This is a genomic window from Acinetobacter sp. BIGb0196, assembly GCF_011759595.1.
Taxonomy (GTDB): Bacteria; Pseudomonadota; Gammaproteobacteria; order Pseudomonadales; family Moraxellaceae; genus Acinetobacter; species Acinetobacter guillouiae.
On record NZ_JAAOZA010000001.1, the window covers coordinates 1,268,772 to 2,191,517 of the forward strand.

Sequence of the window (922,746 nt, forward strand, 5' to 3'; positions counted from 1 at the left end):
AATACGAAGCTTATCGAAATTATGACTGTTGGATGAAAACAGGTGATATTTGTCGGTTGCAAGGTCCTCCGTTATTCGATTATGTTTATTGTTCGGGAGGGGTAGGCCCCTTTGCTTACGCAGAGATTACTAACCTACATAATGGTAAGGTATTTCAAGTAGGTGCATCATCAAGGCCAGATGTAAAAGGTGCTAAAGCGATAGGTAAGAATGCTGTGATGGTACTTGATGGAACTAAAAAACTAGGTGCTTCTGATCTTACAAAATTAAAAGGTAAGTTTTCGGCTAGTTGTATGGCAGGCTATATTTTTAATAAACCAGAAGGTAGAGGGGACGATCAAAGTACAGATAGTTTCCTTTCAGGACTAGCAGGAAGTGCGAGTGGTGGTATATGGGGAGTCCGTGCAGGTTTAGTATTACCTATTGATACAAGTTCTACATCGGTTAGTGAAAAAGTTAAAGCTTATTTTACCTCTAAAACGATGAAAGGTTTTGAAATTGGGGTTGGTACACCAGGAGCTGATTTTAATGTTGGATATGGTGTTGAAGCTCAAGGTCGTTCACTTACAGAGAAAATTAGGGATTAAATATGAAATTTAGCAGTTTAAGTTTTTTAATATGTTTTATGATCACTTTAATGGGATGCAATAGTAATAAGATTTATGATGAACCATCAGATAAATACCCGTTTGATAAAAAAATGAAAACTGTTTTAGGTGAAAAATTAGAAGTTGTTAATTCATTGAATAGAGCAGAAGTTCAGTTAGCGTATGTCGAGTTACCTGCAAACTCTATAAAAACTAAGAAAATAATAGACTTATTGGAAAAAGATGGCTGGATACTTAAAGGGCGAGGAATAAGTGTCGATACATATTGTTTAGGTTCAAAAAATAGCATCAATATAGCTAGTCCAATATCATTTAATGCGACAGATTTTAAAGGAAATAAGGTTAGAGTTACAAAAACGGATGTAGACATAATTTCTTTTAGTTATAACAAATGGGGAGAAGAACTTTGTGAATAATTATTTTCAGTCTAAATTTATATATTTTTTTTAAAGAATGAATTAAAAAATGCTTCTGCCACTTACGGCAGAAGTATTACTTTTATTGTGTATTTGTTTTCACAAAATTCTGCCCAATCAGCCATTAGACTCTTACGCTTATTCCAAATAAGCTCCACGTAAATAAGCTACTTCAACTTCATCAGGCAGTTTATGTGCATGGACATGTTCACAGACTTTGCGAGGGTAGTCAGTTTGGTCTGCAGACCAGTCACGAAATGTTGATCTAAAACCATGTGTAGTAATCACTCGATTTTGCATAGGATCAATATAGCCTAAGCCATTTTCTTTTAGCTTCTGTTCAGGCATACGCTTAATCAAAGCAGTTAAGGACATGTCTGAAAGCATGCCATTAGTACGAGGCGCAGGGAAAATATAGCCTTGTGATTGTGTATAAGTCTGAATAGATTTCAATAACTCAATTGCTAGTTCTGAAAGTGGAACACGATGTTCTTTGTTTGCTTTCATCCGTTCTTTCGGAATAATCCAAACTCCAGATTCAAAGTCTCGATTTATTACTAAGTTGCTTCAAGATTTTATTTGAATGGAAAAATTTTAGTGAAATACTTTTTTTCTTATAAATTTTAATGACCATCTTAATTAATTTATTTTTTATCTCTTAGAATAAATTTTCTTAGCAAAGAAAAATGAGTAAATAAAAGTAAAAATAAAAGTAATGTACTAATAAATGTATCATTCAGGTTGTTAGGAACAAGAATGTACCTAAAAATTAATCCATAAATACAAAGAGTACAAACTAATAAGAGTAAAGATTTTATGAACTTTGGAAAAAATATATTAAGATTTTTCTTTTCTTTATCTAATTTATTAGCAAAAAACCCCCATCCAATTCCGCATGCAACACAGACTATGAAAAATATAGGCAAAGAACCAAATGCAGGAGATTCAAATTCAATCCATCTAAGAATAGACATAAATATTGCCATAGATAAGCCCCAGCCAAGACCTCCATATAAAAAAATCCATTTAAAATTTTTAGACATTCTTTCTACCTGTTTTTTGAATTTTTTTTAAAATTTGTGTATAAGAAATTTAGCATTTCTAGTAGATAGTTCCATTTCTTTAAAAATATCTACTTCGAAATATAATTTGCATATAACAATTAGAAGTAAACCAAATAAAACCAATAAAGAGTCGAGATCTTTACCATAGTTAAAACCATAAACCTGAAAACATAATTGAATAATTAAGAAGAAGCTAAAGAAAATAACCCTTCTTTTTGTAGATTTTCTTTTAGAATTTTCATAAGTCTTAATTGCTCCTAGGAATCATATATTAATATACGTTCCATTTAATGTTGCTAAATATAATGTGATTTTCTATATGAATTATCAATAAGTGAGAAATTTACTACTCACTATATAGAAAAATAAATATTAATTTAACAAAGGTACTAATTGAATTTAAAATAATTGTTATGTTATAACATTTCAAAATATCAATGACAAGAATTTTCCATGAGTAAGAATAGAATAATCTCAATTGCAATTAGTTTGAGCCTGATTAGCCAGTCTATTGTTGCAAATATTGGATCTTTACCTACGATTACAGTGACTGCCACACAACCATCAAGTAGCTTTCCAGGTCAGTTTCAGCCGTCCTATGGTGGTGAAAGAGGAATACCTCCCGGTGTGATTTACTCAACATACTCAACACCTACTTCACTTGGTAAAGTGAGCTCAATTCATGCTGAACTTAAAGATGCTGAAGATATAGAATGTAAAACAACATCTAATCCTATTGAAATTGCTCATGGTGCAAAAATGCAGAAGGAAGTGGACTTTACTACTCCCGGAGAAATGCCATTGGAATTTATTCGTTATTATAATTCTGCTTCTGGGCCTAATGGGCCAGCAAATTTCTCGAATAAAAGATTGATTCAGACAAAATGGCAGCATAATTTCGACTATATGCTGGTAAGAGATGATAAAAATAACTATGTAAGGCTGTTGCCTGATGGAACGAAGGAACGTGTAGATGATGCGAAGTGGGTTTTATATGGATCAGGTATCTATACAGTTTTACTCCCTGATGGTGGTGCAGAGGCATACGATATTGTTGGAAAGCTTTTAAGAAAGTTAAATGCACATCGTGTTGGATGGACAATTACCTATGATGAATACGATTTTGAGCAGATACGAAAAGTAACGCATACAAATGGAAAATCTATAGAAATCCAGTCTAGAGATCCAGTATTTCAGTCAAATATCACACGAGTTACTGATCCAGCAGGAAATCACTACCACTATAATTATGAAAACACTTCAGGAGCTTCCAACCTTATCGGAGTTACCTATCCTGATGGTTCCACACGTAGTTATGATTATGGAGGCCATAGATGGACCTACTTAACTGCAATTTTAGTCAATGGAAAACGGCTTACGAGTTATCTTTATGATGCGCAGAATAGAGCTATTCAAAGTGGTCGTAGTGATGGTACGCAAACTGACAAAGTCAGTTATGGAGAGAATTACTCTATTGTTACTAATGCAGCAGGTGCAGTGAGTAAATATACCTATACAGGAACGGACAAGACTAAGCTGAGCAGTATTGAACGAAGTGGTGTTAGTAACTGTCCAAATGCGAGTGCTCTGACAACATATGATAATAAAGGGTTGATTAATTCTCGTATAGACTGGAATGGCGTGAAAACAGAATATCTACGCGATAGTTCAGGACGAGTCACTCAGGAAATCCGTGGTATTCGGAATGGCGATTATAGTACTGCTTTGATAATTAAATATGCTTGGTCTTATGACACAGAGCTTCCATCCAAAGTAGAATATTTTTCTGGTGTAGGCTCTATCAGTAAGCCTTGGAAAACTGAGAGTTATACATATGATGACAAGAATAACCGTCTGAGAAGCTTCACTGTCTGTGATGCGAACAATTGTCGTAAACAAGAATATAATTATAGCCTCCATAATAATGGAACTCCGAAAACTATTACAATTAGTAGTAATAGGCAGGTTTTTACTTATAACTATGATTCTTTAGGCAATTTGACTCAGTTAAAAAATCCACTAGGACAAACTACAACATACAGTGATTATGATGGACTTGGTAATCCTGGAACAATAATCCAGCCGAATGGTCAGACCACACGATATAGCTATGACAGCCGTAGTAGGGTGATTAATGAAACAATAGAAATCGCACCTATCATATTTACTTCCACAAGTTATAAGTATGGGCCCTTTGGAATTACAGAGGTCAGTTCATCGAATGGTTTGAAAGAAATAACTAGCTACAATGATAATGGAACGATTGCCAGTATTTCTCATAGTAATAATGATCAAGCAGTAAGTCAGCAAACTTACAGTTATTCCAATTTGGGCGTATTACAAAAAGTAGAATATAGGGAGGGTGGGAATATTCGTTATTCATGGATGAATGAACATAATCAATTGGGTTGGATTACAGCTAATCGTGGTAATAATGGTCAGAACATTCGTCAAGAATATGATGCAAAAGGCAATGTTATAAAACAAATAGATTCACTAAATCACATCAAAACTTACAGTTATGATGCATTGGGACGACCTCTTCAGGAAACTCATTCAAATGGCTCAAATATTGTGTATGGTTGGGATGTTTTCGGCAATCTAACGTCTATTACCGATGCTTCAGGGAATAAAACAACATATACATATAATGGTTTTGGACAGGTGCTTACTGAAAACAGTCCGTCAAGGGGATTAACCAGCTATACCTATGACAATGTTGGTAATCTTGCAACGGTAACATATGCAGATAACAAAGTTACTCGTTATAGTTATGATGCCTTGAATCGAAGAACTAAAGCAGTAGGTAGTAACCAGACACTGGCATGGAATTATGATAACTGTACTAATGGTATTGGCCGATTGTGTGCTGTATCAGATGGCACATCTGGTACAGGATATGGTTATACGAAAGATGGAAAAATATCAGTTCAAATTACAAAAATCGAAGGAATAAGCTATCCGACACATTTGAGTTATGACAATAGTGGTCGACTGATTGGTGAAAGCCAAGGCAATAATGATGATTATAAAACGATCTATGAATATGACGGATTAAATCGTGTAAATGCTGTTAAATTCAAAATAGGATCAAATATTCAATCCATTATTAGAAATATTAGTTATGAGCCTTATGGAGGGGTTAAAAACTGGACATATGGAAATGGGCTTGTACGTCAGTCTAGCTATGACACGGATTATCGTTTAATAGGAATCACAACTTCGGGAATTCAAAATTTAACACATAACTATAACGCAAATAATTGGATTACGCTGATTAGTAATAGCGTTGAGACGAGTAAAACATCTTCATTTGAATATGATTCATTAGGGCAGCTGATACGTGCTGCCTCACCGCAGTACACTGAGAGTTGGGGAGTGAATACCAATTCTAATCGGACCAATAGGACTGGCAATACGAATGCTGTATCTGCATATAACATTGGAGCTGGAAATAGATTACTCAATATCACAGGTATAGAGGCTAAAAACTTCTATTATGACGCAGTGGGAAATCAAATCCAAAAATCAGGTTATGGCGGTACACAAGACTACACTTATGATGCATTTAACCGGTTGAAGTCAGTGAAGCTAGGTGGTGTAACCACTACATATGATTATGGAGCATTTAATCTTCGGAGTCGGAAAGTCAGTAGCAATGGCAATATTAACTATGTTTATGCACCAGATGGACGATTATTAGCAGAAAGCCCAATGGGCGCAATTCAGAATGGTGGATTAGGAACTATCTACATTTGGTTGGGTGGGCAGCCAGTGGGATTAATTCGTAATAATCAGGCGTATTACATCCACAATGATCATTTACAACGCCCAGAAGTTATAACCGATTCGAATAAAGCGGTAGTGTGGAAGGCGAATACGAGTAGTTACGATAGTGCTGTAATTCAAAGTAGTATTGGGCCTTTTAACTTGGGGTTTCCTGGGCAGTATTACGATTCAGAAAGTGGTTTGTGGTATAACTGGAATCGCTATTATGACCCAACAACAGGAAGATATACTCAAAGTGATCCAATTGGACTAGCTGGTGGTTTAAATACTTATGCTTATGTCGAAAATAACCCTGTAAATTTTATTGATCCTTATGGATTATGGGCATTAAGTGTAGAAGCATATTATGGATATGGTGCTGGGGCGAGTATTAGTTATAAGGATGGGACCTTGGAAATTCTTGGAAGAGTTGGGGTTGGAGCAGGGATTGGAATAGGACTTGACCCAAGAGGGGGGCCATCACGACACTCTGAAAAGTGTGGCTATGGACCTATAGCTCGAACAAGCCTAAAAGCAGATGTTGGTGTAGGTTTAGGTCCAATTGGAGCCAGTACTGGTATCACAGCTGCGACAGGTAATGGATTTAAACAAAAAACGGGCGGGGGATATGTCGATGTGAATAAACCAAGCTTCAATATTGATCCTACTGTTTCTGGAAATACTCCATGGAAATTTGGAGTTGCTATAGGTGGTTCCTATGGTGCTGATTTCGGGGGATTTTATAATAGGAAGTAATATGAAAAAAATAGTAGCAATAATAGTTTTTATAATCTTATTATCGATTGTAACAACTTTTGTCCAGAATAAGATTCATGGAAAAAAAAATGAACAATATATTGAAACTGTTTTTCAAAAAGATAATCAGTTACAACGTAAATTTGGTCATATTCAGAAATATAAAATTTGGAAAGTAGGTAGATATTTTGGTGCTCCGGAAGGTCCAGATTATGATTTCTATACGATTCATTTAACAGGTGATAAATACTCAGGGGTAATAATTTTGGATTTATACAAAGATAAAAATGGAGAGATAGAAAAATATAAACTAAGTATAGAGGAGTAGAATACTAGATTTAATAAAATGCTCTTCGATTAAACTTAGCTTAATTGCTAGAAATGTTAGTCCATTTAAGTTTAGGAAAATGCAAAAATTATGATGTGTTAGATAAAGTAAATACCCTTTTGAATACGTTAGTCTTTACTAACACAAACTATATCAGACAGTTACCTATTGAAATTTGTGTCTGTAAGCTTAAATTTATGCTAGATTCTTTCAACTTAAATTTGTTTTCCATCTAGTCTATAAATTATTTTGTGTGAGTCTTTTAAAGCTGATTATTGGAATGAATTTGAGAACTCTCCAGCTATCAGAGGGCTGGAGGCTTAGTTTTATACAGTTTATGCTCATTTTGAGCTACAAAACTGAGCCCAATCAGCCATTAACGTTTTACGCTTTTCTAAATATGCTCCGCGTAAATAAGCAGCTTCTACTTCATCAGGAAGTTTGTGGGCTAGAACATGCTCACAGACTTCTCTAGGGTAATCCGTCTTATCGGCTGACCAGTCACGAAATGTAGACCGAAAGCCGTGTGTGGTAATTACTCGATTTTGTTTCGGGTCAATATAGCCTAAGCTATTTTCCTTAAGTTTTTGTTCATGCATACGCTTAATCAAAGCAATTAAGGACATGTCTGAAAGCATGCTACCAGTACGAGGTGCAGGGAAAATATAGGTTTGAGATTCAATATCAGTCCGAATTGATTTTAATAATTCAATTGCTTGTTCTGAAAGAGGAACACGATGTTCTTTATCCGCTTTCATACGCTCTTTAGGGATAATCCAAACTTTAGATACAAAATCAATTTCTTGCCAAGTTGCACCAAAGATTTCACCAGAGCGACAAGCCGTTAAAATTGCAAATTCAAGTGCCTTTGGTGAAATACCATCTTTCTGACGTAGATGTTGAACAAATTCTGCTACTTGATCATAAGGTAAGGAAGGATGAGGGCGTGATACTTGTTTTAAATTACCTAATATAGGTTCAAGATTACCTTTCCATTCAGCAGGGTTATCACCTTCAAAATATTCCATGGCTTTGGCATAATCAAAAATAGTTTCAATACGGCCTCGAAGTCGTTTAGCCGTTTCATTTTTCTCAGCCCAAATGGGTTCCAAAACTTTGGCAACATCCACTTTAGTAATTGAACTAATCACACGGTCACCTAAAGTTGGATAAATATAAGTTTCTAATGTAGTGGACCATTGAGCTATATGCTTTTGATTTTTTAATTCACGTGATTTATTGGCAATCACAATTTTGGCACATTCACGGAAAGTACAATCACGGAGCTTTTGAATACGTAAAGCTTGTAGCTTTTCTTGTTTTTGCTGAATAGGATCAATCCCATTTCGGATTTGAGCTTTCATTTCTTGAGCTTTTGTTCTTGCTTCAGCTAGGGATACCTCAGGGTATGAGCCTAAACCAATATCACGGCGACGGACTCGTTGTTTACCATCTTCATCAAAACGTTGACCTACAACCACACGTAAAATCCAAGCACGAGAGTCATTCACAATACGCAGGTGTAAGCCATCAACACCGCCTACAGCGTGCCTGCCATTTCCTTTGATTTTTGCTACACTGAGCGCAGAGAGTTCTTTGGCTTTCTTAGGCATAAGCTTTTTCCTGTCCCACATAATAACCCACATAGAATATTGGAAATGATCGGATTAGGCAAGACGTGGTTGGAGTGTTATTTTATTAAGTTGTTGAAAAATAAATTCATGTTGGATTGGTTTAGACGGTGTGATACAGGTGTTATACGGACACCGCTTCCGCCAAATATCTTAAAGGGAATCAAATGAATAGTTTGATTCCCTTTTTCTTTGGCACAATTTTGGAACTATTCGAAATTGTAGCTGATGACTATTCAAGTCCATTGACGACGCTACGCAACATTTGGCTGCTATTGTATTGATCGCGATCTCAGCGAATAGCGGCATCCAGAGCCGTTCCAAACTGGACAAAATATTTTTCCATAGATTTTAGCTGCAGGCTTATTCATATAAGAATCATATTGCTGAATAAGCCTAGAGATAGGTTTGTGCAACAAAACCGTTTCTAAGCAAAATGCTGCTTTAAAAAGGGTATTACGCATTCTGAATATTGTTCAGGGAAATCTCGGTAAATATAAGTATGTTCTGCATCCGCGAAGATTTTAATTTCTACTTTTGTTACATGGTCGAGCCCTACTTTAAGCCGGTGGCCAAACTCGGGTGGGGTATAAATATCTTTTTCTCCATACATTAATAAGATGGGTGGTTGATATTTTACCTGTGTAGATTTTGCTAACGGATTGAGTTCCTGATTAAGCTTAGGTAGCAGTGTATTTGATACCTTGAGCATTGCATGAGCGACTGGATAATGTTTCCAAAACTCTGGTAATGTCGGAAATGCGCCTTCAAATACTGCAATTTTATATGGGTGTCCATCTTTTGCTAATGAGCATAGTCCCCAAGCTGCACCAAATGACGCACCAATTAAACCTACATTTAATTCGGGTGTTCGCTTTTGAGCATATATCCCTGCATGATATACATCATTGGGATAGTCAAATGAGAATCCTTCACTTTCTCCAAAACCATTAGCATCATAAATAAGTACGTTATAGCCATTTTTTAAAAATAGATCTGCATGTCCGTAACGGAGCCAAAATGCTTTAGCCGCTTTTCCCATTGGATGAGCAAGTACTAAAGTTGCTTTTGCCGCTGGTGCACTTTTCCAATAACCAGCGAGTGTTTGCTGGTCAGTTAAGGGAATAGTGACAGCCTCCCAGTCTTCTTTAGAAATAGCTTGAGGCCAAATCCAAGGTACTTCGAATCTTCCAAAAAATGGCTTTCGTAGAATTTGGTGAGCAATTTTTTTCATTTTGGTTATCCAATATTTTTCAAAGTTTATAATATCTAATAAAGTTCCTTTTTGGAACTTGTATTTCAAAATGTATTACTTATTGATTTTCTTTATGGAAATTGGGTATAGCTCATATTTTAATCATCTTAATGATACATCGGAAAAACATGACGAATACGTTGAAATCAAGAAATGGAATAGATCAATTATCATTTATTTTTTAATTACATATAGAGCTCAATACCCATAATTCGAGTTAATAAGCCAAATTACTGAAAAAAGATCCTGCAACAAAAAATTGTCGTGTTTTAAAGTCCAAGTAGTGTTTCTGGCATATTGTTGTTTTACCTTTATGCAGATTAATAAAGGCAAAATCATCATTTGCGGTGTGAACCAGTAAATTATGTTTTTGTTAGTGCTAGTATCCGAGACTACAACCAGAATATACAATACGACAAGGTTGTAAATTTTCACTTAAACAAAACACTAATGCACCTTTTTTAGCCCCATCCTCTGAAAAATCAAGTAAAATTTTTGATTTTTGACCATCATTAATTGGATCAGCTATAGCAACACAGCGATTAGAATATGTTTTAGATACTTCACATTTTTGTCCGCCATCCTGTTGACACGCTTTTAATGCTTTTGTTTGTGCCTCATCTTTAGATTTAAAATTTCTTGTAAAACCAATTGGACGCCCTTTTAAGCCTTTACTTTTATCTTCTGCAATTGCACCCCATAATGTTTCAATCATAGGGTACAAAGTTGGATTTTGATTCGTATATCCACCACTTCCTCCACCTGGAATAGGTGCGCAACCTTGAGCACCTTGCCCACCTATTGGATAATAGCCTGAAGGACAATTCCCTTCAGCATGTGCATTCTCAATAGTTAAATAAATGATAAGAATAAAGAAAATGGATAAATAAAAAAACTGATTATTTGTCAATATCATTCAATAAACTCCTTTAAAATCATGGCTTAATAATAAGGAAAGCTATGAATTATTTTAAATAAATTCTTTATTCTAAAAACTAGCATTTTTTCAAAAACAAAGGAAATGATTCTTTCAGAATACTATTATATTTTCGCAGTATTCTTTTCACTTGATTCCAAAAATTTTCGATTCCATTAATATGATTTTTCCCATTTGCAAAGCGATTAGAACAATTAATTCTATGATGGCAGAACCCCGCATCATCTAGAGCATTGTAACTACGCTATTGATCAGTATAGACGATGCTATCAGGTGTTATTTTCTTTGCAATTACAGACATTAAGGTACTTGATTTAGTATCTCGAATAACAGCGGTATAGGCCACGCCATTACACTTTAATAATCCAAAAACTATCATTTTATTCGTGGCACCACGACAAGGCTTACCCTTAGAAGTGCAGCCAAAATAGCTTTCATCTAACTTAATCTCACCATCAAATATTTCGAGAGCTTTTATCTCTAAATAATAAGTAATAATTTTACGAATTTTAGTAATGAACAGCGTAGCCGAATTATGATGAATTTCTAATAAATCAGCAGCTGCTCTTGCAGTCAGATCGAGCACGAAAATACTCGAAATTTTAATTGAGTTTTCTTGTTTAATTTACAATTGGTTCGCTTTATTTTCATAGATTAGCACCTTGTTAATCTAGTATAGCTTCTAATTTTTTATACCCAACGAAATTTTAATAGGGAACTAAATTGCCTAAAACTAATTGATTGTATATAAAACAAAGTTGTTGCTCTCCTTATTTAAAGAGAAAAGAAAATATAAAAATAAAAGGTGTAAATATATTTAAAAGATAAATAATTTAATATGATAGGAACGTAAAATCACCCACTATGAATCAAGGTGGCTTAGTAAAGAATTTTGAAGCATTATCAGCCCTCCTTTTTCAAAGGAGGGTGTTTTATGAATTTTTATCCAATAATTTAGCTTAATTAACTGGCAATACTCACTAGTAGATGCTTTCTTATCAGTTCAAGTTCACTACTATGGGGAGTTTAATTTCAAATCATTCAATACGCTGTATTTTACGAGGAGCTGTTTCTTTAATAAAGAAACTGATGACTACACCAATACTTGTACCGACTAAGCTCAAATAAAAAATATTTTGAATACCATAACGTTCTGCGACTATTCCCGATAGGACTGGCGCAATACCTCCACCAAATATTTCTCCAGCACCGACGACTAAGCCGATTGAAGATGCAACTAAACCCGCGGGCGCAGATTCTGCCGCAATCGGTCCAGAAAGAAGTGCAATCAATCCTAAACTGAAAAAGGACAAGATAAATAATAAACTGAATAGACCAAGTAACGAAGGTGCTGCATTTGAGAATAAAAGAATAAAGATGGTTGAGCCAATGAAACTTAAGATTGATGCTGCACGACGGCCAATCCAGTCAGAGAATGATGGGATCAAGAATTGTCCTAAAAAGCCACCAAAACCAATTGCAGATACAATGATTCCCATGTCCTGTACATTCAATTTAAGGTGATTCTCTAGGTAAAGTGGTAACATTGCACTGATGACAAATACACAAGACATTGTGCAAAATAATCCAATCATACTGAGTAAAATATTACGGTTTTTTAATACAGCAATCCAATTCACTTTTTCTTGATTCTGAGTTTGTTTCTCTAAAATAAGTAATTGTCCACCTTGCGTTTGTTCAGGTTCACGTAAAACAAAAAAGAGAAATACTGCAAGAATAAAACCAGGAATAGCCACGACCCAGAAAACTTCACGCCATGAAGGAAGAACAAGCATTAATTGCGTCGCAATAATGGGTCCTAATCCTAAACCAAATAAAGCAAATCCACTCTGTTGTAGTCCTTGTAACATTCCTCTACGTGATGGTTTTGCTGCTACAGCAGTTGCTGCAAAACTGGTCGGACAAAAGGCACCCTCTGAAACACCCATGAGCGCACGTATAAGAATCAAACTAGTTAGCCCCATGGCAGCACCAGAAAAGCCAGATGCGAGTGAGAAAACAACCAAAGAAAGAATGAGGATTTTACGATGACCAATTTTATCTGAAAGCCGACCAGCAAAGATTGCGAAAACACCCCAAGTAACACCTAGAGCACCAAAAATTAAACCGACATCTTGATAGTTTAAAGAAAGATCTTTCATGATGGACGGAAGAAGAGGGGCAATGATCCAGCGATCTAATCCGACTAAACCAAATCCGAGTGTGAGTAAAAGTACGATCTTCCATTCGTAAGACGTGTCCCATTGTTTTTGCATTTTGTATTCCTTGTCATTCGCGAAGTGTTTAACTCGCGATTCCTGCGAGTTGACAAAAAGTATAATTTGCTTTTTTGGACTTTTTTGTTCGATTAGACCGAACAGTCTTGTCGATAAAACGTCCATTGTTATCGACTGTGGTATGACTTAATTTTTAATTGTGTCATGAGGACGATTGAGGAAATAGGATGAATACATATACAACAAAATTCGGAAGTATAGATAATTTCGAAAAAGGTTCAATTGAAATGATTCAAGGCAAACCATCACATTATGTATTTTCTAATGTGTTTGAAGTTGCGAGTCTAGCGGAGCCTTATGAAAAAACGGTTGTAGGGATTAATCAAAAATATGTGATCGAATCAATTCGTGCAGAAGGTACTTCAGAGTGGTTCTGTTGTGCACACGATGAATTTGTCATTTCAATGGATTGTGAGGTTCGTGTTGAATTTTTAAAACTGGAACAAGCAATAGATACTTCAATCGAAGGGACTCAGGCTGCAGGTGATCAACCGAAAGGTAAACCCATGGGTTATGTGGTGCTAAAAAAAGGCCATCAAGCCATTCTGCCTGTCGGCACAGCCTATCGTTTCAATAGTCAAAAGCCAGCAACGCTGATTTTACACACAATTAAAGGACCACTTTCTGTCGAGAAATGGTCAGAAATTTGTTTGAAGTAATAGGAGATTAGGGATGAACTCTGCACAAAATACATTTGCAAGTGAGCAAGTTGAAATCATTGGGAAAAATGAAACTACAGGGTATATCACATTTAAACTTGGCAATTTCATGCTTAGTCGTGATGAGTATTTTGCCAAGATTACATGGACTGCAAAAGGGAGTGAGCACTCACACTTAATGTCTGTCGATGCATTTTTAAGAGCAGTTATGCGTGATGTTGCTTGGGGGTTCTTCTACGGTTGGGTCAACTTCGATCATGTGATTGGAACTCAAAATCACTACGGTAGCGTCGATATGTATGCCGGTACATTTAATGGTGTACTCAATGCTGCTGGTGTGGACTACGTTGAAAATTTTGAAACACCAAAAATCATGGCAACATTTAAAGCCATTTTACATGATTGGGTAAATGCAGATTTTGATCCATTTGCAGCACCGGAAGAAACTGGTAGCGCGTTCGGTCGAAAAAATGGTGAAAATATTGAAGCGATTGATCGTTATCGTATTGCAACCAAGCGCATGCCAGGTATGACAGGAGATTCGCCATTACGTGATGATTTACCAGTCAATCGCCAGTTTGCAGATGTAGATCAAGACGAGCCTTTAGTGCATTGTGAGCCTGGATTTGAAGGCGAACTCAGCGCATTTAATTTGTTTAAATATATGTCTCGTTCAGATGTGACGTGGAATCCGTCAGTGACTTCAGTTTGTAAGGCGAGCTTATTCTGTCCAACCACAGAAGAATATATTTTACCGATTTTCCATGGCAATGACCGTGTGGAATGGTTTATGCAAATTTCTGATGAAATTACATGGGATATTGCTGATAAAAATGATGGAAAACCTTTTGCACGTATTCTCATGAAAGCAGGTGATATCTGTGCAATGCCTGCCAATATTCGTCATCAAGGCTATTCAACTAAACGTTCGATGCTTTTAGTTTGGGAAAATGCAACACCTGATTTACCAGAAAAATATGCATCTGGTGAGTTACCACCTTATCCAGTGTCATTCTAAGCACATGTTCTCGGGCTAAGTTGAACTGTGAAGTAGGTTTAGCCCTATTCAAAAGGTTTTTAAATATGAATACGCAATTACGTGTTGATGGGACAGTTGTACCTGAACAAAAGGTATTGGATCTGATGAAAGTAAATACACAACTTTTTATCAATGGTGAATTTGTTCCTGCCAAAAATGGTGGAACGATTGATGTACTCAATCCAGCAACAGGTGAAGTAATTACCAAAATTGCTGCAGCAGAAGCAGAAGATGTGGATGTTGCAGTGCAAGCCGCACAAAAAGCTTTTCCTGCATGGGCGGAAACACCAGCAGCAGAACGCGGTCGTTTATTATTGAGATTGGCTGATTTGATTGAAGAAAATTCAGAAGAATTGGCTCAGCTTGAATCTTTGGATACTGGGCATCCAATCAAGGATTCACGCCGTTTAGATGTACCGCGTACAGCAGCATGTTTCCGTTATTTTGGTGGTATTGCCGACAAGATTGAAGGCAATGTGATTCCCGTTGAACAAGGTTTTTTAAACTATACCACACGTGAGCCGATTGGCGTGGTTGGTCAAATTGTGCCATGGAACTTCCCACTGATGTTTACCAGTTGGAAACTTGGTCCAGCACTTGCAGCAGGTAATGTTGTGGTGATGAAGCCTTCAGAAATTACACCATTATCCACCCTTAAAATCGCTGAATTGATTAAAAAAGCCGGCTTTCCTGATGGGGTGGTGAATATTGTTCCTGGTTATGGTCATACCGCAGGTCAACGCTTAGCTGATCATCCTGATATTGGAAAAATCTCTTTTACAGGTTCAACACAAACAGGGCGCAGTATTGTCAATGCCTCTTCAGGCAACTTGAAACGTGTACAGCTTGAACTGGGTGGTAAAGGGGCAAATATTGTTTTTGAAGATGCCAATCTTGATGCCGCTGTAAATGGTGCGGCTTGGGCAATTTTCCATAATCAGGGACAAGCATGTATTGCGGGTTCGCGTTTGGTATTACATGAAGAAATTGCAGATCAATTTTTAGAGAAGTTCGTTGCTTTAGCACAATCTATTCGTTTAGGTGATCCTTTAGATCCGAATACAGAAATGGGGCCTTTAACATCAGAATTACATCGTGACAAAGTTTTGGCATACGCCAAAATTGCAGTGGAGCAAGGTGGGAAAATTTTGCTCGGTGGTACTGCGCCGCAAGATGCTCGTTTGAAAAATGGATATTTCGTCATGCCAACTATCGTTGAAGCAAAAGTAGATGATCGTGTTGCGCAAGAAGAAGTTTTCGGTCCTTTTGTTACTGTTATTCGTTTTAAGGATGATGCCGAAGCATTACAAATCGCCAATGGGACTGAATACGGCTTGGGAAGTGGTTTATGGACAAACAATCTACAACGTGCACATTTATTTGCTAAGAAAATCAAAGCTGGCATGTGCTGGATCAATAGCTATAAACGTGTCAATCCAGGTAGCCCATTTGGTGGTGTAGGCAAGTCAGGTTATGGGCGTGAAATGGGCTTTGAGGCGATCCATGACTATACCGAAGTTAAATCGGTATGGGTCAATGTTGATGCCATAATACCGCCGCACTTTCAACGAGGGGAATGAAATGCAAAATTTTCATTATAAAGCACTCCCAATCAATGTTTATTTTGGAAATGCAGAATCGCAAAAGACCAAAAGTATTTTAGTGGACAATGGCTTTTCTTCAGTTCTGGTGATTACAACACCAGAACAAGAAGAAACAGGCTTAATGATGGCAAAGCAGTTGGGTGAATTGGCTGTGGGTGTTTACCCACATGCAGTGATGCATGTTCCAACCGGTGTTGCTGATGAAGCGATTCAGTTTGCAACCAAAAAGAATATTGACTGTTGTTTGGCTTTGGGTGGTGGTTCGACGATTGGACTTGCTAAGGCGATCGCATTAAAAACTGGAATTCCAATTGTCGCTATTCCAACGACTTATGCAGGTAGTGAGATGACCACAGTCTATGGTTTGACTGAAAATAATCTCAAAAAAACAGGCAAAGATATCAAAGTACTTCCTAAAGTCGTGATTTATGACCCTGAATTAAGTCTGACTTTACCTGCTGGTATTTCCGCAAGTTCAGGAATGAATGCAATGGCACATGCGGTTGAGGCACTGTATGCACAGGATAAAAATCCGATTATTAGCATGATGGCAATTGAGTCGATTAAGTCACTTAGTCAGGCTTTGCCAAAAATTGTGAAAAACTCACAAGATATCGAAGCGCGTAAGCAAGCCACTTATGGTGCTTGGCTTGCTGGGATTTGTTTGGGTTCAGTTGGCATGGCAATTCATCACAAACTTTGTCATACCTTGGGTGGAACTTATAATCTACCCCATGCACAGGCACATGCTATTACTTTGGCATATTCAGCACATTATAACCGCAATGCAGATATCCAAGCCATGGATCAACTTGCTCAGGCACTCGGTGGGCAAAGTCATGAACAAGTTGGACAACTGATTTATAAACTTAATCAACAACTGGGTATTCCATTGGCTTTAAAAGATATTGGGTTACCAGAAGACGGTCCAAGCGAAGTGGCTCGCATTACCTGTGAAAGTCCATATTACAATCCGAGAAGTTATGAAAGAGATGAATTGGAAACACTTCTTCAACGGGCTTATCTCGGTTTAGAGCCGAGATAATTTGCTTGATCAAAATGGAGTTTTGATATGCATGACGTCACGATGAGTGCAATAAATAGTTTTGAACAGATTCAAAATCCACGTTCTAAAATGTTAATCCAAAAATTAGTTAAAGCGATTCATCAATATATCAATGAGGTGGAATTAACCCAATCAGAGTGGGAAGTGGCAATAGATTTCTTGACGCGAACAGGGCAACTTTGTCATGACCAGCGTCAAGAATATATTTTACTTTCAGATGTACTTGGCGTATCTATGTTGGTGGATGAAATTAACCATAGCAAAAATCTAGCACAAACACCGAGTACTGTTTTTGGTCCATTTTTTATTGCCAATATGCCGATCCGCAACTATGCAGAAAGTATTAGTGAGGAAAATATTGGTGATGAAATTCCCCTGCTGGTTAAAGGGAAAATTTTAAATCAGCAGGGTGAAGCAATCGTGGGTGCCAAAATAGAAGTATGGCAAACAGCAGAAAATGGCATGTATTCGGGGCAAGATCCTCTGCAAGCAATCTCCAACTTACGTGGTGCATTTATCAGTCAGATGCAGGGTGAATATGCATTTAAATCTATTTTACCAGTCAGTTATCAGATTCCTTCTGATGGAACAGTAGGTGAACTTTTAAATTATTCCAAACGTCATTTTTGGCGGCCTGCACATATTCATTTCATGATCACAGCTGAAGGGTATCAACCTTTGGTCACTCACTTATTTATTCAGGATGATGAATATTTGAATGCTGATGCCGTATTTGGCGTCAAAGATCGGTTAATTGTTGGTTTTCAGCAACAGTGTTCCAGCGTGGAAGATCAGACTCAATTTACCTTCAATCAAAACTATAACTTAATCGAATATGACTTTGTTCTCAGTCAAGGGGAATGATGATGTCGACACGAATCAAGCTTTGTGAGGTCGATGATTTTTCAGATCAACAGGTCTTAAAAGTCAATCATCCGTTAAAAATAGACAAAAGCATTGTGATTATTCGCAAAGATGGGAAGTTTTACAGTTATGAAAATGTTTGCCCTCATTTTTTAGTACAGCTTGATTATCGTTCAGGGCAATTTTCAATTTACCAAAATCAAGTGATCATGTGCGCACACCATTCAGCACTTTTTAATATAGAAACAGGTTTATGTATCGATGGACCATGTAAAGGTCAAAGTTTAATTAAAGTTGAAAATGAACAAATTAATCAAGATATCTATTTTAAATAATTGTTCTGAATTCGTGAACACTGAAGTTGATCAAAGATGATTTTTTAAGCGATGGAACTAGATTAATTTAGACATGTTTAGGATGACATTTATTTTAACTAAATTAAGGAAAATTCAATGGTTATGAAGAAACTTATACTCGCATTATTTATACCGACAATACTTGTTTCGTCTTTGGCGTTTGCAGCTGACACTAAAAAGCCCAATGTTTTGGTGATTGTGGCTGACGATCTTGGGTTTTCTGATACAGAACCTTTTGGTGGTGAGATTTCTACCCCGAATATTAAAAAATTGGCTAAAGAAGGTGCTATTTTAACTAATTTTCATACGGGTCCTACTTGCTCAGTGACACGTTCAATGTTGTTGACAGGTAACGATAGTCACCAAGCTGGCTTTGGTACGATGGCAGAATATTTACAACCAGAACAGAAAGGTAAATCAGGTTATGAAGGTCGTTTGAATAATCGTGTTATTACCCTAGCTGAAATTTTAAAAACGCAGGGATATGTATCATTCGTTACAGGTAAATGGCATTTGGGTGCAACGGAAGATAGCCATGCAAAAGCGCGTGGCTTCGATCGCTCATTTACACTCATGCCAGGAGGTGCTGCACATATGGATGCTAGCCAAATGTTCCCTGGAAATTATAAAGCACGATATTTTGAAGATGGTCAGGAGGCAACTTTACCAAAAGAATTTTATTCAAGTGACTTCTTTACCAGTAAAATGATTTCCTATATGGAAAATGACCGTAAAAAAGGTCAACCATTCTTTGGATATTTGGCTTTTACTGCACCACACTGGCCTTTACAAGCACCAGATCAATATTTAAAGAAATATGATGGATACTACAAAGATGGCTATGAAAAAATTCGTCAAACACGCTTAGAGCGTATGATCAAATTAGGCATTATGCCAAAAGGAACCAAGGTTAATAACCCGTTGGCAGATGCATTCCCAGCTTGGGATAAGTTAACCGAGGTACAGAAACAAGATCAAGTGAAGACCATGCAAATTTATGCAGCGATGATTGATAACATGGATCACAATATTGGTCGTGTGATTGATTATCTCAAACGTAGTGGTGAACTTGATAATACTTTGATTTTATTTATGTCTGATAATGGCGCAGAGTCTGCCACACCAGAATCATTAGGCACCACTGAAGACAAAAATGGTATTCGTGAATGGGTAGATACCACATTTGATAACAGCCCAGAAAATATGGGTAAAAAAGGTTCTTATGTAACACTTGGGCCTCAATGGGCGCAGGTTGCATCAACGCCACTGCCTTATTTCAAAAGTATTCTGTCAAATGGTGGAATTCATGTTCCAGCCATTATTCGCTATCCAAGCGAAATTAAATCTGGACAGATTCAACCTGAAACGATTCATGTGATCGACTTTGTCCCAACAATACTTGAGCTGACAGGTGCTCAAAGACCTGAAAGTTATAAAGGTAACCCATTATTAAAAATGGAAGGTCGTTCATTCTTATCTGCATTTAAGGGAAGAGCATTACCAGAACGTGCATTAGGGTGGGAATTTAATACACGCAGAGCTTTGTATAAGGGCGATTGGGCTGTTCAATATCAAGCACCACCTTATGGCACTGGTGAATGGGAACTTTATAATCGAAAAATTGATCCATCATTCTTGAAGAATTTGTCATCTCAAAATCCAACAAAATTGCAAGAGTTAGCAAAAGATTGGGCGGATTACGCACAGCGTGTTGGTGTGGTGGAGGCTCCTGTTCGTTATAAATATGGTCAAATGAACTGCTTCTACGATAAGTGTATTCAACCTGAGTTCTTAAAAAAATTATCTAAGCAATAACCCATATAGAAACCAAAAGTAGTTTTTTATTGAATCAAGGTACGAGCTTATCAATGTTGATTGATCATCTACTGGTGATGGGCTCATCTTGTATTCACTAGAAAATATCATTTTGCTGGTTGTCTAAGAGATGTTGGCATGAAGAGTTTTCATAGTGTAGTGCTGTTGGGGAGTATTTTTCTAGCAGCCTGTGGTGCTCCTCCAAAGCAGGAACACGTAAAAACTTCACCGAAGTTAGGAAGTTTAGCTCAATGTAAACAATATTTGGGACTTCCTCATGATTGGCGAAAAGACCCTCAGGCAGGTATGGTCAAAATTCATGGTGGAACGTTCAATATTGGGAACAATAAAAGCTACCCAGAAGAGCAAGCACTTTATAAAAGTGAGCGTACAGTCAGTGACTTCTGGATCGATGCGACAGAAGTTACTAATGCACAGTTTCAAAGTTTTGTAAACGAAACAGGTTATGTGACTGAAGCGGAAAAGCAGGGTGAAGCAGCTGTATTTTATCAACCGACACAGCCAGTATCAGAATTGGCATGGTGGAGTTTAGTCAAAGGAGCAAACTGGAAGCAGCCTTGGGGAGAAAATGTCGAACGGAAAACTCAGGCAAATGAACCTGTCCGGATGATTACACTGAAAGATGCGTTAGCTTATGCAAACTGGTTAGGTCGAGATTTACCAACTGAAGAGCAATGGGAATATGCAGCTAAAGGTTTTAGTAAAATAAATGAAACTCATGCCGATAGCGAACATGTTGATGCGAATATTTGGCAAGGAGAGTTTCCATATCAAAATGAAAATAAAGACGGTTTTACTGATGTTGCACCTGTAGGATGTTTCAAAGCCAATGGTTTTGGTTTATTCGACATGATTGGAAATGTTTGGGAATACACAAATAGTCCATTTAAAGGGACGCATGATGATCACATGGGCATGCAACAACTTAATACGAATCAAGCCCAAACATTTAATCGTTACACCATCAAAGGAGGATCATTCCTTTGTGCAGTGAACTATTGTCAGCGATATCGAGCTTCAGCCAGACACCCGCAAGAAATTGATTTAGGTATAAGTCATGTGGGATTTAGAACGGTAAAAAACATACTATAAATTAATGGATTAATGATGAAAAAAACACTTTATATTGTGCCATTGGCTTGTGCCATGGCTGCAACGGGTAACTATGTCTTTGCAAAAGATGTCAATATTGATGTAACCCTGAAAAACTTATACGCAAATCGTGATCCTGATGAACAGACTAAACCAATTACTGGAAGCTGGAGTCAAAGTGTTATTGCACGTGGTAATACTCAATATGCATTATCAGATGACACAAAGTTGCTTTTTACTGGATCGGTACAATATGCGAGACGTTTGAGCGAAGATAAGCATTTAAATGACATGATTTTACCTTTTGATGTAAATACACAAAAACAGGCTTCAAGCTATAATAAAGTAGCTGGGTCAATGGGTGTACAGCATAAAAATCACAAAGTCACTTGGGGAGAACAATGGGTAGATACGCCACTGGCGACTACAGATTATAGTCGGCAACTGATCACTATTTATCAAGGTCTATTATATTCTGGTCAATTGAATGAACAGTTAAATGTGGATATTGGCTATTTAGATAAATATTCACCACGAAATGAAGAAGATTTTAGAAAAATTTCTGTCAACAAAAAAGAATCTGATGGATTGGCTTATATTGATTTAAAGCACAAAGCTTTCGATAATAAATTACAGACTCAGATTTTTGTGAGTGAATTAGACGACTTATACAATCAATACTCTATAGGACTGAACTATAAAAATAGTATTGAACAATTTAGATTCAATACTAAATTTAGATATTATTATACAGAAGAAACAGGTGTTGAACTGCTTGGTGATATTGATAACCAATATATTGGGCTACTTCACGAGATTAGTTACGGGCCAAATACTATTGGTTTGGGCATCCAAAAAATTGAAGGAGATAGTAATTTTCCAATGTTAGATGGTGCCGTTCCTGTCCTCAGTTATATTAACTGGACACAAGGTACATTCAATAAGGCAAATGAACTTTCATATCATGTTACCTTTAATCATGATGCAAGTTGGGCATTACCAGGTTTAAATCTTTTACTCCGTTATGTAGATGGCCAAAACTATATGATCAATGGTCAAAAAGGATTTGATGAAAGTGAATTTGATATCATTATGAATTATCGTATAAATGAAGGACGATTTAAAGGACTTGGTTTTCAGTGGCTAAACTTAAATTATAAAAATGATCTTAAAGGTGATTACATTGAGAATAGATTCTTTACCACTTATACGATGAATTTTTAAAGATTTTAGAATCAAGAGGGGATTTTTCCCCCTTTGATTTATTTTATAGGCGTTGGTTGATAAGCAAAAAGAACAACACTATCTTTGGTTTTTTTCCATATCGACAGTGTGCGATTTTTTAATTTAACAGGTTTACCTTGTAAAAGCAGTTCAGCTTCAAATATTGCAAAAGTTAAAAGGTTATCTGAAAACTCGACAATATTTTCAATATTATAATCAATTGTTTTATAAATATAATACTGACTTTCTAATTTTTGCATATAGCTAGAAAGATGATCTATTTTAGCACTACTATGCACATAGATCAGTTCTGGATCACATAAGCTTTCAAATTTTTTATAATCTTTTTGTGTTAAGGCTTGAAAGCGTTCTTTCTCAGCCATTTTTACAAGGTGAATATAATCCATAAAATAAAATCCGAGGTTTAAATCATTTATTCTATTTCAAATTGGAGGAGGAATTTGTTTCTAAAATGGAAACAATCAGTTTGTATAATTAAAAGAATAGACAATTTCTTTATTCAATATAATAAATATAAGCCTATAAATGATAAGTAAGTCCTATGATAGACAAAAGTGTGGCATCCTTAGCCGAGATGCTCTCTCAAATCCAAGATAGATCGACCATTATGATTGGTGGCTTTGGAACAGCAGGACAACCCGCAGAGCTGATCGATGGGCTGATTGAACTTGGCGTTAAAGATCTGGTGATTGTCAATAACAATGCAGGCAATGGCGATTATGGTCTGGCTAAACTGCTTAAATCAGGTGCAGTCCGTAAAATCATTTGTTCTTTCCCACGTCAGTCTGACTCTTGGGTATTTGATGAACTCTACCATGCGGGCAAGATCGAACTTGAACTGGTTCCACAAGGTAATCTCGCGTGTCGTATTCAAGCCGCAGGAATGGGTTTAGGTGCAGTGTTTACCCCAACAGGTTTTGGCACCTTATTGGCAGACGGCAAAGAAACTCGTCATATCGATGGCAAAGACTACGTGCTTGAATATCCGATTAAAGCAGACTTCGCACTGATTAAAGCACATCAAGGCGACCGTTGGGGCAACTTGGTTTATAACAAATCAGCACGTAACTTTGGTCCAATCATGGCGATGGCTGCAGATGTCACCATTGCACAGGTTTCAGAGGTGGTTGAATTAGGTCAACTCGATCCTGAGCATATTATTACCCCAGGAATTTTTGTTCAGCATGTGGTTGCAGTTGATGCAGCCAATGGTAATGGAGAATAACAATGAGCTACCAAAAACTAAGCCGTGACCAAATTGCTGAACGTGTTGCCCAAGATATTCCTGATGGGGCTTATGTCAATTTAGGTATTGGTTTACCGACCAAGATTTCAAAATATTTGCCAACAGACAAAGATGTATTCCTACATTCTGAAAATGGTTTATTGGCTTTTGGTCCTCCACCTGCTAAAGGTGAAGAAGATCCTGAGCTGATTAATGCTGGCAAAGAATATGTCACCATGCTAACGGGTGGCTCGTTTTTCCATCATGGTGATTCTTTTGCCATGATGCGTGGTGGACATCTGGATATTGCTGTATTGGGTGCATTCCAAGTGGCGGCTAATGGTGATCTTGCCAATTGGCATACCGGTGCGCCAGATGCAATTCCTGCGGTGGGTGGTGCAATGGATTTGGCTGTAGGGGCCAAGAAAGTCTTTATCACCACAGATCATGTGACCAAGCAAGGTGAACCCAAGATTGTAGAAGAGCTGAGCTATCCAGTAACAGGCAAACATTGTGTTGATCGTATTTATACCGACCTATGCGTGATTGATGTGACCACAGATGGCTTAAAAGTGCTTGAAAAAGTTGCAGGTCTGAGCTTTGAAGAATTACAGGCTTTGACGGGTGCTCAGTTAATTGATGCGACACAGGGATAATAAATCCCTCCCTACCTCCCTTTAAGAAAGGGAGGAGTTCTTCTCTTTCATAAAGATAAGAGAGAAAGTCTCTCTTTAAAAAGGTGAGAAGCACTGCTTCGCAAGGGGGGATTCAATATAAAAGGAAAGACACATGAAAAACGCTTACATCATAGATGCCATCCGTACCCCATTTGGTCGTTATGCTGGTGGTCTTGCGCCAATACGTGCAGATGACCTCGGTGCAATTCCAATTCAAGCATTGATACAACGTAATCCAACGGTAGATTGGCAGCAAGTCGATGATGTGATCTATGGCTGTGCCAATCAAGCCGGTGAAGACAATCGTAATGTTGGGCGTATGTCAGCATTATTGGCAGGTGTGCCATACCAAGTGCCAGCAACCACTGTGAACCGTCTATGTGGATCGTCACTGGATGCGATTGCCATGGCAGCTCGCGCCATTAAAGCCAATGAAGCAGATTTAATCATTGCCGGTGGCGTAGAAAGCATGAGCCGTGCGCCCTATGTGATGGGTAAGTCGGACAGTGCTTTTGGACGCAGTCAAAAGATTGAAGACACCACCATGGGCTGGCGTTTTATCAATCCAAAACTCAAAGAATTGTATGGTGTGGACAGCATGCCACAAACCGCTGAAAACGTGGCAGAACAATTCAATATTAACCGTGGGGATCAAGATCAGTTTGCGCTAAACAGCCAACAACGTACTGCGGCAGCACAAGCTCAAGGCTTTTTCAAAAATGAGATTGTGCCTGTCACTATTCCACAGCGTAAAGGCGATGCTTTGCTTGTGGATACCGATGAACATCCACGTGCATCAACCACTTTAGCCGCACTGACAAAACTCAAAGGTGTGGTCAAAGCTGATGGTACGGTCACGGCGGGCAATGCCTCTGGGATTAATGATGGTGCAGCGGCGTTATTGATTGCTTCAGATGAAGCTGTAGAAAAATACCAATTAAAACCACGTGGCAAAATTATTGCAGCAACCACGGTGGGTGTTGAACCAAGAATTATGGGCTTTGCACCCGCGCCTGCAATCAAGAAACTGCTTAAACAAGCTGATCTTAGTTTAGCGCAAATGGATGTGATTGAACTGAATGAAGCTTTTGCTGCCCAAGCTTTGGCGGTAACCCGTGATTTAGGTTTGGCAGATGATGATGCACGCGTCAATCCCAATGGTGGGGCGATTGCTTTAGGTCATCCTTTGGGTGCATCAGGTGCCAGACTGGTGACCACAGCCTTAAATCAACTTGAACAGATCAAAGGTAAATATGCCCTATGTTCAATGTGTATTGGGGTAGGGCAAGGTATTGCCTTGATTATTCAAATAACTTAACTTTATCAGATAAGTGATTATGTTGTATTAATTCAATATCCCAATCAGGAATTGTATCTAGACGAGCAATTAAAAAGTCTAAAAGTTTACGAATTTTTGAAAGATTTTTTGAATTCGCAGGAAAGACGGCTCGTAAGCTATAATTTAATAATGGAAAGTCAGATAGGATGGCGGTAAGTTGGTTGTTCATTAAGTATTTATGGGCAACTAACGTAGGTAGACATACTATCCCCCCTTCACTTAACGCAAAATCACGCAATAAATGAACTGATGAAGATACGATCTGTATATTTATTTCCATCTCTTTAAATTCATTATCATTTAAATATTGAATTCTATTTCGAGTAGGGTAGCCAGAGTAATATCCAATTTGAATTTCTTTTAACTGTTCAGGAACTAGAATATGTTTAATATTCTGGAGATACTTAGGCGAGCAACATAAGACACGATTGACATTAAATAGTTTACGTTCAATTAAGCTTTCACCTGTTGGAGGAAACATTTGAAAAACAATGTCAAAACCTTCTGCAATAGGATCAATAATTCGATCATTGACGACAATATCGATATCTAGATCAGGGTACTCTTTTAAAAAAGTAGCTAAAAAATGACCAAAATAATCTATGGCAAAACCAGGTGCCATATGGATTCTCAGACGACCTTGCATTTTTGAAGTAGCATGTGCCATTTCATCAGCTAGTATTTCAAAACTTTTTATAAGCGATGCGCACTCCCTATAATATTTTTCACCAATATCTGAAAGCCTTACGGAGCGGGTGCTACGGTGAAAAAGTGGCGCTTTAATAAAATTTTCTAGTTGTTGAATTCGATTGCTAATTACTGATCGAGTTACTCCTAATTGTTCTGCAGCTTTAATAAAGCTGCCACTCTCAGCTACTCTTACAAATGCTTCCATGCATTGTAATTTATCCATTTCAGCGTTCCTCTAATAATTTCTTAATTTTGCTGGTAAAATTAAAATTTCTTAATTCCATAATAGCATTTGTTAGACTAAAATTTAGTTTGGAGTTTATTTACAAGTATAGGCGAAATCAGCAATATAATTTTAAGATGAACAAGCCTGTACCAAAAAAGCTATCTCACAATTAATTAATCTTCTTACAACCACGCTTTTGATCAATCGCAGACATCTCTCGAACTGGTTGGACTCAAACAACCTATGATATACTGGATCAAAAGATAAACACACAAAATCAAAACTACTTAGACAAAGATTAATATTTAAAGTTTTATCAATTTTTTGAGACGATGGTAAAGCCTCATACCCCGATATAAATCTCACTTGCAATGGGAGCTTTAGAAAATATGCTGAAAGTTGTTTATATATAGCCGAAATTGATAAAATGAATTTGGTTTAGCGCTTAAATTATTTTGTGTAAGTTACCTTTTTATAAAGGATTAGTGGACGTGATAGCTATTTTAAATTATCTAAATTAGGCTCAAGATTACCTTTCAATTGAGTCTTAATCTTGTAATTTCATACAGTTTCCTCTGTAGCATAATTTTTAAGTTAGAAATGACAATAACCATAATTATATGTTTTCAATAATTTTAAGTTGTTATATGAGCATTTTGGTGAAAATTTGTTTAAATTAAAGCAACTATTAGTAGACTAAAATAATATAAGTATCTGATTAGTATTAAATAATAAATATGGCATTGAGTTTGCAGAAAGCAGATCATTTTCTAGGAAATGCATATGAATATACTCACACCATCTATCTTGAAATCTTCAATATTTGTTCTGAGTGCTCTAACTAGTGCCATCGCAATTGCAAATGAAACACCACAAAAAAGTAATGAGGATATTGATGCTGTTACTTTAGCGTCAGTGGTCGTAACGGGAAGTCGCCGCGCTGTTAAAAGCCCGTTGGATACACCAGCACCTGTCGATATTTTGTCTGAAGAACAGTTGAAAAATACTGGAACGTCTGATTTATCTAAAGCACTAACAATTTTAGCACCGTCATTTACATTCCCTTTAGAACCAGCGGGTGCATTTGCTGCGCAAATACCAGCAGGAGCATCATTACGCGGTTTAGCCTCTGATCAGGTTTTAGTCTTGATTAATGGTAAGCGTCGCCATACAGGTGCAATATTTACTCGACAAAATTTAGCGAATGGTCGTGGTGCGGCATCTGTAGATTTAAGTTTAATTCCATTAAATGCAATTAAACGAGTTGAAATTTTGAGAGATGGTGCTGCTGCGCAGTATGGTTCAGATGCAATAGCAGGTGTGATTAATATCATACTCAAAGATGATGATGACCATGGTGCAGCCTCTTATCGTTTTGGGCAGTTTTCATCAGGTGAAGGCGAACAACATAAGTTATCATTATGGAAAGGATTTTCTTTGCCGAATGATGGAAGCTTAACCTTCGCCATTGAATATGGCAGTCAAGATTATGCGAATAATACCAACCCAGATAACCGTAGATTCTATCCACAAAGTTATCCTAATGCGGAATATTTAGAAGCAAACTCACCATATCGTAATTGGCGTTTTGGTTCACCAAAGGTAAATGACCAAGTCAATTCAGTGTTAAATGGCGAATTACCACTTACCGATACGATTAAATTGTATGGTTTTGCAACTTATGGTTATAAAGAAAGCGTTGGGCAAAACTTTTATCAGCCACCTTCAACCAATACAACTTTAAATCAAAACCCATATTATTTAGCACGTTATCCACATGGAAGAATCACGACATCAGTATATTCATTGTATGACCATGCAATTACAGCAGGGTTGAAAGACAATGATTTTCTGGATGGAAAATTAGATTTCTCAGTGAATTATGGTCGTAATAAAGCAGCTCAACTTTACACTAATGGGATAAATCCAAGTTACGGTTATGACTCTCCATCTGAGTATAAAGTTGGCGAAAATATTAATGAACAAAGTAATGTGAACTTGGATTATCAAAAACAAATTGCTTTAGCATTTTTAAATGAGCCAATCACTTTTGCAACAGGTATAGCCTACCGTAAAGAACAATACCAACAAATTGCAGGTGACCGAATTTCCTATACACGTGGTCCATACTTTAATCCTAGTCCAGTCATTGGCGTGGGTGTACCAGAGATTTATTCAGGTATTACTGACCAAGATGAACGTAAGATATCAAGAAATGTATTTGGTGGATATGTTGATGTAGAAGCAAAAATCCTTCCTAAATTAGTTGCTGGGGCAGCTTTTAGAGCTGAAAATTATTCAGATTTTGGTAGTACTGCCAATGGGAAGTTGTCTTTAAAATATGATATTGACCCTAAAATTGCTGTGCGTAGTACTTATAGTACAGGTTATCGTGCACCCTCAATTACTCAGTTGGGTTTTTCTGCGTATAGTCGTCAAACTGTTTTACAAGCAAATGGTGAATATCAAGACGTTTCACAACGAACATTATTGCCCGGAAGTGAAGCCGCTTTACTTTTAGGTGGTAAGGCTTTAGACCCAGAAAAGTCAAAAAATGCGTCTATTGGATTTGTGTTTAAACCCACACAAAATTTATCTGCGACTTTAGATCTATATCAAATTGATATAAAAGACAGGATTTTATTATCAGATAATATTACTGGAAATGTAATTAAAAATGCCTTTGCAGGTACCCCTTATGTCGAGATTAATAATGTCGCATTTTTTAATAACTTATTGGATACCCGAACTCGTGGTTTAGAAATTACTTCAAATTATCTGATGGATTTGGAGAAATATGGCAAGTTAAAGCTGAATTTAGGCTTTAGTACAAATCAAAACAAAATTACCAAGACACGTAATGCAATTACAGCCAAAGGTGAAATAATTCCATTTGAATCAATTGCGGGGCGTAGTACGCAAGGAATTATTGAATCAGCATCACCTAAAAATAAGCTCACTTTAGGCGCAGATTGGCGTATTCACAATTGGGATGTGACAGCACAACTTCGTCGTTATGGCGAATGGAGCACAGTTGATAGCACACGTCCAGCATTTGACCAAAATTTCTCAGAGCAATGGGTTGCAGATTTAAATATTGGTTTTAAACCAGATATTTTAAAAGGTTTACGTTTAGATATTGGTGCTTATAACTTATTCAACTCATTTCCAGATCATGCAAAAAATACCAGTATTGGTGGGGTAGTGAAATATAGTTTTAATGCACCTGAAGGGGGAAATGGAACATTCTTGTATAGCAAATTAACCTATGATTTCTAGGGAGATGTTCAATGAAAATGCGTATTTTAAATGCTGTTTTAGCATTGAGTTTACTTGTTTCACCTTTAACACAGGCAAAAACGTACCCAGAGAACTTGGTTGGGGATAGTTATTTATCCGATTTTTATGAGTGGGATCAAGAAATTCCTAAAGTATCAGGTACTTTACTTAAAATAGAGGATTTAACCCCCTCTTATATTGGTCAATCAAAAGCATCAGCTCAATATCGAATTTTATATTCATCGACTAGGGGTATAGATTCGAGTAAAGCATCTATTGTTTCGGGGGCATTATTCATTCCTCAAGGGACGCCACCCAAAGGTGGATGGCCACTTTTAGTTTGGGGCCATGGAACTGTTGGTTTAGCTGATACATGTGCACCTTCTTGGGCAGGTCGTTTATATATCGGTGTTGAACATTTAGACAAATGGCTTGACGAAGGGTTTGCAGTGGTTGCAACAGATTATGAAGGCTTAGGAACGCAAGGCGCACATTGGCTAATTAACAATCCAATGTTAGCCTATAACATGCTCGATAGTGCTACGGCAGTAATTCAAGCAAACTTAAAAATTGCGAATAAAGTGATTTTGTCAGGAGAATCACAAGGTGGGGCAGGTGCATTTGCTGCAGCTGCATATGCACCACAATATGCGCCAAAGCTCAATATTAAAGGTACGGTTGCAACGGGGGTTATTTATCGAGATCGAAATGCAAATAAACAAGAGATCATTCGTTCTAATCCACATGAAGTTGTTACAGCAATTGCTTTACCGATGTATAGCTTCATCGCAGCACAAAGTTATAATCCAAAGTTGAAAACAGAGGATGTCTTTACTGAAAAAGCGTTGCCTTTCGTGGAGCGAGCAAGAAATACATGTATTATCACTTTACAACGTGATGTGACGAGTGCAGGTCTGACTTTTGCCAATGTATTAAAGGAAAAACCAAACGAGACTTATACTAAAACTATTGAAGAAATGCAGGAAAAATTTGGCTATTTTCCAACATTAAAAATTAACCATCCTGTATTTATTGCAACAGGTGCAAATGACAAAACACCCGATGTGAGAGGTCAGCTTAAATTAATGAAAGACAGTTGTCAGGCTGGTACAATTATTGAAGGGCATATTTATGCAGGTTATGGGCATAGTGATGCTGTGCCTATCTCCATGAAAGATGCTGTTCCTTTTGCAAAAAAAGTTTTAGCAGATCAGAAGATTAAGCCGATTTGTCAGCCTATTCTGGAGTAATTTTTGAATTAATATATGCTTTTTTAAAAAGCGTGACTTGTTCATAAAGGAAATAGTATTTAGCTCTTAAATGCTATTTTTTTTGTTGATTTATTGTATTTAATTTTCATCTAACTAGTAATTAATGTTTTGATTAAAAGGTATAATAATAGTACATTTAGAGAAAATGAACTAAAGAAAAACACTAGCTGGAGCTACTCTTAGTTGTTTGATGGAAGCACCAAAATTAGATCTAAAAATAAATAAATTTATTGCTTTAATAATTTGTTTTTTAATAATAATTTGGTGTTTGTTGTATGGATATTATTTATAATGTTTTTATTGTTAATTATTGAGCGAGAGAATTTAACTAAAGAAGCAAAGTTTATGCTGTTTTTTGATATATCTGCTGGTGTTCGTTTACTTTTATATAAATCTAAGAGAAAAAATATACTTAGCTAAACTGTATTGTATTGAATCTGATGTATACTGAAATTTTTTAAAAAAAAATTTAGCTTTTAGAAAGTATAAGATTTAGAAATGAGAAACTTAAAACGTATTTATCCAAAAAGTATGATTTTTTAATTGCTAAGGATGTAATTAAAATGACTAAGACTCTAAAGCTTTCTATGAAGACTACTTAGGAGTTTATATTGAGTTTAATTACGAGAATAATTATTTTAGCCAGATATAAAAGGTGTGAGGTCTAATCTTGTGAATAAAATAATGTCTAGCCCTAAGAAAGATGCATTGTCTAAGAGTTGTTTAAGAGATTTTTCAGTACATTTTAGACGGCCTTATGAAATTGGAAGACCGGTAGATGAATATAATGGTGAATTTGGTTTTGATTGGGTTCGAGATGAATATATATACCCTATTTTGACAATAAAAGAAATAAAAGACCCTGTTATTTATGCATATAGTCATGATTTTACATTTTCATTATTGAAAGATAACTATGTTCGAAGTGTAAATAAAGAAATTAGTTATCCTAACTATTTTCCCTCTTGGTTATCAATTTTTGCTTCTGGTTGTAAAGGTGTTTTGGGTAGTGAAGAAATAAATGCTCAAGGTGCAGTTCTTGATTTAGAAATACATCAAGATGTAATTGATGCATATTACCAAGATAAACTTACAGTCAATGGTACAGTTCTGATCTTTGAAGCATCTAATACCTCAATAAAAATTTCAACATTTAATAATAATCAACAGACAGATTATATTGAAGAACCTTTAAGTCGATTTATTGACTCAGAGCGTGTTAAGGTGAATTTAGGTACCAAAACTAGATATGCTTATAAAAAGAAAAAGGCAATAACAGTTCATTGTTTAGGAGATGTTTTAAAGCAAAATGAAAGTATTACTGTTATAGCAAAATGTGGCGAAAACAAAAAGGAAGTTGGCATAATTTATCTTTCCAGAAATGATCAAGTAATCACAAAAGGATTAGTGATTGTTGATGTAAAAGTAAATGGGGAAATACTTAAAAGACCTGAAAATTACGAAAAAGCTTTAAAGTATAATATTTTTAATCAGTGCCTTATGGTTGTTCAAGTCCTTAAGACTGATATTTTTGATCTAGATAGATTGTCGAAAACAGATGCTGAGGTAGGTGCTTTTGTAAAAAAATGGTGGACCAAAGAAATATCAGAAGCCTATGGTAAAAAATTTCTTGAGGTTTGTTCAAATACTCTAGAGCAAGAAAGTCAAAATAGCATAAGAAATAAAACGATTAACGTGGAAGAAGATTTGTCTCAAGAATTTCAACGCGAGTTAATTGATCTATATGATAGGAAGAGAAAAGTAGAAGACAAGTTACTATCAATATATTCAGAAGTTGAGCAAAAGAATTATATTTTCTTTGCACCGATTTGTGTAAGTGAAACTCCAAAAACTGAAAATGTATATGATCCAATTTCAAAGAAAGAAATTAGCCAACCAGTGTGGATGAATGTTTTAGGTAGTGCTAGTTATAAACCTAAATCAAAATTTTTGACTCCGAGAGTTAAAAAGATAGATATGAACTCTAAAGAAGCATTTAATGAGCTTAAATGGGCGAATACAGTTGCTGTATTTAAGGATGCAATGGCGACCAAAGAAGGATTCCTAAAAACATTTTCTCATGAACTTTGCCATACATTTGGCTTGTTACATACATTTAATGTTCATGGGAACAAATTCAGATACCAGCAAGGCTATACAGATAATATTATGGACTACAGCTATACTGATGATGGTGAAACTTCAAAATTTAATAAAAGACAACTTGTGTTTAGAAAAGATCAAGTTGATGAAATGTATACAATAAATAGCAAGGAAAAAATACTTGGTGATCATAATCATTAATGAAATTTTACGTTCGAATCTTTGAGATATATCCTTGTGGTTAACGTAGAGCAGGACGGATTAAAGAGCTTACCAGATCTGCACAGTTTGCACTTTTATATGATGTGGAGGGAATCAAACATCAGTTGGGTATTTCTGTACGGGTATGTGATGAAACATGTATCAAATAAAACAGCTCGGTCAACGTAAAGTGTCTCAATAAGAAGCCGCTACTTATTTCGATGCAATGCTTAATAACAGCAGTTTCTGTATTAAAGAACAAGATGAACATTTTATTATTCAATTCTATCGACAAGTAGCTAGTACAGCTGATGCCAATAAAACTGAACTGAATGGAAAAGAAGCTGTAATTGGAGGTAAAGTTTAGCAATGTTATAAAGGTCATAGTATGTTGACCACTATAGATTTACCTGTCATATCGTATGTTGGATAAGCATCTTCACAAAAGCCATTTTTAGCTATTTTGCAGGTAATGAATGAGGTTATTGCAAAATGCTTATAAAAGAGTTACCTACTTTTTCTGATGATACCCATGAATCCTTTACAGTTATGTTGATAGATATACCACCCATTATAATTCTGGCTGACTAAAATATCATTTTCATGTCACTTTAAAGTTTGGCAAATTATTTTATTGTAAAAGTCAACAAACTTAATCTGAGAGAAACTCATGAAAAATGTACTTAGTCGAAGTGTAACAGCTTTAATCTGTATGGGTGCTTTAATGACCACAGTTCAAACATGGGCACATGAGGATGAAGATAAAGTATTGACTAGAACAGTCGATGAACAGCCAAAAGACAAAAAAACAAAAGAAATGTGAAAAAAATTGTAAACCAAACAATGATCCTAAAACTCAAACAAATAACTCAACGCAACATCAGCATGGAAACGCTTCAGAAATGTCACAAATGGATCATTCAAAAATGACCAATATGCCTTCTTCGATGAAGGATATGGATCATTCAAATATGGAAATGCCAAACAAAACAAATAAGTAATTCTTTGAGAAAAATCATGAGTCTTTTTGACTCAACACATTTCAGTGTGATCTCAAAAAGCTCATCAAAAGATGAGCTTTTTTAAAACATAAAATTTGTTATGAACTATGCTTATTTTAAAAATGTCATCGCTTAGACATGATATTTGAGTATATTAGAAGAAATTTTCACAAAATAAATGTGTATGCCTGTTCAAGAAACGACTTCTCCACGTATTCCCAAATATATTGCTATTCGAGATGCTATTGCCCATGAGATTGAGTCAGGGCAATGGAGTGCCAATACCAAACTGGCTTCAGAGCGTGTGTTGATGGAACAATTTGCTACCACACGTGTCGCTGTTCGAGAAGCATTATTGGCTTTGGAAATGGATGGTCTTATTTATCGTTTAGATCGCCGTGGTTGGTTTGTTCGTGCGCCACGAATTATTTACCGTCCGCAATCGACCAAAAGTTTTAACCAATATGTGACTGAGCAAAGTGGTGTACCAAGTACGGAATTGATTTCTGCGGAATTGGTGCAAGCGACCTCTTGGGATGCAGCACATTTAAAAATTTCGGTGGGTGATGATATTTATTCGATGTGGCGACGTCGTAGTATCAATGGTCGTCTTGCGGTAGTTGAACATTTACGTATCAATGCAAGTTTATTTCCTCAATTCTTAGAACAACAATTAGAAGGTTCTATTACGACTTTGATGGCAGAGCACTATCAACGGCAATTGACCCGAGCGCATATTAATCTCTACCCAACAGTTTTGTCAGAACAACAAGCCAAAGCTTTGCATGTCAATGTTGGTAGTATGGGGTTATATATTTGCCGTACCAACTGCGATCAAAATGGAGTAATTACCGATGTTGACCAAGAATATTGGTTACATGATGTACTCGATTTGCATTTTGAAGCGTCATGATAAAGAATTAAAAATAATTAATCTGGTTTAAACCAGATTAATTAAATTGTCATAAACTTTTGTTGAAATACAGGCTATCAAGAAGCAGCATTCGTTAGGAATGTCATAATGAGCCCGTATCTAAAACAGCAGCAAAAAAAGCTCCTCGCCATGGGCACAAGTATTTTATTTGCTTGTGTCAGCACGGCATGCACCACGTCTTCAACCTCGAATGATGCTGAGCAAATCACGGTCTATACCGCGGTAGAAGCGGATCAATTAAAGCGTTATCAATGGGAATTACGCAAAGCACATCCTGAATTAAAAGTAAAATGGGTGCGTGATTCGACAGGTGTGATCACCGCAAAATTATTAGCAGAACAAAAGAATCCACAAGCCGATGTGGTGATGGGACTTGCTTTGACCAGTTTATTGGTCATGGAAAAAAAAGACTTATTGCAACCGTATCGCCCGAAGCATGTCGAACAACTTAAAACTGATTTTTATAGCCAAAAAGACATTCCAACATGGACTGGCATGACCGCTTGGGAGTCGGCTGTTTGTGTCAATACTTTTGAATTGGAAAAGAAAAAACTACCGATTCCGCAAACATGGCAAGACCTGACTAAACCAATTTATAAAGGGTTAATCGTGATGCCAAATCCGGCATCGAGTGGTACAGGCTATTTGGATGTGACTGCATGGATGCAAATTTTTGGTGAAAAGCAAGCTTGGCAATATATGCAGGCACTCGATAAAAATATTTCTCAATATGTACATTCAGGCTCGAAGCCTTGCAAGATGGCGGCTCAGGGTGAAACGGTCATTGGAATTTCGTTTGGTTATCCAGGCTTTAAGTTGAAATCGCGTGGTGCGCCTTTAGAAATTGTCTATCCAAAAGAGGGTCTAGGTTGGGAAATGGAAGCCTCAGCCATTGTCAAAGGTACGAAAAAACTCAGCAGCGCAGAAAAGTTTATTGATTGGAGCATTAGCCAAGCTGCCAATGAAGCTTATGCACAAAATTTTTCAATGGTGGCACATCAAAATGTTCACAGCAAAAACCAAGACTTCCCAAAAAATCTTGCGCAGCAATTGGTGAAGAATGATTTTTATTGGGCAGCTGAACAGCGTGAATCAATTCTAAAACAATGGTCAGCAAAATTTGAAAAGTAATTGAATCATGTACACACAACAAGCTATTCAGAATCAGTTATTCAAAATTAACGATTAAAAACTAGGTGCAGTATGCAAATTCCATCGCATTTACAAAATAGTAGGACAGGGCAAGCCATGCCAAATTCGGCAGGGCATCTGCTCTCAACTTTAAGAACGTTTAAAATGGCAGAATCAAAAACAGTGCTTGAAGTGATGGATATTCAAAAATCTTTTGGTTCAAGCCGTGTCTTGGAACACATTAACCTTGACTTGAAAGCCGGTGAATTTGTTAGCTTTTTAGGTCCATCAGGTTGTGGTAAAACAACATTGTTACGCATCATTGCTGGGCTTGAACAGCCTGATTATGGCAAAGTGATTAAACAACAAATTGATATTACCCATTTTAATACTGCAAAACGTAAATGCGGCATTGTTTTCCAAAACTATGCACTCTTTCCAAACTTAACTGTGGCGGAAAATATTGCATTTGGTTTGCATAAAAAACACTGGTCAGCGCAAGAGATTCAATTTCGTATCAATGAATTATTAAACTTAATTGAATTGCCCAATATTGCAGAAAAATATCCCAATCAATTGTCAGGCGGTCAGCAACAGCGTGTGGCTTTAGCCCGTGCGATTGCGCCCAATCCTGATGTTTTGTTGTTGGATGAACCGTTGTCAGCTTTGGATGCGTTGGTACGTTTAAACCTCCGCCAAAAAATTCGTACCATTCAATGCCAATTAAATTTGCCTGCGATCATGGTTACGCATGATCAGGAAGAGGCGTTAAGTATTTCTGACCGTGTGGCAGTGATGAATAAAGGTGTGATTGAACAACTCGATACGCCACATAATATTTATTACAAACCGCAAACTCGTTTTGTAGCACAGTTTATTGGTTCGATGAATTTTATACAGACAGTAGCGGTCGATACGCATCGTTTAAAAATGAATGAGCAATCTTTTATTGAATTTCCACATTTAAACTTTGCCCAAGATGAACATTATGAAATCGCTTTTCGACCTGAAAATGTCAAATTAGTTGCTGGAAATGAACCTTCTACTGAATATTTAAATTTAGCTGTACATATTGTCAATACTGAGTTTTTAGGTGCAAAACGTAGTTTATTCTGCGTGGTGCAAAACCAAGATCAGGCAGATGACAATATGTTGCAAGTTGATGTGGATCATCAACATATGGCGGTGGTGCAAGATGGAATGTATCTGCAAGTTCCGATTCGTGACTTACATGTGTTTGATTCACGAGGGCATGCGAGATGTTAAATCAGTCTGCTGCAGATGCTTTATTAAGTAGTCAAACAGCACATCGTTTTCGTTATTCATTGCGTTCAAGTGCGGTGTTGTTTGTCGCAGCAATTCTATTCACCATGAGTTTGATTGCACCCTTAATCGTATTGATGCAAAGCGCATTTTTAAATGAACAGCATCAATTTGTCGGGTTGGATAACTTTACAGCTTATTTTTCCAATCCGGCCTTAATCTCATCGATTTTTAATTCGATGTGGATCGCCATTACAGCCATGTTGATTACGGTGAGCTTGGCAAGTGTTTATGCTTTTGCATTGATCAATTGCAATATTCGAGGCAAAGCTTTCTTTAAAACCGTGGCATTTTTACCGATTCTTGCACCTTCACTTTTGCCTTCATTGGCTTTGGTGTATTTGTTTGGTCAGCAAGGTGTTTTTAAGAGCATGCTGGGCGAGGTGGAAATTTATGGTCCACTAGGCATTTTGATCAGTTATTGCTTTTGGCTATTTCCTGCCATGGTCATGTTGATGATGGGGGCATTTCGCCATATTGATCAACATTTGATTGAGGCTTCTCATGCCTTAGGAAAAAATACACTACAAACCCATTGGGCTGTGACTTTTCCTGCGATTCGTTATGGTTTAGTCAGTGCCTGTCTGGTAGCATTTACTTATGTCATCACAGATTTCGGGATTCCCAAAGTGATTGGCGGGTCATTCAATATGATGGCGTTGGATGTGTATAAGCAGATCATTGGTCAACAAAATATGAACATGGGTGCCGTCATTTCGATTTTGTTGCTCTGTCCTGCGGTGTTGGCATTCATTTTTGATCGATACCAAAATCGCCATCAGGAACGCTATCAAAATTTCCAAATTCAGCCTTATCGTTTGCGTGCCAATCCTCGAATTGAAAAAGCATTAACTGTATTTTGTGGGATGATTTCAGGCGGTATTTTACTGATTATTGTGACTGCGATTCTCGCATCATTCATTCGCTATTGGCCCTATGATTTGTCAATGACCTTAAATCATTATCGTTTTGAATATGTGGATGGTGGTGGTTGGGCAAGTTATTTTAACTCAATCAAATTGGCATTGTTCAGTACAGTTTTCGGTACGATGATAATTTTCATCATTGCCTTATTTAGTACCCGTTTTAAAGCACATCCTTTACTTAAAAATTATGTAAAAGTCTTGGTGTTATTGCCTTTGGCTGTGCCGGGCTTGGTGTTGGGTATTGCTTATATCTTGTTCTTTAATGCACCGCAAAATCCTGTGTCTTTCGTTTACGGTACGATGACGCTGTTGGTGATTTCAACCATTATTCATTATTACACTGTGCCACATTTGACCTTAACGCATGCGATTCAACAGATCCCAAATCAACTTGATCATGCTGCACAAAGTTTAGGATCTTCACATTGGACAATGTTCCGCAAAGTATATTTGCCTTTAACCTTTCCTGCGCTGTGTGATGTGTTGGTGTATTTATTTGTCAATGCCATGACTACTGTTTCAGCTGCGATTTTCCTTTATTCACCTGATACCAATTTGGCATCGGTGGCAGTGCTGAATATGGATGATGCAGGTGATACCGTGGCAGCTGTGGCGATGAGTATTTTGATTTTACTCACCTCATGTGCAGTCAAGTTGGTGCATTGGTTATTCACTCGGAAAATGATGACGTCAACACAACGTTGGCGTGAGCAAACACATTCATAACAAATTGATGTTTCAGTCAATCTTTTTAATTAACTAAACCATTTGAATTGAACGCTTTCTTTTAGGTGCAGGGGATTTTGCGTGCTAAAAAAAGTAGATAAGGTGGAAAAGACAATGAATACAGCACAATTTGACTTAATTATTGTCGGTGCAGGCATTTTAGGATTATCGGCTGCGATCCAAGCGGCAGAGCAAGGTTTAAAGGTACAAGTCTTTGAAAAATATGCACAACCTATAGGTGCGACTCGCCGTAACTTTGGCATGGTTGGGACTTCGACGCTAAGCCGTCCTGATGCGAAATGGCGTGAATATGCTTTGGCAACCCGTGAATTTTATCAACGGATTCAGGCACAAACCGATATTTCATTTCAACAGCGAAATGGCTTGTATCTTGCGAATACTGAACTTGAATGGCAAGTATTAAACGAGTTTGCTCAAGCCGCAGCTGATTATCAGATTCCTGTAAGTCTATTGTCTAAGCAGCAACTGTTTGATCAATATACTTATTTAAACCCAAAAACTGCGCTACGTGGCGGTATGGTGTTTCATGAAGATTATTCAGTTGAGCCACATTTGGTGGGACTGCGTTTGTTGCAATATGCCGAAAAACTTGGTGTACACATTCATTGCAATGCCTCTGTGGTACTGACGCAATTTAACCAAGGTATGGCGCATATTCGCTTGGCATCAGGTCAAACATTTACCGCAAATAAAGTCATGATTTGTCATGGTGAAGAGACACAATTGTTGTATCCCGAGCTCTTACAACAAAAAGGTTTATTGCGTTGTACTTTGCAAATGGCATTAACCAAACCGCTAAAAGTCAATCTCAAAGCTTCGATTTATTCAGGATTGTCGATCTCTCGTTATCCCGCTTTTGAGATTTGCCCAAGTCATCAAGATTTACGCAATGAATCGCAAATCGGTTTAGTTGAAAAATACGGTATTCATATCCTGATTAAACAAAATGAATTCGGACAAATTATTTTGGGCGATAGCCATGAATATTATCCGATTGAAGACCTACCACAATTTAATCAACGTGAAGAAATTAACCAATTCATTTTGCAATATTGCAAAGAAAATATTGGCTTAGAACTACCTGAAATTGAATCTCGTTGGAACGGTTATTACCTGACTCATCCTACGGAATTGGCTTGTGTGATGGAAGCTGAAACCAATATTTTCCTTGTCAGTGCGATTGCAGGCAAAGGCATGACCACAGGCGCAGGATTTATGAAAGAAATGTTAGAAAATTATATTTTGTAATCTGGTTTAAACCAGATTTGTTTATGCTGTATGAAATTGATCAAAGGTTAGGCGAAATGAACGCACAAATTGAACTTGCAAACACAATTGAAAACGATGTTGAAAATAAATACTTACTGTTGACACCGGGACCATTGTCTACCTCGAAAAGTGTGCGTCGTGTGATGCAACGTGATTGGTGTACTTGGGACAAAGAATATAACGCATTGGTTCAGGAGATCCGCAGACGTTTGGTGGCGTTGGCCACTGCAAAACCTGAACAATATAGTGCTGTGTTGATGCAAGGCAGTGGGAGTTTCTCTGTAGAAGCCGTGTTAGGTTCGGCGATTCCAAAGGATGGTAAAATTTTAATTATCAATAACGGGGCATATGGCGCACGCATGGTGCAAATGGCTCGGTGTTTGAAAATTGACGTGGTGGAATTACGCTACCCTGAAATGCAAATCCCTCAACTGGCTGATATCGAAAAAGCACTTGAAGATGACAGCATCACTCATGTGTCATGTGTCCATTGCGAAACCACCACTGGTTTATTAAATCCAATTCAAGCGATTGGACGCATTGTCAAAGCCAAAAACAAAGTGTGGATTGTCGATGCGATGAGTTCTTTTGGTGGCGTGCCAATGGACATTGCAGAGCTTGAAATTGATTTCTTGATTTCAAGTGCCAATAAATGCATCCAAGGTGTACCAGGCTTTGGTTTTATTTTGGCAAAACGTGAGCAATTACAAGCGTGTAAAGGTTTGGCTTGTTCAGTCAGTTTAGACCTATATGACCAATGGAACACCATGGAACAGCATAATGGTAAATGGCGTTTTACTTCACCCACTCATGTGGTGCGTGCTTTTTATCAAGCACTTTTAGAATTAGAACAAGAAGGTGGAGTAACCGCTCGTTATCAGCGTTATTTCAATAATCAACAACGTTTAGCCGCAGGTATGCAAGCGCTTGGTTTTGAAATGGTCTTAGATCAAGACGCACCACAATCTCCAATTATCACTACATTTTTATATCCAAATGAAGCCGATTTTAGCTTCCAAGCCTTGTATGAAAATCTGAAACAAGCAGGGTTTGTAATCTATCCGGGCAAAGTCACCGACTTAAATTGCTTCCGTATCGGCAATATCGGAGAGATTTATTTGGATGATATTGAACGACTTTTAACAGCGATTGAGCACTATCGAATTTGATTGGAATTCAAAACTCCTTTTCTTGCGCCATTTATGGCTCAGGGCGGAGGTTAGGATGGGGAGATTATAGATCCTCTCCCTAGCTCTCTCCTTTGAAAGGAGCGGGCGCTTCCATTAGAAATTAAATATTACGCAAAACTCAACTTACGCAAGATAGCTATTTTTAACTTTGAGAAATGAATAGGACAAACTTATGAACACTTCAACTTCAGCATTACAAGCCGTGGTTTTTGATTGGGCAGGTACAACAGTAGATTTTGGTTCACGTGCACCAATTTTAGCATTTATGGCCTTATTTTCAGATAATAAAGTTGAAATTTCAATTGAAGAAGCACGTGCGCCAATGGGTTTGGAAAAACGCGATCACATTGCGGCAGTTTTGAAAATGCCACGTGTTGCAGATGCGTGGAAACAGGCACATGGTGCAGAAGTGACTGTGGCGGATATTGACCGTTTATATCAGGAATTTATTCCATACCAATTGAAAAGCATCCCGAGCTGCTCAAAATTGATTCCGGGGGCATTAGAGGCATTTGCTGACATTCGTGCCCGTGGTGCAAAAATTGGCAGTAATACTGGTTATGCTTCGATGATGATTGGTCAATTGGTGCAAGATGTAGCTGATCAAGGTTATGTGCCTGACTGTACTATTACAGCCAGTGATGTGAAACATGGTCGTCCATATCCTGAAATGTTGTGGAAAAACTTAATCGAACTTGATGTGTTTGATGTTAAAAATGTGGTGAAAGTGGATGACACAGTGGTCGGCATCGAAGAAGGTTTAAACGCTGGTTGTTGGACTGTGGGTTTGGCCGTCAGTGGGAATGAAGTGGGGCTAAGCTTCGAAGAGTGGTCTGCACTATCAGCGTCTGAACAACTAGGCTTAAAAGAAAAAGCATACGCAAAAATGAATGCTTCAGGTGCACATTATGTAATTGATAGTATTGCTGACTTACCTGCGGTATTGGATGCGATCGAACAGCGTTTAGCAAATGGTGAAAAACCTTAACAGATGATGAATACCAGTCTTTATGACTGGTATTCTTTTAGAGCTGAAATATCAATTATTTTTTTAATTTCCTCATGCTGCATGAAAATGATGAATCCATGAGAAATTGTTTAATTAACTTGAGTGTTTGCTTGGTTGTTTGTGGTAGACCAAGCTATGAGTTAAATCGATTTTATAAGGAAGCGAGTACGGTTTTCCAAAATTATTCTTATAAAACTTATGTTGCCTAATAGCTTCCATTCAATGTTTTGCAATTTAAGTTACCCCCCTTTCATGAGGGACGAAGGGAGGTTTTATACAGTTACATCAATCAACTTCGCATCCAGTGATTGACTGCAATTCGTCAAAGCTTAAACCGTCTACATTTTCAATGACTTTCACACCTTCCTCAGCCTCACCAATAAATAATGATGACTATTCGCATGTATCTGTTTAGGTGGTATTTAGCCAGCGGGACGATTTTCTTGGCTTCACACAGCATCTCTAAAGTCGTATCTCAGCTTTTTCAGCAAAATGAACTGATCAGTTACTTTTTGTTCGGCTCATATCCTAAACAACAAAGCCGCCAACAGCTGCTTAATAAAATTCAGAAATATTTTAAATATTATCAATAGGTTTTCTTAAATATGAGAAAGCTGCAAAACCTATTCCTTATGGATTGAGAAATCGACGATCTGCTTGGGTAAGTAAACGACTTACAATATTTACACAGTCAAGCGATTAAACGTGATAGATCATGAAAATGTTTCAGCTACTGAGCAAGCTAAAAACTGGAAAAATAATTCAATACACTTTTAGAAAGACCGAAAAGAAGAAATTCAGCAACTGTCAAAACTAAAAGATATAAGGACACTGCGTAATTTAGTCAAACAAATGCAGTCACTTCATTTATGCAATCAATCAGAATAAATGTGCCTACAGAATTTTGAATATATCTATCACCAAGGAGGGTAAATAGGATTGAGTAAATAAGGCTTTTAGATGACAGCTTTATTTATGAGGAGCACTATGCAAAAAAACAAAAAATGCATGGTTATAGAGGATTTATAACGTGAATGATGCTTATTTCTAAAGAAAAGAAATCAACATAGCAGGGAAATATATGAAACAGACTTTACTCACCGCTAGTATTGTGGCTTTGGCCACATTGGCTATGCCAGTTTTTGCTTCTGGTTTACAGAGCGTTAGCAGCAACTATGTGGCTTCTGATTATGCAAAAACCAAATATCCAGTTGTATTTAACCATGGGATGTTTGGTTTTACTCGACTCGGTCCGACAGCTTTTGGGATGGATTATTTTTATCAGGTTCTTCCAGATTTGGCACGTAATGGTGCGACGGTTTATGCGACACAGGTTTCTCCACTAGAATCCACCGAAGTTCGTGGCGAGCAGTTGCTACAACAAGTAGATGAAGTTTTGGCACTCTCAGGAAAGTCAAAAGTTAATCTGATTGGTCATAGTCATGGTGGACCGACCATTCGTTATATTGAAGCAATTGCACCTGAGAAAGTCGCTTCACTCACTGCTGTTGCTGGAACGTTTAAAGGGTCCAAAGTGGGAGATGATATGTTGGATAATCCTGCTGAGAAATTTTTATTTACCGTCTTAGGACAATATATCGTTGCTCCAGTGGAGTTACTTCTACAAGGTAATCCTGATTTGCCGATTAGTCTGGATCGCTCATTGAAATCATTAAGTGAAAAGGGTTCTGCAGAATTCAATGCAAGATTCCCAACTGCAGCAATCCCATCTGATTGTGGCAATGGTCAGAAGATTACCAGTAATGGGGTTTATCATTACTCGTGGACAGGTAAAGCTCAAGCAACCAATCTACTTGATGTCATTGACGTTGCCATTTCCACCATGGCACCGAGATCTTATAAAAATAATGACAATGATGGTTTGGTTAACCGTTGCAATGCACATTTCGGACAAGTGATTAGAGACGACTATAATCAAACACACCTAGATGAAATTAATCAGATTTTAGGGTTAAAAGCATGGTTTGGACCAGATCCTGTGTCACTTTATCGTCAACAGGTCAATCGTCTAAAACTTGAAGGCTTATAAGTGAATATTATAAGCAATAGACCCAAATATTTTCAAAACTAACACTAAGCGCATCATAAGGGAGTCTGAATATTCAGGCTTCTTTTGTTTAGAACACAATGATTGGCTTTAGGTTTAATCTTTTCTAAAAATTTAGATTTTTTTTATCTATGAATAGAAAGCTGATAAAGATTTATTAGAGATCTTTGTAAAAGGGGAAGATGACATCCATGTCGATCATTACACTTGTCTTTAAGACCAGTTTTATGCTGATATCCTTATACAGATCATAACGAAATCATGCAGATATAGACTTTATAAAAAATCCACCTTTCCTGTTTTTACATCATAAATACCACCTGCAATGCCAATTTCACCTTCTTCAACCATCTTTTTCAGTACTGGGCTATTTCTTAAGATATAGGCAATATTATTTTGTACATTTGCAATGGTCACCGCCTGAATGAAATTACTGGTGAGTTGGTAATCGGTCATTTCTTTATGCACATTTTCTGCCGCCTGCATAATCGGTTTAAGAAAGTATTGTACATGTGGGGTTTCGCTGAGTTGAGTAATATCCTTTTTTTGTTCATACATCTGACAAGCTGCTGTCACTGCACCACAATCTGTATGACCCAATACTAAAATTAATTTGGAACCCTTACTCTTACAGGCGAATTCTAGAGAGCCTAATACTTTTTCGCCCGCTATATTTCCAGCGATCCGTAAACTAAATAAGTCACCAATACCGACATCAAAAATCCGTTCTGTTGGTGCACGTGAATCCATACAGCCTAGAACGGCTGCAAATGGATGCTGTCCAGATTGTGCAGTGACTTGAATTTGACGAGCAATATTATGATAAATCCGTTCATGGTTAACGAACCGCTGATTGCCTTCTTTGAGTAGCTGAAACACTTGTGCAGGCGTAAGTTGTCGTTGAATTTCCTGAGTACTGACATCAATATCCAGTTCTTCTTCTTTAATTTCAGGATAATGTATTTTAAAGCCAATTAGTTTTACATCGATGCCATTTTCTGCAGCTGTTTCATCCCTAAAATCTTTAATCACTTGATATACATCCGGATCAATATAATAGGTATTCGACGCATCGATCACTACAGTATCGCCACTGACTATTTTCTCTAAGGCAGAAACTAATGCGGAACGATTTAAAAAGCTAATATTGGGTGCCAGTTCAATACGGGTAATATTTCCATGCAAATGTGCTTCATGGATGATACGAACACCACGGAATAAATTATTTTTTAATACAATGATAAAACTAATCAACAGCCCTAACAAAATACCGATAAGTAGATCCGTCGCGATAATTGCAACAACCGTTACAATGAAGGGTAGAAATTGCTTCCATCCTTGACCATAGATCCGTTTAAAAAGTGAAGGGCTGGCTAATTTCACACCAGTTAAAATTAAAATGGCGGCAAGGGAAGATAATGGAACAACATTGATTAATGGTGTCAGAAATAAAACCGCAATAATCAATAAAATACCGTGAAAAATTGCAGAGAATTTAGTCTTTGCACCACTTGCTGCATTGACTGAACTTCGAACAATCACTGAGGTAATCGGCATACCTCCAATTAAACCAGACATGGTATTTCCGATACCTTGGGCGACCAACTCTTTGTTTGGCGGAGAGGCACGCTTTTGCGGATCCATTTTGTCCGCAGCTTCTAGATTTAATAGTGTTTCAAGCGAGGCGACGATCGCCAGCGTAATGGCACCTGTATAAATTATAGGATTATTCCATTGAGTGAAGTCAGGGAAACTGATAATTGATTCAACACCTGAAAAAATATTGGGAAGATTGACCAGATGTTCAGTGCCGACTGCGAGGCTGGAATGGGTACTGATAAAAAAATAGTTTAAGAGTCCCGCAAAAATGACCGCAATAAGTGCAGAGGGTACAACCATTTTTTTTAAAGGTGTTTTATCCCACAATAAAATAATGAATATACTTGAGATACCAATGATTGCCGCACCATAATCAAGATGCTGTAATAGGCCTGTCCCTTCGGACCAACGTTGTTGAAGAATTTCGGTTTTAATCCCAAAGAGCAGAGGAAGTTGATTGATAATCAAGATTAATCCGATGGCAACAAGAAGCCCCATAATCACATTGGTTGGGATAAAATTTGAATAGGTCCCCAACCGAAATAACCCGAAAAATAATTGGATGAGGCCGGCTAAAACTAAACAAAATAAAAAAGCTTGGTAGTTGCCTTCAAGCTTATCTAGCTGTGTTAAAACAATAGCGGTAAGCCCAGCAGCGGGACCTGACACACTGATATGAGAACCACTCAAATAACCGATAACGATTCCACCAATGACACCCGCAATAATACCGGAAATCAAGGGTGCACCTGAGGCACTGGCTATACCTAAACAGAGCGGTAGAGCAACTAAAAAAACAACTAAACCTGAGAGCAAATCATTTGTATAAAACTTTCTTCTGGGAACCAATTCCTGTTGCATAAATATTCTCGGCAAATTTATAAGTTTGATATGCATCTGGATACAGCCTATTTCATGCTGTACACCAAACTTGCCTAAGTTAGATGAGAATGTGTCCGTAAACTTTAATAAAGACCAAATGACAACAGATTATGAAAGAAACTCTATATCAGCTTTACAAATGATAAATTTTTCTGAATATTAAAGAAATTCTTAAATATTTATTCGAACAATTTGGTTAAATTATAAGTATTTTAATACGTTAATTTTAATTTGATTTTTAGGTTTTTGGCTAAAAAGTGCTGATGAAGTCTGTATAACTTATGGCTTGAGCAATAAGGAATGGTGATGTATTTGTTTTTTAATAGGTAAGTTTTACTTGCGAGCCGTGAGATCTTTTTCCAAAAAATTATTCAGATGTAAAACTTATATTGTTTTTATATTGGGTTTTGTAGGGTTTATGAAATATTTTAGAAAATATGTTTTTTCACGTGAATTTAGTTGTTTATTTGAGTGTATAAAAATGAGTATTGCGGTGTTTTAACTACACAATGCTTGCGGATATATTTACTTTATCTACTCATCTGTTGGCGCTATATCATGTGAAAAAACATGTTATATTTCATTTGTATCTGAAATGGATTTTCAAATAAAACGGTTTGTTGAGTACATCTCGCTTAGTAGGGTGCAGGAGCTGATACAATTTCATTAAAAAATACTTTTTACCTTCACGACTATTTTTAATATTATTCGCAACGTTGATTTTGAAAACTTTTGCGCTATAAATGTCAAAAAATATAAATGGATGGATTACTAGATGGATAATTATTTAAGGGACTAAATTGAAGACGACATTCGTTTTTTAAAGCTAATCAAGCATATTAACAAGTCAGATATTTATAAATTATAAGTATTTTTAATAGCTTAGTGTTTATTGATGTGATTCTGAAATTGTGTATAAAACAATGCGGATAATTGATCAATAAATATTTGTAATGGGGGTATTTATGGTCGTTTTATCCTATTTAAAAAACCAAAACAAACATTTCAACGCCATAAAAAACCAACAAATAACGATTGCAGCTAAAGCAAACATTGTTATCTGTATCGTATTTTGCCTATTTTGGACAATATATTTTAGCTTTGCTGAGATGTGGTTCATTGTTTGTATTGATATTTTTTTTACAGCAATGTCTATCTTCAGCTTATTTTTGATTTATATACATCGGATTTCAGCGGGCATATTGGTTTCACAAATTGTCCTCTTTGTTTTTCCTGTGGTTTTTTGCTTAATATTTGATGTCGCTACAATAGACCACCCCAGAGTTGCGCATTTATTTCTTCCAGCAGGAGCCATATTGGGATATTTGAATTATCGAAGAGATCCCAATGCGTTACAACTGATTTTAATTATCTTATCCATTGCCGCTTTTATCTTTTTTAGCGGGAGTGCGTTTACTTTAGATGGAGCAATACCTTTAGCTGAAAGCATTCGAGCTTATGGTGGTTGGATTGCAATATCCGTTGCCACTTTAATGATTTGTATCTCAATTTTTGTGATGCAATTGGAGTTGCAAATTGAAAACAAGTTGGTGCAGGATCTACGTTTAGCGCTTTCAAAACAACAGTTTGAGCTCTTTTATCAACCTCAAGTAAATTCTTCTGAAAAAATTATAGGCGCTGAAATTTTGTTACGTTGGTGTCACCCGACACTTGGCTATATCCCTGCGAAAGATTTTATTCCTGTAGCGGAAACTTTGGAGTTAATGCCTAAAATTGGAGATTGGATACTGATTCAGGCAAGTAAAGTATTACAAGACTGGCGTAGAAATGAATCTACAAAAGATCTTACACTTTCAGTCAATATAAGTGCTGATCATTTCATGCAAGAGAATTTTGAGCAAATCGTTACTTCCATGCTGCAGAAAAATGCAGTGTTTCCATCCCAACTTATATTAGAAATAACTGAAAGGGTTGCGTTAAATAATATTGAAAGTGTTATAGAAAAAATGGGTTTTCTACATAAAAATGGCATTCAGCTTTCTTTAGATGATTTTGGTACTGGCTATTCATCATTAAGCTATTTGCAGAAAATGCCCATTAGCCAAATCAAAATTGATCAAAGTTTTGTACAAGCGGCTTTAGAAGATGAGCGGTGTAATAAATTGGTATATGGGATTGTTAAAATTGGCCTTGATTTAAACCTGCGTGTTTTAGCAGAGGGGATTGAGACCGCCGAGCAATTTAATCGCTTTCAAGAAAATGGCTGTACTGAATTTCAAGGCTACCTATGGGGATGTCCTATGCCTTTAACAGATTTTATGAACAAAATAGCTAAGGAAAATCATTAAAGTTTTCAAAAATAGTCATAGAAGTAAGAAGAAATGATTGTATAACCTTTGTGAAATTTTTCTGATTACAAATTTATGTTTAAAAGTTTATTAAAATAAAAATATATAGCAGACTAGAGTAATGTATATAAAAATATAGTTAATTTTATCAATATATTTATTTTAATTTTTGTTTAAAAATAAGGCTAACAGATTGTGGAAGTATTGTGAATAATTGTAAATTTTGTTTATATTTGCGTGTTTTTTTAATTGCTAATGCTGTTTATAATGATTATTGTTAAAAATGAAAGAATCAAATGTTTTTACTTTTTTTTATTAATTTATTCTATTTCATGTTTCATTTCCGCAGCAGAATTACAAAAAAAATCAGGTATTGTTGATTTAACACCAGAAATTATTCGTCAAGATCAACGCATCAATGAATTAGAAAAAAAGTTAACTGATGAAAATATACTTTTATCGCCACAACAAAAAGTTGAGAAACTGAGTCGTGATCTTGTCATTGTTTCTGAAGCACCTTGTTTTGAAATAAAACAACTTAATTTCGTTATAAATGATCCATTATTGAATAAAAATCAAAATATTTTCAATAGTTTGCTCTATAATCTGAATCAGCCTAATTTTGTTGTCGGACAATGTATTGGCACTCAAAGCCTACAGAATCTAGTCAAATATGCGCAAAATGAACTGATCAAACAAGGATTGATTACGACTCAAATTGTAGTCAACCCACAAGACTTGACTCAAGGTCGTCTAGTTTTAAATATTCATGTTGGTCGAATTCATCAAATACTTTCAAAAGATAAATCAGTAAATAAGGTAGAGATCTTCACTGCATTACCGATAAAAAATCATGAAATCTTAAATCTTAAAAAAATTGATCAAGGTTTAGAAAATCTAAAACGAACTTCAAATCGCGATGTGGATATCAAAATAGAACCCGCTATAGCTCAAGATGGTAAAGAGCTTGTTGGCTATAGTGACCTTATTGTGACTTCAAGACCTTATAAAAAATTAGGAATAAGCTTAAATATTGATAATTCAGGATCAAAAAGTACTGGTGAATATATTGGAAGTTTAGGGATTAGCTTCAACAATCCATTGAATTTAAATGATTCACTGAATATCAATTTAAGCCATTCACTCGATGATTGGAAAAAAGATTTTAATCAAAGTTTTTATATCAATTATTCATTCCCATTTCGGAACTATGAATTATCTGCGACTCATAATGAATATAAATATGAGCAAAAGGTTGCAGGGTTTGATGCTCCAATTTTATATAGTGGAAAAACTAAACAAAGTAATTTAACACTTACACGTATGATCAGCCGGGGTTCACATCATAAAACCAGTATTTATACCAAGGGTTATCATAAAGAAAATCAAAATTTTATTGAGAATATAGAAGTTGGTGTACAGCGTAGAGAAACTACGGGATGGAATGCTGGTCTCCAACATCGACAATATATTGGCAATGCATTACTAGATTTGAATCTTGATTATCGACGTGGCACTGGGGCATTGAATGCTCAATCTGCACCAGAAGAAAGAATTGTTGATATTTTTGGCCAACCTTTACCTGTCGAAGGGTATGCACGTGCTCCGCTTTGGAGTGCTGATATTCGCTACTCCCAGCCTTTTACAATTCTGAATCAACCTGTCCAATACCGCTTAAATTGGCGTGGACAATTTGCACCCAAAATTTTAGTTTCTCAAGATCGTTTTTATATTGGTGGGCGCTACAGTGTTCGAGGCTTTGATGGAGAGCTCATGCTGTCAGGGGATAATGGTCATTATTTACAACAAGAGTTGAGTTGGAACTCTCCTATCCCCGCGACTCAGTTTTATGCAGCTATCGATCAAGGATGGGTCAATGGACGGAATAGTTATTCTGGACAACGTCATCTAATTGGAAGTGTATTTGGTACACGCAGTTATTTTAAAGGTATCTATCTAGATACCTTTGTGGGGCATGGTATTGAGGCACCTAAGGTCATTAAAAAAGAATGGGTTACTGGCTTTAGTTTAAATTTTTCATATTAATCAAAAACTTTTTGGAACATTAGAAATGAATAAAAATCGTTATCGTATTATTTTTAGCAAAGCAAAAAATATGTTTATTGCGGTTGCAGAGAATATCAAAAGCCAGAGTAAAGCTACAGGTCAAAGTACGCACTCAATGCCCATAACTGAGTCTATAGATTCAAAATCATTTCATCAGTTGTGGCAAGTTAAAAGTATTGTCGCATCGATGAGCTTATTTATAGCATTTTCACCTGTTTATGCACAAATGCAGGCAGATCCAAATGCTGCAGCTTCACAAAGAGCCATCATTGGGGTGGGACAGAATCAGCAAGGTCAAAACGTACCTGTAGTGAATATTCAGACACCTAAAAATGGTGTATCGCATAACGTCTATAACCAATTTGATGTATTGCAACCCGGTGTCGTTTTAAACAACAGCCGTAATGGTGCAGGTTCAGTGATTGTAGGGCAAGTGGGCGCAAACCCTTATCTTCAAACTGGAGAAGCACGCGTCATTTTAAATGAAGTAAATTCTGCTGCAGCTTCTCGCTTTGAAGGGAATCTTGAGGTCGCTGGACAACGAGCAGATGTAATTATTGCCAATCCATCAGGAATTAATATTCAAGGTGGTGGTTTTATTAATGCCAATAAGGTCATTTTTACCACTGGTAAAACACAGCTAAATCCTGATGGAAGTATTAAACAGTTTGTAGTTGATCAAGGAAAAATTAATGTTGGCTCAAATGGAAACAACTTAGGGCTGGGCGGTAATAACAATAATGCTGATTATGTCGATATTTATGCCAAAGCAGTTGAACTGAATGCCCAAGTTCATGCCAATCAAGCCTTACAAGTGGTTACGGGCTCAAATACGATTAGTGATGACTTAAGTTCAATTACGCCCAATCAAGACAATAGCACTACTCCAACATTTGCACTGGATGTGAAAGCACTTGGTGGAATGTATGCCAATAATATCTTTATTATCGGTACGGATAAAGGTTTAGGGGTGAGTAATGCCGGGACTATTCAATCCCCACAAACTTTAGTCATCACCAGTGCGGGTAAAATTGAAAATACGGGTGCAATACAAAATACCAATCCACAGGATAGTTTATTGAGCATCAATACTGGTGATGGCGCTGATATAGTTAGTAGCGGCTCTTTGATTACCAATGGGAATTTATTCTTGGAATCTGGTCAGAACATCACTTTGGATAAAGCTCGCTTGGAAAAGCATGGTGCTGATAACCAAAATATTATTTCTGTGAGTGCTAAGGGTGATGTGAGTTTACAGAACAGTACTAATGTTCAAAACTTTGGTGAAGGAGGAAATTTATATATTGATGCGAGTAATATCAATCTTGGTAATGATATTAATATTGGAGTAAATGGTTCGATTTTTCTTGATGCAAAACAAAATTTGAATGCAACTGCAGTTAGAAACATTTCAAGTATCTATGATATTAACCTCTCTGGAGGCGATTTATTAACACTCAACAATACACATGTTTGGGCAAATTCTGGAAATATAAATTTAGGTACGACTAAGCAAAACTCTAATATAGTAATAAATTCAACTAGCTTAAACGCCGAAAAAGATTTGAATATTTATGGAGCTGGTGCTGTTTCTATCAATCAGATAGGTTTAGATAACGTTGGTGCAACTACTAAAACTAAGAATTTTAATATAAGTGCTCAAGGTGATTTATTCTGGCAAAATGCAGGTATTTACTTGCCTGTTTTTACAGGGAAATTAGATTTAAGGTCAAATAGCAAGCTAGATATTTCGGGAACTCAATTCATTACAAAGGAGGGGATTAATCTATTCGGAAAAGAGTTGATCATAAACAGTCAACTCAAATCAAACAAAGGTATTAACTTAACCTCATCTGAAAAAGATTTAAATCTGAATCAGGGAACAAATCTATCGGCAGTTACAGATATCAATGTTTCATCGTTAAACGGGGGCTTAAATACAAATAATTTAAAAGCGATCTCAGATTCTGGTCATGTAACATTCATGGCGAATACAGACATCAATCTTTCAGCTAATCAAAATCAACCATTATCAGTAGATTCAACTCGAATTGATGCTCGAAATGGAATAACAATAGCAAGTGTTGGTCATGGAAATGTAAATGTTAATTCAGCAACCTTAAGCTCAAATGATGGAGGTGTTAAAGTACAGAGTGAAGGAACCAGCCTGATTAAAGATACACAAATTAATGCCAAAGCAAATGTCGAGTTATTTGCCAAAGGAAATCTAGTATTAAACGGTGTAAACACAACATCCCAACAACATACAGCATTAAATTCTAAAAATAATATTTTTCTTAATAGCCAAGTTGGCGATAATGATATAGCAATATATGGTGAAGATAAAAGTAGTCAACTCACATCTAGTGGAGTTCTTTCTATAACCAGTGAAAAAAATATAAACGTTCAAAATTTAAAAGCTATTGCAGGAGCAATATTAGTTGAAGCTGGTGAATCTTTCAATACGCCTAAGTCTGTGGAATTGAACGCAAAAGGCAATGCTTTGTTGAAATATGACTCAAAACTGAGTAATACAGATGGCAATTTAACGATACAGACAAATAATGCCTTAACTTTAGATCCGAGAGTACATAAATTAAATACAACGGGTGACATTGATCTCGTTTCTAAAAATGGTGCATTGACCTTAATAGGTTACAGTGGTGCGCATGGTAATGGTTCTGAAGAGGTTATTAAATTAATTACTACTAATGGTGGGATTAATTTAGAAGGAAATAGTATCGAATTACAGGGAACTCAATTGGAGGCACAAAAAAATATCAAAATAACTTCTAGTAATGGTGATATTCTAATTAATGGTATAAAAAATAATATATCTAATATTATCTCTTTAAAACGACTAGATAAGTTTAACTCAGATCTTAATGAGTTTAAGTTAAATTTAGAAAAAGAAACATTAAATATTAAGAATAAACCGAATTACAACGCGTATGAACAAGAAAGAATTAATATATTGGGTTTTCGAACTACTGCATTACAAAATGCGAGTGTAATTGGACAAAATCAATTTATGTCAATGATGCATGAGGCTGATAGACGATTTAAATTGCTCGAAGATAAATATCCTGAAATAAATGGACCAAGTAATAAGCTCAAAATTTTAATCGATGAAACACAAAATAATATCAATTATTTTAATAACTCAGTTAAGGGTTATGAACATTCAACTTCATCATTATTAAGTCATTCTGGTAATATAGATATTATATCTTCAAAAGGGGTTTCGGTATCTGGATCAAATTTGATTTCACAATTAGGACAAGCGAATATCGAAGCTAAGGGGCCACTTGAACAGAATTATACAAGTATAACTCAGGGGCAAAATAATAAGCCCAGAACTATGTATGCAAGCATTATTGTTGATGGAACTCAAGACTTTTATGATAAAGGAGGTGAGAATGATGCAAATTACAGTATGCGAACAATCATAAATCCCTCACTAATTAAGGCAAAAAATGGAGTTAATCTTCGAACAGTAGGAATGACAGTTGATGATAATTTAGTTTTACAAGCCACTGGAATTGTTTCACAAGATGGTGATGTGAATATTCACTCTTTTAAGAATATCCTTTTTGATGCTGCTATTGAACAAAGCTATGATCGAGCAACAAAAATTGAAAAGAAAAGATCTTGGGGGGGGCTTAAAAAGAAAACAATTACAACTAGAACTGAAAATAATGATATAGATGCGGCGTCTGTTGATATAGAAGCTAAAAATATTTCTGTTGAAAGTAAAGAAACAGGTAATCCGAAAAACAGTATCGATATTTATTCAGGAAATTTCAAAGCAAATGGTGGGAACATATCGATACGTTCAGGTGGAAATATTAATTTTTATACTGTAGAAGAGACTACTAGTAGTAAAACAGATATTACTAAAAAATCATCTTTTGCTGGAATAAAATATAATAACTCAAAAACAAGTGCAACACGTAATCAAATTTCTGAAATACCGGCTACATTAAAGGCAGATTATATTGGCACAAAATCAGGCTTCGATACACGATTGGTTGGTACGGAGTTTGAGTATTTGAAAGGTGCTGAGATTGAGTCAGGAGGTACCATATTTATTCAACCCGCCATTACCAATATTACTGAAACGCTGAAGAAGGAGAAGAATTCTGTAGTCTGGCAGTCGATGCAAGATAAAGGTTCAATTACTGAAACTGCACAATTACCAAGTTTTAATGGACCTACCCCTCCTGTTTTTAACGCTGCAGGTGGATTAGAGGTTCAAATACCAATTGGTGAAAAAGATCAGAATAAAGTACAAATTAAAGATGAAATTTTAAAACTTGCGAACCAACCCGGTAATCAATATCTCAAAGACTTGGTTAACCGCAATGATGTAGATTGGAATTCTATTATTCTTGCTCAAAAGGATTGGGATTATAAGTCTCAAGGTTTGACGGGAGCTGGTGCTGCAATTATTGTTATTATTGTGACAATTTTAACTTATGGTGCAGGAACTGCAGCAGTGGGAGCGACAACTACTGCGGCAGCAGGAGGTGGGACTGTAACTACATTTGGTGGAATGACTTTAGCAACCACTACAGTTTCTGGAGTAACAACTTACACAGCTGCCGGAACGATGGTTAATGCAGCTTTGACATCACTTGCAACTCAATCTTCCGTAAGCTTAGTGAATAATGGGGGGAATATTAGCCAGACACTTAAAGAATTAGGTTCTAAAGAGTACGTTAAAAGTTTAGCAACATCGGTTATCACTGCTGGTGTTTTAGAAAAGGTAAGCACTACACTAAACTTGCCAATTGATAGTACAAAATTTAATGATCGACTTTATGTTGGATTGGTAAATAATACTAGCTCTGCATTAATAAATACTGCAATAAATGGTGGTAGTTTAAGTGATAATCTTGATGCAGCCTTATTAGCTGGATTTGCTAATGTTTTACAGGCAGAGTTGTCACAAAATATAGGTTTAGAATTAGATGTAAAAGATCCCTCAAATTTTGAATATCTTTTGCATAAAATTGCTCATATTGCGGCAGGTTGTGCAGCTGGAGCACTTCAAAAACAATGTGAGGCTGGAGCAATTGGAGCTGGAGTAGGTGAGGTTGTTGCAGGAATGATAGAGCAACCAAGTAAAGATGCTTCATTAACTGAAATCAAAAAATATCAAGAAAAGGTTATCAATACATCTAAATTAATATCAGGAACTATAGCAGGTGTAGTTGGATATGATGTGGGGTATGCAGCTTCCTCAGCATCTTTAGCTGTGAGTAATAACTATTTAACTGCGAAAAATTATAGAGATTTAAAAGCAAATTATGACAGTTGTATTAGTAGCGGTGGTAGTGCAGGCAAGTGTAGTGGGGATATGTGGGCTATTGCGAGTAATATAAGTAAAGTAAATGATGATCGTTTGAGAACAGATTGTGCGATTGCAGACAGTACCGCATGTATTAATGGAATGAAAGACCTTTTTGAGGGAGAAAGAACTCGAAATGAGCTTAATAGATTAAATAAAATCTTTTATAACTCTGAATATAGTAGATTTAATACATGGGCTAAGTTTAATGGTTTTACTCAAGCAGATAAAAATATTCGAAATCTTGGGAGTCTATATGCTAGCTTTGAAAAAATTGAATATTGGCAAAAAACCAACTGTAGCAATATTGGTTTATCAACAGCAGATTGCCAAAAAAAATATACAGCTTATTTGGAAGCAGATCGAGCTACACATGCCCAAATTGCAGCAGGATTGGATAAAGTTAAATCCATGGCAATTATCGGCAATGGTGTTACCGTTGGTAGTGCCGTAATAACTTTAATTACTGGAACAAGCTTGAGTAGTGATGATCCTAGCCGTTTAATTGCTTTAGCTGAAATTGCATCAGTAGGATTTAGCCGCTATATTCCTCAAGTTGGCTCTATGGTGCATGTAACTCAACCTAAATCTGCTGGTTCTAGATATACAGCAAAACTACTTGATAATAATAAAGATCAAGCTCTTGATCCAAATTCTATTAGAAATGCAATTGCTTTGCATCCTACTTGGTTGAGTGGAAACAAAGATAAAATCAACTCAAATACTATTTCGATTGCAGTTGCTAAAGTTCAGACGTCAAAAGGGACTGAAAATATTCTTGCGGTAAGTGGTAAGTCTTGGAGTGGAAATGCTCCCACAACTGTAAATATTAATGGAAATACATATAAAGTTATTGTTAGTGATACTCAAAGTGTAAAGTCAATCCAAATGGGAGTTAACGATCAAGGGCGACCAATATCTAATTATAATCATGCAGAAATGAAACTCTTCAGCTATATTAAAGATAGTTATTCTGCAACACCAACCAAAGTAACTATGGCAATTCAGAATACTGCTAATACTGAAAAAAATCCTGCTGGATTATGCACTGGCTGTGTATTTACTAGTTCAACTGGTTTTACAAAGGATTTACCTTTTGTAAATTTAACTATATTTCATGGTTCTACAAAGAAATAGTTAAATGGTAGGATAAATTTGTTTTGAAAATAGATGGTTCAAATATGATAAATTTTGTACAAGAGTTAGTATTGTGTAGGGTAGAAGGTACTCAACTTCCTTTTTTTCCTGAAAAAGTTAAAGGCTACACAGAGCAAGAAATAGCTGAAATTGCAAAGAACTGCAATTTAGATGTCCATGGGCAATTTAGGGACTTTTTATTGCAAATGGGGAAATGTTCTGGAGGATTACTTTGGGGGGATGACTTTCCAATGTATAGTCACAGATGGGAACCAATGAGTTTTAAAAATTTTCAAGTTAATGAGAGAAATGATGAAAATTATATGTCGTGTCCTGGTAGTGAAGATCCTATAGAAAATAAAATGTTTTATCTTTATTCAGAAAATGAGTTAACTTTTTTTTATTATTTATTTACGAATAATAAAGATGATTATATTTGGGGGTATTATGAAGACGAAAATAGGTGTGTGGAGAAAACTAAATCGACACTTATTGATCAATTAAAGTACTACGTCAGAACTTCAACAAAAAATGCAAGATTTATTGATTTTACCTCAAATGAAGATGAAATTAACCAAAATATAATGGGTAGGCTATTATAGTATTATTTTTATCAAACTAATCTGTACAACGCTTCAAAAATAATCTATCTATTTAGATACTATCATCGATTTTTAATTAAAAATCAATGATAGTATTCAATTTACCATGTTGAATTTTAATTATGCCCCATTTTATTAATTACACGGATTGGGACAGTATATCCTTGACCACTATCAGGTCTTGGTTCTAAGAACGCTTGAATTGGCAGATCAGTAATAGCGTTAGCTCGCCATAATCCCACGCCATTTACAAGTTCAGTCACAGGTTTCTTTGTTTCCAAATCATTAATCCAAAATACACAACCTTCTTGTTTATTTGGATTTAATTCATAACCGACTTGGTATCTTTTATTTGGTTCAATATGGACTTTGACTAAATTGGTATAGTTATAAGAACCTTGACCACACCAAATTTGTAAATCATGTTCACCAGCGTGCAGAATTAAAGGCTCTTTGAGCTGATGATAGCCATTCTCTACCTTCTTTTTATCTACTGCAAAGACAAAGGCAATCGTGTCTGCTAAATATTTACGATCATAGAGATCACCAATGATGGTTGCTGTTTGTGATGATGCTTGAGGCGAAGAATAGTATTCAATAGCTGGTGTATTCTTGGATGTACTGATACAACCAGTAAAAATGATTGGTACACTTAGAATTGAGATTTTAAAAAATAGATGCATATTCAATCCCTCTATTTATTAATAATGACTGGCATATAAATTTGTTGAGGTTGATTTGCTACTGTATGAGCAAATTGCTTTTCTGTTATCACCTCACCCGTTGTTAAATTTTCAATCCAAAACTGAATGCCTTGTTTATGGCTGTTTTTATCTGCTTGATTGGTTTTGATTTGATATTTTTGCCCTGTTTGAGCAGTAAAATTGAGCTCACCTGAAGAAAATAATTGCTGAGCATCAGAGGTGAAGCGAACGGTTATCTGTGTAGGGAGAATGGAATAGATTTTATTCCAGTCTTTTGATTGGTTTAATGTGGCTTTGCCATTGATTTGATTAATATAAATACGAGCTTTTATGAACTTTAAAGGGGTGCTCGTTTCTTGGAAACCTTGAATTGTTGCGAGTTGTGCTGAATCAATATTTTGAGGCGTTTGATAAAGCAGCTCTTTTGGGATTTCTGCAAGTGCAAATGGTGAAGAGCATAAAGCAACAAATAAGGTTATTTTGATCAATTGATTATGCATAAAATAAACCTCTAAAATGAGAAAACTATTTTTAGAATTTTACTAAGTATTCTGACTTAGCAATTTATTATAAAGAGGGTTGGTTCAAGATGCTAAACCTATAATTATTTTAATGGCTTTTTTTGAAACTTCATTATACCTATAGATAGAACACATTAAAATTTGGGATAAAAAATCCACTCAAGATAAACTATAAAAATTATTCAAATCCCTAAAATAACTCAAAACAGTGCCTTACTAAACTAGCTTACAATTTTAACCACAAGCGTGTCGTAAAATGCTAAGTCAGTGTCGTCTTATGTAAAGTGAGCTGCATCTGCTGTGTTGTAGTTTTAATCATGATTTTTAAATATTGATAAAAATACGGCATGGATAGGGAAATAGCATTGAATAAAGCAATACGGTTTTATGAAACAGGAACACCAGATGTTTTGCAATATGAAGACATCGATGTTGGTGAACCAGCAGCAGAGCAAGTGCGTCTGCGTCATGTGGCAGTTGGATTAAATTATGCTGACACTTATTTTCGTGACGGCACATATAAGATTCCACTGCCAAACGGGATGGGCGTAGAAGCATCTGGTGTAGTCGAAGCCGTAGGTGAGGGTGTAGCTCACATTCAAGTGGGTGATCGAGTCACTTATACCGGTTTTTTAAATACGTTAGGTGCTTATAGCACTGCACGTTTAATCTCAGCTGATGTATTAATCAAACTACCTGAAGAAATTTCTTGTGAAACAGCCGCAGCAATGACCATGCGGGGATTAACCTCTGCTTATTTAATGCGTCGTATTTATGACTTTAAAAAAGGGGACACCATTTTATTACATGCTGCCGCTGGTGGTGTGGGCTTGATTGTTTCTCAATGGGCAAAGTTACTCGGTTTAACTGTGATTGGTACAACCTCTTCAGAAGAAAAAGCACAAATTGCCCGTGCACATGGCTGTGACCACGTCATTAATTATAGCTATGAAAATGTTGCAGAACGAGTACGAGAATTAACCGATGGGGTCGGTGTGAATGTGGTCTTTGATAGTGTCGGTAAAGACACGTTTATGGCATCGCTTGATTCATTAAAACGCCGTGGTTTATTGGTTTGTGTGGGGACTGCTTCTGGTGCAATTCCAGAATTTAACCCCGTCTTGTTGGCAATGAAAGGCTCTCTATATATAACTCGTCCAGCACTGGCAGATTTCATTGCTGATCCTATAGAAAAACAAGAACTTGCCAATGAGTTATTTGACCACGTCCGACATGGACGCATCAAAATTGAAATCAATCAGCGCTATGAACTCAAGGATGCAGTTCAAGCTCACCGTGATCTAGAAGCACGTAAAACCACAGGATCATCAATTTTTGTCATTTGAAGGGATATCTTATGCAAGTTGAACAATTAAGTTGCAATATCGGTGCAGAATTGTTGGGGGTCAATCTGGAAGATGCCATTGACGATGATGGGTTATTTACTGAAATTCGTCAGAATTTGTTAAAGCATCGGGTTTTATTTTTAAGAGATCAAAACCTAAGCCGAGCAGAACATGTAGCATTTGCTGAGCGCTTTGGACAACTAGAAAGTCATCCAGCTGTTGGAAGTCATCCAGAGCATCCTGGACTGGTACAAATTTATAAAAGCCCAGAGAGCCCAATTGATCGTTATGAAAATGCTTGGCATAGCGATGCAAGCTGGCGCAAAGTTCCGCCAATGGGTTGTGTGCTACGTTGTATTGAATGTCCGACAGTGGGTGGAGATACCATGTGGACCAATATGGTGATGGCCTATGAAAATTTACCCATAGAAATCAAAACAAAAATTGCAAATTTACGTGCTTATCACAGTATTGAAGCCAGTTTTGGCGCAATGATGCCGATTGAAAAGCGTTTGGCATTAAAAGAACAGTTCCCCGATGCAGAACATCCTGTGGTACGTACTCATCCTGAAACGGGTGAAAAGATTCTTTATGTCAACGCATTTACCACTCATTTTAGTAATTACCATACCAAAGAACACGTACGTTTTGGACAAGATGCCAATCCCGGTGCAACCGATTTACTGCGTTATTTAATTACCCAAGCCTATATTCCTGAGTACCAAGTTCGTTGGAGTTGGAAGCCGAATAGTATCGCAATTTGGGACAACCGCAGTACACAACATTATGCCGTAATGGACTATCCACCATGTCATCGAAAAATGGAACGGGCAGGCATTATTGGTGATGCAACTTACTAAGCTGAGCAGTTAACGATTTAATCCAAACCCTAATTTTAAAATACATATGGAGATGTTTATGCAATTCTTTGATGACTCATTGCACCCTGAAAACATGGACAAAGTGGTGATTACGGTAGCGCCTTATGGGCCTGAATGGATGCCTGAGGATTTTCCTGAAGATATTCCTGTAACCATGCAAGAACAAATTCAAAAAGCGGTAGAGTGCTATGAAGCAGGTGCTTCAGTCCTCCATTTGCATGTCCGAGAGCTGGATGGGAAAGGCTCGAAACGTCTGTCTAAGTTTAATGAACTCATTGCCGGTGTGCGCGAAGCGGTGCCTGATATGATCATTCAAGTGGGTGGATCAATTTCTTTTGCCCCAGAAAGTGAAGGTGAAGCTGCAATTTGGTTAAGCGATGATACGCGGCATATGTTGGCCGAATTAATGCCAAAACCAGACCAAGTAACCGTAGCGATCAATACCACTCAAATGAATATTATGGAGTTGCTCTATCCTGAATATTTAGAAGGCACTTCTTTGGCACATCCAGCAATTCAGGCAGCTTATGCAGAAATGACAGTACCTGCAGGTCCAGCTTGGGTTGCAGAGCATTTAAAGCGTTTAACTGAAAATGGCATTCAACCGCATTTCCAATTAACTGGGATGCATGGTTTAGAAACGCTGGAACGTATGGTGCGTAAAGGGCTGTATAAAGGTCCGTTGAATCTAACCTGGATTGGAATTGGTGGTGGTTTTGATGGGCCAAATCCTTTTAACTTCTTTAACTTTATTCATCGCGTACCTGATGGTTGTACTTTAACTTCAGAGTCTTTACTTAAAAATGTTTTGCCGTTTAACACCATGTCAATGGCGATGGGCTTACATGCACGCGTCGGAAATGAAGACACCATTATTGATCATCAAGGTCAGCGTTTTTCTTCAGTACAGCAGATTCAACAGACCGTGCGTATTGCCCATGAATTAGGTCGTGAAGTTGCATCAGGTAAAGAAGCACGTGAAATTTATCGTATTGGCGTGCAATACGACACGATTGAAGAAACTTTGTTGGAAAATGGTATGGCGCCCAATCGTAAAGCAGGTCAAAAGGGTGTTCCACAGCGTAAATAATGATTTGAGCCAAAAGGATTTTTGATTCAAACAGTGAGAAAAAGATGATTACGTTACTGTGAAGTCGCGTAGTCATCAAAAATGAATGAGAAATTATAAAAACACAAGGAGAACGTATGGATGCGCATCAATATTCAAGTCCTGCGGACGGTGTAGATACTTCGGTTGGCATTCCACGTAAATATGCATGGTTGGTTTTTGCACTGACATTTGGTTTGTTGATTTCTGACTATATGTCACGGCAAGTCTTAAATGCAGTATTCCCACTGATCAAAAGTGAATGGGCTTTGACAGACAGCCAACTTGGATTATTAAGTGGAATTGTGGCCTTGATGGTGGGTTTATTAACCTTACCTTTGTCGATCTTGGCAGATCGTTTTGGCAAAGTAAAAAGCTTAACTTTGATGGCCGTGTTATGGAGTATGGCAACCTTAGGCTGTGCAATTGCTGAAAGTTATCAACATATGTTTATTGCCCGATTTATGGTGGGTGTTGGCGAAGCTGCCTATGGCAGTGTCGGGATTGCTGTTGTTGTATCGGTTTTTCCTCGTGATATGCGTGCAACTTTAGCAAGTGCTTTTATGGCAGGTGGTGTGTTTGGCTCATTCTTAGGCATGGCTTTAGGCGGTGTAATGGCTGAACATTTTGGCTGGCGTTGGGCATTTGGTGGAATGGCAGTCTTTGGGCTGATTCTGGCATTTTTATATCCTATTGTGGTTAAAGAAAACAAGATAGGAACCGTTCAAGGCAAAATTAAGACCCAACAGAAACAGGAGAAGTCGAGAAGTCCTTTACGATCAATTTATTCAAGTCGGTCTGTGATCGCCACTTATATTGGCAGTGGCTTGCAATTGTTTGTGGGTGGCACGGTCATCGTTTGGCTTCCCAGTTATCTCAATCGATATTACGGATTGGGGACAGATAAAGCGGGGCTGGTCGCGGCAATGGTTGTACTCAGTAGTGCAGTTGGCATGATTTTATGTGGGATGTTATGTGATCGTTTAGGACGAGATCGACCAGACCGAAAAGTCAGTTTAGCGATTGCATTTTGTTTGATCGGTTGTGTGTTGTTATCCATTGCTTTTGCCATGTCTGTCGGAAATGCTCAATTGATCATGATTTGTATTGGGATGTTTATCGCATTGGGTACCAATGGACCATCCAGCGCAATGGTTGCCAACCTAACACATCATTCTGTACATAGCACAGCATTTGCAACATTAACTTTGGCAAATAATTTTCTCGGCTTGGCTTTAGGACCTTTAGTAATTGGAAAGCTATCTGACGTGATTGGTTTACACCATGCTTTTCAATTGATGCCTCTGATGAGCATTGTGGCTGCTGCCGTATTCTTCTATGCAAAACGCCATTATGCCCATGATATTAAAAAATTTAATGCACAAGCAGCACGACAAGGTCAAACAGTACAAGCACAGTCATGCAATATGGGTAATCAGTAATGACGCGTAAAATGAATATTGAAGTTTTTTTTGATTTTATCTGTCCTTGGTGTTTGATTGGAAAACGTCATTTACAGACTGCGATTCAAAAATTAAAACAAAGTGATCCAGATGTTGTGGTCAATATCCAGTGGCGTGGTGTACAGCTTTTACCCCATATTCCACTGGTGGGTGTTCCTTTTGATGCCTTTTATTTACAACGATTAGGCAGTTCAACAGCCGTTCGAATGCGTCAAACTCAAGTTCGTCAAGCCGCGAAAGCGGTCAATGTCGATATTGATTTTGATCGGATTCGTCGTATGCCAAACACAGCTATGGCACATCATTTTTTTGCAAATATTTCAAAAGTATATCATTCAGATCAAAGTGAGCGATTTTTAGATGCGCTATTCACAGCCTATTTTCATCATTCGGAAAATATAGGCGAGTTAGCAACATTGCAGAAAATAGCCATGTATTGCGGTTTTGCGGATGAGGTGGTTGAAGGTATTTTAGCAAAACCATTCGTTCCTTTTATCTCAGCAGATACAGGGGGTAAAGGGGTACCATATTTTGTTTTTGATGGAAGTTTTGCAATGGCAGGAGCGCAACCTGCAAGTGCACTTTATCAAGCAATGCTGGAAACGCTTCAAACACAAGGACAAATGGTATGAGCTTGCGTTTTCAAGTTCCTCAAGAAAAAATCCCAACTTTAGGCAATCGATCCTTTTTGATGATCGGTGACCGATCTCTAATTTTATTTAATATTGCTGAACAATTTTATGCGATTAATGACAGTTGCCCGCATCAGGGTGCCTCATTACTCAATGGGAAATTAGAAGGCAAGGTAATTCAATGTTGTGCACATGGTTTACGTTTTGACTTGTCAAATGGTTATTTACTCAATTCAACACAGCTACAAGTTCAATCATATCCAGTAGAAGTGATTGGAGAAAATGTTTTTATTGGTTTGGATTGTGGAGTAGCACTAGATGAGTAAATTAGATTCTATGGCTTGGCAGCCACGGCTAAGTGCGTTTATGCCCGGATTTATTGTTAGTACTGTGGTTGCCGCTGCGGCCTGCTTTTTATCTGAGCATTATGGTGCACCAGTAATGTTATTCGCTTTATTGCTCGGGATGGGTGTGAACTTTCTTGCAACAGAAGGAAAGTGTAAAGCGGGTATCGAATTTACTGCGCGAGAAGTACTGCGTTTTGGGATCGCCTTACTCGGAATGCGCATTACCCTTGAGCAAATGACTGCGCTAGGTTGGCAGCCCATTGTTTTGGTCATTTCATTGGTCGTCATTACCATTCTTGCTTCAGTCATCGCAGCAAAAGTGCTCGGGTTTAATAAATTTTTCGGTATGCTGACTGGTGGCGCGACAGCGATCTGTGGAGCTTCCGCAGCATTGGCCTTGTCTGCAGCTTTACCCAGTCATCCACAAAAAGAAAAAGCAACCTTATTCACCGTCATTGGAGTATCTGCACTTTCAACTTTAGCAATGATTGTTTATCCCATGATTGCGCAATGGTTGGAATTGAAACCACAACATGCAGGGATTTTTTTAGGTGCAACCATCCATGATGTCGCCCAAGTGGTGGGGGCAGGTTATAGCATGTCTACAGAAACAGGCGATACTGCAACAGTGGTGAAATTGATGCGAGTTGCCATGCTTCTACCTGTGATCATCTGTGCAGCCATGATTACCCGTATGCAAGGCGTACCCTCTACGGGCAAAAGACCGCCATTATTGCCTTGGTTTGCAGTAGGATTTTTAATTCTTGCCTGTATAAATAGTACTGGATGGGTACCTACAGTTGTTCAAACTGGAATGAATGAATTATCTCGTTGGTGTCTGATTATTTCGATTAGTGCGCTAGGGATGAAAACACAATTAAAAGAGTTAGCAACGGTGGGTATTAAACCGATCCTGCTGATGATTGGAGAAAGCGTTTTTCTGGTATTGTTGGTACTCAGCCAGATGCATTGGTTATTTTAGTCGAGCTTTGATTTAACAAAAGTTTTGCAAGGTACAACGTTAAAGTTGATTTACGCAAAACTTTTGTTTTAAGTGGCTTTTCTTATTATTGTTTTGATGTTAATACCAAGTTAGTCGTACCTTGATTGAATTTATATCGTATTTTCATCAATGATCTCAGCCTTATTGTGGGTACGCCAAGCATTGGGTGTTATACCAAATTGACCGATAAACCATCGTGTAAAAGAGCTTGGCATAGAGTAACCAAGAATATCTGAAACTTGAGCCAGTGAATAATTGATATTTCTTAAATAGCGAAATACCAAATTTCTGCGGACATCATTCATTAATTCACTAAAATTTGTATGTGCAGCTTCTAGACGCCGTTGCAGCGTTCTGACATTGACTTCATGGGTCTGCGCGACTTGATCAATTGTGGCACGTCCCATCGGTAAAAGCAGATAGATACTTTTACGGATATCAAAAATAAGTGATGATTCATTGTCTTTTTGTAAGATGTCGATATCGAGATAGCGCTGTGCATGGTTTGCCATTGCTGTATTTGCTTGAGGATTGATTTTATCAAGCTCTGATGATGAGCAGACAATACCATTAAACTCGCTACCAAATTCAAGTGAACTTCCAAAAACACGTTGATGCACTGTTAAGTCTTTTGGTGAATCGTGGGTAAAATGAATACTTAATGGGTGCCATTTTTGAGCTAATAATGCAGCACAAAAACGATGGGTAATCCCCAAAGCCAATTCAATCGCTTGACGACTATACTTTGCTGAAGCAGAAATCACTTCTACCCGAATAATCACGGTTTTTCCAACTTCTTCTATATATATTTCAAGCGCGTTATTGATGATATTTCGGTATCTTACAATTGTTTTTAAGGCATCACGTAACGTCTGTTGATAGCTTAATAATAGGCTTAGCTCACCAAAATCAGCAATTTGACGTTGTTCGGCCATATGTAGACCAAACACTTCACAACCACTGATTTGAGCAGATTGCTCTAATAGTGTCATGACTTTGTCGACGGAAATACGTTGTTTTGAATCATTTAATTGAGCAGAATAAATTCCAGCATCAGATAATAAATGGTATGGATTAAGGTCTAATTGTCGGCTTACATCCAGATAATTCTTGAGTACCGCTGTATGTGCAAGAGGAACCAATTTACACTCTCCTTGTCTTTTCATTAACCGTCCTGGTCAATACATCACTGTTTGAAGACTTTACCAATACGCATTTATAAAAAGTTTTTGCGTATGTGTAATCTCAATAATTTTATCAAAATTTTTTAAAAAGCATCTCAATTCATTACACATTGAGATGATTGAAATAGAGTATCAAATTTGTTTAACAAAGAGGAGTGTTTTAAAAGGACTGCACTTTATTGAGTAAAGAACAGCCTTTTAAAACGTATTAATGTGCGACACAACTTAGGGATATTGCTTACACATTAATTCTTTTAGATGGGGCATTGCGACTCATATCGGATTGTAGATATTTAGTACACAATATTTTTAAAATTAAATGGTCGGTAGATATAGGGCTACAATCAATCCATTTAATTAAAAACGATAGCCTACCCCAAGATATGTGACCAAAGGATCTAAATCAATTTTTGTCGTGGACTTGATCAATTGGGTACCTGTCGATGTATCTGTGACAGTCACAGTTGCTACATTATTAAAGTTTGGCATATAACTTAAAGATCCAGTGGTAAACCAACGATCGGTTAAATCAAAGGTAAATCCTGCTGTGAGTACTGGTGCAAAGGCATCACTGGTTTTAACTTTAACTTTTGGTGTCGCTGTTGAACTGCCTTGACCACCGTGCAATGCTTCACCCGCTCGATCATTGAGGATATTATCAATCATATAACCTGCTTGAATAAGGTCTTGTTCTACACCGCCATTGAGCTTTAACTTATTAAAATGACCATATACAACACCCGCGCCAACAAAAGGTCGGAACTTATCTTGTCCTGAAGCGCCAAAATGATATTTAACTGTTGCTGCAGGCGTCCATGCAGTTACTTCTGCAACTTTGCCATGTGCATCAAGATCGGTAATTAAGGTATCTTTTAGCAGTTTTAAACCATTTAAATAGGTCGGTGGTGTGCCTTTTCCGGGAGTATTGGCAGTGGAAAGTGCCGAAGCTCTAATTTCTCCTACGCCATCAATATCAATTTTTGGTGGGATACCACCGACTAATTCAAGAGATACATGATCATTTACAAAGTAGCTTAGAGTTAAACCCAATGTATCGGTATCCGCGACTTCCATTCCACCTTGAGCGGTATAATCAGAAATACCTGTGATATCCGATCTGGCTCCGGTGGTCAGACTTGCTGGAACTTTATAATTGGGGTCTGCTTTACCATTTTTGATAAATGTATTTAATAAAAGCCCACCCATTCCCTTAATTTCAGATGCATTGGTTTCGTAGTTGGCAATATCACTTCCCCATAATGATGATCCAACGCCATAGCTGCCACCTTCTACAACACTGGTTGTTACATGTGTTGAATTGGCTTTGCCTTGAGGCATGACATGCATCCAGCCTGCACTGACAGCCCAGCGTTTAGAGGTTGTAGAATCCGCATAACATAAATGAGTTGTTAATAGACATGCCAATGGCACAGCTATTCTACAAATTTGATTCATTTTAATTTCCTTGTAGTTCACTTTTTTTGGGTTTCAGCGGATCCTTTCTGAAACACGGCCCCATTATTAAAGTTGGCATTGGTTAAAGCAATCTCACTCATTTCATTAATAATATTCAGATTTTTAATGAATAAATAAGTGAATTTTAAAATAAAACAATTAAATCAATCTCTTATAATTTTATAAGCCCATGCTCGAATGCTTTATTGGAGCAGTCATTTGTCATCAAATGAAAAGCAGTTGTCATCAAATGTACATCACCAAGATCAACTAAACCGTATTGTGAATAAGCAATTTATAGAATTCATCTTCATTCATTTGGCGAAAACTTAAGGTAGATCAATGGAAAAAATACAGACAAAGGCAACTGTTTTAATTGTTCCTGGTTTACGTGACCATGTTGCTGAACATTGGCAAACCTTATTGGAGCAAAGGCTGGTCAAGGTACGATCTGTCCCTGCATTAGAAACAGACAAACTCAACTGCATAAAAAGAGTTAAAGCGATTCAAACGCAACTTGAAGAAATTGATGGTGCTGTGATTTTAGTTGCACATAGCGCAGGGGTATTAATGACCGTTCACTGGGCAGCTCTGTATCAACACAATATTCAAGGGGCTTTGTTGGTGACACCACCCGATTTATCAGCCAAATGGCCTGAAAACTATCTAAGTTCTGCAACGCTAAAACGGCAAGGATGGGATCCTTTACCCAACAAGGTTTTGCCTTTTCCGAGCATTGTTGTTGCAAGTACCAACGATCATTTAGCCAGTTACCAGGCCGTTCGGACTATGGCAAAAACATGGGGCAGTCAATTGGTGAGTTTAGGTGAAGTGGGGCATTTTAATCCTGCTGCTGGATATGGGTATTGGGCACAAGCTGAACAATTTATTCAACAATTAGACCAAGTGGATGATTCGATATGTATCGCTTAGTTCTTAGAACTTTATAGCGGAATTTATTTAGAAGTGACTTCGTTCAATTTACACGCCGTTTTAAGACAGCATTGCTCATTGGTTAGCAGTATAGGTAACAGATTAAACAATTAAAAAAAACATGCATATTTCAAAATAGTCAATATGGCTATTTATGGAGTTAAATCGAATTAAATCATATCGATATGGAGATCGAATGATGCAAAATGTGATATGTAGCAATAACCCGAAACACCCGATTATTTTCACTCAAAAGCTGGGTGTCTGTTTAGTGCTGTGCTTAAGTATTTCAAAAGTGTCCGCAACAAGTGCTGAGATCAATGAGGATTGGAAATTTGAAATCAGTACGATGCTCAGTCTAGGTGCAAATTGGAGTACTCAAGATGCTTCAAATCAGTTGGTGTATAAACCTGATGCAAATCATATCGGAAAGGACGGTTTAAGCGTTGACGTGAATGGTGACGATGGGCATGTGAACTTCAGTCAAAACGATAATATTTCCCAAATTATAAAAGGGTTGACTGAGTTTCGTTTAAAAGGACAACAACAGGGTGCAGTAATCAGCACTAAATATTGGTATGACCATGCTTATGAAACTGGTCGTGGAGATTTAAAAGCCTTTGATGATTCTGCGTGGCCTAGATTAGCCAAATTTAAGGGCATTGATCTTTGGGATGCCTATATCTGGAAAAATTTTGCTTTAGAAAATGGTCAAAATGCCAATCTAAAATTAGGCAAACATACCTTAAATTGGGGGAAATCGCAGTTTTTCCAAAATGGTATAAATTCAGTCAGTGCCTTAGATTATGCTGCAATTAATCGGCCGGGAGGAGAGGCAAAAGAGCGAATAATTCCTGTCGAAATGTTTTCATTTGAGGCTGGAATAACGCCAAATCTTAAACTGGACGGTTTTTATCAGTTTAAGTTTAGACCTTCTGTTGTGGATGGCTGTGGGACGTTTTTTGCAATTTCGGACTTTGTTCCAGAAAATTGTGGACCCATTATTTTGACCGTTACACCAGGGGATAAGTTGTCTGAAAGTGCTTTAGATGCACAGACTTATATTCCACGTGCAGAAAGTCGATATGCCAAGAATAGAGGGCAATATGGTTTTGCTTTAAAGCAAACTTTACCTCGTTGGAATAATGCTGAACTTGGCGCATATTTTGCGAACTATCACAGTCGCAATGCTAATTTTGATGGTACAGCGGTAACTGCACCAGGGTCTGCATATTTTAATACTGCTCGTTTTTTTTCAATTTATCCAGAAAATATTAAAATGTATGGATTAAGCCTAGCTGGAAAAGTGGGGACAACTGCTGTTTTTAGCGAATTAACGCATAAACCCAATCAGCCCTTGCAATTAAATGGAACAGATATTGTCTATGCTCAAGTTTTAGACAAAGATACGCCCCTTACACCGCCTGGAGTTGCGGCTGAATTTGAGCAATATTTGCAAGGTTATGTAAGAACGCCTGTAACCCAATTTTCACTGGGTGCGAGTGATCGGTTAAACAATATATTGGGTGCAAATGCATTGAATTGGGCGGCAGAGTTTGCAGTGAATCATATTGCAGATATTGGTAATCATCGTTTTGGACGGGTCGGTGCATTTGGACGGAGTGAGCTTTCATCTGGTGCTTATAATCCTGAAACAGGTGAATATAAATGTACGCCTTATGGGACCGCACATCTTGCAAATGATGTGATTGATCGTATGAATGAGCGCTTTTGTAATCGGGATGGTTTTTTTACGCAATGGTCATATGGCTATCGTTTACGAGGAGCTTTAAATTATCAAGATATTTTACCTGCGACCGTCATCACCCCAAGTGTAATCTTTCGCCATGATATAGCTGGATTTAGCCAAAACTTTCAAGAAGGTCAAATGAGTATTGCAGCCACTATTTCAGTGAATTATCAGCAAAAGTATATAGCTGAACTTGCATATACCAATTTTTTTGGTTCGAATGATTTTAGTACCCTCGATGACCGAGATTTTGCTTCGTTGGTATTAAAAGCTAATTTTTAACATTGAGAAATTGGATGCCATGTTTATTGGAAGGTTTGGCATCCAACATAAAGCGTATCTTGTTAATAATAAATATTTAATTCATTTATACAGAAAATGCTTATACAGCTTTGTCAAAAACTAACTTTTCTGTTGTTTATGGTATTTAATTATTCAATCTGATCAATATTGATGTTATTGGAGCTGCTAAGGAGATTGACGGGCATAGGCTTTATTATCACTATAAATATGACCTGTTAAATTGATCAAAAATTGCATTTGCTATTTAGTGATGAATTACATGAAATATGCATTAAATTATAATAATAAGAACACTATTACAAGTTTGTTTCTAAAAGATAATATAAATTTAAATATTTGTTTTTAGGGAATATTTTTAATAAATTATGTATTTAATTATAATTAAAATAAGTGTAAAAGTTTGCAAAACATGGTGAGTAATGATAAAAAATGTGCATTATCTGAATAGCTTAATGGGTTCCTACAGATATATTGAAGAATAGAAATATGAATGTTGGATATAAATAAATAATGAAAATTTATGAAATGGTGTTTCATAAAGGTATAGATGAAAGCACTCATTTTTTTTATAGTGAAAATAGCTATGCTTCACGCCAGCATTTTATCGAATTAATACGTTTAGATATTGACACTGAACTGAGTAATTTTAAGATGACATGTCTAAGTGATGATCAATATGATTTAAAAGCATTGTTTGAAGAAGTTCATAAAGAAAGCCATTTCCATGTAGATAAAATGGAAGCTGAATTTATTCGTGATGCAATCGCTACATTTGACCAATGCATTTGTTTAAGAGTTAAAGAACGAGATGTTCTTAAACCGAGTGGAAATACCTTTCATATTTAGTCGTCATCCAAATTGTATACAGAGATTCACGATTTTCGGTCGACATGTTAAAGTGTCATATCGTATCCCATTCTTCACCCCAGAACGAATGGGATTTTTTTATTTTTGATGAGTGCGTGTTTTATAACACTTTTAAAAAGACTAAGCGTTATTGATATAAAAAATGTTTAACTATTTAAAAAAAGATCAAGTTTTTCATAAAACTTTGGCTTAGATGCAACACCAATATTGATGCGAGTCCAGTGGTTATATTTTTTCCCATCTAAACTAAAAATATAACCAGGTGCGAACACAAGTTGATTTTCAATAGACTTCTTCATAATGTTATGTGAAAAATCTAGATTTTCAAAAGTAGTCCAATAATATAAGGAATCTTGAGCTTCGTGAAAAACCATTCCTCCTAATTTTTTAATATTATCCAATGCAATTGAACTACTGAACCTTAAACTTTCCTTAAAAAAATTAAGATGCTGGTCATAAAACTTACTTTGTAAAATAGTGCAAATAAATTGTTCAGCATACTCTGAACTATTAACATGTAAAATTGCTTTAAAATCTGAGAGCTTATCGATCAAATGATATTCTCCAACGATAAAACCGACGCGAATTGAAGGACTAATAATCTTGGAAAATCCTCCAATATAAAGATGATTTGAAAAATCACTATGAGAGCTTAATCGATGTTTAATATCCGTATATTCAGAAAACACATCATTCTCTATGATTAAACAATTATTTTCTTTGCATAAGTTATTGATTATTTTTATTTTATCTACACTGATGTGGGTGCCTGTCGGATTGTGTGAAATACTTTGGGTAAAAAAAAGTTTAGGTTTTATTGTCTGCAAATATTCCGAGAGAATTTCGCAATCTGGTCCATCGATCAATCTGGGAATTTCAATGATTTTACATTTTGTTAGCTGTAGTTTTTTTAATAATGGATAATAAATCGGAGAATCTACTAAAACGATTGTATCCGATTCTACAAAATATCGAATAATCAGATCAATTGCATCATTTACACCGCTGGTCAGTAAAATATTATCAGGAATGACCTTGATATTAAGCTGGCTTAGTCGTAAGGAAAGTGTTTCTCTTAAAGCTTCATGCCCATATTTAGAGCCATAACGTAATCGTTTCGAAGTGTTTTCCTGAAGTGATTTTTGCAGAAGTTTATTTAAAGGTAATCCTTCAAACCAAGAAGAATCTGGAAAACCATCACCGACATTTATCACGCCATTAAAGGTTTCTAATTGACGACGCATTAACCATAGCTCATCTATATTTTGCATTTCGATCGTTGATTTTTTAAACATGGGCAATTCTTTTTGTTCCATGACAAAAAAACCGGATGCAGGTTTGGAATAGATGAGGTTTTCATCTACTAGGCGCTCTAAGGCATATATTATGGTATTTTTCGAAACATTATATTGAATACATAGTTTTCGAATTGAAGGGATTTTTTCATTTTTCTTATATAACTGTGATTTTATTTGATGTTTTAAAATCTGATAGATTTGATCAAAAAGAGGTGCTGAATTGGAGTCCATCATCTTTTTAAATTTTCCTAAAAAACTGTCCGTGAAAACTGTACCTTGAGAGAAATCATTTGAGCATTTAAATTGCGACTATGAACATAACGAGCATAGGACGACAGCAAATATGAATTCTAAATTACCTGATTTTCGTAAATTAACGGTATCAGAACGACTCCATGAGATTGCAAAAATAGCAGGTTTAAATGAACAACAACAACAATTATTGCAGAAAGATGGCGCATTAAATGGCGAATTAGCCAATGGCATGATTGAAAATGTTATTGGTAAATTTGAATTACCCTTTGGTATTGCAACAAACTTTAAAATTAATGGTAAAGATCACTTAATTCCTATGGTTGTTGAAGAACCGTCTATCGTTGCCGCGGCATCTTATATGGCGAAGCTCGTTCGTGAAAATGGAGGTTTTACAACCTCTAGCACAGAACCCCTCATGCGCGCACAAGTACAAATTTTGGGTATCGAGTCTGCAGAAAAAGTAAAAGAAATTTTGTTAGCGCATAAAGATGACATTATTCAACTTGCAAATAGTAAAGACAAATTTCTAATTGGTTTGGGCGGTGGTTGTAAAGATATTGAAGTTCATTTGTTTGAATCCAGCAAAGTTGGTCCTATGGCAGTCATGCATCTCATTGTGAATGTCTGTGATGCAATGGGTGCAAATACTGTGAATACAATGGCGGAGACAGTGACACCATTGGTTGAAAAGCTCACTGGTGGTCAAGTTCGTTTACGTATTTTATCGAATCTCGCAGATTTACGTTTAGTGAGGGCTGAGCTGACTGTACGTCCAGATCAACTTGAGCAAGCAACATTGTCGGGTCATGAGGTCATTGATCGTATGTTAGAGGCTTACGAATTTGCTGTTATTGATCCCTATCGTGCTGCAACACATAACAAGGGGATTATGAATGGTATTGACCCTGTGATTGTCGCTACTGGAAATGATTGGCGAGCAATTGAAGCTGGAGCACATGTCTATGCAGTTAAAAATGGGCACTATGGGTCATTAAGTACGTGGGAGAAAGATGCTCAAGGTCATTTGGTTGGCCGTATAGAATTACCTATGGCTGTGGGCTTGGTCGGAGGAGCAACCAAAACCCATCCTTTGGCACAACTCGCAATACAGATGCTCAATATTGAATCTGCAAGTGAACTTGGGGAAGTCATTGCTGCAGTGGGCTTAGCACAAAATATGGCAGCAATGCGAGCATTGGCAACGGAAGGTATTCAAAGAGGCCATATGGCATTACATGCACGGAACATTGCTGTGGTTGCTGGCGCTCAAGTGCACGAAGTTGATTTTGTTGTGCAAAAAATGGTTGCAGAACAAGATGTAAGGAATGATAGAGCACTAGAGTTGCTTTCAGCGTTACGCAGTTAATTATTTATGTTTCTAGACGTTAGAAACTATTGGAGTAAATAGCAATGGATAGTGCTATGCAACAAGATAACAAAAATTCAGTGAAGGATACTCATCACTGTCAATTGGGAGTATCCCATGAAGATAATGATGAGTTGGTCGAAGTATGGGGAGACACGGTAAGTTTTCACGCGCTATTAAAGTCTATTTTAATCGGTGCTGTTTTAAGTATCAGCTGTTTCTATCTCTCTAAATGGCTATTGGGGCAATGGGTTGAAGATAAAAATCTTGCCCATGCCTATAGCATGTTGTGTGGATTATTAGGATGTATTCTCTCTGGCTTTATTTGCTCTATTTTATTTAAACCAAAGCGTGAGATTTTAGAATCGAACAATGAATCAATGGAATGGTTTGAAACACTGATAAAACAATGGGAAATGGAAGAAAAATCGATAGGTTCTGTTCATGATTTACCTGAAAAAATTGTTCAAGAACTCAAGGAACTCAATTTGTACGATGCATTTGTTGAGCATGCACGACAAAGCAAGCCAAGTGAAGGTAAATAAAAATGGAATTATTATTTGATCAAGTGTTTGTAGCTTTTGGTTTCGGGTTATTTGGTGCGGTTTTATTTGCAGCAATTGGCTTAATTTCAGGAACAGATGAAACAGCAACCATTGCTCCATTAACATTGTTAATCATTTTACTTGGCGCTCCTCCCGTTGGTGTCTTTACTTTCTGGATGGCGGCAGTGGTTGCTAAACATATGACCCATGCTATTCCAACCGCATTATTGGGGATCCCTGGTGATACTTTGGCTGCACCGCTCATGGCAGAATGTGAAGCTATGCGTAGACTTGGTGCACCACATATTGCATTGCGTAAAATGATTTCTGGTGCAATTGTATCTGCCTTTATCGCTGTACCTTGTGCTGTATTATTTGCTTCATTATTAGCACCATTTGGAGAGCTAATTAAATCTTTTGCCCCTTGGATTTTTGCAATAGCAGCCATCTTAATTACTTATTTTTCACCCGGTAAATTGGCATCAACATTACTGCTTATTCCTTTTGTTGTTCTCATCATAGCACTACAAAGTTTTACCGCAATTTTCGAAACAAAATTAGCGATTAGTTACTTTTTAGGGATTGCTGTTGGACCACTGATTGCTGATTTATTTATGGTGAGTTCGCCTTTAGGTCGGAAAAAAATGCGCCGTGAATCAGTTAATCAACTTATGATTGCCCCTGAAGTTAAGAGTTGGTCGGGTTATTTTCCAAATCCATTTAAAGTCTTAGACAAACAACAATTAAAATGGACTGCGGCAACATCGGTAATTTCAAGTGCAACCTTTGTTTTTAGCCCTGTAGCTATGACGGTGGCACTTGGTGAAGTTGTATCTTCTCGCTTTAAGCAAGTCTATCAACGTTTAACCACCACACTCAGCGCAAAAAATGGTGTTACAGAATCTACCTACATTGCTGAGGCACTCATTCCTTTAATCGCTTTTGGCCTACCATTAAGCCCTGTTGCGGCTGGGCCAGCTGCGCCATTATTCAATGCACCGCCTGTATTTACAGTAGGTGAAAATGGGGCACAAGGACACAATCTACATCACTTATTAAGCCAATGGGAGTTTTTGGGTTACGGCCTACTTGCAGTTTTTATCGCTTCTATTGTGTCTTATCCATTTGCGATGAATTATGCCCGTCGCGCAGCATTATTCGTGACGAAATACATTAGTCATGAGGCAATTATTGCAACATTTGTGGGGCTTATTTTAGTGATTAGCTTATGGGAGGGGGCTCTTCTCGGAGTATTGGTCATTATCACAGTGGGCTTAGTCGGTGGTTTATTATCAAAGCATTTTGGCTTTAATACAGGATGCCAGTTCATGGGCTATTACATGGCGATTCTTTCAGTTCCACCATTGATTGCTTTGGTGGGCTAAGTATGAATGACTCAATTAAAATTGTAGAAGTGGGTGCACGTGATGGATTACAGAATGAAAAATCTGTAATTCAGTTTAACCAACGCTTGGAATTTTTGAATTTACTGGTCCGTAGTGGCTTTAAAGCGATTGAAGTAGGATCTTGTGTTTCACCACGTTGGGTACCGCAAATGGATAGGAGTGCAGATTTATATGCTGCACTTGAAAAGCCTGAGCAGGTGGATTTCAGTTTATTGGTTCCCAATATGCAAGGATTGGAAGCTGCGATTCAAGTGGGATGTAAAGAGATCGCTATTTTTACTGCTGCATCTGAATCATTTGTTCAAAAAAATATAAATTGTTCAATTCAAGAAAGTTTGCATCGTTTTGAACCCATTTTTGAAATGGCAAAGCATCATGAGATTAAAGTACGTGGCTATGTTTCTTGTGTCGTGGATTGCCCTTATGAAGGTGCCATCGCTCCAAAGAAAGTCGCCAGTATTGCAAAACAACTGTTTGACTTTGGTTGTTATGAAATTTCATTAGGAGAAACGATTGGTACTGCAAGTCCAATACGTGTCCGGAAACTGTTGCAACATTGTTTAGATGTTTTACCTGCTGGCAGGGTGGCAGGGCATTTTCATGACACTTATGGTATGGCCTTAGCCAATATTTCAGAATCATTAAATTGGGGACTTAGAATTTTTGATTCTTCGATTGCTGGATTAGGGGGATGCCCTTATGCAAAAGGGGCTTCAGGAAATGTATCTACAGAAGATGTGGTGTATTTATTGGAACAATCGGGCTTTAAAACAGGAATTGATATTTCTGAAATGTTAAAAGCAAGTAATTATATTACTTCTGTACTTCAACGAGACAATAAATCACATTTTGTAAAGGCATATACAGCGAAAATGTTAAGCTAAAATGTATTGTATAACAATGTGTTGCTTTTATTCTCAATAGATTGAGTAAAGGCTGATTAAGTCACTACAGACCAAGTTGCAATGGGCGTAATTGATCAGAGATTGTCGTTACATTTCGAGTCAAAGGGATCGCTATCAAACGATGAAGTGCTACAGGGAAAAGCAGGCATAAAACTACATCTAACCGTGTAGTTGTTTACCGCTAAATTTAATTAAAAACAAAGGCATAGATTAGAACTTTTATCATTAAATGATAGGGGCCAGTTTTTTGCATGCCTAAAAAGTCAAAGGGATCATGGAATGAAACAAACAATGAAGATGTTATTTAGCAGTGCGGGATTGATTTTTATGCTTACACAAAGCCATGCCGCACATGTTCTAGATTTACAAGGTGATTATTTATTGGGAGATTGGAATGGCAGCAGAAAGAGTTTAGCAGAGCAAGGTGTTAAGTTTGATGCCAACATTACTGTAGACACTGCCTATTTGGCACAAGGTGGATATAACGACCAGCAAGATCCAACCTATACCAGTCAATTATGGCTAGGATATTCTTTAGATTTGGAAAAATTATTGGGTTGGGAGGGAGTTTCACTACGGACGATTGTGACTGCACGACAAGGTCAAAGTGTTTCAGTTCAACAACTATCGGATCCACTTGCTCCTCAGCTGGGGAATGTTCAGGCAAGTTATGGGCGAGGGAATCAAGAAAGTCGTTTAAGTGAGTTGTCTATCGAAAAACAATTTAAAGATCAATCAATCAGTGTCCGTTTAGGTCGATTTGGTATGGGAACCTATTTCAATGTAATGTCTTGTGATTTTCAAAATACCTCTTTCTGTACAGCACAAATGGGTAAATGGCAGAGCGGTTCATGGTACAACATACCTGTTAGCCAATGGGCGGGTATGTTGAAATATCAAATTAATCCTGAGATCTATGCTCAAGCTGCCATTTTTGAATTTAATCCAACCAATATTAAAGAAAATCAAGGCTGGAATTTAAGCACCTCAAATGCAGATGGAATAACAGCACCAATCGAACTGGTTTGGCAACCGAAAAATGCTGTAAATAATTTAGCAGGAAGCTACCGCATAGGTATGATGTATAACACTGCAGATAATATTCAAAATCAAAAAGATATTGTGACAGGTGAAGCTCAAGATCATACCTATGGAATGTGGTTTGTGGCAGAACAGCAGCTCACCCGTCAAGGATCCGATAAACAAGGTTTACATGGGTTTATGAATTTAAGTTTTCATGATGATACGACCAATAAAATTGATAATATGCAGCAAGTGGGACTAAAATATATCGGGTTATTGGAAAACCGAGAGAACGATATTTTAGGGCTTGGTTTAAATCGTATTCATGTCAGTGATCGTTATCGTGAACATAGCAATAGAATAAATAAACCAGCAGAATATAATATTGAATTAAATTATTCATACTACCCAACAAAATGGGCAATGCTTCGTCCAAATATTCAATATGTAATCAATCCAGGCGCTACAAATTATGTTGATAATGCTTTGGTTTTAGGATTGACGACTAGAATAATCTTTTAAATGGCTTTCAAATTTATCTAAGCATTACTGATCTTTGCCGTATAGGATGAAGTCATCTTTAAAAATAGCTTTTAATCGCCATAGTTTTAAAAGCTATTTTTTTGCATATCACTTTTTTGTTTAACTTTTTGTTTTATCTTAAATTTAAAAAGAACCCTTTCATTGTGTAAACTTATTTTAAATTATGAGATATCTTTTTGAGTATTTAAAATGATTTAATTTTTATTAAATTTTTTTAATGAAAATAAAATTAACTTATACTTTTTGTTCTCTTAATTTATCAAGTGAAATGTATTTTTTGGTGTTTTAAATATAATAATAATTTAATTCCACAATTCCAATAAAATTTTGAATTAATACAAGTAATTAAGTTGGTTTTGTGCTGCTTATTAGTTGATTTATTGAACACTTATTCATCACATGTGGTTATGTAAATACTTTCACACTTCTTGTGTAAAAGTTTACGAATAATACAAATCATGGGAATTAATATGAATATTTTTACAAAACTAACACTAACTGCATTATTAAGCACGGCTTATATCGCGACTGCACAAGCAGCTGTTACTGGTCAAGTTGATGTCAAGCTGAATGTTTCGACAGGTTGTACTGTTGAGGGTTCTACTGTTACTGGAAATATGAACCAATTTGGTACATTAGATTTCGGTAAAACTTCTGGTCAGTGGTCAAACGTTTTGACTGGACAAGTTGCTTCTTCAGCGACAGGTGGTCATCTCGCTGTAGAATGTGACGGTGCAAACCCTGTTGACTTTACTGTTGCAATTGACGGTGGTCAACGCGCTGATCGTAGTCTTAAACATACAACTGCTGCCGACCTAGTAAACTATAATGTTTACCGTGATGCAGCACGTACCAATCCATATGTGATTAATACAGCTCAGACTTTCACTGCTGCGGCAGGTGTAGCTCAAGAAGTTCCAATCTTTGGTGCAATTGCTGCAAACAACGGCACTGCAAAAGCACAGGGTGATTATACAGACACTTTATTGGTGACTGTTAATTTCTAATCAGTATACGTAACAGTGAACAGGTTTGTTGTTGAACAGGCCTGTTTTTAGGAGGAACGTATGCACCTGTTACTTAAACAAAGCGTTGGATTGCTACTTTGTAGCATTGTATCGTCACTCACCAGTGCTGGGCAGTTGGGCGCTAAGTTAAATATTCAACTTGAACTAGAGCCATCCTGCAAGATCAACAATGAGACCGTGAACAACGGAACAAATGGCTTGAATTTTGGACAGCTGGATTTCGGAGAAACCACAGCTGCATTTAATCAGGTGATAGAGACCAGTTTAAGTCAGGGTTCTACATCAGGTTTGACCATTCAATGCCCTGGCAATGCCCCAATAAAAGTTACCTTTGGTGCGGGGCAAAATGACAGCAAGGTTCCAGCACCTTTTGGTGCAAATTATTTTCGTGCAATCAGTAATGGCACAGATTTCCTTGCCTACAACATCTTATATGGAACTGCTCGCGAAGCGTTAAGGCCTAATCAAATCATTACTTTGACCAACAATGGTCAGCCGCAAACGCTTAATCTCATGGGGCAAACTGTTAATAATGGTCGGTCAGTCTCGCTTGGACAATATACCGACACTATTCCAATTACCATTGAATTTTAAAGAACAAAATCATGAAAAAAATAGGTTTAAGTGTTCTGCTGATTTCGATTGTTCAAAGTGGGTTTGCTGTTGATCCTGTAACTTCGGCAAGTTTTAAAGTTCAGGCGACCATTGAAAATGGGTGCAAACTCAGCAATGTCGAACAGTTACTTGATTTTGGTCGTCATCCTGTTGTGGCGCAGGGGCAGTTAAAAGGATCCGTCATCAATACTGCGCAAAGCTGGAATATCCAATGTACTGCACGGCTACCGGTAAAGGTGATGTTGAATGGTGGTGATCACTTTTCAAATAACTTTCGGCGGATGAAACATGCCCAGCAGAATGAATTTGTACCTTATCAGCTTTATCAGGACAGTAGTTTGCAAGGTGAATATGCCAGTGGCAGTACTTACTCACTGACACCAACCACTACTTTGAATACCGTGCTGGGTTTTGCAGTCTACGGTGTTGCAGACTTGAATAATAACAATCAACCACGATCAGCAGGCCTTTATAAAGATACGGTCGCAATAACGATTACATGGTGATTCTATGAGCTTAAATAAAATGAAAATATGGTCAGGCAGGACTTTCTCTGCGGCCGCGATATTGATGGTCACTTCACCGGTATTCGCACAAGCCACTTTTTTAATCTGGCCAATCTATCCAAAAATTGAAGAAAACGAAAAAGCCACTGCAGTATGGCTACAAAATACTGGTAACTCTGATGCCATGGTACAGATTCGGGTATTTAAATGGGATCAGAATAATCAGCAAGATGCTTATGTGGAACAAACCGAGGTTATTCCGAGTCCACCCGTGGCGAAGATCAAGGCAGGTGAAAAGCATATGTTGCGTTTGACCCGCTCGGCTGCTGTACCTGATGCCAAAGAACTTGCCTATCGAATTATTGTCGATGAATTACCCATCAAGGTGAATCCAGAAAATGAAAAAGAAACATCCACGGTCAGCTTTCAGATGCGTTATTCCATTCCCTTGTTTGCCTATGGCAAAGGACTTGGCAGTGGTTTAACTGAAGTTTCACAAAAAACCAATACGAAAAACCCTTTGGCGAAACCGATATTAAGTTGGTGGGTCAAGAATAATGAACAGGGCAAACCTGAACTTTATATTAAAAATACTGGTTCAAAATTTTCACGACTTTCGGGAATTAAATTAACCCCAACTTCAGAGCAAATGGCTTTTGGAAAAACTGCCTTTGGTTATGTGTTGGCAAACAGCACCATGAAGTTTGATCTGGACAACAAGTTACTTAACAACCTAAGTGGTCAAACCAGTTTGTACGGGGTTGACAGTTCAGGAGTGAAACAGGAATTGGTTGAGATTAAAAAAGAAGGAGGGGGGTAAATGGGTTATTTATCAGGGTTACATACCCCTTCTTTTTTATGCAAAAGCCTGACATTGATATTGGTCGCGAATATCCCATTGCTGAGCTGTAACGTGTATGCAAATGGTTTACCCCCGCCACCACGAGATGTTTCAGAAGTAAATAGCTTATTTAAGCTTTATCTGGACTTGGTGATCAATCAATATTCGACACGACAGGTGATACCGGTCATTGTCAAAGGCGATCATTACTTTATTCAGCAATCGAAACTGGATGAGTTACAGATTAAGCTGCCTGCGGATGCACTTCAGCAACAGTCAGAAAAAAACCTGACGGATCTAGATGTATTTACTTTAGGCTTTTCGGGCAAGGCCTTGGATTGGGTCAGCCTCAATCAGATTCCCGAATTGAAGTATGAGTACAATTCAGCGCAACAGTATTTTAGTCTAGATCTTCCTGCTAGCTGGATGCCAGTGCAGATACGCGGCTTGGATTCTTGGTATCAACCTGAAACAGCGCAGTCGGGTATTGGTCTATTAAATAACTATGACTTTTATACTTATCGGCCAGAGAATGGTGGCTATAGCAGCACACTCTTTACAGAGCAACGCTTTTTCTCGCCTTATGGCGTACTGAGAAATTCAGGGGTTTATAGCAAGACTGATTTTAAATCTGAGGGGATTTCAAACGACTCAAATCAAGATAATGATGGCTACCGCCGCTATGACACCACTTGGCAATATGATGACCCTGTCAGGGTAGTTTCATTTTTAGCGGGTGATGTGATTACGGGAAGTAAAAACGCCTGGGGAAGTTCAGTGCGTTTAGGTGGATTGCAGTTACAACGTAATTTTGGCACTCGTCCAGATTTGATTACCTATCCTTTACCTCAGTTTAAAGGACAAGCGGCCTTACCGAGTACCGTAGATTTATTAATCAATGGACAGAAAGCCAATTCAACCGATGTGCAATCTGGTCCTTTTATTCTAAATAATGTTCCGTTTATCAATGGTAAAGGCGAAGCGGTAATTGTCACCACAGATAGTGTTGGCCGTCAGGTGGCAACCTCAGTGCCGTTTTATATTTCGAATACTTTGCTTAAACCAGGGTTATTGGATTATTCCGTGTCTATGGGACAAATCCGCGAAGACTATGGGATTAAGAACTTTGAATATGGCAAATTTGCCAGTTCAGCGGATGCGCGTTACGGGATTAACGACTGGTTCACGGCTGAAGGACGGGTTGAACTCTCCGATTCAATTCAGTTGGCTGGATTGGGTTCAGTGCTTAAGCTGAATCGGTTTGGGGTGTTAAGTGGTTCGGCAACCCAAAGCTGGGCAGATGGAGAGCTTAATCAGTTAAATAATAACTTGAACGGAAATAAAAACCTCAAGGGAAATCAATACACGCTAGGTTATAGCTATAACCAACAACGCTTTGGATTTAGTCTCAATCATACCCAACGCGATCAGGATTATTATGATCTTTCACGTTTGCAATATACAGATTTGATTTCAGCCAACAGTCATAAAAGTTTGGTTGCCAATACTTATTTTGCCACAGAAAAGTCGGGTACTTTTGGGGTGGCCTATATCCGAACCAAGAGCCGAGACATTGAAAATAAACTGATGAACCTGTCTTGGGCACCGGTGTTACCGTCCTATCTGCGTGGTGCGACAGTGTCGTTAAGTGCCAATCGGGATTTTGTAGAAAAAGAGTGGAGTGCAGCATTTCAGTTATCGGTTCCATTTTCCAAGAGCAGATCCACTGCCAATCTAGGTTATAGCCAACAATCCAGTGGTGATTATGCTTATATCAACTATAACCGCAGTGTGCCATTGGACGGTGGTGTTGGTGTTGATTTAACTCGACGTTTTAATGAAAACAGCGATGACTACAATCAAGCACGCGTGAGCTACCGTAACCAATATTTTAATACCGATGTCGGCATGTCGGGTAGCCATGATTACAACTATTGGTTTGGACTTTCCGGTTCAGTGGTGTTGATGTCAGGCAATGTCTTTGCTGCCAACCGATTGGGTGAGTCGTTTGCTTTGATTGATACCAACAAAATTGCAGATGTTCCTGTGCATTATGAAAACAGTTTGGTGGGGCGGAGCAACGCCAAGGGTTATGTTTTTGTACCATCGGTGACCCCATATTACGCGGCTAAATACAGTATTAACCCGATCGATTTACCTTCCAACTTTAATGCAACCCAAGTTGAAAATCGGATTGCGGCAAAACGAGGTTCAGGTGTGGTGATTGGCTTCCCAATCAAACAGTCTTATGCGGCGAATGTGTATTTAGTGCAAAGCAATGGGCAAGCGATTCCAGTGGGTGCGGTGGTACATCGTGCGGATCAAGAATCGAGTTATGTAGGGATGGACGGGATTGCTTATCTTGAAGATCTAGGTGCAGAGAATAGCATTCGGGTGCAACTGCCAGATCAGAGCATATGTGAAGCAAACTTTTCGTTGGATTTAAAACAAGCGCAACAACAGATTGCAGTGATTAAGTCGGTTGTTTGTCGTGAGGTGGCTAAACCATGATTACTTTAAAAAAAATAATACCTACAGGTCTATTATTCTCTGGATTAATATTGATTGCTGCTCAAAGTCAGGCAGATTGTAACGTTAACTCAAGTGGCAATGTGTCCATTGGTAAGGTTCCTTCCATTACTCTGGCAGAAAATGGAGTTCAATCTTCGCAATTCAGTGCAGGTTTATCCTGTAGTGGATTTAGTTTGGCTGCTTTAAATACCACTTATCTGAAATATCGGGTCGATCAGATGCCAATAAACTATATCAATAGTGTCACTGGTGAACGCCTTACGGTGAATTATTTGGATACCAATAGTAATCCAATTAATGTGGGGCAAGAAAGAGATATGAGTAGCTTTACAATTATCAATTTCTTTACGGGGCCTAATGGTGCGTTACCATTTTATGCAAAGATTAATTCTGGACAAGCTGTATCGCCTGGGATTTACCGAGCTGAAACACCATTTAAAGTCAAATGGTATTATTCTGTGCCTGCAATTGCTGTAGCTGGAATAGGATTTTATTTTTCAAGCCCTGGTTTTAATCGTGGATTTTTGGGACTCGGGTTTGATTGGGGAAGTGGTAGTGATTCTTCTCTAAATTTGAGTATTGAAGTTTTACCAGACTGCCGTATTGCGACCAATGATGTGAATTTTGGAACAGCAGCCTTTGCAGATGCCTTTACACCAGTGAAAACCTCGATGGGAATACGCTGTTCAGTCAAGACACCTTATAAAGTGAGCCTGAATGATGGTCTTTATCCACAAAATGGCAATCAACGTGCAATGAAGTCAGAAACGGGGAATAACTATATGAGTTATGAAATTTATAAAAACTCAACTACGGAACGCTGGGGAAGAAATAACGAGCAGTGGTTGAGCGATGTTGCGACTACAAATCCTGGTATTTATGATGCGAAAACTCAGCAGGGTTATGCTTTCACAACAAAAATTCTGGATACAAATTCACTGAGTCTGCCTGCTGGTAAATATAGTGATACTGTAACTGTACAGGTCGAATTTTAAGAGATACTCACAATAACATCATGATTTTTTATCATGATGTTAATTATAAAAAAGAATACATATAATTAAATTATTAATTTACACTATTAAAAACACCTAAGCTATATTCTTTTATTTATTTAAGTGGTTTTTTATATTAAGCACCAGTGAAATAAACAATTATTTTTTGAAAAAAATTCTTACATCATATTGTTTATTTTGTCGCTAATTTCTTGTATTTGTTTGTTAAATAATTTTTTCGTATTTCGTGTGTTTAAATTAATCCTGCTATTTTTTTATAATGATTCTGATTTTATGTTTTTAAATCATTAATAGTGTTTAAAACACCAATATAATTTTCAACAGATGTTTTTTTTATTAGTATAAGATTATAATAATTGTTTTAATTATAAGAGGGTTATTTGTTGTGCGAGTCTATGCATATTTTAGAGTTGATGATTTGTCTATAAAAGACAGTAATTATGTCTCCTATATTTCAAACGCTGGTTATGAAATACCAAATAAACGAGTGATCTTTGAAGAGGTGGAAGCCGGTATATCATTAAAATATAGAAATAAATTTATTAATTTAGTCAATTATGCGATGGAAAGCGGTGATTTATTGTTAATCAATGGAATTGATTCATTAGGTGGTAACTTTAATGAAGTATCTTCAAGTGTAAATTTGATTTTTAAAAAAAAAATTCGATTAATCTGTTTAGATTTTTCTAAAAATGAAATTGTGGGAGATCTTAAGAAATTATTTATGCATTTTTTAAAGTTATGTTCTGATTTTGAAGAGAAATCTAGTTTTTCTAAAAAGAGCATTATGAATAAAGCAAAAAAGCGTGTAGGTCGTCCCGAGATTTTAACTGATAAGCAAAAGAAAGAAGCCTTGGATAAGTTTAAAAAAGGCCATACTGTTTATTCAATTGCTAAGCATTACTCAGTTACTCGAACAGTCATCCAACGCTTAATTTTAAAATCTTCTGACGTCATTAATAGTGATGAAAAGTAAATGAGGAGTATAAAACTTCAAAAAAATCATATAAGTAGGTTTGCGATTGCGCAGAAAAGATCTGATTTTAACAAAACAATTATTGTCCAATTGGTTTATGTGTTACGACAAGTAAATCCCAAAAAAGCAAAAAATTTGATGAGTCATTATAGTATTGAAATAAAGTCGATAAATGGTTTGATCAACTATAGGATTCAAGGGATTAAACATGAGGGAAAAATGATTATCTTTTTATATGGTTCTGATTTATATTTTTTGGATCTAAATAAATCATTGTTTGATTATGAGTCTTGATTTGTTTTTGGTGTGATAAAGTATATATTTATAGTTGTTTTATTCGGTTTTAAAAATAAAATTTAAGATTTTCTTTGATATCGTATTTGGTTTTTTGTCATTAATGTATTTTAAAATTTATTTTGAATAAATCAATTTTTAACCAATTTTTTATAATGTGAGGGTTTTATTTTATGGATTTTAAATATTTAAATTGAGTGTTTGTGTTTTTTAAATTAATTTTTTATTTAACGTTGCATGAGAGGAGGGTGCTTAATTTGTATTTTAAATTTGGTAAATTATGTTTAATGGATTAAAAAATTGTTAAATTTAAAATATTTTTATTAAAATAATATTTGTACGTGATTTTGGAAAATTATAAGTTCGATTTAAAATTTAAATGTCAAAATATTTGGGAAGTATCCAAAATAGGGTTGAATACTTCCCAACATAGTCAGAACCGTTTTATCAATAAACAGTCTAAATTTGAACCATCTTAATTTGAATAGTCTTAGTTTAAAGTCGGCATTGAAAATTGTTTGTTTTCTCGAATGTTGGCAGAAGGCCAGCGTTGAGTAATAGTTTTTCGACGTGTATAAAAACGTACACCATCTGGACCATACGCATACAAATCACCAAAGAGTGAACGTTTCCAACCACCAAAACTATGATAAGCGACAGGTACAGGCAAAGGAACATTGATACCCACCATACCTACTTTAATATGATCAGAAAAATAACGTGCTGCTTCTCCATCACGAGTATAGATGCATGTTCCATTACCATACTCGTGGTTATCAATCAGATCCATGGCTTGTTGCATGGTCTCTACCCGCATAATTTGTAAGACAGGGCCAAAAATTTCCTGTTGGTAGCTATGCATATTCGGGGTAACTTGATCAATTAAAGTAGGCCCCACAAAAAAGCCATTTTGGAAATCGTCAACGCTTGCTTGTCTGCCATCCACAACGATTTTTGCACCTTGTTGCTCTGCACTGTCAATAAAACCAATCACTTTGGCTTTATGTTCTGCCGTAATCACAGGTCCAAAATCATTATTTTTATCGGCAAAATGTCCGAATTTTAATTTACTGATTTCATTTTGAAGTTTAGCAATGACGGTATCTGCAATTTCGTCACCGACTGCAACCGCAACAGAAAGTGCCATACACCGTTCACCTGAGGAACCAAAAGCAGCGCCAAGGAGGGAATTCACCACATTATCAACATCTGCATCGGGCATGATAATGGCGTGATTTTTTGCCCCACCTAAAGCTTGGCAACGTTTGCCCGCAGCTGTGGCCGTTTTATAAATATATTCAGCAATTGGTGTTGAGCCTACAAAACTAACCGCTTGAATACGCTGATCATTTAAAAGTGTATCTACTGCAACTTTATCGCCATTGACCAGATTAAAGACACCATCAGGAAGTCCTGCTTCTTTTAATAATTGAGCAATATATAATGTTGAAGATGGATCACGCTCAGAAGGTTTTAAAATAAAGCAGTTGCCACAGACAATTGCCATTGGGAACATCCAAAGTGGTACCATCACAGGAAAGTTAAATGGGGTAATCCCTGCAACGACACCTAAAGGTTGAAATTCACTCCAAGAGTCAATATTCGGTCCAACATTTTTGGAGAATTCACCTTTTAAAAATTCGGGTGCACCGCAAGCATATTCAACATTTTCAATCCCGCGCTGTAATTCCCCAGCTGCATCATGGCAAATTTTACCGTGTTCTAAACCAATCAGCTCACAGATTTTATCGGCATTTTTTTCCAGCAACTCTTTAAACTTAAACATGACTCGCGCACGTTTGATCACTGGCGTATCACGCCATGCCGGAAAGGCATTTTCTGCTGCTGCTATTGCATCAAGTACCGTTTTTTGGCTGGCAATGGCCACTTGAGAATTTGATTCACCTGTTGCTGGATTAAATACTTTTTGGCTACGACTCGCTTCTGTTGAAAGTTGTCCATTAATAAAATGCCCGATTGTATTCATTGAGATCTCCTGATTTATTTTGGTTAAAAATTAAGACCATAATTGCTGATAAAGTTTTACGATTTCTTCTTTCGTTGGAAGACGAGAGTTATTACTTGGTGAGCCTGAAGCAAGTGCTTGTTCTGCCATAGTATTTACGACTTCGTCAAAATATTGCTTATCTGCTCCAAAAGCTTCTAAAGTTGGCACTTGAAGGGATGTATTAATGTCTTTTAATGCTTCAATTAACTTGGCATTGGCAGATTCAATAGAATCATTTTGCTGCGCTGCACCAATAGCCTTGGCACAGTCTGCATATTTTTTCGGCTCAGCCGGTATTGAATACTCAATAATCATGGGCAATAACATGGCATTTGATAAGCCATGTGGGACATGGAAAAACGCACCAATAGGGCGACTCATGCCATGAACTAAGGCAACAGATGCATTATTAAAAGCCACACCAGCCAATGTTGCACCCAGCATTAATGCTTCTCGGGCAACTTCATCATTTGGATCAAAATAGACTTTTTTAAGATTTGGGCCAATTAAGCGCATTGCCTCTAATGCTTGAGTATCACTATATAGATTGGCTTTTTTGCTGGTATAGGCTTCAATCGCATGGGTTAAAGCATCTATACCTGTATCTGCTGTGGTACGGGCAGGTAAACTTAACGTTAGTTCATAATCTACAATCGCAGCAATGGGCATAAAACCAGCACCGACACAGAGCATTTTTTCATTACTTTCATCATCAGTAATGATCGTGAATTTGGTTGCTTCAGAACCTGTGCCTGCTGTTGTTGGAACGGCAATAATTGGTAAGCCCTGTTCATTGACTTGTCTAGGGAACTTATAATCTCGGATTTTTCCACCATAGCGACCTAAGATGCCAATGGCTTTTGCACTGTCAATTGGACTGCCACCACCCACAGCGATAATTGAATCATATTGATGTGCTTGAATAAACTGAACCCCAGCTTCAATAGAACTTGAGGTGGGTTCTGGAATTGTTTGGTCAAAAAAGTCTGCTTCAATATTTTCACTTTTAAGAATCTTTTGAATATCGGCGATATAGCCTAACTTGACCATCATTTGATCAGTGATGATCAGTGGTTTATTACAGCCTAAGCTTTTTAAAATATAAGGAATTTTCTCTCGGGCATTTTTTCCGACTTCAAGAAATCTGGGCAACAAAATCGTGTGTGACATAAGCGAACTCCATTTTAGTTTCATTCCATTTACATGCATTTTGTATTTGAAAAAGACCAAGTTGCATGCTGTAAATTGGCTTTATAATATTTGTATATTGATATGTATCGTATCAATATAAAATTATATGTAAACAGGTTTTTTATGAATTTTATTTAAATATAATTATTTAGTGATAAATAACAGTAGTTTAGTCTATTTTTCAAAGTGAAAAAGAATTTTGTCTAGATTCATCATTAAAAATTAGCTATACATATATAACGATACATTATGTATCAATATAATTAAATAAATGGAGTTTAGAATGATAGGACTATTTGGAATAGTAGTGTCCTTGGTATTGCTGATGTATTTAGCTTACAAAGGTTTTAGTGTCATTATTTTGGCGCCTGTACTTGCACTGTTTGCGGTCATTTGGAGTGGAATGACGCATGAATTATTAGGGTTTTATTCGCAAGTATTTATGAGTGGTCTAGGTGGGTACATCATTAAATATTTTCCACTTTTTCTGTTAGGCGCTGTCTTTGGCAAACTCATGGATGACAGTGGATCAGCTCGCACAATCGCAATTTTTTTTGTTGAACGCTTAGGGCATCAGCGTGCGATGTTATCGATTGTGATTTCCTGTGCAATCTTAACCTATGGCGGTGTCTCGCTTTTTGTAGTGGGTTTTGCTGTATTTCCAATTGCTTCAGCATTATTTAAAGAATTGGCTATTCCTAAACGACTCATTCCTGCGGCAATTATGTTGGGTGCATTAACCTTTACAATGACCGCATTGCCTGGTACGCCTGCGATTCAAAACGCAATTCCAATGCCATATTTTAAAACAGATCTATATGCTGCACCTGTGCTTGGCATCATTGCCTCTTTTTTTATGTTAATCACGGGGATGTGGTGGCTGAATAGAAGAGTCGAGCATTCGATAAAACAAGGCGAAGGCTATGGCAATCATATTGAACAGCATAAAGAAATTTTAACGCATTTAGATCCTAGTTTACTGATTGCAATGATCCCGATTGTATTGGTAATTTTATCGAATTTAATATTATCTAAAGTGATTTTTCCAAGTATGGATACTTCATATTTGGCCACGGCTCAATTTGGTCACACCAATCTAAATTCTGTGATTGGTTTATGGTCGATCATTACAGCATTGGTGATCGCATGTATTGCCATTATTGTGCTCAATTGGAAACGGATTAACGATATTCGAGACAGTATTCAAAATGGTGTTTCTTCTTCATTTTTACCTATTTTTAATACCGCCTCAGAAGTCGGATATGGGTCAGTTATTGCATCTTTAGCGGGTTTTGTCATTTTAAAAGATTTTTTAGTTAGTTTAGCGCCGAGTAATCCACTGGTTTCTGAAGCAATTTTGGTCAATGTACTGGCTGGGATCACAGGTTCTGCGTCTGGAGGTTTGAGTATCGCATTAAATACGATGGGTGAAACCTATATGAATCTAGCACAAGATTTTGGCATTTCACCTGAATTAATGCACAGAGTTGCTTCTATGGCTTCTGGATCTTTAGATTCTCTTCCACATAACGGCGCTGTAATTACCATTATTGCACTTTGTGGTCTCACGCATAAACAGTCTTATTACGATATGTTTGTGGTCGCAGTTATTTTTCCACTACTTGCGCTGATCGGAGTGATTACGCTGGGTACTTATTTTGGATCATTTTAAGGCTTGAGTTTTTAAAGCTAGAGACTTGGGTCTTCTAAGTCGCTAGCTTTTATTATTTAATCGATTGAATTTTTTATATAGATGTTTAAATCATTGGCTGCATCTCTTAATGCATCTTGATAGCTGATTAAGTCATCTAAGGATTTTCGAATACTTGGCGCATGGGTATATAAGCAAGCAATGATTTCACCATTGGGATGGAATATGGGTACTGAACAGGCCACCATCCCTGCGATAAACTCTTCATTATCGGTGCCTAAATTTGTCACGCCAATACGCTGAATTTCAGATTCCAGCAAATTAAGATCTGTAATGGTATTTTTGGTGTACTGGGTGATTGGAATATTTTTTAAAATATTTTTCCTTTTTTCTGCGGATAAATGACTTAAAAAAAGTTTGCCACTCGATGTACACCAGACAGGCACTGTTGAACCGACGGGTAAATATACCTGTAATGGCCAGTTTGTCTGTATACGGTCTACATACAACATATGATTATCTTGTAGGATCGCTATACCACAGGTTTCACCAATCTTATTTGATAGTTTTTCTAAAATAGAAAACCGTTCAATTCTAAATTTTTCATTTTCCCAAACATTAAATAGTAATTGTTTGACTCTTCCACCCACCAACAAGCCACCATGTAAATCTACTTTGACATAACCTTCTTTTTCTAATAGTTGGATGAGTCGATGAATACTGGGTTTGGGAATATCAAGTGCTAAAGAGAGATCAAGTGGGGAAGGGGGATGTTTTGCTTCACCAATCGCTTCTAAAATTTCAAGTACTCGTGTGATCGATGAACCTTTATTTCGTTTTGTATCTTGTGTCATAAAATTTTCCAAAAGACCCTGCTTCATTTATACCCACTTGAGCTTATGGATATTAACATTTGAATGTTATAGATATGAAATGTCAACAGATCCTAAATAAGCCTTTAAAATACTAACGTGATTTATTCCAACTCAAAATTTTAAATAATCCAAACATCACAATAATCCAGATTGGAATCAAAATGACCGATTCTTTAAAGTTTTGCACCCACATGATATATAGGATCATACTGATAAAAACTAAAACAATATAATTACTTACAGGTGAAAACAATGAGGGGAATTTTACCCTTGTCCCTTCCAGCTTTTTAGCACGTTTAAATTTTAAATGGGTAAAACTAATCAGTGCCCAGTTTAAAACCAGAGCAGCAACAGCCAAATACATCAGATGACTTAGAGCTTCTTCAGGCACAAAATAATTTAGTAACACGCAACCAAAAATCAGTATAGAAGAGAAGATCACCGCAGTGATTGGTACACCTTGTTTGCTGACTTTTGCAAACATCTTCGGTGCATTGCCTTGTACTGCAAGCCCATACAGCATACGACTATTGGCATACATACCACTGTTATATACCGAAAGCGCGGCAGTTAGAATAATAAAATTGAGTAAATGTGCTGCCCAACCTAAGCCCAGTTGGCTGAAAATCATTACAAAGGGACTTTTATCTAAACCGCCAAGATCAAGTTGATTCCATGGAATTAAGGACATGATGATGGCAAGAGAAGCCACATAAAAAACCAAAATACGGAAAATCACGCGATTGACTGCTTGCGGTATGCTTTTTTCAGGGTTTTCTGCTTCGGCAGCCGTCATCCCAATCAATTCAATGCCGCCAAATGCAAACATTAAAAAGGCCAGCATATAAAATAACCCTGAAAAACCATGTGGGAAAAATCCGCCATGTTGCCAGAGGTTTGCCACAGTTGCAGTTGAATCCGCACCTGCTGTGAGCAAAAGATATAAACCAAACACAATCATCGAAATCACAGCAACAACTTTGATAATGGCTAACCAAAATTCAGATTCACCATAAAATTTAACATTGCCTAGATTAAAACCAGTCACGATGACAAAGAAAAATAAAGCGGAGACCCAAGCGGGAATATGCGGCCACCAATAATGCACATATTTAGCCACCGCTGTAAGTTCAGTCATGGCGACTAAAATATACATTACCCAGTAATTCCAGCCAGATAAAAAGCCAGGAAATTTTCCCCAATATTTTTGTGAAAAATAACTGAATGAACCTGCAACAGGTTCTTCTACAATCATTTCACCCATTTGGCGCATGATTAAAAAGGCAATCAAACCGACGATGGCATAGCCTAAAATAATCGAAGGACCAGCAGATTGGATGACTTGTGCAGAACCTAAAAATAATCCTGTACCCACAGCGCCACCCATAGCGATCAATTGGATATGACGATTTTTAAGTCCACGTTTTAATTGGGAAGATGAGCGATTCAAAATATGCTGTGCTGAATAAAAGAAGCCATTGTAATAGATTGGCTATAGATAACCTAGTTTGAAAACGATGTTGTTGAGGCAATTTTAAAAGATATTGAACACTGGGATATTAGAATGCTTCCATCTATTAAAATATGATCATATTGAGTGAATCACATTACTATTGAAAGAGCCTTCTCACTTTGGGAGAAGGCTAGGATGAGGGGTATCTATACTTCTAAAAAAGACTTATAAAACAAGCTTATTCAGATTTTTCTAATGTACGCAGTGGATGCATGCCCTCAACCATACCCATAAATGGTGGGTAAATTGAGTAACCAACCAAGGCTTGAAGTTCAGGTGAAATCGACCTTACCGTATCTTTGGAAAGTTCAAGCAAATAGTTTTCTTGCTGTCGGACATAGGCTTCACAGTACTGATGAGTAATCGCAAAGCGTGAGGATTTCGAATGATTTTGACCGCCACCATGCCAAGTCGTACCGAGAAAAAAGATCACCGAACCTGCAGGCATCACTGCGGGTATCGCTTCTGATCTTTGTGCAAAACGATCATCTCCCCAACGGTGACTGCCAGGAATAATGACTGTTGCACCATTGTCTTCGGTAAAATCATCAATTGCCCAGATGGTTGCAGCACCAAGTGGCTGACGAGGGCGGGGGAGGCGGTAAAAAGCATCATCATAATGCAGACTTTGAGCGATTTCACCTGAAAGTATATTGATGATTTGACTCTGAGAGAGCAGGAAGTTGGGTTGGAACAGACGATCCATAAGACCAAGAATGTGAGGATGTACCGCAAGTTGATCAGTGATTCGCGTTTTTGAGAGAACATTATAGACACGCTGGGTTTGCTGACCTTCAAACGGGTTGCGTCCAGTTTGGTCGAGAAGAGTAAGGCCTTCTTGCTTAATCTGCTTGCAGGTTTCTTTGCTGATCAGGTTGTTGATGATGACATAACCATCACGCATTAAGGTTTGGAAATCTCGTTGGATTTCTGGCGTATTTCGCTCAGGCCCTGGTTGTAATTGTCGATGGGTCTTTGCGTGATCTTTTTTATTATATTGACGAATATCTAATTTAGACATTGAAAGCTCCTTGATTTAACGTGCTGGGCAGAACGAAACGCTTAGTTCATATTGTTTCCTGCCTTGGTTTTTTTACTTGTTTCTCCAGATGACAGTGGGCTGAGTTGTAGGGTATTGCTTGTCAGATTCCAGAGTTGTTCGAATAGTTCCACATTTGAGGGCCTTTCTTTGGCAAGGATGGCTTGATCAATCGCCAGACGCAGACCTCCCATCAGCATTGCCACCGTTGTATTTGGATTAAGATCTGGACTGATTATCCCCAACTTCTGCCCTTGAGCAATGTTACGTGCACCAGCTTCTAATAATGCCTCCATATGAGCACGTTCGATATCAAGCACCTCAGGTTCACGGGCAAGTCGCCCAGCAATCAAAGGTGCCAGAGGATGATTATAGAAATAGTCAATGATTGCTTTGGTACGGGTTTTTTCGCGTTCTCTCCATTCAATATTTGTTGGAATGCTGTCACCCAAAGCAAGCGCTCTCAATGGTTCATAGAATTGATCCACAACAGCGGCAATCAGACCTGTTTTTGAGCCAAAGTGATGATAGGTTAGCCCAGCTGATGTATTTGCTCTTTTGGCTATGGCACTGATCTCCATATGTCCATTGTTTGCAATCAATTCCTGTTCTGCTGCAGTGATCAAGCGTTGGTAAGTCGCCATCTTTTTTTCGGTCATGATTTTATTCTTAGAAAAACTGAATTGAATTCAATTTATTTTTTATTGGCGAAATTGTCAACAGTATTGCGCCAAGATCAGTTAGAGAAATGGCGTTACAATAAGATCGAAAGCAAGCTTGAGTCTGAGCAAATGGCAGCATTGTCAGTGAGAAATAATTGGAAAAAGCAAATATAAGAGAGTAAAAATGTGGCAGAGATTTTTAATTGATCTTTTTAAAATGAATAGTTTATTTTTGCTTTAATGCTTGCCGCTTTTATTGTACGGCTTGCTTACGAAATTGAATCGGCGTTACACCACTCCATTTTCTAAATGCGCGAGCAAAATTAGCGGGTTGAATATATCCAAGATAATTGGCGATATCTTGTATTTCCATATTGCTGTTCAGTAAAAGTTTTTCAGCCTCTTTATATTTGACTTCGTCTAACAGAAGCAGGTAAGACGAATTTATTTCGTTGAGATGTCTTCTCAATGTACGACTCGACATATGTAAACGTTCGGCAACGTTATCTAAAGAAGGGTAGCCTTTTTGAGGAACAAGCACCAATTCTGTTTTTACACGTAAGCAAATATCTTGAATTTGTTCAGAAAAACGAATTTGTTCTGTTTCACATTGTGCCAATGCCTGTTGAAATGCCATCGGATCTGCCATTTGTGGGGAGAGCTTGAGCAGTGATAAGTTGTATCGGATTTGATTTTTATTTTGATTAAAAAGAATCAAGGGAAGTTGCTGTTGAAATTTCTGATGGTAGCGTGGTTCTGGCCAGTCGACTCTTAACTCAACTTGAGAAAAATCTTTTTCTATTAATGATCTACCTGTCTGAATAATTCCGATCATTAAACATTCATAAAAAAACCGTCTTAAAATTTCAGTTTGCTCTTTATCGTTACTGATCACAGGGTGCGTTTCTTGAATATCAATGACAGATAAATTTTCTTCCTCGTAAAAATCAATTCGATAATCTTTTAAGCGCATATTAAAAAATTGCACTGCAAGCTCAATCGCATGACGCAAAGAGGGGCTACTCATTAACGCATATCCCATTGGGCCGTGAGCGGTTAAACGCAGTTTTAAGCCATACTCATATCCAAGTCCAAAGTCCTGAGCCAAGGTTAAACTTATCCAGGCTAATTTCGACCATTGTAAAGGCGTAATACGTGCATCTAGTTGGTTAAGCAGTGTTAAAGGAATTTTACTCTTTTGCAAAATATCAGGAGCGGAAAAGCCCTTTTCGACCATGATTTCTAATAATAAATGAACATAAGAAATTGGAATACTGGCTTTTGATAACCCATACGGATCTTTCATTTTTGTTCTATGTGTTGGCCGAAAATGATTAGCATTATGTCTTAACTCCATCTCACGCTCAAGTTTTAGCTACGTGATACTAAGATTATTCTATTGATCTGAGTATTTGCGATGAGCTTACCTCGTCCCCTTAAAAATTCACCAGTGGTGATTACTGGCGCATCTTCAGGTATTGGTGAAGAACTTGCTAAACAGTTTGCTGAACGTGGTTATCCGCTTATTTTGGTTGCACGACGTGTAGATAAGCTTGAGCTTCTCGCTACCCATTTACGTCAGAAATATCAGGTAGACGTGAGTTTACGCCCATGTGACCTCGCGAACCGTGAGGCAAGAACCCAGTTCCGTCTGGAATTGGAAAAGATGGATGTGGCTATTTTATGCAATAACGCTGGTTTTGCCACTTTTGGCCGATTACATGAGTTGGATGCTGACCGAGAGCGGGAAGAGACGGAAGTTAATGCTGTTGCGGTACAGGATCTTACTTTAGCTGTATTGCCTAAAATGATGCAACGTAAAACGGGTGCAATTTTGATTGTGGGTTCGACATCAGGCCATCAACCAACACCAGCCAATGCAACCTATGCTGCAAGTAAAGCTTTCGCGAACTCCTTTGCTGAATCTCTACATAGTGAGCTGAGTGGTACTGGTGTGACATGTACCTTATTAGCACCTGGGCCGACGATCACTGGTTTTAATGAAGTGGCGGGGATTACAAAAATTGATGGTGTAGGTGGAAGTTTTGTTTGGGTAACCGCAGAACGGGTAGCCAAAGAGGCGATACAAGGAATGAATTGTAACCGCCGTATTGTGATCCCAGGTTTTATTGCACAGGCTCAAACACTGGGTGGACGCTATACCCCACGCGTTATTTTATTACCCATATTAAAACAAGTATTTTCGAGATTAAAAGCATGAGACAGCTGATCAATGATTTACGCATCCCCATTGGTTTAGCAAACCTTGGCAATAAGCTTTACCACAATGCTCAATATTTAACGGCTGTGGTAGAGGTCAATGAAAAAGCAATGGCACGCTGGTTACCTGCTGGAATGAAACTGGTAAAACCTGCCAGAGCCGATTTGTTCTGTGCTTATTTCCCTGAAAATGTCTATACAGGGGCATATCATGAGGCGGGTTTGTTTGTACATATACAGGTGGGCAATAAAACAGGTATTTTTTGTCCATGGATGATTCTGGATGATGATCGGGCCATGATCATTGGGCGTGAATTGCTGGGCTATCCCAAAAAAATGGGAGAGATCAGTTGGGATAATGATGGTACTCGTATTCTAAGCAAAGCATCACGTCGTGGCACTGTGTTAGTTGAAATGGACGCCAAACTTGGAGAGGTCATTCATGATGCACCGCCAATTCTAGGTTTACCACATCGTAATATCACAGGAGGATTAGGTTTGAGCTTACCACGGGAAGTTCGATTTACCCCTAAAGAACATCCTGTCGAGGTTCGCCGTGTGGAGATGAAACTACGCTTTACAGGTACGGTGAACGACCCTTTACATGACATGGGACTCGGCAAAGTGGTTGACGCACGACTGCATCGCGTGGACTTATCTGGTGGCTTGATTCCGCCAATTCAGATTCCGCGTTTACGGACTCCTTTATTCTTAATACGTCAATTTAATCCACGTGTTTTATAAATAGGGAGCATGGCGATGAATATGTTTACTAGCCCTTCCTCAAGCAAAGCCATTCAATATAGACACGTTTCTGCATCGATAGATATTCCAGTCAGAAGTATGGATTTTACTTTTCCAGATGAAATTCCTGAATTTTGGTTTAGCAATAATCCATTACTTACCCTGTTATTGACTGCATTATCTAGTGCTTTTCCTGATGGAGAGCGGCAGTTTATTCATAGTGTGCGTCATTATCAGAATAAGATTAAAGATCCGATTCTGCTTCAGCAAGTTCGCGCTTTTATTGGGCAGGAAGCACACCATGGTAAAGAGCATGATGTATTGAATGGGGTCATGCTGAAAAAGGGCTATCCAGTCGACCGAATTTATAAACGATTTAAAAAGATGAATCGTTTGATGCAGACACAGTTTTCTCCAGCACATCAATTGGCATGCACAGTTTGTATGGAACACCTGACTGCGATTTTATCTGATTATTTCATCAGTACCGCCCCTGAAGATCTCGCATTATTCAATGTACATTTAAGAAAAATATGGGTATGGCATGCGATTGAAGAAACTGAACATAAGGCGGTGGCATTTGATGTTTATCAATCCTTAGTGAATCGGCCTTATTTTCTACGCCTAGTCATGCTTGAAACTACACTCTCTTTTGTTTTGGTCACAGGGCGTGGAACGATAGAGCTTTTGCGTCATTCAGGAATGCAACGAGATTTAAAAGGGTTATATCAGGGGCTAGGTTATTTGTTTGGTCGCAAAGGCTTAGTGAGGAATATTAGCAAAGCTTATCTCGACTTCTTCTCAACCGATTTTCATCCTTGGCAGCATGACAATAGAAACATGATGCGCCTATTAAAAAATCAATATTTCAATGAGTAGTAACTGAAATAAACAAGAAATTGAAATTTACAGCGTACTCATTCATCCAATTATTTTAGGAATTCATCCAATGGCACAACGTATACTCGCAAAATCTCCGTTAAAGCAACCATTAACCTTGGCCTGCGGTATAACGATACCAAACCGTATTGCAAAATCGGCCATGAGTGAGCAATTGGCGGATCGACATGGTTCACCAACCATAGACTTACAACAACTCTATGCTGTATGGGCAAGAGGAGGAACTGGGTTATTAATCACAGGGAATGTCATGATTGATTCTCGTGCATTTGTTGAGCCACGCAATGTCGTTTTGCAAGATGAACAATTCTTACAGGCAAATAAGTTATGGGCCCAAGCTGCACAAGCAAATGGCAGCAAGATTATTATGCAAATTAACCATCCTGGTCGTGTTGCTGTACTTCCATTATTAAAAAAGCCAATCGCGCCATCAGCAGTTGGGCTAGATCTGCCTGCAATGAATATTATTCGTATTCCGCGTGCGATGACTGAGGCAGAGATTTTGGAGCAAATTAAACGTTTTGCGACCACGGCTGCATTGGCTGTGAAAGCTGGGTTTGATGGTGTACAGGTACATGCCGCACATGGTTATTTGTTATCACAATTTTTATCTCCATTGGCAAATACACGTACAGATCAATGGGGCGGGAATCCTGAAAATCGACAACGGATTTTGATTGAAACGGTGCGTGCAGTGCGTCAGGCCATCGGCAAAAATAAGATCCTAAGTGTCAAACTAAATTCTGCTGACTTTCAAAAGGGCGGATTAAGTCAGCACGAATCTCTTCAAATTGCCTTAGCTCTAGAAGCTGAGGGTATCGATTTATTAGAGGTTTCAGGGGGCAATTATGAATCTCCTGCACAGTTGGGATATGCACCTGATCGACAGGCTCAGCGTGATGGCTATTTCCTTGATTATGCGACTGCACTTCGTGAACATAGCAAACTGCCATTAATGCTGACAGGCGGACTGCGTGATGTCGATTTGATGAACCGGATTGTTGCTGATGGTACTGTTGATTTAATTGGTTTGGCTCGTCCTTTTGCTTTGCAACCAGATTTAGCCAAACAACTTTTAGCTGGAAAATCACTACTTGATCCTGCAAAAATTCCTGCTGTTGGATACAAACCTGTCGACGCCTATCTACAACTGGCTTGGCATGCTGCCCAATTTCGTCGGATCAGCAGTGGTCAGCAACCCAAGGCAATTAAGGGATTATTCCGTACGTTGATCGCCTTTGGCCCTCGCATGGGTTTTAACATTTTGACACAGGACTAATCGTTAGACGATTTGCGATACAAGGAGTTTTATCATGAGTGGTTTAATCAAAGAAACCCATACGATTGTTCCAAGACGTCCAGTATTTGATTTTGCTGAAACTCCCAGTCATTGGATTTATGATGATCCGATGGCGACGCAAATGCTGAATTTAATTAACCCAATTACACCAGCACCAGAACGTTGGTTTTGTCAGACTTTTAGAGACGCATTACCGTTTGTTCAAGATGAGCAATTAAAGGCTGTAGCCATGGCCTTTATTAAACAAGAGGGTGCTCACAGCTATGGACATACCTTAGGTACGCGACATATAGAAGCTTTAGGAATTGATTTAAGTCGTTATACCGAAATGATGAACTGGATATTTAATGACATGATTGGTCCTAAACCATTCGGTTATGAGTTAAAACATCCACGCTTAAAATCAACTTGGTTGACGACACGATTGGCTATGGTTGCAGCAGCAGAGCATCTTACAGGTGTATTGGGTCATTGGGTTTTAAATGCTGAGGGCTTACAAACTGCACCTGTAAATTTACAAATGTTACGTTTATTACAATGGCATGGCGCTGAAGAGGTTGAACATCGTGAAGTGGCAGATGCCATGTTTAGGCACTTGAGCAATAATATTTTGTTGCGAACAGGTGCGGCTGTTTTTACCTTGCCATTATTTATTGTATTGGCTTATATTGCTGTCGAAAACTTGGTCCAACAAGACCCGCAATTACCGCATCGTTTTCGTTTTAAGGATTATTTTCGAGCAGCTCGACAAGACCGAGTCCCTAGAGCTGGTTATATGATACGTGCCTGTATACGTTATTTTAATCCCAAGCATAGCCCACTCAATGAAGGCTCAACAGAGCAAGCGTTGGCATATTTAAACAATATGCCTAAGTTTAAATGATTCTTTGCAATTCAATATCAAGATACCCATTATGTAGCAGTAAAATATCCTCATAATGGGTAATGCTTATATAACTATGATTTTTTAATTTCTGATGCATTAAGCTTTTAAAATTATGGATTTATTTTTTTCACTTGACCTGTAATCTGTTTTCTATCTATAAAATATTTAATTAATGACAATTTTGTAATAAAAATGCTTTATCGAACATTTACCAATATCTTGTTTCATTTTTGTATAAATGTAATTGTAAATTTAAAAAACTACTATATAAAATTAATCATTAATTTTTAAAATGAGTAGGATTGTGAAAATTCACACAGATATGGAATCGCTTTAGTATTATTTTAAATGAATTTCTTGGAATCTATTTTATCTTTGTAGAGCAGTAACTTACTTGGTTGAGTTTTTAAATATCATGAATATTGTTTACAGAAAGTTGTAATGGGAAAGAAGCTGTTTTTTGTTTGGCTATTGATGTTTCAATTTGCATTTCAGAATGTCTGGTATGTGGTTGAATCTTTATGCCTTAATGAAATTTCGACTCAATCCCATATAAAACAAAATATTGATGATAAAGAATCACTTATTGCCATAAGTGATGTTGAAAGAAATATTGAAAAAATAAGATATAACAATGAAATAAATCAGTTTTGTCAAAATATTTGTTTAAATGATAAATGTAATTTCATATCGAACTTTGCTGATTTAAAAATAGAACGCTATTTTGAAAATACATTTAATCTATTTTTTAATCTTCTGACTTTTCAGAGATACAGGTGGTTGAATTTATATCAATCCCCTGAATTAAATAATTTATTTCCTCCTCCTAAATTCAATTAGCTATACGGTGGTTAGCTAAAGCAGCTCCCACCATTTTATATTTTTGTATATGCTGAGGAGTATTTAAATGTTTAGTCAAAAAAAATCTATATGTTATTTTGTGGAATCATCGTATGTAAATTTTACGTTTAAAATAAGTACTTTGTATTCTTTAAAATTGATTAAAGGTCATGCGAAATTTTATTCGAGAAAATATGGTTTATTTTGTTGTGGGAGAAAATAATATGAGTATTATATTTTCCTCCAGAATAAGGACCATGGGTTCAAGAGTTATTGGTTTTGTATTGGCAATAATTATTGCTTTTAGTTTTGGTCTATGGCACGACACTTTTCCATTGATTGAGCATCTTTTATGGTTGCTCGGTTGGTTTTTAGTAGGAATTGGTGCGATGGGACGGATATGGTGCAGTATCTATATTTTAGGTCATAAAAACGCGAAGTTAGTTATGGATGGTCCATATTCCATATGTCGAAATCCACTCTATTTCTTTAGTTTTTTAGCTGCACTGGGGATTATGTTTTTAACTGAAACCTTGTTCTTTCCTTTGGCTTTTAGTTTGTTTTTTTTAGTTTATTATTACTTTGTCATACGTCAAGAAGAGCGTTTTTTGAGGAAAAAATTTGATCAATTGTATTTGAATTATACTCAAACTACACCACGCTTTTGGCCGAGTTTTAAAAATTATTCTGAACCGCAATATTGCCAAGTGTCATCCAAACATTTTAGGGTGTTCTTAGCTCAGGTGATCTGGTTTTTCTGGGTTGCTGCGTTTGTACAATTGTTTGAAGAGCTTCGATTGTTAGGGGTTTTTCCTATTTATTTTAATATGTTTTAGTCCGCTTTTATTAACTTGAATTGAGGCTTAGAGTATCTAGTAAAAGTCATATTATTGGGTACTCTAAAAGGATTTAATTTTAAGACTTATCTAGTCACAATAAAGGAAGTTATATTAATGTTGAAGTGATTGTCGAATAGTCACTTCAATTGTGAATTAGATAAGGCTCCTCTATAATTAAATTTTTGCGTGTAGAAAATAGAGAAGTATGTCATCACAATCTCAAGTCGCTTCTACTCAGGTGACAAAAAGGCAAACCAAGCCAGCAGAAGTCCGAATTGATGAGCTGATGAATGCTGCACAAACGCTTTTCTTAGAAAAAGGTGTAGAAGCTACCACCATTAGCGAAATTATTGCCAGTGTGGGCGTTGCTAAAGGGACCTTTTATCATTACTTTGAATCGAAACAGCATATTGTTGAAGCATTAAAAAAACGTTATATCGATTTTTTTATCGCGGCCTTAGACACCGCAGTTGCAACATGTGATGCTGAAGATTGGGTCAGTCAATTTAAGGTTTGGATCTCTGCCAATATACAAACCTATCTCGAAAGCTATGCTATACATGATATTGTTTTTGGTGCACATCACCATGAACGAAAAAATAATGAAAAAAATATGATATTGGAACAACTGCTGCAAATCTTAAATGGAGGGCAGCAGGCGGGTATTTGGCATTTAGAACAGCCAAGATTAACCGCTTTGTTGATTTATTCAGGTGTGCATGGGGTTGCAGATGAAGCAATTGCCAATCAACTACAAGATAGCACAGATTTTTCTCAGCAAATTGCAATGCAATATTTAAAAATGCTCCATCATGATGGCTGACTTTCAGCATTATCTTGAATCGTATAAATCGCTTCTCGTCTGATATTCTTTTATTATCAATTTTAATTAGAACCCTAAACGATGCATTTTAAAGTCAACCATTCTTCTTAAGTTGTGATCAGTGATGATCTTTAAAAGCGCTTTCAAGATTGTCTATAAAAAATGAAAAGTTTGGGGTTTAAGTAGACTTTTATACATTGACCGACCGTCGGTCAATTTATAATATAATGATTCTCATTTAAATGATCTAGGTGATGTATGAATGCATCTCGCCAGCCGATTTACCTTATTTTTGCACTTTATATCAGTACCTTTCTGTGTTTGGTGGATCTCAGCAGTGTCAATCTTGCACTTGGAAGCATTCAAAATGAATTTGATAGTGATATGGCGGATCTGCAGTGGGTGATTGATAGCTATGCTTTAAGTCTATCGAGTTTAATGTTAGCGGTGGGGGCATTAAGCCAGCGTATAGGGCGTAAAAAGTTATGGTTACTGGGTGTGATCATTTTTATCGTGGGTTCATTGATTTGTGCGATGGCAAGCAATTTTAGTTTGTTGATTATTGGACGAATGATTCAGGGGGTGGCTGGTGCAGTTTTAATCCCTTTGGCATTGGCGATTATGGTGCATCATTTTCATCAACCGCAAGACAAAGCGCGTGAAATCGGTCGCTGGAGTTCTTTTAGTGCGTTTTCATTAATTGTTGGTCCGCTGATGGGTGGATTATTGGTACATCATTTTGGTTGGCAAAGTATTTTCTGGCTCAATCTTCCTGTTGGGATTCTAACGATTTACTTGGGTTATTATGGTATTGAGGCGGATCAGAAATCGGTGCCTGTACCTTTTGATTATTTAGGTTTGCTCTACAGTGCTGTAGCGATTGTCACATTAACGTATAGCATTATCGCATTACAACATGTGCATTTAGCACATTGGTTTATGCTGAGTATTTTCTTGTTTATCTTGGCAAGTATGGCGTTTGTATGGCAACAAAAACATGCCACTCATCCATTGATCCCCAATCATTTATTTAAAAATAAACGTTTTTTAGCCTATAACGCGATTTCTTTTATTTTAGGATTTGCAGGATATAGTTCGTTATTTATATTTGCTTTGTTTTATCAAAATCAGATTGAGTTAACTGCAGCACAGGCAGGCTGGTTGATTGCACCACAGTTTTTAACACAGGCGTTTGTTTCAATTGCCTTTTCCAAATTACACCAGCGTTTTACCGTAGCGACCTTATTAACACTGGGCTTGGCAATTGCAGGCACTGCATTGTTGGCTATGATGAGTTTTCAAACCGATTCATCTTTTGCGCTATTTATCTTTTGTAGTGGACTTATGGGAATTGGTATGGGATTGATCGTTCCGGGTTCAAGTACATTGATCATGGGCAGTGTACAAGTACAAGATGCAAACTTTGCCGCAGCCATTTTAAATACACTACGCCAATTGGGAATGACAATTGGGATTGCAGTATTAGGTACAGCAATGACCGTTGTAACCACCTTATCTCAACAGCAGGGCAACAGCTTACAATCTGCTGAACTGATGGCTTTCCATGTCACGGTCATGTTGATGGGTGGACTCTTTCTACTGTCTATTTTGTTTATGTTATATAGCCAGAAACAAGCCTCAATTTAGATTTTCTCACTGTTACTTTGCAGGGAGCAACTGCATTGACACGAATAGAGCTAAATAAAACAAGAGCACTGATTGACTCAGTTCTCTTGTTTTATCAGTCCTTTTTAAGACTGTAAATCAATATAAAAGCCCCTCATCTTAGCCTTCTCCCAGTGGGAGAAGGGACTTTCAATACCAATACGATTTACGCCATATAATCATTTTTTGATTTATGAAAGATCTATTGTTTATGCAAAATGAATTAAAACTTTGCAACCTAGGCTGGGCAGTGTAAGTACCTTTTCTTCATTGAATCCAACAAGGCGTAGCTATCGTGGCGTATAGGAGTATCTCTTGCTCAACATTAGCAAAAACAAAGTACTGCTTTGTTTGTAGTGCAAAGATAAGATAGTATAAGAGTGAGACATTCGGCTTCTTTCATTAGTCCTTTTTAAAACCTAAATCAACATAAAAGCCCCTCATCCTAGCCTTCTCCCAGTGGGAGAAGGGACATTTCAATCCAATATGATTCACTCCATATAATCATATTTTGATTTATGAAAGATCTATTGCTTACACAAATGAATTAAAAATTTTCACTGTAATAGGTGGCTTTGCAAGCTCCTACCATCAGATGAATTAACTTTTATAGAATAAATTTACTTAAGTTGCTCTAAATTGATTAAGGCATTGCCAAAATATTTAAATGCATCAAGCGCTCCTTGAATAACTTCATCTTTCTGGCTAGGGCTGAGTTCGGCTTGATCTAAAGCTTGAACAAATCGTTTCCAAACCTTCGCTCGACCTTCAGGATAAGCTGCCAAATTGCGCGCACCATTCTCAGCACTTAAACCTAAACGTTGCTGCGCTTGTTTAAATAAAAATGCCGCGCCTAAAGTTGATCCTTCTGAAACGTAAATCCAGCCTAAAGCAGCAGGGAAAGTCACATTTAAGCTTTCTAAAGTTTGGCCTTGGGGTTGAATGCCTAAATCTTGTAGATCTAACAGTGCTTGTGCAGAACGACCACGGATATCAAGGTCGGTAATATGTAAAGCCACTTGATCTTGTTGAAATAAATGTTCGATTTCCAATTGAAAATAATACTGTGACAAGGTGAATAAGGCATATTTTTCTAAACTAGAAAATACGTCTGCCTTTGCCATCAGTGTATGCATTCTTTCATGCTCATCTGCAGTCTGTAATTTGAGCTGCATAGCCAAACTGAGTTCTTGTTGCGTATTGGGTTCAGTGATCAGTGCTTGATTCATGTAATTCTCTTATGTAAAAAAGTCTATGAAAAAATGGGTTATATGAGAGATGACGAATGAACTGGATAAAAAGCGCAACAGAGCCTACAAAAAAAGATCTTTAGGATAGCATTTACAAACCACAAAATGTAAACGATAATTATTATTGTTTAGAATTTTTAATTTAATTTAATTTTATGATCCCAATTCTCCCCACACCATCGCGACAGCAAATACTGCAAGAGATGTATTTGGATCACCATGATTGGCTGAAACAATGGCTGAACTCGCGTGTCAGATATCCTTTTACTGCCGCAGATCTGGTTCAAGATACTTTTGTCAAATTGCTGCAAAGCAAACAGCTTTTTTCTATTCAGGAACCGCGTGCATATCTGGTCAATGTCGCAAAACATGTGCTGATTGATAAGCATCGTCGTTATATTTTAGAGCAGAATTATTTAGAAACACTCAAACAGCATGCAGATGATCAAGATCTTTTAATCACTTCAAATCAAATTGAAGAGGCTGTACTTATTTTAGATTTTCTTACCATTGCTTTACAGGATACAACAGCACTAACTCGAAAAGCATTTATCATGTATTACTTTGAAGGCTATAGTCAGAGTGAAATTGCCACTGAAATTGGTAAATCATTACGCACGACACAGCTCTATTTAGCCGAATGTTTACAGTTATGTTATGAGGCGAAAAACAATTTGCTTGAGCTAGGGCTAGATGAACGCTAAACAGCTACAGAAAGAGATGGCTTTATGGATTGTTCGTTTAAATACCGATGATTTGCATGAGCGTCAACAAGCCCAAATTGAGTTTGAAGCATGGCGAAGCAAATATCCTGAGCATCACGATCAACTCGATCAGATGTTTAATTTTTCTGAAACGATGCAGCAGTTTTCGACAACGCATGGCATATCCAGTCAAAATGTTCACAACTCAATGAAAGTCAGTCAGCAAAGTAAAAAACATATTTTACAACTGTTTAGCAAAGTCTTGCTGTTTTGTGTGAGTATCGGTGGCGTTGTCTATTTCACTGCTCATTCAACAATGATGTCTTACTACACGGCTGATTATAAAACTGAGATTGGGCAAATGCATTCGATCACCTTGGAAGATGGTTCCAAAGTGACTTTAGCTGCAAAATCTGCCATTAAACTTGATTTTACTGCTGAAAAAAGACAAATCAATTTAGTCCAAGGGGATATTTATATTGATGTTGCCAAAGACCCACAACGACCTCTGATCGTTCATACAGCCCAAGCGGATTTTAAAGCGCTCGGTACACGATTTATAGTTTATCAGTACGCCAATAGCAGTGTGTTGAATATTTTGCATTCAAAGGTTGAAACCCGTTCATTGGCTCAAAATTCTCAAGTAAAAGTAGTCAAGCAAGGCGAAAAAATTAGCGCTGACTCACTTGGTTTAAGTCCGATTTCTGAGTTAGATATTGCATCGACCGAGTTTGCTTGGGATAAACATCAGATATTGGCAGATCAACTTCCTTTAGCTGATTTACTGACCAACTTAGGGCGTTATCATCATCAATATTTAATATTTAATCATTCGACCTTAAAAGATTATAAAGTCAGTGGTGTGATTAATGCGCAACAGGATTTAGATCAAACGCTACGATTGTTGGTAACTCAATACCCGATTAAAATAACTAAGCTTGGCGATCATGTGATTTATATTACTTCAAAATAACAGAAATGTTATTTTGGATGGGGTGAATATCTTGTTAAATGTGGTTTATTTATGTTTGGTCACATTTTTATATGTTGAAAATACTGTTTTAAACTAAAATAATGACTTAAAATTTACCATTTTATTTATTTATAATATTGAATTTTAATAATAAAATTAATACATGATTTTATGTAATGTATTTGTATGAATAAAAGTCAACTTAGAAACTATTGTGGTGTGGATGTATTTTTGTCAGCATAAGGTTTTATTTTAAATTAACTGAAATTTAAAATAAAAATAAGTGGTGAGTGGCTAAATTTTTAAATCAGCATAGGCTTAAAATAAGCAGAAACATAGTTTACCCATATTTAATTGCATTTATTTATATTGGGATTTTTTTTCTTATAATGTGAATAAGATTATATTTATCGCATGTTTTTGATTCAAACTTTATAAAGGGGTAATTCAATGCAGAAACTGACTTTAGCAATATTGAGTACTTTGGCTTTCACTTTGTCATGCACAAGTGTATTTGCTGTAGATGGCACCATTACAGTAAATGGTGTGGTGACGGATCAAACTTGTACATTAAAAGCTGGCCGACCTTTTACTACTGGCTTGAAAGATCTAACGGTTAGTATGTTTTCAATACCTAAATCATGGTTTACTACAAATCCAACATCAACGGGGTACGCCATGCTTCTGTTCTTAACAAATGCTGATGGTACAGCTAACTGTGATGTAGCAACAACTCAAGCCTTTAAAGGAGTCCATCTCAGTGTAAGTTCACCAACAACTGATTTAGATGCCACAAATAAAACTTTATTGGTGAATAGAGCCATAGGTGCTCCTACTAAAAATCCTGTGTTCATTGCAATGTATGCAAACAACGGTAAAACTGTGAATTTTTCTGAACCTTGGGGAACTCAAGCGAAAAGTTTAATCTATAATTTTAATGGTGAGACATATCTAGTATACGGTGTAGCATATGTTTCCAAGACAGGAATTGTCGATGCTCAGAATTACACGGCAAAGATAAATTATACCATGCACTATAATTAAATTTTTTATGTTGGTTTTAGTTGGGAAGTATAGGTTTACTGGTGCCTTAGAGCGTAAAATTTTAAAAACTGCAATTCATTGCAGTTTTTTGCTTCATCATTTATTAGGATTTTATAAAAATAAATCTCTATCCTTAAAGGATTTGTACAGTCTCATTCTAGATTGAAAAGTTAAATGAATTTGTAAGGGTGATGTCTCACTTTTTGTAGAGGGATGCCAAACCTTGCGCTGCTAAATCTGTAGCGGTGCCTCTCCTTAGTTATTACATTCTTACGCTGTTACATTCTTGCGCTAAAAACAAAGCAGTGCTTTGTTTTTGCTCAAGCACTTTTTCTGTTGCCGCATGTTAAAAACAATCTGTATGACGATATGAGGTAAAAAGTAAAAGAAGTTTAATTTATATTGTGTTAAATTTTCTTTATCGTTTTTAAGATATTGTTTTTAAATAATTAAATTTTAATTATTACTTTTAGTAAAGTATTTTAATGAGAAAAAATCAATGTAAAAGTGTGATGTATAAAGCATTATATGCAAGGTATTGTTAACCAGTTTTATTTTAATCTGTGAGTCATTCCGAAATAAAAGCAGCGTTTAAACTAAAAAATAACCAGAGTCGCATCTGTTTAGCATGACTCCTTTATTTCAATTTTTTTTAAACGGTAAAGGGATAACAGTCATCACACGAACACATTCATTATTAAAATTTACGAGATTGATTTCATGAAAAAACTCACTTTAACTGCATTCAGTGCTTTGGCTTTAAGCTTGACGAGTAGCAGCGTATTTGCTGTAGATGGAACAATCACCGTCAATGGTGTGGTGACGGACCAAACTTGTACATTACAAGGTTATAACAATGCAACGGGACTTCAAGATATAACGGTTAAGATACTCACTGTGCCTAAATCATCATTTTCGCCTACAGATCCATCATCTTCAGTACAGAACACTTTTACTCTACAATTAACAAATGCTAGCGGTACGGGTAAATGTGATGCTGCCACAAGTAAAGCCCTTCAAGGGATCCATCTAAGTGCAATTTCAGCAACTGACTTAGATGCAGCCGATAAAACATTATTGATCAATAAATCCCTAGATGCTTCTACCACCAACCCTGTTTTTTTTCGAATATTCAATTACGCTGGTGTTCTTGTAGATTTTTCTGCGCCTTGGGGAACTCAGGCGAGAAGTCCAGTGACTCCAGACATTACTGGTTATAAAAGATTTATAAGTTATACTGCACAGTATTTTACCAAGACTGGAGTTGTTGATGCTCAAAATGCGCATGCAATAGTCAATTATACCATGCACTATAATTAATTTTGGGTATGTGGATTTTAGCTGCTAAGCATAGATTTACTGGTGCTTTAGAAAGTTAAAATTTAAAAAAACTGCAATTCATTGCAGTTTTTTTGTCATTCGGCTTGTTGCATAAGTCTTTTTTAAAAGCATAGATCGATATAAAAATTCCTCTCATCCCCACTTTCTCACAAAGAGAGAAAGCACTTTGAATAGCAATATGATTTACGCCACACGATCATTTTTGATTGATGAACGAAATCGATTGAATATCATTTTATAAAAAATCATAAATAGTTTAATGAATATTCAGTCAATGATGTTGAGGGGTAACACTTTGGATACGTATGGAATATCTCAATAATAAAGCTGGATGATAAGGTCATTTATATGATTGAAAAATGATACAGCATATTATTTTAGTCAGGTTAAATTTGGACAGGCAAAATGATTTTATTTATATTTAATCATATTTCGATATGCTGTAAATGGCGTTTAAAATTAAGATAAAATTTAAATTTTGATCATTTGTTTTATTTATAATTATGAATTATAAAAATAAAATTTATACATGATTTTATGTAATGTATTTATATGATAAAAAGTAAACTTAAAAATATTGTGATATGGGGATATTTTTTTCAGCATGGAGTTTTATTTTAAATTGTCGGAAATTTAAAATAAAAATAATTATTTAAATAGGCGAAACCTTGAAATAGGCTGAGGCTAAAGTTAGCGATGAAAATGTTTTTTATATATTTAGATGCATCTATTTATGTGAATATTACTTTGCCTCCTAATATAAGCAACAACATCATTATATTGTAAGATTTATTAAAACTTCATGGGGGATTCAATGAATAAATTTACTTTACCTGTATTGGGTGCTTTGGTTTTAACTTTGACATGTAGCAGCGTATTTGCTGTAGATGGGAGCATCAGAGTCAATGGTGTTGTGACTGACCAAACCTGTACCTTACAAGCTGGCTCTAGTGAGGTAAGTGGTTTGAAAGATCTAACAATTAGCTTGCCCACTGTGCCTAAATCAAGATTTAGACCTGGAGTTTCACAAATAAGAATGGGCGTACTGTTGTACTTAAAAAATGCTACGGGTACAGGTACTTGTGATACAGCAACAACGAAAGCCTTTCAAGGGATACATCTCAGTACAATTTCACCACCAGATGACTTAGATGCAACGGATAAAACTTTATTGGTGAATAAAGCTACAGATGCTCCTACTAAAAATCCTGTTTTTATTCAAATAAGTACTGGACATCAGACCGTTGTGGATCTTTCTTTGCCTTGGGGATCTCAGTCGAAAAGTGACGTTTTGGGCGTGGAAAATCGTTTCGTATTTTACCAAGTAGCATATATTTCTAAAACAGGAATTGTAGATGCTCAAAATGTACAAGTAAAAATTAATTATACATTGCACTATAATTAATTTTTGGTATGTGGACTTTAGCTGGTAAGCATAGGTTTGCTGATGATTGAGAAAATTAAAATTTAAAAAAACTGCAATTCATTGCGGTTTTTTGTTTTATCGCTAGGCTTGTTTCATCAGCCCTTTAGCCCTTTTTAAAAGCATAGATCAATATAAAAATTCCTCTCATCTTCGCTTTCTCACAAAGAGAAGGCACTTTGAATAGCAATATGATTTACGACACACGATTATTTTTGATTGATGAAAGAAATCGATTGAATATCATTTTATAAAAAATCATAAGTGTTTTAATGAATATTCAATCAATGATGTTGATGGGTAATACTTTGGATACGTATAGAAGATCTTAATAAGGAAGCTGGATGATGAGGTCATTTATATGATTGAAAAATGATAAAGCATATTATTTTAGTCGGGTTAAATTTGGACAGGAAAAAATGATTTTATTTATATTTAATCATATTTCGATATGCTGTAAATGGTGTTTAAAACTCAAATAAAATTTAAATTTTGATCATTTGTTTTATTTATTATATTGATTTTTAATAATAAAATTTACACATGATTTTATGTAATGTATTTGTATGATAAAAAGTAAACTTAAAAATATTGTGATATGCGGATATTTTTGTCAGCATGGAGTTTTATTTTAAATTGTCGGAAATTTAAAATAAAAACATCTATTAAAATAGACTCTAGCTTGAAATAAGCAGAGGTTTAGAGTTAACAGCAACAGCGTTTATATATTTAGATCTATCTATTTTCGTTGAAATTAACATGTCTCCTAATGTGAATCACAGCATCGTTAAATTATCGCATTTATTAAAGCTTTATAAGGCTGGTTCAATGAATAAACTGACTTTACCCACATTCAGCACTTTGCTTTTAACTTTGGTATGTACCAGCGTTTTTGCTGTAGATGGCACCATTACAGTCAATGGAGTTATCACTGATGGAACATGTATATTACAAGGTAGTAGTGGTGTAAGCGGTAATAAAGATCTAACGGTTACCATGCCCACTGTATCTAAATCAAATATTGGTGGAGCGTCAACGAAAATTGTGATGGAGTTAAGAAATGCTGATGGTACAGCTAACTGTGATGCCATAACAAGTAATGCCTTGCAAGGTATACATCTCAGTGCTTCACCAACTGACTTGGCTTCATATGATAAGACTTTATTACTCAATAAAGCTACGGGGGTAGGCGGTGCGTCTACTGCCAACCCTATTTTTATGCGAATAGAGACTGATAAGGGGGTTGGTCTTGCTAGGCGGGTAGATTTTTCTGCACCTTGGGGAACACAGGCGAAAAGTTATGTTAATCAGTTTCGTGGCCGTACATGGATTACTTACTATGTAGTATATTTTACCTGGAATTGGATTGTTGACGCTCAAAACGTCACAGCAACTATAAATTATACATTGCACTATAATTAAATTTTCCTCTGTTGTTTTTGGTTGGGAAGCATGCGTTTACTGAAGATTGAGCAATTTAAAATGATTAAAACATTATAAAGGGGTTATTCAATGAATAAACTGACTTTAGCCACATTTAGTACTTTGGTTTTCACTTTGCCATGCACAAATGTATTTGCAGTAGATGGCACCATTACGGTTAATGGTGTTATCACTGATGGAACCTGTACATTAAAAGGTGATGGTGGTTATATAACTGGTTTGAAAGATATCGTATATCCATTAGGTATTGTACCTAAATCGTGGTTTACGCCTACACTTCCAGTGCCAATGCGTTATGGACTTACTCTACAGTTAACCAATGCAACAGGTACAGCTCACTGTGATGTGGCAACAAGTAAAGCATTAAAAGGAATACATCTGAGTACAATTTCACCAGATGATTTGGATGAGACGGATAAGACTTTACTCGTGAATAAAGCCAAAGGTGCGGGTGGTGCTTCTGCTAAAAATCCTGTTTTTATTCAAATGCAGACTGAAAACAGTAGACCTGTAGATTTTTCTGCGGCTTGGGGAACTCAGGAGAAAAGCTTAGTGCGTATCCGTGCTGATGGTGAAACATATGTATATTACATAGTCGCGGTTGCTTCCAAAACGGGGATTGTCGATGCTCAAAATTTCACGACAACGATCAATTATACCTTGCACTATAATTAAATTTTGTGTGTTGATTTTATTGATGAAGTTTAGGTTTATTGAGGGTTGAGAAAATTAAAACTTATTCAAATCTTATGAGATGTATTGAATGCAGAAACTGACTTTAGCCACATTGAGTGCTTTGGCTTTAAGCTTGACTTGTAGCAGCGTATTTGCGGTAGATGGAACAATCACCGTCAATGGTGTGGTGACGGACCAAACATGTACATTAAAGGGTGATGGTGGTTTTGCAACTGGCTTAAAAGATATAACCGTTGACTTGGGTACTATGCCTAAATCAAAGTTTACACCTACACTTCCAGACCCAAGGAAGCATGGATTTACTCTGTACCTCACAAATGCTGCAGGTACTGGTGCCTGTGATGTAGCAACAACGAAAGCCTTTCAAGGGATCCATCTCAGTGCAATTTCAGCAAATGATTTGGATGCCACAGATAAGACTTTATTGGTTAACAAAGCTATAGACGCTTCTACAATCAATCCTATTTTTATTCAAATTTCTAGCATTAATGGGGTAGTAGATTTTTCCGCACCTTGGGGAGTTCAAGCAAAAAGTCCAATTTATACGCTTGGAGATGAAACGTATCTACAATACGATGCAGTGCCTGCTTCCAAGACTGGAATTGTCGATGCTCAGAATTACACCGCAACGATAAATTATACAATGCACTATAATTAATCTTTTGTATCTGTTGGCTTAAGTAGATAATCATATATTCGTTAATGCTTTAGAAAATTAAAATTTAAAAAAACTGCAATTGATTGCGGTTTTTTCGTTTCTGCTTCGTCATATAACTTAGAACACATGAAAACACAGATTATTTTAACTGAGTGAAGTTAATGATTATCATTTAACCTTGGGTGGGTAGAGAATGTCTCAATCTTTATATCAGAATGCAATAAAGCCTGTTGCGTTGGCTGTTGCAATCGCACTCTCTATGAGTGCAATCAGTATACAAACGCATGCAAATAATGCTTCGCCTGTTGGCTTTTATCAAGTGCAAAGCGGTTCATTAACCCAAGCTTTAAATAGCTTGGCACAGCAAGCCAATGTATCCTTGTTATTAGATCCTGCAAAAACCAATCGTTATCGGGTAAAGACGATGAAGGGTAAATATACCCTAGATCAAGCTTTTGCATTATTGGTGCAAAATACCCCATTCCAGATTCAAAAAACTTCTGCAGGTTATCTACTCATTGAAAAGTCTACTGCGGCACAAACGTCTGTAGTCAATACAGAAAACACTGCAACAGGAAAAACAGCAACGGGGAAAACAGCAACATCATCCACAAATGCAGAAAACCAAATTTATCAGATGACCCCGATTGTGGTCGAAGCAATAAAAAAAGACACCATACAATTTGGTCAGAGCGTGCTCAATCAAAAGGCGATTGATCGTTATCAGGCCAATAATGTTGCGCAATTGCTCGATCATATGCCCAGTGTAGGTTCTGCAGGATCTCCACGTCCAGGAGGGCAAACGATTAATATCTTGGGGATGGGTGGGGTAGCCGATGTACCAATCACCTTAGACGATTCTGTTAAAACGTTTGATAAATATCGACAAGGTTCAGTCTTTATTGAACCTGAGATTTTAAAGAAAATCACCGTGGATAAAGGGCCACATAACGTCGAAGTCGGTAATGGTGGTTTTGGTGGTAAAGTTACACTGGAAACTAAAGATGCGACAGATTTGCTTGATGAGGGTAAAAATATTGGCGCATTCTTAAAATATTCACGTTTTTCCAACAACAGTCAAAATACCTATACGGGTGCAGTATATGGTAAAGCCGACAATGGGCTGGTCGATGGTCTGTTTTACTATACAAACCGAGACAGCGGAAATGTAAAGCGACCTGATGGCAGTGAGTTTTTATATTCTGGACAAGAGCAAGAAACCTATTTAGCCAAACTGAACTTTTATCCTGCCGATGGTCATAAAATTTCTTTAAATGCCATGCGCAGTGGGCATGAAGGTTGGGAACCTTTTGCTGCCATGCGTGATCAAGATGCCGTGCCGACTGAAGCTGATATTGCCAAATATGGTTATGATGAGGCTTGGAAACGCCGTTTGGTCGACCGTGATCAGGAAGATACCAGTTATTCTGCAAGTTATGAATTCAATCCTGATGCTAACCCATATCTAAACTTAAAAGCTGTCGCATCCTATTCCAAGACCTATCAGCATGATTTACGCTTGCCAAGTGTGACGGGTTCAGCGGCACTGTTAGGCAATGAAAGCTGGGTAACCTATACCAATACTGCATTAAAAATGAGTAATATCAGTGATATTGATACAAAACTGGGGACGCATAAATTAAAGGTTGGCGCGCAATACCAGAAAATGGAACAAAACTCGCTGATTTATGACAAAAATAATGTGAAAAAGCCTGACTATAATTTTGGTTATTATGAACCGAACTATATGCCTGCTGGTGATCAGCAAATGCTGAGTGCATTTATTGAAGATCAGTATCAGATTAATAATCTCATCATTACCCCATCGCTACGTTATGATCATATTGAAAATAACGGTAAGCCAAATCGTGCATCACGATTTAATGATCCGGCTGCTGGACATGATTATTCCAGTAAAACCTATACAGGCTGGTCTCCTCGTTTAGCGATATCTTGGAAACAGACCGACTACATGACATGGTTTGCTAACGTGAGTAAAACTTGGCGTGCGCCTCGTGTAGATGAACAATATTATGTGCAATCCGCAGCAACCACTGTTCCATCGACCAGTCGTTATTTAGTTCCTGAAAAAATGTTGGCGATTCGTGTCGGAAATGAAATGAATTTTGACGATGTGTTTAGCAATGAAGATCATCTGCAAGTGCGTTTAACTTATCATCATAATCGTGGGGGCGATGAGATATTCCGCAATCGCTCAACATTTTGTCAAGCACAAGCAGAAAACAATGCCAACAACGGATCAGGCAGCGTAGCAGACTGTAAAGGTAATTATGATCATGGTTTTTATCGTAATGTGACTGATTACACCATCAAAGCCTATGAAGCCGAAGCTTTCTATAATCAGCCGACTTGGTTTGCAGGTTTAACCTATTCCTATATTCGCGGGCAACGTGATAATTCCCCTGTAAATCCGTGGTTTGATCAAAAAACATGGATGACCAATATTCCACCGAAAAAAGCCACAGCGACTTTAGGGGTGAATGTGCCTGAGCATCACTTAACCATGGGATGGAGAGGGATATTTGTTGCTGCACAAGATCGAAGCCTTTCAGATAATGATAAATCGATCGCTGCATCTTCATTTTCATTACCTAAAACCAAGGGCTATTCACTGCATAGCGTTTATGCCGACTGGCAGCCAATTGGTGTAAAAGGCCCGACGCTGAATTTCTCGATTGATAATTTATTTAATCGTGATTACAAAATGTATTTGGGTGAGTATATGACAGGTACAGGTCGAGATTATAAAGTGAGTATTTCGCAGAAATTCTAATGTTTCTGTATCCAATATTCGAAGTGGTAGAGTGAGATTGCGAGAAGTCAATTTGATTTAAGGAGTAAGTTTATACAGATTTACTTCATATAAATTAAATCGCTTTTTACATTATTTAATTATACAAGGTGTAGGGGTTGCATGGCGACAGGGATGTCGCCCGTTATATGTGAAAACGCGAGGGTATAATACGTACCCCGCGCTTAACAAAAAAACTCTTTATCGTTAGAAACAGCAATCGATTCTAGCCATTGAACAAACTCAAGCTCACGTTCATTCAGTTGAACAGATTTTGGATAGACCAGAAAATAAGAATACTCTTCAAGTGTTTCTTCAAATAATTGAATCAACTCTCCAGATTGTAAAAATGGTCTTTGTAGAAATGGACAACCAAGCATCACGCCTTGATGATTACGTACACTATTTAATCTGACATTGGTATCATCAATATAAATATTATGCTGACCTAAGATCGGCGTATTAAATTTTTTTTGAAACCACTCTGTCCAACTTGAATTACTTTCCTCATGTAGTAAGGTTACATTTCTCAGCTGTTCAAGCGATTCAAAAGGGCCATATTTTTCGAAGTATTCAGCAGAACAAATCGGGGTTAAGTTACCAGGAACCAATTTAACCGTTTCACAGTCTGGCCAATCATTTTTACCCCAAACAATTGCAAATTTTATATGATCTCTTTGAAAATCTGGTGGTAATAGATTGTGAATAAGATGAATTTCAATAAGTGGGTGCGTTTTCCAAAAAAACTCTAACTGTTTAGTCAGCCACATACTTGAAATAAAAGGGCGTAAACTGAGATTAATTCGCATTTTTCCACGCGGTGTGCGTGATTCAACCAGTGCATGACTGATCTCTTGAAATGGCTTTTCCAGTTTAAAAAAAAGTAGTTCTCCTTCCTGAGTGAGAATCAAGGTTCTATTTTTACGAAAAAATAATTTATAACCTAGATATTCTTCTAATATTTTAATTTGATGGCTAATCGCCGATGGTGAAACTAATAAATCCTCAGAAGCCTTAGTAAAATTTAGACGTTGGGCTGAAACGATAAACGTTTTTAGCGCGTTTAATAAAGGTAATTGCATCCTGCTCACCTCTAATGATTAAAATAAAAAGTTTTTAATCACCTCAACAAATCAATAAATGATCACCTTATCGTGTTGAATACCTATTTGTTTCCTAATATGTCAGATTCAACAATGATCAAGAAATATGATTGTAACCAAACTTTGTAAGTTTAGACAGTTTCAATCTATATCTAAAAATTTTAATTAAAAATGATTCAAGCTATAAATTCTGAAAACATAATAAGATAGAGCTTATTTTCGTTTTTACTATGAATTTTTTTCAATTTACTTTGAGAATAACTACATTTTTAGAGTGGTCACTGAGTGACATACTCATTATTGCAAAGGAATTTGCATTTGCCATGAATTTGGTTAGCTTAAGGAAAACGCTTATGGATAATATAACTGAAAAAAATATCAGAAAAGATGTGAATGTCGATACAGGACAGAATGGCTCGATTATCGATGAAAGTCCAATGCTAAAGTTTCATTGGAAACTTTTATTTCAATCCGCTGGTGGTCCATTTTTGGATGGTTGGTTATTAAGTATTATTGGTATTGCCTTAGTCGGCATGCAAACGGATTTAAAATTAACCAGTTTTGATTTAAGTCTCACCGGGGCTTCGGCTCTGATTGGGATTTTCTTTGGTGGATTATTTTTTGGTCGAATCACAGATATTGTAGGACGGCAATTAATGTATACCCTAGACTTAATTGCGCTTGTTGTATTTTCTGTATTATGTGCTTTTGTTGACAGTGCTTGGCAAATTATATTACTTCGATTCATTATTGGGGTGGCAATAGGTGCAGATTATCCAATTGCAACTTCTTTGTTGGCGGAGTGGTTACCTGTTAAAAAACGTGCTGCGATGCTTGGTTTGTTAGTTGTCGCATGGTTTGTGGGAGCGACTGTAGCGACATTTTTAGGTTTTGGGATGGCTGAGTATTTAGGTGATGGGTCTTGGCGCTGGATGCTCGCCACCGCAGCAGTACCCGGCATTATTATTCTGTTAATGCGAATTGGTACACCAGAATCTCCACGATGGTTGTTATCTAAAGGACGTATTGATGAAGCAAAACGGGTGGTTAAGCGAGTATATGGACCTGAAGCAACGATTGATTCTATTGTTGCAGATGAAGCAAAAATTCAGTTAAAAGCTGGCTTTGGCACATTACTCAAAGGAATTTATTTCAAAAGAATAATTTTTTGTGGAGTATTTTATTTATGTGCTGTGACGCCACTTTTTGCGATTTATACTTTTGGTCCAGTGATTCTAAATGCATTCGGTATACATAGTGGTAATATTTCTAATGTGGGTTATGCGCTGATTAGTTTAGTTTTCTTAATTGGTTGTATACCAGCATTGAGAATGACAGAAACATTTGGACGGCGTCCGTTATTATTGTGGTCATATCCAAACGAGTTATTTCCAACCGATATTCGGGCAACGGCGATGGGTGTGGTGACTGCAATTAGTCGAATAGGTGCTGCAGTTGGAACGTTTTTAATGCCACTGTCGATTGAGCAGTTTGGTGTCGGCCAAACCATGTATTTTATGGCAATTTTGACTGCTATTGGTTTTGTTGTCTCATTCTTACTCGCACCTGAAACAAAAGGAAAATCGTTAGTTGAAGCAAGCTCTTAATCTATAGTTTTTATTTAAAATGCCTAAAAAGCACTCATTTTATGGAGTGCTTTTTTTAGTGTGCGGATCAAGTTTTTTACTTCAAATTTTTCTCAAGTATTCGTCAGTTTTACTCAATTTTCATCACTGTGATTTTCACGCATCATCAAGCTATGGAAGCAAGATTGGTAATGGAGTAGGAAATGAAACAGTTTAAAGAATCACCAATTGATATTGATACTTTTGATCAAAGTTATTTTAATCAAGAATCCGATGTGGTGTATGCCTTACCACCAGAAAGTTTTACTTCGGAAGCATTTTTTCAATTTGAACTGAATGCGGTGTGGAAACGTGATTGGATTTGTGTTGGGCATGTCAGTACGATTGAAAATGTAGGGGATTTTTTTACCTTTGAAATTGGTGATGAATCATTATTTGCGATTCGTACTCGTGATGGTTCAGTGAATGTTCTATCCAATGTCTGCCGTCATCGCAATATGTTGTTGCTTGAAAAATCTGGGAATACCCGCCGTATTCGTTGTCCTTTACATGCCTGGATTTATAACATGGAAGGCGAGTTGGTTTCAGCGCCTGGCTTGACGGATGCAGCAAATGAAGAATTTGATCCTAAGAAAGTATGTCTACCAAAATTAAAATCTGAAATTTGGGAAGGTTTTATTTTTATTAATTTTGATGAAAATGCAACGCCAATTTCTAATCGGTTAGGCAAATTAGCGGTTCAACTTAAAAATTATGATATGGCGAACTTAAAAAGTGCTGAACCGTTAAAGTTAGAAAGTTTTGACTGGAATTGGAAAATTTTCAATGATGAATGTTATCACTGCAGTTATTTACATGCTTCATCTTGGGGAAGTATGTATGCAACGCGTCCAGAACTCGTGGATGAAGATGTAGAGTTTAATGACTTAGAAAATGGCATCGTTTCTTATAATTTAATCAGTGAGCATATAGATGCTGCACCTACTCATACTGGAAAAATTTTACAGCCACATATTGAGACGTTAACAGAACAAGAACGTACTCAATTGACTTATGTAACGATAGCGCCAAATTTATTATTGGTGGCAATGCCTGATAAAGTTAAATATTTCCTATGGTTATCTAAATCAGCAGGCGTGTCGACTTATGGTGTTTCATGGATGTATCCAAAAACCACATTAGCGCTTGAAACTTTCCGTGAAAATTATGACAAAGAACATGATGATTTATTTCCTGTCATGGTAGAGGACTTATTTGCGTGGAAACGTTCTTTTATGGGAATGAAATCATCTACAGCGACACGTGGTCGTTTAACCAACAACGAAAAAGTCATAAAGCGTTTACAAAACTGGTTGATTGATAAATATCGTCTAGAAGATCGTCTTGCAAAAAATCAGTCAGCCAATTTTCTTGAAGTTGTGAATTCATAAGTCGGTTTTTCAAGGAAGAATAAGATGACGCATGAAGCAATAATGAAATTAAAGGTTATTGATAAACAACAACTTTCACCGAGAGTTGTCGGTTTGATATTGGGCTATGAAAATGCAGTTCAGATGTTGCCAGAGTGGGATGCTGGTGCACATATTCAATTAACCTTAAATACGTCAGAGGAGGTGTGTTTTCGTCAATATTCTTTGTGTGGTTTGCGACATGATCTTCAAACTTGGCAAATAGCAATTTTAAAAGAACAAGCTGGTCGTGGAGGTTCTCAATTTATCCATGAACAGCTTCAAGTGGGTGATGTATTGGATGTAGGTGAACCTAAAAATCATTTTTCATTTAAAAAAGATCCACATTGTATTTTTATTGCAGGTGGTATTGGGATCACTCCGATTATTGCGATGGTCCGTGAAGCGGTACAACAAAATTTAGATTGGCATTTAATTTATTTAGCTCAACAGGATTCAGATTTTATTTTTAAACAAGAATTATCTCAGTTAGATCAATCAGACCGAATATATTTTCATTGCTCAGATGAAAAAGGCTTTTTTGATTTAGAACAATATCTAAATCAATTTGATGCCAAAACAACAGTCTATAGCTGTGGCCCTCAGGGTTTATTAGATGCATTAGAAAAATTACAGCAAAAAAGTCAATGGAAATTAGTGATCGAAAGATTTGCAGTAGAGGTTTCTGATGAATTGAAAACAGGTAAAAGTTTCGATATCACGCTACAAAAATCAGGTAAACGCATTCATGTTTTAGAAACAGAAACGATTTTAGATGCACTTAAACGAGAGGGCGTGAAAGTGATTTGTTCTTGTCAATCTGGTACATGCGGTACCTGTGAAACCGTTGTGATATCTGGGATTCCTGAACATCGTGATTTTGTTTTATCAGAAGAAGAACGTGAATTAAATGAAACAATGATGATCTGTGTTTCTCGTGCAATTTCATCAGAATTGGTTTTAGATTTATAAGGAAATTTACATGAATAAGGTTGTTGTTACTGGTGGCTCTGGTCGAGTTGGGCTTTATGTGGTTAGACAACTCATGAAAACAATGCATGTGGTGGTTGCTGATTTAGTTGCACCCCAAAATATAGAAGTTGAATTTATTCAAACCAACGTCATGCATTTAGATGAAGTTCGTCATGCATTAAAAGGGGCAGATGCAGTCATACATTTAGCGGCATTAGATTTTGATTGGAAAGCTGCATCTGAAAAATATATTGATGTCAACGTGCGTGGAACTTGGCATGTATTACAAGTAAGTCAGGAGCAAAATATTGAAAAAGTTGTACTTTGTTCAAGTGTCTCAGCATCTGGTCTATCTGAGATGCGTCCAGACTGGATCCCTCAGTCCTTGCCAGTAGATGAGTTACATCTAAATAAACCTGTCAAAGCCTATAGCGTAAGTAAAATTTTAATGGAACAAATGGCGAAAAGTTTTGTGGATGGTTATCCCAATATGAACGTCATTTGTCTCCGTCCTCTTGCCGTCGTACTCAATGAAACCTTGGCTGAATATATTGATTTTGTTGATGCTGAAGATCGCCATTGGTTGTTTTATTACGTTACAGCAGAAGATGTTGCAACAGCATTTGAAGCTGCTGTAAATATTAAAGGTTTACGTTTTGGTACATTTTATTTAAGTGCGAATGATACGTCACATCCAGAAGATACTTTCACATGGTATCAAAATAAAATTGGAAAATTACCAGAAATTAAAAATCCAAAACTTTATCAAAATTATCCACGTGCATCGATTTTTAGTAATCGGCAGGCAAAAGACATTTTGGGATGGAAGCCTACTTCAGATTTTAATCAATTACGTGAATTAAATAAAAAATAATCTTGGAAATTGTATAAGGAGTTTGAACATGGAAGGTATTAAAGTTGGTCAAATGGAATGGACTGGTGATAATCCGTTTATTTATCTTAAAACCAGTGAAGAACAAAATTGGAGTTCTTTAACTTTATATTTTCGTATTGCCAGTTCAGTACATGGTTCAGGTAAAGCCATCTTAGTGCTTGAGCAACCCTATGAAAGTAATCCAGAACATCAAAATCGCTTTATGTTGACGAATAATCTACCTTTGGCAAAATATTTAGTATCTGATTTTGTTCGTCATTTTGGGCTGTTTCGAAAAGCTATCGCTTTAGATGAAATGAAGTATATCGATCATGTCGATTTTTCAACAGAAAATCGTTTTCCTGAACAAGTCGTTGAATCCGCATATGTAAAATCGATGGATTTACAAGTAGATATGGTTTGGAATAATTTGCAAAATGCAATTTGTGTGGATTTGCCCGCACACTTAACTCAAACCTTAAAACACGAAATGATGTGTGTATTTCATCCCGCATTAACTGCACAAGTTTTAATCAATGGACAGGCTTTGGCAGGGCAAACCATTGAAAGAGATTTTAATGGTACACGTGCTCAATCTGCGAGCTTGGCAAATAGTGAAACTTGGATTCGAGTAAAAGACTAAATAAAAAATATAATATCGGGAGTGCCAAGGATGTCAAATTTTGAAACAAGCGAAATCTATCAAAAAATTAGTACAGTTGAACCAATGTGGAATAAGTTGGTGCGTTTAAAAGATATTTATCCAGAGCAAAAAAAGTTACTGTTACATGCAGGACCTTCTTTTCAAAATTTTCAAGAAATTCCTGAAGCGGTACGAAATTCTTTAGCTATAGCTATTCTTTTTGAGGGCTGGGCTAAAAATAAAGAAGAAGCTTTGATTTTACTTGAACAAGATCAGGTCAAGATTTCACCCGCGCAAGATTTTGATGCGGTCGTACCATTGGCGGGTGTCATTTCACCGTCTATGTATCTGTTACAAATTGAAAATGTACAAAATGCTCAGGATAAAACCTATGCTGTTCTGAATGAGGGAATGCAATGGTGTACCCGTTTAGGGATCTTTGATGAAAAAGTCATTGAACATTTAAATTGGTTACATGGTGAATTTTCAGAATGGTTAACAAAAATAATTTCTTATAATCCAATTCTACTCAGTCCTATTTTACAAAAATCATTAAAGCAGGGCGATGATGGTCATGGTCGGACTTATGCAGGGTCTGGATTAATTGCGGATACAATTCTCGATATTGCAGATAAAAATCAAATTCAAACATCGCAAAAAATATATGATTTTTTATATGGATCTGTCGCGTTTGCACTTAATTTTTGGATGGCTGCCGCGTTATTGATCTTAAAAACAGGACAACTGAGTAAGGATAAGCAACTCATTGTAAAAGCGGGGGGGAATGGGATTCGGTTTGGTTATGCACTGTCTAATCAACCCAAACGATGGATCTGTGTGACTGCACCAGATATTAAAGGAAACAAGGAGGAGATTTATTCTAAACAACAAGCACTTGGAACTCTAGGAGATAGTGCCGTTGTTGATATTTTAGGTTTAGGTGGACAGGCTTTAGATATCGCAAAAATTTCAGCAGAAAATCTTATTGCATTTTTACCCAATGATTTTGCAACACGAATGTATGCGTTTACTTTGATGCCTATCGATTTTTTAGGGCAACGTTTTGGATTGGTGGATTTAGATAAAATTCAGCAAAATAAAAAAGCACCATTGATCTTACTGGGTATGATTTCCAAAAATGGTTTATATGGTCGAATTGGAGGAGGGGTCGCAACACTGACAGAAGACATGTTCAATCACTTGGAGATTTCGGATGTCTAAACAATGGATTAATAAGTCGATTATACAATTATGCCAAGCCATAGAATGCAATGAGGTCGATCTCGAAACCGTCGTCGATGCATTTTATCAACGTATAAATGATCGTGATAAAAATGTACAAGCGTGGCAATTGTTAATTTCGAAAGAAGAATATTTAAAGAAATATTATCTTCATAAACAGTTCTATAAAAATTCTGTATTAAAGGGATTGCCTTTTGCAGTCAAGGATGTGATTGACACTGCTGGTATTGAAACTTGCATGGGTTCAAATATCTATGCTCATCGTGTTCCAACCATGGATGCCGCAGTGGTTACTGCGATTAAACAGGCGGGTGGAATTTTGATCGGTAAAACAGTCACAACTGAATTTGCATTTTTTAAAGCAGGGAAAACTTGCAATCCACATGATAGAGAACGCACACCAGGAGGTTCTTCAAGTGGTTCAGCAGCTGCGGTTGCTGATTATATGGTTCCATTTGCACTGGGAACACAAACAGCGGCTTCTGTTATCCGACCTGCATCCTATTGTGGTTGTTTGGCTTATGTGGCCAGCCACAATGAATTTTCACTTCGGAATATTCAACCTTTAGCTCAATCTTTAGATCGTTTGGGAATGTTTGCACATCATTTTTCCGATATTTCTTTTATGCGAAAAATAATGCAATTGAGGTCACCTGAAAATGTCGAATTTCCAGCCATTCAAAATTTAAAAATTGCTGTGTTTTTATCTGAAAGACTAGGTGAAATAGATTGCGCAATGCAGCAGGCATTTTCAGAATTCATAGCGCGACTAAAACAAAATTCAATTCAGTTGTTTGATGTTCCTGATGAAATTGATGTCAAAGCTTTGGAACAGCATCATATTCAAATTATGGCTTATGAAGTGGCAAGAAATTTACAGTTTGAATATCAAACGGGAATGTTAGATTCATTTTTAACTGAACTGATAGAACAAGGTTTAGCACTTACATATTTTGATTATGTACAACATTTACAAGCAGTTGAAAAGATTAAAACACAATATCAAGAGTGGATGGATGTACATCAAATTATGCTCACCATCGCCCCCGCTGCATCAGGCGTAGCACCATTAGGATTAGAGAAAACAGGGCAGCCATTTATGAGTCGTCCGTGGCAAGTGATGGGATTACCTGTAACAACATTTCCAATCGCGTATCAGCAAAAATTACCGCTTGGTGTGCAATTGATTGGGCATTTTCAGCAAGATGATGAGTTACTTGAAATCAGTCAATTACTGCAAAGTTTGGTGGAATTCGCTTGAAAATTGGAGTGATGGATATGAAGTTTCAATTAGATCATTGCATGATTAGAGTGAGGGATTTAGAAAAATCATTATATTTTTACCGTGATATTTTGGGAATGGTAGTTTTACGTCAGCAAGAATACCCTGACGGAAAATTTACCAATGTCTTTTTAAAATTTGAAAATGGTTCAGCTATTGAGTTGACTTATAACTGGGAGCGTCAAATAAATTATGAACTTGGAGATGCATGGGGACATTTTGCTTTACAAGTTGAAAATGTTGAGAGTGCAGTAAATTATTTAAAAAATCAAGGTGTTATTATAAAAGTTCCAGCAAAAAAAATGAATTATGGGAATCGAATGTTGGCTTTTATTTTAGATCCAGATGGGTATTCAATTGAACTCATTGAAGCATTGAGTAAATGAGCAATTGAGCTTTAATTAAAAACATATCATATACAAGGATGTATGCAAATGGCTTTATTTAAATATAGCGTTATAGGGATTATATTGTCTTTAAATTTTAGTGAACAACTTTTCGCAAAAGATTTAGAGTTTGGTAATCCTGAAGGTGAGTATGGGGAATTAGTCGTTTCTGGTTTTCTTCGTGCTAAATATCAAGATAAAAGTTGGACTAAAAATGATCGTAAACTGGTATTTGATGCAGCAAGGCTAAATTTAGATTATCAAAAAGATAAAGTTTTTGCGCGTGCAGAATATCGTTGTTATCAATTTGATAAACTCTGTGATTTTTCAGCTTTGGTTGATGGTTATGTCGGTTATAAGATCACTGAAAAAGACAATATTAAATTAGGTGTACAAACAATTCCTTTTGGTCCAACCCGTTTTTGGGAAACAAGTTATTATGGCGGTATAAATACCCAGTACGGTTTGGAGGATGTCCATAATCTGGGTGTAAATTATCAATTTGAACCGATTAAAAACACCACAATAGATCTTGGCTTTTATCCAACTGATGCTGGAAACTATCGTGGTTCAACGAAAGATGCAGCGCGTTATACAACGAATTTCGTGAAGTCTGATGATGCTAAGAATACTTATTTACAAGAAAAAAATATGTGGATTGGCCGTATTCGACAGCAACTTCATTTTTCAGATCTGCCTGATTTAAATGCTTCTGTTGGTACTTCATATTGGTATTCTAATATTGAAAATAAATCTAATCAGCAAACAGGGCAGAGAAATGCGTGGTCTGCATTTGGGACAATGGAATATAACAATCTTAATTTGATTCTTGTGATGGGTCAAAATAATGTGAAAAATAAGGATAGTATAAATCCATATAGTTCATTGGCTGGATCATTTGATGGTAATTATTGGTTGGCAAATAAGGGAGATTTTTATACAGCAGATGTAAGTTATACCTTTAAAAATGTTGGAAAATTAGATTCGATAACGCCTTATGCGATGCATAGTAGTTATATTAAAGATCAACCTACATTTAAGAATTCTATTCGAAATACAGTAGGCGTTACTTTCAGCCACAAAAGTATAATGTTACAAGCTGAATATATTGTGAGTAAGAATGATCTTTTTGTCGGAGGCGATGAATACGCTTTAGCACAAGGTTCGTCACCCAAAACAAAAAAATTATTAAATTTCCAATTATTTTATCATTTTTAAATACTTAGGCATGATGTAAACATCACCGAGTTAGATAAACTATCAAGTGATTGATAGTTTATCTTGTATAGAACTTATAAAAATAATCTATAAATTATAAGGATTTATTTAAATTCATATTCATTATCTGCTTTCTTCTTTAAAATTATTCCACATATAAATTAAATGTTTATCTTTTGATTGATGTGAAGATGTTTCTACAAATTTTTTATAAAGCAAAAATTTCATCACTTATTTACCTGCCCATATTACTGATCTCGAAGCAATATATATCCATTTGGTTATGAATTCTCATCTAAAGATGATTGGACTTTGGCATCTATTCATTCAAAAAATACCTTCAGGCTAAACAGATAAATCACTGTTTATAAATGATCACCAGAGGATTGGTGTATTAGGATCTGTATAAAAGGGACGATGATGAATACAAATAAAAACAGTTCACAGAACATAAATCAGGCTGGATCCACCATCGCACAAGCTGTAGAGGATCATGCATTGGTCAGTGTGCCCATGGCAGAACGCCAGAGTGGTTTTAAATTGGCGATGAGTCCAATGGGTGTTGCAACAGCACTGGTCATTTTTGCCGTTGGTGGATTTACAGTGTTACTCTCAGGCTTTTGGATTGGGCTACTGGCAGGATTTATTGCAACCATTGTTGGTTATAGCATGGGTTATTATCTTGGGAAAATGACCTTTCAGACGGGTATGTCGAGTACGGTCACATCACGGTTTTTCGGATTTGGTGTCAAAGGCTCATCACTGGGCGCAGCTATTTTTGCCTTTATGATTCTGGGTTTTCTGGCATTGGAAAGCGCCTTGCTGTATGAAGGAACGCTGTTGATGTTTAACTTGCAGGACACCATGCTGGTCAAAATATCCCTGTATGGTGTACTGACCCTTGCATGGATTTTATTGGCGATATTTGGTCTGCAACTTGCGTTAAGGGTTTCAAAATACATGATTGTGGTTACGCTGGTGGTCACCTTCTATATGATTTATCACCTTTATGGTGTACGTGGTATGGACCCGATGCTGGTTTTTAATTCTACTGGTTCAGTTACTGGTGGATTTTGGCCAAAACTCAGCACGGCACTGGTTTTGATGGGGGCAACTGCGGGAACAATTGCACTGGTCACGATAGATTTTGCCAGATATTGCCGCAATACTCAGGATGTTAAAGTTCTGGCGATGGCTGGTCCGCTTATGCAAAACCTGATCATGATTGTATTGGGTGGGCTAGTGGTGATTGGTGGTATACCCGAAGTGGCTGAATATCTGATGCATCGTCAAGCAGGCCTATCACCACAACAGGCATCGGAAGCTGCTGCGGGATTTGCCATGACGAATACAGGTGCATTTTTTGTGGTACTTGCAGGTTGGGTTGGATTTATTACCATTTATGCGGCTCAGGCTAAAGCACAAGCAATCAATGCTTATTCAGGTTCACTTGCATTGGTTAATCTGCTGGATGCACTGACTGGTAAAAAACCGGGACGAGCCTTTATGGTGGTACTTGGTAATATTTTTGCACTGATGATGATTAGTGCTGGGATTCTGGGACAATTTGTCGCTTGGCTCTCCTATCTGGGGTGTATGACTATGGGCTTGTGTGGCGTTATGCTTATCGACTATTACTATGTGAGGAAAGGGCAGTTTTCATTACAGACTGCAAAGGTTGAAAGCTGTAATTGGGCGGGTGTGATTACTTTGATTATTACTTCGGGTATTGGGATTGTGCTGATCGCAAGCAAAGTGTTTGAACTGGGTTTCTTTGTGACATTGGGTTTATCTTTCTTGCTTTATCCTGCACTTAGAAAATTGATGCCAGAAGGAACCGCAACCCATTTTGTTGAGGCTGATGTTGCACTGGATGCAGCGGATTGACACTCAAATTTTGTGCTTTTGAATTCTAGATGGTTATCCTATCGTGGGGCGACAGGGATGTCGCCGTTGGGCGGGGGTACAGGACGTACCCCTCGCCTAACATGAGCAAAAACAAAGCACTGCTTTGTTTGCTGCGCAAGGTTTGGCATCGCCTACGCAAACTTATTGAAACTTTCAAAGTAAAATGTGGCAATGAAAGCTTTAACAAAGCTCATACTGATTCATTTTGGATTTTTAAATCCTTCCCTTGCAAAGTTAATACTTTTCATTTCTTTTTAAAGGCGCTCGTTTTCCATTACTAACATTCATTGTGTTTTGAGTCGCTCAGCTACTTTCTCAAAGTAAGTGATCTATAGTTGTCGTGGTGTAAGTGGAGATTTTCGAATATTGAGCCAATAATTTTATTCAACTAACAGGTATTCGCACTCAAAAGCCATGTTGTTATGAACACGGCTTTTTTTAATGCTTAAGCAGTTTTTATTCATAATAAAAAGGTTATATATGTGAGCTAAATACATGATTGGACGTATATAAATAACCTTGTTAACCTCATTTTATGCTTAAAGATTAAGCAATTATAAAATAAAGCGAATATAAGGATATGGGACATGAATAGTAAATTAGATACTGAAAGTGTTGCAGTGAATAAGGACTATATTCCATTTACAGGACAGGAGTATTTAGACAGTCTCAATGATGGGCGCGAAGTTTGGATTTATGGTGAACGGGTAGAAAATATTACCGAGCATCCCGCATTTCGTAATTCAGCACGTATGATTGCCAGAATGTATGATGCCTTACATGCACCTGAAACCAAAGATATTTTAACCACACCAACAGAGTGGGGTGGTTTTACTCACCGCTTTTTCCGTGTTGCCCATAATGTTGAAGAGCAAGTGGCTTCTCGTGATGCGATCGCGGCATGGCAACGTATTTCATGGGGATGGATGGGGAGGTCGCCTGATTATAAAGGCTGTTTTATTGGAACACTGGGGGTAAATGCACCGTTTTATAAGGGCTTTGAAGAAAATGCACGTCGTTGGTATCGAAAAGCACAAGAAAAAACTTGGTTTATTAATCATGCATTGATGAACCCACCTGTAGACCGTGGTCTTGGCGCAGACGCAGGTAAAGATGTCTTTATTCGAGTGGTCAAAGAGGATGAGCAAGGCATTTATGTGTCTGGTGCCAAAGTTGTTGCAACTGGCTCGGCTTTAACCCATTTTACATTTATTGCACATGTTGGGCAGGTGATGTTTCAAGATCCAGCATTTGCCCCAGTATTTATCGTGCCGACCAATGCGCCTGGGGTGAAACTACTTTGCCGTACTTCAAATGAGTATCGTGCAGCGGTACTTGGTAGCCCTTTTGATTATCCATTGTCAAGCCGCCTTGATGAAAATGATGCCATTCTGGTACTGGATAATGTCTTTATCCCATGGGAAGACGTCTTTATTTATAACAATTTACAACAAGCAAATGCTTATAACACCGAAGCAGGTTACTTAGAACGGGCATCTTTACATGGGTGTACGCGTTTTGCGGTCAAACTTGATTTTTTAGTCGGTACTTTAGCAAAAGCACTCGAAATTACAGGGGCAGACAAATTTCATGGTGTGATGTCCCAGATGGGCGAAGTGATTGCATGGCGTAACACTTTTTGGGCGCTGTCAGATGCGATGGCAAAAAGTGCTGAGCCATGGAATGGCATGATTCGTCCAGATCCGCATCATGCGGGGGCATATCGAGTCATCAGTCAATTGGCGATGCCAAAAATCAAAAATATCATTGAACAGGTTGTGGCAAGTGGTTTGATCTACCTTAATTCACATGTAGATGATTTTAAAAATCCACACATTCAGGGTTATCTCGCTACTTATCTTCGCGGATCAAATGGTAAGGATGCGATTGAACGAGTCAAAGTCATGAAAATGCTCTGGGATGCGATTGGTACTGAATTTGGTGCTCGGCATGAGCTGTATGAAATTAATTATCTTGGCAGTAATGATGTGACCCGTCAGACCAATCTGTTTGCTGCACAGTCTAGAGGGATGCTCGACTTTTGTAAGGATTTTGCCCAGAAAGCCATGGATGAATATGACCTCAATGGTTGGACGGTCCCCGATCTGATCAACCCAGATGATGTCAGTATCCTGAACAGAAAATAATTCAAACCACTGCTCAATATAAGGATATAGAAAATGACAGTTGCGAATTTACGGATAACAACACCGGGTGAAATGGTGAAGATCATGCAAGCAAACCAGACCAACGTGGATTTTACATCATATGAATTTCGCAATGCGATGGGGAAATTTGCAACAGGTGTGGTGGTGATTTCCTCATGCCATGATGGACAAATCCATGCCATGACAGCAAATGCGTTTATGTCAGGTTCACTGGAACCGGCCATGGTGCTGGTTTCCGTAGGCAATAGCGCAGCATCACATGAAAAAATCATCCTAGGCGAGCATTTTGGTATCAGTATTTTGCATGAAGATCAGATACAGGTGAGTAACCATTTTGCTGGGAAGCACGATAAACATTTTAAACCTGAATTTGAATATATCGCGGGTTTTCCTGTGATCAAAAATGCTGCTGTTCAGGTCGTGAGCAAACTACAGTTTAGCTATCCATGCGGCGATCATACCTTATTTGTTGGACTGGTCACGCATTTACAGCAACAACATGGGCTAAAACCACTGGTATTTCACAATGGGAAATACGCTCAGATTGCAGGCTGAAAGTAAAAGGAATTGAAATATGGTGAAACCCATTGAAATTGCTCAGGTGACGTATGCCGTACCAGATTTGGCTGTAATGGAAAAGTTTATGACTGACTTTGGTCTGACCTGTGTCAATAAAACCGATGAGGTGTTGTATATGCGGGGCAGTGGCGAGCAACACCATATACATGTGAGCTATCGTGCTGAAAAGCAGCATTTTATTGGTGCTTCCATAGAAGTGTCATGTCTACAAGACTTAAATGAATTGGCAAAACTTGAGGGTTCTTCAGCGGTACAAGCTTCTTCTGAACAAGGTGGCGGCTATGAAGTGGTGATGATCATGCCAGACGGTTTTCAAATCAAAGCCATTTGGGGGCGTGACAAACATGCAGATATCACAGAGCGTAAGGCTTTTGACTTAAACAATGCCACATCTAAACCACGTTTGAATGAATCTATACGGGTAAAGTGCAAACCCTGTCAGGCGATTAAACTTGGACATTTTGTACTGCATGTCAGTAATCATGATGCATCGGTGCAATGGCTTGAGCAACGCTTTGATTTACTTCCTTCAGACTATTTTGTACCGCCTGGTGAAGAAGGGCCGATTGTGGGAACGTTCCTGCGCTTCAATCAAGGTGCAGAAAAAGTAGATCATCACTCGATTTTGATTTTGCAGTCGGACTGGGTGGGTGTGCATCACTGTTCTTTTGAAGTTATTGATCTGGATGCGGTGATGACCGCACATGATTATCTTGTCACGCAAGGCTATCAACTGGATTGTGGTGTTGGACGGCATATGCTTGGCAGCCAGATTTTTGATTACTGGAAGGACCCCTTTGGTTTTAGGGTTGAGCACTATACAGATGGCGACATGCTTGATCAGCATGCACAGCCGATGAAATTCAACGGTACTGCAACTGAAACCACACAGTGGGGCATGGCACCAGAATTGGAATTTTTCCAGTAGGAGATCTCATGACATACATGTTAAAGGCTCCGACCCGCGAAAAACTGATGCGGGTGGGTACGGCAAATATTGCCAACGTTTTACTGAAGCACGGTTTTAATAACGTCATCATGCACGGTATTTCTCCAATCAGTACCACTCAGGAGCAATTGGTGGGACCTGCTTATACCTTGCGCTTTATTCCAGCACGTGAAGATTTGAGCAAGATGAGCAATTACAGTCGTGAAGACAATCTGCATCGTCGCGCCATTGAGGAATGTCCTAAAGGATCTGTACTGGTTATTGATGCATTTGGTTGTACTCGTGCTTCCAGTATGGGAGACATGATGGCAGCACGACTTAAATACCGAGGTGTTGCTGGTGTAGTCACCGATGGTGGCTATCGTGATTCTCCCGCAATTTATGCGGCGGGTTTGCCTTGCTTTCAGAAGCACAATGCACCGCCAGCAACGCCGATTGCAATGCATCCGATCGCTTTGAATGAACCGATTGGATGTGCTGGTGTAGCGATCTATCCCGGTGATGTTGTGGTGGGGGATGGAGATGGTGTGGTGGTCATTCCACAGGCACTGGCGGATCAGGTTGCAAATGAAGCACTGGATGCTTGTGAATATGAAGCTTTTGCAGCGCTGCATATTCGACAGGGAAGATCCATTTTTGGACTTTTTCCAGCCACAGCGGAAAGCCGTCTGGAATACAGTATCTGGAAATCTGAGCAAAAACAGGAGCAACAAGGATGAATATCAATGCTGAAACATTTAAAAGTTTGGAAGTGCTATTCAATACCACTGAACTCAGTGACGATGAATGGATTAATTTCCCTGAGTATGGGTTTCGTCAGTATTTCCTTTGGAAAAATGTAGACACTGGCGCGACGATTGCGTTGCTTGAATTCCAAAAAGGTGGCTGTATCCCGATCAAGCATACTCATGCATCCAATCAGTTTATGTTTTGCCTTGAGGGTGAGTACGAATATATAGATGTGGAATTGAAGCTGAAATCTGGCTGCTTTTATATGAACCCGAAAGACCATCCGCATGGCCCCACCTTAGCACATCAGTTTAGTCGGCTCATCGAGATTTATGATGGCCCGCATTATTACGAAAAGCCTGCATATCACACAGATGAAAGTATCGGTGATTTTGTAAAGAAAGAAAATCAAGAGAATAGGTTAGAACAATGATGAATATTGCACAAAAAAAATATGCAGAAGATGCACTGTTTGATACACAACAGGTGTTAAAAACTTTTGGTTTGGATCAACTGCATGCAGGTTCCTTTGGTGTAAAACAAGGATGGTCTACGCTAGAAGGGCGTGAACTCATTCATGCAATTTGTCCTGCTGATAATGAAACAGTGGGGCAAATTGCAGCATCTACCGCAGAAGATTATGAGGAAATTATACAGGCAGCAGTGGCGTATCAGAAAACATGGCGCATGGTTCCAGCACCGCGCCGTGGTGAATTGGTACAGCGTATTGGTCAATTGGTACAGGAAAACATGGAGGCGTTGGTAGGTATAGTTGCACTAGATACGGGTAAATCCGTAATGGAAGCCAAAGGTGAGCTCAAAGAAGTGGTCGAGATGGCAACCCTTGCGACAGGGCAATCCCGCATGATGTATGGCTTCACCTTACAGTCACAACGGGTGAAACACCGGATGTATGATCAGTGGTTACCACTGGGTGTGGTCGGGGTGATCAGCGCCTATAACTTCCCCGCAGCTGTTTGGGCGCAGAATGCTTTCCTTTCAGCTATTGGTGGCAATACGGTGATATGGAAACCCAGCCCAAAAGTGCCGCTGACCGCAATAGCTTTACAGAAATTGGCCAATCAAGCCATGCAGGAAATGAATTTGGAAGGGGTTTTTTCTTTGTTTATTCCAGCGGATAGCGCTGTAGCTGAATTGATGATCCGAGATCTACGTATCAACATGGTGTCATTTACAGGTTCTACAGGTGTAGGAAAAAAAGTCGCAAGTATTGTGAGTGAAACATTGGGGCGTAAATATATGCTCGAGTGCTCAGGTAATAATGGCTGTATTGTCGATGAAACGGCCGATTTACAACTTGCAGCACGTGCCATTACTTTTGGGGCGATGGGAACCACAGGCCAGCGTTGTACCAGTACTCGTCGCCTGATTGTGCATCGCAGTGTCATGCATGAACTGATTGAATTGCTTAAACAGGCGTTTGACCAGATCCGTATTGGTGACCCACGTGAACAAGAGACCATCATCGGTCCACTGATTGATGCAGCTGCTGTAGCGCAATATCAGGCAACGATTCAGCGTGCTCAGGAACTTGGCGCTAAAGTGGTTTATGGTGGTCAGCGCATTGACCGTCCGGGGCTTTATGTTGAGGCATGTCTGATTATGGATGTCGAACCTGAATGGGACTGTGTACAGCATGAAACTTTTGCACCGATTGTATTTGTGATGCCATATGACGACCTTGAACAAGCCATTGCTATTCATAACAACGTTGCGCAGGGACTTGCTTCAGGTATTCACAGTTCAAACCTCAGCAATATCGAACTGTTCTTGTCGGCGGCAGGAAGTGATTGCGGTATTGTTCGGGTCAATATGGGAACAACCGGGGCAGATGTTGGCGCGGCATTTGGTGGTGAAAAGGAAACGGGTGGTGGACGTACCGCAGGATCAGACTCATGGAAAGGCTATGTGCGTCGCCAAAGCGTATGCATTAACTGGAGTCGTGAAAGTGCTTGGGATTCACACATTCATCTTTCATCAGAAAAAGTGGGCTAGGAATATTGAATTAAAAATATTGAGTTAGAAATATTGTGTCAGGAATATAAGGAAAACAACATGTTAAAAGAAAGGATTATTTCTCCAACAGTTAAAGAGCCAGCACCGGGCTTGTGGTCAAACTGCCTGAAAGTGGGCAATCAGGTATTTATATCTGGAATGACCGCACGGCAGCCAGATGGTGAAACCGTGCTGGGTGATGAATATGAACAGTCGCAAGTGATTTTTCAGAAAATTAAGGATTTAATTGAAGCCGCTGGAGGCACGATGAGCAATATTGTCAAAATGACCATCTTTGTCACCAATATCGCCAATAACACCGCCGTCTGGAAAGCCCGTAAGGAATTTTTTGAAGGCGATTTTCCGGCTTGTACGCTTGTGGAAGTAAAGGCACTGGCCAAAGCAGAAATCCTACTGGAAATTGAAGCGACTGCAATTCTGGGTTAATCCCTTGATTGGGGCAGTAACTGCTGCCCCGATGATTTTATAAATTAAAAAAATGAGGAATATCAGAATGTCAGTAGAAACACTTTTCCCAGTTAAAGCACCTGTCCTTATACCGATCGTCAATCAATCCAAAAAATTTCCAGTCAACCGCATCTTTTGTATGGGACGCAACTATATGGCTCATGCTGCCGAGATGGGTGTCAGTGTAGAGAAGTCTACACAATCACCTTTTTATTTTTTAAAAGATGCGGCAACTTATGTTGCATCTGGTAGTGAGATTCCCTATCCACTCAAAACTCAGAATTATCATCATGAAATTGAACTGGTACTAGCGATTGGTAAATCTGGGGTAAATATTCAGGCTGATCAGGCTTTTGATCATATTTATGGTTATGCCTGTGGTCTGGATATGACACGTCGTGATGTACAGCTTATTGCACGTGATCAGGGCAAACCATGGGATTTGGGGAAAAATTTTGAACAATCCGCAGTGTTATCCGATATTGTTCCAGCTTCGGATGTAAACGTGGATGTAAATGCGGTAAATATTGAATTAAGGGTAAATGGTCAAACGACTCAGCATTCAAACACCCAGCATTTGATCTGGAATATTGCTGAGATGATTGAGGATCTCTCCACTTATTATACGTTGCAAGCAGGAGATTTGATTTTTACCGGTACGCCAGAAGGTGTCGGGCCTGTAGTGGTGGGAGATCTGCTAGAAGGTTATATTGAGGGAATTGCAGAGATTAAGCTGCAAATTCGCTAAGATAAAAAATTCGTTAAGATAAAAATCCAGAATTTAGACGATGGATTCTGGTTTTTATTTGATTTGAATAGATAGGAATAATCAAGCCATCACCAATGGAATGACTTGATTATCGACTTAGAAAACGTAACGAGCGGCAATAAATGGAGCACTATGCAGCGCATTTCTATAGGGATCTTTTCGGTTATCAACCTGATACTTGTTACGGAAATATTCATAACCAAAACCAAGTTTTAGGCCGTCTTTAGCGCCAACATCGTACATATAGTTCATCTGAAATAGGGTTGCAGGTTTGGCATCCTCGTTAAAATAGCCCGGACCCGTACTGCCAATAAAGTCAACAAACCCGTCGACAAAACCTTTGTCATGTAAGGGGAAACCAAAGTTGGCCCATAGTGCATAGGTTGGATCGAAATTGAACCGGCCACCAGCCAAATTGTTATTTGCACTTTCATAATACCAGTCTGCACCGACTTCAAAATAACCTTTGGGAACATTGAAATCCATGCTTAAACCCGCTCGGGCTTTAGTTGGGTTAGGTTCCATTGCTGAGTTTTTTAGCCCTTTATCTGCCCTTAAAGTCAGGTTGATATCACGGAGAAGCTTGTTTTCAATTTTATTGTCAAAAATTGAATTATAGGAAAAGTAACGACGATAGAACGCATAGTATTCAGTCGCGCCACCATCACCATTCGCTTTAGGGTCTTTGTCATTGGATAGAAAAACGTTAGCAACCAATACATTGCGTCCAAACTTGTCACCACTTAAATGAGTAAAATTTAGAATGGTTTTGGATACCTGATCAGGGTTAGCAGGCTCTCGGTATTGATTACTCCATGAAACATTTACCTGATTACTTTGCCAGAACTCTGCATGGATGGTTAGACTGAAACAGCTTAGGGTCATGCCATATAAAATATGCTTGGCGATATTATGCTTTAAATATTGAAAATACATAGATACGTCCTTGATCTTTATATCTGACTTTTAATTTTGACTGAATCTATTTATGCGTCTATTTATATTTAAAGATTGATTTATAATAAAATGGTTATGGTTTTAATTGGATTGTGAATAGAAATTATATATAGTGAGATTAATCTAAGATAAATGGATTTTATATTAGGGAATAATATTATGGCAAAGATCGACCATTATTTACGTTCAAACCTTAAATTAAGACATTTGCAATTATTGGTGACACTGGATGAAATGCGACATATCGGAAAGGTTGCAAATTATTTAAATGTTACTCAGCCCGCAATTTCAAAAACGTTGGCAGACTTTGAAGAAGGGTTAAATATCAAACTCTTTGATCGCACCACAAGAGGGATGTTACCGACAGAAGCAGGTGTATGTCTGGTGAAATATGCTAAAAAAATTCTAAATGAAATCGCTTCTGCACGAGATGATCTGGTGGCAATCAGTGAAGGACGAGCCACTCGAATAGCGATAGGGTTGCTGCCAGCGGTTTCACTGTCTATTCTTCCGAACTTTATCGCAAGAGTGGAAAATGAAATGGTTTCCACAAGTATCAACGCACGAGAAGGTAGCTCAGACGTCTTGATTTCATTGCTTCGTACAGGTGAACTGGATGTCATGATCGGAAATCTGGCTGCTAAGCCACTGGGCATAGAATTTAGAACCAAGCATTTGTATAAAGATCCCATTGTGGTGGTGGTCAAAAAAGGGCATCCACTGGTGACCAAGCAGGATCTGGTCTGGACAGATCTGTCAGAATTTCCAATGGTGCTTCCACCTGAATTTGCCACGACTCGAATTGTGATCGAAGAATTCTTACTGTGTCATCAGGTCAATTTATCTAAACGTTATGTGGAGTCTTTATCCACACTGACCAATATCGGGGTGCTTCTGGCAACAGAATCGATTGGTTTTTTATCTTTTCAACTTGCCGATTATTTTAAAAAAGCCAATCTTGTAGATATTTTACCTTTGAAGATGAAAAATATTTATATTGATATAGGTTTAGTTTGGTATACGGAAAGAAAATTAACTCCAACGCAATTGAATATTATTTCAATGCTTGAGGACACTGTTTGTATCAGTAACTTAAAACAATATAAGTGCACTATTTTATGAGTTAATTTAAATTATAAATCACATTATTTTTTAGTGTTTAATCATTCTACTATTCCAGAAAATATTTTCTTGATGATGACTTATTCAGATTCAGCACAAAATAATAGGACGGAGTATAAGTTTCTTTGGCTTTATGAGATTAAAATTTTATCTGACGATTTTTTTATAACTTACTTTCTCGCAATCAGTACATCAACCGGCGCAACCGGGAATTGCACATTCTCGATCGTTTCAATGTGCTGACAACCCAGTTGCTTTAAGCTGCGATAAATGTCGTCCTTTTGTGGAACGTAATTGCCTTGCATACGAATATTCAGATAATAGCTCTGAATATCTGCATCATATTGAGATGGGTCAATTTCGGCATGACAACAAATTAATACGCCATTGGGTGATAGAGCTGCAAGCAGTTTTTCTAAAATTAAAGCGTAATCATTGACAAAATGCAGTACAGATGAGCACCAAATAATATCGTATTGGGGTTGAGATTTTAAAGTTTGAAAGTCTAAGCTTTGCATGTCCGCGGCTAAACAATGCAAGCGTTGATGTGCTGGATGGTTTGCTAAAGTGGGACGAATTGCCTCGATGACATGCGGAAGCTCTAAAAGAGTACATTCAAGTTGAGTAAACTTTTCAGCCAAATGCATTGCGATCCGTCCAGCGCCAGCACCGATATCAAGAAAATGTCTTGCTGTTTTAAATTCACGGACTACGTCAGAAAGCACATCTGCAATGTGAACTGTAACAGCGTTTTGTTCTTGGGCAATTTGTATTTGAGCCGCTTGTGCCCAAGCAGATCCGATTGTTTCTGGTGTTTGAGATTGGGCTTGGAAATCACGAGAGAAAGATACAGAAAGTTGTCCAGCAACAGACTGAATCACTTGCTGCCGATATAACAGAGCATCAGCACAATATTGATCTGATATCGGATCAAAGTAGTCTTTAAGTGCTGGTTTAATACGATAAAGCATAGCCTGTCTGGTTGGGTCAAACTGGGTATCTAACAGCTGTAAACTTGCCAAGAGCTGTAACAGATAATCGGTATTTTGCGGATGCAAAGCATGTTTCTTTGCTAGGACTGTGGCATCTACAAATTGAAATAATGATGCAAAGAGTTTATTTTCAATTGAAAAATCTAAGGCTTGCGCCTGTATTTGTGACAGGTAAATTTGCCAAATGGAATGTAAAGGATGAGGTTGAGTCAGTATTTGTACGGCTTGATTTAGAGAAAGATTCATTAAAAGCACCTTTTAAAATTACACAGGGAATGCCGATAACATTTGGTCTAGACATTCGATCCAAAGATACGATATGATGACTCAATAAATGAGAATGATTATTATTTCTTATATTAAAATTATAGAAAATACTATGCGGAATGAAGTTTTCGGCTAGATGGAGTATTGAGTGATGACACAATTACATCATCGTGTACGGGTTGATGTAGAGCGTTCGGTTCAAGAGATTTCATCACGGCAACAACGTATTGGCTTGCCTGAAGATTTTGGTTATTGCTATGCAGACACTTTACAGATTGAAGCTGGCTTGCTGCTTAACCAATTACACTATTGTCCTCAATATGCATTAGAAGAAGAAACCCAAGCAACACACTCAAAACCCGTGATGGTATTGACCGTTGGCTTACAAGGGTGCTCAAAATATCAGAGTAAGAATACAGAACAGCTCAGTTTTAAAACTGACCATATCAGTATCAATACTTTTCCATCTATTGAAGGAATACGTCATTATCAAAAACAGCAGACGGTTTCTCAACTTCGCTTGATTATGACTTCGGAATTTTTGAGTAAATATTTAAGTTCACAACAGCTCAAGACCTTATTTTTCCCAAATCATATCCATCCAATCGCTTTTCAGCCTGTTTCAATGACCACTAAAGTCCATGCTTGCGCATTGGCACATTCACTCGTTCAGCGCAACTACCAACCACAACATAGCTTACAACAACATATTCATGCACTGAGTTTGTTATCAGAACAGTTGCCGTTAATTGCGCCTGATGAATCAGCAGTCTCATCTGCAAACTTGAGTATGCAGGATGTGCAAAATTTGGAAAAAGCCAAAGCTTTAATGATCAATCAATTAGATCAAGCATTGACGATGCAGTATATCGCCAGTGTGATCGGTATGAATGTATATAAATTCAAAGCCTGTTTTATCAAGCTGTATGGGGTAAATCCGACTGAATATTTATTGCAGTTGAGGATGCAAAAAGCCCATAGCTTACTTGAGTCAGGTTTACACGTGGCTCAAGTAGCGTGGCAGGTGGGCTATCAATATCCCAATAATTTTACAGTTGCGTTTACTCGTTATTATGGCAAATCACCCAAAGCATTATTTGCAAAAAATAAATCTAAATGACATGAGGAATACGTAATGAAAAAAATATCGCTTAACTTACAGGATGACATTGCCGACACGCTATTAATTACCTTATATGCCAAATCCGTTGAAACGCAGAAAAAAAATCCCTTAATCAATGATCAAACAGCCTGTGAGTTGGTGGAAAAAATTGATTATGATTTTTCAAAATATAAAAACAAGAAGGCCACGTCTGTTGGTGTTGCATTGCGTTCAACGCATTTTGATCAGAAAGTTAAAGACTTTATTCAACTTCATCATTATCTTAATCATCAGCCGATTATTGTATTTGTAGGCTGTGGTTTAGATAGCCGTATACAACGTATCGGTAAAAGTGCTGAACATGCTGAGTTTTATCAATTGGATATTGCAGAAGTGATTGAACAACGTCAGCAATTGATACCAGCGCATAAAAATGAACACTTTATTGCAAGTTCAATGTTATCGACCACATGGATGGATCAATTAAAAGAAACGCATCCCAATGGTCATTTTATGTTTGTGATCGAAGGGGTATTGATGTACTTCAATCAAGCACAAAATCAACAGGTGTTAACAGCTTTAGCTGAACGTTTTTCAGGTGCTGAACTGCATTTTGACATGCTCAATGCTTGGATGAGTACTAAGTCTGCTTTACACGACACTGTGAGTAAAACCAAAGCCACATTTAAGTTTGGTTTGGATGATGAAAAAGACATTGAAACATGGCATCCCAAACTTAAACATGTGCGGACTTATTTGTTTAATCAATTTAAAGGTTGGCATCGAATGGGGTTAATGTTAACGACATTGATGTCAATTGTGCCAAAACTCAAAACTTCTTCACGTATTGTCATGTTTAAAATTAGCTAGCGTTTTTTTAAATGTTACTTGATTGAGCCATATATAAAATTTAAAAATATTAACGTTAAACGATATATGGCTTGGTTTTTAGTTGGATTGTTAACAGATAATCTCCAAGCCTTTAAGCCACCAGTCTCCCTTATTGAAATAAAATACTGATCAAAACCAGCGTGAGTAATAGGATATAACCACGCTCATGCATTTGATTAGACAATTTTCCGGTCCATTGTATTGCCAATTTCATGCCTAAAAAGCCGCCTATAATCAATGCAATTAAAGCAGGGTAATAAAAATAACCAACAAAATGCGTTCCTAAATGTTGTGGTTGGATAATTTGCCCAATGATCAAGGTGATACAACCGGCTATGGCAACAGGCATACTCAAAGGATTTGCAAGGGCAACGGCTGAAGACATATCCAAACCACAGCGACGGAACAGAGGAACAGTCATCACACTGCCTCCGACACCCAACGCTGATGCAATCCCGCCGATAAAGATGCCGCCTAGACCTTGTTCTGTTTTGGTGAGTAATCTTATTGCTTGTGGATTTGAATGCGGCTGTTTGAATTGACGAAGCAGACAATCAAAAATTGTAAAACACAAATAGAGCGCAAAAGACCATTTTAATACATGTGATGAAATATTTAGGGCAAGTAAAGTGCCTAAAATTGCGCCAGCAGCAATCCAATATGCGATTGGGAAGAGGTACTGCTTGTGTATTTTTCGCTGTTTATATTGTTGATAAGTTGCCAAACCAGAGTTGATCACCATCAACAATAATGAGCTTGCAACCGCACTTTTAAAAGCTAAATCATAGGCCGTAGAATGAATTGGATATTGCATACGAATTGTCGAATAAACCAAAGGAACAACAACAAAGCCACCAGCAAAACCAAATAATATGGTGAGTATGCCACTGACGAATCCTGCAACCAATAAAATAAGATAGAGTTCCATACACAGAGATCTTTCAAAATAAATACCAGTTTAAGGATTTCTCGATTGGTAAAATTTGTTATATTCCGCATTTAATTACTCAAATCAGACATGGATATGAAACAAATCTCGATTCATAGTGTTGAGCATTTAAAACATAAAATGATTGCGATAGAAACGCAGTACGCTGAGTATTATGTGTTGAAGATGCACAGCCATAAACGAGCACAATTACTCTATGCTGCTCAGGGTGTGATGCATGTAGAAACACCACAAGGAAACTGGATCATTCCTCCAGAAAGGGCAGTTTGGATTCCACCAAAAGTTCCGCATCAATTGACTTTGTTTAATGTTAAAACCTGTAGTTTGTATATTCTTCCTGAATACGTCCCGAGGCAGATTGAATGTTGCGAAGTGCTGTCAATATCGCCTTTGCTTCGACAATTACTTTTAAAAGCACCAGCATTAAATGAACCGCTTTCTAGACATGATGAGCTGATTCAAGAATTGATTTTAACTGAGCTAGCCATTTCTGAAAAAATTGAACTGCATTTACCTTTGCCGGAAAATAAAGCCATTTTAGAAATTTGCCAAAAGTTCTTAAAGCAGCCCAATATTCATTTATCACCCGAAGAAATTGCGACACAACTTTATATCAGCGAGCGGCATTTTAGTCGGCTGTTTAAAAGTGAAGTCGGGATGTCTTTTTCAAAATGGCGACAATATGCTTGTGTACTGTTAAGTCTGGAAAAATTGATCCAAAATCAGCCAATACAGCACATTGCTTATGATTTTGGCTTTAAAAATCCTGCCGCGTTCACCACCATGTTTCACCGAGTTCTAGGTTTAAGCCCAACTCAATATATGAGTCATCTGCAAAATAAAACATCTAAATAAACACTATTATTAATTTTTGACCGATCGTTATAAAATAATAAGCCTAACTTATCAATGATGTGATTGATACAGTCTAATCATTAGAAAAATCATGTTTTATTTAAAGCGTGCTTCTTTTCAAACTTATATCATTAAAAGGAAAGCGTAAAAAATAGTGATAAATATAAATGAAAATGATTATAATTATGCTTCAAGTTTTTAGGTCATTGTTTAATGCAATTTAATAAATCCTCCCTCGCATTTTCAGTTTTTGCCATCATGCTATCCACCGCTCATGCTGAGTCAGAATCAGATATAACGCAAAATGCTGTAAGCAATAAATTGCCAACGATTACCGTACAAGCAGACAGTGATAAAAAAGCCTATGCAGCAAAAACAGCAAGTGCGGTATTGCGATCTAAAGCGCCTTTATTTGAAACAGCTCAGTCGATTAGTGCGATCACCAATCAGCAAATTGAACAAAAGCAAGCAAAAACAGTAGCCGAAGCTTTAGAAGGTGTGGCAGGTGTGACCTCTGGTCAATATGGACGAAGAGGCTGGGATGATTTTATTATTCGTGGACAAATATCCAGTTCACAAACTTATATTGATGGGTTGCGTATTCAAGCATCAGATAATGTTTTAAGAGCGGAAGATATTTCTGGCTTAGAGTCTATTGAAGTGGTCAAAGGCCCAACCTCAGTTGGTTTTGGTTTGGCGCTGCCAGGCGGTTTAGTCAATTTAACCACCAAACGACCGCAAGCAGAAACCGCTTACAAAGGCACATTAAGTTATGGAAGCTATGGTTTAAAAGAAGGTACATTTGACCTGAACTATGCACCTGACAATCGTGCAAAAGGCGCTTTTCGTATTGTAGGACGGATCTCTGATCAAGATGACCCGACTGACCATGTTTATTTTAAAAACCAATATATCGCTCCATCTTACAATTTTGATTTAGGCGATAAAGATGATTTATCTGTCATTGCCAGCTATCAACATCGTGAATACATCCGTCAACAGGGTATTCCTTATAGCAAAGGCAATTATAAAAAATACCCTTCAAGTCTATTCTTTGGCGAACCTGATCATGGTTATGATGTCGATGTTTATCGTCTAGGTGCAAATTATGCGCACTACTTTGACAATGCTTGGGTGTTTAAACAAAACTTTGCAGTCACCAAAACTGATACCCAAGGCAATCCGATATTAGCATCAGGTAACAATCCTCTACCAGACATTAAACGTGCTGTAAATAATCAAGACAAACAAGATACTAACTACACCTTGGACAATAACTTACAACGTAATTTTGATTTTGGAAAGATCAACTATGATGTGATGGTCGGTGTCGATATGATGCGAGAGCGTAGTGATTATTATCGTAGAACTGATACCATCAATTCTTTTAATGCCGACCGTCCAGTTTATGGGATCACCAGTACCAAACTGGGGGCACCAACGCAACAACTAACCTATAGCCAATATACTGGTTTATATCTACGCAATACACTTAAAGTAGATGATCACTGGATTATCGGATTGTCTGGTCGACATGATTGGACTCAGGTTGAAATTGACGATGTATTAAAAAATAGCAGCAGCAAAAACTCAGACAATGCATTTACGGGCAGTGGATCGGTGATGTATCGTATCAACGATATGTTTGCACCATATATCAGTTATTCGACCTCGTTTATGCCTGTAACAGATGCCGGTGAAAATGGTCAATTGCTGAATCCTGAAGAGGGTAAACAGGCCGAAGTTGGGGTCAAGTTACAAGCACTGGATCAGCGTCTACAAGGCTATATTGCCTATTATGATCTGACCCGTAAAAATGTAACTGAAGCAGATATTTCTGGAAACTTTTCAATCCAAACAGGCGAACAAGTCACCAAAGGTTTTGAAGCAGAAATTGCTGCGGCATTAACCGATCAATGGAATGCCACAGCAACCTATAGCTATATCCCAACAGCAAAAGTCACTGAAAGTGTGATTGCCAGTGATATTGGCAAACGTACCAATCATGTACCTAAAAATGCCAGTTCGTTATCTACCCAGTACTATTTTAGCCCAGATAAATTAGGTTGGAATATTGGTGCGGGGATTCGTTATCAAGGTTCTCGAACAGCACAACGTAGTACAGATTTTGTCTACTTACCAAGTTATGCCTTATTTGATGTAAATGCGGGTTATGAAGCCAAAAATTGGGGTGCGGGTTTAACGATTAAAAACTTATTTGATAGAGAGTATCTGGCAGGGACCACACCAAATGCACAATTGGTTAATTGGGGGGATCCAATGATGGTTCGTCTGAATGTGAAATTTAAATATTAACAGCTGTTCGCTTTAGATATTATTATTTTCGCTATTTGAATTTAATGCTAAGGCGGAAGTTTTATGGGTATTGGAGATGACAATACCCATTTTTTTCAGTATAAAAAAGTTGGAATTAAAGATACTCAGATTTATTAAAATATTGGCTAATCGAGCGAAAACCTTAAGACATTCAGTTTAGAACAACACTATGGCTAATTTCTACCATCGTGATAAAAATCATTGATCCTATAGAGAAGTGATCAAAAAAAGTTCGAATTAAGAGGCAGTGAATGATGTCGATTATGCAGAGATCTGCTTGAAAAGCATTTTATGATTACAGCAATTCGATTTAAAACATTCTATAATTCAGGCCTATTTATTTTGCTGTATTTATCTAAATTTTTTTATGTCTCAGCTTTCCCAATACTTTGCTCAAAACCAATTTTGTTGTTTGGTGGAATATTTGCCTTCAAAGCAAGAGGTATTGCCTGTAGCAACACAACTGGCGGGCTTTCCTGTATGTATGACTTTGTCAGATCGAGTACGTTCAGATGAAGATATTGCACCATTAATCGCCGCACAATCTTATCCACAGCAGATTGAAAAAGTATTGCACTATGCAGGTAAAGGCCGAGATATTCATGATTTCAATCTGTTTTTAACGCAAGCCAAACAACACGGACAGCAAAATTTATTGTTACTGACTGGCGATAAGTTAAAACAACATCATGATGGACAAGGTAGCCACGCTCGAACACGCTATTTAGAATCGGTGAATGCGGTCATCGCTGCCAAACAACAGGGCGGCTTTCATATTGGCGTTGCTTTGAATCCGTTTAAATATAGCCAAGCAGAAAAACAAGCGCAGTATTTAAAATTACATAAAAAACTACAAGCAGGCGCTGATTATATTATTACCCAGTTGGGCTTTGACCTCGTGGCACTTAAACAAGCGCATGAGTTTTTAATTGAAGAAAACTATACACAAAAAATTCTTGCTTGTGTGATGCCGCTGACTTTAGCACGAGCGAAATTTATGCTGAAACATAACGTTGCAGGTATTGTGATTACACCACATATGCTTGAAGTGTTGGCTCAAGAACATGATTCTGATCAAACTGAAAATACTTATTTACGTTGTGCTTTGCAAATTTTGATTTGTCAGCATATTGGTTATGCTGGTGTGCATCTTTCTGCGTGCCATAAAGCCGATGAGCAAGCGATTTTAACTAGTTATATTGAACAGTATCGACATCTTGATCTTAAACAATGTCAACAATTATGGACTCAATTATGGCAGCTTAAAACGGGCAATGAATTACGCCCAGCTGCTGTAGAAAAGTCTAAGCTGCGTAATTTGCATCAGAAAGTGAAATATCAATTTTTAGATACCATTCACAGTACCATGTTTAATTCTAGTTTGGTCAAAGGACTGGGTGCTTATATTTTTAGTGCGGGTTTTTGGAATAAAGCCCTTGCAGCAAAATTACTTTTACAAGCGGAATATTTGAGTAAGCACTTTATTGTCGGGTGTGAGAGCTGTGGTCAGTGTAGGCTGGCTGAAACCTTATATATTTGCCCTGAAACTTGCCCTAAAGGTTTAGCAAATGGGCCATGCGGTGGCACACATTTAGACCGTTGTGAATTTGGGGATCGAGAGTGTATACACTCTGTCAAAGCTCGATTGGCTGAAGAGGTCGATCAAATTCAGATATTAAAAAAACAGCTGATTCCAACTGTACCGATAGAAGTACGTGGAACCAGCTCTTGGAAAAACTGGTATGTGAAGCAGTGATAAAGGGACGAGTCTGAATAAATTAATTTTCCTCGTCCATCGCATTGGTATAAAACTTTTCACCTAATTTGATTCGGTCACGACCGTTTTTCATACGCCAGCGATTGGTATCTCGCAGTGAATAAACACAGCCACAGTATTCTTGTTGGTAAAATTCTTCACGTTTGCTGATCTCGATCATACGATGTGCACCGCCACTTTTACGCCAGTTATAATCCCAATATTCAATTTGTGGATAATGTGCGGCAGCTCGGATTCCACAGCCGTTAATTTGTTGCATATCTTTCCAACGCGATATGCCCAATGAGCTGCTGATTAAACTAAATCCATGTTCGTGTGCGTAGAGTGCGGTTCTCTCAAAACGCATATCGAAACACATGGTACAGCGGATGCCTTTTTCAGGCTCATTTTCCATACCTTTGGCACGTTCAAACCAATTGTCTGTATCGTAGTCACAGTCAATAAATGGAATATTATGCTTCTCAGCAAAGCGAATATTTTCTTCTTTGCGAATTAAATATTCTTTGACTGGATGAATATTTGGATTATAGAAAAAAATTGAAAAGTCGATGCCTGATTCAATTAAGGTTTCCATGACTTCACCTGAGCACGGCGCGCAACATGAATGCAGCAACAATTTGTCGTGGCCTTGGGGGAGTGTGAGCTTTTGGCGTTCCAGAGTCATGTTAAACAATATAAAAAATGAATAATCTTCTATTCTAGAAGTTTTAACGTCTTGTGGTGCTTAAATTCACTGAAATGTTTTCAGTCTAAGCTGAAAGTTTTTAAGGATGATATTTTAAATCACCAGATTTAGTTCATTCAAAAATGGAGTGATTTAATTGTATGGATGAGTAAGAGCATCTTCAATATTTTGCGTATCATTTAAAAATGAATAAAAATAACAAAATTAAAATTTAAGTGAAAATAATTAAACATAAACATCATCAATCCGTTATGCTATAGCCAGATCACCTTTAACATATTAATTTGGTAATGACGGAATGTTAGAACTTCGACATCTAAAAACACTTACTGCTTTACGTGAACATGGTTCATTGGTTGCAGCAGCAGGAGATTTGTGTTTAACGCCTTCTGCTTTATCACACCAGCTTCGAGAGTTAGATCAATGGTTTGGTGTCGAAGTGGTGAATCGCCGCTCACGCCCTGTGAGTTTTTCTAATGTTGGTCAACGATTACTGAAACTTGCTGATGATATTTTGCCACAAGTGCAAATTGCCCAGTCTGATATTACCCGTATTGTGCATGGGCAAACGGGACGAATCGTTTTCTCTTCTGAATGCCACAGTTGTTTTGATTGGCTTATGCCATTGCTGAATCAGTATCGTCAGCAATACCCAGATGTAGATTTGGATTTTGCCTCAGGATTTGAAGCCAATCCGCATGAGTTATTACAAACCGGTGAATTTGATTTGTTAATTACAGCAGATCCAATTGCGCTAAAAGGGGTAGAGTATTTTCCAATTTTTGAATATGAATCGCGATTGGTGCTCTCAATCACGCATCCTTTAGCACGAATGAAAGAAATTACGGTGCAAGAGTTGGCGGAAGAAACCTTGGTGACCTATCCAGTGGATAAGCATCGGCTGGATATCATGTCTAGATTATTTATTCCTGCCAATATTCAGCCAAAACATATTCGCACCACAGACTTAACCCAAATGTTGATTCAACTTGTGGCAAGTGGTCATGGTATCGCAGCACTGCCTGATTGGGTGGTTAATGAATATGAGCAAAAGGGCTGGGTGGTTTCTCGCCGTTTAGATTGTGTTGCGCCTGAAGGTTTACGTCGAACCTTATATGCAGGTTATCGTGTAGAAGAAAAAGAAAAAGATTATTTTGATGGCTTTCTTAAGCAATTGGATAAATTCTCGAAAAAAAGAGCAACGTATTACTAAAATGCATTATTAATGAGTCATCCTGTAGCACCTACTTGCTAAGTACGATGAATCATTTTAACACGCGCTGACTCAGGTTGATTTTGGCCTGAATCAGTGCGTGTTTTTTATCGAGTGTTTCCGCTATATCCCTGAATTATCTTCTTAAGCAGAATATGAGCAAAAACAAAGCATGGCTTTGTTTGCAGCGTAAGGTTCGCAATGCCCTAAGTCAACCTATCGACGAGCCTAAATATTTTTTGTGCTGCGTTGTTTCGATGACAGGTTTCTTTTCGAAAAGGATTTTATTAGAGATGGATTTCTTTTAGAGACCGTTTTATTTAGAACGGGTTTTTATTTAGCACATCGCCATTTTTTAGATCATTCATAACTCATTTTTGCTTTCTATGTCCTGAAATGCACTCTTATCGCACAAAATTAGTATTACTAAAGCCTAAAATCGTAATACCAAATTGGCACATCCTTTGCATCAAATAAAATTATAAAAAGTGATCTAGGGTTCCGATACTTGTCTAAAAGAGTATGTCTGGACCGAGAGTTCGCGGTTCGAAAGAACTACACGGAGGGATAAAAGCCCGGGAGGAAGTCAATAAACTATCCGAACAGGAGTGGCTATGCATACGACAAATTATCATGATCAACAGGTCATTTGGTCTGAAAAATTACCCGGTGGGCATCACTGGTCAGGTCGCATTCCCAAAGGAAGCGTACTTCAATTTAAAGCTTTATCTGCCGATGCCAATGTCTCTTTATTTTGTGTGAATGCCCATGATCGACTTGAGCGTTTTAATATGCCTGATAGTTTAAAAGGGCAACATACTGCTTTTTTAACCCAAGGTCATGTGTTGTATTCCGATTTGGGGCGGGTTATGGCCTCAATTATTTATGATGATCATGGCTGGAATGACGCTTTGTGTGGTCCAAGTCGTCCAGAACAAATCCAAGCTATTTTTGGAATAAAGACATTCCAAGATGCCCGAAATCAAATGATTCAAAATGGTTTAGATGGTTTGCTGGTTGAAATGAGTAAATATTCACTTGGGCAAATTGATCTCAGCGCAACAGTGAATTTATTTTCAAAAGTGACCCCAGATGATGCGGGTGCATTGTCTTATATTGGCTCAGACAATACTGGGCAAATCATTGAACTGCGTTTTGAAATGGATTGTTTTGTATTCTTATCGGCTGCACCGCATGGTTTAGATCATTCAGCGCAATATGCCCCCGCTGATATAGAAATGGGTCTTTTTACCGCATTGCCCTTAACGGAAAACGATATTTGTCGAGACTCATGTCCGCAAAATCAACGTGCATTTGACAATAACCAGCGTTATTACGCGCTGAGTTCATCTCACAACACACGCATTTAAGGACAATCATCATGAGCATTTTAACTTCAATCGAAAAGCCTATTTTAGATCAAGCCTTGTTAAATGAAGTTTGTCCTGCGGGTGAAGCATGGATGGGCGAAGTAAAAAAAGGCCAATATTTCCGTATTGTTGATTTAGAAGGCAATCAAGCCGTCGATACCTTATTTATCTCAGCAGAAAACCCAGCAGAACGTTATAGCGCAACAGATACTTTGGCCATTAATCAGCATGTTTACCTTGAAAAAGGGACAACCTTATACAGTAATTTAGGCCGCCCAATTGCAGTGATTGTCGATGATAACTGCGGTCGTCATGACACCTTAGGCGGTGCCTGTTCATGTGAAAGTAATACGGTTCGCTATGCACATAACACCTATCCGATGCACAGTTGCCGTAATAATTTTATGTATGCATTAGCCAAGCATCCGATTGCACAAAAACATCAGTTAAACGTTCGGCACATCGGCCCCAATATTAATTTCTTTATGAATGTGCCTGTCAGCTCGGATGGCCATTTAACCTTTGCTGATGGTATTTCTGCTGCTGGCAAATATGTGGAAATTCAAGCTGAGATGGATTTAATCGTACTGATTTCAAATTGTCCGCAATTAAATAACCCATGTAATGGCTATAACCCAACGAAAATTCAATTGCTGGTACACAATGGTATGGGAGCATAAATATGTTTAAAAAAGTTCTTATTGCCAATCGTGGTGCAATCGCTTGTCGTGTGATTCGTACACTAAAAAAACTTGGCATTGCTTCTGTTGCTGTCTATTCAGAAGCTGATCAGGATTCTTTACATGTGACTTTAGCCGACGAGGCATTTTGTATTGGTGCTGCACCAGCACAACAAAGTTATTTAAATATTGAAAAAATTCTTGAAATTGCCAAGCAAACTGGCGCTGAAGCAATCCATCCGGGTTATGGTTTTTTGTCTGAAAACGCAGAGTTTTGTGACCTATGTGAAAATCAGGGCATTACCTTTATTGGGCCAACCTCAAGCCAAATGCTGGACTTTGGTCTAAAACATACGGCCCGCGAACTGGCGATTAAAAGCCAAGTACCACTGTTGCCGGGAAGTTCTTTGCTTTCAGGCGAACCAGAAGCAATCACCGAAGCTGCACGTATTGGCTATCCTGTGATGTTAAAAAGTACTGCGGGTGGTGGTGGTATCGGTATGCGTTTGGTTTGGGATGAAGCGGAACTCAAAGACGCTTATCAAACCGTTTCGTATTTGGCCCAAGCCAACTTTAAAGATGCAGGCTTGTACTTAGAAAAATTTGTGCAGCATGCTCGACATATTGAAGTACAAATTTTTGGTGATGGAAAAGGGCAGGTATTGGCTTTAGGAGAACGCGACTGTTCTGTACAACGTCGTAATCAAAAAGTCATAGAAGAAACACCCGCACCTCATTTAACCGATGAGCAACGTGACTATATTCAAACTGTCGCAATTCAACTTATGCAATCTGTGAATTATCGTTCAGCAGGTACGGTTGAGTTTGTGATGGATACTGAAACCGAGCAATTCTATTTCTTAGAGGTGAATACGCGTCTACAAGTTGAGCATGGCGTAACGGAACAAGTCTATGCTGTAGATCTGGTTGAATGGATGGTGACTTTAGCCAGTGGCGATTGGTCAGCACCCACTGAAAAATTAGCGTCAAAAGGACATTCGATTCAAGTTCGTTTATATGCGGAAGACCCGATTAAACAATTTCAACCCAGCGCAGGCTTACTGACCTATGTGCAATTTGATCAAAATGCACGGGTCGAAACATGGGTCGAAACCGGTTCAAATGTATCTTCATTTTATGATCCTATGCTTGCCAAAATCATTGTGACGGCGTCTGATCGAGGTGCAGCGATTCAAGCCATGCTATCTAGTCTGGCAGATACACAGATTGCAGGAATCGAAACCAATCTGGAATACCTACAAAATATTATTGCGGGTGAGGTGTTTAATTCAGGGACACAAACCACACGCTTCTTAAACAGCTTTGTATGGAAAACCCAAAAAATAGAGGTTTTACAATCGGGTATTCAAACCGCAATTCAGGATATTACTGGTCGTTTAGGGTACTGGGATGTGGGTGTTCCACCATCGGGTGCAATTGATCCTTTAAGTTTAAATGTCGCCAACCAACTTTTAGGCAATCCTTATAATACTTCTGGATTGGAATGTACCTTACAAGGGCCAAGTTTAAAGTTTCATTGTGATAGTCAAATTGTGATTACCGGTGGTGACATGCCATCTAAACTGGATGGCATACTGGTTCCAATGTGGCAAACCGTAAATGTTAAAAAAGGTCAGGTGTTAAAGTGTGGAACAATGAGCACTGGATGCCGAAGCTATATTGGGATCAAAGGTGGCTTTCATGTTCCCGAATATCTAGGTTCAAAAGCAACTTTTACACTGGGACAGTTTGGTGGGCATGCAGGGCGTAATTTATTAATAGGGGATATGCTTGCGATTACTGAATATTCATCTGATCAAAGCAAAAGTTTAGCCGCAGATCAAATCCCTAAATTTGTGCGTCATTGGGAAATTGCGGTGATGTATGGTCCGCATGGCGCACCAGATTTCTTTACCAAAGACGATATTGATAGATTCTTTAACAACCAGTTTGAGATTCACTATAATTCGAGTCGTACCGGTATTCGCTTGATTGGCCCAAAACCTGAGTGGGCACGTGAAGATGGCGGTGAAGCAGGTCTACATCCGTCAAATATTCATGACAATGCTTATGCAATTGGTGCGATTGATTTTACAGGCGACATGCCGATCATCTTAGGGCCTGATGGTCCAAGCTTAGGTGGCTTCGTTTGTCCAGCAGTGGTGATTCATTCTGAACTTTGGAAAATTGGTCAACTTAAAGCAGGTGATAAAGTTAAATTTATTCCTGTCAGTTATGCGCAAGCAAAAGCCTTGGATCACACATATCATCAAAGCCTTATCGCTTCTGACACAGATGAAGTGAATTTTAATCCTGTATTCCACGCGGAAAATGACACATTAGAAAATGCTGTTTTAGCCACACGCGTAGGACAAGCACATTTACCGAGTGTGACTTACCGACCTGCGGGGAATAGCTATTTATTAGTTGAATATGGTGATTTGGTTTTAGACTTGAATCTACGGTTCCGTATTCATGCTTTGATGCAATGGGTAAAAGAGCAGAATATCCACGGAATTATTGATCTGACTCCGGGGATTCGTTCATTACAAATTCATTTTGATTCAATTCAAATCGATCAACTTGAGCTATTAGAAAAACTTCAACGAGCGGAAGCGGAACTGCCCGATATTCACAATATGCAAGTGCCTTCACGGACGGTGTATTTACCACTGGCATGGGAAGATTCACAAACCCAATTGGCGACTGAGCGCTATACACAAATCGTCCGTCCTGATGCACCGTGGTGCCCTGATAATATTGAGTTTATTCGTCGTATCAATGGCCTAGCATCAAAGCAAGCGGTAAAAGATGTGGTCTATAGTGCCAATTATCTGGTCATGGGATTGGGTGATGTCTATTTAGGTGCGCCCGTTGCCACACCACTTGATCCGCGTCAGCGTTTGGTCACAACAAAATATAACCCTGCAAGAACTTGGACACCAGAAAATGCTGTTGGTATCGGTGGGGCATATATGTGTGTTTATGGTATGGAAGGTCCCGGGGGCTATCAATTTGTGGGACGTACCACACAAATGTGGAGCCGTTATCGTAAAAATGCCAATTTTGAAGCTGGCAAGCCGTGGTTATTACGCTTCTTTGATCAGGTTAAATTCTATGAGGTTTCAGAAGTAGAATTGCTACAAATGCGTGAAGATTTTAAAGCAGGGCGTTTGCAACTGCGTATTGAAGATGGTGTGCTTAATCTTAAAGAATACAATGATTTCCTTGCTGCAAATCAAGACAGTATTCATGCTTTTAAACAGACGCAACAAGCCAACTTTGAAGCAGAGCGCCGTCGTTGGCATGCTGCAGGTTTACAAGAATATGTATCAGAAGGTTTAGATACTGTAGAGGATGGCGAAGCAGTCAGTATCCCCGAAGGTGGTTGTGCAGTTGAATCACATATGCCGGGTTCGATTTGGAAAATCGAATGTGCTTCTGGAGATATTGTTGAAGAAGGTGCAACCCTTGCGGTGATTGAAGCGATGAAAATTGAAATTCCGATTGTTGCACCTGAACGGATGAAGGTGGAAGCCATCACCATTGAAAAAGGTCAGACGGTTAAGACTGGACAGGTGTTGTTTACCTTAGCACCTGTAGCCTGATAAAAATCAACACAGGAGCATCAGTGATGATGCTCCTTTTCTATTTCAAACATAGATTTAATTTTTTCTATTTGCTTTACAGCCATAATCCTATCAAGTGTCATAAGTTAGAAAGACTTAGCCGATTAAAATTAAAATAAAAGAGGCTTTACTGTTAAACCTATATAACGCTTCGCGCTATGCTTGTGCATTTAATTTATTTTTGCCCAAAAATCATCCATAAATACATGCTAAAACCAGCAAAAACTTGGTTAAAAACTGGCACATTTTCTGCATTGTTATATCAGTAATACAAAAACCTAATTTGGTAATACTGAGATGGAGTTGTGCTATGAATCAGATCAAAACAGCAGTCAAAAAAACACATCCGCTTAAAGCATTTTTTATAGATTTATTCAGTGTACGTGCAGGCGTATATATCAAACAAAACACTTCTGTCAACAAGGTAAAAGGATAAGTTTGTGGCTAAACAAAAGTTGGCTCGAATCAGCATTACTGTACCTGAAGCAACGCTAAATGCACTCGATCAGAAAATTGTTGATCAGCACTACGAAAGTCGTTCTCAAGCGATTGTTGACATGATCAATAAACACCTGATTGCGGAACAGGCTCAAGCAAATGAAGTCATGGTCGGCACTTTGACCATCCTTTATGATGCAGGACAAATGCCACTTCGAAATCAACTGATTGATTTACAACAACAGTTTTTAACACAAGTGATCAGTTCACTGCATATTCAACTTGATCAACAAAAAATCTTACAAGTCATGCTGATGCAAGGGGCAAGTTCTGAGCTTCGGCATATTAGCCAACAATTTACAGCACTCAAGGGTGTGATCAAAGGGCATCTGGAGCTGATGGATGCTGTGATGCCACCAATTCTGCAAAATGATTAAATCGGGAGTAGGGGGATGCCAAGATCAGGTCTGCAATGTGATGCAACAGGAACGTCTATTGAAGTTGAGGTTTGGGATATTCCATTGGCAAATTTTGCGGCAATCGTTGCAGAGCCGTTGGAAATCGGTAATTTACAACTTAAAGATGGCAGGCGTGCATATATACAGTCGCTAAATCAAACCAATACACAATTTAAAGGCGAGAAAACCGGGGGAGTTTCTGTATGATCCATAAATCTTTATTATCAGTATCACTATTATCTGCGATATTGTTCGCTGGTTGTGACAACACAGCAAAAATTCCACAAGCGAAAGAAGGTACTCAAGCTTCAACAAATGCTAAACCAATCACCATTGGCTATAGTGATTGGCCTGGTTTTGTGGCGTGGCAGGTTGCGATTGAAAAAGGCTGGCTAAAAGAAGCTGGTCTCAATGTTGAGTTTAAATGGTTTGATTATTCAGCATCACTCTCAGCCTTTTCAGCCAATCAATTAGATGCAGTATTTGTCACCAATGGCGATAACTTGGTGACGGCATCAGGTGGTACCCAAGGCATGATGATTATGGCAACGGACTACTCTGCGGGCAATGATGTGATTATTGCCAAAGATGGGATCAATAGTATTCATGATTTAAAAGGTAAATCTGTTGGTGTTGAAAAAGGTCTGGTCGATCACTTGCTCCTTGCAACAGCAATGTCAGATCAAAAAATCCCAATCAATGAAATCAAATTGGTCAATTCTGCCACCAATCAATTACCACAAGTTCTATCCAGCCCCGATGTTTCAGCGATTGCGGTATGGCAACCTGTTGCCAGTCAGGCATTAAAAGCGGTAGCTGGATCAAAAATCATTTATACCTCGAAGGATAAACCAGGATTAATTTATGACACCCTGACCGTAAATATGAGTCATTTAACTGCACATAAAGATGAATGGAAAAAGATCCTTCAAGTGTGGGACAAGACGGTGAAATACATCAATGATCCTGCGACACATGCAGATGCTGTAAAAATTATGGCAATTCGTTCTGGGGTCGATCCAAAACAATACGAAACAATGGTGAATGGTACCCATTTACTTGATTTAGAAGCCAATCAAAAAGTCTTTAGCAAAGGCAATGGTTTTGATTCGATCTATGGCTCGTCTTATCACGTCAATAAATTCAACGTGGAAAATGGCATCTATAAAACCGAACAAAATGTCGATGGTCTGATTTATCCAACATTGTTACAAGAGTTGAAATAACGTTTTTTAAAAGAGTTAGATAGTTTGAAAAATAGCCTAAGCATGTCTCGGGCTATTTTATTTTAGGTGCAAAAATATTATATAGAGCTTAATCACATTAAAATATGATTATCCATTGATTATATTTCTGTGCTTTTTGAAAAAAGATGAATAATTAAAATTCCAATAATCATAAATACCAAACCGATGATTGCAGCTAAATCTAAGTGTTGTTTGTAGTAAAAGAAGCCGACTAAAGACACTAAAATAATACCTGCACCCGACCAAAGCGCATAAGTAATACCAACAGGAATCGTTTTCATGGTCAGTGATAAAAAATAAATGGCAACCGCATATCCGATCACGGTGATGATCGATGCAGACAACTGACTAAAACCATCAGATGCTTTCATGGCAGAAGTCGCGATAACTTCTGCCACAATGGCAATGATTAAATATAAAAAAGACATTGCTTGGAAATATTCCTTATAAGGCTATTTTTGCATGATGGAAAAGGTGATTTTCTTCATGATCAAACCAACTTTGGCTAGCAGTTGAAGTGCCCGTGAGTGTTGTAAAGCAAAAATCTGCTTGAAATACATCGAGTGTGAAATATAAACGGCACTGTTCACCATCGATAATTCGCTGTTGAACCAGTGTGTTGTGATCAAGCTGTTGGAAATTTTCAAGATCAATCTTGCTTCCAACTTTGTTGGTGACGGTACTAAGTTCGATGATCTGTTGATCAAAACTGATCGAAACCTCATAGTCTTGGATTGCTTCTAGATTGATCTGTTGCTGAGAAATAGAATCTGTTAACGTCTCAGCGGATTTAAAAGCCTGTTGTATATCGGGATGTCGAGACTTGGCAAAGGCAATAAAATGATCACAAAGGATCAAGCCGCCATCCGCAGGATAACTGGTATTTAACTCAGTATTTTCAATTTTAAATAAACGTAAGCCAAGATAAATGCCATGAGTCGCTTGTTGACGCCAATCCTCAACATAAGCATGGCTCGGTGAAAACTCGAGTATGGCATTGCCAATCGAATACAATTTAGCAGGTTCGGGCCATTGCACATGATTTTGATAATTACTGCTGAGATGCCATGAAAGTAATTGATTTTGAGCATTCCAAAGAGTATCGCCAACCCAACCTTGTCGTTCTAAAACGGGGGTTGATCGAGGGTCTTTTAAGCGTAAATCAATGGTAAATGTCTTGGATTGAAACCAATAGACGAGGGTATTTTCATCGGTTAAACCATTGGCAAAGGTAATGCTCTTACGGCGAAAAGCACCCAATAAATATTGCGGCAATAAGCAGGTTGAGTCATCCGTTGGTTTAAGTTGTGTACAGAGGTCTAATAAGTTCATTTCGACTCCTCATTTTGGCTTAAACCAAATGAATAAAGCGGGCGGGCATTTTCAAGTTGAATTTCGCCCCGTGCCACTTTTTCTTTGAGATACTGAAAGGTTTGTGCGGTTTGATTAAAAAGATGTTCACCACCTTTTAAAGGCGCATATTGTGCAGGCTGGTCTTTGATTAAAGGCTGAATTACATAGTCATAATCACAAGAGAAGAAAAACGGGAATGAATAGCGTTCTTCAGCCACTTTTTTTACACGATGTTTGGTTGCTAAATATCGGCCATTGGATAAAATTTCCATCATATCGCCAATATTCATGACCAATGCATTTTCAAGTAGGGGGATATCAATCCATTGCCCCGTTTTATCAAGCACTTGTAATCCGGGCGCTGTGGGTAAGAGCAAAGTAAAACATTCATAATCGGTATGCGCACCGATACCTTCTTTATCCTGAATTTCAGGATGGTAAGGATAATGAATCAGGCGCAGTTGGCTGGGAGCTTTGGAAATATGTGCATCAAAATAATGCTCATCTAGACCGAGTGCCAATGCAAAACTTTGGAAAATTTCATGCCCAATCGCTTTGATATGCTGATAATAGGCAGAGACTTGCTGCTTAAATATCGGGTCATCAGGCCACTGTGTTGGGCCAACCAAGGGGCGACGATCTGCTTGGCTCTGGTGATCATAATTGACATCATAGGCCTCTTTGAGATCATAACTTGTTTCAACAAAGCGTTCTTCACCGATCGGCACATAACCACTATGATTTTCTGATAAGCCAATATAATGCTGCATCTTAATGGCAGTATCTTGGGCAAAGTATTGCTGGGCAGTGTGATAAAGCTTTTGAAATAACTCAGGTTTAAATTGTTCTCCTGTTAAATATAAGAAACCAACATCTTTACATGCCTGATCTAAAGCGTGTGCGACCGTGAGTCGATCTTGAAGCTCAGGGCTGGAGAGTAAAGAAATGTCCACCAGCGGTAAAACATATGTGTTTGACATGAATATCACCAAGGTTGGCCGTCCAACAAAGAATTTAGCGATTTGGGTCGTCCCAAATGCTCTAAAAATCCGTCTGCTTATTGACCTGTACTGACTTGGGTCATACGCGGTATTTTGGGTAAGTCTTGTAGTGATGGATCTAGCTCATCTTCCTGAGCATGGACCAACTGATCCACTCGCGCTCTTAAATGTTGAAAAGCGGGTGTTGCCATAAGATCTAATGAACGTGGGCGCGGTAAATCTACTTCAATAATTTCTTTAATTTCACCGGGATTGGCTTTTAACGCAACAATACGATCAGCCAATAAAATGGCTTCATCCATATCATGCGTGACAAAAATAATTGTGATATCAATGTTTTGCCATAAATCCATTAAGTGTTTTTGCATCTTTTGGCGAGTATGCGGATCAAGTGCACCAAAAGGTTCATCCATCAATAAGATTTTTGGTTCATTGACCAAAGCTCGTGCTATGGCAACACGCTGTTTCATTCCACCAGAAAGTTGATGTGGATATTGGTTTTCGTATTTGTCTAAGCCAATAATATTGATCCATTCCCGTGCATTGGCTTCCGCAGTCATTTGGCTGGCACCTTTCATTCGTGGGCCGAACATGACATTTTCTTTAACCGTTTTCCAAGGAAATAGGGTATATCCCTGAAATACCATGCCACGTTCAGGGCTTGGGCCTGTAATAGCTTCGCCATCGACCAAGATCTCACCACTATGATATGGATCTAAACCTGCAATCACTCGGCTTAAGGTTGATTTTCCGCAGCCTGATGGACCGATCACACAAATAAATTCACGCTTATGGATTTTAAGATCCAGTTGATTTAAAACGGTTCGTTCAGTTTTACCATGTTTAAATACTTGACTGAGTCGTTTGGCCTCTAAGATGACAGGGCGTGCATAAATTTTTTGAAAATATTCAGCTGAATTAAAAGTTGAGTCATTCATTATTTTGCCCCTGCTTTCCATGCGAACATACGCTCGCCCAATTTCATTAATAACACATCACAAACCAGCCCAATCACGCCGATAATCAAGATCGCGGCATAGACATTCTCAAAGTTTTGATAGCGTGCTTGTTGAGTAATAAACCATGTAATACCTGAGGTCGTACCAATCAATTCAGACACAATCAAATAGGTCCACGCCCAACCCAGCAAGACACGTAAATCACGGTAAATATCTGGAAAAGCCGCAGGAATTACTACATTGAATAGGCTTTTAAGCTTATTGGTTCCAAGGGTATAGCCGGCTTCAATTAAGCCTTTATCGACCATACGGGTTGTATTGGCGATAATTAGGATTTGTTGAAATAGCGTTCCAATTACAATAATCGCAATCTTAGGCGCATCATTGATTCCGAGAATGGCAACAGCAAGCGCGCCAAATGCAGGTGCAGGTAAATAACGGAAAAACTCAACAAAAGGTTCTGTAAGCAGCGATATTTTTTGTGAGAAACCACAGAGGATCCCCAGCGGAATACCAAAAATTGAAGAGATTAAAAAAGCAGAAAAAACGATTTTAATACTGTGCCATAAGCTTTGATGAAACCATGGTGTATCTGGTTGTTCTGGCGGTGTGGTAAATGCAGTGACCAAGGCTTTAGCCACTTCATGTGGTGCAGGTAAGTAAATGGGATTAACTAAAATACCTTGTGGTGGTGCAGAATGGTGATCGACCGCATTTTGTGCCTCACTATAGAACACACTTTTTTCAACACGGCTGCCAACTTGAAAATACGAGACACTACCAGAATTTGTAATTTGCACTTGAGGGTGCCAAATAAAAGGTAAATAACTGACCGCACACCAGAGCAAAATAGGGATCAAAAAAGAACATAAGCTGAGTAATAGCTTGTTCTTTTGACCAATTTCCTTTGCGACATAACCCATATTTACCGCCCTCATTTTAGCTTGAGTATTACGATTATTGAAAAACGTAATATTTATTAAGCAAAATAAGTGCCATGAATAAACAGGAGGAATTGGATTGATCTGAGTATTTCAACAACTCGTGAATACGAGGTGATCAATGATCTTTATAAGTGACTGATAAAGCGCTCAGTAGGGGGCTCAATAAAAGGGCAAGATAATCAAGAAACGGATAAAGCAGGAATAACGAAAAAGGAATAATCAAACAAGAGATCATGGGCGGTGAGTATTTGATTAAAAAGCTTAATACTTATGACAAGGATCTAAACTCAATCGATAGCGTGATCAATTGAAAATTAAATCGTCGTTGTATCGAGGGGAATACAACGACATTTTAATCACGAAATACATATCAAATCATAAACTTCAGTTGAATATTTAAGCAAATCCAATTTTATCAGGTTGGCATCAGCTTAAAGTGGAAGAGGTTCTAAACCTTTAACAATATCACTAAATTCAGAACCATTTAACCAAAATGATTTCTTTAAAAATAATGTGGTCATGATACTTTCAGCGATATCGCTATTGGTATTTTCACAAAATAAACCATACTGGCTGCCTAACACATTATTGTCTTCAATCAAACGAATATAGTAAGCATGTTGTTCGTCTGCATAACCAAGAATTGCATCACGTTGAGTCGCCATTTTTATGTCTCCACATAGAAAATCAATCAATTAAGTGCTTAAGTGGGATCAGAGAACTTATTCAAAAATATCAATAAATTAACAAGATGTCTGTATTCTAAATTATTGATTTATGATAAGTATATTGATTATCTTTGTCGTCCTTGTTCAAATAGATGTATCAAAACTGATCGATAGAGTTATTGTTATTCAAAAAAAACTTGCCGTCAACTTGAATTTGTAACTTTTTCAAGCTATATTGATTTTACAGGCTTTTATGAAGCATATAGGATAAATAATGTCTAAGAAAGTAGAATTTGAACACGGAGGTGCGAGAGCCAATGCTGGGCGTAAGGCACAGTTTAGTGAGCCGACCAAAGTTATCCGTGTCCCAGAGTCACAAGTAGATTTTATCAAAAACTGGTTACTGAAAAATTTCAAAAACGGCCAGCTCAGTGATTTAAGCTCTAGTATCAATATCCAGACCATTCAGCCTAAAAATGATAAGGTCTATCAGATCCCACTTGCGACAGAACGAGTCGCTGCTGGCGTGCCATTTTCTGTTCAAGATAGCATAGAACAATCTTTGGATATGAACGAATATTTAATTCGAAATGAGAGTTCTACCTTTATTGTTAAAGCAAATTCGCTTTCAATGTTGGATGTCGGTATAGATATTGAAGATCCTTTGATTGTAGATCGTAGTATTTCTGCAAAATCTGGTGATATTGTGATTGCCCGTATTGATAATGATTTCACGGTGAAGCGCCTGATGATTGATAAACAGTTTGATCCACCGAAAGTTTGGTTAAAAGCTGAGAATCCAGAATTTAAAAATATTTATATTGAAGAAGGGCAAGAATTTGAAATCTGGGGTGTGGTAACCTATAACTTAAAACGGATGCGTTGATTGAAACAATCTATTCGGATAACGCTGAAAGTCTTTTGTATTTTAAAGCAACATTCTTGTTGCTTTTTTTTAAGATACATTTAAGGGATTTAATCCAATATCCAAATTTTAATGGGTAGGTCTATGTTTATGATATCGAATTATTTTGAATAAAAGATTCATTTTATCAAGAGTCTTTTTAGTTTTATGTCAAAAATATGCCCATGTTATGTTTAGTATGTAAAGGATAGGATAAAAACCCTACCGTTTACATTGGTCATCAAAAGCCTTTAAAAAACCAACCTAAACATAACAAGGATTCGGCATATTTTTTGCTGTTATTAAATCAACTAATTAATAGAATGGTAAAACAATGAGCTATCGAATTTTTCCTTGTGTTACTCAGCAAGATGCTGAAATTGTCGTTTTATCTTCAGGTTTAGGCGGGCACGCCTCATTTTGGCAACCACAAATTGAAACATTAACCCAATATTTTCAAGTGCTTGTTTATGATCAAGAAGGTTGTCATGCGAATTCTGATGCATTGCCAACATCATACTCAATCAAAAATATGGCGAAACAAATTCTCGATATTCTGCAACAACAACAGATCAAACAATGCCATTTTATTGGACATGCTTTGGGCGCGGTCATCGGGGCAGAATTGGCGGTCTTGGTTCAGAACACAGATATATCATTAACCAGTCTTACTTTTATTAATGCTTGGGATGCACTTGATCCGCATACACAAAAGTGTTTTCAGGCACGTATTACTTTATTAGAAAATGTAGGTGTTGAAGCTTATATACGGGTACAAGCTTTATTCCTATATCCGCCTGCCTATATTTCAAAACATATTCAAAAAATTCAGGATATTGAAAATTCTGGATTCGATGATTTCCCACCCATCAACAATGTATTGGTACGTATGAATGCATTGATGAATTTTAAAATTTTACCTGAACATGTCGCAGCTTTGGCAAAAACGGATGTGTATTATATTGCCAACAAAGATGATTTTTTAGTGCCTTATCAAAAGAGTATCGATCTTAAAAAAGCATTGGGGCATGGCGTATTAACACTGTTGGAAACAGGAGCACATGCATCCTCTGTAACAGAAAGTAAGACAGTCAATCAGATTTTAATTCAAAATTTAGTAGAAGAGGTTTTATGACTAGAACCTAAATATGAATATAAATCAATTGTGCTTAGCAGCCAGAACTATAATGGCTAGTTAGATAAAATAATCAGCACTGAGCAGATTTATGATGTAGTAAAAATGGGGCCTACTTCTGCCAATCGTTGTCCTGCACGATTTATATTTTTGACGACATCTGAGGCCAAAGTAGGATAAAAGCCAGCGCTTTCTTTAGGAAATGAAATATAGAAAAAAACATGATGGCTGCAAATATGATTATTAATATTGGTTATGGTGGTCATAAAAAATATATGCAAGATAGCTTCGATTAGCTGTTGAGGGTGCTTGTAAAATATTATAAATATTGATTTTGTTATGGTTTTAATTGCGGTTTTAATTTTGATTTTTAATAGGTTATTTATTTTATTAAAATACTGGTTGATTAAACGAAAATTGTTATGCTATCGAACCGCATTTTTATGCGGTTTTTTATTTTTTGTTAAATCCGATTTAGAAATTTCAATGATCTAAAATGATGCATTTATGCACTATTTTAGTTTAATTTTTTACTTAAGAAATTCATAAATTTTACCAAAAGGTAAAATAAAAAATAATAATTAAAATTTTAACAATAAAAACAATACATTAAATTTAGTGGCATGCACTATGCATTATTAATAATTATAAGTTGAGTGAAGTTTTAAATTTTTGATCAGATGTTTTTTAGAATATTTTTTGTCCAGTGAGGTTTAGCTATGAAAATTGGTGTGTTTTGTCCGATTGGAAATAATGGCTGGTTGCTTTCAGAAAATGCACCGCAATATAAGCCAACATTTGAGTTAAATAAACAGATTGTACAGCGTGCAGAACATTATGGTTTTGATTTTGCATTGTCCATGATTAAACTGCGTGGTTTTGGTGGTAAAACTGAATTTTGGGATTATAACTTAGAAACGTTTACATTAATGGCAGGTTTGGCCGCAGTCACCAGTAAAATTAAAATTTTTGCGACAGCCGCGACTTTGGTGATGCCGCCAGCCATCGTGGCACGTATGGCGTCAACGATTGATTCAATTTCAAATGGACGTTTTGGGCTAAATGTTGTGACGGGATGGCAACCACCAGAATATACCCAAATGGGACTATGGCCAGGGAATGATTATTTCTCTAAACGTTATGATTATTTATCTGAATATGTCGAAATTTTACGTGAGCTTTGGGCAACTGGAGCATCTGATTTTAAAGGCGAGTTCTTCCAAATGGAGGATTGCCAAGTAAAGCCAATGCCACAAGCAGATATGAAAATTATTTGTGCAGGCCAGTCTGATGCGGGCTTAGCGTTCTCTGCAAAATATGCAGATTATAATTTTGTCTTTGGTAAAGGGTTAAATACACCAACCGCCTACGCTGAAATCAATGACCGTTTAAAAGTACATACCGACCAAACTGGAAGAGATGTACAAACTTATGTTTTGTTTATGGTGATTGCCGCAGAGACAGATCAACACGCCATGGCGAAATGGGAGAACTATAACCAAGGCGCAGATCTAGAGGCGATTAATTGGTTAATGAACCAAGGTGGCAAAGATCAAACATCGGGTACAGATACCAATATTCGTCAAATGGCTTCAAGTGTTTCACCCGTCAATATCAATATGGGAACAATTGTCGGTTCTTATGAAAATGTGGCCAAGATGCTGGATCAAATTTCTACAATTCAAGGTACTGAAGGGATTCTTTTAACTTTTGATGATTTTATACAAGGGGTTGAGGATTTTGGACAACGTATTCAGCCCTTGATGACTTGCCGTCAGGAGGTTGTTGCAAGCTATCAATCAGCTCAACCCATTTTGGAGAAAAGCGCATGAGTATGATGAATGACGCTAAAGCTGTAGAACATCTGGTCTGTACAGATTTTACCGCACATGCAGGAACGGGCAGAGTTTTAAAAGCAGAACCAGAATCAATTCAGCTTGCACCAGAACAAACGGCGCTTATTGTGATTGATATGCAAAATGCCTATACCTCAATTGGTGGTTATTTAGATTTGGCTGGTTTTGATGTTTCAGCCACTCAACCTGTGGTTGCCAATATTAAAAAAAGCATTGATGCAGCACATACCGTGGGCATCCAAGTAATCTATTTCCAAAACGGATGGGATCAGCAATATGTAGAAGCAGGTGGTCTGGGTTCTCCTAACTTTCATAAATCCAATGCCTTAAAAACCATGCGTAAAAATCCTGACTTACAAGGCAAATTATTGGCAAAAGGAGGTTGGGATTTTGCATTAATTGATGAGTTAAGGCCTCAAGCTCAAGACATTGTGATCGAGAAACCACGCTATAGCGGCTTTTTTAATACAGCGCTGGACAGCATTTTACGTGCCCGTGGTATTCGAAATTTAGTTTTCGTGGGTATTGCCACCAATGTTTGTGTGGAATCAACCCTCAGAGATGGTTTTTTCTTGGAATACTTTGGTGTGGCGCTTAAAGATGCATGTTATCAAGCGGGTCCTCAAACAGCGCAAGAGGCAGCCTTATATAACATTCAAACTTTTTTTGGATGGGTGTCTGACACGGCGTCATTTGTAAAGGCTTTTAATACTCAACAGGCACAGCCAAATTCTGTGACTTTCAGTCAATCGGCTTAGTGGTTTTAAACTGGTTATTTGTCTTTTGCCATATCTAGTATTGAAGTCTATGGCGAAGATGCTTTAAGGAAAAATAAAGGAATTTAAAATGTCGAAACAAGTTGTGATCCCAACAGGTACAGCTAAGCCCCTAGCACCTTATGTGCCAGCAACCAAGGCAGACAATATTGTTTATGTCTCAGGTACGTTGGCTTTTGATGAAAATAATGATGTGGTCTGTGTCGGTGATGCCGCAGGGCAAACCCGGCATATTTTAGAAACCATTAAAAGCGTCATCGAAACTGCAGGTGGGACGATGGATGATGTTACGTTTAATTCAATATTCGTCAAAGATTGGGCGGATTATGCCGCAGTAAATGTGGTCTATGCTGAATATTTTCCCAATGATAAACCCGCTCGATATTGTGTACAAGTCGGACTGGTTAAACCTGAAGCCTTAGTAGAAATAGCATCTGTCGCACATGTGGGATAGAGCATGTCTAGATTTGTCTATGCGTTTTAATCATTTTTTTCAAAAATAATTTTAACCTCGATGAACATTTGCGCATTGGGGTGGGAGCGTCATGATGCAAATGATCAAACAGAAAAGTGCACTTGCTGGTGAAATAATTGAGTTTAACAAGCCGTGTGAAGCCAATGTCCATTTAGAAATCGATCAAGCTATTTTTAGACAAGGTATGTCTAATCTGGGGGCAGCGGTCAATGTGATCACCACCAAAGGTGATGCAGGGCAGGCAGGTTTTACCGCATCCGCAGTGTGTAGTGTAACGGATTCACCTCCAACCTTATTGGTATGTCTCAATCGGGCTGCATCGGTATATCACGTTTTTTCTGAAAATAAAGTTTTATGTGTCAATACATTGGGTTCAAATCAAGCCGAATTGTCGAATCTCTTTGGTGGCAAAACACCGATGCAACAGAGATTTGCACAAGCTGAATGGAGTGAACTGGTGACAGGTTCTCCCGTGTTAGATAACGCCCTAATTTCATTTGATTGTGAAGTGGTATCCAGTCAAGTGGTCGGCAGTCATGATGTATTGTTTTGTCAGGTCAAAGCAATTCGTCACAACCCAAGTTTAAATGCGCTTCTATATTTCAAACGCAGTTACTGTGAACCTCAAAATGTATGTTGATCTCTCAATATGGGGACTTAGAAAATGGCGATAAAAGAACCATGGTTTACATCATTTAAACCATACACAGGAAATTTAGATCAAACCCCTGTGCAAATTGATGAATATTTACCTGCTGGAAAAAGTATTGTTTTGGGCTTGCAACATGCTTTTGCAATGTTTGGTGCAACGGTTCTTGCCCCTTTGCTAATGGGCTTTGATCCCAATTTAACCATATTTATCACGGGTATTGGCACGATTCTATTCTTCTTGATGACAGGTGGAAGAATGCCAAGTTATCTTGGATCTAGTTTTGCATTTATTGGTGCTGTCGCTGCTGCAACAGGCTATGCTGGAGTGGGATCAAACCCGAATATTGCCTTGGCTTTGGGGGGGACCATCGCTTGTGGCTTAGTGTATGCCGCGATTGGTTTAATTGTCATGAAGACTGGAACAGGTTGGATTGAAAAGTTGATGCCACCGATTGTTACGGGTGCAATCGTGATGATCATTGGACTAAATTTGGCACCCGTCACCATTAAAAGTGTTTCAGCAAATTCATTTGATACTTGGATGGCAATTCTAACCATTCTGTGTATCAGTGCGATTGCTGTATTTACCCGAGGCATGATGCGTCGCTTATTATTGTTGTTGGGTTTGGTCTGTGCATATGTCTTATATTTTATCCTTGCCAATGTAATGGGCTTTGGCAAAGCTATCGATTTTGCAGTCATTAGCAATGCTGCATGGTTAGGCCTACCACATTTTGTTGCACCTACGTTTAATGCCAATGCCATGCTGTTAATTGCGCCCGTGGCAATAATTCTGGTCGCTGAAAATTTAGGTCACTTTAAAGCAGTATCTGCAATGACAGGCCGTGATTTATCACCTTATATGGGACGTGCTTTTTTTGCCGATGGTGTATGTACCAGTTTATCAGCTTCTGTTGGTGGGACAGGCATGACCACCTATGCTGAAAATATTGGGGTTATGGCCGTCACTAAAATTTATTCAACGACTGTCTTTGTGATTGCTGGGATCTTTGCCATTTTGTTGGGCTTATCACCTAAATTTGGAGCTGTAATTAGTACTATTCCTGTTGCGCTTTTAGGTGGTGCTTCAATTGTGGTGTTTGGTTTAATCACAGTGGCTGGTGCAAAGATTTGGATTGATAACAAAATTGATTTCACTAAAAACAGTAGCTTAATTATCGCTGCGGTCAGCTTGATCATGGGAGCAGGTAATTTTAGTGTACATATTGGTTCATTTGATCTTGGTGGAATCGGTACAGCAACTTTGGCCGCAATTTTATTAAATCTATTTTTAAATCGTGGAGAAAAACAGCCTGATGAGATCAAGCTAGAATCAAGTGATGCTGAAAAGTCCTTATCGCAGTCTTCTTGAGGCAAAGGGATAAGATTGTGACTTCAAATGATTAAACAGCAGATTTTACCGTGAAAAGCGTGGCATTTATTGGTTGTGGGGAATGGGATTGCGTATGACATCTCATTGAGCAAAATTTTGTACACGAGTGAAATATGGAATCGTGATTTTGCAAAGGTCAATCACATGCACAAAAAATTGGGACGCTAGCAGTGAGTTTGTAAGAAGCGCTACAAGCAGAGGTGATTTTTCCTTGTTTGGCTATAAGTACGAAAACAGCATATAGGGGATGAATTCAAGCTTTAATATTGCAATTTTAAAGCGATTGTTGGGGAAATTCTTATCCATATTCATGGGTGAAATTTATACAGATATTACGGGTTTTTATGGTGATGCCCTATGCGACAAATTTTGTCGCATAGGGCATTTTTCTATCTAGCATTTAATTCTCCAATAAATATAATAGAATCTGTAAGCACGATGAGATTTAAAATATGAAAGACTGGATTAAGATACGAGAAATTTTAAAAAACATTCAAAATCGACAAAATAAAAATCAGGCTATTTACTTAGTCGGTATGGTCGACTTAAACGAACTGGATATTTCATGGTTGATTGATGAAGACTACATTGAAATTGATGATGCTATTTCTTACTTGGACAATAGAGATATTGTTTTCATTAAGGATTTAACTTTTAAGGGTAAAAAATTACTCTATCAGCTCAGTATTTAAATCTATTTTTTATAACAACGAATGAGGGCGTTTTATAACAATAATGAAGAATTAAAATAAATAATAATTTAATTTTTTAATTTAATAAAAATAAATAAAAGATAAAACTTTATTATAACAATTTAATAAGTATAAGTAATAATAAAAAATATGATAATTAATAATTTTAATCCAAATCAATATTCAATTATTGGTTTGGATTTTTTATATTCTGTAACTCCAAAATTGATGCTTTAGTTGCCATTCACGAATTAAAACTTGTTAATTTGTTGAACTCTCGTTAAAAGTAATGATGTTTTATACATTGGCAATAAAAAGGATTTTAGGATGAAACGTCCAAAGCATATTGATAAGGCTGAATGGGAAGCACGTTGTCAGTTGGCAGCACTTTATCGTTTAATTGCACACTATAGAATGACCGATTTGATTGATACCCATATCAGTTTACGTGTCCCGCATGAGCCTGATCATTTTCTGATTAACCGCTATGGTGTGACATTTGATCAGATGAAAGCATCAGATTTGGTGAAGATTGATCATGAAGGGAATATTGTGGCCGATTATGACCAAGGGAAAATGGTCAATGTCGCAGGCTTCGTCATTCATTCTGCCTTACACCATGCCAAAGATGATATTCACTGTGTTATTCATACCCATACGGCAGACGGGATTGCGGTGTCTGCACAAGAAAAAGGTTTATTGCCTTTGTCGCAACATGCACTGAAATTTTATAATAATATTGCTTATCATGAATATGAGGGCATTGCGTTTTCCACCGCAGAGCGAGAGCGTTTGGTTGAGGATTTGGGCAATTACCGTTGCATGATTTTACGTAATCATGGTTTGCTCGCCACTGGTAATAGTATCGCAAGAGCATTTCACGAAATTTACTTTTTAGAACGGGCTTGTCAAGTTCAGATCAAAGCCATGAGTAGCTCGAAACTGCATTATCCGAGTAAGCAAATATGTGAATATACGGTCAAGCAATTTGAAAGTGATGCTGCTGAACCAATTATTCAGGCCGCTTGGAATGCTGCTCTATCATTGATTAAAGATCAGAAAAAAAATTATTGTGCTTAAACACTGCTGCTAACTTATTCAACAAGCTCGACATAAAAAAACCTCCATATATTACATACGGAGGTTTTTTATTGCATACGGATTAGCTGTTTAAATCAAACCAAATAAACTGGCTATCTTCATGTGCAGTGAGTGTTGAATCTTCGTCAAATAAATAAGCATCACCTGCTTTAACGACTTGACCGGCAATATCAATTTCACCGTCGATCACATGTACATAGTTAAATTTTTGGGTTGCTTTCACTTCAAGTGTGTGACCTTTTTCCAAATATGCCGCTTTAATTTCAGCATCTTGACGAATATGCATCGGGGCATTGTCATTTGGCCCCACAATCAATTGCCATTCATTAGGTGATTTTTTAGGATCACGTTCAATTTGTTGATAATTTGGTTCAGCATCTTGAACATTTGGAATCACCCAAATTTGTAACATATGAACGGCTTCATCACCTTGGTTGATTTCACTGTGTTGTACACCTGTACCCGCACTCATCAATTGCCATTCACCGGCATGGATATGACGTTCATTTCCCATGCTGTCTTTGTGTGAAATGGTACCTTTGAGCACACAGGTCAAAATTTCCATATTGTCATGTGGATGAGTACCGAAACCTTTATGTGCTGCAATGGTATCATCATTGATTACACGTAAAGAACCAACACCCATATATTTAGGATCGTACCAACTACCAAAAGAGAAACTATGTTTGGTGTCTAACCAACCCATTTTTACGTGACCACGGTTTTCGCTGTGATGTAAAAAAGTATTCATCTCAAGTCTCCAATTCTTTATTTTTTAACATGAGTGAATATTAATATTTAAGTAATTGGGATGAAATAGCAAAATAGCAACATATTGTTTTGTTTTTAGAACGATCAGTTTTTTATCTTTTGCAATAAAAAAACCAGTGTATGCACACTGGTTTTCATTTCATCAAGTATAAGATTATTCTAAGAATTTAACTGTTACACCCGATTTAACTTTTTTACCTAAGTCATTGGCATCCCAGTTGGTCAAACGAATACAACCATGTGAAGCTGTTTTCGAAATAGCAGATGGGTTTGGCGTACCATGAATACCAAATGATTTCTTACTCAAGCCAATCCAGATATTCCCTACAGGGGCATTTGGACCAGGTGGTAATGATAATGGTTTTAAGTTTTTGCCTTGTACAAAGTTACTTGGCGAGTAACTATACCAAGGGTTGCGTGCAACACCGGTAACTTTATACGTTCCTGTTGGCGATGGTGTATCAGAACTACCAATCGTGGCAGGGAATGAGCCGACCATTTGGTTTTGCGCATTAAATAAATACAATTGTTTCGCGCCTTTATGCGCCACAATTAAATGGATATTTTCAGGCAATTCGTTACGGATATTGGTGACAACGATCTTTTCACCAACTTTGTTAAATGTTGCTTTAGGATTAAGTTTCTTTAAGAACTCTTCATCCATATGGAATTTTTCACCCAGCATTTCGGTGACACGGGTGTAATACAAACCTGGCATTTTTGCTTGTAAAGCATAATCACGTGGAATTGATTTTGCATAAGGACCTTTTAGATCTTCAGCAGTTATCGTGTATTCTACAAAAGCAGGTTTATTGCCTTGTTGAGAAATTAATGCATCCCAAGTTTCTTTGGTCAGCTCACCCGTTGGTTTAATGCCATTCATTTGTTGGAATGAAGCAATGGCTTTCAGCGTATTCATACCGCTTGAACCATCAATTGCACCAGGTGAAGCATGTGCATTATTTAACATGACATGGGCACGAGCATAGACAGGGAATTGACCCTTGCCAATATTTTCGTACCATTCTGCATTGTTGATTCCATCTAAAGTCCAAGATGCTTTAGGCGCGTTGGGATTGCTTGCCGTTTTTGCAGTCGTGGTCTGTGGAGCCGATGGGGCAATAGCAGTACCTGAGTTTTTATCCTCAGTTTTTTCTAAATTTTGTAGCGTGTTTGCAGCTTTGTCTAAGTCTTGTTGCTCTTGCTGGCTTATCTGTGTTTCTACACTTGAAGCAGAACTGTCAATAGCAAGTGGATCAATAGGATCTTCAACGGGAGCAGCAACTTTTTTAGGCGTTAGAGGTTGCTCAGCTGTAGATGCAGCAAAAGCTGTACCTGTTAATAAACAGCTTAAACTCAAAGCAAGAATTGAGCGAACGAACATGTAGATCAACCTTAAGAATTATTCATAATTTATGACTAAAAATCTGGGTAAGTATTGCAGAAATTATAAGGTGTTGCAGTATTTGTTTTGTGTTAATCATTTTTTTCTATAGACATTTTCTCAGTCAGCTGGTTTTGTTTTATTTTCGTATACCAAATGAAATTTAAATCAAAGTCATCAAACTAAAACTTTATTGAGAAAAATTTTCTAGAAATGGTTATGTAGCAGGCCTTTTTGCTATGATGGGGCGAATTTAATTTTTGATTGGGAAAGTAAATGACGACCTTAAAAAATGATCGTTTTCTACGTGCCTTATTGCGTGAGCCTGTAGATACGACTCCGGTTTGGATGATGCGTCAGGCTGGGCGTTATTTACCAGAATATCGTGAAACACGTGCGAAAGCAGGTGATTTTCTTTCTCTTTGTAAAAATACAGAATTTGCTTGTGAAGTGACTTTACAGCCTTTGCGCCGTTATGAGCTTGATGCCGCAATTCTATTTTCAGACATTTTGACTGTTCCCGATGCTTTAGGTTTAGGGCTTTATTTTGAAACAGGTGAAGGCCCTAAATTCCATAAAACAGTTCGTACTGAACAGGATGTGGCAAATTTACCCAAATTCGATGCCAAATCTGATCTGGCTTATGTCATGAATGCGGTTTCAACCATTCGTTCAGCTTTGGGTGGTCAAGTGCCTTTAATTGGTTTTTCGGGTAGTCCGTGGACCTTGGCAACCTACATGGTGGAAGGTGGTTCAAGTAAAGATTTCCGTTTTACCAAACAGATGATGTATGCACAACCTGAAGTTTTACATGCTTTATTAGATCGTTTAGCCGATGCTGTAATTGACTATTTAAATGCTCAAATTGAGGCTGGTGCTCAAGCTGTACAAATTTTTGATAGCTGGGGTGGTGCATTAGCGCATCGTGAATATCTAGAATTTTCACTCAAATATATGCAGAAAATTGTTGCAGGATTAAAACGAGAGCATGAAGGGCGTAAAGTACCTGTGATCTTATTTACCAAAGGCGGTGGTCAATGGTTAGAGCCAATGATTGCTACAGGTGCAGATGCATTTGGTTTAGATTGGACAACCCCATTAAACGTGGCTCGCCAAACAGTCAATGGACGAGCAGCGCTACAAGGAAATCTAGATCCTGCAACATTGTATGGTTCAGCTGATTCTATTGAGAAAGCAACCAAAGCCATGTTGGATGATGCTTATGCCAATGGTGAGAAAACAGGTTATATCGCCAACTTAGGTCATGGTATTACACAATGGGTTGATCCTGAAAAACCAAAAGCATTTATTGACACTGTACACCAATACAGTGCCAAATATTTAGGTTAACTTATTGTTGTAAATGCATTTATGATCTATTTTAAATCATTATATGAATTTTTATTTAAGGCAGCATCGGCTGCCTTATTTGGTATTTTATTGCTGATTGCATTTGTCATTACGGCAAGCATGGGCAGCCATGAATTTTATGGTTTGTTTCGTTATGACTATTTATTGTTATATGCGTTGATCATTCAAGCCTGTTTATTGTATTTAAAATTAGAATCCTGGGCAGAAGCGAAAGTTATTGCTTTATTTCATATCATGGCCATGGCTATGGAAATATTTTTAACACACCCGCAAATTGCCTCTTGGCAATATCCGCAACCTGCCGTTTTTAAACTTTTGACTGTGCCTTTATTTGCAGGATTTATGTATTCGGCAGTCGGTAGTTTTTTTGCACGTTCACTGCGTTTGTATCAGGTTTCTTTTTTAAATTTGCCTAGTTTTGCCAATATGTTGAGTCTGGCAGTATTGTCATATATCAATTTTATGAGCAAATTCTTTATTCCAGATTTTCGTAATGTATTGTTCATTTGGAGTGTGGTAATTTTTTGGAAAACAAAAATTCGCTTTAAATTACAACAGCATGAATTTCAGCTTCCGATGTTACCGGTATTAGTTGTTTTGGCATTTATAATTTGGGTTGCTGAAAATATTAGTACTTTTAATAAAATTTGGTTGTACCCGAGTCAGGTGGATGCATGGCATATGGTGGGGTGGGGTAAGCTTGGCTCGTGGTATTTACTGTTACTTTTGAGTCTGGTTTTAGTACTTGAAATTCTCGGAGATCGCAATAAAAAGGGTGAATGGTCACTAAAAAAGTACAATAAATAATTTCGTAATTGTCATATTTAGATTTGCTTATCTAAATTTATGTGATAAATCTAAATAGGTGTAATCAAACTTACACATTAAGGAAAATAACAATTTACATATGTTGAATTAAAACAATGCATATGAAAATTCTGGAGAATTATATGTTAAAAAAAATCGCTTTGGCTGCTGTATTGGCTGCGGGTTCAAGTGTTGCTATGGCTGATCCAGATGTGGGTTGTGGTTTAGGATCGCAAGTTTGGGCTGGTCAATCTGGAAAAATACCTAAGATTTTAGCGGCAACCACCAATGGTCTTTTAACTAACCAATTATTAGGTATTACGTTTGGTACTTTAGGTTGTAATGGCAATGGTAAAGTGACTGCGCAAGTTGTGACCTTTACCAATGAAAACTCAGAAGCACTTGCACGTGATATGGCTGTAGGACAAGGTGAAAGTCTTAACGTACTTGCTTCATTGTTAAACGTTAAAGATGCAGATAAAGCACGTTTTAATGCTGTAGCTAAGTCAAACTTTGCAAGTATTTATTCAGCAGAAAATCAAAATTCTCTACAAGTATTAGCTTCACTTCAACAAGTGATGGCAAAAGACGAAGTATTAAAAGCTTACGTTTAATTGCGTCAAAAACCCTGCCTTGTTGCAGGGTTTTTTTATTTAAATTTTATCAAACACATATTATTGAAAAATGAATCAAGCATGAGTGAACATTGGGCGAACTTTTGTATTGAGCCGACATTTTTTAATTGCGCAGTTTTATAATATATCTATATAAATTGATGATTGAATGAAATATTTAGCACTTAGTTTAAGCTTACTCAGTTCATTGTTTACCGTTCATTTGCATGCGGAATCACTTTTAGAGAATCAGCAGGCATTAGAAAACGCATTAAAACTAGCACAACAAAAACAATTAGCCAGTCATATTACATGGAAACGTTTACTTTATGCAGAAGATGCCTCTGCTAAAGACTTAAATCACAAAAATGCAGGTCACAAAAACACAAATCAAAGCGAAGTCAGTTATTCAGGTTATTTCTTTGCTCAAGATGGTCGACAGAACATCCAAAATGAAATGAATGCAGATATCACTGCACTATTTCAAGTCGCCGATGACAATCAATCCATTCGTTGTAAATTTCCTGCACGTAGTCAATGGCTGATGCAACAACTGAATATTTCACAACAACAATTACCCGTTGTGTCCTGTACTGAGTTTGATCAATGGTATGCACAAATCAAACCCTACCAAGTGACCTTAATTTATGCGACTGATTTTATGGGCAATCCAAGCTCAATGTTTGGACACACCTTGCTTCGTCTCGATCCTAAGGATCAAAAGCAGCTCAACTTAGTCTCTTATGCTGTCAATTATGCAGCCACAGTAAACAGCGATGACAATTGGTCTTATGCATGGAAAGGGTTGGTTGGGAAATATCCTGGCGAATATTCTTTAATGCCGTATTATCGCAAAGTGAAAGAATATGGTGATTTTGAAAGCCGTGATCTTTGGGAATATGAACTGAATTTAAATCCTGAAGAGACCGCATTTTTGGTAAAACATATTTGGGAAATGCAAAAAGTCAGTTTTCCTTATTATTTTGTCAACGATAATTGTGCCTATCGTTTATTGGGTTTGATTGATTTAGTCCGTCCCACATCGAATTTACGTAAGCAATTTACTTATGCAGCGATCCCGATTGAAACCATTAAAGCCGTAGAACAACAGGGATTAGTACGAGAAGCGGTATATCGTCCAGCATTAGAAACACAATTAAATTCGCAAGCCAAACAACATGGTCATGCTTTGGCAAAAAAAGCCCATGCAATTGCGGTACTAGAACCACAACAGATGCAAGCGGCTATCGCTGATTATGATGATCAAGATCGTGCAAAAATATTAGAAATGGCCTATGACGATTTATATTTACAATTCGTTGCTCGTCAGGTCGATGCAAGCTTTACTCAACCGCGTTTTAGACAACTGCTAGGCTTACGTAGTCAAATCCCTATAGAGAAACAACGTTTAGCACCTGTGCGTCCCAAAGTTGATCCAGTCAATGGACATGATTCACGTAAGTGGTCCGTAGAAGCGGGTGAGGTTCAGGGTGAAAAATTTGTACAAATTGATCATCGTCAGGCCTATCACGAACTAAAAGATCCACAGGGCGGCTTCCGTACAGGCACACAATTGTTGTTTCTGGATGGTGCAGCACAATGGCGAGATGATCGACTTAAACTCGAACATCTCGACTTATTAACAGTAAACTCTTATAACCCCATTACCCCGTTTAAAATGCCAATAACATGGGGTTTTACTTTGGGCTGGCAGCAAGAAGCCATTCAAAATGGACAATTTACTGACCAGCAACAACATGGCGTGGTCAGTGCAAAAGCCCAATCTGGTTATACCCTTGCAGATGATGATCGTAAGCATCTCTGTTATGCGGAATTGCAAACACAGCTTCAAGCAGGTACATCATTGGATAAAGGCTGGCGTGTTGGACTAGGACCAACATTGGGCTGTCAAAATGTATGGTCAGATCGCTTAAACAGTGTTGTTCAAGTTGAATTACCCTATTGGCAAGATTCAAGTGAGTGGAATTTACGTATCCAGAGCACACTGCAATATTCGCTCAATCGTCAAAATTCATTAAACGTCAATTGGGAATACCAACAACAAAACCAACTTGATTGGCAGAAAATAGGTTTAGGCTTTGTACATTATTTTTAAAGATAGATCTGGCAAATCGGATTTTAGAATGTTATTTCGAGAGTAGAGCTTTGAGAATGACATGTTGAGATAGGTATTAATCGATCGCAAGCCAAGGATGTTTATACAAGTAGATTATTGATCCTCATACTTAGAATCTGCTGCCAATTGTTTAGAAAAGGGCTTTTGGTTTTTATAAAGAAATCACCTTGGTATAGTTGCTTGACTGTATCAAGATAACCGGCATCGACAGCATCTTCCAACTCTTTAAAATCCGCATGAATTTCTGCCTGTATTTGATAGGTTCTTGCACAGATTAATTCGCCCACCTTATTTTTTAAATAAGAAATCTCAGATTTAAGCGTATTTAAACTGATCTGTTCATCGCCATAGAGATAAATATGTAACTGCTCTAAAGTTAAACCCATAGGATTTAGAATCAAAATACAGATGATTTCAAATTGTCGTGGCGTTAAAAGGATCGACTGATCATTGATCATTATTTTCTGTGGTACTGAAAACGCATGGATGGTTAAACGATTAAAGGGCTGTGTATATAATTTTTGTGCAATGATCTCGGCGCATTGTGTAACAGCCAATTGTCCAAAAATATTTGCTTGATTTAAGCTGTGAAATAAAACCACTTCACCACAGGCTTCCCCTGATGTTAAATCAAGAATAGGCGCACTATAAATATAGTGTTCTGGCTTTGTTTCTAAATCCTGATCTTGTTGGAATCCTGCGAATTGATCTGTATTCACTGAACACCACAGTAGATTTTGTTGCATATCTCTGATTTGTATAACAACAGCAGCGAGCAGCGCCGTATTGAGTAAATCCTGCTGACATTGAATCAGTGCGGATTGTAATGCTTGCTGGGAACGTGAGTTTGCTTGGGCAGGGGTTAAATTTTCCTTTTTGCTTGTTGGTTTTTTAGCAGGTGGTTTTGAGTCCATCGCATAATCCATTTATGCATATATACTAAATAATATCTTAAATTAAATAAACAAATAACAAAGTAAATAAAATATATAAATTTCATTATTTTTCTTTTAATTATTCAATTTTCAATAACTTTTTCCGATTCTCTATGATGTGGGCTATTCAACTTTTCTCCTACCTTTGTTTGATAGATTCATTTAAAAGCAGTTTTTAACAACTGACAAGACGTGATGTTCATGGGATTGAACAAAAAACATTGACGTCATCCAAGGAAAGGCACTTTTTTTGCTTATACAAAAGAAGGCAAATTAAAAAGGAACGATGATGGACGCTCGAAATGAACAATCAACTATCGTAAAAACAGAAGATTCCAAAGAATATTTTGCTCAACGAGAATTAAAAAAAGGTGCTGTTGGCTGGTTACTCTTGGTCGGTTTAGGGATTGCCTATGTGATTTCAGGTGACTTTGCTGGATGGAACTTTGGTATCGCACAAGGTGGTTGGGGCGGTATGTTTGTCGCAGTGATTTTTGCTGCGATTATGTATTTATGTATATGCCTTTCGATGTCAGAAATGTCGACCATGCTTCCTACAGCAGGTGGTGGATACAGTTTTGCTCGTATGGCCTTTGGACCATTTGGCGGTTACTTAACAGGAACAGCGATTCTGATCGAATACGCCATCGCTCCAGCAGCAATCGCGACCTTTATTGGTGCATATTGTGAATCCTTGTTTGGAGTGGGTGGATGGTTAATTTATTTAATCTGTTATTTGGTTTTTATGGGGATTCATTTAAAAGGCGCAGGTGAAGCACTTAAAATCATGTTTGTGATTACTGCAATCGCAGTGGTTGCAGTGGTGGTATTCCTTGTCGCGATGATTCCTCACTTTAACAGTGCCAATCTATTCGATATTGCAGTTGACTCATCTAAAGCCGGTGCGAGTAGCTTTTTACCCCAAGGTTATATAGGAATCTGGGCAGCAGTACCGTATGCAATCTGGTTTTTCCTTGCTGTAGAAGGTGTTCCTTTAGCTGCTGAAGAGGCTAAGGATCCGGCTCAATCATTACCACGCGGTTTGATTGGTGCAATGCTGATCTTGGCTGCTTTTGCTATCTTGATTTTAATATTGAGTGCAGGTGCAGCAGGTGCAAGTGTCCTTAAAGATTCAGGTGCACCTTTGGTGGATGCGCTGGTTAAAGTATATGGGCACGGCATGTTGGCGAACTTTGTAAACTTTGTTGGCTTAGCTGGTTTAATCGCGAGTTTCTTCTCGATTATCTATGCCTATTCGCGGCAAATTTTTGCACTTTCTCGTGCGGGTTATTTACCTACGTCTTTATCATTGACCAACAAAAATAAATCGCCATATTTAGCCGTGATTATTCCGGGGATTATTGGCTTCTTATTGTCATTGACCAAACAGGGTGATTTACTGATTTTGATTGCGGTATTTGGTGCGACGATTTCTTATGTTTTAATGATGATGGCGCATATCAAATTACGTATTTCACAACCTGATGTATATCGTCCATATCGAACACCTGGTGGTATTTTTACTTCCAGTATTGCGTTGATCTTATCAATTGTCGCCGTGGTTGCGGGTTTCCTTGTCGATCCTAAAGTCTGGTTTATCGCTTTGGGTATCTATGTGGTCTTCATTGTCTATTTTCTTGTTTATAGTCGTCATCATCTGATTTCAGGCACACCAGAAGAAGAATTTGCCAGCATTAAGGCAGCAGAACAGGAATTATAATTATGAGTTATCGTTATAGCGTTGCTCAGCAACAATATATTTTCCAAGATTTAAAAACCTTAATGGCTAAGGCTACTCCATTACGTTCTGGTGATGAGTTGGCAGGTGTTGCTGCCAGTAATGCAACGGAACGTGTGGCAGCACAGATGGCTTTGGCAGAAGTCCCGTTAAAAACTTTTTTAAATGAGACGGTTATCGACTATGACAAAGACGATATTACGCGTTTAATTATTGATGAGCATCGTGCTGATTTGTTTGCGCCAATTGCGCACTTTACTGTGGGTGATTTTCGCAATTGGTTGTTGAGTGAAGATGCAACTTCTGAAAAATTGGCCAATTTAGCCATGGGTTTAACGCCAGAGATGGTTGCTGCTGTGAGTAAAATTATGCGTAATCAGGATTTAATTTTGGTTGCAAGTAAATGTGAAGTGGTGACGCAATTTCGCAATACGATTGGTTTAAAAGGTCATTTATCAACCCGCTTACAACCAAATCATCCAACCGATGATGTATTGGGTATTTCGGCCAGCCTATTGGATGGCTTGATGTATGGTAATGGTGATGCTGTGATAGGAATTAATCCTGCCACAGACAACTTACATAATTTGTCAGAGTTATTGAAGTTACTCGACCATATTATTCAAGAATATGAAATTCCTACGCAATCTTGTGTGTTAACCCATATCAGTTCTGGGATTCAACTTGCAGAACGTAATATTCCAATTGATTTAATGTTCCAATCCATTGCGGGTACGCAATTGGCCAATGAAGGCTTTGGTGTTACCTTGGATTTACTTCAGGAAGGTTATGAGGCGACTTTAGCACTCAACCGAGGAACAATCGGTAAAAATGTCATGTATTTTGAGACTGGACAGGGCAGTGCCTTATCCAGTAATGCGCATCATGGTGTGGACCAGCAAACTATTGAAGCACGAGCTTATGCCGTGGCACGTAAATACAATCCATTATTGGTCAATACTGTGGTTGGGTTTATCGGTCCAGAGTATTTGTATGACGGGAAGCAGATTATTCGTGCAGGGTTGGAAGATCACTTCTGTGGCAAATTACTCGGTGTACCTATGGGTTGTGATATTTGTTATACCAACCATGCTGATGCAGATCAAAATGACATGGATGTGTTACTCACGCTATTTGGTGCTGCGGGAATTAACTTTATCATGGGAATTCCAGGTTCGGATGATGTGATGTTGAATTATCAAACCACATCATTCCATGATGCTTTATATTTACGCCAGTTAATGGGATTAAAACCTGCCCCTGAGTTCTCGGCTTGGTTAGATCAGCAAGGAATTTTGCACCAAGAACAACGGCAAATTCATTGGCCAAGCAGTATGCCAAAAAACTTTGCTAAATTATTATCATAAAAAGGAGAGTAAACCATGAAACTCTCAAAACTTGAAACTTTTCCAAATGGCTTTCATGAAGATCCTTGGCATAAGTTAAAACAATATACTGATGCTCGTATTGCGATGGGAAGAGTAGGATGTAGCATTCCAACTCAAGAACTGCTTAAGTTTCAACTCTCTCATGCACAGGCCAAAGATGCTGTTTTTCACCAATTAGATACTGAAAATATGCAAGCTCGGCTTAGAGATTTAAAATTTGAAAGTCTCATTGTGGAAAGTAAAGCAACCGACAAAGAAGTATATTTAAAGCGTCCTGATTTGGGCCGTGAGTTATCGGAACAGGCTCAAACTCAACTCACGACTTATGTCCAACAGCACCCACAGCAATATGATGTATGTATCGTGGTTGGTGATGGCTTATCTGCACGTGCAATAGAAGAGAATGCCATTGCCTATATCAATTCCTTACGTGAACATATTGATGCTGAAGGCTGGAAACTGGCGCCAATTGTACTTGCTACAGGGAGTCGTGTGGCATTAGGCGATGAAGTGGCGGAAAGTTTTAATGCACCCTTATTGATTATGTTGATTGGCGAACGGCCGGGTCTAAGCTCACCTGACAGTATGGGGGTGTATTACACTTGGAAAGCGCGAAAAGGCAGTATGGATTCAAGCCGAAACTGTATTTCCAATGTACGACCTGCAGGGCTGAGTATTCAAATTGCCACACAGCGTTTAATGGCGTTGATGCGGAATTCATTTAAATTACAACTTTCAGGGGTCGATTTAAAAGATGACCACGTTGTTCCATTACAAAGCGATGAGCATCATAAAAAATTATTATTCTAATGGCTAAATTTTTTATATCTTGAACAAAGCAGTGCCTTGATGTTTAAGGCACTGCTTTGTAAATACTAGAGTATTTGTTCAAGCTTAAGTGTTGTGAAAACCTTTAATTTTAAAAAATAAATCAAAAACTAAATGTACTTCTCTGAAATATCTTACATTTAATTTCTGTTATGACTCGGCGTTTTTTATTGAATATGCTTGATGCGGCATTTCAGCAAAGTCTATTTTGAACTGAAAAAGACATTTGGACGATCCACTTTTTACACAGTTTAGATCATGCTGTTGATGGTATCGCAAACATATATCGACATACTTTGAGAAACTTATTCGATCGAACTATCAGAAAAAGGGATGCAATGACATGTAAATGAGTCGAAATGACCTATGGAATTATACCCAGTTAAGTAAAATTCTAATAAGCGCACCAGCTAAATTAAAAAAATGATAATCAGCCAGAGGCAGGATCAACCATGGGCATTTTAAAAAAATTTATTAAATCGAGTGTGTATCATGAGCCATTACCTATTCGCCGTGATGTCAGATTTAATTTACCCGCAGAGCGAATCGCAGATTGGCATACCGCCGCAGGTCCAATTTTTACCGCATTGCTAAATACGTTTTCTATTGTCTTGCCTATTGGCGAACGCTTCTTTATTGATGCGGTAAGGGCACATCGTGATTTAGTCCAAGACCCAGAATTACAAAAAGCGGTGACGGCTTTTATTGGTCAAGAAGCAATGCATGGACGTGAGCATGAAGAATATAACCAAGCCTTATTTGCACGCTCACCGATTGCACCAAAATTTGAAGCATTGGTTTTAGAGATTTTTGGTCTGCTTAAACAGCATTTACCTGCATATTTTTGGCTCAGTGGAACAATTGCATTAGAACATTTTACCGCTTTATTGGCAGACTCGGTATTACGAACACCTGAATTATTTGAAGGCGCTGAAGAACATTATGCCAATATCTGGCGTTGGCATGCTTTTGAAGAAACAGAACATAAAGCTGTTGCTTTTGATGTATGGAATACCGCAATGGGGCATGGTCCTTATGCCTATGCTGTTCGTAGTTTTGGATTGGTGGTCGCAACGATTGTGTTCTGGGGCTTAGTGATTCCTGTATTCTTGACCATTGTTAAAGGAGAAGGGAAGTTAAGTGATTTATCCAGCTGGAAAAAGACCTATCATTATACCTTTGGCGGCATTGGTGTATTGAGAAAGCAATTGGGAAATTATATCGATTATTTCCGTCCAAACTTCCATCCATGGGACCATGAGAATCGTCAATACATGCAACAAATGGAACAATTGATTTATCAATTGGCTGAAAAAAAATAATCAAATATCATATTTAAAGGATTGGCTGTGTGTTTGTGATATATCGCACAGCACATGATTTTGAACAGCTTATCGAGTAGATCATCATGGTGATTTACTCGACTAGCTTTAAATCTGTATGAATTAGAAAACTTGAGAAAAATGATTCAACTCAATCATTGATACAAACTATTTAAATAATGTGCCTGCTTGAGAAAGGATCTTTTTGCCTTTTTGAGTGACTTCTAATGTGACATCTGCTGTTTCATTTGAACCTAAAACATTACGATAAACTACATATTGATATGTACCACTGTTAAAAATGTAGTGGTGATCGCTGCCTGAACCATCCATTTCAACACGACCTTGATTTAAAATCAGATCAGGTTTTGTCGCTTGGGACTGTTTTGTTCCCCAAGATGCATAACGGTATTTACCATTGGGCATAGCATCTATACGCACTTGAAATTTGGCTGTTTTAAACTGTAATTCAGGTGTTTTAAAATTTTTAAGTGATGAATGTAATTGATTTTTCTGTTGTGAAATCAATTGCGCTTTATATTTTTGTTCAGCATCACTACTGTAGTTGATGGCTTTAATTTTATGACCATCTAACCATATTGTGCCGCCATTGAGCATCACACCACGCCAACCCATACTTTCCCATTGTGATGGTTTTGAGTTGGCGATCTCTTGAATAAGTTGAGTATCAAACACTTGGTTAAAGCGTTGTTTCATCTGGGGTGCATTGGCAATACTTGGGATGGGTTCTTCACGATGTAAGGGATAGGTAATGTTGTTTGAAATCGCGGTGATATTTTTATTTTTAAATAATTTAATGACACTTTGCACATCTTTTAATTCGTTGGCATTTAGATTGTCGGCAAAGGCGCTAGTGGCAGTTAACGCTGAAATCAAGATCAGTAAATTTTTCATTTAAAATATGGTATAAGGCTGAGATAATTTAAATCATATAGTTTTAAGTGGACAATAAGCGAATGTTTTACAAATATAAGCTATAGGAAAGCAAAAAAATCACAAGTTTTACTGATTCAAACTTCAACCACAACAAAATATTTTTTAACTGCTTCAATCACTTCAAATGTACCGATAAATGAAGGTGGGATAATTCCTGCTTCACCAGCTTTAATTTCTACAAATGATGATGTGTTTTTATCATGCAAACGTACAGTACCTTCAATTAGCTGAAAAAATTCCTGTTTATTGTCTGCAAATTGAATATCCCATGCACCGACCTCGCATTGCCAAATACCACAATTCATATTGGGATGTTCATACAAACTTTGCGTGAGTCGTTTGGGATTTCCTTTAACCAATCGCTCTGCACGAGGATAATCGATAGTGGTTTCACTGTGCGTTAAACCATGACCTGCCAACCAAATTAAAGACATTGTAAAACCCTATCGTAAAATAAAGCCTCAATAAAATGAGGCTTTGCTATTTATATTGCTTTTTGAATGATTAGTCTTAATGCGCTTCAGGCACGGCAGATAAAAACTCACGACGTGCTTCTTTATCTGTTTTAAAATCACCGACAAATGACACGGTACGTGTGGTCGATTCTTGTTTGCTGACACCACGCATCATCATACACATGTGAGCTGAATCAATCACCACCGCAACACCACGTGCTTGAGTAACTTCAGCCACTGCATCTGCAATTTGCTTGGTCAACTGTTCTTGAATCTGTAAACGGCGCGCAAACATTTCTGTGATACGGGCAAATTTAGACAGTCCTAAAACATTGCCAGAAGGGAGATAGGCAATATGTACACGACCATGAAAAGGCAATAAATGATGCTCACATAACGAATAAAATTCGATATTCTTTACCAAGACCATTTCATCATTATCAGAAGGGAAGACCGCATTATTGGTCACTTCTTCCAGCGTTTTGCTATAGCCAGACGTCAAGTACGAAAAAGCTTTAGCCGCACGCATAGGCGTATCTTTCAGACCAGGACGGTCTAAGTCCTCGCCAACGGCAGTTAAAATATTCGCGTAGGATTGCTGCATAGACATAAAACGTGTTCACTTATACGGTTTGAACAAGGACGGCATTGTATCAGAAAAATGAATAATATTTTCTAATTACAAGATAAACCGACACTTAAGAGAGTTTTGATCATTTAAAACAAACGATCATGGATTTCCATTTGATTTTGGATTTCTTTCAGCACGTTTCAGTAAAACCAAAACTGCGCCTGTGCCACCTTGTTTTTCAGGAGCACTGACAAAAGCTAAAACATCACGATGTTGACGAAGCCAGCCATTCACATAAGTTTTGAGTATGGCTTCTGGACCTTTGCCATGGACAATTTTAATGACATTTTGGTTTTCATCTTTTGCCATTTGAATGATTTGCAATACAGCAGAGCGTGCTTCTTCAACAGTACAACCATGTAAATCAACAGCTTCAAACCAGCGTAGATTACCAGCTTTTAAGTCTTCAAAAACTTTATGTTGTAGTGTTGCGATGCGATAGCTTAAAGCCGCCTGACTTGCAACAGGATTTAAGATCGCTTGAGTATCTGACAATTCTGCATCATTAATTTCAAATGCACCTTCAGCCGCCGCGCGTTTGGCAAGGGTTTTTGCATCTGGTTTTTTGCGCAATTCACTACGCTCGATTTTGGCAATATTGCCGTTATCGAGTTTGGTTACACCGCCGAGTGCGGTTTTAAACAAATCAGCATCATCTAACTCTTTAGGTGCTGTTACTTGTGCATTCTTACTTTCAGGTTGCACTGCAACTTTTGAAGAATGCGGAGGAGTGATTTGTTTTTTGAATTGTTTTAATAAATCAAGCTGTGATTTAGAGAATGTGGAATCAGATTTACTCATAATTGCAAAAAACAGTAAATGGACGGTATTAGGCGCTCAGTATAGTCTGAATCTTGTCAAATTTGAACTGAATTGAATTCACACCGTTATATCTGCGTTGATCGTGACTTGAATGTTGGGAATTTCAAAATTTAAAGGGGGGAGTGGGGAAAGATAAAAACAGGGTGAGCGAACTCACCCTTTGACTTTTAATTACACTATTTCAGGCAGACCAAACAACGCATTAAATGCATGATCAGGGCGTGGTTGCTTCATAAAGCTTTCACCCACAAGGAATGAATGAATATCATGCTCTTGCATCATGCGCACATCATCTGGCGTTGCAATACCACTTTCAGTGATCAGTAAACGTGATGGTGGAAGTAACTTCTTCAAACGCAATGAGGTATTTAAATCGACATCAAAGGTTTTTAAATTACGGTTATTCACACCCAGTAAACAACGCTCTGAAAGTTGCAATGCACGTTCCAGTTCAGCTTCATCATGAACTTCAACCAAAACATCAAGGTTCTGCTCAAATGCGGTCTTTGACATTTCTTCAAGTTGTTGATCTGACAAACAAGCCACAATCAATAAAATACAGTCGGCATGTAAAGCACGTGCTTCGATAACGCCGTATGGATTAATCAAAAAATCTTTACGTAGTGCAGGTAATTCACAGTGACTACGGGCGATCTGAATATTTTCATCAGCGCCTTGAAAGAAATCTAAATCTGTTAAAACAGATAAGCAGGCTGCACCGGCTTGCTGGTATTGTTGAGCAATTTCAGCAGGGTTAAAGTTTTCACGAATCACCCCTTTTGATGGCGAGGCTTTTTTAATTTCAGCAATTACACCTGGGCGTTTGCTGTATAAAGATTTTGCAAAACCACGCACAGGCGTTGCAGCTTGGGCAAGCGCTTCAACATCGTTTAAACTACGTTGTTTTAAACGTTGAGCAAATTCTTCGTATTTACGATCAACAATTTTACCCAACATTGTATTGGCAATATCCACCATGATAACGTCCTCTAATCCTTAAGCTTCATACTCTTTGAGTGTTTTGGTAAATTCAGACAAAATGCCCATTTTTTCTAAAGCTTGCCCACCATAGATAATATCATGTGCTAAAGCGACACCTTGTTTATAACTCTTGGTCAGACCTGAAACATAGATACCAGCACCTGCATTTAATGCCAGCATACTGGCTGCTTTTTCACCTTTTGCTGATTTCTTCTTACCGAGTGCATCTTTGATTAATGCTAGGCTCTCAGCAGCACTATCAACAGAAAGACCAGTTAAGGTTTGAGATTCAATATCTACATCTTCTGGTTGAATCATCCATTCCGTGATTTCACCATTTTTTAATTCAGCAACATAAGTTGAGGAAGCCAAACTGATTTCATCTAAGCCATCTTTAGAATGAACCACCATGACATGTTCAGCCCCCAGTTGTTTTAAAACTTCGGCCAATGGTCGACACAATTCTGTAGAAAATACACCAATCACATAGCGACGTACCCCAGCCGGATTCGTAAGCGGGCCAAGGAGATTGAAAATACTACGGAAGCCCAATTCTTTACGAGGAGCAGCCGCATATTTCATTGCTTTGTGATGATTTGGGGCAAATAAGAAGCCAACCCCCATTTCACGGATGCATCGTTCTGTCTGGTGCATATTTAAATCAAGGTTAATCCCAGCCTGTTCTAAAAGATCAGACGAGCCTGATTTAGAAGAAACACCACGATTTCCATGTTTTGCAATAGTTGCACCTGCTGCCGCAATAACAAATGAAGAGGCAGTAGATACGTTAAATAGGTTTTGTCCATCACCACCCGTGCCAACAATATCAATTAAATGCGGGATATCACCCACATCAATTTTAATTGCAAACTCACGCATTACACGTGCGGCAGCGGTGATTTCGTCAATACTTTCACCTTTTAAACGAAGTCCCATCATAAATGCACCAATTTGGGCATCTGTGGCTTCACCACGCATGATGGTACGCATCACTTCTTCCATTTGAGGTTGAGTGAGTTCGATATTTTTAGTGATGTTATTTAAAGCTTGTTGAATATTCATTATCTTGTACTACGCATATTAAGCATAAATTTCTAAAAAGTTTTTAAAGATCTGATGACCATGTTGACTCAGAATGGATTCTGGATGGAACTGCACGCCTTCAATTGGCAATGTCTTATGTTTGACACCCATGATTTCTTCGATACAACCATCTGCTTCATTGGTCCAGCAAGTGACTTCCAGACATTCAGGCACACTGGCTTGATCAATCACGAGTGAATGATAACGTGTTGCTGAAAATGGAGAAGGTAAGTTGCTGAAGATCCCTTGGTCACTATGATACATGTCAGATAAACGACCATGCATCACCGTTTTGGCACGCACAATTTCACCGCCAAAAGCCTGACCAATTGCTTGGTGACCTAGGCACACACCGAGTGTTGGAATTTTTCCTGCAAAATGCTGAATTGCAGGGATAGAGATTCCTGCTTCAGAGGGTGAGCAAGGACCAGGACCAATCACTAAGTACTTTGGTTGCCATCGTTCGATATCCTCTAAGGTCACGGCATCATTGCGAACAACTTTAACGTCTTGGTTTAACTCGCCAAAATATTGGACAATGTTATACGTAAAGCTATCGTAATTATCGATCATTAGAAGCATATTGATATTAACCTATAGAAATTTATCAATTTATTTTGTTTGGTGGTTTTGGATACCCGTTAGGTTCCCCATTTTGAAAAAACTACCTAGTTACAGCACAAAATAAAAAAAGCCTGCTAGGTGCAGGCTATGATATCAGATTCTTGTTTAAATTCTTCCACTTTTTGCTTTACATAGGATCACACTAGAACACATCTTTTTCTGAAATTCGATTCGGTTGTTTGATATTTTCTTTTTTAATTTCAGAGTAAAATTTTTTCTGACCATATCCGCCCAGTCTTCAATATATTGACCACACATTTTTTCAAGTGATTTGCAGTTATTTCGGTTAAGAATCATTGGCTTTTATCTTGCTTGGACAAGCTACAGCATATCGGGTGTGCTTAATTGCTACAGATCAAATGGGGGAAGATTAACCTAATATTAATAAGCAACGGCAGTTGGCTTTAGGTGTTGAATCTTATAAATGGCAAATTGTGAAGGATGATCGTGTGCGTTTAGATCACCAACATAAGCATGATAAAAGCTTCCGTTGGGATGCACCGCCTAGTGGTGGACATCTTGGTGAAGCTATTTGCTGTCGGTGTGTAGTGTTGCCAAATTATGATGATATTTGGGTAGATTAACTGTATATTTTGTAAGGTCAATTTTGAATTTTACATAAAAAAGTTTAACTATGAATATTTACAAAAATCTTTTAGTTTCATCGACTATTTTTATTTCAATTTCTTGTTTTGCGATACCCGACTTTAAAGAAAAAGATATACAAACTAGAACGGAACCGCAACTTGATAAATTTCTAGGCAGGAAAATGGACTTTTCAAACGGCTTATTGTTTAAAGATGAAGTACTTTCTAATATTGAATTGGGCGATGACAGTAAAAGAGTTGTATTGAACAAAGATAAAATGGATGTAACTTTTTTTACAGATCCTAAAGATAATTTTAACAAAATCAAGGCGAATATTGGCTTAGATTTCTATGTTAATGATATTAAACAACCTGGTGAATATAACTTAAATTTACATTGCCCTGTAATTCAAGAAAAGTATATAGAAGATAAACTTTTACATAATGAACAGGTAAAAAATCATGAAAAAATATTAACGTATAATTTAATTTTTAACATCCTAGAGAGCAAAGTTGTGGATCAGGGTTCTTTCTCTTTCAGTTTTAGTCCTAATGATGTTAGCCTACTTAAAATAGAAGAGACAGACACTGATAAAGAGCAATTAAGATTGGAGCATACTTCACCAAATAAAGAACTTTTAAGTGTACTAGCTCAAACCAGATCTGACAGTTACCCATTTTTTAGTGTGCCTGTCAGGTTAAATTTGAGCTAAATTCTTCTCAGCCCAAATTCGCTTCCCATCAAGTAATGTTTCCAGTGGTGTGCGACCACAGCACATTTTTCCCTGATGAGTTCGTTCAGTATTATAGAATTTTTGCCAAACGTCTAGATCAGCTTGTAATTCCTCTAATGTATTATAAAGCTTCTTCCTAAATGTAATTTGATAAAACTCCTGCAAGATCGTCTTATGGAAACGCTCGCATATTCCATTCGTTTATGGGGATGCTGCTTTTGTTTTGGTGTGATCAATATCATTGATGGCTAAATATAGCTCATAATCATGTTGTTCAACCTTACCGCAATATTCAGTACCTCTATCTGTCAGGATACGCAGCATTGGTAGATCCTGCGACTGATAAAATGGTAGTACACGATCATTTAACAGATCTGCCGCTGTAATCGGTGTTTTCGTTGTATAGAGCTTGCAATGAACGACTTTGCTGTAGGTGTCGATGAAAGTTTGTTGATAGATTCGACCGACACCTTTCAGATTGCCAACGTAAAATGTATCTTGGGCTCCAAGATATCCTGGATGGTGTGTTTCTATTTCGCCACAAGCAACATCATCTTCATGTTTACGCTCAAGTGCAGCAATCTGATGATCATTTAACTCAAAGCCATCTTGTGCCACTTTGGCTTCTAAGGCTTTCAATCGCTTTTTAAAATTCTCTAAATCGTGGCGGAGCCAAATAGATCGAACCCCGCTACCTGAAATGAATACACCATTTTTACGTAACTCATTACTACTGCGGTGTTGACCATAAGCTGGATATTGGATTGCGAAATCAATAACGGCTTGTTCTGTGGCATCGTCTACACGATTCTTAAGATTCGGTACTCTTCGGGATTTATTGATGAGTGAATCAACATCACCTGATTCAACGAGTTCCTGATAACGGTAAAAGGTATCTCTAGAGACACCCATGACTTTACAAGCTCTGGATACATTCTGAAGTTCTTCAGCTAAATTGAGTAAGCCTACTTTGTGTTTGATGATTTGATTGTTAGTATGCAACATAAGAAAGTTACCTTTGTTTGATTAAGATTCGACACCTTTATCAAAACGGGTAACTTTCTCTTTTTCAAGATCAATGTCTGATCAGATCGGAACTAATACAGATTAACATAAAGGTGCTGTTCGTTTCTTTGTAATTCTTCATTGGATGGAGAGGTGTGAAATTAATTGCTGTACTTCTATTTACTATTACGAACAGCCTTAGAGAGGGCAAGGTATTCTGTGTAGTTAAGTGTAGGGGCTAAAAAACCAGTTTTAAATTCTACATGCCATGCTTTGTATTTGTAACCTATAGGCTTCCATGGTGATGAGGTATTAGACCAATATTCACCATCTCCCAAACTAACCAACCAAAAGTGGGTTAGTGTGATTAACAGGTATTCACAATCTAAGTATCAGATGTATATCTTATATTCATAGCTACACTAAAAGTGTAGTTACAAGGGGTTGCATGATCGTCAGATCCTTAGTAATTTCAGTTGTGGTGATTTCCACCATACCTGGTTCTCAGAATCTGAGTACCACCTTTAATTTAATCAAATTGAATTGGCAGTCTTAATCTGGCAACAACTGCCTTGCCATTTACTTTCGGAATATCAAACTGCCAACGTTTAACCGCTGTAAGCGCCAACCAACTAAATTCATCATTATTCCCAGATACAATTTTAGGTAAAATCACCATACCATCCTGATCTAAATAAAATTCTAACATTACTTTTGATTTTTGTGATTTATCAGAACCTATAGGCATTTCAGGGTGTGGTGCATATAATGGTTTAGGTACCGAATCTAAATCTTTCAACTCATAGATTTTTGTTTTTCCACGCTCTAAATTAGCCAATATTTGAGTTGTTGAGTGGCTATTTGATGTATCTCTATTAAACTGATTAAAATTCTGTTCTTTTGTGATCACTGACCAACTATGTTTACCATCTTTTTTTGCAGGATAAAATTTCCATGACTGTAAAGAAGCCTTCGCAGCTAAGCCAAATGATGGCTCACTGGCTGAAAGCACATTGGCTTGACGCACATTTCCATCAGGATCTATAACTACATACACCTTAGCTTTACCAGTAGTTTTCGATTTAAGTAGCTCATAGGGATAAACTAAAGGGGCTGCTATACGAATCTGCGGTGCGACATCATACTGTAAATCTGCTGGAAGGTTTTTTGATGCAGCAGGGATTCTAAAAGGATCAACACCATTACTTAAACCAGCTGACACAGAAAATTCAATGGGTATTTTCACAAAGCCGCTTTGTGGCTTACCATTAATTTTTTCCGGTTCAAACAGTGCCCCCATGACAGCTTGAACAGCGGCACGTTCTAAATCGGGGTGTGGTGAATCCAGTACCTCAACTTCGCTAACTCTGCCTGTTTCAGTAATTAATACTTTAAGCAGCACTTTACCCCTATTACCGAAATCGCTAAGATTTTTAGGGTAGGTGATTTTTGGTCTTTTTATGTACTTTATAGGGGTATTATTAGTGGATAAGGTTTGCATTACCCCAACATCTGGCAATGACTCTGTACTAGTAGTATTTGGTATTACTTCAGCCCAACCTTCTATCGTCAACAGCAATAGTCCCAATAAATAAATTCTTTTTATTACCATCTTGATATCATCCATTTTTGTTTGAAGTTAAACTTAAAATTATTAATGCATTTAATCTCATTGGATCAATAAAATTCACAGGATTATTCCCCAAATAGAAGTTTTATACATTTTCAAATTAATTTCATTTTACTACATCCATGGTCAATTTGATAAAAACAACGGGTCAGTTGCATAAAAATATCTAAGTAGCAAGCTCAACACTTGCTACTAGATCATTTAAGTTTCTAAAGAGTGATTCAGGCAGTACAATGATCAACGATTATTGTTTAAATATGGTTACTTTTAAATTCCATCAAATAAAACATTTAATCAAATCTAAAATAAAATGCAACAAAAACGCAACTTTTTGTTATAAGTATTTGATATTTATATTTAATAAAGGAGGTTGATGCGCCTTTTTTTGATATATTAGCCTTCATAAAATAAGCAATTTTATATATCGTTAAAATCCTAATACAGAAATATACGATACGCAAAAGCATATGGAATTATAAAGAAACAGTTGATGTTTTAAGAATGATAATTAAGTAACTACTATGTACAATAAGTGGAGTGCTTTGAATGATGTGAAGAATAAGGCTTTTAAATAAGGATTTTAAATAGGGCTTTATTTCTAGGAATAATTTTGGAATAAAAAACCACCAAAAAACAGACAGTATTAGTCAATACTTTAATGTAATAAAAAATAGTAGTTCACCACTGCTTTTGTTTTAAAATAAAGTCGCTATTGATGTTTTGCTATCTATTACATTGAATAACCCTAAATGGCTTTCTTTAAATGATTTTTTCTAAATCACTTTGTCTATATAATCAAAGCTAATTAAAGATGGGATAAAACAAATGAAGAAAATAATCTGTATTCTGATTCTTAGTTGTAGCGCACTTTCAAGCTTCAGTCATGCCTGTGATCCGACTTCATTAGACTGGGAGAAATTTTATAAAATCTATGATTCAAATAAAAATGGTACTTTTGAACTTAATGAATTTTTAAAGGTTAAAGATTTTGAACCATATCCTTGGCCAGATGATAGACGGTTTCAAGGCAAAGATAAAAACATTAAATTATTTAAATATTTAGATGAAAATCAAGATGGAAAACTTGTAGAAGATGAATTTGTCAAAATTTACGGTTTATTACCTAATCCTTGTGCTAATTGGCCTGATAAAGCTTGGTGGAAATTTTGGTAAGTGATTCAAAATATATATCCTAAGGTGCGTCAGAATAAGACGTTTTGTTTTTCTTCATCACGCATTTCAAAGAAATATTCATGAGCGTTTTCTTTATCAACATTCAACCAATCTTTGCGGTATTCTTCTGGTATGACTATGATTGAGCGCTTTTCATCGTCAGGCGCGTGAAATTGCTTCATGAAAGGGTGGTTGTCAGAATTGATCGTAAGCATTGAGAATGATCTGACTTTTGAATCTTTAATTACAGCATCATCGTAGATTGCAGTAACAGTAAACTGATCAACTTCGACATCAAGTTAGGCGAGGGCATCTCTGGTGGGAATTTCATAGTTTGAACACATTTGCGTTCATTCTTAATTTTCATTTTATCTTCTCTACATTTGTTATTATTTTAATCGAATCCATATAAGTATGAACGTATGCATATTGAAAGCAAACCTTGTCTCCATTTTTAATTATTTCGTTATTTTTAATTTTATTATGAAGATCAAATTGTGGAAAAATATTAAATGCCTCAACTTTATTTTCATCATTTTTAAAAGCAAAGTAGTCTTCCTTAAATCGAGCATTTATGGTTTTTACACCTAAAAAAGTACCGCATATATTTATTTTACTCTCTGAATTTATCGTGGAATTGATTCTAGATCTTATAGAAAAACTGTCATATAACCAAAAAACAAGTATTCCAATAACAAGCAAAACAATAAATTTCATTTTAAATTTACCAACTATCAACGATATCAGACCAGTCTTGAATCATTTTTCTTCTCTCATCTAAATTTTGAGCATGGTTATATGTACAGCGGACAATGTTTTTATCAATATGGGCGAGTTGCATTTCAATCCATTCTGAACTGTAATTTTTTTCATGCAAAATCGTGGATGCTGTGGCGCGGAAGTCATGAGTAGTGCAATTTAGGCCCATTGTTTTTAATGCCTGGTCAATTGTGCTTTTGTTCATTACTTTAGACTTATTAAAAACCGAACAAAACACATATTCATCATTAGATTGGATTTTTTGGTTTTTAAGGATTTCAACCATTTGCTTACTCAATGGAACCAAGTGTTGACGGTTCATTTTATTATTTCGCTCACCGACAAGAAGTTGATCTCTAGATGCAGGTGGGATAACTATTAAATCTTTTTCAAAATCTACCCAATCCAATGCTAGGTCTAGTTAGATTGGCAACAAACTATCAATTTAGAAGTTGCATCATTGGGGCTTGAAAGTCAGGGTATATTGTGGCATATTTCTGTTATAGTGCGCGAAGTTATAGTAATTCACTAGATATTAAGCTCACTTTTTAGTGAGCTTTTTTGTTGGTCAAATCTTTTATGATTAACGAATATTTAGTCAATTTATTAGATGAATATTCACAAACTTTAAACTCAATTACTAACAATATTTATATTTTTTAATTTATTGAATCACATAAGAATAGATAGAGATGATTACAGATATATTTAGTAAAACTCTTGGCGGGTTAAGAAAAGATTATTTCATTAGAAATCTTATAATTGGTATTGTTGCTGCTGTACTAGCTTGGTTGATGATAGATACATTAGAGGCTAGAGCAACCACACCAAAACCATTCTGGAATTTAGTTATTATAAAAGGATTTTTTATATTTAATGGGCTGTTATACCCCTATGCAAAATATTTATATGATTATGTATGGGAGGTTATTACTGGAGATGCAGTTTACGTTTATTCTATTAATATCATTACAATATGGTTCAAGCTAATTGCAAGATTAATGTGCTTCTTTTTTGCATGGATATTAGCTCCAGTTGGACTACTTATTTTATATTTTAAGAATAGTTAATTTTTTAATTAAGCCACTTTTGAGAGTTTTTTAATACTTAAAGATTTTTAGTTTAGTTAATTAGCGAATACCCGAATCCTAGCAATCAGGCAGAATGCAACCCCTGAAATAAATCCGCAAAGTAGGGAGAAGATGATCCCGTAAAGGTCAGGCATTCGTTCGGGTCCACCATTCAACAGATAAATGTAGGCATAGAATGTAACTGGTGCAAGTAGAGTGCACCAAAGGCACAATCGTGCAGAAGATAAAGCGTTTATATTGCGAAGGAAGATAGCCATCGGTAAAACCAGTGTAAAGGTGATAGTGTATGTAAAGGGAAGCCCAAGCATAAGACAGAGAAAAAACATTGCAAAGGCGCCACCAAGATCTCCTTGGAAAAGCATAACTGTACCGTATGCCATTCCAATGACTAAAGGAACAACCAAAGGGGAGATAGACACCCCCTGTTTCAGGCTTCCTTCATGCTGAAGTTTAGAATTTTTATAATGCATATTCATCAATCGAATGCTTGTAAGATTAGCTTGTCAATTGTGTCACTTTAGCATTGCAAAAGGTTTTACAGAAGACTTTCAATTAGATCAATAAATTATTGAGATTTAGTAGCCGCCTCACAGTTGAGGCTTTTTTAATACTTAGAGGAAAGCTATGACAGACACAGTACAGGCTAGAAAAGACTTAGAGCTTTGCAGTGTTAAGTGATTGATTAAACCTAGGCAAGTCTTGATTTAATATCAAAGTTTGCTTTATAAACAGATTTACATATTTTGAGTTAGGGAGGCTATTGATTGTATGAAATATATATTTTTCTTAGCAATAATAGTGTCACTACTTATAATTATCTACAAACCTAGTATCCCTTCAGAGAGTAAAGAGAGTAAAGAGAGTAAAGAGAGTAAAGAGAGTAAAGAATTTCATAGATTAGGGTCAGTACTAACGGAATGTCAGGGCATAGACCCACCCAAAGAGGTGGATAAGAAAAAGTATTACGATTATTGTAAATGCGTTAAGAATCCTGTTGATGCACGTAACAAGGAAGAAAAAGAGAAGAGTTGTATTGAAGATTTAAGAAACCCGAATTAATCGGGATTTTCGTTTTATATTCAGAATTTTTATATAAAAATTACAAGTATAGAGTAAAAAGCATGCCCATTACACGACAATAAAGCTAACGGATATGAGGGGGGCGTTCGATCCGAATTTTTCGTCAGGATTAAATCAAATTATATTAATTTGGGCTTGAACAATAATTTTACTCATTTTATTTAATCTAAACTTCCTTTGGAAGGGTTTTTAATTAATTGATTTAAATAAAGATTATGAAAAGTTTTAGCGAATGTAGAATGTTAAATCTAGCCATACTTATTTGATTGCATAATTTTAAGAATTAATCACCACCTTCGGGTGGTTTTTTATGTCTATAAAAGAGTTGAGAATATCAAATGGCTTTAGGTTCTAATGATTTTCACTTAAAACTTTTAGACTAATATAACTGGCTTGTAATAGGGAATGAATGGTGCAATTTACCGACTATGGCAGCCTTAGGTGTTGGCTTAAGTATTTAAGGATTAGGTAAGCAGTACACTTATATACAAACCGTTCAGCGCAAATAAACATAGCCACAAAATTTTAACTAAGCAATGGCAGGCATCCACCAAGTTGCACTAGCAACCAATTCTAATTTAACCACAGCTGTTTATTTATGCACATGCCTTAATGCAGTTGGCAAAGAAATGGAGGGATAACGCAAGAACAGGCGTTAGATCTTACAAAAACAGTAGCTCAAGCGATTTAAATTGGTGACGGATCAGCCAAAACAGTAGATGGTGCGGTTATCCAATTTATTCAGGCAATGCAAGGTGATGTACTTCTTGGTGAAGAATTCAATAGCATCATGGCGGGGAGTTACAATCTAGCTGAAGCTTTAGCTAGAGGAATAAGTGTAACTTTGGAAATACTATAGAAACTTCGCCATATTGAGACGATTCAGTTTTAAAAATTACTAAGCATTATTTAATAAGTGATCATCTTGAAAACCATTTAAGCTTCTTTTATGTAGGAATAATTTGTCTGTTCATTCAAAGTAATATTCGTATTTTTTAAGTGTTTATATATGGTGGATTACTTTTAATTTAAAAGTTGAGTAAAGTTTGAATTAATATTTATATTTTGAATAAAATGGTTAATTATTTTTTAATAGGGTTGTTGAATAATCGCTTGACACTATTTTTAAATTGAGTTTATATGTTTTATTCGAATGCTTAATGATTTTATTAAGTGTTTTATAAGAAAATTGATGTAATTTTATTATGAATAGTATTTTTAAATAAATACTTTTTTGAATATAAGTATAGGAATGTCATTATGAAGTTATTTAGTAAATCTATTTTAGTCGCTTTTTTAGGAATCGGATTAGTTGCTTGTGGTGGGGGGAGTGATAATAACTCGAACTCAAACAATGATTCTAACACAAATTCGAACAATGGTTCTAATACCAACAATAATTCTACAGGGTCGATTGTTGAGAAGCTTGATACATCAAAAGCATATAGAATTATTTATTCTTTTCCTGAATCAAGTGGCTCATCCAATATTACTGCGGTTAAACAAAATGATATTGGTATTATTACTGAGTTTGGTGCATATAAATTATCTGGAACTATTGTTGGTAAAGAAATTTCAGGTAATAAAAATTATGCCATAGCTCGAATAGCTGGAGGTAATATAGATTATGCGGCGGATGGGAAAACTCAAACGACAGATGTTTCTAAATATGCGAATGGATCATATTATTATTTTGTATCTTCACCACTAACGCAAAAACTTGAATCTTCCTCAATTAAAAGAGTGAATTGTACAGATATAAATGCGACCCAAGCAAAAATAACAAATGATAAAAGTAATAACTACTTTGTTTCTCCGACTATACATAATGGAAGTGTTACATTAAACCCAGATGGAGCAATAGGTATTTCATTTACAGCTAAAATAGGAAGTGATGAAACTTCATATAACTCATCAATGAATTGGGTTGAAAATTTTAACGCTTATAACTCCTTTAACTTATTAGGAATAGAAAATCAACAAGGTCAATCAAGTAATATAGGTACATTTAATATTTCTAATAACGGTAAAAATAGCGTTGTAGCAGGCTCTATTTATAAAATTAAACTTAAAGATGGTTCAATCTATGAAGGAGCTATGTCGATGATATGTAATTACTAACGAATAGTTCTTAGCTCATTTATGAAAAGGCAAAGAGAAATAACGCTTTGCCTTCTTATTTAGGGTAATGTTCTTATTTATAATCTTGATTTTTATGTAATTTTAAAGATTTGGTGATAAATGGTGGTTGAGTTGATCTCTCTTGTGTTCTCGTTGCAAATAATTTTTACAAAATCTCTATCTAGCACTATCTCAAATAAAGCTAAAAATTTTTTAACTTTCTGGTAAGCCTTCCAATTTTTAATTCTTGCATAACATCATTAAATAGGTTCCTCTGATTAAAGCACTATTAAGAATTATCCTTTTCTCTTATCTATCGTTGATAAAATAAATTTCTTCTGTTGAAAATGCTTACACTACCTCTTACTTGCGTGCTTTAGGCAAACCTACAGCAGGGTACAAGGTAAGGGTAGATATCAAAACTCATCAATGTTTTTATTAAAACGAAAATGCCAAAACGATTGCCCACTTGGTTTGTCACCTTTAAAACAAAGCTCATCGCTATTTATCATCAATGTGGTAAAACGTTCATTCTCATTCAGTTCACTTAACACAACAATTTTGAACCCATGTTAACGAAATTGTTGCTGTTGAAGCTCTGGTTTATTCTTTAGACATTTTAGAGCACTGGATATTACTTATTTAATAAGCAGGGTAAGCCAATACACGCTAAAAACATCTATTGGATGCATGAGAATATAAGATTAATTGATCAAGTTAAAATAGATTTATTCATGTTATCGATATTAATATACAAATGTTATTAATATTTTTAAATAAAACATTTAGTTTTATTAAATTTGATTGGCATTATTTCTATGCTGAAATATCACTGATCTAACCTTGTTTTAAATTAATTTATTGAAATTTAAAGATATATATTACTTTTAATGTTTGGTTTTAGTTTTGTTTGATATTTTTTTTAATAACTATTCTTGTATTTTATACGCTTAATAGTATATTAAATTTGTACAATTTTTTTACAGCAAATATAGTGTTTTGTATTTTATTTTTCTATAAAAATGATAAACTGTTCACATTCTATGCGAGGCCATGGGGGCTAAATGAAAGAAGAAATAAAAATCGCTATATTCGGTTTGAGTTTAAATGTGCTCGATGCAATTAAGCAGAAAATACGATCTATGTATGATGACTCACTTCAAGTAAGTTGGGCGAATATTGCTGACCCTCATTTAGATATTCTTCTTGTAAATGATATGTTTTTTAGTTCGCCTACAATTCAAAATTTGGTTGGTGTAAAAAAAGTCCCTTATTTGCGTCTGGTCAATAAGAATGAAAAATCAGGGCAAATAGAAGGAGATAAATTATATTTACCTTTTTCTCCCTCAGATGAAATTCGAAAATGGTTTAAAGATCGCTATTTACATGTACCTGTCAGTGATAAAACCGTCAATATTGTCAATCAGATTTCTAAAAAAGCCGATTTAACCAAGGTGGTTCCTGAGCTTTTTAATGAACGAAATGGCAACGTTCAAGTATTCGACTCAAAAGGCAACATCGCATTAGTTAATATTCGCACACAGCAAGTTTGGATAGACCCGTTACGAAAAGTGCAGGGAACGGATGTTTCTTTAAATTTTACTTATGCAACTATGCAAATGGCACAGTCTGTCAGCACTTTTCAAGGTATAGAACTTAGATCTTGGGTGTGGAATTTATTGTGGTATTCAGATGATGTCAATATTCCAATCAGTTCTAACGATTGCTATAAACTGCTAGATTGGCCGCAACCGAATCATCAAAATGAACGGCAAATGGTTTTTAAAATTGCAGCGTGTTTTGAATTGGGAGCAAGTGTTTCCCAAGTGGCTCAGAAAACAGGTTATAGCAAAGAACAAGTCGCTAAATTTGTTTCAATTGGCATGTTGACCAATTCACTGAAAAAAATAGCGATTGAAGATGCAAAATTGCTCACTGAGGAAAAACAATCTTCAGGCATTTTACGTGGGTTTTTTGGTAAGTTAAGGAAAAAATTAGGGCTTTAAGTTTGTGAAAAACATGCGAATCAAATAAGGCTTGTAAAAATTAACCCTTAAATCAAGTTTGTTTAAACTGACACGATAAATAAATGCATAGTCAGTTTATATGATGCAGTGATAAGTTTAAAAATAGGTGATGATGTGATCTTACAAAAGTATAAAATTGTTTTTGGCGGTAAAATGGGCGCTGGTAAAACAGAAGCAATCAAATCATTATCTGAAATTTCAGTCTTATCTACAGAAGCACAAAATACAGATGAGCAAGCACACAGTAAAGCTTTGACCACTGTCGGGATTGACTATGGTGAAATTAAATTAGATGAAGGCGTTATTGTTGGATTATATGGAACACCAGGGCAGGATCGCTTTGATTTTGTTTGGTCAGTGATATGTAAAGGTGCAATCGGAGCGGTCGTATTGATTGACCATACGCAAAAAGATGCACTTGAAGATTTAAAATTTTACTTTCAAAGTTTTAAAGAACATCTCAATAATATTGTGGTTGGTGTGACCCATATAGATGAAAATCCGCAGCATCTATTAAAACCTTATAAAGATTGGATGCAATTAAATCAATTGACCATGCCAATTTTTGCGGTGGATGCCAGAAAAAAAGATGATGTATTGGTCATGGTTGAAGCACTTATTGCAAGAGCAGAAGTTGAATTTGGCTAATTGTCGATATAGTAGATCATAAATTATAAAATCCCGTTGTTGTAACGAGGGTTGTACAGAACAATGTTAAAGGCGTATACAGACTGAATACGCCTTATTTTAATGCTTTTGAAATAAAAAATTGCCATCATCTTAAAAAATAGCCGATAAAAAGTGTTGTTCGCGTAATATAAGCACCAAGATAAAACATTTTATTCAGTTTGCACAAAAATAGTGCGTTAAAATTGTGCGTAATAATTTTAAAATGAGAAGTGTGTTTGAATATGGTGCAATTCTATTTGCACTCAGTATAATAGATGGAATTTAATCGTTGCTAAGCTTATTTTCTGATAAGAAATTCAATATTTTAGCAATTATTTTAAAAGTTGGTATGCTACTTGCTATATAAATACCAACTACTAACACGCACTTCACAAGTGCAACAAAAATTCATTGGAGCAAAATGAGCATGGCGAACAAGGTCCTTCAACTCATACAAGAAAGTGGCGCAAAATGGGTCGATTTTCGCTTTACTGATACTAAGGGTAAAGAGCAGCACGTAAGCTACCCATCAGACACTATCGATGAAGATACTTTTGAAGATGGTAAAATGTTTGATGGTTCTTCAATTGCTGGTTGGAAAGGCATTGAAGCATCTGACATGATTTTACGTCCAGATCCTGAAACTGCTTTCCTTGACCCGTTCTTTGCTGAAGCAACCATCGTCGTTACTTGTGATGTTATTGAACCATCTACTGGTCAAGGTTATGACCGTGATCCACGTTCGATTGCTCGTCGTGCGGAAGAATACCTAAAATCAACAGGTATTGGTGATACTGCATTCTTTGGTCCAGAACCAGAATTCTTCGTTTTTGATGAAGTTAAATGGGACATCGATATGTCTGGCGCTCGCCATACATTAATCGCTGAAGAAGCTGCTTGGTCTACAGGTAAAGACTACGAAGCAGGTAACTCTGGTCACCGTCCTCGTGTTAAAGGTGGTTATTTCCCAGTTCCTCCAGTAGATTCTTCACAAGATATGCGTGCTGAAATGTGTGCACGTATCGAAGACATCATGGGCCCTGGTCGTGTAGAAGTGCACCATCATGAAGTTGCATCTTGCCAATTAGAAATTGGTGTAAGCTTCAATACGATGGTTCGTAAAGCTGACGAAGTTCAACAGTTCAAATATGCTGTATGGAACGTTGCGCATCAATATGCGAAAACAGCGACGTTTATGCCTAAGCCTATGGTTGGTGATAACGGTTCAGGTATGCATGTTCACATGTCTATCTCTAAAGATGGCAAGAACTTGTTTGCTGGTGATGAATACGCTGGTCTTTCAGAAATGGCGCTTTACTTCATCGGTGGTATCATCAAGCATGCGCGTGCATTGAATGCGATCACAAACCCTTCTACTAACTCGTATAAGCGTTTGGTTCCTCATTTCGAAGCGCCAATTATGCTTGCTTATTCTGCACGTAACCGTTCTGCTTCTATTCGTATCCCATACGTTTCTAGCCCTAAAGGTAAACGTATTGAAGCGCGTTTCCCTGATCCAATGATGAACCCATACTTAGGTTTTGCGGCATTATTGATGGCTGGTCTTGATGGTATTCAAAACAAGATCCACCCAGGTGAAGCAGCTGATAAAAACTTATATGATCTTCCTCCTGAAGAAGAAGCTAAAATCCCAACAGTTGCGCATAGCCTAGATATGGCACTTGAAGCACTTGAAGCGGATCATGAGTTCCTTCTTAAAGGTGGTGTATTCACAAAAGAAATGTTGGATGCATACATCGAGCTTAAAACTGAAGATGTACGTCGTTTAAATACGACGACTCACCCAGTTGAATTTGATATGTACTATAGCTTGTAATTCGTTTTCGAATTTAAGTGATGAAAAACCTGCCTTGTGCAGGTTTTTTTATGCATGAAAATTAGAAATTCAGCATTTTAATTTTAAAATTATGAGAGGGGAGAATTGTCGGTAATGGTGTGTTTAGATTTTGAAGATCCTAAGTTTAATGGTAAAAAGCCAGTTAGATAACTGGCAATGAATAAAGTTTAAAAATATGCTTAATGTGAACCCGTGATATTCTGTTGATATTTCACCATATATTGTTCACGAATTTCATTGCGCTCATCAGATGTTGATGCTTTTTGCATTTTTTTACGCATTTCGTTGCGTTCAGCGGTGCTCATTTGCTGCCAGACTTCACGCATTTTTTGCTTTTCTTGTTCAGGAAGCTGAGTAAACCAATCCATGCGTTGTTGCAGTGCTGCACTTTGATCAGTCGGAATTTCTTTTAAATTTTGATAGCGTTTAATTAGTGCTTTTTGTTCGTCCTCAGAAAGGGCATCCCATGTTTCATTGACTTGACTGTTCGCATCTTTAGAAAAAATCCAAAAACGTTCAAATCCAGCAAAACTTGTTTGTAGAAAACCAATAGCACAAAATGCCAAAGCTAATTTTCTAGCTGCCATGAGAATTTTTATCCTCACCAAATACAGACAACATATCTAAATCTTCCATCATTTGAGGTGAAAGTTTAGGGCTAATCACCACTTGTTGTGGAGTTTGCGATTCTGGTGATACATCAAAAACATTTGGAATCACAACAAAACCAGTAATTGCCGCTGCAAGCGCAAAACCAGTCATTTTCCAGTGACCAAAACGTGAGGTTTGTTTATCTTGGATATGATCAAGCACATTGTTCATCACCACTGCTTTATTGCGGTGATGACGTGCAGCTTCATCCAGTTTTGCCGTCACTTGTTTGGTGAAATCATCATTATTCATGTGATGAACCTCCATACGGATTTAAATGTGAGAGCGAAGTTCTTAGTCCTTGAATAGCTCTGTGATAATGGGTTTTTACACTACCTTCTGTACAGTTCATAATAGATGCAGTGGTTTGAGTATCAAATCCTTCCCAAGCGCGTAACATAAATGCTTGTTGCTGGCGTACAGGGAGGCGGCTAATGGCTTCTTGAATTTCCTCAACGGTGACATCTTGATCTAGAAATTGAAGTGGATTAGGTGTGGATTCATCCACAATTTCCATGGCCTCTTCATCATCAGAATCTAAATCAATTTTTCGAAATAACGAAAATGGAGAAGCGCGTCGTGCTTCTTTGCGTCGCCAATCTTGTAATTTGTTATTTAAAATTGTATAGAACAGCGGATACCATTCTTCAGTGGATTTATCAGCATAAGATTTATGTAAGGAAATAAATGCTTCCTGTACCAAATCCATCGCAATCCCATTGTGACCTTGGGTTGCATTTTCCATCATCACTAGGGCACGACCCGTCACGTCCTGCATGAAAAAACGCAGGCGCTGCTCGCTCGTACTCGTTTGAGCACTTGCTGTTTCAGACTGTGACTTCTTTGGTGCTAAGTCCATAGAGATGGAAAATCCCGTCATGGGTACCCACCATTATTTTAAATTCATATCTCTATAACGTTAAAAAAATGGTTTGGGTTGACATGTAAATCAATTATTTTTTTCAGTTTAAATGATTTTTTCCAATAACGGGCAATATTTAAAATAAATTAACCTTATAGTCGTTGTCTAACCATTTCAAAGAAACAAATCGAGCCTGCAACTGCAACATTGAGGGATTCTTGACCACCAGGTTGCGGAATAGATACCGCTTCTGCGCGTTTAAGGGCAAAATCTGAAACGCCTTGACCTTCGTTACCTAGAATCCAAACACATTGTTTGCGCAGGTTTTTAGTGTAAAGGCTTTCTGCCTGATGCGAACTGGTGACATACACAGGAATTTTAAATTGCTTGAGTAGGTCTTCAAGGATCACGTTTTCATATGTGTGTAATGAAAAATGCGCCCCCATACCGGCACGTAATACTCGTGGTGACCATAATGATGCAGAACCTTTGGTACAGACAATTTGTTCAATACCCGCGGCGGCGGCTGATCTGAGTAATGTGCCAACATTGCCCGGATCTTGGACATTTTCAAGAATTAGCGTGTCTTCAGTAAAATTCAGTGCCTGAGTTGAACTTGGTAAATCCACAATGGCTAGACATGCAAGGCTGGTCCCAAGGGTACTTAAATCTTTGTATAAAGATTCACCCACCACAAACACGATACCTTGATATTGGTCAAGGATACTGCCTAAATCTTCATGATCTAAGGCATGTTCAGTGGTGAAAATTGAATTGATTTTTCGACCTTTTTCTAACCATGCAAGCGTAAGATGGGTTCCCTCAAGTACAGTTTGTCCCTGTTTTTTACGGTAAGTGTTTTGTTCAATTAAACCTCTGAGGTGTTTAATTTTGGGATTGTCTTTTGATTCAAGGAAAATTGTAGGCATGGGAGAGTACGTCCAAAAAATTAAGTAGGGTCTGTGATCATTCTATAAAGAAATTGCAACAGACCCTAGCTGGCGTTACTCCCTAAATAGAGAGTAAGAAAAGAGAGAAGAATTAGTTGTGGTAGCTGGTAACAAGCTCAACTTCATTCTTAGAACCAATGATAACAGGAACACGTTGATGTAACTCAGTCGGTTGAATCTCTAGAATACGTGTACGACCTGTAGTCGATGCGCCGCCAGCTTGTTCCATTAACATACTCATTGGGTTGGCTTCATACATTAAACGTAGACGACCTGCTTTTTTAGGATCTTTAGTATCGTATGGATATAAGAAAATACCGCTACGACATAAAATACGATGAATATCACCCACCATACACGCCACCCAACGCATATTGAAATCTTTTTCACGTATAGATGTTTTACCCGCTTGTAGTTCATCGATATAACGTTTTACAGGCGCTTCCCAATGACGTTGGTTTGATGAGTTAATCGCAAACTCTTTGGTATCCGCAGCAACTTGAATATTTTCAGAAGTGAGCAAGAATTGCTTTTCTTCAGGGTCGTAAGTGAAAAATACAACACCCGCGCCAACGGTCAAAGCCATCATTGTCGATGGGCCATAAAGCACATAACCTGCTGAAACTTGTTGAATACCTGCTTGCATGAAGTCTTCAGCTTGCGTTACGGCATTTTGAGCAGGAAGGATAGAAAAAATTGTTCCTACACACATATTAATGTCAATATTGCTTGAACCATCTAATGGATCAAATAAAACCAAATATTTGCCATTTTCTTGAGCTGGGGTAAATTCATCTAATTCTTCAGATGCGAGTCCACCTACATTTGGATTGGCTTTTAAAGCATCAATCAAATAGTCATTTGAAATCACATCAAGTTTTTTTTGCTCTTCACCTTGTACATTTTCATGTTGTGCACTTCCCAAGACACCAGCTAAAGCACCTTTCTGTAAAGCCTGATCAATGGTTTTGCAGGTATTTGCAATTGTTTCAATTACATTGGCAAGTTCAGATGTTAAGTTCCCTTGTTGTTGTTCTAAATATTGGGATAGGGTGCGATATGACATATCAGAGGTGCTCCAAAAGCGATAAATTTTTACAAACCAAATAATGGAGGCTATTTTAGATGAGTTCAGCACAAAATAGAAATTATCCTGTGTTATTTGTCGTGAAATTACCCTTGAAAGTATTTTAGAAAGTGTTATGTTGAATATACGTACAATAGCGTAAAGGAGCACTGACATGACAACGACAAAGTTTGAAGCGACTCCGACTCCAAATGAAAGCATTGATTTAAAAGATATTAGTGCTGAAAAAGTGAAAGAAGCATGGAAGAATTACGAAGCTAAGCCTGAATTCAAAGAATTCAATAAGCATGACATGATTGAATCTATGCAAAGCCCCAAGCCAGATGAGTCAAAGGCTTAATCAATAAAAAGCGTTCATTACTATATGAGCGCTTTTTTCTATTCATATATTTTATATTAACCCCGAACAATAACGCTTCATGATAGAAATTGATCACAAAACAGACATTATCATTCCGTTTAATAAAATTGGTGAAGCGGAGTGGGATGTTAAAACTCGCCTAATTTTAGAATCTCTAGCTGATTTCAATGATGATGAGATTGCACCTGCAATTGATGATGAGCAAATTTTAAAACTTGAACAGCGTTTAAATTGTCACTTACCTGAATCTTTAAAGATCTTCTATCAACACTTTGGGATTGCTGATATTGGTGAACAATTACAGCAGTTTGATGATATTGGCTACTTAAAAGATATTTGGGCAAATGCACCGCAATATGCGCCTGAATTTAGTCAGACCGATTTAGCAGTTTTACCTCATCTGATTACATTTAGTGATTATCTTGGTAATGGCAATATGTTTTGCTTTCATGATATCAGCAAAGAAATCTATTACTTTGATCATGACGACACGCCTTATTTAAGTAAAATATTGGACTGTGTGGATGACTATATTAAAGGTTGTCTGATTTTAGTGCAGTCTGAGTTTTTTGCTGAAGCACATCCAGATGAAGTGGATGAATGGGTAGAGGAAAGGTTTATTGCGTTATTTAATGAGCAAATACTCAAGAAATGGCGTTATTAATATAAATTACCATTGAACATTCTAAGCAGTTTCTTATTTTACTTTACTAAATCAAGACTTTATCTTGAAATGGAAAAGCGCTGAATGAGAAGAATTTCTGGTAAAAATGCCCAATTGAATTGGGCATTTTTTATGGTCTATTTTAATAATGCAACTTTGGCATTATTTTAAAAGAGGAGGAACGGCTTCGTAGTTGATTTCAACACGGCGGTTTTCTTTCCAAGCAGCTTCATCATGACCAGCATTGATTGGCATTTCTTTACCGTAGCTTACCGCTTCTAATTGGTTTGCTTTAACACCATTGGTGATCAGGTAGCTTTCAACGGCTTTAGCACGACGCTCACCTAAAGCCATGTTGTACTCACGCGTACCACGTTCATCTGTATGACCTGTTAATGCCACTTTAGAGTTGGCATTGGCAATCAAGAACTGCGCATGTGCTTGTAGTGTTTGGTAGTCATCATTGGAAAGATCACTACTGTCATAATCAAAATGTACCACACGTTTTGCTAAAAATGCTTTATTGGCTTCAGTCACGCCTTTAGATGAAGCACCATTTAAGTTTTGTGCATTTAAAGCAGCATCTTCACTTAAACCACTGGTATTTACTGTCGTCGCACTATTTGGATTGGTTCCTGATTCTACAGTGGCAGCAGGTTTACGGCTTGCACAACCTGTCATCACCAAGCTTGCTGCTAATAAGGGTAAAGCTAGATATTGAATTGACTTCATGTTGATCTCCGGTATTTCAATTTTAAATAAGTGATTTACATCTTGATTAAATTATTTAGGGGCCCAAGCCGGTTCACGTACTTCACCTTGTTCACTTGGTAAGTTCATGCGGAAGCGACCATCTGTAGACATGATTGCCAATAAGCCACGATTACCCTCACGTGTTGCATAAACTACCATTTGCCCATTTGGAGAAAAGCTTGGTGATTCATCTAAACTTGTTGGTGTCAAAATATTGGTGATACCTGTAGAAATTTCCTGAATGGCAACTTTGTAGTTACTACCAGAAGGGCGGTGTACCAATGCCACATATTTACCATCGGCACTTAATGTACCGCGTGCATTAAATGCACCACGGAAAGTTAAACGTTTGGTCGAGCCGTCATCAAAACTATAACGGTAAATTTGTGCTGATCCACCACGGTCAGATGTGAAAATAAACGATTTTCCATCTGGAGCATAACGTGCTTCTGTGTCAATTGCGCTATCGTTGGTCATGCGCTTCACTTGACGTGAATCTAAATCCATTTGATAAACTTCAGGATTTCCATGCATTGACGCAGTAAACAGCATTGATTTCCCATCAGGAGAGAAACTTGGTGCACCGTTTAAACCGCGAAATGCAGCGAGTTTTTCACGTGCACCTGTGGCTAAATCTTGGATATAAATAGCAGGGCGCTTGGTTTCAAATGAAACATATGCAATTTTTTTCGCATCTGGCGTCCAAGCAGGTGAGAGAATAGGATCTCTTGAACTTAATACCGTTTTAGGTTGCTCACCATCGGTATCTGCAATTTGTAAGGTATAACGAGTCTCTGGTGTTGCAGGGTTACGTAACACATAAGCAATACGTCCTGTGAAGTCGCCTTGAATCCCTGTAAGCGCTTGATAAATTGCGTCACTGATCATATGTGCTGCAGAACGTACACGTGATGCTGGAATCGAGAGCAATTCATTTAATAGGAATTTCTGCTTTTCAACATCATAGAGTTGGTAATGTACTGCCAGTGAACCATCTGCATTGGTTTTAGAGTCACCTAAAACCACATAAGGAACCCCAGCTGCTTTCCATGCTTCTGCATTTATATTGTTTATGTTTGCAGTTGCAGGAAGATTTTTTGATGAACTGGTAAAGCGCCCAGAGCGATTTAAATCTTGTTCAACAATAGGGTAGATAGATTGATCATTACTAAATGGAATGATGGCAATTTTAGGTGCAGATTCAGGTGCTTTGGCAATTTCTAATTGCAATTGTGCATATGATGTGGTGATCAATGCTGGACTAAATGCAACAATAATTGCGAATCCTAATAGATGTTTAGGCATGATTTTCATTGGACTTCATGTACTCAAATATCAATTTTTAACTATGCTTAGCTTTGTAGCACAAAGACATGATTTTAATCTATATAAAGCATGTAATTGTGAACAAAAGATTATCATTGAACAGATTTACTAAAAAAATTAAATTCAAATTTATTACACCAATGAATTTCGGCTTGATCTTTGGGCGTTGTAAATGGCGCAGTTTTAAAAATTACTTTTTTATAGATTTGAGAACAATGTCGTTGTTGCTGCCATTAAAATATATTATTTCGTGTTCAATAGACACTTATTCAACACGGAATTTGATGCGAATCACTTTTAATAATTGATTGAGCGATGACTGTTTAGACATTTCAAAAGGTGCTGTTTGCTGAATCGCCGTTTTGATTGCGTTTGAAAACGTTTCGCTGTCCTGTTCTGTGATTAAAATATCTTTTACATTCCCACTGTCATCTAAGTAAATAATAACATCGGCATTTTCTTGGATGATTGTTAAATTTCTCAACTTTTTAACAATACGATTGACTCTAGCGGTATTTATCTGCTGAGCCATTTGACTTTGTAGAAGTAATGCTTCCGTTGTTGGTACAGACGGTTTTTTTTCGTATGACGCAGAAGGTGGGTGTTGTTACGTATTTACTTCAAGTATTTTTTCTTGCTCGATATTTTTTGCAAATAATAACGCGGTTGGAAAAAATAATGAAATTGCTACAAATATGGGGTTAACTCGCATTTGATTTTTCCGAGTGATTGTTCTTGCATTAAATTACACCCTGCCTTGGCAGGGTGTAATTTTAAGATTATTTCACAGTAAAATTTGCACTAAAACTTCGTGCTTCACGTCGTGCATCTGGATCAGATGGCATCGGGAAAGGTGCAGCATTGCGAACTGCTTGTTCCACACTTGCTTTTACATCTGGGTCTGATGCATTGACAATGATCGAGACCACAGAACCGCTATCCGTTAGTGTGACACGAGCTGTTGCCTTTTGACCTGTTGAGCCAGCAGGCATACGCCAAGCATTCCGAACTTTACTTTCAAAGTCCTTTTTCGCTGAAGATGCAACTTTTCTCGCTTCTGCCTTTTTATTTGCAGCAGCTTCTTTGGCTTTTTCAGCAGCAGAGGCTTTTTCTTCATCTAATTCGCGTGCTAGATCAGCTTTACGTTTTGCGTCCGCATCCGCTTTAGCTTTTGCAGCAGCATCCGCTTTAGCTTTTGCAGCAGCATCCGCTTTAGCTTTTGCAGCAGCATCCGCTTTGGCTTTTGCAGCAGCATTCGCATTGGCTTTTGCAGCAACATCCGCTTTGGCTTTTGCATTAGCATCCGTTTTGGCTTTTTCAGCAGCGTCCGCTTTGGCTTTTGCATTAGCATCCGCTTTAGCCTTTGCAGCAGCATCTGCTTTAGCTTTTGCATTAGCATCCGCTTTAGCCTTTGCAGCAGCATCTGCCTTGGCTTTTGCAGCAGCATCCGCCTTGGCTTTTGCAGCAGCATCGGCTTTGGCCTGTTGGGCCTTATCTGCGGCTTCTTTTCTGACTTTTTCTGCAGCTTCTGCTTTGCTTTTTGCTTCGGCATTGAGTCTTGCGAGTCTAGCTTTTTCCGCAGCATCTGCTTTGGCTTTTTGAAGCGCCTCTTGCTTGGCCTTAGCTGCTGCATCTGCTTTAGATCTTGCTTCAGCTTCAGCCTTAGCTTTCTCAGCAGCATTTTTAGCCTGCTTTACTTTTTCAGCTGCCTCTTGTTTGGCTTTTTCCGCAGCATCTGCTTTAGCTTGAGAAAGTTTTAAGGCTTTTTCTTGTGCTGATTTAGCCGCTGCCATAGCCAATTGCTGTTCTAATGCGGCTGCCTTGGCCTGTTCGGCAGCTTTTTGTGCATCTATCGCCTTGGTATCTGGTGTGTTATTTGCTTCAGTTGGAATTTCTGGTGCAGTTTGATCGGGTTCCGCTGTTTGCTGAGTATTTTCTGCAACCTTGCTATCTGCCGTTTCAGTGGCATCAGTTTCTACTAAAGGCTTGGGTTCAGGCGGTGGTAAATCTTCAGGTTTAATTAAAACGGTTTTAATTTGCTTGGGTGGCTCAGGTGGTTGACTTAAACCGAGAAAAAGTAAGCCAGTAATCGCCACCACATGAATACCTAGGGTAAATCCAAGTGCAATCGCTTTTTCTTTAGATTGTGGCTTTTGAATATTTTTCATAACTTACTTTACAGACTCTGTCAGTAAACCCACTTGGCTTAAACCAGCATCTTGCAGTGTAGACATGAGTTTCATGACTTCACCATAAGGGCGTGATTCACTACCATTGATCAAGACACTCAATTGCTTGTTATTTGCTTGAGCCTGTTGCTGATTTTCTGTAAGTACTGTTTTTAACTCATCTAAAGTTAAAACCTCATTTTTATGGTTTTTGTCTTCAAGTTTAATCGTACCATCTGCTTCTAAAGTCACGATGGCTGGTCGGTCTTCAGATTGAATCGGATTATTGTTTGCTTGAGGTAGATCAACTTTAACACCCGTGGTAATCATGGGTGCTGTCACCATAAAAATAACCAATAAAACCAACATGACGTCGATATAGGGAACGACATTCATATCACTTTTTAAAGGCTTTTTGACGCGCTCAAAACGTCCAGAACGTTGGATTGTCATTATTCATCTTCCTGTGTAGTTCCCACAGACTGACGTTGTAATAGCGCCACCATTTCTTCTGCAAATAATGCACGATCTGAATAAATTTCTTCGCCTTTTGCAGTGTAATGGTTAAATGCTAGTACTGCTGGTATTGCAGCAAATAAACCAATCGCAGTTGCAATCAATGCTTCAGCAATACCTGGTGCAACAGTGGCTAAGGTAACTTGTTCAACCTGAGCTAAGCCAATGAATGCACTCATAATGCCCCAAACAGTACCAAATAAACCAATATAAGGTGCGACAGAACCGATACTGGCGAGAGAGCTTAAGCCTTGCTCTAAACGGCCTTGATCACGACTGAGTCCTACACGCAAGATACGTTCAGTGCCTTCAATCATCGATGCAGTTTCTGCATGGCGTTTTTTAAGTTTTAAAAACTCACTTAAACCTTGATAGAAAATATCTTCTAAACCGCTTCGCTTAGAATTAAGCTGAGCATTGTTATATAAGGTATTGAGTTCAGCACCAGACCAGAAGATTTTTTGGAAGTGCTCATCGCCTTGATGTGCTTTCTTATAGCCCATATGCAACTTGGCAATCAAATACCAACTAAAAACAGATGCGAGTACTAAGATTAGCATCACCAATTGAACCACAGGGCTCGCTTGTAAAATTAAATCAGAGATGTGTAAAGAAGATTCTAGTTGTGTTGCCATAGTTACATGTGCCAAAAGTATTTTTTATTCGTGAGCTAATTCTCGAAGAATTAAATCACGGATTTCGTCAGGAATTCTACGAGGTTTCATATCTGTACTTAAACATGCCAATTCCACCTCGCCAGAAGCAAGCATGATTTCACCACGATATATATTCTGTTGCAACACAAATGACGAAGCTTTACATGAAACTACACTTGCTGTAACAGTAATAAGATCGTCCATGAGTATAGGGCGAGAATATTTCAATGCAATTTTATGCACGACAAAATTGTAATCTTTTTGATGCCAATAGTGGTCAATACCGGATGCACGTAGCCATTCTGTCCGTGCACGTTCCATAAAGCGGATATGATTGGCATGGTATACGATACCGCCAGCATCTGTATCTTCGATATATACACGGATTTGGAATTCGAATTTATTACTCATGTTGCTATGCATTCCTGTGTTGTTTATTGCATATCTATCAATTGCTTGCCAGTATTTACTTGCGCTGATTCAATTTCAAATCATTCAGTTGAAAAAACAAGAGCTTTATCTTGCTGATCTGATTGCTTGATTGAATTTTACAATATTTATAAGGGAACCTATCAACTACGCCAAAAGCATCTATGAGATGTTTTGAGAGAAACGGAAATCTACATGAACAGCGGACTGGTTGCCTAAACAGTACGTGTATATAAGCTTCAGTGGCTATATTGTAGAAAAGTAAATTGATTTGCCCACTTATAAATTTGCACAAGAGTTTAACTCTGACTTTGGCGCGAATTTTAGCACAAGGCATGCTTTCTCAAATGGCACAAGATTACAATCCGAATGAGGAGAGAAGGGTGAAGGAGATTAGCTTAGAGATTCTGTAAATTAAGTGGTATCACTGAGTGTAGTATTACCCTCACGACCATACTCAAAAGTTAAATTACAAAATATCGCGCAATGGTAAAGCAGCTGATACAGAAAGATTGATTGAAGCATGGACTTCTGAGTGAGGGTTAATTCAGATAACATTAATATTTCAAATGGATAAAATATTCAATAAATATTAGAGTGGTTATAGCATTATTTGGAGAATTATTTTGGACTTAATTCATTGTTTACAGAGAATAGATCAATATTCTTCTGAGGAAATATTGTTTGTGGAAGAACCTTGGGCAATTGAAGCGAATATCCAAATTATTCCAGATGACCAGAGTCAAACAGTGCTAGATATTAATGGGAAAAAATATACTTATTTTTTAGAAATTTTTATTATTAATGAGTTGTTAGAAGAGTTTGCTGTAAAAAACATGACTTTTGAAGAAAAGTGCCTACGTATTATTGAATATGCCATAAATGATGCTTAAAGATATAAGTGTATATACGGTTTAGAAACTATATTGTAGAAAAAGCAGATTGATTTGTCCCACTTAATAGATTTGCACAAAAATTTAATACTGACTTTGGCGCAAATTTTAGCAAAAGGTATGCTTTCTCAAATGGCGTAAGATTACAATCCGAATAAGGAGAGAACAGCTAACGACGATTAGATGGGGGATTAGGTAAATGAAGAGGCATTACTGAGTACTGCATTATCCCTCACTGCCATACTCAAAAGTTAAATTACTGAATATCACGCAATGATAAAGTAGCTGATGCATAAAGATTGAGTGAAGCAAGGGGCTCTGAGTGAGGACGGTCACTTAGAAGTCCCAGTTTTTATGCGATGTAAACATTTTTGCTATTGCTAACATTCCAAAAACAACAACGACTGCTTCAACACCAGTTGTTTGATGTGTCTCATTTACTAAAATCGCATATGTAGCTAAAAATAATGTAATTGCATATATTAAAAAATCTATTATATTTGCCATTTTAGACATCACTTATTAATATAAGTTAACAATATCATACAAATTCTAAGAGCAAAAATATGAAATTTAAAATTCTATTACTTTTATTGTTAAGTTCTTCTGTTTTCGCGAATGAAGCTGATGAATGCAAAATTGTTGAAAATACAGCAGACATGCTCATTCAATTGCGCCAAGGCGAGATTGATTTAAGAAAAGTATTTGATGATTCAAAATATAGGTTAAGCGAACATCAAGCTCAGCTATTAGAGGCTATGATTGCTGATGCGTTATCTAAGCCCGTGTATGTAACAATTCCAGAACAGCAGAAGGTCATAGATGAGTTTGTCACAGACTGGAAAGAATCGTGCTTAAAATCAGATAACAGTAAATAACTCATCCCAACTAAAATAATTCTGAGTAAATTTACCTAAGTTCATTTCATCATTGTCATGTTGTTTTTGAGTATGATTATGTTAATTTTTTGAAAACAATTATTAATATTCCTTATAACCTTACAAAGAGAGAAATATACATGTTTAGAAGAATAGTAATTTTCCAATCGTCAGCCCCTTTTTTACATTAAAGATTTCTACATAGATCAGCAATTAAGCCGATTTTTTTGCAAAGTCTACTTATTAAGGATCTCATACAAGTCGACCCATAGTAGACCAAAAATAGACTGCTAAATATTCCTTATTAAAGTTAAATTTACATAACTTATTGAATATATGTATTTAATGTTTTGTCTTTTAATTCTTATTATTGCTTGATATTGTTAGATTTTATGTAAGTATTGGAATTCGAATTTATTACTCATGTTGCTATGCATTCCTGTGTTGTTTATTGCATATCTATCAATAAGGAAAATAGCGATATTCCAATGATTAATTAAAGCTCGTTTGTAAGAAGATCAACTCTTGGTATGATCAATTTAGTTGTCGGCTTATTCAACAGAAGATTATGTTGAATAAGCCGTTTAAATAACTTTGTACAACAAAGCATCTTAAATTCTAAAAAGTAGGTGGCATATACGTTAAAGTACGACCAAGAATCCACAATAAGAATAAAACCAAGGGTAAATGGAAGACAAGCTGAGTAACTGTAAATCCAATAACATCTTTGGCTTTTAACTTTAAAATTCCCAGCATGGGTAACATAAAGAAAGGATTAATTAAATTGGGTAAAGCTTCTGCTGCATTATAAATCTGAACAGACCAGCCTAAATGTACTTTTAAATCGTGTGCAGCCTGCATGACATAAGGTGCTTCAATAATCCACTTACCACCCCCAGATGGAATGAAAAAGCCTAAAATAGCCGAATATAACCCCATAACAATTGCGAAAGTTTCTTTGGATGCAATCGATACAAAAAATTCAGCAATATAATGAGATAGAGATAAATCCTGTGCGTTCATTGCACTTGTCATGATAAAAGCAATACTTCCATAGAGTGGAAATTGGATCAGTACGCCAGAAACCGCAGGGACTGCCTTAGAAACTGCATTTAAAAAATTTCGAGGAGTTCCGTGTAAAGCAATACCGAGCATTAAGAAGATAAAGTTGTAAGTGTTTAAACTGGAAATCGCAATAATAGGATTACTTTTTGTAAATTCATTAAACATCCAGATTAGGCCTAAAACCACAATTAAAATGCTAAGAATAGGGGAGTTTTCCAGCCAATCACCTGGGCGTTTTTTACTTTGAACTTCGGTCTTTTCATCTTCAAAATGAATATCAAATTCATCAATGGTTTTTATACTATTGCCTTTAGGTGCAGACCAGAATGCAATGGCAATTGATACAATAATCAATACGGCAGTCATAATCATAGACTGTGGTAAAAAGATCGTTTCAGTAAAAGGAATAATACCAGTTAAATTATAAAGTGGTTCTGGTAAGCTCGCTTTGTTTGCCTGTAACTGGGCAGCGGAAGAACTAATACCCAATGCCCAAGTTGCTCCCATACCAATAATAGCGGCTGCGGCAGCTGCACGATAATCCATATTCAGCTCTTTACGCTTGGATAGTGCAATCACCAAAAGGGCAGTTAAAACTGTACTCATGGCCCAGTTAATCAGTGAAATCAACAGACTAACAGTCGCTACAAAAACAATAGCATTTCTTCCAGATGTTGGAATCTGAGCCATTTTTTGAATCAGCATTTCGACGGGTTTGGATACTGAAACCACATAACCAACGACAATCAACATACACATTTGCATCGTAAATGGAATCAAACTCCAGAAACCATTGCCAAATGAAATTGCGACCTCCTGAACAGGTGCTCCTATTCCAATCGCAGCTATGGCGACAATGATGACGCCTAACAGGGCAAAGATATAGGAATCAGGAAACCATTTTTCTGACCAATCACTGACTTTTATTGCAAATTTTTGTAATATATTCTGAGTGTTATCCATATTTAAATATCCTATTTATTCGATTATGAAACCAGTACATCCATGTTAAAATATTGATTTTCGGGCGATAACGATCAACATCAGCAAGTTTGAATATTTGTATAAAAGACTCTCGAATGAGCTTTAGGTATATGCGCTGTTGAATTTTTTTTCTAAACTCACATTCCATGCAAGTTCACTCAATTTGATTCCTTTTTGGTTTGCTCAGTCAAAATTATCAACTGTCCTTTTATTAAGTTATTAACATTGAATTGGCTTTTTTATAAGTTTAAAGTTTTAAACGTACAATAAGAAAAACTCATTAATCAAAAGAGTATTTCAATCTGCATTTGCAGCGTGAAATAAAAGATGGCAATTGAATATCCGCTCTATATTTCATAACTTCAACACTCGACGAAACCCGTTCATTCCAAAATTATTTTTTTGTAATTGTTTAAATAAGCAGCATAGCTATATGATGCTTTGGTGTTTTTATCTTTGAACTACCTTACTAACAGCCAATTGAGTGTAGGAATTTTTATTAAGTGCTGAGTAAAAAGGATGTATCGAAGAAGATTTTATAAAATAATAAAATTAAATATTAACAAATGCTTATTTGTTTTGAATAGCAAATTTTTAATAAGATCAATGCAATTAAATAAGCCTTTTAAAACCAACAAAAGTTTTTATTAAGTTTTAATTAAAATAATATGTAATATCTCTTTACTATGACTACCATCTTTTGTATTCTTTTTATTGCAAATGATAATTCTTATCATTCATATTTGGGTGTTTTATTTATTTTCAACTGTTTATGTCGTCCATCTACTGGAATTCTATCTATGAGTAAATTTAACCTTCGTCCTATTTCAATTGCACTTTTAGGAATTACAACAACTTCAGCGTTTGCAAATAGCAAGACAGAATCTGCTACACAACAACTTTCAACAATTGTTGTTTCTGCAGCGGGTTATGAGCAAAAACTAAAAGATGCACCGGCAAGTATTACTGTGATCACAGCACAAGATCTAAAAGATAAACGTATAAACTCAATTGCAGATGCTTTAGTTGATGTTGAGGGGGTTGATATTAGCCCAGGCGCTGGGAAAACTGGCGGGTTAAATATACGTATCCGTGGGATGGATTCTGAGTATTCCCTTGTTTTGATAGATGGTCGTCGTCAGAACAGTACTGGGGATATCGCACCAAATGGTTTTGGGGAGTCAAATAATAGTTTTATTCCTCCAGTTTCAGCAATTGAACGAATTGAAGTGATTCGAGGACCTGCTTCTACATTGTACGGTTCTGATGCTATTGGTGGTGTTGTCAATATTATTACAAAGAAAGTTTCAAATGAATGGACAGGCTCCATCACATTAGAAGGGACTTTACTTCCAAACAGTTCAGATTTTGGTAATCAACGTGCTACAGATGGGTTTATTACTGGCCCAATTATTCAGGATTTATTGGGAGTGCAGCTTCGCGCACGAAAGGCTCAACGGAGTCAATCTAATGTGGGATATCTTGATGTAAATGATAATTCAGTAGAGCTAAACAGGGGTGATAATCCAACCAAATCAGATTTAGAAACAATTGGTGCTCGTTTAACATTTACCCCAACAAAGCAACATGACCTCTCGTTAGAATATGAAAAAACTGAACAATGGTACGATAATACTAAGAGTCAACTTGGTACCCTTGGTGCAAATGGTGGTTATGATAAAACAAAAGAGTTTAATCGAGATCGGCTAGTGCTTGCACATACATGGCGCAATAAAATAGGGACCTTGGAATCAAGTATAAGTAATACTCAAACTGAAACCATTGGTCGACTTATTCCATCGCGTGCTCAAGCAGGTTCAAGTGTGATTACCCCACGTCTTTTAGAAAGTGAGGATACGATTTTTGATACTAAATTGGCGACTCAATATTTTAAAGGGCACAATATTACCCTTGGTGGGCAATGGTGGGATGCAAGTATTAAAGATGGATTAAGGGTAAATAAAGAGGTTTCATTTCAGCAACTGGGGCTTTTTGCTGAAGACACATGGGCACTTACTCCTGATCTAGCTTTAACCATGGGTTTACGTTTTGACAATCATGATACATTTGGTAGTTTTTGGACACCTAGAGCATATTTAGTTTGGAATGCAAATGACAATTGGACGTTTAAAGGTGGTTATAGTGAGGGCTATAAAGCGCCACGCTTAGAGCGCCTGACCAATGGAATTTATAATGTTGGTGGACAGGGGCGGACTCCTCTTTTTGGTAGTCCAAATTTAAAACCTGAAACAAGTAATAACTTTGAACTGGGTACTTATTTTAATAACGGTTCTAATTTTGATGCTAACATCACAGCATTTTTTAGTCAGATTCAAGATAAAATAGTCAATGGACCAGTGGAGAGAACCTGTGATGCCAAGGACGCTAAGGTAAAAGCAGATTGTGAAAAATTCATGGCTAGTCTTGGTACACCATGGTTAATGCAATCTGGAGATACTGACAAACGCGCTTGGAATGTTACTCGTCCTATCAATGCTCGAGAAGCAGAAATCTATGGTGTTGAAACCGGCTTAAATTGGGAGTTTGTACCGACTTGGAAATTTGGTTTGAATTATACATGGACAGTGGCAGAAATTAAGGACAAAAAGAATGGTAATCCGCCTTTAAACGATACACCTAAACATATTGTTAATGCATCATTAAAATGGCAAGCGGATGATAAAATTCAATTATGGGCGCGAGGCGAATACCGGAGTGAACGTGCGCGTTTCACACCAGACTACTATAATAGTCTACCTGTAGTTAACCAAGAAGTTTATGATGCATTAGGTGATTTTAAAGCATATGGTTTGATGCATATGGGATCAAATTTTAATGTCAATAATCAGTGGGATATTGCTGTTGGTTTATATAATATTTTTGATAAAAACTTTGTTGATTATCAGAAAGTAGGCGCAGACTATTATAATCGGTATAAAAATACTCAAGAGGGACGCCGTGTTCAATTGAGCACAACGTTTAAATTCTAATAAAACCCTTCTTCGATTAGCACTATAAAAGCCCTATTTGTATAGGGCTTTTATATATAAAATCATAAGAGACTCAAGGGAATATTCAATATTCCCTTGAGTTGATTATTTTGGTTCAGGTGGTGTCATCCCAAACTGTAAATAGGCTTGGTTGGTTGCAATACGTCCACGAGCGGTACGCATAGCATAACCTTGCTGAATCAAATAGGGTTCAATCACATCTTCTAGCGTGCCTGAATCTTCAGCCATTGCTGCAGCTAGAGCTTCAACACCAGCAGGGCCGCCATCAAAACGTTCTAATAACATCGATAAATAACGACGGTCTAACGTATCTAAACCATCTTTATCAACATTTAACATATCTAATGCACGTTGCGCCATGTGTTGAGTGACTTCACCCGTGCCTTTAACTTGTGCATAGTCACGGACACGACGTAACAAACGGTTAGCAATACGGGGAGTACCACGTGCACGACGAGCAATTTCTTTTGCACCATCTGCTGTTGTGGGAACATTCATTAATGATGCTGAACGTGCAACAATATGAGTCAAATCTTCGACTGAATAAAACTCTAAACGTTGCACAATTCCAAAGCGATCACGCAAAGGTGAGGTGAGTAGACCTGCACGCGTTGTTGCAGCAACCAAAGTAAATGGTGGTAAATCTAATTTTATCGAACGTGCACCAGGGCCCTCACCAATCATGATATCGAGTTGGTAATCTTCCATCGCGGGATAAAGAATTTCTTCAATCACTGGAGAGAGGCGATGAATTTCATCGATAAATAGCACATCACCTTCTTCCAGATTGGTCAGCATTGCAGCCAAATCACCTGCACGTTCCAGTACTGGACCAGAGGTAGATTTAAGGTTCCCCCCCATTTCACGGGCAATAATATTGGCCAATGTGGTTTTACCTAAACCGGGTGGGCCAAAGATCAAGGTATGATCAAGTGCTTCACCACGACCACGAGCAGCACCAATGAAGATTTCCATTTGCTCTCGTACGACAGGTTGGCCTATATAATCATCCAAAGAGGTTGGACGAATGGCACGATCAAAATGATCTTCGGGTTTTTCAGCCCCACTGATTAAACGGTCTTGCATGAGTGTCTTAATCTGTCTTATTTATTCATGGATTTAAGTGCAGCACGGATAATGTCGCTTGCTTCAGTATAGTCTGCTTTCACGGCATTAATCAGTTTTTGTGCTTCTAAAGGTTTATAACCTAAAGATTGCAATGCCGCTTCAGCTTCTGCAACAGCAGAATTACCCGTAAATTGTATTTGAGTTGAAGTCGAATTACTCGGTGTGGTACCTGTAGCAAAGGCTTTAAAGCGATCACGAAGTTCAATCATTAAACGTTCGGCTGTTTTTGCACCAACGCCAGGGACTTTAACTAAAGTTTTGACATCACCATTCTCAACAGTATGTACCAACATTTCGACACTGAGTGTAGATAGAATACCTAAAGCCATTTTAGGACCGACACCATTCACTTTTAGCAGTGTACGAAAGATGGTTTTTTCTTGGGCGTTAGAGAAGCCATAAAGTAATTGAGCATCTTCACGGACGGCTAAATGTGTCCATAAGGTAACTTTTTGACCTTTTTGTAATTGGCAAAATGTTGAGAGTGGCGTGTCGATCTCATAACCCACGCCATTTACATTTAAAAGTACGGTAGGTGCTTCTAAAGCTAAGACTTCACCAATAAGACATCCGATCATTGAGTTTGTTCACTTATTTGTTAATGGTTGAATAGTAGATGCCATTTGCTCTAAACGCAAAATTGCTTTAAGAATTTCTTTGCGATTTCGGGCAGATTTTATCCAAGCAGGTAAACGATTAAAATAGGTTTTATTGGTATTTAAATAAGTTCTTTGTCTAAGGTTTGCAGAAATATAATCTTTTAAACAGTTAATATGTTCTTGATTATAGGCGAAAACAAGTCCATTTCTTGTTGCTACACATAGTGTTAGGCAATAACCAAAATAAGGATCTGTATTGAAGCCGCGATTAAATTGTTTGCGTATATCAAATTGGTTAGGATAGATCCGTTTGGAAATTGGGCAAAAGTTGCAATTCAATTCAATAAACTGAGGAACAAAACTCTTTTTTGCATAGTATTGATGAAACTGAAATTTTCCACGTTTACAACGACAAGTTTCTTCAATATCTAAATAAACTCCAGAGAAATAGCCTAAGTTATTTTCCTGTTTGGCTTTTTGGTCAAATGATTTACAACAATTTTGGCAACTAAAAAAGGGTTGCTCGAAATCAATATCATCAATTTTTTTCGTATAGACGGTGGCATTTTTTAAACAAAATGGACATTCTACTAAAATAGGTTGCCGAGAAAATCTATTCAATGTGATTCCATCATCTACAAACCGTTTCATCAAAAGAATCCTACTTTATTACCTTGGAGTTCTTGCGCTAAGTTATAGGCTTGATGGTCTGAAAATTTACTCACAATATCTAAGACTTGCATAATATTGTCATAGTGATGATCACTAAAGCGTGCACCAAAGCGTTCTAAAATAGACAGTAAACGACCATCTTTAAAACTTAATGTTTTATTCGGTGTCGTAAGGGGAATAAAGGCATCTAAAATATGCTGTAAACTCTGATGGGCAATAATTTCCAAACCTGATTTTTGCGGGTGTTCAAATATTTTTTCACGGGCAAGGTTTTTTGCTCGATCAATCCCAATCTCAATATCCTCAGCACAGTATTGCAGTAACGAACCTTTTAGCTGTCCTGACAAAATTTGATAATGTTGTTTTGCGAAAGCAGTGGTTACTTCATCTACCAGCCGTTTCATGACACGACCGCGTAAGGCTGCAATTTTTTGTTGCCAAGTCATATACGGCATACTAAGTTCAGCGGGAACGCCATAATCTCCTAACAAATCAAGAAAAATAGGTTCAACTTCTTCATAGCTGAGCATATTGAGAATAATACCGTCTTCTAAATCAATTAAGGCATAACAAATGTCATCAGCAGCTTCTAGTAAATACGTCAGCGGATGACGACACCAATGATACTCACCCAATTGAATTAAACCGAGTTGATCTGCAATCTGTTTAAGAATTTCTTTTTCAGCTTGATAACAGCCAAATTTAGCCCGTTTGCTTGCAGGAGTATTCCCTTGAGATTCGATGGTCTTAGAGAGCCAAGGATACTTTAAGTAAGCTCCTAACGTTGCGTAAGTAAGACGCATCCCTCCATCATGAGGATGATAGTCAATTTTAGTAAGCAGTCTTAAACCTTGGGCATTACCTTCGAACTGTCGTACATCTGCTTGTTGTTCAGGGCTCAGATCTTGTAAAAAATTTGTATGTGCAGCGTCATCAAACCATTCACGAATCGCATATTCACCAGCATGTCCAAAGGGTGGGTTACCGATATCATGTGCTAAACATGCAGCTTGAATAATTGCCCCTACATCCGCTGGGGAGATCCAAACGGGGAGTTCATTTTTGATTTTTTCAGCAGCGAGCATTCCCAAAGAACGGCCAATACATGACACCTCTAAAGAGTGCGTGAGCCGTGTATGAATACCATCATGTTGGGTCAGTGGATGAACTTGAGTTTTACGATTGAGTTGTCTAAAACTTTGCGAAAATATAATGCGGTCATAATCTTTATGAAATGGACTTCGTGCCTGTTCTGTACTTTGCTTTTTACTACCTAAACGAACTGTTGAAAGGAGTTCTAACCAACGCATTTGAGTCATTTATCATTATTCATTCTTTCGTTAATCGTATGATGCCAAATTTATTGAAAATGTACTAGGGGCGGGCGACATAAGTTGTCTTGGTAATGATTTATTCTTATATGAACACTAACAGGGAAATCAAATCAATTTAGCTATGATTTGACTATGGTTTAGAATTTTCAAAAATAAATGTTAGAGTTTCGCTTTATAAATGATAAAGAATAGGCTTTATATAAGATGAGTTTAAAAGATCAATTCGTTAGTTTTGTGCTTATTTTATGCTTACCAATAATTTATACTCATGGTGAAAACTATCCTATTATTGATCCTTCAAAAGAAATTTCTATTACAGAAAATGCATTAGGGCTACGCTCATTTGAAGAACGTACAATAATTGATTATACGTTTTATCCTCACAAGCAAACTGGGCAAAATCAGGTATTTAATGCAGATGAGATGAAACAGATAGAGTTAGAAAATTTCGAGCTCCAGAATATAGTTAAAACCTTGTATCCTTTCGATATTGTACAAATGAATGACTCACAATTTTCACATTCGAATACAAAATTATTTACCGCTGTTGAATATAAATACTATGAAAAATGTAATTGTATTGATGGTAAAAAACTCATTGAGAAAAATATCGTCGTTTTCCCCCGTAAAGCTATTCAATTCAAAAATATAAATAAGGAAAAGCGTTTTTTACTTCCAGTCGAAATATTCGAAATGCATGGGGCTGGACGAGAAATACGTATTACAGATCCTAAATTGGAACTTTATTTATTTAAGCAATTGGAAACTGGCAAATATCAATTGGTTACTCGCACACCAATAAATTATGAAGGTATCGATTCTTATGAAGGCTTTGAAACCTCCCTAAGTAAGTTGAGTGTTCCTGAAATTGCTTCAAATATTAGGCTAATTGGCGCAGATAGAAAGGGAAGTTTTTTCAGGTTATATGGTATAGCAAATGGAGCAAAGTACTCTGATTGGTATGTCTTAAGTTTGAAAGAGGATGAGTTTCTACGAAGCTATTTAGTCTCAAATGCGAGTGAGGATACAACAGAAATGTTTTATACACCTAAAGCACACAAGTTTGATTCAAAACTTTCTTTTATACCCGTAAAAGGACAGTCATATTATCCAATACAGATTCAATATAAAGGTAATAAATTTTATTTTTCTAATTATAAATTGGAAGATAAAAACCAAATCAATAGGGTGGAATTTGATCCAAGCTTGGGGCTTTATAGCTATGATTCACCGACTATGCAACGTATGTTGTCAAAGTAACGCAAAATAATGAAGGGTATTCAGTGAACAATAAATTTATATTGCTATTCATAATTTTTTTGTCAGGATGTAACCAAGTTGATAAAAATCTATCCAATCAAAACAAAGAAATTGAAACACAGAAAAAGATTGAAGTGAGTAAAGCTGAAATCGAAGAAAGCATTCCTGCCAAGCCTGAACCAGTAGATCAAGCTTTAGCGACTTTTGCCTTTCAAGAAACGCCAGATGGTCATCTGACAAATAATTGTATTTGGACAGATGATCCAAATGCGCAAAATAAACAGTATTGGAGCATCTTACCAAGCAGTATGTTGAATGGAAAAGCTAAATTTACAATAGAGGATCTTACGCCTAGCAAGGTGAAAATTGGGCAACCAATTAAAAACTGCAATGAAGCTTATAAAAATGACACGGCAAACTATGCGTATGCGATCAATAAAAGTGGTGATTTGGTCAATGCGGTTGCTCTCAAACTCGATCGAATGACTCAAAATGCGGATCATACGTATACAATTGATCTGAATAAAAACTCGCATCCTGAAAAAATCTATGTGTGCTATAACATGGAAAGTTTAGATGTATTTTTCATTGACTCTGCATCTCAAAACCCAAATTTAGAACATATCAATGTCCGATTATCCTATGATATTGATGGTGAAATCGATCCCGAGATTTCTTGTGGAAAAGTCTTTTATCAAAAAAGCGGAATCATTGCGAAAGAAGATCCTAAAACGGGTGAGTTTCATTATACAGCTCAATAATTCAATTGTTACGAATCATGTTTAAAGACGAAAGTCAAAGTAAATCGGATATTTAAAACCAAGATTTCAGCGTTTTTTAAGTGGGATATGACTAGCTGAAATCTTGCTTTCACAGTAGAATATGCGCTCTCTTCAAGTCACATTGAGGTAGGTTGCCAAAACCTGCCCGTGGAGCCAAAAACAGCATGTTTATCGTTGCCGGTGCACCTGCACACTCTTCTTTTAAGCAAACACAACTATTAACACGCCTTGCGTCGATCAGTTCTGTTCAATCAATAGAAAGCCAATGGGTTTACCTTTTCGACCAAACGCTCAACGAGCAACAACAGCAATCTGCTTTACAGCTTTTAAACGATGGCGCATCGTTTGAAGTTCGTCAGGCTACAAGTGACGAAGTCCAGATTTTAGTCACGCCACGTGTCGGTACAATTTCACCGTGGTCATCTAAGGCAACCGATATTTTTGCCAACTGTAATACACCTGTACACCGCTTAGAACGCGGTGTTTTGTTTACTTTAAAGGGAATTTCTGAAATTTCTGATGAAGTAAAACAAATTTTACATGACCGTATGACAGAAAGCGTTTTCAATAAAATTGATGACGCAACAGCTTTATTCTCTGAAACTGAGCCTAAACCTTTAAACTCAATTGATATTTTGGGGCAAGGTAAAGATGCACTGGTTAAAGCAAACTCTGAGTTTGGCTTTGCATTGTCAGATGAAGAAATTGACTATTTAACCGCAGCATTTAATAAGATGGGGCGTAACCCACATGACATCGAGTTGATGATGTTTGCTCAAGCAAACTCAGAACATTGTCGTCATAAAATTTTTGGTTCAGAGTGGACAATTGATGGTGAAAAACAACCATTATCATTGTTCCAAATGATTAAAAATACCTATAAAGAATCACCTACAGATGTTTTGTCAGCATATAAAGATAATGCTTCTGTAATTGTTGGTTTTGACACACAGCGTTTCTATCCGAAAAAAGATGAAGCCACGGGTCACCATATTTATAAATATAAGAGCCAAGCTGCCCACATTCTTATGAAAGTGGAAACCCACAACCATCCAACCGCAATTGCTCCATTTGCAGGTGCTGCGACAGGTTCTGGTGGTGAAATTCGTGATGAAGGTGCAACAGGCCGTGGTGGTAAACCAAAAGCAGGTTTAACGGGCTTTACGGTTTCTAACCTTAATATTCCAGGTTTTGAACAGCCTTGGGAAGAAAACTACGGTAAACCATCTCGTATGGCATCACCACTTCAGATCATGATTGATGGTCCTTTAGGCGGTGCAGCATTTAACAACGAGTTTGGTCGTCCTGCGTTAAATGGTTACTTCCGTACTTTTGAGCAAAATGTTAATGGCGAAGTAAAAGGTTTCCATAAACCGATTATGATTGCGGGTGGTTACGGGAATATTCGTCCTGACCATGTTGAAAAAGATGCAATTCAGCCCGGCGATTTACTGATTGTACTGGGTGGTCCTGCGATGCTCATTGGTTTGGGCGGTGGTGCAGCTTCTTCTGTAGATAGCGGTAAATTAGGTGAAAACCTAGATTTTGCTTCTGTACAACGTGAAAACCCAGAAATGGAGCGTCGTTGTCAGGAAGTGATTGATGCATGTTGGAGAATGGAAGACTTTAACCCGATCGTATCTGTACATGATGTGGGTGCGGGTGGTGTTTCCAATGCAATGCCTGAACTTGTGAATGATCACGAATTGGGTGCAACTCTTGATCTTCGTAAAATCCCATCGCTTGAACCAGGCATGTCGCCAATGGAAATCTGGTCAAATGAAGCGCAAGAACGTTATGTACTTGCCATCAAGCCAGAATCGTTAGAGTTATTTGAATCGATTTGTGCACGTGAACGTTGCCCATTTGCTGTATTGGGTGAAGCGACTGAAGCACGTCAATTGACTGTAAACGATCCATTGTTTGAAAACAAAGCAGTGGATATGCCAATGCAAGTCATGCTTGGTGGCACGCCACGTATGAGTCGTACATACGAAACGATTCAACGTAAAGGTGATGAGTTTGATGCATCTAAAGTCGATTTAAAAGATGCAATCTTCCGTGTATTGAAAAACCCGACAGTGGCTTCAAAAGCATTCCTAATCACCATTGGTGACCGTTCAATCACGGGTATGGTATCGCGTGATCAGATGGTGGGCCGCTGGCAAGTGCCAGTTGCGGATGCTGCGGTAACCACAACAAGCTTACAAGGCTATACCGGTGAAGCAATGGCAATGGGTGAGCGTCCTCCTGTTGCATTGTTAAATCCTGCTGCTTCGGCACGTTTGGCCGTGGCTGAGTCCATCACCAATATCATGTGTGCCAATATTGAACAGATCAGTGATATTAAACTGTCTGCTAACTGGATGGCGGCCGCAGGTCAAAAAGGTGAAGATCAAGCATTATTCGAAGGTGTAAAAGCCATCGGTATGGAAATGTGTCCAGCATTGGGTATTGCAATTCCAGTGGGTAAAGACTCATTGTCAATGCGTACAACTTGGAATGACGAAGGCGAAGATAAATCTGTGACTTCACCAATGTCTGGTGTCATCACTGCATTTGCACCTGTGTTGGATGTTCGTAAAACATTGACACCTGAATTGAAAAATGAAGATTCAGTTCTAGTACGTATTGATTTATCTAAAGGTCAGTTCCGTTTAGGCGGTTCGATCCTTGCACAAGTGTATAAGGCAATTGGTTCTGTTACACCTGATGTTGATAACTTTGATGAGTTCAAAGCATTCTTTGCATTGGTTCAAGATTGGAATAATCGCGGTTTGATCATGGCGTATCATGACATCGGTGATGGTGGCTTATTGGCAACTGTTGCTGAAATGATGTTTGCTTCACGCTTAGGTGTAGCACTTGAAGATCAATCTACTGAAAGCTTATTTGCCGAAGAAATTGGTGCAGTATTGCAAATTTCTAAAGCAGACTGGGCAAGTTTGACAGATGAAGTTGCAACTTCAAGTTTAAAAGACGCGATTCGCGTTGTTGGTACTGTCAATGATTTTGATAAATTGTCAGTGAACAGTTTGGTACTTGATCGTGCTGAATTGCAACAAGCTTGGACTGAAGTGTCTCATCAAATTCAACGTTTACGTGATAACGTAGAAACCGCTGATTCAGAATTTGCATTAATTGGTGATAAAAACCATAAAGGTATAATTGCATTACCAACTTTTGATTTAAATGAGCCTGTTGAAGCACCATATATCAATGAACGCCGTCCAAACATGATGATTTTACGTGAACAAGGCGTGAATGGTCATGTTGAAATGGCTGCGGCATTCGATAAAGTGGGTTTTAATACTGTGGATGTTCACATGAGTGATTTACTTTCAGGTCGTGTAGATTTAGACGACTTTGAAGGGCTGGTTGCTTGTGGTGGTTTCTCTTATGGCGATGTTTTAGGTGCTGGTGGTGGTTGGGCCAAGTCTGTACTGTTTAATCCTAAACTTCGTGATCAATTTGAGAAATTCTTTAACCGTGACAATACTTTCTCTGTAGGTATTTGTAATGGTTGTCAAATGTTGGCTCAGCTTGCACCACTTATTCCAGGCGCAGACAACTGGCCACGTTTCCGCCGTAATACTTCAGAAGTATTTGAAGCACGTGTTGTGAATGTGAAAGTTGAGAAATCTCCATCGATTCTTTTAGGAGGTATGGAAGGCTCTATTTTACCAATCGCTGTTGCACATGGTGAAGGTCGTGCAGAAACTTCTGCTGAAAACTTTGCTGCGTTAAATGCGGGTAATCAAGTGATTTTACGTTATGTAGACAGCTTGGGTAATGCGACTCAACAATACCCATTGAACCCGAATGGCTCTCCTGAAGCGATTTCTGGGGTGACTTCAAAAGATGGTCGTGCAACGATTATGATGCCACATCCTGAACGTAATTTCCGTGCAATTCAGCACTCTTGGAAGCCTGAGGAATGGACTGAAGATGGTGCATGGTTACGTATGTTCCGTAATGCGCGTAAGTTTATTGGTTAATTAGATCTAGACCGATGGATTGTAAAAGCCCCGTAAGGGGCTTTTTTAATCTATGATGATTGAAAATATTGCATATTTACTAAAAATGAAAAAAGACTGTTGGATGTGACAAGAGTTATTTTGGATAAGTTTATCAATCGCTATCATGATTATTATGGCTTTTGGGGCATAAGCGTACTGTATACCCATGCAAGGCATTTAAATACATCGAGTTTTACTTTTAAATTGTTGAATCAACACCATGACATTAACGGTATTTTTTTAGAGAAAGTCCATCAAAAATTCTCTAAATATTTAGTTCATTATTTAAGTATCCATCATAAATTTCTGACTGATTTAAGTGTAGCCATGGTTAAAATTGACTTCGATCGCGATCATCTTTTAAAGGCCTCGACGTTATATGGGGATTATTTTTGTGTGCAAGTCGAGTTGATAGATCAAAAAGGTCAGCGTTTTTTTGCTGAGTCGGATGGTTATTGTTTTCCTCATATTGAATGGGTTCAACAAAGAAAATTGATTGACTCATTGTCATTAGAACAAAAAAAATTTTACTGGGAAGCCTCGAATGAACATCAATGAAGGTATTGGAAAATTGTTACACTTTTAGGGTTGGTTTATTTTTTGCATGTTATACATTGTCTATTAAAAGACCAATGTTTTGCCCCAAAAATGTTCCATGATGTAGCAAGAATGAGGTGATAAAATGATAAGAACAGTCAATTATTCAACAGCAGATAAGGTCATCCTTCGCCAAAAAGGCTGGAAATGGTTTAGTGTTATTTTAGTTGTACAAATGCTGATTATTCTCAGTGCATATTTAATTGCATAGCTAAAGAAGCGAGTACATTCTCTGATTGATAATTTTAGATGCTAATAACAAAAGCCACTTTATTGTGGTTTTTGTGTATTAAAGATATTTCATGAATCAAAAAATGATCATGTGAAGTGAATTATATTGGAATTGAAAGTTCCTTCTCCCTATGGGAGAAGGTTAGGATGAGGGTGCTTTTATGTTGATTTATGGTTTTAAAAAGGACTTATGAAAGAAGTCTATTATGAATTTTTATAATTTTTTTTCATAAAAATAAATGACCTAATCGTGACTTTAGAGTCCTTATAAAACTTATTGCTTTCGCAAACGACTGCTGGAAAATAACCTATGAAACAGTTTCAGAATATAAATAAAATAAGTTTACTAATAGTCGGTTTGATTTTTACACAATTGGTAAATGCTCAGAATATTCAGATAGACACGCTTATCGATACTAAAGCGATCAATTGTTATGCACTTTTTCAACATCCTGAAAGTAAAATAGCTGTACTTTTACAAGATTTTAGCCGTGATGGGCAGAAAAATGTAAAGCTGAATAAATCTAAACAGACGATGATTGTTGGTAATAATACATATTATGGTGTGCAAGGTTATCGCTATTATAAAACTGCACATACTGAACAGGATGACTTAGCAGTAGATAGTAATGTTTTTGGATCACAACTGATCAAAATTGCATTACAAAAATATAAATCGGGTAAAACTCAATCCAATGGTTACTATTTTGTATTTAAGGGTACACCGACAACGGTGCTCTATCATTTACGTAAGGTTGTGGGTGATGATTGGAATATTGAGAATGCTTTAGATGAAACACCACAAGGAAACTCAAAATTGAGCTGTGGCTATACAAGGTAAATGAATGAATAGATTTATATTTCTAATACCAATACTGATTTCTTTAAGTAGCTGTTATCCGATATATAAAAGACAGAAGCCTCAAGTCACTGTGACTGTTGTAAATGAGCAGGGAGTAGCAATTTCTGATGTAAAAGTCGTGTTAGTAACGGCAGTACATCCTGCAAAAATAGATGACCAGTATGATGAAAAGTTCACAAATAAATTGGGGATAGTGAATTTTGAAAAGCTGGCTCAATGGAAAGTTGAAAGCTTAATGATTCATGGGGTGCAAGTGTACGATTGGAATTTATGCCTTGCAAAAGATGGTTATATCACCCAAGAGTTTGTCGAAGTAGGTAAAAAAGTGCAGATTAAAATCATTTTAAAGAAGGGTAAAACGCCATTAAAACAGTACCCTTATCAATGCTAAAAGGTTAATTATTCTGCATATCATATATTCAATCTTTTGAGCGATTGGTGGAATTGAATGCAGTCTAAAAGGGAGGTGATCTCAGTCAAGCATGTACAAAAAAACCACCCGAAGGTGGTTTTTCTGATCTTAAAAATTAATGTGTGGCATCAAAATTATAAGATTTTTGTTTTTCAGTATCGAATTTGCCTTCCCATTTACTAATCACGAGAACAGCAAGTGCGTTACCAATCACATTCAATACAGTACGAGCCATATCTAAAATACGGTCAATACCCGCAATAAATGCTAAGCCTTCTAGTGGGATCCCCACGCTGCCTAAAGTTGCCAATAGGACTACGAAAGACACACCAGGAACACCTGCGATACCCTTAGAGGTAATCATCAGGGTCAAGACCAAAACAAGCTGTTGAGTGATGGTTAAATCAATACCGTAAAGTTGCGCAATAAATATGGCAGCAATACTTTGATAGAGTGTTGAACCATCTAAGTTAAATGAATAACCGATAGGAACAACAAAACTGGTAATTGATTTAGGTGCACCATAAGCTTCCATTTTTTCCATCATACGTGGTAAAACGGTTTCAGAGCTTGCAGTGGAGTAGGCCAGAATAAGTTCATCTTTTAAGATTTTGATAATTGTCCAGATACTGAAACCACAGAATCTAGCCACAAAACCAAGCACAATAAAGATAAAGAACAAAATTGCCCCATAAACTAAAACTGCTAGTTTAATTAACGGTAATAATGAACTAAAACCAAAGTTTGCAACAGTCGCTGCAATCAAGCCGAATACACCAAACGGTGCAAACATCATGATCATGTGCGTTACTTTGAACATTGTTTCAGAAACAGCTTTTAACACGTCAATTAACGGTTGCTTGGTTTCTTTAGACAATGAACCTAGACCAATACCGAAAATGACTGCAAAGAAAATAATCGGCAACATGTGCCCATCACCCATTGCAGCAAAAATATTCGGTGGGATAAGTGAAAGAACTGTATTCACTAAGCCATGAGCTTCATGGCTGACTTCCTGCGTCGTTTCTTTATATTGCGAAATATCAGAGGTTGTCAGTGTAGACATATCAATGCCTGCACCAGGTTGGAATACATTGGCAGCAACTAAGCCTACAATAATTGCAACTGTCGTAATAATCTCAAAATAAACAATGGTTTTAAAACCAAGTTTACCGACACTTTTACTGTCACCCGCATTGGCAATTCCTAAAATCAGCATGGAAAGCACAAGTGGAATTACAATCATTTTGATCAGATTGATGAAAATCTTACCCAATGGTTGTAAAAAGTTTGCAATGATGTCACCGCGAATTTCAGGTGCGTTGTGCAAAAAAGCACCAACAAGAATACCTAAGAAGAGCGCAATAACAATTTGCCAAGCGAGGCTAATTTTCATTTTCTTCATACTGAGCCCTTAAAATTCAGATTTTGGCGAAAAGGAAAACTCTATCAAAAAAACACAAAAGAAATCCCGCTAAAGCATGTGGGTGCCTTAGGGTGGGAGATTCTGAGTATTCAGAGTATTTCGAAAATGGCCTATTCTGACGCTATTTGCGTCAGCAGTACTAACTTTTTTATCAAAAATTCGTTCAAATGATTAAAAATAGTTCAGTTTGATTAAAATATTCGATTTTATTGTTAATTTTAATTCATTATATAAATTAAATTTCACACAATTATTCTTATTTTTTATGTGTTTTGGTCAGGCGTATATATGCCCATATCATCAAAACTCCTGTTAAGCACACGAGATAAATTAACTTAGGAATAACCACCTGAATCGGTACACCCATTTGATTTAACTGAATAAATAAGTTAATTCCTTGAGTAGACGGGAAGAGGTGAGCAAAATACTGCATCCAAGTCGGCATTGCTTGCAGGGGCCAAGCTGCACCTGAGAGTAAAAATAATGGAATTGAGGTGAAAACGATCAGATGTCCAGCACGTTCTGAAATATCTAGATAGCTGGCTAAAAGCATTGCCATTGTAATCACGCAACTAATAAAAATCGGAACAGAAAACAGCATGCCCCAGAAATTGCCACCTCTTGGGTAGTCATTGATCCAGTAAGTGAAACCAAATAGATAATAGCAGCCGAGGCAGCCAATCGTGAGTGCTGCTAGATAGATTCCAAAAAATTCAGCGGTTGTGGCTCGCCATCGTTGCTCACGATACCCAGCAATCAACATGCACAAGCCCAGAACAATAGTCTGATGGATAATCAGCGGTGCAATTGCAGGAAAGATATAACTGCCATATCCTGAAAGCGTGTTAAACAACGGAATTTGATGGATTGGAAGGGCGACTTGGAAATGTGAAATTTTGCCAAACCTTTCGGCTTGTTCTGCCACTGCATTTTCAATTGCAGTGGCTAAGCCTAAACCAATCTGTTTGGTTTTAAGAAAATAAGCACTGCTTAAATATAAACCAATACCACCAGCTTCACCTCGAACCACACTATTGGATAGGTTCTCAGGTAATAATAAAATACCATCGGCTTTTTGCTCTTGAACCATACGTTTTGCTTGTTCAAAATTTCCAGTAATTTCAGTAATTTTTACATTGGGACTTTTGGCAACTTCAGTAATGATGGTATTGCTCAGATAGCTTTGTTCTTCATCTACAATAATAATCGGTAAGCTTTCAGCCGTTTGCGCTTTATAGGCTGTGGGATAAAAAATGCTATAAAAAAATACTGAAAGCACCATGGTGGTCAAAATAGACGAGTTTTTCCCAATATTTTTAAAAGTGTCTACATAGTATCGAGCGAGTTCTTTAAAGAATTTAATCATGTTTTGCTCCCTTTAAATTTTTATTGAGGAGTAAACTTGATAATGCAAAATAGAAAATACAATATGCGGCAAGGATAGCTAAAGGAACCATCGAAATAAAACTAGGACTGCCAACAACCCATTGTTCAGTTTGTAATTTCGCATAAGGTGTATAAGGAATAATGTTGGCCCAAAATTTGGTAAAAATTGGTGCATTATTTAAGGGAAGCGTTACGCCTGCAAAACTCAGCGAGGAGCCACCATAGACTGCAATAAATCCAAAAGTTTTAGATAAATTTCTAGTTGCGAGAACGACTGTACTACTGATCAGTGCATAGGCTGAATAAAGTAAGAATTGTCCAAGTAAAATCATCCATAGGCTGCCAGCAATGAACCAACCTCGGATCACCACCAGCCAAAACAACCATGCCCAAGTCCAAAAACAGAAAATTAACACATAGACCATATTTTTTGCCAAAAGCGCACTCAATACAGACTTGCCTTGGACCCATTGATTTAAGGTACCGTATTTCAATTCTTGACCCACAGCAAAGGCTACACAACAACACAGCAATAAGTGCAAAATTGCTGGAATCATAAAGGGTTCTAAATAGAACTCATAACTGAGATTCGGATTGAATAGGGGAGAAATTTTTATATTTGCTGTGGAAAGTTCAGCATAAGGAATTTTATTTTCAAAATATGAATTCTTTGCAAAATCAGCAATCGCTTCAACCGTAGAGAGAAGCATCGCTGAAGAGATCCCATTGCCAATACTAAAATAGGACTGATTAAAAGCAATACTGATCTGTGCATCTTGTGCTTGAACCATACGTTGTTCAGCACCTGCTGGAATATGCACATATCCCCAAATCTTGGTCTGATTGAGCAGATGTTCAACTTCATTGGGATTGTCTGATACAGTGTAGATTGAAAGCGTGTGATTATGACTAAGATAATTTTCTATATTGCGACTGAGTTCACTTTGATCTTGATCAATAATTGCAATCGGTAAATGTTCAGCTTTTCCTGCATAAAACATACTACTGAATAAAATAATCACAAAGAGCGGGGCAAGTGTGACTAAGCATAAATCCCATTTATGCTTGAGCAAATATTGAAGCTCTCTTAACATGCCCGTCCACATGCTTATTGGCTCTCTTTTAATTTAAAGATCACACTCATGCCTACTTTTAATTCAGGCACGGCTTCAGCGGGTGTAAGCTTGACTTTAAAACTACGAATATCATATCCACCTGTCTGACGTGTGGTTTTAATAGTTGCAAACTCACCCTCAGCATCTATATTTTTGATGTTAAATGACACTGTTTTATTAAGTGCGGGTATAAAACCATCTAAGCTTTTTGCTTGATAAACTTGGGTGTATTGATCTTCACGGACATTTAAGCTGACCCAATTTTCTTCATCTTGAATAATACTTACAACAGGAACACCAATAGCCACCAGTTCTGAGGGTTTACCATAAGTTTTAGATACTGTGCCGTTTACAAGAGAATATAGTTTGGTTTCTGCCTCTAAAGCATTGGCTTCCGCAACAGCGGCTTTTGCAATCTCGACTTGTGCATCAGCCCCAGATTTTTGTTCAGCGGTACTGCCACGCTTTGCACGTGCATATTGCTGATAAGCGGCTTCACTCATTTGAGTGGCTGATTGTGCAGCGGCATGCATTTCATCACGGCGTTGACGTGAAATTACCCCTTGTGCAAAGAGGTTAGCACCACGTTGATAGGTCATTTTTGCAAGATTTTCTTGCGCTTTTACACTTTGCCAATTGGCATATAAGGTATCAATGTTTTCTTGTTGAGAACCTCTGTCTGCCGTCGATTGTAAGGCTAAGGCGGATTGTAAACTTGCCAGCGCTTGTTGTTTTTTGGCAGCAATTTCTGGACTACTTAGAGTAACTAACAGTTGTCCTTTTTCAATTTTTTGACCATCGCTGACAAAGATGCCTTCTATCCGACTTGGAACTTTAGTGCTGACATGTAATGTTTCAGCCTCAACACGTCCTTGAACATCTACTGTTTTAGGTTGATAACTTTTCCATAGACCAAACGCAATCAATCCCAATAATAGAATTAAAATTATTGCGCCGATGACCAAAATTGTTTTCTTTTTAGAAGGTTTTTGATCAGCGTTGATGTTTGTCGCAGCTCTTTGTTCCTGTGCTGAGTCTCTGATTGGTGTGTCTTTTTCAGATTCAATTTGATTGGCTGTAGGTTGTTGCGCTACAGCTGCATCAGATAAAGCAGTCGGATCTGTATTATTGTGTGTATTCATTTCTGGATGAACTAAATTTTCATTTGATGAAATATCTGAGTTTGCATCAGCTTGCGAAGTTGAAGATGAATCATTTTGTCCATTGTGATGGTCATGCTGTTTTGTCATTTTATGCTCCATCTTAACGAATATAATCTGTATTAGTTTGATTGACGTAGTCTTTAAATTGTTCAATAGAACCATGGCTTTGTAGCAAAGTTGCTAGAGAGAGTACGTATTTATAGGCATTGAGTGCTTTTTCTGTTTTGAGTAGGCTGAGTTGATTCTGTGCATCGATGACTTGAGTGGCGGTGCCCATATCTTCTTTAAATGATAATTGTTGGATTCTTAAATTCTCTAACACTGCTTGTTCATTTTGTTGCAGTAATTGATTGGACTGCTGTGCTGTGGCGAGTTCACTATAGGATTTGTAGATAATATTCTCAATCTCTTGTTGGGTGCGCGCTGTCATAAGCTCTGTTGCATATCTTTGTAATTCAGCGGCTTGGACATTTTTGTTTTTATCAATCCCTGAAAATAGGTTGTAGCGAGCAGCAACACCCACAATCCAGTTTTGGTTTTGATCTAAACTATATTCCCCAAACGCAAAAAGGGTTGGTTTTTTTGCGGCGCTCTGTATTTTGACATTCTGATTGGCAAGCTGAGTATCCATTTGCATTTTTCGAACCAGGCTTGAAGTTTCAGGATAAGAAGCAAGGAGTTGGTTGAGTGATTGGTTTTGCTGACGATTGACAAATAAGGGTGTCGTCAGTTGATCAATTTTGGATTTATGCAATAAATTTTGAAGTTGGAACTGACTGGCTTGTAAATTTGCCGAAGCATTTTGTTCTGAACGCTGGGCATTATTGCGTGCAACTTCAAATTGCATGCGCTGTCCCTTGCTAATAAATCCCTGTTTTTCAAGTTTGAGTGAATTGTCATAGTGTTGTTGCATTGCACTTAGATTGAATTGACTGGCATTGAACAGCTGTTGTTGTAATTGCACATTAAAATATGCCTGAATCACTTCAAAACGTTGTGTGTCTTGCTGTTGTTTAGCATCGAGTTGACTACGTTCAACTTTTAAATTGGCAATCTGCTTTGTTGTCGTGGTAATCCCGCCAGTATAAATTGGCATCATCACAGAAACAGTAGGACGAACAACTTCATCTTCAAGGACAACATTGGCTGTATCTGGAATTAAGCCAATACCACTATGAATTCCTTGGTTTAGCCCTTGTTTTAAAGGATCTGTCACATTTGAGGGAATGTTCTGTTCAGATTGCCATTGATCAACACGATCATTAACGCCTTGTGAAAGCGTTTGTTCCAGATTATTTTTGACCCCATTCAGCGGAATATCTGTTTCAGTATGAAACTTATAGGCACGTACATTTAAATCGATGCGGGGCAGGCCTATATTTTTGACGGCCTCTGCTTGAAGTTTAGATGCTTGATTGAGTGCTTGATTGGCATGGGTGGTATAAGAATTTTCAAGTAAATATTGTTCTGCTTGTACATAGCTTAGATTTTCAGCAAAGGTGACAGATACAAAGGCCGTATTTAAGGCTGCAAAACTGCTTACTTGTATCAATTTTGATAATGCTTTAAGTGAATAGCAAGTTTTAAATTTCATCTGAAAAATCATCAGCATTTGTTTAAATTTGAGACTATTCTAACCTTGAATGACTAGAATAAATAATCTAAATGTATACTTTAATATGTGTGGTTTTTGTAGTTTCGATAATTAGTATAAACACGATTAAATTATAATCAAAAATATGATAATTCAATTAAAAAATTGAATCTCAAAATAGATCTATGGAGAATAAAAATGGCAAGAATTACCGTTGAGTCCGTGGTCACAGCACCAATCGAATTGGTTTGGGATATTTATAATAATCCAGAGGATATACAGCAATGGAATACCGCTTCAGCGGATTGGCACACGGTCAATTCTAAAAATGATTTACGTGTAGGTGGACAATTCTCAAATCGTATGGAAGCCAAAGATGGCAGTATGGGCTTTGATTTTGCGGGTACATATACTGAAATTATTCCCCATAAAAAAATTGCCTATTCTTTTGGCGAGCGAAATGCTGAAGTTCACTTTGAACAAAAAAATGATGCTGTTGTGGTGAGGATTAGTTTTGATCCTGAAACGATATATCCGATTGAGCAACAGCAAGCAGGTTGGCAAGCAATTTTAGATAATTTTGCACGCTATGTAGAAAATAAAGTTTAGTTCTGCACAAACGTACAATACAAAACATTTCCACAGACTTACTTTGATCTTCTGAAATTCGTTTAGATCAAAGTTGAGTGTTGTTGTGGAAATCTTTCTTTATACCTTGAGTGTGATGTATAGCCCCGGTCCTGTAAATTTCATTGGATTGAATTCAGGACTGCTTGGGCAGCTTAAACAATCCATCGGTTTTTTCATTGGGGTGGGTTGTGCAATGTTATTTCTATTTCTGACTTTGGGCTATGTTGGTGAGGCTGTTATTCCTCACCACTGGCTACACTATATTTCTTTGGTCGGGGCGGTGTATACCTTTTATATGGCTGTTAAAATGTTGACAGCCTATTTAGAAAGTATTGAAAAAGCCGAACATCAACTGACCTTCTTAAATGGTTTCTTAATTCAATTGTTTAATCCTAAAGGGATTCTGGTGATTTTACCCGTCACGACAATTATGTATCCTGCGGCTAAAATTACAGGCGTAATGATTTTTATTGTATCTTTGATCATTTCAATGGGTGCTGCTGGAGCGCCATTTGTATATGCTTTGGCGGGCAAGTTTTTAGGGGATAAAATTTCTGATCCTAAATGGTTTAATTATTTAAATAAAATTATGGCAATCATGCTGATTGTTACAGGACTTGGAATGCTACGCGATTTTATTGTAGGAATGAATTTGCTGTGATTAACCACTAGCTTGAACTGAATCTGTGTGTATTTACGCCTAAGGCAAATGATTGATCTTTTTCCAATGGGCAGGGCTGAGCCCAAACGCTTGTTTAAAATGTCGGGTCATATGGCTTTGATCATAAAACCCTGCATCTGTTGCAGCCGCAACCAAAGAAGCCCCTTTGATTAAATTGATTTTAACTTTTTCCAGCCTACGCATGGTTAAATAACGATGTGGGCTGGTTCCAAACAATAAGCGGAAGTCGCGCGATAAACTCCAACGGTCGCGTCCAATATTTTTTTCTAAATCATCTAAGCTGATATTTCGTTCAGATACAGCATGAATAAATTCTCGAGCTTGTTCTGCTGCACGATAATCAAAACTCAGCCGTTGTGATAATGGTTGAACAGAAATTTCATTTAAAGCCATGGCTAGATCATACAGCGCATCTTCTTCTTCCAATACTTCCATATGATTTTCGATGCTTTGTAGAAAAGTATTAGTGGCTTTAAATAATCGAGGATCTGTGCTGATCCCGTGTTCGATAAAAGGTAGTGGTTTACCATTTAAAATAGATTGAATTTTTGCAGGTTCTATATACACCATACGATAGCGGAAACCGTCTTGTGTACCTGATTCACCATCATGTTTTTCATCAGGATGCAGCACCATGGTCATACCTTGCTGGCTATGTTGCATGACACCTTGATAATGAAAACTTTGAACGCCTGAAAGTGTACGACCAATGGCATAGGTATCATGCCGATGCGGTTCATAGGCATGATCATTAAAAAATGCTTCGATACGTTCAAATCGATCTGTTTCCGATGCTGTGCGAATCCAATCCTGATGATTTGATGTTGGCATTGAACATCTACCAATGAATAAAGTTTAAGCTGGATAAATTATAACTGAGTTAAGCTGATAAATTGAGTTTTATCCGTATATGAATATGAGCAACGGATGCTCTAGCCTTGTGCAGTCAGCTAGAAAAGCATGTTGGCAATAAGTCATTGTTTCAGGCTGATGATTAAAATATCCGTGAGCAGTCTAGCTATAATATTTTGCTTCTCTCAATATCGATAGTTAATTGAATTATCAACTCTAAATCTCTAAACATATTGAAATATTGACTGACAAAGCTACTGCATGAAAGGTCGATTTGTGGTTAAATGCGCCTATTTCATTCGTTTCACTTTTAAAAAGGGAAAAATCATGCGCGCGTACAATTTCTGTGCTGGTCCTGCTGCATTACCTACTGCCGTTTTAGAAAAAGCTCAGGCTGAGTTATTGGATTGGCACGGTAAAGGCTTATCCATCATGGAAATGAGCCATCGTAGCAAAGACTATGTGGCTGTCGCTGAAAAAGCAGAAGCAGATTTACGTAAATTGATGAACATTCCAGAGAACTATAAAGTATTGTTCTTACAAGGTGGTGCATCACTTCAGTTTTCTGCAATTCCACTCAATTTATTGGGTAAAAATTCTAAAGCTGATTATATCCATACTGGGATTTGGTCAGAAAAAGCCACTAAAGAAGCGCAACGTTATGGCGATATCAATATCGTTGAAGCGGCAACAAGCATAAATGGAAAGCTTGCAATTTCTGAGCAAAGTACATGGAACTTGTCAGACGATGCGGCTTATGTCCATTATGCTGAAAATGAAACAATTGGCGGTATTCAATTTGCCAATATTCCAGAAACAGATAAACCATTAGTTTCTGATTTTTCATCAAGTATTTTATCTGCACCATTAGACGTATCTAAGTTTGGTTTGATCTATGCTGGAGCACAAAAGAATATTGGCCCAGCAGGTTTAACCCTTGTAATCGTGCGTGATGATTTATTGGATCAAGCAAAACCTGAAATTCCAAGCTTGTTAAAATATGGTTCACAAGCGAAGAATGATTCTATGGTGAATACGCCAGCAACTTATGCTTGGTATTTGTCTGGTTTGGTTTTTGAATGGTTACTTGAGCAGGGCGGTGTAGACGCAATGTATAAAACCAACCTTGAAAAATCTAAATTGCTATATGGTTATATTGATTCTAGTGATTTTTATAATAACCCGATCGCACTTCCAAACCGTTCAATCATGAATGTACCGTTTACTTTAGCAGATGAAGCACTGGATAAATTATTCTTGAAAGAAGCTGAAGAAAATCATTTGCTCAATCTTGCTGGTCATCGTTCAGTGGGTGGTATGCGAGCAAGTATTTATAACGCTGTACCTTTGGAAGGCGTACAAGCACTTGTCAACTTTATGGATGACTTTGCTCAACGTAACGGCTAATCTCACTTCAAAACATTTAAATGATTTGTTGTAGTTGAACAGGACCTTAATTTTTTCCTTGATTGAATAAACAGGGGAAGGGAAATTAGGGACTGTAGACATAAAAAAATCCCTCCAGAGTGAGGGATTTTTTTATGTGAGATAAATGTCGTAAAACATTAAGTCGTCGGGAATATGCCTAATATATGGATCATCATTGCAGCTAAAAACATACCTAGAACAAAAAAGCAGCAGGCTCCTTTATCCAAGCGTAAGTGAAAACCACTAACTTGATTGATTAGACTAGTCGATTGTTCAGGTATAATTTTCATTACTGAGCCTAGATTTTTAAATTATTGTTTAAATCCTATTGGTTCGTCGTATTTTTAACATAATTGACTGGTTAAATAAAGTGCTAAATTACATTATTAATATGTTGCGGCTTTTATTATCTCTCGATCCATAAAAATATTATGAATTTATAATCATGATTTTGTGGATACATTGTGGATAACTTGACTGTTTTTTAGTCTTTATATGGAAAATAATCCGATTTAAGTATAAAAATGAAATCTATTTTTTAACAAGATCATGATATTTATTGGTTTAATTTTTATACTTAAGCTGCTGTTTTTAAATTTATTTTTGAATTCGTTTTCTTGGGATTTTTCAAATAGGGGAATGTATTTATTATTTAAATAAACAGGCGATATTCTTCAACTTAAATAGTTTTAAAAAGGCCTGATTATTTAATTTTTAATTTAAACTGTGGATAACTAGTAAATTTGAATTCAAAAAGATAAAAAGTGTGAGGTTCTATTTAGATATAATAGAAATGTTACAAAACATGTAATAAAAAAGCATGATGGGTTTTCCATCATGCTGATTATGTGTTTTTTGAATCAAGCAGCAGAATAAATGTTTGCTTGAATCCAGATATTACCGCGAATATATTGTCCAATTTCAAAATTTTTGAAAGCAGGATCCTTGGTTGCGATACGGACTAAGATTGCGGGTTGGTTCTCTTCAAGAATTAAAGTCACATCATAAAGGGTATAGTCTTGTTGCATAAACTGCATTTGAGTTTTACCGACCACTTTACCTTGAAACCAAGCCTCATCCTCTTGCCCTAGGGTTTCTCCATAGAGGTATGCCACCATTTTAGAAAAATCAACAGTAACAGGCGCTTTATCATCTTCTGACTTCGCTTCCCATGCATCAATTTGCTCTTGAAGGTTTTCAGGTGCAATACCATTATTTTGTGAAAGAATATCGTTTAACGCACGATGGTGTTTGATTGAAGCAGGATCATCAACAATGATTTGTTCATGGTCAGAAACTTTTTCAAGTTCATAGGCCCATGCATTCAGTTGAACTTTATATTGTTGATCTTGCAAATATTGATGGCCGTTTACACTGTACAAACTGTCAAATGCATAAACTACACTATTTGTTCCTACTTTTAAGCTAAGTACTGCTTGAGTATTGGTTTTACAGGTAATAATACGGTCAATAGAAGCATTTAATTGATAGGGACTTTCAAAACTTGGGAAAGCCGTTTTTACAGCTTTAGGTTTGTTATTCTCAACATCAATCACTTGACAGAGCTGTACAGAAGAACCGCTTGGACCTTGGATTAACCAAGTTGATACATCCATATCGCATTCTTTTGAACAAAGCCCCATGGGCATCACTGGTGCATCCAAAGCCAAACCTAACCATTTGGGCACTTCGGACGTTGGATTTTCAGTCAATAGACTCCAATGTTCGACATGGCTACCAAAATTCTGATCTTCTATGATAATTGTTTCAGGTCTGTTTTGATTGTTCATTTTCACGATTTTAAATGCCTCTCTTATGCTATTAAATCGAGGATGATTGCTAGATTTCAAGTCCTGAAATGTAAAATCATAAGAAAAACCTGAATATTAAACTCAATTGCCATAAACCACGCCCTAAATTGTACTTTTAATCACCAAAAGCGAGATGCAAAGTTTGATTGGATCTCGAAGTTGTTAAAGATTTTCGCGATAAATAAAAGAATATGCATAGGACAGCGAAGCGGCATTTTGTTAAAATGTTGAAAAATCTTTATCAGAGATGTTGTGTGCTGCCATTTAAACTTTGGGTCGATGCAGATGCTTTACCTAAAATTCTTCGTGAAGTGATCTTACGTGCATCAGACCGTTATCAATTGGAAGTTACTTTTGTTGCAAACCAGCCTGTAGGTATTACGCCGTCTGTACGGATCAACTCAATTCAAGCAATGTCGGGTGCAGATCAAGCTGACCAAGAAATTGTTGATCGTATGGGGGAGAATGATATTGTGATTACTCAGGATATCCCTTTAGCGGCACAGGTTATTGAAAAGGGTGGTGTGGCAATTCACCCACGTGGAGAGGTGTACACTTCAGCCAATGTCAAAGCTCGCTTACATTTGCGTGATTTTATGGATACTTTGCGCGGTGCAGGTGTACAAACAGGTGGACCACCACCGATTTCTGAGCGTGATAAACGTGAATTTTCGAGTAGCCTAGACCAAACCATTCTCAAGCAGAAACGTAAGACTTCGATATAAGTTTAACTCATGCTTTGAATAATCATCTGCGACTGATTTTTTCGACCTTTTGAATGACTCGACCTTGCTTTTCAATAGATCTTCACATTGCTTGATTAAGATTTAAGTGAATTTGCAAAGATCAATGTAGAAATTCATTTTTAAACCCAGCACATTTTAATTCACATCCAGCAGTCATTTAGGAATCTTTATGCCCTCCAAATCCAACCTGATGACGACCTATATTTTATTGGTCTTCATTTGGGCAAGTACGCCTTTGGCAATTGTATGGAGTGTGGCAGATTTACATATGATGTGGGCTTTGGTTTTGCGGTTTTTTATCGCTTTGCCGATTGCTTTAATTCTATTGCTGATTTTAAAGGTTAAATTACCGCGCAATAAAATTGCTTTACATAGTTATTTAGCAGGCTCATTTAGTCTGATTGGTTCGCAAATTTTTACCTATGCTGCAACCAGTTATTTAAGTTCAGGTATTATTGCTTTGATGTTTGGATTAGCTCCAATTATGGCAGGGCTTATTGGTCGTTTTGTTTTTGGTCAAAGATTACTGGGGATTCAATGGCTTGGGATGCTAGTTGCTGTTGTTGGCCTCGCCATTATTTGTACCAGTAGCGGGGCAAGTCAACATGTGCATCCTGTTGGAATCTTGTTGATGTTGATGAGTGTATTTACCTATGCTTTTTCCATCTTTTGGGTAAAAAAAGTAAATGCAGATGTCGTTCCAATGGCGCAAGCAACAGGTTCAATCTTGGTTTCTACCTTGGCTGCAATGTGTATTATTCCTTTTATTTGGCAGTATGCACCTACGCATATTCCCGAAACAAAATCATTATTAGCATTGATTTATACCGTATTGATGGCTTCATTACTGGCGATGTTTTGTTATTTTAAATTGGTGCAAAATATTAAAGCCACGACTTTGTCATTGACGACTGTGATGACCCCGATGATTGCCATGTTTTTAGGCGCGATGCTCAATAATGAAAAACCAACAATGAGTGTGTTTATTGGTGCGGCGGTTTTGATCTTTGGACTAATTTTATACTTCTATAAAGATTTTAAAGCACGTCAATTGCTGGCTAAAAAGATTGAAAATTAGCATCGAATTTTGCTTTTTTCCTTTAGATTTTATGCTGAGTGATTAACCTTAAACTAAGTTTGGATTGATGCTTTTTAAATAAGATATGTTTTTAATTTTTATACAAAGTTAATCATGATACTTACAAAATGATGAAAGCCAATATGAGTCATTTTAAATAAAGCACTTTGTATAAAATAGTATATTTACTTCACCATTTTAGATAAAAGCAATCATGATAATAATTGAAGATATTGAGATAAAAGAATAAAGATAAATGGCATAGGATAAAAATAATAATCAAAATGAGTTGAAGAGAAATGACGAAGCAGATCCGCTTTAACGCCTTTGAAATGAATTGTATTGCACATCAATCTCCTGGTTTATGGCGTCATCCTTCAGATCGCTCGACAGAATATAAAGATATTGAGTATTGGACTGACCTTGCTAAAATCTTGGAAAAGGGCGTGTTTGATGGCATTTTTATTGCGGATGTACTCGGGATATATGATGTTTACCACCACAGTGCAGAACATGCATTAACAGGTGCAGTACAAGTCCCGGTCAATGATCCTTTGCAAATTGTTCCAGCGATGGCTGCGGTAACACGGCATTTAGGTTTCGGTGTAACTACATCTATCTCTTTTGAACATCCTTATCCTTTTGCACGAAGAATCAGTACATTAGATCATCTTACCAAAGGTCGGGTGGGATGGAATATTGTCACCTCCTATTTGGAAAGTGGTTCTAAAAACTTAGGACTAAATACGCAATTAAATCATGATGATCGCTATGACATTGCCGATGAGTATTTAGAAGTGCTATATAAGTTGTGGGAAGGGTCTTGGGAAAGCGATGCTGTTTTAAGAGATAAGCAGGCTGGGATCTTTGCAGATCATACAAAAGTTCATCCTATTTCACATGAGGGGAAATACTTTAAAGTTCCTGGTATTCATATTTGTGAGCCTTCACCACAACGCACACCTGTGCTATACCAAGCTGGTGCTTCAGCTCGAGGGCAAAAATTTGCAAGCCAAAATGCCGAATGTATTTTTATTGCGCCACCGTCAAAAATAGCAGCCAAGAAAATTGTTCAAAGTATTCGTGAAAAATTAAAGCAGGAAGGGCGAGATCCTTATGCTGTTAAAATTTATAGCTTATTGTCAATTGTAACCGATGAAACGGATCAAAAGGCACAGGCGAAATTTAAAGAATATCAATCTTATGGAAGCTATGATGGTGCATTGACCTTGGTGTCTGGTTGGTCTGGTGTGGATTTTTCACAGTATCAACCGCATGATAAAGTTGAGTATATTGAAACTAATGCGATTCAATCGATGTTAGATGCTTATGTCAATGCAGATCCTAACCGTATTTGGACAATTGAAGAAATTGCCCATTGGAATAGTGTGGGGGGGAATGGTCCTGTATTGGTCGGTTCAGCACAAACGGTTGCAGATGAGTTACAACAATGGGTAGAAGATACCGATGTTGATGGTTTTAATTTAGCCTATATTCTTGCTCATCAAACTTTTATTGATATTGTAGATTTTATTGTACCTGAGTTACAACGTCGTGGTGTTTATCAAACAGAATATCGTCAGGGGACTCTACGAGAAAAACTATTTCAACAAGGTGCTTATTTGCCAGAGAATCATCGAGGCGCACAATATCGTAAAGAGAATACGGATAGATTGGCACAAGCAAGTTAGTCTAAATCCAATTTTAAATATGCATTTTAAATAATTATTTATTGTATATTGATTGAGCTCATTAGTTAGAGCCCAGCCCACATAATGTGGGCTTTTTTATGATTTTAATAGTTATGAATTTTAATGATAAATTTATGATTTTGTTTTGAATAATAAATGCATTTATTCGTATAAATAGTATAAAAAAATAGTGCTAGTTTAAATCTATGCTTATTTAAAAGAGTAACAACAATGACGGATTTAAACCAAAAAAACTTTTCTTCTCAGACAGCGGTTCCTTTGCAATTTTTTGAATTGAATCATGATGCACACGTTATTCAATCGGATGCGGAAGCCATTCAAGTGGCGAAAAATTTGGCCAAAGAGTTTGCCAAAGAAGCATCACAACGTGATTATGAACGTCGTTTGCCGCTTGAGGAGATACAGCTCTATTCACAAAGTGGTTTATGGGGGATTAATATTCCTCAGGCCTTTGGTGGGGCTGAAGTGAAATATCGTACTTTAGCGGAAGTGGTGAAGATCATTTCTAGTGTAGACCCTTCACTTGGACAAATTGCTCAAAATCATTGGGCTTTTATTGAGCATCTCCGTTTAGATGCCAGTCCTGAGCAGCAACAATTTTTCTTTGCTGAAATTTTAAAAGGTCGGCGTCTGGGCAATGCGTTTTCAGAAAAAGGTAGCAAGACCGTTGCTGACTTAGAAACCAAAATACATAAAACAGCCCAAGGTTATGAAATTAATGGTCAAAAATTCTTTGCTACTGGGGCTTTATTGGCACATTGGGTACCTGTCGTAGCAGTTAATGAAGAGGGGCTGCCTGTGGTTGCCTTAACGCCACGAACCAGTACAGGTCTGGAAATTGTTAATGATTGGTCTGGATTTGGACAAAGAACCACAGCGAGTGGAACTGTGTTATTGAAACAAGTTCAAGTCGATGAAAAATATATTGTGCCGATTCACAAAGCCTTTGAAAGACCTACAGCAGCAGGTGCTATTTCTCAATTTATTCAAGCCGCAGTAGATGCTGGTATTGCTCGTGGTGCAATTGATGAAACGATTCAATATGTACGCTTACATTCACGCCCTTGGATTGACTCAGGTTTAGAGAAAGCCAGCGATGATCCGTATACCATTGCAAGTATAGGGGAGTTAAAAATCAAATTACGTGCAGCCGAAGCTGTTTTAGACTTGGCTGGTGATGCAATTGATCAAGCAATTGCCAATCCATCTGAAGAGAATGCTAATCAGGCGGCATTACTGGTTGCAGAAGCCAAGGTATTAACAACTGAAATTGCCATCCTAGCTTCAAATAGATTATTTGAATTATCAGGTACTCGTTCAACATTGTCTGAATTAAATTTAGATCGCCATTGGCGTAATGCACGTACTCATACTTTGCATGATCCTGTACGTTGGAAATTTAATTTAGTCGGTAATTATTATCTCAATAACATTCACTTACCACGCCATGCGTGGAGTTAAGAATATAAATAACCAACAGATGGAGAGAAAAAATGGGTAACTTAGATATTCAAAACCGTTTTATTGAGGATTTATCAATCTCAGCAGACTATGAGAAGGTTGCGTCAAAGTATCGTGCAATTTTTGAAAAGATTTCACAAGGTGTCGTTGAGCGCGAGCAACAGCGTATATTACCGTATGAGCAAATAGACTGGTTAAAACATGCAGGTTTTGGTGCATTACGTGTGCCAGTCAAGTTTGGTGGAGATGGGGTGTCTTTACCTCAGTTATTTCAATTGCTCACTGAACTTGCAAAGGCCGATTCAAATATTGTGCAAGCATTGCGGGGGCATTTCGCTTTTGTTGAAGATCGATTAAATGCACATAAGTTTAAGAACCAAGAATTATGGTTTAAACGTTTTGTTCAAGGTGATTTGGTGGGAAATGCATGGACTGAAATCGGTCATGTGAAAATTGGTGATGTGATTACCCGTGTGACTCAAAATAATAATCAATTGTTGGTCAATGGGAAGAAGTACTATTCAACAGGTACAATCTTTGCGGATTGGGTTGATTTATTTGCCTATGATGAACGTACTGATCAGCATGTTATTGCTGCGATTTCTCGACATGCTTCTGGGGTTGAAGTACAGGATGATTGGGATGGTTTCGGTCAAAAAACTACGGGGAGTGGCACTTTAACGTTAAGCAATGTTGCAATCGAAGCAGACCATATTTTGCCTTTTGAGCAACGTTTTAAATATCAAACTGCATTCTACCAAGTGATTCATTTGGCGACCTTATCGGGGATTGCACAGTCAGCAGTTGCAACATTTATTCATGAAGTACAAAAGCGTGATCGTATTTTTAGTCATGGCAATGCTGATTTAGTACGTAATGATCCACAGATTTTACAAGTGATTGGTAAAGCTTCCGCACAAGCCTATGCAAGTGAAAGTATTACCACTCAAACAGCAGAAGCTTTGCAGCGTGCATATATCAGTCACTTTAGTGAATCCGAAGTAAAAAATATTCAAGCAAATAATGATGCTGAATTAGAGGCAGCACAAGGGCAGGTGGTTATTTCTGATTTAGTCTTGGAGTTAACCAGTAAGTTATTTAATGCGCTTGGCGCATCTGCAAGTACCACCACAAAACAACTTGATCGCTTCTGGCGCAATGCGCGGGTCGTATCTTCACATAATCCAGTCGTATATAAGGAAAAAGTGATTGGTGATTGGGAAGTCAATCGTGAACCATTGCCTTTTGTTTGGCAAATTGGAACAAGTCCAAAAGTTGGCGCTGCCTAGAATTTAAATTTTAACCACCTTTAGTCCAAGGCTTGCTTATGCAAGCTTTTGATTTTTATAAAGACCATAAAAAAAATAATTATTGTACTCATGAGTATACAAAATGGCAGATTTGGTACTATGAGGAGAAAACAAAGTTAAGTAGATTAGTACAGCAAAAAACAAATACAACGAGGAAATCATGTCGCTTAAAGGAAAAACACTTTTTATTACCGGTGCAAGCCGAGGAATAGGGCGAGAGATTGCACTAAAAGCTGCACAAGATGGTGCGAACATTGTGATTGCTGCAAAATCTACACAAGAGCATGCTAAATTAGGAGGCTCGATTTTTACTGTTGCTCAAGAAGTTGAGGCGGCAGGTGGTCAAGCTTTAGCACTTCAACTGGATGTACGTGATCAAGATGCGGTTGCGCTTGCCATGAAACAAGCAGCAGCGCATTTCGGTGGAATTGATATTTTAATTAACAATGCTGGTGCGATTAAACTGTCTGGCGTGGAGACGCTTGACCCAAACCGTTTCGATTTAATGTATCAGATTAATACACGTGCTGTGATGGTATGTAGTCAAGCTGCGTTACCGTACTTAAAAAACAGTGACAATCCGCATATTTTAAATCTTTCACCGCCGTTAAACTTGGATGAAAAATGGTTTGCCAGCTATGCACCTTATACCATTACTAAATATGGTATGAGTATGCTGACTTTAGGGATGAATCAAGAGTTTGCCAGTTATGGAGTGAGTGTAAACTCACTATGGCCGAGAACGATTATTGCCACAGCTGCAATTGAGTTTTCTTTAGGCGGTAAGCAATTATTTAGCAGAGCTCGTAAACCGAACATTATGGCAGACGCTGCTTATCGTATTTTAAACAGTGAGCAACGTGCTTTAACAGGACGTTTGTTGATTGATGAAGAAATCCTACGAGAGTCGGGTATTACAAATTTTTCTGAATATCGCTATGCTGATTCTGAGGATGAGTTGATGGTTGATTTGTTTGTTAAAGAATAATTGCTGAACGGATCGCGCCAATAATTCGTACCGATTTTAAAATCCTGGTTTGATTGTTTAAAATCGGTACATTAAAACATTGGAAATTTTTATAAAAAAGCAGAAGATATAATATTGAATCTAAAAAATGAGTGAGATGTAATTTCGTGTATGAGTTAGATTGTAAGTTGCTCAGTATTTTTTACTATATCTACAAGTTTAAAAGTGTTTCTGTTGCCGCAGATCATTTAGCGATGAGCCAACCTACAGTAAGCAATATTCTGAACAAAATTCGTGTTCATTATAACGATCCGTTATTTTTACGGATTGGTAATGAAATGGTGCCTACAGAATTATCTAAACAACTTTATCCTTTGATCAGTGAAGCACTGAGTAAAGTTGAAATTATTAATAATTTTAGTGTGGATTTTGATGAAACAGCATCACAGCAACAATTTACAGTTGCGATGACGGATGTTTCTCACTTAGTTTTATTGCCTAAAATCTCTCAATATCTCAAAGCACATGCACCGCATGTCAAATTAAATGTTCGCGCCATCACCTCTGAAACCAGTTATCAGATGGCAAATGGTGAAATTGATTTGGCGATTGGTTTTTTACCACAATTAGAAAATGGTTTCTATCAACAAAAATTATTCGAACAATTTTATGTGGTGATTGCATCTAAAGACCATCCACGATTAACTCAACAAAGCATGACCGTTGAGCAGTACTTGAGTGAATCACACATCGATATTGATGCGGGTGTGGGGCATTATCACATCGCCAATGAGCTGTTAAATTTGGATTTAAAACGTAATGTATTGATGCGTATTCCGAGTTATCTTGGTGTTGGCTTAGTGGTGCAAGATACTGACTCGATTGCAACCGTTCCTTATTATTTGAGCGAAGTCTTGTTGTCACGAGGAAACTTACAAATTTTTCCAGCACCAATTTCGTTTCCGACTTACTCGATTAAGCAGTATTGGCATATGTCATGTCACCATAAAACCAGCCATCAGTGGTTAAGACATATGTGTTATGAGATTTTTAGTCAGGTGAACTCAATGCCTTTACCCAGTCAGTTATTAAGCCATGGCGATCAGCCTGAAGTTTAAGGGGTTCTATAATCAATACATCCAGAATGATTGGTATCAACAGCTTGGTAAAATATTATTGATGAAAAAGATTAATATTTTTGATTTAGAAAAATTTAAACGAGATCTATATGCAGGTCAGCAGTTGAATGGGCGTGTGTATAAACAATATGCACAGGATATTGAAGAATATCTTTTGCAATTAGATCATTTTCCCCATCAAGTCTTTCAAGTTTATCTTGATGTATTGAACTCAAGTTATATGACGCAAGTGCATGGCGTCTATCATTTTTTTAAACAGTTATATTTTGACTTTGAAAAGCTATCACCAGTTCAACGGTACCAACTTAAAAGTGTAATTAATCGTTGTTTAGAACGACCTCTAGATAATAATTTAGAACTATGGCTTTTAGAAATAAATCAAAATAAATTTTAAAAGGACTTTTTAAAGCTAAATAGCTTAAGAACAGTTATCCTTTTAAGATTAATTCGCTTGATGCTCTGAATCGGTTAGCTTATCAGGTGTCATCAATGCTTGATTGACATAGAGTTTGATCAAGCGTTCACGAGAGCCAATAGACTTTTGATAGTGCGTAGAATTTAACAATAATGATGCGCCATAAGTCACTGTCCAGATATAAGACAAGTAATCACGGATTGACATACTACTGTTTAAGGCTTTGAGATGTGCTCCGAAAAGATCTTTAATTTCTAAAATACGTTGCTCACGTATGCTATAAAGTTCTTCGAATAAGTCTTTGAGTTTACGTTCGTTATTGGTTAGACGTTCTTCAATCACATGCAGTAAAATTGTTCGATTCGAATTTAACATGTTATATAACATGTATTCAGATACATAGATTTTAATATCGTGATGATAGGCTTTAGAAATATCTAAAAGTCGTTTTTCATTCAAAATAATCAGTTCAAGATACAGTTGGTTTTTACTTTTAAAATGTTTATAGATCGTTCCTTTTGCGATATCAAGTTCAGCAGCAAGCTCACTTAACGTAATATCCTGATTATTATCAAGCAATAAGGTTTCTGCCATTGCTAAAATTTTCTCTTTGCGAAGAAGAAAATTCTGTTGGCGCACTGAACTCATTCTATTGATCCAAAACCGCTGATGAAGAACTGGACTCAGAGTATATCAGCTATTTTGCTGATTCAATAAAACTATAGTCCATCATATTCAATAAAATATTTATTTTTTTAATGTATTTAATAATTTAGCTTTTATATAAGTAAATTAGGAGAGATAAAATTTCAACAAACAATTTATAAAACTAAACTTAAGTATGGTCATACGATGAATATAAAGAAACTGTAAGAGATGTACCGTTTAAAAACATATTTAGTCAGCAACGACTTTACAAAAAAACCTGATCATTTGATCAGGTTTTTCTTTCTAATAAAGCTCTTAGAAATTAATCCGCGCGGCGCCAAATGGTACCTTGACGTGTATCTTCCAGTACTACACCTTGAGCAAGCAAAGACTGACGGATTTCATCTGCACGGGCAAAGTCTTTATTTTTCTTGGCATCTACACGTTGTTGAATGAAATCTTCAATATCAGCTTCGGATAAGCCAAGTGCTTCTTGACCAATGTCTGATTTTAAAAAGTCATCTACATTGTATTGAACCAAGCCAAGGATATTGGTCAAGTGGCGTAACGTAGAATAATAAAGCGTAGATTGCACTGCATTATCTTCTTTAACAGCACGATTCAATTCTTTAATAATTTCGAATAAAACTGCAATTGCTTCAGATGTATTGAAGTCATCACGCATTGCTGAATTAAAGCGCTCGACGAGCGTTTCATCTAACAGGTCTGTGGTTTTATCGCCATAGACTTGTTGATATGCTTTAAATGCATGATAAAAACGAGAAAGCGTAGTTTTTGCTTCTTTTAGTGCAAAGTCCGAGAAGTTTACAGGGCTACGATAGTGTGATGACACAATAAAATAACGAATCACTTCAGGATGAAATTTCTCCATCACATCACGAATGGTAAAGAAGTTGCCTAAAGATTTAGACATTTTTTCACCATCGACATTGATAAAGCCAACATGCATCCAGTAGTTTACATATTGTTCATCTGTTGCTGCTTCTGATTGCGCAATTTCATTTTCATGATGTGGGAATAAAAGATCTGAACCGCCACCATGAATATCGAAATGATTGCCTAAGCAGCAAGTTGACATTGCTGAGCATTCAATATGCCAACCTGGACGGCCATTGCCCCAAGGTGAAGCCCATGATGGCTCATTTTCTTTAGCATGTTTCCATAGCACAAAGTCAAATGGATGTTTCTTCTCAACTTCAACATCAACACGTTCAGAAGCGCCAGCTTGCATATCGTCAAGTTTACGTCCTGAAAGTCGGCCATAGTTCTTAAATTTTTCAACTTCAAAATAGACATCGCCATTTGCAGAAGGGTAAGCCGTGCCTTTATTGACAAGGTTACCAATCATATTCTGCATTTGATCGATGTAATCTGTTGCGCGTGGTGCCTCATCAGGTGCTAAGCATCCTAGGTTTTCGGCATCGTCATTCATCGCCTTGATAAAACGATCGGTCAAAGCTGTAATGCTTTCGCTATTTTCATTGGCACGCGCAATAATTTTGTCATCGATATCTGTGATGTTACGAACGTATTTAACATTCCAACCTTGGCTACGTAAAAAACGAATAATGTAGTCAAAAGCAACCATCACCCGAGCATGGCCTATATGACAGTAATCATAAACTGTCATACCGCACACATACATGTCGATATGTCCTTCTTTACGGGGAACAAATTCAACTTTTTTTCGTTGCTCAGAGTTGTAAAGAACAAATGGTTGCATAGGTTTTCTAAAGGCTTCAATAAAATGATGATTAATCTTAACCTAAGCTCCATATTTCATAAAGTTTTATACGTTATTTTTCTAAGAAAATGAAATTTATACATTTAGGAAAGCAGCCTATTGTATTGCTATGCTAAAATAGCAAAAATATTCCATTCGATATTCAAAACTCTTTATTAGAGTTAAGGTTAGCCCATTTTGAATCCTGAAAATAAATCAAATCAAGTTGATTTTCAAAAAGTTGCACTTGAAACTTTACGCATTGAAGAACATGCCATAGAGATTTTAGCGACTCAAATTGATGAACGCTTTACGCGCGCATGTGAAATTATTTTACAATGCCAAGGTCGTTTAGTGATTACGGGTATGGGGAAATCTGGGCATATTGGGCGGAAAATGGCAGCAACTTTCGCATCAACAGGGACACCATCATTCTTTATGCATCCTGGTGAAGCAGGGCATGGCGATTTGGGTATGTTGGTCAAAGGTGACGTGTTGATTGCAATTTCAAACTCTGGAAAGAGTGATGAGATTATGATGTTGATGCCACTGATTAAGTATTTGGAAGTGCCTTTGATCACCATCAGCGGTGATGACAAAGGACCTATGCCACAAAATGCAGATGTTGCGTTGACACTTGGAAATATCAAAGAAGCATGTCCATTAGGTTTGGCACCAACCTCTAGTACTACTGCAACATTGGTATTGGGCGATGCACTGGCTGTGGCATTATTAGATGCACGTGGTTTTACTGCAGATGATTTTGCAATGTCACATCCTGCGGGTGCGTTGGGTAAACGATTGTTGTTACATGTTAAACATTTGATGCGTACAGGCACTGATTTACCTAAAGTATTTCCTGATACACCAATGAATAAAGTTTTGTACGAAATTTCTAACAAGCGTTTAGGTTTAACCACTGTTGTCGATGAAAATGATACTTTATTGGGCATATTTACCGATGGTGATTTACGTCGTTTAATTGATAGACAGCAAGGTTTTGATGTGAACTTGCCTGTTTCCGCGGTCATGGTTCAAAACCCTTCAACCATTTCTAAAGAAGCACGTGCAGTTGAAGCTCTAGAAAAAATGAATGAAAAGAAAATTAGTCAATTTATTGTCGTCGATGATGCCAATAAAGTGATTGGTGTAATTAGTATGCATGACCTGATTCAAGCTGGAGTAAATTAATCAATGGCTTCTTATGTTTTACTGGAACAAGCGCGTCATATTGAAGCATTGGTTTTAGATGTAGATGGTATTTTGAGTGATGGTTTTGTGACGTTGACCAATACAGGGGATGAAATTAAATCCTTTGATATTCGTGACGGATTGGGCATGAAACTGGTGCAAAAATCTGGGATTAAAGTCATCATTATCACAGGACGTAAAAGCAATATTGTTGAAAAACGTATGGCTGATCTGGGGGTGGATTTGGTCTTTCAAGGTCGTGAAGACAAAGGGACTGCACTTAAAGAAGCTTGTGCTCAATTCAATTTAGATCCTGAAGACTGTTTATATATGGGCGATGATTGGCCAGATCTTTCTGCCTTTGCAATTGCAGGAATGAAAGTCACTGTACCCAATGGGCATGTTGAAGTGCGTCGTCGAGCAGATTTAGTCACTCAGGCGATGGGTGGGCGTGGAGCTGTGCGTGAAGTCTGTGATATGTTGCTGATGGCAAAAGGCACTTACCAAGAATTACTTGAAAAATATACAGCTATACCGCATTAATAGCGTAAATTCAGATTGATCAAATGTTGAATGTAATTTATGGATACTAAGGTTTTATATGTGACTGCAGTTGTCATCGCGGCAATCAGTGGTGGCTATTACTATTACAGTGGAAAAGGCAAAAAGTTGGATGCGAATTCAGCAAAAAGCATGACGTATACTGCTGAGGGTATCCAGTTGGTTCAAACAGATGAAAAGGGTAATCTTTATGTTCGTGCTCAAGTGGATCGTTTAGAGCAGGATTTACAAAGAAAAACTTCAACATTGAGTAATCTCAATGCTTCGATGTTTCATCAAAATAAAGTAGATTCAACTTTTTTTGCAAAAGAAGCACGAGGATTTAATGACAATGAAAAAGTCGTTTTATCTGGACAAGTTAAAGCGACCAAGATTGGTGAACGAGGGACCATGGAATTTCAAACAGACGAGTTAACGGGTTACCCTAAAATACGTCAGTTTGAAACGACTCACCAAGTGACTGTTAATGCACCTGATGCAGAATTTATTAGTCAGGGTTTAAAAGCTGATTTAAACCAAGGTCAATATGAATTTGCACATATTCGAGGAAAGTATGTACCTAACTAAGCCTTTTTCAATGAAACAATCTTTCCTAATAAAAGCGATCTGCACTGCCGGTTTAATGGGCTTGTCTGCAGTAGCATTTGCATTACCGTCAGATCGTAATCAGCCAATTTCATTGGTTGCAGATAAAGCAACCTATAATGAAGCTGCGGGTGTAACGACATATACCGGTAATGTCATCATTGAGCAAGGTACTATGAAGCTTCAAGCTGCTTCAATTGTGGCTCAATTGAATAAAAATAAGCAAATTAGTACCATTACTGCCACTGGGGGCCCAGCAAAGTTTCAACAACAAGTTGATACGGCTAAGGGTGTTGCTCGTGGAGAAGCGCAAAAAATTATTTATAATGCTGAAACAGGTATTATTAATCTGATTGGTAATGCTTATTTATATCAAGATGGAGCAAGTATTCGCAGTAGTTCATTAAAATATAGTATGAACAAAGGTGATATTGAGGCTTCGGGTAGTTCAAATAGCACAGGTTCTGCGAAAGGACGTGTACAAATTATTATTCCGCCAAATAGCACCAAGTCTTTCCCTGGAGCGCGTGATTAATGACAGCATCGAATCAGCCTCAAGTACTTTGTATCAAACATTTAGCAAAAGTTTATAGTAAACGCTGGGTGGTCAAAGACGTTTCATTTAGTATGCAAAGTGGACAGATTGTGGGTTTGCTTGGGCCGAATGGTGCGGGTAAAACCACCAGCTTCTATATGGTCGTTGGTTTGGTGCGAATGGATAAAGGCGAAATTCATCTTGATAATGAAGATATTTCTGATTTAGCTATGCATCAGCGTGCACGTAAAGGGATTGGTTATCTTCCACAGGAAGCTTCAATTTTCAGGAAGCTAACCATTGCTGAAAATATCATGGCTATCCTTGAAACACGTAAAGATTTAAATAAACAGCAGCGCCAACAACGGCTCAAAGAATTATTGGAAGATTTTAAAATCACCCATATTAAAGATTCTCTTGGAATGAGTGTGTCAGGTGGTGAGCGCCGCCGTGCAGAGATCGCACGCGCACTTGCAGCAGATCCAAAATTTATGCTTTTGGATGAACCTTTTGCAGGTGTCGATCCAATCTCGGTAGGTGATATTAAAGATATTATTCGCCAGTTAAAAGATCGTGGGATCGGGGTTTTGATTACCGACCATAATGTTCGTGAAACCTTAGCGATTTGTGAGCATGCTTATATTGTGAGTGAAGGTGCTGTGATTGCGGAAGGTACGCCAGAAGAAGTGTTGGCAGATGAAACTGTGCGCCAAGTGTATTTGGGTGATGATTTTACTGTCTAACGACTCAGCGTTTTTAAAAAGATGAAGGACTTCCTTCATCTTTTTTTTTGCTTTTTGTGAGGTATATTTAAAAAAAAACCAGTTTTTATTCAATATTTCATTAATTATTATTTCATTAAAATTTAACAACATAGTTTTAATGTGATGGTTGTCACAGATAAAGAAATGTGTTACATGTTTTGTTTAAATTTTAATCTAAGCTAAATTCTTAAGTTTCTATAATACCCATAAAATTTAAATGGGAATTTCATATTTTTAAACGCTATGAGTTGTATAAAAATAACAGGCTATTTTTTTTAAAGTAGACAAAATTATTAATAAAATTTAAATAAATTTATAAAAGTGATTGTTGGTAATTTCAGTAATGAATATAAAGTGATAATTAAATTTAATCTCAATAAATTAGCAAAATAAACAAGTAAGATTTTAATTAAATGATAATTGCATCACAATGTAATGGTTTTAAAAAAGTTCAATCATTTAGCTATTATAGACAAGCACAGTTTTTTATATGTATATGTGATTTTAATATTAAAAATATACACTTGTGAAATTTATCTCACTTATTTATCTTTTTTGCATAACAGTAAATTATAAGACGGAAAAAATATTATGAAAAACATCACTATTTATGAAAAAGGAACAGCTAAAGTTCTTACTCAAGATTTAGTTAATAAACACTACTCAGTGTATAAAGTAAATCTTGATAGCGCAGAAATAGCCAAGATTGTAAAAGTTAATAATAATTTGGAGGTTTATTTACAAAATGGAGAAAAAGTTGTTATTGATGATTTCTTTATTGGTGAAAAACCAAAAGAATTTACAATAGAAACTTCAGATGGAAAGCATTATTTACTTAACTTTCTTGAGTTTGATGCGAGTGGTACAGTAACTAAAATCGATTATTTAGGGATTGCAGATTTTCAAGAATATCTAGTTGGTGAACATTCTCCTGTACCAGCATGGGCTTGGGTTGCAGCTGCAGCTGGGGTGATTGGTATTGCAGCAGCGTCAGGAGGAAGTGGTGGTTCAAACCATTCGGGAAGCGGTGATAAAACTGGACCAAAACTTACCTATGATATTTTAGATAATCAGAAAATTAAAATCACTGCAGATGAAGCAAGTAAAATTACAATAGTTGATGCGAGTGGTAAAGCAATTGGGTCAGGGCAATTAAATCAAGCAGGTGCGCTTGAAATTAATTTAACGAGACCTTTGGTTGATAATGAAAAAATTACAATAACAGCAACAGATAATGCGGGAAATAAAACAACTGAAACAATAAATGTTGGCGATGTTACAAAACCTGACGTCGAAATAAATATTGTTGATAATGATACTATTCAGGTCACTTCAAATGAACAAGGTAGTAAAGTTATAATTAAAAATGAAGCAGGACAAACAATTGCTGAAGGCGTAATTGGTGCTGATGGAAAATTAACAGTTGATTTAACTACACCTTTAAATGACGGTAGTAAGATTATTGTTGATGTTATTGATGCTGCAGGTAATCAAACAGAAAAAGTAATTACAGTAGGTGATGTAACACCGCCAATTATTACTACAACTATTCAAGATGCGACCCATATTCAAGTTACTTCAAATGAAGCGGGTCAAGTTAAAATCACGGATAGTAACGGTAATGTAATTGGTACGGGTACAATTACAGGTAATAACACGGTTGATAATGTTCAATTAACACGACCACTCACTGATGGTGAAAAAGTTACGGTTACAGTGACAGATGGTGCGGGTAATCCAAAAGCGATAGAAGTTACAGCAGGTGACGTCACAAATCCACAATTCCAATCTTCGCATGTGGATAGTACAGGAACACAACTAACTCTTACCTACAGTGAAGCACTCGATCCATTACATCCACCAGTTGCAGGTGACTTTGCAGTGATCGCAAATGGTCAGGTTGTACCTGTAACAGGTGTTACGGTGAATGGCTCTAGTGTGGTGTTAACCTTGGGTACACCAGTAACAACAGGTCAAGCGGTTACAGTGGGTTATACCGATCCAACTGCTGATAACGATGCCAATGCGATCCAAGATACAGCAGGCAATGATGCAGCAACCCTTCCGGCAACAGTGGTGGACAATGGTTCGACTGTACCTGGTGGCGATACTACAGCGCCTACATTTGTCAGTGCAGCGCTAGATACAGCAGGCACATCGTTGACGTTGACCTATAGCGAAGCGCTAGACGGCACCAACTTACCACCATTGAACAGTTTCGTGGTGACCGCAGATGGTCAGGTGATTCCAGTGACAGGTGTTACGGTCAATGGTTCTAACATCGTGTTAACCTTGGGTACACCAGTAACAACAGGTCAAGCGGTTGAAGTGGGTTATACCGATCCAACTGCTGATAACGATGCCAATGCGATCCAAGATACAGCAGGCAATGATGCAGCAACCCTTCCGGCAACAGTGGTGGACAATGGTTCGACTGTACCTGGTGGCGATACTACAGCGCCTACATTTGTCAGTGCAGCGCTAGATACAGCAGGCACATCGTTGACGTTGACCTATAGCGAAGCGCTAGACGGCACCAACTTACCACCATTGAACAGTTTCGTTGTGACCGCAGATGGTCAGGTGGTTCCAGTGACCGGTGTTACGGTCAATGGTTCTAACATCGTGTTAACCTTGGGCACAGCAGTGGCAGCGGGTCAAGCGGTTGAAGTGGGTTATACCGATCCAACTGCTGATAACGATGCCAATGCGATCCAAGATACAGCAGGCAATGATGCAGCAACCCTTCCGGCAACAGTGGTGGACAATGGTTCGACTGTACCTGGTGGCGATACTACAGCGCCTACATTTGTCAGTGCAGCACTAGATACAGCAGGCACATCGTTGACGTTGACCTATAGCGAAGCGCTAGACGGCACCAACTTACCACCATTGAACAGTTTCGTTGTGACCGCAGATGGTCAGGTGGTTCCAGTGACCGGTGTTACGGTCAATGGTTCTAACATCGTGTTAACCTTGGGTACACCAGTAACAACAGGTCAAGCGGTTGAAGTGGGTTATACCGATCCAACTGCTGATAACGATGCCAATGCGATCCAAGATACAGCAGGCAATGATGCAGCAACCCTTCCGGCAACAGTGGTGGACAATGGTTCGACTGTACCTGGTGGCGATACTACAGCGCCTACATTTGTCAGTGCAGCGCTAGATACAGCAGGCACATCGTTGACGTTGACCTATAGCGAAGCGCTAGACGGCACCAACTTACCACCATTGAACAGTTTCGTTGTGACCGCAGATGGTCAGGTGATTCCAGTGACCGGTGTTACGGTCAATGGTTCTAACATCGTGTTAACCTTGGGCACAGCAGTGGCAGCGGGTCAAGCGGTTGAAGTGGGTTATACCGATCCAACTGCTGATAACGATGCCAATGCGATCCAAGATACAGCAGGCAATGATGCAGCAACCCTTCCGGCAACAGTGGTGGACAATGGTTCGACTGTACCTGGTGGCGATACTACAGCGCCTACATTTGTCAGTGCAGCGCTAGATACAGCAGGCACATCGTTGACGTTGACCTATAGCGAAGCGCTAGACGGCACCAACTTACCACCATTGAACAGTTTCGTTGTGACCGCAGATGGTCAGGTGGTTCCAGTGACCGGTGTTACGGTGAATGGCTCTAGTGTGGTGTTAACCTTGGGCACAGCAGTGGCAGCGGGTCAAGCGGTTGAAGTGGGTTATACCGATCCAACTGCTGATAACGATGCCAATGCGATCCAAGATACAGCAGGCAATGATGCAGCAACCCTTCCGGCAACAGTGGTGGACAATGGTTCGACTGTACCTGGTGGCGATACTACAGCGCCTACATTTGTCAGTGCAGCGCTAGATACAGCAGGCACATCGTTGACGTTGACCTATAGCGAAGCGCTAGACGGCACCAACTTACCACCATTGAACAGTTTCGTGGTGACCGCAGATGGTCAGGTGATTCCAGTGACCGGTGTTACGGTCAATGGTTCTAACATCGTGTTAACCTTGGGCACAGCAGTGGCAGCGGGTCAAGCGGTTGAAGTGGGTTATACCGATCCAACTGCTGATAACGATGCCAATGCGATCCAAGATACAGCAGGCAATGATGCAGCAACCCTTCCGGCAACAGTGGTGGACAATGGTTCGACTGTACCTGGTGGCGATACTACAGCGCCTACATTTGTCAGTGCGGCACTAGATACAGCAGGCACATCGTTGACGTTGACCTATAGCGAAGCGCTAGACGGCACCAACTTACCACCATTGAACAGTTTCGTTGTGACCGCAGATGGTCAGGTGGTTCCAGTGACCGGTGTTACGGTCAATGGTTCTAACATCGTGTTAACCTTGGGTACACCAGTAACAACAGGTCAAGCGGTTGAAGTGGGTTATACCGATCCAACTGCTGATAACGATGCCAATGCGATCCAAGATACAGCAGGCAATGATGCAGCAACCCTTCCGGCAACAGTGGTGGACAATGGTTCGACTGTACCTGGTGGCGATACTACAGCGCCTACATTTGTCAGTGCAGCGCTAGATACAGCAGGCACATCGTTGACGTTGACCTATAGCGAAGCGCTAGACGGCACCAACTTACCACCATTGAACAGTTTCGTTGTGACCGCAGATGGTCAGGTGATTCCAGTGACAGGTGTTACGGTCAATGGTTCTAACATCGTGTTAACCTTGGGCACAGCAGTGGCAGCGGGTCAAGCGGTTGAAGTGGGTTATACCGATCCAACTGCTGATAACGATGCCAATGCGATCCAAGATACAGCAGGCAATGATGCAGCAACCCTTCCGGCAACAGTGGTAGACAATGGTTCGACTGTACCTGGTGGCGATACTACAGCGCCTACATTTGTCAGTGCAGCGCTAGATACAGCAGGCACATCGTTGACGTTGACCTATAGCGAAGCGCTAGACGGCACCAACTTACCACCATTGAACAGTTTCGTTGTGACCGCAGATGGTCAGGTGGTTCCAGTGACCGGTGTTACGGTCAATGGTTCTAACATCGTGTTAACCTTGGGCACAGCAGTGGCAGCGGGTCAAGCGGTTGAAGTGGGTTATACCGATCCAACTGCTGATAACGATGCCAATGCGATCCAAGATACAGCAGGCAATGATGCAGCAACCCTTCCGGCAACAGTGGTGGACAATGGTTCGACTGTACCTGGTGGCGATACTACAGCGCCTACATTTGTCAGTGCAGCACTAGATACAGCAGGCACATCGTTGACGTTGACCTATAGCGAAGCGCTAGACGGCACCAACTTACCACCATTGAACAGTTTCGTTGTGACCGCAGATGGTCAGGTGGTTCCAGTGACCGGTGTTACGGTCAATGGTTCTAACATCGTGTTAACCTTGGGTACACCAGTAACAACAGGTCAAGCGGTTGAAGTGGGTTATACCGATCCAACTGCTGATAACGATGCCAATGCGATCCAAGATACAGCAGGCAATGATGCAGCAACCCTTCCGGCAACAGTGGTGGACAATGGTTCGACTGTACCTGGTGGCGATACTACAGCGCCTACATTTGTCAGTGCAGCGCTAGATACAGCAGGCACATCGTTGACGTTGACCTATAGCGAAGCGCTAGACGGCACCAACTTACCACCATTGAACAGTTTCGTTGTGACCGCAGATGGTCAGGTGATTCCAGTGACCGGTGTTACGGTCAATGGTTCTAACATCGTGTTAACCTTGGGCACAGCAGTGGCAGCGGGTCAAGCGGTTGAAGTGGGTTATACCGATCCAACTGCTGATAACGATGCCAATGCGATCCAAGATACAGCAGGCAATGATGCAGCAACCCTTCCGGCAACAGTGGTGGACAATGGTTCGACTGTACCTGGTGGCGATACTACAGCGCCTACATTTGTCAGTGCAGCGCTAGATACAGCAGGCACATCGTTGACGTTGACCTATAGCGAAGCGCTAGACGGCACCAACTTACCACCATTGAACAGTTTCGTTGTGACCGCAGATGGTCAGGTGGTTCCAGTGACCGGTGTTACGGTCAATGGTTCTAACATCGTGTTAACCTTGGGCACAGCAGTGGCAGCGGGTCAAGCGGTTGAAGTGGGTTATACCGATCCAACTGCTGATAACGATGCCAATGCGATCCAAGATACAGCAGGCAATGATGCAGCAACCCTTCCGGCAACAGTGGTGGACAATGGTTCGACTGTACCTGGTGGCGATACTACAGCGCCTACATTTGTCAGTGCAGCGCTAGATACAGCAGGCACATCGTTGACGTTGACCTATAGCGAAGCGCTAGACGGCACCAACTTACCACCATTGAACAGTTTCGTTGTGACCGCAGATGGTCAGGTGATTCCAGTGACCGGTGTTACGGTCAATGGTTCTAACATCGTGTTAACCTTGGGCACAGCAGTGGCAGCGGGTCAAGCGGTTGAAGTGGGTTATACCGATCCAACTGCTGATAACGATGCCAATGCGATCCAAGATACAGCAGGCAATGATGCAGCAACCCTTCCGGCAACAGTGGTGGACAATGGTTCGACTGTACCTGGTGGCGATACTACAGCGCCTACATTTGTCAGTGCAGCGCTAGATACAGCAGGCACATCGTTGACGTTGACCTATAGCGAAGCGCTAGACGGCACCAACTTACCACCATTGAACAGTTTCGTGGTGACCGCAGATGGTCAGGTGGTTCCAGTGACCGGTGTTACGGTCAATGGTTCTAACATCGTGTTAACCTTGGGCACAGCAGTGGCAGCGGGTCAAGCGGTTGAAGTGGGTTATACCGATCCAACTGCTGATAACGATGCCAATGCGATCCAAGATACAGCAGGCAATGATGCAGCAACCCTTCCGGCAACAGTGGTGGACAATGGTTCGACTGTACCTGGTGGCGATACTACAGCGCCTACATTTGTCAGTGCAGCGCTAGATACAGCAGGCACATCGTTGACGTTGACCTATAGCGAAGCGCTAGACGGCACCAACTTACCACCATTGAACAGTTTCGTTGTGACCGCAGATGGTCAGGTGGTTCCAGTGACAGGTGTTACGGTCAATGGTTCTAACATCGTGTTAACCTTGGGCACAGCAGTGGCAGCGGGTCAAGCGGTTGAAGTGGGTTATACCGATCCAACTGCTGATAACGATGCCAATGCGATCCAAGATACAGCAGGCAATGATGCAGCAACCCTTCCGGCAACAGTGGTGGACAATGGTTCGACTGTACCTGGTGGCGATACTACAGCGCCTACATTTGTCAGTGCAGCGCTAGATACAGCAGGCACATCGTTGACGTTGACCTATAGCGAAGCGCTAGACGGCACCAACTTACCACCATTGAACAGTTTCGTTGTGACCGCAGATGGTCAGGTGATTCCAGTGACAGGTGTTACGGTCAATGGTTCTAACATCGTGTTAACCTTGGGCACAGCAGTGGCAGCGGGTCAAGCGGTTGAAGTGGGTTATACCGATCCAACTGCTGATAACGATGCCAATGCGATCCAAGATACAGCAGGCAATGATGCAGCAACCCTTCCGGCAACAGTGGTGGACAATGGTTCGACTGTACCTGGTGGCGATACTACAGCGCCTACATTTGTCAGTGCAGCACTAGATACAGCAGGCACATCGTTGACGTTGACCTATAGCGAAGCGCTAGACGGCACCAACTTACCACCATTGAACAGTTTCGTTGTGACCGCAGATGGTCAGGTGGTTCCAGTGACCGGTGTTACGGTCAATGGTTCTAACATCGTGTTAACCTTGGGTACACCAGTAACAACAGGTCAAGCGGTTGAAGTGGGTTATACCGATCCAACTGCTGATAACGATGCCAATGCGATCCAAGATACAGCAGGCAATGATGCAGCAACCCTTCCGGCAACAGTGGTGGACAATGGTTCGACTGTACCTGGTGGCGATACTACAGCGCCTACATTTGTCAGTGCAGCGCTAGATACAGCAGGCACATCGTTGACGTTGACCTATAGCGAAGCGCTAGACGGCACCAACTTACCACCATTGAACAGTTTCGTTGTGACCGCAGATGGTCAGGTGATTCCAGTGACCGGTGTTACGGTCAATGGTTCTAACATCGTGTTAACCTTGGGCACAGCAGTGGCAGCGGGTCAAGCGGTTGAAGTGGGTTATACCGATCCAACTGCTGATAACGATGCCAATGCGATCCAAGATACAGCAGGCAATGATGCAGCAACCCTTCCGGCAACAGTGGTGGACAATGGTTCGACTGTACCTGGTGGCGATACTACAGCGCCTACATTTGTCAGTGCAGCGCTAGATACAGCAGGCACATCGTTGACGTTGACCTATAGCGAAGCGCTAGACGGCACCAACTTACCACCATTGAACAGTTTCGTTGTGACCGCAGATGGTCAGGTGGTTCCAGTGACCGGTGTTACGGTCAATGGTTCTAACATCGTGTTAACCTTGGGCACAGCAGTGGCAGCGGGTCAAGCGGTTGAAGTGGGTTATACCGATCCAACTACTGATAACGATGCCAATGCGATCCAAGATACAGCAGGCAATGATGCAGCAACCCTTCCGGCAACAGTGGTGGACAATGGTTCGACTGTACCTGGTGGCGATACTACAGCGCCTACATTTGTCAGTGCAGCACTAGATACAGCAGGCACATCGTTGACGTTGACCTATAGCGAAGCGCTAGACGGCACCAACTTACCACCATTGAACAGTTTCGTTGTGACCGCAGATGGTCAGGTGGTTCCAGTGACCGGTGTTACGGTCAATGGTTCTAACATCGTGTTAACCTTGGGCACAGCAGTGGCAGCGGGTCAAGCGGTTGAAGTGGGTTATACCGATCCAACTACTGATAACGATGCCAATGCGATCCAAGATACAGCAGGCAATGATGCAGCAACCCTTCCGGCAACAGTGGTGGACAATGGTTCGACTGTACCTGGTGGCGATACTACAGCGCCTACATTTGTCAGTGCAGCACTAGATACAGCAGGCACATCGTTGACGTTGACCTATAGCGAAGCGCTAGACGGCACCAACTTACCACCATTGAACAGTTTCGTTGTGACCGCAGATGGTCAGGTGGTTCCAGTGACCGGTGTTACGGTCAATGGTTCTAACATCGTGTTAACCTTGGGCACAGCAGTGGCAGCGGGTCAAGCGGTTGAAGTGGGTTATACCGATCCAACTGCTGATAACGATGCCAATGCGATCCAAGATACAGCAGGCAATGATGCAGCAACCCTTCCGGCAACAGTGGTGGACAATGGTTCGACTGTACCTGGTGGCGATACTACAGCGCCTACATTTGTCAGTGCAGCGCTAGATACAGCAGGCACATCGTTGACGTTGACCTATAGCGAAGCGCTAGACGGCACCAACTTACCACCATTGAACAGTTTCGTTGTGACCGCAGATGGTCAGGTGATTCCAGTGACCGGTGTTACGGTCAATGGTTCTAACATCGTGTTAACCTTGGGCACAGCAGTGGCAGCGGGTCAAGCGGTTGAAGTGGGTTATACCGATCCAACTGCTGATAACGATGCCAATGCGATCCAAGATACAGCAGGCAATGATGCAGCAACCCTTCCGGCAACAGTGGTGGACAATGGTTCGATTGTTCTTCCACCACTTAATGCTGTAAATGATGAATTTGCATTAGATCTAGGTCAGGAAACTCGTCTAGATCGTACAGAAGTTGTAGGTTCAGATATCGCAGTTGTTGATATCTTGGGGAATAATGCTACTGGTTTAAATTTTTCAATTCCACAAACGACAGGCAATGCTGGTAAGGGGGCGACAGGTAATATTTCTGTCACAGTTTCGCAACAAGATCTGATTTCGGTTGGTGAGGCTGTTCAGATTGTTATTTATCAGCAAACTACCAATGGACCGGTGGAGGTTGCACGTGGTACGAGTCAAGGTGGTATTGTCACTGTGGGTGGTATTGGAATCATTGGTGTCGTGAATAGTAACGACTCAATTAAGCTTGATTTCACTAATTTACCTGAAGGTAATTATACGGTTGCAGTTCAGGCTGATGATAGTGCTCTAACAACTTTACTCAAAGACGTTGCTATTACTGACCTTGGTGGCGAAGGAGAAATTCTGGGTGCTTCAAATGCGGCAGCTATCGGGGCAGCAATTAATACAGTACTTGGCCCATTAGGTGCTCCAGTTCTCGCTTTAGTCAATACAATTTTAATTCCTGTAAATACACTCGGTTTACCGCTTTCGAGTGTCGTTAACCAACTATTAAATGTATTGCCAATTAGCGTAATTGATTACATTGTTGATGCGGCTGTTGCACCTTTATTATCAAACTTATTAACGATTTACGAAAAAACAAATATTAGTGTAACTGGAACTGAAGAGGTTTTTGCGAACTTTGCAGTGACAGGTAATGTTTTTGCTGATAATGGAAATGGTCAAGATGTAATTGGTGGTGGTTCGATCACTGAAATAGATGGTGCGTCTGTTGCACAAGGTAGTGTTACGATTCAAGGAGAGTATGGAAGCCTTGAAATTAACACACTAACTGGAGTCTTTACTTATACTGTGACAACTGGAGAATCGGCTCTTGGAAAAACTGAAATATTTGATTATAAACTGTCTAATGGAGCAACATCTGATACGGCTCAAATCATTATTAATATTGCAGGAACACCAGCAGATCCAGGTGAATTAACACCGCCAGATTATGTTGATCAAGTTGTTGCCCGTGATGACCTTGCAACTGTTAAAAATTATCATGAATCCGTGGGTGATGATATTGGAGTACAAGGTCGAGCTTCACAATTACTGGGCGTAAATTTACTCGGACTAAATATCTCTTTAGGTAATACAGTACCATTTAATTTTGAAGTTGAAGAAAATAGTACTTCAAGTGTTAATGTTAGTGTGGGCGGCAGTTTTGTTAATGCTGCGCTTGGAGGGATTGTTGGTACTTTATTAGGGACATCAGGTAAGTCCTTTAATGCAGTCCTAGAACGCCAATACCTAGATGAAAATGGTGTAGCGCAAAAAGAATATTTCATCGTTCAAGATGCTGTCAAATTGACTGCAACAGGTCTATTAGGGGCTGTATTTACTTATTCTGGCCAAATTAATCTAGATAATTTACCATCAGGTGTTTATACCATCGCACTGCAAGAGAATCCAACCAATAGCGGTTTATTGCAGCAGATATTAAATCTGTTGGATTCAACCCTATCTGCTCAGTTATTTGGTGGTGTTGAATTAACCATGCAAGACCAAACCAATAAATATTTGGGTTCAAGTACCATAGAAGGAAATGTAATTTCAAGTGTTGATGGAGCGGATGAGGTAAATACAACAACATTTGTTACTAAAGTAGCCAATGAGGTGGGTGATCCTACAGTCACATTATCAGGTGCAAACACGGTTGTGGTTGGTGCTTACGGAACACTTTATATTTCTCCAAACGGACATTATAAATATGTGAGTAATGGTAATGCTGCAGATATTGGTAAGGTAGATACATTTACCTACACAATCAGGGATTTTAATGGTAGTGAAGCAACAGCGAATTTGAATATTCGTATCGATGGTGATAACTCTGGTGTAGTTTGGGATAATATAAATCCTCAAAATGATGTATCTCTTCCAGCTCCAATTATTTTAGACAATGCTGAGCATGTCGCTATTGGTGCTGTAACGAATGTTCATCAATCCAGTACTTCGAATCAAGGGGATCTTAAAATTGCAGCAGGTCTAATCGGAGGAGGGAATGGTACTTACACTCCAACAACATTTAGTATAGCAAATACGGATTCTGCACATGTTGTAGTTAAAGTGAATTTACCTCTACTTTCACTTTCTGTAGCTCCAACGATTGTACTTACAATCAAAGATCAAAATGGTATTACGGTTGGTACAAAAACAGAAAAACCACTTCTTGCAATCGGTTCAGTAACTGTAGACATGCCTAATTTAGGACCAGGAACTTACACAATTACGGCATCTGCAACGGGTAATACTGGTTTTGGATATGATGCTGCAGTGACCTTAACACAAGACATTACCCATTATAATGAAATTGCCCCAGTAACTGCTGCTGCAATTACTGGCAATATGTTGACAGATGATATCTATAATTCATCTTATGCTAAATTCAGTATTGATACCGGTAATGGGCAGTTTGTAGAGGTGGGTTATAATGGTGTGACGGTGCAAGGTGAGCATGGCAGTCTGTTCGTGAAAAGTGATGGAAGCTATGTTTATACACCGAGTGCTGACGTAATTGGTCGTCAAGAAGTATTTGATTATAAACTCTCTGTTTTTGGTCAAGATCATACAGCATCTCTTACAGTAACTGTTGATGCAATAACCACTGGTGATGCTCTACGCAATACACTGATTAGTGGTGAACTGAATGATACCTTTACTGGTAATGGTGGTTCAGATGTGCTTGTATATCATGTATTAGAAAGTGCAAGTGCTAGTGGTGGAAATGGCGTCGATCATTGGTCAGACTTCCATTCTGGAAATGTGAACACTGATACGAATGCAGACATAATTGATATTTCTGATTTACTGATTGGTTTTAACAGTGCAAATATCACAGCTGATTTAACAGCATCGGCAAACTATTTGAAAAATTATCTTGGTGTAAGAGTTGATGGTAATAATGTCACACTTACCTTAGATCGTGATGGTGCAGGAACTACGTACACCGGCAAAACTGATTTACTCCAATTAGATAATTTGGCGCAATCAGGTGCTGCATTTAACGGCAAAACTGAAGATGATATCTTGAAACTCTTGCTTCAAAATCATCAGCTTGTCCTATAATTTAGTCAGTGAATTGAAAACCCTAAGTTCGCTTAGGGTTTTTTATTGTCCAATGTATTTTAAAAGCACGTTATAATGGCAATATATTGAGTTTGAATGTTTTATTTTCATTATGGTTTATACACTTGTATCCGAAACGATTTTTGAGGAAGATATTAAAAAGAGTCGATTTCAAGCCATTTCAGCGCCTGTTGAAAATGAACAGCAAGTTAAAATGTTTCTGGAAAAAAATTTAGATCTAACAACAACACATCAATGCTGGGCATGGAAAATAGGTCATAATGTTCGTTTTAATGACGATGGTGAACCTTCAGGTACAGCTGGTCGCCCGATCCTTGCGACCATTGAGGGCAATGATTTAACCAATGCAATTGTATTGGTTAATCGCTGGTATGGTGGCATCAAGTTGGGTACAGGTGGTTTAGTTCGTGCCTATGGTGGCTGTGCAGGGCAATGTCTGCTTTTGGCTGAAAAAATAGAACTAATTGAAAAGAAGAAAATTTATTTTCAATGCCAATTTAGCGAATGGTCAATTTTTCAGTATGAATTAAATACCCAAGGTATTGAATATACAGAACAATATACTGCTAATGGGGTTGGAGTTGAGGCATTATTACAAATACATCAAATTGATCCACTTAAGTTAAAAATTCAAGATGTAACGCGTGGGCGTGAGCAACTTAAATTGTTGGAAGACGCTGATGATTGAACAAGACCCATTATTGAAATATCGTGAACAACATAAGCATCGCTTAAATTATATGCCGTGGCTGTATTATTCGCTTAAACCGAAAAATCGAGTTTGGGCGGAGCAGTGGCAGCAGCAGTATCAAGCATATTTGATGGCAATGGAAACTGTTGAAATAGGTCAAAATTGTTTTATTTCACCATTAGCTCATATTTTTGCTGAGCCTGGTCGGAAAATTGTCATTGGGGATAATACTTTTATTGCGGCGGATTGTACCTTGCATGGACCGTTAGAGATTGGTAATGAAGTCGCGATCAACCATCATTGTATTTTGGATGGGGGTAAAGTCGGTATTAAATTGCATGATCAAGTTCGTATAGCCGCCTATTGTCATCTTTATGCTTTTGATCATGGGATGGATTTGAGTATTCCTGTTTATCAACAAGCTGTGACTTCCAAAGGCATTGAAATTGGTCAGGATGTTTGGTTGGGCGCGCATGTTGGTGTGAAAGATGGTGTAAAAATTGCTTCACATGCGGTGATTGGAATGAATAGTATGGTTACTAAAAATGTAGCTGAACGAGAAATTGTGGCAGGGAACCCAGCGCGTTTTATTCGTTATCGTGAATGAACGCACAGTTTGTACAAATACATAATTAAATTATGGGATTAATTACATAAAGTTGTCCAAACTTATAAAAACTTATGCTAATTTAAAACAATAATATAGACCCAAAGCTGTAAAGCTAAAGCGAGGTTAAAATGAACAGAGTAGTGGCTTGTATTGACTCTTCTCCGTGCATCAATGCATTGGCAGAAGCAGCCGCATGGATTGCTCAAAAAACTGGTCGTGAACTGGTTTTATTGCAAGTATTGGATTATTACCCTGCAAGTTATCATTTAGGGGAAATTAGTGGGGTAATTGGCTTTGAAAGTAATGCGATGTTACTTAAAGAGCTGGCTGAACTTGAACAAAAGCAAAGTGAGTTAGCACTGGATTACAGTAATAATTTACTCAAGCATATTTCTGAAATGATTCAAGAAAAATACAATATCACACCGATTCAAATTCAAGCCAAAGGTGATTTTCTCGAACAAAGCTTCAATGAATTGACTGAAGATGATATCGCTGTCATCGGTCGAGTGGGTGAGCGTTCAGCTGAGAAGAATAAAATACTGGGCAGTAATGTTGAAAACTTTATTCGTGGAACGAAAAGTACCGTATTAACCGTTGGGCAAACATTTAAACCACCTACACGGTTTATTTTTGCTTATGAGCTTTCAGAAACATGTCAAAAAATGCTAAAACGTGTTGAAAAAAGTGATTTGCTTAAACTTTTGCAATGCCATTTACTCTATGTCGGTGATCATCCTGAGATTCTCAATGAGCCTGCGCAACGTTTAAAAGATGCGGGTTTGGATGTGGTGGTAGAGTACCGTTATGGTGATGTTGCTGAAAATATTTTGGATTATCAAGATCAGCATCAAATTCAATTGATTGTTTTAGGTGCATTTAGCCATAGTAAAATTCATCAGTTCTTTTTGGGTAGTGTAACGACCACTATTTTTAGAAATGCTGCAGTTCCATTGTTGGTCGCAAAATAACTTTGATTTGAAGTTAAAAGACAACGCGTCTGAGCAATCGAGATTGAGTCAAATGACCGATCAAACAGAAGAGATTAAATGCCACAAATAATATGATTTGTGGCATTTTTTTTGATTAAAAAATTTGATAAAAATATTGCATTTTGAAATGCAAGCGCTTTTTCATGAACCATGAATTTAACTGGTTGAAAATTAATCGACAATTAAAAGTATTTTATTTTCATGGGTTTATTAACGCATTATTGAGTTATCCACAATTCTACAAACAAGTTCAGGGGATAACTCTAAGGAGAATGATTGAAGCTAAGCTGGAGTTGTTAAAATTTTAGCTATAAAAAACTGCTATCTAAATAGCAGCTTTAAAAATTAAATCAGCATGCTTTATTTTACAATCGCAATGGCAAAACCATCATGCCCTTTGCTACCTACAGTTTGCAAAGCCGTACATGACAGAATTTTAGGATGGTTTTGCATGGCTTTATACATGTCACGGATCCCTTCAATACTTGGTTTGACATTGTCTGGGTCAAGAATGTCACCAGCACGAATCACGTTGTCCAAAACAATCACTGTACCTGAATGTGACAGACTTAAGCTTAATTCTAAATATTCAGGATAGCTTTGTTTATCAGCATCGACAAAAATAAAGTCAAAAGGTTCTGTAGCTTCAGGCAACGCTTTTAAAATATCGGCTGCACGACCACACTTTAATTCAACGGTTTGTTTGAGCTTGGCCTGATCTATATTTTCTTGACCTAAAGCAGCATGCGTATCACGACCTTCAATCGTTAAAATATAGCCATCATCAGGTAAGGCACGGGCTAACCACATAGTGCTATAAGCTGCAAAAGTACCTAATTCTAAAACACGTTTGCATTTGTTCATTTGAATCAACATTTGCAATAACATGCCCTGATTTGCGGCAACAGCAAGGTGGTCTGGAAATCCTTTATCCTCAGTGTTTTTTAATGTTTGTATGAGGATTGGATCTTCAGGAATTAAATGTGATTCGATATAGGCATCGATGTCTGACCACATTTGTTGCATGTTATACCACCTAATTGGAGTCACTTCATTTATGTAATGTGCATTTTAATCTTTTAATCGAAGAGTGCAATTTTAATAGAAACTTTTGAGTTAAATTTAATCAACTGGAAAAAATTATAAATATATAGAGCGATACGTTCAGGTTTTATTGTTTTAAAGAAGCCTGATCAACTTCTATAAAACATGGTGATGAAACTGATTTATGCGGCGAATAATGGGCTAAATCCTATTTTTCTTAATAAACGGCGATACATACTTGAACTGCGGTCAGCAGGGAAGTGCGCCTCAATGGATAAATCTAAAGGTAGATATTCTGGTTTTTGAGTCTCAACGATCAAACGGTCTTCTTCAAAGATTTTAAGGTTGTATTCATAAGCATCTTCTATTGGTAAATCTTGATCATAGTTACGACAAATTGGGGCAAATAATCGAGTACTACGTGCTGTTATGGGCGAGGCAGCATTCATAATGACCTGTTTCGCTTGATTGGGGAAATGAATGGTTAATGTTGCGGTAAAAGGCAAATGAATTTCAAAATGGCGTAACCATTGAAAATCCGCTTGTCCTAATTGATCTAGACCAATCGGGTAACGACCTACGCTACTGATATAATCAGCACTAAAACCATAGTCTGTTTCTTGCGTGGTGTAATCAGGCACTTCAGTATTTTCTGGGTCACCAAAAGTTTCTGGATGTACCCATGCAAAATGAGCAACATCGATAAAGCCTTCCAATTGTCGACCAGCAAAGCATTTTAAATCAACTTGAGGGCAAATCAGTTGTTGGTACGTGGTCTCATCCCAATGCGGCATGTTTGGGATATTGGGTATATCTTGCTTTTTTGCTAAAAGTGAACACCAGATTAACCCATAACGTTCAACTGCAGCATAGGTTTTTAGGTGGAAGCGGTCCGAAATTTTATGATTGGGATGCGCAGGGATACGATTACATTTTCCATTTTCACCAAAGCGTAAACCATGATAACGGCAAACGATACCTTGGCCATCATTTGTTCCGATACTTAAAGGAACACCGCGATGTGGACAGGCATCTTTGGCAACAATAATTTCAGAATTTATTTTATAAATGACCAATGGCATATCCAGCAACATGGTTCCTAGAGGCTGCTCAGTAATGTCTCTTGCTAATGCAATTGGATACCAATATTGGGCTAAGAGCTGCCAGTCATGTTCTGAGAAGGTCATATGAACGGGAAGGTCAGGATTGAAGCTGCTAGACGTTTTGCTATTCATATTCAAATCTTTTATGGAGTGCTCATTTGAATATAAAACAATGCCGTGTTCTTTGAAATTTCAATTATTGTGTTGAATGATTAAGAAAAATAGAACACTTGATTGAATAGTGAGCATGTTAAGCGGTGGATCTTTTGTATTGGCTTAGCTGTAATAATCTTTTAACATTTTTCCAAAATTTAATAAAAATGAGCTGACTACAATAAGTGCGATGGAGAAACTGCTGCAAAAGAAAATTATTTTTTGATAATTTAACCTGCAACTATTCATTAAAGGTAAATAGTAGACTTGATACATTGAACGTAAGGTTTGCATGGTTAATATAAATAAACTGATGAAGCTAAAACTAATGACAATATTTTGGATCAGATTGTATTGACTAGTTTGTGCCAATAAAAAGTAAATGATCCAACAACTCATATAGATAATGAACGTAATCATGCTGGCCGAGGCCACCATCTTTAGAAAAGTTTCATGCCATTCTTTACGATTTAATCTGATCATTTAAATTGCTCTTTTTTATTTATTTTAAGGGTTTTTAGATGGAAAAATAAGGCTATCACGACGTAACGTGTCGTTTGAAATGGGTAAACCTTAATACAACTTTTGTGACATACACATGAAATATTACAATTTGAATTGTAATATCCTCAAATTTAAAAAATAGAACACAGTTGATTACATATTGAATTTAAAAGATTTTTAATAAAATCAAATGTGAATTATCAAATATCATAAAAGCGTCATAAAGCTGTAACTTATTTGTCATATTTTAAAATCAAAATGCAGTTATCCGAAAAGTACGACACAACAAGAAGTGGTGTACTTCAAAATTGCAGTTTATTTAAGAGAGAAAAGAATGCGCATTAATCACATCGCACTTGCATTAGCAGTTTCAGGGGCAGCAGTAGCAGCAAACGCTCGTGATACCATCCAAATCGCTGGTTCTTCTACTGTACTTCCTTATGCGAGTATTGTTGCTGAAGAATTTGGTAATACTTTCCCTCAATTTAAAGCACCTGTAGTTGGCTCAGGCGGTAGTTCTGCTGGTCTTAAACAGTTCTGTTCAGGTGTGGGCGATAACACAATTGATATCGCAAATGCTTCACGTAAAATTAAAGATACTGAAATCGCAGCGTGTAAAAAAGCTGGCGTAAATAAAGTCCAAGAAATAAAAATCGGTTATGACGGTATCGTTTTTGCTTCAAATGCAAGCAAAGCAGCTTATAAATTACGTCCACAACACGTATTTGCAGCCCTAGCAGCTGAATTACCATCAAATGGTAAATTGGTACCAAACCCATATACACGTTGGAACCAAATTGACAAGTCTCTTCCAAATGAGCCAATTACTTTAGTTGTTCCTGCTTCTAACCACGGTACACGTGAAGTGTTCCAAGAAAAAATGGTTGAAGCGGGTTGTGAAAGTTATGATTACTTTAAAAAGTTAGACAAAGATGCTCAGAAAAAAGCATGTTCTAGCTTCCGTAAAGACGGTAAAGTAATTGAAATTGCAGGTGATTATACTGAAACTCTAGCGCGTTTAAAAACATCTCCAAGTGCGGTAGGTGTATTTGGCTTAGGTTTCTATGATCAAAATAAAGATAAATTACGTGTTGCTACAGTGAACAATGTTGTTCCTTCTGAGCAAACTGTTTTAAATGGTACTTACCCTGTATCTCGTCCTTTATACTTCTATGTAAAAGGTGAACACTTACAGTCAATCAAAGGCTTAAAAGAATATACTGAATACTTCCTTAACAAGAAGGTATCTGGTAAAGGTTCTAAGTTAGATAAAGCTGGTTTGATTTCATTGTCAGACGCTGAACGTGCAAAAGTATTGGCTGGTTTTAAAGCTGGTAAATAATAAAACCGCAATAATGGAGCTGATGGTGGGTGACTACCATCGGCTTTCCTTGCTAAGTAGAGTTTTTTCAAATTATTGAAATTGAAAAAACGGTGGAGAATACATGAATCTGCTACTCATTGGCGTGTTATTGGCTTTAATCGCTATCGCATATCAAATCGGGCTACGAAAAAGCCGAAGCCTAGCAGGTAAGGGAAATAACACTGCAATTTTACATTCACGTCCTGGCTATTATGGCTCTTTGGTGGCGTTGTGGTGTGGAATTCCAGCTTTTTTAATTTTGATAGTTTGGAACTTGGTAGAACCAAGTGTTTTACAACATCTAATTTTAAAAAATGTTCCAGCAAATATTGCTTCAACGCTAGATACAGCTGGGGTAGATGTACTGGTGGATCGTATTAAAGCAATTGCCTCTGGCTTTGGTGTGACAGATACGCCAGCAGCTTATGAGGTTGCAGCTGCAGAACAACTCTCAAAATTTGAAAGAATTGGCTCGTTTGCAAAGTTTGCTGTAGTAACGTGTGCTGCGATCCTTGGATTGATTTGGGCAAGAAAAAGAATTAGTCAACAATTTCGTGCACGTAACGAAGTTGAAAAAACCATTAACGTTGTTTTGATCCTGTGTTCAGGTGTTGCGATTCTCACGACTGTGGGTATTGTGATGTCGATGTTCAGTGAAGCGATGCACTTTTTCCAGTTTGTCAGTCCAATCGACTTCTTCTTTGGTACAGAGTGGAATCCTGGCTTTAGTACTTCAGGTAATGCTGAAGGAAGTTATGGTTTATTACCATTACTGTGGGGAACACTCATGGTCAGTGGTATTGCACTACTGGTTGCTGTTCCACTGGGTTTAATGATTGCAATTTATCTTGCTGAATATGCATCACCTCGATTCCGTTCATGGGCAAAGCCAACAATTGAAGTTTTGGCGGGTATTCCAACCATTGTTTATGGTGTTTTTGCCATGATGGTGATTGGTCCAATCTTCAAATCTATTGGCGACTCTATTGGCGTTGAGGTTAATGCGACCAGTGCTTTAACAGCAGGTTTTGCAATGGGTATTATGATTATCCCATTTGTATCTTCTTTGTCAGATGACATTATCACTCAAGTGCCACGTGCCTTACGTGATGGTTCTTTAGGTTTAGGTGCGACCAAATCTGAAACTATTCGTCAAGTGGTTCTTCCAGCGGCCTTACCAGGTATTACGGGTGCATTCTTACTTGCAGTATCTCGCGCAGTCGGTGAAACCATGATTGTGGTACTCGCTGCTGGTAATAGTCCACTGTTACATATCAATCCACTAGAAGCTGTCTCAACAGTCACTGTAACGATTGTAAAACAATTAACAGGCGATACAGACTTTGCAAGTCCGCAGGCATTGGTTGCCTTTGCACTGGGTTTAACTTTATTTACCATTACATTGTGTTTAAACATTGTCGCACTTTATATTGTGCGTAAATATCGTGAGCAATACGAATGAGTACATCAAATACATCTCCTGTGGATCAAAATGTATTTGATCCTCAAGCTGCCGCTGAGTTGCGAGAGAAACGTAAAGCTAGAATCGCCAGCTCATTGTCAAAACGTCATCGTAAAGAAAAGACCTTCCGTTTTGCTGGCTTTTCAGCAGTGATTATTGGTTTGGCATTTGTTGCAATTTTATTTGGAAGTATCTTATACAAAGGGTTGCCAGCATTTTGGCAAGCAAGTATGACTGTACCTGTGTATTTTGATCCAAGTATGATTGATGCAGGACCAAAACCAACACAAAAAGTAGGTGAATCTCCTGCTGTATTTCAAGAACGTTATGTCGACTGGCAAACTAAAATGGGTATGGTTGATTGGGATGCATTGATTGTAAATGCAATCATTTCAAAAGACCCAGCACTTGAAAGTCGTCGTGATGATCTTTCTGGCATCTATACCAGTTCAGAGGCATATCGTATCCGTGATATGGTCTTTAAAGATCCAGCATTGATTGGTAAAACAGTAGAGCTCAATTTCCTTGCTGATGCCAACATTGATGTGTGGTTAGCTGGTCATATTGATCGTTCATTGCCTGATGAGCAACAACAACTTAGTCCAGAAGTACGTCAACTTTCTGATGACTTAGCTGCGAAAGGGATTATTAACCGTACTTTTAACACGCAAATGTTCACCAACCCAGATTCACGCAGCTCACCAGCAACAGCAGGTTTGGCTGGTGCATTTATGGGTTCATTGTTCATGATGCTAATTGTGATCGCGATTTCTATTCCATTGGGTGTAGCAAGTGCGATTTATCTAGAAGAGTTTGCACCGAAAAACTTTATTACTGACATCATTGAAGTCAATATCAATAACCTTGCAGCAGTTCCATCGATTGTATTTGGTCTGTTAGGTGCTGCCATCTTTATTGGTTGGATGCATTTACCTATATCCGCACCTTTGGTTGGTGGTTTGGTCTTAAGTTTAATGACTTTGCCTACAGTGATTATTACCACACGTGCTTCATTGAAAGCAGTACCACCATCAATTCGCCAAGCGGCGTTAGGTATTGGTGCTTCTCGTTTACAAACAGTATTCCACCATGTATTGCCTTTGGCTCTACCGGGGATTATGACAGGTGCGATTATTGGTATTGCTCATGCATTGGGTGAAACTGCACCATTACTATTAATTGGTATGAGCGCTTTCGTTGCAAATATTCCAGTATCTCCATTAGATCAATCTACGGCTTTACCTGTTCAAGTTTACTTATGGCAAGGTAATGAATTACGTAACTTCTTCGAAGGGCGTACGGCTGCAGCCATCATTGTGTTATTGGCACTTATGGTCGGTCTAAACAGCTTTGCAATTTGGTTACGTAAGAAATTTGAAGTTCGCTGGTAAAAGAGGGCAGAATAGAGATGAATACTGTAGAAACTAAAAATTCCTTAAGACAGGATACAACCGTGAATTCTGAACAATCTCAATTTACATCGACTGATAGTAAGCAAAAGCAAGCAAGCACTTCTTTTGTCTCCCAGTTTGAGTCTTCGACACCGAAGAAAGAAAAAAATACAACTGTGAAACTTAGTGCTGAAGATGTGCATGTTTACTATGGTGACGCAGAAGCGATTAAAGGTATTGATCTTCAAGTTTATGAAAATGAAGTGATTGCATTTATTGGACCATCAGGTTGTGGTAAATCAACATTTCTACGTACCTTGAACCGTATGAACGATACGATTGATACTTGCCGTGTAACAGGTAAAGTGCGTTTAGACAACCAAGACATTTATGATCCAAATCTAGATGTTGTGTTGCTCCGTGCTCAAGTTGGAATGGTATTTCAAAAACCAAACCCGTTCCCTAAATCAATTTTTGATAATGTTGCTTATGGTCCTAAACTGCATGGTTTAGCCAAAGATAAGTATGATTTAGAAGAGATTGTTGAAAATAGTTTGCGTAAAGCAGGTTTGTGGGATGAAGTAAAAGATCGTTTAAGTCAGCCAGGTACAGGACTTTCAGGTGGTCAGCAACAACGTTTGTGTATTGCACGTACGATTGCGGTAAGCCCTGAAGTGATTTTAATGGATGAACCATGTTCTGCGCTCGATCCAATTGCAACAGCAAAAGTTGAGGAGTTAATCTCTGAGCTTTCTACGCAATATACAATCGCAATTGTAACTCACTCCATGCAACAAGCAGCGCGTGTCTCTGATCGTACAGCATACTTTCATTTAGGTGACTTAATCGAAGTTAACTCTACAGAGAAAGTCTTTACTCAACCAGATCACCAATTGACTGAAGCTTATATTACCGGCCGTTTCGGTTAAGTAGAATATTGATCAAGATAAGTTTAGATGTGAAATTAAAGGGCCGAAAGGCTCTTTTTTTATAGATAAAGTATATAAACCTCTGTGGCAATGAATCAAATTGACAAGAATGGTAGATCAAAAAACAATTAAAAATTTAAGCTTCAAAATAATGAATTGATTGTCTAAGTCTATTCTTTGATAAGTCTTGAAATAGGGATGTAATGCAGTTTTAATGAAGTCTTGTAAGTGAGGTATTGTTGACTAAGTTTATTTTGTTCTAGTAAAACCCACCTAATATGAATGGGTGAGGCTAAATGATTTAAGAGGCTGGAATAGATGAGCTATGTGTTCATGCTTTTATATACGTGATACGAAATAAATGCTTAATTGTTTGAACTTATAATCGCGGAACATTAGACAAATGCTTTTTAAGAAACACACCATTTTAAGCTTTGTGTATTAAACATATTTTTCAGTTAGTTCTTCATTTTATATGTAAATAGCTGTTGATTGTTATTTCTAATTTTCTGATCTATTCATAGTTGCTTTATATAAAAAAGGAGCTCAAAAGCTCCTTCTTATTACAAATATTGCTTATAGGATGTTTTAATCCATTGGATCTTCACGATGTTGTTCAACTGCTTTAGCATCATAGTGCGCTTTACTCGGATGAGCGAATGCAGTAGCCAGTTTGTCTTTGTCTAAAGCATTGTCCCAACGTGCCACAACAATCGTCGCACACGCATTACCGACTAAATTGGTCAGTGCACGACACTCAGACATAAAGCGGTCAATACCTAGAATTAAAGCCATACCTGCAACAGGAACTGCTGGAACAACAGATAATGTTGCAGCTAAGGTAATAAATCCAGCACCTGTAACACCAGCAGCACCTTTAGAGCTCAGCATTGCAACGAGCAATAATAAGATTTGGTCTTGAATACTCAAATCGATATTACATGCTTGTGCAATAAAGAGCGCCGCCATCGTCATATAGATGTTGGTACCATCGAGGTTAAATGAATAACCAGTAGGAATAACCAAGCCAACTACAGATTTTTCGCAGCCTGCTTTTTCCATTTTACGCATCAATGATGGAAGTGCGGCTTCAGATGAACTGGTCCCTAAAACTAACCATAATTCATCTTTGATATAGCGAATCAGATCTGTAATTCTAAATCCATTATAGCGCGCCACTGCACCCAAAATAACCAGAATAAAGAGTAAAGCAGTGATATAGAATGTCATAATTAAAAGTAAAAGATTTCCAATACTTTCAATACCATACTTACCAATTGTAAATGCCATTGCACCAAAAGCACCAATCGGAGCAAATTTCATCAGCATTCCAACTAAATGAAATACGGGTGCTGTAAGATTGTTTAAGAAGTCTACAATCGGTTGACCTTTTTCGCCTACCGCAGCCAAGGATAAACCAAATAATACGGCAACAAATAGAACTTGTAGAATGTCGCCACTTGTTAATGGACTAACGATGGTTGTTGGAAGAATATTCAGTAAGAAGTCGACAATAGAAGCGTCATGTGCTTTCTCAGCATACTCAACAACTTTCTCTGATTTCAATGATGTAGGGTCAATATTTAAACCTTGTCCTGGTTTAATAATATTGGCAACAATCATCCCGACGATTAATGCGAGTGTAGAGAAGGTGAGGAAATAAAGCATTGCTTTACCCGTTACTCGTCCTACAGTTCCCATATGTTTCATGCCTGATATTCCAGTGACAACCGTCAAGAAAATAACAGGCGCAATAATCATTTTGACCAGTTTAATAAATGCATCACCTAATGGTTTTAAACTTGCACCAATATCTGGCCAAAAGTGTCCAAGAAGGATACCAAGTACAATGGCAAAAATAACCTGAACATAGAGGATTTGATAAAACTTTTGTTTTTTAGGGGGTAGGTGTTCATCGTGTGAGGAGATATCCATACTCAATCCTTATCCTTGATGTTGATAAAATTAAACATTTTTTAAAAAAATGACACATAAATGTTCATAAATTTACAAAATGTAATTATTCTTTTTAACGTGTTGATTTTAAATAGTTTAATCAAAATAACAAATATGTTATTTAGATAAAAAGAGTTGGTAAATAACCTATTATAAATTTTAAAAATGTGTGATATATGTTTATTTGTATTATCTGTTTGATATAAACATGTCTATGTTTTTTTATGTGAATTTGTCATAAGAAAAGCCAGCAAAAGTTCTACTAAGTGGCATTTGCGTTATTTTCGAGGTAAAGTCACTGAATATGCTGAAATCAGCAAGGCTTAACTTAGATGTAAAAACTATTAATAAAATCTTAATTTATTCAAAACGCGTATCTTTACTCGAATTTTCATTCGTTTTTAACTATAAAAAAAAGCTATGTATTGTATAACTAAAATTTAATTATTGTTGTTTGTTAAAAGTGTGTAGACAAAGCTTTTTATCATGCATAAAGACTAAGTGGACTGAGCTTTGTCGAATTTTTCAAAAAGTGTATTGAAATTTAGCTGATCCGTCCGCATCTTATTAGAAAAGCATTTCCTTAGATATTAGAGATTATAAATTCTATGTTATTTCATTTACCCAAAGTACCCGCAGAAATTCGTATCAGTCATTTAAATGCCCGAATAAATGAGCAAAGAAAAAGAATTGCTCAATCTACTGCATCGAAATTGGAATTGTTTCAACTGACTCAACAGTTTGTAAAAGAAGCTCGTGTACGTAAAAAAAATAATCAAAAAATCTATGTCTTAGATTTTAAAGGAGATGTACAGGCTTCAGCTGTAGAAAACTTAAGAGAAGAAATTACATTAATTCTTGCGACAGCAAAAGCAGGCCGTGATCGTGTCATTGTTCGTTTAGAAAGCCCTGGTGGTATGGTGCATGGTTATGGTCTTGCAGCTGCACAATTGGTTCGTTTACGTGATGCAGGCTTTAATCTGACGATTTGTGTGGATAAAGTGGCTGCGAGTGGCGGTTATATGATGGCATGTATCGCAAGTGAAATCGTCTCTGCACCATTTGCTGTGGTCGGTTCGATTGGTGTTGTTGCCCAAGTCCCTAATTTTAATCGACTGTTAAAAGAACATCATGTTGATTTTGAGCTATATACCGCAGGTCAGTTTAAGCGTACTGTGACGATGTTTGGTGAAAACACCCCAGAAGGTAAAGCAAAATTTGAAGAAGAGTTACAACAAACGCATCAACTATTTAAGCATTTTGTTGAAAAATATCGCCCGCAACTCAATGTCGAAAAAGTTGCAACAGGTGAACACTGGTATGGTGAAGATGCGCGCAATTTAAATTTAGTGGATAAATTGCAAACTTCAGATGAATATTTGCTGAGCTTATTGCCACAACATGACGTATATGTGATTCAAACACGTCGTAAGCCAACACTTGGCGAGAAGTTAGGTTTACAAGCTGCACAAATGGCAGATGCCTTAATTCCATCCGTTGTGAATAAATTGATGAGTGAGATCACGAAGCTAAATTCCTCTTTACCGATGTTTAAAGATGATAAATTCTAAGTTTTAATTGAACATTTACAACCTAAAGAGTAATTGGTGAAAGCTGATTACTCTTTTTTTATAGAAAAGTCTTTTCTTTATTCGCAAAAATGCTCAGAAAAAATGACCTCATGTGGTCATGACAAGTCTGCAAAAAATGATTAGCATGCTAGGGATCATAAAATCAAAAACTCAGATTGAAAGGAATACAAGACATGTTGGCATATGATGCAGATTTAGAACTTTTTCGTGATAACTTTAAACGTTTTATGAGTGAACACGTTGCTCCATTTTATGAGCAATGGGAAAAAGAAGGTTTAATGCCACGTTCAGTATGGTCATTATTGGGTGAAAATGGCTATCTTTGTGTTGATGTACCTGAAGTGTATGGTGGTTACGGCGTTCCAACTGAATATTCATTGATGTTGGTTGAAGAGTCTGCACGTGCAGGCTATGGTGCATTGTCTACCGCGATTTCATGCCATTCAGAAATTGCAGCGCCTTATATTTTGCATATTGCCAACGAAGAACAAAAACAATACTGGTTACCTAAAATGGTGTCAGGTGAAGTGGTGGGCGCAATTGGGATGACGGAACCGGGTGCAGGTTCAGACCTACAGGGCATGCGTAGTAGTGCGATTTTAAATGGTGATCATTATGTTTTGAATGGTTCTAAAACATTTATTTCAAATGGTCAACATGCAGATTTAGTGGTATTGGCAGCAAAAACTGACCCACAAGCGCGTGCAAAAGGTGTGTCACTTTTATTGGTTGATACACATCTAGATGGATTTAAAAAGGGCACCAACCTCGATAAAATTGGTTTGCATTCTCAAGATACCTCAGAACTGTTCTTTGATAATGTTAAAGTTCCAGCAAATCAATTGTTAGGTAGTGCAGGGCAAGGTTTTGCCTATTTGATGCAAGAGTTACCTCGTGAACGTACTGCAATTGCAGCAACGGCACTTGGTGCAATTCGTGGTGCAATCGATATCACTACTCAGTATGTACAGGAACGTCAAGCGTTTGGTCAGAAAATTGGCAGCTTCCAAAATACTCGTTTTGTTTTGGCTCAAGCAAAAATTGATGAGTTGGCAACAGCAGCATTCTATAACCAAAATCTAGCTTTGTATAAACAAAGTAAATTGGATGTTGAAACAGCAGCAGCTTTAAAAAGTTTTAGTACGGATATGCAGATGAAAATCATCGACAGCTTGCTACAACTGTTTGGTGGTTATGGCTATATGACGGAATATCCAATTTCTCGTTTCTTTGTAGATGCACGTATTCAACGTATTTATGGTGGAACAAATGAAATCATGAAAGAGATCGTGGCACGTGGCATCATTGGTCGATAATGCATAAATAAATAGCAACGATAAAGTATTCAAATAAAAAACCTTCTTTATTTAAAGAAGGTTTTTTATTATCAAGGTTCAGGGATTAAGCACTTAATACATTTAAACATTCATTAATAAAGATAGGCAGTTCAAAAGTCGAGCGTGAAGAAATATATAAATTGTTGTCGTTTACCACTTCGCGATCAAAAACCACAGCGCCAGCGTCTTTAAGTTCTTTGAGGATATCTTCAATCGAAGTTAAGCGCCGTCCAATTGCAATTTGTGCATCGATAAGCAAATGGCTACTGTAACAACATAAAAAAATAGGTTTTTGTGCGTTGGCAAAATTACGTAAAAAATCAATAAATCGTTCATCTTCTTTAAGATGATAAGGGGAATATCCACCAGGAATCATTAGCGCATCAAAATCCCGAACAGAGATTTCATCAATGCCTAAATCTATACTGACCGAGGATTTTCTTTGTTTACTATAAACAATATTCCCCGCAGACTTTTCAATATTGCGCACAGAATGGCTTGCAGCTCGAAAAGCTTCAACGGGATGATGATATTCCGCATCTTCGAAATCATGGGTAATGAGAACAGCGATTTTTTTATTCATATTCTATGTCTCGAAATGCGCTTATGCTTTTTATCATAGAGCGCAATGCTTAAAATTCTATAGCTGCTTTGTAATTCATTTTGTGGTCAGAAAAGTTATAAAGTGATGACATTTTATTCAATATATAAGTTGAAAGTGAAACATTGAAAAATGCACTATTGCCCAACAAATTAAACTGAACTATTGTTATACTGTCAGTGGTCTAAAACATAGACTTCTCGTAATTCTCGACTTTAAAGGGCGACATAACAATGATCAACGATGATCAAAAAACGACTTCTCTAGATCTTGCTCAAATCCGTGAAGATATTGACTCTGTAGATCAGCAAATCCAACAACTTATCAATCGCCGGGCAAAACTGGCGGAATCAGTTGCTAAAGCAAAATTTGCAGCAGAAGAGAATCCGTTATTTTATCGTCCTGAACGTGAAGCACAGGTTTTACGTCAAGTTATGGAGCGCAATGAGGGGCCATTGTCAGATCAAACCATGGCACGTTTATTCCGTGAAATTATGTCTGCATGTTTGGCACTTGAAGCACCACAAAGTATTGCATTTTTAGGTCCAGTCGGCACTTATACTCATTCTGCTGTATTAAAACATTTTGGTCAGGATGCTGTGGTTCGCCCATTACCAACGATCGATGAAGTGTTCCGTGAGGTTGAAGCGGGTAGTGCACATTATGGTTTAGTTCCAGTCGAGAACTCATCTGAAGGTGTGGTCAACCATACTTTAGATTGTTTTAAAGCATCGCATTTAAATGTGATTGGTGAAGTTGAATTGCGTATTCATCACCAATTCCTGATTTCTTCAAATACTCGTAAAGACAGTATTAAACAAATTTATGCACATCAACAAACACTTGCGCAATGTCGTAAGTGGTTGGATGCACATTATCCGGGTGTAGAACGTGTAGCTTTAAGCTCAAATGCAGAGGCTGCTCGCCGTATTCGCAATGAATGGCATTCAGCAGCAATTGCATCTGATGTGGCTGCAAGTATTTACGACTTAGAAGTTCTCCACGGCAATATTGAAGATAATCCTGAAAATACGACACGATTCTTGGTCATTGGTCGTGAAAAGGTACCACAAAGTGGTAATGATAAAACCTCATTACTGATTTCAGCACATGACCGTGCAGGGGCTTTATTGGAAATTCTTGCACCATTTGCAAAACACAATATTAGTTTGACCAGTATTGAAACGCGTCCTGCATTACCTGAAAAATGGGCGTATGTATTCTTCATTGATCTTGAAGGTCATGTGGAACAGGACAATGTTAAAGCGGCGATTGAAGATATTCGCCCACTGGTTAAAGAAGTACGTGTACTGGGTTCATATCCGATTGCTGTGCTTTGATGTCGTTGTGAAATAGGTAGTTCAAAATCGTTATGTCACAACCTTTATTTAAAAAAGTTGCTTTTATTGGACTTGGACTGATTGGTTCAAGTCTAGCCCGTGTGATTGCAGCCGAACATCTTGCTGAAAATGTTGTTGCGTCAACACGCTCAAAAAAAACGCTGGAAGATGCCAAAGCTTTAGGAATTATTTCTGCGGGTTTTAGTGATCCTGTCGAAGCTGTAAAAGATGCAGATTTAATCGTTCTGGCTTTGCCCGTTCGCGCGACACAGAAAGTGCTTGAAACGATTCAAGCTTATGTTTCTGAAAACGCCATTATTACCGATGTCGGAAGTACCAAAGGGAATGTGGTGGCAGCAGCACATGCTGTCTATGGTGAAAATCTTCCTGTAGGTTTTGTGCCTGGTCATCCAATTGCTGGTGCAGAACATACAGGTGTCCATGCTGGTAAAGTTGACTTGTTTGTGAATCATAAAGTGATTCTAACGCCGTTGCCGAGCAGTGCTGATTGGGCAGTTGAAAAACTGATTCAGCTTTGGCAGGCTGCAAAAGCAGAAGTCATTTGTATGGATGTGGATAAACATGATGAAGTGTTGGCACATACCAGTCATTTACCGCATCTGATGGCATTTAATCTGGTCGAACAGCTTGCAAATCGTGAAGATAACTTAGATATTTTTCGTTATGCCGCTGGAGGTTTTCGTGACTTCTCACGTATTGCTGCCAGTGATCCGCAGATGTGGCATGATATATTTTTTGCCAATAAAACAGCCATATTGAAAGCAGTTGATGGTTTTGAAACGCAACTTGCGACATTACGTCAACTGATTGAAGATGAGAATTCACAAGCCCTGATGGGATTGCTAGGACATGCACAAGCGGCACGACAGCATTTCAATCATATGCTCGCCAATAAACCTTTGATGGAGAAAAATAAGGTGACACAACAATTTACCATTTTGCCGGGTGAGAAGACATTTAAAGGTAAATTTACCGTGCCGGGTGACAAGTCAGTGTCACATCGTTCCATCATGTTTGGTGCAATCGCTGAAGGTACAACCCACGTTACAGGTTTCCTTGAAGGTGAAGATGCCTTAGCAACACTTCAAGCATTTCGCGATATGGGGGTCAGTATTGAAGGCCCTAAAAATGGTGAAGTGACCATTCATGGTGTGGGTATTCATGGTTTAAAAGCGCCAAAAACGGCACTGTACATGGGTAACTCTGGTACGTCGATGCGTTTGCTTTCAGGCATGCTTTCAGCACAACAGTTTGACTCTGTGATGACGGGTGATGCGTCTTTGTCTAAGCGTCCAATGGAGCGTATTGCAAAACCTTTACGTGAAATGGGTGCGCAAATTCAAACCACGGGTGAACGTGGTACTCCGCCTGTTTCAATCACTGGCGCTCAAGCATTGAAAGGCATTCACTACGATTTGCCAATGGCATCTGCGCAAGTCAAATCTGGGATTTTATTGGCAGGTTTATGGGCAGAGGGTGAAACCTCTGTGACTGAACCTGAACCAACCCGTGACCATACTGAGCGTATGTTACGTGCTTTTGGTTATGCTGTGGAAACGGAAGGTAATCGTATTTCACTACACGGTGGTGGTAAGTTGGTTGGGACAGAGATTCAAGTACCTTCTGATATTTCTTCTGCTGCATTCTTTATGGTGGGTGCTGCCATTACTGAAGGTTCAGATATTACCCTTGAAGCTGTTGGGATTAATCCAACTCGTACAGGTGTAATCGAAATCCTTAAGCAAATGGGTGCAGACTTAACTGTTGAAAATGAACGAATTGCAGGCGGTGAGCCGATTGCTGATATCCGTATCCGTGGTACCCGTACATTGAAAGGCATTCATATGCCAGAAGATCAAGTACCGTTGGCAATTGATGAGTTTCCATCTTTGTTTATTGCTGCTGCATGTGCTGAAGGGCAAACGGTGTTGACAGGAGCTGCTGAATTACGGGTTAAAGAGTCTGATCGTATTCAAGTGATGGCAGATGGTTTAAAAACCATGGGGATTGATTGTACGCCAACTGATGATGGCATCATCATTGAAGGAAAAGGTAAATCGGGCGACTGGTCTGCTATTTTTTCTGGCGGTGAAATTGAATCGCACCATGACCATCGTATTGCAATGAGTTTTTCGATGGCGGGTTTACGTAACTCTGGCGAGATTAAGATTATCGGTACTGAAACTGTAGCAACAAGTTTCCCAACATTTACTGAACTCACTAATCAGGCGGGGTTTCAGATTCAAGTCAGCGAATAAATCAGTCCTTGTCTAATATTTGTATAATTAATTAAAAACAGCCAAGCAAATGCTTGGCTGTTTTGTTTATATTGCTTATTCTAAAACCATACAACTATAAAGCCTTTTGGATGAAGCAATGAGAACATTACAATTTACAGCAAACTGTGAGAATCATAGTAACAGTCACAATCATGGTGAAAATGTATGTTATGTCACTCAGGAATACGTGACGACTTTGTTGTTAAAACAACTGTCTCAATATGGCTTTAAAGCGGAAACAACACACTCCGATGAAGACCTTGCTGTCAGCGTAGAAAATCATCCAATTGGTTTGGGAGTTAATTGTCATTTAAATGATCAGGGCTTATTAACTTGTGAAATTTCAGCCCATGCTGATGAAGAACAAGCGTGGTTTAAGAAGATTGCAACCCAGAGCATGATTAAGCAATTGGCAAATGCTGTAGAAAATACATTAAAAGAAGATGATGCGTTTAGTGGATTTGAATGGAAAGTATAAGCAGGGCCTAGGGGATAGCTATGCAATTACAAACATTTATTAATAAATTTTCAGTAGATCAGGCGGGAAACACAGTAAGCCCTGAAACTGTAAAAAAATATCAAGCGTATTTACCTGAAGCGCTCTTAGAGCTTTGGCAAAATCATGGTTTTGGCTTCTATGGTAACGGTTTGTTACAGATCATTAACCCTGAGCTTTATCAAGATGTGCTTTGGTCATGGTTAATGAAAGATCAACCTGATATGACTCGGTTACCCATTGCTATTTCAGCATTTGGTTTGGTGTTTTATTATCGTTTATTAAGCGAAGATGGCGATGAGGATGTATCCTTTATCGACCCGCACAACTCGGATATTGGGGTAACAGCTTGGTCATTAACAGATTTTTTTAATGACTGGATTTGTGGTGATGAGATCATTGAGCAATTTTTAGAAAAATCAGCCTTAGCAAAGGCACAAACTCAATATGATAAATTATCTGATAATCAAATGTATTGTTATCTTCCTGCACTGAGATTGGGTGGGCGTGCCAGTGATCTCAATTTAGATAAAGGTGATGCAGCCACACATTTAGATTTTTTATATCAACTTGCTGTGAATAACTGATTTAAAAATCATTCAAAATAGATGTTTAGAAATGACAGTTTGATTGAGATAAAACTGTCATGTCTATTATGAATTAAATTATGCTATTACTCGACACGTAACCATGTTTGGCTACGACCTACCGCTGAAATACCTAAATATCCACGGAGAAATAGTTTCTTGCCATTTGGGCTGACTTTACCTTTTAATCGATAGATTTTACCTGAAACTGGGTCAATAATTTTCCCATCAGTATAACTCACATGATCATCTGTCTTTAGCCCAGAGATTACCTGTAAGCCAATAATTGGCTTGTTGGTATAAGGTGCAGGGCAATTGGTGCAAAATTCTTTTGGGGTGTAGCCTGGGCGTGGTGTTGCTTTTAATGCTGTACCCGCATAGGTACCGTTACTTTGTTTTTCAATTTTAACCAGTCCCTTTGCTTCACCAGTTTTGTCATCGATATAACGCCAGGTTCCCACGATATCTTCCGCAAAAGCTGTCGATGTTAAAAATGCGATACATGCTGTCCCCAATAAAACTCTCATCATTTCCCTTATTCCTTAAGTGGGTATTTTCTACTTTAAAAATCATACTTATTTAAGGCGTTGATTATATAATGAATAGTTGGGTCATTTATTTACATAATGTGCCAATAAGTATGAAATTTAAAATGAATTGGCACATAAAGATAAGCAATTGATGAGCTTGTAAACTGGATTTAGCATAGCTGAAGCTTATGTGATGACACTCACCTTAAAAATATCATTGATTGCTTCAAAGTGAATTTCACAATCTAAGAATTTTTGAATCATTTCAGCTTGTGTTGTGGTGTGTTCACTGACAACTTGAGCAGTAAACTCACCACCTTTACCTAAAGCTAAAGGTAATAAAAGTTGGTCTGCTAGATATTCGTCAGCCACAGCATCGCAAGCTAAAAAGGATTTAACTTCTTTGGCTAAATCATGCGCTACTTTTTCTGCACTTTTCTTCATTTCACCTAACACAGAAAATACTTGTTGATGGTGTTCGTAATTTAACACCACAAAAGCTGTATTCCCTTGGCTAATCCCTTGAAAGTTTAGTCTGTTACGTTGGCTTAAGCTCAATTTGTTATGTAATACTTCCAGTTCACGATCAGCAATATTCTGTTGAATATTTAAGGCAGCTGCATAGCCATGTATTTCCAGTAATTTGCCTTTATTTAATACTGAATATTCAAGCTTATCTATCCAAGGATAAGTTGTAATATTGATTTGACCCGCACCAATTGGAAAGAAACCAGCACGTTCGCATTCAAAGTCGACTTTTATTCCAAGTTTATGAATAGCAGGTAGAAAGCAAGACTCTATGAAATCTGCAGTCGGTGCCATTGGATTATGTGTTCCGCCGTGGATACTGATTTGACTGATTTCATTTTGCATCATCAGTGCAGGCAGTAGTGTTTGTAAAACCAATACTGTGCTACCGGCTGAACCAATATGAAAATCATATTTACCCGCCTGAACTTGTTGGGGCTGGAAATATAATTTTTGTGAATGTAGTTCAGCACCTTCCACAATGGCATTGCTAATGCGTTGAGATGCTTGTACACAGACTAAATGCTGTCGCATTAAGCCCGGCTTTTTACGGCCTGCACGGATATTCACAAGCTCAAATGGAATACCCGTTAACATAGACAGTGAAAGGGCAGTTCTTAAAATTTGCCCTCCACCTTCGCCTAGTGAGCCATCAATTTGGATAGCTTTATTTTTTACTAATGTGTTCATTTTGTTCTTCATCATTTCTTTCTAAATCATTCGGTTTTCGAACATGTTTTAAAAACCGTAATTCACTTACACCATATTGTTGATAATTATCTTGTGCCTCTGCTAATGAGATTGCATTTGCACCACTTTTTGAATTTGGATGAATATTTTGTACAGGATCATCTTCCCAAAAACAAACTGGACAAATCTCAAAGTCAAAATTACCCGAAGGTTGATCTCTCGTGTAATGATGACAACAAGAACAAGGGTAATTCATTAAAAATTCCTAAAAGGGGTGAACATACTGTCAGTGCATGGTGATGCTCAGTGCATTGTAACTTTGCTTTCACAAAGGTTTGCCTTGTACGTAGTGATGGGTTGATTTGTGCTTAAAGTTTTAAGCTAACCCGCTCGCTCATCAAGCCACTACACCTTATTTTCAATCCTGTGTTGTGGAGGTGGGGGATCTTGCACTCGCCCAGTATGTTCGGGTTTTCTCAAATGACGAATCACTTGAGAAAAGGTAAAATATATTGTCAGTACGTGGTAATGCTGTGTAAATAGTCACTCTGATTCACAAAGGTTTAAGTGATGAAAGGTGATGGATTTGATTGATGCGTTTCCGCTCTAAATCCGCTTCGCTGTCATTACCCAAAAATGATGCTGACTTTTATTTCAATCTATACAGCCTTAGATCTTGTACTCGCCCAATATATTTCGAGATCTGATAGGGTAAGCCCTATCAAAGCTTTTAAATGATGGCTTTAAACGTCAAGTAAATCAACTTGCCAATTGGTGGCTTGTATCAATACATTCAAGTCGCGTAATTTGGCACTGATATCATCGGATTGTTTTTGCAAGGATGATACTGGAATGACCTTATGCCATTTGATTTCACGTGTACTATAGCGGTCAGGCTCACGTTGTGTGTTGCTGATGGCTGAGGTTAAAATTTTATGGCGCTCTACAAGCTCATCACGTTGAGTAAGTAAAGCCAATAATGAACGACCATCCGTTAATTTTGCCAAAGCATTGGTTTGATGAATGGCATAAACAAGTTTTTGAGATTCTTGAGTTAATGCAAATACTTGCTTTAATAACTCATTTGGATCCTCGGATGGCTCATCACCGTCTTGTACTAATACGTTCGCATTGATACGTTGTTTTAATGAAGCGAGTTTCTTTTGTTGATCGCTTCGTAATAAGAGTGCTTCTGCAAGTTTCATTTTATTTTCCTTATCGCTTTTAATAGTCAATAAATATTTAACACAACGATTTCATATAAAGTTTGCTGGGGTAGTGTATCAACTGGGATTGATTCGGCAAATTCTATAACGTCTTCTAAAGTTTGATTTTCATGCCAAGTGGTCATGAAATTATAATCATCGTCTTCAGGTAGATCATAATTACAAAATTCTAAATAAGAATAATCCAATGCATCATCCCAAATTGAACATTCATGGCCCCAAGCTAAAGCCCAATAGCATTGTTTAGATTTTACAATCCAATCACTGCATTGATTGCGCCAATCATTGGTTACATTGTTGTTGTGTATTGCTAGCACAACAATGTATGGCTCTTGTGGTAATTCAAGATGGATTGCTTGATTAGCCAAAAGATCGTAATGACTGATCTTGACTTGTTTAGAGCGATACATTGGTATTACTCATTTTGATTAATCCAAGTGTGATTAAGTACCCAGTCGTTAATACAGAAAAATGGTAGATTACGTACTGGGTAAATTTCATGCCATTCATGTTGATTAAAATCATTTTCAAAAAAACGTTGTATTTCTTGTTTCAAAGTGTTCAGAAAAAAATACTTATTCAATTTAAGAGTATGCACAAAAGACTTTGCAATAAATCGAATAATTAATTGATCCTCTATAATCGAGTTTTCTGCAACAATTTTAACAACATGACCTTCTTCATCTATCTCAATAGAGGCTGGCAGAATATTTTGTTGAATATTCCACCCCCAATTCACCAAATCTTGAAACGGATCATAAACATCTGATAAATCTATTGAGATTTCTAGTTGATCATATTTGAAAATTAAAGCAGCCCAGCCATGATCAAACATTTTTAATTCAATAGAAATAAATGAGTGATTTAATCTCCCTAATTTATGCATCAACTAACCCTTTACACAAACAACCTGACTTAAGGTATAAACCACTTCCACCAAATCGCTTTGTGCTTTCATCACATCTTCAATAGGCTTATAGGCAGAAGGGATTTCATCAATTACAGCGGCATCCTTACGGCATTCAACACCTTTGGTTTGTTCAATCTGATCTTCCACAGTAAACAACTTTTTTGCAGCAGTACGGCTATGTACACGACCAGCCCCATGCGAACATGAACAGAAAGACTCCTGATTTCCCCTACCTTTGACAATAAATGACTTGGCACCCATTGAACCTGGAATAATTCCATACTCACCCAAACGGGCACGTACAGCACCTTTACGTGTTACCAGCACTTCTTGACCAAAGTGTTCTTCTTTATCCACATAATTATGGTGGCAATTAACGGCTTCAACTTTGGCATTAAATGGTTTGTTGATGATGATTCGTAAAGCCTGAACCGCAGCTTCCATCATTAACTCACGGTTTTTCATGGCAAATCGTTGTGCCCAACCCACTGCAAACAAATAATCATCAAAGTGTTCAGTCCCTTCCACTAAATAAGCTAAATCTTTATCAGGCAGATTAATAAAGTGCTTTTGCATATCTTTACGTGCAAGCTCAATAAAGTGGTTACCAATCGCATTTCCAACACCACGAGAACCTGAGTGCAACATAATCCATACTTGTTGATGCTCATCTAAACAGACTTCAACAAAATGGTTTCCTGTTCCCAAAGTACCCAACTGTTTATGGTTGTTGGTATTTTTCAAACGGGGATGCTTGGCACAGATATATTCAAAATCAGTCACCAACTCAGCCCAAGCCTGATCAACACGTGCAGTAGGTGTATCCCATGAACCTTGGTCACGACGACCACGACCTTTGGTCATACCATGCGGAATTAAACGTTCAAGTTCGGTACGCAGAGCGTATAAGTTATCTGGTAAATCTGATGCGCTTAGCGAAGTACGTGCAGCCATCATTCCACAGCCAATATCTACACCGACCGCAGCAGGGATGATTGCACCTTTGGTTGGAATTACACTTCCAATTGTTGCTCCGATTCCTACATGTACATCTGGCATTACTGCCATCCATTTATAAATAAAAGGCATTTGTGCTGTTTTTAATAATTGGTCTTTCGATTTCTCATCAACAGGGACACCTTTGGTCCACATTTTTATAGGAACACCTTTAGCATCCTGAATTACGTTATAAGTACGTTCCTGTGCTAAGGAAGTTTGTTTTTCGATTTGTTCTGTGACTAACATCGTCATTGCTTTGATCCTTTTCAAAACCTGCCTGCCAAGCGGTTGCAGGCAGGTGATATTTATATACATCTCATGATGTATGCTTTGTATATTGCAGAGAGTGTGCCAACTTTGTCTTTTAATTGATTTTTATTTTATAAGATATTGATTTTTAATAAATAGATAGATTTACATTTTATTTTAAATGTACGTTTTAAAAAAATATTCAAATTTAAATATTATTTTAGATAGTAATTTATCTATTTTTATATTTTAAATAAAATATAAAACAACCAATGCCTAAACATAATAAGAAAAGGAGGCTAAAACCAATTGAAAAGATGAGGCTTATTTTAGAGCCTTGTAAATATGCAAATAGAGTGATTGAAAATATTAGGCTATAAATACTACTAAGGAAATATCTTCCACAATGTGGTGCAAATTTAGTTGTAAAATAGCCGAGCCAAATAGCTATTGGAAAAATTGATATAATTGAAAAATAATAAATTTTTGAGCAGGTTGGGATATTTTCTTGCTGGAAACCGCAACCCAAAGTGAGTGAAAGCAAAAAAATGACGTAGAAGAAAAATAAGAATACAAAAATTACTAAAGGAAATAAGAGGAAAGCAAACCAAGTACGCATTGTTATTATTCAGGATATTTATCATGTTACAGATTATAGTATGAAATCTAGCTTGGGAGAATTTCTTTTCCCAAGCTGAGTTTGATGAAATTTGTGAATCTTAATTTTTGTTCATATCCCATACCGTATTATCATCAGTTGGTTGATAATTTTCTTCGATATGGATTTTTAACCTCAGTGCGAGAGGATCATCTTCTAGGATTTGACTATGCCCATGTAAAAGTTTCAGTTCACTTTTTTTACGACTTTTACTTGGCGGTTTTTCATGATAGTTCTGGCACTTCTTATACCAGTGGTTAGTTTCTAAATAGTACTTTTTGACTCTTAGTTTCTCTAAAGCAAGATCAAGATTGTTATCGTCAACAATAACTTGTATAGACATGATTTGCGTTTTACAGACTGACACCTGTCTTTGGTTTTAAGTTGAGACTCCAAGCTAGCAAATTTTTTGTTGATTCACAAGCATCGCTTTTAAACATGATGAGTTTAAAAAGAAAAGCATTCACAAACATTAAGATCAGATTTTGTGAGTAACACGTTAGAAGGGCCTAACCCCTGCACTAAGGCGTTACCATGAAATCCAATCTATATTCGTGACTGCTTATCGTGTAAATCTATTTATTATAATGAGAGTACATCAACAAAAGGCTGAAGACAGTCGTGGCTCTACCAACTGAGCTACTGTATTTTGTCATACAGGGTGGTATCGAAGCACCGACAAACGCGTAATGTAGTCCTCAAAGCATTTGATCTATTTTCATTATTGCTTATACAAAATCAAAAAAGTTGGTGTTGGATATGTGCAGTACCCTAAATACTGTGCGTGAGATCGCGATGTAATCCAACAGGCATTTGATCGTTTAAACATAGGTCACAAACCCATCAACAAATTTGATTATAAGACAAACAATTCACCGCTTTTGCTTTAAGCGACTGTATGTATATACAGCAGAGGAATCTAACCTCTGATCTGTGAATTCTAATGTAGTCCTATGCGTATTTGATGGACTGATGCCCCAATATATTTTCATATACTGCCCTACAAGTGAATCAACAAGTTTTTCAAAGACGTTCGTGCCTTACCACTTGGCGACCATCATCGAAATGATGGGGTGGATTCGAACCACCGATGACGTCAATTTTAAGATGTAGTCCTTGAAGCATTTGATTCTTTTACTGCTTCGCATAAACAAAATGTTAAAGACGTTTCGTTGCTCTATCCAACTGAGCTACTTTTCAAACTTGGAAAAGCGTGAAAAGGGTGGATTTGAACCACCGACCTACGCATTAAAGATGTAGTCCTTAACGCATTTTATGCGATGTATTTTGCCAACAAAGGTGTCGATAAAACATCAATTATTCAAAGTAATGTAGTTCTATCTGCATTTGGCAATTTCTTACTTAGCACAACAATTAAATATAGAAACAGCATAATCTTGAAATGTAGTTCCTATGGCATTTGTGCTTTTTATCTAACCCAGTCTTATCAAGTGTGGACATTGTTAAATGTAAACACTTGAAGAGACTCGATCAAATTTGTTTATACATTCAGCTTGCATAAAGCTGAGTTTGTGTAATATCTATTTTTTCAATTTCGTTTACCCAATGATCTGCATGCATTTCATTTTTGGCAAAACTTTCAATCAGTTGAAATACCGTATCGGAAAATCCACCGACATTCATCACATCGCTATGTTCAGGCATTTGCGTAGTGGTATAGGGTTGCAGATCAACACACACCAGTTTTGCATCAGGGTTATGCTGTTTTAGCTGTTTCCAATAATGCATCATCCCAGTTTTTCGGTGTGATCTTGGAACTTGATCTGCCCATGATTCATTATCAGAGAAGTAAATTACCATATCGACTTTGGCATTTTCTTTCACTAACAGTTCCAAAGGCTTAGAGCAATCAGTTCCACCACCACACATGCTGGCAAATTTTTTAGCCAAAGCAAAAATATCAATTTCTGAATTTTGCTGTTTTCCAAAATTTTTTCGTTTTAAATATTCCTGTACTTTGCTGAAATTGGATAATTGACGAACTTCAGTATCAAACGGCATCAAACGAATATTTGGATTTACATATTTAAATGCACTAGCAAATAATGCAGCAGCATCTACGCAACGTAACAGAGAGGTTGCACCCTGACGATAACCTGTCACAGAACTTGACATCGAACCGGAAACATCAATCGCAATCACCACATTTCCTTCAAGTTTCGGTACATTGGCGATGGCACGCTGCATAGCAAACTTTAGCGCATTGGCAATTTCATGTGGCATATCCTCTGCAAGTGCTGACCAAGCCATCATCAATTGATATGGAAATACTCGACTTTTGGCTATGGCTTGCTCATCCATCAATTTATCGGCAATGATTTTTGTCATTCCTTTGATTTTAAAAACATCATGGCGTAAGAAGGTATTTAAGTTCATACGTAGCATTTGCCAAGAACCATTTTTTGCAATTTCGGCCCATTGTTTCGCATTCAAATTTAAATTGGTTAGAAGCTGCATCGGCACTTTAGGTACTTGTGTTGCTGTTCCCAATCGAAACTCTTCCAATGCTTGCACTTGAGTCGGTAGTTGGATAAGTTGGTATTCTTTTCCTAGGACATAGGCAAAAAAAGCATCGTGTTGAACTGTCTTTGGTTTTGGATGAGTCATTTTTAACACATCGGCAAGTGAAGGGCTGTTTCCAATATTGGCCGCAATCAATTGTTGATCGGATGCTGAAAGAATCCATTCATTGACCATACGTTTCGGTAATGAACCTAATGACTTACGACCAATCATTCCAGAGCGCATGATTTGAACAAAATTTCTCAACTGTTTTCCATTATCAATAATCAAAGGAAAAACTTGCTTAAATAATTCTGCATCAAGTTCAGAAAGTAAAGCCAATAACACTACAGGTGTATCTTTCATATGTGCCTTTTGGCGTGCATAAATTGCAGTTTTAGCCACAAATTCAGGCTCTACTTCAAGCGCTAGGTTTAGAATATTATCAAGTTGCACTTGTGCATTTTGATAAAAGGTCTGATTCAGTGTACCTGTTGCAGCAAGCTGCGCTAATGCGGCACGAGATTTTAATTTATATGCGCGACCACCAGCTTCGTTGTATTCAATGGTTTTTGGTTTTGCCTGTTGTTTAGAGGCAAAAATTGTCTTGTTCGCCATGACAGCATCCTCAAGTGATTTTTTAATTTCTTGAGATAGATATTGCAGAGAGTGTGCCAAGTTTTGTTTTGGAATGAAATTTTATTTTTAAGTGGCTGATTTTATGAGTTTAAAAATTTTAAAAGCTCAGTGGTTATGTGTTTTTAAATTTAAAAGGTATGAAATAAAATATCTTTATTTATAGATTTTTATCTTTATTTCTATTTTTAAAATAAAAAATCAATGAGCCTAATGGTGTGCAAATAAAAAAGGACACTAAATCCAGCTAAAAGCAAAGTTAGTTGGGGTACAGTCAACCTATTAAAAAACTCAGACACAAAAAGATGTTTTTTTTAATTCATATTTTTAATTAAATTAATTGCATGGCGGAATAAACTATTTGAATATAAAAAGCTTACACTGCCACACCTTTTGAAGATGAGGCCAAACCTTGCGCTGCAAACAAAGCTGAGCTTTGTTTTGCTCATGTTGGGCGAGGGATAGATCCTGTACCCCCACATTCCTACACACAATGGGCGATATCCATGTCGCCACACGATAAAACGATCATCTATGATTCAACAATATTGCATAGCGTTAAATTGAAGTTGGGACAATTACTTTTCCCAAGGTTTCCCAGTACGAAGCTGTGTTAATCCGCCGTGCATATTTAATTCATACTGATCAAAATCATTAGCAATATAAAAATTGCCATGATAGTACTGGGCAATTTCATCACTAATGGTTTGCACACCTTGTGCATCGTGGTAACGGGCACTGAGATGCGTTGCAATTAAATTAGGTAGTTGAATCGATTCGGCAAACTCAGCGACCATTTTCGCAGAACTGTGCATTGGGCCTGCGCCTACTTTGTCTAATATCGATTGAGTATAGGTTGTTTCATGAATCAGCAGTGCTGCATCCTGACAAGCGTTCGATAGTAATTCTGGCTGATCGTTATCTCCACCGACAATGGCATAAACACTTTGAGTGTTTTGAATGAGAACATCTTGACTTAAGACGGACTGCCCATTCCACTCAATATTTTGACCTTGTTGTAGATCACCCCATAGTTTACCTTTTGGAATTTTGAGTTGATTTAAAACGTCAACATTGAGTTTGCGCTGAGTTTGTGTCGCTTTAAAACCATAAGCATAACTTGTCACACGGTGGTGTAAGTGATGAACGTCAATGGAAATATGCTCATCCAATTGAAAGGGATTCGTCAAAGTATTTACATCGATAAAATGTATTGGATAAGGCAGGAAAAGTTCAGTGAATTGACAGGTTACTTCAAACCATTGCTGAATTTCTTTGGGTGCAATCAGCGTGATCGGATCTTTGCGTGCATTCATACCAGCACTTGCCAGTAAACCCATCAAGCCATAACAATGATCGCCGTGTACATGCGTAATGCAAATGGCTTTTAAATGTTGTAAAGAGAGTTTTGCTTGTTGAATACGATGCTGTGTACCTTCGCCTGCATCAACCAATATCCAGTCTTTGCTTTTGCAATAATGAATCGCTAAACCTGACACATTGCGTGTTAATGTGGGCACACCAGAGGATGTCCCTAAGAATGTAAACTGTAACATGAGGAATTAAAACCTATTGAATATTTAAAATGTTTTCTATGATTGTTTTTACAACAAAGCAGGGTGGATTCCATCAAAAAAGTGTCGAATCAGACGTTGATGGGAGAAGTGAGTAAAAGCTTTGTACATCAATAGTATAGTCGCATTATATTCAAAAGAGAAACTGAGATTTTTAAAATATTAAAAAATGACGGTATAAACAGTATTTGATTTTTGACAAAATAAAACTATGCTTTAAGCAAGATATATAAAATTTTATAGATTTATAGAAATATGCAAAAATTTAAAAAAACAGTCGTGATTGGTTTTGTGGGTTCAACTTTAGATCAAGGGAAAAAACTTGATCGCTGGCAACGCTGGCGTCCCACCATGAGTTTGTTGATGCATGAAGATTTAGTGGTTGATGAGCTGGTTTTATTACATGATCGCCGAAATGTCAGCTTAATTGATCATTTGCGACAAGATGCTTTAGAAATTTCACCGCAAACCCAAATTACTGGCCATAAGATGAATATCCGTGATCCCTGGGATTTTTCGGATATGTATGGTGCATTATATGACTTTGTAAAATCATATTCTTTTGATACTGAGAACAATCATTATCTATTACATATCACCACAGGTACGCATGTTGCGCAAATATGTTGGTATTTATTAATTGATGCGCATTATTTACCAGCCAAACTCATTCAAAGTGCACCTACAGGTAAACAACAACCTGAGGGTGAATATCGTATTATAGATTTAGATTTATCTCGATATGCAGCATTAACCCAGCGGTTTGAACATGAACAATCTGAAAATTGGCAGCAGTTAAAAGCCAATATTGCCACGAAGAACCAAAACTTTAATCAAATGATTCAAGAAGTAGAACTGGTTGCAACACGCTCAAGTGCGCCAATTTTGATTATGGGTGCAACAGGGGTCGGTAAGTCGCATTTAGCTAAGCAAATTTATCAATTGAAAAAGGAAAAATTTCATCTTTCTGGGCGCTTTATTGATGTGAACTGCGCAACGCTGGTTGGTGATAGTGCGATGTCGACATTATTTGGTCATAGTAAAGGTGCATTTACAGGTGCTATTGCAGCACGTACTGGTTATTTAAAAAGTGCGGATAATGGCATTTTATTTCTCGATGAAATCGGCGAGCTAGGGTTGGATGAGCAAGCCATGTTGCTCAAGGCCTTGGAGGATAAGTCATTCTTTCCTGTAGGAAGTGATAAAGAGGTTCAGGCTGACTTTCAGTTGATTGCTGGAACCAATCGAGATTTACGTGAGGAAGTCCGTGCAGGGCGGTTCCGTGAAGATCTATGGGCTCGCTTAAATACATGGACCTTCTTTTTACCGAGCTTAAAAGATCGTGTGGAAGATATTGAACCGAACATCACCTTTGAGTTACAGCGTTTTGCTGTTGCGCATCAACGGCAGTTACGTTTTCATACCGATGCCTTAGAAAAATATTTAAAATTTGCGCAATCTTTAGACGCCAGTTGGCAAGGGAATTTTCGTGATTTAACTGCAAGCGTGACACGTATGGCGACTTTAGCCAATGGTGAGCGTATTGGTTTACATGAAGTAAATGCTGAGATTGGCCGACTACAACAAATTTGGAATATTGCTGAAAATAAAGAGGCTTTAACCCAATCGTCACTGATGAAAATTTTAAGTGCTGAACAAGTGGCGCAGATTGATGAATTTGATCGTATTCAATTGCAGGGGGTGATTGATGTTTGCCAAAAATCGAAATCCATGGCCGATGCTGGACGGCGTTTATTTTCTGTATCTCGCGAGCAAAGACAAACCACCAACGACAGCGATCGCGTGAAAAAGTATTTGGCGAAATTTGGTTTGAGTTGGGATGATGTGAACGGATAAATAAAGTGAATCACTCACCTTATTTATCCTAAATTTTTTAAATTCAGATTTATGGCACAAGAAGAAAACGCGAAATTGCGATTCTTAACTGCTTTAAATAACCTGTAAAGAAATGGTTTGCACCTGGCAATACGGTGATCAAATGACGTTGTGGTTTCGCCCATTCAAGCAAATCAGAGAGTTTAGTCGTCGGATCTGCTTCACCGTGTACAAACAGGATATCGCCTTTAATTGCTGGGGTAACATAATGACGTAGACCATCTACAGTGGATGTTGGTAAACCACATAAGATCACTTGTTGCGGTTTAATTTCATCAGGGAGCGCATGATATGCTTTTGCCATTACATGTGCACCAAAACTAAAACCGCCAACATAGAAAGGTAGACTTTTGTGTAATTGTCTAACGTGTCTAATGACCTCTAGAATATCTTCAGTTTCAGCAAAGCCTTCATCATGGATTCCATCGCTTTGTCCAGAACCACGAAAACTTGGGCGATAGACCACACAACCCTGTTCAGAGAGGATTTGTGCAAGTAAAGCAGGAACTTTATGTTGAGGTGTACCACCTTGCAGTGGGTGAGGATGACAAACGACAGCAAAACCTTTTACTTCGCCCACAGGATAGTCAACAAAAACTTCAATTTTGCCAACCGAACCTTGAATGAACAGTTGTTCGGACATAATTTAAACGATCATAAGCAGGGAAGTGCGATAGTTTACCGATTCTGTTCACAGAAAACATGAATTGGAATTAAAATATCCCGACTGTTATAGTTTGATTAGTTATTTTTTGATCAGGAAGACCATGCTCGCCTTAATTTCCCCTGCTAAGACGCTCGATTACCAGTCAGCACTCCCGACCGATACACACACTCTACCAAGACTGCTGGATCAATCTCAACAGCTTATAGACCTAAGTCGTAAACTCTCCGCTTCAGATATTGCCAGTTTGATGAGTGTCAGTGAAAAAATTGCCAATCTCAATGCGGAGCGTTTTCGTGACTGGAATGCTGACTTTAGTTTTGCCAACGCGCGACAAGCAATTTTTGCATTTAAAGGCGATGTTTATACAGGTCTGGATGCTTATAGTTTGTCGCAAGACGATCTCAATTTTGCGCAAGATCATTTACGCAGCTTATCTGGTCTATATGGCTTATTACGTCCTCTTGATTTAATGATGCCGTATCGATTGGAAATGGGAATAAAACTTGCCAATACCCGTGGTCATAATCTTTATGAATTTTGGGGGGATCGAATTACCGATTTGATCAATCAGGATTTACAACAAAGCGGCTCAACGTTATTGGTCAATATTGCTTCTGATGAATACTATAAATCGGTCAAGGAAGCAAAAATTCAGGCTGATATTATTAAACCAGTATTCTTAGATCAGAAGAATGGTAAATATAAAGTGATTAGCTTCTATGCTAAAAAAGCGCGTGGCTTAATGGCTCGATACATCATTCAAAATCAATTGGAAAAAATGGATGATCTTAAATCCTTTAATACCGATGGTTATTATTTTGATGCCGAGAGTTCATTGAAAGGTGAACTGGTATTTAAGCGTGATGAGCAAGTTGCTTAAGTATTTCAAGCGTTTAATGTATTGAAAGAGAGTTGGCTTGCTTAAGCCAGCTCTTTTTCAAAAATAATGAATTCATGACCAAGCGAATTTACCGCTTTGATTTGAACAAAATCAAACCCATCTAGCTTTAATCTCTCAGCAGAAATTATTTCCCCTGAAATTAGCTCAATTTCACCGTCTTGATTGAGAAAATCATCTAGTTCTTCATCATAATCTATATTGTGATAGACACTAAAAATGATCTCGAATTCATCCTGATTGTCCTGATCTTTATAAAAATGGATTAACGGTCTTTCGGTGATTTGTTCATGTGTAAACTCATCACAGAACATGGGATCATAGCCATGTTGCGTACCATCAAAAAGTAAAATTTCTTCATTGCTTTCTACATCTACCGCGTAGATGAGTTCTGGTGCAAAGTCTGTCCCACAAATGAGCTGATATTCTTCAAAAATCTCTCCATAATATTTGATTTTAAATCTTTTATTTTGTGTGGAGGACTGTATTTGACCTCGCCATTCAATATCAATGAGATCTTGAAAATAGCCAGCGTGTTTATAACAAGCAAATTTGTCTAAATGAGAAGGGGCTAAAAATTTTGATTTATTGATCATGGGATAACAACCAAAAATGTTGTATTAATATATAAAGTCTTAGATGTTCTATAAATATGATCATAGCTAAAACAGAAGATTACCTCAAACCATTCAATCAGTATTGGGGTGAATTTGCGAATCAGATAGAAATCGAAACAGAGCAGTATATTTTTTTACAGCAGTTGCTTGTTGCTGCTTATACTGAGCCACAACGTCATTATCATACGGTTCAACATATTGTCGAATGCCTTGAGTTATTTCACCAAGTAAAAGCGCAATTGAATGATCCTGTTGCTGTTGAGTTGGCAATTTGGTTTCATGATGCCGTTTATAATCCACAAGCAAAAGATAATGAACAACAAAGTGCTCAATTAATGCACAAGCATTGTGTGGGTATTTTAACGCAATCGGTCTTAGACAAAGTTTCTCAATGGATCATTGCAACACAAGAGCATCAACCGTCTAAACAGCATGATTTAAATTATTTACTTGATATCGATTTAGCAATTTTGGCTAGCCCCTCTGAACGTTTTGCAGAATATGAACAGCAAATTCAACAAGAATACGCGTGGGTTGATGCTGAAATCTATAAAGTCAAAAGAGCAGAAGTTTTACAGCATTTTTATCAAATGCAACCTTTATATCAAACTGAATATTTTAGAAAACATTTTGAGCAAAATGCAAAAGTAAATTTGTCAGAATTTTAAAGGTGAATCTAGATCAGCATAGAAATCGTTATTATTCGGTCTTTTAGGGATTTGCTGATTTCATTTTTATAGTTAAATCTCATATCATTAAGTATTTACTACATTATTAAACCTTACATAAAATTTTACATCAAACCCTATTTATATTTAGGAAAATATTTTGAACATTGTCAATATTTTGAGTTTATCAGGGCTTGTTTTCTTAAGCGCTTGTTCTCAACAAAATTCTCAGAATGCAGCTCCAGCGGAGTCTACGAAAAAAGCAGCGATTGCAGCAGATAATAATGACAAAGTTGATCGTGCAAAAGCTGATTCAGGAAAGTCAAGCAGTGAAGTTGAAGTCGAAATTCCTACGACTGTTACTGAAGCAAAAATAGAGCATAAATCTAAAGCGTTAAATTATCCTGATGAGCTTATACAGCAGGTAAAAGATGCACAGAAACATTGTAAGCAAGCTGTAGCGGTTGATATGAAAGATGTTGTTACGGTTGTGGATTTAATTGGGGATGATCAGCCAGAATATATTTATGAACCTGACTCAATTCGGTGTGTTGAAGATGGTGTATTTAGAGGACATGGTGGAGATCAGTTGGTGATCTACCAATCTAAAGATCATAAAACCATACAAGAAATTTTTAACAGTGCAGTATTTGCTTATCAGATTATCAATAATCAAGCCAAAGCTATCGTTCAAGTCGAAGTTGGTGGGGGATATTGTGGGCAAAACATGGCAGAAATTAGCCGTGCAGAAGCAATCAATTGTAAGCGTAATCTGGAATGGGATGAGAGCCTAAAACAGCTGAAGATGGGTAAGATGTATGTTGATGAACCGAAGGCTAATGCTGAATAAGTGCTATTCATATAAATAGCACTCTAAGCAGTCAGTTATGCACGAATAATCATACAGGTCGCTGTTGCATGTGCATATAATTTGCCATCTTCATCAACCAGTTTCCCTTCAGAAATGGCAAGGCTTTTACTTAAATTAATCAACTGTCCAATAGCAAATAATTGCTTATTCTGAGGTACAGGGCGGCACATTTTTACATTTAAATCGATGGTGCCATAACCTACGCCTGCTTCTAGGGTGGTATGTACAGCACAGCCAGTTGCTGAATCTAAAACTGTTGCTGCAAAACCGCCATGTACGCCACCTAAAGGATTTAAATGACGCTGATCCGCTTTGACTTTAAAACTTGCATGACCATGCGAAATTTCATGTAAATCCATCGGGATGGTTTCACTAATCGATGCTCTAGGAATTTGTCCATCAACCATTGCTTGTAGAAATTCAAGCCCTGTCATTTCTTTTGGGTGTTTTATATATTTATCCTTTATATGGGGTTCTAAAATAGAACTTAAAATAAAATATGATGTTGAGGGATTTACTGTCAAACTGTTTATTGAATTTGAACGATTGAGTTTTATTTTGGGGTATTTGAAATAAACAATGAGTTTTTTATAGATGACTAAATTTCAGAAATTTCATACAAGAAATCAGAAACACTTAATGCCAATATTTCATGATGATCCTGTGATTCAACAATATCAACCATGAGATCATCAAGTCCTGTGTGATCTTTGATTGAAACGCCTTGGATTTCTAAAAACGTTAACATTGTTGCAAGTCCAGTACGTTTATTGCCATCGACAAAGGCATGTCCTTTAGCGATAGCAATTCCATACCAAGCTGCAATCTCAAATAAATCTTTAACATCATTGTAATACATTTGTTGATCTATACGGCTGAGTACACCTTCAAGTTTAGCGTAGTCACAACCTGCACGGCCTACTCCTGTTTCCTTCAAGATTTCATCATGAACAGCAATAACAAAAGTAGATGTGATTAGACTCATTTGTAAGCAAGCTCGTTAAGTTCATCTTTATGTTGATGAATTACGCGTTTAACGCTATGCATCACAATACGCTTAGTCGCTTCATCGTTACTGAATTGCATAGATAAAACTTGACCTGCTATAGTTGGGCGAGCTTTTCGATTTTCAATTTTAAAATCTTTAAGTCGCTTAACCATATTGCACCTCACACTATTTATTTAATATTCATAATATAACATACGGTTTAGATTATAAAAAAACTAGAAGAAGAAAATTATAAATTCAAACACTTAGTGCATATGAAGTTTTTAATGTTCAAAATCGTAGAATTTTTCAATATGGTTGGATTGATGAATGATTTTTAAATCAATTCTTTCACCCGTTGCCCACGTGGCAATCGATGCTTGTAAGTCGACATCAATAATATCGAGCTCTTTACATAAGGTTTGATCACTTTCAATCACAATGAATTGAGGTGATTGTGTCTTTAGACACTTTGCAATATACCGTTGAATATTTTGGAGCTGATAAACATCTATAATTTTATAACGCATACTTTTCCAAATATTATATTTAAATTGTTGTATTGACTAATTTAGAGTGAATCATTTCGCTTTTCAATTAAAAAACATGGGTATGATAAAAAATATCTGTTCCACTATAATTTCACTACATCATTGTAGTATCTTTATGGAAAATTTATAAAACAAGGAAATCATTATGAAAGGGCAATGTGTTTGTGGGGCAACAACTTTTACGGTTGAATTAAAAAATCATGATGTTCATGCGTGTCATTGTTCAATTTGCAGAAGACAAACGAGCGGTGTAATTATGACGATTGATGTCGAACAGGGCAGTTTACAGTTTACTCAAGATGAGCACTTAAGTATTTATAATTCTTCTGATTGGGGCGAGCGAGGCTTTTGTAACTGCTGTGGCACAAATTTATTTTGGCGGACTAAAGACCAGAGTTATTGCAATATCAATGCATTTGCATTGGATCAACAGCCTCAAGATATAAAATTCGATATGGAAATTTTTATAGACAATAAACCTGAGTTTTATGCTTTTAACAATGACACAAAAAAACTAACCGAAGCAGATGTAATCGCGCTTTTTGCAGGAACCACTGATTTATAAATAAGTTATTCACTGATTCTGATAAGACCTTAGGTTTTTATAAAACCAATAATTCCATGCCAGCCAATTTAAAATTGACTGGCATTTTTACGTGCTTGGACGCTGAGTTTAAGGTTTATAAAGCCCAAGCTCAGTCAAATGTAATCTTAAAATCCGTCTAAGTTCCAATACTGCTTCAGGTGTCTCTTGGATTGAATGGCCACCTTTGATAATTTTCTCAGATACTGCGCCGTCTAAATGTGAGCTGGTATATGGAACGATTCCATCCGTCATCACGTTAGGATCAGTGCTATTGGTGATATTCCCCATAATTGAATGATAGATCATGTCTTTCTTTGGCATAACGTTTTCAGTCAATTTGGTGAAGTTTGAGCTATGGCTTAAGTCACTTGGACCATTTTGAATCAGTCCATGCCCAACATCTTTTAAAAAGTTTTTTGCATTTAAATCACGATCATCTATAGAGTCAGCTAAAGCTCCCAAGAAGGCGCCTGGCAGCTTAATAATTCGACGAGCAGCCAAAGTGAACCAGCGATCAGCAAATGCAGTACCGCGATGTGGTGCTGAAATAAAAATAGCACGATCAAAATTAGGCACAGATTGAATGGTCAAACGAGATTTGAACATTGGATCATCTTTAAATTTATCAAATTTACGATTGTTCAACATCTTTAAGGCTGGTTGTGTTAGATTGGCATCACTGACTAATAAGCGCGCAATAATCCCGCCCATACTATGCCCAATCAACACGGCATCTTTAGCAGAAGCCGAATTTTGATTAATTGAAGCAAAACCTTGATTAATGATAGCATTGATCTGAAAACGGCTTTCTAATATTGGCATATTGGTTGAATAAAAAACCTGCCAAACTTGATAGTGCTCACGCAATACATTGTCGCCCATAATATCATTGGTTAAACGAATCCAAGCTTCAGGGCTACTGGCTAAACCGTGTACCAAAACAATCACTTTTTTATTCGGGTTGTACGGTTCAAGCATATATAAATGAGGCATGGTCAGGCTTTGATCACGATCGATTAAGCTAAGATAAGCCGCAATACCTAAGTTATTTTGAGCCAGCCATAGACCATAGGGAGCTGAAAAGTTTGCAGCAAGCGGGTATTGTTTGCCACCAATTTTTAAATTTTCAATGCTATAAGGATCATAAACATTCAGTTGAAAGTTTGGGTTGTGTAAGATGTTTTGTAGTGATTCATTTGCATTTTCAGGTTGTGCTGCAATACTAACCGATAAATAACGTGGTTGATGAATATTGGGATTCATGCCATTTTTGTATTTATAATCAAATGGATTCACAATATATTTGTTTTCTTCAGGTGCTGTCGTGTTGGGTAAAATTGCGACAAATTCTGCACCGAAACCGTCTCTACGGTTGATCGAACGTAAACCTGAAAAGTTTAAATTATAGCTTGAAACAAGATCCTCAAGTTCAATCTGAGCCAGTGCAGGGTAACCATTAAAGTTAATGCGATAAGTGCTTTTGCCAACTTTAATTTGTTTTGCTACTTTTTGGTTTTTATTTCTTACGGCATATGTCGAAATCAGTTTAGCTAAGGCTTGATTATAAAAGTCACGTATCTGAACTTGTCGGTTATTAAAAATACGGTCTTGAGGTTGGCGTTCAGTTTTAAATAAATAGGCATAACTATAGCGGATGCTGTTATCTAACATCACCATTTGCTGATCTAAACATTGCTCATAGTTTTTCTGCGAGGCTTGTTGTTTGTCAGTGGATTGATGTTTAGAAAAAAGACTGACTTTACAATCTGATGAGTCGCCAAGATTGATTGCTTTGGTTAAGTAAATTTCACTTGCGGTCGAAAGCAGTTGTTCATCTTGAATCTGTGGGATTTCAGCTAAATCTGCCACACATTTTTCGGGTTCATCTGTACAAGATTTGGCTTCTCGTCCAGTCATCGACAAGACATTTAAGCTGGCTTCACTCATTTTTGAACGGGTCAAAATGCTGTCACGTTCATTGGTAATGGTTACATTCACCTTTTGATTTTTTACACTGACAACTTGGCATCCAGATAAAATCAATGGGCTCATTGCTAAAGCACAAAGCAAAATATTGTTTTTTGAGTATTGCATAATCATTAACTAGATCAATCTTTGTTTGAATCATACGTTAGTTTTATTCAATTTATAAACAAAAAAATAGACTGAATGTTCAGCCTATTTTTTCAAAAATTTATAAATTTATTTTGCTAGAGCTGGGTTTTTCAAAACCTGCCAAACGTTGTAACGACCTTGCTTTTCAATTTCTTGAATTAAGCGATCTGCAACTTCAGCTTCTTCTGGGTATTTCACTTTATAGTTTTTCAAGGTTTGGATCGCATTTTTCTTTTGCTCCATACCAATAAAGTTGTTTGCAGAAGATAAATAGGCTTCTTGAACACCTTGTTTGATAGCTTTATCTAAATATGGAATCGCTTCTTTTTGACCACCACCCTCAGATAAAGAGAAACCAAACCACAAGTTTGCTTCAGCATCATCTTTGTTGATTTTGAGAATACGTTGAGCATACTCTAATGACTTGGTGGTATAAGAAGAACCTAGGTCAAGGTTACGTCCCAAAACACTGGCTTTAAATGCACGAATCAAAATATCAAAAGAAGCATTTGGTGCTGCAGCTAATTGGTCAAGCTGAGTAGAGACTTCTTTCAACTTACCTTCAAAGCCTTTACGTTCTTTACGATCACTAAATTGTGGTGGGTAATGACGTGCTTTGCCTTCAACCATTTGTAAGAAATCATCAATTGCAGTGATGTCAATTTCATTGTTTCCAGCAAGTACTGCATATTTCATAGCACGTTGTGAGCTATTTACAGTAGGTACAATCAATTTATTGGTATCTAAAATGATTTTTTGGCTTGGATTTGCAGGATCAGTAACTTCGAGTTTGTTTACAGGTTGAGCCGATGCTTTTTTTAACTCTAATTCAAAAACAGGCGGTTGCGAGTAATCGAAAGGGTTTAATGCATAGAACGGAGGAGACAATTCAGGCTCAGTGTAAATAAACGGCTCGTTTGCATCTATTTTATTTTGTTGCTTGGTGGGTGTTGTTGAACACGCAGTAAGTAATGATGTTGCGAGCAATGCATATGCCAAAGGCTTAATCGTCATGTGTTTCTTCCATTAATTTATATTAAAAAACGTGCATGCGCATCAGTCTATGAAAAGACGTCTGAACATGCAACTTGATTTGGTTCGTATTATTAAAAATTATACATTACAGTCTATTGACACTTCATTTTGTGAAGTATTAAGCAACCTTATGCTTTCGATGAGTGGTTTTGTGCTGCACATTCACGTCTAACTTCTTCTATAATTTTGATTTCATCATCACTCAAAGGCTGTTCAATATTGTGCTGTAAATTGAACGTTGGGTCTAAAAGTGATAAACGCTGGCACAAACTATTGATGCGTTTTTCATTTTGTTCCAAACGATCTAACAGAACACGCATGCCGTCCAGCATAGGGTCGGATTGTTCTGGTACGGCTGCATAGGCTTGAAATTCTGTGTTTTCAATGCCACTGCTCATTTCTTCTGGACAACTTGGTTCTGGTGTAGTGACGATTTCTTTATCTTTGCTAATAAAGCGAGCAGGGTTGCCTACCGCAGTGACGCCATCAGGTACAGCTTTAGTTACAACAGCATTTGAGCCTACTTTGGCATTTTTACCGACCACAAAAGGACCTAGGATTTTTGCACCAGCACCTACTACAACACCATCTGCTAAAGTCGGATGACGTTTACCTTTATTCCATGTCGTGCCGCCTAAAGTCACCCCATGATACAACGTGACATCATCACCAATTTCTGCTGTCTCACCAATCACCACACCCATGCCATGATCGATAAAAAAGCGTTTACCTATTTTAGCGCCAGGGTGAATCTCAATACCTGTTGCAAAACGACTAAAAGAAGACAAAATGCGCGCTGAAGTTTTACAATCTTTTTCCCATAATTCATGGGCAACACGATGCATCATTAATGCATGTATCCCAGGATATGTGGTTAAAACTTCAAATGTATTACGCGCAGCAGGATCTCGCGCAAATACAGCTTGGATATCTTCTTTAAGCTGTTTTAGCATTAGTTTTGATCCTCATCTTTTGACTTTTTCCATGTACCATTATTCAAGGCTTGAACTCGGCTAAAAATGCCTCTTAATAAATGATATTCCATCTTATCTAATTGTATACGCCCAAATAATCGACGCAAGCGTAAAGGCAGTAAACGCGGGTTTTTAGGGTCTAAAAATTCGATATCAGCCAACATTTTTTCAATATGCGGATAAAATTGTTCCATTTGCTCATGTGTGACCAAAGGTTCATCCCAATGCATATCTTCTGAATCTGTTACCCGCATCACCGCTTCAGTATCCAGTTTCTTGTCAGCTAATTCCAATGTTGCCATACGCATTTCATAGCACAGTACCTGAATTGCTTGAGCAACATTTAACACACCATAATCACTATTTACTGGGACTGTGACATGAAAGTTTGCCAGCGCAAGTTCTTCATTGGTTAAACCACGATCTTCACGACCGAAGACAATAGCGATTTCTTGTTGGTGTTGGATAACAGCCTGCATTGATTTTTGCGCCGCAGGGCGTGCATCAAGCAAAGGCCACGGAATGGTGCGACTACGTGCACTGGTTCCAAATACGATATGACAATCTTTAATGGCATTTTCTAAGCTGTCGACAATTTCAATTTGCTCGATCAGATCTGCTGCGCCAGCCGCTAACGCATCTATATCAGGGTGAGGGTAGGTTTTAGGCGCAACGAGCACAAGTTTGGTTAAGCCCATTGTTTTCATAGCACGTAGAGCACTTCCGATATTGGCAGGAAGCGTCGTATTGACCATGACAATACGTACATGACTTAAATGCTGTGAAATCACAGCATTGTCGAAAATATCCATGAATATTCCAAAATATTAAGCTTTAAATTCAAATAGGGAGGTTAGGAGAATTGGCCTGCATCTGCCATATAGTCATCCATTGCATCATCCATACTCATATTTTCTGGCGGTGGTGCAACTTGAGTCGGTTGGGCAAGTCCACGATGATCCACGGCTTTTGCCGCTTTAGATTTGACTTGGTATTCAATATGAATAGATTCTTTACCAAAGTAATCACGTAATTTAGAAAGTAACTCATCCAATGGGGCAACTTTCCATTGTTGCCCTAAATGTAACTCAGCCGTGGCATAGTCGTAATCTAACTGAATCTGCATTGGAATGTGTTGACACATATCGACATTACAGAAAGGCAGTAAGATCTTTTGAATATCCGAGGCTAAAGTTTTCGTCATCACTTCTGTATTCAGTGTTATGGCAATGCTATTGGCACGCTTTTGTCGAATTTCATTGAGGGTGAATGCTTTGGTCAAACGGCCCATAGGACGGTCAAAACCTTCACGTTCATAAATTTCACCTTCAATCACCACCACTTTTTCATTTTGAATGATGTCTTTAAAGCGTTGGAAGCGTTCATGATTCGCAGAGACTTCGATACGTGCTGTACCGTCATCAAGGGTAATCATCATCCGATTCGGGAAATTGGCAATATCGACCACTAAACCTGCGAAAACAGTAGTCACACCACGACGAGTAGGGGTTAATTCATTAATTTTATTTGGAATAAAGGATTTTAATTCTGCACGATAGACATCAATTGGATGACCTGTCAGATATAAACCCAATGTATCTTTTTCGCCTTTTAGACGCACTTCATCAGACCACGGTTTTACAGGCTTAGCCGGCTTACGTTGAACCTCTTCAACTTCACCAAATAAGTCCATAATGCCCGTTTCACGATTAGAACGTGCCTGTTCAGCGGCTTGGACAGCTTCTGGAAGTTGAGCCATTAAACTTGAGCGTTCAATTCCCAAACAGTCCAGTGCACCAGCGCGAATCAATGCTTCCAATGTTCTTTTATTGATTTTTTTCAAATCTACACGGTGGCAGAAATCAAATAAATCTTTAAAAGGACCATCTTGCTCACGTGAATCAATCACGGATTGCATGGCCTGTTCGCCGACACCTTTAATTGCACCTAAACCATAAATAATGGTGTTTACATCACTGGCATAGAATTGGTAGAACGACATATTTACCGATGGAGGCAATACCACTAAGTTGTTGATTCGGCAGTCATCAATTAAAAATACAATGTTATCTGTATTTTGCATTTCCGAAGACATGACCGCAGCCATAAATTCAGAAGGGTAATGTGCTTTTAACCAAGCCGTTTGATAGGCAACTAAAGCATAAGCGGCGGCATGTGATTTGTTAAAACCATAGCCTGCGAATTTTTCCATATAGTCAAAGATATGGTTGGCTGTACCTTCATCAATATCTTTTTTCGCAGCACCTTCAATAAAGGTGGCACGTTGCTTGACCATTTCCTCGACTTTCTTTTTACCCATCGCACGACGAAGTAAATCTGCACCACCCAGTGTATAGCCTGCACAGAACTGTGCGGCTTGCATCACCTGTTCCTGATATACCATGATCCCATAAGTGGGTTCGAGTACACTTTCTAACAGCGGATGTAAGTATTCAAACTCACCACCATGCATACGATGGATAAAGTCGGGGATAAGGTCCATTGGACCCGGTCGATATAAGGATACGAAGGCAATAATTTCTTCAAATTTACTTGGGCGTGCTTCTTTAAGCATTTTTTTCATGCCCACGGATTCAAACTGGAATACCGCGGTAGTATTTGCGTCAGCAAATACTGCATAGGATTTAGGATCGTCCAAAGGAATGTTTGAAATATTTAACGGCTTATCAGATTGAATACGCTTATTAATATTTTGAATCGCATCTTCAATTACAGTAAGGTTACGTAAGCCCAAGAAGTCGAATTTTACTAAGCCCGCAGCTTCTACATCATCTTTATCGAATTGGGCAACCCGTCCTGTGCCATCAGCTTCACACAAAATTGCCGAATAATCGGTGATTTTGGTTGGTGCGATGACTACACCACCTGCGTGTTTACCTGTATTACGGGTAATGCCTTCAAGCTTGAGCGCCATTTCCCAGATTTCAGCAGCATCATCATAATCTGGGTTGGATGGATTGGTCACAATATCTTTAAGTTGTGGTTCAGCCTCAATAGATTCTTCTAAGGTGAGACCTAAAGGTTTAGTCGGAATCATTTTAGAAATACGATCTGCCAAACCGTAAGATTTACCTAAAACCCGTGCTACATCTCGAATCGCACCTTTAGCAGCCATCGTACCAAACGTTGCAATCTGAGAAACTGCATCACGACCATAATGGCGTGCCACATAATCGATGACCTTATCACGCCCAGCGATACAGAAATCGATATCAAAGTCGGGCATGGATACACGTTCTGGGTTTAAGAAACGTTCGAAGAGTAGGTCATAACGCAGCGGATCTAAGTCGGTAATTTTTAAACTATAAGCGACGAGTGAGCCTGCACCTGAACCACGGCCAGGACCTACAGGAACCCCATTGTTTTTAGACCATTGAATAAAGTCCATGACGATGAGGAAGTAACCGGGGAAATCCATTTTATTGATAATGCCAAGCTCATAGGCCAGACGTTCATCATAAGGCTTGCGAATTTCAGCCCAATCTTCGTCACGTGTTTCAACAGGGTAAAGGAAGTCTAAGCGTTCTTCTAAACCAATTTCAGAGAGATGCTCAAAGTAAGAATGGATGGTATGACCTTCCGGAATTGGATAGTCTGGTAGGTCATGGAATCCTAAACGGAGTGAAACTGTACAACGCTTTGCAATTTGTAAGGTATTTTCTATGGCACTTGGAATATCTGCAAACAGCTGAATCATTTCAGCAGAGGTTTTAAAATATTGCTCAGGGCTGTAATGCTTAGGACGTTTACTATCGCCTAGAACATAACCATCTGCGATACAAACGCGTGCTTCATGTGCTTCATAATCTTCTGGTCTAACAAAATGCACATCATTATGTGCCACAACACCAATATTATATTTTGCAGCGAGTTTAACCGCTTCTTCATTGAAGCTTTCTTCTAATGGGCGACCTGTACGCGTCAGCGCTAAATAAACACGATTGCCAAATTTTTCGATCCATTGTTCTAACAGCGGTTCGGCTTTTTCAGGATAAGCGGCACAGAGCATTTCTCCGACATCACTATGTAGACCCAAAAGTACAATAAGGTCTTGAGACTGTTCAAGCACCCATTCTTTTTGTACACATGGAATCGACAGTTGTTGCCCTTCAATAAAGCCGCGAGAGACAATTTCAGTCAGACCACGCCAGCCTTTATTGGTCATTGCCAGTAAGGTTGCTTTATGGTTTGCATCGTTTAATCGAATTACACTGCCGAAAATAGGTTTAATCCCTTTCCCCAGCGATTTGTTATAAAACTTAACAGCTGCATGCAGGTTGGATAGGTCTGTAATGGCTAAAGCAGGCATTTCATCAGATGCGGCAGCTTTAATCAGATCAGGTATACGTACGATCGATTCTGTAATCGAGAATTCGGTATGAATACCAAGATGAACAAACTGCATAGACCTATCCTATATGAAACTGTCGGCTATTTTATCACGCTTAAACTGTGATGTGCTGAAATAAAATGTTCTGGATGAATTATTGCTTTGTGTTTAAGTATTTGAAATATATTTAAATATACTGAATTTTTTAATTTTGGCTTTTAGTTGCATGATTAACCAGCAGTCAGCTTGAGTTGTGTGTTGATGGTCTTTTTTACATAGAAACGAATAATTTAAGCTTTATTTGAATGATATGGGTTGAAAGAAACAGGGTAATCCATTCAAGCTATTGTTATCAAATGAGACAAAGATACAGTGAGATTTTATCGGGTGATAAATGGGTTTAGCATGAATGAGCTTATTGGACGTTTTGATATCGCTATTTGCTTAGCTTACTTATTCTTATCGCATATGATCTAACTGATAAATAATAAAAGCCCTGACTATTATTCAGTTAGGGCTTTGTATATCTAAAAAAGTCGGACTTATAAAGCCTTTAAACGTTCTGAACCAATCCAATGTTTAGAAAATTGATATGCTGCACGCCCTGAGCGTTGACCACGAGCTTGACACCATCTTAATGCTTCAGCACGTACATCATCAACAAAGGGCATGTCTGCTTTTGTTAAATAGTGCTCCACAATTTCTAAATAAAGATTTTGATCCATCGGATAAAACGACAACCACATACCGAAACGATCTGATAAAGAAATCTTTTCTTCGATGGCTTCTTGTGGGTGCAACTCTTTATATTGCGGCACATCGACTTTGGTTACAGGCGTGTTTTCATGCATAAATTCAGGTAATAAATGACGACGGTTACTGGTCGCGTAAATCACAAAATTACTTGAGCCAGATTGTAGCGAGCCATCTAAGACACTTTTTAAACTACGATAATTTTCATCTTCAGCATTAAATGCCAAGTCATCACAATAAACGATGAACTTTTCTGGACGATCTTTAATAATTTTTTGAATTTCTGGCAAGTCTGACAAATCATCTCGTTCAATTTCAATTAAACGTAAGCCTTGTTCTGCATACTGGGTAAGTAAAGAACGGACAATGGATGATTTTCCTGTACCGCGTGAGCCAGTCAGTAAAATATCGTTGGCAGGTAAGCCGTGTAGAAATTGTTCAGTATTTTGTAAAATTTTAGCTTTCTGACGTTCAATCCCTTTAAGATCATCCAAATGCATTGCTTTCGGGTTATAAATCGCTTTGAGTTGTTTATCGTGCCACCTAAAAGCCACTGCTTCAAAGTCGGTATCCTTTTTTGTTTCAGGAAGGACTTGATGTAACTGATCAAGAACAGTGGATAATTTTTGGATGATATTGTCAGGTAAGTCGAAAGTTGCCATATCCGTTCGCTATTTTCAGAAATTACAATGTGTGGTTGATATTAGCACAGTAATTTTATTGAGCTAATCTCAATAGGCGATAATTGGAATCTAAAGCAAGAATTAAATGACTTATGGTAATTGATTATCTGGTTATTTTTCAGCATAGTTTATCGACAGGTATCTAAAAGTGTCGGATTAAAAATCAAAGGAATATTAGAAATGTTATTAGAACTTACTCAAGATTTAAATCCGCATCAGGCTTATCGTATTAAAAAACTAAAAAGAAAACTGAAACATGCGGAAAACTATGAAGAGTGGAAATCTATAGCGTTAAAACTGGATGAAGAAACGGGGGCACAGGAGTGGAAGCTGGATAATACCTCTCCATATTTTGATGCTGAAATTATTTCCCATCGGTTAAATTTATTGCGTCGTTATCGTCTGCAAAATCGCACCCAAGATTTGATGTATATCCTAAGAGAAGGATTTAGTCACGATGTTGCCAACATCGGGCATCCGATGCTATTTGCACATACCTATGTTGGAACTAAAAAAATAATTGAAGATTATATCGATGAAGTCAGTAATAGTTTGGCATTCATCGCTTCAGAAAGTTGCCAAGCCTTGTGTCATGAAAGCAAAAGGAAGTTTTTCGAAAACTGTGAAAAGGCCTATGGTCAGCCCGCACTGATGTTTTCAGGTGGGGCAACCTTAGGTTTATTCCATAGCGGTGTTTGTAAGGCATTAATGGAACAAGACTTAATGCCAAAAGTACTTTCTGGTTCAAGTGCTGGGGCAATCATGACGGCGATGCTGGGGGTAAATGAACCAGGTGAGATTCCAAACTTGCTGAGTGGTGACCAATTTTATAGTGAAGCCTTTCACTTTCGTAGCTTAAAAGAATTAATCAAAGGCAATGGTGGTTTTGCAGATGTCCGATATCTTAAAAAGTTTTTGGTCGAAAATTTAGGTGATGTAACGTTTCAGGAGGCGTTTGAAAAATCAGGCTTGGATATCAATGTCACCGTCGCGCCTTATGATGTTTCCCAAGAAGATGTACGAATCATGAATAAATATACCTCACCAGATTTATTGGTCTGGAGTGCAGTATTGGCATCATGTGCTGTACCGGTTTTATTTCCACCTGTGCGTTTGATCAGTAAACGTTACGATGGTGTACATACCCCTTATTTGGCAAATACGCGTTGGGTGGATGGCAGTGTCCGCAATGATTTCCCCCAAGAGCGCATGTCACGTCTTTATAATTTGAATTACACCATTGCCAGTCAGGTTAATCCACATATTGTACCGTTTATGCAGAATGATGAAGAACGTTATCGTAGAGATTTACTGAGTTGGCCTGAACGTATTGTGCGTAGTCAAGGACGCATGGCTGCAATGGGGATCATGGATTTTGCCAGAGGTCGTATGGGACGAGTTCCTTCTATGCGTCGTTTACTCGATCACGGTTACGGTATTATTGACCAGCGCTACTATGGTGATGTCAATATTATTGGGGAGTATAGTCTGCGCCATTATAGCTATATGTTACAGAACCCACGCCCATATCTATTCAAGCTGTTGCAACGAGAAGGTGAGCGTGCAACTTGGCCAAAAATTTCAAGCATAGAAACACATGCGCGTATTGGTAAAACAATCCAACATTGTCTAGAAGTTTTGAATCATCCAATGACGAAAGATATACCCGCAGAACAATTGACCGAAGTATGAGCCAAAGCAGAATTCTTCCAGTTGCATATAATTCAATCCAAAGTCAAAAATTTGGTCGCCGTGTTTATCAAATTCAACAGGGACAGCAATGGTTTTGGTTGAAATTACAGCTCAAAAATTCAAATCGCTGTTATCAACAGCACTTTTTCAATGAACTGAACTGTTATAGCGAGTTGAATGCATTGGAGACTGAAGCTCAACCTGTATTGTTAAATTTTTCAATATTTGATCCATTTCAGCAATTTAAAATTGAAGAAGAGGTCATTGATCAGACTTTATGGGTGGAAGATGCCCCAAAGCTTTTTCAGGATCTGCCTGATCGACTTAGCTTGGCTGAAATTGGTAAGCGATTAGTACTCAGCTTAGATGTGCTTGAACATTTGCATGACTATGGTTATCTGCATGGCGATATCAAAGTTGAGCACTTTCGAGTTAAGGATGAGAAAAGTTATTTGATTGACTTTGAACAGGCTGTAAACATCGCTCAAGAGGCAAATTTAACAAATATCGCAACACATACCGCAACACCTCGGTATATGGCACCAGAATTGTTTCATGGTCAACCAAAATCATTTCAATCCGATATTTATGCGTTGGGAATCGTTTGGTTGGAGTGGTTGACACAACAGCGCTTATCGGCGAAAAGCTATCAAGATTGGGCATTTTTGCATTGTCAGCAGTTAAATGTGGTGTTACCACAGCAATTTAAAATTTTTGAAATGGTTTTAACAGAGATGTTAATGAAAAAAATAGGGCAACGTTGCTCAAATATTTATCAAATAAAACAAGTATTAAGCCAAATTGTTTAAACAAAAAGCAGTATTTGCAACATTTGTTTTTTATTTAAACAAACGAGTGTCTTTTTCGAAAAAAGGGCTTGTCATAATAAAACGATCTCTATAATATACACAGCCATTGGGGACGTGGCGAAATTGGTAGACGCACTGGATTTAGGTTCCAGCGCCGCAAGGTGTGAGAGTTCGAGTCTCTCCGTCCCCACCAAGCAATTCATTTTGTGGTACTAAAACAAAATGAAGGGTTATAGAGGATTGGTGTAATGGTAGCATGACGGTCTCCAAAACCGTTCGTCAAGGTTCGAATCCTTGATCCTCTGCCAAGTTATTTAAAAAGACTACAGCGTTAGTTTTTATTCGGGGACGTGGCGAAATTGGTAGACGCACTGGATTTAGGTTCCAGCGCCGCAAGGTGTGAGAGTTCGAGTCTCTCCGTCCCCACCAAATTTAAAAAAGCATGATGAAAATCATGCTTTTTTTATGCTTAAATTTTTATTCTAACTATGCTGTATCTTGATTAAAGGTTTTTTAGAATTAGAATTTTATCCAGATCAATAAAAAGACCTAAACGTAATCGTTTAGGTCTTTTCAAAGAGAAACTTCATTTAGACACTTACTAAGCCTTTAAGTGATCCTCAAACTCTTCACCGAGCTGCATTGCTAAGTTATTACCAGATAAATCACAAGTGACTAAACCATATTCTTTTTTAAAGCTGAAAGTAAATCCTTTTCCATCAGCTAAATTTTTTACTGAATAGCCTAATTTTTCTAACCAAATACGAAAAGCGATTAAATTCTTTGCCTTTACAACCTTTTTCACAGAAGATCTCCTTAATTCCTGCCTATAAATTTAATAGGGGTGATCATTAAATTTTTAAAGGGGAAATTTGATGAAACTTATTTTTTATATCAATATTTGAGCAATTTGAGAAATGACGCTTTTGTATCAATGCGTATTTTTTTGCTATCAATATGGATGAAATGTGAATTTACTTAAAAATTTTGAAATAAAACAACCAATTAATTAAATATGAAAACTGTGCTTGTAATATTTTGATGCAAAGATATCGTTTTAAAAAAGCAGAATTTTTCTCATTTTTACTTTGGCTAAATGTAAGTAAATTTAACAGAAGTATAGGTTATTATGCCTGTATGGGATGATGTTGATCTAAGAAATCTAAAATATCGCCAAACAGTTGTGTCTGATCTTTGCCTAAAGTCATGAGATGCCCTGTATTGCGATAACTTTTAATCTGTTTTTTTGTAGAATTCACATGATTATAAATGGTTTGTGCACTGGATTGATAATGTGCATCATCTAACTCGCCATACAATAAAAAAATAGGTGCGCGAATTAAAGAAACATTGCTTATGGTTGCGGCAACAAACTGATGAAATGCATGTAGTTGTATTGCTGCTTTATTTTCTAAGTTTCTTAAGTCTAGCTCTACATTGCTATTCTGAAATTGATGGAGATATTCAGCATAGTGCTTTAGTCGCTTAAAAAGATCATTTACACTTCGATCCTGTGGCGCAGACATGCTAATACATGCATCAATTGGAAAGTGCTCAGTGAGTTTTAACGATAAAATTGCACCTAAAGAAACCCCAATGACAGCAATATGCTTATAACCCTGATTTTCTAAGAGTTGATAAGCATTATATGTATCTTGCCACCAATCATCTGTAGTGTAATTGAGAAACTCATCAATCGTTAAACCATGCCCGGCGTAGCTAGGTGCATAGCAAGTGTAACCATGTTTATGCAGAAATTTTGCTAAGGCCTTCATATCTTGAACGGTGCTGGTATAGGCATGTAATAACAGTACCGCCCGCTGAGAGGCTTTTAAAAACAGAGGCTTAGGCTGGCGCAGTTTTAACATTGTGGGGACAATAATCGTGATTGCTTAAAAATGATCTTTCAATGCACGAATACGCGCAAATTCTTCAGCACTTTCGACACGTAAAAAAGGATTGGTTTCAAGCTCAAGTTCAATGGTGCTGGGCAAGGTGATTTTCCCATGTTCACGGAGCTGTTTGATTTCTTCGGCACGTTGTTGTATTGCTCGGTTCTCTGGCTCGATATGCAAAGCAAATTGTGCATTAGAAAGCGTATATTCATGGGTGCAGTAAACTTTGGTTCTTGGTGGTAAAGCAGCGAGACGATTGAGAGAGTGATAAAACTGCTCTGCAGTTCCTTCAAACATACGTCCACACCCCATAGCAAAAAGGGTATCACCACAGAAAACACTGTCTAATGCATCAATAAAATAAACGACATGCCCTAGGGTGTGACCTGGCACAGCGATAATGTCGATGTTTAATCCATGAAATTCAAATTGATCATCGTGTTGCAGCGGGTAGGTAATAAAAGGAATGTGACTCAGTTCAGCGCGTGGCCCATAAACAGGAATATTATGATCTGCGATTAATTCTGGAACACCACCAATATGGTCTTTATGCCAGTGTGTGAGCCAAATTTGTTTTAAATTCAGCTGATGTTCAAGGCAATAATCTTCAACGAGTGATGCTTCAGTGGGGTCAATTGCAACGACATCATGGCTTTGACTGTCTTCGATCAGCCAAATATAGTTTTGTAATTGATTTTTTACATCTATGACGTGAATTTTAAATTGCATCGTTGAATTCCATGAATATGCTGACACAAATTTAATCGCAAAATCAGCTATAGACAAGTTAGAAAGCAGATTACAGTCTTTTTTATGTGAAAACATATGTAATTCGATAGTGCGGCATGTTTTTTGCTTGAACAAACAAGACATATGGTAGGTTATTCTTTTAGAGAATAGCATATAGACCAATATGCTATTCTCAATAAAACTTAACAGGCCATTCCTTGGTTGATTTCTAATTTGCTCAGTTTGCCATTTTTAAAACTAAAATCGACATAACTGCGATAGCCTGTTTCAAATTCAGCAGGATTTTTTAAAAACTCTTTGGCTTCCGATGCCGTTAAAATTAAAACACTGGTGCCTGTTTTGGCGCTGTTTGGGAAGTCTTTTTTAAATTGATTCATGCTATACAGATTAGTGATGGGTTTATTGTTAATCAGGATTGTATCCGTGATCGCTGGCGCATTTGACCAAGAAAGCCAAACTCGTCCTTTGGTTGTGCCAAGTTGTTGAAAATTATTTTTGCCTTTATAGAAAGTCTCAGACTTAATCTGTGGATTGTCTTCACTATAAATTTCAAACATCAGTTTTTTCCCTGATGCAGTAGAGGTTGAGTATTCATAGTTACCACTACATTCTGAAAATGCTTTTGTAGTTTTTTGAGAGGTGTTTCCGAGCAACTTTTCAATTTGCGTTGCACTTAGCGCTTGGTTGAGCTCTACACCATTGACTTTTACTGTGGTGGTGTAATTGTCTGAAGCTTGCGCAAAACTACAAATAGGTAGCATAAGGAGTAGTGAGGCGATTGTTTGAGTAAAATTATTCATTTCAAATATTTCTTAAGTTTTCTATAACATAATTAGTTCTGACTGATTGATCAAGAGCAGATGATCAAATGAGTGGAATTAAAGTGGATAGGACTAAGCAAGTATAGAATCAAGTACGGATCTATAAATTTTATAAGTATTTATATCTGTAGCTAACTAAAGAAATAAAAAATACCCTCAACAAGGAGGGTATGATTTTAGAAAAAAGAACAGCTGGAAATGGCAAGCAAGGATTATCGAAGCTTTGATAACCAATTTCCAAGACTCTGTACAATTTGTACAAGGATCAATAAGACAATCACGGTGAGATAAACCACACTTTGATCGAAACGTTGATAACCATAAGAAATTGCTAAATCACCAATACCGCCAGCGCCTACAGCACCCGCCATTGCTGTTGCACCAATCAAGCTAATGGTTGCTGTGGTAAGGCTCAAAATGAGTGAGCTACGGGATTCAGGGATAATAAACTTAAAAATAATCTGCCAAGGCGATGCACCCATTGCTTGTGCAGACTCAATGATCCCTTCATTCACTTCAAGCAATGATGTTTCTACAAGACGACCAATATAAGGACCAACATAAATGGTCAACGGTACAATCGCTGCCCAAGTACCGATTGTTGTACCCACGATCGCTTTGGTCAGTGGAAAAACCGCAATCAATAGAATAATAAAGGGGAGCGAGCGTAGTGCATTGACGATAGGATTTAAAATCTGATAGACAGCACGATTGGGTAAAATGCCAGTAGGGCGAGTGACCAGCAAGGTAATTGCTTGAATAAAGCCCCAAATGGTACCAAACAGCATTGCAAAAATGACCATTTGAATGGTTTCTTGCATCGCTGTAACAAATTGGTCAATGCTTAAAGAGCTTTTCCAAAATGGTGCAGTAAGCGTAGTGAGCCATTGTACAATGAGTTCTCTCATAGTCTAACTCCTGACTGTTCCACCTTGACCCCATTTTTTTCAAAGAAATCTATGGTTTGGCGAATGCTTTCAGCATCTCCCAAAAGTTGTATAAACATTTGACCGATGACTGAGCCATTAATTTCAGTCATATTGGCAAATAAAATATTTAAGCTGACATCAAATTGCTTAATTGCTGCTTGTACCACAGTCTCTTGCGCTGAAGTACCCAAAAATTGCAGGCTATAAATACTTTTATGATTTTGATTTTCGAGATTGTTTAAGATATTAACAGGGAGCTGTTGCTGTAAAACAGTTTGAATAAAATTTTTCGTCGTCGGGTGTTGCGGTTGACTAAAAATTTCTAAGGTAGAGCCAGTTTCAATCACTTTGCCTTGTTCCATGACCGCAACATAATCACAAACAGATTCAATCACATCCATTTCATGCGTAACCATGACAATGGTAATCCCTTGCTCTTGATTAATCTTTTTAAGCAAAGCGAGAACAGATTTCGTGGTTTGTGGATCAAGTGCAGAGGTTGCCTCATCACAAAGTAAAATTTTGGGGTGGTTGGCCAAGGCGCGTGCAATACCGACACGTTGCTTTTGTCCTCCCGAGAGTTCATCTGGAAAAGCATCTTTTTTGTGCTTTAGATCAATAAACTCAAGTAACTCATTTAAACGTTTTTCACGTTGGTCTTTACTGACACCCAGCAACTTTAACGGCATTTCAATATTGTCAGCTACAGTTTTGGTTTGTAGCAAATTGAAATGCTGAAAAATCATGCCTATATTTGCACGTTCTTGACGTAATGCACGTGCATCAAGTGCCGTAAAGTCTTTTTGATTAATGATGACTTGTCCTTGGTTGGGACGCTCAAGCAAGTTAATCAAACGGATTAAGGTACTTTTACCTGCACCACTATAGCCGATAATGCCAAAAATACTGCCCGCTGGAATCTCAAGATTAATCTGATCCAGTGCACGTATGGTTTGACCTTTCAACTCATAGTGTTTTGAAATGTTTTTAAATTCAATCATATCGTCAAAAACTATAGCAAAAAGAAAAAACAGGCAAATTCACTTTGCCTGTTTTATGAGGGCCTGTAGACCTTTCATAAAAGAATGGTCAATAGACCTGATCCATTATAAAACTATTTTGATTCTGTAAGATAGCTTACAGGTTTATTCACATCAACTTTAGTTCCACCGAAGTGTTCTTGAACATATTTACCTACAGCCGGAACATGATATAACTCACCCACTTTTTTCAAAAGGGCATCGTCTTTACGTGCATCTGCAACAGCAAGTACGTTGACATTCATTTTGGTTGTTTGGTCAACTGGCTCATAATAAACCGAATCTTTAAGCACGTTTAAACCGCCTTCCATTGCCAAAGTATTACCTAAAACAATTGCATCAACTTCATCTTTAGCACGTACCGCAGTCGCCATTTGAATAGGTTTGATAACAATTTTCTTTGCATTTTCAGTAATATCAGCAGGCGTGCCTTTAACTAAATCAAAGCCATCTTTCAATTTGATGAGACCAGCAGATTGTAAAAGTAACAATGCACGTGATTCATTTGCGCCATCATTTGGAATAGCAATGGTTGCACCATTGGCAAATTCTTCAACTTTTTTAACTTTACTAGAATAAATACCCATTGGCTCTAAATATGTTGTAGAGATTGGTGCAATTTTTTCTTTGTTTGATTGATTGAAAGCAACAAGATATGCATAAGATTGAAATGCATTGATATCGACTTCTTTGTTTGCCACAGCAGTATTCATTGCAACATAGTCAGTGAAGTTTTTAACTTCTAATTTAATTCCAGCTTGCTTTGTTTCTGGTAATGTTGCGATATAGCGCCAAATATCTGCATCTGAACCTGTAGAAGCCATGGTAACGACTTTTTCTTTACCTGCATCTGCTTGAGCAGCATCATTTTTTGGAGCTTCTTGTTTTCCACAAGCAGAAAGAGTAAGCACAGACGCGCTAAGTAAAACGCCAAACAGCTTTTTCATGAATAAATCCTAAGTAGCAAATGCAGTAGAATTTTGTCCTTTGCATTCTCGATCATTTAAATCGAATTTTTAACATTTTGAAAATAAATAATGCGGTGACGTACTTGTCTGATTGCGCTATCTATATTCTTTACATTTGAGGATTAGCAGTATGTTTTAAAAGAATTTTAATTGTTTAAAACAGACTCTAAAGATTTGTTTATCATATCAATAAATGAAAATTATACATAGTGGCTACGTGTTGATATTGGGTAGCGATGTCGTTGCATGAATATCAATGTTTTTATTAATTTAATAAAGAAAACAAATGCTTTTGTTGAATGCTAAACGATAAATGATTAAATTTTATACTTATTCATAATATATAAATTTTTTAGGATTTATTATCTTTTTTTTAAATAAGTAAAATAAACTTAGATCTGCATCTATAGCAGTGCTCTGATAAGCGTTATTTCAAATTGTTAGGCGAAATAGGGTGATTTTATTCAAACAGTGATTGACATTGACACTACTGTCATACTTTAGCATGAAGATCTTATATACATCAAAGAGATCAATAAATGAAATTAATCATCTTTCTTTTAAGCAGTTTGTTATTGCTAAATACTGCATATGCTCAAAATAATGTTTATATCATTCATGGCTATGGTGCAAAGGTGGCTGATCATTGGTTTGATTATATTGAGGAAAATTTACAAGATAAAAATACTAAAGTTGTAAAGATCGCGTTACCGAATTCAAGCAATCCAAATCTTTTACAGTGGAAGCAAACCTTAAAAAATAATATTGCTCAAATTGATCAGCATACATTTTTTGTTGCGCACAGTTTAGGATGTATTACGCTGCTTGATTTCCTGTCTGAATTGGATTTTCAACAGATAGGTGGTGTTGTCTGTGTATCTGGATTTTTGAATAAATTGGCAGTATTACCTCAACTGGATTCATATATCGCTGAGACGAATAAGGATTTTTCTTTTAAAAATAAAATATTAAATCGAAGAATGTTTATATCGAGTAATGATCAATATGTTCCAGCTGATTTAAGTATCTCGCTGGCAGAAAAATTAGAGTTTCCTTATGAAATTATTCCCAATGCTGGACATTTTTTAGCGAGTGATGGATATCGGGAATTTCCTCAATTATTAGATTGGCTTCAAATGGTCATTGGTGGTGTTGAGGAAGTAGGTGATTCAAATGATTCAGCGCAAAATCAATCAAGGTAATTAATCTTATATTTATTATTCTGGAAGAGCATTACTCACTAAAAATTTACCAAATAAAAAACCCGCCTAGGCGGGTTTTACAACTCAATCGAGTTTAAGCATTTTCACGAGCAATCGCACGGTAACCAATATCTTTGCGGTATTGGACACCATCAAAAGTCACTTTTTGGCAAAGTTCCAAGGCTTTTGCTTGCGCTTCACCAATTGTGTTGCCTAACGCTGTAACGCAAAGTACACGACCGCCAGCAGTCACTACATCACCATTGGCATTATTTGCTGTACCTGCATGGAAAACTTTAGCATCTGTCATTTGGGTATCTAAACCATAAATGACATCATCTTTGCTCGAAGTTTCAGGATAGCCTTTAGATGCAAGCACAATACCAACAGTTTTACGCTCATCCCATTCAGCTTCAGTAGGTAAGTTACCAGCAATACCAGCTTCTACTAAATCAACCAAAGAAGATTTTAAGCGCATCATGATCGGTTGAGTTTCAGGGTCACCAAAACGGCAGTTAAATTCAATGACACGAGGTTGCCCTTGCTCATCAATCATCAAGCCAGCATACAAGAAACCTGTATAAGTATGACCATCAGCTTTCATACCATCTACGGTTGGACGCATGACTTCTTTCATGACTCTGTCAAAAACATCTGCAGTCACAACTGGGGCAGGGGAATATGCACCCATACCACCCGTATTTGGACCTTGGTCAGCTTCAAAAATACGTTTATGGTCTTGTGAAGTTGCCATAGGTAGGATGTTGTCACCATCAATCATACAAATGAACGATGCTTCCTCACCATCAAGGAATTCTTCAATAACAACACGCGAACCTGCATCACCAAATTTATTGCCTGCAAGCATGTCATCAATTGCATCAAATGCTTCTTGATTGGTCATCGCAACAATGACGCCTTTACCCGCAGCAAGGCCATCTGCCTTAATTACGATTGGTGCGCCATTTTTTTCTACAAATACTTTGGCTGCATCCACTTCAGTGAATACATCATAGAATGCTGTAGGAATGTTATGACGTTTTAAAAAGTGTTTGGCAAAAGCTTTAGAGCCTTCAAGTTGTGCAGCAAATTGGGTTGGTCCCCAAATTTTAAGGCCAGCTGCTCGTCCTGCATCCACCACACCATTTACAAGCGGTGCTTCAGGACCAACAATAATGAGGTCAACGGCATTATTTTTTGCAAAGTCGATAATGGCAGGGTTGTTGAGAATATCTAAAGCAACATTTTCACATTTATGTTCAGTTGCTGTACCCGCGTTTCCTGGTGCAACAAAAACTTTAGTGACTTGATCGTCTTGCGCAATTTTCCATGCTAATGCATGTTCACGACCACCACTACCCAAAACTAATATGTTCATCTTATGGATCCTTTTTTAATCCCTCCCAACCTCCCTTTATACAGGAAGGGGTATCACGAATTTAAAGAGTCCTGTAGTTCGTGACAAGTCCCTCTTATGAAAAGAGGGACTTAGGGGGATTTTTAAATAATGATTTATTGTGAATTAGTGACGGAAATGACGCATACCCGTGAAGACCATTGCAATACCAGCTTCATCCGCTGCTGCAATTGTTTCTTCATCACGCATTGAACCACCCGGTTGAATAATACATTTGATACCAGCTTTTGCAGCGTTATCAATACCATCACGGAATGGGAAGAATGCATCAGATGCCATAACAGCACCTTCAACCACTAAACCTGCATGTTCAGCTTTGATCGCTGCGATACGTGCAGAGTTTACACGGCTCATTTGACCAGCACCGACACCAATGGTTTGACGGCCTTTAGCATAAACAATAGCATTGGATTTAACGTATTTGGCAACTTTCCAAGCAAAGATTAAATCATCAATTTCTGCTTCAGTAGGGGCACGCTTAGTCACTACTTTAAGATCATCTTTGGTGATCATGCCGAGGTCTTGGTCTTGAACCAATAAACCGCCATTGACACGTTTATAATCGTATTGTGAAGCACGTTCATCAATTTTAGGAAGTTCGCCACATACCAGAACACGAACGTTTTTCTTTGCGCCAGTCACTTCAAGTACACCATCGGCAATACTTGGTGCAATAATCACTTCAACAAATTGACGGTCAACAATTGCTTGAGCTGTAGCAACATCTAACTCACGGTTAAATGCAATGATGCCACCAAATGCTGATTCTGGGTCAGTTGCATAAGCAAGATCGTATGCAGCCTTAAGACCATCTAACGATACTGCAACACCACATGGATTTGCATGTTTAACGATGACACACGCTGGTTTTGCAAATGATTTGACACATTCAAGTGCTGCATCTGTATCCGCGATATTGTTATAAGAAAGTTCTTTACCTTGTAACTGCTTAGCAGTTGAAACCGATGCTTCAGTTGCAGTCGATTCTACATAGAAAGCAGCGGATTGATGTGGATTTTCACCATAACGAAGATCTTGTACTTTATTTAACTGGGTATTGAAAGTACGGGCAAATTTGTCAGCTTGACCTTCTTCTTTACCAACACGTGCACCGAGGTAAGAAGCAATCATGCCGTCATACTGGGCAGTATGTTCAAATGCTTTAACCGCTAAATCGAAACGAGTCGCATAAGATAAAGCACCATCCGCTTTAAGTTCTGCAATTACAGTTGCATAATCAGTCGCGTTTACGATGATCCCCACAGAAGCATGGTTTTTCGCAGCTGCACGAACCATTGTTGGGCCACCAATGTCAATATTTTCAATTGCATCTGCAAGCGAGCAGTCTGGTTTAGCAACAGTAGCAGCAAAAGGATAAAGGTTTACGACAACAAGATCGATTGCATCGATGTTGTGTTCAGCCATGACAGCTTCGTCTAGACCACGACGAGCCAAAATGCCTCCATGAATTTTAGGATGCAGTGTTTTTACACGACCATCCATCATTTCTGGGAAGCCTGTGTGCTCTGAAACTTCAACTACAGCCACATTGTTGTCTTTAAGCAACTTATATGTACCGCCAGTAGATAAAATTTCCACCCCAAGAGCAACAAGGTTCTGGGCAAATTCAACGATCCCGGTTTTATCAGAAACAGAGATTAAAGCGCGTTTAATAGTCATGATCTTCGTCAACAGTTTTTAAGTCTAGAGATTGAACAGGTAGGCAAAATATAGGTAAAAAAAATGCCCACGCAAGCCGTGAGCATTTTATCATTTATTCACTCATTAAACCGTGAGCTTTTAACTTTTTGCGTAAAGTGCCACGGTTCAGTCCGAGAATCTCAGCAGCGCGAGTCTGATTCCCGCGTGTGTATTCTAAGACAACAGATAAAAGAGGTTTCTCCATTTCTGCTAGCACCATGTCGTACACTTGTGATGGTTGCTCACCTTGCAATTGTGCAAAATAGTGACGAACTGCGCGATCTACGTGAATACGAAGAGCGACGTCAGATTGTGCAGTAAAAATAGGAGATTTGCTATTCATGCGAGTTAATCCGAAAATCAAAATATTACTTGGGTAAAGTAATATATAAATGTGGTCTAAAAAAATCTGAGCTCCGTTTTAGATCCTAAAACGGTTGGCTCTAAAACAAGAACAATTAGCTTGCCACAAATCGTCGAGTTGAGTGAAAAATAAGCGTAACAATAGATTAATATTTGTTACAACACTCTTTTAAACAAAAAAATGTTCTACTTGCGCGATATTGGATATAAAGCACATAACAAAACAGTATTTTTTTTGAAAAAATGCGAGGAGTTTGCAGGACAAAGCTTTCGTGGCGCGTATGATACCATTGTCTAAGAAAAAATGAGCAAGAAAACTACATTTTTTTTCATTTTTTTATAATTTTTTTTAATTTTAAGGGTGAATAATGTCTAATTGGTACTGATCAAAACTTTTTCTTGGCTCTGTAACAACAAATTTAAAAGGATATGGGCTATTTTTAGGAATACGCTTAATTCCAACTAAACTTTCAATCAGATATTGCTCAGGTGTAATCACATGTGTAGCAATGACCTTATTTTGAGCTTTTAAGGTGACTCTTATTAGGGGTAATTCTAAGCTTTTAGAATATTGGTTATTGAGTTGACCTGAAAATTGCGTCTCGTCTCTACCAAGTGCTTTAACTTTAAGATGACTAATCACAATTTGTTTATAGCGTTGATCAACAGTATCGCACTGTAAGACGGCACAGGTTTGGGTAAAAACAGTATTTAAAAATGGATAACGATCAGTTAGGTTTGGATTAAACCAAAGGATTTGAAATAATAAAATGCTGAGTAGGGCAAGGTTGATCAAGCTCCACGCCAGATAATAAAACGTACTTTTGGGTTTTATTAAATGTTGCCCGTGGTTATTTAAACCTTGTGATAGGTTTAAGCTTGGAATGTTATTGACCGGTTCATTGTTGAAATAATTCAAATTGTTTAAGTATGTTCTTAAATCAATATTGGAGTTTTCAATTTTACGATTAAAAATATCTAAGACATTGGTTTCGATTTGTCGTTTCGTCGTAATGAGGTTTTGTGCCTGATTTTGCACAACAGTATCAGGATCGATCTTGGGTTGAGCAGGTTGACTGTTTTGTAGATGGATTAATGCATTAAAATTATGTGAACATTTCGGACAACAAACCATACCCTGCGCAACAGTGAGTTGCGTAACTGATACTTTATAAACTGAAGCACAATTTGGGCATCGGGTTTGTTTTTCGGTCATAAATATTTATATTTTCATAGATTAAACAGCCTTACGCGACCCAGAAATTCTGCACCAGGTTTCTTCACGTTTCTCGACTTCTACTATATCAAAAAATTCAGAATAAATACTAGAAACATCAGTAACTTGCTCTTCAATTACGCCAGCAAGTGCGAACTCTCCCTCAGATTTAATCAAAGTTGAGAATTCTTTAGCAAGTGACATAAGTGGACCTGCAAGAATATTTGCAACTAAAATATCAGCCTGTTGGTTTTTAAATTCTGCATTGAACTCTTCAGGTAATCCAACATAAAGATTTTCAAGAACGCCATTCAGCTCAGCATTTTGTTTGGTTGCTAAGACGGCTTGAGGGTCAATATCTGTTGCATAGACTTTCTTTGCACCTAAAAGCAGTGCTGCAACACCGAGGATGCCTGAACCACAACCATAATCAATCACCACTTTATCTTTAACATCAGTTTTGCCTAACCATTGTAGACAAAGGAAAGTAGATGCATGGTTACCCGTACCAAATGCTAAGCCTGGATCAAGTTTGATATTGACTGCATCCGCTTCTGGTGGCTCTATCCATTCAGGTACGATCCAATACTTTTCACCAATTTGAATTGGTTCATAGTAATCCATCCAAGAACGTTCCCATACTTGGTCTTCAAGAAATTCACTGCGCATCGGTTCAGTTGGGAGTTGGGTGCGAATAAATGTTTCTAGTGCTGTTACATCAATGTCTTCGCCTTCTTCTTGCGCATAAATTCCTGTAACAATCACTTTATTCCACAGCGGAGTTTCACCTGGGAGTGGTTCAAGCAAGTCTTGGTTTTCAGCATCATCTAATGTCACGCTGACTGCGCCTAAAGAACTTAACAATGTTTCAGTAAATTCAACTTGAGCTTGTTCTACAGTAATATGAATTTGTAACCACTTCACGGCAAAGACCTAAATCGTTTTCTTAAAGGCAGTATTGTAGCCGAAACTGGGAAGTTACGCTTATATTCAGTGGGAAAATAAAAAATGGATGCTTAAGCATCCATTTTAGTTGAGGCACATGATGGCTTTATATCGCAGGTTCAGTTTCAGTTGTAGCATGTCTTGAAATTAAGGCACCAAAAATAGCAGCGAAAATATACATAAAGATTGAGTAAACCGCTGCAGGCATCGCGACTGTAGAATTTGCGATGACAGTTAAAGCAATTGTCATGGCTAAGGTACTATTATGAATGCCGATCTCAAATGCACATGCACGTGCTTGAGCACTATTAATACCGAGTAATCTTGGAACGAAGTAGCCAATAACCAGACTGCAAATACAGAAAATCACCGTGGCTAGGCCAACTTGAGTCAGGTACTCCATGATATGTGCACGTTCTTTGGTGATTGCCCCAATAATAATGAGAATCAAAAATACCACTGAGAAAATTCGTAAAGGTTTACTTAATTTTTCAGTAAAGTGTGGTGCATAATGTCGAATGAGCATGCCGATACACACAGGAATTAAAATAATTGCAAAGACTTGCAGTATCTTACTGAACTGCATGGTGATTTGTTGCCCATCATTCATAAAGTATTGAATCGAAAAGTTTACGATTAAAGGCAAGGTAAAGGCAGCAATGACCGAGTTAATTGCAGTTAAGGTAATATTAAGTGCAATATCCCCTTTAAATAAATAACTAAATAGATTGGCGGTACTTCCTCCAGGTGAGGCTGCAAGTAACATTAAACCAACGGCAAGCAAAGGTGGGAGTGCAAGCACTTTACAAATGATAAAAGCGATACCGACCAAAAGTACCAACTGACAGAATAACGCAATCAATACGGCTTTAGGGTGTTTAGAAACTCGCGCAAAATCTTTTGGAGTAAGTTCTAAACCTAGTCCAATCATAATAATGGCGAGGGCGAGGGGAAGCATTATGGTAATTATCCCTGAATCCATAGTTTCATCCTTTTTGTTGTTTTGACATCAATTCAATATGTGAATATTCCGTACTCGATTTGAGTGTAATCGAAAGGTATCGAATTGAAAAATGAAATCTATGACTCAGAAATCTTCTTGGAAATATGTGTTTTAAATATATAGCATTAGGCCGAATAACAATTGATTCATCGTAGATGTAAAACTATATGGATACTGATATTAATCAAGTCTACACAGACTTGAAATAAAAAAGGTGCTCCATTTTTCAATGGAACACCTTTTTGCTCAGACATGCTATTTATAAAAGCAGGAATTTATAAAAGCATATGCCTATGCTTAACGCAGATTATTGCGCTTGGATCGGATCTTCGCTTGGAGCGGCTTGACTCGGTTGCTCCATGGCAGGTTGTTCTGCTTGTGATGCATCATTTGTTGCTGGTGCATCTGCACTCGCTGGAGCAGATTGTTCTACAGCTGGGCGGTTTTCAATGGCTGGTTCAGGCGCTGCAGCAGCGGCGGTTGGGTTGCCACCTGCCGGTGCTGGGAAGCTAAATTGTAATTTACCATTTTCATTTGGTTCACATGTACCATTAAAAGTTACACCTTTATTGGCGTAGGTGACCCAGTCACCTTGTTTTTTCTTGGCACATACCTGAATTTGCTTTTTCACTTCGGCTTTGCTGGTGTTTTCATCAGCAGCATGGGCAAAACTAAATGCAGCACAACTGAGTAAAGATGCTGTAATTACTTTAGACATGGTATTTTTCATCATGATATTCCTTTTATATAAAGTCTCGAAAAAAATAATTTGTCCGTGTATTGTCTATCGTATCGTGAGTTTTTGATAAGTTAAATTCTATTTGTAGGGCAGTCATGAAACGAAGTGTCAATTTATGTTGCCTATGTATAAGAGATGTTTAATCGTTCATACGCATGATTGATGGAAATAATATTTGTAAAACTGCCTAAAACTAGAAGTAAAATTTTGCTATAATTTCCTGTCATTCTTTTATCTCTCATTTATCACTATGCATTATCCTAAAGTTTACGATGTCATTGTTATCGGTGGCGGTCACGCAGGTACGGAAGCGGCACTCGCTGCGGCGCGTATGGGTCGACAGACTCTGCTTTTGACTCATAACATTGAGACTTTAGGGCAGATGAGCTGTAACCCAGCCATTGGTGGTATTGGTAAATCTCACCTTGTTCGCGAAATTGATGCCTTAGGTGGTGCAATGGCATTGGCTGCGGATAAGGGCGGTATTCAATTTCGTATTTTGAACTCGCGTAAAGGCGCAGCTGTACGTGCAACTCGTGCACAAGCTGACCGTATCCGTTATAAAGCCGCGATTCGTCATACACTTGAAAATCAAGCCAATTTAGATATTTTTCAACAATCTGCAGATGACTTAATTGTTGAAGGCGATACTGTTAAAGGTGTAGTGACCCAAATGGGTATTCGCTTTGATGCGAAAACTGTGGTGTTAACCACAGGTACATTCTTAGGTGGCGTGATTCACGTTGGTCTAAATAATTCGTCAGGTGGACGAGCAGGCGATCCACCATCAATTTCGTTAGCAGCTCGTTTACGTGAATTAAATCTACCAGTAGGTCGTTTAAAAACTGGGACACCACCACGTATTGATGCGCGTTCTGTCGATTTTTCTGTGATGATTCCGCAACCGGGTGATTTCCCATCACCAACCATGTCATTTATGGGTGATGCTTCGATGCATCCTGAGCAAGTAAATTGCTATATCACGCATACCAATGCGCGGACTCATGAGATTATTCGTGGTGGTTTAGACCGTTCGCCGATGTATACCGGGGTGATTGAAGGTGTAGGCCCACGTTATTGCCCATCGATTGAAGATAAAATTCATAAATTTGCCGATAAAGATTCGCATCAGGTATTCCTTGAGCCAGAAGGCTTGGATACACACGAGCTTTATCCAAACGGTATTTCAACATCTTTACCATTTGATGTGCAGTTTGAGTTGGTACGCTCAATCCGTGGTATGGAGAATGCGCACATTCTTCGCCCAGGCTATGCAATTGAATATGATTATTTCAACCCGCAGTCTTTGAAATTCTCACTTGAAACCAAATCGATTAATAACTTGTATTTTGCAGGTCAAATTAACGGTACAACAGGTTATGAAGAAGCTGGTGCACAAGGTTTATTGGCGGGCTTAAATGCTGCACGCCGTGCATGGGATCAAGAGCAATGGACGCCTAAACGTGATGAAGCGTATATGGGTGTTTTGGTTGATGATTTGATTACCTTAGGTACCAAAGAACCGTACCGTATGTTTACCTCTCGTGCGGAATATCGTTTGATGCTTCGTGAAGATAATGCTGATCAACGTTTAACTGCAATTGGCCGTGAAATGGGCTTGGTTGATGATGAGCGTTGGGCTTCTTATTGTGAAAAAATGGAAGCAGTTGAAAAAGAAACAGGTCGTTTACAACACCTTTGGGCTGCACCGAACAATCCAATGGGTAAAAAATTCGTTGAATTGACCGGTGCTGATCTCTCTAAAGAATGTTCTGCAATCGATTTACTTAAACGCCCAAACATCAACTTTTCACAAATTGCTGAATTAACTGGTTCTGAAGTATCTGCATTTGTTGGTGAGCAGATTGAAATTTCTGTGAAATACGAAGGTTATATCAATCGTCAGCAAGAAGATGTTGCGCAAATGAAGCGTTTGGAAGATACCAAAATTCCTGCTGATTTTGATTATGATATCGTTTCAGGACTTTCTCGTGAAATCACCATGAAACTGAAAAATGTATTACCTGAAACATTGGCACAAGCCAGCCGTATTCCGGGTGTAACACCTGCTGCTGTTCAATTGGTGATGATTACAATTCGTAAAAATAACCAAGCGAGAAAATCAGCTTAAGATGTTGAATTGTAAGAAACCCGCTATATGCGGGTTTTTTATTGTCTCTAGCTTGTCTTTTCTTGCTTATCTTTGTTAAGGCTAAATTTACGATTTATTATTAAAAGCAAATTTTAAATACACAGATCCAATCTAACTTTATAAAAATAACTCCTAAACAGAATTGATGAAAAACAAAGCAGTTTTAATTATTTTTCAGTTTGCAAAATCATCGCTATAGTCAATTTACATTCAAAAGAGAGGTGAACACCATGACAATGAAATCAATCCGCTACAATAGTGCTGAACTTGCGTGCTGTAACATGTGATGTTTAACATACTCCAATAAATCCCATGTCTTGTGGACATGTAAAAATGTGACATGGGTTTTATATCAGCGCAAAAACAATAAAATTTAAAAACAACAATCAAAACAATAAATCAAAGAGCCGAAAGGCTCTTTTTATTTTGATTGTTTTCGCTTGGATGAAGTCGATAGATTATTCAATTTCATGTACCGCATTAAATACTTCAACAGGCTCAATTCGGACAATCTTTTTACCAAAACTTCTTAACCACCATACCAGTTGTGAGGTAAATGGAACCACAGCACTGACTTGATACAGTTCTTCATTCAGTTGTTCAACTTTTTGCTCTTTACTGAGTTGGCTCTCCGTAAAGTATTGTGCATCATCTTCGTGCATAACTAATTTTAATTCAACATTTTCGGTCGGTCGAGAAAAGTCGACTCTAAAGCCCAGCGCACCAGAATCGATATATTCATCAATATCGAATTTGACTGGGTGTAAAGCACGTAAATCTAAAACAGTTGCAGATTTAAAACGGTGTAATGCAAAGGTTTGAACTTCTGTCTTGTCATGACGCGTACAAATCAAATAGATAATTGCACCTTTTTGAACCAAACCTAAAGGATTTAGAGTATAGGTTTTCTCTTCACCCTGATAACCACGTGCACGATAGACACATTCAATTTGTTTATCTTGTAGTAGTCCTTCATAAATGGCTTGCTGTGCATGTCTTTCCACCAGAGGAGGGATTACTGGTTGGCTTGCAGGCACAATTCGAACACGGTTAATCCATTGGCGAACATTGTTCTGCGTAGAAAGGCTACGCCGTGCCAAATCGAACCAAGGGTTCATTTCATCAATTAAACTCGGTGGAAGCAGGTGTTTTAAATGTTCTTCAACCATCATAAACGTGACTGCTTGCGAGCTGGTCATATGCGGCAGACTTTGAATCGGGGCATCTGAACGCCAACGCCAGCCTTGCGGTACGGTTTTGTTACTCTCGATAGGAAAGCGTTGAGCAATCTGATTTAGATCACGTTGAATCGTGCGTAAGCTGATTTCGATCCCTTCACGTTCTAAAACTTCTTGTAATTCACGTGTGCCCATCCACTTCCCAGTAGAGAGTCGGGACAGGATTTGCCATTGGCGATAGAGGCTATTGGAAGTTTCTTTTTCTTGTGCAGACATGGTTTGGTATCAATGGAATCGTGAATGTTTAAGGGAAATAAATCAGCTACACAATAGAAAATTAAAACTGATTCTGCAAGTTATATCCTGTGAGTAGTTGCTTAGGTGTTGAAAATATTAGCTAAAAAATTTTGAAACAAGTTCGATCAAAACTCACATTGAGTGCAATAGTAAACAATGAATTAATAAAACTGAGCCAGAAAGATTTAATTGTACAGGTGAAGAATACAGGATATGGCGATTTAATAATATTTTGGCATTGATATTGCATTATTAAAGAAGCCATTAGAGAAGATAAAAAGAGGTTTGTATGCTAAAAGAAACCATAGATACAAATTCAAGCAATGAGAATTATGCAGATCGCTTTGCTTTGCCAATTGCTGAGGCAGAAGAAAAAACTGAAACGACGAATCAACAACAGATAGGAAATATTCAACAGGCCATTAATCTAAATATCGATGCACAACAAGCCTCACATCATTTACTTAAACAGATGAATTCGGTTTTTTTTAATGAAATGACGGATGATCACGTTCTTTCGCCCGAAACTGCTGAAAAAATTGAAGATTGGTTATCTCAACACAGCATTTACCAACTTGAAAAACTGAATGAAACAGCCAAAGCACATTTTTTATATCAAGGAATTACTTTTGCGGTTTATGGTGAAACATCGGGAATTGATCGAACCATACCGTTTGATTTAATTCCGCGTGTGATTGCCAAGCAACAGTGGAACAAGATTGCAGCAGGCTGTACACAGCGTATTCAAGCGTTAAATTTATTTTTAGCTGATATCTATAATCAACAAAATATTTTAAAAGAAGGTTTAATCCCAGCAGTACAAGTGCTATCGCATGAAGCTTATCAACCGGTGATGATGAATCATCGCTTAAATGGAAATATTTACAGTCAAATTAGTGGAATTGACATTGTACGGGACTGCAAAGGTGAATTTTTTGTCTTAGAAGATAATCTACGTACGCCTTCAGGTGTGTCCTATATGCTTGAAAGCCGTAAGATGAGTCAAAAACTCATGCCTGAGTTATGTAATCAACACGTTGCCAATATTGAGTTGTATCCACAATTGTTGCGTGATGTTTTGGCTGAAAATTCAAAAGTGGATTGCCCCACAATCGTGGTTTTAACACCAGGACGTTATAACAGTGCTTATTATGAACATTCATTTTTAGCAAGGGAAATGGGTGTGCCTTTGGTGACATCACGTGATCTTTTTGTTGAAAACGACAAGGTTTATGTGAAAACTATCCGTGGACGTCAACAGGTTGATGTAATTTATAGGCGTTTGGATGATGGTTTTTTAGACCCATTAAGCTTTAGACCTGATAGCACTTTAGGTGTTGCAGGGCTAATATCTGCTTATTTAAGTGGAAATGTGGTGATTGCCAATGCACCTGGTACAGGCGTTGCAGATGATAAGTCGATTTATCCCTATGTGGATCAAATGATTGCTTATTATTTAAATGAAAAACCAATTTTGTCCAATGTACCGACGTATCAATGCCGTGAAGCTGAAGCTTTGGATTATGTTTTGGCAAATCTGGATCAATTGGTGGTAAAAGAGGCTCAAGGTTCAGGTGGTTATGGGATGCTCATCGGTCCTAAAGCAACTGAACAAGAAATTGACCTATTTAAAATGAAGTTAATGGCTTCACCCTCTGCGTATATCGCTCAACCCACCTTAAATTTATCTGTTGCACCAACACTAACTTCCCAAGGAATTGCTGAACGTCATATTGATTTACGACCATTTATTCTCAGCTCACCAGAACGCATAGAAATTGTTCCAGGTGGCTTGACTCGTGTTGCGATGCAACAAGGTTCATTGGTGGTCAACTCATCACAAGGTGGTGGAATTAAGGATACATGGGTAATTGATGAATATTCAATTTAGCCCCACCTTCAAATAATCCCAGCCAAAGGAGAGCAAACATGATTTTACTCAGTACCAATGCACAGAATATATTTTGGTTAGGACGCTATTTAACCCGTATTCAATATTTATGTAGCCAATTTCCATTTAAAACCAATGAATTGGCTTTAGACTATGCACATGCTTTTTGTTTACCCGCATTTGATGCAAGTTCTTTAAATGAATTGATTTTAGATAATGAGCAACCTGCATCATTTCATCAGCATTTTTTATGTGCCAAAAATAATATTCATGATTTACGTGGGGTGATTTCAGCACAGTCCTTTGCCGAATTAAATCAGTTATTACAACAGGCAGAGCAAAATGCTGGTTTTATTTGTGATGTTTGTGAAGAATGTAATGATGTATTAGAAGCAGAAGATGATGAATTGTTGTTTCTATTTTTTAGCTTAGGGCAAAAAATGGAACAATTTGATCGTCAATTGCGTCTGAATCAAGATAAATCAGTGACTTTGACACAATTGAATCATTTGATTGATCGTTTAGATCAACATGGTATGTGTAGTTTGCCTGAAGTTTGGGAAGAACTAAAAAACCAACCAGACCGTATGAATTATTATCATTTTAGTGACCATATTGACTCATTATTTGAATTGGATCGCTTATGAAACTGATGATTAATCACCAAACGCATTACCAATATTCTGAATGGGCAAAAAATAGTATTCAGTATATCAAGATGACACCACAGTCTAATTTGCATCAACAGGTGACGGGTTGGCATGTCAGTGTTCCCGGTGAAAAACACATTAAAAAAGATGCTTTTGATAATGTTTGGTTGACCAGTTCGCAAATTGAGCCTTATCAACAAATGTCCATTATGGCGCAGGGGATTGTCGATATTAATGTAGACAATCAATTTGGTATCGAAGATCAGGTATCGCCTGTAGTTTTTTTACAGCCAACCACTGCAACCTTGTGCAATACAGAAATGATTGCTTTTGCTGAACAGTATATAACGCATAAGCGTTGGGCGAATTTCCAAAAATTAGCAGAAGCTTTGTTGCAACATATGCCTTATATCAGCGCAAGTACCACAGTAACACATACCGCAATGGAGTCTTTTTCAGCACGGCAAGGGGTATGTCAAGATCATAGTCATGTCTTGATTGCGATGGCGAAAGCATTGGGGGTACCAGCTCGCTACGTTTCTGGTTACTTATATGTAAATAATCAATCGCATTTGGCAAGTCATGCTTGGACAGAGATATTTTTAGACGGTAAATGGCATGTTATTGATGTCAGTAATCAATTATTCCGCCCAGAATCACATGTCTATGTGGCGATTGGACGCGACTATTGGGATGTTGCACCCGTTCGTGGAGTAAGAGAGCAAGGTGGCACTGAAACCATGTATTCTATTGTTCAAGTGCTTGCATGTTAATGGTGGCAATGGTAAATAGTGTGAATAATTGCAGAATGTGATTAATCTCAAATTTAGTTGTATAGGTAGTTTCATGACGTATTGCTGTGCTTTAAGACTCAAACAAGGTTTAGTATTTATTAGTGATACTCGAACCAATGCTGGAGTCGATCACATTTCTGTATATCGAAAACTTTATACGTTTGGGGTAAAAGGCGAACGCTTTATTTGTATTCAAACTTCTGGCAACCTTGCAACGACACAAGCGGTGATTGGGCATTTAGAAAATCATTTGGCACTTAAGCAAGAACCCAATTTGTATAGTGTGAATACGATGTTCGAGGTTGCAGGATTGGTTGGGCAAACCCTACGCAAAGTCATTGCAGATGTCACTGAAGATACTCAAGAGCAAAGTAATTATTATTGTAGTTTATTGGTTGGTGGCCAGATCAGTGGGGAGGAAATGCAGCTTTATAATATTTATCCGCAAGGTAATTTTATTTCTGCAACCAGTGATACGCCTTATTTCCAGATTGGTGAAAGTAAATATGGTAAACCAATTTTAGATCGTGCCTTAAGTTATGATATGCCTTTAGATGAAGCGTTACGTTGTAGTTTAATTTCATTTGATTCGACTTTACGTTCAAATGTATCTGTTGGTATGCCATTAGATGCGATGATTTATCTTAAAGACAGCCTAGAGGTGCCAAAAGGCAAGCGAATTAACGACAGTGATCCTTATTTTCAACACATCAGCAAACAATGGTCTGAAACTTTAAAGAAAGGTTTGCAAGATTTACCTAAACCGACCAATGATTATTTTGAATAGTACTCTATGTGCTTTTAAAGCGAGTTTAATCTCGCTTTTTTTATATTAAAAATTATAAAGAGGTCGCATAAATTCAATTCTATGTTTCTTTTATTCTAAAATTTATATCGAGACAATTGACTAGGTGGATCATGATTTACTTTGTGTTTTTAATGATAAATATATATTAAATCACTGTTTTAAATTAAAAAAATTAAAGAGCACGGTTGCTATGTATGTACTGTAAAGCAATCCGAATAAAAAAATGATAAACAATTAAATAATAAAATGTTAAGACTTGTATGATCGCAAATAATTGTTTATAAATAATGAAAGTTAAAAATAGAAGAATTACATGACTTTTCAATTATGCTACGCAAGTAAAACAACTTCACCCCATCACCAAATACTCAATGATTTAAGAGATATTTTAGGTGAAGCGAGAGATTTTAATATACTTCATCAAGTTCAAGGCGTTCTGTATTTTGCAGATGAGCATTTTTTTCAATGCCTAGAAGGTGAGGAAGTGATTATCTTACATGTATTGGAAAAACTACATAAAGATCCAAGACATCATCAGATCAAGCTGTTTAGAGCAGGCCATGTTGAGCAAGGGCATTTTTCACAGTGGTCTATGAAATACGTGAGACGAAATGGCAAAATTCAACAATACTTCGAGAGTAAGGGCTATAACCATTTTCGCCCATTAAGTTTAGATGAACAGGATATCCCGACATTACTTAAACTACTCTATGAGATTGAACAGCCAGAAGAATTTGTCTGAAATCTGAAAACTCTTAAAAAATCCAAGCGATGGCTTGGATTTTCATCTTGAATCGAGAACGCGTGTTTAAAGTTTTTTACGGATAGGGCGAGCACTCATACGACAGAGTAACTCATAACCGATCGTACCATTGGCAGCAGCCACATCATCAACCAAACGATCTTTGCCCCACAGTTCAACGACTGTACCTAGCGGTGCATCTAAACCAGTGATATCAATTGCGATCATATCCATTGCGACACGACCAATGATCGCTGTCATTTGACCATTGATGCTGACATAGTTTTGTTGAGGAAAAGCACGCGGATAACCATCCCCATAGCCTATTGAAACAATGGCGATATCCATTTCATTTTTGGAGAAAAATGTAGAGCCATAGCCTACAGATTCACCTGCTTGAATATGATTGAGTGCAATGATTTCAGCGGTAAAGCTCATGACAGGTTTGATGTCTAGTTCAGCAACGCTTCGATCTGCAAAGGGAGACGCGCCGTAAAGCATAATACCTGGACGTACAAAATCAAAATTCAGTTCAGGCCATTTAAAAATAGCAGCAGAATTGCAGCATGAAGCTAAGATCGGTTCACAAGCAGCTTTTACCTGTAAGAATTGATCTTTCTGTTGTTCATTTAACGGGTGATGATCCGCATCCGCATTGGCAAAATGCATGGTCAGCACACAGGTAAAGCCTTCTGCTTTGAGTGATTGAATCACTTCAATAATTTCAGCCACCTTAAAACCCAATCGGTTCATACCGCTATTGAGTTTTACCCAGACTTTTAAACCTTTGTCGATATATTGTTTTTTATGTGCACGTAACCAAGCCAATTGTGGTTGATGATGTACAACGATTTCAAGGTTGTTTTCAAGAACACTAATCATTTCATCAGCGCTGAAAATACCTTCGATGAGAGTAATCGGTTGTTGATAGCCTAATGCTCGAATCTCTAAGGCTTCAGCAAGGCAGGCGACACCAAAGGCATCAGTCGCATTTAAGGCGGCTAAACAGTCCTTGACGCCATGTCCATATGCATTGGCTTTAACCATACTGACAATTTTAGCGCTTGGTGCAAGTTGTTTGACTCGGTTTAAATTATATTGCAGTGCTTCACTGTCAATATAAACTGTTGCTTGACGCACCCTAGTTACTCCTGAGGAATGGCAAAGATTGAATAATGCTAAATCGCATAAATAGAGATAAAAGCCTAACTTTAAAAAAAGTGCAGCTTTAAAACGCTAAATATTGTAGTCCTATCAGCTTTAAATAAACATAAACATTTGTGTTTTGAATGGTTTATTGATTTTGTATCGATAAAATTTTTGCTAAGCGCTTTGCACATAATTTGTAAAGATATTGCACTTTATTTTTTAAATAAAATCGTACATTTTATATTTAAATTTAAGGATTTATTTCGGAGGGTATATGGGAACATGGTCACATGAACCATTTGGAAATGATACTGCAAGTGATTGGGCCTATGAGTTTGAAGAGCAAGATGGGCATGTTGTCATTGAACAAGCTTTTGATGAAATGATTGATATGGCAACCGAAGAGTTTATCGATGCCGATATTGGTTGTATTGCGCATGCTGCAGCAGATGTTTTAGCTAAATCATTTGGTGAAGGGATTGAAGAAAATGAATATTATCCTGAACCTGTAGAAAAATGGCTTGAACAGAATAAAAACAATGTCAATTATGCGCTTATTCCAAAAGCCTTGACTGCATTATTACTATTGACCAGTGAAAACTCTGAATTGGATGAGCTTTGGCAAGATTCAGATGATTATGATGAATGGACTAAGAATATTGAAACGTTGAGAGAGACTTTAAGTTCCAAGATTTGAAGATTAAAATCTCATCTCAACAGCAGTGTTAAATGATGCTAAATCTATTGATCAGCATTATTCTTCATCTTGATATTGCGCATAATACTCAGGCGATAGATTACTAAAGCGCGTGTATTGACCTTCAAAGGCTAAACGCACAGTCCCGATCGGGCCATTACGTTGTTTACCAATGATAATTTCAGCTGTACCTGCTTCTTTTGACTCTTTGTTATAAACCTCATCACGGTAAATAAACATAATTAAATCGGCATCCTGCTCGATTGCACCTGATTCACGTAAGTCGGACATTACCGGACGTTTATTTGGGCGGTTTTCCAGAGAACGGTTAAGCTGTGATAGTGCAATAACAGGGCACATCATTTCCTTGGCAAGGGCTTTTAAGCTTCGTGAAATTTCACCAATCTCACCGACACGGTTATCACCCATGCCTGGCACTTTCATCAATTGTAGATAATCGATCATGATACAACCCAGCTTGCCACCATGTTGTTTGGCAATACGTCGTGCACGTGCCCGAAGTTCCGTTGGTGGCAGTGCAGATGAATCATCAATATAAAGATGTTTTTCTTGTAGCTGTAAAATGGTTCCTGTGACTTTAGACCATTCATCGCCGTCAAGCTTACCTGAACGTAAATGCCCTTGATGGACTTTACCGTATGCTGAAATGAGACGCATGGCGATAGAATCTGCTGGCATCTCCATAGAGAAAACCAGTGCTGGAAGATCACAGTTAAATAACACACTTTCTACAAGGTTCATGGCAAAGGTTGTTTTACCCATCGACGGACGTGCAGCAACAATGATCATATCACCAGCTTGCATACCAGAGGTTTTATTGTCTAACTCCATAAAACCTGTGGTTAAACCAGTGATATTGCCTTCCATTTGAGAAAGTTCATTTAACTTGTCAAAAACATCTGCAACAACTGAGGTAATGGCTTTTGGCCCTTGTGCTTTGGCATTATTATTATGTTGTTCTGCAATAGAGAAAATATTGGTTTCAGCAAGATCTAGAATTTCACTCACTTCACGACCTTTGGTGTCATAAGCATTTTGCAGGATTTCATTGCCTACTTTAATCATGCTTCTTAACGTTGAAAATTCTTTGATTTTGCCCGCATAGGTTTCTAGGTTATAGAAACTTGAAGGTGAATCTGACATCAATTGCATTAAATATTCTTCACCACCAATTGCATCAAGCAAGTTTTGCTTAATCAGCCAATCGTTGACTAAAACTGCATCATATGGAGAGTTTTCTTGTGCCAGTTTTTCGATTGCACGGAAGATATATTTGTGACGTGTTGCATAAAAATCAGTTTCATTCAAAGTATCACTGACTTGTTCAAAAGACTCAGCAACCGTCATCAATGCAGCCAGTACAGCTTGTTCAATTGCCAAGTTATGAGGAGGCGTACGAAACTCTTTTAACTGAGCATTGTCTTTGTTTTTTGCATCAGTGCTGAAGGGATTCTGTTGAGCTGTGGCAGTTGCCTGAGACATATAAAACCTTGATTTTTAAATCGTGCAAAAACATTATTTACGTAATGTACGTGTGTACTGAAGTACTCACTTATCTTAATGCAAAATACTAAAAGTATCTAACAGTAATACCAATAAGTAGGGGAATGAATCAACTAGAAACAATTTCAGCTGATCCGAGGTAAAATTTAAAGATAAAAAAAGAGCATACAAAAGTATGCTCTTTTTTTCTGCAAGAAATTACTCAGATACGATAGTAACGAGAACTTCAGCAGTAACATCATGATGCAATTGGATTGCGATGTTAAATTCGCCAGTGTGACGAAGTGCACCGTTCGGTAAACGAACTTCAGCACGGTCAACAACAAGACCAGCATTTGTTAACGCGTCAGCGATATCACGAGTACCGATTGAACCGAATAATTTACCTTCATCACCAGCTTTCGCAGTGATAACGATGTTTACTTCGTTCAATTGGTCAGCACGTGCTTGAGCAGCAGCTAAAACTTCAGCTTCACCTTTCTCAAGTTCTGCACGACGAGCTTCAAATGCAGCAGTATTCGCTTCAGTCGCTGCAACTGCTTTACCTTGAGGGATAAGGTAGTTACGGCCGTAACCAGCTTTAACTGAAACTTTATCGCCTAATTTACCAAGGTTTTTAATGCGTTGTAATAAAATAATATCCACGGCTCAACCTCACTTATGATTGTCAGTGTAAGGAATCAACGCTAAGTAGCGAGCTTGTTTGATAGCAAGCGCTAATTGACGTTGGTAACGAGCTTTAGTACCTGTAATACGGCTAGGAACAATCTTGCCGTTTTCAGTGATGTACTGTTTTAAAGTGTCGATATCTTTGTAGTCGATGTACGTAACGTTCTCAGCTGTAAAGCGGCAGAACTTGCGACGACGGTAAAAACGTGCCATTGATGTTCTCCTTATGCTTCAACAGAATCTTGAGCTTGTTGTGCTTCTTCACGTTGAGCTTTACGCGCACGTTTTTCTTCAGCACTCTTAGCGAGTAAAGATTCTTCAGTGATTGCGTTTTCACGACGGATAATCACGTTACGAAGGATTGCATCGTTATAACGGAACAATTCTTCTAATTCATTAAGCGTAGTTTGGTTACATTCAATGTTCATTAAAATGTAATGCGCTTTATGGATTTTGTTAATTGGGTAAGCCAATTGGCGACGGCCCCAATCTTCAAGACGGTGAATTTGACCTTCAGCATCTTTGATGTGAGAAATGTAGCGTTCTACCATTCCCACAACTTGATCGCTTTGGTCTGGGTGTACCAGAATTACGATTTCGTAGTGACGCATTGTCAGCTCCTTACGGTTTATACAGCCCCAACCTTAAAAAGATTGAAGCAAGGAGTCACAATCAGCATAAACTTTAAACAACAGTTTAAAAGTCAATAGATTGTGCCGCAAAAATTGCGAGCGCCTATTATAGGAAAGTTTGTGCGCAAACACAATTTAATATTCAAATATTTATTGGAATAACCACTAAAATTTTACAGACCCGAGATTGAATTTCATCTTGTACCTATTTAGATTGAAAATGAATAAAAATATGGATCGCTAAAATGACAAACTACAGCGCTGAAAAACTGGAAACCATTGAATCTTATATCGAAAACCCTACACAAGACTTCTACTTTGATGTTTTTGATGGTCGTTATGACATTGTCATGGTGGTGGATTGGAGAGAGGAGGATGATGTAATTATTGGCTATTGTGAAAATATTTTAGAAACTGGACGATTGTCTGCTGAACTTGAAGATGCTGATAATCAACAAGGTTTTAGCATCACAATTCATTATGGTGAAAAATCATTGTTGATTCCTTATCAAGGAGAAGGCGCTGATCGTGATACCACACTACGGGCACTCAATGAAATTTTACAACCTGAGTATGAAATCCGTTTCTGTAAAGCTTCTGATGGTTCCGACACATTAGAATTTATTCCACTTCCGAAAAAATTATGGCATCAACTGGGTATGAAATATGCAGGAAAAATGGATGCGTTATTTGCTCGGTTTGAGCATGATTCAGTTTTTTTTGGAAGTTAATTGGGTCACTCAATTAGATGTTAAATTGAATAAAAACGTGAATTTATTGATTAGATTAATTCATGATTTATTTTGTGGTAATAAAAACACCACAAAACCCTTAAAGTTTGGATCAGTATCAAATTTAAGTTGCTGATCCCATTTACCATGTTGTACCAAGCCAATTTTATAAGGCAGTTTCAATGTTGAAGCCTTGGTTAAATAAGTCTGATAATTTGGAATAGTCGTAGTGCCTTGATAGGTTTGAATCACCATTTCATCAATATTTTCTCTAAATAGCCTAAGTGTAACTGGATCACGCAGATTGGCCCAATCCATCAAACTGGTGATGCTGAGTTGATAATGCTGTGGTAACTGCTTTCTAAGCTGTTGTAGAAATAAGCCATACGCTTTTAAATTTTTAGTTGGTGCATCAAAGTCGATTTGAATACCTTGAATGTGATTGCCTGCGCTTTCCCACTGTCGGACGCGTTGTAAAATTTTTTCTATTTCAGCGCCTTGCCAATTTAAATGATGATTTCGAAAAACTAACCATACTTTTTGATGTGGAATTTTAACCACAGAAATGCCTTGTTGGATCAAGATAGATTGGTTGGAATTTTTATCCAGCCTAACTTCACCTTGTAAAATATAGATTTCCTTAGCTTTACTTAAATAAGGCGCAGACTTGATATTTCCCCAAATCCAAAAGGCATCATAGTCATTTGCATTGACCTGATCTGAGGCTGTTGCGGATTGACTCGGTTGACATGCCATTAATCCTAAACAACATTGGATTGTCAGTAGAACCGAGAAAATCTGTTTAAGCATGAATCAACTACCAATAATATTTTAAAGATTTTGCCCATGTGGTATTTGGATAGTCACGTTTAATTTGTGCGTACCATTGTTTGCGTGTGGATTTTGTGGCCTCTTTTCCACCACAGACATTTATACTACTCGGCGAATAACACATAACAGCGCGATAAAGCGCATAAGCTTGTAATTCACTTTTAGAATTCGATTTAATAATTTCTTTATAGACCTCACCACGACTAAAAGTTTCACCTGTAAAGGCATTTTTCGGCTGGCTAAAACTTGGACCATAGTAATAGTCACCATAAAAATTTTCTAAAGCAGTGCCTTGATTACGCATATATTCGCCTAGGCATAAACGATAAGTTAAATTTTTTGGATTTTTTTCTAAGCCAGCTGTTAAGGTGCTTAATTTAGGGCATTTGAGCGTTGGTGTAATTTCATGACCATTCCAAACAAAAACTTCGAAGTGGGGTTCTGACTTATAAGCTTTAATTTTGCTGTTGTATGCTTTGTATTCTGAGGCATCTTGAGGTAACCATGTGGTATAGGCTTTATTGAATACCGCATAGTTTTGATTCATAAAGCTTTTATCTAATAATGTATATAAAGCCAGATTCTTTTTATCAGCTGAACTGTCTTTGGCAGTGATGATACTTTCTAAAGCTTTGACATCGGCAATTTGAGTAATGAATGCTTTCTGTAAGGTGGCTTGTTTGATTTTTGAATGATTTCCTAAAAAGGCATTTTGGTTATTGGTGTTTTTATAGTGAATCGCTAGGGCGACTTCTGCCAAAGCTTTTTGATAAGGATTAGCAGAAATTGCGAGTAAATGGTCCCAATATTGTTCAACCAGATTTTTATCGCTACTTTTTTCAAGAATGACCCCTTTAAGCGTATATTGGCTGAGTTCTAAATAATTTTGAATGGAATTGGGTTTTTGTTTCGGTAAATAATTTAACGCATCTTGTGGTTTTTTCTGAATAAAATATAAATGAACGGCTTGTAAATAACGGAACAACTCAGGTTGCTCCTTAAATACAGGTTTTTGTGCATTTAACTCGGACCAGCTAATTGGCCGGTACTGCGTAGAATCACTCTGACGCATATACATCAGATCATAGATGGCTAAAAAGAAAGGATCGTTGAGTGTTTTTGCGTTGAAGTTTTCTAAACCAAATACCTTGCGATCTATTTCGGCCGCCAATGTGGACATATCGAGATTGTAATAATCTGATCTGGGGTGATCCATCTGCCAAATCATCTCTTTGACTAGCGCATCTTGTTGATTGGCAATCCAGTAGCCTCGGCGTAAAAAGCCTCTAGCACTGGCTACGTATTGACCTTTAGGGTAAAGCTTAAAATAATCAGTAATGCGATTAAAAAAAGTTTTAAGAAGTGCTTGATCAACTTTCTGAGTATCTAAATCACCGTAAGTTCCTAATGACTGGCTATACAGCTCATTTAATGATGTGCGGATGAGCATGTATTGAGCGGTTTCTTTTAACCAAGGGTCATCAACTTGGCTTAGTGCTGTAAATATTTTAGTTGCTGAGGAATAGTTAGCTTTGTAAAATAAAATGATCCCATTTAAATAAGAAGCATACTGTTGAGCGGATTGTGTCCATTGTGCATTGACCTGAATCAATGGAATAGTTTGTTGACAATTTTTGATCTGATTTCGTTGTTCTAACAAGCTGCTTTTTTCGTTTTGAGATATTTTCTTGTGATTTGAAACTTGTTGAAGAAAAACTTCAGCACCAGATTTGAGCGTTATACAGCGCTCATCATAGACGTGATCATTTGCATCATAAAAAGCACGTTTGTTTGGAATCTTATTTTCAGATGCTTGAGTTAGTTCGGTTGGGTAAAAAGGGACTAAGCCACTAGACGTATCCCATAAACTCATTTTATCAACTTCAAATGCTTTGATACTTGCTAAACCTTTGTCACTTAGCAGTAGCATCATGTTGGTTCTATTGTCATTGGCTGGATAGAGTATGGGGAGGTTTAATATACGATATTGATTGTTGTTTAGGTCAAAAGTTGGTGATGCGATTTCTTCTGCAGCGCCAGCAAAGCTAGAAGTAGGGTGAACTACCAAAGGTAAACCGACAAGAAAGACATATTGCAGTGTTTTATTTTTAAAAAGCATAAAGTGCCTATCGTTATAATAAAAATTTTAATATTTTAATTTTATTTATGCAGATAAAAAAAAGATAGAGAGAACTCTATCTTTTTTTAAAACAGTGGCAAATGAGGTGCAGGGGAGACATAACTAAAACTAAAGCTCACACTGAGCGCTGTAATTAGAATGACGGAATACAAAAAATATTTTTTTGCCCAGACCTGATCATTTTCAGCTTTAAATCCAATAATCGATAAATATACCCAATAGGCACATAAAGCATTAAAGGTAATAAGGAAGAAAATGTTGGTATAGCCAAAACAATACAATCCGTTTAAAACTGCAGCAAACAGAATAACGTAAATTAAACTTTCAACTTTCGTGCGAAAAATTGAACGGGCTACAGGTAAAATTGGAATATTTGCATTTTTATAATCATCAAATCGATAGATTGCAATTCCCCAAGAATGTGGCATTTGCCAGAGTGCATAAGCTAAAAAAATCAGCAAAGCGGCAACATCAAATCCGTTGGAAACAGCAGTATATCCAATTACAGGAGGGCTTGCGCCAGAAATACTTCCAATCACAGTTTGGTGAATGGTAGTACGTTTACTCCAAAGACTATAAAAAATCACATACACAACAAAGCCAAGTACAGCAAAGCCAAATGCGTAGGCGTTGACAAAAAACCACAACAAAGCAAAGCCAATTAAACCGAGCACAGCAGAAAAAATTAAAGCAACTGTTGGGCTAATAGTTTTTTTGACGAGCGCACGATTCATTGTACGTTGCATTTTTTGGTCAATGTCTTGGTCAATGACATTATTCACCACACAGCCAGAGGCAACGACAAGCGTAGTGCCGAGTAATGTGATGAGAAGTAAAAGGAAATCTACAGAACCTTGAGCGGCTAAGAAAAAGCCGCCCAAAGTGGTAACGAAGTTACCAAAGAGAATTCCTGGCTTAGTCAGGAATAGATATTTTTTCAACATGACACCCTAGAGCATCATGTTTGAATGTAAGTAGTTCATGATCCATACAGAACCAATTAATAGAACTGCAATCGTCAGAATCGTATAGATGAATGCAATCACATTCCAGCGTTGTTCAGAAGATGAATTCATGTGCAAGAAGAAAACTAATTGTACAAGAACCTGAGCAATCGCAGTGATCGCAATCGTTGCAACAACTGCACCACCAGTCATTCCTTTCATCACCATCCCGAAAGGGATGATGGTCAATACGACAGAAAGAATGAAGCCGATAGAGTATTGTTTGATGTTTCCGTGCGAAGCACCAGCAGCATTATGATCATGACTCATTATAAAGCTCCCAGTAAATAAACTACGCTGAATACACAGATCCAAACGATGTCAAGGAAGTGCCAGAACAAACTTAGGCAAGCAAGACGACGTGTATTTGGAACAGTCAAACCATTTTTCTTGATTTGAACCATTAACACGATCATCCAGACCAAACCAGATGTTACGTGGATACCATGCGTACCTACAAGGGTAAAGAACGCAGATAAAAACGCACTGTGGGTAGGACCATGACCAGCGTGAACTAAATGATTAAATTCATAAAGTTCCATACCGATGAATGTTGCACCAAAGAGCCAAGTGATAATTAACCACATAAGCACTTGGTTGACATTTTTCTTGTAAGAAGCAAGTACCGCAAAACCGAAAGTCACAGAAGAAATCAAGAGAGCAAAGGTTTCAACAAGTACGAAACCTAAAGACTCACCAAATAACTCTTTTGGACTTGGAGTACCAGGCGGAATATGACTGCTTAATACAGCGAACGCGATGAAGAGTGTACCGAATAAAATCAAGTCACTCATCAAGTATGTCCAGAAACCAAAGACGGTGATGTCTGTATCATCGTGATGATGATGTTCATCGTGTCCGTGGTTGTCGTGATGAAGTACTTCAGCCATATCCTTAGTCCTTCTTCAAGTGTTTTTCAAGTAAAGCATAACGCTCGTTTTCGATACGTTCTACTTCAGCAGCTGGTACGTAGTAGTCCACTTTTTTAGTGAATGAACTTACGATGAAGCTGATAACAGCACCAAGGAAAGTTGCAACGACTAACCACCAGATATGCCAGATTAAAGCGAAGCCCATTGCTGTAATGAACAAGGCAATAACAAAACCAGCAGCACGGTCAGTTGGCATATGAATATCTTCATATTTCTCAGGACGTGCATACGCTACACCATTCTCTTTGTCATTCCAGAAAGTATCAATACCATTGATTTTTGGAATTTCAGCAAAGTTATAGAACGGAGCAGGGGATGAAGTAGACCATTCAAGTACACGACCATCCCATGGATCGCCTGTGTTGTCCATGTTGTCGTGACGTTGTAAGAAACCAACAATAACTTGCATTAAGAAACAAGCAATACCGATTGCTACAAGCACAGCACCAAACAAAGCAATTGCTAAGTATGGGTCCCATTCAGGGTTGTCATATGTATTCAAACGACGTGTCATACCCATGAAACCAAGGATATAAAGTGGCATGAATGCAAAATAGAAACCAAAGAACCAGAACCAGAACGATGCTTTACCCCAAGTTTCATTTAATTTCCAACCAAACATTTTTGGCCAGTAGAAAGTGATACCTGCGAACATACCGAATACAACACCACCAATAATTACGTTATGGAAGTGAGCGATCAAGAATAAAGAGTTGTGTACCAAGAAGTCAGCTGGTGGAACAGCCATCAATACACCCGTTAAACCACCGATACCGAAAGTCACAAGGAAGCCAAGTGTCCAGTACATTGGTGATGTAAAGGTAATACGACCCTTATACATAGTGAATAACCATGAGAAGATTTTCACACCAGTAGGAATCGCAATAATCATGGTCATGATACCGAAGAAAGCGTTAACGTTGGCACCAGCACCCATGGTAAAGAAGTGGTGTAACCATACCACGAAAGCAAGTACTGTAATCGCAATCGTTGCATACACCATAGACTTGTAACCGAACAACGTTTTACGAGAGAACGTTGAAACGATTTCAGAGTAAAGACCAAAAGCAGGTAATACTAAGATATATACTTCTGGGTGACCCCATGTCCAAATCAAGTTCACATAAAGCATTGGGCTACCGCCAAGCTCATTGGTGAAGAAGTGGAAACCGAAGTAACGGTCTAGCGTTAACATTGCAATTGTTGCAGTCAATACTGGGAAAGATGCAATGATCAATACTGCTGTACAAAGTGCAGTCCAAGTAAAGATCGGCATGTCCATAAGTTTCATACCAGGCGCACGCATTTTGATGATGGTAACAAAGAAGTTAACACCCGTTAAAAGCGTACCTAGACCAGAAACCTGGAGTGCCCAGATATAGTAGTCAACACCAACACCAGGAGAATATTGAATGCCAGAAAGAGGTGGATAAGCCATCCAACCTGTTGCAGCAAACTCACCTAATACTAATGAAACCATCATCAAACCAGCAGCACCAGCAAATAACCAGAAGCTCACAGAGTTTAATAATGGGAATGCAACGTCACGCGCACCAATTTGAAGAGGTACAGTGATGTTCATCATACCAACAACAAGACCCATTGCTACGAAGAAGATCATGATTACACCATGTGCGGTGAAGATCTGATCGTAATGGTCTGGATGTAAGTAACCTTCACCGCCACCTTTTGCAAGGAACAGTTGAAGACGCATCATGATTGCATCTGCGAAGCCACGAAGTAGCATCACAACAGACACAAGGATATACATAATACCAATTTTTTTATGGTCTACAGATTTAAACCATACATTCCAGAGGTAACCCCATTTTTTGAAATAGGTGATACCGCCGAAAACTGCAATTGCACCAAGAGCCATAATGACCATTGTTACAAGTACAATCGGCTCTTTAGGGATTGCATCCCAATTGAGTTTACCTAATAACAAAGACATGTCTTATTCCCCTACAGAAGCAGTTGCATGTTCAGCACCTGCATGTTCAGCGCCTGCATGGTCTGCACCATGGTAGTTGCTCATGTAAGTGTTGATAATGCTTTTGAACAAGTCAGGCGTAACTGAAGAATAATAAGTCACAGGATGAGGCTTAGTAGGGAATGGACCTTTACGTTCAGCTTCGTGTGCAGCTTTAAGTTCTTCTGGAGTATGCGCATTGTTCAGCATTGCTTCAATTTGGTGTTTAGAACGATCACCATCTTTGAGCGTAGCAAATTCAGTCGCATCAAGCGTGGTTTTTTGGATCGCTTCAGGATTAATTGAAGTACCTTTACCTGCTTTAATAGCGTCTACCCAAGTGTTGAAGTCAGCATCTGAAACAGCATGAGCTCTGAAACGCATTTGCGTAAAGCCATAGCCGCTATAATTTGCTGAGAATCCACGGTAGCCATCTACTGGACTTGGATGTTCTGCAAGCATATGTAACTTAGTTTGCATACCTGCCATTGCATAAACCTGACCTGCTAACTTAGGAATGAAGAACGAGTTCATTGTAAAGTTAGAAGTGATTTGAAATTCAATTGGTTTATTGACTGGGAAACGAACTTCGTTAATTGTAGCTATTTGTTGTTCAGGATAGATAAATACCCATTTAAATTGTTCAGCGACTGCTTGAATTTTTAAATGTTCTTCCATCTGACCTTGAGTATTCGTTAATGGTCTGTAAGGGTCATATTTGTGTGAACCCCACCATGTTAAATACGCAAGAATAGCAATAATAATACACGGGATACCCCATACTACAATTTCAATCGCAGTAGAGTGTGCCCATGTAGGTTTATAGTCTGCATCTTTATTTGACGCGCGATATTTCCAACCAAACCACAATGCCATCAAGATCGAAGGAATTACGACCAATAGCATTAAGTAGATCGCAGTCATCATCAGGCTACTTTGACCTTCAGCGACTGGACCTTTAGAGTTTAGAAGTACTATATCACCACCACACCCAGTTAAGAGTGCGGCGATCGCAGATAAAGACAATACAGCTAAAGTCGTTTGTCTCATTTTACAACCTCGGTGAAGAGTCCCATTCCCTATATAAATATGGGATAGCGATTAAAGTGCCGCATGATTGAAAATGACTATTATTTCTAAATAGAAAACATTCTCAATGATCTGACACCGCTACGTTGTAGGGCATTATGCCTCATATCGTCAAACTTAGCTATACATAGAGGTTGAATATATTGATGTAAAAATACCTGATATTTTTAGTCGGAATTATAAAGAAAACAAAAACATAAATTATTATTTTGTGCTTGGCGAGCGATAAAAAATGGCGGTATAACCGCCATTTGAATTATTCAGAAAGATCAATAACTTTGGTTTTAGAAATACGATCATGTAATGCATAATTCTCTTTAGAGAAAAACATGAACAAATCAACAATGAAAATGATGGCAATCAGAGGTAATACACTCATAACTTGAGACAGGATAAGAAATAAGAATGAACGAACGAAAAATCCTCTTAGCGACCCTGGCAATTGATTGGTATTGACATCAACAATTTGCAGTTTGAATATTTTTTTACCAATAGATTGTCCAAATTTGGTAATCATAAAGCATTGAGTGATCAAGAGAATAAGTACAAAGATCATCAGAGCAATATTCAGGTAGGCCGGCATACTTTGACTGATCATTTCCGCAATTTTAACTTGGTTATCTACTGAGAAACCATCTGAAGCAACTTTGATTGCATCTTCAGGCATAAAATAAGCAATAGCGATGAATTGGGGTAAAAACAAAAGGGCGAAGTCGATAAGTTTAGCTGAAATTCGTTTACCTACAGGTGCCGCTTTAATGATTTTTTTTGTACTTTTTTCAATTTTTATATTGGTGATAGTAGGATTTTCTTGACGATCAATTTGTTCGTTGTTTGATGACATTGGTGTGACATAACCAATAGGCTCATAAACAAGTTTACCTTGTGTAAGTTCACCAAGCGCTTTCCATTCCGTTAATCCTTGATGCCAAGCTAAATCTGTTAAAAGCACTTGCTGGCTTGCAAGCATTTGATTCAGTTGTTCAATTGAATACGGACCAGCTTGTTGGTTATTTCTCGCCAAGTAAATTTGCATAAAACTCAATTCTCAAAATAAATCTAAAAGTACAAAATTGGTAGATGAAAATGAACATAACCGCAACTTTGTTCACCTACTTTTTTAAACCACTATGTATACTAGATTTTTGAATGTATTAACATTAAATTTACACGAAATCTTAAAATATCAAGAAAAATTAACCTATTTAGCAGCAGACCGGTGACTGTGAAACTTGGTTTAACATTCAAACACAGATGTGAAAACTTAATACAGAAACTATATAAAATGTTTGTATCTACGTTAAAAACTAGCAATCTTAAATCTGATATTTAATAGAATATTAAAATCAAAGTTTTAAAAAATATACATAAAAAAGACCCTGCTAGAGGGTCTTTTTAAACAGCTTTGATTAAGATTGTTTAATCTTTTCTTCTGCAAGGAAGAACCAAGTATCTAAAACTGAGTCTGGGTTTAATGAAACAGATTCAATACCTTGTTCCATTAACCATTTTGCAAGATCAGGGTGATCAGAAGGACCTTGACCACAGATACCTACATATTTACCCGCTTTACGGCAAGCATGAATTGCCATAGAAAGTAATGCTTTTACTGCTGGATCACGTTCGTCAAACAAGTGAGAAACGATACCAGAGTCACGGTCTAAACCAAGTGTTAGCTGAGTTAAGTCATTTGAACCGATAGAGAAACCATCGAAGTGTTCAAGGAATTGTTCAGCAAGTAATGCGTTTGTTGGTAACTCACACATCATGATCACTTTAAGACCGTTTTCACCACGTCTAAGACCATTCTGAGCCAATAACTCAATAACACGTTTCGCTTCAGATACTGTACGTACAAATGGAATCATGATTTGAATGTTGGTTAAACCCATTTCATCACGTGCTTTTTTCAATGCACGGCATTCGAGTTCGAAGCAGTCACGGAAGTTATCAGATACATAACGGCTCGCACCACGGAAACCAAGCATTGGGTTTTCTTCTTCAGGCTCGTAAAGCTTACCACCAATCAAGTTCGCATATTCATTTGACTTAAAGTCAGACATACGAACAATCACTGGTTTGTCAGCAAATGCAGCTGCAAGGGTAGAAATACCTTCAACCAATTTTTCAACATAGAACTCAATCGGTGATGCATAACCTGCAGTACGTGCCAGAACTGCCGCACGTGTTTCGCGTGGTAGGCTGTCTATGTTTAACAAAGCTTTTGGATGCACACCAATCATACGGTTGATGATGAATTCTAAACGTGCAAGACCGATCCCTTCGTTTGGAATTTGAGCAAAGTCAAATGCACGGTCAGGGTTACCTACGTTCATCATAATTTTGAACGGAAGTTTTGGCATAGATTCGATCGAGTTACGTTGAATTTCGAAATCTAACGCACCTTCATAAATAAAGCCTGTATCACCTTCAGCACAAGAAACAGTGACTTCTTGACCATCAACAAGCACTTCTGTTGCATTACCACAACCTACGATGGCAGGAACACCAAGTTCACGGGCAATAATTGCCGCATGACAAGTACGACCACCACGGTTAGTTACAATTGCAGCCGCACGTTTCATCACTGGTTCCCAATCTGGGTCAGTCATGTCTGATACAAGAACATCACCTTCTTGTACTTTGTCCATTTCTTTAATCGAAGTAACGATACGAACTTTACCAGAACCAATACGTTGACCAATTGAACGACCTTCACAAAGAACTGTACCTTTTTGTTTAAGGAGGTAACGTTCCATTGTGCCGACATTCTCACGGCTTTTTACAGTTTCAGGGCGTGCTTGAACGATATAGATTTGACCATCATCACCGTCTTTTGCCCATTCGATATCCATCGGCGCTTGATAATGTTCTTCAATGATCAAGGCTTGTTTAGCAAGTTCTTGAAGCTCTAAATCATTTAAAGCAAATTGCTGACGATCTGTTTTTTCAACATCAACAACCACAACAGATTTACCCGCAGCACCTTCTTCACCATAAATCATTTTTTGGTGTTTAGAACCAAGATTACGGCGAATAACGGCATGTTTGCCATTTCTTAGAAGTGGCTTAGAAACATAGAATTCATCTGGGTTTACTGCACCTTGTACAACCATTTCCCCCAAACCGTAAGAAGCAGTAATAAATACTGCTTCACGGAAACCAGATTCTGTATCAAGTGTAAACATTACACCTGCAGCACCCGTTTCAGAGCGAACCATACGCTGAATACCAGCAGAAAGCGCAACAATATCATGTGCAAAATTTTGGTGTACACGGTAAGCAATGGCACGGTCATTATAAAGTGAAGCAAAAACTTCTTTAATTGCGATAAGAACGTTGTCGATCCCACGAATGTTTAAGAAAGTTTCTTGTTGACCCGCAAATGAAGCATCTGGTAAGTCTTCAGCAGTTGCAGAAGAACGTACCGCAACAGCGATGTCAGGATTACCGTTAGAGAGGGCAGCAAATGCTTCGCGAACTTCAGTCTCTAGACCTGTAGTAAGTGGAGTTTCTACAATCCATTGACGGATTTTTGCACCAGTTTCTGCCAGTGCGATTACATCATCAACATTTAATGCTGCAAGTTCTGCATTGATTTTAGCATTTAGGCCACTTTGCTCTAGGAATTCGCGATATGCATCAGCAGTCGTTGCAAATCCACCTGGAACTGATACACCAGCATTTGCTAAATGACTGATCATTTCCCCAAGTGAAGAGTTTTTACCACCCACGATCTCAACGTCGTGTTTACCTAGTTTTTCCAGACCGATTACGCGTGCTTCCAAAGTTGTTACTCCACTTATGCAGTATTAATCACTATCTTGGCATGAAATTATAACAAAAAACTTAGCATTTTGATTCAACTAAGTGATAGTCATGTAAGATGGGCTTACTATAAAGATTATACATCGCTAAGACAAATGTTTGAGGAGATTTTTAATGTCAGAAAGTAACCAAATAAAGCGGAGCGTATTTTTTATTTCTGATGGTACAGCGATTACGGCTGAAACCCTTGGGCATTCATTATTAGCGCAATTTCCTCATGTAAAGTTTGATATCCATATTATTCCCTATATTACCTCTGAAGAAGCTGCAATGAATGTGGTCGAAGAAATCAATAAAAGGGCGGATAAAGATGGTCAACAACCCTTGGTATTCGATACTTTGGTTGACCCTTATGTTCGTGACATTATTAATACTGCAAATGCAGTAAATCTTGATGTTTTTGAAGGGCTTATTAGTAAGTTGTCGGACGTTTTAGGTACACCGCCTACAACTTTAGTCGGACAAACCCATGCTGTGACGGATTCTGAGTCGTATAAAGCACGTATTGATGCTGTTCATTTTGCTTTGGATAACGATGATGGAGCACGTACCCGCCATTATGACAAAGCAGATTTAATCCTGATCGGCGTATCGCGTTCTGGTAAAACCCCAACTTCAATTTATTTATCTTTGCAGTTTGGTATTCGAGTTGCAAACTACCCATTAACCGAAGAAGATTTAGACGATAATCGTTTACCTGCAGTACTGAAAGAACATAAAAATAAACTATTTGGTTTGATGATTGATGCTGAACGTCTCGTTGCCATTCGTTCTGAACGTAAAGCCAATAGTCGTTATGCGAGCTTTTCGCAGTGTCAGATGGAGCTACGTGCTGTTGAAGGGATCTATATTTCTGAAGGGATTAAATATTTAAATGTTTCAGAGATGTCGATTGAAGAAATTTCAACACGTGTTTTACAAATGACAGGGCTTAAACGTCGTATTGGATAATCCATCCTTATAATTTTTGATGTGTGATGTAGTGTAAGAACAGTATTGAGCTGAATCAAGATTTGGCTCTTTTTCTTTTATGTTTATTATTTTTTATAGTGTGATTTGTTATATGAATAAGATATTAAAAGTAAGTTCATTTTTCATGCTTGTAAGTGTACAAGGTATATTTGCACAACAAACCAATGCTGAATCATTGAGCAACTTTGAAAATGGTTTGGTTGAAAAATACTATCAAAAAACCTGTTCAGGGCGTGGTGAATGTGATCAGTACAATGAAAAAATTTCCAGTGAAATTGAAAATAAAAAAAAATGATTCATCGAGTTTTGCATATTCGTTTGCAAAACTCACTGAAAAAAATATGCTGGATATCCATTACAGTCCTGATCGAAAAATCAAATTTTATACGATGGACGTTTCTGCTGGGGGAACGATGAGAGAACCATATAGTTTAATTCAAGTGAAGCCAAGCAATGGTTTGGCGTCCCAAGAGTTAGCTCAAGTGGGATTTATCGATAAAATTGCGCAAGTCAAAATTAAAAATCAGGACGTTTATTTAGTCACCAGTCTATTTGTTAATAGTACTTGTTCAAGGGGCTATCGCATTCACTCCTTTGTGTTGAATAACGGCAAATTTGTCGCGCAACCCATTTTTGAAACCAAAACTCAAAAACTTGATTCAATTGGTGTTGAAAATGATTGTCAGGAATGGGAACGTTCTGCAGAAGATTTTATCCGTATCTCAAAAGACTTAAAAAATATCGATATATTAGTGGTGAATGCTTCAGGAAAACTGACCAATAACTATTTACGTTATCAAAAGACTCCACAGGGTTATCGTTACAGCGGTGTGGTCAAATAATTCAAAGAATAGTGAATTTAACAAGTTTAAGAGGCCTAGAAGCCTCTTAAACTCGAATCTTCTCAATCTATTATTCGTAAGTGGTAATAATCACATCCACTAAATGCTCAATTCCTTCCATACTTTGTACGGCATTTTCAGTAATTTTAACGACTGGCCAAGTGATCAATTTACAGTTTTTACGTTGTAGCGCTGTATAGTAGGTGTCGGATTTTAAAAACACTTTACTCTTTAACGCAGAGTTCGGCATCAACTGACGTTTTAACCATTGTTCCTGAACTTGCGACTCTAGATAACGAATCGCTAACATCGATTTAACACGATGATTAAACAAACGACGGTTTTTGATAATCAAAGGGTGCGAAATTAACTTTTGAACCCCTTTTTCAGTTTGCGGTAAAATAAAAGCGGGTGTAATTTGAAACACTTTTACAAATTCAGCACTGTTTAAAACGTGGCCAAGATGGGTGACTGTAAGTTGGTTTGCACCAATAATTGCCACGTTTAAACCAGTAAAATCGGTGAGTTTAATCTCAGCAGATGCAATAATTTTACCTTTATAATGTTTAAAAAATTCAGGCTGATTTTGAAAAAAACCTTCATTTTGACTCTTTTTCCTATCGAGCATATTATTTCCTTTTTATACTAATTGGTCGCAGTGGGTTCTGACGTTAATTGATATATCCAACTTGGGACTTTAGGTAAAGACTTTTCAGGAATCTTGTCAGTCACGCTAACCATGGCATCAATCGGGATATGGAACCATTTTTTATTGCGATCTACTACATTTTGCCATGAAATTGAATGATTTGAAACCACGGGTTACGGCGTCCTTCCACTGTTCTTCCGCCAATTTTCGAAAATTTATTCATTGCTGCATATAATTTTTCTTCAGGAAGTCCGAGCTTAATGACATTGTCACGCATTTTATTGATCAAGGGTAAGTAAGCCAAAATACCCAGCATCAAACGTGGGTCGACTACTCGTGCAGCCATTTGGGCAAGCTCAATGACGCTTTTATTGATCCCTTGTGCTTCCATTACACTGAAACCCACACCTAAATGCCGTGCTTCATCACCATTAATCAGTTCAAAGGCTTGGTGGCAAACAGGATCATCTACAGTATCCAATAAAAAGGTACATAAAGCGCCATCCAAAGCCACTTCAAGCATGGGAATCACTGCGCCTAAAATATAAAAAGGCATTTCATCGGCATAGGTATCTAGCCATTCAATAATTAAACGTAAATTTTTATTTGGTTTAGGGATATCACCATCTAACATTCCCCAACGTTTCATGAGCGCCATTTCTGCATTGGCATGGCGTTGCTCTTCGGCATGGAAGATGGCGTACATCTCCCGTAAAGTTGCTGTTGGCGCTTTTTTTGACATTGCCGAAAATGCACGGGCACCTACATGCTCAATCCACATCAGATCTGCCATAAAGTCTTTAAGTTTTGGCCATTGTTCGGCTGTAACCAGCTCTCGACCTGGTGCATCCCAATCAATATCGGATAAAGTCCATTGTGTGTTTTTGACTTTATCTAACATTTTTTCTAAGTCAATTGAAGCCATAGCAAATCTATCAAAAATAAGGATTTCATTGCATTTTATTTAATATTTCTGTGAATCAATTGGCAAAGATATTCATTGTGGAATGATGAAAAATATCAACCCAGTAATGGTTTGATTTTGAATGTGAAAATTTAGCTAAGTGATTGAGATAAAAAGAAAGACTTGTCATAAAAGGACAAGTCTTATCATTTGGAGCAATAGATTGTTTAACAATTAAAATTTATCTTCTGGTGTTTCAAGTTCTTTAACTTCAACTTGTTGAACAGGGTGGGGCTGAGGCAATTCAGGCTGTGAATTCGTTCTGAGATATTCCAAGTCTCGTATATTCTTTTGTACAGCAACAGCACCAAAGAGGCTAAGTAAAAAAGCCATGATATAAAAACCTTTCTCACTGAGTGCCATCGTCGCATTCCATAAACCCAATGCGAGCAGAACGATACAGATCACCACTGAAGCCCAGCATAGTCCATAATAAATTGCTGTGACTGGCTGACCTTCAAGTTTATCCCGAACAACTTTTTGTAGTGAAACAGCAGAAAATAGACCATAAAGGATCAGGATTAAATAATAGCCTTTTTCATTCAATAGAATTTGTGCATTGAATAAACCGACACAGTAGGCTGCCGCACCAGCAAGTAAAGCCACCCAACTGACTGCAATAAAAGCAGGGGTGGGTTTATTGATATATTGGTTCATTGTTGTTCCTTATTACTATTTTACTGATTTTTATATGTTCTATTATGCTGATTTGAAATGAGATGGCAAATCTTTTCAATTTATGAGAGCTAATTCAAATAGAGTTTAAGTGTGGGAAATAATAAATAGTATTTTAAATCAATTGGATATTTCAGCTACAGGACAGTTAAATCAAAAAAAAACCAAAATGAAATTTATCATTTCATTTTGGTAAAGAGGAAAACATCATTGATTTGTATTATTTTTTTAAATCCATCAATAAACTAAAGTTGTCTAGGCGCTTCTGTGTATCATAAATATCGCAAGTGAAAATAAATTCATCTACCTGATATTTTTCTAAAAGTTGCTTTAAACCGTTCTTCACTGTGTCTGGTGAGCCAATTTGCGCCATACCTAAGAAGTTTTGTACGGACATTTTCTCTGATGCAGACCATCGGCCTTCCATTGTTGCTACAGGCGGTTTCAGTTTTAAACTTTGTCCTGTCAGTAATGCAAGAATACGTTGATACACACTTGTGGCTAGATACTCTGCTTCCTCATCGGTTTGGGCGACCACAGTAGGAACTCCCATAGATACAAACGGTTTATCTAAATAGGCGGATGGTTCAAAATTGTCACGATAGAGCTGAATGGCTTGTCCTAACATTCTCGGTGCAAAATGTGAGGCAAATGAATAAGGAAGCCCCAATTTAGCCGCCAGTTGTGCGCTAAAAAGACTCGATCCTAAAAGCCATACAGGCACATGCGTACCTTGTCCTGGTGTTGCTTTAATTCTTTGCTGAGGCACTGCATCGGCGAAATAGCTTAAAATTTCTAAAACATCTTGTGGAAATTGCTCTTCAGTTTCTTGACGGCCACGTCTTAATGCACGCATGGTGGTTGGATCTGTTCCGGGCGCACGACCTAAGCCGAGTTCAATACGATTTGGATAGAGTGTTGCCAAGGTACCAAACTGTTCAGCAACCACTAAAGGTGCATGGTTGGGTAACATAATCCCTCCCGAGCCCACTTTAATATTTTTTGTATTGGCTAAGATGTAACCCAGCAATACAGCAGTTGCGGAGCTGGCGATACCGTCCATATTATGATGTTCAGCTAACCAAAGGCGATCAAAGCCTAACTGTTCTGCATGCTGAGCAAGTTGCAATGCATGCTTAAGAGAAAACTCAACTGTTTGATCTTCTCGAACAGGTGCGAGTTCTAGGATAGAGAACTTCGTATTCTTTAATGCGGTATCTGTTAAAGACGACATTTTTAAACTCGAAAATAATATATATCGAAATAATACGATATAAGTGTGCAAATGTATATCGAAAATTGTCGATATTTGGTGGTTTTGATGTTGATTTTATTGTCCAAAAACAAATTAAGCACCCGAAGGTGCTTGATTTAAATGATTGGATATTAATTTTGCAATGAAATTAATTTTTCCAGTTATTCCAACGGTTTTTGTTTTTGTAGTGACCATAATGATTGCCATTGTCTTTACGATAGCCACGGTCATTGTAGCGATAATCAACATTACGGTAACCGCCACGATCATATCGATCATTATAACGTCCATAACGGTTGTCATAGCGGTCATCATAACGACGGTCGTTACTGACTTTTTGACCTAATGCCGAACCACCTGCAGCACCAAGACCTGCGCCAATATAGCCACCAGTTGAAGTACCCGTCACATTACGACCTACGGTATAACCACCAGCACTACCTAAAGCACCACCGATGATCGCACCATTACGGTCACGTTTATTTGATGAAGCGCCTGCGCCAACACCACCACCGATTGCAGAACCAATCATAGCGCCTGTTGAACCACCCATTTGTTGGCCAATCGCAGCACCCACCACACCACCAAGTGCAGATGTTAATGCTGTATTGGTTGAGTTGCCTGCATGTGCAGTCGTCATCATTGTTGCTGCAATTACAGTTGCACCAAGGATTGCTTGTAATTTCATTTTAAACTCCTGATCGAAGCTTCTTCGAATTCTTTAACTTGAGGCTAGAATAACGAAACATTTAGCAATAATTATGGATTTGAATGTAAGCAATTTCTGTGTTTTGTGTGTGGATTGTATATTTGGCTGATTAATTTATTCATGATTAGTTTGTATTGAGCTTATGAGGGGAATATTGTTGTCGTAACAATCATGATGATATTTTAATATTAAAATATCTGTTGAGATGCAGCTCTACCAATGTATAGCTAGAACATATAGTCAACCTGTTAAAAAACTTATATACAAGAATATAATTTCTCTTAATTAGCATTTTTAATTAAATCAATTGTATGGAAAAATAAATTGTTTGATGATAAAAAGCTTGCAATGCCACACCTTACATTCAAAGTTTAAATACCCCCACCCAACATGGCGACATCCATGTCGCCCCACGGTAGGATAACCATCTAGGATTCACAAATACAAAAACTTATTCATAGCCAAAACTTCTCGATTTCATACAAAAAACATTAGCTTCGTTGATGATCAATGACTGGATGAAAATCATTTGTATAAATAATTAGGGGGTTTGACTATAAAGAAACGTGATATTGATATGTGAATAAATATGAAGAATCGCTCGGGCTAAAGACAAATGATAGAAACTGAACGCTTAATTTTAAAACCATTTATGGAAAAAGATTTATTGGAAATCTCTGCTTTATTTCAGGATGAAGATTTTATGGCTTTTTCTCCCAATGGGGTTTTAACGACTGAGTCTGCCATAGGGCGATTTTGGGAGATTGAGAAACATTATAAAGAATATGGCTATGCAAAAATGGCGATTTTCTTAAAAGCAACTCAGCAAATTATTGGATATTGTGGTTTTGAAAAATGCGTATTGAATGGTAATCAAACCGTTGAATTAGGATTTCGTTTGCTAAAACAAGAAAGGCGAAAGGGCTATATAAAAGAAGCTGCAATCAAATTATGTGAAGATATTCAAGCTAGAGGTTTTCAATCGGTCATCGCGTTTTCTGAATTAAATAATGCTGCTGCACATCAACTTTTGTTTAAACTTGGATTTATACAAAGGCATGCTTCTCATTTTTTTAATATGCAGGTGATTTTTTTCGAAAAAATCTTTTAAGAAAAATGAGAAGAGTAATGTGAAAAACAAAAAAGCACCCGAAGGTGCTTGATATCGTTCAAGGATCAATTAGTGATGACGACGGTGTTTTTTGTAGTACTTTTTATTGTACTTACGTTGATCTGCATGGCGGTCTTGAGAAACTTTTTTACCAAGAACTGAACCACCCGCTGCACCAGCAGCAGCACCAATATAACCACCTGTGGTACCACCCATATTTTTACCTACGGTATAGCCACCAACACCACCTAAACCACCACCAATTGCAGCCGCAGTACGGTCTTTTCTATTGGTTGATGCAGCAGCACCACCTGCACCGCCCACTGCTGAACCAATCATTGCGCCAGTGTTACCACCGATTTGTTTACCTACAGCAGTACCAACGACACTACCTAAAGCAGAGGTTGCTGCGATACGTGTTGAGTTATCAGCATGAGCACTTACTGTAAATATTGAAGTTACTGCCAATACAGTACTAAATATGATCGTATTAAATTTCATGTGTTGCTCCATGTCCTTATCTGGACAGTTCTATCTCTATTCGATGTGGCAAATGTAACAAAAATTTTTCCAAAAAATGTGGAGAGGGATCTGAAAATTGATAGCGTTTGGTATCTGAATGTATGTTTTCTATTAAAAGTGATTTTAAAACACCCATATTAGTCAACAATTAGCATGAATAATGGAGAATAAAAGCATCTAATCAAAAATCATGCGGATCATCTTGCTATAAATTCTATAGCTTATCTTGATGGCGCTTATATAAATGTGTCATTTAAATGGCAGAATCGGTAAACTAGGCACAATTTTAGAATTTTCTTACCAATTTTAAATGGGCTGTTATAAAGCTCGATGTTTTTTGGTAAGGCTTAGCTTGAGAATGTATTTAAAATGAAAGAATCGTTACGTTTACGATTAGACCAACTTTGTGATCGACATGAAGAGTTAGAAGCATTATTGGCAGATGTCGAAGTCATTTCAGACAATAAGCGTTTTCGTAATTTGTCCCGTGAGCATAATGATTTATCAGAAATTACCGATGTTTGGAAAAAGTACAAGCAAGCTGAAGAAGATATTGAAACAGCAGAAGTAATGTTAACTGATCCAGATTTTAAGGATATGGCTGTTGAGGAAATCAAAGAGAACAAAGCTTTAATTGAACAACTTGAAGCTGAGTTGAATATTCTCATGATTCCTAAAGACCCAAATGATGCCAACTCGGCATATTTGGAAATCCGCGCTGGTACAGGTGGTGATGAAGCGGCGATTTTCTCGGGTGACTTATTCCGTATGTATAGTAAATACGCTGAAACTCAAAACTGGCGTATTGAGATCTTATCTGAAAATGAAGGTGAGCATGGCGGATATAAAGAGATTATCTGTCTAGTGAATGGTGAAGGTGTTTACGGTCGCTTGAAGTTTGAAAGCGGGGCGCATCGTGTACAACGTGTTCCAGCCACTGAGTCACAAGGTCGTGTGCATACTTCGGCATGTACTGTGGCAATTCTTCCAGAAGTTGATGTAGACACCACAGTAGAGATTAATGCTGCGGATCTACGTATTGATACTTACCGTGCTTCTGGTGCGGGTGGTCAGCACATTAACAAAACTGATTCTGCTGTACGTATTACCCATCTTCCAACAGGTACTGTTGTGGAATGTCAGGATGAACGTTCACAGCATAAAAACAAAGCAAAAGCGATGGCGTTACTGGCTTCACGTTTAGAGAATGCGAAACGTGCTGCAGCCGATGCAGCAACATCTGAAATGCGCCGTGATTTGGTAGGTTCAGGGGATCGTTCGGAACGTATCCGCACATATAACTATCCACAAGGTCGTATGACAGATCACCGTATTAATTTAACTTTATATAAGTTAGATGCAGTAATGGAAGGTGATTTGACTGAGCTACTTGACAGCTTACATCGCGAATATCAAGCAGATCAGTTGGCGATGCTTGCACAACAAAATGGTGGTTAATGAATATTGCACAGGCTTTGGCCTTACGTGGAGAAGCTGAAAGTTATGAGCGTCAAGAAAATGCTTGGTTACTTGAGCATATTTTAAAAATTGATGCTTTTGATTTGTCACTTAAATCTACGCAAGAATTAACTGCTGAGCAAGAACAGCAATATGTTGAGGGTCTAGCGCGGATTGCTGCGGGTGAACCCTTGGCTTATGTAACTGGCTCACAACCATTTTGGACTTTGGATTTAACCGTTACCAGAGACACTTTAGTCCCTCGTCCAGATACTGAGGTATTGGTTGAAACGGTTTTAAATCTTGATTTGCCTGAAGATACTCGTATGGTTGATTTAGGTACGGGTACAGGTGCGATCGCATTATCGCTGGCAAGTGAGCGTCCAAATTGGTCTATTATTGCCACAGATATTTATGAACCGACTTTAGAAGTTGCTTTACATAATGCTGAAAAGCATGACTTGGGGCAGGTCAAGTTTTTTCTAGGAAGTTGGTTTAAAGCTTTGAATCGTCAATTTTTTGATGTGATAGTTTCTAATCCACCTTATATTGATGCTGATGATGAGCATATGCCGCATCTTGCTTCTGAGCCTGAACGAGCTTTGGTTGCTGAGCAGCATGGTTTGGCGGATATTGAACATATTGTTCAGCAAGGTAAAAAATGGTTGGCGACTCAAGGTTGGATCGTACTTGAGCATGGTTATGATCAAGCTGAAGCGGTACAAAACATTTTTAAAGGTGCTGGTTTTAAACAGGTCAGAACTGTTAAAGACTATGGCGGTAATGATCGTGTCACACTAGGTCAGTGGCCAAATTAGTTTTGCATTGCTATATCTAAAAAGACTTTGTTCGATGGCGGTGGTTGCGCTTATCCAACAAAGTCTTTTTTATTGGCGAATAAATAGTATTAAAAGAATTTGACCGATTCAAAATTTTAAAGATTGGGTTGAAATATAGCCTTTAGAAAAACCAGCTAAGTCAAATTACTTTTCACCAATTGAATCGGCTCTAAGAGTTTTTCACCCAGAGAGCTGTGCATTTCTCTTTCAATTAAACGAGTAATTGAATCTAAAGGTAAATCATTTTCTTGTAGGCCAAATGGTTCTTCAAGCTGAGCACTCAAAGCATCTAGTCCCAAAAATAAATAAGCAATTAAACTGACGATGACGGGTGTCCAAATCCCTAAACTTGCTTCTAAACTAAACGGCAAAATCAAACAAAAGCAATATACTGTGCGATGTAATAAGACTGAATAAGAATAAGGCAATGGGGTGGTTAGAATGCGATCACAGCCAGCCTGAATATTACCCATTGCAACAATATGATGATTTAAACCTTGATAGATAATGTCAGAAATTTCACCTGATTTAAGTGATTGCACTAAAGATTTTTGGATTTCTTCTAAAACAAATTGTGCAGCATTCAGGTGGTTTGCCAGTTGGCTAAAGCTTAATTCATCTAAATCAACTTTATTTTTATAAAATTCAATGGACTGATTTTGATTACGTAAACGATTTCTTAATAAACGGGTAAATAGCATCACACGATACATTAAAACTTTACGCTGGTTTTCTTGCAAAACATGTGTGTCACGAGAAAGATGGCGTGAGGTTGCAATCAAAGCACCCCAGAGTTTACGACCCTCCCACCAACGATCATAACATGCAGTATTTCTAAAGCTTAAGAAAATAGAAAGGATAATCCCGAACACGGTAAACCCAATTGCAGGTACAGCAGGAATTGTAAAATAGTGATGTGATGATAGGTAAACCAGAACTGTCGAGATCAGCACAACAAAAGTTAATGCGGGTAAGACTTTGGGAAGAATGGTGCCGTGCCAAGCAAAGAGAAGTGCGAAGCTGTTACTTTTATCACGAATGATCATACTGTCTACCTTACTATTACTGTGACAGTGTTTCATAGAGAAAAGCAGAAATGCAAGTTGCAAATAAGCAATTTAAAAAATACGGCTGATCAAAAGCCGTATTTTGAGCGGTTTATGTTCTCCAACGTAAAAACCAGTTTTCAATCAATTTCATCAGATTGTCAGTGAGTTTACCAAGGACAGCCAGCAAGATAATCGCAATAATCACAATATCGGGCCGTGAGGTTTCTCGACCATCACTGAGTAGATAACCGATACCTTGTGTTGCTGCAATCAGTTCTGCTGCAATCATAAACATCCACGCTAGGCTTAAACTGTTTCTGAGTCCAACGAGAATTCCAGGAGATGCAGCAGGCAGAACAATTTGGAAGATACTTTGTAGATAGGTCAGACGGTATACTTTTGCCACTTCTAACAACTTTGAATCAACACCATGTATGGCAGATACGCTATTGGTATAGGTGGGAAAGAATGCACCAATCGCGATTAAGGTAATTTTTGAGGCTTCATCAATGCCTAACCACAAAAGCAATAACGGAATCCAAGCAAGGCTTGGAATAGACTTGATCGCTGAAAATGTGGGTTCTAAAAAATCTTCAATGTGTTTGTTTAAACCCACTGCAATTGCAAAAATGAGTCCCAATAGGCTACCAATAAAAAATCCTAAAAATACACGCCAAGTACTGGTATAGATATGGGTAAATAAATCACCTGCGGCAAGCTCCTTGAATGAGTCAACTAAGCTACTTGGGGCAGGGAGCAGATAAGACTCAATCCATCCAAAACGAACTAAATACTCACATAATAAAATGAGCAACAACGGAATCGTAATTCCTTTTACCCATTTTAAAACATTGGCCTTAAAGGCAGGTTTGTTAAAACCCGCCTGCGTTATACGTACATTTGATTCGCTTTGCGTCGATTGAGCATGTGTAGACTTTGTCATTACTTCTCAGCAACCTTGCCAATGACCTTTTGCGCATATTTGCTGTCAAATAGTTGATCCACAACTTGATTTACATTGGTGCCTTTTCGAACCAGTTCTTCTTCAGTCAAAATAGTCCCTGCTTTCTTTAGCGCATTAAGATGTTTCGCGGTTGGAATGTTTTGATCTAGATTGGTTCGGCTCAATTGCAACTTCGCCACTTCAAGTGGTAACTTTGCTTCACGTGCTAATAATTCTGCAAGTTTATCTGGATTGGCTTTTGCCCATTTACGTGCTTGTTCATAAGCTTTAATTACAGCCTCAACTGCTTCTGGACTTTGAGTGCTAAATTGATCTTTTACACTTAACACACTGTAACTATTAAAAGCGATATTGCGATAGAGCAGTTTTGCACCTGATTGCAATTGTGCAGATGCCATCAGTGGGTCAAGCCCAGCCCAAGCATCTACCTGACCACGTTCTAAAGCTGTTTTTCCATCTGGATGTTGTAGATGTACCAATTGTACATCGCGTTTATTTAAGCCAACGGTTTCAAGTGCTTGAAGCGTAAATAAGAATGGGTCTGTCCCTTTGGTTGCAGCAATTTTTTTCCCTTTGAGATCTTTTAAGGATTTGATTGCTGAGTTTTTTGCAACGACTAATGCAGTCCATTCTGGCTGGCTTTGGATATAAACCGTTTTAATCGGACTGCCATTGGCACGACTTAATACTGCTGCTAAACCTGCGGTAGAGGCGAAATCGATACTGCCACTGTTTAAATATTCAAGTGAACGGTTACTGCCTTGGCTAAACACCCATTTGACCTCTGTTTTGGGTAATGCTTTTTCTAACAGCTTTTGTTCTTTAACCACTAAACTTGTTGGGGCGTAATAGGCATAGTCTAATTTCAATGTTGTTGGGATGGCTGCAAAAGAAGACATTGCGGTTAAGCTTAAGGCTAAGGTGGAAACTAAGCGCGTCATTTTTTTGCTAAAAACTTTCATACATACCCCATAAAATTCAAAGAGAAACACAGAGCTAGATATGTATATTTTTTAGGGTGAAAGTACAAAAAAGAAAAACAGATATTCACTTCTTAAAATATGAAATGTAAAAAATATTGGTTTAACTATATGAATAATTTTATGTTTTTAAAGTATGCATATTTGCTTGTTGAATAGCTGATTATTGAAATGAGTTATAAAAAAATATTCTAATTAAATTTTAGTCATTAGACATAAAAAATGCCTCTATACAGAGGCATTTTTGGATTGGGCAAATTAAACTGGATAATCTTCCAGACTGTCTGCAATTTCAACTTGGTCTAATGCATTGGTTTCAAGTGCCAGACAAAGCGCAACAATTTTTGCAGTATCAGCAATGTTTTCTTTTTTCATTGCTAAGCCTGATTGAATTGCATCTAATCGCTCTTGGTGAATATCAAGCGCTTGTGCGACTTCTGCAGCATCATTGGTTTTGAAAAAATCATTCATGGCATGTTCAAAGTCATGATCTGAAGCTTTTAAAATACCTTCGATAAGCTCATCTAAATGTTCAGTTTGAGCCGAAAGGGAATGGATAAAGTTTTGAACTAGATTTTGCTCTAGTACATCAATCATCTTAATCATGTTAGTGACCTAAAAGTGATTAAAGGGGAGGAGGGTACCACAGGAAATAAGCAGAAAACCTGCTTTAAATTGGGTAATAAATATACCATTATTGATTAATTTGCAACCTTATTCAGATAAGCTGTAAATATCGAGCTTGCATTTATATTGATATGTTTTTTATTATAATTTTGATTTTAAATAAATTTCCCTAAAGACTGAGATTTTGTTTAACGATGTTATCAAGGTTGTTTGGGTTCTCTATAAGCACCTGGACTTACCCCAGTCCACTTTTTAAATGCGCGATGAAATGCACTGGCATCCTGAAAGTTCAACAGCTCACTGATGTCTTGTAAGGTATGTGAGGTTTTGCCAAGTAGTTCAATCGCCATATCTCGCCGTATATCATTTTTGAGTTGTTGGTAACTGCTGCCTTCATTTTTTAAACGGCGTTGTATAGTGGCTTCTGAAATATTGAGCTGTGCTGATAGTTCACCGAGTTCTAACCATTCAGCAGGAGCAATAGAAAGTAATTGCTTACGAATCATTGAACTTAAAGCCAAAGGATTTTTAAATCTTAATAGTAGATTTTCAGGGGTATTTTTAATAAAACCATACCAAGACTTTTGATCGCGTTTGATTTGAATGTTTAAGTAGTTTGCATCGAATTGCAGATAATTTTCATCTGTTTGGTAAGTAATATTTTCACAGAATCGCACGCGATAATCGCTGTCATCTTCAGGGGGCGTGCATTTTAATTGTAATTGATTGAGTAAAATTCTTTGATCTGCTAACCAACAGATCAAACTGTGAATCAACATAATATAAGTGGCATAGCAGAACATACGCTTGGTTTGTAATTTGTCTGTAATGACAATGTATGCATAATTTTCATCTATAATTAGCTTGCTGGAGAAGTCATCCAAGACAAAATTAAAATATTGCAAAATTTGTTCAATTGCTGTGTGTAGCGTATCCGATTGCATGACCATTTTAGACAATAATTTATAACAACCGCGTCGCATCTGATGCGAGTCCATGCCAAAGAACTCATCATTCATATGGTCTGCTATTTTAGTCCACAGTTTTGCATAAGCTGAAACAGCAATACGTGATTTGGCTGCATGAAATATTTCCAGTGGTATTTCTGCATCATGCAAAATCTGCTGTATATCATAGCCCTTATCTTGGGCACGGCTCAGCGCTTCATGTACCAGCGCAATTGAAATTGTGCCTTTGCTTTCACTGAATTGTTGATTGTTCACAGTGTATTCCATTATCTTGTGATACGTGTTTTGTGACTAAAGTTTTCCAAAAAGATGTTTAAATTGTCCAAATACATCATACAGGATGCAACTTTTGGAAATTGTACTCAAGCTTGACTATGTTTACTCTGCATCTTAAGTCCAAAGTGGGTTTAATTCATCATTTAAACTACTCAATTCAAACAATGAACTAGGAAAATAAAATGAAAATTGAAGGAAAAGTTTTTGTTGTGACTGGTGGTGCATCTGGATTAGGTGCCGCGACAGCCACACATTTGATTGGTCAAGGTGCGAAAGTGATCATGGTGGATATGAATCACCAGCTTGGCGAAGAAATGCAGAAGCGCTTAGGTGAAAAGTCCAAATTTGTTCAACTTGATGTGACCGATGAAGTTGCTGTTGAACAATTCTTTAAAAATGTGGAGCAGGATTATGCTCAATTAAATGGCTTAATTAATTGTGCAGGGATTGGCCCATCCGCCAAAGTACTAGGTAAAAATGGCATCCATGCTTTAGACGCATTTCAAAAAGTATTGAATATTAATGTCGCAGGAACATTTAACATGCTACGTTTAGCCGCAGATGTCATTTCTCGTTATGCGTTACCAGCAGGTGAAGAAGATCGTGGTGTGATTATTAACACTGCTTCAGTGGCTGCGTTTGATGGCCAAATTGGTCAATCCGCTTATGCTGCATCTAAAGGTGCTGTTGTTGCAATGACATTACCTTTGGCGCGAGAACTTGCGCAACATGCCATCCGTGTGATGACCATTGCGCCAGGGATTATGGAAACCCCAATGTTGAAATCATTACCACAAAATGTTCAAGATGCGCTGGGTGAAATGGTGCCTTTTCCTAAACGCCTTGCGAAGCCTGAAGAGTTTGCACAGCTTGTTGGTCATATTTGTGAAAATAGCTATTTAAATGGTGAAACAATTCGATTAGACGGCGCAATCCGTATGCAGCCAAAGTAATCTGGTCTAATCCATCTGCTTATTTCTAACTCTGTTTTAACGCAAGCAATAGCAAATTTTTAAAAAATTGAATACTGCCTGACATGATCTAAACCATCATGTTAGGCAGACTTTAGCCTAAATTTATACAAACAACGAGATTTTGATTGGTCGCTGATCATGATTGCAGTGATTTAAAATTTAAAAGTGCTGAGAGGGATGCTCAAATGATTCTCAATGATGAACAAAAAATGGTTCAGGAAATGATGCGAAATTATTCGCAGAATAAACTTAAACCCACAGCTGCTGAACGTGATAAAACTGCAAAATTTCCTCAGCAAGAACTCAATGAGTTGGGTGAACTGGGTGCATTAGGCATTACTGTGTCTGATCAATGGGGTGGAGCAGGTTTGGACTATATCTCCTTGGTGACGGCAATTGAAGAAATTGCTGCAGGAGATGGTGCAATTTCAACCATTGTCAGCGTACAAAATTCTTTGCCTTGTGGAATTATCCAAAAATATGGGACAGACCGACAAAAACAAGACTACTTAATGCCATTGGCAACAGGTCAATGGCTTGGCTGTTTCTGTTTAACGGAACCACAGGCGGGTTCAGACGCAGGTGCTTTGCTATGTAAAGCAGAACGTGATGGCGATTCGTGGGTGATTAATGGAACCAAACAATTCATTACTTCTGGACAGCACGCACAAGTGGCGATTGTGTTTGCAGTTACGGATAAATCCGCAGCAAAGAAAGGTATTTCTTGTTTTATCGTTCCAACCAATACAGAAGGTTATATCGTTTCTCGGATTGAAGACAAAATGGGACAACATTGCTCAGATACTGCAACAATTGTTTTTGAGAATTGTCGGATTCCTGCTGAGAACATATTAGGAAATGAGGGTGAAGGCTATAAAATCGCCTTGTCGAATTTAGAGTCAGGTCGCATTGGTATCGCCGCTCAATGTGTGGGAATGGCAAGAGCAGCGTTGGATGCTGCGGTTGAATATGCCAATCAGCGTAAAGCTTTCGGAGTGGAGTTGGTACAACATCAGGCTGTGGCATTTCGCTTAGCCGATATGGCCACTCAAATCGAAGCAGCACGGCAGTTGATTTACCATGCCGCAAGTTTAAAAGATGCAGGTTTAGCTTGTTTAAAAGAAGCATCGATGGCGAAGTTATTTGCATCTGAAATTGCTGAAAAAGTCTGTTCAGATGCGATACAAATTCATGGTGGTTATGGCTATGTTGCTGATTTTCCAGTAGAGCGAATCTATCGAGATGTTCGAGTCAGCCAGATTTATGAAGGCGCTTCCGATATTCAACGTTTAGTTATCGCAAGATCGGTGATTCAGTAAGTTCAATTGTAGATTAGCGTATCAAAACTCTATCTCAAGACCAGCTTCGCACTGGTCTTTTTTATTTTAAAGCCTTACACCATGACAGGAAAAGCAGATGTTCAAAAACCGCAATATAATTGAGGTATTTGGAAATTGTGCGTGATTTCTAATCATGGTTATCTATAAGCATAGGAACACATGTTGAATGATTCAACATTTTTAGAAAAGCTAGAAAGCAAAATATGGAACTGCACATCGAGATGATTTGTGCTGAAAATACAAGGATATTGCCATGAAAACATTGGAACAAGCCTATCAAGAATTCGATTATGAAAAACTAATCAATGAGCAACTGGTTGGCAACCCACAGTCAATCAATGCCTATATCGAGTGCTGCGAGCGTTTTGTCGGTTTAAATAAAGTGGCTTTGATCTGGGAAGGCAAAAACGGTGAGTCTTCACAATGGACCTTTGAACAACTGGCACAAGCATCAGGAAAATTAGCCAATTATTTACAATCGCTAGGCATAAAAACAGGCGATTGTATTGCTGGCTTATTACCACGGACTCCAGAACTATTGATCACCATATTGGCAACTTGGCGTATCGGAGCAATTTATCAGCCCTTATTTACCGCCTTTGAATCAAAAGCGATTGAGCATCGCGTAGCAACAGCCAATACCCAACTGATCATCACCAACAGTGAACAACGTCCCAAACTAAACGGGATTGAACTTCCACATATTCTGACTGTTCATCCACAAGATTTTGCAGCAACAAAAGATGCAGATTTTTGGCAAGAACTAGCAGGTCAATCAGCTGAATGTACACCCATCATGTTGAGTTTTGCTGATGATTTTTTAATGATGTTTACCTCTGGAACAACAGGTTTGGCAAAATCGGTTCCAGTGCCATTAAAAGCGATTTTGGCCTTTAAGGAATATATGCGTCACGCTGTTGATTTACGTGAAGAAGATTCATTTTGGAACCTTGCGGATCCAGGTTGGGCATATGGTCTATATTATGGTATTGCTGGCCCATTGGGATTGGGACACAGTATTATCATGGATGAACGTGCATTTAGTGTCGACAATGCTTTGGAAATTATTCAAAAATACCAGGTCAGTAATCTTACCGGTTCACCCACAGCATTTCGTATGTTCTTCGGCTTTAAAGAAAAATTTAATATTTCGATCAAAGCACATTTACGTGCAGTCAGCAGTGCAGGTGAACCTTTAACACCTGAAGTGATTCACTGGTTTAATCATGACTTAAATGTCAATATTTATGACCAATATGGGCAAACAGAATTAGGTATGGTGATTGGTAACCATCATGCTTTAGCACATGCAATAAAAGTCGGCTCAGCAGGCTTTGCTAATCCTGGTCATCGTTTTGCAGTGTTAAATCAAGACAACCAAGAAGTTGAACGAGGTGAGATTGGAACGCTAGCAATTGACTTCTCTCAATCGCCACTCACATGGTTTAAAGGTTATGGTGGAAATAATCGTAAATCCTTTGTTGGTCATTATTACTTAACTGGGGATACGGTTCGTTTGAATGAATTAGATGGGGTTGATTTTATTGGTCGTGCAGACGATGTCATTACAACTTCGGGTTATCGTGTTGGGCCATTTGATGTAGAAAGTACACTTTTGGAGTGTGTTGAAGTTTTAGAATCTGCCGTTATTGGTAAACCTGATCCAGAAAGAACAGAGATCGTAAAAGCTTTTGTTGTGCTCAAGCCTCAGTTCACGGGTTGTCACCAATTGAATGCTAAATTACAAGAATATGTACGTTCACGATTATCTAAGCATTCTTACCCACGTGAAATTGAGTTTGTTGAAAGCTTACCCAAAACATCTAGTGGCAAAATTCAACGTAATTTATTGAAGCAACAAGAAGTGGCTAAATTACAGCAAATGCAATTGCAGGCTTAATATTTTAATATCTTTTAAAGTTCCATGCTTTGCACCCGAAAGGGTGCTTTTTTTATGCTCAGCATAAGATCTCGTATTTCTAAGGTCCTTATAACAATTTTAGTCCACTTTGCCTGTGATATATTTTGTCTAAACAATAAATGGATTAAATAGAATGATTCAAATTCACGATATTGTCATTAATAAAAATTAATCTGCTTTAAATTTCAACAAACGTTAAAAATTATGCAAAATTTAAAACCACATACACTTTGTTTAAGCCTTGCATTATTGGGCTGTTCATTTCCAAGCTATGCACAATTGATGTTTAGCCAATACATCGATGGCACAGTAAATAGAAAAGGATTAGAAATTTATAATCCAGATGGCAGCACTGTAAATCTTGCAGATTATCAAATTGAACAATATACCAATGGGGCAACGAGTAAAACAGCAACTTACACCTTAGAGGGAAATTTAGCCAGTAAGGCAAAATTTATTATAGGTCGTACCGAATTACAGGCAGAACTTGGCACTAAAGTGAATCAGGTTGCTGGTTTGTCATTTAATGGCGATGATGCCTTGGTCCTTGTGTATAAAGGCACACCTGTAGACCGTTTTGGACGGATTGGGGACAAACCAGCAAATGGTGGCTGGGGAACAATAATCACCAGCTATCAAAATAGCCTAAGCAGAATAAAAAATAAAAATGATGTCAGCGCTGTAGATCCAAATAGTGCTTTTGATTTGGACAGTGAGTGGAGCAAATGGTCAGATCGTAATGCATTCAGTAGCTATTTAGGTACTGGTACAACGACACCGCCAATCACTGCAATCAGTTGCAGTACTGCTGATACTGCAATTGCAGATTTACAATCTGCGGCACAAAACCAGCAATATGTGGTTCGAGGTGTTATCACAGCGGATTATCGCTATCAAAATGGATTTTCAGGTTTCTATATTCAAACCCCTGACAGTAAAGCGAAAGCAAATTTAAGCAATGCGATCTTTGTCTATCTCCCTGCTGCAAGCACAATTACTGGCGGTAAAGTGGGTGAAGAAGTGATTCTGAAAGGGCGTTTAACCAATTATGAAAATCAATTGCAAATTGATCAACTGAGCAGCAATATTCAGACCTGTAATAATCAAGCCGCAAGTCTGGTAAGTTCTACACCGATTCAACTACCATTTTCAAGTTTAACCGATGCTACAGGCAATGCACCTAAGCGCTATCAAGGTATGTTGGTGAAAATTCCTCAAACCTTAACGGTTAGCGAGAATTATGATTATGGTCGATATGGTCAATTGTCTTTAAGTTTGGGACGCTTATATATCCCAACCAATTTATATCCTGCGAAATCCAATGAAGCGGTTGCTTTAGCAAAACAAAATCTATTGTCTAAGATTATCTTGGATGATGGTTATAACAATCAAAACAGAACACCATGGTTGCCACAAACATTTAATGCGGCAAACACTTTACGTACAGGCTATCAGCTTAAAAATGTTGAAGGGATTTTGGAATACCGTTTTAATGCTTGGCGTATTCAACCGATTCAAAACAAAGCTTTGCCTGAGGTTGTCAAAGACAGCAATCTGCGGAATTCAACCGTCTTGGCAAAAGAGAGTAAACAGGTTCGTGTTGCCGCATTTAACGTCCTAAATTATGACAATTCGCCGCTGATTGGTGTTAAACCAGATCGTGGTGCAAACACCGAGACAGAATTTAATCGTCAACATGCCAAAATAGTCAGTGCGATTAAAACCATTGATGCAGATGTTTATGGCTTAATGGAAATTGCCAACAATGGTTATGGCGAAAAAAGTGCTGTGAATTACTTAACCAAAGCTTTGGGTGCAGATTGGAAATATGTCATCCCACCGAATATGGATAAGTTGGGTACTGATGTGATTGCAGTTGCGATTATTTATAATAGCAAACGTGTAAAAGCTGTTGGTAATCCTGTGGTATATGATGATTTAACACAGAAAAACCGGGTCACAATGGCACAAAGCTTCCAAGCGGTAACTGGAGGAAAAACCTTTACTGTTGTACCAAATCACTTAAAGTCTAAAGGTAGTTGTCCTGAGGATAAAACCTCACCAGAAGCTAACCAAGGTGATGGTCAAGGCTGTTGGAATCCGACTCGTGTCACTGCAGTACAAAAATTGATTCAGTGGATTGCAACCAACCCAACCAAAGCTGAAAAGCCAAATTATTTATTGGTCGGGGATATGAACAGTTATGCCAAAGAAGATCCAATCTTGGCATTTGAAAAAGCCAACTACAAAATATTGCTAAATGATGAAAAAGTAGGGCAAGGTAAATCTGCATATAGCTATGTGTTTGGTGTTGCCAGTGATGCAACCGGGAATGGTGGTGCGGGTAATTTAGATCATGCAATTGCAGATGCTAACTTATACCCAATGGTTAAACGTACTTTTGCATGGCATATCAATGCTGATGAACCAACAGCATTAGACTACAATGAAGAATATAAGACTGAAGAACAAATTACTTCTTTCTATGCGCCAGATGCTTTCCGTTCTTCTGATCACGATCCGGTTATTGTTGATCTAGATTTAAATGAATCAAGTGCTACTACAGGCGGGCATAAGAGCAGTGGGGGCAGTACAGGACTGTGGTCTTTGTTTGGACTGATGTTGCTTACAGCGACCTCAGTATTAGCGCGTTCTAGAAAGAAATCGTAATACGCTGATATCCTTTTAAAGAGAAACTAGTGATCTAGTTTCTCTTTTTTTTATGCTTTCATAAAATTAAATTTGTATAACATAACCGTTTGTATAATATAGTAATTTGCACCAACTGATTTAAGACTGAATCTCTTCATAAATGAAGCGAATGATATTGGTCGAAATACTATTTCATTCATCTCAATTATTCAGTTTTATCTTTCAACGGTACTATGGCTCGGATCACGGTAAAACCCTGCTGAGAATGGATTTCAAAACTACCTCCAATTCTTTTTACTCGCACTTGCATACTCTGCAAACCCACATGCAATCCAGCTTGAACCTGATCTACTTCAAAGCCAATGCCATTGTCTTGAATGGTTAAAACGAGTTGTTGTCGTTCATCTTCAACCAACGAAACTTCGACATCAGTTGCATGACTATGTTTTACAATATTGGTTAAGGCTTCTTCTGCGACACGAGAAAAGGTTAAACAAATCAATGCGAGGGGTTTATGTTTCCATTTTTCTGCAAAAATCCAAGTTGATTCAATTTCCATTTCTTCGAAAATTTGTATAAAACGATGACGCAATGGCGCAACCCACATCACTGGGCTTTCTGGTATTTTTGCCCCAGCACTGCTTCCTGAGTCAATCACTTGGCGTAAGTCATTTCTTAACAGTTTAAACATAGAGATCACTTGCTGTTTTTCAATATGCTCACTGTGATCCAGTATAATCATCGATCGAACAATTGAACCACCCAGTCCATCATGTAATTCATGAGACAGGTTTAGACGCTCTTGCAACCGCATATTATCAATTTCGAGTTGGTACTTTTTATCTAAAGATTGCTCTAAGTCAAACGTGACTTTCTCAATAGTTTCTTCAAGTGTCTGATTAAATTTTTCAATACGTCCGACATTCTGTGAAATACGATAAGCCAAGATAAACGAGATTGCTAAGCTGGTAATTGGTGCGGCCAATGGCGTCCAATAGAGCGTCTGATCCAGATGATGGATCATGCTATAAAAATCATGAACAATAATAAGTAAATAGATGAGGAAAATAAACGCAAGCAGGAGAATGTCTATCTTTCTACGTTTAAAAGCAATCCATTGAAAAAACAAGCAATTAAAAATAAATACCATGCCAGAATAGAAAAAGACAGAGGATAAGCTACGTTCTAGATAATTGATCGGTGTCAACAGTAATGCCGCAATCGCGATTGTAGAGGTCAATAAAAGTAAACGTTCTAAATACGGATAATGGCGATTGGCAAAACGCCAAGCAAATAAACAGAGGCAATAGGTATATCCAACTAAAAACACGAGATTTAGACGTGCTGTTAAGATACTGTCGGTAAAAGGAATAGGGATAGTCGAAATAATATTATAGGCAAACAATGCCCATAAAAATGAAGTTAAACCAAACCAACCAAAGGCTTTTTCTTGGCGTCGAAATAGCCAAATGGTAAAACCTGTAGTTCCCACCACAAAGGTAATAATAATATTGATAAAAAATAAAGTTCGCCGTTCAAAAACCAGCTGATCTTGTTGAATGGCGATATCTTCGGCCTGACCAAATTTAATTTTTCCTAGACCTGAATGTTGTGATGCAACCCCTACAACACGGACTAAAATTTCATTTTGTTGGTTTTGAATAGATGTAGCCGGAAGCACCCAATACCTTGGCATATTCCAACTTCTAGACAATGGCTCTACTAAGGATTTGTCTTTCCATAACAGTTCATTATTGCTATAGACAGCTCCTGCAATATTGATTCGTTCAATCAGTAAGGCGACAGGTTGATTTTCCTGATCACACTGATATTGCCATTTGATTTTATACCAAGCAGTGCCTGTGTAGTTTTTCCAGCGCGTTTCCCAGTCATCTGGCAAGGTGACTGTTTTCCATCCCTGTTGGGGAACCTGTTCAAGATTTGCAAGCGCTTGAGCAACTTGTATGCTTTGGATTTGAAAGTGGCAGGCTGCATCTGTTGTATTGGACTGACCTGTTAAGGCTGCACCAGCAAAAGCAAAATGCTGGGTCAAACTTAGCATAAGACCGAACAACCCGATTAATTTTAGAATTAGTCGAGTAATCCTAAGTTGCGTGCTGTATCGATGGCTTTGGCTCTGTTGCATACCGCAAGTTTCCGATAAATATGTTTAATATGAGATTCAACGGTATAACGGGATAAATTGAGTTGATCTGCAATTTCCTTATTGCTTAAGCCTTGAGAAACCAGTTCTAAAATTCCCAATTCTCTTTTGGATAATACACTGTCCTGATCAGGGACTTTCTGACAGGGTGCAGTTTTATTTGAATTATTTTTTTCATTAAAGTGTAGTTGTTTTAAAATTTTTTGAGCAATAAATGGATCAATCGGCGCTCCACCACGCAAGACACTTTTGATCGAAAGAGAAACTTCTAAGTCATCTCTTTCTTTGAGCACATAGCCTGTTGCACCTGCACTTAATGCATTGAGGATCGCATCTTCAGTGCTCCATGCAGAGATCACTAAAATCATGATGGTTGGATCATAGTTTTTTAAAATTTCAATAAACTCAATTCCATTTCCATCAGGCAAGCCTAAATCAACCAATGCAAAAGAGGCTGAGTGTATACTGAGTTGTTCTTTGGCTTGAGCTAAACTTTGGGCAAAACGTAAATCTGCAATTGAGTATCCTAGATTAATTAATATGTCAGTCAGTCTTTTTTGTATAAGCGGCTCATCTTCTACGATGATGACTGGAACAGGTAAACTTAACTCATTGTTCATGATGTAAAAAACTCGCCCATGTCTATTGGACTTAGTTTTTCAGATATTGATGGCTTAATCTATACCTGATAATAGGTATTTTTAGTATTTAATTCAGTGATTAGGAATGAATATTCAGTTTATTACAATCGAGTTTTAACGCACTTACTGAGTATCAAATAATGCCTAAAGTCAATTTATTGAGACCAAGTTAACTTTTTAAGATAAGGTTATTGAGACAAGTTAAGTAAATATTCAAATTTTAGTAGATAAAAATCACAATTTAACAGCAAAATATCGGTTATATTCGCTGAATAATGGATTATTTTTATAATGGATGCAGCTTACGATGATTAAATTCCTTAGAAATTTGGCAGTGATACAATGTATTGCGATTACCATTTTGGCTATTGCTCTTTACCTGTATTAAACGCTGATCATCACTGCCTTAAGAAAAATAATGCTGTTTATTTTACTGCACTATATTGATCAACTAAGCTACGACTTGCTTCATTCATCCCTATAATTTCAACCTGAATGTTATTTTGCAGAAACTTGTTTTGTACCTGATTGAGCATACTGACAGAGGTAATATCCCAAATATGGGCATGGGTTAAATCGATAATGACATGATCAACAGATTCATTAAAATCAAAAAACTGAAAGAATTTTTCTGAACTGCTAAAGAAAATTTGCCCATAAATTTCATATTTTCGGGTCGTGCTGTTCAAAAGATGAGATTGGACACGTACTGCATTTTCTAATTTATTGACCAAGAAAAGTGCAGATAAAAGTACACCAATCAATACGCCTAAAGCTAAGTTATGCGTCATCAGTACAATGACCACCACCGCAAGCATCACGCTATTGCTTTGTTTGGGATGTTTTGAAAAGTTTTTGACTGAGTCCCAGTTGAATGTAGTAAAAGCCACCATAATCATAATTGCCACAAGTGCAGCCATTGGAATATAAGACAGCCATTCTTTTAAAAAGACCACTAAACACAGTAAAAAAACACCAGCAACCAAGGTCGATAAGCGAGTTCGTGCACCAGAAGACACATTGATAATCGATTGCCCAATCATGGCACAACCTGCCATACCCCCCATAAACCCACTGACCATATTGGCGATGCCTTGACCACGACATTCTTTATGACGATTGCCTTCTGTTTGCGTCACTTCATTAACAATCGTGGTGGTCATCATGGTTTCGAGTAAACCTACGGTTGCCAAAGTGATGGCATAAGGAAAAATAATTTTTAAGGTATCCAAGTTAAGTGGAATGTCTGGAATTAAAAACAGCGGTAAAGTGTCTGGAAATTTTCCTAAATCACTGACTGTACGCATATCCGCACCCCAAAATAAGGCAGCTAAACTCAATACAATAATGCACACCAAAGGTGAGGGAATGAGTTGACCGATTTTGGGAATATAGGGGAAAAGATAAACTACCCCTAAGCCAAAGGCGACAAATAGATAAGCCGTCAAATCCATACGTTGTAATTCAGGAATCTGTGCCACAAAGATGAGAATAGCCAACGCATTAACAAAACCATAGACGACAGACTGTGAAACAAAGCGCATCAGTTTTGCAACTTTAAAATAGCCAGCAAGAATCTGAAGAATTCCTGTCAAAATTGTGGTGGCAAATAAATACTGTAAACCATGATCTTTGACGAGAGTAACCATCAGCAACGCCATTGCGCCTGTGGCTGCGGAAATCATCGCGGTACGTCCACCGAAGAAAGCAATGCTCACTGCAATACAAAATGATGCATACAGGCCGACTTGTGGATCTACGCCTGCAATTGCAGAAAAAGCGATTGATTCAGGAATAAGTGCTAAGCCAACGACCATTCCAGCAAGTACATCTGTACGAATATTGGAAAACCATTCTGCTTTTTTTAGACTAATCACTATAAACCTTTCATCATTCTTTAAAGATGCGTATGTTAAAACATCTCTTAGTGAAAAAGCAGTAAACTTTGACTTGAAAAAGTCTTCATTTTGTTGAATATTCAAGTTATAGCTGATTTTATAAATTTATGCTTTTTGCAATTTTATGTTTTACGACTTGAAATTGTGATCTGAGCCATTTACAACTTAAACAGTCATATAACAAGGATTAGATATGAAATTATATTATTCACCAGGTGCATGTTCTTTAGCTGCCCATATTTTACTCAACGAAATTAATGTTGATTTTGATCTAGAACGTGTTGATTTAAAAACGCATAAAACAGAAAAGGGCGCAGATTATTACGAAATCAATCCAAAAGGCTATGTACCCGCATTAGAAATCAATCCGGGTTTACTTTTAACTGAAAATGTTGCAGTACTGCCTTTTATTGCACAACACGATCCTAAACAGGATTTGATCCCACCATCAGGTTTGGGACGTGCTAAAGTTTTAGAATGGTTGGGTTATTTAAACTCAGAGTTGCATGATGAATACGCCGTCTTCTTTGACCCAGCGATCACTGAAGATGAAAAAGTACGTGGCTATGCAACCATAGATAAAATGTTGAAATATATAGATGACTATCTTGCAGAGTCTGAATACGATTATTTGGTCAATGACCGCTTTGGTCCTGCTGATGCCTACTTGTTTGTACTGACAAATTGGTCGAATTCAATTCATCATGATCTAACCCCATTTACCAATATTGTGGCATTACGCAATAAAGTCGCTGAACGTCAATCTGTACAGATTGCAATGCGTGATGAAGGTTTAATTCCTTAAGTATGCTTGAATCGATATAAAAAAGCACCTACGGGTGCTTTTTTATTGAATTGATTAATGTGAAATGGGCAGAAAGAGGCAAAGATATTTATTGTTGATTTTTAGTCAATAATGTTTTGCTTATTTTTGCATTTTTTGCGATAAAAATAAGCTCTATAGTTGCGCCATAAATCAAGCGTATTGGTAAAACATAGGTAAACAATGAGTAATATCTTAATCGTAAATGGTGCGAAACAGTTTGCACATTCAAATGGTGAATTAAACGATACCCTAACTGCTTTGGGTGAAGACGTGCTTAGCGATTTGGGACACAGTGTAAAAGTGACACGTACCGATGCAGATTACGATGCTCAAGAAGAAGTAGAGAAATATCTCTGGGCGGATGTTGTGATCTATCAAATGCCAGGTTGGTGGATGGGTGCACCGTGGACCATGAAAAAATATATTGATGATGTTTTTACCACTGGTCATGGCAGTTTATATGCCAACGATGGTCGTAGTCGTTCTGATGCTGCCAAGAAATATGGCTCAGGTGGTTTGATTCAGGGGAAAAAGTATATGTTGTCGTTAACTTGGAATGCACCCTTGCAAGCTTTTGATGATCCTGAGCAATTTTTCCATGGTGTTGGTGTAGATGGTGTGTATTTACCTTTTCATAAAGCCAATCAATTCTTAGGAATGCAAAGTTTAGAAACGTTTATTGTCAATGATGTGATTAAAGCACCACAAATTGCGCAATATGAACAGGCATATCGCCAGCATTTACAGCAGCTTTTTGCTTAAGCAAATTGGAATTTTGAATATCTCGTTTAAAAAATTTAAGGAGTCTAATATGTTGACTATTGTGGCTGAAATCCGTGCATATCCAAATGGATTACACAAAGATAAAATTATCCAAGCATTTAAGAAAATTACCCCGACAGTATTACAAGAGCAAGGCTGTCATGGTTATCAGCTATTGGTCGACGCTGGTGTTGATGTAAGTTATCAAAGCAAGGATTCTGATTTGATCGTGATGCTTGAAAAATGGGAAAGTATTGAGCATCTCAATGCACACTTGCAAACTGTGCATATGCAAGCGTATCAACTTGAAGTAAAAGAGCATGTTGCTGATGTTAAAATCCGTATTTTAGAACAAGGATTTTAAAGTTAATTCACCATTTATCACTATAGTTAATCTGTCAAAATGCTCAGACACAAGAATATAATTTCTTTTAATCAATATTTTTAATTAAATCAATTGTGTGTGAAAATAAATTGTTTGATGCTGAAAAGCTTGCAATCCTCCACCTTACATTCAAAGTTTAAATACCTTTGCGTAGGTGATGCCTCACTTTTCGTAGGGGATGCCAAACCTTGTGCTGCAAACAAAAGCTGTGCTTTGTTTTTTCTCATGTGGGCGAGGGGTATGTCCTGTAGCCCCGCTCAACAGCGATATCCATGTCGCCCCACGATAGAATAACCGTCTAGGTTTCAAAAATACAAAAAATGAATTGATAACTAACTTTTATAAAAGTTTATACAAAAAAATAAGCTTCATTTATGATCAATGACTTGATGCAAATCATTTGTATGAATAATTAGGTGGTTTGCTTATAGTGTGATCTCTTTGCTGTACTCGATTCTTTATGATAAGTACAGAGTAGCCTCTTTGAAGCATTATTCTTTAGCAGATGAATTATAGTTAAATCCGAAAAGTGTCCTATTCAAACTCGCCATAGTCTTTAAAATTGATCTGCTCAAGTTTAAGGGAATAACTGTTCTTTAATCTTGACCAAGAAACTTGCTTAGCTTGATCCTGATTTTCAAACGCACTACCACCTGTAGTGTTTTTAATTTTACCTGTTAGAAAATTGATACTTTTCGCACTGGTTTCACCAGATGCACGATGGAAGTAATCTGTATCGTAACCAATCAGCTTAAAAGACTGGTTTTGATAACGAAAAGTAAAAGCGTTGTTATAGACAGACCATGAACCGCAACTGAGCCAATAATGTAAATTAATTTTAACTAATCCATTTTTGATAGTGAGTGGTTCTCCTCCGCCTAGAGGATCGGTAAGGCAAGGGGATTCTTGATCACCTTCAGTGGGAAGCTTGGAATTACTTGCAACAAGACGATAGCCTTGAGGGGTTTTAAATAAAATTAATAACTTTCGATTGTTTAAATTCAGCTGAGGATTACCTAAGCTTTCATTTGTCACAATATTTTTTGGATCCGTATTTTCAATAATCAAAGCAAGATCTGTTTGCTTATCACCATTTAAATCACCTTGTACTTTACTCAGCACTTTCCAGTTTTTAGGGATAAATGATTGATAGTCAGCTTTGGTGTTGGTGTCTGCCCAAACCAAAGCTGAGCATGTTGTTAATGCACAAAATAAAAGTAATTCAGTTTTGTTTTTCATTATTTTTCTCCAATAAATTTAACGCTAAAGTTATGAATAAATTGTTCGTTATCCCAAGGAATATTCTCCAAGGTATAGCTTGTCGAGGTTCTCAGTGTTTTCCAAACAATTTTGGCTGGCGTTTCAACTTCTGCAAAGATATTTGGAGTAGTGGTCACTTTGGCTTTGTTGCTTAGAAAGTTAAGGCTGGTTTCTTTTTGTTTGCCACTAATTTTATCTAAATCATAAGCATCAAATCCAATCAGGTGGAATTGATTGTTTTTTAGTTTAAACCCATAGGTATACATCAATCCATACGTATTGCTACAGGATGACATGGTATTGAATAACACATCTAAGCGTTGATTTTCGATCGTCAATGTGGAGTCATCTAGAGCATCTTCGATACAGAGTTCTTCTGAACGATAGGTCCAGTTAGGAATTTGTCGAATTAGCTCGAGTTGTAATTGCTGACCTTTATGAAAAAGTACTAAAAGCTTTCGATTGTGTTGGTTTTTATTTTTAGGTTGGATGATGAGGGCAATATCTTTTTTACCATCTTGATTCAAATCACCTTCAGCTTGAGCAAGAATTTCCCAATTGTTTGGGACAAATTTTTGTAATGAGGTAGTGGCTGGTTGTGCTAAACACATGGATGAACATGTTGCCAATAAAAGGGTGGAAAATATTGTTTTAATCATCATATATCCTGATCAAGTTTTTATCACTTTAACCTATAACGAGATTTTGAAGAATCTTTTAAGCAAGTTAAAACTTTTAAAATGAATCATTTAATAATTGGTGACAACAATTAAATCTTATTGTAAATTGTGAATTAATTATTCTTAATCTATTATATTGATAATTAAATCACATATAAGAATACTTGGTTCATGAAAACCGAACTGATATGAATTAAAGCAAAGTTATGGACTAAATGCTCAAAATAGAGTGTCACGATAAAAAAGGAGAACAGATGAACATAAAGATTTATTTGATCATAGGTGTGGTTGCTGGTGTATTTATCATTTATATGCTTTTCTTGCACACCATGATGAAAAAAAGAAAACAGAAACAATTGGATGGCTTTAATCATCATAATTCAGGGACGCCTTTGACTAGGCAACAAGAGAGATTACTAACCTTTGGTGCAATTCTTTTTTATCACAGAGGTGAAAAAATTTTAGGTATTTATCCGGAAGATGATTTAAATCAATACATTTATGGATTGAAACAGCAATGGGAGATATCCAATGCTAAGGAAGCAAAAGAAGTATTGGGTGATTTACTCGAATTACAGCGGAGTAGTGAATTTGAACCCTTTGTGCAGCTTCCTTCTTCAGACTTAGCGAAAATTCAAAAAAGTATAGCAAAAGGCCTAGGGATTGATATTTCTCTTGTGGAGCAAACCAAATCAGCTTATGCCTGGGATGTCGGACGCACAGTTTCTTTAGCTAAATGGTGTTATTGGTGTGGTTATTTATCTGAAAGTGAGACTTGGAGTATTATGGAACAAGCCGCAAAACAAGCCACGCAACATGGAAAAAGCTGGACAGACTATACTGTATCTTTTTTACTTGGAAGAGCAATTAATGGATTTGATTTAGATGATATTATCATTGAAGCTAAACAAATATTGCACAGTCAGAATCCTGCACTACGTAAAATACAAGATGTGGATGTTTATCAGCGTTATCAATTTCAGTAAATTTGTATAGTTGTTCAGGAATAATCGACATCATTTTGAGTTAAAAACAGGTTGTTTAAAACAGCCTGTTATTGCCATTGTAATTCTTCTAATTGCAGTTACTAAGTATCGTGATGGTGTTGTTAGCATTGAATAGCTCGGTAAGTAAAAATGAATAAAAAATAGAATTTTATCTATTATTACCTGTTGCAATAGATGTAATCGTTCCTTGTTTGGAAAATAGCAGGGTTATTTTGTGCTCATTAAGAAACAAACCATTCAGATCAACTTGTTCAAATACACAGTTTTTGAATCTCACATCAGATAGATCAGATGTGTCAAATTTTACGTTTAAGAAAGAGCAAGAATCAAATAATGATTCATTAAAACCTCCTTTTATAAAATGTAAATTCAAAAAGGTACAGTCCCTAAAAGTACGCTTTAGAAACTCTACTTTCTTCATTAAAGTCGAATCAAAAATGCAATTGCTTATTGTGTTTTCGATCCAAAGGCATTTATATAGATTTTGATTAGAATAAATTGATAAATCAAGAAATTTTGAAAAGGCGATAACTTTTCCAGTAAGATCAATATATTTAAATAACATTGTTATTAAATTAATAGATTAAATTTAAAAATTAAACCCTTAGCTTATAAATATGCTAAGGGTTTTTTTATTGTATAAACAATTACATTTTCACGAGGCAAATTTTATCGTCTTCATTTATCGCATTGAAAACTTAGCTTAAAGTAGGTGCATTTGAAATGGCTTATTTAAAGAAATAACCTGTTTCTGGTGAACTCGCATTTGCCATTCGTTTACGTGGCATACGGCCCGCCAAATACGCTTCACGTCCAGCTTCAACCGCTTTTTTCATTGCTGATGCCATTAAAATTGGATGATGTGCAGCGGCAATCGCAGTATTCATCAATACGCCATCGCAACCTAATTCCATTGCAATTGCGGCATCGCTTGCAGTACCTACACCAGCATCAACCAAAACTGGCACTTTGGCATTTTCTTTAATAATTGAAATAGTATGCGGATTTAAAATGCCTAGGCCAGAACCAATTAAGCTACCTAAAGGCATGATCGCAACACAACCCATGCTTTCAAGTTCTTGAGCCACAATAGGGTCATCTGATGTATACACCATCACTTCAAAACCATCTTCAATCAATGTGCGAGCTGCATCAAGTGTTGCCGTTACATTTGGATATAGGGTTTTCTCATCACCTAATACTTCCAATTTGACCAGGTTATGCCCATCTAAAAGTTCACGTGCAAGCATACAGGTACGTACTGCACTATTGGCGTCAAAACAACCCGCTGTGTTCGGTAAGATTGTGTATTTTTCAGGTGGAAGGATTGACAGTAAGTTGGGTTGATCTGGATTTTGCCCAATATTTACTCGGCGAATCGCCACTGTTACAATTTCAGCACCACTGGCTTGAATTGCTAAATCAGTTTCTTGCATGTCTTTGTATTTACCCGTACCCACGAGAAGACGAGATTGAAAAGTACGAGAACCGATAATAAGAGGGGAGTTTTCAGTAGGAAAATCTAGCATGGGAGAGCTCCAAATTAGCCGCCACCGACAGCGTGAATGATTTCAATACGGTCTTTTTCAGCAATAGGGGTAAGTTCAAGTTTACTTTTAGAAATGATCATTTCATTCATTTCTACGGCAAAGCGTTTACCTTCGAGTGAAAGTTCCTGAACCAGTTGTAAAAGATTTTGGCAAGCGGTCTCTTGAGGCTCACCATTTAAGAAAATTTGCATATACATTCCATTCGATTGCGCAAATTGTGATATCTAAATTCAAAATAATTTTATTTAGCGTATTTTAATGCATTCCATGCGAGGACTAACCAACCTGCAATCATCAGTGCTCCACCAATGGGTGTAATTGCACCTAAACCTCGTGGTAAACCCAGCGCCATGACATAAAGCGAACCACAGAAAAATAAAATACCAATTTGGATGAGTAAGAAGCTGGCTTTGATTGGAAGTTGTGGGATGACTTTACTGAGAATTGACAGCGCCAACAGGCCCAGTGCGTGGTAGAAAAAATAATCGGTTGCTGTTTGCCACCATGCCAACTGTGCTTCAGTTGCATGAGCTTTTAAACCATGTGCGCCAAATGCACCTAAGATTACTGCAAGCGCTAAATTCAGTGCTGAAATTGCAATCCACATAAGCCAGTCATCTGCATAAATTTGCGCATAACATTAACACAATTTCGAAACGGGATTAAAGGCAAAATCTATTAAGAATAAAGATTTGACAAAAATATCAGGCAAAATAAAAGGGCATGTCGCCCTTTTATTGAAAATATAAATATTGGTCTGGTATGCAGACAGTTTTGAAGATTTAGTTGGATGACATGGCAACTTTGATTTTGTCCATGGCATTTTTTTCTAACTGACGAATACGCTCAGCAGAGACATTGTACTCTGCAGCCAGTTCATGCAAGGTCGATTTATCATCATCTAACCAACGGCGCTGTAAGATGTTGCGTGAGCGATCATCTAACTGTTCCATAGCATTATGCAAAGCTGAAGTACTTTGTTCTTCGTAATCTTCTTCTTCGACTAAACGAGCAGGATCATAGCGGTTATCTTCGAGATAAAGCGCTGGAGCAACATGAGTTGAACCTTCGTCATCGTCATCACCTTGAGCTTCAAAAGCAGCATCATAAGCGGTTAAACGACCTTCCATTTCCAAGACTTGTTCTGCTGTTACATTTAAGTCATTAGCAATTGATTGTGCTTCTTCAAGTGTAAGTTTTTTACTTGATTTTTTTAGGCTACGTAAATTAAAAAACAATTTACGTTGCGCTTTAGTGGTCGCAATTTTGACAATACGCCAATTGCGAATCACATATTCATGAATCTCAGCCTTAATCCAGTGCACAGCAAAAGACACCAAACGCACGCCCATATTTGGGTCAAAGCGTTTAACTGCTTTCATTAAACCGAGATTACCTTCTTGAATTAAATCACCTTGTGGCAAACCATAGCCCGCATAACTGCGCGCAATATGCACCACAAAACGTAAGTGAGACATCACTAACATTTTCGCAGCATCTAAATCTTGATCGTAAAAATAGCGATCAGCTAACTCTTTTTCTTGTTCAGCTGTCAAGATTGGAATCTGATTTACGGTGCTGATATAAGCACCTAAGTTAACACCTGGTGCAGATAAGGACAGGGGCATCAACTGATTGCTGCTGTCACTCATGGGTTCTCCTTATAGGAATTTCGTTGTATAGCTAATGCATTCATCTTAATTCGAATATTGTACATAAGTAAGGAAATTTGGGTATCGAAATGTAAAAATATATGCAAATTTGCAAAAAATAATTTGAATTGAAAATAATTAAGATTCAATTAAGTAATGAAATTCATGCTCTGATCGTTTAGTCAATTGGCAAGAAATCTTGTTGATCTCGCAATAACGCGTAATATCAATTTCACTGTGCGGATCAGAGGACATTAAAAGAAATATTTGATGAGGCAATGCTCTTTTTAATTCACGCTTTAACATTAATAGAGGCATTGGACAGGGTTTACCCATACAATTTATTTCAATCGCTGTCTGACCTAAAGGTTCATTCATTTTTTGGCAAGGTAACAACAGGGTTATGGAACGCATATTTTACCAAGTTTATTGAAACACCCCAACAAAAATTGGAAGATTCTTCAACAAATAAAAAATAATCGTGAAGCTGTTTAAAAAACACGCTTGATATCGAAAATAATTATCAAAAAAAATTCTATTAATTGTCATAAACCCATGTTAAGCTCGTTGCGTATTTAGGATTTATCAGAAACAATTCTTGTTTTGAAACCCTATTACAAGATGGATGTAACCGGGATTTTGTTAATAGTTTTACAGAATGATTACAAGCTTTGAAATTAGAAAATATTTTAAAACTTTGTTTGCTCTGCTGTTTGCAACACCGGGTGGTCCCTTTTTCTTAATAACTGAGGATTAACTTATGACAGCTCGTGAACAAGGCGTAGTTAAATGGTTCAACGACACTAAAGGCTTCGGCTTTATCCAACGCGCAGGCGGTGATGACGTATTCGTTCATTTCCGTGCTATTCAAGGTGACGGTCATCGTTCACTTCGTGACGGTCAACGCGTTGAATTCAGTGTTGTGCAAGGTCAAAAAGGTTTTCAAGCTGAAGAAGTTCAGCCTTTAGACTAATCTTAAATTTTTAAAATTTAAGTGGCGCTCCAATTTCTTATAAATTGGGGCGTTTTTTGTTTATAATGGGCGCAATTAAAAGTGTCTACAGTTAGAGCTCGTATTTATGTCATCAGGTTTCGAAACCCTTAATTTACATCCGCAACTTAAACAAGCGATTGATGCTTTAGGGTTTAAAGAAATGACCCCAATTCAGCAAAAAGTATTGAAATATACTTTAGCAGGTCATGATGCAATTGGTCGTGCTCAAACCGGCACAGGTAAAACAGCGGCATTTTTAGTCAGTATTATTAATGATTTGCTCACAAACCCAATTAAAGAACAACGTTTCCGTGGTGAACCACGTGCATTGATTCTTGCGCCAACACGTGAACTTGCAATTCAAATTGAAAATGATGCAAAAGACTTGGTCAAATATACCAATTTAAATGTCGTGACTTTGGTTGGCGGCGTTGATTTTGATAAGCAAAGAAAACAACTGGATCAAGGTTTTGTTGATATTTTAGTGGCAACCCCTGGTCGTTTAATTGATTTCACAGAACAAAAAGAAGTTTGGTTAGATCAAATTGAATTTTTAGTGATTGATGAAGCTGACCGTTTATTGGATATGGGCTTTATCCCATCAGTTAAACGGATTGTGCGTTTTTCGCCACGTAAAGAGCAGCGTCAAACCTTAATGTTCTCGGCAACATTTAGCTATGATGTTCTCAATCTTGCCCAACAATGGTTATGTGAGCCAGTTACAGTCGAAATCGAACCTGAAAAGAAAACCAATGCTGATGTTGAACAGCGTGTATATGTGGTCGAAAAGAAAGATAAATATCGCTTATTGCGCGAAATTTTGGCAGATGAACCCATTGAAAAAGTAATGATCTTTGCCAATCGCCGTGATCAAGTACGCAAACTTTATGATCATTTAAAAGCAGATGGTTATAAGGTGGTGATGCTATCAGGTGAAATAGCGCAAGATAAACGTTTGAAAATGTTAGATCAATTTAAAAATGGTCAACATAATATTATGATTGCAACTGATGTTGCGGGTCGTGGTATTCATGTTGATGGCGTATCTCATGTGGTGAATTTCACTTTACCTGAACAGTCAGATGATTATGTACATCGTATTGGTCGTACAGGTCGTGCAGGTACACAGGGTGTAAGTATTAGTTTCTTGTCTGAAGATGATGCATTTAATTTACCGACTATTGAGAAAGCGATTGGGCAAAAATTGCCTTTAACGCGATTAGATGGTTATTGCTAAGTTTTTTGTTTCTTTATCAAATTGTGTTTAAAAAACCCACTTATTTAAAGTGGGTTTTTTAATGACTATTTTTAGTTTAGAAGGCTAAACGGATTAACTTGCTTTACAGCTAAAGGTCAGTGTTGTTTGATAGTCCGTATCTTTTTCAATACCGTAGTTTTTGCCCATTACTGAACCTAATACACCGGCTGCTGCAGTGATCATTTTTCCAGTCTGTTCATCGACCACACCTTTTAAACTGCCATGATATTCAGTTTTTTCATCCACTAAGACTGGTGCACCTTTTTTTCCGCAAGCCTTGTTTGCTGCAGTAATGGCATTATTTTTTGCGGTAATTTGGTCTTTACCTAAGCCAGTGACTTCATACTGGTTATCTGCTTTTTGAATCGCTAAAGTTTGTGTTGGATTTGATGCACATGCTGTGAAGAGTAACGCTGAACTAGCAAGTAAAGTGATCGTTGTTAATTTATTCATATTGATTCTCAAATTCCTGTACTAAAAATTAAAAAGATACTGCTTTTAAATTAGTTATAATTTGAGCATAGAATGTGGGCTAAATATTGAGAAACATGTATAAATTTTGCAGTTTTTTTTAAGTTTATTGATGATTTTGCTTTATTTTCGAAGCCAAAAGGTATTCAAGGCATTTTTTGTGAGCAATCATGCTCATTGATAACCTAACAATAAGTTGTATGCAATATTGACAGATGCCAAGTAAATTTTGTCGGAGATAGCTTAATGATTTTAGATTATGCTAATCTTGAAACAAGTGAAATTAACCAGATAATAGATAGGTCAATGTCAGATTTAAACTTCAAAGCAGTACATGACAATATTCATCAACGTCAATCGATTGGTCATTTGGTTGAACCTGCACCTTCACACCAACAACTGAATATTGCATTTAAAGCCGCTTTAACAGCACCCGATCATCATCGTTTAAAACCCACACAATTTATTGTCGTGGATGTTGAGCAACGTGAAGCATTTGGTGCATTACTGGCACAATCTATTGCTGACTTGGGTGAATTAGATCCAGCCCAAGTTGAACGGGTAAAACTTCATCCTTTTAGAGCGCCTATTTTGGTACTTGCCGTGACTAAATTTCAGGATCATCCTAAAGTGCCTTTTTTTGAACAAACGCTGAGTTCAGGGGCTGCAATTGAAAACTTTTTATTGTCGATGCAGGCACAAGGTTTCGCAACCATGTGGCGGAGTGGGGCGGTTGTTGAATCTAAATTATTAAAATCAGCACTGGGTTTAGCTGAACGAGATTTAATTTCAGGCATTATTTATGTTGGCACGGCGGCAAAAGCGATTGCCCCGCGTGCAGAGATTGAAACAACACAATATGTTCATTTTTGGCAAGCTTGAGTCAAAAAGTTATTGATATTTTCAGATTGAAAAATCATTGGGTTATTAGGACAAGCATTTTAGGATAACAATAAATGTCGGATTTACAATTTAAAGATTTAGTTGAACCTATTGTATTGGGTCAGAAAACAGCGTTGCGTGTGACTGTACTGGGTGGTGGTAGTTTCGGTACAGCAATGGCAAATACAGCAGTACGTAATGGTTGTGACACCATGATTTGGATTCGCGATGAAAGTATCGCAGCTGAAATTAATGCGACTCATGTCAATAAACGCTATTTACCTGATTTTCAATTGGAGACGGGTTTACGTGCTGAGTCAAATTTAGAAGATGCAGTGCGTGATCGCGATATTATTCTGGTGGCAATCCCAAGCCATTCTTTTCGTGATGTTTTACGTCAAATTAAACCGTTTATTAGTGCACAAGCTGTTGTTTCATTAACCAAAGGCATCGAAGCAAAAACCTTTAGCTTTATGAGTGACATCATTCGTGAAGAGCTTCCTGAAGTTCCTTATGGTGTTCTTTCAGGACCTAACTTAGCCAAAGAAATTGTTGCAGGACAACCAGCAGGTACAGTGATTGCCAGTGATAGTGAATTAGTACGTTATGCCGTACAACAAGCACTACATAGTGCATTGTTTCGAGTGTTTGGCAGTGACGATGTACATGGTGTTGAGCTGGGTGGAGCACTTAAAAATATTTATGCTGTTGCAATGGGAATGGCTGCTGCTTATAAAGTTGGTGAAAATACCAAGAGTATGATTTTAACCCGTGCCTTGGCTGAAATGAGCCGCTTTGCAGTTAAGTTGGGGGCAAATCCTTTAACATTCTTAGGTTTGTCTGGTGTGGGTGATCTTTTCGCAACCTGTAACAGCCCGTTGAGCCGAAATTATCAAGTTGGTTTTGCCTTAGGTTCTGGAAAGACACTGGAACAAGCAACCTCTGAATTGGGGCAAACTGCTGAAGGGATCAACACTATTGTACAAGTCAATGCACGGGCAAAGGAGTTGGATGTCTATATGCCAATTACCACTGCATTGTATGAAGTTATTTTTGAAGGTGCGCCGCCACTGAATATTGCCGTTTCTTTGATGAAGAATGGGCATCGTAGTGATGTAGAGTTTGTGCTTCCGCATAACGAAGTTTAATCGTGAGTTGTTGGCACAATATTCAAAACTTTAGAGATGGATTTGTAACAAAGCCTCGTTATAATCAGTGCAGTATTAAAAAGGAAATCTTATGCAACTGACTTTGGTGCGTCATGGTGAAGCAGCTCCACCCGTCAATGGGGTGGACAGTAAACGGCCTTTAACACAACGTGGGCATTTACAAGCACAACAAACGGCTAATTTTTTAAAAGAAATCGTACAGCCGGATGTATTTGTTGTCAGCACTTTATTGAGAGCACAAGAAACATTGGCGCACATACAGACTCACTTCCCGAATGTATCTGTATTGGTCTGTGACAAAATAAAGCCAGATGATGATGCAAAATTAGCAATCGAATGGTTGTCACAATTGCCATTTGAACGTATTGTGGTGGTATGTCATATGAATGTTGTGGCGCATATTGCAGAACAACTGACACATGAGCATTTTAATCCTTTTGCCTTGGCAGAGGCTCGTATTTATGAGCAAACTGTGATTGCAAATGGTCTATCTACACAAGATAAAGCCTTTATTCCAACTGTATAAAAGCATTGTTAAAAGAACTTAACGGCAGAAAACGATAAATGTTGTACTTATGGATGCCTGAAGCCAATGGGGTTTGGCAGTGGTCTCGAGGAAGTGATTGGACTAAATCTTCGAGCCTAGAACAATTAATACAAGATATTAAACTTTACCAAGGTGAAGAAGCTGTGGTCTTCTTCCCAAGTCGTGAAGTGCAAATTCTTCAACAGAAATTCAGTAAAACTCAATATAAACAATTGGGTGTAGATGGTGTCAAATATTTATTAGAAGAATATGTGATTTTGCCGATTGATCAGATGAAAGTGTTTTCACACTTTCAACAACCCGATCAGGTTTCAATATTGGGGATTCATCAATATGCTGCCACCACAATGCAGCATTCCTTGTCATTGATTCCGTTAAAAATCGTCTCTTTATTACCTGACTTTTTGATGCTGCCTGTACCAGAAGTCGGACAGACGATTTTGGCCAATGTCAACGGACAGTTATTGGTTCGAGAAGGCGAGTTCCTTGGTAATTCGATTGATGATCTGAATGTATATTTGGATTTCGCTGATCGAGAGAAAAGCTATTTATATAGCGGATTGACAGATGAGCAAGCGGTCAGCTTATTTGCGATTGCTACAGCGGATCAGCGTGAGCCTTTTGATTATCAATTTAGTGAAATCAAAAAACCGAAACTACATCCTTATAATGTATTGCCAAAAGCCAAGCAAGCCAATCAAGGTGTTTCCCGTTATTGGCAAGCCTGTGCAGTTTTGGTGGTTGTTTTGATCATTGCGCAATTGAGTTACGATGCTTTGCGTTGGATTAAGCTGAAGAAAGTTGCGGATCAAACTGCTTTGATTGCAGTGGATCAGTACAAAAAATGGTTTCCAAATGAGCAACGGATTACAGAAGAGTCTGTAGAACGTCAGTTTAAAAATAAATTGGCTTTAAGTCAGAGTGCAAATACCCAAGCTTTACAACTACTCAGTCGTGTTGGGCCAATTCTGATGCAGCACCAGATCATTGCCAGTCGTGTAAATTATGATACAGCAGTGTTAAATATGGATCTGGTGGCGAAAAATGCTGAAGGCTTACAAACCTTGGTGACGCAACTGAATCAACAAGGCTTTAAAGCAGAATTAGGCAATGTTCAGACGCAAGGTGCATCTGTCGTTGGTTTGGTGAAGATACAATAATGAAAACAATGGAAAATGTGCAAAATCGACTGGATGTATGGTCTGAGAAAATCGCAGAGAATTTAGAAAAAATATCTCCACGTGAACGTGTCATGGTTATTTTCACCACGATTTTTGTCATTGTGGCAATTGTGGGTGCGGCGTTGTGGTACACCCATAAAGCTGCCGAAAAACAGCAAGCACGTTTAAATCAGATGAAAGATCTTGTGGTGTGGATGCAGAGTAATGTAGTGACCATGAAGCCCGCAGATGATTTGGCCTTAACCACTGCAGATAAAATTCAGCGTGTGGCACAACAACAAGGGCTTTCGGTTGCCTCGCAGCAAGTGGGTGAGCAATTTCAGATTATTGCACAACATCAAAACTATGCGGTTTTAGCTAACTTTTTAACCCAAATTGCCCAAATGGGTGTGAGTTTGGAAAAGATGGAGTTAGCCAAAGAAGGTGGGCAGATTAAATTAACAGCGACGGTACAGTAGTAGTGAAAATAAACACAGTTCAAGCATAGCCTTTTCAACATACTGTGCCTATAATATGGCAACTTAAAAAGCAGTAGACTTTTGTAGCTATGATGTATTCACTTGCTCGCCCTTTGTTGTTTTCTTTAGCACCAGAGCGTGCACATGAACTCACATTATCCATGCTTAAATCTGCCCATAAAATGGGGGCGATTCGTCAAACTGTAGCTGCCAAACCAGTCACTTGCATGGGAATTGAGTTTCCAAATCCAGTTGGTTTAGCAGCGGGACTGGATAAAAATGGCGCTTATATCGATGCCTTAGCGGGTTTAGGATTTGGTTTTATTGAAATTGGAACCATTACGCCTAAGCCACAAGAGGGCAATCCCAAGCCACGCCTTTTCCGTATTCCTCAAGCCAAAGCAATTATTAACCGTATGGGGTTTAATAATGATGGTGTGGATCAATTGGTTGAGAATGTTAAAGCCGCAAAATTTAAAGGCATTCTTGGTATCAATATTGGTAAAAATGCCACCACACCAGTTGAAGATGCAGTTTCTGATTATTTAGTTTGTCTTGAAAAAGTTTATAACTACGCATCTTATATTACTGTTAATATCTCATCTCCAAACACCAAGAATTTACGTTCTTTACAAAGTGGCCATGCGCTCACTGAACTTTTGGAAACACTCAAAAAACGTCAGTTAGAGTTGGCAGAAGAATTGCAGCACTATGTTCCTTTAGTGTTGAAAGTTGCACCAGATCTAGAAGCTTCAGATATCGAATTTATTGCATCACAATTGTTGCAGTTTAAAATTGATGGATTGATTGTGACCAATACAACATTATCCCGTGAGGGTGTTGAAGGTTTGCCATTTGGTGATGAAGCGGGTGGTTTGTCAGGTGCGCCCGTATTTGAAAAGAGCACGGCATGTTTGGCGGCTTTTTCAAAAATTTTACAAGGTAAAATTCCTTTAATAGGTGTTGGTGGCATTTTATCTGGTGAACAAGCTGTTGCAAAACAACAAGCCGGTGCAAGCTTAGTCCAAATTTATAGTGGTATGATCTATACAGGTCCTACACTCATTAAAGACTGTGTTGACGCTATGATTTAAAATATGAATACCTTAGACATTATTATTCTGATTCTATTGCTCATTGGAGGGCTAAACGGTTTGCGACAAGGATTCGTGAAAGCCTTTGCGAACTTGATAGGATGGATTTTTGCACTGATTGTCGGTGCTAAATATGCCAATATCATCGCACCTTCAATGTCTGCACTCAGTCAGGATCCTGTAGTGCAGAAAATTGCTGCATTTGCTTTTATTGTCTTGGTCATTATTGTCTTAACATGGATTGTCACCGCCTTACTCAATCAGATTTTAAAAACTTTAAAACTCGGGCCGTTAAATCGTTTAGCTGGAAGTGCTTTAGGGACCTTGAAAGGTTTGTTCATCGTCCTCATTACTATGCAAGGTTTGGGACCGTGGGTTGAAAGTTCTCCAACGTGGAAACAATCCAAATTCATTCAGACGCTGTTACCATTTGCACCTTTGGCATCTGAAATCTCTAAAGATGCTGCAAATGAAGCATTACATCATATACATTCAGAAGATCGTTCCGATGATACTTCTGTAACTAAGGCTGATCGATCATCGGATACTCAAAGCGATGAAAAATCAGCACATTCGACAAAGAATCCGTTTTATTAGTCCTAGCTGGTCTGCGAGGTAGTTATGTGTGGAGTCGTTGGTATAGCAGGTAAAGCACCTGTAAACCAAATGTTATTTGATGCGTTGACGATGTTACAACATCGTGGGCAAGATGCGGCTGGGATTGTGACTTGTCATAATGGACGTCTTTTTCTAAGAAAAGATAATGGTATGGTACGTGATGTATTTCATACTCGCCACATGCGCGCATTACTCGGTAACTATGGTATTGGTCACGTGCGTTATCCAACTGCTGGTTCTTCAAGTAGTGCAGAAGCGCAGCCTTTCTATGTAAACTCACCTTATGGGATTACATTGGCGCATAATGGTAACTTAACCAATGCGGCTGATATTCACGATGACTTATTCAAAACTGACTTACGTCATATGAATACGGACTCAGACTCAGAAGTATTGCTAAACGTTTTTGCTCATGAATTGCAAAAATGTGCATCATTAACGCCAATGCCTGAAGATATTTTTCATACAGTTAAACGTGTACATGAGCGTTGTAAAGGTGCTTATGGTGTCGTTGCAATGATCACAGGGCATGGTATCGTAGGTTTTCGTGATCCCAATGGTATTCGTCCACTGATCTATGGTTCACGTTTAACTGAAAATGGTGAAACAGAATATATTATCGCTTCTGAATCTGTTGCGATTACCGCGTTAGGTTTTAAAGTAGAACGTGATATTGAGCCTGGTGAAGCGATCTTTATCAATTCAAAAGGTGAGTTCTTTTCACAACAGTGTGCGGCAAATTCGCGTTACCGCCCATGTATTTTTGAATATGTGTATTTTGCGCGTCCTGATGCAACCATCGATGGTATTTCGGTATATAAAGCACGCTTGAAAATGGGTGAAACCCTTGCGAAGAAAATTCTTCGTGAATGGGGTGATATGCATGACATTGATGTGGTAATTCCGATTCCAGATACAAGTCGTACTTCTGCTTTAGAACTGGCGAATATGTTGGGTGTGAAATTCCGTGAAGGTTTCATGAAAAACCGTTATATCGGTCGTACCTTTATTATGCCGGGTCAGCAACAACGTACCAAATCTGTTCGTCAAAAACTCAACCCTGTAGAGCTTGAGTTTAAAGGTAAGAACGTTTTGTTGGTTGATGATTCGATTGTACGTGGTACCACTTGTAATGAAATCATTCAAATGGCACGTGATGCGGGTGCGAAAAAAGTCTATTTTGCTTCTGCTGCACCAATGGTGAAATATCCAAATGTGTACGGTATTGATATGCCAGCAAAAGCAGAGTTGATTGCTTCACATCGTAGTGTTGAGGAAATTCAGGAGATTATTGGTGCTGATCGTTTAATCTTCCAAGACTTGGTTGATTTAAAAGCGGCAGTAAGAACCAGTAAAGTGCCTGTCATTCAAGATTTTGATTGTTCAGTATTCGACGGTGTTTATGTTACAGGCGATATTGATGAGCAATATTTAACTGATCTTGAGCAAAGTCGTAGTGATACTGCGAAAAAAGAAAAAGATGGTTATATTGATGTCAATATAGATGCAGCATCTGTGGATTTAAGCGGTATCAAAGAAGAAATGTAAGCAACTTTGATTTACATTGAGAAAAAGCGGGAAGTTCCCGCTTTTTTCATTTATAGTATTTTGCAATGTAATGAGGAATTTTACATTGAAAGATGTCAGTCATTATTTGATAAAAAACAAGAATATGTTGTGGTCTGCAAGTATTTGCTTACTTGCGGTCATTTTGACTATTTTTATTCTAAATACTGTTTTAGGATTGCTGGTTCACTATGTGGATCCAGATCAAGAGATCTGGTGGAATATCCTCAGTCCTTACTGTGTCGGTTTGATCATTGTCATCATTGGTTGGTCAATCGCATATGAATTTTATGTGTTCCGTACAGGTGGTCACTCACTTGCAAAGCAATTAAAAGCCCGTCGTTTAAGTCAAATTGAAAGCACTCCGGAAGAAAGTGTGGCCTTAAAACTCGCAGATAAATTTGCAGAGACTTTTGAGATTGATGCACCTACATTATATGTATTGCCAGATGAAGTTGGGGTTAATGCTTTAACTGCTGGGTTTCATCCAAGAGATACGGTGATTATCTTGACCTGGGGCGCATTACAGAATCTGGATGAATTAGAACTTTATGGTTTATTAGGGCATGAGTTTAATCAAATTCTATCCGGTGAAGCACGAGAAAATACCCGACTTAAAATTTTATATAGTGGTTTAATTACCTTTAGTCAGTTGGGAAGCAAAATCGCAAAGCAGGGCTTTAATCGTTATAACGCCAAGGGAAATCAGCATAAATTTGAAACCAGTTTTGTCGCAGTGGGTGGGGTGATTTGGCTACTCGGCAGTATGGGGATTTTAATTAATCGTTTGATTAAATATTTCACTTTGGGTGGGCGTACTTTTTATAACGATTATAAAACTAAAAAATTATTGCTCAATAATGCCAATGTACAAACCTTATTGCGTATCTATGTCCATCATGCAGGTTCTCAAATTCATAGTGAGTTTTCTGAAGCCATTGCTCATATGTGTTTTGCCAATTCCTTAAGTCCGCAAAGTTGGTTAAATATCCATCCAAGTATTGAAGACCGTATTTATGAGTTAAATCCGACACTGTTACAGGATCTACAGCTGGAAAATTTAAAAAAATTACGTAGTCAGCCTTTATTTAGTTTGTTACGCCCTTTGGAAGAATCAACAGGGGACGTTTATAACCCGTGGGTATCTCCACAGCCTTTACCTTTATTACGCTTATCCCCAATTAGTTTTGCCTTAAACGATGCAATTAAACCTTTAAATCCAGAAGTACGCCGTCAAATTGAGCGTTCAGACTTGATTCAGCGTGCTATGCAAACGGCAACGGGTTCTCGTGAGGTAATGGTCGCCATCTTAATGATTCGACAGTATCGCGAGTTTATTCCGTCTGATGCGGAGGTAAGTCGTGCCATTATTGACTCACTTTTAAATTTAGATGGTCGGGTACATATTCAAATTTTCCATGATGCCTGTGAAAACCTTGGTAATATGCCTGCGACCAGTGCACGTCAATTTGTCACCAAGCTTGCGAAAATTATTCAAGAAGATGGTGAGATTGGTTTGTTGGATGCATTGCTGATTGAGCGTGTAAAAGCTGAATTGCATTTGTTGCCGATGCATACACCGTCATCCTTGGAAACGGTGAAGCCGCAAATTGTGCGCTTGATTGATGCCTTGCTGCATGTACAGCAAATTAACAGTGCCAATCAGCTTGATGTCCGTTATGAGATTTTAGAACGGGTTTTGTCTAAGGATGAGTTAGAACTGTTTGAAGAAATCTCAGATGAACCTATTGATTTGGGTGAAATCTTAAATGATATTGCAGGGTTATTATTACGTGATCGCCTGAGTATTTTGGGTGTGGCTGAAATTTGTTTGTGGAATGATCGAATTATTACCCAAGATGAATTAGATGTACTGCAATTGCTGTATTGGCGACTTGGCTTTGCCACAGATGATATCGTAGATCAAATGCAGAAAAAGAACAGTGTGATGATTATTTAACAAGGGTAAAGTGAGTCGTAGAAAAAGTAATCATAGCAATGATAATAAAAAGAATTAGCTGGGAAGTGCTAACACCACTTGATCTCAAGTGGTGTTAGAAAAAACGCTAAATTAACTCGCCATCGCATCTACAGAAAGCTCAGCCACGGTTGGCTTGGCTTTTTCTGCTTTTAGACCTAGCTTATTAAACAATTGTTTGTCTTTGCCTTCACCAGCATTTGGTGTGGTTAATAATTTTTCACCACTAAATAGCGAGTTTGCACCGGCCATAAAGGCTAAAGCTTGATCTGAGTCTGTGAGAGATTCACGTCCAGCAGAAAGACGGATATAGCTGTGTGGCATAATAATACGCGCAACCGCAATCGTACGAATCCATTCTGTGACATCAAGTTTTTCAACATCTGCAAGAGGCGTGCCTTCAATTGGAACAAGCATATTGATAGGTACAGATTCAGGATGAACAGGCAAGGTTGCTAATTCATGTAATAAACCAATACGATCATTACGATTTTCACCCAATCCAACAATACCGCCACTACAGACTTTCATCCCCGCATTACGGACATGATCCAAAGTGTCTAAGCGATCATCAAAAGTACGGGTGCTGATGATATGTGAATAGTATTCACGCGATGTATCTAAGTTATGATTGTAATAATCTAGGCCTGCTGCATGTAAACGTTCAGCTTGTGATTGATTGAGCATACCCAGTGTCATACAGGTTTCTAAACCTAATGCTTTAACTTCGCGCACCATTTCGAGGACATACGGCATATCACGCTCATGTGGGTTTCGCCATGCTGCACCCATACAAAAACGTGAAGAACCTGATTCAATGGCTTCTTTTGCTTCGCTGATCACTTTATCGACCGCAATACGTTTTTCAGCTTCTAATTTTGAATCATAGCGTGCAGATTGCGAACAATATTTGCAATCTTCAGGGCACTTACCAGTTTTAATTGAAAGTAAAGTACTGACTTGGATGGTATTGGCATCAAAGTGTTCACGATGAGTTTGCTGTGCTTTGAAAACTAAGTCTAAAAAAGGCTGTTCATATAAAGCTTGAATTTCTTCACGAGCCCAGTCATTACGTACTGTCATTAATTAAATCCATGATAATCATTATCTATCCCTGTATATAATACATAATTCATGCCAATTCCATAGGGCAAAAAAGTCCAAATACGATGGTATCTTACGATTAAAAAGATCAAGAGTATAGAAAACTAAAATTATAAATATAGTTGCAAAGTTAACCACATTCTGTGTGATTTACTCACAATATTTTAACTTTAATTTTTATTAACTTCAGTGTATTGGTGATTAAAATATTCAAAAATTACGAACTTTGCAACGATCTGAAAATTATCACTCGGCACAATTTAAGGGCATCAATGGGCTGAAATTTGGTGTTGTTTAGCGTTTTGCTCGGTAATTGCCCAATCAATATGGACTTGCACAACTTCATCATGTAAGGCTCTATTTTGGGTCAATGCTGCAATAATTTGAGCTGAATACGGTGCATTACCTAAGCCAATTGCAATATTGCGCATAAAGCTTTGAAAGCCTGTACGTCGGATGGGGCTACCTTCAGTACAATTGAGGAAGGTTTGTTCATCCCATTGCCATAAATCCAATAAGTTAATATGGTCTAAGCTATGACGTGGGTTAAAGTCTTCAATCGAAGCTTTTTTGGCAAAACTGTTCCAAGGACAAATCAGTTGACAGTCATCACAGCCAAAAACACGGTTACCAATACCACGTCTTAACTCTTCAGGAATGATTCCTTTATATTCGATGGTTAAATAGGCGATACATCTGCGCGCATCCAGCATATACGGCTCAACAATCGCCTGAGTTGGGCAAATATCGATACAGGCTGAACATGAACCACAATGATGTGTTGCTGGTTCATCAAAGGGCAAATCAAGTGAAGTAAATAATTCACCTAAAACAAAAAAAGAACCCGATTTTTTATGAATCAATAAAGTATGTTTACCGGTCCATCCCATCCCCGCACTTTCTGCCAGTGATTTTTCAAATACCGGCGCTGAGTCCGCAAAGGGACGGGATTCAAACGGACCAACTTTTTCTTTAATGAGGGTTGCCAAGGTTTTTAGCCGACCACGCATGATTTTATGATAGTCACGTCCACGTGCATAACGGGCAATAATTGCTGCATTGGGCTCATCTGGTACATAACGCGGTTTTGGTGTTTCCACCAAATAATTCATTCGTACACAGATGATACTTTTTGTGCCTGGAAACAGTAGTGTAGGATCCGCTCTTTTATCTAAATTTTCTTCTAAAAACTTCATATCGCCATGGTATCCGCGTTTTAAATATTCTTTAAATCGTGGTAATTCAGCTTGAGCATCAGGACGAGCAATGACACAATCAGCAAAGCCCAGTTGCACAGCCTGTTGTTTGATCCAAGATTTTAGTTCTTGAAGATCAAGCTGTTGCAAGGGAATGGATTGCGAAGTTAAAGTTGCCGACATAATGAATCAATGCGCTATAAAATAGTGAGAAGAAAAGGACAGAATGATGCATCAGCAAGTTTATCACAGCCGTGAAATACAAGCATGGGAAGCGCGTTGGTTTGCTCAGCAAAATAGCGTTTTTGGTTTAATGCAACAGGTGGCTTGGTCGATTGCGCAACGCTTAAATATTTTGTTTCAACAAGCTTCTCCCCAAATTACCACTGTTGCGCTGTGGTGCGGTGCAGGAAATAACGCAGGTGATGGATATTGTGTTGCCCATTATTTGCATCAATACGGTTATCAAGTCGAAATATTTGCAACTGAAGCAGGGCATTCTCAGCAGTTAAAGGCGGCAATTGAGTTAGTACAGAAAGATAAAATCAAAATCCACCCACATTTTAATATCGAAAAGCGCTTTGATTGTCATATTGATGCACTGTTTGGTATTGGTTTAAACCGTGATTTGGATGATGCATTGCAAGCAATTATTCAACACTATAATGCTCAATCAGGTTTAAAAGTAGCCATTGATATTCCAAGTGGTTTAAATGCTAATACAGGACAACCATTACCTCTGGCGGTAAAAGCAGATCAGACATTGACTGTTTTAGGTCTTAAAACGGGCTTGTTTACAGGACAAGGTCGAGAATATGCGGGTCAAATAGAGCTCATTTCAATTGTTCCTATAGACCCACAATTAAAAGCGGTCGCACAGTTGTCACCCACCCAGATTCAATTACCACAACGCCAAGCGTTCGGTCATAAAGGCAGTTATGGGCATGTTTTGGTGGTCGGTGGGCATGCAGAGATGGGCGGTGCAGTCATGTTAGCTGCTGAATCTGCATTTAGTGCGGGTGCTGGAAAAGTCACGATTGTATGTCATGCCAAACATCACACTGCAATTCTGGCACGCTCTCCTAACATCATACTGAGAGATATAAACGCTTTAACTGATGTGGATATTCAAAATTTATTAAGTCATGTGGATGCTGTCAGTTTTGGAATGGGTTTAGGGCGTGATGCTTGGGCGAAACAACAATTTTCAAAATGGTTTTCACCCATTCATTTAACCCCACAGCTGCAAGTGGTTTTAGATGCTGATGCTTTGTGGTTTTTAGCTGAACAAGCTGTTCAATTCAATCAACGAACTTACCTGACGCCTCATCCAGGTGAGGCTGCTAAATTATTAAATTGCTCAGTGGCAGAGATTGAAAATGATCGTATTGCTGCGATTCAAAAACTTCAACAAAAATATTCAGGACAATGGGTACTTAAAGGTTCTGGAAGTTTGATTTTAGAAAAGCATCTATGGATCTGTACTGCGGGGAATGCAGGCATGGGCACTGGTGGGATGGGAGATGTTCTTGCAGGAATGATTGCCAGTTTAAAAGCACAATTTGATGAAAATATTCACTTACATGAAATTGTCACCTTACATGCTTTGGCAGGTGATAGGCTCGCAAAAAACGGTATGCGTGGTTTACAGGCCCAGCAAATGCGTGATGCTGTGTATTATGTGGTCAATCATTCATGGTCAGGAGTGAGTATGTGATGAAAGCGGTAAAATTGTTAATTCGTGGTAAAGTTCAAGCTGTAGGCTATCGTCGTTGGTTTGAAAAAGGAGCCTTACAATTGAATTTAAAAGGCTATGTGAAAAATCTAACTACAGGCGAGGTTGAAGCGGTTGTGGTCGGAGATGAACAAGCGATTTTAAGTTTGATTCGTCATTGCTATGTTGGGCCTTTACGTGCTGATGTTACTAGTATTGAACAACAAAACCTGAATCATGATTTAGACTATACTGATTTTAAGATGATCCGTTAAAGAGATCATTTAGAATAGCAACCACATACTGATATAAATCAATATTACCGATGATGATCAACAAAATTTTATTAAGCTGTATTTTGATGTGCGGTATTCATACTGAGCTTGTCGCACAACCAGTAGACGCTGTGACGAATAAGAATAAGATCGCTTTAAAAGGTTTGGACTTTAAAACTGTGATGAAATCTTTTTACCAAAAACAGATCCAATATGTCAAAATCCCTCAATTAGATCAGAGCAATATACAGTATGTCGGGATTAAAAATGCCGAATATACCCATGTCTTTGATCGTGATGATGCTGTGATTGTATTTAGTCCTGCGAGTGCTTATCAAAATGCTCAAAATGAGTTGCGCTATCTTATAAGTACAACAGAAGTTTCGATAAATAAAAATAATGAATTACTAAACTTTTGTGGTGTATGCGCAACATTTACTAAAATCTACCTATTTAAGAAAAATGCTTTAGGTCAATTTGAGTTAGTGAGCCAAAGTCAGGATGAAAATAGTTGGATGAATGCAGATTTTAATTATTTGCCTTATCCGACTGAAAATATAGTTAAAAATATTCGAAAAATTGGTCCGCGAATAAAAGGCTATGTCGAAGAACAAGCGTATAGTCGACAAGGCTATTCAACTAGCACGCTTTATATCGTCCCATTTGATGAAAACCCTGTAATGGTCAAATTGGAAGTTGCAGAAATTGGGAATGACAATGAAGTGACAGGAAGTGATAAAATCTACAATACACAAGCTGATTATCGTTTTTTAAGCACTGAGCATGATGGTTTGTATGATATTGAAATTCACTATTCTGGTACGCAACAAATTTATGTTGGTGATATTGCTAAAATTGTGCCTATAAATGAAACCCATGTTTATCAGTATAATGAAAAACAGCAGAAGTATATTCGAGTGAAATTACATGATTGATAAATATTTAGTTGTTGGAATTGTATTTGCTGCGTGTTTGGTATTGATTATTTATACCCAACTCGATAGTGGGAAAATAGAAGATAAGTCTTTGTCATTCAAAGCAAAGTTACAAAAGGAATTTCCAAACTATACCATTCTTGAACGGAATCAAAATTTCATAATTTGTCGAGAAGGGAGTAATCCACGTATCCCTGAAGAGTTGGTGTTGATTCGTGTTGATTCAGAACAGAAGAAAAATCTAAGAACTTCTGGGAAAATGTTAATTGCAACCTATACAAAGCAGCCCAGTATTCGTGAGATTCGAAAAGATACTTTGCCTTATTTAACTTGAGATGGGCTCTACCATCTCAATAAATAAAAAACCTTTCAGATCACCTTGGTAATTGCGATAGCTTTTTTATGATTGCAATAGCTTGGACTTTGACATGGGTAGAGCGAGGCGTTTTGGTGGTGTATATAAATTAACGTCGACGACTACTATTGCGACTCCGCCCACGAGCCATACCGCCTAAAGCATTCAGTACAGCTAATTTGCTCATACTGCCAGAAGCATGGGCATGGCAAATTGCTGCAGCGAGTGCATCGGCAGCATCTTGTTGGGGTTGGATTGATAAGTTAAGTAACTTCATCACCATCATCTGAACTTGTTCTTTGTCTGCAGCACCATAGCCCACAACAGATTGTTTAATTTGACGAGCCGTATATTCTGCAACTTGTAAGTCTAAATTGACCAACGCTGCAATTGCCGCGCCACGCGCTTGTCCAAGTTTTAAAGCAGAATCAGGGTTTTGTGCCATAAATACTTGCTCTACAGCAGCTTCTGTAGGGCCATGAAACTGAACAATACGTTCAACTCCAGCAAAAATTCGTTTGAGTCGCTCAGGCATTTCTGTTGTTTCAGTGCGAATTGTACCAGCATCAACAAAAGTAAGTTTTTGACCATCTTTTTCAATGATGCCATAACCTGTTAAGCGTGAACCGGGGTCAATTCCAATAATTAAAGGCATAATACTGCTTATCGTAAGTCTTGCTTCAATTATATGATTCTAAAAATGAATTGTAAGTAAAATTTTAACTTAGTTGTATAATCAAAGTACACAACAGTATTATTTCCCTTAAGCACAGCGCTAGGGTGCTCATTATTTATAAAACCTCAGTCAATAAATCGCACAAATAAATAAAATCGCTGTCAGAACACAAAATTACCCTTTAAAAATTTTTAACTGCCCATATAAATGATAGAAGCAACGAAATTCATTGTTTTTATATGTGAATTTTCAAGCTCACTTTTAATTTATCTTTGAGATGCCTTGTTTCGATGAAACTTTTTCCTATTATTTTAATTGGTACGATTGTTGAAATTGCTGTATGGATTGGTGTAGCCCAGTTCATTAGCGGTTGGTACGTATTTTTCTGGTTTATCATTGCTTTTGTAATTGGTTTAAACTTGTTGCGTTCAAGTACCGCAACAATTATGCCGCAATTACAACAAATGCAAATGACAGGAATGATGGGGAATGATCCTGCAATTGCCAAAAAAATGGCGACAGCATTTGCGGGTATTTTGTTGATGATTCCAGGTTTAATCACCGATGTCTTGGCGCTACTGGTTATTCTTCCACCTGTACAGAATGCAATTAAAAATGCAGGTATGAAATATATGGCGAAAAAGCAACAAGCCATGATGAACAATATGATGGGTGGAATGGGGGACATGGGTGGTGCTCAAGGTCAAAACCCATTTGCAGATTTGATGCGTCAAATGCAGGATATGCAAAACCAGCAATCTGGTGGGCAACATCGTGATTCAACCATTATTGATGGTGAAGCGCATGAAGTTGAACCGCAGCATAAACAAATTGAATTGAAAGATGTAAATAAAAAGTAAAATACAGTCTAGGATGTTGAATAGAACGCCGAATCAATGATTCGGCTTTTTTATGCCTGAAATCATAGGGTCTGTTGACAATTCGTCTACGTTTGCGACTACGAGTGTTTTTTAGGCGATACTAGGCACGAAATACGAAATTTAGTGATTCTAAATGAGTAGTTCGTAACGACGTAGCAGCAAAAAACACGCTAGTCCCCGCTGCGCCTTGCGCTGCAAACAAAGCAGTGCTTTGTTCTTGCTCAGGGTTGTGGCTAAAATTATCTCAGCCTTCGTTATGAAACTCGAAAATAGTCTCGCTATTCTCTTCGTTTCCTGCCTTGCCTGCTCAATTTTAACCTACAACGCAAGCCATTTATGAAATGTCAACAAACCCTAAAGCAAGCTTAATTTCTTAAACATATTTTTGATCAAACGATATAATCACTGAGTCACAATTTCTAAGATTTTATTATGTCGATGTTATTGACCATTTGTGCACTACACTTTGTTGCACAGTTGAGTCCTGGTCCAGATGTATTACTTGTCGCTAAAAGCTCAGCATCGACAACACGTGCCAATACTTTAAAAATCATTCTAGGCATCTCTGCCGGTGTGGTGGTATGGGTTGCTTTAACTTTGCTTGGTTTTACGGTTTTATTGGAACAATGGCCGTGGATTCAACAAGTCTTGATGCTGATCGGAGGCCTGTTCCTTGCCAAAATGGGCTATGCAATGTTGAGAGGCGGCATTGCAACACTTAAACAAAATACCAATTTAGATGGCGTGATCGAGCAGCCCCCTAAAAACTATTTTCTATTGGGGCTTTATACCAATTTAGCTAATCCTAAGATTGTGATTTATTTCAGTAGTGTTTTTTCATTGGCATTGAGTTCAACAGCAGGTGCAGATTTAAAACCGCAATTGGCAGTGATTATTCCCATTCAAACATTTTTAGTTTTTAGTCTATTGATGATGATCATGTCAATTCCTAAAATTAAGCGCATTTATCAAAAATCAGGAAGTTATATCGATATTGTTTCAGGAAGCTTTTTCTTATTATTCGCCATTTTTCTTTGGGTCGATGTCTTGAAGATGTTTTAGTGGTCAGGATGTTGTTGAGGATTTAAAGGCTGCTCTTGTAACGGTTGATCATTGCGACTGTGGTTTTGATCTTGAGTGGTATAGCGATGTGGATCTAAGGTTTTAATATTATTTTCAGATTGCGTGTATTTACGACTGCGATTTGCACGTTCTCTTAATCCGCCTTTTTTAATCAGCTGTACCAAAATAATCTCCAAAACAATATCTTTCACTTTACAGATTATAGCTTGAATCAATGTAATACAGAATATTGAATGAATGATCCATAATTTGATAGGTGTTGATTTATAATCAATTATTTTTAGTATATAAAGTTAAGTTATTGAATTTATATGAGAATATATTGAAACAAATTTATCTTGTCAAAAGATACGAATCATGTACACTAAAAAAAGAAACAGATTTTTTGCATTACATATATGGATATAATTGTAGTGTAATAATTAAAAACAATAATAGCGCCATAAAAGGAGATCTGAATATGATTCTACAATATCATTGTGCTTGTTGTGATGAAGCGGTCAGTTCAACACAAAAAGTTTGTCCAAAATGTGGCTCTCAACATATTAAAAGCCCATATGGATTATGGACGTTTTGTCTGGCTGCTTGTTTGATTGCAGCAGTAACGTTTAAAGTGGGACATATTTATTTGCAAAATCACAATACAGAAACGCCAGCGCAAGTTTCTTTATTGAGTGTGTTACAGCCAGATTCTAAATCAGGTGGTCAATAAGTGCTGTAAATGATTGGTTGAATTGTGTAAAGGTTTGATTGGGCTTTAAAGAACAATAAAATTAGATCATGCTAATGATTAAAATAAACAAACCATTAGATGTGTTTTAAAGCTATAAATATCGATAAGATATTTAAGATATAGATATTAAGTGGAGTAGAGGAGGAAAAATTTTGAGGTATTCATCCCGATAACATTAATTCAATAAAAAAGCTCGCATTTGCGAGCTTTTTTAGATTTAGATCTTAGGCTAGAATTACAAATTTGCAGAAGCTTTAAGCGCTTCAACTTTATCTGTTTTTTCCCAAGTAAATGCAGTATCTGAACCTTCACGACCAAAATGACCATAAGCAGCAGTTTGCTTATACATCGGTTGAATTAGATCGAGCATACGGGTGATACCGTATGGACGTAAGTCAAAATGCTCACGAACCAATTGAATAATCAATTCATCAGATACTTTGCCTGTATTAAATGTGTTGATCGAAATCGAAGTCGGCTCAGCAACACCAATTGCATAAGACACTTGAATTTCACATTTATCCGCCAAACCTGCCGCAACAATATTTTTTGCAACATAACGGCCTGCATAAGCAGCAGAACGGTCAACTTTTGATGGGTCTTTACCCGAGAAAGCACCGCCACCATGACGCGCCATACCACCGTAAGTATCTACAATGATTTTACGACCGGTTAAACCACAGTCACCCACTGGACCACCAATCACAAATAACCCAGTTGGGTTGATGTGAAATTTAGTACCCGCATGGAACATTTCAGCAGGGATGATTTTTTTCACGATTTCTTCAATCACAGCTTCTTTAAGATTAGCTTGTGAAATTTCAGGATCGTGCTGAGTTGAAAGAACAACTGCATCTAGGCGAACAGGTTTGCCATTTTCGTAGGCAAATGTTACTTGGCTTTTTGCATCTGGGCGTAACCACGGTAGTGCGCCGTTACGACGTAATTCAGCTTGTTTTTCCATTAAGCGATGCGCATATGAAATCGGTGCTGGCATCAACACATCAGTTTCACGGCTTGCATAACCAAACATTAAACCTTGGTCACCTGCACCTTGGTCTTCTGGTTTTTGACGGTCTACACCTTGTGCAATTTCAGGTGATTGTTTACCCACCATGTTAATCACAGCACAAGTTGAACCATCAAAACCTAAATCGGTATGGTGATAGCCAATTCCATTTACGGTATTGCGGACAATAGTTTCAAAATCGACATTTGCAGTCGTTGTAATTTCACCTGCAAGAACGACTGCACCAGTTTTTACTAATGTTTCGCATGCAACCCTAGCGTATGGGTCTTCTTTTAAGATTGCATCCAAGATAGCGTCACTGATTTGGTCAGCCATTTTATCTGGATGGCCTTCGCTCACAGATTCCGAAGTAAAAACAGCATACTCGCGCATGAAAGTCCTATCACAGTAATTTATAAAGACGCAATATGTTACATCGACTTCAGCCTGAGGACTAGCATTACCTGACTAAAATGCATGAATTAAATTCATTTTCATGTGTTTTTAATTGATATGCTCATTAGAAAAATTGATAAAAGATTACGATTGAGTCCTGTTTCTTGGAAAATTTGCAAAAGCAGGGCGATTTGCATTCAAGTTATCATGACTTTTTATCGTGTGAAACGCTTTAGCAAGATCTTGTTCTATTGAATATTGATCAGCATGAAATTTTCAATATTTAGACTGAATCGGGTGGTGAAAGAATATCCGAATGTAAATGCATCGCTTAAACATAATCAAATTTGTTTTGCTGATGTTGAGATGTTCGATATGAATAAGAAAAAAGACCGTTTTTAACGTTGATTTAAGACTATTCGGTATATTTTTTAATTAATTTGCAACCTAAGCGGATAAATATAGACTTAAGTCTTTACCCTGATCGCTTTTTTTAAGACAATACATCCCAGTTTTTGAATTTTCTATTCATCTTCCTATATTTTAATTTATTGGACTCTGATTTATGACAACCCCGCTGAATGAACGTCGTATAGCTAACGCAATTCGTGTATTGGCTATGGATGCTGTGCAAAAAGCTAATTCTGGACATCCAGGTGCTCCAATGGGGATGGCAGATATCGCTGATGTCGTATGGCGTGAATTTTTAAACCATAATCCAACCAACCCACAATGGGCAAACCGCGACCGTTTTGTATTGTCAAATGGTCATGGTTCAATGTTGCAATATGCTTTGCTTCATTTAACTGGTTATGATCTTTCTATTGAAGATATTAAACAATTCCGCCAATTACATTCTAAAACTCCTGGTCACCCAGAATTAGGTTATGCACCAGGGATTGAAACGACAACAGGTCCACTTGGTCAAGGTGTTGCCAATGCTGTAGGTTTTGCACTTGCTGAGAAAACTTTAGCGGCACAATTCAATAAAGAAGATATTCAAGTTGTAGATCATTTCACTTACTGTTTCTTGGGTGATGGTTGCTTAATGGAAGGTATTTCCCATGAAGCATGTTCACTTGCTGGAACATTAGGTCTTGGAAAACTCGTTGTTTATTATGATGACAACGGTATTTCTATTGATGGTGAAGTAGAAGGCTGGTTCTCTGACGATACAGAAGAACGCTTTAAAGCTTATGGTTGGCAAGTACTTCGTGCAGACGGTCATGATGCAGATGCAATTCGTGCTGCAACAGTTGCTGCGCGTGCAGAAAGCTCGAAACCAACGTTGATTATCTGTAAAACGATTATTGGTTTAGGTTCGCCAAACAAACAAGGTAAAGAAGATTGCCACGGTGCGCCACTAGGTAATGATGAAATTACATTAACTCGTGAAGCATTGGGTTGGAAAGAAGAGCCGTTTGTTATTCCTGCTGATGTTTATACAGCTTGGGATGCAAAAGCAAAAGGTTCAGCTTCTGAAGCTGCTTGGAATGACATTTTTGCAACCTATGCTGCAAAATACCCAACAGAAGCGGCTGAGTTAAAACGCCGTGTGAATGGTGACTTGCCTGCAGAATTTTTGGCACAAGCGGATGCTTATATTGCTGAAGTGAATGCCAAAGGTGAAACCATTGCAACACGTAAAGCAAGCCAAAATGCGATTCAAGCATTTGCACCTTTACTACCTGAAATTTTAGGTGGTTCTGCTGACTTGGCTGGTTCAAACCTTACACTTTGGAAAGGTGCGAAAGGGGTTGAGTCTGATCCTGCGGGTAACTACGTACATTATGGTGTGCGTGAGTTTGGTATGACTGCAATTGCCAATGGTGTAGCATTGCATGGTGGTTTCATTCCTTATGTAGCAACCTTCCTTATGTTTATGGAATATGCTCGTAATGCAGTTCGTATGTCTGCATTGATGAAACAACGTGTGATCCATGTTTATACTCATGACTCAATTGGTCTAGGTGAAGATGGTCCAACGCATCAACCTGTTGAGCAAATTGCTTCTTTACGCGGTACACCAAATTTAAATACATGGCGTCCATGTGACACAGTTGAAGCGTCTATTTCTTGGAAATCTGCTTTAACACGTAACGAAGGTCCTACAGCGTTAATTTTCTCTCGTCAAAACTTACCATTCCAAACACGTACTCAAGCTCAGATTGAGAATGTTGTGAAAGGTGGTTATGTATTGGCTGAAGAAAAAGGCGAATTAAAAGCGATCATCATCGCGACTGGTTCAGAAGTTTCATTGGCAATGGAAGCATATGCACAACTTGATGGTGTACGTGTAGTGTCTATGCCATGTGCGGAAGAATTTGTGAAGCAAGATGCTGCATATCGTGAAGCGGTATTACCATCAAATATCCGTGCACGTGTTGCAGTTGAAGCTGGACATGTAGATTACTGGTGGAAATTTGTAGGTTTAGACGGCAAAGTTATTGGTATGTCGACTTATGGTGAGTCTGCACCAGCCAAAGATTTATTCCAATTCTTTGGTATTACTACTGAAGCTGTTGTTGGCGCTGTAAAAGAATTAACTGCTTAATTCTTGCATCGTTTTAAATATGGAAACGCTCCGCTAGGGGCGTTTTTTTATTGCTCTGCATTCACTTTTTAAAAATAAAAAATAGAAACCATGTGTTTAAAGTTATTTTTCTTCTAAGAAATATGAAGGTTTACCTTAAGCCATCTAAAATAGATCAGCATTTTTTAGATGAATGGAAAGAGCATTGATTAAAAACACCATCATCGATAACTGTTAGGCGGTGTTTATTTTGCTTACTGGTTTTTTTACGTGGTGTGCTGAAACTAAATTATGATGATCATCACGAATAGTAAAAGATATATAGCTCCTTAGTGAAAGTGATCTTAGGGAAAGCGTGATAAGTCAGTTTGAGCTTGATAAACTAACTCTTCAATTGAGTGATGAATTAAAAAAAAGGAATGTTTTTATAAATGATATTAATCAAAAATTAGAAACAGTGTGTCATTCATTTTAGCCTTGTTGACATGTGTCAACATATGGTCGTATAATTTATTTAGAATAGGTGTAACCATGGATAAGCATCCTAATAAGCATATTCGTGAAGCAATCGAATATGCAATTGAAAATGGGTGGGATGTTGTGGAATCAGGTAAATCATCACATGCATTTTGTAGACTGCGTTGTATAGCAGGGCATACGGAGCATCAAATGAGTGTATGGAGTACGCCTAGAAATCCAGAGAATCATGCAAAGCAAATTATTCGTAATGTTAATCAATGCAATGGAGAGTGAACAATGAATACTTATCACTTTACAATTGTGATTCGTGATGCACGTCCAAATATAGAGAATTTAGAAGATAAATTATTTGAAGCTGGTTGTGATGATGCTTTGATCTGTAGTTCAAATAGTACTGTTTATTTGGAATTTGATCGCGAAGCGAGCAGTGCTGCTGAGGCGATTAATTCTGCATTTGAAAACATTCAATCGGCAGGGTTTAACCAATTAGTTTTGGAAGAGAATGGGGTTGCCTCATTATCTGAAATGGCTGAGCGTGCAGGATTAAGTCGCCAAGCTCTATCACTATATGCATTAAATAAACGAGGTGATGGTTTGTTTCCTACACCAATATATGGCGTATCTACTAAATCTCCTTTGTGGTCATGGCCAGAAGTAGCAACTTGGCTTTTTAAACAAGGCAAGCTTGCTAAAGATCAATATGATGTTGCCCAAGTAAAAGCTTTTTCATCTTGATCAAGGCATAGGCATATTCTTTTAGAGTGGACAACGTTATGGTAATCCACTAGATATTAAGTTCACTTTTTAGTGGGTTTTTTGCTTTTTTATCGTATAAAAATATCTCCAATAATAAGGAGCTAAAGTGTTTATAGATTTAAAAATAGTGTAAGTCTTGGCAATCAGTTTTATTTTAGCAGAATATATTAGGGTACAAAACTTCGCTCAACTCTAGAAGCAGGTAGGGATATTAAGTGCTACATTTAAATATAAGTTTCTGAATTATAAAGTATAAAAACTCCCTATTTAGCACATTTTTATTTTATGAAATTTGTTTGTAAATTAAGTAAATTTTAGTGGCAGTTTTTTGCAATAGGTATATAGTTGTGCCATTCATTGGGTATTCATGAAACATAGTGATACATATCCTAGAAGTGAGGAAAATATGAGCCTTTATGAACAAATTAGTGATGAAATTACCTTGATGGACGCAGGTGAGCAAAAGTGGATTGGGCAAGATTTGCCGCTTGAATCTATGGTTGCAGTTGAGTTGCTGTTACAGGATTTTCAAGAAGATAAGTTGATTAAGATCCGCCGTAAAAACCATGAAAAACAATCTGGTTTAAAGCAAGTCGATCGTGTCTTGGTTGAAAAGTTATAAGTTTAAAAGCCCCGAAAGGGGCTTTGATTTTTATCGTTTGTAATTTTAAGAATTAATCTTCATTTAAATTAACAGCTGAAAAAAATTATAATTATAGAATCTATTCTTGAAAATATAAAAGATCAGCAAATGAATACTGAACAAGAACAATATTCCATAAAACTAAAAGAATTGATTGCACAAGGTTATAAAATTTTTTCTGTATATAGTCTTGATAAAACGGAAGCTTTAGATGCCTGTATGTGTGGTGGTTGTTCTTTTGAGGAAGATCATATTTATTTGAAAAATACACCATTGCAACGAATTGAGATTGGTATTTTCAACAATTATGTAAATGCAGCATATTCAAATCAAACACCGCTATGCGAATTCAAATATTTTTTACCATTGTTTTTAGATTTTTTAGTGCAAGGAACCAATAATTTTTTATCAGAAAATTATTTCTTTCAGCGCATAAGTGCTTATAGCTTAAGGGACTGGACTATTGGGGAATTAATCTTTTTACAGCAATTTGCAGAAACTTATATTCATTATCATTTATATCAAGAAGAGAATGCTGAATTTAAATATATAGAAAATTTTTTGGATATGTTTCAGTCTTATTTGTTTGATACAGAAAAATTGTCAAATCTCTGTTTAAATCATCCCTCAGCATATAGCCTAATTGACTATGCAACGCAAAAAGTGAATAGCGGTTATGATGAATATGAACAAGCAGATGAATTAAGTCTTACTTCTGAACGTGTTAGAAAAATCTTATTGCACTGGAACAATGACCAGACTATTCGTCAGCATTTCATAGATTGTTATAATGCTTTTAAACATCAAGGTTATACTTTTGATCAAGTAAATGCTAACTGGGTCAGAATATGGATAGAGGGCATTGAGCAGGGTATTTATTAAGTGTACTAGCTCAAACCAGATCTGACAGTTACCCATTTTTTAGTGTGCCTGTCAGGTTAAATTTGAGCTAAATTCTTCTCAGCCCAAATTCGCTTCCCATCAAGTAATGTTTCCAGTGGTGTGCGACCACAGCACATTTTTCCCTGATGAGTTCGTTCAGTATTATAGAATTTTTGCCAAACGTCTAGATCAGCTTGTAATTCCTCTAATGTATTATAAAGCTTCTTCCTAAATGTAATTTGATAAAACTCCTGCAAGATCGTCTTATGGAAACGCTCGCATATTCCATTCGTTTGTGGGGATGCTGCTTTTGTTTTGGTGTGATCAATATCATTGATGGCTAAATATAGCTCATAATCATGTTGTTCAACCTTACCGCAATATTCAGTACCTCTATCTGTCAGGATACGCAGCATTGGTAGATCCTGCGACTGATAAAATGGTAGTACACGATCATTTAACAGATCTGCCGCTGTAATCGGTGTTTTCGTTGTATAGAGCTTGCAATGAACGACTTTGCTGTAGGTGTCGATGAAAGTTTGTTGATAGATTCGACCGACACCTTTCAGATTGCCAACGTAAAATGTATCTTGGGCTCCAAGATATCCTGGATGGTGTGTTTCTATTTCGCCACAAGCAACATCATCTTCATGTTTACGCTCAAGTGCAGCAATCTGATGATCATTTAACTCAAAGCCATCTTGTGCCACTTTGGCTTCTAAGGCTTTCAATCGCTTTTTAAAATTCTCTAAATCGTGGCGGAGCCAAATAGATCGAACCCCGCTACCTGAAATGAATACACCATTTTTACGTAACTCATTACTACTGCGGTGTTGACCATAAGCTGGATATTGGATTGCGAAATCAATAACGGCTTGTTCTGTGGCATCGTCTACACGATTCTTAAGATTCGGTACTCTTCGGGATTTATTGATGAGTGAATCAACATCACCTGATTCAACGAGTTCCTGATAACGGTAAAAGGTATCTCTAGAGACACCCATGACTTTACAAGCTCTGGATACATTCTGAAGTTCTTCAGCTAAATTGAGTAAGCCTACTTTGTGTTTGATGATTTGATTGTTAGTATGCAACATAAGAAAGTTACCTTTGTTTGATTAAGATTCGACACCTTTATCAAAACGGGTAACTTTCTCTTTTTCAAGATCAATGTCTGATCAGATCGGAACTAATACATATTAAGAAGCATACCTGATCCTCTTGTTATAAAACGGGGAAATTCTTATTCAATACCCAACTCTGTCTGAATTTGAATATTTGAAGTCAATAATTTATGAACAGGGCAGCTTTCTGCAACTTTTAGCAGTCGTTTATGTTGCTCCTCGGTGAAATCACCTTTAAGAACAATTTTCCTTGAAATATTATTTTGACCTGCTTCAGGATCACCCTCAGGATTTAAAACTAAATCTAATTGTACATGTTCAATTTTAAGCCCTTTATGATTTGCATACATTTCTAGGGTGACCACAGTACAAGCACCTAATGCAGATAATAAAATTTGAATCGGGTTCGGTGCGGTATCTTGACCACCTTTATCGCTAGGTTCATCGGCATACCATGTATGTCCTTGGGGATTGGTGAGTGTCACACGATAAGGTGTTTGTGTACTTTGTGCTTGAGCAATATTTGCCATAAAACATTCATCAGATAAAAAAGACCAGTACCATAAATATAAAATTTCCCTAAAATGGTCTAGTGTAATTTATTGCTTTATAAATTTTAGCTTTGAATTTAACCTATGGTCTATGCTTTGCTTAATTAGATTCTAAAAAATTAAATAATTATAAAACAATGCTTTATATTGATTTTTAAGGTTTTGATCAAGTTTTAAAAATGGTCATTATAGAATCGTTGCATATATGCAACATATCGTATTATCAATAACAATGAATTTATACGGGAAGTGTATAAACTAATATCCATTCGATAGCGAGAATATAAAGATGAACTTTAAAGCATTAACATTGGGTTTAGCCGTAGCATCAGTTGCAACTTTCAGCATGGCAAAGCCTGTAGATTACAAAATTGATCCAACACATACCGCAACAGTATTTACTTGGAATCATTTCGGTTTTTCAACACCTTCAGCAAACTTCAGTGACATCCAAGGTACGATTTCTGTTGATAATGCAAAACCAGCAGACTCATCTGTCAATGTAACTATTCCATTGTCTAGTTTAAATACCAATGTTGCAGCATTAGATGAACATTTAAAAAATGCAGATTTCTTTGATGCTGCAAAGTATCCAAACATCACTTTTAAAAGTACGAAAGTTCAAGCTTTAGGTAAAAACAAATACAAAATCACAGGTAACTTAACTGTGAAAGATGTGACTAAACCTGTTGTTTTAGATGCTGTTTTAAACAAACAAGGTGAGCATCCAATGACTAAAGCACAGTCAATTGGTTTCAATGCAACGACATCATTTAATCGTTCAGCATTTGGTGTTGGAGCATATGTGCCGAATGTAGGTGATAAAATCACTGTAAATATTACAACAGAAGCTTCTGTAGCGAAGTAATATTGAAATAGATCAAAGGCCTATGAAGTTAGTTTAACTTGCTTTATAGGCCTTTTTTATCGTCTATTCCTTATCCAATTTAAGATATTTAAATAATCATTACTCACTATGATTTGCTCTATAAGCAAAATCAGCTATTTTTCAGTCGTTGCAATTCTTTCATATTTTTAAATTTTTTCTAACATTATCATGATACTGCTTATATAAAATGCTAGACAATACTGCTGGGAGACTAGCGACTATTTCGAACTGCTCTAGAAAAACTACCGTCGTCTGTGTAGTTAATGGTCGGTGCAAAAAAACCAGTCTTAAAGTTGACTTTCCATGCCTTATATTTGTAGCCTATAGGTTTCCATGGGGATAATGAACTTGACCAATATTTACCATTAGATGGGGTATTAGGGAAAATATGAGTATCTAATGTAGGGCTAGTTGAATCATCAGCACAGTTAGTCGGAGCTTTTTGCCCATAAGGTAGTTTTTTCATTTCAAGTTCATGATCTTGTCCATATTGTCTCCGCTCTTGTTCTGGTAATTGTATTTGTCCTATTTTCCTCCAGCCAGTACTACATTTACGAATTGTTATTAATTCTTTTATTTTGGGAACACGCCAGTTATTTTTACCTTCAAATCCACCATTTTTATTCATTTGATCAAGATAATCTTGTGCATCTTCCCAGTTTTTAAATTCCAAAGGATCACCCTTACAAGTTGAGCCTGTCCATGATTGCCCAATTGAACAACGCATCCAGATTAGACCTGTTGCAGGGTCACGCCATTGCCCAGATTTGCTTAATTGCTCATCCGTTTCTGCGTAAACACTCATAGCGCTTGTTGAAAATATCAGTAGCAAGGATGCTGGAATTAAGCTTTTACGCTGCTCAATACAAAGTTTAAATTGGTTAAAGATATTCATTTTGTCTTAGTAATTAAGGAATAGTTCTCTTTAATTTACTTTTACTTCCCTCCAAAGTAAATGTAGAAAAACCTGAATACCGTATTATCGTTGCCTTGATATATTTCAAAACTACATTGATGAATATCGAGCAATGGTAAAGTGGATGATGTCTATATCTGTTTTAACTAGGCTTTTTATCACCTAGTTAAAAGTTGAATCGATCTAATCGGTACGGGTATCTAGATATTCAATATAACCAGTACCTTCAACCGCACGACCCTTGAATGTACCTTTGTACTGATAGCTCCCTGCATAGCCTCCCGCCATGCCATATTGAAAATCAGCATTTGTTAGACCATCAATATGTATTAACGGATTTCCATTATCATCATTCACGCTCCAGGAGAAAGTACGAGGTAAACGCATTGATAAACCATTCGGGGTTATAACGCGCTGAGCTTCAAATGCATGGACATTAAAATTAAATCCATTTGAATGAATACTGCCATGATCATCTGTAGAACGAATATATACTCGACGTTGCAATACTAGATTTAATGGACCAAGAACTTCTACAAGTAGGACTTGATTTTTCTCATCGATATTTAAAATATGATAAGTAAAATAATTGATATATAAGTTTACATCTACTGCACGAGCATATTCATAAGTACAAAGACCCTGAACCTTGGTTTTTTTACCTTGATATTCAAGAAATCCTTCATATGTACATAATAATGCCCAGTGATCATATAAACCCAATGACATTTGCGCAAAATGGGCAATTTTATCAGTCGCACGAATCTTTAAATCAAAATTGAAATCATGACCTTCACGATGCGCATGAAAATTTGGATATTCGCCTTCGAGTAACACGTCACGACCAAAGCTTAAAGATGAACCATTGCTTTCCAATACACAGTCATTTTCTACACTATAGCCATTAAAATGTTCTTTTGTACCTACTGCAGTACCGATTAATACATTTGCAGTATCAAGCGCAGTAGTTTGGATCAAATGTTGATTCCGAAAAATTTTTACACGAGGTTGGCCAACCACAATTAATAGATTCAAAAAATTAAATGGTGCTTCAAGATTCGGAATCATAACCCCATAATGAACGCAAGAATACTTTCCTTTTGGTGTATGCGTTGGCGTATTCACATCAAAAGGTCTTCCGTTGATTGTCTCTGAACGATCGATAAAATGATGTAAAAACTTTGGTGCAGCAATGTGTTTGGGCAATAATCGTTTCATCTAAATGATCCTTAATACTTTATTTGTTAAAATTTACAGTTCTAATGAGATGCCTTGACGAGCACTTTTTATATCCAATGCACTCTTAGAGGTAATTTTAAGATATGATTTTGCAAATATTTTCTGTGATGTCTTGTTTAGGATTATTTCAAAATTTTTAGGTAGTTTTATTCCTAAGGGATTGCTTTCTTTAATCGAAAGCTCAGTAAAAACACGTGTTCCCATAATATAATCAAACCACGGACGTGTAACACACCAATTGGCATTTTGATTACTTGCCATATGATGATCATAGTGCCAAGGGATTCGTTTACGTGCATATTCAGGGTCTAGATGAGATTTTGCATGTACTCGCCAATAATTCCAAATCCCATAATATAAGCCAGCAGTAAAAAATGGTGCAATGGGTAAAAATACAGTTGAAACCGCGGCTAAACCTAACAATGCGGTTTTTTCATTATAAATTTCTGCATTTTTAAACATAGATTCACGATATCCTTCATCATGAAACACATCTGTCCTGGCACGTTTATGATGTGCTATATGTGTGAAGAAAGGGCTATTACGGTGTTTACTTGGAAACTCATGCAACCATACCTTATGAGCATACCATTCAAATCCATTCGCAACTAAAAGGCCAATTGGAAAACCTAACATCTCTGATCCTTTTCAATTAAGAAATAACCATCAGTGTAGAAAAGAACAGCTCATTTTTTTTGACCGAAAAGCTAACTCGTTAAATGTCATTAGAATCAAGTTATAGCTAAAAACTTATTTTTGCTTGCGCTGGCGATAATGGGATGGCGTTTCATTTGTCCAACGTTTAAAGGCACGTGAAAAGGCGGAAGGCTCAGAAAAACCAAGTAAATATACAACTTGATCTATGCTCATATTGGGATTCATCAACAGCTTTTTGGCCATTTTTTCACGATAAGTTGCCAAAACTTTTTCAAAAGTCGTGTTAACTTCTTTAAGATCTGCACGAAGTTTTCGTGGCTGCAGCCCTAAATGTTGGGCAATTAATTTTAAATCTAATTGCCCTGATTCTAATAAACCAGAGCTGAGTAGGTTTTCTATATCATTAATCAAATAATATTTATCGACAACTTTCACCTGCTGTTTAGCTACATGCTCATGTATTTTTAATAGCATTGGTTCAGCCGATGCTGAAGCTAAACTCAATATTTCCGCATCAAAAATTATACAGCCGTACTGCATACCTAAACGAGTCGGGCATTTCCAGATACGTTGATATTCATTTAAACTAGCGCCTTCTTGGTAAGGCAACCATATTTCTTTGGGATGAAAATGATTGTTACTGATATAGTTTAAAAAATTAAGCATAACGCTTATGGCACATTCTAGATAATGACGAACTGGGTGCTGAAGATTCGTGATCATTGCATTTTGATTTTCAATGTGTAAATGAGCCACAAAAGCATCGGTAAAAATTTTCTGATAACGCAAGGCTCTTTGTAAGCCGTCCCCAAATGTAGGGCTACTCATAAAAATGTATTCTAATATTTCGCCTCTAAAAATGGGGAAATGTTCACCTACATGGAGTCCGATATCCTGATCAGCACTGATTTCTTCAGCTATTTCCCAAAAGCGTTGTTGGGTCGAATTATCTCGCCGAATGGTTTTGTCAGGTGGTTGTTCAGATAATCTTATTTGTGAAAATATCCGATTTGCGTCCAAATTCATTTTATTAAGCGTGTGATATGTTAACCAGAGGAAAACACCAGAATCACTAGATTTGCTTTGATCCATAAATCAAAAATACCGATTTCAACAGATACAATTTATATTCGTAGATCAGGCTACAAACGTATAAAAGTCATGAAAATTTAAGCTTGTTTTATCATCTTAGAGAAAGCCATTTGACTGTTCAATGTCATTGCGTGCTAATTTTAATTATTGTTCTACAATCTAATTTAGCTATTCAGCAAATACTCATCAAAAATCTTTTAAAAATTTCTTTTATTTCTGAGCTGCCTTCTCAACTAGTCGCTTAAAACTAGGACATTGCAAATGCGATGGTGCAGGGCAGTCACCTACGTGACGAAGTATGTCACGGAGTGCGATCAATTTATGAATTTGAAGATCGATCTCATCAGCTTTTTGGTGAATAACACTTGGGGAAAGATCAAGTGCGCCATGACTATCGAACATTGCTGCGATCTCTTTAAGCGAAAAGCCCGCCGACTTCCCCATTGAAATCAAAGTGAGTCGTAACAGAACTTCCGAAGAGAATTGTCTACGTAATCCATGACGAGAAATTGAGAAAATCAAACCGATTTCTTCGTAATAGCGTAGTGCCGAAGGTTTAATTCCACTTTTTGCTGAAACTTCACCAATATCAAGAAATTTCATACTTGACCTCAAGTCAACTTGAATTAGTAGTATGTGATTAAACACCACTGCTGACAAGAGCGCAACATGACAGAGCAGACAGAATCATTAACATTGACAAACAAGACCCAAACTGGAATCACCATCACTTTGGGGTTATCCATCTTATTGGCATCGTTGGGAACAAGCATTGTCAATATCGCATTACCTACACTTGCTGAGGTATTTCTACTGCCATTTATTCAAGTACAGGCAGTTGTAATTGGATATCTTATCTCGTTGACGATCACGGTTGTGATTGCTGGACGCTTAGGTGATCGATATGGATGTAAGTCTATGCTGATCGTTGGACTGGTTATATTCAGTTTGGCTTCATTGCTATGTAGTGTTGCACCTAGCTTATGGATATTGGTTGCTGCACGATCATTTCAAGGAATAGGTGCAGCATTCTTAATGACACTTGCAATGGCACTTACACGTCAGACCGTCAGTAAATCACAGTTAGGAAGAGCAATGGGAATGCTTGGAACGATATCTGCTTTAGGTACAGCACTTGGACCTGTGTTGGGTGGGCTTCTGATTACCTTGAGCGGTTGGCAAAGCATTTTTGGATTACAGTTTATACTTGCGAGTATCGCGATTATTCTGGCTTGGGTGTTGTTGCCTAATGATTGCATTAGAAAACAAATTCCTACGTTAAGTTCATGGCAACCAGACCAGAACATAACGCCAAACCTGCTGATTAACTTGATGGTTGCCGCTGTTATGATGGCCACGCTCGTCATTGGACCTTTTTATCTGAGCCTAGGTCTAAGCTTGAATCAAATGCAAGTGGGTTTGATTATGGGAATTGGACCAGTGGTTGCTATCTTAAGTGGGATTCCATCGGGTCGACTTGTCGATCGTTGGGGCAGTCGCTATATCGTCGCTATAGGGTTGATTTTTCTGATTATCGGTAGCTTTATGCTCGCTATCGTACCGAAATTGATGGGTCTAAGTGGCTATATTTTCCCTATCATTATTTTGACTTTAGGTTATCAACTGTTTCAGGCGGCCAACAATACTATGACTTTGGCGGATGTTCCCAAAGCTCGACAAGGGATGGTATCAGGACTTCTTAGCTTATCTCGTAATATGGGCTTAATTATCGGGGCTTCTGTGATGGGAGCTATTTTTTCATTCGGTGTCGGCACAATTCAGTTCAATCAGGCAACGGCTTTAGCAATCATTGATGGGATGCAATTTACCTTTTTGTGTGCTGGAGCATTGATGATTGTGGGCTTGCTCATCAGTTGTGTCTCATTTCGTAGACGATATTGATCAGAAGGGCTTGTAGTGCAATCGTATAAAATAAGCTAGATTCAACAAGCCCTTAAAAAGGGCTTGTTTGCATTTATTTTTGTTTGGTTTCAATTAAATCACTTAAATCATAGCCTAAGCTTTTAGCATAATTTAAATATTCTTCAGTCGTGGCTGGATCAAGCTGTTGAGATCGACTGAGTAACCATAAATATTTTTTATTAGGAGTACCGATCAATGCAACTTGATAATTTTCATCCAGCTTTAAAATCCAATAATCACCACGTCCTACAGGCAGCCAACGAAGTACTTTTGGTAAAAAACTCACTTTTAATTTGGAGTTCGTAGGCGCGTTTTGTACAGATGCTTCGCCAATCGATTGTTGAAGCTTGCCATTTTTATCATAACAACGATTATCCACTTTGATTGAGCCATTTTCATTTAAGGAATAATCAGCAGTAACGTTATAATCGCATTTCTTTTGAAAATACATTGGTTTGCGCGCAATTTCATGCCAAGTACCCAGATATCTCTTTAAATCTACATTGTTAACGGTTTGAATCTTTTCATTTCCTGCATAAGCAAATGCCGCAACACTAAGTAATGCTATTCCACCGACGAGCGTTAATATTTTAAACTTGTTGTTCATGACATAGCCCTATATTTAAGTATTTAATATATATATTCATTATGTCGCGCCTGATGCGGGGGTATTGTAATTTTGCTTACAAGTCATGTAGTTTTTTCATGTAAAAATCTCTTCTAAGCAGTCCAAGTTGTCTTTTTCTTGCGATAATTTCATCATGCTGGTAAGGCAGTATTTCAACCAATTGATCAACAGTTAAATGGTTGTTTTCAATGAGAAAGCAATCTTGATCTGTTGACCAAGCAGAGGATAACAATTGTTTTGTGTTTGGCTTATTTCTAGGGGGCATGGATTAAATTCTTTACACCTTAAATGGCTGACAATCAATAAAATTGCGAGTGATTGAATTTTCACTCTCAGCACTTTTAGTTAATTAGATTTGATCTGTTTATATCAAATCTTGATTTTGTTACTTAATCAAAATTTTAATACGTATTTTAGAAAAACTCAAATTTTAATTGTTATCGATAAATTGAGAGGGTGATATAAGATATAAATAGTTTATGGTCAGCTTAACCTAAGAACAATGAAGCAAGTTTATGAAAAAAATAACAATGATATTGTTGCTTATGCTTATAGGTTGCATTACTCCAAATCCGCATAGTTTGGTATTGATGAAAAAATAAAAATCCATTGAAGTCATGCATGAGCAACTGGATGATGAAAATACCAGTACTGAGGTAAATAGAGCATTATTCTGTGGTGAATATGAGCGTGTCTATAAAACAGAATACCTGCCTACTTTAATGAAATTAGACTAATCCTTGGGACAAGAAAAACCCAAACAGTATTATTTGGACGAATTAAATAACACCATTACTCAATACTTAGATCTGAAAAAGATAACCTGTTAAGGCTATTTAGTTTGTTCAGTATTTATGTTGAATTTCTTCCATTTTCTGATTTGAACTCTAAAATTGGTAAAAGGGGCGACAGTGTTGATATGAATCCATTTATACAGTGGCCAGTTGGCAGGTGTGGTTGCCCATTTACGTTGATTTATTTCAAATAGTTCTTCATCTGTTAGATTTTCAATCCAGTCTGTGACTTCTTTGACCCGTTTAGACAATAACTGAGTATTTTCTTTTAATGAATGCTGGGCATGGGTTTGATAAAAATTTTGATATAGACTTGCTAAGTTATTCCATTTATAGCCTTCTTTCGGCATTGAAACGGGGAAACCTGCAAGTTCTTTGCTTTCCCATTCTAATAATAAATTTACCCATCCCAATTGATAGGATAAATTTTGGGCAGGGGTTTTATCTACAGCTGCAACTTTATGATCTTTTAAGTCTTCGGATATTTCTTCAAATTCTGTTAAATATTGATTTAATGAATTATTGATTGCAACAATCAGTTCCTGTTTAGATTGATAGGTTTTCATCTATTCAATATTCCCAAAATAAATACAATACTGTTTATATTTAGTGCATGTTTAGATCTAATTTATTTTAACTATGAAAAGGGTGGAGCAACTCATTACCGTAGTGAATATACAGTAATGAGTCTAAAATTTATACCAATAGAGAATCAGTCATTCCAGAAGGCTTGTCTATTGTTTATATTCCGCAGCGATTATTCAAAATTATTTAGCAGCAGCTTGCTCATCGCCTTGTGCACTTCTAAACAACTTCCATTCATCAACCACTGTTCCATTTGGAAGCTTACAATATCCAGCTTCATTTCCTAATGCATCTTTTTTAATCTGAGACTCGCCTCCCATTTTTTGACAATACACACTTGCAGGATTGGCCATGCCAAGCGGTTTAGCATTTTGAGTATTTACTTCAGGGGTAGAACATGCAGAAAGAAGTGTTGTCATGAGCACAGATGCGCCAATATATATTTTATTCATTGCAAACAAAGTCTTGGTTTTAAAGTATGCAGTATAAATAAATCAGCAAGTTTTAATGTATCTACTCTGTATAATCCTGTAGCTCAAAAATAATGATGAGTACGGCTTAGTATAAAATATTAAGTGTGATTAAGTAATGTTACATGTAAATAAAGAAAATCTTTTTAATGTAAATGGTATAGTCAGTTAAATATAGGCAATGCAGTATTGATATTATATTTCGAGCAACGCTGTATTTATGGGGGAAGAGTAAATAAGATATAAAAAGCACGAAACAGAAAAGTCTATTTCATGCTGATATAGATAAACAGATTATACATTTAAGTGTTTGATAAAATGCTCTAAAACCAGTGGTGATTTTAATTCAAGATTTGGTGCATATTTTTCATTTTTAGCTCGTAAATGAGGAATATTTAAGCCAGCTTTGCGTAATTCACAAGTATGACCAATCAGCCATTTTTCCATATCATCTGCCGCAACTTCGACATGGAATTGTAACGCCAAGATATTTTGCCCGACTCTAAACGCCTGATTTGTATAAATTGCTGAACTGGCAAGTAATTCAGCCTGTACAGGCAAGTCAAAGGTATCACCATGCCAATGTAAAACTTCGGTATTAACGAGTGGCAATAACGGATTATTTTGAGCCAGATTTAGCTTCAATTGACTCCAGCCAATTTCTTTTTGATGGCCTGCATAAACCTTTGCGCCTAAAGCATGTGCAATCAATTGTGCACCTAAGCAAATGCCAATCGTTGGTAAATTCTTGGCTAAACGTTGTTTAAGATAAGCAATTTCATCATTTAAAAAGGGATAATCTTCAGTTTCATAAACACCAATTGGGCCACCTAGAATGATAACTAGACCTTCAAATTCAAATGCTTGCTTTAAATCATCCATACCCGCTTCAAAATAACGTATGCGATAGCCCAAATCATAAAAAGTGTCTTCAAGAATACCTAAATCTTCAAATGCTAAGTGTTGAATGGCATAGATTGTCTTCGGCAAAGCGTGTGTGGAGGAAGTCATGGTTTTATAATGATTTAACGAGAATATTGCTAATTTATACTAGATTGTATTGGGTTGAAAACTAAATTTATGCTGTGATTTGCAACATAGAATAAATACAGTGTTTGCTTGATTCCAAAATGGTCAATTTAACCGAATCATCAGAAACACTTCTTGCTATCAGTATAGCACCCACCAGTTGACATAAGACGCCCCAAGCTTTTTCTTCACTCCCGAGGCGTTGAGTAAATAGGGCATGACCGCGTTGTAATTCTTGTTGATAGCGTTGTTTAATCTCCTCATCAGAACGTGCGACTTCTGTAGCGAGTGTTGGCAATACACAACCATAATCTGGATGTTCAACATGCGAGAGGGTTAAGTAACGATTGAGTTCAAATTCAATCCATAACTCAGCCTGATCATGAGGGTTGTTTTGCCACATCTGAATGCTATTTTTGAGTTCGTTTTCAACCAATGCTTTAAACAAATCCTGCTTGGAAGAAAAATGTGAATAGAATGCACCACTGGTCACACCAGCAGCTTTCATAAAGCCATCTACACCGGTTGCAGCAAAACCATCTTTTTTAGCAAGCTGTCCACTGATTTTTAATAGCTCTTTTCTTTTTTCTTGTTTATAGCCAGATTTGTATCGCATATTTTCCTCGATCAAATTTTTCCTTGACGCTCTAGTAAAACTATAACATAGTAATCGTTATAATAACGATCGTTATGCAAAAAGGGAAGCATGATATGCAAGATGAAATAACAACATCAAATCAGAAAGTTGCATTGATTATTGGAGCAGGTGATGCAACAGGTGGCGCAATTGCGAAACGTTTTGCCAAAGGGGGATATATTAGTTGTATGACCCGTCGCAATGCTGACAAGTTACAACCACTGATTGATGAGATTGAACAGGCAGGTGGAACAGCATATGGTTTTGCATCTGATGCTCGAAAAGAACAGCAAGTTATACAATTGATCGAAGAAATTGAAAGCAACATTGGCGAAATAGAGGTACTGGTTTTTAATATCGGTGCTAATGTTCCATGTAGCATCCTTGAAGAAACAGCGCGTAAATATTTTAAAATATGGGAAATGGCGTGTTTTTCTGCTTTTTTAACTGGTCGTGAAGTGGCGAAACGAATGGTAAGCCGACAACGCGGGACATTGATCTTTACTGGCGCGACTGCTGGTCTACGTGGTGCTGCTTATTTTTCAGCATTTGCAGGGGCAAAGCATGCACTTAGAGCTTTGGCACAGAGTATGGCGCGTGAACTTGGTCCACAGAATATTCATGTGGCTCATGTGGTAGTTGATGGTGCAATTGATACAGATTTTATTAAAAACAGTTTTCCTGATCTTTATGAGAAAAAAGACCAAGATGGTATTTTAAATCCTGAACATATTGCTGAAAATTATTGGCATCTTGCCCAGCAACCACGTGATGCATGGACGCATGAGCTAGATTTACGACCTTGGATGGAAAAATGGTAAGTCACTTTATATTAGTAAGTTGGTTTGTATGAGTAGGTTAATATAGCTAGATGACTTATCTCGATATAGCGAGATTAAGAAGTGATGATTTAAGTTTTTTCTAGAATCATTTTTACAGTAAAAATATGATCAGTACAGTTAAGGAATAACACTAAATGAAACAGGTAGAATTTTATTTTGATTTGGGTAGTCCATATAGTTATTTAGGCTTTTATCAGGTTCAAAAAATTGCAAAACAAAATCAAGCACAAGTGATCTGGAAACCAATCTTGCTTGGCGGCATTTTTAAAGCCACAGGGAACAGTAGTCCAATGGCTGTGCCAGCAAAAGCCAGTTATTCGATGATCGATATGGGGCGTTGGTCAAAACTCTGGAATATTCCAATACAAATGAATCCCTATTTTCCTATTAATACTTTAAATCTGATGCGCGTGATTACAGCGGTTCAGCTTTATCAAGCTGAAAAATTCTTAACAGTGTTAAACGCTTTATTTGATGCAATGTTTGGGCATCCGCGTAATTTAAATGATATCAATGAACTTATTACCTTGCTTCAATCATTGGGTTTTAGTACAGAGCAGGTTCAAACTTGGCTTTCAGATGAACAGGTTAAAGCCCAACTAAAAAATATGACAGAAGAAGCCATTGGGCGTGGTGTTTTTGGTGCACCGACATGGTTTATTGGCGATGAAATGTTTTGGGGCGTTGATCATCTTCATTTTGTTGAGATGGAATTGGCTAAATCTTGATAAATAAGCTTATAGATTCTGATTCCATTATTTAGACTGCTAGCATGAGAGAATTGCGTTGTATTGTGCTGCAGCTTGCCATGCAGTACAGCAATTCTACAAAAAAGCCAAACCATATCAAATCAGTAAAATATTTGATAAATCAACGCTATTCAAAAATATAATAGATTAAACATAATAATGCTGTAATAGCGCAAGGATCAGTGCCAAAGTAAATACTGATAAAAGTGTTTGCATGCTGATGCTTGCTGCCATTAATTGATGATCGCCGTTTAACAGTTTGGTTAAGATATATGCGGAAGATGCGGTTGGGATAGAAAAGAAAATCATGATAGCAATCACCGCGGCATGACTTAGCTCAAAAAACTGCAAACAGATAAAGGCAATAAGCGGGATCAGCAATAATCTGAGTAGGCTAATGAGCAAAGACTTTTTCAGATAAACTCTGAGCGTCGAAAACTGAATTGCTGTTCCTACACATAATAAGCCCAACATCAGGCTACTACTTGAAAAAGCATTTAACAGATTTGCAAAGCCAGACCAAATAGGGATGTTTAAAACATTAAATGTAATTCCCAATATACAAGAGCTGATCAGTGGATTTTTGATTAAAGACCAGAATATATTTTTAATGTTCAGTTGATCTTTATCTGTCAATGAAAGGATCGAAACAACATTAACCAAGGGAATTGCTATAGCAAGGATATTTACCAAGATACTTTTGATTTCAGCATGATTGAGTGTCGTGGCAATCGAGAGTCCGAGATAGGTATTAAAACGAATCAAGCTTTGGACATATACACCGATCTGGGCAATAGGTGTGCGGTTTAACTTTGCAAACAGATAAACGCCAGCAATGATCATGGCCATAATTAAAAAAATGACTGTAAGAATGCTGTTGAGATGCCCCATATTCATATCTGCATTTGCAAGAGAGCTAAACAATAAGGCTGGAAATAAAATATAGTAATTGAGCTTTTCTGCGCCATTCCAGAATTTTTCATCAAGTATACGTGACTGGAACAGATAAAAACCTAAACCAATCAGGGCGATGGATGGAAAAAGGATAGTAATCATTTGTAGCATGCTGAACGCTCTATGCAGAAACTAATTCGACCAAGTCCCAGCCACTGATTTTTTCATCTGTAAGCTAAACCCAAGTAAACTTTAACCAAGAATATGACTTATGACTATTCATGGTAAAATGAGTCTTTACTCATGGATGGAGTGGTGATGACATTTACTCAACTGACTATTTTTGCCATGTTGGCTGAACAGAAAAGCTTTACTATTACAGCACAGCGTTTGCAAATTTCTCAATCTGCGATTTCTCATGCAATTAAAGGCTTAGAACAAGATTGGTCGGTCACATTGTTTTATCGCAATCATAATGAAGTTGAGTTAACTGAATCGGGTATACGGCTTTTAGTGCATGTGAAAGAAATTTTGAATATTTCCAATGTCCTAAAGCAAGAAATCTCCGATATACAAGGATTTCATTCTGGCACTTTAAGAATTGGATCTTTTGGTGCTTCATCTTCTAATGTACTGATTCCCTTAATTCTAGAAAAATTTAGTTTAAAATATCCAAATATTGAAGTGTTTATTAAAGAAGGAACGGACAAAGATATTACTCAATGGATTCATGATCGTACTATTGATGTTGGATTTGTGGTTTTACCTGAAGAACGCTTTGATACTTTTCCTGTGATTGAGGATATCTTTGTAGCACTTATTCCTAAGTCCTATACACGATCACAACAAAGTGCAGTTCGATTGGATGAATTGGTAGAACATCCTTTTTTAATGACCTCAGCAGGCAGTCAAAACCATGTGACAGAGATGTTTAGAAAAGCCAATTTGAGTCCAAAAATTAAATGTTATTTTTCTCAAATTTTGACCATTATTAATATGGTGAACAATGGTGCTGGTGTTTCAATTGTCGCAGATATGGCCTTGAATAAAGAGTTGATGACACTGTTTCCCAATGTTCAAAAATTACCTTTATCACCGAATATTAAGCGGTCTATTAGTCTGGCAGTGAAGAATAAAAAACAGATGAGTCCAATTACACAGGCATTTATTGATATTGCACAAATGGTTTAGCATTTTATCGTGAGCGTTTCGCAGAAGAATAAAAGATGAGTATAAGCACAGCATGAATGATTTGATTTATAAACTCATAGGACGTCCTAAAACAGCATTTATACTATGTGGCTGTATTGCTAACCTATCCTTATGGGCAATCAGCCATATCAAAAGCTTTAGTATTTTATGGGTACTCGGCTTCTTCGTTTTTACCGCACTTTCTGCATTATCTTTGTCTGTATATTTGATGGAAATTGTTGAGAAAAAGCCAAGATACAAAATCTACTTTCAACTGTTGTTTTACACACTTTTGATCATTTTATATTTAGCATTGAACACTTACAAATCTGTTTTAGATCAGAAATTTTTTCCACGAAGTTTGGTGATGTCTGTGATTGTATTTTTCACAATGTTATTGATGATGAATTTAAGAGTCGTGGTTGGATATAGTTTCGAAAATATTAAAATGTTATGGAAAAGACCGAAATAATTTTACTGCTGATCTCAGTATATCTGATTTGAACGTATTGGTTTATTCAACTAAACAGACAATACTAAACAGGCAATAAAGGAATGTGTTGATGGATTTAGAAACATTACAACGGCAAATCTGCAAAAAATATGAGTCAAAATATATCGAATTTAATCCGTCGGATAGGGTTGCAATTGCATTACAGAGTCTAGGTCAACAACCGATTTATGCAGTTCGAGTTGCGCTTAAAAAACAAGACAATGTTTCTTGGTTTATTCACTGTGGAGAATATTCTTCAGCTGATGATTTTTATCAACCGCTGCATGCCTCGCATTTACAGCAATATTTACCTGAAATTTTACCTTATTTAGCGCTTGAGCACGGTTATCATGTCATTATTGATAAGCATGGCTATGAAGATGTTTGGTTGAATCCAACAACCGACTAAATTTAGCGAATCATCGCAATCTGTATAAAATAATGAATTGATTGTGATAGGAGTTAAAAAGTATCGTCATCACGACCAAAAAAGCGAACCGAAGTTCGCTTTTTTAAAGTGTAAATCAATTATAGAACTTAGAAGAAGCCCATTGCTTTGGTTGAATAGCTTACCAGTAAGTTCTTGGTTTGTTGATAATGATCAAGCATCATCTTGTGGTTTTCACGGCCAATACCTGATTTCTTATAACCACCGAATGCAGCATGTGCAGGGTAGATATGGTAGCAGTTGGTCCATACACGACCAGCTTCAATCGCACGACCCGCACGATAAGAGGTATGCGCAGAACGCGACCATACACCAGCGCCTAAGCCATACATCGTATCATTGGCAATTCGGATTGCATCGTCATAATCTTTAAATGCTGCGACAGAGAGCACTGGTCCAAAAATTTCTTCTTGGAAAATCTTCATACTGTTGTCGCCTTTGAAAATGGTAGGTTCAATATAGAAACCTTGACCGACTTCCTGACGATCGCCGCCACCTGTAAGCAATTGAGCGCCTTCAGCACGACCTGTTGCGATACAACCCAAGATTTTGTCTTGTTGCTCTTGAGATGCCTGAGCACCAATCATGGTGTCAGTGTCTAGAGGATGTCCCGTTTTAATGCGTTTTACACGTTCAACTGCCATTTCTAGGAATTTATCTGCAATACTTTCTTGAACCAAGGCACGTGATGGGCAAGTACATACTTCACCTTGGTTTAAAGCAAACATGGCAAAGCCCTCAAGTGCTTTGTCTAAATAATCATCATCTTTATCCATGACATCTTCAAAGAAAATGTTTGGTGATTTACCACCAAGCTCAAGTGTCACAGGAATAATATTTTCAGTTGCATATTGCATGATCATTTGACCAACAGCAGTGGAGCCTGTAAATGCAATTTTAGCAATGCGTGGATTGGTTGCCAGTGGGCGACCCACTTCAACGCCGTAACCATTGACAATATTTAAAACGCCTGGCGGTAAAATATCTTGAATGAGTTCAGCAACAACTAAAATACTTGATGGAGTTTGTTCAGCAGGTTTAAGCACAATACAGTTACCCGCTGCAAGTGCCGGTGCAAGTTTCCATGCTGCCATAAGAATAGGGAAATTCCATGGAATGATCTGACCAACTACACCTAAAGGCTCATGGAAGTGGTAAGCAATGGTATCTTCATCAATTTCAGAAATACCACCTTCTTGTGCACGTAAACAACCTGCAAAATAACGGAAATGGTCAATTGCTAAAGGAATATCGGCTGCCAATGTTTCACGAATTGGCTTACCGTTTTCCCATGTTTCTGCAACCGCCAGTAATTCTAAATTTTCTTCTAAACGATCTGCAATTTTCAGCAGTACATTTGAACGTGTTGTTGGAGATGCTTTGTTCCATGAAGCTTTGGCTTTATGTGCTGCATCTAATGCAAGTTCGATATCTTCCGCAGAAGAACGTGGAATTTTGGTAAAGGCTTTACCATCTACAGGAGAGACATTATCAAAATATTGCCCTTTAACAGGTGCTACCCATTTGCCATCAATAAAGTTTTCATATTGGGCTTTGAACTGTACTTTTGAACCAGGCTGATTTGGATCTACATAACGCATAAGAGTATCCCTTTACTTATATTCATGATCATTCATGATGTGTTTAATATGGCATGTATGAACAATGATTGTTTACATGATGGTTTGAGCATAGAGAGTCAAAGGTAGGGAAAAGGTTGGATGAAATCCAAGACACATTTGCGCTATGCTTTAATCTTTGGCAATATTTTCTTGTTTATTGAAAAATTGCTAAATATTGGAAAAAATTGGTTTTATTCTAACGCTTTGGTATGAGTTGTGTTGACTCAGGTTAAGCTCACTGTGTTAATGTGCTAGAGTAATTTATAAGCAGGTCCGCTGGATAAAAACAACAGAGAAAGGATAGGATATTTTTTAACGAATTACAGAGGAAGTAGCGTATGTTAAGCCAACAAGAGTTATCAAATAAACGGAGTTTAATTGAGCAATTACGCCAAAGCAGTAGTTTGTCTTTAAAACATGCTGATCAACTCGGGCAGAGTATTGCAAGTTCATGGCAACGTTCCAACTCAGCTGCGATTCCCAAAGATCGTGATGCTGCACCCTTGATGAATGTAAAACAAGAAAGAAAAACACTGTTAGAAAAAGCAATCGAACATTGTCGTGATGAATTAACCCATATCGCAGAACAGTCGGCAATGGTTGCTGCAGTAGGGGATATTGGCAGTACCATTATCTGGTCAGCCGCAAGTGGGCAAATGCGCAATGCCGCAGAACGTGTTCATTTTATTGCTGGTGGGCAATGGCGAGAAGATTTGGTGGGAACCAATGCTTTGGCACTGTCATTAAAAACCCAACAATCCAGTTGTGTGTTTTCTAATGAACATTTTATGTCTTCGGTGCATGACTGGGTTTGTTATGCCTCTCCAATTATAGATCCATATTCCAAACAAGTTTTAGGAGTAATTGATCTGTCAACCACATGGAATCATCACAATAGTTTGGGATTATTGGCGGCTGAGCGCTGTGCCTCAATTATTCAATCGGCATTGCTAGAGTTTCAGCAACAACATTTATTTATCCGGGCTTTTGCTGTGCCACAAGTGTTGTTCAATGGCAAGATCGTGGTACTGACACCACGACAAATTGAAATTTTGACTATTCTTGCGTTGTGTCCACAAGGGATGAATCTGGAAAATTTACATCAAGCGCTGTATGGTGAACGAAAAGTGAGTGTCGGCACATTAAAAGCTGAAATGTCGCAGTTGCGTGATATTTTGGGCGGCATGCTGGGTTCACGGCCTTATCGTTTATTGGCACATGTTGAAGCAGATTTCTTGCAAGCAGAGAATGCTTTAGATGCGGGCTATACCGAATCCGCTTTAAAATTATGCAAAGGTGTATTTTTAGCTAAAACCGAAAGTCCTTTTTTATCTGCATGGCGAGACTGCCTCGAATCACGCCTGAGTGAAGCGATTTTCAAAGCCAATGAAACAGATGCTTTATTAAAACACCTTGCACATTTTCCAGAAGCGATTGATGCCGTTGAACGTCTGATTGAACTTACACCAGTCGGGCATCCTGCTCATCAAATTCTAATGAAATATAAAGATGAACATTGATTTTGCAGGATACTTTTAACTGATCATTCGCTTGTAAAGAAGAATGAATTGGCGCTTTTAAAGCTGTTTTTGGGCTAACCAAGAAAAAAGTTGATGATAAACTTCTTTTCTGACTTCTGGTGCCGATAAGACCAAGTCATGAAGTCCATTTTGAATGGTCATGACATTAACGTCGCCCTGTATTTTACCTGCATCCCTGATGATGTCTTTGACCTCTAAAATAACATCAGTGCTTTGAGCATCTCGGTTAAATTTCTTGGGATAGGTCGTTTTGTGAGAATGCATCACCAAGGTTGGTACATTGATCTGTACGCCTGCATGAATTTCTTTTTGCGCTTCAAAAATTGCATGCACAAAGCTTAAATATACTTTGGGGTAAGTTGGTTTTTTCCACTCTAAGCTGAAATCCCATTCGCCTTGCAAATCTTTATGCAGACTGGTGACATACCATTTATTTAATTCACTTGGAAACTTTAAATTAGGTAAGCGTTTACCCAGTGCGCTGAGTTTGGGTAGGGCTAATTTTTTCTTCCAAGCAGGCATATTAAAGTCATAAAAAGGACTATTGCACCATAAGGCTTGAATAAGGGGATGTTGTGGATAATGTGCTGCATATAATGTTGCGATCAATCCACCTGTAGAATGTCCTGCCAGTAACACCTCAGTGTGGCCTTCCTGACCAATAATCTTTAATGCTTGCGTGATTTCTTCATCATATTCATTCAAATTTAAAACATAATAATATTTTTGATGTGGTAAGTAAGAACGACCATATTTTCTTAAATCAAGTGCATAAAAATCATAATCATGTTGATTAAATTGTTCAGCCATTTCTGTTTGAAAGAAATAATCGATAAAACCATGGATATAGAGCACCGCTTTCTTGGTCGCTTGAGCTGCTTGTTTGCGTACCAAAGTTGCAATGACTTTACCATCATAGTCATCTGCTAAGTTTAAGGTTAGTTTTTCATAACCTGTACCAAGGATATCAGGTTGATATTCAGTAGATTGAGTGGTCATAGCATATTCCTGAATTTATTGAAAAATGAAATCCGAAAAATTACAGATAGTCTTTTACCAGCGCACAGGATTCATCATATAGTTTTTGTGCCAACTGTATATCTTTGGCTTTGCCTGATTTAAATGCAGGGGTTTGCAAACTCACATAATCACCATTGCGCTTTTCCCATGATGGATCAAAAGCAATTTTTTTAATTAATTCGGCAGGCTTAGATGGTGGAATAAGGCCAAGTTTAATTATTGCATATTGCCATTTGGGTAATTCACGATAAATCTCAGAATCTACGCCACCTGGATGTAATGCATTGCTGGTGACATGACTTCCATGTAGTTGTTTGGCGAGGATATTACTAAACAGCAGATTGGCTAATTTACTATTGCCATAGCTCAAAACACCGTTGTATTTTTTCACTTGATCCGCGTTAAAGTTTTCAGGTTGGATACAACCTAAAAGATGCATCATTGAAGCCAAATGAATTACACGACCTTGTTGGGCTTTTTGAACCAATGGAAGAAGTTTCAATGTCCAAAGAAAAGGCCCAAGATAATTTACCCCAAACTGTTTTTCAAAACCATCAGCTGTGGCCTCAAGATCAGGTGTCATCATGCCAGCATTGTTGACTAATACATCAATTTTTTCATATTTGGCAATAATTTCATTGGCTGCTTGGTTAATTTGTTCAAGACTATTTAAATCAAGGCGAATCACGTCTACTTGACCTGTACCGAATGATTCTAAGTGCTGTTGTGCTGTTTTTGCTTTCTCTGGATTACGACAAGCAATGATCACATGGTGACCATCCTTAATAAAAGTTTCTGCAGTTGCAAGCCCGATTCCAGTGTTTGCACCCGTGATGATGATGGTTTTACTTGTTGTTGTCATTGCTGAAATAATCCGCTGATGTTTTAAGCATCATAGTCATAGATTGTGACTTTATCAATATATCTGACAATAATGATTGTCATTTTTTGATAAGCGTATAAAAAAGGAATATTACCAAAGTAATATTCCTGAGTATCAAGCACACTTCATTGTATTTGGCCTAAAACAGTTGTCAGGCTGAGTAGAACGAAAGGGGATCGTTTTTACATTGCTGATTCAAAAATTTTAATGACTTGAGCATCAGTTGCTTTACGTGGATTGGTCAACATACAGGCATCTTTTTGCGCATTTGATGTCATCACTGCATGATCTTCCGCTTTGACACCCAGTTCAGCTAAGCCAGAAGGGATACCAATAGATGATGATAACTCACGAATTGCATCAATCGCAGCAAAGGCAGCCTCAGTAACGGTTAAACCCTCAGTATTGACACCCATTAATTGGGCAATTTTTGCATAACGGTCTGGGCAGGCAATTAAGTTAAACTCACACACATGCGGTAATAGAATTGCATTACATACGCCGTGTGGAAGGTTATAGAAGCCACCTAATTGATGAGCCATTGCATGTACATAACCTAAAGATGCATTGTTAAATGCCATACCTGCTAAATATTGTGCATATGCCATCGCATCACGAGCTTCAAGATTTTCACCATTGGCTACCGCAGGGCTTAACCATTCACTAATCATCGAAATGGCTTTTTCTGCACATGCATCGGTAATTGGGTTTGCAGCAGTTGAAACATAAGCTTCTACAGCATGAGTTAAAGCATCCATACCCGTTGCAGCAGTTAAAGCAGCAGGTTTTGCAATCATGAGTTTAGGATCATCAATTGCAACAAGCGGTGTACAACGCCAGTCAACAATCGCCATTTTTACATGGGTATCTGTATTGGTGATAATACAGAAACGAGTCATTTCGGAAGCAGTTCCCGCCGTTGTATTGATTGCGACAAGCGGTGTCATTGGGACTTTACTTTGATCAATCCCTTCATAATCACGAATATGACCGCCACCTGCGGTGACTAAGCCAATTCCTTTTGCACAGTCATGAGAAGATCCACCGCCTAAAGACACAATAAAGTCACAGCCATTATTGTTATATTCATTTACGCCATTGTGTACATTAATATCTGTCGGGTTTGGTTCTGCACCAGGAAAAACATGACTGTCTACACCAGCTTCTTTGAGATAGTCAACAATAATGTCTGCAACACCAAATTTGAATAATCCAGCATCAGTGACGATGAGGGCTTTTTTTGCCCCTAAATTTTGTGCTTTAGCACCGACTTCTTTGGCACAACCTGGACCAAAAAGTGAGACGCATGGGATGTAAAAACCGTTTGTTTGATCTGCTATATTTTTAAAAGCCATGGTGCGATTCCTTCTACCATTGTTATTTCATCATTCCAGAAAGGTGATGATCACCTTGAGGTTGAGTATCAGTTTTGAGGGCTGGATTGAATACCTACTAAACACCTACCAAATTTTAATAATGAAAACTTTAAATTAAGTGTTTGATATTTTTATTTAAAATAAAGTGATGAAGTTTTTCTTTATAATTTTTAAGGTGAAAAGCATACTTGAACGTGAGTTTTGATTAAAAACTACAAAAACATATTTTATTTGGTATTTTTTGCTTTGACAGATCATTTTATTTTTAAAAAGTGACGCATTGAGTTAAATTTTGAGCATAAATTTTAAAACCCATCAAAATAGAATGAATTATCAATTTATGAGAATGTGTGTTAATAATTAAAAAGTGAAAATTATGTGAAAAATTTGATATTTCTATAATAGGTCAGCAGGGGCTTAAATAGACTTTTTAAATATACCAGCACTGTTAATTTATGCTAAATGATAAAAATAACACAATGATATATATCATTAATAAGTAGTATAAAAAATTTAAAAATAAAAGTACCAATATTTTTTACGGATGAGTGTAAATGCTGTTGATCAGAATTTTATACATAAATATTGTTTTTTATGTATGTTTTTTAAACAGGTTGCCACGGTTCGGTAATCTCATATTTTAAGGATAAAAAATGAAAAAAATATTAACGTTAAAAAATATTGTCATAGCAAGTTCATTGTTCGCGATTACTAGCATGAGTTTTGCGGGGGAGTATAAACGCTTTTCAGTATCGGCAGGTTGGTTACATGTCATGCCTCAAGGAAAAGCCAATCCCTTTAATATTAATACCAGTGTTAAAAATGGTACTAATGCAACAGTTGGAAGTATCTCTACAACCAGTTTTTTAAACTCAGTTGATCCTAACGCGATGGGAGAAGACTTAGGCGGAGTGCCATTTAATCAGAAAGAGGTGTTAACTGAATTTCTTAATGATGCCTTTATGCAAACCTTATTGACTGATGGTAAGGGTAATATTTTGCCAGAGGTCGCAGGAACAGCAAATATTCATGGCTTGGAAAATTGGCAAGCTAAGGGTACAGGGCTTGAAGTTGATGATGTGGATACGCTTGGCTTGATGTTAAATTATTATATCAACGACAATGTTTCTTTGCAGCTCATTGGTGGGATTCCTCCAAAAGTTGATATTAAAGGTAAAGGGGAAATCTTGGCACCCCTTACAGGATTAGCCACCTCGCCAAGTGACCTAGTCGGAATTTTATTTCCAGATGGCATTGATTTAAACCAAGCAATTCCAATCACCAATTTAGGCAACAAATCTAAAGCAGCATCAGTGCGTGCATGGACACCAGCGCTTGAAGCGCAATATCAATTTGGTCAATCTGGTGTCAACAAATTACGTCCATATATTGGTGTAGGAGTGATGTACTCTCATTTCACTGATATCAAGTTGAACTCACAAATCAAAAGTGATCTGGTTGCAGCGGGACATATGATCCAAAATGTTTTAGATGGAAAAGCAGGGGCTGCGTTGGATGGTAAACCTTCTAGTGCAAATCCTTATGTTAGAGTTAAAACGACAGATGCAATTGCACCTATTGTAAGTCTGGGTGCAACCTATGATATTAATGAAAACTGGTTTGGTGTGGCTTCCGTTTCTTATGCCAAACTCAACAATCAGGCTAAGATAGATGTCGTTGATGCGAATACTGGTAAGCGACTGATTAATTCAACGACAAAAGTTGATATAGATCCTTTGATTACTTATGTTGGTGTGGGGTATCGCTTCTAAAATCAACACTATTTTCCCTAAGAATAGTGAAGATTTTAAATGGTTAGCTTCGGCTAACCATTTTTTGTGTTGAGTAGAGGTCTATGTAAAATCTTTTTAGCGACATGTAGATTGACGAGCAATAAAAAAGCATCCATGAAGGATGCTTTTTTGAAAGTATCGTGCAAAATCCGAGAACTTATTTCTCTACGATTGCAGTTACACCTTGACCACCAGCAGCACAAATCGAAATGAGTACACGACCTGAACCTTTTTGGTTAATCAATTTTGCAGCAGTTGCCAAAATACGACCACCTGTTGCTGCAAATGGATGACCAGCAGCTAAAGAAGAACCTTTAATATTGAGTTTGCTACGGTCAATTGAACCCAATGGTGCATCTAGACCTAAGCGTTCTTTACAGAACTTAGGATCTTCCCATGCTTTTAAGGTCGAAAGAACTTGTGATGCAAAAGCTTCATGAATTTCATAGTAGTCGAAGTCTTGAAGCTTAATACCCGCACGAGCCAACATACGCGGAACAGCATAAGCAGGCGCCATCAATAAACCTTCTTTCTTATTGACAAAATCTACAGCAGCAGTTTCAGTGAATGTTAAGTACGCGAGTACTTCATGACCATTTGCTTTCGCCCATTCTTCAGAGGCTAAAAGTACAACTGAAGCGCCGTCTGTAAGTGGAGTAGAGTTACCTGCAGTCATTGTTGCGGTATCACCTTTACCAAATGCAGGTTTAAGCTTAGCCAATTTTTCAACTGAAGAATCAGGACGTAAGTTATTGTCTTTGTCTAGACCCATAAATGGCGTGATCAAATCATCGAAGAAACCTTCTTCATATGCTTTGGCCATTTTTTGATGTGAAGATGCAGCAAGTTCATCTTGAGCTTCGCGAGGAATACCCCATTCTAAAGCAGTAATCGCTTGGTGATCACCCATAGATAAACCTGTACGAGGTTCACCATTTTTTGGCGCATCCATCAAGTCTTTAACATTGATTTTAGCTAAGGCTTTTAAACGGTCTTTACCTGTTTTTGCAATGTTTAATTCAAGCAATGCTTTACGTAAGCCGTCACCAAATGCGATCGGTGCATCAGAGGTAGTATCTACACCACCAGCAATACCCACTTCAATTTGGCCTAATGCAATTTTGTTTGCAACAAGGAAAGCTGCTTGTAAGCCAGTACCACATGCTTGTTGAATATCATAAGCAGGGGTTTCAGGGGCAAGTTGAGTATTTAAAACACATTCACGTGTCATGTTGAAATCGCGGCTATGTTTTAGAACTGCACCAGCAACAACTTCACCTAAACGTTGACCTTGAAGGTTAAAACGTTCAATTAAACCGTTCAAAGACGCAGTAAGCATGTCAATGTTTGACGCTCGGAAATAAGGGCCATTTGAACGTGCAAAAGGAATACGGTTACCGCCAATAATTGCTACGCGACGTACAGTGTTTTGACTCATAATTTTATCCTGCTGACCAGAAGTTTGAGTTTTAGAAGATGAAGCTGTTGTAACTTTTTTTGCCGTCGATGCCGTTGCTTTGCTACGTGAAGCAGCTGCTGGTGCACGAGTCGGTTTTTTAGTCGTGTTGGCTGCATTGGCATTTGTAGAATTTGTGTTGCTACTTTTACTCGTACGAGTACGAGCTTTTGATGTATTTGACACAGTTTCTTGTACAGTGCTTTCAGCGTTTGAATTTTCTTGAGTTGTTTTGCTCATAAGGCTTTTCCAAGCATGTTCGCAATATTCTTAGTGCTTACATTAACATAATTGGCTATGACTCGAATTGACTATAATGACATTTGCATATTCTTTCAGGTCAAGTCATCATTTTGGCAACTCAAGTATGATTTAACTGAAACTTATGGGTCATAGAGATGATAGCGTTGTTGACGATTCCTCTAAGCCTTGCGCGAAGAACAACGCAAGCCATTTAAGAAAGCGCAACACAGCTAAATATCTGAGATTATACTGCAGTTAAAAGATAGCTTAAGCCCCTACAAAATTAATTTGATGAGAGATAAGAAACATGTCTGACCAATACCAAGCATTTGCTAAATCTCCAATTGGTAAATTTGTCATAAAAAATTTAGGTTTACCATCACCAATCCAGCTAGAACGCTTTGAGTCAGCCACTCCTGTCGTTAAAGGTGCTGTATTATTCGGTGCGGCTCCAAAGAGTCATTTTACTGGTGAAGTTGCGCAGGTTCTTAGTAATATTCATGCCAACACTTATGCAGGGAATAACGCAGAGTTACAACAAGCTGCGGCAAAATCTGGTTTGAATGTTGGTGCTTTTAATGAAGGCGATAAAGAATCAAAATTTAAAGCAGTGATATTTGATGCATCAGGGATTCAAAATTCAGAACAATTACATGAACTACACAAGTTTTTTAATCCTGTTGCTCGTCAAATTGCAACATCAGGTCGTGTAATTATTATTGGTTTAACACCTGAAACTGCACCAACGATTAAGCAGGCGATTGCACAACGTGCATTAGAAGGGTTTGTTAAATCGGTTGGTAAAGAGTTTAAGAAAGGAATTGCTGCTGATCTTATTCTGGTTGATGCAGATGCTGCACAAAACTTGGAATCAAGTTTACGTTTTGCAATTTCTCCACGTTCAGCATATGTATCGGGTCAGGTGATTCGCGTATCTAAAGGTGATGTGATTGATATCGATTGGGCAAAACCGCTTGCAGGCAAAACTGCGCTTGTTACAGGTGCAAGCCGTGGTATTGGTGAAGCGATTGCACATGTATTGGCACGTGATGGCGCACATGTAATTTGTTTAGATGTTCCACCACAACAAGCAGACCTTGACCGTGTTGCAAGTGAAATCGGTGGTTCTACGCTCGCAATTGATATCACGGCTGCTGATGCTGGTGAAAAAATCAAAGCTGCGGCAGCTCAACAAGGTGGTTTAGATATCATCGTACATAATGCGGGTATTACACGTGACAAAACTTTGGCAAATATGAAGCCAGAGATGTGGGATCTGGTGATTAATATCAACTTATCTGCTGCTGAACGTATTAACGATTATTTATTGTCAAATGATGGTTTAAATGCAAATGGTCGTATCGTTTGCGTATCTTCAATTTCAGGTATTGCTGGTAACTTAGGTCAAACCAACTATGCTGCATCAAAAGCAGGTGTCATTGGTTTGGTGAAATTTACTGCGCCTGTGTTAAAAAATGGTATTACCATTAATGCTGTAGCGCCGGGTTTCATTGAAACTCAAATGACAGCGGCAATTCCATTTGCAATCCGTGAAGCGGGCCGTCGTATGAACTCAATGAGTCAAGGTGGTTTACCTGTTGATGTTGCTGAAACAATTGCTTTATTTGCTTCTTCAGCATCTACAGGATTAAATGGTAATGTTGTGCGTGTTTGTGGTCAAAGCTTATTGGGTGCATAATCACGCATAAGTGAAGTCCTGTTTCGTTTAGGGGATTATGGCGAAGAGATTATTTGTGTATTTAAATAACACTCTCGCTGGCTTTCTCTTGAATGAAATCAGGATGTTTAAGCTGTATCATCCGTTAATTTCCAACTGAAATGTTGGATTTTTTAAATGTTGAATAAGAATTAATTTTTCAAAGGTCCAGTATGAATACTCGCCATTTTAGTCAACTTCCTAAGCCATATTTAGCTTATCCAAAAGTGATTCAGGGTTTAATTTTTAAAAAGCCAAAAGGTGAAAAAGTTCTACCGCAAGTTGAATATGTGGTTGATTCATTCAAAATTGATCCAAATCATTTAAAAGCATATAACGAAGTGTGTGGCTTTAAAAATAATGGGTATATTCCCGCAATTTATTTAGCTGTTTTATCGCAAAGTTTACAAATGCATATGATGACCTCTGAAGTATTTCCTTTTGCAATTTTAGGCTTGGTGCATATTCGTAATCAAATTAAGCAAACACGTAAAATTGGGGTCAATGAACAGCTAACTTTATCTTGTCAATTTGGTGAGTTAAAACCACATGACAAAGGGGTTCAATTCGATTTCATCACGACTGCTAAAGTTGGCGGTGAAGTGGTCATGCAAGGATTAACCACTTATTTAGCGCGTCAAAAGACTGATGGTTCAGTTGCAGAAAAACCAAAAGATAAAAAAGAACCAAATTATCAAGTTCAGGCGGTTTGGGAAGTTCCTGAAAATACTGGTCGTCGTTATGCTATGACATCAGGCGACTTTAACTTGATTCATATCCATGCATTGACGGCAAAAGCATTTGGCTTTAAACAAGCGATTGCTCATGGGATGTGGAGTAAGGCACGTGTTCTTGCTGGGCTCAACTTACCAGAAGCTTATGAAGCAGATGTATTGTTTAAATTGCCGATGTATTTACCTTCAACAGTAGAGCTTTTAACTGCGCAAGAAGGTAAAACAACTGACTTTTTGATTCGTAATCAAAAATCACAAAAACCTCATGTTTCTGGTGTGGTTAACGCTTTATAAGATAAAATATAAAGCCTGAGTCGAGATGATTCAGGCTTTTTTAATTAAAAAAGTTATGATTAAAAAAATAGGATAGGGCGATGAGCAGTTTAACGGACATTATTTTTGCGAATACGAAAAATTATCAGGGCTATGTGGATGAGCGTTTTCAAGATCTCGCTGTTCAATTTAGCCGTTTGCAGGATGGTCGTAGCGAAAATGGTGGTGCTGCTTTAACTGTTTATTTTCAAAATGAAAAAGTTGTCGATATATATACGGGTAAAAAATCAAAAACTGAGCAATGGAATGAGCAAACCTTGTCGGTTTGTTATTCCACGGGGAAAGGTGTACTGGCAACACTCGCGCACATTTTGGTGAGCGAAGGTTTCTTAGACTACGATACACCTATTGTTAATTTTTGGCCTGAATTTGCTCAAAATGGTAAAGAGAATATGACTTTACGTCATATTTTGAGCCATCAAAGTGGCTTATACGATATTCGAAATATCATTGCTAGTGCAGTTGAAATGGCCGATTGGCAGCATATGCTCAAGGTCATGGAGCAGGCCACACCTCGTTTTGCTGTAGCAACTGATATTGCATATCAGGCATTAACATTTGGCTGGTTGGTGGGTGGTGTTTTAGAGAAAGCAACGCATCAATCTTTAACACAGTTAATACAGAAGTATTTGGTTGAACCCCTACAACTTGATGGTGCCTATTTTGGTGTGCCTGAATCTGAGTTAAATCGTGTGGCGCGTTTAATTCAAAAAGCAGCACCTGTACAAAAAACAGAAACAAAATCCAGTAAGAGCAAAGCCAAGAAGCATCATAAAACGTCTTTTTCCGATAAATTGGTTGAATTAACTGGACAAAATCCGCAAGATTTTTTAGATGCTATGGTACCGAAAGGGATGCGTGATTTTAGTTTCTTTAGTGACCAAGGGCTTCAAGCGATTATTCCAGCGGCCAATGGTGTATTTAGTGCCAATAGTCTTGCAAAAGTTTATGCCATGATGGCAAATAAAGGGGTTTGGGAAGGAAAAGTTTTAATTCGCCCTGAAATATTTGCAGAGTTAAGTCAAATCCAATCGATTAAACGAGATCGCGTGATGCCAATTCCTATGAAATGGCGTTTAGGCTACCACCGTGTGATGAGTATGGGTAAACGTGCCAAGCAAGGCTTTGGTCATATTGGATATAACGGTTCTGGGGCGTGGTGTGACCCGCAACGAGGGCTTAGTTTTGCCTATACTCATAATTTTGCCATTGGTTCAATCACAGGAGATTACCGTCTTTGGGGACTGACCCAAGAAACATTACGTTGCGCTGATGGTTTACTTAAGGGAAGTAAAGGCTGGTTCTAAATATTAAGATCAAAGCGATTGAAATTTCATAGAAGGTTAGATGGCTGACTCTTATAGTGCAAAAGAATTAAAAATAAGGACTTTAAACAGCAGCATATAGATCCATCTATATTTTCTTAGGCAAATAACTCCATTTTCAAGATGGTTTCGACATGATGTTTAAACGAGTGTTGGTCTAGACCTTTTAAGCCAAGTTGATAGATTCCTTCTAAACCACAAACAAAAGCAATCAGCCGCCAAGCAATGTCTTGGCTGCTGCTGGCTGTAGCAATTTTAAATTCTTGTTGGTTGACGCCATGTTCAATCGCAGTAACCAAGGCAACATGCCATTGTTCCATCGTAATATTATAAGCTTTTTTAATTTCAGGATCTTGGTCGATTAAAATCTCAGCTTCATTCCAGAGTCGTAAATAGGGTTGAGTTTGTTCAATATTTTCAAAGCCTAGCAAGAGAGATAAACGCTCAAAACTACTGTCGGTTTTAATTTGATCTTCTACTTCATTGAGTTGATCCATCAATTCAATAAAAACTTCGGCCTTTAAATGCGAACTTGATTCAAAGTGATGATGTACTTGTCCTGTTGAAACTTGTGCTTCTGCGGCAATACGGCGCACAGTTAATCCATTCAATCCATCTTGTAATGCAACACGCTTTGCTGCATCCAAAATCATAGTACGACGCTGTTCTCGGTTTAAATAGTTCATCACTTTTAATACAACAAAATTTACAAAACAAATATTAAACAAAGTTGGACGTTTGTTCAAGTCTGGTTATAATAACTCAACTTGAACAAGTGTCCAACTTTAATTAGGTGTGTTATGTACCGCAATTGGGTGATTTTGGCAATCATCGTTTTAATTTATTTACCGGTTTCAATTGATGCAACGGTTTTGCATGTTGCCATCCCAACATTGAGTGCTGCCTTATCACTATCCAGTAATGAAATGCTCTGGGTGATAGATATCTATTCACTGATCATGGCAGGTTTGATTTTACCCATGGGGGCATTGGGGGATCGTATTGGTTTTAAACAGCTGATGCTGATTGGTGCTGGTATTTTTGGTGTGGCTTCTCTCATGGCTGCTTTTGCGAGTTCAGCCTATATGTTGATTGCTGCCCGAGCATTTCTTGGTGTAGGCGCTGCCATGATTTTACCTGCAACCTTGGCAGGTGTTCGCAATACCTTTTTAGATGAAAAACAACGTAATTATGCTTTAGGTATTTGGGGAACTGTCGGTGGTGGTGGAGCCGCTTTTGGTCCACTTTTGGGTGGTTTTATTCTGGAACATTTTTCATGGGGAACCGTGTTTCTGATTAATGTGCCAATTATTATTTTGGTCTTGGTATTGACCACATGGCTGGTGCCAAAGCAAGCAGTACAAACCAAACAACCTTTAAATCTATTACAAGCGCTCATTTTGGTCACTGCAATCTTAATGCTGATTTATTCGATTAAGACCTCTATCTATGCGTTTAGCCTAGGGATGATTTTGATTTTTGTGCTTGGATTGGGATTGTTGGTGGGATTTATCCGCCATCAATTAAAAACAACCCAACCGATGATCGATTTTAGTCTGTTTAAGAATCCTGTGATCTCAACCAGTATTGTGATGGCAATGGTGGCAATGATTGCATTAGTTGGTTTTGAGCTACTGCTTTCACAAGAATTACAGTTTGTGTATGGATATAGCCCATTGGAAGCAGGTTTGTTTATTTTACCCTTTATGATAGCAATTAGTATTGGTGGACCCTTTACCAGTATTTTAATGAATCACTATGGTTTAAGACCTGTAGCAACTGTTGGGATGTTGATGTGTGCCTTATGTTTCTTTGGTTTGGCCATGACCAATTTTGATGTTGATTATATTCAAGCTTGGGTGTGGATGGTGCTGATGGGGATCAGTGTTGAAATCGCGTTATTATCTTCCACAGCAGCTATTATGTCTGCTGTACCTCCACAAAAAGCAACGGCTGCTGGTGCAATCGAAGGCATGGCATATGAGTTAGGTGCAGGTCTTGGGATTGCGATTTTTGGACTATTGCTATCTATATTTTATGCGCATTCGATTATCTTGCCTGATCATTTTCCGCTGAATATCGCAGCTCAAGCAAGTTCTTCTATTGGTGAGGCATTATTGCTGAGCAAACAATTAGAACCTGCATTGATGCAACAGGTAAAACAAGCTGCTTTTGAAGCGTTTATTCATTCGCATAGTAAAGTCTTGGGTATTTCGGGTGTGATGTTCCTAGTTTTATCTGTATTTGTTTGGCGCACTTTACCTGCAAAGAAACAGCTAGCAGTCTAGAATATTGCGCATAATTTAAATTATGCGCTTGTTTTTACATTTAGATTTTAAAGTGTGAACATATAAGTTTGATGAACCGATTGAAAACTTTAGCAAGCCCAAATTGTGATTTAATCAACACTGCCACGGCAGTGTTTTTTAAAGTAAAATAGCTACTGTTTGTTTTTAAATCTATTTAAGAGATAGATAAACTTTATATTGTAGAGCACAGTGTTAAATTAGAAGAAATTGATCGAATTATCTCTAATAAAAAATAACTCTACAGTTCTTCATTCACTAATCAGCAAAAAAACAGTATCCTTAGACCTGTAACTAGGAGCTTCCATGTATCAGGTACTTGCACGTAAATATCGCCCACGTAACTTTAATGAATTGGTCGGACAGAATCACGTTTCACGTGCACTGACCAGTGCTTTAGATCGTGGACGTTTACACCATGCCTATTTATTTACTGGAACACGTGGGGTGGGGAAAACCACAATTGCTCGAATTTTAGCGAAATGTTTAAATTGTGAAACAGGGGTAACCTCTACACCCTGTGAAGTTTGTGCAACTTGTAAGGCGGTAAATGAAGGGCGCTTTATTGACCTTATTGAAATCGATGCGGCATCACGGACAAAAGTTGAAGACACACGTGAGTTGCTCGACAATGTACCTTATGCACCGACCCAAGGGCGATTTAAGGTATATTTGATCGATGAGGTACATATGCTGTCGACGCATTCCTTTAATGCGTTATTGAAAACATTAGAAGAACCGCCTGAACATGTAAAATTTTTATTTGCGACAACAGATCCACAAAAATTACCAATTACGGTGATTTCACGTTGCTTGCAATTTACATTACGTCCATTGGCTGTAGATGAAATTACCCATCACCTTACAGATATTTTAAATAAAGAAGAAATTTCATCAGAGCAAGATGCGATTTGGCAAATTGCTGAATCTGCCCAAGGTTCATTACGTGATGCATTGTCTTTAACTGACCAAGCAATTGCCTATGGTCAAGGCGCAATTCATCATCAAGATGTCAAAGAAATGCTGGGTTTGATTGATAGAACCATCATTTATGATTTGATCTTGGCAATTCATCAAAACCAAAATGCACGTGTCAGCCAATTATTACTACAATTTAGGCAACAGGCTTTAGATGTTTCATTGGTTTTAGATCAGTTTATTTCGACTTTGCATGAGTTGGCAATGTTGCAATATTTGCCTGATTTAAGTCTAAAATACAGTGCTGAAATTAATCAAAAAATTATGCAGTTATCAAAAATTGTTTCTGCACAAGATTTACAGCTTTATTACCAAATTGCCAGTAAAGGTCGAGCGGAGCTACAACTTGCAGTAACACAAGAGCAAGGCTTTGAAATGACAGTATTGCGTTTACTGGCATTTAGACCGATGCAAATCAATGAAATTGTAGTATCTCAAGCTCAACAACCACAAAACAATCAGAATATCGATCAAGTTGCTATTTCACAGCAACCGCATCAAGCATCTGTTCAAACGGGGCTTGTGCAACAAGCACAGATTCAGCAAGAGCAAATTCAGCAAGAGCCAGCTCATCAACAGCAGGCTCAGCAAGCGCCTGTTGAAAAAAACAGTGAACAACAAAATGCTCCTTTAAATGTGAGTTCACAACCAGAAAGTTACGCGCCATTAGCGGAGGTACAGCAAGCGCAGGTTGAGATCAATTCACAGAATGTAGTGAGTGATTTAGACCCTGCTTTTGACCAAGTTGAAGATCAGCAAGCTCAACAGCAAAGTGTTGACCATGAACCGAGTAGTGATGACTATTTAGATGACTTTGCTGAGGAGGTACAACAAAGCGCTGTGGTTGAAGCAACGGCTCATAATAGTCAAGGTGTTGAAGCGCAGCCGCCAATTGTTCAAGAGAAAATTGACGTAGAAAATGCAGAACCAAGTTTAACCTTGTTTGGTGCTGAGTTGAGTCAACCGAAAAATACCACGTCTCCGTCTAGTCCAAATCAAGATGTATTCTTTTTAGCACCTGAAAATCAGGATCAAAATGTTGAAATTGAATTGATTGAGCCTATTCATTCTCAAACAGATACTTCAGCTCAAGTTTCTAATATTATCCCTGAAATAGAACGTGGATCCTCTTCTGAGGAACAAACGCCGCAACAGATACTTGCTTTAAAATTACAGGTCTTAGAAGGTGAGTGGACGGTTGAAAAATGGGAGTATTGGTTTAGAAATAGCTCACTTTCTCCAGCTGTTCAAGAACTTGCACAGCATGGATTAATGACAGGGGATGTGAATGGCCAATCTATTTTTCAAATTTCACAAAAATATGAAAAATTACTGAACCAAGCACAACATGACCTTGAGGCAAAATTAAAACAGCAGTGGCCGAATACGCTATTTACAGTGCAATATGGTGAAGTTGAGTCGACCACACCGTATATGATGCAAAACGAGCGTAAGCTTCGAGCTTATGATCGTGCCAGTGAAATGCTTCAAAAAGAGCCTTTGGTTAAAAGCTTAATTGAAGCATTGGATGGAAAGTTGGAAAATATTCAGCTCAAAGCCTAATTTTAAAAAACATTTAGATTAAATATCATTTTAAACAAGCTCAATTTCACTGGAATTGGGCTTGTTTTTATTTGCCGAAATTTAAGGAATATTCACAATTCCTTTCGGCCTGTGCCAAGGTAAATCATTTTAAAATCTCATCAGGCTCTCAATTTATATAAGAATTTTATTTAAAATTAGGGTGATAAATCTGGCATTTATGGGCGTTGTTATGCTGAAAATCACTTGTTTTAAATATTTTTATGGTTATAATTGCGGCAACTTTAATTAGCGGAGACCCTAAGTGGCAAATTGTTCATCGAGGCGCTGTAGTTTATATACAGCCATTATTCGTATCTGAGCAAGAGAGCACTGCCTTTAGGAAAGCTGTCTTGCAATGAGACAGTTATAATCTGATTTTAAACTACATCCCCATTTTGACGTGAAACAGCTCAATTTTGACTTTAATCAGTTCAATTTTGGCTTGTTTTTGTGCGCACTTAGATTCATGCCGCCTCAGCAATGAGGATTACGGATGGTAATCAATCAACTTTGTATGATAGAAACAGCACTGATTACAGGCTGCTTTTTATTACTTATTATTCATAAATCAGCTTATGCAGATCCTGTATTAATTACAGATGATGCAACTGTTGCTGATCTGTATACTTGCCATTTTGAAAGTAATATAAACTTTTATAAACATCAGGAGGTTAATTCCAGTTTTTCTCCAGTATGTGGTATCGCCAAAAATTTGGAATTAAGTTTTCAGCTGGATGATCATGTTCAAAATAAGAATCGTCATGATGTGATATCAGGTCAATTCAAACGTAATTTGAAAGCAGTGGATTCGAATAGTTGGGGCGCTGCCGCATCCTTAACAATAAGCCGAAATATGTATGGTGATGACCACTCTAGTTGGAAAGTGAATCTCCCCGTAACTTATTTATTACTGGATGATCGGTTATTTTTAAATGGCAACATCTCCTATGAACATCAGGGCAATACTCAGTATGTTTTAGCTGCAATTTCAAGCAATTATTGGATCAATGCTAAAACTTCGCTCAGTGCAGAAATCTTTAATCAAGATCATCAGTCTGTATTTTTTCAAACCGCATTTGGTTATGAGTTGATTCAAGATTTTGTCAGGGTCCAAGTGGCTTATGCAGATCGATTTGACCACCATCATGATCGCTGGTTTGGGCTGGGAGCTGAGTTTCTCACCAATTTTAAGCTCATAAAAAAATCATCTAATTCAATTCCTGTTCAATAGGAAGAAGTCTTTATTGCCAAAAAAGGAGAACATTATGCTTCATAATCTATGGCAACGTTTATTTTCTAATTTCATCAAAAAATATCATATTCAACACTTATTTGAACGTCATCGCTCATTTAAAGAATTACATCAAGCCAGTTATGCCAGTGAAATTAGTAAAAAGCTTTCACAAAGTTTGATCAATGCTTCCTATGTAGCTTCAGAGCAATTGCTCAATCATTTAAATACAACAGAGCAAGGCTTGTCAGCAAAGCAGGTTGAACAACGACAAGAACAATTTGGATTAAATGAGCTTGCGCATGAAAAACCACTGCCGTGGTGGAAGCATCTTTGGTATGCCTATCGCAATCCATTTAATATTTTACTTACCATTTTGGCTTTGGTGGCTTTCTTTACCGACGATATAGAAGGCACAATTATTATTACAACCATGGTTGTACTTTCTACGGTGTTGCGCTATTGGCAAGAGTTTAAGTCAAATAAAGCAGCCGCTGCATTAAAAGCAATGGTAAGTAATACGGCTACTGTGATTCGTCAAGTAGATTGGGATGCCCCAGACCTTGAAACCCTGCAATGCGACCTAAATCAAGGATCTCAACAGGTTGAACTTGCGATCCAAGATTTGGTCCCTGGTGACATCATTTTATTGTCTGCTGGAGATATGATCCCTGCGGATTGTCGAATTATCTTTGCAAAAGATCTGTTTGTTTCACAAGCGTCGATGACAGGTGAATCTATTCCTGTAGAAAAGTTTGCTGATCAAAAAGATCACACCCTGCAAAATGCATTGGAACTGGAAAATATTGTTTTTATGGGAACCAATATTGTGTCTGGTTCTGCAAAAGCGGTGGTGGTGAATACTGGGACACAAACCTATTTTGGAGCATTGGCACACCGAGTATCCCATGCAGATCGTGCAACGACTTCATTTCAAATGGGGGTAAATAAAGTCAGTTGGTTATTGATTCGATTTATGTTGATCATGGCGCCAGTTGTATTATTTATCAATGGCTTTACCAAAGGTGATTGGAGTGAAGCATTGCTGTTTGCTTTATCTGTAGCTGTGGGTTTAACACCTGAAATGTTACCGATGATCGTGACCTCAACATTGGCCAAAGGTGCAGTATTTTTATCTCGTAAAAAAGTTATCGTTAAACGTTTAGATGCGATTCAAAATTTTGGCGCAATGGATGTTTTATGTACAGATAAAACAGGTACCTTGACTGAGGATAAAATTTGTTTATCACAACATGTCGATGTAAATGGTAAGACATCACAACGTGTATTGGTACAGGCTTACTTAAATAGCTATTACCAAAGAGGGCTGAAAAATTTACTGGATGCTGCAATCTTGGACCATGCTGCACAAGACTTACAGGATCTAAATTTTAAATTTAAGAAGCTTGATGAAGTACCGTTTGATTTTGTGCGCCGACGTATGTCAGTAGTAGTCAGAACCTTACAGGGTAACGCACGTATTATCACTAAAGGCGCGGCAGAGGAAATGCTGAAAGTCTGTTCGCATGTAGAGATAAATGACAAGATTGAGCTATTAACGCCAGCCCATCTTGAGGCGATTCAAGAAAAAATACGCCAATTTAATCTTGAAGGTTTACGTGTTATTGCCCTCGCGTATCGAGATTTTAGTGGTAGATCAGATGACTTTTCTGTCGCAGATGAAAGTAATTTGATTTTAACTGGATATCTAACTTTCTTGGATCCACCTAAAAAATCCGCTGCACCTGCTTTAGCTCAATTGGCAGCGCATGGCGTCAAGGTCAAAGTGCTTACAGGTGATAATGAGTTTGTTACTCAAAAGGTCTGCAAAGAACTTGGTCTGGACTGTGAACATGTTCTTTTAGGTGGGCATGTTGAGAACATGACTGATGAAGAACTAAAATTTGCCGTTGAATATACACAAGTATTTGCCAAATTAAGTCCTGTTCACAAAGAACGTATTGTGATGCAGCTGAAAGAAAATGGGCATGTGGTTGGATTCCTAGGCGATGGAATTAATGATGCGGCTGCGATACGCAGTGCTGATATTGGAATTTCGGTTGATACAGCAGTGGATATTGCCAAAGAGTCAGCAGATTTAATTTTACTTGAAAAAAGTTTAATGGTACTTGAAGAAGGCGTGCTAGAGGGACGACGTACATTTGCCAATATGCTGAAATATATCAAAATGACGGCAAGTTCAAATTTTGGTAATGTTTTTTCGGTATTAGTAGCTAGTGCTTTTATTCCGTTTTTACCGATGCTACCGATTCATTTGCTGGTACAGAACTTACTTTATGATGTATCACAAATCGCCATTCCATTTGACAATGTTGATGATGAGTTGATTGAAAAACCGCAAAGCTGGAAACCAAATGAAATTGGACGTTTTATGATTTTCTTTGGGCCACTCAGTTCGATCTTTGACATTTTGACCTTTGCTCTCATGTGGTTTGTATTTCATGCAAATTCACCAGAACAGCAAACCTTGTTTCAGTCAGGTTGGTTTGTCGTAGGATTATTAACACAAACGATTATTGTGCATATGATTCGTACAGAAAAAATACCATTTATTCAAAGTCGTGCAGCAATGCCTTTGATAGTCATGACCTTGGTCATCGTGGCTGCTGGTATTTTCTTACCAATGGGGCCTTTTGCTGAGTACTTAAAATTACAAGCTTTACCATTAACTTATTTCTTATTCTTACCTTTCATCTTGCTTGGCTACATGCTGGTTGTGCAACTGATGAAAAAAATTTACATCCGTCGTTACGGGTGGTAATGGAGAACTCCAATGCAACTCCAATTCATGCAACATCTAGAATTAGCGAATATGCTAGATACCTTGATTAGTTTACTTGGCGCTTTTATTTTAGGGGGATTGATCGGGTTTGAGCGACAGTATAGGCAGCGCACAGCAGGCTTAAGAACCAATGTATTAGTCGCACTTGGCGCTGCTATATTTGTTGATATTGCCAATAACTTAACAGGTGCTGATGGTTCCGTACGTGTAATTGCTTATGTGGTTTCTGGCATTGGATTTCTTGGCGCAGGGGTAATCATGCGCCAAGAAGGGAATATTCAAGGACTCAATACTGCTGCAACCTTGTGGTGTTCTGCTGCTGTCGGTGCTGCGGCAGGTTGTGACCGTTTGGTGGAAGCTATATTAGCGACGATATTTATTTTGGCAGCCAATACTTTATTACGCCCTATTGGGCATATTATCGACCGTAAACCTTTAAATGTTGATTCGGAAATGCAACATGAAATTTATGTGGTTTGTCAAAAAGAGCACAGTAAATATGTCATGGATGAGCTGAATAAAGCTTTAAAGCGTTATCATTTTCCTGCTAAAGATTTTGATGTAGAACCTTTTGGTGAGCAAGATGTAGAGATTAGGGCGATTTTGATTGCGAATTCTGTTGAGGAAAAAGAAATTCAGCCGATTATTGAAATGTTAAATCAAATGCCTGAAGTGAGTCAGGCTTTTTGGGATCAAAATACCTTGGCTTAAAATGATGTTTATTTTTAGGGTGTCGGAGCTAAATAGTCTTAAGTGTCAATTTTTTAGGCTTAAACTATATAACGTGAGTTCGACTTAACTATATCTTTAACTTATTGAAAAGCAATGATCTTGACGGAGTCTTGCTGAACTGTCATTCAATTTCAGGATCAGCCTGCGGCTCGCCCTACTTTTGTTTCGGCAAAAGTAGGCAAAACCATTGTCATCCGCAAAACTCGTCGACGACCAGAAACGCATTCAATGAATCGCAGAAACAATACTTTATGAATGAAGTCCTGCCTCAGACAGTTGCGGATGACGTTTCCGCGTAACATATTTCATCAAAAACTTATATAGAACTCAGGTTGTATAGTCTTGCAAAGCATCTCGCATTTTTTGTGGAATCGGGGTGCTTTTCTTTGTCTCACGCTCTACGAATACATGTACAAATTGACCTTGTGCTGAAGCTTGAGTTTTACCCTGTTTGAAAATAGCCAGATCATAGCTCAGTGATGAATTACCAATTTTTGCAATGGCGACCCCAACCTCAATAATTTCTGGATAGGTGAGTTCTTCGAGAAAATGACACGAAGAATTTACCACCAAACCAATGATGGGTGAGTGATGTATATCAAAGTCGGTTTTTTGGATCAAGAGTGCATTCGCTGCAGTATCAAAATAACTATAATAAGTCACATTATTCACATGACCATAAATATCGTTGTCTGCCCAACGTGTTTGGATGGGTAAGATAAATGAGTATTGAGTGCGTAATTTTATTTCTGGTTTCATTTAGATTATTCATTCGAATAGATAAAAAAATTAATAGTGCTTTTTTGATCAACCACCAAGCCAAGGCTTTGCAAAGCTTTATAAACAAGTAACTTTATAGATGAATTTTGCATGTGTTTACAAGTGTTTTTAGCACAGTGCAACTATATTCAAGTGTAAAAATAAAAAAGCTCATTAAGTCTAACCTAATGAGCTTTTACAATTTAGAACTGATTCAGTCCAAATTGATTAGAAACGATAACCAAGACCTAAATAAGTCACGATTGGTTTAATCTCAATGCTGCTTTGGCCTGAAATTAAAGTGGTTTGTCCAGCTGGCGTTGTACCATTTACATTTAATTTTGCTTTTGTTGACAGGTGTGCATATGAAACAGAAGCAGTTGCATACCAATTTTTGTTGATATTGAAATCTGCGCCAAGGATTGCAACAGGTGCAAACGCGTCATCCACTTTAACTTTACCTAGTTCTGGCTTGAACGGGCCGATAGGTGAAGCTTTTAATGCATCATTGATTGCTGGATCAGTCTCAACATTTGAGAAATGAGCATACATCAAGCCTGCACCTACATAAGGGCGGATCTTGTTGTTAATTGAACCAAAGTGATAACGAGCAGAAAGTGTTGGCGTATAAGCATCTGTTGTTGCAGCTTTATCAAATTTATTTAGATCAACGACAGTATGACCATTAACTTTAATGCTACCTTTACCAGCAAGTTCCATTTCAGGAGGAGCGCCTAAAGTTAATTCAAGTGAAACATTGTCATTGACAAAATAATCAAGCATTAAGCCTGCTGTATCCGCATTTTGTACTTCAAAACCTGCATCCGGGTTATTGGCTTGTATATTCGCCAAAGGACCTAAGTAAGGACTATTACCAGTTTTACCATTTACGCCTTGTCCTTTACTTTGAGGCATAACATGTAACCAACCAGCAGAAACACCAAAAGTTTTACCATCTGAAGTTGCTGCGTGAGAAACGTTGCTTAATCCAAATGCTGCTAATGGCAGAATTGCTAATGTAAGTTTTTTCATAGAATCATTTTCCAATACTAGTTGTCTTAATTTTCCGATTAAGATCTGGCGCGATTTTAGAGTAATTATTTTAAAAATTAAATAAAAATTAAATAAAAACTAATTACTAGCTAGTCATAAAATAGTCATTTAATAGGTTAATGATTTGATAATTAATAATTTTTAAATAATTTTATTAAAAAACTTTAAGTTTGATTGATTAAAAAATATAACAAAACGACGCAATAAGATGGTTTTTTTCATATTTTGAGAATAACCAAGTTTAATTTTAATGTTGTATTTTTACAAGATTATAAATTTTTTTTAAAATTTAGCCCAATTTGATCTGATGCAGGCCGCATATTTCAAACACAAATTATAGGCCATATGATGGGTATTTTTATACTTAAAAATAAAACACTCAGCGAGTATGTATCAATTGTGCTTCATGTTGATTAAAGATCTTTTCATAAATCAAAAAATGATCATGTGGAGTGATTCATATTGGTATTGAAAGTGCCTTCTCCCATTGGAAGAAGGCTAGGATGAGGGCGCTTTTATGTTGATTTATGCTTTTAAAAAGGACTTATGAAAGAAGTCTATTTAAAAGCGCATTCAATAAATCAGTGCATGATCAATGTTGATAGATTTTAATAAATCGCCTGATAAATTTTTAATGCATCTGCGTGGAGTAGAGGCCTCGGATTATTTTGTAAAAGACGTGTTTGTAGCATGGCATCGGATGCCAATCTATCCAGTTGCTGCTCGTGTACATTTAAATCGCGTAATTTCAATGTCAAACCACTGTGATCCAAGTGTCTCTGCATATGATCTATAAATAAGTCACATAAGCCTTCTGTACTGCCTTTACTATAAGGATCAAGCCATTGCATTAACTCTGCATAAAGTGCTTTTGCATTAGGCGCATTGAATTTTAACACTTCCAATAAAACCAAAGCGTTAGTATGCCCATGTGATAAATGAAAATGACCACCTAAGGGGTATGCTAAAGCGTGTACAGCACCTACAGGAGCGTTGGCAAAAGCCTGTCCTGCAAGCATAGAGCCAACCAGCATATTTTGACGAGCTGCTAAATTTGTACCATCCGCCAAGACCAATTTTAAATTTTTATTTAAAAGTTTAAGGGCTTGTTTAGCAAGCATGTCTGCATAAAAATTCTTTTTAATTTTAGAGGTATAGGCTTCAATGGCATGCACCATCGCATCTATACCTGTTGCTGCTGTGATATGTGCAGGTAGGCCTGAGGTAAATGTTGCATCTAGAATTGCCACATCGGCATATAAAATGGGGGAAACGATACCTGTTTTGGTGGTTTCACCTGTAGTGACAATTGAAATAGGGGTGACTTCAGAGCCTGTGCCCGCTGTGGTTGGAATGAGAATTAAAGGAAGGCGAGGGCCTTTGACATTATTGACCCCATAGATTTCCTGAATACTTTGTGATTGCTTTGGATTTGCCAATATCGCGATGAGTTTGGCAACATCCATAGAGCTACCACCACCAAAGCCAATAACTACATCTACTTGATTGTCTTTGGCGAATTGAACTGCCGATAAAACAATTTGCTCTGCTGGATCTGCCTGTACATCGGCATAAATTTCATAGTCTAAATTGCATTGCGCTAAAATTTTTAATAGTGGCAAATGCAGTGCATGTTGAATCATGCCTGCATCTGTCACGATTAATGCTTTGTGGTATTGATTGCCTAATACTGTGCTGAGCTCTTGGATTGATCCTAAACCTGAAATAATATTGGCTACAGTTTGGAATTGAAAATGACTCATATGTATTATCCTTAATCTATCATCACAAATTAAACATTATTGTTTTAAGGTTCTATAGGATTCGCCTGCTAAATAACTTAACATAAGACTTTATAAAAGAAATGATCATTTGAGGTTGTTATGTCATCCAAAATGCCATACAAAGTTTTATGTGTGTGCTTAGGAAATATTTGTCGCTCACCCACAGCAGAGGTGGTTTTACGACACTATTGTGATGAAAAACGATTAAATGTAGTTGTGGATTCAGCTGGAACGAGCAATTATCATCCAAATAAATCACCTGATAGTCGCAGTCAAAAACATGCAATAAAAAGAGGCTATGATCTTTCTGGGTTACGTGCTAGACAATTAAAAATACAAGACTTTTTAGAGTTTGATTTGATGCTTGCCATGGATCATCAGAATTTTGCGGATATACAGCATTTGTATAACCAAGCCAGTAGCCAATTTGGTCTTGCTCAAATCAAAGCTAAAATTGCTTTAATGAGTGAGCATGATCACGTTTATCCACAACAGGCGCTTCCAGATCCTTATTACGGTGAAGCTGATGGATTTGAACGTGTACTTGATCAGTGTGAATCGAGTAGTTTGGCTTGGGTACATGTGTTTCAACAACAGTTTTAATGCAAGTGATTGAAATATTTTTAGGAAATAAATTTAAGTTATGAATATTGAATCACAGGTTCAGCTCAAACCCTTTAATACATTGAGTTTGAACTCGATTGCATCACATTATGTCAAAATACAATCTATCGTAGATCTTCAACAAGCGTTGCAGTTTTCTAAAGCACACGATTTAAACGTTTTACTGCTTTCAGGGGGCAGCAATATGATGCTGCCTGAGCATATTCATGCGCTTGTAGTTGCTATAGATATACAAGGTATTGAATTTTTAAGTGAAGATGCCGAAAGTAAAACAATCAAAGTGGGTGCAGGGCAAGTTTGGCATGACTTTGTATTGTGGACGACAACGCAACAACTTTATGGTTTACAGAACTTGGCTTTGATTCCGGGCTTAGTCGGCGCATCGCCTGTGCAAAATATTGGCGCGTATGGTGTTGAAGTCGGTGAATTTATTCAATCTGTAGAAGTCTACGATCGTCAATCAGCACAGACACTTTCAATTCAAGCACAAGATTGCCATTTTTCTTATCGACACAGTATTTTTAAAGATGATCCAGATCGTTATGTGATTACCCATGTGATTTTTAAATTACTTAAACATGCTGATTTAAAAGTAAATTATGGGGATTTAAAAGATGCAATGATGGATGATATGAGTGCTGAAAACTTACAAAAGCAAGTGATTCATATTCGTCAAAGTAAACTCCCAGACCCAAATGAATATCCAAACGTGGGAAGTTTCTTTAAAAATCCGATTATTAAGCAACAAGAGTTTTCACAATTAATTGCAAAATTCCCTAATATTCCACATTATCCTCAAGCAGGGAATCACGTTAAAATTGCAGCGGGTTGGTTGATTGATCAATCAGGTTGGAAAGGTAAACAGCTTAATCAGGTGGGAATGTTTCATAAACAAGCTTTGGTGTTGGTGAATTATGCCGATGCAACATTGACAGATGTACGCGCAACGTATCAGGCAGTACAAAAAGATGTTTTTGAGAAGTTTGGTGTGTACTTAGAACCTGAACCTGTGCTTTATAATGAATTAGGGTTAATCGAAAACCATTAAATTGAGTAAATATATGGTCAAACCGCATTGGATGGTCAGATTTCTACGAATAATTGCCATATTATTTGTATTATTCGGCTGTTTGGTCGTTTTTTGGTACACGCCATTTTATTCGACAATGATGGTTAAAATACTGAATAGTATTGTTCCAGTTGAAGTGAATCAGGTGGCGGCAAAGAGCCAGCAAAACGCTGCTCTTTCGGAGGCTGAAAACTTAGAACCTGGTTCTGATTTATGGATTGCTCGACAAGCCTATCTTAAGCTGATGGATGAAGCCATTAAGAGTAAAAATGCTCAGGATTTAATGCTACTCCAGTTACGATATAAAGCCTTGCAAGAAAAAATTGCTGAAGATCAAAAAAATGATGATGAAGAACAAAACAAGCCAGTAATTCCATTGGTGTCTGAACATGCTGCATCAGAGGTTGTTGAGAACCAATCGAACGATGTTGTTAAAAACTTATTGGATTTAAATAGTGAAGACAATAAGGCTTTAATGGATGAATATTTAACATTCTTAAAAAAATATAAAATTGATGAAAAATTACTTCAAGAAAATTCACACACATTGGCAAATGAATTGTCCAGTTCACAAGTACAAGAAGATCTTGAAAGTTTGCCTACGAAAATCAGTGAACAACCGAAGCCAATCAGTCAACCTTATGCAATTGTAGTCTTGGGCGGTGGTTTAACTTTAGATAAAAATCAAAAAGACATTATTGTGAATGACTATACCAAACTAAGACTTGAAACAACCTTAGCTTTAGAAGAGAAGGTTAAACTTCCTATTGTGCTGAGTGGTGTAGAAGCACCTTATATGCAAAAATGGTTATCTGAGCGCGGTGTTCAAGCAAAATTATTAGAAAATAGGAGCATGAACACCTGTGAAAATACACGCTTTAGCTCATTACTTTTACAGAAAAAAGGTGGTGCACCCACAGTCTTATTAATTACCGATCGTTACCATATGCCAAGAACACGTCGTTTATTTGCATTAAATGGTATCGAAACAATTCCTGTCAATGCACCAATGCCAACTCAATTAACAGCATGGCAGCCTAGTAAACAAAATTATGATCATAGTCGTAGAGCCAATTATGAAACTTTAGCAACAATCCGAGATATGTTGTTTGGTTCGAGTGGCTGTAGAGAGGTGCCTTAATGGCAGATATTCCATTTTTAAATCCAACAATTCTAAAGCAACTTGACTTACCTATACCAAGTCGAGATACAACACCACAACTATTAGAAGCCTTAAACTTAAATCGTGAATATATTCCAAATAAAGAAATAAAATCTTATCAACGTCTTTATGGTTTTGATCAACTGGACTGTGTGCAATGGCAAGGTTTTATTGATATGCCGTTGTTTAAACTTCATGTGCAAGTATTTAAACCCAATATAGATAAAATAAAAGGCACTGTGTGTTTGTTGCATGGCTATTTAGAACATAGTGGTATTTACCAACCGATTGTAAAAGAAATCCTTGAACAAGGGTTTAGTGTGATTACTTATGATTTGCCTGGGCATGGACTGAGTAATGGTTCGCCTGCAAATATTCAAAACTTTGACCATTACCAACAAGTGTTACATGCGGTCTATCAATATGTAAAAAATGCAGAGCAGCTTCCTAAGCCGTGGTTGGGAGTAGGGCAAAGTACAGGTGGTGCAATTTGGATGCATCATTTACTTGAGTATGCACAAAAACGTGAAAATCCAATTGTGGATCGGGTGTTACTGCTTTCACCATTGGTACGACCTGCAAAAACAGCGTGGTGGCATAATTCTATTGGTTTAGGAATTATTCGCAGAATTAAAAGAGAAGTTCCTCGTCACTTTAAAAGAAATAATCACAATCCTGAGTTTTTAAGATTTGTACGCCTTAAAGACCCGTTACAACCTCGAATGATGGGAATGGATTGGATTTTGGCAATGTCGAAGTGGATGTTAGAAATGGAAGCCTATCCAAAGTGCCGCATTCCGGTTTGGTTGGCGCAAGGTGCACAAGATCAAACTGTAGACTGGAAATATAATATTGATTTTGTACGTCGACAATTTAGATTACAGACCTTATTGATTCTTGAAGAAGGCTCGCATCAATTGATTAATGAGCGGGCAGATATACGTGCAGCATTAACTGGATTAATTCCTGCCTTTTTACATGCACAATCTTCTGGTGACTATTTTGAATAATAAATGTAGCTTACTTTTAAGCTGAATTTCTCAAAAATGCCTAAAAAATAGGTGAATTATGTGGTTTTTTGAATATTTAGATTAAAAAATAATCACACGATGCATTTTGTTGAAAATAGGGCTTGCGCTGGTTTAAAATCTGTATAGAATACGCAGCATCCCGACGTGATACAGCAAACGAACTTAGCTTAGAGGGTTAAGTTGTTAAATGTTTATTGCGTCTTATTTATCACTGACGAAGTGATAAATTAATCATTAAGAGAATATGAAGAACAACTTGTGTGGATTTTTACTGATTGATTAATCGAAATATTATCATTGATTGATTGGTTTAAATTACTCGAAGTTTATTTGAGAGAATTTGTCAGTACATTGATGAGCCAGAATTGTGACCTTAAGTCACTAATGATTTTTAACTGAAGAGTTTGATCATGGCTCAGATTGAACGCTGGCGGCAGGCTTAACACATGCAAGTCGAGCGGGGGAGATTGCTTCGGTAATTGACCTAGCGGCGGACGGGTGAGTAATACTTAGGAATCTGCCTATTAATGGGGGACAACATCTCGAAAGGGATGCTAATACCGCATACGCCCTACGGGGGAAAGCAGGGGATCACTTGTGACCTTGCGTTAATAGATGAGCCTAAGTCGGATTAGCTAGTTGGTGGGGTAAAGGCCTACCAAGGCGACGATCTGTAGCGGGTCTGAGAGGATGATCCGCCACACTGGGACTGAGACACGGCCCAGACTCCTACGGGAGGCAGCAGTGGGGAATATTGGACAATGGGGGGAACCCTGATCCAGCCATGCCGCGTGTGTGAAGAAGGCCTTATGGTTGTAAAGCACTTTAAGCGAGGAGGAGGCTCTCTTGGTTAATACCCAAGATGAGTGGACGTTACTCGCAGAATAAGCACCGGCTAACTCTGTGCCAGCAGCCGCGGTAATACAGAGGGTGCGAGCGTTAATCGGATTTACTGGGCGTAAAGCGTGCGTAGGCGGCTTTTTAAGTCGGATGTGAAATCCCCGAGCTTAACTTGGGAATTGCATTCGATACTGGGAAGCTAGAGTATGGGAGAGGATGGTAGAATTCCAGGTGTAGCGGTGAAATGCGTAGAGATCTGGAGGAATACCGATGGCGAAGGCAGCCATCTGGCCTAATACTGACGCTGAGGTACGAAAGCATGGGGAGCAAACAGGATTAGATACCCTGGTAGTCCATGCCGTAAACGATGTCTACTAGCCGTTGGGGCCTTTGAGGCTTTAGTGGCGCAGCTAACGCGATAAGTAGACCGCCTGGGGAGTACGGTCGCAAGACTAAAACTCAAATGAATTGACGGGGGCCCGCACAAGCGGTGGAGCATGTGGTTTAATTCGATGCAACGCGAAGAACCTTACCTGGTCTTGACATAGTAAGAACTTTCCAGAGATGGATTGGTGCCTTCGGGAACTTACATACAGGTGCTGCATGGCTGTCGTCAGCTCGTGTCGTGAGATGTTGGGTTAAGTCCCGCAACGAGCGCAACCCTTTTCCTTATTTGCCAGCACTTCGGGTGGGAACTTTAAGGATACTGCCAGTGACAAACTGGAGGAAGGCGGGGACGACGTCAAGTCATCATGGCCCTTACGACCAGGGCTACACACGTGCTACAATGGTCGGTACAAAGGGTTGCTACCTAGCGATAGGATGCTAATCTCAAAAAGCCGATCGTAGTCCGGATTGGAGTCTGCAACTCGACTCCATGAAGTCGGAATCGCTAGTAATCGCGGATCAGAATGCCGCGGTGAATACGTTCCCGGGCCTTGTACACACCGCCCGTCACACCATGGGAGTTTGTTGCACCAGAAGTAGGTAGTCTAACCGTAAGGAGGACGCTTACCACGGTGTGGCCGATGACTGGGGTGAAGTCGTAACAAGGTAGCCGTAGGGGAACCTGCGGCTGGATCACCTCCTTAACGAAAGATTGACGATTGGTAAGAATCCACAACAAGTTGTTCTTCATTGATGTATCTGAGGGTCTGTAGCTCAGTTGGTTAGAGCACACGCTTGATAAGCGTGGGGTCACAAGTTCAAGTCTTGTCAGACCCACCAAGTCTACTGAACACAGAAGAGCAGATATATTAAGATCTTAAGCTGGGGACTTAGCTTAGTTGGTAGAGCGCCTGCTTTGCACGCAGGAGGTCAACGGTTCGACTCCGTTAGTCTCCACCATCACTTACATTGAACTTAAAATGTTCAAATAGACGTAAGATAAGTTAAGAAATAAGCATATAGTTGATTAGATCCTAGAGATTAACAAATGGATGGCGTAGTATACGCACCAGTTGATAATCTCTGTGATTTATCACAGTTAACTACTCGCTGACGAGGCGGTAGTGAATCATTAACAGAATATATTTGAGTTGAAATAATTGTTTAAACTCGTTTTAGTTGATGTTAGCAAGCAATTGTTAATGTTGAATGAAATGAGCACTAGCGATAAAACTGAATCAAGCGTTTTGGTATATGAATTAAATTGAAGCTGTATAGTGATTAAATTCACAGGCAACAAATAGAAGTGATTAAGTTCACATTGTTGATCCTCCTTGTAGGGATTAACGACTGTTTGGGGTTGTATAGTCAAGTAATTAAGTGCATGTGGTGGATGCCTTGGCAGTCAGAGGCGATGAAAGACGTAATAGCCTGCGATAAGCTTCGGGGAGGCGGCAAATATCCTGTGATCCGGAGATTTCTGAATGGGGAAACCCACTTACCATAAGGTAGGTATCGCATGATGAATACATAGTCATGCGAGGCGAACGAGGGGAAGTGAAACATCTCAGTACCCTTAGGAAAAGAAATCAATTGAGATTCCCTCAGTAGCGGCGAGCGAACGGGGATCAGCCCATTAAGTTATATGTGTTTTAGCGGAAAGCTCTGGGAAGTGCTACCGTAGAGGGTGATAGTCCCGTACACGAAAGGGCACATATAATGATGACGAGTAGGGCGAGGCACGTGAAACCTTGTCTGAATATGGGGGGACCATCCTCCAAGGCTAAATACTCCTGACTGACCGATAGTGAACCAGTACCGTGAGGGAAAGGCGAAAAGAACCCCTGTGAGGGGAGTGAAATAGATCCTGAAACCGCATGCATACAAGCAGTGGGAGCCAACTTGTTTGGTGACTGCGTACCTTTTGTATAATGGGTCAGCGACTTATATTCAGTAGCAAGGTTAACCGTATAGGGGAGCCGTAGAGAAATCGAGTCTTAATAGGGCGTTTAGTTGCTGGGTATAGACCCGAAACCGGGTGATCTATCCATGAGCAGGTTGAAGGTTGGGTAACACTAACTGGAGGACCGAACCCACTGTCGTTGAAAAGCCAGGGGATGACTTGTGGATAGGGGTGAAAGGCTAATCAAACTCGGTGATAGCTGGTTCTCCCCGAAAGCTATTTAGGTAGCGCCTCGGACGAATACCATAGGGGGTAGAGCACTGTTTCGGCTAGGGGGTCATCCCGACTTACCAAACCGATGCAAACTCCGAATACCTATGAGTACTATCCGGGAGACAGACTGCGGGTGCTAACGTCCGTAGTCAAGAGGAAAACAATCCAGACCGCCAGCTAAGGCCCCCAAATTATAGTTAAGTGGGAAACGATGTGGGAAGGCATAGACAGCTAGGAGGTTGGCTTAGAAGCAGCCACCCTTTAAAGAAAGCGTAATAGCTCACTAGTCGAGTCGGCCTGCGCGGAAGATGTAACGGGGCTAAAACTATATGCCGAAGCTGCGGATGTATACTATGTATACGTGGTAGGGGAGCGTTCTGTAAGCCGATGAAGGTGTATTGAGAAGTATGCTGGAGGTATCAGAAGTGCGAATGCTGACGTGAGTAACGACAAAACGGGTGAAAAACCCGTTCGCTGAAAGACCAAGGGTTCCAGTCCAACGTTAATCGGGGCTGGGTGAGTCGACCCCTAAGGCGAGGCCGAGAGGCGTAGTCGATGGGAAATTGGTTAATATTCCAATACTTCTGTGTAATGCGATGAGAGGACGGAGAAAGTTAAGTCAGCCTGGCGTTGGTTGTCCAGGTGAAAGGCAGTAGGCATGCATCTTAGGCAAATCCGGGGTGCTCTATGCTGAGAGCTGATAGCAAGCTAGTTTACTAGCGAAGTGGCTGATACTATGCTTCCAGGAAAAGTCTCTAAGCTTCAGTTACACAGGAATCGTACCCTAAACCGACACAGGTGGTCAGGTCGAGTAGACCAAAGCGCTTGAGAGAACTCTGCTGAAGGAACTAGGCAAAATGGTACCGTAACTTCGGGAGAAGGTACGCTGCTGACGGTGATAGGACTTGCTCCTTGAGCTATTGGCAGCCACAGAAACCAGGCCCCTGCAACTGTTTATTAAAAACATAGCACTCTGCAAACACGAAAGTGGACGTATAGGGTGTGATGCCTGCCCGGTGCTGGAAGGTTAATTGATGGGGTTAGCGTAAGCGAAGCTCTTGATCGAAGCCCCAGTAAACGGCGGCCGTAACTATAACGGTCCTAAGGTAGCGAAATTCCTTGTCGGGTAAGTTCCGACCTGCACGAATGGCATAATGATGGGGGCGCTGTCTCCAGCAGAGGCTCAGTGAAATCGAAATCGCCGTGAAGATGCGGTGTACCCGCGGCTAGACGGAAAGACCCCGTGAACCTTTACTGCAGCTTGACATTGAACTTTGATCTTACTTGTGTAGGATAGGTGGGAGGCTTTGAAGTAGTGACGCCAGTTGCTATGGAGCCATCCTTGAAATACCACCCTGGTAATATTGAGGTTCTAACTCTGTCCCGTTATCCGGGACGAGGACCATGTCTGGTGGGTAGTTTGACTGGGGCGGTCTCCTCCTAAAGAGTAACGGAGGAGTACGAAGGTGCGCTCAGCGTGGTCGGAAATCACGCGTAGAGTATAAAGGCAAAAGCGCGCTTAACTGCGAGACCCACAAGTCGAGCAGGTACGAAAGTAGGTCTTAGTGATCCGGTGGTTCTGTATGGAAGGGCCATCGCTCAACGGATAAAAGGTACTCTGGGGATAACAGGCTGATACCGCCCAAGAGTTCATATCGACGGCGGTGTTTGGCACCTCGATGTCGGCTCATCTCATCCTGGGGCTGAAGCAGGTCCCAAGGGTATGGCTGTTCGCCATTTAAAGAGGTACGCGAGCTGGGTTTAGAACGTCGTGAGACAGTTCGGTCCCTATCTACCGTGGGCGTTGGAAATTTGAGAGGATCTGCTCCTAGTACGAGAGGACCAGAGTGGACGAACCTCTGGTGTACCGGTTGTGACGCCAGTCGCATCGCCGGGTAGCTATGTTCGGAAGGGATAACCGCTGAAAGCATCTAAGCGGGAAGCCTACCTCAAGATAAGATTTCCCTAGGACTTTATGTCCTCTAAAGAGCCGTTGAAGACTACGACGTTGATAGGTTGGATGTGGAAGTGCGGTGACGCATGAAGCTGACCAATACTAATTGCTCGTGAGGCTTGACTATACAACACCCAAGCAGTTGTATACGAAGCATCATTTGATTCATAAAAGATCAAACATACTTGATTTAGTTGTAAAGCTAGTTACAATACCCAACTCAAATGTTCTGTTAAACTCATTTGGTACGAAGTAAGGCATTTAAATAAGACCCGAACAAGTCCATAACAGTTTGCTGGCGACAATAGCAAGAGTGAACCACCTGATCCCTTCCCGAACTCAGAAGTGAAACCTCTTAGCGCTGATGGTAGTGTGGGGTTACCCATGTGAGAGTAAGTCATCGCCAGCTTTTAAATCTAAAACACCCCGATCTCTAGCGAGCGGGGTGTTTTTTTATTGTAGGTTTGAAGATGTATGAGAGAGTTGTTAGATAAAATAATAAAGTGGGATGATAGACACACATTTTTAAAAATAGTATAAATATTAAAAAGTATGTGTTAGTAATCAAATTAATTAAAATCAGTTATTTATAAGTCAGTGAATAATCTATAATTTTTTAGCAAGCATAATTAGGTTAAATAAATAATGGAATCAGTAAAAGCAATTATAATACCAGTTATAGCAGACTCAGTTTTAAGTCCTGATATTTACTATGGTAATGATATAACAGGAATTTATTTTTCAACACATGACGATCAATTTGGAAGAATTACATTTGATAAGTTTGATGCGATAAAAATTTGTCGTGGTGAAATGATGCCCTACAAATATGAGTGGGGAACAGATGAAAGTGGAACTTGGGTTTTTAGAATAGAAAACTCAAAATGGTTGGAAGAAAGATTCAATTATGAAAAGGAAAATTATGGACTGTCATATGGGTTTGGTGAAAATGTAAATGAAATGCTTATAGACTTTAAGCATTATCTCTTCTCATTTCATGATCAGTTTATAGAGGTGATTGCAAGAGGGTTCTGGTTTGAAAAATCTGAAGAAAGTTTATTTAAACAACCGCTTCAATCAGAACATCCATTTTCAAAGTTACCAGAAATAAATTCTACAATCTTTAAGAATGAGAAAATAAAATATAAGGTTATTTTCAATCCAATTCCTCTTGAGCAACTCATTAATAATAGTCAATTTTGCCAGCAAGTATTGCTTGAAGTTTCAACTGAGTTTCGAGGGGAATATTCAATTGAATATACTTTATTTCTCATGCAGCGACAGGGAAAATTAATCAGTGTATTGAGAAGTTTTTACGGAAAATCAATTTTTGAAAAAAATGGAATAGCATGTATAGATGATATAAAACTATTGATAGAAAAAGAAATATTTAAATAGTATTTATGTCACTTTGTATGAGGTAGGTTGGTATGGAAGACTTAGTAATTTATTTTTTTGACTAACGTAAGAAGTCAAATGAGTACTTTGAAAGTCGTACAAATCCCAAAATATTGAGGAATAATTTTAAAGAGTAATGTAAGAGAATGAGAATTAAACTATATCCAAATTTTAACGAAGTTTTTATCGATGACACTCTAAAAGGGATATTTTATCCATTATGTAGCGTAGTATTGGATCAGTATCCCGAAAATGTATTCCATTTTGTTTCTTCAAACGGGCTCTGGATCAATGAAGGCTTTGAAACGGAATATAACACTTTTCATTACACTCAATTTAACCTTATAGAAAATAAATATAAATTTAAAGGCAGTAAAGAACTTTATAAAGGTGCAGAACAAGCTCAAAATATTTTTGATAGATTAGAAAAAGATTTCGAGCATAATGGAAAACATTATTTAAAGACAAAAACAAGCACGGATGATTACATTGAAAACCAAAAACGAAATCTGAACTTAAAAGCAGATGATGAGTTCGACGCAGATTATTATTTACAAACATTTTATGAGTTTTCAATTAACAAATTGAATTTTGAATTGACCAATGAATTTGGTGCGTTTAAAAATGTAATAGAGGGTTGGATTAAAAATGATCAACTTAGCTCAATTGTTTATGACATTTCTTCAAATAATTCAAGTTTTACAGACATCGAGATGAATGCTGTGTATTTATTTCCAGAAAGTATTAATATTTCTGACAATGAAAAAATAGGACAGGTTATAGGTTGTGAATTTTTTACTGATGGCAATGACAGTAATTTGCTTTACAATAAAAATGATGGAACAATCTTGAATATTAATAGTTACTCTTAGATTAAAAGCCGCTGTATGCCTAAAAAGCGGATTTGGTTGCACTTGGTGGATAATGTTATGCTAGTAAAGGCTTAAAATCAGGCAGTAAAATAAATGATAAAACAGCGAGAAAAATTGAGTCCATTGCAAGTTGAAAACCTATTAAAAACCTTAGCACAGCGTTTTCAGCAGCATACAGAACGACATGCACAAATGAGCTGGGATTTTGTTCAGAAACAACTTTTACTTTGTCCTGAAAAGCTATGGGCTTTACAACAAATGGAAATGACTGGCGGTGAGCCTGATGTGGTTGTTTTAGCGAATACAGAAGGTGTGTATTTTTTTGATTGTGCAATTGAGTCACCAAAAGGGCGGCGTAGTCTGTGTTATGACCGAGAGGCATTACTCAGTCGCAAGGATCATCCTCCTGAAGATACGGTGATCGATTGGGTAAATAAGCATGCCTTAGCACTAATGACTGAACAACAGTATTATGCTCTACAGCAAATATTCAATTTTGACTTAAAAACATCTAGCTGGGTCGAAACTCCAACGATATTACGTCAGCAAGGTGGGGCGATCTTTTGTGACCAGCGTTATGGGCGTACATTTACCTATCATAATGGTGCTGGCTCATATTATGCGAGTCGTGGGTTTCGAACCTATATCAAACTTTAATTGTTAAAAATTGACAGCGTGAAATCCTAAGATTCTGTCGAGGTTGCTTATATTTTTGGTGTTTAAATATAACTGCTGTCATATCCTACATATTGATATTTAAGTTAATTATTTTTAGTTTTCGTTTAAGAAACTGTATGCCTATCCAACGATGAAATTCATGTTGCTAAACGAAAGATCTGTCATAGATGATGAAATGATATGTGCGCTATTTATAAGAGCGCTAAATTTATATGATGGTTACTCAGCTAATGAATATGTATTTTATAAAATGAGCTTTTGAATTATTGAGTCGAAAAAAAACGGCAAGATCACTTGCCGTTTTTTATTAAAGGGTCGGATTAGAAGTTATATTCCATACCTAAGCCAATAACAGTTTTCTTTTTCTCTGGTGTAGATGTAGTTGACCAATCACGCTTTTGTTGACCAACAACACCGTAGAAACGAGCTTGCTTATTGATGTTATAATCAGCGCCAATCCCGTAAAGGTCTTGTTTACGATCATCACGGCCATCTAGTTCTGTCGTTGCAGAAATATATTCAGCTTTTAGCTTAATCGGTGTAGATGGGATTACATATGCAGCAGTGATGCCATATGCATTTTCTTTTAAGCCTTTTAAAGATGTAACTGTTGTACCAGATGTTGTTGTAACTGTGTCATCAGTTGGTTTAGCAGTTTGCCATAATGCACCAAATACTAAGCCATCAATACCCGCTGGTTTTAAGTCGATAGAACCTGTAACACGAATTGCATCAGAATAAATTGTGTTACTGCTACCGATTTCAGCACCATATGCATTATATTTAGATGCTACACCAAAGTTACCTGCTACAGCTGCTGCCAAGCCGTAGTCTTTGTTGTCATAGGTAAGTGAGGTCGAGATACCATCACCAAAACTATCACGACTACCTTTTTGACCTTTTGATGAGTTGTTCACTGCAGATGATTCTTCACCTTGCTGGAACATGATGTTGAAAGCTAAACCAGCCAATAATTTTTTATCAGTTTCAAAACCAATCACGTTTTTTAAACGATCTTCACCAACTAAAATCGCAGTCATATCGAGTTCGTTGTGATCGTTGAAGATATCTTGGTTGTTACCAGCAGCATTTTTGAAATATGAATCAAACTGACCAACTTTTAAAGTTGCGATACCGTCTGATTTAATCCCCACGAAACGGTTACGGTTAGTGAAAGAAGATTCACCATCACCATCAGCATTGAATTGCCATTCTGCCAAGTAAACAGCAGATAATTTATCTGTTAATTTCTCTTCGCCTTTAACACCAATACGAGAAGCGTTAGAGTTTACTTTAGTTACGCTTTCGTCTTTAAAGCCATTCTTATCAATTTGATCTAAAGTTACGTTGAATTTACCATACAATGTTGGCGCTGCTTGAGCTGCGCTTATGCTAAGGGTGGCGATTGCTGCAGCGAGTAGCACTTTTTTCATTGAGATTTCTCCAAAACATGTTCAATGGGTTTGCAGTTACTTTTTTTATTCAGTAAGTGTGGGTTTGTGCACTACTTACTAACTTGCATGCAGTATCTGTAAACTTTGTTACATATCAGTGAAGAAAAAATGACAATTTAATGACGCGAATTTAACATTTGTGTAATTTTAATAAAAAAATGAGGCTTGATTAGCCCCATTGATTCTAAAAAGGTTTTTAATTAAGCCAGTGCAGCCTTAATTTTTTCAGCAAACCCTTTAATTTTTTCCTGATCGCCCATTTGAATAGCATGACGACCTAATTCATGCACCGAGCTCGGAATCAAATGAAAGTGTACATGAGGTACAGTTTGTCCAGCAGCAGCTCCAGAAAGTTGCATCAATACAATACCTTGAGCATCTAAAGCTGTTTCAATGGCTTGCGCTATTTTTTGCACAATCTTGATTGTATAAGCAGCAATTTCAGGATCTAAGTCGAGCAATGTCACTGCTGGCGTCTTCGGAATAATCAGGGTATGCCCATCGGCTTGCGGCATGATATCCATAAATGCAAGCACATGATCATCTTCATAAACTTTAATTGCAGGAAGTTCACCACGTAAAATTCGTGCAAATATATTCTGATCATCATAAGCCATGTTTATTTCCTTGAAGGTGTGAATGTGATTATTTACAGTTCAATTCTTTCTGACGTTCCTTGATAGAGTCAAGTTTTTGCTGCTCTTTTTCAGAAAATTTAGGCTTACTTGTATAACAATTGTCATTATTATATTTTGCTTTTGCTTCAGGATCTTTAAAACAGAACCCTTTTGATGCATAAATGACATTGTAATCATCTTGCAATTTTTTACATTCTTGGGTGTTATCAGCAAACGCGTGACTAGCGACTAAAATAGATAAACTAGAAAGTGTAGCAATTACATATTTATTCATGATACGGCCTCGAAATTGACATATTTACATGTCACTTAATGTGATTATAAGGTTTAGTTGTGATTATTCAATGACGAAAAATTAATCTAATGTAATTTTGCTCCATGATTCATACATTTTTACGGCGGTAGAAAAATCGCTATCAGGCTCTGAAAGACTATTGGCTGCGGTAATTAAGCTTTGTGTTAAACCAAGAATAGGTGCTGATAATCTTGCATCACGAACTAAATCAATGGCAATACCTGTATCTTTTGCCAATAAGGGTAAAGCAAAGGTCAGTGGAAAGCTACGATTGAGGATACGTTGCGGTAGTGCAGTTTCAGTCACACCACTTTTACCACTGGATGCATTGATACAATCAAGCGCTTCATTTAAATCTACCCCATGTGCTTTCAGCGTGGTAAATCCTTCAGCGGCAGCACATAAATGAACCGCCATCATCATATTATTTACAGCTTTTACCGCAAAGCCTGCACCTGAGTCACCAACACGTTTAATTAATTTACCCATCGCCTGCATTGCAGGCAAGGCAATTTGAAACGCTTCTGCAGAACCGCCGACCATAAAGGTCAGCGTTGCATTCTCAGCACCAATGGTTTGACCACTTACAGGTGCATCTAAGAAGTGAATATTATTTTTGAGAAGATACTCAGACTGTTTACGCGCAGCATCAGGTACACCACTGGTACAGTCGACCCAAATCGCGCCATTTTTGATCTTTAAATCTTGGATTAAATCATCAATATCTTGACTGGTTGGTAAACATGAAAAAATAATATCAGCTTGCACCGCTTGATCGAGTTCGACAGCTTGAGTACCAAACTCAGTTGCATGTTGCTTGGCCTTTGCAAAATTTCGATTCCACACATATACGGTATCAAAATGTTTGGGTAAATGTGCTGCCATACGATAGCCCATTGCGCCTAAACCAATAAATGCAACTGTAGTCTTCATATCTATCTCTTAAATTTTTGTCGATCTTTGTTCTAACCATCTGGACAGTGTAGGCCAAAATTCATCTGCACTTTTTTGACTAGACATTAGCCCTAAATGTCCCCCAGGAATAAGAGTAAACGTGACATCACTACTCTTTGTCAATTCGCTTAATGGCTTAACTGCATCTGCGGTGACCATTTGATCATTTTTTCCAGCCCCAATCATTAATGAACAGTCGATATTGCGAAGTTCAATTTTATGGTTACTGAGCTGAATTGCTCCATTTTTCAGTGGATTTTGTAGCCAAACATTAAATAACATGTCTTGATTGACACCACCGGGGTAATCCACCATGTGATTTAAAAAATTTCCAAGGGTAGCGTGTTCATGTAAAAGCTCTTTGTCGTCTAAATTTAGCAACAATTGCTTATGACCCTCATACCAACCCTTTGGATCTAAAATCTTAAAACCAATGGCATTGAGTAAGCCCGGGGTATGTATCAGTTTTTTCGGTAAACCACCTTTATATAACGTATCTTTCAGTTTTTGATTCTTTATAATCAAATTATTTATTTTTTGATAAAGTTTACCGATGCCACCCGATGCATAACTGTCAATTGGGCTGGCCAGTATAATTAAGTTTTTAACATAATTGGGTTGACGTAATGCCGTGTAAAGTAATACAAAAATGCCGGCCATGCTCCAGCCATGCAATGAAATTTGCTCACTTTGAGCATGTTCTCGGATTTTATTAATGCATAGCGGCATAGCTTCATCAATAAAATATAAAAAGTTTAAATTGCGATCCTGATAACTGAGTTTTCCCCAGTCCAATAAATACACATCATAGCCTTGTTCGGTAAAATATTTAATAAGTGAACGATAAGGGTAGAGATCGTAAATTGCCATATTGATCGACAATGGCGCAGTAAAAACCAAAGGTTCCTTAAATTTTTTTTCAGCAGCTGCGTAGTAACGCACTTTGGTTTGATGATGCTCTGCAATAATTTCATAAGGGGTACTTTGAGATAAAACCAATGACTTACCATTGAAGATACGTGTGGTTAGATTCTTCAATTTGGATTTGCGCTGTTGGAACTTAGCTGATACTTGTGTCATAAGCGGTGTTTGTCTCATTTTTATGCAGATTTAAGCGAAGTGTATGTGATAATTTACGATTTTACCTTGACCTTAAATACATAGGGCGCTCAAAATGTTGGCAATATTTTACAAAGGCAGTTTTTGGACTGAGTAGTTGAAATGAGCCAGCACGACGACATTGAATACCAACTTGATACTTTAGCGATTCGTACAGGTCATACACGCAGTTTTGAAGGTGAACATAGTGAGCCAATTTTCCTCACTTCGTCATTTGTGTATGAAAATGCAGCGGAAGCAGCAGCAAAATTCTCTGGTGCTGAACCAGGTAATATTTATTCACGTTTTACCAATCCAACTGTAGCAATGTTTGAAACGCGTTTAGCTGCACTAGAAGGTGGTGAACGGGCTGTGGCAACAAGTTCAGGTATGGCTGCAATCATGGCCGTTGCAATGTCGTTCTTAAAAGCAGGCGATCATGTGATTTGTTCACGTGCTGTTTTTGGTTCTACAGTTTCATTATTTGAAAAATATGTTGCTAAATTTAATGTCGCAGTGACTTTTGTTGATTTAACTGATTTAACCGCTTGGCAAGACGCGGTACGTCCTGAAACTCGATTACTGTTTGTTGAGTCACCTTCAAATCCATTGGCTGAAGTCGCAGATATTCAAGCATTATCAGATTTAGCACATGCAAATGATGCTTTATTGGCGATTGATAACAGTTTTTGCACACCAATTTTGCAGCGTCCATTACAATTTGGTGCAGATTTAGTGATTTACTCTGCCACCAAATATCTAGATGGACAAGGTCGTGCACTGGGTGGTGCTGTGGTCGGTAATCACAAATTACTTGAAGAAGTATTTGGTTATGTTCGTACCACTGGCCCATCTATGAGTCCATTCAATGCATGGGTCTTTTTGAAAGGTTTAGAAACCTTAAGACTGCGTATGAAAGCGCATTCTGAAAGTGCACAAAAAATTGCCGAGTGGTTGGTTGCTCATCCAAAAGTGGAAAAGGTTTATTTTGCTGGCTTAGCAGATCATGTTGGGCATGAGTTAGCAGCCAAACAACAAACTGGTTTTGGTGGAATCGTTTCTTTTGAAGTGAAAGGTGAACGAGAAGGTGCTTGGAAAGTTATTGACCATACACAATTTATCTCGATTACAGGTAATTTAGGTGATGCTAAGTCAACAATTACCCATCCAGCAACAACGACTCATGGTAAGCTTTCTCCTGAAGCAAAAGCAGCAGCGGGTATTCGTGAAGGTTTAATCCGTTTGTCTGTTGGCTTAGAAGATGTCGATGATATTATCCGTGACCTTTCTCATGGATTAGATTTAATTTAAGATAAGCAAAATTTGCAAAAGAGTTTCTTTCATTTTCTTCTAGGCTTTTAAAAAACTAGCCATGAAAGTGCAAGACAGAGATTTAATTTAGGACTTTTGTTCGGAGTATTTTATGAACATTAATATGCTTATGCAGCAAGCGCAACGTATGCAGAAAGATATGGAAAGCAACGTTAAAAAGGCAAAAGAACAACTTGCCCAAACTGAAGTGAATGCTGAAGCTGGTGGCGGTTTGGTAAAAGTAACAATGACTTGCCGTAATGTTGTTAAGCGTATTGAAATCAGTCCAGATTTGTTACAAGACGATCCAGATATGATTGAAGACTTGATTGCAGCAGCAATGAATGACGCGGCCCGCCAAGCTGAAGTCATTACAGAAGCGAAGATGAAAGAAGCCAATTCAGGTATGGGTTTACCACCAGGTCTTTCAGGTTTGTTCTAAGGAATCATAGGTGTTTAGCGACCGTTTTGATCAACTCGTACAAGCTTTACGAATCTTACCCAGTGTTGGGCCGAAATCGGCTCAACGTATGGCACTCCATCTGATCATGAAAAATAAAGAAGGTGCTATTGGTTTGGCGCATGCGCTAAATGAAGCAACTTCCTATATTCATGAGTGTAGTGTTTGTCATTCTTTAACTGAAAATGAAGTCTGTGATATTTGTTGCTCAAATGATCGGGATGATCAGCTGCTTTGTGTGGTTGAGTCTCCTGCAGATGTAATGGCAATAGAACAGTCTGGTAGCTTTAGAGGCAAATATCATGTATTGGGTGGACATTTGTCGCCTTTAGATGGTATTGGTCCTGAAGAAATAGGTATTCCATATCTAGTGCAGCGTTTAACCGATGGTAAAATTACGGAAGTAATTTTAGCCACCAATGCAACTGTAGAAGGGCAAGCGACTGCGCATTATCTTGTAGAAGCGACAAAACATTTGTCTTTGCAAATGACACGGATCGCACAAGGTGTGCCACAAGGTGGTGAATTGGAATATGTGGATAGTCATACGTTGAGTCAGGCTGTTCATAATCGCATGAGAATGAAATAGCGATCTTAGACTTGCTACCATTTAGAGTTTGTTGAGCTTGGATGTTTAGCGCAAATGCGATAACGATTAAAAGATCAACAAACTCTGTCTCATTTAAAAATTATTTACATTCAATCTAAATTTTTTAGGTAAACTCAAGCTAAAGCAATGATTAGCCATGTTATTTATTACTTTAAAATATACTTTTATTAAGTTGTAAAACCTATATATAAAATAAATATTCACAAGAAACTTTATTGAAAAATAAGGTGTTTACGGAGAATTAGTTTAAAAATATTATATTTAAATTTTATATATTAAGGTAAAATCATATTTCATTTGAATGTAACATTTTGACTTAAACTGACATGTTTCAATTTATTAATCAACAGACCGATCTCGAACATGTGTTGAATTTGATGCAACATACCTCGACTTATGGTCTAGACACTGAATTTATTAAAGTCGACACACTTTGGCCAAAACTCGGTGTATTCCAAATTAATGTCAATGGTCAAGTATTTTTGCTCGACGGCACAACCTTAAATTTAGATCGCTTTTGGTTTCAACTTTTTCAAGCACAGCAAAATATTTTTCATGCTTGTGGAGAAGATATTGATCTCATTTATCATTATGCAGATCAGAAAAATCTGAAAAATGTCTTCGATACCCAAGTGGGGTTGTCTTTTTTAGGACATGGTCTACAAGTCAGTTATCAAAATGCATTGAAATTGGTGTTAGAGATTGATATTGATAAAGATCAAACACGTTCAGATTGGCTGGCTCGACCGTTAACAGATGAACAAATGAATTATGCCGCTAATGATGTTTTATACATTATGCGTCTGGCTGAAAAAGTAAAAGCTGAATTGGTCGAGAAAAGCTTATACTCACATGTGCTTGAAGATTGTCAAAATTTAACCTTTGAAATTGCTTCAGAAACACCAAAAGAAAAATTATATTGTGATATTGGTAATTATCGTCATTCCAGAAAACAATTGATGCAATTGCAACAATTAAGTGTTTGGCGTGAAGAAATGGTCAAAGCACTCAATCAACCACGTAGCTTTATTCTAAAAAATGCCACGATGATTGATTTGGTTGAAGTCAATCCTAAAAATAATTTTCAATTGTCCTCTGTGAAGGGAATACGTCCAAATATTGTGCGTGAACATGGAAAAACAATTTTAGATTTATTGAAGTTTCTGCCTGAAACCGATGAGTGGCCACTGCGTATTGCACGACCAATCAAGCATTCTTCTCAGGGAATCACCCTTGAAGTAGATGAGTTAATTTCTCAGGTTTCATTTGAAATGCAAGTACCTAAAGAAGTACTTATGCGTAAAAAATGGTTAAATGCCTTGTATCATCATGTGGTATTTCATGGCAATGAACAGGATTTACCTGGTTATTTGTTGGGGTGGCGCTATGAATTGCTTACCCAGCCACTTATCCATCTGTTACAAGAAGATATTAAGTTTTTAAGTATGCAGATGAAGGTCAATGAATAGCGGCTGTTGCTGCTGTTGTTTAGATGAATAATCACCAATAGCCAAGAAAGCTTACTGTGTTATTGTTGATCAAAGATTTAGCAATTGGACATAAATAACGACTGATGCGTTAACTTTCGATAATGTATCCGTCGTTTTTTTCATGTATGCTGTCAACTAAGTTTTACTGAAGCTGTTGTTTAAAATGCATTGTGATATTTATAAATCGAGCAAAAAAGATGAAATGTATCTTTATGTGGCTCGCCCAAATCATCCAAATACAGACGAAAGTGCAGATCCCTTAGCGGCTCTTTCTGAGCCACTACGTGTTGCCTTTGGTCGTGCAACGCATGTAATGCATCTTGAACTGAGCGAAGCTCGACCTTTGGCACGTGTAAATGTGTTACATGTAATCGATTCACTCAATACAAAAGGCTTTTTTATTCAAATGCCGCCAGAAGGTTTAATTAACCCAAATGCGGTTGAACCAGAGGGATTACGTGGTGCTTGATCAGTTATCAGGAATATGGGCAAATTTTTTAGATCTATTTGATGCTATCCCAGAAGATAATATCGCAATAACCGTCTATATTCTTGGGACGCTGTTGATTTTATGGTGCTGGTATTCGATTTCAAAACGATTGCCATCGCCACTTGGCGGTATTACATGGATCATTGTATTTGCCGTTCTTGCAACCCCGACCATTTCTGAAGGACCAAACTCAGCGATTGCGCCAGCAATATTTGGACTGTTATTTGGTATTCTTACCAAGGATTCACCATTGATTTGGTCAAATCTTGCCTTAATTACATTTGTCATGGGTATTGGTTTAGTCATTGGATTTTTTTGGTCTAAATACAAAACCACGAAAAATACCCAAGCAAGCGCTGTAGCAAAAAATATTTCACCACTTTAAATAAAAAATAAAGGTAAGTTATGTCTGTCGATTCTCAACAATTCACAGGTACTGAACAGTATATCGCAACGGATAGTTTAAAACTGGCTGTAAAAGCAGCTCGAGCATTGCAAAAGCCATTATTGGTGAAAGGCGAACCTGGTACAGGTAAAACCTTATTGGCTGAACAAGTTGCTGAGAGTCTAGGTCTTAAATTAATTACTTGGCACATTAAATCTACAACCAAAGCACAGCAAGGTTTGTATGAATATGATGCAGTTTCTCGTTTACGTGATAGCCAGTTGGGTGATGACCGTGTTTACGATATTAAAAACTACATCAAACCAGGTAAGTTGTGGGATGCATTTACCAGCGAAGAACGCTGTGTATTGTTGATTGATGAAATAGACAAAGCAGATATTGAATTCCCAAATGACTTGCTACATGAATTAGACAAAATGTCATTTTTTGTCTATGAAACAGGCGAAACCATTACTGCAACCCAACGTCCAATCGTAATCATTACTTCAAATAATGAAAAAGAACTGCCAGACGCATTTTTACGTCGTTGTTTTTTCCATTATATTGAATTTCCTGATGAAGCAACGATGCGTGAAATTATCGCAGTTCATTTTCAGAATATCTCTGGAACACTGGTTTCAGAAGCATTACAAGTCTTCTTTAAATTACGCCAAGTGCCTGGCTTAAAAAAACCACCTTCAACATCTGAATTGATTGACTGGTTAAGCTTGTTAATGGCAGATGATATGCCAGAAGACATTTTGCGTAATCATGATAAATCAAAAGCGATTCCACCTTTATATGGTGCATTGATTAAAAATGAGCAAGATGTACAGTTGCTTGAACGCTTAGCCTTTATGTCACGTCGTTAATGAGGAGATCGCAACATGTTTGTGCGATTATTTTATACCCTCAGAAAATATGGTGTTCCAGTTTCAACACGAGAACTCATTGATCTCAACCAAGCAGTTAGTGAAGGCTTGGTTTTTGCCGATCAAGATGATTTTTATCAATTAGTAAAGACTGTCATGGTCAAAGATGAACGCTTCTTTGACAAATTTGACCGTGCCATGAAAGATTATTTTGAAGGTATCCATACTTTTGATATCGATGATCTGCTCAGCAAAGTTCAAAAACTTCCCAAAGACTGGTTTGATTTAGAGTTACTTGAAAAACATCTCACACCTGAACAGCGTGCTGAATTGCTGAAAGCAGGCTCGCTTGAAGAACTGATGAAGATGTTGGAAGAGCGCTTGCGAGAACAACACAAAAAACATCAAGGTGGCAACCGTATGGTTGGCACAGGTGGAACTTCACCGTTTGGTGCTTTTGGTGACCATCCTGAAGGCGTGAGAATTGGTGGCCCGAGCCGTAAAAATTCAGCAGTAAAAGTTTGGGAACAGCGTAAATATCAAAATTTGGATGATGAACAAATTTTAGGTACTCGACAAATGCAAATGGCTTTACGTCGATTACGTAAGTTTGCTCGTCAAGGCGCTGCAGAAGAATTAGACATTAACAGCACCATTTATGAAACTGCCAAACAGGGCATTTTAGATGTACAAATGGTGCCTGAACGGCGTAACCGAATTAAAGTTTTGATGTTGTTTGATGTGGGGGGATCGATGGATTCACACATTGCTCAATGTGAAAAATTGTTTAGTGCGGCAAAAACTGAATTTAAAACCTTAGAATATTTTTATTTCCATAATTGTCTATATGACTATGTGTGGAAAGATAATCATCGTCGTTCTTCTACCCGAATGAATACATGGGATTTATTCAATACCTATGGTAAAGACTATCGTGTAATTGTGGTGGGTGATGCAAGTATGGCACCTTATGAGCTGAAATCGGTCGGTGGCTCTGTCGAATATATGAATGATGAAGCAGGAGACGTATGGTTACGTCGCTTACGCAATCATTTTGAAAAAACAGCATGGTTAAATCCAGAAGAGCAAGGTTACTGGCATTACACACAAACCATCGCATTAATTAAACAATTATTTGACGATCATATGTTTCCAATGACCCTGAAAGGTATTGAGGATATGACGAAATATTTGTCACGATAGATTATTCTCAAGCAAAGTTGTTATTCATAAATTCAACGGCTGATTTATTAAATAGGGAAAGAAATGGATCATCAAATAAATGGTATTGCATTACCAAATGAACAAGGCTTTTTTGGTGAATATGGTGGTCAATTTATTCCACCTCATTTAAAAGAAGCAATGGACGAAATCAATGTTGCATATGAAGAAATTCGTAAAACGCCTGAATTTCAAAATGAATTGGCTGATTTATTTGCCAATTATGTAGGTCGCCCTAGTCCTTTATTTCATGCAAGACGCCTTTCTGATCAATTGGGTGGCGCACAAATCTATTTAAAGCGTGAAGACTTAAATCATACAGGCGCACATAAAATTAACCATTGTTTGGGCGAAGCTTTGCTTGCCAAATATATGGGAAAAACCAAAGTGATTGCAGAAACAGGTGCTGGCCAACATGGCGTTGCACTTGCAACCGCATGTGCTTTGGTTGGTATTCCATGTGAAATTCATATGGGGCAGGTGGATATTGAGAAAGAACATCCCAATGTCGTGAAAATGAAGATTTTGGGTGCAAAACTGGTTTCAGTCACTCAAGGTACTGCAACACTCAAAGATGCTGTAGATAGCGCATTTGAAGAGTATTTAAAAGACCCTAAAAACTTTATTTATGCAATTGGTTCTGTGGTTGGACCACATCCTTTCCCAAAAATGGTCCGTGATTTCCAATCTATTATCGGCAATGAAATTAAAGTTCAAACCCAAGATCGCTTTGGCGCACAACCTGATTATGTGGTTGCGTGTGTAGGCGGTGGCTCAAATGCAATTGGCGCATTCACGGCATTTTTAAATGATGTAGAGGTTAAACTGGTTGGTGTGGAACCTGCAGGTCATGGTTTAGATACTCAACAGCATTCAGCAACATTGACTTTAGGTAAACCAAGTCAGATTCATGGTATGGCTTGTTATGTACTAGAAGATGAACAGGGCGCACCATTGCCTGTGCACTCGATTGCATCTGGTTTGGATTATCCGGGTGTAGGCCCTCAACATAGTTTCTTAAAAGATTTAGGCCGTGTGGAATATTCTACAGTAACTGATCAAGAGTGTTTAGATGCGTTTATGACCCTTTCACGCGTAGAAGGAATTGTTCCTGCATTGGAAAGCTCTCATGCTGTGGCGTGGGCAATTCGTGAAGCGCCTAAATTGGCGAAAGAAATCAAAATTGTTGTAAACCTTTCTGGGCGTGGTGATAAAGATGCCGACTATGTTGCTGAAAAGTTAAATCTAAACTGATAAAAAATTGATTTGATCTAAAAACCTAGCTTTGGCTAGGTTTTTTATTTTCAGTAAAAATTTAAATATAAAATATAGTTAAAAAATCATGAAAATTGTTTAAATGTTTTTAAATTGTTTCTTTTTGACAATAAATTGTTATTGATGATAATTATTAACATTTGTTGATATATATTAACAGCGCTAAAAATAGCAAATTAAATTATGTCTTTTATAAAAAACAAATAAGGAATAAACATGAATAAAATTAATATATTAATTTTATCAACTTTTTATCTTTTGTTAAATAATGCAGCTTATGCATTTGAGCAAAAGCTACAAAATGGAGAGTCAACAGAGCTTAAGCCAGATACTTTTCTTGGTGCTTTAAATACAATAGTTGTGACAGCACATACTTTAGAGAGTGATTCTGAAAGTGCGCTTGATGTTTCACCAGCTTGTGAGAAAGTCGGCACAGGACCAATTGATAGTTTAAATAGTAGGACATCATTCTGCCAAAAGTTTGAAAAGGAATTTGATATATATGATTCGCAAGCTCAAAATGCTTACGTTAATACAGTAAAAATCACAGGATATGCGTATGCCGAAGACAACCCTACAAATGAATTAAAATGGCCTGTAAAATTTAAATTTAGATCTATATATACAAATCCTACTGGTCCTATAATTCATATAGCGCCACGTTTAGGTTGTGGTACCGATGAACAAGGGGGTATAAACTGCAGTACGGTTGGAAATCCGTCAGTGGTACTGAATCCAGGTTTATCTCCAGAAATTACTGTTAATACCAATATGAATATGTATAGTACGTCAGAGAAAGAAATTCCGATGACAATAGAAGGAAACTATAATATTGTTGGGCAGTCTTTGGTTGATGATACTGCAAAAAATTTTGAAGATAATAATATACCAGTAGTACGTTGTGATGTTAAATTAGCGAAATCAAATACTTCAGGATGTGTTTTTTTTGATGCTCCTGCTGTTATGAGAACAATTAATTTAACAACTACTCCTGAAGTAAGAGAATCAGCAGAACATATACGTGATGCTCAAAATTCAGGATTGCCAGGACGCTATGTCCCTCAAGAAGATAGTATTTTGCCTGGATATGGTTCTCAACCATTAAAAAGATTAAGAGATTTTGCCGCACGTAAAGCAAATCGTGAATTTTCATTAGGTATTTGTAGAGCCCAAGATAATACTTACAGTGAAACTTGTGATCCTGATGGTGACTCAGATGATCCAGAAGTGAGCTGTCAATGTGATGAATATCCTTTTGCAGCAACTCAAGAAGGTGGTAATAATTCACCATCTCCTGGAGTATCGGCTAGAAAAATTTTAGCAAGTGATAATGCTAGCGCAGGTGGAAAACTGGGAGTTTTTTTTAATCAACAGCGCGTTTTAGATGGCGAAGAATTTTATGTAAATGTTGAGTAATTTATCATAAATATCATGAATCAATTTTATAAAATTGATTCATGATTAAAATATATTGCTTGGAAATTTAAATAATACTTATTATTAATTAATTTTCAATCTATTGAATAATAAATCGTTTATTAATACGATTTTAGGTAGGGATTTTAATGGAAATTAAGAATAAAGTGTACATAAATTATAATTTGTGGCAGCAAGAGCAAATTGCTAACGTAATGCCTATTTCCAAATTAACTGAAAAAATACCATTAAAAGAAAGTTTGGGTAGAAAATCTGCAGTGGATATTTATGCTACTAGTGCATACCCTAGTGTAGCTCTATCAAAAATTAGTGGTATGATGTTAAACATTAAAGAAGACATTATTACACTTAAACAATATAAAGATATTAAAACTGTATATTTTCTTCAAAGTTTAATGAATGGTGAAAACCCTTATTTAATAAAAGAAAAAAATGATTATATTTCAAGTATTGCCCCATATATAAAAATAGGCAGTATAGCGAATACGGTGATATCCTTAGAGCAACATTCACCTTGGTTTAGAGCATCTTATCTCATTCCTGAAAAAGGTGATATGTTGATAGATATTAAAAAAGGAACTGGTGTTGTCGATATTGGAGCTGATTATCATGAAAAAGATTTAGTTTTAAAAAAAGATCATATTATTACAAATGCAAAAAAAGCCTTATTGAGGCAGGCAGGTATAAATAAAATTGAAGTTTATAAAAAGATTCGGTTTGCTGTACTTTGTGTTGATTATGAGCTTGAAAATTTGAATAAAAATTTTGAATTAGAATATATTCAGGATTGCATGCAAAGTTGGGGTTTTGATTTTGAAGTAATTAAAGTTAAACCATTCAAAAATGTCCCTCCCAATAGTGAAACTACGGATGAAAGCGTTGCTAATAATTTCGAAACCTATTCAAGAAATATCAAACAAGTAACACAAAACTATGACTATATTGTTGCATGTGGGTTAGCAAATAATAATTATTTCAATCAAGTAGGCTTATTAAGATCCCTTAATGAATTAAGGAAGCTATATTCGCAAGGTGCATATAATCAGAAGGTACAACTGATCGGGAATCATTTCACATTATTTTCAGGGGCTTTACGAAGCCCTGTGTATCGAGAAGATGTAAAACTCTATAATGATCAAGGACATTTGGTAGTTCAAAGAACAATGACTTATGAAGATAAAGCTGTAATGAGTTATATACCAGGTTATATTCTTGACATCATTGTAAATATGCATTTATTGGTGAAACCAACTATATTACAACGAATGTATCGAAAGCCTACTCTACCTGAATGGAAAATAGGAGTATTAAGCCATGATTATAGTTTTGATATCATTGAAGAGTATAAATACAAATTTTTATGGGCTTATGTATCACATACAACTTATGATGAAAGGCTTAGAATTGTAACCAAAGAAATTCCAGAACTTAAAATTATCAAAGTAGAAAATGAACGTCCCGATATGCTGAGTTTCTTTAGTGAATGTAATTGTTTTATCCCCGTGATAAATGAAGACATGCAACTCAAAGCAGGTGATTATTTCTATTATCTTGAAATATAAAACACGAATAATAAGATTTTAGGCACGAGTTGATCGATTTTTTCTAGATTTTTAATAACCAAAAGCAACATTAAAAAGTTCAGCAGTACACACTGTTGAACTTTATTTAAAATAAATTTGACGTGAACGTAAGGTAGCCAATGAATATAAAAAATAGTGACTATGTAGGAAAAATTTTTAGCAAATTGGTAATGATAAGTAAAATAAAACCAAATCCTACTTTAACTGAAACAGTTTTACTTGAAAATTGTTTAGATAGGAGATTATCTGAAAATGTATGTGCGAATCAAAATTATCCATCGGTAGAATTATCCGCAATTTGTGGAAAAATGTTAAATATTCATCAAGATATTACCACAATTGATCAATTTAAAAAGATTGATTCGGTCTATTTCTATGGCGCATTACGCAATGGTAAAGATCCGTACAAGTTAAAAATAAAAAATGAATATGAAACAGGTATTCCTCAATACATAAGGATGGAAACAATTGGGAATACAGTCATAACAACCGAACAGTTTCAGCCATGGTTTGATGCAGCTTTTCTAAACGTTCAAAAAGATAATGCGTTGACTGAGATAAACAAAGGTAGTGGAGTGATTAAAGTAGGTGATGATTATAAAGAACAAGATATCATTTTAAAAAAAGACGATGTCATTACCAATACAAAAAAGGCTTTGCTGAGACAAGCTGGTATTGAGTATGTACAGGTTTATAAAAATACACGATTTGCAATATTGTGTGTAGATTACGAGCTTGATCATTTCAATAAAAATTTTGAATTGGAATACATTAAGGATTGTATGAAAAGTTGGGGATACCATTTTGAAGTGATAAAAGTTAAGCCATCAAGATATGAGTCAAATAATCGTTCAATAGAAGATTTAGAAATCACAACTGATATTGAAACATATATTCAGAATATTAAAAAAGTTACAGAAGACTTTGATTATATCGTTGCATGCGGTCTGGCTGTAGATCAGCATCTTGCCCAATTGGGTCTATTTAGATCCATTAATGAGTTAAACGTATTAACTGAACAAGGTTTAGTTCATCAAAAAAGTTATTTGATTGGAAATTCTTTTAAGATGATGGTCGGCGGTTTAAGAAGTCCAATAAAAAAAGAAACGATTAAATATCTCAATGAAAAAGGAATTCCATTTTGCACGAGAACTAAAACTTATGAGGATCGGGCTATCGTAAGTTATATACCTGGCTATATTCTTGATATTATTATTAATATGCATATTTTTATAAAACCAACGATTCTCAGCCATCTATATAACAAACCGGTTCAACCTGAATGGAAAATTGGCGTTTTAAATCATGATTTTGACTATCAAGGAATTGCTGACAGTCAGCATAGATTTTTTTGGGGGTATGCGAGTGATGTGCATTATGGTAAAGATGGGGAAATGAGTACGATGAAGATTGCAGAAATTAAAATTATTAAAGTAGAAAATGAACGTCCCGATATGCTGAGTTTCTTTAGTGAGTGTAATTGTTTTATTCCCATGATAAATAAAGACATGCAACTTAAAGCTGGTGATTATTTCTATTATCTAGAAATTTAAAAAAGGTTTTACATGCAAGCTGAGCTGCCAACTTTCTATACACAATAAAAAACCCTCCAGATGGAGGGTTATATTTTTATAATTTCACTTAACCTGAAATATATTGTCTTAACTGTTCAATCAATTTTCTTTGATCTTCCATCGTAGCTTTGACTAAATCGCCAATAGAAACAAACCCAACCAGCGTTTCACCTTCAATCACAGGCAAATGACGTAGGTGTCCGTCAGTCATTAAATTTAAACATTCTTCAACCGTATGGCCACGTGTCACAGAAATCACTCTAGACGTCATAATTTCAGCGACCGTTGTATGGTCAGAGGTACGCTGCATAAGGGCAATTTTACGCGTATAGTCGCGTTCTGAGAGGATTCCGACGACCTTTGTATCTTGAGTGACAACCACAGCACCAATACCTTTGTTTGCCATAAGTGTAATGGCTTCTAATACTGTGGCAGAGGGTGAAATCGTATAAATTTCACGACCAATCTTATCTTGGATTACTTGTGCTACTGTCGTCATAATTATTCTTCCTTTTCTAGGGTGCTTACCAATCTGCACACCTTTAACTTAACTGTATTTTTTAACTTTGCAAATACTTTGCAGTCATAAAAATATAAAGTTTATTTTTTACAACAATTTTAAACCGCTAAAAATATATCTTCGCCTTTAAGCCGGTTGAAATTGAACATGACTATGGAAAAAGAAATGTTCCATTTGAGAGGTTGAGAGTTTAAATTTTCGAGATGAGGAATTAAACAATGCAGGCATGATATTGAGCCGTGTCAACGTAGGTAACAGCGATTCTCTAAAATCTTTAGGTGTTATTCTGCGAGGGGTGTAGTGAGGCCAATGAATCTTTGCATACTGATGGGCTTGAACAGCGTTTAGCCAAAAAGGAAAATAAACTTCATTTGAACCAGACTTCATTGCCCAGCCATCATGGTAAAGTCCCCAAAGTACACCACAATACATGAGTGATTTTAAAATAGAAATTTTAATAAACAATTCATTCGAAATGGGCTGAAGATGAATATACTTTTTCATAATTAACAATCTTATTTAGTACATTGCCTATTGTAGTTGAAATTCTTATAAGAACTGTTGGTGCTTTATGCTCAATCGTAAGCATTTATTAAAACAATAAAAAATGTATTGAAAGCGTAATGATTTATTAAAAAATAAAAAGGATAGGGGTTAAAAAAACGCCACCTAGGTGACGTTTTATTATGCTTGCATGGTTGCCATCTTTTGCCAATATTGGGCTTTTAGAGAATCACGTTCAACGCGGAAACCTTGGTAGTAAAGTTCTGCAAGAAACATTGCTGCTTTACCATGACCAGCTTTCGCCGCATCTTCTAATGCTTTTACCGCTTCTACAAAATTCATTTCACACTGGATTGTATTTACAGCATCTGCATAAACATGTTCTAAGTCTTGGTGAGAGATTTGATGAATCATATATAACTCCTTATTGTAATTATGATCTTTTAACATAGCTCCCCAACGGAGCTTATACTTAACTAATCTAACTTAACTTTATTAAACTAATATTACAATTAGCCTTGTTTGTCAAGCGATTTGAAATCTATGCTTGACGAAGATAAGATTACATGATTAAACATTAATCAGAAATAATATTTATTAAAATCAATATGAGAATTAAGACAAAGGGAGAGCAAAATGACAAACACTATAGATGGCTTTATTTTTGATGTACCCGCTGCTGAGACTCAGATCGTTGAATTAGCTCAGTATCACCGTAAACAACTGGATGAGGCAATTTATCATCAAGAAATCCATCTTGGGGATTATTGTTTAGCCCAGCGTAAACGCGTGTACGATTATACCCGAAACTTAAATCCAGTGCAAAAAGCAGGCTTTTACCGGATCTATGATGGCGAATTAAGGCGCCTTGCAGATGATGATGATTTGCATCCTGCGCATGCAGAGGGTGGAGTGAGTATCTTTGCTGTCAGTATTGCATTGGCAATTATTGCGATCATTTTGTATTTTGCATTTTTGAGAGCAATTATTTAATCATGCAATTTATGCGTTAAGCGCTATTGTTCTCTAAACATTCATAAAGCTCTCGTCTTTTATTAGAGGAGAGCTTTCATTTTGTCGATAAATTATTTTTGTTGCTGCAGAGTATGTCGGTTACGGTTTGGTTGTTATCGTGTGCTTGGCATATTTTCTCAAGATATCAATGACGATTGAAGATGGCTGTATACTTGAGAATACAGATAAAATGTAGCTTAGAAAGCGCTATATTTTTATGATCAGAGTGATAAACTATCCATAATTAGAGGTAGTTCATGCGTAAATTCAAAGATTATTTTCAAAAATTGTATAGTTCTTTTCCTGTGGAAAAAATCTTGAATTCTTTTGTTGTTGTGATCATCGCACTGATGATTTTTCTTGCAACATTGGCTTTAACACGCCCAATTAATCCAGATCAATACAAATATGTGGTGCAATATTCACAACAGGCAGCCAATCCTAAGACGCAAAAGATTGCCCATCAATTGCGCCGCCAAGATCGTATTTATATGGTTGAATATTTACGCCTACTACGTGCCTATCATTTTGAAAACCAACAGGTAAAACGATATCCTGCGGTGGATAGTAAAGATCCACAATAACTGACAATACTCATTTGGCTGGTTTCGCTTGCGGGCGAATTGTTTTTTGAATGATCAATGTCGGGACATCCGGCATGGCTTGTGTATTCACTTGCTTGTTTTGATTTGTACTGGATTGATCTGGGTTGGCTAAATCAGCACTTAACATGTCTTTTAATTCATTCTGATCCAGTGTTGGTGCAACAACAACCAAGGTGAGACGATCCGCACGAAGATGTTTTTGAATGGCTTTTTGAACTTGTTTGGTGGTGACTTGGCTCAATTGCTTTTGATATTGGGTCAAATAATCCGCAGGAAGTTGATAAAAACCAATCGATGCGATTTGTGCATTGATATTGGCATTGGAACTAAAGGTCATTGGGAAAGAACGTAACATGCCTTCTTTGGTTTCTTCGAGCTGTTTTCTTTGGATTGGATTTTTTACAAAATCACGTAAGGCTTGATGTGCAACTTTGATACTGTCCATCAATTGATTTTGTTCAGTAGAATAACTCAAACTAAAAAACCCCTGAGCCAATGTGGAGGTTAAATTACTATAAGCTCCATAGGTATAACCCCGTTTAACCCGAAGTTCTTTCATTAAAATGGAATTAAATCCGCTTCCGCCAAACATTTGATTGGCAACTTCTAATGCAACACGATCAGGATCGCTGCGCTGAATAGCTAAGTGTCCCATCATCACATTGGCTTGCGTTGAGTTAAACGGAATGTAATGGATATTAAAATCACTTTGATCTTGTGGTTCAGGAAGTGCTTGAGCAGCTTCACCTTGGGTTAGATTTTGACTGATTAAATTGGCCAGTTGGGTTGCATCGGCTGAAGTTAAATTACCAGTAATGGCAATATTCATGTTTTGGGCAACAAGCAGTTTCTGTCGATAAGCCCTAAGTAGTTCTGGGGTAATTTTTTTAAGGCTCCCATTGGTCCCCACAGTCGGTTCGGCATAAGGATGTTGTCCATATAACGCACGATAAAAGCGAATATTCATAATCCGACTTGGATTTTCTTGGATTTGCTTTTGCCCAACCTTGGTATTATTTAGCACAAGATTTAAACCCGATGGATTAAATTGTGCATGATTCAGCATATGCAACATGGTATTGATAGCAGGGTTTAATTTTTCAGGATCTGACAAGACCCGGAGTCGGACGACAAACATATCACGGTACGCGGTAACGCTAAATTGAGCGCCTAATCCTTCAAATGTAGATGCGATCTCTTTTGCTGTATATTGATCTGTGCCTTCAGTGATCAGCTTGGCTGCCATATTTGCCATACCATACAGACCTTTTCCTAGTGCTTCATCCTGTGACGAACCTGCATTAAAGGTGAGTTGAATATCCACAATAGGCAGGTCGGTGGCTGAAACAAACAGTGTTCTGACTTTTTGGTTGTTGGAGAGGTCTTGAACAAAGGGCGCTTGGTATTGTTGATGTTTATCTAAATTTTTTAAACTTTGTAAGGTCAAATTTGCCTTAAGTGCTGAATCATCTATAACCGCATCGGTTTCATCATGATTGTCTAATTCAACCTCCGCATGGTTAAGAGGAGAGTAGAGTAAGCTGATGAACACAAACAGGGGTATTTTTATCGAATAGGTCGAGAATGGATTAAAATTCATGAGAGATCCTTTTTTATTCTTTTGTATTTTCAGGCATTAAATACAAACTACTCAGATTGGCTTTGACAAAATAAATATTGGCAATTCGTTGTAAATCTTGTGGTGTCACTTTGTCATAATGTTTGGGTAATTCATCCATTAAACGAAAACTTAGGCCGTTTACTTCCAAATTCCCAATCATATTGGCTTGTCCACCAATATCATCCTGACTATAGATTAAATTTGAAACGAAGTTGTTTTTGACACGATCAAGTTCAGCTTGATTGACCAATTCTGTTTTAAATAAATTCATCTCTTTTTCAATCGCTTTTTGTGCCTCATCCAGAGAAACATCATCACTTGGGATCGCGGAGATCATAAATAAACTGTCGCCGCGATTATAGGGGTCATAACTGACACTGATTGCGGTCAGCACTTTTTTATCTCGAATCAGACGGTCTTGTAAGCGAGCGGAGATTCCGCCATCCAGTAAGGACTGGATAATGGTCAGGGCGTAGGCATCTTGTGGGTTTTTTGCTGTAGCAATGGATTTGACATTCCAAGCCATAAACAAGTTGGGGACTTGTACTGGCAACTGCACTTCCATGTGTCGATAACCCATTCGATCAAACTCTAAAACATCATTACGGTCAGGAAGTTCCTTTTTGGGAATTGCCGCAAAATATTTTTCAACCTGTTTAAGTGCTTGTTCTGCATTGACATCTCCCACGATGACCAAGGTTGCATTATTGGGGGTGTACCAAGTTTGATACCAATGTTTAAGATCATCCAGACGAATATTCTGTAGGTTTTTCATAAAGCCAATCACCGGTTGACGATGGTGACTGGTTGGATAGGCGATCCATTTAAAACGTTCGTAGGCTAGATTTCGTGGATTATCATCTGTCCGTTGTCGTCTTTCCTCCATAACCACTTTGATTTCAGGATCAAAGTCTTGTTGTTTGAGGACCAGATTTGTCATACGGTCTGCTTCAAGTTCCAAAGCCAATGGAAAATACTTCTTGGGGTAAAGCTGATAATAGTTGGTGTAATTTGTATATGTGGCAGCGTTGGTGCGGCCACCATAAATTCGACTCAAACGGGCAAACTCATCATCAGGAACTTTTTTGGTTCCTTTAAACATCATATGTTCAAGCACATGCGAAATACCTAGTACATTACCTGACTCATCACTACTTCCCACGCCGTACCAGATTTGGGTCATAACAATTGGTGAACGATGATCTTCACGGATAATCACTTTTAAACCATTTTTCAGTGTGGTTTCAAAGGTGGTCCTAGAAAGTTGGCTTTGAGGTGCTGCCTGAAGTTGCGTATTTACCGTGTTAAAAGATAAAAATAAGAGTGGCGCAAGGATAACTTTGGATTGTCTAAGAAGATTTAAGAATTTAGATTTCAGAATATACACAGATAACCCAAAAATTTATTTTAAATTTAGAACTATTCTTAAAAAATTAATGATTTAAAGCAAGGCTGGAATGTTGCATTTTGGTTTGCTTGTTTTATCGCTGCTTTAACGCTAAAAATGATGCAATCTATGCTAAACTCATTCTTTTTTAACGCTATGCTTTTCAAGGAATCGGCATGCAAGAACAGCAAAATAAATTCTTGATTGATGCGGATATCGGGGATGACGATGTCACATTACCTAGTTTACCAGCCGTCAATGTGCCTATTATTGAAAATAATGTAGAAACACCTAAAACGGAACCTGTTCAAACTGAGAGCCAAGACGCACAGATTGAATCGGCAGATGAAAAATCTAAAGGTGGCTTTTTTAGCCGCATGAAAGAAGGTTTGACCAAATCGCGTAAAAGCCTTGCCGATGGTATGGTCAATATCCTGATTGGTGGTAAAGAAATTGATGATGAGTTGCTCGAAGAAGTAGAAGAGCAACTTTTGGTTGCTGATATCGGGGTAGAGGCGACTAAAACCATTATTGCGAATTTGACTGAGCGTACAGAACGTGGTGATTTGATTTACTCACATTCATTGTATAAAGCGCTACAAGAAGAGCTGGTTGCTTTACTTGCACCTCGGGTAAAACCATTGCATATCGATCCCAATAAAAATCCATTTGTGATTTTGGTGGTGGGGGTAAATGGTGTGGGTAAAACCACCACGATTGGTAAATTAGCCAAACGTTTACAAGGTGAAGGCAAGAAAGTCATGCTTGCAGCAGGAGATACCTTCCGCGCAGCGGCAACTGAACAACTTCAAATCTGGGGTGAACGTAACAATATTGCTGTCGTGGCTCAAGGTCACGGTGCAGATAGCGCTTCAGTCATTTTTGATGCTTTTGAAAGTGCACGTGCCAAAGGTGTGGACGTTTTAATTGCCGATACAGCAGGGCGTTTGCATAATAAAAGTAACTTGATGTCTGAGTTGACTAAAGTAAAACGTGTGATGCAAAAAATTGATGCAACTGCGCCACATGAAGTGATGTTGGTGGTGGATGCTGGTACTGGTCAAAACGCGATTAACCAAGTTGAAATGTTTGACGAAGCTGTAGGCTTAACAGGTTTAACCATTACCAAATTAGATGGAACGGCAAAGGGTGGTGTGTTGTTTAATATTGCCAGTCGTACTCATGTACCAATTCGATATATTGGTGTGGGTGAGAAGATTGATGATTTACGTCCATTCTCTGCAAAATCATTTGTCGCTGCACTGTTTGAAACAGATAAGTAATTTAGATAACTATTTATCTTAAATGAGACTCCGCTTTATGCGGAGTTTTTTATTTTATTCGTTTCATGCTTTACGACGTATACGTCTCATGCTCAATTTTAACCTGCAATGCCAGCCATTTATGAAATGCCAACAGCCCCTAAATTTGAGTTTTATATTCACTCAATTTATAACTTTTGATTATTCTTTTTTATGGTAGTATTGTATATACGCCATTGACGTATATCGTGTATGTTATTCATTGAAACTAGTATTTTTACTAAACAAATCAAAGAACTTGTGACTGATGATGAATATCGTCAGCTTCAACAAAATCTATTGGTACAACCTGATAAGGGTGATATTGTTAAAAATGGCGGTGGTATCCGTAAAGTACGCTGTGCTCAAGGCGATAAAGGAAAAAGTGGTGGAATCCGCGTGATCTATTATTGGGTTTCAGAGGATGATCATATTTTCTTTTTAGTCGCATACCCTAAGTCTGTAAAAGATAATTTAACGGATAAAGAAACAGCAATTCTGCGCCAATTAGTGAAGGAGCAACTTCATGGATAAAAATTTATTTGATGACCTTGTTTCTTCGATTAAAGAAGCAGGAGAGATTAAACGTCAAGAGATTCAAGCAAGTCGAGTCACTGAGCTTGAATTACCTGATATTAAAGCAGTACGTGAGAAAACTGGTTTAAGCCAAAATGAATTTGCTGCACGCTTGCATATCAGTCCTCGCACGCTTCAAAACTGGGAACAAGGTAGACGTTATCCGACTGGTCCAGCTGCGACTTTAATCCGTATTCTAGATACGCATCCAAGCCTAATTTAAAATTAGAGACAATAAAAAGTCCGACATCCTGTCGGACTTTTTCGTATTAATACGCATTAATTTAAGTTCGATATAAAATTCTTGATGAAATATGATACTCGGAAACGTCATCCGCAACTGTCAGAGGCAGGACTTTATTCATAACATGTTGTTTCTACCACTCAATGAATGCGTTGCTGGTGGTCGACGAATTTTGCGGTGAGCAGCGATTGCATAGAAATTCTGGGATATGTTGCTGGTACGTTATTGAAAGAAGGCATCATAAGAATGTCATCAAGTTGTACTTTAATGTGATGTCTAGAATCGTATGTCCAGATTTGCAATATTTTTACCACAAAACAAGCAATGAAAAGTATATAGGATATTTGCCATATTCTTATCGTTGTAAAGCTCAAAGCAATAGGCTGAGTTTAATGGTAAATTTTAATTGAATTGTTTGATTAATAAATACTTTAATTGCAATTTAAAAGGGAACCACATAAACACGGTAGCATTTAAAAATTCCCAATTTCACATATTGTTCTAAATATAGAACACATTGTTATGTATATAAGCATGACGAAACTAAGAATGATGCAATACACTCAAACCATGTTAAATAACACGACCCATTTGGTCATAGAAGGATTAACACCATGTCATTTTTAAATCAAATCAAACAACGCCGTACAATTTATGCAATTGGTAGAGATTTAAGCTTAGACCAAGCGAAAATTGAAGAAATCATCAAAGATGCAATCAAGCATAGCCCATCCTCATTTAACTCACAGTCTTCTCGTGCTGTGATTTTATTTGGTGATTCACATGTTAAATTCTGGACAATCGTTTTAGAAACTTTACGTAAAATCGTTCCAGCTGAAGCATTTGAAGGAACTTCGGGTAAAATTAACAGCTTTATCGCTGGTGCTGGTTCAGTGTTGTTTTATGAAGATTTAAGTGTGATCAAAGCTTTACAAGAACAATTCCCATTATATGCAGACAATTTCCCAGTATGGTCTGAGCATTCAACAGGTATTGCACAATTTGCAACTTGGACTGCATTGGCTGAAGCGGGTATTGGTGCATCTTTACAACATTATAATCCAATCGTAGATGAAGAAGTGGCGGCAACATTTGATGTACCTGCTGACTGGAAACTTCGCGCACAATTAGTATTTGGTTCAATCGAAGCACCAGCGGGCGAAAAAACATTTATTGATGATGCAACACGTTTTAAAACTTTTAACTAAGTGAAACATTTTGTTTTAAGCTGAGGTCTATTGCTTATTTAGCTTAGACCTTGCTATTCCAGAAACCTGTTTAGAATGTAAATTTTAAACAGGTTTTTTATGTGCAGTGCGTTATCCCTGCTTGTCGCCAGACAATAGGTAGAAGCCGTATGATTAAATAATCTAAAAAAGCTTAAGTGGTTTAAAAAATTATGCGATTCCATCTTGTTGCTAAAGATTCTAATCATCTAAATTGAAACAATAAGATGAGATTTGAACAAACAGAAAAAAATATAAGTGAATCGAACAATTCTTTACACAGAATTATGGATTGGTTTTATCGACATTTAGCGCTATTCATGGCTTAATCTTTGCTCAAGGAATAAAAGTGTATAAAAAAATGGGGAAATTAGGGTTGATTCAGCACTTTGGTCTAATTTAGACATTTTAAAAAATTTATACACTGTTAAAAAGCGATTTAAGTTGATGATTTAGTTGATGGTGTTGCTGTATTTTTGATCGTTATTTTTTAAGTTAATATAGCTATTTTTTTTAATTAAAATGATCACTATTTAGCAATGTGATAATACTATTCAGCATGGTTTAAATCGGTATACTAGAAACTCTTGTTATAAAAAGTAGCAATATCAGGAAAGACAATGACTGCACGTATTCAAAAAGGCAAGTTAGCGATTGCTAAAGAACTTTACGATTTCATCGAAAATGAAGCACTACCAGGTTCTGGTTTAGATAGTGAAACATACTGGAAAAACTTTGAGCAAGTTGTTGTCGATCTTAGCCCTAAGAATAAGGCGCTTTTAGCGAAGCGTGACGAGATTCAGGCTAAAATTGATGAATGGCACCGCAACAATAAATTTGAACTTCAAGCTTATAAAGCTTTCCTTAAAGAAATTGGCTACTTATTACCAGAAGTAGAAGATTTTCAAATCAGTACAGAAAATGTAGATGAAGAAATCGCATTATTGGCTGGTTCGCAATTGGTGGTACCTGTGCGTAATGCACGTTATTGCTTAAATGCGGCAAATGCACGTTGGGGTTCTTTATACGATGCGCTTTACGGTTTTGACGTGATCTCTGAAGAAGGTGGCGCGGAAAAAGGTAAAGGCTATAACCCAGTTCGTGGCGATAAAGTTATCGCATTTGCTAAGAATTTCTTAAATGAAACATTCCCATTGGCAAATGGTTCACATGCAGATGCAACAAAATATGCTGTTGAAGGCAAAAAACTTGTTGTAACCCTTAAAGACGGTTCAACCTCGACTTTGGCGAAAGAATCACAATTTGTCGGTTTTAATGGCGACGAATCTGCACCCGTTGAAATTGTACTTTTAAATAACGGCTTACATGTTGTTATTGAAATTGATGCAAATAGCCCAGTGGGTAAAACTGATGCGGCTGGTGTTAAAGATCTTGTTTTAGAAGCGGCTGTTACTACGATTCAAGATTTAGAAGATTCGATTGCTGCTGTAGATGCAGAAGAGAAAGTAGAAGGCTACCGTAACTGGTTAGGTCTAATGAAAGGTACGCTTGAAGAATCAATTGAGAAGAACGGTAAAACCGTGACGCGTACATTGAATAAAGATCGTACACATAAGAATTTGATCGGTGGTGAAACAACACTTCATGGTCGTTCATTGATGCTTCTTCGTAACGTTGGTCATTTAATGACGAACCCTGCGATCCTTGTAGATGGTGCTGAAATCTACGAAGGTATTATGGATGCTTTAATTACACCATTATTGACTTTCGCAGACATCAAAGGTCAAAACGAAAACAAAAACTCGCGCAAAGGGTCAATGTATATCGTTAAACCAAAAATGCATGGTCCAGAAGAAGTTGCATTCGCTGTTGAATTGTTTGAACGTTCTGAACAAGCACTGGGCTTACCAGCGAAAACTTTGAAAATCGGGATTATGGATGAAGAACGCCGTACATCTGTAAACTTGAAAAACTGTATTGCACAAGCGAAAGACCGTACTATTTTCATCAATACTGGTTTCATGGACCGTACAGGTGATGAAATTCATACCTTTATGGAAGCAGGTCCTTTCGTTCGTAAAGGCGAAGTGAAAAGCCAAATTTGGTTCCCAGCTTATGAAAACCGTAATGTGATGGTAGGTCTACAAGCAGGTTTACGTGGTAAAGCACAGATTGGTAAAGGTATGTGGCCTAAACCTGACATGCTTTTAGACATGTATAAAACCAAAATTGAACATCCTGAAGCGGGTGCGAGCTGTGCATGGGTTCCTTCACCATCAGGTGCTGTGATTCACGCGATTCATTATCATCAATGTAATGTTTCAGCACGCCAACAAGAGTTATTGAAAACTGAAGCGCTTCCGTTAGATGACTTGTTGACACCGCCTTTAGCGACAGATACAAACTGGACTGAAGAAGAGAAGACCAAAGAGCTTGAAAATAACCTTCAAGGTATCTTGGGTTATGTTGTTCGTTGGGTTGATTTAGGTGTGGGTTGTTCTAAAGTGCCAGACATTAACAATGTCGGTTTAATGGAAGACCGTGCAACGTTACGTATTTCTTCTCAACACGTTGCGAACTGGTTGCGTCATGGTATTGTGACTAAAGCGCAAGTTGAAGAAGTTATGCAGCGTATGGCGAAGATTGTTGATGAGCAAAATGCCAACGATCCTGAATATAGCAACATGGCGCCTGGTTTTGACGGTTATGCATATAAAGCTGCTTATGATTTAGTATTCAAAGGTGGTGAACAGCCGTCTGGTTATACTGAGCCATTATTGCATGCGTATCGCTTAAAGTTAAAAGGCTATACAGGCGATTAATTTTATCGTCTAATTTATCCTATTAGCTTATCAATAAAGCCTCTTCGGAGGCTTTATTCTTTTTATGGTTTATTTTAAATGTTGCTTTGCTTTCATATATAAAATTTGTAGACCCGACTTTGAGTTTTAAGCCAATAATATAAAATCTCTGATACAATTTAAGGGAATTAATCATTAAGCTGAATTATAAATGACATCAATTCTGAAATTAGATGCGCTGAAAAATGCTGAAGTTGCAAGTACGCCTTATCCGTATTTTGTGGTTGAAAATGCTTTGGCTGACAGTGAAGTCCAGGCAGTAATCCAAGACTTTCCTAAAATTGAACAGGGCGGAAGCTTTAACATCGAAGATGTAGAAATTAAGCCTAATTTTGATCGCTTTCTAAAATCATTGGATACACCAGAATTTCGTCAAATTTTAACAGATAAATTTGATGTCAATGTGATGGAACATCCGATGATGATTACTTTACGTGGTTATTCTCGTCAAAAAGATGGACGGATTCACAGTGATTCAAAAAGCAAATTGTTGACGGTTTTGATCTATTTAAATGAATCTTGGGATGCGCCGAATGGACGTTTACGCATTCTCAACGATGATAAAGACATCAATAACTATGTCACTGAAATTAATGCAGGTCCGGGCTCACTGGTTGCATTTAAAGTAACTGACAATGGTTGGCATGGCTATATTCCTTATGAAGGGCAACGCCAATCTATTCAAATTAACTTTTTGACCAGCGAAAAAGCCAATGCAAAACATAAGTTTTTCCATGGTTTAAGTGCCAAAGTGAAAAAGATTTTTGGATAAAAGTTAAGTGAAGGGGGTAAACTTCGGTTTATCCTCAATTGAAATCGCGTGCTGTCTCAAGTTTTTATCAATGTCTAATATTCTTATCAATGGATAGCGCGATAAAGAGATTCAATAATTATAAATCGATAGAGCTTGCCAAAATAAGCTTTAGGATGATTTTTAAAAGTGGTTAAGCTTTATCAACCATGAAACTTTTAGCATTACATAGAAATTAAGTCTATGAAAATCAAGTATGCAATGCCACGCTTTACATTAGACCTCTTGTGAAAGTAATGTTCCAAGGGAATTATTTACTGAGATGGTGGGTGTGCTCATTGGTTCAAAAACTCAAAAGAAGAAATCAGGTCGTCCCCATACTTTAAGTATAGAAAATCAATTATTGTTAATGCTCAATTACTTACGAAACTACAATACGCAGTTGGAATTATCTGCAACTTATGCAATTGCTGAAAGTAATGTCAACCTAACCATTCAAAAGATTGAAAATGCCTTAATGCGTTCTAGGTAGTTTACTCTCCCCAAGAAGCAAACTAGAGTTGAAGATGAATAGTTCAACTGGCTGATCATTGATGTGACAGAAAGCCCGTTTGAACGTCCACAAAAAAACAAAGAAGATTTTATAGTGGGAAGAAGAAAAGACACACCTTAAAGACCCAAGCGATTAATGGCTGATTTGGGTTATTATGGATTGCTGTTGACGCCGATAAAGAAAAAGAAAGGTTTAGCGCTATTAACTGAAGAAAAGCAGTTTAATCATCAAATCAGCCGATATCGAGTTGTCATTGGGCATATCGATAGCCAATTAAAGAGATTTAAAATTTTATCTAAACGGTATCACAATAGACGTAAAAGATTTGGGTTAAGAATGAATTTGATTGCTGCTTTCAAGGATAGTAACGTTGGAGACAATAATATGTCACATACCTGTTTTGCTGCGGGCACTTTGGTACATACTGAGCAAGGGCTTATAGCTATTGAACAACTTAAGATTGGAGATAAAGTTTTATCTAAAGCTGCTGATGGTAGTGGTGAGCTGGTTTATAAAAGAATTCGTAAAACAATGACTACAGATAATGTTCCAATATTCCTAATGGAGTTTGAGCCTTATGTCAATCCAACACTTCCAATGAGTGACCGAATCAATTTAAGGCGCGCGTTAAAAAAGCAAATGAAACCAGAACCATTGTTTGTTACAGCCAATCATCCATTCTGGACAACAAATCATGGCTGGTTAAAAGCAGAACAATTAACCACTCAAGACCCTATGATGACTAGAGAGGGACAAAAGTTTGTTAGTCGAAGAGGTGGAGGATTCGACGCTAAATACAAAGGTATTGTTCCCATATTAAAAACGGATCGAGAAAAACTTGGCTATGTTGTTAATTATGGAGATGATACGGGACAAATTCCTGGATATTTTGTTGATTTACAAACTAAACAAGAAGAAGGGATTTCCAGTCAATATAGACCAATAATTGATAAGCTTTGGATAAATGATCATGAATGGAAACAACGTTTGATTGATCAGACTCCAGAAGAGTATCGAGAAGATGTTGAATTTTATGGATTTAGACAGGGTCATTGGCGCGACCCAGATACTATAGAATGGAGTGAAGGTGAAGGCCATCTCACCATGACGGTTTATAATATTCAGGTTGAGGACACTCATACTTACTTTGTCGGTGATGCGGGAATTTGGGTGCACAACTGTGGAAGAGAGGAAACATTCTCTAAAAGTCTAACTGTTGAAAACTTTCAGAAATTGTTACCTGCCGCAATGAAATATTGGATAAATGATAGCTTTAGAATTGATGAAACTTAATAAAATCAACATTGACACCTGATCATTTTTTGATTTTTGGAAGAGGTCTATTTAAAGTTTAATTTGCTTTGCGTAGGCGATGCCTCACTTTTCGTAGGGAGATGCCAAACCTTGCGCTGCAAACAAATCAGTGCTTTGTTTTTGCTCATGTTGGGCGAGGGGTACGTCCTGTACCCCCGTCCAACAGCGACATCCATGTCGCTTACGATAGAAAGACCATCTATGTTTCATTAATATTTAAAAGTATGTCAGTATTGAATGCTCATTTTTGATTAACCAAAGAAATCTAATAGTTAAAATCTTATTATTATGTGTGCTAATTTTAAACCGATCAGCTTAATACAAGTTCAGCAGCTTGGCTTACCCGCGATACCTTTCTCGTATGAAGATGAAATATTTCCAAGCTTTCAAACGCCGTTGTTATTTAAATCTAATCAAGGGATTGAATGGCGTTTAGTCAACTTTGGTTTAGTGCCAAAATGGGCTGAGGATAAAGAAGCAGCAAAACATACTTATAATGCAAGAAATGAAACGCTGATGGAAAAGCGCAGTTTTGTAGAGGCTTTTAGCAAGTGCCAATTTGGCGTGATCCCCGTGACAGAGTTCTATGAATCCAAATACATCAATGGCCGACCACAGCGTTGGGGGGTAAGGCGTAAAGATGGCCAAGCTTTTTATATTGCGGCATTGTATGAGATTACCCGATTAAAAACCGGTGAAGTTGTTCGTTCAGCTACCATGATCAGTATGGACGCCCACACCCATCCGATGATGAGTGAATTCCATGAACCTCGAACAGATAAGCGTTCGGTGGTAGTCATTCCACATCATCGACTTGATGAGTGGTTGGGCTTACAACAGTCCAATATTTCGAGTTTTATTGAGGGTTTCCCTGTGGCGGAGTTTGAGTGTTTTTATTGCCCCAAAATATCAAATAACAAAAACTCGCCACAGTTGAACATCTTTGATGAAGAATCTTAAGGATTAATGTGCAAGATTCTTAAAGATGATTTTTAAATTTTCCATGGTTTTTTCAATTTGTAGTGGTGTTAAGCCGTCAAATGACTGTTCAAGTACAACACTCATTAAATCATTAATTTTTAGCGTCATTTGTTGACCAGCTTCTGTTAAATGTACTCGTGTAATACGTGCATCATGTTCACAAGAGTAGGTATCCACAAAGCCTTCCTCTTTTAAGCGATAAACAATTTTAGTCGTCGTCGACATTTTTGAAACGATCATTTCCGAAAGCTCAGAAACACTTGCATCTGGTTTCGCTTCTAAAGCAACTAATAATCGTCGTCTAGAGTTGTCTACCCCATACTTTTTAAGTACGTGATCTAAATTTAAAACATACTGAGAATGAACTTGGCTGATCCAATAGTATGGGAAATTTTCGATATTAAAATTTTCAGCTGCAGGTAAAAATTTTGCATATTTTTTAGTCATTTAGAGGTCCCTGTTTTTTGTAATTATTGCCATATATTAAGCGGTAATCATATTTTACTTTGAATACTTGAATCAATATGTGATAGATCACTTAATGAAAAAAACAAGTAAAATCGACGAAATGTAAATTTTGCTTGAACCAAACTTAAGTTAAAGTATTCAGTAAAGGCATTGTATAACTGTCTTAAATTAGATAAAAAGTAGTAATACCTTGCGTAAATTTAGTCGCTTCTTCATGCAATTTAGAATGAACAGAGTTCATTCTCTAGTTGTTAGTGTGGAATCGAAAGTTTCAAAACAACCGCAAAGGTTGATTTTATTGAAAGTCATTGAATGTCCCTGTGTCATAGTGGCTCCTCCTACGTATATTTCAGCTTGCTTAAGTATGAAAATTACCAAGAAGATGTTGTTAAAAGCAAGCTTATTAGTTAAAAAAATTAACATCTGATGTTATTTTAACTGAAAAATAAGAAAAATCAACTTGGCTTTACTGTTAATAATTAGGTTTGATTACGTCATAATGGGAATAAATCTAAGTATTTCCTCCCTAAATGCCCATATATCCGATTGAAAATCATTAATTAAATTAAAGCGATTTATACCGTTAGAAGGTAAATAGCATTTAATAACTATAGTTATACACAATTTATATTGAAAAAAGCTAATGACATTTTTGTTAGATTGAGTGAAAAATAATTTGAATAAGATGAATCGGCATCTGTAAAGCATCGAATTGATCATGCGAGGCAGGGATTACTTACAATTCACCCGTATCGCGAGGTTATTCATAAGAAAAATCTTAAATAAATGTAAAATTTTTGTGAAAATTAATTACAACTGCAAGATATTGTGCATAATTAATCTAATTTAGTTGAAAAGGTTTCATTCATGGATCCGTCGTCGTGTAGGTCAAATTTATTTTTCTTCTTATATATTGATAATAATAAGCAGGAGCTCTAATAATGGAATTTTTATTAGACCCTGGAATTTGGGTTGGTCTTTTAACCCTAATTGTTTTAGAAATTGTACTGGGTATTGATAACCTGGTCTTTATCGCCATTCTTGCAGATAAACTTCCTCCTGAACAACGAGACAAAGCACGTATTATTGGCTTATCTTTAGCCTTAATTATGCGTTTAGGCTTGCTGTCTATTATTTCGTGGCTGGTTACATTAACCAAGCCTTTAATCGCTTTTGGCGGGTTGTCTTTCTCAGGTCGAGACTTAATTTTATTATTCGGTGGACTGTTCCTCGTCTATAAAGCCGTCACTGAACTACATGAAAAAATGGAAGGCAAACCTGAGGTTAAAAGTTCAGGTGCAGTTGTTTATGCAAGCTTCTGGGCAGTTGTGGCGCAAATCATCGTTTTAGACGCAGTATTCTCTCTTGATTCGGTGATTACCGCGATTGGTATGGTCGACAATATCTATGTGATGATGGCCGCTGTAACGATTGCTGTGGTTGTGATGTTGATTGCGTCTAAGCCGTTAACCGCTTTTGTCAATAAGCATCCGACAGTCGTGATTCTATGTTTAAGTTTCTTATTATTGATTGGTGTGAGTTTAATCGCTGAAGGTTTTGGTTTCCATATTCCGAAAGGCTATATTTACTCGGGTATTGGTGTGGCAATTTTAATTGAAGCCTTTAACCAATTTTCCAGCCGTAATGTTGAAAAGCATCAGTCGAAAACGCCGTTGCGTCATCGTACCGCAGACTCAATCTTAAAATTGATGGGAAGTAAGCTGGATGCAGATTTATTACAAAGCCCTGAAGCTTTAGCTGCTCAAAAAGCCTTTGGTGATGAAGAACGCTATATGGTTGGTGGTGTATTGACACTTGCTGAACGTTCAGTTGCCTCAATTATGACGCCAAGAAATCAAATTTCGTGGATCAATCTTGAAGATGATGCGGAAAGTATTCGTCAGCAAATCTTGGCTGTACCACATAGTTTATTCCCGGTATGTCGCGGACAATTGGATAAAGTGGTTACGGTTGTACGTGCTAAAGAGTTAATTGATGTACTGGATGAACCAGAGCAATTACAAGCCTTGCTTAAACGTAGTCGTCCGATTTTTATTTTTGAAAAAATGAAAGTGATTGATGCTATTCATACTTTAAGAACGTCTAAGGGCTCTTTGGTCTTGGTGAGTAACGAATTTGGTAATATCCAAGGTTTGATTTCTCCGTTGGATGTGTTTGAAGCAATTGCGGGTGAATTTCCAGATGCAGATGAACAGTTAGAGTTGATCAAACTGAATGATACAACGTGGAAAGCATCAGGTATGCTTGACTTGTATCAGCTTGAGCTGGAACTTGGCATGTTGGATCTAGTTCAAGAAGACTCAGGTTACTTTAGCGTAGCAGGTTTGATTTTAGACAAGACTCAAGGCGAAGCAAAAGTAGGCACTCAGATTGAACAAGAGGGCATTTGGTTTGAAGTCATCGAAATGGATGAAAATCGGATCAAGACGGTAAAAATTACCCGTCCAGAGCAATTTTCGTAACTGTTTTACGATTAAATCGCAAGCAGATATAAAAAAACTAAGAAAAAATGCCTCATTAATGAGGCATTTTTTTTAAATAAAAAGAGCACTTAGATAGGATTACTTATCTAAGTACTTAAAACTAAAAATTAATTTAAAATATTTTGTGCCATTGTTGGCCATAAATTTTGATGTGACTTCTTAAACATTAACATATGACCAATGGCTTTATGGCCTGTATCTTTCGGTTTAAGCTCTATCATTTCTGTGGTGGCTTTTGGATACAAGCGAAGTAAGTCTTTGACATTGGCTTCTGTAGCGATCTCATCATCCGATGACCAATACACCGTAATTGGGCATTGAATTTCGTTGTGATAGTCCTCGAAAATCGTTTTACCTATAGCGTTCATCACATAACCGGGTTTACTGCAAAATTCAGCCCATTGTTTTGCAACATTTTTGGGTAAATTTTCTCCCATGCCTAAAAACTTGGTTGCTCCATAGCCTTTGACTAAGCTCGAAACAGGGAAGATCATTTTAAACATGACAGGCGCCATACGTTTGGTTCGCCCTTTAAGTCCTTTTACATGTCCTGTAGAGCCTGAAATTGCAATCACTTGTGCCACTTTCTTGTAATTAGAAACAATGCCTAGTAATTGTCCCCCAGCACTATGACCTAAGAGTATGACTTGTTCTTTGCCTGTTTTATTCAGCAATGTTTCAATAGCAGCAGGAATATCCAGTTGTCCCCAGTCTTGGATACTTGCAATGGACTGACGAATAGGACCATGTAAGGACTCACCTATACCACGAAAATCGAAGACTAGTACATCTGAACCTTGTTGGGCAAGCCATTCTATAAAATGATGATAAAAACCTTTAGTAATACCTGTTGCAGGACAAACCAAAATAGGCAATTGATGGGTTGATTGTTTTGCCGGATAAAAACGTGCAGTTAAGCTATAGCTATCTGCACAAGTTATGGTTAAATTTTCAAATGTATTCATGACAATTCAATGGGTATGCTTTAATGATTACTTTACATAAGTTCTAAAAAGAAACTTGATGAAAGTATGACTTATGAGTCAAAGGTAATATAAATATTTTAAGCTGTTGGAATTAGGATGTTTTAAATGGATTTAGTGAGTTTAAGTTTGTCGGTAAAGTTAGCTTTAATATTTAGTGGGATTTATCTATGGGTGGGTATGCTAACAGGGGTTTGGAAATATTACCAAATTAGTCGATCAGAAATGGCTCGAGCTCATTATTATGTTGATATCGCACATCGCAGTAGCTTGCTTTATGCTCCAGCCACTTTGATTTTAGCGGTGATGGCCTATTATTCAAACTGGACAGAAACCACAAATTTAATATTTGTCTTGATTAATTTATTCTTTTTTAGCTTTTCAATTGCCAGTTATGTTTTGCATGGTTTTTTAAAAGATACGACAAATCAATTCAAAGAACCGCCCCAATTAGGAACAATGCACTTACCGAAAATATTGTTACGTATAGCAATGCTGTTATTGGTACTCGGGGAGATTGTTGCGACTGGAGGATTATTACTAGGAATGTTTAATACTTTGTTTTAATACTTAAATTTTTATGATTTTCTTATTTAAGATGGATGCATGGCATCCATCTTTTATTCTGTAATCTTCGCGAGTTTACGAGATTTATGGTCGACTACATCCCAAACATAGAAGGCAGCAGAAACGACTAATGCATAGGCAAAAAATTCAGGTTTTAAATTGCCTTGAATGAGTCCATGAATAAACAGAGTCACTAAAAGTGCAAGTGTTGTACTTAGATAGATGACCAGTTTTGTATTTGTCTTCAAAGAATTAATGAAGACTTGCTTATTGAAATGTATTGATAACATCCCCATTCCTCCTGTCTGCTCGACAAAAACCACATTGTTTTAGTCTGGATTGGTTTATTCAGTTGTACCATATCTAATTATTATTTCAAGAGCAAATACCTCTATTATTCAAAATAATTATGACATATTTATTACAAATGATGATTATTTTATAAAAAATGAAAATATGAGTGATTTTTTATATAAATGATGTAATTGTTGTGGAGTTAGTGTGAGACAGTTATCAGAATAAAATACAATAACTGAATAGGTCTTGGAAGTATTTTCGACTAAAGTTGATAAAAAATTATGCAATATTTATGCAAAAATCGAAAAAAATCACTATTTTTTTCAAAATAATTCGATATTGGCATGGAGAACGGTTCACTCATTCAAAAAAAGCAACAACGCGACTGAATTTATCTGTGTTCAATGAAAATTAAGTTTTAGTATTTTTTAGCCAAAAGTTTTTTATACATAGCGCAAAGCTTGATTCGATCTATTCAGGTGCATTGATCACATGTTTGAAGCACTAAGATGGATCAAAGAACGCTTTAAAAATTGTGTCGCAAACAATAACGGCCTGTGGGGTAAACATGACAATTATTGATCACTGTTAAAATAAGATTTGGGTAAAATCAAATTTTAAGGATGATAATTAAAAAGCTTTATTTTTTAACTTTATCAATTACGACACAGATGATTAACACGATCAATGATGGGATCACCCATGCAAGATTCTGTTCATTTAACGGTAAGTTTTGAATCATCAAAGGTAAGCTGTCTTTAAAGCTTGTGACTTTAATTCCTTCAATAAGACCAAATAAAAATGCAACGCCAGTAACAGGTGCGATAACCGTGGTTGGGTTATTGAATTTACCCCAAAAGAAGCTCAATAGAATGACCACAATTGCTGGTGGGTAAATTGCACTGAGTACGGGAACTGAAAAAGCAATCAGTTTGGTTAAACCTAGATTTGAAATCACCAATGAAAACAACACCAAAATAACCACTAAAACTTTATATGGAATTTTTGTCAGTTCAGAGAAGTATTCAGCACATGCGCAGGTTAAACCAATCGCAGTAACCATACATGCAATAAAAATCAAAGCTGTCAGGAATAAAGAGCCTAAGTCACCAAAAGCATGTTGAACATAAGCATGCAGGATCACTGCGCCATTTTCAGCATTTGGAGCAGCATCATGACTGCCTAAACCAAGTTTAAATAAGCTGAGATAAACCAGCGTTAAACCTACACCAGAAATCAAACTTGCAATAATGGCATATTTGGTTACGAGCTTTTTATCTGTGACACCACGAGAGTGGATAGCGTGGATAATCACAATACCGAAAACCAAAGCGCCTAAAGTGTCCATGGTTAAATAACCATTTACAAAACCTTCAGAAACAGGGCTGGTAGCGTAATTGTTGATCGCAGGAGAAATTGAACCAGTCGGGATCAGAAATGCTGCAATACCTAAAATTGCCAGTGCAATAATTTTTAGCGGCGCAAGAATATGACCCACTGTATCCAATAATTTATTTGGATAAAGAGAAACTAAAGTCACAAATGCAAAATAGATAACGCTATAAATGAATAATGCTGTACCACCATTTCCAAAGTATGAGGAAAAACCAATTTCATAAGAAACAGTTGCAGTACGAGGTGTAGCAAATAATGGCCCAACCGAGAGATAACACACTACAGTCAATATTAAACTTGCAACTTTACCTAAAGGCGAGCTTAAAATCGCAATAGAACCTTCAGTTTTAGAAAGTGCCATAATGGTAATAACAGGTAAGCCTACAGCTGTGACTAGAAAACCTAGCGCTGCGAGCCATACATGTTCACCGGCTTGTTGAGCAACAATGGGTGGAAAAATAATATTGCCTGCCCCAATAAATAAGGCAAAGGTCATAAAACCTAAAGCAATAATATCCTTTGTACGGAGATTAGTCATAAACTGTGGTTGAAAAAGCAAAACAGCGATTTTAGTAGAAATAGCTTATTTTTTGTATTTTATTTTATGGATAATATTCCCGTTTTTTATAAATTTTAACCAATTAGTCATATTGATTATATTTATGTGGATGATTCACAGTTAATTTTCAAAAATTGAAAAAATCAAAATTTTCAAAAAATATAGAATAGATAAAATCATCATATGGAAAGATTATACTTATTCTAAAATTTATGTGCTTGATTTTGCATTTTTATTGAATAAGATAGGCGGTAAATTGCCCTAAATGTATTGAAAAGGCATATAATATTTTTTCACTTTTGCGGACAGATCCAATGAAAGCTTCTACAGTCACCATTAAAACCGAACAAGACCTTGAAAAATTAAGAGTGTCGGGGCGTTTAGCTGCTCAAGTTTTAGCAATGATTGGTGAATATGTGGAGCCAGGGGTGACGACTGAGTATTTAGACGATATTTGCAATGATTTTATTGTCAATACGCTGAAAGTGATCCCTGCAAATATTGGATATTATGGTTATACCAAAACCACCTGTATTTCTCCAAATGAAGTGGTCTGTCACGGTATTCCATCAAAACATAAGGTTTTAAATGATGGCGATATCATCAATATCGATGTTGCGATTATCAAAGATGGTTATTTTGGTGATACCAGCCGTATGTACTATGTGGGTACAGTTAAACCTGAAGCGAAAAGACTGGTTGAAACGACTTATGAGGCAATGGTGGCTGGGATTCATATGGTCAAACCTGGTGCAACACTCGGGGATATTGGCCATGCGATCCAACAAGTTGGGCAACGTGAAGGTTATACGATCGTTCGTGAATATTGTGGTCATGGGATTGGTAAGATTTATCATGAGCAACCCAACGTATTACATTATGGTCAACCCGGACAGGGCTTAGTGCTTAAAAAGGGTATGGTTTTTACCATTGAACCAATGATTAATGCGGGGAAATCCAGTGTCAAAGAGCTGAAAGATGGCTGGACTGTGGTTACTGCGGATAAGTCATTGTCAGCACAATGGGAACATATGGTTGCTGTCACAGATACAGGATTTGAATTGCTTACACCTTGGCCTGAAGGCACTGGCAACTACCCTGAGATTTAATCTTTAGACTTTGGTCTAATGAATGAATTATGATCGGCGATTTATTGTTTTTTTATCTTTGAAAATGAGATTTTTCTCACTTTATTTGCTGGAAATGTGGTTCTTTTAGGGGATGTTTTCGGTTGAGAAATATCCAATAAGTGTTTTTAAGTATTGGCTTAAATATTAACCAATCGCTAAGATAGCTTCCAGATTCTCGCTGTAGTTTCTATTGTTGTTTCAAGCTTTCTAGCTTACCCATCCTAGGGTAAGCTTTTTTTTGTCTATCGCTTCTCGATTTGCTTTGATTCGACGATTGAAAATTTAAAATAAGATGAATGAGCCTCCATTCATCTTATTGATCAAAATGCTATTTTTTAAGTTTAAAGTTTAAAATAAACGAAACAGCGAAGCCAAATAGTAGTCCCCAAAAAGCGGAACCAATCCCAAAAAACTGAACACCTGATGCACTGAATAAGAAGGTGAGCAGTGCGGCTTCACGGTATTTGACTTCATGAAATGCAATCGCAATATTATGGCTAATCGTACCAAACAAGGCGATCCCCGCTAATGCCACAATAAAAAGATGTGGAAAAGACATCAATAGACTTGTCAATGTTGCCGCAAATAGCCCCATCAAAATATAAAAGAAACCACAGCTCATGCCAGCAATATAGCGCTTCGCAGGGTCTGGGTGAACTTGGTCATCCAGACTGACTGCAGCACTGATTGCAGCAATATTCACGGTATAACAGCCAAATGGTGCAAGCAAAGTCTGCGCTGTACCTGTCCAACCAATAAGTTGGTTAACATGGGGTTTATAGCCATAACTTTTAATCATCGCAATCCCTGGTAAATACTGAGATGCCATATTGATTACAAATAAAGGCAGTGCCAATCCGAGAATTGCAGACCATGTGAACTCAGGTGTCATCCATACTGGTTTTGCCAATCCCCACTGTAAGGTTGGAACATGAAACTCCATAAAAAATGGACAAATGATAATTCCTGCGATCACGGTAATCACAATACAATAACGAGCCCATAGCCGTTTAGTGACGATATAAACCGCCAAAAGGCTGAGAATAAATGCCCAGTCGTTTTGCATACTGGCAAATAGAGCAATACCAAACTTGAGTAATACACCTGCCAGCATGGCACTGGTCAAACTCTGAGGAATATACGAAATAATTTTTTCAAATATGCCTAAAAAGCCTAGTGTGGCGGTCAGTAAACCACTCACCAAGAAAGCACCAATGGCTTCATAGAGTGAGTAGCCGCTGGCAGTGGCAATGATGAGTGCAAGTGCAGCGGTTGACCATGAGGTAGCAACAGGATATTTGAATTTCCAAGAAAGAATTAATCCTGAAAGACCTATACCTAAACCGAGTGCCCAAAACCAAGAGGTAATTTGTTCAGGGTTTGCGCCAAGTAATTGAGCCGCTTGTATGACGAGTACAGCCGAAACACTGATACCAATTAAGAAGGTAATGAAACCTGCAAATATAGCAGGTATAGAGAAGTCTTGGAGTAACTTTTGCATGATCCCTTGCTTTTAAATTTGATTGAATGGTTGAAAATGCAACCATCATACATGGATCATTTTAAAGCTTATAGGGTTAATTGGAATTAAATAGCAAAAGGAAAAATAAAATTGAATAAATTCTCATTTTGGGAGAATTTGGCTTTTTTAATCTAGAACTGTTTTAGTTGAAAACAATGTATAGATAAGCTGTCAAAAAACGCTGACACAAGAATATAATTTCCCTTAATGAGTATTTATAATCAAATCAATTACATGGAAAAATAAATTATTTGATTATAAAACGCTTGCAATGCCACACCTTACATTCAAAGTTTAAATAGCTTTGCGTAGGCGATGCCTCACTTTTCAGAGATGAAAAGTGACAAAAAATCTTCTATTGAGCGAGGGGTACGTCCTGTACCCCCGCCCAACGGCGACATCCATGTCGCCCCACGATAGGATCACCATCTAGAATTAAAAACTAAAAAAATGAATTAATAACCAACAGTTTCTAAAAGTTCATACAAAACATAAACTTCATTTATGCTCAATGATTTGATGCAAATCACTTATATGAATAATGAGGTGGTTTGACTATAGATTACCCATTAATAAAGATTAGATATTACCTTGAATAGAAAGCGCAGTTTATCCAAAAGAACGATCCAAAAAATAATGCTTTTAATCGGGAAATTTATTGAGCTAAATCAGCTTACATCGTTGAAACGGCAAGCTTTATTCCAAAAGCACAGAACAGTAAGCCTACACAAGCAACACAACCTGCAGCAATTTTGTAGCGTGTATTGAAAAAAGTGGCGAGCTTAACGCCTGAGAAGATTAAGATCGTCAAATAACCCATACTGATGATTTGCAGAATCACAGAAAGTGCTGCAAAGCTTAAAGCAGGGTAAGGGTAATCAGGGTCAACAAACTGAACAAAGAACGAGAGATAAAATAAAATTGCTTTTGGGTTGAGTAGGCTAATGGTTAACGCTGTTCGAAATGGATGGAATTGTTCGTTAGATGTAGTATTCGATGTATTTTTTTGTAGCGTTTGTGGTTTGCTTTGCCAAGTTTTGATACTTGCGATCAGTAAACGAATACCGAGATAAGACAGATAGCTTGCACCTACAACTTTGAGAATGATAAATAACCAAGGAAAGGCGTGTAGTAAAGAGGCAGCACCTAAAACAGTGCAGAGAATCAGGATTAAATCTCCTGTAAAGACGCCTAAAGCACCGATATAGCCCGTTTTAATTCCAAATCGAGAGGCAATTGACATCACATACAATGAGTTAGGGCCGGGTAAAATGACGATAAAAATAGTCCCTAGTATATATGTCACAATATCGGTAATACCAAACACAACATTCTCACTGTATAAGAAAAGCGAAATAAAAAAGCCAAGTGTTTATGATAACAAACTCGGCTTTAGAGTGTGAGCGATTTTAGTGCAATTTTAACCAAAAGCGCATCTACAATTTAGATTTATATAAATCATTCTAAATACATAGATTAGTCAATAAAATCAGCATCTAGGCCAAAAGATTGACGCAATAATAATGCAAGTTGTTCACGCGCTTTGATAAAACCGTCAATCCCGCTTTGCAATAATTGGAATGCCATTAAATCATCTTCCAATTGTTGTTTAAATTCTGCTTTAGAGATCTCTTGATGTTCTTGAGCAGTCAGTTCAGTGTCTAAGCTGAGTTGAGAAACAACATGACGTTGATCATTGTTCAATTTTTCAAGCAGACCTGGTGCAACGGTTAAAAGATCACAACCAGCTAAACCTAAAACTTGGTCAATGCTACGGAAGCTAGCACCCATCACTTCAGTTTTAATTTGATGCTGTTTGTAGTAATGATAAATTTGTTTAACAGACAATACGCCTGGATCTTTCTCAATTGGATAGCTTTCTACATTTTCAGCTTTTTTGAACCAATCTAAAATACGACCGACAAATGGAGAAATCAAAGTAACATTGGCATCTGCACAGGCTTTGGCTTGGTGTAAACCAAAAAGCAGGGTTAAGTTACAATGAATACCTTCAGATTCAAGTACTTTCGCAGCTTGAATACCTTCCCATGTAGAAGCAATTTTGATCAGAATACGGTCTTGATCGATCCCATATTCTTTATACAATGCAAGTAGCTCTTTGGCCTTGGCAATAGTTTCTTCGGTATTATAGGAAAGGGCTGCATCCACTTCTGTTGAAACACGACCTTCTACAATATTTAAAATTTCTACACCGAGTTTGACGGTGAGAATATCGATGGTGCGTTCGACGAGTGCATCTAATTCATAACCTTCTTTTTTTGCTTGAGCATAGGCATCTTCAATTAGCTCACGACTTTCAGGCTGTTGTGCTGCTGCTGTAATGAGTGAAGGGTTAGTCGTTGCATCCAAAGGGCGAAATTGTTGAATTGCGTTTAAATCACCTGTATCAGCAACGATAGTGGTTAAGCGTTTTAATTGATCTAATGCAGATTGTGTCATTACCGATTATTTCTTAGTTAAAATATTTGTGATTTATTTATAACACAATGCGATTTGAGCAAAACAGGAAAATGTACTGAAAGGCCTATTATTTTGTATGAATTCTTTGATTTCGAATGTGATTAATCAAAAAACGAGCAGCTGAGCCTAAGTTGCTCTCACGACTCCAGACTAAGTCGACAAAATATTCAAATTTTGGTGTGAAATCGAGCAAATCTAAGATTTTTAACTTATGTTTGAGCTCTGGATTTTCATTAAACATTTCTAAGGGAAGTACCCCCCAACCCAGTTCTTTTAAAATTAAAGCACATGCTGAGTGGTGATTGTCAGTACGCCAATAGTTTTTAGAATAGAGTAATTCGGGTTTAATGGTTCGATCACGACTTGCCACGACAATTTGTCTGGATTGTAGGATTTGTTCAAAAGTAACTTGTTTATGTGCTGATAATGGGTGATGAATAGCTGAAACAGGAACCAAGGCTTCTTTTTTAAATTCGACAAATTGCTCACGGCTTTCAAGTATTTCACGTTCAAACATCAATGCCAGTTGTGCCGTCTGATTCATCAGCATTTTCAGCGCATCTTCTTGTGGTGCGGAGAAGATATTAATTTCTAAAGTTGGAAAATGCTCTCCCAACAGTGCAATGTATTCAGCCCAGTCTGTATGCAGTAATTCTGAAACCACCACGATATTTAATGAGGATTCCAGGCCTTCGCTAAGTGCAATCGCTTGTTGTTTCCACTGATTCATTTCTACCAGTAGTTGTTCAGTTTTTTCATATAAGCGTTGAGCTTGAGGTGTAGGGATTGGTTCACGTCCCACACGATTAAAGAGTTTTAGATTTAAGTCTATTTCCAAGTTGGCGATAGACATACTGACAGCGGAGGGAACTTTGCCAAGCTGTCGTGCTGCTGCTGAAAATGAACCTGTTTCCATCACCGTTTTAAAGATGGTGAGTTGTTCTTGGTTGATATTCATGCGCTTGGCACCATTATGTTTAGTTTTTCAGTCATTAAATTTACTCCAATTCACGCAACCTTTCAATAAAATTGAAAGAACCTGACTCGATTGATCAATATTATAAAAATATAATGCAACCATCGAATCAAGAAAGAGTAGTTTTAAATGATGATTTCCAAAAGAAGGGTTATTCATGCATTAAGCTATGAAGTCATCCTGTTGGTGATCATAGCGATTGCATTAAGTTTTATTTTTGAAGTGCCAATGGAAGTTACCGGCGTATTAGGTGTTGCAATGGCCGTGACTTCAGTGGTTTGGAATATGGTGTTTAACCATTTCTTTGAGCAATTTGAACGTAAGAGAAAGCTTAAACGTACCATTGGTGTACGTATTTTACATGCCATTGGTTTTGAGGGGGGGTTGATGTTAGCCACGATTCCAATGGTTGCTTACGCAATGGATATGTCTTTGTGGCAAGCAATTTTATTGGATTTTGGAATGACCACCTGTATTTTGGTGTATACCTTTATTTTCCAATGGTGTTATGACTTGATTGAAGAGCGTGTGGGGGCAAAGCCTGTACATTCTTAATTAAGTCTGCAATGCATTTATTTTAAATTTTAGTGAAAATTTCAAATGTGTTGCGATAGAGATCCCCTTAGTTTTATTGAAAACTAAGGGGATCTTTTTTATAAAAATTTAATTAAATTAATTTTCTGGAAAAATTGTTTGATTATAAAAAAACTGCAATGCCACACCTTACATTCAAAGTTTAAATAGCTTTGCGTAGGCAATGCCTCACTTTTCAGAGATGAAAAGTGACAAAAATCTTCTGTTTGGCGAGGGGTACGTCCTTTACCCCCGCCCAACGGCGACATCCCTGTCGCCCCACGATAGGATCACCATCTATGATTCAAAAGTACAAAAATGAATTGATAACCAATTGTTACTCAAAGTTCATATAAAAACATAAGCTTCATTTATGATCAGTTGCTTGATAGAAGTCACTTGTATAAATAATTAGGTGGTTTGACTATAAGGAATAAAAACTAGGTAAAACATAATCAATAAAATAAAAACCCGTTACACGATCACAGCTCAGTTTAAACAAACTTTTGCAAAAGATAATTGAATTCAATTTGTTTTGTAAAATTGTTCGCCTACAATAGTGACTGTTAACATTTCATAAATGGCTTGCGTTGTCGCAAACATAGAAGAAGTGTCAACAGACCCTAATAAATTCAATATATGTAAGAGATGGATTGAGGCAAATATGGTGCAGACAGTTCAGGAGCAGCTGCCACATAGACACCAGCTTGCTGCTCAAGAATTACTTCAGGTTTCAGCAAATTTAAATAAGATTTATCTTGATCAATTTGACTATTTGTCCGAGATTACTGCGCACAACTTTTTCCAGTTTGATCCACAACAGCATAAATTTAGTCTGGCAAATCAGTTACTCAATATCTACTTTGATGAAGAAAAGGGTTTAATTTTTGATTTAAATTTTGAAAAGTTACCGCGTTGTTTAGAAAAAAAAATCAATATTAATCGTTTTGTTCAATATTTATCTGAAAATATTTATTTTTATACAACAAAATATCATGAGATACATCCGACTGATTTAAAGACCAAAGCCCAAATCATTCGCCAAACACTGATTGAACAGGTTTTTGAGTGGGTGGATGGTGAAAATCGGGTAGAGCAGTATTTATATAATATTAGTGAAGCAGATGCAGAACGTATTGATCAAATTTTGCTGCACTACGAATATTTTGATTATGCCTATGTTTCTGATTTTGCTAAATATGGTAAAGCGATCCCTTTAAGTGTTGAAATTAATATTAAGCATTTAGTGCTGATTAATTCTGTATTGGGTCAAGAGTTTTTGCCGATTCAGTTATTGGTACCTAAATTTCAACAGGCCATTTTTTCTTTAGATCAGTTTATTCCAGCGCATTATTTGCGTATTTTAAAGATTTTCCACCCAGAATCATTACGCTTACACGAACTCAGTCAGTATTTTGCAAGTTATCAATTACTGGCTGTACATGCTCAAGAACAACCGCAAATGCTTGCTTATGCAAAATATATGAAACGAGGCTTTTGGCAATATCAGGATTTATTGAGCAAGCAGCACTTTTTACAAAAAGATGCTGAATATTGGGAACAGGATCAAGTTCCACAATTTCCAATTTGTAGCCTTAAGCGCACTGCAAATTGGCTATTTAAACAAGATGAACAGGTCAATGATTGGATTAGTCGACATATAAAGGATTCCAATGTCAGGATCACGATCACAGCATTAAGTCTGATTGATACTTCAAAGATTTATCCTGAAGTCACTATAAGTGTTTTAAAGTATTTTAAAAATATTGCAGCGCGGCTATTTTTAATTGAATGCCATTCCTTTGCAATTACAAATGAATGGCAAAATCACCAAAAGAACAATCGTTATAGTTTTTTAAAAACAGAGATTGAAAATAAATCGAATAAGAAAATAATTTCTAATTCTTATTTATATATCGAAGAATGGTTGGATTTCGCTGCGTTGATGTTGGCGGATCAACCACAGATGTATAAAAAAATATACCTTAAGATAAATCGTATCATTCAAGCATTTATGCTGTTTGTACAACACATTGCTCAGGGCTTGCCCACGCAACTGATTAAGTTTATTGATCCGCAACGACAACAACATGCTGAATTTTTTATTCAGTTGCAAAAGCACAATATAACAGTCGATGATTTCCGTAAAAAACTGAAACACATGCAGATTGGTCGTGCATCTAACCATAGTATTTACGACAGCTTTGTTTTGGACTATGTGATGCATTTATTTAATGATCATCACGATATAGAGCGGAATGTCACTTGGTCTGGTCTATATCAACAAGCACAGCGTTGGCATCAACATCATTATTTTGTTGATACCTTATCAACACTTAAAGAAAAAATAGATGTAGAGCATTGGGATCGCGTTGCACCAATGCAAAAGATTTATTTTGAAGAGTGGTGCTATGAAGAACTGAATAGCCTAAAACGAATTATTCAAGAGTCGTTGGTGTTTAAACACTGTTTGGCATTGTCCTATTGTGCGCGGATTGTAGATCGTGAATATGTAGCATTTCATGTATCGAAAGTTGATGATGCGACTCAGGAAATGACTTTGGGTTGTTATTATAAATTAGGACGTTTGGTCTTTGATCAATTGCGTTTACCCAATAATCATATCCCTGATGAGTTTTATATATTGAAAGCTCAAGCTTTTATTGATGATGTAAATCAGCATTTAAAATGGAAAAGCAGTATTCAACCCAATGAAGAATTGGGGAATTTATAGTTTGACGCAGATCATTTTTGAGTGAGCGACTTGGCTTTAATTCACTTTTCATGATGCATTTGGCTTAACTTTTTATGCAAAAATCGTTAGGCTATAGCCGTCCCATCCTGTTTAGGTAATTCAAGGCTGTTATGAAACAAGAAACTGCACTCAAACTTATGAAAGCGGGTGAAAATGTCTTTTTGACTGGATCTGCTGGTGCAGGAAAAACCTATACGCTTAATCAGTACATCAATTATTTAAAAGCACGCAAAGTCCCTGTTGCAATTACAGCATCTACGGGGATTGCAGCAACACATATGAATGGCATGACGATTCATACTTGGGCAGGCATTGGGATCAAAGATACGCTGACTGATGATGATTTAAAGCGTATGAAAGAGCGTAAATACTTAAAAGAGCATTTAGAAAATGCCCAAGTCTTGATCATTGATGAAATTTCAATGTTACATGCCAAACAGCTTAATTTGGTTAATCAAGTTTTAAAATATTTTAAAGAATCTGATGATGCTTTCGGTGGTATTCAAGTGATTGCAGCCGGAGACTTTTTTCAGCTGCCGCCTGTAGGAAAAAATAGCGAACTAAATCGAGATAAATTTTGTTTTATGTCAACTGCTTGGGTTGAAGCAAAGTTTCGTGTTTGCTACCTGACAGAGCAGCACCGTCAAGATGATTCGGCATTGAATGACGTACTCAATGCGATTCGTGCCCAGAATATTCAGCCACAGCATATTCAAGCGCTACAAGATACCCGTAATCAAGACATTGGCGATACCTACACGCGTTTATATACCCACAATATGGATGTGGATAGCATCAACTTTCAGCATCTCAATGCGATTGAAGGGGATGATCATCAATTTGTAGCGGTGACAGATGGTAATGAAAAGCTGATCGAAACATTGAAATCTTCTGTACGTGCACCTGATGAGTTGACGCTTAAAAAGCATGCCAAAGTTATGTTCGTTAAAAATAACTTCGATATGGGCTATATCAACGGTAGTTTAGGTGAAGTTATTGGTTTTGAAGAAGACGATGAACTAGGAATGTTGCCTAAAGTCAAAATGACCGATGGTACAACCTTATTGGTTGCGCCAGAAACGTGGTCTGTTGACAATGAAGGTGGTAAAACCATCGCCAGTCTACAACAAGTGCCATTACGGTTAGCTTGGGCGATTACTATTCATAAATCACAAGGGATGACCTTGGAAGCCGCGGAAATCAACTTAAGCCATACCTTTGAAAAAGGTCAGGGTTATGTGGCTTTATCCCGGCTTAAATCGATTCAGGGTTTAAGATTGTTAGGTTTTAATGATCAGGCGTTGGAACTGGATAGTCTTGCAATTAAAGCAGATCGTCGTTTTCAAGAGTTATCCAATGAAGCCGAAGTGCATTATGCAGATTCAGACTTAACCACACAGCACAATGCCTTTATTCGTCATTGTGGCGGGACGTTAAATACCACTGAAATTGAACGTAATGAAAAGAAGCTGGCGCGTAATAGTGGTAAAACCAATTATGCCTCGGCAACACTTGATGAAACACGTGAATTGTTTGAAAGTGGTTATGAGATTCAGGATATTGCGGTTGAACGTGGATTAACTCCTGCGACGATTATCAATCATTTGGCTCGTTTACATCGAGAGCAAGGTTTAGATATCTCGATTGCAAATCCCGGTGAAGAAGTTGTAGAAAAAATTCGTGTGATTTATAAAAAATTAAAGAAACGCCAAGATCCAAGTCATTTTAATGATGATGGTGCGATTAAATTGCGTCCAATCGTTGATTTAACCAGTCCCAAAATGGGCTATGATCAGGTACGTTTGGCATTGTTATTTGTTGAGTGATAGATGTTTTTAGTGATGAATTAATGGCTAAATTTGAGAAAAAGTTATTAAGTCCACGTTTAGCTATTTTGTCTAAATGCAAATATTCTAATAGTTATAATCTCTGCTTTCAGTTGTGCCCATTTTATTATGCGTATGAATTGATAGATTCAAATATTTCTTTTGAAGGGTTGGAGCTACCATATCCATTTTTAAAAGATTTGCTTGGGTTGACGTTGGTTTTTGATGAAAATGAATGTGATGCATTTAATGGGTGTTTTACCATTAAAAGTATCCATAATCCTGTCGATTTATACCAATTGGCATTTATTGAAAGTCGTGACGGTTATCTAAAAGTGATTGCGAAAATCAAGATCGATTTTGAGTTTGAGCAATTTGATGATTTTGAAAATCTAGAATTGGTGATCAATGCTACTGTTGCATCTCAGATCTTATGATTCAATCGTTTTAAGTGAAAAAGAATGCATTAACACAGATGCTTATTGATGATTTTGTTAAGGTCTATCAATAGAATACAATAGATGTCGTGCTTTGAATGAGATAAAGAACCATAAAGCGCCCTAGTCCAGAAATGTTTCATCTCATGGCTATTCATATTCTAAAATTAAAGTGAATTTCAGCATCGTATAGCTGTGTAGTAAATTTGGATGCTATACTCGCACTTTAACTTCCTTCAAAACCAGCGCTTTTTTATGACACTTACGCCACCTTAAGTTTATTTACCTCTTCTAATCTGTAAATAACTCATCACTGTCTAGTGATGTGGTGTAGTCGTTTGTGTGTCGTATATCACATCACTAGCCTATCAAAAAATCAAAAAAATAGGCGCTATTTATGTTATCTAATATCCGAGAACAATGGTTCTCTAACATCCGTGGGGATGTGCTTGCTGGACTTGTTGTGGGGCTTGCACTCATCCCTGAAGCTATCGCTTTTTCAATTATTGCTGGTGTAGATCCAAAAGTGGGTTTATATGCATCATTTTGTATTGCCGTCGTGATTTCGTTTGTTGGGGGACGTCCAGCAATGATTTCAGCAGCAACAGGCGCTATGGCATTGCTTATGGTCACTTTAGTAAAAGAGCATGGCCTTGAATATTTACTTGCTGCAACAATTTTAACGGGTGTGATTCAAATATTTGCAGGCTATTTGAAGTTAGCGAAGTTAATGCGTTTTGTTTCTAAATCTGTAGTGATTGGCTTTGTGAATGCTTTAGCTATCTTAATTTTGATGGCTCAGTTGCCTGAATTTGTGAATGTGACGTGGCATGTTTATGCTTTGGTTACATTAGGTTTGGTAATCATTTATTTATTTCCGCTCATTCCAAAATTAGGAAAAATACTGCCTTCTCCGCTTGTGTGTATTATTGCAATTACGATATTGGCAATGAGTCTTGGATTTGATGTGCGAACAGTTGGGGATATGGGGGCTTTGCCTGATACGCTTCCAATATTTTTACTTCCAGACATCCCTTTGAATGTTGAAACATTGAAGATTATCTTGCCGTATTCATTCGCATTAGCGGCAGTTGGTTTACTTGAATCTATGATGACAGCGACGATCGTGGATGAAATGACTGATACACAAAGTGATAAATATCAGGAATGCAAAGGGCAAGGAATCGCGAATATTGCATCTGGTTTTATGGGAGGAATGGCGGGTTGCGCAATGATCGGTCAATCTATGATTAATGTGAAATCAGGCGGTTCTACTCGCTTATCAACATTCTCAGCGGGTATTTTTCTTCTTATTCTTGTTGTATTTATTAGTGACTGGCTCAAAGTGATTCCAATGGCTGCATTGGTTGCTGTAATGATTATGGTCTCTATTAGTACCTTTGAATGGCGTTCTCTAACTAGCTTTAAAGCAAATCCTAAAAGTAGTAATGTTGTGATGATCGTGACCGTCATAGTGGTCGTGGCTACTCATAACCTCGCATTAGGTGTACTCAGTGGCGTTTTGCTTTCAGCGCTATTTCTTGCCATTAAATTAGAAGATGATATTCAGGTGAAGTCTACTTTTGAAGGTTCAGCACGTTTATATGATTTAAGCGGTCAGATTTTCTTTAGTTCTTCTGAAAAATTTATGCAAAGTTTTGACTTCAATGAGAAAATTTCAGATGTCATTATTGATTTGACTCACTCCCATATTTGGGATGTCACATCTGTTGCGATGTTGGACTCTGTTGTAAGCAAATTTCGTAAGAATGGAATCAACGTCACAGTACGTGGTTTAAATGAAGCGAGTTCAATTATGATCGATAAGTATGGCACACATGCCAGAATTTAAATTAAGTAGACTCTATATTTATGTAGAGTCTCTAAAATCGGTATAATCTTAATTATGCAAGTGCTTCGTAATATGAATTAGCTAAGATTCATTTATGGGATATATGCCACAAATGCTAAAACTAAAATAAGCAAGAGAGAATGGTTTTAGCTTGTGGAATATTGATACAGCTGAAAAATATAATCAATGTAGTGTAAAAAAATAAAATGTTTGAAATAATTAAGATGCTAACTTAAGCCCAATGTCTAGCTTTTAAAAAAGATTCAAACTTAAAGTAATATTTACAGATTAAAATCAACGAAATATAGATTAGTATTTGATTTATCTCGAATTCCTTATCATTTAGAAAATTTAGTATTTGGAAGTAAATTTGTAGAGCTAAAAGTAAGCTAAAAAAAATAACACCTCTACGACTTGCTTTTTCTTTTACCGTTCTCATAAATCTAAGCGCTAAAATGTTAATTTAGCGTTAATTTTACAGTTTTTTATATGTTAATGCTATAATTCTTATCAATATCCAGTACTTTCAAACGGTTAATACCATGCCACAAATGTTTATTGATTATTCTGACAATATTCAGAATTTAGATAAAAAGAAATTGATGTTGGGCTTAAATCATGCACTGTTTGATACAGGTTTAGTGGGGCAAGCACATGATATTAAATCCCGTATTCAATCAGTTTCGGATTATTTGATTGGCTTTGGGGATGAAAGTGGCGAGCAGAGTAATCAAGCATTTATTTTCGTACGTTTACAAGGTCTAAGTGGTCGTACTGAACCACAAAAAGACTTAATGACTGAAAATTTATCGCAATTTTTACAGTCATTTGAAGATTATTCTGCACAGGGTTTAGAAATTCAGCTCTGTGTAGAGTTTGCTGAAATGCCACGAGAAATTTATAAAAAAGTTTTCGTGCAAAAATAATCAGCTTGGGGCTTAAAAGATAGGCCCCAATCTTTTACTTATTCATTTCTGAGTTCGCATATTGCTTTAACCAGTTTTGGATATCGCGCTTGTAACTCAACACCATTGAGTAAATCTCTTTCAATCTCGCCCGCCGCAAAATCATAGTGATGTTCTGGATGTTGTAAATATACCGCATCACGAATCTCAGACTCTTCTTCATTTTCATGATGGACGCTATATGCTTCATCAGCAACATAGAGTAGACCCTCAGCCCAAGTGTCGCCTATATCAAAACTATATTTCCCGCTAAAAAAGTTTTGAATATCTTCTTGTATGTCATCAAAGAATTCCTTGCCTTTGAGGATTAACCAACATCTAAAATAAATAAAACCATCATCTGATAAATAGGCATCGAAATTGAAAATACCATCTTTTTCAGTAAAATCAGATTCTAGAATTGTCGAGAGTTCTGCGATTTCAGCCCTATAGAGTTGTGAGAGTTTGAGCTGAAGTGTTTTTTCAAAAAAAATCAGTTGTTGTTTATCTAACTGAGATAAATATTGCACAAGATCTTGTAAATGCTGGTCAATATCATAATCAGACCAGTGAGCATTTTTGTTGTGGTTCGACTGGTCTATTGCGTCCCAAAATAATTTTTCTTCTTCTCGTAATGACATCAGTGATTCCATAATAGGTTTAAGCTTAATTTTAATGCTAAAAAGCAAGTTTATCTGTTTAGTTTAGAGACTTAAGACTTCTATATCAGCATATTGCCAAATTTTATCTGCACTCATTTGATATATTTCATCTAAAAATGCGACATTAAAGCTTCCAACAGCTTGGGCTTTTTCAAAAGCTAATTTTCCTGCAATCGCAAAATGGATATGTGCAGAGACTGCGGCGATCGTGGCTGTTGTGACTGCACTATAAGCTGCAATTAATGCCCCTAAAGCGCAACCTGTTGCCGTGACTTTCGGCTGTAAAAAGCTTCCGCCATTGACCTGAATCACACTATTAAATTCTTTAGATAGAATAAAGTCAGATTCACCAGAAATTGCAACACATTCGGTATGGGTTAAAAGTGCTAAAGCCTGTAAATACACTTCATTGCTTGACACAGTACTGTCTACACCTTTCGATTCAACCTGATTTCCGGCAAGTGCACTGATCTCTGAAGCATTGCCACGAATAACATTCGGTTTAAGCAAAACCAATTGATCAACCATTTCACTGCGCCATTTGAGAAATGCACCATAACCAACAGGGTCGAGCACCCACGGTGTATTTTTACTTGCTACAGTTTGTGCTGAAATTTGCATGGCCTGCATTTGTTCAGAGGTTGGTGTTCCCACATTGATACTTAATGCCGCAGCAATAGAAGCAAAGCTTTCCGCCTCAAATGGGTTATCAATCATTGCAGGTGAAGCCCCAGCAGCCAATAAGACATTGGCGGCATAATTTGCTGCAACACTGTTGGTGATACACTGGACTAAGGGCTGTTGAGTTTGTAACTCAGTCCAAGCATCCACAACTTTTTGTAAAATGACATCAGTGTGGGTATGAAGTTGATCCGTTTGAGAATGTGTAATATTTTCAGGATGATTCATAAATGCTCCTTACTGAGTAAAGTAGTGGTCTTGGTGTTTGCAACTGCGACAAAATAATGTCACATAATTTTGTGCATCATACTCAACCGTTAATTCGTTTGAGCCACAATACATACAGCGCTTTTGCGAATAGAAATTTAAGCGTGGTTCGATCTTTTTCCAAGATTTCCACACAGGTTGAAAGAAGATACCTTCATCGTAGCCTAAAAACCGATAAAACAGTATTTCACTCATCCTACTTAATGGAATATTCGGTGGACGTGGCAGGGTTGAGGTTTCCCATTTTTCTGCAATTGCGCGTTCTCGATATTGTTGCACTGTTTTTTTGAGAATATTGGTATTAATAAAGTTTTCGTTACGAACTTGTAGCGCCTTTTTTTGATATAAATATTCAAGCGCAGTTTGAATGAGATAGAAAATTTGCCCAACGGCTAATGTGTCGAGTAGGTGATAACAGAAGATTTGGAAGTTTTTATTGCCCGAAATCTGGATACCCCACGTGCGACAATAATGTTGGGTAAACTGTACAATTTCTTGGTACAGCACAACATAGAGTGCATTTTTGACTTCTTCGGATGTTTTAAATGGGATACCTTGGCTTAGATTTTCATAGAACCAATGGCGTAGTTGTGTTGCGATACTAAACATACTCGGTTCGGAATAACCATCCAAACGGACATTGATATAGTATTGGTGTGCATCATCACTAAAATCTTTGGCAACAAAAACATTGTCTTTAATCAGTTGATTGAGAAGTTGACTTTGAAAATAGTAATTGGGGGTAATGGGATGATATTTAATCACTTCCCAATCAATAAACTCTTGATGGTTGGTATTTTCATGCACCTGATTGTCTAAAATACTCAGTAAAAATAATTTATGTAAAAAACTGAGCTGGTCTAAACCTAATTCAAAATTATCTTTTTTCTTTAGCTTACGAGTTTCTTGCAAGCGAGTTTCTTTAATCAGTTTACGCCGTTTGCTTTGGCATGTTTCACAATGACAGTTGCGTTGATTGTTTTGAAAAACTTGATGATTGCAATGGCTACATTGGTGAAAACTCACTTCTTTCTCAAATTCTTCAGCTTCAACATAATACATACTTGCCTGACAAAGTGGGCAAAATGTACTTTCATCCAGCTGTTTTTGCAGAATTTGAAGCATAGAGATAAATATATAAATTATTAAGGACTTTTCATTATACACATCTATATAGATGAAAGCTGATTGCTTAAAATGAATGTTTTATAAAATATACAATTCAATGATGATTGAACCCATTGTATGATTATTCAATGATATTCAAAGACTAAATCTCAACGAGCGAATCCATTTGAGTGCAAGTTTAGATGTTTCGGAATGGGATCATTTTTTAATCTTTTTATCTGGACTGTACGTAGAATGCCATTATGGTATTTTCTTGCTCAAAGCACTTAAAAATATTCAAATTGATCCGATTGAGAACCGTTATATGGGGCGCTTCGTTGCGTCAAAACATATTGACCATTCGGAATTATTGCAGGATAAAATAGCGCAGTCTGGTTTACATTATCATTTTGAAAAGCAAATATTCGTAATCCCTTTACAAAAGTAACAATGTGGAGCTTTGGGGAAATGAAGATTGTATGGTTTATCAGTTTATATGGTTTAAATGCGGTAAATAGAACGTATCTATTGATTCTATTTACCGATAAAAGGTGATTTAAACAATAATCCTAACGCTTATCTGCCTCAATAAGCAGCAGGGCATGGTAATTCAGAATCCTCAAAATGCTCCATTTTAGCCTGAAGCAATGCCTTGGCTTTTTTAGCTGGAACTTTGTGCTGTCCTAGCATTTCATATTGTTTTAAAAGCGCAGTCACTTCACTGGTTTTTAAAGGAATGCCTTCACAAGTCATAAACATCGCAATAACCTGATGATCTAACTTCGCTTTATCCAGCATTTGCATCGTTTTAATGTTTTCAACACGGACTATATGGTCTTTAAAAATCATGTTGCACCTCATTTTTTGTTGAGTATTTTTATTGTGCGATATACACAACATTAAACAAGCAAGAACTGTGCTCAAAATGTAGTCGCTTTGAAAAAAGTGTAATGTTGTGCATCGAGGTGTTTAATGATTTATCGCGCACCAACGGGTTGGTACAATCCATTACCCTTACCAATATGTGATTGATAGATTGGAATCCATGGTGCGAAGAATATATTTTGTTTCCATTCATTTAGCACATTAAAACCGTTACGTGCAATTGCGATACGATGTTGTACATTGGCCAGATTGGTTGCTGTGAATGGTGCGCGTATAATCAGATAGGGGGTGAAAATTAATTTAAATTTATTGATGCCCACAAAGATATCACCACGTAAGCCTAAATTCTCTAAACTCAGCGAGAGCATAAAATTATTAATTTTAGCAAAATCACGCATTATTGGCTTATCCCACATCGGCTGTAGAATTTTTTCCTGTTCATGAATACCAAAGCTGATAGCTGCATCTGTAGCCAACTTTTTAAATTTTGATGAATAAATGCCTGATCTAAGCGCTTCTTCATCCGCGATTTTCTGTAATTGAAACGCTTGAGTCAGGGTAGGTCCATAACTAGTCAGTTGTTGTGCTAACACTAAAGCATCATAGTGTTGATGCATGATACTGAGTCCACCAATATCTGCCATAACATTGGCTTGTCCATTAATTAATTCATTATTGGCTTGGGCAATGGTGGCCTGTAATGTGGGTACATTCATCCCCGCAATAATGATGTTTTGACCATTGGTGACATTTAGGGGATCTAAAGCATTGGACAATGAGAAGGTTAATGCATACGTAGAACGGACATCATTGGCAACAAAAATACCCAGATTTGGCCAGAAGAATTTTGGATTGTTACGACTGAGTGCATCGTAATACATTAAAATAAAAGCATTAGTCGCAAGTAATATTTTTTGTTGTGACTGGTTGCCATAAGTATTTATAGCAAGCTGCCTAACTGTGGAAAATTGCTGGCGAATTTTGCTTCGGATACTTTCGTACTGTTGAATAGTGGTAGTAATGGATGGGTCGAATAGAGAGGTTTGATTATTGGCTATGTTGTAAAGTTGCTGGTACAGGTTTTTTTCAGACGTATTCAGATTGCGTTGTGCCATATTGGCATTCATATTGTAGGCAAGTTTTGAGAGTTGTGCTGGGCTCGCTTGAGTGGCATAGCTGGTTGCTGCCATTGTTTGTGTGGCATAAGGTACGACCAAAACAGCTGTAATACCGATGATACATCTCGTTAATATTGCTTTAAATCTGGATATGGTTTTCTTATTCATGAGGAACATCCTGTTAATTTGTTTTTTAGAATTATGCTTATTTTGAATGTGTGCTATTCAAAGGGTATAGGGTCTGCTGATAATTCGTCTATGTTTGCGACTATGTGTGTTTTTTAGGTGATACTAGGCGCGAAATACGAAATTTAGTCATTCTAAATAATGAGAAACGTCGTTTCGCAAGGTAACGACGTAGCGGCAAAAAACACACTAGTCCCGAAGGGTTGTGGCTAAAATTATCTCAGCCTACGTTATGAAACTCGAAAATAGTCTCGCTATTCTCTTCATTTCCTGCCTTGTCTGCTCAATTTTAACCTACAACGCAAGCCATTTATGAAATGTCAACAGACCCTAGTTATAGATAAGAAAAAATAAATTTAAAATGTGCTTTTAGGACAAGCAGATGAATGGTTTTTCCAGTAAATGACAAAATTATGTGACAAGTAAAATGAAAATGGTTTCATTATAAAAATCAGAACAAATCGCCATTGTCATAAAACTGTCATCACGACATTGCATAGTGCAATAAATTTTACATATATTTGACATAAGAGTAGAGCAATATGGCATTTAAATACGGCGTTGCTGCATTAGCTTTAATGCTAAGCGGATCAGTTTTTGCAGCAGTCACCTTATCTGCGCCAGAAGAAATTGTAGTATTGGCGGTGAACGATCAAGAAGTGAATTCAGGTTTAATCCGTAAAAAGAATGAATATAAAGTCGATGCTGGTCAAGTTGCAGTAAGTGTTCGTTATCAACAATATTTTGAACATTTAAATGGTGAACACGACATTTTAAAATCGGGTGTGGTCACAGTGACAGCGCCAGATTTAAAAGATGGTCAAACTTATAAAATTGCTTTGGTAAATCCACCTCAGCGTTTTGAAGATGCAAAAAAATATGCAGAACAACCAACGATTGCGATTTATGACAATAAAAACCGTCTCGTGGTGCAACAGACTGGTGTGAATACTGAAGCGAAGCCTTGGTTAGGTTCTGGTTTATTCGGCAAAGTGATTGATTTAACTTCAAGTAAGAAAGCGCCAGTAAATCAACCAGCAGCTGTATATGCAACAACGACAAGCCAATCGCCAGCAACAACCTCAGTTGCTAAGACTACTCAAACCGTGAGTGATGCCAATTCGGCAGATCGCCAATTGATTCAAATCTGGCAAAATGCAAGCAAGGCGGAACGTCAGAAGTTTATGACTTGGTTAGCTGAGCAATAATTTGAAGTACATGTAAAAGACCATTTCGATGGTCTTTTTTGTGTTATAACAAAGTGTATTTTTGAAAAAAAGAATAAAAATGTTTGAAAGTTTTTTGATGTCAGATGATTTTCTTTATACAGTAGCGATCATTTTTACCGCTATTGGCTTATTTGCTTTTAGCTGGATTCCATATCGAGCTTATTGTATTACAGCGCAACTCTTTCAGAATAAATCTAATATTTTCCATTTTCTGGCTTTCTTTGCTAGTTTAGGTATTTTATATATCTGGTCAAGCTCATTTTATAAGCTAATCTTTAAATGTATTGCCGGCACTGCCCAAATGCATTGTTCGGGTAGTCGAAGTGGAGAATTGCTGATTCTCTTGGAGGTTGCTTTATCACTGGTCATTTTTGAATTGGTCTTATTTATCTTCAAGTTTTTAAAAAGCAAACTGTATGCAGCTTAATTTTAGAACAGCACGAATATCCGACATTACAAATTTAGTTGATTTGATTAATTCTGCTTATCGACAGCAAGAAGGTCGTAGTTGGACAAGTGAGTCACAAATTGTCACAGGTGATCGCATAAATGCCAAGCAATTAAAACAAACATTGGCTCAGAATAATTTTCAGTTATTTGTTGCTGAATTAGATGAGCAAATTGTCGCATGTATTGGTCTGACTTTTATCCAGCATGATGTGGAAATCGGCACATTTTGTATTGCAGCTAAATTCCAAAATCAAGGTATTGGCAAATATGTTTTAGATTTTGCTGAACAGTATCTGCATGAAAAAGTCCTATCTAACCATTGTCATTCCACGCATTTCGTTATGTGGGTTTTAAGTGTACGTCATGAATTGATTGCTTATTATCAACGCCGTGGCTATGTACAAACGGGTGTAGTGGCGGATTATCCTTTAAATGCAAATGTAGGCATACCTGTTGTAGATTTGCATTTAATTGAAATGAGAAAGAGGGTGCCCAGTAAAGTTTCATCCAATTAAAATAAAACCCTGAATAAATCAGGGTCTTATTTTTTCAAATTTAGGACTTAGCTGAAGAACCAAGTGTAATAGCCCCATAGCATGAGTGGCCATGCGACATAGGGACTAAATAACCATTTCCATAACCAAAACTGTGGCAGAAATCCTACCCCATGTATAAAGCCACCTGAAATACCAATCATTACCATCATGAGCGCACTATGGTTATAGTGACCATTGGCATCAAGCATTGCCCCAGGGTGAATCAACAATACCGCAGCAAGAGGCAATGCCATCAAAAACGAAATGGCCATTGCAAACTTATTCGGCTTTCTTTCTTTTGTTGTCATTGCGATCTCTGTCATGGTTTATTCCTCATCCAAATCTTGATGATGTTCAATATAGAGTGCACTTAAAACACCTGCAAAACACGCCATCAAGATCCCAAGAATCCAAGCGAAATACCACATAAATATTCTCCTATTTGCTTAGACACAGCCTTAGTACAGGCTGTGTGAGTTGTCTTGAACATGTTTGTTGGTGATAACGCCCCACATTTTGTAATAACACCATGTGGTATAGATTAAAATAATTGGCACAAATATAGAAGCAACCACAGTCATTACTGTCAATGTATTCTTACTTGAAACCGCATCCCACATGGTTAAACTTACAGTTGGGTTGATACTTGATGGCATTAGGAATGGGAACAGTGCAAAACCAGCAGTTAAAATTGATCCAGTCACCGCTAAGGTAGAACCTGTAAAGCTCACGCCAGCTTTGTTTTTACCAGCACCAAAGATAATCAGGATTGCGCCAAGGATTGCAGAAATAGGTGCAAGCATGGTGATTGGGTAAATTGAATAGTTATTCATCCAACCATGGTTACCTGTTGTTAATACTTCTTTCGCAAGCGGATTGGCAACAGCATTGGTATTAAATGGTTGTACCAAAGTATATCCTTCGATGCCACCAAAATATAACCAAGCACCCACGCCCAAGAAGGTAACTAAGAAGAGTATACCCATCAATTGCGTTGCTTTAGCAGAACGTTGACGTAATACACCATCTGTACGCAGCATTAACCATGCGCCACCATGTGCACACAGCATCGACAAGCTCACTATACCGCAAACCAATGCAAATGGATTAAGCAGGGCAAAGAAGCTACCTGTATAAGTCGAACGTACAGTCTCATCTAAAGTAAACGGTACACCTAAGAACATATTACCAAATGCAACACCGAAAACCAGCGCGGGTACAGCACCACCGATACATAAGCCCCAATCCCAAGAATTACGCCATTGGGTATTTTGCAGTTTAGAGCGATAGTCAAAGCCAACAGGTCTAAGGAAGAGTGCAAATAAGACCAGCAAGAGCGCCCAATACATACCGGAAAAAGCCGTTGCATAAACCATAGGCCAAGCAGCAAATAGTGCGCCACCCGCAGTCACGAACCAAACTTGGTTACCTTCCCAATGCGGTGCAATGGTATTGATTGCTGCACGGCGTTCATCATCAGTTTTACCTACAAATGGCATCAGTGCCATTGAGCCCATATCGAAACCATCTGTGAGGGCAAAGCCAATCAGTAGAACACCGACTAAAACCCACCAGATAATTTTGAGAAGTTCATATTCTATCATGATTGATTCTCCCCAGTTTGAGCTTGCTGAGCTTCAAGTTTCTCGAAGTGATATTTACCTGTATGTAAAGAGCTTGGTCCTAAGCGTGAGAATTTGATCATTAAATACATTTCAATAATCAATAACACCGTATAGAACGCGGCTAATGCAATGATTGATCCCCATACATCGCCAGTGCTTAAACTTGAGGCAGAGAGATGTGTAGGCAACACTTCACCAATGGTCCACGGTTGACGACCACCTTCTGCTACATACCAACCTGTTTGTGCTGCAATCCAAGGTAAAGGTAGTGCAAACAATGCAAATTTAAGTAACCATGGTTTATTTTCTGCATTGCGTTTTGCCACAGCAAATGTTGCAAGAATAAACAGGAGTAGCATTAAGAAACCAGAAGCGACCATTGCACGGAAAGAGAAGAACAATGCGGTTACATTTGGAATGGTATCTTTTGTTGCTGCTTGAATATGTGCTTCAGAAGCATCTGTTACATTTTCAGTATATTTTTTAAGAAGTAAGCCATAACCTAAATCTTTTTGGTTTTCTTTGAACGATGCCATAAGTTCAGGTGAGCGGTCACCAGCACGAAGTTTTTCAAGTTCGCTATATGCCACCATACCATTACGGATACGGGCCTCATGTTGAACCATCAAATCTTTAAGCCCAGTGACTTCTTTATCGAGTGAACGTGTGGCAATAATACCCATCGCATACGGGATTTTTATGGCATAGTCAGTACGTTGTTCTTCCTGATTTGGAATACCAAATAAAGTAAATGGCGCAGGTGCAGGATGTGTTTCCCACTCAGACTCAATTGCAGCCAACTTGGTTTTTTGAACATCACCAAGCTCATAACCAGATTCATCACCCAATAAGATGACTGAAAGTGTAGACGCTAAACCAAAGATTGCAGCGATGGCGAAAGAGCGACGCGCAAATGGTAAATCACGTTTTTTCAATAAGTAATAACTTGAAATGGCGAGAACAAAGATTGCACCAGTGACATAACCTGCAGACACCGTGTGAACAAATTTCACTTGAGCAACTGGGTTAAAAATCAAAGCACCAAAGTCGACAAGTTCCATACGCATGGTTTCAAAATTAAATTCTGAACCGACAGGATTTTGCATCCAACCATTGGCAACTAAAATCCATAATGCGGATAAATTCGAACCCAGCGCAACTAACCACGTCACACTTAAATGTTGAACTTTTGAAAGGCGATCCCAGCCAAAGAAGAATAAACCAATAAAAGTTGATTCTAGAAAGAATGCCATCAATCCTTCAATGGCAAGTGGCGCACCAAAAATATCACCCACATAGTGAGAGTAGTACGCCCAGTTTGTACCGAACTGGAATTCCATGGTCAGACCAGTGGTTACACCTAAAGCAAAGTTAATACCGAAAAGTTTGCCCCAGAATTTGGTCATGTCTTTATAAATTTCTTTACCAGAAATCACATAAGTGGTTTCCATAATGGCAAGAATAAAAGCCAGACCTAGAGTAAGTGGTACAAATATAAAGTGATACATCGCGGTCATTGCAAATTGGAACCGCGAAAGATCGACCACGCTTTCAGAAATCATCAACGTGTCTCCTTGATTTGGGAAGGACTGCCAGCAATACGCTCAGCAACTTGGTTATCAAAATCTTTAGGAATAGTCGGCGCATCAAACCAGATATGTTTGATCGTCATTAAAAGTGCAATCTTAATTATTAATATGATTGCAATTTCCCTGACAAGCCGCCGGTTTAAATCGTTAGGTTTTAAGCTCATGCGTTAAGCCTATTATTTAAATATGCTTATATTATTAAACAAAACGCAACAAGAAATAAATAGATAAAACAGTTAAAATAAAAATATATTATTAAATCTAAATTAAACAATGGCTTAAAAATTTGTGTTGTTAAAAAATATACTAATTTATGTTGATTTTAAAGTTGATTAAAACACTTGTAATTAATAAAAATAAAACCTAGTAAAATAGTATTGTTTAGATTTTATTAAACCAACTAAATTGGTTTGAATTAAGTTTGGTGAGAAATTATTCCGATTAAAATGGTTGGTTTAAATTTTTGCTGAGTTTATTATTTTAGAAAAAATCCAATTGAGTAACAAATATGGGGGGAACAATAATCGTGATTTATGCTTAAATTTTAGTCATAATTAAAAGTTGAAAGATGTTTCTATTTTGATAGTTGGGTATTTATTTGATTATGTACAACTTCATCTATATTTGGATTTTTGCTGAAGTTCAATGATTTAAATTCCTGTTCATTTTATCTAATAAATTATAACTGGTTGAGCTGAAAGGAAATCACCATGAAATGTTTAGTTGTTATTGCTCACCCTGTAACTGATAGTCTTTGTCAAAGCTTGGCGAAGACCGCAATAGCGACTTTAATTGCCAATGGTCATGAAGTTGTGATTGAAGATCTGTACGCTTCTGGTTTTTCACCCGCACTGACAGATGAGGAACGTCAAAGTTATTATAGTCCTACATTTGATCAAACAGCTGTAAAAGAGAATATAGATGATTTACTTTCCGCAGAAGCTTTAATACTGGTCTTTCCGACTTGGTGGTTTGGTTTTCCTGCAATACTGAAAGGCTGGTTTGATCGTATTTGGGCTCCTGGAGTTGCTTATGATCATGCAAACGATTTGGGTGCAATTCAACCTAAACTCGATAACCTCAAATACACATTGGCGATTACTTCATTGGGTTCAGCTTGGTGGGTAGATCGTTTGGTACTTTGGCAACCAGTAAAACGCATATTGAAAATCGCATTATTGAGTACCTGCGCACCAAAATGCCATTTTCAAATGTTGTCACTGTATAAAGCTGAATCGCTTACTCAAGTTCAAATTGCGTCATTTTGTGCACGGATTGAAGCTAAAATTGCAACTTGGCCAAAATGAGGGCAAGTTATGATTAGATTCAGTTGGAGACGTAATAAAGGTATTGGATGTGCTAACACCGAGTTAGACTTTTAATACTGATCTGAACTAAAGAGGTGATTTGAGGTCGAAATTTTCTTGGCAATATAATGTGATTTTCTAAAACGTATTAAGATGATTTGCGATTGAAATTCTAATTCACCAAATTCTGGTTCGACTTGGATATAGTGCAGTTGTCCATTTTCATCACGGACCCGTGCTTGAGCTGAAAACCCTGGTCGTGCATTACCACTAGAGACTGTGGCCAGTCGTCCAAGCAAGTCAACTTGATTCAATGCAACTTTAGGTTTTATCACCTGATCCAAACAATGAATCATAAACACGGTAAAGAAGATTGCAATCACCAATGCGGGTAAAACCACATAATACCAAGCGGCAAATACTTGTTTGCTTGCAAAGATAGAGAGCTGTAAAAAATAGCCTGCAAAACTAAAATTTAATAATAAAAAAACGAAAATAAGTACTTTGGAAAATTTGACTTGTAACAGGGGCGACTCAATGAGCCAATCTGGTGAAATTTTTTTCAGAAAGGTACTTGGCCGTAAGCCAATATAGTAGCCAAAAGTTTCTGCCATACTCAGCAGAATTAAAGCCAAGACACTGAGGTGAAAGGGCATTAATTCATGTTCAAATAAGAATCCAAGCATGGCAGTTTCCAACCTTATTCGTCCTCGATGTAAATACCACCATCTGAATGGACTGAAATATTTACTTTTTCAAGTTTATCACCCAGACATGGCCCTGAAATACATTCACCTGTTTCAACTTCAAACAAAGCACCATGCGTAGAGCATTGAATATATTCGCCGTCTTGGTCTAAAAACTGATTTTCAAGAAATTCTAGTTCAGTTTGTAGGTGAGGGCAGACATTTTGGTAGGCATAAAATGCACCATCACGTTGAGTGATAAAAATGGTGTCGCCAGTCATTGTGTCAAACGCACGTGCCTTACGCTCTTCAATTTCATCGGTCATTGCAATTTTTTCAGACATTTATGCACATTCCTTTTTGAACGTTTCGAGTAGATTTGCGTATTCTGCAACGTCTAGGCGTGGTCCAAACTTAGACACAACTTCACTTGAAATAAGAATAGCAAGTTGTGCCGCAGTTTGTAAATTTTCACCATTATTTAAAGCATATAAGAAAGCACCTGAGAATGCATCACCAGCACCATTTGCATCTACTGCATTTACTTTACGACCTTGAACATAAAAATGCTGTTTTTGATCTGCGACTAATGCACCTTTTTCACTTAGTGTAATCACCACATCAGTACTTAGTGTTTTTAATTTATTCAGCGCAGCTTCAACAGAGTCAGTTTCTGTATACATCATGGCTTCTTGTTCATTACAGAAAATTAGATCCACACCATCATCGATTAGTTCATTTAGACCTTGGCGTGCATATTGCACCATTGCCGGGTCAGATAGGGTCAATGCGATTTTAACCTTGTGATCACGGGCAATTTGACGTGCTTGTTTTACGGCTGCGCGTGCTGAATCACTTGTAGACAAGTAACCTTCGATATATAACCATTGCGCTGTTTTTAAAGGTTCAAAATCCATTTGTAGATCTGAAAGTTCTGCAGTAATGCCGAGATAAGTTTGCATCGTACGTTCTGAATCTTCACTGACCAGAACCATACATGTACCCGTAACACCTTCACTGATCGATTTTTTCGAAGTTTTGATGCCTGCTTCATTTAAGCCGTCGAGATAAATTGTGCCTAGATCATCATTTCCAACACGGCATGCATAAAATGCTGAAGAACCTAATGCACTGAATGCCACTGTGGTATTGGCGGCTGAACCGCCAGATGCTTGACCTTTATAATTTTGGCTGGCTTTTAAATTATTGTATAGCTGAGTTTGGGACTCACCATCTGCGAGTTGCATGGTGCCTTTTTGCAAATTTTGTTCAGCTAAAAAGAGATCTGATACTTTAAATTCTTGGTCAATGAGCGCGTTACCAATTGCAAAAAGGTCAACTATAGCCATGTTCTTCATCACATCAATGTTAAAAACATAAAGTTTACACGAATGCTCAGCTTTACAGTAGTTTGTTGAAAAAATTTCAATTACATTTGTCAAATATGGTTTGTTGGAATTTTATAACTTGATGGTGTGCTGAACAAAACCTGTTTTTGAGATGATTATTGCGTAATTTAAGCCATTGTGTTGATCAGTGTGAGTCATTAAATTAGATTGTTTCACGGTGATTGATTGAGATCGCTGGGGTAGGTTTTGTTTAGAAATAAACATAGGCATAAAGTTAAAACTGTCTACAGACCCTAAATATATTGGAGGTTGAGTGAATATTTTAATTCAACAGGTAGATCAATTGCCTGCGCAAATTCAAGATTTAGCCGTAGTTGCTGAAAAAGAAGGGTTTCATTTTATTCAACGTTTGGTTGATGAGTTTCAGCAAGGCAGCAATAAATTTAATCGACATGGTGAATTTTTATTGGTTGCGTTTGATGGAGATAAACTGGTTGCATGCGGTGGTTTAAATATTCAAATCAGTGAAGATGGTGATACAAAGCAGAACCCTGAAACTCAGCATAAAATTGGTCGGGTACGTCGTTTCTATGTATTGCCTGAATACCGAAAAACTGGATTGGGTAAAAGTTTATTGCTCGAACTTGAAAAAAGAGCAAAATCTAATTTTTCTGCCTTGTGCTTAAGTAGTGAAAAAGATGCAGCGCCATTTTATCAAAAGCAAAATTATGTTTTTGTCTCAAATCACCCAAATTATAATTACTTTAAATATTTAATTTAGTGAATTTGGAAATCCCTTGGCCTATAGCGCTTAACTTTGAGTAGCAGCGTAATTCGATCAAGGGGCTGCTGGTTTATAGCTATAGGCTTTAAGATACTTTTTATTTTTGGGGATGTATCCATGTTGATCTCCAAAAATTTTTCTTGGTAAATATACTAAAAATAGCCTAAGCAATTCTTTTCTATAAAAAGCTCTTAATACAGATAACACTTGTTTAATCATTTTCAGGGAAAGCCTATTTAGATTGGTTCACAACCTTTACTCATTATCGGAATACATAGAAAACATTAGCCTAAAAAGGCTCGAAGCATCACTAATTAAAATATTGAGTTAAAAAAGTTAAGTTTTACAGTGATGATAGAATCTTTTGATCATCACTTTTTTATTTATCTCATTGCTGATTCTTGATATTTGAACAGCAAGTCGCGATGAATCCTGATTGATTTACTAAGAATTAGTGTTAGGAATGAATCGCATTTATTAAAGTTTCGGTTATACTTAAACGTATAGATAAACATTTAATATTGGAGATCGCATGACTGTAGATGTCACTGAAACCTTATCTCAAACTGTTCATCCTGCGTTTCAGCTGGTACGTCAACACCATGTAGAAGCTTTAGACATTTTAGTGTCTGAATATAAACATAAAGTGACTGGTGCAATGCACTACCATTTAGCAACTGATCACGACGAAAATGTGTTCCTTGTTGCTTTCCGTACTCAACCAATGGATTCCAAAGGTGAGGCACATATTCTTGAACATACAGCATTGTGTGGTTCAGAGAAATTCCCAGTACGTGATCCATTCTTTTTGATGATTCGTCGTTCATTAAATACTTTTATGAATGCGTTTACAGCAGCTGATTGGACCGCTTATCCATTTGCAACCCAAAATAAAAAGGATTTCCAAAACCTTTTGGAAGTCTATTTGGACGCGGCTTTTGCGGCCAATTTAAATCCATTGGATTTTGCTCAAGAAGGTATTCGTATTGAGCTGGAAAATGGTGAGCCTGTTTATAAAGGCGTGGTATTTAATGAAATGAAAGGGGCAATGAGTTCACCGTCAGATCAGCTTTATCATCAGCTTGCGCATCATTTGTTCCCGAAAACAACCTATCATTATAATTCTGGTGGTGATCCGAAGGATATTCCTGACCTAACTTATGATGAGTTAGTGGCGTTTTACAAATCACATTATCATCCGAGTAATGCAGTATTTATGACTTTTGGTGATGAGCCTGCTTATAAACTGCAAGAACAATTTGAAAAGTTGGCGCTGTCTAAATTCAGCAAAGGTGAAACGATTTACTCTAAAGAAGAGCAAAGACTAACAGCTCCGATTGAAGTACAAGAAACCTATGCTGTTGATGCAGAAGATTTAACAGACAAGACCTATCATATTTTGTCTTGGTTATTGCCAAAAACCAGTGATGTTAAACTTCGCCTGGGTATGCGTTTGGTTGAAGGGATTCTTTTAGAAAACTCTGCTTCGCCGTTGCGCCATTATTTAGAAACATGTGGTTATGCACAGTCTACAGGTCCAATCATGGGTGTAGATGATTCTAACTATGAAATGACGTTCTATTGTGGAGTTCAAGGTTCAAATCCTGAGCATACTGAAGAATTTAAAAATGGCGTGCTTAATATTCTTCAAGATGTTGCGTCTAAGCCTATCGATAAAGACATGGTTGATGCAATTTTGCATCAAATTGAATTACATCAACGTGAAATCAGTGGTGATGGTACGCCGTATGGTTTAACACTGATCCTCAATGGTTTGGGCAATGCAATTCATCATAATGATCCAATCCATGCTTGGGATGTAGATACTGCCATTGCAGAAGTAAAAGAAGAACTCAAAGATCCGATGTGGTTATCTAACTTGATTCAAGTTCATTTATTGGATAACCCGCATCGTGTACAAATGACTTTAGTTCCAGATGCAAATAAATCTGCTCAAGAAGCAGAAGATGAAAAAGCACGATTGGCGAAAATTAGTGAGGCTTTGTCAGAAGCAGATAAAGCTGAAATTATCGCACAAACTGAAGCTTTAAAAATTCGTCAAGAAACTCCAGATGATTTGAGCTTATTGCCTAAAGTCGGTTTGGAAGACATTCCAGCTGAATTGGCCATTGTTCAAGGTCAATTGCGTGAAGTGATTTGCAATGGGGTAGATACACCATTAAATCTGTACCATGCAGGTACAAATGGAATTTACTACCAACAAGTATTGATTCAAATACCAGATCAAATTGTAAAATCGCCTTATTTTAACTTACTGTCTGTTCTCATGGGAGAAGTCGGTGCGGGCGAATATGATTATCTTGAACTTCAACAGTTACAGACGGCAGTCAGTGGCGGTTTGGGAATGGGCGCTTCACTTCGTTCTAAAACCGATGACAAAGGTCAAATTAGTGCATGGTTGACCTTAACAACCAAATCTTTAACGGATAAGTTTGATGCAATTCAGTTGCTTAAATTGGCTTTTGAGCAACTACGTTTTGATGAAAAAGATCGTATTATCGAACTTTTACAACAACGTAAAACACGTTGGGCTTCTCGTTTATCGGGTTCTGGACATAGTTATGCCATGCAAATTGCCTCACGTCATATGAGTGCGTTGGCAAAACGCGATTATGACAATACAGGCCTGGGCGCATTGAATTGGCTAGGTGATTTGATCGCAAAAATTGAAAAAGATGATGCGGCATATGATGCGTTTATAGATGAGTTAAAATCAATTCATAAGGGCTTAATGCTTGCACCAAAACAATTTTTATTGGTGTGTGAAGAGCATCATTCAGAGCGTTTAGTTGAAGAAGTGCAAACGGTTTGGGATAAACTTGCAGTTGATCAATCTCCTGTCTATTTAACGCAAGTGGCTATGGATGAGAGCAATGCAGATCAAGCGTGGTTAATTCAAGCCAATGTTCAATTCTGTGCTTCTGCTTACCAAGCTGTAGATGTTGCCCATCCAGATGCAGCACCGTTGATGGTGCTTGCAGGCTATTTACGCAATGGTTTCCTACATAGTGCTATTCGTGAAAAGGGTGGTGCATATGGTGGGGGCGCAAGTTATGATGGCAATGCTTGCTCGTTCCGATTCTATAGTTATCGTGATCCACGCCTTGCAGAAACTTTCCAAGACTTTGAAGCAAGTTTAGATTGGTTGTTAAACAAAGAGCAGCATGATTATCAGCTTGAAGAAGCCATTCTTGGTCTGGTCTCTAGTATGGATAAACCAGGTTCACCAGCAGGTGAAGCCATTACTGCATGTTATGCATTGCTTCATGGACGTACACCTGCGTTTAGAAAGCAATTACGCGAGCGCTTATTAAACGTTACTATTGATGACCTTAAGCGTGTCACACAAACTTATTTACTTGAGCAAAAGTCTGTAAGAGCTGTAGTCGCTCCAGTTGCCAAAAAAGAAGTGTTGGAACAATTAGGTTTTGAAATTAAGAAAGTAAATTAACCCTATAAATTCTTTCTGGAGAATTCTATGTCGTTCAAAAATTTTGAACGTACACCATTGAATCTGAGCATCTTAATGATGCTCAGTTTTGGTTTGGTGACCATTGCACATGCAGATGATACTGCACAAGTGAATCCTGCAAGTACGCAAGCCTGTGTTGCACTCGAATCTAATGCTGACCGTTTGGCTTGTTACGATAAAATATTTAAAATACCTACAGTTGCTCCGCAAGTTTTGGTGTCAGAGCAACGTGCTGCCTTAGATATTCAAAAAGCCGATGTTGAACCTGAAACCCTCAAAGATAAAATCACCCAGAAAGCAGAAAATTTATTTGCGATTCATGGTGATAAAATTGATCCGAATACCTCATTACTTGATAGACGTTGGGAGCTTTCTCAAGACAGTAAATTAGGTACGTGGAATATTAGAGCGAACCAACCTGTATATTTACTTCCTGCATTTTGGACCAGCAAGAAAAATGAATTTCCACAAAGTCCAAATCCTCAAAACACCGTGGATGAAGATCAAAATTTAAAGTCGATGGAAGCGAAATTCCAGATTTCTTTAAAAACCAAAGCTGCCGAAAATCTGTTTGGGAACAATGGTGATGTTTGGGTCGGTTATACCCAATCTTCTCGCTGGCAAGTTTATAACAGTGAAGAGTCTCGTCCATTTCGTGAAACAAATTACGAACCTGAAGCAAGTTTGATTTTTAGAACCAATTATAATTTATTAGGCTTAAATGGCCGCTTACTGGGTCTGACTTTGAATCATCAGTCAAACGGACGTTCTGATCCGCTATCACGTAGTTGGAATAGGGTCATTTTAAATCTTGGTTTTGAAAAAGATAATTTTGCCTTAATGGTACGTCCGTGGTATCGAATTGAAGAAGATTTTCAGGATGACAATAACCCTGATATTAAAAATTATATCGGTCGTGGTGATTTGACCGCATTCTATCGCTGGAATGACAATGATTTTTCTTTGATGCTACGTCACTCTTTAAAAGGTGGGGATGACTCGCATGGTGCAATGCAATTTGATTGGGCATTTCCAATTAAGGGCAAGTTACGTGGACATTTTCAATTGTTTGATGGTTATGGCGAAAGCTTAATTGATTATAATCACCGCGCGACTTATGTCGGTCTAGGTGTTTCGTTAATGAATTGGTATTAATCATTTAAAATAGCGTTGATTGGCTAGATTTAAATAAGAAGCTGTCTTTATATAAGGCAGCTTTTTTGCTTCTGATTATTGAGTTATAGGGAATAGCTATAGTTTTATTTGGGTAAATAAAGGGAGATCCTATAGCACTATTTTTATACTAGATTAAGTATGGCAACAATCTAAGTACGAATGATGGAGGGCACTTAATTGTAGCGAAACAACCACTTCTATTGCCTCATGAAGCCGATTTTATACTTTTGAATCCTAGATGGTTATTCTATCTCGGAGCGACATGGATGTCGCTGTTGGGCGGGGGTATAGGACGTACCCCTCGCCTAACAAAAGATTTTTGTCCCTTTTTATCTCTAAAAAGGGAGGCCTCGCCAACGCAAAGGTATTTAAACTTTGAATGTAAAGTGTGGCATTGCAAGCTTTTTATAATCAAATAATTTATTTTTCCATACAATTGATTTAATTGAGAAAAATTATATTCTTGAGTCTGCTTTTTTTGATAGGTTGACTATATAATAAAAAACCACGCTATTTTTAACGTGGTTTTTTATAATTTGGCTATTTAAAGGCTTTATTTACGAAGTACTGACTGTTGAATCTTCATCCTCTGAGGCTTTTTGTTCAGGTTCAACTAAAAAACCACCTGTCTGTCTATGCCATAAGTGTGCATAAATACCATTTTGTGCGATCAGTTCCTCGTGAGTACCTTGTTCTGCAATTTGACCTTGATCTAACACAATCAAACGATCCATTTGAGCAATGGTTGAAAGACGGTGAGCAATCGCGATCACAGTTTTATTTTGCATTAACTCATCTAAGCTCGATTGAATTGCAGCTTCAACTTCGGAGTCTAAAGCACTGGTTGCTTCATCCAAGATTAAAACAGGCGCATCTTTTAAAAATACACGTGCAATGGCAATACGTTGACGTTGACCACCAGAAAGTTTTACCCCTCGCTCACCAACATAAGCATCATAGCCAGTACGACCTCTTAAGTCTGAAAGTTGCGGAATAAACTCATCCGCTTTGGCTTTTCTTACGGCTTCATACATTTCTTCATCAGTCGCATCAGGACGGCCATATTTGATATTTTCCGCAACTGTACGATGTAATAAAGAAGTATCTTGGGTCACAAGCGCAATATTTTTTCTTAAACTGTCTTGAGTGACTTCTTCAATATTTTGACCATCAATGGTAATTTTTCCATTATTGATGGTGTAAAAATGTAAAAGTAATTGAATTAATGTAGATTTTCCAGCGCCTGAACGTCCAACAATACCAATTTTTTCACCTGGTTGAATGTTTAAATTAAAGTGATCAATGACTTTTTTGCTGTTATAAGCAAATGTGACATCACTAAATTTAATATTGCCTTGAGTCACAACAAGTGGTTTGGCATCTTCTTTGTCTTGGATATTAATCTGACGACCTAAAGTTTGCATGCCATCTTGAATTGTGCCGACATTTTCAAATAGGGCAGAAGTTTGCCACATCATAAACTCAGCCATACTGTTAAGTTTAAGAATCATGGCTGTTGTTGCTGCAATCACACCGATCGCTGCTTGACCCTGTAACCATAACCAAACGGCAGTACCTAAAACACCAAAGAATAAAACGGCTGTTAGCAAATTGATGCAAAGTTCGTATGCAGTGCCTAAACGCATTTGTTTGAACACTGTACGCATAAACTCTTTCATTGACTCTTTTGCATACTGGCTTTCGCGGCCTGCATGTGCAAAAAGTTTTACTGTCTGAATATTGGTATAGGCATCGGTTACACGCCCAGTCATCACCGCACGCGCATCGGCTTGTTCTTTGGAAATTCGTCCTAATCTTGGAATGTAATATAAGGCTGCACTAATAAACAACGCCAACCATAATAAAAGTGGAATCAATAGAATAGGAGAAATTGATCCCAATACAATGCTGATGGTGATGAAATAGATGACAACATAAGTCACCATGTCGCCCAAAATCACCCAAAACTCACGTACCGCTAGTGCCGTCTGCATGACTTTGGCAGATAAACGTCCAGCAAAGTCATTATGGAAGAAGTCTAAGCCTTGGCGTAGCATTAGATTATGAAATCTCCAACGCAAACGCATTGGAAAACTACTGTATAAAATCTGATGTCTGATAATGGATTGCATACTGGCAAAAAAGATATTTGCCAATAAAATACAGCTTAAAAAGATCAAATTTTCACGATGATTTACTAAAAAGTCTTGAGGTTTAGACTGTGTTAACCAATCGACTAAATGTCCGATTTGTGAAAAAAACAAAGCTTCAAAACTTGCTGTTGCAGCAGTGAATAATATTAAAATCAATAAATAACGCTTAACACCAGTCGCAGCTTGCCAAACAAATGGAAAGAACTTGGTGGGTAATGGTTCGTTTAAACCTTTCGACGGATATGGATCTACTAACTTTTCAAACCATTGCAGCAACATAAAATCCTCGTGGAAATTTTATAGATTGATTAAATTGTAAAATATTGAAATGAAGTTACAACCTGAACAGCTTAAATTATTTTAAGGCAAATTCAGCAGAAATTGGGAGAATAGTGGGGTAATGTAGATTGTATAGTTTTCGCGGAAATTACACCAGTTATTTATATCGAATAAAAACGATTTATACTGTGCCTAAAGCTTGTTAAAAAAACTTATCGATTCAATCAGGATTGCCCAATGAATATAGATTAGCCATTGAGCATCCTAAAAAACTGATCAAATTTACTTAGCACAGTGTTAAAACGCTAGATGTCTACTTTTTTATTTTAGGTTTTAAATCATTGACAAAGAGTATCAATCCAAACAGTATTGGACTACTCAGTATGCACAAGGCCACAAAAGAGATGCTATTGCCATAATTTAAACTGAATAAAAATAAAGCCAAGATGATCAACGCAAACGAGATAACTTTTACCAATTTTACATGTTGCGCTAAAACAGACAATTTACTTTTCTGAGTCTTGGTGATCTGCTTTGAGCTGATCAAATACAAGCTATAACTGGCAATCAGTATCTGGAGAAATGCAAATACCAATATCATGACACAGACTCCTGCGCTGATTTTTGTTCCAGTTTTTTCTTGATCTTCGCCACAGCTTTGTTTTGAATCGGTGTGATTCTTTGATGTAAAAAAATTGCTAAAATGGCAAATAACCAGATCATTAAGTCCACACGTAAAAATAACCAATAGTCCTGTAATGAATGAATATATTGATTAGAAATCAGATAATAGACATTTAAAATAGGCAAGGCTAATGTCATGGCAATCAGCAACTTGAGCTGAGTTTTCCAGAGATATTGTTGTTTTGTGCAGAGTGCAATTATAAAACTGAATAACCATAAAGTGAAAAATGTATAGACTTCATAATTCGGTGTATCTGCTTGAAGTTGCACAAAACGATTGGCATATAAATAACCCAACATCGCAATGGGTAAACCAATAATCATCGTGGTATTGAGTCGATTTACCAGATAATGCCCAAAGTGAAAATGATCATTTTTCTTTTGTAATTGTCGTTTTAAACTCCAGAGCAATAAGCCCGAAGCAATCATTGCACAGCCCAGAAGACCAGAGAAAAACAAGCCTAAACGTAATAAAGGTTGGGCGAAATTCGCCATATGCAGCCCATACATACTGGCATTTAATGTTGCAATTGCACTGTTATTACGAGTATTCCCAATTAAAGCACCAGTAGCGCCATTAAAGCTAAGTTGTGCTTGATTACGTGTAATCGAATGATCTTCTAAGGCAGTAATCGTGAGCTTGGCAAGCTGTGTATTGGGTTGATCTACGGTAATGTTATCAATATTCGTTTTTCCCCATTGCTGTTGGGTTTGTTGCAGGAAATGTTGAATAGATAACATATTCTTTGGCTGTGTTTGTTGAGCCTTGTTAGCTGTTGAAACATGACGAATTTCATCAAAATACTGATATTGATTATCTGGATAGGCTTTTTTCATCCCTGCAGGGAAAAGCAGATAGAAAAAGATCGCCAAGCCAGTAAATGTAATGGTTAAGAAAAAGGGCAATGCGATTACCGAACTTACATTATGAAAATCTAAATATGAACGCTGACCTTTAAATGCTCTTAAGGTAAAGAAATCGGTAAATATCTTTTTATTGGTAATAATGCCTGAAATCAAGGCTATAAACATGATTAAAGCTGCAAAAGTCACAATCAAACGCCCAATAGAATAAGGCATTCCATAAAGCTGATAATGAAACCCATAGAAGAAATCACCGCCTTGTGTGGCAGAAAGACTCAATTCTTTACCTGTATTGGCATCTAAAGTTTTACTTTCATAACCACCATCGGCTTTTTGCCAATAAATTTTATTTGCAGGGGTATTCTGGTTTGCAACACCGATATACCAACTTTTTGCATCTGGGGCATTTTTTTGCAAATAAGCAAACGCAGACTGTATAGCGGATTCCTGTTTGATTTGCATACTCGCGAATTGTGGTTGCATCCACATACTAATTTCATGGCGATAATATGTTGCAGAACCTGTCAAAAAAATTGCAAATAACAGCCAGCCGAAAGTAAGCCCGATCCAAGAGTGTAACCATGCCATAGATTGACGAACAGATTTATGCATGAGTTAACCTATAAACTTGAAAAATAGGAAAAAAGTAGCGACCAGAGCTAGGCTGATCAGCGTAAGTTTCTTTAAAGAATGAATACAAAAGCTTAGAATCACAAAAATAATGTAAAAAATAAGTGCGCTAAATGCTGCCAAATAAATAGATTCAGCCTTGGCAAAATAAGGATAAAACACGTCAATTAAAGTTAAGGATACTAAATAACTGCACACATAGCCCATACCAAAAGCCAGTATAAAACGATAGAGCACTGATAAAGGGTAGAGCACAATCTGCATAACGATCACTTTCTTGCAATTGAAAACGCCTTAATCCTAAAAGATTAAGGCGAATTCAGATTAGTATTTAAATTTTACAGCAACATTATAGTTTGCAGATGGGCCATAAAAAGCCTGACCATCTGGGAAGCTATATAAATATTTTTTGTCTGTCACATTGTTTGCATTTGCCTGTAGCGAAATATGCTTATTCAAGTCATAGCTGGTCATCAAATTTACTAAAGCATAAGCATCTTGGGTAATTGTACTCTTTACAGTAGAGTCATACAGCTTGGTTGCATCTTGCCATTGTAAGGCTGCGCCAATTTTCAGTTTAGGTATTGCTGGAATGGTATAGGTGGTTAAAAGATTAATAGTTTGGTTAGGGTTGTAAGTACGTGCCTCTCCACCATTTTTTAAATCTTTTAAGCTAAATTGACTATAGCCAAATGCTAGATTCAAATGATCTGTTAATTGTCCAGCCAGTCCAACTTCTACCCCTTGAGAGCGTAAATCACTGGTTTCAACTGTACGATTGAGAATATTTCCATCTGAATTACGCAAAGGATAATTACTTTGTTCTGTACGAAACACTGCCAAGGTTCCAGTAAGTTTGTCATCTAACCATGAACTTTTAATACCCGCTTCATAGCTTTCACCATCTACTGGTTTGAGCGGTTTTTTGTCTTCCCCCGCTCCAGTTTGAGGGCGGAAAATAGAGGTATAGCTTAGATAACCTGTATATTCAGGGGTGAAGTTATAGGTAATGCCAGCATAAGGGGATACTTTGTTTTCATCATAAGTGGCTGGTTTGTTGTAATTATAACCCTCACTTTTCGCTTGAACATAATTTAAACCGAGCAAGAGTTTTAAATCATCGTTTAAGTGCAAACGCGTTGCTGCATATACCGAATTAAGTTTTTGAGTATAGTTTGCAGCATCACTAAAAGCAGACCAAGTCACTGATTGGGGTGTCCAGCTTGCCCAGTCCGTGGTTTGATTATTATTGATATTGCTGTCATTAATTGTGCCTGTAGACTCTTGGTCATACTGTTTACTTTGTAAATAACTATAACCCAGTGTCGCTTCGTGTTCACGGCCAAATAATGAATATGTGCCTTGTAGGTTTAAGTCGGCAAAATGACTTTTTAGACTTTCTTTTCCGCCCCAAGCTGTAAGGGCTACATCCGCTCCATTTTGATCAGGATAACCGAAATAATAGAGTAAGTTACTGTTGTGGTCGGTTTGGGTGTAGTTATAGCTCAGCTTTGCTGTCCACTTATCATTAATTTTTTGCTTTAGCTCAGCAAAAGCATTTTGTGACTTATTGTCCCAATATGCCCAATCTGGATTGGGATTATAATTACGGTTATAAGAAAGTTGTTTCCCATCCGCACCGAGAAGTGGTAAAGCCCCCCAATTATTTGCATTAGGTTTGTTTTGTTGTTGGCTATAACCGACTGTCAATAATGTGCTATCACTTAAATCCGCGTCAATGATGCCAGAAAATCCATTTTTCTCGGATGAATATCGATCTAAATAAGAATCTCCAGTTTGTTCGTAACCCATTAAACGTCCGCGGATGCTGCCTTCTTTGTTGAGTGCACCTGAAACATCTGCTTCATAGCGTTGGGTATTCCAAGAGCCATAACTTAGCCCAGCATTGGCTTGAAATTCTTGGGTAGGACGCTTACGGATATAATCGATTGTTGCGCTTGGATCACCAAAAGCATTGGTTAAGGCATCTGCACCTTTAATCACATCAATACGATCATAAAAAAATGTATCAGGGTTGGTATTATTATAATTGGAACTGCTAGAAGGGAAGCCGACGCCATCAGTTAAAATATTTGAGATTTCAAAACCACGAGCAGTGTAGGTTGAACGTTCGGTTTCTTGACTGCTGACAGTAATACCAGGTGTATTACTTAGAGCCTCACGTGCACTATTGAGTGCAAAATCATTTAATTGCTGACGTGTCACCACATTCACTGTCTGTGGTGTTTCTTTAACAGGAATATTCAGCTTGGCAGCGCTTGCAGATTTTTTAACGATATAAGATTTTGATTGTTCAGAGCTTAATTCAGTTTGATCAGCTGTGGCTTGAACTGAAATCGTGGGTAGATTTTCAATATCTTCAGCAAAACTTTGCTGAGCACTGAGTACCGCTAAACTAAGAATAGAGAACTTAAAACTGTGTGGGAGAGAATTCAGCATTGCTTATCTTAAATGATAATAATTATCGCTTAGTTTATTGTTAGTAGCATGAGCTTACAATAGTCGTGCAATTGAAAATATAAATAGAAAATAAAATAACGATAGAAAATTAGATGAATTGTTATATAAATTCACGCATTTGCCATACCAGTATCCTGTTTTGACTATTCACAATTAAATCCTATGAATATGCTATCATGCACTTATAGTGCTGATCAGGAAGAATATCTTGCAAAATCGAAAGCTTAAAATTGGAATTGTCGTAGGTGAGGTATCGGGGGATACTTTAGGCGCAAAACTTATTCGTCGTTTTCGTGAACAGGGTATTGATGCTGAATTTGAGGGGATTGGTGGTCCTCAAATGATTGCAGAAGGATTTAACAGTTTTTATTCAATGGATATTTTATCTGTGATGGGAATTGTTGAAGTGCTTAAAGATTTAAAAAAATTATTTGCTGTACGTGATGGTTTGGTCGAGAGATGGTCTGCCAATCCCGTAGATGTTTTTATCGGTATTGATGCGCCAGACTTTAACTTACGCCTTTCAAAAAGTATAAAACAGAAAAACTTGCCTATTAAAACGGTGCAATATGTCAGTCCATCTGTATGGGCTTGGCGACAAGGACGGGTGCATGGCATCAAAGCCAGTGTTGATTTAGTGCTTTGTCTATTTCCTTTTGAAAAAGGCTTTTATCAACGGTATGACGTACCAGCAGCCTTTGTTGGGCATCCACTGGCAAGTCAATTGCCATTACAAAATCCAATTTTGGATGCCAAGCAAGAGCTTGGTTTAGATATCAGTCAAAAGCATATTGCCTTGTTACCGGGGAGTCGACGTGGTGAGATTGAACGACTTGGGCCGTTGGTTTTGGATGCAGCAAAAATTCTTTATCAAAAATATCCAGATTATCAGTTCCTGATTCCTGCTATTAATGATTTACGCAAACAGCAAATTCAGGAATTATTAAAGCATTATCCAAGTGACTTGGTCGCAAAAATTCATTTACTGGAAAATACTGATAAAGAATCAAAAATTGGTCGTCAGGTCATGAATGCTGCCAATATTGTGGCTTTGGCATCTGGGACAGCGACACTTGAAGCATTATTGTTACATCGCCCAATGGTGACTTTTTATAAGTTGAATTGGTTAACTTATGTGATTGCTAAATTTTTAGTGAAAATTCCGTATTATTCATTGCCGAATATTATTGCGGGTAAAAAAGTGATTCAAGAGCTTATTCAACAAGATGCCACAGCAGAAAATTTGGCCAATCAAATTGAAAAATTAATGAATATTGAAACTGCACAAATTCAGGTGATGCAATTGATCACCATGCACAAGCAACTTTTGGCTGGAAATAGTGAAGATCCGGTTCAGGCGATTTTAGCAATTTTAACACCTTGATTTTTAACGCTAACAATCGATTAAGCAAATATCCGTTTGCTTATCGAGCTGCTGGAAAACCTTGTAATCAGTTTAGAAAACCTTTAACCAATAAAAACTCCTCTAAATCTAAGATAAAGAGGAGTATGTATAAATCAATTTTTGGGTTTGGGGGTAAAACTATTCCGCCCGAACTTTAAGTTCATAACCTGTATATTTACGAATATTGATGACACCCGTATCCATAATCAAGTATTGACCTTTGATTCCTTGTAGCTTGCCCCGAATGATTGGGGTTTTATCTAAATTGTGCGATTTAACTTTTTCAGGGTAAATATCGACAGGGTAGATGAATTCACGAGGTAATTCATTTTCTAACAATTCAACCGTTTCATTAAACTCAAGGTTTTGCGCAAATTCATCGCGAATACTTTGAATCTTTGGGGAAAATTCTTTAACCAATTCATTACGAATTTCAATCAGATCAATCGGTTCAGCTTCACCTTTAAGTAGCTTTCGCCAATCCGTTTTATCTGCAACCTGTGTTCCAAACATGACTTCAAGTTGACCTGAAAGACGGCGCGAACCGACTTTTAAAATAGGCAGTGCTTGGGTTGCACCTTGGTCTAACCAGCGTGTTGGCATTTGACCTAGACGGGTAATCCCCACTTTTAAAGCACTTGAATTTGCTAGATATACTATATGCGGTTGAAAGCAAACTTCATGAGCAAAATCATCTTCACGGCAAGTACCTAAATGATAATGGCAAGTTTCAGGCTTCATGATACACATGTCGCAAGACGCCTTGGTTTTCATGCATTTAAAGCAGTGGCCTTGCGAATAAGACTTTGGTGTTTTTGCTCCACAAGAAACACAATAAATATTTCCTGTCGCTTCAATCTCAATTTCCTGGCCTAAACTAAATGGTAGCTCGGTTTCTGAGCGATCTAATATAAATTTATATTCAACATTTGCCTTATGTGTTTGTTGATCAGTTACACTAAGGTCTTTAAGACCTGCATGCATTTTATGACAAATGCCTTGTAGTTCCATGTTTAATTACTCGCTTCAAAAAAGGTGCAGTTATGGCTGAGCAAAATGTCATCACTTCAATGCTAGACGATTTATCGCAAGAACAGCCAATTCAAACTGCATTGTGTATTGGGCAAAATTTGGCGCAATACCCTACAAATTATTCAATTCAATGGTCCTATTTTAACGTATCTGAGTTTTTAAGTCTGCCTTTTACGCAACGATATGATTTAGGATTTGTACTTTTAGATACAGATGAAATGTCTGGGGTGACCGATTTGCAGAAATCTCAGTTATTGGTCAAGTTGCGTGATTTACTGGCAAAACGAATCGTCGTGGCATGTCAGTTAAAAGATGAACAGTTGCTCAGATCGCTTGGTTTTACTCAACTTATTGATAAAACATTACATCAAAATGATTTTGCACTTTGGCAGTTTAATATTTTGACCTATAAACATGTACCAGATTGGTTTAATTCTAAGTTCTGGGCCAACCCAGAAAACTGGAATAAATTTCGTTGGTAATGGTTTTATTTTGATTATAAAAATCAGCCTTAAGCTATTGCAAAATTTAACAATTCCAATTTTGGTGAATAGGATAAAGCCAAGTATGCTGTACTTGTCTCATAAAACTTAAAAAAGGAAAACTCATGACAGATTTAACCAATATTGTGGAAATTCTGGCAAAACAAGCACTTGGCGGACAACAACAATCACAAGGCGGGCTTGGTGGTGGATTGGGCGGGGTACTTGGTTCAGTACTCGGTGGCTTGGGTGGGCAGCAACAACAATCACAAGGTGGATTGGGTGGCGTACTCGGTTCAGTTTTAGGTGGTTTGACAGGTGGACAACAACAACAAGCACCACAAGCGGGTGGTTTTAATGCTTCTTCTTTATTGATTGCAGTTGTGCCATTAGTCTTGGGTTGGATTCAACAAAATGGTGGCCTACAGGGTGCTTTGGCTAAATTGCAAGGTGCAGGCTTAGGTGGGCAGGTTCAAAGTTGGGTCGATCCGTCACAAGGTAATGGTGCTGTAAATGTAGAGCAAATCCAGAGTTTATTTGGTGGTCAGCAAGTCGAGCAAGTTGCTCAACAAGCCAATGTTCCGACCAATGAAGTGTATGGTGCAATCTCTACAGTATTACCGCAAATTATTGATTCACTCACACCACAAGGTGATGCAACAGATCACACTGAAGCCAATGGTGATATTCAAAATGTGATGAATTTGGTATCAGGCTTTTTAAAGTAAAATCGAACATAAAAATGATCAAAGCCAGTCAATAGATGTTGACTGGCTGATTTAAATTAAGGCTGTGGGTCATTCCCAATTGCTTCGCTACTTTTTACGTCGCCATCCTGTTTCTTTTTAACATATTTAATTTGCCCATATCCTTCAGCATACCATTCATCCAATGTTTCATCTCCGATTTGAGAAATGAAATGACATGCATTATCGAACTTTAAGGTATTGTCATCATTGTCAATTAAAGTCAGATCCTCAAACCCTACAAATACTAAGTCAATCGTCTTATTGTTTTCAGACTTATCATTGTTATCCATTTGCGACTCAATGACTGCGTTATACGTCATTTGGAACTTTTGCTGTGGTTTGAGATTGGATGGGAATGTTGGAAGCGGGGCTTGATAGGTGGTTTTTACCAGCACATCATTAGGATTTGATCCGAGCGCAGCAATACCATAGTCTAAGTTTGCAAGCATGGTACGGCCAGTTAAATCGTAGATATAATCTGTGCGCACACCTGCGCCTTGTCTAACGATTGCTATCGCATTCTGATTGTTAAAGGTTGTGGGAACAATCTGGATTTCTGTCTCTTCATTGTTGTTTAGAGTAAACTGTTTGTTGGGTTCTAACTTAAAGCAATTATCTGAATTGGCTGCTTTATGTACTTTTTTAACCACTGGTGCTTCTGCTTGATGTTCAGAACTGTCATGCGGTTTGTTTTTAGAACAAGCAACACTAAAAATAGAAAGTAAGCTAAGTAAAACAACAGTTTTGTTCATTTTTATCCTAGACGATAAAGTTTAAATTTCACGAGGCTATTTTTCACCATGAGCCAATAAAAAACAACCATATTCTTACGAAATATGGTTGGAGTAAACTTTATATTTATGAATGGCTTATTATTCGGCTAAAACAGTTTTGTCTTCCTCTTCATCATCTTCAGCAGAATCCATGCCTAATTCTTTGAGTTTGCGGGTTAAAGTGTTACGCCCCCAACCTAAGAGTTCAGCAGCATGACGTTTACGACCACGGGTTTGTTGAAGTGCTGCGATGATCAAAGTACGTTCAAACATTGGGGTGGCAATGTCTAAAATTTTCATTTCACCATTTTTAAGCTTTTGAATCGCCCATTGCGCCAGTAACTCATCCCAATGATGTAATGCAACACGGTCGATACCAGCTTGCGCTTGACCTTGATCATCAGATTTATTGATTGGAATTTGTTTTAATTCTGACGGTAAGTCTTCTGGATAAACTTCACGGCCTGTGATCATCACAGTTAACCAGCGGCAGGTATTCTCTAGTTGACGTACGTTGCCTGGCCAAGGCAGTTTTTGAATATACTCTTGCGTTTCTGGGCGTAAAATTTTTGGACTAACCCCGAGTTCTTTACCCGCGCGTGCCAAGAAGTGTTGCGCCAACATCGGAATATCTTCAGAACGATGAGCAAGTTTAGGAATATGAATACGAATGACATTTAAGCGATGATATAAGTCTTCACGGAAACGGCCATCATTGACCAATTTCTCTAAATCTTGATGTGTTGCTGCCACGATACGAACATCAACACGAACTGGAATATGACCACCAACACGATAAAATTCACCATCTGCCAAAACACGGAGTAGACGTGTTTGTGTTTCAAATGGCATATCACCAATTTCATCTAAGAATAAGGTTCCACCATTGGCTTGTTCAAAACGACCTTGGCGTTGAGTATTGGCACCAGTAAATGCGCCTTTTTCATGACCAAATAATTCAGTTTCAATCAAATCTTTTGGAATAGCGGCCATGTTTAAAGCAATAAATGGTTTACTGCTTCTTGGTGAGTGGCGATGTAAAGCATGCGCAACTAACTCTTTACCTGTTCCAGACTCCCCGTTGATCAATACGGTAATATGCGATTGAGATAGACGTCCAATGGCGCGGAAAACTTCCTGCATTGCAGGGGATTCACCAATAATCTCAGTAGATTGAATTGGGGTGACTTTGGCAGATTCTTGTTGTTGCAGCTTGTTGATGTGCAAAATGGCACGATTCACCAACGCAAGTGCTTCATCAATATCAAAAGGTTTTGGTAGATATTCAAAAGCACCTGTTTGATAGCTCGATACTGCAGATTCTAAATCTGAGTGTGCTGTCATAATAATCACAGGCAGATCAGGATAACTTCCTTTGACTTTTCCTAGGAAGGTTAAACCATCAATGCCGGGCATACGAATATCAGTGAGAATGACATCTGGCGCATTGCTTGGAAGCTGATCTAAAGCAGATTGTGCTTCTTCAAAACTGGTGACATCGAAGCCTTCTTCTTTAAATGTTTTTTCCAAGACCCAACGCATAGCACGGTCGTCATCGATCACCCAAATTTTATTATGCGACATGGTTAGACTCCCAAGGTAGATATAAGCTAAATACTGTTTTTCCAGGAACGGATTGGCATTCAATCATTCCGTTGTGTTGATGCATGATATTTTGTGCGATGCTTAAGCCAAGACCTGTTCCTTTGGCACGGCCAGTCACAAGCGGATAAAACACGGATTCTAAAATTTCTTCAGGAACACCAGGGCCATTGTCTTCAATATCAATACGAATGGCTGATTTATTCAGTACGCCATTAATCGTCACCAAACGTTGAATGCGTGTACGCAACATCAGTTCAGGTTGATGATCAATAAAAAACTCACGATTCTCAGTCATCGCCTGTACCGCATTGACACTAATATTGAGCATCACTTGAATCAGTTGATCGCGATCTGCTTTGACATCAGGCAATGAAAGGTCATAGTCTCGTGTGATTTTAATTTTTTTCTTGGTTTGATTTACAATTAAAGAGCGAACACGTTCAAGCGGTTCATGCACGTTGACCAGTTCGTAGCTCGGGAGCTGACGTGAACCCAGCATAGTATCAGCAAGGTTTCTTAAACGATCGACTTCACTGATAATAATATCGGTGAACTCCGCATATTGTGGATCATTTAAACTACGAGCAAGCAGTTGAGTTGCACCACGAATTCCACCTAATGGGTTTTTGATTTCATGTGCAACACCTCGAATCAGTTGACGTGCAACTTGGTGTTGTTGAATCAGGTTTTCTTCTTTAGAAATTTTAAGCATCCGATCAATCGGATTTAATTCAATTAATAGTAATGGGTGATAGGGTCTTCCTGTATTTAACTGCGACACGGAATAATCAACATGCATGTCTTTAAAGTTAACATTGATAATCGCTTCACGGCGTGTATAGGCTTGACCTGTTTTTATTGAGTTGTTTAATGCTTCCAAGGTATTAAAGCTATCATTTGGTGCATGTAAAATATTAATCACTGGCTGACCTGCCGCACGAAGCAAGCTAATATCAAACAATGCTTCGCATGATGAATTAAGATAAAAAATATTTAAATTACAATCGACCAAAAGAATTGCAGTGGTTAAATTATCCACAAGCAATCTATAATCAATTGTTGGGTATTGATCCATTAGCAGAGCTTTCCTGTCTTTAAATAGCGCAATGGCATCTGCACCTCGTTTTCTATTTTCCCGAACATGGGTGATTGAATCGGTTAAATCGTCCTGATATAAAGCAAGATGCACGCCAACTTTTAAATACTGCGCAGTTTTCTTACATGAATGATAAAAATTGCGCATTTACTGCGCTTTATTCAAGTGTAAAAACCTGCATTCATATTACGCTATCATTATATTGTTCCAAAATGGTGCATTGTAGTAATTTAATTATTTGATTGGATGTATTTTGGTGCATTATACAAAGAGTGCAGTTTCCACCTGTTTTTATCTCTTGAAAAGTCATACAATACGCGGATTATAGTGGAGCGCAGATTCATGAAGTCCCCCAAAGTCGGTTTTGTATCTTTAGGTTGTCCTAAGGCATTGGTAGATTCTGAACGCATTTTAACGCAGTTAAAGACTGAAGGTTATGATGTTGCATCAGATTATGAAGGTGCTGATTTAGTTGTTGTGAACACCTGTGGTTTTATTGAATCTGCAGTACAAGAGTCTTTAGACGCAATTGGTGAAGCCATGAGCGCCAATGGTCGTGTGATTGTCACAGGCTGTTTGGGTAAAGATGAAGATAAAATTCGCCAGATGCATCCAAATGTCTTAAAAGTGACAGGTGCGGCGGCGTATCAAGATGTGATGGAAGCTGTCCATCAGTATGTTCCAGAACCACCGAAACACAATCCTTTTGTAGATCTTGTACCTGAACAAGGTATTCGTTTAACACCTAAACATTATGCTTATTTAAAAATATCAGAAGGCTGTAACCATCGTTGCACATTCTGCATTATTCCAAGCATGCGTGGTGATCTTGTGTCACGTCCTGTTGGCTCTGTATTAAATGAAGCACAGGCGTTAAAAAAAGCGGGTGTAAAAGAAGTCTTGGTGATTTCTCAAGACACCTCCGCTTATGGTGTAGATACCAAATATAAGCTTGATTTCTGGAATGGTCAGCCTGTTAAAACCAAATTCTATGACATGTGCGAAGCGCTTGGTCAGTTAGGGATTTGGGTGCGATTACATTATGTTTATCCATATCCACATGTGGATGCGGTTATTGACTTAATGGCACAGGGTAAAATTCTTCCGTATCTAGACATTCCTTTTCAACACGCCAGTCCGCGCATCTTAAAATTGATGAAGCGACCAGCTCATAGTGAAAACACCTTGGAACGTCTAAAATTATGGCGTGAAAAATGTCCTGAATTGGTTATTCGTTCAACATTTGTCGTGGGTTTTCCAGGTGAAACTGAAGAAGATTTTCAAATGTTATTGGACTGGTTACAAGAGGCGAAACTTGATCGTGTAGGTTGCTTTACCTACTCACCTGTAGAAGGTGCAACAGCCAACGATTTGCCTGATCATGTGCCTGAAGAAATTAAGCAACAACGCTATGAACGTTTTATGGAAGTTCAACAAGCGATTTCTGCTGAAAAACTGCAAAGTCGTATTGGCCAAACCATGACGGTTTTAGTGGATGATCTTGAAGAAGAATTCCCAGTCGCAGTTGCACGTTCTTATGCAGATGCACCTGAGATTGATGGTAATGTTTTTGTTGAAGATATTGATAAGTCAGTGATAAAAGCTGGTGATTTACTTGAAGTCGAAATTACAGATGCAGATGAATACGATTTATTTGCCAAGTTGATTCGCGTTAAATCAGCTTAAGTGTTGCCGATTTTGATTTGATTAAATACGAATAAAATTGTAGATATAAGTATTGGAGTTTTGTGATGTTAGATTCTAAAAAGCCGCGCTATGAGCGAATTTTGCTGAAACTTTCGGGTGAAGCGCTTGCGGGTAATAAAGACATGGGGATTGATGCCCAAGTCTTAGATCAAATGTCTTTATCTATTGCTCACTTGGTTGGTTTGGGTGTGCAAGTGGGTATCGTGGTGGGTGGTGGTAACTTATACCGTGGTAGTCAATTGCAAAAAGATGGTTTGGTTGGTCGTGTAACGGGTGACCAAATGGGTATGCTTGCCACAGTAATGAATGGTTTGGCATTACGTGATGCTTTGGTTCGCCGTAACATCAAAACCCGTTTAATGTCAGCATTGCCGATTGGTGCAGTAGTTGAAGCCTATTCAAGCCGTGATGCAATTCGCCACTTAACTCAAGGTGAGGTGTGTGTATTTGTTGCAGGAACAGGTAATCCATTCTTTACAACGGATACTGCAGCGTGCTTACGTGGTATTGAAATTGAAGCAAATCTTATTTTAAAAGCCACTAAAGTTGATGGTGTCTACAATAAAGACCCAAGCAAATATGATGATGCTGTTAAATATGACCATTTAAGTTTTGATGAAGTTTTAGATGAGAAACTTGGTGTCATGGATTTAACTGCAATTTGCTTATGCCGCGATCACAATGTGCCACTTCAAGTATTTGATATGAACAAGTCTGGTGCTTTGCTTTCTGTGGTAATGGGCGAAAAAGAGGGCACTCACGTTACAAACTAATGTACGTGGGTAGTAAAGCTCTTTATACTACTGCAATTTTAGATTAGGGTGTATTGACACTTCGCCTGTTTATGAAATGTCATTAGACCCCATACACATTTAGATAAATAAGTAAGGAAGATCATATGATTAACGATCTTAAAAAAGACGCAGAAGACCGTATGAATAAGTCATTGGAGTCTTTGGAACATGGTTTTGCAAAGGTTCGTACAGGTCGTGCGCATCCATCGATCCTAAATGGAGTTATGGTTCCTTACTATGGTTCTGACGTGCCGTTAAACCAAGTGGCTAACGTGGGTATTGAAGATTCACGTACTTTGTTGGTGCAACCATTTGAACGTTCAATGGTTTCTGCAATTGATAAAGCAATCCGTGAATCAGATTTGGGCTTAAACCCAGTAACTGCTGATGCGATTCGTGTGCCAATGGCAGCTTTAACAGAAGAAACACGTAAAGATATGCAGAAAGTTGCACGTAACGAAGCAGAAAATGCCAAAGTTGCGATTCGTAATATTCGTCGTGATGTTTTAGGCGATATCAAATCATTATTAAAAGATAAGGAAATTTCTGAAGATGATGAGCGTCGTGCAGGTGATGATATCCAAAAAATTACCGATAAATTTGTTGCTGAAGTGGACAAACGTCTTGCTGCGAAAGAAGCTGAATTGATGAAGGTCTAAGATTTAAATGACCACATCTGAAGACAACCATCTTCCAAAACATGTTGCCATCATCATGGATGGCAACAATCGTTTTGCAAAAAAGAAACAACTGCAAAAAGGTGATGGACACCGTGAAGGTAAAAATGTCCTAGATCCGATTGTAGAGCATTGTCGTAAAGTTGGCGTTCAGGCGCTTACTGTGTTTGCTTTTTCAAGTGAAAACTGGAATCGACCACAGTATGAAGTTGATTTGTTAATGAAATTGTTGGAAGACACAATTCATGAGCAAATTCCACGGATGGAAAAATTCGAAATTTCGTTGAGATTTATTGGTGATCGTAGTCGGCTTTCTCCAGAGCTACGTGAATTAATGTTGCATGCTGAACAAAGGACTGCTAAGTTCAGTAACATGACTTTAACAATTGCAATTAGTTATGGTGGTATGTGGGATATCGCAGATACTGCACGTAAACTTGCGCAACAGGTTAAAGATCAACAAATTGATGTGAATCAAATCAATACTGAGTTATTTGCACAACAAATAAGTTTGGGGGATTTGCCACCCGTGGATTTATTGATTCGTACAGGCGGTGATTACCGACTGTCTAATTTCTTACTGTGGCAGGCTGCATACGCTGAGTTATATTTTACTGAGACATTATGGCCAGAATTTACAGTGCAAGAGTTGGATCATGCGTTCAATATTTTTTCAGGGCGTGAAAGACGTTTCGGAAAAACCTCTGAACAAATTCAACAAGAACATATAGAGAATTTATAATGTTAGAGCGGATTATAACCGCATTGGTATTGGTGGCAGTTGTACTGAGTTGTATGTTTGCAACAAAATCTCAATATCCAATGTTAGTGTTAATGATTATCGCAGCTGGGGCAGCAGGTTATGAGTGGTTTAAACTCATGCCACATGAATCTGACCATGTGAAGAAAATTAAAGCTGCTGGATTCGGTGTATTGACCGCTTTTTTTTCAGGGTTAGCATTATATTTTAATGATTTGGCGCTTATTCTTTGGAGTGCCTCTATTCTCACTTGGTTGTGTAGTCTGTATTGGGTAAAACATTATCCTGAATACGATGGCTGGTACAATATCACTTTAAATATTGTTGGCTTGGTTCTAATCAGTGCCGCAGTTACCGCTATTTTTGAAGTTTGGAAAAGCTCACCTTGGTGGTTGATGTATCTGTTCCTGTTGGTTTGGGGCGCGGACAGTGGTGCATATTTTGTTGGGCGTAAATTTGGTAAGCGTAAACTTGCGCCAGATGTGAGTCCAAACAAATCAATCGAAGGCTTAATTGGTGGGATTGTCACTGTTGCGATTGTGATCATTGTGGTTCAATCGATTTATCTACATTTAACGCTTCCACAACATATTCTTTTCCTAGTTTTGTCTATTGTGACTGTGTTTAGCTCTGTGCTTGGCGACTTGTTTGAATCTATGATTAAACGTCGTGCAGGAATTAAAGACTCAGGTCGTATCCTTCCAGGACATGGTGGGGTGCTTGATCGTATAGATTCATTGCTTGCTGCGGCTCCGTTTTTTGCAGCTGGCATGTATGTTTTAAAACTTATTGGTGTAGATTTATAGATGTCACAATCTGTTTGTATATTAGGTGTTACAGGTTCTATTGGACGCAGTACTTTAAAAATTTTACAACAGCATTCGGACCAGTATTCAGTTTTTGCAGTGACTGGATTTAGTCGAATCAAAGAACTCAGTGAAATATGCAAACAATATCGACCGAAATGTGTTGTTGTACCATCGGATAAAGTAGATGAGTTACAACAGCTACTTGCTATACATCATATTTTTGATATCGAAATCCTCACAGATGAAGCAGGGCTTATCACCGTATCGGAACATCCTGATGTAGATGTAGTGATGGCAGCAATTGTTGGTGCAGCAGGATTGTTGCCTACTTTAGCCGCAGTGAAAGCAGGTAAGCGCGTTTTGCTTGCCAACAAAGAAGCCTTGGTGATGTCTGGCGATATTATGCTTCAAGCAGCTAAAGATCATCATGCTTTGTTACTGCCTGTCGACTCTGAACATAATGCTATTTTTCAATGTCTTCCTCAAAATTATTTACAGATTCAATCCAATGGTGATCCTCAATTGGGGGTCAAGCAAGTTTTGTTGACTGCTTCAGGCGGCCCATTTTTAAATTTTAGCTTAGAACAATTAAAAACTGTAACACCTGCACAAGCCTGTAAACATCCAAATTGGTCGATGGGACAAAAAATCTCGGTAGATTCTGCAACCCTGATGAATAAAGGTTTAGAATTGATCGAAGCATGTCATTTATTTTCAATTAAAGAACAATTTGTTACAGTTGTTGTTCATCCACAAAGTATCATTCATTCAATGGTTCAATATGTGGATGGTTCAACTTTGGCTCAAATGGGTAATCCTGATATGTGTACGCCGATTGCGCATGCACTTGCATGGCCTGAGCGGATTCAAACTCATGTCCCGCCTCTGGATTTATTTGTCCATTCACAACTCGATTTTCAAGCGCCAGATATTACGCGTTTTCCATCGCTTAAACTGGCTCGAAATGCTATGCAGGCGGGTGGATTGGCACCGTCTATTCTCAATGCTGCTAATGAAATTGCTGTGAGTGCTTTTTTACAGCAAAAAATTGCATTTTTAGAAATTTCACAAGTGGTTGAACATACCTTAAATCACGTTCAAAATGGTTTGGCAGATTCGATTGACACGATTTTGCAGACAGATCAACTTGCGCGCCAAGTTGCTTCACAACGCATTACACAATTGGGAAGCTGATCATGAGTGTTCTATTTATCATTGTTGCTGCCATATTCTTACTTGGTCCGCTGATTGCGATTCATGAATTTGGACATTATTGGGTTGCACGTAAACTCGGTGTAAAAGTACTGGTCTATTCGATTGGTTTTGGTCCAACTTTGTTGAAGTGGACATCGAAAAAATCAGGCATCCAATATCAACTTTCAGCATTACCACTGGGTGGTTATGTCAAAATGTTGGATGAGCGTGAGGGGAATGTCAGTGCGGAAGATTTGCCGTTAGCATTTAACCGTCAGCCACCATGGAAGCGTATTGCGATTGTTGCTGCAGGTCCATTGATCAATTTGATTTTTGCAATAGTCCTGTTCTGGATTCTATTTCTTCCTGCACAAGAGCAATTAAATACTCGTGTTGGTGCAATTCTACCCAATACTCCTGCTGCAACAGCTCAAATGCAGATTGGCGATAAAATTGTTGCTGTAGATGGAACCGATGTCAGCACTTGGGAGAAACTCAACTATGCCATCGTTGACCGTGTTGGTGAAACAGGTCATATCGATGTTCAAGTTGAGCGTAATGGTCAGCCGCAGGGTTTTGCTTTACCGATCAAGAATTTCTTAAAAGACCAAAGTCAGTCACCATTTGATGTATTGGGTTTTACCCCATATCGTCCACAGATTCCTGCAACTGTTTATAAGTTAAGTAGTGATGGCGCTGCTATTCGTCAAGGGATGAAAGAAGGTGATCATATCATTTCAATCAATCAAGTGAAAATGAAAGATTGGTTTGATGTGGTAGATGTGGTACAAAAATCACCTGAAAAGTTACTTAAAGTTGATGTGTTACGCCAAGGGCAGATTGTACATTTACAAGTAATGCCGCAAGGTAAACGTGACAATATGGGAAATGTAACAGGTATGTTAGGTGTGCAAGCACAGACTGATAAACTAACAATTCCTACTGAATATAAACAAACAATTCAATATAATCCTGCTGAAGCTTTTGTTGTTGCTGTTGAAAAGACTGGGCAACTTTCAGCAATGATTTTGAATTCGATGGTGAAGATGGTGCGTGGTTTAATTGGCTTAGATAATTTGTCGGGTCCAATTACTATTGCAAAAGTCGCCGGTCAAAGTGCTGAAATGGGGTGGCAGACATTCATTTCATTTATGGCTTTGATGAGTGTGAGTTTGGGGATTTTAAATTTATTGCCTATTCCGATGTTAGATGGCGGTCATTTGGTTTATTACATTATTGAAGCAATTCGTGGTAAGCCTGTTTCTGAACAAATACAATTGGTTGGGTTAAAAATTGGTATGGTACTGCTTGGTAGCATGATGCTTCTTGCAATATTTAATGATTTTATGCGTTTATAACGCAATTGTGGATTAACTTACTGGAAAATAATAGGCATGCAGCACTCACATTTATTTATGCCATTAGCGCTCGTTAGTGCGATGGCAGCTGTACAGCAAGTACAAGCGGCAGATGAGTTCATTGCACGTGATATCCGTGTGGATGGCTTGGTTCGTTTAACGCAACAAAATGTTCTTGCACTTTTACCAATAAATAGTGGTGACCGTGTCAATGATCCTGCAATTGCGGATTCAATTCGTGCTTTGTATGCTTCAAATCTTTTTGATGATATACAAGCATCGAACCAAGACGGTGTCTTGGTGTTTAAAGTGATTGAGCGTCCAGTAATTTCAAAAATTAATTTTAAAGGCAATAAACTGATTCCCAAAGAAGCTTTGGCGGATGGTTTAAAGAAAATGGGCTTGGCCGAAGGCGAGGTGCTTAAAAAATCTGCCTTACAAACTTTAGAAACTGAGTTAGAGCAGCAATATGCTCAACAAGGTCGTTATGATGCAGATATTAAAGTTGACCAAGTTGCTCAACCAAATAACCGTGTTGAATTGAATATCAATTTTAATGAAGGTAAACCTGCAAAAGTCTTTGATATCAATATTATCGGTAATACGGTATTTAAAGAAGACGACATTAAACAAGCGTTTGCGGTAAAAGAGAGTGGCTGGTTATCGGTTATTTCTCGAAATGACCGTTATGCACGTGAAAAAATGTCAGCAAGTTTAGAATCATTACGTGCGCTATATCTCAATAAAGGTTATATCAATTTTGATATTAACAGTTCAAATCTAAATCTCAGTGAAGATAAAAAACATATCTTTATTGAAGTTTCAGTGAATGAAGGTGAGCAATTTAAATTTGGTGAAACTAAATTTTTAGGTGATGCTCTTTATAAGACTGAAGATCTACAAGCGTTGCAAATCTATAAAGATGGCACAACGTATTCTCAAGAAAAAGTCAATGCTGTAAAGCAGTTACTACTCCGTAAATATGGTAATGCAGGTTACTACTATGCAGAAGTAAATGTAGTCCCTGAAATCAATAATGAAACCCATATTGTTGACTTAAATTACTATATTAATCCTGGTCAACAAGTGACTGTGCGTCGTATTAACTTTACCGGTAATACCAAAACTGCAGATGAAGTGTTACGTCGTGAAATGCGCCAAATGGAAGGCGCTTTAGCGAGTAATGAAAAAATTGACTTGTCTAAAGTTCGTTTAGAGCGTACTGGTTTCTTTAGTAAAGTTGATGTTAAACCTGTTCGTGTACCGAACTTGCCAGATCAAATGGACTTGAATATTGACGTTGAAGAACAGCACTCTGGTACCAGTACATTGGCAGTGGGTTATTCTCAGAATGGTGGTATCACATTCCAGGCGGGTTTAAGTCAAACCAACTTTATGGGCACAGGTAATCGTGTTGCTATCGATTTATCTCGCTCAGAAACCCAAGATTATTATAACTTAAGTGTCACTGACCCATACTTTACTATTGATGGAGTCAGCCGCGGTTATAACATGTATTATCGTAAAACTAAGTTAAATGATGATTATAACGTTAACAACTATGTAACGGACAGTATTGGTGGTGGTGTTACGTTTGGTTATCCAATTGATGAAAACCAAAATATTAGTGCAGGTCTAAATGTTGATCAAACTAAAGTAACAACAGGTGCTTATGTTTCAACCTATGTACGTGATTATTTATTAGCAAATGGTGGTAAAGCGAAAGGTGGTCAAGGACGTTATTGCCCAACCGCATTGTTGAAAGATTATAAACCTGATGATAATGAAAATGTTTCAACTTGTGGACCAAATGATGATCAATGGGTGCCCTTTGATAACGAGTTTGAAGGTAAGTACTTAACTTATAATTTAAATTTAGGTTGGTCATATAACACACTAAACCGTCCGATATTCCCAACAAAGGGTACATCACATCGTGTTAATGCTGAAATCGCATTGCCAGGTAGTGATGTCGAATATCAAAAAGTCACCTATGATACACAGACTTATTTCCCATTGGGGCGTGATTTCGTATTACGTGGCTATGGTAAGTTGGGTTATGGTAATGATTTACCATTCTATAAAAACTTCTATGCAGGTGGCTTTGGTTCAGTTCGTGGTTATGATAACAGTACATTGGGTCCAAAATATCCTGGTGTGACTTACAATGAAAGTCATACAAAGGATTATGATCCTGAAGAAGTTGGTGGTAATGCTTTAATACAATTCGGTACCGAATTGGCTTTACCTGTTCCATTTAAAGGTGATTGGGCACGTCAAATCCGTCCTGTGATCTTTGCTGAAGGTGCTCAAGTCTTTGATACAAATTGTAGTACTGCTACTGGCACATTGTATTTAGAGGGTGGGGACGCTGATCAAGGTGTTAATGCTAAAAAGTACTGTAGAGATAACTACGATTTTGACTTTGGTAACATGCGCTATAGTGTGGGTGTAGGCTTTACATGGATTACCATGATTGGTCCACTTTCGTTGAGTTATGCATTCCCATTGAATGACAAACCAGGCGATGAAACTAAAAATATTCAATTCGAGATTGGTCGTACTTTCTAAGTACGATCTTTTTACGAGATTTAACTTAATATAAGGAACAATGATGAAAACAATGAAAATGGCCATTATGGGCCTAGGTTTGGGTTTTGCTGGATTGGTTCAAGCGGCAGGTTTTGGTGTAGTTGATCTAGAAAAAGTTGTAGAAAGTAGCACCTACTTAAAGCAACAGAATGCAAGTTTAGAACAATCGGTTAAGCCGCAAACCACGAAGCTTGAACAAATCACCAAAGATATTGAAGCATTGAAACAAAAAGCACAGGCTCAAGGTGCAAATGTTCAACAAATTAATGCGCAATACCAAGCAAAAGTGAATGAATTCCAAACGATTCAGCAAGGTGTTCAGGCGAAAGTACAAAGTACAATTCAAAACACTAATGCAACTTTTGAGGCTCGTGTAAAGCAAGTTGCTGAACAATTGCGCCAAGAAGGTGGATTAGACTTTGTTTTGAATAAAAATTCAGCACTTGCTTATGACGCAAAGAGTGATTTAACTGCTAAAATGATCCAAAAGGTTAATGCAATTAAATAATCAATGAAATCAAATCGTTTTCATCTCGATGAATTAGCTCAGCTTGTACAAGGTGAGCTAATTGGTCAACCCAATTTTGTTTTAGATGGGCTTGCAAGTTTAGAACATGCGCAATCCAATCATATTTCTTTTGTAAATAACGACAAATACTTGAATGAAGCTCAAAACTCTAAAGCCGGTGCTTTGATCGTCACGGCAGAGTTAAAAGAACAGCTTACAAATTGCCAAAATTTTATTGTTGTCCGCAATCCCTATCTTGCCTTTGCAATTTTAACCCATCAATTTGAAGTTAAAGTAAGCAAACGGGGTATTGAAAGTACTGCGCAAATCTCTCCTTCAGCAATTATTGCAGATGATGCTTATATTGGTCATTATGTTGTGATTGGTGATGATTGTGTGGTCGGTGCAAATACAATTATCCAATCGCACAGCAAAATTGATGATGGCGTTGAAATTGGGAAAGATGGTTTTGTCGATTCTCATGTGACCATTACAGGCCAAACAAAAATCGCAGATCGTGTTCGGATTCATTCCAATACTGCAATTGGTGGAGAGGGCTTCGGTTTTGCACCTTATCAAGGAAAGTGGAATCGTATAGCTCAATTGGGTTCTGTATGTATCGGAAATGATGTGCGTATAGGCTCAAATTGTAGTATTGATCGTGGTGCTTTGGACGATACAATCATTCATGATGGTGTCATTATTGATAATCTTGTGCAAATCGCCCATAACGTGCAGATTGGCGAGAATACTGCCATCGCAGCCAAGTGTGGTATTGCAGGCAGTACGATTATTGGCAAAAACTGTGTTCTTGCAGGTGCTGTTGGTATCGTAGGGCATATAAAAATCACGGATAATGTCACAATTACTGGAATGTCAATAGTCACAAAAAGTATTTCTGAAGCGGGTTCTTATTCTTCAGGTACTGGACAATTTGAAACAAATCATTGGAAAAGGACGGTTGTGCGCTTAAGACAATTAGCAGATGTGCCATTGACCAAACTGGTGAAACAAATAGATCATATGCAGGCTCAAATTGAGTCCATTGAATCAACTTTAAAGTCGCGTAAATAATTATGACTGAGTCTAAATCTCTACCTTTTACGGTTCCTGAATTACCAATGCAAACCCAAACGATTCGCGAGTATTTGCCACATCGTTATCCATTTTTGCTTGTCGATCGTGTAACTGAAGTTACAGAGAATGGGATTGTAGGATACAAAAACGTTTCAATTAATGAAGAATTTATGCAGGGTCATTTCCCTGGCTATCCAATTATGCCAGGTGTTTTGATCGTTGAGGCGATGGCACAAGTTTCTGGTGTGCTCGGTTTTATCATGAATAATGAAAAACCAAGACCAGGTTCTTTGTTCTTATTTGCAGGTGCTGAAAAAATACGATTTAAAAAACAAGTCGTACCAGGCGACCAACTCGTGCTAAAATCTGAATTACTCATGCAAAAACGTGGCATTTACAAGTATTTATGTACTGCCAGTGTTGACGGCGTGGTAGCAGCAACCGCTGAAATTATCATTTCTCATCAGAAATTAGAGCAGGCATGAGCAATAACGACTTAATCCACCCAACCGCTATTATTGACTCTTCTGCAGTGATAGCACCAGATGTCCAAATTGGACCATATTGTATTATTGGTCCGCAAGTGACGATTGGTGCTGGTACCAAACTTCACTCACATGTTGTGATTGGAGGCTATACACGTATTGGTGAAAATAACGATATTTTCCAATTCGCAAGTGTAGGTGAAATTTGTCAAGATTTAAAATACCAAGGTGAAGAAACTTGGTTAGAAATTGGCGACAACAATAAAATCCGTGAACATTGCAGCTTACACCGTGGCACTGTTCAAGATCGAGGCCTAACCAAAATAGGAAGCAATAACCTATTGATGGTGAATACGCATATTGCACATGATTGTTTGATTGGAAATAACAATATTTTTGCAAATAATGTCGGCATCGCTGGCCATGTTCACATTGGCGATTTCGTCATTGTGGGCGGGAATTCAGGTATCCATCAATTCTGTAAGATTGATTCTTATAGTATGATTGGTGGCGCATCACTGATTCTTAAAGATGTTCCTGCTTATGTCATGGTTTCAGGTAATCCTGCGCATGCTTATGGTATGAATGTTGAAGGGATGCGTCGTAAAGGCTGGTCTAAGAATGTGATTCAAGGCTTAAGAGAGTCGTTTAAATTGATCTATAAAGAGAATTTAACCACTGAACAAGCCATTGAAAAAATTCGTCAAGAGATCCTTCCAGAAGTTGAAGAAGTCCAGTTATTGATTGATTCAGTATTAGAATCTAAGCGCGGTATCGTGCGTTAATTGTTAAAGATTTCAATAAAAAAATGCCTCTATTGAGGCATTTTTTTATTGTTTAAATTGTGAATAAGCGGATTAACCTTTTTTGAAAAAACCTGCTTCTTCTGATTTAGGATAGGTGCTTAACAGTTTGCTTTTATAGACATTTGCTGTTTGTGTGTTCTTGTTGACATCTTTGGCAATACTATAAAGTTGGTATAAAGCACGCGGTGCTTTAGAGGAGTTTGGAAATTTAGCTGCCACGATTTCATAGTTTTTCTTAGCTTCATTGTAATTTGGTGGATCAATTGCCAATTGAAATTCAGCTAACCAAAAATAAGCATTTCCAGTATAAATGCTGTTTGGATAGTTTTTAATAAAGTTTTGCATTGGGGCGATGGCTTGTTTTGCACCGCCTTTTTTATAAGCATCTAAAGCAATGGTATAAGCTGCTTTTTCCAGTGCAACAGGATCACTGGTATTGTTGCTACTGTTGGCTGGTGTTGCTGGATTTTGAGCCGTTGTTGGTGCCGTGCTATTCGTTGTAGCTTTGCTTGCAGTGGTTGTTTGATCGGTTGCGGTTGAACTATCGACAGGTGCATTTTCAGCAGGTGCTTGTTCTGGTTGATTGCTTTCAGGTTCAAGTTTCTGATTGAGCAGTTCAAGACGCTGATCTAAATCGGTATAGCGGTTGGTGAGTTCTTTGTTTAGTTGATCAATGGCATGATCTTGTTCTTCAATCTTGCCACGTAATTCACGAATTTGATTTTCTAATTGTTGATTCTTTTGTATTAAATCCCAATTCATATTTCCAGCAATGGGTGCTGGTGAATTTGCTACATCATTTCGAGATGATGCAATATCACTTAATCCACGAGATTCTATAGGGATTGCATATAAAGATGCTGAACTGAGTAAAGCAATAGAAAACAGGGCATGCTTTTTTAGCATAATTTAAAATCCATCAAAGTCAAAATTTTTCAAATACACTGATATGGGCTATTTGAAAATCAATAATTGTTATCATTAAAAACGGCTAGGGACGGAATTGCAAGATGCTTTTACAATCTTCAGCTAATTCTAATGCAATATGAAGCTTTTTTGTATTTTAACGCCTGCAATCTATGAAATGATGCCTTTAATAGATGAAGTGGAGCTGATATAAATTTCAGTCGCATATTTTCTGATGCTTGATAAGTTCAATGAAGTATTCAAAGGAAAAGTTAGAATTTCTGTTAAAAATTAACCATATTGATGATGAAATAAGCAAACGAATGAATAACTTGAGAAAATCACAATGTTAGGCTTGAAAGAAAATTAAAAATCTCTATACTCTGTTCTTGCAATGGTAGCCCTGCTGGTGGTTTCGCAATTGTACTCTGAAAACCCCGCCAGGACCGGAAGGTAGCAACGGTATCAGAAATACGATGTGCCGAGATTTTGCTAGTAGGGCTGCCACCAGATTTCTAAATCTACGAATAATAATAACTCAATATATCCATTCGATTTATATCCTGCATTTTAAAAACATCTTTGCTATTTAATTTCTGAAAATTTTATATTCTCAATCTTTAGACCATCTGATTTAATTCAACCATCATTTTTTAGTCGTGACTAAAGATCTATCACTCTTATTGAGCTTATATTGAAAACACGCTTATAGTTTTATCGATGAATGAAATGATAGCTTGTACAGCGCTAAAAGATATTGGATCTGCTTAGAATTTATAAGAAATCAAAAGTGAGGAGGGAATTCTATCAATAGATTTTCAACCTAAGATTCTAACCCTACCTATTAATGAAAAGTTGATCTTGAATTGTATCGACTAGCCATCATCAATCATCACTTGGTTTTTTTGAAATTGCTTTCATAATCGCATCCATTTCAAAACCACGATATTGTAAAAAGCGAATTTGTTTGGCTTTAATTTTTGGATCTTTACTGACCTCTGTACCATATTTTTTAACTTTCAATTGATAGGCTTGTTCATACCAATCAATTTCTGCAATATCCTCTTGTACTAAGGCTTTATCCAGTTGTTTGGCACGTAAAGCCAGTTTGATTCGATTCGGGCCCTTACCTCTACGGACTTGGCTACGCACAGTCATTTCTGCCACACGTTGGTCACTTTGATAGTTATTCGCTGACAACTCATCAACTAAAGTTAAAACTTCCTCACGGCTTTGCGCATAGGCCATCAGCTTTTCAATCAGATCAGCTTTGGAATATTCTTTTCGAGTCAACACCGCAAAAGCATAAGAACGCAAACGTGTACCGGTTAAGCCCTGTGGTTTGGGTGCAAGATCATTTTCCGCATTAAAGGCGTGTTCATCATTTGCAATGCCAGACTCAGGTTCTGTAGGTTGAGATGTAGAATGCTGATACGCTGTTGTTTCTTGTTCACCAAATTGCTGTTTGAGTTTTTGGTAATCTAACAATTTGGGAAATTTTGCTTGGCTCATAGCTATTGATAACAATCTATTTATTTCAGAGATAAACGCTAGTTTAGCTTTAATTCACTTTTTTAACAGTGCAAATGCTATACGGATGAATTTTCTTTCTCCTAAATATCAGAGGATATAAGGGAGTATAAAGGGGAAGATAAGCAGATATCAGGATTTAAATTTTGATTTAAAACACTTCATGTCGGAGCTTAATAACGTCTAAACTGGTTTACCGATACTGTCCGTTTCTATTCGATCAATGATTCGAATTGATTTAGGACGAAGGTAGCGTGGAGTTTGGCCGCTAATCCATAATTGTAATTCTTTAATATTGAGTACCTGATTGAGAATAATGTCTACTGCCAAGCATTGTCCAAGATCAGCATCATCTATAGCATAAGCGCGTGCAAATTTGATTGCGCTATGGGTATATAAAATATTTTCCAAATCAATCGGGTAAACATTTACTCCACCGCAAATTAACATATCATCAGAGCGACCTTTTAAATAATAATAACCTTCAGCATCTTGTACGGCTAAATCACCGCACTGTAGCCATTGATTCGGTGTAATTGACCAAGCACATTTGCTCCATAAGATACCGATATTGCCATTTTCTAAAGGCTGACCCGTAGAATCGACAATTTTAATTTGTACACCTTGAATAGCTTTTCCAATACTTTCAGGATTTCGTTTTAAATCAGCTGTTGTTGCCAAGAGGTTAATTCCACTTTCAGAGCTGCCATAGAGATTGAACAGTTGTATCTGAGGATAGTGCTGTAGGGCGTGTTTGACTAAATTCGCACTTAAAGGCGCGCTACCTGTAATGATGTATTGAACTGAGCACAGAGGAGCGTTCAGTTCAATTAAACGGTATAAAATAGTGGGCACTAAGTTTAAACAATCAATTTGATGGTGTTTAATCAGTTGCTTGGCTGATTGCGGATCAAAACGTTTTTGCAAAATCACAGTTTTATGAAAGCTCAGCGCCATCAAACTCGCAGTTAAACCTGCCGCATGGCAGAGTGGTGTCATCACAAAAATTTGCTTAATTTTAAAAAATTTTAGTTTCCTGAGCATGAGGTCTAACAAAGGTAAACTTTGTAGTGGTTTAGATTGCCTTGTCGCAACTTTAGGAATTCCTGTTGAACCAGAAGAACAGACACTTATTTTATTAAAATAAGTCGGTTTTATACGAAATTTCTGCTGACTACTTGGTGGAGGAATAAGCGTAAAATTTTGGATATTGAGTTGAGTGAATGTATCTAAACCGCCAATAAGATGCAGTTGTTTCTGGTCAATTAAAGCTTGAAGTTTATGCTGTACGAGGCTGGGGTTAACGATAATGATATCTTTACCTAAACGGCTCAGTGCAAACAAGGCCGCCAAGCTATCTAGGTCTTGTTGCATCATTAAACCAATCTGTTGCGGAAGTTGCTTTTGCTTATGTGTTTTTTGCCATTCACAAATAAGTTGGTCAGTTCTACATTTTAATTCTAAAAAGCTAATTTGACGATCATCAATAATAAATGCTGTTTTATCTTTTTGAATACGTGTCTGTGAATCTAAAATACTATATAAATGAATACCATGTTGAATAGTGCTATAGCATAAACTTATGCACCATCTTAACCAAAAGATCCATTTCATCTTATAACTTTCGCTTGAGTAAATGTTTATAGAAATAATAAATCGGTGTGATCAACAATATTGAACCAATCTGTGCAAGCCCTAACCACCAAGGTTGCCATTGTCGTTTACGATAAATTAGGCATGTAAGAATCGCTTGAGCAGCGTCTTTTGCTTGCATCGCTGGCATTTGCTGATATTGTTTGGTGGGTAAAATCATTCGTGTACGAACTAAGGGCAAGTAGACTAAGCCTGCGTGTACTTCATGAACCGCCAATTCTGGTTGAATGGCAAGAATCCACTGTTGCATTGCGGTTTTCGAAGCTTGATAGGTTGACCAAAATGGCGGGGCAAATAGTTTGGCATTGATGGTTGAAACCACAATAATTTGTCCTTGATTGTGTTTTAAATCAGCTAACAATAAACGGGTGAGTTGGGCAGGGTTGATATAGTTAATCGCAATGGTTCGATTGATATCCTGTGGGCGATCCAAGCTATCCCAAACAGAGCGCTGAATTGATTTTCCTGCATTATGGACCAATACATCAATCTGAATATTGCGTGCTTTTAGGCTTTGAAAAATATCTTCTGCGGCATCGGATTGATATAAATCTGCGCAGATGATTTCAATATGGCATGAATAAGATTCTAATTCACTTTTGAGTTGTATAAGCTTATCTGTGCTACGTGCAATCAGCACAAGCGTGCATTGTGTATTAGATAACAGCCTTGCACATGCTTCACCAATCCCAAAACTTGCCCCTGTAATTAAAATGGTTTTATTTTGAAAGTGTTGTTTGAGTTTATTTTTTTGAATTCGTGGAGCTCGAAAAAATAAAAATTCAGTGATTGTTCTGATTTTTTTATACATAATAATGAAAGAATCTGATTCATACGGCTTTAGCTTAGTTATAACTGAAATTTATATTAAATCAAAACGACTGTTGTTTAATTTGGTTTTAAGCATAAAAAAGCACCTCGAAAGGTGCTTGATATACTTAAAAATAAAGTTTGAATTTAAACATCTAAAAAGTCAGGCTCTTCTTCTTTCTCTTCTGCTGGTGCGGCATTAGCAGTAGTCAAAAGCTTTTCACGAATCATACGATCAAGTTCTTGAGCCAATTGAGGGTTTTCCTCTAAATGTCGAATGACATTGTTTTTACCTTGACCGATTTTGTCGCCTTGATATGAGTACCAAGCACCTGCTTTTTGTACAAGTTCTTGTCCAACTGCAAGATCAACCAATTCACCTAAGTGATTTACACCTTTACCATACATAATTTGGAAAAGTGCTTCACGGAAAGGAGGCGCCATTTTGTTTTTCACAACTTTGACTTTGGTTTCAGAACCTACAATTTCATCGCCTTCTTTAACTTGTCCAATACGACGAATATCTAAACGTACAGAAGCATAGAACTTCAATGCGTTACCACCAGTTGTGGTTTCAGGGCTACCAAACATCACCCCAATTTTCATACGAATCTGGTTAATGAAGATAACCATACAGTTTGAGCGCTTGGCATTACCTGTGATTTTACGTAAAGCTTGGCTCATCAAACGTGCTTGTAGACCCATGTGAGAGTCACCCATTTCGCCTTCAATTTCGGCTTTAGGGGTTAACGCTGCTACCGAATCGACAACGATCATATCGACTGCACCTGAACGAACCAACATATCTGCGATTTCAAGTGCTTGCTCACCATTATCTGGCTGTGAAACTAAAAGGTTGTCTATATCTACCCCAAGTTTACGTGCATATTGTGGATCTAAAGCATGTTCCGCATCAATAAAGGCACATGTTCCACCTGCTTTTTGGCATTGTGCAATGGCTTGTAGCGTCATTGTCGTTTTACCAGAAGATTCAGGACCGTAAATTTCAACGATACGACCTTTTGGTAAGCCCCCAATACCCAATGCAATATCAAGTGTTAAAGAGCCTGTAGAGACCGCTTCAACCGCTTGAACAGTGTTATCACCTAAGCGCATCACTGTGTTTTTACCAAATTGTTTCTCAATTTGGCTCAGTGCCGCATTCAGTGCCTTGCTTTTGTTATCATCCATCTCGTAAACCTCAAACGATGTAATATCACTAATATCTTAAGTGGATGTCATTAAATTTGATCTTTCGTCCACGGCAGTAATAGTGACAGAAAATAAAAAATGGTTCTATATTAAAAAACATTAGTACGACATAAGATGTCGTACCCAACCTAAACGAATTCAGTCATCATCATAGGACCAAGATTGGTCAAATTGTTGATCATTTTCTTGTTTAAATTTGCTAATTTGTCGTCGATCTTTTTTACTTGGTCGATGATCAGGGCGCGCTAGATTATGCAATTTTCTTTGGGATGAAATCAACTCTCTACGTGCCACACTCACCTCAGTTTCTTCATAAAGTTGTTGGGCAATCGGTGCGCCGCCACGAACAACGGAGAGTGCTTTAATCACTACCGTTTTACGATCAAAACCTTGTTGTATGGTGAGCTCCATTCCAACACGAATCTCTTTTGAGACTTTAACACGTTCATTATTATGATGAACTTTACCACCCTCGATTGCATCTTTGGCAATAGAGCGTGTTTTAAAAAAACGTGCAGCCCAAAGCCATTTGTCTACACGCATTGTTTCAAGTTGTTGTTTCTCAGGCTGTTTTGACATCGACATCCTTATGTTCTAAATCTGTTGACTGTAAATTTGCTAACGCTACGTTTTTCAGTAAAGGTAAAAGCTCAGTTAAATGATTGATTGCAGGGTATTCCAATTCTAATTGATGACGCGCAGCACGACCACTGGAAGGTTGAGTAATCGTGATTAAGTGTGCTATACCAAACTTTTCAGCACCTTTTAATACTGGGATGGTGTCATCCACAAAACATGCATTTTGTGGGTCAAATGGATGCTTTTGCTGCAGGATTTGCCAAAACTCAATAAACTCTTTGGAATAGCCAATTTCTTCACTACTGATCATTACTTCAAAATAAGGGCTGAGATCAACATTTTCAAGTTTAAGTTTTAAGCCAGCACAATCTGCATTGGTCAGTAACCAACAACGATAACCTTGTACTTTTAATTGTTTTAATAATTCAAAACAGCCCGTTCTTGGGGTGATTTTATCTTTAAAATCATATTGTAATTGTAGGACATCAACCCCAACTTTTTCAGACCAATATTTTGAAGAATACCAGCAGAGGGTATGATTATGTTGTTGATAAAATGCATTTAGAATGTTTTGACTGTGCTCTAAACTACATTGATGGGTTTCTGCATGCCGTTCAGGGAGTTTTGTGTTCCAGATCAGATCATCAAAAGCTAAATCAAGGAGTGTACCGTCCATGTCAAAAAAGATGATCGGTTTTTGCATTCAAGGAACTCCAAAGTTTTTTAAAGTTTAACAAAGACTCTATGAGTGTGTAAATTTTAATAAAATAAATGTGAGATGATGGGCTGGAAAACTTGCCATTTACGGATTTCTTTTATTCATCACTAATCGCTTAGCTTTGCTCTCAAAATTTGATCCAACTACATATATTATAATTTAAAGCATTAAATCTAAATGCTATAACACTTAGATCCAAACGATATGAATGAGGCTTAAATGAACGTATTAGATACGATGAATTCTGAATTACATCAAGCAGCGATGCTATTAGATAATATTTCAGTAAAAATCCAAGAAGCACCAGAATTAGAAAATCGGCAAAATATTTTGCTTATCGGCAAAGCGCTCAGTCATATTTTTGAACTGCAAAAAAATATACATGAACATAGACCTGATTTAAAAAATATTCATAAACAAAACAACGATTAAAATTCAAAGCATCTGAAGTCTGAATTTTAAAGTTGTGATTAATTCTATAAATACAATTAATGAAAACAATATGTTATTGGTTAATTCATCCATATTAAAATGGATTTCATTGGATAAAATTTTAAATAGGTTGAATAGATTTGGACTTAATCTAAATCAAATGAAAATTTAGAAGTCTATATCGTGTTCAAAAAGCATATCTAATCTCAGGATATTTATTAGTTAAAAGCTATTGTTTTCATGCACTCAACATAAAAAAATGGTAGGCTTGTGGACAAAAATCAGACATCCTACAGGTCGGATCAATGTTTATTACCACTCAAGCACCACAAGATGAACAAATTTTAAAATTAGTTCCAGTTTTGGCATCTGCAAGTCAGATCTTGCTCGAGGAATACCAAAATTATTGTGCTGGAAATGCGTTTAATATTGATAAAAAGGATGATCAGTCACCTGTTACCCAAGCTGACTTAAAAGTGAATGCCTATTTAATAGAACAACTGGCGAAAATCACCCCTGAAATTCCAGTGCTATCAGAAGAGAGCGATTATTCTCAACGACATACATGGAATATCTGTTGGATGCTGGATCCTTTGGATGGAACTAAAGAATTTATTCATGAACGTGATGAATTTACGATTAATTTAAGTCTAATTCACAACCACCAAACCATATTTTCAATCATTGCTGTACCGACAGAGCAAGTGATGTATTTGGGATATTTAACAGAATTGCCTTATAAATATTGCTTTATTCATCGTACTTGGGAACGTTATTGCAAGTTTAAAGCTGTAGAAGAAGATGCAATTCAAATTGGACTAAGCCATAGCAGTAAAAATCCAAAGTATCAGCAATATATTGATTATATTGAACAAGAGTCACCTGTCATTAGACGCGAGGCGGGCAGTGCCTATAAGTTTTGTATGATGCTTGAAGGCGAAATTGATATTTATCCAAGATTCCATCCTACCTCTGAGTGGGATACCAGTGCAGGACAAGGATTATTGGAAAGTATTGGTGGAGGATTACTGAGTTTAGCTGCGGTACCATTTACCTATAATCAACGTGATACCGTGTTAAATGATGGATTTATCGCATTTCGGAATGTCGAAAATAAAGAAATTGCTTTAGAAGCATTAAGCAATGTGAGCTTTTAATCTGATATACATATGCATTTTATAGATAATTTAACACTTTGATATTAGGGTCTGTTGACAATTCGTCTATGTTTGCGACTACGTGTGTTTTTTAGGCGATACTAGGAACGAAATACGAAATTTAGTCATTCTAAATGAGTAGTTCGTAACGACGTAGCGGCAAAAAACACGCTAGTCCCGAAGGGTTGTGGCTAAAATTATCTCAGCCTCCGTTATGAAACTCGAAAATAGTCTCGCTATTCTCTTCGTTTCATGCCTTGCCTGCTCAATTTTAACCTACAACGCAAGCCATTTATGAAATGTTAACAGACCCTAGATTGAGCGCTTGGCTGCATATGTTATAGTAAGCTTGTATAAAAATGAGTTTTAAGTTGATATGGCCTTAGATTTATTGCCGAACAGTATGCTAAAAGCAATAGATTTATTGCCCGATGCGAAAACACCTGTAACCTTATTCACGCGTCATTCAATTCGTGAGGTTGTGAATGGGCAGGGGCTGGCAGGTTATGATCTGCAATTAACTTCCCAAGGTCGTGATCTAGCGCAAGCTTGGGGTTGTTATTTGATTGAAAATACGGATCGTGTGATCCAACATTGTATTTCAAGCCCCATTCAGCGTTGTGTCGATACCGCGGCTTTGATGATTCAAGGCGCTGACGGAATTTCTCCTTATCCGAATACCCATCACATCGAAATTGTAGAAAAGGGCTTATTGGTTGAGCCGGGAAGCTTTGTGCTGGATATTAAACAGGCTGCTCCTTATTTTAGAGCACAAGGTGCTTTAGGTTTTATCAATAGTTTTGTAAATAATGCCTTACCTGGTATGAAACATCCGATTACGGGTGTGGTGGATGTGCTTGAATTAATCTATGAAACACATCCTACGCTAAACAACGGTATTAGTTTGGCTGTGAGCCACGATACGATTCTTGCTGCGATTATTGCGGTGATTTCAAAACGTACTGAAATCAGTCAAAGTGACTGGCCAGAGATGATGGAAGGCCTATTTGTTTGGTTTGAAGGCGAGCGTTTTGCAGATAGTCATTTAAAATGGATTTGGCGAGGCGAACGTGGTGAATTGTCGATACGAGAGTTTCAGCAATAGTTGCTTTTTAAATTAAAAAATAATTATGTTGAGCGAATCATATTGATATTGAAAGCTCTTTCTCCCTTTGTGTAGGCGATGCCCCATCTTGCGCTACTAAATCTGTATCCCCGCATACCCACACACAATTGGCGATATCCCTGTCGCCACGCGATAGCACCACGGTGCAGATAAATAACAACCTAAAACTCAATAAATCCATAAAAGTAAAATTTAGAGCAATATGTCCTTTTTATATTTTTAAATAAAAATCACATGATTATAAACAATGTGATATATTTAAATAATTGAAATATATAATTATTTTAATTTAATCTCAGAAACTAAGGATAGAGATAAGTCGTTATAAATATGGGGAAGATATGTGATGCAATTACGGTTTAAATATTTAACAATTTGTACGCTTTCAGCAATGCTTATTGCATGTGGGGGCGGTAGTGATAGCCATTCTACAAATGATCAGCCATCGAATATACCGCAAAACCCTGGCGATGGTACAAATGAGTTACCAGGAGATGGTACACCAGAAACCCCAGACAACGGTTCAGGGGGTTCAAATGGCGGTACGACTTTACCTCCAGAGAATGGTTCGGGCGGTTCAAACGGTGGTACGACTCAGCCTCCTGAGGGCGGTTCGGGTGGCTCAAATGGTGGTACAGGCACAACACCACCTGTAGTAGAAAAATATCCAGAACCAGTTAAAAATAAAATCTCAAGCAGTGTATTAGGCTTTTATGATTTTAATGCACAGGGTGGAAATCGCTTATTGCGCAATGATTTAAATGGTAACTTTGCTGCAATGCTACAGTTTGCCCAAAGTCATGTGGTAAACCCGAAGAATAATGAACAGGATAAAATGCCACGCTTAACAACGCAGAAAGATGCATTGTTATTGGTTACACCTTTGGTTTCGATGGGAGATGTTGATAAATTACAAGCGGAAATCTATCAAGGTAACCAACTGATACGTACCGTAAATCTAAAAGAGCCTTCACGTCTTGCTGCTTCAGATCAATCTAATCAGGATGATCGAGCGCGGGTGATGTACTCTAAACAGGCGTGGTCAGTAGCGTTAAAGTGGGATGAGGTACGTTCAGGATTATCCATCCGTATTATCGATCCTGTAAACAATCGTAGTGGTTCTTTAGCTGCGACAGATATTGATTTTGCAGCACCAGGCGAGTTGGTGGTGCAAAGTATTCGTTTAGGTTTATTGACCGATGCGCCTAAATCCAATGGTCACTATATGCTGTTGGAACCTGAAAAAGCAGGAACCGATTATTTCCAAACTATCCCTGCTGCAAAAATGATTGTCAGCAAATATGATGAAATGAAGCTTAATCGGGTTATGGTTGCAAGTGGTGTCATTTACGATTCTGTCAGTGCAACCAATGGTGGCGTCTATGATGGAGATATGCGTGAAAACACCGCTAAATCGACATTTAGTGTTGGAATTAACTTAGCGAACTGGGGTGTCACCAGTTCATCGATGCAAAGCCAAGAGCAACCACAAGTGACTCAAAGTGTGGTGATTCATCATGCCAGAGGTAAATATGCCAATGGCGAGTCCAATCATGGCTTAAGTGGTGGAAATGGTATTTTGACATTGATCGATTCTGTGGGGAATGAATTTAGCCATGAAATCGGGCATCACTATGGTTTAGGGCATTATCCTGGCTCAGTCGAAACAAGTGGAAGTCCTACAAATTATTTCTGGTCTGCACACCATGCGGACAGCGGTTGGGGATACATTGCATTTCGAAATAAAATGCGTGGCAATTTAAATTGGGGCAATACCAATTTAGGTGATGGCAGTAATGGTGTACCAAACTTCCAAAATCTCTATGCCTATGGTTGGGATGCCATGAGTGGTGGATCTAGCGCTAGCTCGATTTCCAAATATACCCACTATACTGGTTATAGTATGTGGTTAAAAATTCAACCTGCTTTTGATAAATACGTGTGGGATCCAAACTCTACAACAGGCTATAAAAAATGGAATGCAGCAACACGTGAAATGGTTGATGCACAACCCAAAACGCCAAACTCAGGCAATGTTTGGTATAACAGTGCCGATGGTAACTTTTTAAAACCGCGTTTGTTTAGTGTGCCTGTTTATACGATTTTAGGTGGCTATGATCCAGTTAATCAGGTCGGGATTATTTATCCTGCGGCACGAGGCAATTGGGGTAATGTCTTTAATCTACCTCAAGCCAACACGGCTGGCACAGCTGCAAGTTGTTGGTTAAATGTGCAGTATGCCAACAAAGTAGAAAATATTGCACTTGCACCACAACGAGTAAACTCAGGTAGCAATGCCAACAAATTCCATATCAACCTTGCGCAAAGTGATACGCCTCAAAATGTTGATCTTTACTGCCAAAAAGCAGGCCAGCAAGCAGTGAAATTGTCGAATATCAATATTCCAGTCACTACACAAGCAATGGCACCTTTTGTTTCTATTGGCAAAGAAGCAGAGTATTCGGCATTAAGAACACTTGAAATGCCACAACTTGAACAAGCTTTGCTGAATAATAAAGGTAAAGAGGTGGTCAGTCTTGATGCGGATTCACGCTTATTATTTGACTCTTACCGTCAATTTAAAACTGAATTGTCAGCGGACGCGCAAACAGAAATGGTCCGTTATACCCAACAGCAAATTAAACTTTACCGTTTAAATCGTTGGATAAATGCATATCGAACTGATCTTGAAAGTGGCAATGTTGAAGCAATTGAGGCATTTAATCAGTTTGTGGCAAAGTTGGAACTAAGTACTGATTTCAATTTAAACCATGTTTCCAGCATTAAAAACGGGACAAATTGTCTAAAAGTTGAAACACTGTCTAATGGCAAATTGAATGCTTATATCAGTGGTAAGAGCGGCTGTACGGGTGATGACACTGAACAGTGGATTTATGATGCAATGGGTAAAATCCACAGCAAAAAATATATGGATCAGTGTTTAGCCAATCAGGGTGGAGTGATTAATCTAAGCTCATGTAACCATGATGCAGCAAGCCAAGTGTGGGCGATGAATGCCACACTGCAACGTATCGAGCAAGGTTCAAAATGTTTTGATTTGGAATATGGCTATTTAAGCAATAACCGAGCACGTTTGATTAGTTATAATTGCGGTACTGGTGGAAATCAAAAATGGACAAATCTTACTGCCAATAACAGTTTGATTTTGGCTGCAACCCGTGCTGAAAATTTAGCTTTGATCAAGCAACTATTGATCAAGTAAGCAAATCAAAAATTAATTTATCACCATAAAATAAGCGCCATAAGGCGCTTATTTCTGTTCATGTTGATGATTTTACTTAAATGCATCAATGATTGAACTGTTGTTATGCTGGTTTAAGAAAACTGATCCGCATTCATCAAAGAGTGTTGTAAATCTTCAGTGGCTTTACGCCCTTGCAGTTGTAAGGCAACAGCATGTATTAAACCGGTCCAAGTCTCATTGGGTTCCCAAATTTGATGCATCAACTCTTGTGCGGTTGGCATATCGATATCCATATAATATTGGCGATATAAATACATCAAACAACTCACCCGCATATTTTTTGCACAATGTACCCAAACAATTTTTTCCTGTACCAAATGCGCGATCAAATCTAACACAAATAAGCATTGATCATCTGCTGGTGTATCCCAATGGATTGGAATTTGAATGTAGTTGAGCCCAAACTCAGCACAGATTTTATCTTCATGTTCAAGGTGTAAGCTGGCATCTGTAAATGCCAGATTGATGATTGTATCTACGCCGTATTCTTTAATCTGTTTCAGTTGTTCAGCACTCGGCTGACCTGAAGTCAGTAAGTGTTCATGGACAAACTGGAAGTTTGCGATTTGACAGAGTTCTTGTTCAAGTTCGTTCATAGCATTCTTACAGAAAATGTTTAATAACATCATAAACAAAAACGCCATCTATGTAGATGGCGTTTTTATATTAATTAACGATTTGGTAAAATTTCTTTTAAAGCTGCATCCATTTCCAGAAGCGCTTTTTCAGTGGTTTCCCAATCGATACAACCATCAGTCACCGATTTACCATATTCTAAATCAGCCAGATTTTCAGGAATATCTTGGCGTCCACCTTTAATATGGCTTTCAACCATAATGCCGACAATAGATTTATTGCCATCTAAAATCTGTTCGGTGATATTTTTCAACACAAGCGGTTGTAAATACGGATCTTTATTTGAGTTAGCATGACTGGTATCAATCATGATTTTATTGCTTACTTTGGCTTTTGCTAACGCATTTTCCGCTTCAGCAACAGAGCCCGCATCATAGTTCGGCTTACCATTACCACCACGTAATACAACGTGTGCATAAGGGTTACCGCTGGTACGAATCACTGAAACTTGGCCTTCGTTATTTAAACCCAAGAAACTATGACCATGTTTAACAGACTGCATGGCATTGGTTGCAACGGTTAAACCACCATCTGTACCGTTTTTAAAGCCTACAGGTGAAGAAAGACCAGAAGACATTTCACGATGCGTTTGGCTTTCCGTTGTACGTGCACCAATTGCAGACCATGAAATAAGATCTTGGTAATATTGTGGTGAGTTCGGGTCAAGCGCTTCAGTCGCACAAGGTAAGCCTTTATCGTTTAACTCAAGCAATAGTTTGCGACCTAAACGTAGACCTTTTTCAATATTAAAAGAATCATTCATATCTGGATCATTGATCAAACCTTTCCAACCAACGGTTGTACGAGGTTTTTCAAAATAAACACGCATGATGATATATAAAGTATCTTTTACTTTTTCACTTAATACTTTTAAACGATTTGCATAATCATGTGCTGCAACAGGGTCATGAATAGAACAAGGGCCAATCACAACAAATAGACGTTTATCTTTACCATCTAAAATATTACGAACAGTTTCCCGACCATGAAGTACAGTTTGGTAGGCATTTTCATTTAATGGTAATTCAGCTTTAAGTTCCGCTGGGGTTACCAGCGTTTGAATGCTTTGGACATTCACGTCATCAATATCTGATTGAGTAATTGGATTTGAATTTAATGTATTCATTGCCGTCACTGGGTATTAGAAACATACAGAAAGTATTTTTAGTGGTCAGAATATAACACGAATTGGCCGAAGTTTTGTCATAAATAAATCATTAAAACTTTACGGTCAATTCATAATTATTAGTTATCAATAAAAGCTTAATTTTAAACCTGCGGTTGTTGGACGGATGGCATCACCATTGCAGCCTGTGGTTTTTCTACAGGTTTGGATTTAACTGGGTTTAAGATAAAGTTAATACCCAAGGCAAATAGGGTGATCCCCAAAACCTTGCGAATCATTTTTTCTGGCATTTTAGAACTGATCAAGGTTCCCACCACAATTGCAGGAATTGAGCCCACCAGCAACCATCCAAGCAGATGAAAATCTACATTGCCAGATGTCATATGTGCAAAACCAGCAACAGAGGTTAACAAAACAGCATGTACCACATCGGAACCGATGATACGAATCATCGGTAAATTGGGAAACATGAGGATCAGTGCCATGATACCAAATGCGCCAGCACCTACAGAAGAAAGGGTCACGAATACGCCTAGTACAATCCCCATAATCACAACATAAGTGCGTTTGCCTTCAATGTTGAAATTATTGGCCTCATGAAAATCTTGTTTTTCTGCACGAAATTTGGCAAAGAATTTTTCAATTCTAGAACGGAACACGATAGACAAGCCTGTTATGGTCAGCATAAAGCCTAACACCATGGTTAAAATAGCTTTGTAGTGAGTTGAACTGCTGAGGTAATTATCTAAAACCCAATGGGTGATAAATGAAGCAGGGACACTGCCCAAAGCTAACCAGAGAACAATCGGCCAAACGATATTCAGTTTTTTAGCATGAACCATCGAGCCACAAAACTTAGAAATAGCCGCATAGAGTAGGTCTGTTCCGATTGCGATGTGGGGTTCTATTCGAAATAAACTAATCAGGATGGGGGTCATAAGTGAACCACCGCCTACACCAGTAATACCTACACAGAAGCCGACTAAAACGCCAGCTAGAATAAACTCAACAGGACCAAACATGACTTATATTGCCAGATATCAAAAAACAGGCATATCTTATGACTTTTTTGTATAAGTGGTTGTCTTGATTGTTGATTTGCTTATGCAAAAAAATGCTAAAGTCTTTTAACTTTAGCGTAATGCAGGTTTTTATATCTATCTAATTGATTATTATTCTAAATTTTGATTGGGTCTTTTTGATGAATCAAAAAGTGATCGTGTTGAATTACTAATATTGGTATTAGACTTCCTGCGTTAGTCAAAAAACGAGCATTCAATACTTGCATACTTTTAAATATTGATGAAACGTAGCTGGTCTTTCTATCGTGAGGCGACATGGATGTCGCCGTTGGGCGGGGGTACAGGACGTACCCCTCGCCTAACGGAAGATTTTTGTCATCTTTTCATCTCTGAAAAGTGAGGCATCGCCTACGCAAAGCTATTTAAACTTTGAATATAAGGTGTGGCATTGCGAGCTTTTCAAACATACATATTCATTTCTATGGAAGAGTATAAGTTCCATAAGTTGTAAAGTTTACTTTCACAAGAGATCTATTAAATAAAAATTCATATGTTAATAGGATTTACTCAGCAACTTCAACCGTTAGACCATAAGTAAAAATTTCACTTTCTGGCTTTTTGCTATTGTCAGGATTAGCCTCTGGATAAGAAGTCGTAATCAAATAAATTCCAGGTTTTTCAAATTTAACTTCCACTTCACCTTTTGCATTGGTTTTTACATGTGGTTGTTCACGTTGTGCACTGGTTTCATAACTACTGGCGCCTTTAAACACATCAACTTCAAGGTTTGGTACAGCTTTGCCATTGAGTAAAATCTGTGCTTTTAATGATTCACCAGCAAACAATTCATTTGGATGGGTTAAAAACTTAACTTCAAATCCTTTATTGCTGACTGCTGGAACAGGGCTTGGTTTGCCTTTGGTGACAAAGCTTTCAGCAATAATATTGTTTTTAACCTCTAAGGTTTGTGCATTTGCAGGGACTTGGTCTGCTGAAACTGAACGTGGCGGTTGTGGTGGTGTTACTGGTTTTTTTTCAGCATCGGCTTTTTGTTGTTCAGATTTGGGCGCTTGAGCATTTGCATTTTGCGGACGTACAGGGCGGATACGTAACCAACGACCATCTATAAGGGCGTATTTACTACTATTCCCTAAAGCATTATCTGTACGGATACGGTAAGTCCCTTCACTTGGAAGATCAAACTCAGCAACATTAAAGCGTTTTAATTCGGCAGCAGGATTTATTTTTATTTGCTGACCTTTAGGATTTGTAAGGAGATAGCTGGTTTTAAAGTTAATGCTGGGAACAAAAAACTTTTCTAAGGTTAGTGAACTCTGGAAGCTTATATTTTGTGATGCGCTGGTATCAAAAACTTCAGGGAGAATAAAAGGGCTGATGGTATGCGCAGAACCAACAGCGGGTAATGCAGATAGCAAGGCAATTTTGAGCCATTGATTCATTTTAAGCGTCCTGTAAACTTAAGTTAAAATATTTTACATAATGTACTTGATAACAAGTATCATTATCAATATTATTTTAACAAAATTCAGAGACTATCCGTATGTCCTCATCAAGCAGACGTTCACCCTCAACTCGTGCTGTATTTCGTCTTTCGCCTCTGGTCATGGCATTAGCACTGATATCTCCACTACATAGTTATGCAGAAACAATGCAGGTTTCTGCTGCAAGCAATAATAATATTGAATTGGAAAGTCATCACTTCCATCGTGATCATGTTTTAGGTACATCTTTAGATGTGGTGATTACTGGAACTTCGCAACAAGATGCTGCGCGTGCAACAGCTGCAATCGAAAAAGAAATTTCTGATTTGAATCGAGTGTTATCTACTTGGCAAGATGACAGTGAAATTTCACAACTTAACCAACAAAAACAGCTCACAGCATCTTCGGATTTGTATCAAGTCATCGCTGCATGTGAAGCTTGGCGTGGTAAAACCTGTGGCGCATTTGATGCACGTTTAGGCAATTTGATCGCAATGTGGCAACAGGCCAATGGGGTGCTTGAAATTGATCAAAGTACACGTGATCAATTGCTTTCGCAGTTGCAAGACAACAGTGTTCGTTTGGATGAAAAAACAAAAAGTGTGAAAATGGATAGCTCAGTTACTTTTGCACTAGATGGCTATGCAAAAGGCTATATTATTGATCGAGCTTTAATTGCAGCACGTCAAGCGGTCCCTAATTTAAAAGGTATTTTACTGGATATCGGTGGTGACATGCGCGTTTGGGGGACTTCACCCAATCAAGCGGGTTGGAATGTTGGTGTACAAGATGCTTTTCATCACTATGACAATCTAGCCCCAAGCCAAGTTTTAAATTTAAAAGACCAAGCAGTCGCATTCAGTGGTCAAGGTTATCGTAGTTTGGCTGGTCAATCTCATCTTTTAGATCCATATTCAGGTTTGCCAATCCAACATGTTGAACAATGTGTAGTCGTTGGAAAATGTGCTGCGGATGCAGATGCTTTAGCAACAGCCTTGACTGTGATGAAGCCAGCAGAAGGCATGCAACTGATCGAATCTTTGCTCGGTTATGAAGCTCAACTGACACTTTCAACGGGTGAAACGTACCAAAGCACAGGTTGGAATGCGTTGGTTCAACTGCCACAGCAAGCAGATTTTCACAATGTTGCAGCAAATGCTTCAGCAAAATGGCCCGCAGGTTATCAAGCGGTGATCGATTTGGTTATTCCCAAATTGGTTGTGGAAAATTATCGCGCACCTTATATTTCGATCTGGGTGACCGACAGTGATAAAAAATTAGTGCGGACACTTGCAGCTTGGGGCAAAGACCCGAAATGGATTAATTCAAACTATGTATGGTGGCGCCGTTATGGTCGTCAAATAACGAACTTGGATGCAGTTGCTAAACCGTCACGCCAACCGGGTAATTATAAACTGGCTTGGGATGGTAAAGATGACAATGGTAAAACTGTAGATGCAGGGCAGTATCAAATACATGTTGAAGCTTCACGTGAGCATGGTGATCATTCTTATCAAACCTTTAACTTGGATGTAAAAGCAAAAGCTTCTTCTCAAAATTTACCTGCACAAAAAGAAATCGGTGTCGTCAAACTGAATTTCCAGAAAGTGAATTAATTTGCTGACTATGCCTGTTCGGATAAGTGTTTTGATGAAAATTTTGATGAGAATTTAATTGTGTATCAACGTCGAGATTTTTACCGCCATGCACGTTATGTGCATGGTTGGTTATCAGCTTTTGCTTTTATTGTCTTAATTTTTTTTGCTGTTACGGGATTAATTTTAAACCACCCTGAATGGTTTACCCCTGCAACAGATGAAAATACTGAAACGATTAGCTTGCCTGAAAATGTCCTGACTCAAATTAAAGGCCAAGAGAATCCAAGCACTCAAATCGTAGATTATCTACGACAACATCATGCAGTCATTGGTCGTTATAAGAGTGGTGAAGTCATGGACAATGAAGTCATGATTCATTTGGCAAGTCCAGCAGGTTCAACAGATATTTGGGTCACTTTAGACAATGGTCAAGCTGAAATTACGCTTAAACCCGCATCTACCGTTTCATTGATTAGTGATTTGCACCGTGGGAAAAATGCGGGTAAAGCATGGACTTGGCTGATTGATATCAGTGCAATCATCATTACGATCTTATCATTGGCAGGCTATATCCTATTTTTAAGTATTAAGACTCGCTTAAAAACACATCTTTTCTTGACGGTATTCAGCTTAGCGCTATTGATGCTTCTGGTTTGGACAGTAGTATAAAAGGTTAGAACAATGACACATGCTGTACTGACTGTACTTATATTTTTAGCAATCTTGTTTATATTTCATGGCATTTTTCTGTTACTTTTATTTAGACCTCAATCAAAGCGCAATTTAGCTCAAAATGCAGATGAATATTTGATTGTATATGCAAGTCAGTCAGGGCAGACAGAAAATTTTGCTTTACAAACAGCCCAGCAATTGTCTGCTTCAGGCTATTTGGTCCAGTGCTTGAGTATTGAACAGGTGAATGCCGCTTTATTTAAACGTAGCTTAAAGATTCTATGGATCGTTAGTACTTATGGTGAGGGGGATGCACCAGATTCAGCACGTCAGTTTGTTAAAAACGTAATGACAAAGTCATTTGATTTAAATGACATTGAGTATGCGGTGTTGGCTTTTGGTGATTCGCATTATGCAAATTTCTGTAATTTTGGTAAACAATTGGATTTATGGTTAACAGAAAATCATGCACAAGCTTTATTCTCGTTGGTTTGTGTTGATCAACTTAACCCTACGATGGGTTTGACTGAGTGGCAAACTCAACTTGACCTAGTTTTGCCGCAATTTTCAGCTCAACCTGTTCAATTGATACAACATCCTTTTCATTCTGTGGTTTTATCTGAACGCCATTTGTTAAATCAAGGTAGTTTAGGGCATCCAATGTATCATCTTGTGTTTACCCAAGTTGAAGCATTATGTTGGAAATCTGGTGATATTCTTGAAATTCAATGTGCCAATACAGATTCACAAATCAAGGTGTTTTTAGATCATTTTAATCTTCAAAACTCAAATGTGTTTCAGGCTAATCATCCAATAGAATTATTGCGGTTTAAGAATTTACGTTCATTTGATGCCATGCAGCATTCAACGGCATTTGAGCAATGGTTGGCACAGGCAGAAGACTTACCGATTCGTGAGTATTCGATTGCCAGTATTACATCACAAAGCCAGATTGAGTTGGTGGTCAGACGAGAAGTTCATCAAACAGGTTTAGGGCTGGGTTCGGGCTATCTTACCCATGCACTGGCTTTAGGTGAGCAAATTTCTTGTCGAGTTCGTTCAAATCCTGCATTTTATCTGGTTCAAAATGATCAACCTATTATTTTGATTGGAAATGGTTCTGGGATTGCAGGCTTGATGTCACATATTCGACAACGCGCAGAATGGTCTTTTCAGCAAAACTGGTTAATTTATGGCGAACGTCAGTACCAAATTGACCTTGGCTTTGCAGATCAATTGAATCTATGGCAACAACAGTCTGTACTGCCGCAAATTGATTATGCTTTTTCACGTGATACAGATAATCAGAAATATGTACAAGATTGTGTATTGGAGAAATCAGCGCAACTTAAACAATGGATTGAGCAAGGTGCATCAATTTACATTTGTGGTAGTTTAAAAGGGATGGCACAAGGGGTTGAAACAGTATTAATCGATATTTTAGGTGAAGATCAGTTTGAGCAGTTGATTGAACAAAAACGTTACTTACGGGATGTATATTAATTGCGTGATGTTTCTCATTTCTATATAGATGATTAAAGTAGCGAATTAAGAATAGTCTTACGAAAGCAAACTTTATAACTTATGGAAATTATACTCTTCTATAGAAATGAATATGTATGATTGAAAAGCTTGCAATGCCACGCTATTCTCAAAAAATATTCACACCAGTACCAGATGTCTAATGTGAATATTCATGCAGATAAAATTTATATCGCAATACCTTTATATTTAGCTGCCCAAGGTTGCGCTTGTTCTAATTGTGCCGCCAGTTGTAGTAATACATCCTCACGTCCAAAAGGTGCAATAAATTGTGAACCTAAGGGCATATTATCTTTATTCCAATATAAGGGTACTGACATGGCAGGTAAGCCCGTGATATTGGCCAATTGGGTAAATGGAACCCATTGCAAATTATTTTTAATCATTTGCTCAACCAGCTTACCTTTTGCCAGTAAGTGGGCTTGATCAACTTTGAGCAAGGCTTTTAAAATCGGAACTTGCCAAGATGGTGTTTTTACCTCGCCATTTTTCGGTGCAATTGAAGCTGTAGACGGAATTAGAAATAAATCATAACGCTCAAAGAAATGATTCATTCTTGCAACATAAACACCCCAATTATTGAGATTGTTGATATAGTCCACAGCAGAAGCTTTGGCACCAAATGCGGCAATTGCCAGTGTATCTAATTCAAAATCTTGATCTGTTGCACCAAATCGCTGTTTGACTTGATTCACTGTATAAGCGCATTGGCTAAACCATGTGGTAATAAAGTCTTTGGCAAGCGCCATACCGTCAATTTGAGGCGTTGCTTCTTCAACAATATGTCCTAAAGATTCTAAAAGTTTGGCCGTTTTTTGAATGGCTTGTACTGCATCTTTTGAAACTTTGGTTCCAATCGGTGAAACAGTGGAAAAACCAATTCGCAAACGTTTTGGGGCTTTTTCAATGATGTCTAAGTAGCGTTCAGTCGGGCTTTGGATATTGAAAAGAGCAGTACGATCTGAGCCTTGAGTAGCATCTAACATAGCTGCACTGTCACGGACTGATTTGCACAATACATGTTGCATCGCAGCCCCATGCATTGCTTCACTGATTTCAGGTCCCCAAGGTGTACGTCCGCGACTTGGCTTTAAGCCAAATAAGCCACAATACGAGGCAGGAATCCGAATAGAACCGCCTCCATCACTTGCACCTGCAATTGGTACGATACCCGCTGCAACGCCAGAAGCAGAACCTCCAGAAGAGCCGCCACTATTGTGTTTTAAATTCCACGGATTTTTGCAACTGCCCCAAGCTTCAGGTTCAGTGATACCTTTAATGCCAAACTCTGGCGAATTGGTTAAACCAAAAGTAACCACGCCCGATTTTACCCAGCGATTGACGATTTCTGAGTTTTCTTTGGCAATATATTTAGCATTTTTAAATGCTTTAGAACCAGATGAGGTTGCGACACCCGCATATTCTTGATGTAGATCTTTGAGTAAAAATGGTACACCTGAAAAGGGGCCATTCGCATAATTTTGGGTATTTTTTAATGCGTGTTCATAGATCGGAATAACGATCGCATTAATTTTAGGATTTACCTGCTCAGCACGTTGAATTGCGATTTCTAATAATTCATGTGCTTGTACTTCTTTGTTTTGTACAAGTTGTGCTAAACCGATACCATCATATTGAATATATTCTGAAAATTTCATAGCTTTCCCTTGCTGTTTTGAGTTATTGGGCAAATATCTTTTGGTTTTGTTCGATCGTGGTTTCTAAACAAAGTTGATTTCTACCTTTTTCCTTGGCTAAATACAAAGCATCATCAGCCCGTTTAATCAGCTGTTGAAAAGGTATGCAATAGGGTAAAGTCTGATAACTTAAGCCAATACTGACGCTGATATTTAAGCTACGCTGAGCATCTAAATGAATCGGGGTATTGAAAACGCTATTACAAATTCTTTGTGCAATGGCAACACTTTGTTCTAAAGATAGATCTTTTAATAATATAGCAAACTCTTCTCCACCTAAGCGACCAAATAGATCATTAGCACGAATTTGTGCTTTGACTTGATGGGTAAACTCTTGCAAAACATAATCGCCAATCACATGGCCATATTGATCATTAATTTTTTTAAAATGATCTAAATCTAAAACCAAAATCGTGACACTGTGTGCTTGTTGCTTTTCAACATCCTCTGCAATGGTACGTTCACTTTCTTCATAGAAATAACGACGATTGAGTGTGGTAGTGAGACCATCATGATTGGCTAAGTATAAGATTTGGTGATAAAGCTTTTGGCGATTTAAACTGATAATTGCAAGGGTTAAAGGTCCTAAAGCTAGCATCATTAAACCGATGCGTACAGACAGTGTGGTGCCCAAATAGGCATCTGGTGACTGAGCAATATAATATGCAGTCAATGCATTATAGAGCAGCATACACACAATACAGTTAATGATAGAGACAAAGAATAGGTTATAGCTTAGTGCAGCCCAAACCAATGCTGCAATGGGGAACATAATCGCACCTGGACCCAGAAAAAAATGGGTCAGAATGACGGATAAAACGACTCCCAACAGTGGAAGAAATTTTTCGTACTGAAAAGGCTGTTGTTTAAATTGTTGGATATGGCTTTGAATGGTTTTTTTATCAGGGATTGCCAATATAATCGGTAAAAAGGCAATGACATTGAGGATTTCTCCCGTCCACCACATACCAAAATCAATCCAGATTCTATCCATAACCATAAAGGTGTTTGGTAAATAAGGGACCGTTAAACTTGCGACGATTGGTGAAGCTAAACAACCGCCAAAGGCACTGATTGCAAATAAGTATAAAAATGTTAAGCCTTTATTATATTGTTTATAATCCAGTTTAAAAAATCGAATCAGTCCTAATGTGACCAAGGCATGAGATAGATTGGCTAAAGTCAGAAAGAAGGTGATTAAAAAAGAGTTTCCCGTAATCAGATCTGCAAGCATAAAGGCAGTAAATGCGCCAATCCACCCACCTATATTTTTTAAGCGATGAAACCTTAAAAAAAGTCCAAGTAAAACAGCATTTGCGGGCCAAAAAATGGCAAGAAAGGATAAGGGTCTACCAAATATTCCAGCCAATGCGCAGACAAAAATAATCATTGCAATAATAAAAAATGCAGAGATGTTGTCTTTAAGTGCTTGACTTAAATATGCGATAGCTCGAGGCAATTTGCGAACCTATTCTAAAGAGGGATTAATCTCTAAGCCAATATTTTATCTGGCTCTGCTAAGGTATTAATAAGTAATCATATCTATTTATATCGATAAATCAATAGTTTTAGTTACCTTAATTCGAGCCTGTCACAAAAATATTTTTGCTTAGAATAAACAATAAAGATTGTTCATATATGGTTAATTTTACATGTTTTATTCTAAATCTATGCTAATTTATGTCTGATGAAATATTACATACAGACTTGGTATGAAAAAAACAGCACTTATAATTTCTTTATTGCTTAGCCTTTCACCTTACGTTAGCGCTGAAACAGTTCAACCTCAAGCAACCAATCCTGCGACTGTGGCTGCAACCAATACCACAAGTACAATTCGTATAAATACTCGCCCTGAAATTTTAGGCTTATGGGGCATGGAAATTCCAGAAAATAAGAAATGTACAGAATATTATAATTTCCGCGGTTCCAATGAAGTGGTGGTGAATAGTGCCAAAGAGTGGTCAATCGGTCTGTTTGATTATCAGCCTTCACCCGATAATACACTGGAAAAGCCACCCGCATTAATCATGCAAATTCGCTATGAAAATAATGAAACAGATTGTTCGGGGCGTAAAGAAGATCAGTCTGGTGAAGTTACCCAATATTTTGTAAAGTGGATTAATAAGAACACCTTGAATTTTTGTATTTCTGACAAAGGCGATCAGTGCTTTGCTACTTTACGCAGAGTCTTGCCTTAAGTTGATTTAAAGCATCGATGCTTGTCTAAATAATCAAGAATTTGCTTTAAAATAAAAAACCTCTGATTTTACAGAGGTTTTTTATTGGTTTTTTTACTGGATTAGAGGATGCATATTAAGCATCTTTTTCATGTCCTTGAACTTGTTTTAACAAGTGTTTTTCAAGGTAGTGAATATCCATTGCTTGTGAACAGAAGTTTTTGTCTTCAAGGATCAGATCTTTATGTAAAGGAATATTGGTTTTAATTCCAGTTAAGATCATCTCATCTAAGGCTTGTTTCATACGGGCAATCGCAGTTTCACGATCTTTACCATAAGAAATCAACTTTGCGATCATTGAGTCATAATACGGAGGAATGCTATATCCTTGATAGATATGAGAATCTAAACGGATACCTGCACCGCCTGGCGCATAGAATGATTCAATTTTACCTGGTGATGGTAAGAAGGTCGACGGATCTTCTGCATTGATACGGCATTCAATCGCATGACCTTCGATTTTAATATCTTCTTGTTGAAGATTTAAACCTAGACCCGCAGCGATACGTAATTGCTGTTCAATAATATCTACACCAGTCACTTGTTCAGTCACAGGATGCTCAACTTGAACACGGGTATTCATCTCGATAAAGAAGAATTCACCATCTTCAAATAAGAACTCAAAAGTACCAGCACCACGGTATTGCATCAACTTACATGCATTGACACAGGCTTCAAGAATATGCGCACGCGCTTCTTCTGGTAAACCTGGTGCAGGTGCTTCTTCAAGCACTTTTTGATGGCGACGTTGTAAAGAACAGTCACGGTCATATAAATGAATCGCTTGACCATTACCATCTGCTAAAACTTGTACTTCAACATGACGTGGTTTTTGCAGGAAACGTTCCATATAAACCGTATCATCACCGAACCACATTTCAGCATCACGTTGTGCAGCTTGAACCGATTCAAGTAATGTATCGACACGTTCAACAATACGCATTCCGCGACCACCACCGCCTGAAGCAGCTTTTACAATCAGCGGGAAACCAATTTCTTTGGCTTCAGCCAACGCATTGTTGGGTGTCACTGCATGGGCTGAACCAGGAACTGTTGGTACACCTGCTTTACGCATCGCCGTAATTGCAGAAACTTTATTTCCCATTAGACGAATATGTTCAGGACGCGGTCCAATGAAAATAAAGCCTGAGTTTTCTACAATTTCTGCAAATTCAGCATTTTCAGATAAGAAACCATAACCGGGATGGATGGCATCTGCGCCGGTAATTTCTGCTGCGGTAATAATGGCAGGAATGTTTAAATAGCTTTCGCTACTCGCACCTGGACCTATACACACTGCTTCATCACAAAAACGTAAATGCATCAAATCTTTATCAGCGTCTGAATAGATGCCGACAGTTTTGATTCCTAAAGTTTTGCAAGCTCGAGTGATGCGTAACGCAATCTCACCTCGGTTTGCAATTAAAACTTTTTGCAACATATCAACCCCCGAGGTATTACGCGCGGTAGCGGAATAAAGGTTGACCGAACTGGATTACATCACCATTTTTTACTAAAATTTCTTCAACTACACCACTTTGAGTTGCTTCAATTGGGTTCATAATTTTCATTGCTTCGATGATCCCGAGGGTTTCACCTGCAGAAACAGTTTGACCTACATTTACAAAGGGCGCTTCACCAGGACTTGGTGCTGAATAGAACACACCAACCATTGGAGACGTTTCTACTGCACCACGAGAGGCAGCTTTAACTACAGGCGCTTCAGCGGTTGGGAGGGCAATAGGTGCTACACCAGCAGCAACCACAGGATTACGGCGAGTTAAAGCAATCGATTGATCGCCTTCTTTCACTTCAATTGCTTGAAGATCAGATTCGATCATCAAATCGATGAGCTTTTTAATTTTGCGAATATCCATGGGTTCGTATTCCTAAATTATGATTGGGTTGAAGATTTAAGTTTTTCGATGGCGAAATCAAGTGCAAAAGAATAGCCTTTGGCACCTAAACCACAAATGACGCCAACGGCTTTATCTGATAAATAAGAATGATGTCTAAATGCTTCACGTGCATGAACATTAGAAAGATGTACTTCAATAAATGGAATCGCAACGCCAAGTAGGGCATCACGTATAGCGACTGAGGTATGGGTCAACGCGGCAGGATTAATAATGATAAATTTTATGCCGTCTTGTTGTGCTTGGTGAATACGATCGACCACAGCACCTTCCCAGTTGCTTTGAAAAGTATCTAAACTTATATTGGCTTGACGTGCTTGGAGACTCAATTGTTGGTTAATGTCATCCAATGTGAGGTGACCATAGACCTCAGGTTCGCGCTTTCCTAGCAAGTTTAAGTTTGGTCCGTGAATGACCAAAATGGTCGAACTCATTGAGAGTGCTCCAATTCAAAAGTCGCAAAAAAATTTGCAAGATGTCTGCAAAGTTTGCATATTATGGCATATTTTTCCACAAATACTTTATATTTTCTTTGAATCGTCGCGGAAACGCAGTGCCTTGTATGGGCTATATAATGTTAATTTTGTCTGTAAATGGCAATGTTAAAATATGACATTTTTAGCAGATGTTTTACAGAGAGTTCATTTTAAACTGAGTGACCAAAACTATTCATTTGATTTGTGTAACAGCCATATGGCTATCGTCAATAGATAAGATCTCACTACAACGTGTTGTATAGCTTGGAGACCGATTTTGCTGACGCATTTTCCATGTTTCTTGGTTGGAATGATAACCCACTTGTATACAGTCTGAGCCAAAGCGTTGTTTCATGCTTGAGAGCGTATCCATAAGCTGATCACGTTGCTGAATAAAGTCTACAGGATGCCATAAGTCATTGATGTGCTGGCTTTTGCTATGCAGTGCTGAGAACATCACAGCAACTTTTACATACCTTAAATTTTCTTTAAATAAAACATCAATTTGCTGTAATGCTGACTTAGTTAAAATCATCAAATCATCTGTTGCATACATCAAGCCAATGACACTGCTTTGTGCCTTTTTATAGGGCGCCTGTGCAACTTTTTCATATAAGGAAACATGCACAACTGCACACAGTTGTCGTTGCTTGCTCAGCCGTTGATGTGCACGATTGACATGGAAAATAATGGCTTGTTTAATAATCTCAACATTGTTTAGAGCAGATGCAAAACTGCGTGAGGAAAGGATGCGTTTGGAGGGAATGTCTGCATCGTCCAAAGCAATGCAGGATTGACCTTTTAGCTCACGAATGGTGCGTCCAATGACCACTGAAAACTCGCGTGCAAGGTAATGTTCATTGGCAAAAGTTAAGTCATAGCAATTATAAATATTATAAGCTTGTAAGCGTTTGCTGGTTTTACGTCCAACGCACCAGACTTCTGCAACACTGGTTTCAAGCAGTAGGCCTTCAAAACTGCATAAATCTAAACCAGTCAGGTCACAGACGCTATCAAAGCCTCCACGTTTCTTGGCAAAATTGTTGGCAAGCTTGGCTTGGGTTTTACTATAGCCAATACCAATGCAACAGGGCAGACCAAGCCATTTTTGGATGGTTTTGATGAGTTTTCTACAATAATCCTGTAGATCGAATAAGTCTTGGTAAGAGCTGAGATTGATAAAACATTCATCAATAGAGTAGGCTTCCAAATCCTCATCTTTAAAAAAAATCTTTAAAATTTTAAAAAAACGATCTGAGAAATCACCATATAAAGCATAGTTACTTGAAAAGGCGAGCACGCCAGCTTTTTTAGCTTGTTGTTCAACTTCATGCCAAGGGATTGCCATATCTATGTTTAACGCCTTGGCTTCATTGCTTCGCGAAACGACACAACCATCATTATTACTTAATACGACAACTGGCTTATTATTTAAACTGGGGTTAAATACGCGTTCACAACTGACATAACAATTGTTAATGTCGATCAAAGCAAAAATTTGTTCGCTCATGGGTTGTCTTGAAAAAGTTGCAAATTCAAGTGAAATATTAAAAGATGTTTAAAATAAATTCAAATCAAATCTAGTGTGGATTTGTTCATCCTTTAGGCTGGATGATTAAATAGTCGATGTAGTGAGAGACAAAACTGACTAAGCACTGTTGAGCTTCGTAGTGGTTTAAGTAATTTAAGTAAAAATGCTGAATAGAGAAGTGGTTCTTTTAAAAGGTATATCTTAAATTGCAGCTTACAATGTCGAAAAATGAAACATCTCAATCCTTGTATAGAAAACTGAGAGGGCTAAATTAACAGTTGTCGTCGATTTGTACGGCATATCCCAATATTGAAAAGGATGGATATGAAAATGGCTAATCAACAACATAACTCTGAACAGAATCAGCAACAGAATCAGCAGAATGACCAACAAGGTCAACCCAACCAATCTAATCAGCAGCAGAAGCAACACAGTCAGCAAGATCAACAATCAAATCAACAAAACCAGCAAAAGCAACAATCCAACCAACAGGCTCAACAAAATCAGCAAAGCCAACACAAGCCTCAGCAAAAATAGGGCTTTGAACTCATCTTAATCGTAGCTTCTAAATGACAAAACGCCTCAACTGAGGCGTTTTGTCATTTTAGCTATTTTGAATTTTAAGCTTCTTCATTTTTAAGTGTCTTGATTTTAAGCTTATGTTGCCGATCACTTGAATCGTTTATTACTTTCATCAAGGATTTTATGGAGACCTTCATTTATATTTATACATTGATTAAATTGGGCAAAATGGTGTATTTCAGTGTTTAGTGCGCTAAAGAAATGTGCTGGGTCCGCAATAGTATGATTGAGATGCTGTGGTTCAAGATGTAGGCTGATGACTTCAAATTGATTTTTTGCCCGATGTGCTTTGCAATCGATACGTCCCACAATTTGATCCCCATATAAAATAGGTAAACAAAAATATCCAAATACACGTTTAGGTGGCGTCACATAACATTCCAAACGATAATCAAATTTAAACAGGGTATTTAAACGGTCACGATGTATCACCAGATTGTCAAAAGGAGAAAGAATTTTTACTTTTAACTCAATATTCGGGATCTGTTCTAAGGCATCGGTTTGGATATAAAGATTTTGACTCTCTTTGTCACTACTGCCTAATTGAGCTAAAGTGGTGATCACACCTGCATCTAATTGTTCATTGACGATGTCACGCATTGCCTCACGAATCTTTTGCCCAACTTTTAAATGCAACAATTGCTTCCATGCAAACACGCCATGTGCACGGAGTGTGGTATTGAACAAGTAGCGGGCATATTCCTCTAGTGTAGGAACACTCAGATCAAGATGACTTGGGATACAATATTCGGTCAGTTGATAGACTTTTTCCATACCATTACGTTCAGAAATCATCAAATCGCCTTGCATAAACAATTGCTCAATAGAACGACGCGCTAAACTTGAGTTCCACCAGCCCCCTGAATTTTGCTTATTGCCTTGTTCAATGTTGCGTAATCGAATACTGCCTTCAGCTTTCGCCCGAGCCAGAATCTCATTCATAAAAGCTTGATCACCGCGATTAAAATAACGATGCTCACCATTTCTAATCGATGTCATATGAGGAAGTGCATAGCGATAATCTTGCATTGGTAAATAGGATGCTGCATGAAACCAATATTCAAAAATATGCTGCTGTTTGACCAGTTGATTTAAGTGGCTTTGCTGATAATCTGGAACGCGGCTCCATAAAATATGGTGGTGGGCACGTTCTACTACAGAAATTGTATCAATCTGAACATAGCCAAGATGTTCAATCGCATGGCGTGTTCCAGATAATCCTGTACCAAAGGAAGCAGGTGAAATTAGGCCTTGATGAGAGAGTGCCAGACGTCTTAATGATTCAATCATAACAATTATTTTTTAACCTATTTTTAGTGATTCTTGGTTGCCACGTGGGTATCGCAAATGAAGCTTGAAGATGAGTAGCACAAACAAAGGCTATGACGTTCAATGATCATTTTAATTTTTTAAGAATACAAGTAACGACACCCCAAATCATAATTTGTTCTTCACTGTGTGGGTGAATATCTGGAAAATCAGGATTTTCTGCTTTGAGCCAAATATCATAAATTCCTGTAGATACTTTAACTTGCATAAAGCGTTTGACTGTAAATTCATTGTTGATTAATGCCAAAACAACATCGCCGTGTTCAGCCTCTAGGCTACGGTCAATTAAAATTTCATCTCCAATTTCAATACCTGCATTTTTCATTGATAAAGAGTTAACTTTTAACATAAAGGTTGCAATAGGGTTATGAATTAAGTGTTCATTTAAATCAATTTTCTTTTCAGTATAGTCTTGAGCGGGTGATGGAAAGCCTGCTGCAACGGTTTCCAAAGGATAGGGAATACTGATGTTGCTACGAAATTCAATTGTACGTAAATCTTGCTTTGAAATAGGCTCGATAATAGAAAGAAGAGAATTGATTGTCTTAAAATTTTCCCTTACAGAGCGATCACTTAACTTCGATGGTGGAGTCAAATTTGGCGGCATCACGATTCACCTTGAAAATGTAACATAATCAAGTTTAACAAAATAAACGCGTGATGCAAGATTCTTTTGGTGAATTGATTGTGATTGTCAAACTGTCGGCTTACAATTTGACAAAATCCAATCGCTCGGAAATGTACATGTTGCAAGATTTTGTAGAAGAACAGAAATTAGTGTGTGAAGAATTTGACTCTCGATATATCAAAGTCAATGAAACGGATCTCGTGGCTATCGCTAAGCAAACCTTAAGTAAAGAACCGATCGTGGGTTTACGTAAACAGCCTGATGCTGAAAATGTGTCATGGTTTATTTATGGTGGTGAGTTGGAAGAGGGTGAAGATTTTTTTGATGTGATCAGTGTAAAAGAGCTTGAAGAGGTTTTTCCTGATGCGATCCCTTATCTGGCTTTGGAACAAGGCTTTAGATTTATGATAGATGCTGATGAATACGAAGATGTATGGAAAGCAGATATTTTATAAATAAAAGGTTTGCTCAAGCATGATCTATAGATTTACTTTGACCCTCTGCAGTATTGTTCTGAGTAGTGGATTGAGCACGCAAAGTTTTGCTGAACCATCCACGCAAAAACTCACCCAAGAACAGTATGACCAACGTATTCAAACCTATACTGATCAAGTCAATGAAACTAAACATATCTTGGATGAAGCGCATAGCACGATCACTGCGATTGAACAGCATAAAGCATTTTGTTCACGTTTAGATGCTTATCAAGCGATTGCTAGGATTTCGATAGAAAATTTAGAACTGAATACGGCCAACATGATGTTGATGATCGCCAATAATTTTTTAGATCGACAAAAGCAAAGTATTGAGCAGTCAGGAATGACGCTTGAGCGATTTTGTTCGATTAAGAAATAAACAAAATGTCATTTAAGCCTTATTTTAGTCAGAAAATGATATTTAATTGGCTGAAAATGATAAGTTGTTTTTAAAAAAATGATCAATAATAGACGCATTAAAGCAGTACAAGATTTGATTTTCCCTGGTCTGTATTTTGTGTGGCTTTAAGCGTCAATCGTATGATTGACGCACCCTAAACTCGCTTAATTGCGAGTTTTTTAATGCATTTTTTATGGATTTTATTTGCCTGAATATCGGAAAAAGATAGCAAGACGATTAAAAAGAAAAATAACCATTCAAAGAGACACTGACAAATTAACAATAGTTTACTTTTGAGCAGAATGTTTAAAAAGAATAGAAAGACAAGTCATGATCGTGCATAAAGCCAAACAGGCCGAAGCACTTGAACAAAAGCTGAAAATTTTGCTATATACTACAATCATATAAATAAAGTGAGTCATTCATTTTATTAATGATTTTTTATGATATGCAAAAAGCATTACCACAATATTTTTATTTTGCGCAGATGTTGTTAGTGTAAGATTGTTCGCATGAGCAGTATAAATTTTTTATTATCATTTAGTAGTCAAGAGAATATGGATTTGTATGAATTCACTCATCAGTCAAATCGTGAGGCTATTGCAATATATGTATTGAATAAATTCTTTAATTAATCAATTTTTAGGGTCTGCTGACAATTCGTCTATGTTTGCGACTACGTGTGTTTTTTAGGCGATACTAGGCACGAAATACGAAATTTAGTCATTCTAAATAAGTAGTTCGTAACGACGTAGCGGCAAAAAACACGCTAGTCCCCGCTGCGCCTTGCGCTGCAAACAAAGCAGTGCTTTGTTCTTGCTCAGGGTTGTGGCTAAAATTATCTCAGCCTTCGTTATGAAACTCGAAAATAGTCTTGCTATTCTCCTCGTTTCCTGCCTTGCCTGCTCAATTTTAACCTACAACGCAAGCCATTTATGAAATGTCAACAGACCCTAATCTCTCTATAAATTTTTATTTAAAGGGTTTTTATGAAACCGATTCGTGTATCGCCATCTCTGACTTTAGCTTTGTTACAAGCGCGAGAAGCTACAATGATGCATTTTAGACCGATTTTAAATGAAATGGGTTTGACTGAGCAGCAATGGCGTGTGATTTCTGTACTTTATCAATATGATGAACTTGAAAATAACCACTTGGCTGATTTGGCATGTATTTTAAGACCCAGTTTAACGGGGATTTTAAATCGTATGCTTGATCAAAATCTGATTAAGAAACGAAAAGACCTACATGATCAACGGGTGAGTTTGATTCAGCTGAGCGATGAAGGTAAAAGATACTTTGAGACACAAGCGGTGAAAATGGAAGAAAGCTATACAGATATTCAAACACAATATGGTGCAGAGAAAGTCCAGCAGCTTATGGAATTGTTAAACGATCTCTCAAAAATAAAACCACGATAAATTTTAAATTATCAGATTTCAAGTGAAACAATGGTTTAGGGATTAAAGTAAAACTGCATGTCACTCAATTCATTTTAAATATACAAAACACCCTAATCAAAAATGAGTGGGTTTTAATCACTCATTTTTATCATTGTTTAATCAAATAACTTTTTAATGTCTTTCGGTGCGCCTTGCTGGCTTTGAATTTCACCTTTTGCATCTTTCCATACCATTGCAGGAGTAGCATAAAAACCGTATTTATCCATGAGTTTGGTATTTTCATCTAACTTTTCAGATAACGCCTTAGGAATACTCTTCATTTCCACCAATTTATTCTTACCGTTGCTTAAATTGTATTGTTTGAAAATTTCTGCAGGATTGGCATTGTTTAAAATCGTTGCGGCTTGTCCTTTACTGCTTGGGCGAATGACTCCAACCATAATATGACGTAATTGAACTTTTCCTGAATCTACATAGGGACGTGCTTTTTGCCAAAAGGTATAACAGTAGGGGCAGTTTGGGTCATTAAATACATAAACGACTTTTGGCGCATTGCTATCGCCGTCTTGAATCCAACTTGATTTTTCTAGGCTTTTCCAAATTTCATCTAATACTGCACCTTTAACATGGGTGTTAATCGCTTCTTCGGTTAAATTTTTTCCTGAAGCATTAAATAGGTCACCAACGATATAGTGCTTTTGATCTTTTGAAATAAAGATTGTCGATGGATATTCATCTTTATAGCCCGTCCAACCTTCTAAACCCTCGGGTGCATCTATTTGCTTAACAAAGTTATAACCTTCTTTTTCCAATTTATTTTTAAGGAAATTTGCATCAGCAGCAAACAAAGAGCCACTTAATACTAAACCAAGCGAATAAATACCGAGTGTTTTTAAATCAATCATCAATATGACTCCTTAGGTTAAAAGCAATAATTCTTTAAGCAATGCCAATGAAATAAATTATTCCGAAACTATCCTTTGAACTTTTTGGTGAAGTGCTGCATGGGTAAGTTCGCCCATATGTGTATCGATTAATTTGCCTTGTGCATTAAAAAATAAGGTGCTGGGTAAGCCAAACATTCCCATTTTTTGTGCCGTTACATCGTCAAAGTCCAGTAGAACCCAATGCAAATTAAGTTTGTGTTGTTGCAAATACGTTTGCACCGTTTTGGCATCTTCATTCTGATTAATAAAGACAAATTGCACATTGGGATATCTTTGTTGAGCATCATTTAACACAGGCATTTCACGTCTGCATGGTGGACACCAACTGGCCCAAAGATTAATTACTGTGGGTTTGCCGAGGAATTGGGTCAACTCAACATGCTCTTGCTGAAGATTCACTAAATTGACTTGAGGAAATTGTTGGTATTGCAGTTGTATCTGTTGATAGAAATATTGACCTGAAATGAAAAACAGGGCAAAAGCTGCAAAGAATAGTGCAATAAAGCTTTTCTTTAGAGATCGATTTTTCCAAACTATCCATAGCCCAGCACATGCAATTCCCACATAAAGATGAAAACCTTTATCTTGAATCTTCAAAATTTCAATTGGATGCTCTAAATAAACATCTAAATTGAGTAAGACAAAGCCAAGTCGTGCAGATAACAAGCCAACCAAGAATGCAGACCAAATCGAGTCTTTAAACGCAGACCATTGTAAATTTGAAACAGCAAAATATTGAAAGCTAAACTTTCCAATTACCACACTCATCAGTATCGCAAGCATGAGGATGGTTAATCCCCATGGCAACATAATCGGTCCTAAATGAATTGCTTGTGCAGTGATCATGGAGAGTTCTTAACGTCCTGTGTGTATTTTTTCAGTTTGTTGAATAAGTTGTGGTGCTGAGAAGGTACCTGTAAAGCGCAATTCACGGATTTCTTGTGCATTGCTATTTAAAAACAGCATGGTTGGCGGACCTAAAATTTCACGTTGTTTTAAAATGATGTCTTGTGAGGCGTTGTATTCGGTTAAGTCTAATTGGATAAGCGTGAAGTTTTTCAATGCCTCTTGTACATCGGTACGTGGGAATACCTCTTTTTCAATCGGTTGACACGCCACACACCAGTCCGCATAGACATCAATAATGATTGGTTTGCCTTGCTGTTTGGCATTGACCAAAGCCTGTTCTAATTGTTCAGCTGTGGTCACTTTGTTCCAAACTAAATGTTCTGTTTGGCTATGTTGAATTTGATAAGCAGAATAACTTTGTTGAATATTCCAAAAACCAGCCACTAAACTGGTAATAGCGATAATGGCAAGAATAACTTTATTGACTGTTTTTTCACTGTCGCGTAGAGCAATAAAGAGATAGATTGCCAATGCGATACACAGCAAGGCAAAAATTGCAGCATACACAGTCGAAGGCAGCATAGGGCGAATAAAGTACAATGCAACCATCAGCATAATAAAGCCAAAACTGACTTTAATCCGATCCATCCATTTACCTGGTTTTGGTAATAATTTAGAACCAAATACACTGGCGATAAATAAAGGTAAACCGATACCTAGACCGAGAATAAATAAGTACAAGCCACCTAACACAGCACTTTGAGTTTGTGAAACAAATAATAATGCACCAGCAAGTGGGGCACTCATACAAGGGCCAACAATGAGTGCTGATAATGCACCCATAACCACAGCACCGAGCACTGTCCCAGCTTTTTGATTATTTTGCAGATGACTTAATTTATTGGTGATGAATTGCGGTAAGTTTAATTGATATAAACCAAATAAATTTAAAGCTAACACAACAAATAAAACTGCAAATAATGAAACGATCCAAGGGCTTTGGAACCAACGTTGAAAGCTATAACCAATTTCAGCAACTACAATCCCCATAATGGCGTAAACCACAGCCATACTCACCACAAAGCACAAGGCAATCACAACAGCTTTATAACCTTTCGCGCGCTGAATGATGATGCCAGAGAGAATTGGAATAAGTGGCAGCGAGCAAGGTAAAAACGCCAGTAAAATACCTAAACCGAAAAACACCAATAAATTTAGAAACAGAGAATCTTTAGACAATAGTTTAAAGAATGATTGATCATCATTCCATTGTAATGACGATGTATTGTCTTTAGTGTCCGTATTGCTATTTAAATCAGCAGAATTTTCCGTATCTGTAATTGCATTGCTGCTTGCAGCAGAAGCGTTGAGATCAATTGGATTTGCAGTGTTGTCTGCTTCATTGGCAGTTTTTTGTCCAAGCTGAGTGGTTTGATCATCCAATGCTTTGTTTGGAACTGGTTTTTCAACAGTTGAATTGACTTTAGTTTCAGTGCTTTCTTTGAGTTTTTTATCTTGAGTTGGAACATTATCAGACTGGTTGAGTAATGAGCTATTTGAATTATTATTGAATAGGTGCTTAGACGATGTATTGCTTTGTGGTAATAAGCCATCTGCATCAGTTGCAATAGTTTTTCTTTGTAATGGATAACATAAACCATCCGCAGAACAACCCTGATACATCACTAAATATTGTGAATTTGGTTTGACCTGAATCTGTGTAGTCACATTTTCATAATGAACTTCTGTTTTCCCAAAGGTTGGATCATCTTTGATATGACCTTTTGGGAGGCTTAAAGGTACAGCTTTATTGTTGACTGTTACTTTAAATTGATCATGATAAAGGTAATAGTGAGGTGCAACTGTCCATTTCAATTGTGCTTTATTTTCTGAAATTGATTCAGCAGAGAATTGAAAAGCTTGATCTGGGGGGAGAAACTCAGGATTTGCGTGGCTGATGGTACTTAGACTCAACAAAGTAAAACCACATACACTGAGCAAGGTTCGCAACTTCATAATTCCATATCTTTGTTTCATTTACAGCCATTATCCATAATTTCAGATAAAGAAGGCATTATTCTAAGTTTTTCTTTGTAAAAATACCGTTAAAAGCATTTAACCCCATTTTGCTTAAGTTTTTGAAAAATTTGTCCATCATCAGGATAGAGTCTGTCGAATTGGGTCATTTTCTTGGTTTTTTTGCTGGTGTAATTGACATTGTAAAGCACAGCACCTTGATAAACGATTTCATAAGTTCCTGTTTCTTTCTGATTGATTATTTCTTTATAGAAATCGTGAAATTCACTTGGTCTACCTTGTGCTGTATCAACAGCATCATAGTGGGTAAACTTTAACGAGATTTTTTTCATATAAGGATAATATTGAACTGTTTTAACTTTTGGAAATTCTTCCTCAGAAATAAGCAGAAGATTATTGTTTTGACTTTCCTTAAAGCAAAAATATGGGGTAGTTTGCTTTGCATAAACAGGCAAAGGGAGAAGACACATTACCGTTATAAATAGCCTAAGCGATTTCATATATTTTCCTCAAAGTTTTTCTTGTTATTATTCATAGATTTTTCCAGCCATTAAAATATCTGCAAAAATTTTCCATGGGATGTGCTCTGGTTGTGGCTGCTGAGTATTTGCATAAAAACCCTCCATATCTACCACCCAATTGTGCATTGCTGTTATAAAACTTTGCAAATCTTTATTTTCCCATTGTTGAATATTTTCAAGATGATCTTGTTTGAGATTATCTAAAAATGTTAAAAAATCTTGTTTGGTTTTTATTGCATTAATTTTCATAAGCATCATTTCTAATTTACAGGATAAATTGTTGTATAAATATAGGCCATCTCGCACGTTTTTTGCATTCCAACAATTGAAATTAATTTCAACTAGACCCATATAGAAATTAGTCAACAGTACAGAACAGACACTTTGTGAAATTTGATTGATGATCAAGCTCACGATAACAAGTCGAAGCTCAACAATAGGATTAGGACATCATATGAATATCGCGGCAAACCCAGTAGTTGAAGCAGATCAAACTATATATTTAAAAGATTATCAAAAACCTTCATATGTTGTAGATTCAATCAATCTCGATATTCAAGTTTATGATGACCATACCAATGTAAACAGCAAATTAGTCATGAAACGCCAAGCAGCAGGAGATATGGTATTGCTTGGACGCGATCTTGAGCTTAAATCAATTTCTATTAATGGTAAGCAGCTTACTGAAAGTGAGTATAAGCTTGATTCTGAGCAACTGGTAATTGCCAATGCGCCAGATGAAGCCATCGTTGAAACATCTGTGGTCATTCATCCTGAAACCAATACACAACTCGAAGGATTATATCTTGCGGGGAGTGATTTATTTGTCACTCAAAATGAGCCAGAAGGTTTCCGTAAAATTACGTTCTATCCTGACCGTCCAGATGTCTTATCTGTGTTTACCACTCGTGTAGAAGCCGATAACAAATATCCTGTACTTTTGGCAAATGGTAACTTGATTGAAGCGGGTAAAACTGGTGATGAGCGCCATTATACCATTTGGGAAGATCCAACCAAAAAGCCAGCTTATTTATTTGCCTGTGTGATTGGTGATTTAGCGGTTTTAAAAGACCGTTATACCACTTCAGAAGGTCGTGATGTGGCATTAGAAATCTATGCAGAAGAAAAAGATATCCCAAAATGTCATATTGCGATGGAAGCATTAAAGCATTCCATGCGTTGGGATGAAGAACATTATGGACGTGCATACGATCTGGACAATTATATGATTGTGGCAACCAGTCAGTTCAATATGGGCGCAATGGAAAATAAAGGTTTAAATATTTTTAATACGTCATGTGTGCTTGCTGATGAAGAATATACTACTGATGCCGCAATCATGCGTGTACAGTCTGTGATTGCACATGAATATTTCCATAACTGGACAGGTAACCGTATTACTTGCCGTGATTGGTTCCAATTGTGTTTAAAAGAAGGGTTAACGGTTTTCCGTGATCAGTCTTTTTCAGAAGATTTACAATCAGCAGCAGTACAACGTATCGACGATGTTGCAGTGCTTAAAGCGCATCAATTCCCAGAAGATGCAGGCCCATTATCGCATCCGCCACGCCCAGATCATTTTGTGGAAATCAATAACTTCTATACTGCGACAGTGTATGAGAAAGGTGCGGAAATTAACCGCATGATGTCAACTTTATTGGGTAAGGAAAAATTCCGTAAGGGTACCGATGAATATTTTCAACGTCATGATGGTCAAGCGGTCACTGTTGAAGATTGGGTTGCTGCCTTAACTGCGGGTTCAGGTGTCGATTTATCTGCATTTTTAATCTGGTATAACCAACCAGGAACGCCAAAGCTTGAAGCTAAAGGTGAATATGATGCGAGTACTCAAACTTATCGTCTAAGCTTTAAACAAAGTTTAAAATCCCATCCTAAATATCCAAACTTAAAAGCTGTACCTATTCCTGTGGCTTTAGCATTGTTTAATGCAGAAACAGGTGAGCAGTACACCCTGCATTCTGAGGCTTTATTTGAAAATGGGGTAAAAGATGGGGTGTATTTGTTTGATCAAACAGAAGCAAGCATTGAATTTACAGGTGTGACCGAAAAGCCTGTAGCATCTTTATTACGTAATTTCTCAGCACCGGTAAATCTTGAATTTAACTATTCAGATGAAGAACTTGCATTCTTATTGCAATATGAAACCAATGGTTTTAACCAGTGGCAAGCAACACAGACTTTGCTTGAGCGTATTTTGCTTAATGGTCATGATGCTCAAATTTATGTAGATGCAATTAAACAGACCTTACCAAATGTAATTGAAAAAGACCCGCTATTGGCGTCACGCTTATTTGATGTACCAAGTGAAGGTTATTTGGGTAGTCGCATTGATCAAGATTATAATCCTTTGATTGTAAATGAAGCACGTGAAGCCTTGTTGAATCAATTGGCTAAAGTCTTGGGTGACTTTGTTAAAGAAACATATTTATCACTTGATCCAGATTCACAAAATGAATTTTCACAAGCAATGGGTGTTCGTGCTCTAAAAAATATCATGTTGAGTTTTATGGCGCGTCAGGGGGATACCGCAGTATTTGATTTGGCTTATGCACAGTATGAAAATTCTGTGAATATGTCTGAGCGACTCGGGGCACTTAAAGTATTGGTATGGAATGATGCTCCACAAGCAAAAGCAGCCTTAGCGGACTTCTATAAGCGCTTTAAGGATGAAGCATTGTCATTAGATCAATGGTTTATGATTCAAGCAGCGCATCCGAAAGCAACGGCTGAAACGATTCAGTATTTAACTTCACATGCTGATTATGATTTAGGTACACCTAATCGTATTCGTTCGGTAAGCGGTGGTTTAAATGCCAATCCTGTCAATGCATGGAGTTTTGGTGTTCAGCATTTTGTTGATTTGGCGAAATATTTGGATGAAAAGAATCCAATTGTTGGCTCTCGTTTACTTCAAGTCCTTACACGCTGGTATACATTAGCTGAACCACAACGAAGTGAAGTAAAAGCCGCACTTGAAGGATTAAAATCTCAAGTGAAATCAAAAAATGTTAGTGAAACCTTAAATAGTATGTTAAGTGTTTAATTAATAATAATTTTTTATTTAATTATATTTGTAATGCTATTTCTCTTATTTTTATAGGAGAAATAGCATGTTTAGAAGTTATAAAGTTATTGAACATTTAGATTGATTATCTATCTATTCTTTAAAAGTTTCATTTAGAGCCTGTTGCACCGCATCTACACGTGACTTACAGGCTTTATATGCAGACATGGACTCTTCCACAATCTTCATCAAATTATCAATATCAGGTTCTTCTTGAGATTCTAATAGTTCAGCATTTTTCTTTAGAACGTCATAACCTTCTTTAAATGTTAAATCTTGTTTAGCCATTGCTTAATACCTGTGTCACATTTGCGTTAATCGTACCATCCAATAACTCTACTTGGATGTGATCAGTTGAAATTTGTTGAATAGAACGAATGGCTTTACCATCACTACGGACAATAGCATAACCTTTGGCCATCACATGACGTGGATTTTGCAAAAGCGTTTCACGCATGAGTGATTCAACTTGATTGGATGCCAATTTAATCAGTTGCTGTGCCAAATACTGAACAGTACCTTTCATCAAATCTAAGCTTTTATTTGCCTCATTGATCTGCCCTTGAGAAAGCGTTTTAATGACTTTGATGTACTGATCATTCTGGCTTTGATAAGCAGTAATTTGATGCTGAGATAACAGTTTAATCTTATGTAGAGAATCTAGCACGTCTTGGGTGCGCTCTACGATTAGATTTCGAATACCTCCAATCACTTTACTTGGTGTATCAAAAGAACGGTTTGCCACTTCATCTAAAATGGTTCTATCTTTTTCATGGCCTATACCTACCCAGATCGGAACAGAGCGTTTGCAAAGTAGTGCAGCGAGATTGTAGTCATTGAGATAGGCCAGATCATTGACTGCACCTCCACCACGAATAATCACAATAAGATCTGGTGGTGTATTGAGGTCTTTAGCCCATTGTCGTAATGCATTTGCTAAAGCTTCAGAAATACTTGTCGCTGCAGTGTTCCCCTGAAACGTTGCTGAATGATAGACAAAATGACAAACCCCAGCTTGATCGAGAGCATCAGCATCTTTCTTAAAGTCACCCAAGCCAGCAGCATTTTCAGGAGCAATGACGAGCACATTTTGAATATCAAATGGGGCAGGCAGTAATTTATTTTTATTGAGTAGACCTTCGCTAGTCAGTCTTTCTAAAATTTGTTGATAACGCCGTGCGATATCACCTAGGGTATAACTTGAATCTATTGCTTCAATATTGACTGAAAAACCGTATTGGGGACTAAATACAGCTTTCACTTTAATCAGTACATTGAGATCACGAGAGAGTTCAACACCACTTTCTCGTTCAAACTTTAATACCATTTTGGCAGCAGAGAATTTCCAGATTGTTGCCTTACAACTGGCAATGACTTTATCTGAATCTTCTTCCTTTTCTGCAAGTTCTAAGTAGTAGTGGCCGCCCTTGATGCTTAGATTTCTAATCTCAGCTTTTACCCATATTGCTTCATCAAAAGTTACACGTATAACTTCTTGAACAGTTGCAAGGTATTCGCTTAAGGAAAGCTGTAAGTCAGACATACAAAGGTAATTACGGTAAATTTATCTAAAATAGTATATAACATGGTGACTCAAGACGGTGAAGATATATTGATCTTATATAAAGGGAAATAGCATCTTTTTTGTTACGATGAAGCAAATGATCTTGATTCATATAGTTTGATAATTTGTATCCCCACATTCCCCAAAAAGTGGCTATTTTCTAAAAGTATTTTTTGAAAAAATGTTTATCTAGAGTGAAAGAATCTGGCTTGTTTGTAAAAATAAAAAGTAAAATGAAAATATAAAGCAAATCATGGATATAGAAAAACCAGCTTATCCAAGTGATCAAATTAAGGCCTGGTGGAATTGTATAAATACCAACGGTTACGAGTGCAACAAAGCAAATAAAGATCAATATAAGGCTGGTTAACTGAGTAAATAATCCTATGGTTAGCAATAGCCCGAATACAAATTCAAATAAAGAAACAATGATAGCTGTCACTTCTGGAAAAGGTATACCTGCCGAAACAATCGTTTCCAACATGATTTGTTGATTTTTCTCTACAAATAATTTGTTATAACCCGTTGTAAAGAAAAATAAACCGATCGAAATTCTGGCTAATATTAAGGCGAAGTGACTAAATTTTGGCGAATTAAATGGATTTTTAAAGAGAAAACCAAGCATGTGTCTATGATTCTGAAAATTAGAAATTATCTTAATAATCTGAGCAGACTTTTTAAATGTAAGCATTGTTGGTGAGTGTATATAATTTGTCATTTATACAAATTTAAAATGTTGCTAAGGTTGTTCGAAATGTTACGTAAGTTTCACAAAATACACATCAAGAAGTTCATACTTTGATATGGTATTTTTTTTAAGCAAAACTGAGCAAAGTATGAAAATATTTTCAATTTTAAGTTTAGCTATGTTGATCGGCTTAACAGCGTGTCAAAAAAGAGATACAGATACACAAAAGCAAGATCAAACAACAACGCCACATTCAGTCGATAAGGACAGTTAACCCAACGCCCACTGATACAGTGGGCTGATTGATATGAGTGTGAAGGCTATTGATATAGCATGAGATTCCTAGATTTTTTTCAAAACAATGCTGTATAATTTTTAGACTTAAGAAAGCTATAGAGCTATTATGAATCTAAAATACTTTATAAAAAATTTATTAGCCTCATTTATTGGGCTATGTGCGTTGGCTGGAATAGTTAAAGTTATCTTTCTATACAGCAGTGATTTATATGAGCAAGCGCTAACTGTTCTTGTAGTAATGATCATGATTCTTGGATTGATGATCGTTGGTTATCTTAATGCTGTTACTGCAATAGGCAGTAAAATCAAACAACCCTTTTATTTACATTTAATTTTAGTGGCTTTTCTTTTTGTAACCGATTTAGCTTTTGGTAGTTCAAGCATTACTGAAGTTATTTTGAGAAATTTGGGATATTTTGCTGTATTACAATTAGGGGTTTACTTTTATATGAAACGAAGTGCTCCGAAATTATTGCTGAATTAACATTTTAACAAAATAATGAATAAACTAGCCTCTTAATGGAGGTTTTACGCTATAGAAAAGTGGGAGAATTATTAATTTTAAAGCAAAGTTTTATTTAGATTTTTACATCCAATTCAAGTAATTTTTAGGCTTTCTATATGAGAAATCATACTGTACGCATAAGCTAAGATAGCGTAGTAATTTTCTTTAATGATATAAAGCCGTCTCGTTCTAATCTGCAATGACTGTACTCATCTAGGCTTAATACATCCTATTCATTGATCAAAGAATAAAACTAAATATTTAAATTAAAACAAAATTCAAGCTTAAAATGTATAAGGTTCTAAGTGATTGTTATAATTTATGTAGACAACAAGTAGTTATTCGCAATAAGTGGTTGGATTGCTCTAAAGCGCTATGTTAGAACTTAACTTCCATATTTATTCGAGATTAAACATGAAAAAATTATTATTAATTTCATCTTTTTTAGCTGTTGTTTTTGTTGCTGGGTGTAGTGCAAAAGACAAAGATAAAGCGACATCTCCTGATAATGAGGTAAGTAGTAGTGCCGTTGCTGTTGATACAAATGAGTCGGCTGAAAAAACGGTGAAGTATGAAACTGCTGATAAGAAACAATTTACACTTAAGACCAGTGATAATTTTGTTACAGCGACATTAACGGATAGCGATGGAAATAACTATTCATTGAAAGAAGTACCTGCTGGAAGCGGTATGCGTTTAGAAGGTGACAATGGTGTTTCAATTCATTCTAAAGGCGATGAAGGAACCATTGAACTTGCTAAAGATAAATCTTTTACAGTAAAAGAAGTTAAATAGAATTATGATGTAAATAGCCCCACCATTTGGTGGGGTTTTTTATTCGTAGTTCATCAATCAAAAAATGATCGTATTGAGTGAATTATATTGGTGTTAAAAGTTTTTACTCCCTTTGAGCGAAGGCGAGGATGAGGGGGTATTTATGTTGGCATATATTCTAAAAAAGACTTATGAAAGATGCCTAATTGGTTGAGAGAAAACTGTACAGATTAAAATTAAGCACTTTAAAACCCACTCAAAAATAAGATATTTACGGGCATTTCATTATTTATGCACTTGAATAGACCGACTAATTGTAAAAAATTGGCGCAATAGCTATTGAAATGAACAGATTAAAGTAATTTTACCGTGGCATGAAATTTGCTGAAAACACCTTTGCAATATTTTTATTTTTCAATTATTAAAGGTATTTTTATGTTTAAGCACACGGTTCTTTCACTGTTTATTTTCAGTGCTATCAGTACTTCAGTCGTTCATGCTGAAAGTTTTAATGTTCTTAAGCAATTATCCAATAAGCCAGTTCAACTAAAAGACGGTGAATACAAAGGCAATTATTACGTACCCTCGACTTTAAACACCATTACTTGGGGGTACTTACCGAATAAAGATGCTAAGCCAGTGATTTCTGTTCCATCGGGAAGTGTTGTGACTTTCGATACAGTTTCACATGAAGGTTTACTTGAAGATCAAGGGCGGGATGCGGAAAAATTCTTTAAATCAAAAGGGGTGAAAGATGAATACATTTTAGATGAAGCAAAAAATATTACAAAATCTTCTCTAAAACATGATTTTCATAAAGATGGACCTCATATTGTGACTGGCCCAATTGAGATTCAAGGTGCACAAGCTGGTGATATTTTAAAAGTAGAAGTCATTAAAGTAGAGCCTCGTGTTCCCTATGGCGTCATTTCAAATCGTCATGGTAAAGGTGCTTTAGTGGGCGAATTTCCTAAAAGACCTCAACAAGAAAATGCTTCGGCTGAACATCCTGAGCGATATGGGAATATTTCGGTCTTTACCCCAATAGAAAAAAATGCGAAAGGTGAGTATGAAGGGGTACTAAAAACACAATCAGGTAAATCAATTCGTTTCCCGCTAAGCCCGTTTATGGGCATTATGGGGGTCGCACCGAATACATCACAGCCAGTTCATTCAGTACCACCAGCGATGTATGGCGGTAATATTGATATTAATGAGTTAGGTGCTGGATCAACTGCATATTACCCAGTACAGGTGCCGGGTGCATTGTTCTATACAGGTGATAGTCATTTTGCCCAAGGTGATGGCGAAGTTGCTCTAACTGCATTAGAAGCTTCAGCAAGAGCAACACTCAAATTCACTTTATTAAAAACAGGCAAAGATAAAATCCCGGGTAAAGAAATCGTACAGCCATTAGCAGAAAATACTGAATTTTGGATTACACCAGGATTAGATGAAGATTTAGATGAAGCAATGAAAAAATCTACACGTGAAGCGATTCGTTTTTTAAATCAAGAATATGGTATTGATGAAGCGATTGCTTATGCTTATCTAAGCGCCGCTACTGATTTTGAAGTATCGCAAGTGGTCGATAAGACCAAGGGGATCCATGCCAAAATACGTAAAGCTGACTTTAAAGAGTTTGTTGAAGACGCTAAGTAAAACTAGAGCTGCTTAGGGTCTGTTGACATTTCATAAATGGCTTGCGTTGTAGGTTAAAATTGAGCAGGCAAGGCATGAAACGAAGAGAATAGCGAGACTATTTTCGAGTTTCATAACGAAGGCTGAGATAATTTTAACCACAACCCTTCGGGACTAGCGTGTTTTTTGCCGCTACGTCGTTACGAACTACTTATTTAGAATGACTAAATTTCGTATTTCGCGCCTAGTATCGCCTAAAAAACACACGTAGTCGCAAACGTAGACGAATTGTCAACAGACCCTAATTAAATATCCTTGAAAGTAAGGTTGTGTAATCTGCTTTCAAGGATTCATCATTATCTTTGAAATAATAAAAAACTATAATTTATTCGTCTTTATCAGTGTGGATTGTTTTCCTGCAATTTATTCATTTATGTTTTCAAACGATACTGAACCGTTTGTTATCGTGGCTTTCGATATCCGACATCAATGCTAAAACTCTTAAAACATGAAGAATCATGTTTATTTAAGACTTGATTATGGCAATTTAGCAGAGTGAGCTTTAGACACGAATCATACTTTTACTATTTATATCCTCCATCCAGTCATTTAAATCCAAATCGTTGGTAAATGAATGTTCACCATCAATCTTAAAGACTAACAGAGAGTCATGAATGCTAATAATACTCGCTAAATGTTGGCGAATGATGTTGGCTTCATAGCTTGTGTTGATCAGCCAAGTGGAGGGGTTCACCCGAATTGAAGCATCATAGTCACAGATGAGCTTATGGACTTCATCTAAATGATGTACTTGTGAGGAATTTAAAATAATCAAATAATTCATATTAACAACCTCCATAAAAGAGATTTAGACAAAATAACTTTTATTATGAAATGTGATAAGTATCACGATTTAGTCAATCTAACATCAAAGTATTTTGATCAATTGAAAAAATGTCGGACAATCTAAAGCTGAATTTTGATGATGTGTTAGATTTTTTTATTGTATTGTTCAAGAAAATTCTTAGTGGATATTCCTTTTGTTACATAATAAATAACCAAAAATTTTAAATATTGGCTAAATTGAAGTATGATTAAGTTTAAAATATTTAAACAATAAGCTCATCAAAAGATGGGCTTTTTTGTATTACTCTCTCTGTGTTATAAAGTTTGAGGCTTAAAATGCTGGTTAAAATAGAAGATGGTTTTTACCTAAATTCACTGCATATTATCGCGATACATGTTTCTAAAAATATGATTACGCAAAATTTTTCTATAAGTATAGAATATACACCGCACAATCAAAATGCCAATGGCCTATATCATAAAAAGTGCCAAACCAAAGCTGAAGCGGATTTATTTTTGCAAAGCCTACATCAACAAATTGCACAAATATAAATTAAAATTTTTTAGTTATTTTTTGCATTGAAATTAAAAGAAAAGGAATTCATTTTTTAAGCTATATTAGGCCCACAATTGAATGTATCGATAATGTGAAAATCACAATGATTGAACATTTTGAGGTCAAAATGCATAAACTGAAAATTCTTATTTGTACACTTTCGCTATTCACATTATCTGCTTGCCAAAATGTGCAAAAAAATAACAAAATTATTGCCAAGGCATTTGATACTTCAACACATTTTCAACGCTATCTGATGGATAAATATGCACCAGAGAATGTCATTGTTAGCAATAACATTGCATACCAAGAACAGCCAAAACTAAGTTTAGATCTCTATCAAGCAAAAGATATTCAACACGTTGGAAAACGCCCAACAGTGATCTGGATTCATGGCGGTGGTTGGATTTCAGGTGCTAAAGATAATGCAAGAGGATATTTTAAGTTGCTTGCAGCACAAGGTTATAATGTTGTTTCTGTGCAATACCAATTTGCACCGCAAGCAATTTATCCAACGCAGTTGTATCAAATCAATAACGCACTGCGATTTATCCAGCAAAATGCAAAACAATACCATATAGATGCTGATCAATTATTTTTAGCAGGGGATTCGGCTGGGGCCAATTTAGCCAGTCATTATGCAGCGCTTCTCACTAATCCAAATTTCGCCATAGAATCTGGATTTACAGCCTCGATTCAAACTTCACAACTTAAGGGTTTAATTCTACATTGCGGAATTTATGATATGAATGCCTTTATCAATACAGCACCAGATGAAATCAAACTGATTGAATGGGGGGTAAATAACCTTGTTCAAGCTTATACAGGTAATCAAAAAGACAATCCTGAATATTTAAAACGTTTATCACCTATACAACATCTTACCAAGGATTATCCGCCTGTATTTATCAGTGGGGGGAATAAAGATTTTCTCACAGATACGCAGTCCATTCCTTTTGTAAAAGCTTTGCAAGAAAAGCAAATCCCTGTTCAAGCTGTTTTCTACCCTGAATCAAAAGAATGGTTGGTCCATGAATATCAATTTTTCTTGGGCAAAAAGGCGAGTCAGCAAACATTTGATCAAACTATTTTGTTTTTGAAGAAAAATGTTGATTCAAAATAAACTCAAAAAATAATGATTTAAACTGAATTGTCATAAAAGCATGTTATAAAAAATAAAATTGTAGTGAGAAATGAAAGATGGAAATCAGTGTAAAGCAAATCAACAAGCGTATAGATGAATTTCAAGAGTCAAGTAAGAAAGCATCAACTTTAGAAATTGGCTATAAAACTTATGCTAAGTTAATGAATGAAGATAAATTTGCAGACGCACTCAAGAAAGATCCAAACAACACAATGGTTCGCTACTACAAAGATATAAAAATTAAATTGGTCACAGAAAAACACCATTTTGAGGTGAAATAAGCCTTTTAATAAATAGAATAACAATTTTTAAAATTTACAACTCAAGAAATGAGTGTAAATTTTTTTATCATATTGCATGAGAAAAAGTAATATATCTTTTAAACACTTACTTGATCCTATAGTGATCACTTTTGCCTGTTAAAATCAAAATTTAGTACATATAAAACATTAATATATGCTCTTATTGTTAAACACAACTTGTAACAAATCCCAATAAATCCTTTGTTTTTTATTCACATTTTTTGGATGGTGTATCTAAATGTTTCATTTTTTTGATTTTTTTATCATGTGTTTAAAACATTAAAAACATATTTTGTTAAGATAATCTAATGAGTTTTAATGCTTTCTAATCAATAGGGTGGTGGTCTGATTATTGTGATATTGTTATCAAAATCTACAGAATAACTGAATAAAAACAACTATATGAGAATATTTATCATTTATAATGAATCTTTTTAATATCTATTCATGCTGTAAAAGTAGACGTTTAGACTCATTTTTTAAGTGTTTTTTAATTTAATCAGGCTTAATGATCTTACAAATTGTGACAAAATATATTAGAATAAATGCTGGTTTATTTTGTGACGAAAAATAATGGAAATTTTAAACTTTATAAAGAGTTTCAACACGGTAAACACGTATTTAATTTTGGCGATAATTGCCTTGTTGTTTATAATTTCATTTTTCTACTTTATTCACCCAACCTGATTAAGTAGAAAATTGAAGAAAAGAGGCGAGTATCATATTGATAACTCGTCTTTTTTTATAAAAATAGTTTTTATCAAAGTGATGTTGCTTTTTATTCATCAAATTTAATGCGTGAGATTTCGTATAGTTATAGATTGTATTAAAAATTGAATTTATATAACATACCAACCAAATGGTATCTTTTGATGGATTTATGAATTCTATTGTTTTTGCCTATAGTTTGTTGGCGGTCGCTATCATCGCTGAAGTAACAGGTTCAACATTCTTAGTGAAATCGCAAGGCTTCACAAAGTTAGTCCCGAGTTTACTGGTGGTATTTTTTTATGTGATTTCTTTCTATTTACTGTCTCAAGTGATTAAAACAATTCCATTGGGTATTGCTTATGCAATTTGGGCTGGTGTTGGTATTATCCTCACTGCTTTGGTAGGTTACTTCATTTTCAAACAAAGCTTAGACTTTGCTGCAATTGCAGGTATTGGATTAATTATTTCAGGTGTATTGGTGATTAACTTATTTTCAACATCAGCAGGACATTGATAAAAGCACAAAGCAGGTAAGATTTGAGTATGGATAAAATTGTAGAAAATGCTTATCAACGTAAAAAAGATCCTGAAGGTGTTAAAAAATTAATTTTAGCTAACACGATGAGTTTAGTTGCTGAACATGGTGTAAATGGCGTATCGATTCAAAGTATTGCAACGCGTTCAGGTGTAACTAAAGGTGGTGTATTTCATCATTTTGCAAATAAACAAGTTTTGATTGAGGCTATGTTGGAAGAGTTGATCCAACAACTGGACCAGCAAGTCAGCCTAGCAATTGAAAAAGATCCAGTTACTTATGGCTGTTTTACTCGCGCATATATTGATGTCACCTTAAGTTCTTCATTTGGGGTCAACACGGTATGGAGTGCTTTAAGCATGATATTAATGACAGATAAATCTTATAGTGAGAAGTGGGACCAATGGCTGACACGGCGATTGTCTCAACATGCTGAAACGGATGATTCTGCCACATTAAAAATATTACGTTATGCAGCGGATGGGGCATGGTTTGTTGAAAGCCTCTCCCCAAAAATGCAAGATGATTATGAGGAAATTAAACAGGAATTATTGTTAAGAACTTATCCTGAATAGTGATTCATTTGCTCTGCTTTATAAGCAAAACCAATAGCTACAGACCAAAATAAAAAAACCAAGCCAAATGATATTGGCTTGGAATGGAAAACTTTCTTTAAACTAGGTTAAATCATTGCTTTATGATTTATTCACTGCCTAAAGTCATTAAACTTGCATTTCCGCCTGCAGCCGCAGTATTGATACTGATTGCACGTTCAATAAGTAATGGTGCAAGTGGAATAATTGTATTGGCATCCGCTAAATGAGTTATGCCAACAATTGCACCTTCACGTTGCGCAATCAGAGTTTGTAATTCTTTTAGATCAGCACCTTGATGTAAAACAGCATCAAACTCTCCAACAGCCACATCATTGATCATCGAAAATTTTTGTTGCAACGCTTTTGGCATACTTTGAATCATTTTTAAAGCAATCGTATCATCACTTAAAATACACACTTGTGCATTGAGAGACAAAATTGCATTAAACTGATTCAGTAAAGCCTGTTCTTGCGCTGCGATTGCCAATATCCGATGACGTGATACAACATGGTATTGATTCAATTCACCTGTTGGACCCGGAAGTTCATATAAAGCAATCGGTGATTGATACTGATGCATAGCCCATTGCGCATAGTGCTGTTTTGCCCAAGTGTGAAACTCTGTTTGAATCTCAGATGGCTTTAAATTGAGCTGTTCAGAGATATTTTTTACAGTACCAAAAGGGCGATTAGGTAGCGCTGTATGCTGCATCAATTTATATAAATAAATCGGACCACCAGCTTTAGGTCCTGTTCCTGATAAACCTTCACCACCAAAAGGTTGTACGCCTACAACGGCACCTACAATATTACGGTTAATATATAAGTTACCCACTTCCGCATGTTCAATGGTGGTTTGAATGGTTTCATCGATACGCGTATGTAAACCCATAGTTAGACCATATCCTTTTGCATTGATATGTTCTAACAATTGCTTTAATTCACCATATTTATAGGTAATAACATGCAATACAGGTCCAAAAACTTCACGTTTTAAATCATTCAGATTTGGAAGCTCAATCACTGTCGGGACAATAAATGTGCCTGCATTTAGATCAGATGTTGGTGTTTCATAAGCAAGTTGATGTATTGCATAGCCTTTGCTCCGCATCATTTCGATATGTTTTTCAATATTCTGTTGCGCTTCACCATCAATCACTGGACCTATATCTGTTTTAAGCAAAATAGGTTGTCCAATGTTGAGCTGTTGCATGGCACCTTTAAGCATCTTAATCAAGGTTGCTGCATTGTCTTCTTGAACGCACAATACTCGGAGGGCAGAGCAACGTTGACCAGCGCTATCAAATGCTGAATTTACTGCATCAATTACGACTTGTTCTGTCAGCGCAGAAGAATCTACGATCATCGCATTTTGGCCACCCGTTTCAGCAATCAAAGGAATCGGTTGACCTGTTGGACTCAGGCGTTGTGCTACGGTTTTTTGTAAAATCTTAGCAACTTCAGTGGAACCTGTGAACATAATGCCTTGAATACGCTCATCTTGGCTGAGTTTTGCCCCAACTGTTTCACCACGACCAGGAAGTAATTGTACTACTGATTTTGGAACTCCTGCTTCCCATAAGATTTGAATTGCTTGTGCTGCAATTAATGGGGTTTGTTCAGCAGGTTTAGCAATTACGGTATTTCCTGCAACAAGTGCTGCTGAAATTTGTCCAGTAAAAATTGCAAGCGGGAAGTTCCAAGGGCTGATACATAAAATTGTACCCAGTGGGCTGAGTGTGCCATTATCCTCAATGCTTTGCATTTGTGCTGCATAGTATCTAAGGAAATCAACAGCTTCACGTACTTCAGCAATACCATTACTATAAGTTTTACCACTTTCACGGCACAGTAAAACCATCAGTTCCTGAATACGCGATTCCATAATCGCAGCAGCTTTGAGCAATAACTCTGCACGAAAATCTTGAGATGCATTTTTCCAATTTTCAAAAGCTTGATAAGCGTTATCTAAGGCCAAATCGACTTGTGCTGTTTCTGCTTCGATCACATAACCAACTAGATCTGAATGATCAGCTGGATTACGGATTTCTTGCGAATTTATTTCAGCTAAGTCTTGTAAATCAAGCTGATCGACAAGGCTATAACTGTTCCATTGGTGTTTTAAATAGTGTTGAACAGTTTGATTTAAATCTTGTAATTTACTGTCATCAGCTAAGTCTAAACCTTGAGAGTTTTGGCGGATGCCTTGATATAAATCATGAGGAAGCGGAATAGCAGGGTGTTTTAATCCGACGGCGTGCTCTTTTTCTGCAGTATGTAAAATCTCTTGAACTGGGTTTTCAATCAAGTCTTCAATTTTAATATTTTTATCTGCAATACGGTTAACAAATGAGGTATTCGCACCATTTTCCAATAAACGTCGAACCAGATAGGCCAATAAGGTTTCGTGATTACCGACAGGCGCATAAATACGACATGGAATCCCTAATTTCTGATCTGAAACCTTGCCTACCACTTGTTCATAAAGCGGTTCACCCATGCCATGTAAGCATTGGAATTCATATTGACCAAGATAATATTTTTGTGGATCTGCTAACTCATAAATAGTGGCAAGTGTTTGCGCATTATGTGTTGCAAATTGCGGATACACCTGATCAGGCGCAGCCAATAGTTTTTTTGCACAAGCAATATAAGACAAATCTGTATGTACTTTACGGGTAAAGACTGGATAGTCAGACATACCGTCAATTTGTGCTTTTTTGATTTCACTGTCCCAGTAAGCACCTTTGACCAGACGAATCATTAAACGTTTTTGACTACGTTTTGCCAGATCAATAATATAATCCACCACATAGAAACAACGCTTTTGATAGGCTTGAATGACAAAGCCTATACCTTTCCAGTTTGCCAGTTGTGGCTCAAAGCATAAACGCTCAAGTAATTCTAAAGACAGCTCTAAACGATCCGCTTCTTCTGCATCAATATTGAGACCAATATCATAGGTCTTAGCTAAAAGTGCTAAATTTAAAATACGAGGATAAAGTTCATGATGCACACGTTCGGTTTGAGAACGTTGATAACGTGGATGTAAAGCCGAAAGTTTAATTGAAATTCCAGCGCCGGTATAAACATCTTTACCTTCAGACGCTTTACCTATGGCATGAATCGCTTGTGTATAGTCTTCGAAATAGCGATCTGCATCGTGTTCAGTCAGTGCTGCTTCACCAAGCATATCATAAGAATAACGGAAACCTTTGTCTTCAAGGGTTTTGGCATTGTCCAAAGCCTCTTCAATGGTTTCACCAGTAACAAACTGTTCACCCATCATACGCATTGCTGCATCAACTGCTTTGCGGATGATGCCTTTACCTGTACGTGCTAAGAGCGAAGTGAGGATCCCTGAAAGGCTGGTTTGTTTAGGTGTTTCCATCAGTTTGCCAGTCAGCATGAGTCCCCATGCAGCAGCATTGACAAACATGAGATTACTTTGGCCTAAATGATCTTTCCAGTTACCTTGATTAATTTTATCGCGAATCAATAAGTCTCGGGTCGCACTATCAGGGATACGTAACAAGGCTTCAGCCAAGCACATTAATGCGATGCCTTCTTGTGAAGACAATGAAAACTCTTGCAGCAGACCTTGTACGATACCTGCTTTGCCTGACGAACTTTTACGGTCACGTAAGCTATGCGCTAAGTTAAATGCAATGTCATAAATTTTCTGATTCATTTCTTCAGAAATTTGACTGTGCTCAAGTAAGTTTTCAACGCATTCCGATTCAGTACGACGCCACGCATGATTGATTTCTTCTTCAAAATCAGTTTTGTCTTTAAATTCGGTAATGTAATCCAAACTTGGAAGTAGGTTTGCATTTAAAACTTGAGGTGAATCCATATTCATTGTCAACATCCTGTGACTAGCAAATATTTTTGTTGAGCAGATAGGTTTATATAATTTATGATTACAGAATATTTAGTGAATAACTCACTATAATTTGAATAATATTTAGAGAATTATTCTATGGAAAGTGCTTATTTAAGCTTGGATCGTATAGATATTCGGATTTTGGATATTTTGCAAAAAGATGGAAAAATTTCCAATATTAAGTTGGCTGAAAAAGTTAATTTATCCCCAACAGCTGCGCTTGCTCGAGTGCAGAAATTGACAGGTGAAGGATTTATTTTGGGCTATGAAGCAAAACTAAATCCGAAAATGTTAGGCGCTAATTTTGTGGTATTTGTTGAGATTCTTTTAGACAAAACCACACCCAATGCTTTAGATGCTTTTTCAGATGCAATCGTACAATATCCAGAAATTATGGCATGTCATATGATCAGTGGTGGTTTTGATTTTTTGGTGAAGATTCGATGTGCTGATATGGAGGAGTTTCGTCGTATTTCAGGTCAGGTACTCTGGCAATTGCCTGGGGTAAAGGAAACGCGTAGTTATCCCGTGATGGAAGTGATTAAAGACAGTTCACAATTACATTTAAATTTTAAAGCGAAAGTAAAGAAATAGAAAAGGGGCATGAATGCCCCCAACGCTAATGCATCATTCAAATAAATGAACTTACATATTTTTCATTTCACGGTTATAAATTTGTTCAGCATTTTCAAAACGATCAACTACATCTTTTTCAGGCGCTTTGTCCATTAAACTGACCACAATGATGCTGATGAAAGAAAGCACAAAGCCCGGCACGATTTCATATAAACCCGTATGCGCCATGGTGTTTTTCCAAACAATTACTGTTACAGCACCGACAATGATACCGATCAATGCGCCATTTAAAGTCATACGCTTCCAGAACACAGACAATAAAATAAGCGGACCAAATGCTGCACCAAAACCAGCCCATGCATAAGCCACTAGACCAAGTACCTTACTTTCTGGGTTAAATGCCAAGATGATCGCGAGCACTGAAATGGCTAAAACCATTAAACGACCGACCCAAACCAACTCATTTTGTGAGGCTTTTTTACGAAGAAAAGATTTATATAAATCTTCAGTTAAGGTACTTGAGCATACCAAAAGCTGACAGCTTAAGGTACTCATAACAGCGGCTAAAATAGCGGCTAAAACAACACCAGCAACCCATGGATTAAATAAGATTTTGGTTAATTCCATAAACACTGTTTCTGGATTTTTTGCCACAATTGCAGCTGACGGAATATCTGGATGTGCTTGGAAATAAGCAATACCAACATAACCAACAGCAACAGCGCCCGCTAAACATAGAATCATCCACGCCATACCAATACGACGAGCATTAGGAATAGTTTTCACTGAATCTGCTGCCATAAAACGGACTAGAATATGCGGTTGTCCAAAATAGCCTAAGCCCCATGCCATTGATGAAATGATGGCAATAAAACTGACCCCTTGGAACATATTTGCTGCATGTGGACGTGCAGTTTCAATCAATTGATTGACATGTTGTAAATCACCAACTGCCAAGAAAGTCATAATCGGTGCCAACAGTAATGCAAAAATCATCAAGCCCGCTTGAAATGTATCTGTCCAACTGATCGCAAGAAAGCCACCAATACACACATAACTGATGGTTGCAATCGCACTGACCCAAAGAGCAGTGGTGTAGTTCATCGCAAAAATACTTTCAAATAAACGTGCACCTGCCACCATGCCTGAAGCACAGTAAATACCAAAGAAGATTAAAATGACCAGCGCAGAAATGATACGGATCACTTTCTTTTTATCACCAAAACGGCTGGTGAAATAATCTGGTAATGTTAATGCATTATTTTGTATTTCAGTATGGACACGTAAACGGCCTGCGACCAAATACCAGTTGAGCCAAGCACCAATAATGAGCCCAATTGCGATCCATGATTCAGATAATCCAGTCAGGTAAATTGCACCTGGGAGTCCCATGAGTAGCCAGCCACTCATATCCGATGCACCTGCTGAAAGTGCAGTGACAAAACTCCCTAAACTTCGACCTCCCAAAATATAATCTGAGAAATCGGTGGTTTTTCTATAGGCATATAAGCCAATACAAACCATTGCAATGATATAAAAGATAAACGTGACAACTGTGGGGTTGAGTGAGTCCATATTTAATTCAGTCCTTGTGGAGTAAATCTCCAAGTTTTATTTTTTATCGCATAAGTTTCACGAGCGAATTCTTTCACACAACTAAAAAATATCGCTGTGATTTTTATAAGGTGATTGTGCAAGATTTATGTATCCGATTGTAACTTTAGATACAAATGCAAAAAATCAGCAATTTATATCCAAAAAAATTCTACTGGGAGTGTTTAGAGACTGTGGGATTATACTTTACGCAAAGTTACATTGTTAACGTTTAATTGATAATTCCATAAAATTGTTTATCGAAATGACATATTTTGCTAGTACAAAAGCAGATAAGAAGGAATATTATTGTAACTGCACAACTATAGTGCATAAATATATAATGAGCAGATCACATGGAAACGGTTCAACCTGAAGTTACAAGAATAGAAAAAGATTTATTGGGAAGTAAAGAAGTTCCTATAAACAGTTATTATGGTATTCATACAATTCGAGCTTTAGAAAATTTTAATATTTCTAAACATACCGTCGGTGAACAAAGCTTTTTTATCCGCGCTTTGGCTCAGGTCAAAAAGGCCTCGGCACAAACCAATTTACAATTTAATAAGATCTCTGAAGAAATCAGTGTAGCGATTCAAAAAGCAAGTGATCAACTGATTGAAAATCCGCAAAATTGGAAAGATGCATTTCCATCAGATGTATACCAAGGTGGTGCAGGTACATCGATTAATATGAACACCAATGAAGTCATTGCCAATATCGCATTAGAGTCTTTAGGTTATGCGAAAGGACGTTATGACATCATTCATCCAAATGACCATGTCAATAAATCTCAATCGACCAATGATGTCTATCCCACTGCATTACGTTTAGCAACTTACTATTCACTGGATTTGTTATTTGAAAAAATCAATAATTTGATTAGTTCACTGACATTAAAATCTGCTGAGTTTCAGTATGTGTTAAAAATGGGACGTACCCAGTTACAAGATGCTGTCCCAATGACATTAGGACAAGAGTTTCATGCCTTTGCAACATTACTCAAAGAAGATGTGCGTTTAATTAAAAAAACCCGTGAACTTTTATTAGAAATTAATTTAGGCGCTACTGCGATTGGTACAGGCGTAAATACGCCACATGGTTATGCTGCTCAGGTCAATGAAAATTTAAAAGCCTTAACAGGTTTAAACTTAATTGGTGCAGAAGATTATGTTGAAGCGACCAGTGACTGCGGTGTATTTATTATCCTTTCAAGCACCTTAAAACGTTTGGCTGTAAAACTCTCTAAAATCTGTAATGACTTACGTCTATTAAGTTCTGGCCCAAGAACAGGTTTATGGGAAATTCGCCTACCTGAATTACAAGCTGGTTCATCGATTATGCCAGCGAAAGTCAATCCTGTGATCCCAGAAGTCGTCAATCAAGTTGCATTTAAAGTGATTGGTAATGATTTAACCATTACCTTTGCAGCAGAAGCGGGCCAATTACAGTTAAATGTGATGGAGCCTGTGATTGCACTTACCATGAATGAATCAATTGAGTTACTGATCAATGCGATTCAAACCTTGGATGAGAAGTGTATTCAAGGTGTGGTTGCCAATGAAAAAACCTGTTTTGATGCTGTGATGCGTAGTGTCGGAATAATTACCTTACTTGATCCAATTTTAGGTCATGCGAAGTGTGATGAAATTGGGAAGCAATGTATTGCTGAAAATAAAACCATTCAAGAGGTTGTACTTGAACAAGGTTTATTGAGCCAAGAACGTCTAGATGAAATTTTCTCTTTTGAAAATATGATTTCAGAAATTGCAGTACAGCCCTATGAAGAAATTGGTAAAGCGGGCTAAGTGTTTAAACTGCACCTGTTGATCTATATATAAAAACTTTGATAAATACAGCATTTAGATGCTGTATTTTTATGCATGGTAAAAAAAGTAAAGTTTCTTTATAATTCAACAAAATTTAAAATCACCAACAAAAGTCAATAATCTATGAATAATAAACATTTAATTCTCGCCTTAAGCTTGGTACTTCTTTCTGGATGCGCGAAAAAATCGGAAGAGGCAGCTGAAAGTTCTGCGTCTGCTCCAGATACACAAGTCGTTGCTCAGGATGCTGCACAAGCGGCTGATGCCGCAGAAAAAAGTACTGAGCAAGCTGCTGAAAATTCTGTTGATACCACACCTGTGACTGAACAAAAACCTGAAACTATTTTAAGTACCGATGTCAGTCAAGCAGAAAAAGCACGTCGTATGGTGCGTGAAGCTCAGGTTAATTTTACCGCCAAAGATGTTGTTAAAACTGCTTTAGAAATTGATAAGCTCACTTTTCAAGCGGGTGGCTTTATAGAGCAGAAAAATATCAGTTTTGATGTACTCGATGTAAAAACACAAAAAATTGCGGATGGTAAAATCCGAGTTTTTGAAAAAGTTGATCCGCATGCGGAGATCATTGTCAGAGTACCGAGTGATAAAGCTGCGGTATATGTCAATCAGTTATTGCCATTGATGTACTTTTTAAATCAACAACAATATTCTGCTAAGCGTTTTGAGTTAAAGCTTTTAGAAGAAAAAATTGGACAAACTCAAAGCGTTCCAAGTGATACCAAACAATCACAGCTGAATGAAATTTCCCGTTTAACCCAACTTGAAGTTCAAGATCGGGTGCGTTTTAGCACGATTAGTATTGCCATTAAACAACCCACGATGGTGAGAGAAAGTCTGGATGTTGATGTTGCTGCTGTGGCACGCTTAAACGGCGATAGTTTTTGGAAGCGTGCTTGGGAAGGTGTTCAATATGGCTGGCAATTTATTTTGGATTTATTGGTTATTTTAGTTACCATTTGGCCACTTTATTTACTGGTATTTATTGGCTTGATTATTTATCGAGTGATTAAGCCTTTAATGAATAAATTTTTCAATGATTCATCATTGACTAAATCCTCTAAAGATGTGAAAAAAGATCAGATGAATTCTACAGATGACAATGCATGATTTTACTTAGCGCTATGCTGTAATTTTTAAACCAGTGCAATTGCACTGGTTTTTTAATGTGTTGTCAGTTTTTCAAAAAGCTGTTGCATCCCTTCAGTCGCACTCATTTTTAAACATTGGTATTGTTGGGGAACACGCTCATAACTGGCTTGTGGATCAATATAATACGCATCACTGTATTCTGGAATCTCGTGAATCAAACCTGCCACAGGGTAGACGGTCAATGTGGAGCCAATAACAATAAAAATATCAGCATCACGGATCATCTGTACTGCTTCTTCATACGCAGGAACCGCTTCACCAAACCAAACTACATGAGGTCGAAGTGGAAACCCTTCAGGACATTTATGTTGTTCTAGGTCCAATTGCCAACCATCTATAGGATAAAACTCATTTGTGTACTGCGCATTGGGTTTAGAACTTTTAGCAAGGCGGATATTGCCATGTAAATGAATAACCTGTTGGCTTCCTGCACGTTCATGCAGATCATCAATATTTTGAGTAATTACAATGACATCAAAATGTTGTTCGAGTTGAGCAATGATATCGTGTGCTTGATTGGGCTGAGCATTGAGAATATGTTGACGTCGTTCATTATAAAAACGTTGCACCAAGGCAGGGTTGCGCTGCCAAGCTTCAGGTGTAGCCACCTCTTGAATATCTACAGATTGCTTTTACAAAAAAAACAAAAAAGATAATAAATAAAAATATGGACAAATCTTGTACTAAAAAATATCTCAATTGATTGAGAAAATTATGAACTAACACTCACCATGAATTCAATCGCAAATAAGTTTATAAATGGTGAATTTGATATTGAAGAGACAATGAAACAGATGATGAATCATCCAAACAGTATGAAAAGTCCTAAGTTCTAGTTACATTCAAGTGAATATATGCTGAAAGTATGTTCTTAGCTTATAATTTGTAGTAGCTCCCCATATGTATATCTATAATTCATATATTTAATTAACTATTAAAATTTCTTCTTTTTATCATTTTATCTAACTAAAAGGTATCTACAAAATTAGTGGCTATTCAATTTCGTTTTTTCAAGGAAGCTAGAATATAGTTTTGTGCACATCCTTGTTTAATGTACCGCCTATTTCTGTTCCTAACATACCACTACGACTATTAGCAATCTTTTTAAATAATATTGGGCTTCAATGGGATAGGCTAAGATAAAGTGCGCTTGGTTTTCAAAAAGTTTTCATCTGATGAAATTAATTGCTTGGTTGAAATTACTAACAATCTGTTATACAAATAAGGCTCAAACAAGTAAGTTCAACGATAATGAGGATAAATCAAAGTAACAAATGGGAAAATACAAATATTTTAAAATAAAAACGATTAAAGACGAGGACGGTGAAGACTGGGATGTTTATGAAGAACAAAAATCTTCAGCAGGAATTATGATTTATCAGGGATGGCCCTATGCCTTAACTCCAAGAGATGGCATAGGTGGTACGTTTTCATTTATCTTAACGTCCGAAATTGCAGAATTTCTTAAGATACATTCGATTACTGAGTCTGAACAGCAACTTGGTTTAAGTAATGGTATTGTTGCTAAATTCAGACGGAGGCTTAACATTCAAAACAAAGTTATCTATCGCAATGATCAATGGCTTTTAGAGCATCAAGATGAGCTTTTGAATGATAGCCTACAAACACTAAAAGCAAAATATGGCTTAAAACGCAGTCAGGTGTACCAACATAAAAAATGGTTGGCAGATCTCATCAGTATTCCTATACGAAAGAAAACAAGAAAAAAAGAATCTGAAATTTTACAAGAACAGTGGTTTATTGAAAATAAATCAAAAATGGTTGATATGACTATAAATGAAATTGCAGCAACTTTTGATATAAGCACTTTTCTTGCCAAGAAATTTTATAACCGTATACGAAGTGAATTAGGTGAGTTGAGTTTCTCTGAGCAATTCAAAGAGAATAAAAGGACTCAACATCAATGGCTACTTGATCACCAAGATCAATTATTAAATCACAGTAAATCTATTGCGGAATTGGCTTTACACTTTCAAAAAACAGAAGGGAAAATCCGAAGAGCCAGAGCCAAATTACGAGAAATTTTAAAAACGCCAAAAGTGAAAGACCAAAACCAAGCTTGGTTACTTGAAAATAAAGAGCTTTTACAAGACTCTACGCTGATAAAAGAAGAGTTAGCACAAAAATTGGGTATTGAACCTAAACAAGTCTTTAGAAAAAAGGGACAGTTAAAGAAGTTGTTGAAACTACCTCATCATAATGATTTGGTTAAAGCGTGGCGTTTGGAGAATCAAAATATTTTACTTGACCTCCATTTAACTATAGCTGAAATTGCTCAAATACTTGATCGAAAAGAAAATTACATCATTAAAAATAGAATGATTTTAAGAAAATTTTTAGGTATCACTAAGCAAGACCAAAAAAATGAATGGGTACTTGATCATCGGCATGATTTAGAAACCCTCAGTATTGAGAAGCTCCAAGAGAGATATAATATTGGTCCACATGTAGTAAAATTCTACAAAAAGCTTTTAATCGAATTGAAACAAAATGAAAACGAATAGTATTTGAGCATAAATATCTGTTCTGTTAATATTTCCCTATTAATAATAAGGTTATAAATAACAATGTTAGATAACATTTTTGGTATTTTAGATAAGTTAGGCTCAGGAACACAAAAACGTGCCATCAATGCACAATTTTCAAATTCACAACTCAATTCTCAAATCATGTTGCAACGCATTGATGGCTTTCATGGCATCAATGAGGGATTGTCAGCAGAACTGATCTGCCTATCAACGAATCCATTCATAGAGTTAAAACAATTCATAGGTTGCCAAGTCGCTATTGATCAGGTAACTGATTCAGGAAAGTTATTTAGAACGACTGGCATTATTACTGGTGCTTCACAGGGACAATCCGATGGTGCTTTGAGTCTTTATCGTTTAACCATGCAAGACCCAACAAGTTTATGGCATAAACGACGTAATAGTCGTGTGTTTATGAATAAGAATGTTATTGAAATTATTGAAGTAATTTTCAAAGAATGGCAATCGAAAAGTGCCTTATTTACTTCAAGCCTGAAATTAGACACCAGTGGCTTAACTAAGGCTTACGATATTCGCCCATTTTCAATGCAGTCGAACGAAAGCGATTATGTATATTTAACCCGATTAATGCGTGAAGAATCAATAAATTGGCTGATTGATGAGTCTAAATATATTGTTTCAAGTAGCAATGAAAGCATTGAACCGCAAAAGCTTAGATTAATTGATGATAATAATCAATTTAAAGCGATTGAACGCAGAACTATACGCTACCATCGTTCAAATGCGACAGAAAGATATGACAGCATCACCAGCTTTATCGCAGAACGTAGTCTACAGCCAACAGCTATCCATGTGCAACGCTGGCAACCTGATAGCTTAAGTCAAGAGGATGCTAGTGGTTCAGTGCTAAGTACACATAAACACAGTTCAAATCGAGACAATGAAAGCTTGAGCCTTGAACAAGCATGGAGTGTATCGCCCGCATGGATCAGTGATCTCAAAGATGAAGATCAAGCAACAAAATCAGGCAATAGCCAATTAGAAAAGCTCAACAAACAGCTTAACCAATATCAAGCCTTACAAGCCAAATACTTCACAGCACAAAGTAGTGTACGAGATACCCAAGTTGGGTATTGGTTTCAACTTGTTGATCATCCAGAACTTGAGAAAAATCATAGTTCGAATGATCGTGAGTTTTTGATACTGAATAAGCACTATTACAATCAAAATAACCTTCCTAAAGATATGAAGGACCAATTGGAAAAATTGCTTACACTCAGTCATTGGGAAATCAGTAAAGACAGCGAGCAAGAACGTCAAGCCAATGATTTAATGGTTGTACGTCGAAGTATTGTAGTTATTCCTGAATATGATCTACTACAACATCGGCCCACCGCTCATGTGCAACGTGCCAAAGTCACTACAGATGGTGAAGAAATCCATGTCGATGAATGGGGGCGTATTAAAGTCCGATTCTTATTTACCCGCTCAGATGATCATAGCCATGATGGTGGTGCAGGTTCCAATGATAATGATACAGATTCAGCGTGGGTAGATGTGCTTACCCCTTGGGCGGGGGAAGGTTATGGTGCTCGTTTTTTACCACGAAAAGACGAAATTGTGGTAATCGACTTCTTTGATGGCAATATTGACCGTCCATTTGTGACAGGGCGTATCCATGAAGCACAACGGAATCCGACTAAGTTCGATATTAAAGGAAAATTACCTGATACTAAAAAACTGAGTGGTATTCGATCAAAAGAAGTTTCAGGGGAAGGCTTTGGGCAGCTTAGATTTGATGATACAACTGGACAACTCAGTACACAGCTACAATCGAGCCATGGTGCTAGTCAGTTAAATTTGGGGAATTTAAGTCATCCTAAAGAAATGGCAGAAAGTGATGGCCGTGGTGAAGGGTTTGAGTTAAGGACGGATCAGTGGGGTAGTATACGTGCGCCTAAAGGGATTCTGATCACAACGGAAAAAGATATTAACGCCAATGGAAATCAACTTGATCGTTCTAATTTACAACAGAATATTGAGAAATTTTTAGGTACAAATTCAGCAATAAAGGATGCAGCAAAAGGACACCAAACAACCGAACCTGAATTAGAACTTCAAGAATCTCTAAAAAGTGAACTGCCTAACTGGAATGAATCAGACACGACACCATACGTTGCAATTGATGCAAAAGATTCCATCATCCTTGATGCTGATAAAGGGATTGTCGCTCAAGCTAAAGCAAACATTGATATTAGTTCAGAACGTAATGTTCAAATTTTTTCAGGTCGAGGTTTCTTTGCCAGTGTTTTGGACAAAATTTCACTTTTTGCAAAAGCCGCTGGTATTAAAATTAAAGCTGGACAAGGACCAATAGAAATAGAAGCACAGGCTGATTCAATGAAAATTGCATCACAAGAACTGCTGCATGTTTATGCAATTAATGATTTCGTTAAAGTTGAAAGTGGTAAAGGAATTTTACTCGCTTCTGGTGGTGGTTATATCAAAATTGAAGGTGGCAATATAGATATTGTTTGCCCTGGGACAATGTCTTTAAAAGCTGGACAAATCAAGACGATGCCAGGTGCTACGATAGGATCTGATCTAGCTGCGATGCCAAAATTGCAAATGGAATATGACGAGCTTTTTGTATTGCGTAATAAAGCTGGTAAAGCAATGTCCAATATGAAATATAAAATAAAAACAGAAGATGGCAAAATGATTGAAGGGATAACCGATTCTCAAGGGAGAACAGAGAAGATTACTTCACTCACTATGACAAAAGCTGTTATTTCATTATTAGGATATGTAGATGAATAAAATATATGCTTCTTTATTATTAACTGCATGTGTATTCAATACGGACTATGCATCTGCACAATCAGGAATAAAAAATACTGGATATAACATGATAAACTTAGAAAAAACTAAAACTTATTGTATAGGGCGTTATGCTGTAGATATTCCTACAGAAGCTAATCCATTAAATAGATATGATCAATATGACTCTTTTATTATTAAAGTATCTGATAATGCTACACGCCAAGATTTTGATGCGGCCATTCATAAAGTGAGAAAGGAATATTCTGAAGGCGATTGGTCTATAATTGAAGATCCTCAAGAACATAAAATAGAAGGTCGGGTCACTAAAACGCTTAAAGGGAAAACATCAAAAGATAAAGGTGACCCCATTTCGGTCTTCGGTTTTGTACTTGATAAAAAGACCTTGTTTTTAATTGAGGGGAATCATAGTGATATGCCTAAATGGACTGAAGATAGTAATGAAGCTATGAAGCATTTAATTAATAATTTACGTTATCGCCCTGAACATGAAATTCCTAAAGAAATTGGCCAATGTATTTATAAAGGATTTATTAAAGATAATGATCAAAAATTTAGACACAGTAAACAAAAAATGGGCTTTGACTTTAAAAACTATCCAAGTGTGGTGTTACGTTTTGATAGTGAAACAAATTCAAAGGAAATTGCACAACTTATTCCTAGGATCGAAAGTAAGTTAAGCCAAGTTGGACAAAGTCAACGGCAAATGAATAAAGATAATATACGAAAAGGTGAAAAGAACACAGCACAGCTAAATGCTCAAGAGTGGATTTCTGTTGAGAAAATGAAGGGTAAGAACGGAATTAGCGCATTATGGGAACATACAGGAACTGCACGTAATAATAAAGATCCTTTAATTGGTTTAGAGGTGGATACATCATATTCATCTTTCGGGAATAAGACTAGTAGCTTAGAGCAAGCTGATGCTTTAAAGCTGTATGAATCGATTATAAAAACAATTCGTAAATTTTGAGAAGAATAATGTCAAATAATGTACATCGTCATGAAGCATATGAAACAATTCATCAATCAGGAAAGACTTCCTATGTTTCACAGACAACACCAAATAGTGTTAATACTGAGTGTGAAATCCCTGCTCCTGTCAAATATGTGGTACCGATTATTTTTATCCCAGGGATTATGGGGTCAAATATCAAAGATACCAATAAAAAGAAAGTTTGGTACCCAGGTGTTTCTACCCTAATTGAATATAGTAAAAGAGATGCGAAAGAACGACAAATTGACCTAAACCCGAAAACGACCGAAGTAGGTTATGATGGTGATATTAAAATAAATAAAAAGAAAGCTCCTCATATGACTGAAGAAATTGCTAGAGCGCGAGGCTGGGGTTCAGTAATAACAATAGGCTATTCCAAAGTGTTAATCTATTTGGAAAGCCAATTAAATAACCCATTTAAAAGTGTAAAAGAGCAAAAGGAAGATAAATTTAACGGCACGGATGAATGGGCGAAAATTGTACAGCCTGGAAATAAGGAAACAAAAAAAGTATTCAAAAATTGGTCGAGTAGCAAAACAATAGAGTTATTAAGTTTAGAACAACATGAAGAACTTGCGGATTATGCATTTCCTGTATTTGCCTGTGGTTACAATTGGCTAGATACTAATTTAAGCTCTGCTGATAAAGTTGCAGATCGCCTCAATAATGAAGTTATGGCGCAAATTAAAAAAGAATTTCCTACTGCTAAATTTAAAAAATTCATTATTGTAACCCATTCGATGGGTGGACTGGTAACACGTGCATTGATTCAAAATGAAAAGGTTAAAGATAAAATTGCTGGGGTAGTACATGGGGTGATGCCAGCCAGCGGTGCGCCAGCAGTTTATCAACGTTTAACCGTAGGCTGGGATGGTTGGAAGGCCTCGACAGGATTATTGAATAGTATAAAAGCTTGGGCGACTAAATTTATGTTTGGGGATACCTCTGAACGACTTACTGCTACATTGGCAAGTGCACCTGGTGGCTTGGAATTATTGCCATTTGCTAATTATTCAAATGCTGTAGATTTCCCAAAAAACCCTAAAGCGTGGATGTTAATCAAAGCAAAAACACCTACAGGTGAAATTACAGCTTCACTACCACAAACCATTGATCCTTATACTGAAATTTACAAAAGAAAAGATAGTTGGTGGGCATTAATGAATCCTGAGTTTATTGATCCTGCTGGATTACTTGCTATAGAGGCCCAAGAGAAAAAATTAGAAAGTATTTTTGATGTTTATAAACTAACTGTTAATAAAGTAAAAAAATTACATGATCATATTATTGACACTTATCATACTAATACCTATGCACATTACGGAGCAGATGAAGACCATCAATCTTTTGGTCAAGTGGTCTGGCGTTGTAAGGAAGTGTTAAACATTCGCTCAGAAAATGAATTGATTGAACTCATAAGCTTGTATGGCAAGAAAAAATTAATTGAGTTTCCAGATATAAAAGATCGAAGTGACATCAAAGAAGGTGATATAAATAGCATTCCCGAAAATGATGCAGATTTAACCATTAAAGGGACGAAAATGCACAATTTACAAGATAATGCTTATAAGGAGGATGGTGTAAGAGAAATTTTATTAGATGAAAAATCAAGAATATCTAAAACTAATAAAGCAACATTCTATTTAGATTTAAAACCAACCTCACGTGGTGATGGTACTGTATGTTATCAATCTGGACAGGATGTTCGAGCAAGTACTAGAACTCTAAAAGAGACATTTGTTATTAATGGGTATGAACATTCTGCTAGCTATGATAATGCGGATGTTCAATTAAATACAATATATTGCATTGCAAATATTGTTGATATAATCAAGAAGTCCTGTTAGTGGCAACGTAAATATTTAGAACTTTCATGAATTTATAGACTAAATCAAGTAAGCATCTTGCCTATAGTAGTTCAAAGTATGTACTTCTTAATCAAGTTGCTTTTTTTGTGATTAGACTAAATTGAACGCTAGTATTAATGGAATGACATAGAGCCCGATAAGTCAAATTGGACTCTATAAAAATTCCTCAAATATATTTTTTACTCAGAGTAAACTAGATATGCTGTGCGGAAATTACCTATAGTGTCGAATAATACTGAATATCCCAAATGAAAGCTATCAAACGCGATACATATGTTCAAAAATGGTTTGGCATCCACTAATAAAAATTGGTGTAAGGATAAAAAAAACTTTAAATATAATTCCATTTTTCATCTTTTATGATTCCTACAAATAATTATACTATGGGGAAAGTCCTCCTTTATACTATGGGGAAGTCCTCCTTCAAAGCAATAGTGTTAACAAAAAATTATCTACAAAAGTCTGTTTTTACTTGATCATTACAGACTGTTAAACAAAGTAAATAAGATTTGTGATAGACATATACGTATAAGTGGCATAACTATTGAGTGGAATACGCAATTAATTTACATGCAATTATATTTCAATAAAAATTGAACGTTTTTTTGAGAAGTATTATTCATCTAGAGCCTGTAAATTATTTTCTGTACGTTTCTGCTAATCTAGAGTTTTTTAACTTGCGTGGTACGTTAGGAATAGGAATGGCTGGTACACAACGAACAAGGATAGTTGGTCGGTTTATCCAGTATTTTGCAGTTTTGTGAAGAAAACTATATTTATTTGAATTATCCAACTCTATAACTAGAATAGACTAGGATATTTGAAACAATGATATGTAATTATTAGATTGAATCAGAGCCTCTTTTAAGATTATCTGATAGTAATTATGACCTTTATGTTGCTTGTCTGAACTACAAGTTTCTAAAATAGTTTGCTAAATAGTTGGTAATGATATTCCATTATTTAATGAGGCTTGGATAGAGTTGGTTAACTCTATAACAACATCACTAGATTTATCTTTAAATCTTTGAAATAAATCTAATTCTGTATAGTGTGAATTTATAATTGTATAAAGTGGAATCGGAATGTTATTAACATTATCAACTTTGAAATTTATGTCAATATTATTTAAAGAAATAACATTAAGTTCGACAAATAAATATTGATTATTAGGAAGTAAATCAATATACAGATTAAGAAAAATATGTTGGTTATTGTTAATCCATCGAACAAGTTTTTTTGAATTACACTCAGTACAAGAAGGGATCAAGTTGCTGGGATGCGCTGAAAATTCAGGAAATAAATCTTTAGGGATAAAGTGATCTAAGCTATTAACAGTACAATATTGGCAAGTAGCTTGATAAGTTGAAGATATATCAGTTGAGATCTGGCGCCTAAATTTTGTCAGTACACTATTTTTATAGGAATATAAACTTAAAAGATCAGCTTCTTCTATACTAGATAAAAATAGCTTAGTAAGTGATGATAATGTATTAGTACTAAGTTTGCTATCGTAGTTAGAATATGTAGGATCAACTTTGGTGATCAAATTTAGAAGCCTATTTTTTCGATCTGAGTCATCTGTTGTGTTTCTTTTGGAAGATACAACTAGACGCATAAAATCAATAGAGCTTAAAGAGAGATTATTTTTTAAGTTTTTCATCGAAAAGGCTTTTTAAATATAAATTGACATTTAAACTAACTTCAGTATTTGGTGATTGAATTTCTTGTAAGATTCTATCGTAAGATAACCCTGAAGAAACTAATTTTTTGAGTTGAATTTTAAAATAATCTGGAACATCTCTATTACCAAAAATCTCATTCGTGATTACTGTTAAATTTTCACCAAAAGTTTCCGAATTTGGTTTTCTAACATATAGATTATTTTGCTCCTTTTCCAATATATAAACATTTTTAGCTAACATCTCTTGTACTACTAATGGAGAGTGAGTGGCAATTAGACAAAATGATTCAAATTCCTGTGTGAGTGTATAAAGTGTATTTGTTAGTTGTGAAATAGCATTAGGATGTAAATGAGTTTCAGGTTCATCATATATAATCAAACTATCGTATCTGATATTTTTTATAATTTCGGTAATAATGTTAAGTAAAATATTCTGTCCTGAGCTAAGAATTTTTAATGTATCACTAATTTTCGTTAAATTAATATTTCTAATCTGAGAATCATTTTCTGATATTAAGTTTCGAACAATGTCTTCATCTAAAAATGTAGAAATGGTTTTTAACCATTTTTTTGTGCGATTAGCTTCTTGAACTTTTCTACATGATTGAATTAACCGAGTAGTCAAATCTTCTTTTGTTAGCAATTTCCCACTATCATCTCTCAAGCTACAACTTATATAGTTAAAGTCAAAGTCGGGTTTAGGTAGAGTAAAATTATCAAAAATACTATAAGATACAGCGATAATTTTCCCAAATTGAGGTAGTTTGGGATAAAAAAATTCTTGATTTTTTTGTGATAATTCAAGGGGAAGTTTAGAAAGTAGCTGAGTTTTTCCACATCCATTTTTACCAATAAGTGTTATTATTCGATTAGATATCCAAGAATCCTCATCAAAGTCAAATTCTATATCTGTAAATTTTTCATCATATTTGGGTTTAAATTTAAAAGTAAATTTATATAAATTTTCTAGGTCATATTTATTTATTTCTAATTTTGCACGACGTATAAGTCGCTCTTGTTCGTTATCTCTTATAATTGATTTTTTAAAATTATCATCATTTTCAAAAAACTCTAAAGTATCATGAAAAAAAGAACAATCTTTTAAAGCTCTTAATTTTGAGTAAAATAAGTCACCAAATATTTTTTTCAGGTTTTCATAATAAGATATATCCTCACCAATTGAACAGTAATCATCTAACTCAGTAAATGTATTTGGAATTACTTGTATTGTATTGAAATCATTTTTTTTGATAATTTTTAGGCGACCAATATGTACTTTATTATCATTTTCTGGAAAGTAATCTAAGAAAAAATTTGAATAGTTCCCAAAATCATTAAAATTTATATTGCTTAGAATAAAACAAGGGTAACCTATTATTTGATAATTAATAGTAGTGTTGTCTAGATGAAATAGTATTTTGTTTTTTGGAATGTTTCTTATATAATCGCTGCATTCACTGTTTTGAACTAATCTATAAATGGGTAATTTTGTGGTTGGTTTGTAATCCCATACCTGAAAAATAAAATTATCTTTTTTAGTTAAATCTTCAATAGAGTTACAATATTCAATTATTTCTTCGTTTGAAATTCTTACTTCAGGTGAAATAATTTTTGTAATAAATTTTATGAAATTATTGTTATCATTAGTAAAGTCAAACTTAATTTTAAGTAGCTTATGTATGGCATAAAATTTAATTTGAATGAATACTAACTCATTATGCTTTAGAAAAAATAGGTACAATTTTTAAGTTCATAAATTTACAGGAGAATTTTGTTACTTATGGGCCTGTTTGTTCGGAAACGTAGAAATTTGTTGGAAGTTGATAAGAGAGAACCGTTATACTTCGATCATTTCGAATATTTTTTATAAAAATCAAATGTACTAGAAATAAGTTAAATTGGAACAGCATGGAAACACGTGATATTGTCAATGCCCCTGAAGTTAAAAAAACAATTGTAGAGCGTAGTCAACGCCGTAAAGATGATCCAGAAATTACTCAGTGGTTTGAAAAAAAATTCTTTGAATATGTGATTAAACAATTCAATCCAGTTTTTTATGTAAATTCGGTTTCTGCTTGGAAAATTTGTCAACTTCCGCAGCCTATTCCTACATGGTTTTTGAACAAGCTTGAACAACAGCCAGAACATCAGATGTTGTATGTTGATCCTTTACATGAACAGATTTTGGAGCTGGAAAAGCCCATTTTAGAGTTTTTTAATTCGCGTTTAAAAAGCAATTTAAAAGGTAAATTCATGAAAATGACCTATGAGCAAGTGTTAGACGCTTGGCATAAAGATCATGAAGCAATGAAAAAGCGTTTAGAAAAAGGGCAATGGGACAGCAGTGAGCAGGCAATTGATGAAGTTTTAACTGTAAATACAGGCAAGTTTATTGAAATTACGGCAATAGGAATGTTGTTGCGTAAGGAAATGGCTTTTGAATCACGTTATATGCAGCACTGTTTAGGGCAGTTTAGCAACCTGATTGAATTGAAAGATGGCTATGGTGAATACTATGTAACGCAAAAAGAGCAGGGAATATTTCGTTATTTTAGCTTAAGGGATTCAAGCAATAAGCCACATGTTACCATCAGTTTAGAATGGGATGGTGAAGTGTGGTGTATTGAGCAGATTAAAGGTAAGCAGAATCAAGCACCAGTTAAAAAATATACAGATGATGTCTTATTATTTTTAAATCATATTCTACCAAATAATAATCATAACCCAGATTGTTTAAGCATGGGGATCGTCTATGAACCTGAGATAAATGAGGGTTCAACGGATCATGTCAATCAAGCCTTGTATTTCTATTTTCATGAATTGGATGATCCTTGTAAAATTGAAACGTTATTGATGAAAAATCAACATTTATTGGAACAATATGATCATCAAACCCATGTGATTCAGCATCTTTTGCTGGGACTAAATCGTCCAGAACATATCAGGCACCCATCAGAAAAATATATAGAAGAGATCGTTGCTTATACAAATCAACAGCAAGCTGAGAAAAAATTTGATTTAAAGGTTGAGTTAAGTCAAGCAAAGTCAAACAAATCGCTGTGGAGCGTGATCTTTAAGCCTTATTTCTGGTTGATTCAGACTTTATATGGTTTAAGCAAGATTCCATTGCTTGGTTGGATGATTAAAATTATCGTCTTTATCATTGCTTTGCCTTGGATGCTGTTAAATTTAAAGCAGGACAATCGTAAGCAATGGATGCTTGCAACTGGTGATCTGATTTATTTCCGTAATCATATTCAATGGTATCAGGTGGATAACTTAACTTTAGCGCATTTTGAACAGCATCCAGAAATATATAAAAAACATTTAAATCAATTGTTAAATATCAAACAGAAAAAAGCAGGCTCTAAAGAGAAACAGATTCGTTATTTTTTAAATCAATATTTTCAAATCGCTCAATTAGAAAATCTTTATTCAAGTAGTGAATTTGGTACTGCAAGTTATTTAAGAGATATTTTGGTGTTTAGCCATATTCAAAAAATATTTACTATACGGTTATTGGTGCAGTTCTATGAATTACAGGAATATGATGCATGGCAATATATTGTTGCTTCATCGAAGATTATTCAAGACTGTTGTTCTAGCTGGCAGGATATGGGCGAGAAATATGTCGCAGGGCGTGAGCTGTATTTGATGTTTAAACATTCAGATTTTGAAAATTATGATCGCTCTGCAAAGCAAGACTTACACTTATATCAATCCATATATCCAAATAATTGGTCACTTTATTCATGGAATATTGATTTATTCTCAACCCATAATAAAAACAAAGTAGCTGAATGATGATTAAATCTGAATATACCCATGAAGTATTTCGTAAAGATATCCATTGTCCGCAAGGTTTATTGGAAAATAAAAACTATGCAGAATTGGAAAATTTTTTCAATGTGTTATGGCAAAGTCGAAGTTATAAATCGCTGCAGCTTTGGGAAAATGAATGGTTTGATCAGCCCAAACAAATGTTTAAGGACATATTCTTAAATCACGGCATAACAGCATTAAAACATATCAATGAATGGCATTTGGCTTTTCCAGAAAGCTTTTTCCCTTATATTGTTCGTGTGCGTTATTGGGCTTTTTGGGCAGCTGAATATCGTGGGCAAGAATGGTCAAGCAATGTTACAGATGAAATGTGGGATTGTGCAAGAGAGGCGCAAAAGCAGTTGTATGCTTCTGCAATGCAAGCTTTTGCATTTAGTGCGGAGACATGGACAATTGCACTGCATTTATTAAATTCGGCAGTTCACTTGGATGAACCTGAATGGTTTGCAGAGTGGATGCTTAAGCGTCGATATCCTTCAAATTTAGTCCATAAAATAAAACCTTCAGCCCAAGCAATGGCGCAAAAAAGTGGCTTAAATCAAGATTTAAAAATTGATTTACCCCAAGATGTGCCTCAACTTTTACAAAAATATCTAAATTTGAAAGAAGAAATTGATTTACCTCAAGCAGATGCCGCTTTTTGGTTAAAAATATTTATAGAAGAATCAGGTTTTGGCTTGCTTGCAGTAAGAGATTATTGCTGGTATCTCTTGCCACGATGGGGACATGATCATCAGGCCATTATTGATTTTGCTCAGTCGGATTGGTGTCAACATTTTAGCGAAATCGAAAAAAGTGAATTAAATTATATCGTGTGGTTTGATACGCTTGATACAAGTTTTGATAAAGATCAGACACTTGAAATAAAAAAATATATCCAAAAAGCCCAAGCAATCTTAAAACGACCTTTAACGGAACGTAATCGAGCAGTCATCTATTTAAAATTGGCATATTTCTATTATCTGTTAGATGAAAATGATCCAAGAATTTTATCTTGTTATCAACATGCTGCAGATTATCCCGTATTCGATGAGTATGAGCTTGATCGCGCAATTTATTTTTGGCGACATAATGCTCAAGATTCAGATTTTCTAGGCCGAATTGCATTGTCCAATCGGAAGCGTCTTGCCAGTGCTGCGGTTCTTTATGGTTTTCTATGCCAACATGGTTGGTCTAGTGTTGAAAAAAATCCATTGGTTGCTCAATCTTGGTACGAACAGGCAAAATTATTAGAAGCACCAAAAGCTTATCCTGAAGGGCGCTACTGTTGTTTTTTCCGTGTCGCAAACAATTTTGATGATGATCACGGCTATATTTTTATCATTGATTTATTACATCAAGGTGCAGATTTAGGCTTTGTATATTGTTGTTTTAGTGCAGGTTATATTCATTCTTTGGCTGAACATGCCTTATATGATGTGAATCAAGAACTATATTATGCAAAAAAAGCAGCAGACCAAGGTCATTATATTGCCATGTATAATATGGGCATACACTATCTAAATTTAAGTATGGATGAAAACCAATCTCAACCTAAAGAATATTTAAAAAAGAGCTTAGGGTATTTTGAACAGAGCCGATTAGGCTTAGAGAAGTCGCAACAAGATCATCGTTATATTAATTCTGATTTGCTGAATGATCTGATTGATATTTATGTCACGCGCTTATTTAATTTTAGCTATTATCCTGAAATTGCAGAGCAAATGATTGCAGTTTTAAAAACAAAAGCACATAAACGCCATATTGCTGCAATGTGTGCGATAGCAAGACTACATTTTGATCTTAAAAATCGACCTCATTATTATGACTATGCTGAAGCAGTTAAGTGGTGTCAGGCGGCTTATCTACAAGATCCAGAGCATGACCTTGTCAAAGAGATTTTATATGAAATCATGGGAAATACCAAGCGCAGTATCAAAAAGTATAACCAAACAATTACCAATATTACTGCTTCAGACATACCTGGACGCCAAGATGTTTTAATTTAGTTGATTTCTATTGATTTATTATTAACACATAAAGTCTAAGGATTTGATCCCTCTAAATTTAGAGTATCAAAATAAGGGCATAAAGCGCATGACATTTAGAAGGGTGAGCGGATTCTAATGTCATGATTTATTTTTAAATTATTCAATAAATTTGATTTGTTTAATGAAGTAAAAAGATTCATCTGCACTAGGACCAGCAACTCGATCTGCATTTTTTTCAAATTGAATATCTGCTTGGACCTTTTTTTCAATATATTCCTTTTTTAAAATTTGACCGCCTGTTTCTTCATCATGGTCAAACCATTGCCCGCACTTTTGATTGCAATATGCGTAAATGGTTTTACCTTGGGTATTTTTTAACAGCAAACCATTGTCATCAACACCACCGCCATTGGTCAGTATATAGTTTTGTGTTTTAGCATTGGCAAAATGACTGATTGAAATACAGCTAAGAACAAACAATATTTTTTTCATCTTTTCCTCAAAATTTAATAAGACTTTATTGTATATACGCGGATATTTTACAACAAAAGGCATGTATTAAAAGAAAAGGTCTGTAAAAACAGACCTTAAAATGTTGAGCTTAATGATCATGGTGTAAATATTTCGGCTGTTTAGGGAGTTGCATGCTACAGAAAAGACAAATAATCAGCATGACAATCACGTAAACAAAGAAGCTATTCTCATGACCAATATCTTTTAGCTTTAATGCAACGGCAGGAGCAGAACCACCAAAGATTGCATTACCGACTGCATAGGCAAAACCGACTCCCAAGGCTCGAATATGTGGCGGGAACATTTCTGCTTTAACTAAACCACTAATTGAAGTATAGAAACTGAGTAACATCATTAAGAAGATCAGTAATAATGTCACAATAAAAGCTGAACCGCTAAAATACGGCATCGCAATGACCATGACAGGATAGATAAAAATGGCACAGCTGCTACTAAAGAGCATCATTGAAGCACGACGACCGATTCGATCTGCCAGCATCCCGAACAAAGGTTGTGCACACATAAACACAAATAGGGCAATGGTCATCATATAGCCGACCGTTTTGTCGGCAAAACCAAGGCTGGTGATATAGGTTTTTGAATATACTGTGATGATATAAAAACACAATGAACCCGCAGAGGTATAACCAACGACCAGTAGGAAAGTATTCCAGTTCTTGCTGAGTAATTCTTTTAAACTGCCTGAACCTTCTTTTGCACTATCATCTTCAGATAAGGTTTCTTTTAAATGTCGACGCGCAAAGAATGAAAGAATGGCAACGACACCACCAATAACAAATGGAATACGCCAGCCACCGTCCATTAATTGTTCTTTAGACATAAGGGCCAACATAATCACGCCTAAAAGGCTTGCTAAAAGTTGTCCACCCGACAGTGTCACGTACTGAAAAGAGGAATAAAAACCACGTTGACCTTTTAAAGCAACTTCACTCATATAGGTTGCAACTGTACCATACTCACCACCCACTGAAAGTCCTTGTAACAGACGTACAGCCAATAATAGAAATGGTGCTGCCATACCGACTTGATCATAAGTTGGGAGTGCTGCAAATAAAAATGAACTGATTGCCATTAAGGTAATAGAAATGATCATGGATTTTTTACGTCCATAGGTATCGCCAATCCAGCCAAAGAGCCAACTGCCTATGGGGCGCATGAAAAAACTAGCAGCAAAGACGCCCCACACATAAATTGCTTTTGTGGAGTCATCCATATCTGGAGCAGTTAATGCGTGGGTGAAATAGGTTGCGAATGCTGCATAAATATAGAAATCAAACCATTCCACCAAGTTACCAGAAGCAGCCCCAACGATAGCCATGACACGATTACGTTTTTCATGTGGCTGATATATATGTGTTTCAGTCATAGAATATCCTTATTATGCTGCTACGGTTTTTATGTCTTTAAAATGTGAAAAATCAAATTTTTTGCATTTCAAACTGTTTGGATTTTGCATTTTGATTTTAAGATTAAACGATTATACAAATACGGTATTGGTACAAAAAATACACAGCTTAATACAGCTATATCTATAAATTAATGCACGAATGTTCTTGTTTTAATTTGCGTAATATGAGAATTTATTGGTTAATTGCATATTGTAAAAATGAAAAAAATAATTAATTATCAAACTGGGTTTTAGATAGATTTGCTGTATGGGCAAGTTGGAATAGTAATGGTGAATATTTGGAATACACTGTTCCAAAAGGTAAAAAATTATACGCTTGGGAAGGCCAGCAAACAAATCTCAATCTCGTTATTTTGAACAAGGAGAAATTTTTCCAAAAATTGAAAATAGTGATTGGGGTGAAACGATTTGGTATTTAGAAATCACCAATAAGCAACAGTAAAATACTTTAAGATTTAACTGTAAGAAATGGCGCTTTCATAAAGCGAAACTTGGTTATATCCCACAATATGTCATGATAGAAAAATCCCATCGAACTGCATGGGATTTTATGCTGATTGTTAAGTGAATATGCTGATTGTTAAGTGAATATGCTGGTTTATTGACTTTGCGGTGAGTCCTGTACTGGGGTTGGAATGACAGCCTTTGATTGTTGTCGAGTTAAAATCAAGTGTGCGATCATGCCAATACAAATTCCCCAGAAAACCGAACTAAATCCTAAAAAATGCATACCCGATACAGTGGCAAGAAAGGTAATGATGGCAGCATCTCGTTGTGTTTCATCTTTCATTGCAATACCAAGATTGGTGGTAATTGCTCCGAGTAAGGCCAATCCAGCAAGTGCTGCAATTAGTTCTTTGGGAAGTATGCTAAATAGCATCACCAAACTGCCTGCAAATAATCCTCCTAAAATATAGAAGATGCCATTGGCAATACCTGCGATATAGCGTTTTTCTTTCAATTCATGCGAATCTTTACCCGTGCAAAGTGCAGCAGTAATCGCTGCTAACACAATCGTGATTCCACCAGTAAAAGCCACAGCAATAGAGGTGATACTGGCTATGCTTAAAATCGGTTTAGCAGGTGTGTCGTAATGATTCAGTTTGAGAATTGCCATACCCGGCAAGAACTGACCCGTTAAACTGACAATTGTAAGTGGAATTGCAAGGTTTAGTGTAGAAGACCAGGTCCATTCTGGACTGATCAGAACAGGAACTGCCAATGAAAAATCCATTGCTACTGTATTGATTTTTCCAAAGATAAAACTGAGTGCAATACCTGAAAATAATACCCAAATTATGGCATAGCGAGGTGAAAAGCGTTTTGCTAGTAAAAAGCAGATCAGCATACCAAAAACGACATAGGGCATTGTGTCAGTAGCTTTAAACAGACCTAAACCAAACTGGAACAGAATTCCAGCCATCATTCCTGCTGCCAGCCCTTGTGGTATCCATTTTAAAAGTTTGTCAAAAGAACCAGTAATCCCAATGATAAAAATAATGATTGCAGAAGTTATATAGGCTGCAACAACTTCATTCAGAGAAATATGCGGAAATAAAGCCACCAAGAGCGCCGTTCCCGGTGCTGACCATGCGGTAATAATCGGCGTTTTAAACTTAATGGATAAAATGATTCCAGTGATTGCCGCGCCAATAGAGCTCCCCCAGATCCATGATGCCATCATGGTTGAGGAAACATTGGCTTGTTGAGCGGCCTGAAAAAAAATGATCATTGGCCCTGCATAAGAAATCAGTACAGCTAAAAATCCTGCAACTGTCGCTGACAAAGACAAATCTTGTTTTAACGTTTTGAACAGGGATGCCATTGGGCAAAGCCTCCATGCATTGAATTTCAATGATCCTGCTACATAAAAAGGAGACCAGTTTTAACCCTGATCACCACCACCTACAGGAACAATAGTACCTGTCATATAAGAGGATTCATCAGACGCAAGAAATAATATTGCATTGACTTGTTCCTGAATCGAACCATAACGGCCCATAAAAGTGCGATCAATGGTTTGATCTACCACATCTTGCATCCATTGTTTTTCATTTTCGGTCAATGCCATAGTATTACGAGGGACTTTACGTGGAGGTGCTTCTGTACCGCCAGTCGCAACAGCATTAACCCGAATACCATCTTTGGCATGTTCAAATGCAAGTGCTGTGGTTAGACCATTTACACCACCTTTGGAGGCTGAATAGGGCACTCGATGAATCCCACATGTTGCAATAGAAGATACATTAACAATGGTACCTTTCTGATTTTTGATCATTTCGGGCAGGACTGCTCGACAACACCATAAGCTTGGAAATAGTGAGCGATGCACTTCTTTGATGATTTCTTCTTCAGAAAACGTTTGAAACGGTTTCATCCAAATTGCACCGCCGACATTGTTAATCAAAATATCAACACGCTTATAGCGTTCAATAGCTTTAGCAACGACAGCTTGAGCACCCGCTAAAGTTTCCAGATCTGCATTGACGGTGATTGCATCACCGCCATTTTTGTTAATTTCAACAAGCACGTCTTCGACATATTCTGAACGGTCAGCCATAACCACATGCGCACCTTCCGCTGCCACTTGTAGGGCGACACCACGACCAATACCTTGTGCGGCACCAGTAACAATGACAACTTTGTTTTTAAATCTTTGGCGATCTGACATTCTTCTCAGCTCCTGAACAGTACGATTTTAGTTTGCAGAGAATTTCTCAAATAAGAAGTTTGCAGGTTTAATCCCTTCAGTATCCAACCAGCCTCGAACAGCTTCAACCATAGGAACAGGACCACATAAATAAACATCGACGTCACCGCCATTTAGCCAGTCATTGTCAATATGACCTGTCACATAACCTTTGCGTTCATGTGTTGATTCAGCATGTGCAACGACTGTACGGTATTCAAACCATGGCAGTTTATTTTGCAGTTCATTGAGCTTTTCAAGTGCTACAAGGTCAAAATCATTGGTTACTCCAAATACTAAGCGCACAGGGTGTTGTGAGCCTTTGTCTTCAAGCACTTGTAACATCGACATAAATGGTGCAATACCTGTACCGCCTGCCAACATAACGACAGGGCGAACTACATTACGAAGGTAAAAACTTCCAAATGGACCAGTAAAGGTCATTTTGTCGCCCGCTTTGGCATTTGCACTTAAAAAGTCACTCATCTTTCCATTTGGAACATTACGTACCACAAAGCCTGTTAAGCGATTTCCGGGTTTTGAACTGAATGAATAAGAACGCGTTTCAGTGGTTTGTGGAATTGCCACATTGACATACTGACCTGCAAGAAAATGAATATCGGGTTGGCCTTCATCTAATTGAATATCAAAAGTGATGGTGGAATCAGAGAGCTTTTCAACACGAGATAATGTACCTTGAAATGCATGAATTTCGGTTTTGCATACTTCAGATGAAGCTTGAATCTGAAATACGGCATCAGAAGTAGGTCTACATTGGCAGGCCAAGATATAGCCTTGTTCAGCTTCTTCTGGTGTTAAAGCATCCTCAATATAACTTTCTTCAGGCATGTCAAACGAACCAGATTCACAAAAAGCACGACATGTACCGCAGGCACCATCACGGCAATCTAAAGGAATATTGATTTTCTGGCGATATGCTGCATCAGATAAAGTTTCACCTTGTGTAACTGAGATAAAACGCGTTACGCCATCTTCAAATTGAAGAGCAACATTGTGGTTTGACATGGCTGAAAATCCTATAAAAATCTTTAAAACTTTTGAGTGCTTTAGCCAACTTTCCATTTGGCTAAAGCAAACACCTCATATTTTTGTTTACACAATTCGAGATAAAAAATTAGAGGTGGTAAATATCGATAACTTGGTTGATGTAGTCATTTTTTAGCACCACATATTTATTCAGAATTTGTGGTTGTGCAGCAGAAAAGTCGATGACATAACGAGACATACCAAAGTAGCTATAACTGTTTTTGTAACGAAAGCTCAGTGTATTCCAGTTAAAGCGGACTGTGACTTTGTCACCATCTCTTTCGATAATTTCAATATTGCTAATATTGTGGCAAGTGCGTGTATCAGGCATGGTTGCCGAAGAACGTTCAGTTTTAATCCGAAAAACACGGTCTTCCAAACCTTGACGGTCAGGGTAATAAATCAAAGAAATTTCAGACTGAGGATCTTCGGTCAAACGATCATCATCATCCCAAGCAGGCATCCAAAAACATGCCGAGGGTGAGTAGCAGGCGAGCCATTGATCCCATTGTTCATCATCTAAAAAACGTGCTTCGCGGTAGAGAAATTGCGCAATATTTTCTAAAGAAACTTGATCGATGTTTGCAGTTGCATTCATGCTGTTGCTCCTTGCTGAGATGTTTCTTGTTGAGCAAGATTTTTTTCAGATTGAATGGCATGTTTCATCATTTCTAACCAGTATTGATGTTGGGCAAGATATAAGCCTTCATCTTCTGTTTTAATACCACTCAGTTTAGGTTTTAAGCCAATTTCATTGGCCGCATCATCAGGTCCTTGAATCCAGTGTTTAGACCCACGGCACATGTCATTCCATTCAAGCTCAATACCAGCATAACCCGCTTGACAGGCACGGAATTCTTCAAGGTCATCAGGGGTTGCCATGCCCGAAGCATTAAAGAAATCTTCGTATTGGCGAATACGTCGTGTACGCGCTTCAGGACTTTCACCTACAGGTGCAATACAGTAAATCGTCACTTCAGTTTTATTGACTGAAATTGGACGCAATACACGAATTTGTGAACCAAATTGATCCATGAAATAGACATTTGGATAAAGGCATAAGTTACGTGAACGTTCGATCATCCATTTCGACATTGGGGCACCGAATTTTTCAGTGTACTCATCAGCTTTTGGATAATTAGGACGATCTTCAGGGTTTGCCCATTGAGTCCATAACAGCATATGTCCATGCTCAAAACCGTATGAGCCGCCACCTTGTTTGCCCCAAGCACCTGCACTCATTGCACGGACATTGTCATTTTCTTGCTGTTTTTCTTTACGTTGCTGTGTGGTCGCTGCATAGTTCCAATGTACAGCTGAAACGTGATAACCATCTGCACCATTTTCAGCAGTCAGTTTCCAGTTACCTTCATAGGTATAGGTTGAAGCACCACGTAAAACTTCTAAGCCTTGCTCAGATTGATCAACAATCATGTCAATGATTTTGGTTGTTTCACCTAAAAATTCTTCTAAACTTGGTACATCTGGATTTAAACTGCCAAATAAGAAACCTTTATAGCTTTCAAAACGAGCTACTTTTTTCAGATCGTGTGAACCTTCTTTATTGAAGCAGTCTGAATAACCAGCATCGCTTGGATCTTTAACTTTGAGTAGTTTCCCAGAGTTATTAAATGTCCATCCATGGAATGGGCATGTATAAGTCGCTTTATTACCACGCTTATGGCGGCAAAGCTGTGCGCCACGGTGTGAACACGCATTGATCATGGCATTTAATTCACCATTGCGATTACGCGCAATCATAATGGGCTGACGCCCCATAGTGGTGGTGTAATAATCGTTGTTATTTGGAATTTGGCTTTCATGTGCCAAGTAAACCCAGTTGCCTTCAAAGATGTATTTCATTTCTAGGTCAAAAAGGGCTTGATCTGTGAAAACAGAACGATGAAGTTTAAATTCACCCGTTTCAAAATTATCGACTAAAAGTTCGTCAATTCGATCAAGATGGCTGGTATTTATAACAGGAATACGTGGCATATGGGTTCTCCGACTTTCCAATGAGAGGAAGTCCCCGAAGTGCTGCAATAGTGCAAACATTTCGGTTCCGTGCGTGTGGGTTTAAGCGCTTGCGCGACGACGATCTACTTCTGTAGATGGTGCTTTAGGTTGTTCTTTTACCAGTGCTACATTGAATGAAATACGTTTAAATGGTTTGTTGAGACCACGACGGGCAATTTCAGCTTCATCACTGATATCAATAGCTGTTGCCACTAAGCCATCACGTGTTGCGAAAGCAAAATCATCCCAAAGGTATTGATCACCTTCGATGTTGAATTGTGTGGTTAATTTGCGATAGCCGGGTGCAGATACGAAATAATGCACATGAGATGGGCGGTTACCATGGCGGCCTAATTTGTTCAGTACAAACTGAGTCGTCCCTTGTGGTGGACAGCCATAGCCAACGGGCATAGTTGTTTGTGCAACGTACTGACCATTGCTATCAGTCAATATGCTACGGCGTAGATTAAAATCTGACTGTGATTTATCAAAGAAAGAGTAATTACCTAAACTGTTGGCATGCCAAATTTCAACTTTAGCATTTGGGATAAGATTGCCATCTGTGTCAGTTACTGTACCTTCAATAAATAGGGTGTCGATTTTATCGCTCTCTGAACCATCGTCCATGCGAGAAAAGCCGACGGACTCAGGCGCTCCAGCGACATATAATGGGCCTTCAATGGTGCGTGGTGTGCCACCTGTGATACCTGCTTTTGCATCTGCTTCATCAGCACGTAAATCCAAATAATGTTCCAAACCTAAACCCGCTGCTAAAAGACCAAGTTCATTGGCTTGACCTGCATCAGTAAAATATTCTAGGCCTTTCCATAATTCACTTTGTGAAATGTCTAAATCTTCAATGGCTTGCAACAAGTCAGCTAATAAACGTACCACTACTTGTTGTACACGTGTATCGACTGCACCTGTTGCAGTGTCTACATTCATTTGTTTGACCAAAGTATCGATTTCTTGACGGTTCATACTAGATCTCCTGCAGTATGCGTGGTTTGGCATTGCATACGAAAAAAATCGTTTGAAACTTTGCTGCCCACTTTCCATGTTCTTCATGTGCGAGATTTAAAGCTTGAACTGATTAAAGTGATTCATTGGGCTAACAGAATGAGATTCTTTGGCTGGCTGTGAATATCAAAAGTTTTACAGTCTTGCTTTACATCTTGCTTTTGATATACCTTAAAAGAATGGATGATCGCTGTCTAAGATCAAATTTGCATTTTTTTATATCTTAAAGGTATGGAGTTTGAGATGGAACTCAGGCATTTGCGCTATTTTGTTGCTGTTGTAGAAGAACAAAGTTTTACCAAAGCAGCAGAAAAGCTTTATATTGCTCAGCCTCCACTGAGCAGACAGATTCAAAATCTTGAAGGTGAATTGGGTATCTCGCTTTTTGAACGTGGAAGCCGTCCGTTAAAAACCACAGAAGCGGGGCAATTTTTTTATCAACACGCTGTTAAACTTTTGTCTAATGCCGAAGAAGTAAAGTCCATGACCAAGCGAATTGGCTTGATCGAAAAAACCGTAACAATGGGGTTTGTGGGTTCTTTATTGTATGGTTTATTACCCAAAATCGTTTATATGTTCCGTCAACAACAGCCGCATTTAAAAATTGAGCTGATTGAAATGAGTACCAAAGACCAAATTCAGGCGCTTAAAGAGGGGCGTATTGATGTTGGATTTGGACGTTTAAGAATTTCTGATCCTGCCATTAGGCGAGTTTTGTTACGAGAGGAGCCATTAATGTTGGCTGTCCATATCAGTCATCATCTCGCTACAGATTCTAAAGGCACTTATTTTGCCGATATTGAAGATGAGAACTTATTCCTTTACCCAAGTCACCCTAAGCCCAATTTTTCCACTCAAGTACGTCATCTGTTTTCCGAGCATGGTCTAGATCCTAAGAATCTAAAAGAAGTTCGAGAAATTCAACTGGCTTTGGGATTGGTTGCTGCAGGTGAAGGGGTATGTATTGTGCCCGAGAGTGCAAAAACCATTCAATTGCCGAATTTAATCTATATCCCATTGTTAGATAGCTCTGCAAAAAGCCCAATCTTTATGGCAATACGTTGTATGGATGAAAGTGAAAATATTCGGTCTTTATTTGATTGTATTTATCAGGTTTATGATTTAGAAGGCTTTCAATATGATCGTGCGAGCTTTACGACGATATATTAGGCTTATTTCCTAAGTTTTTTTTATAATCATAAATCAGCATAAAATCCCCCTCATCCTAGCCTTCTCCCTCAAGGGAGAAGGGACTTTCAATACCAATTTTATTCACGCCATATGATCATTTTTTCGATTTATGAAAAATCCATTCAGTTCAAGCATTGAATGAAAAGTTATTTATAGATGTTCTTTTGTGTGAAAAGTAACATATTGAAAAATCAGAACAAGTCGATTGATTTATTCTAAAACTCTAAAAATATCGAGATAATCATTAAAATAAAAAATAAATCATTAAAAATATAAAGCTCGATTTCTTTAATAATTCTTTTTAATCCCTTGTTTATTCATCAAAAAATATTAAACCGACTTTTAAGGTATGGATATATATGCAATCGGTTTTGGACAAAAAATAACAGCTGCCTCATTGTTTGAAAAAATTTCGTAGCGTTTCACCGCAGGAGGCAAAAGTGCAAACGAGCAAACTAAATATTAATCGCATCGTGGATGAAGCAAAATTCACCCCTTTTCATTGGGGGGTTCTATTGTGGTGTTTATTAATTATTATTTTTGATGGATATGATCTGGTTATTTATGGCGTAGCTTTACCTTTATTGATGCAAGAGTGGGGCTTAACTGCTGTACAAGCAGGCTTGCTGGCCAGTACAGCACTTTTTGGCATGATGTTTGGTGCAATGAGTTTTGGAACACTGTCTGATAAGTTGGGCCGTAAAAAAACCATCATGATTTGTGTGGCTATTTTTAGTGGATTTACTTTTCTCGGTGCATTTGCATCAACACCCGTTGAATTTGGAATTCTCAGATTTTTAGCAGGACTTGGTATTGGTGGTGTGATGCCGAACGTGGTGGCTTTAATGACTGAGTATGCGCCTAAACGTATACGTAGCACACTGGTCGCTGTTATGTTTAGTGGCTATGCCATTGGTGGTATGACATCTGCCTTGCTGGGTGCTTGGCTGGTGGTCGATTATGGTTGGAAAATCATGTTTTATATCGCGATTATCCCATTCTTAGCTTTACCCCTTATTTGGAAGTTTTTACCTGAATCATTGATGTTTCTAACTCACCAAGGCAAGACCGATCAAGTGCGAGAAGTGGTACAGAAAATTGCACCGCAGCAACAGATCCATTCCTCGACTCAATTTGAATTAAATGAAGTCACCGCTGGTGATGAAGCACCGTTACGTGCATTGTTTCAGCAAGGCCGTCGATCAAGCACAGTAATGTTCTGGATTGCTTTCTTTATGTGTTTATTGATGGTTTATGCACTCGGAAGTTGGTTGCCTAAATTAATGATCCAAGCAGGCTATTCACTGGGTGCAAGTATGATCTTCTTATTTGCATTAAATATTGGTGGCATGGTTGGTGCAATTGGTGGTGGTGCTTTGGCGGATAAATTTCATATTAAACCCGTATTGACCATAATGTTTACGGTTGGTGCGATTGCGCTCATTTTCCTTGGTTTTAAAAGCCCACAATTCATTCTCTATACCTTGATTGCAATTGCTGGTGCAGCAACCATTGGTTCACAAATTTTACTCTATACCTTTGTTGCACAATTTTATCCAGCAACAGTACGTTCTACAGGTATGGGGTGGGCATCAGGCATTGGACGAATTGGTGCCATTGTTGGACCAGTCTTAACAGGTGCATTGTTGACCCTAGAGTTACCTCACCAAATGAATTTTCTTGTTATCGCTGTCCCAGGATTTATTGCAGCACTAGCGATATTCTTTGTGAATTTAAATGCTTCAGTGGAAAAAACTCAAACGGCCGAAGCGCCAACAGCTCAGAAAAATATTGTTGGAAATACAATTAACTAAGTTCGTAAACCAAACTCACGCACAAACTGACTTGGTATTTCAGCCTGAATCATGAGGATTAAGGCTGGTTCAAAATAATCAATCGTAGAGAATAGGATGCTTTCTACAATGAAAAAATTTAACTACAACATCATTTTGGTGTCAATGGGATTACTTAGCCTAAATATGGCGCATGCAGATTCGATGACAGAAGTTGAACAGTTACGTAATGAAGTTAAACAATTACGTGAAATGATTGAACAACAGCAACACGTGCAAAATAAGCAAATTGTGGCATTGGAAAATAATGTTAAAGCGGCACAGGTTGTATCGCAGGCAAAAGATCAAACCTTTGCACGAACAAAAGCTGGTGCAGAAGTAACACTATATGGGAATATCCGTGCGGATCTATTGTATCAGTCTGAAGGTGGAAGTGCCGATCGACTTTATAATCAGATCAATAGCGTACCGCTTAAAGGCCATAATGAAAGTAGTGATCAATTAAAATCAACACTTGCCGCGACTCGTTTAGGTTTAGATTTTAAAACTGCTGACAAAGATATTTCAGGAAAAATAGAAGTTGATTTCTTGGGTGCGAATGATGGACTTAGAATTCGCCATGCCTATTTTAATTATGGTCAATGGTTGATTGGTCAAACATGGTCTAACTTTGCAGTTCCCGATTATATGCCAGAAACAATTGATGCTTTGGGTTATGTGGGGGGCGCTGTTAAACGAGATGCACAAATTCGTTATACCCATAAATTTAATGCAGAAACACAGCTGGTAACGGCTTTGGAAGATTCCAAAGATGCCTTATCGAATATGCGGATCCCGGTTTTATCAACTCGACTAAATCAATCATTTGCTGATCGGGCGGGTGTATTGAGTTTGCGAGGCATGGTTAGTGAAAAGAGGACTGTTGCTGATAATGAACTCGCTTGGGGTATTGGACTTGGAGCAAAATACGATATTTCTGCAAAAACCACACTTAAAGCAGATTATTATCATGTTAAAGGTGATTCCAGTTTAGTGTCATGGACGAACCAAGGCTTTGCTATAGATGCCAATAAAAATATCATGGCGCTGAATCAATTTGACTCAATCACTGTGGGGGTGACGCAACAGTTTAACTCACAATGGCGAGGAACATTGGGATATGGCTATATGAAAGCAGATGAAAATCAGGATTATATTCGATATTTGAGTGATCAGACCAAAGCCAATAAAACACTTTGGCAAGCTTGGGCCAATGTATTTTATAGCCCGAAAAAGCCGTTAAGTTTTGGTCTGGAATATGTTTATGGTGAGCGTAAAGCCTTTGTTGCAGCGTCTAATGGACAGGATACAGGTGAGGACAATCGTTTTAATGCGGTTGCGATCTATAATTTCTAAGTTATCCGTTGCAGTATGATCACCAAAGAAGCCCTGTTTAATATGCGTTAAATAGGGCTTCTGGAATTCAATTAAGCGGATTCTTTTAAAAATAAACGGATTGCTTGGCTAAATTTCACGGGTTCTGTAATAAGCGGCGTATGCCCTGAACGTTTAAAAATAATATTTTTCGCATTGGCTAAACTGTCAGAAATTTGCATTTGACCTTCAGCAGGATAGAGTGATGACTTTTCCCCAATAAAGAATGTAGTCGGACATTCCAATTGTGAAATTGCCTGACGATAATCTTCATCATGGTTGAGATAATTATCGATATACCAAGTTAAATAATCCATTCGACGGATAGGTAATAAATGTTTTTGTAATTGAGGATGTTTAAGCGCCAAATTAAACATAAATGGGCTTAATTTATTACTGCCTTGAATTTTAATAAAATTTAACCAAATTTGAATCAGTTCAGTTCGTGGTTCAATCGGTAATTCATCAACAAAACGATAGTTTGAATATTGATGTAAAAAATCAGAGAAGTCTTTTAGCAATCTTTTAATTTTAAAATACTTTTTCCCAAATAAACCAAATTCCCATGTTTCATCCGTTGGAATTTTAGGGGTTTGATCAATGTGTAGATAAGCTTTGAGTTTTTCAGCCAAATTGCCATATTGCATCCCATGCATGGCAGTGGTTGCTCCCATGGAATAACCCATAAGAATAAAATGATCTAAATTTAACTGGTCAATTAAGCTTTCAAGATCACGCCAATGGTTGCTAATCGCATCGATTTCTTGAGGGATCTTACAGGTTCTAGAGCCACCAAATCCGCGCCAATCTGGGATATAAAATTTATAATGTTTAATATTAGGCAGTAAAAAGGGAAGCCATTGCCAACTATGCATACCTAAACCAGACAGGACTAGTACAGGTTCACCCTGACCAATTTCACGAACAAATAATTTTTCACCATCTGGCATTGTATAGTGTGGCATGCAGTTTCCTATGAATTCTCTTTATTCTCAAACGCTTTAAGCTGTGGAATGACTTGGTCGAGCCAATTGATCCAGCCCATTTCTAAGTCTATACCCAATTGTAAAATCATTTTGTGAATATATAAAGTTCGATCCAGTTGCTCGATTTGTTCAAAATCTTTGGAAAAAATCTGGCGGTATAGTTTTAAATTTTCACGATGTAATTCTAAATGACGCTCAAGTTCAGGTAAAACAGTATTTCCACCAAATTGTGCTTCTGCTCGTAAGCGAACCATAATTTCTTCACGAAGCTGGGCAGGTTGGCCTTGTTTGACCATCCAGTCAGCCAGTTCGACCCGTCCAAGTTGCTCAACTTGATAGGTTTTTTTTCGGCCATGATCAGACTGATCTTCAAGGGTGGAAATCCAGCCTTTCTTTTGCATACCGTTAAGTTCACGGTAGATTTGTTGATGCGTTGCATTCCAGAAGAATCCCATAGATCGGTCAAAGCGTCGCGCCAATTCAAAACCTGTACTTGGCTTCTCTATCAGACTGGTCAATAAAACATGGGCTAATGACATTGTGTAATATCACATCAACAAAATGAATATAAAGTCATTATGCAACATGTTGCATAAAAATCAAATCTCGATTATAAATACTCACACTATGCAACTTGTTGCATTAAACAGATATGAAGTGTCATTTAACAGATTGATAGCTAGCGAGAGCACGCCAAGGGAGTTCACATGTCTAATTATCCGCATTTACTTGCGCCTTTAGATTTAGGCTTTACCACATTAAAAAACCGTGTATTGATGGGTTCAATGCATGTTGGACTAGAAGAAGTTCAAGGTGGATATGAACGTATGGCTGCATTTTATGCAGAACGTGCAGCAGGTGGCGTTGGCTTAATTGTGACGGGTGGTATCTCGCCCAATGATCATGGGGTAACATTCTTTGGTGGTTCAAAACTGGATCATTTAGAAGAAGCAGAAAAACATAAGGTCATTACCAAAGCTGTGCATGATGCTGGCGGTAAAATTGCACTGCAAATTTTACATACAGGTCGTTACTCTTATCAGCCTGAAAATGTTGCACCATCCGCGATACAAGCGCCAATCAATCCAACTAAACCGCATGCTTTAACTTCAGCAGAAGTTCATCAAACCATTGCAGACTTTGCCAACTGTGCAAAATTGTCACAAATCGCAGGTTATGATGGTGTGGAAATCATGGGATCAGAAGGTTATCTGATTAATGAGTTTATTGCTGCACGTACCAATCACCGTGATGATGAATGGGGTGGGAGCTATGAAAATCGTATCCGTTTCCCGATTGAAATTGTCAGAAGAACACGTCAGGAAGTCGGCGAAAACTTCATCATTATCTATCGTTTATCTATGCTGGATTTGGTTGAAGGCGGCTCTACACTTGAGGAAGTGATTCAACTTGCGAAAGAAATTGAAAAAGCCGGTGCAACCATTATCAATACTGGAATTGGCTGGCATGAAGCACGTATTCCAACCATTGCCACCAAAGTACCGCGTGCCGCATTTACTTGGGTGACTAAAAAATTAAAAGGTTCCGTCAAAGTTCCTTTAATTACCTCGAACCGTATCAATACGCCTGAAATGGCTGAGCATGTCTTGGCTCAAGGCGATGCTGATATTATTTCGATGGCGCGCCCAATGCTTGCAGATTCGCATTTTGTATTGAAAGCTGAACAAGGTCGTGCTGATGAGATCAATACCTGTATCGGTTGTAACCAAGCTTGCTTAGATCATATTTTTTCAATGAAAATTGCAACGTGTTTGGTCAATCCACGTGCATGTTATGAAACTGAACTTATTTTTAAAGAATCGCCAGTAGCTAAAAATATTGCTGTGATTGGGGCAGGTCCAGCAGGACTTAGTTTTGCAACATATGCAGCTGATCGTGGACACAAAGTCACAATCTTTGAAGCATCTAATCAGATTGGTGGTCAGTTTAATATTGCAAAAACCATTCCTGGCAAAGAAGAGTTCTATGAAACTTTACGTTATTTTAAACGTAAAATTGAATTACAACCGAATATCAAACTGGTACTTAACCACACTGCAAGCTATGAAGAATTAGCGACAGGTGACTTTGATGATGTTGTGGTTGCTACAGGTGTAACGCCTCGTCATTTAAATATTGAAGGTATTGATCATCCAAAAGTTTTGTCATATATCGAGGTTTTACGTGAGCGTAAACCTGTCGGTAAAAAAGTAGCAATTATTGGTGCAGGCGGTATTGGTTTTGATACTGCTGAATATCTTTCCCATGAAGGCGAGAGTGGCAGCTTAAATCCACAAAAATTCTATGATGAATGGGGAATTGATACATCGTATGAACATGTGGGTGGTTTGAAACAACCTGAGATCGAACAATCTCCTCGTGAAATCTATTTACTGCAACGTAAAGCCAAATCTGTTGGCGCTGGTTTAGGTAAAACAACAGGTTGGATTCATCGTACTGGTTTAAAACATCGCCATGTCAATATGATTCCTGGTGCAAGTTACGACAAGATTGATGATCAGGGCTTACATATTACAGTTGGCGAAAAAACCATGATTTTAGATGTCGATAATGTGGTGATTTGTGCGGGCCAAGAACCCTATACAGCAATGTTTGATCAACTCCAAGCTGATGGAAAATCGGTACATTTGATTGGTGGTGCGAAAGAAGCGGGTGAGTTAGATGCGAAGCGTGCAATTCGCCAAGGTGCTGAATTAGCAGCTGTGATTTAAAAGGATTAACGCTGTTTGAACTCCTTCTCTTTAAGCCATGTGTAGTGCGAAGCATGCTGCGAGAGAAGGGATTTTATGAATGATCTTTAAAAATGATGGACATAAATTCAAAGTATTTCAAATCAAAGGGATATAAAAATGAGCTATACAAATACCAAACCTGCAATTCAAAAATGGCACAACATGCTGGAAAGTCGAGACATGAGTCTTTTAAATGAATTACTGGCAGACGATGTGGTCTTTCGTTCACCTGTGGCTTATAACCCCTATGAAGGTAAGCAAGTGGTCTTTTTCATTTTAAGTAATGTGATTCAAATTTTTGAAAACTTTACATATCATCGAGAATTTTTTACAGAAGATGAGCAAAGTGTAGTTTTAGAATTTTCTGCCAATGTTGGTGAAAAAAAATTAAAAGGGATTGATATGATTCGTTTTAATGAACAAGGTCAAATTGTTGATTTTGAAGTGATGATTCGACCAAAAAGTGGTTTGGAAGCATTGGCAGCTCAAATGGGGCAACGTATGGCCAGCTTTATACCTAAAGCCTAATTACGTATATACTGCAATAAATAAAATTAAGCGTGAAAAATTTCTTAATTTTTAAAATGATGATGAGTGATAAAAGAGTTGAGGTGGAAAATGTCTGTATTACATAAGTTTACTGAGATTAGCCAAGATTTATTGGATCAAGTGACAGGTGCTGAATTACCAAAGCTGTATTTTAATCAGCAAGGAAAAATGTCTGAGATCATCAAGAAACTGCCTCAACTACAGGATAAATACCGTCCTACACCATGGCTCAGTAATACCCATGCCCATCTGTTATATTTTGATTTAATTAAGAAAAAATCCATTAAGCTTGATTATGATCGAATTGATCAGCTGACCATGCAAGATGGTGGGGTCACGGCAATTGCTTGGTATGGCTACGATTTACCACAAGAAACCCCAACCATCGTGATTATGCATACGATTACAGGTACACCTGACAGTATGCGTGAATTGGTCAAAGATCTACATGAATATACAGGATGGCGTATTGCATTATGTCTACGCCGTGGGCATGCGGGCTTACCTATGCCTGTTCCACTAATGTCGATTTTTGGTTCAACCTCTGACTTAAAAGAGCAATTGGCTTCGATTCAAAACCTATTTCCACAATCTGATCTTTATGCAGTTGGCTCTTCTGCAGGTACAGGCCTACTTGTGCGTTATCTTGGCGAACAAGGCCTAGATACACCTTTTAAAGCGGCTTTTGCCATGTGCCCTGGTTATGATACTGAGCTTGGATTTCAAAATGTCCATCCTTTCTACACCAAAGTCATGACCAAAAAATTGTTTAAGGCATTTATTAAGCCTTATGAACAAATCTGGACACCATTACATTCTGTACAAAATGTTTTACAGACGAAAACCCTACAAGAGTTTCAGACTGAATATTTTGAAATGGCTGGATTTTCAGATTATGAAAGCTATTCAAAAGCCACCAATCCAATTTATGTATTTGAAAATGTTAAAATTCCATTAATGATTCTAAACTCAGAAGATGATCCTGTATGTTCAATCAAGAATTTAGAACCGTTTAAAGAAACCATTCAAAATATGGATAATGTTGTGGTGGTGACAACCAAAAAGGGCAGTCATTGTGGTTTTTATGAAGGACTCAATACCAAATCTTGGGCTTCGCGTTTAATGGCTGATTTTTTAAGACAGTATTCATGATGATACGCAGTATCAATAAATATTTATTTAAGTTAAAAAAACTGACAGATCAAACTATTATCATTAGATCTGTCAGTTTTAATTGCTCAACTAGGGGGATTGATTCTCAGTTGTTAGGTCAAGGTAAATATTAAAAATAAATTTTTAAAATAAAGACCTATTTAAGCGCTAAATAATTCCAAACAAAATTTATCTTTTGTGAGTAAATAATATTGCTACGAACGATATAAATATCTTGAAAAAAACTATAACCATCAAGTATTTTTAATTTATTTTCATTTATTTCTTCTTCAATCAGTAAGCGAGGTAGCCAGGCTACACCTAAACCCTGTAAAGCCAAGGCTTTTAAGTCACTGGCATTATCTGTTTCATATAACGTTCGGTAATTGAGTTTACTTTCTATAATTTTATCTACACATTTTCTCAGATAGGCTTGTTTACTATAGGCCAAAAGGGGGAAGGTTTGATTAAGTTGGTATTTAGGTAATCCATTTTTGCTTGCTGTAACTGGCACAATTTGCATATTTACAATTTTATGATAAGTAAAAAGTGTGAGATCCAATTGTTGTAAAGTGAGTTGATCACAATAACAAATGAGAAAATCACAAGAACCTTCTTTTAATAAATGTATGCCTTGTTGCAGATTTGCAGCAATAATTTCCAACTTTAGATCATTATAGTCTGAGTATAGTTTTTGAATAAATTTGGGGAAAAACTGCGTGATGAGAGAGTGTGATACTGCAAATTTAATTGAGAGTTCATTATCCTTAATATTTTTTTCTAAATACTTTATTGTTGTATCCATTTGGTTCTGAATGTTTTTTGCTGTTGAGAGCAAGACTTGACCAGCATCTGTAAAATCAATATTTTTACTATAACGCTTTAAAATTTGAAACCCCAACGACTCTTCAATATTTTGTATTCTACGTGTAAAGGCCGATTGAGTGACATGACGTATAGCTGCAGCTTTAGAAATGGATTTCTCTTGGTCTAATGCAAGAAGATCCTCTATCCACCGAATTTCAAGCGTCATGTTCAATCACCAATAAATATTTAACTCAAGCAAAGTATAACAAGTGATATGCAAAAAATGCATACAGATATATTTTTTTACATTGGTCAAGTTTAGATTGTTTCACCTAAGATGAATTGATTATCTTCGTAGAGTTACATTGCAAATGAACATTGAAATTAAAACGAGAACTGAGAAAGATTTATTGGGAATGAAAGAAGTCCCATTTCATTGCTATTACGGTGTACAAACATTAAGAGCGGTTGAGAACTTTAACCTAAGTGCGCATAAATTAAGTCATTTTCCTATTTTTATTCAAGCGCTTGCTATGGTGAAGTCTGCTTGTGTAGAGGCTAATTTTAAATTAAATAAAATTGAAGAAAATAAATATAAAGCGATTCAGCATTCATGTCAGCAATTAATAAATGGTTCATACCATAATCAATTCCCTATTGATATGATTCAGGGGGGGGCAGGAACTTCTACAAATATGAATGCAAATGAAGTTATTGCAAACATTGGATTAGAGTTTCTTGGTCATGCAAAAGGCGAATATCAATATCTACATCCTAATAATGATGTAAATATGTCTCAATCGACCAATGATGTATATCCAAGTGCAATAAAAATAGGTCTATTATTTGCATTGGATCATCTCAATGTTCCGTTTCAAAAACTAATTGAAAGCCTAGGTCGCAAAGCTGAAGAGTTCTCTGATATCTTGAAAATGGGACGTACTCAGTTACAAGATGCGGTACCGATGACATTAGGGCAAGAATTTAGTGCTTTTGCGCATACCTTACAAAATGATTTGCAAAAGTTAAATCATATTATGCCCGATTCACTTAGTGTGATTAATTTAGGTGGGACTGCAATCGGTACGGGGATTAATACCGAGGTTGAGTATCGCTTAAATGCGATTCAAGCTTTATCAGAAATCACCGGTAAAAACATTTCAAGCTCGCCTGATTTGATTGAAGCTACTACAGATATGGGTGACTTTGTACTTTTATCAAGTTTACTCAAACGTACTGCAACAAAGTTGTCTAAAATCTCTAATGATTTACGTTTGTTATCGAGTGGGCCGCGTACTGGTATAGGTGAGATACAATTGGAACCACGTCAGCCTGGTAGTTCAATCATGCCAGGAAAAGTAAATCCAGTAATTCCTGAAGCGATGAATTTGGCGTGCTATCAAATTATTGCAAATGATTTAGCAATTACTTTGGCTGCAGAAGGTGGTCAACTACAATTAAATGCGTTTGAACCATTAATTGCGCTTAAACTATTTGAATCTATTGAGTTATTAGGCAAAGCGATGCAAATGCTGAATGAAAAATGCATTCAAAATATCCGTGCCAATGCAGCGCATTGTCAGCATTTAGTGGACAACTCAATTGGTATCATTACCGTGCTAAACCCATATTTAGGCTATGAAACCACCACACGAATTGCAAAGATGGCAAATGAATCTGGGCAGAGTGTTTTGGCTTTGATCAAAGCTGAGGGATTACTTTCAGATGAAATTTTAGCAGATGTACTTGCTGTTCATAATATGGTTCAGCCAAAGCAGCATGCGGCTTAGTTTTTAAAAGCTACAGGTACAATTAAACTCATTCATGACTTGTCATAAGAAATTAAGTTTCATATGGCATATGCAACTGAATACTTATACGGAGTTATAAAAAAAGGGAAATTTTAATTTCCCTTTTTTTAGCGATGCAAAATCTTAGTTTTTCAAAGCTGGTGTAGCAGCAGCGATAGCAGCGGCAACAGCATCATCTTCAGATTGTGCTGAACCAGAGCTTGCTTTTGGTGCTGGTGTTTTGGTTTGTGCAGTTTCAGTTTTTACTGACTCTGCTTTTGCAGGCTTCGCCTCAGTCGCAGCAGGTTTATTTTCCGCTTGTGCACTTGGCATAGTTGCATGGGCTTCATGCGTTGGTTCACGGCGAATTTCAGTGGTTGTATTTGCTGTTTCTGTGCGTTCAACTTCTACATGTGCCGGAATTTCGACTTGTTGTGCATTATTCTGCTCAACACTTGGTAAGCTTTCAAACTGTGTCGGTTCAGAAGTCGCAGGTTGAGCAGTTTCAACTTTCTCTGGCTCAGCTTCTTTAGGCTCTTCTTTTTTTACACAAGCAGATACCAAAAGCGCTGTCGCAATTGCACCACAAATTAAAAATTTCTTATTCATAATGACTCAAAACAAAACGTATTAAAGAGATGTTACTTAGTATAACAGCAAAATGATATTTAAAAATCACCTTATCAAGTGCTAATTTTTTATTGGAAATGCTGATAGAATAGCCAATTGTTTATTGTTCTATGAATTGATGTGAATTGACTTTGCTTTCTTGGTACAAGGTAAAGTAAAATCGCACAACATTGTAGGCCAATTTAGGCTCCATTGTACGAGAAACTTAATGACCCATTTTATATTCGTAACTGGTGGTGTTGTATCATCACTAGGTAAAGGTATTTCAGCTGCTTCAGTTGCTGCACTTTTAGAAGCCCGTGGTTTAAAAGTAACCATGGTCAAAATGGATCCATACATTAATGTCGATCCTGGGACTATGAGCCCATTCCAGCACGGTGAAGTATTTGTCACAGAAGATGGTGCTGAAACTGACTTAGATTTGGGTTATTACGAGCGTTTCTTACGTCGTGCCAAAATGACCAAATTAAATAACTTTACATCAGGTCGTGTTTATCAAGACGTTTTAAATAAAGAACGTCGTGGTGATTATCTCGGCGGTACAGTACAAGTTATTCCACATATTACGGATAATATTAAAGAACGTGTTCTTCGCGCAGGCGAAGGTTATGACGTTGCCATTGTGGAAATCGGTGGCACAGTAGGTGACATTGAATCTCTCCCATTCATGGAATCTGTACGTCAGTTGATGGTTGAGCTTGGTCATAAACGTACCATGTTAATGCATTTGACTTTATTACCTTATATCAAGTCTGCTGCTGAACTTAAAACCAAACCAACTCAACATTCTGTTAAAGAATTATTGTCGATTGGTATTCAACCAGACATTCTGATTTGTCGTACTGAACATGATGTTGACGCAGATACCACCCGTAAAATTGCACTCTTTACAAACGTTGAAGCGCGTGCTGTTGTGGTGTGTAAAGATGCACGTTCAATTTATCAAATCCCACGTACATTCTATGAACAAAACGTTGATGATTTAATCTGTGAACGTTTTGGTTATGACAGCTTACCTGAAGCCGATCTTTCGGATTGGGATCATGTGGTTGAAGCATTATTGAATCCAGAGTACACAGTTCGTGTGGCGATGGTCGGTAAATATGTTGAATTGCCAGATGCATATAAGTCTGTCAATGAAGCACTTTTACATGCGGGTATTCAAAATCGTGTCAAAGTTCAAATTGACTATATCAATGCTGAAGAGCTTGAAAGCCAAAATCCTGCAGAAGTATTAAAAGGTATCGATGCAATCTTGGTTCCTGGCGGTTTTGGTGAACGTGGTACTGAAGGCAAAATGCAGGCAATTCAATATGCCCGTGAAAACAAAGTACCTTTCTTGGGTATTTGTTTAGGTATGCAATTGGCCGTGATTGAATTTGCTCGTCATGTTGCTGCTATGCCAGAAGCGACTTCTACAGAGTTTAATCGTTCAACAAAATTCCCATTGATTGGTTTAATTACTGAATGGTTAGATGAACGTGGTGAAATCCAGCATCGTAGTACTGAGTCAAACCTTGGTGGCACAATGCGTTTAGGTGCACAAAAATCAGAATTGGTTGAAGGCACTAAAACACGTGAAGTTTACGGCAAAGCTGAAATTACTGAACGTCATCGTCACCGTTATGAAATGAATGATCGTTTTATTCCTGCAATTGAACAGGCAGGTATGAAAATTTCGGGTTATTCTACAGCGCAACATCTTGTTGAAACTGTAGAAATTCCTGAACATCCTTGGTTTATTGCTGTACAATTCCACCCGGAATTTACAAGTTCACCACGTGATGGACATCCATTATTTGCGAGTTTTATCGATGCCGCTAAAAAGCAGCACCAAAACAGCAAGTAAGTATGTAAGAACTTAAACTAGGAAGTTTAAATGTCACAATTAAAACCACAAGAAATTGTACGTTTAGGCGATATACAAATGGCAAATCACTTGCCATTTGTATTATTCGGCGGCATGAACGTACTTGAGTCGAAAGACTTGGCTTTTGAAATTGCAGAAACGTATGTCGATATCTGTACTCGTTTAGAGATACCGTATGTCTTTAAAGCCAGTTTCGATAAAGCCAATCGTTCAAGCTTACATTCGTTCCGTGGCCCTGGTTTGGAAAAAGGCATCGAATGGTTAGGCGACATTAAAAAGCATTTTAATGTTCCGATTATTACCGATGTACATGAACCTCACCAAGCTGCAGCTGTCGCTGAAGTTGCTGACATTATCCAGCTTCCTGCATTTCTCAGTCGTCAGACTGATTTGGTTGAAGCAATGGCGAAAACTCAAGCCATTATCAACATCAAAAAAGCACAATTCCTTTCTCCTCGTGAAATGAGCCATATTCTAAACAAATGTTTAGAAGCGGGTAATAACAAGCTCATTTTGTGTGAACGTGGTACGTCATTTGGCTATAACAACTTAGTTGTTGATATGCTGGGTTTCGACATCATGAAAGAAATGAATGTGCCGGTATTTTTTGATGTCACACATGCATTGCAAACACCGGGCGGTCGTGCTGATTCAGCAGGTGGTCGTCGTGCGCAAATCACGACCTTAGCACGTGCGGGTATGGCAACAGGGCTTGCAGGTTTATTTTTAGAAAGTCATCCAGACCCTGAAAATGCAAAATGTGATGGTCCTTGTGCATTACGTATGTCACAGCTTGAGCCGTTTTTAGCGCAGTTAAAAGAATTGGATACCTTAGTTAAAGGTTTCAAAAAGTTAGATACACATTGATGCGCTTAGAAAGCATCTTATTTTTAATCAACTGAGGAATTATTCATGAGCCAAATCGTTGACATTCGTGCACGTGAAATTTTGGACTCTCGTGGTAACCCAACCATCGAAGCAGACGTAATCCTAGACTCTGGCGTTGTTGGCCGTGCATGTGCACCATCTGGTGCTTCAACTGGTTCTCGTGAAGCTTTAGAACTTCGTGACGGTGATCAATCACGTTACTTGGGTAAAGGTGTTCGCACTGCAGTTCAAAACGTAAATGGTCAAATTAAAGACTTATTAAAAGGTCAAAACGTATTTGAACAAAAAGCGCTTGATGACAAAATGATTGCGCTTGATGGCACTGAAAACAAAGAAAAATTAGGTGCAAACGCAACATTGGCTGTATCTTTAGCGGCTGCACGCGCGGCTGCTGTTGAGAAGAAAACTGAATTGTTCCAATACATTGCAGATCTTCGTGGTCAAACAACTTTGTCTATGCCTGTTCCAATGATGAACATCTTGAACGGTGGCGCACATGCGGATAACACTGTTGATATTCAAGAATTCATGATTGAGCCTGTAGGTTTCACATCTTTTGCTGAATCTTTACGTGCTGGTGCTGAAATTTTCCATGCTTTAAAATCTGTATTGAAAAAACAAGGTTTAAATACTGCAGTTGGTGATGAAGGTGGTTTTGCACCTAACTTACGTTCAAATGAAGAAGCAATTACTGTTATTCTTTCTGCAATTGAAACAACTGGTTATAAAGCAGGTTCTGATATTATGCTTGCGCTTGATTGTGCATCTTCAGAATTCTACAAAAATGGTCAATATATTCTTGCGGGTGAAGGCAACAAAGCATTCACAAGCAATCAATTTGCTGACTATCTTGCTGGTCTTGCTAAACAATATCCAATTATCTCAATTGAAGATGGTTTGGATGAGTCTGACTGGGAAGGTTGGAGCTACTTGACTTCTATCCTTGGTGATAAAATCCAATTGGTCGGTGACGATTTGTTCGTTACAAACCCTAAGATTTTACAACGTGGTATTGATGAGAAAGTAGGTAACTCTATCTTAATCAAATACAACCAAATCGGTACTTTGTCTGAAACTTTAGATGCAATCTATCTTGCTAAAGCGAATGGTTATAGCACTGTGATTTCACACCGTTCAGGTGAAACTGAAGATTCTACAATTGCGGATCTTGCAGTGGGTACAGCAGCAGGTCAAATCAAGACTGGTTCACTTTGCCGTTCTGACCGTGTTGCAAAATATAACCAATTGCTTCGTATTGAAGAATTGACTCATGCTGCTTATCGCGGTAAAGCTGAGTTTAAAGGTTTAAATTAATATCTTTTATTGATTTAAATTAAAAAAAGCCATTCTTTTATTTGATATAGGGAATGGCTTTTTTATACGCTAAAAAATAATCATGAATAGTCTGTTTTAATTGAAATTTAATATCATGTAATTGATTGATAATAAAATTTAAGGTAAGAATTTAATTAACTTAGTTTATTGAAAAAGAAAATTTATAATAAATAATATCGCGATATGTGAGTTTTTAGCATAAAGATAATTTTTAGTTTTTTAATTACAAAGTTGATTATTGATCACCCACTTATTTTTTATAAAGAAAGAAAAGTTATTTTGTTCTAGTTTTGCAGTTTTCGCATAGTTTAGTGTTCTTCATACAAAATATTTGATGTATATTAGCATCTTAATTTAATGCTGTTACTCAAGACGCAAATCCATGTTAGAAGTCTTTAAAACAACTTCAAGTAAAGTGATTGCAGTACTCGCGATTTTAATCGTTGTGGTATTACAATATCGCTTTTGGTTCGGTGAGGGTGGTCATTTCCCTCATCAAGCTTTACTACAGCAAATTGAACAGCAAGCTGAAGTCAATGCTGAGTTAAAAGAACGCAACCGAATTCTTGCTGCCGAAGTGTATGATCTAAAAAATGGTGCTGAAGCCATAGAAGAACATGCACGTTTAGACCTCGGTCTAGTTAAGCCACATGAAACTTTTGTACAGATGAGTACCATTAGTACCCATTACAAACCTATTTATACCGATCCAAGTGTAGATTTAAGAACCAATGAAGATGACAACGAACCTGCGCCAGAACAACCGTAAAATTTGGGCAATTGTTCCTGCGGCTGGCTCAGGTCGTCGTTTTTCAAAAACCGAACTTAAACAATACCAAGTCATCCAAAATCAAACAGTGTTAGCGCATACCATAGCGCGTCTAAACGATTTACCGCTTGCGGGTTATGTACTCGCTGTTGGTGAGCAAGACCACTATGCGCAAACATTGCCATTAAAAAATAAACATTTGAGCCATTTTTGTTTGGGGGGTGCAGAACGTGTTGATTCGGTTTTAAATGCGTTGCGTTATTTAGAACAATTTGCGCAAGCCGATGATTTGGTTTTTGTACATGATGCTGCGCGTCCTTGTGTGACACAGCAATGTCTTGAAAACTTAGTCGATACCGCAATAAACCTGAACAGCAGTGCAATTCTTGCAATTCCTGTAAGAGATACTTTGAAGTGCGTTGAAAATCAGCAGGATATCAATAAAACAGTCAGTCGTGATCAATTGTGGCAAGCACAGACACCACAAATTTCTACCTTTTCAAAGCTTAAAACTGCAATCGAAGCAGCTTTAGCGAATAATATTGTCATTACAGACGAGGCGAGTGCATTGGAATATATCAATGAACCTGTCAAAGTGGTCATGGGGCGTTCTGATAATATTAAAATTACCTATCCAGACGATTTGGAGTTAGCCAAGTTAATTTTGCAATCACAGCAGTAAAAACAATGAAAATAAAAAATAATTATGCATTGATTGATTTTCTCAACCGCTATTTATCTCTATAATTTGACCAGATTAAACTAGGTTTAAGATTTGTATTCATGACACCATCGCCACAGTATAAGTTTTTACGTCAATCAGTCAGAGATGGTTTAAGTATTAATCAAAAAGTTTCAAGGTGGGACAAACTACACCTTGATCCTTGGTTATTGGGCTTTTTAATTATCAATGCGATTTTGGGTTTATTGATGGTCTATAGCGCATCTTCTGAAGATATGTCTATGGTCATTCGACAAGCCGTGAGTTTCGGTGTTGGTTTTGTTTTGCTTTTTATTTGTGCACAAATCCCACCAAAAGTATATCAAGCGATTAGCCCTTGGTTTTATTTGTTCGCAATTTTGTTGTTGATTCTGGTTTTATTGGTCGGTGATGTTCGATTAGGGGCAAAGCGCTGGCTGACCATTCCAGGGATTGGCAGTATGCAACCCAGTGAATTTATGAAGTTTGCCATGCCATTGATGATGGCATGGTATTTTGCACGTAACCCGTTGCCGCCTAAGTTTAAACACATTGTAATTGCATTGATCATCATGATTGTGCCTTTCGTACTGGCATTATTACAGCCAGACTTGGCGATTGGTATCGTGATTGGTGGTGTGTTTGCTCTGTTTTTAAGTGGTATGTCGTGGACTTTAATTCTTGGGACTTTAGCAGCATTGGCATTGGCTTTCCCTTTAATTTGGACTTTTGTATTACAAGCTTATCAAAAGAAAAGGATTATGACCTTATTTGATCCTGAGTCAGATGCACTTGGGGCAGGATGGAACATTATCCAATCTAAAATTGCGATTGGTTCAGGCGGAATGACAGGGCGTGGATTCTTAGAAGGAACACAGTCTCAGTTGGGCTATTTACCTGAACATCATACTGATTTTATTATGTCGACTTATGCAGAAGAATTTGGTTTTATTGGGGTGTTCTTCTTATTTGCACTTTATACTGCAATGATTTTTAGATGTATGATGATTAGCTTAAGCAGCTTCCATAACTATGGTCGTTTATTGGCAGGTACGATTGGTTTATCCTTGTTTTTCTATGTATTTGTAAACTCTGGTATGGTTAGTGGGATTTTACCTGTGACTGGTGATCCATTACCGCTGATGAGTTATGGTGGATCAGCCGTGATTGCGTTATTGGCGAGTTTTGGTATCGTCATGTCTATCCATACGCATAAATAAAATCTTCGCAATTTAAAATTTTTTAAACTAAAGCTACTCCTTCTCTTTTTTAAGAGAAGGATAGTATCAAACATAAATAAAAAATATTTTTCTTAAAATTAAATCGCTTATATAGCTTTCTGATGGTTTAAAAATCATGTGATATTGTGAATTATTTATCTATTTAAAGTTGAATTAAAGCTGACATTTCAACATCAAATCGGTATTGCTAAATCTGTTCTAAGTGCTAAATTAAAATAGTCATATAAATTATTTCTCTAACTACATCATTTTTATTATAAGACGATTAATTCGTATAAGGTTCGGTTCAGTATGCATATCATCATCATGGGGGCAGGTGTTATTGGTACAACATCCGCCTACTATCTAAAACAAGCAGGTCATGAAGTCACTGTGATTGATCGACAACCCAATGTGGCTTTAGAAACCAGTTTTGCCAATGCAGGGCAGATTTCTCCAGGTTATGCATCACCTTGGGCTGCACCAGGTATTCCACTAAAAGCGTTTAAATGGATGTTTCAACCACATTCACCACTGGCGATTAAGCTAACAGGCGATATGCATCAGTATCAGTGGATGGTCCGCATGTTGGCTGAATGTAATATCAATCGCTATCAAATCAATAAAGAGCGAATGGTGCGGATTTCTGAATATAGCCGTGACTGTCTGGATGAGTTACGTGCAGAGACCAAGATTCATTTTGATGAACGTCAACTAGGTACATTACAACTTTTTCGTAAACAACATCAATTGGATGTGGCAGGCAAAGATACCGAAGTTTTAAAACATGAAGGTGTACCCTTTGAGTTGCTGGATAAAGCTGGGGTTATCAAGGCTGAACCTGCTTTAGCCCATGCTACAGTCGATTTTGTTGGTGGTTTGCGTTTACCCAATGACCAGACAGGTGATTGCCAAAAATTCACAACAGAGTTGGCAGAACTTGCAGCCAAACAAGGGGTCAATTTTTTATTTAATACGGTAATTGAATCAATAGAAAAAGATCCTGAACGGATTACCGCGATTCACTTGAAAGATGGTAGCAAAATCAAGGGAGATGCTTATGTCATGGCGTTGGGCAGTTATAGTCATGAGATGCTCAAACAATTGGAGATAGATGCACCTGTATACCCATTAAAAGGATATTCAATTACCACCAAAATTGTTGATCCTGCACTATCACCTGTTTCTACAATCTTAGATGAGTCTTATAAAATTGCCTTAACCCGTTTTGATGATCGAATTCGTGTAGGGGGTATGGCTGAAATTAATGGTTTTGATCGCTCTTTAAAATCTAGCCGTGAAGACACTTTGCTTATGGTTTTACAACAACTATTTCCAAACGCAAGTGACATATCAGATGCACATTTCTGGACGGGTCTAAGACCAGCCACGCCAGATGGCACACCGATTGTTGGTAAAACAAGGTATCAAAATCTATATACCAATACAGGGCATGGAACTTTAGGTTGGACTATGTCATGTGGTTCAGCAAAATTATTATCCGATATTATTTCTGGAACCACACCACAAATTGAATATGATGATTTGAATGTGTTCCGATATGACTCAGTGAATCACTAAGACGATTGTTAAGGCGATATGAATCAAAATCACCAACAAGTCGCAGAACAGGAAATTTCATTTTCCAATGTGCATTTTTGGCATTGGTTTCTGCTTTTATTTCGTGGTTTTGATGAAGAAAAAGAGCTGAATTTAGATGAGGCGATTCAGGAAGCTGTTGGCTTAGACCCATATAACAAAGAATTAGCCACGTGGTATCAATCATTTCTACCCAGTGAAAATAATAGCATTCGAAATTATCAATTTTCAATTAGTGCGGATATTCGGGTAGATATCCAGTTTGCTCAAGAGCAGATCAATTATTATCTCAATGATCTATATATAGGCAATCTGGGTGGGCACTTTGAAGCATGGTTTTTTACGCTAGAAGAGCTTTTGAGTTTTCAATTGAATGATCAGCATTTCTTACTATTGTTAGCAATGCTGGGTGTTGAACCTCAACAGACTTTAGACGTTAGAATTCAAATATCAAAAAGATTAAATAACATTCCGTCATTTCAAGGACAACAAGATTACATTGCAAATTGTATCGTGAATGGGTTAAGGATGAATCAAGAATTTTATCAGGATGAACAAATCGGGATATCTAATCGACAAAATCATAGTATGCGCAATGTTGAGTTATATCCTGATGATTTGGAACATATAAAAACCATTAATCTTATTTTAAAGCATGATTAAATAGGAAAATAACAATGAAAGCGTTGTTTACAGCCATTAGAAATAGGGAAATTGAAAATATTCAACGACTGATTGAGAAAAAGCCTGAATTGGTCAATTGTGTTGCTAAAGCACCTCCGAAGAAAGATGATGGTTTATCTCCATTACAAGTTGCATTTAAAACCTTCAACATATGGGCTGTGAGATTTTTTATTGAACATGGCGCAGATGTTAATTATATGGATCAATCGGAAGTTAATACTTGGAATATGCCTGTATTACATGATGCTGTGATGGCAATTGTGGCATTGGCTCGCTTTGAGTATCCAATTGATCCGTGGGATAAAATTAAAAAAAGTCAAATGGAAATTCGTGGGAAGAAAGAAAATTTTGATGCTGTACTTATGTTATTAGAAATAATGATTGAAAAAGGTGCTGATGTAAATTCTCAAGACAGTAAAGGTAATACAGTGCTGCATAGAGCTTGTTTAGATGTTGAAAATAGACGGTTTGATCAGCATCAATTGTCAGTTGCAACTTTGGAAGATGTCCGACAGCTTTTTCAAATATTGATAAAGTATGGCGCTGATTTGAATCAAGCAACAACAACGCGAGAATCGGTGATCAAGTTATTTCCAAACCTATTTGAAGAACTTGATTTAAAAATTAGAGAATAATTAAACAATTTTACTTGTATTCGAACAAATTCATGGCATATTAATTGCTAATACAAGGAAAGATGATTGCAGGAGAGAAGTCTCTTGCGGACTCGCCGAAGGAGCAACGACCCCGGAAACTCTCAGGCAAAAGGACTGTAATCATTGTAAAACCTCTGGAGAGAAGTCATTCTATTGAAAACAAAAAAGAAATGACTCACCGAAGGGGATGGTAAGGCCTAAATAGTTTAGGTTTTTATCGAAGCTCTCAGGTACACATGACAGATGGGGCATACATTGACAATGTAATAAAAAAATATTGCATTTCAACGGAGTGTGCGTATGTGTCATGTCGTCATTATAGGTTCTGGTATTACAGGTGTTACCTCTGCCTATGAACTTGCTCAATTAGGTTATCAAGTTACTGTTATTGATAAACATTTATTTCCTGCTATGGAAACATCATTTGCCAATGGTGGACAATTGTCTGCGTGTAATGCTGAAGTGTGGAATCAAAAATCCACCGTGTTAAAAGGCATCAAATGGATGGCAAAAAAAAATGCACCATTATTGCTCAATCCGTCTTTTGATTTGCACAAGTATGCATGGCTGGTCGAATTTCTTGGCAACATCAAACACTATGAAGAAAATACTCAAAATACAGTGAAAATGGCACTTTTAGCACGTCAAAGGCTATTTAATATTGCTGAACAAGAAGGCATTGATTTTGACTTAGAAAAACGAGGTATCTTGCATTTCTATCATTCGGAATATGATTATAAAGTTGCAACTAGTGTAAATGAATTGCTATGTAAAGGTGGTCTAGAACGCCATGCAGTGACCAATGAAGAAATTAAATCCATCGAACCGAGTTTAATGGGTGAATACTATGGTGGTTTTTATTGCCCAGGTGATGCAACTGGTGATATCCATAAATTTACTACTGGACTTGCCAAAGCCACTGAAAAATATGGGGTAAAATATTTATTTGGTATGGAAGTTGTTGATGTAGAGCACACAGCCAACGGGGTGAATATTAAATACCACTCAAGTGTTGAAAACATGGAAGGCAGCTCAGTAGCAATCGAACAACTCAGTGCAGATGCCGTGGTGATTTGTGGCGGTGTTGGCAGTTACCAATTGGCCAATCAACTGGGCGATCGTGTGAATGTTTATCCTGTAAAAGGCTATTCAATCACCGTACAATTGGATGATGAAAAAAGTATCAATGGCGCACCTTGGGTCAGCTTGCTCGATGAAAGTGCAAAAATCGTCACGTCACGATTAGGTGCTAATCGTTTACGTATTGCTGGAACTGCTGAATTTAATGGCTATAATCGAGATATCCGCTCAGATCGTATCCAACCTTTAACAGATTGGGTTAATAAGAATTTCGATATTTCAACCGAGCATTGTATCCCGTGGGCGGGATTACGTCCGATGATGCCGAATATGATGCCTGTGGTAAAACGTGGAAAACGTGAACGGGTATTTTATAATACAGGGCATGGACATTTAGGCTGGACGTTGTCTGCTGCAACAGCTGTGATGATTAGTCAGGAAATTGCAAGCTCGCATCCTATTTAATCATATAGGCAATACTTTGGTATTTGCACTCTGGTGAATGTCCATATTCACCAGAGTGCTGGTAAAAATAATTAGGTGTGTTATGAATATAGAATCAACAACGCAAAAGCACTGGCATGAAACGAGCTATGTAAAGTTAGTTGAATCGATTCAATATATTGCACAAAATTATCATGATGTGTACGCCTTGGCCTTGTACTATTATTGTGATGATGATGAACCTTGTTTTCCCAAAGTTGAGCTGAACTTTAATACCATTGAATAGTTTGAGTCGCAAATTTCTGAAGCTTCGAGTCAAGCTGAAGCGAAATGGAATTATGCCTATTGGTTACAAGAACCGTCTTGGGATATTGGTGGAGAGAATGATCAGCTTTTGGCACAATGGTTTGAGCAAACACCATTTTATCATTCTCAAAAACAGATGGAATATGCTGAACAAGAAGATGATGCACTATTTAATGAACTTTTAGAAAAAGGCGAGCAGTTTGCTCAATTGTTTATTACACAAATAATCAAAATGGTTCAGCAATTATTTTCTGAAAATATTCTTCAAGATACATTTGGGAAAAATCTTCCAGTCATTATTCATGAGCTTGAATATTATGAAGAACCCATTTCGTGGACCAAAAGAGCCAATCCAAGTGCATTAATCAATGAATTTATGGATGCCTGTGAAAGTGATTTCTCTTAACAAAATATGCTTATGATTCAATGCTGAGGGACGTGATGTGCCCCACAGCACTTATTGAGTGGAAGCAAGCACTTTAAACGTTATAGACGAGTAAAGACTTCTTCTTGGGTCAAACGAGACTTGGGCAATTTTGCATTAAAGTCAGTATCACTACGATAACCGAGTGTCATAATCACAGACGGGACCAAATTCTTTTCAATTAAGCCTAATTCTTCAGTCAGAATATCTTCGTCAAAACCACCGATTGGCGTTGCATCGATACCTTCAATACCTGCAGCTAATAGCATTTGACCCAGTGCGATAAAGGTTTGATTTTCCGCCCAGCGCTGAATATCACCTTTTTCATTGCGATAATAAGAGACATAGCCTGTACGACTGTCTTTTTGACCTTGCTTAGCCTTGTCATCTTTAAAGCGGCCACTGAGATCATCCTGCTGAAGTAAATTACTCAGGTGCTGTTCTGTAATATCTGCTTTGGTACAGAATAAAATCGTATGTGATGAATCTAAAACCTTTGGTGCGTTGTAGCTATATTTTCCGACTAAGGCTTTAGCAATACGTTGTTTAGCTGCATCATTGTCAGCAATAAAAAAATGCCAAGGCTGGATATTGATTGACGATGGGGTTAAACGCAGGATTTCAAGTAAACGTGCAAATTGTGCTTGAGGAATCTTTTTAGAAGAATCATAAGCTTTTGTGGTGTAACGTGTTTTTGCTACATTTAATACATCCATAAGGCGATCTCATATATCGTAAATTTTCGATATATTGTATGCTAAAATCGCGAAATGTGAATCTTCAAAACGTAAATAAAGGTGAAGAATCATGATTTTTAATCAATCGGTAAAGTGATTTTTATCTGAAATTGTCCATCTAATAAATTTCCAATCCGCATTTTCATCCACTTCTAAAATCATTGCTTCAGATGTTTTTTCACGCCAATCTCCTAAAACAATTCTAGCTTTACCATTTACATCATGAATTTCAGGGCGATGGGTATGACCATGAACCAACAGATCGACATTATTAAATGCTTTTTCAACAGCTTGTTGGTTAACGTCCATAATTTCATAGGATTTATTTTGTTGAGACTCACGGCTTTTTTTACGAAAACCATTGGCAAGTTTTTGTCTAAAACCAAGTGGGGTACTTTTTAAAAGTCCCAATACAATTGGATTGCGAATAATTTTTTTAAATCGTTGATAAGAGATATCATCGGTACATAAAGCATCGCCATGTTCAAGACGAAATTTTTTATCACCAATGTTAAATGTATAAAATTCAGGAAGTAATTTACCATTAAACTGATTTAAAAATGTCTGCCCTAAAGCAAAATCACGATTACCCACTTGAAAATAAATTTGATTACCAGCTTGCAATGAAAATTGTTTTAGATGCTCAATAATTTCATCTAACCAAGGCGCAGTATAATCATCGCCAATCCAAGCATTAAACCAGTCACCGAGAATAAACAGTTGCGTGTTTTGATATTTATAGTGTTCTAATAAATCAAAAAACCCTCGAACCAGTCGAGGGTGTTCTGGTGACAAATGTAAATCAGCGATAAACAGATAGGTCACTTATTTTCCTATTTAATAACTCCTCCCAAGCTTGCTTTGTAAAGGGAGCAGTATTCCTTTATTTAAAAGTCAGCTTCGGGAGGATTTATAAATTATTCAGAGATAATTTTTGCAGATTCAATCACAATGTTTTCTAAAGGAACATCAGCATGATAACCACGGTTACCCGTGCGAACACCTTTGATTGCTTCAACGATGTCTAAGCCTTCAGTCACTTTACCAAATACTGCATAACCCCAACCTTGAGCAGTTTTACCTGTATGGTTAAGGAAAGAGTTGTTTTTTACGTTGATAAAGAATTGTGCAGAAGCAGAGTGAGGTGCTTGAGTACGTGCCATTGCAATCGTACCTTCGTCATTGCTTAAACCATTGTCCGCTTCATTTTCAATTGAATCACGTGTGGTTTTTTCTTTGAAGTTTTCATCCATGCCACCGCCTTGGATCATGAAACCATCAATAACACGATGGAAGATTACGCCATCATAAAAACCATCACGAACATATTCTAAAAAGTTAGCAACAGTTTTTGGTGCTTTTTCAGAGTTAAGTTCAAGAACAATGCGTCCTTTGTTGGTGTTTAATTCGACTTGAGGAAAACTCATTCTATAATCTCCTAATCATGACTAAAAATGTCATGGGTTTTTGGTTGAGAGAAGCATAAGCAAACTGTAAACTACATAGCAAGTAAAAATGTGAAATTCTTTTGTTAAAAAAGGATAAAATCACATTTTCTATATTCAATTTTAACTTTTAGAAGTGATTTATCAACTATGAAGCCAAATGATGTTGTTTCAGAACTGCCGAAAACCCCGACAAATAGTCCAAGCCCTGTCGATAATGCGCAGCAAGAACAACAAGCGGGCTTAGATTTTGTACGCCAAGTCATTACAGAGGATTTGGCAGCGGGCCGTACACAAAAAGTTGTTACACGTTTTCCACCTGAGCCAAATGGTTATCTACATATTGGTCATGTAAAGGCTATCTGCTTAAATTTTGGCATCGCTCAAGAATACGATGGTTTGTGTAACTTGCGTTTTGATGACACCAACCCAGATGCTGAAGAACAAGAATATGTTGATGGTATTGCCAATGACGTAAAATGGTTAGGTTTTGAGTGGAATGGCGAACCTCGCTATGCATCAAGCTATTTTGACCAATTACATACTTGGGCAGTTCAGTTGATCAAACAAGGCGATGCTTATGTAGATCTACAAAGCCCAGAAGAAATTAGAATTAACCGTGGTAATTTTGTCGAGCCAGGTAAAAACTCACCTTATCGTGATGCATCTATTGAAGAAAATCTTGCTCGTTTTGAAAAAATGAACAATGGTGAATTGGCTGAGGGTGAAGCAGTATTACGTGCCAAAATTGATATGACCTCACCAAATGTACATATGCGTGATCCAATTCTATATCGTGTACTTCATTCAGAACATCACCAAACTGGTGATAAATGGAAAATGTACCCAATGTATGACTATGCTCATCCATTGTCAGATGCGATTGAAGGGATTACCCATTCATTATGTACCTTAGAGTTTCAAGACCATCGCCCATTTTATGATTGGGTGGTTGAGAAAGTACATTCACAATCAGTTCCACGTCAGTATGAATCTAGCCGTTTAAATATAGATTATACGATTACCTCTAAACGTAAATTACGTAAATTGGTAGAAGGTAACTATGTTCATGGCTGGGATGATCCACGGATGCCAACTGTGGTGGGCATGCGTCGTCGTGGTTTTACCCCTGAAGGGTTACGTGAGTTCTGTAAGCGTGTAGGCGTGTCTAAAACAGATGGTATCGTTGATGTGGCTATGCTTGAGTTCTGTATTCGTCAATCTCTTGAAAATACAGCAGCACGTGGTATGGCTGTTTTAAATCCATTGAAAGTGACTTTGACCAACTTGCCAGCAGATTTGGATTTAAGCCATGCACGTCATCCAAATGTAGATATGGGCGATCGTATTATTCCTTTAACCTCTGAAATCTTTATTGATCGTAAAGACTTTGAAGAAGTTCCACCAAAAGGTTTTAAACGTTTAGTTCCTGAGGGTGAAGTACGTTTACGCCATGCTTATGTGATCAAGTGTGATGAAGTGATTAAAGATGCCAATGGCGAAGTGATCGAGTTGAAATGTTCAATTGATCCTGAAACTTTAGGTAAAAACCCAGAAGGTCGTAAAGTGAAAGGCGTTGTACATTGGGTTTCTGCGTCGAAAGGGATTCCTGCTGAGGTTCGTGTTTACGATCGTTTATTCACCGAAGCTGCACCAGATGCAGATGATGATTTCTTGGCAAATTTAAATCCAGAGTCTTTAACGGTACTTCAAGCGGTGATCGAGCCTGCTTTGGCTCAAGCGCAACCAGAAGATCGTTTCCAGTTTGAGCGTGAGGGTTATTTTGTTGCGGATCAATATGATCATACAGCAGATAAACCTGTGTTTAACCGTGTCTTAGATTTGAAAGATAGCTTTAAACCGGGTAAATAATTTTATTCAACCCTGAATAAAATCATGATTTTAGACCTAGCTTCGGCTAGGTTTTTTTATACTGTTTAAAATTGATTGAGGAATACTATAGAAAAGCGATATAGTAAATGCACAAATAATAATCAGGACAAATATATGTCTTCCCAATTTGATTTTGTTACGGTCCATATTAAACCTAATATTCATTATAAAGGGCGATCAATCAGTTATCTTATCGAATGCAAAGATGGTTCGAAGAAAACATTGGGGGTAATTTTACCCACAGAGAAACCTTTAACTTTTGAAACTCATGTGACTGAGCGCATTGAGATTGTCTCTGGAAAATGCTTGGTTCGGATAGCAGATCAAGAAGAAATGGAAGTTTACAGTTCTGGAGAGTCTTTTACTGTTCCTGCAAATAGCCGTTTTAGTCTGCAATCCAGCGAAGTTGTAGATTATGTTTGTCATCTGGAATAACGGATAACGTTAGCCAAATCATCATTAGAATTCTTTAAAGTAATCCTGTAAATACTCAATAAAAACTTTTACTTTATCAGAGATTAATTTTTTATCTGGAATAACAGCATAAATAGCAGTGGGTTCTACCCTAAAATCAGGAAGCACATGAACCAGTTCTCCTGAATCTAAATCGTTTTTGACATGCCAAAGCGAGTGATTGGATATGCCGAGCCCTGCCAAAGATGCCTGACGAATCCCTTCGCCTGAGTTGGTAATAAAATAGCCATTTACCTGGATATCTAATCTTCTATTTGGGTTACTGTGATCCAGAAAGTTCCATGTATTGCTGATGCCTTGTTGATGACGCTGCACGATACAACGATGTTGTTGTAAATCTTCTAAACGTTTGGGGATACCAAATTTAGCGAGATATTCAGGTGCAGCACAAAGTAAGCGTTTATTGATAGATAATGGTTTTGCGATGAAAGAAGAATCTTGTAGTTTGCCAATGCGAATCGCAAGATCCATACCTTTGGTAATAAGATCTACATTTTGGTCATTTAAATCTAAATTGATTAATAATTCAGGGTGTTGTTTTAAAAACTCAGCAATAACCTGAACCAGTATCTGTGTTCCAAAGGTTGCGGAAGCGGTGATATTGATGCTTCCTGAAAGTTTTTGATCTTGAAGCTTTAAATTTTCGGTTAATGTCTGGAAACTATCGAGAAGTGGTCGTCCTTGTTCAATCAATATTTTGGCTTCTTCGGTCAGACTTAGTTTCCGTGTCGTACGATAAAAGAGTTTAAGACTGAGCTGATTCTCAAGCCGTTGAATCCTTTGACTTGCAACTGAAACTGCAATATTAGCTTCTTTTGCCGCTTGGCTGATTGAACCTAAATCTGCGACACGTAAGAAGAATTGGAAGTCTTGTGTATTCATTTTCCATAAAATCAAAAAAGTAATTCCTCATTATCCTGATTTTTAAAATAATACCAAGTTGTTATTTTGTGATGAGACACATTATTCAATCAAGGTGAATGATCATGAAATATAATTTTTTAGGCAATTCTGGTTTAAAAGTATCTGAGTTGGGATTTGGTGCTGGAACCCTTGGAGGAAAAGGTCCTCTATTTTCTGCCTGGGGACAAGCAGGGCAGAAAGAAGCCAATCAAATGATTACTACATGTAGAGATGCAGGAATTAATTTCTTTGATACGGCCGATGTGTATTCAGACGGTGAATCTGAAAAAATGCTTGGAATTGCATTAGCACCTTATCGGCACAATGCGATTATTTCAACTAAAGTTGCGCTTCGTACCAATCAGCAAGTGAATCAGGTCGGATTGAGTCGTCATTATTTAATTCATGCAGTAGAACAATCGTTAAAACGCTTAAATACAGACTATATCGATGTTTTACAGTTACATCAGTTTGATAGCTTTACTTCGCTAGATCAGCTTATGAAAACTTTAGATGAATTGGTCCGAAGCGGAAAAGTTCGTTATATCGGGGCATCTAATTTTTCAGGCTGGCAATTGATGAAAGTGCAGTCGATTGCAGATCGTTATGGTTATGAAAAAATGGTGGCACATCAGGTGTATTATTCATTGATAGGTCGGGATTATGAATGGGAGTTGATGCCTTTAAATCATGATCAGCATATTGGTGCTGTTGTGTGGAGTCCTTTGGGATGGGGACGTTTGACAGGTAAGTTTGATCGTCACAATCCTTTGCCTGAAAATAGTCGCTTACACGAAACAGCTCAATTTGCACCACCTGTAAACGAAGAATATCTTTATAGGGTAATCGATGCCTTAAAACAGATTGCATTAGACACAGGATATTCAGTCCCACAAATTGCTTTAAAATGGTTGCTCACACGTCCTACAGTGTCTACTGTACTGATTGGTGCTCGAAATCAACAACAACTGCAAGATAATCTCATTGCAACAGATCTAGTGCTTACGGATTCACAATTACAGCGTTTAAATCAAGTCAGTGCGGTTTATCCAGCATATCCATATTACCCGTATTGGAATGGTCAATTTTCAGAGCGCTATCAGCGCATTGTTGAATCATCACTTATTCAAAACTAATTCGTTAAATTTGTTAACAAAAACATGATACTGATTACATAGCACTTATGTTATCAGTATCACTTTGTTATCCATATATAGTTATATAAGCTTAGAAGAGTAATAAGAATGAATCCAACCATTGAAACTCAAATGTTAATTCGTAAACCTGTCTCTGCGGTTTTTAATGCATTTATTGATCCTGAAATTACTTCAAAATTCTGGTTTAGTCGTTCTACAGGACCCCTAAAAGAAGGCAAAATTGTGCAATGGAGTTGGGATAAGTATCAAGTCAGTTCAAAGGTTATGGTATTTAACATTATTGAAAGTAAATTGATTCAAATTACTTGGGGTGAACCCAAAACATCGGTAGATTTTATATTTGAAGAAATCAGCCCCGAGCACACCTATTTAAAAATTAGAAATTATGATATTTCGCTACAAGGCTCTGAACTGATTCAATTTATTATAGATGCAACTGGGGGATTCACCACAGTGCTGGATGGTTTAAAAGCTTATTTGGAACATGGAATAGAACTCAAATTGGTTGAAGACAAATTTCCACCATTTTAGTGGTGATTTAAAATCAGGGCTTTGCCTAACGTCATATGATGAACCTAGCTGAGTATTTTACTTTTTAGACTGTTGTTCTTTAAGTGATAAATAGGTTGGAAGTTTTAATTTTGACTGAGCCCTGAGTTTCATTTTTATATATAAAACCAAAGCAAAACAGGTGGTTGCAACTGTTAAAAATAAGCCATTCATATAGGTCATGATTGAACTGATATAGCCAATTGTGGTTAAACGGTTCATCATTTTTACTACTTGAGGACTACTTTCAACTCCTGTAATTGCCCAACTACACAGATGTTCACAATTATTGATAATCAAATGATAGCTGTTTTCGTTCATACGTGTACGCATACGTCGCACCACATGACGACCAGAAAACTTAGGTTGATCATAGTAACGGACACGGATCACTTTACCATGTGAAAATTTTTCAAGTGAAGTGATTTCGATTGGGCGTTTTTTTACAAAATGTGCCAGCCCTGAATAATGTATAACACGACCTTTTCCAGCATAGATTCCATGATGGCTATAGCCAAAATGTTTGACGATTAAATGCGCACCTAACGGGTATTTAGCTATTTGTTTTGTCTGCATATTCCACTCAGTTCAAATAAAGTGTACACATGTATTTAATTGAAAGGATAGTTTGATTATAACCATGCAAAATGAATTTGATAGCCCTTAAAGTGATAATTAAGTAAAAAAATGCATTAAAAGTGCTAATTAGCCTTCATTATTCAATAGATCACACGATAAAATATAACGCTTTGCATGGGGATGTTATGAATTTGAAAACTGGGGTATATGCGCTGATAAGCATGATGGGATTGAGTGCACTTTCCTTTCACGTCAATGCCAATACTGACTATATCAAAATAATCAAAGACAAGAAGGTGATCGCAGATGCAGTACGTATCGATGATCTGGATCAGTTACAACTATTTTTAAAAAACCAACAAGGGCAAACCTATAAAAAATTCGCAGCTGTGCAAAAAGAGCTAAAAAAATGCCAGATCAGTTTTGCCATGAATGCAGGAATGTATCACCCTAATTTTGCACCAGTAGGCTTGTACATTGAACAAGGTAAACAACAAACAGAATTAAACCAACAAAAAAACAAATTCGGTAATTTTTTTATGCAACCCAATGGTGTGGTTGCTTGGAACAATAAACAAGCTGTGATTAAAACCACAGAACAATATCTTAAATCTAATTTTAAAGCTCACTATGCTACACAATCTGGTCCAATGTTATTGATCAATGGTGAGATCAATTCAATTTTCGTTAAAAACTCAGATTCGTTAAAAGTTCGCAATGGGGTGGGAATTAAAAATAATCAACTGTATTTCGTGATAAGTCGTGGAAAAATTAATTTTTATAATTTTGCTGATATTTTTAAGTCGCAGCTTAAAACAGATCAAGCTTTATATTTAGATGGTTCAATTTCAAGTGCATTTATTCCACAAGTGAAAAGGAATGATCAGACTTATGATTTAGGCCCGATGTTTATTTATAGTGAAGCAAAAAATTGTGACGATTAAAATGTAAAAATTAAAGTTTTGCTTATGATTTATAGGTTAAATCAAAATGGACGCCTGCAAATAGAAGCATCCATTTTTTGTAGATCAAGGATAAATTACTTAACCATGCCAATGATTGAAGACTGCGCTTTACAGGCTTGAATAGCATCTTCTTTAGATAACTTTTTAATTTCTTCTTCAAAGGCTTTTTTCTGTTCTTTTAGTGAATCTTCAGGAATGCCACTTTGTTTTGCCAAGTCTTCCATATGCTTCCAAGATTCTTCACATTCCTTTGGCATACCACCACATGCGGTTAAGATAGTGCCTAAAGCGAGAATTGGAATTAAACGTAATAATTTCATATTCTGATCCTTTAATTTAAGTTGGTTTTTTACTGAGGTTTATTCATATTGATCATTAAAATTTATAGCGTATACAAATGACGGAAAAATGAATTTGTCTTTGAATAAAAAGAAAAAGACTTCATTCTCAAGTATATACACTAGAATGAAGTCTACGCTAAAAAATAATTTTAACAAGATCACGCATCGAGCATTAGAAACGGTAACCTATTTTTAAACCATAGCCTATGGCATTGTTGTCACGATAATCACCTTGTTGGGCAATTTCTGAAGCACCGGGTACCGGAATGTAATAGGTACCATCTTGTGCCGTGGCGTCCCCAATCCAAATATATTTGATGCCTCCTGCGATAAAGTAATTGTCAGTAGGATTGTATTGAACACCCAACCCTAAGCCCCAACCGCCTTTGGTAGGATTTAATACAGAAGCAGGATTTCCAGTACCAGAATCCCATGAAACATCAGCCGACGCAGCCCATTTTTGTGTAAATTGATGTCCTAAACCAACAGTGATGCTGTATTGGTCTTTCTGATAGTCATCCAGATTAAATCCACCAGCATATAGGCCTTGGCTTAACTCAGCTGTTGCCAGTTCAGTGAGTGCGCCAAACTGTGTTGGACGGATTCTAAAATCTTTCCAATTTACCCAACGCGCATTTAAATATGCCAGCGTATCTTTATAAACACCTGTTTGAAAATCTAAATTTACCGATTGTGGCGTGTTGATTTCTGTATCTTTATCAGGAGTGAATGCTAAAGGTTGTCCAAAAATGGTTTCTTGAGCATCTATTTTGTGCTTGATTTTAGAACGATAAGTCACGGCTGCCTTTAATGCAATTTCAGGAATCTGAAAAGCAGCACCAGCAAGCCATCCAACAGCACTATCTTGTTTAAAGTTGGCATCATAGCCATTAAACACACTCATCGAATTACCACGCAAAGACACTTTACCTTTGACTGTCTGGTATACGCCACCGCCGTAGAGGTTAAAATGAGCATCTGGCTGAAAACCAAATAGCATCGCAATATTTTGAGTATCAACATCCGCAAGGGTACCTTTCATACTGATTTCAGTATCAGAGAAGGTATTATTGCTACGTAAAGGATATTCGATTGCAGCACCATAAGGTTGATCATAGATGAGCCCAAAGGAAACTTTTGGCGCAATTTGCAGTTTTAATGCTGCATTATAGTATTGATATGATTGTGCCATATCACCTGTACTCAAATCATTGCTGCCTGCATTGACTAAATCAGGTCGATTTCGAACTTTACCTGATACTTTCGGGTCAACTGCGGCAATACTGGCTTCGAAATAATTCTTGTCTTCAAGAAACGCCAGTATCGATTGACCAGATTGATCCATCGCAGCTGCATGAGTATAAGCAGTGGGTAAAATGCTGAGGATACTGAGAATGAGTGATTGAGTTTTCATGCTTTTCTTTCCTTGAATGTTTTTTTTATTTCGCATATAAAATTCAGACAAAACTATAGTGAACAATAGAAGTTAAGCTATTAGTTTATTTAAGTTTTATCTGAAAGCTTTATGATTTTAGTGAATCATTTTTACTGGATTTAATAAAGGGGTGTAATGACCAATTTAAGGGGGGATTATCGGACAATTCATATGTGCATTGTCTTAAGAAGTTGCCTTAGATCATTGAAGAATATTGAAGGATAAATCGCTGATTTAAAAAGATTATTTTCCAAAAAGAATTAATTTAAAATGACTGCGTTGATTGATCAGGAATTGATAGATCAGCAATGGTACAAAATAGCCTCAACAAGATCTGTAAGCTCATCAATGATTTATTAAATATTGAATGAAGCGATCAGGGTGGATAGCTTATTGCTGCAAAATTTATTAGTATTTAATCTGAATTACCTTGTGGTATCAGCAAGGACAAACTATTCATTCCCAGTTTATTTGGAAAGGAATTTACGTATCGCTATGAACTATAAAAGATCCTCTGTCATGGAAGAGAAAATGCAACAGAACCGCGAGATGATTTTATTGTCTGCACGAGAGCTGGTTGCACAAGGAGGATTTAAAGATGCACAAATTCAAGCGATTGCAGATCGGGCAGGCGTTTCAAGTGGACTGGTCTACCGTTATTTTGAAAATAAAAATCAGGTACTGATTGAAGTTTTAAATGCGGCGATTCATATCGAAGTCAATATTCTCAATGATATTGCACATACCCAACTCAGCGCACTAGAAAAACTAGATCGGGCCGTCACAACCTTTGTAAAAAGGGCAATGAACAGCCCTCGACTGTCTTATTCTTTATTGTTTGAACCTGTCGATCCTCAATTTGAGTTAGAACGTTTTCAAAGCAAGCAATTGATTAAAGAAAGTATTATTAAAATTTTGACCGAAGGACGTCATTCAGGTGAGTTTATTTTTGAGGATTTAAACACCACGGCATTGTGCATCGTGGGTGCAATGACTTTTGTTGTGATTGAACCTTTAAGTATCGCCAAGACCAAGCGTTTTGATAAAAGCTATAAAGAGTATTTTGTAAAACAAATCGCTGATTTTTGTTTGCAGGCAGTGAAAGTTAAACATCCTCAGGAATAATATTAATCATCATTGCAAGGCTTAAAGAAATGGCAAAGGACTTTAATAATCCAGTTGTAGTTGAAGGATATGATGCACATATTCGTAAATTAATTCCCGGTTATGAACTGATACATTTACAAGTCCATGCTGTATTAAAGAGCTATGTATCGACTCAAGCGAAGATTTTAGTCGTGGGATGTGGTACAGGTTATGAACTGCAATATTTGGCTGAGCAATTTCCTCATTGGAATTTTACAGCAATCGATCCTGCAGCAAATATGATTGATAAAGCCAAACAACATATAGCAGATTTAGGGCTTTGTTCTCGAATTCAGTTTGTGCAAGGTGATACATCTGTTCTTAAACAAGTCGATGAGAATTTTGATGTGGCTTTGGCTATCTTGGTTTCACATTTTGTTCCAGTTGATGCAAAAGCACAATTCTTAAAAGATATTGCAAATCACCTAAGCAGTACTGGTCTATGTTTAAGTTATGAATTGATGGAAATTTCGAATGCCAAACAATTACAAGCTTTAAAAAATCTGAGTTTAGCAACAGGATTAACAGAAAAACAGGCGCAACTTATGGCAGAACGTATTGAACAAGATTTTGCTTTAATTTCTGTTGATGAAATGAGTGCTTTGTATTTACAAGCAGGTTTTAAGCGTGTGGAAAACTTTGCTCAAGTATTGAATTATCATGGTTTTATTGCATTTAAAACGGATTAAGAAAAACGTCTAAGTAATAACTAAAAATCATTTTTTGCTTTAAAGTAAATCAATCAGTCATATTTCTATGAGCTATATACGCTTATAAAAAAGTTCCTTATCCAAATGGTTGAAGGAACTTTTTTATTGCAGATCAAAACCAAAACATAAAGGATTATTTCTCTTTGCTTTCTTTTTCAGGTTCTTTCACCACATTGACATCATATAGATGAGCAAAGGCGGAAAGTAAACGAATTTTAGGATCTGCATTTGAAATTTTAATGCTTTGATCCGCTTCAAGTGTGATTAATTTTTCAGCAACAAAATAATCGACAATTTGTGTGATTTCACTCTCAATTTCAGACTCATCCCATTTTAAAAAGAAGGCTTTTTGAATAAGTGGGTATTGTTCGATGACTTGGGTATATAAATCAGATTTTGAAATCTCAAATTGCTGCTGCTCTGTTTCAACACGCAATACTTTGGCAATCAGTGCTGGCAGGATAAACGTGTGCAGAATGTTATTACTGAAATACTTAAGCAAGCCCACCTGTATATCACTGACTTTCACCCAACGTTCATTATCATGCTCAATCAATTCAACTTGTTTAAGCTTCATGGCATATTGAATGATTTCTGTGTTGGAAAGCTCAGTGATTTGCATACGCTCATCATAACGATGCTGTTTGAGTAGATTACGGAATTGTTCTAAACGTACCAATACTTCACGCTCTGCCAAAGCATGCGTTGGTGCATTTAATAAGACCAGAGAAATCAAACTGATAGGATTAATCACTACGGCTTTATTGATATTTTCCAAAATATCACATGCAACATCATTGACCGTGGCTTTAACAGACTCAGGCATCTCTTCATGCAAAGCAACACGTTGAGGTGCATTGTTCTTTTTTAAGATCTCTTCCAGGAAAACTGGTTCACCTAAATTGACGTGGACAACACCAAAGACTTTTTCAATCTTTTGAATAGATTTAAGTAGTCCAAATAGTGATTCAGCTTGTTTTTTCTGTCCACCCAGCTCTTTTATGTATGAACTGCCTTCGATCAGTTTTTCATATCCAAAGTAAGTCGGAATAAAGGCAATCGGTTTACTATTCCCACGCAAATAACTTTGGATGGTCATTGCGAGCATCCCTTTTTTTGGCGGCAATAAAAGTCCAGTACGAGAACGACCACCTTCAATAAAGTATTCCATCGGTGTATTTCGATTGAGCATACTGTAGATATATTCTTTAAAGACAGCGGTATAGAGCGCATTACCATTAAAGCTACGTCGAATAAAATATGCACCTGCACCACGCATCAATTGTCCAACCACAGGCATATTTAAATTAATGCCTGCTGCAATATGGGGAACCATCAAGCCACGGTTATAAATCACATAAGACAATAACAAATAGTCAATGTGGCTACGATGACAAGGGGTATAGACAATTTCATAATCTTTGGCAAGTTCACGAACCGTATCGAAATTATGTACTTCGATACCGTCATAGAGCTGGGTCCATAATTTAGTTAAAGCAATTTCAGCAAAGCGTAAGGTCGAATAAGAAAAATCAGAAACGATTTCATCGAGGTATTTATGCGCGAGTGCTTCGGCTTCATTGATGCTGATTTTTTTATGAATGCTTTCATTGAGAATGGCTTCTTTCACCGCATCACTCAGCATGAGTTTGTTAATTACATTGCGACGATCTGAAATATCAGGACCAAGAATTGCTTCTTTATAGCCATTAAATTGTTTATTGAGCTCAGTCACCACATAATGCGCTGGTGAAAAATTGGGTGTGAGTTCAATGGCTGAATCGATTAACTGCCGTAAAGAAACTGCTTGATGGAATTCTATATAATTGTTACGACCATAAAGGGTAATGTTGAGTGCTTGCTTAATGCCCGTTGGCTTTGCCCAAGCATCAGTCATTAATGCTTTATACCAGCTATCTTCATTCTCTGGCGCACGTCCCCATAAAATCGTTGTTGGCACTAAAAGCACATCTTGCTCAGGATGTTTCAATAAATATTCGACTAAGCGAATAATTTTATCTGGGTAGTATGCAGAAGCATTGCTTTTGGTTGGTTCTAAAGTGATAAAACGATCATCTTCCTGATAATCTGACCCTAGGTTAAGGGGCGCAAAAGCAGGGCTGAGTTTTCTTTTTTCTGTTTCATTGTCAATCAAGACTTTATTTGAAGTTGAGTCATCTTGAATGACATAGCAAATCGGAAAATTGGCTGTGTTTGGATCATTAACTGTATTTTCAAGAGTTTTTGTATCGCCTAAAACTTGTGGGCTGACGATTTTATCTAAGATTTTTTTTGTAAATTGACGATAAAATTTTTGATAAGCATTGCTTGCCATAATATTCTCTAAATATGAGTCATATCGTTATTATGCTTGAAATAATATACAAATATATAGTTTGATTTGACGACAAATCGGTCAAACACTTTGCTTAAAAACTAAACTTATGATTTTTATCAATAAACTATTTCAATATCGGTATAATTAAATTCAGTTACTCAATATCAAAGTTTCATAGAAAAGCATTATGATAGATTGATATAAATTCAAGGAAAGGTCATGTCTACAGATCCAAATTTTCCAGCAACTGAAAACTTAGGTATTGCTGTTTATTCTAATAATGCTGAGGCAATTGGAAATACACCACTTATTCGTATCAATCGTCTTATTACAGGTGGCGCAACGGTCTTAGCAAAAATTGAAAGTCGTAATCCTGCGTTTTCTGTTAAAGATCGAATTGGCGCTGCACTTATTGCAGATGCAGAAGCGAAGGGGCTTTTGAAAAAAGGCATGCATATTGTAGAACCAACCAGCGGAAATACTGGTATTGCATTGGCATTTGTAGCAGCGGCAAAAGGTTATGCGATCACTTTAACTATGCCAGCAAGTATGAGTATAGAGCGCCGTAAAGTATTAAAAGCGTTGGGTGCAAATTTAATTTTAACTGAGCCCGCAAAAGGTATGAAAGGCGCAGTTGATGAGGCAGTACGTTTAGCAACAGAACAACCTGAAACATATTTTTTACCGCAACAATTTGAAAACCCAGCCAATCCTAAAATACATGAGACAACAACTGGTCCTGAAATTTGGGCTGCAACAGGCGGTAAAGTCGATATTCTTGTTGCTGGTGTCGGAACTGGCGGTACTATTTCAGGTATTTCAAGTTATTTTGAAAAGGTCAAGCAGCAAGCGATTTACTCCGTTGCTGTAGAACCCGCAGATTCACCAATTATTGGACAAACCAAACGTGGTGAAACTTTAACGCCTGGGCCACATAAGATCCAAGGGATTGGTGCAAACTTTATTCCTAAAAACTTGGATTTAGACTTAGTTGATGAAGTTATTGCTATCGACAACCAAGAAGCGATTGATTTTGCCCGTCAAAGTGCCACTCAAGAAGGTATTTTTGTCGGTATTTCTAGCGGTGCGGCTTTAGCTGCTGCTGCACAATTAGCTGCTCGTCCTGAAAATGCAGGTAAAACCATTGTGGTGATTCTTCCTGATGCGGGTGAACGTTATTTGTCTTCCGTTTTGTTTGAAGATATTTCAGCAGATTAAACTCGAATTAAATCGCTTATGTCTATGTTATGTATTGTTGTCATAGACTAAAAAATGAACCCGCTCAAGTATCAGCAAGAGTGGGTTTATTTTATTGATATTCAATTTCTATTCTTAAATTTTATAATGAAGACTTTAACTGCTTTTCATGTTGTTTGACTTGTTTCGCGTATCGTTTACCTTGGCGTTTCATTTTACGATTTGTTTGGTAATTTGTGGGTCCAACATTATAGTAGGCTAAGGCCTTTTTCCAGCTTCCTGCACTTTGATTATATTTTGCCAAGATCATGGTGCCACAGCGTACATTGGTATATTCATCAAACAAATCACCAGGGCAAGCTTGTTGCCAATAACGCGGCATGATTTGGGTAAGCCCAACAGCACCAGATGGAGAGGTGACATAACTCCGATAGCTCGATTCTTGACGGATGGTTGCTGCGATCAGTAAAGGATCTACATCATATTGATCTGCGCTTTGTACAATCATTGGGGATACACGATTGGCAACATCGGGAGAGACAGAATAGGCTTTTTGGATTCCAGTCGAAAGTTTAGCAGCACGTTTTTGCATAGAGCCGCCACCCAAAGACGAACATGCTGTGATCGCAAGTGTTAAACCCACTGTAGAAATTATTTTTAACTGATACTGAAAATTCAAAATAAAACCAATGTTATGTATCCAAGATTGCCCTGATGTTAAGTAGCTGATTTAAACCTGTCAATCTATGAAAATTGGTAGATTTATTCGTGATTTGTATCTTAAGCTGTTGGTTGCTTGCTATTTAGGCGTTATTTCGTCATTTTTGCTTGTTTTTTCTGTAACATTATTGCCAACATTAAATGCAATGGATTCTGAGCAGTATATTGGACTTCAAATTGTTGATTTCCATTGTGCTGGTACAGAGCATAAATTACTGGAATATTTAATTTATTTCCGTCAATCAAATTTGAGTTTTCACCTGAAAGTTCTTTGGTCATATCAGCAAGTACATTGGTGCTAATCTCTTGTTGAATTACACCTTGGCAAATATATTGCGCACCTTCAAAGCGATCAGTAATCAAATCGATTAGATTTTGTGAATCCTGATTGTCTTTATCAGCCTGTAATTTTTCCAGATTTAATCGCTTTATTTTAGTTAAAGTGATTCCTTCTATAGAAGGTATGGTTTTTGTTGTTGTGTTTGCATTTGGATTAAATTGTTGAGTAAGTTGATTTAATTTTGATCCAAAATTGATATTTACCTGACTTGAGTAGAGTTTTTTTACACGATCAGTCACTTGTTGATTATTACATTCAGACTGATTAAATAAACTGCACCCTTGCAGACCAAAACCTACACAGAGCATTGTAAATATTATTTTGTAATTCATCTATATCTCTCACAATCATGTTTATTCACTAACTCCACCAATATCTTAAAATATGAAAGAAGATGGGTGCAGAAAAGCAGATAGAATCAATCCGATCTAACATTCCACCATGACCATGAATCAACTGTCCCCAATCTTTGACACCACGGTCACGTTTGATGGCAGACATTACCAAACCACCGAAAAAGCCAAAGATACACACAACCAGTCCTATCAATGCAGCTTGTAGATAGCTAAATGGAGTAAGCCATGCCATAGCAACACCTAAAGCTGTGGCTAAAACAATACCACCCACTAAGCCTTCAACTGTTTTTGATGGTGACAAGACAGGTGCAACCTTGTGCTTTCCAAAAAGCTTACCACAGACATATTGCAAAACATCGGATGCTTGAACAACCATAATCAGCCAGATTGCTAACCAAATCGGTTCACCTTTAAAACCATTTAGTTTTAAATTGAGTAATGCAGGAACATGGGAAATACAGAAAACACAGACCATGAGTCCCCATTGAATTTTAGAACTACGTTCAAGGAAGTGTTTGGTATCTTCTTGTTTTAGACTGGCAATCGGAATCAGTAAAAATACATAAAGTGGAATAAAAATTGAATATAAGCCGTACCAGTCGATATAGATCAAATAATATTGATAGGGAATAACAAAATAAAAGGCGATAAGTAAAGGGAAATAATCACCCCGCCGTGTCGGTAATAGACTGGTAAATTCTCGTAGAGCAAACAGGGAAATAATCCCAAATAAGATAATAAATGCAGTTTGACCCAATAGGATGGCTGCGCCAATGACGATCAACATCACCCACCAAGCATTGATCCGTGCGTTTAAATTATCAATCACTGATGAGGGTTTTTGCCCAGCTTTTTGCTTGAGAATAAAGCCCACGCTAGATGCAAAAACTAAAATTCCCGCAAAAATACCAAATAAAAGATAGGTTTTATTTAGATTATCTAAAATCATTGATTCTCAACCTCTTTTAATTGTAATAGCTGCTTCTGTGCATAATCTATAAATGTGGCTTTATCCATTTCTAAATGTTGTTCTAAAGGAAAGCCAAAGCATACGGTAGACAGTAAAGGCAAAGGAACAAAAGAACCTTTTGGCATGACACGTCTTAGATTTGAAATCCAAACAGGGACAATCTCAATCTCAGGAAATTGTTTATGTAAGTTATAGAGGCCACTTTTAAAAGGTAACAGCTCAAGATCATCATCAAGATTTCGAGTACCTTCAGGAAAAAAAATAATGGAATAACCCTGAGCAAGAGCGTCTTTCACAGGTTGTAAAGGGTCTGCATTATCTTCGCGATTACGTTGAATCGTAACACCATTAAAGGTGTCTTTAATTAAAAATTGTCTAAAGCCATCTTTCAGCCAATAATCTGAAGCAGCAACAGGTTTAGTTTTACGACGCATCAGTTTTGGAAGTGAAGACCATAATAAGATAAAGTCGATATGACTATTGTGATTGGCATAGTAAATACGTTGTTTCATCTCAGGCTGACAACCAACCCATAAGCTACGAGCACCAGTTAAGAGTCGTGCGCCACGGCGTGTCAAAAATGCGATAAAGCGAGCAATAGAGTGTGATGCTAAATTTCCATTAGATGAATCTAAGTGTTGAGTCTTTTGTTCTAAAGACTGTTTATTGTATGACTCTTTATCTTGTTCGGAACGTTGTTCAGGTAGTTGATTCATTCTCTAAGCCGATTGATATTGAAGCATTTTATTGTGGGGCAAGCTGTATAATAGGGTGATTAAAGTACAAAATTCTACTTTTTAAGTGACTAGAATAAAAATATAACCAACCTTAGTTTTGAATAAAAAGTAAAAAGCTTGGTCTCCATTTACAAATTTATCATTTCTGTTTTTTGAATCATAGAAGAATTTTATAGCATTTCAAGATCTTCACTGCTGAGAAGCTGAGAATTTTATTGATTTAAGACGATTCAAACCATCATACGATAACAATTGATATATCAGCTAAAACTGTATCAGTTGAGGTTAAAATCGCTTTAAATAATTCTAGAAATCAAAATCATTAAAACCAGATATTGTATCAATAATAAAGCAATTTGAAGTTTTAAAAGTTTAAAGCATCCTGCAAAACGCTGTGACCAATCACGTCCTGCTTTGGATGCGGGCATCAATTTCATACTCACTAGGGTTTGATCAAATTGCAGGGTTAAGTTTTCAATAGATTCAGTTTGGGATTCTCGTGCAATCATTTTAATGAGTTGAGCATCAAACTTAACTCTAAATGAGAGATAATGATGAAGTCCAGATAATAAGAATGTAATGACAATGAACGTCCAAAAATCAAAAGATTGCCAGCCTTTGAACAGGATGGCAAAAATAGATAAGGCAAAAGCCAAATAACCTGAAAGCAATATAGCTGTGGTTGCTGATAACAGTTGCGCAACCACATAAAAATTCATTTTCATGGCGCTAAACCTTTCAGTTTTAGATGGTAAATTTCTAATTCTTCCAGTTGGGCTTGTTTTAATACCACCCAAGGGCGAGCTTTACGAATAATGCTTACCATTTCATCAATATTGGCATCTTGGTTTTGTTGAATCAGCCAAGCAGTGAGTACAGCGCTACTTCTTGAATATCCTAAGGCACAAAAGATAAGAATATTTTGGGTAGAGCTGTGTTCAAGCTTCGACATCAAATCATTTAACCGTGCTACGGCTAACTCAAGCTGATTGGCTTGTAATGGAATCAAATCTAGACTGAGATATTGCTGATATGCCGTTGCATGGTTTAGGGGTAACTCAGCAACACAATCAAATATTGCATTGTATTGGTGGTGATCTTGTTGTACTGGAATTCTTCCAATATAGATTTTTTTAAGCTCATGTTGAATGATAAAAGAATCTTCGGGATGCTTTTTGGTCCAAATACGACTATTAAGCCAAGCAAAGATTAAATAAGGCGCAAGCAGTATTTGCGCAGCAACAGTCATTTTACCATTTTCTTGTTTTTGAAAAAAATGTGGACGCACAAAACTATAGCTATGTGCAACGATAAATAGGCTCACAGCAGGGTAAATTAGCCACAATCCCCAAGGTCTAAACTCGTAGGCTAAGATAAAGAAAATCACTGAGCCACAAAGGTAATAACTACCAAGCTTTAAATGTTTTGCTGTTAACAGTTGCAGTCCATCTTTTCTAAATGGGGATTTTACTGAAATTGGAAATAACCATAAGCATAAAGCGCCAACAAGTATTCCTGTAGGAAGATCAATAAAATGATGTTGCCATGTCGTGAGTACAGAGATTCCAATCAGCACACACCAAAAATCGACCACATATTTCCATGCCCCAAATACATGGCGACGATAGAAATCCCAAAGGATAATCAGCAAAACAATATGTAATGAGGGCGCTTGATTAAAGGGCTTATCGAAGCCCATCAGGACATCAAACCATAGACCGAAAAAACCATCTAAAGGTGGGCGTTCAAAACTAAACTTTAAAGGAAACAGTAAGAAGCAACTAATCGAAATGACTTGCGCTAAAAATAGCCTAAGCGCTTGTTGTTTAAGCTCAAATTTGTTCCAACAAAGTAATAAGGAGAGACCATAAAACAGGTCAATTGACCAATACGGTACAATTGTCCAAGCCCAAAGTGGAATATGCTTTTCCCAAGCAAAGACAATACTTGGAACATCACTAAGACCTGATGCATATTGATTTGCAAAGCCATAAGTGAGGAAAAAGAAAGGCGCAAGAAAAACTAAGCAAAGTACGCCCCATTTCCATGTCCCAGTTTCTTTGATGAGTGTTTGCATAAAACATCCGTAGATTATTATTCTATTTAAATTAAAAAATTGGTGACTTTGATTGATTTATATCAAGTCACCAACTGTGATAGCAGAAATTTTATAGCTTTTGTGCGACTGAGACGGTAAATATTCCAAACTCATCAATACATTGGTCGACCTTTTTAAAGCCAGCAGCTTCAACAAGTGCGTCCATTTCCGCTTGTGAGCGTAAACGCATTACCCAAGCATCACCTTCACGATGTGAGGTTAGTGCACGCGCAATAAATTCTTGCTGTGGGTGCCAAATTTGACCAGTATAAATCAAATAACCATCTTTAAGGATTGCTTTACTTAAGCCTTCAAGTGATTGACGTAGCAAATCATTGTCTGCAAATAACTCATATAAACCCGAAACCACAGCAAGTGATGGTTTTGGTTTAACAGAGGCCAAAGACTGTGTATCAAATGCATCCGCTTGAACAAATTCAGCAATGTCATTCAGTCCACGTGCTGCAATCATTTGCTGACCAGCTTGTACATTGATATCGCTATAATCACGCAATAAAATCGAATCTGGTCGTTTTGGTAGTTGAACCACAGCATCTAAAATATAACGTCCATGACCAGATGCAATATCCATGATTCTCAATGGTTTGCGTTTTTTTATCAGAATATCTGCATATTTCTGAACCAAATGTTCAATGTTTTGTTTACGAACACGGATCCCACGCCAACCAATCGCATTTAAATACTGGCGGTCAATGATTTTGCCAATAGGATTGCTACTTTCAGATTGGTTACGATAGACAAAATCTAAAGTACTTCCAGAGTCATAGCCTGTGTCTTCACCAATTTTTAAGCCTTTAGATAAATGGCTACCAATTTTTAGATTCTTTTTGGTGATTTCCCAAAATGCATTTTTAATTGATTTAGCGGGTAATGGCGAACTGAGATCTTCTGCTATAGCGCAACTTGGACCAATTTTGTCCGCATTTAAAACGTCTGGAGCTTGATATTCAACCGCAAAACATTGCTGGATAAATCGGCGTATTTTCTCTGTTGCTATATGGCGATCTTTTTCACCTAAAGTATCGTGAAAGAAGCCATCTAAAATGTGTAATTCTTTTTTAGGATGCGGAAGCTTTTGGTAAAACTCACGTTGCGGTTTTTGAAAAACCACAAAATCTGAACCTGAGCATAACACTTGAGTCGGTACAAAGATGTTTTGTGAATCTGCAACAATTCGCTTAGAGGCATCATAGAGCCCAAGCAACATTCTCACCGAAATGGCTTTAGCAATTTTAGGATCGGTATCATAGCTTTGGGCACGTTCTTCATCATGGGTCAGCATTTTGGCTTTAACATAACTTTGGATGAAAAAATTACCGCGAATTTTTTCCATGACTCTTAAACTAGGTTCGGCAAATGGCACATAAAGCTTAATATCAAAAGCAGGGGAAGCGAGGCACAAGGCGCGAATTTTAGGCGCATAATCATGTACCCATGTTGCGGCTAATACCGCACCCACACTTTGTGCAACCACAGCAATATTCTTGACGTCGATACCATAGTTTTCTTCAATATGTTGGACAAAATATTGAATATCTTTTACACATGCTGAGAAGCTAGGTGCATCACCACGTTCACCAGGGGAATCGCCGTGACCGCGGGCATCCCATGCAAAGAAATCAAAATCACTTAAATTGAGTTCCTTGACCAAATGCGCCATACGTCCTGAATGTTCATGTCCACGATGAAACAGAAGAATGGCTTTTTTTGTTTCGCTTGGTGAGTTGGTTGCCCAATGTTGATAAAACAATTCTGTTCCATCATGACTCTTAAAGGTGTGATGACTGTTGTTATACATACGAATTTACCCTAAATATGAAACTGTTTTATAAAGCTGTTTTTAAGCTATTTTTAATTCGGTTATAGATGGTTAAACTAAGCAGTAGACCAATTAAAATGAGTATGCCATTACAGATTAAGCCGAGAAGTTGTAAATTTGTAGTGAATAATGACACGGTGACAATCACGACTGTGATTAAACTAAACCAAAATGCACGGTCACTTTTCCCCATTGGGCCATCATAACGACGTTCTTGCCCAATCAGTGGCGCCATTACACCAGTGTATTCACTTAGAATTGCAAGGAAAGCAATCAATAACAGTAATTTTGCACTGATAAAGCCAAAAGCAATCAAGCATAGATAGAGTGCTGTGTCCGAAATAACATCACACAACTCATTGTAAAACGCGCCTAAGTTGGATTGTTGTTTAAATTCACGAGCAAGCATTCCATCGATGGCGTTGAAAGCCATTCGTAGCAACATCCACAAGGGAAAGAGCAATAACCACCCATTTACAGCATGATTCAGATAATACTGGTATAGAAAAAAGCTTAAACCGAGCGATACAAACATCGCTAATAAGGTGACTTGATTTGCCGTGATTCCGATATTAAAAAGCTTTTGAACAAAAGGGCGCAGTAAGTTTTGAAATGCTGGTTTTAATTGATAGATTGATGGCATTGTTCTAGTAATATAAGGTATATGACAGGATTTTAATCAAGTTTTCCATGATTTTACAAGTATTAATTTTCACCATTTAAATTTGTATTGTTATTTTAAAATTTATATAAATAGTCCTATAATTCAAAAGTCTTCTTAATTTTGATCTTGTTTATTCTATGACACCTGCTTGCAAAGTTTTAAAATCAAATAAAATTGAATTTTCAATTCATGAATATGAACATGATGTAAATGCAAAAAGTTTTGGCTTAGAGGCTGCTGAAAAATTAGGTTTAAATGTTGAAGAAGTGTTTAAAACTTTGATGGTGACAGATGATAAAAACTATTTTGTTGCCATCCTTCCAGTGAACCATCAATTAAATTTAAAGAAAGTGGCGAGTGCTTTTGCTTGTAAAAAACTACATATGGCTGATCCTAAAGATGCAGAGCGTTTAACTGGATACTTAGTCGGTGGAATCAGTCCTGTAGGTCAAAAAAAGCGTTTAAAAACTGTGATTGATGCTAGCGCAACAGCATTAGCAATGATGTATGTCAGTGGTGGTAAACGTGGTTTAGACATCGGAGTGAAACCTCAAGACTTAGCCAAGGTGTTAGGTGCAAATTTTGTTGATATTGTTGATGAATGAGATGTGTTTTTAGAGTTAAATTTAAAAAAGCTGTTATTCTATATTAGTCACAAAAATATTGATTCCACTAAGGCAATAGAACTGAAAATTAAAGACAAAGATTACAGTCATTCATTCAAGATATGAACCACCTTTGCGGTGGTTTTTTATTGTATAGATGAAAGTGGAACTAAATTAAGTAAGCAAAATTAAGTAAGCAAAACAGGTGGGTAGTTTTAAAACCTAAATAATCTTTTCCATATTCATAAGATTTTGGACGAACAAGCCAAACTCTCACATTTCTAGCTAGCGACTACACACGTTATTTCAACGTTATGCCTGATTCCTGAGTGGTATCTGTGCGAATAGCATCATCAGATTGATCATAGCGAGATTGGCAAACCTGAATGGTGTCCATATTCTCGACGGTCCAGTCGTAGAGCACGTTAAAAGGCAATTTGAGTGATTGACCAAGTGGCGTCAAGGCATATTCTACGCCCAGCGTTTTCCCATCTATAACGGTGCGTGTCACCATACCATTGCGTTCTAACTTGCGAAGTGTCTGTGTCAATACACGTTGGGTAATACCATCAAGGCGCCGTTTGATGGCGTTGAAGCGACGTGGTTCATGTAACACCATCAAAACCAGCATTGACCATTTGTCTGCGATTTGATCGAGAATGGCACGGCTTGGGCAGTCGGCACGGTAGATTGGATCGTGATCAGGGTTCATAGGTATGCTCCAAGATACTTAGGATGCTTAAGGTGCGTAATTGACACTAAGTATACATAAGATACCATGATTGCACACAGCTAAAATCAAGGGTATATGATGACCATTCCAACTTATTCTACACTTCACATTGAGTATGATCGAGGCGTGGCGACTGTCAGTATTAACAATCCACCAGTTAATGTATTGGATGTTGCCTTGATGAGTGATATTCGAGCTTTTCTCACTCAGGTACGTGATGACCCACAAACACGTGTAATCGTGTTCCAAAGCGCCGATCCTGAGTTTTTCATCGCTCATGTAGACATGACCTTAATTGATGAGCCAAACGCTTTTGACCAGTTCGCAAAAGATGTACCTAATGGATTGAATCCATTTCAGGCTTTGGGAGAGATGATTCAGGCACAGCCGCAAGTGACAATTGTTAAGCTCGAAGGCTTGGCGCGTGGTGGCGGTGCTGAATTTGTGGCAGCAGTGGACATGGCATTTGCTGCTATTGGGCTCGCTGGTCTCGCCCAATGTGAGGCATTGATGGGGATTATTCCTGGCGGTGGTGGTACTCAATATCTTTCACAGCGTATGACACGGGGGCGTGCATTAGAGGTAATTCTTGGTGCTGACCTTATTGATGCTTTGCTAGCCGAACGATATGGTTGGGTAAATCGTGCGCTTCCGGCAAATGAGTTAGACGCTTTTGTTCATCGCATCGCCACAAATATTGCAGCTTTACCTGAAGGGGTCATCGCCGCTGCAAAGAAAGCAATCCCACCAGCGGATTTAAGTGAAGACTTCCTTCGAGAGCACAAGGCATGGGCTGGTCTGTTTGCGCGTCCGGCTGCTGAAAAACTCATTCGTGGCGGCTTGCAGGCAGGTGCTCAAACAAAAGTAGGCGAACAGGATTTGGAGCAACTACTCCGCGATTTGTCTGCATCCTGAGGTCTTGCTGCTGTCTAATATTCTGCTCTAGCTTATTCTTGAGATTTGAGACAGAGAAATACAGCAACCCATTTTTCTTAAGCCTAGCGCTATTTATGCAATTGAGAGGTAATGACAAAAGTTTGAAGCATTGACCCTCTATAGAGAATAAGCCATATTTTTGCTACAGTGAACCTAATTAAGATCATCTATTTACTAGGCCTCGCATTTGCGAGGTTTTTAATGCTGAATAAAAGGAAAACTTGATGGAATTGCCCAATATTATTCAACAATTTATTGGAAACAGCGTTTTAGAGCCAAATAAAATTGGTCAGTCGCCATCGGATGTTTATTCTTTTAATCGAAATAATGAAACTTTTTTTCTTAAGCGATCTAGCACTTTATATACAGAGACCACATACAGTGTCTCTCGTGAAGCGAAAATGTTGAGTTGGCTCTCTGATAAATTAAAGGTGCCTGAACTCATCATGACTTTTCAGGATGAGCAGTTTGAATTCATGATCACTAAAGCGATCAATGCAAAATCAATTTCAGCGCTTTTTTTAACAGAGCAAGAATTGCTTGCTATCTATAAGGAAACACTCAATCAGTTAAATGCAGTTGCTATTATTGATTGCCCATTTATTTCAAGCATTGATCATCGGTTAAAAGAGTCAAAATTTTTTATTGATAACCAACTCCTTGACGAGATGGATCAAGATGATTTTGAGGCTGAATTATGGGGAGACCATAAAACTTACATAAGTCTTTGGAATGAGTTAAATGAGACTCGTGTTGAAGAAAGATTGGTTTTTTCTCATGGCGATATCACGGATAGTAATATTTTTATAGATAAATCTGGTGAAATTTACTTTTTAGATCTTGGTCGTGCTGGATTAGCAGATGAATTTGTAGATATATCTTTTGTTGAACGTTGCCTAAGAGAGGATGTATCTGAGGAAACTGCTAAAATATTTTTAAAGCATTTAAAAAACGATATGCCTGACAAAAGGAATTATTTTTTAAAACTTGATGAATTGAATTGATTCCAAGCAATATCTAAAAATACTTAGTTATCTTTTTAAGTCGCTAAGTTTTAAATAAATAAGTGAAAGAAGTTAGTGGAGCTACTGATTTAAAGTTTTATATCACCAATGAATCCAAGTTTTGGTTTTTAAAATAAACTTATTTAAAATAGCTAAAGCTGTTTATTAGCTTAACTTGTGATTTAAGTTTTTTTGAATATAAAATTGTTAATTTATTAGCTTTACAAGTTTATTTAAATTTCATCGTGCAACATTTTTAACCAATTTTATTATCGATGGTATTTTTTTGTCTGCTTTTCTTTTCCTAGTCTTTTATCTATCCGTCAGCCATATAGTATTTTATTAAATTCTTATGGAAAATGACGCATGTTAAATTATCTTAAGAGCTTTAATAATATCAATACTTATTTGGTTTTATCGATAATTCTGCTGTTAATCATAATATCTCTAGATTATTTCTAAACTGAATGAATGTTTATAATGAGTGATTCATATTACTATTGAAATCGACTTCTCACTTTGAAAGAAGGCGAGGATGAGGGGCTTTTATGTTGATTTATCATTTTAAAAATGTCTTATAAAAGAAGCCTAACGTGTTTTCTTATATAGGTTTAAACATAATTTTTGTATATCTTAAATCTAATTGATCTTATAATTTTCCTTTATTTTTTTTGTATTGTTTTGCAGGTTTAAAAGTGAAAATTTCTAAAGGATTATTGAATATCATCAGCTACGCTTGTTTAATCATCAGTTTTCCAACGATTGCTAAAACCAGCACAAGTTTAGTTTCACCTCAAAAATGTGTGATTTGTGATCAATGTATTTGTGTAAATAACAAAGATGTATCAAAATCACTTACGGCTCAATATTTAGGAACCCAAAAAGCGAATAAAGTTTTCTCACAAGGTGATTTTGATCTTTCTGCATTTACTTTCTCAAATGGAGTATTCTGCGATACAAATACAAAACAATGCCATGTAGATCGATATTTTGACAATGGACATCGAAGTAAAGTTGATCAAAAGATAACAGATCAGCTTTTTAATCATAAGTAGTTCTTTGCCATAAATCGGCTAAAGAGTTCACCCGCAGATGGGCTTTTTGATTTATCTTCAAATTTTTAGAATGCTGTGTTCTATTAAATAAGATTGTATAAATCCATATACATGTTAATAATTATGAATAGATTTATTAAATCATTCCTTCTTCCCCCTCTGAATTGGAATTTTAATTTGTCTAACAAGCCCTTCAATCGAAGGGTTTGTTCTATAAAAATTATAAATTTAGTCATTTCATCAATTACTTATGTTTTTTGTAAATTAATTCATATTTTTGTTTTAAAATGTGACTTGTTTTGCTAAATTCCGCTTGGATTTATTGAACAGAAAAGTAATGAATATGAATAAATATTTTGCAGAATTTATTGGAACATTTTGGCTGGTCTTTGGAGGGTGTGGTAGTGCAGTACTTGCTGCTGCTTTTCCAGAATTGGGTATCGGTTTTGTTGGTGTTGCACTCGCGTTTGGTCTCACTGTACTGACTGGTGCTTACGCATTAGGTCATATTTCAGGTGGACATTTCAATCCTGCAGTAAGTATAGGTTTATGGGTTGGTGGTCGTTTTAATGCAAAAGACTTAGCACCATACATTATCGCTCAAGTCGTAGGTGGTATTTTCGCGGCATTTATATTGTATTTGATTGTACAAGGTCAAGCAGGATTCACTGGTACGGGCGGATTTGCAACAAATGGTTTTGGTGATTTATCGCCTGGAAAATATTCTTTGGTTTCTGCATTATTAATTGAGATTGTCTTAACTGCTATTTTCTTAATTGTAATTCTCGGTTCTACAGATAAACGTGCACCAGCAGGTTTTGCGCCTATTGCTATTGGTTTGGCATTAACTTTGATCCATTTAATCAGTATTCCTGTCACCAATACTTCGGTCAATCCTGCACGTAGTACAGCAGTGGCTTTGTTTGCTGAAACAGCTGCACTGAGTCAATTATGGCTTTTCTGGGTTGCACCAATTGTTGGTGCTGTGATTGGCGCTTTAATTTATAAATGTTTTGAGCAAAAAAATAGCCAATAACATTAAAGATCTTTCATAAATCAAAAAATGATCATGTAGAGTGAATCATATTGGTATTGAAAGTTCCTTCTCCCTTTGGGAGAAGGCTAGGATGAGGGTACTTTTATGTTGATTAATGGTTTTAAAAAGGACTTATGAAAGAAGTCTATTATCAATGCGCCTAACACTAGACAACATTATAAAAACCTCCCTAGGGAGGTTTTTTCATGGCTGAGATTAGGCTTAAATAAGTGGTACTTCAGCTAATATTTTTTGAGCTGTTGCATCGCCATTTAAGTATGCGCCATGAACAGTACCCGCATATTTCAAGCTACAATGTTCGCCAGCGAAGAAGATTTTTTCTTGAATTGGTTGATGCAATACCTTAACAATATCTTCAGAGTGCTTTAGTGAGGGAAAACTAAAAGAACCATAACTATAAGGGTCGGAGCCCCAACGTGTAACGATGAGTTTTTTAGGTGTATGGGGAATATTGTTGAATTGTTTTTGCAAGCTACTAAAAATAAAGTTTGATATTTCATGATCCGCTGAATTATCGATAAACTCAGATTGCTTTCCTCCAAACAGCATTAAATAAATTGGTTTTTTATAAATTCCAGATAAGTCAAGGATATTAAAACAGCCAAGCTCATTCCAATAGAAATCACTTATCTTGTCTATCGGCATTTTTGATCTAAAAGAGAGTGGTTGTTCTAATTCGAAAAATACCTTATTGAAGGATCCAAATCCAATATCTTGAATAGATTGCGCATAGTGATGAGGTAATGCTGGATAAAATGCTATATGGTTTTTCTTTAAGATTCCGAGTGGGACAGTAACCACTACGCGGGAAGCTATGTAAAAATTATCATTGGAATCAATGATTTTTACATAATCATTTTCACAGATGATTTTTTTTACATCTATATTGAATTGAATGTCTATTTTTTTTGAAAGCACGTCTATAACTTGAGCATAACCATTGGGAAAAATAACTTCATCACCTTCAAAATAACCTTCGTAATTTTTATAATTCGATGAAAGTAGCTCAAGATTTGTCGCAAATGGGTCATTTGCTATTCGATTGAAAAAGTTAAATAATAATTGTTTAAGATAATCTTCTGAAAATGTATTACCTGAATAATGTAAAGAAGAAATTATTTCTTCAGTTGCCTTGAGGGCAGATTGCGTTTGTGTTTGAGAAAGTTGCTTTTCTATTTCCTCTACATAAGATTCAAACTCTTGGACTTCTTTGTCAGAAAATAACAACCCATTTTCATGAAAATATTGCGATTTGTCATAGTTAAATACAGTTGTTGCTATATGATTCTTTTGGGTAATTTCCCAGATAGGATTACCCTCAACGCCATGAATCCATGATGCACCTAAATCAAAAACATCAGCATCAGATTGCAATGAATCTATGCGCCCACCTATGCGAGACCTCGCTTCGAGTATGGTAACTTTTTTACCATTTTCTTGTAATTTTTTAGCGCATGCGATTCCTGCTATTCCAGCGCCAATAATAATAATCGGTAAATTAATATCGCTATGTTCTAACATAAAAATCTATAGCTCTGTTCAATATCCTAAAATTAAGATAATACACCTTATACTTCTCAGATAAAATTATTTGATTTTTATTTTAAAAAATCAATAAATTATATTTTATCACATTGATTACAGGCTCTTTAGAATGGCTGAGATTGTTGAATAATAATCTTTTAATATGAGATTTTTTGTTTTCGATGAAAGCGCAAAATATGATGAAATTAAAAGCATGCTTATGCGACCAATGAGTGCGATTAAAGGCTCCTATTATTAAAAATAAATATCATCTAATAGACTTCTTTCATAAGTCCTTTTTAAAGCCATAGATCATCTAAAATCCCCCTCATCCTAGCCTTCTCCCAAAGGGAGAAGGGACTTTCAATACCAATCTGATTCACTCAATATGGTCATTTTTTGATTTATGGAGGAACTTTAATTTATTGAATTCAAATGTTTTTTATGAGTATGGATTGTTTTTAATATTATTTCCCCTAGCTAAATATATTTATAATTTTGCAATTTTGTTACTGATCAATATTTAAAATATATTTACAGGAATATGAGTTGAGTAGACGGCGTAATCAAACAGGAATGAGTTCTTTTAATTTATCTAAAAAGTATCATTGAAAACTACTCTTGATTCTACTAGAATAAAAAAACTTCATTGGGGAGTAGCCGCTTTTTACCTTGGGTAAAAAGGTGATGGTCAACATAATTGCTTAAACAAGCATGGTCATCATAGCAAAGAACCAAAAGATCTTCTGATCATAGATTTCTTTTTGTTGGCAAGACCTTTGATTTATTACTCTGCTATGGCTAGCAAGAGTTATAAATCAATGGTAATTATTGCTAGCCAGAGAAATTATTATGCTATCCGCTTTCCTAATATCTCTTGCTGTAGTTGCTTTATCCGAAATGGGAGATAAGACCCAATTACTGGCACTACTGCTTTCTGCACGATTCCGAAAACCTATTCCTATTCTTATCGCTATCTTTCTTGCAACACTGGTAAATCATGGTGTTTCAGCGGTACTCGGGCAGTGGATTACGACTGTTCTTAGCCCAACTGTATTATTGTGGATTGTTTCTCTTGGATTTATTGGGATGGCCGTATGGATGTTAATCCCAGACAAGCTAGATGATGAATCTGAAAGTATCGATAAGTGGCAAAAATATGGTGTCTTTGGCGCAACCTTTGTGCTTTTCTTTTTGGCAGAAATTGGTGATAAGACTCAAATAGCGACTGTGGCATTAGCTGCTCGTTTTGACAGTGTCGGTTGGGTTACTGTAGGTACGACGTTGGGAATAATGTTAGTGAATGCTCCAGCCGTATTTATTGGTAATAAGCTTGCAGAAAAGCTTCCAATTTCACTCATTCATAAAATCGGCGCACTTGTCTTTTTAATTATTGGTGTTGCTGCACTTATTCAACATTACCTTTTCTAATGACAATGAAGCGATTTCATCGAATACCAGTAAGCTGGCAACGTATGTTTTTTATACCGTATCTACTTGCACTACCACTGATCACTTTACTGTTATTAGGTTTAGCTGGGAGTTGGTCGGATAGTGTCCGTTTGGCATTTTTATCACTACCAGGGTGTTGGTTGTGTTTTCAAGCCACAAAAAAGCCAAATTTATTTTGGAAATTATTTTCAATTGTTTGGTGGTTTATTTTTATATTTCATACCAGTTTACTCTCAGTAAGTTGGCTGTTGTTCAATAGTGATGCTGAAGCATATTCAATTATTGAATCTATTGCGAATACAACATTGAATGAAAGTTTAGAGTTTTTTCAACTACATTTTGGTTTTTTTATTCTATTTGTTGGCTTGATTTTAAACGCTTTGATTTTATATTTTTATATTTTATTTAAATATTTTAATACGCGTGAGTTCCGTGATCAGAAAGTACATCGATTAGGGCGTTATGCTATAGGTTTGTTATTTCTACTGTGTACTGCCAGCTATGCAATTAAGCCTTCAATTGCTTTACATCCATTGCCATTTTGGTATGGATATTATGGCAAAATTCAGGACTTCAAACAACGTATTCTAAAACATGATCAGATACATAAAGAATGGACATTGAATGCAGAAAAACGCTTGGATTTTAGCGGTAAATTTAATAAAAGCCAGACACATACCATAGTTTTGACGGATAGCATTACCAGTTTTAATTTTGGATTATGCGGTTATCCAAGAAATACAACACCTGAGTTAAGTAAACGTAGTGACCAGTTCAAAGTATTCTGTCGTGGATATTCACCAGCATCTTCTACTATTCAATCTTTACGTTATTTATTTAATGACGGTACGCGCAATGTAATGGATGATCACGCACCTGAGAATATTATGGCATATGCTAAGGCAGCAGGGTTTAAAGTTTATTGGATTAGTAACCAAGATGATGTTTATATCTCTTCACTTTTTGCATCATATGCAGATGAAGCTGTTTTTATCAATAAAAAGTCAGGTCGTAGTAGCACGTCATTAGATGAAAATATTCTGCCTGCTTATAAAATTGCATTGGATGATCCAGATCCTCGTAAATTGATTATTCTGCATCTCATTGGTTCACACCCAAATTATAAGTTACGATACCCAGAACAATTTTCTAAGTTTAATGATTCTAGCAATGATGAGGTTGAAAAAAAACTTGAACGAAATGAGGTTAATCATTTAATTCAGTTAAAACGCAATGAATATGATAACAGCATACTTTACCAAGACTGGATTGTTGCAAAGTTATTCGATCTTTTGATTTCCACTCAATCTGATTTTAGATCTTTTACTTTTTTATCTGATCATGGTAATGAAGTAGGGCATGCTAAAAACTATGCTGGACATAGTGCAAATACAGAGGCTGGATATCGTATTCCAGTTATTATTTGGTATGATCATATGCCGTCTAAAGGGATAAGAAGTGAACAACCCATTGATGCCAGTGACCTAGACCGTTATGTATTACACCTCATGGGTGCTCATGATCGGTTGGATCGTAAAGAAAAACTATGTTGGTTAGATCAAACTTGTAATTTTATTCCTCATTTACTTTGGCGTTAACTAAAACAAACAAGCGTTATTACAATTAGCTTTTGGTAAATTGTACAGCCCCGATTGATTGGATCAGATTTGCTTCGAAAAGATGTAGATGAAATATTTTTTAAAGAAGCGACACAATTCACAGATATCGTTAAATCTACTTTTTATTTTTCAATAAAAATATCACAATAAATCAATAAATAAGCTATAGATTAAAATCTGCTAGTGAAGTTGTAGATTAATTAAACTTGCTAAATAATCCCCTAAAATAAAAATTCCGATGAAATTTCTCAATTCTAAATGAGAATATTATCATTTATTACAATTGAAAATTTTAAAGAGATAAATCATAAGAAAAAGACCAATTCATCATAAATATTTAAAAAATCATAGAGTTAAACCTGTATAGACAAGCAGGGTGTAACATTGCTTTCTCAAATGAGAATGATTATCATTATTTTGTGTTAAGCAGAGCTTCACGATCCAAGAAAACATAAATTAAATTTCTAGATCTTTTTAGTGCAGTAAAAAGTCTTGTACAGAGGATATGGTCAGATGAAAGAGCTTGCCAGCCGATTGGCGATGCAGCACCTAATCAATGCATACTCACAAGAAACAGGAAGCAGAATTTTACTGGAGAAATATCAGCAAAACTCTACGCAACTTGCGTTTAGCCAAGGCTTGACCTTGTTAATAATTCCATTGGAATCCATTCAATCCCAATTATATGCACCGCTTTCATATAGAAGTCTTGTAGGGCGGCATCGAATAGAAAAACTGCCACAGATTTTTAATAAAGGGCAAGTGCAAAGGTTTAGTCCAATTGCAATGGTGTGCTTACTTCTAGAAGAGCTGGTAAGAAACGCTGTTGAATCCTTAGATTCAGCATCATTGGTTGAAAAATGGATACAAAGCCGAGATGCTTTAGCTGAGTTTTTAAAGCAGCGTGAATATGATTTTGACCAATTAATTCAAGCCAAACAAGATTTCATTCAGACAGAGCAAGCACTGATTCTTGGGCATAGTATGCATCCAGCGCCTAAGAGCCGCACAGGTTTCGTTCATGAAGATTGGTTAAAGTTCTCACCAGAACATAAGGGTCAAACACAACTGTATTACTGGTTAGTTGCACCAGAATATCTGGCAGAAAGTGCGACATCAGATCAGCCAATTACTAGCCAACTCATAAAACATATGCAATGGTATTTGAGCGAAGCTGAATTAGATTTAATTCATACACATTCAAGCTATAAATTATTGACATTGCATCCATGGCAAGCACGTTATTTACAGACTAAAGACTGGTATAAAGAATTAAAAGCTAAGAAAAAACTGATTGATTTTGGTGAAAAGGCTTGGCATTTTTCCGCAACAACATCCGTCAGAACATTGGTCAGCTATTCAGCACCTTGGATGGTGAAACCGTCACTATCCGTGATGATTACCAATTCCATCCGAGTCAATTTAGCTAAAGAATGTCATCGTGGAGAAATCACGCGTCAACTTTGGCAGGGGCGAATAGGTCAGTCGATTTTAAAATCTTGTCCTACATTGAAAGCAATAAATGACCCCGCATGGACTGCGTTAATCATCGATGGAACAATTGTTAACGAAACGATTTGCATTTTCAGAGATCAGCCATTTGATCGACATAAGCAAGTGTCATGTATTGCCTCCTTATGCCAAGATCATCCAGCAAAAAATTTAAATCGCTTTGATCATTTATTTGAACAAATTGCACAGGCAGAACCGCAACTAAGTATTGAAAAAATTGCTTTAAATTGGTTTGAGCGATTTTTAGAGATCAGCTTAGTTCCCTTGATGTATTTGTATCATCACTATGGGATGGCATTTGAGTCACATCAGCAGAATGTATTGGTTGAGTTGGAAAATGCGTATCCTAAAAATTTATGGCTCAGGGACAATCAGGGTTTTTATTACATCGAAGAATATGCCACTGAAATATTAAAGGAATTCCCTGAGCTTGATGGGAAAGCGCAGGCGGTTGGTCAAAAATCTTTGGTTGATGAACGGTTTAGTTATTATTTTTTTGCTAATACTTTATTTGGCATGATCAACGCAATCGGTGCAACAGGGAGTGTTTCAGAACAGCAACTCATTGATCTATTGCAAGATAAATTGATGGAATTATATCAACACTATTCTGACAGTAGTTTATTACAAGGCTTATTGTATCAACCAACCTTGCCATATAAAGGGAATTTACTCACGCGTTTATATGAGCTGGATGAACTGATTGCGCCAGTAGAACAGCAATCAATTTATATTCAGTTGCCAAATCCTTTATGTCTAAAACAGAAGGATGCAATTTATGCTTGATTTTATTGCTGTGGGTTTAGGACCGTTTAACTTAAGTTTAGCAAGTTTGTTACAACAAAAATCAAAGCTAAAATATCTGTTTTTTGAAAAACAAGCCCAGTTTGATTGGCATGCAGGAATGCAGCTTCCAAATAGTATGTTGCAAGTGCCTTTTATGGCTGATTTGGTCTCTATGGTAGATCCGACCAGCCCATTTAGTTTTCTCAATTATTTAAAAGCGCAACAGCGACTCTATAAGTTCTATTTTTTAGAACAGCCACATATCCCTCGTAAGGAATATAATCATTATTGTCAATGGGTTGCAGATCAAATTGAAAATATTCAATATTTGTCAGTAGTCACAGAAATTGTGCCTAAATACTATGGCTTTGAAGTTTTAGTTATACAGGGAGGAATTCATCAACGCTATAGTTGTCGAAACATTGTATTGGGTGCAGGAAATGTGCCTTATATCCCACAATGCATGCAGACATTGATTCAAAGCTATCCTGAGCGATGTAAACATTCAGCACATTATCTAGAACATCAGCCAAAAAAATTACAAGGCAATGTTGTGGTACTGGGATCAGGGCAGTCTGCGGCAGAAATCTTTTTAGATTTATTCGATCGTCAGTATCAATTTGATCAGGTGTCTCAACCGAAATTCAATCTCAATTGGCTGACCCGAGCCAATGGGTTTTTCCCTATGGAATATACACCATTAGCTTTAGAACATTTTAGTCCAGACTATAGTCAACATTTTCATTGCTTTGATGATCTTAATAAAGATTTGCAGTTGAGTAAACAGTCACTTTTATATAAAGGAATCAGTGCGCAAACTATTCGTGAAATATATAAGAAACTTTACCATCGACATCTTGCTGGAAATGATTTGGCGACGCATTTACACAGTCAGTCCAACCTAATTGATGCTGTTTTAACGGAACAGGGGAAAATTAGACTGATTTTCCAAGATCGGGTGACATTAAATCAGTTCAGTCTAGACAGTGATTATGTGATCTGTGCTACAGGCTATCGCTGTCCTGAATTTAAATTTCTAAAGCAACTGAAGCCCTGGATTAAAACCAATCCACAAGGACATTGGAATATTTCAGCAAATTATGCTGTCGAATATGCTGGCATTGGTGAAATTTTTGTTCAGAACATGGATATGTATAGTCATGGTGTTGGCACCCCTGATTTGGGTTTAGGCGCTTATCGTGCGGCAACAATTGCAAATCAACTCATAGGTTATGCACTGTATGACTTAGCAACAGCCCCACAATGTTTCCAACATTTTGATCCCTGGCAAAATCCGCAAGTCCAAGTGATCCAGAAAAACATCGCAACACAACATCATGTGCATGCTCAGCATGTTGAAGATTTGGTTAAAAATGTGAATTTTCAAGCCCAAAGCCTCAATACACAACATTCTCAGCATCAACAAAACCATCAACAATATTCGAATACTGAGAACAGCTTATGAGTTTTGCACAGTTACAAATTAATCAGAACCAATGGCGAAGTGCAGGCCAACGCTTGATTGAAATGGCAATCGCTGAGTTTTTATATGAAGAAATTATTCAGGCTGAAAGCTTGGATAATGATGTATTTCAATTGAGATTGGATGACCGAATTTATCAGTTTAATGCACAACAATACTTATTGGGGCATTGGCAGATTCAAGAAGGTTCAGTACGTGATTTAACTGTCGATACCATAAGACCCGCTTGGAATTTACATCAATTTATTGCCGCTTTTTCCAATCAGGTTGGGGTTAAACCCTTTACCAAAGCCTATTTGATTAAAGAGATGAACAATACATGGTTGGCCGAAGCTCATGTACTGGATGAAAATCGACTAACAAGTGCAGCAGCATTGACTGCACCGCATTATCAAATCGAAGCGATGTTGCGCGGTCATCCTTGGTTAATTATGAGTAAGGGGCGAATCGGTTTTGGTTATGATGATTATTTGAACTCAGCGCCTGAGATTTTACCTAGAGTCAAAGTGTTATGGCTGGCTGTGCATCGAGATTTGGCAGAGTTTCGTTCTACCACTGAATGGTATGCAGGGCAATTATATTGCCATGAGTTTGGCGAGCAGGAATTGCTAGAATTTCGCGAAAAAATGCAAAACCTTGCTTTAAATTCAGAGGATTATTATTTAGTTCCTGTACATGCTTGGCAATGGCACCAATGGATTGTGCCAACTTATGCCAATGAAATTGTAGATCAAAAAATTGTCGAACTTAAAATTGGACAGGATAATTATGTACCAATGCAGTCAATTCGCACTTTATGTAACACATCAGATGCACAACGTCATTACATTAAACTACCAGTGAGTATTTTAAATACCGCTGTTTATCGAGGATTGCCTGCTCAAAGGAATTTAGCTGCGCCCGCTGTTACAGCGTGGTTAAAAAATATTTTAAAACAAGATATGGATTTACAAAAAACGGGTGTGGTGTTTTTAGGCGAGATTGCAACTTTGACCATTCAGCAACCTTGTTATGATCACATTGAAGGTGCACCTTATCAATTCAAAGAGTTATTCGGCTGTCTGTGGCGTGAAAGTGTAGATCCATTTGTTGAATATCATCAGCAGGTTTTATCGCAAGCTGCTTTATTACACCGTGATATTCAGGGGCTTTCCATTTTAACTGTGCTTATTCAAGCTTCAGGCCTAGCACCATTAGATTGGCTCAAGCAATTCATCACCGTCAGTATTCAGCCGCTCTTGATTTGCCTTTATAAATACGGACTTGCATTTTCACCACATGGTGAAAATACCATGTTAATTCATGAAAATGGGGTGCCTAAGGCCATGGTGCTCAAAGACTTTGTCGATGATATGAATCTTGTCGATGAAGATTTTCCTGAGCTGGCGGATCTTCCTGATGAAGCCAAAATTTTATTGAGGCATTCAGCACAAGACCTCAGTCATTTTATTTTTACTGGCTTATTTATGGTGCATTACCGCTATATCTGTAATGTATTTCTACAGGATTTTCCACAATATCATGAGATTGAATTTTGGCAAACCGTATCGAATGTGATTGCTGAGTTTCATCAGCAACATCCAGAGTTTTCAGCAAGAATTGAAAAGTTTGCGATATTTAGAAATCAATACAATAAGGTTTGCTTAAATCGTGTTCGTCTATTTACCACCAGTTATAACGATGAAGCAGAACGCCCAGTACCTGTAGTTCTAGATTTGATTGCAAACCCTGTAAGCCCAGAGACTTTAAAAAATTGGACAGCACAATTTTCACCTGCTCCTGCATGATAAATCGTGCCCGAGCAGAGTGTGTATCTATCTGCGTAGCACCTAGATTTAACACGAGTCAAAAGCTCAATAATCTAACAAATACAATAAAGGTGAAAGTGATGAAAACTTTATCACAGCAATTACCAGATTTTTATGAATATTATGAGAATGGCAATCAGTTTTATTTACGTCAAGTGGAATACCCTGATGATATGGCGTTATTACATAAATGGATGCATGAACCGCATGTGATTCCACAATGGCAACTGAATAAATCTGAGCTCGAACTTAAGGTCTATTTTGAAAAACAGTTGGCTGATGATCATCATCGTTTATTCATTGTGGGTATGGATGGAAACGATGTGGGGTATACAGAAATCTATGAAGGTAAGCGAGATCGGTTAAGTCGTTATTATTCTGCGCATGAACTAGATTTAGGTTGGCATTTTCTATTTGGTGAAAAATCGGTACTTGGAAAAGGTTATCTTCGGGCAGTCGCGCGTTTAGTCATTTTTTATATTTTTGAACATGCAGCCTCTTTGAAAATCGTAGGCGAACCTGATTCAACAGTTAAACCATATGCCGCGGTTGTCGATGAAATGTGCTATGAAGCTCAGGGCACGCTTACAATGCCTGAGAAAAATGCGGTGTTATATTATTGTTTTAGAGATACTTTTTACCAAAAATTTGGTGAATATTTAGTCCAATCTCAGCAATATTTAGCACAAAAAAACAAATACAAAACCCAGTAAGTTGAATTTGTCCTATGAGTTATCAATCTATACATATTCAGATCAAAGAGATGATCTTTTCCAAAGATGTCTCAATCGTTGAGTTTCAGTTCTGGTTGGCTGAAGTTGAAACATTTCTATGTCAGCAACAAAATTTTGTTTTGGTGGTGAGAAGTGTAGCAGGTACGACATTTCCACAAGAATACCGTCAAATTCAAGCCAATTGGTATAAAAAAAATAAAGCCAATTTTTTTAAGTACTGTGTAGGTTTAGTACGGATCGCGTTAGATCAAGCCGATCAAGAACGACTCAATACACCTGCGCTACATGTTGCATGGCAAGTTCCTTATTATGTGACATTAGATCGCGCTGATGCATTGCAATGGGCTGTACAGAGGTGGCTATTATGCAACGCATAAGTAATTTAACCAAACAATCTGTCACTCAACAGATTTCCGTACTTAGCTTAGGTGTTGTGGTTGTTTTATATTTGGCCCATGCCTTGCCTTTGTATTTTTATAATGTGGCATTGCCTGCGATTTTAAGGCACCAAGGGGTAGATCTACGCTGGATTGGGCTATTGTCACTGCTTTATATTCCATGGGCATTCAAATTCTTTTGGGCACCGCTTATTGACCGTTTTTATATTAAAAGATTAGGTAAACGTAAAACGTGGCTACTGTTCACTCAAATTGCTTTGGTTTTAGGGATTATTGCACTTGCTTTGACTCAGTTTTCTTATGGGCTGCTGGTCTTTGTCATCATTGGTTTATGGATATCCAGTTTTGCAGCAACCCAAGATATTGCCATTGATGGATATACCGTTGAAGCATTTTCACAACAAGATTATCGCTTTGGTAGCATGGCGCAAAGCATTGGTGTTGCACTTGGCAGTATGCTCGGTGGCGCGGTAACACTTTGGCTGTATCAATATTATGGATGGCAAACAGCACTTATCTGTTTAGCAAGCTTAACCGCTTTGACGATGTTTGCGGTTTTTCAAATACAAGAAAAAACCACAGAACACATGATTAAACAACCTCCGAGTTTAATTCGAGCATTTAAACGACCTGAAATTCGTTGGGCATTACTTTTAATTGTTTGTTATCGCTTTGTAGAAGCCCCCGCAATGGCAATGCTCAATCCAATGCTGATTGATCAAAAATGGTCACTTTCACAAATTGGTGTGCTGATGACTGTGGTAGGGGCTGGTGTTGGATTGCTTGCAGCCGTTTCTGCTGCATTGCTGCTCAAAAAGCGAAAGGCGACCCAATTACTGCTATGGGCTGGCTGGGTGAGAACACTAATATATGGACTCTTAGGAATCGCTATTCTGTTCGGATGGCTAAATCAGTGGCAGCTTTTGCTGGGGGTTTTTGTTATTGCATTCCTTGCAATTCGTTATATCGCAATGACTTCTTTATATGCATATTTCATGCAGAGTAGCTCAAAAGCGCAAGCAGGGACAGACTTTACAATTTTGGTGTGTTTTGAATTGCTGATCTATTTTATTGGCGGGGCTGGCTCAGGTTTTCTGGCCAAATTATTAGGTTATGGAAATTTTTATATTGTTTTAGCTATTGCATCTGTAGTGAGTTTGATTCTCTCACAACTCATTATTTCCAAATCACAAAAAACTCTAAGATCAGAGATGTTGTAAGGGATAAATCATGAAAAGAACATCAATTCAAATACAACTGACGTGTTTAAGTTTGGCTATTGCGACACAGATCTATGCACAAGAGCCTACGACTCAAAAAGTTGAAAATACTGGGGCAGAGGTAAAAAGCCTAGCGCCTATCGTGGTCACGGCAACACGTTCTGCAAAAAGTATTTCAGACATCGCAGGGACCGTCTATCGCATTGAGCGTAGCGAAATTGAAAAACAAGCCAATGCGGGTAAAAACATAGCAGATATTTTAGGGCTATTGGTTCCTTCACTCACGCCAAATACCGGTACAACCTCTAACTATGGTATGAGCATGCGCGGCCGTGTGGTGCAATATATGATTGATGGGATACCACAAACAGGTTCACGGGATGGATCGCGTCAGCTCAATAGCATTCTACCTTCAATGATTGACAGAATAGAAGTTGTGTCTGGGGTAACGAGTATTTATGGCTCAGGTGCAACTGGCGGTATTATCAATATCATTACTAAAAAAGGCGGTGACGAAGCTTTAAGTTTTGAAACTAAACTGGGGCTGACTTCAGGTAATAATTTTAAAGGCGATGCGTTGGCTTATGAAGCTTCACAAAATGTTTCGTTTAACCAAGATCGCATCAAAGGTAATTTGGGTGTTGGTTATGCCAAACGTGGTGAAATTCAAGACAGTCGTGGCGATCGTATTGGACCTGAAGTTGCGCAAACAGATCGTCAAGATACCCAAACCCTTGATGTCAATGGACAACTCACTTGGGACATTTCAGATCAACAGCACTTAACTGTTGGCGCACAATATTATAATGATGAACAAGACAGTGATTATGGACCTGATTATGGTCAGGGTTTAGCTGTTTTATTTAGAGGGACTACACCCAGTTTAAAAGCATTAAAAGGCTTACAACTTGAAGACCAACCTAGAACAAAACGCTGGTCAACACATGCTCAATATAACCATAATGATGTATTGGGGCAAAGTTTAACCTTGGAAGCTTATTACCGTAAAGAGCAGGCAAGATGGTTTCCAACCGCAGTAAATTTACTACATCCGGAATTACCTGGCGGACGCATTCCTGTTGTAATGCAGTCCAATACCGATATTAATATTTGGGGATCACGTTTAGCCTTACAGAAAGATTTTAAAATTGCAGATCGGGCTTTAGGACTAAGTTACGGTTTAGATTTTGAAAATGAGAAAAATGGTCAAGAAGGGCAAATGTATGATACCAATAGCTTTATTGCGAGTAATGGTTTAAATCATAAAGCGACAAAAATCTATGCAATGGGACCAGATGTTCAAGTGGCAAAACTTGGTGCATTTGTTCAAGCGAATTATGCAGTTACGGATCGTATAAATATACAGGCAGGCGTGCGTCACGAACGAATTAATAGTGATGTCAGTGATTCTACCCCGTACCCTGAAAGTATTGTCGCTGACTTCGATCCTAGCTATACGGCGAAAAGTTTAAAAGGTGGAGAAGTTAAACATAATGCGACTTTATTTAATTTGGGTGGGGTTTATCACTTAAGCGATACGCAACAAATTTTTGCTAATTTTTCTCAAGGTTTTAGTATTCCAGATGTGCAACGGATGTTGCGTGATGTTCCAGCAAGTTTTGTTGTGACCAGTAATAATATTGATCCAGTTAAAGTGAATAATTATGAATTCGGCTGGCGTTTACAAGAGCAAAATGGACTCAATCTAGGGCTGACTGCTTTTTATAATGATTCTGATAAATCTGTGAGGTTTAACGCTGCTCCAAATTTTAATATAGAAGTGATTGATACCGATGAACGCATATATGGTTTGGAAGCCAATGTAAAATATGCAATTTCAGATATGTGGAATATGGGAGGAACCATTGCTTATACACGAGGTCAATTTAAAAATATACTCGGTGATTGGCAAGAGCTTGATGCTGTACGGGTTGCACCACTGAAAGGCACGCTATTTTCAGAATGGCAATTTGCAGATGATATCAACTTGCGTGTACAAACTTTAGCGATTGGAGGTACAGATAAAGCCGCTAAAGACTATGTCAATCCATTAAATGACCGCAGTAGCCGAAAACCCGCAGAGATTAAGGGGTTTGCGATTATGGATGTGATCACCAGTGCAAAAGCAGGCCCAGGCAGATTAGGCTTTGGCGTTTATAATGTATGGAATACAGATTATAAATCAGTATTTAGCCAAGCAGTTGCACCAACCTATGGTGCTATTTCAAGTTTGGCTGCACAAGGTCGTACCTATGGTTTAAGTTATACACTGAAGTATTAATCAAGATAAAGCCTCTTTAAAATTTGAAAGAGGCTTTTTAATGAGCAATATCGAGTTTAGGTATAAGGAGTAGCGCTTAATAAGATTCAATAAATTTTCCTAATCAGGCCACGACTGATATTCTAAGAGATTAAAATGGATAAAAATAATTATATTTGGATGATGGCAACGCTGCTCAATGGGATCAGCTTATCCATGATTTTACCTTTACTTGCACCTCTTATTCGTCTATTAAAAGTCTCAGAGCTTCAAGCTGGTTTGATGGTCTCTGCCAGCGCATTGCTAATGAGTCTGACTGCAATATGGATTTCTAAAAAAACCAAATTTCAAAATCATTATTATTTATTGAGTATCGGTTTTATTGGAATGAGCATAACTTGGGGACTATTTTCAGGGGTAATAAGTTATGGGCTAATGTATAGCATGCCAATTGGGCTACTTTTCGCTTTATTATTGCTTACACGAAGCAGTATTGGCTTTTTTATGGCAATGCCGCAAATCGCATTACAAAGTTATGTGATGACGCGATATTTAGATGAAACAACACGTAGTCAGAAGATGGCAAGCTTTGGTGCCTTAAACAGTGGAGGATTAATTTTAGGGCCATTTTTAACCACATTACTCATTATTTGGGGAATATTGATTCCTTTGTGGCTCGCCGTATTGCTTTTGGCTGTCATGAGTATGCTGATTGTAGGTTTATATCAACACAAAGTGGAAAATGCTCAGCAGCAACAAACAACAAGTCATGATCCAAATCATAGGGATTTAATCCATCAGTTAGCTGTAGAAGAGCATGTTCAAGACGCACTTTTACAAAAAGTGATTTCACAGCAAGATTCTAATCATTCGAAATTGGTATGTCTGAGTGAGGATGATCTAAAAAAATCAATGATTTGGTTGATCCTTGGATTTAGTTTATATATTGCGATTATTACCCTGAATTTAACTGCAGGTTTTTATATTCAAGATAAATTTCAATTCAACATTCAGCAAAGCGCCCTGTATTTTTCCCAATGCTTGTTGATTGTGGGGATTGTATCGGTTTTGATGCAAATTGCGATTTCTAAATGGCTAAAATGGTCTTTAACACAGCTTTTAATGGTTGGATTAAGCACAATGCTGGTTGGGCTGATCTTGTCAATCTATACGCAGCAGATCGTGATTTTTCAGTTGGCTTATGTTTTTTATGGTATCGCTGTGGCATGTTTAATGCCTGCATTTACAACAGGTGCATCACAATCAGTTTCGATAAATTTGCAAACTAAAATTGCTGCTTTATGTACCATGGCACAAGCGCTCAGTTTGATTGTTGCGCCATTAATGAGCACAGGGCTGTACCAACTTAACATTATCTTCCCATATTATTTACTGCTTAGTATTTTCTTAATGCTGTCTTTTTATTTTGTTGTTTTTAAATGGAATCAATAGAGGATGGTCATACCAGTGTCATGTTCTTTGATTAGTTTGCCTGCATTAAACCAAATATGACATTTCAATGATGAAACCATTTAAAATTAAACATTCGCTAATCATTTGTTTTGCTTCAGGACTATTTTTAACAGCCTGCAATAATGATCACGATGATAATTCAGCTGTTGTAGCGCCACCTAAAGCTGATGCATCGCTATATTTACAGACCAAACAACCGTATCAACCGCAACAGAAATTAAGCAGCTATGAAGCAATGCCTACAGGTTATCGCCCAGTTTTTACAGAGTTAGTCGCGCGACATGGTTCGCGAGGTTTATCAAGTATTAAATATGATTTAGCTTTATACAATATGTGGTTAAAAGCAAAACAGGAAAATGCTTTAACACCATTGGGTGAACAATTGGGTGCTGATTTAGAAGCCATGATGAAAGCCAATATTTTATTGGGTTATGGGGTGGAAGGTATACGCCAATATGGCTATGGCAACGAAACTTCTGTAGGTATTAAAGAGCATCAGGGTATTGCAGATCGCTTATTACAACGTTTACCACAATTGTTTAATCAAGCCAGTCAACAAGGTAAATCTGTACAGATCGTTAGCTCGGGTGTGGATCGAGCGGTGGACAGTGCTAAATTTTTTACCAATGAATTATTGAAACAGCAACCAAGTTTAAAGACTGCAATTACACCAGCAAGCTATCAAAGTTTAAATAGTAACGCCGTACCAAGTATTGTCGATGGTGGGATAAATCGCTTTCATCTGTATTTTCATAGTTTAAATGCGCAAGACGATTTGACCAATGTTAAAACGGATTTAGATAAAACAGTCTATGCGGCTAGCTTAAAATATCAAGACTTTGAAGAGAATGATCCAGACTTAAAACAAAAAATAAAAACGTTGAGTGCAGATTCTAGTGCGCAAAAAATCGCAACAGAAGTATTAAGCCCAATTTTTAAAATAGCGTTTATTCAAAAAATTGGTCAAACAGGCTATAGCTTTAGTAATTCAGGATCATTCACTGTAACAAGTCCTAAAGGTGAACAGATTACTGAAAGAGGAAAGGGGAAAAATACCATTGCCAGCGCAGTAGATGCTGCTGCTTATCTGTACGAGCTGTATTCAATCACTGGCGGAATGCAAGACGAGCTTGGTACGACAAACTTTAAAAAATATATGCCAACTGAAGCGGCTAAGTTCTATGCGCAATATAACGATGCCAATGATTTCTATAGTAAGGGTCCAAGCTTTGATACAGGCAAAGCTGTGACAACAGATATTGCCAAGTCACTCAAGCAGGATTTATTTAAACAAGTTGATGATGTTATGAGCAACACACAAAAGAATGCTGCTGTATTAAGGTTTGCTCATGCTGAAATCATTATCCCTTTAGCCACCAGCTTAGAGTTAAAGGGGATGATGCAATCTGTGCCTTTGACGCAGACATTTAATTATTCAAATAGTGCATGGCGTGGCGAAGATATCTCACCGATGGCGGCAAACTTACAGTGGGATATTTATCAAAATTCGCAAGGGCAAACTTTGTTAAAAATGCTCTATAACGAAAAAGAGATTGCTTTTAAAAAAGATTGTGATTATGCCCGCTATAAAGCAAATAGCTATTATTATGATTATTTAAAGTTGAAACAATGTTATAGTATTCAATAGATTGCTATAAAATTTGAGGGAGAACTGGTTTCTCCCTTTTAATCGGCTTATAAAAGGAACACTGTGAAATTCCAGCAACATACGATTCAAGCTGCTATTTTTGATATGGACGGTACGATGCTGGACACTGAACGGCTTAGGTTTGATGTGTTAAAACAAGCGTCTTTGGAAATCATCGGTGTTGAATTCAGTTTAGATTATTTGATGCAATGTTTAGGGCTCAATGCGTTAAACTCAGAACACTTAGCACAAAAATTCTATGGTCAAGATATCCCTTACCAACAAATTCGGCAGCGTGCTGAACAAATTGAACTTGAGAGGATTTTGTCGCAAGGCGTACCAGTAAAAGCTGGAATTTTAGAAATATTAGCTTATTTGCAATCTGAAAATATCCTATTGGCTGTCGCTACATCTAGCACCCGAAAAATTGCTGAAAAATATTTAAAACTTGCAGAAATTGATCATTATTTTACCTTGTTGGTCTGTGGTGATGAGGTGATACAAGGCAAACCACACCCAGAAATTTTTAACAAAGCCTGCACCTTATTAAATCTAAATCCGCAACACTGTTTGATGATTGAAGATTCTGAAAATGGAATTACTTCAGCACATTTGGCTGAAGGTGTAACGATTTTGATTCAAGATATTAAAGCGCCAAATCAGACCATGCTCGCGAGAGCAGATTACTACTTTGAATCTATGTTGGATTTTTATCAGGCAATCATAAAATCTGACTGAATAAAATTCATTTTCAATTGAACAACACTCAGTCAATTCAAGATTTAAACATGATGATTACATGCTTTAATAGAAGCATTAAAATTAATGTGAATTTGATGTGTTTTTAGGTTCTCAAAGTTTAACAACTCCAACTGAGACACATGATTATCCCGAGTGGCACAAAGGGAGAAAACACTACGCCTTATGGTATATCGAAATTCATCATCCTGAATTATTGGCTTATTTAAGCGATTTAGCAGAAAAATTCTCAAACTATTTATTGCGCCCCAATACACGCCAATTTCATATCACATTGTATATTTGTGGCTTTCTAACAGAAGATAAAAAGCAATTTGATGATGATTTTATCCAAAGTAAATTTCAACAACAGCTTAAAATTTTGATCCAAAACCAGTTAAATAGTTTTAAATTAACAACAGGAAAAATAAATAGTTTTAGCAGTGCTTTATTTATAGAAATTCATGATTATGAAAATAGCCTAAGCAATATTCGACAATTATTATCCTATCCAAGCCAAGAAATTGCTGCTTTAGATTATTGCCCGCATATCACCTTAGGTTTGTATTCAGCAGAATTCAAAGCCCAACAAATATTTAAAGCTATTGAAAAGATTGATCAAAAAAGTTTTGAAATTAGTGTTGAGCAGCTTAATTTTGGTATATATCAAGCACAAGTCTTACAGGGGCCTTTAGCTACGTTACATCAGCTTATACTCAATCCGAAAAAAAAAGATGGATCTTGGGAGTCAAATTTATGTTGCAATTAATCCTAGGTGGCGCGCGTTCAGGCAAAAGTAAATTAGCTGAACAGATCGCAAAAGACTCAAATCTACAAGTTGTTTATGTTGCTACCGCGCAAGCGTGGGATGATGAAATGCGACAACGTATTTCACACCATCAGACACAAAGACCAGATGAATGGCGGCTCATTGAAGAACCACTTTACCTAGCAGATTGTTTAAAACAAATAGATCAACAAGAACAAGTGATTTTGGTGGATTGTCTAACCCTATGGATGAGTAATTTATTGATGCATGAGAATTCAAATCTGCAGTGTATCGAATGTGAAAAATTGCTGAAAATTCTACCTACATTAAAGTCTAAAATTGTTTTAGTCAGCAATGAAACAGGACTAGGTGTTATACCAATGGGTGAAATAACCCGAAAATTTGTTGATGAATCAGGACGTTTACATCAACTATTAGGTCAAATTGCTGATAAAGTAGTATTTTGCGTCGCTGGTTTTCCGATGTTATTAAAAGGATAAATATTGTGATTTTTATCATATAAACTTGAGCATTTTAACGATTAACAATGAATTTTTAAAATACGAGATGGAGAGCAACAATGAATTGGTGGTTAGAAGCATGTAAAGTGCCAAACGCAGAAACAAAACAACAGGCTGAAGAACGTCAATTACAATTGACTAAGCCAACAGGCTCGCTGTCTGTTTTGGAAAATGTCGCCGTACAATTGGCAGCTTTGCAAAGTAATTCAAAACCGAATGTAGATAAACCTTGGATCACGATTTTTGCAGGTGATCATGGGGTAATGGCTGAAAATATTTCAGCATATCCGCAAGCTGTAACGCGCCAAATGTTGCAAAACTTTGCAACGGGTGGGGCTTGTATCAGTGTGATTGCTAAAGAATATGCTGCGACTTTACAAGTCATTGATTGCGGCACAGTGGGTGAGGTTTACCAATATCAAGGCGTTGAACGTCGTAGTATCGCTCAAGGGACTGCCAATTTTGCTCAACAAGAGGCAATGACTGAACAACAATGTCAGCAAGCCATGGCGCTAGGGCGTGAGAGTGTAGAAAAAGCCATTGCACAGGGTGCTTCAATTTACATTGCTGGGGAAATGGGAATTGGAAATACCTGTTCAGCTTCAGCGATTGCATGTTTCTTATTAAATGAACCTGCTGAGCAACTGACAGGTGTAGGCACGGGGATTCGTGCTGATCAGTTGATTCATAAAAAAAATATCATTCAGCATTCACTTGAGTTACATAAAAATTATGTTGAAAATGATGCGTTTAAAGCTTTGTGTGCTGTAGGTGGCTTAGAAATTGCTGCAATGACAGGAGCTTATATTCGCTGTGCTCAACTTGGGATGCCTGTAATTGTCGATGGTTTTATTAGTTCTGTGGCGGCATTAGTCGCGGTACGACTCAATCCTGAAGTTCGACAATGGATGTTGTTCGGTCATCAGTCTGCTGAATATGGGCATCAACGCCTATTACAAGAATTGAATGCTGATCCATTATTAAAGCTTAATTTACGTTTGGGGGAAGGCAGTGGTGCGGGTGCTGCCTTGGGTGTGATCAAGTTGGCATGCAGTTTACATAACAACATGGCCACTTTTGCAGAAGCTGCGGTAATTGGCGAGAAAGTTTAAACTTATTCATAATTTAAAAAGAGCATATGCATGAAACTGAGGATTGATCTATTACGTCATGGGGAAACTACGCTGAATCATACTTTGCGTGGTTCGACTGATGATGAATTGACAGAATTGGGCTGGCAACAAATGCACCAGACCATTTCCTATGATCAATCCTCTGTGCAAACGCAATGGGATTTTATGTTTAGCTCGCCTTTAAAGCGCTGTTTCTCATTTGCACAGAAACTTTCTGAACAAGTTCAAATACCACTGATGCAAGATCATCGATTACAAGAAATTCATTTTGGTGATTGGGAAGGTATTTCAACACAGCAGATCTATGCAAAAACGCCTGAGTTATTAGAAAATTTTTGGCAATCTCCGACACACTTTACCCCGCCAAATGCTGAAAGATATTTAGATTTTCAGTATCGAATTAAGCAAGCATTACAAGCGATCAAAGAGCAGATGCTGGTTACACAAAGCCAAACAGCTTTGATTGTGACGCATGGCGGTGTGATCAAACTTTTAAAATGTATGGCGCTACAACAATCTCTTGATGATATTTTAAAAATGTCAGCAGAACTTGGGCAATTAAACCGCTTTATGTTGGACAGTGAAACCATGCAGTTAGAGTTATTGGAGGACAATAGATGACTCCATTTTTTATTGCATTGCAATTTTTAACGATTTTCCCTGTTTATTTAAAAAATATGCCTTCGCCCAAACAAAATGGTCAGTCACTGTTATTTTATCCAGTGATTGGGCTTTTGATTGGTTTGGTTCTGTTTGCTGTTGCCAGTTTTCTACATGTTTTGCCTGTAGTTTTACTCAGTACCATTATTCTGGTCATCTGGATTTTGCTCACGGGTGGCTTACATTTAGATGGTTTAGCGGATACTGCGGATGCTTGGGTCGGTGGCTTTGGTGATAAAGAAAATACCTTAAGAATTATGAAAGACCCAGCATGTGGACCGTTTGGTGTGCTGAGTTTAATTGTTATCTGTTTGATTAAATGGTCTGCACTGTATGTGTTATTACAGGAACAACACTATACTGCTTTGATTCTATTTCCTATTTTAGGGCGTTTAACACCATTATTTTTATTTCTGACCACTGAATATGTCCGTGAAAAGGGCTTAGGCTGGTCTATTGCTCAATATATCCCTAAAACTTGGGCAATGATCATTTTTGGTATCAGTTTATTGGGTGCGGGTTATTTTGTCTGGGTGGGTTTAGTGACCGCGACGATTTTTATTTTGACCTTGATTTATCTTCGCTATAAGTTTATTCAACGAATCGATGGCATTACGGGTGACACCATTGGTGCCAGTATAGAAATCGCAGAAACCGTCTGTTTACTCTGTTTTATCATTTGTGGTTTTTATATTTAATCAGATTAAGAAAAAACCGAAGTTTTTAAATTTCGGTTTTTAAATTGATCACTTATTTACGTTTATCTACTCATTACTTATCAGTAAATAATTGATAAGATTTAGATTTATATACATCTATACTAATCAAGATTAGAATTTTTTCTCTACACTGAACAAGAAACTTGGAATAGCATCATTGACCCGAGCTTCATATAAAGCACCATCACTTTGATTATTTAAGCGCTCTTTATAATCTGTACTCAAAATATTACGAGCACTCAGTGTCGTTGCCCAGCCTTTAGGGAAGCGTTTTGTCGCACTAATATCAACATTTACACGTTTGTTGCTTGTACGATCATAGGGAAGATTGTCTAAAGCGCGGGTAAATTCTGGCGTGTAGCTTAGATTAATACTGCTTGCCAATTGCCAAGGCTGGTAATTGTATGAAACGCCTGTACTTGCTGTATAAGGGGCAACATCGCTGGCTAAACGTGTATTGTGGTCTGAGTCTTCGATTTTGGCGCGTACTGTCGATAATTGTCCATTCAGCATAAATGAATGACCATTATCAGTTTGTTTTAAGGCATAGCGACCAGAAACTTCGACACCATAGGTTGTTGCTTGATCTTGGTTATACGGACGTTCAACAAAGCGTGTGCCTTCTTGACGAATCACTTTTTCGATATAGTCATCAATATCTCGATGAAAAGCCGTAATATTTACGCCACCTGCAGTAGTGTTATAGCCCAAAGTCGTTTCCAGTGCGGTGATCTTTTCAGGTCGAAGATTGGGATTACCACCACGGTCTGGGTTATTGATAGAGCCTGCATCAGCATCTGTTGAAATGGAAACAGTCGGCATGAGATTGTTACTATTTGGACTTTTAAAAGCTCGGCTAATATTGGTTTGCAAAGACCATTGATCATTAAAGTCAAAACGATGTGCAAGTACAGGGCTTAGGTTTTGATCACTATATTCAACCAAACCTGAACGCTCTAACCATTCCTGACGTGCACCCAAGGTAAGGGTTTGGTGTTTTGTAAACTTCCAACTGCTTTCTAAATAAAGTGCATAACGTTGCTCATCTAATGTATCAGCAATATTGCTTGCTAATTCATTGGCACGCGCATCAAGTCCAAATTTTACTTGTTTGCTTTCATCAAACTTGCGTACCCCATCATACGCTAAGCCGTATTCATTCACAGTTTCATCAATATAAGAACTGTATTGATTGGAACGAGTGGATTCAGTTTCATTTTGTTTTTCAATAGACAAGCGGACTTTGTCTGAGTCACCTTTATCTTTACGCTCATATCGGGTGTTTAAACGAATACTGTCATTCTGATCATTTTGAACTTGATTACTGCTAGAGCCATCACTTTCATTCTTACGATAAAAAATTTCTGAAACCAGTTTTTGTTGATCATCAATTTGATATTCAATACGTGGTGCAAACATGGTATTTGTACGATTGGTACTGCGTATTTGTTGGCGTGTACCATTTATATTTTCAATTTCTGTGCTTGATTTACTGTCATTCCACATTTGATTGGCTGAAACACTATAAATCCATGCACCATCACGCCCATCAGCTTGTACACTGATATTTTTACGTTGTTCTTCTTTTTGATCCGATTGGGTGATGCCATATCCTAATTTAACATTGCCACTGATTCGAGCATCGTCTAAGGGTTCTTTTAAAATGATATTGATCACTGCAGAAGATGCAACTGAGGCTTGAGCTACACTAGGTTGTTTGGTGATTTCAATTCGTTCAATCATTTCAGGTGTAATCGAGTCAACAATAGACATACCACCGCGTGGTCCGCCTTGCACAGCTTCACCATTAATCAAAAATACTGGTGCGCCACCACCACGAAAACGCATGCTGCCAGAACCGCTTGATCCACGTGGTCCTTGTCCTGGTGTTGGCATTTGAAAACCTGCTGCACGTCTTAAAGCATCATTGATCGATTGATCGCCGAATTGCAGCATTTCTTCACGTGTCACAATGGTTTTAGCGACCGCACTGATATCAGGATCTTTAGCAGGCGTTTGTTCCGCTGCAAAAACCAAGGTTTTTAATTGTTTTGGTGATTCATTTTGTTTAAGTTGAGTCGCTTCAGTAGTTTTATTTGTAGCTGTCGTTTCATCATTTGCAAGGCTTGCAGAGGTGATGGCGAATATAGCAAGGCTTAAAGTACTCAATGTACCCCAGTAAAGTTTTGTACGGTGCATGTTGCATCGTTCCATTTATGTAATTTCGCGTAAGATTAGCGCACAATTATGTAGAAATTTTGAGGAAAAGGGCATGGATAAAAAAAATTTAATGCTGAATTTATTTTATTTAAATCAAAAAAAAGCCTAATGAGTGAAGCATTAGGCTGATGAAATTTCTAAAAATATAAACTGAAAAATAGAACAGAGGATTACCACATCAAGTCATCTGGAATAACATAAGCAGCATAAGGATCTTCCTCATCTGTCACTTGTTCATTCTTCTCAGAATTATTGACAATAATAAATCCAGTCATTTTTTCATTGATACGTTCACCCAAAGCTTTGGGTAAAATTGCGTAAGCATCATTATTGTCATGTGCGATCACCAAACTGCCTGAAACTAGGGCATTATAAACTTGCTGATTGATATAGATTTTCTTAACCGAACCATCGATAAACTGATAGACCGCATCGCCATCTGTATCTGTGATTTTATGTTGACCAATCATTTGGATAATTGAAGCTTTTAAGGCTTTTTCATCTAAAATGCGTTGTTTCTCTTGATTCAGCGCTTGGTCTTTACTGATTTTCTCTTGTTTGTCTTGTTCAATTTTAGCTTTAAGCTCAGCTTCATTACTCTGACCTGTACGTTGCTCATGCTGTGCCTGCTTTGACAATTTCTTTGCTTTTTTATTATCCACTAAGCCAGCTTTGAGTAACTGTGCTTGCAATGCGTTTTTGACCATAACAATAACCAACCATTAAATGTGTTTCGAACCATGCCGAAAATAAATAAACCAATACGTTAAGCTGAGTATTAAACTTAATCCAGCAGGGATAAGGAATGAATTTAATTGTAAATAAGGATACACGATACTGGCAATCAGCCCACCCAGAATAAATCCGCAAAGAATCAAAAAATGCAATGTGACACGGCGCTTTTCAATACCGAGTCCCCGAAAAAGATAGCCTAAAGCCAAACCAAGATCGGTTAAAACCCCTGAAAGATGTGTAGTGCGGATAATTGTGCCTTTATAGTGGCTGACCATGGCATTTTGCATTCCCATTGCGGTACTTGCCCAAAGTAAAGCATATTTTGGATAATAAGGAATAAATAACCAGCAAAGCAAGATAAACACACTGACAAGACTGAGCGGAACACCATATCTACGACCCAGTTTAAAATTGCTATTGCCTAAAATAAAGCCACTATAACTTGATCCAATCACATAACTGAGCATGACCAAGAAAAGGTAAAGTACATGATCATATTGTTGATGAATCAATGCTTGCGCAAATAAACTGGCATTGCCCGTCATATGAGAGATGGATTGATGAAGGACGGTAATCAAACCAAGCACATTAATTATGCCTGCATTGACTGCAAGCATAAACGCACCTAGTTGAATCCAAACGGGCAAATACTGTAGAGGCATAATTCCTTCTTTTTATTCATATACCTTGTATATTACTTTTTAGAAAGATCAACTGCTGCTGTAAATAAGACATCAGTCGAGGAATTCAATGCTGTTTCTGTTGAGTCTTGAAGCACACTAATCACCATACCAATTGCAATCACTTGCATTGAGATTTCTGAAGGAATACCAAATAAACCACAAGCCACAGGAATTAACAACAAAGAACCACCAGCAACACCAGACGCACCACAAGCTGTTACCACAGAAACCACAGATAAGATCACCATAGTGACGATATCAACTTGAATACCAAGTGTATGCACAGCAGCAAGGGTGAGCACGGTAATTGTTACCGCTGCACCTGCCATATTAATTGTTGCACCTAATGGGATTGCAACGTTAGCAGTGGTGTCATTTACCCCTAAGCGTTTTGCCAAGTCAAGGTTTACTGGAATATTTGCCGCAGAACTACGGGTAAAGAATGCAGTGATTCCACTTTCTCTTAAGCATTTTAAAACCAAAGGATATGGGTTTTTACGCATCACAAAACCAACAATCAATGGATTGATGACGAGGGCTACAAAAAGCATAGTACCAATAAGTACAGCAATTAACTGGGCGTAGTTTTTTAAGGTTTCTAAACCTGCTTGTGCAAATGTAGCAACAACTAAGCCAAAGATTCCTACAGGAGCAAATGCAATCACTACACGAATGATGGCATTAATTGCATCCGCAACATCTGTAATCACTTGTTGAGTGGTTTCTGAACCGTGACGAAGTGCTGCACCTAAGCCTACAGCCCAAGCTAAAATGCCAATGAAATTTGCTTCATGCAAAGCTGTTATTGGATTGCTAATAAAGCTGAGGAGTAGGTTTTTTAATACTTCTGCTACGCTACCCGGTGGCTGTAAAGTCACTTCGCTTGCATGTGCAAAAACCAAAGTACTTGGAAACATTGTGCTTATCGTAATGGCACTAATCGCAGCCAGTAACATTCCAATTGCATATAATCCAAGAATTGGTTTTAAGTTGCTCGCGCCTTCACCAACTTTAAAGTTAGCAATAGATGAGAGAACCAAGACAAATACAAGAATTGGTGCAATGGATTTTAATGCTTTAATAAAAAGCTCGCCGAAAATAATGAAATATTGGGCTGAATTGGGGAATAGATACGCAACTATAAAACCAAGAATAATGGCAATAAGAATACGAGTAACTAAACTTAAACGTGCTAGGACAGCAAACATGTTGAACCTTTATGCCTAAACTGGTCTAAAATCGATGAACAAGCCGCGTATTCTATACCTAAAAGCGAAAACTTAAATAATACAATTTCGCCATAAAAATTAAGATATTAAAAAATATATAGCTTTTTCAGCAATCATAATAAAAAATGTTGATAATTTAAACGATTATTTAACTAAAAGTTTGGGCATCCAATTGATGCATGGCTTGGTAATGCGTTAAATAAATATTTCCACTGAGCTGTTTAATTAAATTGGACTGTTTTAAACGATCCATGACTGGACCTTTGACTTCCGTGAGATGCATTTGAATTTTTAATTTATTTAAATCGCTGTTGATTTCTTCCAAAGTTTCTAAAGCACTTGCATCTATATTACTAATACTTGAGCAATTGATCACTACATGATGTAGTTCTGGGTGTTTACTGACTTCTAAAATGATAAATTCTTTTAAGGTATTGGCATTTAAAAAACTTAGATTTTCATCTATACGAATAGACACAATATTGGTACTGGTCAAAACATCATGTCTTGAAATATTGCGGAAATGTTGCGTGCCTTCAACTAATCCAATGACGGCAATATGGGGGCGGCTAATACGCCATAACAACAATAAAAATGTAGAAACAATACCAATAATCAAACCTGTTGAAATATCGATACACAACACCCCAAAGAATGTAACCCACATCGCAATCCCATCGGCTTTGGAATAACGCCATGTTTCGATGAAGGGTTTAAAATCAACCAATTTCCAAATGGATACCATAATGGTGACAGCGAGAATCGCTAAAGGAAGTTGTTTAAATAAACCAGTAAAATATAAACTCACAATCACGATAAAAATTGAAGATAAAACACCAGCCATAGGCGTTTTTGCGCCTGCATCTGCATTGACCACTGTACGTGATAAACTGCCAGTCACAGGAAATGCTGACGTGACACCTGCACTAAAGTTGGCTAAACCCAGTGCAATCAGCTCTTGATTACTATTGAGCTCACTACGTTGTTGAAATGCTGTGGTCTGTGCAATAGAAATAGATTCGACAAAACTCACCATGGTAATCATGGCTGCACCGGGTAAAAGCTGGATCACTAAATCCCAACGCCAGTAAGGCATGGCAATTGGTGGAAATCCCGAAGGAATCTCACCTACGGTTTTGATACCAAATTGGTCTATATGCAGGAAATGTATTAACCCAATCGAAATAAACACCAGAACCAAGGGCAGTGCTTTCACCCAGAATTGAAGAGAATGTGCAAAAGATTGGCATAACTTAGATTTAAAAAAAACCGGGATGTAAATCAAAAACAGAATGGCACAAACACCAAAAATCAAAGTCTCAATATTGGTAAAGCTAATGTATAGCCATAGGCTTTGAATAAACTCGATAACATTACCAGATTTTAAGGGTACATCGAGCATAAACTTAACTTGGCTGAGTGCAATCAATACTGCGGATGCGATGATAAAACTCTTAATCACAGGATGGCTGATTAAACGGATTAAAAAGCCGAATCTAAAAATTCCCAGTAAACTTGAAAGTATGCCGACGAGAAGTGCCAATAAACATGCGGCTTGAATATATACAGGTGAACCCACCTCATAGAGCGGTTCAAGCGTCGCAAAGGTCATCATGGAAATCAGCGCAACAGGACCAATAGAAAGCGTTGGACTGCCACCAACAATGGCATAGATGATCATGGGTAAAATACTGGCATATAAGCCAGTCACAGGAGGCAACCCAGCAACCATGGCATAAGCCATACCTTGAGGTACAAGCATTGCAATGACAATTAAAGCAGCAAGTAGATCAGCCCTAAATTTAGGGACATTATAGTCTTGCAGCCATTGCCATGCAGGGAGTATTTTACTGAGTTGAACTTTTGGGGCAGCCATTGGAACTTCATTAGCATATTTTAATATATATTATGCAGAAAAAATGCTAAGAAAAATAGCGACAGCTAACTTATATAATGAATTGTTTGTTTTTATTTTAAATTTATCTAGATGCTAAGATGTGTATTAAACCTGTGGGCAATACAAATCATATAAGGTTGTTAATACCACCATCAGTTTTTGATCTTTAATGGAATAATAAATTTGCTTCCCATCACGACGTGTTGAAACAACATCACTTTTACGTAACATCATCAATTGTTGAGAAAGCGTCGGTTGATTAATCTGAGTTTTTTCTTCTATTTGTGAAACATTTAACTCTTCTTGAGCAAGATGGCATAAAATTAGTAAGCGATCTGTATTGGCTAAAGATTTTAAAATAGTCACGACTGATGCAGCTGATTCACGCATTACATCAATTTCAAGATCACTAGACATCGGTAGGTTCCATCCATTATTTAACACATTATAACTGTGTCAGAGCTTGTCGTATGGCTTTTAGCATATGTTTTTTGATGAATTTCTAAATCAATTTTGTGAATATATCTTCACATTCTGTTTTAACTTTCTACAGAAATAGATTTCCTCTGCTTACAGTTGAATAAATAGACAAAAATAAGTGATATGTTAAGATGTAACTACAGCTAAAAATCGAGCTGAGGATATTTGACATGACGACATTTACAGCAATGAAGACGACATTACGTGAGGAAGCAACAATTCCAGTGCTTGCTATAGATGCATTTAGTGCGGCATTTAATCATGCAAGTCAGTCAAACGCTACAATCACTTATGTAAAAGATCAACAGCTGGTACAACAAAGCAATGGTGTAATCAAAGTTGTTGAAGATTTATCTTCTGCCTATGTGGTTCCAAAGCTTAAACACAGTGTGTTAAAACGTAAAAAGAAACAACAGGTGATGGCATAACTCTATATGCGACAGCCGAGAATAAGAATGTTTGCTGGTCCAAATGGATCAGGTAAAAGCACAATTAAAGACTATTTAGCGCCCCATCAGATTGGGGCATATTTAAATGCAGATGAGCTTGAGAAACAATTATCTGCGACTCAAAGTTTGTGCTTAGATGATTATCATCATGATTTATCAAACGTAGCGCTACTCAAATTTTTAAAACAAAAAAAGCGTAAAAAGAATGACCAAGTTGTTCCGCTATTATCGTTAAAACCACAAATTGTTGATGGACTCATTGTATTTGACCGAGATGAAATCGACTCCTATCTTTGCGCACGCATTATCGATTTTATTCGGATGGAATTTTTAAGATTAAAAATAAGTTTCACTTTTGAAACTGTTATGTCGCATATCAGCAAAGTTGAGTTTCTACGTGAAGCACAGAAACAAGGCTTTAAAACGTATCTGTACTATGTGGCAACTGTTGACCCAAAAATTAATATTGGACGTGTGCAATATCGGGTCGCTACAGGTGGCCATGCTGTACCTGTGCAGAAAATCTGTGAGCGCTATTATCGCAGTTTAGATTTATTGATGCTGGCAATTGAAGCTTCAGATCGTGCATATATTTTTGATAATTCAAGTCACGGTGAAAAAGCAGCTTTTATTGCAGAGATCGAAAAGGCTGAAGTGCTAAAACTAAATCCTGTTGTAGAGTATTTCCCTAAATGGTTTGTAGACAAAGTATTGAATGAATTTAATTAATCTGATGATTAGATCTGTTTTATAAAGCAAAAAAAGATCATGTTGAGTGAAACATATTGGTATTGAAAGTTCCTTCTTACTTTGGAATAAGGCTAGCATGAAGGGGATTTTATCTTGATTAATAGTTTTAAAAAGGACTGATGAAAGAAGTCTATTGGCAAAATATTAAAAATTAAAATAAATTATAAGTTGTTAATTATTATTAACAAATATGATTAAAGCCATTCAGTGATTTAAATCAAAACTAAAAAATAAGCTGTGCAATTCTCTAGCAAAGCATATAGGGATTATATTTGCAGTTATGCCTTTGATTTGCATATTTCTATATATCATTATCTGAAGATGAGGTTGATTAATTTAAATAAGTATATATTATAAAAACATATATTGTATGGATTTAAAGCAATGCATGATTTTATATTGGCCTTTTTGGGTGGAGTTCTACTTGGTCTGGCTGTAGTTGGCTACTTATTTGTAAATGGTCGTGTTGCTGGGATAAGTGGTCTAATTGCACAAGTCCTCAATCCACACAGAATTTTTAAAACACCTGCTTTGTGGTTTTTATTGGGGTTATTCAGCACACCATTTATCTATGAACAGATTTTTAATCCTGAAATTGTGATGCTAACGACAAGCCCAATTTTACTTGTCAGCGCAGGTCTATTGGTAGGCTTTGGCACACGATTAGGATCAGGCTGCACCAGTGGTCATGGAATTTGTGGGATAAGTCGTTTGTCTAAACGCTCAATTGTCGCAACCTGTACCTTTATGCTGGCTGGATTTATCACTGTGTATGTGATGCGCCATGTGATTGGAGCTTAACCATGAAAAATATCTTTGCATTTATCTTTGGCGGGCTATTTTCTGTAGGTTTAATGCTTTCAGGTATGTCGAATCCAGCAAAAGTCATCGGTTTCTTAGATATATTCGGCCAGTGGGATCCAAGTCTAGCTTTTGTGATGATTGGTGCAATAGTCGTTGCATTTATTCCTTTTCAAAAAGCGATACGTAATCCTGTGACTGTGTTTAATGAAGTGATCGAATTACCAAAAAATACCCAACTCGATACAAAGTTAGTTGCAGGCGCTTTCATTTTTGGTATAGGTTGGGGAATTGCTGGAATTTGTCCAGCACCAGCATTTACATTGATTGGTTTAGGTCATTATCAAGCCTTATATTTTATTGTTGCCATGCTGTTTGGCATATTGATTCATCGCAAAGTGACAGGAGCATAATTGTTTATGAATCCATTTGTACAAGATTTTTTTGATGAAGCCAGTAATACCTTTAGTTATGTGGTGGTTGATCCTGCTACTCAATATTGTGCCATTATTGACAGTGTATTGGATTATGATGCGGCATCTGCAACAATATCGACAACACAAGCAGACCATATTATTCAGTATATTCAAATACATCATCTTACAGTGCAGTGGATTCTTGAAACACATGTACATGCAGATCATTTAACAGCTTCGCAATATTTAAAAGCACAGTTAGGCGGTCAAATCGCCATGAGTGAAAAAATTGTGACTGTTCAAGATATTTTTAGTCAAATTTATCATCTTGATTATGAGGCTTTAAAAGCACAGCATTCATTTGATTATTTATTTAAAGATCATGAAATTTTTAAAATTGGCGAGTTAGAGGCATATAATCTCCCTACACCTGGTCATACTCCCGCTTGTTTGACCTATGTGATTGGTGATGCAGCCTTTGTTGGTGATACTTTGTTTATGCCTGATTATGGCACAGCGCGTTGTGATTTTCCAAAGGGTAGTGCGGCACAACTTTATGATTCTGTAATGAAAATTTTTAACTTAGCAGAGCATACTCGGCTGTATTTATGCCATGATTACCTGTCAGAATCACGCCAAGATTTTCATTGTCAAACAGACATCAATACCCAACGTAAAGAAAACATCCACATCCATACAGGAGTGACTAAACAAGCCTTTATTGCTCTGCGAGAACAACGTGATGCTACATTGTCTATGCCAAAACTAATCCTTCCAGCCATTCAAATCAATATGAATGCTGGTAAATTTCCTGAGCCTGAAACGAATGGTGTTCGTTATTTAAAATTACCTTTAAATTATTTTAGGTAAATTGTTTAAATTAAAATATATTTATTAAATGATAATGATTTGAATTTTTATTCAATAATTTTTAGATTTAATAATCATGATTGTTTATTTAGTTTTTTAAAATAATTTTCTTTAATATGCTTGAAAATTACGCAATGATTGATTTTTTTATGAATATTGTTAAGATTATTATAAATAAGTGCAGAACTCGATGAGGGAATTGAGTTTCTCTAAAAAAACCAAAAGAGGGAGCAGGGTTGCTGATATTACAAAAGATAAAATTTATTTATCAAGTTGATATTTAAGGATAATTTAAACAAACATGGGTTTGTCATAAATTTGAAACATACTTGTGAACTTAAAAGAATAGATTTTATAAACGTTATTGTATACAATTTAAACTTATTGGTTAAAGTGTGACTTATATCACATGGTTTTTTTAAAAAAATAACGACTCGACACTTGGGTTAAACAAGAATCTGTGGTTATTTAAAATACATATAAGTTTGAACGATGGTTTTTCTTAATTTTTGTGTTGATAGATAGGATTAATTTATGGCAGGCATTTATTTACCTTTGCATTCGAGTTTGAATCAGGTGGGTTCATTTCCAAAGCCTATAACTTCTCGATCTGCACAAATTTTGAATGAAGTCAAAGAAGCTTTAGATCTAATACCACACCTTATTTGGGTGACAAAATTGGGGATTGGCTATTGTAATACCCCATTAAAAGAATTTATTGGTGTAGATACACATAATATTTGCGATTCCGATTGGATTAAATGCTTACATCCTGATGATGCAGAACATATCTATAATATTTGGATAACCGCGCAGAAAACCGGTCAACGTTTTGAAAAAGAATGTCGTATCCGTCATGTGAACGGTGACTATCAATGGTTTTTACTGATTGCTCAAAGTACGGTTTATAAACAACAATTTTTTGATTGGACCATAACCTGTACCAATATCCATGATCGTGCAACGTTATTACGCGAAACCAGCGAGTCGTTAAAAGCCAATACAGACATGCTTGATGTCAGTGTCGACTGTATCAAAATTATTACACCAGATGGTTATGTGTCACATATGAATAAATCTGGCTGTATTGCACTGCTTGGACAAGAAAAAGTAAAAACTTTTGGTATGGAATGGCTCGGACTATTGCCACCAGAAGTTCGTGAGCAGGGTAAAAAAGCCATTAAAGAAGCGGCAAAAGGGAAAAATGCTAGATTTGCAGGTAAAAGTGTCTTTGGTAATCTAACCATGTATTGGGACAATATCTTAACCCCTGTTGTCAATGAAAATGGTCAAACCACCAGTATTTTATGTGTTTCACGAGATATAACCAAACAACGCATTGCAGAAGAAAAACTCAGAGTGATCTGTGAATTTGATGAAATGACGAGTTTGATGAATCGACGTGCATTTAAAAGAAGATTAAAGGCATCAATCTCTAAAGCCAGAGAGAACCGAAGCAAAATTGGATTATTACTGATTGACTTAGATCATTTTAAGCATATCAATGACACATTAGGTCATTCTGCTGGTGATCATTTGCTTAAGGTCTTGTCTAAACGTCTCGCGCATTGTTTAGATGAGAATGCCTATATCTCAAGACTCGGGGGTGATGAGTTTGCGGTGGTGATTGACCATGTGGAAAGTCATGCACAGATCGAGGCAGTTTCCAAAAAATTATTACAACAACTAGATGCGCCTATTACATATAGCGGTAAATTGCTGAATGGTGGTATGAGTATCGGCGGTTCAATTTATCCGCATGATGCCAAAGATGGTTCAGGATTGTTGAAATGTGCAGATGCTGCTTTAAATGACCTTAAAGAACGGGGTCGTGGTGGTATTCGTATGTTTGGTGTAGACATGTTTGAAATTGCCCAAAGTAAAGCCAAGCAATTAAATACAGCGCGCCAAATTATCCGTAACAATCAAATTGAACCATTTTACCAACCTAAAGTTAAACTGGATGATTGCTCAATTATTGGTTTTGAAGCATTACTCAGATGGCGAGATGTAGAGGGCAATGTTTATTTACCTGCGACTGTTGCTGAAGCATTTAATGATTTTGAGTTAGCGACCAAAATCAGCGAAACCATGCACGATAAAATATTTACAGATATTTCCCATTGGATCAAGCAAGGCTTTAACGTTGTACCGATTTCAATCAATGCCTCACCTGTAGAGTTTATGCGGGATAATTATGCCGAAATTTTATTAAAGCGCTTAACCCAATATGCCATTCCACATCATCTTGTTGAAGTCGAGATTACTGAACATGTCTTGGCTGATCGTGGCTATGAATATGTCATTCGCGCGTTAAAAAAACTTAAACAAGAAGGCGTGCGGATTGCCTTAGATGACTTTGGAACAGGGCATTCATCGATGACGCATATTCGTGATTACCCTGTAGATAGTTTAAAAATTGACTATAACTTTGTAAATCGTATGCATGAAGAAAAGTCAATTAAAGCAATAGTGGAAGGGATTGCAAAATTAGGTCCAATTCTTTCTTTAGATATTATTGCAGAAGGGATTGAAACGATTCAGCAGCTTGAAAATTTAAGAGCAGTGGGCTGTAAATTTGGCCAAGGTTTCTTATTTAGCCAAGCGATTTGTGCTGAACAAGTGCAAGAAATGTTGCAGTAAGGGGCTTTGGATTAACAACAATGATTGGGTTAAATTGTGCCTTAACTCAATCATTTGTATTCCATACATAAAATATAGAAAAACTTTAAAAAAGGGCTTGAAAAGTCTACAGACTACAGGTATTGTAAATTCAATATAGATTTTTATGAACGACATAAAGATGAAAAAGCAACCTGTAATTGCTACTTCTTATTATTTCTGGCAATTCTTTAGATAATTGCCTGAAGTCGTTCGGGCAATGAATTGGTTGCCCATCAAAGTTAATACCTGATCGGCAACACCGATCAGGTTTTTTTATATCTGAATGTTAAAAATATTTTGAATCAATTAAGTGTAAAGATTTTGGAGAATGTCATGATGAAATTTAACTACGTATACTTTAGCAACTTTTATTGGACTTACTTTGGTCAAGTGAAAAACCTGATCGCCCATTTGAATAGATCCCATACGCTCAAATAAAAGTTCGGACTTTGTAGAGTCCAAAGGAATACATCATGAATGCACTAAATATTGCTTTACAACAAAATCAAACCATAGAAACTCAACTCAGTTTGCCTTATGAGTTAAAAGAAAAGTTTGCATTAAAACATAAGCTCGCTTTACAAATCGCTGAGCAACGCCAAACAATTGAAAATATTCTCGATGGTACAGATGAACGTTTATTGGTGATTACTGGCCCATGTTCTATTCATGATGAAAAATCCGCATTTGAATACGCAGATCGCTTAATACAATTACAAGAAAAAGTGTCAGATCAGATCTTTCTAGTGATGCGTGCATATATCGAAAAGCCACGTACAACAGTGGGCTGGAAAGGGTTTTTATACGATCCAAATTTAGATGGATCTGCCAATATGCAATTGGGTTTAGAAAAATCACGCCAATTGTATTTACAAATTATTGAAAAAGGCTTGCCAATCGCCAGTGAAATTTTAAGCCCTATGGCAACTGCATATTTTGATGATTTATTGGCTTGGGGTGCAATTGGTGCACGTACCAGTGAATCACAAATTCATCGTGAAATTTCAAGTCATATGCCTTTTAGTATTGGCTTTAAAAATGGTACAGATGGCTCGATTCAAATCGCTTTAGATGCAATTCAATCAGCAAGTCATTCTCATCAATTTCTTGCCATGGGACAAAAGGGATTGCCTTGTATTGTACATAGTCATGGTAATCCTTTAGCACACATCATTTTACGTGGTTCAAATAAGGGCACAAATTATGATGCAGAATCGATCCAACAGATCCGCCAGCAGCATCAAGGGAAATTACCCGCATTGGTGATTGATTGTAGTCACGGTAACAGCAGTAAAGATCCTTTAAAGCAACCGTTGGTTTTACAGCAAATTATTGAAGAAAGACATGTAACCCATGTACGTGGTGTAATGCTAGAAAGCCATTTGGTGGATGGTAATCAAAAAATCTCTTGTGATATGACTTATGGTCAATCTGTTACAGACGGTTGTTTGGGTTGGAATAAGACTGAGCAATTGTTGTTGGATGTTGCAGAGCAGCTTTCGAAACAGGATTTGTTGCAGACAGCATAAAATGCAGCATCAGATTGTGTTTATATCATTTTAAAATAGCGCTTTATAAAAAATCCCATCATATTTTTATATGATGGGATAAAGGTTAAAGTTTATTATTTTGGTTGTACTTGAATCACTTTACAGTAGCCATTGCCAGAATATGGTTCAACATACACTTCTACAGCTCTCTTTTTTTGATACCACTGCGCCAAAGTCACAGCAAGAATGACCTTACTTGTTTGAGGAATAAGCAACCAACCATAAGGAGTGCCATTACAAACAGTTGGAAGGTTTCCTGATTCAAGCCGAATGAGTAATCCTTCCGAAACACTTGTGATAGATGTCATATTTCCATATACATATGTCTCAGCTGCAAAAATTTGTTGAGTTAATAGCACAGAGAGCAATAGAATTTTTTTCATGTTTTAGTACCTTATTTTAAAAATTAACTTTTGAATTTAGCAACCTATCGATAGTCAATTAATCATTTAAAATATAATGATAAAACCCTTGAGCTAAAGTCCATGGTTGGAAATCTGAACAACTTTGTGTACCGGAAAAATATAAAGTTACAGATTTCTTTGTAATTTGAGCAGTAAGTAATACAGCAAATAATTTACTGCAATTCGCTGGAGAGATTTCATTCCAAGTTGCTGATGTACTACATAATAAGGGACTGCTTAAACCACCAACACTGTTAGCAAATAATCCACCTGAACGTGGATTTATTGACACACCACTCACTTTTCCTGTGCACATAATATCAGCCGAAAAAACGGATTGATTAATTAAAATAAGTAGTAAAAAAATAATTTTTTTCATTAGCATCACCTTTTAAGAAGAGATCTTTGGTGCGGTGGTATATGATGTCAAAGTATAAAAAATTCTTGAATTACCACATTCTTACCATCCATGGTACGGTTACATAATCAGTTTCATCACAATTATAATTGTCCTGTATATAACGCAAAGTTATATTCTTTTTCATTGCATAAGCTTGCATTAAGATACCTAAGTATGGCTTTGTTGATGGTTTTGACCATGAACCAATCTGTTTCCAAGATTCTCGACCATTTGAAGATTTAAGCAATGCTAATAAATCAGTTTCTTGTGTTTGAATTTGCATTACTTTATATGGTCCACAATCTACCTGAGCAAAACACTGATTACAGAAAAATGCACTAATAAAAATAATTATAATTTTCATAAAAATACCTTGCTAAATTAATAAATATGAAACCAAACGATAGATGGTCTACCATCTGATGAACATCCATCTAAATAAACATCTACAAGTTTCTTACTTAAATAAGCTGCGTAAAGTGAGGCATATGTCCTTTTTCCATTTGTTGTGCTAGCGTCAAAACGGAATTGATTTACATTTTTATATGGACAAGACAAAGTGTTACCAAAAGGTTCCCCTGACAAACTTGCATAACATGTTCCGTCTACATGATGGCAACCAATACTGGTAATTTTTCGACATGTAATATTCTCAGCAGCATATAAAGAAGTATTTGCTGTCATTAAAATAAGAACAATTGTGATTTTTCTTAACATTTTTCTCCACTCTCATGATGAATTGTGAATATTTTGTGTTGAACTTGTATTTTTTCTTAAAAATATGTATTTTTTCTTAAAAATATGTATTTTTTATATACAACTTATTAAAAAAAGTAAATAGGGTTAAAAATGAAAAAAGTAGTGTTCTTTGTTTTGTTGATGTCTCAACTAGTGTTTGCTGGAAATGTTTTAGCCAGTACATATACTGGAAAAGTCTCTGCAATTAATGTTAGAGATGAAGATGGGCTTATATGGGTTTATATCGTAGGAGAAAGAACTGGTAATAGACCTACATGTGCAACATTTGGATATATGATCATTAAAAATGAAAATAGCCCAGCAGGGAAAAGACAGTTGGCAATGCTAATGATGGCTAAGGCTACTAATAAAACAGTAGTTATTGATGGGGCTGGTACGTGTAATCGCTGGGGAGATGGAGAAGATATCAGCACAGTTTCAATTTAGAAAAATAAACATAAAAAGTAGATAATATTTTAATAGGAACAACTTATGAGAATAATACTAAGTTTTGTTTTAAGTCTATTGAGTTCAATGCTTTATGCAGGTCCTATAGACTGGTCTGTTGCAATGACATCTTTTCCATCAGATCAAAGTGTAGGCGATACAGGACAAGAAAAAACACCCAATGGTTATGTCGATTTAATGAGTGGTAACCTTGTTTATGATGTACCCGAAGTCACATTAAAAGGAGAGCGGGGACTAAATTTCACCTTGTCTCGTTCATATGGAAAGGTAAATAATGGTTTTCGCTCTATGGGGAACTGGGAGTTAGAGTCACCAAGATTAGTGATGATGACGGGACCGTCAACTAAACTCCAAGGTGATAGTGGTGCTGGCATATGTGAAGCAAATGGTGATGCAACTAATAATAGTTCAGGAAGGCCTGCTTTTACAGCTTCGCTTACCAATTCAAGTTTCAGAAGTAAAATTGAGCAAACATATGTAAATCAAGCGAATGCAACATTAGCTAACCAAACATTAAATACAATTATAAATTTAGTACAATATTTTGGAAGCTTAACGGGTGATGCAAATGCGCAATACAATAAACAACAAGCACAAAATGCTACATCTAATTTACAATTCCAGTTATTTAGTGCTTTTAAAAATAACGTGAATGCTATATCCGTTACTTCAAGCCAAGCAACCACTGAAAAAGCGAAATATAGACAAAGTATAACAAATGTATTGCAGACAGGACAGGTAACAATTTCTGTTAATGGCACTAGGCTAACTAATGGAAACTTAACCATAGTTTTAGATAGTTTGGCAGTAAATTCCTCATTTACTGTTCAAACAAATAATGTACTAATGGATGCCGCTATTAGACAAGTAATCATAGGTTATCTTTACTATCATAATATTGAAAAGATTAAATCTCCAATGTTGCTAAATGGAATTACTCAAACTTCAACTCTTAATACCTCATCCAATGTTGATCCAAGACAAAGACCAATAAGCTTATATCTTCCTAATCAAAAAAACATAACTTTTTATCCTATTAAAACAGGTGTTGCGGGATACCCTCAATCTGCAAAATATATATCTCAAGACAATTGGTATATTAGTTGTACAAATTCAGGAAAAGATTTTGTAGTAAGATCAAATAATGGTGTTACTTATTATTTTCCTGGTGAAAATCGAGAAAACCAGACAGGTTTTACTTCATTCTTTGGAAGCGAATATATTCCTGGGCGTGTATCAATCTATGCTTCAAAAATAGAAAATCAATTTAATGAAGCTTATCAGCTTAATTATTTTAATAAAAAAACCAATACCCTGATTTATAATGGGTTTAATTATACAAATAAATTTTTTCTAAAGTCAGTACAACATCTGCTGGATGGAAAAATTGTTAATGAAAATACGCCTGAACTTGTACTCAATTATGTAAAGAGCCAAAGTGGAATTGAGAATACTGATGAAAGCCAATTTGATAATATTTCGGGGGATATAACCCTTAAGAAAATTCTTAGATATATCAATGGTTCATATAAAGAATGGACTTCTTATAATTACACGAGCCAAAAAAATCTTTCAAATTATAAATTGACAGACACAATACCAACAGGTGGGACGATAGGAGCTTTTCAAGACAACAATTCTGCGTTTATTTATTTACAAGCAGCAGGTTATATTACAGGTGATGCTATAAATTATGGTTATGGTGGTCCTTATCGAATTGTTGGTAATGCCACACCAGCATCGACGAGTATGACTGCGCAAGACTTTCTCTGGTTCTACAGTGATTTAACAAATATTCATTACTATAAGAGTTCTTCAAATGGCTTAGTCAATACTAAATCTGTTTATTGGACATATTCACTCATCAATGAATCCCGCCCAGGATTTGCTGAAACTAAATCCTATAAAGTGACAAGTTCTTATTATACTGGTGCTGATGTCAATCCATTGCAAATTACCTATGCATATAGCCGTAATAAAGAAGCTAAAGAACAAACTACAACAGTAACAACCAAGGATGTAACTACAGGTCTGACAAAGGCATATGCTTATGTGATGAATGCTTTCGAAGGTGGGATTGCAGAAAGCTTCTTACATGGATTACTTAAAAAAGTAACGATTGATGCTCGTACAGAAGTTTATGAATGGGTGACATTAAATCTTATTGGTCAAAAACCAAAAACAACCAATGATAATTACACTGATAATGAAGATGTTTTATTGGTTCGAATGTCTAAAAAAACAGTTAATCATCATGGTGCTTATGGCACAACTTATCGAGATTTTGACCAATATGGTAATGCTCAAACGATTGAATCTACAGGTCTAAAAGGTGCAAGTTCAACTTCATTACCAAGTGTTAGTATTGCTTATTTTAATGCTGACCCTGCAAATGCTTCAGTCAATGATAGTAGCTTGCCTTGGATTACAGGTTTACCTCGCCAAAAGACATCAGCTGGGTATACAACACAATCTATTGAATATGATGTTCAAGGTGCGATCAAAACAGAAAGTAAAGAAGGACGTATCACCAAGTTTAAATATGAAACCGTTTCATTTAGTTCATGTCTAGGTAACCTTACTGATTTTGCTTGGTCAAAATTTGCTAGTTGTTTTTCAAGCTATGTTGCAGGAGATAAACATACAGGCTTACCAATGGAAGTTGATGTGGGTAATGGTCAACAAATTACTCAATACTCTGCCTATAAAAAAGGTGTACCTGCCAATATTCGTTTAGCCAATGGTGGCCTAGAAACCAATGTGATCGATGACTTTGGTAATATTATTTTCCATACAGATGCAGATGGTGTTCGTTCACAAAACCAATATGACGATGCAGGTCGTTTAAAAGTTGAAAAACCAGTTATTGGTTTAAGCTATACAACTATTGATTACAATGGCTTAGACATTGTAAGAACCATGCAAAATGGCGCAAGTTATAACAAAACTGAAAAATATAATGGTGATGGTTTACTGATCTATTCTACTGCAAATACACCAAATAAGGCGGTAGTAAATTCAAGTGAATATGATGCTTTTGGAAATGTAATCTTTAGTTCAAATCCATCTACTGGAAGTACAAGTGAGGGGATTTCTACAAGTTATGATGTCTTTGACCGACCAAAAACTGTAATTGATAATGGCGTAACCGTAAACTACTGCTATCAATCATGTGGTGGGCGTAACGGTGCTATTGCATTAACAACAGATGCTTATGGTGTCACTGAAACTGATTATTTGGCTGCTGGCGATTTTAGTGCAAATCTAAAAACACTGGTCAGTCGTAAAGGCGGTGATGGTTCTGTATTTACAACCTCAACTGAATATAATTTAGGTTTATTAAAACCAACAATTGCAACTTCAGGTGCTTCAACACAAAGTTATACCTATAACAGTAATGGCACATTGGCGACCGAAAAAGACAATAGTATCAATGGGCAAAAGGGTTATGGTTATGATGCGACTGGGCGAATTAAAACCATTAGCCATCAAGATGGTTCAGTCGAAACAATTGAATATTATCCAATCAATGATTTGATTCGTTCTCGCGCTTGGCGCGGTATAACCACCAATTATGGTTATAGCTTAGCAGGACGTTTAAATTCAACCAATAATGCCAGTACTTCACAAGGCTATGGTCGTGATGGTTTTGGTCGTGTTGTAACACTGACACAAAATATAAATTCCAATAATGCTAATTATGGTTATACCACTACATTTGGTTATAACAACTTGAACCAAGTGGTTTCAATTATTTATCCAAATGGCAAATCTGTTAATTTGTCAGATCAAAATGCTTTGGGTGAAGTCTATTCAATACCTAGTGTAATTCAAGGGCTTAACTACAATATATTGAGTCAACTTACATCTGTACAAGCAAATGCTGATGTAGCTTGGACGTATTCGTACTCAAACAATGGCTTGCCTACTGGCGTAAGTTCTATCAGTTTGAATAAATGCCTACTGAATATTGGATATGGTTATGATGCATTAAATCGTATCAATAGAATGAGTGATCATTGTGGTGCGACCTATAACGCCACAATTGACCGTTTCGGTACAGGCTTAATGAAACAGGTTGAGCTTGATCAGGCACGTTATCAGTATTTATATAACAATGATGATATTAGTTCAGTCAATATTACCTCTAAGAGTCAAATCGTTGCACCTGCTTCCTACACTTATAACTATGTGAATGGCACATCACGTTTAGCGAATGTTAGTGGTTCAGCATATAACTTTAGCTATGATGCGATGGGTAATGTCACTAATGATGGCGTCCGTGCCTTAGATTATGATGCTTACTATCGTATCAGTAAAAATGGTAATGAAAGCTATATCTATAATACAGATGGTTTGCGTGTTCGCGCAGTTCGTGATGATGGTATTACTGACTATGTTTATGATTCAGCAGGTAATCTGGTCTATGACATTAACCATCAATCAGGTTATAGCAAAGCCTATGTTTATGTTGCTGGAAAATTAGTTGCAACTTTAGAACGTTATCCAGATGCTAACAGTAAAGGCTTTGATTTGATGAATGATTTCGAAGGGGCTGAGTTTGGTATTAAGAGCTTGTTAGAGAGTTATGTGGATAGTGATGATGATGGTTTACCTGATTATATCGAACGCTTTATTGGTTCTGATCCAAATAATCCTGACTCAGATGGTGATGGTCATAAAGATGGTTATGAATACAAATTATTGGGTGCGAAAGGTGTTTTAGACCCGCTGATTCAACCAAGTGAACCAGATCCTGATGAAGATATGGCAGCATGGTTGCCTGCAATCTTAGATATGATCTTAGAAGATGACTAAGGGGATAAATCATGAAAACAAAAATGAAAAACTTAATGAAAAATAACAATATGCAGTCAAATAAGATCTGGTTGATAACAGTTCAATTGATTGTATTAAGTCTCTTCCTAGTTCTTAGTCAGCTCACGCTGGCTAAGGATCGGATTCAATATCATGTTCAGAACTTTGATGGTTCAACTTTAAAGGTGATCAATGAACAGGGTGTGGTCAGTCAGTCTTATCAATACGCACCTTTTGGTCAACAATTGCAATATAAGAAACCAAGCAATTTAAAGAATCCCAATGCTTTTGTTGGTGGGGTTCAAGATGCTGATGATTTGGTTTATTTAAAGCAACGTCACTATAACCCTGTATTAGGAAGATTTTATCAGCCTGATCCAGTGACTTTTATTATGAAAGGTCATGGACAGACCAACCGTTATCAATATGGATGGAATGATAGTTATAGCTTTAACGATCCTAGTGGTCAGGCTGCTCAACTTGCTTTTGTTCCACTAGTATTATGGATTGCTGACAATCTTAGGTCTGATACACCTAATGCAAACAATTTACCACCTAGCGGTATTGGTGATGCTGCTATAGCTGGTTATGGAGGAGCTTCCTTACTATTCTCAGCAAGATTAGCTTCAATGTCTACTGCGGAATTAAGCTATTATAATATAGTTCAAAACGGTGCATCAATTTCACCTGTAGTTTGGTTGACTCCATCAGCATTACAAGGAACGAGCCCTATTTTATGGGATGGCGCTTATGCAACTAGACAAATTTTAGGTACAACTACAACGCCCGCTGGTCGCTCTATTAATTTTCATGCTGCTGAAAGAATGGTTTTTCCACCAAAAGGAAGAATACCCATGTCTCCAAAAGAGATAGATGCCGTACTTGACGGAGCTACTAATATTAGAAAGATGACTTACAACATATATGGAGATACTTTAACTATTCAAAATAAAAATATGTTAGGAAGTCCTCAAGTTATAGTTGATGCCCAAACAGGTAATAGAATTATCACTGTAATAAATCCAAGAGCTAAATAATATGAAACTAACTATACTTAATGATAGAATTCAAAACTTTATTGATAAAAAAGATATTTCAATAAAAAATGCTCAAGAAATTGATTTTTTATTGAGTAAATTAAGTATTGATAATGAAGTAATTGATGATTTAATTTTAATGATAGCGTTATATGTACCAGGTGGAGGAGATTTTTTATTGGATGAAGATCAAATTATTATGCAATTAAGTAAAGCAAAAGAAATACTTAAAAATTTATCTAATTAATGATATCTGATATAGATTTAGATATTTTTTTAATAATTAGAAATATATATTTTAGTTTAAGAGAATGGCATCATGAGCATGAAAATATTATTTGTACCTTTTCTAGGCAAGAGAGTTGTGAATATATTGATTTTTTATATGAACCTATAATATTTGTACCCCAATATTTAGTAGGTTTTGAGGAGAGATCAATTGCAAGAAGGGCTTTCTTTGGATTCGGAAGAAATATTTCTTGTCCCAAAGCTTTGGAATATCTGAATCAATTTCTTAATGATCCAGACCCAACACTAAGAGGATTTGCCGATGAACAATTTAAGATCTTAGGAATTAAAGTTTAGCCACATCAATAGTTTGATCTGGAATATAAATACTTTCATTAGGAAGTAATAAGCTTGCTTCCTTAAATTTATGCTCTACTACTAAATTAGAGATTTCTTTTGCTTCTTCTGTTATATCAATGATATCAGTTACCCATTTATTGATGTAATGTTCAACTGCAATTCCACTTAGACCGATCTGAATAGCTCTGTATTTTAAAGATTCTAATAATAAATTTCGTTCAGGATCCCATTGTATTCTTACAGGAGTTTTGGATTTAACTATATTCCATTCATCTTCTTTAATTGCTATAGGCTTATGGCTTGAACAACTATGACTTAATGCCCAGTCGAAGCCATCTTTTGATATATCTATTGCTAAAATTTTTTGTTGCTTATTATCTTGATGTCCCCAACCAGCGCGATACATCATCCAAAGAAATGAAGGCTTTATCCATGTCATTCTAGTCATTTTGAAATGAGGATTATCCTTAAGTGATTTATTTCTAATTGCTAATGAGGCTAATTTATTAGAAAAAGCTTGATATACTCTAATGGCAGATTCTGTTTGAAAAGCCCGAATAACTTTTTCATCATATTTATTCATTTTTTAACTCAGATAAAAATATGATTATATTTTATAGTATAAATTGATAATTGGATCATTCTTGTTATAATAATTTAAAATATAAAAATTGGTCAACACATGAAAAATATACTTATAGCATTATGCTTTAATCTACTATTTTGCAATTCTGTATTTGCAAATAGTCCATTCTCACCCACAAAAATAAGTGGATTAGTCGTACATGATAACGGAACAGATATAATTATTGAATTGAAAGCTAATGTAGCGACAGGTGAGGGATGTCAAATAACAAATCAAGTAGTATTAAGAAAAACTCATCCATTATTCAAAGAAGTGTATGCTGCACTTTTATCTGCTTTTCATAGCCAAACTGTAATTCAAGGTTGGATTAATGGTTGCCATACTATAGGAGAAAGAAGACCTATTCTTACTCGTCTTGATTTAAAAAAATAATTTTAATCAAATTTTAAAAACAAAAAAAGATCAGACTCATCTGATCTTTTTGTTTTCCAGCATATAGATTTAAAAATTAAAGCCCAGCTTCATATTCGCTATTGCTGAGTAACTTTTCAACATCTGCAATATTGTCTGGTTTAATTTTATAAATCCAGCCTTTGCCATAGGGGTCATCATTAACAAAATCTGGATCATCTTCGAGTGCAGTATTCACTTCTACAACTTCACCAGAAACAGGCGCATGAATATCAGATGCTGTTTTAACGGATTCAACTACACCAGCCTGAGCGCCAGCAACCACATGGCTACCTACTTCAGGCGCTTCAACGTAGACTAAGTCGCCTAAAGCATCTTGAGCATGGTCAGAAATACCAGTAATCACAAGATCACCTTCAATTTTTACCCATTCATGTGTAGCTGCATATTTCAAATCTGAAGGATGATTCATAATGACTCCATTAATCAATTTATTTTTGGCACGAGTTATACAGGTTTTTTAATCAAAACAGAAAGCAGAGATACTGATAAACTTATTCATCGAAACAAATAATCATGATAAATCACATTATAAGTATGGGTCTTTGCGCCAACTACTTGGGCTACGACCGCTCCAGCGTTTAAATGCACGACTAAAGTTTGCAACATCACTATAACCGAGTTCATCTGCAATTTGTTCCAGTGTATAGTCAGTACGGGAAAGTAACGATGTGGCATGGCGATAACGTACTTCATCTACCAGTGTAGAGAAAGAAGTACCTTCGGCAGCCAACTGACGCTTTAATGTACGGTCTGACATATGTAGACGATCTGCGACATTTTCAATACTTAAATAATGCTGTTCCGAATGAGTCAAGATATCACGTACGCGCATCGCCAAACGACGTCTTTCACCCAAAGCTGAAAGTTCTGCTTCACATTGATTAATCGCAATTTGACTGGCAATCGGGTCAGCATTGACCATTTTTAAGCCCAAGTAGGATTTGTCAAAACTTGCAATGAGGTGTGGCTGTTCAAAACGCATATTGTATTGCTTTGCCAGTTTCTCGATGTATTTGTCAAAGCCATCAGGCTTGGGAAAATCAAAATCGATATCGCCATGCAAATAATCAATACCAGTTAAGGCTTTTGCCATTGTCATAATACCAAAGGTTAGCCCCATCACAATTTCTGTGCGCAAAGGTTCGATTTCGATATCACATTGCAATTGAAGTGTGGCTTTTTCACCAAAAGTAGAAAAATACAATTGTAGAAAGGGCATACGCAACTGGATAAAGCGGTTGGCTAAGACAAGCGCATCGGTAATATCGTGTGCTGTCATGATGGCATAACCAATAAAGCCATGGATTGAAATACGCATTTGTGTACCAAGATGAAAGCCTAAGGTGCTTTCACCTGTAAGTTTTAATGCGTGTTTAATCAATTCATTGGCAAGTGGTGTCGGAATCCGACACTCAGGATCTGCTAACTGTTCGCTGGTAAAATTAAAGGGTGCGAACAGTGTTTCTGCGCTATATCCCCAACGAGAAACAATATCTAATAATAATAGTCCATAAACACCAGGAATTCCCTGATCTTGGCGAGCTGAGACTGTTTTCATGTGCTTTCCATTGCTCTGAACATTGTTTTTACTTGTTTAATCATATTGTCATGATATGGAAAAACCCTTAAATATTGTAAGACAAATTTAGGATTAATGTGCATCAAAATTGCGTTTAAATACCACAATTTTAGTGGTTGAAATCAGCAATACATCATCATCTTGATTTTTTGCTTGTGTTACATAGGTCACAATTGCGCGATCATTTTTGGTTTTAGAGGGCTGGATAGATACAATTTCGACATCAACATGTATTTTATCGCCCACACGCGTGGGTTTTGGCCATCTTAAACTTGATTCTGAACCAATTAAGCCATAAGCAACAGGGAAGCATTCTGTCCAAAGACGCATGGTGACGGCAGACGTATGCCATCCACTTGCAGCAAGTCCTTTAAAAATCGGGTGATCTTTGGCTTTTTCAGCATCAGTATGGAAAACTTGAGGATCATACTTATGTGCAAACTCTAAAACCTCATCCAAAGTCATTTCGTACTCACGACTTTTAAAATGATCACCAATATTTAAATCTTCCAAATACAACATTGTTTATACATTCCCTTAATTTCACACAATACTCATAAATGATGATGTTCTACGCATAAAAATTAAATTATTTAAACTTTTTCATTGTAAATCACCATTAAGCAATTTCAATGACTGTTTTGCCAATCATCCATTTTTTTAAGTGGTATTGAAATATCACTCAAAATATCGAGTGATTTAGATCATAATAACATTGTGTAATGTCCTGAAAGTAATGAAAATACGACCAAAGTGAATTGAGCAAGCTTATGACGCGTTAAAGCAATGTTTTAAGCATCCAAACTTCACAAACATGACTATGACCAGTATTACCTTTAGGCTGTGATAAATGTTTAAAGCCTAACTTTTCATAGAGTTTAATGGCTTGCCATAAATCTTGAGTGGTTTCTAAATAACAAGACTGAAAGCCTTGTTGTTGCGCAAATTCAAAACACTTTTCCAAAATTTTCTTAGCAAATCCTAAACCACGAAGTTCAGGCAAAAAATACATCTTTTGAATCTCTAAAACAGTTGCATCACCTTGTAATGGTGAAAGACCTCCGCCACCAACAACTCGCCCATTTGCATCCTCAATGACCCAATATTGAGCATTGGGTTGAGCATATACCTGATATAAATCATCCAGGATCGGGTCGGCTACAGCAAAGCCTGATTCAGGTGCTAAGCCAAATTCTTTAGATACCTCACGAATGACTTGTGCGATCGACGGATTGTCTTGTATTTGTATCGTTCTAATTTGGTACATAAGTAAATGAAAATAAAAAAGGTAGAATTTTTATAACAAAATTTCTACCTTTTGTGATCAGTTAAAAATTCAACTGATCAAAACTTTAGCAATTGAATAGTGATAAATAAGTAATTTTACAAGTTTTACTGCAACACTATTTTAATTCGCTTGAAGATTTACCCAATTCTCGACGGGCAATAATCAGCTGTTGAATCTGTTGCGTTCCCTCAAAAATATCTAGAATTTTTGAATCACGCGCCCATTTTTCTAACAATTCATCTTCGTTATAACCCACACTGGCAGCCAACTCTACGCATTTTAAAGTGATTTCATTACAAATACGTCCAGCTTTAGCTTTGGCGATAGAGGCCTCACGAGAGTTTGGTTTTTTGTTATCTGCCATCCATGTGGCTTTTATAGTGAGTAAGCGTGCAGCTTCCCATTCTGCTTCCATCCGATAGATTTGTGCAGCCAAATTGGATGTTTGTAAATATGGAGTTGCATAGTCGGGATCTAGTTCATCTTTAAAGATGTCTTTAATACGTTCTAACGATGCTTTGGCACAGCCCACAGCCATGGCAGCAACAAGTGGACGGGTATTATCAAAGGTTTCCATCACGCCCGCAAAACCTTTGGCTACATCAATTTCTGCATTACCAAGTAAATTTGCTCCAGGGACACGGCAGTCAATAAAACTAATTGCCGCTGTATCGGATGCCTTAATGCCAAGTTTATGTTCAAGGCGTTCAACTTTCATTCCAGGTGTACCTTTAGGCACAACAAAAGATTTAATTGCAGCACGGCCCAATTTCTTATCTAAAGTTGCCCAAACCACGACTGAGTCAGCACGTTCCCCAGAGGTGACAAATATTTTTTCACCGTTCAGAATGTAATCATCACCATCTTTGGTTGCGGTTGTGCGAATCGCAGCAGAGTCAGAACCACAACCAGGTTCAGTAATGGCCATTGCAGCCCATGTCCCCTTAAAACGCTCAAGCTGTTCATCATTGGCGACTGCCGCAATCGCAGAATTGCCCAGCCCTTGACGGGGCATGGTCAGCAATAGGCCTGTATCGCCATAACACATTTCGATTACACCCAAGGCAGTCGACATATTGGTGCCATTTTTATTATTACTGTCGATATCGCCACGTTTATTAATTGCAGCGCCAGCATTAAGCCCATCACCACCGTCGTTCATACCATCCAGTAAAGAAGCCAGCATATCGAGTTCTTTAGGATAGGCATGTTCCGCTTTGTCGTATTTACGAGAAATTGGGCGTAAAACATTCAATGCAGTTTCGTGTGCTTGATCTAAAAGCATTTGGAATTTTTTTGGATTTTGTAAATTCATGATTTTTATCCTTTATCTTCTAAGTTAAGCGTGTAAGCCAGAATGTAGAACGGCAGTTGCACGTAAGTCGCGGTACCAACGCTCAGCCGGATGTTCCTTAGTAAAACCATGTCCACCTAAAATTTGCACACCATCTGTACCAATTTTCATAGATTTTTCTGCACAAAGTAGACGGGCTAAATACGCTTCTCTATGGAAGGGTTGTCCTGCTTCTGCAAGACTGGCAGCATTTAAAATCAGCATACGCATTGCATCAATTTCAATCGCCATATCTGCGATCATAAATGCCACACTTTGACGGTGTGAGATAGGTTCACCAAATGCAGTACGTTCATTGGCATATTTGATACTGTAATCTTTAACCGCTTCACAGCTACCAACAGCCATTGCACACCACATTAGATTGCCTAAATCTAAAAATGCAGCGTAATTAAAATCGTCGTCACCTAGACGTTGGGCAGGGGTATTGTCAAACTTCAAAGTTACCGTTTCAGTTGCTTTTAAACCCATTGCCGGTGATTTTTTCACTGTAATACTTGGATCTCGCTTTACAACGAAAACGTCCGCTTGACCCTTAAAGTCAGCACTAACAAGGAATAAATCCGCTGTTGCACCCAATAGCACTAAAGTTTTTTCTCCAGTAATGCTGAATTGTCCATTGTTGGCAGTTGCTTTAGTTTTTAAACGTAATGGATTAAATGCAGGGGTTGCTTCTTGTACTGCAAAAGTGGCTTGAATATCAGTATCATTGGCAAAATTTGCTAAATAAACAGATTGAACTTTTTCAGAACCCCATTGCGTGATTGCATTGATAACACTAAAAGTAGAGAGCAGACCTGCAGCAAGTGAGAAATCACCTTTAGCCAAGCGTTCAGCAATTAAAATATTACTCACAATATTTTTTTCAGATGCGACACCACCTAAAGCTTCAGGCAGTGCATAGTAATTTAGACCTAAATCGGTACTGTGTTGCCAAAGCTCAGCTGGAAACTTTTCCTCGTGATCCGCTTGATGAGCCAATTGATAAAGTACTTCGGAAGCAAATTGATCCATGGCATCCACCGTCATTTGCTGCTCTTCAGTCAAACTCAGATCAAATAGGGACTTTTGCTGATTGGGTAGACGTTGTTTAGTTACATTTGAATCTGATTTAAATGCTTTTTGAGTTGCGCTTAAGGTTTTAAAACCTGCTTTAGAACCTTGATAAAGAGATCTTTCAATAAATTTACGCAACTTAAACTGATCAAGTAAGTCACTACCTGCAATTTTAGTAATTAGATTTAAACCCAAACCTTGAGCTTTATTTACCATATTGGTCATGCCGAAGTCCCTGTATTTTAGTGTCGGTATACAATAATCCTGACATGCATAAAAATAAAAAACTATGTCAAAGCTGACAAAGTGATTGACCTTAGATGAATGGTTGAGTAGATGATATATTTGTTATTAATATTCTGATTTTTATTGTTTATTTTTAAATAAAAAAACCCAACATTTGTTGGGTATTGGTAAAAGTGACATTTTTAAAACTTTTACAATCTCGTTTAGCCTGTATGAAAACTAAAAAGATTAAACAAAAGGTACAATCATTTTACGAACATTGGTCTTTGCTTCAATCACCGTCATAAATGTATAAGCACCAATAAATTTACGACTGATAAACATAAATTCTTTTGGTGGAATACTGAAATAACGTGAAGCCATTGATTTTGAAGCACGTTGCATCACACGGCTATGTAGCTGGCTTTTTTTCCAGTCATAGCGGTTATGTTGATCCATCACCCCAGCAGGTAAATCTGGATTATTTAAAGGTGTACTAAATGCTTCTGTTGCTAATAAAAATACTTTTGCCATATCGGGTTTAATGCTTAAAGGCATTGCATCAAAGAACTCATAGCCCGACATCGCATTGACCATTGCTTCAGCATCGTGGTTATAACCCGCTTTGATTAAATTACAAGCTACGCGAAGTAATTGGTCATCGAACTGACGTATAGCGCCAAAATCTAACAAAATAATTTTATCTTTTATCTCTTCACCATTGCCCAAGCGAACAAGGTAATTGCCAAAGTTCGGGTCGGTTTGCATTTCGCCCCACTCAAACAATTCACGAACTGCGATTTCAAGTGATGCTTCACCTAAAAGATTACGTCGCTCTTGTGGTAAAGACAGCATGACAGGGCTGTTGATGGGTACACCACGTTCAAAGGTCATACAAAGGACTTGATTGGTACAATAGTCATCAATAATTTGTGGCACACCATAACGTGGATCTTCTTTAAGTCGCTGGCCAAAACGACGGGTTGTTGCCGCTTCAACTTTATAATCAACTTCACGATGCATCATTTCACGCACTTCATCAAACCACTGATCGAACTCACGGGTTTGTGGCACCATACGTGTCAATTTAAGCATATTTCGAAATAGGCTCATATCTGAGTCTATGGCATCAGCTACACCTGGATATTGGATTTTAAGAACCAGCTCTAATCCATCTGACTTACGTGTTGCGCGGTGAACCTGAGCCAGCGAAGCCGTACCAATCGGTTCATGATCAATGGTGAGATCGTTGAGTTTTGAACCCAATTGGCTGACCAATTGCTCTTTAATCGCAGGCCATGCAAGGGCAACTGTTTGATTATTGAGGGTGTTTAATGCTTGAGTAATTTCTTCAGGTAAAAAATGCTCGCCATAAAGCGCCATCATTTGACCGATTTTAACAATTGAGCCTTTTAGCTTGCCAATTTCTTGAACAAGGTAATTGGCTTGTTCTTTCATAGCTTGTTTACGTTTTTTTTCTTTTTCTTCTTCACTTGAAAAGATTGAACTCGCACTTGAAGCTGCCCAGCGTGTACCTGCCAATAATGATGCTTTTGCAATTGATAAGCGACGATCCATTGATGAGGTTTTTAACTGTTTGAGCTTTTCGTTCTGATCTGACATGAAGATAAAATCCTTTATAAGAGATTCGAAAAGATAAAAAGATGACTAATTGTAAGGAATATTACATGGAATGACTGTATTTAAACAGTTCAATTCGCTGAATGGGGGGAATTAAATTAATTCCATCAAAATAGCCTAAGCAATATTAAAATTTACATTCTAAATTGGATTTTAAGCTCTTTCCGGAGTATTAAACCTTGCTTATTTGAAGCAATGTAATTGATGATCAGATCTTTAACGCTTTGATTAGTAAAACCAAGTGCATAGCCCTTAACAATGATAATGCTGGGCAAGCTAAAGAAAAAATATTTTACATCGTCTAGAGAAGGCGCTTCGTAAACACCTTGTTCAGTGAGTGTTTGTTGAAAAAATTGCTTTTCAATTTTAACGTTTGGAGTGGATTCATCATCCCACCATGACTGACGCATTGCCATGAGGTTATTATGTTTGTAGCTCATAAATTGACTAAATTCATAAATATTTAAAAACTTGTTGTATATAAAGGTGAAATGACCCAATTTCAAGTTAAGCGCTCAATCTCAGCAATTTTGCCACAAATAAGTTTATATTTTATAACCAAGCACATTGATTTGTTTTAAAAATATACAATAATAGGCTTGAAAATAAATCTAAAAAATTAGGTGCATTGTGAAACAAATTTTAGGACTTTGGCTGTTATTTTATATCCCTACGACTTTAGCTGAAGTTTATACCTGTGTATATAAAGGAAATACCGTTTATCAAGGTAAACCTTGTGCTGGTACAGTGGCTAAAAATAATATCAATTACTCTCAAAAATCGTTAACTGATCGTCAAAAATATGAACAATGGAAATCCACACGTGAGCCGAAAGTCGGAATGTCTGGAGATCAAGTGATTAAAACGACCCGTTGGGGAGCTCCTGAAAAGAAACGCTCGTTTAGCTCAAATAGAGGTAAAGACGAGCTTTGGTATTATCCAGAACTAGGCTTAATTTCATTAAAAAATGGTGTAGTCACATCAATCAGTCAATAGCCGGCGAGATTTTTCACAGTGGTGATTGCTTTAAATCAAGTTTTAACAATAATTTATCTGCAATGATTGTATTTAGTTTCAAATCTTTTACACTCTTTTGCATAGGGGATTGTTGACAATCAGTGCCTTAGTTCTTTGGATTAAAATAATGATTTTAGGATAGGGGAATTGGATGTATTTAAAGTATTGGGGTATCAGTTTAGTTGTATTATTGCCGATGCACACTCAGGCGATCGGTTATAGTTCAGACTACTTAAACTGTATGAATTCGGCAGGTTCAAGCTCGGCAACACTTGCCAGCTGTATGAAAACTGAGTTGAGTAAGCAAGATGATCGTTTGAAATCATTATTTAAACAGACGCTGGATCTGTATACAGACAAGCAACAGAAAGCTCAAAAGAAATATCAGAAACAATGGTTTAAACTTCGAGATCAGCAGTGTGGTGAGTCGAATAAATCAGTTTCTGATGATTATAAAATGAAGTATTACAATTGTGCCCTCAAACAAACAGTCAATAGAGCCAATATGTTAGAGAAACAAAGCTATCGTTTATAGTGCTTTATTGCGCTATAAAATAATTGCTAAGTAAATTGTCGTAAAGCATTATAAATGTCATGCAAAACAAGGTATCATAAGGCGTTTAAAAATATGACCTTGGAGAAACCTTAAGTGGATCGACCGACTATTAGCCCTGAACATTTACAGGAAGCTGCTGAAAACCTATCAACAATTCGTGATTTTATTCGTTTTGGGGTTACAGCTTTACGTCAATACGATGCACATTTGGGTCAAGGTACAGAAGATTATTTCGCAGAAAGTTCTGCCTTGGTTTTACAAACGCTTTCTTTGGAATGGAAGGCGGATGCTGAAATTTTAGATTCAAAATTATTGCCAAGTGAAAAAGCTGAGTTTTTAAATTTACTCGAACGTCGTGTAAATGAAAGAATTCCAACCTCTTATTTACTTAACCTCTCTTATTTCTTTGGTAAGCCATTCTATGTTGATGAGCGTGTGTTAATTCCTCGTTCACCGATTGCTGAATTGATCGAAAACCGTTTTGCACCTTATTGTTTAGATGAAAATGGGCAAACTCGTGCAGGCGTGAATAATTTACCTGAAAACCCTAATCCTAAAACACCGCAACGTATCTTAGATATGTGTACGGGTTCAGGTTGTATTGCGATCGCGTTGGCATATGCATTCCCTGATTCAGAAGTAGATGCAACTGATATTTCTAAAGAAGCATTAGAAGTGGCTTCTATTAATGCGGAGCATCACAATAAGCAATATCAGGTGGCTTTGCTTGAGTCTGATTTGTTTGCCAAAATTCCAGCTGAAAATCAATATGATTTGATCGTTTCAAATCCACCGTATGTGGATGCCGAAGATATGGCTGATCTTCCAGATGAATTCCATCATGAACCTGAACTTGCTTTAGCAGCAGGCCAAGATGGTTTGGATTTAGTTCGAAAAATGTTGGCTCAAGCTGCTGATTATTTAACTGAAGACGGTTTAATCGTAATTGAAGTGGGTAACTCAGAATGGGCAATGAAACAGAATTTTAATACGATTGATTTTTACTGGTTACAGTTCCAAAAAGGCGGTACAGGTATTTTTGCTTTGACTGCTGAACAATGTCGTACATTCCGTGATTTATTTATTCAATCTATTCAAGCTTAAGGAGTCGTAAGCATGGCAGGTAACAGTATTGGGCAACTCTTCCGTGTAACGACTTGTGGTGAATCTCACGGCGTAGGCTTGATGGCAATTGTTGATGGTGTGCCACCGGGGCTTGAATTATCTGCTGAAGATTTACAAATTGATTTAGATCGTCGTAAACCGGGAACGTCTAAGTTTGCCACTCAACGTAAAGAGCCAGATGAGGTTGAGATCATTTCTGGTGTTTTTGAAGGTAAAACGACAGGAACTTCAATTGGTTTATTGATCCGTAATACAGATCAAAAATCTAAAGATTATGGCAATATTGCGCAAACTTTCCGCCCAGGCCATGCGGATTATACCTATACGCAAAAGTATGGTTTCCGTGATTATCGTGGTGGTGGTCGTTCAAGTGCACGTGAAACGGCGATGCGTGTGGCAGCGGGTGCGATTGCAAAGAAATTTCTTTTTGAGAAATTTGCGATTGTGATTCGTGGACATGTGACACAAATTGGTACAGAAAAAGCACAAGCTTTAGATTGGAATGAAGTTCCGAATAATCCGTTCTTCTGTGGTGATGTCAATGCGGTTCCACGTTTTGAAGCGCTGGTGACATCATTACGTGAACAGGGGACTAGTTGTGGTGCAAAGCTTGAGATCCTTGCCGAAAAAGTACCTGTAGGTTGGGGTGAACCAGTATTTGATCGTTTAGATGCTGATATTGCCCATGCCATGATGTCAATCAATGCGGTGAAAGGTGTTGAAATTGGTGATGGTTTTGCAGTTGCAGAACAATTTGGTCATGAAACGCGCGATGAACTTAGCACAGATGGGTTTTTAGCCAATCATGCAGGTGGTATTCTCGGTGGTATTTCTTCAGGCCAAACCATCCGTGTAGCGATTGCGTTAAAACCAACCGCAAGTATTACTACACCAGGAAAAACCATCAATCTTGATCGTGAAGATACAGATGTACTGACCAAAGGTCGTCATGATCCTTGTGTAGGCGTGCGTGCGACACCTATTGCTGAAGCCATGCTTGCCATTGTATTGATGGATCATTTTATGCGTCACCGTGCACAAAATGCTGATGTGGTTGCACCATTTGCCCCAATTGAACCTAAATAGCAAATATATTTGAGATAAGAGAGGGTATTTTAGTTTTGAAATACCCTTAATTATTAGAGTGAATTTCAAATGATTTGTTTTTTACTTAATATTTGTTGCTCAACAAATTTAGCTTAATGGGCTCGGTTCATTATTTTAAGTTAAAGATTTTGAGTTAAAAAAGAACCAGACATTTTGTCTGGTCTTTTTATATCTATGCTGCTCAGTCTTATTGAGTAACGATTTGACCTGTATAACCCTTTAAGAAAGTTAGGTACGCAGAAGACTGTTGACCATCTGCCTTTAAGATTGAACGTTCAACATCACCCTGATTGGTTACCAATTTAAGTGAAATTTCTTTACCATTACGGAATGAATTAAGAAAGCTGACAGGAACATTAATCGAGTTTGATGAAACTGTACCCGCATATTGTGTCGTGTTAATGGTTGAATATGTATATGGCTGACCATCCACTAAAAAGACAAATTGGGTAATATCATATTTTGTTGGATTGTTAATTTCTGCTGTGATTTTAAAGCCATCACGGACTTCATCTTTCCAACGCATAGAAAGTTCAGGGCAAACTTCATTTGCTTCACAGATTAAAGGGCCTTTTGTAACAACTCTTTCTGGATAAGAGCCAGCACAACCCGCCAAAGTTAAACATGCTAAAGAAGAAATTACCGCAAATTGAAGTTTCATACCGCTTCCTAATAAGTTCATTTGTGTTATTGATATGTTGATAATCTATGTAAAATTTACCGCTTTTTAGTTAAAAAGTGAATTAAATATTTCAGTAATTTGTATTTCAGTTAAGGCATAGCATAAATCTTAAACAAAATTTAAGATTTTTAATATTTCCTTTGCTACATTTTCAGTTAATTGATTTAAACGAGTCAACGGCTCACCTTCAATAAAATATTTAAAATTCGACAATGTGTTTTGATAATGGATTGAGATAAAAAAAGTACCTTCTGGTTTTTCAATACTAGCACTACCACCAGGTTTAAGTAAGCCTGTACAACTGACAACGATATCTGCAGCGGTAAAGAGCTTTTTCCCTTGAATTGCCATCACTTTAGTGACTTCAACTGATTCAGCGCTATATTTTTCGATGAGGGATGGATCTATCTGTAAAATTGAAATTTTAATAGAAGGGTCGTAACTGACTAAGCCACCTAATAAAATATCTGCACCACTATTTTTATAGATCGAAAATTGGCTGGATAAATAACCAGAACTTGCACTTTCAATAAATGCGACTGTTAAATTCTTTCTTTCAAGCAGATCACAACATTGTTTTAAAAGCATTGGTATGACTCTAAATTAATTATTTATATTCAATAATTTAACTATAAGTGAATTGAGAAAATTTGCAAGAAAACCAAATAAAAAAATAAGCATATCGAGTCGTGAATTTAATTATTTTTTTAGTATTTTTAAATATAAATCATGATGTTAGCTCTACATGGTTTATCAGAGACAAAATTAATTAAAAGAACGCTGAGTTGAAATAAGTTTGTCATATTGATTTGCCATAATGACGGCACAAACAACAAAAACCAAGAATAAGCATCAAATAACAACCACAGAAAGTTAAAAGAATAATCAGCGTAAAGTCTGTAAATATGCAGTCAACCCACTTCTCAACAGGTGGGTTTTCCTTTTTTAGGCCAATTGTAGAATTACTATGCAATATGATGAATTTTTATATTTCAAATGCGTCAAAAAGTGATATAAATAAAAATAAAGTGCATATGATAATGGAGTGCGAATGATGAAAACGACTGTTAAGTATGTTGTCTTAAAAAGTAGAGAATATCAGCTTGGCACAGCCTTATTTGAAGAAAGTATTGAAGCCGAAGGAAATTATTTTGATCAAATACCTGAGATCATTCACTATCAAAATCATAATTTTAAAGTAAAGTCCAAAGAACTTAGCCGTAAGCAAATTTTTGATGATTTTGAAGAATCTCAAACCATTTTAGTCAAAGTTATCGCGGTTTAATAGTTTCCCAAGTTATCTCTGATATGGACATTGCATAAATAAAACCCAGCTAAACTGGGTTTTATTTATTTGGTAATTTAATCAATCACTGTTTGACAATCAATACAGGGAGTTTGGTTTGACCCAGTACATCTTGCGCAAAGCTGCCTAAGAAAAACTTTTGGAAGCCTTTACGCCCATGTGATCCCATGATAATTAAATCTGTATGTAATGATTCAGCAGTTTTAATGATGGTTTCAGCTGCAACCGAGTCTCTCACGACTTGTGTATCAATTTGAACACCTTGCTGTTCAGCCAATTGTTTGGCTTTGCTCAAACCTTCTTCCGCATTTTTAATTGCTTCTTGAATGTAATCTTTTAACATATCTGGCGAATAGTAAAAATCAGCAGCAGCAAAAGGGTCTTCAGCAACGACACTGATCGCAGTGACTTTACTTCCAAAGGCTTTTGCAATCGCAGCAGCATGTTTTAATGCAGAAAAAGAAATGTCAGAACCGTCAACTGGGACAAGAATATTTTGATAAGTCATAATCACACCTTTTTAATTAACATTTCAAATAAAAATTAAGCTTCTTCTTGGGTAGATTTAATAATCAACACAGGCAGTGGAGAAATAGACAACACTTCTTGTGCAACACTCCCTAAGAAGAATTTCTTCAGACCAGTACGTCCATGGGAACCCATCACAATAAGGTCCACATTGAGTTCATCTGCAACATCTAAAATTCCAGTAGCAGGAGGAACTTCACGCACCACTTTGGTATCTACTGTCGTTACACCATGGTGAACTAAAGTTTCTTGAATATCTTTTAAACGTGCTAAAGCATTTTTTTCAGCTTCAAATAAATATTGAGTTACAGCAGGCGCTATTTTATAAAAATCGACGCCTTTAAAAGGATCAACTGCGATCACACTCATCACAGTAATTTTACAGTTAAAAGCAAGTGCAAGTTTTTCTGCATGTTCAAGTGCAGCATAAGAAATAGGAGAGTCATCTACAGCAAGAAGGATGTGTTGATAAGCCATTATAAGTTTCTCCCTTTTTTGTCTGATTATTTATTCATTGATAACACATTGCGCTGTTAGTCGCAAATTGTCGATGAGAATTTTAGTTGATCAAAAGTGTGTTATTTCAAGCTTTTGTGAAATACACATAATTTTATTATGGTTTTATTTTGTAACGTTTAATTGTCCTGATTTTTTATTGAAATCTCGCTCATGTAAATTTGAACTCCGGTTTTAGGTTAGCGTTCTAAATATGGTGCATTTTGAATTCTTACGATTCTAAAAACTGGCATGATAAATGCTTTAATTTAATGCAAACCGATATTTATGAATAAAATTTTGGCATCAATTTGGAACATTTTAAATCAAGTGCCATAGATAAGTGGATCAGTATGAAAATTTATACGCAACGTCTAGACCATATAGAGTCAAACATTGAGGCTGAAAGTATTGAATTGACTTTTGATACTCGGCAAAAGAGCCGTTTTCGTGCAACTTTAAATAATGGGCGCGATATTGGTGCGGATTTACCACGTACAGGCATTTTGCGTAGTGGTTCTTATATTGCAACTGAACAAGGTGAAGTGTTACGTGTAGATGCCAAAGCTGAAAAATTAATGCAAGTTTCGGCGCTGCATAGTTTTGACTTACTTAAAGCTGCATATCATCTGGGAAATCGCCATGTTCCGTTAATGCTTACCCCAACTGCACTTTATTTTGAACCTGATCATGTCCTTGCAGAAATGATCCAAGGTTTAGGGCTGACAGTAGATGAAGTTGAACATCCATTTGAACCTGAAAGTGGGGCATATGCACAACATCAGCATGATCATCGTTTAAGCCCGATTAAGGCTTTACATCATGTCCATCACTAACGCATCGCAACTATTAAGTCTATTGACCCTGTCATCGACAGCTTTACCGATAGGTGCATATTGTTATTCGCAAGGGGTGGAAAGTGCGATTGATCAAGGCTTGATTCATGATGAAGCAAGCAGTATTGCTTATTTTGAAGAAGTACTGGAAATGTTGCTGGTTAGGTTTGAACTCCCCGTTTTAAAACGTCTGATGCAACATTATTTAGACGAAGCTGAATTTTTAAATTGGGCTAACTTTTATAAAGCGAGCCGTGAGTCGAAAGAATTACGGGCTGAATCTCAGCAGTTGGCATTTTCTTTGAATGCTTGGATTCGTGATGTTTTAAAACAGCAACCTGAGATTAAAAAGCAGTTTGGTTTTGTCCCTGTTTATGCACATTTATGCGGAACATTAAAACTTAATCTGGTGGATGTGCTGACAGCATATAGCTTTACTGTTTTAGAAAACCAAGTGCTAGGTGCGGTTAAAACTGTCCCTTTAGGGCAAATGAGTGGTCAAAGAATTTTGTGGCATTTACATGGCTTAATTCCTCAAGCCATAGTGCGTGCCTTGGCCTTAGAAGATGATGAGTTAAGTAGTGCTTTGCCCAATTATGCGATGTTAAGTATGTCGCATGAAACTTTATATTCACGATTATTCAGATCATAAATGACACGTTTCATTCGCTATTTTTATTGAGAATGAAGCATAGAAAAGGAAAAAATGATGACAGAACGTAGCCCTTTACGTGTTGGAATAGGTGGTCCTGTTGGTTCAGGTAAAACAGCATTAACCCTGAATTTATGCCTTGCTTTACGCAACAAATATAATATGGCGGTTGTGACCAACGATATCTATACCAAAGAAGATTCTAATTTTTTAACTCGTCATGAAGCGATGTCACCAGAACGTATTGTTGGTGTTGAGACAGGTGGTTGTCCACATACTGCAATTCGTGAAGATGCTTCAATTAACTTGGCTGCAATCGATGATCTTTGTGAAAAATTTGATGGTTTAGAGCTGATTATTATCGAAAGTGGTGGAGATAATCTAGCCGCTACCTTTAGTCCCGAATTATCTGATTTAACCCTTTATGTGATTGATGTTGCAGGTGGTGAAAAGATCCCGCGTAAAGGTGGTCCCGGCATTACCAAGTCGGATTTATTGATTATTAACAAAACAGATTTAGCTCCAATGGTCGGTGCAAATCTCGATGTGATGGATCAAGATGCAAAACGCATGCGTGGTGACAAACCTTTTCTATTTTCAAATATGAAAACTCAAGATGGTTTAAAGCAAATCATTGAGTTTATTGAGAAAAAAGGTTTATTTAAAGCTTAGCTCAGAGATTAAAGCCTAGTCGCGATATTAAAAATAATTGTAATTATTTGAATTGAAAAAATAATCAAAGGAGAATTTGAATGCGTTTTTTAAAACACAGTCTGATGGCATGTGCTGCATATTTACCTGTATTGGCTTTAGCTCACCCTGGACATGATCACCATACCGGTTTTTGGGCAGGCTTTATTCATCCATTTACAGGTTTAGATCATTTGATGATGGCAATCGCATTTGGTGTATTGATGTGGACGGCAAATCAACGCTGGAAGCTTTTCGGCTTGATTGGATTAGCTGTAGCGATGGTGATTGGCTTTATGATCGGTAGCCAAGGATTTATTCCAGCAGCAGTTGCTGAGTACGGCATTATTGCGTCATTGGTTTTATTGGCTATAGCGCTTTGGACAAAATCAAATCAAGTTTTACCTATTGCAGCAGTTCTATTGGCAAGTTTTCACGGTGTTGCACATGGCGCTGAATTAGGCCAATCAGGTCATGCCAGCTTACTGATTTTAGGTATGGTGACAGCAATGACATTGATCTATGCGGGTGGATTAGGCATTGGTGCTTTTATCAAAAAGTACGTTCCATATGGCAAGAAAATTATTGGTACTTTGGCTGCAATCGTTGCGGTTATTGGTCTGGCTTAATGTTTAAGCGCTTAATTGCGGATATCAATTTATAAAGGCGGCCATGATAAGTTTAGTGGAATATCTTCCTGATCAGCGCCTTTGGTATGCCAAACTCGAATTGGGTTTTCAGGCTCAAACTGAGCGAACGATATTGGCGCATCGTAGACATTTTGGACCTGTACGTGTGCAAAAGATGCTGTGGCCAGAAAAAACTGGAATTTGTCATGCGATTATTGTCCATCCGCCTGCGGGTATTGCAGGTGGCGATCATTTAACATTTGAGATCAGTGTAGATGATGCTGCCCATGCCTTAGTCACAACCCCAGGTGCTGGTAAATGGTATCGAACCAATGGCAAACAAGCTTATCAACATATCCATATCTCAGTTAAACACAATGCTGTATTTGAATGGCTTCCTCAAGAAACCATGTTATTTGATGGTGCCAATGCTCACTCAGAAACATTGATTCAGCTTGATCAGACAGCAAGCTTTATCGGTTGGGATATGTTGGTAATTGGTCGTCAAGCTCGAGATGAAAAATTTCAATCTGGTGCTTATCACAGTCATTTTAAATTATGGCGAAATCAGCAATTACTGGTGGCAGACACACTGAGTTTTAAAGGCAATGATCGTTGGCTAAGTTCTTGTCTAGGCATGAATAATCATGCCGTTATGGGGAGTTTATGGGCAGTTCCTCCCGAAAAATTTCGAGCAAACATTTATTTAGAGGCACATATCGATTTAATTCGTGAGTTGATGATGCGAATGGATATGCCTGTAAGGTTAACCTTATTGGGTGATGTTATCAGTGCACGTTTTTTAGGCGATGATGTTCGACATTGCCATGACGCCTTTGCAGCAATTCGCGCCAGATTAAGGCAATATTGGTTTGATTTGGATGAAGCATTTCCACGCATTTGGCGAACTTGATTCATTAAAAGATCACCTTTTAGAAATAAAATCTGCGTGTTTAATTTAAAACTGAGCACATATTTTGCATAAAAAATGTGAGAACTTTAGGAAATACATATGGAACTCAATCCTACTGAAAAAGATAAACTGCTGATTTTTACAGCGGGTTTGGTTGCAGAACGTCGCAAAGCACGTGGATTAAAACTCAATTATCCTGAATCTATTGCATTTATTTCCGCAGCACTGCTTGAAGGTGCGCGAGATGGAATGACTGTCAGTGAGTTGATGCATTTTGGCACCACCTTACTCAGTCGTGATGATGTGATGGAGGGTGTGCCTGAGATGATTGCCGAAGTGCAAGTAGAGGCTACTTTTCCAGATGGCTCGAAGCTCGTCACAGTCCATCAACCGATTGTATAGAACACTTCTTCAAAATTAGGATAAGCATATGATCCCTGGTGAAATTATTACACCTGATTGTGATATTGAAATGAATGTCGGTCGTGACGTACTGAAAATTTCAGTGTCAAATATAGGTGATCGACCGATTCAAGTGGGTTCACATTTTCATTTTTATGAAGCCAACGATGCTTTGCAATTTGATCGTGAACGTGCCAAAGGTTTTCGTTTAAATATTGCGGCTGGTACAGCGGTTCGGTTTGAACCGGGGCAGCGACGTGATGTAGAAATCGTTGCACTGGTCGGAAAACGTGAAGTCTATGGTTTCGCAGGGCGTGTGATGGGTAAGTTGGACTAAAAGGATAATCAAAATGAAAATGTCACGTCGAGCTTATGCTGAAATGTTTGGTCCTACCGTTGGGGATCGAGTACGTTTAGCAGATACCGAACTTTTTATAGAAGTTGAACAAGACCTCACGACCTATGGTGAAGAAGTTAAATTTGGTGGTGGCAAAGTTATTCGCGATGGGATGGGACAATCTCAATTACTTGCAGCAGATGTTGCCGATACGGTGATTACCAACGCATTGATCGTCGATTGGTGGGGAATTATTAAAGCCGATGTGGGATTAAAAAATGGGCGAATTTGGAAAATAGGTAAAGCCGGCAATCCAGATATTCAACCCGATATTACCATTCCACTGGGTGCGGCAACTGAGGTGATTGCAGGTGAAGGGCAAATACTTACAGCAGGTGGTATTGATACTCATATTCACTGGATTTGCCCCCAACAAGTTGAAACAGCGTTAATGTCGGGGACAACGACCATGATTGGTGGTGGTACTGGTCCTGCTGCAGGAACATCGGCAACAACGGTAACACCGGGGCCATGGCATATTTCAACCATGCTGCAAGCCATTGATGATTTACCTATGAATATTGGCTTATTGGGCAAAGGTAATTTGAGTCAACCTGAACCGATTGCGGAGCAGATTAAAGCGGGTGTGGTGGGGTTGAAATTGCATGAAGATTGGGGTTCTACCCCTGCTGCAATTGATAATTGTCTAACTGTGGCAGATGAATATGATGTACAAGTGGCGATTCATACCGATACTTTAAATGAAAGTGGTTTTCTTGAAGAAACACTGGGGGCATTTAAAAATCGTACTATTCACACTTATCATACTGAGGGTGCGGGTGGTGGTCATGCACCTGATATTTTAAAAGCCATTGGTCAGACAAATGTTTTGCCATCTTCAACCAATCCAACCCGTCCATATACCATCAATACCATTGATGAACACTTAGACATGCTCATGGTCTGCCACCATTTAGATCCAGCGATAGCTGAAGATGTCGCATTTGCTGAGAGCCGTATTCGTCGTGAAACGATTGCCGCAGAAGATATTTTGCAAGATCTCGGCGCAATTTCAATGATGTCTTCTGACTCTCAAGCCATGGGGCGTGTGGGTGAGGTGATTTTACGCACTTGGCAAACGGCGCATAAAATGAAAGTGCAACGTGGACCATTAGAAGGCGATAATCAGTATCATGATAATAATCGGGTGAAGCGTTATATTGCAAAATATACAATAAATCCCGCCATTACTCATGGTTTAAGCCATGAAATTGGTTCTATAGAAGAAGGGAAACTTGCTGATTTGGTGTTGTGGAAACCTGCGTTTTTTGGGGTAAAACCATCGATGATCATTAAAGGTGGAATGATTGCGGCAGCGCCAATGGGGGATATTAATGCCTCAATTCCAACACCACAGCCGGTACATTACCGTCCAATGTTTGGGGCGTATCCAAGAGGCGTGCATAATACCTGTATTACTTTCTTGTCACAGGCCGCAATTGAACTTGGTGTTGCTGAAAAATTACAATTAAAGAAGTTAATTTCACCTTGTAAAAATACCAGAAACATCACTAAACAAGACATGAAGCATAATAGCTATTGTCCTGTTATGGATGTGCATCCTGAAACCTATGAAGTTCGTGCCGATGGTGTACATCTAACTTGTGAAGCTGCTGAAGTATTACCAATGGCACAGCGTTATTTCTTGTTTTAATTCTATGTATATCAACAGCAACAAGAAGATAAAACTCCTTTCTTATGATAAGAGAGGAGTTTTTCTATTTAAAATCAATAGATCTATACCCAATGCAACCAAAGACAACTTTATTTATTCAAAAAGCTATGTTTAATATTGGGTGGTATAGGTACTGCGATATAACCCTTTTCTTTTTTTGAGTTTTATTGATGACGCAATTTTGGTCTAAATTTTTTTCCAAGTTATTTTCTACGTTTTTTTCAAAACCATTGAATCAACAGCAGCGCGAATCGAATAAACATAGGACTGATTATTCCAACTCAAATATCGGTGTCGCTATTGATTCTGATACGAATGTCATTGGCTTTGCACAAGATCAAATTACTCAGGTAAGTCCTCAAGGCGTGGATTTGATTTGTGGTTTTGAGGGATTAGAGCTTAAAGCCTATGATGATGGTGTTGGTGTGTGTACCATCGGTTATGGAACAACGATTTACCCGCATGGAAAAGCTGTCCAGTATGGTGATACTTGTACCATTGAACAAGCAAAAAACTATATGCAATATGACCTTAGACGTTTTGAGCAAGCAGTAACTGCTGCTGTAAATGTGCCGTTAAATCAAAATCAGTTTGATGCGTTGGTTTCATTGAGCTATAACATTGGTATTGGTGCTTTTAAAAATTCAACTTTATTAAAATTATTGAACGCCTCTGATTATCACGCTGCCAGTGATCAATTTGATGTTTGGATCAAAGCAGGTGGCAAAACAGTACAAGGTTTAGTAAACCGAAGAGCAGTAGAGAAACTCTTATTTAACTCATAATTTTAAAGCTCTTTGCTAAATTAAAAAATGCTCATCTGGAGTGAATCATATAGCTATAGAAGGTTCCTTCTCCCTTGGGGGAGAAGGCTAGGATGAGGGGGCTTTTATGTTAATTTATGATTTAAAAAAGAGCTGATGAAAGAAGCCTTTTGAAAATGAAGATGATTTTTAAAATATCAAAAAAGAGAAAAATATAAGGGCCAATTTGATGATTAGAGTATTAAAAATAGCAATTTTTATTGCTTTTATAGGGATGAATAAATTTGCGTATGCTGATGTGCGGTCTGAATTAAATTTAATAAGCCAAGATTTATTAATAGCATGTAAAAATGAAGATGATTATAGACCAATAAAAAATTTGAATAACTTCTTAAATGACTCAAAAGGAAGTGATATTCATGTATATGATCTTATGTTTATATTTAATTCAGATTTTTTACTTTTTATAAAAGATAAAAATTGTGCTTTGGCAGCAAGTAAATTTTCAGCTAATGGTATTTCAATTAAAGAAAAATATTTTAAAGATAAATATGATATAGAGAGAATGTTGGATAATGAAGTTTATAGGCAAGCAGGTTATGCTAATTTAATTGAGTATTCTTGGACGATGGATAACCAAAAATTACAACAAGCTCAAGAAAATTTTAATATTTATTTAAATAGAAATATTATTTCAAAAAATGAGAAAAGCCGATGTGGGGAGTTATGTAAAGATTATGTATATCTAAAAGAAGATCATGGATTTTATCTTCCTCTTCATTATGTGGGTATTTTAATGGCATATCATGATCTATTTCAACATCATTATAAAAATTTTAAAAAAACAGAACAGCAGATCACACAACTTCAAGAAATATTTGATTTAACTAATGATTTTGAAATCAAATATATAAAAAAAACAGGTTTAAATTCTTTCCCCTTCGAAGTTGCATCAATTGAAAACTTTAAATTCATTTTTAAAATTGATGACCGAAACATTAAAAATATTTTCTATGCAAAACTAGATGCTTATATAAAATATCGTATTGAAAACAATCTTCTTGATGATCGCATGATAGAAAATATATATGAGATTTTAAGCAAAGAAAGCAGATACTTGTACACAAAGGTTGAATATCTAGGTACACATGAGACTAAAAGCAAAAATGTAACAAGTTATCAATTAGGTCAGCACATTTATAGTTTTATAGTTTCAGACAATAAGTTAAAACTAATTATGGAGCCGATAAATTTTTCTAACCAAAATTCTGGATGATTAATCTTCAAAAATGATGATTGAAATATGAGTTGTAAATTGATTGACTAAAAATTATTGATTATTTTCAAAATAAAGGTGAGGTAAGAGAATTTTATGAGTATTTATTTAATTCGTCATGCGCAAAGTTTAGGTAATGTAAACGGTAAAACTGAGTCACATGCAAGTATTCCCTTAACCGAATATGGACATAAACAGGCGCAAAAACTTGTTGATGTTCTACCACCAGCAAAGCAGATTTTTATCTCTCCATTCCTCCGTACACGTCTAACAGCTGAACCAATTTTATTACGAGATCAGATTACACCTCAAGTTTTGGATATTCAGGAGTTTTCTTACTTATCCGATACGCGATGTAAAAATACCACTTTAGAGGAACGAAAACCTTGGGCAGATGATTATTGGAATCAAGCAGATGTGAACCTAGTGACAAGTGAAGGCGCTGAATCTTTTGCCATTTTTTATCAACGCGTTACGGACTTTATTTCGCACTTGGATTCATTAAAAGCACATTATCAACATGATCATTTACTGGTATTTAGTCATGGTCAGTTTTTACAGTTATTGAAAATGCTGGTAGAGCAAAAGCGAGAATTATCATCACAATTAATGCGTGATTTTCGTTATGCATTGTTAAATCATCAATTAGACAATACAGAGTTTTTTATTTTTAAATAAAATGAGATTAACAGCATGAATTTTATAATAAGAAAAATTGCTCTATTGACGGTTTTTATGTTTATACCTGTATCTACATATGCAGATATTGTGGCTTTAAAGTCAGATTTAACTCAATTTGCGCAACCTCTTGAAACACAATGTAAGGGGCTTGAAAGCTATATGCCTCTTAACATGTTGCATAAATTTTTAAATCGTTCAAATTCTGAAAAAATAGATGTGTATTCGATGGATGTTATTTTTGTTTCAGATTTTTTGGGTTATTTAGACGATAAAAATTGTGCTTTAGCGGCTTCTGATTTCACCATATCGGGCGTTAAAATTTTAAATCAATATCGTGACTTATGGGAGAAAGATTTACCAAAAGAGAGAAAAATCCTGAGATATGAAACTTACCTTGCAGCAGGTGATGCAAGTTTGGTGAAATATAAATGGACGCATAAGATTCAATATCTAGATGATGCGCATCAATTTTATACACAGTACTTAGTGACCAATGCAATCAGTCAACAACAAAAACAACAATGTGGGAAAAAATGTGCTGAATACTTAGCTGATGTAAGTAAGGTGCAATACTTTAATCTGTATGATTACGCGTCTATATCCTATGAATATCAAAAACTTTTTCGTGATATCTATGAACAATATTCACAACAAGATGCAAATTTTTCAGACAATCTCGAAAGTCTGAATCTGGTTTTTGAACGTACTGATCAATTTGAAGTGAGTGCAATTAAAACCACAGGATTAAGCTCAGTAAATAAAGAGGTGGCTTCTTTAAATAATTTTGATCGCATTTTTAGTTCTGGTGATAAAAAACTTATAGAACTTTATACAAAACGTTTAGATCAATATCTACAAAATAGAATCCAGCATAAATTATTAGATGCAGAGATGACGGATAAAATTTATCAATTCTTGTTAAAAGAATCGAATGAAAATAATACGATGATTGTACGTACTCAGCAGGAAAGTGCTCTTCAACCTAATCTAAGTTTTCAAATTGGAAAACACCACTATATTTTCAAGGGAACAAGTCATCACGTGCAGTTAACTTTCCAACCCGTTGACTAAAGCATGAGTGAGATTGGCATAAAAACTGCTTGATCATTCACACTAAAAAATGGTGATTGAAAAGTTTAAAGGCGGTTTGAGTGAATAAAACTTATTTACGTGGGCAAGACTTAATAGACCAAATCCAAAATACTCCCTATTCACGAGATCTCATTGGCTATCACGGTGAAGTACCCAAAGTAGCATGGCCAAATCAAGCCCAAATAGCGGTACAGTTTGTTCTTAACTATGAAGAAGGTGCTGAAAACCATATCGAACATGGTGATGCCGGTTCTGAGCAGTTTTTATCTGATATCGTGGGAGCAGCAAGTTTTCCTGACAAGCATATGTCGATGGATTCGATGTATGAATATGGCGCTCGTGCAGGATTCTGGCGTATTCATCATGAGTTTAAAAAGCGTAACTTACCCATGACCATATTTGGAGTGGGTATGGCGCTGGCACGTAATCCATATATTGTGGAAGCCATTCAACAAGCTCATTACGATGTGGTTTCACATGGACAGCGTTGGCTAAATTACCAAAATATAGATATTGAAACGGAACGTCAGCATATTGATCAAGCAATCAGTATTCTAGAAACCCTATTTGGCACTACACCAATGGGTTGGTATACAGGGCGAGATAGCCCAAATACTCGTAAATTATTGGCTGAATTTCCACAGATCAAATATGACTGCGATTACTATGGTGATGATTTGCCATTTTGGACAAGCTTAACCAATTTACAAGGCCAAAGCCGCCCGCACCTGATCATTCCATATACTTTAGAAAGTAATGATATGAAGTTCTGCGCGCCTGCTGGTTTTAACAGTGGCGAGCAATTTTACCAATATTTAAAAGATGCCTTTGATGTGCTTTATGCAGAAGGTGAAAATGAGCCGAAAATGCTATCGATTGGAATGCATTGTCGTATTCTGGGACGTCCCGGTCGTTTTAAAGCATTACAGCGTTTTTTAGATTATATACAGGCACATGAAAAAGTCTGGATCTGTCGTCGCGGTGATATCGCTGAACATTGGTTTAAACACCATCCAGCCGCATAATTGTCGCTATGAGGATGTGGCTTTTAAGGTAAGCACTTTATTTTTAATTGAATGCAGTAAAGCGCGCAGCAAAGTTTATATAAAAGTGTTTGAAAATTTTAGCGAACTCAAGCATAGGTATTATTCGTGAAAATAGAAGAATTTAATCAAGCATCATCAGAAGAGCTTACAACCTTGCTTAAGCATTGTGTGCACATTCAACGTTGGTCAGATGAAATTTTGTCACAACGTCCATTTGTCAACACTCAAGCGTTAATGGATTTTGCAAAAGCACAAGCCTCAACTTGGACATGGTTAGAAATTGCAAATGCATTAGCGACACACCCACGTATCGGTGAAAAAAAGGCTCAGGCAGTGCTGAGTGAAAAAGAGCAAGCATTTTCTCATCAAGAGCAATCAGCAATAAAACAGAGCACTGAAACACAACATGCTTTATTGCAAGGCAATATTGCTTATGAAATGAAATTTGGTCATATTTTTTTAATTCGTGCTATGGGCTTAGATCAGACTGAAATTCTACAAGCACTGAAATATCGTTTATTAAATGCTCCTGAAACAGAACAGCGTATTGTTAAACAACAACTTGGTGAAATTGCAATGTTAAGACTCAATCATGAACTGAGTGAAAATGAAAGCTTAAATGATTGATTGCATTAAAATAATGTTTAGAAAGGAAATAACATGATCAGTACCCATATCTTAGACACGCATCTTGGCAAGCCTGCCGTAAATGTTCTGATAAAATTATTGGATAGCCAAGACAATATTGTTGCAGAATCAAGGACCAATGAAGATGGACGGGTTGCAGATTTTAATTTAAGTGGAATTAAAACAGGGGATTATAGTTTGGTTTTTTATACTGCTGAATATTTTGACCGTTTAGCCTTAGCAACGTTTTTCCCAAAAGTTGTGATTCATTTTTCAGTCCTTGATAGGGCACAACATTATCATATTCCTCTATTAATCAGCCCTTTTGCTTATTCCACATATCGTGGAAGCTAGCTTTTATAGAAATAGATTTTATCATCATGATTTTAAAGCCCATTGATTTGGGCTTTTTTTATGAAATTTTGACCAAGTGTAAAAAATTGGCTTTGTTTTTGCTTATTCACGCAGGTGTTTACCGCTATTTCTGATGGGGAATTTATACAATGAAATTAACACAATTTGCTGCGCTTTCAACTTTGGTTTGCACCGCTTTTAGCACCCATGCTGCGCCTATTTGGCAAGACTTTAGCATTACTGGATTATATGGAAAAAATTATGAATTAATTGCTCGGGAAGATGATCAATCGACCATTACTTTTGAATATGCAGCCAAATTAAAATATGGGGACTTCTTTGCATTTGCGGATCGTACCAATAATGATGTTTCAGGCAATGAGACCTATTTTGAAGTTTCACCACGATTGAGCTTAGGCGCCATTTCGGGGCATAAGTTGGAAGCAGGGCCAATTAAAGACGTTCTCATTGCCACAACATGGGAAGGCGGTGAAGGGTTTAACAATTATCTGTATGGGATCGGGGTAGATTTGGCGATTCCATATTTCCAATATGCACAATTAAACTTTTATAAAGCAGACAATTACAAGAACACAAATGATGATTATCAGCTGACTTTTGTTTTTGGTGTGCCTTTTAAAATTGCATCAGAAGATTTTCTTGTTGATGGTTTTCTGGATTGGTCAACCGCTGAAGATGATCATGCCAGTGAGTTAAACTGGACCACCCAATGGAAATGGAATGCGGGTAAACATATTTCACCAGATACGAAATTGTATTTAGGTGTTGAATATTCCGTTTGGAATAATAAATATGGAATTTCTGGTAAAGATGAAAATAATGTCAGTGCCTTAATTAAATATCATTTTTAAAATGATCTTTATCTGATTATGTTTTTAAATGCATGTATAGGATTGAGATAAGCTTAAGATCATTTTTCCAAACCAGCGCAACACTTAATAATGCTGCACTGGTTTTTTAACAACATAGGGTAAAATCTTATCTCAGTACTTCTCAGCACTTTTAGTGTGAATGTTTTGATCCATGCATTTTTTATTTGCTGTTATGAAATGGTGATTATAAGGTCAGGACAATATTTTCATTAAATTGAAAAACATCACAATTGTGACCCTCACCAATCCGATCGATTACAGCAAAGTCGCTGGGTGCTTCAAGCGTTAATAACGGATGATGCCAAGTGCCTGCACGATAGTTTACAGCCTGTTGGCCATTGCTTATAAAGGCATAAATATGATCAAGATCAGGTTGATCCTGATCTAAAGCCGCTGCAACAACAACCAAGAAGGATTGACCTTGCATCGGGATAAATGCCTGTGAACCGATTGGATGGCGTTCAAGCATTTGAATTTCGCAAGGCACTTGGGTTTTTTGAATATTACGAAAAATACTCAACCCGACTTCAGCATTAGCCGCTTGAGCCAAAGATAAAGCATGATAGCGTTCCGTATGCGTGCCATTGATATGGAAAAAATCATTGCCAGCACAGGCAATGACCTCACCAAATGCTGCAAAAGCTTCAGCAGTTAATGGCTGAATTTGGATATATTTCATAAAATCACTCTGCAATTTTACCCCATAATCGGATACGGCTAATGCCACCGTCTGGAATCATATTGACACGAATATGTGAAATTTTTTCATGGTTTAAAATGTCTGCTACATAATCATGAATATGATCCATTTGCATATCCTGAGCATTGAGTAAAAATGGCCAAAACATACTTTGCGGAATCAATTGTGGATCAGTCGCATTTTCAATATATATCGCCTGAATCGATACTTGAGCGGGGAAATTGCCTTTGAAATGTGCAGTATCAATTTCAATTTTTTCAATTACACCACTTTGACCTAGGGCCAAAATACACCAGTCAAATCCAGGTGCACGGCGGCGTTTGGTTTCCCAACCATCACCCATATTGATCCCACGATTCGGATTGATCAAATTACGAGGATGGCCAAAGTGTGCATCACTATAGGCAATCACACGTCCACCATTTTCTAGTGCCAGTAAATCTAATGTACGTTGGCGATCTTGGATCTGTATTTGCACTTCACCATAGACGCGAAAACGTGCAATACCACCATCAGGAAAAATATTTAAGCGTACATGGGTAAAGACTGCTGAGTTTTTAATGTCAAAAATATGATGTTGGCTGGGGCCAAGAACGGAATTATCTAGAATGGGCTGCCATAGTGCATTGCTTAAGTCCCCATTTGGTGCATAACAGGCTTCAATTGAAGCGGAAGCAGGATAATTCCCAGTAAAAAAAGTGGTATCAATATCAAATGCAGTAATTTTTCCAGCAACACCTAATTTAACAATTGCCCAGTCATAGCCTGCATGGCGTTTACGGCGGGTTTCCCATCCATCCATCCATTTGCCGTGATCATCAAATTTATCTTCTACAAAAATGGGTGGATTAAATTGCAACATTCGTTGTGCTTCTGCAAAAAAATCATCTGAACATTCAAGTACTTTTGTACCAATTCGGGGGTCTGCCAAATTGCTGTATTGTTGCAAATGTGCAGGAAGCTCAAAACTTGGTGCAAGTAAAGTTGCCATATTTATTTACCATTCATATTACGATTTATATCATTTTATTGATTGATATCAGCACTTAAAGTTCAATAAGCACTCATAAAAACAATATCTTACCGTCCTCATCATGCATAGCCTATGCCAACTTTGCTTAAGGAATGTTGTGATTTTTATATAAATGGCACGTTTTTAGCATTTTAGTCATAAGTGTTAAAGAAACAGACAGAGGAGAAATAGATGGAGATTACTATTATCGGTGCAGGTATGGGGGGATTAACCGCAGGTATTGCACTAAAAAAATTCGGACATTCGGTCACCATCTATGAACAAACTGAACAAATTCTAGCTGTAGGTGCTGCTATTTCTTTATGGTCAAATGGTGTTAAGTGTTTAAATTATTTAGGCTTAACGGATCAAGTTGCCAAACTTGGTGGTCAAATGGATCATTTAGCCTATATCGATGGCTTAACTGGTGAGCACATGACCCAGTTTAGTTTAATGCCTTTGATTGAAGAGGTTGGGCAACGGCCTTATCCAGTTTCCCGCGCAGATTTACAAAACATGTTGATGGATGAATTTGGCCGTGACGATATTCATCTTGGGAAAAAAATGGTTGCACTAGAACAAGTAGATCAACACATAAAAGTTCAGTTTGCAGATGGCAGTGAAGTCACCACAGCATTGTTAATTGGTGCTGATGGAACACATTCACTGACCCGCCAATATGTACTGGGTGAACAGGTTGAACGTCGTTATGCAGGTTATGTCAATTGGAATGGCTTAGTCGAAATTTCAGATAAGTTTGCCCAAGCCGATCAATGGACAACCTTTGTTGGAGAGGGAAAACGTGTTTCGCTTATGCCAGTGGCAGAGCAACGGTTTTACTTCTTTTTTGATGTGCCATTGCCTGTAGGTTTAGAAAACAGTAAAGCCCAATATAAAACACTTTTTAAACAATATTTTAAGGACTGGTGCCAGCCCGTTCAAAACTTAATTGAAGCGATTGATGAGCAAAAAACCAATCGAGTAGAAATTCATGATATTGAACCTTTTACCCAGTTTTATAAAGGGCGGGTGGTGATTATGGGGGATGCAGCTCACAGTACTACGCCTGATATTGGTCAAGGCGGTTGCCAAGCCATGGAAGATGCAATTTACTTAGCACGCGCTTTGCAAATCAATACATTAGGCTTAGAGGATGCCTTAAAACGTTATCAAAATAAACGTAATGAGCGCGCCAATGAGTTAGTATTACGTGCCCGCAAACGCTGTGATGTGACCCATATGAAAGATGAAGCTGTGACCGAAGCGTGGTATCAAGACTTACGTCAAGAACAAGGCCCACATATTATGCGTGGCATTATCAGTAATATTATCGGAAATCCATTAGATTAAATGTTGCTAGGTCGATGCTGAATTTAAATTACTGAATCTAAATTCAGCATTGGAAATCTAACGCTTTTGGTTCATCTATATGTTTAGGGAGTTATTGCTAGTCATCACTCAGCTACACGTGATTACTTTGTTGCTTAAGGGGCTGTTGTTCATGTATTACAACATAGCTCAAGCTGATTATTGATAAGGGATCAGCTTGAGCTTAAATGCTTCGATTTGTTCAATAAGATGCTTAATCATAATTTGCGATACGCGTGAAAGTTGTCGTTTTGGCGCAACACATAAAGCCAGTGTTAATGGATATAAACCCTTTTCTCGAATCGGCTTAAAAACAAGTTCGTCACGTTCTAAATATGGATATGCATCAATAAATGACAATAAACCAATACCTAAATTCTTTTGAATTAATGACATAATCATTCGAATGTCATTACAATCTAAGTGCTGTTGTGGGCTAAATTTATGGTGCTTATACAAGGTCTGCACATAATCATGAATAATTAACGGTGCACCAGGAATCAAGTGTTTATCGTTGACACTATCTGACAAATAAACTTTCTCATTTTTTGTTAAAGGGTGATCTTTAGGTAAAACAAAACCGATTGGGATTTCGACAAAAGATAAAACCTCTAATTGATGATGGCCTTTCGGGTTTAATAAAATTCCAAAGTCAATTTCAGCGTCCATGATCATATTTGACACAGTTTCACTGTCTTGGATATGAAAATTAAAATTGATCCAAGGGTAGTTGTCATACATATATTGAATTGAATCTAAAACGAAGCCATCACTAAGTGCAGAAATCAATCCGCAATCAATTGTTCCCCGAGAAAGCCCTTGGATTTCATCAAAACGATTACGGGTTAATTGAAATTCTTTTTGCCACTTAATCAAATCCGCATAGAGTAACTCTCCAGCAAGCGTCAGTTTTAAACCACTGGGTAAACGTTCAAACAGATCAATACCAAACTCTTCCTCAGCAAGTGCGATTTGACGATGTACCGCTGATACTGAAATATAGAGTTGATCTGCTGCTTTTCTTAAGCTGCCTGTCTTGGCAACCGCAATAAAATAATCAGAAAATCGCGAAAAAGTTGTATTCACAGGCATATGGGCTGTCCATTATTTATATTTCACGGACTTATTCCTAAGCAATGAAAATTAAGGAAATTTAAAACTCGCTAAAATCACAGATCACTAAGCGATTTTTATGCCAATGATGAGTTTTTCTAAAAATAATTTTCAGATAGGTGTTCTATTTTTTAGAACGAGATAAGTAAAACATTCTAATAGACAGAATTAGACAAAATTCGTAATTTAAAACTCAGCCATGATTTTAGCTGAGCAACATGCTGAAATCACAGCATAAGATCATGACATTAAATATATATTCTGTGAGTTTCGTATGAATGCAATTCCAGTTCTGAACTTATTTAGTCAACCACAATGTAGTGGTTTTGAGTCTAAAGACTGGGAAATACTTGCTCAGCATTGGTATCCTGTTGCTCGTGTGCAAGATGTCACAACAGCCCCACAACAAGTACAACTCCTCGATGTGAAAATGGCACTTTATCAAACTGCAAGCGGTACGATTCAGTTGGTGCGTGATATTTGTCCGCACCGTGGTGTACCACTCAGCAAAGGTTGGGTGCAAGGTGAAGAGATCGTTTGTCCCTACCATGGCTTGCATTACAACACAGCAGGTCAATGTACAAAAATTCCAGCGCAGCCAGACCTGACAAATATTTCAGAGCGCTTTAGTCTCACCAAATTTCCTGTAGTTCTAAAATATGGTTTGGTTTGGACAAGTTTATTTAGTCGTGATGCAAGCCATGCAAACTTTCCAATACTGGACACTTGGGATGATCCTGAGCATCAGCCCATACTGCCGCCATTTGTTGACATTGCGGGTTCAAGCGGGCGGCAATTGGAAGGCTTTATTGATGTCGCACATTTTGCTTGGGTACATCAGCAGTCTTTTGCAGATGCTGAAAATCCTGTCGTACCCAAATACACCACCGAGCGTACAGACTATGGTTTACATACTGAATATGTCAGTAATGTGAGCAACTACCCGCATGGCTTACAGCATCTGGCACCAGAGGGTTTTTTATGGAAACGAATTTTTGATGTTTACCCACCATTTTCAGCGGTGTTAAAGGTTGAATTTCCACGCGAGGGTATATTGAAAATTTTAAATGCCTGTTGTCCTGTATCACATAACAAAACTCGATTATTTGTACCACTGACCCGTAATTTTGATACAACAGGCGATTTGCAGGCAGTTTACGATTTTAATGCACAAATTTTTGCAGAGGATCAGAACATGGTAGAGAGTCAAAAACCAGAAGAGCTTCCATTAGATATTACAATGGAAGCACATTTTGAAGCAGATCGTTCATCTACAACTTACCGTCGAATATTGGCAGAATGGGGGTTAAGCAAACGCTATATTGTGTAAATTTTCTTTATAGCATCAGAAGCATTCAATCTTTGTTTTTGACTGATTGAGTGCGCCTTCGGATTTACAATTGAATCCATGTGGTTTTTAACTGTGTAAATTTATCAATCGCATGTAAAGATAAATCACGCCCATAACCAGACTGTTTATATCCTCCAAATGGAGTACTCACATCTAAAGCATCTACTGTATTGATAGAGACTGTGCCGACTAAAAGCTGTTTAGACAGAAGAATTGCTTTCTGAATATCTTTGGTCCAAATTGAGGCAGCTAATCCATAAATGGAGTGATTTGCAAGTTCAATCGCTTCTTCTTGGGTTTCAAAAGTTGTGATTGAAACTACAGGACCAAAAACTTCGTCATGGAAGATTTTAAAATCAGGATTGACACCGATTAGAATGGTTGGTGCTACATAGGTTGCTGGATCTAAAGCAGCATCTAAATTTAACGGAATAATATGAGACTGCGCACCTTGAGCCTTGGCTTGATCAATAGCAGCTCTGACATTATCCGCATGTTGACGATCAATTAAACAGCCCATCGTGGTATTGGGATCTAGAGGATCTCCAATCTTAAGTGTTTTGGCTTTGGCGATAAATTTCTCTATAAATTGTTGTGAAATGCTTTTTTCTAATAAAATCCGTGAATTTGCCGAACACACTTCACCTTGATTATAAAAAGCACCAAAACCCGCTTTATCGACCGCTTTATCTAAATCAGCATCAGCAAAAATAATATTGGCACTTTTCCCACCTGTTTCTGGCCAAACAGGTTTCATATTTGATTCAGCAGAATAAGCCAAAAACTTTTTTGCAGTTTCGGTCGATCCAGTAAAGACTAAACAATCGACATCTGGATGGCGTCCAAGTGCTTGACCAGTGATATGTCCTAAGCCAGTAACCACTTGCAATACACCATCTGGAATCCCAGCTTGTTTTGCGAATTCAGCAAGTTTTAATGCAGTAAAGGGCGATTGCTCTGCAGGTTTTAATACAACACAATTTCCTGTCGCTAAGGCAGGTGCAAGTTTCCAACTTGCCAAATCAAGCGGAAAGTTCCACGGAACCACAGCAGCGACAACGCCTATGGGTTCACGACTGACCATCGCCAGTTGGTCTACACTTGTAGGGGCAATTTCATCATAAATTTTATCAATACTTTCTGCATACCATTCAAAACAAGATGCTGCACCGGGAATATCAACATGCAGTGAATCCTGAATCGGTTTACCCACATTGAGGGTTTCAAGTAAGGCAAGCTCTTCAGCATTTTCACGAATAAGTTCAGCGAGCTTTTTAAGTATTTGCTTACGTTCACGCGGCGCTAACCGAGACCAGACACCGCTGTTAAAGGTCTTTCTCGCATGTTGAACTGCTTGTTCAACATCATTGGCATCACATGCTGACATATCGACTAAAAACTCAGCTGTGGCTGGATTTGATACTTTATAGGTCTGCGTGGTGTTGACAAATTGTCCGGCGATAAAGGCACAACTTGGCAGTGTTATCTGCGCGCGTTGTTCTAGCCAATCCTGTTTTAGTTTCATTCATCTTCCTTAAAATTTTAGCGATAGAGTAGGTTTAACCGTATTATTTTTCGCCAATTTTGTGAATTTGTTTTATACAAGCCTTGGGTTTAGAAAAAACAAATTAAAAGCGTTACTTATTTTTTTAAACTAACTTTTAAAATCAACAGTCACGTCTTAACGCTTAATATGATTGAGCAAACGTTCAAAAAATGCATCACATTGTTGCATCTGCGAGATTTCAATATATTCATCAGGTTTATGCGCAACTTGAATAGAACCTGGACCACAAACGAGTACCGCAGAATTTAACTGTTGATGAAATAATCCACCTTCTGTACCAAATGAAATCTTCTGTAATGCAGTTGCTGGATTAAGGAGGTTTTGTAAAAATTTGACCGCTTGAATAGTGGTTGAGGTATTTAGTCCAGGGTATTGGTTGATTTCTTGAAAACTGACAAATTTTGCATAAGGGCTTTGCTCGATATATTCAAAAATTTTCGCTTGAACTGACTCCGTATTCTGTTCTGCAACATTACGAATCTCATAATCTAGAACACATTCATTGGGAACGATATTTAAAGCTTTACCACCCTGTATTTTCCCGACATGTACAGTGGTATAAGGCACATCGTAGCCCATATCGACAATCGGACCTTCCGCAATCTGTTTTTGTGTTGTGGTAATGGCCTCAACAACATTTTGAGCACAATAAATCGCATTGACATATAACGGGGCTAAAGCGGAGTGACCCTCTTGTCCACGACAAATTGCTTTAAATACTGCTTTGCCTTTATGGCCTGTGGCAATATTCATACTGGTGGGTTCACCAATCACACAAAGCTCTGGTTGAATAATTAATTCAGAGAGTAGGCCAAGGATTCCGCGTACACCAATACAGCCAATTTCTTCATCATAGGAAAGGCAAAGGTGTAGAGGCTTAGCCAATTCAGGCATTTGTGCTGCCTTTAACATGGCATGTATCGCGCAGGCGATAAAACCTTTCATATCAGCAGTACCACGACCAAAAATTTTATCGTCTTTGATTAGGGCTTGGAAAGGTTCGCTACTCCACGCTTGTCCTTCAACTGGAACCACATCGGTATGTCCAGACAGCAATATTCCAGCTTGGTCTTTAGGACCAATACTTGCCAATAAGTTGGCTTTGGTCTGCTCTGGATTAAAATTTAAAGTGATACTGATTCCCGCAGGTTCAAGTAAGTTTTTGACGAACATGATCAGTTCTAAATTACTTTTGTAGGACGTTGTATCAAATGCAACAAGTTTTTTAAGTAGTTGAATACTCGACAGATTAGACATCTGAGGAATCCTTTTGTGTTTGGGCTTTTATATAGGGATCGTAGAAATGCGGCGAACTCATACCCGAAATAAAATGATCGGAGATAAAGCTTTTACAACGACTAATGAACGCTTCTACAACAATATTTTTGGGTACATTTTTCGGTGTCGCAATGCCGATATACATCGGGCGATGTTCATGCGCAATACGAATACGGACCAGACGTTTACCATCAAGGCTATAGGTGTTTTTCGGGCGAACATTCAAAATCGTGTAGCCAATATTATTGGCAACCATTGAACGAACGACATCGATATTTTTTGAAGAACGCACAACATTGGGCGTAAGATTTTGAGCTCTAAATAATGATAAGAAATATTCATTGCTAAAGGGCATGTCTAAAAGAATCATCGGGTACTGTGAAAGTTCTTCTAAGCTTACAACAGGCAATATTGCTAAAGGGTGCTCCTCACTGACCAATACATGAGGCGGCAATTTCGTTAAAGCTTCAAAATGAATAATATTTTCATCAATATTGAGATCGTAAGTTAAAGCTAGATCAATATCATTACGTATAAGCGCATTTAGAAGTGCTTGTTGATCATCTTCGTAAAGGTCTAAAGAAACTTGCTTATATAAGTTGGAAAATCCATTGATGATATCGGCATAGATCATCGGGGTAAAAGCAGGGAAGCAGCCTACTTTTAACGGCCCACGTATGGAACCAGAAAATTCTGCCGCAAGGGAATATAAACTTGAAGCTTGGTTTAAGATCTTCTTACATTCCAACATCACACTTTTACCAACAGTGTTGAGGATTAAGCCTTTCGCATGTTGGCGAATAAATAATTGGGTTTGTAATTCTGATTCAATATGTGCGATTGCGGCAGAAATAGACGGAGAGGATACATGTATCTTCTCCGAAGCAATAATGATACTGCCACATTCAGCTGTTGCAACAAAGTATTCCATTTGTCTTAAAGAAATTCGATTTAACACTTTGGATACACCTCCATTGTATACCCTCGAAAAATTTATTCATTTCCTGGAACACCATAGCTGCGAGCATTGATTGGGTTTAAAGCTCTTAAAACATAATCATCAATTTGCGGTTCATATATCTGCCATAGTGCGATAAGGTCGGAAATGGGGTGATCTGACCAGTCCACGCGTAAGTCAACAATCGGCCATTCCAATTTGTCAACAACCAAAAGACCAGCAGAATGTACTGCTCCTGCTTCTCCACCAGCCTGTTTTCCTGCGTCTAATGCATAAAGTAAACGCTCAGCTAATGTGCCTTTACTTTGTTCGAAGTGTTTGAGCATAACATGAGTAACATTCTCATTTGCAAGTAAATTACCCGCACATACGGCATGTTTCCCTATATGTTGTGTATAAATTCCTAAGCTATTTTCTCCACTAAAGGCAAAAGGCTCATTCACCGCGTCAAGTAAAGTTAATTGGCGGTATTCAATAAAATCGGTATTTTTAGTTAATTCTGTAATCGCATTTTTAGGCGATATATTATATTTGGTCATTTCAAGTAAAATGCTGGCCAATTGAGGATCGGTTATATTCTGGCTTGCTGCAACACCAATCCCAGCTTTGGCACGTATACATCTTGATGCAACGGCTGGAGAGGATGAACTAATCGCTGCACCGAATTGTCCTGTTTCACTGCATCTCGCAATAATTGAAAATGTCATATTTCCCTCACATCTTGATGGTTTTTAGTCTGGAATAACGGCAATTGCATCAACTTCGACAAGCCATTCTGGACGTGCCAAAGCGGAAACAACAATACCCGTTGAGACCGGGTAAACCCCTTTAAGCCATTTACCGACAACACCATAGACATCTTCACGGAAGCGTGGATCAACGATATATATGGTAATTTTACATATATCTGCCAATTCTCCCCCAGCTTCTTTGAGTAGCATGTCAATGTTATACATCGCCTGTTCGGTCTGACCCTTGACATCACCTATCGCAACACTTTGCGATGTATCCAGATTTTGTCCAATTTGACCACGAAGAAAAACGGTTCGCCCACGTGCAACCACAGCTTGGCATAGATCATTGTCTAAATTCTGCTCTGGATAAGTTTTCTTGGTATTAAATGTTCGAATGCGGGTATGTTTCACAGCTCAATCCTCAGTTAATTATGATGTTCCTCTAGTATGCTTACTTCGTGGGCGCTCACAATTTGTGTTTTCCTTTCTAGTAATTTACTTTTTCCGTAGTAATAAAAAAACTTAAAAAAGAATGATAGCGTGGCATATATTTTTTATTTATTTCATGTGCTTAGTGTATAGCTTCAGATTTTTTGATGCACTTGTTTTGGATATTCTATTTTCGCTTTGCTGCTCGGCTCCCTATATTTTTCTTAAATCGTGTTTTGCGCAGCTTTGATATTTCATTTTTGAAAAAGAAATCTGCAGCAAACATATACAGCCAAACAAGTGTGAATAATTGTTGTAAGGACGTTACTCGATCTGATAAGGAAAAAAAGATGAGTCTAGATAAATTAGAAATAGATACCGTTGTGGTTGGTGCTGGCCAAGCAGGAGTTGCGATGAGTGAGCACCTGACAGAACTCAAAATTCCACATGTAGTATTAGAAAAAAACCGTATTGCAGAAGCTTGGCGTACACACCGTTGGGATTCTTTGGTAGCGAATGGACCTTGTTGGCACGATCGCTTTCCCAATATGGAATTTGATCTTGATCCAGATAGTTTTGTACATCATGACCAAGTTGCTGAATACTTTGAAAAATATGCCAAGCGCTTTAATGCACCGATTTATAGCAATGTTGAAGTTAAAAAGGTCCAAGCAAATGCGCAAGCTGCGGGTTTTGTTGTTGAAACCTCTAAAGGCACTTTAATAGCACAACGTGTCGTTGTAGCAACAGGGCCTTTTCAAAAAGCCATTATTCCTTCGATTGCGCCTCAGCAAACGGGTTTATACCAAATCCATTCAGACCAATATAAAAATCCACAACAAATCCCTGAGGGTGCTGTTTTAGTAGTGGGTGCTGGTTCTTCTGGAATTCAAATCGCAGATGAGTTAAATCGTGCTGGTAAAAAAGTCTATTTGTCTGTGGGAGCGCATGAACGTCCACCACGTGTTTATCGTCAACGCGATAATGTTTGGTGGCTCGGGGTGTTGGGTGGATGGGATAGTGTTAAAACCGATACAGGACCGTTGAAAGGTTTGGCTGTGAGCGGTGCACATGGTGGGCATTCCATTGATTTTAGACGTCTCGCACAACAAGGCATCACTTTACTGGGCATGACGATGCAATTTGAAGCTGAGCGGGTTCGTTTTCAAAATGATTTGCAACAGTCATTGGCCGACGGTGATAAAGCGTATTTTGAGTTTTTAGATGCTGCGGATGCCTATGTTCAGCGTACAGGTATAGATTTACCTGAGGAGCCAGAAGCTCGGATTATTTTAGATGATGCTGAATGCATTCGACAGCCTATTTTAGAGCTTAATTTAGCCCAAGCAGGGATCACTTCAATTATTTGGGCCTCTGGCTTTGGTTTTGATCATAGTTGGTTAGAAGTCAATGCTTTTGATGCAAATGGGCGGCCCAACCATAAGCTTGGTGTCTCAACAGAACCCGGTATTTATTTTATTGGTCTACCTTATTTATCTGGGCGTGGTTCAAGCTTTATTTGGGGCGTTTGGCATGATGCAAAACGCGTGGCAGGCCACATTGATATTCAACGTCAGTATTTAAAGTATCAAGATAAAACTCAAAGAAATTTAATCAATAAAGAAGAAAAAACTGCATGAAATAAGTTTTAAATTTCAAGGTTTAATGCCCACTCTAGGAGGGAGGAGCACATGACAGGAAAAAACAATAAGCAAGGAAGTCGTTTAATCGATCAGGCAAAACAGGTGAATGCAAAAAAGTTAACTTTGTTTAACTTGATCGCCATTGCAGTAGGTTTAGTGCTATCACAAGGTGTGATGGTGATTATTTTGCAAGGATTTGGCTTAAGCGGAATAAGTTTCTTTATTCCGCTGATTATCGGATTCTTTTTAGCGCTGAGCTATGCATCCTCTTTTGCAGAGTTGGCATTATTAATCCCTAAAAGTGGCAGTATCAGTGATTATAGTCTAGTCGCAACAGGGCATTTACCCGCGATGCTTTCGGTATTTTGTGGTTATATTTTGGTGGCAATGTTTGCTGTTTCAGCAGAACTGATTTTAATCGATGATGTGATCAAAAAAATATTTAAGCTGGATGTTCCCTATTTTGGTATAGGTTTTCTGATTTTATTTATTTCAGTCGGTTTAAATCTGCTGAAAATTGATATCTTCTCCAAAGTTCAAAATACCGTGGCTTTTGTCATGGTGGTGTTATTACTTTTACTCGGTATATTTGCGATCAGCGGTTGGGTTTATCCGCATACTCAAGTAGTTGATTATACAATTACTTTTGATACAAATACTGTGGCTCTGGTTGCGTTGGCTTTTTGGGGATTTGTTGGCGTCGAGTTTGTTGTTCCGATGATCGAAGAATCCAGAAATCCCAGTAAAAATATTCCAAGATCGATGTATATCGGTTTAACCACGATTTTTATCACCATTTCTTTATATGGCGTGGGTGCACTGTATTTCTTACCCCAAGAGCACTTGGTTAATTCTTTGACCCCACATATTGAATATGCAACGGCGGTATTTGGCCCCACAGGCTTACTCTTTATTGCGATTGGTGCTCTATTTGCCACCTTAAGTACCTTAAATGCGACTTTAGCTGCCTTACCGCGTATGTTGCAGGGCATGGCGAGTAATAAGCAAGTGTTATCAATTTTTGCCCGAGTCAATCAGAAGAATAATGTGCCTTGGGTGGGCGTTGTATTTGTTGCTGTCATCATCATGATACCAATGCTGTTCTCACAGAGTGAAACCGAAGTGATAAAGGTTCTGTTAACAGCAGCCTGTATCTCTTGGTTGATCGCTTATGTGATTGCACATATCAACGTGATTGTGTTGCGTAAACGCTACCCACAGATGACAAGACCTTATAAAGCACCATTTTATCCATTCTTACAAATCATTGGCATTATCGGGATGGTACTTACGATTTTCTATGCTGTGCCTACCCCAGATTTGAGAGTCAAAATATTTACCTGGGTCGGAGTTGTGATTGGTTTTACCACAATCATCAGTATTCTTTGGATCAAATTGGTGATGAAAAGACACCTCTTTCAACCAGAATCCATCGAAAGTTTGACCAAATAAAAGTAGAATTTTAACAAGGAGTTATCTTATGAAGCAGTTATCAACAACAGAAATTACAGAAGTTTGGAAAAAAGATAAAGATCACCATATTCATCCATGGACTGACTTTGCAACCTTTAAAGATGAAGGCGCCATGATTCTTGCACACGGTGAAGGGTGTTATGTTTTTGATGCTGAAGGCAATAAATATTTGGATGGTATTGGTGGTTTATGGTGCGTCAATGTCGGTTATGGGCGGCAAGAAATTGCTGATGCTATTTCAGAACAAATTATGCAAATTCCTTATTATTCTGCATTTGGTCACCATACTTCGATCCCCGCTGCAAAATTATCTGCAAAACTGGCTGAATTAGCGCCTGGAAATTTGAATCATGTACTGTTTGGTTGCGGAGGTTCAGTTGCCAATGATACTGCGGTACGACTCATTCACTTTTATTTCAATCAACTTGGTCAACCAAGCAAGAAAAAATTAATCTCGCGCAAAGATGGTTATCATGGCAGTACCTATATCAGTATGTCATTAACAGGGGTTGAGTTTGATCATATCGGTTTTGATATTGATCGTGAATTGGTCCACCAGATTTCATGCCCAAATCCATACCGTAGAGCGGAAGGTCAAAGCTTAGAAGCGTTCTGCAATGAAAAGGTACAAGAGTTAGAAAATAAAATTTTGGAATTGGGTCCAGAAAATGTCGCTGCGTTTTTTGCAGAACCGATCATGGGTGCTGGCGGTGTTATCGTACCTCCGCCGGGATATCATAAAAAAGCCCTTGAAGTATGTCATAAATATGGGGTTTTATATGTGTCTGATGAAGTTGTGACTGCGTTTGGGCGCTTAGGGCACTTTTTTGCTTCAGAATCAGAGTTTGATATCGTTCCAGATATTATTACTTGTGCCAAAGGCTTATCTTCAGGTTACTTACCATTAGGTGCAACGATTATATCTGATGATATCGCAAAAGTGATTGGTAAGCCTCAGGCGGATGGTGCGTTATTTACCCATGGATTTACCTATTCAGGTCATCCTGTTTCTTGTGCAGCGGCACTAAAAAATATTGAAATTATCGAGCGTGAAAATTTACTGCAACATGTCAATGATGTAGGTCAATATTTTGAAGATCAATTACACACATTGGTTGACTTAGACATTGTCGGGGAGGTTCGTGGTAAGAAATTTATGATGTGTATTGAAAACTTAGCCAATAAGAAAACCAAGGAACTTTTCCCGAGTTCAGTCAATGTAGGTTCTCGAATTGCAGATTATTGCCAGAAAGATGGGTTAATCATTCGTCCAGTTGGTCATATGAATATTATGTCGCCGCCCTTAATTTTAAATAAACAACATGTAGACTTTATCGTGACAACATTACGTAAAGCGATTCTGAGTACGACAGCGGATCTTAAACGTGAAGGTTATTTGTCTGGTTAAACTTGCAGATAAATCTAAGCAAACAATTTAAGCGATTCATGGCCCCCCTAAATTGAATCTAAAGTAGTGGGGCCATTTACTAAGTTGATCATTCAATATGGATTAAATGCAACTTAAGCTGTTGAATGATTGCTTGGATGGTATTTATTTAAAATGCTTGCTGATCAGCAAGCGTTTAATTTAAAGCACTGAATAGTTTTTCTTTTAATTGTTGCCAATTTGTCGAAATCCAACACACCAAAGAGCCTGAAGTCACCAAGATCACGCCATACCAAAACTCTGTTGGTAGATTGGTTTGTAAGATAAACATTGAAATCAAAGTTGAGATGACTGGACTAAAATAAGATAAAGTCACCAAAATCGTAATATTGCCTTTGATAATGCCAATATTCCAAGCAGCATAGCCCAAGGCCATCACCACTGAAACAATGCCTAATAATCCTATTGTTGTAAGTTCAACTTCTGGAATTGCATTTAAACTCAATCCATTTGACCACAGGTATTTAGTCCACAGTACTATACTGATCGCCACAAAGAAAAAAGAAATTGGATTATGCCCATCACTATATTTTTTGGTAATGACACAATATAAGGACCACAGCGTTGCCCCAACAAATGCCAAAATATAACTGATTGGATTTTCGAGAATATTGGATAAAATATTAGACCATGTTAAAGCACCTTGTCCGGTTTGAATCAAAATAATTCCACTTAAGCTGATGGCTAAACCGACAATAACAAAGACATTAAATTTAATTTCTTTAAAGAGGATCAGCATCGCAACAGTTAAGCCCGGCCAGAGGTAATTGACCAGGCTAACTTCTATGGCTTGTTGGGCGGTTTGTGCTAGTGCAATGGCATAAGAAAAACATAATTCATAAATAACAAACAATAAGGTAGAAAATATCAGATATTTTTTTGAAATTAATTTTAAATTTGGGATTTTAAAAAATATTAATAAAATACACGTGCTCAGTGTATACATCAGCAGCACAGCCAACTCAGCGCCCAAACTAAAACTAATTTTTTTCAATAAGCCGACAATGGAAGACCATTGTAAAATGGCACTTAAACCAATCAGGGTTGCGAGATTTTTTGACATATTGAGCTTTAAAATCTGAGGATTCAGATTAAGGTAAGTAATGAAACAATTATAGCTTAGAATTCTGCGATTATTTTTAAAATATCACCCAGCATAAAACAAATAATATGTCAGGATGAGCTCAATTAAAAAACGGAGGATTTAAGCAAAATTTAATATTTGAGGAAAAAATTAAGTATTAAAAATGATAAAAAAGCTTTGTTTTTAGTTCAATTTTTTATATAAACATATGCATAAAGATTAAAAATTAACGAGACATTCAACAGAGATAAACAAATGAGAAGATTACCCGTATATTTATTATTAGATACCTCAGGTTCGATGCATGGTGAACCGATTGAAGCCGTTAAAAATGGTGTTGAAATACTGGTTTCTTCACTCAGACAAGATCCTTATGCGCTTGAAACAGCCTATTTATCTATTATTACTTTTGATACTCAAGCCAAACAACTGATTCCCTTAACTGAAATTGCGATGTTTCAACCCCCTCAATTACAGGCAACGGGGACTACACAGTTGGGCGAAGCACTTGGATTACTGGCAGATAAAATTGATCAGGAAGTGCAAAAAACCACACCAGACACCCGTGGTGACTGGAAACCCTTAGTTTTTATTATGACAGATGGTGCACCAACAGATGATTGGACCAAAGGTTTTGCAAAACTAAAACAAGCCAAGACGGGGATGATTATTGCTTGTGCAGCGGGACATAATGCAGATAGCAGTATTCTCAAACAAATTACAGAGGTTGTGGTAGAACTTGCAACCGCAGATTCAAATACCATTAAAGCCTTCTTTAAATGGGTTTCTGCAAGTATTTCTACTGGTAGCCAAAAAGTAGATGCAGGTCAAAAAGAAGTCACAGGCTTAAATGATCTTCCACCACCACCACCTGAAGTAAATGTGGTTCTATAAAAATAAAGGAAACTAGCATGGCAATTACATTGGCGAAAGGTCAAGGACTCAGCCTTGAAAAATCTAAACATGATTTAGAGTTAGTGACGATTGGACTCGGTTGGGATATCACTGAGCAAAAGAAAGGCTTTTTAGGCGGATTATTTTCTGGTGCAAAGAGCGAAGAACACGATCTAGATGTGGTGGCATTTTTATGTGATGCCAGTGGAAAAGTAAAAGATCTGGGCTGGAATGCCGCAGGTCAAGCCACACTCGAAAATAGTGATGTTATCTTTTTTAATAATTTAAAGCATCGTTCAGGGCAAATCTGGCTGACTGGAGATAACCGTACGGGTGCTGGTGACGGGGATGATGAGCAAATTATTGTCAAATTAAATAGCTTGGCAGCTGAATATCACAAGATTGTTTTTATTGTGCAAATTTATAATGGTGCAAAAAATAATCAGCATTTTGGTCAGGTTAAAAATGCCTTTATTCGTGCTGTCGATGGTACTGGCAAAGAAATGGTACGTTTTGATTTATCAGGTATCGGTCAATATGATCAACAACGTTCATTATTATTTGCTGAACTGGTCAGAGAAAATAGTGGTTGGAAATTTAATGCGGTCGGTAATGCATCACCCGCGGATAATTTCGTGGAATGGTTAAAAAAATATAGTTAAAAAATGAGAATATAATGCGCCGTTTACCTGTATATATTTTATTAGATACATCTGGCTCTATGCGTGGTGAGCCAATTCACTCGGTGAATGTTGGCTTGCAGTCGATGCTCAGTGCATTAAGGCAAGATCCTTATGCGCTTGAAAGCGTGTATTTAAGTGTGATCACTTTTGATATTGAAGCAAAAGTTTATTTACCGCTTACCCCTTTGGATCAAGTTCAAATTCCAGATCTAGATGTACCCAATGTGGGAGCAACATTTATGGGTGCAGCATTGGAATTACTGGCACAGGAAGTACACCAGAATGTACAGAAAAGTAGCAATGATGTTAAAGGCGATTGGCGCCCGTTATTGTTCTTGATGACAGATGGTTCACCCTCAGATGTCTATGCTTATCAGCAAATCGTTCCCACAATTAAACAGCTTAACTTTGCCACGATTGTCGCTTGTGCTGCGGGGCCAAAAGCGAAAACTGAATCCTTGCTACAACTGACGGATCAAGTGGTTGTGTTAGACACCATGGACTCAAATAGTTTTGCCAGCTTCTTTAAGTGGGTTTCTGCAAGTGTGGTCGCTGGTAGCAGTAGTGCAGGAGTATCCGATTCAATTTCTTTACCACCACCACCCGCCGAAATTCAGCTGGTTTTATAACTGAATATTACGTGACGATAAAAATGTTAAATCAAACAGATCAGTACTTGTCTGTTTGATTTAGGTATTTGAATAATATGATAAAAATAATGTAGGTGAAGTTATGCGCCGTTTACCGGTATTTTTTGTTCTTGATTGTTCTGAATCAATGGTCGGGCAACCGCTTGAATCAGTTCAAGAGGGTGTGGAATTTATTTTAAGCAGTTTAAGAAAAGATCCTTATGCACTTGAAACTGTATATGTTTCAGTGATTGCATATGCAGGGATTGTCAGAACATTGGTGCCTTTAACTGAGTTATTTGCCTTTAATCATTTTAATTTGCCCTTGGGTGGTGGGACACATTTGGGTAAAGCTTTAGATCATTTGGGGCAGGAAATTGATCGTTATGTGATGAAAACCACCAGTGAAGTCAAAGGCGACTGGAAGCCAATGGTCTATATATTTACCGATGGACGCCCAACCGATGAATATGATCAGGCAATTCAACGCTGGAATGCCAAATATGCGCATAAAGCAACAGTCGTCGCCATCGGTCTAGGTGCAGATGTTGATTTTTCTGTGCTAAGTAAGATCACTGAAAATACCATTTCAATTGATCAAATCAATCAAGAATATGTCAAAGGTTTGTGTAAGTGGATCACAGCCTCTGTGGTCTCACAAAGTATCAGTATTGGTAGCCATCAACAAAAAGATGACCTGTTGCCGATTGATGAGCGTTATATGCGCTTGGCAAAAGATGCATTATCCCTGCAAAAAAATAAAGCCGATGATCATTGTGCGATATTTGTGGGTCGCTGCCAAAAGATGAATAAACCTTATATCATCAAATATATACGTAACTTACAGTACAAAGGTCCAGCTGATTTAAATATCAATATCTATAATTTTAAGTTAGATACCTGTAGTGCGATATCTGAGGAGTATTTTACTTGGTCAGATCATAATGCATCAAATAAGCAGATCAATACGGCTGAACTCGATGGTTTCCCTGAATGTCCACATTGTTTTTCTGAGACCGCTTTTGCAGTATGTGGATGCGGTAATTTGATGTGTTATGACGGCTATCGGGAATCTGTGGTTTGCCCGTGGTGTCGTCGACAAATCAGTTTCTCGTCTGGTGATGGAGATTTTGATTTAACCCGTGGGCAAGGTTAGGCTTTATCGGTTGATGTGTTGATAGATTATTAAAGCATTGCTGCATTGAACAATATTAAAAATCTATATCGCTTAACGCTTAAGTGCATCGTGATTGGTGAGTGACCAAGCGAATAGAACAGAAAAATGGGTAGAGGGTAAAATGGACAGTGATGTATGCAAATTAAAGCAGATTTTGGAACATAATTCCGCTGATTTCAGTGAGACATTTTCACAATTTCTATTAAGTGATCCGCAAAATCTCAAACAACTTTCAAAACTCATCAATGAATTGGAAAAAGTGAAGATAGCTGCACCGCGTTTGAGCAATATTCATGAAGCTGATTTATTGGATAACGCATCTGTTGCACAGTCTCAGCATGAAACTATAAGCTCGAATACAACTCAAGCTACTGTACAAAAGAATGTTCAGGAGCCAGTCGGTCTTAATCAGCAAACAGAAACCAATCAACACGCTAGAGTTGATGAACAAGTCAAGCTTGATGAAAATATTCAACAAAATTGTGTTGAGCCTTTAGTCAATGTGGATCAACTCCATACATCATCTGAAAACACCAACTCAGTTGGAGCAATTTCCGAAACGCAAAATGTCACTTTAGATCTTCACACAACATTGCAACTGGCACCGATCCTACAAGTTGAACAGCAAGTTGTTGCAGATCAAGTCGAGCAAGCATCAGCCTTTGCAACTGAAGCCAATTTAGAAAACAAGCCGACAATTGATTCTGAAAATATAAACTCAACCCCTGAAATAATATCTTCTGAAACTGAGAAGAATAGATTAGAGATCGAATCTGTGTTTAGACGAAGTAAATATGAAGACATTAAATTTCAGGTTGAAAATGCCCGAGTTGGACAACACTATCAATCTCAAATTTCAGTGATTTCTCAACATGATGTCAATCAATTAACATTCAAATCTGAAAGCTTTAAATTTCCAGATACCAGCTTTTATTTCGATGAAGCCACACAACGTATTCATGGTGAACCACAACTAGCAGATTCAATCGAATTTTCTTTTCAGTTTATTGCTGATGGAGAAACACGCTCCGCCCAGTGTCGGTTGAATGTCATTGCAGACCCACGCAGTTTATGGAAAGTCATTGAACCTGAGTCTGGGCAAAAATTTAGCAAGCCACATTCGGATCAAGCCTTGATTGATGTCGCGGACTATAAAATTATCGCTGCAAGTCGTCGGGGCCGTTCACATGAACACGCGGGTTTATTTAGAGATGACGATTTTTCCATTACCTTAATCGACAATACACCTTGGTCGGTCTTGACTGTGGCAGATGGTGCAGGCAGTGCGCAATACTCAAGAGAAGGCTCTCGAATTGCGGTAGAGATTGTTGAAAATGAGTTTAAAAACTATTTAAATCCACACACGGTTGAAAGCCTGATTGCTGATTTAGAAAAGTGGCAAGTGGGCAGTCAGGATGCTGAAACTGTTGCAGTTGCCAAAAAGTTAAATGAGCAGTTTCATCATGTATATTATGAAATTTATAAATCAATTATTAACCAAATCAAATTACAAGCAGAGCAGATTGGGGTAAATACTAAAGATTTTTCAACCACATTGCTGGTTGCGGTCGTATGTAAATTAGCTGATAAAACCTTTATCAGTGCATTCTCAGTGGGAGACGGTGCAATCGCAGTATATAGCGAGGACAATGTGCGCCTGATGAATGTTCCAGATGGTGGTGAATATGCAGGACAGACCAAGTTTCTAGATCTGAGTATTGCAACAGAATTTCCAAACCGTTTAAAAATAGGCTGCTTTAAAGATACCCATGCGATTATGTTGATGACAGATGGTATTTCAGATCCAAAATTTGAAACAGATTCTGGCTTATCCAATTTTGACAAATGGCAAAATTTATACCGTGAACTGGATCCGTTGCTACAGAATGAAGCAGCCGATACGGCATTGTTGGAATGGATGCATTTCTTTACAGCTGGGCATCATGATGATCGTACCATGGCCGTATTATGGAATAAGCATTCAACAATATGTGTATAAATAATATCTAAGTATTTGAAGAATATAATGTAAGGTGGCAAGTATGTCAGCAAAAATTATTAAATGTACCACCGTTGATGGACGTGAAATAGAATTTGTAGATGAAATTATCGGTTCAGGTGCAATGAAAGATGTATATTTTTCACCTGATCGTAGTTATGTGGTGTGCTTTTTCAGTAAAGAAAAGAATAAGTTTTATGAATCTAAAGCCACCTTTGAGCAGCAAAAAGATCGTTTAAAAGAAATTGTAGGCAATAAATGGCAAAGCATTTTTAATGGTATTGGTGGGGACTATTGGAAAAATATTTTCTGCTGGCCTGATGGTTTAGTTGAATATAATAATTTGCTTGGGATTACCGCCCCAACCTATAGAAAACAATTTTTCTTTGAATATGGTTCAAAAAATAATGATTTTCTGCAAATCAAAGGCAAAGAAAAAGAAGGGAAATGGTTTGCAAGTGCAAACAACCAAAACAGATTTCTCGACGATAAAGAAAAAGGTACTTGGCTAAATTACCTTAAAATAGGAATTCTAATTTCCCGCGCAGTACGCCGTATGCATGCTGCAGGTTTGGCCCATTCAGATTTATCTTATAAAAATATTTTGGTCGATCCTGTTTCTGGGAGTGCCAGCGTTATCGACGTTGATGGTTTGGTGGTACCTGGAAAATACCCACCGGACGTTGTCGGTACTCCTGATTTTATTGCGCCAGAAGTGGTACGCACCAGTCATTTATCCAAAGACAATCCTGATCGTTATTTACCCAGTATTGCGACAGATAAACATGCTTTGGCGGTATTGATTTATATGTATTTGCTCTATCGACATCCGTTACGTGGTGGAAAAATTCATGATATGAATGATCCGCAAAAGGATGAAACGCTGGGAATGGGTGAAAAAGCGCTGTTTATTGAACACCCAACAGATCATAGTAATCAGGTGAAACCGACTCAACTTAAAGTCAGTCAGCAACCGTGGGGTGATCCTGCAAAAGTACCTTTTACAGTGACTGGACCGTATTTGTCTGAGTTATTTATGAAAAGCTTTGTCGAGGGGTTACATGATCCTGCCAAGCGTCCCTCAGCTAACGATTGGGAAACAGCTTTGGTTAAAACAGTGGATTTGATTCAGCCTTGTCATAATCACCGTTGTGGTCAAAAGTGGTATGTCTTTGATAATTCCACTAAACCTGAGTGTCCATTTTGTCATACGCCGTTTAAAGGTAAATTACCTATTCTCAATTTATACTCAGCACGGCAGCAAGGTAATTTTAGACCCGATAATCATCGTTTAATGGTGTGGACAGGCCAATCTATTTACGCATGGCATACCAATAATATGATTGCACCGAATGAACGCTTAACCGCAGAACAGACCAAGCGAAAAGGGTATTTTGTTTTACATAATGATGTGTGGTGGTTGGTCAATGAAGATATGCCTGATCTTACTGATGTTGCCAATAAAACGCAGATCCCGATTGGTGGTAAAATTGAGTTAAAAGATGGTGTTCAAATTTTATTTTCTAAACAAGATGGCGGTCGTTTAGCTGTGGTACAAATGGTTGAAGCATAATGCGATGCTTCAACCTCTAAACAAGGCCTATACCACCAATATTTTGTCGTGTGTTGAACAAGAGGATTTGACCAAACCAAAAGTTTTATATCTGAGTAAAATCATTTCAGCCCAATTTTTATGGGTGGCAGGTTCGATCATTGAACCATGACTTTTGAATACACTTTTAGCATCGTGGGCTAAGATTAATTGAGCTTCATGGAAATCTTCAGGCTGAACTTGTAAGGCATGATGAATATGACCAATTTGAGCAGGATGAATTGCTGTTTTGGTATAAATTCCATTATTCATGTCTTGTTCCAGCTCTTGCATCAATAGCTGTGTATTTTCAAAATGTTCACACACGGGTGAACTCAGCTGAAAGCCATTGGGAATAAATAATCCCGCCAATTGTGAAATCAGAATACCCACAGGTGTTTGATAAATCGTAGTATTTTTGGGTCTACGCAGATTTAAACAGGACAAGAGGTCATTGCCACCAATTCTTAAACATAATGTTTTATGAAAGTCATATTTAAGAGCTTGGTAAAGTTCAATATTGTGCGCAACATCAAAGATTTCTTTGGTTTCAAGTGTCGGCATATATTGCAAATTGGCAGGTAATACATTCATCCAATTTTTTAGATTAAATACATTAAACTTAGGCAAAATCATACCATTAAATGTTTGATTTAGATCCCAGTCTACAATGTGCTTCGCCATTTCCATATTTCTTGGACGGATAAAAATGGCAGGGGCTTTTAAACTGGGTTCATCCAGTCGTCTTTGCAATAAAAGTTTTAAATTCACCATCGCCGTTTGAACATCTGATTCAAGTACAGCATCTTCAAGGCATACCGCAATTGATTTAATCTGAGGAAATTTAATTCCTTGGGTAACTTCCCACAATTGTTCATGTGTTGCAGGAATATACATGGTCGCGCCAAGTTCAATGGCGTGTAAAAGTGGCTTCATTTTTTCTTCTCTACTTTTTTTATCAATGTTGCTGCGTGATAAGGACCTAATTTTGTTCCCAGAATATCGACTGGAATATTTCGCTCACGTGCAAAGTGCAATAATAATTGTACATGAGGGTTAGATTCATCTTTCAATAAGATTCGTTCAGGTACGCGTCTTAAAACTGCACGGGTTGCTTCAGCAATACTGGGTTTTATATGGTTAATATTTTGAATCGCATATTGTGCTGCAATCCATTCAATCGTTTCTGCAGATTGCTGCTGTTGTGCTAAACGAATTTGATTGTTCCAGCTCACCTGTTTATCAGTTGGATTTTGTTCAATCAACAGTCGTATTTGCTCAACAAAATTGACAGAAAGGTCATAAGGTTTTAGCTGATCATAGATTAAACAACTGTGCCATTTTTGTGTCTGATAGCAATTTTTACGGGCATCTTGCTGTTCAATCGTTTCTTTTAGAATCGTCCGAGAAGTCAATCCAGAGATCACAGAACCCAATATCCCAAATGGAATCAACCAATCATCTGTGCTGGCACTTAACCAAGAATAACCACCCAAATCAGATAGGGTAACTAAACGCGGGATCTGCCAATTTTCATCAAAGAGCTCAGGAATGTCTTGTAGATTTTTTGTGAGTTCTTTGCATATCGCGCCTTTACCTGTCCAGCCATCTACAAAAACGATATTCTCAGCACCATGTTGTTCAATAATTGCTTGCAGTGCAGCAAAGTCAACACCTCGATCACGAATGATACTAATACCATAGTGATAACAAGACTGATGCTTTTCAAGGTAATGCTTGAGTAATACACCTAAAGGAACACCAGCGCGAACCAAACTCACCAAAACAATCTCTTGCTTGGGAAAACGTTGCATCAAACTGTTGCCAATTTTTTGAACTTCTTCGGCAAGGCGCTGTGCACCTTGTTCAAAGGCATGCTGATAATGTTGCATTTGTTCATCCGTTGGCGGATGTTCAGCACTGATCATTTGTGAATAGTGCATTTTTCCTGACTGGATCAGATATTCTTTTTCTTCAACTGCAGTGGGTTGAATATCATCAATCTGCATCAAAAAAGTAACATCTTCGGGACGATATGAACCGTGAAAGCCAAGTTCGTTCAATATTGGATTGAGTGGTGTGATCAATGAATTAGACATGACCTAAATATCCTTTAGTGTCAAAATCATGGCTTAAATGCGTATTGAGAAACTTATCCAACTGACTGCTTTTCGGCATTCCAAACCAGTCGCAACAGCTGAGGAATCCAGCATCTGATAGACTATCGCCCCAACCTAAAATAATACGTTCCCGTTGCGGATCATGTTTCTGAATATAAAACTCAACCGCGCTTTGTTTGCTGACATGATGTGGAATAATCGCCAGATTATTGCCATTGATATGGATATAGCACTGTTCCAGTAGAGGTTTAGGTAATTTCTCAACAAGCCGATCTAAAAATAACGCACCAGCTTGTTTTTGCTTTGCAACAGAATAAATACTCAGTTCATTTTCAACTAAAGTCCAAGTTCTTACTGCACCAAAATCTTTGGCATAGTCATGCAAAGCTTCTGGCAAGTCAGTCAGTATGCCATTGAGTTGAATTTCATGTTGTTTTTGAAGATCAAACCAGTCAGTATCCACAGCTAAATTTTGATCCAGAATCGTGCCACCATGGGAACAAATCGCACCATATTTAAAAGGGATTTGTACACGTTTAAAGCCTTCAACTGAGCGAGCAGTTACAGGCACAACCTCAGCAGATTCAAGCAACCAATTCAAAAAAGACTGCTGTTTTGGACTCATATATGAAAGCGGTTGTCCTGAAACATCCGTAGTCACCATCTGATGTTGTGGTGTTGGTTGCTGTTTTCGATAAGTTTGAAATAAAGTGTCATCCAAGTCGACAAAAACTAAAGGTTTAGGGTTCATAACTGATCACTTCCAAATTTTTAATTTGTTCAAACAAGCTTGGGTCTACACTATCTTGGTGTGTTTCAATCACCAAAAGCACCCGATCAAATTCTTGATGTTTTACGTTATAAGCAAAGTTTTGGATATTTAACCCATAATTATCATGAAACTGGCAAATACTTTTTATCGCATGTCCTTGCATGATCGGTGAACGTGTTGTTGAACTAAAATAAGTTTCAGCACCTTGTTGTTCCAACTGTTCTGCAATAAGAAAAGGGATCCAACTAAACTCACCTGAACCCAGTACAAGTATTTTTTCGCCTGGATGATTGATGTGAATATGTTCCCATGGCGTACATTCTAAATAACCTGGCTCACGTCCCCAATTATTTGGTGCAATAATTTTCTGTGCCTGTTGCTCAGTGGAGCTGACATTGGGCATATTAATCTGAATATTGTGCTGATTCGCTTGCCACTGCCAATTCCCTTGCAATAATGAAACCACTTCCACAGGGATATCAAGTTCATCCGTTGCAAGACTGTGCTCAGCCCAGTTCACCAACGTGACCAAGATCACGCGTTCAACTTGCTGCAAACCAGAATTTGTTAAGCTGTTGATCAGGTTTTTAAAGGTTTTTCCAGTCGAAATTTCATCATCAACTAAAATCAAAGTTTTTGAATTAATCACTTGCTGATGTTTGGCTAAATCATGGCTGCTTAGAATAAACTGATCCTGAGCATGGCTATGTTCTTCTAGAAAAAGCCCCAACGTGGGTAAAGTCGATACAGGGTGTCGTGTTGTGGTTAAGAAAATCGCATTTTTGCCATGTTGTTTTTTTAATTCACGATAAACCCCAGCACCTAAACCGACTGCTGTTTCGGCCATACCAATGACACAGATTGGCCCAGCCAAATCTGTAGGTACTAAACTGGCTAAATCGCTATAACTGCGCTGCATGACAGAGGGTGCGACAGGGATATGTTTCCCCAATACTTTGGAAACAAATAAAAATGCTCTTTTAGGATTAATTCTTTCTGCAAAATCTAATAAATCATCTAAAGCCCAATGGCTATGTTGTTGGTTAACTTGAACACTGATTCGCCCACGACTTAAATCTATATGCTTCATCTATCTTACAAATCCAATTTTATACTATGGGCAATCGGTAAAGCTTTTACAGGCGATTGGAGTGGTGCTCGAACTAAATTCAAATTTAATTTTTCAGCAATCAGTTCAGCAATCAAATTGACTCCAGTATGTTGTGTATAAGCAAAACCACCAGCAGGGCGTGGATTGATCTCAAGAATATGCCATTGCAAGCTTTCATCTTGTTTAAATTGGATATTAATTAGTCCATCACATTGAAAATAATCGACTAAATCTATACAAATTTGATGACAAGGATGTTGCAAAAAACACTCTTGAAAATAAACATGTTTAATTCTGGTTACTTGAGCAATGATCTTTCCTTGACTACAAGCAATATCAACTGAACATTCTTGCCCAGCCAAATAAGGCATAATCAGATATTCAACAGGCTCTTCCTGCTGACTATATGCCTCTATAAATTGCTGAGTATTACATTTGGTCGGTGAGCTAAAGTTTTTAAAGTACGACACATGATTCTGTAAGCGGACAAAGCCGGCACCATAAACCCCATAAACAGGCTTAGCGCAGATCTCACTATGTTGTAGCTGTAATGTTTCAATGGATGTCTTCAGCGTTTCTGTGGAATTGGCTAATAACGCTGGAATGACAGATAAATTTTGAGCTTCACAATGTAAGGTAAATTGGTATTTATTGTTCATCAACTCATGCTGTTCTGAGCTGAGTGTACCAGTAATCAACTGAATAGCATGTTGTTCAAATTGAGCTCTAAACGGCTCAATATGTTGGCTGTGTTTTCCACAGAAGAGCAGTTGAATATTATGTTCAATACATTGTTCTAATAACCATTCAGCGCTCTTTGAAATAGCAGGTTGCTGAAGATAAACATCAGCACTTAAGGCAAGTTCGGGACGGTTACGGCTGTGAGAACAAAATATAGTCAGTTGTTTTGATATACTCGAACTTTTCAGTAATTGAATCATATCATTTTGACAGGAATAACACTCGGCGATCCAAATTTTATATTGCTGTAGCACGGGTAATTTAATCTCAAATTTTTATAAAGAATAACGAAGTTTTTAAAGCGACTATCTGATGCGCTGGAAAATATAACAATTCCCCATAGTGATACAATATTTAATTTTAATATTTTGTAAAAGTAATGAAACATAAAGAAAAAAAACACTGAAACACTTGAGATTAGGAATTTTTATGGTAAAACATAGCATATCTATTTTTATTTGTTTTTTATAAAGAAAGTTAATTTAAAAACTTCATTTGAATAACGCATGATTTTAAATTCATTTTATCAAAAAGCGATAATATACCTATAAAGTGGAGGATTTATGCAGCTGGTTGCTGGTGGAAATATTCAAATACCTGCTCAGGATATTGAAATTTGTATAAAAACAGGTTTTTCATCTGACATTGAATTAGATGTTACAGCATATTTACTGGCCCAAGGCACGCTTAAAGTGCGTGGTGATCAGGACATGATTTTTTATGGACAACGTCAAACCCCCAATCAAAGTGTGGTTTTGCTAGAATCATCATCTAAGAACCAAAATCTCACCAAATTAAAAATCAATACTGCACTTTTAGATGCACAAATTCAAAAAATCGCTATTTGTGTCACGATCAATGAACCAAACACCATTGGAAATATTGTTCCGATTGATATTGAGCTTTATGCAGCGCAACAGCGTATTGCGACTGCACATTTGGATACTCGGAATAGAACTGAAAAAGCCTTAATCCTTGCAGAGATTTATTTACATAACAGCCAATGGAAATTTCGCTTTGTTGGTCAAGGATTTAATGGTGGATTAAAGCCGTTGGCAGAAAACTTTGGTGTTGTGATTGCCGATGAAGTGAAAAATACTACACCTACACCTACACCTACACCTACACCTACAAATTCAAATATTAATCTTTCTAAAATTCGACTGGATAAAAACAATTCAACCATCAATTTAACCAAGAAAGGCAATGGTTTTGGAAAAATTTCAGTCAATTTAAACTGGAATAAAAGCCAGCCCAAATCCCAATCATTTTTTCAGAAACTATCGGGTTCAAGTGCAATAGATCTAGACCTTGGCGCGATGGTGCAACTTAAAAATGGTGAAATTGATTTAGTACAACCGCTGGGTAATCGTTTTGGCCGTTTTGAGGTCAAACCTTTTATTCAGCTTGATGGCGATGATCGTACAGGTTCATCTGTACAAGGTGAAAATCTACATATCAATGGTAATCAATGGGATCAAATTGAACGCATTGTGATTTATGCTTATATTTATCAGGGTGCTGCGCAATGGGCTGCAACAGATGGTGTGGTCACCATTAAGATCCCAGACCAACCTGAAATTGAAGTTCATTTGACGGATGGTAATCAATTGACAACATGTTCTATTGTAGAATTAAAGAATAACAATGGCACTATACAAGCCAACCGAGAAGTTCGTTATTTTAAAGATCAAAAATATTTAGATGAACATTATGGTTTTGGGTTCCGATGGACACAGGGTTCTAAAAATTAATTGACTGCATGTATTTAAACAATGAATGCACACTGCAATAAAGTAGAGGAAATATAAATGGCAATTTCATTAAACAAAGGTGGCAACTTATCTTTAAGCAAAACTGACCCAAGTTTAAACCAAGTTTTGGTCGGCTTAGGTTGGGATGCGCGTGCAACCGACGGAACAGATTTTGACTTAGATGCTTCGGCATTTTTATTGAGCGAAAATGGTAAAGTTCGTGGTGAACACGATTTCATTTTCTATAACCAAACACGTTCACCTGAAGGTTCTGTTGAACATACAGGTGATAACCGTACAGGTGCGGGTGATGGTGATGATGAAGCAGTTCGCATTAATCTCGCACAAGTACCTGCAGATGTTCAAAAAATTGCAATTACAGTCACCATTCATGAAGGTGAAAGTCGCGGTCAAAATTTTGGTCAAGTTCAAAATGCGTTTATTCGCGTGGTAAATGATCAAAGCAATACTGAAATTGTTCGTTTCGATTTGAATGAAGATTATTCAACAGAAACTGCCATGATTTTTGGTGAATTATATCGCCACAATGGTGAGTGGAAGTTTAGAGCTGTAGGACAAGGTTATGCTGGCGGTTTAAGCGCAATGTGCCAACAGTTCGGTATAAGCATCTAATATAAGAGTTCAATGGATGAAACATTTTCGCTTTTCGATTCTTTTTACCATCATTTGTCTAGCAATTTCTGCGTATTGGGGTTTTACACATGGTCCCCAAGCCGGCCTAATGACCATGTTCAAGGCATTGGCAATTACTGCAATTCTTGCAGTGATGGAAGTTTCTTTATCGTTTGATAATGCTGTAGTAAATGCTTCGGTACTTAAACACTGGAATCATTTCTGGCGAACCTTATTTTTAACAGTCGGTATTGTTATCGCTGTATTTGGTATGCGTTTAATCTTTCCATTACTCATTGTTGGCGTCACTGCAGACATGGGCATGATAGAGGTTGCAAAACTTGCGCTGAACGATCCAAAAACCTACTCTGAAAAGCTCATGGCACACCATGCTGAAATTGCAGCGTTCGGTGGTATGTTCTTGCTCTTAGTTTTTCTTAACTTTTTATTTGATGATGAAAAAGATGAGCATTGGTTCCATTGGTTGGAGTCAAAACTCGCTGATCTAGGCAATATTCAAGCGATTTCAGTATTTATTTCATTATGTGCATTATTGGTTATGGCTAATTTTGTACCTGAAACTTCTCGTCTTGTTGTAACTATGGCTGGGATCTGGGGAATTGTGGTTTATGTCGGTGTTCAGGTGATCGGACACTTGCTTGAAGGCGGTTCACATGATGATGAACAAGAAGCAACTGAACAAACAACTTCAAATAATGGTGCACCAGTCACAGGTACAATCATCAAAGGCGGTATCGGTGGCTTCTTGTATCTTGAAGTACTTGATGCGTCTTTTAGTTTCGATGGTGTAATCGGTGCTTTTGCAATTACCAGTGATGTGGTAATTATTATGCTGGGCTTGGCAATCGGTGCAATCTTCGTGCGTTCTATGACGGTTTACCTTGTAGAAAAAGGTACGCTTGATGCTTATGTTTACTTAGAACATGGCGCGCATTATGCGATTGGTGCACTTGCATTCATCATGCTTGCAAGTGGAACAGGCTTACATATACCTGAAGTCGTAACAGGCTTGATTGGTGTCGCATTTATTGTTTGGGCAGTAATCTCATCAATTTCATATAGTAAAAAACAATCTCTTGAAACAACTGAAAAAGGAAATTAAAAATGGCTATTAATTTATCAAAAGGCGGTAACATCAACCTGTCTAAAACAGCGCCTACAATGAATAAAGTAGACTTAGGTTTAGGCTGGAATCCTCGTGTGACAGATGGTAAAGCATTTGACTTGGATGCGGTTGCTTTTCTGACTGGTGAAAATGGCAAAGTTCGTTTAGATGGCGACTTCATCTTCTTTAACCAAAAAACTTCTCCTTGTGGTTCTGTTAATCATAACGGTGATAACCGTACAGGTGACGGTGATGGTGATGACGAAACAATTTCAGTTGATCTAGCTAAAGTACCTGCTGATGTCGCAAAAATTGTTTTTGCTGTAACCATTCATGAAGGCCAACAAAATGGTCAAAACTTCGGTATGGTGGACAAAGCTTATATCCGTGTAATCAATCAGGATAACAATGCAGAAGAACTTGCACGTTTTGACTTATCTGAAGACGGTAGTACAGAAGTTGCCATGATTTTTGGTGAGTTATACCGTCATAGCGGTGAGTGGAAATTTAAAGCAGTCGGCCAAGGCTTTAACGGCGGCTTAGGTGCTTTGGCTGCAAGTTATGGTGTTGCAGTTTAATTTTTAAAATCTGTACTAAAAGATTTATCTTTTAGTACTTGAAAGTGATTCGGTTTAAATCGGTTCATTTATGAACACAGTAAAAATTATTTTCAAGTACTAAATAGAGAACAACAATGCAATTCATCACTGGACAAAAACTGGCACTTCACCAATTGTTGCAGACAGAGACACAGTTTAAACTACGTGTACAGGTTCAAGCACCTTTTGAAATCGATATTTCTAGTTTTGGTATTGCGCCAAACGATAAACTTTTCCATGATGATTATATGACTTTCTATAATCAGCCACAGACTCCGAAAGGCGAAGTTCAATATCAGCTTCAAGGCAACATGCATAGTTTTGCCTTTGATTTAAACAAGATAGATACAGCGCGAACATCACGTTTTGTGATCTGTGCCACTTTATCCAATGAGCAGTCTCAAATCCACAATATACAATCGATTCTGGTCGAGTTATGTAATCAACAAGGGCAGGTGCTTGCGAGTTATCTTTTAAATGGTTCTAATTTTAGCCAAGAAAAAGCTGTGATGCTGACTGAGATTTACTTTAAAAGTGATGCTTGGCGTATCGCTGCAATTGGTCAAGGTTTTAATGGTGGCTTAAAGGCTTTGGTTGAGCACTTTGGGGGAGAAGTTGAAGAAAGTACAGCAGCTGCTCCATCAACAGTAAACCCATCGACAAGCAATACACCATCAACAATCGATCTGAAAAAGAAAGTGGTACTGGATAAAATCCAAAATGCAGCTCCACATTTGGTAGATATTACTAAAAAGTCTTTAATCAGTTTAGAAAAAAACAATTTACTCGATGTAAAAGCTCGTGTCGCTTTAGTGCTAGATTATTCAGGTTCAATGCACCAACAGTATATAAAAGGTGATGTGCAAAAAGTACTTGACCGAATTATGCCCTTGGCAGTCAATTTTGATGATGATGGCAGTTTTGAGTGCTGGGCATTTGCAGAAAAATCATTGCGATTAAGCGATGTAACCTTGAACAACTTAGAAAATTTTGTCAATACAGATCAAGGCGGTCATCCAAAGTGGAAAGCTGGTGCACGTTACAATAATGAACCCGCTGTACTTGAAGCCGTGATCCAATATTTTACCCAAGAAAATCCATCTCATTTACCGGTATACGTGGTATTTGTTTCAGATGGCGGGGTCAGTGAAAGTAAAAAGATTAAAAATATTCTTAAAAATGCATCCAGTTTTCCTATTTTTTGGCAGTTCGTGGGTATCGGCGGCCGTAACTATGGTGTGTTGGAACAACTCGATACGATGGATGGGCGAGTAGTAGATAATTGCAATTTTTTTGAAATGAGCAATATTCAAAGTATGCCTGAAGCACAACTGTATGATGCACTGCTTCAGGAATTTCCACTGTGGTTAAAAGAAGCGAAAAATAAAAACATTATTCGATAAAGTGAGGGCAATCGATGGCTAAATTTGAACTTGTAGGCAGTCCAGAACCATTTCTATTGGTCGATTTGGTACAGGGAGAAAAAATATTTTGTGAATCTGATGCAATGGTCATGATTGAGCAAAATTTAGAATTGGCAGGAAATTTACGCGGCGGATTATTTCAATCATTTATGCGTAGATTTACCACAGGTGAATCACTGTTTCAGCAAGAAATCAAAGCATCATTTGGTCATGGACAGTGTTTGCTTTCTCCAAACATAGATGGTGATATGCAAATTCTTAACATAGGACCTCAGCAATACACTTTATCTGATGGGGCTTTTGTTGCAGCAACAGAACATGTCAATGTCAAAGCCAAGATTCAAGCAAATTTAGGTGGTGGATTCTTTGGTGATACAGGTGGTTTTGTGGTGATGGAATCATCTGGACAAGGACAACTGTGTATTTCAGGCTGTGGTACCTTGATGGAAGTCGATGTCAGTACCCAGAACGGAGAAACCACCATTGATAATGGCCATGTTGTGGCATGGGATTCGTCTTTAAGTTACAACATTGGTATGCCAAGTTCACAAAACCGCGGAATTGTTGGAAATCTTTTAAACAGTTTTACCAGTGGTGAAGGTATGGTGCTTAAGTTTAGGGGCAATGGCAAAGTCATTATTTGTTCCCGAAATCGCAAGAGCTACCTCACCTGGTTATCTTCAGCTTTAAATTTAAATAGAAACAATTAAATCTATGAGGGAAACACATGAGTATTAGTTTAGTAAAAGGTCAAAAAATCTCTTTAGAAAAAGGTGATGGTTCATCTTTGACCAAAATTTATCTTGGTGCAGGCTGGGATGTGGCGAAGAGTGGCGGATTTTTAGGTGGTCTTTTTGGTGGCGGTGGTGGTGATTCAATCGATCTTGATGCTTCAGTCATTATTTTTGATGAAAACAACCAACCGCTTGATGCAGTATGGTTCGGTCAATTAAAAAGTAAGGATGGCAGTATTTGGCATTCAGGGGATAATCGTACAGGTGCCGGTGATGGCGATGATGAAGTGATCCATGTTGATCTAACCAAAATTCCACCGCAAGTCAAAGCACTGGTTTTTACAATTAGTAGTTTCCGCGGTCAAACTTTTGAAAAAGTTGAAAATGCTTTTTGTCGTTTAGTTGACTCAAATACCAATACTGAAATTGCAAAATATAACCTTTCAGCAAAAGGCAATTATACTGCCTTGATTATCGCTAAAGTTTATCGCCACAATGGCGCATGGAAAATGTCTGCGATTGGCGATACCTGTAATGGTAAGACCATTCATGACATGCTTCCTTCGATCATTCCGGTGCTTTAAGAGCAGCTGTAAAAATTTTTAATCAACAAAGCCATTTCTAGAAATGGCTTTTTGTTTAAAGTATTTTCAATCTTTCCATTCTAAAGTTATCAATTCTGTAAAATAATTCTATAATAGCGTCCATTATTACTGACCTCAGTTGAGGTTGGTTCATTTTTAAGTCAATTTCTTCTCCGTGATTCGGCTTATTTTTCAATATTTAAATTTTATGTGTCCATGCCAACACATAAGAATATTTAGGTGCCCACATGGAAATCAAAGTCAATTACCTCGACAATCTTCGACAAGAAGCCAAGTTCGATGACTTTACAGTAATTGCTGATCAACCCATTCGCTATAAAGGTGATGGCTCTGCGCCGGGTCCTTTCGATTATTTTCTTGCATCATCTGCTTTGTGTGCTGCTTACTTTGTCAAAGTATATTGTGCAGCTCGTGATATCCCGACAGATAATATTCGTTTATCTCAAAACAATATTGTCGATCCTGAAAACCGCTATAAACAAATTTTTAAAATTCAGGTTGAACTACCTGCGGATATTTCGGATAAAGATCGTCAAGGTATTTTGCGTTCGATCGACCGTTGTACCGTTAAAAAAGTCATCCAAACAGGTCCTGAATTTGTTATTGAAGAAGTTGAAAGTATTGATGCAGATGCACAAGCATTGCTCATGCCAAACTTAGCACAAGAAAGCTCAACTTATATTGAAGGTAAAGATCTACCTTTAGAGCAAACTATTGCCAATATGTCAGAGATTCTGGCAGGTTTGGGAATGAAAATTGAAATTGCCTCATGGCGAAATATTGTTCCAAATGTATGGTCATTACATATTCGTGATGCGCAATCTCCAATGTGTTTCACCAATGGTAAAGGTTCAACCAAAGAAAGTGCTTTGGCTTCGGCATTAGGCGAGTTCATTGAGCGTTTAAATTGTAATTTCTTCTATAACGACCAGTTTTGGGGTCAAGACATTGCCAATGCTGAGTTTGTACATTATCCAGATGAAAAATGGTTTAAACCAGGACCAAATGGAGCGCTACCTAAAGAAATATTGGATGAATATACATTAGAGGTATATAACCCAGACAATGAATTGTTAGGTACGCATTTATATGACACCAACTCAGGTAATACTGAGCGTGGGATTTGTTCATTACCGTTTGTACGCCAATCAGATCAAGAAGTTGTATATTTCCCATCAAATTTGATTGAAAACTTATATCTAAGCAATGGTATGAGTGCAGGAAATACCTTAGCCGAAGCTCAAGTACAGTGTTTATCTGAAATTTTTGAACGTGCGGTTAAACGTGAAATTTTAGAGGGAGAAATTGCACTTCCAGATGTACCTGAAGACGTTTTAGCAAAATACCCGCGTATTGTTGAGGGCATTAAAGGCCTAGAAGAACAAGGCTTTCCAGTCTTGGTTAAAGATGCATCGTTGGGTGGTGAATTTCCAGTGATGTGTGTCACGTTGATGAACCCACGTACAGGCGGCGTATTTGCATCGTTTGGCGCACATCCTAAGCTTGAAGTTGCTTTAGAGCGTAGCTTAACCGAGTTATTACAAGGTCGTAGTTTTGAAGGTTTAAATGATTTACCTAAACCAACCTTTAGCAGTAATGCGGTGACTGAACCGAATAATTTTGTTGAACATTTTATCGATTCAAGTGGTGTGGTATCTTGGCGTTTCTTTAGTGCAAAATCAGACCATGACTTTGTTGAGTGGGATTTTAGCAGTGCAGGTGAAAATGCCAATGCTGAAGAAGTAAAGACCATGCTAAACATTCTTGAGGAAATGGGCAAAGAAGTCTATATGGCAGTGTATGAGCACTTAGGCGCGACAGCTTGCCGTATCATTGTGCCTGATTATTCTGAAATTTATTTGGTTGAAGATTTAATTTGGGACAATACCAACAAAGCATTGTTATTCCGTGAAGATATTTTAAATCTTCATCGTTTGGATGATGAGCAACTTGAAGCCTTAGTTGAACGTCTAGAAGAAGTTGAAGTGGATGATTACACCGATATCGTAACTTTAATTGGGATTGAATTTGATGATAATACTGTGTGGGGACAACTGACCATCCTTGAGTTAAAACTGTTGATTTATCTTGCTTTACAACAGTTTGAAGAAGCCAAAGATTTAGTTGAACAATTCCTGCAATACAATACCAATACTGTAGAACGCGGCTTGTTCTACCAGTGTATGAATGTAATGCTTGAAGTTGAACTAGATGACGACATGGATTTAGATGACTATGAAGCGAATTTCCGTCGTATGTTTGGTGATGAACGAATGGATGCAGTTATTGGTTCTCTAGACGGCAGTATGCGTTTTTATGGTTTGACTGAAACCAGTATGCAGCTTGAAGGGCTTGATCGTCATTTAAGACTTATAGACAGCTATAAGAAGTTACATAAGGCACGTGCTAAAGCTGTTGGCTTAGCAAGTTAAACGCATTTTTCTTTAGAACATAAGTGAAATACCCAAGATTCGTCTTGGGTTTTTTATTTTTAAAAATAATACAAGATTTAAAAAATCACTCAATCAAAGGATTAAGTTTATACTGATGATGAAATGGGCTATCCCTAATATCTCTTATGAATAAGTGAATGACTAATCCATCAATAAATTTTGATATTTATCAGCTTGTGTTCTTAAAAAATCCCAAACCAATTTAATACGCGGTTCATGCTGTAAATCGACTAAAGTTAGCATCCAGAAGGTATGAATAAAACGAACTTCGTCTTGTAACACCTGTTTAAGTTCTGGTTTATTTTCTGCCAAAAACTTCGGCAAAATTGCCAATCCAGCACCTGCACTCACAGCAACTTGTTGGGCCAAAATACTGCTACTTCTAAAATTTGCATTGAGCTGTAAGGGCAGACGTTCTAAACAATACAGTTCAGGGCTATAAATTAAATCGTCAATATAGTTTACAAACTGATGGTTTTTTAAATCTTCAAGTTTTTTAACCGCTTGGGTACTTTCTAAATAGCTTTTACTGCCATAAATTTTAAGACAATAATCGGTTAAACGGGTAATGATATAAGGTCCTGACTTAGGACGATCAATGGAAATCACAATATCAGCTTCACGATGCGACAGCTTAATCATTTTTGGAACCGGGATAAGATCAATCGTGAGTAAAGGGTATTGTTTAGACAGTTCTGCCAATAGCTGGGCTAAAAATGCTGTTCCAAAACCCTCAGGTGTGCCAATTCGCACATGTCCTTGTAACGGTAAGTTGGGCTTTTCAATTTGCAAGAATGCTTGTTCCATTTGCTCAACACGGGGCACCAGTGCCAAGCCTTCCATAGTCAGTTCATAGCCTGTGGCTTCGCGTCTAAACAACGGCGTTCCTAAAGCTAATTCTAGCGCCTGTATCCGTCTAGACACGGTACTGTGTTCGACCCCAATAATACGAGCTGCATTGGTTAACGTCTTGGCACGCGCTAAAACTAAAAAAAACTGTAGGTGATCCCAATCGACTTTCATTGTGTATGACATCCTTGTGCATATTTGCACATTCATTGTGCGTTAATTTCTATTGGTCATCTATATTTTCTTTGTTAGTTTGATTTGAAACAGCACTGATGAAAATACTGCTTTTGGCTATTTTCTAAAAATGTAACAACAAAAAATATTGCCTATGGAGAGGTTATGAACACAATGTCAAATATTCATTCGACGACGGCTAAATTGTTAATTAATGGAAAATTTACCGAATCAAATACTACTGAGTGGCAAGACATTCTAAATCCAGCGACCCAAGAGGTACTTGGTCGTGTCCCAATGGCAACTTTAGACGAAGTTGATGCTGCAATTGCTGCTGCACAAGAAGCATTTAAAACTTGGCGTTTTACACCGATTCAAGCCCGTATGCGTATCATGCTGAAACTGCAAGATTTGATTCGTGACAATATGAAAGATATTGCCCGTGTTTTGACCGCAGAACAAGGTAAAACCTTGGCTGATGCAGAAGGTGATATTCAACGTGGCTTAGAGGTGGTTGAACATGCTTGCTCAATTGGAACCTTGCAAATGGGTGAATATACTGAAGGTGTAGCCCGTGGTGTAGATACTTATACCTTGCAGCAACCATTGGGTGTATGTGCTGGAATTACCCCGTTTAACTTTCCTGCCATGATTCCACTATGGATGTTTCCAATGGCGATTGTTTGCGGCAATACCTTTGTACTTAAACCGTCTGAGCAAGATCCATTATCGACCATGATGCTGGTTGAATTGGCATTACAAGCGGGTGTACCTGCTGGTGTACTCAATGTGGTACATGGTGGCAAACAAGTGGTAGATCGTCTATGTACGCATCCAGACATTAAAGCCATTTCATTTGTAGGTTCAACTGCGGTAGGGACGCATGTCTATAACTTAGCGGGTCAGCATGGTAAACGTGTGCAATCGATGATGGGTGCAAAAAACCATGTCGTGGTCATGCCAGATGCCAACAAAGAACAAACCTTAAATGCTTTAGTTGGTGCTGCATTTGGTGCGGCTGGACAACGTTGTATGGCATTGTCTGTTGCTGTCATGGTCGGTGAAACTAAAAACTGGGTGGATGAATTGGTTGAAAAAGCCAAAACACTGAAAGTCAATGCTGGGCATGAACCGCAAACAGATATTGGTCCCGTGATCTCACCCCGTGCCAAAGCTCGCGTTATAGATTTGATTAATAGCGGTATTGAACAAGGTGCACAACTCTTACTTGATGGTCGAGGCGTACAAGTCCAAGGCTACGAAAATGGCAATTTTGTTGGTGCAACCATATTCAATCAAGTCAGCACTGATATGCGCATCTATACAGAAGAAATTTTTGGTCCTGTTTTAGCCATTATTCATGTTGATACGCTTGAACAAGCCATTGAATTGGTCAATGCCAATCCGTTCGGGAATGGTGTGGGTTTATTTACTCAAAGTGGTGCAACAGCGCGTACTTTCCAAAGCACTATTGATATCGGCCAAGTTGGTATCAATATTCCAATTCCTGTGCCGGTTCCATTCTTTAGCTTTACCGGGTCAAGAGGTTCAAAATTAGGGGACTTAGGGCCTTATGGTAAACAAGCAGTACAGTTCTATACTCAAACCAAAACCATTACCAGTCGTTGGTTCGAAGACACACAAGAAAAAGGTGAAGTGAATACCACCATCAGCTTGCGTTAATATAGGAGTTCAAGGATGAATATTGCATTTATTGGTTTAGGCAATATGGGCGGTAAAATGGCCCATAATTTACTCAAAGCAGGCTTGACGGTTTATGGCTTTGATTTAAGTGATGTTGCAATCGCACATTTCACCGAAGCAGGCGGAATTGCCTGTAATAGTCCACAGAAAGCAGCAGAAAATGCAGATGTCGTAATCACCATGCTGCCAGCCGCAAAGCATGTTAAAGAGGTGTATTTGGGTGAAAATGGGGTACTTGCTGTGCTTAAACAAGGCAGCTTATGTATCGACAGCAGTACCATTGATCCACAAACCATTAAAGACATTGCTGCAATTGGTGCAGAGCAAGGAATTCAAATTTGTGATGCACCTGTTTCAGGTGGCACGATCGGGGCCCAAGCAGGTACGCTAACCTTTATGGTAGGAACTGATGATAAAGCCTTTGAACAAGTCAAATCTGTGCTTGCACCAATGGGTAAGAACATCGTGCACTGTGGTGAAGTGGGTGCAGGACAAATTGCTAAAATTTGCAATAATCTCATTTTAGGCATTTCAATGGCCGCAGTGGCTGAAGGCATGGCGCTAGGGGCAAAACTCGGTATCGATGCACAAGCATTAGCAGGCGTAATCAATAGTTCAAGTGGTCGTTGCTGGAGCTCGGAAGTGTGTAACCCATGGCCGGGTATTTCTGCAAATGCACCTGCTGGACGTGGTTATAGTGATGGCTTTGCCTCTCAACTGATGCTTAAAGATTTGGGTTTGGCTGTTGAAGCCGCAGGCCAAGTCAAACAACCTTTGCTTTTAGGTGGTTTGGTACAGCAGCTTTATCAGCAACTGTGTATGCAAGGTCATGCTCAACTCGATTTTTCCAGCATCATTCAGCAATATTTGCCTAAAGAAACTTAATTATCAATCGAAGCATAGTCAATTTCACCACCAATGGGTGGTGAAAAACCAATAGATTCACTCGTGTCATGAATAACAATAAATCCAGGCCGGAGTATATAATATGTTGAATTATCAGGATGTTGCTAAAACATTTAATTTAGATGGTGCGGTTCAAGAAATGCTCTCAGGTTCAGTCGATCAACTGAATGCCTGTTATGAATGCTGTGACCGACATGCAGAAGCAGATTGCGAAAAAGTTGCCCTATATTGGCAAGCTAAAGATGGTCGTAAAGAGCAATATACCTTTGCTCAACTGAAAAAATGGTCGAGTCAGTTTGCCAATTTTTTAAAGTCACAGGGTATTCAAGCAGGTGATCGTATTTCGGGTTTATTACCAAGAACTCCCGAATTATTGGTGGTGATTCTCGCTGCTTGGCGAATTGGTGCAGTTTATCAACCGCTATTTACTGCATTTGGCCCAAAGGCGATTGAACATCGAGTTCAGCTGGCAAAAAGCAAATTGGTTGTGACCGATATCGGCAATCGTAGCAAACTGGATGAAGTTGCACAGTGTCCACAAATTATGACTGTCGCTGATCAACAGGGTCATGCTGTACAACAAGGTGATTTAGACTTTTGGAAAGAACTCAATCAACAGGCTGAGCAATGCGATCTGGTCATGCAAAGCATTCAAGATCCATTTTTACTGATGTTTACCTCAGGTACCACGGGACCTGCAAAACCTTTAGAAGTTCCACTCAAAGCCTTAATTGCTTTTGGCAACTATATGAAAGATGCGATCGGCTTACGCGCAGATGATGCATTCTGGAATATTGCTGATCCAGGTTGGGCATATGGACTTTATTACGGTATCACAGGACCCTTGTTGTTAGGCCATGCCACTTTGTTTTATGAAGGTGGTTTTAGCATAGACAGTTTATGTCAAATTATTGATGATTATAAAATTACCAATTTGGCAGGGGCACCTACAGCATATCGGATGATGATGGCCGCAGATCCCACTCAAATGGCACAACTAAAAGGTAAATTCCGTGTTGTGAGCAGTGCTGGTGAACCTTTAAATCCAGAAGTTTTTCGTTGGTTTAAACAAGTGCTTGATGCGCCTATTTTTGACCATTATGGACAGACAGAGGTGGGCATGGTGGTGTGCAACCATCATGGTTTAAGCCACGAGGTCCGTGCAGGCGCTGCTGGTTTTGCCAGCCCAGGTTATCGTGTTGCTGTGGTGGATGATCAAGGCAATGAGTTGCCTGCCGATACCGCTGGAATTTTAGCGGTAGATATCAGTCAATCACCGATGATGTGGTTTGGTGGCTATAAAGAAAGTCGTAAATCACCATTTATCAAAAATTATTATTTGACCGGTGATACTGCTGAATTACATGCAAATGGGAGTATGAGTTTTGTTGGACGTAGTGATGATGTGATTACCACCTCTGGATATCGTATTGGACCTTTTGATGTAGAAAGTGCATTACTTGAACATGAGGCAGTGATTGAAGCTGCTGTTGTTGGAGTACCTGATCCAGAGCGAACCGAAATCGTTAAAGCTTTTGTGATTTTGGCAGAAAATAAAACACCATCTGAGGAATTGGCTGAACAACTTGGGCAATTTGTCAAAAAACGTCTGTCTGCCCATGCTTATCCAAGACAAGTTGAATTTGTTACTGAACTACCCAAGACCCCAAGTGGCAAGATTCAACGCTTTTTACTACGAAATCAAGAAATTGCTAAACAACAATTAAGTGTATAAAGCCAGTAAGGATCATCCTACACAAGCTAAACTTGCCGAATGTAGGATGTTAAATGATGCTAAGGAATATGAAATGCAATTTACTGAAGAACAATTATTGATTCAGGACATGGCGAAAAGTTTCGCCCAAGAACAAATTAAACCAAATGCAGCGGAATGGGATAAACACAGCATTTTCCCCAAAGAGACCTTGTCACAAATGGGGCAATTGGGATTTATGGGGATGCTGATTTCAGAGCAATGGGGTGGTTCAGATACCGGCAACTTAGCCTATGTTCTTGCACTTGAAGAAATTGCGGCAGCAGATGGTGCAACCTCCACTATCATGAGTGTACATAATTCAGTTGGTTGTGTTCCGATTGCTAAATTTGGTAGTGAAGAGCAAAAACAAAAATATTTAATGCCTTTGGCACAAGGTGAAATGATAGGTGCTTTCGCATTGACCGAACCGCATACAGGCTCTGATGCAGCAGCACTGAAAACCCGAGCTGTCAAAGATGGTGAGGATTGGATTATTAACGGTGCAAAACAATTTATTACTTCAGGAAATAATGCTGGTGTAATTATTGTATTTGCAGTGACCGATCCAAGTGCTGGTAAAAAAGGTATCAGTGCCTTTATTGTGCCACGGGAAACTGCGGGCTATGAAGTGATTCGGACTGAAGAAAAACTGGGATTGCATGCTTCAGATACCTGTCAAATTGCATTGACTGATGTGCGTGTACACAAAAGCTTAATGTTAGGTCAAGAAGGTGAAGGGCTTAAAATAGCACTGTCTAATCTGGAAGGCGGTCGTATTGGTATTGCTGCGCAAGCGGTGGGTTTGGCACGTGCTGCCTTAGAAGAAGCCAGCAAATATGCCAAAGAACGGATTACTTTTGGAAAACCGATTTTTGAACATCAGGCAATCGCTTTTCGTTTGGCCAATATGGCAACAGAAATCGAAGCAGCTCGTCAATTGGTCCATCATGCCGCACGATTGAAAGAAGCAGGCAAGCCCTGTCTCAATGAAGCCTCAATGGCAAAATTATTTTCCTCAGAGATGGCAGAGCGTGTCTGTTCTGCTGCACTACAAATCTTTGGTGGTTATGGTTATTTAAAAGATTTTCCAATTGAACGGATTTATCGTGATGCACGTATTTGTCAAATCTATGAAGGCACCAGTGACATCCAGCGTTTAGTGATTGCGCGAAGTTTATAAATAGAGTTAATCGCTGTGTATCAGATGATGGGATAAAACAGATAAGGAAATGAATATGCAATTTGAAACGATTTTACTGGAAAAACATAAAGGTGTAGGTTTAATTACACTCAATCGCCCAAAGGCTTTAAACGCATTAAATTCAAAATTAATCCAAGAAGTAAATTTAGCTTTAGATGACTTAGAAAAGGATCAGGATATTGGCTGTATGGTGCTGACTGGTTCAGAAAAAGCCTTTGCCGCTGGTGCTGATATTAAAGAAATGGCGGGATTGAACTTTCCCAATATTTATTTTGATGATTTTTTTAATCTTGCCGATCGAATTGCGCAACGCCGTAAACCTTTAATCGCAGCTGTCAGTGGTTATGCCTTGGGTGGTGGTTGTGAGTTGGCACTGATGTGTGATTTTATTTACTGTGCGGATAATGCCAAATTTGGCTTACCTGAAGTCACTTTAGGCGTGATTCCAGGCATTGGGGGTACGCAGCGTTTAACCCTTGCCATAGGTAAAGCCAAAGCGATGGAAATGTGTTTAACCGCTCGACAAATGGGGGCAATTGAGGCAGAACTGAGTGGTTTAGTTGCCCGTGTGTTTAGCCCCGAAGAGCTTTTAACCCAGACTTTAAGTGCTGCTGAAAAAATTGCTGAAAAATCATTGGTGGCGACAATGATGATCAAAGAATCAATTAATCGTGCCTTTGAAGTGAGTTTGGCGGAAGGTTTACGTTTTGAACGACGAACCTTTCATTCAATTTTTGCTACTTTGGATCAAAAAGAAGGCATGCAAGCCTTTGTTGATAAACGCCAAGCCAACTTTAAAAATCAATAATAGGATGAAGATCGGATGAATACTCAAAATCATTTAATCATCGAACAGAATGCAGCTCTGGGTGTGATTACCTTAGATCGAGTGTCCAACCTGAATGCACTGACTTTGGATATGATCAATGGTATCCGTATACAAATTGAAACTTGGCAAAATGATGTTGGCATTCAAGCGATACTGATCAAATCTAATAGCCCAAAAGCATTTTGTGCAGGTGGTGATATTCGTTATCTTTATGATTGTTATCAAAATGGTACAGATGGACATAAAGGCTATTTTATTGCTGAATATGACATGTTGAATAGCATTCGCGCGTCTAAAAAACCGGTTGTGGTATTGTTAGATGGCTATGTCTTAGGTGGCGGTTTTGGTCTGGCACAGGCCTGTCATATTATTGTCAGTAGTGAAAAATCACGTTTTGCCATGCCTGAAACGGCGATTGGTTTCTTTCCTGATGTTGCAGCAACGCACTTCTTGTCACGTTTAGATGATATTGGGGTCTATCTGGCAACCACAGGTAACCAAATCAGTAGCAGTGATGCCTTATATTTAGATTTGATTGATTATCATGTTCCTAGCCAACAATTTAATGCCTTACTTGATGCGCTGAGCCAATCAAGCAATTTAAGCAAAGACAATATTGAACAGATAATTTCTAAATTTATTACCCGCCCTGTAGAAAGTGAACTCAGTGCATCGGTCGAGAACATTCGTAAGCATTTTGGCTTTGAAAATTTGCAAGATATTGAAAAAAGTCTTGAAAATGAAAAAGATCAACAGCATCAAGCATGGGCAAGCAAAGTCTTAAGCACTTTGCAACAACGTTCTTGGGTGGCGAAAAAAACCAGTTTAAGACTGCAATACTTGGGACGGGGATTGTCATTACAACAATGTATGCAGTTGGAACGAAATTTACAGGATATCTGGTTTGAACATGGCGATATTCTTGAAGGTGTTCGTGCTTTAATTGTCGACAAAGATAAACAGCCAAAGTGGCAAAAAAGCAATATTGTTTTAGATAAAATATTGGCTGAATTAGGTTAGTCTTTTTAATGCGTATATCAGTTCTGTTTTTATAAACATTCAGATACTTTTAAAGGCAACAAAAAAAGGAAATCATGCGATTTCCTTTTTTCACGATGGTCAAAATCACCTATAAATCAATCTTATCGTATATAGCGTTGGCTTTCTCTGTGATTGCAGTCATATGGATTGCACCATGAATCATTCCTGCTAGAAAATCAAATTTCACCGAGACTCCAGCCTCTCTCAATCTTTCAGCATATTGTTCGCCATCATAACGCAGTGGATCATATTCACAGACAAAAATTGTTGCCTCAGGTAAGCCTTGTAATGATTGTGCCAGTAGAGGACTCACCAACTCATTGGTTTTGTCAGAATCACTATTTAAATATTGATCCCAACAATACGCCATTGTTGCAGTGGTTAAACCATAACCATCCGCATAAGTTTCATAGGATTTACCATGCATCGTGGCATCTAAGGCTGGATAAAACAGCAGTTGTTGACTAATCTGGATTTCTGGATGCGCTTTAGCGAGTAAGCATGCAGCTGCTGCAAGGTTAGCTCCCGCACTATCACCACCCACAGCAATACGATTTTGATCAAGCCCTAAACTTAAAGCATATTCTTGAATATAACGAAGTGCTGTAAAAAAATCTGTCAACGGTACTGGAAATTTGAATTCAGGCGCTAGGCGATAATCCACTGAAAAGATAACATGCTGTGTTGATTCTGCCAGTAAGCGGCATGAACGATCCCACGCATCTAAACTCCCCAAACACCATCCACCACCGTGGGCAAATACTAAAGCTGGGTTGCTTTGTAGCTGTACCAAAGCATAGGGCGTATATACCCGAACTTGGATTTGAGCTTGATCAGAAGTTGTAATCCAAAAACTGGTTTGATAGCTGGAATCTTGCTCAATACCTTGCTGTTGTATGATGTCCTGATTTACCTGCGCTCTTAATTCACAAAGTGTATTTGCAGCTGTTGCAACAGGTCTAGCGTTAAGCCAGTCTGCAATTTGATGGTCTAAAGACATCTTATTGCTCCTGTTGTAGAAATTCTAAAATCAGGGAACAAAACGCTTCGGGTTGTTCCTCCATAATAAAATGACCACAATCTTTGACAATTGCACTGGTTAAATGCGGTGCAACTTTTTTCATGGTTTCATAAGGTGCATCATTGGTTGCTTGTTCTGCGCCAATCGCCAATACAGGCATTTCTAGATTTTTAGTTGCGCGGATTTTATTTTGACGAATGGTTTCGGGGATTGAACGATAGTAATTAAAGCCTGCCGTTAAACGTCCCGATACTTTATAAGCCTCAATATAAGTTGCAGCGGCGACTTTATCTCTGTGCCACGACCACTTATCAAAAATATAATTAAGATAAGTTTCTTCACGTCCACTGACCAAAGCTTCAGGTAAGTCCATCACTTGATTAAACATGAAATGCCATAGAAAAATATTTTCATCAGCTGAAACAAAAATAGGCGGTGGCGTTGCCAATCCGGGAATAACGGCTTCAGTCACAGCCAGAGAAGTAACAGATTGGGGAAAATCAGCTGCAAGTGCATAAGCAACCCACATCCCGATATCGTGACCAATCACTGAATAAGTATCATGTCCAAGTTTTGACATTAAGCTGGATAAAATTGTCGCAATTCGCCCCGTATCATAACTTCCATTCAGCGGAACAGAATATCCTGTTCCCGGTGGATCCACAGCAATTGCCTGATAACCATTGGCTGCCAATACGCTCATTACATTTCGCCATGCGTACCATGTTTGTGGCCAACCGGGGATAAGTAATACGACAGGACCACGACCTGTAGAGACATAATGAAGCTTTTTACTGTCTATATGGATGTAATGATGCTGAAATTGATCAACTAAATTTTCATGTGTTGTAATGGTTGTCATAGTGAATTCCAATCGCTGCCTTAGATACCCAAAAGTTGATTTATTTGCAATTGATTGACAGGCGCTGCGGCAAAATCATCAAAGGTTTTATCAGTAACATGGATAATATGCTGTTGAATAAACTCAGCACCTTCACTTGCACCATCCTCTTTATTTTTTAAGCAACATTCCCATTCCAAAGTTGCCCAGCCCTGATAGTCGTTATGTGCCAATTTTGAGAAAATTGCTTTGAAATCAACCTGACCATCTCCAGTAGAGCGGAATCGACCTGCACGATCTCCCCAATTTTGATAGCCCCCATACATCCCTTGGCGACCTGTCGGGTTAAACTCCGCATCTTTAACATGGAACATCCGAATAAAATCTTTATAGATATCGATGTATTCCAAATAGTTCAGTTGTTGCAAGATAAAATGACTCGGGTCAAAAAGAATCTGACAACGTGGATGGTGGTGTGTCCGTTCTAAGAACATTTCAAAGGAAATGCCATCATGTAAGTCTTCGCCAGGATGAATCTCGTAGCACAGATTGACATTATGTTCATCACAAGCATTGAGGATCGGCATCCAACGACGTGCAAGTTCATCAAAAGCGGTTTCAATAAGTCCAGCGGGGCGTTGAGGAAAAGGAAAGATATAAGGCCATGCCAGTGAACCTGAAAAAGTTCCCATATCTTGCAAACCTAAGCGGGCAGATGCTTGAACAGAAGCCAACATTTGTTGTTCAGCCCATTGAGTTCTAGCTACTGAATTTCCATGTAAATATGAAGGTGCAAAACCATCACATAAAGCATCATAAGCTGGATGCACAGCCATAAGTTGGCCAAAAATATGCGTTGTCAACTCACTAATTTCTAAACCATTATTTTGTAAAATTCCTTGTATTTCATCGCAATAATCTTGGCTTGTGGCTGCTAAATTAACATCAAATAAACGCTTGTCCCATGCTGGCAGTTGTACAGCCTTAAAGCCTTTATCGGAAACCCATGCAGCAATGCTCTCTAAATTATTAAATGGGAATATATCATCACTGAATTGTGCGAGATGAATACTTGGACCTTTGATGGTTTGCATAGCTAAACTCAATTAGTTGTCGATCGACAAACAATAGGCTTTCTTTTGAATAAAAACAACAAGTTTTTAAAAAAGAAGCTAAAAAAGGGCAGCCTCTCCAACAAATCCTATTGATTTATTTGCGAAATTTATTTTTTCGAATGATAATAAAAAACACTAAATCGGATTGAAGCGTCGTTATGGCTGGTAGACCAAGAGAATTTGATAGGGAAAAAGCATTGATTCAAGCGCGTGATTTTTTCTGGCAACATGGCTATGAAGGGACTTCGATGTCAGATTTAGTCGAGGTCTTAGGTATTGCTTCCGCGCGTATTTATAAAGCCTTTGGCTCTAAAGAAGCGTTGTTTCGAGAAGCTGTTATACACTACGAAGAAAATGAAGGCGGCTTTGCGATCCACGCTTTACAACAAGCAAATATTAAGGATGCGATCAGCCAATTATTTCAAGATGCAATCAAACTTTATACCCAGAATAATCATTCATATGGCTGTATGGTTGTATCATCTGCAAGTGTATTAAGTCAGGAAAATCAAGGTCTTTTAGACTGGATGAAGCAACAACGTATTGAACGTGGTCAAAGTCTGGTTAAGCGCTTTAAACAGGCGAAAGTAGAGGGACAATTATTAGAACATGCTGACCCTGAAATATTAGGGCAATATTACGGACTAGTGCTACATGGATTATCCGTTCAAGCCAGAGATGGTTATTCAGAACAAATGCTTTTGCAAATCATTGATTTTTCCCTTAAAAATTTAGATCAATATCTGGTTTCATCTTAAAATGCTTAGAAATAAATCAGCAATAAAAATGTATAAGTGATGAATATAGGACTTGGAAGATACATCGTATGATTGCGACTTATTTTGTTGAGTTTTAAACATTGCTTTACGGCAAATAAATGGGCGTTTCATCACGTTGAAAGGGCAATATTGAATAGATTTTAATTTACGAATAAATTAAACTTTAACGATATATTTCAATAAATTATGAAACTTTATGAGCTAGCTTCTATCCTATTCAAAATAATGTTAAGGATTATTTTATCGATTTAACACGAGATAAAGTAAACATAAAAATTTAATCTGAAAAAATCTGTTTTAGTCCAATTAAAATCGATCAATTTAAGCACTGTTTTTTTTGGTAAAGAATCAATCTTGACACAGCTAAAATATTCAATATATAGTTAGCCACCATACTATATGGTTAAATACTAAATGAATCTAGAACAGAAATACACCGCGCTTTTGCATGAAGCGCAACGCCGTAAAATGGTAGATATTGAAAATTTACGCCTCTGTTTTCAAACGCTTTCACTCGCTTCAACTATTGATCGAGACTGTGCCGCACAGCTTGCGCCTTATGGCTTATCTGAAGGGAGATTTGTGCTTTTATTTCTCCTTGATGCAGCTAATGATGCTGTAGCGCCTAAAACTTTAGCTGAACAAGCGGGAATTACCCGTGCCACAGTCACTGGACTACTGGATGGCTTAGAACGTGAACAATTGGTAGAACGTCATGCAGATCCAGAAGATCGTCGCGCGTTATGTATTCGACTGACGGTAAAGGGCAAACAAGTCGCAAAAACTGTGTTTGATCAGCATAGTCGCTGGATTGCCAGCCTGTTTGCTGGTTTAACCCAAGCTGAGCGTGAGCAATTAACAGGTTTACTTGAGAAAGTAGCGAAAAATCTTGTTGATAAACGCTGATAAAATATCTACATAAAAATCTTTTTAAATTATCGATATAAAACGTTGAATTAAATCAAGGAAAAATCATGAATCACTATCTAATTGAACTCTATACACCCAATGCAGTTTGGCAAGCTTTACCTATACAAGAGCGTCAACAATATTTGGCTGATGTTGGCGCAGCTATGGGAGGCTTGTCTAGTCTAGGTGTTGAGCTTTTAACACTCACCGAGATTGATACTGCCGTTGATCAAAGTAGTCATCATCGCTTTATGGGGATTTGGCGCTTTCCAAATCAACAGGCACGGGATGCATTGTTAACAGGTATTCAAGCAAGTGGTTGGTATGACTACTTCGATCATGTAAATGCTGCAGGGACGGAAGGTGATTTCCAGCAACATCTTGATGCTTTGGCGAAGTTTTAATTTCTCTTCAAAAATGCTTATTTATTTTCAAGGTCATATCAAAGTGTTCTTTAAAGCTTAAATATCTTATAGAAATGCTTGTTCAATGAGAAAAAATTGTGAATACTCATGCGCATAAATTGAGGCTGTAAGATTATCTTTTGGGGTTAGGCAATTACTGTGAAAACGTATCCATTTTCTCGTTTACAAAAAGCACTACTGGCGGTTGGTTCATTTTCATGTCTAGGGCTAAGTTCAGCATTGGCACATGCTGATACTGAAAAAGATACACAGCAACTTAAAACGATTAAAGTAAGCGTTCAAACAGAAGAAACAACACCAACTGCTTATTATCAACCCAAGGTAAATTTATCAGGATTTACTCAGCAAAATCTTGCTGAGATCCCTGCATCTATCAGTACAGTCACCGCGGAACGTATCGCTGACCAACATGCAAAAACCCTGACGGATGTTGTTAAAAATGATGCAGCAATCGGTGATGGTTATGCGCCCATTGGTTATTATCCAAACTTTATTATGCGTGGCTTTAACTTAAATTTAGGATCAAGTTATTTGCTCAATGGTCATTTGCTGCGTGGCGAGCAAAATGTGGCGCTTGAGAACAAAGCACAAGTTGAAATTCTAAAGGGTATAAGTGCAATCCAAAGTGGGATGTCAACACCGGGTGGTGTCATCAATTATGTCACTAAACGTCCAGAAGACATTCGTGCTATTACCGTTGAAGTAGATAGTCATGGTGGCAATCGTGTTGCAACTGACTTGGGTGGCTGGTTGGGAGAAGAGCAGCAGTTTGGTTATCGACTGAATCTGGCCAAAGAAGAAATTCATCCTTATGTTGAGCATGCAGATGGGCAGCGTTTGTTTGGCGCTTTGGCTTTAGATTGGAAGATTTCAGATCGCTCAAAATTAGAATTTGATATTGAATCGCAGCGTCAACGTCAGCGCTCAGTCGCAGGTTATCAATTACTGGATGGTACAACTGTACCGACTGGGGTTAAATGGGATCGTTTACTTGGCTATCAAAGCTGGAGTAAACCAGTGACCAATGAAAGCCTAAATGCCAGCTTAAAATATATTTACCAAGTCAATGACAACTGGACAACAAATCTGTCTGCTGCACAAAGCCGTGTCGTGATTGATGATTATTCAGCATTTCCGTGGGGTTGTTATAGCAGTACTTGCCAAACGACAGGTTTAGGTAATACTTTTGATCAAAATGGTAATTATGATATTTATGATTTCCGTAATCCAGACGACAGCTTCTTAACCAATCAATTTAAAGCAGGATTAAACGGTAAGTTTAGCACAGGGGCTTGGCAGCATAAGCTCAGTTTAGAACTGTCACATACAGGCAAACGGCATACACAATATAACGCGATCAATGAATGGGTCGGTACAGGAAATATTTATAATGATCCTATAACGTATGCGCCTACTGATAAAACTTTAGGTACACATTATAAATCATTAGACAGTCAACAAACTGCACTGAACTTACTGGACCAGATTGACTTCAACACTGAATGGTCAGTTTTGTTGGGCGGTAAACTGATGCATTTAAATGAAAATGCCTATGATGTGGATGCAAACAACATCCGAGAGACCAATTTTAATCGTTTCTTGCCGCAGTTTGCGTTGATGTATCAACCTTGGGAACATACCCACCTCTATGCTTCTTATGCCAAAGGCTTAAGTGATGGCGGACAAGCCCCTTGGTTTGCTACTGGTATTCCTGATCAAGGTATTGAAGGTAATGCTTTTAAAACTTTAGCACCGATAAATTCAACTCAGTATGAGTTGGGTCTTAAGCAGCAATGGCAAACATTACTGTTTACCGCGGCATTATTCGATTTAACCCAAGACAATCAATACACCAACGCAGACAATTACTTTGTCACGGATGGTAAGCAACATAACCTTGGCTTAGAATTGGGTTTACAGGGACGCTTAGGGCAAAATCTAGATATGACTTCTTCTTTAGCTTTAACTCGTTCACGTTTAAAAGAAATACAAGTGGCTGATTATCAAGGTCATCAAACTCAAAATGTACCGAGTGTCCGTTTTGCCAGTCATCTGTCTTATCGAGTACCACAAGTAGATGGCTTACGTTTATTGGCTGGCATACAATACAGTAGCAGTAAATATGCCAATAAAACGGGTACAGTAAAAGTATCAGGCTATAGCGTGTTTGATGTAGGTACAGCTTATAACTTCCGTGCTTATGGTTATGACAATACACTTCGATTTAATGTTGATAACGTGTTTAATAAAAAATACTGGCGAGATGCGGGGAGTTTCTTAGGCGATGACTATTTATTTCTTGGCGCACCACGTACTGCACAACTCTCGTGGACTTTGGGTTTTTAAAGTAACTTGCTGAGCCTATTGGTAATTTAAATTGAGATGTAGACTAAGTTAATATTTGACGGTTAGATAATTTAATTAACGAACCGTCAATAGCATCTCATTTTTTATTAGCGTAGAAGTTACCCATGTTGTTATAATAGAGGGGCAGTTTTATTAAGGAACTTTGTGATGCTGAATGTGAATGAAATTCCACATAAAGGGTTGAAAAGATATATAGCGAAACTCCCACGTCAAAACCATATAAGTTATATCAATACTGGAAGTAGTCTATTGGCTCAAACGATTACACGTTTAGCTGATGATGATGTTAAACCAGACGAAACTGAAAAATTAGTAATTGCTTTACGTCGAGCAAATGTGATCGATGGTTCACAAATGTTGATTTTGCTTGGCCGTTATTTTGATGAAACTCAACATGTTTGATCCCTTTAATGATTTTGAGACAAATGGTTATTTACGCAATTTCAGAAAAGATAAAAATTGTATTTTAAAAACCAAAACCTAAAAAGTGATTTCAATAAGAAAAATAGTGTTGTATAGACAAGGTTCTTAAATATTTTATTTAAGTCTCAAATAAATTTATGAAACTAAGCGTGATATTTAAAACACTCTTCAAAAAATAGAACAATAATTTAGTTATATCAACACCTTAGAATTTTTCAAAAAGTCCTTTTTTAAAACTATAAATCAACATAAAATTCCCCTCATCCTAGCCTTCTCCCAAAGGGAGAAGGGATTTTCAATCGAAATATGATTCACGCTACATGATCACTTTTTCATTTATGAAAGAGATTTATTTAAATAAATATCAAAAAAATAGATAGTATAAACTTAAAAATATAAATTGGATTTATTCTAAAAAATAACCAATCATAGAATTCTAAGCAATTTAGTAAGGAATGCTAAAAATGGACAAAAAAATTAGAGTTGCTGTGATTGGTGGCGGTATTGCAGGATTAGCACTCACCACTCAATTGATCAAAAATAAACATTTAGATGTACATCTCTTTGAGTCTGCATCACAGTTTTCTGAAATTGGTGCAGGGATTTCGTTTGGTGCCAATGCAGTTAAAGCCATTCAATTATTAGGTCTAAGCCAAGAGTATGAATCTATTGCAGATCAGGTAAAGACACCATACACCGATATTTGGTTTCAATGGCGTAATGGTTATACCGATGAGTATCTATCTGCATCTATTGCGCCACAAGTCGGGCAGTCTTCGGTACATCGTGCAGATTTTCTCGATCGTTTAATTCCGTTGGTGCCTTTAACAAATGTACATTTTAATAAACGTGTACAAGAAATTGAGGCAGATGAAGAACAAGCGACAATTCACTTTATAGATGGTCATCATATTACATTTGATTATGTGATTGGTTGTGATGGAATTCGGTCAGTTGTTCGAAATCATGTGCTTGACTCTAATCAATTAGCGCGTGTTGAACCTCAGTTTTCAGGGACGTGGGCATATCGTGGAATTATTAAATTTCAAGATTTTAAGCAAGCCATTGCAAAACTGGGAAATGATGCCGAAATTGCCGATGTACCGCAAATGCTTTTAGGGAAAGATAAACATATCTTAACTTTCCCAATCCGTCAGGGTGAAGAAATTAACATTGTCGCATTTAAGTCAGATCGCACTCAAACCGTATTAGCAGAGAATACACCATGGACATCGCCTGTTTCAAAACAAACGATGCTGGCTGATTTTGCAGACTGGAGCGAGAGTTGCAAGGCATTATTGGATCTGATCGACTCACCAACAATTTGGGCTTTACATGAAATTCAACCTTTAGAAACTTATAAAAACAAAAGCAATAATGTGATTTTGATTGGTGATGCTGCTCATGCCATGTTACCGCATCAAGGTGCTGGCGCTGGACAAGGTTTAGAGGATGCTTTGATTTTAGCTAAATTATTAGAAAACCCTGAGTTAACATTTGAATCTATCAAAGCTGTATCTGAAATCTATGAGCAGGTTCGATTAGAACGCGCCGTAAAAGTTCAAAATACCTCACGTGAATCAGGTGAAATCTATGAGCTATATTCATCGAAATATCCTGATTTTGAATCAATAGGCCAACATTTGGCACAGCGTTTTGACTGGTTGTGGCAGCATTCGCTTGAAGATGATATTCAGACAGCTAAAGCAGCATTAGCAAAACAACTACAGCACACTGAAATGACGACTTAAACAACAAAGATTACAAACAGGACAATATGACCAGGGAGGTCTATTATGCAATTCATAAATGCAAATGAAATTATTGATCATGCTAAATTAAAAGCCATTCATTGGCGGGTGATTCTACTCAGTGCATTGATTATTATCTTTGATGGTTATGATCTAGTGATTTATGGTGTTGCTTTACCCAAGTTGATGGCAGAATGGAAAATTGACAGCATTACGGCTGGATTTCTGGGCAGTGTCGCCTTATTTGGGATGATGTTTGGTGCGATTATTTTCGGTAGCCTGAGTGATAAATTAGAAAGCTATGGATTTAGCCGCAAAAAATTAATTATTTTATGTATCTGTTTATTCAGTGGTTTTACTTTACTTTGTGGTTATGCCAATAATCCACAAAGTTTTGCAATCTTTCGGTTTTTGGCTGGTTTGGGTTTAGGCGGGGTCATGCCAAATGTAATCGCCTTGATGACGGAATATGCACCTAAAAAACTACGCTCAACTTTGGTTTCCTTAATGTTTAGTGGTTATGCAGTTGGTGGGATGTGTTCAGCTTTATTAGGAATGTGGTTAGTTCCGCAATTTGGTTGGAAAATTATGTTTATTCTAGGAGGCACACCACTTTTACTCATTCCCATAATCTGGAAGCTGTTACCAGAATCGATTGATTATTTGGTGCGCCGTGATAAAACCGACAAAGCCATTGAGATCCTTAAACAAATTGACGGCAATATTACCTATACGTCTCAGACTCAAATTGGTCTTCATCAAGACAATCAATCTAGCTCTAAAACCCCGATCAAGGATTTATTTGCAGAAAATCGTGGGATGGTAACACTCTTATTCTGGGGCAGCGTATTTATGGCGCTTGTACTGGTCTATGCTTTAGGCAATTGGTTACCTAAATTAATGGTAGAAGCAGGCTATGATTTATCGACCAGTTTGGTTTTTCTATTGGCTTTAAATATTGGGGGAATGCTTGGCGCAATTTGTGGTGGCTACTTAGCGGATCGTTTTAATCTTGCAAAGGTATTATGCTCACTGTTTTTAAGTGGTGCGATCGCATTAATTTTACTAAGTTATAATTTACCAATGGTCATTCTTTATTTTTGTATTGGGGTTGCAGGTGCTGCATCAATTGGTGGGCAAATCTTATTATTGGCGTATATGTCTCAATTTTATTCATCCAATATTCGTGCAACAGGCTTAGGAATGGCTTTAGGTGTGGGGCGCTTAGGCGCAATTTTAGGGCCAATCTTATGTGGCTGGCTGTTAAGCTTAAGTCTGCCCATTAATTATAATTTTATCGCATTATCAATCCCTTGTATTATTGCGGTAATAAGTGTTTCAATGATTCACTTACAGTTGAAAAAAACAAAATTGGCGGTGAAAGCGGTACAAATCTAAAAGTAGAGCAGGGAGGTCTACCTCCCTCATTCAATAGAGATATTACAATTGATTGATCTAAGTCTTATTAAAGTTTTTATTATCGTTTTTGAAACTAAAAATATTAGTCATGCAGCTGAGCGCCTCAATTTAAGCCAACCTTCTGTCACCTATAATCTAAATCGCCTACGTAAATTTTTAAATGACCCTTTATTTGAACGAGACAAATTTGGAGTCAAACCGACCAAGTTGGCACAAAGTTTATACCCAAGCTTTAGGCAAGCAATTACCGATATTGAAATAGCAATTACAGCGTCTAAATACTTTGACCCAAAAACCTCAACTCGGATATTTCGTTTAGGCTTATCTGATTTAGGTGAAATATGTCTGTTACCTTCGTTAATTCAATATCTTTCTAAAGAAGCACCATTTATTAAGGTGGAAATCGAAGAAATTCAATCTCATAAAGTAGAAGAATGGCTGACTGAAGGTTTTTTAGATGTTGCTGTATTCAATAGTAGTTATACCGTTATGCCTAAAATTGAATCACGAAATTTATTTGAAGAACGCTATATGTGCATTGCGCATAAGTACCATCCACGTATCAGGGATACACTGAGTTTAGAACAATATTTTCAAGAAAATCATGCGGCTATTAAATCTTCAACGGGTCACATTGAAATTGATCAAAGGCTGAAAGAATTGGACTTAAAAAGAAAAATCATGCTTGAGCTTCCTCATTTTAGTGTTTTACAAGATGTTGTGACCAGTTCTGAATTATTAGTGACTTTGCCTTCACGGGCAGCAAAAGTATATGCGCGTAATGGGGATGTCAATATTTTTGAATTACCATTTTCAGTTAAACCGTTTAACGTGAGTGCCAATTGGTATAACCATCGAGATGACATAGAGGCCCGAACGTGGTTTATTCAAACACTACAAGAACTTTTCCAATCGCTATAACGCCGTATTCTTATTTGTAATGCGTTAAAAAACAGTGAATAGAGCCATAACTTATCTGAACTAATCTTTATTTGAATGAGAGTTTCAAGTAATCAGCATTAAGAATTAAAAATCTATTTATCTTGTCAAAAATAGAATATTATTCCAATAATAGATAAATCAATGACTCATTTTTTTAATTTCTTATATAAAGTGAACTGCATGAAATTACAGCTAGATAAATACGATCGTGGCATTTTAGAACTATTACAAAAAGATTGTACTTGGGCGATTGGCGATATCGCAGATCGTATTGGATTAAGTAATACCGCATGTTGGCGACGCATTCATAAAATGGAAGAAGAAGGCATCATTCGCGCTAAAGTTGCTTTATTAGATCGTAAAAAACTAAATATCAATGTGATTGTTATGGTTTTTATTAAAACAGCACAACATAATGCAGAATGGATTGAAAAATTTCACAATCATATCCATACAATCGATGAAGTTATAGAAGTGTATCGAATGGCTGGAGAGACTGATTATTTGTTAAAAGTCGCTGTACCCGATGTGCTTGAGTATGACAAAGTCTATAAAAAAATAATTCAAATTTCTGGTCTTACTGATGTGAGCTCCAGTTTTGCGATGGAGCAAATTAAGTATACGACGGAATTACCTTTAAATTTTCTTTGATCATTGATGCTTTTTTCATAAAAATCAGAGCGAATGTCTCTGATTTAGGCTATTAGAAAATATATTGGTGGGCACATTCATACGCCGTTAATAGTTTAGCCTATTGATCACTATAACCATCCATTCTTCCTCGCTATGGCAACAGCTTCTGTACGAGAATGTGCATCCAGTTTAGAGTGTATACGTCTAAGATGGGCCTTAACCGTTGTTACTGCTAAAAATATTTTATCTGCAATTTCTTGATTACGTAATCCTTCAGCGGCATGACTTAAAATTTCTAATTCTCGTTTACTTAAAGCATCATAAGATACATTCTTTATATTTGGGTGTACTTCTTTGATTTTAGAATGATCAACTAGCGAAATTAACAGTTCTAAAATTTTACGAGTATTTGAATCTAGGTGAAATGATTCACTATAATTTTCATAAAAAGCATAAATTAATTTATGCATAATAGGGCCTTCGTCTAAAAAGCTTCTAAGGTACTTTTCATTACCAATATCTAACAGGATGCTTGTAAAACAATCAAAGGCTTGTTTCTGATTATTTTCGCTAAAATAAAGAGTAGAAAGTATCATTTTTAATTTAATCGCACGTCTTTCATGAAGTAAAGTTTGTGCATGTTTAATTAGGTCTTGAATTTTTTCCTCATGCTTTTTTCCATCATTATTACTTATATCAATTCGCCATATAAGCATTTGGGGAGTATCGAGATATTGAGCTGGCATATAAAAATGATCTAGTGTACGCCAAACATCCAAATCAATGATTTCATTTAAAATTTTATGAGCAAGATAATAATCTTTATTCAGCCAATGTATTCTTGCTTGTTCAAGGAGCGCATTAGCTTTAACACGGGTAAAGTTAAAATCTGCTCCAATATATTCAAGTTCTTTAAGACAGCATAATGCTGCAGTTTTATCATGATTTAACCTGTATTCAATTTTAGCAAATAGACTATAGGCAGATATTAATGAATCTATGTGTCCATTTTGACGTGCGTAAGGGAGACAATTTTTGATTAAACTAAATGATTCCTCTAACTGATTTCTTTCATATAAAATTTCAGCTAAAGGAACTCCAATCATTGCATGACCACCAGATACACTATTCTGATGTTCTCGCCAGCTACAATTATAATTTGTATACCATCTAATATAAGCTTGATTTAAATGACCTTGTTGTAACTCTATACAACCTTCATTGTACTCATAAAGCGTTTGTACAAAAGTATTTCGATTATATCGAGAATTATTGATAACTTTATGAATCAGTTTTCGAGCATAATCAATTTTGTTATATGCAATTAAGTAATGGGAATAAATTGAAATAAAAAAGTTATTCAACAAGTTATCAGATTCATTTTGTCTATTATAAAGTTCTTCACAGGCAGCAAAACTTTCTGCTATACGATCTGTCATTGAGAGCCATAAGCAATCTAATATTTTAGTTTCAATATTAGACAGCAATTTTTGCCTTTTCATTTTCTCGATGACATATTTAGCTTCATCATAACGGCGGTTTAAAATTAAAGCTAATGTATATGCTGTTTGTAAGTGTTGCAAATTTTCAAAAATATGCGCTGGTATTTGATCCAAACAGCGTAATAAAAATCGCACTCTACCTTTTTCTAATAATGCTTGGCCATGTAGAGTCAAAAGTTCGACGCACTTGTCAAACTCTTTTGCAAGCAAATAGTGCTCAATGGCTTCAATAGGTTGATTTAAATAAAGTAGACGTTTTGCAGCACGTAAATGCTGTGATCTAAATTTTTCTGGGTATATACTTTTAAACTGATTACGTAAATAACTTAAGAATAAACTATGGAAACGATATTTTTCACCTTGCTGATCCATAGGGATAAGGAAAAGATTTTTTTGTTCTAACTGTTTGAGTAAATGGGCACTATTATTTGTTTTGAGCAACCAATCACAATCAGCAACAGAAAATTGCGAGTAGACACTACAATTCAATAAAAAATCCTGAAGATTATTGGGTAATTGATTTAAGATTTCTTCACTTAAAAAATGATTAAGTTCAGTATGGTTAATTGAAAACTTTTGAATTTGTGTACATAGAGAATGTCTTGAAGTTAAAGTTAAACCAAATTGTTGAATCGCAACAATCCAACCTCCTGTTTTTTTAAGTAACAGGTTAATTTCATTTGGATTGAGCTGAAAGCCATAATCATTTAGAGCAAGCTTATTTATCTCATCTGCATTGAAACTGAGTGCTTCTTGATTAATTTCTAAAATTTGACAACGAATGCGTAATGAGGCAATTTTTAATGGCAGTAACTGTCGAGAACCGATGACAATTTGGCTATGTGAAGGTAAATAATCTATGATCTGCTGTAAAAACTTGAGCGTTGATTCATCATAAATATGTTCTACTTGATCTAAGAATATTGTAAAGGGATTTGAATACTGAGTAATATTTTCAAGAAAATTATTATTAAATGGTTGATTCGTCGTTTTAAACCAAATATATGATAAATGTTGAATAAAACGATTGAAGTCATTGTCTGCATTATCAAGCGTCATCCAAATGACTTTACGATATTTCTTTTGTTGAAGATAAAGTTGATTTAAAAATGTAGTTTTACCAAATCCAGCAGGAGCTATCACAGAAATCAATTTAACCTTCGTATATTGGTCTAAATGATTAAATATAAGAGTACGTTCAATCTGCGGTTTTATTGATACTGGTGGATTGAGCTTTGTTGTTAAAATATTGTTCATTTTCTCACTCCTTGAAAAAATAAATCTTTAGAAAACTTTAAAGTGAGGCAAAGATCACGTCATTACAGATTGATTGCCTCGAAATAAGTTTTAAAATATTTCCTCAAAATCTTCTTTAGTTGCGCCACAATCTGGACACATCCAATCATCTGAAAATTGATCCAAAGATGTTCCCGGTGCTATTCCATCTTCAGGAATTCCAACTTTTTCATCATAAATAAACGAACAATATCGACATTGCCATTTTTTCATCTTATCTACTCACATCATTTTTCATTTTTGTCTGATCGCTTTTTATTGGTGCAAGACCAAAAGTTTTTATAATCAAAGGATCATTGGCGACATGATGCTCATGTTTTAATTTCCACAGTTTCAGCATACGGTAGAAGGGTGCAGTAGGATAAAGATGATGCATTAAATGATAATTTTGGTAGGTAAGTAATGGAGTAAGTAACCATTCAGCACCAGGGCGTACATTCGTTGCTCGATACTCATTTTCTTTCGCTGTGCTTTGAAATGGCTCATGTGGCAAGAATACAAATGCAGTCACAAATAAGAATGAACTAATCCTTGTTGGTAAAATCCATAACATAAGCGCTTCAAGACCATATCCAAAATAAATTAGAGCTGCTAAAACGCCAATTATTGAAGCGAAATGAACCACTAAGTGAGGTAATAAACGTTTACGCATTGCCTGACTAGCGCGCAAAAAGAAATACTTGGAATAAAAGTAGTCAAAATTGCTCCAACGTAATGGAAAGAAAATATCCATCTTATGTCCAAAATAATCTGGATCATTTTCTTTTTCATTGGTACAGCGATGGTGCTGCATATGGATAAAACGTGCTAGATTGAATGGCGCGATAGGACCAAAGAAAATCATGCCTATATGGCCTGGAATTTCATTGATCCATTTTATTCGCGAAAATGCACCATGAGATGCATCATGTATTGGGCTAAATAAAAAATAGATTGTAAATCCATTAATGATCATGCCAATCCATAGTGGAACCATCCCAAGGATTACACAGTAATCGACAATTGCCAGAATGCTTAGACAGATGATAAACAAGAATAAAGTTGGTAAAGCAATCAAAGGGGCTTTAGTTAACTCGCGTAATGCGTGATCGGATGGAGTAGATTTATTGATCGTTCTCATTGTCATTTCCTTGGTTTTCACCCTGATGTAATTTGCTATCTTTATCAAGATGACAAAAAAATAGAAAAAATAAACCTGAGAAAAAGGTTGGTTTTTGCCTTTGCGTTTTTCGATTCGTTATTTCTACTTGGCTGATGGCTAAAATATATGCCTGATCAAACTCTAAATTAGTTCTTTGTGATGAATAAATGAGAGCCACCTTTTGATAGCTTATTTTTGGTTGTTTTTTAATTCAGGTATTAAAAAATAATAAATTTTCTGAAACTCATATGAGTTTAGCTTCTGGCTTGAAAATAAGGCCATAAATAAAAGGATACTTTTATGAATAAAATTTTAATTTTAGCAGCAAGTGCTTTTCTAGCTTCAACTTCCTGGGCAAATGATTCGATTCAAGGCACAAAATGGAAGACCATTGATGATAAAACTGGCAAGCCCAAATTTCTTATAGAAATTAAAAAAGTAAAAGATAATACCTATAATGGCAGTATCATAGATGTATTTGATGTAGAAAATAAATTGACCTGTAAAACTTGTAACGGTAGGTTAAGGGGAAAACGCCTACAGGGTACGACCGTAATTAATAATTTAAAATTAGTAGAAAATGGAAAATTTAAAGATGGAAAAATTTTAGACCCAGATTCTGGTCGTACTTATAGTCTAGAAGGTGAGTTGGTTGAAAACGGAAAAAAACTGAAGCTTCGAGGTTATTTAGGAATTTCAGCACTGGGTAGAAGCCAAATTTGGTTAAGGGTTAATTAGAGCCTGTAAATAAAAATTCTTTTGCACTGATTCTCGGTATTGCATATTTAGTTCAATACCTAGAATTAAACTTTTTCGATAATCGTAATCTGGATACAATCTTTTTTATCATATTGAATTTGCATACCATATCTCGCCTGAGTGGTTATTAATGCATGGCATAGCGTCGTCATCATACGGGTACTTATAGATCCACATGACTCTCCAAGGGCTAATGTTCCACCATGAATATTTAATCTGTCTGGGTCAGCCCCTAGAACACTCAACCAAGCGAGAGGTAGGGGTGTAAAAACCTCATTCATTTCATAGAGATCAATTTGATTAATGGTCAATCCTGTTTTTTCTAGTGCATTTTGTGTGGCAAAAAATATATTTGCATCAATGTCCTTGTGGTTGGACTGCAAGCTATTCATATACAAAATTCGTGCGATTGGTGGCGTTTTCAATAATTTTAAACCTCGATCATTAGCAATGATTAATCCAGATGCACCATATGTATTGGAACTGATATGTTTAGATGTCATCGGGAGATCAGGTAAAATAGTCGGAGATTTAGTAAAAATTGACCAAGAAATATATTCAATTATAGATTCATCCTGGATACGCATAGGGGATGCAGAGGAATTTTCAAAGTTGTGTAGCATTGGAATGATTTCAGCTTCGAATTTATTTGCTTGCCAGGCACTGAGTGCCTTAAAGTGGCTATTAAAACTATAATAATCAAGCAAATCTCGATTTAATCGATATTTTTTCAATAATTCCATAGCATAGCTTAATTGCTTCACTGAAAGCATATGAGCGTTTTGATTTAAAGCAGTATCCTTTAAAAAAAATCTAGATTTGTTTGCATCATTGGGCATCCACATCTGCTGATCACGGCTGAGATGATTTTCGACTCCTGAAGCAATAACAATATCGTGTGTTTCAGACATTACAATTTGCGCAGCATAGTGTAAGGTTTGCTGTGCAGTATTATGTTGATATTCAAGCCTATTTACCAGTTGTTGTGGGGATAGTATCGAGTGTGCTAAAGCGTCATTTGTCATTTTTTTGATATTTGCATTTGGATGATTTACGAAACCGATTAAAACACGTTCAATAAATTCAGGATCACATTTAGTTTTTAGAATCAATGAATTAAAAACAAAAGATAATAATTCACTTGGATTAAATGACGAAATTATTCCATGACTTAAGCCGTTAACTGTACGCGTCGCAGCAATAATATAGGCTTGTCCCATCTGAATTCCTTGCTTGCCAAAGTGATCTAGATAGAAAAATTGTATAAATATTTTTTTTAAATACATCGACCATATGGACTAATTATAAGGATTAAGATGATCTCACATCGAATTAAATATCAAAAAACAATTACTTATGATTAATTAAAAAATTTTGATTTTAGATTAGTCCTTTTTGACGATGTACATTCTTTTTTAATCATCCATAGTAAAAAGTAAGGAATATTAGCACTTTCATTAAGGTTTTATGTCGGGCGAATTTATTTGAAAGGAATACAAGAATGAATGCTGAAACTTTGCACTTTTCAGAGTCTGAAAAAAATGTTTCAAATGATGAATTATTACGTGTCTTTAAGATACAACAGCCAACTGCTTTAAGATTACGTAATTCAACTGTTGGTCAAAGAATTGCTAAATTAAAAAAATTGCGTAAAAGCATAGAAAATAATAAAGCCCACATTATTGCTGCTGGTGCTGCTGATTTTAATAAACCAGCCATGGAGTTAGAGATTACTGAAATTTTATCAGTCCTAATGGAGCTTGAGCATACTTGTAAACATTTAAAAACGTGGCTAAAACCCAAAAAAATTAAAACAACGATGATGATGTTGGGCACATCATCACAAGTACGTTACGAGCCTAGAGGTCGCTGTCTCATTATTTCTCCTTGGAACTATCCATTGACATTGACCTTAGGGCCGCTTATTCCAGCAATTGCATCTGGAAATACTATCATTATTAAAACGTCTGAATTGACACCAAATTTATCTAAAATTATGGTGAAAATAATTCGTGAAACATTTGAGGAAAACGAAGTTGCTATTTTTGAAGGTGATGCTTCTGTTGCTACAAGTTTATTAACTTTACCTTTCGATCATATTTTCTTTACTGGATCACCTGCTATTGGAAAAGTGGTGATGACCGCAGCGGCTAAAAATTTAACCAGTGTAACTTTGGAGCTTGGCGGTAAGTCGCCCATCATTATCGATGAAACTGCTGATTTGGATATGGCAGTGAAAACGCTTGCTTGGGGTAAATTTTTGAATTGTGGTCAAACCTGTGTAGCACCAGATCATTTATATATTGCTGAAAATATTAAAGATAAATTTATTTCCAAGTTCAATCAACATATTTCAAATATATATGGTGAAGGTGAAAATGTAAAAAATGCCCAGTTGGCACGTATTGTAAATGAACGTCACACAGCCCGTATTGCACATTTGCTCGATGATGCAAAAGAAAAAGGTGCAGAAGTGCTCTATGGTGGGATTGTTATACTAGAAAAATGTTTTATTTCCCCTACATTACTTACAAATATTCCAGCTGATGCTGCAATCATGCAAGAAGAAATTTTTGGACCAATATTACCCATTATTGCGTTTAAAAATATTCAAGAAGTATTAGATCAAATTAATGCTACTCCAAAGCCATTAGCATTGTACGTCTGGAGTAAAGATAAAGTGCGTATTGAGCATGTGATTCAGAATACGAGTGCTGGAGGAACCTGCATTAACCATACTATGGTGCATTTTCTTCAAAATAATTTGCCTTTTGGGGGCGTAAATAATTCTGGAATTGGTAATTACCATGCTGAGTGGGGGATTAAAGCTTTTTCACATGAACGTGCAATTTTAAAAACGAACATGCTTTTGACTCACATATTCTACCCGCCATATACCAAAAAAACACGATGGGTTCTAGATTTCCTGTTTAAGGTTATATGAAAAAGATCATAGAAAAGGAATTTAATAATGAAAATTATTGCTGCTGTTTCATACGGTCCAAGTCAGCCTTTTAGTATTCAACAACTGGATCTTACTGGACCAAATGATGAAGAAGTATTGGTTAAAATTGTTGCTGCTGGAATTTGTCATACAGATCTTGTTGCGCATGCAGGTGTTTTTCCTATTATTTCGCCAGCAGTACTTGGTCATGAAGGGGCAGGAGTTGTAGAGAAAATTGGTAAAAAAGTATCTAAAGTTAAAGTTGGTGATCATGTCGCAATGAGTTTTTCCTCATGCGGTGAATGTAATAGTTGTAAGAAAAATCAGCCAGCATATTGTTATTTCTTTACGTCTTTAAATTTTGCAGGCATCCGAAAAGATGGCCCAATCTTGCATGATTCCAAACAAAATCCTATCGGTTGCAGTTTTTTTGGACAATCGTCCTTTGCAAGTCATGCCGTAGCTCACCAACGTAATGTGGTTTCAGTACCTAAAAATATCCCATTAGAGTTAATTGGACCATTAGGTTGTGGTATACAAACTGGTTTTGGTGCAATTACCCGTTCTTTAGCATGTGAACTTGACTCGTCAGTATTGATTATTGGTGGGGGTACGGTTGGTTTAGCCGCAGTAATGGCTGCTGTAATTCAGAAATGTAAACATATTATTTTGATTGAACCTTATGAAGCTAGACGTCGCTTAGCGCTTGAGTTAGGTGCAACAGCAGTGATTAATCCGCACGAGCAAGACATTGAAAGTGAAGTCCATAAGATACTACCAGATGGGGTTAATTATGCATTAGATACCTCAGGAGTAAACATCGTTATGGAGCATGTCTTTAATGTTCTGGCGCCCAAAGCCATTTATGGATTTGTAGGTGTACCGCAAAAGATTGAACAAAAATTACCTGGCACTGTTATGCAAATGGTACCGGCTGGGATCTGCTTTAAGGGAATTATTGAAGGTGATAGCGATCCAGATCGGTCTATTCCTGAATTAATTCGCTATTACGAAAAAGGGCAATTACCCATTGATAAATTGATCAGAACTTACCCATTCGAGCAAATCAACGAGGCCATTGCTGCTAATCATCTTGGGGATTGTATCAAGCCTGTCTTATTAATCAGTCAGTAAGTTAGATATTAATAAAAGGATAAAAGTATGAATGTTGAGAATACAATCCGCTATGCAGGAATATATGCTACAAAAACCCCCAATAAAGCAGCGATCATTATAGCTGAAACTCAACAATCTTTAAGTTATAAGGATTTACATGAATATGCATTAAAATTTGTGAATATTTATGATTCATTCGGCTTGCTATATGGTGATCATGTTGCTTTTTTGACAGAAAATCGAATTGAGTGTCCCGCTTTACAATGTGGTGCTCACTATGCAGGTTTGTATTACACCTTTATTAATACTCGCTTAAAACTCCCTGAAGTGCTTTATATTGTCGAAGACTGTGATGCAAAAATCATTATTTTGAGTGCTCAATATTGTACCCAAGAATTGGTAGATGCGATTCAACAATTAGAAAAAAAACCAATCATATTCGTTTTAGATGATTCAAATGTTTCTGGCATTATTAAACTTGATTCTCTTTTAAAAATGGCATCTATACAAGTAAATCGAACACTACTTGAAGGGAATGAAATGTTATATTCGGCAGGAACGACTGGTCAGCCGAAGGGTATTAAACCTGAATTGACTAGATTGCCTGTAGGTACAACAGAAATTATTGCAAATCAGGTTGAAAAAGCTTTTGCCGTAACGGACCAGACGATCTATTTGTCACCAGCGCCATATTATCATGCAGCACCAGTTAAATGGTGCAGAGCGATATTAACTCTGGGTGGTACAGTGGTGCTAATGGAAAAATTTGAAGCTGAAAAAGCATTAGAAACGATAGAAAAATATAAAATTACCCATAGTCAGTGGGTACCAACAATGTTTCATCGCATTCTGGATTTGCCACTCAGTATTCTTAATCAGTATGACTATTCAAGTTTGAAAGTTGTTATCCATGCAGCTGCACCATGTTCCATTCCAACCAAGCAGAAAATGATTGAATGGTGGGGACCAATTATCTATGAGTATTATGGTAGTACTGAGCAAATTGGCATGACCATGTCAAATACTCAGGATTGGATTGATCATCCTGGTACAGTGGGTCGGGCAATTTATGGAGTTGTCCATATTCTTGATGATGGAGGTGAAGAACTATCAACAGGAAAAATTGGAAATGTATATTTTTCTGACTCTGCAAAATTTTCATATCATAAAGATCCTGCAAAAACTCTAGACGCTTATAACATTAAAGGTTGGGCATGTGTGGGAGATATCGGTTATCTAGACGAAGATAAATTCTTATATTTGACTGATCGTAAAAGTAATATGATTATCTCTGCTGGAGTTAATATTTATCCTCAAGAAACTGAAAACATCTTGATTCAACATAGTGAAGTCATGGATATTGCCGTGATTGGCATCCCACATCCATATTTTGGTGAATCTGTGCATGCGGTGGTTCAATTGTATAATCATCATCGTGCAAGCGATGACTTAATAAAAGAATTGGATAGTTTTTGCCGAAGCCATATTTCTTCCATCAAATGCCCACGCAGTTATGAATTTCGTCAGGATTTACCTCGCGAACCCAACGGAAAGTTGTTGAAGCGTTTATTACGTGATGAATATTATTTGAAATAATTAAACGATGTGAAGGGGGGCTGCTAGATGAGTCAGAAATGTATCATTATTGGGATGAGTCATGCAGGTATCCATCTTGCAACATCATTAAGACAGTATGGGTGGCAAGGTGAAATATTGATGATTGGCAATGAGGATATATTGCCTTATCATCGCCCACCACTTTCAAAGGGATTCCTAAAAAAACAATCTAATATAGCTTTGATTCATCCTGAATCAGATTTTGAGAAATATCAGATTCAATTTCGATTATCTACATCGGTAGACTTTATTCAAATTCATAACAAAAGCATTGTATTGGATTCTGGTGAAGAAATAAATTATGACAAATTAGCTTTGTGTACGGGTGGGAGAGTTCGAAAACTAAATATTCGCGGTTCTACGTTAAAAGGCATACATTATCTGAGAGATATTCGTGATGCTCAAAAACTACGAGAGCATCTTAAATATGTTAAAAAAGTCGTCATTATTGGTGCTGGATTTATCGGATTAGAAATTGCAGCAGTATTAATAGAACAAAGCATTAAAGTGACAGTTCTCGAAGTGAATTCAAGAATTTTGTCAAGAAATCTTGATGAAGTTATGTCGAATTACTTTATTCAACTTCATGCTGAGCATGGTGTTGAAATAAAAACGAATATTGATATTCGGGAAATTCAAGGGAAGCACCATGTAGAAAGTGTGATATGCGATGATGGTTCTAAATTCGATACAGATGCTGTCATCATCGGCATAGGTGTGATACCCAATGTAGAATTAGCATTAACTGCAGATCTAGAAGTTGAAAATGGAATTGTCGTAGATAAATTTGCATGTACCTCCAACGTAGATATCGTCGCTGCTGGTGATTGTACTTTGTTTCCTAGCGACCATTTACAACGATCAGTTCGAATGGAGTGCTTAGCAAATGCAGCTGATCAAGCCAAAACGGCAGCAGCTACACTCAGTGGAAATTCAATCCCGCATAGTGCTTTACCATGGTTTTGGTCTGAACAATATGATAAACGTTTACAAATAGCTGGTGTAATAGATCACTATGATCAAGTCATTATTAGGCAGGACTTCACAAATGGTGGATTTTCAAGATTATACTTTGAAGGTAATGTGCTAAAAATGGCAGTCTGTGTAAACTCAGCCAAAGATTTTATTGCATCAAAGCAACTGATTGTACAAAAACCTGCTATAGATTTAAAACTAGTGCAAACGGAGGCTAATTTAAAACAATGTGTGCTTAAAAAATAATCATAATTTCATTGTAAATCAAAAAAAATATACCCTACAATAAAGATATCGGAAGAAATTATCATTATTAAAACAACGATAGAGAATTTTTAAATAATGATAACTTATTTATGGAAGAAAGATAATGCTTTCAACAAATCAAGGAAGGCACAATAGGAATGAAAATATTTATGTTCATTCTTGTTTTTATAAAGTTCGACAATCTATAGAGAATATCCAGCTCAATTTCTTATTTGCACCAGATGGTTATGGTAAGACATCAGTTTTGACCTACTGCTTTGAATATTTCGAGAAAATAAGTGATGATATTTGCTGCATTTGGCTAGATAAGACAAATTTTGACCTAAAGCAAGGAAGCTCTTCTCTGTTGACGGCTTTAAGTCATTTTTTTAATCATCAATTAGAACAAGATTCAACGATTGAAAAAATTTTACAAAGATATACTTCAGGTCAATGTTATATTTTTATTGATGATTATGAAAAAATAGAGTGCACTAGCTTTAATAATGAGATTGATGCTTTATTAGATATCAAAAAAGTTAACTGGCATGTCATCAGTGCATCACGTATATTTCCAAAATTTAAAATATCACATTTAGAGTTGAATCAGAAAATTAAAATATTCAATTCATCAAATTTAAGCTTTAATAGCTTCGAAGTTTCCGAATATTTAGATACGAATATTTCAAATAGTCAACTTGAGTTTATTTTTAATAAAACACAAGGATGGCCATATGCCATATCTATTTGTAAGGATTTATTAAATAATAAAGAGAATGTACGAAAGCTATTTGAGCTTTCGGGTGAGGATTATGCATTTTCACAGCTTTTTAAAGAACAAATTTTAGATAATTTGGATTCTGATATGCAAGAATTCCTGGTAGGTTTTTCTACCCTTGAAATGGCGAATGCTGAACTTTGCAACTATGCTTTAAAGTTCACTGATAGTAAATTCAGATTAAAACAGTTGTATCATAGCGGAGCATTTATAGAAAATATAGATCGAAATAATAGAGAATTTAAAGTTCATCCACTCTTACGTGAATTCATACTCAGTCAACAAGTTGATAATAAGTCAAAAAAAATACTTGTTCGAGCATCAATATGGTCAATTAGAAATCAATATTATAAAAAATCTGCTTATTATGCAAAATTAAGTCAAGACCCACATATTCAAAATCTAGTTATTGATAAAACCAGTGAAATTTTAGTTAAGAATTTAGGCGAATTACCTACAGTAATTAATTGGGTCAAGGAGTTAAAAGATGAGAAATATTTTAATTGGAATAAAATAATTTACTGGCTGGCATGGTCACTCGCATTTTCATATCAATGGGAGGAGTCAAAACAAAGAGTAAATGACCTCAGAGTGGCTTTACAAAATGATCAGTATCTAAATGAAATGGATTTTCAGTTTTATTCAGCTAAATTAGATTCGATTGAAATTGTCTTATTAACATTTCAGGATAAACGACAAATAAGTTTAGAAAAATCAAAATCTTGGTTTAAAAAAAATAAAAACACCGATAATTTTGATAAGGCAGTTGTATCTTGTGCAAGTTACTTAAGTTATAGATTGGATGTTGACTATGATTCAGCTCAAAAATCGATCGAATACGCACTACAAGTGATTAGAGATACAGACAGTATATATGGCGAAATTTGGGTTAATCTACTTTACGGCTTATTTATTTTTGATTGTGGTCTATATAATCGTGCACAAAAAATTTTAGAAAGGCAATTTTATAAAACAATTGAAGAAATAGGTGAAGATGCTTCTATTTTACCTACAATTTCACAACTATTATCAGCCATTTACTATGAATTAAATCAAATTTCAAAAGCTCAAGAATATGTTGAAATTGGATATAAAAATATTAAAAATCATGGTTTAGTTGAAACAGCATTCGCTGGAATTTCGACTTCTTATAAACTGCAAAAAAATTGGACTGACACACAAAATTTACGAGAGAACCTTCAAGATATTATCTCAATTTATCCGCAACGGCTAAAGATATTACTCAATTACCTGCAAGTTGAATTGTATTTACTTTCAAATAAAACTGAAAAAGGCGTTAGTTATTTAAATAGCATAGATATTAGCATGGAAGACAGTACTGATCAGTGCTTAGAAGTTAAAATATATCATAAATATATCAATATATTAGTACAATTGAATAAAAACAACCTAAAGTTGGCATGTAATCTTCTTGATGAATTCCTTTATGACAATCAATTGCAAAACAATCAATTTTTGCTCAGTAAAATTTTAATTTTAAAATCATTTATTGCCTTAAAATATGAAAACAATAAGAAAGAAGCATTGGATCGGATTAAACATGCTTTATTTTTGGCTACTGAAAATGGATATTTTAGCGTATTTATTGATTTTGAAAAATTTTCTATAGATTCACTTCAATTAATTAAGAGTTCAGCATCTACTTTAGATGAAAATTATAAAAATTTGATCAATGAATTGAGTAGCTATCTTCCTTTAGGTGATGAAAATGAGCAGATTAAATTTAATAAAGAAAATTTTTCAAAAAGAGAGCTAGAATTATTGGCCATGTTAGAATCAGGTTTAAAATACAAACAAATAGCAGATGAGCTATTTATCTCACTTTCAACTGTAAAATGGCATATTAATAATATTTATATAAAATTAGGTGTAAAAAATAGAACTGGGGCATTGGTTGTTGCTAGAAAATATGCATTAATTTAAAGAACACTACTTTTTTTTAGCAAAATAAAAAAATGGCTTTATGTCATCATTAAAAAATTTTAATAAATTAGTTCTTTTTGACGATACAAATGAATTCAATTTTGTCGTCAAATATTCATTCAAACTACTAAAACCTATTATCCAGGATGGATCCATGAAATTAAAAAATTATATATATACTTTAAGTATATGTGCTATATCTGCACAAACTGTTTATGCCACTCCCTATTTTAAATTGAGTGATAAAACAGATTTTAAACGCTATTCGATTTCTATCGGCTGGTTGTATGCCAAACCCTTAGGTGATGCAAATAATATAGATATTACGACAACGATCCCAGCAGGTAGTACTTATACAGTAGGTGATGTCACAACCCAGAATATTCTGGGTGCAATTGATCAATCAACAATTCAAGGGCAACAAGTACATACGGTAATTTCAACTATACAAGGTCTTGGTATATCAAGTCTTTCAGCTGATTTAAGTGGTACTGTTACTTTAAATCAACCCTCTAATTGGACGAGTCCTAATACTGGCCTGGAAGTTGAAGACATTAATACCCTAGGTATCATGTTTAATTATTATTTAAATGATAATATTTCGTTAGAACTTAAAGCGGGTATACCACCTAAGGTTAAGGCAAAAGGAATTGGTGAAATATATGCTCCTGTTATTGGTCAGGTTGATCTGCCGCCAACATCAACGGCACTTATTGGTACAAATAACATCCCCATTTCACAACAAATCTATGTAACTGATCTTGCTCAGTCCAAATATGCAATCGATACTAAAGTTTGGATGCCCGCAATTGAAGCCCATTATCAGTTTGGTATAAGCGGTATTAACAAATTTCGTCCATATGTTGGTGTTGGCATACTATATGCCTATTTAGAAAATGTAAAAATCAATTCAGGGATTGAAAATGATCTCATTCTTGCGGGTCATCGGGTGCAGAATATTCTCACAGGTAAAGCGGGGGATAGCCTCGCTGGCATAAGTTCAGATGCTAAACCGATTATTAAAATCAGCACCAGAAATACTTTTGCGCCAGTATTTAGTGTCGGATTTAATTATGACTTTAACTCGAATTGGTTTGCTGTAGCTTCATTGTCTTATTCGAAAATGGATGTTGACGCTAAAATTGATGTAAATAACCAAAATAACAATCAAAACCTGATTTCAGGAAAAGTTAAAATTGATGTTGATCCATTGATTAGTTACATGGGTATTGGCTATCGCTTTTAAAAAAGAACATTTATACATATCAAAGGCAAACAGTTAAATTAATACCTTTATCATGTACAAGTAATCTATAAAATGGAATGTCAAAAGTATCCATTTTGGAGGTGTGCTATACGGCACTTTTTGTTTTATTTATATAATTTTTCTTAATGATAATATGGAATATTCATATGGATATGCTAATCAGAAATTCTGAAAAAATGTTTAATGATATTTTTTTGCCTGAAGAAACCAAAGAAATTCGGAATGAAGCTCGAAATTTTGCTGAGAAGTATATTAAACCAAAAGCACCTTTATTAAATAATACTATAGAAAGTAAATCCAGTTTTCCAAGAGAAGTTTTTGATCTCATGGCTGAACATGGTTTATACCAAATTCCTTTTGCAAAAGATGTTGGAGGACGTGGTTTAAAATATCCAACTTTAGCGACTTTAACGGTTATGGAAGAGCTTGCTTATTATTCAGCTGGCACCACCTCTGCTTTATTTGATGGCCAAGCGCTATTGGTCGGCAATACGTTAAATAAAGCAAGCTCATATTTGCGAGAAAAGTATTTAAGTAAATTGGTAAAAGGTACCTTTGTTGGAGCATTCGCAACAAGTGAGCCATTAACTAGTACAGATTTAAGTGTTCAATCTATGCAGAGCTATGCCCAAAAAGTAGAAGGTGGCTGGATTGTTAATGCACATAAGCGCTGGATTACCAACTCAGTTGTTGCAGAATATATTTTGGTGTTATGCGCTACAGATAACGGTTTGACCATGTTTTTCATTGATATGGACAATAAAAATATTCATGTTGGAGATCCAGATATAAAAATGGGCAATAAGGCACAGCTTACAGCAGACGTACACATTAACGATGTTTTTATTTTAGATAGCTATGTTGTTGGTGAAGTTGGAAAAGGACTCAATGTTGCTTTAGCTGCTTTGACTCTTGGAAGAATGGGTATTGGTGCGATAGGCGTAGGCATGGCTCAATCAGCGCTTGATTATGCTATTCATTACAGCAAAAACAGAAAAGTTTTTGGTCAAGAGTTAGCCCGTTTTCAACATTGGCAATATACTTTTTCTGACCACGCACTCAATATTGAAAATGCCAGAAATTTATATATTAAAGCTGCTTATCGTTATGATATTGAAGGTAACGCAGAAATTGAAGCAGCAATGTCTAAAATTGCAGGCAGCCAATTAGCTGTAGAGGTCTCCCGAGATGCAATTCAAGTTTGTGGTGCATATGGCTTTGTCCAACAGCTTAAAGAAACAGGGGAATATTATCCACTGGAATCTATCTATAGAGATGCCAAAATTTGAGAAATCTATGAAGGCGCCAATGAAATTCAACGTTGGGTGATTGCACGGAATTTGTTTGGTAGAGCATTTTCTGGTTAATATTATTTAGTTTTCTCAAATATAAAATCAGCGTTTTTATCAATTTATCCAAAAATTTTCGAATAATAATTTCTTTCATAATTCTATTCATTTCTGTGTAAATACACTTTATATAAGCGATAGATAAATAGAACAATCTCATCGTTGAAAATTTTAAGGCAATCCATTTTTAAGCTGCAGGTTAATTATTTTAATCAGTATAAGGATTTAAGTATGTACAAGGAAATTTTGGTTACAGTACAAAATGATATAGCGTATATCAAGTTAAATCGACCTAAAAGCGGCAATGCCATCACGCTAAATCTTGCTGAAGAATTATTAAAGGCAGCTATTTATTGTGATCAAAATAAATTCATACGCTGTGTGGTTCTAAGTGCAGAAGGTCCCTTTTTTTGCACAGGCGGTGATTTAGAAGAGTTTCAAGCTGCTGGTGATAATATCTCAGAATTTTTAAGTAAACTTGCTGGAATTCTTCATCTCGCGATTTCCCGTTTTATTAGAATGAATAAACCACTTTTAGTTGCTGTAAATGGCACTGCAGCTGGTGCTGGTATGAGTTTATCGCTCATTGGTGACATCGTTATAGCAAAAGATTCAGCTCAATTTTGCCCAGCATATACTGGTATAGGACTCAGTCCTGATGCAGGGCTCACTTGGTATTTACCCAAAATTGTGGGTTTGCGACGAGCTCAGGAAATTTTAATGATAAATAAAAAAATGAGTGCAAATACGGCACTTGAATATGGATTATTAACAATGGTTTTTTCAGATGCAGACTTTGATCAACAAGTAAAAGAAAATGTAACTTTGTTGGCAAATCAGCCTTTGCCTGCACTCAATAATATTCGCCAATTACTACTTTCTAGCCATCAAAATAGTTTGGAAACTCATTTAGAGCTAGAAGCACGAGCTATTGCAGCAGTTAGTTTTGATATCACCGTTAAGGAGGGTATGGCTGCATTTTTAGAAAAAAGACGTCCAGATTTTAAAAAAGTTTGAAATACCACCGATCTCTGTTTAAATGAATTTAAACCACAATATGCTTGATGAAATTGTGATTTTAAGTATTTTCCAAACGCTAACGGATGGTCTAACTATTAGCGAGTAGCGAGCAATAAATAGTAGAAAAAGTAAATTACCAATAAAAATCAGATCTACGAATCATATTTTTAAACAAATGCCCCTTAAAAAATTATTTAATAAAGCAATAAGCATATCAATCAGCCACATTATAAATATTTACCTTATCATGTCATTATGGGAATAAAATTCCCATTAAATATTCAAATACGGATTTATATTCTATATTATTTGAAAAATAGTGATTTATTTAAAATAAAAATTCTATGCATTTTATCTATCATTAGTTGTAGAAATATTTGTTAGAAATCATGCAGGTGCTGCTATGAATCACTTTTGTACACAAGTCATAAATTTGGGAAGAACCCCTCAGCGTTTTGATGGTTTGGTGAACACACCTGTTTATCGAGGTTCAACTATCGTCGTCAATAGTTTTAAAGAATGGGAAGATCATAAGCAAAATGGTGGTGTTTATAAACATTATGGCCGTTTTGGTGCTGCTACAGCAAAGTCTTTTGAAAGTGCAATTAATGCATTAGAAGATGGTGCAGGATGCATGGTTTTCCCATCTGGACTATCGGCTTGTACTCATGCATTAATGGCATTTGTTGCAGCAGGTGATCATGTTCTGATTGCTGATAATATTTACGGGCCAACACGAAGTTTTGCAGACAGTATGTTGCCCAAACTGGGAATCCATGTTGAATACTTTAACTCATGTGATTTAGATGAGTTAAACAACAAAATTAATCAAAAAACCAGTGTGGTCTTTGTAGAGTCACCAGGTTCAATTACTTTTGAAATTAGCGATATTGCCGCAATCTCAGAAATAAGCCATCAAATGAATGCCAAGGTTTTAGTAGATAACTCTTGGGCAACCCCATTGTTTTTTCAACCTTTAAAACATGGAGCAGATGTCTCAATTCAGGCTGTCACAAAATATATTGGTGGGCATTCTGACATTCTCATGGGAACTGCAACAGCAAATGCAGCATCCATAGAGCAATTAAATAAAGTTGTACATTTTTTTGGTGAAACAACAAGTCCAGATGATATTTATCTAGCATCGCGTGGATTGCGTAGTTTAGCCGTTCGCTTAAAACAGCATGAAGAGAATGGCGTAATACTCGCTCATTATCTAAATGAACATCCAGCAATCGATCTGGTAAACCATCCAGCTTTAGTAATGAATCCATATCACAAATTATGGCAACAGAGCTTCTCTGGTTCTACAGGCTTATTCTCCTTTTACCTAAAACAAAACAATCCGCGCTTTGTAGAGGCTTTCTTTGATTCTTTAAAGCTTTTCCACATCGGATTGTCATGGGGTGGATTTGAAAGTCTGATTTTGCCAGTTGGTATACCTTATCGAACTCAAAGTCATTTGCCTAGTCGTGGATATTTGGTGCGCCTACATGCAGGACTTGAACATATAGACGATTTAAAAGCGGATTTGGATGAGGCTTTGGCTATTGCGCAGCGTGCGATAGCTTAATTTCATTATACTTTATCGTAAAATGAGACCTTAAATATCCAATATAGCAAGACTATAGAAGAAACCCTCTAATAAAATAGAGGGTTTAATTTAAAATGGATTAAAAATTATAGCGGACACTTAATGTGGCATTTCTTGGTGTACCCCAATTCATAGAGTTTGCACCAATACCTTCGTAGTATTTCTTGTCAAAAATATTGTCAACGTTCAGCTGAAGCTTAATATTTTTATCAACTTGATAGCCTAACATCGCACTAGCAAGTACAAAAGCATCTTGATCTATACGTGTATTTCCAGTACCCGTATAGTATTTACTCTTGTAATTTAAACCTAGTCCAGCACTCCATAGATCTACTTTATATTTCACAAATAGATTAGATGTTGTACGTGAATTCGTTGTATTAACCTTTACACCTTTTGCATCTTTTGCTTCAAAATTAGCAATACCAAAATTAACGCCCCAGTGTTCATTAATTTCCCCATCTGCTTCAAATTCAAAGCCTTTACTTTCAACTCCATCTACACCACGATAAGCTTGTTCATTTGTAAGCTGACCATTACGTACAATAAATTGTCCTGTTATTGCTTCAGCAAAATTAGATTGTTCAATGCGGAATAGTGATAAAGCTGTATTTAAACGTCCACCAAACCATTCACTTTTTAAACCAGCTTCGTAGTTTTTACCATTCGCAGGATCTAGATATTGATCATTCACACCTTTACGGCTTTGTGGTTTAAAAATGTCTGTATAGCTGACATAAACAGAATGATCTTTTGCAAAATCATAAATAGCACCAATATAAGGTGTTACTTCATTGTTAAATTCACGATTGCCTACACCATTTTCAGACTCATATTTCCAATTAGATAATCGCGTCCCTGCAATCACTTTTAATGGATCGAGAATTTGAAATTTACCAGAAATATAAGCTGAAGTTTGAGTCGTTTGATTCAGAGCATTTACACCATTCAAAATGACAGATTGAAGTAGTGGTTGTGCCATATTGTTATAGTCGAGCGGACCGCCTAAATACTTCTCGACTTCATTTTTAGTATTGGATCCCCCAAAAATATCCTTGGTCTTCTCATTTCTATTCCATGAACCACCAATAATTATTTCTTGTGGGCGGTTAAATAGTGTAAAAGGCGCGTTGATGAAAAGATCAATGTTATTTTCTTCATTCCTTGCTTCAGAGCCATATACTGAAACATTATCTGTGATTTTACCTGTCTTAGGATCAGGTTTATTTTTCAGTGGGCTGGTATTGGTTGCTTTGTTTACTTGCCCTCCAGTGTAAAGCAGAAGGGTATTTACATCTTCTTTACGAAAGGTATATGCAACATTTAAATTAACATCATTGAATAAATTCTGTTTTAAATTGGCGAATACTGCTGTGGTATTTACATCCCAAAAAGTCCAAGGTGCAGTTACCGTTAAGCTTCGATCAAAGTTAGTACGACTTCCATCATCATAAAATGCTGGAGTGCCTCCCCAACGAATACCATCACGTTGTAACTCTTGATAAGTTGCGCCTAGTGACATACTAGTTTTATCACTCAAATCGTAATCAATCGCACCATAAAATACATTGCGTTCTTTTTCATAAAAATCCATAAAGGATTTTTCATCAGCATGTTTGACGAACATACGTCCACGAAGTGAACCATCTTCGTTCAGTGGAGTAGAAATATCCGCAGAGCTACTCCATGCATTCCAAGAACCGAATGAAGTGCTCAGATTACCCGTCAATTCTTTTGCATTGGCATGTTTACGGACCATATTCAGCCCCATTGCAGGGTTACCAGCACCTGTGGTAAGTCCATTTGCACCTTTAACAACTTCTACACGATCATAAATATCTAAATCAAGGTCACCTGCACCTAAGTTTGTGGTACTCGGCATTCCATCTATTAAATAGTAATCGACCTGAAAGCCTCGAGCGTAAACAGACTGACGTTCATCGGTACGCGAGGTTGAAACACCTGTAATGGTATTCATTAAATCTTGAAAAGAATCAATGTTTCGGTCATCTAAATATTCACGTGTTAAAACTTTGACAGATTGAGGTGTTTCACGAAGGGACAAGTTTAATTTTGTTGAAGTATTTGTACTTTTGGCTGTATAGCTTTGAGTCCCTTCTGTAATCGCTGAATTTTCACTTTTTGCTTGTATTTTGATTGTTGGTAAAGCCACTGTTTCTGTTTTTTCTTCCGCATAAACAACAGATGGAATAGTTAAAGCCATAGAAAGTACTAGAGGATGCATTTTAAATGCATGTCTCAAAGGGAAGAAGTTGTACATAAGATTAATTCCATAATAAAAAATGCGCGCTATCGGTTTTCTGCCTTTCTATTGCTTTGAACCTGTTACGGACGGAAAAGCGTTACAAAAAGTAACATATGGATAATTAATTATCAATAATGATTCTCATTAAATTATATAAATCATTATTCTTATTATTTATATATAAAATATATAATTAATTTTGTTAACAAGTCATGTTTTTATAAAAGATTTTGAATTTTGTTATGCTGTATAGAATAGGGTGAAAATTGCGAATTTATTTTTTATAAAGAAAAACAGAATATCTTTTTAAATTAACTATGAACTTAAAAAATATTTTAATATCAACATACTAAGCCTCATCTTCAACACGAGTTTAATCAGATGCTTTTGGCTGATCAAATTGAGTAAATAGCCAATGATGAACTTTCGATAAGGCTTCAGCACCAACGGTATGACGTGGATAAACGACATAAAATCCTGTTTCCATGGCTAACTCCTGTGGAAAAACTTTAACCAGTATTCCAGACGCTAACTCTGAATGTACAAATATTGGATGGGTTAAAGTAACTCCTTGAGCAGCAATAGCAGCATCAATCGCAAGTGCAGTCTGATTAAAGCGGATATTTTTAAATAGATTTTGCGTATTATTGAATTTTAATTTCTCAATAAAATGCGGCCAAAGATTATGTGCATCATGTAATAAGGTGAACTGGTCTAAGGTGCTGATCTCTAAAGATTCCTGATTTGATAGCTTAAGTGACTTGATTAACTCAGGACTTGCCACCGCAATAAAGGTGTCTTGCAACAGTAATTCAGTATTTAAACCTGTACCAAATGGTGGTTTACCATAACGAATTGCCAAATCAACAGCATCATTTTGAAAATGGGAAACTCGTTCTGTAGCCAAAATCTGCAAATCAATATCAGGATGAGATTGTCTAAATTGATTTAATCGAGGAATTAACCATTTCGCTGCAAAAGTTGGTGTAACACTCAATGTAATCTGCTGATTTGAATGGTGAAACGATTGAGTTGCCTCAAAAATTAAACTAAAAGCCTGAGTAATGCTCGCGGCATATTTTCGACCATTAGCTGTTAAGTTTACGCCTTTCGAATGTCTCTCAAATAACTTTATTCCCAATTCTTCTTCTAAATGACGGACATGCTGCGCAATTGCACTTTGAGTGACATGTAACTCTTCGGCAGCGAATTTAAAATTTAAATGCCGACTGGCGGCCTCAAAGGCCTTTAATGCGTTCAAAGGTGGTAAGCGATTGAGTAACGTCATACTATAGTTTTTCTACATTCAATTAAGAGAAAAGGTCAAACCAGATCAACGGAGCTTAATGCTATTCTAGTTGCAGTATTTATATATATTCGATCATAAAACATTTAGAGGATAGCACAAATGACTGTAGAAAAAGTAGCATTAATCATGGCTGGTGGAAGTGGTATGGGGGCAGCCGCCGCACGAAAATTACATCAAGATGGCTACCATGTGGGTATTCTTTCTTCTTCAGGTAGAGGAGAAGAGCTTGCTAAACAACTCGACGGCATTGGCGTAACAGGTACCAATCAATCTACAGCTAATATCAACAAGCTGATTGAGCAAACATATCAAAAATGGGGGAGGATTGATGTTTTAGTCAATAGTTCAGGACACGGTCCACGTGCGCCTATTTTGGAAATCACTGATGAACAATGGCATTTAGGTTTAGATACTTATTTAATGAATATTATTCGCGCCACTCGCTTAGTCATTCCGATCATGGAAAAGCAGAATGCAGGGGTGATTATCAATATTTCGAGTGCGTGGACATTTGAACCCAGTGACCTGTTTCCGACTTCAGCTATTTTTCGTGCAGGACTGGCTTCGTTTACTAAAATTTTAGCGGATCAATATGCGGCAAAAAATATTCGTGTGAATAATATCTTACCAGGATGGATTGATAGTTTGCCTGAAACCGAACAACGTCGCCAATCTGTGCCGTTGCAACGCTATGGTACCAGTGAAGAAATTGCTGCAACTATCAGTTTTCTTGCTTCACAAGGCGCAGGTTATATCACAGGGCAAAATATTCGTGTAGATGGCGGTATCACTCGTTCAGTTTAATTCATGATGATGACCTTAGTTCAGCCTTATCAATGAGTTGATAAGGCTGAATAGAATAATCTAATGATTAGATACATGATTAATTTTATTGAATTTATGTTTGCTTACTATATTAAATGTCTAACACGCGTAATCTTCGCTGGTAATGTCAATTGTTGCACCAGTACTATGACAGGAGCGTCCTGTTGCAAGAAAAGCAACCATTTCGGCAACATCACGTGCAGGCGTAAGTTCGCCTAAAGGCAAATTTTTTAGCAATGAAGGTTCAATCTCTTCTTTAGCGAAATCTGTTACAACCCGTCTAGAGGCAATATCTGATGTGTTAATTTCAGATATTTACGCTCATCAAAATCTAATTATTTCGAGCTATCCATTTCAATTTTAAATTGCCACGCGCTTAGAAAAGTACGGCAGGCTTCTTCATTCAACTGTTGTAACTCTTCAGAAGTGGGAACTGCACCACCTAATAACGTTGCAGGATACGCATAGCCCATAACAGCGCCAAGGAACGCTTTAGCTGCTGCTTCAGAATTTGAAATTTTGATAATTCCCGCATTGTTAGCTGTTTCGAGAATATTGATCATCGATTTTTTGATACTTCCATACGTACGTTGTTGAACCTGCTCAAGTATTTCTGGCATTTCTACTAATGCTATAATGATTAACCTTTGAAGACGAATTACGTTGGTATTGTAGAAATGATTTTGAACAGTTTGGCCAATTTGTATTAATAGCTGCTCTAACATCATTATTTCATTTAAATTATTCTTCTCATCAAATGGTGTTTCCATTTCTGCTTTGAAGTTTTCAAAAATTTCAATGAGTAGAGCTGTTTTTGTTGGGAAGTGATTATAAAGTGTCTGTCTCGTAGTTCCTGCTTTTACCGCAATTTTATCTAAACTTACATCTAAACCATGTTCAAGAAATTGCTCACGTGCTGCCAAAATAATATTTGGACGAGCTTTAGAAGGACGTCCTCGACTTTTCTTTAACATAATTAACCTGAATCGCGGATAAGAAATTGACTAAAAAAAGAGGATAGAGCCATCAGTTGAGTTACCACACAAAACTCACAACCCAGTCCTTATGTTAGATAGTACCCAATTATTCTGTCTAATTGATGATTTCTTTCTAGAATTTGAAGCAATTTATTGGAATTCTTAAAGCAAAACCATAGATGCTTAAGGATTCCTAACTCAGTGCTCAGTATTAACTCGTCCCATTTGTTTAGAAGCCTACCTTGTTATCAACATATGATTCATCTGATCAAAAGCAAGATTCTGGTTAATTACAATTTTCAACCTATCAATATTATTTACTTTACAGTAAAGTAAATAAATTATCTATAAGTCTATGGTTCTAGATATGCCTGATTTGAGATTTACTTGTTATAAAATATTTTTTTCCATTGTTTTACTCCCTTTTATAAATGGGTGTGATTCAGACCAACCTGTAAAAAAAGCAACACAGCAGGTGAGTGTGATGACCATAACTCCTGAAACTATAGAAACTGACCGGCTATTAGCTGGCCGGACAGTTGCATCTGAAGTCTCACAAGTTAGACCTCAAGTAAATGGTGTAGTTGTTGCACAGCTTTTCCAAGAGGGTTCATATGTTAAAAAGGGGCAGCCGCTTTATAAAATTGATTCAACGCTTTATCAAGATAGTCTTGCAGAGGCATTAGGTAATTTTGAATTGGCTCAGGCAACTGTAAATTCAACTCGCCTTCAAGCTGAACGTTATGAGCAATTAATTAGTGTCAATGGTGTTAGTCGTCAGGAGCTTGATGATGCGAGAGCAGCTTATGCGCAAGCAAAGGCTGCAGTGAACGTTAATAAAGCATTGTTAAAAACTGCACAAACCAATCTTAACTATACTCAAATCACAGCTCCAATTTCGGGGAGAATCGGTCGATCTGCGATTACACGTGGAGCCCTTGTAACATCTAGTCAAGTAGATGCTCTAGTAACTATTCAGAATTTAGATCCAATGTATGTAGATTTAACTCAATCCAGTGATGAATATATAGCGCTTCGGAAACAACTTACAGAAGATGGAATAGAGCCTGAGGAGTTAACTGTAAGTTTGGAGTTGAATAATGGAACGAACTATCAAGAAAAGGGAGTTTTTAAGTTTAGCGATATCACAGTAGATGAAGCAACTGGGAGTGTCACATTAAGAGCTTCATTTGCAAATCCGAATCAATCTTTATTGCCAGGAATGTATGTGCGGGCACAACTTGGTACAGGACCACGTCCAAAAAGTTTATTAATTCCCCAAGGGATTGAAATTAGAAATGCTGATAGTGAGGCATTTGTATGGGTTATTGGACAAGGGAATAAAATTGAACAAAGAACGATTACTTTAGGCGAAGCCATAGACAATCGATGGTTAGTATTATCTGGTTTGCGTTCTGGAGATAAAGTTGTTGTCGAAGGTCTGCAAGGATTAAGTGCTGGTATGGCCGTTGAACCTACACCCATTCGCTGAGGAATTTTCGTATGCTGTCTAGTTTCTTTATCGCTCGTCCGATATTCGCTTGGGTACTGTCCATATGCATTATGGCGATGGGTGCAATTTCCATTTTCACTTTATCTGTTGAGCAATATCCTGATATTGCACCTCCTGGTGTAAATGTAACAGCAAACTATCCTGGTGCATCAGCCAGTACAGTTGAAGATAGTGTTACTCAAATATTAGAGCAACAAATTAAGGGAATTGATGGTTTACTTTATTTTTCATCTACAAGTAGTTCAGCAGGTCAGACTCGTATTAGTTTGAGTTTTGATCAAAATACGAATCCAGATACAGCTCAAGTTCAGGTACAGAACGCAGTAAATCAGGCATTGAGTCGTTTACCACAAGAAGTTCAACAACAGGGCATAACCGTTACAAAGTCTCAAGGAGATAGTCTGTTAGTTTTTGCTCTTTATGATGAAAGTGGTGCAAGATCAGATGTTGATATATCTGATTACATGGTAAGTACACTTCAAGACCCCCTAAGTCGGGTAGATGGGGTTGGTGAGATCACAGTATTTGGTGCGCAATATGCGATGCGAATATGGCTTGATCCGCATAAGCTAAATAGTTATAGCTTGATGCCATCCGATGTTAGAGTTGCTATTGAAGCTCAAAATACTCAAATCACAGCAGGTGAGCTTGGAGCTTTACCGACTAAAGAAAACCAAGCTTTAAATGCAACTGTTACTGCATTGTCTCGTTTACAAACGGTAAGACAATTTGAAAATATTATTTTGCGGACTGAGCCAAATGGCAGTGTAGTATTGTTAAAAGATGTTGCTCGTGTCGAACGAGGTGCAGAAAGTTATCAGACGACCACGAGATTGAATGGTAAATATGCTTCAGGTATGTCAATTCAGTTAGCGTCAGGTGCAAATGCCCTTGAAACAGCTGAACGTGTTAAAGCAGAGGTTTCAAGATTAACAGCATCCATGCCAGCAGGTTTAAAGGTGGCATATCCACGTGATAGTACTCCATTTGTAGAAGCATCTGTTCAAGGCGTGATTAAGACCCTAGCTGAGGCAATCTTCCTTGTCATTATTGTGATGTTCGTGTTTTTACAAAGTTGGCGCGCCACATTAATTCCTGCAATTGCTGTTCCAGTGGTTTTGTTAGGTACCTTTGGAATTCTGAGTGTATTGGGTTATACCATTAACACATTGACATTGTTCGCGATGGTATTGGCGATTGGACTCTTGGTTGATGATGCCATTGTCGTTGTAGAAAATGTTGAGCGTGTAATGCATGAGCAAGGTCTTGATCCAAGAGAAGCTACGCTTATTTCTATGAAAGAAATTTCAGGTGCGTTAGTTGGTATCGCGATGGTCTTGTCTGCTGTATTTCTACCGATGGCTTTTTTTGGTGGCTCCGTAGGGATGATTTATCGGCAGTTTTCTGTGACATTAGTCTCAGCAATGGTACTTTCTGCTGTGGTTGCCCTAACTTTATCTCCAGCCTTATGTGCTACTTTACTTAGACCTAACAATCATCAGCATAAAAAGAGACGTTTCTTTACTTGGTTCAATCAAAAAGTAGAGCTAAGTCAGTCCAAATACCGTAATTTACTCGTTAAGATCATCAGTAAACCTAAAATATTTATGGTTTTATTTGTTGTGATCACTGCTTTATTAGGGTGGCAATACACACGAATGAATACGGGCTTCCTCCCACAAGAAGATCAGGGTTCTGTCATGGTCCAATTTAGTACGCCTGTGGGCTCGACCTTAGCTGAAACCCAAGAAATAGGTAACCAAATTTCAGAGTATTTCATGACGAATGAGAAAGATAACTTGAACGTTATTTTTATGGTTATGGGACGAAATAATGCTGGTAGTGGTCAGAATGTAGGTATGGCATTTGCCAGTCTAAAACATTGGGATGATCGTAAGGGAGAAGATAATACTGCCGAGGCAATTATTTCTCGTGCAAATGCACATTTTCGCTCAATGAAACAAGCGCGGGTTCAAGTACTTTCCCCATCAGCGGTACGTGGATTAGGTCAATCCAGTGGTTTTGAATTATGGATGCAAGATGCGGAGGGTAAAGGGCGAGATGCTTTGTTAGCTGCGCAAAGTACGGTTCTAAAAGAGGCAAGTGCAGATTCTGGACTTGCCGCGGTTCGATTAAATGGACTCGAAGATAAATCTCAATTACAGGTCAATATTGATCAACGTAAGGCAAGTGCATTCGGTTTAGCACAGACTGATATTAGTAGTACTTTATCAACTGCATGGGGTGGTTCATATATTAATGACTTCATTGATAGAGGTCGTGTCAAACGCGTTTATTTACAAGGTGATGCGGCATATAGGTCATTACCACAAGACATTGGTCAGTGGTATGTAAGAGGAACGACAGGAGAGATGACACCATTTGCTAGTTTCTCATCTGTTAATTGGCAAATGGGACCGCAGATGTTGCAACGTTTTAATGGTCTTTCATCTATTCAGCTTCAAGGTTCTGCCGCAACTGGTGAAAGTTCAGGGGCTGCAATGAATAAAATGCAAAAGTTAATTGATCAACAACAAGGCTTTAGTCTTCAATGGAGTGGCTTGTCTTATCAAGAAAAGTTAGCGAGTGGTCAGACGATTTGGTTATATTTGGCATCTATCATATTTATTTTTTTATGCTTAGCTGCATTATATGAGAGTTGGTCAATTCCATTCTCCGTTTTGCTTGTTATCCCTCTTGGATTAATTGGTGCTGTTATTGCAGCTAGTATTGCAGGATATGTTAATGACATTTATTTTCAGGTCGCGATGCTAACAACCATTGGTCTTTCAGCTAAAAATGCGATTCTTATTGTAGAGTTCGCAGCAGCGAAACTAGCAGAGGGTCAGTCATTGATAGAGGCTGTTATTGAGGGTGCAGGTCAAAGATTAAGACCCATTATCATGACCTCATTGGCATTTGTTGCTGGTGTTTTACCACTGGCAGTTTCAACAGGAGCTGGTGCAGCGAGTAGAAGAGAAATTGGTATAGCTGTGACAGGAGGGATGATATCCGGCACATTGCTTTCAATTTTCTTTGTTCCATTATTTTTCTTTTTGGTACGTAAGGTATCTATAAGATTGAAAGTTTCTTCTAATAAATGATGTACGGTCCTTAACCGAAGTATATAATTATACTTCGGTTAAGGTTTTATATTTTCCATAAAAACATGGCGATATCTCACATAAAACACACCCAAATGTTGATCTATATGAATGATTAATCTTATTTTTCAGTATATCTGTTTTATATTTCATTAAATCATACATTTTTACAAGATTTTTTAAGTTCTGAGCAAAAAATTGCACATTAAATATATAGATTAAGTGCTTTTGAGCAAATATATTCACATTTTTTCTTGTTTATGCTATTTTTGAGAAAATAAATGCTGATTTTCTAGAGTATGCACAGCAAATGGGTGCGATTAGTGGTGGTGCAAGTGGGGAAGCACCAAAACTACTTCTTCGTCTTTCAGCGGATCAAAAAGTTTGGATTGATACATATCAACAAAACTTTGATGAGCCTGACCAACACTATTTAGTTAAATTCCCTAGAAATAATCGTAGTGAAATTGACTGTAATATTCTCAGAGCCGAATATTATTATTATCATGAACTAAATGAGCTAGGCTTTAGTACGATTGAAACGACCGAAATGAAGCTCATAGAAGGTGAAAAATATCCTTCATTGTGGCTGCCAAGATTTGATACTGAATGGTGTAATCAACGATGGCATCGTCATGGAATAGAATCTGTTTATTCTATATTGAATAAGTCCGCTGGTAGTCATCTTAATCACTTTGATGTTATTGAAAGACTTTGTAGTTTACTTACTACTATTGAAGCTGATTTCGATTCAGCTCATTTCGTTTGCGAATGGCTACAAAGAGATTTACTCAATATTATTTTCTGTAATTCAGATAATCATGGGCGCAATACGTCGTTTTTAAAAAAATCTGGACATGTTTTTCTTGCTCCGATTTATGATTTTGCACCGATGAAAGCAGATCCAGAGCAGGTCATTAGATCGACAACCTGAGGAAGCCCATATGAAGAAGGTGGCGAATACCGCTGGATTCAAATTACACAAAAACTTGCGCCGTGGTGCGATCCCAATTTATCTTTAAACACTTTGAAATCATTAGCAACCAAGTTTGTTGGACTAAAACAGCGATTAATAGATAAAGGCGTGCCTAAGCAAATTACAGAGATGCCTGTACTCTCATTTGACTACATTGAAGCTAAATTGAAAAGATGGGAACTTTTATGAACATAAAAAATCAGCCACAAGACCGTCAGCAAGTTCTTATTAATTTATACACACAATATTTATTGAGTGAAATTACGCTGGGAGAATTGTTGACGTATCTGCGAAAAAATCTACTGGGTATGTCACAAGAACAATATGCTATTCTGGTTGGTATAAGTCGTCGGACACTCACTGATATTGAACAAGACAAAGGCAAACTTACTCAATCTGTGTTAGATAAAGTATTTAAACCACTCGGATTAAAAGCAGGACTTGTACCTACACATGAGCATGTGATTAAAAAAATTATAAAACCGTCCAGTGAGTGAATAATTAGTTTCAGCTCATCATTTGATACATCAGCTTTAACCTTATTAAATCAATATTCAAAATGAAGATAAGAAAGTTTTTATTTCTTTTCCTACGATAGTTGGCTGCTCCCAAGGAGTCCAGTGTCCACAATCTTCAATTTCAATCACTTTGTGATTAGGAATAATTTCTTTATATCTTTGTGCCATATGTTCACCAGAGTTAGGATCACTTTTCCCATTGATCAGTAATAGCGGAATCTGACTATTGACCAAAGCATTGACAAGTCTATCACGGTGCTTAAACCTCTCGAAAATTGAACGGTTTAATTGAACTAGACTCTTTTTTCCATGATTTATATTTAATTGTTGATACCATTGTTCCAAATCTAAATCACTTGGCTGATTCTTTTGATCAAACATATTTTTCATATTTTTTGAGAAAACACGAAAAGATAAGAACGACGTAATTATATGTCCAACAAAAGATGCCATAAGTTTTTGAATTAGGCGAGGGCGATATACTTCAGGAAATAAACTGCCATTCATAAAAACAGAAGATTTAACTTTAAATGCTAAAAGGTAGTTCTGCTGTCGATCGAGCAATTCCTGAATGATTCCTACCCCTAAATCATGACCGACTAAATGAACTTCCTCTAGCTTTAAATACTCAATCAAGGCAATAGCTTGATTGGCATGATCTTGAACCGAATATACATATTTACTTGGTTTATCAGAGAATCCTAATCCAAGTAAATCGATAGCAAGCACTTGATAGTTCTCAGCTAATGTATCCCAGATTTTTGCCCAGTCAAATGAGCTCGTGGGATAACCATGAATTAAGAAAATTGTTTGAGCATTCAGTTTAGGTGAAAACTTATAGAAGATTTTATAATCCTTAAAAGGCAGGTAATTTCCTTGATGTTCCCAACTTTGTAATGTGTGCTTCATTTTTATTCCTTTTTTTGCTAAACTTACACTGTAAGGTAGATTATAAGGTAAATACTTTTATGTCAAATCAAACAGAGAATCACAAAAAAACAAAAGTCAATTTGTCGAAGGATCTAATTATTCAAACCGCTTTATGGATGATAGAAGAGAGCGGTATAGACGGCTTCAGTCTGCGTAAGCTTGCTCACAAGCTCAATTGTGAAGCTATGAGTATTTACTATCACATGAAGAATAAAGAACAAATTCTTGATCAAATCGTAGATTTTTTGGTTTCAAAAATTAATTTTAAAAATCAAGTAAATAATCCCAAAGAACAATTAATGTATATAGCAAAACAATGGAGAAAATTATCTCAGGAATATCCAAAATTTTTTCCTATCTTAGCTGTTCATCCATTGAATACAGATATTGGATATAACTTTATGAATGGGATTTTGCTCGTTTTCAAGAATGCCAATCTAGCTGTAAAAGATGCGAGTTATTTTTTGAGAATTTTAAATTATTACTTAATAGGGGTAGGAATTGATGAAGCTAAAGGATATCAGCTAGCAGGTAAAAACCTAAAATTAGACAAATATCCGTTATTGGAAGACGCTAAGTCATATTGGACAACAGAAGATCAGGATCAAATTTTTGAGTTAGGTTTAAACATGCTTCTCACTAATATGCTGCATAAACAGAGTGAGTGATGATTGTTAATTAACTTTTAGAATTCACGTTGCTGAGCTGTGGCAACAACAGCATCTTGCGCAGCAATGTTGTTTAGGCCACAGTCTTAGATATCTTATTTAACTTATGTTTATATAAAATCTAGTTCATAATTATAAGTATATTTTTTCAAAAATAGTAAATTAAGTTCATGAACTAAGGCTTCTAATTTAGAATAGAGAAAAAATTTTCGCAAGATCAGTGTTTTTACATACCAAAATTATGATTTTCCGATATTCAGAAAGGATTGTAGTAGTTAGACTAAGCATTGATTAGATATGATTTATGATATTTTTTAGATTCATTGACAATGATCACAACACACATTAATTATAGGACAAAACACGTTTTCTGCTAAAAAAACGGCTTTAGCCATAATAGAAGAGTTAGAAAAATCATAACTTAATGACTCAAAAAACCTAAAAGCAAAACCAGTGATGGCTTTACTTTTAGGAGACTTAAATAAAATGATCTGCATTAGCAAAACTAATTTTAAGGAACAATTACAAAATCAGGATTTGCTATAGCAAAAACAGCTTCACGGTCTGCAACTGGCGGATAAATCCATACCGTATTAATTTCTTGCTTAATTTTTTTCGCCTCGTGGCGCACAAATTGAACTTTTCGATCCCATCCTTCAGTGTAAAGTGCTCCCCATGGGCCTAAGTCGACACAAGTCACATACTTTGGTTGGCTATACGCATGTAATGGCAAATCTACCAATTCTGCCGCGGCATTGTAACCCGCTACGCGACCTAGGCTCATGGCATGCTGACATGACATCACGTTAAAATTACCTAAATTGTCGGTTGGAACTTTTACAGTATCACCCGTCACAAAAATATTTTTTGTCTCTGGTGCATGTAAATAAACATCACCTAAAATACGACCTAAATTATCTTTTTCACCTACAATTTGTGAGGTCAACGAGTTCGCTCGCATGCCCGCAGTCCAAATGACAGTTTCTGTTTCAATTCTTTCGCCGTTAGAAAGTGTTACTCCAGAAGCATCAAGTGCAGTAACGCGTAGCCCAGCTTTACCTTCAACGCCGAGTTCGCTAAGAGCTTCTCGAATTACCACTGCAGCTTCGTCACCCAATGCTGCACCAATTTCTGCTGATGAATCGACTAAAACCACACGAACATCAGTTTCAGCTAAAATGCTACACAGGCGTTCAGGCATTTCGGCAACTGTTTCAAGTCCTGTAAGTCCACCACCAGCAACGACTACGGTATTACGTGCTGCATTTGTAGGTTTATTGGCTAAGTTTTTAAGATGCTGGTCTAGTTTTTCAGCATCTGCTAATGTACTTACGCTAAATCCATGTTCAATAAGCCCCGGTATAGGTGGCATAAAAGTAGTACTTCCAGTTGCCAGAATAAAACGGTCATAACTTAAGCTTTGTTGATCGCCGTGGATCGTTGTAATCACAAGATTTTGGCCAGTAGTATCAATTTCATTTACCCAGCCAGCCACATATTTAACGTCAACGACATTTAATATGTCTAAAATATCAGGATACATATTTTCAAGTACGGCTTCATAAAGACGAGGACGAATATCAACATTCGGACTCGGGGAAACCATCAGCACTTCAATATTTTGTTCTTGCGCAGCCAAATGAATTGCTCGTTGTGCGGCAAGTGCAGCCCATAAGCCAGCAAAGCCAGAACCTGCAATAATAATACGCTTACTCATTTGATTATCCTTTTGATAGGTTTTTCGGACATGTAAATTCCAGCTCATCCCAAAATTTTGGGTGAGCGAATCCTTTCTCTGACTGTCCGAAAAATCTGAGAAGGCGTTTAAAACGTTTAGAGAAGTTTTACCTTAGGGATGAAAGCCCTATAAGCTCATTAGTCGGGCGTATCCCGTGATATTTTACTTTTCCGCATTTTTGCTGTTCTTCCTTCAATGCGTTCATTGATCCAGCCATTTACATCACTAAAAAAAACGTCGGGTGCATAACGGCCAAAACGGTCTGCAATATCACCAAGTGTATGAGCACCTAAAGCATCTCGCATGGCTTTTTCAGCCTGTAGCATAACTGCATGCACTGCACACACACCACTGGTTGCCCAATCGGGTGGGGCATTGTTAAAGACCGCACATTTTCCACGTACTTCTTGGCATTCAAAAAGCGGTTTTTCACCTTCAATTGCATTCACAATATCAAGAAAACTGATTTCGTGAGCAGATCGGGCCAGTAAATACCCGCCACGAACACCTTCTTGCGCCAAAACAAGTTTTGCCTTTTCAAGTTTAGGAAATATCTTGGCCATAAAGCTAGGAGAGACGCCTTGCAATTCAGCTAAATCCTTACTACTCAATGGTTTATCTTCATTCTTTACAAGAAAAAGAAGACAGTGAATCGCATACTCGACGCTACTAGTGATATAAGCCATTTCATTTCATAATTGATCAATTACAAACACAGACTAATGCAGTCTGTGTTTTAAGTCAATAATAAAACTAAGACAAAGTTAGTCCCAGTTTTATTAAAAGAAAATATAGAGGAAAACAATAGGGCTATATCACTGAATTTAAATACCTTTAAATGATAATTGAGGAACGTAAATAATTTAAAATGATTGAAAAAATTACGAACGCCACCAATAATTTTCGACATTTGGCTGGTTTAAGTTCAATACTTCACCCATTTGAGGGGTACTAATCGCTAAGTCGTTTTGATGAGCCAAAGCCACAATTCGTTCAAATGGATCGTCCCAAGCATGAAGCGCCAAGTCAAAAGTCCCATTATGGACAGGCAACAAATGACGTCCTTTTAAATCGATATGCGCTTGTAAAGTTTGCTCAGGTTGCATGTGAACATCTGGCCATTCTGGATCATAGGCCCCAGTTTCTAGCATGGTAAGATCGAAAGGACCATAACGATGTCCAATCTCTTTAAACCCATCGAAATAACCAGTATCGCCACTAAAAAACACCCGTAGATCATTATCAATAATCACCCACGATGCCCAAAGCGTTGCGTTGCTATCACCCATACCACGGCCTGAAAAATGATGGGCAGGGGTAGCAATCAGCTCAAGACCATCTACATGGGTTGTTGCCCACCAGTCAAGTTGCTGAACCTTTTCTGCTGGCACGCCCCATTTAATCAGTGTGTCACCAACACCAAGTGGTGTTAAGAAGTGTTCAACTTTGTCTTTGAGTTGGATTACTGCATGGTAGTCGAGATGGTCATAGTGGTTATGCGACAAAATCACGCCTTTAATGGGAGGTAAGTCCGCAATGCTAATCGGTGGTTGGTGAAAACGCTTTGGGCCAATCCATTGAAAAGGCGAGGCACGCTCAGAAAAAACAGGATCGGTTAACCAAAATTCATTACGCAATTTTAATAAAATGGTCGAATGCCCAAGACGAAATAGAGAACGGTCTGGGGCACTCATGAGTTGTTCTTTTGATAAACTTAACACAGGAATTTCTCGGTTTGGCACCGTATTTTTGGGTTTGTTAAATAGAAATTTCCACATTAAGCCTAGCGTTTTTCCGAAAGAATGTGTGTACAGATTCGGCCGTGTATTGCTATATTTTCCATTGTGCTGCTGTGATGACATGACGGGAGAAGGCAAGTCTGTTGCGTTTGAAATAGTCATTTTATTTTCCTTGAGTGGAACAAGCTATATCTGTAAATAAGAACTTGAGATAAGTGCTTATTTTGATTTATTTAAATGAGTATTTAATCACTCATTAATTAATTTAAAAAATAAGAATGCTGCACATCCTTACTTGAGTCTTTATCTACATTGAAACTGCATGCCAAAACGCTTCAAAACCTGACTTCCGATAAAGATCAGCTTGAGAAGTGTCTTGGGCAATAAAGTTGAGTGTGACTTCGGCAAGTGCACCCAAAATCGAACCGATAAACAAGGGTGGATAATCTCTTAATTTGCCGTCATCAATATGTTCTTGAATAGTCTTAGTAAAATCACAAAAAGTTTGCATACCAATGTGTTTACTCTGCTCTGTAATTTGTTCTGAAGTCGACAACTGTGCCATCACTTTACGTTTGAGTGGGGCATCTAAACTCCAGTCCAAATAGCTTTGCCAGATATAAAACATTTGGCTTTGTAGGTCTGAGTTGTTCGGATAATTCAGCATTATGACCTGACGCAGTTCGGCCTTTAGCGAAAGGTATAATTGGTTGAGTAATTCCTCTTTATTACTGAAATAAGTAAATAAAGTACCTTCTGCTACACCAGCGACTTTGGCTATTTTTGAAGTAGATGCGCGCTCTCCAAGTTCTGCCAATGTTTCAATAGCAGCATTTAAAATTGCATTACGTTTATCTTCACTACGAGGACGGGCCATAGATAAATATATTAATTGAGTGATTACTCAATCATACATAAAAATAGATAAAGCGCAAGATATATTTAAAAAGGGATGGGCTTTTCAAGATCACAAGCTATAGCATCACATAGACAGGGCCACACAGCAAAGTTAGCGCTTTAATTAATAGTCATAATTATAATTTCGGCAAGCGATAAGACGCGAGAAATTATTGATCACTGTATGGAATTACGTGAGTCAGGTAATGCTTCTATAGAATAGAACTATTTTTAAGTCTTTGATCTATATTTTAAAATCTAAATCACGGACAACTTTTCAGAGATATGTGTAATCCTGAATATCTGCTGTTACAGCATGTGTAAATTGCTAGATTATCTCATCAGATTGTTTCAGTATAGATCCAGACACTCGAATTTACAGGACAATCATCATGATATTGAGATATCGTATATTTTTAAAATATCTTTCTATTTTAGGTTTTGTGGCAAGTTCTGCTGCGACTAGCGTAGCTTTCGGAAGTTCCGAGCAGGCATGGAACAAGCATGATCAGGAAATAAAAGCGGCTTGTATAAAAGCAAGTCAACTTAAAAATGCCAAGACAGTAAGTAATGTCATGCTGTTTGATGATCGTGTTGGATATTCGGCACTCTTGATTCAAGGAAAATATCCGCAAGCACATATGAAAAACAAAACAGGGCAAGAACTGTGTTTATGGAATAAGACATCGAAGAAAGCTTATTTAACTGAAGCAAATACGAAAGTACATTGAAGTCATAACCATACAAAATCGAGTAGCGATCTGATTTCAGCATAACTTATATTATGTTACTTGGGATACTCAGCAACTTGAAGATAATTTCACTGATTCAAGTTGCTGAACTGTAGCAACAACAGCATTGTGTAGCCACAGTCTCTGATATTCTATTTAACTTATGTTCACATAGAATTTATTTCATAATTAAATTTAATTATTTAGAGCACTAAAATAACAATTTATAAAATATTTGGTTTATGAACCTAGCTATGAATACATAGTTTCCTACTAAAAAGTTCTTAAGAATAGACTAAATTTGTCTAGGAGAGTGATGGCAGTCCACCACTAACTAACAGGTGTCTACAAAATCGGTGGCTATTCACCGTTTGAAGAATAATTAAGCTATAAATATGTTTATATCTAATATAATTCTTATTATTTTATTAATATCTTTCTTGGTTCTAGACTTATTTCATCATAAAAATGCGAGTTTAGAAATGCCGATTATTATCTATATTTTCACAATCACCGCCTTTGCTTTAGGCTTAGCAGAATTTGTTCCTATTGGTATCACAGATGTAATGGCAAATGGCTTAGGCGTGAATGTGGAGCAAACGGGTTCGATTATTGCAGCCTATGCCTTAGGTGCAACATTTGCAGCACCAGTATTAACTGCACTCACCAATGGTTGGTCACGTAAAAAAACCATGTTGGTTACGACCATTATTTTTACTTTAGGTAGTCTGGTGACGGCTTTTGCCAGTAGTTTGACTCTCATGATTATTGCCCGTTTTGTTGCCGGTATGGGGCATGGTCTATTTCTAGCTGTTGCTTCAAGCACAGCAGCAAAGCTTGCGGGTCCTGAAAGAGCAGGTAGTGCTGTCGCTATTGTCTTTGGTGGATTTACCATAGCAATGGCAATTGGTGTGCCATTAAGTACTTACTTAGGTGGTGTGATTGATTGGCGTCTGGTACTTGGTTTTATTGCATTGTTTGGAGCCATCGGTTTTGTTGGACTACTCATAGGTATGAAAGACCCATTGCATGCAGATAAAAAAATTGTATTTAGCTCAAAACAGGAAATCTTAACTATTTTTAATCCGAAGTTACTTTCGGGTGCTTTAGTGACCGTATTTGCCTATGCAGGTTCATTTGCAGCTTATACCTATATTGCATCTATGTTAACTGAAGTGACCAAAATCAGCCCAACAGCAGTACCGATGTATACATTGTTATATGGTATTTTCGCTGCTATTGGTAATGTTTTGGGTGGTAAAGCAACTGACTCTATGGGTGTCAATAAAGCGAATATCTTTATTATTTTAGGTATGATCGTAACTGCGTTCGGTATGTGGATCTTTATTGGTTCACCGATCATGATGGCTGTATTGGTGTCTTTACTTGGTTTATTCACATTTGGTGCAGTACCTGCCTTACAAGCACGTTTAATGGCTGTTGCTCAAAAATATGCACTGAATGCAGATAACGTTGCAGCAGGATTAAATATTGCAGGTTTCAACTCCGCGATTGCCTTTGGTTCAATTTTGGGTGGTTTAACCATTAGTCATGTTGGTTTAAGTTTTACTGGGGTTACTGGCGCAATCATGTCTGCGATTGGTTTGATGATTTTAATCGCTCAAATTCAGAAAAATATAGCAATAGACGCTGTTAAAAACTAATGATACTGATAGAAAAGAAATCCTCGGATTTCTTTTCTATTTTTTATGGATTCAATCCCTTAGAATAAGTTGAAGAGCCAGAATAAATGATCAAACTTATGAGTCGTCTAAGTCACTTAAGAACATTTTTAGAAGTCTATCGGTCTAAGTCTTTTTCTAAAGCGGCTGAAAGTTTAGCTATTACTCAACCAGCAGCATCTTTACATATTCAGTCTTTAGAAACATTTATTGGAAACAAACTTTTCATAAGACAATCTCGTGGAGTTGAACCAACCACAGCGGCGGACGAATTGGCTCGCTCGATTACTCCGAATATTGATGCACTTGAGCTTAAATTATCTTCTTTTAAACTCGGTAACATTCATGGCGGAACTATACATTTAGCAGCTCCTGCGGATTTTTTATATTATTGTCTAACGAAACCTATGCTTTCTCTTATGGAACAAGGTTTTAGTATCCTATGCCAAACGGGGAATCGTCAAAAAATCTACGAATTGCTCCAAGATAAATCAACTGATTTAGTCATTACTGCGTCAAGACCTGACGAACAACAATTTGAGTTTTCAGAATTATTAACAGAAAGATTTATCTTAGTTCATGCACTAAGCTTAAGTCACAAAATAGGAAAAAAACCAAATAAAGAAGTGTTGTCTCAGATACCTCTCATTGCATTTGATGAGGATCTACCTTTAGTTCGGAATGTGTGGGCTAATTTATTTGAAACTAAAGTAGACATGCTTGCTTCATTTATTGTTCCAGATTTACGAACAATCAAGCAGTTATTGGTTGATGGACAGGGGTGGTCTGTTCTTCCAGATTATCATTGTGAGCAAGAACTCAAAGATGGAACTTTGATTGCAATGAATAGCAGAATTGAAGCACCTACTAATCAACTGTATTTGGTTTGGCAGAACGGTGTGCAGAAACCTAATATTACTTTTGTACGTGAATATTTATTAGGTTTTTTCAATTCAAAGTGATAACCCAACATTAGTATATTCCATATGTTATTGAGGCTAGGGTTTTGATAGCTACGATTTCTGTTTGGCTTTTTGGCGTAAGACATACAAATATAAGCTTTCTACTTTTTCACGTGCCCATGGGGTAGTACGTAAGAATCGCAATGATGACTTAACACTTGGATCTATGCAAAAACATCTAATTTCAATTTTACGACTTAAGCCTTCAAAGCCATCGTAGTAATCCAATAATTCATCCAAAATGTCAGCAAGTTTTTTGCCATGTAGAGGGTCATTGGAGGCGTTCATAATAGATCAACCATATTTTGGGAGACCACCATTATAACCTGAGCTAGTTGAAAAATGAGAGGGTTGGAATTTAAGTGTAATTAACATAGAAAATTACGGCTTATTTTCTAGTTAACTTTTTTCTAAATATAAATTAGTCAAATTCTAATAATTAGGTAGCCATTGCAGGACATTGCAAACAACATGTGAGTAGACAACTTACATAATATTCTATTTAACATAATATACATTATGCGAAATAATATAAATTAAGTAATTGATATAAATGGTTTTAATAATTATAAAATTTAAACCTGAGCCACGCTAATCTCAATTTATTAAGATTTAAAAGCTATCAATAAATCTAGAAATGAATTTTATCTCGATGCATCTCTACAATCGTTAACCAAGCTTTGGTTGCTGGACTCATTGCTACAGTCGTATTCCAAGCCATACTCAATGTCCAATGTAATTTAGGCTCATTAAGGATTGCTGAGCAAAACTTCCCCGGATCTAACTGATCACAATAAATTTTGGGCAATATGGCAATCCCCATATTAAACTCCACCATTTTGGTGATAAAGTCCCACTGGCTACTTTTACACACCACTTTGGGTTCAAAACCTACAGAATTTGCAGCCTGTATAATCATCTTATTTAATGTAAAAGAATCAGCATAAAGTAAAAAAGATTCTTCTTTAAGTTCATGCAAATTTATTGAATCTCGTTGATTCCAATGTGAATTTTTCTTTGCTAATAAACACATCGGTGAATCTATCACAGGAATTGCCGCAAAACTTGGCCTTAAATTACCGAGTAAAATCCCAACATCAATACTTTTATCAGCAATTGCTTCCTCAATACCATTAGCACCAACTTCTAAGAATTTCAATTGAATATCAGGATGATTTTGGTGAAATAAAGCAATTAAAGGGCTAAGTAATACCGAACCTAATGGTGGTAAGCCTATGGTTAATTTACCTTTTTTTAACTGTTGTACTTGATCAATATTTTCAAATATTTGCTTTTGTTCATTTAAGATATTTAAAGCGTGTTGATAAATTAATTCACCAATATAGGTAAGTACAACTTCCCTTTTTCTTCCAGCTTCACCTTTTTTAAACAAAGCTGTGCCAAGTTCTTCTTCTAAATGTTTAATTGATTTACTGAGTGTAGGCTGTGTCATAAACAAACGATCCGCAGCCAAAGTAAAACTTTCGCAATTGACGATTTCTACAAAAATTTTAAGATTTTTAATGTCCATTAATTATTCCAAAATCGCATAATTATGGTTTAATTATTCATAATATGCTGTGATGTTTGCAACTAAAATAACTCATCTTTTTAAAATATCTGCAATAAAATGTCTACGCGTACTCAAAGCCACCAAATTTCATCAATTTATAAAGTCATATTGCAAATTGGGCTTTTAATTTTGATTTGGTGGATTGGTTCAATCATACAAAAACAATTTAATTTACCTATTTCGGCAGCTGTGATTGGCTTATTTATGGTTTTGATTGGACTCATGACGGGTATTTTTAAATTAAATTGGATTAAATCAGGCTCAGATTTCATTCTAGGTGAATTGGTACTATTTTTTATTCCTTGTTTTATCGGGTTAATGAAATATAAAAACTTATTTATGACTGAGGGTTGGCAACTGATTGTTGTGGTTGTACTGGGTACAATTTGTGTGATGGTATTTACTGCTTATAGTGTGCATATAGGTTTTAAACTAGAGCGAAAGTTGAAACAACGTCATGATCATAAAACCGTACATGTATTACAGGGAGATAAATAATGTCTGCCATTTCAATATTTTGCCTAGTGATCACATTAGTCGCGTATGTGTTGGTCAAAAAACTTTATCGTAAATTTCCATACTTAATTTTATCTCCAGCAATTTTGGTTCCGATTGTTTTAATCACCATTTTACTGTCAGCACATGTTTCTTATGATGCTTATATGCTTGATAGTCAGTGGATTATATGGATGTTAGGGCCTGCAACTGTTGCCTTTGCAATCCCAATTTTTGAATATCGCCAAATCATTAAAGAACATCTCATTTCAATTTCTATGGGTGTGGTCATTGGTATGCTTGCTGGAATGATCAGTGCATTCTACCTTGCTAAGTTATTTCATTTTGACCAAACAACAACCTATAGTCTAATGGCTCGTTCAATCTCTACACCATTTGCAATGGAACTAACAACCCATATCGGCGGTTCTGTTGAATTGGTGATTTTATTCACCATGATTACTGGGGTGACTGGTATGTTAATTGGTGATTTGGTATTGGGTGGATTAAGACTGAAATCAAGTTTTGCACAAGGTGCGTCTTTGGGTAATGCAGCACATGGTTTTGGTACAAGTAAAGCTTATATGCGTGATAAAGATGAAGGTGTTATTGCCAGTTTAACCATGGTTTTAGCTGGTATTTTTATGGTATTGGTTGGACCTTTTATTATACACCTCATTGTCTATTTACTAAATTAACCCGTACAGTATCGTTTTGAATGTTCTGAATCTCTTTTCAGCAAAGAGATTCATTTATCTTTGAATCATTTGTAAGGTTTTAGGTAAAAAATTAATCAATAGCAGGCCAAGCAAGGCTGAAAATCCAGCAATAATAAAAATATATTCTCCTGATAATTTTTCCCAATATTGCCCAGCTAAGATACTGCCAGATGCAACACCAAGTCCCCACATGGTACTGTATAGCGCTTGCCCTCTGCCCTGTTGTTTGGCTGCAAAGTTCTGCAAAATGACCCGCATTGCAATAATATGAAATAAACCAAAACTAAATGCATGAAAAGTTTGAGAAATAAATTGAATAATGAAACTTTCTGAAAATAAACCTGCCAAAATAAATCGAATGCTGGTCATGATTAAACAAAGTGCGACTAAGCTTCGCCATGAAAAACGATTTAGGAAGAAATTTGCATAGTTAAACATGATAATTTCAGCAATCACCCCAACTGACCATAAAAAGCCAATCTGAGTTGTACTGTAACCAGCAAGTTTTAAATAATTACTATAAAAACTATAAAATGGTGCTTGTGCAAAAAGCATAATAAATTCAATGATAAAAAATGAAAAAACCACAGGTCTTTTTAGAATGGGAAGCAATGGTTCTAATATTTTTTGTGCACTCGGTGCTGTGCTGGGTTCCTTAATCGAAAAGGACCAAATAAAAGCTGTAAATGCAATACATAACAACATCATTGGTAAATATTGAATTGCAATAACTTCTAAAATCGCACCGATACTAAATACGCCAATAATAAATCCAATAGAACCCCATTTTCTAATTTCCCCATACAATGCTGTATGTTGATTACCCAGCCAAAACAGCGTTACACCTTCAAATTGCGCAAGTATGGCATTTTGAAAAAAGCTAAAAATCAACATCAGAAATGCAATTGATTGCATATTGTTGGGAATAATAAAAATCAAAAACCAGATTGTAGCTTCCATCCAGGTTGCCACACGTACCCACAACATTCGTTTGCCCGTTTTGTCTGCGATAAATCCCCAAATAAAGGGTGCAAATATACGGGTTAAAATGGCTATAGAGGACAGTAATCCGATTTCTTGATAATTAAATCCTTGATCTTGAAGATATAAGCTCCAATACGGCAAAAAAGTTCCAACTATTGAATAATACCAAAAGTAAAATCCACTCAGTCTGTATTGGATTGGCATAGATTGCATGTCGTTGCATTCACTTGTATTTTCAATATGTTACCACAATTAATGGTTGTAGTGGATTGCTGCCATTTGTTTACTAGTGACAAAAAAATAGCCCTTACATTGAAGGGCTATTTTTTTTAGAATCTGTTAACGAGTTACTCGATCCCAAGCATCTTTTACTGCATGCTTTGCTTCTTCCCATTTTAAACGAGACTCTCTTTTGGTTTTTTCCCATTGAAGCTTAAGATCTGCTTCAACTTCTTCAAACTTTGTTTCATAAGGGTAATTGCTTCTAGAAGTGTACCCTAGCTGATATGCATCACGATAATCACGATCGTAATCTACATTATCATATAAGTTAATCGTGTCTTTATAATAAGGGCGAGTGTTGTAAGTTTCACGCCAATAAACATCTTCATCAGTTGGATTTACAGCTTCAGAAATGCTTTTTCCAGCTAATCCTCCAACAACTGCACCTACTACCCCACCGACTGCAGCACCTACAGGTCCGCCAACAGCTCCAATAGCTGCACCACTTACTGCACCGCCTGCGGCTCCCACACCTGTCCCGATTGGGTGTGCTCCTGGCTCACCGGAAATTGGATCGGCATTCAATTGGTCACGTTGTTCTTTACTGAGATTCTTAACTACTTCGTTATCTATATTAGAATTTGACATATTTAATCCTCTATTTTGATAAAAGTTATTAATTCAATTAATCAATCAACGATAATCATCCTAGATCAAATATTTTTATTTAATATTGCTATTTGTTATAGTTTCAAGAAAGGTTTGTACAAAATTAAATTAACCAAATTAAAATAAAATTAGCTAAAAACACCATCCCTATTGAGTATTGTCGTTTTATAAATTTTTAAATAAATAACGCCAAATTACAATACAACACATTAAAACCTTACCGTTAATTATTTAAAAATAAAACATTACAAAACATAAATTTATAGCAATGCTTTTAAACAACCCCATTAAGACCAAAAACAAAAAAAATAATCAAAAGAACCTCAATAAAGCTTATAAATTATAATTACATCACAAAAAACAAATAAATAAAGCATAACAAAATTAATTAATTGAGAACAGAATCACATTATTTTTAATTTTATATATTTATTCAAAAATGACATTTATAAATTAAATAAATCTATAAACCTTACATTATTAACTCAACAAAACTTAAAGCTTAAAAATACTTACATCACTAATTTTTAAATGTCTTAGACTGATATTTCAACTTGAACAATAGATGAGCAAACATTATGAGTAACGTTAATGCAAACGATATTAAAGAACATGCTTCAGTAATTGCTTCATGTGGTACACAGATCGGCAAGGTTGATCATCTTGAGGGACAAGATTCAATTAAATTGACTCGAAGTGATGATGAACATAATGAACATCATCTGATTCCATTAAGTTGGGTGAGTGAAATTAAAGATGGAAACGTAATTTTGAATAAAAATTCAGAAGAAGCAAGAAATGAGTGGCAAACATTATAGCTTTTACCTAAAATAATTTGCTATTTAAGGAATGCCAATCAATTTGATTGGCATTCTTGTCATCAAATCATCAGTTTTCAAATCTGGCTTATCTATCTAACTAAATTTAAAAAAAATTTAAATCATTAATTAATTAAACTCGTTTTGTCTTTATCAATATATTTATCATATTCACGTTGATACTTTTTAGCTAAGCTTACTTTTTCATCATCTTTTAAAATTTTGCCAGATTGCTGGAAAAATTTATGCTCTTCTTCATCTAAATGATGATGTACAAGCTTTCGTAGCTGATTTGCTATACGTAACCAACTCGGATTATTGAGTTCTTTTTCAGTAAGTTGCTCAAGTAGCTCATCAATTTCGTGATGCTCAGACAGAGCATGCCTTGTAATATTCAAACCTGCATCTGTCATCATAAGAGGTATGTAAAAATACCTGTCTTCAGCCACTGCATGTGCAAATAATTCATTTTTCAGTAATGAGAAATAATGCTTTCTTTCTTCTGAATTACCAGTAGTTTCAATTAACTTATCAGATAATTCTCTTTGCTTTTCATGACTAAATTTTAAGACATCAAATATGGTGAGTTGTTTACTATGGCTCATACTTTTATCCTATCGAAAAATTTATTTAATATTCAATCTTAGAGGATAAACTCATATTTATTATTGAACTCTTGTTTCAATAGTTTTTTAATTGTAATAACTGTTTATATTGTACGATCTATGAAATTCAAAAAATCATTAAGAAACCTAAATTGAGGGTATTTTTCTTCGCTGCATTCAAAGCACTACTCTCATTGTATTTAGCAATATAAAAACCATTCTTAACTCCTTCACCTTTACCAGAGTTAAAAAAAGCTGTCGATAAAATCATATCACCAAACTGGTACCTTAAAAAATATTAAAAGTGTATCTTATGGCAATACCACATTAAAAATACACTCTACTACTTCTTTTTAAAATCTTAGGGGTAGAGTTTATGTCTTTTCAACATCATTCTAATGATTTTCTTCCCCCCATTATGGCAGGTTTAATTTCGGTCATCGTCAATTATGGTGGTACCTTTATTTTAATCTTCCAAGCTGCGCAGATGGCTGGTCTTAGCCCTGAACTCACTGCCTCATGGGTGTGGTCTATTTCTATTGGGGTTGGTATCACTGGAATATTATTAAGTTGGTATACCCGCGAACCCATTATCACTGCGTGGTCTACGCCTGCCGCTGCATTTTTAATTACGACGCTTGTAACTGTGCCATATTCCGAAGCAATTGGCGCATATTTACTTTCTGCACTGGGATTTGTGATCTTGGGAATTACGGGCTATTTTGAAAAATTGATTCGTCTAATTCCTGCGGGTATTGCATCTGGTCTCTTGGCAGGTATTTTATTGCAATTTGGGATTGCAGCCTTTATCAATATGACAATTGATCCTTTTTTGGCGATTTCATTATTTTTGATTTACCTAATCACCAAGCGTTTTTCTGCAAGATTTGCCATTATTAGTGTCTTGGTTTTTGGCTTTATTTTCTTACTTTTACAATCACGGATTGATTTCTCTGGATTTGAACTAAAATTAGCCTCGCCTATTTTTACCACACCAACTTTTTCTATAAACTCGATACTGAGTGCTGCATTACCTTTATTTTTAATTACCTTAACAGGACAATATATGCCAGGTTTACTGGTTCTTAAAAATGATGGTTTTCACACCAATGCTAAACCGATTCTTATCGTGACAGGCTTAGGTTCGTTCCTCATGGCTCCATTTGGTTCACATGCGTTTAATCTTGCTGCGATCACTGCTGCAATTTGCACTGGAAAGGAATCCCACGAAGATCCTTCAAAACGCTGGATTTCAGGGATTGCCGCAGGTGTGTTTTATATTTTTGTTGGAATTTTTGGTGTAACGTTAGCAGCTGTCTTTGCAGCGTTTCCAGTCGCTTTTATAAGTACTCTAGCAGGACTTGCATTATTAGGTACAATTGCTGGAAGTCTTGCAAATGCGATGAGTGATATTGATTGCCGAGAAGCCTCACTTATTACCTTTCTCGCAACGACAGCCAACATCACTTTGTTTGGTGTTGGGGGTGCATTTTGGGGTTTGGTTTTAGGTCTAATTTCATATCTTGTACTCAATGGAAAATTCAAAACCAAGACACTTTCTTGACCCTACTGGACTAAAGAACTGGTAGTGTTTATAAAATAATCATTTATAAACAGCATATTGCCTTTAAATATGCTGTTTTAATTTATTCAGATTCTGACACTTCATTCTATAAACCCAGAGATCATTTGATTAACTACAGCCGGTTTTTCAGCATGTAACCAATGCCCGACTTGTTCAATGACTTTAACTTGGCTATGACTAAACTGTGTTTCGATTGCAGAAAAATGTTCAGCTTTTGAGATATAGGGAGAGTTTCCACCTTTAATAAACAATGCTGGAATAGGATTCACCTGCTGATTTTCCCAGCTTAAAATATCAGCATAATGATTAAATAAAGCTTGGACATTAAACAGCCATTTTCCCTTACTGAATGATTTTAATAAAAATTGAATCACCATTTCTTCTTTTAAATACTGACGCATAATCTCTGTAGCTTCTTTACGAGATTCAATTTGTGCATTTTCAACCGCAAATAAGGCTTTAAAAATTTGATCATGGTGATTTTCTTGATATGCAAAAGGTGTCATATCCAAGACAATCATTTTTTGCATACGATCTTGCGCTAAACCTGCAAGTTTCATTGTAATTTTTCCACCCATAGAATGTCCAATCGCAATAAACTTTTCAATATTTAAATGATCAAGTGTTTGCAAAACATCCTGAGCCATCAATTGATAATTCATTTCATCTGAATGTGCAGAATGGCCATGATTTCGAACATCAATTTGCAATAAGTTGAATTTACCTTGAAATTCACGTGCAATAATGCCCAAATTACTTAAACTTCCAAATAATCCATGAATCAATACCAGTGTGGTTTTTTGAGTCCCATTGCTATCTTGAGCTTGATCGTATTGATAATTCAGTAACATTAAAAACCATCCAGAATTTAAATATTGCGCTTGCACTATGATGACAAGAAGAGAAATGCAGAACAATAGTTTTATCATTCATTAACAATACTGCGACTTAAAAACAATCAATATCTTAACTATCTCTCTTCCAATACCGCACTTGATACACTGTTTAAGTTTTATCTTATTTATCCTCTATTTTGTAGAGAATACACATTTGGCTATAAATATAGACAAATGAGCGATGAGCTTAGGGTCTGTTGACATTTCATAAATGGCTTGCGTTGTAGACTAAAATTGAGCAGGCAAGGCAGGAAACGAAGAGAATAGCGAGACTATTTTCGAGTTTCATAACGAAGGCTGAGATAATTTTAGCCACAACCCTTCGGGACTTGTGTGTTTTTTGCCGCTACGTCGTTACGAACTACTCATTTAGAATGACTAAATTTCATATTTCGCGCCTAGTATCGCCTAAAAAACACACGTAGTCGCAAACGTAGACGAATTGTCTACAGACCCTAATCTAAAGTTGAATAAATAATAAAAAATAAACCTCAATCTACTGTTGAGTCGGGGTTTGAATTACCTATATTATCAGACTTGATTTTTTCGATTGATTTAGGACTTTAGACCATGTTTCAACATGTAGATCCTTATGCAGGTGATCCAATTCTTTCTCTAATGGAAGCCTTTGGTAAGGATGAACGGACACACAAAGTAAATTTAAGTATTGGTCTTTATTATAATGAGGACACAATTGTTCCTCAGTTAGACGCTGTAAAAGCGGCTTTGAAAAATATTGAACCAAGCAATGACAAGGTAAAGCTTTATTTACCGATGGATGGTTCAAAGTCTTATAACGAAGCAACCCAGAAATTGGTTTTAGGTGCAGATAGCCAAGCACGTAAAGATGGCCGAGCAGTGACCATTCAAACCCTAGGCGGTTCTGGTGCACTTAAAGTTGGTGCAGATTTTCTAAAAAAATACTTTCCTGAATCTGATGTTTGGGTGAGCCAACCGACATGGGAAAACCATATTGCGATTTTTAATGGTGCGGGAATCAATTCACATTTCTACCGCTATTTTGATGCAGCAACCAATGGTGTCAATATTGAAGGCATGTTAGAGGATTTACAGCAAATCCCTGCAAAAGGCATTGTTCTCCTTCACCCTTGTTGCCATAACCCAACAGGCGCAGATTTAACACCTGCTGAATGGGATCGTGTGATTGAAGTATTGAAAGCACGTGATTTAATTCCATTCCTAGATATTGCTTACCAAGGTTTTGGTCAAGGCTTAGAAGAAGATGCTTATGCAATTCGTGCTTTAGACAAGTCAGGATTGAATTTCATTGTCAGTAATTCATTCTCTAAAATTTTCTCACTATATGGTGAGCGTGTTGGTGGCTTAAGCTTTATTTGTGATGACCAAGCAACTGCACAAAAGGTTTTAGGTCAGCTTAAAGCAACTGTACGCCGTATCTATTCAAGCCCACCTACAACGGGTGCCTTAGTGGTTGATAATGTATTGAATGATGCAACATTAACTGAAAAATGGCATGCAGAACTTAAAGAAATGCGTGAGCGTATCATCCAAATGCGCGAACTATTAAAGGCAAAATTAACTGCTGCTTTACCTGGTCGTAATTTTGATTACCTTACAGAACAACAAGGCATGTTTAGCTATACAGGTTTAACGGCTGAACAAGTGGATATATTGAAAGATCAATATGCCATTTATTTGCTACGTAGTGGCCGTATGTGTGCAGCGGGCTTAAATTTAAAAAATATTGATTATGTAGCAACATCTGTTGCAGAAGTCATTAAAGCAACTGCTTAAATAAATTGATAAGCGTTGATTGAATCAATCAACTGCCACTTAACTCCCTTTTCATAAGGGAGTTAATTTTTTGAGATGATTCTTTTTTAAATGAGCATTTTAAAAGCTTAAGATTGACATACAGATTTATTTTTATACAATAAGCATTCTTATCCCCTTTCTTAAAAGAGTAACGCCAATGAAGTAAGTCATTTTCTCATCATTATTTATTTAATTTTTGATGTGCAAAATAGATTCTACTCAAGGCTACGCTTATCTTTTGGTTCTGATACCTTATTTACGATAAATTAAATAATCTACTGTTATTTAAAGCTTTTATTACATACTATTTTGTGCATCCTCTATATGAGGATCATTGAATGCAACAAGCATGTATTATTTCAAATTTGAGTTTGGCATTCCCCACCCAAACAATGTTTACTCAACTGAATTTTGTGCTTTTTTCAGGGCAAACTTCTGCTGTGATTGGCCGTAATGGTTTGGGAAAATCATTACTTTTTAAACTATTACACCTACAACAGCATTCAGATTTAGCCTATTCAGGGCAAATTGCATGGCATATTCAACATGATTATTTAGCACAATTACAACGATTAAATGCGAAAACCATAGCTGAAGCTTTAGACATTGCTCATCTACACAATGCTTTTGAGCGTATTGAAAACAGTAGTGCCAGTTTTGAAGATTATGATTTGGTGGAAAACTGTTGGGATTTACCTCAAAAATGGCAACAAATTTTAAGCAATGCACAACTGCCGCTTGATTTAAATTTTCCCATACAATACTTAAGTGAAGGTCAAAAAACCAAGCTGGCTTTGTGTCGCTTATTTCTAAAGCAAGATCATTATCTACTTTTAGATGAGCCAAGTAATCATTTAGATACCATGGCAAGAAAATGGTTAATTGAATCAATTCAAGCACATAAGGCGGGAGTTTGTATTATTAGTCATGATCTTCAATTGCTGAATCAAGTGCAGCATATTTATGCTTTAACCGCGCAAGGTTTGCAGCATGTTTCGGGCAATTATGCTGATTATGTTCAACAGCACCAACAACAAATCCATACCTTAACTCAGTCTATTCAACAAGAAAAACGTGAATTTAAACAGTTAAAGCAACAACAGCATGATAGTTTAATGAAAGCACAAAAACGTCAACGTAAAGGTGCTCAATTGCGTGACTCGAACTCTCAAGCCAAGATTCTACTGGATTTTAAAAAAGAGCAAGCTGGGCAAAGTTTTGGGAAATTACGTGCACAGCAAATTCGCCAAGCTGATGAAACACAGAGCAGTTTACAGGAGAAACAAACAACATTAGAAAAAATTAAACCACAACGATTTGACTTTCATTTTCAATCATCTAAACAAGGTGAAATATTAAGAATTCACGATTTACAATTGCCTTATACCACCACACAGAAAATAAAGTTGTCACTCCAAGCCGGTGAAAAAATCCAGCTTAAAGGTGCAAATGGCGTGGGTAAATCCACCCTATTAAAAATGATTGATCAATCACAAAGTACTGAAATTTTCTTTACCGGACAAAGTTTATATTTGGATCAAAATTTTAGTTTACTCAATGATGATCTTTCTGTGATCGAGAATTTAGCGAAATTTAATCCAGATATACTGGAGGTTGAATGGCGAAATTTATTAGGTCAACTGCGGATCCGCCGCGAAAAAGCACTCTTAAAATTGGGGCAACTCAGTGGTGGTGAAAAACTTAAAGTTGCATTACTTGGAATAAGTCAGCATCATCAAAATATTGATTTATTGTTATTGGATGAACCTGAAAATCACTTAGACATCGAGTCACGAGAATTACTTGCGCAAGCCATTGAGCAATTTAAAGGTGCTGTCATTCTGGTCTCTCATGATGATTGTTTTGTTAAGCAATCTGGAGTAAATGAAGCATTTTTACTGAGTTAAAAGTATTACTTCATTCTGATCATTTTGAAAAACTTTCCGCCAATGGTTTATTGCCCATATGGCGGATTTCATTGGTCAAGATGTTAAATTGATGTTGTAAGGCATTTATCCAACTTTTTCAGCAAAGCCAAGAATATAGCCATTCAGATCTTTTAAATAGAATTCTTGCATACCATACCATGTTGTTTTTAGTTCAGTGAGCTGAAGATTTTTATGCTTTAGTGCTAAATAAAATTCATTAATACCCTCTATTTCCATATAAAAAGATACTGTTGCTCCAATAGCTAGCCCTTTTGAAAAAACAACATCATTTTTAAAGGTATCAGAACGTTGAAACATAAATTCCACGTTATCCCTCTGTACCAGAGCATAAACATATTCTTTATTTTCTAGAAAAGTTTGATCGATTCCATCTTGTGATTCCGGAACCGCCATGATCAGATTAAAGCCTAGGTTTTCTGTGTAAAAAGCCGTTGTTTTTTTAATATCAGTCACTTCAAAGTTTGGAGAAATTTTGCAAATTTTCATTTTTAATTCACCTTAAATTAAGTTATAGAATTATTGCCTTTCATCCATTTTTGATAATTGTAAAAATCGGTCGTTTTTGTTTTTACTTAACGCTTTGGGCGTTACCCCAGTATATTTTTTAATTTCTTTGATAAAATGCGCTTGATCAAAATAGTCAGAATTTGGATTTAGATTACCATTTGAAATTTCTGGGTAAGTCGCATTACAACGTACAATACTTAAAAATTCTTTGAATGTAATGCCAAAATTGGATTGAAAATATCTATTTATTTGCCTGCTACTCCAAAAAATGCTATTAGAAATTTCAGACACCGATGTAGATTTTTTTTGATACACGATTTCAAATAGTTTTAATTTTCTGCGATCACTGGGCTTTAAGAATTTTATTGAAGCGTCTAAATTGTTCGTTATTTCAGAAACAAATTTATCAAACTCGTCTGAATGATACTCGTCAATTCTCCAAAAAGACTCAGGTAAATTTATCGTCATATCTAAAATAGATTTTATCGGTGTTCTAAATATATACTCAAGGGCTAACAGCTTGAATCTGATCGCAAAGAACTTGGTGTTTTTAGAAATTTGTATGTCTTTTGGTCTTGTCCATATTCCAGTCAGTTTTACTTTTGTTAAATTTCCATCTACGAACTCGATAATTAAGTCAAAGTAACCATCTGGCAAAATGGTATGCTGAACATTTATTCCCATAGTTTCGTAATACCAAAAACACTTCACAAAATTACTCAAAAATCCATTTGGTTCAATTTCCCTGTATTTCATTTTAGTATCTCTCTAAAGTGACATATAACGACAAGAATATGAATTTCAATTGAGGGACAAAACTTGTATTTTTTATTTCAATCCAGCTATCACAAGCTAAAAGCAAACTTCCAATCTACTCAAAATATTTGCAGTGTTAAGCTTCCCCATATGCAAAATCCAAATATTATTTTTGCTTCTCATCTATGAGCTGAAAACATAATTTATCTATGTTTTTCGTTTTTGGGTGAAAAGCTGAGAGGTTAGATAGCACAATAACGGCAGTCTTATCCTCAACATTTATTGCCATTGAAGATGAATAGCCACCAGTTCCGCCATTGTGCCAAACCAAATCTTTTCCATTTTGTGATTTTAACAAATGCCAAGCTAAACCGATTTTCATATCTTTGTTCATTTCAAAGGTCGGTGTACGCGTTAAAGTCAATTCGGTATTTTTAGGATCGAATTGTGCGATTGCAAATTTTGCTAAATCCTCTGTGGTTGATAATAGCCCGCCAGCACCAAACAAAACGTCAAAATCCCAATTTGATACGATTTGTCCATCAGGATTTTGTCCCTTTACTAACTTATTATCTAGATTTTGCGAGTTTACAAATGAGTTTTTCATTGTGTATTTATCAAAAATTCTCTTTTGTAATAATGTTTGAAAGCTTTTTCCTTGTGATACGCCAAGCGTATAGCCTAATAACCCCGCCCCTAAATTAGAATAAACATATTTTTTTTCAGGCTCATTTTCAATTTTCAAATCATCTTTAAGGTATTGTTCAATCTGACTTTTACCATAATCTTTGTAGGGATTGCTTTGATTCGATAAATCTAGATTCTCAGGTAAGCGTGGTAAACCAGAGGTATGATTAGCCAAGTCTTTAAAATTCAGTTGAGTGTTATTTTTAAATTTTAAAGATGGATAAAATGGATTGATTTCATCCGTTAATTTAATTTTTCCTTCATCAACAAGCGAAGCTAAAACGGTCGATGTAAAAACTTTCGTAATAGAACCAATTTCAAAAACCTTATTCTGGTTTTCAATCGGTTTGATCTTGCCATCAGTTTTGATAACCCCATAATATTTCACTTTTTGATTTTGAACGACTGCAATAGAAAGTTGCGTATTATTTGGAAAATTTTGGCTATTCGAAAAAATGATGTCTGAGATTTCTTTTGGATAAGCGTTAAGTGCATTCACAGTATTACTACTGTTTATCTCTTTTTGGACTTCATTAGGCTTCATAATAAGTCCCTTGATATGATTTTCTTGATCAAGCGAAATATTGACCGTTAACACCATTTTCTCAAACTTGGTTTTATAACTTTGATAAGTTCCTTGTTGATCGCTGAGAAATTCTTTACTTTCAATTTTTCCTGCCTGAGATTTTAATCCTGAGAAAAATTGCTTTGTCTTTTCAAGCGGCAATGTCTTTTTCATTTCAGCAGAAAATTCATCATAAATTTTTTCATACTGATCAGCATTATAATTGTTTATAAAATTGTCCATGGCAATTTTATAGTTTTCACTCTGAGCAAATATTGAGTTTGATATCAAAATCGCAAATAGGATTAAAAATAGTCTTTTCATAAGGTTTTAATAATAGCTAATGAATTAAAGTCTTGTGCTCTAACGCTACACATCCAAAAGTACAGCTTAAAACATAACAAAAAAACTGCTTTAAGCAAGTATTATCTGTCAATGAGTAGCGAAACATTGTTATTTTAGTTTTTTATAATGATTGTTCTGTGTCGAATAGATGAAGCGAGTTTGTTAAATTAAACTTTAAAATCATGATTGAACAAATCAATATTTATTCAATCATATAAGACTTAAATTTGTGTCATTACCCACAAGTCGCTTGGGTAATTTTTTTGGTCGCAGGATCTACAGTTACCGTCACACGTTCAATACGATAATCCATAGTTACTCCTTGATTTGGCGCAACTTTACGTACGATTGATGCCTGTGTAAGCTGCTTAATTTTCGCTTCAGACATATCATTTTGTCCAATCAACTGAGTCGCGCGTTCTGCAATACATGTCGTTTGAGTGTTTTGTGCTGTTTGATCTTGCGTTGTTGCATTGGTTTGAAGCGAAGAACATGCTGATACGGTTAAAGCCATGATACCAAGACCTAAAATTGCAACATTTTTCATAAGACGACCTATTTTGATTTTTTGCTTTAAAGCCATAACATAACAAAAAAAGATAAGCTTAGAAAATTAATATATAAAACTCATACATTTATCATGCAAATAAAAACCAGTGATAGATGATGTATCACTGGCTCTTAGTGGTGCTCAGTATTTAAGCTTAAAAGTTAATCACTGTACGGATTGATTTACCTTCATGCATTAAATCAAATGCTTCATTAATTTTATCTAAGCCCATTGTATGGGTAACAAAAGGTGCAAGTTGAATATCACCTTTCATCGCATCTTCAACCATACCCGGCAATTGTGTACGGCCTTTTACCCCACCAAATGCGGTTCCTTTCCATGTACGACCAGTCACAAGCTGGAACGGACGGGTAGAAATTTCTTGACCAGCACCTGCTACACCAATGATGACCGATTGTCCCCACCCTCGATGAGCACACTCAAGTGCTGAACGCATCACATTGACATTGCCGATACATTCAAATGAATGGTCTACACCCCAACCTGTCATTTCAACAATCACTTCTTGAACAGGTTTGTCATAGTCTTTGGGATTAACGAAATCAGTCGCACCAAACTCTTCGGCCAACTTAAATTTTTCAGGATTGGTATCAACAACAATGATCCGACCTGCTTTCGCTTGACGCGCACCTTGTACAACAGCCAAACCAATACCACCTAGACCAAATACAGCAACTGAATCACCTTCTTGTACTTTTGCCGTGTTATGGACTGCGCCAATACCTGTCGTTACACCACACCCCAGTAAACAGACATGTTCAGGATTTGCTTCTGGGTTAATTTTAGCCAATGACACTTCAGCAACAACGGTATATTCACTAAAAGTTGAACACCCCATATAGTGGTAAATAGGTTCACCATTATAAGAAAAACGTGTCGTTCCATCAGGCATAACCCCTTTACCTTGTGTAGCACGAACGGCTGTACACAGGTTGGTTTTGCCTGATTTACAGAATAAGCATTCGCCACATTCTGCAGTATATAAAGGAATCACATGATCCCCAGGTTTTACTGAAGTTACACCTTCACCAACTTCGACAACAATACCAGCCCCTTCATGACCTAAAACTGCTGGAAATACGCCTTCTGGATCATCACCTGATAAAGTAAATGCATCTGTATGACAAACCCCTGTATGGGTAATTTTAACAAGGACTTCGCCTTTTTGTGGGGGAGCAACATCAATTTCCACAATTTCTAAAGGTTTTCCTGGACCAAATGCAACAGCAGCACGTGATTTCATAGCTAAATATCCTAATAGGTTTGTGTTTTAACAGTTGGACTACAGTAACCTTTTTCTCTTTACAGATTCAACCATTAACTTGATGATATGATTTAGTAAAATTTAAAGTACTCATTGAAAGAATGAATCATTCAAAGACTTCACTTGCCTTCGTTATTTTGGCTTTTTCAATCACTGGATGCAGTTTACCTATGAATCAACCAGAACAAGAACAACAAGTTAAAGTATATGCAGAGCAATGGATCAATGAGCCTGAAGCAAAACAGATGCTTACTCAAGGGCTCACTGCATATTTAGCCATGAATGATGCTTTCCAAAGTATAGCGTCACGTATCCATCTGATTCGAAAAGCCAAATATACACTTGATTTACAATACTATATTTGGGCAGATGATTTTATTGGCAATTTAATGCTACACGAATTGCTTAAAGCTGCTGACCGCGGTGTAAAAGTACGCTTATTAATCGATGATCAAAATGGAACAAAAATAGATCGACAATTAAGTGCATTGCTAAGACATCCAAACATTTCAATCAAATTATACAATCCTTATAAATTCCGACACTTTCGTGTAATGGATTATATTTTTAGAATGAACAGAATCAACCATCGAATGCACAATAAATTAATTATTGCTGATGGTGCAATTGCTGTGACAGGCGGACGAAATATCAGCAGTGAATATTTTGATGCCAGTGAATCTTTCCAGTTTACCGATATGGATATTTTATTTTTTGGTAAAGCAGTCAATCGTGCAAATGAAGTTTTTACCGATTTTTGGAATTTTCAATTAAGCTATCCGATTGATCAATTTATTTATAAAGGTTCTGAACACGATTTATTAACCTTGCGAAAAAGCTTTGAACGACTTGAACAAGCTGAACAGACGACAGATGAAAAAGTAAATCTTGAGCAGAAAGAACTCGCCAATGAGCTTAATCAAAATAAAATCAATTGGGCTTATGCCGATTTTCTGGCAGATTCTCCAAAGAAAAGTTTAGGACAAGCACACGGCAATGAATTAATTTCACACCAAATTCACCAACATTTGGGTGACCCCAAACAAGAAATGGATTTGATTGCCGCTTATTTTGTTCCTACAAAAAATGGGACGGATTTTATTAACCAATTCCCTAAACAAAATGTCAAAGTGAGAATTTTAACCAACTCCTTTATGGCAAATGATGTTGCGCTTGTCCATGCGTTTTATCAAAAGTATCGAGTTGACCTGCTTAAAGGAGGCGCAAAACTTTATGAATTTAAACCCTATATAGAACGCAATCGCCGTACTTGGTATGAGGTCCTCACAGGAAATATCATTCCGAAAAAAGGCAAAAATAAATCCAGTTTGCATGCAAAATTTATCAATATTGATGACAAGGTCTTTATTGGTTCATTTAACCTAGATCCAAGATCATTCAATATCAATACCGAAGTTGGACTGGTTGTTCAATCAGATCCTTTACAAGAGCAAATTTCAAATCTATTGGATCAAACCCTATTTAGGGTTGCTTATGAGTTAAAACTTAATCCACAAGGTGAGCTGATCTGGCTAGATCATCGTGCTGATGGCAAAGTGATTGAATATAAAGTTGATCCTGAAACTACGCGATTCCAACGATTTGTCATGTATAGTGTGTCATATTTGCCACTTGAATGGATGATGTAAGTTTAATGTAATGACAACCTGCATACTAAATGCATTACAATCTTAAGACTATAAATAACACTCAAACAGACAGAGTCCTTTGATCTCTTTAACCAGTTCTATGTCAGTAAAGCCTGCATATTTTAAGCTTTGAAAATGTTCATGTTTCGACATATACAAGTCATTATTGCTCATCGCATCTGATGCAAAAATATGGTCACAGACCAAATACAGAGCATCACGTTTTAATAATGTCTTTACTTGTTGATGAAATTGATTTGCATAGTTTTTATGGCGTAACTCATGTAAAGCTTGATGAATAATGATGGCATCATATTGTCCAAGCTGATCGCGCCAATCTTCATTTTTAAAATCAGCAATCAGATATTGCACTCTGCCTAACTCAGAAGAAAGTAGCTTACTTTTAGAAAGATCATGCATTGCATCAGAGAAATCTAGCGCTGTATATTCAATATCAGCACACTGGGTAAGTAAATGTTTGGCAAGAAAACCAGGACCTGAACCTATTTCTAAAATATTGAACTGCGCGTTTTGATCAGTTTGATAGTGTTTCTCTTTGGCTGCTTTTTGAATTAAATTCACATAATAGTCAAAAAACTCATAACGCCATGGGCGTTTTTCATTGGCTTCATTAGCCCATTGCAAAGCATCTTGCGGATTTTTTAAATCAATTGGACTTGGTACATCATGAACACTCATTATAATTATTCCACTGAAATCAATATAAATTTGCTTACTATTTACCCATATTTTAAAGCAATAAGGAAAAGGATTTTCGCTAACTTTGTAAGTTATTTATTTTTAACTGCTGAATTGACATTGCTAAGATATCAAAGACCTTTTTATCCACGCATTGTGCAACATTAAAGCGCATGAACTGTCCTGCATTTTCAGCTTGGCTAAAAGAATTACCCGGTGCAAGAATTACGCCCTGTTTGAGACATAATTTTGATAATTCCGCAGCCTGTATACCATCTGGCAATTTGCACCATAAAAAAATCCCTGCTGTTGGCACAATCCACGGCTTTATACCGAGTTGCCCCAACTTTTGCATCATTTCATTGCTGACTTTAAGCAAATGTTTCTTTAACCAATCTAGATGTTTAGGATAACTGCTGTCCATTAAAGCCTGATAAATAATTTCTGCATTTAAATGACTATTGCTAAAGTTGGTCGCAATTCTTAAATCTATTAATTGATCAATCAGCTCAGACTCCGCAATGATATAACCGCAACGAATCGCTGCTGAAAGGGTTTTGGTAAAACTGCCAATCTGAATGACATGTTTAAAACCGGCTAATGAAGCATAACGTGGTGCGGGTGTATATTCAAAATCAGCAAAAATTTCATCTTCAATAATCAATAAATCAGTTTTCTCAACCAGCTTGGAAATTTGATAAACCGTTTGTAGCGAAATCGTGGCTCCTGTTGGGTTATGAATCCCTGAATTGGTTAAATAGATTTTTGGCTTTAAATTCAGTGCTTGTTCAAATTTCTCTACATCTGGTCCCGTTTCTGTAAACGGAATTGGAACGGCTTTTAAATGATGGGCCTTAATCAAAGCGCGGAAATTAAAATAGCAAGGATCATCAATCAAGATCACATCACCTGCGCTAAGCAGGTGTCTGAAAATTAAATCAATGGACTGGGTTGCTGAGTCAGTAATAAGAATTTGATTCAGTTTGAATTTTAAATCATACAGTTCTTTTTTTCTGGCAATAAATTTACGCAACTCCAAATGCCCATGCGGTGTTGCATAATCGGTGAGCATGATGATTTCAGACTTAGCAGCTTGTTTTAACGCTTTACGGATTGATTGTTCAGGCATCCAAGTAGTGGGTAACCAGCCACAACCCGGTTTTAGCACATCCTTCTTCGCCTCTAATGACTGCCTTGAAATCCATAAAGGATCTATTTCACGTTGATACTGTATTTCAGTATCAATCATTTGCATCGGTTCAGCTTTACCTAATACATAGTAACCAGAACCAAGACGAGATTCTAAAACACCTTCCGCAACTAATCTGGCATAGGCTTCAACGATCGTTGAAACAGAACAGTTTGTTTGTGTAGCAAACTGACGGACTGAAGGTAAGCGTGAACCTGCAATCAAACTTTTATTCGAAATTTGATTTTTAATCATCAGCACTGTTTGTTCAATTTTAGTTTTTGCCATTTAAAACCACATATTTTAAAGATAAGAAATCTGAGAAAACTCGTTAGATTGAGTAGAATTGTACTGGTAAAAATAGCATAACAGTTATTTAAAATTGTACTGTAGTGTACATATATATTTCCAGTAAATAGCGCTTAAATCATCATAAATTGACTGAGTAATTGATGATGGATAAAACAAATATTGGCTGGCTAAATGGTTTTATTGGTGTCGCGATTTTTGCTGGCTCTTTGCCCGCAACCCGTATTGCCGTCATGGGGTTTAGTCCAGAATTTTTAACCACAGCTCGGGCAGCGATTGCAGGAAGTATTGCTTTAATCTGCCTGTTTATTTTACAGCAATCAAAACCCACTTTTGCCCAATTTAAATCATTGGTTATTGTGGCTTTAGGTGTGGTGATTGGTTTTCCATTATTTACAGCCTTAGCTTTACAAACAGTATCCTCTGCACATGCTATTGTCTTTGTTGGTCTCTTGCCTTTATCGACTGCAATTTTTGCAGTTTTACGCGGGGGTGAAAAGCCTGCTACACAATTTTGGTTATTTGCCTTAATTGGTAGTGCCATTGTGGTTGGATTTATGTTTTATGAAAACCGTAATTTAAGTTTTAGTGTGGGTGATCTCTATATGCTTGCATCAATTGTTGTCTGTGGACTGGGTTATGCTGAAGGTGGAAAGCTTTCAAGAGAACTGGGTGGATGGCAAGTGATTTGTTGGGCTTTAGTGGTTGCATTACCCTTGATGCTTATCTCAAGTCTATATTACCTACCTGCAAGCTTTGCAAATATTCATTGGCCTGAAACAATTGGTTTAATCTATGTGTCGCTGTTTAGTATGTTGATTGGCTTTATTTTTTGGTACAAAGGTTTAGCGTTGGGCGGAATTGCCAAAGTTGGACAAATTCAATTGGTACAACCGTTTATTGGTTTAATGCTTTCAGCGGTTCTATTGGGTGAGCATGTAAGTTTTGCGATGATTGTTGTTTGTTTTGCAGTTGTGATCTGTGTTGCTCTGGCAAAACGATTTGCATAGAAAATGGAAAGGCTTAAAGCATTTATTGACTGTATGTGTATATCGATTTAATCAAGTACAATGGGATAAATGCCTAAGCTAGAACAAAAACTGTCAATTACAGATATGGTTTATTTTGCTAATTTTATTCAACATGTTGACGCTTTAAGGAGAAAAAACATGATTGATTCCCAAAATTGGCAACAAATAATAAAAACCATTTCAACTGCTCAACGTGCCTCTATGCATTGTTCGATTGCAACTGTCGATCAAT

Annotated in this window: 824 protein-coding genes, 5 tRNA genes, 3 rRNA genes, 1 other RNA gene, 16 pseudogenes and 3 riboswitches (2 of these 852 running past the window's edge); of the genes and pseudogenes, 497 read left to right on the forward strand and 352 right to left on the reverse strand. The window is 37.3% G+C overall.

The genetic code is table 11. The annotated features are described in order from the left end of the window. Nucleotides 1-587, forward strand: a pseudogene (locus FHR28_RS05740) (RHS repeat-associated core domain-containing protein); it begins 4,280 nt to the left of the window's first position. A 2-nt stretch (nucleotides 588-589) separates the two neighbouring features. Beyond that, entirely contained in the window at nucleotides 590-1,024 is a 435-nt protein-coding gene (locus tag FHR28_RS05745) for a hypothetical protein (protein ID WP_166782131.1), read from the forward strand. Nucleotides 1,025-1,086: 62 nt separating this feature from the next. Here FHR28_RS05745 and FHR28_RS05750 read toward each other — a convergent pair. Further along, nucleotides 1,087-1,570: pseudogene (locus FHR28_RS05750) on the reverse strand (tyrosine-type recombinase/integrase); the annotation flags it as partial. Between the two features lie 98 nt (nucleotides 1,571-1,668). After that, nucleotides 1,669-2,067, reverse strand: coding sequence for a hypothetical protein (locus FHR28_RS05755; protein ID WP_166781685.1), 399 nt, complete (start codon nucleotides 2,065-2,067; stop codon nucleotides 1,669-1,671). Nucleotides 2,068-2,541: 474 nt separating this feature from the next. Here FHR28_RS05755 and FHR28_RS05760 point away from each other — a divergent pair, with 474 nt between their 5' ends. Both FHR28_RS05760 and FHR28_RS05765 read left to right on the forward strand, forming a co-directional pair. Further along, nucleotides 2,542-6,612: an RHS repeat-associated core domain-containing protein gene (locus FHR28_RS05760; RefSeq protein ID WP_166782132.1), complete on the forward strand. Its 4,071-nt coding sequence runs from the start codon at nucleotides 2,542-2,544 to the stop codon at nucleotides 6,610-6,612. Nucleotide 6,613: 1 nt separating this feature from the next. Continuing rightward, nucleotides 6,614-6,940 (forward strand): hypothetical protein, encoded by a 327-nt coding sequence (locus tag FHR28_RS05765; protein WP_166782133.1) that lies wholly within the window; start codon nucleotides 6,614-6,616, stop codon nucleotides 6,938-6,940. A gap of 341 nt (nucleotides 6,941-7,281) precedes the next feature. Here the strand turns inward: FHR28_RS05765 and FHR28_RS05770 are convergent, their stop codons facing one another. The 5 genes and pseudogenes from FHR28_RS05770 to FHR28_RS05790 all read right to left on the reverse strand — a co-directional run bounded on the left by FHR28_RS05770 (nucleotide 7,282) and on the right by FHR28_RS05790 (nucleotide 13,039). Further along, nucleotides 7,282-8,553 carry a tyrosine-type recombinase/integrase gene (locus FHR28_RS05770; protein WP_166782134.1) on the reverse strand — a complete coding sequence of 424 codons (1,272 nt, stop codon included), beginning with the start codon at nucleotides 8,551-8,553 and terminating at the stop codon, nucleotides 7,282-7,284. A gap of 445 nt (nucleotides 8,554-8,998) precedes the next feature. Continuing rightward, on the reverse strand, nucleotides 8,999-9,805 hold the full coding sequence (locus FHR28_RS05775) for an alpha/beta hydrolase (protein ID WP_166782135.1): 807 nt from the start codon (nucleotides 9,803-9,805) through the stop codon (nucleotides 8,999-9,001). A 400-nt stretch (nucleotides 9,806-10,205) separates the two neighbouring features. After that, the gene (locus tag FHR28_RS05780; RefSeq protein WP_166782136.1) at nucleotides 10,206-10,742 is read right to left on the reverse strand and encodes a DUF4189 domain-containing protein; all 537 of its coding nucleotides are present in this window, start codon (nucleotides 10,740-10,742) and stop codon (nucleotides 10,206-10,208) included. 82 nt (nucleotides 10,743-10,824) lie between these two features. Next, a pseudogene (locus FHR28_RS05785) lies at nucleotides 10,825-11,408 on the reverse strand (IS1595 family transposase); the annotation flags it as partial. Between the two features lie 392 nt (nucleotides 11,409-11,800). Next, the gene (locus FHR28_RS05790) at nucleotides 11,801-13,039 is read right to left on the reverse strand and encodes an MFS transporter (RefSeq protein WP_004724861.1); all 1,239 of its coding nucleotides are present in this window, start codon (nucleotides 13,037-13,039) and stop codon (nucleotides 11,801-11,803) included. Nucleotides 13,040-13,227: 188 nt separating this feature from the next. On the opposite strand from FHR28_RS05790, the gene FHR28_RS05795 reads away from it, so the two are divergent. The 9 genes from FHR28_RS05795 to FHR28_RS05835 all read left to right on the forward strand — a co-directional run bounded on the left by FHR28_RS05795 (nucleotide 13,228) and on the right by FHR28_RS05835 (nucleotide 22,800). Further along, a complete protein-coding gene (locus FHR28_RS05795) occupies nucleotides 13,228-13,719 on the forward strand; it encodes a hydroxyquinol 1,2-dioxygenase (RefSeq protein ID WP_105713660.1) in 492 nt (163 codons plus the stop codon). A 13-nt stretch (nucleotides 13,720-13,732) separates the two neighbouring features. Beyond that, nucleotides 13,733-14,737: a hydroxyquinol 1,2-dioxygenase gene (locus FHR28_RS05800; protein ID WP_105713661.1), complete on the forward strand. Its 1,005-nt coding sequence runs from the start codon at nucleotides 13,733-13,735 to the stop codon at nucleotides 14,735-14,737. Nucleotides 14,738-14,802: 65 nt separating this feature from the next. Then, complete coding sequence (locus FHR28_RS05805) at nucleotides 14,803-16,338, forward strand: aldehyde dehydrogenase family protein (RefSeq protein WP_228722021.1); 1,536 nt, start codon at nucleotides 14,803-14,805, stop codon at nucleotides 16,336-16,338. A gap of 1 nt (nucleotide 16,339) precedes the next feature. Beyond that, the gene (locus FHR28_RS05810) at nucleotides 16,340-17,407 is read left to right on the forward strand and encodes a maleylacetate reductase (protein WP_004724853.1); all 1,068 of its coding nucleotides are present in this window, start codon (nucleotides 16,340-16,342) and stop codon (nucleotides 17,405-17,407) included. Between the two features lie 27 nt (nucleotides 17,408-17,434). Next, the gene (locus FHR28_RS05815; RefSeq protein ID WP_004724852.1) at nucleotides 17,435-18,292 is read left to right on the forward strand and encodes a dioxygenase; all 858 of its coding nucleotides are present in this window, start codon (nucleotides 17,435-17,437) and stop codon (nucleotides 18,290-18,292) included. 2 nt (nucleotides 18,293-18,294) lie between these two features. After that, complete coding sequence (locus FHR28_RS05820) at nucleotides 18,295-18,627, forward strand: Rieske (2Fe-2S) protein (protein WP_166782137.1); 333 nt, start codon at nucleotides 18,295-18,297, stop codon at nucleotides 18,625-18,627. A 117-nt stretch (nucleotides 18,628-18,744) separates the two neighbouring features. Then, nucleotides 18,745-20,463 (forward strand): arylsulfatase, encoded by a 1,719-nt coding sequence (locus FHR28_RS05825; RefSeq protein WP_166782138.1) that lies wholly within the window; start codon nucleotides 18,745-18,747, stop codon nucleotides 20,461-20,463. Between the two features lie 138 nt (nucleotides 20,464-20,601). Next, nucleotides 20,602-21,576, forward strand: coding sequence for a formylglycine-generating enzyme family protein (locus tag FHR28_RS05830; protein WP_004724849.1), 975 nt, complete (start codon nucleotides 20,602-20,604; stop codon nucleotides 21,574-21,576). A gap of 15 nt (nucleotides 21,577-21,591) precedes the next feature. Next, a complete protein-coding gene (locus tag FHR28_RS05835; RefSeq protein WP_166782139.1) occupies nucleotides 21,592-22,800 on the forward strand; it encodes an OprD family outer membrane porin in 1,209 nt (402 codons plus the stop codon). 38 nt (nucleotides 22,801-22,838) lie between these two features. On the opposite strand, the gene FHR28_RS05840 is transcribed toward FHR28_RS05835, so the two are convergent. Further along, entirely contained in the window at nucleotides 22,839-23,207 is a 369-nt protein-coding gene (locus FHR28_RS05840) for a nuclear transport factor 2 family protein (RefSeq protein ID WP_004724845.1), read from the reverse strand. Nucleotides 23,208-23,362: 155 nt separating this feature from the next. Here FHR28_RS05840 and FHR28_RS05845 point away from each other — a divergent pair, with 155 nt between their 5' ends. The 3 genes from FHR28_RS05845 to pcaF all read left to right on the forward strand — a co-directional run bounded on the left by FHR28_RS05845 (nucleotide 23,363) and on the right by pcaF (nucleotide 26,041). After that, nucleotides 23,363-24,046 carry a 3-oxoacid CoA-transferase subunit A gene (locus FHR28_RS05845; RefSeq protein ID WP_166782140.1) on the forward strand — a complete coding sequence of 228 codons (684 nt, stop codon included), beginning with the start codon at nucleotides 23,363-23,365 and terminating at the stop codon, nucleotides 24,044-24,046. Nucleotides 24,047-24,048: 2 nt separating this feature from the next. Then, entirely contained in the window at nucleotides 24,049-24,702 is a 654-nt protein-coding gene (locus tag FHR28_RS05850) for a 3-oxoacid CoA-transferase subunit B (RefSeq protein ID WP_004722148.1), read from the forward strand. Between the two features lie 133 nt (nucleotides 24,703-24,835). Further along, complete coding sequence (gene pcaF / locus FHR28_RS05855; RefSeq protein WP_166782141.1) at nucleotides 24,836-26,041, forward strand: 3-oxoadipyl-CoA thiolase; 1,206 nt, start codon at nucleotides 24,836-24,838, stop codon at nucleotides 26,039-26,041. On the opposite strand, the gene FHR28_RS05860 is transcribed toward pcaF, so the two are convergent. Beyond that, complete coding sequence (locus FHR28_RS05860; protein WP_004724832.1) at nucleotides 26,025-26,975, reverse strand: LysR family transcriptional regulator; 951 nt, start codon at nucleotides 26,973-26,975, stop codon at nucleotides 26,025-26,027. The two genes, pcaF and FHR28_RS05860, sit on opposite strands and share 17 nt — an antisense overlap. 786 nt (nucleotides 26,976-27,761) lie before the next feature. Here FHR28_RS05860 and FHR28_RS05865 point away from each other — a divergent pair. The 14 genes from FHR28_RS05865 to FHR28_RS05930 all read left to right on the forward strand — a co-directional run bounded on the left by FHR28_RS05865 (nucleotide 27,762) and on the right by FHR28_RS05930 (nucleotide 45,412). Next, a complete protein-coding gene (locus FHR28_RS05865) occupies nucleotides 27,762-30,257 on the forward strand; it encodes a TonB-dependent receptor plug domain-containing protein (RefSeq protein ID WP_166782142.1) in 2,496 nt (831 codons plus the stop codon). 11 nt (nucleotides 30,258-30,268) lie between these two features. Then, nucleotides 30,269-31,507: a lipase family protein gene (locus tag FHR28_RS05870; protein WP_166782143.1), complete on the forward strand. Its 1,239-nt coding sequence runs from the start codon at nucleotides 30,269-30,271 to the stop codon at nucleotides 31,505-31,507. 693 nt (nucleotides 31,508-32,200) lie between these two features. Beyond that, entirely contained in the window at nucleotides 32,201-33,832 is a 1,632-nt protein-coding gene (locus FHR28_RS05875) for a hypothetical protein (protein ID WP_004724825.1), read from the forward strand. A gap of 226 nt (nucleotides 33,833-34,058) precedes the next feature. Then, complete coding sequence (locus tag FHR28_RS22120) at nucleotides 34,059-34,199, forward strand: hypothetical protein (RefSeq protein WP_374759609.1); 141 nt, start codon at nucleotides 34,059-34,061, stop codon at nucleotides 34,197-34,199. Nucleotides 34,200-34,502: 303 nt separating this feature from the next. Further along, on the forward strand, nucleotides 34,503-34,655 hold the full coding sequence (locus tag FHR28_RS21835) for a hypothetical protein (RefSeq protein ID WP_228722022.1): 153 nt from the start codon (nucleotides 34,503-34,505) through the stop codon (nucleotides 34,653-34,655). Next, nucleotides 34,618-34,833: a hypothetical protein gene (locus FHR28_RS05885; RefSeq protein WP_228722023.1), complete on the forward strand. Its 216-nt coding sequence runs from the start codon at nucleotides 34,618-34,620 to the stop codon at nucleotides 34,831-34,833. Before FHR28_RS21835 ends, FHR28_RS05885 begins: the two co-directional genes overlap by 38 nt. A 178-nt stretch (nucleotides 34,834-35,011) precedes the next feature. Continuing rightward, nucleotides 35,012-35,746, forward strand: coding sequence for a UTRA domain-containing protein (locus tag FHR28_RS05890; RefSeq protein ID WP_166782144.1), 735 nt, complete (start codon nucleotides 35,012-35,014; stop codon nucleotides 35,744-35,746). A gap of 150 nt (nucleotides 35,747-35,896) precedes the next feature. Continuing rightward, complete coding sequence (locus tag FHR28_RS05895) at nucleotides 35,897-36,898, forward strand: putative 2-aminoethylphosphonate ABC transporter substrate-binding protein (protein ID WP_374759610.1); 1,002 nt, start codon at nucleotides 35,897-35,899, stop codon at nucleotides 36,896-36,898. Between the two features lie 72 nt (nucleotides 36,899-36,970). Further along, nucleotides 36,971-38,164, forward strand: a complete 1,194-nt coding sequence (locus FHR28_RS05900; RefSeq protein WP_166782146.1) for an ABC transporter ATP-binding protein — start codon at nucleotides 36,971-36,973, stop codon at nucleotides 38,162-38,164. Further along, on the forward strand, nucleotides 38,158-39,873 hold the full coding sequence (locus FHR28_RS05905; RefSeq protein ID WP_166782147.1) for a putative 2-aminoethylphosphonate ABC transporter permease subunit: 1,716 nt from the start codon (nucleotides 38,158-38,160) through the stop codon (nucleotides 39,871-39,873). The genes FHR28_RS05900 and FHR28_RS05905 overlap by 7 nt, the downstream gene beginning before the upstream one ends. A gap of 114 nt (nucleotides 39,874-39,987) precedes the next feature. Further along, nucleotides 39,988-41,142, forward strand: coding sequence for a TIGR03364 family FAD-dependent oxidoreductase (locus tag FHR28_RS05910; protein ID WP_154130403.1), 1,155 nt, complete (start codon nucleotides 39,988-39,990; stop codon nucleotides 41,140-41,142). 56 nt (nucleotides 41,143-41,198) lie between these two features. Beyond that, a complete protein-coding gene (gene phnW, locus FHR28_RS05915; RefSeq protein WP_154130404.1) occupies nucleotides 41,199-42,332 on the forward strand; it encodes a 2-aminoethylphosphonate--pyruvate transaminase in 1,134 nt (377 codons plus the stop codon). A gap of 193 nt (nucleotides 42,333-42,525) precedes the next feature. Next, nucleotides 42,526-43,341, forward strand: a complete 816-nt coding sequence (phnX, locus tag FHR28_RS05920; protein WP_166782148.1) for a phosphonoacetaldehyde hydrolase — start codon at nucleotides 42,526-42,528, stop codon at nucleotides 43,339-43,341. Between the two features lie 1,102 nt (nucleotides 43,342-44,443). Further along, complete coding sequence (locus FHR28_RS05930; protein ID WP_056513849.1) at nucleotides 44,444-45,412, forward strand: esterase/lipase family protein; 969 nt, start codon at nucleotides 44,444-44,446, stop codon at nucleotides 45,410-45,412. 294 nt (nucleotides 45,413-45,706) lie between these two features. On the opposite strand, the gene FHR28_RS05935 is transcribed toward FHR28_RS05930, so the two are convergent. Further along, entirely contained in the window at nucleotides 45,707-47,890 is a 2,184-nt protein-coding gene (locus FHR28_RS05935; RefSeq protein ID WP_166782149.1) for a solute carrier family 23 protein, read from the reverse strand. A 986-nt stretch (nucleotides 47,891-48,876) separates the two neighbouring features. Between FHR28_RS05935 and FHR28_RS05940 the strand changes: the two genes are divergently transcribed. From FHR28_RS05940 to FHR28_RS05955, 4 genes are all read left to right on the forward strand, one after another. Then, on the forward strand, nucleotides 48,877-50,220 hold the full coding sequence (locus tag FHR28_RS05940) for a putative bifunctional diguanylate cyclase/phosphodiesterase (protein WP_166782150.1): 1,344 nt from the start codon (nucleotides 48,877-48,879) through the stop codon (nucleotides 50,218-50,220). A 267-nt stretch (nucleotides 50,221-50,487) separates the two neighbouring features. Next, the gene (locus tag FHR28_RS05945; RefSeq protein ID WP_166782151.1) at nucleotides 50,488-52,266 is read left to right on the forward strand and encodes a ShlB/FhaC/HecB family hemolysin secretion/activation protein; all 1,779 of its coding nucleotides are present in this window, start codon (nucleotides 50,488-50,490) and stop codon (nucleotides 52,264-52,266) included. A gap of 25 nt (nucleotides 52,267-52,291) precedes the next feature. Beyond that, nucleotides 52,292-58,777: a DUF637 domain-containing protein gene (locus FHR28_RS05950; RefSeq protein ID WP_166782152.1), complete on the forward strand. Its 6,486-nt coding sequence runs from the start codon at nucleotides 52,292-52,294 to the stop codon at nucleotides 58,775-58,777. A 44-nt stretch (nucleotides 58,778-58,821) separates the two neighbouring features. Then, entirely contained in the window at nucleotides 58,822-59,379 is a 558-nt protein-coding gene (locus FHR28_RS05955; RefSeq protein WP_166782774.1) for an SMI1/KNR4 family protein, read from the forward strand. A gap of 116 nt (nucleotides 59,380-59,495) precedes the next feature. Here the strand turns inward: FHR28_RS05955 and FHR28_RS05960 are convergent, their stop codons facing one another. Together FHR28_RS05960 and FHR28_RS05965 are read right to left on the reverse strand one after the other, a co-directional pair. Further along, entirely contained in the window at nucleotides 59,496-60,062 is a 567-nt protein-coding gene (locus FHR28_RS05960) for a hypothetical protein (RefSeq protein WP_166782153.1), read from the reverse strand. An 11-nt stretch (nucleotides 60,063-60,073) separates the two neighbouring features. Next, nucleotides 60,074-60,583 (reverse strand): hypothetical protein, encoded by a 510-nt coding sequence (locus FHR28_RS05965; protein WP_166782154.1) that lies wholly within the window; start codon nucleotides 60,581-60,583, stop codon nucleotides 60,074-60,076. A gap of 380 nt (nucleotides 60,584-60,963) precedes the next feature. Between FHR28_RS05965 and FHR28_RS05970 the strand changes: the two genes are divergently transcribed. From FHR28_RS05970 to FHR28_RS06000, 7 genes are all read left to right on the forward strand, one after another. Continuing rightward, nucleotides 60,964-61,950, forward strand: a complete 987-nt coding sequence (locus FHR28_RS05970; protein WP_166782775.1) for a quinone oxidoreductase family protein — start codon at nucleotides 60,964-60,966, stop codon at nucleotides 61,948-61,950. Nucleotides 61,951-61,961: 11 nt separating this feature from the next. Next, nucleotides 61,962-62,810 carry a TauD/TfdA dioxygenase family protein gene (locus FHR28_RS05975; protein WP_166782155.1) on the forward strand — a complete coding sequence of 283 codons (849 nt, stop codon included), beginning with the start codon at nucleotides 61,962-61,964 and terminating at the stop codon, nucleotides 62,808-62,810. Between the two features lie 58 nt (nucleotides 62,811-62,868). Continuing rightward, a complete protein-coding gene (locus FHR28_RS05980; protein WP_004724790.1) occupies nucleotides 62,869-63,921 on the forward strand; it encodes a 3-keto-5-aminohexanoate cleavage protein in 1,053 nt (350 codons plus the stop codon). Nucleotides 63,922-64,037: 116 nt separating this feature from the next. Next, complete coding sequence (locus tag FHR28_RS05985) at nucleotides 64,038-65,381, forward strand: MFS transporter (protein WP_166782156.1); 1,344 nt, start codon at nucleotides 64,038-64,040, stop codon at nucleotides 65,379-65,381. Then, on the forward strand, nucleotides 65,381-66,034 hold the full coding sequence (locus tag FHR28_RS05990) for a DsbA family oxidoreductase (RefSeq protein WP_004724786.1): 654 nt from the start codon (nucleotides 65,381-65,383) through the stop codon (nucleotides 66,032-66,034). The genes FHR28_RS05985 and FHR28_RS05990 overlap by 1 nt, the downstream gene beginning before the upstream one ends. Continuing rightward, a complete protein-coding gene (locus tag FHR28_RS05995; protein WP_004724784.1) occupies nucleotides 66,031-66,360 on the forward strand; it encodes a Rieske (2Fe-2S) protein in 330 nt (109 codons plus the stop codon). Before FHR28_RS05990 ends, FHR28_RS05995 begins: the two co-directional genes overlap by 4 nt. Beyond that, nucleotides 66,353-67,363 carry a YeiH family protein gene (locus FHR28_RS06000; protein ID WP_166782157.1) on the forward strand — a complete coding sequence of 337 codons (1,011 nt, stop codon included), beginning with the start codon at nucleotides 66,353-66,355 and terminating at the stop codon, nucleotides 67,361-67,363. The genes FHR28_RS05995 and FHR28_RS06000 overlap by 8 nt, the downstream gene beginning before the upstream one ends. Before the next feature lie 131 nt (nucleotides 67,364-67,494). Here the strand turns inward: FHR28_RS06000 and FHR28_RS06005 are convergent, their stop codons facing one another. Further along, nucleotides 67,495-68,526 carry an AraC family transcriptional regulator gene (locus FHR28_RS06005; protein WP_154130435.1) on the reverse strand — a complete coding sequence of 344 codons (1,032 nt, stop codon included), beginning with the start codon at nucleotides 68,524-68,526 and terminating at the stop codon, nucleotides 67,495-67,497. A 399-nt stretch (nucleotides 68,527-68,925) separates the two neighbouring features. Then, nucleotides 68,926-70,023 (reverse strand): OmpW/AlkL family protein, encoded by a 1,098-nt coding sequence (locus FHR28_RS06010; protein ID WP_154130430.1) that lies wholly within the window; start codon nucleotides 70,021-70,023, stop codon nucleotides 68,926-68,928. A gap of 342 nt (nucleotides 70,024-70,365) precedes the next feature. On the opposite strand from FHR28_RS06010, the gene FHR28_RS06015 reads away from it, so the two are divergent. From FHR28_RS06015 to FHR28_RS06025, 3 genes are all read left to right on the forward strand, one after another. Beyond that, nucleotides 70,366-70,956 carry an RBBP9/YdeN family alpha/beta hydrolase gene (locus tag FHR28_RS06015; RefSeq protein WP_166782158.1) on the forward strand — a complete coding sequence of 197 codons (591 nt, stop codon included), beginning with the start codon at nucleotides 70,366-70,368 and terminating at the stop codon, nucleotides 70,954-70,956. A gap of 196 nt (nucleotides 70,957-71,152) precedes the next feature. Beyond that, nucleotides 71,153-72,988: a DUF1302 domain-containing protein gene (locus FHR28_RS06020; RefSeq protein ID WP_166782159.1), complete on the forward strand. Its 1,836-nt coding sequence runs from the start codon at nucleotides 71,153-71,155 to the stop codon at nucleotides 72,986-72,988. Nucleotides 72,989-73,519: 531 nt separating this feature from the next. After that, nucleotides 73,520-73,855 (forward strand): hypothetical protein, encoded by a 336-nt coding sequence (locus FHR28_RS06025; protein WP_166782160.1) that lies wholly within the window; start codon nucleotides 73,520-73,522, stop codon nucleotides 73,853-73,855. Nucleotides 73,856-74,022: 167 nt separating this feature from the next. On the opposite strand, the gene FHR28_RS06030 is transcribed toward FHR28_RS06025, so the two are convergent. Continuing rightward, nucleotides 74,023-75,408 carry a PLP-dependent aminotransferase family protein gene (locus FHR28_RS06030; protein ID WP_228722025.1) on the reverse strand — a complete coding sequence of 462 codons (1,386 nt, stop codon included), beginning with the start codon at nucleotides 75,406-75,408 and terminating at the stop codon, nucleotides 74,023-74,025. A gap of 94 nt (nucleotides 75,409-75,502) precedes the next feature. Here FHR28_RS06030 and FHR28_RS06035 point away from each other — a divergent pair. The 12 genes and pseudogenes from FHR28_RS06035 to FHR28_RS06090 form a co-directional block, all read left to right on the forward strand. Beyond that, nucleotides 75,503-76,795, forward strand: a pseudogene (locus FHR28_RS06035) (hydroxymethylglutaryl-CoA reductase, degradative); the annotation flags it as partial. Nucleotides 76,796-76,851: 56 nt separating this feature from the next. Then, entirely contained in the window at nucleotides 76,852-77,340 is a 489-nt protein-coding gene (locus FHR28_RS06040) for a hypothetical protein (RefSeq protein ID WP_228722026.1), read from the forward strand. Between the two features lie 2 nt (nucleotides 77,341-77,342). Then, nucleotides 77,343-78,725: a tripartite tricarboxylate transporter permease gene (locus FHR28_RS06045; RefSeq protein ID WP_166782163.1), complete on the forward strand. Its 1,383-nt coding sequence runs from the start codon at nucleotides 77,343-77,345 to the stop codon at nucleotides 78,723-78,725. A 2-nt stretch (nucleotides 78,726-78,727) separates the two neighbouring features. Next, complete coding sequence (locus FHR28_RS06050; RefSeq protein WP_166782164.1) at nucleotides 78,728-79,630, forward strand: hydroxymethylglutaryl-CoA lyase; 903 nt, start codon at nucleotides 78,728-78,730, stop codon at nucleotides 79,628-79,630. Between the two features lie 312 nt (nucleotides 79,631-79,942). Continuing rightward, complete coding sequence (locus FHR28_RS06055) at nucleotides 79,943-81,196, forward strand: carbohydrate porin (RefSeq protein WP_171527337.1); 1,254 nt, start codon at nucleotides 79,943-79,945, stop codon at nucleotides 81,194-81,196. A 491-nt stretch (nucleotides 81,197-81,687) separates the two neighbouring features. Further along, a complete protein-coding gene (locus tag FHR28_RS06060; RefSeq protein ID WP_166782166.1) occupies nucleotides 81,688-82,224 on the forward strand; it encodes a spore coat U domain-containing protein in 537 nt (178 codons plus the stop codon). 60 nt (nucleotides 82,225-82,284) lie between these two features. After that, complete coding sequence (locus FHR28_RS06065; RefSeq protein WP_166782167.1) at nucleotides 82,285-82,839, forward strand: spore coat protein U domain-containing protein; 555 nt, start codon at nucleotides 82,285-82,287, stop codon at nucleotides 82,837-82,839. A gap of 11 nt (nucleotides 82,840-82,850) precedes the next feature. Then, on the forward strand, nucleotides 82,851-83,366 hold the full coding sequence (locus FHR28_RS06070) for a spore coat U domain-containing protein (protein WP_096734691.1): 516 nt from the start codon (nucleotides 82,851-82,853) through the stop codon (nucleotides 83,364-83,366). Between the two features lie 19 nt (nucleotides 83,367-83,385). Next, nucleotides 83,386-84,186, forward strand: a complete 801-nt coding sequence (locus FHR28_RS06075; RefSeq protein WP_166782777.1) for a molecular chaperone — start codon at nucleotides 83,386-83,388, stop codon at nucleotides 84,184-84,186. Further along, nucleotides 84,187-86,718, forward strand: a complete 2,532-nt coding sequence (locus tag FHR28_RS06080) for a fimbria/pilus outer membrane usher protein (RefSeq protein ID WP_166782168.1) — start codon at nucleotides 84,187-84,189, stop codon at nucleotides 86,716-86,718. Beyond that, a complete protein-coding gene (locus FHR28_RS06085) occupies nucleotides 86,715-87,734 on the forward strand; it encodes a spore coat U domain-containing protein (RefSeq protein ID WP_056517971.1) in 1,020 nt (339 codons plus the stop codon). Before FHR28_RS06080 ends, FHR28_RS06085 begins: the two co-directional genes overlap by 4 nt. 406 nt (nucleotides 87,735-88,140) lie before the next feature. Next, on the forward strand, nucleotides 88,141-88,731 hold the full coding sequence (locus FHR28_RS06090; RefSeq protein WP_056517969.1) for a recombinase family protein: 591 nt from the start codon (nucleotides 88,141-88,143) through the stop codon (nucleotides 88,729-88,731). Between the two features lie 784 nt (nucleotides 88,732-89,515). Here FHR28_RS06090 and FHR28_RS06095 read toward each other — a convergent pair. Continuing rightward, nucleotides 89,516-91,012: a CoA-acylating methylmalonate-semialdehyde dehydrogenase gene (locus tag FHR28_RS06095; protein ID WP_056517966.1), complete on the reverse strand. Its 1,497-nt coding sequence runs from the start codon at nucleotides 91,010-91,012 to the stop codon at nucleotides 89,516-89,518. 30 nt (nucleotides 91,013-91,042) lie between these two features. Continuing rightward, the gene (locus FHR28_RS06100; protein WP_166782169.1) at nucleotides 91,043-92,203 is read right to left on the reverse strand and encodes an iron-containing alcohol dehydrogenase; all 1,161 of its coding nucleotides are present in this window, start codon (nucleotides 92,201-92,203) and stop codon (nucleotides 91,043-91,045) included. Nucleotides 92,204-92,507: 304 nt separating this feature from the next. Between FHR28_RS06100 and FHR28_RS06105 the strand changes: the two genes are divergently transcribed. Next, nucleotides 92,508-93,896 carry a GntP family permease gene (locus FHR28_RS06105; RefSeq protein WP_166782170.1) on the forward strand — a complete coding sequence of 463 codons (1,389 nt, stop codon included), beginning with the start codon at nucleotides 92,508-92,510 and terminating at the stop codon, nucleotides 93,894-93,896. Between the two features lie 56 nt (nucleotides 93,897-93,952). Here FHR28_RS06105 and FHR28_RS06110 read toward each other — a convergent pair whose 3' ends face one another. The 5 genes from FHR28_RS06110 to FHR28_RS06130 all read right to left on the reverse strand — a co-directional run bounded on the left by FHR28_RS06110 (nucleotide 93,953) and on the right by FHR28_RS06130 (nucleotide 99,270). Continuing rightward, nucleotides 93,953-94,729 carry an IclR family transcriptional regulator gene (locus FHR28_RS06110; RefSeq protein ID WP_151957260.1) on the reverse strand — a complete coding sequence of 259 codons (777 nt, stop codon included), beginning with the start codon at nucleotides 94,727-94,729 and terminating at the stop codon, nucleotides 93,953-93,955. 112 nt (nucleotides 94,730-94,841) lie between these two features. Then, the gene (locus tag FHR28_RS06115) at nucleotides 94,842-96,200 is read right to left on the reverse strand and encodes an amino acid permease (protein WP_081407405.1); all 1,359 of its coding nucleotides are present in this window, start codon (nucleotides 96,198-96,200) and stop codon (nucleotides 94,842-94,844) included. Nucleotides 96,201-96,441: 241 nt separating this feature from the next. After that, entirely contained in the window at nucleotides 96,442-97,284 is an 843-nt protein-coding gene (locus FHR28_RS06120; RefSeq protein ID WP_166782171.1) for a phytanoyl-CoA dioxygenase family protein, read from the reverse strand. 41 nt (nucleotides 97,285-97,325) lie between these two features. Next, nucleotides 97,326-97,961: a TetR/AcrR family transcriptional regulator gene (locus FHR28_RS06125; RefSeq protein ID WP_105714055.1), complete on the reverse strand. Its 636-nt coding sequence runs from the start codon at nucleotides 97,959-97,961 to the stop codon at nucleotides 97,326-97,328. 256 nt (nucleotides 97,962-98,217) lie between these two features. Then, nucleotides 98,218-99,270, reverse strand: a complete 1,053-nt coding sequence (locus FHR28_RS06130) for an AraC family transcriptional regulator (protein WP_166782172.1) — start codon at nucleotides 99,268-99,270, stop codon at nucleotides 98,218-98,220. Between the two features lie 111 nt (nucleotides 99,271-99,381). Here FHR28_RS06130 and FHR28_RS06135 point away from each other — a divergent pair, with 111 nt between their 5' ends. The 9 genes from FHR28_RS06135 to FHR28_RS06175 all read left to right on the forward strand — a co-directional run bounded on the left by FHR28_RS06135 (nucleotide 99,382) and on the right by FHR28_RS06175 (nucleotide 108,163). Next, on the forward strand, nucleotides 99,382-100,185 hold the full coding sequence (locus tag FHR28_RS06135) for an SDR family NAD(P)-dependent oxidoreductase (RefSeq protein ID WP_004822900.1): 804 nt from the start codon (nucleotides 99,382-99,384) through the stop codon (nucleotides 100,183-100,185). Further along, complete coding sequence (locus FHR28_RS06140) at nucleotides 100,182-100,928, forward strand: acetoacetate decarboxylase family protein (protein ID WP_166782173.1); 747 nt, start codon at nucleotides 100,182-100,184, stop codon at nucleotides 100,926-100,928. The genes FHR28_RS06135 and FHR28_RS06140 overlap by 4 nt, the downstream gene beginning before the upstream one ends. A 15-nt stretch (nucleotides 100,929-100,943) precedes the next feature. Next, a complete protein-coding gene (locus FHR28_RS06145) occupies nucleotides 100,944-101,807 on the forward strand; it encodes a metal-dependent hydrolase (RefSeq protein ID WP_154130521.1) in 864 nt (287 codons plus the stop codon). A gap of 70 nt (nucleotides 101,808-101,877) precedes the next feature. Continuing rightward, nucleotides 101,878-103,107 (forward strand): NADH:flavin oxidoreductase/NADH oxidase family protein, encoded by a 1,230-nt coding sequence (locus tag FHR28_RS06150; RefSeq protein ID WP_166782174.1) that lies wholly within the window; start codon nucleotides 101,878-101,880, stop codon nucleotides 103,105-103,107. Between the two features lie 34 nt (nucleotides 103,108-103,141). Further along, complete coding sequence (locus tag FHR28_RS06155; protein WP_166782175.1) at nucleotides 103,142-104,011, forward strand: metal-dependent hydrolase; 870 nt, start codon at nucleotides 103,142-103,144, stop codon at nucleotides 104,009-104,011. A 444-nt stretch (nucleotides 104,012-104,455) separates the two neighbouring features. Further along, nucleotides 104,456-104,854, forward strand: coding sequence for a hypothetical protein (locus FHR28_RS06160; RefSeq protein WP_166782176.1), 399 nt, complete (start codon nucleotides 104,456-104,458; stop codon nucleotides 104,852-104,854). A 224-nt stretch (nucleotides 104,855-105,078) separates the two neighbouring features. Continuing rightward, complete coding sequence (locus FHR28_RS06165; RefSeq protein ID WP_166782177.1) at nucleotides 105,079-105,690, forward strand: methyltransferase family protein; 612 nt, start codon at nucleotides 105,079-105,081, stop codon at nucleotides 105,688-105,690. Between the two features lie 208 nt (nucleotides 105,691-105,898). Continuing rightward, nucleotides 105,899-106,516 carry a TetR/AcrR family transcriptional regulator gene (locus tag FHR28_RS06170; protein ID WP_166782178.1) on the forward strand — a complete coding sequence of 206 codons (618 nt, stop codon included), beginning with the start codon at nucleotides 105,899-105,901 and terminating at the stop codon, nucleotides 106,514-106,516. 258 nt (nucleotides 106,517-106,774) lie between these two features. Beyond that, nucleotides 106,775-108,163, forward strand: a complete 1,389-nt coding sequence (locus tag FHR28_RS06175; protein WP_166782179.1) for an MFS transporter — start codon at nucleotides 106,775-106,777, stop codon at nucleotides 108,161-108,163. A 638-nt stretch (nucleotides 108,164-108,801) separates the two neighbouring features. On the opposite strand, the gene FHR28_RS06180 is transcribed toward FHR28_RS06175, so the two are convergent. Continuing rightward, on the reverse strand, nucleotides 108,802-109,410 hold the full coding sequence (locus tag FHR28_RS06180; protein WP_004724714.1) for a biliverdin-producing heme oxygenase: 609 nt from the start codon (nucleotides 109,408-109,410) through the stop codon (nucleotides 108,802-108,804). 176 nt (nucleotides 109,411-109,586) lie between these two features. On the opposite strand from FHR28_RS06180, the gene FHR28_RS06185 reads away from it, so the two are divergent. The 9 genes from FHR28_RS06185 to FHR28_RS06225 all read left to right on the forward strand — a co-directional run bounded on the left by FHR28_RS06185 (nucleotide 109,587) and on the right by FHR28_RS06225 (nucleotide 120,507). Continuing rightward, nucleotides 109,587-110,135 (forward strand): sigma-70 family RNA polymerase sigma factor, encoded by a 549-nt coding sequence (locus FHR28_RS06185; protein WP_004724712.1) that lies wholly within the window; start codon nucleotides 109,587-109,589, stop codon nucleotides 110,133-110,135. Continuing rightward, complete coding sequence (locus FHR28_RS06190; RefSeq protein ID WP_166782180.1) at nucleotides 110,125-111,108, forward strand: FecR family protein; 984 nt, start codon at nucleotides 110,125-110,127, stop codon at nucleotides 111,106-111,108. Before FHR28_RS06185 ends, FHR28_RS06190 begins: the two co-directional genes overlap by 11 nt. Nucleotides 111,109-111,558: 450 nt before the next feature. Beyond that, on the forward strand, nucleotides 111,559-112,152 hold the full coding sequence (locus tag FHR28_RS06195) for a fimbrial protein (RefSeq protein WP_166782181.1): 594 nt from the start codon (nucleotides 111,559-111,561) through the stop codon (nucleotides 112,150-112,152). A 720-nt stretch (nucleotides 112,153-112,872) separates the two neighbouring features. Beyond that, on the forward strand, nucleotides 112,873-113,472 hold the full coding sequence (locus FHR28_RS06200; RefSeq protein WP_154131072.1) for a fimbrial protein: 600 nt from the start codon (nucleotides 112,873-112,875) through the stop codon (nucleotides 113,470-113,472). A gap of 835 nt (nucleotides 113,473-114,307) precedes the next feature. Next, the gene (locus FHR28_RS06205; RefSeq protein WP_154130464.1) at nucleotides 114,308-114,898 is read left to right on the forward strand and encodes a fimbrial protein; all 591 of its coding nucleotides are present in this window, start codon (nucleotides 114,308-114,310) and stop codon (nucleotides 114,896-114,898) included. An 846-nt stretch (nucleotides 114,899-115,744) separates the two neighbouring features. After that, nucleotides 115,745-116,338: a fimbrial protein gene (locus FHR28_RS06210; RefSeq protein WP_154130465.1), complete on the forward strand. Its 594-nt coding sequence runs from the start codon at nucleotides 115,745-115,747 to the stop codon at nucleotides 116,336-116,338. Between the two features lie 90 nt (nucleotides 116,339-116,428). Continuing rightward, nucleotides 116,429-117,034: a fimbrial protein gene (locus tag FHR28_RS06215; RefSeq protein ID WP_166782182.1), complete on the forward strand. Its 606-nt coding sequence runs from the start codon at nucleotides 116,429-116,431 to the stop codon at nucleotides 117,032-117,034. 88 nt (nucleotides 117,035-117,122) lie between these two features. Further along, nucleotides 117,123-117,713 (forward strand): fimbrial protein, encoded by a 591-nt coding sequence (locus FHR28_RS06220; protein WP_166782183.1) that lies wholly within the window; start codon nucleotides 117,123-117,125, stop codon nucleotides 117,711-117,713. Nucleotides 117,714-117,906: 193 nt separating this feature from the next. Continuing rightward, a complete protein-coding gene (locus FHR28_RS06225; RefSeq protein ID WP_166782184.1) occupies nucleotides 117,907-120,507 on the forward strand; it encodes a TonB-dependent hemoglobin/transferrin/lactoferrin family receptor in 2,601 nt (866 codons plus the stop codon). A gap of 203 nt (nucleotides 120,508-120,710) precedes the next feature. Here FHR28_RS06225 and FHR28_RS06230 read toward each other — a convergent pair whose 3' ends face one another. Beyond that, nucleotides 120,711-121,607, reverse strand: a complete 897-nt coding sequence (locus tag FHR28_RS06230; RefSeq protein WP_166782185.1) for a LysR family transcriptional regulator — start codon at nucleotides 121,605-121,607, stop codon at nucleotides 120,711-120,713. A 374-nt stretch (nucleotides 121,608-121,981) separates the two neighbouring features. Here FHR28_RS06230 and FHR28_RS06235 point away from each other — a divergent pair, with 374 nt between their 5' ends. The 18 genes from FHR28_RS06235 (at nucleotide 121,982) to FHR28_RS06320 (ending at nucleotide 140,844) form a co-directional block, all read left to right on the forward strand. Then, entirely contained in the window at nucleotides 121,982-123,235 is a 1,254-nt protein-coding gene (locus tag FHR28_RS06235) for an MFS transporter (RefSeq protein WP_228722028.1), read from the forward strand. A gap of 182 nt (nucleotides 123,236-123,417) precedes the next feature. Beyond that, on the forward strand, nucleotides 123,418-124,644 hold the full coding sequence (locus FHR28_RS06240; RefSeq protein ID WP_166782186.1) for an aromatic ring-hydroxylating oxygenase subunit alpha: 1,227 nt from the start codon (nucleotides 123,418-123,420) through the stop codon (nucleotides 124,642-124,644). Nucleotides 124,645-124,686: 42 nt separating this feature from the next. Next, nucleotides 124,687-125,634, forward strand: coding sequence for a PDR/VanB family oxidoreductase (locus FHR28_RS06245; RefSeq protein WP_166782187.1), 948 nt, complete (start codon nucleotides 124,687-124,689; stop codon nucleotides 125,632-125,634). 10 nt (nucleotides 125,635-125,644) lie between these two features. Next, complete coding sequence (locus FHR28_RS06250) at nucleotides 125,645-126,508, forward strand: NAD-dependent epimerase/dehydratase family protein (protein ID WP_166782188.1); 864 nt, start codon at nucleotides 125,645-125,647, stop codon at nucleotides 126,506-126,508. 28 nt (nucleotides 126,509-126,536) lie between these two features. After that, a complete protein-coding gene (locus FHR28_RS06255) occupies nucleotides 126,537-127,151 on the forward strand; it encodes an NAD-dependent dehydratase (RefSeq protein ID WP_166782189.1) in 615 nt (204 codons plus the stop codon). 30 nt (nucleotides 127,152-127,181) lie between these two features. Beyond that, complete coding sequence (locus FHR28_RS06260) at nucleotides 127,182-128,372, forward strand: DUF1116 domain-containing protein (RefSeq protein WP_216076325.1); 1,191 nt, start codon at nucleotides 127,182-127,184, stop codon at nucleotides 128,370-128,372. After that, the gene (locus tag FHR28_RS06265; protein WP_166782190.1) at nucleotides 128,365-129,654 is read left to right on the forward strand and encodes an amidase; all 1,290 of its coding nucleotides are present in this window, start codon (nucleotides 128,365-128,367) and stop codon (nucleotides 129,652-129,654) included. The genes FHR28_RS06260 and FHR28_RS06265 overlap by 8 nt, the downstream gene beginning before the upstream one ends. A gap of 17 nt (nucleotides 129,655-129,671) precedes the next feature. Further along, entirely contained in the window at nucleotides 129,672-130,061 is a 390-nt protein-coding gene (locus FHR28_RS06270) for a VOC family protein (protein ID WP_216076326.1), read from the forward strand. A gap of 48 nt (nucleotides 130,062-130,109) precedes the next feature. Then, nucleotides 130,110-131,279: a hypothetical protein gene (locus FHR28_RS06275; protein WP_374759601.1), complete on the forward strand. Its 1,170-nt coding sequence runs from the start codon at nucleotides 130,110-130,112 to the stop codon at nucleotides 131,277-131,279. Nucleotides 131,280-131,699: 420 nt separating this feature from the next. Then, nucleotides 131,700-133,166 carry a purine-cytosine permease family protein gene (locus FHR28_RS06280; protein ID WP_166782192.1) on the forward strand — a complete coding sequence of 489 codons (1,467 nt, stop codon included), beginning with the start codon at nucleotides 131,700-131,702 and terminating at the stop codon, nucleotides 133,164-133,166. Nucleotides 133,167-133,774: 608 nt separating this feature from the next. Next, on the forward strand, nucleotides 133,775-135,334 hold the full coding sequence (locus FHR28_RS06285; RefSeq protein WP_166782193.1) for a 4-hydroxyphenylacetate 3-hydroxylase N-terminal domain-containing protein: 1,560 nt from the start codon (nucleotides 133,775-133,777) through the stop codon (nucleotides 135,332-135,334). Nucleotides 135,335-135,367: 33 nt separating this feature from the next. Beyond that, nucleotides 135,368-135,910 (forward strand): flavin reductase family protein, encoded by a 543-nt coding sequence (locus FHR28_RS06290; RefSeq protein ID WP_105714073.1) that lies wholly within the window; start codon nucleotides 135,368-135,370, stop codon nucleotides 135,908-135,910. A 19-nt stretch (nucleotides 135,911-135,929) separates the two neighbouring features. Continuing rightward, nucleotides 135,930-136,862: a VOC family protein gene (locus FHR28_RS06295; protein WP_154130467.1), complete on the forward strand. Its 933-nt coding sequence runs from the start codon at nucleotides 135,930-135,932 to the stop codon at nucleotides 136,860-136,862. 8 nt (nucleotides 136,863-136,870) lie between these two features. Beyond that, complete coding sequence (locus tag FHR28_RS06300; protein WP_105714075.1) at nucleotides 136,871-137,602, forward strand: dimethylmenaquinone methyltransferase; 732 nt, start codon at nucleotides 136,871-136,873, stop codon at nucleotides 137,600-137,602. Next, complete coding sequence (locus tag FHR28_RS06305; RefSeq protein WP_105714076.1) at nucleotides 137,599-138,045, forward strand: cupin domain-containing protein; 447 nt, start codon at nucleotides 137,599-137,601, stop codon at nucleotides 138,043-138,045. The genes FHR28_RS06300 and FHR28_RS06305 overlap by 4 nt, the downstream gene beginning before the upstream one ends. Then, nucleotides 138,042-139,628 (forward strand): aldehyde dehydrogenase family protein, encoded by a 1,587-nt coding sequence (locus FHR28_RS06310; protein WP_105714077.1) that lies wholly within the window; start codon nucleotides 138,042-138,044, stop codon nucleotides 139,626-139,628. The genes FHR28_RS06305 and FHR28_RS06310 overlap by 4 nt, the downstream gene beginning before the upstream one ends. A 60-nt stretch (nucleotides 139,629-139,688) precedes the next feature. Continuing rightward, nucleotides 139,689-140,075, forward strand: a complete 387-nt coding sequence (locus FHR28_RS06315; protein ID WP_105714078.1) for a RidA family protein — start codon at nucleotides 139,689-139,691, stop codon at nucleotides 140,073-140,075. 67 nt (nucleotides 140,076-140,142) lie between these two features. Beyond that, entirely contained in the window at nucleotides 140,143-140,844 is a 702-nt protein-coding gene (locus FHR28_RS06320; protein ID WP_166782194.1) for a fumarylacetoacetate hydrolase family protein, read from the forward strand. A 117-nt stretch (nucleotides 140,845-140,961) separates the two neighbouring features. Here the strand turns inward: FHR28_RS06320 and FHR28_RS06325 are convergent, their stop codons facing one another. Next, a complete protein-coding gene (locus FHR28_RS06325; protein ID WP_166782195.1) occupies nucleotides 140,962-141,801 on the reverse strand; it encodes a hypothetical protein in 840 nt (279 codons plus the stop codon). A 180-nt stretch (nucleotides 141,802-141,981) separates the two neighbouring features. Between FHR28_RS06325 and FHR28_RS06330 the strand changes: the two genes are divergently transcribed. Then, a complete protein-coding gene (locus FHR28_RS06330) occupies nucleotides 141,982-142,944 on the forward strand; it encodes a LysR substrate-binding domain-containing protein (RefSeq protein WP_166782196.1) in 963 nt (320 codons plus the stop codon). Between the two features lie 170 nt (nucleotides 142,945-143,114). Here the strand turns inward: FHR28_RS06330 and FHR28_RS06335 are convergent, their stop codons facing one another. After that, entirely contained in the window at nucleotides 143,115-144,182 is a 1,068-nt protein-coding gene (locus tag FHR28_RS06335) for a class I SAM-dependent methyltransferase (RefSeq protein ID WP_166782197.1), read from the reverse strand. 172 nt (nucleotides 144,183-144,354) lie between these two features. Between FHR28_RS06335 and FHR28_RS06340 the strand changes: the two genes are divergently transcribed. Together FHR28_RS06340 and FHR28_RS06345 are read left to right on the forward strand one after the other, a co-directional pair. Continuing rightward, a complete protein-coding gene (locus FHR28_RS06340) occupies nucleotides 144,355-145,323 on the forward strand; it encodes a helix-turn-helix domain-containing protein (protein ID WP_166782198.1) in 969 nt (322 codons plus the stop codon). Nucleotides 145,324-145,338: 15 nt separating this feature from the next. Continuing rightward, nucleotides 145,339-146,175, forward strand: coding sequence for a class I SAM-dependent methyltransferase (locus FHR28_RS06345; RefSeq protein WP_056517894.1), 837 nt, complete (start codon nucleotides 145,339-145,341; stop codon nucleotides 146,173-146,175). A 130-nt stretch (nucleotides 146,176-146,305) separates the two neighbouring features. Here the strand turns inward: FHR28_RS06345 and FHR28_RS06350 are convergent, their stop codons facing one another. Beyond that, entirely contained in the window at nucleotides 146,306-147,124 is an 819-nt protein-coding gene (locus FHR28_RS06350) for a sulfite exporter TauE/SafE family protein (RefSeq protein ID WP_056517893.1), read from the reverse strand. Between the two features lie 96 nt (nucleotides 147,125-147,220). On the opposite strand from FHR28_RS06350, the gene FHR28_RS06355 reads away from it, so the two are divergent. The 3 genes from FHR28_RS06355 (at nucleotide 147,221) to FHR28_RS06365 (ending at nucleotide 152,093) form a co-directional block, all read left to right on the forward strand. Further along, nucleotides 147,221-148,000: an AraC family transcriptional regulator gene (locus FHR28_RS06355; RefSeq protein ID WP_166782199.1), complete on the forward strand. Its 780-nt coding sequence runs from the start codon at nucleotides 147,221-147,223 to the stop codon at nucleotides 147,998-148,000. 213 nt (nucleotides 148,001-148,213) lie between these two features. Then, nucleotides 148,214-150,316, forward strand: a complete 2,103-nt coding sequence (locus FHR28_RS06360; RefSeq protein ID WP_166782200.1) for a TonB-dependent siderophore receptor — start codon at nucleotides 148,214-148,216, stop codon at nucleotides 150,314-150,316. A 388-nt stretch (nucleotides 150,317-150,704) separates the two neighbouring features. After that, on the forward strand, nucleotides 150,705-152,093 hold the full coding sequence (locus FHR28_RS06365; RefSeq protein ID WP_166782201.1) for a methylenetetrahydrofolate reductase C-terminal domain-containing protein: 1,389 nt from the start codon (nucleotides 150,705-150,707) through the stop codon (nucleotides 152,091-152,093). A gap of 22 nt (nucleotides 152,094-152,115) precedes the next feature. Here the strand turns inward: FHR28_RS06365 and FHR28_RS06370 are convergent, their stop codons facing one another. Continuing rightward, the gene (locus tag FHR28_RS06370; protein ID WP_081401080.1) at nucleotides 152,116-152,778 is read right to left on the reverse strand and encodes an epoxyqueuosine reductase QueH; all 663 of its coding nucleotides are present in this window, start codon (nucleotides 152,776-152,778) and stop codon (nucleotides 152,116-152,118) included. A 319-nt stretch (nucleotides 152,779-153,097) separates the two neighbouring features. Here FHR28_RS06370 and FHR28_RS06375 point away from each other — a divergent pair, with 319 nt between their 5' ends. From FHR28_RS06375 to FHR28_RS06405, 8 genes and pseudogenes are all read left to right on the forward strand, one after another. After that, nucleotides 153,098-154,012 carry a LysR family transcriptional regulator gene (locus FHR28_RS06375; protein ID WP_004724679.1) on the forward strand — a complete coding sequence of 305 codons (915 nt, stop codon included), beginning with the start codon at nucleotides 153,098-153,100 and terminating at the stop codon, nucleotides 154,010-154,012. Between the two features lie 482 nt (nucleotides 154,013-154,494). Next, a riboswitch (guanidine-I (ykkC/yxkD leader) is annotated at nucleotides 154,495-154,596 on the forward strand. A gap of 30 nt (nucleotides 154,597-154,626) precedes the next feature. Then, the gene (locus FHR28_RS06380) at nucleotides 154,627-155,382 is read left to right on the forward strand and encodes an urea amidolyase associated protein UAAP1 (protein WP_166782202.1); all 756 of its coding nucleotides are present in this window, start codon (nucleotides 154,627-154,629) and stop codon (nucleotides 155,380-155,382) included. 11 nt (nucleotides 155,383-155,393) lie between these two features. Then, a complete protein-coding gene (locus tag FHR28_RS06385; RefSeq protein WP_166782203.1) occupies nucleotides 155,394-156,062 on the forward strand; it encodes an urea amidolyase associated protein UAAP2 in 669 nt (222 codons plus the stop codon). 2 nt (nucleotides 156,063-156,064) lie between these two features. After that, on the forward strand, nucleotides 156,065-159,670 hold the full coding sequence (gene uca, locus FHR28_RS06390) for an urea carboxylase (RefSeq protein WP_166782204.1): 3,606 nt from the start codon (nucleotides 156,065-156,067) through the stop codon (nucleotides 159,668-159,670). Nucleotides 159,671-160,001: 331 nt separating this feature from the next. After that, the gene (locus FHR28_RS22010; RefSeq protein ID WP_004724670.1) at nucleotides 160,002-160,127 is read left to right on the forward strand and encodes a hypothetical protein; all 126 of its coding nucleotides are present in this window, start codon (nucleotides 160,002-160,004) and stop codon (nucleotides 160,125-160,127) included. 4 nt (nucleotides 160,128-160,131) lie between these two features. Further along, on the forward strand, nucleotides 160,132-160,566 hold the full coding sequence (locus FHR28_RS06395; RefSeq protein WP_004822751.1) for a CopG family ribbon-helix-helix protein: 435 nt from the start codon (nucleotides 160,132-160,134) through the stop codon (nucleotides 160,564-160,566). An 18-nt stretch (nucleotides 160,567-160,584) separates the two neighbouring features. Next, nucleotides 160,585-160,794 (forward strand): annotated as a pseudogene (locus tag FHR28_RS06400) (hypothetical protein); the annotation flags it as partial. Further along, nucleotides 160,791-161,813 carry an ABC transporter substrate-binding protein gene (locus tag FHR28_RS06405; RefSeq protein WP_166782206.1) on the forward strand — a complete coding sequence of 341 codons (1,023 nt, stop codon included), beginning with the start codon at nucleotides 160,791-160,793 and terminating at the stop codon, nucleotides 161,811-161,813. The pseudogene FHR28_RS06400 and the gene FHR28_RS06405, both read left to right, overlap by 4 nt. A 119-nt stretch (nucleotides 161,814-161,932) precedes the next feature. On the opposite strand, the gene FHR28_RS06410 is transcribed toward FHR28_RS06405, so the two are convergent. The 6 genes from FHR28_RS06410 to FHR28_RS06435 form a co-directional block, all read right to left on the reverse strand. Next, a complete protein-coding gene (locus FHR28_RS06410) occupies nucleotides 161,933-162,262 on the reverse strand; it encodes a DMT family transporter (RefSeq protein WP_004724663.1) in 330 nt (109 codons plus the stop codon). Nucleotides 162,263-162,278: 16 nt separating this feature from the next. Further along, nucleotides 162,279-163,166 carry a hypothetical protein gene (locus FHR28_RS06415; protein ID WP_166782207.1) on the reverse strand — a complete coding sequence of 296 codons (888 nt, stop codon included), beginning with the start codon at nucleotides 163,164-163,166 and terminating at the stop codon, nucleotides 162,279-162,281. Continuing rightward, nucleotides 163,163-164,167 (reverse strand): isopenicillin N synthase family dioxygenase, encoded by a 1,005-nt coding sequence (locus tag FHR28_RS06420; protein WP_166782208.1) that lies wholly within the window; start codon nucleotides 164,165-164,167, stop codon nucleotides 163,163-163,165. The genes FHR28_RS06415 and FHR28_RS06420 overlap by 4 nt, the downstream gene beginning before the upstream one ends. Before the next feature lie 77 nt (nucleotides 164,168-164,244). Next, nucleotides 164,245-165,126 (reverse strand): ABC transporter ATP-binding protein, encoded by an 882-nt coding sequence (locus FHR28_RS06425; RefSeq protein ID WP_166782209.1) that lies wholly within the window; start codon nucleotides 165,124-165,126, stop codon nucleotides 164,245-164,247. Continuing rightward, nucleotides 165,126-166,070, reverse strand: coding sequence for an ABC transporter permease (locus tag FHR28_RS06430; RefSeq protein WP_166782210.1), 945 nt, complete (start codon nucleotides 166,068-166,070; stop codon nucleotides 165,126-165,128). Before FHR28_RS06430 ends, FHR28_RS06425 begins: the two co-directional genes overlap by 1 nt. Nucleotides 166,071-166,522: 452 nt before the next feature. Beyond that, nucleotides 166,523-166,756 (reverse strand): hypothetical protein, encoded by a 234-nt coding sequence (locus FHR28_RS06435; protein WP_004724652.1) that lies wholly within the window; start codon nucleotides 166,754-166,756, stop codon nucleotides 166,523-166,525. Between the two features lie 277 nt (nucleotides 166,757-167,033). Here FHR28_RS06435 and FHR28_RS06440 point away from each other — a divergent pair, with 277 nt between their 5' ends. The 10 genes and pseudogenes from FHR28_RS06440 to FHR28_RS06480 all read left to right on the forward strand — a co-directional run bounded on the left by FHR28_RS06440 (nucleotide 167,034) and on the right by FHR28_RS06480 (nucleotide 175,721). Then, on the forward strand, nucleotides 167,034-167,645 hold the full coding sequence (locus FHR28_RS06440; RefSeq protein ID WP_004822739.1) for a LexA family protein: 612 nt from the start codon (nucleotides 167,034-167,036) through the stop codon (nucleotides 167,643-167,645). Between the two features lie 352 nt (nucleotides 167,646-167,997). Then, nucleotides 167,998-168,798, forward strand: a complete 801-nt coding sequence (gene rutD / locus FHR28_RS06445) for a pyrimidine utilization protein D (RefSeq protein ID WP_056517866.1) — start codon at nucleotides 167,998-168,000, stop codon at nucleotides 168,796-168,798. Nucleotides 168,799-168,850: 52 nt separating this feature from the next. Then, nucleotides 168,851-168,975 (forward strand): annotated as a pseudogene (locus tag FHR28_RS22125) (nitroreductase family protein); the annotation flags it as partial. 542 nt (nucleotides 168,976-169,517) lie between these two features. Continuing rightward, on the forward strand, nucleotides 169,518-170,630 hold the full coding sequence (gene rutA, locus FHR28_RS06450; protein WP_151956753.1) for a pyrimidine utilization protein A: 1,113 nt from the start codon (nucleotides 169,518-169,520) through the stop codon (nucleotides 170,628-170,630). After that, complete coding sequence (rutB, locus tag FHR28_RS06455) at nucleotides 170,627-171,412, forward strand: pyrimidine utilization protein B (protein ID WP_374759602.1); 786 nt, start codon at nucleotides 170,627-170,629, stop codon at nucleotides 171,410-171,412. Before rutA ends, rutB begins: the two co-directional genes overlap by 4 nt. An 88-nt stretch (nucleotides 171,413-171,500) precedes the next feature. After that, complete coding sequence (rutC, locus tag FHR28_RS06460) at nucleotides 171,501-171,884, forward strand: pyrimidine utilization protein C (protein ID WP_166782211.1); 384 nt, start codon at nucleotides 171,501-171,503, stop codon at nucleotides 171,882-171,884. A gap of 91 nt (nucleotides 171,885-171,975) precedes the next feature. Continuing rightward, nucleotides 171,976-172,545 carry an NADH-dependent FMN reductase RutF gene (gene rutF, locus FHR28_RS06465; protein ID WP_166782212.1) on the forward strand — a complete coding sequence of 190 codons (570 nt, stop codon included), beginning with the start codon at nucleotides 171,976-171,978 and terminating at the stop codon, nucleotides 172,543-172,545. 24 nt (nucleotides 172,546-172,569) lie between these two features. Beyond that, complete coding sequence (rutG, locus tag FHR28_RS06470) at nucleotides 172,570-173,928, forward strand: pyrimidine utilization transport protein G (protein WP_166782213.1); 1,359 nt, start codon at nucleotides 172,570-172,572, stop codon at nucleotides 173,926-173,928. A gap of 473 nt (nucleotides 173,929-174,401) precedes the next feature. Continuing rightward, nucleotides 174,402-174,641 (forward strand): hypothetical protein, encoded by a 240-nt coding sequence (locus tag FHR28_RS06475; RefSeq protein WP_004724636.1) that lies wholly within the window; start codon nucleotides 174,402-174,404, stop codon nucleotides 174,639-174,641. Nucleotides 174,642-174,968: 327 nt separating this feature from the next. Further along, nucleotides 174,969-175,721: a class II aldolase/adducin family protein gene (locus FHR28_RS06480; protein ID WP_105714097.1), complete on the forward strand. Its 753-nt coding sequence runs from the start codon at nucleotides 174,969-174,971 to the stop codon at nucleotides 175,719-175,721. 82 nt (nucleotides 175,722-175,803) lie between these two features. On the opposite strand, the gene FHR28_RS06485 is transcribed toward FHR28_RS06480, so the two are convergent. After that, nucleotides 175,804-176,493 carry a pirin family protein gene (locus FHR28_RS06485; RefSeq protein ID WP_151956756.1) on the reverse strand — a complete coding sequence of 230 codons (690 nt, stop codon included), beginning with the start codon at nucleotides 176,491-176,493 and terminating at the stop codon, nucleotides 175,804-175,806. A 174-nt stretch (nucleotides 176,494-176,667) separates the two neighbouring features. Continuing rightward, on the reverse strand, nucleotides 176,668-177,897 hold the full coding sequence (locus FHR28_RS06490) for a L,D-transpeptidase family protein (RefSeq protein ID WP_004724632.1): 1,230 nt from the start codon (nucleotides 177,895-177,897) through the stop codon (nucleotides 176,668-176,670). 276 nt (nucleotides 177,898-178,173) lie between these two features. Here FHR28_RS06490 and hemE point away from each other — a divergent pair, with 276 nt between their 5' ends. The 4 genes from hemE (at nucleotide 178,174) to FHR28_RS06510 (ending at nucleotide 182,805) form a co-directional block, all read left to right on the forward strand. Further along, on the forward strand, nucleotides 178,174-179,247 hold the full coding sequence (hemE, locus tag FHR28_RS06495; protein WP_034611784.1) for a uroporphyrinogen decarboxylase: 1,074 nt from the start codon (nucleotides 178,174-178,176) through the stop codon (nucleotides 179,245-179,247). 21 nt (nucleotides 179,248-179,268) lie between these two features. Then, complete coding sequence (locus tag FHR28_RS06500; RefSeq protein ID WP_105714099.1) at nucleotides 179,269-180,075, forward strand: DUF817 domain-containing protein; 807 nt, start codon at nucleotides 179,269-179,271, stop codon at nucleotides 180,073-180,075. 143 nt (nucleotides 180,076-180,218) lie between these two features. Next, nucleotides 180,219-180,689 carry a DUF3015 family protein gene (locus FHR28_RS06505; protein WP_004724626.1) on the forward strand — a complete coding sequence of 157 codons (471 nt, stop codon included), beginning with the start codon at nucleotides 180,219-180,221 and terminating at the stop codon, nucleotides 180,687-180,689. A 169-nt stretch (nucleotides 180,690-180,858) separates the two neighbouring features. Further along, nucleotides 180,859-182,805 carry a DUF4105 domain-containing protein gene (locus tag FHR28_RS06510; RefSeq protein WP_166782214.1) on the forward strand — a complete coding sequence of 649 codons (1,947 nt, stop codon included), beginning with the start codon at nucleotides 180,859-180,861 and terminating at the stop codon, nucleotides 182,803-182,805. 101 nt (nucleotides 182,806-182,906) lie between these two features. On the opposite strand, the gene FHR28_RS06515 is transcribed toward FHR28_RS06510, so the two are convergent. Then, nucleotides 182,907-183,740: a hypothetical protein gene (locus FHR28_RS06515; protein ID WP_105714102.1), complete on the reverse strand. Its 834-nt coding sequence runs from the start codon at nucleotides 183,738-183,740 to the stop codon at nucleotides 182,907-182,909. 310 nt (nucleotides 183,741-184,050) lie between these two features. On the opposite strand from FHR28_RS06515, the gene eat reads away from it, so the two are divergent. The 4 genes from eat (at nucleotide 184,051) to FHR28_RS06535 (ending at nucleotide 189,037) form a co-directional block, all read left to right on the forward strand. After that, nucleotides 184,051-185,481 carry an ethanolamine permease gene (gene eat / locus FHR28_RS06520; protein WP_105714103.1) on the forward strand — a complete coding sequence of 477 codons (1,431 nt, stop codon included), beginning with the start codon at nucleotides 184,051-184,053 and terminating at the stop codon, nucleotides 185,479-185,481. Between the two features lie 2 nt (nucleotides 185,482-185,483). Next, complete coding sequence (locus tag FHR28_RS06525; RefSeq protein ID WP_105714104.1) at nucleotides 185,484-186,866, forward strand: ethanolamine ammonia-lyase subunit EutB; 1,383 nt, start codon at nucleotides 185,484-185,486, stop codon at nucleotides 186,864-186,866. A 15-nt stretch (nucleotides 186,867-186,881) separates the two neighbouring features. Continuing rightward, complete coding sequence (gene eutC, locus FHR28_RS06530) at nucleotides 186,882-187,697, forward strand: ethanolamine ammonia-lyase subunit EutC (RefSeq protein ID WP_166782215.1); 816 nt, start codon at nucleotides 186,882-186,884, stop codon at nucleotides 187,695-187,697. Between the two features lie 470 nt (nucleotides 187,698-188,167). Next, nucleotides 188,168-189,037, forward strand: coding sequence for a metal-dependent hydrolase (locus tag FHR28_RS06535; RefSeq protein WP_004724615.1), 870 nt, complete (start codon nucleotides 188,168-188,170; stop codon nucleotides 189,035-189,037). Nucleotides 189,038-189,205: 168 nt separating this feature from the next. Here the strand turns inward: FHR28_RS06535 and FHR28_RS06540 are convergent, their stop codons facing one another. The 7 genes from FHR28_RS06540 to FHR28_RS06570 form a co-directional block, all read right to left on the reverse strand. Further along, nucleotides 189,206-189,952, reverse strand: a complete 747-nt coding sequence (locus tag FHR28_RS06540; RefSeq protein ID WP_166782216.1) for a hypothetical protein — start codon at nucleotides 189,950-189,952, stop codon at nucleotides 189,206-189,208. A 116-nt stretch (nucleotides 189,953-190,068) separates the two neighbouring features. After that, the gene (locus tag FHR28_RS06545; protein ID WP_105714108.1) at nucleotides 190,069-190,428 is read right to left on the reverse strand and encodes a cupin domain-containing protein; all 360 of its coding nucleotides are present in this window, start codon (nucleotides 190,426-190,428) and stop codon (nucleotides 190,069-190,071) included. Between the two features lie 76 nt (nucleotides 190,429-190,504). Further along, a complete protein-coding gene (gene folE / locus FHR28_RS06550) occupies nucleotides 190,505-191,053 on the reverse strand; it encodes a GTP cyclohydrolase I FolE (RefSeq protein ID WP_171064926.1) in 549 nt (182 codons plus the stop codon). A 126-nt stretch (nucleotides 191,054-191,179) separates the two neighbouring features. Beyond that, complete coding sequence (locus FHR28_RS06555) at nucleotides 191,180-191,881, reverse strand: Smr/MutS family protein (protein ID WP_166782217.1); 702 nt, start codon at nucleotides 191,879-191,881, stop codon at nucleotides 191,180-191,182. Nucleotides 191,882-192,073: 192 nt separating this feature from the next. Further along, nucleotides 192,074-192,880 carry an indole-3-glycerol phosphate synthase TrpC gene (gene trpC, locus FHR28_RS06560; protein ID WP_166782218.1) on the reverse strand — a complete coding sequence of 269 codons (807 nt, stop codon included), beginning with the start codon at nucleotides 192,878-192,880 and terminating at the stop codon, nucleotides 192,074-192,076. An 18-nt stretch (nucleotides 192,881-192,898) separates the two neighbouring features. Next, nucleotides 192,899-193,945, reverse strand: coding sequence for an anthranilate phosphoribosyltransferase (gene trpD / locus FHR28_RS06565; RefSeq protein WP_166782219.1), 1,047 nt, complete (start codon nucleotides 193,943-193,945; stop codon nucleotides 192,899-192,901). Nucleotides 193,946-193,963: 18 nt separating this feature from the next. Beyond that, entirely contained in the window at nucleotides 193,964-194,548 is a 585-nt protein-coding gene (locus FHR28_RS06570) for an anthranilate synthase component II (protein WP_166782220.1), read from the reverse strand. 353 nt (nucleotides 194,549-194,901) lie between these two features. Here FHR28_RS06570 and FHR28_RS06575 point away from each other — a divergent pair. Beyond that, a pseudogene (locus FHR28_RS06575) lies at nucleotides 194,902-195,174 on the forward strand (phage minor head protein); the annotation flags it as partial. Between the two features lie 50 nt (nucleotides 195,175-195,224). Then, nucleotides 195,225-195,890: a hypothetical protein gene (locus FHR28_RS06580; RefSeq protein ID WP_166782221.1), complete on the forward strand. Its 666-nt coding sequence runs from the start codon at nucleotides 195,225-195,227 to the stop codon at nucleotides 195,888-195,890. On the opposite strand, the pseudogene FHR28_RS06585 reads toward FHR28_RS06580, so the two are convergent. Together FHR28_RS06585 and FHR28_RS06590 are read right to left on the reverse strand one after the other, a co-directional pair. Beyond that, a pseudogene (locus tag FHR28_RS06585) lies at nucleotides 195,876-196,916 on the reverse strand (IS481 family transposase). The gene FHR28_RS06580 and the pseudogene FHR28_RS06585 overlap by 15 nt on opposite strands. A gap of 529 nt (nucleotides 196,917-197,445) precedes the next feature. After that, complete coding sequence (locus FHR28_RS06590) at nucleotides 197,446-198,543, reverse strand: TonB family protein (RefSeq protein WP_151027099.1); 1,098 nt, start codon at nucleotides 198,541-198,543, stop codon at nucleotides 197,446-197,448. Nucleotides 198,544-199,371: 828 nt separating this feature from the next. Here FHR28_RS06590 and FHR28_RS06595 point away from each other — a divergent pair. Next, the gene (locus tag FHR28_RS06595; protein ID WP_151957891.1) at nucleotides 199,372-199,719 is read left to right on the forward strand and encodes an EF-hand domain-containing protein; all 348 of its coding nucleotides are present in this window, start codon (nucleotides 199,372-199,374) and stop codon (nucleotides 199,717-199,719) included. Between the two features lie 29 nt (nucleotides 199,720-199,748). Here FHR28_RS06595 and FHR28_RS06600 read toward each other — a convergent pair. The 3 genes and pseudogenes from FHR28_RS06600 to FHR28_RS06610 all read right to left on the reverse strand — a co-directional run. Beyond that, a pseudogene (locus FHR28_RS06600) lies at nucleotides 199,749-199,997 on the reverse strand (SOS response-associated peptidase); the annotation flags it as partial. Between the two features lie 85 nt (nucleotides 199,998-200,082). Further along, a complete protein-coding gene (locus tag FHR28_RS06605; protein WP_154130129.1) occupies nucleotides 200,083-200,436 on the reverse strand; it encodes a hypothetical protein in 354 nt (117 codons plus the stop codon). 7 nt (nucleotides 200,437-200,443) lie between these two features. After that, the gene (locus tag FHR28_RS06610; protein WP_166782222.1) at nucleotides 200,444-200,887 is read right to left on the reverse strand and encodes a tyrosine-type recombinase/integrase; all 444 of its coding nucleotides are present in this window, start codon (nucleotides 200,885-200,887) and stop codon (nucleotides 200,444-200,446) included. Between the two features lie 283 nt (nucleotides 200,888-201,170). Between FHR28_RS06610 and FHR28_RS06615 the strand changes: the two genes are divergently transcribed. Continuing rightward, nucleotides 201,171-201,548: a hypothetical protein gene (locus FHR28_RS06615; RefSeq protein ID WP_105714116.1), complete on the forward strand. Its 378-nt coding sequence runs from the start codon at nucleotides 201,171-201,173 to the stop codon at nucleotides 201,546-201,548. 56 nt (nucleotides 201,549-201,604) lie between these two features. Here the strand turns inward: FHR28_RS06615 and FHR28_RS06620 are convergent, their stop codons facing one another. Next, on the reverse strand, nucleotides 201,605-202,045 hold the full coding sequence (locus FHR28_RS06620) for a hypothetical protein (RefSeq protein ID WP_105714117.1): 441 nt from the start codon (nucleotides 202,043-202,045) through the stop codon (nucleotides 201,605-201,607). A 292-nt stretch (nucleotides 202,046-202,337) separates the two neighbouring features. Between FHR28_RS06620 and FHR28_RS06625 the strand changes: the two genes are divergently transcribed. The 6 genes from FHR28_RS06625 (at nucleotide 202,338) to glnA (ending at nucleotide 209,303) form a co-directional block, all read left to right on the forward strand. Next, nucleotides 202,338-202,628 (forward strand): hypothetical protein, encoded by a 291-nt coding sequence (locus tag FHR28_RS06625; protein WP_166782223.1) that lies wholly within the window; start codon nucleotides 202,338-202,340, stop codon nucleotides 202,626-202,628. 769 nt (nucleotides 202,629-203,397) lie between these two features. After that, nucleotides 203,398-203,508: a hypothetical protein gene (locus FHR28_RS21845; protein ID WP_228722029.1), complete on the forward strand. Its 111-nt coding sequence runs from the start codon at nucleotides 203,398-203,400 to the stop codon at nucleotides 203,506-203,508. Between the two features lie 401 nt (nucleotides 203,509-203,909). Then, nucleotides 203,910-204,770, forward strand: a complete 861-nt coding sequence (locus tag FHR28_RS06635) for a hypothetical protein (protein WP_154130127.1) — start codon at nucleotides 203,910-203,912, stop codon at nucleotides 204,768-204,770. Nucleotides 204,771-205,834: 1,064 nt separating this feature from the next. Then, on the forward strand, nucleotides 205,835-206,776 hold the full coding sequence (locus FHR28_RS06640) for a hypothetical protein (RefSeq protein WP_166782224.1): 942 nt from the start codon (nucleotides 205,835-205,837) through the stop codon (nucleotides 206,774-206,776). A 135-nt stretch (nucleotides 206,777-206,911) separates the two neighbouring features. After that, complete coding sequence (locus tag FHR28_RS06645; RefSeq protein WP_096735536.1) at nucleotides 206,912-207,445, forward strand: GTP-binding protein; 534 nt, start codon at nucleotides 206,912-206,914, stop codon at nucleotides 207,443-207,445. Nucleotides 207,446-207,887: 442 nt separating this feature from the next. Then, on the forward strand, nucleotides 207,888-209,303 hold the full coding sequence (glnA, locus tag FHR28_RS06650; protein WP_016539490.1) for a type I glutamate--ammonia ligase: 1,416 nt from the start codon (nucleotides 207,888-207,890) through the stop codon (nucleotides 209,301-209,303). Nucleotides 209,304-209,503: 200 nt separating this feature from the next. Here the strand turns inward: glnA and FHR28_RS06655 are convergent, their stop codons facing one another. The 5 genes from FHR28_RS06655 to FHR28_RS06675 form a co-directional block, all read right to left on the reverse strand. Continuing rightward, entirely contained in the window at nucleotides 209,504-209,911 is a 408-nt protein-coding gene (locus FHR28_RS06655; RefSeq protein ID WP_004724554.1) for a DUF3106 domain-containing protein, read from the reverse strand. Beyond that, nucleotides 209,901-210,227, reverse strand: coding sequence for a hypothetical protein (locus tag FHR28_RS06660; protein WP_151957726.1), 327 nt, complete (start codon nucleotides 210,225-210,227; stop codon nucleotides 209,901-209,903). The genes FHR28_RS06655 and FHR28_RS06660 overlap by 11 nt, the downstream gene beginning before the upstream one ends. Further along, nucleotides 210,220-210,834, reverse strand: a complete 615-nt coding sequence (locus FHR28_RS06665) for an RNA polymerase sigma factor (protein WP_035371023.1) — start codon at nucleotides 210,832-210,834, stop codon at nucleotides 210,220-210,222. The genes FHR28_RS06660 and FHR28_RS06665 overlap by 8 nt, the downstream gene beginning before the upstream one ends. Before the next feature lie 155 nt (nucleotides 210,835-210,989). Then, the gene (locus FHR28_RS06670; RefSeq protein WP_004724547.1) at nucleotides 210,990-211,766 is read right to left on the reverse strand and encodes a TrmH family RNA methyltransferase; all 777 of its coding nucleotides are present in this window, start codon (nucleotides 211,764-211,766) and stop codon (nucleotides 210,990-210,992) included. 112 nt (nucleotides 211,767-211,878) lie between these two features. Beyond that, the gene (locus tag FHR28_RS06675) at nucleotides 211,879-212,853 is read right to left on the reverse strand and encodes a class 1 fructose-bisphosphatase (protein ID WP_004724544.1); all 975 of its coding nucleotides are present in this window, start codon (nucleotides 212,851-212,853) and stop codon (nucleotides 211,879-211,881) included. Nucleotides 212,854-213,028: 175 nt separating this feature from the next. Here FHR28_RS06675 and FHR28_RS06680 point away from each other — a divergent pair, with 175 nt between their 5' ends. Further along, nucleotides 213,029-213,214 carry an NF038105 family protein gene (locus FHR28_RS06680; RefSeq protein WP_004724542.1) on the forward strand — a complete coding sequence of 62 codons (186 nt, stop codon included), beginning with the start codon at nucleotides 213,029-213,031 and terminating at the stop codon, nucleotides 213,212-213,214. A 79-nt stretch (nucleotides 213,215-213,293) separates the two neighbouring features. Then, the gene (locus tag FHR28_RS06685; RefSeq protein ID WP_166782225.1) at nucleotides 213,294-213,899 is read left to right on the forward strand and encodes an SMI1/KNR4 family protein; all 606 of its coding nucleotides are present in this window, start codon (nucleotides 213,294-213,296) and stop codon (nucleotides 213,897-213,899) included. Nucleotides 213,900-214,061: 162 nt separating this feature from the next. Here the strand turns inward: FHR28_RS06685 and pal are convergent, their stop codons facing one another. From pal to ybgC, 7 genes are all read right to left on the reverse strand, one after another. Further along, nucleotides 214,062-214,631: a peptidoglycan-associated lipoprotein Pal gene (pal, locus tag FHR28_RS06690; protein ID WP_004822680.1), complete on the reverse strand. Its 570-nt coding sequence runs from the start codon at nucleotides 214,629-214,631 to the stop codon at nucleotides 214,062-214,064. Nucleotides 214,632-214,682: 51 nt separating this feature from the next. Next, nucleotides 214,683-215,966 (reverse strand): Tol-Pal system beta propeller repeat protein TolB, encoded by a 1,284-nt coding sequence (tolB, locus tag FHR28_RS06695; protein ID WP_004724537.1) that lies wholly within the window; start codon nucleotides 215,964-215,966, stop codon nucleotides 214,683-214,685. Between the two features lie 277 nt (nucleotides 215,967-216,243). Then, complete coding sequence (locus tag FHR28_RS21850; protein ID WP_228722030.1) at nucleotides 216,244-216,510, reverse strand: hypothetical protein; 267 nt, start codon at nucleotides 216,508-216,510, stop codon at nucleotides 216,244-216,246. Between the two features lie 247 nt (nucleotides 216,511-216,757). Continuing rightward, nucleotides 216,758-218,146 carry a cell envelope integrity protein TolA gene (gene tolA, locus FHR28_RS06705; protein ID WP_166782226.1) on the reverse strand — a complete coding sequence of 463 codons (1,389 nt, stop codon included), beginning with the start codon at nucleotides 218,144-218,146 and terminating at the stop codon, nucleotides 216,758-216,760. A gap of 3 nt (nucleotides 218,147-218,149) precedes the next feature. After that, nucleotides 218,150-218,599 (reverse strand): protein TolR, encoded by a 450-nt coding sequence (gene tolR, locus FHR28_RS06710; protein ID WP_004724530.1) that lies wholly within the window; start codon nucleotides 218,597-218,599, stop codon nucleotides 218,150-218,152. Beyond that, entirely contained in the window at nucleotides 218,599-219,297 is a 699-nt protein-coding gene (tolQ, locus tag FHR28_RS06715) for a protein TolQ (RefSeq protein WP_004724528.1), read from the reverse strand. The genes tolR and tolQ overlap by 1 nt, the downstream gene beginning before the upstream one ends. A 24-nt stretch (nucleotides 219,298-219,321) precedes the next feature. Next, nucleotides 219,322-219,729 (reverse strand): tol-pal system-associated acyl-CoA thioesterase, encoded by a 408-nt coding sequence (gene ybgC / locus FHR28_RS06720; protein ID WP_004724526.1) that lies wholly within the window; start codon nucleotides 219,727-219,729, stop codon nucleotides 219,322-219,324. 704 nt (nucleotides 219,730-220,433) lie between these two features. Here ybgC and FHR28_RS06725 point away from each other — a divergent pair. Beyond that, the gene (locus tag FHR28_RS06725) at nucleotides 220,434-220,640 is read left to right on the forward strand and encodes a hypothetical protein (protein ID WP_259192046.1); all 207 of its coding nucleotides are present in this window, start codon (nucleotides 220,434-220,436) and stop codon (nucleotides 220,638-220,640) included. 336 nt (nucleotides 220,641-220,976) lie between these two features. Here FHR28_RS06725 and FHR28_RS06730 read toward each other — a convergent pair whose 3' ends face one another. Next, nucleotides 220,977-221,147, reverse strand: coding sequence for a hypothetical protein (locus FHR28_RS06730; protein ID WP_166782228.1), 171 nt, complete (start codon nucleotides 221,145-221,147; stop codon nucleotides 220,977-220,979). Between the two features lie 59 nt (nucleotides 221,148-221,206). Between FHR28_RS06730 and FHR28_RS06735 the strand changes: the two genes are divergently transcribed. Beyond that, complete coding sequence (locus FHR28_RS06735; RefSeq protein ID WP_004724415.1) at nucleotides 221,207-221,518, forward strand: hypothetical protein; 312 nt, start codon at nucleotides 221,207-221,209, stop codon at nucleotides 221,516-221,518. A 618-nt stretch (nucleotides 221,519-222,136) separates the two neighbouring features. On the opposite strand, the gene FHR28_RS06740 is transcribed toward FHR28_RS06735, so the two are convergent. Further along, nucleotides 222,137-223,546 (reverse strand): short-chain fatty acid transporter, encoded by a 1,410-nt coding sequence (locus FHR28_RS06740; RefSeq protein ID WP_166782229.1) that lies wholly within the window; start codon nucleotides 223,544-223,546, stop codon nucleotides 222,137-222,139. Nucleotides 223,547-224,367: 821 nt separating this feature from the next. Between FHR28_RS06740 and FHR28_RS06745 the strand changes: the two genes are divergently transcribed. Continuing rightward, nucleotides 224,368-226,557 carry a TonB-dependent receptor domain-containing protein gene (locus FHR28_RS06745; protein WP_016539650.1) on the forward strand — a complete coding sequence of 730 codons (2,190 nt, stop codon included), beginning with the start codon at nucleotides 224,368-224,370 and terminating at the stop codon, nucleotides 226,555-226,557. A 105-nt stretch (nucleotides 226,558-226,662) separates the two neighbouring features. Here FHR28_RS06745 and ruvB read toward each other — a convergent pair whose 3' ends face one another. The 4 genes from ruvB to FHR28_RS06765 are packed head-to-tail and all read right to left on the reverse strand — an operon-like array spanning nucleotide 226,663 to nucleotide 230,296. After that, nucleotides 226,663-227,664, reverse strand: coding sequence for a Holliday junction branch migration DNA helicase RuvB (gene ruvB, locus FHR28_RS06750; protein ID WP_004724408.1), 1,002 nt, complete (start codon nucleotides 227,662-227,664; stop codon nucleotides 226,663-226,665). Nucleotides 227,665-227,681: 17 nt separating this feature from the next. Next, nucleotides 227,682-228,284, reverse strand: coding sequence for a Holliday junction branch migration protein RuvA (gene ruvA / locus FHR28_RS06755; protein WP_004724404.1), 603 nt, complete (start codon nucleotides 228,282-228,284; stop codon nucleotides 227,682-227,684). 9 nt (nucleotides 228,285-228,293) lie between these two features. Next, nucleotides 228,294-228,956 (reverse strand): hypothetical protein, encoded by a 663-nt coding sequence (locus FHR28_RS06760; protein WP_004724401.1) that lies wholly within the window; start codon nucleotides 228,954-228,956, stop codon nucleotides 228,294-228,296. Continuing rightward, nucleotides 228,956-230,296: a deoxyguanosinetriphosphate triphosphohydrolase gene (locus tag FHR28_RS06765; RefSeq protein ID WP_004724400.1), complete on the reverse strand. Its 1,341-nt coding sequence runs from the start codon at nucleotides 230,294-230,296 to the stop codon at nucleotides 228,956-228,958. Before FHR28_RS06765 ends, FHR28_RS06760 begins: the two co-directional genes overlap by 1 nt. 219 nt (nucleotides 230,297-230,515) lie before the next feature. On the opposite strand from FHR28_RS06765, the gene FHR28_RS06770 reads away from it, so the two are divergent. The 7 genes from FHR28_RS06770 to FHR28_RS06795 all read left to right on the forward strand — a co-directional run bounded on the left by FHR28_RS06770 (nucleotide 230,516) and on the right by FHR28_RS06795 (nucleotide 238,453). After that, on the forward strand, nucleotides 230,516-231,571 hold the full coding sequence (locus FHR28_RS06770) for a hypothetical protein (RefSeq protein ID WP_166782230.1): 1,056 nt from the start codon (nucleotides 230,516-230,518) through the stop codon (nucleotides 231,569-231,571). Between the two features lie 23 nt (nucleotides 231,572-231,594). Next, the gene (locus tag FHR28_RS06775) at nucleotides 231,595-232,332 is read left to right on the forward strand and encodes a hypothetical protein (RefSeq protein WP_166782231.1); all 738 of its coding nucleotides are present in this window, start codon (nucleotides 231,595-231,597) and stop codon (nucleotides 232,330-232,332) included. Nucleotides 232,333-232,517: 185 nt separating this feature from the next. Next, a complete protein-coding gene (purL, locus tag FHR28_RS06780; protein WP_166782232.1) occupies nucleotides 232,518-236,351 on the forward strand; it encodes a phosphoribosylformylglycinamidine synthase in 3,834 nt (1,277 codons plus the stop codon). 105 nt (nucleotides 236,352-236,456) lie between these two features. After that, nucleotides 236,457-236,930, forward strand: coding sequence for a hypothetical protein (locus tag FHR28_RS06785; RefSeq protein ID WP_259192048.1), 474 nt, complete (start codon nucleotides 236,457-236,459; stop codon nucleotides 236,928-236,930). Between the two features lie 124 nt (nucleotides 236,931-237,054). After that, on the forward strand, nucleotides 237,055-237,180 hold the full coding sequence (locus FHR28_RS22015) for a KGW motif small protein (RefSeq protein ID WP_004724391.1): 126 nt from the start codon (nucleotides 237,055-237,057) through the stop codon (nucleotides 237,178-237,180). 330 nt (nucleotides 237,181-237,510) lie between these two features. Beyond that, nucleotides 237,511-238,041, forward strand: coding sequence for a hypothetical protein (locus FHR28_RS06790; RefSeq protein ID WP_056512091.1), 531 nt, complete (start codon nucleotides 237,511-237,513; stop codon nucleotides 238,039-238,041). A gap of 4 nt (nucleotides 238,042-238,045) precedes the next feature. Further along, a complete protein-coding gene (locus FHR28_RS06795; RefSeq protein ID WP_166782233.1) occupies nucleotides 238,046-238,453 on the forward strand; it encodes a hypothetical protein in 408 nt (135 codons plus the stop codon). 136 nt (nucleotides 238,454-238,589) lie between these two features. Here the strand turns inward: FHR28_RS06795 and gltP are convergent, their stop codons facing one another. The 5 genes from gltP to FHR28_RS06820 form a co-directional block, all read right to left on the reverse strand. Then, nucleotides 238,590-239,879 (reverse strand): glutamate/aspartate:proton symporter GltP, encoded by a 1,290-nt coding sequence (gene gltP / locus FHR28_RS06800; protein WP_004724381.1) that lies wholly within the window; start codon nucleotides 239,877-239,879, stop codon nucleotides 238,590-238,592. Nucleotides 239,880-240,156: 277 nt separating this feature from the next. Beyond that, the gene (locus FHR28_RS06805) at nucleotides 240,157-241,266 is read right to left on the reverse strand and encodes an ABC transporter permease (protein WP_166782234.1); all 1,110 of its coding nucleotides are present in this window, start codon (nucleotides 241,264-241,266) and stop codon (nucleotides 240,157-240,159) included. Next, nucleotides 241,259-242,392 carry an ABC transporter permease gene (locus tag FHR28_RS06810; RefSeq protein ID WP_166782235.1) on the reverse strand — a complete coding sequence of 378 codons (1,134 nt, stop codon included), beginning with the start codon at nucleotides 242,390-242,392 and terminating at the stop codon, nucleotides 241,259-241,261. Before FHR28_RS06810 ends, FHR28_RS06805 begins: the two co-directional genes overlap by 8 nt. Nucleotides 242,393-242,394: 2 nt before the next feature. After that, a complete protein-coding gene (locus tag FHR28_RS06815; RefSeq protein ID WP_166782236.1) occupies nucleotides 242,395-243,651 on the reverse strand; it encodes an HlyD family secretion protein in 1,257 nt (418 codons plus the stop codon). A gap of 13 nt (nucleotides 243,652-243,664) precedes the next feature. Further along, nucleotides 243,665-245,158, reverse strand: coding sequence for a TolC family protein (locus tag FHR28_RS06820; protein WP_166782237.1), 1,494 nt, complete (start codon nucleotides 245,156-245,158; stop codon nucleotides 243,665-243,667). Between the two features lie 198 nt (nucleotides 245,159-245,356). Here FHR28_RS06820 and FHR28_RS06825 point away from each other — a divergent pair, with 198 nt between their 5' ends. Together FHR28_RS06825 and FHR28_RS06830 are read left to right on the forward strand one after the other, a co-directional pair. Further along, on the forward strand, nucleotides 245,357-245,767 hold the full coding sequence (locus FHR28_RS06825) for an SRPBCC domain-containing protein (protein WP_056512074.1): 411 nt from the start codon (nucleotides 245,357-245,359) through the stop codon (nucleotides 245,765-245,767). 85 nt (nucleotides 245,768-245,852) lie between these two features. Further along, nucleotides 245,853-246,449: a LysE family translocator gene (locus FHR28_RS06830; RefSeq protein WP_166782238.1), complete on the forward strand. Its 597-nt coding sequence runs from the start codon at nucleotides 245,853-245,855 to the stop codon at nucleotides 246,447-246,449. A gap of 39 nt (nucleotides 246,450-246,488) precedes the next feature. On the opposite strand, the gene FHR28_RS06835 is transcribed toward FHR28_RS06830, so the two are convergent. Further along, the gene (locus FHR28_RS06835) at nucleotides 246,489-247,301 is read right to left on the reverse strand and encodes an AraC family transcriptional regulator (protein ID WP_151957204.1); all 813 of its coding nucleotides are present in this window, start codon (nucleotides 247,299-247,301) and stop codon (nucleotides 246,489-246,491) included. 348 nt (nucleotides 247,302-247,649) lie between these two features. Here FHR28_RS06835 and serC point away from each other — a divergent pair, with 348 nt between their 5' ends. Beyond that, nucleotides 247,650-248,729 (forward strand): 3-phosphoserine/phosphohydroxythreonine transaminase, encoded by a 1,080-nt coding sequence (serC, locus tag FHR28_RS06840; protein ID WP_105714140.1) that lies wholly within the window; start codon nucleotides 247,650-247,652, stop codon nucleotides 248,727-248,729. Between the two features lie 881 nt (nucleotides 248,730-249,610). Here the strand turns inward: serC and FHR28_RS06845 are convergent. After that, entirely contained in the window at nucleotides 249,611-250,540 is a 930-nt protein-coding gene (locus FHR28_RS06845) for a hypothetical protein (protein WP_004724362.1), read from the reverse strand. A 245-nt stretch (nucleotides 250,541-250,785) separates the two neighbouring features. Between FHR28_RS06845 and FHR28_RS06850 the strand changes: the two genes are divergently transcribed. From FHR28_RS06850 to FHR28_RS06885, 8 genes are all read left to right on the forward strand, one after another. Then, nucleotides 250,786-251,286, forward strand: coding sequence for a YaiI/YqxD family protein (locus tag FHR28_RS06850; RefSeq protein ID WP_154130113.1), 501 nt, complete (start codon nucleotides 250,786-250,788; stop codon nucleotides 251,284-251,286). Between the two features lie 190 nt (nucleotides 251,287-251,476). Continuing rightward, the gene (locus FHR28_RS06855) at nucleotides 251,477-252,385 is read left to right on the forward strand and encodes a DMT family transporter (protein WP_166782239.1); all 909 of its coding nucleotides are present in this window, start codon (nucleotides 251,477-251,479) and stop codon (nucleotides 252,383-252,385) included. Nucleotides 252,386-252,684: 299 nt separating this feature from the next. After that, on the forward strand, nucleotides 252,685-254,076 hold the full coding sequence (locus FHR28_RS06860; protein ID WP_166782240.1) for an LLM class flavin-dependent oxidoreductase: 1,392 nt from the start codon (nucleotides 252,685-252,687) through the stop codon (nucleotides 254,074-254,076). A gap of 231 nt (nucleotides 254,077-254,307) precedes the next feature. Next, nucleotides 254,308-255,558 carry an SfnB family sulfur acquisition oxidoreductase gene (locus tag FHR28_RS06865; protein ID WP_166782241.1) on the forward strand — a complete coding sequence of 417 codons (1,251 nt, stop codon included), beginning with the start codon at nucleotides 254,308-254,310 and terminating at the stop codon, nucleotides 255,556-255,558. A gap of 32 nt (nucleotides 255,559-255,590) precedes the next feature. After that, the gene (locus FHR28_RS06870; RefSeq protein ID WP_154130111.1) at nucleotides 255,591-256,847 is read left to right on the forward strand and encodes an acyl-CoA dehydrogenase family protein; all 1,257 of its coding nucleotides are present in this window, start codon (nucleotides 255,591-255,593) and stop codon (nucleotides 256,845-256,847) included. Nucleotides 256,848-257,028: 181 nt separating this feature from the next. Further along, entirely contained in the window at nucleotides 257,029-257,856 is an 828-nt protein-coding gene (locus FHR28_RS06875; RefSeq protein WP_166782242.1) for an SDR family oxidoreductase, read from the forward strand. Between the two features lie 146 nt (nucleotides 257,857-258,002). Continuing rightward, complete coding sequence (locus FHR28_RS06880) at nucleotides 258,003-258,953, forward strand: LysR family transcriptional regulator (protein WP_004822592.1); 951 nt, start codon at nucleotides 258,003-258,005, stop codon at nucleotides 258,951-258,953. A 61-nt stretch (nucleotides 258,954-259,014) separates the two neighbouring features. Next, entirely contained in the window at nucleotides 259,015-259,368 is a 354-nt protein-coding gene (locus FHR28_RS06885) for a hypothetical protein (RefSeq protein WP_166782243.1), read from the forward strand. A gap of 48 nt (nucleotides 259,369-259,416) precedes the next feature. Here FHR28_RS06885 and FHR28_RS06890 read toward each other — a convergent pair whose 3' ends face one another. Both FHR28_RS06890 and cysS read right to left on the reverse strand, forming a co-directional pair. Continuing rightward, complete coding sequence (locus FHR28_RS06890) at nucleotides 259,417-260,037, reverse strand: TetR/AcrR family transcriptional regulator (RefSeq protein WP_004822589.1); 621 nt, start codon at nucleotides 260,035-260,037, stop codon at nucleotides 259,417-259,419. Nucleotides 260,038-260,359: 322 nt separating this feature from the next. Then, a complete protein-coding gene (gene cysS, locus FHR28_RS06895; protein ID WP_166782244.1) occupies nucleotides 260,360-261,781 on the reverse strand; it encodes a cysteine--tRNA ligase in 1,422 nt (473 codons plus the stop codon). Nucleotides 261,782-261,979: 198 nt separating this feature from the next. Here cysS and FHR28_RS06900 point away from each other — a divergent pair, with 198 nt between their 5' ends. The 9 genes from FHR28_RS06900 (at nucleotide 261,980) to FHR28_RS06940 (ending at nucleotide 280,523) form a co-directional block, all read left to right on the forward strand. Further along, on the forward strand, nucleotides 261,980-262,972 hold the full coding sequence (locus FHR28_RS06900) for a KpsF/GutQ family sugar-phosphate isomerase (protein ID WP_004822585.1): 993 nt from the start codon (nucleotides 261,980-261,982) through the stop codon (nucleotides 262,970-262,972). Nucleotides 262,973-262,975: 3 nt separating this feature from the next. After that, entirely contained in the window at nucleotides 262,976-263,515 is a 540-nt protein-coding gene (locus tag FHR28_RS06905; RefSeq protein ID WP_004724342.1) for a KdsC family phosphatase, read from the forward strand. Nucleotides 263,516-263,554: 39 nt separating this feature from the next. Next, the gene (gene lptC, locus FHR28_RS06910) at nucleotides 263,555-264,100 is read left to right on the forward strand and encodes an LPS export ABC transporter periplasmic protein LptC (RefSeq protein ID WP_004724340.1); all 546 of its coding nucleotides are present in this window, start codon (nucleotides 263,555-263,557) and stop codon (nucleotides 264,098-264,100) included. A gap of 10 nt (nucleotides 264,101-264,110) precedes the next feature. Beyond that, nucleotides 264,111-264,653 carry a lipopolysaccharide transport periplasmic protein LptA gene (gene lptA / locus FHR28_RS06915; RefSeq protein ID WP_085944134.1) on the forward strand — a complete coding sequence of 181 codons (543 nt, stop codon included), beginning with the start codon at nucleotides 264,111-264,113 and terminating at the stop codon, nucleotides 264,651-264,653. After that, a complete protein-coding gene (gene lptB, locus FHR28_RS06920; protein ID WP_004724336.1) occupies nucleotides 264,653-265,396 on the forward strand; it encodes an LPS export ABC transporter ATP-binding protein in 744 nt (247 codons plus the stop codon). Before lptA ends, lptB begins: the two co-directional genes overlap by 1 nt. Nucleotides 265,397-266,008: 612 nt before the next feature. Then, nucleotides 266,009-278,230, forward strand: coding sequence for a BapA/Bap/LapF family large adhesin (locus FHR28_RS06925; RefSeq protein ID WP_166782245.1), 12,222 nt, complete (start codon nucleotides 266,009-266,011; stop codon nucleotides 278,228-278,230). 112 nt (nucleotides 278,231-278,342) lie between these two features. Further along, nucleotides 278,343-278,939, forward strand: a complete 597-nt coding sequence (locus FHR28_RS06930; RefSeq protein WP_166782246.1) for an IMPACT family protein — start codon at nucleotides 278,343-278,345, stop codon at nucleotides 278,937-278,939. Further along, nucleotides 278,932-279,549, forward strand: a complete 618-nt coding sequence (locus FHR28_RS06935; RefSeq protein WP_105713775.1) for an acyltransferase — start codon at nucleotides 278,932-278,934, stop codon at nucleotides 279,547-279,549. Before FHR28_RS06930 ends, FHR28_RS06935 begins: the two co-directional genes overlap by 8 nt. 131 nt (nucleotides 279,550-279,680) lie before the next feature. Next, nucleotides 279,681-280,523 (forward strand): universal stress protein, encoded by an 843-nt coding sequence (locus tag FHR28_RS06940; protein WP_004719212.1) that lies wholly within the window; start codon nucleotides 279,681-279,683, stop codon nucleotides 280,521-280,523. 381 nt (nucleotides 280,524-280,904) lie between these two features. Here the strand turns inward: FHR28_RS06940 and FHR28_RS06945 are convergent, their stop codons facing one another. Further along, nucleotides 280,905-281,570, reverse strand: coding sequence for an O-methyltransferase (locus tag FHR28_RS06945; protein WP_004719214.1), 666 nt, complete (start codon nucleotides 281,568-281,570; stop codon nucleotides 280,905-280,907). Nucleotides 281,571-281,770: 200 nt separating this feature from the next. Further along, a complete protein-coding gene (locus FHR28_RS06950) occupies nucleotides 281,771-282,823 on the reverse strand; it encodes a Rieske 2Fe-2S domain-containing protein (RefSeq protein WP_166782247.1) in 1,053 nt (350 codons plus the stop codon). A gap of 859 nt (nucleotides 282,824-283,682) precedes the next feature. On the opposite strand from FHR28_RS06950, the gene FHR28_RS06960 reads away from it, so the two are divergent. The 4 genes from FHR28_RS06960 to pstB all read left to right on the forward strand — a co-directional run bounded on the left by FHR28_RS06960 (nucleotide 283,683) and on the right by pstB (nucleotide 288,493). Continuing rightward, nucleotides 283,683-284,690 carry a substrate-binding domain-containing protein gene (locus FHR28_RS06960; RefSeq protein WP_004719220.1) on the forward strand — a complete coding sequence of 336 codons (1,008 nt, stop codon included), beginning with the start codon at nucleotides 283,683-283,685 and terminating at the stop codon, nucleotides 284,688-284,690. A 103-nt stretch (nucleotides 284,691-284,793) separates the two neighbouring features. Beyond that, nucleotides 284,794-286,173 (forward strand): phosphate ABC transporter permease subunit PstC, encoded by a 1,380-nt coding sequence (gene pstC / locus FHR28_RS06965; RefSeq protein WP_004719223.1) that lies wholly within the window; start codon nucleotides 284,794-284,796, stop codon nucleotides 286,171-286,173. Continuing rightward, nucleotides 286,170-287,564, forward strand: coding sequence for a phosphate ABC transporter permease PstA (gene pstA, locus FHR28_RS06970; RefSeq protein WP_166782248.1), 1,395 nt, complete (start codon nucleotides 286,170-286,172; stop codon nucleotides 287,562-287,564). Before pstC ends, pstA begins: the two co-directional genes overlap by 4 nt. A gap of 17 nt (nucleotides 287,565-287,581) precedes the next feature. Further along, nucleotides 287,582-288,493: a phosphate ABC transporter ATP-binding protein PstB gene (pstB, locus tag FHR28_RS06975; RefSeq protein ID WP_004719228.1), complete on the forward strand. Its 912-nt coding sequence runs from the start codon at nucleotides 287,582-287,584 to the stop codon at nucleotides 288,491-288,493. Between the two features lie 588 nt (nucleotides 288,494-289,081). On the opposite strand, the gene FHR28_RS06980 is transcribed toward pstB, so the two are convergent. Continuing rightward, entirely contained in the window at nucleotides 289,082-290,428 is a 1,347-nt protein-coding gene (locus FHR28_RS06980; RefSeq protein ID WP_056512019.1) for a dicarboxylate/amino acid:cation symporter, read from the reverse strand. A 629-nt stretch (nucleotides 290,429-291,057) separates the two neighbouring features. Between FHR28_RS06980 and sohB the strand changes: the two genes are divergently transcribed. Next, a complete protein-coding gene (gene sohB / locus FHR28_RS06985) occupies nucleotides 291,058-292,020 on the forward strand; it encodes a protease SohB (RefSeq protein ID WP_004822565.1) in 963 nt (320 codons plus the stop codon). 194 nt (nucleotides 292,021-292,214) lie between these two features. Beyond that, nucleotides 292,215-293,357 (forward strand): acyl-CoA dehydrogenase family protein, encoded by a 1,143-nt coding sequence (locus tag FHR28_RS06990; protein ID WP_154129397.1) that lies wholly within the window; start codon nucleotides 292,215-292,217, stop codon nucleotides 293,355-293,357. Between the two features lie 85 nt (nucleotides 293,358-293,442). Here the strand turns inward: FHR28_RS06990 and FHR28_RS06995 are convergent, their stop codons facing one another. Next, nucleotides 293,443-293,961, reverse strand: coding sequence for a DJ-1/PfpI/YhbO family deglycase/protease (locus FHR28_RS06995; protein WP_004719237.1), 519 nt, complete (start codon nucleotides 293,959-293,961; stop codon nucleotides 293,443-293,445). 251 nt (nucleotides 293,962-294,212) lie between these two features. Here FHR28_RS06995 and pheA point away from each other — a divergent pair, with 251 nt between their 5' ends. From pheA to FHR28_RS07015, 4 genes are all read left to right on the forward strand, one after another. Further along, nucleotides 294,213-295,319 (forward strand): prephenate dehydratase, encoded by a 1,107-nt coding sequence (pheA, locus tag FHR28_RS07000; RefSeq protein ID WP_004719240.1) that lies wholly within the window; start codon nucleotides 294,213-294,215, stop codon nucleotides 295,317-295,319. Between the two features lie 32 nt (nucleotides 295,320-295,351). After that, nucleotides 295,352-297,598, forward strand: a complete 2,247-nt coding sequence (locus FHR28_RS07005; protein ID WP_166782249.1) for a bifunctional prephenate dehydrogenase/3-phosphoshikimate 1-carboxyvinyltransferase — start codon at nucleotides 295,352-295,354, stop codon at nucleotides 297,596-297,598. A 118-nt stretch (nucleotides 297,599-297,716) separates the two neighbouring features. Further along, nucleotides 297,717-298,097, forward strand: a complete 381-nt coding sequence (locus FHR28_RS07010; RefSeq protein WP_004719243.1) for a hypothetical protein — start codon at nucleotides 297,717-297,719, stop codon at nucleotides 298,095-298,097. A gap of 20 nt (nucleotides 298,098-298,117) precedes the next feature. Beyond that, on the forward strand, nucleotides 298,118-298,702 hold the full coding sequence (locus FHR28_RS07015; protein WP_151957227.1) for a GAD-like domain-containing protein: 585 nt from the start codon (nucleotides 298,118-298,120) through the stop codon (nucleotides 298,700-298,702). An 86-nt stretch (nucleotides 298,703-298,788) separates the two neighbouring features. Here FHR28_RS07015 and FHR28_RS07020 read toward each other — a convergent pair whose 3' ends face one another. The 10 genes from FHR28_RS07020 to FHR28_RS07070 all read right to left on the reverse strand — a co-directional run bounded on the left by FHR28_RS07020 (nucleotide 298,789) and on the right by FHR28_RS07070 (nucleotide 309,207). Further along, nucleotides 298,789-299,232 carry a DUF2147 domain-containing protein gene (locus FHR28_RS07020; RefSeq protein WP_105713769.1) on the reverse strand — a complete coding sequence of 148 codons (444 nt, stop codon included), beginning with the start codon at nucleotides 299,230-299,232 and terminating at the stop codon, nucleotides 298,789-298,791. 186 nt (nucleotides 299,233-299,418) lie between these two features. Beyond that, entirely contained in the window at nucleotides 299,419-300,450 is a 1,032-nt protein-coding gene (gene rtcA / locus FHR28_RS07025) for an RNA 3'-terminal phosphate cyclase (protein WP_166782250.1), read from the reverse strand. Then, nucleotides 300,428-300,706 carry a CPCC family cysteine-rich protein gene (locus FHR28_RS07030; protein ID WP_051671060.1) on the reverse strand — a complete coding sequence of 93 codons (279 nt, stop codon included), beginning with the start codon at nucleotides 300,704-300,706 and terminating at the stop codon, nucleotides 300,428-300,430. The genes rtcA and FHR28_RS07030 overlap by 23 nt, the downstream gene beginning before the upstream one ends. Before the next feature lie 487 nt (nucleotides 300,707-301,193). Then, on the reverse strand, nucleotides 301,194-301,655 hold the full coding sequence (locus tag FHR28_RS07035; RefSeq protein ID WP_004822548.1) for a DIP1984 family protein: 462 nt from the start codon (nucleotides 301,653-301,655) through the stop codon (nucleotides 301,194-301,196). 26 nt (nucleotides 301,656-301,681) lie between these two features. After that, complete coding sequence (locus FHR28_RS07040; RefSeq protein ID WP_166781686.1) at nucleotides 301,682-302,086, reverse strand: DUF7684 family protein; 405 nt, start codon at nucleotides 302,084-302,086, stop codon at nucleotides 301,682-301,684. A 5-nt stretch (nucleotides 302,087-302,091) separates the two neighbouring features. Then, nucleotides 302,092-302,562, reverse strand: a complete 471-nt coding sequence (locus FHR28_RS07045; RefSeq protein ID WP_105713765.1) for a hypothetical protein — start codon at nucleotides 302,560-302,562, stop codon at nucleotides 302,092-302,094. Between the two features lie 3 nt (nucleotides 302,563-302,565). After that, the gene (locus FHR28_RS07050) at nucleotides 302,566-303,831 is read right to left on the reverse strand and encodes an RtcB family protein (protein WP_166782784.1); all 1,266 of its coding nucleotides are present in this window, start codon (nucleotides 303,829-303,831) and stop codon (nucleotides 302,566-302,568) included. Nucleotides 303,832-304,553: 722 nt separating this feature from the next. After that, nucleotides 304,554-304,835: a hypothetical protein gene (locus FHR28_RS07060; RefSeq protein WP_166782252.1), complete on the reverse strand. Its 282-nt coding sequence runs from the start codon at nucleotides 304,833-304,835 to the stop codon at nucleotides 304,554-304,556. Between the two features lie 1,166 nt (nucleotides 304,836-306,001). Then, nucleotides 306,002-307,633: a TROVE domain-containing protein gene (locus tag FHR28_RS07065; RefSeq protein WP_166782253.1), complete on the reverse strand. Its 1,632-nt coding sequence runs from the start codon at nucleotides 307,631-307,633 to the stop codon at nucleotides 306,002-306,004. Between the two features lie 596 nt (nucleotides 307,634-308,229). After that, nucleotides 308,230-309,207 (reverse strand): ribonuclease Z, encoded by a 978-nt coding sequence (locus FHR28_RS07070; RefSeq protein WP_166782254.1) that lies wholly within the window; start codon nucleotides 309,205-309,207, stop codon nucleotides 308,230-308,232. 273 nt (nucleotides 309,208-309,480) lie between these two features. Here FHR28_RS07070 and rtcR point away from each other — a divergent pair, with 273 nt between their 5' ends. After that, nucleotides 309,481-311,082: an RNA repair transcriptional activator RtcR gene (gene rtcR, locus FHR28_RS07075; protein ID WP_056511994.1), complete on the forward strand. Its 1,602-nt coding sequence runs from the start codon at nucleotides 309,481-309,483 to the stop codon at nucleotides 311,080-311,082. Between the two features lie 49 nt (nucleotides 311,083-311,131). Here rtcR and FHR28_RS07080 read toward each other — a convergent pair whose 3' ends face one another. Further along, entirely contained in the window at nucleotides 311,132-311,764 is a 633-nt protein-coding gene (locus FHR28_RS07080; protein WP_004719268.1) for an alpha/beta hydrolase, read from the reverse strand. 124 nt (nucleotides 311,765-311,888) lie between these two features. Here FHR28_RS07080 and yaaA point away from each other — a divergent pair, with 124 nt between their 5' ends. Next, the gene (yaaA, locus tag FHR28_RS07085) at nucleotides 311,889-312,668 is read left to right on the forward strand and encodes a peroxide stress protein YaaA (protein WP_034615843.1); all 780 of its coding nucleotides are present in this window, start codon (nucleotides 311,889-311,891) and stop codon (nucleotides 312,666-312,668) included. Nucleotides 312,669-312,709: 41 nt separating this feature from the next. Here the strand turns inward: yaaA and FHR28_RS07090 are convergent, their stop codons facing one another. Beyond that, nucleotides 312,710-313,282 (reverse strand): hypothetical protein, encoded by a 573-nt coding sequence (locus FHR28_RS07090; RefSeq protein ID WP_166782255.1) that lies wholly within the window; start codon nucleotides 313,280-313,282, stop codon nucleotides 312,710-312,712. Between the two features lie 56 nt (nucleotides 313,283-313,338). On the opposite strand from FHR28_RS07090, the gene FHR28_RS07095 reads away from it, so the two are divergent. Beyond that, on the forward strand, nucleotides 313,339-313,971 hold the full coding sequence (locus tag FHR28_RS07095; protein ID WP_166782256.1) for a metal-dependent hydrolase: 633 nt from the start codon (nucleotides 313,339-313,341) through the stop codon (nucleotides 313,969-313,971). A gap of 160 nt (nucleotides 313,972-314,131) precedes the next feature. After that, complete coding sequence (locus tag FHR28_RS07100) at nucleotides 314,132-314,821, forward strand: hypothetical protein (RefSeq protein ID WP_166782257.1); 690 nt, start codon at nucleotides 314,132-314,134, stop codon at nucleotides 314,819-314,821. 35 nt (nucleotides 314,822-314,856) lie between these two features. On the opposite strand, the gene FHR28_RS07105 is transcribed toward FHR28_RS07100, so the two are convergent. From FHR28_RS07105 to FHR28_RS07120, 4 genes are all read right to left on the reverse strand, one after another. Then, a complete protein-coding gene (locus tag FHR28_RS07105) occupies nucleotides 314,857-315,294 on the reverse strand; it encodes a PaaI family thioesterase (RefSeq protein WP_034618304.1) in 438 nt (145 codons plus the stop codon). A 146-nt stretch (nucleotides 315,295-315,440) separates the two neighbouring features. Then, a complete protein-coding gene (locus FHR28_RS07110) occupies nucleotides 315,441-315,827 on the reverse strand; it encodes a type II toxin-antitoxin system death-on-curing family toxin (RefSeq protein ID WP_166782258.1) in 387 nt (128 codons plus the stop codon). Next, nucleotides 315,824-316,003, reverse strand: a complete 180-nt coding sequence (locus FHR28_RS07115) for a hypothetical protein (protein ID WP_166782259.1) — start codon at nucleotides 316,001-316,003, stop codon at nucleotides 315,824-315,826. The genes FHR28_RS07110 and FHR28_RS07115 overlap by 4 nt, the downstream gene beginning before the upstream one ends. A gap of 111 nt (nucleotides 316,004-316,114) precedes the next feature. Beyond that, nucleotides 316,115-316,360, reverse strand: coding sequence for a hypothetical protein (locus tag FHR28_RS07120; RefSeq protein ID WP_004719281.1), 246 nt, complete (start codon nucleotides 316,358-316,360; stop codon nucleotides 316,115-316,117). Between the two features lie 166 nt (nucleotides 316,361-316,526). Here FHR28_RS07120 and FHR28_RS07125 point away from each other — a divergent pair, with 166 nt between their 5' ends. Further along, complete coding sequence (locus FHR28_RS07125) at nucleotides 316,527-316,946, forward strand: GFA family protein (protein ID WP_166782260.1); 420 nt, start codon at nucleotides 316,527-316,529, stop codon at nucleotides 316,944-316,946. A 108-nt stretch (nucleotides 316,947-317,054) separates the two neighbouring features. Here the strand turns inward: FHR28_RS07125 and FHR28_RS07130 are convergent, their stop codons facing one another. The 6 genes from FHR28_RS07130 to FHR28_RS07155 form a co-directional block, all read right to left on the reverse strand. Further along, entirely contained in the window at nucleotides 317,055-319,067 is a 2,013-nt protein-coding gene (locus FHR28_RS07130) for a lipase family alpha/beta hydrolase (protein WP_151957217.1), read from the reverse strand. Between the two features lie 102 nt (nucleotides 319,068-319,169). Further along, on the reverse strand, nucleotides 319,170-320,096 hold the full coding sequence (locus FHR28_RS07135) for an ABUW_2363 family tetratricopeptide repeat lipoprotein (RefSeq protein ID WP_151957216.1): 927 nt from the start codon (nucleotides 320,094-320,096) through the stop codon (nucleotides 319,170-319,172). 149 nt (nucleotides 320,097-320,245) lie between these two features. Beyond that, the gene (cysE, locus tag FHR28_RS07140) at nucleotides 320,246-321,070 is read right to left on the reverse strand and encodes a serine O-acetyltransferase (protein ID WP_004719288.1); all 825 of its coding nucleotides are present in this window, start codon (nucleotides 321,068-321,070) and stop codon (nucleotides 320,246-320,248) included. Then, a complete protein-coding gene (locus FHR28_RS07145; RefSeq protein ID WP_004719290.1) occupies nucleotides 321,070-321,903 on the reverse strand; it encodes an RNA methyltransferase in 834 nt (277 codons plus the stop codon). Before FHR28_RS07145 ends, cysE begins: the two co-directional genes overlap by 1 nt. Before the next feature lie 41 nt (nucleotides 321,904-321,944). Continuing rightward, nucleotides 321,945-325,517, reverse strand: a complete 3,573-nt coding sequence (gene dnaE / locus FHR28_RS07150) for a DNA polymerase III subunit alpha (RefSeq protein WP_166782261.1) — start codon at nucleotides 325,515-325,517, stop codon at nucleotides 321,945-321,947. Nucleotides 325,518-325,984: 467 nt separating this feature from the next. Next, nucleotides 325,985-326,857 carry an ATP-binding protein gene (locus tag FHR28_RS07155; protein WP_166782262.1) on the reverse strand — a complete coding sequence of 291 codons (873 nt, stop codon included), beginning with the start codon at nucleotides 326,855-326,857 and terminating at the stop codon, nucleotides 325,985-325,987. Between the two features lie 201 nt (nucleotides 326,858-327,058). Here FHR28_RS07155 and FHR28_RS07160 point away from each other — a divergent pair, with 201 nt between their 5' ends. The 5 genes from FHR28_RS07160 to FHR28_RS07180 all read left to right on the forward strand — a co-directional run bounded on the left by FHR28_RS07160 (nucleotide 327,059) and on the right by FHR28_RS07180 (nucleotide 329,808). Next, a complete protein-coding gene (locus FHR28_RS07160) occupies nucleotides 327,059-328,570 on the forward strand; it encodes a DUF3336 domain-containing protein (protein ID WP_056511973.1) in 1,512 nt (503 codons plus the stop codon). Next, entirely contained in the window at nucleotides 328,567-329,379 is an 813-nt protein-coding gene (locus FHR28_RS07165; protein ID WP_004719295.1) for a protein kinase domain-containing protein, read from the forward strand. The genes FHR28_RS07160 and FHR28_RS07165 overlap by 4 nt, the downstream gene beginning before the upstream one ends. 108 nt (nucleotides 329,380-329,487) lie before the next feature. After that, nucleotides 329,488-329,572 (forward strand) — tRNA-Leu (locus FHR28_RS07170). Between the two features lie 41 nt (nucleotides 329,573-329,613). Further along, a tRNA-Trp gene (locus tag FHR28_RS07175) sits at nucleotides 329,614-329,687 on the forward strand. Between the two features lie 36 nt (nucleotides 329,688-329,723). Beyond that, nucleotides 329,724-329,808: transfer RNA gene (locus tag FHR28_RS07180), tRNA-Leu, on the forward strand. Nucleotides 329,809-329,980: 172 nt separating this feature from the next. Here the strand turns inward: FHR28_RS07180 and FHR28_RS07185 are convergent. The 7 genes from FHR28_RS07185 to FHR28_RS07215 form a co-directional block, all read right to left on the reverse strand. After that, complete coding sequence (locus FHR28_RS07185; RefSeq protein ID WP_004719296.1) at nucleotides 329,981-330,184, reverse strand: hypothetical protein; 204 nt, start codon at nucleotides 330,182-330,184, stop codon at nucleotides 329,981-329,983. Nucleotides 330,185-330,506: 322 nt separating this feature from the next. Further along, complete coding sequence (locus FHR28_RS07190; RefSeq protein WP_166782263.1) at nucleotides 330,507-331,247, reverse strand: alpha/beta hydrolase; 741 nt, start codon at nucleotides 331,245-331,247, stop codon at nucleotides 330,507-330,509. Between the two features lie 24 nt (nucleotides 331,248-331,271). Then, nucleotides 331,272-332,003, reverse strand: coding sequence for a hydroxyacylglutathione hydrolase (gene gloB / locus FHR28_RS07195; RefSeq protein ID WP_004719298.1), 732 nt, complete (start codon nucleotides 332,001-332,003; stop codon nucleotides 331,272-331,274). Nucleotides 332,004-332,206: 203 nt separating this feature from the next. Continuing rightward, entirely contained in the window at nucleotides 332,207-332,824 is a 618-nt protein-coding gene (locus FHR28_RS07200; protein ID WP_166782264.1) for a hypothetical protein, read from the reverse strand. A gap of 233 nt (nucleotides 332,825-333,057) precedes the next feature. Then, a complete protein-coding gene (locus tag FHR28_RS07205) occupies nucleotides 333,058-333,753 on the reverse strand; it encodes a methionine ABC transporter permease (RefSeq protein ID WP_166782265.1) in 696 nt (231 codons plus the stop codon). Then, complete coding sequence (locus tag FHR28_RS07210; RefSeq protein ID WP_105713754.1) at nucleotides 333,750-334,775, reverse strand: methionine ABC transporter ATP-binding protein; 1,026 nt, start codon at nucleotides 334,773-334,775, stop codon at nucleotides 333,750-333,752. Before FHR28_RS07210 ends, FHR28_RS07205 begins: the two co-directional genes overlap by 4 nt. 113 nt (nucleotides 334,776-334,888) lie before the next feature. Then, nucleotides 334,889-335,761: a MetQ/NlpA family ABC transporter substrate-binding protein gene (locus FHR28_RS07215; protein ID WP_166782266.1), complete on the reverse strand. Its 873-nt coding sequence runs from the start codon at nucleotides 335,759-335,761 to the stop codon at nucleotides 334,889-334,891. Nucleotides 335,762-336,321: 560 nt separating this feature from the next. Between FHR28_RS07215 and FHR28_RS07220 the strand changes: the two genes are divergently transcribed. Then, nucleotides 336,322-336,984, forward strand: coding sequence for an RBBP9/YdeN family alpha/beta hydrolase (locus tag FHR28_RS07220; RefSeq protein ID WP_166782267.1), 663 nt, complete (start codon nucleotides 336,322-336,324; stop codon nucleotides 336,982-336,984). 94 nt (nucleotides 336,985-337,078) lie between these two features. On the opposite strand, the gene purD is transcribed toward FHR28_RS07220, so the two are convergent. The 7 genes and pseudogenes from purD to FHR28_RS22070 all read right to left on the reverse strand — a co-directional run. Further along, complete coding sequence (gene purD, locus FHR28_RS07225; protein WP_166782268.1) at nucleotides 337,079-338,362, reverse strand: phosphoribosylamine--glycine ligase; 1,284 nt, start codon at nucleotides 338,360-338,362, stop codon at nucleotides 337,079-337,081. 144 nt (nucleotides 338,363-338,506) lie between these two features. Then, nucleotides 338,507-340,081: a bifunctional phosphoribosylaminoimidazolecarboxamide formyltransferase/IMP cyclohydrolase gene (gene purH / locus FHR28_RS07230; RefSeq protein ID WP_151957901.1), complete on the reverse strand. Its 1,575-nt coding sequence runs from the start codon at nucleotides 340,079-340,081 to the stop codon at nucleotides 338,507-338,509. Nucleotides 340,082-340,175: 94 nt separating this feature from the next. Then, nucleotides 340,176-340,445, reverse strand: coding sequence for a DNA-binding transcriptional regulator Fis (gene fis / locus FHR28_RS07235; RefSeq protein ID WP_001086304.1), 270 nt, complete (start codon nucleotides 340,443-340,445; stop codon nucleotides 340,176-340,178). 375 nt (nucleotides 340,446-340,820) lie between these two features. After that, nucleotides 340,821-341,681: a zinc-ribbon and DUF3426 domain-containing protein gene (locus FHR28_RS07240; RefSeq protein ID WP_096734434.1), complete on the reverse strand. Its 861-nt coding sequence runs from the start codon at nucleotides 341,679-341,681 to the stop codon at nucleotides 340,821-340,823. 21 nt (nucleotides 341,682-341,702) lie between these two features. After that, a complete protein-coding gene (prmA, locus tag FHR28_RS07245; RefSeq protein WP_056511947.1) occupies nucleotides 341,703-342,605 on the reverse strand; it encodes a 50S ribosomal protein L11 methyltransferase in 903 nt (300 codons plus the stop codon). 127 nt (nucleotides 342,606-342,732) lie between these two features. Continuing rightward, nucleotides 342,733-343,608, reverse strand: coding sequence for a bile acid:sodium symporter family protein (locus tag FHR28_RS07250; RefSeq protein ID WP_166782269.1), 876 nt, complete (start codon nucleotides 343,606-343,608; stop codon nucleotides 342,733-342,735). Nucleotides 343,609-344,125: 517 nt separating this feature from the next. Then, nucleotides 344,126-344,359 (reverse strand): annotated as a pseudogene (locus FHR28_RS22070) (hypothetical protein); the annotation flags it as partial. Between the two features lie 259 nt (nucleotides 344,360-344,618). On the opposite strand from FHR28_RS22070, the gene mnmG reads away from it, so the two are divergent. Further along, nucleotides 344,619-346,499, forward strand: coding sequence for a tRNA uridine-5-carboxymethylaminomethyl(34) synthesis enzyme MnmG (mnmG, locus tag FHR28_RS07260; RefSeq protein ID WP_056511939.1), 1,881 nt, complete (start codon nucleotides 344,619-344,621; stop codon nucleotides 346,497-346,499). Between the two features lie 479 nt (nucleotides 346,500-346,978). Here mnmG and FHR28_RS21760 read toward each other — a convergent pair whose 3' ends face one another. Next, a complete protein-coding gene (locus tag FHR28_RS21760) occupies nucleotides 346,979-347,974 on the reverse strand; it encodes a helix-turn-helix transcriptional regulator (protein WP_004719313.1) in 996 nt (331 codons plus the stop codon). 310 nt (nucleotides 347,975-348,284) lie between these two features. Between FHR28_RS21760 and FHR28_RS07270 the strand changes: the two genes are divergently transcribed. The 5 genes from FHR28_RS07270 (at nucleotide 348,285) to FHR28_RS07290 (ending at nucleotide 352,880) form a co-directional block, all read left to right on the forward strand. Further along, on the forward strand, nucleotides 348,285-349,886 hold the full coding sequence (locus FHR28_RS07270) for a circularly permuted type 2 ATP-grasp protein (RefSeq protein WP_166782270.1): 1,602 nt from the start codon (nucleotides 348,285-348,287) through the stop codon (nucleotides 349,884-349,886). A 38-nt stretch (nucleotides 349,887-349,924) separates the two neighbouring features. Continuing rightward, entirely contained in the window at nucleotides 349,925-350,533 is a 609-nt protein-coding gene (locus tag FHR28_RS07275) for an alpha-E domain-containing protein (protein ID WP_004822456.1), read from the forward strand. Continuing rightward, on the forward strand, nucleotides 350,530-351,309 hold the full coding sequence (locus tag FHR28_RS07280; RefSeq protein WP_096734428.1) for a transglutaminase family protein: 780 nt from the start codon (nucleotides 350,530-350,532) through the stop codon (nucleotides 351,307-351,309). The genes FHR28_RS07275 and FHR28_RS07280 overlap by 4 nt, the downstream gene beginning before the upstream one ends. Before the next feature lie 73 nt (nucleotides 351,310-351,382). Then, nucleotides 351,383-352,117 (forward strand): proteasome-type protease, encoded by a 735-nt coding sequence (locus FHR28_RS07285; RefSeq protein ID WP_004822453.1) that lies wholly within the window; start codon nucleotides 351,383-351,385, stop codon nucleotides 352,115-352,117. A gap of 334 nt (nucleotides 352,118-352,451) precedes the next feature. Next, on the forward strand, nucleotides 352,452-352,880 hold the full coding sequence (locus FHR28_RS07290) for a BLUF domain-containing protein (RefSeq protein ID WP_166782271.1): 429 nt from the start codon (nucleotides 352,452-352,454) through the stop codon (nucleotides 352,878-352,880). 66 nt (nucleotides 352,881-352,946) lie between these two features. On the opposite strand, the gene alr is transcribed toward FHR28_RS07290, so the two are convergent. After that, complete coding sequence (gene alr, locus FHR28_RS07295; protein WP_166782272.1) at nucleotides 352,947-354,020, reverse strand: alanine racemase; 1,074 nt, start codon at nucleotides 354,018-354,020, stop codon at nucleotides 352,947-352,949. 283 nt (nucleotides 354,021-354,303) lie between these two features. Between alr and FHR28_RS07300 the strand changes: the two genes are divergently transcribed. Then, nucleotides 354,304-354,726: a DUF4259 domain-containing protein gene (locus FHR28_RS07300; RefSeq protein ID WP_004719330.1), complete on the forward strand. Its 423-nt coding sequence runs from the start codon at nucleotides 354,304-354,306 to the stop codon at nucleotides 354,724-354,726. A 57-nt stretch (nucleotides 354,727-354,783) separates the two neighbouring features. Here FHR28_RS07300 and dnaB read toward each other — a convergent pair whose 3' ends face one another. The 4 genes from dnaB to rpsF all read right to left on the reverse strand — a co-directional run bounded on the left by dnaB (nucleotide 354,784) and on the right by rpsF (nucleotide 357,530). Next, nucleotides 354,784-356,229, reverse strand: coding sequence for a replicative DNA helicase (gene dnaB, locus FHR28_RS07305; RefSeq protein WP_004719332.1), 1,446 nt, complete (start codon nucleotides 356,227-356,229; stop codon nucleotides 354,784-354,786). A gap of 219 nt (nucleotides 356,230-356,448) precedes the next feature. Next, nucleotides 356,449-356,895, reverse strand: a complete 447-nt coding sequence (gene rplI, locus FHR28_RS07310) for a 50S ribosomal protein L9 (RefSeq protein ID WP_004719333.1) — start codon at nucleotides 356,893-356,895, stop codon at nucleotides 356,449-356,451. Between the two features lie 9 nt (nucleotides 356,896-356,904). After that, on the reverse strand, nucleotides 356,905-357,132 hold the full coding sequence (gene rpsR / locus FHR28_RS07315) for a 30S ribosomal protein S18 (protein ID WP_004719336.1): 228 nt from the start codon (nucleotides 357,130-357,132) through the stop codon (nucleotides 356,905-356,907). Nucleotides 357,133-357,143: 11 nt separating this feature from the next. After that, complete coding sequence (gene rpsF, locus FHR28_RS07320; protein ID WP_004719337.1) at nucleotides 357,144-357,530, reverse strand: 30S ribosomal protein S6; 387 nt, start codon at nucleotides 357,528-357,530, stop codon at nucleotides 357,144-357,146. Nucleotides 357,531-357,796: 266 nt separating this feature from the next. On the opposite strand from rpsF, the gene FHR28_RS07325 reads away from it, so the two are divergent. Further along, entirely contained in the window at nucleotides 357,797-358,282 is a 486-nt protein-coding gene (locus FHR28_RS07325; RefSeq protein ID WP_166782273.1) for a hypothetical protein, read from the forward strand. Nucleotides 358,283-358,342: 60 nt separating this feature from the next. Here the strand turns inward: FHR28_RS07325 and FHR28_RS07330 are convergent, their stop codons facing one another. The 9 genes from FHR28_RS07330 to ppsA form a co-directional block, all read right to left on the reverse strand. Beyond that, on the reverse strand, nucleotides 358,343-359,092 hold the full coding sequence (locus FHR28_RS07330) for a DUF3142 domain-containing protein (protein WP_166782274.1): 750 nt from the start codon (nucleotides 359,090-359,092) through the stop codon (nucleotides 358,343-358,345). Nucleotides 359,093-359,099: 7 nt separating this feature from the next. Next, nucleotides 359,100-361,232, reverse strand: coding sequence for a hypothetical protein (locus FHR28_RS07335; RefSeq protein WP_166782275.1), 2,133 nt, complete (start codon nucleotides 361,230-361,232; stop codon nucleotides 359,100-359,102). A gap of 86 nt (nucleotides 361,233-361,318) precedes the next feature. Continuing rightward, a complete protein-coding gene (gene cyoE / locus FHR28_RS07340) occupies nucleotides 361,319-362,197 on the reverse strand; it encodes a heme o synthase (RefSeq protein ID WP_004719345.1) in 879 nt (292 codons plus the stop codon). Nucleotides 362,198-362,203: 6 nt separating this feature from the next. Continuing rightward, entirely contained in the window at nucleotides 362,204-362,530 is a 327-nt protein-coding gene (gene cyoD, locus FHR28_RS07345; RefSeq protein WP_171066910.1) for a cytochrome o ubiquinol oxidase subunit IV, read from the reverse strand. After that, nucleotides 362,527-363,147: a cytochrome o ubiquinol oxidase subunit III gene (gene cyoC, locus FHR28_RS07350; RefSeq protein WP_004719350.1), complete on the reverse strand. Its 621-nt coding sequence runs from the start codon at nucleotides 363,145-363,147 to the stop codon at nucleotides 362,527-362,529. Before cyoC ends, cyoD begins: the two co-directional genes overlap by 4 nt. Nucleotides 363,148-363,151: 4 nt before the next feature. After that, nucleotides 363,152-365,143 (reverse strand): cytochrome o ubiquinol oxidase subunit I, encoded by a 1,992-nt coding sequence (cyoB, locus tag FHR28_RS07355; protein WP_004719352.1) that lies wholly within the window; start codon nucleotides 365,141-365,143, stop codon nucleotides 363,152-363,154. A gap of 3 nt (nucleotides 365,144-365,146) precedes the next feature. Then, nucleotides 365,147-366,211 carry a ubiquinol oxidase subunit II gene (cyoA, locus tag FHR28_RS07360; protein ID WP_004719354.1) on the reverse strand — a complete coding sequence of 355 codons (1,065 nt, stop codon included), beginning with the start codon at nucleotides 366,209-366,211 and terminating at the stop codon, nucleotides 365,147-365,149. A gap of 295 nt (nucleotides 366,212-366,506) precedes the next feature. After that, on the reverse strand, nucleotides 366,507-367,286 hold the full coding sequence (locus tag FHR28_RS07365) for an RDD family protein (protein WP_166782276.1): 780 nt from the start codon (nucleotides 367,284-367,286) through the stop codon (nucleotides 366,507-366,509). A 373-nt stretch (nucleotides 367,287-367,659) separates the two neighbouring features. Next, nucleotides 367,660-370,038, reverse strand: a complete 2,379-nt coding sequence (gene ppsA, locus FHR28_RS07370) for a phosphoenolpyruvate synthase (RefSeq protein ID WP_004719359.1) — start codon at nucleotides 370,036-370,038, stop codon at nucleotides 367,660-367,662. Between the two features lie 154 nt (nucleotides 370,039-370,192). Here ppsA and FHR28_RS07375 point away from each other — a divergent pair, with 154 nt between their 5' ends. From FHR28_RS07375 to FHR28_RS21860, 3 genes are all read left to right on the forward strand, one after another. Next, the gene (locus tag FHR28_RS07375; RefSeq protein ID WP_004719361.1) at nucleotides 370,193-371,029 is read left to right on the forward strand and encodes a pyruvate, water dikinase regulatory protein; all 837 of its coding nucleotides are present in this window, start codon (nucleotides 370,193-370,195) and stop codon (nucleotides 371,027-371,029) included. Between the two features lie 112 nt (nucleotides 371,030-371,141). Beyond that, nucleotides 371,142-371,345: a hypothetical protein gene (locus FHR28_RS21855; RefSeq protein WP_228722032.1), complete on the forward strand. Its 204-nt coding sequence runs from the start codon at nucleotides 371,142-371,144 to the stop codon at nucleotides 371,343-371,345. A gap of 118 nt (nucleotides 371,346-371,463) precedes the next feature. Further along, complete coding sequence (locus FHR28_RS21860) at nucleotides 371,464-371,892, forward strand: hypothetical protein (protein ID WP_228722033.1); 429 nt, start codon at nucleotides 371,464-371,466, stop codon at nucleotides 371,890-371,892. A gap of 70 nt (nucleotides 371,893-371,962) precedes the next feature. On the opposite strand, the gene FHR28_RS07385 is transcribed toward FHR28_RS21860, so the two are convergent. The 6 genes from FHR28_RS07385 to FHR28_RS07405 form a co-directional block, all read right to left on the reverse strand. Further along, nucleotides 371,963-372,520, reverse strand: coding sequence for a hypothetical protein (locus tag FHR28_RS07385; protein ID WP_004719366.1), 558 nt, complete (start codon nucleotides 372,518-372,520; stop codon nucleotides 371,963-371,965). Between the two features lie 17 nt (nucleotides 372,521-372,537). Continuing rightward, nucleotides 372,538-372,711 carry a hypothetical protein gene (locus FHR28_RS21865; protein ID WP_228722034.1) on the reverse strand — a complete coding sequence of 58 codons (174 nt, stop codon included), beginning with the start codon at nucleotides 372,709-372,711 and terminating at the stop codon, nucleotides 372,538-372,540. Then, a complete protein-coding gene (locus tag FHR28_RS07390) occupies nucleotides 372,675-373,466 on the reverse strand; it encodes a ferritin-like domain-containing protein (RefSeq protein WP_228722035.1) in 792 nt (263 codons plus the stop codon). Before FHR28_RS07390 ends, FHR28_RS21865 begins: the two co-directional genes overlap by 37 nt. A gap of 213 nt (nucleotides 373,467-373,679) precedes the next feature. Then, nucleotides 373,680-374,162, reverse strand: a complete 483-nt coding sequence (gene yiaA, locus FHR28_RS07395) for an inner membrane protein YiaA (RefSeq protein ID WP_034613439.1) — start codon at nucleotides 374,160-374,162, stop codon at nucleotides 373,680-373,682. A 238-nt stretch (nucleotides 374,163-374,400) separates the two neighbouring features. Then, complete coding sequence (locus tag FHR28_RS07400; RefSeq protein WP_004822422.1) at nucleotides 374,401-375,414, reverse strand: LLM class flavin-dependent oxidoreductase; 1,014 nt, start codon at nucleotides 375,412-375,414, stop codon at nucleotides 374,401-374,403. A 169-nt stretch (nucleotides 375,415-375,583) separates the two neighbouring features. Next, the gene (locus tag FHR28_RS07405) at nucleotides 375,584-376,123 is read right to left on the reverse strand and encodes a glycine zipper domain-containing protein (RefSeq protein WP_105713736.1); all 540 of its coding nucleotides are present in this window, start codon (nucleotides 376,121-376,123) and stop codon (nucleotides 375,584-375,586) included. A 637-nt stretch (nucleotides 376,124-376,760) separates the two neighbouring features. Between FHR28_RS07405 and FHR28_RS07410 the strand changes: the two genes are divergently transcribed. Beyond that, nucleotides 376,761-377,255: a GNAT family N-acetyltransferase gene (locus FHR28_RS07410; protein WP_166782277.1), complete on the forward strand. Its 495-nt coding sequence runs from the start codon at nucleotides 376,761-376,763 to the stop codon at nucleotides 377,253-377,255. Between the two features lie 69 nt (nucleotides 377,256-377,324). Here FHR28_RS07410 and FHR28_RS07415 read toward each other — a convergent pair whose 3' ends face one another. Further along, nucleotides 377,325-377,756, reverse strand: coding sequence for a hypothetical protein (locus tag FHR28_RS07415; protein ID WP_004822418.1), 432 nt, complete (start codon nucleotides 377,754-377,756; stop codon nucleotides 377,325-377,327). A 390-nt stretch (nucleotides 377,757-378,146) separates the two neighbouring features. Here FHR28_RS07415 and prfA point away from each other — a divergent pair, with 390 nt between their 5' ends. Beyond that, nucleotides 378,147-379,235, forward strand: a complete 1,089-nt coding sequence (gene prfA, locus FHR28_RS07420; RefSeq protein ID WP_166782278.1) for a peptide chain release factor 1 — start codon at nucleotides 378,147-378,149, stop codon at nucleotides 379,233-379,235. After that, nucleotides 379,235-380,053, forward strand: coding sequence for a peptide chain release factor N(5)-glutamine methyltransferase (gene prmC / locus FHR28_RS07425; RefSeq protein ID WP_056512654.1), 819 nt, complete (start codon nucleotides 379,235-379,237; stop codon nucleotides 380,051-380,053). Before prfA ends, prmC begins: the two co-directional genes overlap by 1 nt. Before the next feature lie 155 nt (nucleotides 380,054-380,208). Here the strand turns inward: prmC and FHR28_RS07430 are convergent, their stop codons facing one another. The 5 genes from FHR28_RS07430 to FHR28_RS07450 form a co-directional block, all read right to left on the reverse strand. After that, entirely contained in the window at nucleotides 380,209-381,120 is a 912-nt protein-coding gene (locus tag FHR28_RS07430) for a bestrophin family protein (RefSeq protein WP_096734414.1), read from the reverse strand. Between the two features lie 112 nt (nucleotides 381,121-381,232). Then, nucleotides 381,233-382,066, reverse strand: a complete 834-nt coding sequence (locus FHR28_RS07435) for an ABC transporter permease (protein WP_166782279.1) — start codon at nucleotides 382,064-382,066, stop codon at nucleotides 381,233-381,235. Next, nucleotides 382,066-383,049, reverse strand: a complete 984-nt coding sequence (locus FHR28_RS07440) for an aliphatic sulfonate ABC transporter substrate-binding protein (protein WP_105713733.1) — start codon at nucleotides 383,047-383,049, stop codon at nucleotides 382,066-382,068. Before FHR28_RS07440 ends, FHR28_RS07435 begins: the two co-directional genes overlap by 1 nt. Nucleotides 383,050-383,325: 276 nt before the next feature. Further along, nucleotides 383,326-383,673 (reverse strand): hypothetical protein, encoded by a 348-nt coding sequence (locus tag FHR28_RS07445; protein ID WP_004719389.1) that lies wholly within the window; start codon nucleotides 383,671-383,673, stop codon nucleotides 383,326-383,328. Nucleotides 383,674-383,894: 221 nt separating this feature from the next. Continuing rightward, a complete protein-coding gene (locus FHR28_RS07450) occupies nucleotides 383,895-384,929 on the reverse strand; it encodes an AraC family transcriptional regulator (protein WP_004719391.1) in 1,035 nt (344 codons plus the stop codon). Between the two features lie 191 nt (nucleotides 384,930-385,120). On the opposite strand from FHR28_RS07450, the gene FHR28_RS07455 reads away from it, so the two are divergent. The 4 genes from FHR28_RS07455 (at nucleotide 385,121) to FHR28_RS07470 (ending at nucleotide 391,843) form a co-directional block, all read left to right on the forward strand. Then, nucleotides 385,121-385,891, forward strand: coding sequence for a 3-hydroxyacyl-CoA dehydrogenase (locus FHR28_RS07455; RefSeq protein WP_151957484.1), 771 nt, complete (start codon nucleotides 385,121-385,123; stop codon nucleotides 385,889-385,891). A 206-nt stretch (nucleotides 385,892-386,097) separates the two neighbouring features. Continuing rightward, complete coding sequence (locus FHR28_RS07460; protein ID WP_166782280.1) at nucleotides 386,098-387,231, forward strand: acyl-CoA dehydrogenase family protein; 1,134 nt, start codon at nucleotides 386,098-386,100, stop codon at nucleotides 387,229-387,231. Nucleotides 387,232-387,505: 274 nt separating this feature from the next. Next, nucleotides 387,506-389,152, forward strand: a complete 1,647-nt coding sequence (locus tag FHR28_RS07465; protein ID WP_166782281.1) for an AMP-binding protein — start codon at nucleotides 387,506-387,508, stop codon at nucleotides 389,150-389,152. 225 nt (nucleotides 389,153-389,377) lie between these two features. Next, nucleotides 389,378-391,843, forward strand: a complete 2,466-nt coding sequence (locus FHR28_RS07470) for an ExeM/NucH family extracellular endonuclease (RefSeq protein ID WP_166782282.1) — start codon at nucleotides 389,378-389,380, stop codon at nucleotides 391,841-391,843. A gap of 187 nt (nucleotides 391,844-392,030) precedes the next feature. Here the strand turns inward: FHR28_RS07470 and FHR28_RS07475 are convergent, their stop codons facing one another. The 3 genes from FHR28_RS07475 to FHR28_RS07485 all read right to left on the reverse strand — a co-directional run bounded on the left by FHR28_RS07475 (nucleotide 392,031) and on the right by FHR28_RS07485 (nucleotide 396,507). Then, nucleotides 392,031-393,971 carry an ATP-binding protein gene (locus FHR28_RS07475; RefSeq protein WP_166782283.1) on the reverse strand — a complete coding sequence of 647 codons (1,941 nt, stop codon included), beginning with the start codon at nucleotides 393,969-393,971 and terminating at the stop codon, nucleotides 392,031-392,033. After that, nucleotides 393,917-394,609: a LuxR C-terminal-related transcriptional regulator gene (locus FHR28_RS07480; RefSeq protein ID WP_166782284.1), complete on the reverse strand. Its 693-nt coding sequence runs from the start codon at nucleotides 394,607-394,609 to the stop codon at nucleotides 393,917-393,919. Before FHR28_RS07480 ends, FHR28_RS07475 begins: the two co-directional genes overlap by 55 nt. Before the next feature lie 446 nt (nucleotides 394,610-395,055). Continuing rightward, complete coding sequence (locus FHR28_RS07485) at nucleotides 395,056-396,507, reverse strand: SulP family inorganic anion transporter (protein WP_166782285.1); 1,452 nt, start codon at nucleotides 396,505-396,507, stop codon at nucleotides 395,056-395,058. 214 nt (nucleotides 396,508-396,721) lie between these two features. Between FHR28_RS07485 and FHR28_RS07490 the strand changes: the two genes are divergently transcribed. The 3 genes from FHR28_RS07490 (at nucleotide 396,722) to FHR28_RS07500 (ending at nucleotide 398,480) form a co-directional block, all read left to right on the forward strand. Further along, complete coding sequence (locus FHR28_RS07490; protein WP_004719407.1) at nucleotides 396,722-397,333, forward strand: glutathione binding-like protein; 612 nt, start codon at nucleotides 396,722-396,724, stop codon at nucleotides 397,331-397,333. A 201-nt stretch (nucleotides 397,334-397,534) separates the two neighbouring features. Beyond that, the gene (locus FHR28_RS07495) at nucleotides 397,535-398,116 is read left to right on the forward strand and encodes an NAD(P)H-dependent oxidoreductase (protein WP_166782286.1); all 582 of its coding nucleotides are present in this window, start codon (nucleotides 397,535-397,537) and stop codon (nucleotides 398,114-398,116) included. Between the two features lie 49 nt (nucleotides 398,117-398,165). Further along, nucleotides 398,166-398,480, forward strand: a complete 315-nt coding sequence (locus tag FHR28_RS07500; protein ID WP_105713725.1) for a putative quinol monooxygenase — start codon at nucleotides 398,166-398,168, stop codon at nucleotides 398,478-398,480. A gap of 555 nt (nucleotides 398,481-399,035) precedes the next feature. Here the strand turns inward: FHR28_RS07500 and FHR28_RS07505 are convergent. Continuing rightward, nucleotides 399,036-399,740 carry a hypothetical protein gene (locus FHR28_RS07505; RefSeq protein ID WP_166782287.1) on the reverse strand — a complete coding sequence of 235 codons (705 nt, stop codon included), beginning with the start codon at nucleotides 399,738-399,740 and terminating at the stop codon, nucleotides 399,036-399,038. Beyond that, the gene (locus FHR28_RS07510) at nucleotides 399,740-400,420 is read right to left on the reverse strand and encodes a hypothetical protein (protein ID WP_166782288.1); all 681 of its coding nucleotides are present in this window, start codon (nucleotides 400,418-400,420) and stop codon (nucleotides 399,740-399,742) included. Before FHR28_RS07510 ends, FHR28_RS07505 begins: the two co-directional genes overlap by 1 nt. A gap of 275 nt (nucleotides 400,421-400,695) precedes the next feature. On the opposite strand from FHR28_RS07510, the gene FHR28_RS07515 reads away from it, so the two are divergent. After that, nucleotides 400,696-401,427 (forward strand): DUF1266 domain-containing protein, encoded by a 732-nt coding sequence (locus FHR28_RS07515; protein ID WP_154129355.1) that lies wholly within the window; start codon nucleotides 400,696-400,698, stop codon nucleotides 401,425-401,427. Nucleotides 401,428-402,176: 749 nt separating this feature from the next. On the opposite strand, the gene FHR28_RS07525 is transcribed toward FHR28_RS07515, so the two are convergent. The 5 genes from FHR28_RS07525 to FHR28_RS07545 all read right to left on the reverse strand — a co-directional run bounded on the left by FHR28_RS07525 (nucleotide 402,177) and on the right by FHR28_RS07545 (nucleotide 405,028). Continuing rightward, nucleotides 402,177-402,977: a thiazole synthase gene (locus FHR28_RS07525; RefSeq protein ID WP_004719418.1), complete on the reverse strand. Its 801-nt coding sequence runs from the start codon at nucleotides 402,975-402,977 to the stop codon at nucleotides 402,177-402,179. 14 nt (nucleotides 402,978-402,991) lie between these two features. Beyond that, nucleotides 402,992-403,189, reverse strand: coding sequence for a sulfur carrier protein ThiS (thiS, locus tag FHR28_RS07530; RefSeq protein ID WP_004719420.1), 198 nt, complete (start codon nucleotides 403,187-403,189; stop codon nucleotides 402,992-402,994). 50 nt (nucleotides 403,190-403,239) lie between these two features. Further along, on the reverse strand, nucleotides 403,240-403,605 hold the full coding sequence (locus FHR28_RS07535; RefSeq protein WP_105713719.1) for a DUF423 domain-containing protein: 366 nt from the start codon (nucleotides 403,603-403,605) through the stop codon (nucleotides 403,240-403,242). A 175-nt stretch (nucleotides 403,606-403,780) separates the two neighbouring features. Continuing rightward, entirely contained in the window at nucleotides 403,781-404,650 is an 870-nt protein-coding gene (gene rpoH, locus FHR28_RS07540; protein WP_004719424.1) for an RNA polymerase sigma factor RpoH, read from the reverse strand. Nucleotides 404,651-404,788: 138 nt separating this feature from the next. Continuing rightward, on the reverse strand, nucleotides 404,789-405,028 hold the full coding sequence (locus FHR28_RS07545; protein ID WP_004822372.1) for a sulfurtransferase TusA family protein: 240 nt from the start codon (nucleotides 405,026-405,028) through the stop codon (nucleotides 404,789-404,791). 382 nt (nucleotides 405,029-405,410) lie between these two features. On the opposite strand from FHR28_RS07545, the gene FHR28_RS07550 reads away from it, so the two are divergent. Together FHR28_RS07550 and rhlB are read left to right on the forward strand one after the other, a co-directional pair. Continuing rightward, on the forward strand, nucleotides 405,411-405,623 hold the full coding sequence (locus FHR28_RS07550) for a cold-shock protein (RefSeq protein ID WP_004822370.1): 213 nt from the start codon (nucleotides 405,411-405,413) through the stop codon (nucleotides 405,621-405,623). 106 nt (nucleotides 405,624-405,729) lie between these two features. Then, a complete protein-coding gene (rhlB, locus tag FHR28_RS07555; RefSeq protein ID WP_004719428.1) occupies nucleotides 405,730-406,881 on the forward strand; it encodes an ATP-dependent RNA helicase RhlB in 1,152 nt (383 codons plus the stop codon). Between the two features lie 93 nt (nucleotides 406,882-406,974). Here rhlB and FHR28_RS07560 read toward each other — a convergent pair whose 3' ends face one another. Continuing rightward, nucleotides 406,975-407,355 carry a hypothetical protein gene (locus FHR28_RS07560; RefSeq protein ID WP_004719430.1) on the reverse strand — a complete coding sequence of 127 codons (381 nt, stop codon included), beginning with the start codon at nucleotides 407,353-407,355 and terminating at the stop codon, nucleotides 406,975-406,977. Nucleotides 407,356-407,679: 324 nt separating this feature from the next. Between FHR28_RS07560 and FHR28_RS07565 the strand changes: the two genes are divergently transcribed. The 9 genes from FHR28_RS07565 (at nucleotide 407,680) to FHR28_RS07605 (ending at nucleotide 416,848) form a co-directional block, all read left to right on the forward strand. Further along, nucleotides 407,680-408,255, forward strand: a complete 576-nt coding sequence (locus FHR28_RS07565) for a nitroreductase family protein (RefSeq protein WP_171527307.1) — start codon at nucleotides 407,680-407,682, stop codon at nucleotides 408,253-408,255. 74 nt (nucleotides 408,256-408,329) lie between these two features. After that, the gene (locus FHR28_RS07570) at nucleotides 408,330-409,403 is read left to right on the forward strand and encodes an NAD(P)H-dependent glycerol-3-phosphate dehydrogenase (protein ID WP_105713717.1); all 1,074 of its coding nucleotides are present in this window, start codon (nucleotides 408,330-408,332) and stop codon (nucleotides 409,401-409,403) included. A 91-nt stretch (nucleotides 409,404-409,494) separates the two neighbouring features. Further along, complete coding sequence (gene sixA / locus FHR28_RS07575; RefSeq protein ID WP_105713716.1) at nucleotides 409,495-409,950, forward strand: phosphohistidine phosphatase SixA; 456 nt, start codon at nucleotides 409,495-409,497, stop codon at nucleotides 409,948-409,950. 38 nt (nucleotides 409,951-409,988) lie between these two features. Continuing rightward, a complete protein-coding gene (gspL, locus tag FHR28_RS07580) occupies nucleotides 409,989-411,131 on the forward strand; it encodes a type II secretion system protein GspL (RefSeq protein ID WP_166782291.1) in 1,143 nt (380 codons plus the stop codon). After that, entirely contained in the window at nucleotides 411,131-411,610 is a 480-nt protein-coding gene (gspM, locus tag FHR28_RS07585) for a type II secretion system protein GspM (protein WP_004719439.1), read from the forward strand. The genes gspL and gspM overlap by 1 nt, the downstream gene beginning before the upstream one ends. Nucleotides 411,611-411,699: 89 nt before the next feature. Then, the gene (locus FHR28_RS07590; RefSeq protein WP_004719442.1) at nucleotides 411,700-412,704 is read left to right on the forward strand and encodes a quinone-dependent dihydroorotate dehydrogenase; all 1,005 of its coding nucleotides are present in this window, start codon (nucleotides 411,700-411,702) and stop codon (nucleotides 412,702-412,704) included. 3 nt (nucleotides 412,705-412,707) lie between these two features. Further along, on the forward strand, nucleotides 412,708-413,301 hold the full coding sequence (locus FHR28_RS07595; RefSeq protein WP_004719444.1) for a CvpA family protein: 594 nt from the start codon (nucleotides 412,708-412,710) through the stop codon (nucleotides 413,299-413,301). Nucleotides 413,302-413,325: 24 nt separating this feature from the next. After that, the gene (gene purF / locus FHR28_RS07600; protein WP_166782292.1) at nucleotides 413,326-414,870 is read left to right on the forward strand and encodes an amidophosphoribosyltransferase; all 1,545 of its coding nucleotides are present in this window, start codon (nucleotides 413,326-413,328) and stop codon (nucleotides 414,868-414,870) included. A gap of 85 nt (nucleotides 414,871-414,955) precedes the next feature. Then, nucleotides 414,956-416,848 carry a M48 family metalloprotease gene (locus tag FHR28_RS07605; protein ID WP_004822360.1) on the forward strand — a complete coding sequence of 631 codons (1,893 nt, stop codon included), beginning with the start codon at nucleotides 414,956-414,958 and terminating at the stop codon, nucleotides 416,846-416,848. A gap of 111 nt (nucleotides 416,849-416,959) precedes the next feature. On the opposite strand, the gene bioB is transcribed toward FHR28_RS07605, so the two are convergent. Together bioB and queG are read right to left on the reverse strand one after the other, a co-directional pair. Next, entirely contained in the window at nucleotides 416,960-417,949 is a 990-nt protein-coding gene (bioB, locus tag FHR28_RS07610) for a biotin synthase BioB (protein WP_004719449.1), read from the reverse strand. Nucleotides 417,950-418,239: 290 nt separating this feature from the next. Next, entirely contained in the window at nucleotides 418,240-419,349 is a 1,110-nt protein-coding gene (gene queG / locus FHR28_RS07615) for a tRNA epoxyqueuosine(34) reductase QueG (protein WP_216076327.1), read from the reverse strand. A 46-nt stretch (nucleotides 419,350-419,395) separates the two neighbouring features. Here queG and FHR28_RS07620 point away from each other — a divergent pair, with 46 nt between their 5' ends. The 4 genes from FHR28_RS07620 to FHR28_RS07635 are packed head-to-tail and all read left to right on the forward strand — an operon-like array spanning nucleotide 419,396 to nucleotide 422,424. Then, a complete protein-coding gene (locus tag FHR28_RS07620; protein WP_166782293.1) occupies nucleotides 419,396-420,883 on the forward strand; it encodes an NAD(P)H-hydrate dehydratase in 1,488 nt (495 codons plus the stop codon). Continuing rightward, nucleotides 420,883-421,155, forward strand: coding sequence for an acylphosphatase (locus tag FHR28_RS07625; protein ID WP_154129350.1), 273 nt, complete (start codon nucleotides 420,883-420,885; stop codon nucleotides 421,153-421,155). Before FHR28_RS07620 ends, FHR28_RS07625 begins: the two co-directional genes overlap by 1 nt. Before the next feature lie 50 nt (nucleotides 421,156-421,205). Beyond that, a complete protein-coding gene (locus tag FHR28_RS07630; protein ID WP_166782294.1) occupies nucleotides 421,206-422,090 on the forward strand; it encodes a hypothetical protein in 885 nt (294 codons plus the stop codon). Then, nucleotides 422,083-422,424 carry a hypothetical protein gene (locus tag FHR28_RS07635; RefSeq protein WP_166782295.1) on the forward strand — a complete coding sequence of 114 codons (342 nt, stop codon included), beginning with the start codon at nucleotides 422,083-422,085 and terminating at the stop codon, nucleotides 422,422-422,424. Before FHR28_RS07630 ends, FHR28_RS07635 begins: the two co-directional genes overlap by 8 nt. A 130-nt stretch (nucleotides 422,425-422,554) precedes the next feature. Here FHR28_RS07635 and ruvC read toward each other — a convergent pair whose 3' ends face one another. Next, nucleotides 422,555-423,100 (reverse strand): crossover junction endodeoxyribonuclease RuvC, encoded by a 546-nt coding sequence (gene ruvC / locus FHR28_RS07640; RefSeq protein WP_004719459.1) that lies wholly within the window; start codon nucleotides 423,098-423,100, stop codon nucleotides 422,555-422,557. Between the two features lie 311 nt (nucleotides 423,101-423,411). Here ruvC and FHR28_RS07645 point away from each other — a divergent pair, with 311 nt between their 5' ends. Together FHR28_RS07645 and FHR28_RS07650 are read left to right on the forward strand one after the other, a co-directional pair. After that, the gene (locus tag FHR28_RS07645) at nucleotides 423,412-423,981 is read left to right on the forward strand and encodes an FxsA family protein (protein ID WP_151957437.1); all 570 of its coding nucleotides are present in this window, start codon (nucleotides 423,412-423,414) and stop codon (nucleotides 423,979-423,981) included. Nucleotides 423,982-424,434: 453 nt separating this feature from the next. Further along, a complete protein-coding gene (locus FHR28_RS07650) occupies nucleotides 424,435-425,064 on the forward strand; it encodes a LysE family transporter (RefSeq protein ID WP_166782296.1) in 630 nt (209 codons plus the stop codon). On the opposite strand, the gene FHR28_RS07655 is transcribed toward FHR28_RS07650, so the two are convergent. Continuing rightward, nucleotides 425,061-425,249: a hypothetical protein gene (locus FHR28_RS07655; protein ID WP_166782786.1), complete on the reverse strand. Its 189-nt coding sequence runs from the start codon at nucleotides 425,247-425,249 to the stop codon at nucleotides 425,061-425,063. The two genes, FHR28_RS07650 and FHR28_RS07655, sit on opposite strands and share 4 nt — an antisense overlap. A 296-nt stretch (nucleotides 425,250-425,545) precedes the next feature. Between FHR28_RS07655 and FHR28_RS07660 the strand changes: the two genes are divergently transcribed. Continuing rightward, nucleotides 425,546-425,797, forward strand: a complete 252-nt coding sequence (locus FHR28_RS07660; protein ID WP_166782297.1) for a hypothetical protein — start codon at nucleotides 425,546-425,548, stop codon at nucleotides 425,795-425,797. 256 nt (nucleotides 425,798-426,053) lie between these two features. Here the strand turns inward: FHR28_RS07660 and metK are convergent, their stop codons facing one another. After that, nucleotides 426,054-427,220, reverse strand: coding sequence for a methionine adenosyltransferase (gene metK, locus FHR28_RS07665; RefSeq protein ID WP_004719464.1), 1,167 nt, complete (start codon nucleotides 427,218-427,220; stop codon nucleotides 426,054-426,056). A gap of 568 nt (nucleotides 427,221-427,788) precedes the next feature. On the opposite strand from metK, the gene tkt reads away from it, so the two are divergent. The 5 genes from tkt (at nucleotide 427,789) to FHR28_RS07690 (ending at nucleotide 432,517) form a co-directional block, all read left to right on the forward strand. After that, on the forward strand, nucleotides 427,789-429,777 hold the full coding sequence (gene tkt, locus FHR28_RS07670) for a transketolase (RefSeq protein ID WP_154129348.1): 1,989 nt from the start codon (nucleotides 427,789-427,791) through the stop codon (nucleotides 429,775-429,777). A gap of 510 nt (nucleotides 429,778-430,287) precedes the next feature. Then, nucleotides 430,288-430,509 carry a hypothetical protein gene (locus FHR28_RS07675; RefSeq protein WP_004822338.1) on the forward strand — a complete coding sequence of 74 codons (222 nt, stop codon included), beginning with the start codon at nucleotides 430,288-430,290 and terminating at the stop codon, nucleotides 430,507-430,509. A gap of 3 nt (nucleotides 430,510-430,512) precedes the next feature. Then, entirely contained in the window at nucleotides 430,513-430,971 is a 459-nt protein-coding gene (locus tag FHR28_RS07680; protein ID WP_105713709.1) for a transcriptional regulator, read from the forward strand. 427 nt (nucleotides 430,972-431,398) lie between these two features. Then, the gene (locus tag FHR28_RS07685) at nucleotides 431,399-431,614 is read left to right on the forward strand and encodes a hypothetical protein (RefSeq protein WP_004719469.1); all 216 of its coding nucleotides are present in this window, start codon (nucleotides 431,399-431,401) and stop codon (nucleotides 431,612-431,614) included. A 129-nt stretch (nucleotides 431,615-431,743) separates the two neighbouring features. After that, complete coding sequence (locus tag FHR28_RS07690; protein ID WP_166782298.1) at nucleotides 431,744-432,517, forward strand: hypothetical protein; 774 nt, start codon at nucleotides 431,744-431,746, stop codon at nucleotides 432,515-432,517. Nucleotides 432,518-432,573: 56 nt separating this feature from the next. On the opposite strand, the gene FHR28_RS07695 is transcribed toward FHR28_RS07690, so the two are convergent. Next, nucleotides 432,574-433,614 (reverse strand): IS481 family transposase, encoded by a 1,041-nt coding sequence (locus FHR28_RS07695; protein WP_166781830.1) that lies wholly within the window; start codon nucleotides 433,612-433,614, stop codon nucleotides 432,574-432,576. Nucleotides 433,615-433,760: 146 nt separating this feature from the next. Continuing rightward, nucleotides 433,761-434,171: an OsmC family protein gene (locus FHR28_RS07700; RefSeq protein ID WP_151957434.1), complete on the reverse strand. Its 411-nt coding sequence runs from the start codon at nucleotides 434,169-434,171 to the stop codon at nucleotides 433,761-433,763. Nucleotides 434,172-434,481: 310 nt separating this feature from the next. Here FHR28_RS07700 and FHR28_RS07705 point away from each other — a divergent pair, with 310 nt between their 5' ends. Next, entirely contained in the window at nucleotides 434,482-435,060 is a 579-nt protein-coding gene (locus FHR28_RS07705) for a YceI family protein (RefSeq protein ID WP_004719471.1), read from the forward strand. 232 nt (nucleotides 435,061-435,292) lie between these two features. Here FHR28_RS07705 and FHR28_RS07710 read toward each other — a convergent pair whose 3' ends face one another. The 5 genes from FHR28_RS07710 to FHR28_RS07730 all read right to left on the reverse strand — a co-directional run bounded on the left by FHR28_RS07710 (nucleotide 435,293) and on the right by FHR28_RS07730 (nucleotide 439,588). Continuing rightward, nucleotides 435,293-435,976 carry a DUF1566 domain-containing protein gene (locus FHR28_RS07710; protein ID WP_004719474.1) on the reverse strand — a complete coding sequence of 228 codons (684 nt, stop codon included), beginning with the start codon at nucleotides 435,974-435,976 and terminating at the stop codon, nucleotides 435,293-435,295. Nucleotides 435,977-436,180: 204 nt separating this feature from the next. Continuing rightward, nucleotides 436,181-437,215, reverse strand: a complete 1,035-nt coding sequence (locus FHR28_RS07715) for a DUF6670 family protein (protein WP_166782299.1) — start codon at nucleotides 437,213-437,215, stop codon at nucleotides 436,181-436,183. A gap of 33 nt (nucleotides 437,216-437,248) precedes the next feature. Then, complete coding sequence (locus FHR28_RS07720; protein WP_004719477.1) at nucleotides 437,249-437,872, reverse strand: sterol desaturase family protein; 624 nt, start codon at nucleotides 437,870-437,872, stop codon at nucleotides 437,249-437,251. A gap of 114 nt (nucleotides 437,873-437,986) precedes the next feature. After that, the gene (locus FHR28_RS07725) at nucleotides 437,987-438,985 is read right to left on the reverse strand and encodes an AraC family transcriptional regulator (RefSeq protein WP_166782300.1); all 999 of its coding nucleotides are present in this window, start codon (nucleotides 438,983-438,985) and stop codon (nucleotides 437,987-437,989) included. Nucleotides 438,986-439,195: 210 nt separating this feature from the next. Beyond that, nucleotides 439,196-439,588, reverse strand: a complete 393-nt coding sequence (locus FHR28_RS07730; protein WP_004719481.1) for a helix-turn-helix domain-containing protein — start codon at nucleotides 439,586-439,588, stop codon at nucleotides 439,196-439,198. A 66-nt stretch (nucleotides 439,589-439,654) separates the two neighbouring features. Between FHR28_RS07730 and FHR28_RS07735 the strand changes: the two genes are divergently transcribed. Next, nucleotides 439,655-440,887, forward strand: coding sequence for an MFS transporter (locus FHR28_RS07735; RefSeq protein WP_166782301.1), 1,233 nt, complete (start codon nucleotides 439,655-439,657; stop codon nucleotides 440,885-440,887). A 73-nt stretch (nucleotides 440,888-440,960) separates the two neighbouring features. On the opposite strand, the gene FHR28_RS07740 is transcribed toward FHR28_RS07735, so the two are convergent. The 6 genes from FHR28_RS07740 to FHR28_RS07765 all read right to left on the reverse strand — a co-directional run bounded on the left by FHR28_RS07740 (nucleotide 440,961) and on the right by FHR28_RS07765 (nucleotide 445,030). Next, the gene (locus tag FHR28_RS07740) at nucleotides 440,961-441,515 is read right to left on the reverse strand and encodes a lipocalin family protein (protein WP_105713700.1); all 555 of its coding nucleotides are present in this window, start codon (nucleotides 441,513-441,515) and stop codon (nucleotides 440,961-440,963) included. A gap of 76 nt (nucleotides 441,516-441,591) precedes the next feature. Continuing rightward, on the reverse strand, nucleotides 441,592-441,801 hold the full coding sequence (locus tag FHR28_RS21870) for a hypothetical protein (protein ID WP_056512760.1): 210 nt from the start codon (nucleotides 441,799-441,801) through the stop codon (nucleotides 441,592-441,594). Nucleotides 441,802-442,368: 567 nt separating this feature from the next. After that, nucleotides 442,369-442,896 carry a ClbS/DfsB family four-helix bundle protein gene (locus tag FHR28_RS07750; protein WP_105713699.1) on the reverse strand — a complete coding sequence of 176 codons (528 nt, stop codon included), beginning with the start codon at nucleotides 442,894-442,896 and terminating at the stop codon, nucleotides 442,369-442,371. Nucleotides 442,897-443,097: 201 nt separating this feature from the next. Continuing rightward, the gene (locus tag FHR28_RS07755) at nucleotides 443,098-443,367 is read right to left on the reverse strand and encodes a DUF333 domain-containing protein (RefSeq protein WP_004719494.1); all 270 of its coding nucleotides are present in this window, start codon (nucleotides 443,365-443,367) and stop codon (nucleotides 443,098-443,100) included. A gap of 312 nt (nucleotides 443,368-443,679) precedes the next feature. Beyond that, on the reverse strand, nucleotides 443,680-444,396 hold the full coding sequence (locus tag FHR28_RS07760) for a glutamine amidotransferase (RefSeq protein ID WP_166782302.1): 717 nt from the start codon (nucleotides 444,394-444,396) through the stop codon (nucleotides 443,680-443,682). A gap of 67 nt (nucleotides 444,397-444,463) precedes the next feature. Next, nucleotides 444,464-445,030 (reverse strand): TetR/AcrR family transcriptional regulator, encoded by a 567-nt coding sequence (locus tag FHR28_RS07765; RefSeq protein WP_105713698.1) that lies wholly within the window; start codon nucleotides 445,028-445,030, stop codon nucleotides 444,464-444,466. 95 nt (nucleotides 445,031-445,125) lie between these two features. Here FHR28_RS07765 and FHR28_RS07770 point away from each other — a divergent pair, with 95 nt between their 5' ends. Together FHR28_RS07770 and FHR28_RS07775 are read left to right on the forward strand one after the other, a co-directional pair. Further along, nucleotides 445,126-445,872, forward strand: a complete 747-nt coding sequence (locus tag FHR28_RS07770) for an SDR family oxidoreductase (protein ID WP_096734377.1) — start codon at nucleotides 445,126-445,128, stop codon at nucleotides 445,870-445,872. 155 nt (nucleotides 445,873-446,027) lie between these two features. Beyond that, nucleotides 446,028-446,621 (forward strand): 2-hydroxychromene-2-carboxylate isomerase, encoded by a 594-nt coding sequence (locus FHR28_RS07775; RefSeq protein WP_166782303.1) that lies wholly within the window; start codon nucleotides 446,028-446,030, stop codon nucleotides 446,619-446,621. Nucleotides 446,622-446,789: 168 nt separating this feature from the next. Here the strand turns inward: FHR28_RS07775 and FHR28_RS07780 are convergent, their stop codons facing one another. Next, nucleotides 446,790-447,707, reverse strand: a complete 918-nt coding sequence (locus tag FHR28_RS07780) for an AEC family transporter (protein ID WP_105713696.1) — start codon at nucleotides 447,705-447,707, stop codon at nucleotides 446,790-446,792. A 147-nt stretch (nucleotides 447,708-447,854) separates the two neighbouring features. Between FHR28_RS07780 and FHR28_RS07785 the strand changes: the two genes are divergently transcribed. From FHR28_RS07785 to FHR28_RS07795, 3 genes are all read left to right on the forward strand, one after another. Further along, a complete protein-coding gene (locus FHR28_RS07785) occupies nucleotides 447,855-448,727 on the forward strand; it encodes a LysR family transcriptional regulator (RefSeq protein WP_151957424.1) in 873 nt (290 codons plus the stop codon). 52 nt (nucleotides 448,728-448,779) lie between these two features. Then, nucleotides 448,780-449,199: a hypothetical protein gene (locus tag FHR28_RS07790; protein WP_004719511.1), complete on the forward strand. Its 420-nt coding sequence runs from the start codon at nucleotides 448,780-448,782 to the stop codon at nucleotides 449,197-449,199. A 91-nt stretch (nucleotides 449,200-449,290) separates the two neighbouring features. Beyond that, complete coding sequence (locus FHR28_RS07795; RefSeq protein ID WP_166782304.1) at nucleotides 449,291-449,629, forward strand: hypothetical protein; 339 nt, start codon at nucleotides 449,291-449,293, stop codon at nucleotides 449,627-449,629. A 128-nt stretch (nucleotides 449,630-449,757) separates the two neighbouring features. On the opposite strand, the gene FHR28_RS07800 is transcribed toward FHR28_RS07795, so the two are convergent. Then, nucleotides 449,758-451,269 carry an aldehyde dehydrogenase family protein gene (locus FHR28_RS07800; RefSeq protein WP_166782305.1) on the reverse strand — a complete coding sequence of 504 codons (1,512 nt, stop codon included), beginning with the start codon at nucleotides 451,267-451,269 and terminating at the stop codon, nucleotides 449,758-449,760. A 359-nt stretch (nucleotides 451,270-451,628) separates the two neighbouring features. Between FHR28_RS07800 and FHR28_RS07805 the strand changes: the two genes are divergently transcribed. Then, nucleotides 451,629-452,810 carry a hypothetical protein gene (locus FHR28_RS07805; RefSeq protein ID WP_004719519.1) on the forward strand — a complete coding sequence of 394 codons (1,182 nt, stop codon included), beginning with the start codon at nucleotides 451,629-451,631 and terminating at the stop codon, nucleotides 452,808-452,810. Nucleotides 452,811-452,867: 57 nt separating this feature from the next. Here FHR28_RS07805 and FHR28_RS07810 read toward each other — a convergent pair whose 3' ends face one another. From FHR28_RS07810 to mdh, 3 genes are all read right to left on the reverse strand, one after another. Continuing rightward, nucleotides 452,868-453,830 (reverse strand): alpha/beta hydrolase, encoded by a 963-nt coding sequence (locus FHR28_RS07810; protein ID WP_004719521.1) that lies wholly within the window; start codon nucleotides 453,828-453,830, stop codon nucleotides 452,868-452,870. Between the two features lie 40 nt (nucleotides 453,831-453,870). Further along, entirely contained in the window at nucleotides 453,871-454,713 is an 843-nt protein-coding gene (locus tag FHR28_RS07815; protein ID WP_105713694.1) for an SDR family oxidoreductase, read from the reverse strand. 203 nt (nucleotides 454,714-454,916) lie between these two features. Beyond that, a complete protein-coding gene (gene mdh / locus FHR28_RS07820) occupies nucleotides 454,917-456,089 on the reverse strand; it encodes an iron-dependent methanol dehydrogenase (RefSeq protein ID WP_105713693.1) in 1,173 nt (390 codons plus the stop codon). A 674-nt stretch (nucleotides 456,090-456,763) separates the two neighbouring features. Between mdh and FHR28_RS07825 the strand changes: the two genes are divergently transcribed. Next, nucleotides 456,764-457,882 (forward strand): OmpW/AlkL family protein, encoded by a 1,119-nt coding sequence (locus tag FHR28_RS07825; protein WP_151958018.1) that lies wholly within the window; start codon nucleotides 456,764-456,766, stop codon nucleotides 457,880-457,882. Nucleotides 457,883-458,060: 178 nt separating this feature from the next. Here the strand turns inward: FHR28_RS07825 and FHR28_RS07830 are convergent, their stop codons facing one another. Then, nucleotides 458,061-459,599 (reverse strand): acetyl-CoA C-acetyltransferase, encoded by a 1,539-nt coding sequence (locus FHR28_RS07830; RefSeq protein ID WP_166782306.1) that lies wholly within the window; start codon nucleotides 459,597-459,599, stop codon nucleotides 458,061-458,063. A 310-nt stretch (nucleotides 459,600-459,909) separates the two neighbouring features. Here FHR28_RS07830 and FHR28_RS07835 point away from each other — a divergent pair, with 310 nt between their 5' ends. The 3 genes from FHR28_RS07835 (at nucleotide 459,910) to FHR28_RS07845 (ending at nucleotide 463,693) form a co-directional block, all read left to right on the forward strand. Continuing rightward, the gene (locus FHR28_RS07835) at nucleotides 459,910-461,301 is read left to right on the forward strand and encodes a 3-oxoacyl-ACP reductase (protein ID WP_166782307.1); all 1,392 of its coding nucleotides are present in this window, start codon (nucleotides 459,910-459,912) and stop codon (nucleotides 461,299-461,301) included. A gap of 191 nt (nucleotides 461,302-461,492) precedes the next feature. Then, complete coding sequence (locus tag FHR28_RS07840) at nucleotides 461,493-462,347, forward strand: MaoC family dehydratase (protein ID WP_166782308.1); 855 nt, start codon at nucleotides 461,493-461,495, stop codon at nucleotides 462,345-462,347. An 80-nt stretch (nucleotides 462,348-462,427) separates the two neighbouring features. After that, complete coding sequence (locus tag FHR28_RS07845) at nucleotides 462,428-463,693, forward strand: serine hydrolase domain-containing protein (protein ID WP_166782309.1); 1,266 nt, start codon at nucleotides 462,428-462,430, stop codon at nucleotides 463,691-463,693. Nucleotides 463,694-463,809: 116 nt separating this feature from the next. On the opposite strand, the gene FHR28_RS07850 is transcribed toward FHR28_RS07845, so the two are convergent. After that, nucleotides 463,810-464,397, reverse strand: coding sequence for a TetR family transcriptional regulator (locus tag FHR28_RS07850; protein WP_166782310.1), 588 nt, complete (start codon nucleotides 464,395-464,397; stop codon nucleotides 463,810-463,812). A gap of 114 nt (nucleotides 464,398-464,511) precedes the next feature. Here FHR28_RS07850 and FHR28_RS07855 point away from each other — a divergent pair, with 114 nt between their 5' ends. The 5 genes from FHR28_RS07855 (at nucleotide 464,512) to FHR28_RS07875 (ending at nucleotide 473,324) form a co-directional block, all read left to right on the forward strand. After that, the gene (locus FHR28_RS07855) at nucleotides 464,512-465,999 is read left to right on the forward strand and encodes a SmvA family efflux MFS transporter (RefSeq protein ID WP_166782311.1); all 1,488 of its coding nucleotides are present in this window, start codon (nucleotides 464,512-464,514) and stop codon (nucleotides 465,997-465,999) included. Between the two features lie 324 nt (nucleotides 466,000-466,323). After that, entirely contained in the window at nucleotides 466,324-468,558 is a 2,235-nt protein-coding gene (gene dnaX / locus FHR28_RS07860) for a DNA polymerase III subunit gamma/tau (protein ID WP_166782312.1), read from the forward strand. Nucleotides 468,559-469,072: 514 nt separating this feature from the next. Beyond that, complete coding sequence (locus FHR28_RS07865; RefSeq protein WP_056512817.1) at nucleotides 469,073-469,810, forward strand: hypothetical protein; 738 nt, start codon at nucleotides 469,073-469,075, stop codon at nucleotides 469,808-469,810. A gap of 34 nt (nucleotides 469,811-469,844) precedes the next feature. Next, on the forward strand, nucleotides 469,845-472,592 hold the full coding sequence (gene mgtA / locus FHR28_RS07870; RefSeq protein ID WP_166782313.1) for a magnesium-translocating P-type ATPase: 2,748 nt from the start codon (nucleotides 469,845-469,847) through the stop codon (nucleotides 472,590-472,592). Between the two features lie 12 nt (nucleotides 472,593-472,604). Further along, nucleotides 472,605-473,324 carry an MgtC/SapB family protein gene (locus tag FHR28_RS07875; RefSeq protein ID WP_166782314.1) on the forward strand — a complete coding sequence of 240 codons (720 nt, stop codon included), beginning with the start codon at nucleotides 472,605-472,607 and terminating at the stop codon, nucleotides 473,322-473,324. 348 nt (nucleotides 473,325-473,672) lie between these two features. Here the strand turns inward: FHR28_RS07875 and FHR28_RS07880 are convergent, their stop codons facing one another. From FHR28_RS07880 to FHR28_RS07890, 3 genes are all read right to left on the reverse strand, one after another. Continuing rightward, nucleotides 473,673-474,104 (reverse strand): acyl-CoA thioesterase, encoded by a 432-nt coding sequence (locus tag FHR28_RS07880; RefSeq protein ID WP_166782315.1) that lies wholly within the window; start codon nucleotides 474,102-474,104, stop codon nucleotides 473,673-473,675. A 228-nt stretch (nucleotides 474,105-474,332) separates the two neighbouring features. Next, the gene (locus FHR28_RS07885) at nucleotides 474,333-475,136 is read right to left on the reverse strand and encodes an OmpW/AlkL family protein (RefSeq protein ID WP_166782316.1); all 804 of its coding nucleotides are present in this window, start codon (nucleotides 475,134-475,136) and stop codon (nucleotides 474,333-474,335) included. A 629-nt stretch (nucleotides 475,137-475,765) separates the two neighbouring features. Then, on the reverse strand, nucleotides 475,766-476,920 hold the full coding sequence (locus tag FHR28_RS07890) for an iron-containing alcohol dehydrogenase (protein WP_166782317.1): 1,155 nt from the start codon (nucleotides 476,918-476,920) through the stop codon (nucleotides 475,766-475,768). 120 nt (nucleotides 476,921-477,040) lie between these two features. Here FHR28_RS07890 and FHR28_RS07895 point away from each other — a divergent pair, with 120 nt between their 5' ends. The 12 genes from FHR28_RS07895 (at nucleotide 477,041) to FHR28_RS07950 (ending at nucleotide 489,111) form a co-directional block, all read left to right on the forward strand. Further along, nucleotides 477,041-477,544, forward strand: coding sequence for a low molecular weight protein-tyrosine-phosphatase (locus FHR28_RS07895; protein WP_166782318.1), 504 nt, complete (start codon nucleotides 477,041-477,043; stop codon nucleotides 477,542-477,544). 40 nt (nucleotides 477,545-477,584) lie between these two features. Then, nucleotides 477,585-478,613: a UDP-N-acetylmuramate dehydrogenase gene (murB, locus tag FHR28_RS07900; protein ID WP_166782319.1), complete on the forward strand. Its 1,029-nt coding sequence runs from the start codon at nucleotides 477,585-477,587 to the stop codon at nucleotides 478,611-478,613. 13 nt (nucleotides 478,614-478,626) lie between these two features. Then, entirely contained in the window at nucleotides 478,627-479,775 is a 1,149-nt protein-coding gene (locus FHR28_RS07905; protein ID WP_166782320.1) for a YdcF family protein, read from the forward strand. Beyond that, entirely contained in the window at nucleotides 479,775-480,806 is a 1,032-nt protein-coding gene (locus tag FHR28_RS07910; RefSeq protein WP_004719563.1) for an alpha/beta hydrolase, read from the forward strand. Before FHR28_RS07905 ends, FHR28_RS07910 begins: the two co-directional genes overlap by 1 nt. A 413-nt stretch (nucleotides 480,807-481,219) precedes the next feature. Next, nucleotides 481,220-482,758, forward strand: a 16S ribosomal RNA gene (locus FHR28_RS07915). Nucleotides 482,759-482,817: 59 nt separating this feature from the next. Beyond that, nucleotides 482,818-482,894, forward strand: a tRNA-Ile gene (locus tag FHR28_RS07920). A gap of 44 nt (nucleotides 482,895-482,938) precedes the next feature. Continuing rightward, nucleotides 482,939-483,014, forward strand: a tRNA-Ala gene (locus FHR28_RS07925). Nucleotides 483,015-483,420: 406 nt separating this feature from the next. After that, nucleotides 483,421-486,311: ribosomal RNA gene (locus tag FHR28_RS07930) — 23S ribosomal RNA — on the forward strand. A 167-nt stretch (nucleotides 486,312-486,478) separates the two neighbouring features. Next, a 5S ribosomal RNA gene (gene rrf, locus FHR28_RS07935) occupies nucleotides 486,479-486,593 on the forward strand. The 16S, 23S and 5S rRNA genes sit together here with 2 tRNA genes alongside, the layout of an rRNA operon. Nucleotides 486,594-486,829: 236 nt before the next feature. Next, nucleotides 486,830-487,582 (forward strand): hypothetical protein, encoded by a 753-nt coding sequence (locus FHR28_RS07940; RefSeq protein WP_166782321.1) that lies wholly within the window; start codon nucleotides 486,830-486,832, stop codon nucleotides 487,580-487,582. 146 nt (nucleotides 487,583-487,728) lie between these two features. Beyond that, on the forward strand, nucleotides 487,729-488,454 hold the full coding sequence (locus FHR28_RS07945; RefSeq protein WP_154130912.1) for a hypothetical protein: 726 nt from the start codon (nucleotides 487,729-487,731) through the stop codon (nucleotides 488,452-488,454). Between the two features lie 93 nt (nucleotides 488,455-488,547). Continuing rightward, entirely contained in the window at nucleotides 488,548-489,111 is a 564-nt protein-coding gene (locus tag FHR28_RS07950; RefSeq protein WP_171527308.1) for a DUF4256 domain-containing protein, read from the forward strand. Between the two features lie 341 nt (nucleotides 489,112-489,452). On the opposite strand, the gene FHR28_RS07955 is transcribed toward FHR28_RS07950, so the two are convergent. The 5 genes from FHR28_RS07955 to FHR28_RS07975 all read right to left on the reverse strand — a co-directional run bounded on the left by FHR28_RS07955 (nucleotide 489,453) and on the right by FHR28_RS07975 (nucleotide 493,553). Further along, complete coding sequence (locus FHR28_RS07955) at nucleotides 489,453-490,565, reverse strand: porin (protein WP_004719573.1); 1,113 nt, start codon at nucleotides 490,563-490,565, stop codon at nucleotides 489,453-489,455. A gap of 221 nt (nucleotides 490,566-490,786) precedes the next feature. Next, nucleotides 490,787-491,203, reverse strand: a complete 417-nt coding sequence (locus FHR28_RS07960; RefSeq protein ID WP_004719575.1) for an HIT family protein — start codon at nucleotides 491,201-491,203, stop codon at nucleotides 490,787-490,789. A 28-nt stretch (nucleotides 491,204-491,231) separates the two neighbouring features. Further along, nucleotides 491,232-491,498: a YARHG domain-containing protein gene (locus FHR28_RS07965; RefSeq protein WP_004719576.1), complete on the reverse strand. Its 267-nt coding sequence runs from the start codon at nucleotides 491,496-491,498 to the stop codon at nucleotides 491,232-491,234. An 81-nt stretch (nucleotides 491,499-491,579) separates the two neighbouring features. Next, the gene (locus FHR28_RS07970; protein WP_056511828.1) at nucleotides 491,580-492,452 is read right to left on the reverse strand and encodes an NAD(P)-dependent oxidoreductase; all 873 of its coding nucleotides are present in this window, start codon (nucleotides 492,450-492,452) and stop codon (nucleotides 491,580-491,582) included. 9 nt (nucleotides 492,453-492,461) lie between these two features. Further along, nucleotides 492,462-493,553, reverse strand: coding sequence for an alpha/beta fold hydrolase (locus FHR28_RS07975; RefSeq protein WP_056511927.1), 1,092 nt, complete (start codon nucleotides 493,551-493,553; stop codon nucleotides 492,462-492,464). Between the two features lie 141 nt (nucleotides 493,554-493,694). On the opposite strand from FHR28_RS07975, the gene FHR28_RS07980 reads away from it, so the two are divergent. The 12 genes from FHR28_RS07980 to FHR28_RS08035 all read left to right on the forward strand — a co-directional run bounded on the left by FHR28_RS07980 (nucleotide 493,695) and on the right by FHR28_RS08035 (nucleotide 506,258). Beyond that, entirely contained in the window at nucleotides 493,695-494,882 is a 1,188-nt protein-coding gene (locus FHR28_RS07980) for an O-succinylhomoserine sulfhydrylase (RefSeq protein ID WP_166782322.1), read from the forward strand. Nucleotides 494,883-494,994: 112 nt separating this feature from the next. Continuing rightward, entirely contained in the window at nucleotides 494,995-495,324 is a 330-nt protein-coding gene (locus tag FHR28_RS07985; protein WP_004719585.1) for a YbaB/EbfC family nucleoid-associated protein, read from the forward strand. A gap of 10 nt (nucleotides 495,325-495,334) precedes the next feature. Beyond that, nucleotides 495,335-495,931, forward strand: coding sequence for a recombination mediator RecR (gene recR, locus FHR28_RS07990; RefSeq protein ID WP_004719588.1), 597 nt, complete (start codon nucleotides 495,335-495,337; stop codon nucleotides 495,929-495,931). A 347-nt stretch (nucleotides 495,932-496,278) separates the two neighbouring features. After that, on the forward strand, nucleotides 496,279-497,421 hold the full coding sequence (locus FHR28_RS07995; protein WP_016539239.1) for a ribonuclease D: 1,143 nt from the start codon (nucleotides 496,279-496,281) through the stop codon (nucleotides 497,419-497,421). A gap of 184 nt (nucleotides 497,422-497,605) precedes the next feature. Then, complete coding sequence (locus tag FHR28_RS08000) at nucleotides 497,606-497,911, forward strand: YcgL domain-containing protein (protein ID WP_004822235.1); 306 nt, start codon at nucleotides 497,606-497,608, stop codon at nucleotides 497,909-497,911. Then, complete coding sequence (locus FHR28_RS08005) at nucleotides 497,904-498,317, forward strand: hypothetical protein (protein ID WP_016539240.1); 414 nt, start codon at nucleotides 497,904-497,906, stop codon at nucleotides 498,315-498,317. The genes FHR28_RS08000 and FHR28_RS08005 overlap by 8 nt, the downstream gene beginning before the upstream one ends. Before the next feature lie 20 nt (nucleotides 498,318-498,337). Beyond that, on the forward strand, nucleotides 498,338-499,189 hold the full coding sequence (locus FHR28_RS08010; RefSeq protein WP_166782323.1) for an AAA family ATPase: 852 nt from the start codon (nucleotides 498,338-498,340) through the stop codon (nucleotides 499,187-499,189). A gap of 15 nt (nucleotides 499,190-499,204) precedes the next feature. Further along, the gene (locus FHR28_RS08015) at nucleotides 499,205-500,392 is read left to right on the forward strand and encodes a vWA domain-containing protein (RefSeq protein WP_004719601.1); all 1,188 of its coding nucleotides are present in this window, start codon (nucleotides 499,205-499,207) and stop codon (nucleotides 500,390-500,392) included. Between the two features lie 63 nt (nucleotides 500,393-500,455). Beyond that, the gene (trpB, locus tag FHR28_RS08020) at nucleotides 500,456-501,664 is read left to right on the forward strand and encodes a tryptophan synthase subunit beta (RefSeq protein WP_105712438.1); all 1,209 of its coding nucleotides are present in this window, start codon (nucleotides 500,456-500,458) and stop codon (nucleotides 501,662-501,664) included. A 237-nt stretch (nucleotides 501,665-501,901) separates the two neighbouring features. After that, entirely contained in the window at nucleotides 501,902-503,101 is a 1,200-nt protein-coding gene (locus FHR28_RS08025; protein ID WP_166782324.1) for a NucA/NucB deoxyribonuclease domain-containing protein, read from the forward strand. A 149-nt stretch (nucleotides 503,102-503,250) separates the two neighbouring features. Then, nucleotides 503,251-504,684: a MoeA protein gene (locus tag FHR28_RS08030; RefSeq protein WP_166782325.1), complete on the forward strand. Its 1,434-nt coding sequence runs from the start codon at nucleotides 503,251-503,253 to the stop codon at nucleotides 504,682-504,684. A gap of 140 nt (nucleotides 504,685-504,824) precedes the next feature. Further along, nucleotides 504,825-506,258 (forward strand): MoeA protein, encoded by a 1,434-nt coding sequence (locus FHR28_RS08035; protein WP_166782326.1) that lies wholly within the window; start codon nucleotides 504,825-504,827, stop codon nucleotides 506,256-506,258. A gap of 88 nt (nucleotides 506,259-506,346) precedes the next feature. On the opposite strand, the gene FHR28_RS08040 is transcribed toward FHR28_RS08035, so the two are convergent. The 3 genes from FHR28_RS08040 to FHR28_RS08050 all read right to left on the reverse strand — a co-directional run bounded on the left by FHR28_RS08040 (nucleotide 506,347) and on the right by FHR28_RS08050 (nucleotide 507,717). Beyond that, nucleotides 506,347-506,778, reverse strand: a complete 432-nt coding sequence (locus FHR28_RS08040) for a CBS domain-containing protein (RefSeq protein ID WP_004822228.1) — start codon at nucleotides 506,776-506,778, stop codon at nucleotides 506,347-506,349. 147 nt (nucleotides 506,779-506,925) lie between these two features. Then, complete coding sequence (locus FHR28_RS08045) at nucleotides 506,926-507,303, reverse strand: DUF2750 domain-containing protein (RefSeq protein ID WP_004719606.1); 378 nt, start codon at nucleotides 507,301-507,303, stop codon at nucleotides 506,926-506,928. Between the two features lie 180 nt (nucleotides 507,304-507,483). After that, nucleotides 507,484-507,717 carry a hypothetical protein gene (locus FHR28_RS08050; RefSeq protein WP_004719607.1) on the reverse strand — a complete coding sequence of 78 codons (234 nt, stop codon included), beginning with the start codon at nucleotides 507,715-507,717 and terminating at the stop codon, nucleotides 507,484-507,486. 222 nt (nucleotides 507,718-507,939) lie between these two features. Here FHR28_RS08050 and FHR28_RS08055 point away from each other — a divergent pair, with 222 nt between their 5' ends. Both FHR28_RS08055 and FHR28_RS08060 read left to right on the forward strand, forming a co-directional pair. Then, entirely contained in the window at nucleotides 507,940-508,296 is a 357-nt protein-coding gene (locus FHR28_RS08055) for a hypothetical protein (RefSeq protein WP_105712439.1), read from the forward strand. 278 nt (nucleotides 508,297-508,574) lie between these two features. Then, nucleotides 508,575-508,901 carry a hypothetical protein gene (locus FHR28_RS08060; protein ID WP_166782327.1) on the forward strand — a complete coding sequence of 109 codons (327 nt, stop codon included), beginning with the start codon at nucleotides 508,575-508,577 and terminating at the stop codon, nucleotides 508,899-508,901. Nucleotides 508,902-508,911: 10 nt separating this feature from the next. Here FHR28_RS08060 and FHR28_RS08065 read toward each other — a convergent pair whose 3' ends face one another. Beyond that, a complete protein-coding gene (locus FHR28_RS08065; RefSeq protein ID WP_166782328.1) occupies nucleotides 508,912-510,522 on the reverse strand; it encodes a M16 family metallopeptidase in 1,611 nt (536 codons plus the stop codon). A gap of 13 nt (nucleotides 510,523-510,535) precedes the next feature. Beyond that, a complete protein-coding gene (locus FHR28_RS08070; protein WP_166782329.1) occupies nucleotides 510,536-511,930 on the reverse strand; it encodes a M16 family metallopeptidase in 1,395 nt (464 codons plus the stop codon). Between the two features lie 176 nt (nucleotides 511,931-512,106). Between FHR28_RS08070 and ftsY the strand changes: the two genes are divergently transcribed. The 10 genes and pseudogenes from ftsY to FHR28_RS08115 all read left to right on the forward strand — a co-directional run bounded on the left by ftsY (nucleotide 512,107) and on the right by FHR28_RS08115 (nucleotide 521,677). Next, nucleotides 512,107-513,213, forward strand: a complete 1,107-nt coding sequence (gene ftsY / locus FHR28_RS08075; RefSeq protein ID WP_004719613.1) for a signal recognition particle-docking protein FtsY — start codon at nucleotides 512,107-512,109, stop codon at nucleotides 513,211-513,213. A 231-nt stretch (nucleotides 513,214-513,444) separates the two neighbouring features. Further along, complete coding sequence (locus FHR28_RS08080) at nucleotides 513,445-513,765, forward strand: type II toxin-antitoxin system RelE/ParE family toxin (protein ID WP_034617593.1); 321 nt, start codon at nucleotides 513,445-513,447, stop codon at nucleotides 513,763-513,765. Further along, nucleotides 513,758-514,030: a NadS family protein gene (gene nadS, locus FHR28_RS08085; protein WP_034617591.1), complete on the forward strand. Its 273-nt coding sequence runs from the start codon at nucleotides 513,758-513,760 to the stop codon at nucleotides 514,028-514,030. The genes FHR28_RS08080 and nadS overlap by 8 nt, the downstream gene beginning before the upstream one ends. Nucleotides 514,031-514,665: 635 nt before the next feature. Continuing rightward, on the forward strand, nucleotides 514,666-515,259 hold the full coding sequence (locus FHR28_RS08090) for a nitroreductase family protein (RefSeq protein WP_004719619.1): 594 nt from the start codon (nucleotides 514,666-514,668) through the stop codon (nucleotides 515,257-515,259). 638 nt (nucleotides 515,260-515,897) lie between these two features. Then, nucleotides 515,898-518,060: a malate synthase G gene (locus FHR28_RS08095; protein WP_004719622.1), complete on the forward strand. Its 2,163-nt coding sequence runs from the start codon at nucleotides 515,898-515,900 to the stop codon at nucleotides 518,058-518,060. A 190-nt stretch (nucleotides 518,061-518,250) separates the two neighbouring features. Beyond that, nucleotides 518,251-518,871, forward strand: coding sequence for a 2OG-Fe(II) oxygenase (locus FHR28_RS08100; protein WP_004719624.1), 621 nt, complete (start codon nucleotides 518,251-518,253; stop codon nucleotides 518,869-518,871). A gap of 277 nt (nucleotides 518,872-519,148) precedes the next feature. Then, a pseudogene (locus tag FHR28_RS21765) lies at nucleotides 519,149-519,757 on the forward strand (transposase family protein); the annotation flags it as partial. 51 nt (nucleotides 519,758-519,808) lie between these two features. Beyond that, a pseudogene (locus FHR28_RS22130) lies at nucleotides 519,809-520,084 on the forward strand (hypothetical protein); the annotation flags it as partial. Between the two features lie 423 nt (nucleotides 520,085-520,507). Further along, nucleotides 520,508-520,696: a hypothetical protein gene (locus FHR28_RS22135; protein WP_416377027.1), complete on the forward strand. Its 189-nt coding sequence runs from the start codon at nucleotides 520,508-520,510 to the stop codon at nucleotides 520,694-520,696. 309 nt (nucleotides 520,697-521,005) lie between these two features. Further along, nucleotides 521,006-521,677 carry an SOS response-associated peptidase gene (locus FHR28_RS08115; RefSeq protein ID WP_166782330.1) on the forward strand — a complete coding sequence of 224 codons (672 nt, stop codon included), beginning with the start codon at nucleotides 521,006-521,008 and terminating at the stop codon, nucleotides 521,675-521,677. A gap of 3 nt (nucleotides 521,678-521,680) precedes the next feature. Here the strand turns inward: FHR28_RS08115 and FHR28_RS08120 are convergent, their stop codons facing one another. Continuing rightward, the gene (locus FHR28_RS08120; protein ID WP_004719627.1) at nucleotides 521,681-522,145 is read right to left on the reverse strand and encodes a MarR family winged helix-turn-helix transcriptional regulator; all 465 of its coding nucleotides are present in this window, start codon (nucleotides 522,143-522,145) and stop codon (nucleotides 521,681-521,683) included. Nucleotides 522,146-523,107: 962 nt separating this feature from the next. Here FHR28_RS08120 and FHR28_RS08125 point away from each other — a divergent pair. After that, a complete protein-coding gene (locus FHR28_RS08125) occupies nucleotides 523,108-524,649 on the forward strand; it encodes a TerC family protein (RefSeq protein ID WP_004719629.1) in 1,542 nt (513 codons plus the stop codon). A 128-nt stretch (nucleotides 524,650-524,777) separates the two neighbouring features. Here the strand turns inward: FHR28_RS08125 and FHR28_RS08130 are convergent, their stop codons facing one another. After that, complete coding sequence (locus tag FHR28_RS08130) at nucleotides 524,778-525,635, reverse strand: alpha/beta fold hydrolase (RefSeq protein ID WP_166782331.1); 858 nt, start codon at nucleotides 525,633-525,635, stop codon at nucleotides 524,778-524,780. A gap of 126 nt (nucleotides 525,636-525,761) precedes the next feature. Between FHR28_RS08130 and FHR28_RS08135 the strand changes: the two genes are divergently transcribed. Next, nucleotides 525,762-526,220 (forward strand): hypothetical protein, encoded by a 459-nt coding sequence (locus FHR28_RS08135; protein ID WP_166782332.1) that lies wholly within the window; start codon nucleotides 525,762-525,764, stop codon nucleotides 526,218-526,220. 53 nt (nucleotides 526,221-526,273) lie between these two features. Here FHR28_RS08135 and FHR28_RS08140 read toward each other — a convergent pair whose 3' ends face one another. Together FHR28_RS08140 and brnQ are read right to left on the reverse strand one after the other, a co-directional pair. Then, nucleotides 526,274-526,510, reverse strand: coding sequence for a hypothetical protein (locus tag FHR28_RS08140; protein WP_004719635.1), 237 nt, complete (start codon nucleotides 526,508-526,510; stop codon nucleotides 526,274-526,276). 647 nt (nucleotides 526,511-527,157) lie between these two features. Then, a complete protein-coding gene (gene brnQ, locus FHR28_RS08145; protein ID WP_004719637.1) occupies nucleotides 527,158-528,450 on the reverse strand; it encodes a branched-chain amino acid transport system II carrier protein in 1,293 nt (430 codons plus the stop codon). Nucleotides 528,451-528,785: 335 nt separating this feature from the next. Between brnQ and map the strand changes: the two genes are divergently transcribed. Next, nucleotides 528,786-529,580 (forward strand): type I methionyl aminopeptidase, encoded by a 795-nt coding sequence (gene map, locus FHR28_RS08150; protein WP_056511782.1) that lies wholly within the window; start codon nucleotides 528,786-528,788, stop codon nucleotides 529,578-529,580. A 349-nt stretch (nucleotides 529,581-529,929) separates the two neighbouring features. Here the strand turns inward: map and FHR28_RS08155 are convergent, their stop codons facing one another. The 4 genes from FHR28_RS08155 to FHR28_RS08170 form a co-directional block, all read right to left on the reverse strand. Beyond that, nucleotides 529,930-531,102, reverse strand: coding sequence for a benzoate/H(+) symporter BenE family transporter (locus tag FHR28_RS08155; RefSeq protein ID WP_166782333.1), 1,173 nt, complete (start codon nucleotides 531,100-531,102; stop codon nucleotides 529,930-529,932). Nucleotides 531,103-531,796: 694 nt separating this feature from the next. Further along, the gene (leuE, locus tag FHR28_RS08160; RefSeq protein ID WP_166782334.1) at nucleotides 531,797-532,450 is read right to left on the reverse strand and encodes a leucine efflux protein LeuE; all 654 of its coding nucleotides are present in this window, start codon (nucleotides 532,448-532,450) and stop codon (nucleotides 531,797-531,799) included. Nucleotides 532,451-532,599: 149 nt separating this feature from the next. Further along, complete coding sequence (gene tal, locus FHR28_RS08165) at nucleotides 532,600-533,583, reverse strand: transaldolase (RefSeq protein WP_166782335.1); 984 nt, start codon at nucleotides 533,581-533,583, stop codon at nucleotides 532,600-532,602. Nucleotides 533,584-533,671: 88 nt separating this feature from the next. Beyond that, on the reverse strand, nucleotides 533,672-534,562 hold the full coding sequence (locus FHR28_RS08170; RefSeq protein WP_034618362.1) for a LysR family transcriptional regulator: 891 nt from the start codon (nucleotides 534,560-534,562) through the stop codon (nucleotides 533,672-533,674). 147 nt (nucleotides 534,563-534,709) lie between these two features. Between FHR28_RS08170 and aceI the strand changes: the two genes are divergently transcribed. The 6 genes from aceI to FHR28_RS08200 all read left to right on the forward strand — a co-directional run bounded on the left by aceI (nucleotide 534,710) and on the right by FHR28_RS08200 (nucleotide 542,949). Continuing rightward, a complete protein-coding gene (gene aceI / locus FHR28_RS08175) occupies nucleotides 534,710-535,135 on the forward strand; it encodes a chlorhexidine efflux PACE transporter AceI (protein ID WP_166782336.1) in 426 nt (141 codons plus the stop codon). A 682-nt stretch (nucleotides 535,136-535,817) separates the two neighbouring features. Next, nucleotides 535,818-537,887: a hypothetical protein gene (locus tag FHR28_RS08180; RefSeq protein WP_166782337.1), complete on the forward strand. Its 2,070-nt coding sequence runs from the start codon at nucleotides 535,818-535,820 to the stop codon at nucleotides 537,885-537,887. Nucleotides 537,888-538,018: 131 nt separating this feature from the next. Continuing rightward, nucleotides 538,019-539,734 (forward strand): AAA family ATPase, encoded by a 1,716-nt coding sequence (locus FHR28_RS08185; protein WP_004822190.1) that lies wholly within the window; start codon nucleotides 538,019-538,021, stop codon nucleotides 539,732-539,734. A 23-nt stretch (nucleotides 539,735-539,757) separates the two neighbouring features. After that, nucleotides 539,758-540,171: a hypothetical protein gene (locus tag FHR28_RS08190; protein WP_166782338.1), complete on the forward strand. Its 414-nt coding sequence runs from the start codon at nucleotides 539,758-539,760 to the stop codon at nucleotides 540,169-540,171. 397 nt (nucleotides 540,172-540,568) lie between these two features. After that, complete coding sequence (locus tag FHR28_RS08195; RefSeq protein ID WP_166782339.1) at nucleotides 540,569-542,023, forward strand: SulP family inorganic anion transporter; 1,455 nt, start codon at nucleotides 540,569-540,571, stop codon at nucleotides 542,021-542,023. A 542-nt stretch (nucleotides 542,024-542,565) separates the two neighbouring features. After that, the gene (locus tag FHR28_RS08200; protein ID WP_004719658.1) at nucleotides 542,566-542,949 is read left to right on the forward strand and encodes a 5-carboxymethyl-2-hydroxymuconate Delta-isomerase; all 384 of its coding nucleotides are present in this window, start codon (nucleotides 542,566-542,568) and stop codon (nucleotides 542,947-542,949) included. Nucleotides 542,950-542,987: 38 nt separating this feature from the next. Here FHR28_RS08200 and FHR28_RS08205 read toward each other — a convergent pair whose 3' ends face one another. The 3 genes from FHR28_RS08205 to FHR28_RS08215 form a co-directional block, all read right to left on the reverse strand. Further along, nucleotides 542,988-543,608, reverse strand: coding sequence for a DUF4240 domain-containing protein (locus FHR28_RS08205; protein ID WP_166782340.1), 621 nt, complete (start codon nucleotides 543,606-543,608; stop codon nucleotides 542,988-542,990). A gap of 63 nt (nucleotides 543,609-543,671) precedes the next feature. Then, the gene (thiM, locus tag FHR28_RS08210; protein ID WP_166782341.1) at nucleotides 543,672-544,538 is read right to left on the reverse strand and encodes a hydroxyethylthiazole kinase; all 867 of its coding nucleotides are present in this window, start codon (nucleotides 544,536-544,538) and stop codon (nucleotides 543,672-543,674) included. Between the two features lie 9 nt (nucleotides 544,539-544,547). Further along, the gene (locus FHR28_RS08215; protein ID WP_004719663.1) at nucleotides 544,548-545,702 is read right to left on the reverse strand and encodes a hypothetical protein; all 1,155 of its coding nucleotides are present in this window, start codon (nucleotides 545,700-545,702) and stop codon (nucleotides 544,548-544,550) included. 169 nt (nucleotides 545,703-545,871) lie between these two features. On the opposite strand from FHR28_RS08215, the gene FHR28_RS08220 reads away from it, so the two are divergent. Then, on the forward strand, nucleotides 545,872-546,132 hold the full coding sequence (locus FHR28_RS08220) for a DUF6678 family protein (protein ID WP_004719665.1): 261 nt from the start codon (nucleotides 545,872-545,874) through the stop codon (nucleotides 546,130-546,132). A gap of 137 nt (nucleotides 546,133-546,269) precedes the next feature. On the opposite strand, the gene FHR28_RS08225 is transcribed toward FHR28_RS08220, so the two are convergent. Next, entirely contained in the window at nucleotides 546,270-546,533 is a 264-nt protein-coding gene (locus FHR28_RS08225; protein WP_004719666.1) for a hypothetical protein, read from the reverse strand. Between the two features lie 128 nt (nucleotides 546,534-546,661). Beyond that, entirely contained in the window at nucleotides 546,662-547,855 is a 1,194-nt protein-coding gene (locus tag FHR28_RS08230; protein WP_166782342.1) for a hypothetical protein, read from the reverse strand. A gap of 560 nt (nucleotides 547,856-548,415) precedes the next feature. Here FHR28_RS08230 and FHR28_RS08235 point away from each other — a divergent pair. The 3 genes from FHR28_RS08235 to FHR28_RS08245 all read left to right on the forward strand — a co-directional run bounded on the left by FHR28_RS08235 (nucleotide 548,416) and on the right by FHR28_RS08245 (nucleotide 550,067). Further along, on the forward strand, nucleotides 548,416-549,081 hold the full coding sequence (locus FHR28_RS08235) for a DUF2057 domain-containing protein (protein ID WP_056511748.1): 666 nt from the start codon (nucleotides 548,416-548,418) through the stop codon (nucleotides 549,079-549,081). A 61-nt stretch (nucleotides 549,082-549,142) separates the two neighbouring features. Further along, nucleotides 549,143-549,529 (forward strand): hypothetical protein, encoded by a 387-nt coding sequence (locus tag FHR28_RS08240; RefSeq protein ID WP_162242515.1) that lies wholly within the window; start codon nucleotides 549,143-549,145, stop codon nucleotides 549,527-549,529. Continuing rightward, on the forward strand, nucleotides 549,519-550,067 hold the full coding sequence (locus tag FHR28_RS08245; protein WP_166782343.1) for a GNAT family N-acetyltransferase: 549 nt from the start codon (nucleotides 549,519-549,521) through the stop codon (nucleotides 550,065-550,067). The genes FHR28_RS08240 and FHR28_RS08245 overlap by 11 nt, the downstream gene beginning before the upstream one ends. Before the next feature lie 47 nt (nucleotides 550,068-550,114). Here FHR28_RS08245 and FHR28_RS08250 read toward each other — a convergent pair whose 3' ends face one another. The 5 genes from FHR28_RS08250 to cydP are packed head-to-tail and all read right to left on the reverse strand — an operon-like array spanning nucleotide 550,115 to nucleotide 553,466. Next, nucleotides 550,115-550,411, reverse strand: a complete 297-nt coding sequence (locus tag FHR28_RS08250) for a cyd operon YbgE family protein (protein WP_056511744.1) — start codon at nucleotides 550,409-550,411, stop codon at nucleotides 550,115-550,117. A 3-nt stretch (nucleotides 550,412-550,414) separates the two neighbouring features. Then, on the reverse strand, nucleotides 550,415-550,516 hold the full coding sequence (gene cydX / locus FHR28_RS08255) for a cytochrome bd-I oxidase subunit CydX (RefSeq protein WP_002120988.1): 102 nt from the start codon (nucleotides 550,514-550,516) through the stop codon (nucleotides 550,415-550,417). Between the two features lie 30 nt (nucleotides 550,517-550,546). Beyond that, the gene (gene cydB, locus FHR28_RS08260; protein WP_004719675.1) at nucleotides 550,547-551,692 is read right to left on the reverse strand and encodes a cytochrome d ubiquinol oxidase subunit II; all 1,146 of its coding nucleotides are present in this window, start codon (nucleotides 551,690-551,692) and stop codon (nucleotides 550,547-550,549) included. Continuing rightward, the gene (locus tag FHR28_RS08265; protein WP_004719676.1) at nucleotides 551,689-553,275 is read right to left on the reverse strand and encodes a cytochrome ubiquinol oxidase subunit I; all 1,587 of its coding nucleotides are present in this window, start codon (nucleotides 553,273-553,275) and stop codon (nucleotides 551,689-551,691) included. The genes cydB and FHR28_RS08265 overlap by 4 nt, the downstream gene beginning before the upstream one ends. Next, nucleotides 553,275-553,466, reverse strand: coding sequence for a cytochrome oxidase putative small subunit CydP (gene cydP, locus FHR28_RS08270; RefSeq protein ID WP_004830439.1), 192 nt, complete (start codon nucleotides 553,464-553,466; stop codon nucleotides 553,275-553,277). The genes FHR28_RS08265 and cydP overlap by 1 nt, the downstream gene beginning before the upstream one ends. Nucleotides 553,467-554,012: 546 nt before the next feature. Between cydP and FHR28_RS08275 the strand changes: the two genes are divergently transcribed. Continuing rightward, nucleotides 554,013-554,609, forward strand: a complete 597-nt coding sequence (locus FHR28_RS08275) for an NAD(P)H-dependent oxidoreductase (RefSeq protein WP_166782344.1) — start codon at nucleotides 554,013-554,015, stop codon at nucleotides 554,607-554,609. Between the two features lie 71 nt (nucleotides 554,610-554,680). Here the strand turns inward: FHR28_RS08275 and FHR28_RS08280 are convergent, their stop codons facing one another. Genes FHR28_RS08280 through FHR28_RS08290 form a run of 3 tightly spaced genes read right to left on the reverse strand, consistent with a single transcriptional unit; the run spans nucleotide 554,681 to nucleotide 556,644 of the window. Next, nucleotides 554,681-555,295, reverse strand: coding sequence for an OB-fold-containig protein (locus FHR28_RS08280; RefSeq protein ID WP_004719680.1), 615 nt, complete (start codon nucleotides 555,293-555,295; stop codon nucleotides 554,681-554,683). A 14-nt stretch (nucleotides 555,296-555,309) separates the two neighbouring features. Further along, entirely contained in the window at nucleotides 555,310-555,621 is a 312-nt protein-coding gene (locus FHR28_RS08285; RefSeq protein ID WP_162242519.1) for a Rieske (2Fe-2S) protein, read from the reverse strand. Nucleotides 555,622-555,639: 18 nt separating this feature from the next. After that, entirely contained in the window at nucleotides 555,640-556,644 is a 1,005-nt protein-coding gene (locus tag FHR28_RS08290; protein ID WP_056511736.1) for an adenosine kinase, read from the reverse strand. A gap of 313 nt (nucleotides 556,645-556,957) precedes the next feature. Here FHR28_RS08290 and FHR28_RS08295 point away from each other — a divergent pair, with 313 nt between their 5' ends. The 3 genes from FHR28_RS08295 to FHR28_RS08305 all read left to right on the forward strand — a co-directional run bounded on the left by FHR28_RS08295 (nucleotide 556,958) and on the right by FHR28_RS08305 (nucleotide 562,076). Continuing rightward, nucleotides 556,958-557,425, forward strand: coding sequence for a GNAT family N-acetyltransferase (locus FHR28_RS08295; protein WP_105712460.1), 468 nt, complete (start codon nucleotides 556,958-556,960; stop codon nucleotides 557,423-557,425). Nucleotides 557,426-557,960: 535 nt separating this feature from the next. Further along, nucleotides 557,961-560,900 (forward strand): insulinase family protein, encoded by a 2,940-nt coding sequence (locus FHR28_RS08300; RefSeq protein WP_166782345.1) that lies wholly within the window; start codon nucleotides 557,961-557,963, stop codon nucleotides 560,898-560,900. A gap of 27 nt (nucleotides 560,901-560,927) precedes the next feature. Further along, nucleotides 560,928-562,076, forward strand: coding sequence for a phospholipase A (locus tag FHR28_RS08305; protein ID WP_004719690.1), 1,149 nt, complete (start codon nucleotides 560,928-560,930; stop codon nucleotides 562,074-562,076). A gap of 578 nt (nucleotides 562,077-562,654) precedes the next feature. Here FHR28_RS08305 and FHR28_RS08310 read toward each other — a convergent pair. From FHR28_RS08310 to FHR28_RS08330, 4 genes are all read right to left on the reverse strand, one after another. After that, on the reverse strand, nucleotides 562,655-564,526 hold the full coding sequence (locus FHR28_RS08310) for an ABC transporter ATP-binding protein (protein ID WP_166782789.1): 1,872 nt from the start codon (nucleotides 564,524-564,526) through the stop codon (nucleotides 562,655-562,657). A 600-nt stretch (nucleotides 564,527-565,126) separates the two neighbouring features. Next, nucleotides 565,127-566,689 (reverse strand): PepSY-associated TM helix domain-containing protein, encoded by a 1,563-nt coding sequence (locus tag FHR28_RS08320; RefSeq protein WP_166782347.1) that lies wholly within the window; start codon nucleotides 566,687-566,689, stop codon nucleotides 565,127-565,129. Nucleotides 566,690-566,692: 3 nt separating this feature from the next. Next, nucleotides 566,693-566,971, reverse strand: coding sequence for a hypothetical protein (locus tag FHR28_RS21875; RefSeq protein ID WP_166782348.1), 279 nt, complete (start codon nucleotides 566,969-566,971; stop codon nucleotides 566,693-566,695). 60 nt (nucleotides 566,972-567,031) lie between these two features. Continuing rightward, the gene (locus tag FHR28_RS08330) at nucleotides 567,032-569,167 is read right to left on the reverse strand and encodes a TonB-dependent siderophore receptor (protein WP_166782349.1); all 2,136 of its coding nucleotides are present in this window, start codon (nucleotides 569,165-569,167) and stop codon (nucleotides 567,032-567,034) included. A gap of 229 nt (nucleotides 569,168-569,396) precedes the next feature. Between FHR28_RS08330 and lpxB the strand changes: the two genes are divergently transcribed. Then, nucleotides 569,397-570,572: a lipid-A-disaccharide synthase gene (gene lpxB, locus FHR28_RS08335; RefSeq protein ID WP_004719709.1), complete on the forward strand. Its 1,176-nt coding sequence runs from the start codon at nucleotides 569,397-569,399 to the stop codon at nucleotides 570,570-570,572. A 159-nt stretch (nucleotides 570,573-570,731) separates the two neighbouring features. Here lpxB and FHR28_RS08340 read toward each other — a convergent pair whose 3' ends face one another. Beyond that, nucleotides 570,732-571,604, reverse strand: coding sequence for a DUF2797 domain-containing protein (locus FHR28_RS08340; RefSeq protein ID WP_166782350.1), 873 nt, complete (start codon nucleotides 571,602-571,604; stop codon nucleotides 570,732-570,734). Between the two features lie 32 nt (nucleotides 571,605-571,636). Between FHR28_RS08340 and FHR28_RS08345 the strand changes: the two genes are divergently transcribed. Both FHR28_RS08345 and FHR28_RS08350 read left to right on the forward strand, forming a co-directional pair. Then, the gene (locus tag FHR28_RS08345; protein ID WP_004719712.1) at nucleotides 571,637-572,107 is read left to right on the forward strand and encodes a DUF6231 family protein; all 471 of its coding nucleotides are present in this window, start codon (nucleotides 571,637-571,639) and stop codon (nucleotides 572,105-572,107) included. Between the two features lie 125 nt (nucleotides 572,108-572,232). After that, a complete protein-coding gene (locus FHR28_RS08350; protein ID WP_004719714.1) occupies nucleotides 572,233-572,835 on the forward strand; it encodes a YidB family protein in 603 nt (200 codons plus the stop codon). Nucleotides 572,836-572,891: 56 nt separating this feature from the next. Here FHR28_RS08350 and FHR28_RS08355 read toward each other — a convergent pair whose 3' ends face one another. From FHR28_RS08355 to glnL, 3 genes are all read right to left on the reverse strand, one after another. Further along, entirely contained in the window at nucleotides 572,892-573,608 is a 717-nt protein-coding gene (locus tag FHR28_RS08355) for a hypothetical protein (protein ID WP_166782351.1), read from the reverse strand. A gap of 120 nt (nucleotides 573,609-573,728) precedes the next feature. Next, nucleotides 573,729-575,213 (reverse strand): nitrogen regulation protein NR(I), encoded by a 1,485-nt coding sequence (gene glnG / locus FHR28_RS08360; RefSeq protein ID WP_004719719.1) that lies wholly within the window; start codon nucleotides 575,211-575,213, stop codon nucleotides 573,729-573,731. Then, nucleotides 575,203-576,309, reverse strand: coding sequence for a nitrogen regulation protein NR(II) (gene glnL / locus FHR28_RS08365; RefSeq protein WP_034613940.1), 1,107 nt, complete (start codon nucleotides 576,307-576,309; stop codon nucleotides 575,203-575,205). The genes glnG and glnL overlap by 11 nt, the downstream gene beginning before the upstream one ends. Nucleotides 576,310-576,672: 363 nt before the next feature. Here glnL and rimO point away from each other — a divergent pair, with 363 nt between their 5' ends. The 12 genes from rimO (at nucleotide 576,673) to lpxA (ending at nucleotide 589,076) form a co-directional block, all read left to right on the forward strand. After that, nucleotides 576,673-578,016, forward strand: a complete 1,344-nt coding sequence (rimO, locus tag FHR28_RS08370; protein ID WP_004719723.1) for a 30S ribosomal protein S12 methylthiotransferase RimO — start codon at nucleotides 576,673-576,675, stop codon at nucleotides 578,014-578,016. Nucleotides 578,017-578,081: 65 nt separating this feature from the next. Then, nucleotides 578,082-578,810: a UMP kinase gene (gene pyrH / locus FHR28_RS08375; protein ID WP_004719725.1), complete on the forward strand. Its 729-nt coding sequence runs from the start codon at nucleotides 578,082-578,084 to the stop codon at nucleotides 578,808-578,810. 125 nt (nucleotides 578,811-578,935) lie between these two features. Next, nucleotides 578,936-579,490: a ribosome recycling factor gene (gene frr / locus FHR28_RS08380; RefSeq protein ID WP_166782352.1), complete on the forward strand. Its 555-nt coding sequence runs from the start codon at nucleotides 578,936-578,938 to the stop codon at nucleotides 579,488-579,490. A 7-nt stretch (nucleotides 579,491-579,497) separates the two neighbouring features. Next, a complete protein-coding gene (uppS, locus tag FHR28_RS08385; protein WP_004719730.1) occupies nucleotides 579,498-580,250 on the forward strand; it encodes a polyprenyl diphosphate synthase in 753 nt (250 codons plus the stop codon). Next, on the forward strand, nucleotides 580,250-581,074 hold the full coding sequence (locus FHR28_RS08390) for a phosphatidate cytidylyltransferase (RefSeq protein ID WP_004719733.1): 825 nt from the start codon (nucleotides 580,250-580,252) through the stop codon (nucleotides 581,072-581,074). Before uppS ends, FHR28_RS08390 begins: the two co-directional genes overlap by 1 nt. Continuing rightward, nucleotides 581,075-582,271 (forward strand): 1-deoxy-D-xylulose-5-phosphate reductoisomerase, encoded by a 1,197-nt coding sequence (gene ispC / locus FHR28_RS08395; RefSeq protein ID WP_166782353.1) that lies wholly within the window; start codon nucleotides 581,075-581,077, stop codon nucleotides 582,269-582,271. A gap of 2 nt (nucleotides 582,272-582,273) precedes the next feature. After that, a complete protein-coding gene (gene rseP / locus FHR28_RS08400) occupies nucleotides 582,274-583,629 on the forward strand; it encodes an RIP metalloprotease RseP (RefSeq protein ID WP_166782354.1) in 1,356 nt (451 codons plus the stop codon). Between the two features lie 36 nt (nucleotides 583,630-583,665). Next, nucleotides 583,666-586,200: an outer membrane protein assembly factor BamA gene (gene bamA, locus FHR28_RS08405; RefSeq protein WP_216076328.1), complete on the forward strand. Its 2,535-nt coding sequence runs from the start codon at nucleotides 583,666-583,668 to the stop codon at nucleotides 586,198-586,200. A 43-nt stretch (nucleotides 586,201-586,243) separates the two neighbouring features. Next, nucleotides 586,244-586,729: an OmpH family outer membrane protein gene (locus FHR28_RS08410; protein WP_004719741.1), complete on the forward strand. Its 486-nt coding sequence runs from the start codon at nucleotides 586,244-586,246 to the stop codon at nucleotides 586,727-586,729. A 3-nt stretch (nucleotides 586,730-586,732) separates the two neighbouring features. Continuing rightward, nucleotides 586,733-587,803 carry a UDP-3-O-(3-hydroxymyristoyl)glucosamine N-acyltransferase gene (lpxD, locus tag FHR28_RS08415; protein WP_166782355.1) on the forward strand — a complete coding sequence of 357 codons (1,071 nt, stop codon included), beginning with the start codon at nucleotides 586,733-586,735 and terminating at the stop codon, nucleotides 587,801-587,803. Nucleotides 587,804-587,805: 2 nt separating this feature from the next. Beyond that, nucleotides 587,806-588,291, forward strand: a complete 486-nt coding sequence (gene fabZ / locus FHR28_RS08420; RefSeq protein ID WP_004719745.1) for a 3-hydroxyacyl-ACP dehydratase FabZ — start codon at nucleotides 587,806-587,808, stop codon at nucleotides 588,289-588,291. Continuing rightward, a complete protein-coding gene (gene lpxA / locus FHR28_RS08425; RefSeq protein ID WP_004719746.1) occupies nucleotides 588,288-589,076 on the forward strand; it encodes an acyl-ACP--UDP-N-acetylglucosamine O-acyltransferase in 789 nt (262 codons plus the stop codon). Before fabZ ends, lpxA begins: the two co-directional genes overlap by 4 nt. 72 nt (nucleotides 589,077-589,148) lie before the next feature. Here lpxA and FHR28_RS08430 read toward each other — a convergent pair whose 3' ends face one another. Then, on the reverse strand, nucleotides 589,149-590,006 hold the full coding sequence (locus FHR28_RS08430; protein ID WP_259191238.1) for a YbgF trimerization domain-containing protein: 858 nt from the start codon (nucleotides 590,004-590,006) through the stop codon (nucleotides 589,149-589,151). Nucleotides 590,007-590,407: 401 nt separating this feature from the next. Here FHR28_RS08430 and ffs point away from each other — a divergent pair. Next, an RNA gene (gene ffs, locus FHR28_RS08435) (signal recognition particle sRNA small type) lies at nucleotides 590,408-590,504 on the forward strand. A gap of 384 nt (nucleotides 590,505-590,888) precedes the next feature. Here ffs and FHR28_RS08440 read toward each other — a convergent pair. From FHR28_RS08440 to FHR28_RS08465, 6 genes are all read right to left on the reverse strand, one after another. Further along, entirely contained in the window at nucleotides 590,889-591,515 is a 627-nt protein-coding gene (locus FHR28_RS08440; protein WP_166782357.1) for a regulatory protein RecX, read from the reverse strand. A 201-nt stretch (nucleotides 591,516-591,716) separates the two neighbouring features. Next, the gene (locus FHR28_RS08445; RefSeq protein ID WP_166782358.1) at nucleotides 591,717-593,147 is read right to left on the reverse strand and encodes a class I adenylate-forming enzyme family protein; all 1,431 of its coding nucleotides are present in this window, start codon (nucleotides 593,145-593,147) and stop codon (nucleotides 591,717-591,719) included. Nucleotide 593,148: 1 nt separating this feature from the next. Continuing rightward, the gene (locus FHR28_RS08450; RefSeq protein WP_171527309.1) at nucleotides 593,149-593,997 is read right to left on the reverse strand and encodes an SDR family NAD(P)-dependent oxidoreductase; all 849 of its coding nucleotides are present in this window, start codon (nucleotides 593,995-593,997) and stop codon (nucleotides 593,149-593,151) included. 146 nt (nucleotides 593,998-594,143) lie between these two features. Then, nucleotides 594,144-595,187 carry a recombinase RecA gene (gene recA / locus FHR28_RS08455; protein WP_004719755.1) on the reverse strand — a complete coding sequence of 348 codons (1,044 nt, stop codon included), beginning with the start codon at nucleotides 595,185-595,187 and terminating at the stop codon, nucleotides 594,144-594,146. Nucleotides 595,188-595,346: 159 nt separating this feature from the next. Beyond that, nucleotides 595,347-595,787 carry an RNA-binding S4 domain-containing protein gene (locus FHR28_RS08460; RefSeq protein ID WP_004719756.1) on the reverse strand — a complete coding sequence of 147 codons (441 nt, stop codon included), beginning with the start codon at nucleotides 595,785-595,787 and terminating at the stop codon, nucleotides 595,347-595,349. Then, on the reverse strand, nucleotides 595,771-596,490 hold the full coding sequence (locus FHR28_RS08465; RefSeq protein WP_004719757.1) for an HAD-IA family hydrolase: 720 nt from the start codon (nucleotides 596,488-596,490) through the stop codon (nucleotides 595,771-595,773). Before FHR28_RS08465 ends, FHR28_RS08460 begins: the two co-directional genes overlap by 17 nt. A 234-nt stretch (nucleotides 596,491-596,724) precedes the next feature. Here FHR28_RS08465 and FHR28_RS08470 point away from each other — a divergent pair, with 234 nt between their 5' ends. From FHR28_RS08470 to FHR28_RS08485, 4 genes are all read left to right on the forward strand, one after another. After that, on the forward strand, nucleotides 596,725-596,937 hold the full coding sequence (locus tag FHR28_RS08470) for a hypothetical protein (RefSeq protein WP_166782359.1): 213 nt from the start codon (nucleotides 596,725-596,727) through the stop codon (nucleotides 596,935-596,937). A 305-nt stretch (nucleotides 596,938-597,242) separates the two neighbouring features. Continuing rightward, nucleotides 597,243-598,094: a 3'(2'),5'-bisphosphate nucleotidase CysQ family protein gene (locus tag FHR28_RS08475; protein WP_004719760.1), complete on the forward strand. Its 852-nt coding sequence runs from the start codon at nucleotides 597,243-597,245 to the stop codon at nucleotides 598,092-598,094. A 376-nt stretch (nucleotides 598,095-598,470) separates the two neighbouring features. Next, complete coding sequence (locus FHR28_RS08480) at nucleotides 598,471-599,199, forward strand: histidine phosphatase family protein (protein WP_004719762.1); 729 nt, start codon at nucleotides 598,471-598,473, stop codon at nucleotides 599,197-599,199. Between the two features lie 367 nt (nucleotides 599,200-599,566). Next, nucleotides 599,567-602,443, forward strand: a complete 2,877-nt coding sequence (locus tag FHR28_RS08485; RefSeq protein WP_166782360.1) for a M66 family metalloprotease — start codon at nucleotides 599,567-599,569, stop codon at nucleotides 602,441-602,443. Between the two features lie 113 nt (nucleotides 602,444-602,556). Here the strand turns inward: FHR28_RS08485 and FHR28_RS08490 are convergent, their stop codons facing one another. The 4 genes from FHR28_RS08490 to FHR28_RS08505 form a co-directional block, all read right to left on the reverse strand. Next, nucleotides 602,557-603,081, reverse strand: a complete 525-nt coding sequence (locus tag FHR28_RS08490) for a protein tyrosine phosphatase family protein (protein ID WP_034615591.1) — start codon at nucleotides 603,079-603,081, stop codon at nucleotides 602,557-602,559. Between the two features lie 74 nt (nucleotides 603,082-603,155). Next, nucleotides 603,156-604,247 carry a 3-deoxy-7-phosphoheptulonate synthase gene (locus FHR28_RS08495; RefSeq protein WP_004719768.1) on the reverse strand — a complete coding sequence of 364 codons (1,092 nt, stop codon included), beginning with the start codon at nucleotides 604,245-604,247 and terminating at the stop codon, nucleotides 603,156-603,158. Between the two features lie 143 nt (nucleotides 604,248-604,390). Next, nucleotides 604,391-605,269 carry a sulfite exporter TauE/SafE family protein gene (locus FHR28_RS08500; RefSeq protein WP_105712478.1) on the reverse strand — a complete coding sequence of 293 codons (879 nt, stop codon included), beginning with the start codon at nucleotides 605,267-605,269 and terminating at the stop codon, nucleotides 604,391-604,393. 563 nt (nucleotides 605,270-605,832) lie between these two features. Next, the gene (locus FHR28_RS08505) at nucleotides 605,833-606,729 is read right to left on the reverse strand and encodes a DUF4198 domain-containing protein (RefSeq protein WP_166782361.1); all 897 of its coding nucleotides are present in this window, start codon (nucleotides 606,727-606,729) and stop codon (nucleotides 605,833-605,835) included. Nucleotides 606,730-606,830: 101 nt separating this feature from the next. On the opposite strand from FHR28_RS08505, the gene FHR28_RS08510 reads away from it, so the two are divergent. The 3 genes from FHR28_RS08510 to FHR28_RS08520 are packed head-to-tail and all read left to right on the forward strand — an operon-like array spanning nucleotide 606,831 to nucleotide 610,544. Further along, nucleotides 606,831-608,387, forward strand: a complete 1,557-nt coding sequence (locus FHR28_RS08510) for a DUF2271 domain-containing protein (protein WP_166782362.1) — start codon at nucleotides 606,831-606,833, stop codon at nucleotides 608,385-608,387. Between the two features lie 60 nt (nucleotides 608,388-608,447). Next, the gene (locus FHR28_RS08515; protein WP_151957456.1) at nucleotides 608,448-609,038 is read left to right on the forward strand and encodes a PepSY-associated TM helix domain-containing protein; all 591 of its coding nucleotides are present in this window, start codon (nucleotides 608,448-608,450) and stop codon (nucleotides 609,036-609,038) included. A gap of 12 nt (nucleotides 609,039-609,050) precedes the next feature. Beyond that, a complete protein-coding gene (locus tag FHR28_RS08520; RefSeq protein WP_166782363.1) occupies nucleotides 609,051-610,544 on the forward strand; it encodes a sulfite reductase subunit alpha in 1,494 nt (497 codons plus the stop codon). 206 nt (nucleotides 610,545-610,750) lie between these two features. Here FHR28_RS08520 and FHR28_RS08525 read toward each other — a convergent pair whose 3' ends face one another. Both FHR28_RS08525 and FHR28_RS08530 read right to left on the reverse strand, forming a co-directional pair. Next, complete coding sequence (locus FHR28_RS08525; RefSeq protein WP_004719783.1) at nucleotides 610,751-612,241, reverse strand: amidase; 1,491 nt, start codon at nucleotides 612,239-612,241, stop codon at nucleotides 610,751-610,753. A gap of 22 nt (nucleotides 612,242-612,263) precedes the next feature. Next, nucleotides 612,264-613,739, reverse strand: coding sequence for a GGDEF domain-containing protein (locus FHR28_RS08530; protein WP_166782364.1), 1,476 nt, complete (start codon nucleotides 613,737-613,739; stop codon nucleotides 612,264-612,266). Between the two features lie 253 nt (nucleotides 613,740-613,992). On the opposite strand from FHR28_RS08530, the gene FHR28_RS08535 reads away from it, so the two are divergent. Beyond that, complete coding sequence (locus FHR28_RS08535) at nucleotides 613,993-614,481, forward strand: hypothetical protein (protein WP_004719787.1); 489 nt, start codon at nucleotides 613,993-613,995, stop codon at nucleotides 614,479-614,481. A 115-nt stretch (nucleotides 614,482-614,596) separates the two neighbouring features. On the opposite strand, the gene accC is transcribed toward FHR28_RS08535, so the two are convergent. The 4 genes from accC to FHR28_RS08555 all read right to left on the reverse strand — a co-directional run bounded on the left by accC (nucleotide 614,597) and on the right by FHR28_RS08555 (nucleotide 618,422). Next, on the reverse strand, nucleotides 614,597-615,961 hold the full coding sequence (gene accC, locus FHR28_RS08540) for an acetyl-CoA carboxylase biotin carboxylase subunit (RefSeq protein WP_004719789.1): 1,365 nt from the start codon (nucleotides 615,959-615,961) through the stop codon (nucleotides 614,597-614,599). A 16-nt stretch (nucleotides 615,962-615,977) separates the two neighbouring features. Beyond that, nucleotides 615,978-616,397, reverse strand: a complete 420-nt coding sequence (locus tag FHR28_RS08545; protein ID WP_004719790.1) for an acetyl-CoA carboxylase biotin carboxyl carrier protein — start codon at nucleotides 616,395-616,397, stop codon at nucleotides 615,978-615,980. A 17-nt stretch (nucleotides 616,398-616,414) separates the two neighbouring features. Beyond that, entirely contained in the window at nucleotides 616,415-616,870 is a 456-nt protein-coding gene (aroQ, locus tag FHR28_RS08550; RefSeq protein ID WP_004719793.1) for a type II 3-dehydroquinate dehydratase, read from the reverse strand. Between the two features lie 235 nt (nucleotides 616,871-617,105). Next, nucleotides 617,106-618,422, reverse strand: a complete 1,317-nt coding sequence (locus FHR28_RS08555) for a Y-family DNA polymerase (protein WP_105712482.1) — start codon at nucleotides 618,420-618,422, stop codon at nucleotides 617,106-617,108. Between the two features lie 351 nt (nucleotides 618,423-618,773). On the opposite strand from FHR28_RS08555, the gene FHR28_RS08560 reads away from it, so the two are divergent. After that, nucleotides 618,774-618,980: a hypothetical protein gene (locus FHR28_RS08560; RefSeq protein ID WP_216076329.1), complete on the forward strand. Its 207-nt coding sequence runs from the start codon at nucleotides 618,774-618,776 to the stop codon at nucleotides 618,978-618,980. Nucleotides 618,981-619,112: 132 nt separating this feature from the next. Here FHR28_RS08560 and FHR28_RS08565 read toward each other — a convergent pair whose 3' ends face one another. Then, nucleotides 619,113-620,315: a winged helix-turn-helix domain-containing protein gene (locus FHR28_RS08565; RefSeq protein WP_166782366.1), complete on the reverse strand. Its 1,203-nt coding sequence runs from the start codon at nucleotides 620,313-620,315 to the stop codon at nucleotides 619,113-619,115. A gap of 106 nt (nucleotides 620,316-620,421) precedes the next feature. Beyond that, the gene (locus tag FHR28_RS08570) at nucleotides 620,422-620,961 is read right to left on the reverse strand and encodes a LexA family protein (RefSeq protein WP_004719801.1); all 540 of its coding nucleotides are present in this window, start codon (nucleotides 620,959-620,961) and stop codon (nucleotides 620,422-620,424) included. Between the two features lie 137 nt (nucleotides 620,962-621,098). On the opposite strand from FHR28_RS08570, the gene FHR28_RS08575 reads away from it, so the two are divergent. From FHR28_RS08575 to hpaR, 3 genes are all read left to right on the forward strand, one after another. Next, on the forward strand, nucleotides 621,099-621,437 hold the full coding sequence (locus tag FHR28_RS08575; RefSeq protein ID WP_034615602.1) for a hypothetical protein: 339 nt from the start codon (nucleotides 621,099-621,101) through the stop codon (nucleotides 621,435-621,437). Nucleotides 621,438-621,456: 19 nt separating this feature from the next. Then, nucleotides 621,457-621,837, forward strand: coding sequence for a hypothetical protein (locus tag FHR28_RS08580; protein ID WP_166782367.1), 381 nt, complete (start codon nucleotides 621,457-621,459; stop codon nucleotides 621,835-621,837). A gap of 1,010 nt (nucleotides 621,838-622,847) precedes the next feature. Continuing rightward, entirely contained in the window at nucleotides 622,848-623,279 is a 432-nt protein-coding gene (hpaR, locus tag FHR28_RS08585; protein ID WP_166782368.1) for a homoprotocatechuate degradation operon regulator HpaR, read from the forward strand. A 137-nt stretch (nucleotides 623,280-623,416) separates the two neighbouring features. On the opposite strand, the gene dsbG is transcribed toward hpaR, so the two are convergent. From dsbG to FHR28_RS08610, 5 genes are all read right to left on the reverse strand, one after another. After that, complete coding sequence (gene dsbG, locus FHR28_RS08590) at nucleotides 623,417-624,166, reverse strand: thiol:disulfide interchange protein DsbG (RefSeq protein WP_166782369.1); 750 nt, start codon at nucleotides 624,164-624,166, stop codon at nucleotides 623,417-623,419. 57 nt (nucleotides 624,167-624,223) lie between these two features. Next, nucleotides 624,224-625,054 (reverse strand): TlpA disulfide reductase family protein, encoded by an 831-nt coding sequence (locus FHR28_RS08595; protein WP_166782370.1) that lies wholly within the window; start codon nucleotides 625,052-625,054, stop codon nucleotides 624,224-624,226. A gap of 9 nt (nucleotides 625,055-625,063) precedes the next feature. Continuing rightward, nucleotides 625,064-627,094 carry a protein-disulfide reductase DsbD gene (gene dsbD / locus FHR28_RS08600; protein WP_166782371.1) on the reverse strand — a complete coding sequence of 677 codons (2,031 nt, stop codon included), beginning with the start codon at nucleotides 627,092-627,094 and terminating at the stop codon, nucleotides 625,064-625,066. 68 nt (nucleotides 627,095-627,162) lie between these two features. Then, nucleotides 627,163-627,594, reverse strand: coding sequence for a hypothetical protein (locus FHR28_RS08605; RefSeq protein WP_105712489.1), 432 nt, complete (start codon nucleotides 627,592-627,594; stop codon nucleotides 627,163-627,165). A 27-nt stretch (nucleotides 627,595-627,621) separates the two neighbouring features. After that, nucleotides 627,622-627,864 carry a DUF7660 family protein gene (locus FHR28_RS08610; protein ID WP_228722038.1) on the reverse strand — a complete coding sequence of 81 codons (243 nt, stop codon included), beginning with the start codon at nucleotides 627,862-627,864 and terminating at the stop codon, nucleotides 627,622-627,624. Between the two features lie 205 nt (nucleotides 627,865-628,069). Between FHR28_RS08610 and pepN the strand changes: the two genes are divergently transcribed. Next, nucleotides 628,070-630,679 (forward strand): aminopeptidase N, encoded by a 2,610-nt coding sequence (gene pepN / locus FHR28_RS08615; RefSeq protein ID WP_166782372.1) that lies wholly within the window; start codon nucleotides 628,070-628,072, stop codon nucleotides 630,677-630,679. A 114-nt stretch (nucleotides 630,680-630,793) separates the two neighbouring features. On the opposite strand, the gene xseB is transcribed toward pepN, so the two are convergent. The 3 genes from xseB to FHR28_RS08630 form a co-directional block, all read right to left on the reverse strand. Further along, nucleotides 630,794-630,988 (reverse strand): exodeoxyribonuclease VII small subunit, encoded by a 195-nt coding sequence (xseB, locus tag FHR28_RS08620; protein ID WP_034615548.1) that lies wholly within the window; start codon nucleotides 630,986-630,988, stop codon nucleotides 630,794-630,796. Next, complete coding sequence (gene xseA, locus FHR28_RS08625) at nucleotides 630,981-632,243, reverse strand: exodeoxyribonuclease VII large subunit (RefSeq protein ID WP_056511627.1); 1,263 nt, start codon at nucleotides 632,241-632,243, stop codon at nucleotides 630,981-630,983. Before xseA ends, xseB begins: the two co-directional genes overlap by 8 nt. Nucleotides 632,244-632,424: 181 nt before the next feature. Continuing rightward, nucleotides 632,425-632,889, reverse strand: a complete 465-nt coding sequence (locus FHR28_RS08630) for a DoxX family protein (protein WP_166782373.1) — start codon at nucleotides 632,887-632,889, stop codon at nucleotides 632,425-632,427. Nucleotides 632,890-633,100: 211 nt separating this feature from the next. Here FHR28_RS08630 and FHR28_RS22020 point away from each other — a divergent pair, with 211 nt between their 5' ends. The 4 genes from FHR28_RS22020 to FHR28_RS08645 all read left to right on the forward strand — a co-directional run bounded on the left by FHR28_RS22020 (nucleotide 633,101) and on the right by FHR28_RS08645 (nucleotide 636,190). Then, nucleotides 633,101-633,226 (forward strand): hypothetical protein, encoded by a 126-nt coding sequence (locus FHR28_RS22020; protein WP_004821939.1) that lies wholly within the window; start codon nucleotides 633,101-633,103, stop codon nucleotides 633,224-633,226. Between the two features lie 129 nt (nucleotides 633,227-633,355). Next, on the forward strand, nucleotides 633,356-633,733 hold the full coding sequence (locus FHR28_RS08635) for a hypothetical protein (protein WP_105712493.1): 378 nt from the start codon (nucleotides 633,356-633,358) through the stop codon (nucleotides 633,731-633,733). A gap of 435 nt (nucleotides 633,734-634,168) precedes the next feature. Next, nucleotides 634,169-634,549: an MliC family protein gene (locus FHR28_RS08640; RefSeq protein ID WP_004719841.1), complete on the forward strand. Its 381-nt coding sequence runs from the start codon at nucleotides 634,169-634,171 to the stop codon at nucleotides 634,547-634,549. 414 nt (nucleotides 634,550-634,963) lie between these two features. Beyond that, nucleotides 634,964-636,190, forward strand: a complete 1,227-nt coding sequence (locus FHR28_RS08645; protein WP_166782374.1) for an acetamidase/formamidase family protein — start codon at nucleotides 634,964-634,966, stop codon at nucleotides 636,188-636,190. 541 nt (nucleotides 636,191-636,731) lie between these two features. On the opposite strand, the gene FHR28_RS08650 is transcribed toward FHR28_RS08645, so the two are convergent. Next, the gene (locus FHR28_RS08650) at nucleotides 636,732-637,013 is read right to left on the reverse strand and encodes a hypothetical protein (protein ID WP_004719854.1); all 282 of its coding nucleotides are present in this window, start codon (nucleotides 637,011-637,013) and stop codon (nucleotides 636,732-636,734) included. Between the two features lie 338 nt (nucleotides 637,014-637,351). Between FHR28_RS08650 and FHR28_RS08655 the strand changes: the two genes are divergently transcribed. The 5 genes from FHR28_RS08655 to FHR28_RS08675 all read left to right on the forward strand — a co-directional run bounded on the left by FHR28_RS08655 (nucleotide 637,352) and on the right by FHR28_RS08675 (nucleotide 640,838). Further along, entirely contained in the window at nucleotides 637,352-637,567 is a 216-nt protein-coding gene (locus FHR28_RS08655; protein WP_166782375.1) for a hypothetical protein, read from the forward strand. A 131-nt stretch (nucleotides 637,568-637,698) separates the two neighbouring features. Beyond that, nucleotides 637,699-638,694, forward strand: a complete 996-nt coding sequence (locus FHR28_RS08660) for an alpha/beta hydrolase (protein WP_166782376.1) — start codon at nucleotides 637,699-637,701, stop codon at nucleotides 638,692-638,694. 77 nt (nucleotides 638,695-638,771) lie between these two features. Further along, complete coding sequence (locus FHR28_RS08665) at nucleotides 638,772-638,996, forward strand: hypothetical protein (RefSeq protein ID WP_004719860.1); 225 nt, start codon at nucleotides 638,772-638,774, stop codon at nucleotides 638,994-638,996. 901 nt (nucleotides 638,997-639,897) lie between these two features. Continuing rightward, on the forward strand, nucleotides 639,898-640,242 hold the full coding sequence (locus FHR28_RS08670; protein WP_056511905.1) for a DMT family transporter: 345 nt from the start codon (nucleotides 639,898-639,900) through the stop codon (nucleotides 640,240-640,242). Nucleotides 640,243-640,271: 29 nt separating this feature from the next. After that, nucleotides 640,272-640,838 carry a TetR/AcrR family transcriptional regulator gene (locus FHR28_RS08675; protein WP_166782377.1) on the forward strand — a complete coding sequence of 189 codons (567 nt, stop codon included), beginning with the start codon at nucleotides 640,272-640,274 and terminating at the stop codon, nucleotides 640,836-640,838. A gap of 127 nt (nucleotides 640,839-640,965) precedes the next feature. Here the strand turns inward: FHR28_RS08675 and putA are convergent, their stop codons facing one another. Then, entirely contained in the window at nucleotides 640,966-644,721 is a 3,756-nt protein-coding gene (gene putA, locus FHR28_RS08680; protein WP_166782378.1) for a trifunctional transcriptional regulator/proline dehydrogenase/L-glutamate gamma-semialdehyde dehydrogenase, read from the reverse strand. A gap of 120 nt (nucleotides 644,722-644,841) precedes the next feature. On the opposite strand from putA, the gene FHR28_RS08685 reads away from it, so the two are divergent. Beyond that, on the forward strand, nucleotides 644,842-645,339 hold the full coding sequence (locus FHR28_RS08685) for an Lrp/AsnC ligand binding domain-containing protein (protein ID WP_004821915.1): 498 nt from the start codon (nucleotides 644,842-644,844) through the stop codon (nucleotides 645,337-645,339). A gap of 51 nt (nucleotides 645,340-645,390) precedes the next feature. Here FHR28_RS08685 and putP read toward each other — a convergent pair whose 3' ends face one another. After that, a complete protein-coding gene (gene putP / locus FHR28_RS08690) occupies nucleotides 645,391-646,896 on the reverse strand; it encodes a sodium/proline symporter PutP (protein ID WP_166782379.1) in 1,506 nt (501 codons plus the stop codon). Between the two features lie 374 nt (nucleotides 646,897-647,270). Here putP and aspA point away from each other — a divergent pair, with 374 nt between their 5' ends. Together aspA and FHR28_RS08700 are read left to right on the forward strand one after the other, a co-directional pair. After that, nucleotides 647,271-648,722, forward strand: coding sequence for an aspartate ammonia-lyase (gene aspA / locus FHR28_RS08695; RefSeq protein WP_166782380.1), 1,452 nt, complete (start codon nucleotides 647,271-647,273; stop codon nucleotides 648,720-648,722). A 144-nt stretch (nucleotides 648,723-648,866) separates the two neighbouring features. Then, nucleotides 648,867-649,868: a hypothetical protein gene (locus tag FHR28_RS08700; protein ID WP_166782381.1), complete on the forward strand. Its 1,002-nt coding sequence runs from the start codon at nucleotides 648,867-648,869 to the stop codon at nucleotides 649,866-649,868. A 53-nt stretch (nucleotides 649,869-649,921) separates the two neighbouring features. On the opposite strand, the pseudogene FHR28_RS08705 reads toward FHR28_RS08700, so the two are convergent. Continuing rightward, nucleotides 649,922-650,539: pseudogene (locus tag FHR28_RS08705) on the reverse strand (SIR2 family NAD-dependent protein deacylase); the annotation flags it as partial. Between the two features lie 645 nt (nucleotides 650,540-651,184). Between FHR28_RS08705 and FHR28_RS08710 the strand changes: the two are divergent. The 4 genes from FHR28_RS08710 to FHR28_RS08725 all read left to right on the forward strand — a co-directional run bounded on the left by FHR28_RS08710 (nucleotide 651,185) and on the right by FHR28_RS08725 (nucleotide 658,105). After that, the gene (locus FHR28_RS08710; protein WP_166782382.1) at nucleotides 651,185-652,435 is read left to right on the forward strand and encodes a hypothetical protein; all 1,251 of its coding nucleotides are present in this window, start codon (nucleotides 651,185-651,187) and stop codon (nucleotides 652,433-652,435) included. A 63-nt stretch (nucleotides 652,436-652,498) separates the two neighbouring features. Then, nucleotides 652,499-655,240 carry a type VI secretion system Vgr family protein gene (locus FHR28_RS08715; protein ID WP_166782383.1) on the forward strand — a complete coding sequence of 914 codons (2,742 nt, stop codon included), beginning with the start codon at nucleotides 652,499-652,501 and terminating at the stop codon, nucleotides 655,238-655,240. Beyond that, nucleotides 655,233-656,234: a T6SS immunity protein Tli4 family protein gene (locus tag FHR28_RS08720; RefSeq protein ID WP_166782384.1), complete on the forward strand. Its 1,002-nt coding sequence runs from the start codon at nucleotides 655,233-655,235 to the stop codon at nucleotides 656,232-656,234. Before FHR28_RS08715 ends, FHR28_RS08720 begins: the two co-directional genes overlap by 8 nt. An 8-nt stretch (nucleotides 656,235-656,242) precedes the next feature. Then, on the forward strand, nucleotides 656,243-658,105 hold the full coding sequence (locus FHR28_RS08725) for an esterase/lipase family protein (RefSeq protein WP_166782385.1): 1,863 nt from the start codon (nucleotides 656,243-656,245) through the stop codon (nucleotides 658,103-658,105). 955 nt (nucleotides 658,106-659,060) lie between these two features. Here FHR28_RS08725 and FHR28_RS08730 read toward each other — a convergent pair. Then, complete coding sequence (locus tag FHR28_RS08730) at nucleotides 659,061-659,789, reverse strand: HNH endonuclease (protein WP_166782386.1); 729 nt, start codon at nucleotides 659,787-659,789, stop codon at nucleotides 659,061-659,063. Further along, a complete protein-coding gene (locus FHR28_RS08735; protein ID WP_166782387.1) occupies nucleotides 659,770-661,551 on the reverse strand; it encodes an AAA family ATPase in 1,782 nt (593 codons plus the stop codon). Before FHR28_RS08735 ends, FHR28_RS08730 begins: the two co-directional genes overlap by 20 nt. Nucleotides 661,552-661,718: 167 nt before the next feature. Between FHR28_RS08735 and FHR28_RS08740 the strand changes: the two genes are divergently transcribed. Continuing rightward, nucleotides 661,719-663,614, forward strand: a complete 1,896-nt coding sequence (locus FHR28_RS08740) for a cytoplasmic protein (RefSeq protein WP_228722039.1) — start codon at nucleotides 661,719-661,721, stop codon at nucleotides 663,612-663,614. After that, nucleotides 663,611-665,641, forward strand: coding sequence for a DUF4034 domain-containing protein (locus FHR28_RS08745; protein WP_228722040.1), 2,031 nt, complete (start codon nucleotides 663,611-663,613; stop codon nucleotides 665,639-665,641). The genes FHR28_RS08740 and FHR28_RS08745 overlap by 4 nt, the downstream gene beginning before the upstream one ends. A 138-nt stretch (nucleotides 665,642-665,779) precedes the next feature. On the opposite strand, the gene FHR28_RS08750 is transcribed toward FHR28_RS08745, so the two are convergent. The 8 genes from FHR28_RS08750 to catA form a co-directional block, all read right to left on the reverse strand. Further along, on the reverse strand, nucleotides 665,780-666,115 hold the full coding sequence (locus tag FHR28_RS08750) for a hypothetical protein (protein WP_166782388.1): 336 nt from the start codon (nucleotides 666,113-666,115) through the stop codon (nucleotides 665,780-665,782). A gap of 109 nt (nucleotides 666,116-666,224) precedes the next feature. Beyond that, nucleotides 666,225-667,523 carry an MFS transporter gene (locus FHR28_RS08755; RefSeq protein WP_166782389.1) on the reverse strand — a complete coding sequence of 433 codons (1,299 nt, stop codon included), beginning with the start codon at nucleotides 667,521-667,523 and terminating at the stop codon, nucleotides 666,225-666,227. A 640-nt stretch (nucleotides 667,524-668,163) separates the two neighbouring features. Then, a complete protein-coding gene (gene benE / locus FHR28_RS08760; protein WP_166782390.1) occupies nucleotides 668,164-669,390 on the reverse strand; it encodes a benzoate/H(+) symporter BenE in 1,227 nt (408 codons plus the stop codon). Between the two features lie 60 nt (nucleotides 669,391-669,450). Continuing rightward, nucleotides 669,451-670,236 (reverse strand): benzoate diol dehydrogenase BenD, encoded by a 786-nt coding sequence (gene benD, locus FHR28_RS08765; protein ID WP_004719893.1) that lies wholly within the window; start codon nucleotides 670,234-670,236, stop codon nucleotides 669,451-669,453. A 27-nt stretch (nucleotides 670,237-670,263) separates the two neighbouring features. Continuing rightward, nucleotides 670,264-671,280, reverse strand: coding sequence for a benzoate 1,2-dioxygenase electron transfer component BenC (benC, locus tag FHR28_RS08770; protein ID WP_151803075.1), 1,017 nt, complete (start codon nucleotides 671,278-671,280; stop codon nucleotides 670,264-670,266). A gap of 109 nt (nucleotides 671,281-671,389) precedes the next feature. Next, a complete protein-coding gene (benB, locus tag FHR28_RS08775) occupies nucleotides 671,390-671,899 on the reverse strand; it encodes a benzoate 1,2-dioxygenase small subunit (protein ID WP_004719895.1) in 510 nt (169 codons plus the stop codon). Then, complete coding sequence (gene benA / locus FHR28_RS08780; RefSeq protein ID WP_004719896.1) at nucleotides 671,896-673,296, reverse strand: benzoate 1,2-dioxygenase large subunit; 1,401 nt, start codon at nucleotides 673,294-673,296, stop codon at nucleotides 671,896-671,898. The genes benB and benA overlap by 4 nt, the downstream gene beginning before the upstream one ends. Before the next feature lie 81 nt (nucleotides 673,297-673,377). Beyond that, complete coding sequence (catA, locus tag FHR28_RS08785; RefSeq protein ID WP_166782391.1) at nucleotides 673,378-674,298, reverse strand: catechol 1,2-dioxygenase; 921 nt, start codon at nucleotides 674,296-674,298, stop codon at nucleotides 673,378-673,380. A gap of 282 nt (nucleotides 674,299-674,580) precedes the next feature. On the opposite strand from catA, the gene FHR28_RS08790 reads away from it, so the two are divergent. The 3 genes from FHR28_RS08790 (at nucleotide 674,581) to FHR28_RS08800 (ending at nucleotide 678,716) form a co-directional block, all read left to right on the forward strand. Next, the gene (locus FHR28_RS08790) at nucleotides 674,581-675,507 is read left to right on the forward strand and encodes a LysR family transcriptional regulator (RefSeq protein WP_166782392.1); all 927 of its coding nucleotides are present in this window, start codon (nucleotides 674,581-674,583) and stop codon (nucleotides 675,505-675,507) included. A 461-nt stretch (nucleotides 675,508-675,968) separates the two neighbouring features. Continuing rightward, a complete protein-coding gene (locus tag FHR28_RS08795) occupies nucleotides 675,969-677,342 on the forward strand; it encodes an MFS transporter (RefSeq protein WP_004719899.1) in 1,374 nt (457 codons plus the stop codon). A 108-nt stretch (nucleotides 677,343-677,450) separates the two neighbouring features. Continuing rightward, on the forward strand, nucleotides 677,451-678,716 hold the full coding sequence (locus FHR28_RS08800) for a DcaP family trimeric outer membrane transporter (protein WP_166782393.1): 1,266 nt from the start codon (nucleotides 677,451-677,453) through the stop codon (nucleotides 678,714-678,716). Nucleotides 678,717-678,787: 71 nt separating this feature from the next. Here FHR28_RS08800 and FHR28_RS08805 read toward each other — a convergent pair whose 3' ends face one another. Further along, nucleotides 678,788-679,699, reverse strand: coding sequence for an alpha/beta fold hydrolase (locus FHR28_RS08805; RefSeq protein WP_034615279.1), 912 nt, complete (start codon nucleotides 679,697-679,699; stop codon nucleotides 678,788-678,790). Between the two features lie 8 nt (nucleotides 679,700-679,707). Then, nucleotides 679,708-680,259 (reverse strand): PadR family transcriptional regulator, encoded by a 552-nt coding sequence (locus FHR28_RS08810; protein WP_004719902.1) that lies wholly within the window; start codon nucleotides 680,257-680,259, stop codon nucleotides 679,708-679,710. A gap of 168 nt (nucleotides 680,260-680,427) precedes the next feature. Between FHR28_RS08810 and FHR28_RS08815 the strand changes: the two genes are divergently transcribed. The 3 genes from FHR28_RS08815 to FHR28_RS08825 all read left to right on the forward strand — a co-directional run bounded on the left by FHR28_RS08815 (nucleotide 680,428) and on the right by FHR28_RS08825 (nucleotide 684,174). Further along, nucleotides 680,428-682,452: an NADPH-dependent 2,4-dienoyl-CoA reductase gene (locus FHR28_RS08815; RefSeq protein ID WP_004719904.1), complete on the forward strand. Its 2,025-nt coding sequence runs from the start codon at nucleotides 680,428-680,430 to the stop codon at nucleotides 682,450-682,452. Between the two features lie 138 nt (nucleotides 682,453-682,590). Next, nucleotides 682,591-683,001: a nuclear transport factor 2 family protein gene (locus FHR28_RS08820; RefSeq protein WP_004821860.1), complete on the forward strand. Its 411-nt coding sequence runs from the start codon at nucleotides 682,591-682,593 to the stop codon at nucleotides 682,999-683,001. Nucleotides 683,002-683,091: 90 nt separating this feature from the next. Beyond that, complete coding sequence (locus FHR28_RS08825; RefSeq protein ID WP_166782394.1) at nucleotides 683,092-684,174, forward strand: YheT family hydrolase; 1,083 nt, start codon at nucleotides 683,092-683,094, stop codon at nucleotides 684,172-684,174. Nucleotides 684,175-684,331: 157 nt separating this feature from the next. On the opposite strand, the gene FHR28_RS08830 is transcribed toward FHR28_RS08825, so the two are convergent. After that, nucleotides 684,332-685,207: a LysR substrate-binding domain-containing protein gene (locus tag FHR28_RS08830; protein WP_166782395.1), complete on the reverse strand. Its 876-nt coding sequence runs from the start codon at nucleotides 685,205-685,207 to the stop codon at nucleotides 684,332-684,334. A 145-nt stretch (nucleotides 685,208-685,352) separates the two neighbouring features. Here FHR28_RS08830 and FHR28_RS08835 point away from each other — a divergent pair, with 145 nt between their 5' ends. After that, a complete protein-coding gene (locus tag FHR28_RS08835) occupies nucleotides 685,353-686,771 on the forward strand; it encodes an aspartate ammonia-lyase (RefSeq protein WP_056511534.1) in 1,419 nt (472 codons plus the stop codon). A 144-nt stretch (nucleotides 686,772-686,915) separates the two neighbouring features. On the opposite strand, the gene FHR28_RS08840 is transcribed toward FHR28_RS08835, so the two are convergent. Further along, nucleotides 686,916-687,380, reverse strand: coding sequence for an internalin (locus FHR28_RS08840; protein WP_166782396.1), 465 nt, complete (start codon nucleotides 687,378-687,380; stop codon nucleotides 686,916-686,918). 229 nt (nucleotides 687,381-687,609) lie between these two features. On the opposite strand from FHR28_RS08840, the gene FHR28_RS08845 reads away from it, so the two are divergent. The 12 genes from FHR28_RS08845 (at nucleotide 687,610) to FHR28_RS21885 (ending at nucleotide 699,358) form a co-directional block, all read left to right on the forward strand. Beyond that, complete coding sequence (locus tag FHR28_RS08845; protein WP_004719920.1) at nucleotides 687,610-689,250, forward strand: CTP synthase; 1,641 nt, start codon at nucleotides 687,610-687,612, stop codon at nucleotides 689,248-689,250. Nucleotides 689,251-689,280: 30 nt separating this feature from the next. Beyond that, complete coding sequence (gene kdsA, locus FHR28_RS08850; protein ID WP_004719923.1) at nucleotides 689,281-690,138, forward strand: 3-deoxy-8-phosphooctulonate synthase; 858 nt, start codon at nucleotides 689,281-689,283, stop codon at nucleotides 690,136-690,138. Between the two features lie 45 nt (nucleotides 690,139-690,183). Next, nucleotides 690,184-691,473 carry a phosphopyruvate hydratase gene (gene eno, locus FHR28_RS08855; RefSeq protein ID WP_154130065.1) on the forward strand — a complete coding sequence of 430 codons (1,290 nt, stop codon included), beginning with the start codon at nucleotides 690,184-690,186 and terminating at the stop codon, nucleotides 691,471-691,473. 403 nt (nucleotides 691,474-691,876) lie between these two features. Further along, the gene (gene ftsB / locus FHR28_RS08860; protein ID WP_004719933.1) at nucleotides 691,877-692,263 is read left to right on the forward strand and encodes a cell division protein FtsB; all 387 of its coding nucleotides are present in this window, start codon (nucleotides 691,877-691,879) and stop codon (nucleotides 692,261-692,263) included. Further along, a complete protein-coding gene (ispD, locus tag FHR28_RS08865; RefSeq protein WP_004719934.1) occupies nucleotides 692,226-692,945 on the forward strand; it encodes a 2-C-methyl-D-erythritol 4-phosphate cytidylyltransferase in 720 nt (239 codons plus the stop codon). Before ftsB ends, ispD begins: the two co-directional genes overlap by 38 nt. Before the next feature lie 101 nt (nucleotides 692,946-693,046). After that, nucleotides 693,047-694,183, forward strand: coding sequence for a rod shape-determining protein RodA (gene rodA, locus FHR28_RS08870; protein ID WP_166782397.1), 1,137 nt, complete (start codon nucleotides 693,047-693,049; stop codon nucleotides 694,181-694,183). A gap of 312 nt (nucleotides 694,184-694,495) precedes the next feature. Further along, nucleotides 694,496-695,764: a D-amino acid dehydrogenase gene (locus FHR28_RS08875; protein ID WP_151957670.1), complete on the forward strand. Its 1,269-nt coding sequence runs from the start codon at nucleotides 694,496-694,498 to the stop codon at nucleotides 695,762-695,764. Nucleotides 695,765-695,782: 18 nt separating this feature from the next. Then, complete coding sequence (locus FHR28_RS08880) at nucleotides 695,783-696,445, forward strand: Imm19 family immunity protein (RefSeq protein ID WP_166782398.1); 663 nt, start codon at nucleotides 695,783-695,785, stop codon at nucleotides 696,443-696,445. 14 nt (nucleotides 696,446-696,459) lie between these two features. Beyond that, entirely contained in the window at nucleotides 696,460-697,101 is a 642-nt protein-coding gene (locus tag FHR28_RS08885; protein WP_228722041.1) for an ankyrin repeat domain-containing protein, read from the forward strand. 59 nt (nucleotides 697,102-697,160) lie between these two features. Beyond that, a riboswitch (glycine riboswitch) is annotated at nucleotides 697,161-697,249 on the forward strand. 173 nt (nucleotides 697,250-697,422) lie between these two features. Then, nucleotides 697,423-698,667: a D-amino acid dehydrogenase gene (locus FHR28_RS08890; protein WP_056511511.1), complete on the forward strand. Its 1,245-nt coding sequence runs from the start codon at nucleotides 697,423-697,425 to the stop codon at nucleotides 698,665-698,667. Nucleotides 698,668-698,749: 82 nt separating this feature from the next. Beyond that, a complete protein-coding gene (locus FHR28_RS21880; protein WP_228722042.1) occupies nucleotides 698,750-698,932 on the forward strand; it encodes a hypothetical protein in 183 nt (60 codons plus the stop codon). A gap of 108 nt (nucleotides 698,933-699,040) precedes the next feature. Continuing rightward, nucleotides 699,041-699,358: a hypothetical protein gene (locus tag FHR28_RS21885; protein WP_228722043.1), complete on the forward strand. Its 318-nt coding sequence runs from the start codon at nucleotides 699,041-699,043 to the stop codon at nucleotides 699,356-699,358. Between the two features lie 80 nt (nucleotides 699,359-699,438). On the opposite strand, the gene nfsB is transcribed toward FHR28_RS21885, so the two are convergent. From nfsB to FHR28_RS08910, 3 genes are all read right to left on the reverse strand, one after another. After that, entirely contained in the window at nucleotides 699,439-700,092 is a 654-nt protein-coding gene (nfsB, locus tag FHR28_RS08900) for an oxygen-insensitive NAD(P)H nitroreductase (RefSeq protein WP_004719955.1), read from the reverse strand. Between the two features lie 102 nt (nucleotides 700,093-700,194). Then, nucleotides 700,195-700,938, reverse strand: a complete 744-nt coding sequence (locus tag FHR28_RS08905) for a UDP-2,3-diacylglucosamine diphosphatase (protein ID WP_166782399.1) — start codon at nucleotides 700,936-700,938, stop codon at nucleotides 700,195-700,197. Between the two features lie 92 nt (nucleotides 700,939-701,030). Next, on the reverse strand, nucleotides 701,031-701,540 hold the full coding sequence (locus FHR28_RS08910) for a peptidylprolyl isomerase (protein WP_004821835.1): 510 nt from the start codon (nucleotides 701,538-701,540) through the stop codon (nucleotides 701,031-701,033). Nucleotides 701,541-701,708: 168 nt separating this feature from the next. On the opposite strand from FHR28_RS08910, the gene FHR28_RS08915 reads away from it, so the two are divergent. Both FHR28_RS08915 and FHR28_RS08920 read left to right on the forward strand, forming a co-directional pair. Next, nucleotides 701,709-703,430 (forward strand): glutamine--tRNA ligase/YqeY domain fusion protein, encoded by a 1,722-nt coding sequence (locus FHR28_RS08915; protein ID WP_004719961.1) that lies wholly within the window; start codon nucleotides 701,709-701,711, stop codon nucleotides 703,428-703,430. A gap of 135 nt (nucleotides 703,431-703,565) precedes the next feature. Further along, nucleotides 703,566-703,886, forward strand: a complete 321-nt coding sequence (locus tag FHR28_RS08920; RefSeq protein WP_004719963.1) for a pyrimidine/purine nucleoside phosphorylase — start codon at nucleotides 703,566-703,568, stop codon at nucleotides 703,884-703,886. Between the two features lie 24 nt (nucleotides 703,887-703,910). Here the strand turns inward: FHR28_RS08920 and FHR28_RS08925 are convergent, their stop codons facing one another. Then, the gene (locus FHR28_RS08925) at nucleotides 703,911-704,807 is read right to left on the reverse strand and encodes a LysR family transcriptional regulator (protein WP_166782400.1); all 897 of its coding nucleotides are present in this window, start codon (nucleotides 704,805-704,807) and stop codon (nucleotides 703,911-703,913) included. A gap of 104 nt (nucleotides 704,808-704,911) precedes the next feature. Here FHR28_RS08925 and FHR28_RS08930 point away from each other — a divergent pair, with 104 nt between their 5' ends. Continuing rightward, nucleotides 704,912-705,964 (forward strand): aldo/keto reductase, encoded by a 1,053-nt coding sequence (locus FHR28_RS08930; RefSeq protein ID WP_166782401.1) that lies wholly within the window; start codon nucleotides 704,912-704,914, stop codon nucleotides 705,962-705,964. 108 nt (nucleotides 705,965-706,072) lie between these two features. Further along, nucleotides 706,073-706,516 carry an SRPBCC domain-containing protein gene (locus FHR28_RS08935; RefSeq protein ID WP_166782402.1) on the forward strand — a complete coding sequence of 148 codons (444 nt, stop codon included), beginning with the start codon at nucleotides 706,073-706,075 and terminating at the stop codon, nucleotides 706,514-706,516. Nucleotides 706,517-706,573: 57 nt separating this feature from the next. Here FHR28_RS08935 and FHR28_RS08940 read toward each other — a convergent pair whose 3' ends face one another. Beyond that, nucleotides 706,574-707,110 carry a lecithin retinol acyltransferase family protein gene (locus FHR28_RS08940; RefSeq protein ID WP_166782403.1) on the reverse strand — a complete coding sequence of 179 codons (537 nt, stop codon included), beginning with the start codon at nucleotides 707,108-707,110 and terminating at the stop codon, nucleotides 706,574-706,576. A 188-nt stretch (nucleotides 707,111-707,298) separates the two neighbouring features. On the opposite strand from FHR28_RS08940, the gene FHR28_RS08945 reads away from it, so the two are divergent. Then, nucleotides 707,299-708,057: a phosphodiester glycosidase family protein gene (locus FHR28_RS08945; RefSeq protein WP_166782404.1), complete on the forward strand. Its 759-nt coding sequence runs from the start codon at nucleotides 707,299-707,301 to the stop codon at nucleotides 708,055-708,057. A 95-nt stretch (nucleotides 708,058-708,152) separates the two neighbouring features. Here the strand turns inward: FHR28_RS08945 and FHR28_RS08950 are convergent, their stop codons facing one another. Both FHR28_RS08950 and FHR28_RS08955 read right to left on the reverse strand, forming a co-directional pair. Beyond that, nucleotides 708,153-708,398 carry a hypothetical protein gene (locus FHR28_RS08950; protein WP_004719975.1) on the reverse strand — a complete coding sequence of 82 codons (246 nt, stop codon included), beginning with the start codon at nucleotides 708,396-708,398 and terminating at the stop codon, nucleotides 708,153-708,155. Nucleotides 708,399-708,591: 193 nt separating this feature from the next. Further along, nucleotides 708,592-709,833 (reverse strand): OmpP1/FadL family transporter, encoded by a 1,242-nt coding sequence (locus FHR28_RS08955; RefSeq protein ID WP_166782405.1) that lies wholly within the window; start codon nucleotides 709,831-709,833, stop codon nucleotides 708,592-708,594. A 516-nt stretch (nucleotides 709,834-710,349) separates the two neighbouring features. Between FHR28_RS08955 and FHR28_RS08960 the strand changes: the two genes are divergently transcribed. Continuing rightward, nucleotides 710,350-710,979 carry a TetR/AcrR family transcriptional regulator gene (locus FHR28_RS08960; protein ID WP_056511474.1) on the forward strand — a complete coding sequence of 210 codons (630 nt, stop codon included), beginning with the start codon at nucleotides 710,350-710,352 and terminating at the stop codon, nucleotides 710,977-710,979. Between the two features lie 29 nt (nucleotides 710,980-711,008). Next, nucleotides 711,009-711,689 carry a class I SAM-dependent methyltransferase gene (locus FHR28_RS08965; protein ID WP_166782406.1) on the forward strand — a complete coding sequence of 227 codons (681 nt, stop codon included), beginning with the start codon at nucleotides 711,009-711,011 and terminating at the stop codon, nucleotides 711,687-711,689. Nucleotides 711,690-711,843: 154 nt separating this feature from the next. On the opposite strand, the gene plsB is transcribed toward FHR28_RS08965, so the two are convergent. Continuing rightward, nucleotides 711,844-714,045, reverse strand: a complete 2,202-nt coding sequence (plsB, locus tag FHR28_RS08970) for a glycerol-3-phosphate 1-O-acyltransferase PlsB (RefSeq protein ID WP_166782407.1) — start codon at nucleotides 714,043-714,045, stop codon at nucleotides 711,844-711,846. Nucleotides 714,046-714,267: 222 nt separating this feature from the next. Between plsB and cysK the strand changes: the two genes are divergently transcribed. Next, nucleotides 714,268-715,266: a cysteine synthase A gene (gene cysK, locus FHR28_RS08975; RefSeq protein WP_166782408.1), complete on the forward strand. Its 999-nt coding sequence runs from the start codon at nucleotides 714,268-714,270 to the stop codon at nucleotides 715,264-715,266. Nucleotides 715,267-715,387: 121 nt separating this feature from the next. On the opposite strand, the gene FHR28_RS08980 is transcribed toward cysK, so the two are convergent. From FHR28_RS08980 to FHR28_RS09015, 8 genes are all read right to left on the reverse strand, one after another. Then, the gene (locus FHR28_RS08980; protein ID WP_166782409.1) at nucleotides 715,388-715,924 is read right to left on the reverse strand and encodes a lytic transglycosylase domain-containing protein; all 537 of its coding nucleotides are present in this window, start codon (nucleotides 715,922-715,924) and stop codon (nucleotides 715,388-715,390) included. Between the two features lie 131 nt (nucleotides 715,925-716,055). Next, nucleotides 716,056-716,637 carry a hypothetical protein gene (locus tag FHR28_RS08985; RefSeq protein ID WP_151957589.1) on the reverse strand — a complete coding sequence of 194 codons (582 nt, stop codon included), beginning with the start codon at nucleotides 716,635-716,637 and terminating at the stop codon, nucleotides 716,056-716,058. Nucleotides 716,638-716,665: 28 nt separating this feature from the next. Next, nucleotides 716,666-717,610, reverse strand: a complete 945-nt coding sequence (locus FHR28_RS08990; RefSeq protein ID WP_004719987.1) for a phosphatidate cytidylyltransferase — start codon at nucleotides 717,608-717,610, stop codon at nucleotides 716,666-716,668. After that, nucleotides 717,607-718,347, reverse strand: coding sequence for a lysophospholipid acyltransferase family protein (locus FHR28_RS08995; protein WP_004719989.1), 741 nt, complete (start codon nucleotides 718,345-718,347; stop codon nucleotides 717,607-717,609). Before FHR28_RS08995 ends, FHR28_RS08990 begins: the two co-directional genes overlap by 4 nt. A 317-nt stretch (nucleotides 718,348-718,664) precedes the next feature. After that, entirely contained in the window at nucleotides 718,665-719,093 is a 429-nt protein-coding gene (locus tag FHR28_RS09000; RefSeq protein ID WP_166782410.1) for a hypothetical protein, read from the reverse strand. Next, entirely contained in the window at nucleotides 719,090-720,445 is a 1,356-nt protein-coding gene (locus FHR28_RS09005; RefSeq protein WP_166782411.1) for a phosphatase PAP2/dual specificity phosphatase family protein, read from the reverse strand. Before FHR28_RS09005 ends, FHR28_RS09000 begins: the two co-directional genes overlap by 4 nt. A gap of 91 nt (nucleotides 720,446-720,536) precedes the next feature. Then, nucleotides 720,537-722,285, reverse strand: coding sequence for a bifunctional alpha/beta hydrolase/class I SAM-dependent methyltransferase (locus FHR28_RS09010; protein WP_166782412.1), 1,749 nt, complete (start codon nucleotides 722,283-722,285; stop codon nucleotides 720,537-720,539). 28 nt (nucleotides 722,286-722,313) lie between these two features. After that, the gene (locus FHR28_RS09015; protein WP_166782413.1) at nucleotides 722,314-722,949 is read right to left on the reverse strand and encodes a CDP-alcohol phosphatidyltransferase family protein; all 636 of its coding nucleotides are present in this window, start codon (nucleotides 722,947-722,949) and stop codon (nucleotides 722,314-722,316) included. 158 nt (nucleotides 722,950-723,107) lie between these two features. Between FHR28_RS09015 and ybaK the strand changes: the two genes are divergently transcribed. Beyond that, entirely contained in the window at nucleotides 723,108-723,575 is a 468-nt protein-coding gene (gene ybaK / locus FHR28_RS09020) for a Cys-tRNA(Pro) deacylase (RefSeq protein ID WP_166782414.1), read from the forward strand. A gap of 301 nt (nucleotides 723,576-723,876) precedes the next feature. On the opposite strand, the gene FHR28_RS09025 is transcribed toward ybaK, so the two are convergent. Beyond that, nucleotides 723,877-724,287, reverse strand: a complete 411-nt coding sequence (locus tag FHR28_RS09025) for a winged helix-turn-helix transcriptional regulator (protein WP_166782415.1) — start codon at nucleotides 724,285-724,287, stop codon at nucleotides 723,877-723,879. 99 nt (nucleotides 724,288-724,386) lie between these two features. Here FHR28_RS09025 and FHR28_RS09030 point away from each other — a divergent pair, with 99 nt between their 5' ends. The 4 genes from FHR28_RS09030 to aqpZ all read left to right on the forward strand — a co-directional run bounded on the left by FHR28_RS09030 (nucleotide 724,387) and on the right by aqpZ (nucleotide 728,339). Then, nucleotides 724,387-725,223 carry an enoyl-CoA hydratase/isomerase family protein gene (locus tag FHR28_RS09030; RefSeq protein WP_166782416.1) on the forward strand — a complete coding sequence of 279 codons (837 nt, stop codon included), beginning with the start codon at nucleotides 724,387-724,389 and terminating at the stop codon, nucleotides 725,221-725,223. 245 nt (nucleotides 725,224-725,468) lie between these two features. Continuing rightward, complete coding sequence (locus FHR28_RS09035) at nucleotides 725,469-726,248, forward strand: APH(3')-VI family aminoglycoside O-phosphotransferase (RefSeq protein ID WP_166782417.1); 780 nt, start codon at nucleotides 725,469-725,471, stop codon at nucleotides 726,246-726,248. Nucleotides 726,249-726,943: 695 nt separating this feature from the next. Next, the gene (locus FHR28_RS09040; RefSeq protein ID WP_166782418.1) at nucleotides 726,944-727,303 is read left to right on the forward strand and encodes a YcgJ family protein; all 360 of its coding nucleotides are present in this window, start codon (nucleotides 726,944-726,946) and stop codon (nucleotides 727,301-727,303) included. Between the two features lie 343 nt (nucleotides 727,304-727,646). Then, on the forward strand, nucleotides 727,647-728,339 hold the full coding sequence (aqpZ, locus tag FHR28_RS09045; protein ID WP_166782419.1) for an aquaporin Z: 693 nt from the start codon (nucleotides 727,647-727,649) through the stop codon (nucleotides 728,337-728,339). 222 nt (nucleotides 728,340-728,561) lie between these two features. Here aqpZ and FHR28_RS09050 read toward each other — a convergent pair whose 3' ends face one another. Beyond that, complete coding sequence (locus FHR28_RS09050; protein WP_166782420.1) at nucleotides 728,562-729,881, reverse strand: NAD(P)/FAD-dependent oxidoreductase; 1,320 nt, start codon at nucleotides 729,879-729,881, stop codon at nucleotides 728,562-728,564. Nucleotides 729,882-730,523: 642 nt separating this feature from the next. After that, a riboswitch (yybP-ykoY riboswitch) is annotated at nucleotides 730,524-730,668 on the forward strand. A 68-nt stretch (nucleotides 730,669-730,736) separates the two neighbouring features. Between FHR28_RS09050 and FHR28_RS09055 the strand changes: the two genes are divergently transcribed. The 17 genes from FHR28_RS09055 to FHR28_RS09135 all read left to right on the forward strand — a co-directional run bounded on the left by FHR28_RS09055 (nucleotide 730,737) and on the right by FHR28_RS09135 (nucleotide 750,796). Next, entirely contained in the window at nucleotides 730,737-731,315 is a 579-nt protein-coding gene (locus FHR28_RS09055) for a TMEM165/GDT1 family protein (protein WP_151958133.1), read from the forward strand. A 5-nt stretch (nucleotides 731,316-731,320) separates the two neighbouring features. Next, entirely contained in the window at nucleotides 731,321-732,934 is a 1,614-nt protein-coding gene (locus tag FHR28_RS09060) for a phosphoethanolamine transferase (RefSeq protein WP_166782421.1), read from the forward strand. 534 nt (nucleotides 732,935-733,468) lie between these two features. Next, the gene (locus tag FHR28_RS09065) at nucleotides 733,469-735,253 is read left to right on the forward strand and encodes an IucA/IucC family protein (protein ID WP_166782422.1); all 1,785 of its coding nucleotides are present in this window, start codon (nucleotides 733,469-733,471) and stop codon (nucleotides 735,251-735,253) included. After that, nucleotides 735,246-736,718 carry a lysine N(6)-hydroxylase/L-ornithine N(5)-oxygenase family protein gene (locus tag FHR28_RS09070; RefSeq protein WP_166782423.1) on the forward strand — a complete coding sequence of 491 codons (1,473 nt, stop codon included), beginning with the start codon at nucleotides 735,246-735,248 and terminating at the stop codon, nucleotides 736,716-736,718. The genes FHR28_RS09065 and FHR28_RS09070 overlap by 8 nt, the downstream gene beginning before the upstream one ends. Next, nucleotides 736,715-738,523: an IucA/IucC family protein gene (locus FHR28_RS09075; protein WP_166782424.1), complete on the forward strand. Its 1,809-nt coding sequence runs from the start codon at nucleotides 736,715-736,717 to the stop codon at nucleotides 738,521-738,523. The genes FHR28_RS09070 and FHR28_RS09075 overlap by 4 nt, the downstream gene beginning before the upstream one ends. A gap of 101 nt (nucleotides 738,524-738,624) precedes the next feature. Then, entirely contained in the window at nucleotides 738,625-739,257 is a 633-nt protein-coding gene (locus FHR28_RS09080) for a GNAT family N-acetyltransferase (RefSeq protein ID WP_166782425.1), read from the forward strand. A gap of 14 nt (nucleotides 739,258-739,271) precedes the next feature. Next, nucleotides 739,272-739,655, forward strand: coding sequence for a hypothetical protein (locus tag FHR28_RS09085; RefSeq protein WP_056511420.1), 384 nt, complete (start codon nucleotides 739,272-739,274; stop codon nucleotides 739,653-739,655). After that, nucleotides 739,643-740,896 carry an MFS transporter gene (locus FHR28_RS09090; protein WP_166782426.1) on the forward strand — a complete coding sequence of 418 codons (1,254 nt, stop codon included), beginning with the start codon at nucleotides 739,643-739,645 and terminating at the stop codon, nucleotides 740,894-740,896. The genes FHR28_RS09085 and FHR28_RS09090 overlap by 13 nt, the downstream gene beginning before the upstream one ends. 10 nt (nucleotides 740,897-740,906) lie before the next feature. Continuing rightward, entirely contained in the window at nucleotides 740,907-743,177 is a 2,271-nt protein-coding gene (locus FHR28_RS09095) for a TonB-dependent receptor (RefSeq protein ID WP_166782427.1), read from the forward strand. Nucleotides 743,178-743,312: 135 nt separating this feature from the next. Then, nucleotides 743,313-744,608, forward strand: coding sequence for an MFS transporter (locus FHR28_RS09100; RefSeq protein WP_166782428.1), 1,296 nt, complete (start codon nucleotides 743,313-743,315; stop codon nucleotides 744,606-744,608). A 70-nt stretch (nucleotides 744,609-744,678) separates the two neighbouring features. Next, complete coding sequence (locus tag FHR28_RS09105; protein WP_171527348.1) at nucleotides 744,679-746,277, forward strand: histidine-type phosphatase; 1,599 nt, start codon at nucleotides 744,679-744,681, stop codon at nucleotides 746,275-746,277. 63 nt (nucleotides 746,278-746,340) lie between these two features. Then, on the forward strand, nucleotides 746,341-747,015 hold the full coding sequence (locus FHR28_RS09110; RefSeq protein ID WP_166782430.1) for an HAD family hydrolase: 675 nt from the start codon (nucleotides 746,341-746,343) through the stop codon (nucleotides 747,013-747,015). A 100-nt stretch (nucleotides 747,016-747,115) separates the two neighbouring features. Then, nucleotides 747,116-747,784: a 2'-5' RNA ligase family protein gene (locus FHR28_RS09115; RefSeq protein WP_166782431.1), complete on the forward strand. Its 669-nt coding sequence runs from the start codon at nucleotides 747,116-747,118 to the stop codon at nucleotides 747,782-747,784. Then, a complete protein-coding gene (gene cobU, locus FHR28_RS09120) occupies nucleotides 747,772-748,284 on the forward strand; it encodes a bifunctional adenosylcobinamide kinase/adenosylcobinamide-phosphate guanylyltransferase (protein WP_166782432.1) in 513 nt (170 codons plus the stop codon). Before FHR28_RS09115 ends, cobU begins: the two co-directional genes overlap by 13 nt. 80 nt (nucleotides 748,285-748,364) lie before the next feature. Continuing rightward, the gene (gene cobT, locus FHR28_RS09125; protein ID WP_166782433.1) at nucleotides 748,365-749,417 is read left to right on the forward strand and encodes a nicotinate-nucleotide--dimethylbenzimidazole phosphoribosyltransferase; all 1,053 of its coding nucleotides are present in this window, start codon (nucleotides 748,365-748,367) and stop codon (nucleotides 749,415-749,417) included. Between the two features lie 30 nt (nucleotides 749,418-749,447). Then, nucleotides 749,448-750,059 carry a histidine phosphatase family protein gene (locus tag FHR28_RS09130; RefSeq protein ID WP_004720201.1) on the forward strand — a complete coding sequence of 204 codons (612 nt, stop codon included), beginning with the start codon at nucleotides 749,448-749,450 and terminating at the stop codon, nucleotides 750,057-750,059. Beyond that, nucleotides 750,056-750,796 (forward strand): adenosylcobinamide-GDP ribazoletransferase, encoded by a 741-nt coding sequence (locus FHR28_RS09135; protein ID WP_034616781.1) that lies wholly within the window; start codon nucleotides 750,056-750,058, stop codon nucleotides 750,794-750,796. The genes FHR28_RS09130 and FHR28_RS09135 overlap by 4 nt, the downstream gene beginning before the upstream one ends. A 132-nt stretch (nucleotides 750,797-750,928) precedes the next feature. Here FHR28_RS09135 and FHR28_RS09140 read toward each other — a convergent pair whose 3' ends face one another. The 6 genes from FHR28_RS09140 to FHR28_RS09165 form a co-directional block, all read right to left on the reverse strand. Continuing rightward, on the reverse strand, nucleotides 750,929-753,016 hold the full coding sequence (locus tag FHR28_RS09140; protein WP_166782434.1) for a TonB-dependent receptor plug domain-containing protein: 2,088 nt from the start codon (nucleotides 753,014-753,016) through the stop codon (nucleotides 750,929-750,931). A gap of 191 nt (nucleotides 753,017-753,207) precedes the next feature. Beyond that, the gene (locus FHR28_RS09145; protein WP_004821753.1) at nucleotides 753,208-753,744 is read right to left on the reverse strand and encodes a DUF2058 domain-containing protein; all 537 of its coding nucleotides are present in this window, start codon (nucleotides 753,742-753,744) and stop codon (nucleotides 753,208-753,210) included. Nucleotides 753,745-753,759: 15 nt separating this feature from the next. Continuing rightward, complete coding sequence (locus tag FHR28_RS09150; protein ID WP_004720212.1) at nucleotides 753,760-754,434, reverse strand: YoaK family protein; 675 nt, start codon at nucleotides 754,432-754,434, stop codon at nucleotides 753,760-753,762. Between the two features lie 32 nt (nucleotides 754,435-754,466). Further along, nucleotides 754,467-755,663: a serine/threonine transporter SstT gene (gene sstT / locus FHR28_RS09155; protein WP_166782435.1), complete on the reverse strand. Its 1,197-nt coding sequence runs from the start codon at nucleotides 755,661-755,663 to the stop codon at nucleotides 754,467-754,469. 169 nt (nucleotides 755,664-755,832) lie between these two features. After that, nucleotides 755,833-757,560: a SulP family inorganic anion transporter gene (locus tag FHR28_RS09160; RefSeq protein WP_166782436.1), complete on the reverse strand. Its 1,728-nt coding sequence runs from the start codon at nucleotides 757,558-757,560 to the stop codon at nucleotides 755,833-755,835. Nucleotides 757,561-757,686: 126 nt separating this feature from the next. Beyond that, nucleotides 757,687-757,998 (reverse strand): ArsR/SmtB family transcription factor, encoded by a 312-nt coding sequence (locus tag FHR28_RS09165; RefSeq protein ID WP_154130264.1) that lies wholly within the window; start codon nucleotides 757,996-757,998, stop codon nucleotides 757,687-757,689. Between the two features lie 233 nt (nucleotides 757,999-758,231). Between FHR28_RS09165 and FHR28_RS09170 the strand changes: the two genes are divergently transcribed. The 7 genes from FHR28_RS09170 (at nucleotide 758,232) to FHR28_RS09200 (ending at nucleotide 765,540) form a co-directional block, all read left to right on the forward strand. Next, nucleotides 758,232-758,489: a hypothetical protein gene (locus tag FHR28_RS09170; protein WP_166782437.1), complete on the forward strand. Its 258-nt coding sequence runs from the start codon at nucleotides 758,232-758,234 to the stop codon at nucleotides 758,487-758,489. Nucleotides 758,490-758,495: 6 nt separating this feature from the next. Continuing rightward, nucleotides 758,496-759,239, forward strand: a complete 744-nt coding sequence (locus FHR28_RS09175; RefSeq protein ID WP_166782438.1) for a zeta toxin — start codon at nucleotides 758,496-758,498, stop codon at nucleotides 759,237-759,239. 405 nt (nucleotides 759,240-759,644) lie between these two features. Next, a complete protein-coding gene (locus tag FHR28_RS09180) occupies nucleotides 759,645-760,061 on the forward strand; it encodes a YeeE/YedE family protein (RefSeq protein ID WP_166782439.1) in 417 nt (138 codons plus the stop codon). Between the two features lie 2 nt (nucleotides 760,062-760,063). Continuing rightward, nucleotides 760,064-760,474: a DUF6691 family protein gene (locus FHR28_RS09185; protein WP_105712561.1), complete on the forward strand. Its 411-nt coding sequence runs from the start codon at nucleotides 760,064-760,066 to the stop codon at nucleotides 760,472-760,474. Nucleotides 760,475-760,480: 6 nt separating this feature from the next. After that, complete coding sequence (locus FHR28_RS09190; RefSeq protein ID WP_166782440.1) at nucleotides 760,481-761,347, forward strand: MBL fold metallo-hydrolase; 867 nt, start codon at nucleotides 760,481-760,483, stop codon at nucleotides 761,345-761,347. 534 nt (nucleotides 761,348-761,881) lie between these two features. Further along, complete coding sequence (locus FHR28_RS09195) at nucleotides 761,882-763,990, forward strand: EAL and GGDEF domain-containing protein (RefSeq protein ID WP_166782441.1); 2,109 nt, start codon at nucleotides 761,882-761,884, stop codon at nucleotides 763,988-763,990. A 494-nt stretch (nucleotides 763,991-764,484) separates the two neighbouring features. Beyond that, the gene (locus FHR28_RS09200; RefSeq protein WP_166782442.1) at nucleotides 764,485-765,540 is read left to right on the forward strand and encodes a 3-deoxy-7-phosphoheptulonate synthase; all 1,056 of its coding nucleotides are present in this window, start codon (nucleotides 764,485-764,487) and stop codon (nucleotides 765,538-765,540) included. 95 nt (nucleotides 765,541-765,635) lie between these two features. Here the strand turns inward: FHR28_RS09200 and FHR28_RS09205 are convergent, their stop codons facing one another. The 4 genes from FHR28_RS09205 to FHR28_RS09220 form a co-directional block, all read right to left on the reverse strand. Then, nucleotides 765,636-765,944 carry an ABC transporter ATP-binding protein gene (locus FHR28_RS09205; RefSeq protein ID WP_166782443.1) on the reverse strand — a complete coding sequence of 103 codons (309 nt, stop codon included), beginning with the start codon at nucleotides 765,942-765,944 and terminating at the stop codon, nucleotides 765,636-765,638. 58 nt (nucleotides 765,945-766,002) lie between these two features. Further along, a complete protein-coding gene (locus FHR28_RS09210) occupies nucleotides 766,003-766,344 on the reverse strand; it encodes a hypothetical protein (RefSeq protein WP_166782444.1) in 342 nt (113 codons plus the stop codon). A gap of 70 nt (nucleotides 766,345-766,414) precedes the next feature. Then, the gene (locus tag FHR28_RS09215) at nucleotides 766,415-766,729 is read right to left on the reverse strand and encodes a hypothetical protein (protein WP_166782445.1); all 315 of its coding nucleotides are present in this window, start codon (nucleotides 766,727-766,729) and stop codon (nucleotides 766,415-766,417) included. Between the two features lie 17 nt (nucleotides 766,730-766,746). Further along, entirely contained in the window at nucleotides 766,747-767,082 is a 336-nt protein-coding gene (locus FHR28_RS09220; protein ID WP_166782446.1) for a hypothetical protein, read from the reverse strand. Between the two features lie 132 nt (nucleotides 767,083-767,214). On the opposite strand from FHR28_RS09220, the gene FHR28_RS09225 reads away from it, so the two are divergent. Genes FHR28_RS09225 through FHR28_RS09245 form a run of 5 tightly spaced genes read left to right on the forward strand, consistent with a single transcriptional unit; the run spans nucleotide 767,215 to nucleotide 774,011 of the window. Then, a complete protein-coding gene (locus FHR28_RS09225; protein WP_166782447.1) occupies nucleotides 767,215-767,550 on the forward strand; it encodes a hypothetical protein in 336 nt (111 codons plus the stop codon). Nucleotides 767,551-767,595: 45 nt separating this feature from the next. Beyond that, a complete protein-coding gene (locus FHR28_RS09230; protein ID WP_166782448.1) occupies nucleotides 767,596-772,389 on the forward strand; it encodes an RHS repeat protein in 4,794 nt (1,597 codons plus the stop codon). Nucleotides 772,390-772,400: 11 nt separating this feature from the next. Beyond that, complete coding sequence (locus tag FHR28_RS21890) at nucleotides 772,401-773,426, forward strand: RHS repeat domain-containing protein (RefSeq protein ID WP_228722045.1); 1,026 nt, start codon at nucleotides 772,401-772,403, stop codon at nucleotides 773,424-773,426. 1 nt (nucleotide 773,427) lies between these two features. Beyond that, a complete protein-coding gene (locus tag FHR28_RS09240; protein WP_105712570.1) occupies nucleotides 773,428-773,673 on the forward strand; it encodes a hypothetical protein in 246 nt (81 codons plus the stop codon). Continuing rightward, nucleotides 773,673-774,011 (forward strand): hypothetical protein, encoded by a 339-nt coding sequence (locus FHR28_RS09245; RefSeq protein WP_228722046.1) that lies wholly within the window; start codon nucleotides 773,673-773,675, stop codon nucleotides 774,009-774,011. Before FHR28_RS09240 ends, FHR28_RS09245 begins: the two co-directional genes overlap by 1 nt. Here FHR28_RS09245 and FHR28_RS09250 read toward each other — a convergent pair. Continuing rightward, entirely contained in the window at nucleotides 774,001-774,597 is a 597-nt protein-coding gene (locus FHR28_RS09250; RefSeq protein ID WP_105712571.1) for a DUF4291 domain-containing protein, read from the reverse strand. The genes FHR28_RS09245 and FHR28_RS09250 overlap by 11 nt on opposite strands. Nucleotides 774,598-774,696: 99 nt before the next feature. Here FHR28_RS09250 and FHR28_RS09255 point away from each other — a divergent pair, with 99 nt between their 5' ends. Then, nucleotides 774,697-775,032 carry a hypothetical protein gene (locus FHR28_RS09255; RefSeq protein ID WP_105712572.1) on the forward strand — a complete coding sequence of 112 codons (336 nt, stop codon included), beginning with the start codon at nucleotides 774,697-774,699 and terminating at the stop codon, nucleotides 775,030-775,032. Between the two features lie 76 nt (nucleotides 775,033-775,108). On the opposite strand, the gene gcvH is transcribed toward FHR28_RS09255, so the two are convergent. The 8 genes from gcvH to FHR28_RS09295 all read right to left on the reverse strand — a co-directional run bounded on the left by gcvH (nucleotide 775,109) and on the right by FHR28_RS09295 (nucleotide 782,657). After that, nucleotides 775,109-775,483, reverse strand: coding sequence for a glycine cleavage system protein GcvH (gene gcvH / locus FHR28_RS09260; RefSeq protein WP_004720254.1), 375 nt, complete (start codon nucleotides 775,481-775,483; stop codon nucleotides 775,109-775,111). Between the two features lie 117 nt (nucleotides 775,484-775,600). Next, entirely contained in the window at nucleotides 775,601-776,632 is a 1,032-nt protein-coding gene (locus tag FHR28_RS09265; protein WP_004720255.1) for an AraC family transcriptional regulator, read from the reverse strand. 93 nt (nucleotides 776,633-776,725) lie between these two features. Further along, nucleotides 776,726-777,175, reverse strand: coding sequence for a MaoC family dehydratase (locus FHR28_RS09270; RefSeq protein WP_004720258.1), 450 nt, complete (start codon nucleotides 777,173-777,175; stop codon nucleotides 776,726-776,728). A gap of 256 nt (nucleotides 777,176-777,431) precedes the next feature. After that, on the reverse strand, nucleotides 777,432-777,920 hold the full coding sequence (locus FHR28_RS09275; protein WP_166782449.1) for a GNAT family N-acetyltransferase: 489 nt from the start codon (nucleotides 777,918-777,920) through the stop codon (nucleotides 777,432-777,434). 136 nt (nucleotides 777,921-778,056) lie between these two features. Further along, entirely contained in the window at nucleotides 778,057-779,256 is a 1,200-nt protein-coding gene (locus tag FHR28_RS09280; protein WP_004720264.1) for an acyl-CoA dehydrogenase family protein, read from the reverse strand. Between the two features lie 24 nt (nucleotides 779,257-779,280). Beyond that, nucleotides 779,281-780,567, reverse strand: a complete 1,287-nt coding sequence (locus tag FHR28_RS09285; protein WP_171287885.1) for an acyl-CoA dehydrogenase family protein — start codon at nucleotides 780,565-780,567, stop codon at nucleotides 779,281-779,283. A gap of 258 nt (nucleotides 780,568-780,825) precedes the next feature. Further along, nucleotides 780,826-782,199 carry an ABC1 kinase family protein gene (locus FHR28_RS09290; RefSeq protein WP_004720267.1) on the reverse strand — a complete coding sequence of 458 codons (1,374 nt, stop codon included), beginning with the start codon at nucleotides 782,197-782,199 and terminating at the stop codon, nucleotides 780,826-780,828. Between the two features lie 152 nt (nucleotides 782,200-782,351). Then, nucleotides 782,352-782,657, reverse strand: a complete 306-nt coding sequence (locus FHR28_RS09295) for a hypothetical protein (RefSeq protein ID WP_004720270.1) — start codon at nucleotides 782,655-782,657, stop codon at nucleotides 782,352-782,354. 190 nt (nucleotides 782,658-782,847) lie between these two features. Here FHR28_RS09295 and FHR28_RS09300 point away from each other — a divergent pair, with 190 nt between their 5' ends. From FHR28_RS09300 to aroC, 4 genes are all read left to right on the forward strand, one after another. Next, a complete protein-coding gene (locus FHR28_RS09300) occupies nucleotides 782,848-783,213 on the forward strand; it encodes a DUF4124 domain-containing protein (protein WP_228722047.1) in 366 nt (121 codons plus the stop codon). Between the two features lie 172 nt (nucleotides 783,214-783,385). Further along, nucleotides 783,386-783,769 (forward strand): lysozyme inhibitor LprI family protein, encoded by a 384-nt coding sequence (locus FHR28_RS09305; protein ID WP_056511317.1) that lies wholly within the window; start codon nucleotides 783,386-783,388, stop codon nucleotides 783,767-783,769. Between the two features lie 114 nt (nucleotides 783,770-783,883). Continuing rightward, complete coding sequence (prmB, locus tag FHR28_RS09310; RefSeq protein WP_004720275.1) at nucleotides 783,884-784,894, forward strand: 50S ribosomal protein L3 N(5)-glutamine methyltransferase; 1,011 nt, start codon at nucleotides 783,884-783,886, stop codon at nucleotides 784,892-784,894. A gap of 12 nt (nucleotides 784,895-784,906) precedes the next feature. Continuing rightward, a complete protein-coding gene (gene aroC, locus FHR28_RS09315; RefSeq protein WP_004720277.1) occupies nucleotides 784,907-786,001 on the forward strand; it encodes a chorismate synthase in 1,095 nt (364 codons plus the stop codon). Nucleotides 786,002-786,209: 208 nt separating this feature from the next. Here aroC and FHR28_RS09320 read toward each other — a convergent pair whose 3' ends face one another. Next, nucleotides 786,210-786,683 carry a hypothetical protein gene (locus tag FHR28_RS09320; RefSeq protein WP_004821699.1) on the reverse strand — a complete coding sequence of 158 codons (474 nt, stop codon included), beginning with the start codon at nucleotides 786,681-786,683 and terminating at the stop codon, nucleotides 786,210-786,212. Nucleotides 786,684-786,812: 129 nt separating this feature from the next. Then, entirely contained in the window at nucleotides 786,813-787,292 is a 480-nt protein-coding gene (locus FHR28_RS09325) for a CinA family protein (RefSeq protein ID WP_166782450.1), read from the reverse strand. A 466-nt stretch (nucleotides 787,293-787,758) separates the two neighbouring features. Here FHR28_RS09325 and FHR28_RS09330 point away from each other — a divergent pair, with 466 nt between their 5' ends. Further along, entirely contained in the window at nucleotides 787,759-787,989 is a 231-nt protein-coding gene (locus FHR28_RS09330; protein WP_035372252.1) for a hypothetical protein, read from the forward strand. A gap of 85 nt (nucleotides 787,990-788,074) precedes the next feature. On the opposite strand, the gene FHR28_RS09335 is transcribed toward FHR28_RS09330, so the two are convergent. Both FHR28_RS09335 and FHR28_RS09340 read right to left on the reverse strand, forming a co-directional pair. Then, nucleotides 788,075-788,518: a universal stress protein gene (locus FHR28_RS09335; protein WP_004720284.1), complete on the reverse strand. Its 444-nt coding sequence runs from the start codon at nucleotides 788,516-788,518 to the stop codon at nucleotides 788,075-788,077. Between the two features lie 35 nt (nucleotides 788,519-788,553). After that, a complete protein-coding gene (locus FHR28_RS09340; protein WP_004720286.1) occupies nucleotides 788,554-789,015 on the reverse strand; it encodes a universal stress protein in 462 nt (153 codons plus the stop codon). A gap of 371 nt (nucleotides 789,016-789,386) precedes the next feature. Here FHR28_RS09340 and ureE point away from each other — a divergent pair, with 371 nt between their 5' ends. From ureE to FHR28_RS09420, 16 genes are all read left to right on the forward strand, one after another. Then, nucleotides 789,387-789,869 carry an urease accessory protein UreE gene (gene ureE / locus FHR28_RS09345; protein ID WP_004720288.1) on the forward strand — a complete coding sequence of 161 codons (483 nt, stop codon included), beginning with the start codon at nucleotides 789,387-789,389 and terminating at the stop codon, nucleotides 789,867-789,869. Next, on the forward strand, nucleotides 789,856-790,521 hold the full coding sequence (locus FHR28_RS09350; protein WP_105712577.1) for an urease accessory protein UreF: 666 nt from the start codon (nucleotides 789,856-789,858) through the stop codon (nucleotides 790,519-790,521). Before ureE ends, FHR28_RS09350 begins: the two co-directional genes overlap by 14 nt. A 57-nt stretch (nucleotides 790,522-790,578) precedes the next feature. Beyond that, the gene (ureG, locus tag FHR28_RS09355; RefSeq protein ID WP_166782451.1) at nucleotides 790,579-791,193 is read left to right on the forward strand and encodes an urease accessory protein UreG; all 615 of its coding nucleotides are present in this window, start codon (nucleotides 790,579-790,581) and stop codon (nucleotides 791,191-791,193) included. A gap of 80 nt (nucleotides 791,194-791,273) precedes the next feature. Then, nucleotides 791,274-791,840, forward strand: coding sequence for a HupE/UreJ family protein (locus FHR28_RS09360; protein WP_151958065.1), 567 nt, complete (start codon nucleotides 791,274-791,276; stop codon nucleotides 791,838-791,840). 43 nt (nucleotides 791,841-791,883) lie between these two features. Continuing rightward, nucleotides 791,884-792,753, forward strand: coding sequence for an urease accessory protein UreD (locus tag FHR28_RS09365; RefSeq protein WP_166782452.1), 870 nt, complete (start codon nucleotides 791,884-791,886; stop codon nucleotides 792,751-792,753). Nucleotides 792,754-792,852: 99 nt separating this feature from the next. Further along, nucleotides 792,853-793,155: an urease subunit gamma gene (ureA, locus tag FHR28_RS09370; protein WP_004720298.1), complete on the forward strand. Its 303-nt coding sequence runs from the start codon at nucleotides 792,853-792,855 to the stop codon at nucleotides 793,153-793,155. Between the two features lie 28 nt (nucleotides 793,156-793,183). Then, nucleotides 793,184-793,492 carry an urease subunit beta gene (locus FHR28_RS09375; RefSeq protein ID WP_004720299.1) on the forward strand — a complete coding sequence of 103 codons (309 nt, stop codon included), beginning with the start codon at nucleotides 793,184-793,186 and terminating at the stop codon, nucleotides 793,490-793,492. Between the two features lie 13 nt (nucleotides 793,493-793,505). Beyond that, a complete protein-coding gene (ureC, locus tag FHR28_RS09380) occupies nucleotides 793,506-795,206 on the forward strand; it encodes an urease subunit alpha (RefSeq protein WP_166782453.1) in 1,701 nt (566 codons plus the stop codon). A 191-nt stretch (nucleotides 795,207-795,397) separates the two neighbouring features. Then, nucleotides 795,398-796,012: a lysozyme gene (locus FHR28_RS09385; protein WP_166782454.1), complete on the forward strand. Its 615-nt coding sequence runs from the start codon at nucleotides 795,398-795,400 to the stop codon at nucleotides 796,010-796,012. A gap of 208 nt (nucleotides 796,013-796,220) precedes the next feature. Continuing rightward, nucleotides 796,221-797,267, forward strand: coding sequence for a hypothetical protein (locus FHR28_RS09390; protein WP_166782455.1), 1,047 nt, complete (start codon nucleotides 796,221-796,223; stop codon nucleotides 797,265-797,267). 96 nt (nucleotides 797,268-797,363) lie between these two features. Next, on the forward strand, nucleotides 797,364-797,945 hold the full coding sequence (locus FHR28_RS09395; protein WP_166782456.1) for a histidine phosphatase family protein: 582 nt from the start codon (nucleotides 797,364-797,366) through the stop codon (nucleotides 797,943-797,945). 57 nt (nucleotides 797,946-798,002) lie between these two features. Beyond that, nucleotides 798,003-799,019: a hypothetical protein gene (locus FHR28_RS09400; RefSeq protein ID WP_228722048.1), complete on the forward strand. Its 1,017-nt coding sequence runs from the start codon at nucleotides 798,003-798,005 to the stop codon at nucleotides 799,017-799,019. An 80-nt stretch (nucleotides 799,020-799,099) separates the two neighbouring features. Next, nucleotides 799,100-800,065, forward strand: coding sequence for an allantoinase PuuE (puuE, locus tag FHR28_RS09405; RefSeq protein WP_166782458.1), 966 nt, complete (start codon nucleotides 799,100-799,102; stop codon nucleotides 800,063-800,065). Between the two features lie 126 nt (nucleotides 800,066-800,191). After that, nucleotides 800,192-800,713: a 2-oxo-4-hydroxy-4-carboxy-5-ureidoimidazoline decarboxylase gene (uraD, locus tag FHR28_RS09410; protein ID WP_166782459.1), complete on the forward strand. Its 522-nt coding sequence runs from the start codon at nucleotides 800,192-800,194 to the stop codon at nucleotides 800,711-800,713. Between the two features lie 33 nt (nucleotides 800,714-800,746). After that, on the forward strand, nucleotides 800,747-801,067 hold the full coding sequence (gene uraH / locus FHR28_RS09415; protein WP_166782460.1) for a hydroxyisourate hydrolase: 321 nt from the start codon (nucleotides 800,747-800,749) through the stop codon (nucleotides 801,065-801,067). A gap of 149 nt (nucleotides 801,068-801,216) precedes the next feature. After that, a complete protein-coding gene (locus FHR28_RS09420; protein ID WP_166782461.1) occupies nucleotides 801,217-801,939 on the forward strand; it encodes an outer membrane protein OmpK in 723 nt (240 codons plus the stop codon). Nucleotides 801,940-802,144: 205 nt separating this feature from the next. Here FHR28_RS09420 and FHR28_RS09425 read toward each other — a convergent pair whose 3' ends face one another. Continuing rightward, entirely contained in the window at nucleotides 802,145-802,639 is a 495-nt protein-coding gene (locus tag FHR28_RS09425; RefSeq protein WP_154130023.1) for an ureidoglycolate lyase, read from the reverse strand. A 4-nt stretch (nucleotides 802,640-802,643) separates the two neighbouring features. Continuing rightward, nucleotides 802,644-803,651 carry an allantoicase gene (gene alc, locus FHR28_RS09430; RefSeq protein WP_056511275.1) on the reverse strand — a complete coding sequence of 336 codons (1,008 nt, stop codon included), beginning with the start codon at nucleotides 803,649-803,651 and terminating at the stop codon, nucleotides 802,644-802,646. A gap of 213 nt (nucleotides 803,652-803,864) precedes the next feature. Between alc and hpxO the strand changes: the two genes are divergently transcribed. After that, nucleotides 803,865-805,022, forward strand: coding sequence for an FAD-dependent urate hydroxylase HpxO (gene hpxO / locus FHR28_RS09435; RefSeq protein WP_004720327.1), 1,158 nt, complete (start codon nucleotides 803,865-803,867; stop codon nucleotides 805,020-805,022). A 177-nt stretch (nucleotides 805,023-805,199) separates the two neighbouring features. Here hpxO and FHR28_RS09440 read toward each other — a convergent pair whose 3' ends face one another. Then, nucleotides 805,200-806,132 carry a LysR family transcriptional regulator gene (locus FHR28_RS09440; RefSeq protein ID WP_004720328.1) on the reverse strand — a complete coding sequence of 311 codons (933 nt, stop codon included), beginning with the start codon at nucleotides 806,130-806,132 and terminating at the stop codon, nucleotides 805,200-805,202. 295 nt (nucleotides 806,133-806,427) lie between these two features. On the opposite strand from FHR28_RS09440, the gene FHR28_RS09445 reads away from it, so the two are divergent. Then, on the forward strand, nucleotides 806,428-807,483 hold the full coding sequence (locus FHR28_RS09445; protein ID WP_166782462.1) for an aromatic ring-hydroxylating oxygenase subunit alpha: 1,056 nt from the start codon (nucleotides 806,428-806,430) through the stop codon (nucleotides 807,481-807,483). Between the two features lie 64 nt (nucleotides 807,484-807,547). Here the strand turns inward: FHR28_RS09445 and FHR28_RS09450 are convergent, their stop codons facing one another. The 5 genes from FHR28_RS09450 to FHR28_RS09470 all read right to left on the reverse strand — a co-directional run bounded on the left by FHR28_RS09450 (nucleotide 807,548) and on the right by FHR28_RS09470 (nucleotide 812,452). Beyond that, a complete protein-coding gene (locus tag FHR28_RS09450; protein WP_166782463.1) occupies nucleotides 807,548-809,029 on the reverse strand; it encodes an aldehyde dehydrogenase in 1,482 nt (493 codons plus the stop codon). A gap of 156 nt (nucleotides 809,030-809,185) precedes the next feature. Next, entirely contained in the window at nucleotides 809,186-810,328 is a 1,143-nt protein-coding gene (gene argE / locus FHR28_RS09455; protein WP_166782464.1) for an acetylornithine deacetylase, read from the reverse strand. Then, entirely contained in the window at nucleotides 810,321-811,307 is a 987-nt protein-coding gene (locus FHR28_RS09460; protein ID WP_004821644.1) for a LysR family transcriptional regulator, read from the reverse strand. Before FHR28_RS09460 ends, argE begins: the two co-directional genes overlap by 8 nt. A gap of 35 nt (nucleotides 811,308-811,342) precedes the next feature. Continuing rightward, nucleotides 811,343-812,014: a DUF1028 domain-containing protein gene (locus tag FHR28_RS09465; RefSeq protein ID WP_151957783.1), complete on the reverse strand. Its 672-nt coding sequence runs from the start codon at nucleotides 812,012-812,014 to the stop codon at nucleotides 811,343-811,345. Between the two features lie 24 nt (nucleotides 812,015-812,038). Continuing rightward, nucleotides 812,039-812,452, reverse strand: coding sequence for a RidA family protein (locus tag FHR28_RS09470; RefSeq protein ID WP_004720340.1), 414 nt, complete (start codon nucleotides 812,450-812,452; stop codon nucleotides 812,039-812,041). Nucleotides 812,453-812,820: 368 nt separating this feature from the next. Between FHR28_RS09470 and FHR28_RS09475 the strand changes: the two genes are divergently transcribed. The 3 genes from FHR28_RS09475 to FHR28_RS09485 are packed head-to-tail and all read left to right on the forward strand — an operon-like array spanning nucleotide 812,821 to nucleotide 816,994. Beyond that, nucleotides 812,821-814,110 carry a flavin-containing monooxygenase gene (locus FHR28_RS09475; RefSeq protein ID WP_166782465.1) on the forward strand — a complete coding sequence of 430 codons (1,290 nt, stop codon included), beginning with the start codon at nucleotides 812,821-812,823 and terminating at the stop codon, nucleotides 814,108-814,110. Nucleotides 814,111-814,161: 51 nt separating this feature from the next. Beyond that, nucleotides 814,162-815,565, forward strand: coding sequence for an APC family permease (locus tag FHR28_RS09480; RefSeq protein ID WP_151957784.1), 1,404 nt, complete (start codon nucleotides 814,162-814,164; stop codon nucleotides 815,563-815,565). A 28-nt stretch (nucleotides 815,566-815,593) separates the two neighbouring features. Next, nucleotides 815,594-816,994: an aminotransferase gene (locus FHR28_RS09485; protein ID WP_034613153.1), complete on the forward strand. Its 1,401-nt coding sequence runs from the start codon at nucleotides 815,594-815,596 to the stop codon at nucleotides 816,992-816,994. A 175-nt stretch (nucleotides 816,995-817,169) separates the two neighbouring features. Here FHR28_RS09485 and yddG read toward each other — a convergent pair whose 3' ends face one another. Further along, nucleotides 817,170-818,096, reverse strand: coding sequence for an aromatic amino acid DMT transporter YddG (gene yddG, locus FHR28_RS09490; RefSeq protein ID WP_166782466.1), 927 nt, complete (start codon nucleotides 818,094-818,096; stop codon nucleotides 817,170-817,172). A 276-nt stretch (nucleotides 818,097-818,372) separates the two neighbouring features. On the opposite strand from yddG, the gene FHR28_RS09495 reads away from it, so the two are divergent. The 6 genes from FHR28_RS09495 to FHR28_RS09520 all read left to right on the forward strand — a co-directional run bounded on the left by FHR28_RS09495 (nucleotide 818,373) and on the right by FHR28_RS09520 (nucleotide 825,072). Further along, the gene (locus FHR28_RS09495; protein ID WP_034613146.1) at nucleotides 818,373-819,011 is read left to right on the forward strand and encodes a vWA domain-containing protein; all 639 of its coding nucleotides are present in this window, start codon (nucleotides 818,373-818,375) and stop codon (nucleotides 819,009-819,011) included. Between the two features lie 17 nt (nucleotides 819,012-819,028). Further along, nucleotides 819,029-819,673, forward strand: a complete 645-nt coding sequence (locus FHR28_RS09500; RefSeq protein ID WP_096734160.1) for a TerD family protein — start codon at nucleotides 819,029-819,031, stop codon at nucleotides 819,671-819,673. Nucleotides 819,674-819,687: 14 nt separating this feature from the next. Further along, entirely contained in the window at nucleotides 819,688-820,323 is a 636-nt protein-coding gene (locus FHR28_RS09505) for a vWA domain-containing protein (RefSeq protein WP_105712596.1), read from the forward strand. Nucleotides 820,324-820,426: 103 nt separating this feature from the next. After that, nucleotides 820,427-821,479, forward strand: coding sequence for a TerY-C metal binding domain-containing protein (locus FHR28_RS09510; RefSeq protein WP_034613144.1), 1,053 nt, complete (start codon nucleotides 820,427-820,429; stop codon nucleotides 821,477-821,479). A 97-nt stretch (nucleotides 821,480-821,576) separates the two neighbouring features. After that, nucleotides 821,577-823,499 (forward strand): PP2C family serine/threonine-protein phosphatase, encoded by a 1,923-nt coding sequence (locus FHR28_RS09515; protein ID WP_259190657.1) that lies wholly within the window; start codon nucleotides 821,577-821,579, stop codon nucleotides 823,497-823,499. 43 nt (nucleotides 823,500-823,542) lie between these two features. Beyond that, entirely contained in the window at nucleotides 823,543-825,072 is a 1,530-nt protein-coding gene (locus tag FHR28_RS09520; RefSeq protein WP_004720359.1) for a helix-hairpin-helix domain-containing protein, read from the forward strand. 27 nt (nucleotides 825,073-825,099) lie between these two features. On the opposite strand, the gene FHR28_RS09525 is transcribed toward FHR28_RS09520, so the two are convergent. Genes FHR28_RS09525 through FHR28_RS09545 form a run of 5 tightly spaced genes read right to left on the reverse strand, consistent with a single transcriptional unit; the run spans nucleotide 825,100 to nucleotide 830,034 of the window. Next, nucleotides 825,100-826,026 carry an HpcH/HpaI aldolase/citrate lyase family protein gene (locus tag FHR28_RS09525; protein ID WP_056511232.1) on the reverse strand — a complete coding sequence of 309 codons (927 nt, stop codon included), beginning with the start codon at nucleotides 826,024-826,026 and terminating at the stop codon, nucleotides 825,100-825,102. Continuing rightward, the gene (locus FHR28_RS09530) at nucleotides 826,023-827,189 is read right to left on the reverse strand and encodes a cysteine protease StiP family protein (protein WP_166782467.1); all 1,167 of its coding nucleotides are present in this window, start codon (nucleotides 827,187-827,189) and stop codon (nucleotides 826,023-826,025) included. Before FHR28_RS09530 ends, FHR28_RS09525 begins: the two co-directional genes overlap by 4 nt. Then, nucleotides 827,182-827,961 (reverse strand): HAD family hydrolase, encoded by a 780-nt coding sequence (locus tag FHR28_RS09535; protein ID WP_166782468.1) that lies wholly within the window; start codon nucleotides 827,959-827,961, stop codon nucleotides 827,182-827,184. Before FHR28_RS09535 ends, FHR28_RS09530 begins: the two co-directional genes overlap by 8 nt. Further along, nucleotides 827,951-829,072: a phosphoribosyltransferase domain-containing protein gene (locus FHR28_RS09540; RefSeq protein WP_056511222.1), complete on the reverse strand. Its 1,122-nt coding sequence runs from the start codon at nucleotides 829,070-829,072 to the stop codon at nucleotides 827,951-827,953. Before FHR28_RS09540 ends, FHR28_RS09535 begins: the two co-directional genes overlap by 11 nt. A gap of 5 nt (nucleotides 829,073-829,077) precedes the next feature. Next, nucleotides 829,078-830,034 carry an ATP-grasp domain-containing protein gene (locus tag FHR28_RS09545; protein WP_171527310.1) on the reverse strand — a complete coding sequence of 319 codons (957 nt, stop codon included), beginning with the start codon at nucleotides 830,032-830,034 and terminating at the stop codon, nucleotides 829,078-829,080. A 363-nt stretch (nucleotides 830,035-830,397) separates the two neighbouring features. Here FHR28_RS09545 and FHR28_RS09550 point away from each other — a divergent pair, with 363 nt between their 5' ends. From FHR28_RS09550 to FHR28_RS09585, 8 genes are all read left to right on the forward strand, one after another. Then, nucleotides 830,398-831,588 (forward strand): TerD family protein, encoded by a 1,191-nt coding sequence (locus FHR28_RS09550; protein ID WP_166782470.1) that lies wholly within the window; start codon nucleotides 830,398-830,400, stop codon nucleotides 831,586-831,588. Nucleotides 831,589-831,645: 57 nt separating this feature from the next. After that, a complete protein-coding gene (locus tag FHR28_RS09555) occupies nucleotides 831,646-832,221 on the forward strand; it encodes a TerD family protein (RefSeq protein ID WP_004720366.1) in 576 nt (191 codons plus the stop codon). A 16-nt stretch (nucleotides 832,222-832,237) separates the two neighbouring features. After that, nucleotides 832,238-833,344: a DUF475 domain-containing protein gene (locus FHR28_RS09560; protein WP_004720367.1), complete on the forward strand. Its 1,107-nt coding sequence runs from the start codon at nucleotides 832,238-832,240 to the stop codon at nucleotides 833,342-833,344. A 2-nt stretch (nucleotides 833,345-833,346) separates the two neighbouring features. Further along, the gene (locus tag FHR28_RS09565) at nucleotides 833,347-833,925 is read left to right on the forward strand and encodes a TerD family protein (RefSeq protein WP_004720368.1); all 579 of its coding nucleotides are present in this window, start codon (nucleotides 833,347-833,349) and stop codon (nucleotides 833,923-833,925) included. A 116-nt stretch (nucleotides 833,926-834,041) separates the two neighbouring features. Beyond that, a complete protein-coding gene (locus FHR28_RS09570; RefSeq protein WP_105712603.1) occupies nucleotides 834,042-835,349 on the forward strand; it encodes a vWA domain-containing protein in 1,308 nt (435 codons plus the stop codon). Between the two features lie 14 nt (nucleotides 835,350-835,363). After that, nucleotides 835,364-836,080, forward strand: coding sequence for a TIGR00266 family protein (locus FHR28_RS09575; protein ID WP_004720370.1), 717 nt, complete (start codon nucleotides 835,364-835,366; stop codon nucleotides 836,078-836,080). Nucleotides 836,081-836,097: 17 nt separating this feature from the next. Continuing rightward, nucleotides 836,098-836,688: a TerD family protein gene (locus FHR28_RS09580; RefSeq protein ID WP_004720371.1), complete on the forward strand. Its 591-nt coding sequence runs from the start codon at nucleotides 836,098-836,100 to the stop codon at nucleotides 836,686-836,688. Between the two features lie 248 nt (nucleotides 836,689-836,936). After that, nucleotides 836,937-839,141 carry an OsmC domain/YcaO domain-containing protein gene (locus FHR28_RS09585; protein WP_151801420.1) on the forward strand — a complete coding sequence of 735 codons (2,205 nt, stop codon included), beginning with the start codon at nucleotides 836,937-836,939 and terminating at the stop codon, nucleotides 839,139-839,141. A gap of 162 nt (nucleotides 839,142-839,303) precedes the next feature. Here the strand turns inward: FHR28_RS09585 and FHR28_RS09590 are convergent, their stop codons facing one another. Further along, on the reverse strand, nucleotides 839,304-840,185 hold the full coding sequence (locus tag FHR28_RS09590; protein WP_105712605.1) for a LysR family transcriptional regulator: 882 nt from the start codon (nucleotides 840,183-840,185) through the stop codon (nucleotides 839,304-839,306). A gap of 165 nt (nucleotides 840,186-840,350) precedes the next feature. Here FHR28_RS09590 and FHR28_RS09595 point away from each other — a divergent pair, with 165 nt between their 5' ends. The 6 genes from FHR28_RS09595 (at nucleotide 840,351) to FHR28_RS09620 (ending at nucleotide 847,601) form a co-directional block, all read left to right on the forward strand. After that, complete coding sequence (locus FHR28_RS09595) at nucleotides 840,351-841,868, forward strand: CoA-acylating methylmalonate-semialdehyde dehydrogenase (RefSeq protein ID WP_004720376.1); 1,518 nt, start codon at nucleotides 840,351-840,353, stop codon at nucleotides 841,866-841,868. Between the two features lie 15 nt (nucleotides 841,869-841,883). After that, complete coding sequence (mmsB, locus tag FHR28_RS09600; RefSeq protein ID WP_056511205.1) at nucleotides 841,884-842,774, forward strand: 3-hydroxyisobutyrate dehydrogenase; 891 nt, start codon at nucleotides 841,884-841,886, stop codon at nucleotides 842,772-842,774. A 103-nt stretch (nucleotides 842,775-842,877) separates the two neighbouring features. Further along, a complete protein-coding gene (locus tag FHR28_RS09605) occupies nucleotides 842,878-844,530 on the forward strand; it encodes an AMP-binding protein (protein ID WP_166782471.1) in 1,653 nt (550 codons plus the stop codon). Nucleotides 844,531-844,603: 73 nt separating this feature from the next. Next, nucleotides 844,604-845,731 carry an acyl-CoA dehydrogenase family protein gene (locus FHR28_RS09610; RefSeq protein ID WP_105713009.1) on the forward strand — a complete coding sequence of 376 codons (1,128 nt, stop codon included), beginning with the start codon at nucleotides 844,604-844,606 and terminating at the stop codon, nucleotides 845,729-845,731. A gap of 55 nt (nucleotides 845,732-845,786) precedes the next feature. Then, nucleotides 845,787-846,560 (forward strand): enoyl-CoA hydratase, encoded by a 774-nt coding sequence (locus FHR28_RS09615; RefSeq protein WP_105712607.1) that lies wholly within the window; start codon nucleotides 845,787-845,789, stop codon nucleotides 846,558-846,560. A gap of 15 nt (nucleotides 846,561-846,575) precedes the next feature. Next, nucleotides 846,576-847,601 carry an enoyl-CoA hydratase/isomerase family protein gene (locus FHR28_RS09620; protein ID WP_166782472.1) on the forward strand — a complete coding sequence of 342 codons (1,026 nt, stop codon included), beginning with the start codon at nucleotides 846,576-846,578 and terminating at the stop codon, nucleotides 847,599-847,601. 109 nt (nucleotides 847,602-847,710) lie between these two features. On the opposite strand, the gene FHR28_RS09625 is transcribed toward FHR28_RS09620, so the two are convergent. From FHR28_RS09625 to FHR28_RS09635, 3 genes are read right to left on the reverse strand one after another with little or no spacing between them, the layout of a single operon-like run. Further along, nucleotides 847,711-848,622 (reverse strand): alpha/beta hydrolase, encoded by a 912-nt coding sequence (locus tag FHR28_RS09625; protein WP_166782473.1) that lies wholly within the window; start codon nucleotides 848,620-848,622, stop codon nucleotides 847,711-847,713. Nucleotide 848,623: 1 nt separating this feature from the next. Beyond that, on the reverse strand, nucleotides 848,624-849,505 hold the full coding sequence (locus FHR28_RS09630; RefSeq protein WP_166782474.1) for an alpha/beta fold hydrolase: 882 nt from the start codon (nucleotides 849,503-849,505) through the stop codon (nucleotides 848,624-848,626). A gap of 20 nt (nucleotides 849,506-849,525) precedes the next feature. After that, the gene (locus FHR28_RS09635; RefSeq protein ID WP_166782475.1) at nucleotides 849,526-850,578 is read right to left on the reverse strand and encodes a sugar phosphate isomerase/epimerase family protein; all 1,053 of its coding nucleotides are present in this window, start codon (nucleotides 850,576-850,578) and stop codon (nucleotides 849,526-849,528) included. 179 nt (nucleotides 850,579-850,757) lie between these two features. On the opposite strand from FHR28_RS09635, the gene FHR28_RS09640 reads away from it, so the two are divergent. From FHR28_RS09640 to FHR28_RS09680, 9 genes are all read left to right on the forward strand, one after another. Continuing rightward, on the forward strand, nucleotides 850,758-851,357 hold the full coding sequence (locus tag FHR28_RS09640; protein WP_056511186.1) for a TetR/AcrR family transcriptional regulator: 600 nt from the start codon (nucleotides 850,758-850,760) through the stop codon (nucleotides 851,355-851,357). 435 nt (nucleotides 851,358-851,792) lie between these two features. Continuing rightward, nucleotides 851,793-852,284 carry a MarR family winged helix-turn-helix transcriptional regulator gene (locus FHR28_RS09645; protein WP_151957307.1) on the forward strand — a complete coding sequence of 164 codons (492 nt, stop codon included), beginning with the start codon at nucleotides 851,793-851,795 and terminating at the stop codon, nucleotides 852,282-852,284. A gap of 68 nt (nucleotides 852,285-852,352) precedes the next feature. Continuing rightward, nucleotides 852,353-852,691: a DUF6616 family protein gene (locus FHR28_RS09650; RefSeq protein WP_151957308.1), complete on the forward strand. Its 339-nt coding sequence runs from the start codon at nucleotides 852,353-852,355 to the stop codon at nucleotides 852,689-852,691. Between the two features lie 159 nt (nucleotides 852,692-852,850). After that, nucleotides 852,851-855,058, forward strand: a complete 2,208-nt coding sequence (locus FHR28_RS09655; protein WP_166782476.1) for a TonB-dependent siderophore receptor — start codon at nucleotides 852,851-852,853, stop codon at nucleotides 855,056-855,058. A 168-nt stretch (nucleotides 855,059-855,226) separates the two neighbouring features. Next, nucleotides 855,227-855,481 (forward strand): hypothetical protein, encoded by a 255-nt coding sequence (locus tag FHR28_RS09660; protein ID WP_056511175.1) that lies wholly within the window; start codon nucleotides 855,227-855,229, stop codon nucleotides 855,479-855,481. Nucleotides 855,482-855,966: 485 nt separating this feature from the next. Further along, a complete protein-coding gene (salA, locus tag FHR28_RS09665; RefSeq protein WP_166782477.1) occupies nucleotides 855,967-857,253 on the forward strand; it encodes a salicylate 1-monooxygenase in 1,287 nt (428 codons plus the stop codon). 45 nt (nucleotides 857,254-857,298) lie between these two features. After that, entirely contained in the window at nucleotides 857,299-858,651 is a 1,353-nt protein-coding gene (locus FHR28_RS09670; protein WP_166782478.1) for an MFS transporter, read from the forward strand. A gap of 48 nt (nucleotides 858,652-858,699) precedes the next feature. After that, complete coding sequence (locus FHR28_RS09675) at nucleotides 858,700-859,593, forward strand: LysR family transcriptional regulator (protein ID WP_105712620.1); 894 nt, start codon at nucleotides 858,700-858,702, stop codon at nucleotides 859,591-859,593. Between the two features lie 201 nt (nucleotides 859,594-859,794). Then, nucleotides 859,795-860,265 (forward strand): Lrp/AsnC family transcriptional regulator, encoded by a 471-nt coding sequence (locus FHR28_RS09680; protein WP_004720411.1) that lies wholly within the window; start codon nucleotides 859,795-859,797, stop codon nucleotides 860,263-860,265. A gap of 110 nt (nucleotides 860,266-860,375) precedes the next feature. On the opposite strand, the gene FHR28_RS21895 is transcribed toward FHR28_RS09680, so the two are convergent. From FHR28_RS21895 to FHR28_RS09700, 3 genes are all read right to left on the reverse strand, one after another. Continuing rightward, entirely contained in the window at nucleotides 860,376-863,006 is a 2,631-nt protein-coding gene (locus FHR28_RS21895; protein WP_228722049.1) for a LuxR C-terminal-related transcriptional regulator, read from the reverse strand. 90 nt (nucleotides 863,007-863,096) lie between these two features. Further along, entirely contained in the window at nucleotides 863,097-863,258 is a 162-nt protein-coding gene (locus FHR28_RS09695; RefSeq protein WP_096734127.1) for a rubredoxin, read from the reverse strand. A 1-nt stretch (nucleotide 863,259) separates the two neighbouring features. Further along, nucleotides 863,260-864,165, reverse strand: a complete 906-nt coding sequence (locus FHR28_RS09700; RefSeq protein WP_166782480.1) for a fatty acid desaturase — start codon at nucleotides 864,163-864,165, stop codon at nucleotides 863,260-863,262. A 321-nt stretch (nucleotides 864,166-864,486) separates the two neighbouring features. Between FHR28_RS09700 and FHR28_RS09705 the strand changes: the two genes are divergently transcribed. After that, nucleotides 864,487-864,924, forward strand: coding sequence for a DUF2147 domain-containing protein (locus FHR28_RS09705; RefSeq protein WP_105712623.1), 438 nt, complete (start codon nucleotides 864,487-864,489; stop codon nucleotides 864,922-864,924). 65 nt (nucleotides 864,925-864,989) lie between these two features. Here the strand turns inward: FHR28_RS09705 and FHR28_RS09710 are convergent, their stop codons facing one another. After that, on the reverse strand, nucleotides 864,990-866,165 hold the full coding sequence (locus tag FHR28_RS09710; protein ID WP_166782481.1) for a hypothetical protein: 1,176 nt from the start codon (nucleotides 866,163-866,165) through the stop codon (nucleotides 864,990-864,992). A 281-nt stretch (nucleotides 866,166-866,446) separates the two neighbouring features. Between FHR28_RS09710 and FHR28_RS09715 the strand changes: the two genes are divergently transcribed. The 9 genes from FHR28_RS09715 to metC all read left to right on the forward strand — a co-directional run bounded on the left by FHR28_RS09715 (nucleotide 866,447) and on the right by metC (nucleotide 879,774). Further along, nucleotides 866,447-867,889, forward strand: coding sequence for an aldehyde dehydrogenase family protein (locus FHR28_RS09715; RefSeq protein ID WP_166782482.1), 1,443 nt, complete (start codon nucleotides 866,447-866,449; stop codon nucleotides 867,887-867,889). Between the two features lie 27 nt (nucleotides 867,890-867,916). Continuing rightward, a complete protein-coding gene (locus FHR28_RS09720) occupies nucleotides 867,917-869,023 on the forward strand; it encodes an NAD(P)-dependent alcohol dehydrogenase (protein WP_151958052.1) in 1,107 nt (368 codons plus the stop codon). A gap of 27 nt (nucleotides 869,024-869,050) precedes the next feature. Next, entirely contained in the window at nucleotides 869,051-870,601 is a 1,551-nt protein-coding gene (locus FHR28_RS09725; RefSeq protein WP_166782483.1) for an AMP-binding protein, read from the forward strand. A gap of 27 nt (nucleotides 870,602-870,628) precedes the next feature. Beyond that, the gene (locus tag FHR28_RS09730; protein ID WP_166782484.1) at nucleotides 870,629-871,843 is read left to right on the forward strand and encodes an NAD(P)/FAD-dependent oxidoreductase; all 1,215 of its coding nucleotides are present in this window, start codon (nucleotides 870,629-870,631) and stop codon (nucleotides 871,841-871,843) included. Between the two features lie 124 nt (nucleotides 871,844-871,967). After that, on the forward strand, nucleotides 871,968-874,565 hold the full coding sequence (locus tag FHR28_RS22075) for a helix-turn-helix transcriptional regulator (protein WP_166782485.1): 2,598 nt from the start codon (nucleotides 871,968-871,970) through the stop codon (nucleotides 874,563-874,565). A gap of 154 nt (nucleotides 874,566-874,719) precedes the next feature. Beyond that, nucleotides 874,720-875,811, forward strand: coding sequence for an OmpW/AlkL family protein (locus FHR28_RS09740; RefSeq protein WP_166782486.1), 1,092 nt, complete (start codon nucleotides 874,720-874,722; stop codon nucleotides 875,809-875,811). Nucleotides 875,812-875,978: 167 nt separating this feature from the next. Then, nucleotides 875,979-877,121: an acyl-CoA dehydrogenase family protein gene (locus FHR28_RS09745; protein WP_228722050.1), complete on the forward strand. Its 1,143-nt coding sequence runs from the start codon at nucleotides 875,979-875,981 to the stop codon at nucleotides 877,119-877,121. A 306-nt stretch (nucleotides 877,122-877,427) separates the two neighbouring features. Next, entirely contained in the window at nucleotides 877,428-878,198 is a 771-nt protein-coding gene (locus FHR28_RS09750) for an enoyl-CoA hydratase/isomerase family protein (protein WP_228722051.1), read from the forward strand. Nucleotides 878,199-878,604: 406 nt separating this feature from the next. After that, nucleotides 878,605-879,774 (forward strand): cystathionine beta-lyase, encoded by a 1,170-nt coding sequence (metC, locus tag FHR28_RS09755; RefSeq protein WP_151958000.1) that lies wholly within the window; start codon nucleotides 878,605-878,607, stop codon nucleotides 879,772-879,774. A 100-nt stretch (nucleotides 879,775-879,874) separates the two neighbouring features. Here the strand turns inward: metC and FHR28_RS09760 are convergent, their stop codons facing one another. Both FHR28_RS09760 and FHR28_RS09765 read right to left on the reverse strand, forming a co-directional pair. Then, nucleotides 879,875-882,076, reverse strand: a complete 2,202-nt coding sequence (locus FHR28_RS09760; protein WP_374759587.1) for a TonB-dependent siderophore receptor — start codon at nucleotides 882,074-882,076, stop codon at nucleotides 879,875-879,877. Between the two features lie 358 nt (nucleotides 882,077-882,434). Continuing rightward, the gene (locus tag FHR28_RS09765) at nucleotides 882,435-883,349 is read right to left on the reverse strand and encodes a LysR substrate-binding domain-containing protein (RefSeq protein WP_166782487.1); all 915 of its coding nucleotides are present in this window, start codon (nucleotides 883,347-883,349) and stop codon (nucleotides 882,435-882,437) included. 120 nt (nucleotides 883,350-883,469) lie between these two features. Between FHR28_RS09765 and FHR28_RS09770 the strand changes: the two genes are divergently transcribed. Beyond that, a complete protein-coding gene (locus tag FHR28_RS09770; RefSeq protein ID WP_166782488.1) occupies nucleotides 883,470-884,174 on the forward strand; it encodes an SDR family oxidoreductase in 705 nt (234 codons plus the stop codon). A gap of 120 nt (nucleotides 884,175-884,294) precedes the next feature. On the opposite strand, the gene FHR28_RS09775 is transcribed toward FHR28_RS09770, so the two are convergent. Both FHR28_RS09775 and FHR28_RS09780 read right to left on the reverse strand, forming a co-directional pair. Continuing rightward, a complete protein-coding gene (locus FHR28_RS09775; RefSeq protein WP_228722052.1) occupies nucleotides 884,295-884,432 on the reverse strand; it encodes a hypothetical protein in 138 nt (45 codons plus the stop codon). Nucleotides 884,433-884,530: 98 nt separating this feature from the next. Next, the gene (locus FHR28_RS09780; protein WP_154130901.1) at nucleotides 884,531-885,169 is read right to left on the reverse strand and encodes a TetR/AcrR family transcriptional regulator; all 639 of its coding nucleotides are present in this window, start codon (nucleotides 885,167-885,169) and stop codon (nucleotides 884,531-884,533) included. A 91-nt stretch (nucleotides 885,170-885,260) separates the two neighbouring features. On the opposite strand from FHR28_RS09780, the pseudogene FHR28_RS21910 reads away from it, so the two are divergent. The 5 genes and pseudogenes from FHR28_RS21910 to FHR28_RS09800 form a co-directional block, all read left to right on the forward strand. Further along, a pseudogene (locus FHR28_RS21910) lies at nucleotides 885,261-885,442 on the forward strand (IS982 family transposase); the annotation flags it as partial. 97 nt (nucleotides 885,443-885,539) lie between these two features. Then, entirely contained in the window at nucleotides 885,540-886,664 is a 1,125-nt protein-coding gene (locus tag FHR28_RS09785) for an efflux RND transporter periplasmic adaptor subunit (RefSeq protein ID WP_166782489.1), read from the forward strand. Between the two features lie 11 nt (nucleotides 886,665-886,675). Beyond that, on the forward strand, nucleotides 886,676-889,789 hold the full coding sequence (adeE, locus tag FHR28_RS09790) for a multidrug efflux RND transporter permease subunit AdeE (protein WP_166782490.1): 3,114 nt from the start codon (nucleotides 886,676-886,678) through the stop codon (nucleotides 889,787-889,789). Between the two features lie 280 nt (nucleotides 889,790-890,069). Then, nucleotides 890,070-890,954: pseudogene (locus FHR28_RS09795) on the forward strand (HipA domain-containing protein); the annotation flags it as partial. Continuing rightward, complete coding sequence (locus FHR28_RS09800) at nucleotides 890,951-891,262, forward strand: helix-turn-helix domain-containing protein (RefSeq protein WP_166782491.1); 312 nt, start codon at nucleotides 890,951-890,953, stop codon at nucleotides 891,260-891,262. The pseudogene FHR28_RS09795 and the gene FHR28_RS09800, both read left to right, overlap by 4 nt. 57 nt (nucleotides 891,263-891,319) lie before the next feature. On the opposite strand, the gene FHR28_RS09805 is transcribed toward FHR28_RS09800, so the two are convergent. Beyond that, on the reverse strand, nucleotides 891,320-892,192 hold the full coding sequence (locus FHR28_RS09805; RefSeq protein ID WP_166782492.1) for an alpha/beta fold hydrolase: 873 nt from the start codon (nucleotides 892,190-892,192) through the stop codon (nucleotides 891,320-891,322). A 59-nt stretch (nucleotides 892,193-892,251) separates the two neighbouring features. On the opposite strand from FHR28_RS09805, the gene FHR28_RS09810 reads away from it, so the two are divergent. Then, nucleotides 892,252-892,881 (forward strand): TetR/AcrR family transcriptional regulator, encoded by a 630-nt coding sequence (locus tag FHR28_RS09810; protein ID WP_166782493.1) that lies wholly within the window; start codon nucleotides 892,252-892,254, stop codon nucleotides 892,879-892,881. A 345-nt stretch (nucleotides 892,882-893,226) separates the two neighbouring features. Continuing rightward, nucleotides 893,227-893,301 (forward strand): annotated as a pseudogene (locus FHR28_RS09815) (type 1 glutamine amidotransferase domain-containing protein); the annotation flags it as partial. Between the two features lie 91 nt (nucleotides 893,302-893,392). On the opposite strand, the gene FHR28_RS09820 reads toward FHR28_RS09815, so the two are convergent. The 4 genes from FHR28_RS09820 to FHR28_RS09835 form a co-directional block, all read right to left on the reverse strand. Beyond that, nucleotides 893,393-894,598, reverse strand: coding sequence for an NAD(P)/FAD-dependent oxidoreductase (locus FHR28_RS09820; RefSeq protein WP_166782494.1), 1,206 nt, complete (start codon nucleotides 894,596-894,598; stop codon nucleotides 893,393-893,395). A 158-nt stretch (nucleotides 894,599-894,756) separates the two neighbouring features. Further along, entirely contained in the window at nucleotides 894,757-895,305 is a 549-nt protein-coding gene (locus FHR28_RS09825; RefSeq protein ID WP_166782495.1) for an RrF2 family transcriptional regulator, read from the reverse strand. A gap of 195 nt (nucleotides 895,306-895,500) precedes the next feature. After that, complete coding sequence (locus FHR28_RS09830; RefSeq protein ID WP_166782496.1) at nucleotides 895,501-896,520, reverse strand: MBL fold metallo-hydrolase; 1,020 nt, start codon at nucleotides 896,518-896,520, stop codon at nucleotides 895,501-895,503. Between the two features lie 145 nt (nucleotides 896,521-896,665). After that, nucleotides 896,666-897,235, reverse strand: a complete 570-nt coding sequence (locus FHR28_RS09835) for a TetR/AcrR family transcriptional regulator (protein ID WP_151957740.1) — start codon at nucleotides 897,233-897,235, stop codon at nucleotides 896,666-896,668. Nucleotides 897,236-897,647: 412 nt separating this feature from the next. Between FHR28_RS09835 and FHR28_RS09840 the strand changes: the two genes are divergently transcribed. The 3 genes from FHR28_RS09840 (at nucleotide 897,648) to FHR28_RS09850 (ending at nucleotide 900,630) form a co-directional block, all read left to right on the forward strand. Next, nucleotides 897,648-897,986 carry a hypothetical protein gene (locus FHR28_RS09840; protein ID WP_166782497.1) on the forward strand — a complete coding sequence of 113 codons (339 nt, stop codon included), beginning with the start codon at nucleotides 897,648-897,650 and terminating at the stop codon, nucleotides 897,984-897,986. 482 nt (nucleotides 897,987-898,468) lie between these two features. After that, complete coding sequence (locus FHR28_RS09845; protein WP_166782498.1) at nucleotides 898,469-899,650, forward strand: MFS transporter; 1,182 nt, start codon at nucleotides 898,469-898,471, stop codon at nucleotides 899,648-899,650. A gap of 98 nt (nucleotides 899,651-899,748) precedes the next feature. Next, entirely contained in the window at nucleotides 899,749-900,630 is an 882-nt protein-coding gene (locus FHR28_RS09850) for a LysR family transcriptional regulator (RefSeq protein ID WP_228722053.1), read from the forward strand. Nucleotides 900,631-900,681: 51 nt separating this feature from the next. Here FHR28_RS09850 and FHR28_RS09855 read toward each other — a convergent pair whose 3' ends face one another. After that, complete coding sequence (locus tag FHR28_RS09855) at nucleotides 900,682-900,918, reverse strand: VF530 family DNA-binding protein (RefSeq protein WP_004720475.1); 237 nt, start codon at nucleotides 900,916-900,918, stop codon at nucleotides 900,682-900,684. A gap of 343 nt (nucleotides 900,919-901,261) precedes the next feature. Further along, nucleotides 901,262-902,161 carry a LysR family transcriptional regulator gene (locus tag FHR28_RS09860; protein ID WP_105712641.1) on the reverse strand — a complete coding sequence of 300 codons (900 nt, stop codon included), beginning with the start codon at nucleotides 902,159-902,161 and terminating at the stop codon, nucleotides 901,262-901,264. Between the two features lie 99 nt (nucleotides 902,162-902,260). Between FHR28_RS09860 and FHR28_RS09865 the strand changes: the two genes are divergently transcribed. After that, nucleotides 902,261-902,701, forward strand: coding sequence for a CidA/LrgA family protein (locus FHR28_RS09865; protein ID WP_105712642.1), 441 nt, complete (start codon nucleotides 902,261-902,263; stop codon nucleotides 902,699-902,701). Continuing rightward, a complete protein-coding gene (locus FHR28_RS09870) occupies nucleotides 902,701-903,396 on the forward strand; it encodes an LrgB family protein (RefSeq protein WP_105712643.1) in 696 nt (231 codons plus the stop codon). The genes FHR28_RS09865 and FHR28_RS09870 overlap by 1 nt, the downstream gene beginning before the upstream one ends. A gap of 54 nt (nucleotides 903,397-903,450) precedes the next feature. Here FHR28_RS09870 and FHR28_RS09875 read toward each other — a convergent pair whose 3' ends face one another. Further along, nucleotides 903,451-904,614, reverse strand: a complete 1,164-nt coding sequence (locus tag FHR28_RS09875) for an MFS transporter (RefSeq protein WP_166782500.1) — start codon at nucleotides 904,612-904,614, stop codon at nucleotides 903,451-903,453. Between the two features lie 126 nt (nucleotides 904,615-904,740). Continuing rightward, nucleotides 904,741-905,271, reverse strand: coding sequence for a hypothetical protein (locus tag FHR28_RS09880; protein ID WP_004720129.1), 531 nt, complete (start codon nucleotides 905,269-905,271; stop codon nucleotides 904,741-904,743). A gap of 599 nt (nucleotides 905,272-905,870) precedes the next feature. On the opposite strand from FHR28_RS09880, the gene FHR28_RS09885 reads away from it, so the two are divergent. Further along, a complete protein-coding gene (locus FHR28_RS09885; RefSeq protein WP_056511128.1) occupies nucleotides 905,871-906,110 on the forward strand; it encodes a DUF2171 domain-containing protein in 240 nt (79 codons plus the stop codon). Nucleotides 906,111-906,235: 125 nt separating this feature from the next. On the opposite strand, the gene FHR28_RS09890 is transcribed toward FHR28_RS09885, so the two are convergent. Further along, nucleotides 906,236-906,715, reverse strand: coding sequence for a hemerythrin domain-containing protein (locus tag FHR28_RS09890; protein ID WP_105712646.1), 480 nt, complete (start codon nucleotides 906,713-906,715; stop codon nucleotides 906,236-906,238). A 376-nt stretch (nucleotides 906,716-907,091) separates the two neighbouring features. Between FHR28_RS09890 and FHR28_RS09895 the strand changes: the two genes are divergently transcribed. Continuing rightward, a complete protein-coding gene (locus FHR28_RS09895) occupies nucleotides 907,092-908,279 on the forward strand; it encodes a benzoate/H(+) symporter BenE family transporter (RefSeq protein WP_166782501.1) in 1,188 nt (395 codons plus the stop codon). Between the two features lie 101 nt (nucleotides 908,280-908,380). Here FHR28_RS09895 and FHR28_RS09900 read toward each other — a convergent pair whose 3' ends face one another. Then, the gene (locus FHR28_RS09900) at nucleotides 908,381-909,151 is read right to left on the reverse strand and encodes an alpha/beta fold hydrolase (RefSeq protein WP_166782502.1); all 771 of its coding nucleotides are present in this window, start codon (nucleotides 909,149-909,151) and stop codon (nucleotides 908,381-908,383) included. 615 nt (nucleotides 909,152-909,766) lie between these two features. Here FHR28_RS09900 and FHR28_RS09905 point away from each other — a divergent pair. Beyond that, nucleotides 909,767-910,972, forward strand: coding sequence for an aromatic amino acid transaminase (locus FHR28_RS09905; protein WP_096734101.1), 1,206 nt, complete (start codon nucleotides 909,767-909,769; stop codon nucleotides 910,970-910,972). 359 nt (nucleotides 910,973-911,331) lie between these two features. Beyond that, nucleotides 911,332-912,900 carry an ATP-binding cassette domain-containing protein gene (locus FHR28_RS09910; RefSeq protein ID WP_166782503.1) on the forward strand — a complete coding sequence of 523 codons (1,569 nt, stop codon included), beginning with the start codon at nucleotides 911,332-911,334 and terminating at the stop codon, nucleotides 912,898-912,900. Between the two features lie 105 nt (nucleotides 912,901-913,005). Here FHR28_RS09910 and FHR28_RS09915 read toward each other — a convergent pair whose 3' ends face one another. From FHR28_RS09915 to FHR28_RS09935, 5 genes are all read right to left on the reverse strand, one after another. Then, complete coding sequence (locus FHR28_RS09915; protein WP_105712650.1) at nucleotides 913,006-913,428, reverse strand: VOC family protein; 423 nt, start codon at nucleotides 913,426-913,428, stop codon at nucleotides 913,006-913,008. Between the two features lie 30 nt (nucleotides 913,429-913,458). Continuing rightward, the gene (locus tag FHR28_RS09920) at nucleotides 913,459-914,205 is read right to left on the reverse strand and encodes a helix-turn-helix domain-containing protein (protein WP_166782504.1); all 747 of its coding nucleotides are present in this window, start codon (nucleotides 914,203-914,205) and stop codon (nucleotides 913,459-913,461) included. A 166-nt stretch (nucleotides 914,206-914,371) separates the two neighbouring features. Beyond that, entirely contained in the window at nucleotides 914,372-915,781 is a 1,410-nt protein-coding gene (locus FHR28_RS09925) for a serine hydrolase (protein ID WP_166782505.1), read from the reverse strand. 256 nt (nucleotides 915,782-916,037) lie between these two features. Continuing rightward, entirely contained in the window at nucleotides 916,038-916,349 is a 312-nt protein-coding gene (locus FHR28_RS09930) for an I78 family peptidase inhibitor (protein ID WP_004720533.1), read from the reverse strand. A gap of 157 nt (nucleotides 916,350-916,506) precedes the next feature. Then, nucleotides 916,507-917,616: an S-(hydroxymethyl)glutathione dehydrogenase/class III alcohol dehydrogenase gene (locus tag FHR28_RS09935; protein ID WP_004720535.1), complete on the reverse strand. Its 1,110-nt coding sequence runs from the start codon at nucleotides 917,614-917,616 to the stop codon at nucleotides 916,507-916,509. 191 nt (nucleotides 917,617-917,807) lie between these two features. Here FHR28_RS09935 and FHR28_RS09940 point away from each other — a divergent pair, with 191 nt between their 5' ends. Then, a complete protein-coding gene (locus FHR28_RS09940; RefSeq protein WP_166782506.1) occupies nucleotides 917,808-919,286 on the forward strand; it encodes a phospholipase D family protein in 1,479 nt (492 codons plus the stop codon). 48 nt (nucleotides 919,287-919,334) lie between these two features. Here FHR28_RS09940 and FHR28_RS09945 read toward each other — a convergent pair whose 3' ends face one another. Together FHR28_RS09945 and FHR28_RS09950 are read right to left on the reverse strand one after the other, a co-directional pair. Further along, nucleotides 919,335-919,985 (reverse strand): class I SAM-dependent methyltransferase, encoded by a 651-nt coding sequence (locus FHR28_RS09945; protein ID WP_166782507.1) that lies wholly within the window; start codon nucleotides 919,983-919,985, stop codon nucleotides 919,335-919,337. 79 nt (nucleotides 919,986-920,064) lie between these two features. Then, nucleotides 920,065-921,462, reverse strand: coding sequence for a PLP-dependent aminotransferase family protein (locus FHR28_RS09950; protein WP_166782508.1), 1,398 nt, complete (start codon nucleotides 921,460-921,462; stop codon nucleotides 920,065-920,067). Nucleotides 921,463-921,629: 167 nt separating this feature from the next. Here FHR28_RS09950 and FHR28_RS09955 point away from each other — a divergent pair, with 167 nt between their 5' ends. Then, nucleotides 921,630-922,493 (forward strand): DMT family transporter, encoded by an 864-nt coding sequence (locus tag FHR28_RS09955; RefSeq protein ID WP_035372056.1) that lies wholly within the window; start codon nucleotides 921,630-921,632, stop codon nucleotides 922,491-922,493. A gap of 159 nt (nucleotides 922,494-922,652) precedes the next feature. Beyond that, nucleotides 922,653-922,746 carry the 5' portion of a pyridoxamine 5'-phosphate oxidase family protein gene (locus FHR28_RS09960; protein ID WP_166782509.1) on the forward strand. The gene runs 398 nt beyond the window's last position, so 94 of the gene's 492 nt are visible here — the first part of the coding sequence; it begins with the start codon at nucleotides 922,653-922,655; its stop codon lies beyond the right edge, outside the window.

What these genes read in the sequence shown, in the direction of transcription:
- FHR28_RS09940 (WP_166782506.1), top strand. Translation starts at nt 917,808, where the DNA reads ATGAATCAACCAGAACAAGAACAACAAGTTAAAGTATATGCAGAGCAA.
- FHR28_RS09035 (WP_166782417.1), top strand. Translation starts at nt 725,469, where the DNA reads ATGGAATTGCCCAATATTATTCAACAATTTATTGGAAACAGCGTTTTA.
- FHR28_RS08090 (WP_004719619.1), top strand. Translation starts at nt 514,666, where the DNA reads ATGTCATTTTTAAATCAAATCAAACAACGCCGTACAATTTATGCAATT.
- FHR28_RS07845 (WP_166782309.1), top strand. Translation starts at nt 462,428, where the DNA reads ATGAGCAGTTTAACGGACATTATTTTTGCGAATACGAAAAATTATCAG.
- murB (WP_166782319.1), top strand. Translation starts at nt 477,585, where the DNA reads ATGAATATTGAATCACAGGTTCAGCTCAAACCCTTTAATACATTGAGT.
- FHR28_RS07850 (WP_166782310.1), bottom strand. Translation starts at nt 464,397, where the DNA reads ATGAACTATTTAAACCGAGAACAGCGTCGTACTATGATTTTGGATGCA.
- FHR28_RS08755 (WP_166782389.1), bottom strand. Translation starts at nt 667,523, where the DNA reads ATGACTGAAACACATATATATCAGCCACATGAAAAACGTAATCGTGTC.
- rimO (WP_004719723.1), top strand. Translation starts at nt 576,673, where the DNA reads ATGAAGTCCCCCAAAGTCGGTTTTGTATCTTTAGGTTGTCCTAAGGCA.
- FHR28_RS09005 (WP_166782411.1), bottom strand. Translation starts at nt 720,445, where the DNA reads ATGCAAACACTCATCAAAGAAACTGGGACATGGAAATGGGGCGTACTT.
- purD (WP_166782268.1), bottom strand. Translation starts at nt 338,362, where the DNA reads ATGAACATATTAGTTTTGGGTAGTGGTGGTCGTGAACATGCATTAGCA.
- FHR28_RS09475 (WP_166782465.1), top strand. Translation starts at nt 812,821, where the DNA reads ATGAGTCTAGATAAATTAGAAATAGATACCGTTGTGGTTGGTGCTGGC.
- FHR28_RS05835 (WP_166782139.1), top strand. Translation starts at nt 21,592, where the DNA reads ATGAAAAAAACACTTTATATTGTGCCATTGGCTTGTGCCATGGCTGCA.
- tkt (WP_154129348.1), top strand. Translation starts at nt 427,789, where the DNA reads ATGACAACCCCGCTGAATGAACGTCGTATAGCTAACGCAATTCGTGTA.
- FHR28_RS07005 (WP_166782249.1), top strand. Translation starts at nt 295,352, where the DNA reads ATGTCACAACCTTTATTTAAAAAAGTTGCTTTTATTGGACTTGGACTG.
- FHR28_RS09010 (WP_166782412.1), bottom strand. Translation starts at nt 722,285, where the DNA reads ATGTATAACAACAGTCATCACACCTTTAAGAGTCATGATGGAACAGAA.
- FHR28_RS07645 (WP_151957437.1), top strand. Translation starts at nt 423,412, where the DNA reads ATGAAACTTTTTCCTATTATTTTAATTGGTACGATTGTTGAAATTGCT.
- FHR28_RS09625 (WP_166782473.1), bottom strand. Translation starts at nt 848,622, where the DNA reads ATGTCTTTAGACCATCAAATTGCAGACTGGCTTAACGCTAGACCTGTT.
- FHR28_RS08810 (WP_004719902.1), bottom strand. Translation starts at nt 680,259, where the DNA reads ATGTCATTAGCCCATGTTTTATTGACCAGTCTGATAGAGAAGCCAAGT.
- FHR28_RS07220 (WP_166782267.1), top strand. Translation starts at nt 336,322, where the DNA reads ATGAAATTAATCATCTTTCTTTTAAGCAGTTTGTTATTGCTAAATACT.
- FHR28_RS06155 (WP_166782175.1), top strand. Translation starts at nt 103,142, where the DNA reads ATGAGTGGTTTAATCAAAGAAACCCATACGATTGTTCCAAGACGTCCA.
- FHR28_RS06195 (WP_166782181.1), top strand. Translation starts at nt 111,559, where the DNA reads ATGCAGAAACTGACTTTAGCAATATTGAGTACTTTGGCTTTCACTTTG.
- cydP (WP_004830439.1), bottom strand. Translation starts at nt 553,466, where the DNA reads ATGAGCTTAAAACCTAACGATTTAAACCGGCGGCTTGTCAGGGAAATT.
- FHR28_RS08580 (WP_166782367.1), top strand. Translation starts at nt 621,457, where the DNA reads ATGATCTATAGATTTACTTTGACCCTCTGCAGTATTGTTCTGAGTAGT.
- FHR28_RS07790 (WP_004719511.1), top strand. Translation starts at nt 448,780, where the DNA reads ATGAATGATTTGATTTATAAACTCATAGGACGTCCTAAAACAGCATTT.
- FHR28_RS06225 (WP_166782184.1), top strand. Translation starts at nt 117,907, where the DNA reads ATGTCTCAATCTTTATATCAGAATGCAATAAAGCCTGTTGCGTTGGCT.
- FHR28_RS08355 (WP_166782351.1), bottom strand. Translation starts at nt 573,608, where the DNA reads ATGAACAAAACTGTTGTTTTACTTAGCTTACTTTCTATTTTTAGTGTT.
- FHR28_RS07130 (WP_151957217.1), bottom strand. Translation starts at nt 319,067, where the DNA reads ATGATTATGCAATACTCAAAAAACAATATTTTGCTTTGTGCTTTAGCA.
- rtcA (WP_166782250.1), bottom strand. Translation starts at nt 300,450, where the DNA reads ATGAACACATTAGTAAAAAATAAAGCTATCCAAATTGATGGCTCACTA.
- FHR28_RS05830 (WP_004724849.1), top strand. Translation starts at nt 20,602, where the DNA reads ATGAAGAGTTTTCATAGTGTAGTGCTGTTGGGGAGTATTTTTCTAGCA.
- FHR28_RS06265 (WP_166782190.1), top strand. Translation starts at nt 128,365, where the DNA reads ATGTCTAAACAATGGATTAATAAGTCGATTATACAATTATGCCAAGCC.
- mdh (WP_105713693.1), bottom strand. Translation starts at nt 456,089, where the DNA reads ATGGCTTTTAAAAATATAGCAGATCAAACAAACGGTTTTTACATCCCA.
- FHR28_RS09890 (WP_105712646.1), bottom strand. Translation starts at nt 906,715, where the DNA reads ATGAGCCATAGTAAACAACTCACCATATTTGATGTCTTAAAATTTAGT.
- FHR28_RS09645 (WP_151957307.1), top strand. Translation starts at nt 851,793, where the DNA reads ATGAATCTAGAACAGAAATACACCGCGCTTTTGCATGAAGCGCAACGC.
- FHR28_RS21875 (WP_166782348.1), bottom strand. Translation starts at nt 566,971, where the DNA reads ATGCAGATTGTGCTCTACCCTTTATCAGTGCTCTATCGTTTTATACTG.
- FHR28_RS05820 (WP_166782137.1), top strand. Translation starts at nt 18,295, where the DNA reads ATGTCGACACGAATCAAGCTTTGTGAGGTCGATGATTTTTCAGATCAA.
- FHR28_RS09850 (WP_228722053.1), top strand. Translation starts at nt 899,749, where the DNA reads ATGAGTCGTCTAAGTCACTTAAGAACATTTTTAGAAGTCTATCGGTCT.
- FHR28_RS09765 (WP_166782487.1), bottom strand. Translation starts at nt 883,349, where the DNA reads ATGACGTTACTCAATCGCTTACCACCTTTGAACGCATTAAAGGCCTTT.
- mnmG (WP_056511939.1), top strand. Translation starts at nt 344,619, where the DNA reads ATGCATTATCCTAAAGTTTACGATGTCATTGTTATCGGTGGCGGTCAC.
- FHR28_RS08725 (WP_166782385.1), top strand. Translation starts at nt 656,243, where the DNA reads ATGTCAAATAATGTACATCGTCATGAAGCATATGAAACAATTCATCAA.
- FHR28_RS08450 (WP_171527309.1), bottom strand. Translation starts at nt 593,997, where the DNA reads ATGTATAAAAAAATCAGAACAATCACTGAATTTTTATTTTTTCGAGCT.
- FHR28_RS08535 (WP_004719787.1), top strand. Translation starts at nt 613,993, where the DNA reads ATGAAAAAAACAGCACTTATAATTTCTTTATTGCTTAGCCTTTCACCT.
- FHR28_RS06375 (WP_004724679.1), top strand. Translation starts at nt 153,098, where the DNA reads ATGTTAGAACTTCGACATCTAAAAACACTTACTGCTTTACGTGAACAT.
- nadS (WP_034617591.1), top strand. Translation starts at nt 513,758, where the DNA reads ATGGATAAAAATTTATTTGATGACCTTGTTTCTTCGATTAAAGAAGCA.
- FHR28_RS07825 (WP_151958018.1), top strand. Translation starts at nt 456,764, where the DNA reads ATGAAAAAAATATTAACGTTAAAAAATATTGTCATAGCAAGTTCATTG.
- FHR28_RS09905 (WP_096734101.1), top strand. Translation starts at nt 909,767, where the DNA reads ATGTTTCAACATGTAGATCCTTATGCAGGTGATCCAATTCTTTCTCTA.
- FHR28_RS08750 (WP_166782388.1), bottom strand. Translation starts at nt 666,115, where the DNA reads ATGAAAAAAATATTGTTTGTTCTTAGCTGTATTTCAATCAGTCATTTT.
- FHR28_RS07985 (WP_004719585.1), top strand. Translation starts at nt 494,995, where the DNA reads ATGAACATTAATATGCTTATGCAGCAAGCGCAACGTATGCAGAAAGAT.
- sixA (WP_105713716.1), top strand. Translation starts at nt 409,495, where the DNA reads ATGCAACTGACTTTGGTGCGTCATGGTGAAGCAGCTCCACCCGTCAAT.
- FHR28_RS09725 (WP_166782483.1), top strand. Translation starts at nt 869,051, where the DNA reads ATGAATGTTGAGAATACAATCCGCTATGCAGGAATATATGCTACAAAA.
- FHR28_RS07410 (WP_166782277.1), top strand. Translation starts at nt 376,761, where the DNA reads ATGATAGAAACTGAACGCTTAATTTTAAAACCATTTATGGAAAAAGAT.
- tolB (WP_004724537.1), bottom strand. Translation starts at nt 215,966, where the DNA reads ATGAAAATCATGCCTAAACATCTATTAGGATTCGCAATTATTGTTGCA.
- FHR28_RS08320 (WP_166782347.1), bottom strand. Translation starts at nt 566,689, where the DNA reads ATGCATAAATCTGTTCGTCAATCTATGGCATGGTTACACTCTTGGATC.
- FHR28_RS08635 (WP_105712493.1), top strand. Translation starts at nt 633,356, where the DNA reads ATGAATCTAAAATACTTTATAAAAAATTTATTAGCCTCATTTATTGGG.
- FHR28_RS09150 (WP_004720212.1), bottom strand. Translation starts at nt 754,434, where the DNA reads ATGCCTCTACAGTATTTGCCCGTTTGGATTCAACTAGGTGCGTTTATG.
- FHR28_RS06295 (WP_154130467.1), top strand. Translation starts at nt 135,930, where the DNA reads ATGGTGAAACCCATTGAAATTGCTCAGGTGACGTATGCCGTACCAGAT.
- FHR28_RS09360 (WP_151958065.1), top strand. Translation starts at nt 791,274, where the DNA reads ATGCGTTTTTTAAAACACAGTCTGATGGCATGTGCTGCATATTTACCT.
- pyrH (WP_004719725.1), top strand. Translation starts at nt 578,082, where the DNA reads ATGTTAGATTCTAAAAAGCCGCGCTATGAGCGAATTTTGCTGAAACTT.
- FHR28_RS08950 (WP_004719975.1), bottom strand. Translation starts at nt 708,398, where the DNA reads ATGAAATTATTACGTTTAATTCCAATTCTCGCTTTAGGCACTATCTTA.
- FHR28_RS22010 (WP_004724670.1), top strand. Translation starts at nt 160,002, where the DNA reads ATGAATCAGATCAAAACAGCAGTCAAAAAAACACATCCGCTTAAAGCA.
- FHR28_RS07810 (WP_004719521.1), bottom strand. Translation starts at nt 453,830, where the DNA reads ATGACCACTCAATCTACTGAATATCAACCTGATATCCTTGGTACAGGT.
- FHR28_RS07375 (WP_004719361.1), top strand. Translation starts at nt 370,193, where the DNA reads ATGTCAGAAAGTAACCAAATAAAGCGGAGCGTATTTTTTATTTCTGAT.
- FHR28_RS06000 (WP_166782157.1), top strand. Translation starts at nt 66,353, where the DNA reads ATGAGTAAATTAGATTCTATGGCTTGGCAGCCACGGCTAAGTGCGTTT.
- FHR28_RS08065 (WP_166782328.1), bottom strand. Translation starts at nt 510,522, where the DNA reads ATGAATTTTAATCCATTCTCGACCTATTCGATAAAAATACCCCTGTTT.
- trpB (WP_105712438.1), top strand. Translation starts at nt 500,456, where the DNA reads ATGGATCATCAAATAAATGGTATTGCATTACCAAATGAACAAGGCTTT.
- FHR28_RS06050 (WP_166782164.1), top strand. Translation starts at nt 78,728, where the DNA reads ATGAATGACTCAATTAAAATTGTAGAAGTGGGTGCACGTGATGGATTA.
- FHR28_RS09730 (WP_166782484.1), top strand. Translation starts at nt 870,629, where the DNA reads ATGAGTCAGAAATGTATCATTATTGGGATGAGTCATGCAGGTATCCAT.
- FHR28_RS07910 (WP_004719563.1), top strand. Translation starts at nt 479,775, where the DNA reads ATGGCAGATATTCCATTTTTAAATCCAACAATTCTAAAGCAACTTGAC.
- FHR28_RS09910 (WP_166782503.1), top strand. Translation starts at nt 911,332, where the DNA reads ATGCAACAAGCATGTATTATTTCAAATTTGAGTTTGGCATTCCCCACC.
- uppS (WP_004719730.1), top strand. Translation starts at nt 579,498, where the DNA reads ATGACCACATCTGAAGACAACCATCTTCCAAAACATGTTGCCATCATC.
- gltP (WP_004724381.1), bottom strand. Translation starts at nt 239,879, where the DNA reads ATGAAGAAAATGAAAATTAGCCTCGCTTGGCAAATTGTTATTGCGCTC.
- FHR28_RS06440 (WP_004822739.1), top strand. Translation starts at nt 167,034, where the DNA reads ATGTCTAAGAAAGTAGAATTTGAACACGGAGGTGCGAGAGCCAATGCT.
- FHR28_RS06980 (WP_056512019.1), bottom strand. Translation starts at nt 290,428, where the DNA reads ATGGATATCTCCTCACACGATGAACACCTACCCCCTAAAAAACAAAAG.
- FHR28_RS07865 (WP_056512817.1), top strand. Translation starts at nt 469,073, where the DNA reads ATGGTAATCAATCAACTTTGTATGATAGAAACAGCACTGATTACAGGC.
- FHR28_RS07390 (WP_228722035.1), bottom strand. Translation starts at nt 373,466, where the DNA reads ATGGCTTCAATTGACTTAGAAAAAATGTTAGATAAAGTCAAAAACACA.
- FHR28_RS09210 (WP_166782444.1), bottom strand. Translation starts at nt 766,344, where the DNA reads ATGAAAAAAATTATTTTTTTACTACTTATTTTAATTAATCAATCCGTT.
- FHR28_RS07270 (WP_166782270.1), top strand. Translation starts at nt 348,285, where the DNA reads ATGCTAAAAGAAACCATAGATACAAATTCAAGCAATGAGAATTATGCA.
- FHR28_RS09030 (WP_166782416.1), top strand. Translation starts at nt 724,387, where the DNA reads ATGACCATTCCAACTTATTCTACACTTCACATTGAGTATGATCGAGGC.
- FHR28_RS09745 (WP_228722050.1), top strand. Translation starts at nt 875,979, where the DNA reads ATGGATATGCTAATCAGAAATTCTGAAAAAATGTTTAATGATATTTTT.
- FHR28_RS06200 (WP_154131072.1), top strand. Translation starts at nt 112,873, where the DNA reads ATGAAAAAACTCACTTTAACTGCATTCAGTGCTTTGGCTTTAAGCTTG.
- FHR28_RS08100 (WP_004719624.1), top strand. Translation starts at nt 518,251, where the DNA reads ATGACATCAATTCTGAAATTAGATGCGCTGAAAAATGCTGAAGTTGCA.
- FHR28_RS06140 (WP_166782173.1), top strand. Translation starts at nt 100,182, where the DNA reads ATGAGACAGCTGATCAATGATTTACGCATCCCCATTGGTTTAGCAAAC.
- FHR28_RS06680 (WP_004724542.1), top strand. Translation starts at nt 213,029, where the DNA reads ATGACAACGACAAAGTTTGAAGCGACTCCGACTCCAAATGAAAGCATT.
- FHR28_RS08140 (WP_004719635.1), bottom strand. Translation starts at nt 526,510, where the DNA reads ATGTTATCAATACATTTCAATAAGCAAGTCTTCATTAATTCTTTGAAG.
- FHR28_RS07095 (WP_166782256.1), top strand. Translation starts at nt 313,339, where the DNA reads ATGATCATAGCTAAAACAGAAGATTACCTCAAACCATTCAATCAGTAT.
- FHR28_RS07300 (WP_004719330.1), top strand. Translation starts at nt 354,304, where the DNA reads ATGGGAACATGGTCACATGAACCATTTGGAAATGATACTGCAAGTGAT.
- FHR28_RS07945 (WP_154130912.1), top strand. Translation starts at nt 487,729, where the DNA reads ATGAGAATTAAACTATATCCAAATTTTAACGAAGTTTTTATCGATGAC.
- aroC (WP_004720277.1), top strand. Translation starts at nt 784,907, where the DNA reads ATGGCAGGTAACAGTATTGGGCAACTCTTCCGTGTAACGACTTGTGGT.
- FHR28_RS07955 (WP_004719573.1), bottom strand. Translation starts at nt 490,565, where the DNA reads ATGAAAAAAGTGCTACTCGCTGCAGCAATCGCCACCCTTAGCATAAGC.
- FHR28_RS22020 (WP_004821939.1), top strand. Translation starts at nt 633,101, where the DNA reads ATGAAAATATTTTCAATTTTAAGTTTAGCTATGTTGATCGGCTTAACA.
- FHR28_RS09485 (WP_034613153.1), top strand. Translation starts at nt 815,594, where the DNA reads ATGAAGCAGTTATCAACAACAGAAATTACAGAAGTTTGGAAAAAAGAT.
- cyoA (WP_004719354.1), bottom strand. Translation starts at nt 366,211, where the DNA reads ATGAGACAAACGACTTTAGCTGTATTGTCTTTATCTGCGATCGCCGCA.
- FHR28_RS08460 (WP_004719756.1), bottom strand. Translation starts at nt 595,787, where the DNA reads ATGTCAAAACAGCCTGAGAAACAACAACTTGAAACAATGCGTGTAGAC.
- FHR28_RS06745 (WP_016539650.1), top strand. Translation starts at nt 224,368, where the DNA reads ATGAGTAAATTTAACCTTCGTCCTATTTCAATTGCACTTTTAGGAATT.
- FHR28_RS07800 (WP_166782305.1), bottom strand. Translation starts at nt 451,269, where the DNA reads ATGCGTTATGTAGATCCAAATCAGCCTGGTTCAAAAGTACAGTTCAAA.
- FHR28_RS09450 (WP_166782463.1), bottom strand. Translation starts at nt 809,029, where the DNA reads ATGAAACTAAAACAGGATTGGCTAGAACAACGCGCGCAGATAACACTG.
- FHR28_RS09420 (WP_166782461.1), top strand. Translation starts at nt 801,217, where the DNA reads ATGAAATTAACACAATTTGCTGCGCTTTCAACTTTGGTTTGCACCGCT.
- FHR28_RS21890 (WP_228722045.1), top strand. Translation starts at nt 772,401, where the DNA reads ATGAAAACAAAAATGAAAAACTTAATGAAAAATAACAATATGCAGTCA.
- alc (WP_056511275.1), bottom strand. Translation starts at nt 803,651, where the DNA reads ATGGCAACTTTACTTGCACCAAGTTTTGAGCTTCCTGCACATTTGCAA.
- FHR28_RS09930 (WP_004720533.1), bottom strand. Translation starts at nt 916,349, where the DNA reads ATGAAAAATGTTGCAATTTTAGGTCTTGGTATCATGGCTTTAACCGTA.
- eno (WP_154130065.1), top strand. Translation starts at nt 690,184, where the DNA reads ATGAGCCAAATCGTTGACATTCGTGCACGTGAAATTTTGGACTCTCGT.
- FHR28_RS08880 (WP_166782398.1), top strand. Translation starts at nt 695,783, where the DNA reads ATGAATCAAAATCACCAACAAGTCGCAGAACAGGAAATTTCATTTTCC.
- FHR28_RS09550 (WP_166782470.1), top strand. Translation starts at nt 830,398, where the DNA reads ATGCAGCTGGTTGCTGGTGGAAATATTCAAATACCTGCTCAGGATATT.
- FHR28_RS09900 (WP_166782502.1), bottom strand. Translation starts at nt 909,151, where the DNA reads ATGTTACTGAATTATCAATACGATCAAGCTCAAGATAGCAATGGGACT.
- FHR28_RS06380 (WP_166782202.1), top strand. Translation starts at nt 154,627, where the DNA reads ATGCATACGACAAATTATCATGATCAACAGGTCATTTGGTCTGAAAAA.
- FHR28_RS09660 (WP_056511175.1), top strand. Translation starts at nt 855,227, where the DNA reads ATGCTGAATGTGAATGAAATTCCACATAAAGGGTTGAAAAGATATATA.
- FHR28_RS09190 (WP_166782440.1), top strand. Translation starts at nt 760,481, where the DNA reads ATGAATCCATTTGTACAAGATTTTTTTGATGAAGCCAGTAATACCTTT.
- FHR28_RS05940 (WP_166782150.1), top strand. Translation starts at nt 48,877, where the DNA reads ATGGTCGTTTTATCCTATTTAAAAAACCAAAACAAACATTTCAACGCC.
- FHR28_RS06670 (WP_004724547.1), bottom strand. Translation starts at nt 211,766, where the DNA reads ATGCCTACAATTTTCCTTGAATCAAAAGACAATCCCAAAATTAAACAC.
- FHR28_RS07995 (WP_016539239.1), top strand. Translation starts at nt 496,279, where the DNA reads ATGTTTCAATTTATTAATCAACAGACCGATCTCGAACATGTGTTGAAT.
- FHR28_RS09000 (WP_166782410.1), bottom strand. Translation starts at nt 719,093, where the DNA reads ATGAAAATGAATTTTTATGTGGTTGCGCAACTGTTATCAGCAACCACA.
- FHR28_RS07030 (WP_051671060.1), bottom strand. Translation starts at nt 300,706, where the DNA reads ATGAATTACCCTTGTTCTTGTTGTCATCATTACACGAGAGATCAACCT.
- FHR28_RS09080 (WP_166782425.1), top strand. Translation starts at nt 738,625, where the DNA reads ATGAAAACTTTATCACAGCAATTACCAGATTTTTATGAATATTATGAG.
- FHR28_RS22120 (WP_374759609.1), top strand. Translation starts at nt 34,059, where the DNA reads ATGCTTAATAACAGCAGTTTCTGTATTAAAGAACAAGATGAACATTTT.
- FHR28_RS05980 (WP_004724790.1), top strand. Translation starts at nt 62,869, where the DNA reads ATGCAATTCTTTGATGACTCATTGCACCCTGAAAACATGGACAAAGTG.
- FHR28_RS07040 (WP_166781686.1), bottom strand. Translation starts at nt 302,086, where the DNA reads ATGTATCGCTCTAAACAAGTCAAGATCAGTCATTACGATCTTTTGGCT.
- FHR28_RS09220 (WP_166782446.1), bottom strand. Translation starts at nt 767,082, where the DNA reads ATGTTAAGAAAAATCACAATTGTTCTTATTTTAATGACAGCAAATACT.
- FHR28_RS06905 (WP_004724342.1), top strand. Translation starts at nt 262,976, where the DNA reads ATGGCTTCTTATGTTTTACTGGAACAAGCGCGTCATATTGAAGCATTG.
- FHR28_RS07855 (WP_166782311.1), top strand. Translation starts at nt 464,512, where the DNA reads ATGTACCGCAATTGGGTGATTTTGGCAATCATCGTTTTAATTTATTTA.
- FHR28_RS08525 (WP_004719783.1), bottom strand. Translation starts at nt 612,241, where the DNA reads ATGAAATTTTCAGAATATATTCAATATGATGGTATCGGTTTAGCACAA.
- FHR28_RS08350 (WP_004719714.1), top strand. Translation starts at nt 572,233, where the DNA reads ATGACAGATTTAACCAATATTGTGGAAATTCTGGCAAAACAAGCACTT.
- FHR28_RS09015 (WP_166782413.1), bottom strand. Translation starts at nt 722,949, where the DNA reads ATGCCATCAATCTATCAATTAAAACCAGCATTTCAAAACTTACTGCGC.
- FHR28_RS21760 (WP_004719313.1), bottom strand. Translation starts at nt 347,974, where the DNA reads ATGTCTGCACAAGAAAAAGAAACTTCCAATAGCCTCTATCGCCAATGG.
- FHR28_RS09545 (WP_171527310.1), bottom strand. Translation starts at nt 830,034, where the DNA reads ATGATTCAATTACTGAAAAGTTCGAGTATATCAAAACAACTGACTATA.
- FHR28_RS09230 (WP_166782448.1), top strand. Translation starts at nt 767,596, where the DNA reads ATGAGAATAATACTAAGTTTTGTTTTAAGTCTATTGAGTTCAATGCTT.
- FHR28_RS05885 (WP_228722023.1), top strand. Translation starts at nt 34,618, where the DNA reads ATGAACAGCCAAAAGACAAAAAAACAAAAGAAATGTGAAAAAAATTGT.
- FHR28_RS08200 (WP_004719658.1), top strand. Translation starts at nt 542,566, where the DNA reads ATGCCACAAATGTTTATTGATTATTCTGACAATATTCAGAATTTAGAT.
- FHR28_RS06175 (WP_166782179.1), top strand. Translation starts at nt 106,775, where the DNA reads ATGAATGCATCTCGCCAGCCGATTTACCTTATTTTTGCACTTTATATC.
- FHR28_RS07805 (WP_004719519.1), top strand. Translation starts at nt 451,629, where the DNA reads ATGTTAAGCCAACAAGAGTTATCAAATAAACGGAGTTTAATTGAGCAA.
- FHR28_RS07020 (WP_105713769.1), bottom strand. Translation starts at nt 299,232, where the DNA reads ATGATGAGAGTTTTATTGGGGACAGCATGTATCGCATTTTTAACATCG.
- FHR28_RS05805 (WP_228722021.1), top strand. Translation starts at nt 14,803, where the DNA reads ATGAATACGCAATTACGTGTTGATGGGACAGTTGTACCTGAACAAAAG.
- FHR28_RS07240 (WP_096734434.1), bottom strand. Translation starts at nt 341,681, where the DNA reads ATGACCGAAAAACAAACCCGATGCCCAAATTGTGCTTCAGTTTATAAA.
- FHR28_RS06425 (WP_166782209.1), bottom strand. Translation starts at nt 165,126, where the DNA reads ATGAATGACTCAACTTTTAATTCAGCTGAATATTTTCAAAAAATTTAT.
- glnG (WP_004719719.1), bottom strand. Translation starts at nt 575,213, where the DNA reads ATGTCGCATAATAAAATTTGGGTGATCGATGACGACCGTGCTATGCGT.
- FHR28_RS07625 (WP_154129350.1), top strand. Translation starts at nt 420,883, where the DNA reads ATGAAAGCGGTAAAATTGTTAATTCGTGGTAAAGTTCAAGCTGTAGGC.
- FHR28_RS06100 (WP_166782169.1), bottom strand. Translation starts at nt 92,203, where the DNA reads ATGTCACACACGATTTTGTTGCCCAGATTTCTTGAAGTCGGAAAAAAT.
- pcaF (WP_166782141.1), top strand. Translation starts at nt 24,836, where the DNA reads ATGAAAAACGCTTACATCATAGATGCCATCCGTACCCCATTTGGTCGT.
- FHR28_RS09100 (WP_166782428.1), top strand. Translation starts at nt 743,313, where the DNA reads ATGGATAAAAATAATTATATTTGGATGATGGCAACGCTGCTCAATGGG.
- FHR28_RS06420 (WP_166782208.1), bottom strand. Translation starts at nt 164,167, where the DNA reads ATGTCAAACACATATGTTTTACCGCTGGTGGACATTTCTTTACTCTCC.
- FHR28_RS07740 (WP_105713700.1), bottom strand. Translation starts at nt 441,515, where the DNA reads ATGAACAACAAGTTTAAAATATTAACGCTCGTCGGTGGAATAGCATTA.
- FHR28_RS09130 (WP_004720201.1), top strand. Translation starts at nt 749,448, where the DNA reads ATGAAACTGAGGATTGATCTATTACGTCATGGGGAAACTACGCTGAAT.
- hpxO (WP_004720327.1), top strand. Translation starts at nt 803,865, where the DNA reads ATGGAGATTACTATTATCGGTGCAGGTATGGGGGGATTAACCGCAGGT.
- rutF (WP_166782212.1), top strand. Translation starts at nt 171,976, where the DNA reads ATGATGCAAATGATCAAACAGAAAAGTGCACTTGCTGGTGAAATAATT.
- lptB (WP_004724336.1), top strand. Translation starts at nt 264,653, where the DNA reads ATGACAGCATCGAATCAGCCTCAAGTACTTTGTATCAAACATTTAGCA.
- sohB (WP_004822565.1), top strand. Translation starts at nt 291,058, where the DNA reads ATGTTATTTCATTTACCCAAAGTACCCGCAGAAATTCGTATCAGTCAT.
- cysE (WP_004719288.1), bottom strand. Translation starts at nt 321,070, where the DNA reads ATGCTAAAACAGCTTAAAGAAGATATCCAAGCTGTATTTGCGCGAGAT.
- ureE (WP_004720288.1), top strand. Translation starts at nt 789,387, where the DNA reads ATGAAAATTTATACGCAACGTCTAGACCATATAGAGTCAAACATTGAG.
- FHR28_RS07650 (WP_166782296.1), top strand. Translation starts at nt 424,435, where the DNA reads ATGTCGATGTTATTGACCATTTGTGCACTACACTTTGTTGCACAGTTG.
- FHR28_RS06300 (WP_105714075.1), top strand. Translation starts at nt 136,871, where the DNA reads ATGACATACATGTTAAAGGCTCCGACCCGCGAAAAACTGATGCGGGTG.
- FHR28_RS09855 (WP_004720475.1), bottom strand. Translation starts at nt 900,918, where the DNA reads ATGAACGCCTCCAATGACCCTCTACATGGCAAAAAACTTGCTGACATT.
- dnaE (WP_166782261.1), bottom strand. Translation starts at nt 325,517, where the DNA reads ATGCAGTTTGTTCATCTTGGTATTCATACCGAATTCTCGATTACAGAA.
- FHR28_RS05755 (WP_166781685.1), bottom strand. Translation starts at nt 2,067, where the DNA reads ATGTCTAAAAATTTTAAATGGATTTTTTTATATGGAGGTCTTGGCTGG.
- FHR28_RS06025 (WP_166782160.1), top strand. Translation starts at nt 73,520, where the DNA reads ATGAAAATTTATGAAATGGTGTTTCATAAAGGTATAGATGAAAGCACT.
- FHR28_RS08830 (WP_166782395.1), bottom strand. Translation starts at nt 685,207, where the DNA reads ATGACGCTTGAAATTCGGTGGATAGAGGATCTTCTTGCATTAGACCAA.
- FHR28_RS06120 (WP_166782171.1), bottom strand. Translation starts at nt 97,284, where the DNA reads ATGTCTAAATTAGATATTCGTCAATATAATAAAAAAGATCACGCAAAG.
- tolA (WP_166782226.1), bottom strand. Translation starts at nt 218,146, where the DNA reads ATGAAAAATATTCAAAAGCCACAATCTAAAGAAAAAGCGATTGCACTT.
- trpD (WP_166782219.1), bottom strand. Translation starts at nt 193,945, where the DNA reads ATGAATATTCAACAAGCTTTAAATAACATCACTAAAAATATCGAACTC.
- FHR28_RS09700 (WP_166782480.1), bottom strand. Translation starts at nt 864,165, where the DNA reads ATGAGAACGATCAATAAATCTACTCCATCCGATCACGCATTACGCGAG.
- FHR28_RS08245 (WP_166782343.1), top strand. Translation starts at nt 549,519, where the DNA reads ATGCAGCTTAATTTTAGAACAGCACGAATATCCGACATTACAAATTTA.
- FHR28_RS09445 (WP_166782462.1), top strand. Translation starts at nt 806,428, where the DNA reads ATGAATGCAATTCCAGTTCTGAACTTATTTAGTCAACCACAATGTAGT.
- ispC (WP_166782353.1), top strand. Translation starts at nt 581,075, where the DNA reads ATGTCACAATCTGTTTGTATATTAGGTGTTACAGGTTCTATTGGACGC.
- FHR28_RS07830 (WP_166782306.1), bottom strand. Translation starts at nt 459,599, where the DNA reads ATGAGCAAAACAACTCAAGAAAATTCAAACGCTGAAAGCACTGTACAA.
- FHR28_RS07445 (WP_004719389.1), bottom strand. Translation starts at nt 383,673, where the DNA reads ATGATTAAGATGATTGATGTACTAGAGCAAAATCTAGTTCAAAACTTT.
- FHR28_RS09085 (WP_056511420.1), top strand. Translation starts at nt 739,272, where the DNA reads ATGAGTTATCAATCTATACATATTCAGATCAAAGAGATGATCTTTTCC.
- FHR28_RS07595 (WP_004719444.1), top strand. Translation starts at nt 412,708, where the DNA reads ATGAATACCTTAGACATTATTATTCTGATTCTATTGCTCATTGGAGGG.
- FHR28_RS05825 (WP_166782138.1), top strand. Translation starts at nt 18,745, where the DNA reads ATGGTTATGAAGAAACTTATACTCGCATTATTTATACCGACAATACTT.
- FHR28_RS06535 (WP_004724615.1), top strand. Translation starts at nt 188,168, where the DNA reads ATGGGCATTTTAAAAAAATTTATTAAATCGAGTGTGTATCATGAGCCA.
- FHR28_RS08935 (WP_166782402.1), top strand. Translation starts at nt 706,073, where the DNA reads ATGAATCCAACCATTGAAACTCAAATGTTAATTCGTAAACCTGTCTCT.
- ybaK (WP_166782414.1), top strand. Translation starts at nt 723,108, where the DNA reads ATGACACCTGCTTGCAAAGTTTTAAAATCAAATAAAATTGAATTTTCA.
- FHR28_RS09225 (WP_166782447.1), top strand. Translation starts at nt 767,215, where the DNA reads ATGAAAAAAGTAGTGTTCTTTGTTTTGTTGATGTCTCAACTAGTGTTT.
- FHR28_RS09780 (WP_154130901.1), bottom strand. Translation starts at nt 885,169, where the DNA reads ATGTTAAAGAAAAGTCGAGGACGTCCTTCTAAAGCTCGTCCAAATATT.
- FHR28_RS07780 (WP_105713696.1), bottom strand. Translation starts at nt 447,707, where the DNA reads ATGCTACAAATGATTACTATCCTTTTTCCATCCATCGCCCTGATTGGT.
- FHR28_RS07510 (WP_166782288.1), bottom strand. Translation starts at nt 400,420, where the DNA reads ATGATTAAAACAATATTTTCCACCCTTTTATTGGCAACATGTTCATCC.
- FHR28_RS06640 (WP_166782224.1), top strand. Translation starts at nt 205,835, where the DNA reads ATGAAAGAAGAAATAAAAATCGCTATATTCGGTTTGAGTTTAAATGTG.
- FHR28_RS07250 (WP_166782269.1), bottom strand. Translation starts at nt 343,608, where the DNA reads ATGGATTCAGGGATAATTACCATAATGCTTCCCCTCGCCCTCGCCATT.
- thiM (WP_166782341.1), bottom strand. Translation starts at nt 544,538, where the DNA reads ATGAATCATCCTGAAAATATTACACATTCTCAAACGGATCAACTTCAT.
- FHR28_RS06925 (WP_166782245.1), top strand. Translation starts at nt 266,009, where the DNA reads ATGAAAAACATCACTATTTATGAAAAAGGAACAGCTAAAGTTCTTACT.
- FHR28_RS06190 (WP_166782180.1), top strand. Translation starts at nt 110,125, where the DNA reads ATGAACGCTAAACAGCTACAGAAAGAGATGGCTTTATGGATTGTTCGT.
- FHR28_RS08015 (WP_004719601.1), top strand. Translation starts at nt 499,205, where the DNA reads ATGTTTGTGCGATTATTTTATACCCTCAGAAAATATGGTGTTCCAGTT.
- FHR28_RS05800 (WP_105713661.1), top strand. Translation starts at nt 13,733, where the DNA reads ATGAACTCTGCACAAAATACATTTGCAAGTGAGCAAGTTGAAATCATT.
- FHR28_RS08965 (WP_166782406.1), top strand. Translation starts at nt 711,009, where the DNA reads ATGGCAAAGGACTTTAATAATCCAGTTGTAGTTGAAGGATATGATGCA.
- FHR28_RS05890 (WP_166782144.1), top strand. Translation starts at nt 35,012, where the DNA reads ATGTGTATGCCTGTTCAAGAAACGACTTCTCCACGTATTCCCAAATAT.
- FHR28_RS06545 (WP_105714108.1), bottom strand. Translation starts at nt 190,428, where the DNA reads ATGTCTTTAATTTGGTTGGCAGGTCATGGTTTAACGCACAGTGAAACC.
- glnA (WP_016539490.1), top strand. Translation starts at nt 207,888, where the DNA reads ATGAGCATGGCGAACAAGGTCCTTCAACTCATACAAGAAAGTGGCGCA.
- FHR28_RS06825 (WP_056512074.1), top strand. Translation starts at nt 245,357, where the DNA reads ATGGCAAGAATTACCGTTGAGTCCGTGGTCACAGCACCAATCGAATTG.
- FHR28_RS09440 (WP_004720328.1), bottom strand. Translation starts at nt 806,132, where the DNA reads ATGCCTGTGAATACAACTTTTTCGCGATTTTCTGATTATTTTATTGCG.
- xseB (WP_034615548.1), bottom strand. Translation starts at nt 630,988, where the DNA reads ATGGCTAAACAAGATTTAACATTTAAAGAAGGTTATGACGTTCTAAAG.
- cyoC (WP_004719350.1), bottom strand. Translation starts at nt 363,147, where the DNA reads ATGGCTGAAGTACTTCATCACGACAACCACGGACACGATGAACATCAT.
- FHR28_RS05930 (WP_056513849.1), top strand. Translation starts at nt 44,444, where the DNA reads ATGAAACAGACTTTACTCACCGCTAGTATTGTGGCTTTGGCCACATTG.
- FHR28_RS08745 (WP_228722040.1), top strand. Translation starts at nt 663,611, where the DNA reads ATGATGATTAAATCTGAATATACCCATGAAGTATTTCGTAAAGATATC.
- FHR28_RS09325 (WP_166782450.1), bottom strand. Translation starts at nt 787,292, where the DNA reads ATGCTTTTAAAACAATGTTGTGATCTGCTTGAAAGAAAGAATTTAACA.
- FHR28_RS06170 (WP_166782178.1), top strand. Translation starts at nt 105,899, where the DNA reads ATGTCATCACAATCTCAAGTCGCTTCTACTCAGGTGACAAAAAGGCAA.
- FHR28_RS08190 (WP_166782338.1), top strand. Translation starts at nt 539,758, where the DNA reads ATGGCTAAATTTGAGAAAAAGTTATTAAGTCCACGTTTAGCTATTTTG.
- FHR28_RS07480 (WP_166782284.1), bottom strand. Translation starts at nt 394,609, where the DNA reads ATGAACAATGAGTTAAGTTTACCTGTTCCAGTCATCATCGTAGAAGAT.
- FHR28_RS06675 (WP_004724544.1), bottom strand. Translation starts at nt 212,853, where the DNA reads ATGTCATATCGCACCCTATCCCAATATTTAGAACAACAACAAGGGAAC.
- FHR28_RS08845 (WP_004719920.1), top strand. Translation starts at nt 687,610, where the DNA reads ATGACCCATTTTATATTCGTAACTGGTGGTGTTGTATCATCACTAGGT.
- FHR28_RS06540 (WP_166782216.1), bottom strand. Translation starts at nt 189,952, where the DNA reads ATGAAAAATTTACTGATCTTGATTTCAGCGTTAACTGCCACTAGCGCC.
- uca (WP_166782204.1), top strand. Translation starts at nt 156,065, where the DNA reads ATGTTTAAAAAAGTTCTTATTGCCAATCGTGGTGCAATCGCTTGTCGT.
- FHR28_RS09630 (WP_166782474.1), bottom strand. Translation starts at nt 849,505, where the DNA reads ATGACAACCATTACAACACATGAAAATTTAGTTGATCAATTTCAGCAT.
- FHR28_RS05945 (WP_166782151.1), top strand. Translation starts at nt 50,488, where the DNA reads ATGATTATTGTTAAAAATGAAAGAATCAAATGTTTTTACTTTTTTTTA.
- FHR28_RS07460 (WP_166782280.1), top strand. Translation starts at nt 386,098, where the DNA reads ATGATTCTCAATGATGAACAAAAAATGGTTCAGGAAATGATGCGAAAT.
- FHR28_RS09760 (WP_374759587.1), bottom strand. Translation starts at nt 882,076, where the DNA reads ATGTACAACTTCTTCCCTTTGAGACATGCATTTAAAATGCATCCTCTA.
- FHR28_RS09060 (WP_166782421.1), top strand. Translation starts at nt 731,321, where the DNA reads ATGAAGCGATTTCATCGAATACCAGTAAGCTGGCAACGTATGTTTTTT.
- FHR28_RS05770 (WP_166782134.1), bottom strand. Translation starts at nt 8,553, where the DNA reads ATGCCTAAGAAAGCCAAAGAACTCTCTGCGCTCAGTGTAGCAAAAATC.
- FHR28_RS07730 (WP_004719481.1), bottom strand. Translation starts at nt 439,588, where the DNA reads ATGAAATTTCTTGATATTGGTGAAGTTTCAGCAAAAAGTGGAATTAAA.
- FHR28_RS09575 (WP_004720370.1), top strand. Translation starts at nt 835,364, where the DNA reads ATGGCTAAATTTGAACTTGTAGGCAGTCCAGAACCATTTCTATTGGTC.
- FHR28_RS08265 (WP_004719676.1), bottom strand. Translation starts at nt 553,275, where the DNA reads ATGATTTCTGAAAGCGTGGTCGATCTTTCGCGGTTCCAATTTGCAATG.
- FHR28_RS06385 (WP_166782203.1), top strand. Translation starts at nt 155,394, where the DNA reads ATGAGCATTTTAACTTCAATCGAAAAGCCTATTTTAGATCAAGCCTTG.
- FHR28_RS09535 (WP_166782468.1), bottom strand. Translation starts at nt 827,961, where the DNA reads ATGAACCCTAAACCTTTAGTTTTTGTCGACTTGGATGACACTTTATTT.
- FHR28_RS06105 (WP_166782170.1), top strand. Translation starts at nt 92,508, where the DNA reads ATGATAGGACTATTTGGAATAGTAGTGTCCTTGGTATTGCTGATGTAT.
- FHR28_RS07710 (WP_004719474.1), bottom strand. Translation starts at nt 435,976, where the DNA reads ATGAATATCTTTAACCAATTTAAACTTTGTATTGAGCAGCGTAAAAGC.
- FHR28_RS07725 (WP_166782300.1), bottom strand. Translation starts at nt 438,985, where the DNA reads ATGGATCAAAGCAAATCTAGTGATTCTGGTGTTTTCCTCTGGTTAACA.
- FHR28_RS09565 (WP_004720368.1), top strand. Translation starts at nt 833,347, where the DNA reads ATGGCTATTAATTTATCAAAAGGCGGTAACATCAACCTGTCTAAAACA.
- FHR28_RS07490 (WP_004719407.1), top strand. Translation starts at nt 396,722, where the DNA reads ATGAAATTATATTATTCACCAGGTGCATGTTCTTTAGCTGCCCATATT.
- FHR28_RS06620 (WP_105714117.1), bottom strand. Translation starts at nt 202,045, where the DNA reads ATGAATATGCATTATAAAAATTCTAAACTTCAGCATGAAGGAAGCCTG.
- cobU (WP_166782432.1), top strand. Translation starts at nt 747,772, where the DNA reads ATGTTGCAATTAATCCTAGGTGGCGCGCGTTCAGGCAAAAGTAAATTA.
- FHR28_RS08010 (WP_166782323.1), top strand. Translation starts at nt 498,338, where the DNA reads ATGTCTGTCGATTCTCAACAATTCACAGGTACTGAACAGTATATCGCA.
- FHR28_RS09195 (WP_166782441.1), top strand. Translation starts at nt 761,882, where the DNA reads ATGGCAGGCATTTATTTACCTTTGCATTCGAGTTTGAATCAGGTGGGT.
- FHR28_RS09320 (WP_004821699.1), bottom strand. Translation starts at nt 786,683, where the DNA reads ATGAAACTTCAATTTGCGGTAATTTCTTCTTTAGCATGTTTAACTTTG.
- FHR28_RS08665 (WP_004719860.1), top strand. Translation starts at nt 638,772, where the DNA reads ATGGAAATCAGTGTAAAGCAAATCAACAAGCGTATAGATGAATTTCAA.
- bamA (WP_216076328.1), top strand. Translation starts at nt 583,666, where the DNA reads ATGCAGCACTCACATTTATTTATGCCATTAGCGCTCGTTAGTGCGATG.
- FHR28_RS07680 (WP_105713709.1), top strand. Translation starts at nt 430,513, where the DNA reads ATGAATACTTATCACTTTACAATTGTGATTCGTGATGCACGTCCAAAT.
- phnX (WP_166782148.1), top strand. Translation starts at nt 42,526, where the DNA reads ATGAACACTTCAACTTCAGCATTACAAGCCGTGGTTTTTGATTGGGCA.
- pepN (WP_166782372.1), top strand. Translation starts at nt 628,070, where the DNA reads ATGAATATCGCGGCAAACCCAGTAGTTGAAGCAGATCAAACTATATAT.
- FHR28_RS07765 (WP_105713698.1), bottom strand. Translation starts at nt 445,030, where the DNA reads ATGCGATACAAATCTGGCTATAAACAAGAAAAAAGAAAAGAGCTATTA.
- FHR28_RS09530 (WP_166782467.1), bottom strand. Translation starts at nt 827,189, where the DNA reads ATGTCTAATTCATTGATCACACCACTCAATCCAATATTGAACGAACTT.
- FHR28_RS08940 (WP_166782403.1), bottom strand. Translation starts at nt 707,110, where the DNA reads ATGCAGACAAAACAAATAGCTAAATACCCGTTAGGTGCGCATTTAATC.
- FHR28_RS06930 (WP_166782246.1), top strand. Translation starts at nt 278,343, where the DNA reads ATGGTTTATACACTTGTATCCGAAACGATTTTTGAGGAAGATATTAAA.
- FHR28_RS06355 (WP_166782199.1), top strand. Translation starts at nt 147,221, where the DNA reads ATGAAACAAATCTCGATTCATAGTGTTGAGCATTTAAAACATAAAATG.
- FHR28_RS09695 (WP_096734127.1), bottom strand. Translation starts at nt 863,258, where the DNA reads ATGAAAAAATGGCAATGTCGATATTGTTCGTTTATTTATGATGAAAAA.
- FHR28_RS07755 (WP_004719494.1), bottom strand. Translation starts at nt 443,367, where the DNA reads ATGAATAAAATATATATTGGCGCATCTGTGCTCATGACAACACTTCTT.
- dsbG (WP_166782369.1), bottom strand. Translation starts at nt 624,166, where the DNA reads ATGATTGATTTAAAAACACTCGGTATTTATTCGCTTGGTTTAGTATTA.
- FHR28_RS07690 (WP_166782298.1), top strand. Translation starts at nt 431,744, where the DNA reads ATGAATACTGAACAAGAACAATATTCCATAAAACTAAAAGAATTGATT.
- FHR28_RS08545 (WP_004719790.1), bottom strand. Translation starts at nt 616,397, where the DNA reads ATGGATATTCGCAAAATTAAAAAGCTCATCGATTTGATGATCGAATCT.
- FHR28_RS08955 (WP_166782405.1), bottom strand. Translation starts at nt 709,833, where the DNA reads ATGAAAACTCAATCACTCATTCTCAGTATCCTCAGCATTTTACCCACT.
- FHR28_RS09200 (WP_166782442.1), top strand. Translation starts at nt 764,485, where the DNA reads ATGAATGCACTAAATATTGCTTTACAACAAAATCAAACCATAGAAACT.
- cysK (WP_166782408.1), top strand. Translation starts at nt 714,268, where the DNA reads ATGTCTACAGATCCAAATTTTCCAGCAACTGAAAACTTAGGTATTGCT.
- hemE (WP_034611784.1), top strand. Translation starts at nt 178,174, where the DNA reads ATGACGACCTTAAAAAATGATCGTTTTCTACGTGCCTTATTGCGTGAG.
- FHR28_RS09560 (WP_004720367.1), top strand. Translation starts at nt 832,238, where the DNA reads ATGAAACATTTTCGCTTTTCGATTCTTTTTACCATCATTTGTCTAGCA.
- yiaA (WP_034613439.1), bottom strand. Translation starts at nt 374,162, where the DNA reads ATGAACCAATATATCAATAAACCCACCCCTGCTTTTATTGCAGTCAGT.
- FHR28_RS07325 (WP_166782273.1), top strand. Translation starts at nt 357,797, where the DNA reads ATGACAAACTACAGCGCTGAAAAACTGGAAACCATTGAATCTTATATC.
- FHR28_RS08345 (WP_004719712.1), top strand. Translation starts at nt 571,637, where the DNA reads ATGGCTGAGCAAAATGTCATCACTTCAATGCTAGACGATTTATCGCAA.
- FHR28_RS07525 (WP_004719418.1), bottom strand. Translation starts at nt 402,977, where the DNA reads ATGCTAGATTTTCCTACTGAAAACTCCCCTCTTATTATCGGTTCTCGT.
- FHR28_RS08135 (WP_166782332.1), top strand. Translation starts at nt 525,762, where the DNA reads ATGGATTTAGTGAGTTTAAGTTTGTCGGTAAAGTTAGCTTTAATATTT.
- FHR28_RS07415 (WP_004822418.1), bottom strand. Translation starts at nt 377,756, where the DNA reads ATGAAATTTAATACGATCATATTTAGTACTGTATTGGCAGTAACTTCA.
- fis (WP_001086304.1), bottom strand. Translation starts at nt 340,445, where the DNA reads ATGAATAGCAAATCTCCTATTTTTACTGCACAATCTGACGTCGCTCTT.
- FHR28_RS08715 (WP_166782383.1), top strand. Translation starts at nt 652,499, where the DNA reads ATGTTAGATAACATTTTTGGTATTTTAGATAAGTTAGGCTCAGGAACA.
- gcvH (WP_004720254.1), bottom strand. Translation starts at nt 775,483, where the DNA reads ATGAATCATCCTTCAGATTTGAAATATGCAGCTACACATGAATGGGTA.
- FHR28_RS22075 (WP_166782485.1), top strand. Translation starts at nt 871,968, where the DNA reads ATGCTTTCAACAAATCAAGGAAGGCACAATAGGAATGAAAATATTTAT.
- FHR28_RS07695 (WP_166781830.1), bottom strand. Translation starts at nt 433,614, where the DNA reads ATGTTGCATACTAACAATCAAATCATCAAACACAAAGTAGGCTTACTC.
- FHR28_RS08480 (WP_004719762.1), top strand. Translation starts at nt 598,471, where the DNA reads ATGGCCTTAGATTTATTGCCGAACAGTATGCTAAAAGCAATAGATTTA.
- cyoB (WP_004719352.1), bottom strand. Translation starts at nt 365,143, where the DNA reads ATGTCTTTGTTATTAGGTAAACTCAATTGGGATGCAATCCCTAAAGAG.
- FHR28_RS07515 (WP_154129355.1), top strand. Translation starts at nt 400,696, where the DNA reads ATGAACATAAAGATTTATTTGATCATAGGTGTGGTTGCTGGTGTATTT.
- FHR28_RS09820 (WP_166782494.1), bottom strand. Translation starts at nt 894,598, where the DNA reads ATGAGTAAGCGTATTATTATTGCAGGTTCTGGCTTTGCTGGCTTATGG.
- FHR28_RS09140 (WP_166782434.1), bottom strand. Translation starts at nt 753,016, where the DNA reads ATGCACCGTACAAAACTTTACTGGGGTACATTGAGTACTTTAAGCCTT.
- FHR28_RS06290 (WP_105714073.1), top strand. Translation starts at nt 135,368, where the DNA reads ATGACAGTTGCGAATTTACGGATAACAACACCGGGTGAAATGGTGAAG.
- ftsB (WP_004719933.1), top strand. Translation starts at nt 691,877, where the DNA reads ATGTTAGAAGTCTTTAAAACAACTTCAAGTAAAGTGATTGCAGTACTC.
- FHR28_RS07835 (WP_166782307.1), top strand. Translation starts at nt 459,910, where the DNA reads ATGTCTGACCAATACCAAGCATTTGCTAAATCTCCAATTGGTAAATTT.
- FHR28_RS08595 (WP_166782370.1), bottom strand. Translation starts at nt 625,054, where the DNA reads ATGATCACTGCACAAGCAATTCATTTAGGACCGATTATGTTGCCATGG.
- aqpZ (WP_166782419.1), top strand. Translation starts at nt 727,647, where the DNA reads ATGAATAAATATTTTGCAGAATTTATTGGAACATTTTGGCTGGTCTTT.
- FHR28_RS08155 (WP_166782333.1), bottom strand. Translation starts at nt 531,102, where the DNA reads ATGCAAAAGTTACTCCAAGACTTCTCTATACCTGCTATATTTGCAGGT.
- FHR28_RS07675 (WP_004822338.1), top strand. Translation starts at nt 430,288, where the DNA reads ATGGATAAGCATCCTAATAAGCATATTCGTGAAGCAATCGAATATGCA.
- FHR28_RS05910 (WP_154130403.1), top strand. Translation starts at nt 39,988, where the DNA reads ATGAATACAGCACAATTTGACTTAATTATTGTCGGTGCAGGCATTTTA.
- metK (WP_004719464.1), bottom strand. Translation starts at nt 427,220, where the DNA reads ATGCGCGAGTATGCTGTTTTTACTTCGGAATCTGTGAGCGAAGGCCAT.
- pal (WP_004822680.1), bottom strand. Translation starts at nt 214,631, where the DNA reads ATGAAGTCAATTCAATATCTAGCTTTACCCTTATTAGCAGCAAGCTTG.
- FHR28_RS09650 (WP_151957308.1), top strand. Translation starts at nt 852,353, where the DNA reads ATGAATCACTATCTAATTGAACTCTATACACCCAATGCAGTTTGGCAA.
- rhlB (WP_004719428.1), top strand. Translation starts at nt 405,730, where the DNA reads ATGTCATCAGGTTTCGAAACCCTTAATTTACATCCGCAACTTAAACAA.
- FHR28_RS06870 (WP_154130111.1), top strand. Translation starts at nt 255,591, where the DNA reads ATGGGTAACTTAGATATTCAAAACCGTTTTATTGAGGATTTATCAATC.
- benE (WP_166782390.1), bottom strand. Translation starts at nt 669,390, where the DNA reads ATGGCATCCCTGTTCAAAACGTTAAAACAAGATTTGTCTTTGTCAGCG.
- cyoE (WP_004719345.1), bottom strand. Translation starts at nt 362,197, where the DNA reads ATGTTGAAAAAATATCTATTCCTGACTAAGCCAGGAATTCTCTTTGGT.
- FHR28_RS06215 (WP_166782182.1), top strand. Translation starts at nt 116,429, where the DNA reads ATGAATAAACTGACTTTAGCCACATTTAGTACTTTGGTTTTCACTTTG.
- FHR28_RS06075 (WP_166782777.1), top strand. Translation starts at nt 83,386, where the DNA reads ATGAAAATATGGTCAGGCAGGACTTTCTCTGCGGCCGCGATATTGATG.
- FHR28_RS09785 (WP_166782489.1), top strand. Translation starts at nt 885,540, where the DNA reads ATGCCTGATTTGAGATTTACTTGTTATAAAATATTTTTTTCCATTGTT.
- FHR28_RS08040 (WP_004822228.1), bottom strand. Translation starts at nt 506,778, where the DNA reads ATGACGACAGTAGCACAAGTAATCCAAGATAAGATTGGTCGTGAAATT.
- FHR28_RS09385 (WP_166782454.1), top strand. Translation starts at nt 795,398, where the DNA reads ATGACGCAATTTTGGTCTAAATTTTTTTCCAAGTTATTTTCTACGTTT.
- FHR28_RS21845 (WP_228722029.1), top strand. Translation starts at nt 203,398, where the DNA reads ATGCAAGGTGATGTACTTCTTGGTGAAGAATTCAATAGCATCATGGCG.
- FHR28_RS06735 (WP_004724415.1), top strand. Translation starts at nt 221,207, where the DNA reads ATGAAATTTAAAATTCTATTACTTTTATTGTTAAGTTCTTCTGTTTTC.
- FHR28_RS09270 (WP_004720258.1), bottom strand. Translation starts at nt 777,175, where the DNA reads ATGTTGTATTTGGAAGATTTAAATATTGGTGATCATTTTAAAAGTCGT.
- FHR28_RS06505 (WP_004724626.1), top strand. Translation starts at nt 180,219, where the DNA reads ATGTTAAAAAAAATCGCTTTGGCTGCTGTATTGGCTGCGGGTTCAAGT.
- FHR28_RS09180 (WP_166782439.1), top strand. Translation starts at nt 759,645, where the DNA reads ATGCATGATTTTATATTGGCCTTTTTGGGTGGAGTTCTACTTGGTCTG.
- FHR28_RS08130 (WP_166782331.1), bottom strand. Translation starts at nt 525,635, where the DNA reads ATGAATACATTTGAAAATTTAACCATAACTTGTGCAGATAGCTATAGC.
- FHR28_RS09935 (WP_004720535.1), bottom strand. Translation starts at nt 917,616, where the DNA reads ATGAAATCACGTGCTGCTGTTGCATTTGGTCCAGGAAAACCTTTAGAA.
- FHR28_RS06185 (WP_004724712.1), top strand. Translation starts at nt 109,587, where the DNA reads ATGATCCCAATTCTCCCCACACCATCGCGACAGCAAATACTGCAAGAG.
- FHR28_RS08805 (WP_034615279.1), bottom strand. Translation starts at nt 679,699, where the DNA reads ATGCCACACTATACAATGCCAGATGGTGAAAAATTATTTGTTCGTGAA.
- FHR28_RS09280 (WP_004720264.1), bottom strand. Translation starts at nt 779,256, where the DNA reads ATGAATTTACAAAATCCAAAAAAATTCCAAATGCTTTTAGATCAAGCA.
- FHR28_RS06010 (WP_154130430.1), bottom strand. Translation starts at nt 70,023, where the DNA reads ATGAATCAAATTTGTAGAATAGCTGTGCCATTGGCATGTCTATTAACA.
- FHR28_RS09830 (WP_166782496.1), bottom strand. Translation starts at nt 896,520, where the DNA reads ATGACTATTTCAAACGCAACAGACTTGCCTTCTCCCGTCATGTCATCA.
- FHR28_RS07275 (WP_004822456.1), top strand. Translation starts at nt 349,925, where the DNA reads ATGATTTTACTCAGTACCAATGCACAGAATATATTTTGGTTAGGACGC.
- FHR28_RS09205 (WP_166782443.1), bottom strand. Translation starts at nt 765,944, where the DNA reads ATGAAAAAAATTCTATTGCTCTCTGTGCTATTAACTCAACAAATTTTT.
- FHR28_RS09375 (WP_004720299.1), top strand. Translation starts at nt 793,184, where the DNA reads ATGATCCCTGGTGAAATTATTACACCTGATTGTGATATTGAAATGAAT.
- FHR28_RS09920 (WP_166782504.1), bottom strand. Translation starts at nt 914,205, where the DNA reads ATGAAATACAGGGAAATTGAACCAAATGGATTTTTGAGTAATTTTGTG.
- FHR28_RS09555 (WP_004720366.1), top strand. Translation starts at nt 831,646, where the DNA reads ATGGCAATTTCATTAAACAAAGGTGGCAACTTATCTTTAAGCAAAACT.
- FHR28_RS22015 (WP_004724391.1), top strand. Translation starts at nt 237,055, where the DNA reads ATGATAAGAACAGTCAATTATTCAACAGCAGATAAGGTCATCCTTCGC.
- dsbD (WP_166782371.1), bottom strand. Translation starts at nt 627,094, where the DNA reads ATGAAACAAAGATATGGAATTATGAAGTTGCGAACCTTGCTCAGTGTA.
- FHR28_RS06405 (WP_166782206.1), top strand. Translation starts at nt 160,791, where the DNA reads ATGATCCATAAATCTTTATTATCAGTATCACTATTATCTGCGATATTG.
- lptC (WP_004724340.1), top strand. Translation starts at nt 263,555, where the DNA reads ATGGATACTAAGGTTTTATATGTGACTGCAGTTGTCATCGCGGCAATC.
- cobT (WP_166782433.1), top strand. Translation starts at nt 748,365, where the DNA reads ATGAATTGGTGGTTAGAAGCATGTAAAGTGCCAAACGCAGAAACAAAA.
- FHR28_RS06635 (WP_154130127.1), top strand. Translation starts at nt 203,910, where the DNA reads ATGAAGTTATTTAGTAAATCTATTTTAGTCGCTTTTTTAGGAATCGGA.
- FHR28_RS08710 (WP_166782382.1), top strand. Translation starts at nt 651,185, where the DNA reads ATGGGAAAATACAAATATTTTAAAATAAAAACGATTAAAGACGAGGAC.
- FHR28_RS07430 (WP_096734414.1), bottom strand. Translation starts at nt 381,120, where the DNA reads ATGATCATTCGTGATAAAAGTAACAGCTTCGCACTTCTCTTTGCTTGG.
- FHR28_RS08700 (WP_166782381.1), top strand. Translation starts at nt 648,867, where the DNA reads ATGAATAATAAACATTTAATTCTCGCCTTAAGCTTGGTACTTCTTTCT.
- FHR28_RS06815 (WP_166782236.1), bottom strand. Translation starts at nt 243,651, where the DNA reads ATGACAAAACAGCATGACCATCACAATGGACAAAATGATTCATCTTCA.
- FHR28_RS07190 (WP_166782263.1), bottom strand. Translation starts at nt 331,247, where the DNA reads ATGTTAAAACTGCGCCAGCCTAAGCCTCTGTTTTTAAAAGCCTCTCAG.
- cydX (WP_002120988.1), bottom strand. Translation starts at nt 550,516, where the DNA reads ATGTGGTATTTCGCTTGGATTCTTGGGATCTTGATGGCGTGTTTTGCA.
- FHR28_RS06310 (WP_105714077.1), top strand. Translation starts at nt 138,042, where the DNA reads ATGATGAATATTGCACAAAAAAAATATGCAGAAGATGCACTGTTTGAT.
- FHR28_RS08195 (WP_166782339.1), top strand. Translation starts at nt 540,569, where the DNA reads ATGTTATCTAATATCCGAGAACAATGGTTCTCTAACATCCGTGGGGAT.
- ftsY (WP_004719613.1), top strand. Translation starts at nt 512,107, where the DNA reads ATGCAAGAACAGCAAAATAAATTCTTGATTGATGCGGATATCGGGGAT.
- FHR28_RS07165 (WP_004719295.1), top strand. Translation starts at nt 328,567, where the DNA reads ATGAGCCAAAGCAGAATTCTTCCAGTTGCATATAATTCAATCCAAAGT.
- FHR28_RS06940 (WP_004719212.1), top strand. Translation starts at nt 279,681, where the DNA reads ATGAACAGAGTAGTGGCTTGTATTGACTCTTCTCCGTGCATCAATGCA.
- FHR28_RS05790 (WP_004724861.1), bottom strand. Translation starts at nt 13,039, where the DNA reads ATGCAAAAACAATGGGACACGTCTTACGAATGGAAGATCGTACTTTTA.
- FHR28_RS09065 (WP_166782422.1), top strand. Translation starts at nt 733,469, where the DNA reads ATGAAAGAGCTTGCCAGCCGATTGGCGATGCAGCACCTAATCAATGCA.
- FHR28_RS09365 (WP_166782452.1), top strand. Translation starts at nt 791,884, where the DNA reads ATGATAAGTTTAGTGGAATATCTTCCTGATCAGCGCCTTTGGTATGCC.
- FHR28_RS05950 (WP_166782152.1), top strand. Translation starts at nt 52,292, where the DNA reads ATGAATAAAAATCGTTATCGTATTATTTTTAGCAAAGCAAAAAATATG.
- FHR28_RS07435 (WP_166782279.1), bottom strand. Translation starts at nt 382,066, where the DNA reads ATGACAAAGTCTACACATGCTCAATCGACGCAAAGCGAATCAAATGTA.
- lpxD (WP_166782355.1), top strand. Translation starts at nt 586,733, where the DNA reads ATGAAATCAAATCGTTTTCATCTCGATGAATTAGCTCAGCTTGTACAA.
- FHR28_RS09395 (WP_166782456.1), top strand. Translation starts at nt 797,364, where the DNA reads ATGAGTATTTATTTAATTCGTCATGCGCAAAGTTTAGGTAATGTAAAC.
- FHR28_RS09165 (WP_154130264.1), bottom strand. Translation starts at nt 757,998, where the DNA reads ATGTCTAGTGATCTTGAAATTGATGTAATGCGTGAATCAGCTGCATCA.
- FHR28_RS07405 (WP_105713736.1), bottom strand. Translation starts at nt 376,123, where the DNA reads ATGAAATTACAAGCAATCCTTGGTGCAACTGTAATTGCAGCAACAATG.
- FHR28_RS06255 (WP_166782189.1), top strand. Translation starts at nt 126,537, where the DNA reads ATGGAAGGTATTAAAGTTGGTCAAATGGAATGGACTGGTGATAATCCG.
- FHR28_RS09615 (WP_105712607.1), top strand. Translation starts at nt 845,787, where the DNA reads ATGCAATTTGAAACGATTTTACTGGAAAAACATAAAGGTGTAGGTTTA.
- FHR28_RS09895 (WP_166782501.1), top strand. Translation starts at nt 907,092, where the DNA reads ATGTCTTTTCAACATCATTCTAATGATTTTCTTCCCCCCATTATGGCA.
- ruvC (WP_004719459.1), bottom strand. Translation starts at nt 423,100, where the DNA reads ATGCCTTTAATTATTGGAATTGACCCCGGTTCACGCTTAACAGGTTAT.
- FHR28_RS08920 (WP_004719963.1), top strand. Translation starts at nt 703,566, where the DNA reads ATGTCTTCCCAATTTGATTTTGTTACGGTCCATATTAAACCTAATATT.
- FHR28_RS08485 (WP_166782360.1), top strand. Translation starts at nt 599,567, where the DNA reads ATGCAATTACGGTTTAAATATTTAACAATTTGTACGCTTTCAGCAATG.
- FHR28_RS07545 (WP_004822372.1), bottom strand. Translation starts at nt 405,028, where the DNA reads ATGAATGAACCTTTAGGTCAGACAGCGATTGAAATAAATTGTATGGGT.
- FHR28_RS08840 (WP_166782396.1), bottom strand. Translation starts at nt 687,380, where the DNA reads ATGAATAAGAAATTTTTAATTTGTGGTGCAATTGCGACAGCGCTTTTG.
- FHR28_RS09640 (WP_056511186.1), top strand. Translation starts at nt 850,758, where the DNA reads ATGGCTGGTAGACCAAGAGAATTTGATAGGGAAAAAGCATTGATTCAA.
- aceI (WP_166782336.1), top strand. Translation starts at nt 534,710, where the DNA reads ATGATGATTTCCAAAAGAAGGGTTATTCATGCATTAAGCTATGAAGTC.
- FHR28_RS08520 (WP_166782363.1), top strand. Translation starts at nt 609,051, where the DNA reads ATGACACATGCTGTACTGACTGTACTTATATTTTTAGCAATCTTGTTT.
- FHR28_RS07285 (WP_004822453.1), top strand. Translation starts at nt 351,383, where the DNA reads ATGACGTATTGCTGTGCTTTAAGACTCAAACAAGGTTTAGTATTTATT.
- FHR28_RS09955 (WP_035372056.1), top strand. Translation starts at nt 921,630, where the DNA reads ATGGATAAAACAAATATTGGCTGGCTAAATGGTTTTATTGGTGTCGCG.
- FHR28_RS09885 (WP_056511128.1), top strand. Translation starts at nt 905,871, where the DNA reads ATGAGTAACGTTAATGCAAACGATATTAAAGAACATGCTTCAGTAATT.
- FHR28_RS07045 (WP_105713765.1), bottom strand. Translation starts at nt 302,562, where the DNA reads ATGCATAAATTAGGGAGATTAAATCACTCATTTATTTCTATTGAATTA.
- aspA (WP_166782380.1), top strand. Translation starts at nt 647,271, where the DNA reads ATGGAAACGGTTCAACCTGAAGTTACAAGAATAGAAAAAGATTTATTG.
- FHR28_RS09290 (WP_004720267.1), bottom strand. Translation starts at nt 782,199, where the DNA reads ATGTCAGATCAGAACGAAAAGCTCAAACAGTTAAAAACCTCATCAATG.
- FHR28_RS06625 (WP_166782223.1), top strand. Translation starts at nt 202,338, where the DNA reads ATGAAATATATATTTTTCTTAGCAATAATAGTGTCACTACTTATAATT.
- FHR28_RS06240 (WP_166782186.1), top strand. Translation starts at nt 123,418, where the DNA reads ATGAAACAGTTTAAAGAATCACCAATTGATATTGATACTTTTGATCAA.
- ruvA (WP_004724404.1), bottom strand. Translation starts at nt 228,284, where the DNA reads ATGATCGGATGTCTTATTGGTGAAGTCTTAGCTTTAGAAGCACCTACC.
- FHR28_RS06040 (WP_228722026.1), top strand. Translation starts at nt 76,852, where the DNA reads ATGCAACAAGATAACAAAAATTCAGTGAAGGATACTCATCACTGTCAA.
- pstC (WP_004719223.1), top strand. Translation starts at nt 284,794, where the DNA reads ATGAATCTGCTACTCATTGGCGTGTTATTGGCTTTAATCGCTATCGCA.
- tolQ (WP_004724528.1), bottom strand. Translation starts at nt 219,297, where the DNA reads ATGGCAACACAACTAGAATCTTCTTTACACATCTCTGATTTAATTTTA.
- FHR28_RS09350 (WP_105712577.1), top strand. Translation starts at nt 789,856, where the DNA reads ATGTCCATCACTAACGCATCGCAACTATTAAGTCTATTGACCCTGTCA.
- FHR28_RS06485 (WP_151956756.1), bottom strand. Translation starts at nt 176,493, where the DNA reads ATGAATACTTTTTTACATCACAGCGAAAACCGTGGTCACGTAAAAATG.
- FHR28_RS07895 (WP_166782318.1), top strand. Translation starts at nt 477,041, where the DNA reads ATGTCATCCAAAATGCCATACAAAGTTTTATGTGTGTGCTTAGGAAAT.
- FHR28_RS06835 (WP_151957204.1), bottom strand. Translation starts at nt 247,301, where the DNA reads ATGCCAACATCAAATCATCAGGATTGGATTCGCACAGCATCGGAAACA.
- plsB (WP_166782407.1), bottom strand. Translation starts at nt 714,045, where the DNA reads ATGGCAAGCAATGCTTATCAAAAATTTTATCGTCAATTTACAAAAAAA.
- FHR28_RS09860 (WP_105712641.1), bottom strand. Translation starts at nt 902,161, where the DNA reads ATGGACATTAAAAATCTTAAAATTTTTGTAGAAATCGTCAATTGCGAA.
- FHR28_RS09720 (WP_151958052.1), top strand. Translation starts at nt 867,917, where the DNA reads ATGAAAATTATTGCTGCTGTTTCATACGGTCCAAGTCAGCCTTTTAGT.
- queG (WP_216076327.1), bottom strand. Translation starts at nt 419,349, where the DNA reads ATGTCGGCAACTTTAACTTCGCAATCCATTCCCTTGCAACAGCTTGAT.
- ureG (WP_166782451.1), top strand. Translation starts at nt 790,579, where the DNA reads ATGACAGAACGTAGCCCTTTACGTGTTGGAATAGGTGGTCCTGTTGGT.
- FHR28_RS06080 (WP_166782168.1), top strand. Translation starts at nt 84,187, where the DNA reads ATGGGTTATTTATCAGGGTTACATACCCCTTCTTTTTTATGCAAAAGC.
- FHR28_RS06960 (WP_004719220.1), top strand. Translation starts at nt 283,683, where the DNA reads ATGCGCATTAATCACATCGCACTTGCATTAGCAGTTTCAGGGGCAGCA.
- FHR28_RS08915 (WP_004719961.1), top strand. Translation starts at nt 701,709, where the DNA reads ATGAAGCCAAATGATGTTGTTTCAGAACTGCCGAAAACCCCGACAAAT.
- FHR28_RS06125 (WP_105714055.1), bottom strand. Translation starts at nt 97,961, where the DNA reads ATGACCGAAAAAAAGATGGCGACTTACCAACGCTTGATCACTGCAGCA.
- eutC (WP_166782215.1), top strand. Translation starts at nt 186,882, where the DNA reads ATGAAACTCTCAAAACTTGAAACTTTTCCAAATGGCTTTCATGAAGAT.
- FHR28_RS06350 (WP_056517893.1), bottom strand. Translation starts at nt 147,124, where the DNA reads ATGGAACTCTATCTTATTTTATTGGTTGCAGGATTCGTCAGTGGCATA.
- FHR28_RS08000 (WP_004822235.1), top strand. Translation starts at nt 497,606, where the DNA reads ATGCATTGTGATATTTATAAATCGAGCAAAAAAGATGAAATGTATCTT.
- FHR28_RS07975 (WP_056511927.1), bottom strand. Translation starts at nt 493,553, where the DNA reads ATGACACAAGTATCAGCTAAGTTCCAACAGCGCAAATCCAAATTGAAG.
- kdsA (WP_004719923.1), top strand. Translation starts at nt 689,281, where the DNA reads ATGTCACAATTAAAACCACAAGAAATTGTACGTTTAGGCGATATACAA.
- pstB (WP_004719228.1), top strand. Translation starts at nt 287,582, where the DNA reads ATGAATACTGTAGAAACTAAAAATTCCTTAAGACAGGATACAACCGTG.
- FHR28_RS08225 (WP_004719666.1), bottom strand. Translation starts at nt 546,533, where the DNA reads ATGATTTTTAAAGACCATATAGTCCGTGTTGAAAACATTAAAACGATG.
- FHR28_RS09580 (WP_004720371.1), top strand. Translation starts at nt 836,098, where the DNA reads ATGAGTATTAGTTTAGTAAAAGGTCAAAAAATCTCTTTAGAAAAAGGT.
- FHR28_RS05965 (WP_166782154.1), bottom strand. Translation starts at nt 60,583, where the DNA reads ATGCATAATCAATTGATCAAAATAACCTTATTTGTTGCTTTATGCTCT.
- FHR28_RS06490 (WP_004724632.1), bottom strand. Translation starts at nt 177,897, where the DNA reads ATGTTCGTTCGCTCAATTCTTGCTTTGAGTTTAAGCTGTTTATTAACA.
- FHR28_RS07560 (WP_004719430.1), bottom strand. Translation starts at nt 407,355, where the DNA reads ATGAATAAATTAACAACGATCACTTTACTTGCTAGTTCAGCGTTACTC.
- nfsB (WP_004719955.1), bottom strand. Translation starts at nt 700,092, where the DNA reads ATGGATGTATTAAATGTAGCAAAAACACGTTACACCACAAAAGCTTAT.
- FHR28_RS09540 (WP_056511222.1), bottom strand. Translation starts at nt 829,072, where the DNA reads ATGAAGCATATAGATTTAAGTCGTGGGCGAATCAGTGTTCAAGTTAAC.
- FHR28_RS09305 (WP_056511317.1), top strand. Translation starts at nt 783,386, where the DNA reads ATGTATTTAAAGTATTGGGGTATCAGTTTAGTTGTATTATTGCCGATG.
- FHR28_RS08645 (WP_166782374.1), top strand. Translation starts at nt 634,964, where the DNA reads ATGTTTAAGCACACGGTTCTTTCACTGTTTATTTTCAGTGCTATCAGT.
- FHR28_RS09465 (WP_151957783.1), bottom strand. Translation starts at nt 812,014, where the DNA reads ATGACATTTTCAATTATTGCGAGATGCAGTGAAACAGGACAATTCGGT.
- gspM (WP_004719439.1), top strand. Translation starts at nt 411,131, where the DNA reads ATGAAAACAATGGAAAATGTGCAAAATCGACTGGATGTATGGTCTGAG.
- FHR28_RS07035 (WP_004822548.1), bottom strand. Translation starts at nt 301,655, where the DNA reads ATGAAACTTGCAGAAGCACTCTTATTACGAAGCGATCAACAAAAGAAA.
- FHR28_RS08890 (WP_056511511.1), top strand. Translation starts at nt 697,423, where the DNA reads ATGTGTCATGTCGTCATTATAGGTTCTGGTATTACAGGTGTTACCTCT.
- FHR28_RS08185 (WP_004822190.1), top strand. Translation starts at nt 538,019, where the DNA reads ATGAAACAAGAAACTGCACTCAAACTTATGAAAGCGGGTGAAAATGTC.
- FHR28_RS09570 (WP_105712603.1), top strand. Translation starts at nt 834,042, where the DNA reads ATGCAATTCATCACTGGACAAAAACTGGCACTTCACCAATTGTTGCAG.
- FHR28_RS08875 (WP_151957670.1), top strand. Translation starts at nt 694,496, where the DNA reads ATGCATATCATCATCATGGGGGCAGGTGTTATTGGTACAACATCCGCC.
- FHR28_RS09825 (WP_166782495.1), bottom strand. Translation starts at nt 895,305, where the DNA reads ATGGCTTATATCACTAGTAGCGTCGAGTATGCGATTCACTGTCTTCTT.
- FHR28_RS06220 (WP_166782183.1), top strand. Translation starts at nt 117,123, where the DNA reads ATGCAGAAACTGACTTTAGCCACATTGAGTGCTTTGGCTTTAAGCTTG.
- FHR28_RS06435 (WP_004724652.1), bottom strand. Translation starts at nt 166,756, where the DNA reads ATGGCGACTCAACGTGATGCAATTCTTGGTTATGCAGACGAACAACAT.
- FHR28_RS09670 (WP_166782478.1), top strand. Translation starts at nt 857,299, where the DNA reads ATGCAATTCATAAATGCAAATGAAATTATTGATCATGCTAAATTAAAA.
- FHR28_RS08330 (WP_166782349.1), bottom strand. Translation starts at nt 569,167, where the DNA reads ATGCTGAATTCTCTCCCACACAGTTTTAAGTTCTCTATTCTTAGTTTA.
- FHR28_RS21895 (WP_228722049.1), bottom strand. Translation starts at nt 863,006, where the DNA reads ATGAACAATATTTTAACAACAAAGCTCAATCCACCAGTATCAATAAAA.
- FHR28_RS07960 (WP_004719575.1), bottom strand. Translation starts at nt 491,203, where the DNA reads ATGGCTTATGATGATCAGAATATATTTGCACGAATTTTACGTGGTGAA.
- FHR28_RS09915 (WP_105712650.1), bottom strand. Translation starts at nt 913,428, where the DNA reads ATGAAAATTTGCAAAATTTCTCCAAACTTTGAAGTGACTGATATTAAA.
- FHR28_RS06655 (WP_004724554.1), bottom strand. Translation starts at nt 209,911, where the DNA reads ATGGCAGCTAGAAAATTAGCTTTGGCATTTTGTGCTATTGGTTTTCTA.
- FHR28_RS09025 (WP_166782415.1), bottom strand. Translation starts at nt 724,287, where the DNA reads ATGAACCCTGATCACGATCCAATCTACCGTGCCGACTGCCCAAGCCGT.
- FHR28_RS09055 (WP_151958133.1), top strand. Translation starts at nt 730,737, where the DNA reads ATGCTATCCGCTTTCCTAATATCTCTTGCTGTAGTTGCTTTATCCGAA.
- FHR28_RS06315 (WP_105714078.1), top strand. Translation starts at nt 139,689, where the DNA reads ATGTTAAAAGAAAGGATTATTTCTCCAACAGTTAAAGAGCCAGCACCG.
- FHR28_RS09330 (WP_035372252.1), top strand. Translation starts at nt 787,759, where the DNA reads ATGAAAACGACTGTTAAGTATGTTGTCTTAAAAAGTAGAGAATATCAG.
- FHR28_RS06085 (WP_056517971.1), top strand. Translation starts at nt 86,715, where the DNA reads ATGATTACTTTAAAAAAAATAATACCTACAGGTCTATTATTCTCTGGA.
- FHR28_RS08685 (WP_004821915.1), top strand. Translation starts at nt 644,842, where the DNA reads ATGGAAAGTGCTTATTTAAGCTTGGATCGTATAGATATTCGGATTTTG.
- FHR28_RS08510 (WP_166782362.1), top strand. Translation starts at nt 606,831, where the DNA reads ATGTCCTCATCAAGCAGACGTTCACCCTCAACTCGTGCTGTATTTCGT.
- FHR28_RS08660 (WP_166782376.1), top strand. Translation starts at nt 637,699, where the DNA reads ATGCATAAACTGAAAATTCTTATTTGTACACTTTCGCTATTCACATTA.
- FHR28_RS08930 (WP_166782401.1), top strand. Translation starts at nt 704,912, where the DNA reads ATGAAATATAATTTTTTAGGCAATTCTGGTTTAAAAGTATCTGAGTTG.
- prfA (WP_166782278.1), top strand. Translation starts at nt 378,147, where the DNA reads ATGAAAGAATCGTTACGTTTACGATTAGACCAACTTTGTGATCGACAT.
- FHR28_RS06360 (WP_166782200.1), top strand. Translation starts at nt 148,214, where the DNA reads ATGCAATTTAATAAATCCTCCCTCGCATTTTCAGTTTTTGCCATCATG.
- FHR28_RS07505 (WP_166782287.1), bottom strand. Translation starts at nt 399,740, where the DNA reads ATGAAAAACAAAACTGAATTACTTTTATTTTGTGCATTAACAACATGC.
- FHR28_RS07125 (WP_166782260.1), top strand. Translation starts at nt 316,527, where the DNA reads ATGAAAGGGCAATGTGTTTGTGGGGCAACAACTTTTACGGTTGAATTA.
- FHR28_RS05895 (WP_374759610.1), top strand. Translation starts at nt 35,897, where the DNA reads ATGGGCACAAGTATTTTATTTGCTTGTGTCAGCACGGCATGCACCACG.
- FHR28_RS08925 (WP_166782400.1), bottom strand. Translation starts at nt 704,807, where the DNA reads ATGAATACACAAGACTTCCAATTCTTCTTACGTGTCGCAGATTTAGGT.
- FHR28_RS07155 (WP_166782262.1), bottom strand. Translation starts at nt 326,857, where the DNA reads ATGGCAACTTTCGACTTACCTGACAATATCATCCAAAAATTATCCACT.
- FHR28_RS08445 (WP_166782358.1), bottom strand. Translation starts at nt 593,147, where the DNA reads ATGAAATGGATCTTTTGGTTAAGATGGTGCATAAGTTTATGCTATAGC.
- FHR28_RS08115 (WP_166782330.1), top strand. Translation starts at nt 521,006, where the DNA reads ATGTGTGCTAATTTTAAACCGATCAGCTTAATACAAGTTCAGCAGCTT.
- FHR28_RS06235 (WP_228722028.1), top strand. Translation starts at nt 121,982, where the DNA reads ATGGATAATATAACTGAAAAAAATATCAGAAAAGATGTGAATGTCGAT.
- rpoH (WP_004719424.1), bottom strand. Translation starts at nt 404,650, where the DNA reads ATGAGTGACAGCAGCAATCAGTTGATGCCCCTGTCCTTATCTGCACCA.
- FHR28_RS07495 (WP_166782286.1), top strand. Translation starts at nt 397,535, where the DNA reads ATGAGTAATATCTTAATCGTAAATGGTGCGAAACAGTTTGCACATTCA.
- FHR28_RS08490 (WP_034615591.1), bottom strand. Translation starts at nt 603,081, where the DNA reads ATGAACGAACTTGAACAAGAACTCTGTCAAATCGCAAACTTCCAGTTT.
- FHR28_RS06595 (WP_151957891.1), top strand. Translation starts at nt 199,372, where the DNA reads ATGAAGAAAATAATCTGTATTCTGATTCTTAGTTGTAGCGCACTTTCA.
- FHR28_RS09800 (WP_166782491.1), top strand. Translation starts at nt 890,951, where the DNA reads ATGAACATAAAAAATCAGCCACAAGACCGTCAGCAAGTTCTTATTAAT.
- trpC (WP_166782218.1), bottom strand. Translation starts at nt 192,880, where the DNA reads ATGGTGGATATTGCCAATACAATGTTGGGTAAAATTGTTGATCGTAAA.
- FHR28_RS09810 (WP_166782493.1), top strand. Translation starts at nt 892,252, where the DNA reads ATGTCAAATCAAACAGAGAATCACAAAAAAACAAAAGTCAATTTGTCG.
- FHR28_RS06950 (WP_166782247.1), bottom strand. Translation starts at nt 282,823, where the DNA reads ATGAATAGCAAAACGTCTAGCAGCTTCAATCCTGACCTTCCCGTTCAT.
- FHR28_RS08390 (WP_004719733.1), top strand. Translation starts at nt 580,250, where the DNA reads ATGTTAGAGCGGATTATAACCGCATTGGTATTGGTGGCAGTTGTACTG.
- FHR28_RS08300 (WP_166782345.1), top strand. Translation starts at nt 557,961, where the DNA reads ATGACTGTAGATGTCACTGAAACCTTATCTCAAACTGTTCATCCTGCG.
- FHR28_RS09135 (WP_034616781.1), top strand. Translation starts at nt 750,056, where the DNA reads ATGACTCCATTTTTTATTGCATTGCAATTTTTAACGATTTTCCCTGTT.
- FHR28_RS07775 (WP_166782303.1), top strand. Translation starts at nt 446,028, where the DNA reads ATGAAACAGGTAGAATTTTATTTTGATTTGGGTAGTCCATATAGTTAT.
- FHR28_RS07450 (WP_004719391.1), bottom strand. Translation starts at nt 384,929, where the DNA reads ATGGAATACACTGTGAACAATCAACAATTCAGTGAAAGCAAAGGCACA.
- FHR28_RS09145 (WP_004821753.1), bottom strand. Translation starts at nt 753,744, where the DNA reads ATGGTCAAAAACGCATTGCAAGCACAGTTACTCAAAGCTGGCTTAGTG.
- FHR28_RS08560 (WP_216076329.1), top strand. Translation starts at nt 618,774, where the DNA reads ATGGCTAATCAACAACATAACTCTGAACAGAATCAGCAACAGAATCAG.
- FHR28_RS06605 (WP_154130129.1), bottom strand. Translation starts at nt 200,436, where the DNA reads ATGAAATTTATTGTTTTGCTTGTTATTGGAATACTTGTTTTTTGGTTA.
- FHR28_RS09250 (WP_105712571.1), bottom strand. Translation starts at nt 774,597, where the DNA reads ATGAATAAATATGATGAAAAAGTTATTCGGGCTTTTCAAACAGAATCT.
- thiS (WP_004719420.1), bottom strand. Translation starts at nt 403,189, where the DNA reads ATGCAAATTTTCTTAAATGGTGAGCCTCAAGAGACCGCTTGCCAAAAT.
- FHR28_RS09285 (WP_171287885.1), bottom strand. Translation starts at nt 780,567, where the DNA reads ATGGTAAATAAAGCTCAAGGTTTGGGTTTAAATCTAATTACTAAAATT.
- FHR28_RS06995 (WP_004719237.1), bottom strand. Translation starts at nt 293,961, where the DNA reads ATGAATAAAAAAATCGCTGTTCTCATTACCCATGATTTCGAAGATGCG.
- FHR28_RS05985 (WP_166782156.1), top strand. Translation starts at nt 64,038, where the DNA reads ATGGATGCGCATCAATATTCAAGTCCTGCGGACGGTGTAGATACTTCG.
- FHR28_RS08440 (WP_166782357.1), bottom strand. Translation starts at nt 591,515, where the DNA reads ATGAGCCAAGCAAAATTTCCCAAATTGTTAGATTACCAAAAACTCAAA.
- FHR28_RS07950 (WP_171527308.1), top strand. Translation starts at nt 488,548, where the DNA reads ATGATAAAACAGCGAGAAAAATTGAGTCCATTGCAAGTTGAAAACCTA.
- FHR28_RS08960 (WP_056511474.1), top strand. Translation starts at nt 710,350, where the DNA reads ATGAACTATAAAAGATCCTCTGTCATGGAAGAGAAAATGCAACAGAAC.
- FHR28_RS09255 (WP_105712572.1), top strand. Translation starts at nt 774,697, where the DNA reads ATGAAAAATATACTTATAGCATTATGCTTTAATCTACTATTTTGCAAT.
- FHR28_RS06730 (WP_166782228.1), bottom strand. Translation starts at nt 221,147, where the DNA reads ATGGCAAATATAATAGATTTTTTAATATATGCAATTACATTATTTTTA.
- adeE (WP_166782490.1), top strand. Translation starts at nt 886,676, where the DNA reads ATGCTGTCTAGTTTCTTTATCGCTCGTCCGATATTCGCTTGGGTACTG.
- FHR28_RS08060 (WP_166782327.1), top strand. Translation starts at nt 508,575, where the DNA reads ATGCGTAAATTCAAAGATTATTTTCAAAAATTGTATAGTTCTTTTCCT.
- phnW (WP_154130404.1), top strand. Translation starts at nt 41,199, where the DNA reads ATGAACGCACAAATTGAACTTGCAAACACAATTGAAAACGATGTTGAA.
- FHR28_RS06250 (WP_166782188.1), top strand. Translation starts at nt 125,645, where the DNA reads ATGAATAAGGTTGTTGTTACTGGTGGCTCTGGTCGAGTTGGGCTTTAT.
- FHR28_RS09510 (WP_034613144.1), top strand. Translation starts at nt 820,427, where the DNA reads ATGCGCCGTTTACCGGTATTTTTTGTTCTTGATTGTTCTGAATCAATG.
- FHR28_RS05955 (WP_166782774.1), top strand. Translation starts at nt 58,822, where the DNA reads ATGATAAATTTTGTACAAGAGTTAGTATTGTGTAGGGTAGAAGGTACT.
- FHR28_RS08995 (WP_004719989.1), bottom strand. Translation starts at nt 718,347, where the DNA reads ATGAATCAACTACCTGAACAACGTTCCGAACAAGATAAAGAGTCATAC.
- lptA (WP_085944134.1), top strand. Translation starts at nt 264,111, where the DNA reads ATGAAACAATCTTTCCTAATAAAAGCGATCTGCACTGCCGGTTTAATG.
- FHR28_RS09505 (WP_105712596.1), top strand. Translation starts at nt 819,688, where the DNA reads ATGCGCCGTTTACCTGTATATATTTTATTAGATACATCTGGCTCTATG.
- putP (WP_166782379.1), bottom strand. Translation starts at nt 646,896, where the DNA reads ATGGACTCACTCAACCCCACAGTTGTCACGTTTATCTTTTATATCATT.
- FHR28_RS06810 (WP_166782235.1), bottom strand. Translation starts at nt 242,392, where the DNA reads ATGTGGACGGGCATGTTAAGAGAGCTTCAATATTTGCTCAAGCATAAA.
- FHR28_RS09740 (WP_166782486.1), top strand. Translation starts at nt 874,720, where the DNA reads ATGAAATTAAAAAATTATATATATACTTTAAGTATATGTGCTATATCT.
- FHR28_RS08120 (WP_004719627.1), bottom strand. Translation starts at nt 522,145, where the DNA reads ATGACTAAAAAATATGCAAAATTTTTACCTGCAGCTGAAAATTTTAAT.
- ureC (WP_166782453.1), top strand. Translation starts at nt 793,506, where the DNA reads ATGAAAATGTCACGTCGAGCTTATGCTGAAATGTTTGGTCCTACCGTT.
- FHR28_RS09240 (WP_105712570.1), top strand. Translation starts at nt 773,428, where the DNA reads ATGAAACTAACTATACTTAATGATAGAATTCAAAACTTTATTGATAAA.
- FHR28_RS08985 (WP_151957589.1), bottom strand. Translation starts at nt 716,637, where the DNA reads ATGAATTACAAAATAATATTTACAATGCTCTGTGTAGGTTTTGGTCTG.
- FHR28_RS06820 (WP_166782237.1), bottom strand. Translation starts at nt 245,158, where the DNA reads ATGAAATTTAAAACTTGCTATTCACTTAAAGCATTATCAAAATTGATA.
- FHR28_RS06065 (WP_166782167.1), top strand. Translation starts at nt 82,285, where the DNA reads ATGCACCTGTTACTTAAACAAAGCGTTGGATTGCTACTTTGTAGCATT.
- FHR28_RS08290 (WP_056511736.1), bottom strand. Translation starts at nt 556,644, where the DNA reads ATGGCTATAGTTGACCTTTTTGCAATTGGTAACGCGCTCATTGACCAA.
- FHR28_RS06370 (WP_081401080.1), bottom strand. Translation starts at nt 152,778, where the DNA reads ATGACTCTGGAACGCCAAAAGCTCACACTCCCCCAAGGCCACGACAAA.
- FHR28_RS07200 (WP_166782264.1), bottom strand. Translation starts at nt 332,824, where the DNA reads ATGAATAATTTTACTCAAACAATCGCCTCACTACTCCTTATGCTACCT.
- FHR28_RS06795 (WP_166782233.1), top strand. Translation starts at nt 238,046, where the DNA reads ATGAATAGATTTATATTTCTAATACCAATACTGATTTCTTTAAGTAGC.
- FHR28_RS06765 (WP_004724400.1), bottom strand. Translation starts at nt 230,296, where the DNA reads ATGACTCAAATGCGTTGGTTAGAACTCCTTTCAACAGTTCGTTTAGGT.
- FHR28_RS07110 (WP_166782258.1), bottom strand. Translation starts at nt 315,827, where the DNA reads ATGAGTCTAATCACATCTACTTTTGTTATTGCTGTTCATGATGAAATC.
- FHR28_RS07060 (WP_166782252.1), bottom strand. Translation starts at nt 304,835, where the DNA reads ATGTCTATACAAGTTATTGTTGACGATAACAATCTTGATCTTGCTTTA.
- FHR28_RS21855 (WP_228722032.1), top strand. Translation starts at nt 371,142, where the DNA reads ATGAATAAGATATTAAAAGTAAGTTCATTTTTCATGCTTGTAAGTGTA.
- FHR28_RS09770 (WP_166782488.1), top strand. Translation starts at nt 883,470, where the DNA reads ATGACTGTAGAAAAAGTAGCATTAATCATGGCTGGTGGAAGTGGTATG.
- rutC (WP_166782211.1), top strand. Translation starts at nt 171,501, where the DNA reads ATGTCGAAACAAGTTGTGATCCCAACAGGTACAGCTAAGCCCCTAGCA.
- FHR28_RS08670 (WP_056511905.1), top strand. Translation starts at nt 639,898, where the DNA reads ATGAATTCTATTGTTTTTGCCTATAGTTTGTTGGCGGTCGCTATCATC.
- FHR28_RS08080 (WP_034617593.1), top strand. Translation starts at nt 513,445, where the DNA reads ATGTTATTCATTGAAACTAGTATTTTTACTAAACAAATCAAAGAACTT.
- FHR28_RS05815 (WP_004724852.1), top strand. Translation starts at nt 17,435, where the DNA reads ATGCATGACGTCACGATGAGTGCAATAAATAGTTTTGAACAGATTCAA.
- FHR28_RS08720 (WP_166782384.1), top strand. Translation starts at nt 655,233, where the DNA reads ATGAATAAAATATATGCTTCTTTATTATTAACTGCATGTGTATTCAAT.
- FHR28_RS09400 (WP_228722048.1), top strand. Translation starts at nt 798,003, where the DNA reads ATGTTTATACCTGTATCTACATATGCAGATATTGTGGCTTTAAAGTCA.
- FHR28_RS08050 (WP_004719607.1), bottom strand. Translation starts at nt 507,717, where the DNA reads ATGATTCATCAAATCTCTCACCAAGACTTAGAACATGTTTATGCAGAT.
- FHR28_RS09520 (WP_004720359.1), top strand. Translation starts at nt 823,543, where the DNA reads ATGTCAGCAAAAATTATTAAATGTACCACCGTTGATGGACGTGAAATA.
- FHR28_RS05975 (WP_166782155.1), top strand. Translation starts at nt 61,962, where the DNA reads ATGCAAGTTGAACAATTAAGTTGCAATATCGGTGCAGAATTGTTGGGG.
- FHR28_RS07760 (WP_166782302.1), bottom strand. Translation starts at nt 444,396, where the DNA reads ATGACTTCCTCCACACACGCTTTGCCGAAGACAATCTATGCCATTCAA.
- FHR28_RS07965 (WP_004719576.1), bottom strand. Translation starts at nt 491,498, where the DNA reads ATGAATAAATATGTAATTGCTACACTTTCTAGTTTATCTATTTTAGTC.
- FHR28_RS07145 (WP_004719290.1), bottom strand. Translation starts at nt 321,903, where the DNA reads ATGGATATTTTCGACAATGCTGTGATTTCACAGCATTTAAGTCATGTA.
- accC (WP_004719789.1), bottom strand. Translation starts at nt 615,961, where the DNA reads ATGTTGCAAAAAGTTTTAATTGCAAACCGAGGTGAGATTGCGTTACGC.
- FHR28_RS07750 (WP_105713699.1), bottom strand. Translation starts at nt 442,896, where the DNA reads ATGAAAACCTATCAATCTAAACAGGAACTGATTGTTGCAATCAATAAT.
- FHR28_RS09705 (WP_105712623.1), top strand. Translation starts at nt 864,487, where the DNA reads ATGAATAAAATTTTAATTTTAGCAGCAAGTGCTTTTCTAGCTTCAACT.
- tal (WP_166782335.1), bottom strand. Translation starts at nt 533,583, where the DNA reads ATGACACAATCTGCATTAGATCAATTAAAACGCTTAACCACTATCGTT.
- FHR28_RS08575 (WP_034615602.1), top strand. Translation starts at nt 621,099, where the DNA reads ATGTTGCAAGATTTTGTAGAAGAACAGAAATTAGTGTGTGAAGAATTT.
- FHR28_RS09500 (WP_096734160.1), top strand. Translation starts at nt 819,029, where the DNA reads ATGGCAATTACATTGGCGAAAGGTCAAGGACTCAGCCTTGAAAAATCT.
- FHR28_RS08035 (WP_166782326.1), top strand. Translation starts at nt 504,825, where the DNA reads ATGAATATAAAAAATAGTGACTATGTAGGAAAAATTTTTAGCAAATTG.
- FHR28_RS06410 (WP_004724663.1), bottom strand. Translation starts at nt 162,262, where the DNA reads ATGTCTTTTTTATATTTAATCATTGCCATTGTGGCAGAAGTTATCGCG.
- FHR28_RS07770 (WP_096734377.1), top strand. Translation starts at nt 445,126, where the DNA reads ATGCAAGATGAAATAACAACATCAAATCAGAAAGTTGCATTGATTATT.
- FHR28_RS06070 (WP_096734691.1), top strand. Translation starts at nt 82,851, where the DNA reads ATGAAAAAAATAGGTTTAAGTGTTCTGCTGATTTCGATTGTTCAAAGT.
- FHR28_RS07205 (WP_166782265.1), bottom strand. Translation starts at nt 333,753, where the DNA reads ATGAGAGAACTCATTGTACAATGGCTCACTACGCTTACTGCACCATTT.
- FHR28_RS09875 (WP_166782500.1), bottom strand. Translation starts at nt 904,614, where the DNA reads ATGCAATCTATGCCAATCCAATACAGACTGAGTGGATTTTACTTTTGG.
- benB (WP_004719895.1), bottom strand. Translation starts at nt 671,899, where the DNA reads ATGAATGCAACTGCAAACATCGATCAAGTTTCTTTAGAAAATATTGCG.
- FHR28_RS21870 (WP_056512760.1), bottom strand. Translation starts at nt 441,801, where the DNA reads ATGCCCCCTAGAAATAAGCCAAACACAAAACAATTGTTATCCTCTGCT.
- FHR28_RS08045 (WP_004719606.1), bottom strand. Translation starts at nt 507,303, where the DNA reads ATGAAAAAGTATATTCATCTTCAGCCCATTTCGAATGAATTGTTTATT.
- FHR28_RS09805 (WP_166782492.1), bottom strand. Translation starts at nt 892,192, where the DNA reads ATGAAGCACACATTACAAAGTTGGGAACATCAAGGAAATTACCTGCCT.
- FHR28_RS07010 (WP_004719243.1), top strand. Translation starts at nt 297,717, where the DNA reads ATGAGAACATTACAATTTACAGCAAACTGTGAGAATCATAGTAACAGT.
- FHR28_RS06525 (WP_105714104.1), top strand. Translation starts at nt 185,484, where the DNA reads ATGAGTTATCGTTATAGCGTTGCTCAGCAACAATATATTTTCCAAGAT.
- mmsB (WP_056511205.1), top strand. Translation starts at nt 841,884, where the DNA reads ATGAATATTGCATTTATTGGTTTAGGCAATATGGGCGGTAAAATGGCC.
- FHR28_RS07160 (WP_056511973.1), top strand. Translation starts at nt 327,059, where the DNA reads ATGTTATTAGAACTTACTCAAGATTTAAATCCGCATCAGGCTTATCGT.
- FHR28_RS06095 (WP_056517966.1), bottom strand. Translation starts at nt 91,012, where the DNA reads ATGAATACAATCGGGCATTTTATTAATGGACAACTTTCAACAGAAGCG.
- hpaR (WP_166782368.1), top strand. Translation starts at nt 622,848, where the DNA reads ATGAAACCGATTCGTGTATCGCCATCTCTGACTTTAGCTTTGTTACAA.
- FHR28_RS07550 (WP_004822370.1), top strand. Translation starts at nt 405,411, where the DNA reads ATGACAGCTCGTGAACAAGGCGTAGTTAAATGGTTCAACGACACTAAA.
- FHR28_RS06685 (WP_166782225.1), top strand. Translation starts at nt 213,294, where the DNA reads ATGATAGAAATTGATCACAAAACAGACATTATCATTCCGTTTAATAAA.
- FHR28_RS05850 (WP_004722148.1), top strand. Translation starts at nt 24,049, where the DNA reads ATGAGCTACCAAAAACTAAGCCGTGACCAAATTGCTGAACGTGTTGCC.
- FHR28_RS09390 (WP_166782455.1), top strand. Translation starts at nt 796,221, where the DNA reads ATGATTAGAGTATTAAAAATAGCAATTTTTATTGCTTTTATAGGGATG.
- FHR28_RS06330 (WP_166782196.1), top strand. Translation starts at nt 141,982, where the DNA reads ATGGCAAAGATCGACCATTATTTACGTTCAAACCTTAAATTAAGACAT.
- rutG (WP_166782213.1), top strand. Translation starts at nt 172,570, where the DNA reads ATGGCGATAAAAGAACCATGGTTTACATCATTTAAACCATACACAGGA.
- FHR28_RS09950 (WP_166782508.1), bottom strand. Translation starts at nt 921,462, where the DNA reads ATGGCAAAAACTAAAATTGAACAAACAGTGCTGATGATTAAAAATCAA.
- FHR28_RS06060 (WP_166782166.1), top strand. Translation starts at nt 81,688, where the DNA reads ATGAATATTTTTACAAAACTAACACTAACTGCATTATTAAGCACGGCT.
- FHR28_RS07500 (WP_105713725.1), top strand. Translation starts at nt 398,166, where the DNA reads ATGTTGACTATTGTGGCTGAAATCCGTGCATATCCAAATGGATTACAC.
- metC (WP_151958000.1), top strand. Translation starts at nt 878,605, where the DNA reads ATGAATCACTTTTGTACACAAGTCATAAATTTGGGAAGAACCCCTCAG.
- FHR28_RS21850 (WP_228722030.1), bottom strand. Translation starts at nt 216,510, where the DNA reads ATGGCTCAGCAGATAAATACCGCTAGAGTCAATCGTATTGTTAAAAAG.
- ruvB (WP_004724408.1), bottom strand. Translation starts at nt 227,664, where the DNA reads ATGCAAGACCGTTTAATCAGTGGGGCTGAAAAACCCGAAGATCATTTT.
- FHR28_RS09075 (WP_166782424.1), top strand. Translation starts at nt 736,715, where the DNA reads ATGAGTTTTGCACAGTTACAAATTAATCAGAACCAATGGCGAAGTGCA.
- FHR28_RS09095 (WP_166782427.1), top strand. Translation starts at nt 740,907, where the DNA reads ATGAAAAGAACATCAATTCAAATACAACTGACGTGTTTAAGTTTGGCT.
- FHR28_RS06580 (WP_166782221.1), top strand. Translation starts at nt 195,225, where the DNA reads ATGAATATTTACAAAAATCTTTTAGTTTCATCGACTATTTTTATTTCA.
- FHR28_RS08650 (WP_004719854.1), bottom strand. Translation starts at nt 637,013, where the DNA reads ATGAATTATTTGATTATTTTAAATTCCTCACAAGTACATCATTTAGAT.
- putA (WP_166782378.1), bottom strand. Translation starts at nt 644,721, where the DNA reads ATGAATATGGATTCACCTCAAGTTTTAAATGCAAACCTACTTCCAAGT.
- FHR28_RS07015 (WP_151957227.1), top strand. Translation starts at nt 298,118, where the DNA reads ATGCAATTACAAACATTTATTAATAAATTTTCAGTAGATCAGGCGGGA.
- cydB (WP_004719675.1), bottom strand. Translation starts at nt 551,692, where the DNA reads ATGATAGAATATGAACTTCTCAAAATTATCTGGTGGGTTTTAGTCGGT.
- purH (WP_151957901.1), bottom strand. Translation starts at nt 340,081, where the DNA reads ATGACTATTAAACGCGCTTTAATCTCTGTTTCTGATAAAACCGGGATC.
- FHR28_RS09245 (WP_228722046.1), top strand. Translation starts at nt 773,673, where the DNA reads ATGATATCTGATATAGATTTAGATATTTTTTTAATAATTAGAAATATA.
- FHR28_RS08215 (WP_004719663.1), bottom strand. Translation starts at nt 545,702, where the DNA reads ATGCTTCAAATTCTGCAAAAACAGCTGGATGAAAGTACATTTTGCCCA.
- FHR28_RS06500 (WP_105714099.1), top strand. Translation starts at nt 179,269, where the DNA reads ATGATCTATTTTAAATCATTATATGAATTTTTATTTAAGGCAGCATCG.
- FHR28_RS08205 (WP_166782340.1), bottom strand. Translation starts at nt 543,608, where the DNA reads ATGTCATTACGAGAAGAAGAAAAATTATTTTGGGACGCAATAGACCAG.
- FHR28_RS07080 (WP_004719268.1), bottom strand. Translation starts at nt 311,764, where the DNA reads ATGTCCGAACAACTGTTCATTCAAGGTTCGGTTGGCAAAATTGAAGTT.
- benA (WP_004719896.1), bottom strand. Translation starts at nt 673,296, where the DNA reads ATGCCACGTATTCCTGTTATAAATACCAGCCATCTTGATCGAATTGAC.
- FHR28_RS07290 (WP_166782271.1), top strand. Translation starts at nt 352,452, where the DNA reads ATGACTTTTCAATTATGCTACGCAAGTAAAACAACTTCACCCCATCAC.
- FHR28_RS07050 (WP_166782784.1), bottom strand. Translation starts at nt 303,831, where the DNA reads ATGTTAGTCACAGAACAAATCGAAAAACAAACTTCCTTAGCACAGGAA.
- FHR28_RS08230 (WP_166782342.1), bottom strand. Translation starts at nt 547,855, where the DNA reads ATGAATAAGAAAACCATATCCAGATTTAAAGCAATATTAACGAGATGT.
- FHR28_RS07715 (WP_166782299.1), bottom strand. Translation starts at nt 437,215, where the DNA reads ATGAAACGATTATTGCCCAAACACATTGCTGCACCAAAGTTTTTACAT.
- eat (WP_105714103.1), top strand. Translation starts at nt 184,051, where the DNA reads ATGGACGCTCGAAATGAACAATCAACTATCGTAAAAACAGAAGATTCC.
- FHR28_RS09425 (WP_154130023.1), bottom strand. Translation starts at nt 802,639, where the DNA reads ATGAAATATATCCAAATTCAGCCATTAACTGCTGAAGCTTTTGCAGCA.
- FHR28_RS06365 (WP_166782201.1), top strand. Translation starts at nt 150,705, where the DNA reads ATGTCTCAGCTTTCCCAATACTTTGCTCAAAACCAATTTTGTTGTTTG.
- FHR28_RS08125 (WP_004719629.1), top strand. Translation starts at nt 523,108, where the DNA reads ATGGAATTTTTATTAGACCCTGGAATTTGGGTTGGTCTTTTAACCCTA.
- FHR28_RS06110 (WP_151957260.1), bottom strand. Translation starts at nt 94,729, where the DNA reads ATGACACAAGATACAAAACGAAATAAAGGTTCATCGATCACACGAGTA.
- benD (WP_004719893.1), bottom strand. Translation starts at nt 670,236, where the DNA reads ATGTCAGATCGCCAAAGATTTAAAAACAAAGTTGTCATTGTTACTGGT.
- lpxA (WP_004719746.1), top strand. Translation starts at nt 588,288, where the DNA reads ATGAGCAATAACGACTTAATCCACCCAACCGCTATTATTGACTCTTCT.
- FHR28_RS06305 (WP_105714076.1), top strand. Translation starts at nt 137,599, where the DNA reads ATGAATATCAATGCTGAAACATTTAAAAGTTTGGAAGTGCTATTCAAT.
- FHR28_RS08740 (WP_228722039.1), top strand. Translation starts at nt 661,719, where the DNA reads ATGGAAACACGTGATATTGTCAATGCCCCTGAAGTTAAAAAAACAATT.
- FHR28_RS08275 (WP_166782344.1), top strand. Translation starts at nt 554,013, where the DNA reads ATGAAATGTTTAGTTGTTATTGCTCACCCTGTAACTGATAGTCTTTGT.
- pheA (WP_004719240.1), top strand. Translation starts at nt 294,213, where the DNA reads ATGATCAACGATGATCAAAAAACGACTTCTCTAGATCTTGCTCAAATC.
- FHR28_RS08555 (WP_105712482.1), bottom strand. Translation starts at nt 618,422, where the DNA reads ATGAGCGAACAAATTTTTGCTTTGATCGACATTAACAATTGTTATGTC.
- FHR28_RS05860 (WP_004724832.1), bottom strand. Translation starts at nt 26,975, where the DNA reads ATGGATAAATTACAATGCATGGAAGCATTTGTAAGAGTAGCTGAGAGT.
- purF (WP_166782292.1), top strand. Translation starts at nt 413,326, where the DNA reads ATGTGTGGAGTCGTTGGTATAGCAGGTAAAGCACCTGTAAACCAAATG.
- FHR28_RS07330 (WP_166782274.1), bottom strand. Translation starts at nt 359,092, where the DNA reads ATGCTTAAACAGATTTTCTCGGTTCTACTGACAATCCAATGTTGTTTA.
- FHR28_RS09265 (WP_004720255.1), bottom strand. Translation starts at nt 776,632, where the DNA reads ATGAAAACAGTCTCAGCTCGCCAAGATCAGGGAATTCCTGGTGTTTAT.
- FHR28_RS07720 (WP_004719477.1), bottom strand. Translation starts at nt 437,872, where the DNA reads ATGTTAGGTTTTCCAATTGGCCTTTTAGTTGCGAATGGATTTGAATGG.
- FHR28_RS08030 (WP_166782325.1), top strand. Translation starts at nt 503,251, where the DNA reads ATGGAAATTAAGAATAAAGTGTACATAAATTATAATTTGTGGCAGCAA.
- glnL (WP_034613940.1), bottom strand. Translation starts at nt 576,309, where the DNA reads ATGGATCAATACCCAACAATTGATTATAGATTGCTTGTGGATAATTTA.
- FHR28_RS07065 (WP_166782253.1), bottom strand. Translation starts at nt 307,633, where the DNA reads ATGGCGAACAAGACAATTTTTGCCTCTAAACAACAGGCAAAACCAAAA.
- FHR28_RS07475 (WP_166782283.1), bottom strand. Translation starts at nt 393,971, where the DNA reads ATGCAACAGAGCCAAAGCCATCGATACAGCACGCAACTTAGGATTACT.
- FHR28_RS09880 (WP_004720129.1), bottom strand. Translation starts at nt 905,271, where the DNA reads ATGTCAAATTCTAATATAGATAACGAAGTAGTTAAGAATCTCAGTAAA.
- FHR28_RS06515 (WP_105714102.1), bottom strand. Translation starts at nt 183,740, where the DNA reads ATGGACTCAAAACCACCTGCTAAAAAACCAACAAGCAAAAAGGAAAAT.
- FHR28_RS05775 (WP_166782135.1), bottom strand. Translation starts at nt 9,805, where the DNA reads ATGAAAAAAATTGCTCACCAAATTCTACGAAAGCCATTTTTTGGAAGA.
- FHR28_RS06885 (WP_166782243.1), top strand. Translation starts at nt 259,015, where the DNA reads ATGAAAAAGATTAATATTTTTGATTTAGAAAAATTTAAACGAGATCTA.
- FHR28_RS08170 (WP_034618362.1), bottom strand. Translation starts at nt 534,562, where the DNA reads ATGAATATCAACCAAGAACAACTCACCATCTTTAAAACGGTGATGGAA.
- FHR28_RS07440 (WP_105713733.1), bottom strand. Translation starts at nt 383,049, where the DNA reads ATGAAAGTTTTTAGCAAAAAAATGACGCGCTTAGTTTCCACCTTAGCC.
- FHR28_RS07880 (WP_166782315.1), bottom strand. Translation starts at nt 474,104, where the DNA reads ATGAAACCAGAAATAAAATTACGCACTCAATACTCATTTATCTTACCC.
- FHR28_RS08610 (WP_228722038.1), bottom strand. Translation starts at nt 627,864, where the DNA reads ATGAAAATTAATGCAATAAAAACCAAACAAGATTTTTTAACATTTTTA.
- FHR28_RS09605 (WP_166782471.1), top strand. Translation starts at nt 842,878, where the DNA reads ATGTTGAATTATCAGGATGTTGCTAAAACATTTAATTTAGATGGTGCG.
- FHR28_RS08790 (WP_166782392.1), top strand. Translation starts at nt 674,581, where the DNA reads ATGGAACTCAGGCATTTGCGCTATTTTGTTGCTGTTGTAGAAGAACAA.
- FHR28_RS08605 (WP_105712489.1), bottom strand. Translation starts at nt 627,594, where the DNA reads ATGAAATCGCTTAGGCTATTTATAACGGTAATGTGTCTTCTCCCTTTG.
- FHR28_RS06230 (WP_166782185.1), bottom strand. Translation starts at nt 121,607, where the DNA reads ATGCAATTACCTTTATTAAACGCGCTAAAAACGTTTATCGTTTCAGCC.
- brnQ (WP_004719637.1), bottom strand. Translation starts at nt 528,450, where the DNA reads ATGACTAATCTCCGTACAAAGGATATTATTGCTTTAGGTTTTATGACC.
- FHR28_RS05845 (WP_166782140.1), top strand. Translation starts at nt 23,363, where the DNA reads ATGATAGACAAAAGTGTGGCATCCTTAGCCGAGATGCTCTCTCAAATC.
- FHR28_RS06335 (WP_166782197.1), bottom strand. Translation starts at nt 144,182, where the DNA reads ATGAATCTTTCTCTAAATCAAGCCGTACAAATACTGACTCAACCTCAT.
- FHR28_RS06415 (WP_166782207.1), bottom strand. Translation starts at nt 163,166, where the DNA reads ATGAACTTATTAGACCTCTGTACACAACTTAAACCAACGGATGACTCA.
- catA (WP_166782391.1), bottom strand. Translation starts at nt 674,298, where the DNA reads ATGAACCGTCAAGAAATCGATACTTTGGTCAAACAAATGAATGTAGAC.
- FHR28_RS09480 (WP_151957784.1), top strand. Translation starts at nt 814,162, where the DNA reads ATGACAGGAAAAAACAATAAGCAAGGAAGTCGTTTAATCGATCAGGCA.
- FHR28_RS09590 (WP_105712605.1), bottom strand. Translation starts at nt 840,185, where the DNA reads ATGAAAGTCGATTGGGATCACCTACAGTTTTTTTTAGTTTTAGCGCGT.
- FHR28_RS09525 (WP_056511232.1), bottom strand. Translation starts at nt 826,026, where the DNA reads ATGAAGCCACTTTTACACGCCATTGAACTTGGCGCGACCATGTATATT.
- FHR28_RS08280 (WP_004719680.1), bottom strand. Translation starts at nt 555,295, where the DNA reads ATGCTTGGATTCTTATTTGAACATGAATTAATGCCCTTTCACCTCAGT.
- FHR28_RS08945 (WP_166782404.1), top strand. Translation starts at nt 707,299, where the DNA reads ATGAATTTGAAAACTGGGGTATATGCGCTGATAAGCATGATGGGATTG.
- FHR28_RS08305 (WP_004719690.1), top strand. Translation starts at nt 560,928, where the DNA reads ATGTCGTTCAAAAATTTTGAACGTACACCATTGAATCTGAGCATCTTA.
- gspL (WP_166782291.1), top strand. Translation starts at nt 409,989, where the DNA reads ATGTTGTACTTATGGATGCCTGAAGCCAATGGGGTTTGGCAGTGGTCT.
- yddG (WP_166782466.1), bottom strand. Translation starts at nt 818,096, where the DNA reads ATGTCAAAAAATCTCGCAACCCTGATTGGTTTAAGTGCCATTTTACAA.
- ureA (WP_004720298.1), top strand. Translation starts at nt 792,853, where the DNA reads ATGGAACTCAATCCTACTGAAAAAGATAAACTGCTGATTTTTACAGCG.
- FHR28_RS08820 (WP_004821860.1), top strand. Translation starts at nt 682,591, where the DNA reads ATGAGCTATACAAATACCAAACCTGCAATTCAAAAATGGCACAACATG.
- FHR28_RS07535 (WP_105713719.1), bottom strand. Translation starts at nt 403,605, where the DNA reads ATGTGGATTGCAATTTCAGCACTGAATTTAGCGCTTGCAGTAATCTTA.
- FHR28_RS08885 (WP_228722041.1), top strand. Translation starts at nt 696,460, where the DNA reads ATGAAAGCGTTGTTTACAGCCATTAGAAATAGGGAAATTGAAAATATT.
- FHR28_RS05765 (WP_166782133.1), top strand. Translation starts at nt 6,614, where the DNA reads ATGAAAAAAATAGTAGCAATAATAGTTTTTATAATCTTATTATCGATT.
- FHR28_RS09635 (WP_166782475.1), bottom strand. Translation starts at nt 850,578, where the DNA reads ATGCAAACCATCAAAGGTCCAAGTATTCATCTCGCACAATTCAGTGAT.
- FHR28_RS09925 (WP_166782505.1), bottom strand. Translation starts at nt 915,781, where the DNA reads ATGAAAAGACTATTTTTAATCCTATTTGCGATTTTGATATCAAACTCA.
- FHR28_RS08505 (WP_166782361.1), bottom strand. Translation starts at nt 606,729, where the DNA reads ATGAATCAATGGCTCAAAATTGCCTTGCTATCTGCATTACCCGCTGTT.
- FHR28_RS09870 (WP_105712643.1), top strand. Translation starts at nt 902,701, where the DNA reads ATGTCTGCCATTTCAATATTTTGCCTAGTGATCACATTAGTCGCGTAT.
- FHR28_RS06325 (WP_166782195.1), bottom strand. Translation starts at nt 141,801, where the DNA reads ATGTATTTTCAATATTTAAAGCATAATATCGCCAAGCATATTTTATAT.
- FHR28_RS05840 (WP_004724845.1), bottom strand. Translation starts at nt 23,207, where the DNA reads ATGGATTATATTCACCTTGTAAAAATGGCTGAGAAAGAACGCTTTCAA.
- folE (WP_171064926.1), bottom strand. Translation starts at nt 191,053, where the DNA reads ATGCAGCAATCCTACGCGAATATTTTAACTGCCGTTGGCGAGGACTTA.
- bioB (WP_004719449.1), bottom strand. Translation starts at nt 417,949, where the DNA reads ATGACAGTACGTAATGACTGGGCTCGTGAAGAAATTCAAGCTTTATAT.
- FHR28_RS09710 (WP_166782481.1), bottom strand. Translation starts at nt 866,165, where the DNA reads ATGGGACAAGCCTATATTATTGCTGCGACGCGTACAGTTAACGGCTTA.
- FHR28_RS06865 (WP_166782241.1), top strand. Translation starts at nt 254,308, where the DNA reads ATGACGGATTTAAACCAAAAAAACTTTTCTTCTCAGACAGCGGTTCCT.
- FHR28_RS08570 (WP_004719801.1), bottom strand. Translation starts at nt 620,961, where the DNA reads ATGCCGCCAAATTTGACTCCACCATCGAAGTTAAGTGATCGCTCTGTA.
- fabZ (WP_004719745.1), top strand. Translation starts at nt 587,806, where the DNA reads ATGACTGAGTCTAAATCTCTACCTTTTACGGTTCCTGAATTACCAATG.
- FHR28_RS07470 (WP_166782282.1), top strand. Translation starts at nt 389,378, where the DNA reads ATGCAAAATTTAAAACCACATACACTTTGTTTAAGCCTTGCATTATTG.
- FHR28_RS07400 (WP_004822422.1), bottom strand. Translation starts at nt 375,414, where the DNA reads ATGTCGTCTTTAACAGATACCGCATTAAAGAATACGAAGTTCTCTATC.
- FHR28_RS06845 (WP_004724362.1), bottom strand. Translation starts at nt 250,540, where the DNA reads ATGAACAATCAAAACAGACCTGAAACAATTATCATAGAAGATCAGAAT.
- FHR28_RS09495 (WP_034613146.1), top strand. Translation starts at nt 818,373, where the DNA reads ATGAGAAGATTACCCGTATATTTATTATTAGATACCTCAGGTTCGATG.
- FHR28_RS07885 (WP_166782316.1), bottom strand. Translation starts at nt 475,136, where the DNA reads ATGAAAAAACTTACATTAGCAATTCTGCCATTAGCAGCATTTGGATTA.
- FHR28_RS07090 (WP_166782255.1), bottom strand. Translation starts at nt 313,282, where the DNA reads ATGATCAATAAATCAAAATTTTTAGCCCCTTCTCATTTAGACAAATTT.
- FHR28_RS05990 (WP_004724786.1), top strand. Translation starts at nt 65,381, where the DNA reads ATGACGCGTAAAATGAATATTGAAGTTTTTTTTGATTTTATCTGTCCT.
- FHR28_RS08180 (WP_166782337.1), top strand. Translation starts at nt 535,818, where the DNA reads ATGGTGCAGACAGTTCAGGAGCAGCTGCCACATAGACACCAGCTTGCT.
- FHR28_RS06285 (WP_166782193.1), top strand. Translation starts at nt 133,775, where the DNA reads ATGAATAGTAAATTAGATACTGAAAGTGTTGCAGTGAATAAGGACTAT.
- FHR28_RS06935 (WP_105713775.1), top strand. Translation starts at nt 278,932, where the DNA reads ATGATTGAACAAGACCCATTATTGAAATATCGTGAACAACATAAGCAT.
- FHR28_RS09595 (WP_004720376.1), top strand. Translation starts at nt 840,351, where the DNA reads ATGAACACAATGTCAAATATTCATTCGACGACGGCTAAATTGTTAATT.
- FHR28_RS05995 (WP_004724784.1), top strand. Translation starts at nt 66,031, where the DNA reads ATGAGCTTGCGTTTTCAAGTTCCTCAAGAAAAAATCCCAACTTTAGGC.
- FHR28_RS06270 (WP_216076326.1), top strand. Translation starts at nt 129,672, where the DNA reads ATGAAGTTTCAATTAGATCATTGCATGATTAGAGTGAGGGATTTAGAA.
- FHR28_RS08675 (WP_166782377.1), top strand. Translation starts at nt 640,272, where the DNA reads ATGGATAAAATTGTAGAAAATGCTTATCAACGTAAAAAAGATCCTGAA.
- FHR28_RS06280 (WP_166782192.1), top strand. Translation starts at nt 131,700, where the DNA reads ATGAATACAAATAAAAACAGTTCACAGAACATAAATCAGGCTGGATCC.
- FHR28_RS06890 (WP_004822589.1), bottom strand. Translation starts at nt 260,037, where the DNA reads ATGAGTTCAGTGCGCCAACAGAATTTTCTTCTTCGCAAAGAGAAAATT.
- FHR28_RS08495 (WP_004719768.1), bottom strand. Translation starts at nt 604,247, where the DNA reads ATGAATACATTAAATTCAAATCCAATTACTCAATCAGATATTGATGAC.
- FHR28_RS08815 (WP_004719904.1), top strand. Translation starts at nt 680,428, where the DNA reads ATGTCTAATTATCCGCATTTACTTGCGCCTTTAGATTTAGGCTTTACC.
- FHR28_RS09865 (WP_105712642.1), top strand. Translation starts at nt 902,261, where the DNA reads ATGTCTACGCGTACTCAAAGCCACCAAATTTCATCAATTTATAAAGTC.
- FHR28_RS07840 (WP_166782308.1), top strand. Translation starts at nt 461,493, where the DNA reads ATGAATACTCGCCATTTTAGTCAACTTCCTAAGCCATATTTAGCTTAT.
- yaaA (WP_034615843.1), top strand. Translation starts at nt 311,889, where the DNA reads ATGCTCGCCTTAATTTCCCCTGCTAAGACGCTCGATTACCAGTCAGCA.
- FHR28_RS08470 (WP_166782359.1), top strand. Translation starts at nt 596,725, where the DNA reads ATGAACGTATTAGATACGATGAATTCTGAATTACATCAAGCAGCGATG.
- FHR28_RS09070 (WP_166782423.1), top strand. Translation starts at nt 735,246, where the DNA reads ATGCTTGATTTTATTGCTGTGGGTTTAGGACCGTTTAACTTAAGTTTA.
- FHR28_RS09945 (WP_166782507.1), bottom strand. Translation starts at nt 919,985, where the DNA reads ATGAGTGTTCATGATGTACCAAGTCCAATTGATTTAAAAAATCCGCAA.
- FHR28_RS06480 (WP_105714097.1), top strand. Translation starts at nt 174,969, where the DNA reads ATGAAACGTCCAAAGCATATTGATAAGGCTGAATGGGAAGCACGTTGT.
- FHR28_RS07970 (WP_056511828.1), bottom strand. Translation starts at nt 492,452, where the DNA reads ATGAAGACTACAGTTGCATTTATTGGTTTAGGCGCAATGGGCTATCGT.
- FHR28_RS08630 (WP_166782373.1), bottom strand. Translation starts at nt 632,889, where the DNA reads ATGCTTGGTTTTCTCTTTAAAAATCCATTTAATTCGCCAAAATTTAGT.
- FHR28_RS06665 (WP_035371023.1), bottom strand. Translation starts at nt 210,834, where the DNA reads ATGGACTTAGCACCAAAGAAGTCACAGTCTGAAACAGCAAGTGCTCAA.
- FHR28_RS05780 (WP_166782136.1), bottom strand. Translation starts at nt 10,742, where the DNA reads ATGATATTGACAAATAATCAGTTTTTTTATTTATCCATTTTCTTTATT.
- FHR28_RS09840 (WP_166782497.1), top strand. Translation starts at nt 897,648, where the DNA reads ATGATATTGAGATATCGTATATTTTTAAAATATCTTTCTATTTTAGGT.
- FHR28_RS06805 (WP_166782234.1), bottom strand. Translation starts at nt 241,266, where the DNA reads ATGATTAAATTCTTTAAAGAACTCGCTCGATACTATGTAGACACTTTT.
- benC (WP_151803075.1), bottom strand. Translation starts at nt 671,280, where the DNA reads ATGTCAAACCACAATGTTGCTCTTCAATTTGAAGATGGCGTAACGCGT.
- FHR28_RS06260 (WP_216076325.1), top strand. Translation starts at nt 127,182, where the DNA reads ATGTCAAATTTTGAAACAAGCGAAATCTATCAAAAAATTAGTACAGTT.
- FHR28_RS06660 (WP_151957726.1), bottom strand. Translation starts at nt 210,227, where the DNA reads ATGAATAATGATGATTTCACCAAACAAGTGACGGCAAAACTGGATGAA.
- FHR28_RS09175 (WP_166782438.1), top strand. Translation starts at nt 758,496, where the DNA reads ATGCGACAGCCGAGAATAAGAATGTTTGCTGGTCCAAATGGATCAGGT.
- FHR28_RS08095 (WP_004719622.1), top strand. Translation starts at nt 515,898, where the DNA reads ATGACTGCACGTATTCAAAAAGGCAAGTTAGCGATTGCTAAAGAACTT.
- FHR28_RS06760 (WP_004724401.1), bottom strand. Translation starts at nt 228,956, where the DNA reads ATGAAACGGTTTGTAGATGATGGAATCACATTGAATAGATTTTCTCGG.
- FHR28_RS06860 (WP_166782240.1), top strand. Translation starts at nt 252,685, where the DNA reads ATGACGAAGCAGATCCGCTTTAACGCCTTTGAAATGAATTGTATTGCA.
- rodA (WP_166782397.1), top strand. Translation starts at nt 693,047, where the DNA reads ATGACACCATCGCCACAGTATAAGTTTTTACGTCAATCAGTCAGAGAT.
- FHR28_RS06160 (WP_166782176.1), top strand. Translation starts at nt 104,456, where the DNA reads ATGGGAAAGAAGCTGTTTTTTGTTTGGCTATTGATGTTTCAATTTGCA.
- FHR28_RS06430 (WP_166782210.1), bottom strand. Translation starts at nt 166,070, where the DNA reads ATGGGTTATGTCGCAAAGGAAATTGGTCAAAAGAACAAGCTATTACTC.
- FHR28_RS07135 (WP_151957216.1), bottom strand. Translation starts at nt 320,096, where the DNA reads ATGACGATTAAGCCTTTGGCATATGCATTGCTCGCAACATCATTACTT.
- FHR28_RS06555 (WP_166782217.1), bottom strand. Translation starts at nt 191,881, where the DNA reads ATGAGTAAATCTGATTCCACATTCTCTAAATCACAGCTTGATTTATTA.
- FHR28_RS06135 (WP_004822900.1), top strand. Translation starts at nt 99,382, where the DNA reads ATGAGCTTACCTCGTCCCCTTAAAAATTCACCAGTGGTGATTACTGGC.
- FHR28_RS09105 (WP_171527348.1), top strand. Translation starts at nt 744,679, where the DNA reads ATGAAACCATTTAAAATTAAACATTCGCTAATCATTTGTTTTGCTTCA.
- FHR28_RS08250 (WP_056511744.1), bottom strand. Translation starts at nt 550,411, where the DNA reads ATGACAGAGATCGCAATGACAACAAAAGAAAGAAAGCCGAATAAGTTT.
- FHR28_RS06130 (WP_166782172.1), bottom strand. Translation starts at nt 99,270, where the DNA reads ATGAAAGATCCGTATGGGTTATCAAAAGCCAGTATTCCAATTTCTTAT.
- argE (WP_166782464.1), bottom strand. Translation starts at nt 810,328, where the DNA reads ATGTCTAATCTGTCGAGTATTCAACTACTTAAAAAACTTGTTGCATTT.
- FHR28_RS07635 (WP_166782295.1), top strand. Translation starts at nt 422,083, where the DNA reads ATGATTGATAAATATTTAGTTGTTGGAATTGTATTTGCTGCGTGTTTG.
- aroQ (WP_004719793.1), bottom strand. Translation starts at nt 616,870, where the DNA reads ATGAGTTCGACCATTTTGGTCATTCACGGACCAAACTTAAACTTGCTA.
- FHR28_RS08285 (WP_162242519.1), bottom strand. Translation starts at nt 555,621, where the DNA reads ATGACCGATGAAATTGAAGAGCGTAAGGCACGTGCGTTTGACACAATG.
- FHR28_RS06770 (WP_166782230.1), top strand. Translation starts at nt 230,516, where the DNA reads ATGAGTTTAAAAGATCAATTCGTTAGTTTTGTGCTTATTTTATGCTTA.
- FHR28_RS06875 (WP_166782242.1), top strand. Translation starts at nt 257,029, where the DNA reads ATGTCGCTTAAAGGAAAAACACTTTTTATTACCGGTGCAAGCCGAGGA.
- FHR28_RS09845 (WP_166782498.1), top strand. Translation starts at nt 898,469, where the DNA reads ATGCCGATTATTATCTATATTTTCACAATCACCGCCTTTGCTTTAGGC.
- recA (WP_004719755.1), bottom strand. Translation starts at nt 595,187, where the DNA reads ATGGATGATAACAAAAGCAAGGCACTGAATGCGGCACTGAGCCAAATT.
- FHR28_RS05810 (WP_004724853.1), top strand. Translation starts at nt 16,340, where the DNA reads ATGCAAAATTTTCATTATAAAGCACTCCCAATCAATGTTTATTTTGGA.
- FHR28_RS07210 (WP_105713754.1), bottom strand. Translation starts at nt 334,775, where the DNA reads ATGATTGAATTTAAAAACATTTCAAAACACTATGAGTTGAAAGGTCAA.
- FHR28_RS06145 (WP_154130521.1), top strand. Translation starts at nt 100,944, where the DNA reads ATGAATATGTTTACTAGCCCTTCCTCAAGCAAAGCCATTCAATATAGA.
- FHR28_RS09185 (WP_105712561.1), top strand. Translation starts at nt 760,064, where the DNA reads ATGAAAAATATCTTTGCATTTATCTTTGGCGGGCTATTTTCTGTAGGT.
- FHR28_RS06205 (WP_154130464.1), top strand. Translation starts at nt 114,308, where the DNA reads ATGAATAAATTTACTTTACCTGTATTGGGTGCTTTGGTTTTAACTTTG.
- rutB (WP_374759602.1), top strand. Translation starts at nt 170,627, where the DNA reads ATGAGTATGATGAATGACGCTAAAGCTGTAGAACATCTGGTCTGTACA.
- FHR28_RS07705 (WP_004719471.1), top strand. Translation starts at nt 434,482, where the DNA reads ATGAACTTTAAAGCATTAACATTGGGTTTAGCCGTAGCATCAGTTGCA.
- FHR28_RS05960 (WP_166782153.1), bottom strand. Translation starts at nt 60,062, where the DNA reads ATGCATCTATTTTTTAAAATCTCAATTCTAAGTGTACCAATCATTTTT.
- FHR28_RS07280 (WP_096734428.1), top strand. Translation starts at nt 350,530, where the DNA reads ATGAAACTGATGATTAATCACCAAACGCATTACCAATATTCTGAATGG.
- FHR28_RS06615 (WP_105714116.1), top strand. Translation starts at nt 201,171, where the DNA reads ATGATTACAGATATATTTAGTAAAACTCTTGGCGGGTTAAGAAAAGAT.
- FHR28_RS07570 (WP_105713717.1), top strand. Translation starts at nt 408,330, where the DNA reads ATGTCGGATTTACAATTTAAAGATTTAGTTGAACCTATTGTATTGGGT.
- FHR28_RS06015 (WP_166782158.1), top strand. Translation starts at nt 70,366, where the DNA reads ATGGAAAAAATACAGACAAAGGCAACTGTTTTAATTGTTCCTGGTTTA.
- FHR28_RS08990 (WP_004719987.1), bottom strand. Translation starts at nt 717,610, where the DNA reads ATGATTTTAGATAATCTAAATAAAACCTATCTTTTATTTGGTATTTTT.
- FHR28_RS09160 (WP_166782436.1), bottom strand. Translation starts at nt 757,560, where the DNA reads ATGGCTGCCCCAAAAGTTCAACTCAGTAAAATACTCCCTGCATGGCAA.
- FHR28_RS05760 (WP_166782132.1), top strand. Translation starts at nt 2,542, where the DNA reads ATGAGTAAGAATAGAATAATCTCAATTGCAATTAGTTTGAGCCTGATT.
- FHR28_RS08825 (WP_166782394.1), top strand. Translation starts at nt 683,092, where the DNA reads ATGTCTGTATTACATAAGTTTACTGAGATTAGCCAAGATTTATTGGAT.
- FHR28_RS07565 (WP_171527307.1), top strand. Translation starts at nt 407,680, where the DNA reads ATGTCAGATTTAAACTTCAAAGCAGTACATGACAATATTCATCAACGT.
- mgtA (WP_166782313.1), top strand. Translation starts at nt 469,845, where the DNA reads ATGCTTCATAATCTATGGCAACGTTTATTTTCTAATTTCATCAAAAAA.
- FHR28_RS07735 (WP_166782301.1), top strand. Translation starts at nt 439,655, where the DNA reads ATGACAGAGCAGACAGAATCATTAACATTGACAAACAAGACCCAAACT.
- rpsR (WP_004719336.1), bottom strand. Translation starts at nt 357,132, where the DNA reads ATGGCACGTTTTTACCGTCGTCGCAAGTTCTGCCGCTTTACAGCTGAG.
- dnaB (WP_004719332.1), bottom strand. Translation starts at nt 356,229, where the DNA reads ATGTCTCAGGCAACTGCCACAGCTCAACAGAATCCCTTCAGCACTGAT.
- rutD (WP_056517866.1), top strand. Translation starts at nt 167,998, where the DNA reads ATGAGCTATCGAATTTTTCCTTGTGTTACTCAGCAAGATGCTGAAATT.
- FHR28_RS05795 (WP_105713660.1), top strand. Translation starts at nt 13,228, where the DNA reads ATGAATACATATACAACAAAATTCGGAAGTATAGATAATTTCGAAAAA.
- FHR28_RS08340 (WP_166782350.1), bottom strand. Translation starts at nt 571,604, where the DNA reads ATGGAACTACAAGGCATTTGTCATAAAATGCATGCAGGTCTTAAAGAC.
- FHR28_RS07385 (WP_004719366.1), bottom strand. Translation starts at nt 372,520, where the DNA reads ATGCTCGATAGGAAAAAGAGTCAAAATGAAGGTTTTTTTCAAAATCAG.
- FHR28_RS07365 (WP_166782276.1), bottom strand. Translation starts at nt 367,286, where the DNA reads ATGCAAATTTACTTGGCGAGAAATAACCAACAAGCTGGTCCGTATTCA.
- map (WP_056511782.1), top strand. Translation starts at nt 528,786, where the DNA reads ATGAAAGCTTCTACAGTCACCATTAAAACCGAACAAGACCTTGAAAAA.
- pstA (WP_166782248.1), top strand. Translation starts at nt 286,170, where the DNA reads ATGAGTACATCAAATACATCTCCTGTGGATCAAAATGTATTTGATCCT.
- FHR28_RS07115 (WP_166782259.1), bottom strand. Translation starts at nt 316,003, where the DNA reads ATGGTTAAGCGACTTAAAGATTTTAAAATTGAAAATCGAAAAGCTCGC.
- FHR28_RS09275 (WP_166782449.1), bottom strand. Translation starts at nt 777,920, where the DNA reads ATGTACCAAATTAGAACGATACAAATACAAGACAATCCGTCGATCGCA.
- FHR28_RS08465 (WP_004719757.1), bottom strand. Translation starts at nt 596,490, where the DNA reads ATGCAAAAACCGATCATCTTTTTTGACATGGACGGTACACTCCTTGAT.
- rpsF (WP_004719337.1), bottom strand. Translation starts at nt 357,530, where the DNA reads ATGCGTCACTACGAAATCGTAATTCTGGTACACCCAGACCAAAGCGAT.
- FHR28_RS07700 (WP_151957434.1), bottom strand. Translation starts at nt 434,171, where the DNA reads ATGGCAAATATTGCTCAAGCACAAAGTACACAAACACCTTATCGTGTG.
- FHR28_RS06990 (WP_154129397.1), top strand. Translation starts at nt 292,215, where the DNA reads ATGTTGGCATATGATGCAGATTTAGAACTTTTTCGTGATAACTTTAAA.
- FHR28_RS06475 (WP_004724636.1), top strand. Translation starts at nt 174,402, where the DNA reads ATGAAAGACTGGATTAAGATACGAGAAATTTTAAAAAACATTCAAAAT.
- FHR28_RS06790 (WP_056512091.1), top strand. Translation starts at nt 237,511, where the DNA reads ATGAAACAGTTTCAGAATATAAATAAAATAAGTTTACTAATAGTCGGT.
- FHR28_RS08800 (WP_166782393.1), top strand. Translation starts at nt 677,451, where the DNA reads ATGAAAAAATTTAACTACAACATCATTTTGGTGTCAATGGGATTACTT.
- cysS (WP_166782244.1), bottom strand. Translation starts at nt 261,781, where the DNA reads ATGCAACCATTTGTTCTTTACAACTCTGAGCAACGAAAAAAAGTTGAA.
- FHR28_RS07905 (WP_166782320.1), top strand. Translation starts at nt 478,627, where the DNA reads ATGGTCAAACCGCATTGGATGGTCAGATTTCTACGAATAATTGCCATA.
- FHR28_RS09585 (WP_151801420.1), top strand. Translation starts at nt 836,937, where the DNA reads ATGGAAATCAAAGTCAATTACCTCGACAATCTTCGACAAGAAGCCAAG.
- FHR28_RS07685 (WP_004719469.1), top strand. Translation starts at nt 431,399, where the DNA reads ATGAGCCTTTATGAACAAATTAGTGATGAAATTACCTTGATGGACGCA.
- FHR28_RS06180 (WP_004724714.1), bottom strand. Translation starts at nt 109,410, where the DNA reads ATGAATCAAGCACTGATCACTGAACCCAATACGCAACAAGAACTCAGT.
- FHR28_RS07980 (WP_166782322.1), top strand. Translation starts at nt 493,695, where the DNA reads ATGAGCCAGCACGACGACATTGAATACCAACTTGATACTTTAGCGATT.
- FHR28_RS08235 (WP_056511748.1), top strand. Translation starts at nt 548,416, where the DNA reads ATGGCATTTAAATACGGCGTTGCTGCATTAGCTTTAATGCTAAGCGGA.
- FHR28_RS06345 (WP_056517894.1), top strand. Translation starts at nt 145,339, where the DNA reads ATGAAAAAAATATCGCTTAACTTACAGGATGACATTGCCGACACGCTA.
- FHR28_RS06150 (WP_166782174.1), top strand. Translation starts at nt 101,878, where the DNA reads ATGGCACAACGTATACTCGCAAAATCTCCGTTAAAGCAACCATTAACC.
- FHR28_RS07630 (WP_166782294.1), top strand. Translation starts at nt 421,206, where the DNA reads ATGATGATCAACAAAATTTTATTAAGCTGTATTTTGATGTGCGGTATT.
- FHR28_RS09170 (WP_166782437.1), top strand. Translation starts at nt 758,232, where the DNA reads ATGACGACATTTACAGCAATGAAGACGACATTACGTGAGGAAGCAACA.
- FHR28_RS05905 (WP_166782147.1), top strand. Translation starts at nt 38,158, where the DNA reads ATGTTAAATCAGTCTGCTGCAGATGCTTTATTAAGTAGTCAAACAGCA.
- FHR28_RS08025 (WP_166782324.1), top strand. Translation starts at nt 501,902, where the DNA reads ATGAATAAAATTAATATATTAATTTTATCAACTTTTTATCTTTTGTTA.
- dnaX (WP_166782312.1), top strand. Translation starts at nt 466,324, where the DNA reads ATGTATCAGGTACTTGCACGTAAATATCGCCCACGTAACTTTAATGAA.
- FHR28_RS07785 (WP_151957424.1), top strand. Translation starts at nt 447,855, where the DNA reads ATGACATTTACTCAACTGACTATTTTTGCCATGTTGGCTGAACAGAAA.
- FHR28_RS09090 (WP_166782426.1), top strand. Translation starts at nt 739,643, where the DNA reads ATGCAACGCATAAGTAATTTAACCAAACAATCTGTCACTCAACAGATT.
- frr (WP_166782352.1), top strand. Translation starts at nt 578,936, where the DNA reads ATGATTAACGATCTTAAAAAAGACGCAGAAGACCGTATGAATAAGTCA.
- FHR28_RS08055 (WP_105712439.1), top strand. Translation starts at nt 507,940, where the DNA reads ATGACAAACACTATAGATGGCTTTATTTTTGATGTACCCGCTGCTGAG.
- FHR28_RS08655 (WP_166782375.1), top strand. Translation starts at nt 637,352, where the DNA reads ATGCTGGTTAAAATAGAAGATGGTTTTTACCTAAATTCACTGCATATT.
- FHR28_RS06320 (WP_166782194.1), top strand. Translation starts at nt 140,143, where the DNA reads ATGTCAGTAGAAACACTTTTCCCAGTTAAAGCACCTGTCCTTATACCG.
- FHR28_RS09715 (WP_166782482.1), top strand. Translation starts at nt 866,447, where the DNA reads ATGAATGCTGAAACTTTGCACTTTTCAGAGTCTGAAAAAAATGTTTCA.
- FHR28_RS09620 (WP_166782472.1), top strand. Translation starts at nt 846,576, where the DNA reads ATGAATACTCAAAATCATTTAATCATCGAACAGAATGCAGCTCTGGGT.
- FHR28_RS07070 (WP_166782254.1), bottom strand. Translation starts at nt 309,207, where the DNA reads ATGTTACAGTTTACATTCTTAGGGACATCCTCTGGTGTGCCCACATTA.
- FHR28_RS07875 (WP_166782314.1), top strand. Translation starts at nt 472,605, where the DNA reads ATGCAACTCCAATTCATGCAACATCTAGAATTAGCGAATATGCTAGAT.
- FHR28_RS21880 (WP_228722042.1), top strand. Translation starts at nt 698,750, where the DNA reads ATGAATATAGAATCAACAACGCAAAAGCACTGGCATGAAACGAGCTAT.
- FHR28_RS05745 (WP_166782131.1), top strand. Translation starts at nt 590, where the DNA reads ATGAAATTTAGCAGTTTAAGTTTTTTAATATGTTTTATGATCACTTTA.
- FHR28_RS07335 (WP_166782275.1), bottom strand. Translation starts at nt 361,232, where the DNA reads ATGCTTTTTAAAAATAAAACACTGCAATATGTCTTTCTTGTCGGTTTA.
- rtcR (WP_056511994.1), top strand. Translation starts at nt 309,481, where the DNA reads ATGCAAAAATTTAAAAAAACAGTCGTGATTGGTTTTGTGGGTTCAACT.
- FHR28_RS09680 (WP_004720411.1), top strand. Translation starts at nt 859,795, where the DNA reads ATGAAATTACAGCTAGATAAATACGATCGTGGCATTTTAGAACTATTA.
- FHR28_RS21860 (WP_228722033.1), top strand. Translation starts at nt 371,464, where the DNA reads ATGAGAGAACCATATAGTTTAATTCAAGTGAAGCCAAGCAATGGTTTG.
- FHR28_RS06245 (WP_166782187.1), top strand. Translation starts at nt 124,687, where the DNA reads ATGAAATTAAAGGTTATTGATAAACAACAACTTTCACCGAGAGTTGTC.
- FHR28_RS09335 (WP_004720284.1), bottom strand. Translation starts at nt 788,518, where the DNA reads ATGACTTATCAAAATATTCTTGTCCCAGTTGACGGTTCTGACATTTCT.
- FHR28_RS09610 (WP_105713009.1), top strand. Translation starts at nt 844,604, where the DNA reads ATGCAATTTACTGAAGAACAATTATTGATTCAGGACATGGCGAAAAGT.
- FHR28_RS08640 (WP_004719841.1), top strand. Translation starts at nt 634,169, where the DNA reads ATGAAAAAATTATTATTAATTTCATCTTTTTTAGCTGTTGTTTTTGTT.
- FHR28_RS08475 (WP_004719760.1), top strand. Translation starts at nt 597,243, where the DNA reads ATGTTTATTACCACTCAAGCACCACAAGATGAACAAATTTTAAAATTA.
- FHR28_RS22135 (WP_416377027.1), top strand. Translation starts at nt 520,508, where the DNA reads ATGACGGTTTATAATATTCAGGTTGAGGACACTCATACTTACTTTGTC.
- ispD (WP_004719934.1), top strand. Translation starts at nt 692,226, where the DNA reads ATGAAGATGACAACGAACCTGCGCCAGAACAACCGTAAAATTTGGGCA.
- FHR28_RS07660 (WP_166782297.1), top strand. Translation starts at nt 425,546, where the DNA reads ATGATTCTACAATATCATTGTGCTTGTTGTGATGAAGCGGTCAGTTCA.
- FHR28_RS07455 (WP_151957484.1), top strand. Translation starts at nt 385,121, where the DNA reads ATGAAAATTGAAGGAAAAGTTTTTGTTGTGACTGGTGGTGCATCTGGA.
- FHR28_RS07120 (WP_004719281.1), bottom strand. Translation starts at nt 316,360, where the DNA reads ATGCGTTATAAAATTATAGATGTTTATCAGCTCCAAAATATTCAACGG.
- FHR28_RS06045 (WP_166782163.1), top strand. Translation starts at nt 77,343, where the DNA reads ATGGAATTATTATTTGATCAAGTGTTTGTAGCTTTTGGTTTCGGGTTA.
- FHR28_RS06850 (WP_154130113.1), top strand. Translation starts at nt 250,786, where the DNA reads ATGTTGAAAAATCTTTATCAGAGATGTTGTGTGCTGCCATTTAAACTT.
- FHR28_RS08910 (WP_004821835.1), bottom strand. Translation starts at nt 701,540, where the DNA reads ATGAGTTTTCCTCAAGTCGAATTAAACACCAACAAAGGACGCATTGTT.
- FHR28_RS21835 (WP_228722022.1), top strand. Translation starts at nt 34,503, where the DNA reads ATGAAAAATGTACTTAGTCGAAGTGTAACAGCTTTAATCTGTATGGGT.
- salA (WP_166782477.1), top strand. Translation starts at nt 855,967, where the DNA reads ATGGACAAAAAAATTAGAGTTGCTGTGATTGGTGGCGGTATTGCAGGA.
- FHR28_RS09835 (WP_151957740.1), bottom strand. Translation starts at nt 897,235, where the DNA reads ATGGCCCGTCCTCGTAGTGAAGATAAACGTAATGCAATTTTAAATGCT.
- FHR28_RS05865 (WP_166782142.1), top strand. Translation starts at nt 27,762, where the DNA reads ATGAATATACTCACACCATCTATCTTGAAATCTTCAATATTTGTTCTG.
- FHR28_RS06855 (WP_166782239.1), top strand. Translation starts at nt 251,477, where the DNA reads ATGCCCTCCAAATCCAACCTGATGACGACCTATATTTTATTGGTCTTC.
- FHR28_RS05870 (WP_166782143.1), top strand. Translation starts at nt 30,269, where the DNA reads ATGAAAATGCGTATTTTAAATGCTGTTTTAGCATTGAGTTTACTTGTT.
- FHR28_RS06275 (WP_374759601.1), top strand. Translation starts at nt 130,110, where the DNA reads ATGGCTTTATTTAAATATAGCGTTATAGGGATTATATTGTCTTTAAAT.
- FHR28_RS07620 (WP_166782293.1), top strand. Translation starts at nt 419,396, where the DNA reads ATGCATCAGCAAGTTTATCACAGCCGTGAAATACAAGCATGGGAAGCG.
- xseA (WP_056511627.1), bottom strand. Translation starts at nt 632,243, where the DNA reads ATGTCTGACTTACAGCTTTCCTTAAGCGAATACCTTGCAACTGTTCAA.
- FHR28_RS07890 (WP_166782317.1), bottom strand. Translation starts at nt 476,920, where the DNA reads ATGAGTCATTTTCAATTCCAAACTGTAGCCAATATTATTTCAGGTTTA.
- FHR28_RS07795 (WP_166782304.1), top strand. Translation starts at nt 449,291, where the DNA reads ATGGATTTAGAAACATTACAACGGCAAATCTGCAAAAAATATGAGTCA.
- FHR28_RS06740 (WP_166782229.1), bottom strand. Translation starts at nt 223,546, where the DNA reads ATGGATAACACTCAGAATATATTACAAAAATTTGCAATAAAAGTCAGT.
- FHR28_RS08835 (WP_056511534.1), top strand. Translation starts at nt 685,353, where the DNA reads ATGAACATTGAAATTAAAACGAGAACTGAGAAAGATTTATTGGGAATG.
- ybgC (WP_004724526.1), bottom strand. Translation starts at nt 219,729, where the DNA reads ATGAGTAATAAATTCGAATTCCAAATCCGTGTATATATCGAAGATACA.
- purL (WP_166782232.1), top strand. Translation starts at nt 232,518, where the DNA reads ATGTTTATCGTTGCCGGTGCACCTGCACACTCTTCTTTTAAGCAAACA.
- FHR28_RS09050 (WP_166782420.1), bottom strand. Translation starts at nt 729,881, where the DNA reads ATGTTAGAACATAGCGATATTAATTTACCGATTATTATTATTGGCGCT.
- FHR28_RS06340 (WP_166782198.1), top strand. Translation starts at nt 144,355, where the DNA reads ATGACACAATTACATCATCGTGTACGGGTTGATGTAGAGCGTTCGGTT.
- FHR28_RS05900 (WP_166782146.1), top strand. Translation starts at nt 36,971, where the DNA reads ATGCAAATTCCATCGCATTTACAAAATAGTAGGACAGGGCAAGCCATG.
- uraH (WP_166782460.1), top strand. Translation starts at nt 800,747, where the DNA reads ATGATCAGTACCCATATCTTAGACACGCATCTTGGCAAGCCTGCCGTA.
- FHR28_RS08410 (WP_004719741.1), top strand. Translation starts at nt 586,244, where the DNA reads ATGAAAACAATGAAAATGGCCATTATGGGCCTAGGTTTGGGTTTTGCT.
- FHR28_RS09295 (WP_004720270.1), bottom strand. Translation starts at nt 782,657, where the DNA reads ATGAGCTACAAACATAATAACCTCATGGCAATGCGTCAGTCATGGTGG.
- FHR28_RS09215 (WP_166782445.1), bottom strand. Translation starts at nt 766,729, where the DNA reads ATGAAAATTATAATTATTTTTATTAGTGCATTTTTCTGTAATCAGTGT.
- FHR28_RS06510 (WP_166782214.1), top strand. Translation starts at nt 180,859, where the DNA reads ATGAAATATTTAGCACTTAGTTTAAGCTTACTCAGTTCATTGTTTACC.
- serC (WP_105714140.1), top strand. Translation starts at nt 247,650, where the DNA reads ATGCGCGCGTACAATTTCTGTGCTGGTCCTGCTGCATTACCTACTGCC.
- tolR (WP_004724530.1), bottom strand. Translation starts at nt 218,599, where the DNA reads ATGACAATCCAACGTTCTGGACGTTTTGAGCGCGTCAAAAAGCCTTTA.
- FHR28_RS08565 (WP_166782366.1), bottom strand. Translation starts at nt 620,315, where the DNA reads ATGATTGAATCATTAAGACGTCTGGCACTCTCTCATCAAGGCCTAATT.
- FHR28_RS07815 (WP_105713694.1), bottom strand. Translation starts at nt 454,713, where the DNA reads ATGACAACAACAAGTAAAACCATCATCATCACGGGTGCAAACACTGGA.
- FHR28_RS07940 (WP_166782321.1), top strand. Translation starts at nt 486,830, where the DNA reads ATGGAATCAGTAAAAGCAATTATAATACCAGTTATAGCAGACTCAGTT.
- prmC (WP_056512654.1), top strand. Translation starts at nt 379,235, where the DNA reads ATGAATATTGCACAGGCTTTGGCCTTACGTGGAGAAGCTGAAAGTTAT.
- FHR28_RS05935 (WP_166782149.1), bottom strand. Translation starts at nt 47,890, where the DNA reads ATGCAACAGGAATTGGTTCCCAGAAGAAAGTTTTATACAAATGATTTG.
- FHR28_RS06590 (WP_151027099.1), bottom strand. Translation starts at nt 198,543, where the DNA reads ATGGATGATATCAAGATGGTAATAAAAAGAATTTATTTATTGGGACTA.
- FHR28_RS06570 (WP_166782220.1), bottom strand. Translation starts at nt 194,548, where the DNA reads ATGCTTCTAATGATCGATAATTACGATAGCTTTACGTATAACATTGTC.
- FHR28_RS06055 (WP_171527337.1), top strand. Translation starts at nt 79,943, where the DNA reads ATGAAGATGTTATTTAGCAGTGCGGGATTGATTTTTATGCTTACACAA.
- FHR28_RS08730 (WP_166782386.1), bottom strand. Translation starts at nt 659,789, where the DNA reads ATGAAAAACTTAAAAAATAATCTCTCTTTAAGCTCTATTGATTTTATG.
- FHR28_RS07215 (WP_166782266.1), bottom strand. Translation starts at nt 335,761, where the DNA reads ATGAAAAAGCTGTTTGGCGTTTTACTTAGCGCGTCTGTGCTTACTCTT.
- sstT (WP_166782435.1), bottom strand. Translation starts at nt 755,663, where the DNA reads ATGTTTGCTGTCCTAGCACGTTTAAGTTTAGTTACTCGTATTCTTATT.
- FHR28_RS06945 (WP_004719214.1), bottom strand. Translation starts at nt 281,570, where the DNA reads ATGCAACAAATGTGGTCAGACATCGATGCCTATATCGAATCACATTTA.
- FHR28_RS07590 (WP_004719442.1), top strand. Translation starts at nt 411,700, where the DNA reads ATGATGTATTCACTTGCTCGCCCTTTGTTGTTTTCTTTAGCACCAGAG.
- gloB (WP_004719298.1), bottom strand. Translation starts at nt 332,003, where the DNA reads ATGCAATTTAAAATTCACGTCATAGATGTAAAAAATCAATTACAAAAC.
- FHR28_RS08500 (WP_105712478.1), bottom strand. Translation starts at nt 605,269, where the DNA reads ATGTTTGGTCCTGTTGAGTTTATTCTAGCTGGCGTTTTAGTCGGCTTC.
- rutA (WP_151956753.1), top strand. Translation starts at nt 169,518, where the DNA reads ATGAAAATTGGTGTGTTTTGTCCGATTGGAAATAATGGCTGGTTGCTT.
- FHR28_RS06210 (WP_154130465.1), top strand. Translation starts at nt 115,745, where the DNA reads ATGAATAAACTGACTTTACCCACATTCAGCACTTTGCTTTTAACTTTG.
- FHR28_RS06165 (WP_166782177.1), top strand. Translation starts at nt 105,079, where the DNA reads ATGAGTATTATATTTTCCTCCAGAATAAGGACCATGGGTTCAAGAGTT.
- FHR28_RS09340 (WP_004720286.1), bottom strand. Translation starts at nt 789,015, where the DNA reads ATGGCTTATCAACACATCCTTCTTGCTGTAGATGACTCTCCTATTTCT.
- FHR28_RS06030 (WP_228722025.1), bottom strand. Translation starts at nt 75,408, where the DNA reads ATGATGGACTCCAATTCAGCACCTCTTTTTGATCAAATCTATCAGATT.
- FHR28_RS06020 (WP_166782159.1), top strand. Translation starts at nt 71,153, where the DNA reads ATGATGCAAAATGTGATATGTAGCAATAACCCGAAACACCCGATTATT.
- FHR28_RS07465 (WP_166782281.1), top strand. Translation starts at nt 387,506, where the DNA reads ATGAAAACATTGGAACAAGCCTATCAAGAATTCGATTATGAAAAACTA.
- rseP (WP_166782354.1), top strand. Translation starts at nt 582,274, where the DNA reads ATGAGTGTTCTATTTATCATTGTTGCTGCCATATTCTTACTTGGTCCG.